The 922,746-nt window shown below is 56.8% G+C and carries 754 protein-coding genes, 14 tRNA genes, 3 rRNA genes, 1 other RNA gene, 103 pseudogenes, 1 riboswitch and 2 other annotated features (1 of these 878 only partly in view); of the genes and pseudogenes, 391 read left to right on the top strand and 484 right to left on the bottom strand.

What is annotated here, in order from left to right; genetic code table 11:
• On the top strand, window positions 1-270 hold the 3' portion of the coding sequence (gene rnk / locus AAHB66_RS05965; RefSeq protein ID WP_347115528.1) for a nucleoside diphosphate kinase regulator. It extends 141 nt beyond the left edge of the window; the window shows 270 of its 411 coding nt (coding positions 142-411); the start codon falls outside the window, past its left edge; it ends in the stop codon at window positions 268-270.
• Window positions 271-342: 72 nt separating this feature from the next.
• Here the strand turns inward: rnk and AAHB66_RS05960 are convergent, their stop codons facing one another.
• The gene (locus AAHB66_RS05960; RefSeq protein WP_347115527.1) at window positions 343-1,581 is read right to left on the bottom strand and encodes a zinc-dependent alcohol dehydrogenase; all 1,239 of its coding nucleotides are present in this window, start codon (window positions 1,579-1,581) and stop codon (window positions 343-345) included.
• A 225-nt stretch (window positions 1,582-1,806) separates the two neighbouring features.
• Here AAHB66_RS05960 and uspG point away from each other — a divergent pair, with 225 nt between their 5' ends.
• A complete protein-coding gene (gene uspG / locus AAHB66_RS05955; RefSeq protein ID WP_347115526.1) occupies window positions 1,807-2,235 on the top strand; it encodes a universal stress protein UspG in 429 nt (142 codons plus the stop codon).
• Window positions 2,236-2,291: 56 nt separating this feature from the next.
• On the opposite strand, the gene ahpF is transcribed toward uspG, so the two are convergent.
• On the bottom strand, window positions 2,292-3,857 hold the full coding sequence (ahpF, locus tag AAHB66_RS05950) for an alkyl hydroperoxide reductase subunit F (protein ID WP_347115525.1): 1,566 nt from the start codon (window positions 3,855-3,857) through the stop codon (window positions 2,292-2,294).
• Between the two features lie 160 nt (window positions 3,858-4,017).
• Window positions 4,018-4,581 carry an alkyl hydroperoxide reductase subunit C gene (ahpC, locus tag AAHB66_RS05945; protein WP_032617008.1) on the bottom strand — a complete coding sequence of 188 codons (564 nt, stop codon included), beginning with the start codon at window positions 4,579-4,581 and terminating at the stop codon, window positions 4,018-4,020.
• A gap of 356 nt (window positions 4,582-4,937) precedes the next feature.
• Between ahpC and dsbG the strand changes: the two genes are divergently transcribed.
• Both dsbG and AAHB66_RS05935 read left to right on the top strand, forming a co-directional pair.
• Window positions 4,938-5,684 (top strand): thiol:disulfide interchange protein DsbG, encoded by a 747-nt coding sequence (gene dsbG / locus AAHB66_RS05940; RefSeq protein WP_347115524.1) that lies wholly within the window; start codon window positions 4,938-4,940, stop codon window positions 5,682-5,684.
• Window positions 5,685-5,908: 224 nt separating this feature from the next.
• Complete coding sequence (locus tag AAHB66_RS05935; RefSeq protein ID WP_347115523.1) at window positions 5,909-6,823, top strand: LysR family transcriptional regulator; 915 nt, start codon at window positions 5,909-5,911, stop codon at window positions 6,821-6,823.
• 92 nt (window positions 6,824-6,915) lie between these two features.
• Here AAHB66_RS05935 and AAHB66_RS05930 read toward each other — a convergent pair whose 3' ends face one another.
• The gene (locus AAHB66_RS05930) at window positions 6,916-8,076 is read right to left on the bottom strand and encodes a pyridoxal phosphate-dependent aminotransferase (RefSeq protein ID WP_347115522.1); all 1,161 of its coding nucleotides are present in this window, start codon (window positions 8,074-8,076) and stop codon (window positions 6,916-6,918) included.
• A 121-nt stretch (window positions 8,077-8,197) separates the two neighbouring features.
• Here AAHB66_RS05930 and AAHB66_RS05925 point away from each other — a divergent pair, with 121 nt between their 5' ends.
• From AAHB66_RS05925 to AAHB66_RS05915, 3 genes are read left to right on the top strand one after another with little or no spacing between them, the layout of a single operon-like run.
• Window positions 8,198-8,812, top strand: a complete 615-nt coding sequence (locus tag AAHB66_RS05925; protein ID WP_347115521.1) for a methylthioribulose 1-phosphate dehydratase — start codon at window positions 8,198-8,200, stop codon at window positions 8,810-8,812.
• Window positions 8,809-9,498, top strand: coding sequence for an acireductone synthase (gene mtnC, locus AAHB66_RS05920; protein ID WP_347115520.1), 690 nt, complete (start codon window positions 8,809-8,811; stop codon window positions 9,496-9,498). The genes AAHB66_RS05925 and mtnC overlap by 4 nt, the downstream gene beginning before the upstream one ends.
• Window positions 9,495-10,037 carry an acireductone dioxygenase gene (locus AAHB66_RS05915; protein WP_347115519.1) on the top strand — a complete coding sequence of 181 codons (543 nt, stop codon included), beginning with the start codon at window positions 9,495-9,497 and terminating at the stop codon, window positions 10,035-10,037. Before mtnC ends, AAHB66_RS05915 begins: the two co-directional genes overlap by 4 nt.
• A gap of 92 nt (window positions 10,038-10,129) precedes the next feature.
• Here AAHB66_RS05915 and mtnA read toward each other — a convergent pair whose 3' ends face one another.
• Complete coding sequence (gene mtnA / locus AAHB66_RS05910) at window positions 10,130-11,158, bottom strand: S-methyl-5-thioribose-1-phosphate isomerase (protein ID WP_347115518.1); 1,029 nt, start codon at window positions 11,156-11,158, stop codon at window positions 10,130-10,132.
• 105 nt (window positions 11,159-11,263) lie between these two features.
• Here mtnA and mtnK point away from each other — a divergent pair, with 105 nt between their 5' ends.
• Window positions 11,264-12,463 (top strand): S-methyl-5-thioribose kinase, encoded by a 1,200-nt coding sequence (gene mtnK / locus AAHB66_RS05905; protein ID WP_347115517.1) that lies wholly within the window; start codon window positions 11,264-11,266, stop codon window positions 12,461-12,463.
• A gap of 70 nt (window positions 12,464-12,533) precedes the next feature.
• On the opposite strand, the gene AAHB66_RS05900 is transcribed toward mtnK, so the two are convergent.
• From AAHB66_RS05900 to AAHB66_RS05885, 4 genes are all read right to left on the bottom strand, one after another.
• Entirely contained in the window at window positions 12,534-13,739 is a 1,206-nt protein-coding gene (locus AAHB66_RS05900) for an LVIVD repeat-containing protein (protein ID WP_347115516.1), read from the bottom strand.
• Between the two features lie 122 nt (window positions 13,740-13,861).
• Window positions 13,862-14,926 (bottom strand): sugar ABC transporter substrate-binding protein, encoded by a 1,065-nt coding sequence (locus AAHB66_RS05895; RefSeq protein ID WP_156263178.1) that lies wholly within the window; start codon window positions 14,924-14,926, stop codon window positions 13,862-13,864.
• A 22-nt stretch (window positions 14,927-14,948) separates the two neighbouring features.
• Window positions 14,949-15,944 carry an ABC transporter permease gene (locus AAHB66_RS05890; protein ID WP_347115515.1) on the bottom strand — a complete coding sequence of 332 codons (996 nt, stop codon included), beginning with the start codon at window positions 15,942-15,944 and terminating at the stop codon, window positions 14,949-14,951.
• On the bottom strand, window positions 15,941-17,443 hold the full coding sequence (locus tag AAHB66_RS05885) for a sugar ABC transporter ATP-binding protein (protein ID WP_347115514.1): 1,503 nt from the start codon (window positions 17,441-17,443) through the stop codon (window positions 15,941-15,943). The genes AAHB66_RS05890 and AAHB66_RS05885 overlap by 4 nt, the downstream gene beginning before the upstream one ends.
• A gap of 161 nt (window positions 17,444-17,604) precedes the next feature.
• Here AAHB66_RS05885 and AAHB66_RS05880 point away from each other — a divergent pair, with 161 nt between their 5' ends.
• The 4 genes from AAHB66_RS05880 to AAHB66_RS05865 all read left to right on the top strand — a co-directional run bounded on the left by AAHB66_RS05880 (window position 17,605) and on the right by AAHB66_RS05865 (window position 20,377).
• Window positions 17,605-18,693: an oxidoreductase gene (locus AAHB66_RS05880; RefSeq protein WP_347115513.1), complete on the top strand. Its 1,089-nt coding sequence runs from the start codon at window positions 17,605-17,607 to the stop codon at window positions 18,691-18,693.
• Window positions 18,694-18,761: 68 nt separating this feature from the next.
• A complete protein-coding gene (locus AAHB66_RS05875; protein ID WP_347115512.1) occupies window positions 18,762-19,505 on the top strand; it encodes a 3-oxoacyl-ACP reductase family protein in 744 nt (247 codons plus the stop codon).
• A 190-nt stretch (window positions 19,506-19,695) separates the two neighbouring features.
• Window positions 19,696-19,992, top strand: a complete 297-nt coding sequence (locus AAHB66_RS05870) for a type II toxin-antitoxin system RelE/ParE family toxin (RefSeq protein ID WP_347115511.1) — start codon at window positions 19,696-19,698, stop codon at window positions 19,990-19,992.
• Window positions 19,973-20,377 (top strand): helix-turn-helix transcriptional regulator, encoded by a 405-nt coding sequence (locus AAHB66_RS05865; protein ID WP_347115510.1) that lies wholly within the window; start codon window positions 19,973-19,975, stop codon window positions 20,375-20,377. Before AAHB66_RS05870 ends, AAHB66_RS05865 begins: the two co-directional genes overlap by 20 nt.
• Here the strand turns inward: AAHB66_RS05865 and AAHB66_RS05860 are convergent.
• From AAHB66_RS05860 to entC, 7 genes are all read right to left on the bottom strand, one after another.
• A complete protein-coding gene (locus AAHB66_RS05860; RefSeq protein ID WP_032616994.1) occupies window positions 20,374-20,571 on the bottom strand; it encodes a YbdD/YjiX family protein in 198 nt (65 codons plus the stop codon). The genes AAHB66_RS05865 and AAHB66_RS05860 overlap by 4 nt on opposite strands.
• A gap of 103 nt (window positions 20,572-20,674) precedes the next feature.
• Window positions 20,675-22,780: a pyruvate/proton symporter CstA gene (cstA, locus tag AAHB66_RS05855; RefSeq protein WP_347115509.1), complete on the bottom strand. Its 2,106-nt coding sequence runs from the start codon at window positions 22,778-22,780 to the stop codon at window positions 20,675-20,677.
• Window positions 22,781-23,243: 463 nt separating this feature from the next.
• Window positions 23,244-23,657, bottom strand: coding sequence for a proofreading thioesterase EntH (gene entH, locus AAHB66_RS05850; protein ID WP_347115508.1), 414 nt, complete (start codon window positions 23,655-23,657; stop codon window positions 23,244-23,246).
• Complete coding sequence (gene entA, locus AAHB66_RS05845) at window positions 23,658-24,413, bottom strand: 2,3-dihydro-2,3-dihydroxybenzoate dehydrogenase EntA (RefSeq protein WP_347115507.1); 756 nt, start codon at window positions 24,411-24,413, stop codon at window positions 23,658-23,660.
• Entirely contained in the window at window positions 24,413-25,267 is an 855-nt protein-coding gene (locus AAHB66_RS05840) for an isochorismatase (RefSeq protein ID WP_347115506.1), read from the bottom strand. Before AAHB66_RS05840 ends, entA begins: the two co-directional genes overlap by 1 nt.
• 10 nt (window positions 25,268-25,277) lie before the next feature.
• Window positions 25,278-26,876: a (2,3-dihydroxybenzoyl)adenylate synthase EntE gene (gene entE / locus AAHB66_RS05835; protein ID WP_347115505.1), complete on the bottom strand. Its 1,599-nt coding sequence runs from the start codon at window positions 26,874-26,876 to the stop codon at window positions 25,278-25,280.
• 9 nt (window positions 26,877-26,885) lie between these two features.
• The gene (gene entC, locus AAHB66_RS05830) at window positions 26,886-28,061 is read right to left on the bottom strand and encodes an isochorismate synthase EntC (protein ID WP_347115504.1); all 1,176 of its coding nucleotides are present in this window, start codon (window positions 28,059-28,061) and stop codon (window positions 26,886-26,888) included.
• A 187-nt stretch (window positions 28,062-28,248) separates the two neighbouring features.
• On the opposite strand from entC, the gene fepB reads away from it, so the two are divergent.
• A complete protein-coding gene (fepB, locus tag AAHB66_RS05825) occupies window positions 28,249-29,208 on the top strand; it encodes a Fe2+-enterobactin ABC transporter substrate-binding protein (protein WP_347115503.1) in 960 nt (319 codons plus the stop codon).
• Between the two features lie 67 nt (window positions 29,209-29,275).
• Here fepB and entS read toward each other — a convergent pair.
• Window positions 29,276-30,524 (bottom strand): annotated as a pseudogene (entS, locus tag AAHB66_RS05820) (enterobactin transporter EntS).
• 111 nt (window positions 30,525-30,635) lie between these two features.
• Here entS and fepD point away from each other — a divergent pair.
• From fepD to fepC, 3 genes are read left to right on the top strand one after another with little or no spacing between them, the layout of a single operon-like run.
• Window positions 30,636-31,640, top strand: coding sequence for a Fe(3+)-siderophore ABC transporter permease (fepD, locus tag AAHB66_RS05815; RefSeq protein ID WP_347115502.1), 1,005 nt, complete (start codon window positions 30,636-30,638; stop codon window positions 31,638-31,640).
• Window positions 31,640-32,629, top strand: a complete 990-nt coding sequence (fepG, locus tag AAHB66_RS05810; RefSeq protein ID WP_347116429.1) for an iron-enterobactin ABC transporter permease — start codon at window positions 31,640-31,642, stop codon at window positions 32,627-32,629. Before fepD ends, fepG begins: the two co-directional genes overlap by 1 nt.
• Entirely contained in the window at window positions 32,626-33,426 is an 801-nt protein-coding gene (fepC, locus tag AAHB66_RS05805; protein ID WP_347115501.1) for an iron-enterobactin ABC transporter ATP-binding protein, read from the top strand. Before fepG ends, fepC begins: the two co-directional genes overlap by 4 nt.
• 81 nt (window positions 33,427-33,507) lie before the next feature.
• Here the strand turns inward: fepC and entF are convergent, their stop codons facing one another.
• The 3 genes from entF to fes are packed head-to-tail and all read right to left on the bottom strand — an operon-like array spanning window position 33,508 to window position 38,800.
• The gene (gene entF, locus AAHB66_RS05800) at window positions 33,508-37,374 is read right to left on the bottom strand and encodes an enterobactin non-ribosomal peptide synthetase EntF (RefSeq protein ID WP_347115500.1); all 3,867 of its coding nucleotides are present in this window, start codon (window positions 37,372-37,374) and stop codon (window positions 33,508-33,510) included.
• Window positions 37,371-37,583 carry an MbtH family NRPS accessory protein gene (locus AAHB66_RS05795; RefSeq protein ID WP_324808425.1) on the bottom strand — a complete coding sequence of 71 codons (213 nt, stop codon included), beginning with the start codon at window positions 37,581-37,583 and terminating at the stop codon, window positions 37,371-37,373. Before AAHB66_RS05795 ends, entF begins: the two co-directional genes overlap by 4 nt.
• A 14-nt stretch (window positions 37,584-37,597) precedes the next feature.
• Window positions 37,598-38,800: an enterochelin esterase gene (gene fes, locus AAHB66_RS05790; RefSeq protein WP_347115499.1), complete on the bottom strand. Its 1,203-nt coding sequence runs from the start codon at window positions 38,798-38,800 to the stop codon at window positions 37,598-37,600.
• A gap of 254 nt (window positions 38,801-39,054) precedes the next feature.
• Here fes and AAHB66_RS05785 point away from each other — a divergent pair, with 254 nt between their 5' ends.
• From AAHB66_RS05785 to AAHB66_RS05760, 6 genes and pseudogenes are all read left to right on the top strand, one after another.
• On the top strand, window positions 39,055-41,295 hold the full coding sequence (locus AAHB66_RS05785; protein ID WP_347115498.1) for a TonB-dependent siderophore receptor: 2,241 nt from the start codon (window positions 39,055-39,057) through the stop codon (window positions 41,293-41,295).
• Window positions 41,296-41,448: 153 nt separating this feature from the next.
• Complete coding sequence (entD, locus tag AAHB66_RS05780; RefSeq protein ID WP_347115497.1) at window positions 41,449-42,093, top strand: enterobactin synthase subunit EntD; 645 nt, start codon at window positions 41,449-41,451, stop codon at window positions 42,091-42,093.
• Between the two features lie 135 nt (window positions 42,094-42,228).
• Window positions 42,229-43,170 carry a D-ribose ABC transporter substrate-binding protein gene (locus AAHB66_RS05775; RefSeq protein WP_347115496.1) on the top strand — a complete coding sequence of 314 codons (942 nt, stop codon included), beginning with the start codon at window positions 42,229-42,231 and terminating at the stop codon, window positions 43,168-43,170.
• A gap of 11 nt (window positions 43,171-43,181) precedes the next feature.
• Window positions 43,182-43,790 carry a DUF2291 family protein gene (locus AAHB66_RS05770; RefSeq protein ID WP_347115495.1) on the top strand — a complete coding sequence of 203 codons (609 nt, stop codon included), beginning with the start codon at window positions 43,182-43,184 and terminating at the stop codon, window positions 43,788-43,790.
• A pseudogene (locus tag AAHB66_RS05765) lies at window positions 43,790-45,317 on the top strand (sugar ABC transporter ATP-binding protein). Before AAHB66_RS05770 ends, AAHB66_RS05765 begins: the two are co-directional and overlap by 1 nt.
• A 1-nt stretch (window position 45,318) precedes the next feature.
• Window positions 45,319-46,407 carry an ABC transporter permease gene (locus AAHB66_RS05760; RefSeq protein ID WP_347115494.1) on the top strand — a complete coding sequence of 363 codons (1,089 nt, stop codon included), beginning with the start codon at window positions 45,319-45,321 and terminating at the stop codon, window positions 46,405-46,407.
• Between the two features lie 132 nt (window positions 46,408-46,539).
• Here AAHB66_RS05760 and AAHB66_RS05755 read toward each other — a convergent pair.
• Window positions 46,540-47,494: pseudogene (locus tag AAHB66_RS05755) on the bottom strand (sugar-binding transcriptional regulator).
• A gap of 295 nt (window positions 47,495-47,789) precedes the next feature.
• Here AAHB66_RS05755 and AAHB66_RS05750 point away from each other — a divergent pair.
• The 4 genes from AAHB66_RS05750 to AAHB66_RS05735 are packed head-to-tail and all read left to right on the top strand — an operon-like array spanning window position 47,790 to window position 52,530.
• Window positions 47,790-48,620: a transketolase gene (locus AAHB66_RS05750; RefSeq protein ID WP_347115493.1), complete on the top strand. Its 831-nt coding sequence runs from the start codon at window positions 47,790-47,792 to the stop codon at window positions 48,618-48,620.
• On the top strand, window positions 48,613-49,563 hold the full coding sequence (locus AAHB66_RS05745) for a transketolase C-terminal domain-containing protein (protein WP_347115492.1): 951 nt from the start codon (window positions 48,613-48,615) through the stop codon (window positions 49,561-49,563). The genes AAHB66_RS05750 and AAHB66_RS05745 overlap by 8 nt, the downstream gene beginning before the upstream one ends.
• Window positions 49,564-49,597: 34 nt before the next feature.
• Window positions 49,598-51,016, top strand: a complete 1,419-nt coding sequence (locus AAHB66_RS05740) for an L-fucose/L-arabinose isomerase family protein (protein WP_347115491.1) — start codon at window positions 49,598-49,600, stop codon at window positions 51,014-51,016.
• 14 nt (window positions 51,017-51,030) lie between these two features.
• The gene (locus tag AAHB66_RS05735) at window positions 51,031-52,530 is read left to right on the top strand and encodes an FGGY-family carbohydrate kinase (protein ID WP_347115490.1); all 1,500 of its coding nucleotides are present in this window, start codon (window positions 51,031-51,033) and stop codon (window positions 52,528-52,530) included.
• 96 nt (window positions 52,531-52,626) lie between these two features.
• On the opposite strand, the pseudogene AAHB66_RS05730 reads toward AAHB66_RS05735, so the two are convergent.
• The 5 genes and pseudogenes from AAHB66_RS05730 to AAHB66_RS05710 form a co-directional block, all read right to left on the bottom strand.
• Window positions 52,627-52,737: pseudogene (locus AAHB66_RS05730) on the bottom strand (Hok/Gef family protein); the annotation flags it as partial.
• Window positions 52,738-52,776: 39 nt separating this feature from the next.
• Window positions 52,777-53,106 carry a hypothetical protein gene (locus AAHB66_RS05725; protein WP_347115489.1) on the bottom strand — a complete coding sequence of 110 codons (330 nt, stop codon included), beginning with the start codon at window positions 53,104-53,106 and terminating at the stop codon, window positions 52,777-52,779.
• Window positions 53,107-53,251: 145 nt separating this feature from the next.
• Window positions 53,252-53,548 (bottom strand): hypothetical protein, encoded by a 297-nt coding sequence (locus AAHB66_RS05720; protein ID WP_347116428.1) that lies wholly within the window; start codon window positions 53,546-53,548, stop codon window positions 53,252-53,254.
• Between the two features lie 1,141 nt (window positions 53,549-54,689).
• Window positions 54,690-54,842: a Hok/Gef family protein gene (locus AAHB66_RS05715; RefSeq protein WP_142488559.1), complete on the bottom strand. Its 153-nt coding sequence runs from the start codon at window positions 54,840-54,842 to the stop codon at window positions 54,690-54,692.
• A gap of 240 nt (window positions 54,843-55,082) precedes the next feature.
• Entirely contained in the window at window positions 55,083-55,796 is a 714-nt protein-coding gene (locus AAHB66_RS05710; protein WP_347115488.1) for a GNAT family protein, read from the bottom strand.
• A 210-nt stretch (window positions 55,797-56,006) separates the two neighbouring features.
• Here AAHB66_RS05710 and AAHB66_RS05705 point away from each other — a divergent pair, with 210 nt between their 5' ends.
• The 6 genes from AAHB66_RS05705 (at window position 56,007) to AAHB66_RS05680 (ending at window position 61,115) form a co-directional block, all read left to right on the top strand.
• Window positions 56,007-57,575, top strand: coding sequence for an ABC transporter substrate-binding protein (locus AAHB66_RS05705; RefSeq protein ID WP_347115487.1), 1,569 nt, complete (start codon window positions 56,007-56,009; stop codon window positions 57,573-57,575).
• Between the two features lie 163 nt (window positions 57,576-57,738).
• Complete coding sequence (locus AAHB66_RS05700) at window positions 57,739-58,761, top strand: ABC transporter permease (protein ID WP_347115486.1); 1,023 nt, start codon at window positions 57,739-57,741, stop codon at window positions 58,759-58,761.
• A complete protein-coding gene (locus AAHB66_RS05695) occupies window positions 58,761-59,594 on the top strand; it encodes an ABC transporter permease (protein ID WP_347115485.1) in 834 nt (277 codons plus the stop codon). Before AAHB66_RS05700 ends, AAHB66_RS05695 begins: the two co-directional genes overlap by 1 nt.
• Complete coding sequence (locus AAHB66_RS05690; protein WP_347115484.1) at window positions 59,587-60,081, top strand: ATP-binding cassette domain-containing protein; 495 nt, start codon at window positions 59,587-59,589, stop codon at window positions 60,079-60,081. Before AAHB66_RS05695 ends, AAHB66_RS05690 begins: the two co-directional genes overlap by 8 nt.
• Window positions 60,044-60,424: a hypothetical protein gene (locus tag AAHB66_RS05685; RefSeq protein WP_347115483.1), complete on the top strand. Its 381-nt coding sequence runs from the start codon at window positions 60,044-60,046 to the stop codon at window positions 60,422-60,424. Before AAHB66_RS05690 ends, AAHB66_RS05685 begins: the two co-directional genes overlap by 38 nt.
• Window positions 60,411-61,115, top strand: a complete 705-nt coding sequence (locus AAHB66_RS05680; protein WP_347115482.1) for an ABC transporter ATP-binding protein — start codon at window positions 60,411-60,413, stop codon at window positions 61,113-61,115. The genes AAHB66_RS05685 and AAHB66_RS05680 overlap by 14 nt, the downstream gene beginning before the upstream one ends.
• Before the next feature lie 100 nt (window positions 61,116-61,215).
• On the opposite strand, the gene AAHB66_RS05675 is transcribed toward AAHB66_RS05680, so the two are convergent.
• The 3 genes from AAHB66_RS05675 to AAHB66_RS05665 form a co-directional block, all read right to left on the bottom strand.
• Complete coding sequence (locus AAHB66_RS05675; protein WP_347115481.1) at window positions 61,216-61,692, bottom strand: cold shock domain-containing protein; 477 nt, start codon at window positions 61,690-61,692, stop codon at window positions 61,216-61,218.
• Window positions 61,693-61,789: 97 nt separating this feature from the next.
• A complete protein-coding gene (locus AAHB66_RS05670) occupies window positions 61,790-62,035 on the bottom strand; it encodes a YmjA family protein (protein WP_347115480.1) in 246 nt (81 codons plus the stop codon).
• 44 nt (window positions 62,036-62,079) lie between these two features.
• Window positions 62,080-62,574: a GNAT family N-acetyltransferase gene (locus tag AAHB66_RS05665; RefSeq protein WP_347115479.1), complete on the bottom strand. Its 495-nt coding sequence runs from the start codon at window positions 62,572-62,574 to the stop codon at window positions 62,080-62,082.
• Window positions 62,575-62,718: 144 nt separating this feature from the next.
• Here AAHB66_RS05665 and AAHB66_RS05660 point away from each other — a divergent pair, with 144 nt between their 5' ends.
• The gene (locus tag AAHB66_RS05660; RefSeq protein ID WP_347115478.1) at window positions 62,719-63,840 is read left to right on the top strand and encodes a YbdK family carboxylate-amine ligase; all 1,122 of its coding nucleotides are present in this window, start codon (window positions 62,719-62,721) and stop codon (window positions 63,838-63,840) included.
• Here AAHB66_RS05660 and AAHB66_RS05655 read toward each other — a convergent pair.
• The 3 genes from AAHB66_RS05655 to AAHB66_RS05645 all read right to left on the bottom strand — a co-directional run bounded on the left by AAHB66_RS05655 (window position 63,830) and on the right by AAHB66_RS05645 (window position 70,825).
• Window positions 63,830-66,925, bottom strand: coding sequence for an efflux RND transporter permease subunit (locus AAHB66_RS05655; protein ID WP_347115477.1), 3,096 nt, complete (start codon window positions 66,923-66,925; stop codon window positions 63,830-63,832). The genes AAHB66_RS05660 and AAHB66_RS05655 overlap by 11 nt on opposite strands.
• A 9-nt stretch (window positions 66,926-66,934) precedes the next feature.
• A complete protein-coding gene (locus AAHB66_RS05650; protein WP_347115476.1) occupies window positions 66,935-67,999 on the bottom strand; it encodes an efflux RND transporter periplasmic adaptor subunit in 1,065 nt (354 codons plus the stop codon).
• 105 nt (window positions 68,000-68,104) lie between these two features.
• Complete coding sequence (locus tag AAHB66_RS05645) at window positions 68,105-70,825, bottom strand: cation-transporting P-type ATPase (protein WP_347115475.1); 2,721 nt, start codon at window positions 70,823-70,825, stop codon at window positions 68,105-68,107.
• 488 nt (window positions 70,826-71,313) lie between these two features.
• Here AAHB66_RS05645 and AAHB66_RS05640 point away from each other — a divergent pair, with 488 nt between their 5' ends.
• Together AAHB66_RS05640 and AAHB66_RS05635 are read left to right on the top strand one after the other, a co-directional pair.
• A complete protein-coding gene (locus AAHB66_RS05640; RefSeq protein WP_347115474.1) occupies window positions 71,314-71,562 on the top strand; it encodes a DUF1158 domain-containing protein in 249 nt (82 codons plus the stop codon).
• 206 nt (window positions 71,563-71,768) lie between these two features.
• Window positions 71,769-72,707 (top strand): omptin family outer membrane protease, encoded by a 939-nt coding sequence (locus tag AAHB66_RS05635; protein ID WP_347115473.1) that lies wholly within the window; start codon window positions 71,769-71,771, stop codon window positions 72,705-72,707.
• Between the two features lie 41 nt (window positions 72,708-72,748).
• Here AAHB66_RS05635 and AAHB66_RS05630 read toward each other — a convergent pair whose 3' ends face one another.
• Entirely contained in the window at window positions 72,749-73,090 is a 342-nt protein-coding gene (locus AAHB66_RS05630) for a RamA family antibiotic efflux transcriptional regulator (protein WP_106992253.1), read from the bottom strand.
• Window positions 73,091-73,123: 33 nt separating this feature from the next.
• The gene (locus AAHB66_RS05625; protein WP_347115472.1) at window positions 73,124-74,227 is read right to left on the bottom strand and encodes an MBL fold metallo-hydrolase; all 1,104 of its coding nucleotides are present in this window, start codon (window positions 74,225-74,227) and stop codon (window positions 73,124-73,126) included.
• A gap of 190 nt (window positions 74,228-74,417) precedes the next feature.
• Between AAHB66_RS05625 and AAHB66_RS05620 the strand changes: the two genes are divergently transcribed.
• The 3 genes and pseudogenes from AAHB66_RS05620 (at window position 74,418) to nfsB (ending at window position 76,100) form a co-directional block, all read left to right on the top strand.
• A complete protein-coding gene (locus tag AAHB66_RS05620) occupies window positions 74,418-75,008 on the top strand; it encodes a TetR/AcrR family transcriptional regulator (protein WP_347115471.1) in 591 nt (196 codons plus the stop codon).
• A pseudogene (locus tag AAHB66_RS05615) lies at window positions 74,998-75,360 on the top strand (MmcQ/YjbR family DNA-binding protein); the annotation flags it as partial. The gene AAHB66_RS05620 and the pseudogene AAHB66_RS05615, both read left to right, overlap by 11 nt.
• Window positions 75,361-75,446: 86 nt before the next feature.
• A complete protein-coding gene (nfsB, locus tag AAHB66_RS05610; protein ID WP_347115470.1) occupies window positions 75,447-76,100 on the top strand; it encodes an oxygen-insensitive NAD(P)H nitroreductase in 654 nt (217 codons plus the stop codon).
• A 62-nt stretch (window positions 76,101-76,162) separates the two neighbouring features.
• Here nfsB and AAHB66_RS05605 read toward each other — a convergent pair.
• Together AAHB66_RS05605 and AAHB66_RS05600 are read right to left on the bottom strand one after the other, a co-directional pair.
• Window positions 76,163-77,198, bottom strand: a pseudogene (locus tag AAHB66_RS05605) (DUF2157 domain-containing protein).
• A complete protein-coding gene (locus AAHB66_RS05600) occupies window positions 77,195-78,064 on the bottom strand; it encodes a helix-turn-helix transcriptional regulator (protein ID WP_347115469.1) in 870 nt (289 codons plus the stop codon). Before AAHB66_RS05600 ends, AAHB66_RS05605 begins: the two are co-directional and overlap by 4 nt.
• A 107-nt stretch (window positions 78,065-78,171) precedes the next feature.
• Here AAHB66_RS05600 and AAHB66_RS05595 point away from each other — a divergent pair, with 107 nt between their 5' ends.
• A complete protein-coding gene (locus tag AAHB66_RS05595) occupies window positions 78,172-79,608 on the top strand; it encodes an MFS transporter (RefSeq protein ID WP_347115468.1) in 1,437 nt (478 codons plus the stop codon).
• 67 nt (window positions 79,609-79,675) lie between these two features.
• Window positions 79,676-80,920, top strand: coding sequence for a mechanosensitive ion channel domain-containing protein (locus AAHB66_RS05590; RefSeq protein ID WP_347115467.1), 1,245 nt, complete (start codon window positions 79,676-79,678; stop codon window positions 80,918-80,920).
• 1 nt (window position 80,921) lies between these two features.
• Here the strand turns inward: AAHB66_RS05590 and AAHB66_RS05585 are convergent.
• The 10 genes and pseudogenes from AAHB66_RS05585 to AAHB66_RS05540 form a co-directional block, all read right to left on the bottom strand.
• A pseudogene (locus AAHB66_RS05585) lies at window positions 80,922-81,897 on the bottom strand (LacI family DNA-binding transcriptional regulator).
• Window positions 81,898-81,972: 75 nt separating this feature from the next.
• Window positions 81,973-83,115, bottom strand: a complete 1,143-nt coding sequence (locus AAHB66_RS05580; RefSeq protein WP_347115466.1) for a Gfo/Idh/MocA family oxidoreductase — start codon at window positions 83,113-83,115, stop codon at window positions 81,973-81,975.
• Entirely contained in the window at window positions 83,108-84,133 is a 1,026-nt protein-coding gene (locus AAHB66_RS05575) for a sugar phosphate isomerase/epimerase (RefSeq protein WP_347115465.1), read from the bottom strand. Before AAHB66_RS05575 ends, AAHB66_RS05580 begins: the two co-directional genes overlap by 8 nt.
• Window positions 84,134-84,147: 14 nt before the next feature.
• Entirely contained in the window at window positions 84,148-85,386 is a 1,239-nt protein-coding gene (locus tag AAHB66_RS05570) for an MFS transporter (protein ID WP_347115464.1), read from the bottom strand.
• Between the two features lie 273 nt (window positions 85,387-85,659).
• On the bottom strand, window positions 85,660-87,048 hold the full coding sequence (gene pheP / locus AAHB66_RS05565) for a phenylalanine transporter (RefSeq protein WP_347115463.1): 1,389 nt from the start codon (window positions 87,046-87,048) through the stop codon (window positions 85,660-85,662).
• A 103-nt stretch (window positions 87,049-87,151) separates the two neighbouring features.
• Window positions 87,152-89,126 (bottom strand): annotated as a pseudogene (locus tag AAHB66_RS05560) (PhoX family phosphatase).
• A 119-nt stretch (window positions 89,127-89,245) separates the two neighbouring features.
• The gene (locus AAHB66_RS05555) at window positions 89,246-91,432 is read right to left on the bottom strand and encodes a TonB-dependent siderophore receptor (protein ID WP_347115462.1); all 2,187 of its coding nucleotides are present in this window, start codon (window positions 91,430-91,432) and stop codon (window positions 89,246-89,248) included.
• A 64-nt stretch (window positions 91,433-91,496) separates the two neighbouring features.
• Window positions 91,497-92,579, bottom strand: coding sequence for a hypothetical protein (locus AAHB66_RS05550; protein WP_347115461.1), 1,083 nt, complete (start codon window positions 92,577-92,579; stop codon window positions 91,497-91,499).
• Window positions 92,580-92,866: 287 nt separating this feature from the next.
• Complete coding sequence (locus tag AAHB66_RS05545) at window positions 92,867-93,331, bottom strand: hypothetical protein (protein WP_347115460.1); 465 nt, start codon at window positions 93,329-93,331, stop codon at window positions 92,867-92,869.
• Entirely contained in the window at window positions 93,318-94,127 is an 810-nt protein-coding gene (locus AAHB66_RS05540) for a winged helix-turn-helix domain-containing protein (RefSeq protein ID WP_347115459.1), read from the bottom strand. Before AAHB66_RS05540 ends, AAHB66_RS05545 begins: the two co-directional genes overlap by 14 nt.
• A 549-nt stretch (window positions 94,128-94,676) precedes the next feature.
• On the opposite strand from AAHB66_RS05540, the gene AAHB66_RS05535 reads away from it, so the two are divergent.
• The 4 genes from AAHB66_RS05535 (at window position 94,677) to AAHB66_RS05520 (ending at window position 98,112) form a co-directional block, all read left to right on the top strand.
• A complete protein-coding gene (locus AAHB66_RS05535) occupies window positions 94,677-95,117 on the top strand; it encodes a winged helix-turn-helix domain-containing protein (RefSeq protein ID WP_347115458.1) in 441 nt (146 codons plus the stop codon).
• 150 nt (window positions 95,118-95,267) lie between these two features.
• Window positions 95,268-97,190, top strand: a complete 1,923-nt coding sequence (locus tag AAHB66_RS05530; protein ID WP_347115457.1) for a methyl-accepting chemotaxis protein — start codon at window positions 95,268-95,270, stop codon at window positions 97,188-97,190.
• 75 nt (window positions 97,191-97,265) lie between these two features.
• The gene (locus AAHB66_RS05525) at window positions 97,266-97,517 is read left to right on the top strand and encodes an EAL domain-containing protein (protein WP_347115456.1); all 252 of its coding nucleotides are present in this window, start codon (window positions 97,266-97,268) and stop codon (window positions 97,515-97,517) included.
• Complete coding sequence (locus AAHB66_RS05520; RefSeq protein ID WP_347115455.1) at window positions 97,426-98,112, top strand: EAL domain-containing protein; 687 nt, start codon at window positions 97,426-97,428, stop codon at window positions 98,110-98,112. The genes AAHB66_RS05525 and AAHB66_RS05520 overlap by 92 nt, the downstream gene beginning before the upstream one ends.
• A gap of 42 nt (window positions 98,113-98,154) precedes the next feature.
• Here AAHB66_RS05520 and AAHB66_RS05515 read toward each other — a convergent pair.
• Window positions 98,155-98,547 (bottom strand): annotated as a pseudogene (locus AAHB66_RS05515) (hypothetical protein); the annotation flags it as partial.
• Window positions 98,548-99,105: 558 nt separating this feature from the next.
• Here AAHB66_RS05515 and narP point away from each other — a divergent pair.
• Complete coding sequence (gene narP / locus AAHB66_RS05510) at window positions 99,106-99,750, top strand: nitrate/nitrite response regulator protein NarP (protein WP_347115454.1); 645 nt, start codon at window positions 99,106-99,108, stop codon at window positions 99,748-99,750.
• A gap of 13 nt (window positions 99,751-99,763) precedes the next feature.
• On the opposite strand, the gene AAHB66_RS05505 is transcribed toward narP, so the two are convergent.
• The 16 genes and pseudogenes from AAHB66_RS05505 to AAHB66_RS05430 form a co-directional block, all read right to left on the bottom strand.
• Window positions 99,764-100,801 carry a cytochrome c-type biogenesis protein CcmH gene (locus AAHB66_RS05505; RefSeq protein WP_347115453.1) on the bottom strand — a complete coding sequence of 346 codons (1,038 nt, stop codon included), beginning with the start codon at window positions 100,799-100,801 and terminating at the stop codon, window positions 99,764-99,766.
• The gene (dsbE, locus tag AAHB66_RS05500; RefSeq protein WP_347115452.1) at window positions 100,798-101,355 is read right to left on the bottom strand and encodes a thiol:disulfide interchange protein DsbE; all 558 of its coding nucleotides are present in this window, start codon (window positions 101,353-101,355) and stop codon (window positions 100,798-100,800) included. The genes AAHB66_RS05505 and dsbE overlap by 4 nt, the downstream gene beginning before the upstream one ends.
• A pseudogene (locus AAHB66_RS05495) lies at window positions 101,352-103,284 on the bottom strand (heme lyase CcmF/NrfE family subunit). Before AAHB66_RS05495 ends, dsbE begins: the two are co-directional and overlap by 4 nt.
• Window positions 103,281-103,760 carry a cytochrome c maturation protein CcmE gene (gene ccmE / locus AAHB66_RS05490; protein WP_347115451.1) on the bottom strand — a complete coding sequence of 160 codons (480 nt, stop codon included), beginning with the start codon at window positions 103,758-103,760 and terminating at the stop codon, window positions 103,281-103,283. Before ccmE ends, AAHB66_RS05495 begins: the two are co-directional and overlap by 4 nt.
• Window positions 103,757-103,966: a heme exporter protein CcmD gene (ccmD, locus tag AAHB66_RS05485; protein WP_347115450.1), complete on the bottom strand. Its 210-nt coding sequence runs from the start codon at window positions 103,964-103,966 to the stop codon at window positions 103,757-103,759. Before ccmD ends, ccmE begins: the two co-directional genes overlap by 4 nt.
• Window positions 103,963-104,700, bottom strand: coding sequence for a heme ABC transporter permease (locus tag AAHB66_RS05480; protein WP_347115449.1), 738 nt, complete (start codon window positions 104,698-104,700; stop codon window positions 103,963-103,965). The genes ccmD and AAHB66_RS05480 overlap by 4 nt, the downstream gene beginning before the upstream one ends.
• Before the next feature lie 40 nt (window positions 104,701-104,740).
• Entirely contained in the window at window positions 104,741-105,403 is a 663-nt protein-coding gene (ccmB, locus tag AAHB66_RS05475; protein ID WP_347116426.1) for a heme exporter protein CcmB, read from the bottom strand.
• On the bottom strand, window positions 105,397-106,014 hold the full coding sequence (gene ccmA / locus AAHB66_RS05470) for a cytochrome c biogenesis heme-transporting ATPase CcmA (protein WP_347115448.1): 618 nt from the start codon (window positions 106,012-106,014) through the stop codon (window positions 105,397-105,399). The genes ccmB and ccmA overlap by 7 nt, the downstream gene beginning before the upstream one ends.
• A gap of 14 nt (window positions 106,015-106,028) precedes the next feature.
• Complete coding sequence (gene napC / locus AAHB66_RS05465; protein WP_347115447.1) at window positions 106,029-106,631, bottom strand: cytochrome c-type protein NapC; 603 nt, start codon at window positions 106,629-106,631, stop codon at window positions 106,029-106,031.
• A gap of 9 nt (window positions 106,632-106,640) precedes the next feature.
• A pseudogene (gene napB, locus AAHB66_RS05460) lies at window positions 106,641-107,091 on the bottom strand (nitrate reductase cytochrome c-type subunit).
• Window positions 107,088-107,951, bottom strand: coding sequence for a quinol dehydrogenase ferredoxin subunit NapH (gene napH / locus AAHB66_RS05455; protein WP_347115446.1), 864 nt, complete (start codon window positions 107,949-107,951; stop codon window positions 107,088-107,090). The pseudogene napB and the gene napH overlap by 4 nt, the downstream one beginning before the upstream one ends.
• Window positions 107,938-108,634, bottom strand: a pseudogene (napG, locus tag AAHB66_RS05450) (ferredoxin-type protein NapG). The gene napH and the pseudogene napG overlap by 14 nt, the downstream one beginning before the upstream one ends.
• 5 nt (window positions 108,635-108,639) lie before the next feature.
• Window positions 108,640-111,126: a nitrate reductase catalytic subunit NapA gene (gene napA, locus AAHB66_RS05445; protein ID WP_347115445.1), complete on the bottom strand. Its 2,487-nt coding sequence runs from the start codon at window positions 111,124-111,126 to the stop codon at window positions 108,640-108,642.
• Window positions 111,123-111,386, bottom strand: coding sequence for a chaperone NapD (napD, locus tag AAHB66_RS05440; RefSeq protein ID WP_347115444.1), 264 nt, complete (start codon window positions 111,384-111,386; stop codon window positions 111,123-111,125). Before napD ends, napA begins: the two co-directional genes overlap by 4 nt.
• Window positions 111,379-111,868 (bottom strand): annotated as a pseudogene (gene napF, locus AAHB66_RS05435) (ferredoxin-type protein NapF); the annotation flags it as partial. The gene napD and the pseudogene napF, both read right to left, overlap by 8 nt.
• 260 nt (window positions 111,869-112,128) lie before the next feature.
• Window positions 112,129-112,205: transfer RNA gene (locus AAHB66_RS05430), tRNA-Arg, on the bottom strand.
• 224 nt (window positions 112,206-112,429) lie between these two features.
• Here AAHB66_RS05430 and folD point away from each other — a divergent pair.
• From folD to AAHB66_RS05405, 5 genes are all read left to right on the top strand, one after another.
• Complete coding sequence (gene folD / locus AAHB66_RS05425; RefSeq protein ID WP_285128639.1) at window positions 112,430-113,296, top strand: bifunctional methylenetetrahydrofolate dehydrogenase/methenyltetrahydrofolate cyclohydrolase FolD; 867 nt, start codon at window positions 112,430-112,432, stop codon at window positions 113,294-113,296.
• A gap of 1 nt (window position 113,297) precedes the next feature.
• Entirely contained in the window at window positions 113,298-113,510 is a 213-nt protein-coding gene (gene ybcJ / locus AAHB66_RS05420) for a ribosome-associated protein YbcJ (RefSeq protein WP_333850882.1), read from the top strand.
• A 281-nt stretch (window positions 113,511-113,791) separates the two neighbouring features.
• Window positions 113,792-115,291 (top strand): PTS transporter subunit EIIC, encoded by a 1,500-nt coding sequence (locus AAHB66_RS05415; RefSeq protein ID WP_347115443.1) that lies wholly within the window; start codon window positions 113,792-113,794, stop codon window positions 115,289-115,291.
• 74 nt (window positions 115,292-115,365) lie between these two features.
• The gene (gene malI, locus AAHB66_RS05410; protein WP_347115442.1) at window positions 115,366-116,382 is read left to right on the top strand and encodes a Mal regulon transcriptional regulator MalI; all 1,017 of its coding nucleotides are present in this window, start codon (window positions 115,366-115,368) and stop codon (window positions 116,380-116,382) included.
• Between the two features lie 72 nt (window positions 116,383-116,454).
• The gene (locus tag AAHB66_RS05405; protein ID WP_347115441.1) at window positions 116,455-116,976 is read left to right on the top strand and encodes a metal-dependent hydrolase; all 522 of its coding nucleotides are present in this window, start codon (window positions 116,455-116,457) and stop codon (window positions 116,974-116,976) included.
• Between the two features lie 79 nt (window positions 116,977-117,055).
• Here the strand turns inward: AAHB66_RS05405 and cysS are convergent, their stop codons facing one another.
• Complete coding sequence (gene cysS, locus AAHB66_RS05400) at window positions 117,056-118,441, bottom strand: cysteine--tRNA ligase (RefSeq protein WP_347115440.1); 1,386 nt, start codon at window positions 118,439-118,441, stop codon at window positions 117,056-117,058.
• Window positions 118,442-118,612: 171 nt separating this feature from the next.
• On the opposite strand from cysS, the gene ppiB reads away from it, so the two are divergent.
• The 7 genes from ppiB (at window position 118,613) to mnmH (ending at window position 123,336) form a co-directional block, all read left to right on the top strand.
• A complete protein-coding gene (ppiB, locus tag AAHB66_RS05395) occupies window positions 118,613-119,107 on the top strand; it encodes a peptidylprolyl isomerase B (protein ID WP_333850892.1) in 495 nt (164 codons plus the stop codon).
• 3 nt (window positions 119,108-119,110) lie between these two features.
• Window positions 119,111-119,833 (top strand): UDP-2,3-diacylglucosamine diphosphatase, encoded by a 723-nt coding sequence (gene lpxH, locus AAHB66_RS05390; protein ID WP_347115439.1) that lies wholly within the window; start codon window positions 119,111-119,113, stop codon window positions 119,831-119,833.
• Between the two features lie 142 nt (window positions 119,834-119,975).
• Window positions 119,976-120,185: a YdgH/BhsA/McbA-like domain containing protein gene (locus AAHB66_RS05385; RefSeq protein ID WP_039032584.1), complete on the top strand. Its 210-nt coding sequence runs from the start codon at window positions 119,976-119,978 to the stop codon at window positions 120,183-120,185.
• A 70-nt stretch (window positions 120,186-120,255) separates the two neighbouring features.
• Window positions 120,256-120,444 carry a hypothetical protein gene (locus AAHB66_RS05380; protein ID WP_347115438.1) on the top strand — a complete coding sequence of 63 codons (189 nt, stop codon included), beginning with the start codon at window positions 120,256-120,258 and terminating at the stop codon, window positions 120,442-120,444.
• A 173-nt stretch (window positions 120,445-120,617) separates the two neighbouring features.
• Complete coding sequence (gene purE / locus AAHB66_RS05375) at window positions 120,618-121,127, top strand: 5-(carboxyamino)imidazole ribonucleotide mutase (RefSeq protein ID WP_337016212.1); 510 nt, start codon at window positions 120,618-120,620, stop codon at window positions 121,125-121,127.
• Window positions 121,124-122,191 (top strand): 5-(carboxyamino)imidazole ribonucleotide synthase, encoded by a 1,068-nt coding sequence (purK, locus tag AAHB66_RS05370; protein ID WP_347115437.1) that lies wholly within the window; start codon window positions 121,124-121,126, stop codon window positions 122,189-122,191. The genes purE and purK overlap by 4 nt, the downstream gene beginning before the upstream one ends.
• 74 nt (window positions 122,192-122,265) lie before the next feature.
• Window positions 122,266-123,336, top strand: a complete 1,071-nt coding sequence (mnmH, locus tag AAHB66_RS05365) for a tRNA 2-selenouridine(34) synthase MnmH (RefSeq protein WP_347115435.1) — start codon at window positions 122,266-122,268, stop codon at window positions 123,334-123,336.
• 93 nt (window positions 123,337-123,429) lie between these two features.
• Here mnmH and AAHB66_RS05360 read toward each other — a convergent pair whose 3' ends face one another.
• The 3 genes and pseudogenes from AAHB66_RS05360 to ybbA form a co-directional block, all read right to left on the bottom strand.
• The gene (locus AAHB66_RS05360; protein WP_347115434.1) at window positions 123,430-124,575 is read right to left on the bottom strand and encodes a porin; all 1,146 of its coding nucleotides are present in this window, start codon (window positions 124,573-124,575) and stop codon (window positions 123,430-123,432) included.
• 182 nt (window positions 124,576-124,757) lie between these two features.
• Complete coding sequence (gene ybbP, locus AAHB66_RS05355) at window positions 124,758-127,172, bottom strand: putative ABC transporter permease subunit YbbP (RefSeq protein WP_347115433.1); 2,415 nt, start codon at window positions 127,170-127,172, stop codon at window positions 124,758-124,760.
• Window positions 127,169-127,856 (bottom strand): annotated as a pseudogene (ybbA, locus tag AAHB66_RS05350) (putative ABC transporter ATP-binding protein YbbA). The gene ybbP and the pseudogene ybbA overlap by 4 nt, the downstream one beginning before the upstream one ends.
• Between ybbA and tesA the strand changes: the two are divergent.
• The 9 genes and pseudogenes from tesA to AAHB66_RS05305 all read left to right on the top strand — a co-directional run bounded on the left by tesA (window position 127,824) and on the right by AAHB66_RS05305 (window position 138,080).
• A complete protein-coding gene (gene tesA, locus AAHB66_RS05345; protein ID WP_347115432.1) occupies window positions 127,824-128,450 on the top strand; it encodes a multifunctional acyl-CoA thioesterase I/protease I/lysophospholipase L1 in 627 nt (208 codons plus the stop codon). The pseudogene ybbA and the gene tesA overlap by 33 nt on opposite strands.
• On the top strand, window positions 128,440-129,246 hold the full coding sequence (locus AAHB66_RS05340; RefSeq protein ID WP_347115431.1) for an SDR family oxidoreductase: 807 nt from the start codon (window positions 128,440-128,442) through the stop codon (window positions 129,244-129,246). The genes tesA and AAHB66_RS05340 overlap by 11 nt, the downstream gene beginning before the upstream one ends.
• Window positions 129,247-129,303: 57 nt before the next feature.
• Window positions 129,304-130,158 (top strand): co-chaperone YbbN, encoded by an 855-nt coding sequence (locus AAHB66_RS05335; protein ID WP_347115430.1) that lies wholly within the window; start codon window positions 129,304-129,306, stop codon window positions 130,156-130,158.
• Between the two features lie 599 nt (window positions 130,159-130,757).
• Window positions 130,758-132,500, top strand: a complete 1,743-nt coding sequence (locus AAHB66_RS05330; protein ID WP_347115429.1) for a hypothetical protein — start codon at window positions 130,758-130,760, stop codon at window positions 132,498-132,500.
• Between the two features lie 309 nt (window positions 132,501-132,809).
• Window positions 132,810-133,664, top strand: coding sequence for a hypothetical protein (locus AAHB66_RS05325; RefSeq protein ID WP_347115428.1), 855 nt, complete (start codon window positions 132,810-132,812; stop codon window positions 133,662-133,664).
• 179 nt (window positions 133,665-133,843) lie between these two features.
• A complete protein-coding gene (locus AAHB66_RS05320) occupies window positions 133,844-134,758 on the top strand; it encodes an SPFH domain-containing protein (protein WP_106992212.1) in 915 nt (304 codons plus the stop codon).
• Window positions 134,755-135,213, top strand: a complete 459-nt coding sequence (locus AAHB66_RS05315) for an NfeD family protein (RefSeq protein ID WP_337016235.1) — start codon at window positions 134,755-134,757, stop codon at window positions 135,211-135,213. Before AAHB66_RS05320 ends, AAHB66_RS05315 begins: the two co-directional genes overlap by 4 nt.
• Window positions 135,214-135,229: 16 nt before the next feature.
• Window positions 135,230-137,375: pseudogene (locus AAHB66_RS05310) on the top strand (hypothetical protein).
• Window positions 137,345-138,080 (top strand): annotated as a pseudogene (locus tag AAHB66_RS05305) (DUF3142 domain-containing protein). The pseudogenes AAHB66_RS05310 and AAHB66_RS05305 overlap by 31 nt, the downstream one beginning before the upstream one ends.
• Here the strand turns inward: AAHB66_RS05305 and cueR are convergent.
• The gene (cueR, locus tag AAHB66_RS05300; RefSeq protein WP_106992209.1) at window positions 138,059-138,469 is read right to left on the bottom strand and encodes a Cu(I)-responsive transcriptional regulator; all 411 of its coding nucleotides are present in this window, start codon (window positions 138,467-138,469) and stop codon (window positions 138,059-138,061) included. The pseudogene AAHB66_RS05305 and the gene cueR overlap by 22 nt on opposite strands.
• 107 nt (window positions 138,470-138,576) lie before the next feature.
• On the opposite strand from cueR, the gene copA reads away from it, so the two are divergent.
• The 3 genes from copA (at window position 138,577) to ybaK (ending at window position 142,628) form a co-directional block, all read left to right on the top strand.
• Complete coding sequence (copA, locus tag AAHB66_RS05295; RefSeq protein ID WP_347115427.1) at window positions 138,577-141,075, top strand: copper-exporting P-type ATPase CopA; 2,499 nt, start codon at window positions 138,577-138,579, stop codon at window positions 141,073-141,075.
• A 77-nt stretch (window positions 141,076-141,152) separates the two neighbouring features.
• Window positions 141,153-141,947 (top strand): TraB/GumN family protein, encoded by a 795-nt coding sequence (locus tag AAHB66_RS05290; protein WP_347115426.1) that lies wholly within the window; start codon window positions 141,153-141,155, stop codon window positions 141,945-141,947.
• Window positions 141,948-142,148: 201 nt separating this feature from the next.
• On the top strand, window positions 142,149-142,628 hold the full coding sequence (ybaK, locus tag AAHB66_RS05285) for a Cys-tRNA(Pro)/Cys-tRNA(Cys) deacylase YbaK (RefSeq protein ID WP_347115425.1): 480 nt from the start codon (window positions 142,149-142,151) through the stop codon (window positions 142,626-142,628).
• Between the two features lie 140 nt (window positions 142,629-142,768).
• Here ybaK and ushA read toward each other — a convergent pair whose 3' ends face one another.
• Window positions 142,769-144,421 (bottom strand): bifunctional UDP-sugar hydrolase/5'-nucleotidase UshA, encoded by a 1,653-nt coding sequence (gene ushA, locus AAHB66_RS05280; protein ID WP_347115424.1) that lies wholly within the window; start codon window positions 144,419-144,421, stop codon window positions 142,769-142,771.
• Between the two features lie 163 nt (window positions 144,422-144,584).
• On the opposite strand from ushA, the gene AAHB66_RS05275 reads away from it, so the two are divergent.
• A complete protein-coding gene (locus AAHB66_RS05275; RefSeq protein WP_347115423.1) occupies window positions 144,585-145,790 on the top strand; it encodes an MFS transporter in 1,206 nt (401 codons plus the stop codon).
• Window positions 145,791-146,023: 233 nt separating this feature from the next.
• On the top strand, window positions 146,024-147,700 hold the full coding sequence (gene ybaL / locus AAHB66_RS05270; protein WP_347115422.1) for a YbaL family putative K(+) efflux transporter: 1,677 nt from the start codon (window positions 146,024-146,026) through the stop codon (window positions 147,698-147,700).
• A gap of 103 nt (window positions 147,701-147,803) precedes the next feature.
• Here ybaL and AAHB66_RS05265 read toward each other — a convergent pair whose 3' ends face one another.
• The 9 genes from AAHB66_RS05265 to AAHB66_RS05225 form a co-directional block, all read right to left on the bottom strand.
• Window positions 147,804-149,108, bottom strand: coding sequence for an inosine/guanosine kinase (locus tag AAHB66_RS05265; protein ID WP_156265068.1), 1,305 nt, complete (start codon window positions 149,106-149,108; stop codon window positions 147,804-147,806).
• Window positions 149,109-149,170: 62 nt separating this feature from the next.
• Window positions 149,171-150,133, bottom strand: a complete 963-nt coding sequence (gene hemH / locus AAHB66_RS05260) for a ferrochelatase (protein ID WP_347115421.1) — start codon at window positions 150,131-150,133, stop codon at window positions 149,171-149,173.
• A 124-nt stretch (window positions 150,134-150,257) separates the two neighbouring features.
• Complete coding sequence (gene adk, locus AAHB66_RS05255) at window positions 150,258-150,902, bottom strand: adenylate kinase (RefSeq protein ID WP_307762192.1); 645 nt, start codon at window positions 150,900-150,902, stop codon at window positions 150,258-150,260.
• Between the two features lie 223 nt (window positions 150,903-151,125).
• Window positions 151,126-153,000, bottom strand: a complete 1,875-nt coding sequence (htpG, locus tag AAHB66_RS05250) for a molecular chaperone HtpG (protein WP_347115420.1) — start codon at window positions 152,998-153,000, stop codon at window positions 151,126-151,128.
• Between the two features lie 111 nt (window positions 153,001-153,111).
• Window positions 153,112-153,717: a recombination mediator RecR gene (gene recR, locus AAHB66_RS05245; RefSeq protein ID WP_142488473.1), complete on the bottom strand. Its 606-nt coding sequence runs from the start codon at window positions 153,715-153,717 to the stop codon at window positions 153,112-153,114.
• Window positions 153,717-154,049, bottom strand: a complete 333-nt coding sequence (locus tag AAHB66_RS05240; protein WP_032616874.1) for a YbaB/EbfC family nucleoid-associated protein — start codon at window positions 154,047-154,049, stop codon at window positions 153,717-153,719. Before AAHB66_RS05240 ends, recR begins: the two co-directional genes overlap by 1 nt.
• Before the next feature lie 53 nt (window positions 154,050-154,102).
• Window positions 154,103-156,037 (bottom strand): DNA polymerase III subunit gamma/tau, encoded by a 1,935-nt coding sequence (dnaX, locus tag AAHB66_RS05235; protein WP_347115419.1) that lies wholly within the window; start codon window positions 156,035-156,037, stop codon window positions 154,103-154,105.
• Window positions 154,709-154,773: a sequence feature (DnaX frameshifting element), on the bottom strand. Its footprint overlaps the gene before it by 65 nt.
• Before the next feature lie 89 nt (window positions 156,038-156,126).
• Window positions 156,127-156,678 carry an adenine phosphoribosyltransferase gene (apt, locus tag AAHB66_RS05230; RefSeq protein ID WP_000127359.1) on the bottom strand — a complete coding sequence of 184 codons (552 nt, stop codon included), beginning with the start codon at window positions 156,676-156,678 and terminating at the stop codon, window positions 156,127-156,129.
• Between the two features lie 155 nt (window positions 156,679-156,833).
• Complete coding sequence (locus tag AAHB66_RS05225) at window positions 156,834-157,208, bottom strand: DUF454 family protein (protein WP_347115418.1); 375 nt, start codon at window positions 157,206-157,208, stop codon at window positions 156,834-156,836.
• Window positions 157,209-157,258: 50 nt separating this feature from the next.
• Between AAHB66_RS05225 and priC the strand changes: the two genes are divergently transcribed.
• Window positions 157,259-157,786 carry a primosomal replication protein N'' gene (gene priC, locus AAHB66_RS05220; protein WP_347115417.1) on the top strand — a complete coding sequence of 176 codons (528 nt, stop codon included), beginning with the start codon at window positions 157,259-157,261 and terminating at the stop codon, window positions 157,784-157,786.
• 12 nt (window positions 157,787-157,798) lie between these two features.
• Complete coding sequence (gene rsmS, locus AAHB66_RS05215) at window positions 157,799-157,957, top strand: pleiotropic regulatory protein RsmS (RefSeq protein WP_312998359.1); 159 nt, start codon at window positions 157,799-157,801, stop codon at window positions 157,955-157,957.
• 63 nt (window positions 157,958-158,020) lie between these two features.
• On the opposite strand, the gene mscK is transcribed toward rsmS, so the two are convergent.
• Complete coding sequence (mscK, locus tag AAHB66_RS05210; RefSeq protein ID WP_347115416.1) at window positions 158,021-161,368, bottom strand: mechanosensitive channel MscK; 3,348 nt, start codon at window positions 161,366-161,368, stop codon at window positions 158,021-158,023.
• 111 nt (window positions 161,369-161,479) lie between these two features.
• Window positions 161,480-162,134 (bottom strand): annotated as a pseudogene (acrR, locus tag AAHB66_RS05205) (multidrug efflux transporter transcriptional repressor AcrR).
• 142 nt (window positions 162,135-162,276) lie between these two features.
• On the opposite strand from acrR, the gene acrA reads away from it, so the two are divergent.
• From acrA to AAHB66_RS05180, 5 genes and pseudogenes are all read left to right on the top strand, one after another.
• Entirely contained in the window at window positions 162,277-163,470 is a 1,194-nt protein-coding gene (gene acrA, locus AAHB66_RS05200; RefSeq protein WP_337016271.1) for a multidrug efflux RND transporter periplasmic adaptor subunit AcrA, read from the top strand.
• A 22-nt stretch (window positions 163,471-163,492) separates the two neighbouring features.
• Window positions 163,493-166,634, top strand: a pseudogene (gene acrB, locus AAHB66_RS05195) (multidrug efflux RND transporter permease subunit AcrB).
• 493 nt (window positions 166,635-167,127) lie between these two features.
• Window positions 167,128-167,520, top strand: coding sequence for an Hha toxicity modulator TomB (tomB, locus tag AAHB66_RS05190; protein WP_333850968.1), 393 nt, complete (start codon window positions 167,128-167,130; stop codon window positions 167,518-167,520).
• An 8-nt stretch (window positions 167,521-167,528) separates the two neighbouring features.
• Entirely contained in the window at window positions 167,529-167,747 is a 219-nt protein-coding gene (locus tag AAHB66_RS05185; protein WP_032616864.1) for an HHA domain-containing protein, read from the top strand.
• A 161-nt stretch (window positions 167,748-167,908) separates the two neighbouring features.
• Window positions 167,909-168,373, top strand: coding sequence for a YlaC family protein (locus AAHB66_RS05180; RefSeq protein ID WP_347115415.1), 465 nt, complete (start codon window positions 167,909-167,911; stop codon window positions 168,371-168,373).
• 59 nt (window positions 168,374-168,432) lie between these two features.
• Here AAHB66_RS05180 and ykgO read toward each other — a convergent pair whose 3' ends face one another.
• On the bottom strand, window positions 168,433-168,573 hold the full coding sequence (gene ykgO / locus AAHB66_RS05175; RefSeq protein ID WP_142488461.1) for a type B 50S ribosomal protein L36: 141 nt from the start codon (window positions 168,571-168,573) through the stop codon (window positions 168,433-168,435).
• Between the two features lie 192 nt (window positions 168,574-168,765).
• Between ykgO and AAHB66_RS05170 the strand changes: the two are divergent.
• Window positions 168,766-170,335 (top strand): annotated as a pseudogene (locus tag AAHB66_RS05170) (EAL domain-containing protein).
• A 32-nt stretch (window positions 170,336-170,367) separates the two neighbouring features.
• Here AAHB66_RS05170 and AAHB66_RS05165 read toward each other — a convergent pair.
• The 4 genes and pseudogenes from AAHB66_RS05165 to AAHB66_RS05150 all read right to left on the bottom strand — a co-directional run bounded on the left by AAHB66_RS05165 (window position 170,368) and on the right by AAHB66_RS05150 (window position 175,731).
• Complete coding sequence (locus AAHB66_RS05165; protein WP_347115414.1) at window positions 170,368-170,721, bottom strand: DUF1428 family protein; 354 nt, start codon at window positions 170,719-170,721, stop codon at window positions 170,368-170,370.
• A 59-nt stretch (window positions 170,722-170,780) separates the two neighbouring features.
• Window positions 170,781-173,868: pseudogene (locus tag AAHB66_RS05160) on the bottom strand (beta-galactosidase).
• A 104-nt stretch (window positions 173,869-173,972) separates the two neighbouring features.
• Window positions 173,973-175,046 (bottom strand): LacI family DNA-binding transcriptional regulator, encoded by a 1,074-nt coding sequence (locus AAHB66_RS05155; RefSeq protein ID WP_347115413.1) that lies wholly within the window; start codon window positions 175,044-175,046, stop codon window positions 173,973-173,975.
• A 76-nt stretch (window positions 175,047-175,122) separates the two neighbouring features.
• Window positions 175,123-175,731, bottom strand: coding sequence for a hypothetical protein (locus tag AAHB66_RS05150; protein WP_347115412.1), 609 nt, complete (start codon window positions 175,729-175,731; stop codon window positions 175,123-175,125).
• Window positions 175,732-175,815: 84 nt separating this feature from the next.
• On the opposite strand from AAHB66_RS05150, the gene AAHB66_RS05145 reads away from it, so the two are divergent.
• The gene (locus AAHB66_RS05145; RefSeq protein ID WP_347115411.1) at window positions 175,816-177,237 is read left to right on the top strand and encodes a PLP-dependent aminotransferase family protein; all 1,422 of its coding nucleotides are present in this window, start codon (window positions 175,816-175,818) and stop codon (window positions 177,235-177,237) included.
• 146 nt (window positions 177,238-177,383) lie between these two features.
• Here the strand turns inward: AAHB66_RS05145 and AAHB66_RS05140 are convergent, their stop codons facing one another.
• From AAHB66_RS05140 to ffs, 3 genes and pseudogenes are all read right to left on the bottom strand, one after another.
• Complete coding sequence (locus AAHB66_RS05140; RefSeq protein WP_142488454.1) at window positions 177,384-177,602, bottom strand: hypothetical protein; 219 nt, start codon at window positions 177,600-177,602, stop codon at window positions 177,384-177,386.
• Window positions 177,603-177,851: pseudogene (locus AAHB66_RS05135) on the bottom strand (hypothetical protein); the annotation flags it as partial.
• A gap of 295 nt (window positions 177,852-178,146) precedes the next feature.
• An RNA gene (gene ffs / locus AAHB66_RS05130) (signal recognition particle sRNA small type) lies at window positions 178,147-178,243 on the bottom strand.
• Between the two features lie 136 nt (window positions 178,244-178,379).
• On the opposite strand from ffs, the pseudogene AAHB66_RS05125 reads away from it, so the two are divergent.
• Window positions 178,380-178,734: pseudogene (locus AAHB66_RS05125) on the top strand (MGMT family protein).
• 33 nt (window positions 178,735-178,767) lie between these two features.
• On the opposite strand, the gene AAHB66_RS05120 reads toward AAHB66_RS05125, so the two are convergent.
• Window positions 178,768-179,337, bottom strand: a complete 570-nt coding sequence (locus AAHB66_RS05120; protein ID WP_307762181.1) for a YbaY family lipoprotein — start codon at window positions 179,335-179,337, stop codon at window positions 178,768-178,770.
• 208 nt (window positions 179,338-179,545) lie between these two features.
• Between AAHB66_RS05120 and tesB the strand changes: the two genes are divergently transcribed.
• The gene (gene tesB, locus AAHB66_RS05115; RefSeq protein ID WP_106992157.1) at window positions 179,546-180,406 is read left to right on the top strand and encodes an acyl-CoA thioesterase II; all 861 of its coding nucleotides are present in this window, start codon (window positions 179,546-179,548) and stop codon (window positions 180,404-180,406) included.
• Between the two features lie 96 nt (window positions 180,407-180,502).
• Here the strand turns inward: tesB and amtB are convergent, their stop codons facing one another.
• The 5 genes from amtB to AAHB66_RS05090 all read right to left on the bottom strand — a co-directional run bounded on the left by amtB (window position 180,503) and on the right by AAHB66_RS05090 (window position 186,402).
• Entirely contained in the window at window positions 180,503-181,789 is a 1,287-nt protein-coding gene (gene amtB / locus AAHB66_RS05110; protein WP_347115410.1) for an ammonium transporter AmtB, read from the bottom strand.
• A 33-nt stretch (window positions 181,790-181,822) separates the two neighbouring features.
• A complete protein-coding gene (glnK, locus tag AAHB66_RS05105) occupies window positions 181,823-182,161 on the bottom strand; it encodes a P-II family nitrogen regulator (RefSeq protein WP_032616849.1) in 339 nt (112 codons plus the stop codon).
• A gap of 196 nt (window positions 182,162-182,357) precedes the next feature.
• Window positions 182,358-184,136 carry a SmdB family multidrug efflux ABC transporter permease/ATP-binding protein gene (locus AAHB66_RS05100; protein ID WP_347115409.1) on the bottom strand — a complete coding sequence of 593 codons (1,779 nt, stop codon included), beginning with the start codon at window positions 184,134-184,136 and terminating at the stop codon, window positions 182,358-182,360.
• Window positions 184,129-185,901 (bottom strand): SmdA family multidrug ABC transporter permease/ATP-binding protein, encoded by a 1,773-nt coding sequence (locus AAHB66_RS05095; RefSeq protein ID WP_347115408.1) that lies wholly within the window; start codon window positions 185,899-185,901, stop codon window positions 184,129-184,131. The genes AAHB66_RS05100 and AAHB66_RS05095 overlap by 8 nt, the downstream gene beginning before the upstream one ends.
• A 42-nt stretch (window positions 185,902-185,943) precedes the next feature.
• Entirely contained in the window at window positions 185,944-186,402 is a 459-nt protein-coding gene (locus AAHB66_RS05090; RefSeq protein ID WP_106992153.1) for an Lrp/AsnC family transcriptional regulator, read from the bottom strand.
• A gap of 115 nt (window positions 186,403-186,517) precedes the next feature.
• On the opposite strand from AAHB66_RS05090, the gene AAHB66_RS05085 reads away from it, so the two are divergent.
• Entirely contained in the window at window positions 186,518-187,564 is a 1,047-nt protein-coding gene (locus AAHB66_RS05085; protein ID WP_347115407.1) for a PLP-dependent cysteine synthase family protein, read from the top strand.
• A 40-nt stretch (window positions 187,565-187,604) separates the two neighbouring features.
• Here AAHB66_RS05085 and cof read toward each other — a convergent pair whose 3' ends face one another.
• Window positions 187,605-188,423: an HMP-PP phosphatase gene (gene cof / locus AAHB66_RS05080; protein WP_347115406.1), complete on the bottom strand. Its 819-nt coding sequence runs from the start codon at window positions 188,421-188,423 to the stop codon at window positions 187,605-187,607.
• Window positions 188,424-188,525: 102 nt separating this feature from the next.
• Between cof and AAHB66_RS05075 the strand changes: the two are divergent.
• Together AAHB66_RS05075 and queC are read left to right on the top strand one after the other, a co-directional pair.
• A pseudogene (locus AAHB66_RS05075) lies at window positions 188,526-190,227 on the top strand (SgrR family transcriptional regulator).
• A 66-nt stretch (window positions 190,228-190,293) separates the two neighbouring features.
• A complete protein-coding gene (gene queC / locus AAHB66_RS05070) occupies window positions 190,294-190,989 on the top strand; it encodes a 7-cyano-7-deazaguanine synthase QueC (RefSeq protein WP_347115405.1) in 696 nt (231 codons plus the stop codon).
• A gap of 55 nt (window positions 190,990-191,044) precedes the next feature.
• On the opposite strand, the gene AAHB66_RS05065 is transcribed toward queC, so the two are convergent.
• From AAHB66_RS05065 to bolA, 9 genes and pseudogenes are all read right to left on the bottom strand, one after another.
• Window positions 191,045-191,443: a YbgC/FadM family acyl-CoA thioesterase gene (locus AAHB66_RS05065; RefSeq protein WP_347115404.1), complete on the bottom strand. Its 399-nt coding sequence runs from the start codon at window positions 191,441-191,443 to the stop codon at window positions 191,045-191,047.
• A 96-nt stretch (window positions 191,444-191,539) separates the two neighbouring features.
• On the bottom strand, window positions 191,540-191,908 hold the full coding sequence (locus tag AAHB66_RS05060; RefSeq protein ID WP_347115403.1) for a helix-hairpin-helix domain-containing protein: 369 nt from the start codon (window positions 191,906-191,908) through the stop codon (window positions 191,540-191,542).
• Window positions 191,909-192,056: 148 nt separating this feature from the next.
• Window positions 192,057-193,928 carry a peptidylprolyl isomerase gene (ppiD, locus tag AAHB66_RS05055; protein WP_347115402.1) on the bottom strand — a complete coding sequence of 624 codons (1,872 nt, stop codon included), beginning with the start codon at window positions 193,926-193,928 and terminating at the stop codon, window positions 192,057-192,059.
• A gap of 211 nt (window positions 193,929-194,139) precedes the next feature.
• A complete protein-coding gene (gene hupB / locus AAHB66_RS05050) occupies window positions 194,140-194,412 on the bottom strand; it encodes a nucleoid-associated protein HU-beta (protein ID WP_002444653.1) in 273 nt (90 codons plus the stop codon).
• A 210-nt stretch (window positions 194,413-194,622) separates the two neighbouring features.
• Complete coding sequence (lon, locus tag AAHB66_RS05045; RefSeq protein WP_142488438.1) at window positions 194,623-196,977, bottom strand: endopeptidase La; 2,355 nt, start codon at window positions 196,975-196,977, stop codon at window positions 194,623-194,625.
• A 187-nt stretch (window positions 196,978-197,164) separates the two neighbouring features.
• Window positions 197,165-198,440, bottom strand: a pseudogene (gene clpX, locus AAHB66_RS05040) (ATP-dependent protease ATP-binding subunit ClpX).
• Window positions 198,441-198,567: 127 nt separating this feature from the next.
• On the bottom strand, window positions 198,568-199,191 hold the full coding sequence (clpP, locus tag AAHB66_RS05035) for an ATP-dependent Clp endopeptidase proteolytic subunit ClpP (protein WP_032616835.1): 624 nt from the start codon (window positions 199,189-199,191) through the stop codon (window positions 198,568-198,570).
• Window positions 199,192-199,452: 261 nt separating this feature from the next.
• Window positions 199,453-200,751, bottom strand: a complete 1,299-nt coding sequence (gene tig, locus AAHB66_RS05030; protein ID WP_337016315.1) for a trigger factor — start codon at window positions 200,749-200,751, stop codon at window positions 199,453-199,455.
• A gap of 331 nt (window positions 200,752-201,082) precedes the next feature.
• The gene (gene bolA / locus AAHB66_RS05025) at window positions 201,083-201,400 is read right to left on the bottom strand and encodes a transcriptional regulator BolA (RefSeq protein ID WP_039032378.1); all 318 of its coding nucleotides are present in this window, start codon (window positions 201,398-201,400) and stop codon (window positions 201,083-201,085) included.
• A gap of 304 nt (window positions 201,401-201,704) precedes the next feature.
• On the opposite strand from bolA, the gene AAHB66_RS05020 reads away from it, so the two are divergent.
• The 9 genes from AAHB66_RS05020 (at window position 201,705) to AAHB66_RS04980 (ending at window position 211,217) form a co-directional block, all read left to right on the top strand.
• Window positions 201,705-202,283: a lipoprotein gene (locus AAHB66_RS05020; protein WP_347115401.1), complete on the top strand. Its 579-nt coding sequence runs from the start codon at window positions 201,705-201,707 to the stop codon at window positions 202,281-202,283.
• 45 nt (window positions 202,284-202,328) lie between these two features.
• Entirely contained in the window at window positions 202,329-203,804 is a 1,476-nt protein-coding gene (gene ampG / locus AAHB66_RS05015) for a muropeptide MFS transporter AmpG (RefSeq protein ID WP_347115400.1), read from the top strand.
• Window positions 203,805-204,281: 477 nt separating this feature from the next.
• A complete protein-coding gene (gene cyoA, locus AAHB66_RS05010; RefSeq protein ID WP_333851032.1) occupies window positions 204,282-205,229 on the top strand; it encodes a cytochrome o ubiquinol oxidase subunit II in 948 nt (315 codons plus the stop codon).
• Window positions 205,230-205,245: 16 nt separating this feature from the next.
• Complete coding sequence (gene cyoB / locus AAHB66_RS05005; RefSeq protein WP_347115399.1) at window positions 205,246-207,237, top strand: cytochrome o ubiquinol oxidase subunit I; 1,992 nt, start codon at window positions 205,246-205,248, stop codon at window positions 207,235-207,237.
• Complete coding sequence (locus AAHB66_RS05000; RefSeq protein ID WP_337016325.1) at window positions 207,227-207,841, top strand: cytochrome o ubiquinol oxidase subunit III; 615 nt, start codon at window positions 207,227-207,229, stop codon at window positions 207,839-207,841. Before cyoB ends, AAHB66_RS05000 begins: the two co-directional genes overlap by 11 nt.
• The gene (locus AAHB66_RS04995; protein ID WP_032616827.1) at window positions 207,841-208,167 is read left to right on the top strand and encodes a cytochrome o ubiquinol oxidase subunit IV; all 327 of its coding nucleotides are present in this window, start codon (window positions 207,841-207,843) and stop codon (window positions 208,165-208,167) included. The genes AAHB66_RS05000 and AAHB66_RS04995 overlap by 1 nt, the downstream gene beginning before the upstream one ends.
• 11 nt (window positions 208,168-208,178) lie before the next feature.
• The gene (gene cyoE, locus AAHB66_RS04990; RefSeq protein ID WP_333851040.1) at window positions 208,179-209,066 is read left to right on the top strand and encodes a heme o synthase; all 888 of its coding nucleotides are present in this window, start codon (window positions 208,179-208,181) and stop codon (window positions 209,064-209,066) included.
• A gap of 241 nt (window positions 209,067-209,307) precedes the next feature.
• Window positions 209,308-209,640, top strand: coding sequence for a hypothetical protein (locus AAHB66_RS04985; RefSeq protein ID WP_347115398.1), 333 nt, complete (start codon window positions 209,308-209,310; stop codon window positions 209,638-209,640).
• 215 nt (window positions 209,641-209,855) lie between these two features.
• Window positions 209,856-211,217: an MFS transporter gene (locus AAHB66_RS04980; RefSeq protein WP_347115397.1), complete on the top strand. Its 1,362-nt coding sequence runs from the start codon at window positions 209,856-209,858 to the stop codon at window positions 211,215-211,217.
• Between the two features lie 29 nt (window positions 211,218-211,246).
• Here the strand turns inward: AAHB66_RS04980 and AAHB66_RS04975 are convergent, their stop codons facing one another.
• On the bottom strand, window positions 211,247-211,738 hold the full coding sequence (locus tag AAHB66_RS04975; protein ID WP_106992136.1) for a YajQ family cyclic di-GMP-binding protein: 492 nt from the start codon (window positions 211,736-211,738) through the stop codon (window positions 211,247-211,249).
• Window positions 211,739-211,867: 129 nt separating this feature from the next.
• Here AAHB66_RS04975 and panE point away from each other — a divergent pair, with 129 nt between their 5' ends.
• Window positions 211,868-212,779, top strand: coding sequence for a 2-dehydropantoate 2-reductase (panE, locus tag AAHB66_RS04970; RefSeq protein WP_347115396.1), 912 nt, complete (start codon window positions 211,868-211,870; stop codon window positions 212,777-212,779).
• Window positions 212,742-213,335: a protein deglycase YajL gene (gene yajL, locus AAHB66_RS04965; protein WP_333851051.1), complete on the top strand. Its 594-nt coding sequence runs from the start codon at window positions 212,742-212,744 to the stop codon at window positions 213,333-213,335. The genes panE and yajL overlap by 38 nt, the downstream gene beginning before the upstream one ends.
• Before the next feature lie 83 nt (window positions 213,336-213,418).
• On the opposite strand, the gene thiI is transcribed toward yajL, so the two are convergent.
• Window positions 213,419-214,867, bottom strand: a complete 1,449-nt coding sequence (gene thiI / locus AAHB66_RS04960) for a tRNA uracil 4-sulfurtransferase ThiI (RefSeq protein ID WP_347115395.1) — start codon at window positions 214,865-214,867, stop codon at window positions 213,419-213,421.
• A 192-nt stretch (window positions 214,868-215,059) separates the two neighbouring features.
• Here thiI and xseB point away from each other — a divergent pair, with 192 nt between their 5' ends.
• The 4 genes from xseB to AAHB66_RS04940 all read left to right on the top strand — a co-directional run bounded on the left by xseB (window position 215,060) and on the right by AAHB66_RS04940 (window position 219,129).
• The gene (gene xseB / locus AAHB66_RS04955) at window positions 215,060-215,302 is read left to right on the top strand and encodes an exodeoxyribonuclease VII small subunit (RefSeq protein WP_103824033.1); all 243 of its coding nucleotides are present in this window, start codon (window positions 215,060-215,062) and stop codon (window positions 215,300-215,302) included.
• On the top strand, window positions 215,303-216,202 hold the full coding sequence (gene ispA / locus AAHB66_RS04950) for a (2E,6E)-farnesyl diphosphate synthase (RefSeq protein WP_142488423.1): 900 nt from the start codon (window positions 215,303-215,305) through the stop codon (window positions 216,200-216,202).
• Window positions 216,203-216,226: 24 nt separating this feature from the next.
• On the top strand, window positions 216,227-218,089 hold the full coding sequence (gene dxs, locus AAHB66_RS04945) for a 1-deoxy-D-xylulose-5-phosphate synthase (RefSeq protein WP_347115394.1): 1,863 nt from the start codon (window positions 216,227-216,229) through the stop codon (window positions 218,087-218,089).
• 65 nt (window positions 218,090-218,154) lie between these two features.
• Window positions 218,155-219,129, top strand: coding sequence for an aldo/keto reductase (locus AAHB66_RS04940; RefSeq protein ID WP_347115393.1), 975 nt, complete (start codon window positions 218,155-218,157; stop codon window positions 219,127-219,129).
• A gap of 83 nt (window positions 219,130-219,212) precedes the next feature.
• Here the strand turns inward: AAHB66_RS04940 and thiL are convergent, their stop codons facing one another.
• The 5 genes from thiL to nrdR all read right to left on the bottom strand — a co-directional run bounded on the left by thiL (window position 219,213) and on the right by nrdR (window position 222,825).
• Complete coding sequence (thiL, locus tag AAHB66_RS04935) at window positions 219,213-220,184, bottom strand: thiamine-phosphate kinase (RefSeq protein ID WP_347115392.1); 972 nt, start codon at window positions 220,182-220,184, stop codon at window positions 219,213-219,215.
• A gap of 78 nt (window positions 220,185-220,262) precedes the next feature.
• Window positions 220,263-220,682, bottom strand: a complete 420-nt coding sequence (gene nusB, locus AAHB66_RS04930) for a transcription antitermination factor NusB (RefSeq protein ID WP_032616814.1) — start codon at window positions 220,680-220,682, stop codon at window positions 220,263-220,265.
• A gap of 21 nt (window positions 220,683-220,703) precedes the next feature.
• Complete coding sequence (gene ribE, locus AAHB66_RS04925; protein WP_039032362.1) at window positions 220,704-221,174, bottom strand: 6,7-dimethyl-8-ribityllumazine synthase; 471 nt, start codon at window positions 221,172-221,174, stop codon at window positions 220,704-220,706.
• A 90-nt stretch (window positions 221,175-221,264) separates the two neighbouring features.
• The gene (gene ribD, locus AAHB66_RS04920; RefSeq protein ID WP_347115391.1) at window positions 221,265-222,371 is read right to left on the bottom strand and encodes a bifunctional diaminohydroxyphosphoribosylaminopyrimidine deaminase/5-amino-6-(5-phosphoribosylamino)uracil reductase RibD; all 1,107 of its coding nucleotides are present in this window, start codon (window positions 222,369-222,371) and stop codon (window positions 221,265-221,267) included.
• Between the two features lie 4 nt (window positions 222,372-222,375).
• On the bottom strand, window positions 222,376-222,825 hold the full coding sequence (gene nrdR, locus AAHB66_RS04915) for a transcriptional regulator NrdR (protein ID WP_032616812.1): 450 nt from the start codon (window positions 222,823-222,825) through the stop codon (window positions 222,376-222,378).
• 153 nt (window positions 222,826-222,978) lie between these two features.
• Here nrdR and AAHB66_RS04910 point away from each other — a divergent pair.
• A pseudogene (locus AAHB66_RS04910) lies at window positions 222,979-223,519 on the top strand (DUF3251 domain-containing protein).
• Between the two features lie 264 nt (window positions 223,520-223,783).
• Window positions 223,784-224,668: a nucleoside-specific channel-forming protein Tsx gene (locus AAHB66_RS04905; protein WP_039032359.1), complete on the top strand. Its 885-nt coding sequence runs from the start codon at window positions 223,784-223,786 to the stop codon at window positions 224,666-224,668.
• Between the two features lie 130 nt (window positions 224,669-224,798).
• Here the strand turns inward: AAHB66_RS04905 and AAHB66_RS04900 are convergent, their stop codons facing one another.
• The 7 genes from AAHB66_RS04900 to queA form a co-directional block, all read right to left on the bottom strand.
• On the bottom strand, window positions 224,799-225,479 hold the full coding sequence (locus AAHB66_RS04900; protein ID WP_347115390.1) for a YafY family protein: 681 nt from the start codon (window positions 225,477-225,479) through the stop codon (window positions 224,799-224,801).
• 25 nt (window positions 225,480-225,504) lie between these two features.
• Window positions 225,505-225,870, bottom strand: a complete 366-nt coding sequence (locus AAHB66_RS04895) for a VOC family protein (protein ID WP_347115389.1) — start codon at window positions 225,868-225,870, stop codon at window positions 225,505-225,507.
• Window positions 225,871-226,010: 140 nt separating this feature from the next.
• Window positions 226,011-226,982, bottom strand: coding sequence for a protein translocase subunit SecF (secF, locus tag AAHB66_RS04890; protein ID WP_142488414.1), 972 nt, complete (start codon window positions 226,980-226,982; stop codon window positions 226,011-226,013).
• A gap of 10 nt (window positions 226,983-226,992) precedes the next feature.
• Window positions 226,993-228,840, bottom strand: a complete 1,848-nt coding sequence (gene secD, locus AAHB66_RS04885) for a protein translocase subunit SecD (protein ID WP_337016342.1) — start codon at window positions 228,838-228,840, stop codon at window positions 226,993-226,995.
• Window positions 228,841-228,865: 25 nt separating this feature from the next.
• Entirely contained in the window at window positions 228,866-229,198 is a 333-nt protein-coding gene (gene yajC, locus AAHB66_RS04880; protein WP_032616800.1) for a preprotein translocase subunit YajC, read from the bottom strand.
• Between the two features lie 22 nt (window positions 229,199-229,220).
• A complete protein-coding gene (tgt, locus tag AAHB66_RS04875) occupies window positions 229,221-230,348 on the bottom strand; it encodes a tRNA guanosine(34) transglycosylase Tgt (protein ID WP_106992120.1) in 1,128 nt (375 codons plus the stop codon).
• Between the two features lie 55 nt (window positions 230,349-230,403).
• A complete protein-coding gene (queA, locus tag AAHB66_RS04870; RefSeq protein ID WP_312078842.1) occupies window positions 230,404-231,474 on the bottom strand; it encodes a tRNA preQ1(34) S-adenosylmethionine ribosyltransferase-isomerase QueA in 1,071 nt (356 codons plus the stop codon).
• Window positions 231,475-231,565: 91 nt separating this feature from the next.
• Here queA and acpH point away from each other — a divergent pair, with 91 nt between their 5' ends.
• Both acpH and AAHB66_RS04860 read left to right on the top strand, forming a co-directional pair.
• A complete protein-coding gene (acpH, locus tag AAHB66_RS04865; RefSeq protein ID WP_347115388.1) occupies window positions 231,566-232,147 on the top strand; it encodes an ACP phosphodiesterase in 582 nt (193 codons plus the stop codon).
• 127 nt (window positions 232,148-232,274) lie between these two features.
• Window positions 232,275-232,877 carry a peroxiredoxin C gene (locus AAHB66_RS04860; RefSeq protein ID WP_347115387.1) on the top strand — a complete coding sequence of 201 codons (603 nt, stop codon included), beginning with the start codon at window positions 232,275-232,277 and terminating at the stop codon, window positions 232,875-232,877.
• 50 nt (window positions 232,878-232,927) lie between these two features.
• On the opposite strand, the gene AAHB66_RS04855 is transcribed toward AAHB66_RS04860, so the two are convergent.
• The 7 genes and pseudogenes from AAHB66_RS04855 to phoB form a co-directional block, all read right to left on the bottom strand.
• Window positions 232,928-234,322 carry a DUF3999 domain-containing protein gene (locus AAHB66_RS04855; protein WP_347115386.1) on the bottom strand — a complete coding sequence of 465 codons (1,395 nt, stop codon included), beginning with the start codon at window positions 234,320-234,322 and terminating at the stop codon, window positions 232,928-232,930.
• Window positions 234,319-236,944, bottom strand: a pseudogene (locus AAHB66_RS04850) (DUF2339 domain-containing protein). The gene AAHB66_RS04855 and the pseudogene AAHB66_RS04850 overlap by 4 nt, the downstream one beginning before the upstream one ends.
• A gap of 138 nt (window positions 236,945-237,082) precedes the next feature.
• The gene (gene malZ / locus AAHB66_RS04845) at window positions 237,083-238,900 is read right to left on the bottom strand and encodes a maltodextrin glucosidase (RefSeq protein ID WP_347115385.1); all 1,818 of its coding nucleotides are present in this window, start codon (window positions 238,898-238,900) and stop codon (window positions 237,083-237,085) included.
• A 132-nt stretch (window positions 238,901-239,032) separates the two neighbouring features.
• Window positions 239,033-240,406: a proline-specific permease ProY gene (gene proY, locus AAHB66_RS04840; protein WP_156263075.1), complete on the bottom strand. Its 1,374-nt coding sequence runs from the start codon at window positions 240,404-240,406 to the stop codon at window positions 239,033-239,035.
• 79 nt (window positions 240,407-240,485) lie between these two features.
• Window positions 240,486-241,805, bottom strand: a complete 1,320-nt coding sequence (brnQ, locus tag AAHB66_RS04835) for a branched-chain amino acid transporter carrier protein BrnQ (protein WP_347115384.1) — start codon at window positions 241,803-241,805, stop codon at window positions 240,486-240,488.
• 411 nt (window positions 241,806-242,216) lie between these two features.
• Window positions 242,217-243,513 (bottom strand): annotated as a pseudogene (phoR, locus tag AAHB66_RS04830) (phosphate regulon sensor histidine kinase PhoR).
• A 21-nt stretch (window positions 243,514-243,534) separates the two neighbouring features.
• The gene (gene phoB / locus AAHB66_RS04825; RefSeq protein WP_032616792.1) at window positions 243,535-244,224 is read right to left on the bottom strand and encodes a phosphate response regulator transcription factor PhoB; all 690 of its coding nucleotides are present in this window, start codon (window positions 244,222-244,224) and stop codon (window positions 243,535-243,537) included.
• 194 nt (window positions 244,225-244,418) lie between these two features.
• On the opposite strand from phoB, the pseudogene sbcD reads away from it, so the two are divergent.
• Window positions 244,419-245,625, top strand: a pseudogene (gene sbcD / locus AAHB66_RS04820) (exonuclease subunit SbcD).
• Window positions 245,622-248,755, top strand: a pseudogene (gene sbcC, locus AAHB66_RS04815) (exonuclease subunit SbcC). Before sbcD ends, sbcC begins: the two co-directional pseudogenes overlap by 4 nt.
• 126 nt (window positions 248,756-248,881) lie before the next feature.
• Here sbcC and mak read toward each other — a convergent pair.
• Window positions 248,882-249,787, bottom strand: a complete 906-nt coding sequence (gene mak, locus AAHB66_RS04810; RefSeq protein ID WP_333851095.1) for a fructokinase — start codon at window positions 249,785-249,787, stop codon at window positions 248,882-248,884.
• 124 nt (window positions 249,788-249,911) lie between these two features.
• Here mak and rdgC point away from each other — a divergent pair, with 124 nt between their 5' ends.
• Window positions 249,912-250,823 carry a recombination-associated protein RdgC gene (gene rdgC, locus AAHB66_RS04805; RefSeq protein WP_347115383.1) on the top strand — a complete coding sequence of 304 codons (912 nt, stop codon included), beginning with the start codon at window positions 249,912-249,914 and terminating at the stop codon, window positions 250,821-250,823.
• Between the two features lie 58 nt (window positions 250,824-250,881).
• Here rdgC and ppnP read toward each other — a convergent pair whose 3' ends face one another.
• The 5 genes from ppnP to AAHB66_RS04780 all read right to left on the bottom strand — a co-directional run bounded on the left by ppnP (window position 250,882) and on the right by AAHB66_RS04780 (window position 253,653).
• Window positions 250,882-251,166, bottom strand: a complete 285-nt coding sequence (gene ppnP / locus AAHB66_RS04800) for a pyrimidine/purine nucleoside phosphorylase (protein ID WP_347115382.1) — start codon at window positions 251,164-251,166, stop codon at window positions 250,882-250,884.
• Between the two features lie 72 nt (window positions 251,167-251,238).
• Window positions 251,239-251,916, bottom strand: coding sequence for an AroM family protein (locus AAHB66_RS04795; RefSeq protein ID WP_347115381.1), 678 nt, complete (start codon window positions 251,914-251,916; stop codon window positions 251,239-251,241).
• Between the two features lie 243 nt (window positions 251,917-252,159).
• Window positions 252,160-252,351, bottom strand: a complete 192-nt coding sequence (yaiA, locus tag AAHB66_RS04790; RefSeq protein ID WP_142488398.1) for a protein YaiA — start codon at window positions 252,349-252,351, stop codon at window positions 252,160-252,162.
• A gap of 45 nt (window positions 252,352-252,396) precedes the next feature.
• The gene (gene aroL, locus AAHB66_RS04785; protein ID WP_347115380.1) at window positions 252,397-252,921 is read right to left on the bottom strand and encodes a shikimate kinase AroL; all 525 of its coding nucleotides are present in this window, start codon (window positions 252,919-252,921) and stop codon (window positions 252,397-252,399) included.
• A gap of 273 nt (window positions 252,922-253,194) precedes the next feature.
• Entirely contained in the window at window positions 253,195-253,653 is a 459-nt protein-coding gene (locus AAHB66_RS04780; protein ID WP_156263067.1) for a YaiI/YqxD family protein, read from the bottom strand.
• A gap of 86 nt (window positions 253,654-253,739) precedes the next feature.
• Here AAHB66_RS04780 and proC point away from each other — a divergent pair, with 86 nt between their 5' ends.
• The gene (gene proC / locus AAHB66_RS04775) at window positions 253,740-254,549 is read left to right on the top strand and encodes a pyrroline-5-carboxylate reductase (protein ID WP_347115379.1); all 810 of its coding nucleotides are present in this window, start codon (window positions 253,740-253,742) and stop codon (window positions 254,547-254,549) included.
• Window positions 254,550-254,563: 14 nt separating this feature from the next.
• Here proC and adrA read toward each other — a convergent pair whose 3' ends face one another.
• The 6 genes and pseudogenes from adrA to AAHB66_RS04745 form a co-directional block, all read right to left on the bottom strand.
• Window positions 254,564-255,679, bottom strand: coding sequence for a diguanylate cyclase AdrA (gene adrA / locus AAHB66_RS04770; protein ID WP_347115378.1), 1,116 nt, complete (start codon window positions 255,677-255,679; stop codon window positions 254,564-254,566).
• Between the two features lie 90 nt (window positions 255,680-255,769).
• On the bottom strand, window positions 255,770-256,090 hold the full coding sequence (gene psiF, locus AAHB66_RS04765) for a phosphate starvation-inducible protein PsiF (RefSeq protein ID WP_347115377.1): 321 nt from the start codon (window positions 256,088-256,090) through the stop codon (window positions 255,770-255,772).
• Window positions 256,091-256,182: 92 nt separating this feature from the next.
• On the bottom strand, window positions 256,183-257,601 hold the full coding sequence (phoA, locus tag AAHB66_RS04760) for an alkaline phosphatase (RefSeq protein ID WP_347115376.1): 1,419 nt from the start codon (window positions 257,599-257,601) through the stop codon (window positions 256,183-256,185).
• A 99-nt stretch (window positions 257,602-257,700) separates the two neighbouring features.
• Complete coding sequence (iraP, locus tag AAHB66_RS04755; protein ID WP_347115375.1) at window positions 257,701-257,961, bottom strand: anti-adapter protein IraP; 261 nt, start codon at window positions 257,959-257,961, stop codon at window positions 257,701-257,703.
• Window positions 257,962-258,200: 239 nt separating this feature from the next.
• Window positions 258,201-259,425 (bottom strand): annotated as a pseudogene (locus AAHB66_RS04750) (multidrug efflux MFS transporter).
• 133 nt (window positions 259,426-259,558) lie between these two features.
• Window positions 259,559-260,279, bottom strand: a pseudogene (locus AAHB66_RS04745) (extensin family protein).
• Between the two features lie 106 nt (window positions 260,280-260,385).
• Here AAHB66_RS04745 and ddlA point away from each other — a divergent pair.
• Entirely contained in the window at window positions 260,386-261,486 is a 1,101-nt protein-coding gene (ddlA, locus tag AAHB66_RS04740) for a D-alanine--D-alanine ligase (protein ID WP_347116425.1), read from the top strand.
• Here the strand turns inward: ddlA and AAHB66_RS04735 are convergent.
• Window positions 261,483-261,701, bottom strand: coding sequence for a DUF2754 domain-containing protein (locus tag AAHB66_RS04735; RefSeq protein ID WP_347115374.1), 219 nt, complete (start codon window positions 261,699-261,701; stop codon window positions 261,483-261,485). The two genes, ddlA and AAHB66_RS04735, sit on opposite strands and share 4 nt — an antisense overlap.
• A 247-nt stretch (window positions 261,702-261,948) precedes the next feature.
• Here AAHB66_RS04735 and AAHB66_RS04730 point away from each other — a divergent pair, with 247 nt between their 5' ends.
• A complete protein-coding gene (locus AAHB66_RS04730) occupies window positions 261,949-262,251 on the top strand; it encodes a DUF2755 family protein (RefSeq protein WP_347115373.1) in 303 nt (100 codons plus the stop codon).
• On the opposite strand, the gene AAHB66_RS04725 is transcribed toward AAHB66_RS04730, so the two are convergent.
• Together AAHB66_RS04725 and sbmA are read right to left on the bottom strand one after the other, a co-directional pair.
• Window positions 262,248-263,348, bottom strand: coding sequence for a DUF1615 domain-containing protein (locus AAHB66_RS04725; RefSeq protein ID WP_347115372.1), 1,101 nt, complete (start codon window positions 263,346-263,348; stop codon window positions 262,248-262,250). The two genes, AAHB66_RS04730 and AAHB66_RS04725, sit on opposite strands and share 4 nt — an antisense overlap.
• 14 nt (window positions 263,349-263,362) lie before the next feature.
• Window positions 263,363-264,583, bottom strand: coding sequence for a peptide antibiotic transporter SbmA (gene sbmA, locus AAHB66_RS04720; RefSeq protein ID WP_347115371.1), 1,221 nt, complete (start codon window positions 264,581-264,583; stop codon window positions 263,363-263,365).
• A gap of 286 nt (window positions 264,584-264,869) precedes the next feature.
• On the opposite strand from sbmA, the gene ampH reads away from it, so the two are divergent.
• Window positions 264,870-266,039, top strand: coding sequence for a D-alanyl-D-alanine-carboxypeptidase/endopeptidase AmpH (ampH, locus tag AAHB66_RS04715; RefSeq protein WP_347115370.1), 1,170 nt, complete (start codon window positions 264,870-264,872; stop codon window positions 266,037-266,039).
• Here ampH and AAHB66_RS04710 read toward each other — a convergent pair.
• Window positions 266,036-266,663: pseudogene (locus AAHB66_RS04710) on the bottom strand (helix-turn-helix domain-containing protein). The gene ampH and the pseudogene AAHB66_RS04710 overlap by 4 nt on opposite strands.
• A gap of 67 nt (window positions 266,664-266,730) precedes the next feature.
• A complete protein-coding gene (locus tag AAHB66_RS04705) occupies window positions 266,731-269,505 on the bottom strand; it encodes an autotransporter outer membrane beta-barrel domain-containing protein (protein WP_347115369.1) in 2,775 nt (924 codons plus the stop codon).
• 527 nt (window positions 269,506-270,032) lie between these two features.
• Between AAHB66_RS04705 and hemB the strand changes: the two genes are divergently transcribed.
• Window positions 270,033-271,007, top strand: a complete 975-nt coding sequence (gene hemB / locus AAHB66_RS04700; protein WP_106992090.1) for a porphobilinogen synthase — start codon at window positions 270,033-270,035, stop codon at window positions 271,005-271,007.
• Between the two features lie 118 nt (window positions 271,008-271,125).
• Window positions 271,126-272,814 carry a GNAT family N-acyltransferase gene (locus tag AAHB66_RS04695; protein ID WP_347115368.1) on the top strand — a complete coding sequence of 563 codons (1,689 nt, stop codon included), beginning with the start codon at window positions 271,126-271,128 and terminating at the stop codon, window positions 272,812-272,814.
• A 78-nt stretch (window positions 272,815-272,892) separates the two neighbouring features.
• Here the strand turns inward: AAHB66_RS04695 and tauD are convergent, their stop codons facing one another.
• From tauD to AAHB66_RS04670, 5 genes are all read right to left on the bottom strand, one after another.
• Window positions 272,893-273,744 (bottom strand): taurine dioxygenase, encoded by an 852-nt coding sequence (tauD, locus tag AAHB66_RS04690; RefSeq protein ID WP_347115367.1) that lies wholly within the window; start codon window positions 273,742-273,744, stop codon window positions 272,893-272,895.
• Window positions 273,741-274,568 (bottom strand): taurine ABC transporter permease TauC, encoded by an 828-nt coding sequence (gene tauC / locus AAHB66_RS04685; protein WP_337016384.1) that lies wholly within the window; start codon window positions 274,566-274,568, stop codon window positions 273,741-273,743. Before tauC ends, tauD begins: the two co-directional genes overlap by 4 nt.
• On the bottom strand, window positions 274,565-275,332 hold the full coding sequence (gene tauB / locus AAHB66_RS04680; RefSeq protein ID WP_347115366.1) for a taurine ABC transporter ATP-binding subunit: 768 nt from the start codon (window positions 275,330-275,332) through the stop codon (window positions 274,565-274,567). The genes tauC and tauB overlap by 4 nt, the downstream gene beginning before the upstream one ends.
• Before the next feature lie 9 nt (window positions 275,333-275,341).
• On the bottom strand, window positions 275,342-276,304 hold the full coding sequence (gene tauA / locus AAHB66_RS04675) for a taurine ABC transporter substrate-binding protein (protein ID WP_347115365.1): 963 nt from the start codon (window positions 276,302-276,304) through the stop codon (window positions 275,342-275,344).
• A 204-nt stretch (window positions 276,305-276,508) separates the two neighbouring features.
• Window positions 276,509-277,906, bottom strand: a complete 1,398-nt coding sequence (locus AAHB66_RS04670; RefSeq protein WP_347115364.1) for a cytochrome-c peroxidase — start codon at window positions 277,904-277,906, stop codon at window positions 276,509-276,511.
• A 367-nt stretch (window positions 277,907-278,273) separates the two neighbouring features.
• On the opposite strand from AAHB66_RS04670, the gene AAHB66_RS04665 reads away from it, so the two are divergent.
• The 6 genes and pseudogenes from AAHB66_RS04665 (at window position 278,274) to fbpC (ending at window position 286,082) form a co-directional block, all read left to right on the top strand.
• Window positions 278,274-278,903: a response regulator transcription factor gene (locus tag AAHB66_RS04665; RefSeq protein WP_347116424.1), complete on the top strand. Its 630-nt coding sequence runs from the start codon at window positions 278,274-278,276 to the stop codon at window positions 278,901-278,903.
• The gene (locus AAHB66_RS04660) at window positions 278,903-280,444 is read left to right on the top strand and encodes an MASE1 domain-containing protein (protein WP_347115363.1); all 1,542 of its coding nucleotides are present in this window, start codon (window positions 278,903-278,905) and stop codon (window positions 280,442-280,444) included. The genes AAHB66_RS04665 and AAHB66_RS04660 overlap by 1 nt, the downstream gene beginning before the upstream one ends.
• Window positions 280,445-280,529: 85 nt before the next feature.
• Window positions 280,530-281,831 carry an MFS transporter family glucose-6-phosphate receptor UhpC gene (gene uhpC / locus AAHB66_RS04655; protein ID WP_347115362.1) on the top strand — a complete coding sequence of 434 codons (1,302 nt, stop codon included), beginning with the start codon at window positions 280,530-280,532 and terminating at the stop codon, window positions 281,829-281,831.
• Between the two features lie 13 nt (window positions 281,832-281,844).
• Complete coding sequence (locus AAHB66_RS04650; protein ID WP_106992080.1) at window positions 281,845-282,876, top strand: ABC transporter substrate-binding protein; 1,032 nt, start codon at window positions 281,845-281,847, stop codon at window positions 282,874-282,876.
• A gap of 74 nt (window positions 282,877-282,950) precedes the next feature.
• Window positions 282,951-285,031: pseudogene (locus AAHB66_RS04645) on the top strand (iron ABC transporter permease).
• A 4-nt stretch (window positions 285,032-285,035) separates the two neighbouring features.
• Window positions 285,036-286,082 carry a ferric ABC transporter ATP-binding protein gene (gene fbpC / locus AAHB66_RS04640; protein WP_262662640.1) on the top strand — a complete coding sequence of 349 codons (1,047 nt, stop codon included), beginning with the start codon at window positions 285,036-285,038 and terminating at the stop codon, window positions 286,080-286,082.
• A 157-nt stretch (window positions 286,083-286,239) separates the two neighbouring features.
• Here fbpC and mmuM read toward each other — a convergent pair whose 3' ends face one another.
• Both mmuM and mmuP read right to left on the bottom strand, forming a co-directional pair.
• Window positions 286,240-287,172 (bottom strand): homocysteine S-methyltransferase, encoded by a 933-nt coding sequence (gene mmuM / locus AAHB66_RS04635; protein ID WP_347115361.1) that lies wholly within the window; start codon window positions 287,170-287,172, stop codon window positions 286,240-286,242.
• Window positions 287,159-288,556: an S-methylmethionine permease gene (mmuP, locus tag AAHB66_RS04630; protein WP_347115360.1), complete on the bottom strand. Its 1,398-nt coding sequence runs from the start codon at window positions 288,554-288,556 to the stop codon at window positions 287,159-287,161. The genes mmuM and mmuP overlap by 14 nt, the downstream gene beginning before the upstream one ends.
• A 440-nt stretch (window positions 288,557-288,996) precedes the next feature.
• On the opposite strand from mmuP, the gene AAHB66_RS04625 reads away from it, so the two are divergent.
• Window positions 288,997-290,106 carry an AI-2E family transporter gene (locus AAHB66_RS04625; RefSeq protein WP_347115359.1) on the top strand — a complete coding sequence of 370 codons (1,110 nt, stop codon included), beginning with the start codon at window positions 288,997-288,999 and terminating at the stop codon, window positions 290,104-290,106.
• A gap of 14 nt (window positions 290,107-290,120) precedes the next feature.
• Window positions 290,121-291,906, top strand: a pseudogene (locus AAHB66_RS04620) (diguanylate cyclase).
• 50 nt (window positions 291,907-291,956) lie between these two features.
• Here the strand turns inward: AAHB66_RS04620 and AAHB66_RS04615 are convergent.
• Window positions 291,957-292,604 (bottom strand): helix-turn-helix domain-containing protein, encoded by a 648-nt coding sequence (locus AAHB66_RS04615; RefSeq protein ID WP_347115358.1) that lies wholly within the window; start codon window positions 292,602-292,604, stop codon window positions 291,957-291,959.
• Window positions 292,605-292,819: 215 nt separating this feature from the next.
• Here AAHB66_RS04615 and AAHB66_RS04610 point away from each other — a divergent pair, with 215 nt between their 5' ends.
• Window positions 292,820-293,152 carry a DUF1294 domain-containing protein gene (locus tag AAHB66_RS04610; RefSeq protein ID WP_347115357.1) on the top strand — a complete coding sequence of 111 codons (333 nt, stop codon included), beginning with the start codon at window positions 292,820-292,822 and terminating at the stop codon, window positions 293,150-293,152.
• A gap of 60 nt (window positions 293,153-293,212) precedes the next feature.
• On the top strand, window positions 293,213-294,157 hold the full coding sequence (locus AAHB66_RS04605) for a bifunctional helix-turn-helix transcriptional regulator/GNAT family N-acetyltransferase (protein WP_347115356.1): 945 nt from the start codon (window positions 293,213-293,215) through the stop codon (window positions 294,155-294,157).
• A 115-nt stretch (window positions 294,158-294,272) separates the two neighbouring features.
• Here AAHB66_RS04605 and AAHB66_RS04600 read toward each other — a convergent pair whose 3' ends face one another.
• From AAHB66_RS04600 to AAHB66_RS04580, 5 genes are all read right to left on the bottom strand, one after another.
• On the bottom strand, window positions 294,273-295,592 hold the full coding sequence (locus tag AAHB66_RS04600; protein ID WP_347115355.1) for an FAD-binding oxidoreductase: 1,320 nt from the start codon (window positions 295,590-295,592) through the stop codon (window positions 294,273-294,275).
• A gap of 214 nt (window positions 295,593-295,806) precedes the next feature.
• Window positions 295,807-296,508, bottom strand: coding sequence for a GntR family transcriptional regulator (locus AAHB66_RS04595; protein WP_126521899.1), 702 nt, complete (start codon window positions 296,506-296,508; stop codon window positions 295,807-295,809).
• A gap of 95 nt (window positions 296,509-296,603) precedes the next feature.
• Complete coding sequence (locus tag AAHB66_RS04590; RefSeq protein ID WP_347115354.1) at window positions 296,604-296,768, bottom strand: hypothetical protein; 165 nt, start codon at window positions 296,766-296,768, stop codon at window positions 296,604-296,606.
• A 118-nt stretch (window positions 296,769-296,886) separates the two neighbouring features.
• Window positions 296,887-298,389: an aldehyde dehydrogenase gene (locus AAHB66_RS04585; protein WP_347115353.1), complete on the bottom strand. Its 1,503-nt coding sequence runs from the start codon at window positions 298,387-298,389 to the stop codon at window positions 296,887-296,889.
• Between the two features lie 9 nt (window positions 298,390-298,398).
• Window positions 298,399-299,295 carry a dihydrodipicolinate synthase family protein gene (locus AAHB66_RS04580; protein WP_347115352.1) on the bottom strand — a complete coding sequence of 299 codons (897 nt, stop codon included), beginning with the start codon at window positions 299,293-299,295 and terminating at the stop codon, window positions 298,399-298,401.
• Between the two features lie 396 nt (window positions 299,296-299,691).
• Here AAHB66_RS04580 and yddG point away from each other — a divergent pair, with 396 nt between their 5' ends.
• Together yddG and AAHB66_RS04570 are read left to right on the top strand one after the other, a co-directional pair.
• Window positions 299,692-300,603, top strand: coding sequence for an aromatic amino acid DMT transporter YddG (gene yddG / locus AAHB66_RS04575; protein WP_347115351.1), 912 nt, complete (start codon window positions 299,692-299,694; stop codon window positions 300,601-300,603).
• Between the two features lie 265 nt (window positions 300,604-300,868).
• Complete coding sequence (locus AAHB66_RS04570) at window positions 300,869-302,251, top strand: MFS transporter (protein WP_347115350.1); 1,383 nt, start codon at window positions 300,869-300,871, stop codon at window positions 302,249-302,251.
• On the opposite strand, the gene AAHB66_RS04565 is transcribed toward AAHB66_RS04570, so the two are convergent.
• Together AAHB66_RS04565 and AAHB66_RS04560 are read right to left on the bottom strand one after the other, a co-directional pair.
• A complete protein-coding gene (locus AAHB66_RS04565) occupies window positions 302,239-303,363 on the bottom strand; it encodes a helix-turn-helix domain-containing protein (protein WP_347115349.1) in 1,125 nt (374 codons plus the stop codon). The genes AAHB66_RS04570 and AAHB66_RS04565 overlap by 13 nt on opposite strands.
• A gap of 5 nt (window positions 303,364-303,368) precedes the next feature.
• A complete protein-coding gene (locus AAHB66_RS04560; protein WP_347115347.1) occupies window positions 303,369-303,830 on the bottom strand; it encodes a MarR family transcriptional regulator in 462 nt (153 codons plus the stop codon).
• Window positions 303,831-303,926: 96 nt separating this feature from the next.
• On the opposite strand from AAHB66_RS04560, the gene AAHB66_RS04555 reads away from it, so the two are divergent.
• From AAHB66_RS04555 to AAHB66_RS04525, 7 genes and pseudogenes are all read left to right on the top strand, one after another.
• Complete coding sequence (locus AAHB66_RS04555; protein ID WP_307762111.1) at window positions 303,927-304,502, top strand: UbiX family flavin prenyltransferase; 576 nt, start codon at window positions 303,927-303,929, stop codon at window positions 304,500-304,502.
• A 10-nt stretch (window positions 304,503-304,512) separates the two neighbouring features.
• Window positions 304,513-305,979 (top strand): UbiD family decarboxylase, encoded by a 1,467-nt coding sequence (locus tag AAHB66_RS04550; RefSeq protein WP_347115346.1) that lies wholly within the window; start codon window positions 304,513-304,515, stop codon window positions 305,977-305,979.
• Between the two features lie 200 nt (window positions 305,980-306,179).
• Window positions 306,180-306,848 (top strand): annotated as a pseudogene (gene paoA, locus AAHB66_RS04545) (aldehyde dehydrogenase iron-sulfur subunit PaoA); the annotation flags it as partial.
• Window positions 306,849-306,851: 3 nt separating this feature from the next.
• Window positions 306,852-307,808: a xanthine dehydrogenase family protein subunit M gene (locus AAHB66_RS04540; RefSeq protein WP_347116423.1), complete on the top strand. Its 957-nt coding sequence runs from the start codon at window positions 306,852-306,854 to the stop codon at window positions 307,806-307,808.
• Window positions 307,805-310,004 (top strand): annotated as a pseudogene (paoC, locus tag AAHB66_RS04535) (aldehyde oxidoreductase molybdenum-binding subunit PaoC). The gene AAHB66_RS04540 and the pseudogene paoC overlap by 4 nt, the downstream one beginning before the upstream one ends.
• A 9-nt stretch (window positions 310,005-310,013) precedes the next feature.
• Complete coding sequence (locus tag AAHB66_RS04530; protein ID WP_347115345.1) at window positions 310,014-310,949, top strand: XdhC family protein; 936 nt, start codon at window positions 310,014-310,016, stop codon at window positions 310,947-310,949.
• Window positions 310,949-311,513: pseudogene (locus tag AAHB66_RS04525) on the top strand (nucleotidyltransferase family protein). The gene AAHB66_RS04530 and the pseudogene AAHB66_RS04525 overlap by 1 nt, the downstream one beginning before the upstream one ends.
• A gap of 81 nt (window positions 311,514-311,594) precedes the next feature.
• Here AAHB66_RS04525 and AAHB66_RS04520 read toward each other — a convergent pair.
• The gene (locus AAHB66_RS04520; RefSeq protein WP_347116422.1) at window positions 311,595-312,458 is read right to left on the bottom strand and encodes an alpha/beta hydrolase; all 864 of its coding nucleotides are present in this window, start codon (window positions 312,456-312,458) and stop codon (window positions 311,595-311,597) included.
• Window positions 312,459-312,661: 203 nt separating this feature from the next.
• Between AAHB66_RS04520 and AAHB66_RS04515 the strand changes: the two genes are divergently transcribed.
• The 4 genes and pseudogenes from AAHB66_RS04515 to AAHB66_RS04500 all read left to right on the top strand — a co-directional run bounded on the left by AAHB66_RS04515 (window position 312,662) and on the right by AAHB66_RS04500 (window position 315,823).
• Window positions 312,662-313,228 (top strand): TetR family transcriptional regulator, encoded by a 567-nt coding sequence (locus tag AAHB66_RS04515; protein WP_347115344.1) that lies wholly within the window; start codon window positions 312,662-312,664, stop codon window positions 313,226-313,228.
• 461 nt (window positions 313,229-313,689) lie between these two features.
• A complete protein-coding gene (locus AAHB66_RS04510) occupies window positions 313,690-314,166 on the top strand; it encodes a nuclear transport factor 2 family protein (protein WP_347115343.1) in 477 nt (158 codons plus the stop codon).
• A gap of 98 nt (window positions 314,167-314,264) precedes the next feature.
• Window positions 314,265-314,483: pseudogene (locus tag AAHB66_RS04505) on the top strand (alpha/beta hydrolase fold domain-containing protein); the annotation flags it as partial.
• 137 nt (window positions 314,484-314,620) lie between these two features.
• Window positions 314,621-315,823: a multidrug effflux MFS transporter gene (locus tag AAHB66_RS04500; RefSeq protein WP_347115342.1), complete on the top strand. Its 1,203-nt coding sequence runs from the start codon at window positions 314,621-314,623 to the stop codon at window positions 315,821-315,823.
• Window positions 315,824-315,830: 7 nt separating this feature from the next.
• On the opposite strand, the gene AAHB66_RS04495 is transcribed toward AAHB66_RS04500, so the two are convergent.
• Both AAHB66_RS04495 and AAHB66_RS04490 read right to left on the bottom strand, forming a co-directional pair.
• The gene (locus tag AAHB66_RS04495) at window positions 315,831-316,511 is read right to left on the bottom strand and encodes a nitroreductase (RefSeq protein WP_347115341.1); all 681 of its coding nucleotides are present in this window, start codon (window positions 316,509-316,511) and stop codon (window positions 315,831-315,833) included.
• A 259-nt stretch (window positions 316,512-316,770) separates the two neighbouring features.
• Window positions 316,771-317,796: an alpha/beta hydrolase gene (locus AAHB66_RS04490; protein ID WP_347116421.1), complete on the bottom strand. Its 1,026-nt coding sequence runs from the start codon at window positions 317,794-317,796 to the stop codon at window positions 316,771-316,773.
• A 273-nt stretch (window positions 317,797-318,069) separates the two neighbouring features.
• Between AAHB66_RS04490 and AAHB66_RS04485 the strand changes: the two genes are divergently transcribed.
• The 7 genes and pseudogenes from AAHB66_RS04485 to AAHB66_RS04455 all read left to right on the top strand — a co-directional run bounded on the left by AAHB66_RS04485 (window position 318,070) and on the right by AAHB66_RS04455 (window position 324,372).
• Window positions 318,070-319,236, top strand: a complete 1,167-nt coding sequence (locus tag AAHB66_RS04485; protein WP_347115340.1) for an aldo/keto reductase — start codon at window positions 318,070-318,072, stop codon at window positions 319,234-319,236.
• A gap of 14 nt (window positions 319,237-319,250) precedes the next feature.
• Window positions 319,251-319,932 (top strand): annotated as a pseudogene (locus AAHB66_RS04480) (heavy metal response regulator transcription factor).
• A 15-nt stretch (window positions 319,933-319,947) separates the two neighbouring features.
• Window positions 319,948-321,427 (top strand): annotated as a pseudogene (locus tag AAHB66_RS04475) (heavy metal sensor histidine kinase).
• A 44-nt stretch (window positions 321,428-321,471) separates the two neighbouring features.
• Window positions 321,472-321,951: a cupin domain-containing protein gene (locus AAHB66_RS04470; protein WP_347115339.1), complete on the top strand. Its 480-nt coding sequence runs from the start codon at window positions 321,472-321,474 to the stop codon at window positions 321,949-321,951.
• Window positions 321,929-322,690: a carboxymuconolactone decarboxylase family protein gene (locus AAHB66_RS04465; protein ID WP_347115338.1), complete on the top strand. Its 762-nt coding sequence runs from the start codon at window positions 321,929-321,931 to the stop codon at window positions 322,688-322,690. The genes AAHB66_RS04470 and AAHB66_RS04465 overlap by 23 nt, the downstream gene beginning before the upstream one ends.
• A gap of 9 nt (window positions 322,691-322,699) precedes the next feature.
• Window positions 322,700-323,284, top strand: a complete 585-nt coding sequence (locus AAHB66_RS04460; protein WP_347115337.1) for a flavodoxin — start codon at window positions 322,700-322,702, stop codon at window positions 323,282-323,284.
• A gap of 23 nt (window positions 323,285-323,307) precedes the next feature.
• Window positions 323,308-324,372: an alpha/beta fold hydrolase gene (locus AAHB66_RS04455; protein WP_347115336.1), complete on the top strand. Its 1,065-nt coding sequence runs from the start codon at window positions 323,308-323,310 to the stop codon at window positions 324,370-324,372.
• Window positions 324,373-324,542: 170 nt separating this feature from the next.
• Here the strand turns inward: AAHB66_RS04455 and AAHB66_RS04450 are convergent, their stop codons facing one another.
• Window positions 324,543-325,223 (bottom strand): hypothetical protein, encoded by a 681-nt coding sequence (locus AAHB66_RS04450; RefSeq protein WP_347115335.1) that lies wholly within the window; start codon window positions 325,221-325,223, stop codon window positions 324,543-324,545.
• Between the two features lie 290 nt (window positions 325,224-325,513).
• Here AAHB66_RS04450 and AAHB66_RS04445 point away from each other — a divergent pair, with 290 nt between their 5' ends.
• Together AAHB66_RS04445 and AAHB66_RS04440 are read left to right on the top strand one after the other, a co-directional pair.
• Window positions 325,514-326,365 carry an aldo/keto reductase gene (locus AAHB66_RS04445; RefSeq protein ID WP_347116420.1) on the top strand — a complete coding sequence of 284 codons (852 nt, stop codon included), beginning with the start codon at window positions 325,514-325,516 and terminating at the stop codon, window positions 326,363-326,365.
• Between the two features lie 26 nt (window positions 326,366-326,391).
• Window positions 326,392-327,381, top strand: a complete 990-nt coding sequence (locus tag AAHB66_RS04440; protein ID WP_347115334.1) for an aldo/keto reductase — start codon at window positions 326,392-326,394, stop codon at window positions 327,379-327,381.
• A 34-nt stretch (window positions 327,382-327,415) separates the two neighbouring features.
• Here AAHB66_RS04440 and AAHB66_RS04435 read toward each other — a convergent pair.
• A pseudogene (locus AAHB66_RS04435) lies at window positions 327,416-328,310 on the bottom strand (LysR family transcriptional regulator).
• Between the two features lie 211 nt (window positions 328,311-328,521).
• Between AAHB66_RS04435 and AAHB66_RS04430 the strand changes: the two are divergent.
• Entirely contained in the window at window positions 328,522-328,773 is a 252-nt protein-coding gene (locus tag AAHB66_RS04430) for a DUF1471 domain-containing protein (RefSeq protein WP_347115333.1), read from the top strand.
• A gap of 57 nt (window positions 328,774-328,830) precedes the next feature.
• Complete coding sequence (locus AAHB66_RS04425; protein WP_347115332.1) at window positions 328,831-329,160, top strand: helix-turn-helix domain-containing protein; 330 nt, start codon at window positions 328,831-328,833, stop codon at window positions 329,158-329,160.
• Between the two features lie 50 nt (window positions 329,161-329,210).
• Here the strand turns inward: AAHB66_RS04425 and AAHB66_RS04420 are convergent.
• A tRNA-Thr gene (locus AAHB66_RS04420) sits at window positions 329,211-329,286 on the bottom strand.
• A gap of 316 nt (window positions 329,287-329,602) precedes the next feature.
• Here AAHB66_RS04420 and AAHB66_RS04415 point away from each other — a divergent pair.
• Entirely contained in the window at window positions 329,603-332,236 is a 2,634-nt protein-coding gene (locus tag AAHB66_RS04415) for an EAL domain-containing protein (protein WP_347115331.1), read from the top strand.
• Between the two features lie 31 nt (window positions 332,237-332,267).
• Here AAHB66_RS04415 and proA read toward each other — a convergent pair whose 3' ends face one another.
• Window positions 332,268-333,521 carry a glutamate-5-semialdehyde dehydrogenase gene (gene proA / locus AAHB66_RS04410; RefSeq protein WP_347115330.1) on the bottom strand — a complete coding sequence of 418 codons (1,254 nt, stop codon included), beginning with the start codon at window positions 333,519-333,521 and terminating at the stop codon, window positions 332,268-332,270.
• A 10-nt stretch (window positions 333,522-333,531) separates the two neighbouring features.
• A complete protein-coding gene (gene proB / locus AAHB66_RS04405) occupies window positions 333,532-334,635 on the bottom strand; it encodes a glutamate 5-kinase (protein WP_032616689.1) in 1,104 nt (367 codons plus the stop codon).
• Between the two features lie 304 nt (window positions 334,636-334,939).
• Here proB and phoE point away from each other — a divergent pair, with 304 nt between their 5' ends.
• Entirely contained in the window at window positions 334,940-335,992 is a 1,053-nt protein-coding gene (gene phoE / locus AAHB66_RS04400) for a phosphoporin PhoE (RefSeq protein WP_347115329.1), read from the top strand.
• A gap of 68 nt (window positions 335,993-336,060) precedes the next feature.
• Here the strand turns inward: phoE and crl are convergent, their stop codons facing one another.
• The 3 genes from crl to gpt all read right to left on the bottom strand — a co-directional run bounded on the left by crl (window position 336,061) and on the right by gpt (window position 338,322).
• A complete protein-coding gene (crl, locus tag AAHB66_RS04395) occupies window positions 336,061-336,462 on the bottom strand; it encodes a sigma factor-binding protein Crl (RefSeq protein ID WP_347115328.1) in 402 nt (133 codons plus the stop codon).
• A gap of 57 nt (window positions 336,463-336,519) precedes the next feature.
• Window positions 336,520-337,764, bottom strand: coding sequence for an esterase FrsA (gene frsA, locus AAHB66_RS04390; RefSeq protein WP_347115327.1), 1,245 nt, complete (start codon window positions 337,762-337,764; stop codon window positions 336,520-336,522).
• 99 nt (window positions 337,765-337,863) lie between these two features.
• Window positions 337,864-338,322: a xanthine phosphoribosyltransferase gene (gpt, locus tag AAHB66_RS04385; protein WP_347115326.1), complete on the bottom strand. Its 459-nt coding sequence runs from the start codon at window positions 338,320-338,322 to the stop codon at window positions 337,864-337,866.
• Between the two features lie 260 nt (window positions 338,323-338,582).
• Between gpt and pepD the strand changes: the two genes are divergently transcribed.
• A complete protein-coding gene (gene pepD, locus AAHB66_RS04380) occupies window positions 338,583-340,040 on the top strand; it encodes a cytosol nonspecific dipeptidase (RefSeq protein ID WP_347115325.1) in 1,458 nt (485 codons plus the stop codon).
• Window positions 340,041-340,172: 132 nt separating this feature from the next.
• On the opposite strand, the gene dinB is transcribed toward pepD, so the two are convergent.
• Window positions 340,173-341,231, bottom strand: a complete 1,059-nt coding sequence (gene dinB / locus AAHB66_RS04375) for a DNA polymerase IV (protein WP_106996018.1) — start codon at window positions 341,229-341,231, stop codon at window positions 340,173-340,175.
• A gap of 159 nt (window positions 341,232-341,390) precedes the next feature.
• On the opposite strand from dinB, the gene AAHB66_RS04370 reads away from it, so the two are divergent.
• Window positions 341,391-342,236, top strand: a complete 846-nt coding sequence (locus tag AAHB66_RS04370) for a glycerophosphodiester phosphodiesterase family protein (RefSeq protein WP_347115324.1) — start codon at window positions 341,391-341,393, stop codon at window positions 342,234-342,236.
• Between the two features lie 32 nt (window positions 342,237-342,268).
• On the opposite strand, the gene nqrM is transcribed toward AAHB66_RS04370, so the two are convergent.
• The 7 genes from nqrM to AAHB66_RS04335 are packed head-to-tail and all read right to left on the bottom strand — an operon-like array spanning window position 342,269 to window position 348,325.
• Window positions 342,269-342,484, bottom strand: coding sequence for a (Na+)-NQR maturation NqrM (nqrM, locus tag AAHB66_RS04365; protein WP_347115323.1), 216 nt, complete (start codon window positions 342,482-342,484; stop codon window positions 342,269-342,271).
• A complete protein-coding gene (gene nqrF / locus AAHB66_RS04360; protein ID WP_347115322.1) occupies window positions 342,484-343,707 on the bottom strand; it encodes an NADH:ubiquinone reductase (Na(+)-transporting) subunit F in 1,224 nt (407 codons plus the stop codon). The genes nqrM and nqrF overlap by 1 nt, the downstream gene beginning before the upstream one ends.
• 11 nt (window positions 343,708-343,718) lie before the next feature.
• Window positions 343,719-344,315 (bottom strand): NADH:ubiquinone reductase (Na(+)-transporting) subunit E, encoded by a 597-nt coding sequence (gene nqrE / locus AAHB66_RS04355; protein WP_142488335.1) that lies wholly within the window; start codon window positions 344,313-344,315, stop codon window positions 343,719-343,721.
• 6 nt (window positions 344,316-344,321) lie between these two features.
• Window positions 344,322-344,960, bottom strand: a complete 639-nt coding sequence (locus AAHB66_RS04350; protein WP_032616678.1) for an NADH:ubiquinone reductase (Na(+)-transporting) subunit D — start codon at window positions 344,958-344,960, stop codon at window positions 344,322-344,324.
• Window positions 344,953-345,747, bottom strand: a complete 795-nt coding sequence (locus tag AAHB66_RS04345) for a Na(+)-translocating NADH-quinone reductase subunit C (RefSeq protein ID WP_347115321.1) — start codon at window positions 345,745-345,747, stop codon at window positions 344,953-344,955. Before AAHB66_RS04345 ends, AAHB66_RS04350 begins: the two co-directional genes overlap by 8 nt.
• Window positions 345,740-346,978, bottom strand: coding sequence for an NADH:ubiquinone reductase (Na(+)-transporting) subunit B (locus tag AAHB66_RS04340; RefSeq protein ID WP_347115320.1), 1,239 nt, complete (start codon window positions 346,976-346,978; stop codon window positions 345,740-345,742). The genes AAHB66_RS04345 and AAHB66_RS04340 overlap by 8 nt, the downstream gene beginning before the upstream one ends.
• A 3-nt stretch (window positions 346,979-346,981) precedes the next feature.
• On the bottom strand, window positions 346,982-348,325 hold the full coding sequence (locus tag AAHB66_RS04335; protein ID WP_347115319.1) for a Na(+)-translocating NADH-quinone reductase subunit A: 1,344 nt from the start codon (window positions 348,323-348,325) through the stop codon (window positions 346,982-346,984).
• 425 nt (window positions 348,326-348,750) lie between these two features.
• On the opposite strand from AAHB66_RS04335, the gene dpaA reads away from it, so the two are divergent.
• Complete coding sequence (gene dpaA / locus AAHB66_RS04330) at window positions 348,751-349,491, top strand: peptidoglycan meso-diaminopimelic acid protein amidase (RefSeq protein ID WP_347115318.1); 741 nt, start codon at window positions 348,751-348,753, stop codon at window positions 349,489-349,491.
• Here dpaA and AAHB66_RS04325 read toward each other — a convergent pair.
• On the bottom strand, window positions 349,462-350,229 hold the full coding sequence (locus tag AAHB66_RS04325; protein WP_337016514.1) for a class II glutamine amidotransferase: 768 nt from the start codon (window positions 350,227-350,229) through the stop codon (window positions 349,462-349,464). The genes dpaA and AAHB66_RS04325 overlap by 30 nt on opposite strands.
• A gap of 47 nt (window positions 350,230-350,276) precedes the next feature.
• On the bottom strand, window positions 350,277-350,855 hold the full coding sequence (lpcA, locus tag AAHB66_RS04320; RefSeq protein ID WP_347115317.1) for a D-sedoheptulose 7-phosphate isomerase: 579 nt from the start codon (window positions 350,853-350,855) through the stop codon (window positions 350,277-350,279).
• 238 nt (window positions 350,856-351,093) lie between these two features.
• Here lpcA and fadE point away from each other — a divergent pair, with 238 nt between their 5' ends.
• Together fadE and AAHB66_RS04310 are read left to right on the top strand one after the other, a co-directional pair.
• A complete protein-coding gene (fadE, locus tag AAHB66_RS04315; RefSeq protein ID WP_347115316.1) occupies window positions 351,094-353,538 on the top strand; it encodes an acyl-CoA dehydrogenase FadE in 2,445 nt (814 codons plus the stop codon).
• A 110-nt stretch (window positions 353,539-353,648) separates the two neighbouring features.
• Window positions 353,649-354,419 carry an amidohydrolase gene (locus tag AAHB66_RS04310; protein ID WP_142488328.1) on the top strand — a complete coding sequence of 257 codons (771 nt, stop codon included), beginning with the start codon at window positions 353,649-353,651 and terminating at the stop codon, window positions 354,417-354,419.
• Between the two features lie 100 nt (window positions 354,420-354,519).
• Here the strand turns inward: AAHB66_RS04310 and AAHB66_RS04305 are convergent.
• Both AAHB66_RS04305 and dnaQ read right to left on the bottom strand, forming a co-directional pair.
• Window positions 354,520-354,596 (bottom strand) — tRNA-Asp (locus AAHB66_RS04305).
• Window positions 354,597-354,726: 130 nt separating this feature from the next.
• Complete coding sequence (dnaQ, locus tag AAHB66_RS04300; protein ID WP_347115315.1) at window positions 354,727-355,470, bottom strand: DNA polymerase III subunit epsilon; 744 nt, start codon at window positions 355,468-355,470, stop codon at window positions 354,727-354,729.
• 145 nt (window positions 355,471-355,615) lie between these two features.
• Here dnaQ and rnhA point away from each other — a divergent pair.
• A pseudogene (rnhA, locus tag AAHB66_RS04295) lies at window positions 355,616-356,084 on the top strand (ribonuclease HI).
• On the opposite strand, the gene AAHB66_RS04290 reads toward rnhA, so the two are convergent.
• Complete coding sequence (locus AAHB66_RS04290; RefSeq protein ID WP_347115314.1) at window positions 356,085-356,801, bottom strand: class I SAM-dependent methyltransferase; 717 nt, start codon at window positions 356,799-356,801, stop codon at window positions 356,085-356,087.
• A gap of 32 nt (window positions 356,802-356,833) precedes the next feature.
• On the opposite strand from AAHB66_RS04290, the gene gloB reads away from it, so the two are divergent.
• Together gloB and mltD are read left to right on the top strand one after the other, a co-directional pair.
• On the top strand, window positions 356,834-357,589 hold the full coding sequence (gene gloB / locus AAHB66_RS04285; protein ID WP_347115313.1) for a hydroxyacylglutathione hydrolase: 756 nt from the start codon (window positions 356,834-356,836) through the stop codon (window positions 357,587-357,589).
• A gap of 71 nt (window positions 357,590-357,660) precedes the next feature.
• Window positions 357,661-359,028 (top strand): murein transglycosylase D, encoded by a 1,368-nt coding sequence (gene mltD / locus AAHB66_RS04280; RefSeq protein ID WP_347115312.1) that lies wholly within the window; start codon window positions 357,661-357,663, stop codon window positions 359,026-359,028.
• A 54-nt stretch (window positions 359,029-359,082) separates the two neighbouring features.
• On the opposite strand, the gene AAHB66_RS04275 is transcribed toward mltD, so the two are convergent.
• From AAHB66_RS04275 to AAHB66_RS04265, 3 genes are all read right to left on the bottom strand, one after another.
• A complete protein-coding gene (locus AAHB66_RS04275) occupies window positions 359,083-359,853 on the bottom strand; it encodes a methyltransferase domain-containing protein (protein WP_347115311.1) in 771 nt (256 codons plus the stop codon).
• 78 nt (window positions 359,854-359,931) lie between these two features.
• A complete protein-coding gene (locus AAHB66_RS04270) occupies window positions 359,932-360,732 on the bottom strand; it encodes an endonuclease/exonuclease/phosphatase family protein (protein WP_032616661.1) in 801 nt (266 codons plus the stop codon).
• Window positions 360,733-360,871: 139 nt separating this feature from the next.
• Window positions 360,872-362,047 carry an MFS transporter gene (locus AAHB66_RS04265; RefSeq protein WP_347115310.1) on the bottom strand — a complete coding sequence of 392 codons (1,176 nt, stop codon included), beginning with the start codon at window positions 362,045-362,047 and terminating at the stop codon, window positions 360,872-360,874.
• Between the two features lie 104 nt (window positions 362,048-362,151).
• Between AAHB66_RS04265 and yafC the strand changes: the two genes are divergently transcribed.
• A complete protein-coding gene (gene yafC, locus AAHB66_RS04260) occupies window positions 362,152-363,054 on the top strand; it encodes a DNA-binding transcriptional regulator YafC (protein ID WP_347115309.1) in 903 nt (300 codons plus the stop codon).
• A 34-nt stretch (window positions 363,055-363,088) separates the two neighbouring features.
• Here yafC and dkgB read toward each other — a convergent pair whose 3' ends face one another.
• From dkgB to gmhB, 8 genes are all read right to left on the bottom strand, one after another.
• On the bottom strand, window positions 363,089-363,892 hold the full coding sequence (gene dkgB / locus AAHB66_RS04255) for a 2,5-didehydrogluconate reductase DkgB (protein WP_347115308.1): 804 nt from the start codon (window positions 363,890-363,892) through the stop codon (window positions 363,089-363,091).
• A 163-nt stretch (window positions 363,893-364,055) separates the two neighbouring features.
• Window positions 364,056-364,132 (bottom strand) — tRNA-Asp (locus AAHB66_RS04250).
• A 55-nt stretch (window positions 364,133-364,187) separates the two neighbouring features.
• Window positions 364,188-364,303 (bottom strand): 5S ribosomal RNA (gene rrf / locus AAHB66_RS04245).
• A gap of 93 nt (window positions 364,304-364,396) precedes the next feature.
• Window positions 364,397-367,304 (bottom strand): 23S ribosomal RNA (locus AAHB66_RS04240).
• Between the two features lie 197 nt (window positions 367,305-367,501).
• Window positions 367,502-367,577, bottom strand: a tRNA-Ala gene (locus AAHB66_RS04235).
• Between the two features lie 37 nt (window positions 367,578-367,614).
• Window positions 367,615-367,691, bottom strand: a tRNA-Ile gene (locus AAHB66_RS04230).
• 71 nt (window positions 367,692-367,762) lie between these two features.
• A 16S ribosomal RNA gene (locus AAHB66_RS04225) occupies window positions 367,763-369,304 on the bottom strand.
• Together the 16S, 23S and 5S rRNA genes with 3 tRNA genes alongside form the textbook arrangement of a ribosomal RNA operon.
• Window positions 369,305-369,673: 369 nt before the next feature.
• Window positions 369,674-370,240 (bottom strand): D-glycero-beta-D-manno-heptose 1,7-bisphosphate 7-phosphatase, encoded by a 567-nt coding sequence (gene gmhB / locus AAHB66_RS04220; protein ID WP_347115307.1) that lies wholly within the window; start codon window positions 370,238-370,240, stop codon window positions 369,674-369,676.
• Window positions 370,241-370,427: 187 nt separating this feature from the next.
• Here gmhB and metN point away from each other — a divergent pair, with 187 nt between their 5' ends.
• The 6 genes from metN (at window position 370,428) to proS (ending at window position 376,006) form a co-directional block, all read left to right on the top strand.
• The gene (gene metN, locus AAHB66_RS04215) at window positions 370,428-371,459 is read left to right on the top strand and encodes a methionine ABC transporter ATP-binding protein MetN (RefSeq protein WP_347115306.1); all 1,032 of its coding nucleotides are present in this window, start codon (window positions 370,428-370,430) and stop codon (window positions 371,457-371,459) included.
• On the top strand, window positions 371,452-372,105 hold the full coding sequence (locus AAHB66_RS04210) for a methionine ABC transporter permease MetI (protein WP_032616645.1): 654 nt from the start codon (window positions 371,452-371,454) through the stop codon (window positions 372,103-372,105). Before metN ends, AAHB66_RS04210 begins: the two co-directional genes overlap by 8 nt.
• Window positions 372,106-372,144: 39 nt before the next feature.
• Window positions 372,145-372,960 carry a methionine ABC transporter substrate-binding lipoprotein MetQ gene (gene metQ / locus AAHB66_RS04205; protein WP_347115305.1) on the top strand — a complete coding sequence of 272 codons (816 nt, stop codon included), beginning with the start codon at window positions 372,145-372,147 and terminating at the stop codon, window positions 372,958-372,960.
• A gap of 107 nt (window positions 372,961-373,067) precedes the next feature.
• The gene (gene rcsF / locus AAHB66_RS04200) at window positions 373,068-373,472 is read left to right on the top strand and encodes an Rcs stress response system protein RcsF (RefSeq protein ID WP_333855549.1); all 405 of its coding nucleotides are present in this window, start codon (window positions 373,068-373,070) and stop codon (window positions 373,470-373,472) included.
• On the top strand, window positions 373,469-374,176 hold the full coding sequence (gene tsaA / locus AAHB66_RS04195) for a tRNA (N6-threonylcarbamoyladenosine(37)-N6)-methyltransferase TrmO (protein WP_347115304.1): 708 nt from the start codon (window positions 373,469-373,471) through the stop codon (window positions 374,174-374,176). Before rcsF ends, tsaA begins: the two co-directional genes overlap by 4 nt.
• Window positions 374,177-374,287: 111 nt before the next feature.
• Window positions 374,288-376,006, top strand: coding sequence for a proline--tRNA ligase (proS, locus tag AAHB66_RS04190; protein ID WP_347115303.1), 1,719 nt, complete (start codon window positions 374,288-374,290; stop codon window positions 376,004-376,006).
• A 40-nt stretch (window positions 376,007-376,046) separates the two neighbouring features.
• Here the strand turns inward: proS and nlpE are convergent, their stop codons facing one another.
• From nlpE to AAHB66_RS04175, 3 genes are read right to left on the bottom strand one after another with little or no spacing between them, the layout of a single operon-like run.
• Window positions 376,047-376,745 carry an envelope stress response activation lipoprotein NlpE gene (gene nlpE, locus AAHB66_RS04185; RefSeq protein WP_347115302.1) on the bottom strand — a complete coding sequence of 233 codons (699 nt, stop codon included), beginning with the start codon at window positions 376,743-376,745 and terminating at the stop codon, window positions 376,047-376,049.
• A gap of 35 nt (window positions 376,746-376,780) precedes the next feature.
• Window positions 376,781-377,203 (bottom strand): alternative ribosome rescue aminoacyl-tRNA hydrolase ArfB, encoded by a 423-nt coding sequence (gene arfB, locus AAHB66_RS04180; protein WP_347115301.1) that lies wholly within the window; start codon window positions 377,201-377,203, stop codon window positions 376,781-376,783.
• A complete protein-coding gene (locus AAHB66_RS04175; protein WP_347115300.1) occupies window positions 377,200-377,745 on the bottom strand; it encodes a YaeQ family protein in 546 nt (181 codons plus the stop codon). The genes arfB and AAHB66_RS04175 overlap by 4 nt, the downstream gene beginning before the upstream one ends.
• Window positions 377,746-377,943: 198 nt before the next feature.
• Between AAHB66_RS04175 and AAHB66_RS04170 the strand changes: the two genes are divergently transcribed.
• Both AAHB66_RS04170 and rof read left to right on the top strand, forming a co-directional pair.
• Complete coding sequence (locus AAHB66_RS04170; RefSeq protein WP_325932543.1) at window positions 377,944-378,144, top strand: YaeP family protein; 201 nt, start codon at window positions 377,944-377,946, stop codon at window positions 378,142-378,144.
• The gene (rof, locus tag AAHB66_RS04165) at window positions 378,131-378,391 is read left to right on the top strand and encodes a Rho-binding antiterminator (RefSeq protein WP_059308693.1); all 261 of its coding nucleotides are present in this window, start codon (window positions 378,131-378,133) and stop codon (window positions 378,389-378,391) included. The genes AAHB66_RS04170 and rof overlap by 14 nt, the downstream gene beginning before the upstream one ends.
• Window positions 378,392-378,419: 28 nt before the next feature.
• Here the strand turns inward: rof and tilS are convergent.
• The 20 genes and pseudogenes from tilS to rpsB all read right to left on the bottom strand — a co-directional run bounded on the left by tilS (window position 378,420) and on the right by rpsB (window position 401,905).
• A pseudogene (tilS, locus tag AAHB66_RS04160) lies at window positions 378,420-379,713 on the bottom strand (tRNA lysidine(34) synthetase TilS).
• A 62-nt stretch (window positions 379,714-379,775) separates the two neighbouring features.
• Window positions 379,776-380,165, bottom strand: coding sequence for a VOC family protein (locus tag AAHB66_RS04155; protein WP_337016975.1), 390 nt, complete (start codon window positions 380,163-380,165; stop codon window positions 379,776-379,778).
• A gap of 59 nt (window positions 380,166-380,224) precedes the next feature.
• Window positions 380,225-382,363 (bottom strand): lysine decarboxylase LdcC, encoded by a 2,139-nt coding sequence (locus AAHB66_RS04150; protein WP_347115299.1) that lies wholly within the window; start codon window positions 382,361-382,363, stop codon window positions 380,225-380,227.
• 101 nt (window positions 382,364-382,464) lie between these two features.
• Entirely contained in the window at window positions 382,465-383,424 is a 960-nt protein-coding gene (gene accA / locus AAHB66_RS04145) for an acetyl-CoA carboxylase carboxyl transferase subunit alpha (protein WP_106994311.1), read from the bottom strand.
• Between the two features lie 12 nt (window positions 383,425-383,436).
• Window positions 383,437-386,920, bottom strand: a pseudogene (gene dnaE / locus AAHB66_RS04140) (DNA polymerase III subunit alpha).
• 34 nt (window positions 386,921-386,954) lie between these two features.
• On the bottom strand, window positions 386,955-387,551 hold the full coding sequence (rnhB, locus tag AAHB66_RS04135) for a ribonuclease HII (protein WP_347115298.1): 597 nt from the start codon (window positions 387,549-387,551) through the stop codon (window positions 386,955-386,957).
• Window positions 387,548-388,696, bottom strand: coding sequence for a lipid-A-disaccharide synthase (gene lpxB / locus AAHB66_RS04130; protein WP_347115297.1), 1,149 nt, complete (start codon window positions 388,694-388,696; stop codon window positions 387,548-387,550). The genes rnhB and lpxB overlap by 4 nt, the downstream gene beginning before the upstream one ends.
• Window positions 388,696-389,484 carry an acyl-ACP--UDP-N-acetylglucosamine O-acyltransferase gene (gene lpxA / locus AAHB66_RS04125; RefSeq protein WP_337016970.1) on the bottom strand — a complete coding sequence of 263 codons (789 nt, stop codon included), beginning with the start codon at window positions 389,482-389,484 and terminating at the stop codon, window positions 388,696-388,698. Before lpxA ends, lpxB begins: the two co-directional genes overlap by 1 nt.
• 3 nt (window positions 389,485-389,487) lie before the next feature.
• Window positions 389,488-389,943, bottom strand: a complete 456-nt coding sequence (fabZ, locus tag AAHB66_RS04120) for a 3-hydroxyacyl-ACP dehydratase FabZ (protein ID WP_007373234.1) — start codon at window positions 389,941-389,943, stop codon at window positions 389,488-389,490.
• 102 nt (window positions 389,944-390,045) lie between these two features.
• The gene (lpxD, locus tag AAHB66_RS04115) at window positions 390,046-391,071 is read right to left on the bottom strand and encodes a UDP-3-O-(3-hydroxymyristoyl)glucosamine N-acyltransferase (RefSeq protein WP_347115296.1); all 1,026 of its coding nucleotides are present in this window, start codon (window positions 391,069-391,071) and stop codon (window positions 390,046-390,048) included.
• Between the two features lie 3 nt (window positions 391,072-391,074).
• Window positions 391,075-391,569, bottom strand: coding sequence for a molecular chaperone Skp (gene skp / locus AAHB66_RS04110; RefSeq protein ID WP_347115295.1), 495 nt, complete (start codon window positions 391,567-391,569; stop codon window positions 391,075-391,077).
• A 118-nt stretch (window positions 391,570-391,687) separates the two neighbouring features.
• Window positions 391,688-394,105, bottom strand: a complete 2,418-nt coding sequence (gene bamA / locus AAHB66_RS04105; RefSeq protein ID WP_347115294.1) for an outer membrane protein assembly factor BamA — start codon at window positions 394,103-394,105, stop codon at window positions 391,688-391,690.
• A 29-nt stretch (window positions 394,106-394,134) separates the two neighbouring features.
• Window positions 394,135-395,487: a sigma E protease regulator RseP gene (gene rseP / locus AAHB66_RS04100; RefSeq protein ID WP_347115293.1), complete on the bottom strand. Its 1,353-nt coding sequence runs from the start codon at window positions 395,485-395,487 to the stop codon at window positions 394,135-394,137.
• 11 nt (window positions 395,488-395,498) lie between these two features.
• Window positions 395,499-396,357: pseudogene (cdsA, locus tag AAHB66_RS04095) on the bottom strand (phosphatidate cytidylyltransferase).
• Window positions 396,358-396,369: 12 nt separating this feature from the next.
• The gene (gene ispU, locus AAHB66_RS04090; protein WP_142488298.1) at window positions 396,370-397,128 is read right to left on the bottom strand and encodes a (2E,6E)-farnesyl-diphosphate-specific ditrans,polycis-undecaprenyl-diphosphate synthase; all 759 of its coding nucleotides are present in this window, start codon (window positions 397,126-397,128) and stop codon (window positions 396,370-396,372) included.
• 185 nt (window positions 397,129-397,313) lie between these two features.
• Window positions 397,314-398,513, bottom strand: coding sequence for a 1-deoxy-D-xylulose-5-phosphate reductoisomerase (gene ispC / locus AAHB66_RS04085; protein ID WP_347115292.1), 1,200 nt, complete (start codon window positions 398,511-398,513; stop codon window positions 397,314-397,316).
• 95 nt (window positions 398,514-398,608) lie between these two features.
• On the bottom strand, window positions 398,609-399,166 hold the full coding sequence (gene frr / locus AAHB66_RS04080; RefSeq protein WP_032616614.1) for a ribosome recycling factor: 558 nt from the start codon (window positions 399,164-399,166) through the stop codon (window positions 398,609-398,611).
• A 167-nt stretch (window positions 399,167-399,333) separates the two neighbouring features.
• The gene (gene pyrH, locus AAHB66_RS04075; protein ID WP_166181630.1) at window positions 399,334-400,059 is read right to left on the bottom strand and encodes a UMP kinase; all 726 of its coding nucleotides are present in this window, start codon (window positions 400,057-400,059) and stop codon (window positions 399,334-399,336) included.
• Window positions 400,060-400,209: 150 nt separating this feature from the next.
• Window positions 400,210-401,062, bottom strand: a pseudogene (tsf, locus tag AAHB66_RS04070) (translation elongation factor Ts).
• Between the two features lie 117 nt (window positions 401,063-401,179).
• Window positions 401,180-401,905, bottom strand: a complete 726-nt coding sequence (rpsB, locus tag AAHB66_RS04065; protein WP_103178332.1) for a 30S ribosomal protein S2 — start codon at window positions 401,903-401,905, stop codon at window positions 401,180-401,182.
• A gap of 320 nt (window positions 401,906-402,225) precedes the next feature.
• Here rpsB and map point away from each other — a divergent pair, with 320 nt between their 5' ends.
• From map to AAHB66_RS04045, 4 genes are all read left to right on the top strand, one after another.
• Window positions 402,226-403,020: a type I methionyl aminopeptidase gene (map, locus tag AAHB66_RS04060; RefSeq protein WP_347115291.1), complete on the top strand. Its 795-nt coding sequence runs from the start codon at window positions 402,226-402,228 to the stop codon at window positions 403,018-403,020.
• A 63-nt stretch (window positions 403,021-403,083) separates the two neighbouring features.
• Entirely contained in the window at window positions 403,084-405,759 is a 2,676-nt protein-coding gene (gene glnD, locus AAHB66_RS04055; RefSeq protein WP_347115290.1) for a bifunctional uridylyltransferase/uridylyl-removing protein GlnD, read from the top strand.
• A 30-nt stretch (window positions 405,760-405,789) separates the two neighbouring features.
• Window positions 405,790-406,614, top strand: coding sequence for a 2,3,4,5-tetrahydropyridine-2,6-dicarboxylate N-succinyltransferase (gene dapD, locus AAHB66_RS04050; protein WP_008501915.1), 825 nt, complete (start codon window positions 405,790-405,792; stop codon window positions 406,612-406,614).
• A 112-nt stretch (window positions 406,615-406,726) separates the two neighbouring features.
• Window positions 406,727-407,116: a DUF3461 family protein gene (locus AAHB66_RS04045; protein WP_333855498.1), complete on the top strand. Its 390-nt coding sequence runs from the start codon at window positions 406,727-406,729 to the stop codon at window positions 407,114-407,116.
• Window positions 407,117-407,205: 89 nt separating this feature from the next.
• Here the strand turns inward: AAHB66_RS04045 and cdaR are convergent, their stop codons facing one another.
• The 3 genes and pseudogenes from cdaR to dgt all read right to left on the bottom strand — a co-directional run bounded on the left by cdaR (window position 407,206) and on the right by dgt (window position 411,612).
• Window positions 407,206-408,363, bottom strand: coding sequence for a DNA-binding transcriptional regulator CdaR (gene cdaR, locus AAHB66_RS04040; protein WP_039030313.1), 1,158 nt, complete (start codon window positions 408,361-408,363; stop codon window positions 407,206-407,208).
• Window positions 408,364-408,523: 160 nt separating this feature from the next.
• Complete coding sequence (gene degP / locus AAHB66_RS04035; RefSeq protein ID WP_347115289.1) at window positions 408,524-409,966, bottom strand: serine endoprotease DegP; 1,443 nt, start codon at window positions 409,964-409,966, stop codon at window positions 408,524-408,526.
• A gap of 130 nt (window positions 409,967-410,096) precedes the next feature.
• Window positions 410,097-411,612, bottom strand: a pseudogene (dgt, locus tag AAHB66_RS04030) (dGTPase).
• Window positions 411,613-411,694: 82 nt separating this feature from the next.
• On the opposite strand from dgt, the gene mtnN reads away from it, so the two are divergent.
• From mtnN to AAHB66_RS04015, 3 genes are read left to right on the top strand one after another with little or no spacing between them, the layout of a single operon-like run.
• Window positions 411,695-412,393: a 5'-methylthioadenosine/S-adenosylhomocysteine nucleosidase gene (mtnN, locus tag AAHB66_RS04025; RefSeq protein ID WP_347115288.1), complete on the top strand. Its 699-nt coding sequence runs from the start codon at window positions 411,695-411,697 to the stop codon at window positions 412,391-412,393.
• Complete coding sequence (gene btuF / locus AAHB66_RS04020; RefSeq protein WP_347115287.1) at window positions 412,386-413,186, top strand: vitamin B12 ABC transporter substrate-binding protein BtuF; 801 nt, start codon at window positions 412,386-412,388, stop codon at window positions 413,184-413,186. Before mtnN ends, btuF begins: the two co-directional genes overlap by 8 nt.
• 16 nt (window positions 413,187-413,202) lie before the next feature.
• Window positions 413,203-413,826, top strand: coding sequence for a TRIC cation channel family protein (locus tag AAHB66_RS04015; protein ID WP_347115286.1), 624 nt, complete (start codon window positions 413,203-413,205; stop codon window positions 413,824-413,826).
• A 50-nt stretch (window positions 413,827-413,876) separates the two neighbouring features.
• Here AAHB66_RS04015 and erpA read toward each other — a convergent pair whose 3' ends face one another.
• Entirely contained in the window at window positions 413,877-414,221 is a 345-nt protein-coding gene (erpA, locus tag AAHB66_RS04010; RefSeq protein ID WP_032616597.1) for an iron-sulfur cluster insertion protein ErpA, read from the bottom strand.
• A 79-nt stretch (window positions 414,222-414,300) separates the two neighbouring features.
• Window positions 414,301-415,677: a H(+)/Cl(-) exchange transporter ClcA gene (gene clcA / locus AAHB66_RS04005; RefSeq protein ID WP_347115285.1), complete on the bottom strand. Its 1,377-nt coding sequence runs from the start codon at window positions 415,675-415,677 to the stop codon at window positions 414,301-414,303.
• A 177-nt stretch (window positions 415,678-415,854) separates the two neighbouring features.
• Between clcA and hemL the strand changes: the two genes are divergently transcribed.
• Window positions 415,855-417,135 (top strand): glutamate-1-semialdehyde 2,1-aminomutase, encoded by a 1,281-nt coding sequence (hemL, locus tag AAHB66_RS04000; RefSeq protein WP_347115284.1) that lies wholly within the window; start codon window positions 415,855-415,857, stop codon window positions 417,133-417,135.
• Window positions 417,136-417,281: 146 nt separating this feature from the next.
• Here hemL and fhuB read toward each other — a convergent pair.
• From fhuB to hrpB, 6 genes and pseudogenes are all read right to left on the bottom strand, one after another.
• Window positions 417,282-419,268: pseudogene (fhuB, locus tag AAHB66_RS03995) on the bottom strand (Fe(3+)-hydroxamate ABC transporter permease FhuB).
• Window positions 419,265-420,155 carry a Fe(3+)-hydroxamate ABC transporter substrate-binding protein FhuD gene (gene fhuD, locus AAHB66_RS03990; RefSeq protein ID WP_347115283.1) on the bottom strand — a complete coding sequence of 297 codons (891 nt, stop codon included), beginning with the start codon at window positions 420,153-420,155 and terminating at the stop codon, window positions 419,265-419,267. Before fhuD ends, fhuB begins: the two are co-directional and overlap by 4 nt.
• A complete protein-coding gene (fhuC, locus tag AAHB66_RS03985) occupies window positions 420,152-420,949 on the bottom strand; it encodes a Fe3+-hydroxamate ABC transporter ATP-binding protein FhuC (protein WP_347115282.1) in 798 nt (265 codons plus the stop codon). The genes fhuD and fhuC overlap by 4 nt, the downstream gene beginning before the upstream one ends.
• 54 nt (window positions 420,950-421,003) lie before the next feature.
• Entirely contained in the window at window positions 421,004-423,253 is a 2,250-nt protein-coding gene (gene fhuA / locus AAHB66_RS03980; RefSeq protein WP_347115281.1) for a ferrichrome porin FhuA, read from the bottom strand.
• 232 nt (window positions 423,254-423,485) lie between these two features.
• The gene (gene mrcB, locus AAHB66_RS03975; RefSeq protein ID WP_347115280.1) at window positions 423,486-426,008 is read right to left on the bottom strand and encodes a bifunctional glycosyl transferase/transpeptidase; all 2,523 of its coding nucleotides are present in this window, start codon (window positions 426,006-426,008) and stop codon (window positions 423,486-423,488) included.
• Window positions 426,009-426,200: 192 nt separating this feature from the next.
• Window positions 426,201-428,631, bottom strand: a pseudogene (gene hrpB / locus AAHB66_RS03970) (ATP-dependent helicase HrpB).
• 73 nt (window positions 428,632-428,704) lie between these two features.
• Between hrpB and thpR the strand changes: the two are divergent.
• The 9 genes from thpR (at window position 428,705) to panD (ending at window position 435,717) form a co-directional block, all read left to right on the top strand.
• Window positions 428,705-429,235: an RNA 2',3'-cyclic phosphodiesterase gene (gene thpR / locus AAHB66_RS03965; RefSeq protein ID WP_347115279.1), complete on the top strand. Its 531-nt coding sequence runs from the start codon at window positions 428,705-428,707 to the stop codon at window positions 429,233-429,235.
• 12 nt (window positions 429,236-429,247) lie between these two features.
• Window positions 429,248-429,952 (top strand): DNA/RNA nuclease SfsA, encoded by a 705-nt coding sequence (gene sfsA, locus AAHB66_RS03960; protein WP_347115278.1) that lies wholly within the window; start codon window positions 429,248-429,250, stop codon window positions 429,950-429,952.
• Window positions 429,953-430,129: 177 nt separating this feature from the next.
• The gene (dksA, locus tag AAHB66_RS03955) at window positions 430,130-430,585 is read left to right on the top strand and encodes an RNA polymerase-binding protein DksA (protein WP_012016093.1); all 456 of its coding nucleotides are present in this window, start codon (window positions 430,130-430,132) and stop codon (window positions 430,583-430,585) included.
• Between the two features lie 72 nt (window positions 430,586-430,657).
• Window positions 430,658-431,545: a tRNA glutamyl-Q(34) synthetase GluQRS gene (gluQRS, locus tag AAHB66_RS03950; protein WP_347115277.1), complete on the top strand. Its 888-nt coding sequence runs from the start codon at window positions 430,658-430,660 to the stop codon at window positions 431,543-431,545.
• Between the two features lie 53 nt (window positions 431,546-431,598).
• Window positions 431,599-432,996: a polynucleotide adenylyltransferase PcnB gene (gene pcnB, locus AAHB66_RS03945; RefSeq protein WP_347116419.1), complete on the top strand. Its 1,398-nt coding sequence runs from the start codon at window positions 431,599-431,601 to the stop codon at window positions 432,994-432,996.
• Window positions 432,993-433,472: a 2-amino-4-hydroxy-6-hydroxymethyldihydropteridine diphosphokinase gene (gene folK / locus AAHB66_RS03940; RefSeq protein ID WP_347115276.1), complete on the top strand. Its 480-nt coding sequence runs from the start codon at window positions 432,993-432,995 to the stop codon at window positions 433,470-433,472. Before pcnB ends, folK begins: the two co-directional genes overlap by 4 nt.
• 122 nt (window positions 433,473-433,594) lie before the next feature.
• A complete protein-coding gene (panB, locus tag AAHB66_RS03935; RefSeq protein ID WP_347115275.1) occupies window positions 433,595-434,386 on the top strand; it encodes a 3-methyl-2-oxobutanoate hydroxymethyltransferase in 792 nt (263 codons plus the stop codon).
• 11 nt (window positions 434,387-434,397) lie between these two features.
• Window positions 434,398-435,252, top strand: a complete 855-nt coding sequence (gene panC, locus AAHB66_RS03930) for a pantoate--beta-alanine ligase (RefSeq protein WP_307762491.1) — start codon at window positions 434,398-434,400, stop codon at window positions 435,250-435,252.
• A gap of 84 nt (window positions 435,253-435,336) precedes the next feature.
• The gene (gene panD / locus AAHB66_RS03925) at window positions 435,337-435,717 is read left to right on the top strand and encodes an aspartate 1-decarboxylase (RefSeq protein ID WP_337016943.1); all 381 of its coding nucleotides are present in this window, start codon (window positions 435,337-435,339) and stop codon (window positions 435,715-435,717) included.
• Between the two features lie 3 nt (window positions 435,718-435,720).
• Here the strand turns inward: panD and AAHB66_RS03920 are convergent, their stop codons facing one another.
• The 4 genes from AAHB66_RS03920 to AAHB66_RS03905 form a co-directional block, all read right to left on the bottom strand.
• On the bottom strand, window positions 435,721-436,974 hold the full coding sequence (locus tag AAHB66_RS03920) for a polysaccharide deacetylase family protein (protein ID WP_347116417.1): 1,254 nt from the start codon (window positions 436,972-436,974) through the stop codon (window positions 435,721-435,723).
• 56 nt (window positions 436,975-437,030) lie between these two features.
• Complete coding sequence (locus AAHB66_RS03915; protein WP_347115274.1) at window positions 437,031-437,471, bottom strand: PTS sugar transporter subunit IIA; 441 nt, start codon at window positions 437,469-437,471, stop codon at window positions 437,031-437,033.
• A 105-nt stretch (window positions 437,472-437,576) separates the two neighbouring features.
• Window positions 437,577-438,347 (bottom strand): ABC transporter permease, encoded by a 771-nt coding sequence (locus AAHB66_RS03910; RefSeq protein ID WP_106994273.1) that lies wholly within the window; start codon window positions 438,345-438,347, stop codon window positions 437,577-437,579.
• Window positions 438,344-439,270: an ABC transporter ATP-binding protein gene (locus AAHB66_RS03905; RefSeq protein ID WP_347115273.1), complete on the bottom strand. Its 927-nt coding sequence runs from the start codon at window positions 439,268-439,270 to the stop codon at window positions 438,344-438,346. Before AAHB66_RS03905 ends, AAHB66_RS03910 begins: the two co-directional genes overlap by 4 nt.
• A 107-nt stretch (window positions 439,271-439,377) precedes the next feature.
• On the opposite strand from AAHB66_RS03905, the gene can reads away from it, so the two are divergent.
• Complete coding sequence (gene can, locus AAHB66_RS03900) at window positions 439,378-440,040, top strand: carbonate dehydratase (protein WP_347115272.1); 663 nt, start codon at window positions 439,378-439,380, stop codon at window positions 440,038-440,040.
• Between the two features lie 97 nt (window positions 440,041-440,137).
• Here can and hpt read toward each other — a convergent pair whose 3' ends face one another.
• Window positions 440,138-440,674, bottom strand: a complete 537-nt coding sequence (hpt, locus tag AAHB66_RS03895; RefSeq protein WP_333851369.1) for a hypoxanthine phosphoribosyltransferase — start codon at window positions 440,672-440,674, stop codon at window positions 440,138-440,140.
• 205 nt (window positions 440,675-440,879) lie between these two features.
• Here hpt and AAHB66_RS03890 point away from each other — a divergent pair, with 205 nt between their 5' ends.
• Window positions 440,880-443,267, top strand: a complete 2,388-nt coding sequence (locus tag AAHB66_RS03890; protein WP_347115271.1) for a glucose/quinate/shikimate family membrane-bound PQQ-dependent dehydrogenase — start codon at window positions 440,880-440,882, stop codon at window positions 443,265-443,267.
• Window positions 443,268-443,398: 131 nt separating this feature from the next.
• Here the strand turns inward: AAHB66_RS03890 and cueO are convergent, their stop codons facing one another.
• Complete coding sequence (cueO, locus tag AAHB66_RS03885) at window positions 443,399-444,940, bottom strand: multicopper oxidase CueO (protein ID WP_347115270.1); 1,542 nt, start codon at window positions 444,938-444,940, stop codon at window positions 443,399-443,401.
• A 145-nt stretch (window positions 444,941-445,085) separates the two neighbouring features.
• On the opposite strand from cueO, the gene AAHB66_RS03880 reads away from it, so the two are divergent.
• The 3 genes and pseudogenes from AAHB66_RS03880 to speD all read left to right on the top strand — a co-directional run bounded on the left by AAHB66_RS03880 (window position 445,086) and on the right by speD (window position 447,202).
• Window positions 445,086-445,433 carry a YacC family pilotin-like protein gene (locus AAHB66_RS03880; RefSeq protein WP_032616571.1) on the top strand — a complete coding sequence of 116 codons (348 nt, stop codon included), beginning with the start codon at window positions 445,086-445,088 and terminating at the stop codon, window positions 445,431-445,433.
• 110 nt (window positions 445,434-445,543) lie between these two features.
• Window positions 445,544-446,392: pseudogene (speE, locus tag AAHB66_RS03875) on the top strand (polyamine aminopropyltransferase); the annotation flags it as partial.
• A gap of 15 nt (window positions 446,393-446,407) precedes the next feature.
• The gene (gene speD / locus AAHB66_RS03870; RefSeq protein WP_347116416.1) at window positions 446,408-447,202 is read left to right on the top strand and encodes an adenosylmethionine decarboxylase; all 795 of its coding nucleotides are present in this window, start codon (window positions 446,408-446,410) and stop codon (window positions 447,200-447,202) included.
• 30 nt (window positions 447,203-447,232) lie between these two features.
• Here the strand turns inward: speD and yacL are convergent, their stop codons facing one another.
• Together yacL and acnB are read right to left on the bottom strand one after the other, a co-directional pair.
• On the bottom strand, window positions 447,233-447,595 hold the full coding sequence (yacL, locus tag AAHB66_RS03865; protein WP_106994266.1) for a protein YacL: 363 nt from the start codon (window positions 447,593-447,595) through the stop codon (window positions 447,233-447,235).
• Window positions 447,596-447,779: 184 nt separating this feature from the next.
• Window positions 447,780-450,377 carry a bifunctional aconitate hydratase 2/2-methylisocitrate dehydratase gene (gene acnB / locus AAHB66_RS03860; RefSeq protein ID WP_347115269.1) on the bottom strand — a complete coding sequence of 866 codons (2,598 nt, stop codon included), beginning with the start codon at window positions 450,375-450,377 and terminating at the stop codon, window positions 447,780-447,782.
• An 891-nt stretch (window positions 450,378-451,268) separates the two neighbouring features.
• Here acnB and AAHB66_RS03855 point away from each other — a divergent pair.
• On the top strand, window positions 451,269-452,888 hold the full coding sequence (locus AAHB66_RS03855) for a DUF3300 domain-containing protein (protein WP_347115268.1): 1,620 nt from the start codon (window positions 451,269-451,271) through the stop codon (window positions 452,886-452,888).
• 11 nt (window positions 452,889-452,899) lie between these two features.
• Window positions 452,900-453,694, top strand: coding sequence for a DUF2950 family protein (locus AAHB66_RS03850; protein WP_347115267.1), 795 nt, complete (start codon window positions 452,900-452,902; stop codon window positions 453,692-453,694).
• Window positions 453,695-453,752: 58 nt separating this feature from the next.
• Here AAHB66_RS03850 and lpdA read toward each other — a convergent pair whose 3' ends face one another.
• The 4 genes from lpdA to pdhR all read right to left on the bottom strand — a co-directional run bounded on the left by lpdA (window position 453,753) and on the right by pdhR (window position 460,819).
• Window positions 453,753-455,177 carry a dihydrolipoyl dehydrogenase gene (gene lpdA, locus AAHB66_RS03845; RefSeq protein WP_333851387.1) on the bottom strand — a complete coding sequence of 475 codons (1,425 nt, stop codon included), beginning with the start codon at window positions 455,175-455,177 and terminating at the stop codon, window positions 453,753-453,755.
• A 175-nt stretch (window positions 455,178-455,352) separates the two neighbouring features.
• Entirely contained in the window at window positions 455,353-457,254 is a 1,902-nt protein-coding gene (gene aceF / locus AAHB66_RS03840; protein ID WP_347115266.1) for a pyruvate dehydrogenase complex dihydrolipoyllysine-residue acetyltransferase, read from the bottom strand.
• Window positions 457,255-457,268: 14 nt separating this feature from the next.
• Complete coding sequence (gene aceE / locus AAHB66_RS03835) at window positions 457,269-459,932, bottom strand: pyruvate dehydrogenase (acetyl-transferring), homodimeric type (protein ID WP_347115265.1); 2,664 nt, start codon at window positions 459,930-459,932, stop codon at window positions 457,269-457,271.
• A 122-nt stretch (window positions 459,933-460,054) separates the two neighbouring features.
• Entirely contained in the window at window positions 460,055-460,819 is a 765-nt protein-coding gene (gene pdhR / locus AAHB66_RS03830; RefSeq protein ID WP_103947083.1) for a pyruvate dehydrogenase complex transcriptional repressor PdhR, read from the bottom strand.
• Between the two features lie 538 nt (window positions 460,820-461,357).
• On the opposite strand from pdhR, the gene aroP reads away from it, so the two are divergent.
• From aroP to AAHB66_RS03815, 3 genes are all read left to right on the top strand, one after another.
• Window positions 461,358-462,728, top strand: coding sequence for an aromatic amino acid transporter AroP (gene aroP / locus AAHB66_RS03825; RefSeq protein WP_347115264.1), 1,371 nt, complete (start codon window positions 461,358-461,360; stop codon window positions 462,726-462,728).
• Between the two features lie 160 nt (window positions 462,729-462,888).
• A complete protein-coding gene (locus AAHB66_RS03820) occupies window positions 462,889-464,286 on the top strand; it encodes an MFS transporter (RefSeq protein ID WP_347115263.1) in 1,398 nt (465 codons plus the stop codon).
• Window positions 464,287-464,296: 10 nt separating this feature from the next.
• Window positions 464,297-465,247 carry a family 43 glycosylhydrolase gene (locus AAHB66_RS03815; protein WP_347115262.1) on the top strand — a complete coding sequence of 317 codons (951 nt, stop codon included), beginning with the start codon at window positions 464,297-464,299 and terminating at the stop codon, window positions 465,245-465,247.
• 18 nt (window positions 465,248-465,265) lie between these two features.
• Here the strand turns inward: AAHB66_RS03815 and ampE are convergent, their stop codons facing one another.
• Together ampE and ampD are read right to left on the bottom strand one after the other, a co-directional pair.
• The gene (gene ampE / locus AAHB66_RS03810; protein WP_347115261.1) at window positions 465,266-466,120 is read right to left on the bottom strand and encodes a beta-lactamase regulator AmpE; all 855 of its coding nucleotides are present in this window, start codon (window positions 466,118-466,120) and stop codon (window positions 465,266-465,268) included.
• Window positions 466,117-466,680 (bottom strand): 1,6-anhydro-N-acetylmuramyl-L-alanine amidase AmpD, encoded by a 564-nt coding sequence (gene ampD, locus AAHB66_RS03805; protein WP_347115260.1) that lies wholly within the window; start codon window positions 466,678-466,680, stop codon window positions 466,117-466,119. The genes ampE and ampD overlap by 4 nt, the downstream gene beginning before the upstream one ends.
• 87 nt (window positions 466,681-466,767) lie before the next feature.
• Here ampD and nadC point away from each other — a divergent pair, with 87 nt between their 5' ends.
• The 4 genes and pseudogenes from nadC (at window position 466,768) to hofC (ending at window position 470,868) form a co-directional block, all read left to right on the top strand.
• Window positions 466,768-467,661 carry a carboxylating nicotinate-nucleotide diphosphorylase gene (gene nadC / locus AAHB66_RS03800; RefSeq protein WP_347115259.1) on the top strand — a complete coding sequence of 298 codons (894 nt, stop codon included), beginning with the start codon at window positions 466,768-466,770 and terminating at the stop codon, window positions 467,659-467,661.
• Between the two features lie 184 nt (window positions 467,662-467,845).
• Window positions 467,846-468,298, top strand: a complete 453-nt coding sequence (ppdD, locus tag AAHB66_RS03795) for a prepilin peptidase-dependent pilin (protein WP_347115258.1) — start codon at window positions 467,846-467,848, stop codon at window positions 468,296-468,298.
• Window positions 468,295-469,681, top strand: a pseudogene (gspE, locus tag AAHB66_RS03790) (type II secretion system protein GspE). The gene ppdD and the pseudogene gspE overlap by 4 nt, the downstream one beginning before the upstream one ends.
• Window positions 469,671-470,868, top strand: a pseudogene (gene hofC, locus AAHB66_RS03785) (protein transport protein HofC). Before gspE ends, hofC begins: the two co-directional pseudogenes overlap by 11 nt.
• Before the next feature lie 31 nt (window positions 470,869-470,899).
• Here hofC and AAHB66_RS03780 read toward each other — a convergent pair.
• Complete coding sequence (locus AAHB66_RS03780) at window positions 470,900-471,943, bottom strand: GMP reductase (RefSeq protein ID WP_347115257.1); 1,044 nt, start codon at window positions 471,941-471,943, stop codon at window positions 470,900-470,902.
• A gap of 235 nt (window positions 471,944-472,178) precedes the next feature.
• On the opposite strand from AAHB66_RS03780, the pseudogene coaE reads away from it, so the two are divergent.
• From coaE to yacG, 3 genes and pseudogenes are all read left to right on the top strand, one after another.
• A pseudogene (gene coaE / locus AAHB66_RS03775) lies at window positions 472,179-472,791 on the top strand (dephospho-CoA kinase).
• Window positions 472,791-473,534 carry a cell division protein ZapD gene (gene zapD / locus AAHB66_RS03770; protein ID WP_347115256.1) on the top strand — a complete coding sequence of 248 codons (744 nt, stop codon included), beginning with the start codon at window positions 472,791-472,793 and terminating at the stop codon, window positions 473,532-473,534. Before coaE ends, zapD begins: the two are co-directional and overlap by 1 nt.
• A 9-nt stretch (window positions 473,535-473,543) precedes the next feature.
• The gene (yacG, locus tag AAHB66_RS03765; RefSeq protein ID WP_337016917.1) at window positions 473,544-473,738 is read left to right on the top strand and encodes a DNA gyrase inhibitor YacG; all 195 of its coding nucleotides are present in this window, start codon (window positions 473,544-473,546) and stop codon (window positions 473,736-473,738) included.
• A gap of 34 nt (window positions 473,739-473,772) precedes the next feature.
• Here the strand turns inward: yacG and mutT are convergent, their stop codons facing one another.
• From mutT to leuO, 23 genes and pseudogenes are all read right to left on the bottom strand, one after another.
• A complete protein-coding gene (gene mutT, locus AAHB66_RS03760) occupies window positions 473,773-474,165 on the bottom strand; it encodes an 8-oxo-dGTP diphosphatase MutT (RefSeq protein WP_347115255.1) in 393 nt (130 codons plus the stop codon).
• Window positions 474,166-474,222: 57 nt separating this feature from the next.
• Entirely contained in the window at window positions 474,223-476,928 is a 2,706-nt protein-coding gene (gene secA / locus AAHB66_RS03755) for a preprotein translocase subunit SecA (RefSeq protein ID WP_347115254.1), read from the bottom strand.
• Window positions 476,929-476,987: 59 nt separating this feature from the next.
• Complete coding sequence (gene secM, locus AAHB66_RS03750) at window positions 476,988-477,491, bottom strand: secA translation cis-regulator SecM (protein WP_347115253.1); 504 nt, start codon at window positions 477,489-477,491, stop codon at window positions 476,988-476,990.
• 251 nt (window positions 477,492-477,742) lie between these two features.
• On the bottom strand, window positions 477,743-478,660 hold the full coding sequence (gene lpxC / locus AAHB66_RS03745; RefSeq protein WP_039030368.1) for a UDP-3-O-acyl-N-acetylglucosamine deacetylase: 918 nt from the start codon (window positions 478,658-478,660) through the stop codon (window positions 477,743-477,745).
• A gap of 101 nt (window positions 478,661-478,761) precedes the next feature.
• Complete coding sequence (gene ftsZ, locus AAHB66_RS03740) at window positions 478,762-479,913, bottom strand: cell division protein FtsZ (protein ID WP_142488237.1); 1,152 nt, start codon at window positions 479,911-479,913, stop codon at window positions 478,762-478,764.
• Between the two features lie 63 nt (window positions 479,914-479,976).
• A complete protein-coding gene (gene ftsA, locus AAHB66_RS03735) occupies window positions 479,977-481,233 on the bottom strand; it encodes a cell division protein FtsA (RefSeq protein ID WP_032616543.1) in 1,257 nt (418 codons plus the stop codon).
• 2 nt (window positions 481,234-481,235) lie between these two features.
• Window positions 481,236-482,072, bottom strand: a complete 837-nt coding sequence (ftsQ, locus tag AAHB66_RS03730; protein WP_333851432.1) for a cell division protein FtsQ — start codon at window positions 482,070-482,072, stop codon at window positions 481,236-481,238.
• Between the two features lies 1 nt (window position 482,073).
• The gene (locus AAHB66_RS03725; RefSeq protein WP_347115252.1) at window positions 482,074-482,994 is read right to left on the bottom strand and encodes a D-alanine--D-alanine ligase; all 921 of its coding nucleotides are present in this window, start codon (window positions 482,992-482,994) and stop codon (window positions 482,074-482,076) included.
• Window positions 482,987-484,462 (bottom strand): UDP-N-acetylmuramate--L-alanine ligase, encoded by a 1,476-nt coding sequence (gene murC / locus AAHB66_RS03720; protein WP_347115251.1) that lies wholly within the window; start codon window positions 484,460-484,462, stop codon window positions 482,987-482,989. Before murC ends, AAHB66_RS03725 begins: the two co-directional genes overlap by 8 nt.
• 59 nt (window positions 484,463-484,521) lie before the next feature.
• Window positions 484,522-485,586: an undecaprenyldiphospho-muramoylpentapeptide beta-N-acetylglucosaminyltransferase gene (murG, locus tag AAHB66_RS03715; RefSeq protein WP_347115250.1), complete on the bottom strand. Its 1,065-nt coding sequence runs from the start codon at window positions 485,584-485,586 to the stop codon at window positions 484,522-484,524.
• Entirely contained in the window at window positions 485,583-486,827 is a 1,245-nt protein-coding gene (gene ftsW, locus AAHB66_RS03710; RefSeq protein ID WP_337016909.1) for a cell division protein FtsW, read from the bottom strand. Before ftsW ends, murG begins: the two co-directional genes overlap by 4 nt.
• A pseudogene (gene murD, locus AAHB66_RS03705) lies at window positions 486,827-488,144 on the bottom strand (UDP-N-acetylmuramoyl-L-alanine--D-glutamate ligase). The gene ftsW and the pseudogene murD overlap by 1 nt, the downstream one beginning before the upstream one ends.
• Window positions 488,145-488,146: 2 nt before the next feature.
• On the bottom strand, window positions 488,147-489,229 hold the full coding sequence (mraY, locus tag AAHB66_RS03700) for a phospho-N-acetylmuramoyl-pentapeptide-transferase (protein WP_333851444.1): 1,083 nt from the start codon (window positions 489,227-489,229) through the stop codon (window positions 488,147-488,149).
• Window positions 489,223-490,578, bottom strand: coding sequence for a UDP-N-acetylmuramoyl-tripeptide--D-alanyl-D-alanine ligase (gene murF, locus AAHB66_RS03695; protein ID WP_347115249.1), 1,356 nt, complete (start codon window positions 490,576-490,578; stop codon window positions 489,223-489,225). Before murF ends, mraY begins: the two co-directional genes overlap by 7 nt.
• Window positions 490,575-492,062 (bottom strand): UDP-N-acetylmuramoyl-L-alanyl-D-glutamate--2,6-diaminopimelate ligase, encoded by a 1,488-nt coding sequence (gene murE / locus AAHB66_RS03690; RefSeq protein ID WP_347115248.1) that lies wholly within the window; start codon window positions 492,060-492,062, stop codon window positions 490,575-490,577. The genes murF and murE overlap by 4 nt, the downstream gene beginning before the upstream one ends.
• Window positions 492,049-493,815 carry a peptidoglycan glycosyltransferase FtsI gene (locus tag AAHB66_RS03685; protein ID WP_114315899.1) on the bottom strand — a complete coding sequence of 589 codons (1,767 nt, stop codon included), beginning with the start codon at window positions 493,813-493,815 and terminating at the stop codon, window positions 492,049-492,051. The genes murE and AAHB66_RS03685 overlap by 14 nt, the downstream gene beginning before the upstream one ends.
• A gap of 15 nt (window positions 493,816-493,830) precedes the next feature.
• A complete protein-coding gene (gene ftsL, locus AAHB66_RS03680) occupies window positions 493,831-494,196 on the bottom strand; it encodes a cell division protein FtsL (RefSeq protein WP_032616529.1) in 366 nt (121 codons plus the stop codon).
• On the bottom strand, window positions 494,193-495,134 hold the full coding sequence (rsmH, locus tag AAHB66_RS03675; protein WP_347115247.1) for a 16S rRNA (cytosine(1402)-N(4))-methyltransferase RsmH: 942 nt from the start codon (window positions 495,132-495,134) through the stop codon (window positions 494,193-494,195). The genes ftsL and rsmH overlap by 4 nt, the downstream gene beginning before the upstream one ends.
• Before the next feature lie 2 nt (window positions 495,135-495,136).
• Window positions 495,137-495,595, bottom strand: coding sequence for a division/cell wall cluster transcriptional repressor MraZ (gene mraZ, locus AAHB66_RS03670; protein ID WP_103178262.1), 459 nt, complete (start codon window positions 495,593-495,595; stop codon window positions 495,137-495,139).
• Between the two features lie 599 nt (window positions 495,596-496,194).
• A complete protein-coding gene (gene cra, locus AAHB66_RS03665) occupies window positions 496,195-497,199 on the bottom strand; it encodes a catabolite repressor/activator (RefSeq protein ID WP_320529976.1) in 1,005 nt (334 codons plus the stop codon).
• 179 nt (window positions 497,200-497,378) lie between these two features.
• A complete protein-coding gene (gene ilvN / locus AAHB66_RS03660; RefSeq protein WP_032616525.1) occupies window positions 497,379-497,870 on the bottom strand; it encodes an acetolactate synthase small subunit in 492 nt (163 codons plus the stop codon).
• 1 nt (window position 497,871) lies between these two features.
• Window positions 497,872-499,597: pseudogene (gene ilvI / locus AAHB66_RS03655) on the bottom strand (acetolactate synthase 3 large subunit).
• A 387-nt stretch (window positions 499,598-499,984) separates the two neighbouring features.
• Window positions 499,985-500,929: a transcriptional regulator LeuO gene (gene leuO / locus AAHB66_RS03650; RefSeq protein WP_347115246.1), complete on the bottom strand. Its 945-nt coding sequence runs from the start codon at window positions 500,927-500,929 to the stop codon at window positions 499,985-499,987.
• 813 nt (window positions 500,930-501,742) lie between these two features.
• Between leuO and leuA the strand changes: the two genes are divergently transcribed.
• The 4 genes from leuA to leuD are packed head-to-tail and all read left to right on the top strand — an operon-like array spanning window position 501,743 to window position 506,424.
• Window positions 501,743-503,314 (top strand): 2-isopropylmalate synthase, encoded by a 1,572-nt coding sequence (gene leuA / locus AAHB66_RS03645; RefSeq protein WP_347115245.1) that lies wholly within the window; start codon window positions 501,743-501,745, stop codon window positions 503,312-503,314.
• Window positions 503,314-504,405 (top strand): 3-isopropylmalate dehydrogenase, encoded by a 1,092-nt coding sequence (leuB, locus tag AAHB66_RS03640; protein ID WP_347115244.1) that lies wholly within the window; start codon window positions 503,314-503,316, stop codon window positions 504,403-504,405. The genes leuA and leuB overlap by 1 nt, the downstream gene beginning before the upstream one ends.
• Window positions 504,406-504,407: 2 nt before the next feature.
• Window positions 504,408-505,808, top strand: coding sequence for a 3-isopropylmalate dehydratase large subunit (gene leuC / locus AAHB66_RS03635; protein WP_347115243.1), 1,401 nt, complete (start codon window positions 504,408-504,410; stop codon window positions 505,806-505,808).
• A gap of 10 nt (window positions 505,809-505,818) precedes the next feature.
• Entirely contained in the window at window positions 505,819-506,424 is a 606-nt protein-coding gene (leuD, locus tag AAHB66_RS03630; protein WP_347115242.1) for a 3-isopropylmalate dehydratase small subunit, read from the top strand.
• 89 nt (window positions 506,425-506,513) lie between these two features.
• On the opposite strand, the gene AAHB66_RS03625 is transcribed toward leuD, so the two are convergent.
• The 3 genes from AAHB66_RS03625 to sgrT all read right to left on the bottom strand — a co-directional run bounded on the left by AAHB66_RS03625 (window position 506,514) and on the right by sgrT (window position 508,325).
• Window positions 506,514-506,666, bottom strand: coding sequence for a Hok/Gef family protein (locus AAHB66_RS03625; protein ID WP_106994224.1), 153 nt, complete (start codon window positions 506,664-506,666; stop codon window positions 506,514-506,516).
• 197 nt (window positions 506,667-506,863) lie between these two features.
• Entirely contained in the window at window positions 506,864-508,069 is a 1,206-nt protein-coding gene (locus tag AAHB66_RS03620; RefSeq protein WP_347115241.1) for a sugar efflux transporter, read from the bottom strand.
• Window positions 508,070-508,172: 103 nt separating this feature from the next.
• Entirely contained in the window at window positions 508,173-508,325 is a 153-nt protein-coding gene (gene sgrT, locus AAHB66_RS03615; protein WP_142488216.1) for a glucose uptake inhibitor SgrT, read from the bottom strand.
• Between the two features lie 87 nt (window positions 508,326-508,412).
• On the opposite strand from sgrT, the gene sgrR reads away from it, so the two are divergent.
• The 4 genes and pseudogenes from sgrR (at window position 508,413) to thiQ (ending at window position 513,488) form a co-directional block, all read left to right on the top strand.
• Window positions 508,413-510,068, top strand: coding sequence for an HTH-type transcriptional regulator SgrR (gene sgrR / locus AAHB66_RS03610; RefSeq protein WP_347115240.1), 1,656 nt, complete (start codon window positions 508,413-508,415; stop codon window positions 510,066-510,068).
• A gap of 36 nt (window positions 510,069-510,104) precedes the next feature.
• Window positions 510,105-510,204, top strand: a riboswitch (TPP riboswitch).
• 34 nt (window positions 510,205-510,238) lie between these two features.
• Window positions 510,239-511,223: pseudogene (gene thiB, locus AAHB66_RS03605) on the top strand (thiamine ABC transporter substrate binding subunit).
• Entirely contained in the window at window positions 511,199-512,809 is a 1,611-nt protein-coding gene (thiP, locus tag AAHB66_RS03600) for a thiamine/thiamine pyrophosphate ABC transporter permease ThiP (RefSeq protein WP_347115239.1), read from the top strand. The pseudogene thiB and the gene thiP overlap by 25 nt, the downstream one beginning before the upstream one ends.
• Window positions 512,793-513,488 (top strand): thiamine ABC transporter ATP-binding protein ThiQ, encoded by a 696-nt coding sequence (gene thiQ / locus AAHB66_RS03595; protein WP_347115238.1) that lies wholly within the window; start codon window positions 512,793-512,795, stop codon window positions 513,486-513,488. The genes thiP and thiQ overlap by 17 nt, the downstream gene beginning before the upstream one ends.
• A gap of 6 nt (window positions 513,489-513,494) precedes the next feature.
• Here the strand turns inward: thiQ and AAHB66_RS03590 are convergent, their stop codons facing one another.
• Together AAHB66_RS03590 and araC are read right to left on the bottom strand one after the other, a co-directional pair.
• Window positions 513,495-514,262, bottom strand: coding sequence for a DedA family protein (locus tag AAHB66_RS03590; protein WP_347115237.1), 768 nt, complete (start codon window positions 514,260-514,262; stop codon window positions 513,495-513,497).
• A 129-nt stretch (window positions 514,263-514,391) separates the two neighbouring features.
• Window positions 514,392-515,238 (bottom strand): annotated as a pseudogene (gene araC / locus AAHB66_RS03585) (arabinose operon transcriptional regulator AraC).
• A gap of 335 nt (window positions 515,239-515,573) precedes the next feature.
• Here araC and araB point away from each other — a divergent pair.
• The 6 genes and pseudogenes from araB to rluA all read left to right on the top strand — a co-directional run bounded on the left by araB (window position 515,574) and on the right by rluA (window position 525,768).
• A complete protein-coding gene (gene araB / locus AAHB66_RS03580) occupies window positions 515,574-517,283 on the top strand; it encodes a ribulokinase (RefSeq protein ID WP_347115236.1) in 1,710 nt (569 codons plus the stop codon).
• Window positions 517,284-517,293: 10 nt separating this feature from the next.
• Window positions 517,294-518,796 (top strand): L-arabinose isomerase, encoded by a 1,503-nt coding sequence (gene araA, locus AAHB66_RS03575; protein WP_347115235.1) that lies wholly within the window; start codon window positions 517,294-517,296, stop codon window positions 518,794-518,796.
• Between the two features lie 51 nt (window positions 518,797-518,847).
• A complete protein-coding gene (gene araD, locus AAHB66_RS03570) occupies window positions 518,848-519,543 on the top strand; it encodes an L-ribulose-5-phosphate 4-epimerase (protein ID WP_142488207.1) in 696 nt (231 codons plus the stop codon).
• A gap of 141 nt (window positions 519,544-519,684) precedes the next feature.
• Window positions 519,685-522,060: pseudogene (gene polB, locus AAHB66_RS03565) on the top strand (DNA polymerase II).
• A gap of 129 nt (window positions 522,061-522,189) precedes the next feature.
• Window positions 522,190-525,096: an RNA polymerase-associated protein RapA gene (rapA, locus tag AAHB66_RS03560; RefSeq protein ID WP_347115234.1), complete on the top strand. Its 2,907-nt coding sequence runs from the start codon at window positions 522,190-522,192 to the stop codon at window positions 525,094-525,096.
• Between the two features lie 12 nt (window positions 525,097-525,108).
• Entirely contained in the window at window positions 525,109-525,768 is a 660-nt protein-coding gene (rluA, locus tag AAHB66_RS03555) for a bifunctional tRNA pseudouridine(32) synthase/23S rRNA pseudouridine(746) synthase RluA (RefSeq protein ID WP_225759592.1), read from the top strand.
• Between the two features lie 40 nt (window positions 525,769-525,808).
• Here rluA and djlA read toward each other — a convergent pair whose 3' ends face one another.
• On the bottom strand, window positions 525,809-526,630 hold the full coding sequence (gene djlA / locus AAHB66_RS03550) for a co-chaperone DjlA (protein ID WP_347115233.1): 822 nt from the start codon (window positions 526,628-526,630) through the stop codon (window positions 525,809-525,811).
• 239 nt (window positions 526,631-526,869) lie between these two features.
• Between djlA and lptD the strand changes: the two genes are divergently transcribed.
• The 6 genes from lptD to apaH are packed head-to-tail and all read left to right on the top strand — an operon-like array spanning window position 526,870 to window position 533,594.
• Window positions 526,870-529,218, top strand: coding sequence for an LPS assembly protein LptD (gene lptD / locus AAHB66_RS03545; protein ID WP_347115232.1), 2,349 nt, complete (start codon window positions 526,870-526,872; stop codon window positions 529,216-529,218).
• Between the two features lie 53 nt (window positions 529,219-529,271).
• Complete coding sequence (gene surA / locus AAHB66_RS03540; RefSeq protein ID WP_347115231.1) at window positions 529,272-530,558, top strand: peptidylprolyl isomerase SurA; 1,287 nt, start codon at window positions 529,272-529,274, stop codon at window positions 530,556-530,558.
• The gene (pdxA, locus tag AAHB66_RS03535; protein WP_347116415.1) at window positions 530,555-531,544 is read left to right on the top strand and encodes a 4-hydroxythreonine-4-phosphate dehydrogenase PdxA; all 990 of its coding nucleotides are present in this window, start codon (window positions 530,555-530,557) and stop codon (window positions 531,542-531,544) included. The genes surA and pdxA overlap by 4 nt, the downstream gene beginning before the upstream one ends.
• Window positions 531,541-532,362 carry a 16S rRNA (adenine(1518)-N(6)/adenine(1519)-N(6))-dimethyltransferase RsmA gene (gene rsmA / locus AAHB66_RS03530; protein ID WP_347115230.1) on the top strand — a complete coding sequence of 274 codons (822 nt, stop codon included), beginning with the start codon at window positions 531,541-531,543 and terminating at the stop codon, window positions 532,360-532,362. The genes pdxA and rsmA overlap by 4 nt, the downstream gene beginning before the upstream one ends.
• A gap of 3 nt (window positions 532,363-532,365) precedes the next feature.
• Window positions 532,366-532,743: a Co2+/Mg2+ efflux protein ApaG gene (gene apaG, locus AAHB66_RS03525; protein ID WP_333851502.1), complete on the top strand. Its 378-nt coding sequence runs from the start codon at window positions 532,366-532,368 to the stop codon at window positions 532,741-532,743.
• A gap of 2 nt (window positions 532,744-532,745) precedes the next feature.
• Entirely contained in the window at window positions 532,746-533,594 is an 849-nt protein-coding gene (gene apaH, locus AAHB66_RS03520) for a bis(5'-nucleosyl)-tetraphosphatase (symmetrical) ApaH (RefSeq protein WP_347115229.1), read from the top strand.
• A 43-nt stretch (window positions 533,595-533,637) separates the two neighbouring features.
• On the opposite strand, the gene folA is transcribed toward apaH, so the two are convergent.
• From folA to kefF, 3 genes are all read right to left on the bottom strand, one after another.
• On the bottom strand, window positions 533,638-534,117 hold the full coding sequence (gene folA, locus AAHB66_RS03515) for a type 3 dihydrofolate reductase (protein WP_039030411.1): 480 nt from the start codon (window positions 534,115-534,117) through the stop codon (window positions 533,638-533,640).
• A gap of 114 nt (window positions 534,118-534,231) precedes the next feature.
• Window positions 534,232-536,097: a glutathione-regulated potassium-efflux system protein KefC gene (gene kefC, locus AAHB66_RS03510; protein WP_347115228.1), complete on the bottom strand. Its 1,866-nt coding sequence runs from the start codon at window positions 536,095-536,097 to the stop codon at window positions 534,232-534,234.
• Window positions 536,090-536,620 (bottom strand): glutathione-regulated potassium-efflux system oxidoreductase KefF, encoded by a 531-nt coding sequence (gene kefF, locus AAHB66_RS03505; protein WP_347115227.1) that lies wholly within the window; start codon window positions 536,618-536,620, stop codon window positions 536,090-536,092. The genes kefC and kefF overlap by 8 nt, the downstream gene beginning before the upstream one ends.
• A 749-nt stretch (window positions 536,621-537,369) precedes the next feature.
• Between kefF and AAHB66_RS03500 the strand changes: the two genes are divergently transcribed.
• Window positions 537,370-539,808: an autotransporter outer membrane beta-barrel domain-containing protein gene (locus tag AAHB66_RS03500; RefSeq protein ID WP_347116414.1), complete on the top strand. Its 2,439-nt coding sequence runs from the start codon at window positions 537,370-537,372 to the stop codon at window positions 539,806-539,808.
• A 51-nt stretch (window positions 539,809-539,859) separates the two neighbouring features.
• Here the strand turns inward: AAHB66_RS03500 and AAHB66_RS03495 are convergent, their stop codons facing one another.
• The 5 genes from AAHB66_RS03495 to AAHB66_RS03475 all read right to left on the bottom strand — a co-directional run bounded on the left by AAHB66_RS03495 (window position 539,860) and on the right by AAHB66_RS03475 (window position 546,732).
• Window positions 539,860-540,093: a YgdI/YgdR family lipoprotein gene (locus AAHB66_RS03495; RefSeq protein WP_347115226.1), complete on the bottom strand. Its 234-nt coding sequence runs from the start codon at window positions 540,091-540,093 to the stop codon at window positions 539,860-539,862.
• A 188-nt stretch (window positions 540,094-540,281) separates the two neighbouring features.
• A complete protein-coding gene (gene carB, locus AAHB66_RS03490; RefSeq protein ID WP_347115225.1) occupies window positions 540,282-543,506 on the bottom strand; it encodes a carbamoyl-phosphate synthase large subunit in 3,225 nt (1,074 codons plus the stop codon).
• A gap of 18 nt (window positions 543,507-543,524) precedes the next feature.
• Complete coding sequence (gene carA / locus AAHB66_RS03485) at window positions 543,525-544,673, bottom strand: glutamine-hydrolyzing carbamoyl-phosphate synthase small subunit (protein ID WP_347115224.1); 1,149 nt, start codon at window positions 544,671-544,673, stop codon at window positions 543,525-543,527.
• A gap of 456 nt (window positions 544,674-545,129) precedes the next feature.
• Window positions 545,130-545,951, bottom strand: coding sequence for a 4-hydroxy-tetrahydrodipicolinate reductase (gene dapB, locus AAHB66_RS03480; protein ID WP_347115223.1), 822 nt, complete (start codon window positions 545,949-545,951; stop codon window positions 545,130-545,132).
• 148 nt (window positions 545,952-546,099) lie between these two features.
• Window positions 546,100-546,732 carry an alanyl-tRNA editing protein gene (locus AAHB66_RS03475; protein ID WP_347115222.1) on the bottom strand — a complete coding sequence of 211 codons (633 nt, stop codon included), beginning with the start codon at window positions 546,730-546,732 and terminating at the stop codon, window positions 546,100-546,102.
• Window positions 546,733-546,824: 92 nt separating this feature from the next.
• Here AAHB66_RS03475 and AAHB66_RS03470 point away from each other — a divergent pair, with 92 nt between their 5' ends.
• A complete protein-coding gene (locus tag AAHB66_RS03470; RefSeq protein ID WP_347115221.1) occupies window positions 546,825-547,730 on the top strand; it encodes a LysR family transcriptional regulator in 906 nt (301 codons plus the stop codon).
• 17 nt (window positions 547,731-547,747) lie between these two features.
• Here AAHB66_RS03470 and ispH read toward each other — a convergent pair.
• The 6 genes and pseudogenes from ispH to AAHB66_RS03440 all read right to left on the bottom strand — a co-directional run bounded on the left by ispH (window position 547,748) and on the right by AAHB66_RS03440 (window position 553,784).
• Window positions 547,748-548,699 (bottom strand): annotated as a pseudogene (ispH, locus tag AAHB66_RS03465) (4-hydroxy-3-methylbut-2-enyl diphosphate reductase).
• A pseudogene (fkpB, locus tag AAHB66_RS03460) lies at window positions 548,680-549,151 on the bottom strand (FKBP-type peptidyl-prolyl cis-trans isomerase). Before fkpB ends, ispH begins: the two co-directional pseudogenes overlap by 20 nt.
• A gap of 117 nt (window positions 549,152-549,268) precedes the next feature.
• On the bottom strand, window positions 549,269-549,769 hold the full coding sequence (gene lspA, locus AAHB66_RS03455; protein ID WP_039030431.1) for a signal peptidase II: 501 nt from the start codon (window positions 549,767-549,769) through the stop codon (window positions 549,269-549,271).
• Entirely contained in the window at window positions 549,769-552,585 is a 2,817-nt protein-coding gene (ileS, locus tag AAHB66_RS03450; protein WP_347115220.1) for an isoleucine--tRNA ligase, read from the bottom strand. Before ileS ends, lspA begins: the two co-directional genes overlap by 1 nt.
• A gap of 33 nt (window positions 552,586-552,618) precedes the next feature.
• Window positions 552,619-553,558, bottom strand: a pseudogene (gene ribF, locus AAHB66_RS03445) (bifunctional riboflavin kinase/FAD synthetase).
• A gap of 7 nt (window positions 553,559-553,565) precedes the next feature.
• Window positions 553,566-553,784, bottom strand: a pseudogene (locus AAHB66_RS03440) (DUF2575 domain-containing protein).
• A gap of 101 nt (window positions 553,785-553,885) precedes the next feature.
• On the opposite strand from AAHB66_RS03440, the gene rpsT reads away from it, so the two are divergent.
• The gene (gene rpsT / locus AAHB66_RS03435; protein ID WP_003856458.1) at window positions 553,886-554,149 is read left to right on the top strand and encodes a 30S ribosomal protein S20; all 264 of its coding nucleotides are present in this window, start codon (window positions 553,886-553,888) and stop codon (window positions 554,147-554,149) included.
• A 57-nt stretch (window positions 554,150-554,206) separates the two neighbouring features.
• Here rpsT and nhaR read toward each other — a convergent pair whose 3' ends face one another.
• The 4 genes and pseudogenes from nhaR to dnaK form a co-directional block, all read right to left on the bottom strand.
• A complete protein-coding gene (gene nhaR / locus AAHB66_RS03430) occupies window positions 554,207-555,106 on the bottom strand; it encodes a transcriptional activator NhaR (RefSeq protein ID WP_347115219.1) in 900 nt (299 codons plus the stop codon).
• 58 nt (window positions 555,107-555,164) lie between these two features.
• Window positions 555,165-556,341: pseudogene (nhaA, locus tag AAHB66_RS03425) on the bottom strand (Na+/H+ antiporter NhaA).
• Window positions 556,342-556,513: 172 nt separating this feature from the next.
• On the bottom strand, window positions 556,514-557,650 hold the full coding sequence (gene dnaJ / locus AAHB66_RS03420; protein WP_142488183.1) for a molecular chaperone DnaJ: 1,137 nt from the start codon (window positions 557,648-557,650) through the stop codon (window positions 556,514-556,516).
• Window positions 557,651-557,736: 86 nt separating this feature from the next.
• The gene (dnaK, locus tag AAHB66_RS03415; protein WP_142488182.1) at window positions 557,737-559,656 is read right to left on the bottom strand and encodes a molecular chaperone DnaK; all 1,920 of its coding nucleotides are present in this window, start codon (window positions 559,654-559,656) and stop codon (window positions 557,737-557,739) included.
• A gap of 297 nt (window positions 559,657-559,953) precedes the next feature.
• On the opposite strand from dnaK, the gene satP reads away from it, so the two are divergent.
• The 4 genes and pseudogenes from satP to AAHB66_RS03395 all read left to right on the top strand — a co-directional run bounded on the left by satP (window position 559,954) and on the right by AAHB66_RS03395 (window position 563,778).
• Window positions 559,954-560,523, top strand: a complete 570-nt coding sequence (gene satP / locus AAHB66_RS03410; RefSeq protein ID WP_166181566.1) for an acetate uptake transporter — start codon at window positions 559,954-559,956, stop codon at window positions 560,521-560,523.
• A gap of 252 nt (window positions 560,524-560,775) precedes the next feature.
• Window positions 560,776-561,840: pseudogene (locus tag AAHB66_RS03405) on the top strand (iron ABC transporter permease); the annotation flags it as partial.
• Between the two features lie 6 nt (window positions 561,841-561,846).
• Window positions 561,847-562,623 (top strand): ABC transporter ATP-binding protein, encoded by a 777-nt coding sequence (locus AAHB66_RS03400; protein ID WP_347116413.1) that lies wholly within the window; start codon window positions 561,847-561,849, stop codon window positions 562,621-562,623.
• Window positions 562,624-562,641: 18 nt separating this feature from the next.
• The gene (locus AAHB66_RS03395; protein WP_347115218.1) at window positions 562,642-563,778 is read left to right on the top strand and encodes an ABC transporter substrate-binding protein; all 1,137 of its coding nucleotides are present in this window, start codon (window positions 562,642-562,644) and stop codon (window positions 563,776-563,778) included.
• 33 nt (window positions 563,779-563,811) lie between these two features.
• On the opposite strand, the gene AAHB66_RS03390 is transcribed toward AAHB66_RS03395, so the two are convergent.
• From AAHB66_RS03390 to tal, 3 genes are all read right to left on the bottom strand, one after another.
• The gene (locus tag AAHB66_RS03390) at window positions 563,812-565,101 is read right to left on the bottom strand and encodes an MFS transporter (RefSeq protein WP_347115217.1); all 1,290 of its coding nucleotides are present in this window, start codon (window positions 565,099-565,101) and stop codon (window positions 563,812-563,814) included.
• Window positions 565,102-565,224: 123 nt separating this feature from the next.
• Window positions 565,225-565,812: a molybdopterin adenylyltransferase gene (gene mog, locus AAHB66_RS03385; protein ID WP_307762446.1), complete on the bottom strand. Its 588-nt coding sequence runs from the start codon at window positions 565,810-565,812 to the stop codon at window positions 565,225-565,227.
• Window positions 565,813-565,923: 111 nt separating this feature from the next.
• Window positions 565,924-566,877 (bottom strand): transaldolase, encoded by a 954-nt coding sequence (gene tal, locus AAHB66_RS03380; protein WP_142488176.1) that lies wholly within the window; start codon window positions 566,875-566,877, stop codon window positions 565,924-565,926.
• 261 nt (window positions 566,878-567,138) lie between these two features.
• On the opposite strand from tal, the gene AAHB66_RS03375 reads away from it, so the two are divergent.
• The gene (locus tag AAHB66_RS03375) at window positions 567,139-568,569 is read left to right on the top strand and encodes a sodium:alanine symporter family protein (RefSeq protein WP_347115216.1); all 1,431 of its coding nucleotides are present in this window, start codon (window positions 567,139-567,141) and stop codon (window positions 568,567-568,569) included.
• A 66-nt stretch (window positions 568,570-568,635) separates the two neighbouring features.
• Window positions 568,636-569,409: a peroxide stress protein YaaA gene (gene yaaA, locus AAHB66_RS03370; protein ID WP_347115215.1), complete on the top strand. Its 774-nt coding sequence runs from the start codon at window positions 568,636-568,638 to the stop codon at window positions 569,407-569,409.
• 30 nt (window positions 569,410-569,439) lie between these two features.
• Here the strand turns inward: yaaA and AAHB66_RS03365 are convergent, their stop codons facing one another.
• From AAHB66_RS03365 to yjjY, 7 genes and pseudogenes are all read right to left on the bottom strand, one after another.
• Complete coding sequence (locus AAHB66_RS03365; RefSeq protein ID WP_347115214.1) at window positions 569,440-569,727, bottom strand: DUF2502 domain-containing protein; 288 nt, start codon at window positions 569,725-569,727, stop codon at window positions 569,440-569,442.
• A 283-nt stretch (window positions 569,728-570,010) separates the two neighbouring features.
• Window positions 570,011-571,297 (bottom strand): threonine synthase, encoded by a 1,287-nt coding sequence (gene thrC / locus AAHB66_RS03360; RefSeq protein WP_347115213.1) that lies wholly within the window; start codon window positions 571,295-571,297, stop codon window positions 570,011-570,013.
• 3 nt (window positions 571,298-571,300) lie between these two features.
• The gene (gene thrB / locus AAHB66_RS03355; protein WP_106994171.1) at window positions 571,301-572,230 is read right to left on the bottom strand and encodes a homoserine kinase; all 930 of its coding nucleotides are present in this window, start codon (window positions 572,228-572,230) and stop codon (window positions 571,301-571,303) included.
• 1 nt (window position 572,231) lies between these two features.
• Window positions 572,232-574,695 (bottom strand): annotated as a pseudogene (gene thrA / locus AAHB66_RS03350) (bifunctional aspartate kinase/homoserine dehydrogenase I).
• A gap of 25 nt (window positions 574,696-574,720) precedes the next feature.
• Window positions 574,721-574,838 (bottom strand) — a sequence feature (Thr leader region).
• Window positions 574,777-574,845 (bottom strand): thr operon leader peptide, encoded by a 69-nt coding sequence (thrL, locus tag AAHB66_RS03345; protein WP_103181027.1) that lies wholly within the window; start codon window positions 574,843-574,845, stop codon window positions 574,777-574,779. Its footprint overlaps the feature before it by 62 nt.
• A gap of 212 nt (window positions 574,846-575,057) precedes the next feature.
• Window positions 575,058-575,744 (bottom strand): tRNA/rRNA methyltransferase, encoded by a 687-nt coding sequence (locus tag AAHB66_RS03340; RefSeq protein ID WP_347115212.1) that lies wholly within the window; start codon window positions 575,742-575,744, stop codon window positions 575,058-575,060.
• A 400-nt stretch (window positions 575,745-576,144) separates the two neighbouring features.
• Window positions 576,145-576,285, bottom strand: coding sequence for a protein YjjY (yjjY, locus tag AAHB66_RS03335; RefSeq protein WP_001541509.1), 141 nt, complete (start codon window positions 576,283-576,285; stop codon window positions 576,145-576,147).
• Between the two features lie 95 nt (window positions 576,286-576,380).
• Between yjjY and arcA the strand changes: the two genes are divergently transcribed.
• Window positions 576,381-577,097, top strand: a complete 717-nt coding sequence (gene arcA / locus AAHB66_RS03330; protein WP_032616427.1) for a two-component system response regulator ArcA — start codon at window positions 576,381-576,383, stop codon at window positions 577,095-577,097.
• Between the two features lie 44 nt (window positions 577,098-577,141).
• On the opposite strand, the gene creD is transcribed toward arcA, so the two are convergent.
• From creD to creA, 4 genes are read right to left on the bottom strand one after another with little or no spacing between them, the layout of a single operon-like run.
• Window positions 577,142-578,491, bottom strand: a complete 1,350-nt coding sequence (gene creD / locus AAHB66_RS03325; RefSeq protein ID WP_347115211.1) for a cell envelope integrity protein CreD — start codon at window positions 578,489-578,491, stop codon at window positions 577,142-577,144.
• A 58-nt stretch (window positions 578,492-578,549) separates the two neighbouring features.
• A complete protein-coding gene (creC, locus tag AAHB66_RS03320; RefSeq protein WP_347115210.1) occupies window positions 578,550-579,974 on the bottom strand; it encodes a two-component system sensor histidine kinase CreC in 1,425 nt (474 codons plus the stop codon).
• Window positions 579,974-580,663 carry a two-component system response regulator CreB gene (gene creB, locus AAHB66_RS03315; protein ID WP_347115209.1) on the bottom strand — a complete coding sequence of 230 codons (690 nt, stop codon included), beginning with the start codon at window positions 580,661-580,663 and terminating at the stop codon, window positions 579,974-579,976. Before creB ends, creC begins: the two co-directional genes overlap by 1 nt.
• 14 nt (window positions 580,664-580,677) lie before the next feature.
• Complete coding sequence (creA, locus tag AAHB66_RS03310; protein ID WP_347115208.1) at window positions 580,678-581,148, bottom strand: protein CreA; 471 nt, start codon at window positions 581,146-581,148, stop codon at window positions 580,678-580,680.
• 213 nt (window positions 581,149-581,361) lie between these two features.
• On the opposite strand from creA, the gene robA reads away from it, so the two are divergent.
• Window positions 581,362-582,231 carry an MDR efflux pump AcrAB transcriptional activator RobA gene (robA, locus tag AAHB66_RS03305; RefSeq protein ID WP_347115207.1) on the top strand — a complete coding sequence of 290 codons (870 nt, stop codon included), beginning with the start codon at window positions 581,362-581,364 and terminating at the stop codon, window positions 582,229-582,231.
• On the opposite strand, the gene gpmB is transcribed toward robA, so the two are convergent.
• Window positions 582,228-582,875: a 2,3-diphosphoglycerate-dependent phosphoglycerate mutase GpmB gene (gene gpmB / locus AAHB66_RS03300; protein ID WP_262661130.1), complete on the bottom strand. Its 648-nt coding sequence runs from the start codon at window positions 582,873-582,875 to the stop codon at window positions 582,228-582,230. The genes robA and gpmB overlap by 4 nt on opposite strands.
• A 49-nt stretch (window positions 582,876-582,924) precedes the next feature.
• Between gpmB and yjjX the strand changes: the two are divergent.
• Window positions 582,925-583,441: pseudogene (yjjX, locus tag AAHB66_RS03295) on the top strand (inosine/xanthosine triphosphatase).
• Window positions 583,442-583,521: 80 nt separating this feature from the next.
• On the opposite strand, the gene trpR reads toward yjjX, so the two are convergent.
• Window positions 583,522-583,848: a trp operon repressor gene (gene trpR / locus AAHB66_RS03290; protein ID WP_337016835.1), complete on the bottom strand. Its 327-nt coding sequence runs from the start codon at window positions 583,846-583,848 to the stop codon at window positions 583,522-583,524.
• Window positions 583,849-583,904: 56 nt separating this feature from the next.
• The gene (gene sltY / locus AAHB66_RS03285; protein ID WP_347115206.1) at window positions 583,905-585,842 is read right to left on the bottom strand and encodes a murein transglycosylase; all 1,938 of its coding nucleotides are present in this window, start codon (window positions 585,840-585,842) and stop codon (window positions 583,905-583,907) included.
• A 220-nt stretch (window positions 585,843-586,062) separates the two neighbouring features.
• Here sltY and ettA point away from each other — a divergent pair, with 220 nt between their 5' ends.
• Window positions 586,063-587,730 (top strand): energy-dependent translational throttle protein EttA, encoded by a 1,668-nt coding sequence (gene ettA / locus AAHB66_RS03280; RefSeq protein ID WP_106994160.1) that lies wholly within the window; start codon window positions 586,063-586,065, stop codon window positions 587,728-587,730.
• Between the two features lie 163 nt (window positions 587,731-587,893).
• On the opposite strand, the pseudogene nadR reads toward ettA, so the two are convergent.
• From nadR to serB, 3 genes and pseudogenes are all read right to left on the bottom strand, one after another.
• Window positions 587,894-589,123 (bottom strand): annotated as a pseudogene (gene nadR, locus AAHB66_RS03275) (multifunctional transcriptional regulator/nicotinamide-nucleotide adenylyltransferase/ribosylnicotinamide kinase NadR); the annotation flags it as partial.
• Window positions 589,124-589,158: 35 nt separating this feature from the next.
• Complete coding sequence (radA, locus tag AAHB66_RS03270) at window positions 589,159-590,544, bottom strand: DNA repair protein RadA (RefSeq protein WP_106994158.1); 1,386 nt, start codon at window positions 590,542-590,544, stop codon at window positions 589,159-589,161.
• Between the two features lie 11 nt (window positions 590,545-590,555).
• Window positions 590,556-591,524, bottom strand: coding sequence for a phosphoserine phosphatase (gene serB, locus AAHB66_RS03265; protein ID WP_142488158.1), 969 nt, complete (start codon window positions 591,522-591,524; stop codon window positions 590,556-590,558).
• A 120-nt stretch (window positions 591,525-591,644) separates the two neighbouring features.
• On the opposite strand from serB, the gene AAHB66_RS03260 reads away from it, so the two are divergent.
• Both AAHB66_RS03260 and lplA read left to right on the top strand, forming a co-directional pair.
• Entirely contained in the window at window positions 591,645-592,289 is a 645-nt protein-coding gene (locus AAHB66_RS03260; RefSeq protein WP_347115205.1) for a YtjB family periplasmic protein, read from the top strand.
• Between the two features lie 39 nt (window positions 592,290-592,328).
• Window positions 592,329-593,345, top strand: a complete 1,017-nt coding sequence (gene lplA, locus AAHB66_RS03255) for a lipoate--protein ligase LplA (RefSeq protein ID WP_347115204.1) — start codon at window positions 592,329-592,331, stop codon at window positions 593,343-593,345.
• Between the two features lie 85 nt (window positions 593,346-593,430).
• On the opposite strand, the gene deoD is transcribed toward lplA, so the two are convergent.
• The 4 genes from deoD to deoC form a co-directional block, all read right to left on the bottom strand.
• Entirely contained in the window at window positions 593,431-594,153 is a 723-nt protein-coding gene (deoD, locus tag AAHB66_RS03250) for a purine-nucleoside phosphorylase (protein ID WP_010427122.1), read from the bottom strand.
• Window positions 594,154-594,241: 88 nt separating this feature from the next.
• Window positions 594,242-595,465: a phosphopentomutase gene (gene deoB, locus AAHB66_RS03245; RefSeq protein ID WP_347115203.1), complete on the bottom strand. Its 1,224-nt coding sequence runs from the start codon at window positions 595,463-595,465 to the stop codon at window positions 594,242-594,244.
• Window positions 595,466-595,516: 51 nt separating this feature from the next.
• On the bottom strand, window positions 595,517-596,839 hold the full coding sequence (gene deoA, locus AAHB66_RS03240; protein ID WP_347115202.1) for a thymidine phosphorylase: 1,323 nt from the start codon (window positions 596,837-596,839) through the stop codon (window positions 595,517-595,519).
• A gap of 124 nt (window positions 596,840-596,963) precedes the next feature.
• Window positions 596,964-597,743, bottom strand: coding sequence for a deoxyribose-phosphate aldolase (gene deoC / locus AAHB66_RS03235; protein ID WP_333851604.1), 780 nt, complete (start codon window positions 597,741-597,743; stop codon window positions 596,964-596,966).
• Between the two features lie 260 nt (window positions 597,744-598,003).
• On the opposite strand from deoC, the gene AAHB66_RS03230 reads away from it, so the two are divergent.
• A complete protein-coding gene (locus AAHB66_RS03230) occupies window positions 598,004-599,554 on the top strand; it encodes a YjjI family glycine radical enzyme (protein ID WP_347115201.1) in 1,551 nt (516 codons plus the stop codon).
• Entirely contained in the window at window positions 599,526-600,386 is an 861-nt protein-coding gene (locus AAHB66_RS03225) for a YjjW family glycine radical enzyme activase (RefSeq protein ID WP_347115200.1), read from the top strand. The genes AAHB66_RS03230 and AAHB66_RS03225 overlap by 29 nt, the downstream gene beginning before the upstream one ends.
• Here the strand turns inward: AAHB66_RS03225 and AAHB66_RS03220 are convergent.
• The 8 genes and pseudogenes from AAHB66_RS03220 to AAHB66_RS03185 form a co-directional block, all read right to left on the bottom strand.
• Complete coding sequence (locus tag AAHB66_RS03220) at window positions 600,381-601,163, bottom strand: metal-dependent hydrolase (protein WP_347115199.1); 783 nt, start codon at window positions 601,161-601,163, stop codon at window positions 600,381-600,383. The genes AAHB66_RS03225 and AAHB66_RS03220 overlap by 6 nt on opposite strands.
• Window positions 601,160-602,231 (bottom strand): annotated as a pseudogene (locus AAHB66_RS03215) (patatin family protein). Before AAHB66_RS03215 ends, AAHB66_RS03220 begins: the two are co-directional and overlap by 4 nt.
• 149 nt (window positions 602,232-602,380) lie before the next feature.
• Window positions 602,381-602,542, bottom strand: coding sequence for a DUF1328 family protein (locus AAHB66_RS03210; protein ID WP_002887716.1), 162 nt, complete (start codon window positions 602,540-602,542; stop codon window positions 602,381-602,383).
• A gap of 122 nt (window positions 602,543-602,664) precedes the next feature.
• Entirely contained in the window at window positions 602,665-603,282 is a 618-nt protein-coding gene (gene osmY / locus AAHB66_RS03205) for a molecular chaperone OsmY (RefSeq protein ID WP_347115198.1), read from the bottom strand.
• 304 nt (window positions 603,283-603,586) lie between these two features.
• Window positions 603,587-605,176 (bottom strand): peptide chain release factor 3, encoded by a 1,590-nt coding sequence (gene prfC / locus AAHB66_RS03200; protein WP_142488147.1) that lies wholly within the window; start codon window positions 605,174-605,176, stop codon window positions 603,587-603,589.
• A 91-nt stretch (window positions 605,177-605,267) separates the two neighbouring features.
• Complete coding sequence (gene yjjG / locus AAHB66_RS03195; RefSeq protein WP_347115197.1) at window positions 605,268-605,945, bottom strand: pyrimidine 5'-nucleotidase; 678 nt, start codon at window positions 605,943-605,945, stop codon at window positions 605,268-605,270.
• Window positions 605,946-605,963: 18 nt separating this feature from the next.
• Entirely contained in the window at window positions 605,964-606,407 is a 444-nt protein-coding gene (gene rimI / locus AAHB66_RS03190) for a ribosomal protein S18-alanine N-acetyltransferase (RefSeq protein ID WP_156262867.1), read from the bottom strand.
• Window positions 606,376-606,789, bottom strand: coding sequence for a DNA polymerase III subunit psi (locus AAHB66_RS03185; protein ID WP_347115196.1), 414 nt, complete (start codon window positions 606,787-606,789; stop codon window positions 606,376-606,378). The genes rimI and AAHB66_RS03185 overlap by 32 nt, the downstream gene beginning before the upstream one ends.
• 102 nt (window positions 606,790-606,891) lie before the next feature.
• Between AAHB66_RS03185 and rsmC the strand changes: the two genes are divergently transcribed.
• From rsmC to AAHB66_RS03165, 4 genes are all read left to right on the top strand, one after another.
• Window positions 606,892-607,920: a 16S rRNA (guanine(1207)-N(2))-methyltransferase RsmC gene (gene rsmC / locus AAHB66_RS03180; RefSeq protein WP_347115195.1), complete on the top strand. Its 1,029-nt coding sequence runs from the start codon at window positions 606,892-606,894 to the stop codon at window positions 607,918-607,920.
• Between the two features lie 140 nt (window positions 607,921-608,060).
• Window positions 608,061-608,147: transfer RNA gene (locus AAHB66_RS03175), tRNA-Leu, on the top strand.
• Window positions 608,148-608,176: 29 nt separating this feature from the next.
• Window positions 608,177-608,264: transfer RNA gene (locus AAHB66_RS03170), tRNA-Leu, on the top strand.
• A gap of 32 nt (window positions 608,265-608,296) precedes the next feature.
• Window positions 608,297-608,384, top strand: a tRNA-Leu gene (locus AAHB66_RS03165).
• 40 nt (window positions 608,385-608,424) lie between these two features.
• Here the strand turns inward: AAHB66_RS03165 and AAHB66_RS03160 are convergent.
• A complete protein-coding gene (locus AAHB66_RS03160; protein ID WP_347115194.1) occupies window positions 608,425-608,655 on the bottom strand; it encodes a DUF1435 domain-containing protein in 231 nt (76 codons plus the stop codon).
• Between the two features lie 156 nt (window positions 608,656-608,811).
• On the opposite strand from AAHB66_RS03160, the gene fhuF reads away from it, so the two are divergent.
• The gene (gene fhuF / locus AAHB66_RS03155) at window positions 608,812-609,600 is read left to right on the top strand and encodes a siderophore-iron reductase FhuF (protein ID WP_347115193.1); all 789 of its coding nucleotides are present in this window, start codon (window positions 608,812-608,814) and stop codon (window positions 609,598-609,600) included.
• A 115-nt stretch (window positions 609,601-609,715) separates the two neighbouring features.
• Here fhuF and AAHB66_RS03150 read toward each other — a convergent pair whose 3' ends face one another.
• Window positions 609,716-611,059, bottom strand: coding sequence for a PTS sugar transporter subunit IIC (locus AAHB66_RS03150; RefSeq protein ID WP_347115192.1), 1,344 nt, complete (start codon window positions 611,057-611,059; stop codon window positions 609,716-609,718).
• A 332-nt stretch (window positions 611,060-611,391) separates the two neighbouring features.
• Here AAHB66_RS03150 and AAHB66_RS03145 point away from each other — a divergent pair, with 332 nt between their 5' ends.
• A complete protein-coding gene (locus AAHB66_RS03145; protein ID WP_347115191.1) occupies window positions 611,392-611,850 on the top strand; it encodes a YbaK/EbsC family protein in 459 nt (152 codons plus the stop codon).
• A 44-nt stretch (window positions 611,851-611,894) separates the two neighbouring features.
• Here AAHB66_RS03145 and bglJ read toward each other — a convergent pair whose 3' ends face one another.
• The 3 genes from bglJ to AAHB66_RS03130 form a co-directional block, all read right to left on the bottom strand.
• Complete coding sequence (gene bglJ / locus AAHB66_RS03140; protein ID WP_347116412.1) at window positions 611,895-612,530, bottom strand: DNA-binding transcriptional activator BglJ; 636 nt, start codon at window positions 612,528-612,530, stop codon at window positions 611,895-611,897.
• Window positions 612,530-613,261, bottom strand: coding sequence for a response regulator transcription factor (locus tag AAHB66_RS03135; protein WP_347116411.1), 732 nt, complete (start codon window positions 613,259-613,261; stop codon window positions 612,530-612,532). The genes bglJ and AAHB66_RS03135 overlap by 1 nt, the downstream gene beginning before the upstream one ends.
• 65 nt (window positions 613,262-613,326) lie before the next feature.
• A complete protein-coding gene (locus tag AAHB66_RS03130) occupies window positions 613,327-613,488 on the bottom strand; it encodes a hypothetical protein (protein WP_159340087.1) in 162 nt (53 codons plus the stop codon).
• Window positions 613,489-613,697: 209 nt separating this feature from the next.
• On the opposite strand from AAHB66_RS03130, the gene AAHB66_RS03125 reads away from it, so the two are divergent.
• The 8 genes from AAHB66_RS03125 (at window position 613,698) to opgB (ending at window position 620,579) form a co-directional block, all read left to right on the top strand.
• Window positions 613,698-614,474, top strand: a complete 777-nt coding sequence (locus AAHB66_RS03125) for a threonine/serine exporter ThrE family protein (protein WP_347115190.1) — start codon at window positions 613,698-613,700, stop codon at window positions 614,472-614,474.
• The gene (locus AAHB66_RS03120; RefSeq protein ID WP_336657932.1) at window positions 614,465-614,938 is read left to right on the top strand and encodes a threonine/serine exporter; all 474 of its coding nucleotides are present in this window, start codon (window positions 614,465-614,467) and stop codon (window positions 614,936-614,938) included. The genes AAHB66_RS03125 and AAHB66_RS03120 overlap by 10 nt, the downstream gene beginning before the upstream one ends.
• A 66-nt stretch (window positions 614,939-615,004) precedes the next feature.
• The gene (locus AAHB66_RS03115; protein WP_347115189.1) at window positions 615,005-615,646 is read left to right on the top strand and encodes a TetR family transcriptional regulator; all 642 of its coding nucleotides are present in this window, start codon (window positions 615,005-615,007) and stop codon (window positions 615,644-615,646) included.
• Window positions 615,647-615,678: 32 nt separating this feature from the next.
• Window positions 615,679-616,107: an organic hydroperoxide resistance protein gene (locus AAHB66_RS03110; RefSeq protein ID WP_347115188.1), complete on the top strand. Its 429-nt coding sequence runs from the start codon at window positions 615,679-615,681 to the stop codon at window positions 616,105-616,107.
• A gap of 104 nt (window positions 616,108-616,211) precedes the next feature.
• Window positions 616,212-616,757 carry a primosomal protein DnaT gene (gene dnaT / locus AAHB66_RS03105; protein WP_347115187.1) on the top strand — a complete coding sequence of 182 codons (546 nt, stop codon included), beginning with the start codon at window positions 616,212-616,214 and terminating at the stop codon, window positions 616,755-616,757.
• The gene (gene dnaC / locus AAHB66_RS03100) at window positions 616,754-617,491 is read left to right on the top strand and encodes a DNA replication protein DnaC (RefSeq protein ID WP_039030489.1); all 738 of its coding nucleotides are present in this window, start codon (window positions 616,754-616,756) and stop codon (window positions 617,489-617,491) included. The genes dnaT and dnaC overlap by 4 nt, the downstream gene beginning before the upstream one ends.
• An 84-nt stretch (window positions 617,492-617,575) precedes the next feature.
• Window positions 617,576-618,076, top strand: a complete 501-nt coding sequence (locus AAHB66_RS03095; RefSeq protein WP_347115186.1) for a DUF2501 domain-containing protein — start codon at window positions 617,576-617,578, stop codon at window positions 618,074-618,076.
• A gap of 211 nt (window positions 618,077-618,287) precedes the next feature.
• Window positions 618,288-620,579: a phosphatidylglycerol--membrane-oligosaccharide glycerophosphotransferase gene (opgB, locus tag AAHB66_RS03090; RefSeq protein WP_347115185.1), complete on the top strand. Its 2,292-nt coding sequence runs from the start codon at window positions 618,288-618,290 to the stop codon at window positions 620,577-620,579.
• Between the two features lie 130 nt (window positions 620,580-620,709).
• On the opposite strand, the gene tsr is transcribed toward opgB, so the two are convergent.
• Window positions 620,710-622,374, bottom strand: a complete 1,665-nt coding sequence (gene tsr / locus AAHB66_RS03085; RefSeq protein WP_347115184.1) for a methyl-accepting chemotaxis protein — start codon at window positions 622,372-622,374, stop codon at window positions 620,710-620,712.
• Window positions 622,375-622,459: 85 nt separating this feature from the next.
• On the bottom strand, window positions 622,460-622,900 hold the full coding sequence (gene hpaR, locus AAHB66_RS03080; protein WP_347115183.1) for a homoprotocatechuate degradation operon regulator HpaR: 441 nt from the start codon (window positions 622,898-622,900) through the stop codon (window positions 622,460-622,462).
• A gap of 272 nt (window positions 622,901-623,172) precedes the next feature.
• Between hpaR and hpaG the strand changes: the two genes are divergently transcribed.
• The 8 genes and pseudogenes from hpaG to hpaA all read left to right on the top strand — a co-directional run bounded on the left by hpaG (window position 623,173) and on the right by hpaA (window position 631,190).
• Entirely contained in the window at window positions 623,173-624,459 is a 1,287-nt protein-coding gene (gene hpaG / locus AAHB66_RS03075; protein ID WP_347115182.1) for a 4-hydroxyphenylacetate degradation bifunctional isomerase/decarboxylase, read from the top strand.
• Complete coding sequence (gene hpaE, locus AAHB66_RS03070; protein ID WP_347115181.1) at window positions 624,459-625,925, top strand: 5-carboxymethyl-2-hydroxymuconate semialdehyde dehydrogenase; 1,467 nt, start codon at window positions 624,459-624,461, stop codon at window positions 625,923-625,925. The genes hpaG and hpaE overlap by 1 nt, the downstream gene beginning before the upstream one ends.
• A 1-nt stretch (window position 625,926) precedes the next feature.
• Window positions 625,927-626,779 (top strand): annotated as a pseudogene (hpaD, locus tag AAHB66_RS03065) (3,4-dihydroxyphenylacetate 2,3-dioxygenase).
• Between the two features lie 9 nt (window positions 626,780-626,788).
• Window positions 626,789-627,169: a 5-carboxymethyl-2-hydroxymuconate Delta-isomerase gene (locus AAHB66_RS03060; protein ID WP_347115180.1), complete on the top strand. Its 381-nt coding sequence runs from the start codon at window positions 626,789-626,791 to the stop codon at window positions 627,167-627,169.
• A gap of 140 nt (window positions 627,170-627,309) precedes the next feature.
• On the top strand, window positions 627,310-628,113 hold the full coding sequence (hpaH, locus tag AAHB66_RS03055) for a 2-oxo-hept-4-ene-1,7-dioate hydratase (RefSeq protein WP_347115179.1): 804 nt from the start codon (window positions 627,310-627,312) through the stop codon (window positions 628,111-628,113).
• Window positions 628,114-628,123: 10 nt separating this feature from the next.
• Window positions 628,124-628,922 (top strand): annotated as a pseudogene (gene hpaI, locus AAHB66_RS03050) (4-hydroxy-2-oxoheptanedioate aldolase).
• A 21-nt stretch (window positions 628,923-628,943) separates the two neighbouring features.
• The gene (hpaX, locus tag AAHB66_RS03045; protein ID WP_347115178.1) at window positions 628,944-630,290 is read left to right on the top strand and encodes a 4-hydroxyphenylacetate permease; all 1,347 of its coding nucleotides are present in this window, start codon (window positions 628,944-628,946) and stop codon (window positions 630,288-630,290) included.
• A gap of 9 nt (window positions 630,291-630,299) precedes the next feature.
• Window positions 630,300-631,190: a 4-hydroxyphenylacetate catabolism regulatory protein HpaA gene (hpaA, locus tag AAHB66_RS03040; protein ID WP_347115177.1), complete on the top strand. Its 891-nt coding sequence runs from the start codon at window positions 630,300-630,302 to the stop codon at window positions 631,188-631,190.
• Window positions 631,191-631,356: 166 nt separating this feature from the next.
• Here hpaA and AAHB66_RS03035 read toward each other — a convergent pair whose 3' ends face one another.
• The 3 genes from AAHB66_RS03035 to tssD are packed head-to-tail and all read right to left on the bottom strand — an operon-like array spanning window position 631,357 to window position 632,661.
• Window positions 631,357-631,644 carry a hypothetical protein gene (locus tag AAHB66_RS03035; protein WP_347115176.1) on the bottom strand — a complete coding sequence of 96 codons (288 nt, stop codon included), beginning with the start codon at window positions 631,642-631,644 and terminating at the stop codon, window positions 631,357-631,359.
• Window positions 631,628-632,173: a DUF2778 domain-containing protein gene (locus tag AAHB66_RS03030; RefSeq protein ID WP_347115175.1), complete on the bottom strand. Its 546-nt coding sequence runs from the start codon at window positions 632,171-632,173 to the stop codon at window positions 631,628-631,630. Before AAHB66_RS03030 ends, AAHB66_RS03035 begins: the two co-directional genes overlap by 17 nt.
• Complete coding sequence (gene tssD / locus AAHB66_RS03025; protein WP_347116410.1) at window positions 632,170-632,661, bottom strand: type VI secretion system tube protein TssD; 492 nt, start codon at window positions 632,659-632,661, stop codon at window positions 632,170-632,172. Before tssD ends, AAHB66_RS03030 begins: the two co-directional genes overlap by 4 nt.
• A 366-nt stretch (window positions 632,662-633,027) precedes the next feature.
• Here tssD and hpaB point away from each other — a divergent pair, with 366 nt between their 5' ends.
• The 29 genes from hpaB to AAHB66_RS02880 all read left to right on the top strand — a co-directional run bounded on the left by hpaB (window position 633,028) and on the right by AAHB66_RS02880 (window position 667,594).
• A complete protein-coding gene (hpaB, locus tag AAHB66_RS03020) occupies window positions 633,028-634,590 on the top strand; it encodes a 4-hydroxyphenylacetate 3-monooxygenase, oxygenase component (protein ID WP_312806412.1) in 1,563 nt (520 codons plus the stop codon).
• Between the two features lie 17 nt (window positions 634,591-634,607).
• Window positions 634,608-635,120, top strand: coding sequence for a 4-hydroxyphenylacetate 3-monooxygenase reductase subunit (locus tag AAHB66_RS03015; RefSeq protein ID WP_347115174.1), 513 nt, complete (start codon window positions 634,608-634,610; stop codon window positions 635,118-635,120).
• 487 nt (window positions 635,121-635,607) lie between these two features.
• Window positions 635,608-635,982, top strand: coding sequence for a hypothetical protein (locus AAHB66_RS03010; protein WP_347115173.1), 375 nt, complete (start codon window positions 635,608-635,610; stop codon window positions 635,980-635,982).
• A 17-nt stretch (window positions 635,983-635,999) separates the two neighbouring features.
• A complete protein-coding gene (locus AAHB66_RS03005) occupies window positions 636,000-637,763 on the top strand; it encodes a polysaccharide biosynthesis/export family protein (RefSeq protein ID WP_347115172.1) in 1,764 nt (587 codons plus the stop codon).
• Between the two features lie 111 nt (window positions 637,764-637,874).
• The gene (locus AAHB66_RS03000; protein ID WP_347115171.1) at window positions 637,875-638,618 is read left to right on the top strand and encodes an ABC transporter permease; all 744 of its coding nucleotides are present in this window, start codon (window positions 637,875-637,877) and stop codon (window positions 638,616-638,618) included.
• 11 nt (window positions 638,619-638,629) lie between these two features.
• Window positions 638,630-639,280, top strand: coding sequence for an ABC transporter ATP-binding protein (locus tag AAHB66_RS02995; protein WP_347115170.1), 651 nt, complete (start codon window positions 638,630-638,632; stop codon window positions 639,278-639,280).
• Window positions 639,281-639,294: 14 nt separating this feature from the next.
• Window positions 639,295-639,600: a hypothetical protein gene (locus tag AAHB66_RS02990; RefSeq protein ID WP_347115169.1), complete on the top strand. Its 306-nt coding sequence runs from the start codon at window positions 639,295-639,297 to the stop codon at window positions 639,598-639,600.
• A gap of 10 nt (window positions 639,601-639,610) precedes the next feature.
• Window positions 639,611-640,498 carry a sugar transporter gene (locus AAHB66_RS02985; RefSeq protein ID WP_347115168.1) on the top strand — a complete coding sequence of 296 codons (888 nt, stop codon included), beginning with the start codon at window positions 639,611-639,613 and terminating at the stop codon, window positions 640,496-640,498.
• A gap of 127 nt (window positions 640,499-640,625) precedes the next feature.
• Window positions 640,626-642,965, top strand: coding sequence for a class I SAM-dependent methyltransferase (locus AAHB66_RS02980; RefSeq protein ID WP_347115167.1), 2,340 nt, complete (start codon window positions 640,626-640,628; stop codon window positions 642,963-642,965).
• A gap of 35 nt (window positions 642,966-643,000) precedes the next feature.
• Window positions 643,001-645,181: a glycoside hydrolase family 99-like domain-containing protein gene (locus tag AAHB66_RS02975; protein ID WP_347115166.1), complete on the top strand. Its 2,181-nt coding sequence runs from the start codon at window positions 643,001-643,003 to the stop codon at window positions 645,179-645,181.
• A complete protein-coding gene (locus AAHB66_RS02970) occupies window positions 645,159-646,685 on the top strand; it encodes a hypothetical protein (protein ID WP_347115165.1) in 1,527 nt (508 codons plus the stop codon). The genes AAHB66_RS02975 and AAHB66_RS02970 overlap by 23 nt, the downstream gene beginning before the upstream one ends.
• 327 nt (window positions 646,686-647,012) lie before the next feature.
• Entirely contained in the window at window positions 647,013-647,735 is a 723-nt protein-coding gene (locus tag AAHB66_RS02965; protein WP_347115164.1) for an acylneuraminate cytidylyltransferase family protein, read from the top strand.
• Window positions 647,735-648,436 (top strand): inositol monophosphatase family protein, encoded by a 702-nt coding sequence (locus tag AAHB66_RS02960; protein ID WP_347115163.1) that lies wholly within the window; start codon window positions 647,735-647,737, stop codon window positions 648,434-648,436. The genes AAHB66_RS02965 and AAHB66_RS02960 overlap by 1 nt, the downstream gene beginning before the upstream one ends.
• Window positions 648,433-649,977 (top strand): N-acetylneuraminate synthase family protein, encoded by a 1,545-nt coding sequence (locus AAHB66_RS02955; protein WP_096948496.1) that lies wholly within the window; start codon window positions 648,433-648,435, stop codon window positions 649,975-649,977. The genes AAHB66_RS02960 and AAHB66_RS02955 overlap by 4 nt, the downstream gene beginning before the upstream one ends.
• A gap of 408 nt (window positions 649,978-650,385) precedes the next feature.
• Window positions 650,386-650,763, top strand: a complete 378-nt coding sequence (locus AAHB66_RS02950; protein ID WP_347115162.1) for a hypothetical protein — start codon at window positions 650,386-650,388, stop codon at window positions 650,761-650,763.
• A gap of 78 nt (window positions 650,764-650,841) precedes the next feature.
• Entirely contained in the window at window positions 650,842-651,750 is a 909-nt protein-coding gene (locus tag AAHB66_RS02945) for a glycosyltransferase family 92 protein (protein ID WP_347116409.1), read from the top strand.
• Window positions 651,751-651,820: 70 nt separating this feature from the next.
• A complete protein-coding gene (locus AAHB66_RS02940; protein WP_347115161.1) occupies window positions 651,821-653,830 on the top strand; it encodes a glycosyltransferase family 2 protein in 2,010 nt (669 codons plus the stop codon).
• Complete coding sequence (locus AAHB66_RS02935; RefSeq protein ID WP_347115160.1) at window positions 653,818-654,843, top strand: glycosyltransferase family 1 protein; 1,026 nt, start codon at window positions 653,818-653,820, stop codon at window positions 654,841-654,843. Before AAHB66_RS02940 ends, AAHB66_RS02935 begins: the two co-directional genes overlap by 13 nt.
• A gap of 145 nt (window positions 654,844-654,988) precedes the next feature.
• Window positions 654,989-656,074: a dTDP-glucose 4,6-dehydratase gene (rfbB, locus tag AAHB66_RS02930; protein ID WP_016240570.1), complete on the top strand. Its 1,086-nt coding sequence runs from the start codon at window positions 654,989-654,991 to the stop codon at window positions 656,072-656,074.
• Window positions 656,074-656,961 carry a dTDP-4-dehydrorhamnose reductase gene (gene rfbD, locus AAHB66_RS02925; RefSeq protein ID WP_312077819.1) on the top strand — a complete coding sequence of 296 codons (888 nt, stop codon included), beginning with the start codon at window positions 656,074-656,076 and terminating at the stop codon, window positions 656,959-656,961. The genes rfbB and rfbD overlap by 1 nt, the downstream gene beginning before the upstream one ends.
• A 151-nt stretch (window positions 656,962-657,112) precedes the next feature.
• A complete protein-coding gene (gene rfbA, locus AAHB66_RS02920; protein ID WP_347115159.1) occupies window positions 657,113-657,985 on the top strand; it encodes a glucose-1-phosphate thymidylyltransferase RfbA in 873 nt (290 codons plus the stop codon).
• A 52-nt stretch (window positions 657,986-658,037) separates the two neighbouring features.
• Window positions 658,038-658,586, top strand: a complete 549-nt coding sequence (gene rfbC / locus AAHB66_RS02915; protein ID WP_016236887.1) for a dTDP-4-dehydrorhamnose 3,5-epimerase — start codon at window positions 658,038-658,040, stop codon at window positions 658,584-658,586.
• 50 nt (window positions 658,587-658,636) lie between these two features.
• Window positions 658,637-660,640 carry a capsular polysaccharide biosynthesis protein gene (locus AAHB66_RS02910; RefSeq protein ID WP_347115158.1) on the top strand — a complete coding sequence of 668 codons (2,004 nt, stop codon included), beginning with the start codon at window positions 658,637-658,639 and terminating at the stop codon, window positions 660,638-660,640.
• Between the two features lie 85 nt (window positions 660,641-660,725).
• Entirely contained in the window at window positions 660,726-661,970 is a 1,245-nt protein-coding gene (locus AAHB66_RS02905) for a capsular biosynthesis protein (protein WP_347115157.1), read from the top strand.
• Between the two features lie 204 nt (window positions 661,971-662,174).
• Window positions 662,175-663,047, top strand: coding sequence for a WYL domain-containing protein (locus AAHB66_RS02900; protein WP_347115156.1), 873 nt, complete (start codon window positions 662,175-662,177; stop codon window positions 663,045-663,047).
• Window positions 663,048-663,266: 219 nt separating this feature from the next.
• Window positions 663,267-665,420, top strand: coding sequence for a carbon starvation CstA family protein (locus AAHB66_RS02895; RefSeq protein WP_347115155.1), 2,154 nt, complete (start codon window positions 663,267-663,269; stop codon window positions 665,418-665,420).
• A gap of 96 nt (window positions 665,421-665,516) precedes the next feature.
• Complete coding sequence (locus tag AAHB66_RS02890) at window positions 665,517-665,720, top strand: YbdD/YjiX family protein (RefSeq protein ID WP_032616354.1); 204 nt, start codon at window positions 665,517-665,519, stop codon at window positions 665,718-665,720.
• A 10-nt stretch (window positions 665,721-665,730) separates the two neighbouring features.
• On the top strand, window positions 665,731-666,684 hold the full coding sequence (yjiA, locus tag AAHB66_RS02885; protein ID WP_347115154.1) for a GTPase: 954 nt from the start codon (window positions 665,731-665,733) through the stop codon (window positions 666,682-666,684).
• Window positions 666,685-667,048: 364 nt separating this feature from the next.
• Window positions 667,049-667,594, top strand: coding sequence for a YfaZ family outer membrane protein (locus tag AAHB66_RS02880; protein WP_347115153.1), 546 nt, complete (start codon window positions 667,049-667,051; stop codon window positions 667,592-667,594).
• Window positions 667,595-667,696: 102 nt separating this feature from the next.
• On the opposite strand, the gene AAHB66_RS02875 is transcribed toward AAHB66_RS02880, so the two are convergent.
• Window positions 667,697-669,067 (bottom strand): NAD-dependent succinate-semialdehyde dehydrogenase, encoded by a 1,371-nt coding sequence (locus AAHB66_RS02875; RefSeq protein ID WP_347115152.1) that lies wholly within the window; start codon window positions 669,065-669,067, stop codon window positions 667,697-667,699.
• Window positions 669,068-669,146: 79 nt separating this feature from the next.
• Window positions 669,147-669,569, bottom strand: a complete 423-nt coding sequence (locus AAHB66_RS02870) for a hypothetical protein (RefSeq protein ID WP_347115151.1) — start codon at window positions 669,567-669,569, stop codon at window positions 669,147-669,149.
• 159 nt (window positions 669,570-669,728) lie between these two features.
• Between AAHB66_RS02870 and AAHB66_RS02865 the strand changes: the two genes are divergently transcribed.
• From AAHB66_RS02865 to AAHB66_RS02855, 3 genes and pseudogenes are all read left to right on the top strand, one after another.
• Window positions 669,729-670,472 carry an AraC family transcriptional regulator gene (locus AAHB66_RS02865; RefSeq protein ID WP_347115150.1) on the top strand — a complete coding sequence of 248 codons (744 nt, stop codon included), beginning with the start codon at window positions 669,729-669,731 and terminating at the stop codon, window positions 670,470-670,472.
• A gap of 47 nt (window positions 670,473-670,519) precedes the next feature.
• On the top strand, window positions 670,520-671,164 hold the full coding sequence (locus tag AAHB66_RS02860) for a LysE family translocator (RefSeq protein WP_347115149.1): 645 nt from the start codon (window positions 670,520-670,522) through the stop codon (window positions 671,162-671,164).
• Between the two features lie 143 nt (window positions 671,165-671,307).
• Window positions 671,308-672,589, top strand: a pseudogene (locus AAHB66_RS02855) (DUF445 domain-containing protein).
• Between the two features lie 5 nt (window positions 672,590-672,594).
• On the opposite strand, the gene AAHB66_RS02850 reads toward AAHB66_RS02855, so the two are convergent.
• The 9 genes and pseudogenes from AAHB66_RS02850 to AAHB66_RS02810 all read right to left on the bottom strand — a co-directional run bounded on the left by AAHB66_RS02850 (window position 672,595) and on the right by AAHB66_RS02810 (window position 678,566).
• Window positions 672,595-673,662 (bottom strand): DUF2955 domain-containing protein, encoded by a 1,068-nt coding sequence (locus AAHB66_RS02850; protein ID WP_347115148.1) that lies wholly within the window; start codon window positions 673,660-673,662, stop codon window positions 672,595-672,597.
• On the bottom strand, window positions 673,652-674,719 hold the full coding sequence (locus AAHB66_RS02845; RefSeq protein ID WP_347116408.1) for an HlyD family secretion protein: 1,068 nt from the start codon (window positions 674,717-674,719) through the stop codon (window positions 673,652-673,654). The genes AAHB66_RS02850 and AAHB66_RS02845 overlap by 11 nt, the downstream gene beginning before the upstream one ends.
• A complete protein-coding gene (locus AAHB66_RS02840) occupies window positions 674,719-675,186 on the bottom strand; it encodes a MarR family transcriptional regulator (protein WP_347115147.1) in 468 nt (155 codons plus the stop codon). The genes AAHB66_RS02845 and AAHB66_RS02840 overlap by 1 nt, the downstream gene beginning before the upstream one ends.
• Window positions 675,187-675,293: 107 nt before the next feature.
• Complete coding sequence (locus tag AAHB66_RS02835) at window positions 675,294-675,635, bottom strand: hypothetical protein (protein WP_347115146.1); 342 nt, start codon at window positions 675,633-675,635, stop codon at window positions 675,294-675,296.
• Window positions 675,636-675,652: 17 nt separating this feature from the next.
• Window positions 675,653-676,264 (bottom strand): LuxR C-terminal-related transcriptional regulator, encoded by a 612-nt coding sequence (locus tag AAHB66_RS02830; protein ID WP_347115145.1) that lies wholly within the window; start codon window positions 676,262-676,264, stop codon window positions 675,653-675,655.
• Window positions 676,265-676,506: 242 nt separating this feature from the next.
• On the bottom strand, window positions 676,507-676,896 hold the full coding sequence (locus AAHB66_RS02825) for a hypothetical protein (RefSeq protein WP_347115144.1): 390 nt from the start codon (window positions 676,894-676,896) through the stop codon (window positions 676,507-676,509).
• A gap of 287 nt (window positions 676,897-677,183) precedes the next feature.
• On the bottom strand, window positions 677,184-677,879 hold the full coding sequence (locus tag AAHB66_RS02820; RefSeq protein WP_347115143.1) for a winged helix-turn-helix domain-containing protein: 696 nt from the start codon (window positions 677,877-677,879) through the stop codon (window positions 677,184-677,186).
• A pseudogene (locus tag AAHB66_RS02815) lies at window positions 677,854-678,250 on the bottom strand (amino acid-binding protein). The gene AAHB66_RS02820 and the pseudogene AAHB66_RS02815 overlap by 26 nt, the downstream one beginning before the upstream one ends.
• Window positions 678,243-678,566, bottom strand: coding sequence for an antibiotic biosynthesis monooxygenase (locus AAHB66_RS02810; protein WP_347115142.1), 324 nt, complete (start codon window positions 678,564-678,566; stop codon window positions 678,243-678,245). Before AAHB66_RS02810 ends, AAHB66_RS02815 begins: the two are co-directional and overlap by 8 nt.
• Window positions 678,567-678,725: 159 nt before the next feature.
• Here AAHB66_RS02810 and AAHB66_RS02805 point away from each other — a divergent pair, with 159 nt between their 5' ends.
• Together AAHB66_RS02805 and AAHB66_RS02800 are read left to right on the top strand one after the other, a co-directional pair.
• Window positions 678,726-678,995 carry a DUF1778 domain-containing protein gene (locus tag AAHB66_RS02805; protein WP_347115141.1) on the top strand — a complete coding sequence of 90 codons (270 nt, stop codon included), beginning with the start codon at window positions 678,726-678,728 and terminating at the stop codon, window positions 678,993-678,995.
• Window positions 678,996-679,019: 24 nt separating this feature from the next.
• Entirely contained in the window at window positions 679,020-679,520 is a 501-nt protein-coding gene (locus tag AAHB66_RS02800; RefSeq protein WP_347116407.1) for a GNAT family N-acetyltransferase, read from the top strand.
• 87 nt (window positions 679,521-679,607) lie between these two features.
• On the opposite strand, the gene AAHB66_RS02795 is transcribed toward AAHB66_RS02800, so the two are convergent.
• Window positions 679,608-681,023 (bottom strand): aldehyde dehydrogenase family protein, encoded by a 1,416-nt coding sequence (locus tag AAHB66_RS02795; RefSeq protein ID WP_347115140.1) that lies wholly within the window; start codon window positions 681,021-681,023, stop codon window positions 679,608-679,610.
• 100 nt (window positions 681,024-681,123) lie between these two features.
• On the opposite strand from AAHB66_RS02795, the pseudogene AAHB66_RS02790 reads away from it, so the two are divergent.
• Window positions 681,124-682,027, top strand: a pseudogene (locus AAHB66_RS02790) (LysR family transcriptional regulator).
• Here AAHB66_RS02790 and AAHB66_RS02785 read toward each other — a convergent pair.
• Complete coding sequence (locus tag AAHB66_RS02785; protein ID WP_142488079.1) at window positions 682,014-682,493, bottom strand: carboxymuconolactone decarboxylase family protein; 480 nt, start codon at window positions 682,491-682,493, stop codon at window positions 682,014-682,016. The pseudogene AAHB66_RS02790 and the gene AAHB66_RS02785 sit on opposite strands and share 14 nt — an antisense overlap.
• A gap of 101 nt (window positions 682,494-682,594) precedes the next feature.
• On the opposite strand from AAHB66_RS02785, the gene AAHB66_RS02780 reads away from it, so the two are divergent.
• Window positions 682,595-683,986 (top strand): PLP-dependent aminotransferase family protein, encoded by a 1,392-nt coding sequence (locus AAHB66_RS02780; RefSeq protein WP_347115139.1) that lies wholly within the window; start codon window positions 682,595-682,597, stop codon window positions 683,984-683,986.
• A gap of 114 nt (window positions 683,987-684,100) precedes the next feature.
• On the top strand, window positions 684,101-684,355 hold the full coding sequence (locus AAHB66_RS02775) for a DUF4282 domain-containing protein (protein WP_347115138.1): 255 nt from the start codon (window positions 684,101-684,103) through the stop codon (window positions 684,353-684,355).
• A gap of 90 nt (window positions 684,356-684,445) precedes the next feature.
• Here AAHB66_RS02775 and AAHB66_RS02770 read toward each other — a convergent pair whose 3' ends face one another.
• Window positions 684,446-684,607 (bottom strand): DUF1127 domain-containing protein, encoded by a 162-nt coding sequence (locus AAHB66_RS02770; RefSeq protein WP_347115137.1) that lies wholly within the window; start codon window positions 684,605-684,607, stop codon window positions 684,446-684,448.
• Window positions 684,608-684,783: 176 nt separating this feature from the next.
• Between AAHB66_RS02770 and AAHB66_RS02765 the strand changes: the two genes are divergently transcribed.
• Window positions 684,784-686,199: a PLP-dependent aminotransferase family protein gene (locus tag AAHB66_RS02765; RefSeq protein WP_347115136.1), complete on the top strand. Its 1,416-nt coding sequence runs from the start codon at window positions 684,784-684,786 to the stop codon at window positions 686,197-686,199.
• Between the two features lie 457 nt (window positions 686,200-686,656).
• On the opposite strand, the pseudogene foxA reads toward AAHB66_RS02765, so the two are convergent.
• The 3 genes and pseudogenes from foxA to AAHB66_RS02750 all read right to left on the bottom strand — a co-directional run bounded on the left by foxA (window position 686,657) and on the right by AAHB66_RS02750 (window position 690,249).
• Window positions 686,657-688,748 (bottom strand): annotated as a pseudogene (gene foxA / locus AAHB66_RS02760) (ferrioxamine B receptor FoxA).
• A gap of 138 nt (window positions 688,749-688,886) precedes the next feature.
• A complete protein-coding gene (locus AAHB66_RS02755; protein ID WP_347115135.1) occupies window positions 688,887-689,867 on the bottom strand; it encodes a helix-turn-helix domain-containing protein in 981 nt (326 codons plus the stop codon).
• 148 nt (window positions 689,868-690,015) lie between these two features.
• Window positions 690,016-690,249 carry a DUF2171 domain-containing protein gene (locus AAHB66_RS02750; RefSeq protein ID WP_312806223.1) on the bottom strand — a complete coding sequence of 78 codons (234 nt, stop codon included), beginning with the start codon at window positions 690,247-690,249 and terminating at the stop codon, window positions 690,016-690,018.
• A gap of 208 nt (window positions 690,250-690,457) precedes the next feature.
• Between AAHB66_RS02750 and AAHB66_RS02745 the strand changes: the two genes are divergently transcribed.
• The gene (locus AAHB66_RS02745; protein WP_312806224.1) at window positions 690,458-690,643 is read left to right on the top strand and encodes a DUF2767 domain-containing protein; all 186 of its coding nucleotides are present in this window, start codon (window positions 690,458-690,460) and stop codon (window positions 690,641-690,643) included.
• A 41-nt stretch (window positions 690,644-690,684) separates the two neighbouring features.
• Here the strand turns inward: AAHB66_RS02745 and AAHB66_RS02740 are convergent, their stop codons facing one another.
• Entirely contained in the window at window positions 690,685-691,806 is a 1,122-nt protein-coding gene (locus AAHB66_RS02740) for a cupin domain-containing protein (RefSeq protein WP_312806225.1), read from the bottom strand.
• Window positions 691,807-692,012: 206 nt separating this feature from the next.
• On the opposite strand from AAHB66_RS02740, the gene AAHB66_RS02735 reads away from it, so the two are divergent.
• Together AAHB66_RS02735 and AAHB66_RS02730 are read left to right on the top strand one after the other, a co-directional pair.
• Window positions 692,013-692,309, top strand: a complete 297-nt coding sequence (locus tag AAHB66_RS02735) for an SH3 domain-containing protein (protein ID WP_312806226.1) — start codon at window positions 692,013-692,015, stop codon at window positions 692,307-692,309.
• Window positions 692,310-692,327: 18 nt separating this feature from the next.
• Window positions 692,328-692,414: pseudogene (locus AAHB66_RS02730) on the top strand (recombinase family protein); the annotation flags it as partial.
• 87 nt (window positions 692,415-692,501) lie between these two features.
• On the opposite strand, the gene AAHB66_RS02725 reads toward AAHB66_RS02730, so the two are convergent.
• The 4 genes from AAHB66_RS02725 to AAHB66_RS02710 all read right to left on the bottom strand — a co-directional run bounded on the left by AAHB66_RS02725 (window position 692,502) and on the right by AAHB66_RS02710 (window position 696,194).
• Window positions 692,502-692,945, bottom strand: a complete 444-nt coding sequence (locus AAHB66_RS02725; protein WP_347115134.1) for a hypothetical protein — start codon at window positions 692,943-692,945, stop codon at window positions 692,502-692,504.
• Window positions 692,932-693,645 carry an N-acetylmuramidase family protein gene (locus AAHB66_RS02720; protein WP_347115133.1) on the bottom strand — a complete coding sequence of 238 codons (714 nt, stop codon included), beginning with the start codon at window positions 693,643-693,645 and terminating at the stop codon, window positions 692,932-692,934. The genes AAHB66_RS02725 and AAHB66_RS02720 overlap by 14 nt, the downstream gene beginning before the upstream one ends.
• Window positions 693,638-694,795, bottom strand: coding sequence for a hypothetical protein (locus AAHB66_RS02715; RefSeq protein WP_347115132.1), 1,158 nt, complete (start codon window positions 694,793-694,795; stop codon window positions 693,638-693,640). The genes AAHB66_RS02720 and AAHB66_RS02715 overlap by 8 nt, the downstream gene beginning before the upstream one ends.
• A gap of 628 nt (window positions 694,796-695,423) precedes the next feature.
• A complete protein-coding gene (locus AAHB66_RS02710) occupies window positions 695,424-696,194 on the bottom strand; it encodes a DeoR/GlpR family DNA-binding transcription regulator (RefSeq protein ID WP_347115131.1) in 771 nt (256 codons plus the stop codon).
• A gap of 98 nt (window positions 696,195-696,292) precedes the next feature.
• On the opposite strand from AAHB66_RS02710, the gene AAHB66_RS02705 reads away from it, so the two are divergent.
• The 6 genes from AAHB66_RS02705 to AAHB66_RS02680 all read left to right on the top strand — a co-directional run bounded on the left by AAHB66_RS02705 (window position 696,293) and on the right by AAHB66_RS02680 (window position 700,029).
• Window positions 696,293-696,451: a hypothetical protein gene (locus AAHB66_RS02705; protein WP_347115130.1), complete on the top strand. Its 159-nt coding sequence runs from the start codon at window positions 696,293-696,295 to the stop codon at window positions 696,449-696,451.
• Complete coding sequence (locus tag AAHB66_RS02700; RefSeq protein WP_347115129.1) at window positions 696,448-697,605, top strand: MFS transporter; 1,158 nt, start codon at window positions 696,448-696,450, stop codon at window positions 697,603-697,605. The genes AAHB66_RS02705 and AAHB66_RS02700 overlap by 4 nt, the downstream gene beginning before the upstream one ends.
• A 1-nt stretch (window position 697,606) precedes the next feature.
• The gene (locus tag AAHB66_RS02695) at window positions 697,607-697,993 is read left to right on the top strand and encodes a VOC family protein (RefSeq protein WP_347115128.1); all 387 of its coding nucleotides are present in this window, start codon (window positions 697,607-697,609) and stop codon (window positions 697,991-697,993) included.
• A gap of 156 nt (window positions 697,994-698,149) precedes the next feature.
• A complete protein-coding gene (locus AAHB66_RS02690) occupies window positions 698,150-698,611 on the top strand; it encodes a helix-turn-helix domain-containing protein (RefSeq protein WP_106995644.1) in 462 nt (153 codons plus the stop codon).
• Window positions 698,611-699,186 carry a PIN domain-containing protein gene (locus AAHB66_RS02685; RefSeq protein WP_347115127.1) on the top strand — a complete coding sequence of 192 codons (576 nt, stop codon included), beginning with the start codon at window positions 698,611-698,613 and terminating at the stop codon, window positions 699,184-699,186. The genes AAHB66_RS02690 and AAHB66_RS02685 overlap by 1 nt, the downstream gene beginning before the upstream one ends.
• Before the next feature lie 243 nt (window positions 699,187-699,429).
• The gene (locus AAHB66_RS02680; protein WP_347115126.1) at window positions 699,430-700,029 is read left to right on the top strand and encodes a response regulator; all 600 of its coding nucleotides are present in this window, start codon (window positions 699,430-699,432) and stop codon (window positions 700,027-700,029) included.
• Window positions 700,030-700,038: 9 nt separating this feature from the next.
• Here the strand turns inward: AAHB66_RS02680 and AAHB66_RS02675 are convergent.
• From AAHB66_RS02675 to AAHB66_RS02655, 5 genes and pseudogenes are all read right to left on the bottom strand, one after another.
• Window positions 700,039-705,642, bottom strand: a pseudogene (locus tag AAHB66_RS02675) (AAA family ATPase).
• Window positions 705,643-705,700: 58 nt separating this feature from the next.
• The gene (locus tag AAHB66_RS02670; protein WP_324808773.1) at window positions 705,701-706,069 is read right to left on the bottom strand and encodes a response regulator; all 369 of its coding nucleotides are present in this window, start codon (window positions 706,067-706,069) and stop codon (window positions 705,701-705,703) included.
• A 26-nt stretch (window positions 706,070-706,095) separates the two neighbouring features.
• Window positions 706,096-706,353 (bottom strand): DUF1427 family protein, encoded by a 258-nt coding sequence (locus AAHB66_RS02665; RefSeq protein WP_312806338.1) that lies wholly within the window; start codon window positions 706,351-706,353, stop codon window positions 706,096-706,098.
• Window positions 706,350-706,559: a DUF1427 family protein gene (locus tag AAHB66_RS02660; protein ID WP_347115125.1), complete on the bottom strand. Its 210-nt coding sequence runs from the start codon at window positions 706,557-706,559 to the stop codon at window positions 706,350-706,352. The genes AAHB66_RS02665 and AAHB66_RS02660 overlap by 4 nt, the downstream gene beginning before the upstream one ends.
• A 59-nt stretch (window positions 706,560-706,618) precedes the next feature.
• On the bottom strand, window positions 706,619-707,311 hold the full coding sequence (locus tag AAHB66_RS02655; RefSeq protein ID WP_347115124.1) for a hydrolase: 693 nt from the start codon (window positions 707,309-707,311) through the stop codon (window positions 706,619-706,621).
• Between the two features lie 237 nt (window positions 707,312-707,548).
• On the opposite strand from AAHB66_RS02655, the pseudogene AAHB66_RS02650 reads away from it, so the two are divergent.
• From AAHB66_RS02650 to AAHB66_RS02630, 5 genes and pseudogenes are all read left to right on the top strand, one after another.
• Window positions 707,549-709,419, top strand: a pseudogene (locus AAHB66_RS02650) (amidohydrolase).
• 5 nt (window positions 709,420-709,424) lie between these two features.
• Complete coding sequence (locus AAHB66_RS02645) at window positions 709,425-709,835, top strand: DoxX family protein (protein WP_347116406.1); 411 nt, start codon at window positions 709,425-709,427, stop codon at window positions 709,833-709,835.
• Window positions 709,832-711,444 (top strand): annotated as a pseudogene (locus AAHB66_RS02640) (MFS transporter). The gene AAHB66_RS02645 and the pseudogene AAHB66_RS02640 overlap by 4 nt, the downstream one beginning before the upstream one ends.
• Before the next feature lie 30 nt (window positions 711,445-711,474).
• Complete coding sequence (locus tag AAHB66_RS02635; RefSeq protein WP_347115123.1) at window positions 711,475-712,296, top strand: alpha/beta hydrolase; 822 nt, start codon at window positions 711,475-711,477, stop codon at window positions 712,294-712,296.
• 159 nt (window positions 712,297-712,455) lie between these two features.
• Window positions 712,456-712,718: pseudogene (locus tag AAHB66_RS02630) on the top strand (transposase); the annotation flags it as partial.
• 740 nt (window positions 712,719-713,458) lie between these two features.
• Here the strand turns inward: AAHB66_RS02630 and AAHB66_RS02625 are convergent.
• The 4 genes from AAHB66_RS02625 to AAHB66_RS02610 form a co-directional block, all read right to left on the bottom strand.
• Window positions 713,459-713,998: a hypothetical protein gene (locus AAHB66_RS02625; RefSeq protein ID WP_347115122.1), complete on the bottom strand. Its 540-nt coding sequence runs from the start codon at window positions 713,996-713,998 to the stop codon at window positions 713,459-713,461.
• Window positions 713,976-714,491 carry a hypothetical protein gene (locus AAHB66_RS02620; RefSeq protein WP_347115121.1) on the bottom strand — a complete coding sequence of 172 codons (516 nt, stop codon included), beginning with the start codon at window positions 714,489-714,491 and terminating at the stop codon, window positions 713,976-713,978. Before AAHB66_RS02620 ends, AAHB66_RS02625 begins: the two co-directional genes overlap by 23 nt.
• Before the next feature lie 360 nt (window positions 714,492-714,851).
• A complete protein-coding gene (locus AAHB66_RS02615) occupies window positions 714,852-715,586 on the bottom strand; it encodes an N-6 DNA methylase (RefSeq protein WP_347115120.1) in 735 nt (244 codons plus the stop codon).
• Between the two features lie 43 nt (window positions 715,587-715,629).
• Window positions 715,630-716,148: a hypothetical protein gene (locus tag AAHB66_RS02610; protein WP_347115119.1), complete on the bottom strand. Its 519-nt coding sequence runs from the start codon at window positions 716,146-716,148 to the stop codon at window positions 715,630-715,632.
• 214 nt (window positions 716,149-716,362) lie between these two features.
• On the opposite strand from AAHB66_RS02610, the pseudogene AAHB66_RS02605 reads away from it, so the two are divergent.
• Together AAHB66_RS02605 and AAHB66_RS02600 are read left to right on the top strand one after the other, a co-directional pair.
• Window positions 716,363-716,515: pseudogene (locus tag AAHB66_RS02605) on the top strand (alpha/beta hydrolase); the annotation flags it as partial.
• Between the two features lie 135 nt (window positions 716,516-716,650).
• Entirely contained in the window at window positions 716,651-717,340 is a 690-nt protein-coding gene (locus AAHB66_RS02600) for a helix-turn-helix domain-containing protein (protein ID WP_347115118.1), read from the top strand.
• Here the strand turns inward: AAHB66_RS02600 and AAHB66_RS02595 are convergent.
• The 9 genes from AAHB66_RS02595 to AAHB66_RS02555 all read right to left on the bottom strand — a co-directional run bounded on the left by AAHB66_RS02595 (window position 717,278) and on the right by AAHB66_RS02555 (window position 724,899).
• Window positions 717,278-717,649 (bottom strand): hypothetical protein, encoded by a 372-nt coding sequence (locus AAHB66_RS02595; protein ID WP_347115117.1) that lies wholly within the window; start codon window positions 717,647-717,649, stop codon window positions 717,278-717,280. The genes AAHB66_RS02600 and AAHB66_RS02595 overlap by 63 nt on opposite strands.
• Window positions 717,579-717,920 carry a hypothetical protein gene (locus AAHB66_RS02590; protein WP_347115116.1) on the bottom strand — a complete coding sequence of 114 codons (342 nt, stop codon included), beginning with the start codon at window positions 717,918-717,920 and terminating at the stop codon, window positions 717,579-717,581. Before AAHB66_RS02590 ends, AAHB66_RS02595 begins: the two co-directional genes overlap by 71 nt.
• Window positions 717,910-718,803 (bottom strand): 2-dehydro-3-deoxygalactonokinase, encoded by an 894-nt coding sequence (locus AAHB66_RS02585; RefSeq protein ID WP_347115115.1) that lies wholly within the window; start codon window positions 718,801-718,803, stop codon window positions 717,910-717,912. The genes AAHB66_RS02590 and AAHB66_RS02585 overlap by 11 nt, the downstream gene beginning before the upstream one ends.
• A complete protein-coding gene (locus AAHB66_RS02580) occupies window positions 718,800-719,450 on the bottom strand; it encodes a dihydrodipicolinate synthase family protein (protein WP_347115114.1) in 651 nt (216 codons plus the stop codon). The genes AAHB66_RS02585 and AAHB66_RS02580 overlap by 4 nt, the downstream gene beginning before the upstream one ends.
• Complete coding sequence (locus AAHB66_RS02575; protein ID WP_347115113.1) at window positions 719,440-719,697, bottom strand: dihydrodipicolinate synthase family protein; 258 nt, start codon at window positions 719,695-719,697, stop codon at window positions 719,440-719,442. The genes AAHB66_RS02580 and AAHB66_RS02575 overlap by 11 nt, the downstream gene beginning before the upstream one ends.
• Window positions 719,691-720,710, bottom strand: a complete 1,020-nt coding sequence (locus tag AAHB66_RS02570) for a mandelate racemase/muconate lactonizing enzyme family protein (RefSeq protein WP_347115112.1) — start codon at window positions 720,708-720,710, stop codon at window positions 719,691-719,693. Before AAHB66_RS02570 ends, AAHB66_RS02575 begins: the two co-directional genes overlap by 7 nt.
• A 150-nt stretch (window positions 720,711-720,860) precedes the next feature.
• A complete protein-coding gene (locus AAHB66_RS02565) occupies window positions 720,861-722,105 on the bottom strand; it encodes an MFS transporter (protein WP_312806083.1) in 1,245 nt (414 codons plus the stop codon).
• A 268-nt stretch (window positions 722,106-722,373) separates the two neighbouring features.
• Window positions 722,374-723,765, bottom strand: coding sequence for an MFS transporter (locus tag AAHB66_RS02560; RefSeq protein WP_312806068.1), 1,392 nt, complete (start codon window positions 723,763-723,765; stop codon window positions 722,374-722,376).
• A gap of 45 nt (window positions 723,766-723,810) precedes the next feature.
• Window positions 723,811-724,899: a cellulase family glycosylhydrolase gene (locus tag AAHB66_RS02555; RefSeq protein WP_312806070.1), complete on the bottom strand. Its 1,089-nt coding sequence runs from the start codon at window positions 724,897-724,899 to the stop codon at window positions 723,811-723,813.
• A gap of 185 nt (window positions 724,900-725,084) precedes the next feature.
• On the opposite strand from AAHB66_RS02555, the gene AAHB66_RS02550 reads away from it, so the two are divergent.
• Complete coding sequence (locus AAHB66_RS02550; RefSeq protein WP_312806072.1) at window positions 725,085-726,092, top strand: LacI family DNA-binding transcriptional regulator; 1,008 nt, start codon at window positions 725,085-725,087, stop codon at window positions 726,090-726,092.
• A gap of 94 nt (window positions 726,093-726,186) precedes the next feature.
• Here AAHB66_RS02550 and AAHB66_RS02545 read toward each other — a convergent pair whose 3' ends face one another.
• From AAHB66_RS02545 to AAHB66_RS02515, 7 genes and pseudogenes are all read right to left on the bottom strand, one after another.
• On the bottom strand, window positions 726,187-726,615 hold the full coding sequence (locus tag AAHB66_RS02545) for a hypothetical protein (protein ID WP_347115111.1): 429 nt from the start codon (window positions 726,613-726,615) through the stop codon (window positions 726,187-726,189).
• Window positions 726,612-727,310, bottom strand: coding sequence for a hypothetical protein (locus AAHB66_RS02540; protein WP_347115110.1), 699 nt, complete (start codon window positions 727,308-727,310; stop codon window positions 726,612-726,614). Before AAHB66_RS02540 ends, AAHB66_RS02545 begins: the two co-directional genes overlap by 4 nt.
• 201 nt (window positions 727,311-727,511) lie before the next feature.
• Window positions 727,512-727,889, bottom strand: a complete 378-nt coding sequence (locus tag AAHB66_RS02535) for a VOC family protein (protein ID WP_347115109.1) — start codon at window positions 727,887-727,889, stop codon at window positions 727,512-727,514.
• Window positions 727,890-728,072: 183 nt separating this feature from the next.
• Window positions 728,073-728,465: a type II toxin-antitoxin system PemK/MazF family toxin gene (locus AAHB66_RS02530; protein ID WP_347115108.1), complete on the bottom strand. Its 393-nt coding sequence runs from the start codon at window positions 728,463-728,465 to the stop codon at window positions 728,073-728,075.
• An 11-nt stretch (window positions 728,466-728,476) separates the two neighbouring features.
• A complete protein-coding gene (locus AAHB66_RS02525) occupies window positions 728,477-728,761 on the bottom strand; it encodes a hypothetical protein (protein ID WP_106996114.1) in 285 nt (94 codons plus the stop codon).
• A gap of 120 nt (window positions 728,762-728,881) precedes the next feature.
• Window positions 728,882-730,307: pseudogene (patD, locus tag AAHB66_RS02520) on the bottom strand (aminobutyraldehyde dehydrogenase).
• A 32-nt stretch (window positions 730,308-730,339) separates the two neighbouring features.
• Entirely contained in the window at window positions 730,340-731,821 is a 1,482-nt protein-coding gene (locus AAHB66_RS02515) for an APC family permease (RefSeq protein WP_231313190.1), read from the bottom strand.
• A 350-nt stretch (window positions 731,822-732,171) separates the two neighbouring features.
• Between AAHB66_RS02515 and glaH the strand changes: the two genes are divergently transcribed.
• The 5 genes and pseudogenes from glaH to csiR all read left to right on the top strand — a co-directional run bounded on the left by glaH (window position 732,172) and on the right by csiR (window position 737,931).
• A complete protein-coding gene (glaH, locus tag AAHB66_RS02510) occupies window positions 732,172-733,149 on the top strand; it encodes a glutarate dioxygenase GlaH (protein ID WP_347115107.1) in 978 nt (325 codons plus the stop codon).
• 11 nt (window positions 733,150-733,160) lie between these two features.
• Window positions 733,161-734,430 (top strand): annotated as a pseudogene (gene lhgO, locus AAHB66_RS02505) (L-2-hydroxyglutarate oxidase).
• Window positions 734,431-734,451: 21 nt separating this feature from the next.
• Window positions 734,452-735,900, top strand: coding sequence for an NADP-dependent succinate-semialdehyde dehydrogenase (gene gabD, locus AAHB66_RS02500; RefSeq protein WP_347115106.1), 1,449 nt, complete (start codon window positions 734,452-734,454; stop codon window positions 735,898-735,900).
• A 14-nt stretch (window positions 735,901-735,914) separates the two neighbouring features.
• A pseudogene (gabT, locus tag AAHB66_RS02495) lies at window positions 735,915-737,199 on the top strand (4-aminobutyrate--2-oxoglutarate transaminase).
• Window positions 737,200-737,244: 45 nt separating this feature from the next.
• Window positions 737,245-737,931: a DNA-binding transcriptional regulator CsiR gene (csiR, locus tag AAHB66_RS02490; protein ID WP_347115105.1), complete on the top strand. Its 687-nt coding sequence runs from the start codon at window positions 737,245-737,247 to the stop codon at window positions 737,929-737,931.
• 93 nt (window positions 737,932-738,024) lie between these two features.
• Here the strand turns inward: csiR and AAHB66_RS02485 are convergent, their stop codons facing one another.
• The 4 genes from AAHB66_RS02485 to AAHB66_RS02470 form a co-directional block, all read right to left on the bottom strand.
• Window positions 738,025-738,336: a CcdB family protein gene (locus AAHB66_RS02485; protein WP_106996107.1), complete on the bottom strand. Its 312-nt coding sequence runs from the start codon at window positions 738,334-738,336 to the stop codon at window positions 738,025-738,027.
• Window positions 738,336-738,569, bottom strand: a complete 234-nt coding sequence (locus tag AAHB66_RS02480) for a type II toxin-antitoxin system CcdA family antitoxin (protein ID WP_106996106.1) — start codon at window positions 738,567-738,569, stop codon at window positions 738,336-738,338. Before AAHB66_RS02480 ends, AAHB66_RS02485 begins: the two co-directional genes overlap by 1 nt.
• A gap of 141 nt (window positions 738,570-738,710) precedes the next feature.
• Entirely contained in the window at window positions 738,711-739,754 is a 1,044-nt protein-coding gene (locus AAHB66_RS02475; RefSeq protein ID WP_347115104.1) for a DUF1176 domain-containing protein, read from the bottom strand.
• Window positions 739,755-739,819: 65 nt separating this feature from the next.
• Complete coding sequence (locus AAHB66_RS02470; RefSeq protein WP_347115103.1) at window positions 739,820-740,347, bottom strand: hypothetical protein; 528 nt, start codon at window positions 740,345-740,347, stop codon at window positions 739,820-739,822.
• 128 nt (window positions 740,348-740,475) lie between these two features.
• Here AAHB66_RS02470 and AAHB66_RS02465 point away from each other — a divergent pair, with 128 nt between their 5' ends.
• Complete coding sequence (locus AAHB66_RS02465; RefSeq protein WP_347115102.1) at window positions 740,476-740,847, top strand: hypothetical protein; 372 nt, start codon at window positions 740,476-740,478, stop codon at window positions 740,845-740,847.
• 212 nt (window positions 740,848-741,059) lie between these two features.
• Complete coding sequence (symE, locus tag AAHB66_RS02460) at window positions 741,060-741,392, top strand: endoribonuclease SymE (protein ID WP_347115101.1); 333 nt, start codon at window positions 741,060-741,062, stop codon at window positions 741,390-741,392.
• Window positions 741,393-741,502: 110 nt separating this feature from the next.
• Here the strand turns inward: symE and AAHB66_RS02455 are convergent, their stop codons facing one another.
• Both AAHB66_RS02455 and AAHB66_RS02450 read right to left on the bottom strand, forming a co-directional pair.
• Entirely contained in the window at window positions 741,503-743,170 is a 1,668-nt protein-coding gene (locus AAHB66_RS02455) for a hypothetical protein (RefSeq protein WP_347115100.1), read from the bottom strand.
• Window positions 743,171-743,463: 293 nt separating this feature from the next.
• Window positions 743,464-744,492 (bottom strand): hypothetical protein, encoded by a 1,029-nt coding sequence (locus AAHB66_RS02450; protein ID WP_347115099.1) that lies wholly within the window; start codon window positions 744,490-744,492, stop codon window positions 743,464-743,466.
• A 230-nt stretch (window positions 744,493-744,722) separates the two neighbouring features.
• Here AAHB66_RS02450 and AAHB66_RS02445 point away from each other — a divergent pair, with 230 nt between their 5' ends.
• A complete protein-coding gene (locus tag AAHB66_RS02445; protein WP_347115098.1) occupies window positions 744,723-745,736 on the top strand; it encodes an HNH endonuclease in 1,014 nt (337 codons plus the stop codon).
• The gene (locus tag AAHB66_RS02440) at window positions 745,736-746,314 is read left to right on the top strand and encodes a class I SAM-dependent methyltransferase (RefSeq protein WP_347115097.1); all 579 of its coding nucleotides are present in this window, start codon (window positions 745,736-745,738) and stop codon (window positions 746,312-746,314) included. The genes AAHB66_RS02445 and AAHB66_RS02440 overlap by 1 nt, the downstream gene beginning before the upstream one ends.
• A gap of 123 nt (window positions 746,315-746,437) precedes the next feature.
• Here the strand turns inward: AAHB66_RS02440 and AAHB66_RS02435 are convergent, their stop codons facing one another.
• Complete coding sequence (locus tag AAHB66_RS02435) at window positions 746,438-747,151, bottom strand: hypothetical protein (RefSeq protein ID WP_347115096.1); 714 nt, start codon at window positions 747,149-747,151, stop codon at window positions 746,438-746,440.
• 273 nt (window positions 747,152-747,424) lie between these two features.
• Between AAHB66_RS02435 and AAHB66_RS02430 the strand changes: the two genes are divergently transcribed.
• A protein-coding gene (locus AAHB66_RS02430) for an IS3 family transposase (RefSeq protein ID WP_347115095.1) occupies window positions 747,425-748,545 on the top strand; the annotation gives its coding sequence in 2 pieces (ribosomal slippage) (window positions 747,425-747,683 and window positions 747,683-748,545; 1,122 coding nt in all).
• Window positions 748,546-748,573: 28 nt separating this feature from the next.
• Here AAHB66_RS02430 and AAHB66_RS02425 read toward each other — a convergent pair.
• From AAHB66_RS02425 to rraB, 5 genes and pseudogenes are all read right to left on the bottom strand, one after another.
• Window positions 748,574-749,229, bottom strand: a pseudogene (locus tag AAHB66_RS02425) (integrase arm-type DNA-binding domain-containing protein); the annotation flags it as partial.
• 163 nt (window positions 749,230-749,392) lie between these two features.
• Window positions 749,393-749,477: transfer RNA gene (locus tag AAHB66_RS02420), tRNA-Leu, on the bottom strand.
• 103 nt (window positions 749,478-749,580) lie between these two features.
• Window positions 749,581-750,312 carry a topoisomerase II gene (locus AAHB66_RS02415; RefSeq protein ID WP_347115094.1) on the bottom strand — a complete coding sequence of 244 codons (732 nt, stop codon included), beginning with the start codon at window positions 750,310-750,312 and terminating at the stop codon, window positions 749,581-749,583.
• A 34-nt stretch (window positions 750,313-750,346) separates the two neighbouring features.
• Window positions 750,347-751,105 (bottom strand): tRNA isopentenyl-2-thiomethyl-A-37 hydroxylase MiaE, encoded by a 759-nt coding sequence (miaE, locus tag AAHB66_RS02410; RefSeq protein WP_347115093.1) that lies wholly within the window; start codon window positions 751,103-751,105, stop codon window positions 750,347-750,349.
• A gap of 44 nt (window positions 751,106-751,149) precedes the next feature.
• Window positions 751,150-751,575 carry a ribonuclease E inhibitor RraB gene (rraB, locus tag AAHB66_RS02405; RefSeq protein ID WP_032616269.1) on the bottom strand — a complete coding sequence of 142 codons (426 nt, stop codon included), beginning with the start codon at window positions 751,573-751,575 and terminating at the stop codon, window positions 751,150-751,152.
• A gap of 164 nt (window positions 751,576-751,739) precedes the next feature.
• Between rraB and argF the strand changes: the two genes are divergently transcribed.
• Window positions 751,740-752,744 carry an ornithine carbamoyltransferase gene (gene argF / locus AAHB66_RS02400; protein WP_347115091.1) on the top strand — a complete coding sequence of 335 codons (1,005 nt, stop codon included), beginning with the start codon at window positions 751,740-751,742 and terminating at the stop codon, window positions 752,742-752,744.
• A 67-nt stretch (window positions 752,745-752,811) separates the two neighbouring features.
• On the opposite strand, the gene AAHB66_RS02395 is transcribed toward argF, so the two are convergent.
• Complete coding sequence (locus AAHB66_RS02395; RefSeq protein ID WP_347115090.1) at window positions 752,812-753,171, bottom strand: hypothetical protein; 360 nt, start codon at window positions 753,169-753,171, stop codon at window positions 752,812-752,814.
• 266 nt (window positions 753,172-753,437) lie between these two features.
• Between AAHB66_RS02395 and AAHB66_RS02390 the strand changes: the two are divergent.
• Window positions 753,438-754,197 (top strand): annotated as a pseudogene (locus AAHB66_RS02390) (IclR family transcriptional regulator).
• 4 nt (window positions 754,198-754,201) lie between these two features.
• Here the strand turns inward: AAHB66_RS02390 and AAHB66_RS02385 are convergent.
• From AAHB66_RS02385 to AAHB66_RS02365, 5 genes are all read right to left on the bottom strand, one after another.
• Window positions 754,202-755,815 carry a glycoside hydrolase family 43 protein gene (locus tag AAHB66_RS02385; RefSeq protein ID WP_347115088.1) on the bottom strand — a complete coding sequence of 538 codons (1,614 nt, stop codon included), beginning with the start codon at window positions 755,813-755,815 and terminating at the stop codon, window positions 754,202-754,204.
• A gap of 12 nt (window positions 755,816-755,827) precedes the next feature.
• The gene (locus AAHB66_RS02380; protein ID WP_347115087.1) at window positions 755,828-757,210 is read right to left on the bottom strand and encodes an MFS transporter; all 1,383 of its coding nucleotides are present in this window, start codon (window positions 757,208-757,210) and stop codon (window positions 755,828-755,830) included.
• A 227-nt stretch (window positions 757,211-757,437) separates the two neighbouring features.
• Window positions 757,438-759,405: a YjhG/YagF family D-xylonate dehydratase gene (locus tag AAHB66_RS02375; protein WP_347115086.1), complete on the bottom strand. Its 1,968-nt coding sequence runs from the start codon at window positions 759,403-759,405 to the stop codon at window positions 757,438-757,440.
• 14 nt (window positions 759,406-759,419) lie between these two features.
• On the bottom strand, window positions 759,420-760,328 hold the full coding sequence (locus AAHB66_RS02370) for a dihydrodipicolinate synthase family protein (RefSeq protein ID WP_347115084.1): 909 nt from the start codon (window positions 760,326-760,328) through the stop codon (window positions 759,420-759,422).
• A gap of 245 nt (window positions 760,329-760,573) precedes the next feature.
• Complete coding sequence (locus AAHB66_RS02365; RefSeq protein WP_337016700.1) at window positions 760,574-761,026, bottom strand: YhcH/YjgK/YiaL family protein; 453 nt, start codon at window positions 761,024-761,026, stop codon at window positions 760,574-760,576.
• Window positions 761,027-761,229: 203 nt separating this feature from the next.
• Here AAHB66_RS02365 and AAHB66_RS02360 point away from each other — a divergent pair, with 203 nt between their 5' ends.
• From AAHB66_RS02360 to gbpA, 5 genes are all read left to right on the top strand, one after another.
• Window positions 761,230-761,334, top strand: coding sequence for a pyrBI operon leader peptide (locus tag AAHB66_RS02360; protein WP_347115083.1), 105 nt, complete (start codon window positions 761,230-761,232; stop codon window positions 761,332-761,334).
• A 35-nt stretch (window positions 761,335-761,369) separates the two neighbouring features.
• Entirely contained in the window at window positions 761,370-762,302 is a 933-nt protein-coding gene (pyrB, locus tag AAHB66_RS02355) for an aspartate carbamoyltransferase (RefSeq protein WP_347115082.1), read from the top strand.
• 12 nt (window positions 762,303-762,314) lie between these two features.
• On the top strand, window positions 762,315-762,776 hold the full coding sequence (gene pyrI / locus AAHB66_RS02350) for an aspartate carbamoyltransferase regulatory subunit (protein WP_347115081.1): 462 nt from the start codon (window positions 762,315-762,317) through the stop codon (window positions 762,774-762,776).
• A gap of 72 nt (window positions 762,777-762,848) precedes the next feature.
• Complete coding sequence (gene ridA / locus AAHB66_RS02345; RefSeq protein WP_142488020.1) at window positions 762,849-763,235, top strand: 2-iminobutanoate/2-iminopropanoate deaminase; 387 nt, start codon at window positions 762,849-762,851, stop codon at window positions 763,233-763,235.
• 184 nt (window positions 763,236-763,419) lie between these two features.
• Window positions 763,420-764,880, top strand: coding sequence for an N-acetylglucosamine-binding protein GbpA (gene gbpA / locus AAHB66_RS02340; protein ID WP_347115080.1), 1,461 nt, complete (start codon window positions 763,420-763,422; stop codon window positions 764,878-764,880).
• A gap of 167 nt (window positions 764,881-765,047) precedes the next feature.
• On the opposite strand, the gene AAHB66_RS02335 is transcribed toward gbpA, so the two are convergent.
• Together AAHB66_RS02335 and mgtA are read right to left on the bottom strand one after the other, a co-directional pair.
• Window positions 765,048-767,432, bottom strand: coding sequence for a family 20 glycosylhydrolase (locus AAHB66_RS02335; protein ID WP_347115079.1), 2,385 nt, complete (start codon window positions 767,430-767,432; stop codon window positions 765,048-765,050).
• Between the two features lie 200 nt (window positions 767,433-767,632).
• Entirely contained in the window at window positions 767,633-770,335 is a 2,703-nt protein-coding gene (gene mgtA, locus AAHB66_RS02330; RefSeq protein WP_347115077.1) for a magnesium-translocating P-type ATPase, read from the bottom strand.
• Between the two features lie 390 nt (window positions 770,336-770,725).
• On the opposite strand from mgtA, the gene treR reads away from it, so the two are divergent.
• From treR to nrdG, 5 genes and pseudogenes are all read left to right on the top strand, one after another.
• The gene (gene treR / locus AAHB66_RS02325; protein ID WP_347115076.1) at window positions 770,726-771,673 is read left to right on the top strand and encodes a trehalose operon repressor TreR; all 948 of its coding nucleotides are present in this window, start codon (window positions 770,726-770,728) and stop codon (window positions 771,671-771,673) included.
• A 126-nt stretch (window positions 771,674-771,799) separates the two neighbouring features.
• Window positions 771,800-773,218 (top strand): PTS trehalose transporter subunit IIBC, encoded by a 1,419-nt coding sequence (gene treB / locus AAHB66_RS02320; RefSeq protein ID WP_347116405.1) that lies wholly within the window; start codon window positions 771,800-771,802, stop codon window positions 773,216-773,218.
• A 48-nt stretch (window positions 773,219-773,266) separates the two neighbouring features.
• Window positions 773,267-774,923, top strand: a pseudogene (gene treC / locus AAHB66_RS02315) (alpha,alpha-phosphotrehalase).
• 370 nt (window positions 774,924-775,293) lie between these two features.
• Complete coding sequence (gene nrdD, locus AAHB66_RS02310) at window positions 775,294-777,432, top strand: anaerobic ribonucleoside-triphosphate reductase (RefSeq protein WP_347115075.1); 2,139 nt, start codon at window positions 775,294-775,296, stop codon at window positions 777,430-777,432.
• A gap of 143 nt (window positions 777,433-777,575) precedes the next feature.
• Window positions 777,576-778,040 (top strand): anaerobic ribonucleoside-triphosphate reductase-activating protein, encoded by a 465-nt coding sequence (gene nrdG / locus AAHB66_RS02305; protein ID WP_347115074.1) that lies wholly within the window; start codon window positions 777,576-777,578, stop codon window positions 778,038-778,040.
• A 3-nt stretch (window positions 778,041-778,043) separates the two neighbouring features.
• Here nrdG and AAHB66_RS02300 read toward each other — a convergent pair whose 3' ends face one another.
• The 12 genes and pseudogenes from AAHB66_RS02300 to AAHB66_RS02245 all read right to left on the bottom strand — a co-directional run bounded on the left by AAHB66_RS02300 (window position 778,044) and on the right by AAHB66_RS02245 (window position 787,313).
• A complete protein-coding gene (locus AAHB66_RS02300) occupies window positions 778,044-778,328 on the bottom strand; it encodes a type II toxin-antitoxin system RelE/ParE family toxin (protein WP_347115073.1) in 285 nt (94 codons plus the stop codon).
• On the bottom strand, window positions 778,318-778,560 hold the full coding sequence (locus tag AAHB66_RS02295; RefSeq protein WP_333854807.1) for a type II toxin-antitoxin system RelB/DinJ family antitoxin: 243 nt from the start codon (window positions 778,558-778,560) through the stop codon (window positions 778,318-778,320). The genes AAHB66_RS02300 and AAHB66_RS02295 overlap by 11 nt, the downstream gene beginning before the upstream one ends.
• 77 nt (window positions 778,561-778,637) lie before the next feature.
• On the bottom strand, window positions 778,638-780,548 hold the full coding sequence (locus tag AAHB66_RS02290) for a PRD domain-containing protein (protein WP_347115072.1): 1,911 nt from the start codon (window positions 780,546-780,548) through the stop codon (window positions 778,638-778,640).
• A 19-nt stretch (window positions 780,549-780,567) separates the two neighbouring features.
• Complete coding sequence (locus AAHB66_RS02285; RefSeq protein ID WP_347115071.1) at window positions 780,568-781,704, bottom strand: lactonase family protein; 1,137 nt, start codon at window positions 781,702-781,704, stop codon at window positions 780,568-780,570.
• A 124-nt stretch (window positions 781,705-781,828) separates the two neighbouring features.
• Window positions 781,829-782,569 carry a KDGP aldolase family protein gene (locus AAHB66_RS02280; RefSeq protein WP_347115070.1) on the bottom strand — a complete coding sequence of 247 codons (741 nt, stop codon included), beginning with the start codon at window positions 782,567-782,569 and terminating at the stop codon, window positions 781,829-781,831.
• On the bottom strand, window positions 782,566-783,684 hold the full coding sequence (locus AAHB66_RS02275; RefSeq protein WP_347115069.1) for a DgaE family pyridoxal phosphate-dependent ammonia lyase: 1,119 nt from the start codon (window positions 783,682-783,684) through the stop codon (window positions 782,566-782,568). The genes AAHB66_RS02280 and AAHB66_RS02275 overlap by 4 nt, the downstream gene beginning before the upstream one ends.
• Window positions 783,668-784,802 (bottom strand): annotated as a pseudogene (locus AAHB66_RS02270) (amidohydrolase/deacetylase family metallohydrolase). The gene AAHB66_RS02275 and the pseudogene AAHB66_RS02270 overlap by 17 nt, the downstream one beginning before the upstream one ends.
• A gap of 42 nt (window positions 784,803-784,844) precedes the next feature.
• The gene (locus AAHB66_RS02265; RefSeq protein WP_142488005.1) at window positions 784,845-785,486 is read right to left on the bottom strand and encodes a DUF4310 family protein; all 642 of its coding nucleotides are present in this window, start codon (window positions 785,484-785,486) and stop codon (window positions 784,845-784,847) included.
• Between the two features lie 13 nt (window positions 785,487-785,499).
• Window positions 785,500-786,276 carry a DUF4311 domain-containing protein gene (locus AAHB66_RS02260; protein WP_337016683.1) on the bottom strand — a complete coding sequence of 259 codons (777 nt, stop codon included), beginning with the start codon at window positions 786,274-786,276 and terminating at the stop codon, window positions 785,500-785,502.
• A 23-nt stretch (window positions 786,277-786,299) separates the two neighbouring features.
• The gene (locus AAHB66_RS02255) at window positions 786,300-786,599 is read right to left on the bottom strand and encodes a DUF4312 family protein (protein WP_006810338.1); all 300 of its coding nucleotides are present in this window, start codon (window positions 786,597-786,599) and stop codon (window positions 786,300-786,302) included.
• A 2-nt stretch (window positions 786,600-786,601) separates the two neighbouring features.
• Window positions 786,602-786,964, bottom strand: a complete 363-nt coding sequence (locus tag AAHB66_RS02250; protein ID WP_002437459.1) for an SFCGS family glycine-rich protein — start codon at window positions 786,962-786,964, stop codon at window positions 786,602-786,604.
• 10 nt (window positions 786,965-786,974) lie between these two features.
• Complete coding sequence (locus AAHB66_RS02245) at window positions 786,975-787,313, bottom strand: glycine dehydrogenase (RefSeq protein WP_106994092.1); 339 nt, start codon at window positions 787,311-787,313, stop codon at window positions 786,975-786,977.
• A gap of 417 nt (window positions 787,314-787,730) precedes the next feature.
• On the opposite strand from AAHB66_RS02245, the gene AAHB66_RS02240 reads away from it, so the two are divergent.
• Entirely contained in the window at window positions 787,731-787,889 is a 159-nt protein-coding gene (locus AAHB66_RS02240; protein ID WP_347115067.1) for a Hok/Gef family protein, read from the top strand.
• A 73-nt stretch (window positions 787,890-787,962) separates the two neighbouring features.
• Here AAHB66_RS02240 and cybC read toward each other — a convergent pair whose 3' ends face one another.
• Window positions 787,963-788,346: a cytochrome b562 gene (gene cybC / locus AAHB66_RS02235; RefSeq protein ID WP_347115066.1), complete on the bottom strand. Its 384-nt coding sequence runs from the start codon at window positions 788,344-788,346 to the stop codon at window positions 787,963-787,965.
• A 54-nt stretch (window positions 788,347-788,400) separates the two neighbouring features.
• On the bottom strand, window positions 788,401-789,753 hold the full coding sequence (gene pmbA / locus AAHB66_RS02230) for a metalloprotease PmbA (protein WP_347115065.1): 1,353 nt from the start codon (window positions 789,751-789,753) through the stop codon (window positions 788,401-788,403).
• A gap of 95 nt (window positions 789,754-789,848) precedes the next feature.
• Between pmbA and yjgA the strand changes: the two genes are divergently transcribed.
• Window positions 789,849-790,400, top strand: a complete 552-nt coding sequence (gene yjgA, locus AAHB66_RS02225; RefSeq protein ID WP_106994089.1) for a ribosome biogenesis factor YjgA — start codon at window positions 789,849-789,851, stop codon at window positions 790,398-790,400.
• Between the two features lie 105 nt (window positions 790,401-790,505).
• Here yjgA and mpl read toward each other — a convergent pair whose 3' ends face one another.
• Window positions 790,506-791,879 carry a UDP-N-acetylmuramate:L-alanyl-gamma-D-glutamyl-meso-diaminopimelate ligase gene (mpl, locus tag AAHB66_RS02220; protein ID WP_347115064.1) on the bottom strand — a complete coding sequence of 458 codons (1,374 nt, stop codon included), beginning with the start codon at window positions 791,877-791,879 and terminating at the stop codon, window positions 790,506-790,508.
• A 179-nt stretch (window positions 791,880-792,058) separates the two neighbouring features.
• Between mpl and fbp the strand changes: the two genes are divergently transcribed.
• A complete protein-coding gene (gene fbp, locus AAHB66_RS02215; protein WP_039030617.1) occupies window positions 792,059-793,057 on the top strand; it encodes a class 1 fructose-bisphosphatase in 999 nt (332 codons plus the stop codon).
• A 159-nt stretch (window positions 793,058-793,216) separates the two neighbouring features.
• Window positions 793,217-793,573 (top strand): LysR family transcriptional regulator, encoded by a 357-nt coding sequence (locus AAHB66_RS02210; protein WP_347115062.1) that lies wholly within the window; start codon window positions 793,217-793,219, stop codon window positions 793,571-793,573.
• Here the strand turns inward: AAHB66_RS02210 and AAHB66_RS02205 are convergent.
• From AAHB66_RS02205 to ytfQ, 5 genes and pseudogenes are all read right to left on the bottom strand, one after another.
• Entirely contained in the window at window positions 793,548-795,116 is a 1,569-nt protein-coding gene (locus AAHB66_RS02205; protein WP_347115060.1) for a methyl-accepting chemotaxis protein, read from the bottom strand. The genes AAHB66_RS02210 and AAHB66_RS02205 overlap by 26 nt on opposite strands.
• A 96-nt stretch (window positions 795,117-795,212) precedes the next feature.
• A pseudogene (gene yjfF, locus AAHB66_RS02200) lies at window positions 795,213-796,212 on the bottom strand (galactofuranose ABC transporter, permease protein YjfF).
• The gene (gene ytfT, locus AAHB66_RS02195; RefSeq protein ID WP_347115059.1) at window positions 796,199-797,224 is read right to left on the bottom strand and encodes a galactofuranose ABC transporter, ATP-binding protein YtfT; all 1,026 of its coding nucleotides are present in this window, start codon (window positions 797,222-797,224) and stop codon (window positions 796,199-796,201) included. The pseudogene yjfF and the gene ytfT overlap by 14 nt, the downstream one beginning before the upstream one ends.
• Before the next feature lie 10 nt (window positions 797,225-797,234).
• Window positions 797,235-798,738, bottom strand: a pseudogene (gene ytfR / locus AAHB66_RS02190) (galactofuranose ABC transporter, ATP-binding protein YtfR).
• 98 nt (window positions 798,739-798,836) lie between these two features.
• Window positions 798,837-799,793: a galactofuranose ABC transporter, galactofuranose-binding protein YtfQ gene (gene ytfQ / locus AAHB66_RS02185; protein WP_347115058.1), complete on the bottom strand. Its 957-nt coding sequence runs from the start codon at window positions 799,791-799,793 to the stop codon at window positions 798,837-798,839.
• Window positions 799,794-800,102: 309 nt separating this feature from the next.
• On the opposite strand from ytfQ, the gene ppa reads away from it, so the two are divergent.
• The gene (gene ppa / locus AAHB66_RS02180) at window positions 800,103-800,630 is read left to right on the top strand and encodes an inorganic diphosphatase (protein WP_032616230.1); all 528 of its coding nucleotides are present in this window, start codon (window positions 800,103-800,105) and stop codon (window positions 800,628-800,630) included.
• A 148-nt stretch (window positions 800,631-800,778) separates the two neighbouring features.
• Here ppa and AAHB66_RS02175 read toward each other — a convergent pair whose 3' ends face one another.
• The 3 genes and pseudogenes from AAHB66_RS02175 to tamA all read right to left on the bottom strand — a co-directional run bounded on the left by AAHB66_RS02175 (window position 800,779) and on the right by tamA (window position 806,633).
• Window positions 800,779-801,123 carry a gamma-glutamylcyclotransferase gene (locus tag AAHB66_RS02175; RefSeq protein ID WP_347115057.1) on the bottom strand — a complete coding sequence of 115 codons (345 nt, stop codon included), beginning with the start codon at window positions 801,121-801,123 and terminating at the stop codon, window positions 800,779-800,781.
• Window positions 801,124-801,125: 2 nt separating this feature from the next.
• Entirely contained in the window at window positions 801,126-804,902 is a 3,777-nt protein-coding gene (gene tamB, locus AAHB66_RS02170; protein WP_347115056.1) for an autotransporter assembly complex protein TamB, read from the bottom strand.
• Window positions 804,899-806,633: pseudogene (gene tamA / locus AAHB66_RS02165) on the bottom strand (autotransporter assembly complex protein TamA). The gene tamB and the pseudogene tamA overlap by 4 nt, the downstream one beginning before the upstream one ends.
• Window positions 806,634-806,857: 224 nt before the next feature.
• Here tamA and msrA point away from each other — a divergent pair.
• Together msrA and AAHB66_RS02155 are read left to right on the top strand one after the other, a co-directional pair.
• Window positions 806,858-807,499, top strand: a complete 642-nt coding sequence (msrA, locus tag AAHB66_RS02160; RefSeq protein ID WP_347115055.1) for a peptide-methionine (S)-S-oxide reductase MsrA — start codon at window positions 806,858-806,860, stop codon at window positions 807,497-807,499.
• Between the two features lie 188 nt (window positions 807,500-807,687).
• Window positions 807,688-809,025, top strand: coding sequence for a hemolysin family protein (locus AAHB66_RS02155; RefSeq protein ID WP_333854781.1), 1,338 nt, complete (start codon window positions 807,688-807,690; stop codon window positions 809,023-809,025).
• 57 nt (window positions 809,026-809,082) lie between these two features.
• Here the strand turns inward: AAHB66_RS02155 and AAHB66_RS02150 are convergent, their stop codons facing one another.
• Window positions 809,083-809,289: a DUF1107 domain-containing protein gene (locus tag AAHB66_RS02150; protein ID WP_032616223.1), complete on the bottom strand. Its 207-nt coding sequence runs from the start codon at window positions 809,287-809,289 to the stop codon at window positions 809,083-809,085.
• A 324-nt stretch (window positions 809,290-809,613) separates the two neighbouring features.
• Here AAHB66_RS02150 and AAHB66_RS02145 point away from each other — a divergent pair, with 324 nt between their 5' ends.
• On the top strand, window positions 809,614-810,171 hold the full coding sequence (locus AAHB66_RS02145) for a YtfJ family protein (RefSeq protein WP_285111022.1): 558 nt from the start codon (window positions 809,614-809,616) through the stop codon (window positions 810,169-810,171).
• Here the strand turns inward: AAHB66_RS02145 and cysQ are convergent.
• On the bottom strand, window positions 810,165-810,905 hold the full coding sequence (gene cysQ / locus AAHB66_RS02140) for a 3'(2'),5'-bisphosphate nucleotidase CysQ (protein ID WP_106994073.1): 741 nt from the start codon (window positions 810,903-810,905) through the stop codon (window positions 810,165-810,167). The genes AAHB66_RS02145 and cysQ overlap by 7 nt on opposite strands.
• Before the next feature lie 191 nt (window positions 810,906-811,096).
• Here cysQ and AAHB66_RS02135 point away from each other — a divergent pair, with 191 nt between their 5' ends.
• On the top strand, window positions 811,097-813,040 hold the full coding sequence (locus tag AAHB66_RS02135; protein ID WP_347115054.1) for a bifunctional 2',3'-cyclic-nucleotide 2'-phosphodiesterase/3'-nucleotidase: 1,944 nt from the start codon (window positions 811,097-811,099) through the stop codon (window positions 813,038-813,040).
• Window positions 813,041-813,248: 208 nt separating this feature from the next.
• Here the strand turns inward: AAHB66_RS02135 and AAHB66_RS02130 are convergent, their stop codons facing one another.
• Entirely contained in the window at window positions 813,249-813,629 is a 381-nt protein-coding gene (locus AAHB66_RS02130; protein ID WP_347115053.1) for a helix-turn-helix domain-containing protein, read from the bottom strand.
• Window positions 813,630-813,718: 89 nt separating this feature from the next.
• Here AAHB66_RS02130 and AAHB66_RS02125 point away from each other — a divergent pair, with 89 nt between their 5' ends.
• The 3 genes from AAHB66_RS02125 to AAHB66_RS02115 all read left to right on the top strand — a co-directional run bounded on the left by AAHB66_RS02125 (window position 813,719) and on the right by AAHB66_RS02115 (window position 816,507).
• Window positions 813,719-814,567 (top strand): SDR family oxidoreductase, encoded by an 849-nt coding sequence (locus tag AAHB66_RS02125; RefSeq protein WP_347115052.1) that lies wholly within the window; start codon window positions 813,719-813,721, stop codon window positions 814,565-814,567.
• A gap of 80 nt (window positions 814,568-814,647) precedes the next feature.
• The gene (locus AAHB66_RS02120; RefSeq protein WP_347115050.1) at window positions 814,648-815,472 is read left to right on the top strand and encodes an AraC family transcriptional regulator; all 825 of its coding nucleotides are present in this window, start codon (window positions 814,648-814,650) and stop codon (window positions 815,470-815,472) included.
• 75 nt (window positions 815,473-815,547) lie between these two features.
• Window positions 815,548-816,507 (top strand): DMT family transporter, encoded by a 960-nt coding sequence (locus AAHB66_RS02115; RefSeq protein WP_347116404.1) that lies wholly within the window; start codon window positions 815,548-815,550, stop codon window positions 816,505-816,507.
• Window positions 816,508-816,586: 79 nt separating this feature from the next.
• Here AAHB66_RS02115 and AAHB66_RS02110 read toward each other — a convergent pair whose 3' ends face one another.
• The gene (locus AAHB66_RS02110; RefSeq protein ID WP_347115049.1) at window positions 816,587-818,236 is read right to left on the bottom strand and encodes a methyl-accepting chemotaxis protein; all 1,650 of its coding nucleotides are present in this window, start codon (window positions 818,234-818,236) and stop codon (window positions 816,587-816,589) included.
• A 242-nt stretch (window positions 818,237-818,478) separates the two neighbouring features.
• On the opposite strand from AAHB66_RS02110, the gene ytfE reads away from it, so the two are divergent.
• Entirely contained in the window at window positions 818,479-819,141 is a 663-nt protein-coding gene (gene ytfE, locus AAHB66_RS02105; protein ID WP_106994067.1) for an iron-sulfur cluster repair protein YtfE, read from the top strand.
• 84 nt (window positions 819,142-819,225) lie between these two features.
• Here the strand turns inward: ytfE and cycA are convergent, their stop codons facing one another.
• Window positions 819,226-820,635 (bottom strand): D-serine/D-alanine/glycine transporter, encoded by a 1,410-nt coding sequence (cycA, locus tag AAHB66_RS02100; RefSeq protein WP_142487979.1) that lies wholly within the window; start codon window positions 820,633-820,635, stop codon window positions 819,226-819,228.
• Between the two features lie 306 nt (window positions 820,636-820,941).
• Window positions 820,942-821,562: an FKBP-type peptidyl-prolyl cis-trans isomerase gene (gene fklB, locus AAHB66_RS02095; protein WP_032616205.1), complete on the bottom strand. Its 621-nt coding sequence runs from the start codon at window positions 821,560-821,562 to the stop codon at window positions 820,942-820,944.
• Between the two features lie 231 nt (window positions 821,563-821,793).
• On the opposite strand from fklB, the gene AAHB66_RS02090 reads away from it, so the two are divergent.
• The gene (locus AAHB66_RS02090) at window positions 821,794-822,429 is read left to right on the top strand and encodes an OapA family protein (protein ID WP_347115047.1); all 636 of its coding nucleotides are present in this window, start codon (window positions 821,794-821,796) and stop codon (window positions 822,427-822,429) included.
• 23 nt (window positions 822,430-822,452) lie between these two features.
• Here AAHB66_RS02090 and AAHB66_RS02085 read toward each other — a convergent pair whose 3' ends face one another.
• The 5 genes and pseudogenes from AAHB66_RS02085 to rpsF all read right to left on the bottom strand — a co-directional run bounded on the left by AAHB66_RS02085 (window position 822,453) and on the right by rpsF (window position 824,987).
• Window positions 822,453-823,394 (bottom strand): DMT family transporter, encoded by a 942-nt coding sequence (locus tag AAHB66_RS02085; RefSeq protein WP_347115046.1) that lies wholly within the window; start codon window positions 823,392-823,394, stop codon window positions 822,453-822,455.
• Between the two features lie 152 nt (window positions 823,395-823,546).
• The gene (gene rplI, locus AAHB66_RS02080) at window positions 823,547-823,996 is read right to left on the bottom strand and encodes a 50S ribosomal protein L9 (protein ID WP_103177988.1); all 450 of its coding nucleotides are present in this window, start codon (window positions 823,994-823,996) and stop codon (window positions 823,547-823,549) included.
• A gap of 41 nt (window positions 823,997-824,037) precedes the next feature.
• Entirely contained in the window at window positions 824,038-824,265 is a 228-nt protein-coding gene (gene rpsR / locus AAHB66_RS02075; protein WP_000135199.1) for a 30S ribosomal protein S18, read from the bottom strand.
• 4 nt (window positions 824,266-824,269) lie between these two features.
• Window positions 824,270-824,585, bottom strand: a pseudogene (gene priB / locus AAHB66_RS02070) (primosomal replication protein N).
• A gap of 6 nt (window positions 824,586-824,591) precedes the next feature.
• Complete coding sequence (rpsF, locus tag AAHB66_RS02065) at window positions 824,592-824,987, bottom strand: 30S ribosomal protein S6 (RefSeq protein ID WP_011915632.1); 396 nt, start codon at window positions 824,985-824,987, stop codon at window positions 824,592-824,594.
• A 344-nt stretch (window positions 824,988-825,331) separates the two neighbouring features.
• On the opposite strand from rpsF, the gene yjfY reads away from it, so the two are divergent.
• On the top strand, window positions 825,332-825,607 hold the full coding sequence (gene yjfY / locus AAHB66_RS02060; protein WP_142487974.1) for a DUF1471 family protein YjfY: 276 nt from the start codon (window positions 825,332-825,334) through the stop codon (window positions 825,605-825,607).
• 81 nt (window positions 825,608-825,688) lie between these two features.
• Here the strand turns inward: yjfY and AAHB66_RS02055 are convergent, their stop codons facing one another.
• The 6 genes and pseudogenes from AAHB66_RS02055 to ulaA form a co-directional block, all read right to left on the bottom strand.
• Window positions 825,689-826,375: an L-ribulose-5-phosphate 4-epimerase gene (locus AAHB66_RS02055; RefSeq protein ID WP_347115042.1), complete on the bottom strand. Its 687-nt coding sequence runs from the start codon at window positions 826,373-826,375 to the stop codon at window positions 825,689-825,691.
• Window positions 826,362-827,228, bottom strand: a complete 867-nt coding sequence (locus tag AAHB66_RS02050; protein WP_347115041.1) for an L-ribulose-5-phosphate 3-epimerase — start codon at window positions 827,226-827,228, stop codon at window positions 826,362-826,364. The genes AAHB66_RS02055 and AAHB66_RS02050 overlap by 14 nt, the downstream gene beginning before the upstream one ends.
• Before the next feature lie 9 nt (window positions 827,229-827,237).
• The gene (gene ulaD / locus AAHB66_RS02045; RefSeq protein WP_347115039.1) at window positions 827,238-827,888 is read right to left on the bottom strand and encodes a 3-keto-L-gulonate-6-phosphate decarboxylase UlaD; all 651 of its coding nucleotides are present in this window, start codon (window positions 827,886-827,888) and stop codon (window positions 827,238-827,240) included.
• Between the two features lie 12 nt (window positions 827,889-827,900).
• Window positions 827,901-828,369: pseudogene (ulaC, locus tag AAHB66_RS02040) on the bottom strand (PTS ascorbate transporter subunit IIA).
• Window positions 828,370-828,378: 9 nt separating this feature from the next.
• Window positions 828,379-828,684, bottom strand: coding sequence for a PTS ascorbate transporter subunit IIB (gene ulaB, locus AAHB66_RS02035; RefSeq protein WP_106994059.1), 306 nt, complete (start codon window positions 828,682-828,684; stop codon window positions 828,379-828,381).
• A 12-nt stretch (window positions 828,685-828,696) separates the two neighbouring features.
• Entirely contained in the window at window positions 828,697-830,097 is a 1,401-nt protein-coding gene (gene ulaA / locus AAHB66_RS02030; RefSeq protein ID WP_347115038.1) for a PTS ascorbate transporter subunit IIC, read from the bottom strand.
• A 357-nt stretch (window positions 830,098-830,454) separates the two neighbouring features.
• Between ulaA and ulaG the strand changes: the two genes are divergently transcribed.
• A complete protein-coding gene (gene ulaG, locus AAHB66_RS02025; RefSeq protein WP_347115037.1) occupies window positions 830,455-831,519 on the top strand; it encodes an L-ascorbate 6-phosphate lactonase in 1,065 nt (354 codons plus the stop codon).
• A 110-nt stretch (window positions 831,520-831,629) separates the two neighbouring features.
• Window positions 831,630-832,364 (top strand): annotated as a pseudogene (gene ulaR, locus AAHB66_RS02020) (HTH-type transcriptional regulator UlaR); the annotation flags it as partial.
• Window positions 832,365-832,382: 18 nt separating this feature from the next.
• Here ulaR and yjfP read toward each other — a convergent pair.
• On the bottom strand, window positions 832,383-833,114 hold the full coding sequence (gene yjfP / locus AAHB66_RS02015; RefSeq protein ID WP_347115036.1) for an esterase: 732 nt from the start codon (window positions 833,112-833,114) through the stop codon (window positions 832,383-832,385).
• 138 nt (window positions 833,115-833,252) lie between these two features.
• On the opposite strand from yjfP, the gene bsmA reads away from it, so the two are divergent.
• From bsmA to AAHB66_RS02000, 3 genes and pseudogenes are all read left to right on the top strand, one after another.
• A complete protein-coding gene (gene bsmA / locus AAHB66_RS02010; RefSeq protein ID WP_347115035.1) occupies window positions 833,253-833,582 on the top strand; it encodes a biofilm peroxide resistance protein BsmA in 330 nt (109 codons plus the stop codon).
• Between the two features lie 148 nt (window positions 833,583-833,730).
• Window positions 833,731-834,006: a DUF1471 family protease activator YjfN gene (yjfN, locus tag AAHB66_RS02005; RefSeq protein ID WP_347116403.1), complete on the top strand. Its 276-nt coding sequence runs from the start codon at window positions 833,731-833,733 to the stop codon at window positions 834,004-834,006.
• A gap of 172 nt (window positions 834,007-834,178) precedes the next feature.
• Window positions 834,179-836,105 (top strand): annotated as a pseudogene (locus tag AAHB66_RS02000) (Cache 3/Cache 2 fusion domain-containing protein).
• A gap of 3 nt (window positions 836,106-836,108) precedes the next feature.
• Here the strand turns inward: AAHB66_RS02000 and AAHB66_RS01995 are convergent.
• The gene (locus AAHB66_RS01995; RefSeq protein ID WP_347115034.1) at window positions 836,109-837,731 is read right to left on the bottom strand and encodes an isovaleryl-CoA dehydrogenase; all 1,623 of its coding nucleotides are present in this window, start codon (window positions 837,729-837,731) and stop codon (window positions 836,109-836,111) included.
• 182 nt (window positions 837,732-837,913) lie between these two features.
• On the opposite strand from AAHB66_RS01995, the gene AAHB66_RS01990 reads away from it, so the two are divergent.
• Window positions 837,914-839,203 carry an MFS transporter gene (locus AAHB66_RS01990; RefSeq protein WP_347115032.1) on the top strand — a complete coding sequence of 430 codons (1,290 nt, stop codon included), beginning with the start codon at window positions 837,914-837,916 and terminating at the stop codon, window positions 839,201-839,203.
• Between the two features lie 124 nt (window positions 839,204-839,327).
• On the opposite strand, the gene rlmB is transcribed toward AAHB66_RS01990, so the two are convergent.
• The 4 genes from rlmB to AAHB66_RS01970 form a co-directional block, all read right to left on the bottom strand.
• Window positions 839,328-840,062, bottom strand: a complete 735-nt coding sequence (gene rlmB, locus AAHB66_RS01985) for a 23S rRNA (guanosine(2251)-2'-O)-methyltransferase RlmB (protein WP_347115031.1) — start codon at window positions 840,060-840,062, stop codon at window positions 839,328-839,330.
• A gap of 65 nt (window positions 840,063-840,127) precedes the next feature.
• On the bottom strand, window positions 840,128-842,569 hold the full coding sequence (gene rnr, locus AAHB66_RS01980; protein WP_347115030.1) for a ribonuclease R: 2,442 nt from the start codon (window positions 842,567-842,569) through the stop codon (window positions 840,128-840,130).
• A gap of 38 nt (window positions 842,570-842,607) precedes the next feature.
• Window positions 842,608-843,033, bottom strand: a complete 426-nt coding sequence (nsrR, locus tag AAHB66_RS01975; RefSeq protein WP_347115029.1) for a nitric oxide-sensing transcriptional repressor NsrR — start codon at window positions 843,031-843,033, stop codon at window positions 842,608-842,610.
• Between the two features lie 192 nt (window positions 843,034-843,225).
• Window positions 843,226-844,524 (bottom strand): adenylosuccinate synthase, encoded by a 1,299-nt coding sequence (locus AAHB66_RS01970; protein ID WP_231313240.1) that lies wholly within the window; start codon window positions 844,522-844,524, stop codon window positions 843,226-843,228.
• A 371-nt stretch (window positions 844,525-844,895) separates the two neighbouring features.
• On the opposite strand from AAHB66_RS01970, the gene AAHB66_RS01965 reads away from it, so the two are divergent.
• Window positions 844,896-845,186, top strand: a complete 291-nt coding sequence (locus AAHB66_RS01965; RefSeq protein ID WP_347115028.1) for a hypothetical protein — start codon at window positions 844,896-844,898, stop codon at window positions 845,184-845,186.
• A 54-nt stretch (window positions 845,187-845,240) separates the two neighbouring features.
• Here the strand turns inward: AAHB66_RS01965 and hflC are convergent, their stop codons facing one another.
• From hflC to nnr, 9 genes and pseudogenes are all read right to left on the bottom strand, one after another.
• Entirely contained in the window at window positions 845,241-846,242 is a 1,002-nt protein-coding gene (gene hflC, locus AAHB66_RS01960; protein ID WP_106994046.1) for a protease modulator HflC, read from the bottom strand.
• A gap of 9 nt (window positions 846,243-846,251) precedes the next feature.
• Window positions 846,252-847,503 (bottom strand): annotated as a pseudogene (gene hflK / locus AAHB66_RS01955) (FtsH protease activity modulator HflK); the annotation flags it as partial.
• A 116-nt stretch (window positions 847,504-847,619) separates the two neighbouring features.
• Complete coding sequence (hflX, locus tag AAHB66_RS01950; RefSeq protein WP_333854742.1) at window positions 847,620-848,900, bottom strand: ribosome rescue GTPase HflX; 1,281 nt, start codon at window positions 848,898-848,900, stop codon at window positions 847,620-847,622.
• Between the two features lie 76 nt (window positions 848,901-848,976).
• Complete coding sequence (hfq, locus tag AAHB66_RS01945; RefSeq protein ID WP_032616179.1) at window positions 848,977-849,285, bottom strand: RNA chaperone Hfq; 309 nt, start codon at window positions 849,283-849,285, stop codon at window positions 848,977-848,979.
• An 85-nt stretch (window positions 849,286-849,370) separates the two neighbouring features.
• Complete coding sequence (miaA, locus tag AAHB66_RS01940; protein ID WP_347115027.1) at window positions 849,371-850,321, bottom strand: tRNA (adenosine(37)-N6)-dimethylallyltransferase MiaA; 951 nt, start codon at window positions 850,319-850,321, stop codon at window positions 849,371-849,373.
• Window positions 850,314-852,167 (bottom strand): DNA mismatch repair endonuclease MutL, encoded by a 1,854-nt coding sequence (mutL, locus tag AAHB66_RS01935; RefSeq protein WP_347115026.1) that lies wholly within the window; start codon window positions 852,165-852,167, stop codon window positions 850,314-850,316. The genes miaA and mutL overlap by 8 nt, the downstream gene beginning before the upstream one ends.
• A gap of 9 nt (window positions 852,168-852,176) precedes the next feature.
• A complete protein-coding gene (gene amiB / locus AAHB66_RS01930; protein ID WP_347115025.1) occupies window positions 852,177-853,511 on the bottom strand; it encodes an N-acetylmuramoyl-L-alanine amidase AmiB in 1,335 nt (444 codons plus the stop codon).
• Window positions 853,512-853,527: 16 nt separating this feature from the next.
• Window positions 853,528-853,989, bottom strand: a complete 462-nt coding sequence (tsaE, locus tag AAHB66_RS01925; RefSeq protein ID WP_333854738.1) for a tRNA (adenosine(37)-N6)-threonylcarbamoyltransferase complex ATPase subunit type 1 TsaE — start codon at window positions 853,987-853,989, stop codon at window positions 853,528-853,530.
• Entirely contained in the window at window positions 853,982-855,508 is a 1,527-nt protein-coding gene (nnr, locus tag AAHB66_RS01920; RefSeq protein ID WP_347115024.1) for a bifunctional ADP-dependent NAD(P)H-hydrate dehydratase/NAD(P)H-hydrate epimerase, read from the bottom strand. Before nnr ends, tsaE begins: the two co-directional genes overlap by 8 nt.
• On the opposite strand from nnr, the gene queG reads away from it, so the two are divergent.
• Window positions 855,507-856,646 carry a tRNA epoxyqueuosine(34) reductase QueG gene (gene queG, locus AAHB66_RS01915; RefSeq protein ID WP_347115023.1) on the top strand — a complete coding sequence of 380 codons (1,140 nt, stop codon included), beginning with the start codon at window positions 855,507-855,509 and terminating at the stop codon, window positions 856,644-856,646. The two genes, nnr and queG, sit on opposite strands and share 2 nt — an antisense overlap.
• Window positions 856,647-856,916: 270 nt before the next feature.
• Here the strand turns inward: queG and AAHB66_RS01910 are convergent.
• The 4 genes from AAHB66_RS01910 to orn form a co-directional block, all read right to left on the bottom strand.
• Window positions 856,917-856,992: transfer RNA gene (locus AAHB66_RS01910), tRNA-Gly, on the bottom strand.
• Window positions 856,993-857,077: 85 nt separating this feature from the next.
• A tRNA-Gly gene (locus AAHB66_RS01905) sits at window positions 857,078-857,153 on the bottom strand.
• 30 nt (window positions 857,154-857,183) lie between these two features.
• Window positions 857,184-857,259: transfer RNA gene (locus AAHB66_RS01900), tRNA-Gly, on the bottom strand.
• 199 nt (window positions 857,260-857,458) lie between these two features.
• Window positions 857,459-858,004, bottom strand: a complete 546-nt coding sequence (orn, locus tag AAHB66_RS01895) for an oligoribonuclease (protein ID WP_347115022.1) — start codon at window positions 858,002-858,004, stop codon at window positions 857,459-857,461.
• A gap of 107 nt (window positions 858,005-858,111) precedes the next feature.
• Here orn and rsgA point away from each other — a divergent pair, with 107 nt between their 5' ends.
• From rsgA to mscM, 3 genes and pseudogenes are all read left to right on the top strand, one after another.
• On the top strand, window positions 858,112-859,164 hold the full coding sequence (rsgA, locus tag AAHB66_RS01890) for a small ribosomal subunit biogenesis GTPase RsgA (RefSeq protein WP_347115021.1): 1,053 nt from the start codon (window positions 858,112-858,114) through the stop codon (window positions 859,162-859,164).
• A gap of 100 nt (window positions 859,165-859,264) precedes the next feature.
• The gene (asd, locus tag AAHB66_RS01885) at window positions 859,265-860,233 is read left to right on the top strand and encodes an archaetidylserine decarboxylase (RefSeq protein WP_347115019.1); all 969 of its coding nucleotides are present in this window, start codon (window positions 859,265-859,267) and stop codon (window positions 860,231-860,233) included.
• Window positions 860,234-860,249: 16 nt separating this feature from the next.
• Window positions 860,250-863,574: pseudogene (gene mscM, locus AAHB66_RS01880) on the top strand (miniconductance mechanosensitive channel MscM).
• Between the two features lie 81 nt (window positions 863,575-863,655).
• Here mscM and epmA read toward each other — a convergent pair.
• Window positions 863,656-864,633 (bottom strand): elongation factor P--(R)-beta-lysine ligase, encoded by a 978-nt coding sequence (gene epmA / locus AAHB66_RS01875; RefSeq protein WP_347115018.1) that lies wholly within the window; start codon window positions 864,631-864,633, stop codon window positions 863,656-863,658.
• Window positions 864,634-864,943: 310 nt separating this feature from the next.
• Between epmA and frdA the strand changes: the two are divergent.
• The 5 genes and pseudogenes from frdA to blc all read left to right on the top strand — a co-directional run bounded on the left by frdA (window position 864,944) and on the right by blc (window position 868,857).
• Window positions 864,944-866,735 (top strand): annotated as a pseudogene (gene frdA, locus AAHB66_RS01870) (fumarate reductase (quinol) flavoprotein subunit).
• The gene (locus tag AAHB66_RS01865) at window positions 866,728-867,462 is read left to right on the top strand and encodes a succinate dehydrogenase/fumarate reductase iron-sulfur subunit (RefSeq protein ID WP_039028428.1); all 735 of its coding nucleotides are present in this window, start codon (window positions 866,728-866,730) and stop codon (window positions 867,460-867,462) included. The pseudogene frdA and the gene AAHB66_RS01865 overlap by 8 nt, the downstream one beginning before the upstream one ends.
• A gap of 10 nt (window positions 867,463-867,472) precedes the next feature.
• On the top strand, window positions 867,473-867,868 hold the full coding sequence (frdC, locus tag AAHB66_RS01860; RefSeq protein ID WP_347115017.1) for a fumarate reductase subunit FrdC: 396 nt from the start codon (window positions 867,473-867,475) through the stop codon (window positions 867,866-867,868).
• A 10-nt stretch (window positions 867,869-867,878) separates the two neighbouring features.
• Complete coding sequence (gene frdD, locus AAHB66_RS01855) at window positions 867,879-868,238, top strand: fumarate reductase subunit FrdD (protein ID WP_347115016.1); 360 nt, start codon at window positions 867,879-867,881, stop codon at window positions 868,236-868,238.
• An 88-nt stretch (window positions 868,239-868,326) separates the two neighbouring features.
• Entirely contained in the window at window positions 868,327-868,857 is a 531-nt protein-coding gene (gene blc, locus AAHB66_RS01850) for an outer membrane lipoprotein Blc (RefSeq protein ID WP_347115015.1), read from the top strand.
• Here blc and sugE read toward each other — a convergent pair.
• Window positions 868,854-869,171 carry a quaternary ammonium compound efflux SMR transporter SugE gene (gene sugE, locus AAHB66_RS01845; RefSeq protein ID WP_347115013.1) on the bottom strand — a complete coding sequence of 106 codons (318 nt, stop codon included), beginning with the start codon at window positions 869,169-869,171 and terminating at the stop codon, window positions 868,854-868,856. The two genes, blc and sugE, sit on opposite strands and share 4 nt — an antisense overlap.
• Before the next feature lie 272 nt (window positions 869,172-869,443).
• On the opposite strand from sugE, the gene AAHB66_RS01840 reads away from it, so the two are divergent.
• Entirely contained in the window at window positions 869,444-870,022 is a 579-nt protein-coding gene (locus tag AAHB66_RS01840; RefSeq protein ID WP_347115012.1) for a LuxR C-terminal-related transcriptional regulator, read from the top strand.
• Between the two features lie 49 nt (window positions 870,023-870,071).
• On the opposite strand, the gene ecnB is transcribed toward AAHB66_RS01840, so the two are convergent.
• The 3 genes from ecnB to efp all read right to left on the bottom strand — a co-directional run bounded on the left by ecnB (window position 870,072) and on the right by efp (window position 871,088).
• Entirely contained in the window at window positions 870,072-870,218 is a 147-nt protein-coding gene (ecnB, locus tag AAHB66_RS01835; RefSeq protein ID WP_106994025.1) for a lipoprotein toxin entericidin B, read from the bottom strand.
• Window positions 870,219-870,323: 105 nt separating this feature from the next.
• Complete coding sequence (locus AAHB66_RS01830; RefSeq protein WP_347115011.1) at window positions 870,324-870,455, bottom strand: entericidin A/B family lipoprotein; 132 nt, start codon at window positions 870,453-870,455, stop codon at window positions 870,324-870,326.
• A gap of 66 nt (window positions 870,456-870,521) precedes the next feature.
• Window positions 870,522-871,088, bottom strand: coding sequence for an elongation factor P (gene efp, locus AAHB66_RS01825; RefSeq protein ID WP_010427766.1), 567 nt, complete (start codon window positions 871,086-871,088; stop codon window positions 870,522-870,524).
• Window positions 871,089-871,128: 40 nt separating this feature from the next.
• Between efp and epmB the strand changes: the two genes are divergently transcribed.
• Window positions 871,129-872,157, top strand: coding sequence for an EF-P beta-lysylation protein EpmB (gene epmB, locus AAHB66_RS01820; protein ID WP_347115010.1), 1,029 nt, complete (start codon window positions 871,129-871,131; stop codon window positions 872,155-872,157).
• A gap of 47 nt (window positions 872,158-872,204) precedes the next feature.
• Here the strand turns inward: epmB and AAHB66_RS01815 are convergent, their stop codons facing one another.
• A complete protein-coding gene (locus AAHB66_RS01815) occupies window positions 872,205-872,783 on the bottom strand; it encodes a winged helix-turn-helix domain-containing protein (protein WP_347115008.1) in 579 nt (192 codons plus the stop codon).
• Between the two features lie 837 nt (window positions 872,784-873,620).
• Here AAHB66_RS01815 and AAHB66_RS01810 point away from each other — a divergent pair.
• The 8 genes from AAHB66_RS01810 to yjeJ all read left to right on the top strand — a co-directional run bounded on the left by AAHB66_RS01810 (window position 873,621) and on the right by yjeJ (window position 883,838).
• Window positions 873,621-874,181, top strand: a complete 561-nt coding sequence (locus tag AAHB66_RS01810; protein WP_347115007.1) for a fimbrial protein — start codon at window positions 873,621-873,623, stop codon at window positions 874,179-874,181.
• 62 nt (window positions 874,182-874,243) lie between these two features.
• Window positions 874,244-874,939 (top strand): molecular chaperone, encoded by a 696-nt coding sequence (locus AAHB66_RS01805; protein WP_347115006.1) that lies wholly within the window; start codon window positions 874,244-874,246, stop codon window positions 874,937-874,939.
• A gap of 33 nt (window positions 874,940-874,972) precedes the next feature.
• Window positions 874,973-877,513: a fimbria/pilus outer membrane usher protein gene (locus tag AAHB66_RS01800; protein WP_347115005.1), complete on the top strand. Its 2,541-nt coding sequence runs from the start codon at window positions 874,973-874,975 to the stop codon at window positions 877,511-877,513.
• Window positions 877,514-877,530: 17 nt separating this feature from the next.
• Window positions 877,531-878,562, top strand: coding sequence for a fimbrial protein (locus tag AAHB66_RS01795; RefSeq protein ID WP_347115004.1), 1,032 nt, complete (start codon window positions 877,531-877,533; stop codon window positions 878,560-878,562).
• Window positions 878,563-878,990: 428 nt separating this feature from the next.
• Entirely contained in the window at window positions 878,991-879,353 is a 363-nt protein-coding gene (locus AAHB66_RS01790; RefSeq protein ID WP_347115003.1) for a hypothetical protein, read from the top strand.
• Window positions 879,354-879,552: 199 nt separating this feature from the next.
• The gene (locus AAHB66_RS01785; protein ID WP_347115002.1) at window positions 879,553-880,839 is read left to right on the top strand and encodes an HlyD family secretion protein; all 1,287 of its coding nucleotides are present in this window, start codon (window positions 879,553-879,555) and stop codon (window positions 880,837-880,839) included.
• Window positions 880,832-882,949 (top strand): peptidase domain-containing ABC transporter, encoded by a 2,118-nt coding sequence (locus AAHB66_RS01780; RefSeq protein WP_347115001.1) that lies wholly within the window; start codon window positions 880,832-880,834, stop codon window positions 882,947-882,949. The genes AAHB66_RS01785 and AAHB66_RS01780 overlap by 8 nt, the downstream gene beginning before the upstream one ends.
• A gap of 25 nt (window positions 882,950-882,974) precedes the next feature.
• Window positions 882,975-883,838 carry a YjeJ family protein gene (gene yjeJ / locus AAHB66_RS01775; RefSeq protein ID WP_347115000.1) on the top strand — a complete coding sequence of 288 codons (864 nt, stop codon included), beginning with the start codon at window positions 882,975-882,977 and terminating at the stop codon, window positions 883,836-883,838.
• 48 nt (window positions 883,839-883,886) lie between these two features.
• Here yjeJ and AAHB66_RS01770 read toward each other — a convergent pair whose 3' ends face one another.
• From AAHB66_RS01770 to AAHB66_RS01760, 3 genes are all read right to left on the bottom strand, one after another.
• On the bottom strand, window positions 883,887-884,240 hold the full coding sequence (locus AAHB66_RS01770) for a DUF4156 domain-containing protein (RefSeq protein ID WP_333853561.1): 354 nt from the start codon (window positions 884,238-884,240) through the stop codon (window positions 883,887-883,889).
• 138 nt (window positions 884,241-884,378) lie between these two features.
• Entirely contained in the window at window positions 884,379-886,025 is a 1,647-nt protein-coding gene (gene groL, locus AAHB66_RS01765) for a chaperonin GroEL (RefSeq protein ID WP_347114999.1), read from the bottom strand.
• Between the two features lie 44 nt (window positions 886,026-886,069).
• Entirely contained in the window at window positions 886,070-886,363 is a 294-nt protein-coding gene (locus AAHB66_RS01760) for a co-chaperone GroES (protein WP_032616151.1), read from the bottom strand.
• A 177-nt stretch (window positions 886,364-886,540) separates the two neighbouring features.
• Between AAHB66_RS01760 and yjeH the strand changes: the two genes are divergently transcribed.
• Window positions 886,541-887,770, top strand: coding sequence for an L-methionine/branched-chain amino acid transporter (gene yjeH / locus AAHB66_RS01755; protein ID WP_347114998.1), 1,230 nt, complete (start codon window positions 886,541-886,543; stop codon window positions 887,768-887,770).
• 84 nt (window positions 887,771-887,854) lie between these two features.
• Here the strand turns inward: yjeH and AAHB66_RS01750 are convergent, their stop codons facing one another.
• A complete protein-coding gene (locus AAHB66_RS01750) occupies window positions 887,855-888,325 on the bottom strand; it encodes an FxsA family protein (RefSeq protein WP_220435198.1) in 471 nt (156 codons plus the stop codon).
• Window positions 888,326-888,661: 336 nt separating this feature from the next.
• Between AAHB66_RS01750 and aspA the strand changes: the two genes are divergently transcribed.
• From aspA to AAHB66_RS01725, 5 genes and pseudogenes are all read left to right on the top strand, one after another.
• Complete coding sequence (gene aspA, locus AAHB66_RS01745; protein WP_337018428.1) at window positions 888,662-890,098, top strand: aspartate ammonia-lyase; 1,437 nt, start codon at window positions 888,662-888,664, stop codon at window positions 890,096-890,098.
• Window positions 890,099-890,212: 114 nt separating this feature from the next.
• A pseudogene (locus AAHB66_RS01740) lies at window positions 890,213-891,515 on the top strand (anaerobic C4-dicarboxylate transporter).
• Window positions 891,516-891,628: 113 nt separating this feature from the next.
• Complete coding sequence (cutA, locus tag AAHB66_RS01735) at window positions 891,629-891,952, top strand: divalent cation tolerance protein CutA (protein ID WP_347114997.1); 324 nt, start codon at window positions 891,629-891,631, stop codon at window positions 891,950-891,952.
• Complete coding sequence (locus tag AAHB66_RS01730; protein WP_347114996.1) at window positions 891,928-893,625, top strand: protein-disulfide reductase DsbD; 1,698 nt, start codon at window positions 891,928-891,930, stop codon at window positions 893,623-893,625. Before cutA ends, AAHB66_RS01730 begins: the two co-directional genes overlap by 25 nt.
• A gap of 48 nt (window positions 893,626-893,673) precedes the next feature.
• Window positions 893,674-894,249 (top strand): transcriptional regulator, encoded by a 576-nt coding sequence (locus tag AAHB66_RS01725; RefSeq protein WP_347114995.1) that lies wholly within the window; start codon window positions 893,674-893,676, stop codon window positions 894,247-894,249.
• On the opposite strand, the gene AAHB66_RS01720 is transcribed toward AAHB66_RS01725, so the two are convergent.
• Window positions 894,246-894,836 carry a LysE family translocator gene (locus tag AAHB66_RS01720; RefSeq protein ID WP_347114994.1) on the bottom strand — a complete coding sequence of 197 codons (591 nt, stop codon included), beginning with the start codon at window positions 894,834-894,836 and terminating at the stop codon, window positions 894,246-894,248. The two genes, AAHB66_RS01725 and AAHB66_RS01720, sit on opposite strands and share 4 nt — an antisense overlap.
• A gap of 36 nt (window positions 894,837-894,872) precedes the next feature.
• A pseudogene (locus tag AAHB66_RS01715) lies at window positions 894,873-895,746 on the bottom strand (AraC family transcriptional regulator).
• 143 nt (window positions 895,747-895,889) lie between these two features.
• Here AAHB66_RS01715 and AAHB66_RS01710 point away from each other — a divergent pair.
• The 3 genes from AAHB66_RS01710 (at window position 895,890) to AAHB66_RS01700 (ending at window position 897,650) form a co-directional block, all read left to right on the top strand.
• Window positions 895,890-895,965 (top strand) — tRNA-Phe (locus AAHB66_RS01710).
• A gap of 1,082 nt (window positions 895,966-897,047) precedes the next feature.
• On the top strand, window positions 897,048-897,299 hold the full coding sequence (locus AAHB66_RS01705) for a hypothetical protein (protein WP_347114993.1): 252 nt from the start codon (window positions 897,048-897,050) through the stop codon (window positions 897,297-897,299).
• 81 nt (window positions 897,300-897,380) lie between these two features.
• Window positions 897,381-897,650 (top strand): hypothetical protein, encoded by a 270-nt coding sequence (locus AAHB66_RS01700; RefSeq protein ID WP_347114992.1) that lies wholly within the window; start codon window positions 897,381-897,383, stop codon window positions 897,648-897,650.
• A 358-nt stretch (window positions 897,651-898,008) separates the two neighbouring features.
• Here the strand turns inward: AAHB66_RS01700 and AAHB66_RS01695 are convergent, their stop codons facing one another.
• From AAHB66_RS01695 to AAHB66_RS01685, 3 genes are all read right to left on the bottom strand, one after another.
• Window positions 898,009-898,494: a GNAT family N-acetyltransferase gene (locus AAHB66_RS01695; protein WP_347114991.1), complete on the bottom strand. Its 486-nt coding sequence runs from the start codon at window positions 898,492-898,494 to the stop codon at window positions 898,009-898,011.
• Entirely contained in the window at window positions 898,491-898,784 is a 294-nt protein-coding gene (locus AAHB66_RS01690; RefSeq protein WP_106994004.1) for a DUF1778 domain-containing protein, read from the bottom strand. Before AAHB66_RS01690 ends, AAHB66_RS01695 begins: the two co-directional genes overlap by 4 nt.
• Before the next feature lie 170 nt (window positions 898,785-898,954).
• Complete coding sequence (locus AAHB66_RS01685; protein WP_347114990.1) at window positions 898,955-900,379, bottom strand: DUF4832 domain-containing protein; 1,425 nt, start codon at window positions 900,377-900,379, stop codon at window positions 898,955-898,957.
• A 230-nt stretch (window positions 900,380-900,609) separates the two neighbouring features.
• Between AAHB66_RS01685 and AAHB66_RS01680 the strand changes: the two genes are divergently transcribed.
• Window positions 900,610-901,536, top strand: a complete 927-nt coding sequence (locus tag AAHB66_RS01680) for a hypothetical protein (protein ID WP_347114989.1) — start codon at window positions 900,610-900,612, stop codon at window positions 901,534-901,536.
• 121 nt (window positions 901,537-901,657) lie between these two features.
• Window positions 901,658-902,669 (top strand): annotated as a pseudogene (gene galE, locus AAHB66_RS01675) (UDP-glucose 4-epimerase GalE); the annotation flags it as partial.
• A gap of 50 nt (window positions 902,670-902,719) precedes the next feature.
• Here galE and AAHB66_RS01670 read toward each other — a convergent pair.
• From AAHB66_RS01670 to proP, 11 genes and pseudogenes are all read right to left on the bottom strand, one after another.
• Window positions 902,720-903,127: a hypothetical protein gene (locus AAHB66_RS01670; RefSeq protein WP_347114988.1), complete on the bottom strand. Its 408-nt coding sequence runs from the start codon at window positions 903,125-903,127 to the stop codon at window positions 902,720-902,722.
• Window positions 903,128-903,129: 2 nt separating this feature from the next.
• Window positions 903,130-904,242 (bottom strand): glycosyltransferase family 4 protein, encoded by a 1,113-nt coding sequence (locus AAHB66_RS01665; protein WP_347114987.1) that lies wholly within the window; start codon window positions 904,240-904,242, stop codon window positions 903,130-903,132.
• A gap of 1 nt (window position 904,243) precedes the next feature.
• Window positions 904,244-905,455, bottom strand: coding sequence for a glycosyltransferase family 4 protein (locus AAHB66_RS01660; RefSeq protein WP_347114986.1), 1,212 nt, complete (start codon window positions 905,453-905,455; stop codon window positions 904,244-904,246).
• Window positions 905,455-906,453 carry a glycosyltransferase gene (locus tag AAHB66_RS01655; RefSeq protein ID WP_347114985.1) on the bottom strand — a complete coding sequence of 333 codons (999 nt, stop codon included), beginning with the start codon at window positions 906,451-906,453 and terminating at the stop codon, window positions 905,455-905,457. The genes AAHB66_RS01660 and AAHB66_RS01655 overlap by 1 nt, the downstream gene beginning before the upstream one ends.
• Window positions 906,450-907,826 carry a capsular biosynthesis protein gene (locus AAHB66_RS01650; RefSeq protein WP_347114984.1) on the bottom strand — a complete coding sequence of 459 codons (1,377 nt, stop codon included), beginning with the start codon at window positions 907,824-907,826 and terminating at the stop codon, window positions 906,450-906,452. Before AAHB66_RS01650 ends, AAHB66_RS01655 begins: the two co-directional genes overlap by 4 nt.
• Window positions 907,823-909,034, bottom strand: a complete 1,212-nt coding sequence (locus AAHB66_RS01645; protein ID WP_347114983.1) for a capsular biosynthesis protein — start codon at window positions 909,032-909,034, stop codon at window positions 907,823-907,825. Before AAHB66_RS01645 ends, AAHB66_RS01650 begins: the two co-directional genes overlap by 4 nt.
• Window positions 909,031-911,152, bottom strand: a pseudogene (locus AAHB66_RS01640) (polysaccharide biosynthesis tyrosine autokinase). The gene AAHB66_RS01645 and the pseudogene AAHB66_RS01640 overlap by 4 nt, the downstream one beginning before the upstream one ends.
• A gap of 2 nt (window positions 911,153-911,154) precedes the next feature.
• Window positions 911,155-911,712 carry a polysaccharide biosynthesis/export family protein gene (locus tag AAHB66_RS01635; protein WP_347114982.1) on the bottom strand — a complete coding sequence of 186 codons (558 nt, stop codon included), beginning with the start codon at window positions 911,710-911,712 and terminating at the stop codon, window positions 911,155-911,157.
• 1 nt (window position 911,713) lies between these two features.
• Window positions 911,714-913,000 (bottom strand): outer membrane beta-barrel protein, encoded by a 1,287-nt coding sequence (locus AAHB66_RS01630; RefSeq protein ID WP_347114981.1) that lies wholly within the window; start codon window positions 912,998-913,000, stop codon window positions 911,714-911,716.
• Window positions 912,990-914,405 (bottom strand): undecaprenyl-phosphate glucose phosphotransferase, encoded by a 1,416-nt coding sequence (locus AAHB66_RS01625; RefSeq protein ID WP_347114980.1) that lies wholly within the window; start codon window positions 914,403-914,405, stop codon window positions 912,990-912,992. The genes AAHB66_RS01630 and AAHB66_RS01625 overlap by 11 nt, the downstream gene beginning before the upstream one ends.
• 317 nt (window positions 914,406-914,722) lie before the next feature.
• On the bottom strand, window positions 914,723-916,225 hold the full coding sequence (proP, locus tag AAHB66_RS01620) for a glycine betaine/L-proline transporter ProP (protein ID WP_347114979.1): 1,503 nt from the start codon (window positions 916,223-916,225) through the stop codon (window positions 914,723-914,725).
• 655 nt (window positions 916,226-916,880) lie between these two features.
• Between proP and kdgT the strand changes: the two are divergent.
• Window positions 916,881-917,877: pseudogene (gene kdgT, locus AAHB66_RS01615) on the top strand (2-keto-3-deoxygluconate transporter).
• A 44-nt stretch (window positions 917,878-917,921) separates the two neighbouring features.
• Here kdgT and AAHB66_RS01610 read toward each other — a convergent pair.
• Window positions 917,922-918,803: pseudogene (locus AAHB66_RS01610) on the bottom strand (diguanylate cyclase regulator RdcB family protein).
• Entirely contained in the window at window positions 918,800-921,157 is a 2,358-nt protein-coding gene (gene crfC / locus AAHB66_RS01605; RefSeq protein ID WP_347114978.1) for a clamp-binding protein CrfC, read from the bottom strand. The pseudogene AAHB66_RS01610 and the gene crfC overlap by 4 nt, the downstream one beginning before the upstream one ends.
• Before the next feature lie 593 nt (window positions 921,158-921,750).
• Here crfC and AAHB66_RS01600 point away from each other — a divergent pair.
• A complete protein-coding gene (locus AAHB66_RS01600) occupies window positions 921,751-922,086 on the top strand; it encodes a zinc ribbon domain-containing protein YjdM (RefSeq protein ID WP_347114976.1) in 336 nt (111 codons plus the stop codon).
• 127 nt (window positions 922,087-922,213) lie between these two features.
• A complete protein-coding gene (yjdN, locus tag AAHB66_RS01595; protein ID WP_347114975.1) occupies window positions 922,214-922,645 on the top strand; it encodes a VOC family metalloprotein YjdN in 432 nt (143 codons plus the stop codon).
• Window positions 922,646-922,746 lie beyond the last annotated feature (101 nt).

Genomic DNA, 922,746 nt, shown 5'->3' with positions numbered 1-922,746 from the left:
GACATGCCCGCTGACGTGGTGACCATGAACAGTCAGGTGAAGTTTCGCGATCTGACCACGGGTGAAGTGCGCACCCGCACGCTGGTCTATCCGGCGAACATGACCGACAGCAGCACCCAGCTGTCGGTGCTGGCGCCGGTTGGTGCAGCATTAATTGGTCTGCGTACTGGCGATACCATCCACTGGGAACTGCCGGGCGGTACCGCCACGCATCTGGAAGTGCTGGAACTTATCTGGCAGCCTGAAGCGGCGGGCGAATACCTGCGCTGATCCCATCTGAACAAGCGTTAACCCGCTTTGCCCAGAGGATGCCAGGGCATCCTCTTTCCGCCTCTCCCGCTATCAGATAACGCCGCCCGGCATGGGGTTGACCAGCCCGGTAACCCGCTCTTTTGCCACTTCCGCGCTTTGTGCCCCGGGCACCAGAATAATTTTCCGGCAATCTTCCTGACGCTTATCAAAGATCTCGTAGCCGCGGGCCGCCTCTTCAAACGGCAGATAGTGGGTGACGATCTCTTCAGGCGTGATCAGCCCCTGCTCGATTAACGGCAACAGTTCACCCAACCAGGCGTGAACGTCGGTCTGCCCCATTTTAAAGGTCAGCCCTTTGTCGAAGGCGTCGCCAAACAGGAAACCGTGAATAAAGCCGGCATAGACGCCCGGTACGCTGACGATCCCCCCGCGCCGTACCGCGGCGATACACTGCCGCAGGGCTTTACCGCTGCTGCCCTCGAGCTTGAGGTTGGTCAGCACCGTTTCCGTGGTGCTCCCTTTTGCCTCAAATCCGACCGCATCAATGACCGCATCCACCCCGCGCTGACCCCGGGTCTGCTCGATGATTTTTTCCGCGGCATCGTCGTCACGGTCAAAGTTAATCGGGATCGCGCCGTACCTGTCCTGGGCAAAACGCAGACGGTAGTCGTGATGATCGACGATAAAAATCTGCTCAGCCCCGAGGTAGCGTGCGCAGGCGACGGTCAGGAGCCCCACCGGCCCGGCACCGAACACCGCGACGCTGCTGCCCTGGGTAATCTGGGCATTTTTAGCGGCCTGCCAGGCGGTGGGCAGGATGTCCGACATGAACAGGACTTTATCATCTGACAGCAGCGGCGGTACCTTGAACGGCCCGACGTTGCCTTTCGGCACGCGAACATATTCCGCCTGGCCGCCGGGTACGCCACCGTAGAGATGGCTGTAACCAAAGAGCGCAGCCGGTGGCGGGATCTGTTTTTTATTCAGGGTCGCGCCGGGCCCGCTGTTGGTGTTTTCGCAGGCGGCGTACTTCTGCATACGGCAGAAAAAACAGTCGCCGCAGGCGATGACAAAGGGGATTACCACCCGATCGCCCTTGGCGAGATTTTTCACCCCTCGCCCGGTCTCCACCACCTCACCCATAAACTCATGACCGAAAATATCGCCATGTTCCACCTTCGGTATCTTCCCGTGGTAGAGGTGCAAATCCGAACCGCAGATCGCGGTGGCGGTGATGCGCAGAATGATATCGTCATCTTGCTCGATGGCCGGATCGGGTACTGTTTCAACCTTAACGTTATGGGGTCCGTGATACGTCAATGCTTTCATTCGACCTCCGGATTCAGAGAAAAAATGCGGGTTTACCTTAAAAGGGTAGCCATCAGCAGGGATATACCGGGAAATTGCGCGGCTTTGGGATTATTCCTGGTTCTGAAGCGGTACGGCAAAACCTTAACAAACGGGGCGATATTAAAAAGTGTCAGCGAGCTATCAGAATCTGATTATATTTTGTGTTTGAATGGATTAAGCGTAAATAAACAGGGAGAAACGGTTATGTACCAGACGATTATTATGCCGGTGGATGTTTTTGAGATGGAATTGAGCGACAAGGCGATCCGCCACGCTGAATTCCTGGCGCAGCAGGATGGCATTATTCACTTACTGCATGTTTTACCCGGCTCCTCCAGCTTTGGTTTGCATCGCTTTGCCGCCGATATGCGCCGCTTTGAGGAGCATATCCAGAACGAGGCACAAACCCGCCTGAAGACCATGGTCAGCCATTTCAGCATCGATCCGTCGCGGATCAGGACCCACGTCTGCTTTGGTAATGTGCGCGACGTGGTCAATGAGGTGGCCAACGAGCTGAAAGCCGATATCGTGGTGATTGGGTCGCGTAACCCCTCCATCTCCACCCACCTGCTGGGCTCGAACGCCTCCAGTGTAATAGGCCACGCCCGGATCCCGGTGCTGGTGGTGAGATAAAAAAAAGAGGCTACCGTCAGGTAGCCTCTGTGCTTTGCAGGTGTAGTCTTACGTTCTTATGCTGTTTTGGTACGAATCAGATGATCAAAGGCGCTCAGGGAGGCTTTCGCCCCTTCGCCGGTGGCGATGATGATCTGTTTGTACGGCACGGTGGTGCAGTCGCCCGCGGCAAATACGCCCTTCACGCTGGTTTCACATTTGGCATCGATGATGATCTCGCCCATGCGGTTGCGCTCAATTGCGCCTTCCAGCCAGGTGGTATTTGGCAGCAGACCAATCTGTACGAAAATACCCGCCAGCGGCACGCTGTGTACATCCCCGCTCACGCGGTCGCGGTACTCAAGACCGGTCACTTTGCTGCCGTCGCCTTTCACTTCGGTGGTCTGGGCGTTCAGGATGATATCAACGTTTTTCAGGCTGCGGACTTTATCCTGCAGAACCTGATCGGCCTTCATCTCTGGTGCGAACTCCAGCAGCGTGACGTGCTCAACGATACCCGCCAGGTCGATGGCTGCTTCAACACCGGAGTTACCGCCGCCAATTACCGCTACGCGCTTGCCTTTAAACAGCGGGCCGTCGCAGTGCGGGCAGTAGGTCACCCCTTTGGTACGATACTGATCTTCGCCCGGCACGTTCATGTTGCGCCATTTGGCACCGGTGGCAATGATAACGCTGCGTGCTTTCAGCACCGCGCCAGAGGCCGTTTCAATCTGATGGAAGCCGCCTTCCTGCGCCGCTGGCACCAGTTTGCTGGCGCTCTGGCTGTCGATCACATCCACTTCATAGTCGTTGACGTGCGCTTTCAGGGCGCCAGCCAGTTTCTGACCTTCGGTTTTTGGTACCGAGATGTAGTTTTCGATATCGACGGTATCCAGCACCTGGCCACCAAAACGTTCGCCCATCAGACCGGTACGAATGCCTTTACGTGCAGAGTAAACCGCAGCCGCCGCACCCGCCGGGCCGGAGCCAACGATCAGCACATCGTAGGCGTCACGCTTGTTCAGCTCTTCTGCCGCGCGTTTTTCAGCGCCGGTGTCCACTTTAGCGACGATTTCTGTCAGCGTCATACGACCCTGACCAAACTCTTTCCCGTTCACAAACACGGCCGGAACGCCCATCACGTTGCGATCGGTGATTTCGTTCTGGAACACGCCGCCGTCAATTGCGGTATGTTTGATGCGTGGGTTCAGCACCGCCATCAGGTTCAGGGCCTGCACCACGTCCGGGCAGTTGTGACATGACAGCGAATAGTAGGTTTCAAACTCAAAATCACCGTCGATATCGCGGATCTGCGCAAGCATTTCCTGTGTCTCTTTCGACGGATGACCACCGGTCCACAGTAGCGCCAGTACCAGTGAGGTGAATTCGTGTCCCAGCGGGGAACCGGCAAAGCGCGGGCCCTGGGTGGAGCCTGGGTTAGCGATCAGGAAGGACGGCTTGCGCACCGGCAGGCTGTTGTCTTCCCTGAAGGTCACTTTCGCAGACAGTTCGGCAATTTCAGCCAGCAGTTCCTTGATTTCTGCCGATTTAGCGCTGTCGTCCAGCGTGGCAATCAGCTCAACAGGTTTGGTCAGCTTCTCAAGGTAGGCTTTGAGCTGGGTTTTCATATTTGTGTCGAGCATTATTCATCTCCTGCTTAAAAAACATCATCATGCAAGCGACCTTGTCCGGGCTGCCTGAATGCAACTTGCATCATGGTGTTAGGGAATAACGGGTGCGAAGCACCCGTTAAAAGCGAATCTGTAGGCCCGTGCAAGCGTAGCGCCGCCGGGCTTTTCAGATTTAGATCTTACCAACCAGGTCCAGAGATGGAGCCAGAGTCGCGTCGCCTTCTTTCCATTTCGCCGGGCAAACTTCGCCTGGGTGAGAAGCAACATACTGAGCCGCTTTGATTTTGCGCAGCAGGTCGGATGCGTCACGGCCAATACCTTCAGCGGTAACTTCGATGGCCTGGATGATGCCCTGCGGGTCAACGATAAAGGTGCCGCGGTCGGCCAGACCTTCGTCTTCACGCATGTTTTCAAAGTTACGGGTCAGGGCGCCAGTCGGGTCACCGATCATCGCGTATTTGATTTTGGCGATGGTTTCAGAGCTGCTGTGCCATGCTTTGTGGGTGAAGTGGGTGTCGGTAGAGACAGAGTAAACGTCTACGCCCAGCTTCTGCAGTTCTTCGTAGTGATCTGCAACGTCACCCAGTTCGGTCGGGCAGACGAAAGTAAAGTCAGCCGGGTAGAAGAAGAACACGCTCCAGCGGCCTTCGGTATCTTTCTCGGTGATCTCTACGAAGTCGCCGTTTTTGAACGCCTGGTTTTTGAAAGGTTTGATCTTGGTGTTAATTAAAGACATCTGTACTTCCTCCGTGTTTTCGTTGAGAGCTAAGGTAACCAACTTTGCCGTTTCGGGCTAATGCGTTTGCCGTATCAAATCAATCAGCAATACCTAACAACCCCGATGGAACCCACAAAGTAAAAAGGCCGCCTGAACGGCGGCCCTGATACCTGAGCTACCCGGGGGTAACATCAGTGCCAGCCGAAGCTGGCGATGTGTTGCGCTCTACATTACCTTTAGCAAGGTCGTAACAGCGAAGTGGATTACACCATCCACCCAAAGAAAGGGCAATTAGCCGACAGGGTAAAAATACCTATGATTGTGATAGGTTTTTCCGAATCCTCTCTTTGCTATTGATTTTATAAGGAATAATCATGTTCAGACCCGCCCTGCTCCTCGCCCTGTTCCCTCTCCTTGCCCATGCCGAAGAGCTGCCCGCCCCGGTTAAAGCCGTTGAAAAACAAGGCATCACTATCATCAAACCCTTCGAGGCACCCGGCGGGATGAAGGGCTGGCTGGGGAAATACCAGGATATGGGGGTCACCATCTACCTGACGCCGGACGGCAAACATGCCATCTCCGGGTATATGTACGATGAGCAAGGCAAAAACCTGAGCGAGCAGGTGATCCAGAAAGAGCTGTACGCCCCTGCCGGACGCGAGCTGTGGCAACGCATGGAGAAAGCCGACTGGCTGCTTGACGGCAAGAAAGATGCCCCGCGGGTGATCTATGTCTTTGCCGATCCCTTCTGCCCTTACTGTCTGCAATTCTGGCAGCAGGCGCGTCCATGGGTTGACGCCGGGAAAGTGCAGCTGCGCACCCTGCTGGTCGGGGTCATCAAGCCGGAAAGCCCGGCCACGGCGGCGGCCATTCTGACCGCCAGCGACCCGGCGAAAACCTGGCATGATTACGAAAAGTCCGGCGGAAAAATGGCGTTGACCGTCCCCTCGGCCGTGCCTCCCGCCCAGCAAAAAACATTAAAAAACCATCAGGATATAATGGATGCTCTTGGGGCCAGCGCCACTCCCGCGCTTTATTACATGAATAATGAAAATGAATTACAGCAGGTGGTGGGTCTGCCCGATAATGACCAGCTAAATATGATGATGGGCCCGCGTTAATACAGGAGTGGCGGCGTAAATTCAACAAAGCCGCCCTACTTTCGCGGATAAAATTATTAAAACAACTGCGCCGCCTTTATTTCATTAATCTACAGCCATGATATATTAAGCTGGAATTTAAACTCAGTTAAGTTAGCCAATCAAATGGATGGAGAATGGCTAACTTACTTCTATAGTTATCGTGTATAAGATTACGGTAACAGCACAGCTAATCAGGACGAATCATGGCTAATCTCTACGATCTGAAAAAATTTGATTTAAATCTGCTGGTCATATTTGAGTGCATCTATCAGCACCTGAGTATCAGCAAGGCGGCAGAAACTCTGTTTATTACCCCCTCTGCCGTGAGCCAGTCCCTGCAGCGTTTACGTAATCAGCTGAACGACCCGCTGTTTATCCGCTCCGGAAAAGGCATCACTCCCACCACCGTGGGCGTCAATCTGCATAAGCACCTTGAACAGAACCTGAACCAGATTGAGCAGACCATTAACATCATGCATGGCTCGTCGCTGGAAAAGAATATTGTTGTCTACGCCCCGCAGGCGCTGACGCCGGATCGCCTGTTCATGCCGATGAAGATGCTGATACGGGAACACAATTATGAGATTGAGTACCATGACCTGATGCTCTCAACGGAAACCGCGGAAGATTTGCTGGCCTACCGTAAAGCCGATCTCATCTTTTCGTTTATGCCTGTTAATAACCGCTCTGTTATCTGTACGCATTTTCTCACCGTGCCGATGACTATCGTTTGTCGGCAGGCGCATCCGCGCATCGGAGAAAGTACCACCCAGGAGCAGTTGAACGAGGAAAAATATACCTATTTCATCACCAACGAACCCGGCATCAGTCAGTTCCGCACAGAGACAGAAAAAAAATTCCCCGAGCGGAAGATCGGTTTTCGCAGCGACTCCTTTTTCTCGCTCGTCAACATGATCAGCGCCTCTAATTTGCTGGGTTATATTCCTGAGTTAGCCTATCAACAATATCGTGACTCGCTGAAACTGAAAAAGGTGAATGCCCCCTTTGAGTTGCCCACAGCAAATATCTATATGATGTATAATCGTGCGGCCCTGACCAGCAAAATTTTTTCCAACTTTATTGAGCAGATTAGTACGGAAGGATTTGAATATGATTGATGTAAAAAATAATATTCCCGATTTATTTTTCACATCAACAAAATACACCGGGGTTATTACATTACCCCGGTGTATTTAAATAGGCTAACGGCTCAGAGCGATACCAGCCGTTCCGCCGCCGCCAGCAGTGTCGCTTCCTGCTTGGCAAAGCAGAGCCGGATAAGCTTGTGTGGGAAAGGATCGGCGCAGAAGACCGATAACGGGATCGCCGCCACGCCCACCTCTTTGGTCAACCACTGGCAAAAACTGACGTCATCCAGATCGGAAATGGCGCTGTAGTCTGCCAGCAGGAAATAGGTGCCTTCGCAGGGTAAAATCTCCAGCCGGCTGGCGCTCAGGGCATCGATAAACAGATCCCGGCGGGCGCGATAAAAGTCCGGCAGCTCGCGGTAATGTTCCGGCTGGTGGCGCAGCATATCGGCAATCGCCAGCTGTGCCGGAGTATTAACCGCAAAGGTCAGGAACTGATGTACCTTGCGCAGCTCGGCACTGATGGCCGCCGGGGCCACACAGTACCCCACCTTCCAGCCGGTCATGTGGAAGGTTTTCCCGAACGACGAGACGGCAATCGCCCGCTCCCGCAGCTGCGGATGAGCCAGCACGCTGGCATGCCCCGCTTCAGCAAAGCAGATGTGCTCGTACACTTCATCGCTCAGAACATAAATTTCACGTTCGGCAAAGGCCTGCCAGAGGGCGGCGAAATCCACCTGCTGCCACACGGTTGCCGACGGGTTATGCGGCGTATTCAGGATCACCAGCCGGGTTTTGTCGCTCAGCAGCGCCGCAAAGGCCCGCCAGTCCGGGCGAAAATGCGGTGGCTGGAGCGCCACGCGCTTCACCACGCCACCCGATAGCTCAATCGCCGGGGCATAGCTGTCGTAGCTCGGGTCAAAGCAGATCACTTCATCGCCGGTCCGCACCAGGGCGGTAATGGCCGCGTAGAGGGCTTCGGTCGCCCCTGCGGTCACGGTGATCTCCGTGTTCGCATCGGGTTGATAGCCATACAGCTCAGCGGTTTTATCGGCAATTGCCTCGCGCAGCGGCTGCGCCCCTGTCATCGGCGCATACTGGTTAGCGCCGTTCGCCACGTGATAAGCCAGGCGTTGCTGCAGATAGTCCGGGCCATCGAAATCGGGAAAACCTTGCGACAGATTTATCGCCTTATGCTGCTGCGCCAGGGCGCTCATTTGAGTAAAGATGGTGGTGCCGAGAGCCGGCAGTTTACTCTCTGGAATCAAAGGCTTATTGCTCATTTCGACGGACCTGTATGTAATACATATGTTGCTGCCACTATAACACGATGTTAGTATTTGGCAATCAAGACGCTTAGACGTCTAAACCATAATGATATTCCTGGCCGAAGAGGTAAGAAGGATGACAGACAACCTGCAACTCACATCCCTGGTCGAGGCCTGCCACTGGATCGGCGCAAAGGGCTGGGCCCCCGCCACCGGCGGCAACATGTCGGTGCGTCAGGACGCCAGCTGGTGTTGGCTGAGCGAATCCGGTAAAGACAAAGGCAGCCTGACGCCCGATGACTTTCTGCAGGTTGAGATTGCCACCAACCGCGCCCCCTCCGGGCGTAAGCCCTCGGCAGAAACCGGCCTGCATACCCTGGTCTACCGCCTCTTCCCTGACGCCAACGCGGTGCTGCATGTGCATACGGTGAACGCCACGGTGCTGTCACGGCTGGTTAACGAGCCGGAGCTGCGCCTCAGCGGCTTTGAGATGCAGAAATCCCTCCGCGGCCAGACCAGCCATCTCGATACCGTGCCCATCGCCGTGTTCGATAACGACCAGGACATTGACGCCCTGGCCTCCCGAATCGCCCATTACGCTCAGGAACGTCCGCTTAATTATGGTTTTCTTCTGCGCGGTCATGGCTTAACCTGCTGGGGACGCGACGTGGCAGAGGCCCGGCGTCACCTTGAAGGCCTCGAATTCCTGTTCGAGTGCGAGATGCGTTTACGACAACTGGAGAGAGTATGATTCGCGCGATTGTGACGGATATTGAAGGCACCACCAGCGATATTCGTTTTGTCCACAATGTCCTGTTCCCCTATGCGCGCGAGCGGCTGGCAGCCTTTGTCAACGCCCAGCAGTATGCCGAACCGGTCAACACCATTCTGGACAATCTGCGCGAAGAGATTGCCGAGCCGCAGGCCAGCACCCGTGAGCTGATCGACACCCTGTTTACCTTTATGGACGAAGACCGCAAATCGACGGCCCTGAAAGCGCTGCAGGGGATCATCTGGCAGGATGGCTACGTCAACGGCGACTTTACCGGCCATCTCTACCCTGACGTTCTCCCTTCGCTGGAAAAATGGAAGTCGCAGGGCATTGATTTATATGTTTATTCATCGGGCTCCGTGGCAGCGCAAAAACTGTTATTTGGCTACAGCGACGAAGGTGATATTACTCATCTGTTCAGCGGCTATTTTGATACCCACATCGGTGCCAAGCGCGATGTGCAGTCTTATCAGAATATTGCGGCACAGATTGGCGCAGCCCCCTCGCAGATCCTGTTCCTGTCGGATATTCATCAGGAGCTGGACGCCGCGGAGCAGGCGGGTTTTCGCACCCTGCAGCTAATTCGCGGCGATGACGACGGCGCCAGCCATCATCATCAGGTGCACCAGTTCGACGACATCAATCCGGAGCAGATCCCTTCATGAGCGCATTGACCATTTTTTCCGATAAAGAAGCCCGCGAGCCGCAGTGGCACAGCACCGACCCTGAGGCGATCCGGCAGCAGCTGAATGCCCGCGGCGTCCGTTTTGAACGCTGGGAAGCCGACCGCGATTTAGGCCGCGATCCGGCTCCCGATGCAGTGATTAACGCCTATCAGCACGCCATCGACAGGCTGGTAGCAGAAAAGGGTTACCAGAGCTGGGACGTGATCAGCCTGCGTGCGGATAACCCACAAAAAGAGGCCCTGCGTGCGAAGTTTCTCAATGAACACACGCACGGCGAAGATGAAGTGCGTTTCTTTGTCGAAGGTGCCGGGCTGTTCTGCCTGCACATTGGTGACCAGGTCTGTCAGGTGCTGTGCGAGAAAAACGATCTGATCTCCGTGCCCGCCGGCACGCCGCACTGGTTTGATATGGGTTCCGAACCGAACTTCACCGCGATTCGCATTTTCGATAACCCGGAAGGCTGGGTGGCGCAGTTCACCGGCGACGCAATAGCGGATGCGTATCCAAGATTGCCTTAGGCACCGTGCCCTGCCCGGCGGCGCTGCGCTTGCACGGGCCTACAAACCAGGTTTTGTAGGCCGGGTAAGGCGATGCCGCCACCCGGCATTATTCAGACCGCACCGCTGCCAAAAACCCCCTTCGCTACATCTTCAGGTGTCACCACCCCGCTATCCAGCACCCAACCGCTAATCAGCGCCGCAGGCGTGACGTCAAACGCCGGGTTATAGACCTGCGCGTCAATCGGCGCCCACTGCACCGCGCCGAAGCTTCCCGCCACGCCGGTCACTTCCCGGGCATCGCGCTGCTCAATCGGGATCGCCTCACCGTTCGGGCACGCTGGATCGAGGGTGGTTTGCGGTGCCGCCACGTAAAACGGAACGCCGTGGAATTTCGCCAGCACCGCCAGGGAGTAGGTGCCGATTTTGTTCGCCACGTCGCCGTTAGCAGCAATGCGATCCGCCCCGACCCACACCGCGTCCACCTGGCCTTTGGCCATCAGGCTGGCGGCCATCGAATCGGTAATCAGCTGATACGGCACGCCCAGCTCGCCCAGCTCCCAGGCGGTTAATCTGCCGCCCTGCAACAGCGGACGGGTTTCATCCACCCAGACGTTGCTGACGTTGCCCTGCTGATGCGCAAGGGCAATCACTCCCAGCGCGGTGCCGACACCCGCCGTCGCCAGCCCGCCGGTATTACAGTGGGTCAGCAGGCGGCTGCCCGGCTTCACCAGCTGGCTGCCCGCCTGGGCGATGGCATCGCAGAGCCGCTTGTCTTCATCGATCAGGCGCAGCGCCTCAGCCACCAGCGCCGGGACAAAATCCTCCTGCCACAGGGCCTGCTTCATACGGTCGAGATTGTTCATCAGGTTGACCGCCGTCGGGCGCGAGGCGCGCAGGGCCTCCAGCGCTACCGCCAGCTGGTCCCGGCTGTGGCCGTTCTCCGCCAGCAGTGCTAAAAGCAGGCTGGCAGAGAGACCAATCAGCGGTGCTCCCCGCACGCGCAGGGCGTGAATATGCCCCACCAGGGCGTCAACCGTCGACGCATCCAGCCAGCGTTTCTCCTGCGGAAGCGCCTGTTGGTCGAGAATAAATAGCTGATTTTCCGTCACCCGCAGGCTGGTCGTCTGTAATCTCTGCATGTCGTTAATTCCCTGTTGCGTTGTTGTAGCACATTGTGTCAGGATAAAATTCAGATGTATAGACGTCTAAATGTCTTTATTACCGGAACAGATGAGGAACATGCAATGTCGCAATACCGTACCTTTACCGCTCAGGACGCCGTGGCTTACGCCCAACAGTTTGGCGGCCTGGAAGACCCCTCGTCACTGGTGGAGGCGCAGGAGGTAGGCGACGGCAACCTCAATCTGGTCTTTAAAATTTTCGATAGCGCAGGCGTCAGCCGCATCGTCGTTAAGCAGGCTCTGCCCTACGTGCGCTGCGTGGGTGAATCCTGGCCGCTGACGCTGGACCGCGCCCGTCTCGAAGCGCAAACCCTGGTGGAACACTATCAGCACAGTCCGCAGCACACGGTGAAAATCCATCACTTCGATCCTGAGCTGGCGGTGATGGTAATGGAAGATCTCTCCAGCCATAAAATCTGGCGCGGCGAGCTGATTAACAATGTGTATTACCCGCAGGCGGCCCGACAGCTGGGGGAATACTTGGCCCACGCCCTGTTCCATACCAGCGATTTTTACCTGCATCCGCACGCCAAAAAAGCGCAGGTGGCGCAGTTCATCAACCCGGAGATGTGCGAGATCACCGAAGACCTGTTCTTCAACGACCCGTACCAGATCCACGAGCGCAATAACTACCCGGCGGCGCTGGAGAACGACGTTGCCGCCCTGCGCAATGACGATCGGCTGAAGATTGCCGTCGCCGCCCTGAAACACCGCTTCTTCTCCCAGGCCGAAGCGCTGCTGCACGGCGATATCCACAGCGGCTCGATTTTTGTCGCCGAGGGTAGCCTGAAGGCGATTGACGCGGAGTTCGGTTATTTCGGCCCGATTGGTTTTGATATCGGCACGGCGATCGGCAACCTGCTGCTTAACTTCTGCAGCCTGCCGGGCCACCTTGGCATCCGCGATGCGGCGGCCGGTCGTGAACAACGCCTGATCGATATTCAGCAGCTGTGGAGCACCTTCGCCGAACGTTTCCAGGCGCTGGCTACGGAAAAATCCCGCGATGCGGCGCTCAGCGTGCCGGGCTATGCCAGTGAGTTTCTGAAGAAGGTCTGGCAGGATGCGATTGGCTTCTGCGGCACCGAACTGATCCGCCGCAGCGTGGGCCTGTCGCACGTGGCGGATATCGACACCATCCGCGATGACGAGATGCGCCACGAGTGCCTGCGCCACGCCATCACCCTCGGTAGGGCGTTAATTGTCATTGCTGACCGTATCGATAGCGTGGATGAGCTGGTGGCACGGGTGCGACAGTACAGTTGAGTTACGTGCGGCCTACGATTTTCTCCCTCTCCCTGTGGGAGAGGGCCGGGGTGAGGGCATCAAACCGCACTCAGCCCAGATACTCAATCACCGATAACCCGCCGTTATAATCCGTGCTGTAGATAATCCCCTGGGCATCCACAAACACATCGCAGGACTGGATCACCTGCGGGCGCCCCGGTCGGGTGTCCATCATCTTCTCCGGTGCGGCAGGCACCAGCGCCCCGGTCTCCACCGGACGGTACGGATCCGAAATGTCGTACGCCCGCACGCCCGCATTCTGATAGGTCGCGAAAATCAGCGTTGAGCTAACGAAGCTGCCGGGGCGGTTTTCGTGCAGGTTGTGCGGCCCGAAGTGCGCCCCTTTCGCCACGTAATCCCGCTCGTTCGGCTGCGGGAAGGTGGAGATACTCACCGGGTTCGACGGCTCGCGAATATCAAACAGCCAGATAAATTTCTCGCCGTCCTCCTGGTTGTCGAGCACCGCTTCATCGAGCACCACCAGCAGAGCCCGATCCGGCAGCGGCAGTGCGGTATGGGTGCCGCCGCCAAACGGCGGGCTCCAGTTGCGATGGCTGATAAGCTTCGGCTGGGTGCGATCCTTCACATCCAGCAGGGTCAGGCCGCCGTCGCGCCAGCTGCCGTAGGCGGTGTCCCCATTGATAATCGCGTGATGCAGGGCATAGCGTTTGCCCTCCGGCCATTCAGGTGCTTCGCCTGCCGCCTGGTTCATCCCCGGCAGCCACCAGCGCCCCGCCACCTCCGGCCTGCGCGGATCCGCCAGATCGATGGTCAGGAAGATGTAATCGGTAAAGCCGTCGATCAGCGCCGAGACATAGGCCCAGCGCCCGCCCACGTACCAGATGCGGTGAATGCCGATCCCATCCAGCGACAGAAAACCGATCTCCCGCGGCTTGTCCGGGGTGGAGATATCAAAAATGCGCAGTCCGGCGCTCCAGCCTTTGTCCTGCACGTCGCTGACCGTCTCCCCCACCTGGCGGGTGTAGTAGACCTTTTCGTCAGCAAAGCGGGCATCGGCGAACAGATCCCGGGCGTTGATCACCAGCAGCAGATCGTCGTGCGCCTGCAGGTGCACGTTCCAGGTACCCGGCGGCGCAGGCACATAGCCCGCCGCCTTCGGGTTCTTCGGATCGCGCACGTCGACGATCGAAAAGCCCTGCGACACCATATGGCCAATGTAAGCAAAGCCGCGATGCACCATCAGCTGCACGCCGTCCGGGCGTCCGCCCTGGTCGCTGTGGCCGATTAAGCGCATATTGCGGCTGTATTCGGGGGGTGGGTAATGCAGACACGCAACCTCCTGATGCCCGGTGGCGCTGCGCTTACCGGGCCTACGGACAGTAGGCCGGGTAAGGCGCAGCCGCCACCCGGCAAATGTTATTTTGCCTTCGCTTCTAAAGTAGCGAACCACGGGGCGATAAAGTCTTCGGTCTGGCCCCAGCCCGGGATGATTTTCCCCAGCGACGCCACGTTCACCGCGCCCGGCTGGGCCGACAGCAGCGCCTGCGGAATAGCCGCCGCCTTAAAGTCATAGGTCGCAGGGGTCGCTTCACCGGCAATCTTGTTGGCAATCAGACGCACGTTGGTGGCACCAATCAGCTTCGGATCCACCGCCACGCTCACCACCCACGGGCTGCCCGCCTCGCGCATCAGCTGCAGATCCTGGTTGGAGATGTCGATGCTGTAGAGTTTGATCTCGGTGCGGCCGTTCTCTTTCAGGGCCTTATAAGCTCCCTGGCTGAAGGCATCCCAGGTGCCCCAGATGGCGTCGATCTTGCCTTTCGGGTATTTTGCCAGCACCGCGCCCACTTTGTTGGCGGTGTCACCCTGCACGTCAGAGGAGACCGCGCCGATGGACTCCAGCTCTTTGATGCCCGGGTTCTGCTTCAGCAGTTCCTGATAGGCAGTCTGACGACGCTCCATCGGCGGGAAGCCGGCGACCCACAGCTTGATGATGTTGGCCTTGCCGTTGAAGTCTTTCACCAGCTGGCCGAACGAGAGGTTGGTCAGGGAGGCATCATCCTGCTGGGTCACGGTCACGCCCGGGATTTCCCCGTTCACCGCGGTATCGAACACCGCCACCTTGATCCCGGCATCGACCGCTTTTTTCACCAGCGCGGTGGAGTACGGATCGCGCCCCTGAGAGAGGATAATGCCGTCATATTTCTGGGTGATCGCCTGGTTCACGAAGTCCTGGAATTTGGCGTCGTCGCCGTTGCTTAAAAAGGTGCTGACCTTAAAGCCGAGCTTTTTCCCTTCCTGGATCGCCCCGGCGACAAACTGGGTGGTGTTGTCGTCAGAGCCGAGGTTACGGATCACCGCGATACGAATCTGCCCGTCGTGGTTGGCAATGGCCGCTGGCACCGGCGCAGGCGTCGCCGCATAGCCCGGCAGTGAACTCAGTAATCCCAGCGTCAGCAAAGAGAGTGCAACTTTTTTCAATTTTTTTTATCCCGTCGTGTTGTTAACGTTTTTGTACGTACGTAATCGCCAGTGCGACTGCCAGCACCAGCCCTTTTATAATGTCCATGGCGTAATACGGCACCGAGAGCATCACCAGCCCGTTGGAGAGCACCCCGAGGATCACCGCCCCCACCAGGGTGCCCAGCGCGTTCGGTTTGCCGGAGCCGGCGAGCGAGAAGCCGATCCACGCCGCTGCTACCGCATCCATCAGATAACCGCCGCCGGCATTTACCTGCGAGGAGCCAATGCGCGAGGCCAGCAGAATGCCGCCAAGCCCCGCCAGCAGCGAGGCAATCACGTAGGCCGCCACCTTGTAGCGGGTGGTGCGGATCCCGGACAGGCGCGCCGCTTCCGGGTTGCCGCCGATGGCGTACATCCGGCGTCCGTGGGTGGTCAGGGACAGCCCGAGCTGCGCCAGCAGGGTCACCGCCAGCATGATAATGACGATGGTTGGCACCTGCCCCAGCGCGCCAAAGGCCGCCGGGATGGTTCCCTCCGCCATGTCGCCGCTCGGCAGCACCATGTTTTCGGTAATCGACCCGCCGTAGCTGTAGGTCATCGCTACGCCCTGGATCACAAACAGGCTGGCCAGGGTCGCAAGCATGTCGGGAATGCGCAGGATGACGATCAAAAAGGCGTTAAACAGCCCCACCAGGGTGCAGAGCGCCAGGGTAATCAGAATGGATTCGGTGGTGCCGAAGCCGTGCCAGACAAACAGCGAGATCACCAGCGCATTGGCTAACGACGCGGTAGATCCGACCGAGAGATCAAACCCGCCAATGGTCAGCGAGATGGAGACGCCGATGGCAATCACCGTCACGATGGCGATAGAGCGCAGAATGTTGATGATGTTGTTCGGATCGAGGAAGTTCTCTGACGCCACGCCGAAAATGGCCACCAGCGCGACCACCGTCAGCAACATGCCCCACTTATAGAGAAAATCGAAAATTTGCTGACGGCCAGAGGCCGCCGCCGTCACTGAAAGGGCCTTGCTCACGACGCCGTTCCTCCGGTTGAATAATAAAGTAATGTCTCTTCGCGGGCGGTTGCCCCCTCGAGTTCCGCCACGATGCGCCCGTCCCACAGCACGCAGATGCGGTCGCACAGGCCCACCAGCTCGGCAAATTCGCCGGAGGCATAAATCACCCCTTTGCCTTCCCGCGCCAGGCCGTCAATCAGCTGGAACAGATCGGTTTTGGCCTTCACGTCCACCCCTTTGGTGGGCTCGTCGAAGATCAACACCTGGGCGTTGCCGCGCAGCCATTTGCCAATCGCTACCTTCTGCTGGTTGCCGCCCGACAGACGGCGCAGCACCTGCCCCGGCCCGCGGGTGCGCACGCCCACCCGGGCGATCACCTCTTCCGCCCAGCGCCACGCCTGGCGATGACCAAACAGGCTCCAGCGCGAGAAGCTATTATCCGCTGACACCGCCAGGTTCATGCTCACCGGCTCATCGATAAAAATGCCCTCTTTGCGCCGCTCTTCCGGCACCAGCGCCAGCCCGCGCAGGACCGAATCCGCCGGATCGCACGGCTTCCAGGGTTGTTGATTCAGTTCGCCCTGTGCCACCTGGCTTTTGCTGGCGCCAAACAGCGCCTTGCAGAGTTCGGTTTTCCCGGCCCCCGCCAGCCCGGCAATACCCAGAATTTCACCCTTGCGCAGGTGCAGGGAGATATCCTTCAGCAGCCCTTCGTCATGCAGCCCCTCCACCCGCAGCAGGGTTTCGCCGCTGTGAGGAGGACGCGCAGGCGGGTAGATATCGCTCAGCTCGTGGCCGAGCATCTTCTCGACGATGGCTTCTCCGCTGAGATCCGCCATCGGGCCGGACTCAATCAGCTTCCCGTCCCGCAGCACCGTTAAGGTGTCGCAGATCGCCTTCAGCTCGTGAATGCGGTGGGAGATAAACACCACGCCGATCCCCTGCTGCTGCAGGCGTCGCACCACGGCAAACAGCCGCTCGCTTTCGTGGGCGTCCAGCGGCGCGGTAGGTTCATCCAGAATTAAAAACCGGCAGTGGTGGGACAGCGCCCGCGCCAGCAAAATTTGCTGCTTTTCCGCCAGGGTGCAGCTGTCGATGGCGCGCCGCACGTCGAGAGTGACGTCCAGCTGGGCCAGCGCCTGCCGGGCCTGCTCACGCAGTTTCCCCCAGTGGAAGCGGTGTCCCGGCTGCGCCAGATGATCGAGCATGATGTTTTCCGCAATGCTCAGGCCGGGGATCAGCGCCACGTCCACCTCCTGCTGCACCAGATGGATGCCCAGCCGTTTGGCATCCACCGGCTCGCGAATGGTGACGGACTGGTTATTGATGCGGATTTCGCCTTCATAGCGCGCGTGGGTGCCGCACAGGACCGCCATCAGGGTGGATTTCCCGGCACCGTTCGCGCCCGTAAGCGCGTGTACCGATCCGCCCGTCAGCGTGAAATCAACGCGCGACAGCGCCTGAAAGCCAGAAAAAGCCAGGCTGATGCCGCGCATCTCGAGGCGACTGGTGGTCATTCGCTGCGATCCCTTATCATTAATCTTTTGATTTATGGAATTTTTCACAGCCGGGACTGGCTGGCAACGAAGGAAAAAGCATAAGATAAAGCAAAATAGTATTAGCCATCTGGATGTCTAGCTATAACATCGGGTTAGCGCTTCGTAAAAAGGACACCATCATGAGTAACACCGATATCCGCGTCGTTCCCGGCCCGGCCAACTACTACTCCCATCGCGGAGCCCTTGCCCGCCTGGACGCTTTTTTCACCCCGGAACAGCTCTCCCGGGCGGTATGGATCTACGGCGAACGCGCCCTTGCCGGGGCTCAACCTTTCCTGCCGCCGAGCTTCCACACCGAGGGAGCCAGACACCTGCTGTTTAAAGGCCACTGCAGCGAGCACGACGTAAATGCGCTTGCGGAGGCCTCCGGGGCGGATCGCAGCGTGGTGATTGGCGTCGGCGGCGGCGCGCTGCTGGATACCGCCAAAGCGGTGGCCCGCCGTCTGGGCCTGCCGGTGGTGGCCATTCCGACCATCGCCGCCACCTGCGCCGCCTGGACTCCGCTGTCGGTGTGGTACAACGATGCCGGGCAGGCGCTGCACTTTGAAATTTTTGACGACGCCAACTACCTTGTGCTGGTCGAGCCGGAGATCGTGCTTAACGCCCCGGCGGAATACCTGCTGGCGGGGATCGGCGATACCCTGGCGAAATGGTATGAAGCGGTGGTGCTGGCCCCGCAACCCGAACAGCTTCCGCTGACGGTCAGGCTCGGCATTAATGGTGCGCTGGCGATCCGCGACGTGCTGCTGGAACAGAGCGAGCAGGCGCTGGCCGACCAGACGCGCCGCGAGGTGACCCGGGAGTTTCATGACGTGGTGGATGCCATTATTGCCGGCGGCGGCATGGTCGGCGGCCTCGGGGAACGCTACACCCGCGTGGCGGCGGCGCATGCGGTGCATAACGGCCTGACGGTGCTGCCGCAGACCGCGCAGTTCCTCCACGGCACCAAAGTGGCCTACGGCATTCTGGTGCAGAGCGCCCTGCTCGGTCAGGACGAGGTGCTGCGCGAGCTGGTCGCGGCGTACCAGCGCTTTAACCTGCCCACCACCCTGCGCGCGCTGGAAGTGGACATCCACAACCGCGACGAGCTGGATCGGGTGATCGCCCATACTCTGCGCCCGGTGGAGTCGATCCACGCCCTGCCGATCGCCCTGACGCCGGAGATCCTGCGCGCCGCGTTTGAGAAAGTGGAAAACCTCAGCCGCTAAGCGCATTGACGCCGGACATGCGCCTTCTATACCTAATGAGGGTTCTCATCACTTAAGTTGAGGTCATCATGCAGATCGATTTAACAGGTAAGAAGGCGCTGGTTACCGGGGCCAGCCGGGGTTTAGGGCGCGCCATTGCGCTCTCGCTGGCCCGGGCGGGTGCCGATGTGGTTATCACCTACGAAAAATCCGCCGATAAAGCCCAGGCCGTCGCGGATGAAATTACGTCGTTAGGTCGTCTCAGCGAGGCGATTCAGGCCGACAGCGCCAGCGCAGAGGCCATTCAGGATGCCGTCACCCATGCGGCACGCACCCTGGGCGGGCTGGATATTCTGGTCAATAACGCCGGGATTGCGCGCGGCGGGCCGCTGGAGTCCATGACCCTGGCGGACATTGACGCTCTGATTAACGTTAATATTCGTGGGGTGGTGATCGCCACCCAGGCCGCGCTGGTGCATATGTCCGACGGCGGACGGATCATCAACATCGGCAGCTGTCTGGCCAACCGCGTTGCCCAGCCGGGTATCGCGGTATATTCGATGACCAAATCGGCGCTCAACTCCCTGACCCGCGGACTGGCGCGCGACCTCGGCCCGCGCGGCATTACCGTCAATCTGGTCCACCCCGGCCCCACCAACAGTGATATGAACCCGGAGGACGGTGTGCAGGCCGCATCCCAGCGTCAGCTCATTGCCACCGGGCACTACGGCCAGCCGGAAGATATCGCCGCCGCGGTCACCTTCCTCGCCAGCCCCGCCGCCGGGCAGATCTCCGGCACCGGTCTGGATGTGGACGGCGGCCTGAACGCCTGACGTCCGCTCGCAAAGGTTATGCATGCCTCTGTCGCCCGGCAGAGGTATTTTCGACCCGTCTCGACGATCCGCTTTTTGCCGCTTTTTTCGCTCCAGACCCCGACCTACAGTACCTCATAAGACATTCGGAATTTATCTAATAGTCTTATTATTTCCTTATATTTTGTGTGGGCGTACAGTGGAGGTACGGATGAAGATTTTCTGGTCACAGGCTGCGAAGAAGGCACTGGCTAAAATTGACAGCCGGTATCGGCAGCGAATAGAAGCAAAGCTTGCCCAACTGAATGACCGCTCGGCTCCCCGACCCGATATCAAGAAAATATCGGGTTCTGAGAACCGTTTCCGTCTGCGAGTAGGTGATTATCGAATCTTCATTACCCTTCAGGATAATCACCATCACGAATGTTATGTTTTAGCCATTAAACGCAGAACAACAACGACCTACCTGCACGAGGAGGATATGCCCTATGGCTGTTCAGATAATTAAGGACGATGAAGGGAAAGCACAGTACGCCGTTATCCCTTATGACGAATACTTTTGGATGCGCTTGCAATTATCAGAAATCGACGATGAAACGGATGACGACCTGGAAGATATTGAGATCGAGCACGATATCTACGATGACGTTTGGTTGCCCGGCGACGTGTGCAGCATCATGACCTGGCAGGAGGTCAGCCTGCAGGCCGCCTGGCGCATTCATCGCGGCTTATCGCAACAGGAGGTGGCCGACAAACTGGGCATCAGCCAGTCCGCCGTGTCACAGCTCGAAGCCGTCGACTCCCGTCCGCAGAAACGCACCCGTGAAAAACTGGCGGCTATTTACGGCTGTAAACAAGAGCAGATCAGTCTTTACCTGCCGAAAGAGGGTTAACAGCACTTCGCTCCGCCTTTGGCGCCGTAACGGGCGTCCTGGCGATCGCGGAAAAATGCTTCGTAGGTCATCGGGGTCTGGTCAGGATGGTTGACGCGCATATGCTCAACGTAGTTGTCGTAGTCCGGCACGCCGATCATCATTTTTGCCGCCTGGCCTAAGTACTTACCTGCTTTGGATAGGGTGTCGAACATAATTCGGTTTCTCGTTGTTTCCCCTCACCCTAACCCTCTCCCAAAGGGAGAGGGGGATAAGGATTGTAGGCCGGGTAAGCGCTAGCGCCACCCGGCATTGCCTTTAATGCGCCCCTTTCGCCTGGGTCACAATCTCTTCATAGTTGGCAGGCATCGGCTGATACGGCGTCTCTTTCGCCGTTGGCTTGTCCTGTTTCAGGGCGGCCAGCGCGGTCTTCAGAGAATACAGCGCCAGCACCACAACCACCACCATAAAGAAGATGGTCAGCCCGGCATCCAGACGGTTGTTAAACACCAGCTGTGACAGCTGCGACTCGGTGTACTGGGCCGGGATCTTACCGCTGTCGATCATCGCCTGGAACTTGTTGGCGATGGCGAGGAAGCCCACTTTATTATCCGGGCTGAAGGCTTTCTGCCAGCCGGCGGTCAGGGTACAGATCAACAGCCAGGCCGTTGGCACCAGGGCCACCCAGGCGTAACGCTGACGTTTCATCTTGAACAGCACCACCGCGCAGAGCATCAGCGCCATACCGGCCAGCATCTGGTTCGCGATCCCGAACAGCGGCCACAGGGTGTTGATGCCGCCCAGCGGGTCGACCACCCCCTGATGCAGGAAGTAACCCCACGCCAGCACGCAGAGCGCCGTTGCCAGCAGGTTGGCCGGCAGCGATTCGGTGCGTTTCAGGTTAGGTGAAATCACCCCCAGCAGATCCTGCAGCATAAAGCGCGCCGCACGGGTCCCCGCATCCACCGCCGTCAGGATAAACAGGGCCTCGAACAAAATGGCAAAGTGATACCAGAACGACACATCCATCAGGCCGCCCAGCGCGCCGTGCAGAATGTAGGCCATCCCCACCGCCAGGGTCGGTGCCCCGCCCGCACGGGAGATAATCGACTGCTCGCCCACCTCATTGGCAATCTGGCTCAGGGTGTCCGGGGTAATAGCAAAGCCCCAGCCGCTGACCACCTGCGCCGCAGAGGCCACCACGTCCGCCGTACCGGCCGGGGCCAGCACCGCCATCGGGCTGTTCATTGCAAAGTAAACGCCCGGATCGATAATGCAGGCCGAAACCAGCGCCATAATCGCGACGAAGGATTCCATCAGCATGCCGCCATAGCCGATCAGGCAGGCCTGACTTTCATTGGCCAGCATCTTCGGCGTGGTGCCGGAGGCGATCAGGGCATGGAAGCCAGAAACCGCGCCACAGGCGATGGTGATAAACAGGAACGGGAACATATTGCCGGTCCAGACCGGGCCGGTACCGTCAATGAATTTGGTCACCGCAGGCATGGTCAGGGTCGGGCGCATAATCAGAATGCCAATCGCCAGCCCGATGATGGTGCCGATTTTCAGGAAGGTGGAGAGGTAATCGCGCGGGGCAAGCAGCAGCCACACCGGCAGAACGGCGGCCACAAAGCCATAGCCCACCAGCATCCAGGTCAGCTGTACGCCGGTAAAGTCAAAATACGGCGCCCAGGTCGGGCTCTCGGCCACCCAGCCACCGGAGATAATGGCGAACACCAGGAAGAACAGGCCAATCACCGACACTTCGCCAATGCGCCCCGGGCGCAGATAGCGAATGTAGATCCCCATGAAGATCGCCAGCGGAATGGTGAAGGCAACGGTGTATGTCCCCCACGGGCTGTGGGTCAGTGCTTTCACCACGATCATCGCCAGCACCGCGAGGATGATCACCATGATCATAAAGGTCGCGATCAGGGCAATGACCCCGGCGGTCGGGCCCATCTCCTCTTTCACCAGCTCGCCGAGCGAACGTCCGTCGCGGCGGGTGGAGACGAACAGCACCATAAAGTCCTGCACCGCACCGGCCAGTACCACCCCGGCAAGGATCCAGATCATCCCCGGCAGATAGCCCATCTGCGCGGCAAGCACCGGCCCCACCAGCGGCCCGGCCCCGGCGATGGCGGCAAAGTGGTGACCGAACAGCACTTTTTTGTCGGTCGGCACATAGTCCAGACCGTCGTTATGCCGCACCGCCGGCGTCATGCGCGTCGGGTCGACGGAGAGCACGTTGCGGGCGATATACTGGCCGTAAAAACGGTAGGCAATCAGATAGATACAGACCGCTGCGACCACTATCCACAGCGCATTGATCTGTTCCCCGCGGTTGAGGGCGATATAGCCCAGCGCAAAGGCGCCCACCACGGAGAGCCCTGCCCAGATGAGGTATTTCCCTGAGTTGTTCATGATATGGTTTCCATCATCGCAGAAGTGAGATGTTACATTTTGTATCTATAACACTCGCTTAAGATTTAACAACTCAACCACACTTAAAAACAGACATCCAACCAGTCATTTACATAACATTGTTAAGCCGATCACTTTCACCCAGGACGAGGTTGTTAACTCGGTGCACGAAATGCCCGGTGGCGCTTCGCTTACCGGGCCTACAACATCCCTGAAACGTAGGCCGGGTAAGGCGAAGCCGCCACCCGGACAACAGCAACCCCGAACCGTAGGCCGGGTAAGGCGAAGCCGCCACCCGGACAACAGCAACCCCGAACCGTAGGCCGGGTAAGGCGAAGCCGCCACCCGGACAACAGCAACCCCGAACCGTAGGCCGGGTAAGGCGAAGCCGCCACCCGGAAAACAGCAACCCCGAACCGTAGGCCGGGTAAGGCGAAGCCGCCACCCGGCAACATCGCGCAACCTACCCCAACACCATCGTACTCAACCTGCACGTACAGCACCGCCGTCCCTGCTCGTCATACACCACGATCTCCCAGCTCTGGCTGGTGCGCCCGAGGTGCAGGGGCTGACATACCCCGCGCACCTTACCCTGCGCCACCGCCCGGTGATGGGTGGCGTTCAGCTCCGTGCCCACCACGCTCTGTCCGTCGCCGGTCATCAGGAAACCGGCCATCGACCCCAGGGTCTCCGCCAGCGCCGCCGACGCGCCGCCGTGCAATAAACCAAACGGCTGATGCGTACGGGCATCCACCGGCATCTCGGCTTCCAGCGTGTCGTCGCCGATCCGGGTATAGAGGATCCCAAGATGCGCCACCATCGTGTTCAGGCTGGTGTCGTTCAGCGCCTCCAGGGATAAATGTCGTTTCCAGATCATCTAGGCCCCCAGCGTGGAGCCGCCGTCCACCACGATATCCTGCAGGGTGATATGGCTGGCGAGGTCGGAAGCGAGGAACAGCACGGTATGCGCAATCTCCTGCGGACGGGCGATTTTGCCCAGCGGGATGCCGAGCTTGAACTGCTCGCCAAAGCCGCGAATGCGCTGCTGTTCGGCGTCATCGCTCACCCACAGGGTGCGCTGCATGTCGGTATCGGTCGAGCCCGGCGACACCAGATTACAGCGCACGCCGCTGCCCGCCAGCTCGAGGCCGACGGTCAGGGCCAGGCTTTTCAGCGCCGCTTTCGACGCCCCATAGGCGCTCATGCCGATGCGCGGCGTATGGGCCGCGTCGGAAGCCACGGTGACAATCGCCCCGCCCTGCTGACGACGGAACTGGCCCATCGTCTGCTGGAACAGGTTGAACGCCCCGCCGACGTTGACCGCAAAGGTCTGTTGCCAGTCCTCCTGCGACAGCTGGTCCGTCGCCCCCATCCGCAGGATCCCGGCGGCATTGACCAGCACATCCAGACGTTCGATCGTTGCCAGCAGACGCCCGCAAACCTCGTGCACCTGACCCGCGTCCGCCACGTTCAGCACTTCGGTGGCAAAGGGATAGCTCGCCTGCGGGAAGGCGACGTCAAAGCCCGTCACCTGTGCGCCCGCCTCCGCAAACGCCCGCGCGGTGGCGTAACCGATGCCTTTTCCGGCTCCGGTCACCCAGACGGTTTTCCCGGCGAAATCGAACCTGGCCATTATTTCACCTCGCGGGAGAGCAGCGCCCACCAGGCATCCAGGGTCGGGTTTTTCGCCAGCATCACGAAGTCGATATCGCCATGCACTTTGCGCCAGCGCGCCGCCAGGGCCATCATCTGCACCGAATCCAGACCGTAGTCGATCAGGTTTTCGTCATCCAGCGGCTCGTCGGACTCATCCAGCAGCGGCAGGATGAGTTCGCGCAGCGCCGCTTTCGAGACAGGAATAGACGGCAGCAGTTCGTCGGTCATCACCACGCGCCCGGAGCGACCGGCCACATACTTAAGCGACATCAGGTGCTCATCCCGGGTGAAGTCCGCCAGCGCATCGGCGACGAAGAACGGCTGGATGTCGCGCATAAAGGCGTCGGTGGCGGTGGTCATGCAGCCGATGTGGGCATATACGCCGGTGATGATCAGCTGGTCGCGGCCGGTCTCTTTGAGCATCTGCTCCAGCGGCGAGCGGTGAAACGCGCTGTAGCGCCACTTCACCAGCACGGTGTCGGCTTCATCCGGGGTCAGCTCTGCGACAATGCGCTGCTGTTCCGGCGAGCGGGTCAGGCCCGGTCCCCACATGTCATTCAGCAGGGCGCGGTCCTCATCGCTCTGCTCTTTCGGCTGGGCGGTATAATAGACCGGAATATTGTGCTGTTTGCAGTAGTCGCGCAGGCGGGCAATGTTCGCCACCACCTGGGCCATCATCGGGCAGTTATCGCCCCAGAAGTTGAGGAAATACTCCTGCATATCGTGGATCAGCAGCGCGGCGCGCGCGGGCTCCATGGTCCAGTTGACTTTGTTGGTCGGCATATCTGCCGCGCCTGGCAGCGCGTAACCGGTTAATTTTGGAATTGCCATCTTCTGCTCCTCAGCCCTGCGCCCGTTCGGCCAGCCACAGGCGTAATTGTTTTTTATCGACTTTGCCTACCGGCGTCAGGGGCAGTGCCTCCAGGCACTCCACGCGATCCGGCAGTTTGAATTCAGCCACGCCCTGCTCGCGCAGGAAGCGGCGCACTTCGACCGCGCGCAGGGGCTGTTTCACCACCAGATACGCGCAGCTCTTCTCGCCCAGCAGGCTGTCCTCCATGCTGACCAGCGCGGCGTGGATCACCGCCTCGTGGCGCAGGAGCAGGTTTTCCACCTCTTCGGCGGCAATCTTCTCCCCGCCACGGTTGATCTGATCTTTCTCGCGTCCCTGTACGGTGATATAGCCCTGCTCGTCAATGGCGATCAGATCTCCGGAGCAGTAAAAGCCGTTGGCATCAAAGGCGCTGGCGTTATGTTCCGGGCTTTTGTAGTAGCCGCGGAAGGTGTAAGGCCCGCGGGTCATCAGACGTCCCACCTCGCCGCGCGGCAGCGGATTACCCTGCTCGTCGGCCACCCACACTTCGTCATCCGCGCACATCGGACGGCCCTGGGTATTCATGATGCGTTCCGGGGCATCGTCCAGCGCGGTGTAGTTCACCAGCCCTTCGGCCATGCCAAACACCTGCTGGAGCTGGCAGCCCATCTCCGCCGGAATACGGGCGGCAAGCGTAGCGGAGAGACGCGCACCGCCCACCTGCAATAGCTGCAGCGACGCCAGCTGGGCATTGCCAGTCCCTTCCGCGATAGCCTGCAGCCACAGACTGACCGCCGGAGGTACCAGCGAGGTGACGGTGATCTGATGCTGTTCGATAAGCGGGAAGCAGAGCGTGGCGCTCGGATCGTTGGCCAGCACCACGCAGCCCCCGGCCATAAAGATCCCCAGCGTGCCCGGGGAGCTCATCGCGAAGTTGTGCGCCGCCGGGAGGGCATTCAGGTAACGGGTTTGCGCACTAATCCCGCAGATCTCGTTGCTGCGACGAATGCTGTAGTAGTAGTCGTTGTGGGTGCGCGGGATCAGCTTCGGCGTGCCGGTGCTGCCGCCGGAGAGCTGGAAGAACGCCACCTCATCGGCCGGGGTCGGGCTGGCGATAAAGTTATCCGCCGGGCGGGCAATGGCCGCCTCCAGCCCTTCGCCACGCAGCAGCACCATGCGCACAGAGCGGTGTTGATCGACAAAGGTGTTGAGGAAGTCGTCGCCGGCAAACAGGCCGTGGGCACGATCGGCAATCAGCAGCGCGGGTTCAATCTGGCTGGCGTAGGCGTTCAGCTCGCTGCGCTGATGACTAAAGAGGGCATTGACCGGGGCCACGCCCACCTGCAACAGCGCGAAAAAGGTGATGTAGAACTCGGCGACGTTGCCCAGCTGTACCAGGGCGGTTTCGCCCCGCTGGACGCCCTGCGCCTGCAGCGCGGCTGCGAGGTTATTAACGGACTGCTGGAGCTGGCGATACGTGAAGCGGCGTTCGCCGTCGATAAGCGCCAGCGCATCGCTGTCGGCGTGGCGGGTCAGGATCTCCGTCAGAGGCTGATCCTGCCAGTAACCTTTTTCACGATAGCGGCGGGCGAAGTCGTCGGGCCAGCGGGTAAAGGGAATAGTCATGATGGATCCTTAATGCAGGCCAAAAACGTTGAGCATGGTGGTCAGTTTGACGCCGGTTTCGCGCCACTCGGCCACCGGTGAGGAGGCAGGCACAATCCCGGCGCCGGCAAACAGGCGCACGCGGTTGGCGTGAAGGCGCGCGCAGCGGATGGTCACCACCCACTCGCCGTTGCCTTCGCTGTCGCACCAGCCGACGATGCCGCCGAACAGTTCGCGGTCGAACGGCTCCAGCTCGGCAATCAGCGCTTTCGCCGCCAGATGCGGGAAGCCGCTCAGGGCCGGGGTCGGGTGCAGCAGGCAGGCCAGCGTCAGGGCGTTTTCATCTTCACGCGCTTCGCCTTCCACCGGGGTGGCGAGGTGCCACAGGGTCGGGGTGGTCACCAACTGCGGTGAAGCCGGCATGGTCAGCTGATGGCTGCGCGGGGTCAGCACCGCCTTCATCGCCTGGGTGACCAGTTCGTGTTCGTGGCGATCTTTTGCCGAGGCCAGCAGCTTGTTGCCTGCCTCGCGATCGAGCATGTCGTCCGGCTGACGGCGGGCGGAACCGGCCAGCGGCAGGGAGCTGAAGTGGGCCCCCTCTTTGCGCAGCAGCAGCTCCGGGCTGGCACCCAGCAGCACCCCGCCATCCTCCAGCGGCACATGAAAGTTAAAGCTGGCCGGGTTCTGGGCAATCAGTTTTTCCAGCAGCGCGCCGCTGTCGAGGCTCTCTTCGGTGGCAATGTCGATCAGGCGCGACAGCACCACCTTGTTGACGCGTGGGGTAGCGGTCAGGGCGGCGGCGCGGGCGACCATCTCTTCGAAGGCTAACTGGGCCGGGATCTCGGTGCGGGATTTAACCGTCAGCGGTGAGGTTCGGGTGGCATAGCGGGCAGACTGCTGGCGCGCCGGGCGGGCAAAACTGTGCCACTCCTGCGGAATGAACAGCGACGACGGCTGGCGGGTATCAAAGGGGATCGCCCCTACCATCACCGGGTTAGCAATTCCGGCGGCTTTAGCATCGGCAAAGGCCTGAGCCAGCTGCTGCTGAAACGCGCTGGCCGGATCGTCGCCGCCAACGGCTGGGGTGGAAAATCGGGCAAAGCAGCCAGACGTGGTAAAGCTGCGATAGGGCGACATAAAGAAGAAGCTGTCTTTGTGCAGCGTGGTCGCGGTGTGCTGAACGTCCTCATCCAGTGACGTATCCATATCATCCTCCTGAAATGATAAAAGCAGTAAGAATTATTATCATTTATATTTTCGCTGGCTAACCTAATCCCAGAGCGCGATGGTGTCAACCGTCGACGGCGCATCTTGTGCGACTATCGCTTGCATCCCTGCGGCTCATTCATGAAAATGAGAAGCATTAACTTCAACGAAAACAGGATGCCCCTTAGTGAAACTGCCCGCTGCTTGTCGTAACACCCTGCTTTTAATGGGACTTTTAATTTCAGGATTAACCTCAGCGCTGGCCGCCGACTGGCCGCGTCAGGTCACGGATAGCCACGGAACCCACACGCTTACGAGCAAACCGACGAGGATTGTCTCCACCAGCGTGACCCTCACCGGCTCGCTGCTGGCGATTGACGCCCCGGTCATCGCCAGCGGGGCGACCACCCCAAACAACCGGGTGGCAGATGACCAGGGCTTTTTGCGCCAGTGGGGCGAGGTGGCCAAACAGCGTAAGCTCGCGCGGCTGTACATCGGTGAGCCAAGTGCCGAAGCCGTTGCCGCCCAGATGCCGGATCTGATCCTGGTCAGCGCCACCGGCGGGGACTCCGCCGTGGCGCTGTACGATCAGCTCTCGGCCATCGCCCCGACGCTGGTGATCAACTACGACGACAAAAGCTGGCAGGCGCTGCTGACTCAGCTGGGCACCATTACCGGCCAGGAGAAGCAGGCCGCCGCGCGGATTGCCGAGTTTGATACCCAGCTCACCCGGGTGAAGCAGCAGCTGAAGCAGCCCCCGCAGCCGGTGAACGCCATTGTGTATACCGCCGCGGCCCACAGTGCCAACCTGTGGACCGCCGAGTCGGCGCAGGGCAAGCTGCTGCAACAGCTGGGCTTCTCCCTTGCTACCCTGCCCGCCGGGTTGAACCCGTCGCAAAGCCAGGGCAAGCGCCACGACATTGTGCAGTTAGGGGGTGAAAACCTGGCGGCCGGGCTGAACGGCGAAGGGCTGTTCCTGTTTGCCGGCGATCGGAAGGATGTGGATGCGATCTACGCCAACCCGCTGCTGGCCCATCTGCCGGCGGTGCAAAACAAGCGCGTCTGGGCGCTGGGCACCGAGACCTTCCGTCTGGATTATTTCAGTGCGATGCGGGTGCTGGCGCGTTTAGAGGGGTTGTTTAAGTAAGGTGCGGCCTTGTGCCCGGCCTACGATTTTCTCCCTCTCCCTGTGGGAGAGGGCCGGGGTGAGGGCATCAAGCCGCACTATCGTTTAAAACAGGCTCCTGGCGGAACCGGCGTAACTCCGCCAAAACCACCAGCAGTATCGCCCCCATCATCGCCAGCACAAATCCGCTGCTGCTGGCCGAGGCCACCGGGGTCATAATCACCCCCAGCCCACCCAGAATGGCCGCGCCTATCGCATCGCCGGTGACGTTCTGCGCCGTCCACAGGCCGTTGATGCGGCCGAGCATCGCTTCCGGGGTCTGGGTCTGGATCAGGGTGTATTGCAGCAGGGAGCTGACCGCGCTCAGCCAGCCGAACAGCGCCAGGCAGAGCACGCCCAGCGCCCAGACCGGCATCAGGCTGAAGAAACCAATCGCAATAAACGAGGCCAGGGTTGCCAGCAGCATAATCAGCCCCGGGCGGGCACTCTGCGCCAGGTTACCGCTGGTCAGCGCGCCAAAAGCCGCCCCCAGCGGGATCGCGGCATACAGCAGGCCAATCTGCGACACGCTCATCTGCCACTCCATCGCCAGCGCCGGATAGAGCACCCGCACCGCACTTGCCATCGTCAACAGCCCCCCCCAGCAGGGCGATGCCGCCAATCAGCGGATTGCTGAACAGAAAACGGATTGCCGCCATCAGCGATTTCAGCGGATGTTCACGCGGCTGCGGCGGAGGCGGCAGTAAAGGCAGACGCAGCAGGGTTAAGGTGGTGATAAAGGTACCCGCAGCGGCCAGGCCGTAGTTCCAGGCAACGTTCCCGGTGCCGAGCAGCAGGCCGCCGACCATCGGCGAGATCACCGACCCCAGACGCACGGTCAGCATGGTGATAGCGCCTGCCTGCATCAGGTTTTCGCGCCCCACCAGCGCCGGGGTTGCCGCCAGCAGCGCCGTCACCCCTAATGAGGCAAAAAAACCGTCCCACAGGCCGAGGGCATAAATCGCAATTAATGACGGCTCCGGCAGCATCGCGTTCAGACACAGCCCAACAAAACCCACCCCGCAGGTGCCACGCGCCAGCAGAATCAGCTTTTTACGCTCGTAGCGATCCGCCAGCACCCCGCCGACCATCAGGCCGATAAACATCGCTCCGCCGGTCAGGGTGACGGAGAGCCCCACCAGCCAGCTGGAGTGGGTCATCATCTGGATTTGCACCGGTACGGCCACGCCGAGCAGGCCAAGGGATAAAATGGAGATAAAACGGGCAATAAAAACAGCACGAAACGCCGGATGGGTCTTCAGCAGGCTCAGATTGAGCAGCCAGGATTGTCGGGTCATTACAAAGCCTTAATGGTTTCTTTTGTACCAATTCCATGGCCGCACATGCTAACATAGCTAAATAAGATAGATAACGATAATTACTATCATTATCAAATCATGGACGTTGCTATGTCGTACTCCTCTTCCGCGTCACGCGCCCTTGCCGTGCCCGGTTTACTGTTACTGCTCACGTTTGCCGTCGCCCTCAGCCTGTCGGTGGGTGCGAAACCGCTGCCGTTCTCCGTGGTAGTGGATGCCCTCACCGCCACCTGTCAAAGCGCCGACTGCACCATCGTGCGGGATGCCCGCCTGCCGCGCACCCTCGCCGGGCTGCTGGCCGGTGCCGCTCTCGGTCTCGCCGGGGCGCTGATGCAAACCCTGACCCGCAATCCGCTGGCCGACCCGGGCATTCTCGGCGTTAACGCCGGGGCCAGCTTCGCCATCGTGCTGGGCGCGGCGCTGTTTGGCTTCTCCTCCCCCAGCGAACAGCTGGTGATGGCGTTGTGCGGGGCCTTTGCCGCCTCGCTGCTGGTGGCTTTTACCGGCAGCCAGGGCGGGGGCCAGCTCAGCCCGATACGCCTGACGCTGGCGGGCGTGGCGCTGGGCGCGGTGCTGGATGGCCTCTCCAACGGCATCGCCCTGCTCAACCCTGACGTCTACGATCAGCTGCGCTTCTGGCAGGCCGGCTCGCTGGATATCCGCACCCTGCAAACGTTACAGGTGGTGAGCGTGCCGGTGCTGATCGCCGCCGCCGTGGCGCTGCTGTTAAGCCGGGCGCTCAACAGTCTGAGCCTCGGCAGCGACACCGCGACCGCCCTCGGCAGTCGCGTGGCGCGCACCCAGCTGATCGGATTACTGGCCATCACCGTCCTGTGCGGCAGCGCCACGGCGGTGGTGGGCCCCATCGCCTTTATCGGCCTGATGATGCCGCACATGGCGCGCTGGCTGGTGGGGGCCGATCACCGCTGGTCCCTGCCGGTGACCCTGCTTGCCACCCCTGCCCTGCTGCTGTTTGCCGATATTCTCGGGCGTCTGCTGGTGCCCGGCGAGCTGCGGGTGTCGGTGGTCAGCGCCTTTATCGGCGCGCCGGTGCTGATTTTCCTGGTGCGCCGCAGGCGCGGAGGTGCTCTGTGATGGCCCCATCCCGTCGTTTAATTCTCAGCTGTCTGGTGCTGATGCTGGTCAGCCTCGGCGTGGCCCTGTTTAGCCTGCGTAGCGGGGCGGTAACGCTTGATTTGTCTCAGGTCTTTAATGCCCTCACCGGCAGCGCGCCGCGCAATATCACCATGGTGGTCACCGAATGGCGTTTACCGCGGGTGATGATGGCCCTGCTGGTTGGCGCTGCTCTTGGGATCAGCGGCGCGATTTTCCAGTCGCTGATGCGCAACCCCCTCGGCAGCCCGGACGTGATGGGCTTTAACACCGGGGCCTGGAGCGGCGTGCTGGTAGCGATGGTGCTGTTCGGTCAGCACCTGACGGCCATTACCCTGGCGGCGATGGCGGGCGGGATCCTCACCTCGCTGATCGTCTGGGCACTGGCGTGGCGCGACGGGATCGAAACCTTCCGCCTGATCATCATCGGCATCGGCATGCGCGCCATGCTGATGGCCTTTAATACCTGGCTGCTATTACAGGCCTCGCTGGAGACCTCGCTCTCTGCCGGGTTGTGGTTCGCCGGGTCGCTCAACGGCCTGACCTGGGCCAAAACCCTGCCCGCCGCCCCGCTGATCCTGCTGATGTTTGTCTGCGCATTACTGCTGGTGAAACGGATGCGTCTGCTGGAGATGGGCGACGACAGCGCCTGCGCGCTGGGCGTCAGCGTTGAGCGTTCGCGTCTGATGCTGATGCTGGTGGCGGTGGTGTTAACCGCCGCGGCTACCGCCATTGCCGGGCCGATCTCCTTTATTGCCCTGGTCGCGCCGCACATCGCCCGCCGTCTGAGCGGCACCGCCCGCTGGGGGTTAACCCAGTCGGCGCTGTGCGGATCGCTGCTGCTGCTGGCGGCAGATCTCTGCGCCCAGCAGCTGTTTATGCCGTATCAACTTCCGGTGGGGGTCGTGACCGTCAGTCTTGGCGGTATCTACCTCATCGTCTTGCTTGTTCAGGAGTCCCGCAAGAAATGAGTGCCAATCAAACCCGCTTGCGCGGCGAAAATCTGACCCTCGGCTACGGTAAAAAAACCGTGGCCGAGGATCTGCAGGTGGCGATCCCCGACGGCCACTTCACCGCCATTATCGGCCCCAACGGCTGCGGGAAATCGACCCTGCTGCGCACCCTCAGCCGCCTGATGACGCCGCTGCACGGCAACGTTTTCCTCGATGGCGAGCAGATCCAGCGCTATGCCAGTAAAGAGGTAGCGCGCCGGATCGGGCTGTTGGCGCAAAACGCCACCACGCCAGGGGATATCACCGTGCAGGAGCTGGTGGCGCGCGGACGCTATCCGCACCAGCCGCTGTTTACCCGCTGGCGTAAAGAGGATGAAGCGGCGGTCACCAAAGCGATGCTGGCCACCGGGATTACCGACCTGGCGGCGCAGAGCGTGGATACCCTCTCCGGCGGGCAGCGCCAGCGGGCGTGGATTGCGATGGTGCTGGCCCAGGAGACGTCGATCATGCTGCTGGACGAGCCGACCACCTGGCTGGATATCAGCCATCAGATCGATCTCCTGGAGCTGCTGAGCGATCTGAACCGCACCCAGGGCTTTACCCTGGCGGCAGTGCTGCACGACCTCAATCAGGCCTGCCGCTATGCCACCCATTTGATTGCCCTGCGCGACGGGAAGATTGTGGCCGAGGGTGCGCCGAAAGAGATTGTGACCCCGGAGCTGATCGAGCGGATCTACGGCATGCGCTGCATGATTATTGACGATCCGGTGGCGGGCACGCCGCTGGTGGTGCCGCTGGGAAGACGTGCGGTCTGATGCCCTCACCCCGGCCCTCTCCCACAGGGAGAGGGGGGAAAACCGTAGGCCCGGCAAGCGTAGCGCCGCCGGGCGTTTTCACTACCCCAATATCCCCTTCAATACCGGCCCTATCGTCTCAAACGCCTGCGGGGAGATGATGTCCACGTGGGCGCAATCCTGGCGATAGACCTCCAGCTCCCCTACCCATGGCGTCCAGGCCTGGTGCGGATCCATCGCTCGCGTGCGTTCGGCAACAAACAGGGTCGCTTTGCCGTCAAACTTCGCACTGTGCGCTGTGGTCAGCAGACGCACCGCATCGGCGTAGTTACCCTCGATCGCGCTGAACAGCTCCCCGGATGCCTGGCCCTGCTGGGCGGCGAGGAACGCCTGCCGCTCGCGCTCGATCTCCGCTAACACCTCAGGATCGAGACCGTTCGCCTCTTTTTCACGCCAGTTTTGCGTCTCCGGCGGCCAGGTATCCAGCAGGCCAAGGAACGTGACCTCTTCACCCTGCGCGCGCAGGCGGGCGGCGATGCCCTGTGCCAGCGTGCCGCCCAGCGAATAGCCGAACAGATGATAAGGCCCGTGTGGCTGTTGCGCCCGCAGCGTCGCCAGATGCCGATCGATCACCTCATCGAGCGTGGCGCAGTGCTGCATCGGCCCCGGTCGCGGCGACTGGATGCCGGTAATCGACCAGCGTGGACTGAGGTAGCGTGCCAGGACGCTGAACTGCCAGGCAAAACCGGAGGCCGGATGGAAGCAGAACAGCGTCGGGCCCTGGCTTTCGCGCAGGGGCAAGATCGTTTCGTAGCCCAGACGCCGGGCCTGCTCGTCGCTGATGTCGGATGCCAGCAGCGCACTCAGCTTGCCCACCGTCGAGGCCACCATCACCTGGCCGGGCGTCACCTGGCGGGCAAAGTGGCGGCTGAGGCTGGCGGCAAGGCGCATCGCCAGCAGCGAGTGGCCGCCAAGGGCGAAGAAATCCGCCTCGATGTCGTTGATCTCACAGCCCAGCAGAGTAGAAAACGCCGCGGCAATCGCCTGTTCGGTATCGCTTTCCGGGGCGCGGCCCTGAGTTTTCACCGTCAGCTCCGGCAGCGGCAGCGCCTTGCGATCCAGTTTGCCGTTGGCGCTGAGCGGCAGCGCGCTGAGTTGCAGTAACACCACTGGCACCATATGCGGCGGCAGCTGGGTTTTCAGGGCAGTTAAAAGCGCGTCGCGATCCAGCGGCAGGCCGGATTCCGAGACCATGTAACCCACCAGCTGACGGGCATCGCCGCCGGTGTTCGCCGCCTGGTTGATGACGCAGGCATGGGTCACCGCCTGAGCCACGTCCGGCAGGGTCAGCATCGCCCGGTCGATTTCCCCCAGCTCAATGCGCTGGCCGCGAATTTTCAGCTGATCGTCGCTGCGACCTAAATATTCCACCGCGCCGTTATCCAGCCAGCGGGCCACGTCACCGGTGCGGTACATGCGCTCGCCAGGCGCGAATGGGTCGGCGATAAAGCGGCTGGCGGTCAGGTCCGGACGGCCCAGGTAGCCCTGCGCCAGCTGGATGCCGGTGAGATAGAGATCCCCCGCCACCCCGAACGGCACCGGGCGCATCATCGCATCCAGAATGCGCAGGCCGGTGTTCCATACCGGGAAGCCGATCGGCACGCTGTTGCCTGTCACCAATGCCAGCTCCGGGCCAAAGGCCGGATACCAGCTGACGTCCACCGCCGCTTCAGTGGGGCCATACAGATTATGCAGCGGCGCGTGGGTGAGCTGCTCCCACTCCCGGCACAGGGCGGTGGGCAGAGCTTCGCCGCTGCAAAATACCTGTTTCAGGCTGGCGCAGCAGGCGGCGTTTTCCGGGGTCAGCGAGGCGACAAAGGCCGCCAGCATCGAGGGGACAAAGTGGGTGGTGGTGACGCCGTATTTCGCAAAGAAATCCTGCATCGCCAGCGGATCGCGGTGCGCCTCCGGCTCGGCCATCACCAGCTTCGCCCCGGCGATAAACGGCCACCAGAACTCCCATACCGAGACGTCAAAGCTGCACGGCGTTTTTTGCGCCACCACGTCGGCAGCGGTGAGCGGGTAGTGGTTTTGCATCCACAGCAGGCGGTTGACAATGGCGGTCTGGCCGACCATCACCCCTTTCGGCCGTCCTGTCGAGCCGGAGGTAAAGATGATATAGGCGGTTTGTTCCGGGGCACTGAGGTTGAGCGGGGCGCTGCCCTCAGAACTTAATAGTGTGTTGTAACTAAAAAGGGACACAGGCAGATGGCTGAAGCGCGGACGCTGGTTATCGTCGGTGATGAGCAGCGACGGCTTCGCGTCCTCGATCATCATCTGCAGGCGATCGTCGGGATACCCGGTGTCCAGCGGCAGCCAGGCGGCCCCCGCTTCGACAATGGCGTGCAGGGCCAGGGTCAGGAATACCGAACGCGGTAGCGCCACCGCCACGCTGTCGCCGGGCTTCACGCCCCGGGCACGGAGCTGGTTCGCCAGGGCCACCACCTGCTCGCGCATCTGGCGATAATTCAGTTCGTATTGTGCATCGGCCAGCGCCGGGGCGTCCGGGGTTTTCGCCGCCTGCTCCGCCACCAGCGCGCTCAGGGTGGTGAGCGGCAGAGGAACTGCTGTCTGGTTAATCTTTTCCAGCTGCTGATATTCGGCGTCAGACACCGTTTCGGCCTCGCCGCAGCGCAGATCGATGTTGGCAGCAAACTGCGCCAGCAAGGCATGGAGGCGCTCGACGTGGCGCACCAGGGTGGCCTCATCGTAACGCTGCTTGTTGGCGAGGATCTCAATGCTCAGGCCGCCCTCCTCGTCCGGGAACAGCGCCATCTCGAGGTCGTTGACCGGGCCGGTCGCCAGGGTGTGGGTGACTGCCTGAACGCCCTCGATATCCAGCTGGTAGTCGAAGACCTTGACGTTGAACACCGGGCCAAACAGGGCTTCGTCGCTGGCTGCGCGCCCGCTGTCGCGGACAATCTGCTCGGCGTCGTAACGCTGATGACGGCGCATTTTTTTCATCTGACCGGCCAGGCGCTGGGCCAGCTCCGGCAGCGTCTCCTGTGCCCTGATATTCACCGCCAGCGGCAGCACGTTCAGCACCGGGCCGGTGGCGGTCAGCGCCGCGGAGCCCATCCGGCGCATAAAGATAAACCCGGCGGCATAGTTCATGCGTCCGGTCAGGCGGGCGAGCCACAGGGCCACCAGCGCCAGGGCGAGGTCGGTGCGCTGGCTCTGGCTGACCGTGGTTAAACGGCTAAACGCCTGACGATCGGCGGTCAGCTTCAGGCGCAGAATATCGGTGGTGGCGGCACGTCCCGGCAGCGGCGCGCTGGAGAGCGATACCGGCGGCGGGAGCTGCCTGCGCTGTTCGGCCCAGAAGGCACCGTCGCGCACGTATGCCTCGCTGTCGCGGTAGCGCTGATATTCCTCTACCACTTCAGCAAATGGCGTAAACGGCGAGTCCGGCGTGGCGTCGCCGTTGGACCAGGCGCAATAAATGGCGGCGATCTGGCGGGTAATGGCCGGAAAGCTGAAGCCATCCACCACTAAGTGGTGATAGCGCTGATACCAGTACCAGCGGTTGTCAGCCACCTGCATCAGCAGGTGGAAGGCCAGCGACTGACCGCTGTCGACGCGCAGGTTCTGGTTAAGATCGGCGTGCATCTGCGCCTGCGCCGCAGCGTGCGGATCGGCGTGGGCGCGCAGGTCAATAATCTGCGGCTCCGGCAGGAGCATGGTGTCATCCACCCACTGGCGGATCTCACCGTTGTCCTCGGTAAACTGCGTGCGCAGGGTATCGGCCTGCATCATGCCCGCCACCACCGCTTTCGCCAGCAGCGGGGCATTAACCGGGCCGGTCAGCTCGACGTAGTGGGCTACGCTCCAGGCGTTGGGCAGGTCGGAAAGCTGTTCCGCCATCCAGATCCCCGGCTGGGCGGCCACGAGAGGAAGTTGTGCGCTCATGCGTTCACCTGTGCAAAATGGGCCGGGATCAGGGTTTGCCAGCGGTTGGTAAGCCACTGCTGACAGGCTTCCTGCGACTGCGGCTCGCATACCACGCGCCAGCCGTCGGGCAAGGCGCACTGCTGCGGCCACAGGCTGTACTGCTGCTGCGCGTTTTGCACAATGGCGAACAGACCCTGCGGATCGTCGAAGGGGTTACTGAATTCCATACCAGACTCCATTGTTAAATAAGCGGCTGCCAGAGAGTCATCAGCCCCTGCGTCAACCCTCCCCGCCAGCAAAGTGCATCATGTCCGCCGTCCACCGGACGCCAGAAAACAGGCTGCTGCGTATGCTGTAGCTCGGCGTACAGCGCCTGACAGGCGCGGTAGATCAGCGGTTCCCGTCGTCCCGCCTCCAGGACGATGCGCAGGCCCTTCGCCGACAGCTGTTGGTTTTTAAGCTGTTCGATAATCATGCCGTCCTGCTTGCCGCCGCGATGGGGCCACCAGAAAGAGCCCGACTGGCTGAGCACGCAGCCAAAACGCTCCGGCCAGTGCAGCCCGGCATAGAGGGCGGAGAGCCCGCCGAAGCTCTGCCCGGCGACCACCGTGCGGTCGGCGCGGTCGCTGAATGGCACCAGCTGATGTACCTGCGGAAGGAGTTCTTCCTGCACCGCCAGCCAGAAGTCGGGGTTGCACGGCAGCTCGCGGCTGCGGTGGGCGGTGTCGATCACGTCGATCAGCACGTAGACCGCGGGCGGCAGCTGGCCCTGGTCGGTGAGCGCCGTCAGCGCGGGCCACACAGGCATGCTTTCGGCCCAGAACTGGCCGTCGAGCAGCACCGCCAGCGGGCGCTCGTGAGGGGTTTCTTCGCCGGTGGTGAAGATCCAGACCCGGCGGGTGTTGCCGAGCCTGGCGCTTTCCCAGGAAATACAGTGTGGAGGAGGATAAGCGGTAGTAAGGCGATCCCAGCCCGGCTGAACCGGGGCTTCGGGCATCTCCAGCGCCGAGACCGGATGACCGCGCCCGCCGCGCCAGTGCTGTGGGTTAAGCGGATCGGCAACGGCGTGCGGCAGCAGCTTGCGCCAGCCTTCGCGCAGGGCCATGCGATCCGGCGGATCGGTGGCAAACACCGCCTCACTGAAGTCGTCTTCGTGAGCTGAGGGGATAAAACAGTAGCTGCCGCGCCAGTTTGGGCTGAACTCGCCCTGCCACTGCCAGACGTCGGTTCCGGCAATGCGCACCAGCGTCTGCGGACGGGCATTATGGTGGTGATCGGTCACGCCGGTGATGTAGAGCCACACCCGTTTCAGCGGCGACGTCTGCTCTGTTCCGCCCGGATCGCGCCACCAGAATGTGACCCGACAGTGATCCCCTTCCCGCACCCATTCGGGCCCCTGTTTCGACTGCCACCAGCCGTCACTTCCCGTTTCCCGCGTCGTCACCACTCTAACCCCATGACCTGTTCGGTTTTTTTGATAAAAGATAAACAATATCGATAATATTATTGATAACTATTTTCATTTGCAATAGCGTATGGGCGCGCTGTGGGAAGCGCGCACATTAAATAACCATGCCATGCGCTGCGTACTGACTCAGGACTGAGGGGTTTTCGCAGACTGCGGGCGATATCCTTCCGCCGCCTCACCCATTCGGGACGGAGCCATGAGGCATGCGGCATCGAAAAGCAGGACATACAATGAATAACAAGCTTCACTCACTGGCCTTACTGGTCAACCTGGGGATTTACGGTGTGGCACTGCCTGCAATGGCAGCCGATACCGCGGGCAACGAAGATACCATGGTGATCACCGCCGCCGAGCAGAACCTGCAGGCGCCGGGCGTTTCCACCATCACCGCGGATGAGATCCGTAAAAACCCGGCGGCGCGCGATGTGTCAGAGATCATCCGCACCATGCCGGGCGTTAACCTCACCGGGAACTCCACCAGCGGCCAGCGCGGCAACAATCGCCAGATTGATATCCGCGGCATGGGCCCGGAAAATACCCTGATCCTGATTGACGGTAAGCCGGTGACCAGCCGTAACTCCATCCGTCTGGGCTGGCGCGGCGAGCGTGACACCCGCGGTGATACCGGCTGGGTGCCGCCAGAGATGATCGAGCGCATCGAGGTGATCCGTGGCCCGGCGGCGGCGCGTTATGGCAACGGCGCGGCGGGCGGCGTGGTGAACATCATCACCAAAAAAGTGAGCAACGAGTGGCACGGCTCCTGGAACACCTATCTGAATGCCCCTGAGCACGACGAAGAGGGCTCCACCAAACGCACCAACTTTAGCCTCAATGGCCCGCTGGGCGGGGATTTCAGCTTCCGCCTGTACGGCAACCTGGATAAAACCCAGGCCGACGCCTGGGACATCAACCAGGGCCATCAGTCTGAACGTACCGGCGCCTACGCAGATACGCTGCCTGCCGGACGCGAAGGGGTCGAGAATAAAGACGTCAACGGCGTGCTGCGCTGGGACTTTGCTCCGATGCAGGCCCTGCAGTTCGAAGCCGGTTACAGCCGTCAGAACAACCTCTACGCGGGCGATACCCAGAACACCAACAACGACAACAGCAGCAACGGGCTGGTGAAGAAGAACTACGGCAAAGAGACCAACCGTCTCTATCGCCAGAACTTCGCCCTGACCTGGACCGGCGGCTGGGATAACGGCATCACCACCAACAACTGGGCGCAGTATGAACACACCCGTAACTCCCGTCTGGGTGAAGGGCTGGCGGGCGGTCTGGAAGGGCTGTTCAACAGCAATAAGTTTACCGATACCGACCTGTCCGACGTGATGCTGCACAGCGAAATCAGCCTGCCGATCGACTTTATCGTCAACCAGAACCTGACCCTCGGCACCGAGTGGGATCAGCAGCGGATGAAGGATATGTCCTCCAACGGCCAGGCCCTGCAGGGCGGCACCATTCCGGGCGTGAGCGACAGCCGCAGCCCGTACTCCGATGCTGAAATCTTCTCCCTGTTCGCGGAGAACAACATGGAGCTGACCGACAGCACCATGCTGACCCCGGCGCTGCGCTTCGATCATCACTCTATCGTCGGCAACAACTGGAGCCCGTCCCTGAACCTGTCCCAGGGGCTGGGAGATGACTTCACCCTGAAGATGGGCATCGCCCGGGCCTATAAAGCCCCGAGCCTGTACCAGACCAACCCGAACTACCTGCTCTACAGCAAGGGCCAGGGCTGCTACGCGAGCGCGGACGGCGTCGGCTGTTATATGCTGGGTAACGAGGATCTGAAAGCCGAAACCAGCATCAATAAAGAGATCGGTCTGGAGTGGAAACGCGACGGCTGGCTGGCGGGCGTGACCTGGTTCCGTAACGACTATCGCGACAAGATTGAAGCGGGCTATGCTCCGGTGGGTCAGACCTCCCTCGGCAAGACCAAAACCGATATCTACCAGTGGGAAAACGTGCCGAAGGCGGTGGTGGAAGGGCTGGAAGGCACCCTGAACGTGCCGGTCAGCGACACCATCAACTGGACTAACAACATCACCTACATGCTGCAAAGCAAGAACAAGGAGACCGGCGACCGTCTGTCGATCATCCCGGAGTACACGCTGAACTCGACCCTGAGCTGGCAGGTACAGCAGGATGTCTCCCTGCAGTCGACCTTCACCTGGTACGGCAAGCAGCAGCCGAAGAAGTACAACTACAAAGGCCAGCCGGCGAGCGGATCTGAGCTGGATGAAGTCAGCCCGTACAGCATCGTTGGCCTGAGCGCGACCTGGGACGTGACCAAATACGTCAGCCTGACCGGCGGCGTGGATAACGTCTTCGACAAACGCCAGTGGCGTGCGGGTAATGCCCAGACCACAGGGAATACCACCACCGGGGCCTATATGTATGGCGCGGGTGCGTATACCTATAACGAGCCGGGCCGCACCTGGTATATGAGCGTGAATACGCAGTTCTGACACCTCCCTCTCCCTGTGGGAGAGGGCCGGGGTGAGGGCATCAGGCCGCACCATTGCCTGTTCCCCCTCACCCTAACCCTCTCCCTCAAGGGAGAGGGAACCGTCCGGTGCTTGTGCTACCATAAGAGCCCTTTTTTCCACGGCGAGAAGCACATGCAGACCTCTTACTCCACGTTTCTTCTGGCCGGATACACCGTTCACCGCATCACCTTCGATCCTGCGACTTTTACCGAGGCCGATCTTCTGTGGCTGCCGCACTATCAACAACTGAGCCAGGCCGGGCGCAAGCGCAAAGCCGATCATCTGGCCGGGCGCATCGCCGCGTTTCATGCCCTGAACCGAAAAAATATTCCCGGCATCGGCAGCAGCGGCGAACCGCTGTGGCCTGCGGGCATAAGCGGGAGCATTTCCCACAGCGGCATGCAGGCTGTAGCAATATGCCGGGAAAATGGACTTGTGGGCATCGATTGTGAAGCCATTATCGTCGAAAGCGAAGCCCGTGAAATTCAGGATGGGGTGATTGATGCGCAGGAAGCTCAGCTTCTGGTCGCGAGTCATCTCCCCTTCGACCTCGCCTTCACCCTCGCCTTCAGCGCCAAAGAGAGCCTGTTCAAAGCCCTCTTCCCCCAGGTGCAGGCGTGGATGGGTTTCGACAGCGCGCGCGTGACGGCGCTTGCGGCCGACAACCTGACCTTAACCCTCACCCGCCCTCTCCCGCCCTTTGCACAAAATCAGGTATTTACCCTTCACTGGTGCCGGATCGACAGCATGGTCATCACCCTGATCTGCGATGCATAACCGCTCAGGATCGTGATCCTTTTCTCCTTTTAAACAAATTAGCTGCCTAAACCGTAGACAGTTTTATCAGGCAGACTTATCGTTACATTGAATAATAAATCATTATTGAATAAATATTCAATGTGGAGAAAAAGAATGAACACGACCTTTGTAAAATCCGCTTTACTGGCCTCAATGATCGCCGCTTCCGGCTCCCTGTTTGCCGCCGATAACGGACTCATTGCGATTATTACTCCCTCACACGACAACCCGTTCTTCAAGGCTGAAGCCGACGGCGCGGCGGCGAAGGCGAAAGAGCTGGGTTACACCACCCTTGTCGCCTCGCATGACGATGACGTGAACAAACAAAACCAGCTGATTGAGACCGCTATCGCCCGCAAAGCGAAAGCGATCATTCTGGATAACGCCGGGGCAGATGCCACCGTCGGTCCGCTGGAGAAGGCCAAAGCGGCAGGCGTCCCTGCCTTCCTGATCGATCGTGAAATCAACAAAACCGGCGTGGCGGTGGCGCAGATTGTCTCGAACAACTATCAGGGGGCGCAGCTGGGTGCGGAGAAGTTCGCGAAGCTGCTGGACGGCAAAGGCAAATACGTTGAGCTGCTGGGCCGTCCGTCGGACACCAACGCTCACGTCCGCTCCCAGGGCTACCATGACGTGCTGGATGACTATCCGGACATGAAGATGGTGGCGCAGCAGACCGCCAACTGGAGCCAGACCGAAGCCTTCACCCGTATGGAAGCCATCCTGCAGACCAACCCGGATATCGTCGGCGTGATCTCCGGTAACGACACCATGGCGCTGGGTGCCGAAGCGGCGCTGAAGGCTGCCGGGAAAAACAACGTGATTGTGGTCGGCTTTGACGGCAGCGACTACACCCGCGACTCGATCCTGAAAAAAGGCAACATCAAAGCCACGGTCCTGCAGCCGGGCTGGCAGCAGGCGCAAATGGCCGTTGAGCAGGCGGATTACTACCTGAAAAACGGCAAAGCGGAAAAAGACGAGAAACAGCTGATGGACTGCGTGCTGATCGATGAGTCCAACGCCAGCAAGCTGAATGTGTTCAACCTCAGCAAATAAGCGGAGGCAGTATGCGGTTAAAACAATGGGGCGCCGCGCTAACAGGCGCAGCCGCCCTGTTGCTGACGGCCTGCACCGTGGTGGATCTGGATGAGAACGGCAAGCCCATCATGCCTGCCGATCCCAACGCTAAAGCGAGCTTTGACAACCAGACCCCACAGCAGATCGCGCAACAAACCTGGCAGCCACGGATCCTCGATGCCGCCAAAAGCCATGCGCTGGACGCCAGTGCGCTTTCCACCCAGCTGAAAACGCCCTCTGACAACGCGCAGAGCGTGTTCGTGCGCCTCAGCGGCAAAGTGGAGCGCGTGGAGGCCAGCAGTGCCAACGAGCAGAAACTGGTGATGACGGTGAACGGCCAGCCGCTTCAGATCCAGACCGGGCCGGTGATGCGCGGCAACGCCATCCGCGACGCGGCGGGTTTCCGCTTCGATGAGTTTACCAACCAGGTCCAGTATGCCCAGCTCTCCCGGGCGTTAAACCGCGAGGCGGTGAAGCATCTGCCGAAAGTCGATGACAGCTGGAGCGGTAAAAATGCCACCGTGCTGTTCGCCACCACCCTGACGGGCGGCAAAGCGAATGAAGCGGCGGCGCTGGAACTGAAACAGGAGACGCCGTGATGAGCGATAACCCGGCAGAGGACATTATCCTCAGCACCCGCGGCATCTCGATGCTGTTCCCTGGTACCGTGGCGCTGGATAAGGTCGATTACCGCGTCTGGCGCGGCAAAGTGAACGTTATTATCGGCGAGAACGGCGCCGGGAAATCGACGCTGATGAAAATCCTTGCCGGGGTGCAGCAGCCCAGCCTCGGCGAGATGTGGCTCAACGGCAAGCAGGTGGCGTTCGCTAATACCCGGGATGCCGCCGCCCACGGGATCGGCATGGTGCATCAGGAGCTGAACCTGTTTGAAAACCTCAACGTGGCGGAGAACGTCTTCCTTGGGCGCGAGCTGCAAAAAGGGGTGACGCCGATTAACGAGGCGGAGCAGGAGTCCCGCACCGCGGCGCTGCTGAAACGCCTCGATCAGCCCATCTCCCCGCGGGAGCTGGTCGGCAACCTGAAGGTCGGGCAGCAGCAGCTGATTGAGATCGCCAAGGCGCTGGCCGAGGACGCCGACATTCTGATCCTCGACGAGCCCACCTCGGCGCTGAGTAAAACCGAGGTGGAGATCCTGTTTCGGGTGATCCGCGAGCTGACCCGCCAGGGGGGTCACCATCATCTATATCTCCCACCGGCTGGAAGAGCTGATGGCGATAGGCGATGTCATCACCATCCTGCGCGACGGCAAATTCCAGGCCGAGGCGAAGGTGCAGGATATCGACGTGCCCTGGATCGTGCGCGAGATGCTCGGCAGCGATCCGGTGAGCAACTTCCTCGAGCCGGGCCGCACCTTCGGCGCGCCAGTGCTGGAGGCGGAACACATCACCTGCGTCAATAGTGCCGGGAATACGGTGGTTAACGACGTCAGCTTCCAGGTGAACGCCGGGGAGATCGTCGGTATCTACGGCCTGATGGGTGCCGGACGCACCGAGCTGTTCGAGTGCATGCTCGGCACCGAGCGCAACTATCTGGGCAAGCTGTGGCTCGACAGCAAACCGGTGCCGCAGCGGCTCACCACCGCCGAGCGCATCCGCATGGGGATGAGCCTGGTGCCGGAAGACCGCAAGCGCACCGGGATATTTCCGGGGTCGTCGGTGGCCAGCAACCTGACCATCGCCAGCCTGTGGCGTCGCCTGCAGCGCGGTTTCACCATCGCCCAGAAAGCGGAGCAGGCGGTGGTGGCCAGCACCATCGGCAATCTGTCGATTAAGGTTTCCACCCCCGAGGTGGAGATCCAGGCGCTCAGCGGCGGCAATCAGCAAAAAGTGGTGATTGGCCGCTCGCTGCTGACCAATCCGAAGGTGCTGTTCCTTGATGAGCCGACGCGCGGCATAGACGTGGGCGCCAAAGCGGACGTGTTCCGCATGATGGTGCAGCTGTCTCAGCAGGGCATCGCGGTGGTGTTTTCCACCTCGGATTTGAAAGAGATTATGGCGGTATCGGACCGCATTCTGGTGATGTCCGGCGGCAAACTGACCGCCGATATTGTTCGCGATCGGGCCGAAGAATCGGCACTGGTCACCGCAAGTGCTCAGGGGTTCTAAGATGAAAACGACACAGTCTGTCGCGCTGACGCCGCAAAAAGGGGCCGCGCCTTCCCGGGAAAAATTACTTCTGCTGCTGCTGAAGATGCGCACCTTCATTGCGCTGTTTCTGATTGTCGGCTTTTTCACCCTAACCGTGCCGGGCTTCCTCTCCGCCGGCAGCCTGGTGATCATGATTAAGCATATCGCCATCAACGCCTTCCTGGCGTTGGGGATCACCTTCGTGATCATCACCGCCGGAATCGACCTGTCGATCGGTGCCACGCTGGGGCTGTGCGGGATGATCGCCGGGTGGATGATCACCAAAGGGATTGTGCTGCCGATGTTTGGCATCGCCATCTTCCCGAGCGTGTGGGTAATTGTCCCCATTGTGCTGCTGACTGGCGCGCTAATAGGCGCGATGAATGGCTGGATCATCACCCGCTATAACGTCGCGCCCTTTATCTGTACCCTCGGCACCATGTACGTGCTGCGCGGCGCGGCGATGCTCACCTCCGACGGCCAGACCTTCCCCGGCCTGTCCGGCAATCCGCAACTGGGGAATACCGGCTTCGATGAGATCGGTGCAGGCACACTGCTCGGCATTCCGTGGGCCATCTGGATGATGATCGTCCTGGCGCTGGTGATTGCTTACATCGCCCGCCGCCTGCCGTTTGGCCGCCACGTTTACGCCATCGGCGATAACGAACGCGCGGCTGAGCTGTCCGGGGTGCGGGTCAAGCAGGTGAAAGTGCTGGTCTATACCCTGTCGGGGTTCTGCGCCGCCATCGCCGGGATTGTGGTCTCGGCGCAGCTGCTGGCGAGCCATCCGGCCAACGGCACCGCCTTTGAGATGAACGCCATCGCGGCGGTGGTGCTCGGTGGCACCTCGCTGGCCGGGGGCCGTGGCACCATTCTCGGCACGCTGATTGGTGCCTTCGTCATCGGCTTTTTGGCCGACGGCCTGGTGATGATGGGGGTCAGCGAGTTCTGGCAGATGGTGATCAAAGGGATCGTGATTATCGTGGCGGTGATCATCGACCAGATGCAAAACCGGATGCAGCAGAAAGCAGCCGTGGTCGCGCAAAAGGCGGTGATGGAAGGGAGGTAAAAGCAAAATGGCAACGCAAGTTGCCGTTTTTAGTGTTTGCACCCTCTCCCCGTGGGAGAGGGCCGGGGTGAGGGCATCAAGCCGCACCGATCCCGTAGGCCCGTGCAAGCGCAGCGCCGCCGGGCATTTTCCTTATGCCGTTTTCAACAAACTTCGCGCCGTCGGGTAATCGGTGATCAACACGTCGATATACTTCCCGACCAACGCCCCGCGAATGGCGTTGCGCTTTTCTTCCCCACCGGCCAGGGCAATCACCTGCGGACAGGCGCGGATCTGCGCCAGCTCCATCCCAATTACCGGGTCCTCTTCCGGGCTGAGCACCGGCTCGCCGTTGGCATCGTAGTAGTGCAGGCAGATGTCCCCTACCGCCCCGCGTTCGGCCAGCAGTTTGAGCATGTCTTCGTTGTAGTAGTTACCGGAGTTTTTCAGCAACTGCGACGGCTCCAGCTCGCCGATGCCGACAATCGCCACGTCCACTTCGGCGAATTTACCCACCACCGCCGCCACGTCCGGGCTGCTCACCAGCCGGGCGCGCTCCTCCACCGAGTGCTCAATGCTCTGGGACGGCAGCAGCCCTGCCGGGCAGCCGAGGTGCGCCGCCAGCTGTTGTGTAAGAATGGTGGCCTGCACGTTGCCGTTGGGGCCGACGCCCCCCCAGCAGCTGGATCACCCCGGCGGCGCGGATATTCTGCGGGTGCATCTCATCCACCATGCAGCGGATGGTGCTGCTCCAGGAGGAGATCCCGACCAGGTCTTCCGGGCGCAGGCGGGTTTCGACATAGTGCGCCGCCGCGCTGCCGATGGCGTGCTTGATCTGGGCGTTGGTCGCGGTCTCCCCCACGTCCACCACGATGGCCTGGCGGATGCCGTACTGCTCTTCCAGCGCCTTTTCCAGCGACACAAAAATGTTGGTTGGCTGGACGACGGTAATTTTCACCAGCCCCTCTTTCTGGCAGCGCGTCAGCGCCCGCGACACAAAAGATTGCGAGAGATGCAGCAGCGAGGCAATCTCGGACTGCTTTTTATTCTCGCTGTAGTAAAGTGTGGCGATCTTGACCAGCAGTCGCTGTTCATCCTGCTTCGACATAACATTCCCCTTAATCGGCTGTCGTTATTTTTATTCATCCCTGAATATTTAACAAGCAAGCGCCATCGCGATCCGTCAGGCAAATGTGATCCTTTTCTCTTTTCTTCAAAATTTGCCTGCGCAAACCGTAGACAAACGCCTGAGCCGGGCATATCTTACTATCATGAATAATAAATCAGCATTGAATATATATTCAAAGCGGTCATAAATCCCTGCTCTGACAGAGAGAACAGGGAACTAACTTACCCGGCTGGAATAATTATTCACAACAGATTATAAATTCAGGAGGTATGTTATGAATCCGTTTTCGCTCTCCATCGCGGAGCTCGAAACCCGGGCGCGCTCGATTCGTCGCCGGATCATCGTGCTGAATGCCGAAAGCCCGGCAGGCGGCCATACCGGCGCCGATCTCTCGCAGGTCGAACTGCTGACCGCCCTCTACTTCCGCATTCTGAACTGCTCCCCGCAGCTGAAGGAGAGCGATGAGCGCGACATTTATATCCAGTCGAAAGGCCATGCGGTGGGCGGCTATTACTGCGTGCTGGCCGAAGCCGGGTTTATCCCCGTCGAGTGGCTCTCCACCTATCAGCATGCCGACTCTCACCTGCCGGGCCACCCGGTGAAACACAAAACCCCGGGCATTGAGCTGAATACCGGTGCGCTGGGCCATGGCCTGCCGGTGGCGGTGGGGATTGCCCTGGCCGCGAAGCGCAACAACAGCAAGCGCCGGGTGTTTGTGGTGACCGGCGACGGTGAGCTGGCAGAAGGCAGCAACTGGGAAGCCGCGCTGGTCGCCGCCCACTATCAGCTGGATAACCTGTTTATTATCAACGACAAAAACAACCTCCAGCTGGCGGGCTCTACCAAAGAGATCCTCAATACCGATCCGCTGGATGAGAAGTGGAGAGCCTTCGGCCTGGAAGTGACCGGCTGCAACGGCAACGACATGGCAGACGTGGTCGCCACCCTGGAAGGGTTAAAGCCCAACGGCAAGCCGCACGTGGTGATCGCCCACACCACCAAGGGCGCAGGAATTTCGTTTATTCAGGGGCGGCCTGAATGGCACCACCGGGTGCCGAAAGGGGAAGAAATTGAACTGGCGCTGGAGGAACTGAAAGATGAGTAATAGCGAACATCTCGCCACGGTGATGGTTAATGCCTTTATTGATGCCGTCGATCGCGGCGTGGATCTGGTCCCGGTGGTGGCAGATTCCACCTCCACGGCGAAAATCGCCCCCTTTATGCAGCGTTTTCCGGGCCGACTGGTCAACGTCGGCATCGCCGAGCAGACGCTGGTGGGCGCTGCTGCCGGTCTGGCGATTGGCGGCAAGATCGCCGTCACCTGCAACGCCGCACCGTTTTTGATTTCACGCGCTAACGAGCAGATCAAAGTCGACGTCTGCTACAACAACACCAACGTCAAGCTGTTCGGCCTGAACGCCGGTGCCAGCTACGGCCCGCTCGCCAGCACCCACCACAGCATCGACGATATCGCCATCATGCGCGGCTTCGGCAATATCGAAATTTACGCCCCGTCGAGCCCGAACGAGTGCCGCCAGATCATCGATTACGCCCTCGACCACGTGGGCCCGGTCTATATCCGTCTCGACGGGAAAAACCTGCCGGAATTGCATGACGAAAGCTACCGTTTTGCTCCGGGCCAGATTGACATCCTGCGCACCGGCCATGACGTGGCGCTGGTGGCGATGGGATCGACGGTACATGAAATAGTGGAAGCCGCCGCACAACTCGCGGAAGAAGGTATTGACGCCACTGTTATCAGCGTTCCATCTATTCGTCCCTGTGATACCCAACAGCTGCTGGCGGCGATAGCCCCCTGCAAGGCGGTGGTAAGCGTCGAGGAGCATAACGTCAACGGCGGCGTCGGCAGTCTGGTGGCGGAAGTGCTGGCCGAGGCCGGTTGCGCCGTGCCGCTGAAACGTCTGGGGATCCCGGATGGACAATACGCGATTGCCGCCGACAGAGCGTCAACGCGGGCACGTCATGAGATTGATGTCGCTGGGGTGGTGAAACACGCCCGGGAAATGCTGACGCGACAGATTTGCTGAAAATAACAACAACATCTTACTGGAGAAAAAAGCAATGTCCCGAATTCCTCAACAACTTACGATGGGCGTGATCATCGGCAACCGTGGGTTTTTCCCGAGCTACCTGGTGGCGGAAGCACGCGAGCAGGCGATTGCTCTGTTTGGCCGCCTCGGTATCAACACCATCATGCTCGATCCGAGCCAGACCGAACTCGGCGGCGTCGAAACCCGTCAGGATGCCAAAGTCTGCGCCGAGCTGTTTCGTGCCCATCGCGATCGGATTCATGGCGTGGTGGTGCTGCTGCCTAACTTTGGTGATGAGAAAGCGATTGCGGAAACCCTGCGTCTCTCCGGCCTGAACGTGCCGGTGCTGGTGCAGGCCGAAGAAGACAACCTCGACAAAATGGGGCTCGCCACCCGCCGGGACAGCTTCTGCGGCAAAATATCCCTGTGCAACAACCTGCGTCAGTACGGCATTCCCTTTACCCTCACCACCCAGCACGTCTGCGCCCTGACCGGCGAGGTGTTTGAGCAGGATCTGCGGCGCTTCGAGCAGGTTTGCCGCGTGGTGAGCAGCATGCGTGGCGTGCGCGTGGGGGCGATCGGTGCCCGTCCGGCAGGCTTCAACACCGTACGCTACAGCGAGAAGCTACTGGAACGTCTGGGCATCGCCGTGGAAACCCTCGACCTGTCCGAAGTCTTTACCCGGATTAAAACCCTGCGCGATGACGACATCCGCGTGGATGAAAAACGCCGGATCCTGATCGACAACGCTGACGCCAGCCGTATTCCGCCGGAAAAACTGGTCACCATGGCGAAGCTGTTTGTGGTCATCAGCGAGTGGGTGGTCGCCAACGACATCGACACCACCGCCATCCAGTGCTGGACCTCCCTGCAGGAGAACCTCGGGATTAACGTCTGCTCGATCATGAGCGTGATGTCCGGGCAGCTGATGCCGAGCGCCTGTGAAGTGGACGTGATGGGGGCGCTGTCTATGTTCGCTCTGGCGAGCAGCAATATGAATCCCGCCTCGATTGCCGACTGGAACAACAACTTCGGCGACGATCGCGACAAATGCGTTCTGTTCCACTGCGGTAACTTCGCCGCCTCCAGCCTTGAATCCCCGCACATGGGCACCGCCGATATCATCGGCACCACCGTCGGGAAAGAAAACACCTGCGGCGCGGTCCACGGTCGTCTGAAAAGCGGGCCGCTGACCTACTTCCGCCTGAGCACCGACGATCTGACAGGAGAGATTAAAGCCTACGTGGGCCAGGGCCAGTCGGTGGACGATCCGCTGGATACGGTGGGCTGTCGGGCGGTGATCCAGGTTCCGTATCTGGAGAACCTGCTGAACTGGATCTGCCGCAACGGCTTTGAGCATCACGTGGCGATGAACCACTCCGCCAGCGCGGAGATCCTGCATGAGGCCTTTACCCGCTATCTCGGCGTCTCAACTTACCTTCATCGTTAAGGCAGGAGGCCGCCATGTCGGTGAGTAAGGACATCATTATTGCCCTCGATGAGGGCACCACCAACGCCAAAGCGGTGGCGCTGGACGCAAGCGGTCATGTGGTGGCGAGCTTCTCCCGGGCGCTGGCGATCCAGACCCCGCACGACGGCTGGGTGGAGCAATCCGCCGAACTGCTGGTCGAGGCCTCATTTGAGGTGGTGGCCCGCGCCATTGCCACCGTCGGGGCGGATCGCGTTGCCGCGCTGGCCATCAGCAACCAACGTGAAACCGTGGTGGGCTGGGATCGGGCAACCGGCAAACCCATTGCCCCGGCACTCAGCTGGCAGTGCTCCCGCACCGCGGAATTTTGCCACCAGCTGCGGGAAAATGGCCACGGGCCGAACATCAAGGCGGCAACCGGCCTGCCCATCGCGCCGCTGTTTTCGGCCTCCAAAATGCGCTGGCTGCTGGATAACACTCCCGACGGCGCAGAGCGTGCCGCCCGGGGTGAGATCTGCCTCGGCACCGTTGACAGCTGGCTGCTGTGGCAGCTGACTCAGGGCCAGGCGTTCAGCTGCGACCATGCCAACGCCGCCCGCACCCAGCTGATGAACCTGCATACCGCCGACTGGGATCCGCAGATGCTGGCGCTGTTTGGCATCCCGCGCGCGGCGCTACCGGATATCAAACCCTCCAGCGGGCTGTTTGGTTACACCCGCGGCTGCCCGTCGATCCCGGACGGACTGCCGGTGATGGCGATGATCGGTGATTCCCATGCCGCACTCTTTGCCCACGGTCTGGGTGCCGAAGGCTGCGTGAAAGCCACCTACGGCACCGGTTCGTCGGTGATGGCGCCGGTCGCCTCAGCGCGCTGCGACGTCAGCGCGCTGGCCACCACTGTGGCATGGCATGACGGCGACAATCTGGTCTACGGCCTGGAGGGCAATATTCCCCACACCGGCGATGCGGTGGCCTGGATGGCGGACAGCACCGGATTAAGCGAGCTGTCGCAGGCGGAGCTGGCCCATGAGCTGAACACCCTGCCCCGATCGGTGGACTCAACCCTCGGTGTCTACTTTGTACCGGCCCTGACCGGCCTCGGCGCACCCTGGTGGGATGAAAACGCCCGCGGCATGATCCACGGCCTGAGCCGGGGCGTGAAGCGGGCGCACCTGATCCGCGCGGCGCTGGAGTCGATCGCCTATCAGATAGCCGACGTGGTGCAGGCGATGCGCGCCCATCCGGGCTTTAGCCTGAACGCGCTGATGGTCGATGGCGGACCGACGAAAAACGACTGGCTGATGCAGTACCAGGCGGACCTGCTCGGCTGCCCGGTGATGCGCAGCGACGTGCCGGAACTCTCGGCGATGGGCACCGCCCTGCTGGCGCGCAAGGCGCTGTTTAACCTGACCACCGCGCAGCTGCGCCAGTATCTGCCGGAACATGTCACTTTTACACCGGACATGGCGCGTCACGCCCGGCTGCAGAGCCGCTGGCAGGCCTGGCAGGAGACGGTTGAACGGGTAAGGACGTAAAAATGCCCCGTCCGGCGAGAAGCCAGACGGGGCAAATAAACGGGTGCCTGTACCAAACCGACAAATGGATAAGCGGGGATTGCTCCCCGCGTACCGCTACTTCTTCGTTTCGTAAGCGAGAACAGCTTTCACTTCCATATCGCGCTCCTTAAAGCTCACTTCGCATAACTGCTCGTGAACCAGAAACGTGACTCCCGATAAGGTTATTCCTCATCACCTCAATAAGAAGTGGTTGTCATCTGTTACTTAATCCTCGAACAACTTGAAAAGACCGTATCCAATAGCTGCAATAGCTGCAACTGGCGCCGCCGCAGTAATTATCGCCCCAGCCGCCATGCCACCACCGACAGCAGAGCCGACCGCAGCCATACCAGAAGAGATGGCTGCGCCGCCTGCTAATCCGGATGCGCCTGCCGCTGATGCTAAAGCTGCCCCTGTAGTACCGGCTGTGGCAGACATAATGGTTGCCGCAGAACCGCCAACAACGGCTGATGCTGTGCTTGCCGCTGTACCTGCTGTAGCCAAAGCACCAATAGCGCCTGCCTTCGTAGAGTTCTTGAATGTTTTTTCACTCATATCATCACCTTTAGAAAATTAAATAGTTAGACAAGGAAATTAGTTATTGATGAGATGTATCGCAGATAAAACATCGAAACTATGTTCGTCACTTAACATTTTTTCGAAAAAGATAATTGCATTCTTTGAAGGTAAATAATTCTAATTAGTCAAAAGTGTGTTCGCAGTCGCGACAAATATATTTATCAAAAACAAGACCATCCAGCGCAGCGCCCGTTGTAGCACCAGCAACTGCACCTGCAGAAGCAGCCGCAAATCGTCCAATTAAACCACCCACAACAGCGCCAATCGCCGTACCGACACCCGGGATGACAGAGCCAACAGCAGCGCCTGCGGAAGCACCACCTAATGCTCCACCGATACCGCCAACAACACCGCCAGTCTTTTTACCTAAATTTCGTTCTGCAACATTGTCGGATCTACATTTTGGGCAATTTGCCATTTCCAATTCCTTCTTATTAAATGATAGCAACCAGATAAATTCAATAGTTATAACAAGTTAGTTATCGTCATAAATTACTAATACTTTATATTTTTTCTTGTTCAGGAAGTTAGATGGGAACCCATAAGAATATCTTACAAATAACACATAGCTTCGCCCATTTATATCAACTGTTAATAATTCAAAATTGATGTAACTACTTTAAAAAACCAGCAAAAAACAATCAAATTTATGACCATGATCAGTTTAATAAGTGCAAATCATCACGCCTTGTTATCGACACTAAGAAAATATCCGACATAATAAACAGCATGAATTTTTTTGTAGCACGTCAAAAACAGGATGTACATCTAAAATAAAACCTGAAGATAATAAGTCAAAAAGTGAGCATTCAGAGATGCAGAAAAAACGGTAACTCCCTTAAAATGAGTTATCAATTCTTTACCCTTTTTAATCAGTGATGAATCTACGCCGCCCACCGGGTGTCGTGAATGCGTTTTTCAACTAACGGGTAACCCATCTTCCTCTACAGAAGGAAACAAAAATGGCCGGAATGGTAAATCTCCCTCACACCTGTCCTAATTGCAAAAAGAAAACGGCGCGTACATCAGGAGAACTACAAACCCTTTTTGGTTTCAGGACGCTTCCGTCAGGTGCGACAAACCAAAGCTGGTGCAGAGAATGCCGGTCAAACAAGAGTAACTGAAACTCTCCCTATTGACTGCACGAGTTAGCTATATCAATTTCTCCTCTCGATCTTAACTAGTCCAAGCCTGATGCTAACACTTATTGTGTCTGTCATTGCCTCCCTGCTAAGAAGAGGCTACCATCCAAATTGCTTAGGTTTGGGTAGGTAGCCCCGGTTGATGGAAACATCTCCGGGGCTTTTGCTTTCTGACTCACCACACCAGCCTGAGCTCAGAAAGCATCAGGCACCCGCCGCAATATTACTCCCGTACCGTCGAAAAAATCGCCTTTTAGCTGTATATTTAACCAGTTAAAACTCTCTTTCAGAATACGTTTAGGTTGGCAATTTAATAAATAAAAATGCCCCGCCTGACTCATCACCAGACGGGGCAAATAAACGGGTGCCCGAACCAAACCGACAAATGGATAGGCGGGGATTGCTCCCCGCGTACCGCTACTTCTTCGTTTCGTAAGCGAGAACAGCTTTCACTTCCATATCGCGCTCCTTAAAGCTCACTTCGCATAACTGCTCGTGAACCAGAAACGTGACTCCCAGCACCGTTAAACTCAGGACCAGGATCGCCGCAAAGGCGTACTTGTTAAGCATGTCATTGCCTCCTTGCTAAGAAGAGGCTACCATCCAAATTGTCTAGGTTTGGGTAGGTAGCCCCGGTTGATGGAAACATCTCCGGGGCTTTTGCTTTCTGTCCCACCACACCTGCCTGAGCTCAGAAAGCATCAGGCACCCGCCGCAATATTACTCCCGTATCGTCGAACAAATCGTCTTTTGACTGTATATTTAACCAGCAAAATAACCTTTTCGGAATACGTTCAGATTGCCGGGAAATCAGGCCGTTTCCGGGCGAACATGAAACGTCTCAAGCCGTCTGATTTGCCGTCCTTCCGCATCAAAATTATCCGCGGCCAGCCAGCCGCGAATGGCCGCGTCCCGTTTCGGCCATTCGCTGTCGATCATCGACAGCATATCGCTGTCGCGGTTGCGGCCTTTACGCACCAGTTTCTGCCGCAGCCGCCCTTCCCAGGTAAAGCCCAGCCGATCGGCGGCCCGACGCGAGGCAATGTTCATCGAATCGCACTTCCACTCCAGCCGACGGTAGCCCCGTTCAAAACCGTATTTCAGCAGCAGCCAGACCGCTTCGGTGCCCAGCGGGCTGTTTTTCATTTTCCGCGACCAGGTGACATGACCTATCTCCACCGAACCCAGCTGCTGTTCAATCGCCATATAGCAGACCAGCCCGACGGCACGCTCGCTGCGGCGATCGATAACCGCAAAGGGCACCAGGCCCTCATCCTGGACTTTGCCCTGCAGCCAGTCGACGGTCTCCTCAACGCTGGCAGGCTGATTGCTGGCAAGCCAGGTCCAGTCGCTGTCGTCACCCAGCGCGTACGCCTCGAACAGATCCACCGCATGCTCTACCGCATCGAGCGGTTCAAGCCGGCAAAAACGGCCTTCCAGTACGCCACGTTCTAACACACTGGCCCCCTGCCAGCCGGGAACGGGATCGTTAACGGTCTGCCCCCATTTATTGATTTCCGGCACGCTCTACCCCTTTTGTTTGTTAATAGATTGTTATTTCACAATACAGGATTGCCTGCATAACGGTACCGCTGACCCCGCTAATAACTATAAATAATTCGTTATGCGCTACGGTAATAAGCTAAGCAGAATTAAGACTTTCCTAATTTCTGTCCGCCCCCCCTAACGTAACGGTCTATAAAACAATCAAAAACAAGACGTTCAGGGATCGCTATGACCAAAAAACTACTGCCGTTACTGGTGCTGGCTGCGCTATCAGCCACCGCCCATGCCGCTACGCCGCCGGATACCCTGGTGGTCGCTCAGGGTCTGGATGATATCGTGAGCCTTGACCCGGCCGAAGCCAACGAACTCTCCAGTATTCAGACCGTCCCCAGCCTGTATCAACGTCTGGTACAGCCTGACCGCGATAACCCGGAAAAAATCACCCCGATTCTGGCCGAAAGCTGGGACGCGGATGCGGCAGCAAAAACCCTGACCATCAAGCTGAAACCGGACGCCAAATTTGCATCCGGCAACCCGCTGCGCCCGGAAGATGTCATCTTCTCTTATACCCGTGCCGTCACCCTCAACAAGTCTCCGGCCTTTATTCTTAACGTGCTGGGCTGGGAGCCAGGCAACATCGCTAACCAGCTGAAGAAGGTGGATGACCACACCCTGCAACTGCACTGGACGGCGGACGTGAGTCCGGCGGTGGCGCTGAATATTCTCTCTACGCCGATTGCCTCCATCGTGGATGAGAAGCTGGTCGCCGCCAACGTGAAGGGCGGAGACCAGGGCAACGCGTGGCTGAAGATGCACTCTGCGGGCAGCGGCGCGTATAAAATGCGCGTCTATCAGCCGCATCAGGCCATCGTACTGGAAGCCAATGCCAGCGCGCCGGGCGGCGCGCCGAAGCTGAAAAACATTATTATCAAAAACGTGCCGGATCCGGCCTCTCGTCGTCTGCTGATAGAGCAGGGTGATGCCGATGTCGCCCGCGATCTCGGTGCCGACCAGGTCGGCGCCCTTAATGGCAAACCGGGCGTCACCGTGCTGAGTATCCCCTCTGCGGAGCAAAATTACCTGGTATTTAACGCGGGTAACAGCGCCAACCCGCTGCTGAACAACCCGGCCTTCTGGGAAGCGTCACGCTGGCTGGTGGATTATGAAGGCATCACCAAAGATCTGCTGAAAGGCCAGTACTTTGTCCACCAGAGCTTCCTGCCGGTAGGCCTGCCGGGCGCGCTGGAGAACAACCCGTTCAAATTTGATCCGGCAAAAGCGAAAGAGATTCTGGCGAAAGCGGGTATCAAAGATGCCCACTTCACGCTGGACGTGGAGAACAAACCGCCGTTTATCACCCTCGCCCAGTCGATGCAGGCGAGCTTTGCCCAGGGCGGCGTGAAGATCGACCTGCTGCCCGCAGCCGGGAGCCAGGTGTATGCCCGCGTGCGCGCTAAACAGCATCAGGCCGCTATCCGCCTGTGGATCCCGGACTACTTCGACGCTCACTCCAACGCCAGCGCCTTTGCCTGGAACGACGGTAAATCCAGCACCGTGGCCGGACTTAACGGCTGGCAGATCCCGGAGCTGAACAAAGCCACGCTGGCGGCGGTCGCTGAGCCGGATCCGGCCAAACGCCTCGACCTGTATAAGCAGATGCAGGAGCAGCTGCAGCAGAGATCGCCGTACGTGTTTGTCGATCAGGGCAAAACCCAGATTGTGGTGCGCGATAACGTGAAGGGTTATCAGCAGGGGCTGAATGCGGATATGGTCTGGTACGATAAAGTGACGAAATAGGTCATTTTGTTGGTCAGGAAGTCCGAACAGCGTCCCCTGTACGTAGGCCGGGTAAGGCGTAGCCGCCACCCGGCATCAGGCCGCACATACAGCGAACGCCCGGCGGCGCTGCGCTTGCACGGGCCTACAAAATCGTTGTTACTATCCGCAACAAGAGATTCCCATGCCCCCTCTCTCCACCCACGTGACGCGCGTTTTGCAGGGTCTGTTGACCCTGTTCCTCACGCTGCTCGGGCTTTTGCTCGTGACCTTTGCGCTCTCCGCGCTCTCGCCGGTCGATCGCGTTTTGCAGATCGTCGGCGATCATGCCAGCCAGTCCACCTACGATCAGGTTCGCCACCAGCTCGGGCTGGATCGGCCGCTGCCGGTGCAGTTCTGGCACTATCTGGTTAATCTTGCGCAGGGCGATCTCGGTACCGCCAGCGCCACCGGGCAGCCGGTGCTGCAGGATCTGCTGCACGCCTTTCCGGCCACCCTTGAGCTGGCGACCCTGGCGCTCATCCTCGGTTCCCTGCTGGGGGTCATTGCCGGAGTGCTGTGCGCACGCTTTGCCGGTTCGCCGCTCGACATGGTTATCCGCACCCTCACTCTGCTCGGCAACTCGGTACCCATTTTCTGGCTCGGGCTGCTGATGCTGGCGCTGTTCTACGCGAAGCTGCAGTGGAGCGCCGGGCCCGGTCGGCTGGACGATATCTGGCAGTACACCGTCGAGCCGCGCAGCGGATTTGCGCTGATCGATACCTGGCTTTCCGGCGACATGGCGGCCTTTAAAAACGCCGCCAGCCATCTGGTGTTGCCGGTGCTGCTGCTGGCCTACTATTCGCTGGCGAGCATCACCCGTCTGACCCGCTCGGCGTGCCTGAGCGAGATGAACAAAGAGTACATCCTGCTGGCGCGGGCCAAAGGGGCGGGCGAGATGACCATCCTGCTGCGTCACGTGCTGCCCAATATTCGCAGCACCCTGCTCACCGTCATTGCGCTGGCCTACACCAGCATGCTGGAAGGGGCAGTGTTAACCGAGACCGTGTTCTCCTGGCCGGGGATCGGTCGCTACCTCACCACCGCCCTGTTCGCCGGAGATACCACCGCCATCATGGGCGGGACGCTGCTTATCGGCGTCTGTTTCGTGCTGATCAATAACCTGACCGACCTGCTGGTACGGTTCACTGACCCAAGGGTGCGCTGATGCCGTTTTATCTGTTTTTACGTCGTCTGCGCCGCTCGCCGGCGGCATTTTGCGGGCTGGTCATCATTACCCTGCTGCTGCTGGTGGCGCTGTTTGCCCCGTGGCTGGCGCCGCTGGATCCGAACTGGCAGGACGCCGCTGCACGACTGCAGCCGCCGAATGTCCAACACTGGTTTGGCACCGACAGCTACGGGCGTGACCTGCTCTCCAGACTGATCTACGGCAGCCGTCCGGCGCTGGGGCTGGTGGCTTTAGTGACGGTTATTACCTTGCCCGCGGGCCTGCTGGTGGGGATTTTGTCCGGCTACTACGGCGGCTGGCTGGAGCGGATATTTATGCGCTTTACCGACGTGGTGATGTCGATGCCGCGCCTTATCCTCGCCTTTGCCTTTGTCGCCATGCTCGGCCCGGGGCTGGTCAACGGCGCGCTGGCGCTGGCCTTAACCACGTGGCCGGCCTACGCTCGTCAGGCGCGCAGTGAGATCCAGCGTCTGCGCCACAGCGACTATCTGGCGGCGGCCGAGATGATGGGCATCCGCGGTTTTCGCCTGCTGCTGGGGCATATTCTGCCGCTGTGTCTGCCGTCGGCCATCGTGCGCCTGGCGCTGGATCTGGCCGGAATTATTCTGGCGGCGGCCGGGCTGGGGTTCCTCGGACTCGGGGCGCGTCCGCCAATGGCGGAGTGGGGAGCGATGATCGCTGACGGGATGCAGGTCATTTTCGATCAGTGGTGGATTGCCGCCATTCCGGGCGGGGCGATCCTGATCGCCAGCCTGGCCTTTAACCTGCTGGGCGACGGCCTGCGCGACGTGCTGGAGCCACAACATGACTGAACCCCGCATTATTGTTGATTCCCTGACGATTGATTATCCCGCCGCGCGGGTAGTGAATAATGTCAGCTTTACCCTGGGCAATGAACGGCTGGCGCTGGTCGGCGAGTCCGGCTCGGGCAAGTCAATGACCGCCCGGGCGCTGATGGGGCTGGTGCGCAAACCGGGCCGGGTCAGCGCACAGACGCTCAACGTGCTGGGTCACGATCTCACCACCCTGTCGCCGCGCGGCTGGCGTCAGCTGCGCGGCAACGAGATTGCGATGGTGCTTCAGGATCCGCGCTACGCCCTCAACCCGGTGAAAAACGTGCAGGCGCAGCTGGATGAAGCGTTAACCCTGCACCAGAAACTGTCGCGCCGGGAGCGGCTGGACCGCATCCGCGAATTGATCCACGCCGTGGGCCTGAGCGACGCGGTGCTGAGTCGTTATCCGGGGGGAACTCTCCGGCGGCATGGGCCAGCGAGTGATGATCGCCATTGCGCTTATTAACAATCCTCGGGTGCTGATTGCCGATGAACCTACCTCTGCCCTCGACGCCCGCCTGCGGAATCAAATCCTTGAGCTGCTGGTGGAGCAGTGCGCACAACGTCAGATGGCGATGCTGCTAATTAGCCACGATCTGCCCCTGGTGGCGGAACATTGCGATCGCGTGCTGGTGATGTATCAGGGCGAAAAGGTCGATGAGATGGCGGCAAGTCAGCTTTCTCAGGCCACCCATCCCTACACGCAGACGCTGTGGACCTGCCGCCCGGATGCCAGCACCTACGGGCAGATGCTGCCGACGCTCGACCGCTCTCAGCCCTGGAAGGAGGAACCTCATGGCACTCGTTAATGTGGATCAACTGCAGGTGATCTTCGGGGAGAAAACGGCGGTCTCAGCCGCCAGCTTTGCCATTGAGCAGGGCGAAACCTTCAGCCTGATTGGTGAATCGGGCTGCGGGAAATCGACCATTCTGCGGGTACTGGCGGGGCTCCAGCGCCAGTGGCACGGCAACATTCAGGTGCTGGGCGACAGGCTCCAGCCCGGTGCGCGCTTCACCGGCTCGCTGCGCCGCAACGTGCAGATGGTGTTTCAGGATCCCTGGGCCTCGCTGCATCCGAACCACACCATTTCTCGTACCCTGGCGGAGCCGTTACAGATCCACGGCGAAACGCAGATCGCGGAAAAGGTGGCGGAGGCGCTGCAGCAGGTGGGGCTAGCTGTCGACGCGGGCAAACGCTATCCCCACCAGCTCTCCGGCGGACAGCGTCAGCGCGTGGCGATTGCCCGGGCGCTATTGTTACGTCCGCAGCTTCTGCTGCTGGATGAGCCCACCTCGGCGCTGGATATGTCGGTGCAGGCGGAGATCCTCAACTTGCTGAATCGCCTGAAACAGCAGCACGGGATGACCTATCTGCTGGTAAGCCATGATGCGGATGTGATCGCCCATATGTCAGATCGGGCGGCGTTTATGGCGGGAGGTGTGATCCAGCGTTTCTTTAACCGTGAGGCCTTAAATGCAGGTAAACATCGGATGAAATAGGAGCATTGCCCGGCGGCGCTGCGCTTGCACGGGCCTACAAAATCTTGTCACGGCGGTTTTGTAGGCCGGGTAAGGCGTAGCCGCCACCCGGCACTGCAGATTACATCAGGTTCTTAAGCTGTTTCACCGTGGCATCGATATCGATTTCATCTTCGGAGAAAATGAACGTTTTGCCCTGGAAAGTGGTGATCGCCAGTTTTTTCAGCGTGCGCATCTCACCCGCTTTCGCCGTTGATTTCGGCGCGATATTTCCCATCAGACTCTTCACCGACAGCACCTCTTTATCCGGTTTGGTATCAGCAGATTCTTCTTCGCTGTACACCAGGTAAGACTTGATGGAGGTGATCTTATGACGCTCGCCATCAATGAAGATGTATTTGCTTTCCGGGATAACTTTCACCGCGAACGCTGACAAACCCTTGTTGTTGGTGGTGGGTTCAAACGTCACTGCGGCATCTTTCTTAATCAGATCGGGGTTGGAGACTTTAATCACGTGAAAATAGCGGTTATCGCCGTTTTCATCTTTGATAAATCCAAAACCCTTATCTGCAAACCACGTTGTGATTGTTCCGTTCATCGCCTTTACCGCCTGATTAATCGTTTACCAACTCAATTTTTTGCCGCGCGCAGTGTAAAGCACAACGCCTGCGTAGACTACGTCTTTCACGCAGGAACTACTCATTACCCCACTGATTGAGGAAATTGGCGATATCATCGATGCGCTGCGCGTTGATGCCCGCCTCCACCGCCATCTCGGTCTGCGCCTCTTCGCTGATCTCTTCGTTATTCATTAAACGGGTGATTAGCAGCTGGAAATAGAGCGCCAGGGCGTCGCGTTCTGCTTCGCTCACCGGCGTGGCGGCTTCCGTCGTGTACTCATCCACGATGTCATAATATTTAATCGGTACGTCGTTGCTCATTCGTTATCCTCAGGGTGTCAGTTGCTGCCTGGATAATAGCATCGTCAGGGCCTTTTTTCCGCGAGCTCCACAATAGACTTGCTCATGTTGACCCCCGTAACCCCAAAACCGCTGGTCTCGTAGAGATGCCGGGCACGGGCATTATCCCCTGCCACACGCAGTCTGATCTCTTTAAAACCCTTCTCGCGCAGATTCGCTTCCAAATCGCGGAGAGTCTGTTTACCCAGCCCCCGCCCCTGACAGGATGTGAAAATATGGAAATCATAGATAAACACTGAACGCATCATCGTATCGGGTTTGTACCAGAGATAGCCGACATGCCTGTTGGTTTGATCTATCGGCGCAACAAGAGAGAGTAAAACGTGTCCATGCGTATTAACGCCCTCAGGAAGCATTTCGGCGATTTCCTGCTTTGCTCTGGCAAGAGAATCATGTTGAGAGAGCCCGTAGTTTGAGGCGATCTCCCCGGCATAATCATGAATAAAATAATCCAGATAAGCAGGATACTCATCTTCTGTCAGCGGACGAAATGAGACCATCGCATACTCCTTAGTGTTAATAATCAGGGTACTATTAATAACGATAAGGACTCTGAAGCGTCAAGGCAGACTGGGCCTTTCCCATAGGAGGGAGAACCTCACCCGTTGTCTATACTCAACTCATCACAGACAACGGAGTGCGCTATGCCTTTACCCGACTTTCATTCCTCTGAACCCTATACCCTCGGCATCGAACTGGAGCTGCAGGTGGTTAACCCGCCGGGCTACGATCTGAGTCAGGACTCCTCCGCCCTGATCGCCGCGGTGAAAAACGACATCAAAGCCGGTGAAGTGAAGCACGACATCACCGAAAGCATGCTCGAGATCGCCACCGGCGTATGCCACAACATCGATCAGGCGGCGGCGCAGTTCTCCGCCATGCAGCAGAGCATCCTGCGTGCCGCGGCGGAGCACCATATCCAGATCAGCGGCGGCGGCACGCATCCGTTTCAGAAGTGGCAGCGTCAGGAGGTGTGCGAGGACGAGCGGTATAACGCCACGCTGGAGCGCTTTGGCTATCTGATTTTGCAGGCCACGGTGTTCGGCCAGCACGTCCACGTGGGATGTCGCACCGGCGATGACGCCATTTACCTGCTGCACGGTCTGTCGCGCTTCGTGCCGCACTTTATTGCCCTGGCGGCAACCTCGCCCTACATGCAGGGCACCGACACGAAGTTTGCTTCATCGCGGCTCAATATCTTCTCCGGCTTCCCGGATAACGGCCTGATGCCCTGGGTCAACAGCTGGCAGGAGTTCGAAGGATTGTTCCGTCGCCTGAGCCACACCAGCATGATCGACAGCATTAAAGATCTGCACTGGGATATTCGCCCCAGCCCGCATTTTGGCACCGTCGAGGTGCGGGTGATGGATACGCCGCTCACCCTCGCCCATGCCATTAATATCGCCGGGCTGATCCAGGCCACCTCGCACTGGCTGCTGACCACGCGGCCTTATAAGCATCAGGAGCAGGATTTTCTGCTGTACCGCTTTAACCGTTTTCAGGCCTGTCGCTACGGGTTAGACGGGATCCTGACGGACGTGCATACCGGGGAGCAGAAAACCATCGCGGAAGATCTCGCCTGGCTGCTGGAGCGCGTTGCGCCGTCAGCGGAAAAACTGGGTGCGTCGAGCGCGATTCAGGAAATTGCCCTGATGCTGAAACAGGGCAAGAGCGAGGCGCAGCGCATGCGGGACTTTATCGCAGACGGTGGCTCGCTCATCTCCTTAGTGCAAAAACATGCCGAACTGTGGGCGACTAGTCCGTAAGCCGGTGCCCCCACTCGCGCAGGCGCTGGAACAGCACGAACAGCGCCGGGATAAAGACAATCCCCACCACGGTGGCCACCAGCATGCCGCTGAACACCGTGGTGCCGATGATGCGGCGGCTCTGGGCCCCCGCCCCGCTCGCCAGCATCATCGGTAGTACCCCAATAATGAACGACACGGCGGTCATCATCACCGCCCGGAAGCGGCGGGATGCCCCTTCGCGTGCGGCATCTACAATTGCCATCCCCTCCATGCGCCTCGCGCGGGCGAACTCGACGATCAGAATCGCGTTCTTGGCGGCAAGGGCGATTAACAACACCAGACCAATCTGCACATACACGTCGTTGGCGTATCCCGCCATCCAGAGCCAGACCAGCGCCCCGCCGATGGCGAACAGCACCGAGAGCATCACGCTCGCCGGCAGCGTCCAGCTCTCATACTGGGCGACGAGGAACAGCCACGCCATCACCACCGCCGCCAGCACAATCCAGATCGCCTGATTGCCGGTCTGCTGCTCCTGATACGACATGCCGCTCCAGGCGTAGTCGTACCCGGCTGGCAGGTTCTGCGCCAGGATCTCGCCCATCACCGCCATCGCCGTGCTGCTGCTCACTCCTTCCGCCGCCGAGCCGCTGACCGACACTGACGGGAACTGGTTGTACTGCTGCAGGAACGGGGCGCCGACCGTCGGGGTGATGGTGACGAGGTTGCTCAGGCGCACCCGCTCGCCGCTATTGCTGCGCACGAACAGCTCGCTGATTTGCTCCGCGCGCTCGCGCCACTGCATCTCATTTTGCATCACCACGTGGTAGACGCGGTTGTTGACGCTGAAATCCCCGGCGCGGGTACCGCCAAAGGCGGTTTGCAGACTGCTGAAGATGCGCGAAACCGGTACGTCGAGGCGCGCGGCGCGCTCGCGGTCAACGGTCAGCGTCAGCTGGGGCACGTTGCTGCTCCAGGTAGTGAACACGCGGCTCAGCTGCGGATGCTGGTTGGCCTTCGCCAGCACCTCACGCGTCACGCGCTCCAGCTCTGCCGGACTTTGCCCCGCCTGGGCCTGAATACGCAGGTCGAAGCCGGAGGCGTTGCCCAGCCCCGGCAGCGTCGGCGGCGCGAAGCTCATGATGGTCGCTTCCGGCAGGGCCAGCAGCTGACGTTGCAGAGTGCCCATCACCTCGTCTAACGGCGGACGCTCGCTCCAGTCCTTCAGCATCACGGAGATAAAGCCGCCGTTGGAGGCGCTGGTGCCGTTGAGAATGTTAAACCCGGAAACCTGAATCACGTCCTCGACCGCCGGATTTTTAGCAATCAGTTCGCGTGCGGTGGTCATCACCGCTTCGGTACGCTCCAGCGAGGCCGACTCCGGTAGCTGGACGCTGGCGAAGAAGTAGCCCTGATCTTCCTGAGGCAGGAAGCCTTTTGGCATCGACATAAAGCTGAACATCACCACGGCAGCCGCGCCTGCGGTTGCCAGCAGCGCCAGCCACGGACGCAGGTTGAACAGGTTGACGATGCGGGTGTAGAGGTTGCGCGTCGCATCCAGCCCGCGGTTGAAGCCACGGTAAACTGCCGCCGGACGTTCAGGGCGTGGTCGCAGCAGCAGCGCGCAAAGCGCGGGCGTCAGGGTTAGCGCCACAAGGCTTGAGAGCGTCACGGCGGTAGAGAGCGTGACCGCAAACTGACGGTACAGCTCGCCGACGATCCCCGGCAGCAGCGCCACCGGCACAAACACCGCCAGCAGCACCAGGGTGGTGGCAATCACCGGCCCGGCAATCTGACGCAGGGCCTGCGCGGTAGCCGCCGTGCGGCTCTGCCCTTCCGCCATCAGGGTTTCCACACTCTCCACCACCACGATGGCATCATCCACCACCATGGTCAGCGCCAGAATAATGGCAAACAGGCTTAACGTGTTGGCGGAATAGCCCAGCGCATAAAGCACCGCAAAGGTACCGACCAGCGACACCGGAATGGCCAGCGCCACAATCAGCGTTGCGCGCCAGCTCTGCAGGAACAGGGAGACGACCACTACCACCGCCAGCAGGGTCAGCGTCAGCGAGACGCCAATCTCCTTGATGGTGGCCGCGACAAAGCGGGTGGTGTCGAATTTCACCTCCCAGGTCAGATCCTCCGGGAAGCGCGCAGAGAGACGTTCCAGCTCCGCCCGCACCGCATCGGCCACGCGCAGGGCGTTGGCGGACGGGGTCGGGTAGATGCCGAGATAGGCCGAGTCATGCCCGTTCAGCTGTGCGCCTGAGCTGTAGCTGCGCGAACCGAGTTCGATAGTGGCGACATCCTTCAGGCGCACCAGCTGGCCCATCTCGCCCGCGCGGATAATGATCCCGGCAAAATCTTCGGCCTGGTTTAAGCGCCCCAGCCCGTTAATAGTCAGAGTCTGCTGCTGGCCGTTAAACACCGGCGGCGTGCCGACCTGGCCTGCGGCCCCCTGCACGTTCTGCTCGCGCAGGGCCTGGGCCACGTCGTCGGTGGTGACGTTCAGGGCGTTCATGCGGTCCGGACGCAGCCAGATACGCATGCTGTAGTCGCGCGCGCCAAACATCTGCACCAGCCCGACGCCCGGCAGGCGGGAGAGCGCCTCACGCACCTGAGTGCTGGCGTAGTTGCTGACAAACAGCGGCGTGTGGCTCTTGTTCGGTGAGTAAAGACTTACCCCCATCATCAGGTTGGTGGCGCGCTTGCGTACCTGGACGCCGTTTTGCTGCGCCTCGGCGGGCAGTTGCGCCACGGCCTGGGCCACGCGGTTTTGCACGTCGATGGCGGCCAGATCCGGGTCGGTGCCCGCCGCGAAGGTGATGTTCAGGCTGTATGCGCCCTCATCCGAACTGGTGGACTCCATATAGAGCATATGATCCACGCCGTTAAGCTGGGTCTCCAGCGGCGTGGCGATGGCCTCCGCCACGTCGGCGGAGCTGGCACCCGGCCAGCTGGCCGATACATTCACTACCGGCGGCGTGATCTGCGGATACTGCTCCACCGGAATGATCCTCAGCGCGATGGCCCCCAGCAGGGAGATGACCAGCGCAATCACCATCGCAAAGCGCGGGCGTTTGATGAAAAACGTCAGCATGATGGCTCCTTAATTCAGTATCTGGACGGCAGCGCCAGGCTGCACGCGCTGCGCGCCGTCAGTAATCGCTCGCTCACCGGACGCGATGCCAGAGGCGATCCGGAACTGCTGGCCGATCTGCCCGGCCACTTTCAGCGGACGCATTTCTGCTTTGCCGTCGGCGTTAACCACCCAGGCAAAGAATCCATCGCCGTTTTGCTGCACCGCCGCCGCGGGCAGGGTCAGCACAGGCTGCTCGCTGGCAGGGCGCAGAAAAACATTCACATTGCCGCCGGGCAGCAGCTGATGGCGCGGGTTGGCGAACTCGGCACGCAGCATCACGCTGGCGGTGCGCGGATCGATGCGGTTGTCCACGGAGGTCAGTTCCCCGCTGACGCGCTGGCCGTTGCTGTCTATCAGCGCCTGCCACGCCTGCTTCATGGCGCTGATGTCCGGGTGCTGCCCCGCTTTGGTGGCAAAGGTTCCCTCCTCCAGCGCGAAGGCGATGCGGATCGGGTCGAGCTGCACCACCTCCACCAGCACGCCGCTTGCCGGGTTCACCAGGCTGCCCACGTGGAAGTTGCTGTGCCCCACGCGGCCATCAATTGGTGAGGTAATGCGGGTGTAGGCCAGGGTGACGTTGCGGGTGTCGAGCCGGGCTCTGGCCTGCTCCAGCGCCGCGCGGGCGACATCGCGCTGCATGCGGGCGTTGTCCACGTCGTGACGGCTGATGGCGTTGTTACTGCCCAGGCGTTCAAAACGGGTAAGCTGCTGCTGCGCCTGACGCAGGGTGGCTTCAGCGCTTTTGACTTCGGCCTGGGCCAGGCGCAGAGCGGCACGCGGCTCGGCGTCGTCCAGCGCAAACAGCAGGTCGCCTTTTTTCACATACTGCCCGTCGCGGAAGTGGACCTGGACGATCACGCCCTCCGTGCGGGCCCGCAGTTCAACGGTGTGAATGGCTTCGATGCGGCCCGGGATCTGGCGCTCTGCGGCGTGAGCGATCTGCTCCACGGTGGCGACACGCACGGGAACGGCGGCGGCAAAGGCGGGTTGCAGGGTACAGGCGAGAAAGGCGAACAGGAGTGGGAATTTCATGGGAGTATCTCAGATGTGTTCCCCTCACCCCGGCCCTCTCCCACAGGGAGAGGGAGGTCAGAGTCCCCTCTCCCTGTGGGAGAGGGTTAGGGTGAGGGCAAAAGGTTATGCAGCCTTATGGAACCTGCGGGTCAGTCGCTTCTCGATCTCGACGATGAAGAACATCGCGCTCGCTATGGCCAGGGTGACACCCCAGTAGCGCAGCGGCAGGGCTTCGGTGCCGAACAGCATCTGCATAAACGGCAGGTAGATAATCGCCAGCTGCAGCAGAAGCAGCACGCCCGTCACCAGCCAGATCCCTTTGTTCGCCAGCAGGCCGCGGTTCAGGGAGAAGCCTTCGGTGTTGCGGCAGTTAATCATGTAGACCCACTGGGCACAGACCAGCATCTGCAGCAGCACGGTGCGGATGAACTCGGCGCTGTGGCCGCGCGGAGCCAGCCAGGCTTCCAGCGTGAAGGCGGCGACGGCAATCAGGGTCCCGACGAAGGCCACGCGCCAGACGGCGTAGCCATCCATCACGTGTTTGCCGGTCTGACGCGGCGGACGCTGCATGATCCTGCGCTCGGCGGCTTCAAAGGCCAGGCCGAAGGAGAGCGTGGCGGAGGTGGCCATGTTCATCCACAAAATCAGCACCGGCGTCAGAGGAATGATATTCCCCGCCAGCAGGGCAATCACAATCAGCAGACCCTGCGCCAGGTTGGTCGGCATGATGAACAGAATGGTCTTCTTCAGGTTGTCGTAGACGCGACGCCCCTCTTTCACCGCGCTGGCGATGGTGGCGAAGTTATCGTCCGTCAACACCATGTCGGCGGCCTCTTTGGTCACTTCCGTGCCCTTGATGCCCATGGCGATCCCGACGTCCGCCTGGCGCAGGGCCGGGGCATCGTTCACGCCGTCGCCGGTCATGCCGACGATCTCGCCCTGCTCCTGCAAGGCTTTCACCAGGCGCAGCTTATGCTCCGGACTGGTGCGGGCGAAGATGTCGTACTCCACCGCTGCTTTCGCCAGCTCCGTATCATCCATATGCTCCAGCTGATAACCCGTTACCGCCTGGGCGCTGTTGGCGATCCCCAACATCTGCCCGATGCTCATCGCGGTCTGCGGGTGATCCCCGGTGATCATCTTCACGCGGATCCCCGCCTGCTGGCAGGCGTGAATGGCGTCGATGGCCTCCGGGCGCGGCGGATCCATCATTCCGGCAATGCCGAGGAAGATCAGGCCGTGGCTGAGATCGTCGTGGGTCAGCTCCTGCTCGCCGTTCGCCGGCTTGAACGCCGCGGCCACCATGCGTAGCCCCTGACGGGCATAGCGCTCCATCTCAGCTTCCCAGTACGCGCGGTTAAAAGCTTCTGCGCCGTTACGGGTCTGCTGCTGCGCGCAGAGGGCGAAAATCACGTCCGGCGCGCCGGTGATCAGGATCTGCTCCTCGCTACCAATCTGGTAGTGGGTGCTCATGTATTTGTACTGCGAGTCGAACGGGATCTTGTTGATAAGCGTGGTCATGACCGGCGCTAGGTGGGCTTTCGCCGCCAGCACCTTCAGCGCGCCTTCGGTCGGCCCACCGGTAATACCCCACAGGCCGCGCTCGTCCTGAATCATCTGGCTGTCGTTACACAGGTCGATGGTGCGCAGATACTGCTCCAGCACGGTGCCCGGCTGGATCTGCACCGGCTCGTCGCTGCCCTCAAGGCAGATGCTGCCTTCCGGAGCATAGCTGTCGCCTCCGACGCGATAGCAGCTGTCGGCGGTGATGATCGCTTTGACGGTCATCTCGTTCATGGTCAGGGTGCCGGTTTTATCCGAGCAAACCACGGTCATCGCCCCGAGCGTTTCTACGGTAGGCAGCTTGCGGATAATCGCCCGCTTACGCGCCATCGCCTGCACGCCCAGCGACAGGATAATCGAGATGATGGCAGGCAGACCTTCCGGCACCGCGGCCACCGCCAGGCTGATTAACGACAGCAGCAGCTCGCCGATCGGCATGTCGCGCAGCAGGAGGCTGAAGACAAAGAGCGCGGCCATCATCGCCATGATCAATCCGAAGATGGCTTTGCCGAGCTTGTCCATCTGCACCAGCAGCGGAGTGCGGTGCTTTTCAATTCCGGCCATCATCTGGTTGATATGGCCCAGCTCGGTCTCCTGGCCGGTGGCAATCACCACGCCCATGCCGCCGCCCGCGCTGACGGTGGTACCGGAAAACAGCAGGTTGGTCCGATCGCCCAGGGTTAACTCCCCTGTTAAGGGCTGAATATGTTTATCGACCACCGTGGATTCACCGGTCAGGATCGCCTCTTCCACGCGTAAATAATGCGCCTCGATCACCCGCATATCCGCCGGAATACGATCCCCGGCGCGCAGGACAATAATATCGCCCGGGACTATTTCAGTGGTCGGTATGGTTTCGTGCACACCCTCACGAATAACGCGCGCATCGCTGGCGAGCATATTTCGGATACTGCTCAGTGATTTCTCGGCGTTGCTCTCCTGAATATGACCAATTAGGGCATTAATCACCGCCACACCCAGAATCACCAGGGTATCGACCCAGTGGCCCATAATTGCCGTTAATACCGCGGCGGCCAGCAGGACGTAAATTAAGACATCGTTAAAGTGGGCCAGAAAACGCAGCCACGCCGGTCTGGCTTTTTTTTCCGGCAGGGCATTGGGGCCATGCTGCTGCAGGCGCGCCTGAGCTTCGGCACGGCTCAGGCCAGACGTGGTGCTGTGCTGCGCCGCGAGAGTCTCCCCAACGGTCTGCTGATAAGCCTGGGTTGGGGCGTGCCCCTTGCCCGGCGGTGGTGTCTGGGTATGGTGCATTTTAGTCATATTTCAGCTCCTTCAAATTGCGGTGAGCAAAAGCCTGAATTCCATTTCTGCTTTTATAAATCGTCGGGCGTTAATTTAATGGGTTGTCACGGCAATTAATTTAACGCACTATTATTTCTGTCGACGGCATTAAACAGCTAACGTTTCATTTCAATACGACGATTTTTACAAATTATTTCTAAACCTAAACTAAACGAGGGGTCAGCATGTTTGGAATTTATCGCGGGCGTCGACTGGCGTTATATATTATCGCTGCCATTGTTATTGCGACGTTAATTGGATATAGCACTTATACCTTTGTAAGATTATTTGCCGGAGGGTGACAATAATTTACATTAACGCAGATTAATTGAATTAGTGGACGCCTGCCGGAGAAATACCTGCGAAATAGCGGGCGATTATTTATCGCCCGCGCGCTTGACGGTTGATATTGCTTTACGAAGCCCTATCCGTGACAATGTTATTTTTAACTGACGATTAACATAATTATGAAGCACCCACTGGAATCGCTGTTAACGGCAGGCGGCATCCTGCTGATGGCATTTCTCTCCGTTCTGCTGCTGCCTGCACCTTCGCTGGGGCTGGTGGTGGCGCAGAAGCTGATGAGCACCTTCCATCTGATGGATCTCAACCAGCTCTACACCATTATCTTCTGCCTGTGGTTTTTACTGCTCGGGGCCGTTGAGTTCTTTGTCCTGCGCTTCATCTGGCGCCGCTGGTTTTCTCGCTCCGCCTAGCTCTATCAGTTCGGATCTGCATCCCTGGGACGCCACGCCCGGGGAGAAGCCTGATAACACATTTCACGCGTAAATAATTCCAATAGTATTTATAATCAATAACATATATTAATTAATGATATTCCGATTTTTTCAGCCAGGTGCCGCAATAAAACCCGTTAATGCTAACCTTGTCCGCCCGATGAAACTCGTACAAGGATGTCTTAATGCGACAAAAAGGATTGTCTCTGTTTTTAATGTTATTCGCTGGCCTGCCGTGGGCCGGTGCCCAGGCTTCAGGGCTGAATTTTGCCCCCGAAAGCGTCTCCGTGGCCTTATCCACGGGCATACTGGCGGGAGAATCCCACGAGCGGGTCTATAACCCGTCGACAGGGCATCAACAGAGCGAGCTGGACTGGAAATTAAAAAATACGCCAATTATAAAAGGCGATCTCTCCTGGGATGTATTGTCCCGCCTCACGCTTAATGCCCGCGGCTGGACAACCCTTGCTTCCGGCGCCTCGCACATGGATGACTACGACTGGATGGATCCCGACCAGGCGAGTCCGACAGACTGGTCAACCCATCCGGCTACCCGCCTCAACCATGCCAACGAATTTGACCTGAATGCGAAAGGCTGGTTATTAAAAGAGGAAAATTACCGGCTTGGGGCCATGCTCGGCTACCAGAAAACCCGTTTTAGCTGGTCCTCTCGCGGCGGCACCTACAGCTACGGCAATGGCGCCATCACTGGCGAAGCCCCGGACAATGAGCGCGGCATCTCATATAAGCAGCGTTTCGGCGTGGCCTATGCGGGCTTAGTCGGCATGTACCGCTATCAGAATTTTGAGGTCAACGGCCAGGTGAGATACAGCCCCTGGGTGCGCGCCCGGGATAATGACGAACATTACGAACGCCAATTTACCTACCGTGATGAGGCCAATAACGCCGATTATTACGCGGCGATGGTGGATGTCGGCTACTACGTCACCCCCAATGCCAAAGTGTTTGCTGAATTTAGCTGGACCCGCTATGACGAAGGAAAAGGGGGAACGGAAGTCAGGGATACGATGACGGGAGGCTCCGCCTTTTATATTCAGGGCGATGCGGCAGGCATTGAAAACGAAAACTACGTTTTTGCCGTCGGCGTGCAGTATCGTTTTTGATTGTTTGAACTTCACCCTCCCGCCCGGGAGGGTGAAGAGCATTAATGCGCCCGGCTGTGGTTATCCTTGCGATACGCGCCAGGCGGCTGGTTGAAGGTGCGGGTAAAGACGCGGGTAAAGGTCTGCTGGGAATCAAAGCCGTAGCGCAGACAAATGTCGTAGACCTTTTCGTCTGACTCCAGCAGATCCCGCGCCGCCAGCCGCAGCTTACGTTCACGAATATAGCGCCCCAGACTCTCGCCTTTATATTGCATAAACAGCCGCTGCAGGTGCCATTTGGAATAGCCCGCGTGACGGGCGATATCCTCGATTCGCAACGGCTGATGAAGGTTGTCGTCGATCCACTCGACAATGGTGTCGATAACCTGAGCGGAAATAGTCATGCTGCTCTCCCCCCTCTGCTCTTCGATTAAACATTATTCCCACCACGCGCGAAATTGTTGCGTGGCATCATCCACTCTGACCGGCTCACCAAGCTCCGGCGTCAGCAGGCGATACGGCTTATCCTCGCTGGCCTGCGAAAGCTTAATCAGCGGGTCGTTCCAGGTATGTTTTGCCAGCACAAAGCGGCCGGAGTGGCCCGGCACCACCGCCCTGGCATTCAGATCCGCGGCGGCCTGCGCCGTTTCGGCAGGCTGCATGTGGATGTACTTCCAGTCCTGGTCATACTGCCCGTTCTCCATGATCGCCAGATCGACGCTGCCGAACCGCTCCCCGATGGCGCTAAAGTGCGGGCCGTAACCGGAATCACCGCTGTAGAACACCTTCTGCTGCGGGGTGACAAACATAAAGCTGCCCCACAGCGTCTGGTTGCGCTTCAGCCCGCGCCCGGAGAAGTGGCGCGCCGGCAGAACGTGGACGATCAGCTCATCGCTGATGCGCACCGACTGCTCCCAGTCCCGCTCCTCAATGATGGACGGATCCATGCCCCAGTAGCGCAGATGTGACCCGACCCCGAACGGAGTAACCACGCGCTTCACTTTCGGCATCAGCGCCTTGATGGTGGCGTAATCGAGATGATCGTAGTGATCGTGCGAAATAATCAGCAGATCGATGTCGGGCATATCTTCGGCGTGCCAGGGGTAATCCCCGGCAAAGGCTTTGTTAAGGAAGGAGAACGGCGCGGCGTAGCTGCTGAATACCGGGTCGATCAGAATACGTTTACCCGCCAGCTGCAGATACCACGAGGAGTGGCCGAGCCAGACCAGGGTGTCCTGATCCAGCGGCAGCTGTGCCAGATCGGTTTTTACCAGCGGCAGCGGCTGGGCCGGACGCGCGTTTTCACGCTTCGTCACCAGAAAATCCCACCATGCCGCCAGCATGTTCTTGTTGCCGGTAAATCCCGGCGTGGGCAGGGTGTTATGGAACTGGCCGTCACGATACTGCGACGAAGCGGTAAACTCACTCAGCTGCGCGCCCTGTGGCGGCTGGCCGAATCCGGCATTCAGTACAAACGGCAGGCTCGCCGCGGATGCAATAATCATCACTACCACCAGGCTAATAATAAAACGCTTTTTCATATCCCGACCCGAATTCGCGCCCCATCCGATGGCCTGCGCGGGCAAAACTTGATTATGAGTGAGTAAGCACTCATTATAGAAGTGATGTGAAAGTCGTCAAGACGTTTTAAGATCTTTGACATTCCACGTTGCAGCCCCGCAAAGGGCATGATTCAATCAGGGTTTTTGCACATAAACTGGAGGAAATGCAGTGGCTCGTCCGAAAAGTGAAGATAAAAAACTGGCGTTGCTGGACGCGGCAACCACCGCTTTTGCCCAGTCGGGCATTGCGGCCTCTACCGCGTTAATCGCCCGCAGCGCAGGGGTGGCTGAAGGCACCCTGTTTCGCTATTTCGCCACCAAAGACGATCTGCTCAACGCCCTCTACCTGCACCTGAAACAGGATCTGTGCCAGACCATGCTGGCGAATATGGATCGTGCCCTCACCCAGCCGAAAGAGCATACCCGCAATATCTGGAACAGCTACGTTGACTGGGGGATCCGCAACCCGGTAGCCCACGGCGCCATCCGCCAGCTCGGGGTGAGCGAGAAGATTAACGCCGAAACCGAACAGGCGGTACATGAGATGTTCCCGGAGCTGCATGAGCTGTGTCGTCGTCATATCCGCCCGGTGTTTATGTCTGAGGAGTTTCGTCTGTTTGGCGACGCCCTGTTCCTGTCGCTAGCCGAGACGACAATGTCCTTCGCCACCCGCGAACCGGCGCGCGCCGCCGAATTTAAGGCGCTGGGCTTTGAAGCCATGTGGCGCGCGCTGGCGGAAGAGGATAATCATGGACAGTAAAACGCTCGCCGCCTGCGCTAAACACATAGCGCTGGAGCTGCCCTTTACCGAGCACTGCTGGCCGTTTGGCCCGGAGTACGACGTGTTTAAAGTGTGCGGCAAGATTTTTATGCTGATGGGCGTGGCGCACGGGCGTCAGCACGTCAGCCTGAAGTCCGATCCGCAAAAATCGCTGCTCAACCAGCAGATCTATCGGGGGATCGAGCCCGGCTACCATCTGAATAAAAAGCACTGGATCTCTGTATACGCGGCGGAGGATATCACCCCCGAGCTGATAGCCGATCTGGTCAACGATTCGTGGCATCTGGTGGTGGATAAGCTGTCGAAAAAAGAGCAAAAAAAAGTTGCGCCCCGGCGGTTAAGCGCCCGGAATGCCCTTACCTTTGTGATCTTCACTTTGTATTATTTTCCCTTTTGCACTGAACCCCAGGAGTAGTAATGGATATCATCTCTGTTGCCTTAAAGCGTCACTCAACAAAGGCCTTTGATCCGAGCAAAAAACTGACTGCCGACCAGGCGGAACAGATTAAAACCCTGCTGCAGTACAGCCCGTCCAGCACCAACTCACAGCCGTGGCACTTTATCGTCGCCAGCACCGAGGAAGGCAAAGCGCGCGTGGCGAAATCCGCAGCCGGTGGCTTTGTCTTTAACGAACGCAAAATGCTGGATGCATCTCACGTGGTGGTGTTCTGCGCCAAAACCGCAATGGACGATGCCTGGCTTACCCGCGTCGTGGATCAGGAAGAGGCCGATGGCCGTTTCAACACTCCGGAAGCGAAAGCCGCCAACCACAAGGGCCGCACCTTCTTCGCCGATATGCACCGCGTCGATCTGAAAGATGACGATCAGTGGATGGCAAAACAGGTTTACCTGAACGTCGGCAACTTCCTGCTGGGCGTGGGCGCAATGGGCCTGGACGCGGTGCCGATTGAAGGCTTCGACGCCGCGGTCCTTGACGAAGAGTTTGGTCTGAAAGAGAAAGGCTTCACCAGCCTGGTGGTGGTGCCGGTTGGGCATCACAGCGTGGAAGATTTCAACGCCACGCTGCCGAAATCGCGCCTGCCGCTGAGCACGATTGTGACTGAGTGCTAATACAAACGGGCCGCAGATAGCGGCCCGTTACTTTTTACTAATAACCAGTCTGCGATGCGGATCTACTTAGCCGATTTTCCTGCGTGCCAGATCCTCTCCGCATAGCGCCCTATCACCGCCAGCGAGGCCGCCAGGATCAGGAAAAACAGCACCTTGTTCATCCCGTCCCAGAAGTATTCAAAATAGCGGGTATAGAGGTTGATACCAAGAAACGTCAGGCCAAAACCGCGCAGCATACCGTCGTCGGTTTTCAGGCTGATATAAATACAGATCCCCGCCGCCACCGCGAACAGCAGCGCCCAGGGCAGCAGCGCCGCGCGGGTGGTGCCGTACCCGTTGTCGATATCGTAATTGCCAAAAATCGACAGGATCCACAGGGCAACAAACAGGTACGTCAGCCCCATCGCTTTACTGGTGGTGTACAGATGCCGTTTACGCAGCATCCCGCGCAGCCACCAGCAGAGCGCCAGTAAGGCCCCCCCCGAAGAAGATAAAGCGCACCGGGTAGCTCATCCCCAGCCAGTAGGCGCCCCAGCCGGACATATAGCCGGTTTCGGCGCCAAACCAGTTGCCAAGCGACAGCAAAAAGAACAGCCACACCAGGCCCGAGCGGCCGAAGAAGCCCACCAGCCCGTAAACGGCGCAGCCCAGCAGAAATAGCGGCGCTATGTGGCCGCTGCCGGTATCCAGCCGTTCACCCAGCTGCCAGAGGGCGATGGCGGTAAAGAACACCCCGAGGAACAAAATCGCCTCGGTGCTGTAGTGCCACTGGGTCTCCTGCCGCTGGCGGCTGAATCCCCACAGATAAAACAGTATTGCGGCCAGCGCAGGCAGTCCGATGCGGGCGATGGAGGAGAAGGCGAAGAACTCGATAATGCGCGCCATCAGTTCGCTGTCGGCAAACAGGCTGCCAATGGCGATGATGACGCAGACGATTGCCGTCCAGAAGGCGTAGCGGCTGAGGCGCTGCCAGTCCATGGTGACGCGTTTTAAGCTGCCGGCCAGTCGCTGATGCTCGTCGGCGGTTAACGCGCCCTCCTGCTGCCACTCGGTGAGCGCGCGGCGCAGGAGGCGTTCCTGTTTGCGGGTGACGTTCATGGTGCCTGCTCCGCCAGCCATGTCAGGGCGCGCTCGCCCTCGTCATCCACCGGGAGATAGACCAGCAGCCGCGAGCCGTTGCGCGGGGCGGAGTACCAGTACATCTGCTGGAGATGAAAATCGCCCAGTTCGGGATGAGTAAAGAGCTTGAGCTGATTTTCCACGCCGCGCACGTCGTTGCGCTGGTGCCACAGGGTTTTGAACTCTTCAGAGACGGCAAAGAAGCGCGCCAGTTTGGCTTCCCACTGCGGGTCGCCCCGGTGCTCGGCCATCGCCGCGCGGAAGTAGGAGACAAAAATGGGCAGCACGTCTCCGCGCTTACCGAGGCGTGCGCGCCACGCCGGATGGGTGAGGAACAGATAGATACAGTTGCGGTCTTCCGGCGGGATCGCATTGAAGTCGACGCCCATCAGATGACCGAAGCTGTCATTCCACGCCACGATATCGAAATTCGGCTTCTGAATGCTGGCGGGTTTCGGCATCAGGGTGTCGAGAAGACGGCGGGTGCCTTCGCTGATCCCCTCGCAGCAGACCGCCTGGGGCGCTTCGCCCGGCGGCAATCCGGCCAGCAGGAAGAGGTGGCGGGATTCGGTCGGGGTACACTGCAGCGCTTTCGCCACTGCCGCCATCACCGCGCTCGACGGGTTGACGTCCCTGCCCTGCTCCAGCCAGGTGTACCAGGTCACGCCCACGTCAGCCAGCAGGGCCACCTCTTCCCGGCGCAGGCCCGGCGTGCGGCGTCGGCCGCTGCGCGGTAAGCCGAGGCGCTGTGGATCGAGACTTTCACGCCGCGCGCGTAAAAATGCGCCCAGCTGTTTACGGGTGTCATCCTGGAGTGAGGTGACGGGTTCAGACATCAGCGCCATAGTGCCCCCTGCATGGTAGTGCCAGTACCAGTATAAGCAAGAACTGGTACCCGTTTATCAGATAGTTGATGCTACGACGCTACGCTGTTTGACGCAATGGAGTCACCATGAATACGTCAGTTGTTTCACCGGGCCGGGCAGGCCTGATATTGCTGTTAACCGGCCAGATGCTGCCGCTGATTGATACCTCAATCACCAACGTGGCGCTGGACTCCATCACCCACTCGCTGCACGCCACCGCCACCGAGCTGGAGCTGATTGTCGCCCTTTACGGCGTGGCCTTTGCCGTCTGCCTGGCGCTCGGCAGCAAGCTGGGGGATAACCTCGGCCGTCGTCGCCTGTTTATGTGGGGCGTGGCGAGCTTTGGCCTGGCCTCGCTGCTGTGCGGCATGGCGGGCAATATTGAGCAGCTGCTGGCCGCGCGCATCGTTCAGGGCGCAGGCGCGGCGCTGATCGTGCCGCAAATTCTTGCCACCCTGCACGTGACGCTGAAAGGCACCGCCCACGCCAAAGCCATCAGCCTGTTTGGCGGCATCGGCGGCATTGCGTTTATCGTCGGGCAGATGGGCGGCGGCTGGCTGGTGTCGGCGGATATCGCCGGGCTGGGCTGGCGCAACGCCTTCTTTATCAACGTGCCGATCTGCCTGCTGGTGCTGGCCCTGAGCCGTCGCTACGTGCCGGAGACCCGCCGCGACACGCCGTCGCGCATTGACTGGCCGGGTACCGCGCTGCTGGCAGCAATCCTCTGCTGCCTGCTGTTCCCGATGGCACTGGGGCCGCAGTGGCACTGGTCCTGGCCGCTGCAGGCCGCCCTGATCGCCATTGTCCCGCTGGCCTGGTTAATGGCGCTGAATGCACGTAAAAAAGAGCGCGAAGGGGCTCACCCGCTGATCCCGCCGCGTCTGATGCAGCTCGGCAGTATCCGCTTCGGCGTGCTGATTGCGTTGCTCTTTTTCAGCGTCTGGTCCGGGTTTATGTTCTGCATGGCGCTGACCATGCAGACCGGTCTGGGGATGGCGCCGTGGCAGTCCGGCAACAGCTTTATCGCCCTCGGGGTGACCTATTTCGTCTCGGCGTGGTTTGCCCCGCGGCTGATTGCCCGCTACAGCACCAGCACGATTTTACTGTCCGGGCTGGCGATCCAGATAACCGGCCTGCTGGCGCTGATCGTCACCTTCCGCATCTGGGGACTGGAGAACACCGCCCTGACCCTCGCCCCGGCCACCGGGCTGGTGGGCTACGGCCAGGCGCTGATAGTGAACAGCTTCTACCGCATCGGGATGCGCGATATTCAGCCCGACGACGCCGGGGCCGCCAGCGCCATTCTCAGCACCCTGCAACAAGCGGCGCTCGGTCTTGGCCCGGCCATCTTCGGTGCGATTTTGCTCCACGCCCTGCACAGCCATCACGGGGATTACGCAGAGGCAATTAACGTCTTCCTGATGGTGGAAACCGTCATGATGATCGTCCTGGCGTTGGCCACCCTGCGACTGCGTCATCGTCTGAGCCTGCCGGTGGTGAAGGCCTGTCAGGCGGTAAAATAGGCCTGGCGAATTTGCATAATAGATCCTCAGCCGCCATTATGGCGGCTGCTTTAATACAGGAGACGTTATGCAGGAGTTCATTTCCCTGGTCGAAGAGACCGGCATTGAAATAAATCACACCACCTCTTTAGTCATCATTTTTGGCATTATTTTTCTTACCGCCCTGATTATTCATTTTATTCTGCACAAAGTGGTGCTGCGGGCGTTCGAGAAACGCGCCCGGGCCAACAGCCATTTATGGCTGCAAATCATCACCGAGAATAAGTTATTTCACCGTCTGGCCTTTACCCTGCAGGGGATAATCGTCAACGTTCAGGCGGTATTGTGGCTGCAAAAAGGCAGCGACGCGGCGGAAATACTCACCACCTGCGCGAAGCTGTGGGTAATGGTTTACGCCCTGCTGGCGTTCTTCTCGCTGCTGGACGTGATTTTCAATCTGTCGCAGAAAATGGCCACCGCCTCGCAGCTGCCGCTGAAAGGCATCTTCCAGGGCATCAAGCTGGTGAGCGCCATTCTGGTGGGTATCCTGATTATTTCCCTGCTGATCGGCCAGTCCCCCGCCATTCTGATTAGCGGTCTGGGCGCGATGGCCGCGGTATTAATGCTGGTGTTCAAAGACCCAATTTTAGGCCTGGTGGCAGGCATTCAGCTCTCGGCCAACGATATGCTCAAGCTCGGCGACTGGCTGGAGATGCCGAAATACGGCGCTAACGGCACGGTGACCGATATCGGCCTGACCACCGTCAAGGTGCGCAATTTCGATAACACCATCACCACCATTCCGACCTGGGCGCTGGTCTCCGACGCCTTTATCAACTGGAGCGGAATGTCGGCCTCCGGCGGGCGGCGGATTAAGCGCAGCCTGAATATTGATACCACCAGCATCCATTTTCTCGACGAGCAGGAGCAGCAGCAGCTGATTCAGGCGAAGCTGCTCAAGCCCTATATGGCCACGCGCCACGAGGAAATTACGCTGTGGAATCAGGAAAATGGCGAAGGCGAGTCGGTGCTGAATATGCGCAGGATGACCAATATTGGCACCTTCCGCGCCTACCTGAATGAATATCTGCGCAACCATCCGCGTATTCGTCAGGATATGACCCTGATGGTGCGGCAATTAGCGCCGGACGCCAACGGTCTGCCAATTGAAATATATGCGTTTACCAACACCGTGATCTGGGCGGAATATGAGGCGATTCAGGCCGATATTTTCGACCATATTTTCGCGGTGATCGATGAATTTGGTCTGCGCATTCACCAGACGCCGACCGGGAACGATATTCGCTCCCTGGCGGGCGTACTGGGGAAATAACTCAGGTGCTGGCGCGGGAAATAAAGCGCCAGTTCATCATCACCCGCTCGGTGGCGGCGTCGGGGTTGTCGATTCTGTTCAGCAGCAGATCGACCGCCTTGCGTCCGATATCCCGCGACGGCTGTTCAATGGTGGTCAGCGAGACCATCTCCGACAGCTCGGTGCCGTCGAAGCCCACCACGGCGATATCCTGCGGCACGCGCAGCCCGGCCTTTTCGATAGCGCGTAACGCCCCCGCGGCGAGGGTATCGGAGACGGCAAATACCGCATCCGGCCGCGTCTCCGCCGCCAGCAGCTTGCTCATCGCCGCCGTGCCGGCCGCCGCGCTGAGATCGCTGGCATACTCCACCGCCTGATAGGCTAAATCGCGCAGATGCAGCACGCTTTTATACCCGCGCTCGCGCAGGCGGGCATATTTGTAGCTCAGATCGTGGTTGATAAGCGCAATCCGCTGACGCCCGCCGTCCGCCAGGCGGCTGACCACGTGCTGGGAGGCGTCGACATCGTTGATCCCGACGCAGGAGACCGCCCCGGCATCGGCGTATTCGGCGCACTGCACCCAGGGGGGCATCGCCAATCAGCGCCGCCAGTTCGGTGAGACGGGTAAAAGCATCCATGGTGATAATGCCGTCGACCATTTTGCCGGTCAGCAGGCTCAGCCCCGAGCGGGAGCGTTCAATATCGGAGCCGGAGTTGCACAGCAGAATGCGGTAGCCGTTTTTCTCTGCCTGCTCCTCGATGCCCTTCACCACCTCGGCGCAGAACGGGTTGGCGATGTTGGAGACCATCACCAGGATCATATAGCTGCGCGAGGTGCGCAGCTGACGAGCGAGAAGATTGGGCTGGTAGTTCGCCTCTTTAATCGCCTGCAAGACGCGATCGCGGTTTTTGGCTTTGACGGTATCGCTGTTATTCAGCACGCGCGATACCGTCGCCACCGAGACGCCCGCCAGTTGGGCGATTTTCTGAATTGACATAGCGACGAGTGATCCTGCAGTTAGCGTTAGCAGCAGGCTACCATAAATTCGTTGCCCGGCGTACCGGGCAAGCGGTTACTGCGCGACGCTGACCCAGCGCTGCTGCTGATGGCTTTTCACTATCGCGTCAATGATATACATCACGTTCGCCCCGTCATGGAAGGTGGCAAACAGCGGTTTTTCCGGCATGGCCCCCGCCTGCACCGCGCGATAAAACTGCGCCATCATGTTCTTAAAGGCGTCCGGCCAGCCCTCGATGTGGCCGCCCGGGAAGTGGGCGCTGTCGGCCACGTCGCGGTTCATCAGGCAAGGATCGTCCGTCAGGATCTGATTGGCCTGTGCGCGATGGCCGACCCACAGCTGCTGGGGCACCTCCTGATCCCAGGCCACCGAGCCTTCGCTGCCGTTGACCTCAAGGCTGAGGCGGTTTTTGCGCCCGGCGCTCACCTGCGAGACGGTAAAGCTGCCTTTGCTGCCATCGTCGAAGCGGAACAGCACCGAGCCAAAATCCTCGGTGGTGACGGGTTTATCTTCATAAACCGCGTCGCCCGCCTGGCTGAAGGTCTGGTTCCCGGCCATGTTGGCCTTGCGGGTCGGCCAGACTATCGACAGATCGGCCATCACCCCGGTGATGCGCCGCCCGGTCAGGAACTGGATAGTGTCGCACCAGTGGGAACCGATATCCGCTACTGCCCGGGATGCCCCGCCGAGCGTCGCGTCGACCCGCCAGTTGTAGTCGGTTTCCAGCAGCATCCAGTCCTGCAGATAGCTACCGTGGGCGGCAAACAGCCGTCCGAGCGAGCCGGCTTCCACCATGCTCGCCGCCTGGCGCACCATCGCAAACTGGCGATAGACAAAGCTCACACCGTGCACCACCCCCGCCTGCTCCGCCAGGGCCACCAGCTCCCGCGCCTCGTCCGGGGTCATGCACAGCGGTTTTTCAGAGAAGACATGCTTTCCGGCGCGCAGGATCTGGCGGTTGATCTCAGCATGCAGATGGTTGGGCGTGCAGTTGTGCACCACGTGTAGACCCGGGTGCGCCAGCAGTTCGTCCACGCTGCCGTAAGCGTGGGGAATGTTCAGCGCCCGGGCTTTCTCCTGCGCCTGGGCCAGCGAGCCGTCACACAGGGCGACGACCTGCACAAAGCCGAGACGGCGCAGGGCTTCGATGTGCGCCGGGCCGATAAAACCGCTGCCGATAATGCCGACGTTAATCATGAAGTTCTCCCGCGGCGAAATCGTCAAACGCCCGATCGGAAACCGGAATAATATGGCGGGAGATAAACTCGCGCCCTTCCCGCGCCCCGGTGTCGCCGTCTTTCAGGCAACATTCCCACTCCAGCACCGCCCAGCCGTCATAGTCGTACTGGGTCAGCTTGCTGAAAATACCCTTAAAGTCGATCTGCCCGTCGCCCGGGGAGCGGAAGCGCCCGGCGCGGTTGATCCAGCTCTGATACCCGCCATACACCCCGCTGCGCCCGTTCGGGCGGTACTCGGCATCCTTGACGTGAAACGCCTTGATGCGGGTGTGGTAGTGGTCGATAAAGGTCAGGTAATCCATCTGCTGTAACAGCAGGTGGCTTGGATCGTAGAGAATATTGCAGCGCGGATGGTTGTCCACCAGCGCCAGAAAACGCTCGAAGGTGACGCCATCGTGCAGATCTTCACCCGGATGGATCTCATAGCAGAGGTTCACCCCCTGCTCGTCGAAGGCATCCAGAATCGGCCGCCAGCGGCGGGCCAGCTCGCTGAACGCCTCCTGGAAACGCGCCTCGTTATGCGGCGGCCAGGGGTACATAAACGGCCAGGCCAGCGATCCCGAGAAGGTAGCGTGGGCGGTTAACCCGAGCCGGGCCGAGGCCACCGCCGCCTTTGTGACGATATCGGTAGCCCACGCCTGGCGGGCGGCCGCGTTGCCGCGCACCGCCTGCGGAGCGAAGTTATCGAACGCCTCGTCGTACGCCGGGTTAACGGCGATCAGCTGCCCCTCCAGATGGGTGGAGAGCTCGCTGATGACCAGCCCGTGATTCGCCAGCTTACCGCTAATTTCGTCGCAGTAGGTCTGGCTCTCTGCCGCCAGCTCCACGTCAAAAATTGCCTTATGATTGCAGGGAATTTGCAGCGCTTTGTAGCCCTTTTCCGCTGCCCAGCCTGCCAGCCCGTCGAGGGTGTTAAACGGCGGTTGCCCGCCGATAAACTGCGACAGAAAAATTCCCGGGCCTTTAATCGTCCTCATACCACCTCCAGAAATTACGCCTTGTCATCTTCATATTTGAACGAGACAAGGAAAACGAGTGCAATCACAGCAGCAGCCACCGCCGGGATCCACCAGAATGTTACCCACGCCTCGGGCACGGGTTGCCCGGCCACCAGACGGTTGTAGAGCGCGCCGGAAATCTGCGAGCCCAGCAGCATGCCGATACCGTAAGTGAACATCACGATCATGCTCTGCGCCTGGCCTTTTACCTTGTCGCCCGCCACGCGGTCGGTGTAGATAAAGCCCACCACAAAGAAGAAGTCATAGCAGACGCCGTGCAGCAGGATGCCGAGGTACAGCAGGAAACGCCCCTCTTCGCTTACGCCGAGGGCAAACATCGCATAACGCACGAACCACGCCAGCATGCCGATCAGCAACATGTACTTCACGCCCAGGCGGCGGAACAGCAGCGGGATCACCAGCATGAAGAAGATTTCGGACATCTGGCCGAAGGACATGGCGGTACTGACGTCGGCAATACCCGCATCCGCCAGATAGGAGGCGGTGTAGGCGTAGTAGGTGCCCAGCGGGACCGAGATCAGCATCGCGCACAGGCAAAAGATAAAGAAGTGACGGGTTTTCAGCAGCGCGAAGGCGTCGGCGCAGAAGAGATCGCGCATCTTCACCGGCATCCCTTTGGCCGGAGCCGGCGTGTGTGGCAGGGTCAGGCTATAGAGCGCCAGCAGGACGGAGCTGGCCGCCGCGACATGGAAGATGGTGACGCTGGAGGCCACGCCGGTGACGCCGATAAAGATCCCGGCCACAATCCAGCCGATGGTGCCAAACACGCGGACCACCGGGAAGGTCTTGTCGACGTTCGCCAGGCTGTGGAAGGCGATGTTGTTGGTCAACGCCAGGGTCGGCATGTAGCAGAGCGTGTAGCCAAACAGCAGGCCAATCAGCAGCGCACCGTTTTCCGCGATTAAGGCACCCGGCACGAACCACAGGATCGCCGCCCCGGCCAGGTGCATTACCGCCATCACCTTTTGCGAGGCGAAGAAGCGGTCCACCAGCATGCCGAGGACAAACGGCGACAGAATTGAGGCAATCGGCCCGGCGGAGAACGCATCCCCAATCAGCAATGACATGTTGTGCTGGGTCATCACCAGACCGAGGGTTACCGACCAGCTACCCCAGATAAAAAATTGCAGGAACATCATCAGCGACAGGCGCGGCACCAGCATTCGGTGCTGCCCTATCACCTTTCCACTACTTTCAGTTGTTGACACCATGATCAGCCCCACCCTTAAAAAGTAATCGATTACAAAACCGTATCACATGAAAAGTAATCGATTACAAAACAAAGATCCTGCGGATCGATTAAGAAGTGGGAGGGGGGGTCACGATAAAGATGAGGATGGGTGCGGAGAGGTGCCGGGTGGCGCTGCGCTTACCCGGCCTACGGTTCTGCTGTGTGCTCGCATTTCTGCCGGGTGGCGCTTCGCTTACCCGGCCTACGGTTTTGTAGGCCCGTGCAAGCGCAGCGCCGCCGGGCAAAAGGCGCACTACTTCTTGCGGGAGAGCTTAAACGCCACAAACAGGAACACGACCCAAACCGGGAGCAGGATTGCTGAGGTGCGCATGCCGTCCATGGTGCACATCAGCACCAGGATCATCGCCAGGAAGGCGATACAGATATAGTTCCCCGCCGGGTAGAGCAGCGCCTTGAACTGAGTCTCGCGCCCTTTGCGGCGCATCGCCGCGCGGAAACGCAGGTGCGCCAGGCAGATCATGATCCAGTTCAGCAGCAGAGTCGCGACCACCAGCGCCATCAGCAGGCCAAAGGCTTCGTGTGGCAGCAGGTAGTTGACCAGCACCACCAGCGAGGTGATGGCCCCGGAGAGCAGCAGCGAGTTGACCGGTACGCCGCGACGGCTGACGCGGGTTAAAAACTTCGGCGCGTTGCCCTGCACCGAGAGGCCAAACAGCATCCGGCTGTTGGAGTAGACGCCGCTGTTATAGACCGACAGCGAGGCCACCAGAATCACAAAGTTGAGCGCCGATGCCACCACGTTGCTGTTCAGATCGTGGAAAATCATCACAAACGGGCTGCTGTCGGACTTCACTTCCACCCACGGATAGAGCGCCAGCAGTACCACCAGCGAACCGATATAGAACAGCAGAATACGGTACACCACCTGGTTGACCGCTTTCGGGATACTTTTATGCGGATCCTGGGCTTCGGCGGCGGTAATGCCGATCAGCTCCAGCCCGCCAAAGGAGAACATGATCACCGCCAGGGAGAGCACCAGCCCTTTCCAGCCGGTGGCGAGGAAGCCGCCGTGCTGCCAGAGGTTGTCGATGGTCGCCCGCTCGCCGCCGTGTCCGGAGAAGAGCAGCCACAGGCCAAAGCCGATCATACCGACGATCGCCAGTACCTTGATTAAGGCGAACCAGAACTCGGTCTCCCCGTACAGGCGCACGTTCACCAGGTTAACGGCGTTAATGATGATGAAGAACACCGCCGCCCAGATCCAGGTCGGCACGTCCGGCAGCCAGTACTGCATATAGATGCCCGCGGCGGTCAGCTCCGCCATGCCCACCAGCACGAACATTACCCAGTAGTTCCAGCCGGAGAGGAAGCCAGCAAACGGGCCCCAGTATTTGTAGGCAAAATGGGCAAAGGAGCCGGAGACCGGCTCTTCCACCACCATCTCGCCGAGCTGGCGCATGATCAGAAAAGCGATAATACCCGCGATGGCATAACCCAGCAGCACCGCGGGGCCGGCCATCTGAATGGCGGGGCCTATGCCGAGGAACAGCCCGGTGCCGATAGCGCCACCGAGAGCGATAAGTTGAATATGGCGGTTCTGTAAACCACGGTGGAGCGTCGGTGTCTGTTCCGACGCGGCTTCAGCAACACTTTTATCTGAAGCGGATGAGGCGTTTCTCACGGCCTGGCCCTGTCTCTTTTTATGGAAGGGGCACCTTTTAACACTTCAGGCAGACGGGAGCAAGTTAAACGCCGGGCAACGGTTGCTGCCCGGCGGGAGGCGATCACGAACCGATAATGCCGCCGTCCGCTCTGGTGATGACCACCGTCGAGGCGCGGGGACGTCCCTGCGGATTGTTGTCCGGCCAGTTAGAAACGGCGCGCGGGTTTGCCGGGTCGGTAATGTCATCCCCGCCCTCGCCAGGATGCTGAATATTAATAAACAGCGTGCGGTTGTCCGGGGTGAACGCAATGCCGGTGATTTCGCACCCGCGCGGGCCCGTCAGGAAGCGGCGATACTCGTTGGTGCCCGGAATGGTTGCCACCATCTGGTTATTGCCCATCCCCTCATACGCTTTCTTGTTAATGGTGCTCGAGGAGACGTCGGTCTGGATCCAGAGCACGCCCTGATGGTCAAACGACAGGCCGTCCGGGCTGCCAAATTCGGCGCCCTTCATGCTTCCCTTCGCCTTTTCATCCGCGGTGTCCGTTCGCCCGGCCAGCACCAGGATGTCCCACTTGAAGCGTAACGCGGCAGGATCGCCGCCCTCTTCGTGCCAGTGCATAATGTGGCCGAACGCGTTGTTTGCCCGCGGGTTGGCGGCATCCACCGGCGCTTTGCCCTCTTTGCCGCGATCGCTGTTGTTGGTCAGGGTGCAGTAAACGCTGCCGCCGTTATGCGGATCGACCGCAATCCACTCCGGACGATCCATCTTCGTCGCCCCCACGGCATCCGCCGCCAGACGGGTTTTAATCAGCAGATCGCCCTGGCTTTCGAACCCGTTGCTTTTATCCAGGCCGTTCTGGCCAAACACCAGCGGCAGCCACTCGCCGGAGCCGTCGTCGTTGAATCTGGCGACGTAGAGCGTGCCGGCGGTCAGCAGCTGCAGGTTGGCTTCGCGATCCGCCGGACTGTATTTATTGTCGGAAACAAATTTGTAGATGTACTCAAACTTCTGGTCGTCGCCCATATAGGTGACCACGCGCTTATCGGCTGCCAGGGTGACGGCGGCGCCTTCATGCTTGAAGCGCCCCAGCGCGGTGTGTTTGCGCGGCGTGGAGTCGGGATTGTAGGGATCGATCTCGACCACCCAGCCAAAGCGATTCGGCTCGTTAGGCGTTTTATCCACGCTGAACCTGTCGTCCACTTCGCTCCAGCGGTAGGACTCATCGCTATCGCTGATGCCGTAGCGCTTTTCCAGCGCGTTACGCTCGCCTTTCTTGACGAAAATATCCGACCAGTTCTCTTCGCAGGTGAGGTAGGTTCCCCAGGGGGGTATAACCGTTGGCGCAGTTTTGCATGGTGCCGAGCACCCGCTCGCCCTGAGGATCGGCGGCGGTTTTCATTAACGTCTGCTGACGCGACGGGCCGGTGAGTTGCATCGGGGTGTTCACCGTGATGCGGCGGGCAAAGCCGGAGGGGCGCACCACTTCCCAGTCGCTGCCGTTCTTTTTCACTTCGATAATCGACACGCCCATGGCGTTCTGGCCTTTACGCGCCTTGTCCAGGCTCCAGCTGGCGGTGCCGTCGCTAAAGAGCATGCCGTTGTCGATATATTCGTGGTTCATCGCCAGCAGACCGTGGCCGGGATTATTCTCCCCTTGCGGCAGGCTAAACCACGCCATGCCGTCATGGTGCATGCCCGCCTGCGCCGCCTGCTCGTCTGCCGTGTTGCTGGCGTCATATTTGAATGCCGGCATATTCCCCTTGATGCCGGTGGCGTCACCCCAGCGGTAGAAAGGCCGCGCGATGTAGCCCTCGGGCACCCTGACCGTATCCTCCGTTGAGACCGGAATGCTGGTAAAGCCGAGCGCGACCGCTTTGCTCAGGGCTGACGGCTGGGAAACCGCGGCCAGGGCGTTTTCAGGTTTGAGTAAAAAAGGGAAAGAGGCGGCGGCACCGGCAACGGCACCCATCTGCAGGAAACGGCGGCGGGAGAGGAACATCTCCGCCACGCTGGAAAATACCGGGTTAGCGCTGGGATTGCTGACATCGTCGCGATGTTCTTTTTTGAATACGGACTTAAGAGGTTTACCCACGATGGCTTCCTTTCTTTAGGCTAAGAAATGACAAAGTGGGAACACTATAAGAACAATTGATTACATTTTTATAACAGTCGGAAGGTGGGGCATCCCTGCCCCGATAACGAGGGTCGAACTCAGAACTCGTAGCCGACGGAGACCTTAAAGGTGCGCGGCTCACCCTGGAACAGGTAGGTGCCGCCGTCGTCCACGCTTGACCAGTAGTTCTCGTCGGTGACGTTTTCAATTCCGGCGCGAACGGTCATCTGATTCTGGTCATTGTTGACCGCGAAGCGGTAACGCATGCCCAGATCCAGGGTGGTGTAGCTGTCCAGCTTTTTGCTGTTGGCCAGATCCGCATACTGAGAACCGGAGTGGTTCACGCGGGCGGTGGCGGTCAGGCCGTCGACGGGCTTGATGTCATACTCCGCGCCCAGCACGCCGTAGAACGACGGAACGCCAATGGCGTCGTTGCCCTGGTTCACTCCGTTGTTGGTTTTGGTCAGCTCCGCCTGCAGCCAGGTGGCGCTGGCGTTCAGACGCAGGCCCAGCATCGGCTCGCCAAAGACGTTCAGCTCAACGCCGCGGTTACGCTGTTCGGCATCCAGACCGTAATATTTGGTCTGGCTGTCGAGAATGGCGGACGGCATTTTGATCTCAAACAGCGCCAGCGAGCCGCCGACGCGACCGAAATCGGCCTTCACGCCCACTTCGTTCTGCTTAGAGTGGACGATGCCGGTGCTCTGCCCATAGTTGGTGGCGGTGTTAGGCGCGGTTTTACCCGGCTGCAGCGCCTCGGTGTGGTTGGCATACAGTGAGATCTCGTTCCACGGCTTGTAGACCACGCCATAGGTCGGCATCCAGCGGTCGCCGTCGAAGCTGTCGCCGGCGTTTTCCATCCCGGTCACTTTGTTATAGCCGCGGATCACCACCTTCTGATGACGGGCCCCGACGGTGAACAGCAGTTTGTCATCCAGCACGCCGAGGGTGTCGCTCAGCAGCCAGCCCTGGGTGCGGGTACGGCCGCTGGTCAGCGGATCGCTGTAGTTGCCGCCTGCGCCATTGGAGTTGGTGCTCGGCGGCGCATCCACGCCGGTGTTGTGGTAGATGTTGGTCACCGGGTTATCCTTCGCCGCCGACATTTTCCACGCAATTTTCTCGTTTTTGGTCATCGCCGAGTAGCCGACGTTGACCTTGTGGGTCACAAAACCGGTGGCAAAGTTGCCGCGAATACCCGCCATGCCGCTGACAGAATCGCTGATGCGGTTGGTATCCAGGCGGGACGCGGTGGCTTTGCCGCTCTTATCGACCAGCTTCGCGCCGCTGTAGAGCCCCTCTTCATGGGCGTGCTGGGCACCGAGACCGGTATAGGCGGTCCAGCTGTCGGTAATGTCGTACTCGCTGCGCCACATGCCGAATTCGTTTTCGATATTGCTGTAGGCCCATTTCTGGGAGTAGTTGCGATCGTTCTTCGGCGGTTCTGGCACGAAGTTCACGCCAGCCACGTTGACCCCGGTCTCCGAGCCGTGGAAGGTTTTCTTCTGATAGCCCAGGTCCACGGAGCTGCGGAAGTTGTCGCCCGCATAGTCGAGACCGGTGGAGAGCAGCGTGGTGCGGCGGCGGTCGTTCGCCACCGGCGCTTCGCCTTCACGGTGCACCACGTTAACGCGGGCGCCAAACTGGTCGCTGTCGCCGAAGCGACGCCCGGCATCGAGGGTGGTGCCAATCTGCGAATCCGAGGTGTAGTCCACGCCCACTTTCGCCTGCGGCGTTGCGCCCGCATGTTTTGGCTCAAGGTTGATCATCCCGCCGACGCCAGAGCTGGCCGCGCCGTTCATCAGGGAGTTAGCGCCTTTGAAAATCTCAATGCGGTCGACCATCTGCGCATCGACCACCTGACGCGGCAGCACGCCGGAGAGGCCGCCGAAGGTCATGTCATCCCCGTCGAACTTCAGGCCGCGAATGCGGTAGCTCTCCGCGCTGTTGCCGTAACCCTGCACGGACTGGACGCCCGCATCGTTAGCCACCACGTCGGCAATGGTGTGCGCCTGCTGATCTTCCACCAGCTTAGAGGTGTAGCTGATGATGTTAAACGGCACGTCCATGGCATTTTGCTGACCGAGCATCCCCATGCGTCCGCCGTTTGCCACCTGCCCGTCAAGGAAGGCTGGCACCAGCTGGTCGCCGCCGGGTTTAAAGTCGCTGGCAGCAGACTGGACCACGATGGTCTCTTCCTTTTTATCGTCCGCCGCCATGGCGGAATGGGCGATCGCACCAATGGCGAGGGCCAGCAGCGTTTTGTTCATTTTTCTGGTGTGGTTCATGATTAGCTCGTTCAAAGTTCGCGCAAAATGACCCGTTGCCGGGCCTTAATTGTTATGAGAAAGATTATTTCAGGGCGATACGCACAACGCTGTCCGGCCCGTTGGTGGAGTGGTCTTTGTTAAAGGCCTGCTTCACGGTGACGTACAGCGTCTGGCCGTCCGCCGACAGCAGCAGGCTGTTCGGGTTCGGCGGCAGATCCCAGCTCTGCTTCACGGCATAGGTGGTGGCATCCAGGCTCAGCAGCTTGCCGCTCTCGCGCTGGGTGATGTAGAGCTCGTTGCGTTCAGGGTTGAACTTCACCGCCAGCGAGTCGCCCACGTCGAGCTGTTTGATCACTTCACCGGTATGGATATCCAGCACCAGCGTGGTTTTGGCTTTAGAGTTGTCGGTGACAAACAGGCGGCCGGTCGCGGTATCTTCCGCCAGATTAAGCAGCAGCGCCGGTTTGTCGCCGAGCGGCTTCCAGCGTTTCTCGATGCGGTTGCTCTTAGGATCCAGCACCAGGATCTCCCCGCCGCCATTGGCCACGTAAATGCGCTGGGTTTGCTCAGACCACATCAGGCCGGTGACCCACTGCCCCGCGTTCTGGATCGTTTTTTTCAGCTTCAGCGTCCTGGCATCCACCACCCAGATCACCGCTGGATCGGCCACGCCGCCAATGTACAGCACGTCGTTATGAAGCAGCACCTGACGCGCGCCGTACGGGTAGCCCTCTTTGTTGCGCTCGGTAAACAGCAGGCGTTTTTTAACCTTGCCGTCGGCGGTGCTGATGGCGCTGATCCCGCCGTCCAGCGAGTTGGTGGCATAGAGGGTCTGACCGTCCTCAGAGAGTGCGAGGGCGAAGTTTTTCAGGTCGGTATGGCTACGGCCGAGGGTTTTCAGGGTCGTCGGATCGAGCTTGTACACCACCCCACCCTGCACATCCTTGAAGCCTTCCGAGCTGGCAACGTACAGCGCATCGCCTTTGGGGTTGAGGACCATTTCGTACAGGCCGTCAGCGAGATCGCGTTTGACGACGTTAGTCTGCGCCGGGGCAGCAGGTTTCGGGGCATCAGCAGCGGGCGCGGTTGTCGCGGTGTTTTGAGCGGCGCAGCCGCTGAGTGAGACAGCCACCATCAGCGCCAGGGCGGACAATTTTTTTGACATCAGGAACATCCTTTACCGTGCAAATCGAATTTGAGGTGGACGCCTGTGTCGCTTATGTTTTGCGATTAGGATTGTGATTTCGGGCCATCAGGCCAGTGCAGCGTCCACCGTTAACACTCAGTGTTCCGTGTGAGATCTGCACTCACTGTTGATGCGGGAAAGTCCCTACGCGCCCGCAAACACTAAAGAGAATGAGAACTATACTCATTATCTATCTGTAATCAAGTGTAAACAGAGGCAACAAAGTCAAAAAGGGGTGTCAAAACAACCCCCAGGGTGGCGCGGGATTACCCTTTCGTACAGTACATTACCGGCGCATTGCTGTAGGTAAAATAATAGCTGTCAGCATTGGCAGGAAGAATATTTAATCTTATTCCCCGCTCCCGGTGCTGAAAGAAATCCGGGACATAGGCGAGATAGTGTAAATGTTTCTTCGGCAGGACATTGGTTTGATTAGAGACCAGAATCACTTCGCCCTCTTCACGCCAGTAGGTAAATCCCACCTTATTACTGATCGCCACCGGCGGTTTATTCTCTTCGATATACTCCCCGGAAGCGTCATAGCTTCCGACGCCATCCTTAAAGGTAAAACTCATTATTATGTCGATTACCGCACGCTGTTCCACAATAGTGGTGTGAGTTTCGCAGCTAAAATTATTGCGCTGATAATGCAGATACCCGGCAACAAGCAGCGGGGAGACTGCCCCCAGAAAAATAATCCCCCAGCGCAACGCCTGCTTATTCATTGTCATAATATGGCTGCCTGTAAAAAATAGACTCACAGCGCGCCTCACGATTATCCGGCGCGCGGTCGCAAATTATCACCGATATGCCTAACTGCGCCCGGTTCAGGGTCATGTAGGCTATTTTCCCGGTTTTACAACTCAGCGGAAAACGCTGTGACAACGAGGCCCACATTCTTTGGCTTTTCTCTGTTTCGCGCCATGAGGAATAGACCTCACAGCCATCAATCGTACCAATGGGGTGATAACCCATAAAGACCGGTTCCGCAGGTGTCAACTGAGAATAAAGTACGCCGCAGGAGAGTAAAAAAAGCGCCGCTGCCAGCCAGTAAAGCATGGAGGATCGCCAGAAACGAGGTGCGCGCTGCGTCACTGGGGGCGGAGTTTCAGGTTGGGCTATTTCGGAGGATACATCGGCCAAAACAGGCGCTGAAACTGTTTTATTCTGCTCAACAAACTCCGCCAGGGTACCCACCCGCAGCTGAGCGACAGATTTAAACCCCGCTTTTGGGATAGTGATGATGACGTTCTCTTCCAGCCCGGCAGATTTCAGTGCTTTTCTGATCGAGGCGATGGTCTGGTAGAGCGCGTTGGTGGTCACGACGGCGCCCTGTTTCTCCCATACCGCGGCAAACAGGTAGCGCTGGGTCAGCACCTGCTCATTCTGTTCAAGGAGTTGAAGCAGGCACTCACTCACTGGCCCGTGCAGGATGACCGCGCGTGATGGGTAGTCAGCAAGCGAGCACAGGCGGCGGGCATCCGGCTCAAAGAGGACGGTTTCGTTAATCAGAAAAACAGGTTTCATTTCATGCCCACTGGCTCATTTTAAAATAGACAACGCTGATCAAATTTCTGATTCAGATTTTTTAGATTATTTATCAACAGGCTAGTTGTCAAAAAAACCCCTGCCGTAGCGGAAAACGTGGCGACAGCCCACCCCCTGATTCAGTATAAATCATTTAACTTCACTCCTCTTTTTTCGTCATTCATCGCATTCTGAGTGCACAGAAAAACGGTGTGCGGATCGGCAAACGCCATGCCCTCACGAATCAGTGCAAAATGCTAAGGTGACGCTTAAATACACCATATCCTCTTGATGCATGGCCTCATCACGCAAAATCAGGATAAAAGCAAAACCACAGCAAAACAGGCAGCGTTTAAGACCAAAAATAGTGTTTACGGCAACGAAAGCACTACACCCGAAGGATTCTCAACCGCTTTCATATAGCGCACCGGGGTGTGTATTGGAAAGCATTCATAGCAGCCATATAATCCCCCACATAAATGGTGTGGGCTTATGTTCGGCGTGCAGGTCGGGATCGGTATTTTATTTAATTATCCAGGTATGAAATAAATGGGCTATCGACTCTATGGATTTATGATCGGTGATGAGATTCACTTCGATATTTCTAATCGCAGGCTGTATCGGCTCACCGGTAGCCAGACCGATAAAAGTATAGCGTTTGCATCAATCTATTTTAATGAAACCATGCTCAGGCTTTTTCTCTATCTGCTGGAGCATGGTCGCCGCAGCGCGATCAGTAAAGAAGAGCTGTTCGATAAAATATGGGAGGAGAATAACTTATCGCCTTCCTCACAGCGGCTGTGGCAAGTATTAAACAACCTGAATAAAAAGCTGGGTCTGCTGGGGCTGCCCGCAGACTTTATCCGCAACATAAAGGGTCGCGGCTACATGATTAATTATCAGGATGTGATACCAGTATATTACAGGATGAGTGAACTCCCGCCTCAGCCTGGCAATACAAGGGAGAAACCAGATAGTCTGAGTGAGTGATGTCAACCCAGGCATTCGCCCTGAGCAATAATGCGAGGGGCTTTTTTTTTAGATTTTGAAAACCAACACCAGGGAATTTTATCCCCGCTAATGATGGCAAAAATAGCATAAAAACACTTTTTATCGGCATGCACCGATAGTGGAAGACCTATGAGCATAATCAATCGCTTTATGAATTTAAAAGTCGGCCGAAAATTATTTCTCGGCTTTTCGGTACTGCTGATTCTGACCCTGGCGATCCTCGCCTCCGGCCTGCTGGGGCTGAATAATATTCAGGACAAAGTCACGAAGAATGGCGTCACCACCAACCTGTTCAATGCCCTCTCCACAGTGCGTCTGAACCGGACTAATTTCCAGTACACGCTGGATCAGAAGTACCTGGATAATGTGAACGCTGCCACCGCCAGGATGCAGGACACCCTCGCCACGCTGAATACCTTTAGCTGGACGCCGGACGGCAAAGCGTCGCTGGACAGCACCGCAGCCGCGGTGAACAGCTATATCGAGACGCTGGTGCCTTTTACCCGGGCCTTGTCTGAAAAGAAAATCAGCGAGCAAAAGATCTCCTCTCAGGTGCTGAACGACAACGCCGAACTCGTTGCCGGAATGAGCCGGGACGCCGCGCAATCGCCTGAAACCGAGTTGCTGACGGCGCAGGTGGCGTTTGCCATGAGTGATATTGACTCTCAGGTGACGGCCTACCGGCAGCATCCGACCCCGGAGATGGAGAAGATGATCCAGAGTCGTCTGGAGGCAGGTAAACACAATATTACCCAGCTTATCTCGCTCATGCCGGAAGCCCAGAAGCCTATGCTGCAGGCGGCACTGGACAACATGCACAATATTGAAGGTGAGCTGGAACATTACCGCGCCATCTGGACGGAGCAATCCAACCTGTCCACCGCCTTAACCGGCAAAGCGCTCAACCTGACCAACGCCATCCAGGCGATGTACGACAGACAGCAGAAAAAAGTGGATGAAACCGTCAGCAGCGTGCAGATGCAGATGCCGACCGTAGCTGCAATCGGCATCGTGTTGGCCGTACTGCTGGCACTGGGTATCACCCATTCCATTACCCGTCCGCTTATCGAAACCCTGCGCGTGGCCGAGCTGATTGCCAAAGGCGATCTCACCGCGACTCTCAGCAGCAACCGCCGCGACGAGCCGGGTATGTTGATGAATGCCGTGGCGACCATGAATGAGAACCTGAAAAACATCATTCATGACGTGCGTAACGGCGTGGATAGCGTGGCACGTTCGGCCTCCGAAATTGCCGCCGGTAATATGGATCTGTCGTCGCGTACCGAGCAGCAGTCTGCCGCGGTGGTCGAAACCGCAGCCAGTATGGAAGAGCTGACCTCCACCGTGGCGCTGAACGCCGAGAACGCCAAACACGCGCGCACGCTGGCCCAGGAAGCCTCGGTGAATGCTACCGAAGGAAGCCAGATTGCGCAGAAAGTGATCGACACCATGAAGAACGTGCGTCAAAGCTCGCACCGTATCTCTGAGATCACCACGGTTATTAACAGTATTGCCTTCCAGACCAACATCCTGGCACTCAACGCTGCCGTAGAAGCCGCGCGCGCCGGGGATCAGGGCAAAGGCTTTGCGGTGGTCGCCGCCGAGGTACGCACCCTGGCCCAGCGCAGCGCCCAGTCCGCGAAGGAGATTGAAAACCTGATCGGCGAGTCGGTGGAGTTTGTCGACACTGGCTATAACCTGGTGGAAGGGGCTGGCGACGCCATGTCTCGCATCGAAGGCTCTGTCGCCCAGGTTCGCGACATCATGAGCGAAATTGCGGCAGCAACCGATGAGCAAAGCCGCGGCATCTCGCAAATCGCGCAGGCGATGGCTGAGATGGACACCACTACCCAGCAGAACGCCGCCCTGGTGGAGGAGTCCTCTGCCGCCGCCAGTTCGCTGGAGGATCAGGCCGTCCAGCTGGAGAAAGTTGTAGCCGTCTTTAAAGTCTCAGACTCCTCCCCGTCGCGGGCCGTTGCCGCCCGGACCGTCATGCCAGCCACGGTCAAAAAATCCGCGGCACAAGATTCGGGCGACTGGGTGCAGTTTTAATACCAGACGAGTGATCTAGCCCCGTCAGGCAGCCGGTTTTGCGGTTGCCTGACCCAAGCCGCGATGAAACTGACCATGATTAACGTACACACACTGCGGGCCAGCCTGAATGCCAGGTTCGCCCGCTACTTTTCAGGACGGTTTAGCGCCTCAGTCAACGCGCTACGCACGGCGATTGCACAGCGGCAGATTGTGCCCTTCTATCAGCCCTTTATGAATGCCAGCACCGGCCAGATTGCCGGAATCGAAGTGCTGGCCCGCTGGCGTCATCCGCTGTACGGCGCGGTGTCCCCCCGATGCCTTTATTCCGCTGGCGGAACAGCATGACCTGATCGTTCCCCTCACCCACCTGCTGATGCAGCAGGTGATTGCCGATCTGCAGGATCAGATCCACCGTTTCCCCGTAGGGACCTATATCTGTATCAACATCAGCGCGCAAAACTGTCTCGATCCCGGTTTTGCATGTGATACCCGCGACATGCTGAGTAAATTCACTGCCAATCAGAGCCACGTGGTGGTAGAGATCACCGAGCGGCATCCGCTGCATTTTACGCCGCAATTAAGTAACTGGTTTGCCGCGCTGCGCGAGGCCAATATTTCAGTGGCGCTGGATGACTTTGGCACCGGCTATTCGAATCTGTCGTATATCTCGGCCCTGAATCCGGAGTTCATTAAGATTGATAAGCTGTTTGTCAGCCAGATTGGCGTGAGTGAGGATACGCGGCTGGTGGACAGCGTGATCGAACTGGCGAAAAACATGCACCTGAAGATCATTGCTGAAGGGGTGGAGACCCAGGCGCAGGCAGACTATTTACGCCGTAAGCACATCGATTTTATGCAGGGGTACTTTTTCTATAAGCCGTTACCGGCCAGTGAGCTGATCCACCAGATGATTGCCCGGGATCGGGCGCTCGCCAGCTGATACTTTCAATACCGGCGTTGGGCTGTCCGAAAGCGCCGCCATCCCCAGCGCCGACGATATTCCGTTCGCGATCGTCTCATCGGAAAACGGCACGTTCCCATTCTCCTGATGAATAATGGCCTTGCTCAGCGCGGTTAAGATTGCGGGTGAGGCCACATCCAGCCGGGTGGTCGGTGAGACACCGAGGGCCTGACTGACGTTCTGAATGTACGCGGTGGTATTGTTATTATCCTGCGGCGGCGCCCAGCGGTTAATAATTTTACTGATGGTATCCAGCCCGCGCCGCTGGTAGGCAAGCAGGTTTACGCCAAGGGCGCGGATCCCGTGTTCCGGTGAAGCAAAGGTGGCGAACCGGCCGTCGGTGCCGTTCTGTCCCTGCCAGGTGAAGGCCCAGCTGGCCTCCAGATTGCCGGGATTGTTATTGCGGATCCCACGGATGCCTCCGGGGGGCGACCACGCGGGCCCGGAGCGGCTGTTTCGGTACTGAGGTAAGCGGTTCATCAGTGCAAGTTGATTTTCACGCCAGCCTTCGAGGCTGGCGTACTGCCCCAACTGTTCAAAGGAGGCGGGCGTGGCGGCAACTGCTGCCTGGCGGCGATCGGCGGATTGCGATGAGTGTGTTACTGGCTGGGCGACGATCGGCTGCGAAGCGTTAGTGACCTGCTGAAAGGAGGCGGGTACGCTGGTCTGCGTCATCCCGGCAGAGGACGTCTGCGCCGATAGCGAAGCCACCTGCTGCGGGCTGCTAACCTGCTGCTGTTCATAGTAATGCGCAATACCGGACATCATTCCCTCTTCATACTCACCCGACATCCGCGCGGGCGCTGCCGGCGCGTTCGTCGGTATTATACAGATGCGGGTCAGGGTAGCGAGCGTCAGACAAATCTTAGTGAGAAAGGGCTCAAGTCTCAGGCCGATACCCGGTGCAAAACCGCAGCCTGGGGCATACACTATCGCCATAAAAACCCACACAGTATACAGGGACAGAGGAGTATGGCAGAAGTAACGCCTTTTCAGGTACTTATCGTGGACGATCATCCACTGATGCGCAGGGGCATTCGTCAGCTGTTGGCGCTGAACAGCGACTTTCAGGTGGTGGCCGAAGCGGGCGATGGGGAGAGCGCCGTCGGCCTGGCGAACCGTCTTGAGCCGGATGTGATCCTGCTGGACCTCAACATGAAAGGCATGAGCGGGCTCGATACTCTCAATGCGCTGCGTCGGCACGACATTACCGCGCAGATCATCATCCTGACCGCCTCAGATTCCACCAGCGATATCGCTACCCTGATCAATGCCGGTGCCGACGGTTATCTGCTGAAAGACAGCGATCCGGAAGAGTTACTGGAGGACATTCTGCGAGGAGCCAGAGGCGGGAAAACCTTCAGCAAGCACGTCAGCGAATATCTGCGGGAGCGGGATACCTCCGGCGTGACCGCCGATCCGTTAAGCGTCCTGACTGAGCGCGAGCTGGACGTACTCCACGAGCTGGCGCAGGGGCTGTCGAATAAACAGATCGCCGCGGCGCTTAACATTGCCGAGCAGACGGTGAAAGTGCATATTCGCAACCTGCTGCGCAAGCTGAACCTGCGCTCGCGGGTGGCGGCCACCATTCTGTTCCTGCAGACGCGCGGCCTGTAACCGGGCCGGAGCGCTATTTCCCCTCTGCCCTCGCCTGCTGGATACTGCGCTCAATCACCGAACGGCGGGTATCACTGGCAGGAAGTAGCTTCAGCATCCTCTCCCAGGCCGCAATCGCCTCACTGAATCTCTGCTGCTCAAAGGCATTGAACGCAAACATGCTCAGGACGCGCACGTTGGCACGATCGCTTTTCACCAGCTGGCGCAGCAGCTCCCCGCCCAGACGGTTATCATCCGGATCGGTCGAGCGCGTCAGGGCTTCAGCGTAGCCTAAGGCGGCATCGCTATTGTCGGGCGCGCGTCGGTAAGCGTTGGCGTACGCCTCCGTTGCCGTCCTGGCATTGCCCAGCGCCATCCCGATACGGCCCAGCATGATCCAGCCTTCGACATTCCCGGCATCGCTTTGCAAACGGGTGCGAAGCCCGAGCGCCAGACGCGCCAGCTCCTCTTCATTCAGCGGCTGCGCCTGCGGATTTAATGCCCGCTCCAGCAGGACCGGCGTCTGGGCCGTCGCCTGCTGCCAGACCTTCACCTGCGGATAGTGCCCGGTCTGCCAGTAGCTCCCCGCCCCGATCGCCAGCGCGATCGCTACCCCAGGCGCATAAAGTCCTATGCCCGCGCGTTTGCCCTGCGGCACGTCGCTGTCGGTCACCTTCTCCTGCATCAGCCGCACCCGATGACGTGAGCGGGCATAAATCACCCAGCCCCCCGCGCCAATGGCGGCCAGCGGCAGGAGCCACAGCAGAATGGTCAGCGGGGTCAAAGGCGGATCGTAGGTGACGAAACTGCCGTAGCGCGCCACCATATACTCCACGATCTCTTTATTGCTTTTCCCCTCCTGTATCAGGGCGTAGACCTTATACCGCAGGTCGACGGCAATCATGGAATTGGAATCCGCGATGCTGTTGTTCTGGCATTTTGGGCAGCGCAGCTGCTCCGTCAGCTGGCGGAACTGCTGCTCCTGGGCTTCATCCTTAAAGGGCATCACGTCAATGGTGGCCAGCGCCGACCCGGCGACTACCAGCATCAGCATGGCCAGTAAAAATCTCATTGTGCGGCCTCCTTGCTGTAGCGATCCCACAGCGGTTTGATCTCACTCTGCCAGACCTGGGCGGTCAGCGCCCCCGCATGGCGATAGCGAACGATCCCTTTTCCGTCGATCAGGAAGGTTTCGGGCGCGCCGTAGACCCCCAGATCCAGCCCCAGCATGCCGTCGCCATCAAACAGGCTCAGCGCGTACGGGTTGCCGAGTTCGTTCAGCCAGGCGGTGGCTTTCTGGCGATCGTCTTTGTAGTTCATGCCCACCACCCGGATCCCCTGCGCGGATAGCTGGTTCAGGTACTGATGCTCGGCCCGACAGGTCGGGCACCAGGTCGCCCAGACGTTGAGCAGCACCGGTTTGCCCTGGGTCAGGACGTCGGCCTGATAATACTGGCCGGGGTTATCGAGCGACTCCAGACGGAAGCCAGGCACCGGTTTGCCGATCAGGGCCGACTCCAGCGTCGTCGGATCGTCGCCCTCAGCGTTGCGCGCCAGCTGCCACAGCAGAGCCGCCGCAATCAGCAGAAAAATAACGAAGGGCACTAACAGGATGTTGCGCTTCATACGGCCTCCGATGCCTTGTTGTGCCTGCGGTAGCGCGGATCGCCCAGGCACAGCAGCCCGCCCAGCGCCATCAGTAATCCCCCGGCCCAGATCCAGCGGACAAAAGGTTTGTAATAGAGACGCACGGCCCAGGCGCCATTATCCAGCTCCTCCCCGAGAGCGGCATACAGGTCGCGGGTGATGCCGCCATCAATCGCCGCTTCGGTCATCATGGAACGGGCGCTGTTGTAGAAGCGTTTTTCCGCCTGCAACACTGCTTCGACTTTACCGTTGCGCGTCACGCCAATCGTCGCCACGCCGCCCCGGTAGTTCGGCCCGGTAATGTCTTTTACGTCGCGGAAGGTGAAGCGATAATCATGAATTTCAATGCTATCCCCCGCCTTCATGCGCACGTCCCGCTCGACGCTGTAGTTCTGGCTGAAGGCGATCCCGACGAGGGTGACCGCCAGCCCGAGGTGCCCGGCGACCATCCCGCCATAGCTGAGGGTCAGCTTCGCCCCACGGGAGACGCGCAGCGCCACTTCGGCCAGCGCCAGCACAAAGACCCAACATGCCATCGCCAGCCCGACCACCGTCATGGCGACAATCCGGTTGCCGAACAACCATGGCAGCAGCAGTGAGAGCGCGAGGGTGCTCACCAGGGCGATCGCCAGCAGACCGCGGAGCTTACGCGGCCTGTCGCGGCCCCAGCGCACCAGCGGCCCGATCCCCACCAGCAGCGCAAAGGGCGCCATCAGCCAGCTGAACATCGTATTGAAGAACGGCTCTCCAATGGAAATACTGCCCAGCCCCAGCTGCTTATGCACCAGCGGCAGCAGGGTGCCCAGCAGCACCACCAGCATGGCGGTGAGCAGCAGAACGTTGTTGCCGAGCAGCAGCGATTCGCGGGACCAGAGGGCATTGTTCACCCGGGAGCGCACCCTGTGCCCGCGGGTGGCAAACAGCAGCAGCGAGCCGCCGATCACCAGCACCATAAAGGCGAGGATAAACATCCCGCGCGCCGGATCGGAGGCGAAGGCATGCACCGAGACCAGCACCCCGGAGCGCACAAGGAAGGTGCCCAGCAGGCACAGGGAAAAGGCGCAGATGGAGAGCAGCAGCGACCAGGCTTTGAAACTGGCGCGCTGCTCGGAGACCGCCAGGGAGTGCATCAGGGCGGTGCCCACCAGCCACGGCATAAACGAGGCGTTCTCGACCGGATCCCAGAACCACCAGCCGCCCCAGCCCAGCTCGTAATAGGCCCACGCGGAGCCGAGCACGATCCCCAGGGTAAGGCAGACCCACGCCGCCAGTGTCCAGGGGGCGGGCAAAGCGGGCAAAGGTGCTGTCCAGACGCCCGCTCAGCAGGGCGGCGATGGCAAAAGCAAAGGCCACCGAGAAGCCGACGTAGCCCATATAGAGCAGCGGCGGATGCAGGATCAGGCCCGGATCCTGCAGGAGCGGATTGAGGTCGCGCCCCTCAATCGGGAAGTCCGGAAGGGTGCGGGCAAAAGGGTTGGAGGTGAAGAGAATAAACAGCAGGAAGCCGACGCTGACCATCCCCATCACCGCCAGCACGCGCGCCACGATCTCCAACGGCATCCGCTGGCTGCACAGCGCCACGGCGAAGGTCCAGCCGCTCATGAGCAGCACCCACAGCAGCAAAGAGCCCTCGTGGGCACCCCAGGTAGCCGCCACGCGATACCAGACCGGCAGCTGGGTGTTGGAGTTGCTGGCGACATAAGTCACCGAAAAGTCATTCACCACGAAGGCATGGATCAGCACGATAAACGCGCCCATCACCAGCATAAACAGCAGCCAGGCGAACAGCCTGGCCGAGGCCATCATCTGCCGATCGCCCCGCGCCACGCCCCACAGCGGGTAGAGAGAGAGCAGGAGCGCCACGCCCAGGGCCAGACACAGCAGGGCGTTACCGAGTTCAGGCATCATGATGCGTTATCCCTGTAGACGCTCGCCGGACGGCGGTGATTCTCCTCCATCGCCTTTTTCACTTCCGGCGGGGTGTAGTTTTCATCATGTTTGGCCAGCACCTCTTTGGCCTGGACATGATTTCCCGCGCCCAGCTCCCCCTGCACCACCACGCCCTGCCCTTCGCGGAACAGATCCGGCAGGATACCTTCGTAGGTGACATCTACCTCCCCTTCGGCATCGTAGATGCTGAAGTTAACCTTCAGGGAGTGGGGGTCGCGCTTAACGCTGCCGGGCAGCACCATCCCACCCACGCGCAGGCGCTGGCCCACCTCGGGCAGCTGCTGCGTTTCGCGCTTGCCGTAGAGGATCTCCCCCGGGGTATAGAACAGGTCGATACTGGAGCGCAGGGCATAGAGCACCAGGGTGATGGTCAGGGCCAGCCCCGCCAGCACGGCGCAGGCGACCCACAAACGGTTTTTACGTCGGAGATTCATACGGCCTCCCGTGCCTGAGCGGCACGCAGGCGGGTTTCCCGCGCCCGCTGCTGGGCGATATCGCGCAGGATGGCGCGATGCTGCATGACGGTATGCGCCACCAGTACCGCCAGCGGGATAAGGGTCATCGCCACCGCCAGCCAGACGTAAAAGGCGTACCCGCCCATGGCAAAAAAATCACTCCAGGATGCAAATGCGCTGTTCACCGGCGGCCTCCTTTTAACATCAGTTCACCCACCCACGGGCGACGTTTTTCCATCAACAAAATCAGGTTCCGCATCCGCATCATCGTCAGCGTGATGAACAGCAGCAGCGTGCCGATAATCGCCAGCCGCAGCGGCATACGCATCGCCGGATCGATACTTTGCTGCATATTGGTAGAGCCCTGATGCAGGGTGTTCCACCACTCCACCGAGTAGTGAATAATCGGCAGGTTCACCACGCCGATCAGCACCAGAATCCCGGCGGCGCGTCCGGCCAGGCGGCGGTCATCAAAGGCGTGCCACAGGGCAATAACGCCGACGTAGAGAAATAGCAGCACCAGCTCGGAGGTCAGACGCGCGTCCCAGACCCACCAGGTGCCCCACATCGGTTTGCCCCACGCCGAGCCGGTCACCAGCGCAATAAAGGTCAATACCGCCCCGACGGGCGCCATCGCCGCCAGGGCCAGATTGGCCATTTTCAGCTGCCAGACCAGGCCGATAAAGGCCGCCACCGCCATCCCGGCGTAGATCCCCATCGACCAGATAGCGGCCGGGACGTGCAGATAGATAATGCGGTAGCTCTCTCCCTGCTGATAATCCGCAGGCGCGAAGCCAAAACCCCAGATCCAGCCCGCGGCCAGCACCAGCGTGCTGGCAATCGCCAGCCAGGGGATGAAGTACCCGCAGATCTGATAGAGCCGCGGCGGGATCGCCAGTTGATGAAGTGTTTTCCACATAATTCAGTTACCAGATTCAGACAAACGAATGAATACCGCGCTACTGCACGCTGATGCGTAGCGCAGCCGCCGTCGCGAACGGGCTTAACGTTGCGCTGCCAGCCAGCAGCGCGCCCAGAATAGCCATGTACCCCTCAACAGGGAGGCGCATGGAAGCCGCATCCATCGCGGCGGTAGCAAAAATCAGTAACGGGATGGTTAACGGCAGCACCAGTACGCTCAGCAGCACCCCGCCGCGCCTGAGCCCTACCGTTAATCCCACCCCCGGCGCGCCGAGAAAGCCCAGCGTCGGCGTGCCCAGCAGCAGCGTCAGGGCCATGATTTTCCAGCCGTAAAGGTCCATGCCGAGCAGGAGCGCAATCACCGGGGAGAGGATCAGCAGCGGCAGTCCGGTCACCATCCAGTGCGCCATCACTTTCGCCAGCACTACCGCCGGGAGCGGCAGAGGCAGCAGCATCAGCTGTTCGAGACTGCCGTCCTGCAGATCGTCACGAAACAGGCGCTCCAGGGCCAGCAGCGAGGCGAGCAGCGCGGCGACCCAGATAATGCCGGGGGCGATGCGCGCCAGCAGCTGCGGCTCCGGGCCAAGGCTCAGGGGGAAAAGGGTGATAACGATCAGGAAAAACCACAGCGGATTAGCGATCTCCGCGCTGTGGCGGAAGGCCACCCGCAGCTCGAGGCGGAAGATGCGCCACATCATGATGCTGCCCTCAGCGCGATACGGCGGATTTTGTCGCTCGCCACGTTCAGCGGCTGGTGGGTGGTCATGATCACCATCCCGCCCCGGGCGGTGTGGTCGGCCATGCGCCGGGTCAGGCGGTCAACGCCGTTCACGTCGATGGCGGTAAAGGGTTCGTCGAGGATCCAGAGGGTGGCGTGGGTCAGCCAGAGACGCGCCAGCGCCACGCGGCGCTGCTGACCGGCGGAGAGCTGGTTGACGGGAAGGTCTTCGTAGCCGGCGAGCCCGGCCTGCGCCAGCGCTTCCAGGCACCGGGCGGTATCGCCGTGGTGATGGAAAAAACGCAGGTTCTCCAGCGCCGTCAGCCGGGTTTTGATCCCCGGCTGGTGGCCAATCCACAGTAGATTCTGATGATAGCTGTCGCGCACCCGATGCAGGGGCTCAGCCTGCCAGCAGACCTCCCCGGCATCGGGGCGCGCCAGGCCGGTGAGCAGCCGCAGCAGGGTGGTTTTCCCCGCGCCGTTGCCCCCGACGATCTGGATCCACTCCCCGGCGTTCACGTCGAAGGAGAGATCGCTGAACAGTATTCTGTCATCCCGCTCGCAGAGCAGTCCTTTGGCTTCAAGTCGGCCCACGCATCAACATCCTGTTAAAAGCCTGGTTTGACGTCGCGCATATCCGGGAGCTTGTGCGCAATCCCTTTATGGCAGTCAATACAGGTCTGTCCGTCCTTCACCGCCTGGTCGTGCATTTTCGCCGCGACCCCTTTCTGGGCGGTGAGATCCATAAACTCGAAGTTGTGGCAGTTACGACACTCCTGGGAGTTGTTCTCTTTCATCCGCCGCCACTCGTTTTGCGCCATGGTCAGACGGTGGGCTTCAAATTTTTGCGGCGTATCGATAAGACCAAAGGCTTTGGCGTACAGCTCCTTGCTGGCCTGAATCTTACGGATCATCTTCGGCACAAACTCGTGCGGCACATGGCAGTCAGGACAGGTGGCACGCACCCCGCTGCGGTTGTTGTAGTGCACGGATTCCATATACTCCTGGTAGACCGTATTACGCATTTCGTGGCAGCCGATGCAGAACTCCTCGGTGTTGGCCTTTTCCATCCCGGTATTGAAACCGCCCCAGAAAATAATGCCGCCGACAAAACCGATTAACAGCAGCGTGCCCAGCGCCAGACGGCTGGGGCGACGCCACCAGTGCCAGAGGCGCTTAATCCAGCCAGGCTTACGGGTAGACTTTTCCATCGTGACCTCTTATTTTCCGTAACCTTTCGAGGGGGGTGAAGGTGTTCTCCACAATCGGCGCGGCGTCAGACTGCGGCACGTGACACTGCAGACAGAAGTAGCGACGCGGCGCCACTTCGGCCCCGACGTTGCCGTTGCTGTCCATAAAGTGGGTCGGGCTGATGCGCGGTGCGCCGGTGGTGCGATAGCTCTCCACGCCGTGACACTGCAGGCAGCGGTTGGTGTTGGTGGTGACCTGATAGCCGTCCACGCTGTGCGGGATCATCGGCGGCTGGTTAACATAGTTCAGCGGCATCCGGCCCTGCTCTTTCTGGATGCGGATCGCCCCTTCCTGGGTGCCGGAGACTTCCGGCGACTGACTGAGATCCACGCCATTTGCGGCCCAAACCGCGCCGCTCACCACCAGGGCAAGCCCGGCCATCCATTGACATAGCGCCTTCTTCAGGTCATGGCTTTTCATTGTTTCGCTCCCGAACTCCATCGCATAGTTATTGTAAAAACATCCTCAGAACAAACATCGACACAGCGACCGCAGACCAGACAGTCGCGGCTGGTCACCTGCACCGGGCTTTGCTCATCCAGCACCGGAGCACGCAGCACATGCGGTTCCGGGCAAACATGAAAACAGTCCATACAGCGGTTACAGCGGTGGCGATCGTGCGCGACCACCGTCAACACGCCTTTGCTTCCCAGCACGCCGTACAGGGCGCCTGTCGGGCAGAGATGCCCGCACCAGCCGTGTTCGACGACCAGTAAATCAAATAAAAACAGGGCGATAATCAGCAGCGCGCCGCTGCCGAATCCCATCACCAGGCTCCGCCCCATCAGCGAAACCGGATTGATCCACTCCCACAGCAGCGTGCCGGTCAGCGCACAACCCACCAGCACCATTCCCAGCAGGACGTACCGGGTATGGCGCGGAATCGCCGCGGACTGATTCAGGTCAAACCGCCTGCGCAAGCGGCTGGCAAAATCCGTCACCGGGTTCAGCGGACAGACCCAGCCGCAGAACAGCCGTTTCCCGGCCAGGGCGTACAGCAGGGTGATGATCACCGCTCCGGTCAGCGCCAGCGCGGCGGGCAGATGGCCGCTGGCGAGGCTTTGCAGGGCCATCAGCGGATCTGTCAGCGGCACCCTGTCCAGCAGCAGGCTGCTGCTGTAGTTGCCGTGCAGGATCCACACCCCCAGCCAGGGCCCGCTGAGGAACATCCCCAGAATGGCAAACTGGCTGAGGCGGCGCAGAACCAGCCAGCGGTGGCTGCGCCACCAGCCCTTTTTCGCCCGCGCTTCCTGCCCGGCATCGCGCTTACGGTTTGCCATCGTTGCCCTCCAGCCAGCCGAAGCGGTAGTGATGGCCCAGCTCCCCTTTCGCCAGCGACAGCGGCAGGACCTTGATCGCCGGTTGCTCCAGGACGCAGACCTTCTCGCATTTGCCACAGCCGGTGCAGGCGTTGCTGTGCACGGTGGGCAGAAAGCGCGCGTGCTTGCCGGTGCGCAGATTGCGATCCAGCTCGAGGGTGATGGCCTCGTCGATCTTCGGGCAGTCGCGGTAGCACACGTCGCAGCGCAACCCCTGAAAGTTGAGGCAGTTTTCCTGATCCAGCAGCACCGCCAGCCCCATGCGGGCATCGTCAATCGTGGCGATGTCGCGATCCAGCGCGCCGCTCGGGCAGACCCGGGCGCAGGGAATGTCCTCGCACATTTCGCAGGGGATATCGCGGGCGACAAAGTAAGGCGTTCCGGCCGACAGCCCCGAGGCCAGCGTCGCCAGCTTCAGGGTGTCGTAGGGACAGGCCTGCACGCACTGGCCACAGCGCACGCAGGCCCGGGCAAAAGCCTCTTCGCCCAAGGCCCCGGGCGGGCGCAGCCGCACGCCGGTGGCGCGGGCGGTGTGCTGCTGGAGTCCCAGCGCGACGCCCACGGCGGCCAGCCCCCCCCGCGGTGCGCATCACATCGCGCAGGAAGCGGCGGCGGCCGTTACGGGGTGTCGCCGAGCGGGACATCGCAATTACACCTTCGCCAGCTTAACGGCGCACTTCTTGAAATCCGTCTCTTTGGAGAGCGGATCCGTCGCGTCCAGGGTCAGGTTATTGACCATCTGCGCGGCATCGAAGAACGGCATATAGACCAGCCCCTGCGGAGGACGGTTACGGCCCCGGGTTTCGACAATCGAAATCACTTCGCCCCGGCGGGAGATGACTTTCACCTTTTCACCACGACGCAGATTGCGCGCTTTGGCATCCAGCGGGTGAATAAACAGCACCGCCTCCGGGAAGGCGCGGTGCAGCTCGGGAACGCGGCGGGTCATACTGCCGGTGTGCCAGTGCTCCAGCACGCGGCCGGTGGAGAGCCACAAGTCGAACTCGGCGTCCGGCGCTTCGGCAGCCGGTTCGAACGGCAGGGCGAAGATCACCGCTTTGCCATCCGGCTTGCCGTAGAACTTATAGCCCTCGCCCGCTTTGACGTACGGATCGTGGCCTTCGCTGTAGCGCCACTGGGTCTCTTTCCCGTTTACAACCGGCCAGCGCAACCCGCGCGCCTTGTGGTAATCGTCGAACGGTGCCAGATCGTGACCGTGGCCGCGGCCAAACCAGGCGTACTCCTCGAACAGCCCTTTTTGCAGATAGAAGCCCAGCTCGCGGGATTCGTCATTGAGCTGCTCTGCCGGGATCTCGCTCAGCGGGAACTTGCTGACCGCAGGGGTGGCGAACAGCACGTCGTATAGCGTTTTGCCCCGCAGCTCTGGCTTCTGCGCCAGCAGCTCTTCCGGCCACACCTCGTCGGTTTTGAAGCGGCGGGCGAACTCCACCAGCTGCCAGAGGTCCGATTTGGCCTCGCCGGGAGCTTTGATCTGCTGACGCCAGAACTGGGTGCGGCGCTCCGCGTTGCCGTAGGCCCCCTCTTTCTCCACCCACATCGCGGTAGGCAGGATCAGGTCTGCGGCCAGGGCGCTCACGGTCGGGTACGGGTCGGAGACGATGATAAAGTTGCGCGGATCGCGCCAGCCCGGCATACGCTCTTCGTTAATGTTCGGCCCGGCCTGCATGTTGTTGGTGCACATCGTCCAGTAGACGTTCAGCTTGCCGTCCTTGAGGGCGCGGTCCTGCGCCACGGCATGCAAACCGACTTTCGCCGGAATAGTCCCGGCGGGGATCAGCCACTGCTGCTCGCAGATCGCGCGGTGCTTGTCGTTGGTGACCACCATATCCGCCGGCAGACGGTGGGCGAAGGTGCCCACTTCACGGGCGGTGCCGCAGGCGGAAGGCTGGCCGGTCAGGGAGAACGGACCGCAGCCCGGCTGAGCGATTTTGCCGGTCAGCAGATGGATGTTGTAGACCAGGTTATTGGCCCACACGCCGCGGGTATGCTGGTTAAAGCCCATCGTCCAGTAGGAGATCACCTTCTTGTTCGGATCGGCATACAGTTTTGCCAGCGCCTCCAGCTGATCTTTCGGTACCCCGGTCATCTGTGCCGTTTTATCCAGGGTGTATTCCGCCACGAAGGCTTTGTACTCCTCAAAGCTCATCGGCTCGGAGGCATCGGAACCCGGGTTTTTCGCTGCTTTTTCCAGCGGATGGGTCGGACGCAGGCCGTAGCCAATATCCGTTACCCCTTTGCGCAGGTTGACGTGCTTGCTGAAAAAGTCCTGATCGATCGCGTCGTTTTGAATGATGTAGTTGGCGATGTAGTTGAGGATCACCAGATCGGTTTGCGGGGTGAAGATCATGCCGTTGTCCGCCAGCTCAAAGCTGCGGTGCTGGAAGGTGGAGAGCACGGCGACGGTGACGTTGGGATCGGACAGGCGACGGTTGGTGATGCGCGACCAGAGGATCGGGTGCATCTCGGCCATGTTGGCCCCCCACAGGACAAAGGCGTCGGTCTGCTCGATATCGTCGTAGCAGCCCATCGGCTCATCCATGCCAAAGGTTCGCATAAAGCCCACCACCGCCGACGCCATGCAGTGACGCGCGTTCGGGTCGATGTTGTTGGAGCGGAACCCGGCTTTGAACAGCTTGGCGGCGGCATAGCCTTCCCAGATGGTCCACTGACCGGAACCGAACATGCCGATGGATTCGGGGCCCTTCTCTTTCATCGCGGTTTTGAACTTCTCTTCCATGACGTCGAAGGCTTGTTCCCAGCTGATGGGGGTAAATTCGCCCTCTTTATGGTACTGACCGCCCTTCATACGCAGCAGCGGCTGGGTTAAGCGATCCTTTCCGTACATGATTTTGGGCAGGAAGTAGCCCTTAATGCAGTTCAGGCCGCGGTTAACCGGTGCTTCAGGGTCGCCCTGACAGGCCACAATCCGCCCCTGCTGGGTACCCACCAGCACGCCACAGCCGGTACCGCAAAAACGGCACGGCGCTTTATCCCACTTGATGGCTTCCTGCTGGCCGACCACCGCCCGGGCCACGCCCGGTACGCTTAGCCCGGCAGCCGCCGCAGCGGCCGCAACGGCGTTAGCTTTCATAAAGCTACGACGACTGAGTTTCATGGTGTTTCCTCACCTTGCTCATCCTGCTGGTGATAAACCAGCGACACCGCCAGTACGTCCGTAACGTTGCGTACCGACTCAATTGTTTGCATCAGCGTGTCGTGTTGTTCCGACTCGACCACCACGATCATCTGACCGGTCCCCCGGTCGCTGAGGGCGACCTCACAGCCCGCCAGCTCAGTCAGCCGGGCGCTGAGGGTGCTGATGTGCTGAGGTTTGGCCTGAACGATCAGGCTGCAGACTTGCCAGCTCGTGTGCATGGGGATACTCCGCGTTGATGGCCGATACCGGGCAGCTGGCGACACAGGCCCCGCATCCGTTACAGGCCTGGTTATCGAGCTGCGGCTGATAAATGCCTGACAGCCCGGGACGAAACGTAATCGCCATGGGTTCGCAGCTGTCCTGACAGCGATGACACTCAATGGACTGATATGCGAGGCAATGTGCCCCGACGGTAAAAATCAGATCCCAGGCCCTGGTGTGGCGCACAAGAAAGAGTGATTCAGGACAGACCTGCGCGCAGACCGCGCAGAAGCTGCATTCGCCCTGCTGAAAATTAACGGTCGGATAACCGCCCGGGCCGCGCGCCAGAATCTGGTTTTCACAGGCCTGAACGCAGGCATCGCAGCGGGTGCACTGGGCAAAAAAAGCGATCTGCTTCTCCGCTCCAGGGCGGGCGGATCCCGCTGCCGGCGCTACGCCATCTGCCTGTCAACATGCCCCGACGGGAGAGATCAACCATGACACCGCCCTTCCATGACGACACTTGCCTGGGTGGCTAAGCGACAAGAAAAACCGCACTGTCTGTGCGTGGTTATTTTTGCGGATAAGATATTTCAGGATGTGTTAGAGGTGCATACCCCAATGGAGGTAAATACAGTAGGTAGATCAACAAAGTAGCGGGTTAGGCGGCTGAACGCAGGTCAGCACAGGGTAATCCGTTGAAAACGGCAGTTTTACGACGGATAAACAGGGATAAGGGGGTAGCTGAGAGAGCTGAAATGGTACGCCCTAAAGGATTCGAACCTTTGACCTACGGCTTAGAAGGCCGTTGCTCTATCCAACTGAGCTAAGGGCGCACTGAGAAGCGGATACTTCGCTGTGGTGAAACGCGTGGGATTATACGGTCAATGCCGGTTGAGTCAATGCATTTTAGTACAATCCTCTTGTAGTTCATACCGATGGCTGACAACTGTCCTGCTTAACAGGAAAATCCGCAAAGTGTGACTGACAGCAGCGCGCGCTTCTGACAAAATATGCGCATCCCCCCCTTTCACTCCTTACAGATGGAATCTTCTCTCTGATGGCAGCAAAGATTATTGACGGTAAAACGATTGCGCAGCAGGTGCGCTCTGAGGTTGCGGAAAAAGTGGCAGCACGTCGGGCCGCTGGAAAACGCGCTCCCGGGCTGGCTGTTGTGCTGGTCGGCAGTAACCCGGCTTCACAAATTTATGTCGGCAGCAAACGCAAAGCGTGCGAAGAGGTGGGCTTTCTCTCCCGCTCTTACGATCTGCCGGAAACCACCTCTGAAGCAGAGCTGCTTGAGCTGATTGATACCCTGAACGCCGATAAAGAGATCGACGGCATTCTGGTCCAGCTGCCGCTGCCTGCGGGCATCGACAACGTGAAAGTACTGGAACGTATCGCGCCAGACAAAGACGTGGACGGCTTCCACCCGTACAACGTTGGCCGTCTGTGCCAGCGTGCGCCGCGCCTGCGTCCGTGCACCCCGCGCGGCATCGTCACGCTGCTGGAGCGTTATAACATCGATACCTACGGCCTGAACGCCGTGGTGATTGGCGCGTCCAATATCGTTGGCCGTCCGATGAGCATGGAGCTGCTGCTGGCCGGCTGCACCACCACCGTTACCCACCGCTTTACCAAAAACCTGCGCCAGCACGTCGAAAACGCCGACCTGCTGATCGTGGCCGTGGGCAAGCCGGGCTTTATTCCGGGCGAGTGGATCAAGGAAGGCGCGATTGTGGTGGACGTGGGGATTAACCGTCTGGAGAGCGGCAAAGTGGTAGGCGATGTGGTTTACGAAGATGCCGCCGCCCGCGCCTCTTACATCACCCCGGTTCCGGGTGGCGTAGGGCCAATGACCGTAGCGACACTGATTCAGAATACTTTGCAGGCATGCGAAGAGTATCACGACGTAGAGGAAGCGTAAGATGGCCACTTTTTCATTAGGTAAACACCCGCACGTTGAACTGTGCGATCTGCTGAAGCTCGAAGGCTGGAGCGAGAGCGGCGCCCAGGCCAAGATCGTCATTGCTGACGGTCTGGTCAAGGTGGATGGCGTGGTGGAAACCCGCAAGCGCTGCAAGATTGTTGCCGGTCAGACCGTGAGTTTTGAAGGTCAGAGCGTCACCGTCGTTGCCTGAGTCGTCTGATGCCCGGCGGCGCTTCGCTTGCCGGGCCTACATACGGGCTCTGCCTGTAGGCCGGGTAAGGCGCAGCCGCCACCCGGCAATGCTTTTCTAAAATCCCCCACACCTATCACGGTTAATTATCGATCAACTTCAAATAATCACTATTTCATCTGTTGAAATGTGAAAATTAAGTTGCGCGAATTTCAGGCTTTCATCACGATAAGTAGAACGTTCTACTAAAACGTTCTACTCACTATAACAGCGCTCACAGAGCGCACTCGGGGGAAATCAGAATGGGTCTGATATCAGGTTTTGTTAAATCGCTGTCGAAATTATCGATGATTGGTCGCGCCTTAATGCTGCCGATCTCACTGCTTCCTGCTGCGGGCCTGCTGTTGGCCTTCGGGGATAAGTTCCACCTGCCGCTGATGATGAACGCGGGCGGCGTCATTTTTGATAACCTGCCGATGCTGTTTGCCATCGGCTCGGCCGTCGGCCTGGCATCCGAATCCGGGATCGCCGCGCTGTCGGCAGCGGTGGCGGTGTTTGTCACCAACATCACCATCGGCACCGTGCTCGGCATTACGCCGGAGATGGCCTCCCAGGGCGGGAAATACGCCATGGTGGTGGGCATTCCGACGCTGCAGATGGGCGTCTTTGGCGGCCTGCTGTGCGGTATTCTCGCCGCATGGTGTTACAACCGCTTCCACACCATGCAGCTGCCGGAATTTCTCGGCTTCTTCTCCGGTAAGCGTTTTGTCGCCATTGCCACGGCGTTCCTGTCCTTCGTGATGGGCCTGCTGCTGCCGTACATCTGGCAACACATCCAGGCCGGTATCGACGCCCTGTCGGTGGTGGTTAACGGTGATAACCAGGCGGCATCAACCTTTATCTTTGGTCTGGTGGAACGTGCGCTGATCCCGCTGGGTCTGCACCACATCTGGTATCCGTCTTTCTGGTACTCGTTCGGGGATTACACCACCCAGGCGGGTCAGGTGATCCACGGCGACCAGACCATCTGGTTCAAGATGCTGGAAGAAGGCACCAAATCCTTCAGCAGCGACACCTATCAGAACGCCGGTAAGTTCATGCAGGGCGAATTCCCGCTGATGCTGTTCGCACTGCCTGCGGCCTGTCTGGCGATGTATCACGAAGCCCACACCAGGAACAAAAAGATCGCTGCCGGTATTCTGTTCTCTGCGGCACTGACCTGCTTCCTGACCGGGATCACCGAGCCGGTAGAGTTCACCTTTATCTTCGTGGCGCCGATCCTCTACGTCTTTAACGCCATCATGGCGGGCCTGGCGTACATGACCATGTACCTGATGCATGCGCATATCGCCAAATCCTTCTCCGCGGGCTTTATCGACTACCTGTCATTCGGGATCCTACCGTCGTTTAACGGCTACCAGACCAACTTCCTCAACGCCATTATCATCGGTATCCCGATGGCGCTGATCTACTACTTCACCTTCCGCTTCGTGATCCGTCGTTTCGACGTGAAAACGCCGGGCCGTACTGAAGTCACCGCCAATGCGAATGACAAAACGGATAGCGAAATCGCCACCGAAATTATCGGCCTGCTGGGCGGCGCGCAGAACATCGACTCCGTCGGCTCCTGCATCACCCGTCTGCGTCTGGAAGTAGCGAAAAGCGAGATGGTGGATAAAGACGGTCTGAACGGCCTCGGCGCACGCGGCGTGGTCTTCGTCGGTGACTCCGGCATTCAGGTTATCTTTGGCGCCCGGGCGCAGTTTATCGCCCAGACGATGTCCACCATGATCGGTAAATAATAAGCTGCCTGACCGACACGTCTCCTGTACTCTTACGGGAGACGTGGTTTTATCAGGCATTTCAGGGAGAAGATGTGAAGAAGGTCAGCATCATTGATGTCGCCAGAGAGGCAGGGGTCTCCGTCTCCACCGTCTCGCTGGTCCTGCGTCAGAAAGGAAAGATCTCCGAGGCGACGATCGAAAAAGTCCACGCCGCCATCACCGCCCTGGGTTACGTGCATAACGTGGCCGCCGCCAACCTTCGCGCCAACACCTCCAATCTGATCGGTCTGATCCTGCGTGATTTCAGCGACAGCTTTTCCATCAAGGTGATGGCGAGTATCGTCCAGGAGCTGGAGAAACAGGGTTTTATGGTGTTTCTCGGCCAGCCGCTGAACGACGGCGAGCACCTCGAGCGCTGTCTGCTCTCCTTTAAGCAGCAGGGCGTCGCCGGGGTGATCTATCTGGCCTCTAACACCCGCCATGCCACTCTCCCGGCGTTGATCCGTCAGTGTCCGCTGCCGCTGGTTGCGGTGTCGCAGTCGCTGCTGGATGAGACCTGCAATCTGGTGATGCGTGACAACCGCCAGGCGGCGCATCTGGCGACCCGCTATCTGATTGAGCGCGGACACCGAAATATTGCCTATATCGGCGGCACGGAAGGGGATCTGATCCGCGAGCAGCGCCTGCTCGGTTTTCGCAGTGCGATGACGCAAAACGGGCTGGTGTTCCGCGACGAATCCGCTCCGGCCTGCAGCGACGATACCCAGGCGGTGAGTTACGCAACCCGGCAGCTGCTGGAGAAGAACAATACTATTACCGCCCTGCTCTGCCACTCCCCGGACGCGATGCTCGGCTCGATCTCCGGTATTCATCATGTCGGGCGCACGGTGGGGAAAGATGTGTTTCTCACCCAGCAGGTGGCGCTGGTGGGGTTTGAGGATATGCTGCACGTCAATCTCACCTCTCCATCCTTTACCTATGTCTCCTCCGCCAGCGAAGAGACGGGACGTCAGGCGGCGGGGCTGATGATCCGCAAGCTGAAAGAGCCTGAGCTGCAAACCCAGCGCATTACCCTGTCGGGGCAGCTGATCGCCCGGGAATCGGCATAATTCAGATTTACGCCCGGCACTGCGTTTAGCCGTGCTCTGCTATATTTCCATGATTTGCCATGGATGATCGTTATGCCAACCATCATTACCCACGCCGCGGTGCCTCTCTGCCTGGGCTTAGGGCTGGGCACCCGGGTTATTCCCCCTCGCCTGCTGTTCACCGGGATTGTCCTCGCCATGCTGCCGGATGCCGACGTGCTGTCGTTTAAGTTTGGCGTCGCCTACGGCAATATTTTTGGCCATCGCGGCTTTACCCACTCCCTGCTGTTTGCCTTTGTGGTGCCGTTACTCTGCGTATTAGCGGGGCGACGATGGTTCAGGGCCGGGCTGGTGCGCTGCTGGCTGTTTTTAACGGTGTCGCTGCTGTCGCACAGCCTGCTGGACTCGGTGACGACAGGCGGGAAAGGGGTCGGCTGGCTATGGCCGTGGTCGGATGAACGCTTTTTTGCGCCCTGGCAGGTGATCAAGGTCGCACCTTTTGCGCTGTCGCGCTACACCACGCCGTACGGGCATCAGGTGATTCTGTCGGAGCTGCTGTGGGTGTGGTTGCCGGGGGTAGTGCTGATGGGGTTGTTATGGTGGCGGCGGAGGTAAAAAAAGCCGGGTGGCGCTGCGCTTACCCGGCCTACGTTCTATTCCCTCTCCCCTATGGGGAGAGGGTTAGGGTGAGGGGTTATTTACGGCGCCAGGTGGTGCCCTGCGGGCCATCTTCCAGAATGATCCCCATCTCGGTGAGACGGTTACGCGCGGCATCCGCTGCGGCCCAGTCTTTTGCCTGACGGGCTTCCAGACGGGCTTTGATCAAGGCTTCAATCTCCGCCACTTCACCATCATCCGTCTGCGCACCGCTCTGCAGGAACACTTCCGGCGCCTGCTCCAGCAGGCCAAGCACGCCGGCCAGCTTACGCATATGGGAGGCCAGCGCGTTAGCCGCATGTGCATCTTCGCCTTTCAGACGGTTCACTTCACGGGCCATATCAAACAGCGCCGAGTAGGCTTCCGGGGTGTTGAAGTCGTCGTTCATCGCCTCGATAAAGCGGGCTTCGAACGCCTCGCCACCGGCTGCCGCCACGGAGGTATCGGTCCCGCGCAGCGCGGTGTACAGACGCTCCAGGGCGGAACGCGCCTGCTTGAGGTTCTCTTCGCTGTAGTTCAGCTGGCTGCGATAGTGGCCGGACATCAGGAAGTAGCGGATGGTTTCAGCATCGTAATACTTCAGCACGTCGCGCACGGTAAAGAAGTTGCCCAGCGATTTTGACATCTTCTCGCGGTCAATCATCACCATCCCGGAGTGCATCCAGTAGTTCACATACTCGCCATCGTGGGCGCAGGTGGACTGGGCGATTTCGTTTTCATGGTGCGGGAACATCAGATCGGAACCGCCGCCGTGAATATCGAAGTGGTTACCCAGCTGTTTGCAGTTCATGGCCGAACATTCGATGTGCCAGCCTGGACGGCCCGCACCCCACGGCGATGGCCAGCTCGGCTCGCCCTCTTTGGACATCTTCCACAGCACGAAGTCCATCGGGTTACGCTTCACATCAACCACATCAACGCGGGCCCCGGCCTGGAGCTGATCCAGGTCCTGACGGGAGAGCTGACCGTAGTGCGGGTCGGTCGGGACGTCGAACATCACGTCGCCGTTGTCCGCCACGTAGGCGTGACCTTTGGCAATCAGCTGTTCGGTGATCTCAATGATCTCAGGAATATGGTGCGTCGCACGCGGTTCAAGGTCCGGGCGCAGGATATTCAGCGCGTCAAAATCCTTGTGCATTTCGGCGATCATGCGGTCGACTAACGCGACGAAGTTTTCACCGTTCTCGTTAGCGCGCTTGATAATTTTGTCGTCGATATCGGTGATATTGCGTACATACTTAAGCTTGTACCCGAGGAAACGCAGATAGCGTGACACCACGTCAAACGCGACAAAGGTACGGCCATGGCCGATATGACAGAGATCGTAAACGGTAATACCACACACGTACATGCCGACTTCCCCGGCATGAATAGGTTTGAATTCCTCTTTTTGGCGCGTCAGTGTGTTGAAGATTTTTAACATCGAAGATTCCATGTGAGACGTGTGTGGACGAAAACGGCATATTCTACACTAATTCAAACGCGAAGCGGCGCACAATGCAAGGTGATCGCGCCGTGAGGTTATGCTATAACAGGCGCTTATTGTGGCCCCTCACGGGGTCGAAGCACCACTATAACGGAACAGGATGCAAAAATGGTTACTTTCCACACTAATCATGGCGATATCGTAATCAAAACCTTTGATGACAAAGCGCCTGAAACAGTTAAAAACTTCCTGGACTACTGCCGCGAAGGTTTCTACAACAACACCATTTTCCACCGTGTGATCAACGGCTTTATGATCCAGGGCGGCGGTTTTGAACCTGGTATGAACCAGAAAGAGACCAAAGACGCGATCAAAAACGAAGCCAACAACGGTCTGAAAAACACCCGCGGTACGCTGGCAATGGCCCGTACTCAGGCGCCACACTCTGCCACCGCGCAGTTCTTCATCAACGTGGCTGACAACGACTTCCTGAACTTCTCCGGCGAAAGCCTGCAGGGTTGGGGCTACTGCGTGTTCGCAGAAGTGGTTGAAGGTATGGACGTCGTTGATAAGATCAAAGCCGTTTCTACCGGCCGCAGCGGTATGCACCAGGACGTTCCAAAAGAAGACGTAGTGATCACAAGCGTGACCGTCAGCGAATAATTCGTGGCGACACTCTTTATTGCAGATCTGCATCTGCAAACAGAAGAACCGGCGATCACCGCCGGTTTTCTGCGTTTTTTACAGGGTGAAGCCCGGCACGCCGATGCGCTTTACATCCTCGGGGATCTGTTCGAAGCCTGGATTGGCGACGACGATCCCAACCCGCTGCACCGCGAGATAGCGCGTGCGCTTAAAGCGCTGGTTAATTCTGGCGTTCCCTGCTTCTTTATCCACGGCAACCGCGACTTTCTGATCGGCAAGCGTTTTGCCCGTGAAAGCGGCATGACCCTGCTGGCGGAAGAGACCGTCCTCGATCTGTACGGCCGCCGCGTACTGATTATGCATGGCGACACGCTCTGCACCGACGATACCGGTTATCTGGCGTTTCGCGCCAAAGTGCACACACCCTGGATCCAGACCCTGTTTCTCGCCCTGCCGCTGTTTATCCGCAGCCGCATTGCGGCGAAGATGCGCGCCGGCAGCAAAGCCGCCAACAGCAGCAAATCGATGACCATCATGGACGTCAATCCGCAGGCCGTCATCAGCGTGATGGAAAAACATCAGGTGCAGTGGCTGCTCCACGGCCATACCCACCGCCCGGACGTGCACGATCTGACCGTCAACAATGAGCCCGCCCACCGCGTGGTGTTAGGGGCCTGGCATAGCGAAGGCTCGATGATCAAGGTCACGCCCGAAGGCGTGGAGCTGATCGCTTTCCCGTTCTGAACCCCCGCCTGAAATTCATTCAGTTTTTTTGAACTATTTCCGCAAATTGTTTTGATTTTAATCACACTTCGGTCGGCCTATGATTACTCACATCAGGGCAACAACGCCCTACTCCAAACAAAACAGCTTAAGGAATACGACCATGAAATCCATCAAAACTTTCGTTGCAGTTGCCGCTCTTTCTCTGATCTCTTTCGGTTCTTTCGCTCAGAGCGTCAGCGCCACCGCCTCAACCCTGGACCGTGCGGAAGCCAAAATTGCCGCTCAGGCCGCTAAAGAAGGCGCAGCGTACAAAATCACCAGCGCTCAGTTTGACAACCGCGTGCACATGACCGCTGAACTGACTAAATAATTTTACTGATTGCCGTGCCGCCAGATAAGAGACCAGCGTCAGCGACAATACGATGAAGAAGGAAAAGAGAATGAAAAATATCAGCATCGTCAGCGCCCTGCTGCTGGCCACCTCACTGTCATCTGGCGCAATGGCTGCAGCGCATCACGTCTCCACCCCGGAGGCGGGCTCGAATATGGACACGGCAATGCATCAGAATCATATTGATGTGAACCATGCCTTCGACAAAGAGAACCTGACCGCAGGCAATCTCCTGTAATAAGGGTTCAGAAATCCTGTTAAAGACCGCCGAAAGGCGGTCTTTTTCGTTGCAGCAGGTGGCAGCCTTTGGCGGAAGTTTTAGCCGCGCAACCGTTTTCCTTGCCTGTAGATCGTGCTATTCTCTGTCACCTCAAAAGCCGAGAGTTGTGCACCACAGGAGTTTTAAGACGCATGTCTTCCAGCAATAATCCGGCGCGTGTCGCCATCGTGATGGGGTCCAAAAGCGACTGGGCTACCATGCAGTTCGCCGCCGAAATCTTTGACATCCTGAATGTTCCTCACCACGTTGAAGTGGTCTCCGCACACCGCACCCCCGATAAACTGTTCAGCTTCGCCGAAGGCGCGGAAGAGAACGGCTATCAGGTGATTATTGCCGGTGCCGGCGGGGCCGCACATCTGCCCGGCATGATTGCCGCCAAAACCCTGGTGCCGGTGCTCGGCGTCCCGGTCCAAAGCGCCGCCCTGAGCGGCGTCGACAGCCTCTACTCCATCGTGCAGATGCCGCGCGGCATTCCGGTCGGGACGCTGGCGATTGGGAAAGCGGGTGCTGCTAACGCCGCCCTGCTGGCCGCACAGATCCTCGCAACGCACGATAAAGAACTGCATCAGCGCCTGGTCGCGTGGCGTAACGCCCAGACCGACGAGGTGCTGGAGAACCCGGACCCGCGAGGTGCGGCATGAAACAGGTTTGCGTCCTCGGTAACGGCCAGTTAGGCCGCATGCTGCGTCAGGCTGGTGAACCGCTGGGGATCGCCGTCTGGCCGGTCGGGCTGGACGATGAACCCGAAGCCGTGCCCTTCCAGCAAAGCGTCATTACCGCAGAGATTGAGCGCTGGCCGGAAACTGCCCTCACCCGCGAGCTGGCGCGTCATAACGCCTTCGTTAACCGCGACGTCTTCCCGATCATCGCCGACCGTTTGACGCAGAAACAGCTCTTCGACGATCTGCACCTCGCCACCGCCCCGTGGCAGCTGCTGACGGAGAAAGGCCAGTGGTCCGGCGTGTTTGCCACCCTGGGCGAGCTGGCGATCGTCAAGCGCCGCGTCGGCGGCTATGACGGACGCGGCCAGTGGCGTCTGCGCGCCGGTGAAACCGACCAGCTGCCGGACGAGTGCTACGGCGAGTGCATCGTTGAGCAGGGCATTAACTTCAGCGGTGAAGTGTCGCTGGTGGGCGCCCGCGCCCACGACGGCAGCACCGTCTTTTATCCCCTGACCCACAACCTGCATCAGGACGGCATTCTGCGCACCAGCGTGGTCTTCCCGCAGGCCAATGCCGCTCAGCAGGCGCAGGCCGAAGGCATGCTCTCGGCCATTATGCAGGAACTGGGCTACGTCGGCGTGATGGCGATGGAGTGCTTTGTCACCCCGGATGGTCTGCTGATCAACGAGCTGGCCCCGCGCGTGCACAACAGCGGCCACTGGACGCAAAACGGTGCCTCCATCAGCCAGTTTGAACTGCACCTGCGCGCTATTACCGGATTACCGCTGCCGCAGCCGGTGGTCAACAGCCCGTCGGTGATGATCAACCTGATCGGCACCGATCTGAACTATGACTGGCTGAAACTACCGCTGGTGCATCTGCACTGGTACGACAAAGAGGTTCGTCCGGGGCGCAAGGTCGGCCACCTGAACCTGAATGACAGCGATATCCCCCGCCTGAGCGCCACGCTCGAAGCCATTGTGCCCCTGCTGCCGCCTGAGTACGCCAGCGGCATCGCCTGGGCGCAGGCAACCCTGAGCTAAGTCATACCGCCGGGGAGTTGATCTTCCCCTTCCCCGGCGTAAAATCCTGCCCATCGCTGTTTTGAGGGATCCTTATGAACGATGGGACGGACTACCGCGCCATACTTGCTGCCGACACGCCGATAATCGACGTGCGCGCCCCTGTGGAATTTGCCCAGGGCGCCATGCCTGCGGCAATCAACCTGCCATTAATGAATGACGACGAACGCGCCGCCGTGGGCACCTGCTATAAACGCCAGGGGCCGGAGGCAGCGCTCGCGCTCGGCCATCGTCTGGTGAGCGGCGAGACGCGCGACCAGCGCATGGAGGCCTGGCGCACCGCCTGCCTCGCGCAACCCCAGGGTTATATTTGCTGCGCCCGGGGCGGGCAGCGCTCGCATATCGTGCAGGCGTGGCTGAAAGAGGCAGGCGTAAATTATCCGCTGATCCGCGGCGGTTATAAGGCGCTGCGTCAGGCGGCGATGCAGATCACCGTTGAGCAGGTGCAAAAGCCGACCGTGCTGATTGGCGGCTGTACCGGCAGCGGCAAAACGCTGCTGGTGAAGGCCCGTCCTGACGGAATCGATCTTGAAGGGCTGGCGCACCATCGCGGCTCGTCGTTTGGCCGCACGCTGACGCCGCAGCTTTCGCAGGCCAGCTTTGAAAATCATCTCGCGGTGGAGCTGCTGAAAAAGGACGCCGCGCGCTGGGTGCTGGAAGATGAAGGAAGGATGATTGGCTCCAACCATCTGCCGGAGTGCCTGCGCGATCGCATGGTGCAGTCGCCGATTGCGGTAGTTGAGGATCCCTTTGAGGTACGCCTGGAGCGTCTGCGGGAAGAGTATTTCGAGCAGATGTGGCAGGCCTTCCGCGCCGCGCGTGGCGAAGAGGCGGGCTGGCTGGAGTACGGCGAGTACCTGCACCACGGCCTGTTTGCCATCCGCCGTCGGCTGGGGTTACAGCGTTTTGCCGAATTTACCGCCCTGCTGGATAACGCGCTCGTTGAACAGCAGCGCACCGGCAGCACCGAGGCGCATTTCGCCTGGCTTGCGCCGCTGCTCAATGACTATTACGACCCGATGTACCGTTACCAACTGGAGAAGAAGGCGGAGAAGATTGTTTATCGCGGGACGTTTGAGGACGTTGCCGGGTGGCTGAGTCGTTGAAAAAAGCCGGGTGACGGCTACGCCTTACCCGGCCTACATGTTCCGCGCGATTTTGTAGCCCCGGTAAGCGTAGCGCCACCGGGGACAGACGTCTTAGAAGTCGTAACGCAGACGCACCAAGTTCATATCGCCCAGATCGTCGGTGCTGGAGGTGAACACGTGCTCGTAGTCAACACGGAAGCCGTAGTCCAGCTGGAAGCTGATACCTACGCCGTTGTCGATGCGCTGGTAGTTACGGCCATTCATGGTCTCAATACGATCACCCATGAAGTAAGGCTGGATGGATTTCACCGCATACTGACCAATCGGGAATTTATAGCCCGCGAAGTACTCAATCCCCCACGCATCGCCCGCGAAGTAGTCATTTACCGACACTTTTTTGCTGGTCATAAAGTTCTGATACCAGCCGCCGCCTGCGGAGAAGGTCCAGTTGTCCGGGGTCCAGCTCAGCGCGGTACCGAGGATGTTCTGATCCCAGGACTTGCTGTCGCCGTTATCCGGGTTACGCATGTCGGCGCGGGTGTAGTTCCAGGCCGCGCCCCAGGTCAGGTCGGTGGTCAGACGATAATCCACACCCAGTGAACCGCCGCCTTTACGCTTGTAACGCAGGCCGTTGCCCGGCAGGTATTCGCTGTCTTCGAACAGGTAAGAGGCGTAGATGTCGGCATCGCCGAGGGTTTTCTTGTACTTCAGCATCTGGCGTGAACGGTAAGAGCCGTCGTAGTCGCCGTTGATGCCGTTACCCGGTGCCTGGCCGATCATGTCGTAGTCCCAGATATCGGTTTTCGCGCCCACCACATCATAATAAACGCTGTTCTGCTGGCCGAAGGTCAGGGTGCCCCAGGTGTCGCTCTTCAGGCCGGTGTAGAGCATACGGCGGGAGGTGTCGTGCGCGCCTTCGGCATGGTGGTTGTCCCAGTCGAACTGGGCCGGAATGTTCACACCCAGCTCGTAGTAGCTGATCCAGCTGATGTCATCAAAGAGGTAGTAATCTGCTGCGAAACGGAAACGGGTGCCGCCGTCAAAGCCGTTACGCTTGTAGCTGTTCTTGCCGTCGTCGCCGGTCATGTTCTGGAACTGAGGACGGATGCTGCCGCCCACGGTGAAGTTCAGACGGCTCAGCGGGTTGCCCGCCTGCGGATCTTGTTTCAGTACGGTGATTTCAGCCTGGGATGCAAAAGACGCCAACGCCACTGCTGCGCCGATCGTTACCGCCAGCGCTTTTTTAGTTATGGTCATTATTTTTCCTTAATAGACACACTGCCATTTATTTAGCAGGTGAATATTAACCAGGATTTATCTGCTCGTGTTGACCGGTTTTTAATGATTTGTGCCACTAAAACGCAATGATTTATCTTTTTATGCTACTTAAGTGGAACGCGCCGGTATATTAACCGGCGCGTGATGGTTGCGGAGGGGGATTAACCGGAGAACTGACGGAACAGGGCTTTGCCTTTCAGCAGACGGGCACCCAGCCAGCCGCCGCAGAGCGATAGCATTACCGCCCCACAGAGCGGCAGGATCACCCACAGCCGCCAGTCTGGCTCCCAGGGGAAGTCGAACACCCGGGTTTGCAGCACCGCCAGCGCGGTTTCTGCGCCAATGGCCGCCACCAGGCCAGCCACCAGCCCCAGCAGGGCAAACTCGCTCCACAGGGTGGTACGCAGCAGCTTTTTGCCCGCCCCCAGGGTGCGGTAGACCACCAGCTCCTGATGGCGCTGACGCATCCCGACCTGCACCTGAGCCAGCAGCAGCAGTACGCCGCAAATCGTTACCAGCACCACCATCACCTCCAGCGCCCGGCTCACCTGCTCCAGCACCTGGCCGACCTGTCTGAGGATCGCCCCGATATCCAGCAGGCTGATGGTCGGGAACTCGCGGTTAAGCTGGGTGAGCATGCCGTTGCCGTTTTCCCAGCGGAAGCTGGTCAGCCAGCTCTGGGGCTGCCCGTCCAGCGCCCCGGAAGGGAAGATAAAGAAGAAGTTCGGCCGCAGGCTCTCCCAGTCAACTTTGCGCAAGCTTGTAACTTTCGCGCTGAAGTCCTGGGTATCGCCGGTAAAGGTCACCGTATCCCCCAGCGCAACGTTGAGACGTTTCGCCAGCCCCTCCTCCATCGACACCTCCCCCGCTTTCGGAGGCCAGCTACCGGCGACGATCGGGTTATGATCCGGGCGTTTATCCTGCCAGGTCAGGTTCAGCTCGCGGTTGAGGGATTCATCCTTATTGCCCTCGGTGGACTGGCCGTTGATCTGGGTCAGGCGCGCCCGCACGATAGGGTAGTAGGACTCGGGGATAATCTGATGCTCTGAGAGGAACCCCTTCAGCGGCGCGATCTGCTCCGGGGCGATGTTGATCAGGAAATAGTTCGGGCTCTCCGGCGGGAGCTGCTGTTGCCAGCGATCCAGCAGGTCGCCGCGCAGCACCAGTAGCAGCGCCAGCAGCATGAACGACAGCGAAAACGCCGACAGCTGGCTGAGGGTCGACCACGGCTGACGCAGCAGGCGGTTCACCGCCAGGCGCACCGGCAGCGATTTTACCGTCAGCCCTTTCAGCACGCTAAGCAGCATCCAGCCCAGCACGCCGCAGAGCAGCGCCAGCACTACCGCCCCGGCCAGCACAGCCCACAGCAGCATGCTGCCGCCCATCAGCCAGGCGAGCAGCACCACCACCACCGCCACGATTACCGGCAGGTAAAATTTTAGCGGCCAGACGCTGGCCACCACGTCGCGACGCAGGACGCGCAGCGGCTGGGTCGCCAGCAGCAGGCGGTACGGACGCAGCCCCACCAGCAGCGAGATGACGATCATCGCGCCAATGGCCCACAGCCACGGCCAAAGGCTCGCTGGCGGCAGGGCAGCAGGCAGCACCGGCTTGAGCAGCACCATCAGCACCTTTTCAAACAGCAACCCCATCGCTCCGCCGGTAATGGCGGAGAGCGCCAGCACCGCCAGCCACTGGCCGACGATCAGCTTACGCAGCTGCGCCCTGCCCGCCCCCAGGGTTTTGAGGATCGCCACCAGGTCGTAGCGGCTGCGGCAGTAGTGGCCCACCGCCACCGCCACTGCTGCGACCGCCAGCAGCAGCGTCAGCAGCGCCGAGAGCAGCAGGAACTGCTGGGAACGCTCCAGCGATTTGCCAAGCGCCCCGTCCTCCTGCTCCATTCCGGACCAGCGGTGCTCCGGCTTCAGCTGTGGCAGCAGCCACTTCTCGTAACTCGCTAACTGTGCGGGCGTGCCGCCAAACTTAATGCGCCAGGTGACGCGGCTCCCGGGCTGTACCGCCCCGGTTTTGGCCACATCCGCGGTATTCATCAGCAGACGCGGTGCCATCTGAAAGGGGTTAAATCCGGAATCGGGTTCCTGAACCACTTCCCCGGCAATTTTCAGGGTGGCATCCCCGACGTCAATGCTGTCGCCGGTTTTTAAATTCAGCAGCGCCATCAGACGCGAGGCCAGCAGCACCGTGCCCGGGGCCGGTTTCAGGCCCGGCGGGTTGGTCTGTAGCTCGCCGTACAGCGGATAGAGATCATCCACCGCCTTCACGCTCGCCAGCTGCGGCGTATCGGCGGCAAAGGTCATGGTCTGGAAGCTGAGCTGCTCGCTGACCTTCAGCCCCTCTTTTCTCGCCTCTTCAAGCCAGGCCTGCGGCACCTCGCGGGAGCTGCGCAGCGTCCGGTCTCCGGCCATAAATTCGCGGCTCTGCTGGCTGAGCCCCTTTTCCATCCGATCGCTGACGCTGCCGAGCGCCAGCACGCAGGCCACCGCCAGGCTTAGCGCCAGCCAGACGATGAGCAGCGAGGGGGAGCGCCATTCGCGCCAGAACCAGCGGGCAATCATGCTTCCTCCCGCAGTTCACCATTGACCAGGCGCAGGCGGCGGTCGCAGCGGGCCGCCAGCTGCGGGTCGTGGGTGACGAGGATCAGCGTGGTGCCGTGCTCGCGGTTCAGGGAAAAGAGCAGATCGGCAATTTTGTCCCCGGTCTGGCGATCGAGGTTGCCGGTAGGTTCATCGGCAAAGAGCACGTCCGGGCGGCCGTTAAACGCCCGGGCCAGCGCCACGCGCTGCTGCTCGCCGCCGGAGAGCTGCGCCGGAAGATGATCGAGGCGCTTTCCGAGCCCCAGCTGCTCCAGCAGGGCTTTGGCGCTCTCGCGGCTGTGGGCGGTGTTTTCGCCGCGCAGCAGGCCGGGCAGCTCGACGTTCTCCAGCGCGTTGAGCGTCGGAATTAACATAAACGACTGGAAAACAAAGCCGATGTGCTTTGCGCGCAGGGCGGCGCGCGCCTCTTCATCCTGCTGGTGCAGGGGTTGCCCGACCAGGTGGACCTCACCGCTGCTGCCGTCATCCAGCCCGGCGAGGATCGCCAGCAGCGTGGACTTACCGGAGCCCGACTCCCCAATCAGGGCGATGCTCTGCCCGCGTTTGACAATGAGTTCAACTCCGGTAAGGATGGAAAGCTCGTGTTCCCCCCTGACCCACGGACTTCTTAAGATGATGAACTTCAACAATGTTTTCCGCTGGCATTTGCCCTTCCTGTTTCTGATTCTGATGACATTTCGCGCCGCGGCGGCGGACACGCTATTAATTCTGGGCGATAGCCTCAGCGCGGGCTACCGAATGGCGGCCAGTGCCGCCTGGCCTGCCCTGCTGAACGATAAATGGCAGACCAGAACGTCGGTGGTCAACGGCAGCATCAGCGGCGATACCTCTCAACAGGGGCTTTCACGCCTGCCGGCCCTGCTGAAACAGCATCAGCCGCGCTGGGTGCTGGTGGAGCTCGGCGGCAATGACGGTCTGCGCGGCTTCCAGCCTCAGCAGACCGAGCAGACCCTGCGCAAAATTTTGCAGGATATTCGCGCCGCGAACGCCCAGCCGCTGCTGATGCAAATTCGCCTGCCCGCCAACTACGGTCGTCGGTATAATGAAGCCTTCAGCGCCATCTATCCGAAGCTTGCCAAAGAGTTCGATGTCCCGCTGCTGCCTTTTTTTATGGAAGAGGTCTACCTGAAGCCGCAGTGGATGCAGGATGACGGTATTCACCCCAACCGGGACGCACAGCCGTTTATTGCCGACTGGATGGCGACCCGGCTGGCTCCTTTAGTTAAACATGACTCGTAATTCAGCGGAGATCCTGACAGGTAAAGTTATGCAAAAATCGGTCTTAATAACAGGATGTTCCAGTGGAATTGGCTTTGAAAGTGCCCTTGAACTGAAGCGCCAGGGATTCTGGGTACTGGCCGCCTGCCGCAAACCCGAAGACGTTGAACGGATGAACGGCGTAGGTTTGACCGGCGTGCTGTTGGATCTGGATTGTGCCGACAGCATCGAGCGCGCCGCCGATGAGGTGATCGCTCTCACCCATAATCGTCTGTACGGGCTGTTTAACAATGCCGGTTTCGGCGTTTACGGCCCGCTGCAGACCGTTACCCGGCAGCAGCTTGAGCAGCAATTTTCCGCCAACTTTTTTGGCGTGCACCAGCTCACCATGCGCCTGCTGCCCGCCATGTTGCCGCACGGCGAAGGGCGGATTGTGATGACCTCCTCGGTGATGGGGCTGATCTCCACGCCCGGCCGCGGGGCCTACGCCGCCAGCAAGTACGCGCTGGAAGCCTGGTCGGATGCGCTGCGCATGGAGTTGCGCCACAGCGGCATCAAGGTGAGCCTGATTGAACCGGGCCCCATCCGCACCCGCTTTACCGACAACGTTAACCAGACCGCCGATAAGCCGGTCGAAAACCCCGGTATTGCCGCGCGTTTTACGCTGGGACCGGAGGCGGTAGTCGCCAAAGTGCGCCATGCTTTTGAGAGCAAAAACCCCAAAATGCGTTATCCGGTCACGCTGGTGACCCATGCCGTCAGCCTGCTGAAGCGTCTGCTGCCCGGCCGGATGATGGACAAAATTTTACAGGGCTGAGTTGAAGCCACGCGCCACGCCCCCATGTAAATAAAAACTCATAACCGAGAATGCCGCATGTCCGTACAGAATATTGTCAACATTACCGAAGCCAACCTGCACCAGACCCTTGAACAGTCGATGACCAAACCGGTGCTGTTCTACTTCTGGTCTGAGCGTAGCCAGCACTGTCTGGAGCTGACGCCGGTGCTCGAAAAGCTTGCGGCCCAGTACAACGGTCAGTTTATTCTGGCAAAACTGGACTGCGACGCCGAGCAGATGATCGCCTCGCAGTTTGGTCTGCGCGCCATCCCAACGGTTTATCTGTTCCAGAACGGTCAGCCGGTAGATGGCTTCCAGGGGCCGCAGCCGGAAGAGGCGATCCGCGCCCTGCTGGATAAAGTGCTGCCGCGTGAAGATGAGCTGAAAGCGCAGCAGGCGGCGGCCCTGATGGCTGAAGGCAAGCATGACGAAGCCCTGCCGCTGCTGAAAGAGGCGTGGCAGCTCTCCGGTCAGAACAGCGAAACTGGCCTGCTGCTGGCGGAAACGCTGATTATCCTGAAGCGCTCCGAAGATGCCGAAGGGGTGCTGAAGACCATCCCTCTGCAGGATCAGGACACCCGCTATCAGGGTCTGGTGGCGCAGATTGAACTGCTGAAGCAGGCCGCGGATACCCCGGAAATTCAGCAGCTGCAGCAGCACGTTGCCGCCAACCCTGCCGACGCCGCGCTGGCCAGCCAGCTGGCACTGCAGCTGCATCAGGTCGGTCGTAACGAAGAGGCGCTGGAACTGCTGTTCAGCCATCTGAAAACCGATCTGGCGGCCGCTGATGGTCAGGCGCGTAAAATGTTCCAGGAAATTCTGGCCGCGCTCGGCACGGGTGACTCCCTGGCTTCGACCTATCGCCGTAAGCTTTACGCCCTGCTGTACTGATCGCTCCCTCCTGTGCCCGGTAATACTTCGCTTACCGGGCCTGCTCATCTGATTTAACCTCTCCGTATCATTTCCGCCTGATAGCTGACGACTAAATATTTTCAGTCTATGGACAGATTGACTGTTTTTATTACCTTCTCAGTCGACCCTCACTTTAAAACCAATAAAGACTTAAATAAGTCTATATAAAGACTACTTACACGCACGCAAGAAAATAACAACATCTTCACGAACCAATAAAAAACCCGTCTGGCAACGGCCAAAAAGCGTTACCAAACGTAAATTTGATCACAATATTCTACCAAAAAGACTAATCACACACTTTATGTAACATTTTTCTCTAAGCGAAGCATACCCTTCTTTCGTTTGAAATTAGACTAATTGTAGACAATGAAAATTGATCGTTAATTGACTTACCAATAACTATTTAATGGTTAGAATCCAGAAAAAAATGACCATTAAAAATGGCTTTAGTTATACACAAGACAACAAAAAGACAATAAAGACATCTGCAAATACTTCAGAGCCAGAGCCCTCATACTCTCTGCCACTCTGCAATTTACATTTTGATCAAACGATTGACCTCAGGATATGTAGAGATGAAAACCACGTTGAAACTGATCGCATCGGCAGTGTCGCTGTGCGTTACTGCCCCGGCTGCGTATGCGATAAGTTCGGATCAGGCAGCAGCGAACCTGAAAGGCGCGCTGGAATTTGACCACTTTGCACAAAAAAATTACGCCGCCGCGCTCAGGGCCGAACGCGTGACCAATGTCGATATGATGAATGTGATCCATCAGTACCAGGCGGGATCGCCTGAAGCCGCAGCTGCCGCCCGGACGCATCTTGATGCTTTAAATTTAATCAGCCAACGCCGCAATGAGGTTAAATTTGCTCAGACGCAGCTGCAGGCCGCACGCAACGCATTCAAAGATGGTTCGATTGCGCCGACAGCCATTCCTGTCGCGCCAATGCCACAACCTCTCAAAGCCCCACCGCTGCCGGTACAGGCCGTTCCACCAAAGCCAGTGGTATATCACGTTCCACAGCCGATCGTTGCACCACCGAAGCTGGCCTATAACGTGCCGGTTAAACCGCAGACGCTGACGACCAACAACACTCCGCAGCCAATCGTGGCTCCGCCGAAACCAACCTATAACGTGCCGGTCAAACCACAAACGCTGACGACCAACAACGCCTCGCAGCCAATCGTTGCGCCGCCGACGCCAATCTATAACGTGCCGGTTAAGCCGCAGACGCTGACGACCAACAGCACTACGCAGCCGATCGTGGCCCCGCCGACGCCGACCTATAATGTGCCGGTTAAACCACAAACGCTGACGACCATCAGCACTCCGCAGCCAATCGTGGCCCCGCCGACGCCAACCTACAACGTGCCGCCAAAACCGCAGACGCTGACGACTACCAACAACACCCAGCAACCGATCGTCGCGCCGCCGACACCAACTACGCCACTAGCTCCGGCATATGAAATCAAAACCATTCAGCCTATCCTGAGCCTGCAGCCAGCGGCTGGTGATATTCCTTCACCTCAACCGCTGCCGACCACAACGGTGCAGGTCGTTAACCAGCAAACTATGCCAACCACGCTTGTTAAAGGGACGCCGGACAATACCGTCATCAACGCGCAAAAAGCAGATACCGGAAGTGTGACCCTGGTGGATAGTCAGACAACTCCACTGACCGTGACCAGCGCAGGTGCCGATGCCCAGCCGTCAGCACCTGCAAAGAAGACCGCCAGCACCAGTCAAACTGCGGACAACAGCTACACCGTCAGGATCGTTAGCGAGGTGAACAGCTACTATGTCGATCAAACTAACCGCAGCCAGATAGAGACTAACGGTCAACGCATCGCGAGCAATAGCCAGCGTATCGAGACCAACGGCCAAAATATCGACAACAACAGCCAGCGTATCTCGGGCAACAGCCTGCGTATCGACAACAACAGCCAGCGTATCTCGGGCAACAGCCTGCGTATTGATAACAACAGTCAGCGTATCTCAGGTAACAGCCAGCGTATCGACAGCAACAGTCAACGCATCTCCCGCAACAGCCAGTCGATTGAGCGTAACGCGAAAGAGATTGATGACACCCGTGAAGATCTTAAACGGGGTCTGAATAACGCCACGGCGATGTCCAGCCTGCATTATCACTCCGATAATTCATGGGCACTGTCGACGGGTACGGCGAATGGCGATGGTGCAGCTCTGGCTGCCGGTCTGCAGAAAGGCGTGACCCCGCATGTTGCCGTCAACATGCAGGCATCCAGCTCCTTCGATAACGGCTGGATGGCCGGAGCGGGCATCTCAGGCGATTTTTAATCCCCTCGCTCCGTTCTAAAACCCACTTCTGGCCGCCGTCATGGCGGCCTTTTTCATTTCAAAAGCGGCTTCACTTAAGTCTTATTAATGTTTAATTCTGGCAAACAGATAACGAGACTTATCTCTGCGCATCGCAGTCTTTAAAATGTCCTCATTTTTTTACACTACCCCTATCAGGAGTAACCTTTATCTTCCATTTGTGATCGACACAAACATCCCGCATCTGTAGCTAATGGCCTCATCCTGCAAGAGATGATAAACTTTTTCGCGTTTGAAATGGCAGGCTAATAACTAGAGGTAGTATGCGGCATGACACACATCTTTTATGAGTTTACCTCCCTGAAGCCGGGCGTTCCTGATGTAGAAACATTAATGCAAGTCATCAATTCCTCGACAGTCACCAGCTTTGTTATTGGCCCTGAAGTGGTTGATTTTGTAAAAAAAGCGTTAATCGTCAACACCACCATTATCAGCTTTAAAAACTGCAAATTTGCCTTCGATAATGGCACGCATTTCATTGAATTTGACGGGAAAGGGAAATCGAAACGCTACGATGAAGTTCCGGAGTGGTTTGTCTCCCCGGCTGACTTCTCCCGCACCCAGTGGCTTATCAACCATAAGCTGTCGGATGTGATGGCGACGACCTTTATCGACGTGCTGATGTCTTACCCGCTGAAAGAGCGTCGCGCCCACTGCAATCTGCTGTTCGGATTAGACTTGCATAAGACAGGAGTCGTGCCGTCCAGCACGCCTGCCGCAAGCAAGATCGGCAATAAAAATGGCAAAACCACCAAACCCAAAATCATCGAGCTGGGATCGTTCGAGCTGTTCAGCCAGTTCTTTGATCGTCTGAAAAGCGCCGTTGCGGAGGATCGGTTCCCAACCCTGCAGGTGCTGACCGGCATCGACAACCTGGCGAAAGCGCCAAACAACCTTAAGCAGGGGATCCGCACCTGGTTCAAAGCCATTACCGGCGACCTGCCGCCTAACAATAAGCGCGTCGAAGCCGGGAATGCCGGGTTGTTCTGCGCCCCGGTACGCGAACAGCTGCAGCAGATTGAAGCGATCGGTCTGGAAAAATACTATGCCGCGCTGTCACGCGCGATCAACGAGGCCGGCGAGCAGTATATCTCTGACTTCACCTGGACCGGGCCCAACGCCTGACCCACCGCATTCTGGTGATTTTTTGTCCCGCCCCGCTATTTTTAGCGGGGCTTTTTTTATGTCTGGATCCTGCCCGCACCGTTGATTCGGCGCGAATTCGTGCCTGTTTGCCGGTATACTTATGGACAACAAACGAACAGTTGTTATCGCAATATGGAATACAAAACAGGAGGTTTTATATGTTCATTGTCATCCCCATTCTGATCTTCGTCGCGCTGGTCATCGTTGCCGCCGGGGTGAAAATCGTTCCACAAGGCTATCAGTGGACGGTTGAGCGTTTTGGTCGTTACACCAACACGCTGCAGCCGGGCTTAAGCCTGGTGGTACCGTTCATGGACCGCATTGGTCGTAAGATCAATATGATGGAGCAGGTGCTGGATATCCCCTCCCAGGAAGTGATTTCCAGGGATAACGCCAACGTCACCATTGACGCGGTATGCTTTATTCAGGTGATCGACGCGCCGAAAGCGGCCTACGAGGTGAGTAACCTTGAGCTGGCGATCATCAATCTGACGATGACCAACATCCGTACCGTTCTGGGCTCGATGGAGCTGGACGAGATGCTCTCCCAGCGCGACAGCATCAATACCCGCCTGCTGCACATCGTTGATGAAGCCACTAACCCGTGGGGCATCAAAGTCACCCGTATCGAAATTCGCGACGTGCGTCCGCCTGCAGAACTGATCACCTCCATGAACGCCCAGATGAAGGCCGAGCGAACCAAACGTGCCTACATCCTGGAGGCCGAAGGGGTGCGCCAGGCGGAGATCCTGAAGGCCGAAGGGGAGAAACAGTCGCAGATCCTCAAAGCCGAAGGCGAACGCCAGTCTGCGTTTTTACAGGCTGAGGCCCGCGAACGTTCGGCCGAAGCGGAAGCCCGCGCCACCCAGATGGTCTCGGAGGCGATCGCGGCCGGGGATATCCAGGCGATTAACTACTTTGTGGCGCAGAAATACACCGAAGCATTGCAGCAGATCGGCTCGGCGGACAACAGCAAAGTGGTGATGATGCCGCTGGATGCCAGCAGCCTGATGGGCGCGATCGGCGGCATTGCGGAACTGATCAAAACCAGCGGCAACGAGCGCAAATTATGATCGAGACGATCGCGGCACATCCACATGTCTTCTGGCTGAGCCTCGGCGGCCTGCTGCTGGCAGCTGAAATGCTTGGCGGCAACGGCTACCTGCTGTGGAGCGGCGTGGCGGCGGTGATCGTCGGGCTGCTGGTCTGGGTACTGCCGTTCGACTGGGCATGGCAGGGGGCGCTGTTTGCGGTGCTGACCCTGACGGCCGCCTGGCTCTGGTGGCGCTGGCTCTCAAGGCAGGTGCGCAGGCAAAAGCCCGCCGATGCCCGCCTCAACCAGCGCGGACAGCAGCTGGTGGGGATGCAGTTTACCCTTGATACCGCCCTGGTAAACGGGCGCGGTCATATGCGCGTCGGCGACAGCTCGTGGCCGGTGATTGCCGACGACGATTTAAGCGCCGGCACCAAAGTTGAGGTAGTGGCCGTCGAGGGGATCACCCTTCGCGTCCGGGCCCTTTCACGATAAGAACAGGATGAGCATGATGGTCAGGAAGACAACGCTGGCATTCAGCGTTAGCGCACTACTGGCGAGCGCCGCCCCGGCATTCGCCTCCTTTGATATGGAAGACTGCAACTGGAGCGATGAGCACTGTCTGCTGAAAGGCGACCCGGTGCTGACGCCCGGCAACGACTCCCGCGACAACCTGCTGCGTCTGCTGAGCGAAGCCAAATCCTTCCCCCCTTCCCGTGCAGTCGACGCCTGCGGATATCACCCGCTCCCGCGACTTCTACTTTGCTTACCACCCTGAGTGGGATGACCTGGAGGCTCCGACCACCGCAGCGGCGGATAATCCGGCTGAAGAGAGCCTTCTCACTAAGCAGCTGGCCGCGTTGCAGCTTGAGCCCGTCGAAACCCATCAGGACGGCGAGCAGGAAAACCGCTTCGTCTCCAACAGTGCCGACAGCCTCAGCCAGTTTTTTGCCGCGCTGCTGGCCGACGACTCGCTGACGGCGGAACAGCGCCATGCGCTGGGCCAGGCGCGTCTGGGACTCTACGCCGGCGCGACCGACGCGCAGATTTCCGCCTCCCTGGCGTCCCTCCCGGCGGCGTCGCCTGCCCTGCTGTATAAAACCTATCTGACCGGGGCAGCCCAGTTTTATGCCGGGGATTACGCGGGCGCGGATCGGGCGTTTACCTCGCTTGTCGACAGCGATCGTCCGTGGCTGGCAGAGACCGCAAGCTATATGCTGATGCGCACGGCGCTGAATAAAAGCAGCCAGAACAGCACCGGAGAGTACGGCGATTTTGATATCGACCGCATTGACCGCCCGGCCGCTGAACAGGCGCAGAAAGCCGCCCAGACCTATCTCCAGCGCTGGCCGGAGGGCCATTATGCCGATTCGGCGCGCGGTATGCTGCGTCGCATCAACTGGTATCTGCAGGCCTGGCCGCAGTTGGCGAGCCTGTACGAGCAGCGGTTCCAGCAGGCTGAAAATGCTGAGGCGCTGCACGGCCTGGTGACCGAATACGATAACGTCTACGGCATGCAGTTCTACGGTCGCGCCGTGCGGGAGGCCTTCCCCGACGCGCCGCAGGTGAGCTATATCGAACTGCTGCGCGCCCTGCGCCTGAACAGCGACGAGAAACCGACCCTGTCGCAGGACGATCTCAACGGCAGCAAACCGGCGTTTGAACAGAGCGGCAAGCTGGCGCTGTGGCACAATTTACAGTTGAACCTGTGGCAGGCGACGAATAACCCTGCCGCCATCCTGCAGGACGTCAAACCCGCAGAAAAACTTCCGGCGCACGACATTCTCGCCTTCAGCGAGCAGGTTCTCTACGGCGAAGCGCTGATGGCGCAAAAGCAGTGGCCCGCCGCGCGGGATTTCTGGCTGAAGCTGCTGAAACTCAGCCAGGATCCTGAACAGCAGCAGTATGTGCAGGCTAAACTGGCGGCGACTCTGGTCTATAGCGGTAACGCAGAGGCAATTTTTGCTCCGGACAGCGCCGTCACCAGCCTGCGTTTTCGCTCCCGGGTGCTGAAAACGGTGGCCTCGCCTGAGCGGTTACGCCAGCAGGCCAGCCAGGGGCCGAACAACGAAGAGCGCACCATTGCGCTGCATACCCTGCTGGTACGCGATTTAACGGAAAACCGCTTTAGCGACTGGTTAAGCGACAGAAAACTCGTCAGCGCCATTACGCCGCCCGTTGTGGGCAAGGCGTTTGACGATGTAAACCTGAGCACCTTCGACTGGAACGGCGATGCTGCCGAAGCCGGTTACGTCTGCCGTAGTCTGGACAAAACCGTGCAGGTGCTCAGCCAGAACGCCAAAGATGCCCATGCCCTGAACTGCCTGGGGGAGTTCTTCCGCACCTCGAATACCCATGTCGATATCTGGAAAGACAGCGCGGGCAACGGCGTGCTGGAGAGGGCGATCCATCGCAAAGAACCCTTTGGACAGTTCGACAGACAGGCGTACTACCAGCAGGTTATCGCCTCACCGAAGGCGGAGCATGAAGACAGGAGCTACGCGCTCTATCGGGCCATCATGTGTTACGCCCCGTCCGGCTATAACGAATGTGGCGGACCAGACGTGGATAAAGCCCAGCGTAAAGGCTGGTTCTCGCAGTTAAAAACGCAGTATCCGGGCAGCCCGTGGGCGCAAAAACTCAAATATTACTGGTAGCCGCGCTGCTGGCCGGACAGGCGCAGGCGGCGGATATTGTCGCCGCCCGCGAGCATCCGGCCTTCTGGCTCTGGTCGGGCGTGAAAGCCAGCGAGGCACTGAAGGGGGCGCAAACGGTCTATCTGCATCAGGGCGAGGTGCTGGCCCGGCCGAATGAGGTGGTGTTTCAGCGCCTCGGGCTGCCGGTCAGCCGCCTGACGTTTCCCTCAATCTGGCTGACCGTGCGCTTTACCACCCTCGATGTGCCGCCGACCATTGTGCCGAGAATTGTCCGCCTGATGCAGCGCTGGCAGGCCGCCGGTAATCAGGTGGTGGGTTTGCAGGTCGATTTCGATGCGGCGACCCACCAGCTGGCGGACTACGCTCGCTTTTTACAGCAATTGCGCCAGCAGCTGCCGCCGGAATTTGCGCTGGGGGTGACCGGGCTATTGGACTGGGCGAAAACCGGGGATGTCGCCACGCTGAACGCGCTGGCGGTGGATGAGCTGGTGATCCAGAGCTATCAGGGTCGCCATACGGTAGACAACTATCAGGCCTATCTGCCCGCCCTGGCCCGGCTGCGCATTCCGTTTAAGCTCGGGCTGGTACAGGGTGGCAAACGGGATGTTCAGGCCGAAGCGCAGCTCCAGCGCTCCCCCCTGGTATCGCGGGACGGTGGTGTTTATGCTCAACCCGGAACGCGGTCAGGCCTTCGCCTTGCGGTGACAGCAGCCGGAGAGGTTATCGATGATCGGGCAGTCGGCGCTCTCATCCCCCGGGCAGCTCTCGGCGAGCGCAAGCAGCTGGTCGCGCATCGCCTGTAATTCCAGGATATGGCGTTCGATTTCGGCTACCTTCTCCAGGGTCCGGCTTTTCACATCGGCGCTGTGGCGGGCGGGATCGTTAAACAGATTCACCAGATCGCCGCACTCGTCCAGATTGAACCCCACCTGACGGGCCTGGCGCAGCAGCGTGAGTTCATCGAGGTGCTTTTGCGTGTAGCTCCGGTAGCCGTTCTCGCTGCGCAGCGGCGGCGTCACCAGCCCCTTCTCTTCGTAAAAGCGGATCGCTTTGCTGGTTAACCCGGTTTTTTTGGCAACATCACTGATATTCACTTTTCCCCCTTGACCTTCCCCTTGATGGAAGGTTTAACCTTCATAACAGTTAGATGAAAGTGTCCCTCCGGTCAATATCTGACTGGAGATTTATAAGGAGTATTCGTATGTCTCACACCATCGATCTGACACTGGACGGCCTCTCCTGCGGCCACTGTGTCAAACGCGTCAAAGAGAGTCTGGAGCAACGCCCGGACGTTGACACCGCAGAGGTCACCATCGACCACGCCGCCGTGACCGGCAGCGCCAGCGCCGATGCCCTGATCGACACCATCAAACAGGCCGGTTACGGTGCGGCGTTAAGCCACCCAAAGGCTGATCCGCTGACAGCGTCAACAACGCCGTCGGAAGCACTGACAGCGGACTCCTCTGAGCTTCCGGCAGCTCACGACAGTGATGACAGCCAGCAGCTGTTGATCAACGGCATGAGCTGCGCCAGCTGCGTCACCCGGGTACAGAACGCTTTGCAGGCGGTTCCGGGTGTGGCACAGGCACGGGTCAACCTGGCGGAACGCAGTGCGCTGATTATGGGCACTGCCTCCGCCGCTGATTTAGTCCAGGCCGTGGAAAAAGCGGGCTACGGCGCCGAGGCGATTGAAGACGATCTCAAACGCCGTGAACGCCAGCAGGAGACCGCCATCGCCACCATGAAACGTTTTCGCTGGCAGGCGATTGTCGCCCTGCTGGTGGGGATCCCGGTGATGGGCTGGGGGATGCTCGGTGACAACATGATGGTCACCGACGATAACCGCACCCTGTGGCTGGCCATCGGCGTTCTCACCCTCGGGGTGATGATTTTCGCCGGCGGCCATTTTTATACCAGCGCCTGGAAAAGCCTGAAAAACCGCACCGCCACCATGGATACGCTGGTGGCGTTGGGTACCGGCGCGGCGTGGCTCTACTCGATGAGCGTTAACGTCTGGCCGCAGTGGTTCCCGATGGAAGCACGCCACCTCTATTATGAAGCCAGCGCGATGATTATCGGCCTGATTAACCTCGGCCATATGCTGGAGGCGCGGGCCCGCCAGCGCTCCTCGAAAGCGCTGGAGAGATTGCTCGATTTAACCCCGCCGACCGCCCGGGTGGTCACGGAAAACGGTGAACAGAACCTGCCGCTGGCGGAAGTTCAGGCCGGGATGATCCTGCGCCTCACTACCGGGGATCGCGTCCCGGTGGACGGCGAAATCACTCAGGGCGAAGCCTGGTTTGACGAAGCGATGCTGACCGGCGAACCGGTGCCGCAGCAGAAAAGCGACGGGGAGAGCGTTCACGCCGGTACGGTGGTGCAGGATGGCAGCGTGCTGTTCCGCGCCAGCGCCGTCGGCAGCCACACCACCCTGTCACGCATCATCCGCATGGTGCGCCAGGCCCAAAGCAGCAAGCCGGAGATCGGCAAGCTGGCGGATAAAATTTCCGCCATCTTCGTGCCGGTAGTGGTGGGTATCGCCCTGTTCAGCGCCGCTATCTGGTACTTCTTTGGCCCCGCGCCGCAGATTGTCTACACCCTGGTGATCGCCACCACGGTGCTGATCATCGCCTGTCCATGTGCCCTGGGGCTGGCGACGCCGATGTCGATTATCTCCGGCGTTGGCCGTGCCGCGGAGTCCGGCGTGCTGGTGCGTGATGCCGACGCCCTGCAGCGCGCCAGCACCCTGGATACGCTGGTGTTTGATAAAACCGGGACCCTCACCGAGGGTAAACCGCAGGTGGTCGCCGTCGATACCACGGGCGCAATCGGTGAAGCCGAGGCCCTGCGCCTGGCCGCCGCGCTCGAACAGGGTTCCAGCCACCCGCTGGCGCGAGCCATTCTTGAGAAAGCAGACAGCGCCCTGCCGCTGGTGAATAACTTCCGCACCCTGCGCGGGCTGGGGGTGAGCGGAGAGGTCGATGGCCAAACGCTGCTGTTGGGCAATCAGGCCCTGCTGGCCGAAAATGGCATTGATACCGGGGCGCTGGATGCGCAGCTGCAGGCCCATGCCGCTCAGGGCGCCACTCCGGTGCTACTGGCGGTGGATGGTCACATCGCGGCGCTGTTTGCCGTTCGCGATCCGCTGCGCGCTGACAGCGTGAGTGCGCTGCAACGCCTGCACCGCGCGGGCTATCGTCTGGTGATGCTCACCGGAGACAATGCCGTCACTGCCCAGGCTATCGCCCGCGAGGCCGGTATTGATGAGGTGATCGCCGGGGTGCTGCCGGATGGCAAAGCGGACGCGATTATCACACTGCAGGGCCAGGGCCGCCGGGTGGCGATGATTGGCGACGGCATTAACGACGCCCCGGCGCTGGCCCAGGCGGACGTCGGGATTGCGATGGGCGGCGGCAGCGATGTTGCCATCGAAACGGCGGCCATCACCCTGATGCGCCACAGCCTGATGGGGGTGGCCGACGCGCTCGCCATCTCGAAAGCGACCCTGCGCAACATGAAGCAGAACCTGCTGGGGGCCTTTGTCTATAACGCCTTCGGCATTCCGATCGCCGCCGGGATCCTCTGGCCGCTGACCGGTACGCTGCTCAACCCGGTAGTGGCGGGTGCCGCCATGGCGCTCTCCTCGATTACCGTGGTGAGCAATGCCAACCGCCTGCTGCGCTTTAAACCCAAAGAGTAACGATTGCATAAGACAAGGACGTCTTGCACCGCCCCTCCCCACGCGCTAGCATGAATTTTTCCCTTCCTGGAGCGCGTATGAGTCTGTTTCAACGTATAAAAGCATCGTTTCGCGCCCTGTTCCCCCGCCGCTATCGCTGGCCGGGCCTCGATATCTCCCTGCCCGGCGGGCAGCATCTGCATCTGGTCGGTAGCATCCATATGGGAACCCGGGATATGTCTCCCCTGCCAGAGGGGCTGATCGCCAGGCTGCACAGCGCCGATGCGCTGATCGTGGAAGCGGATATCTCAGGTAATGAGTCGCCTTTCGAGGGGCTGGCGATCCCGCCTCCGCTGAATGAGCGCCTCAGCGCCAGCCAGCTGGCCGAGCTGGAGCGGCTTGCCGACGAGCTCGGGTTATCGCTGTCCATGCTGGAGAGCCAGCCTTTATGGCAAATCGCGATGGTATTGCAGGCCACCCAGGCACAGCGTCTGGGACTGCGGGGAGATTACGGTATCGATTACCAGCTGTTGAACGTCGCGCGCGCGCAGCAGTTGCCTATTATCGAGCTGGAAGGGGCCGCCAGTCAGATTGCCCTCCTGCGCCAGATGCCGAACGACGGGCTGCTCCTGCTGGAGGATACCCTGACCCACTGGCATACCAATGCGCGGTTGCTGCAAACCATGGTGAGCTGGTGGCTGGATTCGCCCCCCATCGTTGACAGACTGGCGCTGCCAGCGACCTTCAGCGAATCGCTGTATGACGTGCTGATGCACGAGCGTAATCAGGCGTGGTGCGAGAAGCTGCGCGCGTTGCCTGCGGGGCGATATGTGGTGGCGGTTGGGGCGCTGCATCTGTACGGCGAGGGGAATTTGCCGTCGTTGCTGAGATAAAAAAAGTGGCCAATATTTCTATTGGCCCGTCAAAGAGGAATTTCATCGTTGTTATTATGCCGGAGGAGACCCCCGGTTGAGCCGATTGTCGCTCAAAGTGACCATCACTGCCAACACTATATGCGCAAGATGGTGCTATTTTTTAGCCTCTTCTGAGGCGTATGCTTAGGACGTTTATTGTCCGGGCTAAGAAGGATTGCTATGACTCCCGCCGTTAAATTACTCGAGAAAAACAAAATCACGTTCCGGATCCATACCTACGACCACGATCCGAACGAAACCAATTTTGGCGATGAAGTGGTGCGTAAGCTGGGGCTCAATGCCGACCAGGTCTATAAAACCCTGCTGGTGGCGGTCAACGGTGATATGAAGCACCTCGCCGTGGCGGTGACGCCGGTTGCCGGACAGCTGGATCTCAAGAAGGTGGCGAAGGCGCTGGGTGCCAAAAAAGTGGATATGGCCGACCCGATGGTGGCGCAGCGCACGACGGGTTATCTGGTGGGCGGTATTAGCCCGCTGGGGCAGAAAAAGCGCCTGCCGACGCTGATTGACGCGCCCTCTCAGGGCTTTGAAACGATCTATATCTCGGGCGGTAAGCGCGGGCTGGATATTGAGCTGGCGGCCAGCGATCTGGCCAAAATGCTGGATGCGCAGTTTGCGGATATTGCGCGCCGGGATTAAGGCTGTGCGGCCTGTTGCCCTCACCCCGTCCCTCTCCCACCGGGAGAGGGCGCAAACACTAAAAACGGTAACGCCTGTTACCGTTTTGCTTTTACCTCGTAGGCCGGGTAAGCGAAGCGCCACCCGGCGCAGCTCCACGGTTACTGCCAGCTCACCTCACCTTTCGGTTCATAGGCATTCACATCCAGCGGAGAGTTCTGCTGGATGTACTGCTTCAGCACCTCGGCGTCGATAAAGCCGGTATTCACATAGCCCGGTTTGTCATCGATATGCGGATAGCCATCGCCGCCGGTGGCGTTAAAGCTTAACGTCGCCATGCGGTAGGTTTTCGCCGGATCAACAGGTTCGCCTTTGATTTTCAGGTCGTTGAGCACCCCGCCCTTCGCCACAAAGCTTACGTTGGCGAACTGCGGATAGGCTCCGGAGTCAGGCTTCATCTGCGCCACCGCGGTCAGGTAGTCCGTCACCTCTTTGCCGCTCATATCGACATACACCACCACGTTGCCGAACGGCTGCACCTTCAGCACGTCTTTATAGGTGATATCGCCGCCTTCAATGGAGTCGCGGATCCCACCGCCGCTCATCACCGCAAAATCGGCATTGGTGCGCGCCATTTGCGCCGCCAGCACCAGATGGCCCATGTTGGTCTGCACGAAACGCACCTTGCTGCGATCGCCTTCCAGTCTGCCATTGAGCGTACCGATTTTCACATCCAGCTGCGCTTTGCCTTTATTCTGGAACGGCGTCAGCAGGGAGAGCATCTGTGGGTTTTCCGCAATTTCCGGGGTATAGAGGACGCGCTCGCTCTGGCCGTTATCGTAAGTCACCTTCTTCTTCAGGTTGACTGGGATCAGCTGGTAGTGCACCAGCTTCATCTCGCCGTTACGGAACTCAAAATCCGCGCGCCCCACGTATTTGCCCCACTCATGGGCCTGCACAATCCAGATGCCGTTCTGCTTGTCCGGTGCGCACGGCGTGCCTGGCACATAGTCCACCTGCTTTTTATTTTCCGAGGCCATACAGACCGGATCCTGGGAGTGGCCGCCGACAATCATCGCCAGCGACCCCGCCGGCAGGCTGCGCGCCATCTCCACATCGCCCGGGGCGTTCGACCCGTGCTCGCCATTATCGTAATGACCCATGTGGGTGGTGGCGATAATCACGTCCGGTTTTTCGTTCTGCTGTAACTCCTGGATCACCAGCTTCGCTTCGTCGGCCGGTTTACGGAATTCGATATCGGTGAAATATTCCGGATTGCCAATTTTTGCCGTGTCGTCGGTGGTCAGCCCTATTACGGCGATTTTAATATCCTGGCGTTTGAAGATGGCCCAGGGCTTAAATAAACGCTCCCCGGTGCTTTTCTGGTAAATATTGGCGGAGAGGAACGGGAATTTGGCCCACTTCTCCTGCTGACGTAATACTTCGAGGGGATTATCAAACTCGTGGTTACCGACGGCCATTGCGTCGTAGCCAATCAAATTCATGCCGCGGAAATCGGGCTCCGCATCCTGTAAATCCGATTCCGGGACGCCGGTATTAATGTCGCCGCCAGAGAGTAACAGCACGCTGCCGCCCTTGGCCGCGACCTCTTTACGGATCCCGTCCACCAGCGTTTTCTGCGCCGAGAGGCCATACTCGCCATATTCGCTGCGCCAGAAGTGGCCGTGATGATCGTTGGTATGCAGGATGGTGATGTTATAGGTTTTATCCTGTTCCCAGGCCTGGGCTGGCAGGCTTAACAGTCCGCATGCTGCAATTATTGCCAGCGCAACGCCTCGCTTCATTAACTTCATCTCTTCACTCCCTGACTCATAGACAAACGCAAAAATTACAATGAGTAATCAGAATAGACAAATAAGTTTTCAGAATTGCGACTTTCCTCAAATGTCGGGGACAGGTATGTTAGCGGGATAATAATGACTCCCTGCACTTCCTATAACAATCGACGTGGTATTTATGGCTATCAGTGAATCTACTCCTCCGGTGTCGACCGCTAAGGCGCGCACCTCATTTGGTATTCTCGGTGCAATCAGCCTTTCGCATCTGCTGAACGATATGATCCAGTCGCTTATTCTGGCGATCTATCCGCTGCTACAGTCCGAGTTCTCCCTCACCTTCGTGCAGATCGGCATGATCACCCTCACCTTCCAGCTGGCCTCGTCGCTGCTGCAACCGGTGGTGGGATACTGGACGGACAAATATCCGATGCCCTGGTCGCTGCCGATTGGCATGTGCTTTACCCTGAGCGGCCTGATCCTGCTGGCTATGGCGGGCAGCTTTGAAGGCGTTTTAGTGGCAGCCGCGCTGGTGGGTACCGGTTCGTCAGTCTTCCACCCCGAGTCGTCCCGCGTGGCGCGCATGGCCTCCGGTGGCCGCCACGGGCTGGCGCAGTCGCTGTTCCAGGTGGGCGGTAACTTCGGCAGCTCCCTTGGCCCGCTGCTGGCGGCGGTGATCATCGCCCCGTATGGCAAAGGCAACGTGGCCTGGTTCGTGCTTGCCGCCCTGCTGGCCATCGTGGTGCTGGCGCAAATCAGCCGCTGGTACGCCGCTCAGCACCGGGTTAATAAGGGCAAACCACAAGCGCCGGTGATTAATCCCCTGCCGCGTAACAAGGTCATTCTGGCCGTCAGCATCTTGCTGATGCTGATTTTCTCCAAATACTTCTATATGGCGAGCATCAGCAGCTATTACACCTTTTATCTGATGGAAAAATTCGGATTATCGGTACAAAACGCCCAGCTTCACCTCTTCGCCTTCCTGTTTGCGGTTGCCGCAGGGACGTTCATTGGCGGGCCGCTGGGGGACAAAATTGGGCGTAAATATGTGATTTGGGGCTCTATCCTCGGCGTAGCGCCCTTCACGCTTATTTTGCCCTATGCAACCCTGTGGTGGACGGGTGTTTTAACCGTGATCATTGGTTTTATCCTCGCCTCGGCGTTTTCGGCCATTCTGGTGTATGCCCAGGAGCTGCTTCCGGGGCGTATCGGCATGGTTTCCGGACTGTTTTTTGGATTTGCCTTTGGGATGGGTGGCCTTGGCGCAGCGGTGTTAGGGCTGATTGCAGACCATACCAGCATCTTTTTGGTCTACAAAATCTGCGCTTTCCTGCCACTTCTCGGGATGTTGACTATATTCCTGCCTGATAACCGGCATAAAGCCTGATTTATCTGCGGCCAAATTCCAGGTTTGGCCGCGCCCTTTCCTGATGCCATAAGCCTTTCTTAGCACAGCCTCTCAAAAATCGTCCTGTTCTCCTTTTGTTTAACCCTTATTGCTGTTTTACTCAAATTTCAATAATTATTCATAAACATAATCATTAAATTTGTCATAAACTATTACTCGGCTTTTTGGTTTTTGACCAAAAATGGATTAACTCAGCAACGAAAGGAGACGGAATGCATCACGCCACACCGCTTATCACCACCATTGTCGGTGGACTTGTACTCGCATTTATACTCGGCATGCTTGCCAACAAACTTCGCATTTCGCCTCTGGTGGGCTATTTATTAGCTGGCGTGTTAGCCGGTCCTTTTACCCCAGGTTTTGTTGCTGATACGAAACTTGCCCCGGAGCTGGCGGAGCTTGGCGTGATCCTGCTGATGTTCGGTGTTGGTTTGCATTTCTCCCTGAAGGATTTGATGGCGGTAAAGTCGATCGCCATTCCCGGCGCGATCGCCCAGATAGCCGTGGCGACGTTGCTGGGTATGGCGCTTTCAGCGATGCTGGGCTGGCCGCTGATGACCGGCATCGTGTTTGGTCTCTGTCTTTCCACCGCCAGTACCGTGGTGCTGCTGCGCGCGCTTGAGGAGAGGCAGCTGATTGACAGCCAGCGAGGGCAGATCGCCATTGGCTGGCTGATTGTTGAAGATCTGGTGATGGTGTTAACCCTGGTGCTGCTGCCTGCGGTCGCCGGAATGCTGGAAAAAGACAACGTCGGCTTTGCCAGCCTGGCGCTGGATATGAGTATCACCATCGGGAAGGTAGTGGCCTTTATCGCCATTATGATGCTGGTGGGCCGGCGCCTGGTGCCGTGGATCCTCTCCCGCAGCGCCGCCACCGGCTCCCGCGAGCTGTTTACCCTTGCGGTGCTGGCTCTGGCGCTGGGCATCGCCTTTGGCGCCGTTGAGCTGTTTGATGTCTCCTTCGCCCTCGGTGCGTTCTTTGCCGGGATGGTGCTGAACGAATCGGAGCTGAGCCACCGTGCCGCCCACGATACCCTGCCCCTGCGCGATGCCTTTGCGGTGCTGTTCTTCGTCTCCGTAGGGATGCTGTTCGACCCGCTGGTGCTAATTGATCAGCCGCTGGCGGTGCTGGGCACCCTGGCGATCATCATCTTTGGTAAGTCGGTTGCCGCGTTCTTCCTGGTACGCCTGTTCGGCCACTCGCCGCGTACCGCGCTGACCATCGCCGCCAGCCTGGCGCAGATCGGTGAGTTTGCCTTTATCCTTGCCGGACTGGGCATGGCGTTGGATCTGCTGCCGCAGGCCGGACAAAACCTGGTGCTGGCGGGGGCGATCCTCTCAATTATGCTCAACCCGGTGCTGTTCGCGCTGCTGGAGAAATACCTCGAGAAAACCGAAACCCTCGAAGAACAGACCCTGGAAGAGGCGACGGAAGAAGAGAAGCAGATCACGGTGGATATCTGCAACCACGCCCTGCTGGTGGGCTTTGGTCGCGTCGGTAGCCTGCTGGGCGAGAAGCTGATGGCCCAGGGCATTCCGCTGGTGGTGATTGAGACCTCCCGCACCCGCGTGGACGAGCTGCGCGAGCGCGGCGTTCGTGCCGTGCTCGGTAATGCGGCGAACGAAGAGATCATGAATCTGGCGCATCTGGACTGCGCGCGCTGGCTGCTGCTGACTATCCCGAATGGTTACGAGGCCGGTGAGATTGTGGTCTCCGCCCGCGAAAAATACCCGCACCTGGAGATTATCGCCCGGGCGCATTACGACGACGAAGTGGAATACATCATGGAGCGCGGCGCGAATCAGGTGGTGATGGGCGAGCGTGAGATTGCCAATACCATGCTGTCGCTGCTGGAGAAACCACCGGTTGAAGCGGTGGTGACGGGGTGAAATTTGTGCGGCCTGATGCCCTCACCCTGGCCCTCTCCCACGGGGAGAGGGTACCTGAATCTCCCTCTCCCTTAGGGAGAGGGCTGGGGTGAGGGTGAAAGCATTATCTGTCCCAGTACGACTCTTCCAGGCTATCTTCTCTTTCCGGCAGACCGCGCGTCAGACGCGGTGAATGCTGGTTCAGCACCTGATAACTGACGCGGTTCGCGTACTTACACACCTGGGCCAACGACGAGTAGGTCAGCCATGAGAACTTGTGTTTGCTGGAGTTCGGCACGTTGGTGCGGTGGAAGGCGTTCGCGGTGATATCGTGCAGCAGCGCCGCCAGCGCGCCGTCGCCTGCACCGTTGGTGTTCATGATCTTCTCCGGCCCGCCCATATACGGGGCGATGTGCGAGAAGATACGCAGCGGATTAACACAGTCTTTGTGGCGCATGGCGCGGCTGAATTCAAACTGGTTAAACTCGGCAATCGCCCCCGGCAGCAGCGGATGCTGGGTTTTGCGCTTCGCCTCTTCTTCGGTGAAACCGGCCATATACAGGCCCACCGGCCCGGCGGTGCAGAGCACCAGATCGACCCAGTCCAGCGCCTTGTCGGACGCCAGGAGCGGATCGCTCTCCCCGGTCAGGGCTTCGGCCTCTTCTTCATTCATCGCCAGAATCGAGACGTGCTCTTTCAGGAACGCCTGCCACCACTCGGGGTTATCGGCGATAACGAATTTGGTGCCCAGGGTCAGGACCACCGGCACGTTGTACTTCTTTGCGTACTCCACCGCCTTCATGGTTGCTTCCGGCATCGGCTCGCCCGGCTTGCAGCGCACCAGATAGGAGGTCAGCACCAGCGCCGACGCCCCGGCAATGACCTCTTCCGGGATGCTCTCGGCGCGCAGCTTGTTCATGTGCCCCGGGCTGATGGCGAAGGTCCGCTCGCCGGATTCCCCGATCAGCGTAAAGCAGCGGCCAATCGCCCCGTCCACGCCCTGGAGGTAGTTCAGATCGGTACGGCTGGAGGTGTTGCACAGATAGCGGTAGGCGTAACTGCCAATTTCGATGTTGCTGCACATCACGCCCAGCAGCACGGAGCGGTCATCGGCCAGCACGGAGTAGTTGTGCATGGTGTTGCCGATGGTGCCCCCGGCAAACTGATGGGTGATCAGGTTGTCCCGTACCAGCTCCTGGTAGAGCGCTTCCGCCACATCGTCTTCGATAACCAGAGAGTGCCCGGCGCTCAGGCCGTAACGCGCGACAAACGCATCGTCCACTTTTGCTTCAATATCCACCAGCGTCTGATCGATACCCACCACCCAGGCGGCGTTGGTCTCATTTTCCGGCTGAATTTGCTGCAGCAGCGGATCGCGGGCGTTAACGGGAAAGTAGTGTTTGGATTTGCGTTTACCGGGAAATTTCATGTTCTGAGCTACGAGTGACGGTTGGGCCGGAAATGGTAGCATAAACCCGGCCCGGAGTGCGATTAGCGGCTGTTGGTCGCCAGGGAGACCATCATCTCGATGTGCTCAGGATCGTCGTTCAGCGCCGGAATGTACTCGTACTTTTCCCCGCCCGCTTCAAGGAAGAACTCCCGGTTTTGCACCGCGATCTCCTCCAGCGTCTCCAGACAGTCTGCCGCAAAACCCGGCGACATCACCTGAATATGCTTCACCCCCTTCTCACCCAGCATTTTGAGGGTTTCGTCGGTATAAGGGGTCAGCCAGGGCTCGCGGCCAAAGCGCGACTGGAAGGTCATCATCACCTTCTCCGGCGGCAGGCCGAGCGCCGAGACCAGCTCACGGGTGGTATCGCGGCAGCGCTGCGGATAGTCGTCCCCTTCGTCGGCAAATCGCTGCGGGATCCCGTGATAGGAGAGCAACAGCAGGTCCGGCTCGCCGTGTTTCGCAAAGGAGGCGCGCGCGCTGCGGGCAAGGGCGTTGATATACATGTCGTTATCCGCGTAATCGCGAATAAAGGTCACGGATGGAATGCGGCGACGGGTCGCCAGAATGCGCGCCAGCTCGTCCCAGACGGCGGCCACGGTGGAGCAGGAGTATTGCGGATAGAGCGCCAGCACCACGATGTGGTCCACGCCCTGCGCCAGCAGTTCTGTGACGGCGCTTTCCAGCGACGGTTTACCGTAACTCATCCCCAGCGCAACCGGCGTATCCGGCAGACGAGCGGCGAGCGCTTTCTCCTGACGACGGCTGTAGACCATCAGCGGCGAACCCTCTTCCATCCAGACGGACTGATAGAGTTTTGCCACGCGCGGCGAACGGATCGGCAGGATCACGCCGCGCAGCAATGGCCACCACAGCAGACGCGGGGTATCCACAACGCGCGTATCGCTCAAAAACTGGCGCAGATAACGGCTGACCGCTGCGGGGGTTGGGGCTTCGGGGGTACCTAAATTGGCAAGCAGGATGCCGGTTTTCGCCTGACTCATTCACGCCTCATAACCTTTTAACAGGCTGATAAGTGTATCTGAAAAGTGCGTAAACGGAACCCATTGCTGCGATAGACGAAATGAGAATTTTTCTCACCCGGGAGCCCGGGTGAGAGAGGTGCGATTAGCCGAGGATTTTTTCCAGCTCTGCACGGACTTCTGCGACAGGCTTAGTGCCGTCGACTTTGGCATATTGGGTGTTACCCGCCTGCGCTTCTTTCGAGTAGTAGCCGATCAGCGGCGCGGTCATCTGATGGTATTCCACCAGGCGCTTACGCACGGTCTCTTCCTGATCGTCTTTACGGGTGGTCAGCTCTTCGCCGGTCACGTCGTCTTTGCCTTCCACCTTAGGCGGATTGAATTTGATGTGGTAAACGCGGCCGGAAGCGGCGTGTACGCGACGACCGATGATGCGGTCAACGATCAGCTCGTCCGGTACGTCGAACTCCAGCACGTAGTCCACGTTGATGCCCGCTTCTTTCATGGCATCAGCCTGAGGAATGGTACGCGGGAAGCCATCCAGCAGGAAACCGTTGCGGCAATCTTCCTGAGTAATGCGTTCTTTAACCAGAGCGATCACCAGCTCGTCGGTTACCAGTTTGCCGGCGTCCATAATATCTTTCGCCTGTTTGCCCAGCTCGGAGCCAGATTTAACAGCGGCACGCAGCATGTCACCGGTAGAGATTTGCGGAATACCGTATTTCTCCATGATGAACTGAGCCTGAGTTCCTTTACCCGCGCCCGGAGCGCCAAGCAGAATAATACGCATTGCGAAAATCCCCTCAAAAGTTGGTTCAATTTTTCAAAAGCGCTAAACAATACCATCAGAACGGATGTGGCTCAAGGAAGGCGGGGAGGCTGAAACGGTTAATGAGGGGAATTTATTAGAGGGTGCGGTAATGTCCCCTCACCCCGGCCCTCTCCCCAAAGGGGAGAGGGTGTTCGAGTTCCCTCTCCCCTTTGGGGAGAGGGTTAGGGTGAGGGGCTGTTTATTAGCTCAGCAGCAATGCATTCACGCGCTTGATGAACTGGTTTGGATCTTCCAGCGTGCCGCGCTCGGCCAGCAGGGACTGATCCAGCAGAAGTTCAACCCACTCGGCAAAGCGCGTCTCGTCCTGAGTCTCGGCCGCGCGTTTCACCAGGGCGTGATCCGGGTTCAGTTCAAAGATGTACTTCACTTCCGGTACGCTCTGGCCCGCAGCGGCGAACAGCTTCGCCATCTGGGTGCTCATCTCGTCGGCTTCGGTAGTCACGATGGCCGGAGTATCGGTCAGACGGTGGGTGAAACGCACCTCTTTCACGCGATCGCCCAGATGGGTCTTCACGCGCTCAACAAACGGCTCCAGCGCTTTTTCCGCCTCTTTCGCGCTTTCGTCCACTTCATCCGCCAGCTTGTCGATGGACTCATCGGCTTTGGCAACGGACTGGAACGCTTTACCGCTGAACTCGGTCAGGTAGTTCATCATCCACTCATCGATGCGATCGGAAAGCAGCAGCACTTCGATGCCTTTCTTACGCAGCAGCTCCAGGTGCGGGCTGCTCTTCGCCGCGGCATAGCTGTCGGCGGTGATGTAGTAGATCTTCTCCTGCCCTTCCTTCATGCGGGAGATGTACTCTTCCAGCGACACGGTCTGCTCGGAAGAGTCGGTGTGCGTGGAGGCAAAGCGCAGCAGTTTGGCAATGGCTTCAACGTTAGACGCATCTTCCGCCGGGCCCTCTTTCAGCACCAGGCCGAACTGTTTCCAGAAGGTCTGGTATTTTTCCGCGTCGTCTTTCGCCAGCTTGTCCAGCATCTGCAGGGCGCGTTTGCTCAGCGCGGTGCGCAGGTTGCGGGTCACGGTGCTGTCCTGCAGGATCTCACGGGAGACGTTCAGCGGCAGGTCGTTGGAGTCGATCAGGCCACGCACAAAACGCAGATAGTTCGGCATGAACTGCTCGGCTTCGTCCATGATGAACACGCGCTGGACGTACAGCTTCAGACCGTGCTTGTGATCGCGGTTCCACATATCCCACGGCGCCTGCGCCGGGATGTACAGCAGGCTGGTGTACTCCTGCTTACCTTCCACACGGTTGTGGCTCCAGGTCAGCGGATCGGTAAAGTCGTGGGCGATGTGTTTGTAAAACTCGGTGTACTCGTCGTCTTTGATCTCAGACTTGTTGCGCGTCCACAGCGCCTGCGCCTTGTTGATCTTCTCCCAGGAGATGACGGTTTCGCCGTCCTGCTCTTCCTGTTTTTCGATCTCGACCGGCAGGGCGATATGGTCAGAATATTTGCTGATAATAGAGCGCACGCGCCAGTCGTTGAGGAAGTCGTCTTCCCCTTCGCGCAGGTGCAGGGTGATCTCGGTGCCGCGATCGGCTTTGGTGATATCCGCAACGGTGTATTCGCCTTCGCCGTGGGATTCCCAGAACACGCCGCTTTCAGCGCTTTCGCCTGCGGCACGGGTGCGCACGGTGACTTTATCCGCCACGATGAACGCCGAGTAGAAGCCCACGCCGAACTGGCCGATCAGCTGGCTGTCTTTCGCCTGATCGGAACCCATCGACTGCAGGAAGGCTTTGGTGCCGGATTTCGCGATGGTGCCCAGATGGTCGATCGCTTCATCGCGGGTCATGCCGATGCCGTTGTCGGCGATAGTCAGGGTGCGGTTCTCTTTATCAAAGGAGACGCGCACGCGCAGTTCGCCGTCACCTTCGTACAGCTCTGGCTTCGACAGCGCGCGGAAACGCAGCTTGTCCGCCGCATCAGAGGCGTTAGAGATAAGCTCGCGCAGGAAGATTTCTTTATTGGAATAAAGAGAATGGATCATCAGGTGCAGAAGTTGTTTTACCTCTGACTGGAAACCGCGGGTTTCTTGTCCTTTCATACTAAGTCGACCTCAACAATGCCATTTAATGGGGTTTAAAAGCGTTGAGGGAGAGATGGGGATAAGCGGGAAGGTTTTCAAGCGGAGGCCACGGCTGCAGCCTCCGTTTGGTCAGAAAATAATCTTGTGACGCCCGGCCAGAGAGTGTGACAGCGTGGTGCCGTCCACCATCTCCAGCTCGCCGCCCACCGGAACGCCGTGGGCGATACGGCTGGCGTCGACGCCAGACTCCGCGCACAGCTCGGCGATATAGTTGGCCGTCGCCTCCCCTTCCACCGTTGGGTTGGTGGCGAGGATCACCTCGCTGATCGTTTCCGATTTGAGACGCTGTTCCAGACGGTCCAGACCGATATCATCCGGCCCGATACCGTCCAGCGGCGACAGGTGGCCCATCAGCACAAAGTAGCGCCCGGAAAACTGCCCGGTCTGTTCGATGGCGTAGATGTCCGCAGGACTCTCCACCACGCAGATCTGACCGTTTTCCTGACGACGCGGATTAGCGCAGATGTTGCACACCTCCTGCTCGGTAAAGGTGCGGCAGTCCGCACAGTGACCGATTTCTGACATGGCGCGGGTCAGAGCCTGCGCCAGACGCATGCCGCCGCTGCGATCGCGCTGCAGCAGGGTAAACGCCATGCGCTGCGCTGACTTCGGGCCTACGCCCGGCAGGCAGCGTAGCGCTTCCATTAACTGCGTGAGCAGCGGACTGGTTTGCATCAGAACGGCATCTTAAAGCCCGGTGGCAGCTGCATTCCGGAGGATACAGAGGCCATTTTTTCTTTCTGGGTTTCGTCGATACGGCGCGCAGCATCGTTGAATGCAGCGGCGACCAGATCTTCCAGCATATCTTTGTCGTCTTCGAGCAGGCTTGGGTCGATCTCCACGCGACGGCAGTTATGTGCGCCGTTGATGGTCACTTTAACCAGACCTGCGCCAGATTCGCCGGTAACTTCCATCTGCGCGATCTCTTCCTGCATCTTCTGCATTTTTTCCTGCATCTGCTGGGCCTGCTTCATCAGACCACCCAGACCGCCTTTACCACCAAACATAGGCTTCTCTCTTCTTTCACGTTAAAGATAACAACCGTAAGTCAGACTCACGATCAAATGGGTCGAATACTCTCTTCATCCAGTTCTGCATCAAAGTAGCGCTGCAGGGTCTGAATGTTATTATCCGCGATAATCGACTCACGCGCCTGCGCGAGTTTCTCTTCATAGATGGCCTGACGCCACTCCAGCGGCGTACGCACCGCCGGATTATCATCTTCAATGATGGTCAATTCAACCGGCGCGCCCCGTAATGTGGAGAGCGCCTCAGTCAGCACCTGCTGCGCGCTCGCGGAGTTCAGGTGACGCTGGCCCGGACGCAGATGCAGGCAGATGCGGTTGCCGTCCTGTTCACGCCAGGCGTTGAGGGCGACCTGCTCCACCAGCTTGGGCAGCTTCAACTGGCTGACCTCTGCCGCCCAGGCATCACGCTCCAGCGACTCTTCAGCAAGCTTCGCCGAGAGCTCCGGCGTCTTCTCATGCTCCAGCGCCTTTTTCAGCGCCTTCGGCGTGGCGACTTCCACCTTCACCACTTCGGTGACGGTAGTGGCTTTCCAGCGATAGGCCTCTTTCTTAGCCGGAGCCTGCGGCTCAGGCGTAGCCGATGCAGAACGTGACTGCACCCGATCCGTGACCGAGGCCAGACGTTCAAGCGCGGCGTTATTTACCGGCCGCGCTCTTGCAGGCGCTGCCGGTTCACTCTTTTTTGGCTTGGTTGCTCCCTGCGCGCGTTGCAACTGACTGCGGGCGGCGAGCACCGAACTGGTGGCATCCGACAGCGGCGCATCCTGGCGCGGCGGCGGTGGCGCACTCTGCTGTGCAGGCACCTGCGGCGGCGTCAGCACCGCTGTGGGCGCGACTGGGGCAAACGACGGCGGCTGCACCTCGGGCTCGGGCAGCGGCATGCGTGGATGGAACGCCAGCGCGCGCAGCAGGGTCATTTCGACCCCCATACGTCGGTCGGGGGCGAACGGCAATTCCTTGCGGCCAATTAACAGCGTTTGATAGTAGAGCTGCACGTCCGTTGGCGGAATAGTTCGCGCCAGCTCGCGCATCCGCTGTTCAATGGCGGCCATGTCCGGGCCCAGCGCCGCCGGGGAGAGTTGCACCATCGCAATGCGGTGCAGCAGGCTGAGCATCTCAACCAGCAGGGCTTCCCACTCGATGCCGCGTGACGCCGAGGCGTTAACCAGCTCCATCACCCGCTCGCCGTTGGCCTCGACCACTGCCTCAATCAGCGACAGGGCCTGATCGTCGTCCAGGGTGCCGAGCATGGTGCTGACCGCCAGGGTTGTCAGCTGTCCGTCGCCGCTGGCAATCGCCTGATCGGTGAGGCTGAGGGCGTCGCGCAGGCTGCCGTCGGCGGCACGCGCCAACAGCTGCAGGGCACGCGGTTCATGCGTCACCTGCTCTTCATTCAGAATATGTTCGAGCTGATCGCGGATCTGCCCGACGTCCAGCGCCTTCAGATGGAACTGCAGGCAGCGGGATAAGATGGTCACCGGCAGCTTTTGCGGATCGGTGGTCGCCAGCAGGAATTTGACGTGCGCAGGCGGCTCTTCCAGCGTTTTCAGCAGGGCGTTAAAGCTGTGGCGCGACAGCATGTGCACTTCATCGATCAGATAGACCTTGAAGCGGCCGCGCGCCGGGGCGTACTGGACGTTATCCAGCAGATCGCGGGTATCTTCGACTTTAGTGCGCGAAGCGGCATCGATCTCAATCAGATCGACAAAGCGCCCCTGCTCGATTTCACGGCAGTTATCGCAGACGCCGCACGGCGTGGCGGTGATCCCGCTTTCGCAGTTGAGGCCTTTCGCCAGCAAACGGGCGATAGAGGTTTTACCGACGCCGCGGGTGCCGGAAAAAAGATAGGCGTGATGGATACGTCCTAGCGATAAGCCGTTCGCCAGGGCGGTCAGCACATGTTCCTGGCCGACAACGTCAGCAAAGGTTTGGGGTCGCCATTTACGGGCTAACACCTGATAACTCATGGGCAGGCTCTGCAACGCTGGAAGGTGGATATTCAGGGGGGTAATGCTAACACAACCTCACCCGTTGGGCGAGGTTGCGGGCGGGAGGATTAATGTCCCGGGAATGGCACGAGGCTGTAGCTGGTGATGCCCTGTTTTTCCAGGCGCTGCTCGCCACCCAGATCGAACAGATTGATGATGAAGGCCGCATCGGTCACTTCGCCACCCAGACGACGGATCAGCTTCACGGTCGCCTCAATGGTGCCGCCGGTAGCCAGCAGATCGTCAACCACCAGCACTTTGTCGCCTGGCTTGATCGCATCAACGTGGATCTCCAGCTGGTCGGTACCGTACTCCAGCTCGTAGCTCTCGGCGATAGTTTCGCGTGGCAGTTTGCGCGGCTTACGCACCGGCACAAAACCGACGCCCATTGCCAGCGCTACCGGGGCGCCAAACAGGAAGCCGCGGGCTTCGGTGCCAACAACTTTGGTGATCCCGGCGTTTTTGTAACGCTCAACCAGCAGTTCAATGCTGAGGGCGTACGCTTTCGGGTCTTCCAGCAAGCTGGTGACATCACGGAAAAGAATGCCAGGTTTCGGATAGTCCTGGATGCTTTTGATGCTGTTTTTAAGATATTCAAGCTGCTGCGCAGTTGCGGTCATAAATGGATGCCTGATGAAAACGGTGTTACTCACGGAGCGGATAGAGGGTCGGTCAAGGTAACAATCGTTTAACCTTTAACCAGGCCTGCCCGTGCTCGAAAACGGTCGAATTTACTGGCTGCGCACAAGAATTGCAACAGCCATCCTGATGATTATTACTTTTGTTGCTTTTCATCAACAACCGGGATCCGCCACATGAAAATCAGCAGGCAGGAGAGGATCCCCAGCAGCAGGATCCGCACCCACATGATTTTTACCATCCATAATGAAAAGGCGAAGGTCACAAGGATCACCGCAATGGCCCGCGGCTTCGCACCAGGCGGCATGGCGCGGTGCTGTTGCCAGTGGCGCAGATAGCCGCCAAACCATGAGCGGTACAGCAGCCAGTGGTGAAAACGCGGCGAGGAGCGCGCGAAGCACCAGGCCGCCAGTAATATAAAGGGCGTGGTCGGCAGCAGGGGTAAAACGACGCCCAGCGTGCCGAGCACTACCGCAAGCCAGCCAATGATGATTAGAATAGTACGCTGCATAATGCGAATCGTTATCAAACTGAACGGCTACTGTACCACTGGAGAGCGGATTGAAAACAGCCTTGCTTTTACAGACGCTGCAAAATCAGCTGACGGCCCTGCGTAACCAGGCCGCCCCTCTGATGCAGCACGCCACCCTGAAGCCGCGATTTGACCGGCAGCTGTTCCGCACCCGCAGCACCCTCATTAAAGATTATCTGGATGAAGCCCAGCACAATCTGGATGAGCTGGGCCACGCGGTGGAGAAAGCGCAGACTGAACAGGTCAACTGGCTGGCCACCCACCTGGCGGAGCAGATCTCTGCCCTGCACCGGGAGATCGCCGCCTGGCCTCTGCGCGTCTGGGACAGCCCTTCTGCCGGAGCGACAAAGTGGCAGCGCAAGCGGCTCAAGCATCAGGAGTTTGAGCGGCGGCTGTGTGAAATGAAGTCTGAACGCGAAACGCGGCTGAACCAGGCCGAAACGCTGGAAGAGCAGCAGATGCTGATGCGCGAAATTACCGCGCTGGAGGGGCGGCTTGAACGCTGTCGTAAGGCACTGGATGATATTGAGCGCGTGATTGCGCGCCTGACCCGTTAACAGGAGTAGTGTGTGTCACTGGAAAACGCCCCCGATGAAGTGAAGCTGGCCGTCGACCTGATTATGTTGCTGGAGAACCATGATATTCCGGCGGAAACGGTGCTGAAGGCGCTGGAGATTGTGAGGCGGGATTTTGAAGGAAAAATACCCTCACCCCTGCCCTCTCCCTGAAAGGGAGAGGGAGCAAACCATTCCCTCGCCCCTTTGGGGAGAGGGTTAGGGTGAGGGGAAACGTTAAGCTGGCGTCGGATCGTCCCCCTTCACTTCACGTTTCACTTCCGTATGCTCGTCGCCCTTCTCATTGCGCAGATGCACTTCAAGCTGGTTGAACGCGATGTTGATATTGTTCTCGCGGCACAGACGCTCGATGGTGCGGTTCAGCTCATCGACCGTGTAGCTGCGATCGCGCAGTTCACGCACGTACAGACGCAGTTCATGATTCAGCGTACTCGGGCCGAAGGTGGTGAAGAAGACGGCTGGCTCCGGATCGTGCATCACTTTCGGGTGATCCATCGCCGCTTTCAGCAGCACTTTTTTCACCGCGTCGAGATCGGAACCGTAGGCCACGCCCAGACTGATCACCACGCGGGTGATGGTGTCGGAGAGCGACCAGTTGATCAACCGCTCGGTCACGAAGGCTTTGTTCGGGATGATCACCTCTTTACGATCAAAGTCGGTGATAGTGGTGGCACGGATACGGATCTTGCTGACGGTCCCCGAGAAGGTGCCGATAGTCACGGTATCGCCAATGCGCACCGGACGTTCGAACAGAATAATCAGACCTGAAACGAAGTTACCGAAGATCTCCTGCAAACCAAAACCAAGACCGACCGACAGGGCTGCCGCCAGCCACTGCAGTTTGTCCCACGAGACCCCGAGCGAACCGAAGACGGTCATCGCCCCCGCCACCAGAATCACATAGTTGAGGATCGTGGTGATGGCATACGACGCCCCCTGGCGCATATTCAGGCGCGAGAGTACCAGCACCTCCAGCAGGCCAGGCAGGTTGCGGATCAGTGCCCAGGCTACCACCGACGAGACCAGCGCAAACAGCAGACTGCCCATAGTGACGTTTTTCACCACCGCCGCGCCCGCTTCGGTGCCGTTGTAGTGCCACAGGGTAATACTGTCGAGATAGGCAAAGACGGTGATTAAATCAGACCAGATAGCCCAGAACATCACGCCGAACAGGGCGATCATCACCAGCATGGTGATACGCAGCGTCTGCTGGTTCACCTGCTCCAGGGCGATGGTCGGCTCTTCCTGCGGTTCAGCCCCTTCGGCCCCCTCTTTCACCATATTCTGCCGACGCGCCAGCGCACGACGATAGGCGATACGCCGGGCGGCAACGCTAAGTCCGCGCAGGACGGTCTGGTACAGCAGGTTCCAGAAGATCACCAGATAGACGGTTTCAATCCAGCGGCCTGACAGACGCAGAGTGGTATAGAAATAGCCGGTGGCCGTCAGCACCATCAGCGCCAGCGGGATAATGGACAGCACGGTGACCGTCGCCAGGCGGATGGCGTGGGACTCTTTATCGCGCCAGCTGTCACGGCACATCGGCCACATCAACACGCTGATGAGCAGCAGGTTCAGCAGGATCACGAACTGCCCCAGCACGTCGTCCATCAGGTGCAGCGGGGAGAGTTCCGCCACCACTGACCAGAAGTGCAGCGGCAGCAGCGCGAGGCTGATGCGCACAATCTGGCGTCGCCAGTGGCTGGTCAGCTGGGCAGGCATATTGAAGTGGCTCACCGCCACGCCGTCTTTCTCCAGCACTTTCCAGCACAGGCCAAACACCAGCCAGAACAGCGCCAGCTTTTTACTGAAGGCCCACAGCAGATCGCTGACGTTGAGCTGCATGGTGAGCAGGATCAGCCCCGCAGCCAGAATTAACAGGCAGACCGGCAGGGCGCGGATCAGATCGATAAGAATCGCTTTCGGGGTATGAAGCTGGCTGTCATTACGCAGCTGCCCCACTTCATTCGCCAGCTTCGCCTGGTACTTTTTCAGCCAGCCGAGACGCCAGCGGATTAACCCGGCAATCAGCAACAGCGGCAAACCCGCCAGGAAGGCAAAGGCCACCGCCGGACCGGCTTTTTCCCAGTTAACGGTGATTTTCATCCCTTTAATCTGGTCTTTCAGCATGCCCGGGAAGGATTTGATCCAGTCCCAGTCCATCGGTTTGTTGCTGTTTACCCAGAAAATTTGCTGGGTGAGGATCTCCTGCAGGCTTTTGGAAACGCTCACCAGCTGCTGCTGGTTAATCTGCAGGTTAATGGCCATCATCAGCTGGTTGCCCAGCTGTTTATTCAGCTGGTCGAGCAGCTCGCGGCGCATATCCACCACCTGCAACAGCGCATCGTGGACTTCATCATTGACGTCGCTGCTGTGGCCCTCTTCCACTTTGGCAACAAAGGCATCGCTCTGGAACAGGGCGTCGCGCTGCTGGTTGACCTCAAACTGCTCCAGACGCAGATCCGCAATGCGGTTGGTCATGTCTTCCAGTTCGTCGGCGGAGGGTAAGGTCTGCTGTTGCTGATACAGAATACGCGACAGCAGCAGGCTGCCTTTCAGGACGGCGATCTGCTCTTTGATGTTGCGTTCTGACTGCAGGGCACGATCCAGCCAGTTTTTGACTTTAATGTTCTGCTGAACCAGCGAGTTGCCGTTTTCGGTGGCGGTAATCAAACGCTGGCTGAGCTGATGGTTGGCATCCAGCTCCTGCTTCACCAGCGGGTTTTCCTGGATACGGGCAGTTTCGTCCGGGTTGACGGCCTCCTGCGCGGTCTTCTCCGTCAGGGTCAGTCGCTTGCTGTTGACCGCCTCCTGCAACAGCTGCAGCTGATGCTCCAGACGGTTGATGTTGGCGGTGACGTAGTCGCGCTGTTTTTGCAGGGTATCCTGCAGCACGGTGTTGCCTTCCAGGCTCTTACGCTGCTGTTCGATCTGCGCATTCAGCAGCTGCTGCTGTGCCAGCAGTAGCGTTTGCTGGGTGGGGCGTAATGCCGCCTCGCCCGCAGAGGTGCCGTTCAGGCGATTGCGGATCTGCTGCAGCTGCTGAGACGCGGTGTACATCGCATTCTGCACCCGCTCCGGCTGGGTTTGCAGTGAAACCAGCTGGCTGTTGTAGGTGGCGAGATCGCTTTGCGCGGTTTGTAAATCATCGAGCAGCTGCGCCACGCGCAGTTCCAGCTGACGCAACGACAAGGTCGCCAGCGTTTTGCGGGTCTCTGCATCGTTATCGACATCGCCCAGCGCGTTGAGGCTCTCGGTCGCCTTGCGCATCGCTTCCGGCGCCTGAGCCACCTTCTGGCGAAGCTGCGTGGTTTCCGCTTTGACCCGTTCGAGCTTGTCGACGGTCTCCAGGGTTTCCGTCAGATCCTGCTGGACCAGCTTGTCCTGCGGAGTAAGCTCTTTCTGTTTACTCAGGGCATCGAGCTGGCTCTGGATATCTGCCCGCGTTGGCGTGTCACTGGTATTATCGGCACGCGCCAACGCAGCCGATGAAGCCGTCAATGCGAGAAAGAAAACCAGAATAAAAGCCAGAAGAGGATGCTGTTTGCGTGTGTAGTGCAACATAGTTATGTGTAATTCGTGTGATGAATGACGAAAAAAGACCGGCGTGAAGAATATCACGGCAGTCGGGTGCAAAATAGCGTCAACTGTCGGCTCCTGGACAATTCCTGGCCGTCAGGCAGGGAGCGACTCCGGCTGCGCGCGCAGCGTCGGGCAGAGCTGATACATCTCCAGCAGGATAGCCACATAATCACGGGCTTCCCGTTGCAGATCAAAAGACTGGGGGGCGAAAAGCCAGTTTTCCATAATGCCGGAAATATAGCTGCGCATCAGAATAGCGGCGCGACGGGTCAGCAAATTAGCGGGCAGCATTTTGGCTTTAATACAGTGCGTCAGGGTCTGTTCAATACGATCGTAACTTTCGAGGCATAAACTGCGCTGTGCCTGTTGCACAACGGCCATTTCCCCGACAAACTCGCATTTGTGGAAAATGATCTCCATCATCAGGCGGCGACGCTCCTCAATAACAGTCGCCTCAAGGATATAGACCAGAATCTCTCTTAAAACTGAGAGTGGATCGTCGGGGAATTTTGCCCGATACTCAGTCTCGAGATCCCCAATACTGGATTCTGACAGCTCCCAAATTTCACCAAATAAATCTGACTTATTTTTGAAATGCCAGTAAATCGCTCCCCGGGTTACCCCCGCCGCCTGAGCAATCTGTGCCAGCGAAGTGGAAGAAACCCCCCTGTTGCGAGAACAAGCGCAAAGCAACATCAAGGATGTGCTGGCGTGTCGCAAGTGCTTGTTGTTTGGTTTTTCGTGCCATACCTTGGTGAATTTACAGGAGTCAGATTTACATACATTTATGAATGTATGTACCATAGCACGACGATAATATAAACGCAGCAATGGGTTTGTGGACGCGTGATCCATTGATCAATTTGAAATCGGAAACTCGAGGTTTACATATGAACAAAAACAGAGGGTTAACGCCTCTGGCGATCGTTCTGATGCTCTCAGGCAGCTTAGCGCTTACAGGATGTGACGAAAAACAGGCTCAACAAGGGGCTCAGCAGGTGCCAGAAGTTGGCGTCGTGACGCTCAAATCCGAACCTCTCCAGATAACAACAGAATTACCCGGCCGAACCAGCGCTTACCGCATTGCTGAAGTGCGTCCACAGGTGAGTGGCATCATCCTGAAACGTAATTTTACGGAAGGTGGTGATGTTAAAGCAGGTGATTCTCTGTATCAGATTGATCCCGCTACCTATCAGGCTAATTACGAAAGTGCAAAAGGCGATCTGGCTAAAGCCCAGGCTGCGGCGAAAATTGCCCAGCTGACCGTCAGCCGTTATCAGAAACTGTTGGGTACTCAGTACATCAGCCAACAGGAATACGATAGTGCCCAGGCCGATGCCCAGCAGGCTAACGCTGCCGTTACCGCTGCGAAAGCCGCCGTTGAAACCGCACGTATTAACCTGGCCTATACCAAAGTGACCTCGCCTATCAGCGGTCGCATTGGCAAATCGTCCGTGACCGAAGGTGCCCTGGTGCAGAGCGGCCAGACCAACGCGCTGGCTACCGTGCAGCAGCTTGACCCGATCTATGTCGATGTCACCCAGTCGAGCAATGATTTCCTGCGTCTGAAACAGGAGCTCGAAAACGGCACCCTGAAGCAGGAAAACGGCAAAGCGAAAGTGGAGCTGGTTACCAGCGACGGCATCAAGTTCCCTCAGGCCGGCAGCCTCGAGTTTTCTGACGTAACGGTCGATCAGACCACCGGTTCTATCACCCTGCGCGCCATCTTCCCGAACCCGAACCATACGCTGTTACCGGGTATGTTCGTTCGTGCAAGCCTGGAAGAAGGGACTAACCCAACCGCATTGCTGGTTCCACAGCAGGGTGTGACCCGTACGCCGCGCGGCGATGCCAGTGCAATGGTCATTGGCGCTGAAGACAAAGTCGAAGTCCGTCAGATCACCGCCACCCAGGCGATTGGTGACAAATGGCTGGTCACCGACGGTCTGAAAGATGGCGATCGCGTCATTATTACCGGTTTACAAAAAGTTCGCCCGGGCGCCCAGGTTAAAGCGCAAGAGGTCACGTCTGACAATCAACAACAAGCCTCCGCAGGCGGCCAGTCAGAACAACCTAAGTCTTAACTTAAACAGGAGCCGTTAAGACATGCCTAATTTCTTTATCGATCGCCCCATTTTTGCGTGGGTGATCGCCATCATCATCATGCTAGCCGGGGGACTTGCGATCCTGAAGCTGCCAGTCGCGCAATATCCAACCATTGCGCCACCAGCAATTTCAATCGCCGCAACCTACCCAGGGGCTGATGCCAAAACGGTGCAGGACACCGTGACTCAGGTTATCGAACAGAACATGAACGGTATCGATAACCTGATGTACATGTCCTCCAACAGTGACTCCACCGGTACGGTGCAGATCACGCTGACCTTCGAATCCGGTACGGATGCGGACATCGCGCAGGTTCAGGTGCAGAACAAACTGCAGCTGGCTATGCCGTTACTGCCGCAGGAAGTTCAACAGCAGGGTGTAAGCGTGGAGAAATCCTCCAGCAGCTTCCTGATGGTTGTCGGCGTTATCAACACCAACGGCACCATGACGCAGGAGGATATTTCCGACTACGTGGGCGCCAACATGAAGGACGCCATCAGCCGTACTTCAGGCGTGGGTGACGTGCAGCTGTTCGGTTCCCAGTACGCGATGCGTATCTGGATGGATCCGAACAAGCTGAACAACTTCCAGCTGACGCCAGTAGACGTGATTACCGCGATCAAAGCGCAGAACGCCCAGGTGGCGGCCGGTCAGTTAGGCGGTACGCCGCCGGTCAAAGGCCAGCAGCTAAACGCCTCGATCATCGCGCAGACCCGTCTGACCTCGGCAGATGAGTTCAGCAAAATCCTGCTGAAAGTGAATCCGGACGGTTCTCAGGTTCGCCTGCGTGACGTGGCGAAGGTAGAGCTGGGCGGTGAGAACTACGACGTCATCGCCAAGTTTAACGGCCAGCCGGCTTCCGGTCTGGGGATTAAACTGGCAACCGGTGCTAACGCCCTGGATACCGCTGAAGCGATCCGTGCCGAACTGAAGAAAATGGAACCTTTCTTCCCGTCAGGCCTGAAAATCGTTTACCCGTATGACACCACGCCGTTTGTGAAAATCTCTATTCACGAGGTAATCAAAACGCTGGTGGAAGCGATCATCCTGGTCTTCCTGGTGATGTATCTGTTCCTGCAAAACTTCCGCGCGACGCTGATTCCAACCATCGCCGTGCCGGTCGTTCTGTTGGGGACCTTCGCGATCCTCTCGGCCTTCGGCTTCTCGATAAACACCCTGACGATGTTCGGGATGGTGCTGGCGATAGGCCTGCTCGTGGATGACGCCATCGTGGTGGTGGAAAACGTCGAGCGTGTGATGTCCGAAGAAGGGCTACCGCCGAAGGAAGCGACCCGTAAATCGATGGGTCAGATCCAGGGCGCGCTGGTCGGTATCGCCATGGTGCTGTCGGCGGTATTTATCCCGATGGCCTTCTTCGGTGGCTCTACCGGTGCGATCTATCGTCAGTTCTCAATCACTATCGTTTCGGCAATGGCCCTGTCGGTACTGGTTGCGTTGATCCTGACCCCGGCACTGTGCGCCACCATGTTGAAACCGGTGGCAAAAGGCGATCACGGCGAAAACAAAAAAAGGCTTCTTCGGCTGGTTTAACCGCATGTTCGATAAGAGCACGCACCACTACACCGACAGCGTGGGCAACATCCTGCGCAGCACCGGTCGTTATCTGCTGCTCTATATCATCATCGTGGTCGGCATGGCATACCTGTTCGTTCGTCTGCCAACCTCCTTCCTGCCGGACGAAGACCAGGGCGTATTCCTGACCATGGCCCAGCTGCCAGCAGGTGCATCCCAGGAACGTACCCAGAAAGTGCTGGATGAGGTGACGGATTACTACCTCACCAAAGAGAAAGCCAACGTTGAATCGGTGTTTGCGGTTAACGGCTTCGGCTTTGCTGGTCGTGGCCAGAACACCGGTATTGCCTTCGTTTCTCTGAAAGACTGGGCCGAGCGTCCGGGCGAAGAGAACAAGGTTGAAGCCATTACTGGCCGTGCGATGGGCACTTTCTCGCAGATCAAAGATGCGATGGTCTTTGCCTTTAACCTGCCAGCGATCGTTGAGCTGGGTACGGCGACCGGCTTTGACTTCCAGCTTATCGACCAGGGCGGTCTGGGCCATGAAAAACTGACTCAGGCGCGTAACCAGTTGTTTGGCGAAGTGGCAAAACATCCTGAGCTGCTGGTGGGCGTGCGTCCTAACGGCCTGGAAGATACGCCGCAGTTCAAAGTGGATATCGATCAGGAAAAAGCCCAGGCGCTGGGCGTCTCTATCAGTGACATCAATACCACGCTGGGCGCAGCCTGGGGCGGTAGCTACGTCAACGACTTCATCGACCGCGGTCGTGTGAAGAAGGTGTACGTGATGTCTGAGGCGCAGTACCGTATGTTGCCGGGCGATATCAATAACTGGTACGTTCGCGGCAGCAACGGGCAGATGGTGCCATTCGCCGCCTTCTCCACCTCACGCTGGGAATACGGCTCGCCGCGTCTGGAGCGTTACAACGGTCTGCCATCGATGGAGATCCTGGGTCAGGCGGCACCGGGCAGAAGTACCGGTGAAGCCATGGACCTGATGGAACAGCTGGCACAGAAACTGCCGGCGGGTATCGGCTACGACTGGACGGGGATGTCCTATCAGGAACGTCTGTCCGGCAACCAGGCCCCTGCCCTGTATGCCATCTCCCTGATCGTGGTATTCCTCTGTCTGGCGGCGCTGTATGAGAGCTGGTCGATTCCGTTCTCCGTTATGCTGGTTGTACCACTGGGGGTCATTGGCGCCCTGTTGGCGGCCACGTTCCGTGGTCTGGGTAATGACGTGTACTTCCAGGTAGGCCTGCTGACAACCATTGGCTTGTCGGCGAAGAACGCGATACTTATCGTGGAATTCGCCAAAGATCTGATGGATAAAGAGGGCAAAGGGCTTATCGAAGCTACTCTGGAAGCGGTTCGTATGCGTCTGCGTCCAATTCTGATGACCTCCCTGGCATTTATCCTCGGGGTTATGCCGCTGGTCATCAGCTCGGGTGCAGGCTCCGGTTCGCAGAACGCCGTAGGTACTGGCGTAATGGGCGGCATGGTGACCGCGACCATCCTGGCGATCTTCTTCGTTCCGGTCTTCTTTGTGGTGGTACGTCGTCGTTTCAGCCGTAAAAACGAAGATGTCGAACACAAACATCCGGTTTAAGACACCAGGATCCTGCTGTTAACAGCTAAAAAGGCCGCATTTGCGGCCTTTTTTTTGGCAATTGAAAATCATAAAATAAGCTTATTGGCGGTTTATATATTTTATGTCACCTTTAAACGACTTATCATATTTAACCCAATCCTCTTACACAAATTCTCAAATTCTTGCGTTGCTTCTTAGTTATTAAGAGTATTCCTGGTGTTTTTTTGTATATGATCGCGCCTGGTTGCGATTATAGAAACGACTAAAAAACCGCGTCTGGTGATAAGACAGGATCGCCATCAGGATTAAACAATATATAACATAGTATCCGTGAGACTCTTTAAACTGCTGCGTAATTGTAATTTTTCGTAATAGCGCGGTGAAATCCTGATCAGAGTAGATTATAGTTAAAGGCAAGAGGCATAACAGTAGCCGTTGACGCTAAGTCAGTTGTACCCTTCCCGACAACGATGTTCGGTGAGTAAAAAATCACTCAAAAAGGGGATACGCTATGGACGAATACTCGCCCAAAAGGCAAGATATTGCACAGTTGAAATTCCTTTGTGAATCCCTGTACCATGACTGCCTTTCCAATCTCGATGAAAGCAACCATGGCTGGGTCAATGACCCTACGTCTGCCATAAATTTGCAGCTAAACGAGTTGATTGAGCATATAGCAACCTTCGCCCTTAATTATAAAATTAAGTATAACGAAGATAATAAGTTGATTGAGCAAATTGACGAATACCTGGATGACACTTTTATGTTATTCAGCAGCTACGGCATTAACGCGCAGGATTTGCAAAAATGGCGTAAATCGGGCAATCGGCTTTTTCGTTGTTTTGTCAATGCAAGCAGGGCTAACCCGTTAGCTACTCCGGTTAAAATTATTACAAACAATTAGGTGAATTTATGTCTGATAAACCATTAACCAAGACTGATTATTTGATGCGTTTGCGACGTTGTCAGTCAATTGACACCCTTGAACGTGTGATTGAGAAAAATAAATACGAGCTTTCTGATAATGAGTTAGCGGTATTCTATTCCGCAGCGGATCATCGCCTGGCTGAACTCACCATGAATAAGCTGTACGATAAAATTCCTACCGCGGTATGGAAATTTGTACGCTGATTGGGTGACATCCACTGAACAGATTCACCCCATCATCTGACCCGCCCTTTCCTGGCAACTGTTATGTTTTTTCTTAGCGTAACTGTTACTTTCCACAAACATTGTGGTCACTTAAAATACACGGATCCCCCGTTTTAAGATGATTTGAGAAAGGGCAGAAGATGACCGAGATACAACGCCTGCTTACCGAGACCATTGATGACCTCAATGTACGCGAGAAGCGTGACAACAAACCGCGCTTTAGCATCAGCTTTATTCGCAAACATCCGGGGCTGTTTGTCGCCATGTATGCCGCCTGGCTGGCAACGCTGGTGGTAATGCTGCAGTCGGACACGCTGATCGGTTCCGTCTGGCTCCTGGTGGTATTGTTTGTCGTCTTTAACGCCTTCTTCTTCTTTGACGTTAATCCGCGCTACCGCTACGAAGATATTGATGTGCTCGATTTTCGCGTCTGTTACAACGGCGAGTGGTACAACACCCGTTATGTGCCGGACCAGCTGATCGACAGTATTCTGCACTCCCCGCAGGTTGAGTCGCAGCAAAAAGAGAAGCTGCAAAAAATGATCGCCACCAAAGGCGAACTCTCTTTCTACGACGTCTTTACCCTTTCCCGCGTGGCCGCCTGACGCCCGCGCAGACCTGCCGCCGACAGTCTCACTGTTAGCGGCAAGCCTTCTGTTCTGACCTAACGTTTTTTCTTACGCCCCTGCACCGCCTTGAAGCGCGGGTTGGATTTGCAAATCACATACAGCCGACCCTTACGTTTGACGATCTGGCAATCTGCATGACGTTGTTTTGCACTGCGCAATGAATTGAGAACCTGCATATTTACCCTTACTCGAATGAATTGTTATAACATAACAATTAGCATATCCGAGTGACAATGGAAAAACAACCCACGACGGATAAGCGGCTCGTAAACTCACCTAAAATAGTTCTACACTTCAACGTGGCTTTCCGTTTTAATGTCATCGACTTGCGCGCCCCACGCCCGGCGTTTTAAAAAGGAAACAGGAGCATGACAACCCGACACCTGGTGAGTGTGGTGACCTGCGTACTCATTATTGCAGTGCTTGTGCCTGTCTGCCTGAGCGTCTGGCTGGCGCACCGTAATGCGGAAGATAAGTTTGTTGACGATCTGAGCGACTACTCTTCGCGCGTCCAGATTCGTACTGACAAAGTGATTACTCAGGCCAAATCCGCGCTCAACGAAATGAAGGCTTTCAAAGGGATCCCGTGCAGTCGCGAACATGCGCTGGTGATGCGCCGCGCCTCTTTCTCCTGGCGCTATATCCAGGAAGTGATCTACGTTGACGATCTCAAACCGCGCTGCTCTTCGCTGGAACAAGAGAGCCAGGCCGCCCCCTTTCCCCCGGCATTGCGGATCACTCCCGATGGCTATCGGGCCTGGGTTACCTCACACAACGATCTCAACCTGAAGCGCTATATGGCCGCCATCGGCACAGGCCATTACATCGTGATGATCGACCCGGCCTCGCTGATCGACGTGATCCCTTTTGGCTCCTGGCCAATCGACGTTGCCCTGGTCGGTATCCGGCGTAATATCGTGTTCGCCAGCAGTAACAGCCTGGATATGCAGGTGTTCAATCAAATGCAGCGGGATGGCAACTCGCATTTTCAACATAACGGGGCGATGTACGATGTCCACAACGTGCCCGACCTGGGGTTTGCCATTGTGGCCTGGGCGTCCCTGAAGCCGTTAAAAGAGAGCTGGCATCATCAGCTTTATTTCTGGCTGCCGTTTGGCATGCTGATCAGTTTATTGACGGCCTGGTTTGTTTTGCGCGTGTTACGCCGCCTGCAATCGCCCCGGCATCGCCTGCTGGATGCCATCAACGCCCGGGAGTTCCAGGTTCATTTCCAGCCGATTGTCGCGCTAAACAGCGGCAGGCTGACCGGGGCGGAAGCGCTTGCCCGCTGGCCGCAGCAGGACGGCAGCTATCTCTCCCCCCGATATTTTCGTCTCCCTGGCGGAGCAGACTGGCCTGATGAATCAGCTAACCACGCTTATCATCGAAAAAGTGTTCGAGGAGATGGGCGAATGGCTGCGCCAGCACCCGGATCAGCATGTTTCGATTAACCTTGCCCCCGCGGATTTGATCTCAGGTACGGTGCCACCGCTGCTGAGCCGTCTTCTCAATCAATGGCAGATCCCGCCGTCGCAGATTGCGCTGGAGCTTACCGAGCGGGGATTTGCCGATCCCACCGTCAGCGCTCCCGCCATTGCCGGGTTCCGGCGCTCAGGGCACTCGGTCTATATTGATGATTTTGGCACCGGCTACTCCAGCCTCAGCTACCTGCAGGATCTGGACGTTGATACCCTGAAAATCGATAAGTCATTCGTGGACGCGCTGGAGTACAAAAACGTGACGCCGCATATCATTGAGATGGCCCGATCGCTCGATCTGGATATGGTGGCGGAAGGGATTGAAACCGAAGGCCAGCTGACCTGGCTGCGCCGCCACGGCGTGCAGTACGGTCAGGGCTGGTTTTACAGTAAAGCGCTGCCAAAAGAGGCCTTTATTCGGTGGGCTGAGCACAATCTCGACCCGGAAGCACACCAGTAACGCCCGGCAGGAAGCACCGCCGGGCATCAGTATTATTCGTCCAGCAGCGGTGAGAAGCCGCCATAAATCATCCGTTTACCGTCGAACAGCATCGATTCGCCAAATTCTTTCATTCTGGGATCGCTCATCATCTTGCGGTTCGCTTCATCGCGAACCTCTCTGGAAGGGTATTCGATCCAGCTGAAGACCACTTCTTCGTTCTCTTCCGCCTTCACCGCCAGGCGAAAGTCCGTTAATTTTCCGTCGGGCACGTCATCTGCCCAACACTCCACGATACGAAGCGCGCCAAACTCTTTAAACAGCGGCGCGGCCTTCGCGGCCAGCTCGCGATAAGCCTCCTTATTTTTCGCGGGAACGGCAACCACAAAACCATCGACATACTTCATCAGATAAACCTCCGAAGTGAATGTGCGGCCACATGGCGCGACCGCATCAGCGATTAAGTTTAGTTCTGTTGCCAGCTAAAGGCGTAACGCACCTTTTTCGCCTGCAGGATAAACTCCGGCGACACGCTGGGGCTCCAGGAGTCGTCGCCGCCGACGCCCATATGGAATGCATCCAGATTCAGCCAGCAGCCGGGCTCTTCCCGTAACAGATGGTGATGAGAGGTCTCGCGCAGCTGCGTCTGGCTATAGCGACTAACGCCGAAGTGGAAATCGCCGTCCAGCTGATGCTGCCCCAGTTTCAGCTGCCGGGTATCACAGCGCAGGCCGTTTTCGGTCGGGAAAATGTAAGGGGTATGCAGTGCCGCCAGCGGCAACTCCCAGCGCCCCTGGCGGGCGGCAAGCTTGCGATCCGGGTAGTTCTCATATGGCCCAAGGCCGCTCCAGCGCACGGTTTGCGGTGCCTGCGCCAGCTGACAGCTCAGCCCGATACGCGCCGGCTCCGGCATGTCGCTTGCCACCTGCACCTCAACATCGCCGTGCAGTACGCCCTGGCTGTCGATGCGCCAGCATTTACGGCTCAGGAACAGAACCTGGCTGTCGTGCTCCCAGGCATGCAGTGTAGTGATGGTCACCGCCTGCTCCAGCTGCTCGCCGTCGCACTCCAGCAGGCGCGGCGTCAGGCTGTACATCCCCGCGGCCTTCCAGCGTTCCACCCAGGCATTCGGATCGATGCGGGTCGCTTCGCTGACCCCGATATCATTGTCCAACGGGGCGCGGGTAAAGTTATCGGTCAGCGGCGCAAGCAGCGTCGCCTCCCCCCTCCCGCCACCACTGGGTCAGATCGCCGCTGGCGCGGTTAAACTGCCAGCGCTGCTGCTGATGGGTCACCACCAGCGCGTCATCTTCACGCGTGAGCTGAGGTGTAACCCCGGCAGCCTTCAGCGGTGCGATGAATAACGGAGCGGGAAGCGGCCATTGATCCCAGGCGCAGAGATGGTTCTCTCCGGACCACGGCGTGGCGGCGGGCTGGAATACCTCAACGTTCAGCCACAGCTCGCCCGGTGCCGTCGCCCACTGCGGCAGCGCGATCGCCAGCCGTTGCGTACCTTGTGCAGGAATATTGAGTGCCACCACTTCAGAGGCCAGCACCTCGCCATCACGCATCACCGACCAGCGCAGCTGCTCGTTGTCGGTCTGGCGGAAGAGATAATCGCTTTGCACCTCCACCACCAGCGGCGAGTGGCTGATGAGCGTAAAGGTAAAGAATTGCTGGGCGCGCTGGGCCTCATACAGGGCCGGATGCGGCGTACGATCCGGGAACACCAGCCCGTTCAGACAGAACTGGCGGTCGTTAGGTTTATCGCCAAAATCGCCACCGTAGGCCCAGAAGGGGTTCCCCTGCTCGTCATGCTTCGTCAGCGCCTGGTCCACCCAGTCCCAGACGAAGCCGCCCTGCAGCCGAGGGTGTTTGCGGAAAGCATCCCAGTATTTAGCGAACCCGCCAAAGCTATTGCCCATCGCGTGGGCATACTCGCAGAGGATCAGTGGACGCGTCTCATCCGGCATGCCTATCCACTTTTTAAGGGACCATTTCGGTACCGCCGGGAAGGGCTGATCCTGATCGACGCGGGCATACATCGGACAGACGATGTCGGTTGCCGCGGTGTTGGCCCCGCCGCCCTCATACTGCACCGGACGGGTGGGATCCGTCGCCTTCACCCAGCGATAAAGGGCGTCGTGATTGGCTCCGTGACCGGACTCATTGCCCAGGGACCAGATAATGATCGACGGATGGTTGCGATCGCGCTGCACCATGCGGGTAACGCGCTCGCTCATGGCAGGCAGCCAGCGCGGATCGTCGGCCAGACGGCTCATCGGCACCATGCCGTGGGTTTCGATGTTGGCTTCATCCACCACATACAGCCCGTAACGATCGCACAGGCGATACCAGAGCGGGTGGTTAGGATAGTGCGAGCAGCGCACGGCGTTAAAGTTGTGCTGCTTCATCAGCTCAATGTCGCGGCGCATGGTGGCTTCGTCCATCACCTGCCCGCGCTCAGGATGATGCTCGTGGCGGTTCACGCCGCGGATCAGCAGCGGCTTACCGTTGAGCTTCAGCAGCCCGTTACTGATTTCAACCCGACGGAAACCGACGTCGCAGGCTTCAACGTCCAGCACCTGGCCCTGCCCGTCGCACAGCACGAGGGTTAAACGGTAAAGGGCGGGGATTTCCGCGCTCCACAGCGCCGGTTGATCCACCTTCAGGGAGACATGCACCCTCTCCTGCCAGTGACCGCGCTCGTCGACAATGGCCGAGCCCGGCGTGCCGGTAGCGCTGGCGATACACTCCCCTGCCCGCCACAGATTGACGTTGACCTCGCAGCCCGCGTAGTCGGCTCCGCCGAGGGTCAGCGCCAGCTGCAGTTGGGCGCGGTCGTAGTCGGCGTTCAGCTCGGTGACGACATGGTAATCGGCAATATGGGTGTCAGGTTTATGCAGCAGGGTCACATCCCGGAAGATACCGCTCATCCGCCACATGTCCTGATCTTCCAGGTAGCTGCCGTCGCACCAGCGAAGCACCATCACCGCCAGGCGGTTGCTGCCCGGGCGCAGGAACGGGGAAACGTCAAACTCCGCAGGCAGACGGCTGTCCTGGGAATAGCCGACCCACTGCCCGTTGCACCACAGATAAAACGCCGAGTTGACGCCCTCAAACACCAGCCGCGTCTGCCCGCTCTCGAGCCAGCTTTCGTCCATGTCAAATGTGAGCGAGTAACAACCAGTCGGATTCTCTGCCGGTACAAACGGTGGGTTGACCGCAATCGGATAGGTCACGTTGGTGTAGATCGGGGTGTCAAAGCCCTGCATCTGCCAGTTGGAGGGAACCGGCATCACCACCGCATCCGCACAATCCTTCTGCGTCCAGCTGTCGGGAACCTGCTCTGGCGCAGTAAAGAAACTGAACCGCCAGTCGCCGTTAAGCGAGCGAACGGAAGAGGAGTCCCCCTCCTCTCGCGCCGTCTGCTCGTCACGCCAGCCGTTGAGCGGCACGTGGGCAGGGAGTCGATTCCATTGGGTGACACCGGGGTTTTCCCAGTCACGGCGAGTTATCAAAGTGCTGAGTGTCAGCGGAGCAGGATGGGACATAGTTACCTCTTTGCGAAGCGCTCACAATTTTTATCTACAATGCCCTGTCAGGGTGACAGGGTAAAGCAGGAGAGCGTCATGAAGCGATGGCGATCACAAAAGCGTTAGCGGCGCGCCAGCTGTTCGGCCAGCAGGGCCAGGGATTTTAACTGCTGGGCCAGATCGTCACTGCCCTGGGGGATCCCTTCCCGGGCGGTGGAGTGACGCTCGATCAGGGTAACAGGAAGACGAGTTTGGGCGGGATCCTGCCCGGCGTGCCCCTGCTGCGCCAGCAGCCACTCCACGCTGCGCAGCCCGGCCTCGCGAAAGGCCTGGCGAACGGTGGTCAGCGGCGGAGTAAACCAGGCGCTGTCAGTGGTGTCGTCAAACCCCACGATCGAGAGCTGGCCTGGCACGGTAATGCCCTTTTCAGCACAGGCGCGCATCACGCCGAGCGCCATCTGATCGTTTGCCACCAGGATCGCCTGCGGAAGCGTGGCCCCGGCCAGCAGCTGATGGCCTTTCTCGTAACCCGAGGCGGCGCTCCAGTCGCCCTGGGCAATGGCGCAGGGCTCTATGCCTGCTGCCGCCAGCGTGGAGAGCCAGCCCGCCAGACGGGCACGTGCAGAAACGGAACTTTGCGGCCCGCCGAGCAGGGCGATCCGCTGGTGGCCCAGCGTCAGCAGATGCTGCGCGCCAAGGGTTGCCCCCTGTTCGGCATCAAACACCAGGCTGTGCACCCGGGCGGTGGGTGAGACATCGAGAAAGAGTACCGGCACCGGAACGGCCTGCGCCTGCAGGCTTTCTGCCAGTTCGTCCTCCAGCGGCACGTTGACCAGCAACCCCTCCACGCGCTGGGCCAGCAGCTCCTGCACGGCGGCCAGACACTGCTGCGGGTTTTCGACCATCGAGATCAACACGCTTGCCCCGCGCTCGCCTGCCCGGGTCTTGACCGCCGAAGCAATTTGCGAGGGAGCATGCAGGGCCAGATCGGTGGTGATCAGACCCAGGGTGCGGGTGCGCTTTCCTGCCAGCTGCTGGGCGCCACGGTTAGGGACATAGTGCAGCTCGGCCATCGCCTGCAGTACTTTCTCCCGGGTCCGGGCGGAGACATGCGCCGCATCATTAATGACCCGGGAGACGGTTTGATAGGAAACGCCCGCCAGGCGGGCAACATCGTAAAGGGTTATGGCTTTCATGCGCGTCGCATTGCAATGACTGATGTGCGTATTCTGTCATAACCCACTGCGTAAAGCATGTGAGCGCTTCGCAAAATCAGACAACGCGCTCAGGCTGCGGGGCTAAGATGCGCGGCTTTTGACGAAACCACGGCAGACAGATCTGGATCAGCGGGCCAATGCTCAGGGCATACAGCACAGTCCCCACGCCAAATGTGCCTCCCAGCACCCAGCCAAGCAGCAGGACTGAAACCTCAATCGCCGTGCGCACGCTGCGTACCGACCAGCCGGTACGGGCGTTGATCCCGGTCATCAGGCCGTCGCGCGGTCCGGCACCAAACCCGGCGCCGATATACATGCCGGTCGCCAGCGCATTGACGATCACCGCGCTGACCAGCAACAGGCTGCGCGCCATCAGGGAGTCGATAGCCGGGATAAACGTCAGCGCGACGTCGGCAGCCAGGCCAATGGCAATCACGTTACTGATGGTGCCGAGCCCCGGACGCAGTCGCAGCGGGATCCACAGCAGCAGCACCAGCACGCCGGTCAGAATGATGACGGTGCCAATATCCATGGCCAGCAGTTTTGCCACCCCGAGGTGGAAGACATTCCAGGGATCGGCGCCCAGATCCGCTCGTACAAACATCGCCGTTGACAGGCCATACAGGCTTAATCCGACGTAAAGCTGAAGTAATCGACGTAACATGATCTTTCTCCGGTTAGCTATGCTTTCATCATTACCTGAAATGGCACTATGATTAATGTCCAGTTTTGAAAAAGTGGACTGCATATGTCATCGCGTCGTTTTGGAAGCCAGTCATTAGTTCGCCTGCTGGGCCACTGGCAGCAGGAGACCTCCCGTACCCCGTTGTGGCGTCAGCTGGGCGATGCGCTCCGCCTGCTGATCCTCGACGGCAGGCTGGCGCTGGATACGCGCCTGCCGGGCGAACGCGAGCTGGCCTTAACCCTGGAGGTGAGTCGTACCACCGTCAGCAGCGCGCTTGCGCATCTGCGCGATGAAGGCTACCTCGAAAGCCGCCATGGCAGCGGATCCCGGGTGATCCTGCCCGACAGCCGCACGCCCCCGACCCGCGCCAACGCCAGCGCGGCGTTGGATCTCTCCACCGCAGCACTGGGTGCCGGGCCGGAGATCCATCAGGCCTATACCCACGCCCTGACCGCCATTACGCAGCATCTGACGCAAACCGGCTACGACCAGCTGGGACTGCTGGCGCTGCGCGAGGCCATCGCCGCGCGCTACACCGCACGTGGACTGCCTACCCGACCGGAAGAGGTGATGGTGGTTAACGGTGCGGTCAGCGGGCTGGCGCTGGTGCTGCGGATGTTCACCGGCCCCGGCGATCGGGTGGTGGTGGATCACCCTACCTACCCGCTGGCTATCGCCGCTATCCAGGGCGCCTCCTGCCGGCCGGTTGGCGTATCGCTACCGCACACCGGCTGGGATATCGACGGCTTTGCCGCCACCCTCGCCCAGACCGCGCCGCGGCTGGCGTACCTGATGCCGGACTTTCACAATCCCACCGGCCGCTGCATGGACGCGGCCAGCCGTGAGTCCATCGCCGCCATTGCTGCCCGGGCCCGCACCACGCTGGTGGTGGATGAAACCATGGTCGATCTCTGGTTCGATACCCCTCCCCCGCCGCCGCTGGCCTCCTTCTGCCCGAACGGCAATGTCATTACCCTCGGCTCGGCGGGAAAAAGTTTTTGGGGAGGCCTGCGTCTGGGCTGGGTTCGCGCTCCGGCGCGCACTATTGCGACCCTGGCGCAAACCCGCGATACGCTCGATCTTGGCTCGCCGCTGCTGGAGCAGCTGGCCACCCTGTGGTTGATTGAGAATGGCGACACCTTTTTACCGGCGCGGCGGCAGATGCTACGCGAGCGACGCGATTGCTGTGCGGCGTTACTGCGGGAACATTTTCCGCAGTGGCGTTTCCAGATGCCGGAAGGCGGGCTCTCCTATTGGGTGGAGTTGCCGGATATGCTGGCCACCCAACTGGCTGCCCGCGCCGAAGCGGCAGGTATTCATCTGGGCACCGGTACGCGCTTTGGCCTTTCCGGAGCCTTTGACCGCTATCTGCGGATGCCCTTTTCGCTGGAACCTGCTGAGCTGGAAAGTGCGCTGGTGCGGATCAAGCCGCTGTGGTTGGCCCTGAATACAAGCGGACAATCATTAAAACGCACACTTGTATAATTACCTGTCCGCAATGGAAGCGGCTGCAACGACGAGTTTTATTACCGGGAAAAAGTGAGCGGGTGCACAAATAACGATGCAGTAAGGACGATTTAAAAATGTCTGACTGTAACGGTTACAGTCAGACATTTTCAGCAGGAAGGAAATCAGTGCTGAGCAGGGATAGGGAAACCTTTCAGGGAAATAACAAAACTATCGCCTTCTTTCTTTATTTTTGCGCCGGTATCACACCAGTCAGACGCAATTCGAAAGAACTCATCACTGCCAACATCCCAGCCCAGGCGGACATGTTTGACATAGCCAGAGCGCAGAAGCGTGCAAGCTTCCGAGTAGCTGCTGGCGGTTGATTGCTGATACTGTTTCATTTTTTTCTTCTTCAGAATTTTTCTTAATGCTTTGATTTCTTTAGGAGTAAAAGGTGCTACGCTCTCTTCTTCCGTATGTTGATTGTCGATATCCTCTTCCGTTACTCCCGCCTCGTCTGCTACAGCAAAGGCCATTTGCAGCAGTTTCTCTGTGGTAACGCTGAGATTCTCATTATTCACTTCTGCGTAATGACGAAGCTTCTCTTTTAGCGCTTCGTCAATTTTTACATTCAGCACGGCAGTGGTCATGGTGGCTACGTCCTTGACATCAATTTGTTAAATTAATACACGAAGTTATCATTATTATCCAGATATATATTGCCTGCTTATATATCATAAAAATGTCACACTTACCCTGCACACCATTTGTGACAAAATAATGACAACCACATTTCAGTATGATGACAATTAACGAAATAAACAGGGCAGCTCAGAAATATATCATGTGATGACTAATGCCATGGGTAAACGAGCCTGCGGCATGAAAATGCTGAATGATGGATGGAGACGAGGAATTTTGCGGAAGGCAGAAATGGGTGGGGGGCCCTGCCAGCTACATCCCGGCACACACGTCGTCTGCCCTGGCTGCTTCCTTCCGGACCTGACCTGGTGAACAGAGTAGCGTTGCGGGAGAACCAACAGAGCCCCCCATTGAGAGCGTTGTTAACCAACGCGCTGGCGCATTATCACTGTACCAGATAGCAATTGCAAGTTAACGGCGTCCGGGTGATGGTTTATTGCGCAAAGCGTTTACAGAGTGCGCGCTTTCTTCCTGGTATGTCGAATATTCTTTATCATGCTCGCTACACAGGAGCAAAAAATGGACGAGCACGACTCTTTTCCCCAGCGGGTCTGGCAGATAGTGGCCTCGATTCCCGAAGGTAGTGTCACCACCTATGGCGAGGTGGCACGGCTGGCCGGTTCTCCGCGCGCTGCGCGACAGGTAGGTGGCGTACTTAAACGGCTGCCGGAAGGGAGCACGCTGCCCTGGCATCGGGTCGTAAACCGCCACGGGGCGATCTCCTTAACTGGCCCTGATTTACAGCGTCAACGTCAGGCCTTGCTCAGTGAAGGGGTACAGGTATCAGGCAGTGGGCAGATCGATTTGCAGCAATACCGCTGGCGGTATTAAACAGCCCCTCTCGGACGAGAGGGGCTGGCGACATTAAAGCTGGGTCGGTGCCGGGGTGGCCGTAGACGGGCTCACCTGAGTGGGCGAGGTCGAGGGTACGGTAGTGGGTGCACCGCCGCCAGGCTGCAACGGCAACGAGGTCTGCTGTACGGGCACCAGCACCAGATCGGCTTTGGTACCGCCCTGGTTAATCACCGGTTTCACGATGTCAGTCATTAGCACAACCTGATCGTTAATGGTGATCGCGGCGCTTAGCAGGATACGCGCGTTAGGCTGTACGTCCGCCGGGTTAAACGGCAGTTCAAACTTGAACGGGGCCTGTTTACCTTCGGTACGGGTCGCCTGCTGCGCCAGCACTTTCGACGGTGAATCGGCCAGAGAGGCATCAGACAGAGTGACGGTTAATACCGCATCCGGCGGCAAAGCCACTTTCTGACGGATCCAGATGGTCCCGGAAACATTTGGCTGCTGAATGGTCGGTTGCGCCGCCACGGCAGCAGTGTTTGGGTTTGGCGCTGGCGTCTGGATGTCTGCACTTTTATCTGCACAGGCAGAGAGAGCAACCGCTACCGCTAAACCACTTAACGCGTGCACGAGTTTCATTGAGTTCTCCTTATCATCAATGCACCAGCGGGATCGATACCGCCAGATGAGTGGTTAATACCAGGTTAACGAGAGTAAGTGTGGCACACATCAATTATTTATGCCTGGAATCTCCCTGTTATTCAGATTATTGCACCCATCGGACCACTTCCATTTCTGCGTTATACTCTGCCTATCTTTCGCCACGGCGTTTTAATTGAGGACGACTATGAGTCAGGCACTAGGCAATCTGCTGACATTATTAAACCTGGAAAAAATTGAAGAAGGACTCTTTCGGGGACAAAGCGAAGATCTGGGTTTACGCCAGGTATTCGGCGGTCAGGTTGTGGGGCAAGCCCTCTACGCAGCTAAAGAGACAGTACCTGCAGAACGCTTTGTGCACTCCTTTCACAGCTACTTTTTGCGCCCTGGCGACAGCCAGAAACCGATCGTCTATGACGTGGAAGTCCTGCGTGACGGTAACAGCTTCAGCGCCCGTCGCGTGGCGGCAGTGCAGAACGGCAAGCCGATCTTCTATATGACCGCCTCATTCCAGGCGCCAGAGCCGGGCTATGAGCATCAAAAAACGATGCCCCCTGCCCCGGCACCGGACGAGTTAAAGTCTGAAACGGACATTGCCCGCGCGCTGGCGCATCTGCTGCCTCCGCAGGTAAAAGAGAAGTTTCTTTGCGACAAACCGCTGGAGATCCGCCCGGTAGAGTTCCATAACCCGATGAAGGGCCATACCGCCGAGCCGGCGCGTCAGGTCTGGATCCGCGCCAACGGCACGGTGCCGGAAGATTTCCGCGTCCATCAGTATCTGCTGGGTTATGCGTCCGATTTCAACTTCCTGCCGGTTGCCCTGCAGCCGCACGGCGTGGGCTTCCTTGAGAAAGGGATGCAGGTTGCCACTATCGACCATTCGATGTGGTTCCACCGTCCGTTTGATATGAACGACTGGCTGCTGTACAGCGTGGAGAGTACCTCCGCGTCGAGCGCGCGCGGGTTTGTTCGCGGTGAGTTTTATACCCAGGATGGGGTGCTGGTGGCTTCTACGGTGCAGGAAGGGGTGATGCGCAACCGGGGATGATGTGAAAAAGCCGGGTGGCGGCTTCGCCTTACCCGGCCTACAAAAGCACTTTCCGTAGGCCCGGTAAGCGTAGCGCCACCGGGCAATACCTTCAAATCAGGCGTTATACGCATTCTCACCGTGGCTGTTGACGTCCAGACCTTCGCGCTCCTGCTCTTCCGGTACGCGCAGACCCACCGTCATGTCCGCCAGCTTGTAGCCGATAAAGGCCACTACGCCCGACCAGACCACCGTGATGGCGATACTTTCCAGCTGAACCAGCACCTGATGACCCATGCTCACGCCTTCTGCGTAGCCGACACCGCCCAGCGAGGTTGAGGCGAAGATGCCGGTCATGATGCAGCCGACGATGCCGCACACGCCATGCACGCCAAAGACGTCACAAGGATCGTCCACACGCAGCACGCGTTTCAGCGCAGTAACACCCCACAGACCGGCCAGACCCGCCACGATACCGACGAGCAGCGCGCCGCCGACACCGACAAAACCACAGGCCGGGGTGATGCCAACCAGACCCGCAATCGCACCGGAACAGGCACCCAGCAGGGAAGGTTTACCGCGTACCGCCCACTCGCCAAAGATCCAGGAGAGAATGGCACCTGCGGTCGCAATAACGGTGTTCACGAAGGCCAGCGCCGCGATTTCGTTGGCTGCACTGGCGGAACCGGCGTTAAAGCCAAACCAGCCGAAGTAGAGGATCGCGGTGCCGGTGAAGACCATCGGCAGGTTGTGCGGTTTGAAGGCTTCTTTGCCAAAACCGACGCGTTTTCCAATCAGGTATGCGCCCACCAGGCCTGCCACCGCGGCGTTGATGTGAACCACAGTACCGCCCGCGAAGTCCAGCGCGCCATGGGAAGCCAGCAGACCACCGCCCCAGACCATATGCGCCACCGGCACATAGGAGAGCGTCAGCCAGACCACTACGAAGATCAGCACTGCGGAGAAGCGAATACGTTCCGCCAGCGCGCCAACAATCAGCCCGACGGTGATACAGGCGAACGAACCCTGGAACGCCACGTGGATGTACTGATAGAAGCTGCCCATTACCGCGGTCAGCTCAATATTTTTCAGCATCGCCCAGTTGAAGCTGCCGAAGAAGGCGTTGCCTTCCCCGAAGGCCAGCGAGTAGCCGTAGACTACCCACAGGACGCAAACCAGCGCGAAAGTTACCGTCACCTGAGTGAGCATGGAGAGGACGTTTTTGCCGCGGATCAGGCCACCGTAAAACAGCGCAATCCCCGGGATGGTCATAAACAGCACCAGCGCGGTGCAAATCATCATAAAGGCGTTATCGGCTTTGTCTGCCACCGCCGGTGCCGCCATTGCCAGCCCCGGCAGCAGTGCCAGAGACCCCAGACCTGCTTTGAGTGTTGTTGTGTTCATTTTCTCGATCCCTATCACTGTGTGCCTGATTTTTTACAGTGCCGCTTCGTCGGCTTCGCCTGTACGAATGCGAATGACGCGTTGCAGCTCAGCAACGAAAATTTTGCCGTCGCCAATTTTGCCGGTGTAGGCTGCTTTGCTAATTACGTCGATAACTTCATCCAGCTGATCGTCGGCGATCGCCACGTCAATCTTCACTTTTGGCAGGAAGTTGACGCTGTATTCAGCGCCACGGTACAGCTCCGCATGACCTTTCTGTCGCCCAAAGCCTTTCACCTCGGTGACGGTCAGCCCCTGAATACCCATTGAAGAGAGTGCTTCACGCACGTCTTCGAGCTTGAATGGTTTGATGACCACGGTAACCAGCTTCATATATCTCTCCAGTCAGAATTCGGAAATGGCTAGCGAACTGATTTGGTATTGCAAGCGGTGTGCCAGAATTGAAAAGAGAGGAAGGATGAGGCGTGGCGGAGAGAGAACGAAAAAAAACGCACCATGACAGTGCATGATGCGTTTCATTTTTGCACCAACCGATTCAGCGGCTGGCAGGATGCTTAATTTTAGTGCATCAGGCGCTGAGCGACTCTTCACGCGTGCTGGCGGCCAGCTCTTCCCCGGCCAGCTGCAGCTGATACATCTGCCAGTAACGCCCTTTCGCCTCAAGCAGTTGCTTATGGGTACCGCGCTCAACCGCCTGGCCGCGATGAAGCACCAGAATGGTATCCGCCTCGACAATGGTCGACAGGCGGTGGGCAATCACCACCAGGGTGGTATGTTCACGCACTGCGGCCAGCGCCTGCTGGATCGCCTGCTCGGTACCGGAGTCGATGCTGGCCGTGGCTTCATCGAGGATCAGCACCTGCGGCGTATCAATCAGCACCCGGGCCAGGGCCAACAGCTGTTTTTGCCCCACCGAGAGGTTATTCCCCTGCTCACCCAGCCGGGTATGAATACCGTCGTGCAGGCCGCGCGCCAGCTCCGCCAGCTGCACTTTCTCCAGCACGTCCCACACCTGCTCCTCGCTAAACGGCCGCCCGAGCGTAACGTTGGCGAAGAAGGTGTCGGCCAGCACTACCGGATCCTGTTGCACCATCGCCACCCCTTTACGCAGCACGGCGTGGCTCAGGGTCGAAAGCGGACGCCCGTCGAGGCGAATTTCCCCTTCGGTGAGCGGGTAGTAGCCCATCAGCAGGCTGGCGAGGGTACTTTTACCGCTGCCGGTATGGCCGACCAGCGCGACGAAACTGCGGGACGGCACCTTCAGATCGATATCCTGTAAGACCAGCCGGTCCTCGCGATAGGCAAAGGAGACCTGATCAAACTCAATGGTGCCGCTTTGCAGGTCGCGATTGTCATCGCCGTAGGCCTGACGCGGGCGATCCATCAGCTCAAAGACGCGCTCGCCGGCAACCACCGCCTGCTGCAGCATCGACTGCTGAGTGGTCAGCTCGATCAGCGGCTCGTTAAGACGACCCAGGTAGCTGATAAAGGCATACAGCACCCCGACCTCAATGGTGCCGCCAGCGGCAAAACCAAACTGCATCAGCAGCCCGCACAGCACCAGCGCCGAGAACAGGCTGAGCAGCGGCCGCAGGAGAAAACCATCCAGCCGCAGCGTCTGCATACGGGCCATATAGTGGGAGCGGCTGGCCTCGCCCATCCGCTCGCCAAAACGCTCCTGCTGGCGGAACTGTTGGATGACGCTCATGCCGTTGATGACTTCGTTGAAGCCATCGTTGATATCCGCCAGATAGGCCCGCACGCGACGGACAATCGGCGTGCTGTAGCGCTGGTAGATAATCATCACAATCATCACCGCCGGGAAAATCGCCATCGCCACCAGCGCCATGCGCCACTCCAGACTGAACATCGCCACCAGCATGGCACCGACCAGGGCGGCGCTGCGCAGCACCGTGGCCACCACCGTGACATAGAGATCGCGGATCACTTCGGTATCGTTGGTGACACGGGAGATAATCTGTCCGACGGGCTGGGTATCGAACGCGCTCAGCGGCTGGCGAAGAGCGGCATCCATCACGTCGGTACGTAACTGCTGTACCACCCCGACGGCGGCCTGGTTAAACAGCAACGACTGAGCATAATGCAGCCCGGCCGCCAGCAGCTGCAGGCCGACATAGGCCACCGCCAGCCCGGTCACCAGACCGAGCGGGAGATAGTTTTTGGCCACCATGTTGTCGATGAAATAGCTGATCAGCAGCGGGCCGGTCACTTCGGCAATCGCCGCAATCCACAGCAACACTACGGCCAGCGACAGCGGTTTGCGCCACGGCGAGCCATACGCCAGCAGGCGTTTCAGGGTGGGCCACAGCTGGGAAAAACTACGCATCGGTGGCCTCCTCGGTCATGTCCGGCACGTCATCCAGCGCCGCTTCCAGTTGTTGATAGCGATACATATCGCGATACCATCCTGGCTGCTCCGCCAGCTGTTCATGCTGTCCACGCTGGGCAACGTGCCCGTGCTGCATCACGAGAATTTCGCTCGCCTCGGTCAGGGCCGACAGGCGATGGGCGCTGATGATCACCGTGCGCCCCTCCCCCCACTGGCGCAGATTATGCAGGATCTGATGTTCGGTGCGGCCGTCGACGGCGGAAAGCGCATCGTCGAGGATCAGGATCTCGGCATTGAGCAGCAGCGCGCGGGCAATAGAGATACGCTGCTTCTGCCCACCCGAGAGCATCACGCCGCGCTCGCCCACTTCGGTTTCATAGCCCTGGGGCAGGCGCAGGATATCCTCATGCACGCTGGCAAGGCGGGCGACGTGCTCGATCGCTTCCCGGGTCGCTTCAGGACAACCCAGCGCAATATTATTGGCAACCGTATCGGAGAAGAGGAACGGCGTCTGGCTCACCACCGCCAGCCGGCTGCGCCAGCTGTCGAGTTGCAGCCGGGTGAGCGGAATGTCGTGGAAACGGATCTCGCCCTGGTCTATATCAAAGTGGCGCTGGATCAGGGAGAGCACGGTACTTTTCCCCGCCCCGGTCGGGCCGCAGATCCCCAGCATTTGCCCCGGTTGCAGCGTGAAATTGACGTTTTCGAGCGTCGTTTTTTCCGTATGCGGATAGGCAAATGCCCGCACCGAAAATTTCAGCTCGCCGCGCCCGTCCGGCACACGCTCGCTGCCGTCGTTGACCACCGGCGCTTCGGCGAGCATGGCGCGGATCCGGCTGTAGGCCGCGCTGCCACGCTCGACAATGTTAAACATCCAGGCCAGGGCCAACATCGGCCAGATCATCAGCCCCAGATACATGGCAAAGCTGGTCAACTGACCGAGGGTCAGCGAGCCGTTAATCACCATCCAGCTACCACCGCCGATGGCCAGCAGGTTGGCGGTGCCAATGGCGATATAGATAGTGGGATCAAAGCGGGCGTCGATCCGGGCGACGCGCAGGTTTTTAGCCCCGGTATCGGCGGCATCGGCGGCAAACAGCGCCGACTGGCGATCTTCCAGACCAAAGGCTTTGATCATCCGGATACTGGTCAGGCTCTCCTGAGTCCGGTCGTTGAGCGAGGAGAACGCCGCCTGCGCCAGCTTGAAGCGCTGGTGCAGCTGGTCGCCGTAGCGTTTAATGGCCAGCGCCATAACAGGCATCGGCAGCAGCGCCAGCAGGGTTAACTGCCAGCTGATTTGGGTCGACATCACAATCAGCACCGCGCAACCCATCACCAGCGAGTCGACCAGAGTTAATACCCCTTCCCCGGCGGCAAAGACCACGCGATCCACATCGTTGGTGGCGCGGGCGATCAGATCCCCGGTGCGGTGGCGGAGATAAAATTCCGGATGCTGGCGGCTGAGCTGGCGGTAAAAATCTTCCCGCAGCTCGACTGCCAGCTGGTAAGAAGCCCCGAACAGCAGCACGCGCCAGACATAGCGCAGCAGATAGACCACTACCGCCGTCAGCACCAGCGTGCCGATCCACATCATCACCCGTGCGGTGGTGTAATGCTGTTCCGTTACGCCATCCACGACATAGCCCACCACTTTTGGCGGGATGAGCTGCAGAACGGCAATGATAATAAGCAGGGCCACTGCACCGAGATAGCGTTGCCACTCCCGGCGAAAGTACCAGCTTAACTGAGCAAATAATCGCACGCGGTCTTTTCCTGAGGATCGTATTCCGGCAGCACCGGGAAGTTATTCAATGGGTAAGGCGGTGGTGTATTTTATCTGTTCCATCGCGAAGCTGGAGGTGACATTCGACAGACCTGGCACGCTGTTGACCAGCCGTTTGTAGAAATCATCATAGCGTTTCATGTCCGCCACCTGAACGCGCATCAGGTAGTCGTATTCGCCCGCCATGCGCCAGAAGCCCAGCACTTCCGGCATCTCCGATACCACGCTGACGAACCCGCAGTACCAGTCGCTGCTGTGGTGCTGCGTTTTTATCAGAACAAAGGCGGTCAGTCCAAGCCCCAGTTTTTCAGGATCGAGCAGCGCCACGCGTCCCAGCAGGATCCCTTCATCTTCGAGTCGCTTGAGGCGTTTCCAGCAGGGCGTGGTGGTCAGATTAACGGCATCCGCCAGCGCCTGCAAAGAGAGGGTGCAGTCGCTTTGCAGTAAGGACAGCAGCTTACGGTCAATTTTATCTAGCATACCCACCCTCCAGAGAAAATTTTTCTCCTTACATTCTATTTTAAAGGCCAGATAGCAACAATTTTTTCTGTGCTTTTCGCTATGCTGGGCACAAAATGACAAACGGATTACCGCGATGAATAGCACCTGGGTTAAAAACGCCATCAGTGAAATTAACGCCGATTACCAACGTTCGGCGGATACACACCTTATTCGCCTGACCCTGCCGGGTTTTGCCGGTATTCAGCTCTATCTGAAAGACGAAAGCACCCACCCGACCGGCAGCCTGAAGCACCGTCTGGCGCGCTCGCTGTTCCTGTACGGGCTGTGTAACGGCTGGATCAATGAAGGCACCACGATTATTGAATCCTCTTCCGGTTCAACCGCCGTCTCAGAGGCCTATTTCGCCCGCCTGCTCGGCCTGCCGTTTATCGCCGTGATGCCTTCCTGCACGGCGAAACGCAAAATCGAACAGATCGAATTTTACGGCGGCCGCTGCCACTTTGTGGAAAGCGCCTGTGAAATTTATGCCGCTTCAGAGATGCTGGCCCGGGAGCTGAACGGTCACTATATGGATCAGTTTACCTTCGCGGAGCGGGCAACGGACTGGCGCGGCAATAACAACATTGCCGACAGTATTTTCCGCCAGATGCAAAATGAGCCCCATCCGGTGCCGGCCCATATCGTGATGAGCGCCGGCACCGGCGGCACCTCGGCCACGATTGGCCGCTACATTCGCTGCCAGGGGTACGATACCCGCCTGATGGTGGTGGATCCGCAAAACTCGGTGTTCCTGGATTACTGGCAGCAGCGCGATCCCGCCCTGCGCAGCCCGGTGGGCAGCAAAATTGAAGGGATTGGCCGCCCGCGCGTCGAGCCGTCGTTTATCCCTGACGTGGTGGACGAGATGCTCCGGGTGCCGGATGCCGCCAGCGTCGCTACCGCCCACTGGCTGGAAACGCAGCTTGGCCGCAAGGTCGGGGCCTCTACCGGAACCAATATGTGGGGTGCACTGCAGCTGGCCGCGCGGATGCGCGACGCGGGGCAAACCGGCTCCATCGTCACCCTGCTGTGCGATAGCGGCGAGCGCTACCTGGATACTTACTACAACGCCGAGTGGGTGAAAACTAACATTGGCGACGTGACGCCGTGGCTGGCGGAGATTGCCCGGCTGGTGAAATAAAAAAAGCCAGACTGTCGTCTGGCTTGCTGGAAGGGCCTCACTATTCGGGGGAATAAGGAAGATCGGGTGTATCCAGCCAATGGGTTAAGAAATGGGACACGGCCTCGTTGCGGCAGTGTCCGATAACCGGTAAATGCGAGAGCTCGGCGATCAGTTGTGGCATCGCATTGCCCATAATCAGGCCGCGGCCCACGCTGCCCAGCATCTCGCGATCGTTCATCGCGTCGCCAAACGCCATACACTCCTGCAAGGTTAAGCCCAGATGATCGCTCAGCACTGCCAGGGCGGACCCTTTGTTGCACCCGACCGGCAGTACCTCCAGACAATCGATCGCCGAGAAGGTCAAATGAGCGCGAGTGCCCAGCGCCTCGTTGAGCTGGATACGCAGACGGCACAGATCGTCGTGATCGCCGCAAAAACAGATTTTGGTCACCGCATGGGCCGGAATACGGCGCAGATCGGTGAGTTGATACTGGAAGCCGCTGTAGACGTGCGCTTCCAGCAGCGCCGGGATCTCTTTTCCAGTCAGCCAGCCGGTGTCGTTAAACACGTGAATGCTGGCCTGGGTGTCCCAGGTGGTATGCAGCACCTGCTCCGCCACGTCCGGGGCCAAATCCTGACGATAAAGCACCTCGCCCTCCAGGGAGTGAATGCGCGTCCCGTTGCCGGTAATCAAAAACGCATCGAGGGAGAGCGCGCCCATCAGATGACGCATCTCCAGCACATGCCGTCCCGTGGCGAAGGTGAGCGTAATATCGCGCTCATGCAGCCGCTTCAGCGTGCTCAACGTCCTGTCGCCTAAACGGTGGTCCGGCATTAACAAGGTGCCGTCCATATCAAATGCAGCCAGCCGCGCCATGGGAACTCCGAAATTGTGAGGAGGTTAACTTGTGCATCAGTATTGCGTGATATATACGGAAGTAATACTGAATAGATGGAAATTATTGTTCCGGGTTTTTATATGCGCCAGCTTAATCGACTTAATCAGTACCAGCGGCTGTGGCAGCCCTCAGCCGGTGCTCCGCAGCAGGTGAGCGTCGCCGAACTGGCCAGCCGCTGCTTTTGCAGCGAACGCCATGTGCGCACGCTTTTGCGTCAGGCCCAGGAGGCAGGCTGGCTAAGCTGGCAGGCGCAGTCCGGGCGCGGCAAGCGCGGCGAGCTGCGCTTTCACGTCACGCCGGAATCACTGCGCAATACGATGATGGAACAGGCGCTAAAAAGCGGCCAGCAGCACAACGCCCTGGAGCTGGCTCAGTTAGCCCCCCCAGGCGCTGCGTGCCCTGTTGCATCCTTTTCTCGGTGGGCAGTGGCAGAACAATACTCCCACGCTGCGCATTCCCTATTACCGGCCCCTCGATCCGCTCCATCCGGGCTTTTTGCCCGGGCGTGCCGAGCAGCATCTGGTGGGGCAGATCTTTTCCGGTCTGACGCGCTTCAACGACACCAGCAGCGAGCCGGGCGGCGATCTGGCGCATCACTGGGAGATCGCTGCCGACGGGCTTCGCTGGCACTTCTACATTCGCTCCACGCTACACTGGCATAACGGGGACAAAGTCGAGACAGCCCAGCTCCAGAGCCAGCTGATGCGTCTGCTCACTCTGCCCGCGCTGCGCAAACTGTTTAACAGCGTCAGGCAGATTGAGGTGACCCACCCGCAGTGCCTGACCTTCCTGTTACAGCAGCCGGATTACTGGCTGGCGCACCGTCTGGCGAGCTACTGCAGCCGCCTTGCCCACCCTGAACAGCCCCTGACGGGAAGCGGGCCGTTCCGGCTGGCGATCTTCGATGCGGATCTGGTCCGGCTGGAAAGCCATGAGCAGTACCATCTGGGACATCCGCTGCTGAAAGCGATCGAATACTGGATCACCCCCCAGCTTTTTGACCAGGATTTAGGCACCAGCTGCCGCCATCCGGTGCAGATCGCCATTGGTGAACCGGAGGAGCTTGCCAGTCTGCGGCTGGTCAGTAACAGCATCAGCCTCGGTTTTTGCTATCTCACGCTGAAACAGAGCGGTAAGTTAAGCGAGGCGCAGGCTCGCAGGCTGATCGACATCATTCATCACACCTCGCTGCTGCATACGCTGCCGCTGGACGAGAATCTCATCACCCCGACCCAGGAGTTGCTGCCAGGCTGGACAATCCCGCAGTGGCCGCAGGCGCACACCACCGCCCTGCCGGAGACGCTCACCCTGATCTATCATCTGCCGGTGGAGTTACACACCATGGCGGAGCAGCTTAAACGCTACCTGGCGCAGGAAGGCTGTCAGCTGACGGTGATTTTCCATGATGCGAAAACCTGGGATGGCTGCACCGCCCTTGCGGATGCCGATATCATAATGGGCGACAGGCTGATTGGCGAAGCGCCAGAATACACCCTTGAGCAGTGGTTGCGCTGCGATGCGCTGTGGCCACACCTGCTCAGCGCCCCGCAGCTCGCACACCTGATGGCGACGCTGGATGCGGTTCAGGTTCAGCCCGACGCTGCGGCGCGCCATCTGGCGTTGAAAGAGGTGTTCTCGCAATTAATGGAGCGAGCCGTCCTCACGCCACTGTTTAACTATCAGTATCAAATCAGCGCCCCGCCGGGGGTAAACGGCATCCGTCTGAATCCTCGCGGCTGGTTTGATTTTACCGAGGCCTGGCTGCCGGCACCGAAAACGTGAAGAAGCTGGTCGCCGCCACGGGCAGACGTTACCATACGTTTTTAACCGTCAAAGTTGGGAAGATTAATGAAACGTGCCGTTGTCGTGTTCAGTGGAGGCCAGGACTCCACCACCTGTCTGGTTCAGGCTCTGCAGCAATATGATGAAGTCCACTGTGTGACTTTTGACTATGGTCAGCGCCATAGCGAAGAGATTGAGGTCGCGCAGAAACTGGCGGTGAAACTCGGCGCACGGGCGCATAAGGTTCTGGATGTCACCCTGCTGAACGAACTGGCGGTAAGCAGCCTCACCCGCGACAGCATTCCGGTGCCGGACTACGAACCGGATGCCGAAGGGATCCCGAATACCTTCGTGCCGGGACGTAATATCCTGTTCCTGACCCTGACGGCAATCTACGCTTACCAGGTCAAAGCCGAGGCGATCATTACCGGCGTGTGCGAAACCGACTTCTCCGGCTACCCGGACTGCCGCGACGAGTTTGTGAAAGCGCTCAACCATGCTGTGAACCTGGGGATGGCCAAAGATATCCGCTTCGAAACGCCGCTGATGTGGCTCGATAAAGCCGAAACCTGGGCGCTGGCCGACTACTGGGGCAAGCTGGATCTGGTGCGTAACGAAACGCTGACCTGCTACAACGGCATTCAGGGCGATGGCTGCGGCCAGTGCGCCGCCTGTAACCTGCGCGCCAATGGCCTGAACCACTACCTGGCGGATAAAACCGGGGTAATGGCAGCGCTGAAAAAGAAAACCGGTCTTAACTAATCGTGGCCAGTCTGCCGGGGGAAGGATCCGCTTCGCCCGGCATCAGAATGCGAGGCTATTTGATTAACAGCTCCAGCTTCTCACGTAACTCTCCTTCCAGCGGAAACGCTTTCTGGGTTTGCAGATCGATGCAGACAAAGGTAATCAGCGCATCAGCCACCACCTGCCCTTCTGGCTCAAGCGTCACTACCTGACTCAACACTCCACTTTTGCCGTTCAGCTGCTGCAGCTGGCTGGTGACGGTGAGGAGATCGCTGAGGACTGCGGGGCGGCGGTAGTTAATGTTGATGTTCGCCACCACAAAGGCGATACGATGCTCGGTCATCCACTTAAAGCTGTCGCTATTTTCCAGCCCGTCCCAGCGCGCCTCCTCGAGAAACTCAAGATAACGTGCGTTATTAACGTGTTGGTAAACATCCAGATGGTAGCCGCGTACTTTGATTTGAGTCTGCATAGCGCAATAGCCTTAAGAGTTGTTATTTATAAGATTCAGAGGTCATAACTGGTATGACCTCTTTATCCTGGCAAATTTTTGCCACTGTGCAAGTTATTACAGCGTCAGGAATGGAAGATTACGCTCCACCAGCGCCCCACCCATGCCGGGGACCTGCTTCAGATCATCGAGCGTTTTGAAGGGGCCATACTCTTCACGGTAGCTGACGATCGCCTGGGCTTTCTTCAGCCCCACGCCGTTCATCACCCGCGCCAGCTCCTCCGCCGGGGCGGAGTTGATGCTGATCCGTCCCTTCTCCGCTTCCGCCGCTTTCGACTGCTGGGGTGAGGTGGCGAGGGTCGGCGCATCAGACCGGCCTTGCGCGGTCTGCGTTTTGGCGGCAGGTGTCGCCGCAAGGGAGCAGTGGCTCATCCCGGCAGACATAAAGGCAAGCGTAATAAAGAGGGCTTTGATTCCATGTTTCATGCTGTTTTCTCCTTGTTTGTTGACAGCCCACTCACCATAAACGGGCCGCTTTTCCGGGACAAACAGCAGATTGCAGAAATGGAAAAGGCCGCGAAAGCGGCCTTCTGGAGTTGCAGTACGTTGCTCAAATTTGCGAGCAGCAACGTAATTATTGCTGAGTGATGATATCGCCCAGCTTGATTTTGGCTTCTTTACGCAGGTTGCTCATCAGTGCTTCGAAGGCAATCTGTGCGTTGTTCTGGGTGATACCCTGAACCATCGCTTTCTTCTGCGCTTCCGGCATAGTGCCCGCTTTCACTTCGTCCAGCGCCAGTACCACCACGTTGCCCTGCATATCGTTGGCGATACCGAAGCTCGGCTTGTCTTTCGCCGGCAGGCTCAGACCGAATGCCGCCTGGCTGATCGGATCCTGACCGGTACGACTCAGCGTCTTCGCCTCGCCAAAGCTCAGGCCAGCCTCTTTCAGCGCCTCGTCACCTTTACCGGCTTTCAGCTCGGCCAGCAGCTTCTCAGCGTCCAGCTTAGCCTGTTGCACGGCTTTGTTATGTTTCACCAGCGCAGTGATTTGGTCTTTCACCTCATCCAGGGGCTTGATCGCTTCCGGCTTGTGCTCGCTCACGCGCAGAACGAAGGCGCGATCGCCGTCAACGGTGATGATGTCAGAGTTGCTGCCCGGAGTACCGTTTTCGCCAACCAGACCGCCATTGAAGATGGCATCCGCAACCGGTTTGAAGTTCAGCTCTTCCGGCAGGTTGTCATGACCAAACCAGCCGGTAGTCACTGCTTTCGCACCCGCAGCCTGCTCAGCGCCCGCCAGCGATTCGTTGTCATTGCTGGCCGCGTCGCTCACTTTCTGCTGCAACGCATAGAAGCCATCCAGCGCTTTCTCCTGCTTCACTTTCGCCGCGATGTCATCATGAACCTCAGCCAGCGGTTTAGTAGTCGCAGGGGTGATGTCATCGAGACGCACCACCAGGAAGCCGACGGAGGATTTGATCACACCAGAAAGTTGACCTTTCTCTTTCAGACCGGCATTTTTCAGCTCGTCCGGCGTAGTGCCCTCTTCCAGCCAGCCCATGTCACCGCCGTTTTTGGCGGAGATGATATCGGTGGATTTCTCTTTCGCGACCGTTGCGAAGTCGGTGCCTTTATTCAGCTCGTCCAGCGCCGCTTTGGCGTCGGCTTCAGTTTTAGTCTGAATCACGCTGAAACGGTTACGCTGTGGCTGAGTAAACTGATCCTGATGCTGATCGTAGTAAGACTTGATCTCCGCATCGGAGGCGTTTTCCTGCATCGCAGCCGCATCCAGCTTGATGTAGCTCACGCGGAACTGCTCCGGAGCGGTAAAGTTGTTTTTGTTCTGCTCGTAGTAGCTCTTCACCTCTTCGTCGCTCGCCTGCTGCTTAGCGGCCAGGGCGTTCACGTCGAAAGTGGCTTCACGTACGACGCGCTGCTGAGAAACCAGCGTCGCCAGTTCATCCGCTTCGCCTTTGAGCATGAAGTCGGTGCCCACGACGGCGTTGATCAGCTGCTGAGTGGTCAGCTGGTTACGCAGCGCCTGAGCGTATTGATCCGGGGTCATACCCATCTGATTCACGATCGCGTTATAGCGGGTGTTATCAAATTTGCCGTCATTCTGGAAAGCCGGGGTGGAGAAAATGGCTTTCTTGACCTGATCGTCGCTGATGCTCAGACCGAGGTCACGGGCGTACTGATCCAGCAGCGCTTCGTCGATAAGACGGTTCAGCGTCTGCTGACGCAGGTTTTTCATGTACCCTTCATTCGCCGCCAGTTCAGAGAACTGATCGCCCAGCTGTTGCTGCATGCGGTTACGTTCACCGGCAAATGCATTCTCAAACTGCCCACGGCTGATTTCCTGGTCGTTCACTTTTGCGGCGTAGTTTGCACTACCGCCAATCAGGTATCCGCTCACGCCGGTCAAAATGAACGACACGATAATGATACCGAAAATAATCTTGAGCACGAGACTGTTAGCAGCCGTGCGTAAGCTGTCCATCATGGTGTAACCACACTCCGCTGTAGGTGACTGGTGACCTGACGCTGGCGGAAATCCTGACCGCAGCGCGTAAAGACGTATTGTGACAAGAAACCGGGGCGATTGTCAGCCCACAACTCGCATAAACTCACATAAATCAGGCCTGGACAAACAAAAAAGGCACATCAAATGATGCGCCCTTGTACTTTTCAACTTCCCTGAAGTAAGAAAGCGATCAGTTTACTGCGTCTTTCAGCGCTTTGCCGGCGCGGAAGCCCGGAACTTTAGCAGCAGCGATGGTGATCTCTTTACCGGTCTGAGGGTTGCGGCCAGTACGGGCAGCACGCTCTTTAACAGCAAAAGTACCAAAACCTACCAGCGCCACGTCGTCCCCAGCCTGCAGAGATTCGGTAACAGAAGCAATCAAAGCATCTAACGCACGTCCAGCCGCAGCTTTGGAGATATCAGCACCCGCAGCAATTTTGTCAATCAGTTGAGATTTATTCACTCTTCTCTTCCTCTCTTTATAATTTATATCGCGCCTGAATCCTTCACAACGCGACCGCGCAGCAGTTATATCAGGCCTGCCATGACCTTACAACACCCGTTGTTGATGGCTGGCCCAATCAGCAATCTAAATTAGCTATACAAAAAAAGGCTGGCAAGCCCGAAATGGCTCACCAGCCTTGTTTTTATTGACGCTCTTTGCGCGAGGTCACTATTTTGCGGTCACAACCTGCATTCCGTAAGGCTCGTTCTGCAGTGCAAGGGTCAGAACTTCCTCGATACGTTTCACCGGATGGATATCCAGATCGGCGATAACGTTATCCGGAATCTCTTCCAGATCGCGCTTGTTCTCATACGGGATGAGGACCGTTTTAATGCCGCCACGGTGAGCTGCCAGCAGTTTTTCTTTCAAACCGCCAATCGGCAGGACCTGGCCACGCAGGGTGATTTCACCGGTCATCGCCACATCGGCACGCACCGGGTTGCCGGTCAGGCAGGAGACCAGAGCGCTACACATCGCGATACCCGCGCTTGGGCCATCCTTCGGCGTTGCCCCTTCCGGCACGTGAACGTGAATGTCGCGTTTTTCGTAAAAGTCCGGATTAATACCCAGTTTTTCCGCACGCGCGCGCACCACGGTCAGCGCAGCCTGAATGGACTCCTGCATCACTTCACCCAGCGAGCCGGTATAGGTCAGCTTGCCTTTACCCGGTACGCAGGCGGTTTCGATGGTCAGCAGATCGCCGCCCACTTCCGTCCACGCCAGACCGGTCACCTGGCCTACGCGGTTTTCGCTGTCCGCACGGCCATAGTCGTAGCGCTGAACACCGAGGTATTCATGCAGGTTGTCGCCATTAATTACAATGTGCTTCAACGTCTTGTCGAGCAGCAGCTGTTTCACCGCCTTACGACACAGCTTGGAGATTTCACGCTCCAGGCTACGCACGCCCGCTTCACGGGTGTAGTAACGAATAATGCCGATGATTGCGCTGTCATCAACGGTCAATTCGCTTTCTTTCAGTGCGTTACGTTCAATCTGCTTCGACAGCAAATGACGGCGGGCAATGTTCAGTTTTTCGTCTTCGGTGTAGCCAGAAAGACGGATCACTTCCATACGATCCAGCAGCGGGGCCGGGATATTCATGGAGTTGGAGGTCGCTACGAACATCACATCGCTGAGGTCGTAGTCCACTTCCAGGTAGTGATCGCTGAACGCCACGTTCTGCTCAGGATCCAGCACTTCAAGCAGGGCTGAAGCCGGATCGCCGCGCATGTCGGACGACATTTTGTCGATCTCATCCAGCAGGAACAGCGGGTTTTTAACCCCCACTTTCGCCATTTTCTGGATCAGTTTGCCCGGCATTGAACCAATGTAGGTCCGACGGTGACCGCGGATTTCCGCTTCGTCACGCACGCCGCCCAGCGCCATACGGATGTATTTACGTCCGGTGGCTTTAGCAATGGACTGTCCCAGAGAGGTTTTACCCACCCCCGGCGGCCCGACCAGGCACAAAATCGGGCCTTTGAGCTTGTTAACACGGCTTTGAACCGCGAGATACTCAAGGATGCGATCTTTGACGCGCTCAAGACCGTAGTGGTCGGTATCCAGGATCTCCTGGGCCTGACGCAGGTCTTTTTTAACCTTGCTGCGGGCGTTCCACGGAACCTGAACCATCCACTCGATATAGCCGCGTACAACGGTCGCTTCGGCCGACATCGGAGACATCATTTTCAGCTTCTGCAGTTCTGCTTCGGCCTTCTCTTTTGCCTCTTTCGGCATTTTCGCCGCGTCGATCTTACGCTTCAGCGCTTCGTTTTCGTCCGGTGCGTCATCCATCTCACCGAGCTCTTTCTGAATGGCCTTCATCTGCTCGTTCAGATAGTACTCGCGCTGAGATTTCTCCATCTGCTTTTTCACGCGGTTGCGAATGCGTTTCTCAACCTGCAGCAGATCGATTTCAGACTCCATCATCGCCATCAGATATTCCAGACGCTCGTTAACGTCGGACATCTCCAGCACGGACTGTTTGTCAGCCAGCTTCAGCGGCATGTGCGCTGCGATGGTGTCAGCCAGACGTGCCGGATCGTCGATGCTGTTCAGCGACGTCAGCACTTCTGGTGGGATTTTTTTGTTCAGCTTGATATAGCCTTCAAACTGACTGATCGCGGTGCGAACCAGCACCTCCTGCTCACGCTCGTCAAGCTGAGGCGAGTCCAGGTATTCGGCTTTTGCTGCGAAGTGTTCGCCATCATCAGATAGCGTGGTAATACGCGCACGCTGCAGCCCCTCGACCAGCACCTTGACGGTACCATCAGGCAGCTTCAGCATTTGTAAAATAGAGGCCACGGTCCCGACGGTGAAAAGATCGTTTACACCCGGCTCATCCGTTGATGCTTCTTTCTGCGCAACCAGCATGATTTTTTTATCATGATCCATGGCGGCTTCAAGGCAACGGATAGATTTTTCCCGCCCTACAAATAAGGGTATGACCATGTGCGGATAAACCACCACATCGCGCAACGGCAATACGGGGATTTCAATGCGTTCAGAACGCTCAGGATTCATAGAGCTCTCTCTTAGTTTAGTGTCCGCCAGGTAATCAGGTTGCAGGACTGTGCTTCATGCAACCATTAACATGTAATCCAGTATATGGGGATGATTCCCACACATTCAACGCCATGTTTACGGAAAAATAAAAAGGGGGGGATTAAATCCCCCCCTTTTTGATTAACTGCTTGTATGGCCTGGTGAATTATTCGCCAGATGCCTGCTGCGCTTCCGGCGTACCGTAAATCAGCAGCGGCTTGCTTTGGCCGGCAATGACCGACTCATCGATAACCACTTTTTCGACCTCTTCCATTGACGGAAGATCGTACATGGTATCGAGCAGAGCAGCTTCAACGATTGAACGCAGGCCACGCGCACCGGTTTTACGTGCCATCGCTTTCTTGGCAATCGCGTCCAGCGCTTCGTCACGGAACTCCAGCTCAACGCCTTCCAGATTGAACAACGCCTGGTACTGCTTGGTCAGGGCGTTTTTTGGCTCTTTCAGGATCTGAATCAGCGCGTCTTCACTCAGTTCTGTCAGAGTGGCAACAACCGGCAGACGGCCGATGAACTCAGGGATCAGACCAAACTTGATCAGATCTTCTGGCTCAACCTGGGTCAGCAGCTCGCCCTCTTTCGCTTTTTCAGACTTCGCCTTCACCGTAGCGCCAAAGCCAATACCCGAGCCGGTTTCAACACGGTTAGCAATGACTTTATCCAGGCCGGCAAACGCACCGCCACAGATAAACAGGATTTTGGACGTATCAACCTGTAGGAACTCCTGCTGAGGATGCTTACGGCCTCCCTGCGGTGGAACAGCAGCAACCGTGCCTTCGATCAGTTTCAGCAATGCCTGCTGCACACCTTCACCGGAGACGTCACGGGTGATCGACGGGTTATCGGATTTACGCGAGATTTTGTCGATCTCATCGATATACACGATACCGCGCTGGGCTTTCTGTACGTCGTAATCGCACTTCTGCAGCAGTTTCTGGATGATGTTTTCCACATCCTCACCCACATAACCGGCTTCGGTCAGGGTGGTGGCATCCGCCATGGTAAACGGAACATCCAGCAGGCGTGCCAGTGTTTCTGCCAGCAGGGTTTTACCGGAACCGGTTGGGCCGATCAGCAAAATGTTACTTTTGCCCAGCTCAACGCCGTTGCTGTTATCCCCGTTACGCAGACGTTTGTAGTGGTTGTACACCGCCACTGCCAGCACTTTTTTTCGCCTGTTCCTGGCCGATGACGTAATCATCAAGATGATGACGGATCTCATGCGGCGTCGGTAACGCGCTGCGCTCACGGTGTGGTGCGACTTCTTTAATCTCTTCGCGGATGATGTCGTTACATAAGTCGACACATTCGTCGCAGATATACACGGATGGCCCGGCAATCAGTTTGCGCACTTCATGCTGGCTTTTGCCGCAAAAAGAGCAGTAAAGCAGTTTGCCCGATCCATCTTTGCGTTTATCTGTCATGAGTCAAAACCTCTTTTTAAGTTCTTTGTGCCGCACATGACGACGCAAATGCCATTCTCAGACGCAGGCTGCTGGTAAGCAAAGTGCCGCCCTACCATAGTATAGCGGCACACCCGCGCCGTGGGCATCAATTACGGTGGGTCAAAATGGAGTCGACTAAGCCGTACTCTACTGCCTCTGGTGCGGACAGGAAGCGATCGCGCTCGGTATCACGCTCGATCTGCTCTAATGATTGACCCGTATGATGAGCCATAAGTTCATTCATGCGTCCTTTTACCTTCAGGATTTCACGGGCATGAATTTCAATATCTGTCGCCTGGCCCTGGTACCCGCCCAGCGGCTGGTGAATCATTACGCGCGAGTTTGGCAGGCAGAAACGCTTGCCTTTCGCCCCTGCGGTCAGCAGGAATGCGCCCATCGATGCCGCCTGGCCCATACAAATGGTGCTCACATCAGGCTTGATGAACTGCATGGTATCGTAAATGGACATCCCGGCAGTGATCACGCCACCAGGGGAGTTGATGTACAGGTAAATGTCTTTTTCCGGGTTTTCCGCTTCCAGAAACAGCATCTGCGCTACGATCAGGTTCGCCATGTGGTCTTCCACCTGGCCGGTCATGAAGATAACGCGTTCTTTAAGCAGACGGGAGTAGATATCAAAAGAACGTTCACCTCGAGAGGTCTGTTCAATAACCATTGGCACCAACGCCATATGGGGTGCAAAGTTATCTCGTTCGCCACTGTATGACATTTCCGTCTCCTGGATAAAAAATGAAAATACCTGCTGTACTGATTGTAACCTTGCGGACGGATTATCAGCCAGTCTCTTTAATACTGCTTCCCCACTAATGGGGGCGGCTCAGCCCTATTTCAAGCATAACAATCTTTTGTTTTAACGCTAACACTGAAAAAGCGTTTTATCACGCTTTGGGATTTATAACTGTGATAAAAAAAACCCGCCGCCGGGAGGCAACGGGTTTTTTTGCTCAAACTTTAAACGAAGCAGGCAGAATTAAGCCTGTTGGTTCATCAGTTCGTTGAAAGAAGTGGCTTTTTCGGACACTTTCGCTTTGGCCAGAACGGCTTCAACAGCCTGCTCTTCCAGAGCTACGTTGCGCATGTTTTCCATCAGCTCTTTGTTGCTGCCGTAGAAAGCAACCACTTCTGACGGATCTTCATAGGCAGAAGCCATCTCTTCGATCAGACCTTTAACGCGCTCTTCGTCAGCTTTCAGCTCGTGGGTACGAATCACTTCGCCCAGCAGCAGACCAACAACAACGCGGCGTTTAGCCTGCTCTTCGAACAGCTCGCGTGGCAGTTCCAGAGCTTGTTTCTCGTTGCCACCGAAGCGCTGTGCAGCCTGGCGACGCAGAACGTCGATTTCGCTGTCGATCAGGGCCGCAGGGATCTCGATTTCGTTAGCTTTCACCAGACCGTCGATCGCCTGAGACTTAACGCGGTTACGCACTGCGCCTTTCAGCTCGCGTTCCATGTTTTTACGCACTTCTGCACGCAGGCCTTCAACAGAACCATCTTCAACGCCGAAACGTTTGATGAAATCTGCAGTCAGTTCTGGCAGTTCGCGGTCTTCAACTTTCTTCAGGGTAATGGCGAATTTCGCCGCTTTACCTTTCAGGTTTTCAGCGTGGTACTCTTCCGGGAAGGTCACGTCGATGGTGAACTCTTCGCCCGCTTTGTGGCCTTTGATACCGTCTTCAAAGCCTGGGATCATACGACCCTGACCCATCGCCAGTACGAAGTCAGACGCTTTGCCGCCTTCGAACTCTTCGCCGTCTACAGAGCCGGAGAAGTCGATGGTGACACGGTCTTCTGCATCTGCAGCGCCGTCTTTATCTTTCCAGGTCGCCTGCTGCTTACGCAGGGTGTCCAGCATGCCGTCAACGTCGGCTTCAGTCACTTCAACGATTGGTTTTTCAACTTCGATCGCGTCCAGACCTTTCAGCTCAACTTCCGGGTACACTTCGAACTCTACCGCGTAGGTGAAGTCTTCGCCCAGTTTGTATTCGCCCGGAACATAGGTCGGGGAACCGGCTGGATTGATTTTTTCTTTGATGATCGCGTCAACGAAGTTGCGGCTCATCAGGTCGCCCAGCACGTCCTGGCGAACAGAAGCGCCATAACGCTGAGCAACGACATTCATCGGTACTTTGCCCTTGCGGAAGCCGTCAATACGGACTTTCTTTGCTACGTTGACCAGCTCGCTTTTTACAGCGTTTTCGATGCTGTCAGCAGCGATTGTAATCGTTACACGGCGGCCAAGGCCTTGAGTGGTTTCAACTGAAACTTGCATCTTGTTACCTCAAAAAAATCACAGTGCTCGGTCAACTCTGAATTTGCCTCGCAATACCGGGATGCTCTCTTAGCAGATTCACATTCCCTGTCGCCAGAATCATCCCGAAGACATTCATATTAAGACGCGGCATTATAGCGGCATCACTTTAGTGAGTCGAGAACGGTTGGCGCATGTTGCTGCGGCTTTTTTCACAATTTCAGGCTATTTTCGGCCTTAAAATCGCGCCACCGGCCCAAAACCCGGACAAAACAAAACGGCCCGCAGGCCGTTTTGACGTAATCTTTATGCAACATACTGGAAAAGCTCCCGCTGTTGCAAACAGGATTTATTACGCGATCGTCCCGGCTCCCCGGCACGGTGGCGATGCGAAAATCGTATCCTGCAAGCCCTTCCACTCTTTGATCGTATAAGTGTGCAACGCCAGCGCATGGACCGTGGTCGAGAGCTCTTCCGTCAGGGTTCCGTAAATCATACGGTGACGGTTAAGAAAACGCTCACCAGCGAAACGATCGCTGACCAGCACCACTTTAAAGTGGCTCTCAGAGCCTGCCGGTACGTTATGACGATAGCTTTCGTCGACGACTTCAAGGAACACAGGTTCGAACGCCGCCCTTAACTTATCTTCAATCTGTTCACGTATCATCATGAAATTACTCCTCCGACAACGCTGAGATGTCACCCATCCCTTTAAATGTTAGCCGCTTTTACCGCTTGCATAACAACAAGACAACAAAAATTTAGCTTTCGTCTGATTTTCTCATTCAACCGTATGAAGTCCTATAAGGGGGGAGTCGTTTTGTCGCCTGGATAACGGAAAAGCGTTTCAGGTGGTCAGTTTTCAAACAAGGCGATGAATTTACATGCGTTGACCACTTCCCCTTGCCGTTGGCGATGTTATGATGGCGGCAATTTTTTTCTATATATGCTTACGATTCGTTGAGAGCCTGAACATGTTAAAAAAACTCCTTTTCCCTTTAGTCGCCCTCTTTATGCTGGCCGGCTGTGCTACCCCGCCAACTACTATTGATGTTTCGCCGAAGATCTCTCTGCCGCAGCAGGACCCAAGCCTGATGGGCGTCACCGTCAGCATCAACGGCGCGGATCAGCGCACAGACCAGGCGCTGGCGAAAGTCACCCGTGATAACCAGCTGGTGACGCTGACGGCCTCCCGCGATCTGCGTTTCCTGCTGCAGGAAGTGCTCGAGAAGCAAATGACCGCACGCGGCTACATGGTTGGCCCAAGCGGCGCGGTAGATCTGCAGATTATCGTCAACAACCTGTACGCTGACGTCTCTCAGGGCAACGTGCGCTACAACATCGCGACCAAAGCCGATATCGCCATCATCGCCACCGCGAAGAACGGCAATAAGATGAACAAGAACTACCGTGCGAGCTACTCTGTTGAGGGCGCATTCCAGGCAACCAACACCAATATCGCTAATGCCGTAAACAGTGTGCTGACCGACACCATCGCCGATATGGCGCAGGACACCAGCATTCACGAATTCATCAAGCAGAACGCACGTTAATTCTGCCTGCTGACCCGACTCACGGTCGGGTCAGCTAGCCTGCCCATGTCCAGTCAATACTTACGTATTTTCCAGCAGCCTAAATCAGCTATCCTGCTGATCCTCGGTTTCGCCTCCGGTTTACCCCTCGCTCTGACATCCGGCACGCTTCAGGCGTGGATGACCGTAGAAAATATCGATCTCAAAACCATCGGCTTCTTCTCGCTGGTCGGCCAGGCCTATGTCTTCAAGTTCTTATGGTCGCCGATGATGGACCGTTACACACCGCCGTTCCTCGGCAGGCGTCGTGGCTGGTTGCTGATGACCCAGGCGATGCTGCTGCTGGCGGTTGCCGCGATGGGCTTCCTCGAACCCGCGTCGCAGCTGCGCTGGATGGCCGCGCTGGCGGTAGTGATCGCCTTCTGCTCCGCGTCGCAGGATATCGTTTTTGATGCCTGGAAAACGGACGTGCTCTCGGCCGAAGAGCGTGGCGCCGGGGCCGCTATCAGCGTGCTGGGCTATCGCCTGGGGATGCTGGTCTCCGGCGGGCTGGCATTATGGCTGGCAGACCGTTATCTGGGCTGGCAGGGCATGTACTGGCTGATGGCTGCCCTGCTGATCCCGTGCATGATTGCAACGTTCCTGGCTCCTGAACCGAGCGACGTTATTCCCGTTCCCCGCTCCCTCGAACAGGCGGTTGCCGAACCGCTGCGCGACTTCTTTGGCCGCAACAATGCCTGGCTTATTCTGCTGCTGATTGTGTTGTATAAGCTCGGGGATGCGTTTGCCATGAGCCTGACCACCACCTTTTTAATCCGCGGCGTAGGCTTCGATGCTGGCGAAGTGGGGGTGGTGAATAAGACGCTGGGGCTGATTGCTACTATTATCGGCGCGCTGTATGGCGGCGTCCTGATGCAGCGCTTAAGCCTGTTCCGCGCGCTGCTGATCTTCGGCATCCTGCAGGGCGTGTCGAATGCCGGTTACTGGCTGCTCTCCATCACCGATAAGCATATGCTCAGCATGGCGGCGGCAGTGTTCTTTGAAAACCTGTGCGGCGGGATGGGGACGGCTGCGTTTGTCGCCCTGCTGATGACCCTGTGCAACAAATCCTTCTCCGCGACCCAGTTCGCCCTGCTCTCTGCGCTCTCTGCCGTGGGTCGGGTGTATGTTGGCCCTATCGCGGGCTGGTTTGTGGAAGCGCACGGTTGGGCTGAGTTTTATCTCTTTTCCGTCTTTGCGGCTATTCCGGGGCTGTTGTTGCTCTTAATATGTCGTCGCTCGCTGGAATATACCCAGCAGACGGAACACTTTATGGTCCGGACGCGTTTCCCGACGGCCTATCGCTTTGCATTAAGAATATTGCTGGTGGGATCGCTGTTACTGGCGCTGTGGCTCATCGTGACGATTCTCAATGCCACCACCACCCTCGCACTGCCGTTTAGCCTGCTCCTGCTGGACACAGGCGCTCTTCTGGCGCTGACCGGGATCCTGACGGGTGCCCTCCTTGACTACCTGGCCATGCGTGAGAGCCACAGGGTGTGAAACAGGCGTAAAATGTTATTTTCCGTTGTAATCACCCATGTAAATTATAACGGTAAATAAATTTGGCCATGGAAAAATAATATTTGTTGTTTCGTGCCACTTAGAATTCCGGAAATTATTGGAACGTGGGAACCAGGCTATTTTTCGTTAACCGATTCAGCAAACGAAACATTAATTTTACGTTTTTTAGTTGTCTTTTTATTGATAATTATTTGTTAATGATTTGTGTGTTTTTAGCAATGGTTATACCAATTGCCCTTTTTACCCTACCTACCGAGTCTGTTTCGTTATAACGCCCGTCTGGCGGTGCTTGCGTCTGAAAACCGGTTATAATTTGCAACATCTGTGACTTCCCTGGCAGAACCTGGTAACACGTTCCTGACACAGGTCTAATGATGTTTACAGTAATGTAACGTTCCCGTAAAATGCCCCCACACTTTAAACGCCACCAGGTCCCCGTGGAATTGAGGTCGTTAAATGACACTTAGGAAATACAATAAAAGTTTGGGATGGTTGTCGTTATTTGCAGGCACTGTATTACTCAGTGGCTGTGATTCTGCGCTGCTAGACCCCAAAGGACAGATTGGACTGGAGCAACGTTCGCTCATTCTGACGGCTTTCGGCCTGATGATGATCGTCGTGATTCCCGCCATCTTGATGGCTGTTGGTTTCGCCTGGAAGTATCGTGCGAGCAATAAAGATGCGAAGTATAGCCCTAACTGGTCACACTCCAATAAAGTGGAAGCTGTGGTCTGGACGGTGCCGATCCTGATCATCCTGTTCCTTGCCGTTCTGACATGGAAAACCACTCACGCGCTTGAACCTGCAAAACCGCTGGTTCACGATGAGAAACCGATTACGATCGAAGTCGTCTCCATGGACTGGAAATGGTTCTTCATCTACCCGGAACAGGGCATTGCTACCGTGAACGAAATCGCCTTCCCGGCGAACGTACCGGTGCAGTTCAAAGTAACGTCTAACTCCGTGATGAACTCCTTCTTTATCCCGCGTCTGGGTAGCCAGATTTACGCGATGGCCGGTATGCAGACCAACCTGCACCTGATCGCGAATGAAGCAGGCACCTATGATGGTATCTCCGCCAGCTACAGTGGCCCGGGCTTCTCTGGTATGAAGTTCAAAGCCATTGCCACACCTGACCGTGCCGCTTTCGACCAGTGGGTTGCTAAAGCGAAACAGTCTACGAACACCATGTCTGACATGGCCGCGTTCGACAAAGTGGCAACACCTAGCGAATACAACAAGGTGGAGTACTTCTCTGACGTGAAACCTGATTTGTTTAAAGACGTTATCAACAAATTTATGGGCCACGGCAAGAGCATGGACATGACCCAACCGGAAGGTGAGCACGCATCACACGAAGGAATGGAAGGCATGGACATGAGCCACGCGGAAACCTCTCACTAAGGGGCCGAGGAAGAAAATGTTCGGAAAATTAACACTGGATGCAGTGCCGTACCATGAGCCGATTATCATGGTTACGATTGCTGCCATTGTCATTGGTGGCGCAGCCTTAGTTGGCTTGATCACTTACTTCGGTAAGTGGAGCTACCTGTGGAATGAGTGGCTGACTTCGGTTGACCACAAAAAACTCGGTATCATGTACTGCATCGTCGGTATCGTCATGTTAATTCGTGGCTTTGCCGATGCAATCATGATGCGTAGCCAGCAGGCGCTTGCCTCCGCTGGCGAAGCAGGCTTCCTGCCACCGCACCACTACGATCAGATCTTTACCGCCCACGGCGTTATCATGATCTTCTTCGTGGCGATGCCGCTGGTTATTGGTCTGATGAACGTGGTTGTGCCGCTGCAAATCGGCGCGCGCGACGTTGCGTTCCCGTTCCTGAACAACCTGAGCTTCTGGTTCACGGTTGTCGGTGTGATTCTGGTTAACCTGTCTCTGGGCGTCGGTGAGTTCGCGCAGACCGGTTGGCTGGCCTATCCGCCGCTTTCGGGGATTGAATACAGTCCTGGCGTAGGTGTTGATTACTGGATTTGGGCGCTACAGCTCTCCGGTGTCGGTACTACCCTGACCGGTATTAACTTCTTCGTGACCATTATCAAGATGCGTGCCCCTGGCATGACCATGTTCAAGATGCCGGTATTTACCTGGGCATCTCTGTGCGCCAACATCCTGATTATCGCGTCATTCCCAATCCTGACTGTCACCGTCGCGCTGCTGACCCTGGATCGCTATCTGGGCACCCATTTCTTCACCAATGATATGGGCGGCAACATGATGATGTACATCAACCTGATTTGGGCATGGGGTCACCCTGAAGTGTACATCCTGGTTCTGCCGGTCTTCGGTGTGTTCTCCGAAATCGCAGCGACCTTCTCGCGTAAACGTCTGTTTGGTTACACCTCGCTGGTGTGGGCAACCGTGTGTATTACCGTTCTGTCGTTCATCGTTTGGCTGCACCACTTCTTCACCATGGGTGCGGGCGCGAACGTAAACGCCTTCTTCGGTATCACCACCATGATTATCGCGATCCCAACCGGGGTTAAGATCTTCAACTGGCTGTTCACCATGTACCAGGGCCGTATCGTGTTCCACTCAGCAATGCTGTGGACCATCGGCTTCATCGTCACCTTCTCCGTAGGTGGGATGACCGGCGTACTGCTGGCCGTGCCGGGTGCTGACTTCGTTCTGCACAACAGCCTGTTCCTGATTGCGCACTTCCATAACGTCATCATCGGCGGTGTGGTGTTCGGTTGCTTCGCTGGTGTGACTTACTGGTGGCCAAAAGCCTTCGGTTACACGCTGAACGAAAAATGGGGCAAACGCGCGTTCTGGTTCTGGATCATCGGCTTCTTCGTAGCATTTATGCCGCTGTACGTGCTGGGCTTCATGGGTATGACCCGTCGTCTGAGCCAGCAGATCGATCCACAGTTCCACCCAATGCTGATGGTTGCAGCGGGCGGTGCGGTGCTGATTGCCTGTGGTATCGCGTCTCAGCTGATTCAGTTCTACGTCTCTATTCGTGACCGCGACCAGAACCGTGACCTGACCGGTGACCCATGGGGTGGCCGTACGCTGGAGTGGGCAACCTCTTCTCCACCGCCGTTCTATAACTTTGCCGTTGTGCCGCACATTCATGAGCGTGACGCATTCTGGGAAATGAAAGAAAAAGGCGAAGCGTATAAGCAGCCTGCGCATTACGAAGAGATCCACATGCCGAAAAACAGCGGTGCGGGCATTGTGATTGCCGCCTTCGCGACGGTATTTGGTTTCGCGATGATCTGGCACATCTGGTGGCTTGCGATCGTCGGCTTTGCTGGCATCGTTATCAGCTGGATTGTGAAGAGCTTTGATGAGGACGTGGACTACTACGTACCAGTCCGTGAAGTTGAAATTCTGGAAAAACAGCATTTCGACGAGATTGCTAAAGCGGGGCTGAAAAATGGCAACTGATACTTTAACCCACGCGACTGCCCATGCGCATGATCACGGGCACCATGATACAGGGCCGATGAAAGTCTTCGGCTTCTGGATCTACCTGATGAGCGACTGCATCCTGTTCTGCTGTCTGTTCGCGACCTATGCCGTTCTGGTGAACGGCACAGCGGGCGGCCCGACCGGCAAGGACATTTTCGAGCTGCCGTTCGTTCTGGTTGAAACCGCACTGCTGCTGTTCAGCTCCATCACCTACGGCATGGCGGCTATCGCCATGTACAAGAACAACAAGAGCCAGGTCGTCTCCTGGCTGGCGTTGACCTGGCTGTTTGGTGCTGGATTTATCGGGATGGAAATCTATGAATTCCACCACCTGATCATGGAAGGTTTCGGTCCGGATCGCAGTGGCTTCCTGTCAGCGTTCTTCGCGCTGGTCGGTACCCACGGTCTGCACGTGACTTCCGGTCTGATCTGGATGGCGGTACTGATGTTCCAGGTATCCCGTCGCGGCCTGACCAGCACTAACCGCACCCGTATTATGTGCCTGAGCCTGTTCTGGCACTTCCTGGATGTGGTCTGGATCTGTGTGTTCTCTGTAGTGTATCTGATGGGGGCGATGTAATGAGTCATTCAAACGATCATGGCGCTTCCCACGGTAGCGTAAAAACCTACATGACAGGTTTCATCCTGTCGATCATCCTGACGGTGATCCCGTTCTGGATGGTGATGAGCGGTACTGCTTCTCACGCGGCAATCCTGGGCACTGTCCTGGTTACCGCGGTAGTGCAGATTCTGGTGCATCTGGTTTGCTTCCTGCACATGAACACCAAATCTGATGAAGGCTGGAACATGACGGCATTCATCTTTACCGTGATTATCATCGCAATCCTGGTAGTCGGCTCCATCTGGATCATGTGGAACCTCAACTACAACATGATGGTTCACTAAGAGCGGCGAGTATGTTTAAGCAATACCTGCAAGTCACAAAACCTGGCATCATCTTTGGCAACCTGATCTCGGTGATCGGAGGGTTCCTGCTGGCCTCTAAGGGCAGCATCGATTACACCCTCTTTATCTACACGCTGGTTGGGGTGTCACTGGTTGTCGCGTCCGGTTGTGTATTTAACAACTACATCGACATGGATATCGACAGGAAGATGGAAAGGACCAAAAATCGGGTGCTGGTAAAAGGCCTGATGTCCCCTGCCGTCTCGCTGGTGTACGCCACCTTGCTGGGTATTGCTGGCTTTATGCTGCTGTGGTTCGGCGCCAACCCTCTGGCCTGCTGGCTGGGGGTGATGGGTTTCGTGGTGTATGTGGGCGTCTACAGCCTGTATATGAAACGTCACTCCGTCTACGGTACGCTGATTGGTTCACTCTCCGGCGCTGCGCCGCCGGTGATTGGCTACTGCGCGGTTACCAACGAGTTCGACAGCGGTGCGCTGATCCTGCTGGCTATCTTTAGCCTGTGGCAGATGCCGCACTCCTACGCCATTGCGATTTTCCGCTTTAAGGATTATCAGGCAGCGAACATTCCGGTACTGCCGGTGGTGAAAGGCATTTCCGTTGCCAAGAACCATATCACGCTCTACATCATTGCCTTTGCGGTTGCTACGCTAATGCTCTCTCTGGGCGGTTACGCCGGGTACAAATATCTGGTGGTTGCTGCGGCGGTAAGCGTCTGGTGGCTCGGTATGGCACTGCGAGGTTATAAAGTGGAAGACGACAAAGTCTGGGCACGCAAACTGTTTGTGTTCTCTATTGTCGCTATCACTTCCCTGTCGGTGATGATGTCCGTCGACTTTATGGTGCCGGATTCACATAATCTGCTGACCTACGTCTGGTAAGTTCGCCAGACGGCGTCACTCAACAGCCCGCTACCTTAATGGTCGCGGGCTGTTTTTTTATGTCATATCAAAAATTAATTATTACCGCACGACAGATCACCCTCAAATATTAATTAAGTTAAAAAAAAGAGCATATAAATCCTTTCGCTACTTTTTGCCTGTCTGATTGTTATTCCCTGGTGGTACTCTTCCGCCGTGAGTTTTTTGCTCACGCCCTTTTTCATTTAATAAGGAAATAAAAGTGAAAGAATTATCACTGAATGAAATGCACTACATCTCCGGCGGCTTTAATCTGTTCGGCGCCGCAACCGGCTTCACCAGCTTTGTGTATAACTCCGCGGTTGGCTTCGGTTCCTTCGTTGCCACCTCTGGCACCGCCTTTGCTGACTTCGTGGTTGACAGCGCCATTGCGTTTGGCTCGTTCGTGGTGGGTGCCTCTAACTGGCAAACCTTTGTCAATACCGGTTCAAATAACTGGAATGGTTTTGTCGAAACGGCAGGAAATAGCTGGTCATCTTTCGTGAACAATGCTGCCGGTGACTGGAATAACTTCCTGGTCAAAGCTAACGCGTAAAATACGTACCGCTACAGGAACAGGTTATTCACCCTGTTCCTGGTTCATTATTAATTATCTCACCTCGAAGCACGATTATCCCCTCCCCTTTCGTCACTCCTTTCTCTGCTTAATAGCACAGATCATTCATGTAATTTATATTTGTTCACCATCGCTCTGTTTACCGGAACGCCCACTCGCACTACACTGAACGCGCTTTTTAGACAGAGGTGGTAATGAACGATTATAAAATGACGCCAGGCGAGCTACGCGCCACCTGGGGTTTGGGCACAGTTTTTTCGTTGCGTATGCTCGGCATGTTTATGGTCCTGCCTGTTCTGACCACATACGGCATGGCGTTACAGGGAGCAAGCGAGGCGTTAATTGGCCTTGCCATCGGTATTTATGGCCTGGCGCAGGCGGTCTTTCAGATCCCCTTTGGCCTGCTCTCCGATCGCGTCGGCCGCAAGCCGCTGATCGTCGGCGGGCTGCTGGTGTTTGTCGCCGGTAGCGTGGTCGCCGCCCTCTCCCACTCCATTTGGGGCATCATTCTCGGCCGTGCGCTGCAGGGCTCCGGGGCCATCGCCGCTGCCGTGATGGCGCTGCTGTCCGATCTGACCCGCGAACAGAACCGCACCAAAGCGATGGCCTTTATTGGCGTCAGCTTCGGCGTGACCTTTGCTATCGCGATGGTGCTGGGCCCCATCATCACCCATGCGCTCGGGCTACATGCCCTGTTCTGGATGATCGCCGTGCTGGCGACCCTCGGCATCGCGCTGACCATTTGGGTCGTTCCCGACAGCAAAAACCATGTCCTGAACCGCGAATCGGGGATGGTCAAAGGCTGCTTCAGCAAGGTGCTGGTCGAGCCGCGTCTGCTGAAGCTCAACTTCGGCATCATGTGCCTGCATATCCTGTTGATGTCCACCTTTGTCGCCCTGCCCGGCCAGCTGGCCGCTGCCGGTTTTCCGGCGGCTGAGCACTGGAAAATCTACCTGGTCACCATGCTTATCTCTTTTGTGTCCGTGGTGCCGTTTATTATTTATGCCGAAGTAAAGCGCCGGATGAAGCGCGTCTTCCTGGCCTGCGTCGCCCTGCTGTTGATCGCCGAAATCGTGCTCTGGGGTTCCGGCCCGCACTTCTGGGAGCTGGTCGCAGGCGTGCAGCTGTTCTTCCTCGCCTTTAACCTGATGGAAGCCCTGCTGCCGTCGTTAATCAGTAAAGAATCTCCGGCCGGCTATAAAGGAACGGCGATGGGGATCTACTCCACCAGCCAGTTTATCGGTGTGGCAATCGGCGGGTCTCTGGGAGGCTGGGTCGATGGCATGTTTGATTCACAAACCGTCTTCCTGGCGGGTGCGCTGCTGGCAACGGTCTGGCTGCTGGTAGCCAGCACCATGAAAGAACCGCGTTATGTCAGCAGCCTGCGGGTGGAAATTCCGCAGGAAGTTGAAGTGAGCGAAGCATTAAAACAGCGACTTGAAGCTAAAGAGGGTGTCAGCGAGGTATTACTGGTGCCGGAAGAGCGCAGTCTGTATGTCAAAATCGACAGCAAAGTGACTAACCGCTTTGAAGTTGAGCAGGCGCTTAAAGCCTGAAAAAAAGCCCGGCATCGCCGGGCTTTTTCTTAATCGCGGAAGTTCTTGAACTGGAACGGCTGGCCCAGATCGCCGCCGCGCACCAGTGCCATCACACCCTGCAGATCGTCGCGGGATTTGCCGGTGACACGAATCTCTTCGCCCTGAATCTGTGCCTGCACCTTCAGCTTGCTGTCTTTGATGAGCTTGACGATTTTCTTCTGCATCGCGCTCTCAATGCCCTGCTTCAGTTTGGCTTCAACAAACCAGGTTTTGCCGCTGTGAACGAAAGTCTCCGGCACGTCGAGGGAGGTCCCTTCGATGCCGCGCTTCAGCAGCTTGGCGCGCAGAATGTCCAGCAGCTGGGTGACCTGAAAATCGGACTCGCTGAGGATCTTAATGGTCTTATTTGCGTCGTTCAGCTCAAAACTGGCCTCAACGCCACGAAAATCGAAACGTGACTCAACTTCACGGCTGGCGTTGTCCACGCCGTTACGTACTTCCTGGATATCAACTTCAGAAACAATATCGAAAGATGGCATCTTTTCTTCTCCCTTCACTTTTGTTGCGTTGCATAATACCCGCTACGGGGCATAACTCAACAGAAGCTTAGTTGTCGACGCTATACTACATGTTGTAACACCTGGCGCAGTTGCAGGTGAGGAGGAACGATGAAAATTACCGTGCTCGGATGCGGGGCACTGGGACAACTTTGGCTCGCCGCACTTCGCAAACAGGGACATGAAGTCCAGGGCTGGCTGCGCGTGCCGCAACCCTATTGCAGTGTAAACCTGATTGAAGAAGACGGGAGTATCTTTAACGAATCGCTTATCGCTAACGATCCTGATTTCCTGGCGCAAAGCGATCTGCTGTTGGTCACCCTGAAAGCCTGGCAGGTTTCCGATGCCGTGCGGGCGCTGGCGTCCACCCTCCCCTCTTCGTCACCGATTATGTTGCTGCACAACGGAATGGGCACCATTGAGGAGCTCAAAAGCGTTCCCCAGCCGTTGCTGATGGCCATTACTACCCATGCGGCTCGCCGTGACGGCAACGTGATTGTTCATGTTGCCAGCGGGATGACCCACATCGGCCCGGCCAGAGCGCAGGAGGGGGATTACAGTTATCTGGCAGATCGTTTCCAGCAGGTGCTGCCGGATGTCGCCTGGCACGATAACATTCGCCCGCAGATGTGGCGCAAGCTGGCGGTAAACTGCGTGATCAATCCGCTGACTGCCCTGCTGGATTGCCCGAACGGTGAGCTTAAAAATCATCCGCAGACGGTCGCAACGCTGTGTGCTGAGGTCGCTGCCGTGGTGGAGCGCGAGGGTATTCACTCCTCGGTGGACGATATTCGTTATTACGTTGAAGAGGTCATTGAAAGCACCGCCCAGAATATCTCTTCGATGCTGCAGGATATCCGCGGGCTACGCCATACCGAAATTGACTACATTACCGGTTACCTGCTAAAACGCGCCCGCGCGCACGGTATCAGCGTGCCGGAAAATGTCCGGCTGTATGAACAGGTTAAACGTAAGGAGAGTGAGTATGAGCGCGTCGGCACTGGTATGCCTCGCCCCTGGTAGCGAAGAGACCGAAGCGGTCACTACTATCGATCTGCTGGTTCGCGCCGGGATTAACGTCACGACAGCAAGCGTCGCCAGCGACGGTAATCTGATTATCACCTGCTCGCGCGGGGTGAAGATCGTGGCCGATGCCCCGCTGGTGGAGGTTGCCGACGGTGATTACGACGTCATCGTCCTGCCGGGTGGTATTAAGGGTGCGGAGTGCTTCCGCGACAGCCCGCTACTGGTCGAGACGGTCAGGCAGTTCCACCATTCCGGACGCATCGTCGCTGCCATCTGCGCGGCCGCGGCCACGGTGCTGGTTCCACATAATATCTTCCCGATTGGCAATATGACCGGTTTCCCGACGCTGAAGGATAAAATTCCCGAAGAGCAGTGGGTGGACAAGCGTATGGTCTGGGATCCGCGCGTCAACCTGTTAACCAGCCAGGGGCCGGGCACGTCGATCGATTTTGCGTTGAAGATTATCGAGCTGCTGGTCGGGCGGGCAAAAGCCTATGAAGTGGCCTCATCGCTGGTGATGGCGGCGGGGATTTATAACTATTACGAAGCGTAAGTATTGCCCGGCGGCGCTGCGCTTGCCGGGCCTACTCGATCTATGTAGGCCGGGTAAGACGAAGTCGCCACCCGGCATCGAAACTATGGTCGATACACCTTCACATTGGTAAAGCCCTGCTCGCGCAGATAGAGCGCCTGCAGACGGCTCATCACCCCGCGCTCGCACCACAGCAGATAGGTTTTGCTCTTATCCAGATCGCCAAACTTAGTGCTCAGCTTGTAGAACGGCAGCGAGGCCACTTCCACACCCTCCGGCTCAAACGGCTTCGCATCCTGTTCATCCACAGAGCGGATATCCAGCAGCACGTCGTCAGGACCGAAACCGTTCACGGTCTCCACTTCGACCACATCCTGCTCGGTCTGCTGGGCGATCTCGCGGATATCAATGTTAGAGGCTTCAGCCACCACTTTCTCAAGGATGCTGAAATCGAAGTTCTCTTCTTCCGCTTCAATCTTCGACTTCACCGCTTTCACGGTCGGGCTCTTGGAAATCACGCCGCAGTATTCCGGCATGGTGCGGGCGAAGTCTTCCGTACCGATTTCACGCGCCAGATCGATGATGTGCTCTTTATCGTGGGAGATCAGCGGACGCAGGATCAGCGTATCAGAGACGTTGTCGATAAGACGCAGGTTGGTCAGGGTCTGGCTGGAGACCTGGCCCAGCGCTTCGCCGGTCACCAGCGCCTGCACGCCGTAACGCTCAGCCACTTTCGAAGCCGCACGCACCATCATGCGCTTGAGAATTACGCCCATCTGGCCGTCGTCGACTTTCTCGAGGATCTCGCCAACTACCGGCTCAAAGTTGATCGCCACAAAACGCACGCGGTGGGAGCTGCCGAAGCGGTTCCACAGATAGTGAGCCACCTGACGCACGCCAATTTCGTGCGCCGCGCCGCCGAGGTTAAAGAAGCAGTAGTGTACGCGGCAGCCGCGACGCATCAGCATATAGCTGGAGACGCCGGAGTCGAAACCGCCGGAGATCAGTGACAGCACATCTTCCTGGGTGCCGATCGGGAAGCCGCCGATACCTTCATAACGGCCTTTCACCAGCAGCAGACGGTCGTTTTCAATTTCCAGGTTAACGGTCACTTCCGGGTTGGTCAGACGCACGCGCGCAGACTCAACGTGCTGATTCAGCCCGCCGCCAACGTAGCGTTCAACTTCAATGGAGCTAAACTCATGTTTACCGCGACGCTTGGCGCGCACGCAGAAGGTTTTGCCTTCGATCTGGTCGCGATACTGCGCCAGCGCTTTTTCGAAGATGTCGTGCAGGGACGTGAAAGGTACATCTTCCACTTCCAGAATATGGTGGATACCCGGAATACGGGTTAAGGCATCACGAATGTCCAGGCGCTTGTTTTCATCTTTAGCGCGGACTTCAACGTGATCCCAGTGACGCACGACGGCCAGCGTCTCGTCGTAGTGCTTCAGAACGTTACGAATGTTCCCGGTTAAAATTTTAATAAAGCGCAAACGCACAGATTGGCTTTTGATGGTGATTTCCGGGAACAATTTAATGATAAACTTCATGGCGGCAATGTTTCTTAGGCAAGCGATAAGGCTTGTAATGGAAAAGTACAGCAGCCCACATTTCCAGGGCTGCATCCAGGCGCGGAAGTATACCACCATCCCGTGGGTCCTGTGCACATTGCGCGTTATTTGATAATTACCCTGAGTCCGATACCATATCAGGGATAAAAAACTGAGAGTCAGACATTCACTATGCCGAAGAAAAACGATGCACCCGCCAGTTTCGAAACTGCGCTGAGTGAACTGGAGCAAATCGTTACCCGTCTGGAAAGCGGCGACCTGCCGTTAGAAGAGGCGCTTAATGAATTCGAACGCGGCGTGCAGCTTGCGCGCCAGGGCCAGGTTAAGCTGCAACAGGCGGAACAACGCGTGCAGATCCTGCTCTCCGATAACGAAAACGCTGCCACGACCCCCTTCACCCCGGATGCCGAGTAGATGGATTTTTCGAACCAGCTTCAGGCGTGCGTCGGGCGCGCTGACGACGCCTTGCGCCGTTTTATCGCTCCGCAGCCTTTTCAGAACACTCCACTGGTTGAGGCCATGCATTATGGCGCACTGTTAGGCGGCAAACGCCTGCGTCCTTTTCTGGTGTATGCCACCGGTGGGATGTTCGGCATCAGCGCCGATACGCTGGATGCGCCAGCGGCCGCGGTCGAGTGTATTCATGCCTACTCGCTGATCCATGACGATCTGCCGGCGATGGACGATGACGATCTGCGTCGCGGCCAGCCGACCTGCCACATTAAGTTTGGCGAAGCGAACGCCATTCTGGCAGGCGATGCCCTGCAAACCCTGGCGTTCTCGATTCTGAGCGATGCCCCAATGGTGGAAGTCGCGGATCGCGATCGTCTGGCGATGGTTTCCGAACTGGCGATGGCCAGCGGCGTGGCCGGCATGTGTGGCGGTCAGGCGCTGGATCTTGAGGCGGAAGGTCGTCAGGTTAATCTGGAACAGCTGGAGCGTATTCATCGCCACAAGACCGGGGCATTGATTCGCGCCGCCGTGCGTCTGGGCGCGCTGAGCGCGGGTGAGCAGGGTCGCAAAGCCCTGCCCGTTCTGGATCGCTACGCAGAAAGTATCGGTTTAGCCTTCCAGGTTCAGGATGACATTCTGGATGTCGTGGGCGATACTGCAACATTGGGTAAACGTCAGGGTGCCGATCAGCAGCTTGGCAAAAGTACCTATCCCGCCCTTCTGGGTCTTGAGCAAGCCCAACAAAAAGCCCGGGACCTGATTGCGGATGCCCGCCAGTCGCTTGAACAACTGGCCGCGCAGTCACTGGATACCTCGGCACTGGAAGCGCTAGCGGACTATATAATCCAGCGTGATAAATAACGAAAACACCACGATGAGTCTCTGATGAGTTTTGATATTGCCAAATACCCGACACTGGCGTTGGTTGACTCCACCCAGGAGTTACGTCTGTTGCCGAAAGAGAGCCTGCCGAAGCTGTGCGACGAGCTTCGTCGCTATCTGCTCGACAGCGTAAGCCGCTCCAGCGGCCATTTCGCCTCCGGGCTTGGCACGGTGGAGCTCACCGTGGCGCTGCATTATGTCTATAACACGCCTTTCGATCAGCTGATCTGGGACGTGGGTCATCAGGCTTATCCGCACAAAATTCTCACCGGCCGTCGCGATAAAATTGACACCATTCGCCAGAAAGGTGGCCTGCATCCGTTCCCGTGGCGCGGCGAGAGCGAGTACGACGTCCTGAGCGTCGGCCACTCCTCTACCTCCATTTCTGCCGGGATCGGTATTGCCGTTGCCGCCGAAAAAGAGAACAAACAGCGCCGCACCGTCTGCGTGATTGGCGATGGGGCGATCACCGCCGGGATGGCCTTTGAGGCGATGAACCACGCGGGTGATATCAAGCCCGACATGCTGGTGGTCCTCAATGACAATGAAATGTCGATTTCCGAAAACGTCGGGGCGCTGAACAACCACCTGGCGAATCTGCTTTCGGGCAAGCTCTACTCCAGCCTGCGCGAAGGCGGCAAAAAAGTCTTCTCCGGCGTACCGCCGATTAAAGAGCTGCTGCGTCGCACTGAAGAACATATCAAAGGCATGGTGGTGCCCGGCACGCTGTTTGAAGAGCTGGGCTTTAACTACATCGGCCCGGTTGACGGGCACGACGTGCTGGGGCTGGTCTCGACGCTGAAAAACATGCGCGACCTGAAAGGCCCGCAGTTCCTGCACATCATGACCAAAAAAGGCCGGGGCTACGAACCGGCGGAAAAAGATCCCATCACCTTCCACGCGGTGCCTAAATTCGACCCGACCAGCGGCTGCCTGCCAAAAAGCAGCGGCGGGATGCCGAGCTACTCAAAAATCTTCGGTGACTGGCTGTGCGAAACTGCCGCCAAAGACAGCAAGCTGATGGCCGTGACCCCGGCGATGCGCGAAGGCTCCGGTATGGTCGAGTTTTCCCGCAAATACCCGACGCAATATTTTGATGTTGCTATTGCCGAGCAGCATGCGGTGACCTTCGCCGCGGGCCTGGCGATTGGTGGTTACAAGCCGGTGGTGGCGATCTACTCCACCTTCCTGCAGCGCGCCTACGATCAGGTGATCCACGACGTCGCCATCCAGAAACTGCCGGTGCTGTTCGCCATCGATCGGGCAGGCATTGTCGGCGCCGACGGCCAGACGCACCAGGGAGCGTTCGATCTCTCCTTCTTGCGCTGTGTCCCGGACATGGTGGTGATGACCCCGAGCGACGAGAACGAGTGTCGTCAGATGCTGTTCACCGGCTACCACTATCAGGATGGCCCCACCGCCGTGCGTTATCCGCGCGGTAATGCCGTGGGCGTCACCCTGGAGCCGCTGGCAAAACTGCCGATTGGCAAAGGCGTCGTCAAACGTCGCGGTGAAAAGCTGGCGATCCTGAACTTCGGTACGCTGATGCCGGAAGCGGCAAAAGTGGCGGAATCCCTTAACGCGACGCTGGTGGATATGCGCTTTGTGAAGCCGCTCGATGAAGCGCTGATTCTGGAGATGGCCTCACGGCACGAGGCGCTGATCACCCTGGAAGAGAATGCCATTATGGGTGGCGCTGGCAGCGGTGTGAACGAAGTGCTGATGGCGAAGCGTAAAGTCGTGCCGGTGCTGAACCTCGGCCTGCCGGACCACTTTATCCCGCAGGGTACCCAGGACGAAGCGCGCGCCGACATTGGCCTGGATGCCGCCGGCATCGAAGCCCGCATCACCGCCTGGCTGGCATAATCCCTCCCCTTTCCGCTCCTGCTATGCTTAACGGTACGTTTTAAGTAATCAGCAGGAGTGGAACCATGCAATACAATACATTAGGAAAAACGGATCTTAAGGTTTCCCGTCTTTGCCTGGGCTGCATGACCTTTGGCGAGCCGGACCGGGGTAAGCACGCCTGGACGCTGCCGGAAGAGAGCAGCCGTCCGATCATCAAACACGCCCTTGAGGGCGGCATTAACTTCTTTGATACCGCCAATAGCTACTCCGACGGCAGCAGCGAAGAGATCGTCGGCCGGGCGCTGCGCGACTTCGCCCGCCGCGACGAGGTGGTGGTTGCCACCAAGGTTTACCATCAGGTAGGCGATCTGGCGGAAGGGCTCTCCAGAGCCCAGATCCTGCGCTCCATTGACGACAGCCTGCGACGCCTGAATATGGATCACGTCGATCTGCTGCAGATCCACCGCTGGGATTACAACACCCCAATTGAAGAGACGCTGGAAGCGCTGAACGACGTCGTCAAAGCCGGGAAAGCGCGCTACATCGGCGCCTCGTCGATGCATGCCGCCCAGTTTGCCGAGGCTCTGGCGCTGCAGGAACAGCACGGCTGGGCGCCGTTTGTCACCATGCAGGATCACTACAATCTTATTTACCGTGAAGAAGAGCGCGAGATGTTGCCCCTGTGCTATCAGCACGGCGTGGCGGTGATCCCGTGGAGCCCGCTGGCGCGCGGGCGCTTAACCCGTCCGTGGGGAGAGACCACAGCCCGCTCGGTATCGGATGAGTTTGGCAAAACGCTGTATGAAGAAACCGAAGCCAATAATGCGCAGATTGCCGAGCGTTTAACGCGGATTGCCGAGGAGCTTGGCGCGACGCGCGCCCAGGTGGCGCTGGCATGGGTGCTGAGCAAGCGGGGCGTTGCCGCACCGATTATCGGCACCTCGCGCGAAGAGCAGCTCGACGAGCTGATCAATGCCGTGGATATCACCCTGACCCCGGAACAGATTGCCGAGCTGGAAACGCCGTACAAGCAGCATCCGGTGGTGGGGTTCAAATAAAAAAAGCCCGGTGGCGCTACGCTTACCGGGCCTACGATCGCATTTGTAGGCCGGGTAAGGCGAAGCCGCCACCCGGCAACACATCACGCGAAGTGATCGTACCCTTTCCAGTCGTGCGTCACCGGCGCGCCGTTCTGCACAAACTGCATCCCTTCGCTTTCCGGCATGATCTGGCCGATACAGGTAAACCCGGCTCCCAGATTGGCTAACGCTACATCCAGCGTGCCGCGGTTCAGCTCGGGAACGGTAAAGCACAGCTCATAATCTTCACCGCCGGAGAGCGCCCAGCGCAGCGCCTGCTCTGGCTCCACGTGCCTGCGCATCGCGTCAGAGAGCGGGAAGAGATCCAGGTCGATCCGCGCACCCACGCCGCTGGCTTTCAGGATATGGCCCAGATCGGAGATCAGGCCATCGGAGAGATCGATAGCTGAACTGGCGCGGTCGCGCAGTGCCTGGCCGTGCAGAATGCGCGGCGTCGGGCGCAAATGGCGTTGTAAAAAGTACGCGGCGTCATCCGCATCCGGCACGGTTAAATGTTTCTGTAAAATAGCCAGCCCAGCTGCGCTGTCACCCGGCGTACCGGTGACGTAAATCCAGTCGCCCGGTTTTGCGCCAGAGCGTTTCAGCGCGCGCCCTACCGGCACATAGCCGTGGATCGCCAGGGTCATCGACAGCGGACCGGCGGTGGTATCGCCGCCGATCAGCTGCATATCATAATAGTTAAGCTGTTCAAACAGCGCGTCGCTAAAGGCCTCAAGCCAGCTTTCATCAACCTTTGGCAATGTCAGGGCCAGCGTTAACCACGCCGGATCGGCGCCCATCGCTGCCAGATCGCTCACGTTCACCGCCAGCGCTTTATACGCCAGGTCGGCAGGATCGATATCCGGCAGGAAATGATGCCTGGACACTAAGGTGTCGGTGCTGATTGCCAGCGTTTGTTTTTCGGGGATATTGAGAAGTGCACAGTCGTCGCCGATGCCGGTTTCCACATCGAGACGCGAGCTTCTGACTCGGTCAAAATAACGGGCAATCAGGGAAAATTCGCCACATGCCATACGTTATGCCTCAGCAAATAAAATAAAAAAACCGGAGCCCGCACCGCCCAAAGGCGATACGAAACTCCGGCTTGCGGATCACTTTTTACGGGGACGGATCGCAGGTGCAGCTTTATCCAGCACGCCATTCACAAATTTGTGACTGTCTTCAGCACCGAAGGTTTTCGCCAGTTCGATCGCTTCGTTGATGGCCACTTTGTAAGGCACATCATCACGTTTAGACAGTTCAAACAGTGCGATACGCAGCACCGCTTTTTCAACCTGGCCCAGCTCTTCGAGCAGGCGGGACAGGTACGGCTTCATCAGGCCGTCGAGATACGCGCTATTAGTCGCCACTCCCGACAGCAGTTCACGGAAGTACACGACGTCAACGTCTTTGACGTCTTGTTCCGCCAGGAACTGGTATTCAACATCAGCGATGTCGTTCTGGGACAACTGCCAGGAGTAAAGTGCCTGAACGGCACATTCACGGGCGCGGCGACGAGCAGCAGGTTTCACGGAATTCCCCTTACAAAAAAATCAGGCCTTGATGGCTTTCAATACATTGATCATTTCAAGCGCGGTCAGTGCAGCTTCTGCACCTTTGTTACCGGCTTTGGTGCCAGCACGTTCGATGGCTTGTTCAATACTTTCAGTGGTGAGTACGCCGAACGCGACAGGGATCTCTGCATCCTGTGCCACGTGCGCCAGACCGTTGCTTGCGCCACCCGCAACATATTCAAAATGCGCGGTGCCGCCACGAATCACAGTACCCAGCGCAATAACCGCATCGTACTTGCCGGTTTTCGCCAGTGCGCCCGCTGCCAGAGGCAGTTCGTAAGCACCCGGAACCCAGACAACGGTAATGTTTTCGTCTTTCACCTGGCCGATACGTTTCAGGGCGTCAATCGCACCATCCAGCAGGCTGTCGTTGATGAAGTTGTTGAAACGCGCAATGGTGATGGCGACGCGAGCGTCCGGGGTAGCAACGGCTGCTTCAATAATGTTCATACTCTTCCTTAACGGGTTCATTTGGTGGCCCCGCAGGGGGGCGGATTTTATCATAATATTTTGCGCACTGCTTCCCTATTTAGGCAAGCCTTACGCGGTGGTCAGGTGGAGACACAGATCCGGCCCAACCGGGCGTATCTCGCTAAAGTTAAACGCGGGCGCATCCGCCAGTTTTTCCAGCCCTGGCAACATGCACAGACCGCGGGCGTCGCTGCCTAACAGTTTAGGTGCCAGATAGACAATCAGCTCATCCACCAGCCCGGCCTGCAACAGTGCCCCGGCCAGGGTTGGGCCGGCTTCGACCCAGATGCTGTTGATCTGCTGCTGTTTACCCAGCAGCATCATCAGCACCACTAAATCCAGATGCCCGTTGTGCTCCGGCACCATAATGCTGCGCACGCCTTCCGGCCAGTTGCGCGCATCTTCCTGCGTGCGGGCAAACCAGGTCTCGCCCGGCTGCTGCACAATGCGGTGCTCAGGGGTGACCCGATTCTGCCGATCAACCACAATCCGCAGCGGCTGGCGTAAATTCTCCTGCGGGTAGAGCGCCTGGGTATCAGCGTTTAGCTCATCCCAGCGCACGGTCAGCGCAGGATCGTCGGCCAGTACGGTAGCATGGCTGGTGAGAATAGCATGGCTTTGCGCCCGCAGACGTTGCACATCACGCCTTGCCTGCGGAGAGGTGATCCACTGGCTTTCGCCGCTGGCCATCGCCGTGCGGCCATCCAGCGAGGCGCCAAGCTTCAGCTGGATATAGGGAAAACCGGTGCGCATCCGCTTGAGGAAGCCTTTATTCAGGCGTTCGGCTTCGCTCATCATCAGGCCGTGGCTGACCTCAATACCCGCCTGCTGCAGGCGATAGAGACCGCGACCGGCCACCTGCGGGTTGGGATCCTGCATGGCTGCGACGACACGAGAGACACCGGCCGCGATAAGGGCATCGCAGCACGGCGGCGTGCGGCCATGATGGCTGCAGGGCTCCAGAGTGACGTAGGCCGTAGCGCCGCGCGCCTTCTCGCCGGCCATGCGCAGGGCATGTACTTCGGCATGCGGCTCACCGGCACGGTAGTGAAAACCTTCTCCGACGATCTCGCCATCTTTAACGATAACGCAGCCGACGTTCGGGTTTGGGTGGGTGGTAAACCGCCCACGTTGCGCCAGCTTCAGCGCTCGCGCCATGTAAATCTCATCCTGCATGTGCTTAATCCTGTAGGCGGGCGATCTCTTCCCCGAACTCTTTGATGTCTTCGAAGCTGCGGTAAACAGAGGCAAAGCGGATATAGGCCACTTTATCGAGCTTTTTAAGCTGCTCCATCACCAGGTTGCCGATCATTTTGCTCGGCACCTCGCGCTCGCCGGTGGCGCGCAGCTGGGTTTTGATGTGGTTAAGCGCCATTTCGACGTCATCTGCGCTGACTGGCCGTTTTTCCAGTGCTTTTAGCATCCCGCTGCGCAGCTTTTCTTCGTTAAAGGGTTCGCGGACGTCGTTGCTTTTCACGACGCGGGGCATCACCAGCTCCGCCACTTCAAAGGTGGTGAAGCGTTCGTTACACACCAGGCACTGACGACGGCGGCGCACGGATGAGCCCTCTCCCACGAGTCGGGAGTCGATTACTTTGGTATCCACGGCGAGACAGAATGGGCAATGCATACGGTGTCCTGGCTATCGGGTTGACTGAACTCCATTTTACCCCGAACTGGGCTGACAACAAAGAAGGAGCGTTTTTGAGATAAAGGATCTATGCGCGGGGCAGCTCCGTTGACTACCCTTAGCAGAATCCGTTATTTCAGGGAAATAATTGCCATGACAAGACGTTACCTTCATGTTCTGCTGCTGGGAAGCCTTTTTAGCCTCAGCGCCTGCGCACAGCAAAGCGAAGTGCACCAGATGAAGCAGAGCATCAGTTCACTGAACACCACCATGAACAAGCTCAACCAGGAAACGGTCAAAATCACCCAGCAGAATGCGCTGAACGCCAAATCAACCAGCGGCGTCTATCTTCTGACCGGATCCAACACCCCTGCCCGGCTAAACAGCCAGATTGGTACGCTGAAGATGTCGCTGGTCAACGTCGCGCCTAATGCCGACGGCACCCGCGCCACGCTGCGTATTCAGGGGGGAATCAAACGATCCGCTGCCGGCCTTTAGCGCCACCGTGGAGTGGGGCCAGATCCAGGGCACCACCGACAGCTTCCAGGAGCTGAACGTCCAGACCCAGCTAATTAACGCCCCGGCCAGCGTCCTCGCACCCAGCGATGTCGACATTCCGCTTCAGCTCAACGGCCTGACGCCCGATCGGCTCGGTTTTATCCGTATCCACGATATTCAGCCCGTCGCGCAATAATCCCCCCCTGCGGAACGTGTTACACGTTCCGCCCTCTTCTGAGCTTTCAAACATTGGCAACAGAAATGTTTGCCATTACAATCCGCTCCGTTAAAAATACGCAAACGTGAACGCAATCGATTACGTATGTGAGAGAACTGTGAAACAACACATATTTTTGTGAGCAAGGATTCCTATAATAGGCTCCCAGAAACACGAAATATTTAGAAACGCAATTCGCGCCTTTTTCACTCCCGTAAGGGATTTCAAATCAGTGGCATTATTATGAAAAAAACATTACTGGCAGCCGGTGCAGCGCTGGCACTCTCCTCTACTTTCGCTGTGCAGGCAGCCGAAAACGATAAACCAGAATACGTTTCCGACTGGTGGCACCAGAGCGTCAACGTCGTCGGCAGCTACCACACCCGTTTTGGACCACAGATCCGCAACGATACCTACCTGGAATACGAAGCGTTCGCCAAGAAAGACTGGTTTGATTTCTATGGTTACATGGATGCGCCGGTCTTCTTCGGTGGTAACACTGACGCGAAGGGTATCTGGAACCACGGTTCCCCACTGTTCATGGAGATCGAACCGCGCTTCTCCATCGACAAGCTGACCGGCACCAGCCTGGCGTTTGGTCCGTTCAAAGAGTGGTACTTCGCAAACAACTACATCTACGACATGGGCCGCAATAAGTCCGGTCGCCAGAGCACCTGGTACATGGGTCTGGGTACTGACATCGACACCGGTCTGCCGATGAGCCTGTCCATGAACGTGTATGCGAAATACCAGTGGCAGAACTACGGTGCAGCGAACGAAAACGAGTGGGATGGCTACCGTTTCAAAGTGAAATACTTTGTGCCAATCACTCAGCTGTGGGGCGGCAACCTGAGCTACATCGGCTTCACCAACTTTGACTGGGGTTCAGACCTGGGCGACAACGACTTCCGTGACCTGAACGGTAAGAAAGCGCGTACCAACGACTCTATCGCCTCCAGCCACATCCTGGCGCTGAACTACGATCACTGGCACTACTCTGTTGTGGCCCGTTACTGGCACAACGGTGGTCAGTGGAACGACGACGCCAGCCTGAACTTCGGCGACGGCGACTTCAGCGTCCGTTCTACCGGCTGGGGTGGTTACCTGGTTGTAGGTTATAACTTCTAATACGCTGTGCCTGTATCGCCGGGTGGCGGCTACGCCTTACCCGGCCTACAAAACCCGATAACGGCACAAACCGTAGGCCGGGTAAGCGAAGCGCCACCCGGCATAAAAGCCAGCTAAAAAGCTGGCTTTTTTATTGCTTCACCTTCCTCAAAAAATCCGCCAGTGACCTGTCCGCGCTTTCGCTAAAGCGTCTGTCCGTCAGGGTGATATTCAGACACCTGTCGAGCCGGAAACAGCGATAGTCATCGCGCCTTTCGCACCATGCCGCCAGCAGCCAGTGCTCGCCCCAGAAGAACAACCCCAGCGGCTGCACGTCGCGGGAACTCAGCTGCCCGCTCTCATCACGATAGTGCAGCCCCAGCACCCGCTGAGCGGAGATCGCCTGATGGATCACATCGAAGCCGCTGCGGGAGTGGGGTTGCATGGCGATATCCGGCGCGTAAATCCGGATCTGCTCGGCCTTGCGACGGCTCTCCTCCGGCAGGATCGCCAGCACTTTTTCCTGCGCCGACTCCAGCTCACGCGACAGCGACTCCCCGCCCCAGGTTTTGAGCAGGCGGATCGCCACCATCAGCGCCTCGGATTCCTTATTGGTCAGCATCAACGGCGGCAGGTCAAAGCCCGACATCAGCCGATAGCCACTTCCTGCCTCCCCTTCCACCGGCACGCCAGACAGGGACAGATCGCGGATATCGCGATACACCGTGCGCTCAGAAACGCCGAGCCTCTCCGCCAGATGCGCAGCGGTGGTCAGCCGCCTGCCACGCAGGATCTGCACAATCTGAAACAAACGGTCGGCGCGTCGGGTCATCGGTTCTTCGCTTTACAGGTGGATATCAGGCGGGTTGATGAAGTCCAACCCGGTTGCCTTCGCTGTCGCTAAACAGTGCAATAGTGCCAATACCATGCGGCAGCTCCAGCGGGCCAAAAACGCACGCGCCGCCGGCTGACGCCACGCGATCCAGGGTTGCCGCCAGGTTGTCAGTATGCAGGTAAATAATAGCGCCCTGCGACGAGGGTGTAATGCCGTCAAATTTTGCCAGCGCGCCGCCGGTGGCCGGATCCTCATGCGGTAAAACGGCCAGCTCAGCGCAGTCCATTTTCTCGCGTCGCAGCGCCACCTGCATCACCGGCTCGTAAAATTTGATGGCACGATCCATATCCGCGACCGCAATTTCAAACCAGTTAATCACACTTTTCATACATCCTCCTGCCTGTTGTTTGGGTTCAGAAGGAGTCTACGACAGGCCTCCTGACAGCATACTGTCAGGAGTGTTTGTCAGGAGCAGACAAAAAAAATCCCGGCCATAAGACCGGGATTTCGTGGACGATAAACGTCGTATTACGGCAGAATGGACGGCTGATCCGCCCCTTCTTTTTCTACTTTCTGCTGGAGCAGGTGCTCGCGCTTCATGCCCAGCTTCAACGCCAGCGCGGACGCGACGTAGATGGACGAGGCTGTACCGATGGAAACACCGATCAGCATGGTCAGCGAGAAGCCTTCCAGAATCGGGCCGCCGAAGAGATACAGCATCAGGATCACCATCAGGGTGGTCCCGGAGGTGATCAAGGTACGGTGCAGCGTCTGGGTCAACGACACGTTAAAGATCTCGTACGGCGTACCGCGACGGATCTTACGGAAGTTTTCACGGATACGGTCCGATACCACGATACTGTCGTTCAGCGAGTAACCGATAACCGACATCAACGAGGCCACAATGGTCAGGTCGATCTCGATATGGAACAGCGACAGAACGCCCATGGTGATCACCACGTCGTGCGCCAGGGCGATAACCACCCCGGCAGCCAGACGCCACTCGAAGCGGAAACCGACATAGGCCAGGATACAGAGCAGCGCCACCAGCAGTGCCATCGCACCGGTCTGGGCCAGATCTGCACCCACACTCGGGCCAACGAATTCGATACGTTTTACCGTCGCATTCTGGCTGGTCGTTTCGTTAATGACGGTCACGACCTTGCTGCCCAGCTCCTGGCTGCCGTTGGCATCTTTCACCGGCGGCATGCGCACCATGATGTCGCGGCTGCTGCCGAAGTTCTGCAGCAGCGGCTCTTCAAAGCCCGCCTTCTCAAGCGACTGACGCATCTGGTCCATATCGACCGGTTTTTCCAGGGTGATCTCAATGACCGTACCACCGGTAAAATCGAGACCCCAGTTAAAGCCCTTCACGCCGATAATGGCGATGGACAGGATCAGCAGAAAACCTGATATGCCAAAGGCCCAGTAGTCCCAGCGCATAAAGTCCCAGACTTTACGGCCGTAGTTCAATTGTTCAACAGTATATTCCTGTGCCACAACGCACTCCTCAGATAGACAGCTTTTTAACGCGCTTGCCGCCGTACAGCAGGTTCACGATGGCACGGGTGCCGACGATAGCGGTAAACATTGACGTTGCCACACCAATACCGGTGGTGATAGCAAAGCCCTTGATCGCGCCGGTACCCACTGCATACAGGATAATAACCTTAATCAGTGTTGTTACGTTCGCATCAAAGATGGAGCTGAAAGCACCACGGTAACCTTCGTCAATCGCCTGTTGGACAGAGCGACCGTTGCTCAGTTCTTCTTTGATACGTTCGTTGATCAGTACGTTGGCGTCGACCGCCACCGCAAGGGTCAGAACGATACCCGCAATGCCTGGCATGGTGAGCGTCGCCCCCGGCAGCAGGGACATAATGCCCACAATCAGCACCAGGTTAGCGATCAGCGCACTGGTCGCAATCAGGCCGAACTTCTTATAGAAGAAGATCATAAAGATGATGGAGATAATCAGACCTGCCAGGCAGGCTTCCAGACCCTGAGTGATGTTCTGCATACCCAGTGTTGGACCGATAGTGCGCTCTTCAACAATCTGAATCGGCGCAATCAGCGCACCGGCACGCAGCAGCAGCGAGAGCTGACGTGCTTCGTTCGGGTTGTTGATACCGGTGATACGGAAACTGTTACCCAGGCGAGACTGGATGTTGGCGATGTTAATCACCTCTTCCTCTTTCACCAGGATGGAGCGACCGTTAGCATCTTTTTTACCGCTGTCTTTGTACTCCACGAACAGGGTCGCCATCGGTTTACCGATGTTGTCCTTGGTGAAGTTTGACATGATGTTACCACCCGCGCTATCCAGCGAGATGTTAACCTGCGGCTGGTTGTATTCGTCCTGGCTGGAGGTCGAGTCGGTGATGTGGTCACCGGTCAGGATCACCCGCTTGTACATGACAACCGGCTGGCCTTCACGGGTCTGCTTCACTTCAGAGTCGCCCGGAACGCGGCCAGAAGTGACGGCGGACTGATCGACGCTGGTGTTTACCAGACGGAATTCCAGGGTCGCGGTCGCGCCCAGAATCTCTTTCGCACGGGCGGTATCCTGGATACCCGGCAGCTCAACCACGATACGGTCAGCACCCTGACGCTGTACCAGCGGTTCGGCAACGCCAAGCTGGTTTACACGGTTACGCAGGATGTTGATGTTCTGCTGAACCGCGTATTCACGCGCTTCTTTCAGACGCGCATCGGTCATCACCGCGCGCAGCTGGTTGCTGCCCTGAGAGGAGAGCACCAGGTCACGGTGACGCTGGGTCAGATAATCCATCGCCTGATCGCGGGCGCTGCTGTCGCGGAACGCGATGCTCATCCCGTAATTCTCTTCCTTACGCACGGTGGTGTAAGGAATGCCTTTGTCGCGCAGATCGCTACGCAGGCTGTCGATGTTTTGTTCCTGGAGTTTGCCCAGCGCGGTTTCCATATCCACTTCCATCAGGAAGTGCACGCCGCCACGCAGGTCGAGACCGAGTTTCATCGGCTCCGCGTTGATAGAAGCTAACCAACGCGGCGTTGCAGGAGCAAGGTTCAACGCCACGACATATTTATCACCCATCACGCCCATCAGCGCTTCACGAGCGCGGAGCTGCGTGTCGGTGGAGTCGAAGCGAGCAAGAATAGCGCCCTCTTCCAGTGCCACAGACTTAGCGGTAATTTTTTCTTCTTGTAAAGTTTTCTGGACCTGGATCAGCGTTTGCTCACTGGCGGCGACGCCGCGCGCGCCAGTGATTTGAACAGCCGGATCCTCACCATACAGGTTGGGAAGCGCATACAGCAGGCCGACGACAATAACGACGACCAGCATGACGTACTTCCACAAAGGATAACGGTTTAACACGGCAGTTCCCTTTGGGAAAAGTTAATTACAGCGCTTTCATGGTGCCTTTCGGCAGAACGGCAGCGACGAAGTCACGTTTGATCACTACTTCAGTGGTATCGTTCAGCGCGATAACGATGTAGCCGTTATCGGCAACTTTGCTCACACGACCTACCAGACCACCGTTAGTCAGCACTTCATCGCCTTTCGCGATGGAGTCCATCAGCTTTTTGTGCTCTTTGGTGCGCTTCTGCTGTGGACGCAGGATCATGAAATAGAAGATCAGACCGAACACCACCAGCATCAGAATCAGAGACATCGGGCTGCCCTGCGCCGGTGCACCTGTTGCCGCTACCGCATCAGAAATAAAAAAGCTCATTAAAATTCCCTCATTAAATAAATTAATCAACGTTCAAAGGTGGGACATCCCGACCCTGTCGTTGGTAAAAATCGGTCACGAAGCTCTCTAATTTACCCTCTTCGATAGCCTTGCGTAAACCAGCCATTAAGCGCTGGTAATAGCGAAGGTTATGAATCGTGTTGAGACGCGCGCCCAGTATTTCATTACAACGATCAAGATGATGCAAATAGGCACGAGAATAATTGCGACAGGTATAGCAATCGCACTCGGCATCGAGCGTGCTGGTATCGCTTTTATGCTTCGCATTACGGATTTTTACCACGCCGTCGGTCACGAACAGGTGACCATTACGGGCGTTGCGGGTCGGCATAACGCAGTCGAACATATCAATGCCGCGACGTACGCCTTCAACCAGATCTTCTGGCTTACCGACGCCCATCAGGTATCGAGGCTTATCTGTTGGAATTTGCGGGCAAACATGCTCCAGAATACGGTGCATATCTTCCTTCGGTTCCCCCACAGCCAGACCGCCGACAGCGTAGCCATCAAAACCTATCTCTACCAGACCTTTAACAGAGATATCGCGTAAATCTTCGTAAACGCTTCCCTGAATAATGCCGAACAGCGCATTTTTGTTACCGAGGCCATCAAAGCGGTCGCGGCTGCGCTTCGCCCAACGTAGAGACATCTCCATTGAGCGCTTGGCGTAGTCCCAGTCTGCCGGGTATGGCGTACATTCGTCGAAGATCATTACGATATCGGAACCGAGATCGTACTGAATCTCCATCGATTTTTCCGGATCGAGGAAGATCGGGTCGCCGTTGATAGGGTTACGGAAATGAACGCCTTTTTCGGTGATCTTACGGATGTCACCGAGGCTGAAGACCTGGAATCCGCCGGAGTCGGTCAGGATTGGGCCTTTCCACTGCATAAAATCATGCAGATCGCCGTGCAGCTTCATCACTTCCTGGCCCGGGCGCAGCCACAGGTGGAAGGTGTTGCCGAGGATAATTTGCGCGCCCGTGGCTTCGACTTCTTCCGGCGTCATCCCTTTTACGGTGCCGTAGGTGCCCACAGGCATGAAGGCTGGCGTTTCGACTACGCCACGATCGAACACCAGACGGCCACGGCGAGCGCGGCCATCGGTGGTATCAAGTTCAAATTTCATTTTTATTCCTTTGTGCCAGAAAAACAGTCCAACACATTATTCTGGTGCCGCGGCGTTATTCCCCGACACGTTCATTCAAAGCCTGCGGATTGTACGTGATAAACATCGCGTCCCCGTAGCTAAAAAACCGATATTTTTGTTCTACCGCAGCCTTGTAGGCATTCATGGTGTTTTGATAACCCGCAAATGCCGACACCAGCATGATTAAGGTCGACTCCGGCAGGTGGAAGTTGGTCACCAGCGCATCAATCACTTTGTACTGGTAGCCCGGGTAGATAAAGATCTGCGTATCGCCAAAGAAAGGTTCGATCAGATCGTTTTTGGCGGCCTGAGCGGCACTTTCCAGCGAGCGAACCGAGGTGGTACCAACGGCAATCACGCGGCTGCCACGGCCTTTCGCCGCCAGAACCGCATCCACAACCTCCTGCGGCACTTCGGCGTATTCGGAGTGCATAATATGATCTTCAATGCTGTCCACACGCACCGGCTGGAAGGTACCCGCGCCGACGTGCAGAGTCACAAAGGCCATCTCAATGCCTTTTGCGCGCAGTTTTTCCAGCAAAGGCTCATCAAAGTGCAGACCCGCCGTCGGCGCAGCTACCGCGCCAGGCTTCTGGCTGTAGACGGTCTGATACAGCTCGCGATCAGCCTCTTCATCCGGACGCTCAATATACGGCGGCAGCGGCATATGGCCGATGGTGTTCAGAATATCCAGCACCGTGCGCTCGTCATTAAACTCGACTTCAAACAGCGCGTCGTGGCGCGCCACCATGGTGGCGTTGATGCTCTCGTCATCGCCCAGCAGCAGCTCCGCGCCCGGCTTTGGCGCCTTGGAGGCGCGAATATGTGCCAGAATACGTTTATCATCGAGCATTCTTTCGACCAGCACTTCGATCTTGCCGCCGCTGGCTTTACGGCCGAACAGACGGGCCGGGATCACGCGGGTGTTGTTGAACACCAGCAGATCACCCGGGTTGAGCTTGTCGAGTAAATCGGTGAACGTACCGTGCGTCAGCGCACCCGTCGGCCCATCCAGCGACAATAAGCGACAGCTACTGCGCTCAGGCATAGGATAGTGGGCAATCAGGGACTCGGGTAATTCAAAGGAGAAATCGGCGACGCGCATGGCATATACTCGTGACTTAAAAACAGGCGGCTTAGTCTAGTGCTCACACCTCTTTGCTGCAACAACTAGCCGACTCCGGATAACGAATCGCATGAATTTTCTCGCTCACTTGCACCTCGCTCATCTCGCTGACAGCTCCCTTTCCGGCAATTTGCTGGCTGATTTTGTGCGCGGCAATCCCGCCGAGGATTACCCCGCTGACGTGGTGGAGGGCATTTTCATGCACCGCCGGATCGACGTCATGACCGATAACCTGCCCGAAGTGCAGGAAGCCAAGGCGTGGTTCCGCCCGGAAACCCGCCGGGTCGCCCCCATTACGCTGGATGTGATGTGGGATCACTTCGTCTCCCGCCACTGGGAACAGCTCTCCCCGGAAATGCCCCTGCCGGCGTTCGTGCGCTATGCCCGCGCTCAGGTGGCGATCATCCTTCCGGACTCTCCACCGCGCTTTGTGAATCTCAATAACTACCTGTGGTCAGAGCGCTGGCTTGAGCGCTATAGCGAGATGGATTTCATCCAGCGGGTGCTCAACGGGATGGCCAGCCGCCGCCCGCGTCTCGACGCCCTGCGCGACTCCTGGCAGGACCTGGATGCCCATTACGACGCGCTGGAGACCCGCTTCTGGCAGTTCTATCCGCGGATGATGGAGCAGGCAAAATCTAAGCAGCTTTAATAGCGATGTGATTGATAGGTAAAAGCTGGGTTAACGATTGTCAGCGCCTCTTTGTCTTTAGGGAAAACACTCTCTATACTGGCCCGCGTTGCGTTCCAAATAACCTTAGTATCTACAGGAGAATCATATGGTTCTGGTAACTCGTCCGGCCCCGGATTTTACAGCTGCAGCCGTTCTGGGCAACGGTGAAATCGTTGAGAACTTCAACTTCAAACAGCACACCAACGGTAAAGCCACCGTTCTGTTCTTCTGGCCAATGGACTTCACCTTCGTTTGCCCGTCTGAACTGATCGCGTTCGACAAGCGTTACGAAGAATTCCAGAAGCGTGGCGTGGAAGTGGTTGGCGTCTCCTTCGACTCTGAGTTTGTACACAACGCATGGCGTAACACCCCTGTCGACAACGGCGGCATCGGTCAAGTGAAATACGCGATGGTTGCGGACATCAAACGCGAAATCCAGCAGGCTTACGGTATCGAGCATCCGGACGCGGGCGTTGCCCTGCGCGGCTCCTTCCTGATCGACGCTAACGGTATCGTGCGTCACCAGGTGGTGAACGATCTGCCACTGGGTCGTAACATCGACGAAATGCTGCGTATGGTTGATGCGCTGCAGTTCCACGAAGAGCACGGTGAAGTGTGCCCGGCTCAGTGGGAAAAAGGTAAAGAAGGTATGGCCGCTTCTCCAGCAGGCGTAGCTAAATACCTGACCGAGAACGTATCCAGCCTGTAATCGGCACGGTTTACGAAAAAGGCCCGCAGATGCGGGCCTTTTTTATAGCGTTACGCCGCGGGGTCCTTTTTGACTTCGCGCCAGATCCGCCATGCCATCAGCGCCAGAGCCGCAACGCCCAGGATCAGCGTCCCCCACACCAGCAGCGTTTTCCAGCGACTCTGTTGTTCGGCGGCTGAAGTAGCAGTCAATCTCGCCTTACCACCCAGCATCACGCTTTCCTGCGCCCCGGCCCAGGGCAGGTCGTTGAGATCGTCAGCATTACGCAGCGACGCCGGGATCAGCATATCCAGCCCGATATCCGCCTTTTGCGCTGCCCGGTTTCCCCAGGCCAGCATATAAGGCCCTTTGCCTTGCGTATTAAATACCAGCTGATAGCTGTCGCGCGCGCCGCTCAGTTCAGGCAGCGTTTCCGGCAATCTGGCGTTGATCGTCATCATCCGTACCGCTTCGACCTGTTGACCCGACAGACGAAGATCGGGCGAACGCTTGCCGTCCCACTGGTAAAGCACGGTTTTTGTCAGCGGTTGCCAGGGGGCTTTTTCACCACTTCTCCAGCTTAACTCCACCGGCAACACCCCTTCGTTTTCCAGAGCGATCCGCAGGGAAGTGAGCGGCTGCGCCTGTGTCCAGCGCCAGATGACCTGATCATCTCCTACTTTATCCGGCCGGGCAGCGACCACGATGCGTTCGGCTGCCGGTTCACTGCTGTCGGCAATGGCCGTCACGCTGTTCAGCGCCAGCGCCGGACTTTGCGAATCGAGGATCACCAGCAGATAACGGTTCCACTGCGCAGAGAGCGTCAGGCTGGCATTGATGGTATCCATTTTCAGACGATCGTTATCACGCACCAGATCCATCAGCGGTGCACCTTCCTGCACTGGCCGCCAGTCGCGTAAATCCTGACTGGCATAGACCGACGCCTTCCCCTGCCAGTTGCCCGCTGGCGTATTCCAGTTCAGGCGTAATTGTGCCAGTGAGAAAGGCTCTTGCCGCGCTTCCGGCAGCGTCAGCAAATAGCTTTGGCCGATCGTGTTGACCTCGTCACTTTCCAGCCGAATTTCAACCCCGGTTTGGGAGCGTAAAATAAAGGCCGCAGAATCTCGTCGATCCGGCTCCCGCGGCGCGACTGGCGATACAGCCAAAGGAAAAAGCCGCAGTGCTTCCGTCTGTGGTGTGGCAGGTTGCGTTTTCTGCACTTCAAGGGCAAAAGGCACCGCATCGCCCTGATGGTTGAAAACCCGAACATCGCGTAAATCCTGCCAGGCCGTACCCTGATAGACCGCCTGCGGCAGCGAAACGCGATACCAGGGCGATGAGCCGGTCGTATCCAGCATTACACCCGTGGCGTAATCCTGGGGGGCTTCCCGTACCGAATCGCTGCCGGAGACTGAACCCGCCGCACTCAACAGCGCCCCCCATAACACTGCTTTCATCCATTTCATTTTTCTTCTCCTGTTTTTGGCGGTAATGGGGAGAAATACCCGATAATTAACACCAGGATAGCCACGCCGATAAATGCGATCGCCCGCGCCAACCCGCCACCGCGCGCGCTATCTACCAGCATCAATTTCACAATAACCACGCCTAACAGAACCGCGCCACAAAGCCACTCGCGGCGGGAACGGCACCGGGTCGCGTGTAGCATCGCCACCAGCGCCGACAGCATCCAGAACAGCGCAAAGCTGGTCTGAATCAGGCGCGAATGCCACAGCGATTCCATATTCCAGGCGATGTCGCCGTACCAGGCCAACGCGCGCAGCAGCATGCCATTCAACCACCAGAGACCCAGCGCCAGCAGGGCAATAACAGGCCATGGACGACAGACCGATTCATAGACCGGAAAATAGCGCCGCGCCGCGCAATAAAATACCACCAGCCCCAGCAATGCGAAGGCAGCCCCTTCCTCCAGCGGATTCACCAGCGGCAGCCAGGTCTGACCATACACCACGCCATCCTGTAAATTGGTCAGTACCAGCAGGCCGGCTAAGGCCACCGCGAACGGGATCATCGCCTGAGCGGCATAGAGCGCAGGCCAGACCCGGAACGGCCAGATGTCCCGACGCACCGCTTCCCCCGTCAGGAAGATAACCAGGCCACCCGCCGCCATCATCAGGCCGCTTCCCCATGCCGTCATGCCCCACGGCAGGTCGCGCGCAAACCAGAACAGCTCGACCGCCAGCGCCAGCAGAAGCAGCCAGAAGAGGGAGATATGCGCAAGCCTGGACAAGCGCGGCGGCAAGGCCTTTCCGTCAAGCCAGAGAAGCGCCAGCGCCGTGGGCAGCGCAAAACACCAGGCCAGATTCGCCCCGCCAGCGGCAAAAATCTGCTGTCGGGATATCTGGTCCATCAACATCACCAGCATCATTGGCCACAGTAGCCATTGACTGGCATTCAGCTCCTGCCATGCCAGTCGACCGGCAAGACGGCGCCAACCCCAGGCCGATATCGCCAGCAGTGCCAGTACGCCAGATATCAGCAGTGAATCCTCCTTCAGCACCCATTGTGATGCGCCCGCCAGCGCCACTATCCAGAACAGTAAACCGCTGGCGAGAAGCCCCCAACTGACCTGCAGTTTAATCGCGCGCCACAACCACGCCGCAGCCAGCCAGCTCAGGCTGAGGACCGCGAAGATCAGCATTAATGACAGTGAGGAGGTGCCATTGACCTGCGCCCAAAGCGCACTGCCGACGGCCAGCACCAGTAGCCCTGTGCCGCTGTAACGCATCTGTCGCTGCTGTTGCTGCACGCCCAGCCAGAGGATCCCCAGCCCTTCCAGTGACCAGGCCATCGCCGTCCAGTGTGCCGAAAGCGCCAGGGGGATAGCGAGGGTGGTGAATGCCCCTCCGAGGGCCAGCGCGGCGAGCACCAGCGGTCTCCCCCAGGGACGGGTAGCGGCGCAACGCCAGCCAGGCTAACGCCAGATAGAACCCCCCGTATCCCAATGCGCTGAGGGCCGGACCGTATTCCATATGGCGGGTAATGGCATACTGCATGCCAAAGCCTATCAGCGGCGGCGCGAACAGCAGAACCCCATCAATAATTTGCTTACCTTTCTCCTGCGCCCGCAGCGACAGCGCCACGCTCAGCACGCCAAACAGGATGGTGTTGGCAATCAGGAACAGCTGACAACTCAGGTAGTATGCCGGTTGATAGTCATTCAGCCCCCACAGGCCACCGACGCCAAAGGTAAACAGCAGGCCGAGCAGGTTAAGCTCTCGCCAGTGCTGCCAGATGCTGATGGCGAGAATGCCTGCCGACAGGAGAAGGTAGAAAGAGAACAGCGCCACGTGACTGCCGCCCCCGGTGGACAGCAACAGCGGCGCCAAATAACCGCCAAGACTCGCCAGCATCGCCAGGCTGAGCGCTTTTTGCAGGATCGCCAGCCCGACGCTTGCGGCGCAAATTACCACCAGCAGGGCAAAGGCCAGCGTCATCGGCAACATTTGCCACAAGCGGAACGCGCCAAAGACGGTCAGATAGAGCGCACCTGTCGCGCCGCCCTGCAAAATCAGCGCATAGACCGGCTGTTTATGGCGCAATCGCCATCCAACCGCCAGCAGGACAATGGCAAACAGCGCAGCCGCAACCAGACGCAATTCAAGAGGGAACAGGGAATGCTCAACCGTATAGCGCAGCAGGAACGAGAGGCCGAGAAACAGCAGCAAAATGCCCAGCTTCGCCAGCGGGTTACCCTGCATAAACCACCGCACCAGCGACGACATCACGCCGCCAAAGGCAGAAGGCTGTTCGGTTACGGGAGTAGCGGTCACCCTGGGTTCTGGCGTCGGTTGCGAACGCCACGGATCGACCACAGGCGCAGGGGCAGCCTCAGCTGCCGGCTCCGCAGTCGGTACGGGCTCAGGCGGGGTCTGCACCACTGTGGTGGCCTGCGCCACAGGCGTTTCTGTTACACCACGCTGTTCAAGTTCCTCGACCCGGCGACGCAGGACGGACAGCTCATAGCGGACCGCCGAACTGCGGTTAAGGGCGACAATCGCGAGGATGGGAACCACCACCCCCACGAAAAGTAAAACTATGCAGCCAAGGATTAGCAGCTCATCCATGTTTCCACCTTCACTGTTCAGGGAACAAGCAGATTGTCATAAATTGTTGCATTTACGCTATCAATGACTGCAAAACGAGTCGCTTTTCAGAAAAACGATAACCCTGAATAACCCGACGAATCGGGCCTTTCCGCAAGATTAATGACCAAACCACACGGATGCAGAAATCGCCGGTAACGACAGCACGCCCTCCTGCGCCACCCCTTTCCCCTCTTTCAGCTGCCACTGTTTGACGTTCAGCAGCGGCGAATGGTCGATCACCACTTCACAGGCCTCACCCCGGTTGATGGCTACCAGCACCCGCTGCTGGTTGTAGACGCGCATAAACACCACCACGTTGTCGTGGGCGTAGACCACCTGACAACCGCCGTAGCGCAGCGCCTGGCTCTGCTTGCGCAGTTTAATCAGCCGCTGATAGAGCCTGAACAGCACCGGGTCCTGCCTTTCGGTCTCCCACGGGAAGGTCTTACGGCAGAACGGATCGTTATTGCCGTCCAGCCCCACCTCGTCCCCGTAGTAAATGCACGGTACTCCCGGCCAGGTAAAGAGCCAGGTGACCGCCAGCGGCAGACGCGCGACGTCTTTGCCGAGCAGCGACTTAAAGCGGGCGGTGTCATGGCTGTCGAGCTGGTTGAACATGCGTAGCTGCTGCTGATGCGAAAGGCTGGCGCGGTAGTTATCCATCCATTTCATGCAGGTTTCTGCATCAATCAGCTGAGGATCGTAGGAGATATCGGTATTGGCGAGGAAGCCCCACAGCGGGAAGGTGAAACCGCGGTAGTTCATCGCCGAATCTTCCGCGTCGGCCTGCAGCCACTGGCGGGCATCACCAAAGTGCTCGCCAAAAACGAAGGCGTCGGGTCGGGCCTGCTTCGCGGAACGGGTGATCCCGGCCACGTGCTGCAGGTTATTGCGCGCCCCGCCGCCTTCTCCAAGCATATGCACCACATCCAGCCGCCAGCCGTCCATATTCCACGGGGCTTTCAGCCAGTGGCGAACGATACTGTCCTCGCCGCCGTAGATCTCATCCACCATTGTAGGTGACTGGTAATCCAGCTTCGGCAGGCTGGCGTAGCCCAGCCAGTCGAGGGCGCGGCCTTCGTCGTCAAAGCTGTACCAGTCCCGCTGGGTCGAGTCCGGGTTATGGCAGGCGCCGCCCGTTCCGCGGTTGTGGCGGTCGAACCAGGCGTGGGAATCGCCGCTGTGGTTAAACACGCCGTCCAGGATCAGGCGCATCCCTTCCCGGTGGGTATTCTCCCGCAGGCGCAGCAGGGCCTCGTCGCCGCCAAACTGCTCATCCACGTGGCGGTAATCTTCGGTGTCGTACTTGTGCACGCTGGGGGCGACAAACACCGGGTTGAGGTACAGCGCCGTGACGCCGAGTTTTTTCAGATACGGCAGCTTCTCGCTGATGCCGTCCAGATCGCCGCCGTAAAAGGTGGAGCCCCCCGCCTGAGCGGTAACCGGTTCATCCCATTCATGGAAGATGGTCTCGTGACCGGCGGCATGGTGATAGTAGGTTTTGTCCCGCTCCGGGTCGCGCTGCTGGCTGCGGGCGAAGCGGTCCGGGAAGATCTGATAGAAGACCTGCTCGACCACCCACTCTGGCCCGGCATCCGGGAAATCGACGGCGAACTGCTCCAGCCGGGCGGGAGGAAAACGGCTGAACCCCTGCGGGGTAAACCACAGCTGGCGGTTATGCCAGAGCATTTTAAAGCTGTAGCGGTGCCGCGGCTGCCCTTTCGTTGTGTCGATGGTTGCCCGCCAGGCGGTGACGCCGGGCTGCGGCTGGCTGCGCAGCTTGTGCATCGGCAGCGAAGTCTCTTCATTATCGAATTCAGCGCGCATCGTCACCCGCTCAGGCAGGTGCTCACCCGTCAGCCACAGCGTGATGACGAGTTTATCGTTGTTTTGCTTAACAAATGGGGCAACCGGCAGGTGCCATGCATTCAACATCTTTTATCCCCTATCCCAGAAATGAGGTCACCTTGCCACAGGGTAGTGGATGTTCACTCCTCACGCAGAGGATTATTGGGGGGAGGAGGAAGGGGGAGGAGAAAAATGCCCGGCATTTGCCGGGCATTCTGATTACTGCACTTCCGCTAACTGGCGCTCGCGGCGGCGTTTAAACACCCAGCCCACCAGCAGCAGGGCAATCCACGCGAAGCCGACATACAGCGAGATGCGGGTTTCCGGATGGTAACCAATCAGGCCGATAATAAAGACCAGGAAGATCAGGCCGCCAACGGTACTTGCCACGCCGCCCGGCACTTTAAACTTCAGCGCTTTCACCTCTTCAGGCGACAGACGACGGCGGAAGCCAATCTGCGACATCAGGATCATGATCCACACCCAGACGGTGGCGAAGGTCGCCAGCGACGCAATCACCAGGAAGACGTTCTCCGGCATGATGTAGTTCAGATAGACCGACAGCAGCAGTGCTACGGTCATCACCAGCACCGTCACCCACGGCGTGCCGCGGCTGGAGGTTTTGGCGAAGGCCTTAGGCGCGCTGCCCTGCTCTGCCATGCCGTGCAGCATACGCCCCACGCCAAAGACGTCGGCGTTAATGGCGGAGAGCGACGCGGTCAGCACCACAAAGTTAAGGATGCTGGCGGCAAAGGTGATCCCCAGATGCTGGAAGGTGAGTACGAACGGGCTGCCGTTGGTGCCGACTTGGTTCCACGGATAGATGGACATGATCACAAACAGCGTCCCCACGTAGAACACCAGAATACGCATCGGCACCGAGTTGATGGCGCGCGGGATAGACTTCTCAGGATCTTTCGCTTCACCGGCGGTAATGCCGATGATTTCGATCCCGCCGTAGGCGAACATCACCATCTGCAGCGACATCACCATGCCAATCCAGCCGTTGCTGAAGAAGCCGCCGTTGCTCCACAGATTGTGGATCCCGGTGGGTTGTCCGCCGTTGCCAATCCCCCAGATGATGATGCCAATACCGGCGGCAATCATGATGATGATGGTGGCGACTTTAAAGAAGGAGAACCAGAACTCCAGCTCGCCAAACACCTTCACGCTCATCAGGTTGATGGCGCAGATGATCAGCACCACGCTGAGTACCCAGACCCAGTGCGGCACGGTCGGGAACCAGACGCCCATATAGATGCCGAATGCCGTCACGTCGGCAATCGCCACAATCAGGATTTCGAAGCAGTAGGTCCAGCCGGTGATGTACCCGGCGAGCGGGCCCAGGTTTTCCTGAGCATAGCGGGAGAAGGAGCTGGCCGACGGGTTATGTACGGACATCTCCCCCAGCGCACGCATGATGATGTAGGCGGCAACACCGCCGATAAGATATGCCAGCAGAACGCTGGGACCGGCCATTTTGATGGCATCTGCCGAGCCATAAAAAAGACCGGTGCCGATTGCAGAACCCAGCGCCATAAAGCGGATGTGGCGGGCGCTCAATCCACGCTTGAGTTTGTTAGTGCTTTCCATTTGTTGTCATGCCATTCAGACTAAAAAAAACAAAAAACCACGGGGCATTACGCCCCGTGGTTTAACATTCAGCCGTTGATTAGTGCGCGTTCGATGTAACCTGACGCCCTGCAGCACGATCCCAGATAATAGCCAGTACCAGTGCAACAACGGTAGGCATCAGCCACGCCAGACCCTGTTCAGACAGCGGCAGACGCTGTGTCCAGGCGGGCAGCATGGCGCTGATTGCCGATGCCTTAATACCGTCAAGCATACCAAAAAGCAGACTGATAAACATGGCCGAGGCAATAATTCGTGTGGAATTATTCCACCAGCCGCGGGTGAAGCTCAGCACCACCAGCACGATACACGGCGGGTAGATGGTGGTCAGCACCGGAATAGAGACCTGAATCAGGTGGCTCAGACCCAGGTTCGATACCGCCATCGAGAAGCCGCCGAGGATAAACACCAGCGTGCGATAAGAGAGCGGAACGTACTGAGCAAAGAACTCCGCACAGGCACAGGTCAGGCCAACCGCCGTCACCAGACAGGCCAGGAAGATCAGGATAGCCAGCATCATGCTGCCCGCGCCGCCAAAGGTGTGCTGCACGTAAGCATGCAGAATCGCCGCACCGTTTGCGCCCTGGTCAACCAGCACGCTGCTGTCGGAACCCAGACGGAACAGCGCCAGATAGAGCAGCGCCAGTCCAGCACCTGCCATCAGGCCAGCCCAGACGGTGTAGCGGGTCAGCAGACGCGCTTCGGTCACGCCACGGGAACGCGCGGCGTTAACGATCACGATACCGAAGGCCATTGCACCCAGCGTATCCATGGTCAGGTAGCCATTCACGAAACCGTTAGAGAAAGCGGCATTCTGATAGGCTTCGGTCGCGGAGCTTAATGGGCCAGCCGGCCAGATAATCGCCGCAACCGCCAGCACCAACAGGGCCAGAATCTTCATTGGCGCCAGGAAGTTGCCCACGGTATCCAGCAGTTTGCCCGGATAGAGCGACACCAGGATCACGATAGCGAAGTAAACCAGGCTGTAGATAAACAGTGGCAGCGGGCCATCGCCGGTCAGCGGGGCAATCCCCACTTCGAAGGAGACGGTCGCGGTACGCGGGGTGGCGAACAGCGGACCAATCGCCAGATAGCAGACCACGGCCAGCATGACCCCGGCCACTTTACCAATAGGCGCGCTGAGGCTGTCAACGCCGCCGCCCACTTTCGCCAGCGCCACGACGGTCAGTACCGGCAGGCCTACTGCGGTGATCAGAAAGCCGATCGCCGCGGTCCAGACGTGTTCACCCGCCTGCAGGCCAACCATAGGTGGGAAGATGATGTTGCCAGCGCCAACGAACAGCGCAAATGTCATAAAGCCCAGTGCGATGATGTCACGCGATTTCAATTGATGGGTCATAAAACCTTACTGCCTGTGGATGTGGTGTTGAAAACGTTGAATTTTTCGCTATCCCATGCGGAACAAAACAGCGGAAAAAATGTGCAATTTCAGCGGGAAATGCTCCCCTGCTGCCGTGGTCAGGAATATTTTTTCGATTTACCACGCAAATACAGTCTGTCCGACGATATCAGGAGGGCAATTTAAACGCTTATAACGTTTAAAGGCAATATGGGATCGCAAAACCAGAACAATATGCCAGCCTGAAAGCCAGAGCTGAAACATTACACCAATTATAAGAAAAACCCATGGCTAATCATGCGAACAAAAAAAGCAACAAGCGTATAAAATTTACCCGCGCTTCGGTTGACTGCAAAGCAAACAGGCCAGCTTACGCTGGCCTGTGGCAATATCTGATTACAGGGGGGATTGTCAGGCGCTGTTACTGGCAATCAAACGTTCCGGGATCACGAAACTGAAACGCGTGCTTTTACCCGGCGTGCTGACGATATCGAGACGGCTGTCGTGGTGATTGATGGCGTGCTTAACGATAGCCAGTCCCAGACCGCTGCCGCCCGTCTGGCGGGAACGGGCTTTATCCACCCGATAAAAACGCTCGGTCAGGCGAGGAATGTGCTCCGGGCCAATACCGGGACCATCATCCTCCACGCTGAACTCCGCCCCCGTGGGCGCATGCTGCCAGCGCACGATAATGTGGGTGCCCGCCGGAGTGTGATTCACCGCGTTATAGACCAGGTTGGAGATAGCGCTGCGCAGTTCATCGTTACTGCCACGCACTTTGAGGCTGTTATCCACCTCGAAGGTGATCTGGTGCTGCTGCTGGCTTAAGGTTTGCGCCTCACGCTCTAACATCCGCAGCATCATCGGCACATCGATGGTTTCATTGAGCGCCAGGGTTGGCGCGGCCTCAATGCGGGAGAGGGTCAGCAGCTGCTTCACCAGCCCTTCCATGCGCTGCGTCTGCTCGCGCATGGTCTGGAGGGCTTTTTCCCGCGGCGCGCCCTCGAGCGTCTGCTCCTGCATCATCTCCAGATAGCCCTGCAACACCGTCAGCGGGGTGCGTAACTCGTGGCTGACGTTAGCGAAGAAGTTGCGCCGCGCCCCTTCCAGCTGGTGCATTTGCGTCACATCGCGCGCCACCATCAGCCACTGTTTGTCGCTGTAAGGCATGACGCGGATCTCCAGATGGCGACCGTTGTTCAGCACCAGATTATGCGGCCGGGTGAAATCGCGTTTTTTCAGATACTGCGCGAACTCGGGGTAGCGCAGCAGGTTGAGGATATTCTGTCCATTATCGTCCGGCCAGCGCAGGCCCAGCAGCTGTTGCGCCAGTCCGTTGCACCAGAACATCGCCCCCCTCTTCGGTGGTGAGCACCACCGCATCGGGCAGAGATTCGGCGCCGCTGCGAAAGCGTTTGATCAGGCTGCCCAGCTCGCGTCGGCGTTTTTTATTACGCATCTGCATCTGGTGCAGGCCATACAGCAGAGGTTCCCAGCTGCCGCTTCCCGGCGGTGGGGTCATACTTCTGTCAACCCACAGCCACCATGAGAGGCGGAGCAGATTCCAGAAGTGCCAGATCAGCAGTCCGGTGACGGCCGCCAGCAAAAACCAAGGTAAATAACCGAAAACGGCCCCGAGGATCAGGGCCGGGATACAGCAAAGTACCAGTTCAAAACAGAGCCTTTTCCATGACAGCCGTTCCAGCACGCGTCACACTCCTGTCATTGTTCAGAAACGGGTTGAGAAACGATAACCCGTGCCGCGGACGGTCTGTACCATGCGATCGTGACCGCTGGTTTCAAGGGCCTTACGCAGACGACGAATGTGAACATCCACCGTCCGGTCTTCAACATAGACGTTAGTTCCCCACACATTATTGAGCAACTGCTCGCGGCTGTAGACGCGTTCCGGGTGGGTCATGAAGAAGTGCAGCAGTTTGAATTCGGTCGGTCCCATATCGAGGGGATTTTCACCGGTCATCACGCGGTGCGAAGTGGGATCCAGGCTCAGACCCTGCATCTCGATCACCTCTTCCACCGCCATCGGTGAAATACGGCGCATCACCGCCTTGATACGCGCCACCAGCTCTTTCGGTGAGAAGGGTTTGGTGATGTAGTCATCCGCCCCGGTCTCCAGACCGCGAACGCGATCTTCCTCTTCGCCGCGGGCCGTCAACATCATTACCGGAATATCGCGGGTTAAGGCTTCACGTTTGATATGTTTGATGAATTGCAGACCAGAGCCGCCGGGCAACATCCAGTCGAGCAGGATCAGATCGGGCCAGGGTTCGTTGAGCTGATTCACCGCGCTGTCGTAATCTTCGGCTTCCACCGGTTGAAAGCCATTTTGTTCGAGCACGAAACAGACCATTTCACGAATGGGTGCTTCATCTTCTACGACCAGAATACGTCTCGCCATACTTAGCCCTGTCTTATTTAGGTTACATGTTTGTAATACGGCGTCATTATGCGTCAGATTTATGACAGATTTATGAAAAACCTGCCCACCAATAAAGGCAAGCCGTTGTTTTCTGGCCGCCCTGATTGTAGCGGTTATCTTCCTTCCCCTGAATGTTTATAATCCCGCTTACTTTTTTTTGCCACGGATCTGTTATGCGCATACTTCACACCTCGGACTGGCATCTGGGACAGAACTTCTACAGTAAAAGCCGCGCCGCCGAACATGAAGCGTTCCTCAACTGGCTGCTTGAGATGGCACAATCCCATGAAGTCGACGCCATCCTCGTGGCCGGGGACATCTTCGACACCGGATCGCCACCCAGCTATGCGCGAGAGCTGTATAACCGTTTTGTGGTGAACCTGCAGAAGACCGGTTGCCATCTGGTGATTGTGGCCGGCAACCATGATTCCGTGGCCACGCTGAATGAATCCCGTGAAATTCTGGCGTTTCTTAACACCACCGTGGTCGCCAGCGCCGGTCACGGGCCGCAAATTCTGCGCAAACGCGACGGGACGCCCGGCGCGGTGCTCTGCCCGATCCCGTTCTTACGCCCTCGCGACGTGATGAAAAGCCAGGCGGGCCTCTCGGGGATCGAGAAACAGCAGCAGCTGTTAGAGGCCATCACCCACTATTATGCCGATCAGTATACTGCCGCCTGCCAGCTTCGCGGCGACAGCGTCCTGCCGATTATCGCCACCGGGCACCTTACCACCGTCGGTGCCAGTAAAAGTGACGCGGTGCGTGACATCTATATCGGGACGCTGGACGCCTTCCCGGCACAGCATTTTCCGGCGGCCGACTACATTGCGCTGGGCCATATCCACCGCGCACAGAAGATTGGCGGCTGCGACCATATTCGCTACTGCGGCTCCCCCTATCCCCCTCAGCTTTGATGAAACCGGCAAAAGCAAATGCGTGCATCTGGTGAGTTTTGACGAGGGTAAGCTCAGCGCCGTCGACTCCCTGGAGGTGCCCATCACCCAACCGCTGGCGGTGCTGAAGGGCGATCTGGCAGCCATCGCGGCCCAGCTGGAGCAGTGGCGCGGCGTGGAGCAGACGCCCCCCGTCTGGCTGGATATCGAAATTGCCACCGAGGAGTACCTGCACGACATGCAGCGTAAAATTCAGCACCTGACGGAAGATCTGCCGGTGGAGGTACTGCTGGTGCGGCGCAGCCGCGAGCTGCGCGAGAAGCTCCTCGCCAACAGCCTGCGTGAAACCCTCAGCGAGCTGCGGGTGGAGGAGGTGTTTGAGCGCCGCCTGGCGCAGGAGACCCTCGACGATGCCCAGCGGGCCCGGTTAAACGAGCTGTTCAGCCATGCGCTGCATGCTCTTGATAATGAGGAGGATAACGCATGAAAATTCTCAGCCTGCGTCTGAAAAACCTCAACTCGCTCAAGGGTGAATGGAAAATTGACTTTACCGCCGAGCCTTTTCTCAGCAACGGCCTGTTTGCCATCACCGGCCCGACCGGCGCCGGGAAAACCACCCTGCTGGATGCCATCTGCCTGGCGCTCTACCACGAGACGCCGCGCCTCAACACCGTATCGCAATCGCAGAACGATCTGATGACCCGTGACACCGCCGAGTGTCTGGCGGAGGTGGAGTTTGAGGTGAAAGGGGTCGCCTATCGCGCCTTCTGGAGCCAGAACCGGGCGCGCAATCAGCCGGACGGCAACCTGCAGGTGCCGCGCGTGGAGCTGGCCAAATGTGAAGACGGCAAAATCCTCGCGGATAAAGTAAAAGATAAACTGGAGCTTGTTGCCTCGCTGACCGGGCTGGACTATGACCGCTTCACCCGCTCGATGCTGCTCTCCCAGGGGCAATTTGCCGCCTTCCTCAACGCCCGGCCGAAAGAGCGCGCCGAGCTGCTGGAGGAGCTGACCGGCACCGAAATTTACGGTCAGATCTCAGCGATGGTATTTGAAAAACACAAAGCGGCGCGCAGCGAGCTGGAGAGACGCGAAGCTCAGGCCGCCGGCGTGGTGTTGCTCAGCGACGATCAGCAACAGCAACTTCAGCAAGGTTTGCAGGTACTTACTGACGAAGAACAACAGCTGCTGGCTCAACAGGAAGCACAGCAGAAAGAGTTTCACTGGCTGACCCGCCACGATGAACTGGTGCGCGAACAGCAGCGGTCGATGGCCGCGCAGCAGCAGGCGCAGCAGGCCCTGACCGACGCTACCCCCGAGCTGGAAAAGCTGCATCTGGCCCAGCCCGCCGCCCTCCTGCGCCCGCAGTGGGAGCGGCAGCAGGAGCAGATCGCCCGTCTGGCGCAAACGGAACAGCAGATGCTGGATGTGAATACTCGCTTACAGTCCAGCGAGGCGCTGCGCGCGCGGATCCGCAACGGGGCGCTGCGCGTACAGGATCAATTGCAGACGGAATTCACCGCCCTGACAACGTGGCTGGCCGACCACGACCGCTTCCGTCAGTGGGGTCAGGAGATGGCGGGCTGGCGCGCGCATTTCACCCAGCTGAATCGGGATAAAACGCAGCTCGCGACGCTGCACCGGCGTATCGCGGAATTACGCCAGAAGCTGGCGGGCCTGCCGGAAAACACCCTGACGCTCACGGCAGAACAAGCGGCCGCCGAAATGGCGCTGCAAACCCAGGCCCGCGCGGCGCGCCAGCGTCTGACCACCCTGCATGCCCGCTATCAGCCCCTGCAAAAGCGACTCAGCCAGAATAATGAGAGCGTGCAAAAGGCGCAGATCGAGCTGGCAAAACTCAACGACACGCTGACGCTGCGCCGCCAGCAGTACAAAGAGAAAAACCAGCACTATCTCGATCTGAAAGTTTTGTGTGAGCAGGAAGAGAAGATCAAGAAGCTGGAGAGCTATCGGGCCGAACTGGAGGCCGGGAAACCCTGCCTGCTCTGCGGATCTACCGAACATCCGGCGATTGCGCAGTACCAGGCCTTAGCGCTCACGGAGAACCAGCGCCGCCGGGACGCGATGGAAAAAGAGGTCGCCGCCCTCAAGGAGGAAGGTCTGCTGGTGCTGGGCCAGGTGAATGCCCTCACCACCCAACTGCAGCGCGAAACAGACGAAGCGCAAACGCTGGCCCGGGACGCCCAGTCCCTCACCGAAGAGTGGCAGCAGGTTTGTGCCTCCCTGACGGTGACGCTGAATATTCAGGATGATATTGCCCCCTGGCTGAACCAGCAGGAGCAGTACGAACAGCAGCTCTACCAGCTTAGCCAGCGCCTAACGCTGCAAAACCAGCTGAACGAAGAGGAAGCTCAGGAGCAAGGCTATCACCAGCAGCTGGCAGCCACGCGCGTCGCCATGGAGACATCCCTCAAGGAACTGACGCTGACGATGCCAGATGACGGCGCAGAGCAGGCCTGGCTTGCTGAACGTGAAAAAGAGTCGCAGCACTGGCAGGCGCAGCAGTCTCAGCACAGCGCCCTGCGGGAACGCATGGCTGCCCTGACGCCGCTGCTGGAGACCCTTCCGGCGACGGCGTCGACTGAAGCAGAAAGCGTTATCCCGGAGAACTGGCGCGACATTCATACCGAATGCGTCTCTCTGCACAGCCAGCTTGCCACCCTGCAACAGCAGTTCAGGCTGGAAAGCGAACGCCTGCAGCAGGCCCAGACGCAGTTTGCCGCCGCGCTGGCCGCCAGCGTCTTTAGCGATCGCGAGGCGTTTCTCGCGGCCCTGCTGGATGACGCGACCCTTCACCGCCTGGAGCAGCTGAAGCAGAGCCTTGAGAACCAGATCCAGCAGGCCACGGCGCTGCTTCAGCAGGCTGGCCAGCGGATGAACGCGCATCTGGAACAGCGTCCGGACAACCTGACGGCCGACGTGCAGCTTTTACAGGCGCAGCTCCAGCAGCTCGCGCAGCAGCTACGTGAAAACACCACCCGCCAGGGGGGAGATCCGCCAGCAGCTCAGGCAGGACAGCGATAACCGCCTGCATCAGCAGGCGCTGATGCAGGAAATTGCGGCTGCGGCCCGGCTGGCGGATGACTGGGGTTATCTCAACGCGCTGATCGGTTCTAAAGAGGGGGGATCGCTTCCGTAAGTTTGCCCAGGGCTTAACCCTCGACAATCTGGTGTGGCTCGCCAACCAGCAACTGACCCGCCTGCATGGCCGCTACCTCCTGCAACGCAAGGTCAGCGACGCGCTGGAGCTGGAGGTGGTGGACACCTGGCAGGCGGACGCCGTGCGCGATACCCGTACCCTCTCCGGCGGCGAAAGCTTCCTCGTGAGTCTGGCGCTGGCGCTGGCGCTCTCCGATCTGGTGAGCCATAAAACGCAGATTGACTCGCTGTTCCTCGATGAGGGCTTCGGCACCCTGGACAGCGAAACGCTGGATACCGCCCTGGATGCGCTGGATGCGCTGAACGCCAGCGGCAAAACCATTGGTGTGATCAGCCACGTCGAGGCGATGAAAGAGCGCATTCCGGTGCAGATCAAAGTGAAGAAGATTAACGGGCTGGGGTACAGCAGGCTGGATAAGGTGTTTGCCGTAGAGTGACGCTATCCTGGTGCGGTCTGTCCCCCCTCACCCCGGCCCTCTCCCTCAAGGGAGAGGGGGGATTCAATTCCCTCTCCCCGTGGGAGAGGGTTAGGGTGAGGGCATCAGACCGCACAAGTGGATGTATCAGTGTGGCCACAGCCAGGCCGCGCCGCGCACGCCGCTGGAGTCACCGTGCACCGCTTTGCGGATCGGGGTTTCGCATTCGCCGCCAAACACCCACTGCTTCACCAGCTGCGGAACGGTGGTATACAGACGATCCACGTTGCTCATCCCGCCGCCCAGCACGATCACATCCGGGTCGAGGATATTCACCACGTGCGCCAGCGATTTGGCCAGCCGCATTTCGTAGCGGCTGAAGGCCAGCTCCGCCACGGCGTCCTGCTCTTCCACCAGGCGCATGATCTCGTTACCTTTCAGCGGATGCCCGCTCAGGCGGCGGTAATCGGTGGCGAAGCCGGTGCCGGAAATAAAGGTCTCGATACAGCCCTGTTTTCCGCAGTAGCACGGCACTTCGGCGCGGTACTTCAGCTCATCCTCATCCATCCACGGCAGCGGATTGTGTCCCCACTCGCCTGCGGTGCCGTTGCCGCCGATATGGGCCCGGCCATTAAAGGCCACGCCGGCCCCGCAGCCGGTCCCGATGATCACCGCAAATACCGTCTGCGCGCCCGCCGCCGCGCCGTCGATCGCCTCCGACACCGCCAGGCAGTTGGCGTCGTTCGCCAGCCGCACTTCGCGGTTCAGGCGCTGGCTTAAATCGCGGTCGAAGGGCTGGCCGTTAAGCCAGGTGGAGTTCGCATTTTTCACCACCCCGGTATAGGGCGAAATCGAACCCGGAATGCCCATGCCCACCGTGCCCGTCTGGCCGGTGGCCTTTTCGGCCATCTCCACCAGGCTGGCGATGGTTTCGATGGTCTGCCGGTAGTCATCGCGCGGAGTCGGCAGGCGATGGCGGAACAGCTGTTCCCCCTGCTCGCCAAGGGCAATGACTTCTGTTTTGGTGCCGCCGAGATCAATACCAATTCGCACAGGACGTTCCTCATTTTTTTGATTATCAACAGAGTAGAAGCCCACTACCCGATTAGCAATGCAAGCGATGCGACAATTCGCTATCATGCCCGCTGAATTAAACGACAAGACCGTGGAAATTATCATGCTGTGGTTCAAAAATTTGATGGTTTACCGTCTCAGCCGCGATATCGAGCTGCGCGCCGACGAGATGGAAAAACAGTTAGACCTTTACGCATTTACCCCGTGTGGCAGCCAGGATATGGCGAAAACCGGATGGGTTCCGCCTATGGGATCACAGAGCGATGCGCTGACCCACACCACCAATGGTCAAATCATTATCTGCGCGCGTAAGGAAGAGAAGATCCTGCCGACGCCGGTGGTGAAACAGGCGCTGGAAGCCAAAATTTTCAAGCTGGAAGCCGAACAGGGCCGTAAGCTGAAAAAAACCGAAAAAGATTCGCTGAAAGATGAAGTTCTGCACTCGTTGCTGCCGCGCGCCTTTAGCCGCTTCAGCCAGACAATGATGTGGATCGACACGGTTAACGGCCTGATTATGGTCGACTGCGCCAGCGCCAAAAAAGCGGAAGATACCCTGGCGTTGCTGCGTAAAAGCCTCGGTTCGCTGCCGGTGGTACCGCTGACGATGGAAAACCCGATTGAGCTGACCCTCACCGAGTGGGTGCGCGCCAATAACGTTCCGCAGGGCTTCCAGCTGCTGGACGAAGCCGAGCTGAAAGCGATCCTCGAAGACGGTGGCGTGATCCGCGCCAAGAAGCAGGAGCTGGTCAGCGACGAGATCGCAGTACACATCGAAGCCGGCAAGCTGGTGACCAAGCTGGCGCTCGACTGGCAGCAGCGCATTCAGTTCATGATGTGTGACGATGGTTCGATCAAGCGCCTGAAGTTCTCCGATGAGCTGCGCGATCAGAACGACGATATCGACCGGGACGACTATGCCCAGCGTTTTGATGCTGACTTCATTCTGATGACGGGTGAGCTGGCGGCGTTGATTAAGAGCGTGGTAGAAGGGTTAGGCGGCGAAGCGCAGCGTTAATGCTTCATGCCAGGCTTTATGCCAGAAACAGGAGCCGGGTTAACCCGGCTCTTTTATTTTACAGATAACGACACAGATAGGAGGCTGGTTCAGCTACCTGCAGATGGAATTCGCTGTGGCCTGGTACGTTGAAAACATCGCCCGGGTTATAGATCTTCCACTCGGTTTCCCCCGGCAATAACACTTTCAGTGAACCGCTGACGACGGTCATCTCTTCAGGCTGTGCGGTACCGAAGGCATACTCCCCTTCCGCCATCACGCCAACACTGGCACGGCCAGTAATGCTGCTGGTAAAACCAATGGACTTCACTTTACCGGAAAAGTATTCATTACTCTGAAGCATGGACTGGTCCTTATTGTCGTTGGATGTGAATCCAATATAGGGGTGACACTCCATGGCTGTCACGCAAAATCATCAGACCAGCAATTCCGAGGCCAGACGGGCAACCAGCACGTTTGACAGTAGCACCGGTACATCCAGGGCTTTTTGCAGTAAATCGCGGTGGCGTTGATGAAAACCGAGGCAATCGAGCATTAAAACGTCCGCGCCGCGCTCCAGCAGATCGCGCCCGGCGTCGATCAATTTCGCTTCGCTGTCCCAGAACGGATTCGCCACGGAGAGCAGCGGCGTTTTGACCAGCCCGCGCCATTTGTGCGACTGATTCGCCAGCAGTTCAGACATAGGCACGATCACCCCTACCTGATGGCTGTCGACAATCGATCCCACCAGCGGCGGGATGATCCGCATCGGTTCCAGCAGGATCGCCTTGCGGGCCACAAGGCCAGTGATGGGCGCCGTGCTCATCAACAGGATCACCTCATAATCCCGGTTATCCAGGACTTCGATCACGCCCTGCAGGGCACGTTCGATCTTGGGCAGCGAGACGTGGCCCACCTCACCGTCGCTGAGCAGGGTTGGCAGCAGCGCGTCACCCGGTTCGGGGGCGTAGTCTTCCATGACCTCTTCCCTGCTCAGCGTACCGAGCAGGCTGTGGTGCGTGATCTGTTGTTCAGAGATATGCTCCGTTAAGAGCGGGAGTACTTCGCTTACCGGGACTACCCCAATGGTGAGGATCGCCAACGTCGCTTTCATTATTCTCGCCTTTCTTTACTACCACTAACGTGACTGTGACACAGAGACAGGCTCGCTTCGCTGTACAGTGCGCTGTTCAGAAAAAGTGCTGAAAAGCGTAGCAGCAGATTAACGTGCCGGAATGTAAAGATCCGCGAGCCTGACAGGATGTGTCTGTTAAACCTGTACATTACCCTCCGTTGAACGTTAGCGCTTTTTAAATAGTGTGATAAGCGTTCGGTTTTTCCCGGTTTCAGATTTTTATCAGGCCTTATCAGGGTCTTCGTAACGCACTTTGGCGTCCTGCGCTTCCAGCTCCGTTTCGTGCTCGCTGATCAGCGAATCGGGTTTCGGGTGGTCGGCACGCAGCTGATACCAGGTGACAGTCTGGCCCGTCGCGCCTTTTTCAACGGCAACAATACGGGCTTCACGCGGATAGGGAGGTCTGGTTGGCATAGTTCATCCTTTTTTTAATGGCTGAACTATCAGTATAGACATCAGTTAGCTGGCGCATGCCAGATGCAGTGCGGTTACGATGTTTTGTACCACCTGAGCCGGTGGCAGCGAAGCATCCACCACGTGATGAGCGGCTTCACGATAGAGGGCGTCGCGCTCTGCCAGTACCGCACTCACCTCTTCGCTGATGGGCTTGCCGGTCAGGGTCGGACGCTGGCCCTCTTCCGGGAAGGCTTCAAGGCGTTCGACCAGCACCGGCACCGGCGCGCAAAGGTAAATCACCATTCCCTTTTCGCGCATAAACTGCCGATTATACGCCGACAGAATAATGCCGCCGCCGGTGGCAATGATGCCGACACCTGCCGTCACCGCCTCGAGGGTGGCAGTCTCGCGGGCGCGGAAACTCTCCCAGCCTTCCTGCTCAACGATCTCGGCAATGCTCTGACCGGCGTGGGTCTGCAACCAGTGATCGGTATCGACAAATTCGCTCTGACACAGACGAGCCAGTTCCAGACCGACGGTTGTTTTTCCACAGCCGCGGGGGCCAATTAAAAAAATAGGCTGGGTCATAACCAGGAGTTCCCTTTGAGGCCGCGCACATGCGGTAGATAAAGTCGAAAAGCGTGCAATGATACCATTAAACTAGTACATAAGTTAATCGTAAAAATATTATTACACCAGATGTGGTATTAAAATGACATTCCAGTCAACCCCGGATACTTAAGGGAAGATTCTGTAAAGAAAAAATGGCACTGAATGGTGCGCTCACCTTACCTGAACCCACCCGCCGTTGACAACCCCGGAACGGGGTAATAATGGCCTAATCATATGTCACAGTGATGATTAACCCTGGCGGCGCTTCACTTCCAGCAGCCATTTATCGAGTTCGGCGGCAAACAGTTGCCTGTCGCGCGGGGATAAACTGTCTGGCCCGCCGGTCTGGACGCCGCTGGCGCGCAGGGTATCCATAAAATCGCGCATCGTCAGCTTTTCGCGGATGGTGGCCGGGGAGTAACGTTCCCCGCGCGGGTTCAGCGCCGCGGCCCCTTTCTCCAGCACCTCTGCCGCCAGCGGGATATCGGCGGTGATCACCAGGTCGTCAGCGCTGCACAGGCGCACGATTTCGTTATCGGCCACGTCAAAACCAGCCGGCACGCGCAGGGTGCGAATAAAACGGGACGGCGGCACGCGCAGGTTCTGATTCGCCACCAGCGTCATTGGCATCTGCACGCGCTCGGCGGCACGAAACAGGATCTCTTTAATGACATTCGGACACGCATCGGCATCCACCCAAATCGCCATCTTCTCTCTCCGGCATATAATGCTGCGTAATAAAACCTGATAGGCTAAAGTTCCACAATCATAACAAAGTTTAAGAGGGAGACGTGATGGAGAAGAAAATCGGTTTTATCGGCTGCGGTAATATGGGCAAAGCCATTCTCGGCGGTCTGATTGCCAGCGGTCAGGTGCTGCCCGGCCAGATTTGGGTCTATACGCCGTCGCCGGACAAAGTTGCCGCCCTGCACGACCAGTACGGGATCAACGCCGCGCAAAGCGCCCAGGAAGTGGCGCAGGTGGCCGATATCGTCTTCGGTGCGGTGAAGCCGAACATGATGGTGAAAGTCCTGAGCGACATCACCTCCAGCCTGAATAAAGATACGCTGGTGGTCTCCATCGCTGCAGGCGTCACCCTCGATCAGCTGGCGCGCGCGCTGGGGCACGACCGTAAAATCGTCCGCGCCATGCCTAACACCCCGTCGCTGGTCAATGCGGGCATGACCTCCATCACTCCTAACGCGCTGGTGACTGCCGAAGAGGTGGCCGATGTGGTCAACATTTTCCGCTGCTTCGGGGAAGCCGAAGTGATTGCCGAGGCGATGATCCACCCGGTGGTCGGCGTGAGCGGTTCTGCGCCCGCCTATGTGTTTATGTTTATCGAAGCGATGGCCGATGCGGCCGTTCTCGGCGGGATGCCGCGCGCGCAGGCCTATAAATTTGCCGCGCAGGCGGTGATGGGCTCAGCCAAAATGGTGCTCGAAACCGGCAAGCATCCGGGCGAGCTGAAAGATATGGTCTGTTCCCCGGGCGGCACCACCATCGAAGCGGTGCGGGTGCTGGAAGAGCGTGGCTTCCGTGCCGCCGTCATTGAAGCCATGAATAAGTGCATGGAAAAATCAGAGCTGCTGAGTAAATCCTGATCGACTGCCGGACGTCAGGCCGCCACTTCGGTGCGGTTACGTCCGGCATTTTTCGCTTTGTAGAGCGCGATATCCGCCGCTTTAAGCCACTCCTGATAATGCACCATCGACGTCGTGAGCGGCGCTACGCCGACGCTGATGGAGATCTTTACCTGGGGCGATCCCGGCAGATGTAAATCTGCCAGCCGCTCGTGCACCCGCGACATCGCCGCAATGGCGCTTTCTGCCGTCGTACCGCTCATGATCACCGCGAACTCATCCCCACCGAAACGGCCAATAATATCGCTGGCGCGTAGCGTGAGCTGCAATTGCCGGGTGACGGCGACGATCGCCTGATCCCCCACGTCGTGGCCCCAGCTGTCGTTAATGCTCTTGAAGTGATCGATATCGATCAGCAGAAGCGTGGCGCTACGGTGGTAGCGGCGGCAGTTTTCATATTCCGTACGCAGCAAAACTTCCCAGTGGCGACGGTTAAAGACGCCCGTCATGCCGTCGAGGGTACTCATCAGTTCCAGCCGACGTTTATGTTCCACCAGCCGACTGGTGGTATGGAAACTCACCCAGGCAAACAGCATCGGGTAAAAGACGATCACCGGCAGCGCGAGCCAGATCTCCAGCGGCGTACTGACATAGTCCGGCGTCACGCGCGTCAGTTGCAGGGAGATCAATGCCGTCAGGCCGGTCATCATCACTCCGGGGCCGTACAGCCGGATGCCACCCACGCCGATCAGGTTCATGCTAATCATCATGATCAGCGCCGCGCTGGGCATGGCGTTAATCCCCATCACCCCGATCCAGACCCCGGCCATAATGGCGTCGGCTCTGAGGTTAAACATCTCGCTGTTCCAGGGATTGGTCGAACGCGCGGCTAATTGCCAGGCCAGATGGGGCCAGACGAACGCCCAGCCAACCAGCAGCAGCCACCAGACGCCGTTGACCGGTTGCGCCACCAGCACGCTGGCAATCGGGAAAAAGAGGATCGCCAGACCTACCGCGCGCGGTAAACGTAGCCGACGCGCCAGGCGGATACCCGAGCGATGATGCTCATCCGCTGAACGCGCCTGACTAATTCCTTCCCGGGCAAAGACTTTGCTGTAAAAGTTTTCATCATTCATGGTTTTTGGGAACACTCAAAAGCATTTTCCCAAATTATAGAAAGGCTTACTTAAGGCTAAGTATGATATTTCGGGTGAGCCGCCGCGCTCGCTCACCCGTTTGAACTAGCCGTTTTTCTTCAGACAGGCGCTCATAAACTTGTTCCGGTCGTCGCCTTTGAGCGATTGCTGGGTCGCCTGCGCGTTGCATTCGCGCATCTTCTGTTGCTGCGGATTCAGGCTTTTTTCGGCGGGTTTAGAGGAGGCGTTTTTCAGGCAGTCGCTCATATAGGTCTTGCGGGAATCGCCCTTCAGGGCCTGGGCGGTGGCCTGTTGATTGCAGGTGGTCATGCGTTGCTGCTGCGGGGTCGGCTGTTTATCCTGCGCTCCCACCGGGGTAAGAGAAAAAAGACCGAAGAGCAACGTAACCAGCAGTGTGATTTTCATAGCACTTTCCTTCTGTGGATGATCACAGTAAGTCTGGTTCGTGCTGCTGAAAAAACCACCCGGCAGGCGTTTTTTCCTGCCGGGCAGGGAGGTTATTTCAGACCTAACGCGGCTTTCATGGTGTAGAACAGATCGGTCTGATCCGTCAGGCCCACCACGTTAGCGGCATGCGGACCGTAGGCCGCAACGCGCAGCTGGCTGCCGGTATGCTCCATCGACTCCCCTTCCGCGTTGCCGTAGCTCATCGCCATCACCGCACCGTCTTTGGTGGTCAGCGCCTGCGTCAGACCCGGTGCTTTGGTATCCGGCGCGACGATCTGGCTGGAGTGGGCATGATCCGCGGTCACAATTACCAGCGTGTTGCCGTCCTGCTTCGCAAATGCCAGCGCCTTCTGCACGGCCTCATCCAGATCGACGGTTTCGCCAATCTGCCCGCACGGGTTCGCGGCATGATCCTGTTTGTCGATCGAGGCGCCTTCAACCTGCAGGAAGAAGCCTTTTTCGTTTTTGCTCAGCAGGGAGATGGCTTTGTCGGTCATCGCCGCTAAGGTCGGCACGCTGTCATTACGCTGCGGATTAGGGGTACAGGTGACGGGCGGCTTGTCGAGGTTGCCATGATAGCTGGCTTTCGGCCCTTCCCAGCGTACCGGCATATTGCCTTCCGCAAACAGCCCCAGCAGCGGCTTATCCTGGCCCGCATCGGTAATGGCGGCAAGCGTCGAAGCATCGCTCACCAGCTGATAGCCGCGCGCCAGGGCCTGCTCGCGCAGGGTTTTGCCCTGCCACTCGCCGGTGGTGGCGGTTTCCGCGAAGGTTTTCGCCCCGCCGCCGAGGGTGACGTCGGCGCGGGCGTTCAGCAGCTGTTCGGTAATGGAGCCTTTCCCGCCTTTTTCCAGCGCGTTGCTGGCGCACTTTTCACTGGTGACGGACGGGCCGTAGCATTTACGGGAGGTCACATGGGCGACCAGCGCCGCCGGGGTCGCATCCTGCAGTTCGGCGGTCGAGACGTTGCCGGTGGCCAGCCCCGCCGCTTTCGCCATTTCGAGGATGGTCTGATGATCTTTTTCATGGATATCCACGCCCAGCGCACCGTTGTAGGTTTTCACGCCGGTGGTCCACGCCGTTGCAGAGGCGGCAGAGTCGGTGACGTAATCGGGCTTGCCGGACTTTTTATCCAACGCATAGTGGGTATATTGCCCGGTCAACGGTAAAGCATCGATACCTTTAAAAAAGCCGCCCGCGCCTTCGGCATAATTTCGTGCTGCGGTTATTTCGGAGTCGCCCATCCCGTCGCCAATCAGCAGAATAATATTTTTAGCTGGCTTGTCATTCAGCGATGCGCGTATTGCGGCGGTCTGATCTTCTGTCAGACGGCGGGCCCCGCCAGGCTGGGTGATATCCCCCTGGGCGGCACGATTATCCAGAACCGTGGTCGGTGCCACAGTTTCAGCATAAATTGTGGGGGTAACTAACAGGGGCAGTAATGCTATATAAAGTGCGCTCTGTTTCACTTATTTTCTCCATGTAGAAATACATAAAAAAATAAAACAGAGCGACTATAGGCAACCGATGTGACGGTTCTATGACAGGGAATTACGTCAGATGAACGTTCAGCTGCGCGGGTGCCGTAACAGCTTTTTTACGTATTGTTGCAGCATCTCGCTGTCCTGCTCAGACACTGGCGCGTCTGGTCGGGCCTCATCCAGCGCGCCTTCCACGCTATCAATCAGCGCCTGCTGGTCACTTTTCGCCATCTGTCGTAACAGCGCAGTCACGACAATTTCTAAGGCTTCGACCTGGGCTACCAGCTCTTTTGACTCTTCTTCCTTTTGGGCAAGCTTCAGCAACAACTCAGCAATGAGGTTTTTCACAGCGCTATTTCCTTATGAGATTTTTTCCGACGTTATCATTATGCCTGAGGCTTGCAAAGTAGTTAAAAGTACTATTTTTAGCCAAACAACGCACTACTGATTAAATAATGTGGCTGAGCGCAAGGAAAGAGGTGCCTTAAATTAAATTTAAATTCTCGTGACCACGCAAAATAAAAGCAGGACCGCCATTTCAAATTAAAGATAAGGTCAGTCCGGCTAAAATATATTATACAGTGTCGCTACAACCGCTTAATCGCCCGCGTCCGGGCCTCCTGCTGGCGTCGACGCCGCATGGCCCAGGCCAGCTGGATAATATTCAGCAACACCACCACCGCGGTGGCGGCAAATACCCAGCGGAATCCGGCCATCGCCGAGACCGCCGCCCCCATCAGCGGGCCGGCGACGTTCCCCAGATACATAAACGACTGGTTATAGCCGAAGATCCGTCCGGTCACCCGATCGCTGGAGTATTTTATCAGCAGCGTTTGCACCGCAGGCAGCATAGCCCCATCGGCAAAGCCCAGCAGGAAGCGCAGCACCCCGAGCTGGAAGGGAGTGGTGACAAAGGACATGGCGAAAAAGAGCACCACCGCCACGATAAGGGTCGCCATCAGAATGCGGCCGGTGCCGATGCGATCTCCCAGCTTGCCCAGACGTGGGGCAGACATCAGCGCCGAGATCCCCGGCACGGCGGCAATCATCCCGCTGAGGAAGGCGATATTGGTGCTTTCGGGCGCCATCGACTGAATAAAGAGGGCGAGGATCGGCCCCACAGAACCATTGCAGAGCTGGATCACCATGGTGGTGATAAACAGGCTGATCATCAGCCACGGATAGGGTAACGAGGCAAAGACCGCCTTGCCGCTCAGCCGCTCCGCCTTGCTGGTGGTCGGCCGGCCCCCCCTCTTTAATCAAAAACAGCGTCACCAGAAAGCTGATCACCAGCAGGACGGCGGTGATGAGGAATACCGCGCGCAGGCCCACGTGGTCAGCCAGAAAGCCGCCCATCAGCGGGCCGCCAATCACGCCGCTGATCTGCGCCGTCGACAGCGTACTGATGGCCCAGCCGCTGCGCTCCCGGGGCACCTGCGAGGCCACCAGCGCCATGGCATTCGGAATATAGCCGGAGGTCAGCCCCATCAGCGCGCGCAGCAGGAACAGCTGCCAGACGTTGGTAGCAAAGGCCTGGAGCAGGATCGCAATCGCCATCCCCAGCGAGGCGCGCAGCAGCATCAGCTTGCGCCCTTTGCGGTCGGCAAGGCTGCCCCACATGGGCGAGACGATGGCGGAGACCAGAAAGGTGACGCTGAAGGTCAGTCCCGACCACATCGACAGCGCCTCGTGGGACGAGACCCCAAGCTGGGACACGTATAGCGGCAAAAAGGGTAAAATCTGGCTGATAGCGAGGCCGGTGAAAAAACAACCGAACCAGACCGAAATGAGGTTAACTTTCCAGGATTCCATAGGCGGACAGGGTCTTCATTTTGCGTAAATTCGCTATCAGATTAGCAACTCAGGCTGCGCCGAAAGTTATCAGAGATGCGCCTGCCGCGACTTCGGTTTTTTATCTTCCCAGTCATCATATTTGTGAAACATGTCACATATTTTCACCTTTTGTCTGGTGATTTATGCTTTGCGGGCAGTAACCAAAACCCCGCATTCCCAGATGAAAATGGTTGGCGTGGGCGGCGTTGTAATCCGGGCCGAGGGCATTACCGAAGTAGCCGCAGCTGGCCCCCAGCAGCGCGTGCAGCCAGGGCCCGGTGGTGGCATTTTTCCAGCCGCGCAGGACGGAGATGCGCTGTCCGTTCTCCAGCGTAAAACCGCTGATATCCAGCGCCTCGGCGGTGGCATGCTCGCTGCGCCGGGCATTGGGGCGATGGTAGATATTCCGGCAGGCAAAGCTGCCGAAATGGTCAATGCGCGTCAGGCTGCTGCCCATCATGGTTTGGGTCAGGGGCCGGGCCTGCTGGTTGACGAACAGTGCCGAGCTGAGCGCCAGCGGGCAGCTGGCGAGAAAGCTGCTGCTGAGGCTGACGCGGCCAAAACTCCGCACCCGCACCACATCACTCAGCGGACACTCTCCCGTGCTGTCGGCCACCGTCTGGGTGCGGATCAGCTGGCGCGCATTGGCCTGCGCCAGCAGGGTTTCACAATGTTCAGGGGTCAGGCGTCTGAGCTTAAACTGGGTCAGGGTACCGGGGGGGATCGTCGAGGGAAAGCGGCGTAAAGGGGTTGTAATACGACGGCAGCCAGCGGTAGCCCGCGATGGCCGCCGCAATGACTGCAAGACAGATAATCAGGCTTTTCCCTTTCACTCACCTTCCTGAAACAATGTGCCAAAACATTATGGCAGAAGGCGGCGAATTCCGCCGGGCATCGTGATAGGGTAAGGGTTTTGAGTCAGAGTGGATGAGCGAAGTGATGGCGAAGTTGCGGGTAGGTATTGTCTTTGGGGGAAAATCAGCCGAGCACGAAGTGTCGCTGCAATCGGCCAAAAATATCGTTAACGCGATTGATAAGAGCCGCTTTGAGGTGGTGCTGTTAGGAATCGATAAACAGGGTCAATGGCACATTAACGACGAGCAGGGCTATCTGCTTAACGCCGACGATCCGGCGCATATCGCGCTGAACCCGTCCGAGATTAGCGTTGCCGCCGTACCAGGCGTGCAGCAGGGCCAGCTGATCAATGCCAGCACCGGAGAGACGCTTTCGCACCTCGACGTCATTTTCCCGATTGTCCACGGCACGCTGGGCGAAGACGGCTCCCTGCAGGGGATGCTGCGGATGGCCAACCTGCCGTTCGTCGGCTCCGACGTGCTCGGCTCCGCCGCCTGCATGGATAAAGACGTCACCAAGCGCCTGCTGCGCGATGCCGGGCTGAACGTGGCACCTTTTGTCACCCTGACGCGCGCCAACCGCGACCAGCACAGCTTTGCCGATCTCAGCGCCCGCTTTGGCCTGCCGCTGTTCGTCAAACCGGCGAACCAGGGCTCCTCCGTCGGCGTCAGCAAAGTGAACAGCGAAGCGCAGTTCAGCGAGGCGGTGCGCCTGGCCTTCACTTTCGATCACAAAGTGGTGGTGGAACAGGGAATTAAAGGCCGTGAGATTGAGTGCGCGGTACTGGGGAATGATTTCCCGCAGGCCAGCACCTGTGGCGAAGTGGTGCTGAACAGCGAGTTCTACTCTTACGACACCAAATACATCGACGACCAGGGCGCGCAGGTGGTGGTACCCGCCGCGCTGGATGCTGAGGTCAACGACGCGATCCGCGCCATTGCCATCGAGGCGTATCAGGCGCTGGGCTGTCGCGGCATGGCCCGTGTCGATGTCTTCTTAACGGCGGATAACCGCGTCGTTATCAATGAAATCAACACCCTGCCAGGCTTCACCAACATCAGCATGTATCCGAAACTGTGGCAGGCCAGCGGCCTGAGCTATCCGGATCTGATCTCCCGCCTGATTGAACTGGCGCTGGAGCGACATGCTGCTGACAGCGCGCTGCAGGTTTCCGTAAACGGTTAATCCACGTTCTCTGCCGTCGTCTCTTCCGGGCGACGGCGAATGATAAAGCCCGCCAGCCAGAAACTGACCACCCAGGTCACCAGCCCTACCGCATAGGTTTGCCAGCCCTTCGCCTCGAAGCCCAGCAGCCCCACCACTCCGTTCAGAATAAAGATCAGCCCAATCGCAAAGGCGTAAAAATGCCAGTCACGGCGGATTTTGGCAGGCAGTTTCATGGTCGCTCCAGAAGAAAAAATCTATCCTCGCACAGTTTTGTCGTCAGGTCTGCGGCCTGTGCGGAAAATCTGAAATGAGAGTGAATTTCACTTAAGTAAAAAATCTGTGATGTATGGCAAAAATCGCACATCCAGGAGAATTCCCCAGGCCAAATTACCATCATTCCGATATTGACATCTGCCATGAGCTGTCAAACTCAGCGTGTACAACAGGCATTTAGCCAGACAGAACATTGCGGAGGTAGTTATGGCAGACTTTACTATGTCGAAGCCGATTTTCAGCACCAGACAACCTAAGACCTCCACGGCAGGAAATATTGCATACGCTCTGTTTGTGCTGTTCTGCTTTTGGGCAGGCTCACAGCTGCTGAACATCCTTGTGCATGCGCCTGGCGTGTATGAACACCTGATGCAGGTCGAAGACTCTGTCCGTCCCCGCGTGGAGATTGGGCTGGGCGTCGGCACCGTGTTTGGGCTGATCCCGTTCCTGGTGGGTCTGGTGGTATTGGGCGCCGTTGCCCTGGTGGTGCGCTGGCGCCGCTACCGTTAATTTAGCGCCATACACTTCGCCCGGCGATCGTCAACGCGCTGGGCAAACCAGGCGGTCGTCAGATTACGGGTGATTTTCGGGCTCTCAAGCTGTATCCCCGGCAGTATCGCCTTCGGTAGCTTCTTGCCGCTCTTCTGCTCCGCCAGTTTATACACCTGCTGATAAAGCTCGGTTTTCTCAAAGGCCAGGCTGTCGCCCTTCGCCAGCTGCTTGTGGATTTCACTGTCGCTCATCCCCAGCTTACCTTTCAGCTTGCGCACCGCCAGCTCGGTCTTGCCTGCCTCGCTGCTGCCGTAGACGATCAGATCCCCGTCCAGCGCCAGCTTCACCCCGCTGGCGCGGCTGACGGCACTCTGGAAGGCCGCATTGCGGCTGGCATACCAGCCGGCGTTAAAGTCAGCAAAGCGATAGAGCGGCACATCATAGCTGGCGGGATAGTTCAGCAGATGGTAAGTGCCGAACCACAGGCCCCCGCGCAGGGAGAAAACCTCCTGGCGCACCGTATTCTCGATTTTCCACGGATAGCCGTCGGTATGCTTTTCCGCGAAGGCGATACTCACCTGCATCGGCCCGCCGGTATGCACCGGATTCAGGGAACCAAACAGGGTCTGCCCCATCGGCACCGTACCGATCATATCGTCGAAGATGGCGCTGAGCTGTTTCTCGGTTTTCACCGTATCCAGCCGCTCGCTGTAACTTTTGCCGTTCGGCGAGGTGATTTTCAGCGCGGTATGGACCAGAAACGCCGGGACGTGCAGCTTCTCCGCCCGGCGGTCGATCTCTTTCCAGGCGATCTTGTTCAGCCCCGGCACCGCCGGATCGGACTGGTACATCGACTCCTGCTGCGCTACCGCCAGCACCGAGCAGATATTCTCCTCGGTGGGGGCGATCTTCTGGCTCTCAAAGGTTTTTGCCAGCGCCGAGGCCCACTGGTCCCGGTCTTTCACCGTGGCAGGCATTTTTTGTCGCACTACGCTGGCCACATCCACAGGCTTCTCACCTTTTTTGAGCGGAGCGGCCCCTTTTTCGGCACAGCCCGCCAGCACAAAGGCAGCGAGCAAGGACAGCGGTAACGCACGCGGTACGGTAAAAGACATAACGACTCCCTGTATTAACTCAATGTATGGGTCACTTCCTGTAGATCCTGACCATCCAGCTCACGTTCGAAACTGCGCAGACGTTTATAGATGGACATCAGCTCCACCAGCGTGGTCCATGAACTGATCAGATACTGGAACGAACCGCGTACCTGTCCAAACACGTTGGTGATTTGCGTCATCAGACCCAGGGTGATAGTACCGGCCACAATCGACGGGAACAGCAGGAACAAGCCGAAAACGTTATCCACCTGCAGATAAAGGATGCGGGCGATGTTGAAATACATGTAGTGGAAATAGAGGCGGAAATAGTTGCGACGCACCGCGCCGAACAGCTCGCGCACCGTCGGCGGCGAGGCGCGGCTGGCATCGTCTTCGCCATAGACCAGCTCTTTACGGTAGGCCGCCTCGACGCGCTGGTTTTTGAACTCCAGACCAGGAAGTTTGATCCCCACCACCGCCAGCAGACCGGTACCAATCAGCGACCAGACAATCGCGGCGATCACCAGACCGTACGGCAGATGACCAACAATCGGCAGATCCGGCACGTGGGCCGACAGCGTCACCAGCACCGGCAGGAAGGCGATCAGGGTCATAATGGCGTTGATAAAGCTGACCCCCATGTCCTCCAGCGTGGTAGCAAAGCGCATGGTGTCTTCCTGCACACGCTGGGCGGCACCTTCGATATGGCGCAGCTGCTGCCAGTGGGCCATATAGTATTCGTTCATCGCGGTACGCCAGCGGAACACGTAGTGGCTGACAAAGAAGTTATTCATTACACCAATAACAACGGCGATCAGCGCAATCCCGAGGAACACGCCCACCTCGTGATAAAACTGGTTGATGGTGACTTTATGCGGCGCGCTGAGCGCGGTCTGGATCAGGTCATAGAAGGGGGCATACCAGGCGTTGACCGCCACCCCGACCTCCACCAGAAACCAGGTAACAAAGATAATCAGCGAGGTGCCGAGAATCGACCAGTACTGCCAGCGGTGCGGCGAGTAGATAAACCAGAACAGGGCAAACACCCCGACGCAGAACGCGTAATAGGCATAAAAGAGCAGATAGCCCGGCGACCAGAAGCGCGCCGCGCTGATGGGCACATCGCCCGTGGCACCGATCAGGCGCGCAAACCCGTCACCGCCACCGGCCTGCCAGAAAATGACAGCGATCAGAGCCCAAATAAAGGCCGAAAGGAAAAAGGGTCCCGGTTTGGGGAAAAACGACTTAAACATAACGCTTCCTTCTTGTAGTTATCGCTACTGCTGTGGACGACGGATTATCAGACCTGCCGGCCTGGTTTTAGTTCGCCGTCAACCGCCACCTGCGCGGAAAAGTAAATGAACCTGACGGGTATCATAAGCGTAATGTCACAAAACATGAGATCGGTAATAACGAAATTGTTTGTATTTACCCATGGTTACGTTTTTCACGCTATCGTTATGCTGTTCAGGCCTTTGCAATACGCCGTTTAGTAGTATAAATACGCATACTTTTTCATTCACTTCATGGATGCTTTCGTTGAAACGTAGTCTGTTACTCTCCGCCGCGCTGTATGCGGCCACCCTCACCTGCGTGCAGGCTGCCCCTGCCCAGCCGATTGCCGATCCGGCCTTTGCTTCGGATGTGGTCGATCGCTATGCGAATCATATTTTTTACGGCAGCGGCGCAACGGGGATGGCCCTGGTGGCGATTGACGGCAACCAGCGCGTATTCCGCAGCTTTGGCGAAACACGTCCGGGGAACAATGTCCATCCGCAGCTCGATTCGGTCATCCGCATTGCCTCCCTGACCAAATTAATGACCAGTGAGATGCTGGTGAAGCTGCTCGATCAGGGTGTGGTGAAGCTGAACGATCCGTTAAGCAAATACGCCCCGCCGGGTGCCCGGGTGCCGACTTACCAGGGCGCGCCTATTACGCTCGTTAACCTTGCCACCCACACCAGCGCCCTGCCGCGCGAACAGCCGGGCGGCGCCGCGCATCGTCCGGTGTTTGTCTGGCCTACCCGGGATCAACGCTGGAACTGGTTATCGACGGCAACCCTGAAATCGGCGCCGGGTTCGCAGGCCGCCTACTCAAACCTCGCGTTCGATCTGCTGGCCGATGCGCTGGGCAACGCGGCGGGCAAACCCTATGCCCAGCTGTTCGACGAGCAAATCGCCCGTCCACTGGGGATGAAAGACACCACCTTTACCCCCTCCCCCGATCAGTGCAAGCGCCTGATGGTGGCGGAGAAAGGGGCCAGCCCGTGTAACAACACCCTGGCGGCAGTGGGTAGCGGCGGGGTTTACTCCACCCCGGGCGACATGATGCGCTGGATGCAGCAGTTCCTCACGTCTGATTTCTACGCGCGCAGCAATCAGGCCGACAGAATGCAGACGCTGATTTATCAACGCAGTCAGTTAACGCGGGTAATTGGCATGGATGTGCCAGGCCGCGCGGACGCGCTGGGCCTCGGCTGGGTCTATATGGCACCGAAAAACGGTCGTCCGGGTATCATCCAGAAAACCGGCGGCGGCGGCGGATTTATCACCTATATGGCGATGATCCCGCAGTCTAACGTGGGTGTGTTCGTGGTGGTGACGCGCTCGCCGCTCACGCGTTTCGTCAATATGAGCGACGGCGTCAACCAGCTGGTGGTCGAACTGAGCGAGAACAAGCCGCGGGCTATCCCCGCGTCCTTAGACTAATATTCAGCGGGCAAACGGTTGACGCTAACCAGTTTGCCCCTGTCCATCGTAATGTAGTTCCCCTGCCGTAACGCCGCCAGCACCTCAGCCACCACCGAACGCGAAATGCGCGTGCGACGCTGAATGTAGCTCATGACCCCGACCCGCATCCGTAACGACTCATCCCACTGGGCCATATCCAGCAGAGTGGCGCGGATCTGGCTGTAGGAGTTATTGCCCACCAGCTGCTTATCGCGGATCTCCATCACCCGATGGTGCCAGGAGAGCCAGCAGAACGCATCAGACCATAGACCGGCCTGCTGGATCAGATGGCGAGCGCTGGCGGCGGGAAGGTAGAACCCCGAACAGGGGGGATTGCGTCACCAGCAGATACTCTGTGCTGCAGCCCATCATGCCGGCGTTAATGCCGAAGATGTAGGGCGCGGCGACAATCTCGACCAGCAAATCATCCTGCTGGCGGTGAATACTGAGCGATCCTGACTGCAGCACGACGGCGCAGTGATTCTCTTCATTGCGCTCCCCAAACACCGGAAGCTGGGCAGACAGTTTGAACGGCGTGCTGTGCGCAAAGAGGCACTTTTCGAGCCGGGAGAATTCAGAAAGGGGTTTTGCATACCGGTTCATGCAGGTCTCGAGTCATCCTTAACTTACGCTAAAAAGCGGGGAGGCATGCCTCCCCGCATCAGGCGTGTTACCAGGTGTATTTCACACCGAGGTTGGCGCCCCAGTTTTGATCAACATCACCACCACCGAGGTATGTGGCATCAGTGTAGGCACTGAAGTTTTTGGTGAAGCTAAACTGCGTACCCAGGCCCACGCGAACCGCGGAACCTTTCACACCGTTATCGATGTTGTCGCCGTTAACTTTGGCATCTTCACCGGCATCGTCATACACCCAGGCCAGCTTGAAGAACGGTGTCAGCGCCTGATCGTCGCCGTAACCGATGGTGTAACCCGCGTCGAAACCGGCTTCATAACGCATGCTGTCGTAAGACTGGCTGCCTACGCGCAGATCGTTGCTCAGGCGGTAGTCGTCGCCAGACTGGAACAGGCCGGAAATTGCGGCATACGGCGTGAGGTAACCAGCATCGTTCGGTTTCCAGTCGTAGCCCAGTTTCAGCCCAAAGCCCCAGGCGTCGGTCGTGGTGTTGCCATCGACGTATTCACCCGTGCTCATGTTGGCAGAGAGATCGTTATTGAAGCGCGAGTAGCTCAGGGAGCTGTCGATGAAGACATCGTTAGCAAAGCGCGCCGCGGAGTACAGCATCGCGGTCTGGCTGTCCTGATCCACCTGGCCGCTGCGATCGTTCATATCCCCTTTGGCAAAGCCCGCTGCCGCACCGAAGATCCAGTCGGCGTTGTTGCCGTCAATATGGGTATCGAGACCCACCATGATGCCGCTGACGTCCTGATCGTAGTGGATAGTGCCGTTATCGCCGTCGAAATTGCCGCCGAAGACGTTCACCCATGCACCACCGTTGTCGGTCAGGCCGTGACGGCTGTTGGTCAGACGGTTAGCCAGTGCATCCTGCTGCAGATGCCAGATGTTGGTATTGGCTGACGGAATGCTCAGCGCCATGTTGGCGTAATCGGTCAGGCGCTCCTGATGCAGCACCACGGTGTCGCCCTGCTGCTGAGCCTGATAGGTATAAGCCCCAAGATCGGCTTTGTTAGCCGCGGTGAAGCTGGCCTGCGTATCCGCGTTGTTATCGTAGATGCGGACGATCTCTTTGTTTTTGTAATCGGCAACGGAACCGGCACCGGTTGCGTTATCCAGACGCACTTTGTAGTTACCGGATACTTCACCGTTCACCGCCAGGTGACCATCCGAGTTCAGGGCGATTGTCCCGAAGTCGTACTCTGCCTGGTGGATATCGTTGGTGACGTAGCGGGCGTTGTTCAGATCGGAATTGAACACGTAATCGCGGCTGGCAACGTTCAGCACACCGCCGTCGGTCAGCGCCAGTTTGTGGGTATCGACCTGGCCCAGACCCAGCGCCAGCTCTGCACGGTTATCCACGGTAATGGTGTTAGCGTACAGCTCTGCCGTTTCCTGAGTCAGGGTGGTCAGGCTGGCACTGTCGAGGTACAGGCTGTCGGTTGCCACACCACCGGAATCACCGATATTCATGGTTGAGGCGTTAGTCAGCGTGATGCTGTCAGCCAGCAGGCTGGAGCTCTCCACGTTCACCTGCGAACGGTTGTTGACGGTCAGGGTATCGATATTGGACTGCTTACGGGTATCCCACTCGGAACCGTTATCCAGCGCGACGTTGAACAGGCCGCTCTGATAAACCTGGTTACCCACCAGGTGACCGTTGCTGTTGAAGGTCGACTCTGGCCAGATGCTGTTCGGCACCAGGCTGCGCCAGTCGACGCTGCTGTAGCCGAGGCCATACATCTGAGCAGGCCCAATCGCCTCAACGCTGGAGACTGCCGCACCGACCCACTTGCTGCCGTTGGTCAGGGTCAGATCCAGTTTGTCGGTCCCGTCCCAGCCGTTGGTGGTCGGGTTGTAGACGCCGTCAGCGGTGGTATCGGTGGCCGGATCGCCATTCGGGTAGAAGTTATTGTCGAAGGTGCTGGTGAACAGCACATCGCCGGTCAGGGTGGAGTGATCGAAGTTCGCCGTGGTGCGCATGGCGTTATCCGCGCTGCTTGCGCTAACAATCAGCGCCGCATCGTCAGAGGCGGTGGCTGAGCTTTCGCCGTAATCGCTCGGTTTAGCCGACTGGCCATAAAAGCCGCTGGTGCCCAGATCGCTATAGGCGCCGGAGGTGACAACGGAATCCTTCACCTGCAGGGTGTTGGTGAAGACATGGCTGTTGTCTTCGATGCCGATGACAGAATCGTACGGGGTGTTATCCAGCTGGTGATAACCCTGAGTCAGGGTGATCCCGGCGATGCGGGAGTTGTTCTGGATAACGATGTCAGATTCCACGTCGAGGGTAATGGCGTTGCCCAGCGCGTGAGTATCCCAGTATTGGGTAGTGGTCGTGGAGCCGTTCACCACCTCGTAAGCGTAATGCTCATAGGTGTCGTTGATGGTGGTGTTGTCCACCGTCAGCGCAAAACGATCGTACTGCTGATGCGTCGTGCCGTCGGCGTTCAGCCTGCCCGCGCACTCGGTGGTCATGCACTCAGAGGTGATCATCCCGTTGATGGTGCTGTTGGAAATAGACAGAGAATTGGCGCGACCGCCCGCGCCATCATCCAGGTAATACGCTGAGATCACGCCGTTTACGGTCGACTTATTGATGACGGGATAGATATCGCCATCGTGGGCCGCAGAAGAGTAATTCCAGTCGGTATATCCGTTATACCAGGCCGAGGTGGCGGTATTATCGTAACCAAAGGTGTTGTAAGTGCTACCAGAAATATCTTTTGCATTGGCCTGAGAAGCGATAGCCAGCGTGCAGGCTAATGCAAGTTGAGATACAACAAGTTTCTTTTTCCATGTTTGCATTGGGTCATCCCTCCTCAGGGACGTAAGCAAGTTTGTCCGTAAATACAGTGCAAATATATTGCGAGGCGAATTATGCAGCCTCGAAACAAAATGGTTCAATGAATCCAGCAATTATGTCCGGAAACAGACAGAATAAGTTAAATACTTTTTGAAATATAAAAAATAATAAAAATACAGATAATTTTCAAGAAGTTAACTTTATTCGAAAGAAAAGATATTAAAGGTGAAAGATCATTGAGAGTTATAAAACAAAAGCAAACAAGCGATAAAATAAATAAGTAACACCGCGCACATAAAAATAGAATCACGCCAGGTTAGGATGTTACCTGGGTTGGATATATTTTTGGCACAGATTTATCTTACGTAAATAGAGCGTAAACTTATTTCAAACGATGAAATGTAAACAGGGAAATAAAGCCAGACCACCCCGCCCCGCATTCTGCGGGCTAAACGACAACTTTAGTAAAACAGACGACGGGCATTTCGGGTACACTGGCTCTCTTTGATTCACACTCGTCAGGCATATCATGAACGATTTAATTGCTCGTCCCCGTCGTCTGCGCAAATCCCCGGCTCTGCGCGCGCTTTTTGAAGAGACAACACTGACCTTAAACGATCTGGTGTTGCCGATTTTTGTTGAAGAAGAGATCGATGACTACAAAGCCATCGAGGCCATGCCGGGCGTAATGCGTATTCCGGAGAAACACCTCGCGCGAGAAATTGAGCGCATCGCCAACGCCGGTATCCGGTCGATCATGACCTTCGGCATCTCCCACCATACCGACGCCACCGGCAGCGATGCCTGGAAAGAGGACGGTCTGGTGGCGCGTATGTCGCGCATCGCCAAAGAGACGGTGCCAGAGATGATCGTCATGTCCGACACCTGCTTCTGCGAATATACCTCCCACGGCCACTGCGGCGTGCTGTGCGATCACGGCGTGGATAACGACGCAACCCTGCTCAACCTCGGCAAACAGGCGGTGGTAGCTGCCGCCGCAGGCGCTGACTTTATCGCCCCGTCCGCCGCAATGGACGGCCAGGTGCAGGCCATTCGCCAGGCGCTGGACGCCGCGGGCTTCACCGATACCGCGATCATGTCCTACTCCACCAAATTCGCCTCCTCCTTCTACGGTCCGTTCCGTGAAGCGGCGGGCACCGCGCTGAAAGGCGATCGCAAAACCTACCAGATGAACCCGCTGAACCGCCGGGAAGCGATCCGCGAATCGCTGCTCGACGAAGCTCAGGGTGCCGACTGCCTGATGGTGAAACCGGCCGGCGCCTATCTGGACATTCTGCGCGATATTCGCGAGCGCACCGACCTGCCGCTGGGCGCCTATCAGGTGAGCGGTGAGTACGCGATGATCAAATTCGCCGCGCAGGCGGGGGCGATCGACGAAGAGAAAGTGATCCTCGAAAGCCTGGGGGCGATCAAACGCGCGGGCGCGGATCTGATCTTCAGCTACTTCGCGCTGGATCTGGCCGAGAAGAAAATTCTGCGTTAATCGGCAGTGCCGGGTGGCGGCTTCGCCTTACCCGGCCTACGACAAACCTTCACCACACTGCAATACAACCGACATCTGGCGCTTCTACTGTCTGAGCAGGACAGCAGGAGGTGCCACCATGTTTAGTCTCGACAGCGTTCTCGATGACCTTTGGCCGCAGGCGAGGCCTGCACCCTGGCAAAAAAGGCTGTTAAAGAAGTTATTCCACGAAGAAGAGTTTCAACAGTTTGCCGCCGACCACCGCCACCTGAAGGGGCTGGATATGGTGGAACAGGTTCTGGAACATCTCGATATCCTCTGCACCATTCCGGCTCACGACCTCGAACAAATTCCCGCTCACGGCCCGCTGATCGTTATGGCTAACCACCCCACCGGTACGCTGGACGGACTGGCGCTGCTGTATGCCGTCTCCCGGGTGCGCCGGGATGTGAAGGTGGTGACCAACCGCATGCTGACGCATCTGGAGCCGCTGAGCTCGCTGTTTATCCCGGTGGACAATATGGGCGGACGGACGGCGAAATCGTCATTCACCCTGATGGAGCAGCACCTGCAAAATGCCGGCGTGCTGATCTTCTTCCCGGCCGGGGAAGTCTCCCGCCCGACGCGTACCGGGATCCGCGATAAAAAGTGGCACCCCGGCTTTATCAAGCTGGCGGGCAAATTCCGCGCGCCGCTGCTGCCGATGAATATCCACGCCCGCAACAGCCTGCTGTTCTATGCCAGCACCCTGCTCTCCCCGAACCTGTCGATGCTGCTGCTGATGCAGCAGATGTTCCGCCGTCGCCATAGCCGCCTGCCGGTGAAAATCGGTCAGCAGATCGGCTGGAGTCACTGGTTCAGCCCCACGCTCTCCCCGCGTGAGATGGCCGAGCAGTGTCGCCAGCACGTGCTGCGTCTCGGCAAAGGGCTGCCGGGCGTGTTCAAAACCGAATCCGCCATTGCCCGGGCGGAAGACCGGGTGACGCTGAAGCGCGAGCTGGCGCAGGCGGAGTGTCTGGGTACCACCGCCGATGGCAAAAGCATCTATCTGTGGCAGCGCAACGGCCAGGAAGAGGCACCGATCCTGCGGGAATTGGGACGGCTGCGGGAGATCGCCTTTCGCGCGGTGGGGGAAGGCAGCGGCAAGCGCCGGGACACCGACAGCTTTGATGATGACTATCTGCACCTGATTTTGTGGGATGACGAGGATCTGGAGATCGTCGGTGCCTACCGCTTTATCCCGACGGCGATGCGCGAACCCGAGGCGCTCTACAGCTACAGCCTGTTCCACTACGACGACAAAATGCAGGATATCCTTGAGCACGGCATTGAACTGGGGCGCAGCTTTATTCAGCCGCGCTACTGGGGACGGCGCGGGCTGGACTACCTGTGGTCCGGGATTGGTGCCTATCTGGCGCGCTATCCGCACTATCGCTACCTGTTCGGCCCGGTCTCTATTTCCGGCGGATTACCGCCCGCGGCGCGGGATCTGCTGGTGGCTTTCTACCGGCTGTGGTTCCCGGCCAGCCATCCGCTGGCCGCCTCGCGACGCCCTTATCCCGCCTCGCTACCCGAGGTGCTGGCGCAGTTTGGTGGCGAGGATTACGTGGAGGACCTGACCCGGCTGAAATCGCTGCTCGGCAATCTGGGATGCGGCATCCCGCCGCTCTACAAGCAGTATTCCGAGCTGTGCGAGCCCGGCGGGGTGCAGTTTATTGATTTCGGCAGCGACCCGGCGTTCAGCAACTGCGTGGACGGGCTGGTGCTGGTGGATTTGTGTTACCTGAAGGCGAACCGCTATCAGCGGTATATCGAGGCGCATTTGTAACGCCCGGTGGCGCTACGCTTACCGGGCCTACGGGAGCAGGTGTTGTAGGCCGGGTAAGGCGTAGCCGCCACCCGGCAATCAGCCCGCACGGAAGAAAGGTTTATCCCCCAATATCGTCGCCCGCTGCATAATCCGCCGCTGCGGCAGATAATCGGCGTTGGCGTAATGCTGCGTCACCCGGTTATCCCAGATCGCCAGATCGTTCTCCTGCCAGCGCCAGCGCACCTGGAACTCCGGCTTAGTGATATGGGCAAACAGGAACCCCAGCAGCGCCTCGCTCTCTTTCTCGCTCAGATCCACAATCCGCGTGGTGAAGCCTTCGTTGACGAACAGCGCCTGCTTGCCGCTGACCGGATGGGTACGCACCACCGGGTGCAAAAGCGGCGGATGTTTCGCCACCGCCTCCAGCCAGCGCTGGTGCTCCTCTTCCGTTTTACGGTACTTGTACTCCGGGAAGGATTTCTTGAAATCATGCTCCGCCCGCAGGCCGCTCAGCAGCTGCTGGAACGGGGCGGATAACGCCTCAAATGCCGCAATCCCGCTGGCCCACAGGGTGTCTCCCCCGCTCTCCGGCAGCTGTTTCGCCGCGAGGATCGCCCCGGCAGGCGGGGTCTCAATAAAGGTCACATCGGTGTGCCAGTTATCGTTGTCCGGCGGATTATCGTTATGGGTATCCAGGACGATGATCTCCTCCACCCCTTCCGCGTGCGGATAGACCGGATGAATATGCAGATCGCCAAAGCGGAGCGCCAGGGCGCGCTGCTGCTGCGGGGTGATCGCCTGCTCGCGCAGGAACACCACCTGATGGCGCAGCACAGCGTGATAGAGCTGTTCAAACTGGTTATCGCTTAATGGCCGGGTCACATCCAGACCGGAAATCTGCGCGCCAATGTACGGCCCCAGCGGGGTAATGGTCAGACGTTCACTCATTGTATCTCTCCATGCCAGGGCGTCAGGCGGCGCTGAAGCGCGCGCAGCCCCAGTTCTAATCCGAAGGCGATCACGGCGATCACCGCGATCCCTGCCAGTACCACGTCCGTCGCCAGGAACTCCCCCGCCGACTGGACCATAAAGCCTAACCCGCGCGTGGCGGCGATCAGTTCAGCCGCCACCAGCGTCGACCAGCCGACCCCGAGCCCGATACGCAGTCCGGTCAGGATCTCCGGCAGTGCGCCGGGCAGAATCACAAACCACAGCACCTGGGCGCGGCTCGCCCCCAGCGACTGCGCCGCACGGATCCGCACCTGCTGGGCGCTTTTGACCCCCGCCACCGCCGACATCGCCACCGGGGCGAAAATCGCCAGGTAGATCAGCAGGATCTTCGAGGTCTCGCCGATGCCAAACCAGATCACCATCAGCGGCAGATAGGCCAGCGGCGGCACCGGGCGATAAAGCTCAATCAGCGGATCGAGGATCCCGCGCACCGTCGGGCTTAAGCCCATCGCAATGCCCACCGGGATACCGAGGATCACCGCCGCCAGCAGGGCCACCAGAATGCGCCCCAGGCTGGCCGCCAGATGCTGCCACAGGGTGGCATCCATAAACCCCTGCGGACCGGCGATGGTGAACAGTTTCACCAGCACCTGGCCCGGCGGCGGCAGGAACAGCGGGCTTACCCACTGCGCCGCCGCTACGGCCCACCACACGGCCAGCAGCACCAGCAGGGTGCTGACGCTGAGCGTCAGCTGGCGGGAGAAGGGCCAGCGCAGGGTCAGGCGTTTGCCCGCCGTTTTGTCATTCACCACAATGCTCATGAGAAGGCCTCCCGCTGCTCAAACACGCGGCTCAGCACGTATTCGCGCTGGGCGATAAATTCGGGATCAGACTTGATACTGCGCACCGGTTCCCCGCCAACAAAGCGGCGGGCAAAGTTGAGCGGCAGACGCTCGAGCACCCGGCCCGGCCCCGGTGAAAGCAGCACCAGTTCGGTAGCCATAAACACCGCTTCTTCGATGTCGTGGGTGATCAGCAGGACCTGCTTGCCGGTCTCGTGCCACAGGCGCAGAAGCAGGGTTTGCATCTGCTCGCGGGTAAAGGCGTCCAGCGCCCCGAAGGGTTCATCCAGCAGCAATAGCTGCGGATTGGCCGCCAGCGCCCGGGCGATGCCGACGCGCTGACGCTGGCCGCCGGAGAGCTGCCAGATAAAGCGTTTTTCCGCCCCTTCCAGGCCCACTTTTTTCAGCATCTCGCGCGCAATGGCCAGCCGTTGTTCCCGCGAGGTGCCCGCCAGCTGCAGGCCGAAAGCGACGTTCTCCTGCACGTTACGCCACGGCAGCAGCCCTTCGTTCTGGAAGACCACGCCGCGCTCGGCGCCGGGGCCCTCCACCTTTTTCCCTTCGAGTTGAATGGTGCCGTGCTGATAGGGTACAAACCCGGCGATCAGATTCAGCAGCGTGGTCTTCCCGCAGCCGGACGGGCCGAGCACCACCAGCAGCTCGCCGCTATCCAGCGTCAGGTTGATATCTTCCAGCGCAGGCTTGCCAGCGTAATCGGCGTACAGATTTGTAATATTCAGCATACGGCCCCCTTACTTCACAAAGCGATCGGTCACGTACTGGCTGTAATCCGCCGCCACCGCGGGCACTTTGCCCTGCTCTTTCAGGAAGCCGGCGGTATCAATAATGGCTTTGTTCACCGGGCCTGACAGCTGCTGCTGTTGCTGGGCAGGCGTCAGATAGGTATTGCCTTTCACCAGACCCGGCACGTCGGCCTCCGGCACGCCGCTCAGGCGGGCGAGTTTCTCCAGGTTGGCAGGCTGTTTCAGCCACTCATCCGGGTTGGCGATGTAGGGTTGCTGGGCATCGATGGCGCTTTTGGCGAAGGCTTTCACCACTTCAGGATGCTTCTCGGCAAAGTCTTTACGCACTACCCAGACGTCGAGGGTTGGCGCGCCCCACTGGCCCACCTGGGCGGAGTCGGTCAGCACGCTGCCGTCTTTCTCCAGCTCGTTCACCGCAGGCGACCAGACATAGGCGCCATCAATATCGCCACGCTGCCAGGCGGCGATAATGGCCGGCGGTTGCAGGTTGATGATTTCCACCTGCCCCGGCTTAATGTTCCAGTGTTTCAGGGCCGCGAGCAGGCTGTAGTGAGTGGTGGAGATAAAGGGCACCGCGATGCGTTTGCCGATCAGATCTTCGGGCTTAGTGATGTTTTTCTTCACCACCAGCGCTTCGGAATTGCCGAGCTGCGAGGCCAGCAGGAAGACTTCGATCGGCACCTGCTGACTGGCCGCGACCGCCAGCGGGCTGGAGCCGAGGTTGCCAATCTGCACGTCGCCGGAAGCAAGGGCCCGCACGATGCTGGCGCCGCTGTCGAACTTACGCCAGTCAACTTTCGCGCCGCTCGCTTTCTCGAAGGTTTTGTCCGCCTGCGCCACTTTTGCCGGCTCGGCGGAGGTTTGATACGCGACGGTGACGTCCACAGCCTGCGCCTGAACGGCCCAAAGCGCCAGTGCGCCAAATAAGGTAAACCGCGATGAAATTGCCATAATGTCTGCTCCCCTCTGTTGTTATGAGGGCAGTATTTCCGGCAGCGGAATTTTGATAAAGGAATTAAAAAGCATCGTTAATGCCGAATCGTTTTTAGAAAAAATTCGGCAATAGACAGGCGCTAAAAGCATAACGCCGACACCCCAAAGTAGGCCGGGTAAGGCGTAGCCGCCACCCGGCAAACAAAGGGCGCTACTGTCAGGTTAACGGCTGGCAGGCTGGTAAGGGGTATAAACCCCGGTCAGGCTGTCGAGGAAGGCAACAATATCGTCCACCTCGTTTTGCGGCAAACTGGTACCGACCTGGTAGCGCAGCATCAGCTTCACCGCCTCGTCGAGGGACGGCACATCCCCACGGTGGAAGTACGGCGCGGTTAAGGCCACGTTGCGCAGGCCCGGCACCTTCTGACGCAGACGGTCACGTACCTCTTTGGTGACGTTCATGCGCCCGATATCGGCGGCGGTCAGCTCCCCGAAGTCATACTCTTTTTTCAGCCCCAGCGGTTCAAACGAGCGCCCGCCGAGGATCACCCCGCCGTGGCAGGTGGCGCATTTGTTCTCCTTGAACAGCGCATAGCCGTGCTTCTGCTGCGCCGTCAGGGCGTTTTCATCTCCGCGCAGCCACTTATCGAAGGGGGCATCGGGGGTGATCAGCGTTTTTTCATATTCGGCAATGGCATCGGTGATGGTGTCGCCGTTGAAGCCCTGCGGGTAGACCGTCTCAAAGGCGGTTTTCAGCACCGGATCGGTATCCAGTTTGGCGACGATCTCATCCCAGGATTTCGAAGCCATCTCAATCGGGTTCAGCGGCGGACCACCGGCCTGTTTTTGCAGATCGGCGGCGCGACCGTCCCAGAACTGCTCGAGGTTAAAGGTGGCGTTAAACACCGTCGGGGCGTTGATCGGCCCAATGGCGCCGTTGACTCCCCGCGAGGTTTGTCGGCCATCCACGCCGCCCGCGTTCAGCGAATGGCAGCTGGCGCAGGAGATTGTGCTGTCCCCGGAGAGGCGGGTATCGTGATAGAGGCGGAAGCCGAGCGCGACCTTCTGCTCCTCCACCGGTAAGAATTTCGGTACCGGCTGCACCGGCTCATTGCGACGGGCGGCGGCCATGTCCGGGCTGGCGTAATGGCTTTCGCGCTGCTTCTTAATCCAGTTGAGGATCAGTACCTGCTCATCGTCATCCATTTTTCCGGCCCAGTGCAGCGCAACGTAGCGCGTCGGCGGCATGGTGTTATGCTGCATCACCCATTCGATTTTATTTAAATCGCTTTGCGAGACGGCGCGGTCATTAATTAACGCGCTGCGCACCGCTTCGAGGTTAAAAGATTTATAGCCGAGGCGGGTGTCATATTCCATCAGCTGTTTGGCAACGGGGAGCGAGGCATAAAAAGGTAAGGCGGCGGAAGGGGTATGGCAATAATCGCACCCCTTTTCCCGGAACAGGCTCAGAATTTGATTATTTTCTTTTATTGCTGAAAGCTGAACATCACTTTCCTGAATACGGGCTTTATCGTGATACCAGACGTAGCCTGATAATCCCAGATAACAGACCACCGCCCCTGCGGCGCACAGGGCGGCAATTCGCGTTATTATTTTCATTTTCCATCCTTAAGAACAGAGTATCCAGATTACGAATTTGTTTTCTCTTTTTTAGCCTGTTGATCATAAAAGGATGCGGGTGAGTTATGTTGACAGTTATCAAGGATGATTATTGGCAAAGACTATTGTTTAAATAGGATTTAACGATTGATGCCAAATAAACATTCAGCTGAATAATATTTTAAAAATATTAATTTATATTAAAAATATACGTAGGCCGGGTAAGCGTAGCGCCACCCGGCAAGCCAATCGCACCGCACCCCATTTATTGCAATTTTGTTACATTCGTTACATAACCGCAGGCACGTGATTGCCAGACAACCATTGGCAGGCATCATAGGTGGATTATCCCGCTGAGGTGTTTGAGATGATCAAAGTGGTGCTGGTGGACGATCACGTGGTGGTGCGTTCCGGGTTCGCCCAGCTGTTAAATCTGGAAGAGGATCTGGTGGTGGAAGGCCAGTACAGCAGCGCCGCCGAGGCCTGGCCCGCGCTCAGCCGCGATGTCATCGACGTGGCGGTGCTCGACGTCGCCATGCCCGATGAGAACGGCCTCAGCCTGCTCAAACGCCTGCGCCAGCAGCGGCCGGGTTTTCGCGCGATTATCCTCAGCATCTACGACACCCCCGCCTTTGTGCAGAGCGCGCTGGACGCCGGGGCCAGCGGCTATCTCACCAAACGCTGCGGCCCGGAGGAGCTGGTGCAGGCCGTGCGCTCCGTCGGGATGGGCGGCCATTATCTTTGTGCCGATGCGGTCAAAGCCCTGCGCGGCGGCGAGCCGGTGTCCCGGGCGCTGGCGGGGCTGACCCCGCGCGAGAAAGAGGTGTTTGAGCTGCTGGTTCAGGGCGAAAGCGTGAAGGAGATTGCCTTTAAACTCGAGCTCAGCCACAAGACCGTTCACGTGCATCGCGCCAACGTGCTGGGCAAACTGCAGTGCAACAGCACCATCGAGCTGGTGCATTTTGCCCTCGACAACCAGCTGCTGACCGGCCACTGATGCGGCGCTCCCTGCGGCACATCATCCTCTCGCTGTTTATTATGCTGGCCTGGGGCACCGGCTGGCTGATGCTGTGGACGCTCAGTTTTTACCTTACCCGCAACGGGCAGCAGGCGGCGCTGTTTTTGCCCCAGGGCGTGTATCTGGCGCTGCTGATCCTGCTCTCGCGCCGCTTCTGGCCGGCGTTGATTCTCCCCCCGCTGGCCGCCATGCTCTGGCTGCACGGCGAACAGCTCCTGACCCATCACCTGATGCTGGTGGTGCCGCTGGTGGGCACCCTATGTGCGTGGCTGGCGCAACATTTCTGGCACCGCTTTCCGCTCTACTGGCAGCGCCTGTCGCTGCTGATCGCCGCGGTGACCCTTAACGCCCTGCTCCAGACCCTGATCCTGGCGCCGTTTCTCGCCAGCCCAACCACCCTGCTGGCGCTGGCCTCCTTTACCGGCGGGGTGCTGCTGACCCCGTTCGTCTACCTGGTGTTTGAATTTTTACGCCAGCAGCACCGCTATCATCTGCTGGGGCTCGATACCAGTAACCCGCCCCTGCGCACCTCGCTGATCATCTGGTGCAGTCTGTTTTTTATCATCGGCATCGGCACCCAGATGGTGCTCTCCCCGGCCCTGGAGCGGCTGCTGCTGATCGTGGTGTTCCTGCCCAACGTGGTGATGGCGTGGAAGTTCGGCTGGCAGGGGGGCGTGCTCTCCGGGCTGCTGGGCAGCATGATGATCACCATCGCCCGCCAGGTCGGGGTGGGGTTCAGCGACCTGCTGGAGCTGGAGATCTTCCTCGCCACCCAGTCGCTGCTGGGGATTGGGCTGGGGATCGCCATCAGCCGCCAGCAGCATCTGGCGATGAACCTCGACCACTATCGCCGTCGGCTGGAGGCCGAACTCCAGGCCCGCCGCGCGCTGGCGGAAAAGCTGATCCACACCGAAGAGGACACCCGCAAGCACCTGGCCCGGGAGCTGCACGACGAGATTGGTCAGAACATTACCGCCATTCAGATCCAGTCCCAGCTGGTGAAGCGGGCGGGCGATACCCCGCAGGCGCTGGAGGCCGCCGGGCAGATCAACGAGCTGGCGCGGCGCATCCATCACTCCACCCGCCAGCTGCTGCGCCAGCTTCGCCCCCCGGTGCTGGACGAGCTCTCCTTAAACGAGGCCCTGCACCACCTGGTGAACGAGTTCGCCTTTGCCGAGCGCGGGATCCAGTGCCGGTTCGATTACCGCCTGACCACCCCGCCACAGAGCGAAACCCTGGTCTTTACCCTCTATCGCCTGCTGCAGGAGCTGCTGAATAACGTCAGCAAACACGCCGATGCCAGCGAGGTCAGCATCCTGCTCTGCGAGCACCACGACCAGCTACGCCTGGAGGTGCGGGATAACGGCAGCGGCATCAGCCCGCAGCAGCTCCCCGGTTTTGGTATTCAGGGAATGCGCGAGCGCGTGCATGCCCTCGGCGGGGAGTTAACCCTCGAGTCGCAGGGCGGCACGCGCGTAATTGTTAACCTGCCCACAGTTTTGCACCAAACACACCGCTAACCAGGAAAAAGTCTTAGTCACGCCAGACTTTCTCTCATCCCTTTTTCGTCGCGCTTTCATACAGTCATTGCAAACGGAGAACGCCATGCCCGCACTGTCCGCAGAACAGGTTACTCAACGCTACCGGGCACTGCGCCCGCGACTGCTGATCTGCATGGTCATCGGCTACGCCGCGTTCTACCTGACGCGCAAAAGCCTCAACTACGTGCTTCCCGCCCTGCAGATGGAGCTGGGGCTGAGCAAGAGCGATATCGGCCTGATCGGATCGCTGTTTTACCTCAGCTACGGCCTGTCGAAATTTGCCGCCGGGCTGTGGCACGACAGCAAAGGCCAGCGGGCATTTATGGGCATCGGCCTGATGGCGACCGGGGTGCTGAACGTGCTGTTCGCCTTCGGCGACTCCCTGCCGCTGCTGCTGTTTATCTGGACGCTGAACGGCTTCTTTCAGGGATGGGGATGGCCGCCCTGCGCCAGACTGCTCACCCACTGGTATTCGCGCAACGAGCGCGGTTTCTGGTGGGGATGCTGGAACACCTCTATCAATATCGGCGGGGCCATTATCCCGCTGATCTGTGCCTTCGCCGCCCATCGCTGGGGCTGGCAGGCAGCGATGCTGACACCGGGGATCATCAGTATCGTGCTCGGCCTGTGGCTGACCACACAACTGCGGGGCACACCGCAGGAAGAGGGTCTCCCGACGGTCGGGGAGTGGCGCAACGATCCGCTGGAGCTGCGCCAGCAACAACAGAGCCCGCCGATGGGGCTGTGGCAGATGTTACGCACCACCATGCTGCAAAACCCGATGATCTGGCTGCTCGGGGCGTCGTATGTGCTGGTCTATCTGATCCGCATCGCCCTCAACGACTGGGGCAACATCTGGCTGGCGGAGAGCCACGGCGTGAATCTGTTGAGCGCCAACGCCACGGTGATGCTGTTCGAAGTCGGCGGCCTGCTCGGGGCGCTGTTTGCCGGCTGGGGCTCGGATCTGCTGTTCAGCGGCCAGCGGGCGCCGATGATTTTGCTGTTCACGCTGGGGCTGATGGTATCGGTCGCCGCCCTGTGGCTGGCCCCGGTCCATCACTACGCCCTGCTGGCGATGTGCTTTTTTACGGTGGGATTTTTTGTCTTTGGTCCGCAGATGCTCATCGGCCTTGCCGCCGTGGAGTGCGGGCACAAGCAGGCCGCGGGCTCGATTACCGGTTTTCTCGGCGTGTTTGCCTATCTGGGGGCGGCGCTGGCCGGGTGGCCGTTGTCACTGGTTATTGAACGCTACGGCTGGTCGGGGATGTTCAGTTTGCTCTCGATTGCCGCGGTGCTGATGGGTTTACTCCTGATGCCCCTGCTGATGGCGGGCATCACCGCTTCTCGCAGTCACATAACGTCATAACAAGGGCTGAATAATGAAAACAACGCTTCTCTCTACCCTCATTGCTTCCGGGATCGCGCTGGCCACCTTAACCGGTGCCGCACAGGCCAAAGGCCGTCTGGTGGTTTACTGCAGCGCCACTAACGAAATGTGCGAAGCCGAAACCAAAGCGTTTGGCGATAAGTACGACGTCAAAACCTCGTTTATCCGCAACGGCTCCGGCAGCACGCTGGCGAAGGTGGATGCCGAGAAGAAAAACCCGCAGGCTGACGTCTGGTACGGCGGCACCCTGGATCCGCAGTCTCAGGCCGGTGAGATGGGGCTGCTGCAGCCGTACAAATCCGCCAACCTCGAGCAGATCATGGAGAAATTCCGCGATCCGGCGAAGGTAAAAGGCAACCTCTCCTCCGCAGTCTACGTCGGCATTCTGGGCTTTGGCGTTAACACCCAGCGCCTGAAAGAGAAGAACCTGCCGGTGCCGCAGTGCTGGAAAGATCTGACCAAACCGGAATACAAAGGCGAGATCCAGATTGCCGATCCGCAAAGCTCCGGCACCGCCTACACCGCGCTGGCAACCTTCGTCCAGCTGTGGGGTGAAGATCAGGCCTTCGACTACCTGAAGCAGCTGAACGGCAACGTCTCCCAGTACACCAAATCCGGTATCGCCCCGGCGCGTAACGCCGCCCGCGGCGAAACGGCCATCGGCATCGGCTTCCTGCACGACTACTCGCTGGAAAAAGAGCAAGGGGCCCCGCTGGAGCTGATCTCCCCGTGCGAAGGCACCGGGTATGAGATTGGCGGCGTCAGCATCCTGAAGGGCGCGCGTAACGAAGAGAACGCGAAGCTGTTCGTGGACTGGGTGCTGTCGAAAGAGGCCCAGGAGCTGGCGTGGAAACAGGGCAAGTCCTATCAGATCCTGACCAACACCACCGCAGAGACTTCCCCGAACTCGCTCAAGCTGGATGACCTGAAGCTGATCAGCTACGACATGGATAAGTACGGCTCAACGGACGTGCGCAAAGCGCTGATCAACAAGTGGGTCAGCGACGTGAAGATGGGTAAATAAGCCTGCTCCTGCGGTAATTGCCGGGTGGCGCTACGCTTACCCGGCCTACAACTTCCTCAACACCCGGAATTGCTATGTCACAGACACTCGCTCTTCATCCCGTGAAAAAACGGGATGCGGTCTTCCTTTGGGTTTTCGTCGGCTGGCTGGCCTTTGCGCTGCTGCCGAGCTGGAGCCTGGATTATGGCCTGCTGGAATCCACCGGCGACGAGATCCTCGCGGCCTACAGCTGGTCGCACTTCAACATCAGCTGGCTGTGGTATCTGCTCCCCACCCTGCTGCTGGTGCGCCCGTTCAGCGAGGCGAAGCGCGAGCAGCGCAGCCGCCACTACCTCGACGCCGGCTGGGCGCTGCTGTGCATGGCGTTTATCGTCATCAGCGCCACGATGGAAGGCCGCGGTTTAGGCTACGCCACTATTGTGCTGTTTGTGGCGCTGGGGGCGATCATGACCCTCGCCCTTACCCGCCTCGAGTGGCTGGGCGGTGACCGCTTTGTGATTGGCTCGCTGATCGCCATCGTCGCGCTGATCGGCATCTTTATCGTCTGGCCGAGCATCGCCATCTTTATTCCGATGTTCACCAACGACGCGGGGGAGTTCGCCCCGCTGGCGTTTATGAACGTGCTGTCCCAGTCGCACATCATTCAGGTCATCATCAACTCGATCCTGCTCTCCATTGCGGTGGGCATCGGCTGCACCTTCTTCGGCCTGGTGCTGGCGATCTACACCACCCGCATCGCGAAACGCAGCGCCATCATTGGCCGCATCTTCTCGATCCTGCCGATCGTCACCCCGCCGTTCGTGGTGGGCCTGGGCGTGACGCTGATGATGGGCCGCTCCGGCTACGTCACCGAGCTGATGGTCGACTGGTTTGGGCTGACCAACACCAACTGGCTGTACGGCTTCACCGGCATCTGGCTGGCGCAGGTGCTGGCCTTCACCCCGATGGCCTTTATGATCCTCGACGGGGCGATCAAAACCATTCACCCGTCGCTGGAAGAGGCGTCATATACCCTGCGCGCCAGCCGCTGGCAGACCTTTAACGGCGTCTTTGTCCCGCTGCTGAAACCGGCGCTGGCGAATGCCTTTTTGATCGTCATCGTCCAGTCGCTGGCCGACTTCAGCAACCCGCTGGTGCTGGGGGGGTAACTTTGACGTGCTCGCCACGCAGATCTATTTCTACATCACCGGCTCGCAGCTCGATTACCAGGCGGCCAGCACCCTGGGCGCGTTCCTGCTGCTGTTCTCGCTGCTGGTGTTCTGCATTCAGTACATGTGGATCGGCAAACGTTCTTACGTGACGGTGTCCGGCAAGTCCTATCGCGGCGACGTCCAGCCCCTGCCGGTAACCCTGGTGTGGAGCGTGATCGCGATTCTGGCAGTGTGGATCGCCTTTAACGCCCTGCTCTACGGCAGCATTTTCTACGGCAGCTTTACCGTCAACTGGGGGGGTGGATTACACCCTGACGCTGGATAACTTTATCAAGCTGTTCGGCCAGGGGATGAGCGACGGCGCATGGCCTTCGCTGCTCGATACCCTGCTCTACGCCGGGATCGCCGCGCCGATCACCGCCGCCTTCGGGTTGCTGATCGCCTGGATCGTGGTGCGCCAGCAGTTCAAAGGCAAAAAGACCATCGAGTTCACCACCATGCTGTGCTTCGCCGTACCGGGCACCGTGGCGGGCGTCTCCTACATCCTCGCCTTTAACAGCGCCCCGGTGTACCTGACCGGCACCGTCGCCATCGTCATTATCTCGATGGTGATGCGTAACGTCCCGGTGGGCATTCGCGCCGGGATCGCGGGTCTCGGCCAGATCGACAAGTCGCTGGATGAAGCCTCGCTGAGCCTGCGCGCCGGGTCGCTGCGCACCATTACGCACATCCTGCTGCCGCTGCTGCGCCCGGCCATTCTGTCGGCGCTGATCTACAGCTTTGTGCGGGCCATTACCACCGTCAGCGCCATTGTGTTCCTCGTCACGCCGGATACCCGCGTGGCTACGGCCTACATTCTGAACCGCGTGGAAGACGGCGAATACGGCGTGGCGATCGCCTACGGCTCGATCCTGATTGTGGTCATGCTGGCGATCATTTTCCTCTTTGACTGGCTGATCGGCGAGGCACGTATCTCTCGCTCAAAAGCCAAAAACCAGGCGTAACACTATGACTCAGAAACATTTCGTTGAACTGCGTAACGTGACCAAGCGCTTTGGCGCGAACACGGTGATTGAAAACATCAACCTGGCGATCCCGCAGGGGCAGATGGTGACCCTGCTCGGCCCGTCCGGCTGCGGTAAAACCACGGTGCTGCGTCTGGTGGCCGGGCTGGAAAAACCCACCGACGGGCAGATCTTTATCGACGGCGAGGACGTGACCCACAGCTCCATTCAGCAGCGTGATATCTGCATGGTGTTCCAGTCTTACGCCCTGTTCCCGCACATGTCGCTCGGCGAGAACGTCGGCTACGGCCTGAAGATGCTCGGCGTGCCGCGCGCCGAGATCAAAACCCGCGTCAAAGAGGCGCTGGCGATGGTGGATCTGGAGGGCTTCGACGATCGCTATGTGGATCAGATCTCCGGCGGCCAGCAGCAGCGCGTGGCTCTGGCCCGCGCCCTGATCCTCAAACCGAAAGTGCTGCTGTTCGATGAGCCGCTGAGTAACCTCGACGCCAACCTGCGCCGCAGCATGCGCGACAAGATCCGCGAGCTGCAAAAGCAGTTCAATATCACCTCGCTGTACGTGACCCACGATCAGAGCGAGGCCTTTGCGGTCTCGGACACCGTGCTGGTGATGAACAAGGGCAACATCATGCAGATTGGCTCCCCGCAGGATCTCTATCGCCAGCCGGCGTCGCGCTTTATGGCGAGCTTTATGGGCGATGCCAACCTGTTCCCGGCCAGCTTCAGCCACGAGTCTGTGGCAATCCACGGCTACCGCCTGCCGCGCCCGCTGCACTTTGCCGCCCAGGGGACGGGTACCGTCGGCGTGCGCCCGGAGGCGATCACCCTGAGCCAGCACGGCGAGGAGAGCCAGCGCTGCGTGATCCGCCACGTCGCCTATATGGGGCCGCAGTACGAGGTGATTGTGGAGTGGCACGGGCAGGAGATTTTGTTGCAGGTCAATGCCACACGATTGCAGCCGGACGTCGGGGAAACGTATTACCTGGAGATCCACCCGTACGGGATGTTTGTGTTGGCTGAAGTAGCCTAGTGTGTGCTCCCTCTCCCTGTGGGAGAGGGCCGGGGTGAGGGCACCAGACCGCACATCACCCTCGGCAGCGATATCGCCCGGCGGCGCTGCGCTTGCACGGGCCTACAAAACCCCAAAAAGTAGGCCGGGTAAGGCGCAGCCGCCACCCGGCAAAAAATCAGCGCTGCGCGTTCAACTCCGCAATATCCTTCGGCGTTGTCCTGCAGCACCCGCCGATCAGCTTTGCGCCTGCCGCTAACCACTGCGGCAGATATCCCACCAGCGTTTCGCACGCCTCACCGTGGTGATGCCAGGTTTTGCTTACCGCATCGTAATGCTCGCCCGAGTTCGGGTAGACCACCAGCGGCAGCGCGGTCAGGCTTTGCAGGTGTTGCAGCGCGGCGGTGGTGTTCTCCAGCGCGATACAGTTAATGCCCAGCGCAATAACCTGCGGATAGTTCGCCAGCACCGACACCACCTCGCGCAGCGGAGTGCCGTCGCTCAGGTGTTCGCTGTCGCGCAGGGTAAACGAGAACCACGCCCGGGCGCGCGGCCAGGCGGTCAGCAGATCCGCCAGGGCTTTAATTTCAGCGAAGGATGGCAGGGTTTCGCAGGCCAGCAGGTCGGCCCCGGCATCCAGCAGCGCCTCCACCCGCGGGCGGTGAAACGCCTGAAACACCTCCGCGCTGCGCACGTAGTCGCCACGGTATTCCGACCCGTCGGCCAGATACGCACCGTAGGGCCCGACCGAACCGGCCACCAGCAGCGTGCCCGCCTGCGGGTTCTCAGAGAGATACGCTTCCCGCGCCTTGCGCGCCAGCTCCACGCTTTTACCAATCAGCGCCCGGGACTGCGCCTCGTCCAGCCCGCGGGCAGCAAACCCGTCCGGCGTGGCCTGATAGCTGGCGGTGATCGCCACCTGCGCCCCGGCGCGGAAGTAGTCGAGGTGGACGTCGCGGATAAGCGAAGGGTTTTCCATTAATACTTTGGCCGACCACAGGCTGTCGGCCAGGTTACAGCCGCGCGCTTCCAGTTCCGTTGCCATCGCCCCGTCCAGCACCACAAACGGCTGGGTTTCAAGGAGGGCGGTAAGCGGATTATTCTGCGACATGTTCAGGCTCCTGCGTTTTCAGATTTTGAGTAAGGTAGTACGCACCGTAGCACAGCGCCACAAACGGCAGGCCACAGTAAAGGGCGATGCGCTGGCTCGGGTCAAAGGCCAGGCCGATGCAGGCCACCAGGCACAGGATAAAGCCCAGCACCGGCACCAGCGGATACCAGGGGGCGCGGTAGTGCAGATCGTCGAGCGGCTTACCGGCCTGCAGATGGCGACGGCGGAAGACAAAGTGCGAGGCGCAGATGCTGATCCACACCGCTACCACCGCAAAACCCGAAATGGCCGACAGGGCGACAAACACCGTATCCGGAGCAATCACGCTGGAGAAGAGCGCCAGCACGCCGCCGAGCATCGACACCGAAAGCGCCGTCAGCGGCACGCCGTTTTTGTTCACCCGGGCAAAGCAGCGCGGCAGGGTTTTCTCGTTCGACAGCGACCACAGCATGCGCCCGGAGGCGTACAGCCCGGAGTTAGCCGCCGAGAGGATCGCCGTCAGAATCACAAAGTTAACGATATCCGCGGCATACGGAATACCGACCTTCTCAAACACCAGCACGAACGGGCTTTTCTCCACCCCGGCCTGCTGCATCGGGATCAATGCCGCCAGCACGAAGACGGTGCCGATAAAGAAGATGATCAGGCGGGCAATGGTGGTGCGGATGGCAACAGGGATCACCTTGTGCGGATTCTCAGTTTCACCCGCCGCGATGCCGATCAGCTCGGTGCCGGAGAAGGCAAAGTTGACCGCCACCATGGTCATCAGGATTGGCAGCCCGCCGTGCGGGAACCAGCCTTCGGCGGTGATGTTCGACAGCCCAGGCGCGGGAGAACCGTCCTGCATCGGGATAAAGCCGAAGATCGCCGCCCCGCCGAGGATAATAAAGGCGATGATGGTGATGACCTTTACCAGCGAGAACCAGAACTCCCCTTCGGCAAAGAAGCGGGTCGAGATGACGTTGAGGGCAAAAATGACCGCGCAGAAGACCACGCACCACACCCAGACCGGTACCTGCGGGAACCAGTACTGCATGCAGAATCCGGCGGCGGTAAAGCTCGATCCCAGCGCCACCGTCCAGGTGAGCCAGTAGAGCCACGCCACGGTGTAGCCGGTCGCCGGGCCAAGGTAGCGCGCGGCGTAGACGTGAAAAGCGCCGGTCTCCGGCATTGCTACGGAGAGCTCGCCGAGGCACTGCATCACCAGCCAGACCACCAGCGCGCCAATCAGATAGGCCAGTAGCGTCCCCGCCGCCCCGGTGGTTGAAATAATGTATCCCGTATTAAAAAACAGCCCGGTGCCAATCACGCCGCCGAGGGAGAGCATGATCAGATGGCGGGTCTTCATGGTGCGCTGTAGCTGCCCGTTTTGTTGTGTTTGCATATCACCTTCTATACGTATGGACATCTAAACATCCAAAGAAGGTGTTTTTATACCGCGATTGTTAACAAATTACTAGCCATGCACCAGACGAAGACGCGCGCGACGGGCGCTCAGCCGGGGCCGCACCGTGTAAATCACGTAAAGATAGGGTCGCCATGCCATAGGACACCTCCTGCAAGCCGGTACTTACAGCATGTACCGCGCCGGTCATGCCGTCGGTCAGGCGAAAGTGGTATCTGTTTTTCAGGCGCTAAACTGGCGGGCGGTGAGGCCTGTTGCCGGGTGGCGGCGATGCCTTACCCGGCCTACGTACGGATGGCTTGTGTAGGCCCGCGCAAGCGCAGCGCCGCCGGGCAATCCCACCCCTACTAAAGCATGAGAATGTTAAATCATCCAAAACACTCTATAGTCGTAGTGTTTCATTAAAAAAGGATGAGCTAATGCGATTTAACGGACTGACCAAAGGGTTTTTCATTCTCATACTCCTGCTCGTTACCTGGGCGTTTTTTGATGTGTTGTCGCCCTACTTCTCGGCGATCCTGTGGGCCGCGATCCTGGCAGTAATTTTCTACCCGGTTAAAAACGCGCTGCGTATCCGAATGGGAGATCGCAACGGGCTGGCGTCGCTGCTGAGCGTGCTGCTTATCTGCCTCATCGTCTTTATTCCGCTGATGGTGATCTTTTCTTCGTTAGCCTTTGAACTCAATATCGTTTACACGCGCCTGCAGCAGAACGACACCCAGTTCTCCACCGTGGTGGCGAGCCTGTTCGCCCACCTGCCCGGCTGGCTGCGCGCGCTGTTGATCGAGCACGATCTGGATACCGCAACGGAGATCCAGAAAAAGCTCTCTGACGCCGCGTTAAGAGGCGGACAATACCTTGCCGGCAGCGCGTTCCTGATAGGTAAAGGTACCTTTGGCTTCGCCATCAGCTTTGGCGTGATGGTCTATCTGCTGTTCTTCCTGCTGAAAGATGGCCCCTGGCTGATGCGCCAGATCCTAGACAGCCTGCCGCTGTCGGATTTTGCCAAACAGCATCTGTTTGCCAAGTTCGCCGGCGTCGCCAGAGCGACGGTAAAAGGCACGGCCGTGGTCGCGCTGGTGCAGGGTTTTCTCGGCGGGCTCGCCTTCTGGATAGTCGGCATCAACGGCAGCATTTTGTGGGGTGCGCTGATGGCGTTCCTGTCGCTGATCCCGGCGGTCGGCTCGGCCATCATCTGGGTCCCGGCAGCCATCTTCCTCTTCGCCACCCATCAGCTGTGGCAGGGCCTGTTTATCGTCGGGTTCTTTGTGCTGGTGGTGGGTCTGGTGGATAACCTTCTGCGTCCGCTGCTGGTGGGTAAAGACACCAAAATGCCTGACTACCTCATCCTCATCACTACCCTCGGGGGGATGGAGATTTACGGTATCAACGGCTTTGTGATTGGTCCGTTAATTGCCGCCCTGTTTATCGCCTGCTGGAACCTGCTTTCGGGTCGCGATCATGCCGGCAATGTCGAAGAGATTGACGACGCGATTATCGAAGAAGGGAAAAATTCACCTGATTTATGAAGAAGGAATAAGCCGTGCGTATCGCCACAATCACTAACTGGGCATACGGCGCCACGGTCTGTCTGACCCTCGCTTCCGGCGTGGCCATGTTGATGGCCTCCAGCGCCGAAAACGTCGAGCGGCAGGCCGTTGAACAGCGCTATATCTTCGATCGGCTCACTGAAGAGGTGGAGACCGACGCCTGGGCGCTCTCCGACCTGGCGCGGCTATACGTCGTCAAACAGGATCCGGCTGTGGCAGACGCGTATCGTCAGAAAGCGGCGGCGATGGCCGGAATCGAGCATCGCCTGCTTAAGCTGAAAGACGCGGGTGCCAGTGAGGATGAGCTGGCGCTGCTGCATGAGGGTTTGCAGGTGGCCGATGCCCTGCAGGATGAGCAGCAGAGCGCCATCGCCAGCGTGGGGCGTGGGGAGCAACCCCAGGCCATCGCGCTAATTTATGGCGAGCGTTACGAGAACGAGCTGGAGCTGGTTCAGAATCAGCTCGACCATTTTCGTCAGATGCTGGACCGGCGTACCGATGCGGCCATTGACGATGCCACGGTGAAATCCCGCGGGCTGCGTACCCTCTCCGAGGTGATGGTCGGCCTGACCGCGCTGATGTTCCTGTTTGTCCTTGGTTTTATCCTCAAACGTCGGGTCTTACGCCCGGTGGTGCGCCTGAGCGACGTGGTCAACCGGCTGGCCTCGCAGGACTATGCGGTGGAAGCGCCGGACTATCGCCAGATCGATGAGATTGGCGATATGGCGCAGGCGATCCGCATCTTCCGCGAAAACGGCCTGGTGCGACAGCGGCTGGAGCAGGAGCGTGATGCCGACTGGGCGATACGTGAACTGCTGGCACGCATGACTCAACGGCTGCAGGGCTGCGAGTCGGTTGAAGATGTCCTGAACGTGGCGCGGCTTTTCGCGCCCGGCATTGCGCCGGGTATCCCCGGACAGCTCTGGCTCCTCGAACGGGATCCGTGGCAGATGCACTGCGCCGCGGGATGGCTCGATCCGCAGGGGGGAGGCCGAGCCCTTCCACCCGGACCAGTGCTGGGCGGTGCGTCGTGGGCAGAGTCATCCGCCAGTGACCGGCGAGCCGGATATCCTCTGCTATCACCTGCCAGACGCCTGCGCCAGCCATGCGCTCTGCGTCCCCCTGATTGCCCAGGGTGAGACCATCGGCCTGCTCTCGTTCCAGAACGTCACCCCGGCGATGGCCCCGTCCCGCGCCTATCTGGAGCTGATGGCCGAAGCCCTCGGCCTGGCGCTGGCCAACCAGCGTCTGCGCGACGCCCTGCTGGAGAAAGCCTTGTTCGATCCCCTGACCAACCTGCGCAATCGTCATCATCTGGAGGATGCCCTGCGCACCCAGATGAGCCAGGCATTGCACACCGGTCAGCCGGTAAGCTGCCTGATGATTGATATCGACCATTTCAAAGCCATTAACGACAAATTCGGGCACGATGCGGGCGATCTGGTGATTAAAAGCGTGGCGACAATCATTCAGCGTGCGGTTAGCGACAAGGGGATGGCATTCCGCTATGGCGGGGAGGAGTTTCTGGTCCTGCTTCCGGGGGCGGACGAGGCGGCGGCCTTTGCCTGTGCCTCCGATATCCATAGCAACGTGCACAGCCTGGCGCTGCGGTATGAGCTGGCGGAGATTGGCACGGTGGATGTGTCGATCGGCATTGCCAGCTATCCGCAGCACGCCCAGAGCGACAACCTGCTGCGCGCCGCGGACGTGGCGCTGTACCGGGCAAAGGAGCTGGGACGCTCAAGGATTGTCAGTTTCGGGGGGCTGGAGGCGGGGTGATGGGCCAGCCCAGCGGAACGCCTGTTCCAGCCAGGCTGGCGTAAAGGGGATCAGTTCATGGCCGCCAGCAATGACAATGCCTGGGGGCTTTTTTGTACAATGCGGATCAGCAATGCCGCCTGTCGATTAGGTTTTGCCAGGCCTTGTTCCCAGTTCTGATAGGTCCTGGTTGCGGTATGCAAATATCTCGCGAAAAGCGCCTGGGATAAATTCAAATCACGACGGATCTCTTTGATTTCATCAGGCGTTAAAGCCGTTTCCTTACGGATAGCAACGTGGTGCGTACGAAGCGTCCGTTTGCCTTCCTTATGCTCCTGTAAGGCATCCATACCTTCCATCAGTTCTGAAAATATGTCTCTACTCATCATTCCCCCCTTGATACGCTCTAAAGCGTGCCTCAAAGTCTGGCGCTGCTCTTTCGTTAAATCACTTGCCTGGTCTTTGTCATATAAAGTGAACAAATAAAATTCTGTCTCTGTTTTCCACCAGTAATAAATAACCCGAATTCCCCCGCGCTTACCCTTCCCTCTGCGTTCGTCGACAAACCGAACCTTTCTTAACCCTCCGGAGTCCTTGATAACCTCTCCGGCTGTGGGGTTAGCGAGCAGCACATTCTGAAATTCACGATAAGCGTCATCGGAAAGGTACTCGGCGCGATATCGTTCAAACGCGGGTAATTCAATAAAAATCGCTTCCATTGCGTCACCTCATCCTGTTCCCTGACTCATTATATACCCAGGTTGGGTATATTTGTATTCAAAAGTATTTCGTATGAACACGGTTACCGCACTGCCGTCGGGCGCGAAGAGGCGATCTGCCTGGCAAAACGGTTAACGGACCAGGCCTGATTACTCTTCCGCCAGAATCACGTATCATTGCCCTCCCCTGTTTTCGCTCATGCCGTTGCTCTCCTATGAAACTCAATTACCTCTGTTACTTTCTTCTGGCCCTCGCCGCTGCGGGCAGTGCATCGCTGCCACACCCTTTGCCAGTTTGGTTTGTACTTGCCAGCGTGCTGACGTTCGTTATCTATGGCGCGGATAAAATGGCGGCCCGTAGGGCCTGGCGCCGGGTGCCTGAAGCCACGTTGTTGATATGCGGATTTGTGGGTGGCTGGCCGGGGGCAATACTCGGCCAGCAGCTGTTTCGTCATAAAACCCAGAAACAGCCATTTAAGACGTACTTTATGATCAGCGTGATTCTGAACGTCGCGGTGCTGCTGGCAGCGTGGCGGTTCTGGCCTTAATTGACAGCCACTTGTGAAACATGGTTGTATAGTACAACTATATTTTACAGGTTAAGGTTAATGATGGCTGATTCATCGATTGTTGAAGAAATCCGTATTTCGTCGCGCCTGATGGTACGGGAACTCGGGTTCATGAACCACACGCTGGCGGCAACGGACTACTCCCCTTCGGTTGTGCATACCCTACTGGAACTGGAGGCCCGGGGCTCAATGACGGCAGCCCAGATAGTGCAGGTTCTGGGACTTGAGAAATCCAGCGTCAGCCGCATGCTCGCCAAACTCGTCAAATCCGGTGAGCTGGAAGAAACCCCCTCCACGGAAGATGCACGGTTCAAGCAGCTGAGCCTTAGCGCACAGGGCAGAGAAACGGTGCGGAAGATTAATGCCTACGGTAATGAACGCGTCATTTCAGCCCTGCAAAAAATGGACGCCAGCCAGCAGCGCGTCGTTTCCCAGGGTCTTAGCGTCTATGCCCACGCCCTGAAAGCCTGCCGCGATGATGCCGACCTGAACACCAGAAGCGCCATCGAAATTGTCTCTGGCTATCACCCGGGAATGATTGGCCGCATAACGGAAATGCACGGCAGCTTTTATGCACGCGAACATAATTTCGGCAGTTTCTTTGAGAGTAAGGTCGCCGCTGGCCTGGCGGAATTTTCAGGGCGGCTGGACAATCCCTGTAATCAAATCTGGCTGGCAATGCTGAACGGGCGCATCGTCGGCTCTGTCGCTATTGATGGCGAAGACCTGGGAAACAACGAGGCGCATTTGCGCTGGTTTATCCTGGACGACGGCTGTCGCGGCAGCGGCGTGGGCAGAAAGCTGATTGCCGAAGCGATGAAATTTTGCGATGAAATGACGTTTTCTGCGGTGCAGCTGTGGACCTTTAATAAGCTGACGGCGGCGAGACGTTTGTACGAGTCATTCGGTTTTGAATTAGCGAAAGAGTGGCAAGGCGATCAGTGGGGCAGCACCATCACCGAGCAGCAGTTTACGCGCAGATGAGCTGTTCCCCTCACCCTGACCCTCTCCCCAAAGGGGAGAGGGGACAGTCCGTAGGCCGGGTAAGCGCAGCGCCACCCGGCAGTTCGGCTGAGACGGCCAGCGTTTTAGCTGAATACTATACCTCCAGCCCCGCCCGGAACTGGCCCCATTTCAGCACAGAGTTCACGCCAATCGACAGGAACGGCTCCGGCGGGGTTCTGTTCGGGCCCGGCGAGGCCACGAGGAAATCGATCAGCTCGTTGCGCTCCCCGGCGATCATATCCGCCAGCAGTTTGCCGGTGGCGGTACCACGGGTGATCCCCAGACCGTTACAGCACAGCGCGCCATAGACGTTCGGTGCCAGTTGCCCGAAGAAGCCTTCATGGTTATCCGACAGGCAGATAGCCCCGCTCCAGGAGTATTCGAAATCAACCTTGCTTAGCATCGGGAAGCGGCGCTCGAACGATTTACGGTGGGTCTCAATATTGTGCTTCAGCTGTTTTTCACGCGGGCGACCGTCGGGATGGAAGCTAAAGCTGTTGCGCATCAGGATGCGGTTATCCACCGTGCGGCGCACGGTGCTGCCAAACGGATGCGCCGGGATAACGCCCCACACCGGCTTACCGCCGAGCTGCGCCTGCTCTTCAGCGGTCAACGGGCGGGTCAGGCTGCCATAGAGGAAGGTCGGCAGCAGGCGACCGCGCAGAAAACCAAAGTGAGCAGCAAAGGCGTTGTTCGCCAGGATCAGCGTGTCGGCGGTGATGCTGCCGTGGTCATGCACCAGCGTCACTTTGTCGCCATAGTCGATGGAGGTAATGGGCGTGTTTTCATACAGGGTCACGTTAGACGGCAGGCTGTCCGCTAGCCCTTTCACCAGCGCCGAGGGCTGGAGCAGAATGGTGCCCGGAATGTAGAGCGCCTGCTGGTAGTAAGAGGTGCCGATATGGTCCGGCAGATCTTTCCCGGGGATCATCTCTGCGTGGCGGCCAATTTTCTCCAGCCCACTGCGGTAAGCCTCGAGAATAGCGATCCCCTTCTCCCCCACTGCGGCCTGATATTTGCCGGAATCGCTCATCTGACATTCAATGCCGTGCTCCTTCACAATCTCACGCAGGTAGTTCTGCCCGAGGGTATTGAGCTTGAGGATCAGATTCGCGGTGGTGACGTCACCGATATAGTCCTTGGCCCCGATATCGTGCGGAACATCAATGGCGAAACCGGCGTTACGTCCGGAGGAGCCGTAACCCACGTCCTGCGCCTCAATCAGCACCACTTCACTATCCGGGAAGTTGAGCGCCAGCTGGCGGGCCGCGGCCAGCCCGGTTAGCCCGGCCCCGACTATCGCCCAGCGGGCATTTTTTTGCCCGACATGGGCAGGACGCGGGGTACGCGGTTGACTGGTGTGATACCAACCCGGCAGGGCGTCGTCAGCAGGTAGAGAAGTGATCTTTTGCACGTGGGTTACTCCGGTAAGTAGCGTTGAATCAATGTTAGCCATCCCGAGAAAATGTGTATGTGATGTATATCTCATGTATACATCAAGTATAAAAATAGTTGCGAGAATGATAAAAAAGGCGTGCGAAGTCCGGCGCAGCGGGGCGTCAGAGAAGAAATACGAATGGGGAAAGGAGGCCTGTCAGCGGGTGCCAGCAGGCCTTAGCGGGATGCGATCAGCGGTTATCGCCCTCCGGGAATGGCGCGAAATTATCGGCCTTCAGCCCCTGCGGCGCGATGAAGATTTCCATGTTTTCCCGCGACAGCTCCCAGTGCTCAAACACCAGATCCACCACCGCCTGTTCGTCACGCGCCTCAATGGCAACGATAAAGGCGTCGTGATGATCCGCGGCCAGCTGTAAACGGCGCTCCATATCCTCGTTTTGCGGCCGGAAGAAGGTATGCCCGATGCGACAGTGGTCGATCAGCAAACGCCCCAGGCTCGGCTGCAGATAGGGGTTGGCCGCCATCTCGCCCATGATCTCGTGAAAACGGTTGTTCTCCAGCGCCAGCGCCTCGGCATCGCGGGTTTGCACCGCCTTGCGAAAACGCTTTTGAGTCTCTTTCAGCGCCTTGAGCTGCGCCGGTTTGTAGTGCTGCACGGCGAGGCGTCCGGTGGCGGCATAGATCATCGGTGCCACGAGGAAGAAATTGCGCAGCGTCGAGTGGCTCATCGGGATCACCCGCACGCCGCGTTTTTCCACAATTTCGAGATAACCTTCCCCCGCCAGGCGCTGGAACACTTCGCGTACCGGCGTGCGGGAGAGGCCGTACTGCGCGGTCAGCGCGGCTTCATCCAGCAGCTCGTCCGGATCCAGCTCCATGGTCAGAATATGTCGCTTGAGATCCTCATACAGCGCTACCTTTCCCGTTCTCATTGCCGCCTCCTGAAAATCGATCTGTGATGCTTAACTATGATGTTGCTTAACCTACAGATAAAGATGAGCAACAGCAAAATTATCAGCCACAGCAATCATGCTCTGCGCATCTCACTGGCAGTCTGATAGATCAGCCTCAGGAGGGGCTCCGGATCCCGGTCCGGTGGGTGGCGAAGGATCTCCCCACGCAGCCAGACAATTTCACTGCTGGCAGCCTGGCGAAACGACTGCAGCCGCCCGGCATTTTTTAGCCACTTCATAATAAAGGCATTTTTCTGCCGGTTTGAGCCAATGCGTCCCTGCTTTTTGGACAGGCCAACCGCCGCCAGAAGACAGAAATAGAAATGAATTCTCTCTTCCAGACCGTTAAAAACGGCTTCAGGCGTCGTCTTCAGAGAGATCGATCCAGACAGTCTTCAGTTCGGTGTACTGGTCGAGGGCGAAAACAGATTTATCGCGCCCGCCAAAGCCCGATTGCTTGTAGCCGCCAAACGGCGTGGTGGCGTCGCCTTCCCCGAAGCAGTTCACCGTCACCGTGCCGGCGCGAATGGCGCGCGATACGCGAATGGCCCGGTTCAGCCTGCCGGTGTAGACCGACGCGGCCAGGCCGTACTGGGTATCGTTGGCCAGCGCGATGGCCTCGGCTTCGGTTTTGAACGTGGTGACGCACAGCACCGGGCCGAAGATCTCCTCCCGGAACAGCGCGCTCTCCGGCGTTACGCCATCGATAATGGTCGGCTGGACGTAAGCGCCCTGCTCGGTATCACCGCCCTGCACGATCCGCAGCCCTTCCTGGCGTGCGGTGTCGAGATAACCGCTCACCTTGGTGAAATGCTCCGTCGAGACCATCGCCCCCAGCCGGTTGTTCGGATCGAGCGGGTTGCCCATCGGCCAGTCGCCAATCTGTTTGGCCATCTCGACCAGCAGCGTCTCTTTGACACTTTCCTGCACCAGCAGGCGCGAGGTGGCGGAACAGTTCTCGCCCATGTTCCAGAATGCGCCGTTCAGCACGTGACCAGCCACGGTTGCCAGATCCTCGGCATCGTCAAAGACGACCGCCGGGTTTTTACCGCCGCACTCCAGCACCACCTTCTTAAGATTGGACTCTGCCGCATAGTGCAGGAAACGCCGTCCGGTGGTGGTGGAGCCGGTAAAGCTCACCATGTCGATATCCGGGTGCAGGCCAATCGGCTCACCCACGTCTTTGCCGGTGCCGGTGACGATATTCAGTACCCCTGCCGGAACGCCCGCCTCAAATGCCAGCTCTGCGACCCGCAGCGCGGTGAGCGAGGTCTGCTCCGCCGGTTTGACTATCACCGAGCAGCCCGCCGCCAGCGCCGGGCCAATTTTCCAGGCCAGCATCAGCAGCGGGAAGTTCCACGGCAGGACGCAGCCCACCACGCCAATCGGCTCGCGCACCACCAGCGCCATCGCGCCGTTACCCACCGGGGCGGTATGGTCGTAGAGTTTGTCGATAGCTTCCGCGTGCCACTTCAGCACGTGAATGGTTTCCGGCACGTCCACCGCCAGGCATTCGCTGACCGGTTTGCCGCTGTCGAGGCTCTCCAGCACCGCCAGTTGGTCGATCTCCTGCTCCATCAGCGCCGCCAGCTTCAGCAGCACCGCTTTGCGTTCGCCCGGTGCCCGCTTGCGCCAGCTTCCGGCCTCGAACGCGCTGCGCGCCCCCGCCACCGCCGCGTTGACGTCGGCAACGTCGCAGGCGGCGATATGGCCGATGGTCTCCCCGGTAGCCGGGTTGGTGGTCGGCAGCGTTTTGCCGGATTGCGCGGCCACGAAGCGTCCGTTGATAAAGGCCTTGCTCGCCAGGGAGAGTTCCCGGGCGATGGCCGTTACGTCGTCCAGGGTGTGCAGCTGACTCATAGTGCCTCCTTACAGCGCCGCAGCGACGTTGCGTTTCACATCGGCAATTACCGCTTTCAGCTGCACTTTCTCTTCTTCATTCAGATCCTGCAGCGGCGCGCGCACCGTGCCGGAAGTCAGGCCGTTCAGCTCGCAGCCGTAACGGATCGACTGCACGAACTTGCCGCCGTCGAGGAAGTTCATCAGCGGCATCATCGCGGCCATGATCTTGCGGCCTTTGGCGAAGTCTTTCTCCACCACGCAGGCTTCATACAGCGCCACGTGTTCACGCGGGATAAAGTTGGAGCCGGCACAAACCCAGCTTTGCGCGCCCCAGGCGAAGAACTCGAGGGCCTGATCGTCCCAGCCGCAGGAGAGCGCGATGTTCGGGAACTTACAGGCCAGCAGGTGCAGGTTATTAAAATCGCCGGAGCTCTCTTTAATGGCGACCACGTTTGATGAGCGGCTCACTTCGCGGAAATAGGTCTCGCCCATGGTGATGCCCATGCGGCCCGGGTAGTTGTAAAGCATGATCGGCAGCTGGGCGGCTTTATCCACGGTCAACGCGTGATGGGCGTTCTCCAGCTCGGTCGGCAGGGCGTACGGCGGTGAGGTCACCAGAATGGCATCGGCTTTGGCCTCACGGGCATGTTTGGCGTAGTCCACCGCGTCTTCAGTACGGATCGCACCGGTGCCGACAATCAGCGGCAGGCGGGTGCCAATCACCTGGCGGGCGTGTTCCACCAGCGCTTTACGCTCTTCCGGGCTCTGCGCGTAGTATTCACCGGTAGAGCCACCAATGATGATGCCGTGAACGCGGGCCTCGATCAGCGACTCCAACACGTCGGAAAAGCGTGCAAAATCAATGCTGCCATCGGCTGCGTAAGGGGTAATTGCCGGGGTGTAGATACCTTCAAATGTCAACACGATAACCTCCAGGGGGGAATTCACGACCATCACAGTCTGCTACGCAACCCTGATGGACTGCGTTTGTTAAAAATTTGCATACGGGGAGGGAAAAGGTCAATGAATGAATATTTTTTGTATACATCAAAAATACAACGTAAATACGTAATAACAGAAGATTTTGACAAACACTGAAAATTTATATTTTATAAATCAATAAATTAAATACTTTATTTCGTCGTAGTAATTTTCTATATGATTTCCGATAGCGATCACATTCCCGACTTATCACCCTCTGAGACGTATTTACAGCGCCTTTCCGGCGGCATAGTTTTAATGCTGTGGTTAACCATAATTTAACAAAGCGGCACACCGGAACGCCGGATTGTGACCAAAATGTAAACAGAGGTACAGGGTATGCCCCATAAGAAAGCGACACTTATCGGCCTGATCGCCATCCTGCTCTGGAGCGCGATAGTCGGCCTGATTAAAAGCGTGAGCGAAGGCTTTGGCCCGGTGGGCGGGGCGGCACTGATCTACACCTGCAGCGCGGTACTGCTTCTGTTTACCCTTGGCTTTCCGAAGATCAAAAGGTTCCCGGTGAGCTACCTCATCATTGGCAGTGTGCTGTTCGTCTGCTATGAGCTGTGCCTGTCGCTGTCGCTGGGCTTTACCCACTCCGGGCGGCAGGCGATTGAAGTGGGGATGGTGAATTATCTCTGGCCGAGCATGACCATTTTACTGGCGGTGATTGTTAACCGGCAGAAAACCAGCCCGTTAATTATTCCTGGGGTGATTTTAGCCATCGTCGGAATAGGCCGGGTATTAGGTGGCGATAACGGATTTTCGCTGACGGAGATGATGAATAACGTTATGGATAATCCGTTGAGTTACGGGCTGGCATTCAGCGGAGCGGTGATCTGGGCGATTTATTGCGTAGTTACCCAACGTATCGCTCAGGGAAATAACGGTATTACCTTGTTCTTTATCTTAACGGCGCTGACGCTGTGGGTGAAATATCTCACCTCACCCCAGCCGGAATTTAATCTGTCGTGGCATGCGTGGATCAGTCTGATGCTGGCGGCGATGGCGATGGGCTTTGGCTACGCCGCCTGGAACGTCGGGATCCTGCACGGCAACGTCACGGTGCTGGCGGCGGCGTCCTACTTTATTCCGATTATCTCGGCAGTGCTGGCGGCCTTTATGCTGGATTCGCACCTGACCCTGGCCTTCTGGCAGGGAACGGCAATGGTCAGCCTCGGATCGCTGATCTGCTGGTGGTCGACGCGTACGGTTGCTGTAAAACGATTATCTGACGAAGCATCTTAAAAATAACAAACACAGTAACAACATAATAAATATAAATAACATCTTATCCGACCATCATGCAGCGGAGGAGTATTTGCCATGAATTACGCGAAATAACGCACACTTTTATTTAACGCTTGAACCTTCTTAGACCTATATTTATTCCGTAATCGATTGATTAATGGAAAGCGGTTTCGCTCGGCCTGAATAAACATTCATCGCTAGTGATGTTTATTCCTGCTGTGACCCATTAATTCAACGATATCGGGGAAAGACAGGAGTTACCATGTCAAATACCGTTTCTGTTGAAGACGTACCACTCAACCGCTTTCACCGTCTGCTGACCGTTCGCTCCGGCGGCGGCTCCTTCGTCGATGGTTATGTGCTGAGCATTATCGGCATCGCCATGATGAAGGTCTCCCCGGCCCTGGGGCTGACCGCCTTCTGGGAGGGCCTGATTGTCGCCTCGGCGCTGATCGGCATCTTCTTTGGTGGTTTTATTGGCGGCGCCCTCACCGACCGACTGGGCAGACGGATGCTCTATTTCGTCGGTCCGACGCTGTTTGTGGTCTGCTCCGTGGCGCAATACTGGGTGCAGAGCGGCGAGATGCTGTTTGCCCTGCGCTTTTTAAACGGCGTGGCGGTGGGCATTGAGTACCCGGTGGCGACCGCCTTCCTGGTGGAGTTTCTGCCGAAGAAAAACCGCGGGCCGTGCCTGGCGACCCTCACCATCCTGTGGTTTGCCGGTGCCGCCACGGCCTATATGACCGGTGAAGCGCTGCTGCACTTTGGCGGCCCGGACGCCTGGCGCCTGACCCTGGCGAGCACGGCGGTCATTGGTGCGCTGCTGTTTCTGGTGCGTATGGGCACCCCGGAATCCCCGCGCTGGCTGATCAGCAAAGGCCGTCACGCCGAAGCCGAAGCGATCATTCGCAAGGTGTATGGCCCTGATTTTGGCCTGGACAATCTGCCGGAGCAGACGGAAAGCAAAAACCTCTCCTTCTTCAACCTGCTGCACTCGGGTTACGGCAAACGCATGGCTTTCGTGACCATCTTCTGGACCTGCTCGGTGATCCCGGTGTTTGCGGTGTATGCCTTTGCGCCGAAAGTGCTGGATGCCCTGCACCTCAGCGGCAAATGGGCTTCATACGGTTCGGTTGCCATCACCCTGCTGTTCGTGGTCGGCTGCATTATCGCCACCCGGCTGGTGAACACCCTGGGTCGCCGCAAGCTGCTGCTGCAAAGCTTCCTCTGGTCGGGACTGGCGCTGCTGCTGCTGGGCCTGCTGCGTGATGGTCCGTCGATGATCATTCTGCTGATGTTTGGGGCCTACGCGCTGTTTATCGGTGGGGCGCAGGTGCTGCAGTTGGTCTATCCGAACGAGATCTTCCCGACAGAGATCCGTGCCGGTGCGGTAGGCGTGGGAACCTCGCTGTCACGCATTGGTGCCGCGGTCGGGACCTGGCTGGTGCCTGCCTCGCTGCAGAGCCTGGGGATCGGCACCACCATGTATATCGCCGCGGCGATCACCTTTGTGGGCTTAGCTGTCTCCTGGTGGCTGGCACCGGAAACCAACGCCCGCAGCCTGGCAGATGCGGCTTCGCTGGATGACACCCCGTCACAGAAAGCGAGTGCGCCAGGGCCGATGGCGAAGCGTCATATGCTGTAACGTCCGTAAAAAGTGCCGCCGGGTGGCGCTGCGCTTACCCGGCCTACAAAACCTGTAGGCCCGTGCAAGCGAAGCGCCGCCGGGCAATGGCCCTTTACTCTTTCACCAGTTTTTCCACATCCCTGCGCCGCTTTCTGAACGAACTGGGGGGTTTCACCGTACTGCTTACGGAACCAGGCGATCAGGTGCGAGGCATCCGCAAAACCGGTGGCGGTGGCAATGGCGTTAATGCTGTTGCTGGAGTCGGCCATCAGCTTACGCGCCTGCTCAAGGCGCATCCGCCGCCAGTACACCGCCGCCGAGTGGCCGGTACACTGGGTAAAGATCAGATTGAGCTGGCGGAAGGTTACCCCGGCAAACTCTGCCACTTCCGCCAGCGGCACCGGCGAGTCGAGATGGTGCTTCATAAACTCAATCACCCTGGTGACCAGCGGGTTCTCGTAAACGTCGGGTTCGCTGAGCGACGCTTTGTGCTTCGTTTTTGGCGTGGGCACCTCATCCACCAGCAGATATTTCAGCACCTTTTGCGAGCGCACCAGCCCGCAGTGCTGGCGGATCAGATCCGCCGCCAGGTCAATCGCCGTGCCGCCCGGACAGGAGATAATCCCGCCGTCCTTGATGTAGGTTTTATCGATCACCGGAATGGCTTTCGGGAAGCGCAGCCGGAACTCATCCCGGGTGGTGAAGTGGATCGCGCAGTGGCGACCGTCCAGCAGCCCGGCGTTACCGGCGACAAAGGCCCCGCTGCACAGGGTAATGATCGGGATATTGCGGGCATGCAGGTCCCGCAGGGCCTGCAACAGCCACTCCGGCGACTGGCGGGTCTCTTCCAGCAGTCCGCCCGCGACCACGAAGTAATCCCACTCTTTTGAGAAATCGAGCTTAGCGGTGGGTGACACCGGCAGGCCGCAGCTGGCGGTAATCGGCTGGTCATCGCAGGTCATCCACTCCCAGCGGCAGAAGATCTGCCGGCTGGAGAAGGACTCGTCCGCCGCAAAGCGCAGGGACTCCACCAGCCCCGCCACCGAGGCCAGCGTAAAGTGCTTCATCAGCAGAAAGCCGATCGTCAGATCGGGCTTCGGCTCACTGTCAGGCAATTTCGTTGGAGGCATAGTCATCAGGCTCCTGCAATCCCCCCCAGCTTGCTCAGCAGACGCTTCAGGTCAGCGATATCCTGGGTATTCAGACCAGCGGTAATCATCTTCTCGGCGCTTATGGCCTGCTCAATCATCCGGGCCAGCATCGCCTCGCCCTCTGCGGTCATGGAGACCAGCTTGCGGCGGCGGTTGGCGGGATCGGTCTCTACCGTCAGTAACCCGCTTTTGGTCATACGATCAATCACATAGGTGCCGGTGGCTTTATCAAACCCGGCGCGGCTCCCCAGCGTTTGCTGGTCGCAGGTGGTTTCTTCCGCCAGCACTACCAGTATGGCGTACTGCACGGCAGATAACCCGGTATCGACGCACTGGCTCCAGCAGGTGGTGGAATGCTGCCCTGCGCGGCGCATCAGGTGCATTAATGAACAATCGCCGTGCGGCCACAGGGGCGCGGCAAAGATTAAGTCGCGATTTTCTGCCATCGACTCTCTTGACTCCTGAAAACGACAAACATATAGTTCGAGCACAAACAGTTTGAACTCAAACTATACATGAAAGAACACATTCCGGGAACCCGCATGAAGCTTGTTGTAGGCATGACTGGCGCTACTGGCGCTGCAATTGGCGTTCGTTTACTGGCCGCGCTAAAGGATCTGGACGTCGAAACGCATTTGATCATCTCCAAATGGGCGCGCGCCACCATTCAACTGGAAACGCCCTACAGTGTACAGGAGGTTATCGCGCTCGCCTCGAAGACTTACAGCGAGCACGATCAGGCGGCGGCCATCTCCAGCGGCTCCTTTCGCGTCGACGGGATGATCGTGGTGCCGTGCAGCATGAAAACCCTCGCCGCCATCCGCTGCGGCTACGGCGATGGCCTGATCGCCCGCGCCGCCGACGTGACCCTGAAAGAGCAGCGCAAGCTGGTGCTGGTGCCGCGCGAATCGCCGCTCAACGCCATCCATCTGGAGAACATGCTCGCCCTGACCCGCGCCGGGGCTATGATGCTGCCGCCGATGCCCGCCTTCTATAACAACCCCACCAGCACTGACGACATCATCAACCACTTTGTGTCGCGCATTCTGGATCAGTTCGGCCTGGATAACGCTTTAACAAAACGCTGGGGTGAACCTCACTCCGCCCCCACGGCTTAAGGAGAGCCTGATGAACTATTACGGTGATTTACGCAGTTATATCGATGCCCTCGACGCCATGGGCGACATCATGCACGTGACCCGCGAAGTGGACGGCGATTTTGAACCCAGTGCCATTACCCGCCGCAGCTATGAGATCCAGTCCCCTGCCCCGCTGTTCCACAAGGTGGCAGGTGTAGCCCCCGGTTTCCGCCTGTTCGGTGCCCCGGCCAGCCTCTCCTCCCGTCAGGAGATACCTTATGCCCGCGTGGCGATGTCGCTCGGCCTGGCCCCCGAGTCCACCGGGCCGCAGATTGTCGAAGCGCTGTCGGCGGCGCGCCATAAGCCCGGCATTCCACCGGTGCGGGTGGCTTCTGCGGATGCCCTGTGTCATCAGAACATCCTGCGTGGTGAAGAGGCGAACCTTGATCGCTTCCCGATCCCCTTTGCCCACGACAAGGACGGCGGTCGCTATGCCAATACCTGGGGCACGCTGATCGTCAAAACGCCGGACGGCAAATGGGTGAACTGGTCCATCGCCCGCGTGATGAAGGTCGACGGCAAACGGATGGTGGGGCTGATTGTGCCGAGCCAGCATATCGGCCAGATCTGGACTGAGTGGGTCAAGCTCGGCCAGCCGATGCCTTACGCCCTGGTGCAGGGCCCGGCTCCGGCGATCTCCTGCGTTTCCGGTATTCCGATCCCGGCCCATGCCGACGAGGCGGATTACATCGGTACCCTGGCGGGTGAGCCGGTGCCGGTGGTAAAGGCGGTCAGTATCGATCTGGACGTGCCTGCCACGGCAGAGATTGTGATTGAGGGCCATGTCTCTATTGAGCGCGATTGCGAGGAAGGCCCGTACGGCGAGTACGGCGGCTATCTTGGCGAGGGTTCTTCTGCCCAACCGACCTTCCACGTCGAGACCATTACCCACCGGGACGACCCGATCTGGCCGATGTCGATCACCGGCCGCCCGACCGACGAATCGCACACCCTGTGGGCGATGGGGCTGGCCGCCGATGCCCTGACGTATCTGCGTGAAGCGGAGCTGCCTGTTGTCACCGCCTGGATCCCGGAAGATTCGACCGTCCACTGGCTGCTGGTGGTAGTGCCGCAGAACTGGCGCGAGCTGCTGCCGGGCGTTTCCAGCGAGGCGCTGGCGCAGCGCATTGGTGAAGTGCTGTTTAAGACCGACGCGATGGTGTTTATTCCGAAGGTCTACGTGGTGGATGATGATTTTGATCCGACTAATCTGCGTGAAGTGGTGTGGGTGCTCTCAACCCGCGTTCACCCGGTTGGCCGCCGCGTGGTGTTCGACGATCAGCGCGTGATCCGCTTGCCGCAGTGTTATGAAGAAGAAGAGTACGTGGCCGGTAAGGGGGCAAAAGTGGTGTTTGATACGCTGCAGTCCACCCGCCATCTGCATGCCTCGTTCGAGCAGGGCTATCCGGAAGAGGTGCGTCAGCGGGTGCTGGAGAACTGGCCAACGGAGCTATAAGTCTCTTAAGCCTGTCTGTTTTAACAACAGACAGGCATTTCTGGATTCCCATCGCCCACTTATCTCCTCACCTCATAACAGCATTCACGATTTAAGAATAATCCCGCTCCCATCGCCGTCTATGCTTAACGTTTAAAAATCAGACGACACAGTCGCACCCTCTTTCTTTTTTATCCCCCTTTAAATACCGGAGGCCTGGCATGAGCAACCAAGGCGAATATCCTGAAAACGGACAGCAACACGATTTCAGCCTGTCCCGACGGGATCTGATCAAAGTCAGTGCCGCAGCGGCGGCAACTGCGGCGGTTTACCCCTGTGGCGCACTGGCCGAGGGCGAGCCCGCCGTCACGCCCCCGCCGGAGATGATGCCCCTGACGCTGCGCGTCAACGGCAAAAGTCAGCAACTTGAGGTCGATACGCGCACCACCCTGCTGGATGCGCTGCGCGAGAATTTACAGCTTACCGGCACCAAAAAAGGCTGTGACCACGGACAGTGCGGGGCCTGTACGGTTCTGGTGGAGGGCCGCCGGATTAACGCCTGCCTGACGCTGGCTGTCATGCATCAGGATGCCGAGATCACCACCATCGAAGGGCTGGGTACGCCTGACAACCTGCACCCCATGCAGGCGGCATTTATCAAACACGATGGTTTCCAGTGCGGGTACTGCACATCAGGGCAGATCTGCTCTTCTGTCGCGGTACTGAAAGAGATTGAGGCGGGCATTCCCAGCCACGTTACCCTCGATCTGGTCTCCCCGCCGGAAATGACGGCGGATGAAATTCGCGAACGCATGAGCGGCAATATCTGTCGCTGCGGGGCGTACGCCAACATTCTGGACGCCATCGAAGACGCCGCGGGGGGAGTTCAAATCATGAAAGCCTTTACTTACGAACGGGTAAAAACCCCGGCCGAGGCGGCTGTCAGCGCCAGGGATAAAAGCGGCGCAAAATTTATCGCCGGTGGCACCAATCTGCTCGATCTGATGAAGCTGGAGATTGAGACGCCCACCCATCTGATCGACGTCAACGGGCTTGGTCTGGACGAGATTGTCGCCACCGACGAGGGCGGCCTGCGCATTGGCGCGCTGGTGCGTAATACCGATCTGGCCGCCGATGAACGCGTGCGCCGTGACTATGCCGTGCTTTCCCGGGCGCTGCTTGCCGGGGCCTCTGGTCAGCTGCGCAACCAGGCCACTACGGCCGGTAATCTGCTGCAGCGCACCCGCTGCCCCTATTTCTATGACACCAACCAGCCCTGCAATAAACGCCTTCCCGGCAGCGGCTGCGCGGCGCTTGAAGGTTTTAGCCGTCAGCACGCCGTCGTGGGCGGCAGCGAGGCCTGTATTGCCACGCATCCGGGCGATATGCCTGTCGCCATGCGGCTGCTGGATGCGGTGGTGGAAACCATTTCCGCCGATGGCAAGGCACGCAACATCCCGCTGGCCGACTTTTATCGCGCCCCGGGAAAGACGCCCCATATCGAAACCGTCCTGACGCCAGGGGAGCTGATCACCGCCGTCACCCTGCCGCCGCCGGTGGGTGGGCAGCATATCTACCGTAAAATCCGCGATCGCGCCTCCTACGCCTTTGCGCTGGTATCGGTCGCGGCCATTGTTCAGCCCGACGGCAGCGGACGCGTGGCGCTGGGCGGCGTAGCCCATAAACCCTGGCGGGTTGAGCAGGCCGATGCGCAGATCCCCCAGGGCGCACAGGCCGTCTATGACGCGTTGTTTGCCGACGCTCATCCGACGCCTGAAAACGCGTTCAAATTAACCCTGGCGAAGCGAACGCTTGCCTCCGTGCTGACAGAAGCGAGGGCTGTGGTATGAAATTCGATAAACCAGCAGGCGAAAACCCGATCGATCGCTTAACGGTGGTCGGTCAGCCCCGGGATCGTATCGACGGCCCCTTAAAAACCACCGGCATGGCGCACTACGCCTACGAGTGGCATGACACTGCGCCCAACGCGGCCTATGGCTATGTTGTCGGATCGGCGATCGCTAAAGGTGAGATCATCACCATCGACACGCTGGCCGCGAAAAACGCACCGGGCGTGTTAACGGTGATCGCCGCCGGTAACGCGGGCGAACTCGGCAAAGGCGAAAGAAACACCGCCACGCTGCTGGGCGGCCCGAAGATAGAACACTACCATCAGGCCGTGGCGCTGGTGGTGGCAGAGACCTTTGAGCAGGCCCGGGCGGCAGCGTCGCTGGTGCAGGTGAGCTACCGGCGTGAAAAGGGATCGTACTCGCTGGAGGATGAAAAACCATCCGTCAACCAGCCGCCCGAGGATACGCCGGATAAAAACACCGGTGATTTCGAATCCGCCTTTTCCGCCGCCGCGGTGAAGCTGGATGCCACCTACACCACCCCCGACCAGAGCCATATGGCGATGGAGCCGCATGCCTCGATGGCCGCCTGGGAGGGCGACAAGGTGACCCTCTGGACTTCCAACCAGATGGTGGCCTGGTGCCGTACCGACCTGGCGGAGACCCTGAAGATCCCGCAGGAGAATGTGCGCGTTATCTCCCCGTATATCGGCGGCGGTTTTGGCGGCAAGCTGTTCCTGCGAAGCGATGCCCTGCTGGCCGCACTGGCCGCTCGCGCTATCAAGCGCCCGGTTAAGGTGATGCTGTCGCGTCCGACGATCCCCAATAACACCACCCACCGCCCGGCCACCCTTCAACATATCCGCATCGGGACTGACAGCGCTGGGAAAATCACCGCCATTGCGCACGACAGCTGGTCCGGCAACCTCCCCGGCGGTACGCCGGAGACGGCGGTTCAGCAGACGGAGCTGCTCTACGCGGGCGCAAATCGTCATACCGGCCTGCGGCTGGCAAAACTGGATCTGCCCGAAGGCAACGCCATGCGCGCGCCCGGCGAAGCGCCGGGTCTGATGGCGCTGGAGATCGCTATCGACGAGATGGCGGAAAAAGCGGGCGTCGATCCGGTTGAATTTCGCATCCTCAATGATACCCAGGTCGATCCGGCCGATCCCAGCCGGCCTTTTTCACGCCGTCAGCTTATCGAGTGCCTGCGTACCGGGGCCGAGGAGTTCGGCTGGAAACAGCGCAACGCCACGCCCGGACAGGTTCGCGACGGTCGCTGGCTGGTGGGCATCGGCATGGCGGCCGGTTTTCGCAATAACCTGTTAGAAAAATCCGCCGCCCGGGTGCATCTCGACGCGGCCGGAAACGTGACGGTCGAAACCGACATGACCGACATCGGCACCGGGAGCTACACCATCATTGCCCAGACGGCGGCGGAGATGCTGGGCGTGCCGCTGGAAAAAGTGACGGTTCACCTCGGTGATTCCAGCTTCCCGGTCTCCGCCGGTTCTGGTGGCCAGTGGGGCGCGAACACCTCCACCTCGGGGGTCTACGCCGCCTGCGTGAAGCTACGCGAAACCATTGCCACGAAGCTGGGATTCGATCCTGACCAGGCGCAGTTTAGCGACGGCAAGATCGCTAATGACACCCGCAGCGCGGACATTGCCGAAGCCGCCGCCAACGGCACGCTGACCGCCGAAGACGATATCGAGTTCGGCGATCTCGATAAGCAGTATCAGCAGTCGACCTTTGCCGGACATTTTATCGAGGTGGGCGTGGATAGCGTGACCGGAGAGGTGCGGGTGCGCCGGATGCTCGCGGTATGCGCGGCCGGACGCATCCTCAACCCGAAAACCGCCCGCAGCCAGGTGATTGGCGCGATGACTATGGGTCTGGGCGCGGCATTGATGGAAGAGCTGGCGGTGGATACCCGTCTGGGCTATTTCGTCAATCACGATATGGCCGGGTATGAAGTCCCGGTCCACGCCGATATTCCCGAGCAGAAGGTGATTTTCCTCGATGACACCGACCCGATCTCCTCTCCGATGAAAGCCAAAGGCGTCGGCGAGCTGGGCTTGTGCGGCGTCGGCGCGGCCATTGCCAATGCGGTCTATAACGCGACGGGGGGTGCGAGTGCGGGACTATCCCATCACCCTGGATAAGCTGATCGGCGACCTGCCGGACGTGGTTTAAGGAGGAGCGATGCCCCAACTTTTTAATCTGGCAGACGATCTGCGCCGGACGCCGGAACGGGCGTTTCTGACCGACGACAGCCGGGAGATATTGCGCTTCGCGATAGAGACCCTGATGTCCGGCCAGCAGGCGGCGCTGGTGATGCTGACGGAGATACGCGGCGGCGCGGCGCGATCCCTGGGGGCGCAGATGGTGGTGCGTGAGGATGGCCAGTACTGTGGCTTCGTCTCCGGGGGCTGCGTCGAAGCGGCGGCGGCCTTTGAGGCGCTGGACGTCATCGCGACAGGAGAGGATCGCGAGGTGCGTTACGGTCAGGGCTCGCCCTGGTTCGACATTGTCCTGCCCTGCGGGGGTGGGATCACGCTGTCGATTCATAAGCTGCGTTCGGTGCAGCCGCTGTTGGCGGTGCTGAACCGCCTTGAGCAGCGCCAGCCTGCCGGGTTGCGCTACACGCCAAAGACGCAGACGCTCACCTTCCTGCCTGCGCCAACCCTCACCGGCTGGCATAACCAGAGTATCGAGATTGGTTTCCACCCCTGCGTGCGGGTGCTGATCCACGGAGGTTCTATCGAAGCGCAGGCGACGGCGGAACTTGCGGCAGCCGCCGGGTATGACATCTGCCACTTCGACCCCTGCTCCGGTACCCCTGCTTCGCAAATTGATGCTGACACGGCGGTGATCCTGCTGTGGCACGATCTTCACCGGGAGCTGCCCGTCCTGCAGGCGGCACGCGATGCGAAACCGTTTTACATCGGCGCGCTGGGCAGCCAGCGAACCCACATGCAGCGGCGGCAAAAGCTCAGCGAGCTGGGCTGGCGGGAGGAAGAGATCGACCGCATCAAGGCCCCGATCGGCATCTTCCCGAAAGCCCGGGATGCCCGCACCCTCGCCCTGTCCGTTCTGGCAGACGTGGCTGCTGCGCGCCTGCGTCAGGACGAAAATTAATGTCCTCGCCGGTTGTGATAATTCTCGCCGCCGGACGCGGCGAACGCTTTCTCGCCTCGGGGGGCAAAACCCATAAGCTGGAGGCGCTGCTGGGCGGGCAAACCGTGCTGGCGCACGTGATTCAGGCGGTGGAGGCTGCGGCACTTCCGTGGCATCTCGTGAGGCCCGAGGGCGGCACGCGGGGTATGGGGGGAGTCGATTTCGCTGGGGGTCCTGGCCACTTCTGAGGCGTCCGGGTGGTTGATTTTGCCTGCGGATCTGCCGCTGATCCAGCCAGCCTCTTTGCTGAGGGTCGCTGAAGGGCTTGGGGAGAAAGGGGTTGTGGTGCCTTACTATCAGCAACAGGCAGGGCACCCGGTGGGGTTCCGGCGGGAATATGGCGAGGCTTTGCTGGGGTTAAGTGGAGACAGGGGCGCAAGGGAGATAGTCATGCTTGCGCGCAGTCAGGGGAATGTTCTGGACCTTTCGCTGGCGGATTATGGGGTTACGTTTGATATCGATACGCTGGCAGATTTACGGACAGCGCAGGAAATACGGTACGTAACCTCCGACGTTCCTGACTGAGACTGTTTTAACTACCCTTATCCAGGGTAGTAGAATTTAATTTCAATCTGAATGGCCTTTAATACATCAACGGAAAGCCCGTTAATTTGACTGGCGGACATGCCGGTCAAGAAAATCACGCACGTCGATACCTATCTCTTGAGCATGCGTTTCAAGTGCGAAGTGGCCGGTGTCATAAAAGCGTATTTCAGCTTCAGGCAGATCACGTTTCCAGGCTTCTGCTCCCGCCGCCATGAAAAACGGATCGTTTTTTCCCCATACGGCTAATAACGGAGGCTGATACTGGCGGAAATAGTGCTGAAACAGGGGGTACATCTTCACGTTAGAAGCATAATCCAGTAACAGATCCAGCTGTATCTCCGCATTACCCGGCCGTAATACCTGTATCCCTTCAAGCGTATAACCATCAGGTGAAACCAGACTCTGATCGGCAACGCCTTCCAGATACTGCCATTTGATTGAAGCTGGCGTCGGGAATTCACTCAGCGAACGTCGGTTTTCAGAAGTGGGTTCGCGCCAGTATTTCTGGATAGGTGCCCAGGCCTCTCCCAGGCCCTCTTCGTAGGCATTGCCATTCTGGGAAATAAGGGCTGTCACGCGCTGCGGATGGGCTAACGCCAGACGCCATCCGACTGGTGCCCCGTAGTCGTGGACCATCAGAGCATAGCTATCGAGATTGAGCGCTTCGACAAACTGCCCAATGGTCTTAGCAAGCTGGTCAAAGGTATACGCATATTCACCTCGTGCTGGCGCCTCGGTAAAACCAAAGGCCGGTAAATCTGGCGCGATGAGATGATACCGATCGGCCAGCTGGGCAATAAGGTCACGAAACATAAATGATGAGCCCGCGAAGCCGTGAAGCATCAGCAATACAGGTGCTGCCGGATCGCCTGCTTCCCGGTAGAAAACGTTAACATCGCCTGACTGTTGATAGCGGTAATGGATCTGCGTAGCTGACGAGGCAGATGCGTTATCTGTTGTGGAAGTGGCGGCCTACCGAAACAGAAAGGGTTCATAGCGATTCTGGTCGCCTGGTGTTTGTCTGATGACGCGTTCAGGCTGGCCGTCCCCCTCTCCTTAACCCATCTGGTCAAAAAGAGTGTTGACGCGCACTTGACCGAGGAGAACGATCGTTCTACCATTAATCCATGAACAAAAACACGACTGATACCCGAGAAAAAATTCTCGCGACCGCTGAACAGCTCATTTACCAGAACGGTATTCATGCCACCGGTATGGATCTGCTTGTAAAGACTTCAGGTGTGGCGCGCAAAAGTATTTATCGCTATTTCGCCAACAAAGACGAAGTGGCGGCAGCAGCGCTGAACGCACGAGATGTTCGCTGGATGGAATGGTTCAGGGCTGAGTGCGACAAAGCGGATACGCCGCAGGAACGCATCCTGAATATGTTCACCGTGCTCAAAGAATGGTTTGAGTCAGAAGGCTACCGCGGGTGCGCATTTATTAATACTGCGGGGGAAGTGGGTGATAGTGCCGATCCCGTTCGCCAGATTGCCAGACTGCATAAACAGAAAATACTGGATTACGCGCTTGAACTTACCGGACAGTTGAATATTGAGCACGCCTCATCCCTGGCAAGGCAGTTGCTGTTATTGATTGAAGGTGCCATCACCATGTCACGTGTTATGGGCGATTACAGCGCCGCAGATGATGCCAAAAATATTGCTCAGCTATTACTGAAACAGGTCTCATAACAGAGACCTGAATTCCAGAGATAAAATACTCACTGAATATCCAGTATTACTGGAGGCTTTGACACATATGTGATTAATTTAATTCCACACTGCACTCTGAAATATTAATACCCTGCATCTGTTTTTATTAGCGTTAATCCACACTTAACGATAGATATCGTATTCATTTTTTCCTCCCTCTTACCTCTACCGCTATTCTGTATCTCACCAAAACCTTATTAATCAGCATCTTAAAAACTTTATCGAGATGTTTTTTGTTTTTTAACTATTTTCATAAAAACTATATTGACGAGGTAGAACGATCGTTCTACCATCAATTCATAGACACCACGCCCCCTCTGAAAATGAATGCCAGTGCTAATAGACAATGCTGAACCATCAAATAACAGTGGAGGAATTTATGTCTGAGTTTCATAAAGCAGGATCATACCGATCTACCCAAATTTACAGGAGTCTTTACCATGTCTGATGCACAAATTCGTCCACCGCTTCCGCCGTTTACCCTTGAATCAGCGATTGAAAAAGTAAGGCTTGCTGAAGATGGCTGGAACAGCCGCGATGCTGAAAAGGTCTCGCTGGCCTATTCTCTGGATACCAAATGGCGTAACCGCGCAGAATTTGCCAATAATCGCGAAGAAGCCAAAGGATTCCTTGAGCGCAAATGGAAAAAGGAACTTGAGTACCGTCTTATTAAAGAATTATGGGCCTTTGGCGGCAACCGCATTGCGGTCCGATATGCCTACGAGTGGCGCGATGATTCAGGTAACTGGTTCCGTTCTTACGGCAACGAGAACTGGGAATTCGGCGAAGATGGTCTGATGCAACGTCGTTTCGCGTGCATCAATGATATGCGCATCAAGGAAAGCGAGCGCAAGTACCACTGGCCGCTGGGGCGTCGTCCGGACGATTATCCAGGGTTATCAGAGCTGGGCCTGTAACCTTCCGGTTTAATCCGTAAAGCCCGGCTACTGTCCTGGTCGGGCGTGTTTTTTATTCCTCTACAGATAAGATTTTCAAATTTAAATAATGCCCAGGGCAGTTGCAGGGGCTGCCACCCACGCTGATTCAGACCGCTGAACTCGATGTGCTGCGCGATGAGGGTGAGGCTTTTGGTCGAAAACTTAATGCCGCCAGTGTAGACGTGACGGTTATTCGTTACTAAGGATTAATCCATGATTATGGTCTGCTGAACGCTCTGAGTGACGTTCCCGCTGTGCGGACTGCTAAATTAGTCTCTCCCAAGAGTGTTCTTTAAGGTTCAGCGTTTCATGAATCTACTGATACTCAGTATTAATGAATACCATTCATAGTCTCTATCCTTCCCCCTGTGATTATCAGCGAGCACAAACCCGTTAACATACCCCCCTATCTCTTTATGTCCAACGGATCACCATGCTTAATCAACAGGCACAAACACAGTCGACTACAGCTAACAAAACAGGTCTCTCGTTTCTACTCATTCTCAGCGCCCTGATGGCTGTGACCTCTTTATCAACCGACATCTATCTTCCAGCTATGCCTGTCATGGCCAAAGATTTGCAGGGTGACGCAGAGCTGACAATCACAGGGTTCCTTATCGGTTTTTGCATTGCACAACTGATTTGGGGACCGATTAGCGATCGTTATGGTCGTCGACTGCCGCTGTTTATCGGTTTAGGTCTATTCATCGTCGGCTCGGTGGGCTGCGCGTTATCAACAGATATCGTGCAAATAGTCTTCTGGCGTGTTTTTCAGGCGTTAGGTGCCTGTACCGGGCCGATGCTGGCACGAGCAATGATCCGTGACCTGTTTAGCCGCACTCGTGCAGCACAAATGCTTTCGACACTGATGATAATCATGGCCATCGCGCCGATTGCCGGGCCCCTGATCGGCGGGCAGATGATTAAAGTCACCTCATGGCATGCCATTTTCTGGCTGCTGGCGATTATCGGAACATTAATGCTGATTTCTTTATTCTGGTTGCCGGAGACATTACCTGCTGAAAAACGCTCGCAAGCCTCCGTAACCAGAGCATTTCACAACTATTATGCCTTGCTCACCAACGCCAGATACATGCGGTTTACTTTGTGCCTGACCTTCTACTATGTTGCAGCCTACGCCTTTATCACCGGTTCTCCGTTTGTTTACATCACGTACTTCGGCGTTGACCCGCAGCATTACGGTTGGCTGTTTGCAGTAAACATTGTTGGACTGATGGCGGTGAGCATGGTCAACAGACGCCTGGTTCACCGCTATCCACTGGAAGCGTTGCTCAGGAATGCCGTATTCATCGCCGCTATTGCGGCAATCGTGCTGGCGGTCACGACCGGCCTGGGTGTCGGTGGAATTACCGTGATTGTCGGCGCTGTGTTCGTATTCTTCTCCATGAATGGCATCATCGCTGCTACGTCCACAGCTTGCGCACTTGACGCAGTGCCTAATGTTGCAGGCTCCGCGTCGGCGCTAATGGGCGCGTTACAATACGGCAGTGGCATCATCTCTTCACTTCTTCTTGCCCTGTTCAGTGATGGCACACCATGGACGATGGGCTGGATAATTGCGTTGTTTACAGCAGCCAGCGCCCTGATGGCACTGACCGTTCAGATAAAAAAATAAAACGTCGTTATTGATGCCAGACGACACTTTCGTCCAGAGATACCCGTCCTTCCCTGTAACTCAGGGAGGGATGCGTTTTATCTGGGCTCCCAAATGAAATACCGTAAAGCAGCCTGAAACCTTCAGGAACATTCAATAGTCTACGCACCGTTTGGGCAAAATAACTCAGCACTGCCTGTGGAACACCTGCGTAACCGCGGGCAGCCAAGGAAAGCAGGAATGTCTGCGCATACATACCGGCGTCCGAGGCTACGCGAACGTTGTCCCCTACAGCAGGAATGAACAGCAGGGCAACATGAGGCGCGCCGAAAAATCTCACATTACGCTCGACCACTTCTGAGCGACTTAAGTTATCCCCCCGCGCAACGCCCAGTGCCTGATAGTACGAGCGCCCCTGCTCCGAAGCCCGTTGCCTGAATGGCTCGGGATAAGCTTCTTTATCAAAGGTAAAATCAAGACTGTAGTTCCCAGCTCTCAGAGCTTCCGTCAGCGCATGGCTTAGTTCACGAAGTTTATCTCCTGCAGCGATATGCAGGGACCAGGGCTGAGTATTGCAGTTGGATGGTGCGCATTGCGCTTCGAGCAAAATGTCTTTGAGGATATCGCTGGGGATGGGAGATGGAAGAAAGGCTCTAGCCGAGTATCTGTTTTTTACTACCTCACTAAATGTTGGCTCTTGCGTACTCATTTGCTTCTCCGCCTGAAAGTAATTTGAAGTGAATGATTCACTCTCTCCCGAACAATCCTGTCACATCAGGCTCATCGTTTTCATTCCCGGTTCCAGATTAGGTCTATGAATTCCATTCATAGCGTCTATTTAAGCAGCGTAATTATCTTTAACCGCAACTTCGTTAATCTGGGTCTATCGCGTGAACACGCAAGCGGAAAATGGCTACAGCTGATGGACATACCCCAGCCTACACGGCTGGGGCGTCATCGGAGGCTAACTAAATATTTTTATCGAAGAAGACGTCTAACTTTTGCATTGCCTGGTCAACGTATTTTGGCACCCAATACGTCTCGATATGGGTAGCGCCCTCGATCAGGAAGAGTTCTTTGTCCTTCGTACCTGTGGCTTTCGCGAACGCATCTTCAGTCATATAGAGCGTATCCGCTTTTGTACCGGCAATCATCAGCAGCGGTTTATTGATGAGATTGATATGGTCCGTTACGTCAAAGCTCATCAAATCCAGCAGACTGCTGGTGGTGTATTTAAACGTGGAGTTCGGATGCGCGTGGGTTTTCCAGTAGTACTCGTAGCCCTGGCGATATAAGGCAAAGGGTAATTTAGCAATCTGTTCAACAGTCAGGTTGGCATCGCCGGAGTAAAGCACTTCTCCTCCGGCGGCTTCCTGAGCACGTGCCTCAGAAGCCTGCTGAAGACGCTGCTGGATAGTATCCAGCTGTGAATCCTGCATACCATTGCGGCGCACAAGGCCTGAATTAAACATGCTGATGGTTGCTATCGATTTGAACCGCTTGTCAGTTTCAGCCGCAACAAGTGAATACCCGCCGCCTCCGCAAATACCCAGCAGACCAAGGCGGGCGGTATCTACACCAGGATACTGACTGATGTAGTCAGCCATGCCGTGGATATCCTCAATGCGATTAGCGGGTTTATCCACGCTGCGAGGCATCCCACCGCTGGCACCCTGATAAGCCGCGTCGGCGGTAATAGTGATGTAGCCCTGCTCGGCGAGACGCTGGGCATACAACCCGGCGACCTGTTCTTTTACGCCGCCATTAGGATGTGCAACCACCACGGCAGGATATTTTTTTGCGGGATCGTAGTTAGCAGGGGTATAGACATTCGCCGCAATCTGGATGCCATGCAGATCGTATTTCACTGGGTGAATGTTGACCTTACCTTTGACGTTCTCGGTGATGGCTCCGTTATAGACGAGAGTGAATGGATTTTTTTTGTAATCAGCCGCATTGACTGAGGTCACTCCAGCCATTGCCGTGAGTAGCATTGCACTGATAAGCGTGAATTTCATGGCCTCTCCCGATGAATGTCGGCCTGGTTATTCAGGCTCGCGGAATCAAATTTGCAGGCTCAGATTAGGCGGAGAGGGCTGTCAGCATCGTGACAGGGAAATAACATTTTTGTCAGGAAACAGACTGGATAGGCAGGTGTTTCTGACAACGCTGTCAGGTAGCCGTCAGCTTTATGTTGGCAATCCAAAGGCAGAATGGTCTCGCTTAAATGAGATTCATGTTCAATTTTCTGAGAAACGGAGCGATCAATGAAAAGCCAGAATGCCCCAACAATGCCAGAGCGGCGCAAGCTATTAGTCGCCGGGGCCGGTATTGCCGCCGCCTCGCTGATTCCGCACGTATCAGCGGCGAGCCAATCCTCTCAGGTCGATTCATCCAGACAATCCAGCCAACGCAATGCTGCTCCGGGCAAGCGTAAACTCGGGAAGCTGGAAGTTTCTGCCGTCGGTCTGGGCGTGCAGAACATGAGTCGCAAATACGACACCTCCGTTCCCTGGCGTCCCGAGATGATCAATGTTATCCACCGGGCATTTGATGAAGGGGTAACGTTCTTCGACGCTGCTGAAGCCTACGGCCCGTTTGAAGTCGAAAAAATTCTCGGGGAAGGCGTCGCCCCGTTCAGGGACAAAATCGTTATCGCCACCAAGTTTGGCTGGAACATTGACCAACAGACGGGTAAGCGTCTGCCGGGCCTTAACAGCAGACCTGAGCATATCCGACAGGTCGTCGACAATATGCTCAAACGCCTGCGTACCGATCGTATCGATTTACTGTATCAGCACCGGGTTGATCCTCAGATCCCGATCGAAGATGTCGCCGGTGTGGTTAAGGATTTAATGGGTCAAGGGAAAGTCCTGCACTGGGGTCTGTCTGAAATGGGCATCAACACGTTGAGACGCGCCCATGCCGCATTGCCCGTTACCGCCGTGCAAAGTGAATACTCCATGCTCTGGCGCGGCCCTGAAAAACAGGCGCTTCCGGTGTGTGAAGAGCTGGGCATTGGGTTCGTGCCATGGAGTCCACTCGGCGTGCAGTTTTTAACAGGCTGGATTGATGAGAATACCCGGTTCGCTGCAGGTGATTTCCGCGCGACAGAAACACGCTTCTCGCCTGATAACCTTCCACACAACTTACAGCTGGTTGAGCTACTGAAGTCCTGGGCAATACGAAAAAATGCCGCGCCGGGGCAGATTGCACTGGCATGGCTCCTGGCCCGTAAAGCCTGGATTGTTCCCATCCCTGGCACCACCAATAAAGACCATATGCTGCAAAACACAGCGGCTACCACCGTGTTGCTGACTTCCGCTGAGATGACCGAGCTCACCCGTTCACTGGATGCGATCACTATCCAGGGGCAACGTCTGCCGGATGCCGTGCAGGTTTATTCCGATGTTGAAGCACCAATGAAAAGTTAAGAGGAAGTCCCGTTATGCGCCTGTTGTTAGTCGAAGATGAAGAAAAAACGTCAACCTATCTCTCCCGTGCGCTGGGTGAGTCCGGGTTTACGGTAGATGTCTCTGCAGATGGCGCGGAAGGTCTTCATTACGCGCTGGAGTTCGACTACGACGCGATAATACTGGATGTGATGCTGCCAGGGATGGATGGCTATCGGGTTCTCGAGGGCGTGCGGGCAGTCAAACAGACGCCGGTGCTGATGCTCTCGGCACGGGGATCGGTCGACGAGCGCGTTAAAGGGCTTCGCCTTGGCGCGGATGATTATCTGCCCAAGCCCTTTTCGCTTATTGAGCTGGTGGCGCGTATTCAGGCCCTGGTGCGCCGCCGCTCTACGGATGGCGCAGACATCACCCAGCTGCAAATTCACGATCTGCATCTCGACCTGCTGGCTCGTCGCGTATTTCGCGCCGGAACAAGACTGGAGCTGACCGCGAAAGAGTTTTCCCTGCTGAGCCTTCTGGCCCGGCATCAGGGGGGAGATTTTGTCAAAAATGATGATTGCGGAGCAGATATGGGACATGAATTTCGACAGCGATGCCAACGTGGTTGAAGTGGCCATTAAACGACTTCGAGCCAAAGTGGATGCCCCGTTCGATATCAAGCTGTTACATACGGTTCGTGGCATGGGGTATGTCCTCGAAGTCCGGTCCGAATAAATGAAGGGGATAAGCATGCCTAAGCGTTCCATCTCCGTTCACCTGGCGCTGATGTTTGCCTTATCCGCGCTGCTGATTGTGTCCGTTATCGGCATCCTGCTCAGAAGCTCCCTGCATGACTCTTTGCAAAAGCAGATGCACAACGAGCTGTTGTTCCGCGAATCATTAATGAGTCCGTGGATCACCGCACGAACCTCTGCTGACGGCTGGTCGACGCTGGCCAATAAATTCACCGTGTTAACCAATTCTGAAGGTGAACGCGTTCGCTACTGGATAGTGAGCGATAACCCACGCTTTAGCATGGGGGGGAACACCACCGGTGGGTGTTCAGTGGTCTTCTTTGCAGGAAGGCTTTAATAAAGTGCCCGGCGCATCAGAAGGTGCCTGCTCGCTGTTTCTGTTAGTGAAAACGATCCCCGCCAACGGTGAGCGGCCTGAGCTGCGCTATGTGGTTGCCATCGACTCCACGCCGTACATGGGCACACTCAATGCGTTCACGCGTACATTGCTGATCATTACCGCACTGGGCGTCGTGATTGTCGCCTTACTGGGATACGTCGTTTCAAGGATCGGTCTTCGTCCCGTTGGGGCGCTCAGTAAACAGGCCCGGCAACTCGCTCCCGGGGACCATGGTCAGCGCCTGAATACCGAAGCATTACCTGACGAATTACAGCAGTTAGCATCATCTTTTAATGGCGTGCTGGAACGGCAGGAGGTCGCCTGGCGGCAGCTCGAAAGCTTTAATGCCGATGTTGCGCATGAACTCCGGACTCCGCTGACTAACCTGATCGGTCAGACGCAACTGGGGCTTTCGCGCCGACGCTCGCAGGATGAACTGGAAGAGTTATTGGGTTCTAATCTGGAAGAACTTGAACGCATGACGTCTATCGTTAACGACATGCTGTTCCTGTCCCATGCCCATGCGGGTGAACATGCGTCCCAGCTTACCCAGATGTCCCTGCGGGAAGAAACCCTGAAAACAGCGGAGTATGTGGAACCCTCTTTTGCTGAAAAACAGCTCTCTCTGGATGTTCAGGGCGACGTCACCGCGCACATCGACCGACGACTGTTCCACCGCTCACTGGCTAATTTACTGGAAAATAGCGCAAGACACTCGCCATCCAACAGCACGGTTACGGTGCGGTTAAGCGAAACCGGTCATCAAGCCTGTGTTGAAGTTTCAAACCCGGGCGATCCGATAGCACCAGAGCACTTACACCGGCTTTTCGAGCGGTTCTATCGCGTTGATACCTCCCGAGCCAGGAGTGATACCCATCATGGACTGGGCCTGTCGATCGTGCGTGCCGTCGCCATTATGCACCGGGGAGATATCTTTGCCCGTAGTGAAGGTGGCATCAATACATTTGGCCTCACCTTTGCGATACAAGCGGATAAAGCGGCGGGCAATGCACAATCCGGCGCTGAGCCGGGACCCGGGTTAACTGACAGAATTGTCAGGGGGGGCGTCAGCCTGACGTCATTACCCTCCCGATAAAATCATCGCAGGCAATCCCCTCTTCATTGATAAGGACGCTTTGCATGATCGGACATTTACGTTACCTCGGGCTGTTACTGCCCTTCTTCACATTTTCATCCTGGGCAGCGGAGCAAAATCCCGCTGACCATATCGCCCCTGCAGGAAGTCAGAACGCGGTGTTCGGGCCAGCCGAGAACTTTACCGGTCGTGTCAGGGTTGATCCTCTCTTCAAACCGGATAACGACATCCCTGTTTCCGGGGCTTATGTCACGTTTGAACCCGGCGCTCGTTCCGCCTGGCATACGCATCCGGCAGGTCAGCGGCTGATTGTGACCTCGGGTGTTGGGCTCACCCAACAAGAAGGCCAGCCGGTGCAGGTTATCCGCGCCGGTGACGTTGTCTCTTGCCCGGCGGGCGTCAAACACTGGCACGGGGCGGCACCCGGCAGCGCGATGACGCATCTGGCGATAACCGGGATTGTGGATGGCAAAAGCGTTAACTGGATGGAGAAAGTGACAGATGAACAATACCACGCCCATTAAAGCATTAGCGGCATCGGTACTGCTGACCTTTGGTTTTGGTCTCGCGGCACATGCTGCGCCCGTCAATAAAGGAGCCTCAGAAATGAACCACGAAAAAACGGTTTCAGATACGCTGTCAGCCAGCCAACAGGCTATCCCGTTGATAGCGGCATCGACGGCCAGCAGTCAGATGGATAAGCTGAATGCAGCCCTGAATCAGGGTCTTGACGCCGGGCTCACAATAAACGAAACCAAAGAGATTCTCGTCCAGCTTTATGCCTATACGGGCTTCCCCCGTAGCCTGAATGCGCTTAGTGAACTGATGAAGGTCGTCGAAGCACGTAAACAACGTGGTATCAAAGACGTTGAGGGTAAAGAACCCGTTGCCCCGATCCCTGTTGGGGATGAGCTTCGCCGTGTCGGTACCGCAAACCAGACTAAAATCTCAGGTACTCCCGTCCAGGGTCCGCTGTTTGATTTTGCCCCGGTCATTAACCAGTTCCTGCAAACGCACCTTTTCGGCGACATTTTCGCCCGCGATAACCTCGACTGGCAAAGCCGCGAACTGGCAACGGTTGGCGCATTAGCCGCCACCCCAGGCGTTGAAGCCCAGCTGTTATCCCATACGCGAGCCAGCATGCGGGTCGGCCTGACGGCAGCGCAGCTGCGCCAGCTGGCACAGGTTCTGCGTGAACATGGCGAAAGTGATGCAGCAACGCGAGCTGAAAAGGCGCTGCAGCAGGCGCTCGCAAACAATTAGGAGTGGATTATGGAGCATGATCCCAACCGCAGAATGTTAATCACCGCACTTGCCGGGCTCACGCTGGCGAACGTTTCTTTTGCCTCAGCTGCGACCGGAACCGCAAACGTACAGGGTAAAAGCCGTGTTCTGGTGGTGTACTTTTCCCGGAGCGGAAATACACGAGTCATTGCGGGCGTCATTCACCGCAGCCTGAATACCGATCTGTTTGAAATCGAACCGGCTACGCCTTATCCAGAAGACTATTTTCAGACCGTTGAACAGGCGAAAAATGAGCGTGAGCGAGGCGTAAAACCGGCATTAAAAAATAGCGTTGCAGATATCTCACGTTACGAGACCCTGTATTTAGGCTTTCCGATCTGGGGGACCAGCGTGCCGCCTGTAGTGCAAACATTTCTCAGCGACCACAACCTTGCGGGCAAGTTAATCATCCCCTTCATTACTCACGGTGGCTACGGCAAAGGAGACAGCGACAACATCCTTACCCGTCTTGCCCCGACTGCACGTCGGGAAAAACCGCTGGTCATTGAATGCGACCAGGAGCGAAGAACCACTGAAACGGTCACCAGCTGGTTAGAGACGATACGCAGCTGATTTATTAATAAGAGGAAATACCTTTGAAAACACTTTTAAAAACACTGTCCGTCTGCGTGATAGCGAGTGGCCTGGTGGCTCAGTCGGTATATGCCGAGCCACTGGTCATTCAGGAACAGGGAAGTTTTTCTGCGGGTGGCACTATCATCACCGCACCAGGGACTTTTGACGCGAAAAAGCCGCTGGACTCTGCTGGTCAAACTTATCATGGCGATCATGCGTCTGTGTTCTACCAAATCCCGGAGAATCCGCATAAATACCCTATCGTCATGCTGCACGGCGCAGGTCAGTTCTCCCGTACCTGGGAAAGTACCCCGGATGGTCGCGAAGGGTTCCAGAACATCTTCCTGCGTCGCGGGTTCTCAACTTATCTTGTCGATCAGCCGCGTCGGGGCAGCGCCGGACGTACGACTGTAGAAGGTACTGTTACGCCTAAACCGGATGAACAGATGTGGTTCAATCAGTTCCGCGTTGGCGTGTGGCCAGAGTATTTTAAGGGCGTTCAGTTCTCTCACGACAAAGAAGCACTGAACCAGTATTTCCGTCAGATGACCCCAAATACCGGGCCGTTTGATATCAATGTCATCTCTGATGCGATGTCCGCAGTAGTGGATAAATCTGGCCCCGCTATCCTCTTCACCCACTCTCAGGGTGGCGGACCAGGCTGGTACACGGCGATGAAAAATGACAAGGTCAAAGCCATTGTCGCCTTTGAGCCTGGCAGCAGCTTTGTCTTCCCGGAAAAAGAACTCCCAGCCCCTATGCCAAGCGCGTTCGACACGCTGAAGGGTGAGCCTGTGCCAATGGAGCAGTTTATGGCACTGACCAAAATCCCGATTCTGATTATTTACGGCGATAACATACCGGATAAACCTGTCGCCATGCCTGCGCAGGACAGCTGGCGCGTAAGACTGGCGATGGCGCGTGAGTGGCGTGACGTGGTGAACAAGCATGGCGGGGATGTGACTGTGACGCATCTGCCTGAAGTGGGAATCAAAGGAAATACCCACTTCCCGTTCTCTGATTTAAATAATGTGCAGATTGCTGATTTGGTGAGTAAATTCCTGAAGGAAAAAGATCTGCAGTAGGAAAAGCTAGTATTGAGCCTTCATTGATGAAGGCTCAATACACACATCAGTTTTATCAAAAAAATTAACTGGCCTCATGTTGACAAAAAACCGTTTAACATGATTTTCGACCTTGAGCGAACACTGATGTACTTGCTCATTGCTCTTCCGGCAGATCAACATGTGGAAGCTTAATAGCACGGGACATGTTTATCGTAGTACTTTGAGCGTTTTACGATTTCGTTAAGAGGTGAGAAATCAAAATCTCTGAATGAAACATTGGGATACTTAGTTCTCGCCTCGGCGAGTAAACCTGTCAGGGTATTATTTGTATTTCCCAGCATTGTGTTAACGCTAAGTACATGCTTAAACTCTGGGCGTTTATCTATTCCGTCAGTGATGGCTTCGTTTAGAACATATGCTAATGGAGTTTGGCCTTTACTGGTGGAGTCCCATAACATCATCAGCAACCTTGCAGCATCTATAAAAAGTCTCTTATCTGCATTTGGTTTGATACCTGCACTGGAACCACCTGATGATGAACCAGAACTACTCCCACCTGTAGTACTCTCAGATTTTAGTGGGTTAAACAAAGGCAACTCAGTTCCATTGATCAGTTGAATAAAATCTTTGGCGACGTCTTTTCCACAGAAAAAAGCGCCTGAGTGTTCTTTGTATATTCGTCCCTGGAAAGCAAAACAATAGTACTGGTCCGTTAGCGGGTATTTGGAATAACTTGTCTTTACCTGCCCCGGAATTAATTTCAGATGGGCCACTGGTTGAATAATATAATCTCTAACTATAGCTGATTTCACTTCATCGCCGCGATGGCAGTAGCTTTCAGGCAGTCCATTATGTTCTTTTTTTAACACCCATCGGCATCACTTCCCTCCGTCAACTTTTTTTGGTGACTAACGTTTAACCATATATCACAAGAGGTTATTTTCTGTCCAATATACTTTGGGATGCACTCGAAATTATGTGGTTTACTGAATTTAGGTATCCGAACAGAGGATTACCATGCCCGCTTCTGACACAAAACCGCTCTTCATCCTCTCTAAATTAATGAGCACATCTAATAAACCCTAGCTAATTACCCCATCTAATCGAATAAATCACTTTGCGTTATGCTTTTCCAACACAACAGCTGAAGGATAACGTCATGCAAACTGTAAAACTGAACAACGGTATTGAAATGCCTTTGGTGGGCTTTGGTGTCTTCCAGATGACGGATGCTGCTGAATGCGAAAGAGCCGTTATTGATGCGATCGATACGGGATACCGCCTGATCGATACCGCAGCGTCTTACCAGAATGAAACCCAGGTCGGGAACGCACTGAAACAAACCGGTATTGCCCGTAACGAACTCTTTGTAACGACCAAACTTTGGCTACAGGATACCCATTACGAAGGCGCTAAAGCACAGTTCGAACGTTCTCTGAACCGGCTGCAACTTGATTATGTTGACCTGTACCTGATTCATCAGCCTTACGGTGATGTCCATGGGGCATGGCGTGCTATGGAAGAACTGCAACAGGCAGGCAAAATTCGCGCCATTGGCGTCAGCAATTTCCATCCTGACCGACTGGCCGACCTTATCGCCTTCAACAAAGTTGCCCCTGCGGTGAACCAGATTGAAGTTAACCCCTTCAACCAGCAGCTGCATGCCGTTCCATGGAATCAAAGCCGTGGCATTCAGCCGGAAGCCTGGGCACCGTTTGCTGAGGGTAAAAATGGCCTGTTCCAGCATCCCGTGTTAACGGCAATTGGTCAGAAGTACGGCAAAAGCGTGGGCCAGGTTGTGCTGCGTTGGATCTTCCAGCGAGGCATCGTTTCGCTGGCAAAAACAGTGCGCAAAGAACGCATGGCAGAGAACATCAACATTCTTGATTTCGAACTCAGCGCTGAGGATATGCTGCAGATTACCGCTATTGATACCGCCACCAGCGCTTTCTTCTCCCACCGCGATCCTGCCAGAGTTGAATGGTTGGCCGGCCGCAAACTTGATGTTTAAGTCGCGATAAAAGAGGTATTCATTCAATGCAAAAACGTTATCTGGGTAAATCCCGACTCGAAGTCTCCGCGCTTGGGCTCGGTTGCATGGGCTTAAGCCACGGCTACGGCCCGGCGACCGATACCAGACAGGCTATCGAGCTCATTCGCGCAGCGGTTGAACGTGGCGTCACCTTCTTCGATACCGCTGAAGTGTATGGCCCCTTCCTTAATGAAGAAGTTGTTGGCGAAGCCTTAAAACCATTCCGTGACCGCGTGGTCATCGCCACCAAGTTTGGTTTTACTTTTGGCGGCGACAACAAGCAGCAGATTTTAAACAGCCGTCCGGAGCATATCCGTGACGCGGTGGAAGGATCATTACGCCGCCTCAAGACTGATGTTATTGACCTGCTATATCAACACCGTGTCGATCCGGATGTCCCGATTGAAGACGTTGCGGGAACGGTGAAGGACCTTATCGCTGAAGGCAAAGTTAAACATTTCGGTCTGTCCGAAGCGGGCGCGCAAACCATTCGTCGTGCGCATGCCATACAACCGGTCACTGCGCTGCAAAGCGAATACTCCATGTGGTGGCGCGAGCCTGAGCGGGAGATCCTGCCGTTGCTGGAAGAACTGGGCATTGGTTTTGTGCCCTTCAGCCCATTAGGCAAGGGCTTCCTGACGGGCTCGATTAAGCCAGGAACCACTTTTGGGAAGGATGATTACCGCAGCACCGTGCCGCGTTTCGCCGAGCAGGCGATTGAAGCCAATGAAAAGCTGGTCTCATTGCTGGGTGAACTGGCGGCAGAGAAAGGCGTGACGTCTGCACAAATCGCGCTGGCATGGCTGCTGGCACAAAAGCCGTGGATTGTGCCTATCCCTGGAACCACCAAACTGCACCGGCTGGAAGAAAACCTGGGGGCCGCCGATATCATTCTGTCGCAGGATGACTCACGGCAGATAACCCAGGCGCTTGAGACGATTAAAGTCGTCGGCGAACGTTACTCTCCTGAGCACCAGGCCCGCGTAGGCCGTTAATACCCGGACGGGTCCGCTGAGATTGGCGGACCCGTTATTCCTGATAGCGAAGTGCATCGATCATCAGCGCAAAAGCGGGGGGGATGCTGCTTGCGGCTCGGGTAGTAGAGGTAATATCCGGGGAAAGATGGGCACCAGTCCTGCAAAACCTGAATAAGCTCTCCTGACTTTATATAATCCTGCACTCTGTCTTCAGGTATACAGGCGATACCAAAACCGGATAAAGCAGCATCAATCCTTTCCGCCTGCAGATTAAAGGTTACCTGCCCCTCCACTCTGACCCGCAACGGCTTCCCTTCCTTCTCAAACTCCCAGTGGTAAAGCCCACCGGCTGTCGGCAGGCGCATATTGATACACCGGTGATTTTGTAACTCGTGCGGCGTTTCAGGTGCAGGGTTTGCAGCGAAATAAGACGGTGCTCCCACCACAGCCATTCTCATGTCCGGCCCAATTCTTACCGCAATCATGTCCTTATCCACGCTTTCGCCCAAGCGGATCCCGGCATCAAAACGCCCCTCAACAATATCGACAAAGCCGTTATCCACCACCAGTTCGAGATTGATTTCCGGGTATTCCCTGAGGAAGGGTTTCAACTTCGGCCATACCAGACTTCGCGCGGCATGCTCTCCGGCAGATAAACGAATATTGCCGGAGGCGGTGCCGTTCAGTTGAACCAGCGATTCCAGCTCCTGCTCAAGATCCGCAATACGCGGTTCAAGGCAGGCAATAATTCTCTCACCGGCCTCAGTAGGGGCAACGCTTCGGGTCGTGCGGGTCAGAAGGCGGATATTCAGCCTTTCCTCCAGGGCCTTCATCGCGTGGCTGAGTGCAGACTGAGAAACGCCCAGTTTTCCCGCTGCTTTGGTAAAACTTCGCTCCCTTGCCACCACAAGAAAGATTTGCAGTTCGTTGAAATTTTCTTTGAGCATGAGCGGTTTCCTTGTTCAGTCGTTTCCCCTCAACGCGTATTCACTAAGGGTCTTCACAGACCTCTTCATTTTAGCGCCGTTGCTGACACTGCTGTCATATCGCCGTCAGTCTGCTGACAGTTCGGATCGGTATATTACCGGATAAGGTCATGGAAAAGGTTCCATGGCAGAAACAACCTGATGCAGACAGTTATTTAAAGAGGTAAACAACATGAAAGCAACACTTGTGACAGTCCTTTTCATGGGGTTCATGACGGCGAATACCGCATCGGCTGCTCAACAAATAAGCCATGCTGATGGAAAAGAGAAAATAGGCGTTGTCTCCGCCAGCAATGCTTATACCCTGGATAATTTAGCCGATGAACTCTCACGCAAGGCGGATGAAAAAGGGGCCAGCGCCTACAAAATACTCTCTGCCACCGGCAAGAATCGTCTGCATGGCGTAGCTGAAATCTATCAGTAAACCGTTATTGTCCTGAGCGGGATGGTGTCATCAACCTTTCATAATGGGCGGCAAATTATGTTTAGAACAAAAGACATCATCAATGAGATAACGCTGTGGATTGATTCAAACTTGCATAAGCCGCTGAGGATCGAGGATGTTGCCGCCCGGGCGGGCTATTCAAAATGGCATCTTCAGCGGCTGTTTGTTCAGGCTAAAGAGGTCAGTCTGGGGAAATATATTCGCGATAAAAAACTGAGGCTGGCAGCAAAGGATCTTGTTGAGACCAATGAGTCGATTATGGATATCGCGTATAAATACGGGTTTGACTCGCAACAGACGTTTACCCGGGTATTTTTGAATTACTATCAATTGCCGCCGTTACGGTATCGAAATGTTAAGCGATAAAAGTTGGGATAGATGGGGGTGATTTCGTTGCATCTAAAATGCGTCAGAAATGGTGCCGATAATAGGAGTCGAACCTACGACCTTCGCATTACGAATGCGCTGCTCTACCAACTGAGCTATATCGGCTTTCAGGAGAGAGATTACGGTGTAAAAGGGTAAGAAAAAGCGTCCACCCCGTCAACCCCTCACCTTTTAGTCGTTGATTTTTGCAGCAACACGCGCAAAAACCATAAACAATAAAGGGTTAACCCCCATCTTTCGTTCTTCCATAACGCATACTCGTCATATTTTGCGGCAATTTGCCCACGCCAGCGACCACGTCTCACTTCTTCCCTTCACGATCGGCTATCTTCAAATTTACCTTTTTGAAATCAAGCCCCGCCAGAACAGGTCGATATTCATTAGATCGGAACACAGAAATGCCTGAGAGAGTGGGTCAATAATGCATAAATTTTTTGTCACCGATGACATATCCGGTACGGATCTGGAGCCGAAAAGAACGGCGACCTTTGTCAAACGTGCCCTGCTACTGATGGTTGCCATGCTGTCAGGGCTGTTTATCATCGCCATTATCGCGCTGCTGACGATCGTGCAAAACATCAATCAGGACAGCGATAAGCACAGCACCATGCTGCTGGAAAAGGCGATCCATAACCGCGTGGATACGCTCACCACCCATATCAAAGACTATGCCTGGTGGGGCGAAGCCTACCAGCATCTTCATCCGAGGGTCGATACCGACTGGGCCTATACCCGGCAGAATATGGGTGGCACGCTGTGGCGCGATTTTGAGTACGAAGGGGTGTTCGTGCTGGACGGCAGCGGGCAGACCCGTTACAGCGTAATTGACGGCAAGCTGGTGAAAGCCTCTCTGCAATCCTGGCTGGGAGACGACCCCCTGCCCGAGTTGATTCAGAAAATAAACAAACCGGACGCTATCCCTCTGTCCAGTACGGTGGTGATGAAGGACGGCCATCCGGCGCTGGTGGCCGCGGCACGTATCACAACGGGTGACGACTCGAGTATCCAGGTGGCTCCCGGCCCGGCCTCGGTGCTGGTCTTTGTTGATGTGCTGGATGACCGTAAGCTCGTCGCGCTGGGGGAAGAGTACGGCATCGCCCAGACCCGCGTGCAGCACAAGGGTGCCCCGAAGCTGGCAGGGCGACGCGGGGTGGCAACGCTCCCCATTGATGGCCAGCAAATCACGTTTGAGTGGAAAAGCGAGAACCCGGGACGGGAGCTGCTGCGCTATATCCTGCCGCTGCTGGTCCTGCTGGCGCTCTTTACCGCGATCCCCGGTCTGATGCTGGGGCGCAACGCGCTGAAAAAGGCGCGGATGTATGATGAAAACACCTACCTGCTGGCGCAGAACCGTCTTGCGCTCACCGCCAGCGAACGCCGTTTTCGTGACGTCGCCGAGGCCACCACGGACTGGATCTGGGAGACCGATCCAGAGCTGCGTTTTACCTGGCTTTCCGAGCGTTTTCCCGGCATTACCGGGCACAGCATATCGGCCTGGATCGGTCGCTCGCTCAGCGATTTTATGGCCGCAGACAATCAGTCGCTGGCGGAGTGGATCACCCAGCCAGGCCAGACGGGCCATCGCCGCCTGCTGCACTGCCGCTATCTCTCCGCGATGGGCCACCAGCGCTACTGCCATATTGCGATCAAACCGGTGATCACCCCGGAGGGAATCACCGGCTACCGCGGCACCGCCACGGATGTCACCCTGGAGGTCGAGGCCCAGGCGCGGGTGGAGTATCTCTCCCGCCACGATGAACTCACCGGGCTGCCCAACCGGGTGCGGATGCGCGAGTTTCTGGAAGGCAAGCTACAGGCGCAGCCCACCCAGGCGCATCCGCTGGCGATGCTCAGCCTCGATCTCGATAAGTTTAAGCCGGTCAACGATCTGTTCGGTCACGGCGCCGGGGATACCGTGCTGCATGAGGTCTCAGCCAGGCTCCGGCACTGTATCCGCGATTACGATCTGGTAGCGCGCCAGGGCGGCGACGAGTTTATTCTGGTGATCTCCGACATTCATGACCGCCGCTACATTGATACCCTGTGCGAACGCATTATTGCTGAGCTGACGCGCCCCTTCATGATCAACGGGAATGAGATCGTGATCGGGGCCAGCATCGGGATCGCCATGGCGCCGCATGATGCCGTCGACGCGGGCGAGCTCCTGCGCTTCTCGGACATCGCGCTGTACAAAGCCAAAAGCACCGGGCGCAACAGATGGGTGTTCTATATGCCTGAAATGGCCGAGCAGATGGTACAGCGTCGGGAGATGGAAGAGAGCCTGCGCGATGGGATCAAAAAAGAGCAGTTCCGTCTGGTCTACCAGCCGCGCTACGGCCATGACTCGTCGCGGATCATCGCCGTGGAGGCGCTCATCCGCTGGGATCACCCCGAGCTTGGCCTGATCATGCCGGATCAGTTTATTTCGCTGGCCGAAGAGACCGGGCTGATTATTCCGCTCAGCGACTGGGTGCTGAAAACCGCCTGTCGGGACGCGCAGCAGACGCTGCACGGCCTCTCTGTCTCGGTGAATATCTCTGCCGTCGAGTTCCAGTCCTGGCAGGTAGTGGACCGCATCAGGGATGCACTGCAGGCGTCGCAGTTAGATCCGGCCCGGCTGGAGATCGAAATTACCGAAAATGCCACCCTTTGGAACCCGGAAAACAGCCTCGAAATCATGCTGGCACTGAAGAAACTGGGCGTGAAGCTGCTGATGGACGATTTCGGCACCGGCTACTCTTCCCTGAGCTATCTGCGCAATTTCCCGTTCGATGGCATCAAGCTGGATAAATCCTTTATCGACGGCATGCCGGAAAGCGACAGCGCCAATACCATCGTCGAGAATATTATCGGCCTGGGCAAAGCCTTCTCGCTGACTATTACGGCTGAAGGGGTGGAAACCGAAGGGCAGCTGCAGAAGCTGATGATGATGAAGTGCGATGAAACCCAGGGTTATTTAATCAGCAGGCCGCTCAGCCTGGCGGCATTGCAGGAGCAAATCGCCGCCCTGGACTCGGCGGCGCAGGAACGGATAGAGCAGAATTCACAAGGATAGCGCGGGCAGCAGAGGCCGCCCGCGTAGGGGATTATGCCCGGATGGTATCGTCACCAAAGCCGACCCACTTGTAGGTGGTCAGCGCTTCCAGCCCCATCGGGCCGCGCGCGTGCAGCTTCTGGGTGCTGACCGCCACTTCTGCGCCGAGGCCAAACTGGCCGCCGTCGGTGAAGCGAGTGGAGGCGTTCACATACACGGCAGACGAATCCACTTCGTTCACAAAGCGGTTGGCGTTGCTCAGGGTGCGGGTAAGGATCGCGTCCGAGTGCTGGGTACCATGGGCGCGAATATGGGCGATGGCGTCGTCCAGGTCGGCAACCACTTTCACATTCAGATCCAGCGACAGGAACTCGTCGTCGTACTGTTCTGCTTTCACTTCCTCAACCTTCGCCGGGCCGTCTTTCAGCTGAGTCAGCGCATGGGTATCGGCGTGCAGGGTGACGCCGCTTTGTGCCATCTGCTGGCTTAAGGCAGGCAGGAAGCGGTCAGCGATAGCCTGATGCACCAGCAGCGTCTCCACGGTGTTACAGGTACTCGGGCGCTGGGTTTTGGCGTTGACGATGATCTTCAGGGCCGGTTCGATCTCGGCAGTCTCATCGACAACGATATGGCATACGCCGATGCCGCCGGTGATCACCGGGATCGTCGACTGCTCGCGGCACAGTTTGTGCAGCCCTGCCCCGCCGCGCGGGATCAGCATGTCGATGTATTTGTCCATCCGCAGCATCTCGTTAACCAGCGCACGATCCGGGCTTTCAATTGCCTGTACCGCACCGGCGGGCAGGCCGCACTCTTCCAGCGCCTGCTGGATCACTTTCACCGTGGCGGCGTTGGTGCGCCAGGTCTCTTTCCCGCCGCGCAGGATCGCGGCGTTGCCGGTTTTCAGGCACAGGGAGGCGACATCAACGGTCACGTTCGGGCGCGCTTCGTAGATCACCCCGATCACACCCAGCGGCACGCGGCGACGTTCAATGCGCAGGCCGCTGTCCAGCAGTCCACCGTCGATCACCTGCCCGACCGGATCGGCCAGGCTGCACACCTGACGCACGTCGTCGGCAATGCTTTTCAGGCGCGCGGGGTTTAAGGCCAGGCGATCGAGCATCGCCTCGCTCAGGCCGTTGCGGCGGGCTTCCAGCAGATCCTGCTCGTTGGCGAGCAAAATCTCGTGAGACTGGGCTTCCAGATACTCTGCGATTTTTTCCAGCACGCGGTTTTTCTCGCGGCTGGAAAGGAGCGCCAGTTTGTACGAGGCGGCTTTGGCAGCGGCGCCCATTTGTTCCAGCATGTCCTGCTCCTTAACGGGTGATCATATCGTCGCGATGGACAGCAACCGGGCCATACTCATAGCCGAGAATGGCATCGATCTGCTGTGAATGGTGGCCTGCAATACGGCGCAGCGCGTCGCTGTTGTAGCGGCAGACGCCGTGGGCAATGTCGCGCCCTTCCAGATTACAGATACGGATCACTTCACCACGGGAGAAGTTGCCTGTCACGTTTTTAATTCCTTTTGGAAGCAATGAGCTGCCTCGTTCCAGAATCGCGGCGGTGGCACCTTCGTCAACGGTTATCTCCCCGGCAGGCGGTGCGCCGAAAATCCAGCGTTTGCGGTTCTCCAGCGGCGTGGCTTCGGCGTGGAAACGGGTTCCAACCGAAATGCCTTCCATCACATCGCCAATCACGCCCGGACGGCTGCCGGCGGCGATAATAGTGTCGATACCCGCCCGGCACGCCACGTCGGCGGCCTGCAGCTTGGTGCCCATCCCGCCGGTGCCAAGGCCCGACACGCTGTCGCCTGCAATGGCGCGCAGCGCATCGTCGATGCCTTTTACATCGGTGATCAGTTCAGCCTGCGGGTTGGTGCGCGGGTCAGCGGTAAACAGCCCCTGTTGATCGGTGAGCAGCAGCAGCTTATCGGCGCCCGCCAGAATCGCGGCCAGCGCCGAGAGGTTATCGTTGTCGCCAACCTTAATTTCGGCGGTGGCGACCGCATCGTTCTCGTTAATGACCGGCACGATGTTGTTATCCAGCAGCGCGCGCAGGGTATCGCGGGCGTTGAGGAAACGCTCGCGGTCTTCCATATCGGCGCGGGTCAGCAGCATCTGCCCGACGTGGATGCCGTATATAGAGAACAGCTGTTCCCAGAGTTGAATCAGGCGGCTCTGCCCCACCGCCGCCAGCAGCTGCTTGGAGGCGATGGTGGCGGGGAGCTCGGGGTAGCCCAGGTGCTCACGTCCGGCGGCAATCGCCCCGGAGGTCACAATTACAATACGGTGCCCTGCGGCATGCAGCTGTGCGCACTGGCGGACCAGTTCGACAATGTGGGCGCGATTAAGGCGGCGCGATCCGCCTGTTAACACACTGGTACCGAGTTTTACCACCAGCGTCTGGCTGTCACTCATGATTCTCTGCCGTTCAACAATAGGGGAAATGATATCAATCAGACTTTTTATCAGGACTGGGGCCCGTTGCCAACCGCCTTAACACAAAGGCCGCGACTTTGTTGCGCGGGATCAGGAAGCGTAGCGGCAAACTTTGACACTTTTATTACTGAAATAAAAAAACACGCTTTTTTAAACTTATTCTGGAATTGTCATAAAACGTTCATTTCATAAAGTTAAAACCCTTCCTGTTTTTTCACGGAACATAAGCATGAGCTGACTGTTCAGCGAATATTAGCGCGTTTATAAGAAACCAGGATTGAAAATGAAAAAGAGTACTCTGGCATTAGTGGTAATGGGCGTTGTAGCAACTTCATCTGTACAGGCAGCCGAAGTATTTAATAAAAACGGCAATAAACTGGACGTGTACGGAAAAGTAAAAGCCATGCATTATCTCAGCGATGATGATGCCAAAGATGGTGACCAGACTTATGTGCGTTTCGGCTTTAAAGGCGAAACTCAGATTAACGAACAGCTGACCGGCTATGGCCGTTGGGAAGCTGAATTCTCCGGTAACAAAGCCGAAAGCGACGCGACGCAGAAAACCCGTCTGGCTTTTGCCGGTATTAAGCTGAAAGACTTCGGTTCATTCGACTACGGTCGTAACCTCGGCGCGCTGTACGACGTTGAAGCCTGGACCGATATGTTCCCGGAATTCGGCGGTGACTCTTCCGCGCAGACCGACAACTTCATGACCAAACGCGCCAGCGGCCTGGCAACCTACCGTAATTCCGACTTCTTCGGCGCCATCGATGGCCTGGACCTGACCCTGCAATATCAGGGTAAAAACGAAGGCCGCGAAGCGAAGAAACAGAACGGCGACGGTTTCGGTACCTCTCTGACCTATGATTTCGGCGGCAGCGACTTCGCCATCAGCGGTGCCTACACCAACTCTGACCGCACCAACGCCCAGAACCTGCTGGCACGTGGCGAAGGTGAAAAAGCGGAAGCCTGGGGCACCGGTCTGAAATATGACGCCAACAACCTTTACCTGGCAACCATGTACACCGAAACGCGCAATATGACGCCAATCTCCGGCGGCTTTGCGAATAAAGCACAGAACTTCGAAGCCGTGGCGCAATATCAGTTTGACTTTGGTCTTCGCCCGTCCCTGGGTTATGTCCAGTCTAAAGGCAAGGATATTGAAGGCATCGGTGATGAAGATATCGTGAAATATATCGACGTTGGCGCGACCTACTATTTCAACAAAAATATGTCCGCGTTTGTTGATTATAAAATCAACCAGATTGACGACGATAATAAACTGGGCGTGAGCAGCGATGATATCGTTGCTCTCGGTATGACCTACCAGTTCTGATTGAGCAAAATAAAAAACCCGGCGCTGGATGGCCGGGTTTTTTTATTGTCTGTTTTTCACGTCGGACGTTAAGCGGTCAGCTTTACCGGCTCGTTGGTGAAATCATCAGCAGGCTCGAGTTTCAGATCGAACGTCGTCAGCAACGCACGGGCCTTCTCGTGGAATTCACGCAGGGTATGCTCCAGGCGCTGGACCACTTCAGGATCCTTAATCGCCACCGCCTGCCAGTGACCGTCTTTATCGAACAGGCCAAACTGGTAGCTATAGGTGAAGCGTGATGCTTCGGCTTCCATTTCCATCCACCATCCCCAGAATTCGCGCTTTTCCGGCGCTGGCTTTACGTTAACGCACACGGCCAGGCAGTCGAAAAAAAAGCGATTCTCTTCGCACTGCTCTTCGCGGATGTAGGGGCCAAGAGCCATAAACTTCTTGATCATTCTACTTTTCGGATGTCCACTCGGTAACGTCATTGCGATCTCCTTTAATGAAGCCACTGTTGTACCAAACCTTAAGAAATTAGCAATCTCTTAACACAATCTCTGATGGATCCAACGCGTAATCTGCTGCAATGCCTTGTCGAAATTCTCATACACCGGGCTGAACGGCACCTCCAGCAGCTTACCGTCGACAGATGACGAGGTGATTAAGCGGGACTCCTCCTCCGGGCTGAAGGGATCGTTTTTCCAGAAGCCAGAGAGCATCGGCGTCGGGCAGCGGCGGCCCAGTAATCCCTGAGTTTTCAGCGAGTAGCGATTAAGCTCCACGCGCAGCGCCTCGTCGGAAGCATCATGCATGCCGAGGCTACTGGCCAGCACGTCAAGGTACATTTCCGGCACGTTGCCCTGGCGCGCAGGTTCGCTTAACAGCGCATGCACCACCGGTCCCAGACAGGCCACCGCTTTCAGGCGTGAGGATTCCAGATAGGCCAGACGCACGGCGACGTTAGCGCCAAAGCGGAAGCCAAACGCCGCCACCCGGGTATGGTCCACCCACGGATTCTGTTCCAGCGCTTTCAGGGCATGCTGGTGGAGCAAGCTGGAATCCTGGGTCAGTTTCCATTTGGACGAGAAGCCGATCGACGGCATGTCGAGGGTCAGCATCGCCAGCCCTTTCGGGGCTAAGTAGCGCTCATAGAGGCTGTAGTAATCGGTTTGCAGCGAGTCGAGGCCGCCGCACATCATCACCGTCGGGAAGGGGCCATCGCCAGGGGGCATATGCAGAAAACCGGTCACCGCCGGGCCGCCGGGAACGGTAAAGGTGAGTTCGCGCATCTGGCCCGGCAGATGCTGGGCCGCTTCCTGGTAGGCGCGGTTCGCCAGGGCTTGCGCCTGCTCCGCCAGTTCGTCGCCTTTCAGATGCGGGTAAGCCGCGATACTGTAGAGGTTACAGGCATGCAGCCAGTGCTTGCCGCTTAACAGGGGATCCTCTTCCTGGCTCGCCTTTTGCTGCCAGATCATCGCCTGTTTTGCCCACTCGTAGATCCAGTTGCCGCCGCGATAGCCCACCACCGTGTCGTACAGATCGTCGTCGGTCCGTTCGGCCTGGCTCATCACGATACGCGCCTGCACATCCAGAATTTCACGGGGATCGATGCCGCGCCAGATCCACATCAGACGGTTAACCATGCGATACCAGTGCGGGATGTTTTTGCCATCCAGCGCCGATTGCACTGACGGTTGTACGCCACTGTTAAAGCGACGAACCAGCGTCGAGGTTTCCGGATGTTTGAATTTGGGCTTGAAGAGAATTTCGCTGAGATTCGCCTGGGACATTGCGCGCTGCCTCTTAAGATACGTCAGAGGGCATCATTGTAACGCGACAGGGGCGAAAAAAATAACGCCCGGCATCACCGGGCGTTAAAAATGTATGGATTAGCGACCTGAAATAGGCGGGATGAATGCTACGCCCATATCCCATGGCTGTTCGATCCAGGTATCCTGAGGGATATCAATCACATAATCGTCAACCAGTGGTTTACCCGCCGGCTTGGCGAAGATGGTCACGAAATGCGCTTTTGGATACATTTCGCGGATGGCAACCGCCGTACCGCCGGTATCAACCAGATCGTCAATCACGATGAAACCTTCACCATCGCCTTCAGCGCGTTTCAGCACGGTCAGCTCACGCTGGTTGTCGTGGTCGTAGCTGGAGATGCACACGGTATCGACATGACGAATACCCAGCTCACGTGCCAGCAATGCCCCCGGTACCAGGCCACCGCGGCTAACAGCGATGATGCCTTTCCACTGTTCAGATGGCATCAGGCGTGCAGCCAGTTTACGTGCATGAATCTGCAACATGTCCCAGGTGACGATGTATTTTTCGCTCATGTGAATTGTCCCAGCCTGTTTATATACGGCTTAAAAAGTGTTCGAGGGGGAAAATGGTTGCGCGAGATTATAGAGATCTGAAGCACTAAAAACCAGTGCTAAGCGGTTCCGCCCGGAGTTTTTACTTGCTTACCCCTACCAGCCGCCAGAGAAAGTGGTATTCTCGAACCCACCTCGCAAGTCTGACTTGTGGTAACTCTAAACCTGCTAACCCCGTGACCTGCAACATTGTCTGCCGGCCATCGACAAGGAGACTTACTGTGTCTGAACTGTCTCAGTTATCGCCACAACCGCTGTGGGATATTTTTGCCAAAATCTGCTCCATTCCTCACCCGTCCTATCACGAAGAACAGCTTGCCGAACACATCATGGGCTGGGCGAAGGAAAAAGGGCTGCACGCCGAACGCGACCAGGTTGGCAACATTCTGATCCGTAAACCTGCCACCGCCGGGATGGAAAACCGTAAACCGGTTGTGCTGCAGGCGCACCTGGACATGGTTCCGCAGAAGAACAACGACACCGTACACGACTTCACCAAAGATCCGATTCAGCCGTACATCGACGGCGAGTGGATCAAAGCCCGCGGCACCACCCTGGGTGCGGACAACGGCATCGGTATGGCCTCTGCGCTGGCGGTGCTGGCCGACGATCGCGTTGAGCATGGTCCGCTGGAAGTGCTGCTGACCATGACCGAAGAAGCCGGTATGGATGGCGCCTTCGGTCTGCAGGCGAACTGGCTGCAGGCGGATATTCTGATCAATACCGATTCCGAAGAGGAAGGCGAAATCTACATGGGTTGCGCGGGCGGTATCGACTTTATCTCCACCCTGCCGCTGACCCGTGAAGCGATTCCGGCGGGCTTCCAGACCTTCAAGCTGACGCTGAAAGGGCTGAAAGGCGGCCACTCCGGCGGTGATATTCACCTGGGGTTAGGCAATGCCAACAAGCTGCTGGCCCGTTTCCTGGCCGGCCATGCTGCCGAGCTGGATCTGCGTCTGGTGGACTTCAACGGCGGTACGCTGCGTAACGCGATCCCGCGTGAAGCCTTCGCCACCGTGGCCGTTGCCGCAGACAAAGCCGATGCGCTGAAAAAGCTCTCCACCGTCTATCTGGATATCCTGAAAAACGAGCTGGAAGCGAAAGAGAAGAATCTGACCGTAGTGCTGGAAGCCGTCACGACGGATAAAGCCGCGCTGACCGAACAGTCCCGCGACCGCTTTGTTCAGCTGCTGAACGCAACCCCTAACGGTGTGATCCGCAACTCTGACGTGGCGAAAGGCGTGGTGGAAACCTCCCTGAACGTCGGCGTGGTGACCATGGCTGACGACAGCGCAGAGATCATCTGCCTGATCCGCTCCCTGATCGACAGCGGTAAAGATTACGTGGTGAGCATGCTGGAATCTCTGGGCAAACTGTCCGGCGCGCAAACCGTTGCCAAGGGTAGCTACCCGGGCTGGCAGCCGGATGCGAGTTCACCGGTGATGGCGCTGGTGCGTGAAACCTATCAGCGTCTGTTCAACAGCACGCCGAACATTCAGGTGATCCACGCCGGTCTGGAGTGCGGTCTGTTCAAGAAACCGTACCCGGATATGGATATGGTTTCCATCGGGCCAACCATTACCGGTCCTCACTCTCCGGATGAGCAGGTTCATATCGAAAGCGTGGGCCATTACTGGACCCTGCTGACCGAACTGCTGAAAGCGATCCCGACGAAGTAATCAGCCTTGTTGCCCGGCGGCACTGCGTTTGCCGGGCCTACGGGGCATGCGCCTTTTGTAGGCCCGGTAAGCGTGAGCGCCACCGGGCAGTAGTTCGTAGGCCCGGTAAGCGTGAGCGCCACCGGGCTTTTTTTACAGCCCCAGCACCAGCTGCCGCTCCAGCTGCGGATCCAGCAGCGTGACGTGTAACCCCACCAGCCGCACACCCCGCCCTGCCCGTCGCTCTTCCCAGGTTTTCTTCGCGGTCGCAATCAAATCCTCTTTGTTCAGCCGCGGCCAGACGTGCTCCTGGGTGGTTTGCTGAAAGTCGTTAAACTTGAGTTTTACCCCCTGGCGGGCAATCAGCAGATCCGGTTTGACCTTTGCCAGCCGCCGCTCCAGCTCAGGGTAAAGCTGCCCGACGATTATGGCTTCGCAGTCTGCCCAGTCATGAATATCCTCGGCCAGGGTGCGTTCCACGCCCACCGATTTACGCAGCCGCTCGCTGTTAACGTTGCGCTCATCAATGCCCTGGCTCCGCTCCCACAGTACCCGACCAAACTTACCGAAGCGCTTCAACAGCATCCCCAGATCGCTGTTCTGCACATCCTCGCAGGTGCGCAGCCCCATGTTCTCCAGCTTTGCCGCCGAGACTTTCCCTACGCCGGGGATCTTGCCGAGCGGCAGCGTTTTGATAAACGCCGGCACCTCGTCAGGGGTGATCACATACTGGCCGTTGGGCTTATTGAGATCGGAGGCAATTTTGGCGAGAAATTTTACCGGCGCGACGCCCGCCGAGGCGGTCAGCTGTAGTTCATCGAAAATCGTCTGGCGGATCTCCTGAGCCATCAGCGTGGCGGAGCCGTGACAGTGCAGGCTGTCGGTGACATCCAGGTAGGCTTCGTCCAGCGACAGGGGCTCAATCAGGGAGGTGTAGCGGGAGAAGATCTCACGAATATGGTGGGACGCTTCTTTATAGGCCTCAAAGCGGCCGGGTAATAAGGTCAGGTGCGGGCAGAGTTTTAAGGCCATCGCGGTCGGCATGGCGCTGCGCACGCCAAACTTACGCGCCGGGTAGTTCGCGGTGCTGATCACCCCGCGTTGTACACGGCTGCCGCCAATAGCAATGGGGATATCCCGCAGCGCCGGGTTGTCGCGCATCTCTACCGCAGCAAAAAAACAGTCCATATCAACATGGATTATCTTGCGCATCATCTTCACCACACCTGTAATTATGCACAGTATAACAAAGAGCTAAAAATGCGTCAGCAGATTTACCGTCTCACTCCTGTCATCAAAGCGTGGTACAAGGGTAAGCCTTCACACACCTACAAATCATTGAATTACATGATTTAAAATGGAAAATTATTCATGAAAAAGATGATTATCGCCTCACTTCTGCTGACGTCCACGGCCTGGGCCAGTCCACAAATTATCGCTCACCGTGGCGGAACCGCCGACGCACCGGAGAATACCCTCCCGGCCATCAAGCTGGCGCTGGAAAACCGCGCGCAGGCTATCTGGATCACCGTGCAGCTCAGTCGCGACGGCGTGCCGGTTCTCTATCGTCCCAGCGATCTCAGCGCGTTAACCGCCGCAAAGGGCAACGTCTCCCAGTACACCCAGGCCGAACTGGCGACATTTGATGCCGGGGCAAAATGGAAAGAAAAGGTCGCCGGAACCACCATTCCGACCCTGAAAGCGGTGCTTGAACGCTGGCCTGACGTCCCGTTCTATATCGACATTAAATCCCCCGACGCCGATCCGGCTGAGATGGGCAAACAGCTGCTTGGCGTGCTGAAAGCGACCAACAGCCTGACACATGTTCGCGTCTATTCAACAGAGGATCGCTATCTGGATGCCCTGCCTGCAGAGGTGCCGCGCTTTGTCACCCGCAGCGAAACGCGCACCCGGCTGGCGAATATCTCCCTGAACCACGAATGCCTGCCGCCAGCAAAGAAAATGGATGCCTGGTGGTACGGGCTGGAGCTGAACCGCAAGGTGGAAGTGGTAGAGAAATTCACGCTAGGCGATGGCATCTCCCCGGCCACTCTGACGTGGGACAAAGAGGCGATGGACTGCTTCCGCTCTCAGGGGAATGCCCATGTGATCCTGCTTGGCGTTAACTCCGCCGAGGATTACCAGAAAGCACTAGGTTTGGGGGCCGACGGCGTGATGGTGGATTCACCCGCCCAGGCCAGAGCCTGGATGAAGTAAAAAAAACAGGCCGCTGCTGCGGCCTGTTTCGTTCAGAGGATCCGGTTTTGCTGGCGCTGAGCTTCGCGTTCCATGCGCTTTTTACGCGCGTCGCAGGGCTCCGGGCAGTCGCAGACTTTATCCATCCCCAGCGAGGAGATGCCGCCGCAGCTGCCCTGAATGCTTTTGCGCTTGATAATCCAGCCGAGCGACATGCCAAATATCACCAGAACAAAGATCGCAAAGGTCAGCAGGAAGGTCACCATCATCAGCCTCCAAAATCATCCAGCATGATGTTCTCATCTTCCACGCCGAGATCCTGCAGCATTTTGATCACGGCGGCGTTCATCATTGGCGGCCCGCACATGTAGAACTCACAGTCTTCCGGCGCGGCGTGATGTTTGAGGTAGTTTTCATACAGCACGTTATGGATGAACCCGGTATAGCCGGTCCAGTTATCTTCCGGCTGCGGATCGGACAGCGCAATGTGGAAACTGAAGTTCGGGTTATCCCGCGCCAGCTGTTCAAACTCCTCCTGATAGAACATCTCCCGCAGCGAGCGGGCGCCGTACCAGAAGCTGATCTTACGTTGACTGCCGAGGCGCTTAAGCTGGTCGAAGATATGCGAACGCATCGGCGCCATCCCGGCGCCCCCGCCAATAAACACCATTTCGGCGTCGGTCTCTTTGGCAAAAAACTCACCAAACGGCCCGGAAATGGTGACCTTATCCCCGGCCTTCAGCGACCAGATATAGGACGACATGATCCCCGGCGGCGCATCCGGTACGCCCGGCGGCGGCGTGGCGATACGCACGTTGAGCATGATGATGCCTTTCTCGTCCGGGTAGTTGGCCATGGAGTAGGCGCGCAGCGTCGGCTCTTTCACCTCAGAGACAAAGCGGAACAGATTGAATTTGTCCCAGTCGCCGCGGTACTCGTCCGGCACGTCAAAGTCTTTGTATGCGACGGTATGCTCCGGACATTCGATCTGAATGTAGCCGCCCGCGCGGAACGGCACGTCTTCCCCATCGGGAACGCGCAGCTTCAGCTCTTTAATGAAGGTGGCCTTATTATCGTTAGAGATAACCTCGCACTGCCACTTTTTCACGCCGAAGATCTCCTCCGGCAGCTCAATCTTCATGTTCTGGCGCACTGCCACCTGACAGGCCAGACGGCAGCCCTCTTTCGCCTCACGCTTGCTGATGTGCGACAGCTCGGTCGGCAGAATATCCCCGCCGCCCTCTTTAACCGTGACCCGACACTGTCCACAGGAGCCACCGCCGCCGCAGGCAGAAGAGATAAAAATGCCATTGCCGGAGAGGGTGTTCAGCAGCTTATCGCCCGCAGGGGTGCGGATCTGCTTATCCGCCTCATCGTTAATCTCGATGATCACATCGCCGGAGTTCACCAGCTTTGACCGCGCCACCAGGATCAGCCCCGAGAGCACCAGCACAATCAGCGTGAACATCACTACGCCAAGTATAATTTCCATACATTTAGCCCTTACAGCTGCACACCGGAGAAGGACATGAAGCCCAGCGCCATCAGACCGGTGGTGATAAAGGTGATCCCTAAGCCGCGCAACCCGGCCGGCACGTTGGCATACTTCATTTTTTCGCGCAGGCCCGCCATCGTCACGATAGCCAGCATCCAGCCAATGCCGGAGCCGAAGCCGTATACCACCGACTCGCTAAAGTTGTAATCACGCTGCACCATGAACGACACGCCGCCGAAGATGGCGCAGTTCACGGCGATCAGCGGCAGGAAGATCCCCAGCGCCGTGTAGAGTGACGGGAAGTATTTATCGAGGATCATCTCCAGGATCTGCACAAGCGCCGCAATCACGCCAATAAAGGTGATGAAGTTGAGGAAACTCAGATCAACGCCATCCACCAGCGCGCCGTCGCGCAGCACCAGGTTAAAGACCAGATTGTTGATGGGAACCGACAGCCCCAGCACCACCGTAACGGCAACGCCCAGGCCGAAGGCGGTCGACACCTTTTTCGAGACAGCAAGGAAGGTACACATGCCGAGGAAAAACGCGAGCGCCATGTTTTCAACAAACACCGCCCGCACAAACAAACTCAGGTAATGAGCCATTGTCGGTTACTCCTTTTCCTGCTGCTCGGGGCGCCAGGTTCTCACCGCCCAGATCAGCAAACCGATAATGAAGAACGCGCTGGGAGCCAGCAGGAACAGGCCGTTCGGCAGATACCAGCCGCCGTTTTGCACGGTATCGAGCACGGTGATGCCAAACAGCTTGCCGCTGCCGATGAGCTCACGCAGAAAACCGACCGTCAGCAGGATCACGCCATAGCCGAGACCGTTGCCGATGCCGTCCATAAAGCTCGCCAGCGGCGGCATTTTCATGGCATAGGCTTCTGCGCGCCCCATCACGATGCAGTTGGTGATGATCAGGCCGACAAATACCGACAGCTGTTTTGAGGTTTCGTAGGCAAAGGCCCGCAACAGTTGATCCACCACGATCACCAGCGAGGCGATGATCGCCATCTGCACGATGATGCGCACGCTGTTGGGGATGTGGTGGCGGATCATCGAGATGAACATGCTGGAAAACGCCGTCACCAGGGTGACGGCCAGGGTCATCACCACCGCAGTTTCCAGCTTGGTGGTGACCGCCAGCGCTGAACAGACGCCCAGCACCTGCAGGGTGATCGGGTTGTTGGCGATGAGCGGCCCGATAAGAACCCGTTTAACTTCTTTCAGTTCGCCCGCATCAGCCATTGTTCAGCTCTCCTTCACGTACCTTTTTAAGAAAGGGTCCAAAACCCAGCTCACCCATCCAGAAATCAAAGCTGTGCTGCACGCCGTTTGAGGTCAGCGTGGCACCGGACAGGCCATCGACGGCGTACTCATCGCCCGGTCGCGCGGCCCCTTTCATCACCTTCAGCGCCGGCTGGCCGTTATCATTCAGCACTTTTTTGCCGACAAACTGCGCCCGCCAGGCCGGGTTTTCCACTTCACCGCCCAGCCCGGGGGTTTCGCCCTGATCGTAGTAAGTGATGCCTTTAACCGTGCGGCCATCGGTGTTGAGGGCGACAAAGGCATACATCATCGACCACAGCCCGTTGCCGTACACCGGCAGGACCAGCTCCTGAACGCGCTTTTGCTCATCGCGCACCAGATAGATCTCCGCCGTATTGCTGCGGCGCTTAATGCCAGCCGGATCCTGGCTGGCTTCAAGTTCGGTGCTGCGCTGCGGATCTTTCAGCGCCTGCGCCTGGTTGTAGCTGGACGGATCGCTCTCCAGCAGCTCGCCGGTATTGAGATCCACCAGACGCGGCGTGATGCGTTCAGCAAAGATCTGCGCCACATCATCGGCGCTCATTTCGCCCTGCATCAGCCCGGCCACCGCCAGAATGTTACGCTGCTTGTCGAGAGCGCGTTGCTCCTGCTGGCGCGACTTGAGGCCTACCGCAGAGCCCGCCACCACGATGGAGCAGACCAGACACAGCACGACGACCACCATCAGCGTCTTGCCGATGCTGTCATTATTTTTTATCTCAGCCACGCGCCTTCCTCCGTTTGATGTTGGCCCGTACTACCAGGTAATCGAACAGCGGCGCAAACAGGTTGGCGAACAGGATCGCCAGCATCATCCCTTCCGGATAGGCCGGGTTCACCACGCGGATAAGCACGCACATCACGCCAATCAGCGCCCCGTACCACCATTTGCCTTTGTCGGTAAAGGAGGCCGACACCGGGTCGGTGGCCATAAACATCATGCCGAAGGCAAAACCGCCCAGCACCAGATGCCAGTACCACGGCATGGCAAACATCGGGTTGGTCGCCGAGCCAATCAGGTTAAACAGCGTCGCGGTGAGGATCATGCCGAGCATCACGCCCGCCACAATGCGCCAGGAGGCGACGCGGCCAAACAGAATAATGGCGCCGCCAATCAGGATCATCAGGGTCGAGACTTCACCTATCGAGCCCGGGATGGTGCCGATAAAGGCATCGAACCAGCTGACCGGCTGCCCGGTGGCGTTGTTGACCAGCGCCTCGCCACCGTGGGCGGCCCACTGCGACAGCGGCGTCGCACCGGAAAAGCCGTCTGCCGCCGACCAGACCAGATCGCCGGAGATTTGCGCCGGGTAGGCAAAGAACAGGAACGCGCGTCCGGCAAGGGCCGGGTTAAGGAAGTTGCGGCCGGTACCGCCGAAGATCTCCTTCGCCATCACCACGCCAAAGCTGATGCCCATCGCCGCCTGCCACAGCGGCAACGTTGGCGGCACAATCAGGGCAAACAGAATGGAGGTGACAAAGAAGCCTTCGTTGATCTCGTGCTTGCGGATAATCGCGAACAGCACTTCCCAGAAGCCGCCGACCAGAAATACCGTCAGGTAGATGGGCAGGAAGTAGACCGCCCCCAGGGTCATCATGCTGATCCAACCGGCATCAGGGGTAAAGCTGACGCCCAGCATCTGCGCCACCCGGTAGTGCCAGTCGCCTGCGATAATCTGCGGCAGCTGCTGGGCATCATACAGATGCGTCAGCGCCGGGATGGTCTGCAGGCCGACGTTGTACATGCCCCAGAACATCGCCGGGAACACCGCGAACCAGACGAGGATCATCATGCGCTTGAGGTCGATGCCGTCGCGCACGTGCGCGGCCCCTTTGGTGACCTGGCCTGGCGTATAGAGGAGCGTCGCGGTCGCTTCAAACAGCGGGTAATACTTTTCCAGCTTGCCGCCTTGGGTAAAGTGCGGCTCCAGCTTTTCAATGAAATGTTTCAGGCCCATCAGTTATCCTTCCTGCTCAATGCGGGTTAACACCTCGCGCAATACCGGTCCGTATTCGTATTTACCGGGACAAACGTAGGTGCACAGCGCCAGATCTTCTTCGTCCAGCTCAAGGCAACCCAGCGCCTGAGCGCCATCGGTATCGCCCGCCAGCAGATCGCGCAGCAGCAGGGTCGGCAGGATATCGAGCGGCATCACGCGCTCGTAGTTGCCGATAGGCACCATCGCCCGCTCGCCGCCGTTGGTATCGGTGGAGAAGTTAAACAGCTTGTTGCGCAGGAAGTGGCCCAGCGTGGTGCGGGTAACGGAGAACTTCTCTCTGCCGGGCATCACCCAGCCAAACAGCTCTTTCTCGCGCCCTTCTCTTACCACGCTGACCTGTAAATGAAAGCGCCCGAGCCAGGCCTGCGCGCCTGTGGCATGCCTGCCGCTCAGTACGGAACCCGAAATATGACGGTTTTCGCCCTCCAGGGTTTCGTCCACCAGCAGGTCGTTGATGTCTGCGCCCAGGCAGGTGCGCACCAGGCGCGGGTTGCGCATCTGCGGGCCGCCCAGAGCGATAACCCGCTCGGTGCAAAGCTCGCCGGTGAGGAACTGTTTGCCGATGGCGATAACGTCCTGGTAGTTCAGATGCCAGACCTGTTTTGTCAGGCTGACGGCTTCCAGGAAATGGATGTGCGTCCCTGGCAAGCCTGCCGGATGTGGCCCGGCGAAGGCGTTAAACGTCACTTTCCCCTGCGGATGTCCGCCCAGCTTGCCGCCGCCCGCCTGGCAGACATGTACTTTGCCCTCCGTCAGGCGCGTGAGGATCGTCAGCCCGGCATCAAATGCCTGACGCTGCGCCAGGATAATCGGCTGCGGGTCGGCGCTAAGGGGATTGGTGTCCATGGCGGTGACGAAAATGGCAGCCGGCACGGTGCCGGGCACCGGGGTTTTGCTGAAGGGACGGGTACGCAGCGCCGTCCACAGGCCTGACTCCAGCAGCTGCGCCTGCACGGCCTGGCGGGAGAGCGTGGGCAGTTCAGCGACATCGTGGCGAGTAAACTCGCGCTGGCGATCGCCTTCCACGCGGATCACCACCGATTGCAACACCCGGCGCTCGCCGCGATGGATAGCCGCGATCGTCCCGCTGGCGGGTGCGGTAAACAGAACGCCGGGATTTTTTTTATCCTCGAATAGCGCCTGGCCCTTAATGACGCTGTCGCCTTCCTGCACCAGCATGGTGGGACGTATACCCACATAGTCGTCCCCGAGGATCGCCACATGGCGAGGTGTCGCACAGGGCGAAATCTGCTGTACGGGGATGCCGGAAATCGGCAAATCAAGTCCTTTTCTGATTCTAATCATAGTGTTATTTGTTATCCATGAATAACCGTTCCGGCCAGAAAGCCGGACGAGTCAGAAGTCGTTGCACAGGATGAAGAAAGGCGGCGAGAACTCGCCCGTGTGACCAGCAGGATCGCGGATGATCCTGAAAAAGCTTCCTTTCTTACCCTTCGGTCATAAGACGGGCGCAGTGTACCATTTTCACCGATCGGGCGGCAGCGATAACGCAGCGGCGGGTGCTAAAATGCGACCGATTACGCAAAGTTCTCAAAGCCAGCGAGGTTAAACCAGGTTATAAGGTAAAACTATTTTGTAAACCGACGTGCTGACGCTTGCGAAAAAATGCAGTGGTGCTAATGTGAGCACGCCTAATGCAGATAAATCTGATTTCGGGTCTCTTTTGCCGTCCTGGCAAGTTGGTTATGTTTTATCAAGGAACATGTAGTATGCGTAAAATCGCATTGTTCATTGCGATGCTTCTTATTCCGTGCGTTTCGTTTGCCGGGCTGCTCAGCAGCAACAGCTCTACGACGCCTGTAAGCAAAGAATACAAGCAGCAGTTGATGGGCTCTCCGGTCTATATCCAGATCTTTAAGGAAGAGCGCACGTTAGACCTGTACGTGAAGATGGGTGAGACGTATCAGCTGCTGGACAGCTATAAAATCTGTAACTACTCCGGCGGCCTCGGCCCGAAACAGCGTCAGGGCGATTTTAAAAGCCCGGAGGGGTTCTACAGCGTTCAGCGCAGCCAGCTCAAACCAGACAGCCGCTTCTATAAAGCCATCAACATCGGCTTCCCTAATGCCTATGACCGTGCCCATGGTTATGACGGTAAATACCTGATGATCCACGGAGCCTGTGTTTCCGTTGGCTGCTACGCCATGACCGACAGCGGGATTGATGAGATCTTCCAGTTTGTGACCGGCGCGCTGGTGTTTGGCCAGTCTGCGGTGCAGGTAAGCATCTATCCGTTCCGGATGACCGACGCCAATATGGCGCGTCACAAAACCTCGTACTACGCGGATTTCTGGAAGCAGTTGAAGCCAGGTTATGATTACTTCCAGCAGACGCGTAAGCCGCCGACCGTTTCGGTAGTGGATGGACGTTACGTAGTCAGCAAGCCGCTGAGCCACGAAGTCGTCCAGCCACAGCTGGCGTCAAACTACGCGCTCCCCGAGACAAAATAAGATCCACTCGCCTGGCATAATCTTTTGCCAGGTTTCGTTGCCCGTCAGCGGCTGCGTCGCAATCACAGTGACCACATCGTTCGGTGTGGTCTCTGTCTGAAAATCAATTTCCACATCCTGATCCAGAAGCTTTGCCACGCCGAACGGTGCCCGCCGGGTGATCCAGAACAGGTTCGTGGAGCAGAACGCCATCACGTAGCGCCCGTCAGACAACAGCATGTTGAACACGCCCTTCTCACGTAGCTCGGACGCCAGCGACGCAATGTATTTAAACACCGCGGTCATGTTGCTGGGGGTACGGGGATAACGCTCGGTCAGCTTGTGCAGCAGCCAGCAGAAGGCCTTTTCACTGTCGGTTTCCCCTACCGGGCGGAAGTTGCCGGTTTCCAGCGACTTATAGCCGCTCAGCTGGCCGTTATGGGCGTAGGTCCAGTTGCGTCCCCACAGCTCGCGGGTAAACGGATGGGTGTTTTCCAGCGCGACTTCGCCGCGGTTGGCCTGGCGAATGTGGGCCACCACCGAGCGGGATTTAATCGGATAATCCTGCACCAGTTTGGCTATCGGTGAGTTGAAGCTGGGTTGTGGATCCTTGAACGTGCGACAGCCTTTCCCTTCGTAGAAGGTGATACCCCAGCCGTCTTTATGCGGCCCGGTTCCTCCACCGCGCTGCACCAGCCCGGTGAAACTAAAGCAGATATCGGTCGGCACATTGGCGCTCATCCCGAGCAGTTCGCACATACATCACCTCCACAACAGCGGGGGGCGCTAACCCCCCCAGCGAAGTCTTATTTAACCATCTCTTTTTCGATCAGCTGGATCAGGATGTGAATAACTTTGATATGAATTTCCTGAATACGGTCAGCGTAACCGAAGTGAGGCACGCGAATTTCGATATCCGCCGTACCGGCCATTTTGCCGCCGTCTTTGCCGGTCAGAGTGATGACTTTCATCCCCTTCTCACGTGCCGCGTCAATTGCCTTGATCACGTTGCCGGAGTTGCCGGAGGTGGAAATCCCCAGCAGGACATCCCCTTCACGGCCCACCGCTTCAACATAGCGGGAGAAGATGTGATCGTAACCGAAGTCATTGCCCACGCAGGAGATGTGGCTGACATCAGAGATCGCAATCGCCGGGTAGCCCGGGCGGTTTTCACGATAACGACCGGTCAGCTCTTCGGCAAAGTGCATGGCATCGCAATGTGAACCGCCATTGCCGCAGGAGAGCACTTTACCGCCCGCTTTGAAGCTGTCGGCCAGCAGGACCGCCGCGCGCTGAATAGCGTGAATATTGGCTTCATCTTTCAGAAAGTTAGCCAGCGTTTCCGCCGCTTCGTTCAGTTCGTTACGAATAAGATCCTGGTACATGAGGATAATCCTTCAGTATTGATGAAATAACAGAGCAAGTTTACCGGATAGCGGGAAAAGCGAGAAGCTAAAGCCGCATGAATCGACGGGCGTTTTGCTTATTTGTGCCGCGTAAAACATGAACAATGTGAACCAGGTTGTAATTATTTTGTGAATGCATTGCTAAAAGAAATAACATCCACTACAACCATATCATCACAAGTGGTCAGACCTCCTACAAGACAGGGAGCATTTCTTTATGATGATTTTAAGTATTCTCTTATCCGTTGTTCTGCTCGGGGTGTTGTTCTATCACCGGGTCAGCTTACTTCTGAGCAGCTTCATCTTACTGGCCTGGACGGCTGCGCTTGGCGTCGCCGGCATCTGGACGACCTGGGTGCTGGTCCCGCTGGCAATCATGCTGGTGCCGTTCAACGTCCGCTCCATGCGTAAGTCGCTGATTTCAGCTCCGGTATTTCGTGGCTTCCGTAAGGTGATGCCGCCGATGTCGCGTACCGAGAAAGAAGCGATTGATGCAGGCACCACCTGGTGGGAAGGCGAGCTGTTCCAGGGTAATCCTGACTGGAAAAAGCTGCATAACTATCCGCAGCCGCGCCTTACTGCTGAAGAGCAGGCGTTTATCGATGGTCCGGTTGAAGAAGCCTGCCGGATGGCGAATGACTTCCAGATCACCCATGAGATGGCCGATCTGCCGCCGGAACTGTGGGCATTTTTAAAAGAGCATCGCTTCTTCGCGATGATCATCAAGAAAGAGTACGGCGGGCTGGAGTTCTCTGCTTACGCTCAGGCTCGCGTACTGCAAAAGCTGGCTGGCGTCTCCGGGATCCTGGCGATCACCGTTGGCGTGCCTAACTCCTTAGGTCCGGGCGAACTGCTGCAGCACTACGGTACTGAAGAGCAGAAAGATCACTATCTGCCGCGTCTGGCACGCGGTCTGGAAATCCCCTGCTTCGCACTGACCAGCCCGGAAGCGGGTTCCGATGCCGGTGCCATCCCGGATACTGGCGTGGTCTGCATGGGCGACTGGCAGGGTGAGCAGGTGCTGGGCATGCGCCTCACCTGGAACAAGCGTTATATCACTCTGGCGCCAATCGCTACCGTGCTGGGCCTGGCGTTTAAACTCTCTGACCCGAACAAGCTGTTAGGCGGTGAAGAGGATCTGGGCATTACCTGTGCGCTGATCCCTACCTCTACCCCGGGCGTGGAAATTGGTCGTCGTCACTTCCCGCTGAACGTGCCGTTCCAGAACGGCCCGACCCGCGGTCAGGATATCTTTGTGCCGATTGATTACATCATCGGCGGCCCGAAAATGGCCGGTCAGGGCTGGCGTATGCTGGTGGAATGTCTGTCTGTTGGCCGCGGCATTACCCTGCCGTCGAACTCAACCGGCGGCCTGAAATCGGTGGCGATGGGGATTGGCGCTTACGCCCACATCCGCCGTCAGTTCAAAATCTCTATCGGTAAGATGGAAGGGATTGAGGAGCCACTGGCCCGTATTGCAGGCAACGCCTACGTGATGGATGCCGCAGCATCTTTGATTACCTACGGCATCATGCTCGGCGAGAAACCGGCCGTGCTGTCGGCAATTGTGAAGTACCACTGTACCCACCGTGCGCAGCAGTCGATCATTGATGCGATGGATATTGCCGGCGGCAAAGGCATTATGCTCGGCGAAGGCAACTTCCTGGCGCGCGGCTATCAGGGCGCACCTATTGCCATCACCGTGGAAGGGGCCAACATTCTGACCCGCAGCATGATGATCTTTGGTCAGGGTGCGATCCGCTGCCATCCATACGTGCTGGAAGAGATGGCGGCCGCGCAGAATAACGATGTTGATGCGTTCGATAAACTGCTGTTCAAACACATCGGTCACGTCGGCAGCAACGAAATGCGCAGCTTCTGGCTGGGTCTGACCCGCGGTTTGACCAGCGCCACGCCAACCGGCGATGCGACCCGTCGTTACTATCAGCATCTGAACCGTCTGAGCGCCAACCTTGCGCTGCTGTCCGACGTGTCGATGGCGGTGCTTGGCGGCAGCCTGAAACGCCGGGAACGTATCTCCGCGCGTCTGGGTGATGTGCTGAGCCAGATCTTCCTCGCCTCGGCGGTACTGAAACGCTACGACGATGAAGGCCGTCATGAAGCGGATCTGCCGCTGGTGCACTGGGGCGTGCAGGATGCGCTCTATCAGGCAGAGCAGGCCATTGACGATCTGCTGGTGAACTTCCCGAACCGCTTTGTCGCAGGTGCCCTGCGCGTGGTCATCTTCCCGACCGGTCGTCACTATCTGGCGCCGTCCGATAAGCTGGATCATAAAGTGGCGAAGATCCTGCAGGTGCCGAGCGCAACCCGCTCCCGTATCGGTCGCGGCCAGTATCTGACCCCGAGCGAGCATAACCCGGTGGGTCTGCTGGAAGAGGCGCTGCTGGATGTGATGGCGGCCGATCCGATTCATCAGAAGATCTGCAAACAGCTGGGCAAAAACCTGCCGTTCACCCGCCTGGATGAGCTGGCGAAACAGGCCCTGGCTGGCGGTATCATTAATAAAGATGAAGCCGCCCTGCTGATCAAAGCTGAAGAGAGCCGTCTGCGCAGTATTAACGTTGATGATTTCGACCCGGAAGAGCTGGCGACGCAGCCGGTAAAGCTGACAGAAATCGTACGTAAACCTGAAGCCGCCTAACCTGTTTCAGCACTAAACAACCCCGCCTGGTGCGGGGTTTTTTTATTGCCACCCGTTTCTCTGATTGTCGTGCTACAGTGTCAAAATGTGGTTCTTCGAGGAGTCTTACTGTGCCTGGTTTGAAGATTACGCTTTTGCAACAACCGCTGGTGTGGATGGATGGCCCCGCCAACCTGCGCCATTTTGATCGTCAGCTGGAGGGGATCGCCGGGCGCGATATCATTATCCTGCCGGAAATGTTCACCACCGGGTTTGCCATGGAAGCGGCAAAACAGTCCCTGCCGCAGGAAGATGTGGTCGCCTGGATGCAGGCCAGAGCCCAGCAAACCCAGGCGTTAATCGCCGGGAGCGCCGCGCTACAGACTGAACGTGGGCCAGTTAACCGTTTTCTGCTAGTTGAGCCCGAGGGCAAGGTGCACTTCTACGATAAGCGCCACCTGTTCCGCATGGCGGATGAGCACCAGCATTATGAAGCGGGTAACGAGCGGCTGGTGTTCGAGTGGCGCGGCTGGCGCATTCTGCCGTTAGTCTGTTACGACCTGCGCTTCCCGGTGTGGTCGCGTAACCGTAACGATTATGACCTGGCGCTGTATGTCGCTAACTGGCCAGCTCCACGCTCGCTGCACTGGCAGGCGCTGCTGACCGCACGGGCGATTGAGAACCAGGCCTATGTTGCGGGCTGCAACCGGGTCGGTACCGACGGCAACGGGCATCACTATCGTGGCGACAGCCGGGTGATTAACCCGCAGGGCGAAATCATCGCCACCGCAGAGCCGCACCATGCGACGCGCATTGACGCCGAGCTGTCGTTGACGGCCCTGAGAGAGTATCGGGAGAAGTTTCCTGCCTGGCAGGATGCGGATCCGTTTAGCATCAACTAAACAACTGCCGGGCGGCACCAGCGCTGCTTGCCCGGCCAAATCAGCAGCACGATAAAATGAGAAAGGCCTGAATCATTGCTGATTCAGGCCTTCTGAATAGTGGCGGAACGGACGGGACTCGAACCCGCGACCCCCTGCGTGACAGGCAGGTATTCTAACCGACTGAACTACCGCTCCGCTGTGTTCCCTTGGGAACGAGGCAGATATTACGGTTTGCCTCCGATCCCGTCAATGCTTTTTCTCTGCTTTTGAATCGTTTGCTGCAAAAACGATCCAAACGGTTATTTTACCAGCATTTCCGCCGCGTTTAACCGCGCCAGAGGCAGCTTCCGCCCTTCTTCTGCACCAGATCGAGACGTGATTCATGAGCCACCAGCTCTTCATCGCTGGCGAGAATGACGCGTAAGGCGCTGGACTGACGAATAATGCGCTGGATTTCGCCCTCCCCGACCTGCTGCTGCGAATCGTTATCGGCATTAAAGGCCAGGGCTGTCTGGCCACCCGTCATGATCAGGTAGACTTCGGCCAGGATCTGGGCATCGAGTAATGCCCCGTGCAGCGTTCGTTTGCTGTTATCTATTTCATAGCGCGAGCACAACGCATCGAGGCTGTTACGCTTGCCGGGGAACATCCTTCTCGCCATCGCCAGACTGTCGGTGACTTTACAGAAGGTGTCGGTCTTCGGCAGGCCGCGGTTGAGCTTGCTGAATTCATAATCCATAAAGCCGATATCAAATGAGGCGTTATGAATGACCAGCTCGCCGCCTTTGATGTAGTCGATGAATTCATCGGCGACGTCGGCAAAGGTGGGTTTATCCAGCAAGAATTCATCTGCGATACCGTGAACGCCAAAGGCTTCCGGGTCCACCAGCCGGTCTGGCTTCAGGTAGACGTGGAAGTTATTGCCGGTAAGACGGCGGTTGATCACCTCTACCGCACCGATCTCGATGATCTTGTGCCCTTCATAGTGAGCACCGATCTGGTTCATACCCGTGGTTTCGGTATCGAGGACGATGATCCTGTCGGCGTTATGTGTGTCTGCAATACTCATTCTGAAAACCTGCTCTGTTCAACGGCGACATTGTAAACAACCTGACCAGGCGTTCAAAGGCTAATTCGCATCGACTCTATTTTGCAGTGCTGATGGCGACCATTTATGTCAGACTTACCGTTTTGATTACAGGATGTCTGCCAGGATGCGTAAACAGGTAGAGATTTACACCGACGGATCGTGCCTCGGCAACCCGGGCCCGGGGGGGATACGGTGCGATTTTGCGATATCGCGAACACGAAAAAACCTTCAACGAAGGTTATCGTCTGACCACTAACAACCGTATGGAGTTGATGGCTGCGATTGTGGCCCTCGAGGCGCTGAAAGAGCACTGCGATATTGTGCTGAGCACCGACAGCCAGTATGTGCGCCAGGGGATCACCCAGTGGATCCATAACTGGAAAAAAAGGGGCTGGAAAACCGCTGACAAAAAACCGGTTAAGAATGTCGATCTCTGGCAGCGCCTGGATGCGGCACTCAGCCAGCATAAAATCCAGTGGGAATGGGTGAAAGGCCACGCGGGACACCCCGAGAACGAACGTTGCGACGAGCTGGCCCGCGCTGCCGCCATGAATCCGCAGCATGAAGACGTAGGGTATAAACCAGAAGCTTGATCAGGGCTTACGGTATTGTCGCGTGGCGCCCACGGCGGCACGCAGCCGCGTTTTCGCCTTGCTTTGCTTCATGGGATTGAGCGTCAGGGGGATGGTTCGCTTACGCGCCACAATCAGCTGCATACAGCCCAGCGCCGGGAAATGGGTGGTGAGCATCTTCCCGCCCTGCCGCGTCCAGGGTAAGACCTGAAAACCGCTATGATGCATCACCTCAAAGTTGAGCAGCGACAGCCAGTCCAGCTGGCGCATCAGGGTGAACATCCGGCTATTGTACGGCGGGGTACGGCGCAGCACCGGCACCAGCTTGCGCAAGCCCATCAGACTCATCGGATTAAATCCGCTGATCACCAGCCAGCCGTCGTCAATCAGTACCCGGTCGGCTTCGCGAAGTAACCGGTGCGGATCGTCGCACCAGGGCAGCGAATGCGCCAGCAGGCAGGCAACCACGGACTTTTCCGCAAACGGCAGATGCAGCGGATTGGCCTTCACCTGAACCGGCTCCCCCCCCAGCGAAACGTTGACCTGATGTGAAATCCCACAACTTTCAGTGTTGATTTCCGCGCTCAGATTGCCAATCTTAAGCAGGTGAAAACCATACATTTTCGCGAACCAGGGCTTAAGCTGCTGCTCAAGCGCTTCGCGATAGTATTCACCCCAGGGCAATTCCGCCCAATGTGCTGGTGCTGAGACAATCTGAGGTATCCTTGCCGGTTTCATCAAAACACCCGCCACGCTATGAGAGGTAATGTATGAATCTTATCAGTATTCCTGCTTTTCAGGACAATTACATCTGGGTTTTAACCAATGATGAAGCTCGCTGCATCATTGTCGATCCTGGCGAGGCTGAGCCGGTGCTGAAGGCCATTGAGCAAAACCAGTGGCAGCCGGAAGCAATACTACTGACCCATCATCACCACGACCATGTGGGCGGCGTGGCGGCGATCTGTGCAAAATTTCCGCATCTTGTGGTCTACGGACCCGCTGAGACACAAGATAAGGGGGCCACACGCATAGTCGAAGATGGAGAAAAGATCCTCATTCTTGAGTCGGAGTTTTCCGTAATTGCCACCCCGGGTCACACTTTAGGACATATCTCGTTCTTCAGTTTTCCTTATCTTTTCTGTGGTGATACCATGTTCTCTGGCGGCTGCGGAAGATTGTTTGAAGGCACGCCAGCCCAGATGTACCAGTCCTTCCAGAAAATTAACGCCCTTCCCGAAGACACCCTCATTTGCTGCGCACACGAATATACTTTAGCGAATATGAAGTTTGCAATGCACGTTCTGCCGCAGGATGTGGCGATTCAGGATTATTACCGCAAAGTTAATGAGTTACGTGCAAAAAACCAAAAAACACTCCCCGGAATTCTGAAAAATGAACGTAAAATTAATTTATTTCTCAGAACAGATGATATTGATTTAATTAACAAAATTAATGAAGAAACAAATATGCAACAACCAGAAGAGTTTTTCGCGTGGTTAAGGGCCAGGAAAGATAACTTCTGATAATTGCGTGTTGCCTTTTTAAATATTCGTCGTTATCATCGCTCGTCTTTTAAGCAACTATTGACACACACATGAAGGCAAAAGCGATATTACTCGCCTCTGTCCTGCTTGTGGGTTGCCAGTCGTCTCAGAACACTGGCAACGTACAACAGCACGCACAGAGCCTTTCTGCAGCTGGTCAAGGGGAAGCAGGGAAGTTTACAAGTCAATCGCGATGGGCAGACGATGGGACGTCTTTCGCACAGGATCAAGACTTGTGGGTCTCTATTGGCGACGAGCTGAAGATGGGAATTCCGGAAAACAGCCGGATTCGCGAACAGAAACAGAAGTATTTAAGCAATAAGAGCTATCTCCACGATGTAACTTTACGGGCAGAGCCGTATATGTACTGGATAGCAGGGCAAGTTAAGAAACGTAACATGCCTATGGAACTGGTACTACTACCCATAGTGGAGAGCGCTTTTGACCCACATGCAACGTCTGGCGCCAAGGCCGCAGGTCTTTGGCAGATCATACCGAGCACAGGGCGAAATTATGGTTTGAAACAGACCCGCAACTACGATGCGCGTCGTGATGTGGTCGCTTCGACGACTGCAGCACTCGACATGATGCAACGTCTGAACAAGATGTTCGACGGTGACTGGTTATTAACTGTCGCGGCGTATAATAGCGGTGAGGGTCGTGTACTGAAGGCAATGAAAGCGAATAAAGCACGGGGTAAACCCACCGACTTTTGGTCGCTTCCACTGCCACGGGAAACCAAAATATACGTACCAAAAATGCTGGCTTTGAGTGAGATTTTCAAAAACAGCGAACAGTACGGCGTGAAGCTGCCGACCTCGGACGAAAGTCGTGCGCTGGCGAGAGTGCGTATCAACAACCCTGTTGAACTGCGACAGGTTGCGGATATGGCAGGTATCTCGGTCACCAAACTGAAAGCCTTTAACGCAGGTGTGAAGGGCTCTACGTTGGGTAACAGCGGACCTAAATACGTTCTGGTGCCGCAGAAACACGCTGAACAGTTACGGGTATCTCTGGCAGCGGGTGAAATTGCTGCGGTTCAGTCTACGCTGATCGCGGATAATTCACCGGTTAACAGCCGTAGCTATCAGGTACGTACAGGCGATACGCTTTCAGGTATTGCGTCACGTCTTGGCGTGAGCGCAAAAGATCTGCAGCAGTGGAACAAACTGCGCGGCTCTACCCTGAAAGTGGGTCAGAACCTGACGATTGGCGCGGGTAACAGCGCGCAGCGTCTCGCCAATAACAGCGATAGCATTACCTATCGCGTGCAAAAAGGCGATTCGCTCTCCAGTATTGCTAAGCGTCACGGCGTGAACATCAAAGATGTGATGCGCTGGAACAGCGATACCGACAATCTGCAGCCTGGCGATCGGATAACGTTGTTTGTGAAAAACAACGCCACCCCGGATTCCTGATTTCAGAGACCAGATGTAAAAAAGGCACCGATTCCCCCCGGTGCCTTTTTTGTTTTATCCAGCCTTCCGGGCTTCAGCGAAGAGCGTATCGCTGGTGAATGAGCCCTCTTCCTGCAGTTCAAAGTAGGCTTTCACCTCTGCGGAGGCACTCTCCTGATACAGCCTGATCGCCTGGCTTAATGCTTCTGGCGTGCGCATACGGGCAATCCACGAGGAGAATTCCAGCGTCAGCCTGTCAGTCTGCAACGCACGCGTAATCAACCCGGCTTCTGTGAACATCGATAACCACTCGCCGCTGGAATAGTTGCGCACATGCGAGGTGTCGCGCAGGGCTTCAACCGTCTGCAACCAGATATCACGCACAGGATGGCCCGGCGACATGATATCCATGATGATGACCAAACCGCCTGGCTTCAGCACCCGTTTTACCTCGCGCAATGCCTGGCCGACATCGTGCCAGTGATGCGCCGAGTAGCGGCTGATGACGATATCAAAGGAGCTATCGGCGAAGGGTAATGATTCGGCATACCCCTGGCGGGTGGCGATATTCCCCAGCCCTTTCTCACCGGCAGCCGCAGAGACGACCTCCAGCATCTGACTGGATAAGTCGTAAGCCGTAACATGAGCGACCTGCTGCGCCGCCACAAAGCTGGCATGACCCGCTCCGCAGCCTAAATCCAGCACGCTGGCATCGGGAAAGTCGGCCAGACGTTCAGCCAGACGCTGCAGATCGCGCCCGGATGCGTGAACCGCGCTGGTGAGATAGGCCTTCGCCTGGGAGCCAAACTGTTTTTCTACGTTGTCATGATGGGACTGTGTTGTCATTTTTTGCTGTCCTTCGGTTGATGAAAAATAAAGGGCAGCACCCGCGCAGGCCTGCCCCACGGCAGACCTGACACACCTCTATCTCTCAGGCTTGCCGGGACTGAATTCGACGAGTAGCGGATTGTGATCGGATGCGCGCGTCACCAGCACTGAGGCTTCATGCACGTTCAGACCACGATAGAAGACAAAATCGAGGGGACGCCCAAACGCCTTGCGACGCTGGTCATCGGTAAAACGGACTTCGCGCAGCGACATCTCACGCGCAAAGCGGTAAAGCGCATTCATCCGCGGGCGGCTCCAGGCATTGAAATCACCAGCCATTACCACCGGACCGCTGTGATGCGCGATCTGATCGCCGATGGGCAGTAACTGTTTGCTGTAGACGTCAACGCCGAGGCTGAAATTGACCGCGTGAATATTTACCACCATCAGCAGACGGGTGTCCGGCAGTGGGTAGACGGTCACCAGGGCAGATTTTGCCAGACGCAGGAGCGGTTCACGCTCCCGCAGTGGGCAGCAATAAACAGGATGCGCGGCAGAGAGCGTCATTACGCCTGACGGATGCTGAGGCAGGACAAATGCCGGTACCTGGTCAGCCGCAAGGTAGTTAGTGGTCGCAAACCTGACCAGCTCAGGAGTGGTTTGCGCCTCCTGCAACAGCACCAGGTGCGCATCCTTACCAAAGTTCTGCAGAACGGATAACCATTCGGCGCGCTGCTGTTTGAAGATATTCCACACCAGCACCCGGATTTTCTCATCACTGCTTAAAGGTGCGCCGGCGGGCAACGCCTGGCCAATGCTCGCAAACGACCCCGGAGGTAAGATCCTCTCCGCAGGTTGTCCGGCAACATAACGCATGGCATAGGTATTTTTTCGCACGATGTGAAACGACCTCTATAGACAGAACCCGTCCAGAAACAGGAGCGGGTTCTAATGTTATAGGGTTTTCAGCTCACACTTTCAACGCAATTACCGATAAACCGCTGTTTCGTTTTGTTAGCAAGTGCTTACACCAGACTTATCCCAGCACAACACGAGCGGGCTTATCCAGGCGGCCGCTAAGGCCAATCAGCAGAAATGCCGCGAGAACGATAACCGCCCCAATCCACGGCGTTTGCGCCAGACCGAAGTGTTCTACGGTCTGCCCGCCAATAATGGACCCCAGCGCAATACCCACGTTGAACGCAGCGATGTTCAAACCAGAGGCCACATCCACGGCGTTCGGGGTATACAGCTCGGCTTTCTGCACCACGTAGACCTGCAGGCCCGGTACGTTGCCGAAGGCGAAGATCCCCATCACCAGTACCGTCGCCAGCGCGGCATACTGAATCGATGCGGTGAACTGGAAGACCAGCAGCAGGACAACCAGTGCGGCAAAGATAATTTTCAGTGCCGGAACGGCGCCATGCTTATCGGCCAGCTTGCCGCCCCAGATGTTGCCGATCGCTACCGAAACGCCATAGCCCAGCAGGATCCAGCTGACCGCACTCGGTGAGAACCCGGCCAGATCCTGCATCATTGGCGCGAGGAAGGTGAATGCGGTAAACACGCCGCCATAACCCAGCGCGGTAATGGCATAGATCATCAGCAGACGGGGATGGGTCAGCACCTTCAGCTGATCGCGCAGCGTCGCTGCCGCACGCCCGGGAATGTTGGACGGGATCAGCACCAGGCTGCTGATCAAGGCAATTACCCCAAGCAGTGAGACTGCAAGGAAAGTTTCCCGCCAGCCAAAGTGCTGGCCGATAAAGGTACCCAGCGGAACACCGGTCACCAGCGCCACGGTTAATCCGCCAAACATGATGGCGATAGCGGAGGCGGCTTTCTCTTTAGGCACCAGACTGGTCGCAATGGTCGAGCCGATAGAGAAGAAGACCCCATGGGCAAGGCCGGTCAGCAGACGGGCAATCACCAGGGTCATGTAATCAGGCGCCTGCCAGGCAAGAAGATTGCCTGCGGTGAATAGCACCATTAGCGCCATCAGCAGCTGCTTACGCGGCAGCCGGCCTGTAAGGGCCGTCAGCACCGGCGCACCGATCGCCACGCCGAGGGCATAGATGGAGACCAGCAGACCCGCAGAAGGCAGGGAGATGGCAAGTTGGTCAGCAATCGTAGGAACCAGTCCTACAATAACAAATTCGGTTGTGCCGATTGCGAAGGCACTGATCGTCAGGGCAAGTAGCGCCAGAGGCATAAAAAACTCCGTCTCATCAGGATTAAGATGACACGGAGTATGCGCCAGTGTTTAAATAACAAAAATGCTCAAAGTATCAATACAATTTTGCGGATTAAGCAACAATGAAAGCAACCTCTGAGGAACTGGCGATCTTTGTCGCCGTCGTTGAGAGCGGCAGCTTTAGCCGCGCCGCCGAACAGTTGGGCCAGGCCAATTCTGCCGTCAGCCGGTCGGTCAAAAAGCTGGAGATGAAGCTGGGGGTCAGCCTGCTGAACCGGACCACACGGCAGCTCAGCCTGACAGAAGAAGGCGAACGTTATTTCCGGCGCGTGCAGTCTATCCTGCAGGAAATGGCGGCGGCAGAAACCGAGATTATGGAGACGCGCAGCACGCCACGCGGCCTGTTGCGTATTGATGCCGCCACGCCCGTGGTGCTGCATTTCCTGATGCCTTTAATCAAACCTTTCCGCGAACGTTATCCGGAAATGACCCTGTCTCTGGTCTCGTCAGAAACCTTTATCAACCTGATTGAGCGCAAGGTGGATGTCGCGATCCGCGCCGGAACGCTGACCGACTCCAGCCTGCGGGCACGCCCGCTGTTCACCAGCTATCGCAAAATCATCGCCTCTCCAGCCTATATCGCCCGTTACGGCAAGCCTGAGACGATTGAGGAGCTAAAGCAGCATCTGTGCCTGGGCTTTACGGAGCCGGTATGCCTTAACACCTGGCCCCTCGCCTGCCATGATGGCCAGCTTCATGAAGTGGTCAGCGGTTTATCGTCCAACAGCGGCGAGACGCTCAAACAGTTATGCCTTGAAGGGAACGGGATTGCTTGTCTTTCAGATTATATGATTGATAAAGAGATTGCGCGGGGTGAGTTAGTCGAGCTGTTGGCAGATAAGCGCCTGCCTGTAGAAATGCCCTTCAGCGCGGTCTACTACAGCGACAGAGCGGTGAGCACCCGGATCAGGGCATTTATCGACTTTCTGAGCGAGCATGTAAAACAGCTCCCGAAGGAGCTGTAAGAGGGTTTAGTGAGGGTACAGAGGGAGGGTTAAATTAATCCCACTTCGGCGCAAGGCCTTCCGGGCTTACCAGGCGATCGTTGCAATCCAGTGCGGCGATCGCTTTTTTATCGTCCTGATCCAGGGTCAGATCCTGTGCCAGCAGGTTGCTTGCCAGATTTTCACGTTTGGTGGAAGAAGGGATCACTGCATACCCCTCTCCCATTGCCCACGCCAGGATAACCTGCGCGGCGGTAGCATTATGTTTGGCAGCAATACGCAGAATGGTTTCGTCTTTCAGCGCTTTACCGTAAGCCAGCGTCATATAAGAGGTGATATGGATGCCGTGCTGCTGCGCCCATTCAACCACCTGACGGTTTTGCAGGTACGGAGAAAGTTCGATCTGGTTAGTCGCGATATTTTCTGCGCCAACGGCCGCAATCGCTTTTTCCATCAATGGGATAGTGAAGTTAGAAATACCAATTTCGCGCGTCAGCCCCTGGGCTTTGGCTTCCAGCAACGCCTGCATAAACTCTTCAACTGACACCGCATCGTTTGGTGATGGCCAGTGGATCAGAGTCAAATCGACATAATCGGTGCGCAGCTTTTTCAGGCTCTCTTTCAGGCTTGGGATTAACTTCTCTTTGCTGAGGTTCTCAATCCAGATCTTGGTGGTAATAAAAAGCGCGTCGCGCGGTACGCCGCTCTCTTCAATTGCCTGGCCGACCGCAGCTTCGTTATCGTAGATCTGCGCGGTATCAACCGTGCGATAGCCAAGTTCAAGGGCAGTTTTAACGGATGCGATCACAACGTCGTCTTTCAGGCGGAAAGTGCCCAGACCAAATGCAGGGATAGTCATTGAATTCCTCTTTTCTTCATCATGTTTGTTAATAAAGAGGATTATCACCGCGGGGGATGTGTGAAAAAAGAGCGTATTAAGCAGAGGATTTTTGCGTTTAAAGCAATAATCAGACGGCAGACAAGAAAAAAGCCCTGAGCGTTAGCTCAGGGCTTTCAATAGGTGGCGGAACGGACGGGACTCGAACCCGCGACCCCCTGCGTGACAGGCAGGTATTCTAACCGACTGAACTACCGCTCCACCGAATATTTCTGTAACCACCGGTTTAATGCCCCGGTTCACTACGTAATTTGATGCCTGGCAGTTCCCTACTCTCGCATGGGGAGACCCCACACTACCATCGGCGCTACGGCGTTTCACTTCTGAGTTCGGCATGGGGTCAGGTGGGACCACCGCGCTACAGCCGCCAGGCAAATTCTGTTGTTCACCCCGCCCTCGGGCGCAGTGATTAATCTGGTTCAGCTGAAAATCGTCTCAAATCCGCCGAAACAGCTTCGGCGTTGTAAGGTTAAGCCTCACGGTTCATTAGTATCGGTTAGCTCAACGCATCGCTGCGCTTACACACCCGACCTATCAACGTCGTCGTCTTCAACGTTCCTTCAGGAGCCTTAAAGGCTCAGGGAGAACTCATCTCGGGGCAAGTTTCGTGCTTAGATGCTTTCAGCACTTATCTCTTCCGCATTTAGCTACCGGGCAGTGCCATTGGCATGACAACCCGAACACCAGTGATGCGTCCACTCCGGTCCTCTCGTACTAGGAGCAGCCCCCCCTCAATTCTCCAGCGCCCACGGCAGATAGGGACCGAACTGTCTCACGACGTTCTAAACCCAGCTCGCGTACCACTTTAAACGGCGAACAGCCGTACCCTTGGGACCTACTTCAGCCCCAGGATGTGATGAGCCGACATCGAGGTGCCAAACACCGCCGTCGATATGAACTCTTGGGCGGTATCAGCCTGTTATCCCCGGAGTACCTTTTATCCGTTGAGCGATGGCCCTTCCATACAGAACCACCGGATCACTATGACCTGCTTTCGCACCTGCTCGAGCCGTCACTCTCGCAGTCAAGCTAGCTTATGCCATTGCACTAACCTCCTGATGTCCGACCAGGATTAGCTAACCTTCGTGCTCCTCCGTTACTCTTTAGGAGGAGACCGCCCCAGTCAAACTACCCACCAGACACTGTCCGCAACCCGGGTAACGGGTCCACGTTAGAACACCAGCCATTAAAGGGTGGTATTTCAAGGTTGGCTCCACGCAGACTGGCGTCCACGCTTCAAAGCCTCCCACCTATCCTACACATCAAGGACCAGTGTTCAGTGTCAAGCTATAGTAAAGGTTCACGGGGTCTTTCCGTCTTGCCGCGGGTACACTGCATCTTCACAGCGATTTCAATTTCACTGAGTCTCGGGTGGAGACAGCCTGGCCATCATTACGCCATTCGTGCAGGTCGGAACTTACCCGACAAGGAATTTCGCTACCTTAGGACCGTTATAGTTACGGCCGCCGTTTACCGGGGCTTCGATCAAGAGCTTCGCGTTGCCGCTAACCCCATCAATTAACCTTCCGGCACCGGGCAGGCGTCACACCGTATACGTCCACTTTCGTGTTTGCACAGTGCTGTGTTTTTAATAAACAGTTGCAGCCAGCTGGTATCTTCGACTGATTTCAGCTCCACCCGCAGGGGCTTCACCTACATATCAGCGTGCCTTCTCCCGAAGTTACGGCACCATTTTGCCTAGTTCCTTCACCCGAGTTCTCTCAAGCGCCTTGGTATTCTCTACCTGACCACCTGTGTCGGTTTGGGGTACGATTTGATGTTACCTGATGCTTAGAGGCTTTTCCTGGAAGCAGGGCATTTGTTACTTCAGCACCGTAGTGCCTCGTCATCACACCTCAGCGTTGAAAAGGTACCGGATTTACCTGGAACCTCCGCCTACATGCTTAAACCGGGACAACCGTCGCCCGGCCAACATAGCCTTCTCCGTCCCCCCTTCGCAGTAACACCGAGTACAGGAATATTAACCTGTTTCCCATCGACTACGCCTTTCGGCCTCGCCTTAGGGGTCGACTCACCCTGCCCCGATTAACGTTGGACAGGAACCCTTGGTCTTCCGGCGAGCGGGCTTTTCACCCGCTTTATCGTTACTTATGTCAGCATTCGCACTTCTGATACCTCCAGCAGACCTCACAGTCCACCTTCGACGGCTTACAGAACGCTCCCCTACCCAACAACACATAGTGTCGCTGCCGCAGCTTCGGTGCATGGTTTAGCCCCGTTACATCTTCCGCGCAGGCCGACTCGACCAGTGAGCTATTACGCTTTCTTTAAATGATGGCTGCTTCTAAGCCAACATCCTGGCTGTCTGTGCCTTCCCACATCGTTTCCCACTTAACCATGACTTTGGGACCTTAGCTGGCGGTCTGGGTTGTTTCCCTCTTCACGACGGACGTTAGCACCCGCCGTGTGTCTCCCGTGATAACATTCTCCGGTATTCGCAGTTTGCATCGGGTTGGTAAGCCGGGATGGCCCCCTAGCCGAAACAGTGCTCTACCCCCGGAGATGAATTCACGAGGCGCTACCTAAATAGCTTTCGGGGAGAACCAGCTATCTCCCGGTTTGATTGGCCTTTCACCCCCAGCCACAAGTCATCCGCTAATTTTTCAACATTAGTCGGTTCGGTCCTCCAGTTAGTGTTACCCAACCTTCAACCTGCCCATGGCTAGATCACCGGGTTTCGGGTCTATACCCTGCAACTTAACGCCCAGTTAAGACTCGGTTTCCCTTCGGCTCCCCTATACGGTTAACCTTGCTACAGAATATAAGTCGCTGACCCATTATACAAAAGGTACGCAGTCACACCACGAAGGTGCTCCCACTGCTTGTACGTACACGGTTTCAGGTTCTTTTTCACTCCCCTCGCCGGGGTTCTTTTCGCCTTTCCCTCACGGTACTGGTTCACTATCGGTCAGTCAGGAGTATTTAGCCTTGGAGGATGGTCCCCCCATATTCAGACAGGATACCACGTGTCCCGCCCTACTCTTCGAGTTCACAGCAGGTGTATCTTCGTGTACGGGAGTATCACCCTGTACCCTGCGACTTTCCAGACGCTTCCACTGACACACATGCTGATTCAGACTCTGGGCTGTTCCCCGTTCGCTCGCCGCTACTGGGGGGAATCTCGGTTGATTTCTTTTCCTCAGGGTACTTAGATGTTTCAGTTCCCCTGGTTCGCTTCGTTAAGCTATGTATTCACTTAACGATAGTGCAACGGATTGCACTGGGTTTCCCCATTCGGAAATCGTCGGTTATAACGGTTCATATCACCTTACCGACGCTTATCGCAGATTAGCACGTCCTTCATCGCCTCTGACTGCCTAGGCATCCACCGTGTACGCTTGGTCGCTTAACCTCACAACCCGAAGATGTTTCACTTCTGATTGCGAAAATTTGAGAGACTCCAACACACCGCTTATCTGCTCTTATTACGGAGAGCAGACACGGCGTGTCGTTTCAATTTTCAGCTTGATCCAGATTTTTAAAGAGCAAAACTTCGCAGCGCACCTTCTCAGGTACACTCTGAAGTTTTCTTGTTGTTGCAGTAAAGGATGGTGGAGCTATGCGGGATCGAACCGCAGACCTCCTGCGTGCAAGGCAGGCGCTCTCCCAGCTGAGCTATAGCCCCATCGTAGTTATATCTCTTCAAATTTGCGGGGCAAATTTGGTAGGCCTGAGTGGACTTGAACCACCGACCTCACCCTTATCAGGGGTGCGCTCTAACCACCTGAGCTACAAGCCTGCAGAGATTTTTTACTGCTTACTTTTCATCAGACAATCTGTGTGAGCACTGCAAAGGCAGGTTCTTTAAGGTAAGGAGGTGATCCAACCGCAGGTTCCCCTACGGTTACCTTGTTACGACTTCACCCCAGTCATGAATCACAAAGTGGTAAGCGCCCTCCCGAAGGTTAAGCTACCTACTTCTTTTGCAACCCACTCCCATGGTGTGACGGGCGGTGTGTACAAGGCCCGGGAACGTATTCACCGTAGCATTCTGATCTACGATTACTAGCGATTCCGACTTCATGGAGTCGAGTTGCAGACTCCAATCCGGACTACGACGCACTTTATGAGGTCCGCTTGCTCTCGCGAGGTCGCTTCTCTTTGTATGCGCCATTGTAGCACGTGTGTAGCCCTACTCGTAAGGGCCATGATGACTTGACGTCATCCCCACCTTCCTCCAGTTTATCACTGGCAGTCTCCTTTGAGTTCCCGGCCTAACCGCTGGCAACAAAGGATAAGGGTTGCGCTCGTTGCGGGACTTAACCCAACATTTCACAACACGAGCTGACGACAGCCATGCAGCACCTGTCTCAGAGTTCCCGAAGGCACCAAAGCATCTCTGCTAAGTTCTCTGGATGTCAAGAGTAGGTAAGGTTCTTCGCGTTGCATCGAATTAAACCACATGCTCCACCGCTTGTGCGGGCCCCCGTCAATTCATTTGAGTTTTAACCTTGCGGCCGTACTCCCCAGGCGGTCGACTTAACGCGTTAGCTCCGGAAGCCACTCCTCAAGGGAACAACCTCCAAGTCGACATCGTTTACGGCGTGGACTACCAGGGTATCTAATCCTGTTTGCTCCCCACGCTTTCGCACCTGAGCGTCAGTCTTTGTCCAGGGGGCCGCCTTCGCCACCGGTATTCCTCCAGATCTCTACGCATTTCACCGCTACACCTGGAATTCTACCCCCCTCTACAAGACTCTAGCCTGCCAGTTTCGAATGCAGTTCCCAGGTTGAGCCCGGGGATTTCACATCCGACTTGACAGACCGCCTGCGTGCGCTTTACGCCCAGTAATTCCGATTAACGCTTGCACCCTCCGTATTACCGCGGCTGCTGGCACGGAGTTAGCCGGTGCTTCTTCTGCGGGTAACGTCAATCGACAAGGTTATTAACCTTATCGCCTTCCTCCCCGCTGAAAGTACTTTACAACCCGAAGGCCTTCTTCATACACGCGGCATGGCTGCATCAGGCTTGCGCCCATTGTGCAATATTCCCCACTGCTGCCTCCCGTAGGAGTCTGGACCGTGTCTCAGTTCCAGTGTGGCTGGTCATCCTCTCAGACCAGCTAGGGATCGTCGCCTAGGTGAGCCGTTACCCCACCTACTAGCTAATCCCATCTGGGCACATCTGATGGCAAGAGGCCCGAAGGTCCCCCTCTTTGGTCTTGCGACGTTATGCGGTATTAGCTACCGTTTCCAGTAGTTATCCCCCTCCATCAGGCAGTTTCCCAGACATTACTCACCCGTCCGCCACTCGTCACCCGAAGAGCAAGCTCTTCTGTGCTACCGTTCGACTTGCATGTGTTAGGCCTGCCGCCAGCGTTCAATCTGAGCCATGATCAAACTCTTCAATTTAAGTTTGATGCTCGTGAATTAAACTTCGTAATGAATTACGTATGTTCACTCAGAGACTTTGGTATTCATTTATTGTCCGAAGACATTAAGAATCCATGTCACTTTGAGTGCCCACACAGATTGTCTGATAAATTGTTAAAGAGCAGTGCAACGCGGCTTTCGCTCACCGTTGCGAGGTGGCGTATATTACGCTTTCCTCTTTCAGAGTCAAGCGATTATTTCACGCTTTTCTCTTCAACCAGCCCGGCTGTTTGTGTGAAGTGATTCACATCTGCCGTGTCGATGGAGGCGCATTATAGGGAGTTATCTGACAGTGACAAGCGGAAAACGACAATTTTATTTCAACCGCTCACCTTTTCGCCAGAACGCCTATTTTTGCTGCTTTTTGATGGTTTCCGGCAGCGCCGCCAGGCTATTAATCACCCAATCCGCTGCATTTTCTGCTTCTGGGGTGACGGGCTTACCGGTACGCACCAGAATTTTATGCCCTACACCTGCCGCGGCAGCTGCCTGCATATCTTCCAGTTTGTCGCCCACCATATATGAAGCGCTCATATCTATATGAAGGAACTCTTGTGCCGAAATGAACATGCCCGGATGCGGTTTACGGCAATCACAGGTCTGACGATACTCTTCTACGGTTCCCTGCGGGTGATGAGGACAATAATAGATACCGTCCAGGTCAACGCCACGATCGGCCAGCGACCAGTCCATCCATTCGGTTAAGGTCTCAAACTGTGCTTCAGTGAATTTACCGCGCGCGATACCTGACTGGTTGGTCACCACCACCAGCGCAAAACCCATCTCTTTTAATTCACGCATGGCATCTATAACGCCATCGATGAATTCGAATTCGTCTATCTCATGAACGTAGCCATGATCGACATTAATCGTGCCATCACGATCGAGAAAAATTGCGGGTACTGATTTTGCCACCGGTTTGCTCCTGAAAAGGGATGTCCGGCTAGTATCTCATGAATCACCGCGCAATAAAGTGCTCATCGCGCAGAGTTGGATTGATTTAGACGTCTGGATGCCTTAACATCCGTTTTGTTGACGGTCATCGCCCGTACAAGGCAGCAGAAAATGCCACGGCTAACTTACATACGATAAAAATAATCTAATGATTAAACTTTCGAATATCACCAAAGTGTTCCAGCAAGGGAACCGTACCATTCAGGCGTTGAACAACGTTAGCCTGCATGTTCCGGCTGGACAAATTTATGGCGTCATTGGCGCCTCAGGTGCAGGTAAAAGTACGCTCATCCGTTGCGTTAACTTGCTCGAGCGCCCGACCGAAGGTCAGGTTCAGGTTGATGGCCAGGAGCTGACAACCCTTTCTGAATCAGATTTAACCAAAGCGCGTCGCCAGATTGGCATGATCTTCCAGCACTTCAACCTGCTCTCCTCGCGCACCGTGTTTGGCAACGTCGCCCTGCCGCTGGAGCTGGACAACACGCCTAAAGACGAAATCAAACGTCGCGTCACCGAGCTGCTGGATCTGGTCGGCCTGAGCGATAAGCATGATATCTACCCGGCGAACTTATCCGGCGGGCAAAAACAGCGCGTCGCCATTGCGCGTGCGCTGGCAAGCAACCCAAAAGTACTGCTCTGTGACGAAGCCACCAGCGCCCTGGATCCTGCAACTACCCGCTCGATTCTGGAACTGTTAAAAGACATTAACCGTCGGCTGGGACTGACCATCCTCCTTATTACGCATGAAATGGACGTGGTTAAACGCATCTGCGACTGCGTGGCGGTGATCAGTCAGGGTGAACTGATTGAACAAGACACCGTGAGCGAAGTGTTCTCGCACCCGAAAACCCCGCTGGCGCAGCAGTTTATTCAGGCCACCCTGCATCTGGATATTCCGGAAGACTATCTGGCACGTTTAAAAGCGCAACCAGAAGCCAACAGCGTTCCGATGCTGCGAATGGAGTTTACCGGCAAGTCAGTGGATGCCCCGCTGCTGTCTGAAACCGCCCGTCGTTTCAACGTGAACAACAATATTATTAGCGCGCAGATGGATTACGCCGGTGGCGTGAAGTTCGGCATCATGCTGACCGAAATGCACGGCACGCAACAGGATACCCAGGCGGCTATCGCCTGGCTGCAAGAGCATCATGTAAAAGTAGAGGTACTGGGTTATGTCTGAGGCCATGATGTGGTTACTGGCGCGCGGCGTATGGGAAACGCTGGCGATGACCTTCGTATCCGGCTTTTTCGGTTTTGTCATTGGCCTGCCGGTGGGCGTGCTGCTGTACGTCACCCGCCCGGGTCAAATTATTGAGAACGCAAAGCTGTATCGCACGCTCTCTGCGCTGGTGAATATCTTCCGTTCGATCCCCTTCATTATCCTGTTGGTGTGGATGATTCCATTCACCCGCGTTATTGTGGGAACCTCCATCGGCCTGCAGGCGGCGATAGTTCCTCTTACCGTAGGTGCAGCGCCTTTTATTGCCCGTATGGTTGAGAACGCGCTGTTAGAGATCCCGTCGGGTCTGATTGAAGCCTCACGCGCCATGGGTGCGACGCCGATGCAGATCGTTCGTAAAATCTTACTGCCAGAAGCCCTGCCGGGTCTGGTCAATGCGGCAACCATCACGCTGATTACCCTGGTAGGTTACTCTGCGATGGGCGGTGCTGTCGGTGCAGGCGGTCTGGGTCAGATCGGTTATCAGTACGGCTACATTGGTTACAATGCCACCGTCATGAATACCGTACTGGTTCTGCTGGTTGTGCTGGTTTATCTCATTCAATTCTCTGGCGATCGCATCGTCCGGGCTGTTACGCACAAATAACGTTACACAACACAAACTCGACGAGTTAAGGATAAGAACATGGCGTTTAAATTGAAGACCTTTGCTGCGGTAGGCGCGCTGATCGGCTCTCTGGCACTGGTAGGCTGCGGTCAGGATGAAAAAGATCCAAACCACATCAAAGTGGGCGTTATCGTCGGTGCGGAACAGCAGGTTGCCGAGACGGCAGCCAAAGTGGCGAAAGAGAAGTATGGCCTCGATGTCGAGCTGGTGACCTTCAACGATTACGTTCTGCCGAACGAAGCGCTGAGCAAAGGCGATATCGATGCTAACGCCTTCCAGCACAAACCGTACCTGGATCAGCAGATCAAGGATCGCGGCTACAAGCTGGTTGCAGCAGGCAATACCTTCGTATACCCAATCGCAGGCTACTCTAAAAAGATCAAATCTTTAGAAGAGCTGCAGGACGGTTCTCAGGTTGCAGTACCGAACGACCCAACTAATCTCGGCCGTTCCCTGCTGCTGCTGCAGAAAGTGGGCCTGATCAAACTGAAAGACGGTGTTGGCCTGCTGCCGACCGTTCTGGACGTTACCGAGAACCCAAAAAACCTGAAAATTGTTGAGCTGGAAGCACCACAGCTGCCACGTTCTCTGGATGATGCGCAGATCGCCCTGGCGGTTATCAACACCACTTACGCCAGCCAGATCAACCTGACCCCAGCGAAAGACGGCATCTTCGTTGAAGACAAAGAGTCTCCATACGTTAACCTGATCGTGACCCGCGAAGATAATAAAGACGCAGAGAACGTGAAGAAATTCGTCCAGGCTTACCAGTCTGACGAAGTTTACCAGGAAGCGAACAAAGTCTTTAACGGCGGAGCAGTTAAAGGCTGGTAATCTGACCTCTGTGTAATATCATTCAGGACGGGCGAAAGCCCGTCTTGTCATTTATGCAGGCAACTGATTCAATATCTGACGATTTGATTATTCATAGAGGAAATATTATGCGTGCTTTACCGATCTGTCTTTTAGCACTGATGCTGAGCGGCTGTTCTATGCTAAGCAGATCTCCTGTTGAACCTGTTAAAAGCACAGCAACCCCGCCTAAAGTGGAGCCTGAAAAGCCAAAAGCGCCCCGCCCTGCGCCCGTCAAAATCTATACCAGCGCTGAAGCCTTAGTGGGTAAACCGTTCCGCGATCTGGGTGAGGTCTCCGGCGATTCCTGCCAGGCCACCAATCAGGACTCTCCTCCGAATATCCCGACTGCGCGCAAACGCATGCAGGTTAATGCCTCTAAAATGAAGGCCAATGCGGTTCTGCTGCACAGCTGCGAAGTCACCAGCGGCACGCCAGGCTGTTACCGTCAGGCCGTTTGCGTGGGTTCTGCCCTTAACGTCTCGGCGAAATGAGTGCATTCCAGTTCGAGCAGATAGGCGTTATCCGCTCGCCCTATAAAGAGAAGTTTGCCGTACCCCGCCAGCCCGGGCTGGTAAAAAGCGGTGGCGGCGAACTTCACTTGCTTGCCCCGTATAATCAGGCCGATGCCGTGCGCGGACTGGAAGCGTTTAGCCACCTGTGGGTGTTGTTTATCTTTCATCAGACCATGGCAGGCGGCTGGCGACCCACCGTGCGCCCGCCTCGTCTCGGCGGTAATGCCAGGATGGGGGTATTTGCCACGCGCTCGACCTTCCGCCCGAACCCTGTCGGGATGTCGCTCGTGGAGCTGAAAGGCATTCGCTGTCAGAAGGATCAGGTGATCCTTGAGCTTGGCAGTCTGGATCTGGTCGACGGTACGCCGGTGGTGGATATCAAACCCTATCTGCCCTTTGCCGAAGCGGTGCCGGATGCGCGTGCCAGCTATGCCCAGCAGGCCCCGCAGGCGGATATGCCCGTTTACTTTACCGACGAGCTGGCTCCCCGGTTAGTTGAGCTGGAAAAGCGCTACCCTCGCCTGCGTGATTTTATCGTTGAGGTGCTGGCGCAGGATCCCCGTCCGGCCTACCGAAAAGAGGAAGAGACCGGGAAAACCTACGCCGTTCTGCTGCTGGATTTTAACGTTCGCTGGCGCGTCACGGCGGTGGGCTTCGAAGTGTTTGCCCTCGAGCCGCAGTAATTTTATTCTCTTCTCTTTTGGCATCATGGCCACACTGGTAAACTAAACCACTTTTTTTGTGTCAGGCTGCCTGTCAGCCTGTTCCAATCGTCGAAATGGAACCGTAACAACATGCGTACTAGCCAATATCTGCTCTCCACCCTGAAGGAGACACCTGCCGACGCCGAAGTTATCAGCCACCAGCTGATGCTGCGCGCCGGGATGATCCGCAAGCTGGCCTCCGGGTTGTATACCTGGTTGCCGACCGGCCTGCGCGTCCTGAGAAAAGTCGAGAACATCGTGCGTGAAGAGATGGATAACGCCGGTGCCATTGAGGTGTCCATGCCCGTGGTTCAGCCCGCAGATCTGTGGGCTGAGAGCGGCCGTTGGGAGCAGTACGGCCCGGAGCTGCTGCGCTTTGTTGACCGCGGCGAGCGTCCGTTTGTTCTGGGTCCGACGCATGAAGAAGTGATCACCGACCTGATCCGTAACGAGCTGAGCTCTTACAAGCAGCTGCCGCTGAACTTCTATCAGATCCAGACCAAGTTCCGTGACGAAGTGCGCCCGCGTTTTGGCGTGATGCGCTCCCGCGAGTTCCTGATGAAGGATGCATACTCCTTCCATACCTCACAGGAATCTCTGCAGGAGACCTATGACAAGATGTACGACGCGTACAGCAAAATCTTCACCCGTATGGGTCTGGATTTCCGTGCTGTGCAGGCCGATACCGGTTCCATCGGCGGTAGCGCATCTCATGAATTCCAGGTGCTGGCGCAGAGCGGCGAAGACGACGTGATCTTCTCTGATACCTCTGACTACGCGGCCAACATCGAGTTTGCTGAAGCCCTGGCGCCAACAACGCCACGCGCAGCAGCAACGGAAGAGATGAAAGTCGTTGATACGCCGAACGCCAAAACCATCGCCGAGCTGGTTGAGCAGTTCAATCTGCCGGTTGAAAAAACCGTGAAAACCCTGCTGGTGAAAGCGGTTGAAGGCAGCAGCTACCCGCTGGTTGCCCTGCTGGTTCGTGGCGATCACGAGCTGAACGAAGTGAAAGCCGAAAAACTGCCTCAGGTTGCCAGCCCGCTGACCTTCGCAACCGAAGCGGAAATCCGCGCGGTGGTGAATGCCGGCCCAGGCTCCCTCGGCCCGGTCAATATGCCGGTCCCGGTCGTGATCGACCGTACCGTTGCGGCGATGAGCGATTTCTCTGCCGGTGCCAACGTGGATGGTAAGCACTTCTTTGGCATTAACTGGGATCGCGACGTGGCGACCCCGGAAGTGGCTGACATTCGTAACGTGGTCGCAGGCGATCCAAGCCCGGATGGCCAGGGTGTGCTGCAGATCAAACGCGGTATCGAAGTGGGTCACATCTTCCAGCTGGGCACCAAGTACTCCCAGGCGCTGAACGCATCGGTTCAGGGCGAAGATGGCCGTAACCAGATCCTGACCATGGGCTGCTACGGTATCGGGGTAACACGCGTGGTGGCGGCTGCGATTGAGCAGAACCACGACGAACGCGGTATCGTCTGGCCGGACAACATTGCGCCGTTCCAGGTGGCGATCCTGCCAATGAACATGCACAAGTCCTACCGCGTGCAGGAGCTGGCCGAGAAGCTCTACAGCGAGCTGCGTGCCCAGGGTATCGAAGTGCTGATGGACGATCGTAAAGAGCGTCCGGGCGTGATGTTTGCTGATATGGAACTGATCGGTATTCCTCACACCGTGGTCATTGGCGATCGTAACCTCGATAACGAAGAGATCGAATACAAGCATCGTCGTAATGGCGAGAAGCAGATGATCAAAACCGGTGATGTGCTTGATTACCTGGTGAAAGCCATCAAAGGCTAAGCCACAAAAAACCCCGCTCCGGCGGGGTTTTTTATTTTAGCTATTTGCTGTCGCAATTCTTACCTGCTTCAAACCTGGCGTTCCGGTCCGGCACCAGCGTTTTCACTTTCTCGCCGCTGTCCGGGTTGGCTTCCAGCGTAAAATGTCCGTCGACCGTGAGCAGTACCGGTTTGGTATCACTTCCGCGCGCCGCCGCATAATCCCGCTCAAGCTGGGCGTTATTCGCCACGCTCACCTTTTTGCCGGTGGCACAGTCGGTGAAGATCGCTGCATCAGCCATATAGAAATACATGCCGCGCATCGCCATCGGCGTCGCCGGCAGCGCGGCGGTTACAGGTGCCAGCGTGTAATTGAACTGTGACTCGATGGGATTGCCCTGCATGTCGAGCATCTCCAGCCCTTCGCCTTTGGCACGGAAGTAGCGCTTTTCACCCGCCGTATCCGTCAGCACCAGCTTATCGGCGGTTCGCGCCCAGGTACCGTAGCTGGCAAACGAGGAAGGCGCTTTGGCCCCCTGGTAGTGTTGATTCATCACCCAGGAACCATCTTTTTCCAGAAACAGCGAGGTTTCGATACCTTCGCAATCGGCGCAGGGCAAGACGCCACGCCAGCTCTGCTGCATCGGTTTTAACGCCTCTGCCTGGGTCGGTTCCAGTGCCTGCATCTCTGCACGGTTATGGCACCCCATCAGGATGAACAGCGTGCTTGCTGCCACCACTGAAAATATCGCTGTTTTCACTTTTTTATTCCTTATCGTATCCCGACTGTCGCCCGTTAATCCTGAGGGCGTCGAACTTTGCCGCGCAGCGCCTTAACGGACGATTTCTGTGATTTCGAAGCCAGACGACGCTCTTTCGAGGCGCGGGTCGGGCGGGTGGCCCGACGGCTTTTTTGCACTGCCGTTAACTCCTGGATCACCGCCACCAGCCGGGCCAGCGCCGCTTCCCGGTTCATCTCCTGGCTGCGGTACTCCTGCGCCTTGATGATAATCACCCCTTCGCTGGTGATCAGATGATGGCTGGCGGCGAGCAGGCGTTCTTTATAGTACTCTGGCAGGCTGGATGCCCGAATGTCAAAGCGCAGATGAATGGCCGTTGAGGTTTTATTCACATGCTGGCCGCCCGCACCCTGTGCGCGGATCGCGGTGATCTCAACTTCATTATCAGGAAGGGTGACCGTTCGGGACAGCACAATCATGAGCGGGACTGCCAGGCTTCAGGATGAATTTCCAGATTATTCTCAGCATCCGATAACCAGATGGCGCCGTCCTGAATCGTTGCCTGCAGAATCATGGTTCGCCCGGCAAAGGCGCTCAGCGCAGAAAGCTGTTCATCATCCAGGTACCAGACCGACAGGTTATTGAATTGTGAACATTTATTTTTGTTCTGCTGCCACCAGATCTCCGCGGCACGGCTGTTATAGGTAAAGAGCGCCACTTCGGCAGACTGTGTGCAGGCTTTCTTAATGCGGCGCTCATCCGGCAGGCCAAGTTCGATCCACAGATCGATGCCCAGATGGTCGTTGAGCAGCCAGGCTTCCGGCTCGTCTTCCGCGCTCAGCCCGCGGGTAAACTGCAGTCGCTCGTTGGCATACTTAATCCATGCCAGCAGACGCAGCATCATGCGCTCCTGCGTTTCTGAGGGATGACGCGCCAGCGTCAGGGTCGCATCCAGAAACTGATTGCGGTCTAAATCCGCCACATTGACCGCGGCTTTGTAAATTGTCGCTTTAAGCGCCATGAGAGAACTCCTTTCGAATCAGGTGCGCATTGTAGCGAAAACTCCGCCAAAAGGCTGTTACAGGCTCGCGAATGTCTGCGACATCAACCTGCTGATATTGCTTAAATGAGTATGGTATAGTCACCTTGCTAAACCGGGTTTATGCTCGTAGGCTTAATTGTATCTCACAGTAAAGTCAGTGCGCTGGCAGGAGGGGATGTGAATAATTATTGTGAGCTAATTCGCAAACGGTATGCGGAAATTGCCAGCGGCGATCTGGGATACATCCCTGATGCGTTGGGCTGTGTATTGAAAGTTCTGAATGAAATTGCGTCGGATGACACGCTTTCAGAATCGGTCAGAGAAAAGGCAGCATATGCTGCTGCGAATTTACTGGTGAGCGATTATGTCAATGAATGAAACTTATCAACCCATCAATTGCGATGACTATGACAACCTCGAACTCGCCTGCCAGCATCATCTGGTTCTGACGCTGGCGTTAAAAGATGGCGAAGTCCTGAAGGCTAAAGCGAACGATCTGGTATCCCGTAAAAATGTGGAGTACCTGGTGGTCGAGGACGGCGGCGCAACGCGCGAACTCCGTCTCGATAAAATTGCCAGCTTCAGTCATCCCGAAATCGGCACCGTCGTGGTGAGCGAGTCCTGATCCGCTGTAACGGGCAGCCCGCTGTCCGTTACGCTTTCCACTCCAGCTGTACGCCCGTATCCGTATCCGCCGCCCCTTCCCGCGTCACAAATACGCCCGCAGCCGCAACCAGCGTTTCGCCGTAAAACAGCAGCGGCGTGGCATCCCGACGCCAGGGGGCAACATTGAGCTCCTGCCAGATCTTTTTGATCTTACGCCCACCGTTTCGCCCGACAATGTGCAGCGTTCCGCTGGCACGAAAGCGTACCGTCACCGGTTCATCGGGCCGCGGCAGACGTAGATTACCGCCCACCTGAATGTGCAGAGCGCCCAGGCCTTCCGGCAGCTGTAGAGGTTGACCCAGCGAAGGCCAGTCGATAACCCGATCGGCCAGCGAGGCATGGCTTTTCACCCACCACAGCTGCCCCCTGAAGCGCCGGATCTCTCCCTCGCCGGAACGCAGTTGCGGTGCCGCATCTTCCCGGGCCAGCGCCACCTCCTCCCAGAGCCGGGTGAGCATGGACCGGGACGGCATTAAGGCCCCGTGCGCCGCCAGCCATCTTCGCAGAAGCGCCGCCCGCCGCACCGCGCTCATCGCCTCCAGCGGCGCGATAGCCAGCGCCCCCCTCGTCGGAAACCAGGGACGACAGCTCGTTAACCAGCAGCTCATCAAGCAGCTGCTCCTGCTCCGCGCACAGCGTGGCGCTGCGGGAGGTGGCCTGAGCAAAATGCGGCCAGCGCTGTGCCATCAGGGGCAGGACGCGCAGCCGCAGGAAATTACGGTCATAGCTGTCGTCCTGGTTGCTCTCATCCTCTATCCAGCGAAGGCCCCAACACAGGGCCTTCTCCTGCAGCGATTCGCGCGTCTCACCCAGCAGGGGACGGATCTGTTCGGTATCGGCAAAACGCGCACGCGCAGGCATGGCCGACAGCCCCGCAGGGCCACTGCCGCGCTTTAGCGCCAGCAGAAAGGTTTCACACTGATCGTCCAGGTGTTGCGCCGTGACCAGCGCTTCACCGGGCAGAAGCGCCTCGCGGAAGGCAGCATAACGCGCCTTCCGCGCCTGCGCTTCCAGTCCCAGCCCCTCTTCCGCCAGCGTCACCCGCGTCACGATCAGCGGGATAGCCCATTCGTGGCAGAGGCTTTCGCAGTGCGCAACCCAGCTGTCCGCGTGCGGGCTCAGACCGTGATGAATATGGATAGCGCGCAGTTCGAGACCGGGATCCTGTTCACGCCAGCGCATCAGCTGATGCAGCAAAACCGTGGAGTCCAGGCCACCGCTAAATCCCACCAGCAGTCGGCGGTACGGATGGAGGGCTTGCTGAAAATCGGCTGTGGTCATCGTCGTTATTCATGCAGGAAGATGCCCGGCACGTTACCGGGCATTTCTTATAGAGGCAAGCGTTACTGCTGGTACAGCTCCAGCGGGAGGCCATCAGGATCGTTGAAGAAGGTGAAACGTTTCCCGGTGAAGGGGTCGATACGAATGGCTTCACACTTTACGCCATGCGATTCGAGATGCTGCACGGCCTGGTCGATATCATCCACGCTAAAGGCGAGGTGGCGTAAACCGCAGGCTTCCGGTCGGGACGGACGTGCCGGCGGGAAGGGGAACGAAAACAGCTCAATGACGTACTGGCCGTTCAGCGCCAGATCGCCCTTCCAGGAGTCGCGCTCTTCCCGGTAAAACTCACTCTGCAGGGTAAATCCCAGCGTATCGCAGTAAAACGCCTTACTGGCGGCGTAGTCGGTGGCAATAATGGCAATATGGTGAACCTGCTTTAAGCCCAGCATAGTCTCTCCTTTTTAATGTGCCTGAACGTTATATCCGAATCCCCATGCCGTGCAAGGGATCACTGCGCTTTTAAGACCCGTACCCGGTAGATGCCGTTTTCGTCCCGTTTGGCACCGTGGATATCGGTTTCGAACCCCGGATAGTGACGACCAATCGAGCAGAGCATCAACAGGAAATCGAGCACCGCCCTGCTCTGCTCGGTGATCATCTCCCCAGGCATCAGCAGCGGCACACCCGGCGGATAGGGCAGGATCATGTTGGCTGAGATCCGCCCGACCAGATCTTCCAGATCGACCGTTTCCACCTCCCCTTTCACCTGGCGCTGCCAGGCATGATGCGGGGTGAGCTTCATTTCCGGCAGAACGTCAAACGCCTGCAGCATCAGCCGCGGCAGATCGTGCTGGCGGATCAGCTTATGGATCCCCTGAGCCAGATCCTGGATGCGCATGTTACGGTAAAAGTCAGGATCCTCGGCGTAGAGATCCGGCAGCATGTTCTTGACCCGCAGATTGAGATCGTAGGCGCGCTTAAACTCCATCAGCCCGCGCAGCAAGCCCATCGCCCGTGTTTTATCGATGCCGATACTGAACAGAAACAGCAGGTTATACGGCCCGGTCTTTTCGACCACCACGCCGCGTTCATCAAGGAACTTCGCCACCAGCGCGGCCGGGATCCCCTCCTCGCTCATGACCCCCTGCTCGTCCATTCCCGGCGTGAGAATGGTGACTTTGACCGGATCGAGGAACATATGATCCGCATCGGCATCGCGGAAGCCGTGCCAGCTCTCACCCGGCGCAACCGGCCAGCATTCAGCTTCGTCGATACCGTCCGGCTGCCAGATATCGAAGAACCAGCCGTCGGCTTCATCTTTCAGCCGCTGGACCTCTTTACGGAAATGCAGGGCGCGCTCAACGGAGCGGTTGATCAGACGCTTGCCGGGATTGCCGCGCAGCATCGCCGCGGCGGTTTCAATCGAGGCCACCAGGGGGTAACTTGGCGAGGTGGTGGTGTGCATCATAAAGGCTTCGTTGAAGGTCTCTTCGTCGTATTCGCCCTTAATGTGGATCAGCGAGGCCTGCGAAAACGCCGCCAGCATCTTGTGCGTGGACTGGGTTTCGAAGAACACTTTTCCCGGCACCCGATCGCCGCTCATCCCGCTTTTACCGGCATAGATTGGGTGGAAATTGGTATAGGGCACCCACGCCGAGTCAAAATGGATCGAGGGCACATCCAGGGTCTGTTTCACCCAGTTGGTATTGTAGAGCAGGCCGTCGTAGGTGGAGTTGGTGATCACCGCGTGAACCGGCCAGCTTGCGCCCGGTACGGCGGCCACTTTGCTCTCAATCGCCGCATGGGAAAACTCCCGGCGCGGGATCCCGCCCAGAATACCCAGCGCGTTACGGGTGGGTGACAGCCAGATCGGTACCACGTCGCTCATCATCAGCAGATGCGCCAGCGATTTATGGCAGTTGCGGTCAATCAACAGGGTACTGCCATCCGGGGCGGCGTACATGCCGACAATCTTATTGGAGGTCGAGGTGCCGTTGGTCACCATGTAGCTCTGTTCGGCGCCAAAGGTGCGGGCGATATACTCTTCGGCTTCAAGATGCGGGCCGGTATGATCCAGCAGCGATCCCAGCTCCGTCACCGAGATCGACACATCCGCCTTCAGCGTATTCCCGCCAAAGAAATCATAGAACAGGCAGCCCACCGGGCTTTTCTGATACGCCGTTCCCGCCATATGGCCCGGAGTGCAGAAGGTGTACTTCCCCTCTTTCACATAGGTAAAGAGTGCCCGGGTAAACGGTGGCGTGATGGTATCCAGGTATTCGCCGGTATATTGCTGTATGCGGGTGGCGATATCCTCTGCCACGCCCAGCGAATACTCAAAGAACCACAGCGCCATCCGCAGATCGTGGGCGCTGACGTCCATCGTGGAGTGGGTATTGATAAAGGCGTATAGCGGCAGATATTCATTGAGTTGATTGATATCGCTGCACAGCTCGAGATCGTATTCGTCCCAGTCGAAGATGACGCCGCAAATGCGCGGGTTGTGTTCGATGAACTTCAGTAGATCGGCGCTGTTTTGCGGCCAGATGAGTTGAAACCCGCGCGACGCTAACGCCTGCTCCAGCTCCTTGATGGGTTCGTCTTTATAAAAGACGCCGTGCGGCCCCATAATGGCAATGATGTTCACGGTTTACCTCCTTAAAAAACATTCACTAAGCATAGTTGAGGTAAACCGCAGGCATAAAAAAAAGCCGCAACGATGTGCGGCTTTTCGGAGTATGACCTGACTTACGCGTAACCGTAGCTCATCAGACGCTGGTAACGACGGTTAAGCAGATCTTCTTTGCTCAGCACGTCGAGGTCTGCGAGGTCAGCCAGCAGCTGTGCCTTCAGTGAGGCCGCCATCACTTCTGGCTTACGGTGCGCGCCACCCAGTGGTTCCGGGATAACGGTATCGATCAGCTTCAGCTCTTTCAGGCGTGGGGCGATAATGCCCATCGCTTCTGCGGCCAGCGGCGCTTTGTCGGCGCTTTTCCACAGAATGGATGCACAGCCTTCCGGAGAGATAACGGAATAGGTGCTGTACTGCAGCATATTCACTTTATCGCCCACGCCAATCGCCAGCGCACCACCGGAACCACCTTCACCGATAACGGTGCAGATAACCGGCACGCTCAGGCGTGACATTTCGCGCAGGTTGCGGGCAATAGCTTCAGACTGGCCGCGCTCTTCTGCACCGACGCCCGGATAAGCACCCGGGGTGTCGATAAAGGTGATGATCGGCATGTTGAAACGCTCGGCCATCTCCATCAGACGCAGGGCTTTACGGTACCCCTCCGGCGCTGGCATCCCGAAATTGCGGCGAATTTTTTCTTTGGTTTCGCGCCCTTTCTGGTGGCCAATAATCATCACCGGACGACCGTCGAGGCGTGCGATACCGCCAACGATAGCTTTATCGTCGGCATAGGCGCGATCGCCTGCCAGCTCGTCGAATTCATCGAACGCCAGGCGGACATAATCCAGGGTGTACGGACGCTGTGGATGGCGTGCCATCTGGGCAACCTGCCATGCGCCGAGATCGGCAAAGATTTTGCGCGTCAGTTCTACGCTCTTTTCACGCAGACGATGCACTTCTTCGTCGATGTTAATATCCAGTTTTTCATCCTGACGGCCAACGGCGGTCAGAGAATCGATTTTCGCTTCCAGCTCTGCAATCGGCTGTTCGAAATCAAGGAAATTCAGACTCATAGTATTCCTGTATTAGTCAAACTCCAGTTCCACCTGCTCCGAACCAATGAGGCCACGGAGATCGTTAAGTAAACGATCGCTCGGAGAGACACGCCACGACGCACCAAAGCGCAATCGTGCACGCGCATCCGCCCTCTGATAGTAGAGATGTACTGGAATGGTCCCCGAGCGGTGGGGTTCCAGAGACTGACGGAGTCGGTTTAAAAGCTGGTCATCAATTTGCCTGTCCGTCAGCGAGATAGCAAGCCCGCGAGCATATTTTTCCCGGGCTTCGTCAATGTCCATCACTTCGCGGGCGGTCATTTTAAGCCCCCCCGCTGAAGTCATCAAAGCTGACCTGTCCGCTGACGATAAGTATGCGGTCTTTTTCCAGCAACTGCTGGTATTTATCCAGCGCGTCGGTGAATAACATCACCTCCAGACGCCCGGAACGGTCATCCAGCGTACAGATGCCGATACGATTGCCGCGCTTGGTGACCATAACCCTCGCGGCAATGACGAGCCCCGCAGCCGTGGTAATCTTACCACGTTCTGTCGGATGCATGTCTTTCAGCCGGTAGCCTCCGACATAGCGCTCAATTTCTTTAAGATACTGGTTGATCGGGTGCCCGGTCAGGTACAGACCCAGCGTTTCACGCTCGCCGTCCAGTACCGTCTGTTCCGGCCACGGCTGACAGCTGGCATAGGATTGTTCGATCTGCTCCGGCTCTTCTGCCAGCACGCCAAACATATCTGCCTGACCAATGGCTTCGGCTTTCGAGTGCTGATCGGCAGCCTTCAGGGCGTCGGCCAGCGAATTCATCAGCGCGGCGCGATGCGGCCCAAGGCGGTCAAACGCCCCGGACATGATCAGCTTTTCCAGCACCCGGCGGTTAAGCTTTTTGATATCGGTACGGGCGCAGAGGTCGAACAGCTCGCGGAAGTAACCTCCCTGGTTACGGGCTTCGATGATCGCTTCGATCGGGCCCTCACCCACGCCTTTAATGGCGCCGATACCGTAAACAATCTCCCCGTCATCGTTAACGTGGAAATGGTACTGACCGGAGTTAATGTCCGGTGGCAGGATCTTCAGCCCCATGCGCCAGCACTCATCCACCAGACCCACCACCTTCTCGGTGTTGTCCATATCGGCGGTCATTACCGCGGCCATAAACTCTGCCGGATAGTGTGCTTTCAGCCACAGCGTCTGATAGGAGACCAGCGCGTAGGCAGCGGAGTGTGACTTGTTAAACCCATATCCGGCAAATTTCTCTACCAGATCGAAGATTTTTATTGCCAGTTCGCCGTCAACGCCGTTTTTCCTGGCCCCTTCTTCAAAGGTGCCGCGCTGCTTGGCCATCTCTTCCGGCTTTTTCTTACCCATCGCACGACGCAGCATGTCCGCACCGCCGAGGGTGTAGCCGGAGAGCACCTGGGCGATCTGCATAACCTGTTCCTGATACAGGATGATGCCGTAGGTAGGCTCCAGTACCGGTTTCAGGCTTTCGTGCTGCCACTGCACATCAGGATAAGAGAGCTCTTCGCGACCGTGCTTACGGTCGATAAAGTTATCTACCATTCCCGACTGCAGCGGCCCCGGACGGAACAGGGCCACCAGCGCGATCATGTCTTCGAAGCAGTCAGGCTGCAGACGTTTGATCAGATCCTTCATGCCGCGGGATTCAAGCTGGAAGACCGCGGTGGTCTCCGAGCGCTGCAGCATGTCGAAGCTTTTCTTGTCATCCAGCGGGATCGCCGCGATATCAATCGGCTCCAGGCCCTGTTTGGCCCGCCGCGGGTTGATCATCTTCAGCGCCCAGTCGATGATGGTAAGCGTACGCAGGCCGAGGAAGTCGAACTTCACCAGGCCGGCGTATTCAACGTCGTTCTTATCGAACTGGGTGACCGGGTGCGAGCCGGTTTCGTCGCAGTACAGCGGCGCAAAATCGGTAATTTTGGTCGGGGCAATAACCACCCCACCGGCGTGTTTACCGGCGTTACGGGTGACGCCTTCCAGCTTGCGCGCCATGTCGATCAGCGCTCTGACCTCTTCGTCGGCCTCGTAGATTTCCGGCAGCTGCGGCTCTGCTTCGAAGGCTTTCGCCAGGGTCATACCCGGGTCGGGCGGCACCAGCTTCGAGATGCGGTCAACAAAACCGTACGGATGCCCCAGCACGCGGCCCACGTCGCGGATAACCGCTTTTGCCGCCATCGTACCGAAGGTAATAATCTGCGATACCGCGTCGCGCCCGTACATATCCGCCACGTGTTCGATAACCTGGTCGCGTTTCTCCATGCAGAAGTCGACGTCGAAGTCGGGCATCGAGACACGTTCCGGGTTAAGGAAACGTTCGAACAGCAGATCAAACTCCAGCGGATCGAGATCGGTAATTTTCAGCGCATAGGCCACCAGCGAGCCGGCACCCGAACCACGGCCCGGCCCAACCGGTACGCCGTTGTCCTTCGACCACTGGATAAACTCCATCACGATCAGGAAGTAGCCGGGGAACCCCATCTGGTTAATAACCTGGAGTTCAATATCCAGACGTTCGTCATATTCCGGGCGCTTTTCGGCGCGAACGGCCGGATCCGGGAAGAGGAATTCCAGACGTTCTTCCAGACCCTCTTTCGATTTCATGACCAGGAAGTCTTCGGTGGTCATGTCGCCGGTCGGGAACTGCGGCAGGAAATATTCACCCAGGCGGACGGTGACGTTACAGCGTTTGGCAATCTCTACGCTGTTTTCCAGCGCTTCCGGAATGTCGGAAAACAGCTCGCACATCTCCTCTTCGCTGCGCATGTACTGCTGCGGCGAATAGTTGCGCGGGCGTTTCGGATCGTCGAGGGTAAAGCCGTCGTGGATAGCAACGCGAATCTCATGGGCGTCGAAATCGTCGGCGTTGATAAAGCGCACATCGTTGGACGCCACAACCGGCAGCCCATGCTCTTCTGCAAGGGCAACCGCGGCGTGCAGATAGTTCTCTTCATCAGGACGGCCGGTACGGATCAGCTCCAGATAGAAGCGATCCGGGAAGAATTCTTTATAAAAATCGACGCACTGTTCCACCAGCGCGCCATTGCCGCGCAGCAGGCATCGACCTACGTCGCCCATGCGCCCGCCGGAGATCAGCAGCAGCCCCTTATTCAGCTCCGCCAGCCACGCGCGATCGATCCACGGGCCCTGCGGGCCGTAGCCGCGCTGATAGGCCCGGGAGATCAGCAGCGTCAGGTTCTGATAACCGGTGTTATTCATCGCCAGGACGGTGATCTGCGTCATTTCATCCGCAAGAAGCTCGCTCTGAACGTGAAAATCGGCACCAATCACCGGCTTCATACCGGCACCGTGCGCCGTTCCGTAGAACTTCACCAGACCGCACAGGTTGGTGAAGTCGGTGATCGCCAGCGCAGGCATGCCAAGCGCGGCCGCCTTTTTCACCAGCGGCCCGGTTTTCGCCAGCCCATCAATCATGGAATAGTCGCTGTGCACCCGCAGGTGTACGAAACGTGGTTCAGCCATCTTCAGATTCCGCGTTACTTATTGGCGTCTTGATTCAGGACATCAGTCCCAGTGCGCGTTTCACCGGTCCAAAACTGCGACGGTGATGTTCAGTTGCGCCGTGTTCAGCCAGTCTTTCCAGATGGAAAGCGGTAGGATACCCCTTATGCTGGGCAAAGCCATACTGGGGAAAAGTGAGATCCAGCGCGGCCATTTCGGCATCGCGGGTGACCTTAGCAACGATCGAGGCGGCGCTGATTTCAGCCACCCGGCTATCGCCTTTGACAACCGCCAGCGACGGCATAGGCAGCGCCGGGCAACGATTTCCGTCGATCAGCACATACTCCGGCACCACGTTAAGCCCGGCCACCGCACGCTGCATCGCCAGCATGGTGGCATGAAGAATATTCAGGTCGTCGATCTCATGCGGCTCCGCCCGCCCCAGACTCCAGGCCAGCGCTTTCTCTTTAATTTCATCGTACAGCGCCAGGCGGCGCTTTTCGGATAATTTCTTCGAGTCATTCAGACCGATAATCGGACGAGCAGGATCGAGGATCACCGCGGCCGTGACAACGGCACCCACCAGCGGCCCACGCCCCACTTCATCCACACCCGCCACCAGATGGGTGTGAGGGTATACAAATTCCATCATTGTGCTAACTCCAGCACCGCGTCAGCCGCCTGCTCGTCGGCATTACAGCGGATTTGCTGATGCAGTTCCCGGAAGGTGTCATGCATCTCATGGCTGGTTTTACCGTCGGCCAGCAGCGGTAACAGCGCAGCGGCTAACGCCTGCGGCTGGCACTCATCCTGCAGCAGCTCTTTCACCAGCTCGCGTCGGGCGAGCAGGTTTGGCAGGGAGACGTAATCGGTTTTCACCAGCCGTTTCGCCAGCCAGAAGGTGAACGGCTTCATGCGATAGCCCACCACCATCGGACATTTCGCCAGCATGCACTCCAGCGCGGCGGTGCCCGATGCCAGCAGCGCGGCATCGCTGGCGACCATCGCCTCACGGCCCTTGCCATCCAGCAGATGAACATGCAGATCCGGGGCGACCTCCGCCTTAATGCGCTCGAACTGCTCCCGGCGTTTGGCATTCACCAGCGGCACGACCACTTCGAGGTCAGGGTAGGTCTGGCGCAGGATCTGCGCCGTTTTCAGGAAATCTGCGCTGAGCATTTCCACTTCTGCACCACGGCTCCCCGGCAGCAGAGCCAGACAGTGAGCGTGATGGGGAATGCCGAGCGCGTCGCGGGCCGCATTTTTATCGGGATCCAGCGGCATGGCATCGGCCATGGTGTGGCCGATAAAGCGGCACGGTACGTTGAATTTATCGTAAAACGCTTTTTCGAAAGGCAGGAAAGCCAGAACGAGATTCGTCGATCTGCCTATTTTGAAAACGCGTTTCTGTCGCCACGCCCAGACGGACGGACTGACGTAATGGATGGTTTTGATCCCCTGCTTTTTCAGATTACCTTCGAGGGTAATGTTGAAATCAGGTGCATCAATACCGACGAACACATCGGGCTTAAGTTTGGTAAAACGGCGCGTCAGATCGGCGCGAATGTGCAGTAAACGACGCAGACGGCCCAGCACCTCGACGATGCCCATCACCGCCAGTTCTTCCATCTCATACCAGGCTTCACAGCCCTCAGCCTGCATCAATGGACCGGCAACGCCGACAAAGCGCGCGTTGGGAACGCGCGCTTTGAGCGCTCGGATAAGACCGGCACCAAGAATATCGCCGGAGGTTTCTCCGGCGACAAGGGCGATCGTCAGCGGGCGACTATCAACCATTAACGAATCAGACCGCGAGTTGAGCGTGCGAAGAATTCCACGAACGCGTTCACCTCAGGATGCTGTTTCGCCAGTTCAGCGATTTCCGGTTTCGCCTCTTCCAGCGTTTTACCGTTACGGTAGAGCTGTTTATAGGCGTTACGGATAGCCATAATCGCTTCACGGCTGAAGCCGCGACGCTTCAGGCCTTCGATGTTAACGCCAAACGGCGTCGCATGGTTACCCTGCGCAATCACATACGGCGGGACGTCCTGCGCCACGCCGGAGCAGCCGCCAACCATCACGTGCGCACCAATGATGCAGAACTGATGGACTGCGGTCATGCCGCCAATGATGGCATGATCGTCAACAGATACGTGTCCCGCCAGCGTTGCGTTGTTGGCGAGAATACAGCGGCTACCCACGGTACAGTCATGCGCGATATGCGCGTTGACCATAAAGAGGTTATCGCTGCCCACCTTCGTCAATCCACCACCCTGTTCGGTACCACGATGAATGGTGACGCTTTCGCGAATGCGGTTACGATCGCCAATTTCCACACGGGTCGGTTCGCCAGCATATTTCAGATCCTGGTTCACTTCACCGATGGAGGCGAACTGATAGATCTCGTTGTCGCGGCCAATGGTCGTATGACCATTCACGACAACGTGAGATTTCAGTACGGTACCCTCACCAATTTCGACATGGGGTCCAACAATACAAAATGGACCAATGTGGACGTTAGCACCGATAACGGCACCCTCTTCCACAATGGCGGTTGGATGAATAAAGGCGGTTTTATCAATCACGTATCAGGCCTCCCGGCTACGCGCACACATCATGGTTGCTTCGCAAACAACTTTGCCGTCAACCAGAGCTACGCCTTTAAAGCGAGTCAGGCCACGACGCGTTTTTTCAAAAGTCACTTCCATGATCATCTGATCACCAGGCACAACCGGGCGCTTAAAGCGCGCTTCGTCGATACCTGCGAAGTAATACAGCTCACCCGGCTCCAGTTTACCAACGCTTTTAAACGCCAGAATACCGGTAGCCTGAGCCATCGCTTCCAGGATCAATACGCCCGGGAAGATAGGCTTCCCAGGGAAATGCCCCTGGAAGAATGGCTCGTTTACAGAAACATTTTTCACTGCGCGCAGAAAACGACCTTCTTCAAAATCCAGCACACGGTCTACCAGCAAAAACGGGTAGCGGTGCGGCAGAAGTTCTAAAATCTCTTCAATATGCAGAGTATGAGTGTCAGTAGTCAAAATACTCTTCCTGTCAAAATATCTGAATGGCAATAATAACACGGCCTGCCGGTTTATAAGAAAGCCGACAGGCCGGGAAGTGTGCGTTAATCGGGTGAACGCTTAGTCTTGTTGATCGATTTTGCGCTCAATAGCCTTGAGGCGCTTGCTCATATCATCAATATTCATCACCAGGGCAGCAGTTTTACGCCACGCCTTGTTAGGCTGCAACGGTATGCCTGAGGAGTAGACGCCCGGTTCGGTGATAGGACGCATAACCATGCCCATCCCTGTAACCGTGACTTTATCGCATATTTCCATATGCCCGTTAATGACGCTGGCACCGCCAATCATACAGTAACGGCCAATCTTCAGGCTGCCTGCCATAATAACGCCACCGGCAACCGCGGTATTGTCGCCAATCACAACGTTATGTGCAATCTGGCACTGGTTATCGATGATAACACCATTACCGATAATCGTGTCATCAAGCGCACCACGGTCAATGGTAGTGCATGCGCCAATTTCGACGCGATCGCCGATGATCACCCGGCCCAGCTGCGGGATCTTCACCCAGTTACCACGATCGTTCGCATACCCGAAACCATCCGCGCCAATGACGGTGCTGGACTGGATCAGGCAGTGTTGACCGATTTCGATCTCATGGTAAACGGAGACATTGGCCCACAGGCGGGAGCCTGCACCAATTTTTGTTTTTTTACCCACGAAGCAACCGGCACCAATCACCACGTTATCGCCCAGCACGACGTCTGATTCGATAACCGCATTAGCACCAATTGATACGTTGTTACCCAGCTGCGCCGTCGGATCAATCACCGCACTGGGTGCGATGTTCTGTGCCGGCTGCGGCGTGGTATCAAGAATTTGTGCCATACGGGCATACGTCAGGTAGGGATTCTTCACTACCAGCGCAGCACCTGCGGCAAACAGCAAATCGTCCTGCGTCAGTACGACAGCAGACGCCTGGCAAAGCGCCAGATGTTCACGGTACTTCGGGCTTACCATGAAGGTGATAGTGCCTGCTTTAGCAGACTGCATGGACGCAACAGCGGTGATGACGATATCGCCATCACCGTGTAATTCTGCATCCAACTGCTGAGCTAAATCAGCGAGTCGAATTGAAGGCATTACTTATTTAACCTGTTTCAGGACATCAGCGGTGATGTCTTTAACATCGCTGCTGTTGAATGCAACAGCGTTGCCATCAACAACCAGATCGATGTTCTGATCGGCGGCAACAGCTTTCACAGCGGACTGGATACGGGTAACCAGCTTGCCACGTTCTTCGTTAGAACGGCGCTGACGATCCTGCTCAAAAGCTTGCGCTTTCTGAGAGAAAGTCTGACGCTGAGCCATTACGTCTTTTTCCAGTTTGCTACGGTCGCTCGCTTTCATGGTAGAACCATCGCGCTGCAGACGCTGCATTTTGGATTGCAGATCTTTTTCCATACCCTGCAGTTCGCTTGCACGGCCTTTGAACTCGTTTTCCAGAGTGGCAGAAACACCTGTTTTCTGCGCAACCTGCTGGAACAAGTTACCCATATTGACGATTGCAATTTTGTCCGCTGCCTGAGCAGAAGTTGCCATCGCTAAACCGAGACCTGCAGCTAATAACCACTTTTTCACAATTAACTCCTTACCATCCCATTGGTACCCGAAGGTACCGTTCTTTGCGTGGCAAGGCGATCCTGCGATCGCCAGTTGTCAGCGCTACACTGCCAACGCATTCCATTGCGACGGACAATTACCAGGTTTTACCAATGTTAAACTGGAACTGCTCCGCTTTGTCTCCCTCGTATTTCTTAAACGGCTGGGCGTAGGAGAAGACCAACGGCCCCAGCGGTGACATCCATTGTAGTGCGAGACCGGCAGACATACGAATATTGCTCGGATCGCTGTAGTCCGGAATGCCTGCAGCTCTGGTCGCACTGGTATTTTCCCAGTTAGTATCCCATACGGTACCCGCATCCAGGAAGAAGGAGGTACGTACGGAATTGGCATACTTATCGCTGATAAACGGCGTAGGAGTAATAAACTCCAGGCTGGCGACGCCCATGGCGTTACCACCGACTGCATCATCAGAGCTACAGACTTCGCTCGATGAAGCCTTATCGCAGTTATCTTCGTCGTTTCCGCCGTAATATGCGGCTTTCGGACCAATGTTGTTGGACTGGAAGCCACGTACGGTGCTTGAGCCGCCCGCGTAGAAGTTCTCATAGAATGGCAACTCTTTACCACCTAAGCCGTCGCCGTAACCCCAGCGCGTACGACCCAGAACGACCCATTTATGATCTTCGTCGATCGGGAAGTAGGACGCGGTATCGAGGGTGACTTTATAGAACTCATTATCAGAGCCCGGAACCGTGACTTTACCGTTCAGGTTGACGCGCGAACCTTCGGTCGGGAAGAAACCACGGTCGAGGCGGTTGTACGTCCAGCCATAGTTGAAGGTGAAGTCATCTGCGGCAAAGCCGTTGTCATCATTCGAGGTGCTGGCAGACTGTCCGATAGAGTCCAGATAACGCCACATTGCTACCTGCGGCTGCATGTTGGACAGGTCGTTATGCACATAACCTAAGCCAGCACGCAGAGTGTTGTACTCGTTAATCGGGAAGCCGAGCGTACCATCAACACCGTAGCTTTTGTTGGTATACGAAGACAGGTCCGCATCATCCGCTTTAAAGTCGTTATAGAAGATACGACCACCCAGACTTACACCATCAACGGTGAAGTAAGGGTTAGTAACGGAGAGTTCAGAGTAGGTCTGGTAGTCGTTCTTGGTACCGTTGATACCCACAGAATAGCCGGTGCCTAACCAGTTATCCTGCTGCACGCCCACCTGGAAGCTGACGCCACTTTCCGTGCCGTAACCGACACCAAAGTTGAAGCTACCGGTATTACGCTCTTTGACCTTGTAGACGACGTCTACCTGGTCCGGTTTACCCGGCACGCGCTGCGTGTCAGTGTCGACGGTTTCGAAATAACCCAGACGGTTCAGACGCTCTTTACCCTGATCGACCAGATCGCTGCCCAGCCACGCCCCTTCCATCTGGCGCATTTCGCGGCGCAGAACGGCATCTTTAGAGGTATCGTTGCCTTCGAAGCGGATCTTACGTACGTAGAAACGGTTACCCGCATCGACGTTAACGTGGAGCTTAACGGTTTTATCCGTATCGTTGATTTCAGGCTGAGTCTGCACGCGCGGGTAAGCATAACCATAACGGCCGAGCAGCTTTTTAATGCCGTCTTCCATTTTGGTCACTTTCGCGCCGCTATAGAGTTCACCCGGCTGCAGTTTGGTCAGGCTTTCGATCTCGGCAGAGTGACCCGCGAGGTTACCACTCACTTCCACACCAGAAAGCTTGTACTGATCGCCTTCGGTAATGTTAACGGTGATGTAGATGCCTTTTTTGTCCGGCGTCAGGCTGACCTGCGTCGAGTCGATGTTGAAGCGCGCGTAGCCGCGGTCCAGATAGTAGCTGCGCAAGGTCTCGAGATCGCCCGCCAGTTTCTGTTTCTGGTATTTGCGGTCGCCCACCACGTTCCACCACGGCACTTCGTCACGCAGCTGGAAGGTGGAGATCAGCTCATCGGTGCTGAATGCATGGTTACCGACGATGTTGATCTGCTGAATCTTCGCGGAAACGCCTTCCTGGAACACCAGCTTCAGATCGACACGATTACGTGGCAGCGGAGTCACCACCGCCTTCACGCTCGCGCTGTATTTACCGACGCTGTAGTAGAAATCTTCCAGCCCTTTCTCGATATCAGAGAGGGTGGTGCGATCCAGAGATTCGCCGACACGCACGCCAGAGGCCTCAAGATTTTGCTTGAGCATGTCATCTTTCACCGACTTGTTGCCGGAGAAGGTGATGCTGGCAATCGTTGGACGCTCTTTTACCTGAACCAGCAGCGTGTCACCATCGCGCAGAACGCGAACGTCCTCGAAGTTGCCGGTGGCAAACAGGGCGCGAATGGTATTACTAATGTCTTCATCATTAACCGTGTCGCCTGGGCGCACTGGCATACTGAGGAGGGCCGCACCAACGGCGACACGCTGAAGGCCTTCGAAATGAATATCTTTCACTACGAACCCGTCAGCACCGTATACGGTCGCGCTGCTAAACAGCAGCGACGCTATGAGCAACTTTTTCATCGCCATCGTTATTATGCGTTCTTCCTAACACTCTCTTACAACCGAGAGAAATCATTGAAAAGTGCAAGCCCCATTAACAGCACCAGTAAAATCGAACCAATGCGATAACTAAAGTCTTGAACTCGCTCGGATACCGGCCCGCCTTTTAGCTTCTCAATCGCTAAAAACAGCAGATGACCCCCGTCTAAAACAGGCAGTGGGAACAGGTTGATTATCCCGAGGTTCACGCTAATGAGCGCAAGAAACATGAGATAGTAAATCACCCCGAACTCTGCTGACATCCCAGCCCCCTGAGCGATCGAAATCGGCCCACTGAGGTTGTTCAGTTTTACGTCACCGGTAATCAATTTCCCCAGCATTTGCACGGTCAGTTTCATCAGTTGCCATGTTTTATCCGTGGCTTCAAGGATGGCACTGAACGGCCCATACTGGCGTATTGTCTTGTACTCATCAGGCAGCGGGATCACTTTCGGCACTACGCCTGCAAACCCTTCTGCCTTTCCACCGCCCGGTTTGGTATCCGGGATAAGCGTTAAGGAGAGCGGGCTCCCCTGCCTTTCTATCTCCAGCGCCAGCGGCGTACCTGGATTATCACGCACCAGAGTAACAAAGGTCATCCACTGCGTTAAAGGTTGACCATCGACTTTAACGATCCTGTCGCCCGCTTGCAAACCTGCTTTACGCGCTGCGGAATCAGACTGGACTTCTGCCAGCACCGGTTCAATCTGTGGGCCGCGTGGACGAATGCCTAGCGCCGCAACGGGATCTTCCTTATCTGGCTCAAAGGTCCAGTTGCGTAAATTCAGGATTTTATCCTGACGCGTACTGGAACCGAAAGGTGACACGCTGACGGTGGTCTGCTCGTCACCAATTTTGGCAACCAGTTGTAACCGCACGGCATCCCAATCAGGGGTTTCGATGCCATCAATCGCTTTAAGTTCCATGCCCGGATTAATTTGCGCGCTTGCCGCGATGGAGTTGGGTGTAATTTCGCCAACAACCGGACGAACGCCAGGGACACCGATGATAAACACCAGCCAGTAGGCAAAGATGGCGAAGATGAAGTTTGCCACCGGACCGGCAGCAATGATCGCGGCGCGCTGGCCGACGGTTTTGTTGTTGAACGCGTAGTGGCGCACTTCGGGCGCCACTGGCTCTACGCGCTCATCCAACATTTTGACGTAGCCGCCGAGTGGGATAAGGGCAATAATAAATTCTGTGCCGTGGCGATCGTTACGACGCCAGAGCGCTTTCCCAAAGCCAATTGAAAAGCGCTCTACCCGTACGCCACAGCGCCGAGCAACCCAGAAATGGCCAAATTCATGCACCGTGATAAGTACACCCAGTGCAACAATGAACGCCGCCAGATTCCAGAGAATGCTAAGCATAAAACCTTCCGTTAAATCGTCCCAAACACCAGCAAAAACAGGCAAGCAAACACGGGAACTGCCGCCGTCAGGCTGTCTATGCGATCCAGGATACCGCCGTGCCCTGGAATAAGATTGCCACTGTCTTTGATCCCTGCTTCACGCTTAAACATACTTTCGGTCAAATCACCCAGCACGGAAGCCAGCGCTGCGACAATAGAACAGACCAATAATGTTGCCGGTGCGACCTCAAGGTTGGCCCATACGCCATAACCCCAGGAGATAATCGCCGCTGTAAACAGCCCGCCGATAAAGCCCTGCCAGGTTTTCCCAGGAGAGACCTTTGGCGCCAGTTTATGTTTGCCAAACAGTTTACCAAACATATAGGCGCCAGAGTCAGCCCCCCCAAACGAGAATCATGACATAAAGCAGCCATAACGCCCCGCTGTAAGGGTTGTCGTCGTAGTGCCAGGTACGGAGGGCAAGCATTCCCCAGAAGAAAGGAACGATGGTGAACAGCCCAAAGCAAAGGCGCATTATTTTAGAATTACGCCATAGCGACGCAGAGCCGGGATAGAAGAGCACCAGCAGCAGTGCTGCCAGCCACCATCCCAGCGAAAGCCAGAGCGAACCCGCTATTATCGGCTGATGAATATTGTGATGGTACTCTGGCAGCATAAAGAGCATCAGCGCCAGCATCAGCCCACACAGCACCGCCAGCCATACCCGCTGAGAACGCGAGGTAAAGCCGCTAAGCTGCCCCCATTCCCACGCTGCCAGCATGCACACGACCAGTGTGACAATAGCGAAGCCCACCGGTGGCAGTAAAAACAGCGCCGCGATGACAACAGGTATTAAAACAAACGCAGAAATCAGGCGATACTTCAGCAAAAGCTACCCCCATCAGGCGTTGTCGCCACCAGGCTCGGTACCACCGAAACGACGCTCTCGATTGGCAAAGGCATGCAGCGCACCTTCAAAGTCTTGTTCATCAAAATCGGGCCAAAGAACATCTGTAAAGTAAAGTTCGGCGTAGGCAATTTGCCACAGCAAAAAGTTACTGATGCGATGTTCTCCCCCTGTCCTAATTACTAAATCCACGGGTGTCAGTTCACTCATGCAGATTTGCTGACTCAGCGCCTCTTCATCAATCTGGTCCGGCTGTAATAGCCCTTCCTGAACCTGTTCAGCCAAATGCCGTACACCCTGGACAATATCCCAACGTCCGCCATAATTCGCCGCGATATTGAGCGTTAAGCCGGTGTTTTGACCGGTCAACGCTTCCGCTTTACGAATGCGTTCCTGGAGACGTGAGTTAAAACGACTGGTATCGCCGATAATACGCAGGCGAACGTTGTGGCGGTGCAGGCTTTTTACTTCGCTGTCGAGCGCCCACACGAACAATTCCATCAACGCGCTAACTTCCTGCGCAGGTCGATTCCAGTTTTCACTGCTGAAAGCATAGAGCGTTAACGCGTCAATGCCGTTATTGGCGGCAAAAGAAACGGCGCGGCGCACAGATTTCGCCCCAGCTTTATGCCCAAAGGCTCGGATCTTCCCTTGTCTTTTCGCCCAGCGGCCATTGCCATCCATGATGATTGCTACATGACGACAGCCATGTGCTGGCAAGTTCTCGCTTATTGGTTGATTCGCAGACAACATAACGCGTTTTTGGTCCCTGAAAGGATTTAACGGTACTCAGGAATACTGAAGCCTTTACGTAAAAAAGCCGTGTCATACCACGGCTTACCTGACCACGTAACGTCAACTACCCGTAATCAGGTGGCGCAGACTATATCACTGAAGCCCAACGCTAACAAATAGCATGACCACACGCGGCTGGATTATCACCAGCTTGCGAGGTGCGTCACCGCTTTTTGCGCCGTGAGCCTGGCATTCGCATCGACGGTCAGCACATCATCCACACTCTGCGGCTCGCGTAGATCCATCGCCTCAAGAACAGACAGGTTCAACGCAGCGATATCCGTAAAGCGGATCCGCTGTTCGAGGAAGGCGGCGACAGCAATTTCGTTCGCCGCATTGAGGGCGGTTGTCGCCGCTTGTCCCTGCTCGAATGCCTCCATTGCCAGCTTCAGGCACGGATAGCGCTGATAATCCGGCGCACTGAACGTCAGCGCACTTAATTTGCAGAAGTCGAGCGGCTTAACGCCGGAGACCACGCGGTTGGGCCACGCCATCGTATGGGCGATAGGCGTACGCATATCGGGTTCGCCCAACTGCGCCATCACGCTGCCATCCCGATAACGGACCATGGAGTGGATCACCGACTGCGGGTGAATCAACACTTCCATCTGCGCTGCCGAGGCGTTAAACAACCAGCGGGCTTCAATGTATTCCAGACCTTTATTCATCATGGTGGCAGAATCAACGGAGATTTTACGCCCCATCGACCAGTTCGGATGACGACAGGCCTGATCCGGGGTCATTGAGACCAGGTCAGACAATGGCGTATCACGGAACGGGCCACCAGACCCGGTAAGCAGGATAGAAGAGACACCATTCTGCTCCAGATCAGCGTACCCCAGGTTTTGCTGAAACGGTTGCGGTAAACTCTGAAAAATAGCGTTATGTTCGCTATCTACCGGCAAAAGTTGCGCGCCGCGCTGCTTCACCGCCTCCATAAACAGGCGTCCGCAGGTCACCAGCGACTCTTTGTTGGCCAGCAACACCGTTTTCCCGGCATCAATTGCCGCCAGTGTCGGCAGCAGGCCTGCAGCACCCACGATGGCCGCCATCACCTGGTCTACGTCATCCAGGGCGGCCATGTCGCAGGCAGCCTGCTGACCGCTTAATACCTCGGTCCGACTGCTGTGCTCTGTCAGCAACGCTTTTACCTGGCGAGCACTCTCCTCGTCGTCCATAACCGCATAGCGTGGCGAAAACTCGAGACACTGCTCAACCATACGCTGAACGTTTTTCCCGGCCACCAGCGCGGCCACGGTGTAGTGTTCAGGATTGTGGCGAACGACGTCGAGCGTGCTGCAACCGATAGAGCCGGTTGAGCCGAGGAGTGTTAATTGCTTCATGAATTGTCCAGAAGTAGTGAAACCAGCAAAGCAAAACGCCGCCAGCAAAGCCCATCGGGCCTTCTGTACGGCGTTTTATCAGAGTACGTCAGAAATCAGAACTGCATCAGTTCCGCTTCTTTTTCTGCCAGCGCCGCATCAAGTTTCTTGATAGCCGCATCGGTCAGTTTCTGTACATCGTCCTGAGAGCGGCGATCGTCATCTTCGCTGATCTCTTTATCTTTCAGCAGCGCTTTCACTTTATCGTTCGCGTCACGGCGAACGTTACGCACGGCCACACGGCCCTGCTCTGCTTCACCACGTACCACTTTGATCAGATCTTTACGACGCTCTTCGGTCAGCGCTGGCAGTGGAACACGGATATCCGTGCCTGCAGAGCTTGGGTTCAGACCCAGATCGGACGCCATGATGGCTTTCTCAACGGCCGGGCCCATTGAACGATCGAAGACGTTGATTTTCAGCGTACGGGTATCTTCTACCGTCACCTGCGCCAGCTGACGCAGTGGGGTTGGCGTACCGTAGTATTCCACGACGATACCATCCAGCAGGCTTGGAGAAGCACGGCCAGTACGGATTTTGCTGATTTGGGTTTTGAACGCTTCTACGCATTTGTCCATGCGTACTTCAGCATCTTTTCTGATGTCGTTAATCACGTTACGAATCCTTGGAAACTTGTCTCAGGCAGACTATCCACCAGCACATCGCTACAGGTGTGCTAAGTATAGTCGCGTTTAATTCATGACAACGCCAAAGGCGCGTCCAGGTAAGATATCACTACAAAGTAAAGCGGAATCTTACCTGTATTTATCGTCGACGGAAATTATTCCGTGATCAAAGTGCCTTCTTTTTCACCCATGACCACACGACGCAGCGCGCCAGGTTTGTTCATGTTGAAGACACGGATCGGCAGTTTGTGGTCGCGAGCCAGCGTGAAGGCGGCAAGATCCATCACTTTCAGCTCTTTATCCAGCACTTCGCTGTAGGAGAGCTGATCGTACATGGTCGCAGCAGGATCTTTTGCCGGATCGGCTGTAAACACGCCATCCACTTTGGTCGCTTTCAGTACCACATCGGCTTCGATCTCGATACCGCGCAGGCAGGCCGCTGAATCGGTGGTAAAGAACGGGTTACCCGTACCGGCGGAGAGGATCACCACGCGGTTGTTGCGCAGCAGGCTGATGGCTTCGGCCCAGCTGTAGTTATCACACACGCCATTCAACGGAATAGCGGACATCAGGCGTGCATTCACATAGGCACGATGCAGTGCATCACGCATAGCCAGGCCATTCATGACCGTTGCCAGCATACCCATGTGGTCGCCCACCACGCGATTCATGCCTGCTTTTGCCAGACCCGCGCCACGGAAAAGGTTACCACCGCCAATGACTACGCCAACCTGGATGCCCAGTTCAACCAGTTCTTTGATTTCCTGCGCCATGCGGTCAAGGATGCTTGCGTCAATACCGAAGCCTTCCGACCCTTGCAGCGCTTCGCCACTCAGCTTAAGCAGAATGCGTTTGTAAACGGGTTTTGCATTGGTAGCCATATTTCTTTCCTGGGACTGTCAACGATTAAGATGGGGTTAATTCTGGCGACATGATATATCGCATCTCAACACAGACACTATAGGCATCTGGCTGATTTACACATAACGTACACAAAAAGAAGCCGCCCTCAGGCGGCTTCTTTTCGCTGATTAAGACTGCTTGGACATTGCAGCAACTTCTGCTGCGAAGTCAGTCTCAACTTTCTCGATGCCTTCGCCCACTTCGAAGCGGATGAAGCCAGTTACGTCAGCGTTGTGCTCTTTCAGCAGCTGAGCAACAGTTTTGCTTGGATCCATAACGAATGGCTGGCCAGTCAGAGAAACTTCGCCGGTGAATTTCTTCATGCGGCCTTCAACCATTTTCTCTGCGATTTCTTTTGGCTTGCCAGACTGCATGGCGATGTCCAGCTGAACCTGGTACTCTTTTTCTACTACTTCAGCAGACACGTCTTCTGGCTTAACGAATTCTGGCTTGCTTGCAGCGATGTGCATTGCCAGCTGTTTAACCAGCTCTTCGTCAGCGCCTTTAGCCGCAACCAGAACACCGATACGTGCGCCGTGCTGGTATGAACCCAGTACTTCGCCTTCCAGGGAAGAAACGCGACGGATGTTGATGTTCTCACCGATTTTAGCAACCAGTGCAACACGCTCTTCTTCGAACTGTGCTTTCAGAACTTCAACGTCGGTGATTTTGCCAGCAATAGCTGCGTCCAGTACTTTGTTAGCAAATGCCTGGAAACCGCCATCTTTAGCAACGAAGTCAGTCTGGCAGTTAACTTCCAGAATGATGCCGTAGGTGCCGTCGATCTTAGTGATGATCACGCCGTCAGCAGCAACGTTGCCTGCTTTTTTTAGCTGCTTTGATCGCACCAGATTTACGCATGTTTTCGATTGCCAGCTCGATGTCGCCGTTCGCTTCGGTCAGCGCTTTTTTGCAATCCATCATGCCTGCGCCAGTACGCTCACGCAGCTCTTTTACCAGGGATGCGGTAATTTCAGCCATTCTTAAATCCTCGGGAGGTGTGAACTGCCCGGCCAGAAGCCAAACAGTATAAATTGAAAAAAGGGGCCGATAATGGGCCCCTATTCATACACGGTACTAATAAGGGGTAGAACCTTATTATTCAGCTTCTACGAAGCTTTCTTCCGCCTGAGAAGCCAGATCCTGGGAACGGCCTTCACGAACGGTAGTAGCTACAGCGCTCAGGTACAGGCTAACAGCACGGATTGCATCGTCGTTACCCGGGATAACGAAGTCAACACCGTCCGGATCGGAGTTGGTATCAACGATTGCGAATACTGGGATACCCAGGTTGTTAGCTTCTTTGATTGCGATGTGCTCGTGGTCAGCATCGATAACGAACAGCGCGTCTGGCAGGCCGCCCATATCTTTGATACCGCCCAGGCTGTTTTCCAGCTTGTCCAGCTCACGAGTGCGCATCAGCGCTTCTTTTTTGGTCAGCTTTTCGAAAGTACCGTCCTGAGACTGGGTTTCCAGATCTTTCAGGCGCTTGATAGACTGACGAACGGTTTTCCAGTTGGTCAGCATACCGCCCAGCCAGCGATGGTTCACGAAGAACTGGTCGCAGCTGTTAGCAGCTTCTTTCACAGCTTCGCTTGCAGCGCGCTTAGTACCAACGAACAGAATCTTACCTTTACGGGAAGAGATCTTGTTCAGCTCAGCCAGGGCTTCGTTGAACATTGGTACAGTTTTCTCAAGGTTGATGATGTGAACTTTGTTACGCGCGCCGAAGATGAAAGGCTTCATTTTCGGGTTCCAGTAACGGGTCTGGTGACCGAAGTGAACACCAGCCTTGAGCATGTCGCGCATGGAAACAGTTGCCATGTTTAAAACCTCTATTTAAAAGTTGGGGTTATGCCTCCACGTATCCCATATTACCGACCCCAAAGGGCACCCCGGAATATGTGCCGATACGTGTGTGTTGTTACACAAAGTGAGATTTGTCGCTCCCGTCCATCCTGTGTATCTGAAATGGATCGGAAGTCCGGCGCGCTTTATACCACAAAATGCTACCCGAAACCAACAATTGTTGGCGGTGTGTGCGGTGAAGGAATCTCAATTTGGCAGCATGTGCGCCAGACTGATACCATTGACAACACTTAGACTAGTATTGTCGAAAAAAACGACACTGATGGACAGATTACATGGCTATCTCTATTAAGACACCTGAAGAAATTGAAAAGATGCGCGTCGCCGGTCGTCTGGCCGCTGAAGTGCTGGAAATGATCGAACCGTTCGTCAAACCGGGCGTCAGCACCGGCGAGCTGGATCGCATCTGCAATGATTACATCGTAAATGAGCAGCAGGCAGTCTCCGCCTGCCTTGGCTACCACGGCTTCCCGAAATCCGTGTGTATCTCTATTAATGAAGTGGTTTGCCACGGCATCCCGGATGACGAAAAGCTGCTGAAAGATGGCGACATCGTCAACATCGACGTAACCGTCATTAAAGACGAGTATCACGGTGACACCTCCAAAATGTTCATCGTTGGCAAACCGACCATTCTGGGCGAGCGCCTGTGTAAAGTGACCCAGGAGAGCCTCTACCTGGCCCTGAAGATGGTCAAGCCAGGTATTCGTCTGCGTACCCTCGGTGCGGCTATCCAGAAATTCGTTGAAGCAGAAGGTTTCTCCGTAGTACGCGAATACTGCGGTCACGGTATTGGCCGTGTCTTCCACGAAGAGCCGCAGGTTCTGCACTATGATGCAGATGACGGCGGCGTGGTGCTGCAGGCGGGCATGACCTTTACCATCGAGCCGATGGTCAACTCCGGCGACTACCGCATCCGTACCATGAAAGATGGCTGGACGGTGAAAACCAAAGACCGGAGCTTGTCTGCCCAGTACGAGCATACTATTGTGGTGACCGACAACGGCTGCGAAATTCTGACGTTACGCAAGGATGACACCATCCCGGCGATACTCTCGCAAGACGCATGATAAGAAGCCGGCGAATGCCGGCTTTTTTTAATGGCTATCGTTTTTTCTTATGGGTGGCGCGCAATGAGTAACCTTTTACCCGAACAGTATGCCAATACGGCACTCCCCACCCTGCCCGGTCAGCCGGATAACCCCGGCGTCTGGCCGACGGCCGAGCTGACCTGCGCCGGCATTAAAGCACATATCGATACCTTCCAGCGCTGGCTGGGCGATGCCTTTGACAGCGGCATCTCCGCCGAAGCGCTTATCGAAGCGCGCACGGAATTCATCGATCAGCTCCTGCAGCGCCTGTGGATTGATTACGGTTTTGGCCAACTGGGCGATGTGGCGCTGGTCGCCGTCGGCGGCTATGGCCGCGGCGAGCTGCACCCGCTTTCGGATATCGACCTGCTGATCCTGAGCCGGAAAAAGCTGCCGGACGAACAGGCGCAGAAAATCGGCGAACTGCTGACCCTGCTGTGGGACGTTAAGCTTGAAATCGGCCACAGCGTGCGCACCCTGGAAGAGTGTCTGCTCGAGGGCTTATCCGATCTCACCGTCGCCACCAACCTGATTGAAACGCGCCTGCTGATTGGCGACGTAGCCCTGTTCCTAGAACTGCAAAAGCACATTTTCAGCGACGGCTTCTGGCCGTCGGAGAAGTTCTTCGCCGCCAAGGTCGATGAGCAACAGGTGCGCCACCAGCGCTACCACGGCACCAGCTACAACCTGGAGCCGGATATCAAAAGCAGCCCCGGCGGCCTGCGCGATATCCATACCCTGCAGTGGGTCGCCCGCCGCCATTTCGGCGCTACCTCGCTGGATGAGATGGTCGGCTTTGGCTTTCTCACCGAAGCCGAACGGACCGAGCTGAATGAGTGTCTGCATCTGCTGTGGCGCATCCGTTTTGCCCTGCATCTCGAAGTGACCCGCTACGACAATCGTCTGCTGTTTGACCGTCAGCTGAGCGTCGCCCAGCGCCTGCACTACCGCGGTGAGGGTAACGAGCCGGTCGAGCAGATGATGAAGGACTTCTTCCGCGTCACCCGTCGCGTGGGTGAACTGAATCAGATGCTGTTGCAGCTGTTCGACGAGGCGATCCTCGCCCTGACCGCGGATGAAAAACCGCGCCCGATTGATGATGAATTCCAGCTGCGCGGCACCTTAATCGACCTGCGCGACGAGACGCTGTTTATCCGTAAGCCGGAAGCGATCCTGCGGATGTTTTACGCCATGGTGCGTAACAGCACCATCACCGGGATCTACTCCACCACCCTGCGCCACCTGCGCCACGCCCGCCGCCATCTGACCCAGCCTTTGTGCTATATCCCGGAAGCGCGGTCGCTGTTCCTGAGCATGCTGCGCCACCCCGGTGCGGTCAGCCGCGGGCTGCTGCCGATGCACCGTCATAGCGTGCTCTGGGCCTATATGCCCCAGTGGTCGCATATTGTCGGCCAGATGCAGTTTGATCTGTTTCATGCCTATACCGTTGATGAACACACTATCCGCGTGATGCTGAAGCTGGAAAGCTTCGCCAATGAGGAGGTGCGCAGCCGCCACCCACTCTGCGTTGAGCTCTGGCCGCGTCTGACCAACCCGGAGCTGATCCTGATTGCCGCCCTGTTCCACGATATCGCCAAAGGGCGTGGCGGCGACCACTCGATCCTCGGCGCGGAAGATGTGCTGAAATTCGCCGAGCTGCACGGACTCAATTCGCGCGAAACCCAGCTGGTGGCCTGGCTGGTACGCCATCACCTGCTGATGTCGGTCACCGCCCAGCGGCGCGATATTCAGGATCCTGAGGTGATCAAACAGTTTGCCGAAGCGGTGCAGACCGAGAATCGCCTGCGTTTCCTGGTCTGCCTGACGGTAGCCGACATCTGCGCCACCAACGAGACGCTGTGGAACAGCTGGAAGCAGAGCCTGCTGCGCGAACTCTACTTCGCCACTGAGAAGCAGCTGCGTCGCGGTATGCAGAGCACCCCGGACATGCGCGAACGCGTGCGTCATCACCAGATGCAGGCCCTGGCGCTGTTGCGGATGGAGAGTATAAATGAAGAGGCGCTGCATCAGATTTGGGCGCGCTGCCGCGCCAATTATTTTGTGCGCCACAGCCCAAACCAGCTGGCCTGGCATGCCCGCCATCTGCTGCAGCACGATCTGACTAAGCCCCTGATCCTGCTCAGCCCGCAGGCCACCCGCGGGGGAACGGAGATCTTTATCTGGAGCCCCGACCGCGCTTACCTGTTTGCCGCGGTCTGCGCTGAACTTGACCGACGTAACCTCAGCGTGCACGACGCGCAAATCTTCACCACCCGTGACGGTATGGCGATGGATACTTTTATCGTGCTGGAGCCGGACGGAAGTCCGCTGTCGGCGGATCGTCACGAGCCGATTCGCTACGGGCTGGAGCAGGCGATCACCCAGCACAGCTGGCAGCCACCGCAGCCGCGTCGACAGCCGGCCAAACTGCGCCACTTTACCGTCGATACCGAGGTCAATTTCCTGCCGACGCATACCGACCGAAAATCTTTCCTCGAGCTGATCGCTCTTGACCAGCCGGGGCTGCTGGCCCGGGTCGGACAGGTGTTTGCCGATCTGGGAATTTCGCTGCATGGCGCCAGAATTACAACCATTGGCGAGCGAGTAGAAGATTTATTTATAATCGCCACAGCCGACCGTCGTGGGCTTAATAATGCCCTGCAACAGGAAGTGCAACAACGGTTGACAGCAGCCCTCAATCCAAACGATAAAGGGTGATGTTTTTTTTTACCTGGAAAGAGTTGAACTATGCAGCAGTTACAGAACGTTATTGAGTCCGCTTTTGAGCGTCGCGCCGAAATTACTCCGGCAAATGTGGATACCGTGACCCGCGAGGCGGTTAATCAGGTGATTTCTCTGCTTGATTCCGGCGCGCTGCGTGTAGCCGAAAAGATCGACGGTCAGTGGGTCACTCACCAGTGGCTGAAGAAAGCGGTACTGCTCTCTTTCCGTATTAACGATAACCAGGTTATCGACGGTGCGGAAAGCCGCTACTTCGATAAAGTCCCGATGAAATTCGCTGATTACGACGAAGCGCGTTTCCAGAAAGAAGGTTTCCGCGTGGTACCACCGGCCGCGGTGCGCCAGGGTGCATTTATTGCCCGCAATACCGTGCTGATGCCATCCTATGTGAACATCGGCGCTTACGTTGACGAAGGCACCATGGTAGATACCTGGGCGACCGTAGGTTCCTGTGCGCAGATCGGTAAAAACGTACACCTCTCCGGCGGCGTGGGTATCGGTGGTGTTCTGGAGCCGCTGCAGGCGAACCCGACCATCATCGAAGACAACTGCTTCATCGGCGCGCGCTCCGAAGTGGTTGAAGGCGTGATCGTGGAAGAAGGCTCCGTGATCTCCATGGGCGTTTACATCGGCCAGAGCACCCGTATTTACGATCGTGAAACCGGTGAAGTGCATTACGGTCGCGTACCGGCGGGTTCCGTGGTGGTCTCCGGCAACCTGCCATCAAAAGATGGCAAATACAGCCTCTACTGTGCGGTCATCGTTAAAAAAGTCGATGCGAAAACTCGTGGCAAAGTGGGTATTAACGAACTGCTGCGCACCATCGATTAATCGGGTATAACAAAAAGCGGGGGCAACCCCGCTTTTTTTATATCTGAGGGTGGCGAAAATAGATTTTTTTCGTGAATTATTCATGGGTTATGTTGAGATCAAGGGTACCGCTATGTACGATAATCTGAAAAGTCTGGGCATTACTAATCCTGATGAAATTGACCGTTACAGCCTCCGTCAGGAAGCCAACAACGATATCCTGAAAATCTATTTCCACAAGGATAAAGGCGAGTTCTTCGCCAAGAGCGTGAAGTTCAAGTACCCACGTCAGCGTAAAACTGTCGTTGCCGATGGCGTCGGCCAGGGTTACAAAGAGGTGCAGGAGATCAGCCCGAATCTGCGCTATGTGATTGATGAGTTGGATCAGATTTGCCAGCGCGATCGCACTGAAGTGGACCTGAAGCGGAAGATCCTGGATGACCTGCGTCATCTGGAAAGCGTTGTTACCCACAAGATCGCCGAAATCGAAGCCGATCTTGAGAAGTTGACCCGTAATAAGTAAGTCGCTTTATTGCCCGGTGGCGCTACGCTTACCGGGCCTACATGTTTTCGTAGGCCGGGTAAGGCGCAGCCGCCACCCGGCAAACAACCTCACCGCTGCTCATCCAGTTGCAACGCCACATACAGCAACAGCCGGTCGTCAAAATTCCCCAGATCCAGCCCCGTTAACTCCGAAATACGGTTCAGACGGTACTCCAGCGTATTGCGATGAATAAAGAGCGCCTTTGACGTGGCCAGCGGCTGGACGTTATGGCGGAACCACGCCTGCAGCGTACGCCGCAACAGGCCGTTGTTATCCATCGCTTTCAGACGTACCAGCGGGCGGGCCAGTTCGTTGGCCTGCCAGCCGCCGCGCAGGCTGTCGAGCAGCACCGGCAGCATCAAATCCTGATAAAAATAGCTGCGGTTTTCCGGCATACGCTGCTTGCCGACCATCATCGTGGTGCGGGCCGTACGCCAGGAGCGGGCAATACTGCCCGGGCCGGTAAAGTAGTTACCTAATGCCACCCGGAAACGCAGCTGCCCATTCTCTTTCATCCGCGCGATCAGCTGCTCCACCCGCCGACGATGATCTTCCGCATCCCAGCGACCAAACTGGTTTAACGCCGGTTTGAGCACCACCATCTCGGTCAGCGAGACGATCGCCACCAGGTTATTGCGCTCCGGCGTCGCCAGCGCGTTTTGCAGCTGCTGTAGCTCCACCATCGCGCTGTCGACGCCCAACTGACCGCTATCGACCTCGATCACCGCTACCACGCGGGGCTGGTTAAGGTCGATGCCCAGACGCTGCGCCCATTCCGTCAGCGCCGGGGTATGTTCTTCTGCCTGAATCAGGTTCATGACCAGCTCTTCACGCAGGCGGCTGTCCTGCGCCAGGAGGTGCATCAGGCGGGATTGTTCCAGCATCATCTCTGCCGTCATACAGACCAGCTCGCCGTATTTGCGCAAGGATTCTGGCTCGCCGGTCAGGCCGATAACTCCGACGATCTCGCCTTCCAGACGCAACGGCAGGTTGATCCCCTGGCGCACGCCATGCAGATGCCGCGCCACCGCGTCATCAATATCCACCACGCGCCCCTGAGAGAGCACCAACAGCGCACCTTCGTGCAATTCCCCAATACGCTCGCGATCGCCACTGCCAATAATCCGGCCACGTGCATCCATCACGTTGATATTGGTGTCGATGATGCGCATTGTTCGCGCCACGATATCCTGCGCCATTTTGGTATCAAGATGCCAGCCAGCCATGTCGCCCTCCTCTGAGCAGAGCTCAAGCATAAGGAAGATTAATCAGGGCCGCATTGTGCGAATGCACAAACTCACAGGGAGAAGTATGGACTTGTGGGAGGGTTCACAGAAAGGAGTGAAAAAAGCCCCTGTTTCCAGGCAGAAACAGGGGCGGAACAGATTACTGCATCAGCAGATAGAGGGAGGTGTCGCCACGCTGGATGTTCAGCGCCAGCACCGACGGTTTGCTGTCGAGAATTTTGCGCAGTTCGTCGACGTTCTTAATCGGCTGCTGGTTGGCACCAATAATCACATCCCCTTTCTTCAGGCCGATACGGGCAGCCGGGCTGTTGGCTTTGACGTTATCCACCGATACGCCTTTATCCTGGCCTTTGTTGCTCATATCCGCACCTTCGATCCCGCTGAAGACAGCGGCAGCACCGGCCTGATTCTGCTGGCTGCTCTGCTGCAGTTCCAGCGTCACCGTTACCGGCTTCCCTTCACGCAGCAGGCCCAGGGAGACCTTGCTGCCCACTGGCATGGAGCCGACTTCCGCACGCAGTGCCGCGAAGCTGCTCACCGGTTTGCCGTTCAGGGTGGTGATGACGTCACCGGCCTTGATCCCCGCTTTCGCCGCGGAGGAGTTTGGCATCACCTGGCTGACAAAGGCGCCGCGCTGGGCGTCAACCTTCATCGCTTTCGCCAGCTCGGAGTTCAGCTCTGTACCCAGAATCCCCAGCTCGCCGCGTTTCACCTGGCCAAACTCAACCATCTGCGCGGTCAGGTTTTTCACCATGTTGCTTGGGATAGCAAAGCCAATCCCGATGTTGCCGCCGTCCGGGGCGAGGATCGCGGTGTTAATCCCGATCAGCTCACCGTTCAGGTTGACCAGCGCACCACCGGAGTTACCGCGGTTAATCGCCGCATCGGTCTGGATAAAGTTTTCGTAGTTTTCTGCGTTCAGGCCGCTACGGCCGAGGGCAGAAACGATACCGGAAGTGACCGTCTCACCCAGACCAAACGGGTTACCGATCGCCACGGTGTAGTCCCCGACGCGCAGCGCGTCAGAGTCGGCCAGCTTAATCGCGGTCAGGTTTTTCGGATCCTGAATCTGAATCAGGGCGATATCAGAGCGTGGATCTTTCCCGACGACTTTCGCGTCAAGCTTGCGCCCGTCGCTCAGCTGAACCTTGATGGTGCTGGCATTGTCCACCACGTGGTTGTTGGTGACGACATAGCCTTTGGCCGCGTCAATGATCACGCCGGAGCCCAGCGCCATAAACTTCTGCTGCTGGCCGCCGCCATTGCCGCCGTCATCGCCCGGACCAGCGCCCTGGCAGAACGGTGAGCTCTGGAACGGTGAACCTTCCTGGCAGAACGGCGAGTTATCACCGAAGAACTGCTGGAAGTTACGCGGCATACGCGGCGTGTTGACGGTGGTACTGCCTTCGACGTTGATACTCACCACCGACGGCATCACTTTTTCCAGCATCGGTGCCAGGCTTGGCATCTGTTGCGCAGTGGCTGCGGAAGAGACGGTCTCTGCTGCGCTGGCAGACAGAGGGGATAACGCTAAACCTAAACTCAGAGCCAGTGCACTCATTGCTAAAGTGGTTTTTTTCATGTTTCTTAATCTCGATTTACAGGTCACGCACAATTGCTGTGTATATCAGATTCGTTTCGACGCGCTTAGTTCCGGCATTAAGTTTCTGGAAAAAGTAAAAATTTATTGGCCGTCTTTACAAAACTCAGCCTTATTCCACCGCCATCAACTTGCGGTATTCATCCCAGGCATACAGGTCTGTCATTCCGCTGATATAGTCCTGAATCAGGCGGCAGCGATAATAAAACTCCAGCACCGGCCAGTCTGGCTGCTGCCGGTCAAATTTACTCACCGATTCCACATACGCCAGCCGATGGCGCGGTGACAGTTTATGAAATAGGCGGGATTCAATCGGGAAACGGCGGATCCGTTCCTTTTCAACCAGCTCGCTGAACTCCTCGGCGGATAATTGTAGCAGCGGGCGGTAAATCTCCAGCAGGCCGGTTATCACCCGATAGCCCTGTAATTCCAGCTGCTCCACTTCCGGGTGGCTGAACACATGACGCATAGCAACATTTTTATAGAGTTCAAGCAGTTGGCTAAAGCTGCTATCGTCCTCCAGCAGCGCATGGTTGAATTCACCCTGGTAGATCTGTTCGATATTGTCGATAAAACGCTCAGCCGCGTAAGGCACCAGCTTATTTAATGTATTGACGCGTAAATACATAAAGAACTGATCTTCGGTGCTGCGACTGAGGGAATTGGAGCGTGATTTCTCCCAGGCATTTTCAACCACCTGGGAAAACAATGACCCTTTCTCGTGGTTGCCCCAGGCATCATAAAGATGCTGATAAAGCCCCTCGACGCTGAATATTCTTTTTTCTACCGCATCTTCCAGATCGGCCACGCAATAGGAAATATCGTCAGCCGCTTCCATAATCCAGGTCAATGGAAAACGGGCATACTGCGTGAGGGAGAGTTCCTGACGCAGACGCTCGATATACGTCTCTTCCGAGAAATAGTAGCCCGGTTTTTTCATTAAATAGTTGTGCGTCGCGGGAGGGTCACCCTGCCACCAGGCGGGGCGGGTATATTTCAGAATGCATCCCACCTGCGCCCAGGTGAGGTTCATGCGCATCAGGGAGTGCACCAGACGGATGCCCTGCGCGTTGCCTTCAAAATGACACAGATCCTGACGCACCTTGCGCCGCAGCCCGTTCAGCGCCTCTTCACCGTCACGCAGCCGCAGAGCCTGCACCAGACAGCGGTCGTCGCTCAGCGGCTGGCTGGCGGCATCGGAGGGGAACAGGCGCTGGCGGAACCAGTCATTGATGGCCGCTTCGCCAAAATGACCAAAGGGGGGGATTACCGATATCGTGCATCAGGCACGCCATCTCAACGATACTCTCGAACGGCCCGGTCAGTTCATCCAGCCCGTAAGTCTCCAGCAGGCGCTGCTCCTTGAGGCGGCTTAAGATCTCTTTGGCGATATAGCGGCCCACCTGCTGCACCTCCAGCGAATGGGTCAGACGGGTGCGCACGGCGGCGTTGCGTTCGAGGGGAAAGACCTGCGTTTTTTGCTGCAGACGGCGGATCGCCGGCGAGTTAACGATGCGCCCGCGGTCGCTTTCGAAGATCCGCAGGATCTCATGTTCGCTCTTGTTCCCCTGCGGCGAGCGGTACCGGCGATGCCAGTTAATTTTGGTGCGAAAATCGATTGGTGCCATGTGCTCCCCCGCGTGAGAATGCGTTTCCCCTGAAGCGCATGATAGACTATGCATCTTAACAAGGCACATCGCGAGTAAATCTATGAAAATCGGTATTATTGGAGCAATGGAAGAAGAAGTTACGCTGCTGCGTGACAAAATTGAGAACCGTCAGACCCTCTCCCTGGGTGGCTGCGAGATTTACACCGGCACGCTGAACGGTACAGAAGTTGCTCTGCTGAAATCGGGTATCGGTAAAGTTTCCGCCGCGCTGGGCGCTACCCTGCTGCTGGAACGCTGCAAGCCAGACGTGATCATCAACACCGGCTCTGCGGGCGGCCTGGCGCCAACCCTGAAAGTGGGCGATATCGTGGTTTCTGACGAAGCGCGCTATCACGACGCCGACGTAACCGCCTTTGGTTACGAGTACGGCCAGCTTCCGGGCTGCCCGGCCGGTTTTAAAGCCGATGACAAGCTGGTTGCTGCCGCAGAAAGCTGCATCGCAGAGCTGAACCTCAACGCCGTGCGCGGCCTGATCGTCAGCGGCGATGCCTTTATCAATGGCTCCGTGAACCTGGCAAAAATCCGTCATAACTTCCCGCAGGCAATTGCCGTGGAGATGGAAGCGACCGCCATTGCCCACGTCTGCCATAACTTCAGCGTACCCTTCGTGGTGGTTCGCGCCATCTCTGACGTCGCGGATCAGCAGTCTCACCTGAGCTTCGACGAGTTCCTCGTGGTCGCCGCCAAACAGTCCAGCCTGATGGTTGAGACCCTGGTACAGAAACTGGCGCGTGGCTAAGCCGCTCCTCAGGGCGCTTCTGGCGCTGTTTCTGCTGACACCGGCGTGGCTTCTGGCCGCGCCGCGTGTTATTACCCTCTCCCCCGCCAATACCGAACTGGCCTTTGCCGCCGGGATCACCCCCGTCGGGGTCAGCAGCTTTTCCGACTATCCCCCTGAAGCGGCGAAGATTGAGCAGGTCGCCACCTGGCAAGGGATGAACGTCGAACGTATCGTGGCCCTGAAGCCCGATCTGGTGCTGGCCTGGCGTGGCGGCAACGCAGAACGTCAGGTGAACCAGCTCGCCTCGCTCGGGATAAAAGTGCAGTGGATCGATGCCACCAGTATCGAACAGGTCGCCCAGGCCCTGCGCGATCTTGCTCCCTGGAGCCCGACGCCAGACCAGGCCCAACGGGCCGCACAGCAAATGCTCAACGATTACGCCGCCTTAAAAGCCACCTACAGTATCCTGCCGAAAAAGCGGGTGTTTATCCAGTTCGGCCAACAGCCGCTGTTCACCACCAGCCAGGGCTCTCTGCAACATCAGATAGTTGAACTGTGCGGCGGGGAAAACATCTTTGCCGCCAGCCGCGTTCCCTGGCCTCAGGTGAGCCGCGAACAGGTGCTGGCGCGCCAGCCTCAGGCAATTGTGGTGGGCGGTTCACCGGGTGATATTCCCAAAATAGAACAGTACTGGCAAAGTCAGCTAAAAATACCCGTAATTCCGCTGAACAGCGACTGGTTTGAGCGCGCGAGCCCGCGTATTATCCTCGCCGCAAAACAACTCTGCTCTGCGCTGTCGCAGAGCCACTAATTTCTCGAGGATGACGATGCTCGTCTATTGGCTGGATATTCTTGGCACAGCCGTTTTTGCAATCTCCGGCGTTCTGCTGGCCGGTAAATTACGCATGGATCCGTTTGGCGTGCTGGTATTAGGGGTGGTCACCGCGGTGGGCGGCGGGACGATCCGTGATATGGCGCTCGATCATGGCCCGGTATTCTGGGTCAAGGATCCTACCGATCTGGTGGTGGCGATGGTCACCTGCATGTTAACCATTATCCTGGTCCGTCAGCCGCGCCGCCTGCCGAAATGGCTGCTGCCGGTGCTGGATGCCGTGGGTCTCGCGGTGTTTGTCGGTATTGGCGTGAATAAAGCCTTTATGGCCGGCACCGGCCCGCTGGTGGCGATCTGTATGGGGGTAGTCACCGGCGTGGGTGGCGGGATTATCCGCGATATTCTGGCGCGCGAAGTGCCGATGATCCTGAGAACGGAAATCTATGCCACGGCCTGTATTCTGGGTGGGATCGTCCACGCTACGGCCTGGTATACGTTTAACGTCCCGCTGGAACAGGCGGCGATGTTGGGAATGGTGGTCACGCTGGGGATCCGCCTCGCGGCAATTCGCTGGCACCTGAAGCTGCCAACCTTTGCGCTGGATGAAAACAGCAGGTAAAGGGAAGGGTTTTGTAGGCCCGGTAAGCGAAGCGCCACCGGGCATAACTATCAGATGCTGAACGACGAGCCACACCCGCAGGTGCTGGTTGCGTTCGGGTTGGTTACCACAAAGCGGGAACCTTCCAGACCTTCGGTGTAGTCCACCGCACCGCCCACCAGATACTGCAGGCTCATCGGGTCAACGACCAGCGCAACGCCCTGCTTCTCAATGGTCATGTCGCCGTCGTTAACCTGATCGTCAAAGGTGAAACCATACTGGAAGCCGCTGCAGCCGCCGCCCGTAATGTACACACGTAATTTCAGCTCCGGGTTGTCTTCATCGGCAATCAGGTCTTTTACTTTTTTGGCTGCTGCTTCGGTAAACTGCAACGGCAGCGCTACGTCATCACTCATCTTATGCTCCCATGAATACTGCTAGTGGGTAAAAATCACCCAATTCTTGTTGTCATTATCTAATACCCTGGTAATTCATTCAAGTATTCTGCTTCGCCAGGGTACGGGCAAGAATGGTGGAGTATAGCGGTTTTCCGCCAAGGAACTGGGCTAATAGTGTGGCCCCCAGGCAGGTAATGATCATTGGCAAAATGAGCTGGTAATTGTCGGTCATCTCCAGCACCAGCACGATGCCGGTCAGCGGCGCGCGCAGCGATGCCGCCAGCAGCGCCCCCATTCCGGCGATGGCAAAGGTGCCGGCCTCAAGATGCCAGGCCGGGAAACCTGCGGCAGCGGCCATGCCAAAGGCCGTGCCCAGCAACGTGCCCAACGCCAGCATCGGAGCAAAAATACCCCCGGGCGCGCCGGATGAGAAGCAGAGTACGGTGGTGATAACCCGGGAGATAAACATAAACAGCAGCAGACCGATGCTGAAATTACCCGCCGCCGCAATGGGGATCAGGCCAAAGCCACCGCCTGCCGCGTTGGGTTCGATAAAGCCCAGCACGCCGCACACGCCCCCCAGCAGGCCGCCCACCAGCACCCATTTGGTCGTATTACCGCCGTGGATCCGCTGGAACATATCCTGAGCGCGAATAATGAGGGCATTAAACAGCGGGCCGACAATGCCAAAAATCATGCCGAGGATCAGATACAGCCACAGCGTATTGACCGGCGCGTTGGTCAACTTACCGACCTCAATCACCGCCCCTTCGCCATTGAAAAGCCGAAAGACAATGCTCGACATAATCACGCCGGTGAATACCGCTTTAATCGAGATCAGGTTATAGCGAAACTGAGCGCGCATCTCCTCGATGATAAACAGGATCCCCGCCAGCGGGGCATTAAAGGCGGCGGAAAGCCCTGCGGCGGCACCGGTTGCCAGCAACGTATGGCGTGCTTCCGCGCTGCGCATCCTGAACAGGTCGCTGACCATACGGCCAACGTTACCGCCCAGCTGTACGGTCGGCCCTTCCCGCCCGAGCACCATCCCTGCGCCCAGCGTCCCCATCCCGCCAATAAACTTGACGGGAAGGACGCGCCACCAGCGGACCGGGCGCAGCTCTTCAAGCGCCCCTTCTATCTCAGGGATCCCCGAGCCACCCGCTTCCGGGGCGAATTTACGCACCAGAAAATAACCGACCATCGCCAACAGGGCAGATAAACCAAACGCCAGGATCCAGACCAGCACGTCACGATCGGCATAACCCGCCACGGTGCCAATACGCCAGTTCAGCACGGCATTGACGGCCTTTTCGAACGCGACGCCTACCAGCCCCGCCAGGGTGCCGACAACCGCCGCGCCCAGCAAAATCGCCAGCGGTGTTTTGTCGCGGTTGAGCAGCCGCCGGATGCTGATACGGTATCGCGCCCGCGCAAACTGTTGTTCTTCAAATGAGGGAGAATCTGATTTCATGGTCTGTTATTTTTCGTCATACAAATAGCCGCAGGGATTTTACCAGAGACCGTCCGGCCGTCTCCGGAAAATTGCTTAACAATTGTTAATGGATTACCAGGGTAAACATTTCATAACCTTCCACGAATCACTTAGAATAGTGGGCTTAATCATTTTATACGAGCCAGGAACGATGCCATGAGCAAGTCTGAAAACCTCTACAGTGCAGCCCGCGAGCTTATCCCCGGCGGTGTGAACTCCCCGGTCCGTGCCTTTACCGGCGTGGGCGGTACACCGCTGTTTATCGAACGTGCCGATGGTGCCTATCTGTACGATGTGGATGGCAAAGCCTATATCGATTATGTCGGCTCATGGGGCCCGATGGTGCTGGGTCACAACCACCCGGCGATCCGCAACGCGGTGATCGAAGCGGCACAGCGCGGATTAAGTTTCGGCGCGCCGACCGAGATGGAAGTGAAAATGGCAGAGCTGGTGACCGAGCTGGTGCCAACCATGGATATGGTGCGCATGGTGAACTCCGGTACCGAAGCCACCATGAGCGCCATCCGTCTGGCCCGCGGCTTTACCGGTCGCGACAAAATCATCAAATTCGAAGGCTGCTACCACGGTCACGCGGACTGCCTGCTGGTGAAAGCCGGTTCCGGCGCGCTGACCCTCGGCCAGCCGAACTCCCCGGGCGTACCGGCGGACTTCGCGAAGCATACCCTGACCTGCACCTATAACGATCTCGACTCCGTGCGTGCAGCCTTTGAGCAGTATCCGCAGGAGATCGCCTGCATTATCGTCGAACCGGTAGCGGGCAACATGAACTGCATTCCACCGCAGCCGGGCTTCCTGCAGGGCCTGCGGGCGCTGTGCGACGAGTTCGGCGCGCTGCTGATTATCGACGAAGTGATGACCGGTTTCCGCGTGGCCCTCGCGGGTGCGCAGGCCTATTACGACGTTGTGCCTGATCTGACCTGTCTGGGCAAAATCATCGGCGGCGGCATGCCGGTAGGCGCCTTTGGTGGCCGCAGGGAGGTGATGGACGCGCTGGCACCAACCGGCCCGGTCTATCAGGCCGGTACGCTCTCCGGTAACCCGATCGCCATGGCGGCCGGTTTCGCCTGCCTGACCGAAGTGGCGCAGCCGGGTATTCATTCCACCCTCACCGAGCGCACCACTCAGCTGGCAAACGGCCTGTTGGATGCAGCTGAAGACGCGGGTATTCCGCTGGTGGTTAACCACGTCGGCGGCATGTTCGGCATCTTCTTCACCGACGCGAAAACCGTGACAAGCTATCAGGACGTGGTGAAGTGCGACGTTGAGCGCTTCAAGCGTTTCTTCCATCTGATGCTGGAGGAAGGTGTCTACCTGGCGCCGTCGGCCTTTGAGGCAGGCTTTATGTCGGTCGCGCATAGCGAAGAGGATATCAACAACACTATCGACGCGGCGCGTCGGGTGTTCATGAAGCTCTGAGATGTGATTTGCCTGGTGCGGCCTGATGCCCTCACCCCGGCCCTCTCCCACAGGGAGAGGGTGCAAACATAAAAAACGGCAACCATGGGTTGCCGTTTTGCATTTACTTCGTAGGCCGGGTAAGGCGGAGCCGCCACCCGGCTTTTTTACCGGCTCTGTTTCCGCAGCAGATAGATAAAGTACGGCGCCCCGATAAAGGTGGAGAGCAGCCCCGCCGGGATCTGATACGGGAACAGCACCATCCGACCGCACCAGTCGGCAAACACCAGCAGGATCCCCCCCCGTTAACGCCGACATCACAATATGCGGCATCGTCCGGCGGAAGCCCATCATCCGCGCGATGTGCGGCGCCATCAGCCCGATAAAGCTCAGCGGACCAATGGTCAGGGTAGCGGTGGCCGTCAGCGACGCCGCCAGTAGCAGCAGGCCGATGCGCGAGGCGCTTAGCGCCATCCCCACCGAACGGGCCGTGTCGCCCCCCCAGCGGCAGTACCGTCAGCCAGCGACGACACAGCGGCACCAGCGCCAGCAGCACGATCATCGCCAGCCCGGTGCTCACCACCTGTTCGTTGGTGGCGTTATAGGTCGAGCCGGCAATCCAGGTCAGGATCTGCGCCATGCGCGGATCGCCGCTGGCCTGCAGCATCATAAGCAGCATGGTGAAGGCGGTGCTCAGCGCCATCCCCGCCAGCAGCATCCGGTGCGGCGAGAAACCACCCCGTCCGGCGGCAATCATGATGATCAGCAGCGTGACCGCCGCACCGATACTGCCCGCCGGCATCAGCCAGCCGAAGGCATTACCCGGCACAAAGAAGAGCATCAGCACCACGCCGAACGCCGCACCGGAGCTGATCCCCAGCACTTCCGGGCTCGCCATCGGGTTGCCGGTCAGACGCTGGATAATGCAGCCCGCGACTGCCAGCATCACCCCGGCAATCAGCGCGGCGAAAATTCGGGGAGCGCGCCACGGCAGCAGCTCATCGAGCATCGCCCCGCTCGCCCAGTGCCAGCCCCCCGGCATCCCGGCCAAACGCCAGGGCTGCAATGACCGCCAGCAGCAGCACCGCGCCGCCCGCCAGGGCAAACCACAGCACGTGATGACGCTCCGCCTGCACTTTATCTCCGGCGTTCATCGCCGGGGCGCTCATGCTGCGCAGGCGTGGCAGCAGCCACAGCAGCAGCGGCGCGCCAATCAGCGCCGTCACCGACCCGGTGGAGACCTCCATCCACACCCGCGTCAGCCAGAGGATCACCTGGTCAGAGAGCCAGAGGATCAGCGCGCCAATCAGCGGGGCGAGGATCAGGCGGGAGAACAAGCGCCGCGCGCCGAGCATTTTTGCCAGCAGCGGCGCGAACAGGCCGATAAACCCGATGATGCCCACCGCATTCACCAGCAGGGCGCTGATGACAATCGCCAGGGTCAGCGCCGCCAGACGGGCCAGCGACAGCGCCAGGCCGAGGTTACGCGCCACGCCATCGTCCAGCCCCATCAGGGTCAGCGGACGCAGCAGCAGTAGGGTCAGCAGCACGCCACCGAGCAGCTGCGGCCACAGACGCTGGACGATGCTCCAGTCGGTTTGCGTCAGCGTCCCGGTGCTCCAGAGGAACATGCTCTGCAGCTGGTCATGATGGAAAATCACTAACAGCTGGTTCACCGCCCCGCAGTAGAGGCTCACCACCAGCCCGGCGAGGATCAGCGTCACCGGCGAGAGGCGTTTGCCCCAGGCCACGCCAAAGACAATCGCCCCCACCACGCAGGCACCCACCAGCGCGGCAAACTGCGGTGCCAGCGCCCCCCGGCAGCGCCCACAGGGTGATGATGGTCATCCCCAGCTGCGCACCGGTGGCCACTCCGAGGGTGGTCGGCTCCGCCAGCGGGTTACGCAGCACCTGCTGGAACAGCACGCCCACCAGCCCCAGCCCGGCCCCCACCAGCAGCGAGATCGCCAGTCGCGGCAGCAGGCTGTAGTGGAACAGCATCTGTTGAATATTGTCGATATCCGGGGCGACCAGCGCGCTGCCCCACTGGCTGCGTGGCAGCGCAATGCTCAAGTTCCACCAGGTTAAGCCCAGCGCAACGACCAGCAGCAGGGTCATTAACAGCGCCGGGAAAAAGGCGATCCGTGACCTCATGCCTGACCTCCCAGCGCGCTATCCAGCACGCGGGCAAAGTGCATGGCCGACAGCGTCGCACCGTAGAACCACACCGCCGGGACGCGTTTGACGCGCTGCTGGCGGACAAACGGCATCGCCTGCCACAGCGGCGTCGCCATTAAGGTCTGCATCTCACGCTCGTTGCCGTGATCGAAGCACAGCACGTCCACATCGCGGAACATGGCCAGACGGTCGATGCCGACGGCGGTGCTGCCCCAGAAGGTCATCTCCCCTTCCCAGGCGTTTTTAATTCCATAGCGATCCAGCACTTCCTGGAACAGGCAGTTATTGCCAAACACCAGCATATGACGGGCATCGAGCAGGGTCACCATCAGCAGCGGGCGATCGCCCCGGCCGGCAAAACGCGGTTTGTAGCTGTCGATCACGCTGTCGAAATGATCCAGATGCTCGCGGGCCGCCGCTTCCATATTCAGCAGCTGCGCCATCTCGCTTAAGGATTTACGGGCGTTGATCAGCGGTTTTTTGCCGTCGCTAAAGGCGAACCCGCGCCCCGGGGCAATCCGCGCCAGCTTCTCTTCCGACGGACCATACCCGGCCGACCAGACCAGGTACGACGGTTTCATCTGGGTGAGCAGCTCGAGGTTAGGCTCGGTACGCAGGCCAATGTCGATCACCGTTTCCGGCAGACGCGGCTCGTTCACCCAAAGGGTGTAGTTGGGAATATCGGCCACGCCGTAGGGAGTAACGCCGAGCGCCAGCAGCAGCTCGACCGGCAGCCACTCGAGGGCCACAATGCGATGGGGATCGACGGCGGCGGCATGCGCCGTACCCATTTTCCACAGCAGCGGCGAGAGGGCCATGGCCGTCAACAGCCGACGACGGCTAATCATTAAATCAGGCATCAATAGACAAAGCTCACCGGTGCAGCTCCCGCAGGATGCGGCAGAATACCCATTGGAATTCCGTAGATGTGTTCCAGCGTTTCACTGCGCATCAGCTCGGCAGGCGTGCCCCGGGCAATCATCTCCCCGCCGCGCAGCGCCACCAGATAGTCGCAGTAACGCGCCGCCATATTGATATCGTGCAGCACCGCAATCACCGTCAGGCCGCGCTGCTGGCTTAAACGATGCACCAGCGCCAGCACGTCCACCTGATGGGCAATGTCCAGCGCCGAGGTGGGTTCATCCAGCAGTAAACAACGGCTGTCCTGCGCCACCAGCATGGCGATCCACGCCCGCTGGCGCTCGCCGCCGGACAGGCTATCCACCAGACGGTGGGCCAGCGGCTTTAACCCCACCAGCGCAATCGCCTCCTCCACTTTCTCGCGGTCGGCCACGCCGAAACGACCCAATGCGCCATGCCAGGGATAACGGCCAATCGCCACCAGCTCGCGAACGGTCATGCCCTCCGCCTGCGGCAGCTGCTGCGGCAGATAGGCCACCTTGCGGGCAAAGGCTTTACTGTTCCAGCTCGCCAGCGGCTGGCCGTCGAGCAGAATATCGCCCTCGGACGGTGGCTGATGGCGGCCAAGCATTTTCAGTAAGGTGGATTTGCCGGAGCCGTTATGGCCGATCAGGCCGGTCACCTGGCCTGCGGGAAAGGTCAGCGAAAGTGGATGCAGCAGCGTGCGTCCGGGAACGCGAAAGGAGACGCCGTCGAGCGCAAAGGTGGTATCGGACTGCGGGTTGTTTTCCTGCATGTTAGCCAACTTAAGTAAAGAAAAGGGCACGAAAAACGTGCCCAAGTTTAACGATTAGAAGCGGAAGGTCGCGGTCGCAACAACCTGGCGTTCTGCACCCCAGAAGCAGCCATAGGTGTTGAAGCAGCTGGCGACGTATTCACGATCCAGCAGGTTGTTGACGTGCAGCGCCACGTTCGAGCCCGCCATGCCAACGCGCGCCAGATCGTAACGGACCAGGGCATCCATCACCGCATAGCTGCCCACCTTGAAGGAGTTCGCCGGATCGCCATAGCTGGAGCTGGAGAAGCGACCGCCGGTACCCAGGGTCAGGCCAGAGAGCGCGCCATCATAGAAGGTGTAGTCACCCCAGAGGGAGGCCATGTGCTCCGGCACCTGCGCCGGGGTGTTGCCTTTGTAGGTCGTGTCGGTGGTGTACTCTACGTCGGTGTAGGTATAAGACCCCACCACGTTGACGCTGGCAGACAGTGCCGCTTTAGCTTCGATTTCCACACCACGGGCGCGGATCTCGCCGCCTTCAACCGAGAAGAACGAGCCCGCAGGATCGGCCATCAGGTTGTTGGTTTTGGTCAGTTGATACAGCGCACCGGTCAGGACGATCGGACGATCGCTCGGGACATACTTCACGCCCACTTCGTACTGCTTGCCTTTTGACGGAGCAAACGGCTTGCCTTGTGCGTCAGACTGGGAAGACGGCTCGAAGGATTCGCTGTAGCTGAAGTAAGGGGTGACGCCATTATCAAACAGGTAGTTAACCCCGCCACGCCAGGTGAACTGATTGTCATCACGTGATGCAGTGGTACCCGCAACGCGGTTAATGGAGTCCTGATCGGCCCAGTCGTAACGACCGCCCAGGGTGACCAGCACTTTATCCCACTGCGCCTGATCCTGGACGTAGAGACCGGTCTGCTGCTGTTTGTTCAGGATCTGATACGGGCCGGAGTTGTCCGGGTTTTGTGAGCCGAAATCGAAATCGCTATACACCGGATTGTAGAGATCCAGCAGCGGGACGGAACCGTCATAGCCGAACCAGGAGTTGATGTCGTTACGCATGCGCATAAAGTCAACGCCGGTCAGCAGGATATGGTCAACTTCGCCGGTAGCGAATTTGCTCTGCAGCTGGGTATCCACGGTGAAGTTTTGCAGCTTCTCATGGTCAACCACGTATTTACGCGCCAGGTAATGACCTTTGTCCGCAGGGGATAACGCGTTACACAGGGCGTTTCCGCTGTTCGCCGCATCGGAGCAGACGCCGTAACCGTAGACGCTGTTCTGCGAGGTTTTGTTCTCGGCAAAGCGCAGGTTCTGACGCACGGTGAAGGTGTCGTTAAACTCGTGATCGAAGCTATACCCGACCATTTTCTGGTTACGGGAATAGGTATTGTTCTTCGCCCCTTCGTTGAAGTCGGTCGACAGACGATCGCCGTTTGGCAGCGGATCAACCGTGCCCTCTTTCGGCAGCCAGCCGTAGTAACCGGTCTCCGGTTCGTTCTGGAAATAGGAGAGGAAGGTGAAGTTGGTTTTATCAGACGGACGCCAGGAGAAGGACGGCGCAATGGTATAACGCTGCTCTTCCGCGCGCTCCTGCTGGGCGTTGTTGGAACGCGCCAGGCCCGTCAGGCGATAAGAGTAAACGCCGTCATCATCCAGCGCATCGCTGAAGTCAAACCCGGTCTGGAACAGGCTGTCCGTCCCGACCTTGAACTGGATCTCTTTCAGCGGTTCGGTCAGCGGACGTTTGCTGACCATGTTCAGCAGGCCACCCGGGCTGCTTTTGCCGTACAGAACGGAGGTCGGGCCGCGCATAACTTCCGCGCGCTCGATCATATAAGGGTCAATTACCGCGTCGTTATAGAAGTTGCCCTGCATCTTCATGCCGTCAAGGTAGTTGTTCTGGCTTTGGCCATCGGCAGCAAAACCACGAATAATCAGGTAGTCATACGTATTAGACGCGCCGCGCGTGCCTACTGCCACCCCTGGCGTGTAGCTCAGTGCTTCTTTCACCGAGCGTGGCTGGTGCAGCGCCATCTCTTCCGCGGTCACCACGGAGATAGACTGCGGTACCTTCTCAATGGAGGTATCTGTCTTGGTCCCGGTGGCGGACTGGCGTGCTGCAATGGTCGCAGCAGGACCCCAGGCACTTTCCTGCGCAGCAGGCGCTGCGGTTACGGTGATGGTTTCTTCTTTTTTAGGGGTGTCAGCAGCCTGAGCGTAAGCAGACATGCCGCTAACCGCTGTGGCTACAACGACTGCGATTTTACGCAGCGAAGATTGCATTGGCTGAGCAGTTTTTGAATGCGCCATTGGTATGTCTCTGATGAAAGCGTGAATGATAACGTAAACGAGAATTATTATTATGACCGCAGCATATTATGCGAAACATTCACGGCATAGCAAGTGATATGCGCCCCTACAGGAATTGAGGGTATAAGAAATAAACAACGGAAAATGAAGGGTTAATAAACGGGGTTTTTACTGTTGGAGGGATGTTGAATTGAGGTGAAAAGCCCCTCTCCCGCAGGAGAGGGACTTTTTATCAGTTACCGCCGAACATATCCTTGATCCAGCCGGCGACGCCGTCACTGTCCTTCTTCTCATTCTGCTGCTGCGGCTGCTGCTGTTGTTGCTGCGGCTGCTGAGGAGATGACTGCTCGAACGGGTTACCCGTCGGCTGCGGCGCTGGCGCCTGGCACAGGGAGTCCGGATTGGTGGTCCAGACCGGAACGCTACGCATCCCGCCGCCACACACGAAGGTACCCGACTCATCCACGCCCATATCCACGATATCTTCCGGTGGCGTCAGGGTTAATGGAACCGGCGACTGGTTAGCCAGATAGCGCTGGTAAATCGACATCGCCCCGCTGGCACCGTACAGTTTCGTCGGCTGGTTGTTATCGCGGCCTACCCAGGTGATCACCACTTCACGTCCGTCGATGCCTGCAAACCAGGTATCGACGTTGTTGTTGGTGGTCCCGGTTTTACCCGCCAGATGCAGGCCCGGATACTTCGCGCCAAGCTGGCGACCGGTTCCGCGCTGCACCACCTGCTGCATGGTCCACAGGGTCATGTAGGCAGCCTGCGCCGGAACGGCACGCTCCGCCTGCGGGAAGCTCTGGTACAGCGGCGTGCCGTCTTCAGCAATCACCGAACGCAGCGCAGAGAGCGGAGCGCGGTTACCGCCGCTGGCGATGGTCTGGAACGCCTGCGCCACTTCAATTGGCGTCAGGTTCAGGGCACCTAACAGCATGGCCGGAACCGGATGCAGCTGATCTTTCGGCACGCCCAGCTTCAGCCAGGTATCGGTGACCGCTGGCAGACCCAGCGCCATCCCGAGGTTGACCGTCGGCACGTTCATGGAACGCGTCAGCGCGTCCACCAGCATCACCTGACCGCTGTACTGTTTGTCGTCGTTCTGCGGCGACCACACCTGGCCGTTCGGCTGGCGCAGGGCGATCGGGGCATCGGCAATCCAGGTGTTCAGACGATACTGGTTCGGCTGGCTCAGGGCGGTGAGATAGGTCGCTGGTTTTGCCAGAGAACCGATCGAACGGCGTGCCTGCATGGCGCGGTTGTAGCCCGCAAACTGCGGCTCTGCCCCGCCGACCATCGCCCGCACTTCACCGGTGGTGCGATCGACCACCACCATCGCGGTCTCAAGATCGCTCAGCTTACGCTGTTTTTTCAGCGCCGGAATGCCTTCCACCGCCGCTTTCTCTGCGGCGTCCTGCGCCACGGAGTCAAAGGTGGTGAAGATCTTCACGCCGGAGAGATCTTTAACTTTATCGCCCAGTTTGGTCTGCAGCTCCTGACGCACCATCTGCATAAAGGCAGGCTGCGGGGAGATCACGCCGCCGCGCGGCTGGACGCCTAACGGACGCGCGCTGAGCATGTCGTACAGCTCCTGGTCGATCACCTGCTGCTGTTGCAGCAGACGCAGGACCAGATTACGACGCTCCAGGGCCAGTTTCGGGTTACGCCACGGGTTGTAGATCGACGCCCCTTTCACCATGCCCACCAGCAGCGCCTGCTGGTCGAGGCTCAGCTCTTCCACCGGACGGCCAAAGTAGTAGAGGCTCGCCAGCGGGAAGCCGCGGATTTCATTGTCACCGCTCTGACCGAGGTAGACCTCGTTCATGTACAGCTCAAGAATGCGATCTTTGCTGTAGCGGGCGTCCATCAGCACCGCCATGTACGCTTCGTTGGCCTTACGCCAGTAGGAGCGTTCGCTGGAGAGGAACAGGTTCTTCACCAGCTGCTGGGTCAGGGTACTTGCCCCCTGCACCGTCCGTCCGGCTGTCAGGTTCGCCAGCACCGCACGGCCAATGGAGTACAGGCTGACGCCATCGTGCTCATAGAAGTGACGGTCTTCGGTCGCCAGCAGGGTATCCACCAGCAGATCCGGGAAACCGTTACGCGCGACGAACAGACGCTGCTCGCCGTTTGGCGAGGAGAGCATGGTGATCAGTCGCGGATCGAGACGGAAGAAACCGAACTGGCGGTTGTTATCCATGTTCTCGATGGTGTCGATATGATCGCCGTCGAAGGTCAGACGCGCGCGCACCTGCCCCTCTTTGCTGTCCGGGAAGTCAAACGGACGGCGGATCATCTCGATGCTTTTCGCCTGCACCGTAAACTCGCCGGGACGGGTCATCTTCGTCACCTGGCGGTACTGGGTGGCCTCCAGCAGCTTGACCATCTCATTCTTGCTGATGGTCATCTCCGGCTCGAGGTTGACCATTCGGCCATACACCGCCGCTGGCAGCTGCCAGACTTTACCGTCGATACGGCTACGGATCTTCTGATCCAGATAGACGCCGTAGATCGCCAGCAGGACGATGAAAACAATTAACAGCTTCAGCAGCAGCCAGAACCAGCCGCGCTTGCCGCGAGGTTTTCCTTTTTTGCCTTTCCCTTTACGTGGCACGGACGCTTCATCCTCATACTCATTATCAACGTCGTCATACTCCTCATCACTGAGGCGACGACGGCCTGCCTTTTCTTTCGCCGGACGCGTTGGTTTCCCTTTACGTCCTATTGGCTCGCGGTCATTCCCCGCCATGCTCTCTCTCCGCAACTATCAGGCGCAAAGGCCCGATTCTCAGTTCTTCCCCCCTGATGGAGGAAGAAGAAATCTCTCAAAATAAACCGCGTTTTCCCCCCTCTCCCCGTGGGAGAGGGTCGGGGTGAGGGCATCAGGCCGCTCGGTCCCCATTGCCGGGTGGCGCTACGCTTACCCGGCCTACAATGACCATCACGAATACTTTTTAGTCCGCCGGGTGGGCGCGGTATTCGCCGGATCGTCCGGCCAGACATGTTTGGGGTAGCGTCCCTTCATCTCTTTTTGCACCTCGCGGTAGCTTCCGGCCCAGAAGGCACCCAGATCGCGGGTGATCTGCAGCGGGCGCTGGGCCGGCGACAACAGCTCCAGCACCAGCGGCACACGCCCCTGGGCAATGGCAGGCGTGGTCGCCTCGCCAAACATCTCCTGCATCCGTACCGCCAGCGCCGGAGGATTATCCTCATGATAACGAATGGCTATCCGGCTGCCGGTCGGCACAGTGTAATGCCCCGGAAGCTCAGTATCCAGACGTTGACGTAACGACCAGTCGGTTAAGTTCTGTAACGCCGCCTTAACATCCAGTGATTTCAGGGCGCGAAGCGAATGCACGCCCTGCATTTGCGGCAGCAGCCACGTCTCGAGCGACGCCAGCAGCGAGGCTTCATCCACCGCCGGCCAGTCAAACTCCGGCAGCCACTGCGCCGCACAGTGCAGGCGGATCCGGTACTGCTCCGCCTCCGGGGTCCAGTTCAGCACGTTGAGCCCTTTGTCGCGAATGCCGTTAAGCATCGCCTGGTGCAGCTCCTCTTCCGAGGGTTTCGCCAGCGGTTTGACGTTCACCGTCAGCCGGCCAATCTGTGCCCGGCGAAAGGCCTTCAGCGTGCCCTGGGTATCGTCCCACTCAACGGTGTCAGACTGTTCCACCAGGCCCGGTGAGGCCGCGATCAGGGCCTCGATATCCACGGCAACGGCCTGCAAAATACGGGCATCGGGTGACTGACTGCCCTGCAACAGCAGCGGAGCAATCAACCACTCGTGGCGGGTCATGGCGTCGTCGCTCTGCAGCATCGCCCCCATGCCGTTCGCCAGCTGATAGCGCCCGTCGAGCCCGCGGCGGCGGGCAATCCGGTCGGGAAACGCCTTTGCCAGCAGCGCAGGAATGCAATGGCTGTCCGGCGCTCCGCCGCGGCTGTTGAGGCGCGAACTTAACTGCCGGGCGCGCTGCTGCCACTCCGGCTGATTGCGGGAGAAGGCCTGGGCCAGATCGCTGCTACCGCCTCGCGGCGGCTGTTCAAGGATAGCCGCCAGTTTTGCCGCCGTCGCAATTTCGTCTTCGCCGACCGCGCTGACCAGCATCGCCGCCAGCCGCGGATCGTTGCCGAGCTTCGCCATCTTCTGACCAAAGGCGGTGAGTTGTTCCCCCGCCAGCGCCCCAAGCTGGGTTAACAGACGGCGGGCCGCAGCAAGATTAGTCGCAGGCGGCAGATCCAGCCAGCTCAGCTGGGAAGGATCCCGACAGCCCCACTGCAGCAGCTCCATCAGCAGGCCACTGAGATCGCTTTGCAAAATTTCCGGCGTGCCCTGGGCCGCCGCGCGTTCGGCCTGCTCAAACGGCGTCAGGTGCAGGCAGATACCCGGCTCCAGTCGCCCGGCTCGCCCGGCGCGCTGGGTCATCGAGGCCTGGCTGACGCGCTGGGTCAGCAGGCGGGTCAGGCCGGTGCGCGGATCGAAATTCGCCACCCGCTCCTGGGCTGAATCCACCACCAGCCGAATGCCTTCGATGGTCAGGCTGGTTTCGGCGATATTGGTCGCCAGCACCACTTTTCGCTGTCCGGCTGGCGCGGGCAGGATCGCCTTACGCTGCTCGGTCAATGACAGCGCGCCATACAAGGGACAGAGCACCACGTCGTCGGCCACCCGACGGGCGAGCTGCTCCTGCACGCGCTGGATCTCGATCACCCCCGGCAAAAACAGCAGCAGCGAGCCTGACTCCTGACGCAGCAGTTCGGCGGTAGCGACCGCTACCGCTTCGTCGAAACGCAGCTGGGTGGAGAGCGACTGATAGCGCCGCTCAACCGGAAAGGTGCGCCCCTCCGAGACGATAGTGGGCGCGTCAGGCAGCAGGCGCTGGAGCCGATCGTTATCCAGGGTCGCGGACATGATCAGCAGCTTAAGATCCTCGCGCAGCCCCTGCTGGACATCCAGCAGCAGCGCCAGGGCCAGATCCGCCTGCAGGCTGCGCTCGTGGAACTCATCGAGGATCACCAGCCCGACGCCGGTCAGCTCGGGATCCTGCTGTAACATGCGGGTGAGGATCCCCTCGGTCACCACCTCCAGCCGGGTATTGGCCCCCACACAGGTCTCGGCCCGCATCCGGTAGCCGACCGTCTCCCCCGGTTTTTCCCCCAGCAGATCCGCCAGCCGCTGCGCCACGTTGCGGGCGGCGATCCGCCGCGGTTCGAGCAGAATAATTTTGCCGTTAATCTCCCCCTGGGCCAGGATCTGCAGCGGCAGCCACGTCGACTTGCCCGCACCGGTAGGCGCAGTAAGCAGAACCTGGGGGGGCGTGTTGTAACGCGAGGAGAAGATCGGGAAGGACAGCGGCGACCGGCAACAGGGACACGAATGGCTCCAGAGGGTTAACTTTAGACGGCGTACATTGTAGCATCGCCACAATTCATTACCGAGTGCCCCGTATGTCTGAGTCGAAAAGGCTGTTTTTTGCCATTGAAATGCCGGCCCCGATCCAGCGCCAGATCGTGCGCTGGCGCGCCGATTCCTTTGCCCCGGAAGCGGGCCGTCCGGTGGCCGGGGCAAACCTGCATCTGACGCTGGCGTTTCTGGGCGATGTCAGCGAGGAGAAACGTCAGGCGCTGGCGGCCATGGCCGGACGCATCCGCCAGCCGGGGTTTACCCTGACGCTGGACGATGCCGGTCAGTGGCTGCGTTCGCGCGTCGTCTGGCTCGGCACGCGCCAGCCGCCCCGGGGATTATTGCAGTTAGCCAATATGCTGCGGGCCCAGGCGGCGCGCAGCGGCTGTTACCAGAGCCCGCAGCCGTTTCATCCGCATATCACCCTGCTGCGCGACGCCAGCCACGCGGTGGCCATTCCGCCGCCGGGTTTTCAGTGGGCGTTTCCGGTGAATGAATTTGTCCTCTACGAGAGCCGTTTTACCGGCGGGCGCACGCGCTACACGCCGCTCCAGCGCTGGCGGCTTACCGAATAACAAGGAATCTGTATGCAGTTTACCCCTGCCCTCCAACCCGCCACGCTGGTGCAACGCTACAAGCGTTTTCTGGCCGACGTGGTGACGCCTGAAGGCGAAATGCTGACCCTGCACTGTCCCAATACCGGCGCCATGACCGGCTGCGCCACGCCCGGCGATACCGTCTGGTACTCCACCTCCGAAAATATCAAACGCAAGTACCCCCACACCTGGGAAATAACCCAGACCGCCGACGGAGACTTTATTTGCGTTAATACGCTGCGGGCCAACCAGTTGGTCAAAGAGGCGATTACTCTGGATTTAATTCCTGAACTGCGCGGCTACAACACCTTAAAAAGCGAAGTGAAATATGGTGCTGAAAGCAGCAGAATCGACTTTATGTTGCAGGCAGAGGATCGACCCGAGTGCTATATTGAAGTGAAATCAGTGACGTTAGCTGAAAGGGATAACGGCTACTTTCCGGATGCGGTGACGCTGCGAGGGCAGAAGCATCTCCGGGAGTTGATAAGTATGGCGGCGGCGGGCAAGCGAGCGGTGCTGTTATTTGCGGTATTGCACAGCGCAATTGAACGATTTTCACCCGCCCGCCATATTGACCTTAAGTACGCGCAACTGTTGAATGAGGCACAAAAGCAGGGGGTAGAGGTTTTGGCTTATAAAGCGGAACTTTCTGCCGATAATATGACTCTGAGATCCGCTCTTCCCGTCTCGTTATAAAAGGGGTTGAGCGTTGTTTATTAAGTGTTCTGGTCGTGTGCGCAAATACGCTTTTCCTCACAGGCTTGTCAAGTGTTACGTTTAGATAATTGCCATACGGAAAAGCATCTGCTATTTATAGCGGCCTGATTTTTCCCCCAACACGGGGATCGATAGTGCGTGTTAAGGAGAAGCAACATGCAAGAAGGGCAAAACCGTAAAACATCGTCCCTGAGTATTCTCGCCATCGCTGGGGTGGAGCCGTATCAAGAGAAGCCGGGCGAAGAGTATATGAACGAAGCCCAGCTGTCGCACTTCAAGCGAATTCTTGAAGCATGGCGTAATCAACTCAGGGATGAAGTGGATCGCACCGTTACTCATATGCAGGACGAAGCAGCTAACTTCCCGGATCCGGTAGACCGTGCCGCCCAGGAAGAAGAGTTCAGCCTCGAACTGCGTAACCGTGACCGCGAACGCAAACTGATTAAGAAGATTGAGAAGACGCTGAAAAAAGTCGAAGACGAAGATTTCGGCTTCTGCGAGTCCTGCGGTGTCGAAATCGGCATTCGTCGTCTGGAAGCCCGTCCAACAGCCGACCTGTGCATCGACTGCAAAACGCTGGCAGAAATCCGCGAAAAACAGATGGCCGGTTAATTCCGACCCTGTCGAAACGCTATCACAGGCGGGAGTCTTCTCCCGCCTGATTACTTTCTGCGCTGTGTGATTATGCCTGCTGACTATATTGGGCGCTTCGCGCCATCCCCCTCTGGCGAACTGCATTTTGGCTCGCTCATTGCCGCGCTTGGCAGCTATCTGCAGGCCCGTGCCCACCAGGGTATCTGGCGCGTGCGTATTGAAGATATTGACCCCCCGCGTGAAGTTCCCGGTGCAGCAGAGACCATCCTGCGTCAGCTGGAACATTACGGCCTGCACTGGGACGGTGACGTCCTGTGGCAGTCTCAGCGTCACGATGCCTATCGCGAACGCCTGGCCTGGCTGCATGCCCAGGGACTCTCTTACTACTGCACCTGCACCCGCGCGCGCATTCAGAGCGTCGGCGGCGTCTATGACGGCCATTGCCGCACCCTGCATCACGGCCCGCAAAACGCGGCAGTGCGCGTAGTGCAACAGCATCCGGTCACCCGCTTTACCGACCAGCTCCAGGGCGAACTCCACGCCGATCCACGGCTGGCGGACGAAGATTTTATTATCCATCGCCGGGACGGGCTGTTTGCTTACAATCTGGCGGTGGTGGTGGATGACCATTTCCAGGGGGTAAACGAAATTGTCCGCGGGGCCGATCTTATCGAACCGACCGTGCGACAGATTTCGCTCTACCGGCTGTTTGGCTGGCCGGTGCCGGACTATATCCATTTGCCGCTGGTGGTGAATGAAAAAGGGATGAAACTCTCGAAACAGAATCATGCCCCCGCATTACCGACGGGCGATCCTCGCCCTGTTCTTATCAATGCTTTACAATTTCTAAACCAGGATGTAACACATGAGTGGCAGGATCTGCGAACCGAAGAATTACTGGAAAAAGCGGTGGCCCAGTGGTCGCTAAACCGCGTGCCGAAAATCCAGCATTCTCAAATGCGTCTCGCTGAGCTATGATTAGCCGCTATTTTTTGTCCTGAATTCTGAAACACACACTACCGAGGTGTACTATTTTTACCCGAGTCGCTAATTTTTGCCGTAAGGTGCTGAGCCGCGATGAGAGCATGGCGGATGACGTCATTGTTCAAAACACGATGTCGGTTATTCCGCGCGAGCAGCATGCTATTTCCCGCAAAGATATCAGTGAAAACGCCCTGAAGGTCCTTTATCGTCTGAATAAAGCTGGCTATGAGGCGTATCTCGTTGGTGGCGGGGTGCGTGACTTACTGTTGGGCAAAAAGCCAAAAGATTTTGACGTGACCACCAGCGCCACGCCTGAGCAGGTGCGTAAATTATTCCGCAACTGCCGCCTGGTCGGTCGTCGCTTCCGTCTCGCCCACGTCATGTTTGGGCCCGAGATCATTGAAGTGGCAACCTTCCGTGGTCACCACGAAGGCACGCCATCAGACCGGACGACCTCGCAACAGGGTCAGAACGGCATGCTGCTGCGTGACAACATCTTTGGCTCTATCGAAGAAGATGCCCAGCGTCGCGATTTCACCATCAACAGCCTTTATTACAGCGTGGCTGACTTTACCGTCCGCGATTTCGTGGGTGGGGTACCGGACCTGAAAGCCGGGGTGATCCGTCTGATCGGCAATCCGGAAACGCGCTACCGTGAAGATCCGGTGCGTATGCTGCGTGCCGTGCGTTTTGCCGCCAAGCTGGATATGCAGATCAGCCCCGAGACCGCCGAGCCGATCCCACGCCTGGCCACGCTGATCAACGATGTGCCCCCGGCGCGTCTGTTTGAAGAGGCGCTGAAGCTCCTTCAGGCGGGCCACGGTTTTGCCACCTATCAGCTGCTGCGCGAATACAGCCTGTTCCAGCCCCTGTTCCCGACCATCACGCGTAACTTCACCGAAAAAGGTGACAGCGCGATGGAACGCATCATCGACCAGGTGCTGAAGAATACCGATAACCGCATTCAGAACGACATGCGTGTTAACCCGGCATTCCTGTTTGCTGCGATGTTCTGGTATCCGCTGCTGGAAACGGCGCAGAAGATTGCCCAGGAAAGCGGTCTGGCTTACTACGATGCCTTCGCGCTGGCCGCCAACGACGTGCTGGATGAAGCCTGCCGCTCGCTGGCGATCCCGAAACGCATTACCACGCTGGTGCGTGATATCTGGCAGCTTCAGCTGCGGATGTCCCGTCGTCAGGGTAAACGCGCCTGGAAGTTAATGGAGCATCCTAAATTCCGCGCGGCTTACGATCTGATGGCCCTGCGTGCCGAAGCGGAAAACAACTGCGAGCTGCAGCTGCTGGTGCAGTGGTGGGGTGAGTTCCAGGTTTCGGCACCACCGGCGCAGAAAGACATGCTGGGCGATCTCGATGAAGATCCGGCTCCGCGTCGTCGTCACCGTCGTCCACGCAAGCGCGCTCCGCGTCGCGAAGGCGCGGCATGACGCTGGCGTATATCGCCATTGGCAGCAATCTGGCCTCTCCGCTGGAGCAGGTCAATGCTGCCGTCCAGGCGCTGGGCGATATCCCGCAGTCCCGCGTTGTCGCCCTCTCCTCGTTTTACCGCACACCTCCGCTGGGGCCCCAGGATCAGCCCGACTACCTGAATGCCGCCATCGCACTCGACACAGCGCTCAGCGCCGAAGCGCTGCTGGACAACACCCAGCGCATCGAGCTGCAGCAGGGTCGCGTGCGCAAAGAAGAGCGCTGGGGACCGCGCACCCTCGATCTGGACATCATGCTGTTTGGTGATGCGGTGATTAACACCGAACGCCTGACGGTGCCGCACTACGACATGAAGCGCCGCGGCTTTATGCTCTGGCCGCTGTTCGAAATCGCCCCTGATCTGATCTTCCCCGACGGCGAAAGCCTGAGCGCCCTGCTGACGCAGCTGAACGCCGAAAAACCCGCCCGCTGGTAACAGCAAAATTTTATTGATTAACCATAAAATATTTGTGGTTAATCGGTTGCCTAAAATCATTGTTCCCTCGAATGTTACTGTTAGAATGCGCAAAGATTCGCTTTGGGCTATCAGGAAACAGTATGAAACCAACCACCATCGCTACCCTGCAGAAATGCAAACAGGACAAGCAGCGCTTCGCCACCATTACCGCCTATGACTACAGCTTCGCCAAACTCTTTGCCGAAGAGGGCATTAACGTCATGCTGGTTGGCGACTCGTTAGGGATGACGGTCCAGGGACATGACTCCACGCTGCCGGTGACGGTAGAGGATATTGCTTACCACACCCGGGCGGTGCGTCGCGGAGCACCCGCCTGCCTGCTGCTCGCCGACCTGCCGTTTATGGCTTACGCCACGCCGGAGCAGGCGTTTGCGAATGCCGCCACGGTGATGCGCGCCGGGGCCAATATGGTCAAAGTGGAAGGCGGTGCCTGGCTGGTTGAGACCGTCCGCATGCTCACCGAGCGCGCAGTGCCGGTCTGCGGCCATCTGGGATTAACCCCGCAGTCGGTCAATATCTTTGGCGGCTATAAGGTGCAGGGACGCGGCGACGCCGCCCAGACGCTGTTTGATGATGCGCTGGCTTTAGAAGCCGCGGGCGCCCAGCTGCTGGTGCTGGAGTGCGTGCCGGTTGCGCTGGCGAAACGCATCACCGACGCGCTTACCATTCCGGTGATCGGCATTGGTGCCGGTAACGTTACCGACGGCCAGATCCTGGTGATGCACGATGCCTTTGGCATCACCGGCGGGCATATCCCGAAATTTGCGAAGAATTTCCTTAGCGACGCAGGCGACATGCGCGGCGCGGTCAGGCAGTATATTGCCGACGTTGAATCGGGTGTTTACCCGGGTGAAGAACACAGTTTCCAGTAAGGAGTCTTGTTGTGCTAATCATTGAAACCCTGCCGCTGCTGCGCCAGCACATTCGCCGTTTGCGCCAGGAAGGTAAACGTATCGCGCTGGTGCCTACCATGGGCAACCTGCATGACGGCCACATGAAGCTGGTGGACGAAGCCAAAGCCCGCGCCGATGTGGTGGTGGTGAGTATTTTCGTTAACCCGATGCAGTTCGACCGCGCCGACGACCTGGCGCGCTACCCGCGCACGCTGCAGGAAGACTGCGAGAAGCTGAAAAAGCATAAGGTGGATTTTGTCTTCTCCCCTGCCCCGGCGGATATCTATCCGAAAGGCACGGAAGAGGCCACCTTTGTCGACGTGCCGGGTATCTCCACCATGCTGGAAGGGGCCAGCCGTCCGGGTCACTTCCGCGGCGTCTCCACCATCGTCAGCAAGCTGTTTAACCTGGTGCAGCCGGATATCGCCTGCTTCGGCGAGAAAGATTTCCAGCAGCTGGCGCTGATCCGCAAGATGGTGGCCGACATGGGCTACGACATCGACATCGTTGGCGTGCCGATCGTGCGGGCCAAAGACGGCCTGGCCCTGAGTTCGCGTAACGGCTACCTCACCGCCGAACAGCGTAAAATCGCCCCGGGTCTGTACAAGGTGATGAGCACCATGGCGACCCAGCTGAAAAACAAAGAGCTGAGCAGCGAAGAGATCGTGGCCCTGGCGGAACAGGCGCTGAACGATGGCGGCTTACGGGCTGACGATGTGCAGATCCGCGATGCCGACACCCTGCTGGCGCTCTCCGCTGACAGCAAACGCGCGGTGATCCTGGTGGCCGCATGGCTTGGCCAGGCGCGTCTGATTGATAACACAGTAGTTGAACTGGCTCAGTAAGCGCTGAGCATATCCATGCTAACGGATTAGTTTTCATCAGCCCCTTCTTCGGGAGGGGATACGACAAAGAGTTAAGGTAACGTCATGATTCGCAAAATGCTGCAAGGTAAGCTTCACCGTGTGAAGGTCACGCAGGCCGATCTGCATTACGAAGGCTCCTGCGCGATAGATCAGGATTTTCTCGACGCAGCGGGTATTCTTGAAAACGAAGCCATCGATATCTGGAACGTGAGTAACGGCAACCGTTTCTCAACCTACGCTATCGCGGCTGAACGTGGTTCTAAAATTATCTCCGTCAACGGTGCGGCAGCGCACTGCGCCAGCGTGGGTGACATCGTCATCATCGCCAGCTTTGTCATGATGTCCGATGAAGAAGCGCGCCGCTGGCAGCCAAAAGTGGCGTATTTTGAAGGGGATAACGACATGAAACGTCTCGCGAAAGCGATTCCGGTTCAGGTCGCCTGATCGTTATCCTTGCGGCTGATTACTGATCAGCCGCGACATCGTCTCTAACGAGTCCGTCCTGAGAACGTATAAGCGCTTCAGCAGGAATGGATTATCCCCCGGTTTTACCTTCCCCTTCACCGTGGTCACCGCCAGGTGAAACCCTGCGTCGTTAGCCGCTTTCACCGCGATATCGTTATAGCCGCCGAACGGGTATGAGAGATAGAGCACGTGCGGGTTAAACTGCGCCAGCGCGCGGCGGGAGTGTTTGAAATCCATTAACACGTTCTGATAGCTGCGGCTCAGCAGGATCGGGTGGCGATTGGCATCCACTCTGTGCAGGAAGTGGGTATGCGACTGCACGTCAAACACGTCCTGGATCTCCCGCAGCTCGGAAATGCTCATAAACTGCAGCGTTTTTGGATCCCATTTCAGCGGATGGGCTTTGATCCGCGAGGAAATAATGAACGCCGTGGCGTGAAAACCGTACTGCTTCAGGATCGGCCAGGCATAGCGGCTGACCGACTTCAGGCCGTCGTCAAAGGTGATCGCCACCGCGCGCGCCGGCAGGTTCATCTTGTTACGCACGTAGCCTTCCAGCTGATACAGGGTCAGGGTGGTGTAGCCCCGATCGCGCAGCCAGGCCATCTGGTTATTGAAGGCACGCACGCTGGTGGTGGTTGAGGTATGGCGATAGCGGGTGTTCTCTTCATCGCGGAGGATATGGTGATAGGTCAGCACCGGCAGGCCGTTATCCTCCTGCGCATCCAGGCTGCTGACCCATGCCAGGCGGTTGGCGATGCGGATCTGGTACCAGGTCTGATTAAGCCGATCCTTCAGCTTGCTGAGGATGGGATAACGCAGGTTGTCCGCCAGGGTGCCGAACGGCGCGCTGCCGGCATTGGGGGCGTTGTAGACCGGCGTATCCTTCCAGGTGATCAGATTCTGGTTGCTGAGCGGCTTGTTCAGATCGCCGAGGCTGTCCTCCACGCGCTGCTTTCCCTGCACCTCGCCCAGATGCTCTTTGTCGATAAAGCCGGTGCCAAAGCCAAAGCGGAACTCATAATAATCCGCCGCGGTGGGCACCACCGCAATAATCTGCCCGGCGCGTACGTTGCCGACGGTGACGACCTTATTACCCACCTGCGCCCAGATAGCGGCATCTTCGGTGGTTTGCATATAGCGGGACGGGAGCCCTTGCTGACTGAGCAGACTGGCAGACACGCCGCCGGAGACCAGCAGCAGAAGCAGGAAAAAAATACGCGAGAGCATAGGGATTTATTCAGTACGAAAAACTGTCGCCATTGTAACAAAAGCGCCAGTAATACCAATGCTTAATATTTCTCCAGGCCATGGAGCAGGACAAAGGGCGGGTTTTTCTGCTGCTGATGCCACAGGCTGCTGACCTCTGGCGCACCGCGGGCAACGATGGTGTCGCGAAAGCCGATGCTGTCGGTCAACTCCCGTAGGGGATACATCATCTCCAGCAATGGATAGCTAATCCCAGAGATGACTTCGCAGTTGTCGTGCTTGTGGCTGAGCAGCGCCGCCGCGCGATAGGGTGCCGCGCCGGAGATATCGGTCAGGAAGATCACCCCGTCACCGCTGTCGACATGATGTTGGGCATCGCACAGCATGCGGCTGAGCATATTGACGCTTAATCCGCGCCAGAAATTGACCACCTTGCACTGCACCAGCGGCCCAAAGCGGACGGCGAGCTTCTCCGCCATCTCCTGCGCATGTTCATCATGGCACGTGATTACCCAACCCAGCATCGTCACCTCTCATCAGAAAGGGGTAGTCTAGCGGGGTCGGGGAAGTAAAGGGGTGATGATGGTCAATAAACCGGCCCGGCAACAGAACGCCGCCGGGCCTGAGGATCAGCTGCGCAGTCCGCGTCCGCGCTGGATCAGGTTCCAGCACAGCAGATAGAAGGCCACGATAAAGATCACCAGCACGCCGACGGTAGTCACCAGCGGCACGTCGGATATGCCGAGGAAGCCAAAGCGGAAGCCGCTGATCATATAGACGATCGGGTTCAGGTGTGACAGCCCCTGCCAGAACGGCGGCAGCAGCGTCAGGGAGTAGAACACCCCGCCGAGGTAGGTCAGCGGCGTCAGGACGAAGGTCGGGATCAGGCTGATATCGTCAAAGGTTTTGGCGAATACCGCATTCAGCAGGCCAGCCAGCGAGAACAGCACCGCCGTCAGCAGCAGCGTCAGGCCGACAAACAGCCAGGAGTGTACCTGGAACGGCACAAAGAACAGGGAAATCGCCGTCACCAGCACGCCGACGCACAGGCCGCGCGCTACCCCGCCGCCGACGTAGCCGGCGATGATCACGTGGGTAGGCACCGGGGCCACCAGCAGCTCTTCAATGTTGCGCTGGAACTTGGCGCTGAAGAACGACGATGCCACGTTGGCGTAGGCGTTGGTGATCACTGCCATCATGATCAGGCCGGGCACGATAAACTGCATATAGGTGAAGCCGTGCATCTCACCGATCCGCGAGCCAATCAGGTTGCCGAAGATAATAAAGTAGAGGGTCATGGTGATCACCGGCGGCACCAGGGTCTGGATCCAGATGCGCATAAAGCGGTTGATCTCTTTGGCCCAGATACTTTTCAGCGCCACCCAGTAAAGCTGCATCATGCGCGATCTCCTTGTTTCTCATGGACCAGCGAGACGAACAGCTCTTCCAGTCGGTTGGCTTTGTTACGCATACTTAATACCTGAATCCCCTGCTGGCTCAGCTGGCTGAAGACGCTGTTGATCCCCTGCTCGCGCAGGACTTCCACTTCAAGCGTAGAGGTATCCACCAGACGATAGTTATACCCCTCCAGCTTAGGCAGCGCGCTTTTCGCCGCCAGATCGAGAATGAAGGTTTCTGATTTCAGCTTGGAGAGCAGGTTCTTCATCGAGGTGTTTTCTACCAGCGTACCGTGCTGAATAATGCCGATGTTACGGCACAGCATCTCCGCCTCTTCAAGGTAGTGCGTCGTCAGAATGATGGTGGTGCCTTTGTCGTTTAAATCCTTCAAAAAGCCCCACATTGAGCGGCGAAGTTCGATATCCACCCCGGCGGTCGGTTCATCCAGAATGAGCAGTTTTGGCTCGTGCATTAACGCCCGGGCAATCATCAGGCGACGCTTCATGCCGCCGGACAGCATCCGCGCACGTTCGTTGCGTTTTTCCCACAAATCGAGCTGTTTGAGGTACTTTTCGCTGCGCTCAACCGCCTCTTTGCGCTCCACGCCGTAATAGCCCGCCTGGTTGACCACAATCTGCTGCACGGTCTCAAACGGGTTGAAGTTGAACTCCTGCGGCACCAGCCCCAGCTGGCGCTTGGCGTTCACGACGTCCTTCTCCAGGTCGTAGCCGAAGACCTTTACGTGGCCGGAGGATTTATTCACCAGCGAGCTGATAATGCCGATGGTGGTGGACTTACCTGCCCCGTTGGGCCCCAGAAGCGCATAAAAATCACCGGCTTCGACTTTAAGATCTATGCCGCGCAGTGCCTGGACACCACCCGGATAGGTTTTTTTAAGCTGCTCGAGCTCCAGTGCAATGGTCATGAAATAGAGTTACCTATAGTGCTGACACGCGAAGTGTTGTTTTAAAAGAAATCGAGTTGCCCTATATTAGCGCAACGCATTAACCCGGTTACAGGCCGTTTATCTCCATGAATGACATAGATACACTCATCAGCAATAACGCACTATGGTCAAAGATGCTGCTGGAAGAAGATTCCGGATTTTTTGAGAAACTGTCACAGGCGCAGAAACCACGCTTTCTGTGGATTGGATGCTCCGACAGCCGCGTTCCCGCTGAACGTCTGACTGGCCTCGAACCGGGCGAACTCTTTGTTCACCGTAACGTCGCAAACCTGGTGATCCACACCGATCTGAACTGTCTGTCCGTGGTGCAGTATGCGGTCGACGTGCTGGAAGTGGAACACATCATTATTTGCGGTCACTACGGCTGCGGCGGCGTCCAGGCGGCGGTCGAGAACACGGAGCTGGGTCTGATCGACAACTGGCTGCTGCACATTCGTGATATCTGGTTCAAACATAGCTCACTGCTGGGGCAAATGCCGCAGGAGCGTCGCCTGGATACCCTGTGTGAACTGAACGTGATGGAGCAGGTGTACAACCTGGGCCACTCCACCATTATGCAGTCGGCCTGGAAACGCGGGCAGAAAGTGACGATCCACGGCTGGGCGTACGGCATTCACGATGGCCTGCTGCGCGATCTGGAAGTGACCGCCACCAACCGGGAAACCCTGGAGCAGCGTTACCGTCGGGGCGTCTCTAACCTGACCCAGAAGCACGATAATCACAAATAAGCCCGTAAAAAAAGCCGGGTGGCGGCGTCGCCTTACCCGGCCTACAAAAGCACGATCCGTAGGCCCGGTAAGCGTAGCGCCACCGGGCAATACCTATCTACTCGTCCAGCAGCACCACTTTGCCGACATACGGCAGATGGCGATAGCGCTGAGCGTAGTCAATACCGTAGCCCACCACGAATTCGTCAGGAATCGAGAAACCGACATACTCCACGGGAACCTGCACTTCACGGCGCTCAGGTTTGTCCAGCAGGGTACAGATCGCCAGCGATTTAGGTCCACGCAGGCTGAGAATTTCGCGCACCTTCGACAGGGTGTTGCCGGAGTCGATGATGTCTTCAACAATCAGAACATCTTTGCCGCGAATGTCTTCATCCAGGTCTTTGAGAATTTTCACATCACGAGTGGTCGACATCCCGCTGCCATAGCTGGAGGCGGTCATAAAATCGACTTCATGGGAAACCTGCACTTCGCGGCAGAGATCGGCCATAAACATGAAGGAACCGCGTAACAGACCCACCAGCACCATCTCGCTGCCGCTGTCTTTATAGTGTTCGGTGATCTGACGACCGAGTTCGGCGATACGCGCTTTGATCTCCGCTTCCGGGATCATCACTTCAACAGTATGTTTCATTTTACTAACCGTATGTTTTTATAACGAATTTCTCAATGCCGATGGCTTCGCGTCCGGCATCGCTACATAAGCCCTGAAGTATACCAGCAAATAGATCCTCCTGGCGCATCTGTTCATAAAAGCCAGATTTGTGATTCCGATCACACTTGTTAAGTCCTATACTTAATTGCTATCAAAAAATTAACAAACCTGAAGAGTACTTTTTATGGCGGAAACAAAAGTTCAACATTCACGGTTACTCGTGAAGCTAACAGCGCTGTTCGCAGCCTTGTGCGGGCTCTACCTGTTAATAGGTGGCGTCTGGCTGGTAGCAATTGGCGGCTCCTGGTACTACCCGATTGCTGGCGTAGTGATGCTGGGCGTTGCCGTGATGTTATGGCGCAGTAAACAATCGGCACTGTGGCTTTATGCCGCCCTGCTGCTTGCCACGATGATCTGGGGCGTCTGGGAGGTCGGTTTCGACTTCTGGGCCCTGACCCCGCGCAGCGATATCCTGGTCTTCTTCGGTATCTGGCTGATCCTGCCCTTCGTCTGGCGTCGACTGTTCGTGCGCTCCGGCGGTGCGGTCACCGCGCTGGTCGTGGCGCTGCTGATCAGCGGCGGGATCCTGACCTGGGCTGGCTTTAACGATCCGCAGGAGGTGAAAGGCACCCTGAATGCCGACGCCACGCCTGCCGCACCGATCTCCGAAGTAGCCGATGCCGACTGGCCTGCCTACGGTCGTAATCAGGAGGGCCAACGCTTCTCCCCGCTGAAGCAGATTAATGCCGATAACGTGCATAAACTGAAAGAGGCCTGGGTGTTCCGTACCGGCGACCTGAAAAGAGAGAATGACTCCGGGGAAGTGACCAATGAAGTCACGCCGATCAAAGTGGGCAACATGCTCTACCTGTGCACTGCACACCAGCGTCTGTTCGCGCTGGATGCGGCAACCGGTAAAGAGAAGTGGCACTTCGATCCGCAGCTCAACTCTACCCCCTCTTTCCAGCACGTGACCTGTCGTGGCGTCTCTTACCACGAAGCGCGCGCTGATAACGCCAGCCCTGAGGTGGTTGCCGACTGTCCGCGCCGCATTATGCTGCCGGTCAACGATGGTCGTCTGTTCGCGCTTAACGCCGAGACCGGCAAGCCGTGCGAAACCTTTGCCAACAAAGGCGTGCTGAATCTGCAGACCAACATGCCGGATCAAACGCCGGGTCTGTATGAGCCGACCTCACCGCCGATCATCACCGATAAAACCATCGTGATCGCCGGTTCGGTAACGGATAACTTCTCCACCCGCGAAACCTCCGGTGTGATCCGTGGTTTTGACGTCAATACCGGTAAACTGCTGTGGGCCTTTGACCCGGGTGCGAAAGATCCAAACGCTATCCCGTCGGATGAGCACACCTTCACCTTCAACTCACCAAACTCCTGGGCACCTGCGGCCTATGACGCGAAGCTGGACCTGGTCTACCTGCCGATGGGCGTGACCACGCCGGATATCTGGGGTGGCAACCGCACGCCGGAGCAGGAGCGTTACGCCAGCTCCATCGTGGCGCTGAACGCCACTACCGGTAAACTGGCGTGGAGCTACCAGACCGTTCACCACGATCTGTGGGATATGGATATGCCGTCCCAGCCGACGCTGGCTGATATCACCGTTAACGGCCAGACCGTACCGGTGATCTACGCCCCGGCGAAAACCGGTAATATCTTCGTGCTGGATCGTCGTAATGGCCAGCTGGTCGTGCCGGCACCGGAAAAACCGGTTCCGCAGGGCGCGGCGAAAGGCGACTACGTCACCAAAACCCAGCCGTTCTCGGATCTGAGCTTCCGTCCGAAGAAAGATCTCAGCGGGGCAGACATGTGGGGCGCCACTATGTTTGACCAGCTGGTGTGCCGCGTGATGTTCCACCAGATGCGCTATGAGGGCATCTTCACACCACCGTCCGAGCAGGGCACGCTGGTCTTCCCGGGTAACCTGGGGATGTTCGAATGGGGCGGCATCTCCGTCGATCCGAACCGTCAGGTGGCGATTGCCAACCCGATGGCGCTGCCGTTTGTCTCTAAGCTGATCCCACGCGGCCCGGGCAATCCGATGGAACAGCCGAAAGACGCGCAGGGTACGGGTACTGAGTCCGGTATTCAGCCGCAGTACGGCGTGCCGTTTGGCGTGACGCTGAACCCGTTCCTCTCTCCGTTTGGCCTGCCGTGTAAACAGCCTGCCTGGGGTTATATCTCCGCGCTGGATCTGAAAACCAATCAGGTCGTATGGAAAAAACGTATTGGTACGCCACAGGACAGCATGCCGTTCCCGATGCCGATCCCAGTGCCGTTCAATATGGGTATGCCGATGCTGGGTGGCCCAATCTCCACCGCCGGTAACGTGCTGTTTATTGGCGCGACTGCCGATAACTACCTGCGCGCATACAACATGAGCAACGGTGAGAAACTGTGGCAGGGCCGTCTGCCAGCGGGTGGACAAGCCACGCCAATGACCTATGAGGCCAATGGTAAGCAGTTTGTGGTGATCTCCGCGGGTGGTCACGGTTCGTTTGGCACGAAGATGGGCGACTATATTGTTGCCTATGCGTTGCCTGACGAGAAGTAAAAGCAAAACGGCAACGAAAGTTGCCGTTTTTAGTGTTGGTACCCTCTCCCTGTGGGAGAGGGCCAGGGTGAGGGCATCAGGCCGCACCGTGCTCACGTAGGCCCGGTAAGCGTAGCGCCACCGGGCTTTTTTTATACTGTAAAACCGAGCATCATCCCCGTATCTTCATGCTCCAGCAGATGGCAGTGCGCCATATAGGCGTACTCTTTCGGCGCGTCATGATCGAACTTCACTAACACCTCGCTTACCCCGCCCTCAACGCGTACCGTATCCTTCCAGCCCGCGCGATGCACCGCTGGCGCTTTGCCGTTTTCTGTCAGGATGCGGAACTGGGTGCCGTGAATATGGAACGGGTGCAGCATCATGTCCCCTTCCCCGGAAATCACCCAACGCTCATACTGCCCTTTAGCTGCGGCGAACTGCGGCGTGTGCATATCGAAGGCTTTACCGTTGATCCGGTTGCCGTTACGGAAATCGAACCCATGCATGCTGTGATCCATCCCGCCCATTTTGCCGTGATCCATCTGGCCGTGATTCATACCCGCCATGGCCTGATGACCGTACTTCTTCATTAAAGCCTGCATGCCCATCATGTCGAGCATCGGATCCATCGACAGCTGTAGCTTCCGCTGGGTCAGCCCTTCCAGCGACGGCAGAGCCGGCATGGTGGTCAGCGTATCCGGCAGCTCGCCGGAAGCCGTCACCAGCAGCGGCTGAATGCGCAGCACCGGCTGCGGCTTATCGAACGGCGCCACCGCCATCCCCATCTGGCCCACCGGCAAAGTCACCAGGTCAAACGCCTTGCCGTCGCTGATATCCACCAGCACCTCAAAACGCTCGCCCATCAGCATCGGCAGCTCGGTCACCTTCACCGGCTCCGCCAGCAGCCCTCCGTCGCTGGCGACCACGTACAGCGGGCGTTTATCGCTGGCGGCGAAGTTAAGCGAGCGGGCATTACAGCCGTTGAGCAGACGCAGGCGCAGCCAGCCTTTCGGGGCATTATGCTGTGGGTAAAGCGCGCCGTTGGTCAGCAGCGTGTCGCCAAACCAGCCCACCGCAGCGCTCATCACATCCAGCTGATAGTCAATTTGCCCCTCAGGGGTGAATTTTTTGTCCTGCACGATCACCGGCACATCGTCGATGCCCCACTGCTTCGGCAGGCGCAGCAGACGGCTTTCGTCATCCTCAATCAGTACCAGTCCGGCGAGCCCCATCGCCACCTGATGCCCGGTTTTACCGTGCTGATGAGGATGGAACCAGCAGGTTGCCGCCCGCTGTTCCGGGGTAAAGGTCACCGTCCGCTGGCCGCCGGGTTTAATGATGCCGTGCGGGCCGCCATCTACTTCGCCCGGTACTTCCAGACCGTGCCAGTGGACGGTGGTCTCTTCATTAAGGGTGTTGTGGATGTTAACGGTCAGCGCTTTTCCCTTGCGCAGCTGCAGGGCCGGGCCCAGCAGATTGCCGTTGTAGCCCCAGGTGGTGGCGTTGTGTGGCCCAAAGGTGGTTTTGCCCGCCTGTACCACCAGATTCACCTGATTACGCGCATCGGGGGTGAGTAAACCGGGGATTGGCAGCACGGGACGCTCGGCCGCAAAAGCGGCACGGCTCCACAGCGGTAGCGCACTGGCGACACCCAGTGCGGCAGAATATTTTAAAAAATCACGGCGTTGCATGTTCATCTCCTTATTCGCAGCAGTCGATGTCATGAGCATAAACCCTCCCCTTGCCGGAAGGTCAAGAAAAGCGGAAATAATAAAGATCGTCGCACCGGCGGGAAGTGTGCTAACGTTGAATTTCCGTGACGTATTGGTAGAAGCAATGAAGACGTTTTTCCGAACAATCCTGTTCAGCACCCTGATGATGAGTTGCGCAAACAGCTATGCGCTGAGTGAAAATGAAGCCGAAGATATGGCGGATTTAACGGCGGTGTTTGTATTCCTGAAAAACGACTGTGGCTACCAGAATTTACCTAACGGTCAGATTCGTCGCGCGCTGGTCTTCTTTGCTCAACAGAACCAGTGGGACCTGAGCAACTACGACAGTTTCGATATGAAAACCCTCGGTGAAGACAGCTACCGCGATCTCAGCGGCATCGGCATTCCCACGGCAAAAAAATGTAAAGCCCTGGCTCGCGATTCGCTGAGCCTGCTTGCCTACGTTAAGTAACTCCCCTCCCGATGCCCGATTGCTGAACAGATGGCCGTGCAACCACGGTCATTGTTAGCTATGATGTTTCGCCCGTTTTAACCGGGTGTTAACAAAGGAGGTATCATCCCATGGCCGAAAAGAAAATGTGGCATGAAACGCTGCATGACCAGTTTGGACAGTACTTTGCCATTGATAACGTGCTCTATCATGAGAAAACCGATCATCAGGATCTGATCATTTTCGAAAACGCGGCTTTTGGCCGGGTGATGGCGCTGGATGGCGTGGTGCAAACCACCGAGCGTGATGAATTCATTTATCATGAGATGATGACCCACGTTCCGCTGCTGGCCCACGGCAATGCGAAACATGTGCTGATCATCGGCGGCGGCGACGGCGCCATGCTGCGCGAAGTCTCCCGCCACAAAAGCATTGAAAGCATCACCATGGTAGAGATCGACGCTGGCGTGGTCTCCTTCTGCCGCCAGTATCTGCCTAATCACAATGCCGGAAGCTACGACGATCCGCGTTTCACGTTGGTGATCGACGACGGCGTCAATTTTGTTAACCAGACGACGCAGACCTTTGATGTGATCATCTCCGATTGCACCGATCCGATTGGGCCGGGTGAAAGTCTGTTTACCTCGGCGTTCTATGAAGGCTGCAAACGCTGCCTGAACCCTGGCGGGGTCTTTGTCGCCCAGAACGGCGTCTGCTTCCTGCAGCAAGATGAGGCTATCGACAGCCACCGTAAGCTGAGCCATTACTTTACCGATGTGAGCTTCTACCAGGCGGCGATCCCGACCTACTACGGCGGCGTGATGACCTTTGCCTGGGCGACGGATAACGAAGCTCTGCGCCATCTCTCTACCGGCATCATTCAGGCGCGCTTCCAGCACGCAAACTTAACCTGTCGTTATTACAATCCGGCCGTCCATACCGCAGCCTTTGCCTTACCGCAATATTTGCAGGATGCTCTGAGGGGGGTGAATGAATTGAAAAAGCTGAAACTGCATGGCTTTAACAACCTGACCAAAAGCCTGAGTTTTTGTATTTACGATATCTGCTATGTCAAAACGGCGGAAGAGCGCGATGGTTATATCGCCTATATCGATGAACTCTATAACGCCAACCGACTGACCGAGATCCTGTCAGAAACCTGCTCCATTATCGGCGCCAATATCCTGAACATTGCCCGTCAGGATTATGAACCCCAGGGCGCCAGCGTCACCATTCTGGTCAGCGAGGAGCCGGTTGACCCCACCCTTATCGACCACACCGAGCGCCCCGGCCCGCTGCCGGACGCGGTGGTAGCCCATCTCGATAAGAGCCATATCTGCGTGCACACCTACCCGGAGAGTCATCCGGAAGGCGGGCTGTGTACCTTCCGTGCCGATATTGAAGTATCGACCTGCGGTGTGATTTCGCCCCTCAACGCGCTGAATTACTTAATTCATCAACTCGAGTCCGATATCGTGACTATCGATTACCGCGTGCGTGGTTTCACCCGTGATATCAACGGCATGAAGCACTTTATCGATCATGAAATTAACTCGATTCAGAACTTCATGTCCGACGATATGAAATCGCTGTATGACATGGTGGATGTAAACGTCTATCAGGAAAATATCTTCCATACCAAGATGCTGCTGAAGGAGTTCGACCTGAAGCACTACATGTTCCATACCCGGCCGGAAGATTTAAGCGAAGATGAGCGCAAGGTCATTACTGACCTGCTGTGGAAAGAGATGCGCGAAATTTACTACGGCCGCAACATTCCGGCCGTATAAGATGCGTACGGAGCAGGGACGCTCCGGATATTACTTCTGCTTCATGAAATCGCGATAGGCCGCCACCACCTGAAGGAAGTCCTCCACGCCACACAGTGACAGGCTCTCTTCATCGTAGTAGTTCATCCCCTCTTCCATCTCGTCACCGGAAAACTCCAGCTGGTTGGCGCGCACCATCACCTCTTCGCCATCCATCCACAATGTGTATTCATGCCCGGTGCGTTGCCAGGATCGTTCACTGCCTTTTACCGTGCGCGCAGCCTGCTCCACTTCATCGAGCAGGCTCAGGTTCTCTTTCACTTCCTCATTGAACCAGTGACCGACCACTTCGTGGCCCATCGACATACGCACTTTCACCACCCCGGTGATATCACGCAGAAATTCGTAATCCATAGTATTTTCCTCTGCAAAGCCCTTGCAGTAATTATCGCAGCAGCGAGGAAGAAAAAAAGCGGAACGCGTGGAAGGAATGAAAATAAAAAAAGCCCCTCACCCTAACCCTCTCCCCAAAGGGGAGAGGGAACTGGTCCCCCCCTCGCCCCTTTGGGGAGAGGGGCTGGGGGTGAGGGGTTGGGTTTTACACTGCCGTCTGGAAGATAACCCCGTCAGCCTTCTCGGTGTACTGAGACAGCTGGTCGAAGTTCAGATAGCGATAGGTATCTACCGCCGTCTTATCTACCTGCGCCACGAAGGTCTGATACTCCTCCGGCGTTGGCAGTTTGCCAATCAGCGCCGCAACCGCCGCCAGCTCCGCAGAGGCCAGGTAGACGTTTGCCCCGGTACCTAAACGGTTCGGGAAGTTACGGGTTGAGGTGGAGACCACCGTCGCACCGTCAGCCACGCGCGCCTGGTTACCCATACACAGGGAACAGCCAGGGATTTCGATACGCGCCCCGCTCTTACCGAACACGCTGTAGTAACCCTCTTCGGTCAGCTGTGCCGCGTCCATACGGGTTGGCGGTGCCACCCACAGACGGGTCGGCAGCTGGCCTTTGTGGGTATCCAGCAGCTTACCGGCAGCACGGAAGTGACCGATGTTGGTCATGCAGGAGCCGATGAACACTTCGTCAATCTTGTCGCCCTGCACGTCAGAGAGCAGGCGCGCGTCGTCCGGATCGTTCGGCGCACACAGGATTGGCTCTTTGATGTCGGCCAGATCGATGTCGATCACTGCCGCGTATTCTGCGTCAGCATCGGCTTCCAGCAGCTGTGGATCCGCCAGCCATTTCTCCATGCCCTGAATACGACGCTCCAGGGTACGACGGTCGCCGTAGCCTTCAGCAATCATCCACTTCAGCAGCACGATGTTGGAGGTCAGATACTCTTCGATCGGCGCCTGGTTCAGCTTGATGGTACAGCCCGCAGCGGAACGCTCAGCGGAGGCATCGGTCAGTTCGAACGCCTGCTCCACTTTCAGATCCGGCAGACCTTCGATCTCGAGAATGCGGCCAGAGAAGATGTTCTTCTTACCTTTCTTCTCAACGGTCAGCAGACCCTGTTTGATCGCGTACAGCGGGATCGCATGCACCAGGTCACGCAGGGTGATGCCCGGCTGCATTTTGCCTTTGAAACGCACCAGCACGGATTCCGGCATGTCCAGCGGCATTACGCCCGTCGCAGCGGCAAAGGCCACCAGGCCGGAGCCCGCCGGGAAGGAGATCCCAATCGGGAAACGGGTGTGGGAGTCACCACCGGTACCCACTGTATCCGGGAGCAGCATGCGGTTCAGCCAGGAGTGGATAACGCCATCACCCGGACGCAGGGAGACACCGCCGCGGTTCATGATGAAGTCCGGCAGCGTGTGGTGGGTAGTCACGTCAACCGGCTTTGGATAGGCCGCGGTATGGCAGAAGGACTGCATCACCAGGTCAGACGAGAAGCCCAGGCACGCCAGGTCTTTCAGTTCGTCACGGGTCATTGGACCGGTGGTGTCCTGAGAGCCCACGGAGGTCATCTTCGGCTCGCAGTAGGCACCCGGACGGATACCGGCTACGCCGCAGGCGCGGCCAACCATTTTCTGCGCCAGAGAGTAACCACGGTTGCTTTCGGCCACGTCTTTCGCCTGACGGAATACGTCGCTGTGCGGCAGACCCAGCGCTTCACGCGCTTTGGTGGTCAGGCCACGGCCGATGATCAGCGGGATACGGCCACCGGCACGCACTTCGTCGATCAGCACGTCGGTTTTCAGCTCGAAGCTGGCCAGCAGTTCGTTGGTTTCGTGGTTACGCACTTCGCCTTTGAACGGGTAAACGTCAATCACGTCGCCCATGTTCAGGTTATTCACGTCCACTTCGATTGGCAGTGCGCCAGCATCTTCCATGGTGTTGAAGAAGATAGGCGCAATTTTGCCACCGAGGCACAGACCACCGCCGCGCTTGTTCGGCACGTGAGGGATATCATCGCCCATAAACCACAGCACGGAGTTGGTCGCGGATTTACGGGAAGAACCGGTACCGACCACGTCACCAACGTAGGCCAGCGGGAAACCTTTCTGCTGCAGCGCTTCGATCTGTTTGATCGGGCCTACGGCACCCGGCTGATCCGGCTCAATGCCTTCACGGGCGTTTTTCAGCATCGCCAGGGCGTGCAGTGGGATATCCGGGCGTGACCAGGCATCCGGCGCCGGAGAGAGGTCATCGGTGTTGGTTTCGCCAGTCACTTTGAAGACGGTGACGGTCATTTTTTCCGCCAGCGCAGGCCGGCTCAGGAACCATTCGGCATCAGCCCAGGACTGCATGACCTGCTTCGCGTAGCTGTTGCCCGCTTTCGCTTTCTCTTCTACGTCGTAGAAGTTATCGAACATCAGTAGCGTATGGGACAGGGCTTTGGCAGCAATCGGTGCCAGCGTGTCGCTGTCCAGCGCATCAATCAGCGGATGAATGTTATAACCACCCTGCATGGTGCCGAGCAGTTCAATCGCTTTTTCAGGGGTAACCAGTGGGGAGGTTGCGTCGCCTTTGGCAATCGCAGCAAGGAAACCGGCTTTGACGTAGGCGGCTTCATCGACGCCTGGCGGTACACGGTTGATCAACAGATCTAACAGGAATTCTTCTTCGCCTTTAGGCGGATTCTTCAGCAGCTCGACGAGCCCAGCCATCTGGGTAGCATCTAAGGGTTTCGGTACAATCCCCTCGGCGGCACGTTCTGCTACGTGCTTACGGTATTCTTCTAGCACGACGGTTCTCCTCGCTCTCATTGTCATATGCGGCCGGCGTTCTCTTCACGCTCCTGTGAGACAGCAGTTTGTAGGGTAAATGCCCGATACCGCGTCGGGCAGCATAGCAGGATTTTCACACAGTGTTAATCCGTTTACAAAAAAAGCAACATTAAATTGTTTGCTGAATCGTTAAGCATGGTATAGCGGCGAGGCGGGAAGAATTTTGGACACAAAAAAACCGCCCTTAAGCGGTTATTTTGTTGCCTTGCGGTGGTAGCACACCGGGTTGGCAGATTTGCGGCAATACACTCGACACAAATAATGCTCCTGAGGCAGTAAATCTGCAAGCCCCTGTTTAGCTTTTACGAGCCGCCATCCAGTATCGAATGAAAAAGGATGTAACTGCGTTTCCATCCTTCTCAGCCTGTAGCGACTGTAATACTGTTGCTCCCGGCCTGCTTCGCTGGTGTAGCAACCAGTCACCGGGCCCGGGAGCAGTTCAGTAACCTACGCGGCAATACACTTATTTGCCTGGTTCTGCCTTTCCCGGTGAAGAATGAACCCGCGTAGCCTGCAAAGGAACGCTCGCAATGGAGATGCGATTCTATACGCTGATCGTTGTGATCGGTTTACTGCTGACGGCACTACACGGTGGCTGGAGCATATCCGACATCACAGTGCTGTTTGTGATTAACCTCGGCAACTAGCTACTGGCCGCTCGCAAGAGCGGCCATTTGAATACCCCAACGGCTTTTGCACAATCGGATATAATCTGTGTAATAATTGCTCACACTCTTTATCCGGCCATTCGGGACAGTTCCCAGTTTAAGTCAAAAAAAGTAATACCCGGGTGCATATACTCGCGGCAACGTAAACGCCTTACGGCCTCGCTCTCGTCGGAGTCTTATTATGAAGTTGCCTCTTAAGCCTCATCTGCTTGCTCTCATATGTAGCGCCGGGCTATTAGCCGCATCTGGCGTTGTGTACGTTAATAGCCGCGCAACGGATACCATCACTCAGCCACCAACACCTGCCATGCAGCCCGCGCCGACAGCGCAAACCGCTCCGGCGGCAGCGCCTCAGGTGCCGGTGGCCTACACCGCAGCGCAAATCGATCAGTGGGTCGCCCCGGTGGCCCTCTATCCGGACGCACTGCTGTCGCAGGTTTTGATGGCCGCCACCTATCCGGCGAACGTGATCCAGGCAGCCCAGTGGTCGCGGGACAATCCGAAGATGCAGGGGGATGCGGCGGTTCAGGCCGTGGCGGGGCAGCCCTGGGATCCGAGCGTCAAATCGCTGGTCGCCTTCCCACAGCTGATGTCGCTGATGGGGGAAAACCCGCCGTGGGTGCAGAATCTGGGCGACGCGTTTCTTGCCCAGCCGAAGGATGTGATGGACTCCGTTCAGCGCTTACGTCTGCTGGCGCAACAGACCGGCGCGCTGCAGTCCACGCCGCAACAGACGGTGACCACGGTGGCGAAAACCGAACCGCCAAAAGCCTCTACTTCGACCTCAACTTCAACCTCAACCTCAACGTCGACATCAACTCCTGCCCCGACGGTGATCAAGATTGAATCCGCGGATCCGCAGGTGGTGTATGTCCCGACCTACAACCCCAGCACGGTTTACGGTACCTGGCCTAATACCAGCTATCCGCCGGTCTATTTGCCACCGCCTCCGGGGGAGCAGTTCACCGACAGCCTGGTCAAAGGGCTGGGCTTCAGCCTCGGGGTCGCCACGACTTACGCCATCTTCAGCAATATCGACTGGGATGACGATGACGACTGGGATCATGACCATCATGACGGGGATCATCACGGCGGATATTCACGTAACGGCGATAACAACATCAATATCAACGTGGACAACTTCAATAAGATCAGCGGTGAGCGTCTGACCGATGCCAACCGCGGCTGGCAGCATAATCCGGCCTATCGCGGCGGCGTACCCTACGCCACCAGCCAGTTGAATAACCGCTATCCGCAGAACAACACCGCAGTGCGCCGGACCGCTAACGCCAGCCTCACGACACCACAAGGGACCGTCAACCGCGACGCTCAGCGCCAGGCAGCAATGAGCCAGATGGAGCGCTCAACGGGCAAAAACCTCTCCCAGACCGCGCGTCCGGTCACCCGTGACGGGCAGCGTCAGGCGGCAAACCAGCAGCTGAATCAAATCTCCCAACGCAATAACTACCGGGGATACGACAACGATCGCCCGCAAACGACAAAAAAGGCAAACAATACCCAGCGCGATACCCAGCGTACGGCGGCACGTCAGGAGACCACCCGCAAGGCACAGCCGCAGCAGCGTACCGAGCAGACCCGGCAGCGATCCACGCAGACGCACCAGCGGGCCAACGCCCTCAGCGGCAACGACAGCCGCTCGGCCAACTGGCAGGCGCAGCAGCAGCGTGGGATGCAAAGCCGTCAGCAGTCGACCCGCAACCTCGAACAGCGCAGCGGCGGCCGAGCCCAGATGTCTGAACGCCGGGGCGGCGGTGAACACCGTGAATTACGTCATCGTTAAGGGAGACGACAATGAAAAGTAAATTACTCAGCGGAATGATGTTGTTCATGGTATCGACCGGTGTCTTTGCCCAACAGCATTTCAGCACGCCCGAACAGGCGACCGATGCGCTGGCGAAAGCCATCAACGAGCAGAACGACAAGGAACTGGGCAACCTGCTCGGTGAGGACTGGCGCACCTTTTTACCCTCCGACGGCGTTGATCCAGAAGCGGTGGATCGCTTCAAGCGCGACTGGCAGGTGAACCATAACACGGTGATCGACGGCGATATGGCCTGGCTCACCGTGGGCGAGTACCACTGGCAGTTGCCAATTCCGGTGGTGAAACGCGCCGAGGGCTGGCAGTTCGATATGCAGGAAGCCAAAGAGGAGATCCTCAACCGCGAAGTGGGCCGCAATGAGCTGGCTGCCATCGAGGCGCTGCACGCCTACGTGGATGCACAGGAGAGCTATTACGCCCTCACAACCCAGTATGCGCAGAAAATTGTCAGCAGCGAGGGTAAAAAAGATGGACTCTACTGGCCGGTGAAACCCGGTGAAACGCCCAGCCCGCTCGGCCCGGCCTTCAGCCCGAAAGAGCCAGGTCAGGGGTATCACGGCTACCATTTCCGCATCCTGCCGGACAATAAATCAGGCTTTGCGATGATCGCCTGGCCGGTGATCTACGGCGAGACCGGGGTGATGAGCTTTATGATTAACGGCGACGATCGGGTCTGGCAGGCCAATCTGGGCGAGAAGTCAGCGGAGGACGCGAAAGCGATGCCGTCCTTTAACCCGGACGATCGCTGGCAACTTGTCGCGCAGTAGGTTTTTGCAGGATAAAAAAAAGCGGCTCAGGAGCCGCTTTTTTCATGCCGGAAGAAAATTACTTCTTCTTCGCTTTCGCGTTTGGCAGGTCGGTGATGCTACCTTCGAACACTTCTGCCGCCAGGCCAACAGACTCGTGCAGAGTCGGGTGAGCGTGGATGGTCAGCGCGATGTCTTCAGCGTCACAACCCATTTCGATCGCCAGACCGATCTCACCCAGCAGCTCGCCGCCGTTGGTGCCGACAATCGCACCACCGATCACACGGTGAGTCTCTTTGTCGAAGATCAGTTTGGTCATACCGTCTGCGCAGTCGGAAGCGATAGCACGGCCAGAAGCAGCCCACGGGAAGGTGGCGGTTTCGTAGCTGATGCCTTTCTCTTTCGCTTCTTTCTCAGTCAGACCAACCCAGGCAACTTCTGGCTCGGTGTACGCGATGGATGGGATCACTTTCGGGTCGAAGTAGTGCTTCATGCCGGCGATAACTTCTGCGGCTACGTGGCCTTCGTGAACACCTTTGTGTGCCAGCATTGGCTGACCGACGATGTCGCCGATAGCAAAGATGTGCGGCACGTTGGTGCGCAGCTGCTTGTCAACGCGGATGAAGCCACGGTCGTCAACTTCCACGCCCGCTGCGCCTGCATTGAGGTTTTTACCGTTCGGCACACGGCCGATGGCTACCAGCACGGCGTCGTAACGCTGCGCTTCTGCAGGGGCTTTTTTGCCTTCCATGGAAACGTAAATACCGTCTTCTTTCGCTTCAACGGCAGTCACTTTGGTTTCCAGCATCAGGTTGAACTTCTTGCTGATGCGTTTGGTGAAGACTTTAACGATGTCTTTGTCAGCAGCCGGGATAACCTGGTCGAACATTTCAACCACGTCAATCTGTGAACCCAGCGCATGGTATACGGTGCCCATTTCCAGACCGATGATACCGCCACCCATAACCAGCAGGCGTTCAGGAACGGTTTTCAGCTCCAGCGCATCGGTGGAGTCCCACACGCGTGGATCTTCATGTGGAATGAACGGCAGTTCGATCGGACGGGAACCCGCCGCGATGATTGCGTTGTCGAAGTTGATCACGGTTTTGCCGTTTTCGCCTTCCACTTCCAGGGTGTTTGCCCCGGTAAATTTACCCAGACCGTTTACCACTTTCACTTTACGGCCTTTGGCCATACCGGCCAGACCACCGGTCAGCTGAGTGATAACTTTCTCTTTCCAGGTACGAATCTTGTCGATATCGGTTTTCGGCTCGCCGAAGACGATACCGTGTTCAGCCAGCGCTTTGGCCTCTTCGATAACTTTGGCTACGTGCAGCAGCGCTTTAGAAGGGATACAGCCGACGTTCAGACAAACACCACCGAGGGTGCTGTAACGTTCTACGATGACGGTTTCCAGACCTAAATCCGCGGCACGGAATGCTGCGGAATAACCTGCCGGGCCTGCCCCAAGTACTACGACCTGAGTTTTGATTTCTGTGCTCATCATGACCTCTTAATTTATACCCGTCGTCCACCGGGTCGTTCTATCCGCTCGCATTTTACAAAATTGTTAACAATTTTGAAACAACAAACGGCTCACGAATTTTTGCTTTCGCCAATAAGCTCACGCACTGCATGAGATTACCAGAAAAAAGCCGGCCGTCAGGCCGGCTCTTCGATTACATCACCAGGCGGCGAATGTCGCTCAGGGTGTTGTTGATAATGGTAATGAAGCGCGCACCATCAGCACCGTCGATCACGCGGTGGTCGAAGGAGAGAGAAATCGGCATCATCAGACGCGGAGTAAACTCTTTACCGTTCCACACAGGCTCCATCGCAGACTTGGAGACACCGAGGATCGCCACTTCCGGCGCGTTAACAATCGGCGCGAAGTGGGTGGTACCCAGGCCGCCGATGCTGGAGATGGTGAAGCAACCGCCCTGCATTTCGCCAGCAGTCAGCTTACCGTCACGCGCTTTCTTGGAGATCACGGTCAGTTCGCGGGACAGCTCAGTGATGCTCTTCTTGTTCACGTCTTTGAAGACCGGAACAACCAGACCATTTGGCGTATCAACCGCAACACCGATGTTGATGTATTTCTTCAGCGTCAGCTTCTGGCCGTCTTCGGACAGGGAGCTGTTGAAGCGTGGCATCTGCTCAAGGGCAGCGGCAACCGCCTTCATGATGAAGACCACTGGGGTGAATTTCACGTCCAGTTTACGCTTCTCAGCTTCGGCGTTCTGCTGTTTACGGAACGCTTCCAGATCGGTGATATCAGTTTTGTCGAAGTGCGTAACGTGCGGGATCATCACCCAGTTACGGCTCAGGTTAGCACCAGAGATCTTCTGGATACGGCCCAGTTCCACTTCTTCGATTTCGCCGAACTTGCTGAAGTCGACTTTCGGCCATGGCAGCATGCCCGGGATACCGCCACCGGTGGCAGCAGCTGGTGCCGCTTCAGCGCGCTTAACCGCGTCTTTCACGTAAGCCTGAACGTCTTCGCGCAGGATACGGCCTTTACGACCGGTGCCTTTCACTTTCGCCAGGTTCACACCGAATTCGCGCGCCAGGCGACGAATCAGCGGAGTCGCGTGGACGTAAGCGTCATTCTCAGCGAACTCAGATTTGCCTTCTGCTTTCGCAGCAGGAGCCGCAGCAGGTTTAGCAGCCTGAGCCGGTGCAGCAGCAGGTGCCGGAGCGGCAGCAGCAGCCGGAGCCGCAGCAGGCGCAGCGCCTTCCACTTCGAAGACCATGATCAGGGAGCCGGTAGACACTTTGTCGCCGGTGCTGATTTTGATCTCTTTAACGGTACCCGCGAACGGCGCAGGAACTTCCATAGAAGCTTTGTCGCCTTCGACGGTGATCAGTGACTGTTCAGCAGCAACTTTGTCGCCCACTTTCACCATCACTTCGGTCACTTCAACTTCGTCACCGCCGATGTCCGGTACGTTAACGTCTTTCGCACCGCCAGCCGCAGCTGGGGCAGCAGCGGCCGCCGGAGCAGCTGCCTGAGCTGGAGCAGCAGCAGGCGCTGCGCCCGCTACTTCGAAGACCATGATCAGGGAGCCAGTAGACACTTTGTCACCGGTGTTGATCTTGATCTCTTTAACGGTACCTGCGAACGGCGCCGGGACTTCCATAGAGGCTTTGTCGCCTTCTACGGTGATCAGGGACTGCTCAGCGGCAACGGTATCGCCCACTTTCACCAGGATCTCGGTAACTTCAACTTCGTCACCGCCGATGTCAGGCACGTTCACTTCTTTCGCTGCCGCGGCAGCTGCTGGAGCAGCGGCGGCCGGAGCGGCTTCTTTCTTCTCTTCCTGCGCAGGTGCAGCAGCTGCTGCACCGTCGGCGGAATCGAAAATCATGATCAGTTTGCCAGTCTCGGTTTTATCGCCAACAGAGACTTTGATCTCTTTAACGATGCCAGCCTGAGGAGACGGGACTTCCATAGAGGCTTTGTCGCCTTCTACGGTGATCAGCGACTGTTCAGCTTCAACTTTGTCGCCTGGTTTGACCAGGATCTCGGTGATTTCAACTTCATCAGCCCCGATGTCCGGTACATTGATTTCGATAGCCATTATTCTTTTACCTCTTACGCCAGACGCGGGTTAACTTTTTCTGCATCGATGTTGAATTTGGTAATTGCGTCCGCAACCACTTTCTTATCGATTTCGCCACGTTTAGCCAGTTCGCCCAGTGCTGCTACAACCACGTAAGAAGCATCAACTTCGAAGTGGTGACGCAGGTTTTCGCGGCTGTCAGAACGACCGAAGCCGTCAGTACCCAGAACGCGATAATCATCAGCTGGAACGTAAGTACGAACCTGCTCAGCGAACAGTTTCATATAGTCAGTTGAAGCGACCGCTGGAGCGTCGTTCATCACCTGAGCGATGTACGGAACGCGCGGAGTTTCCAGTGGGTGCAGCATGTTCCAGCGCTCACAATCCTGGCCATCACGCGCCAGTTCGGTGAAGGAGGTTACGCTGTACACGTCAGAACCGACGCCGTAGTCGTTCGCCAGGATCTGTGCTGCTTCACGGACGTGACGCAGGATAGAGCCGGAGCCCAGCAGCTGAACTTTACCTTTGCTACCTGCAACGGTTTCGAGTTTGTAGATACCTTTACGGATACCTTCCTCGGCACCTGCTGGCATGGCCGGCATGTGGTAGTTTTCGTTCAGGGTGGTGATGTAGTAGTAAATGTTCTCTTGCGCTTCACCGTACATACGGGTCAGACCGTCATGCATGATGACTGCCACTTCGTACGCGTAAGACGGGTCGTAAGAGATACAGTTAGGGATAGTCAGAGACTGAATGTGGCTGTGGCCATCTTCGTGCTGCAGACCTTCACCGTTCAGGGTCGTACGACCAGAAGTACCACCTACCAGGAAGCCGCGAGCCTGTTGGTCGCCAGCCTGCCAGCACAGGTCACCGATACGCTGGAAACCGAACATGGAGTAGTAGATGTAGAACGGGATCATCGGCAGGTTGTTGGTGCTGTAAGAGGTCGCAGCAGCCAGCCAGGATGCGCCTGCACCCAGTTCGTTGATACCTTCCTGCAGGATCTGACCTTTCTCGTCTTCTTTGTAGTATGCAACCTGCTCGCGGTCCTGCGGAGTGTACTGCTGACCGTTCGGGCTGTAGATACCGATCTGACGGAACAGACCTTCCATACCGAAGGTACGCGCTTCGTCAGCGATGATTGGAACCAGACGATCTTTGATCGACTTGTTCTTCAGCATCACGTTCAGGGCACGCACGAAGGCGATAGTGGTGGAGATCTCTTTGTTCTGCTCTTCCAGCAGCTGAGAGAAGTCTTCCAGCGCTGGCAGTTCCAGTTTCTCAGTGAAGTTCACCTGACGGGACGGCAGGTAGCCGTTCAGTTTCTGACGCTGCGCGTGCAGATAGGTGTGCTCTTCCGAACCTTCCGGGAAGGTGATGTAAGAGAGGTTTTCAACCTGCTCGTCGGTCACTGGAACGTTGAAACGGTCGCGGATATAACGCACGCCGTCCATGTTCATTTTCTTAACCTGGTGCGCGATGTTTTTCCCTTCGGCAGTGTCACCCATGCCATAACCTTTAACGGTATGAGCCAGGATTACAGTTGCTTTGCCTTTGGTTTCCTGCGCTTTTTTCAGTGCAGCGTAGACTTTCTTCGGATCGTGACCACCACGGTTCAGGGCCCAGATCTGATCGTCAGTCCAGTCTGCAACCAGGGCTGCGGTCTCAGGATATTTACCGAAGAAGTGCTCACGAACGTAGGCACCGTCTTTGGATTTGAAGGTCTGGTAGTCGCCATCAACGGTTTCCTGCATCAGCTGGAGCAGTTTACCGCTGGTGTCTTTACGCAGCAGCTCATCCCAACGACCGCCCCACATGACTTTAATCACGTTCCAGCCAGCACCTGCGAAGATGCCTTCCAGTTCGTTGATGATCTTGCCGTTACCGGTTACCGGACCATCCAGACGCTGCAGGTTACAGTTGATGATGAAGCACAGGTTGTCCAGCTTCTCACGGGTCGCGATGGTGATCGCACCTTTAGATTCTGGCTCATCCATTTCGCCGTCGCCCAGGAAGGCGTAAACGGTCTGCTGGGAGGTGTCTTTTAGACCACGGTGTTCCAGATATTTCAGGAACTTAGCCTGGTAGATCGCACCGATTGGACCCAGACCCATAGACACAGTCGGGAACTGCCAGAATTCTGGCATCAGTTTCGGGTGCGGGTAAGAAGACAGGCCTTTACCGTGAACTTCCTGACGGAAGTTGTTCATCTGCTCTTCAGTCAGACGACCTTCCAGGAACGCACGTGCGTACACGCCCGGAGAGATGTGGCCCTGGAAGTACACCAGGTCGCCGCCGTCTTTCTCGGTGCGCGCGCGGAAGAAGTGGTTGAAGCACACTTCATAAACGGTTGCAGAAGACTGGAAGGAAGCCATGTGGCCGCCCAGCTCCAGATCTTTTTTGGACGCGCGCAGAACGGTCATGATGGCGTTCCAGCGAATTGCAGAACGGATGCGGCGTTCCAGATCCAGATTGCCCGGGTATTCCGGTTCGTCTTCGACGGCAATCGTGTTTACGTAGTTGTTAGCCCCTGCACCTGCAGCTACTTTCACGCCACCTTTGCGGGCTTCAGAAAGCATCTGTTCAATCAGATACTGAGCACGCTCAACACCTTCTTCACGGATGACCGATTCGATCGCCTGTTGCCAGTCGCGAGTTTCGATCGGATCCACGTCATTTTGGAGACGTTCTGACATGGGGGTATTCCTTATCTATCTAATACGTTGATTTGTCTGGAACCTGTCCCATTGTATTCTTGGGCAAGAACACAATAAGACAGGTTCTGCGTTTAGTTGCCGCGCTCTAAAAAAACTGGCGCTTAATCCTTTCGTTGCTGTATGCGGCGCAGTGAACGTTCTCGACGACTCTGTTCACGGCTGCGGTCCAGCAAGATTTCCTCAATGAAAGCCAGGTGACGGTGCGACGCTTCACGCGCCTGCTCCGGCTCCCCGGCCATTATCGCCTCGAATACTCGGGTGCGATGGTTGCTGACCAGCGGGAGCATCTCCCGACGGGCATACAACAATTCAAAATTTTGACGAACGTTCTGGGCAAGCATTGGCTCCATGCAGCGTAGCAGATGGAGGAGCACCACGTTGTGGGCTGCTTCTGTGACGGCAATTTGATACTGGACGACGGCGTCGGACTCGGCGTCGAGATCGCCGGACTGCTGGGCCCGTTCAATGGCCTGATGGAGTTCGCGAATACGTTCACGATCTTCATCGTTGCTGCGCAGCGCCGCGTAGTAAGCCGCGATGCCTTCAAGCGCGTGACGGGTCTCAAGCAGATCGAACTGGGATTCTGGGTGGTCGGAGAGCAGCTCCACTAACGGGTCGCTGAAGCTCTGCCACAGGCTGTTTTGCACAAAGGTTCCGCCACCCTGGCGACGAAGCAGTAGGCCCTTGGCTTCGAGACGTTGAATCGCCTCACGCAGCGAGGGACGGGAAACGTCGAACTGTTTAGCCAGTTCGCGTTCAGGTGGCAGTTTTTCACCGGGGCGCAGGGTCCCCTCAAGGATCAAAAACTCCAGCTGCTGCTCAATCACATCGGATAATTTTGGTTGGCGAATTTTGCTGTAGGCCATATTCCCTGTCTTACGCCTTTTTGCCCGGAGTCAATTGGTCTTACCAATTTCATATTCGTATCGCTAAAGTAACAAAGTATTCACCTTCTGTCCATATTGGTTTTGATTGAAATCAGTAAACCCTGCTTATTTTAACAACCTTACAGAAATAACGTTTCAAAAATGTAACTCTGCACAAATGAATTGATTACTCCTAAGGAGGCAGTTTTAACTTTATCGAAACGGTGAAAAGTGCGATCTGAACCGATTTAGCGGAGCAAAACATGAAAAACTGCCCACTTATGGAGCATTTTTATTCTATAGGTTGATAAAGGGACTTAAACGGGACGATTTACAAATGCTTTCTTTTTATTCGAACTCGCTTTCTCCGCGCATAAAGCAGGTGCATTCGCCGTCGCTTAACACTATTCTTCCGAATACGGAAGACACATCCGGTTTTTTCAGCCAATTGAACCGTAAACTAATAAATACATGAAATGGAATTTCATAATTACACACGCCAGAGCGTGAACATAACAACCACACACGAGGTTTCATAATGGATGGTCAACAGCATGGCGATCAGCTGAAGCGCGGCCTTAAAAACCGCCATATTCAGCTTATCGCTCTCGGTGGCGCTATCGGTACCGGCCTGTTCCTGGGCAGCGCATCGGTTATTCAGTCTGCCGGTCCGGGTATTATTCTGGGTTACGCCATTGCCGGTTTTATCGCCTTTCTTATTATGCGTCAGCTGGGTGAAATGGTGGTCGAAGAGCCGGTCGCCGGTTCCTTTAGCCATTTTGCCTATAAATACTGGGGCAGCTTTGCCGGTTTCGCCTCCGGCTGGAACTACTGGGTGCTGTATGTGCTGGTGGCGATGGCGGAACTGACCGCGGTCGGTAAATACGTCCAGTTCTGGTGGCCTGAGATCCCAACCTGGGCCTCCGCAGCGGTCTTCTTTGTGGTGATTAACGCCATTAACCTCACTAACGTGAAAGTATTCGGTGAGATGGAGTTCTGGTTCGCCATTATTAAAGTTATCGCGGTTGTGGCGATGATTCTGTTCGGCGGCTGGCTGCTGTTCAGCGGCAACGGCGGCCCGCAGGCAAGCGTGAGCAACCTCTGGGATCAGGGCGGCTTCCTGCCGCACGGTATGACCGGCCTGGTTATGATGATGGCAATCATCATGTTCTCCTTCGGTGGTCTGGAGCTGGTGGGTATCACCGCCGCTGAAGCAGACAACCCGGAGCAGAGCATCCCGAAAGCCACCAACCAGGTGATCTACCGTATCCTGATCTTCTATGTGGGCTCGCTGGCCGTGCTGCTCTCCCTGCTGCCGTGGACCCGCGTTACCGCTGACACCAGCCCGTTTGTCCTGATTTTCCACGAGCTGGGCGATACCTTCGTGGCCAACGCCCTGAACGTGGTGGTACTGACCGCGGCGCTGTCGGTCTATAACAGCTGCGTTTACTGCAACAGCCGCATGCTGTTCGGCCTGGCCCAGCAGGGTAACGCCCCGAAAGCGCTGCTTAACGTGGATAAGCGTGGCGTGCCGGTGAACACCATTATCGTGTCGGCCATCGTTACCGCGCTGTGCGTGCTGATCAACTACCTGGCACCGGAATCGGCCTTCGGTCTGCTGATGGCGCTGGTGGTCTCCGCTCTGGTGATCAACTGGGCGATGATCAGCCTGGCGCACATGAAGTTCCGTCGTGCGAAACAGCAGCAGGGCGTGAAAACGCGCTTCCCTGCCCTGCTCTACCCGCTGGGTAACTGGGTCTGCCTGATCTTTATGGCGGCGGTACTGGTTATCATGCTGATGACCCCGGGCATGGCGATTTCGGTCTACCTGATCCCGGTCTGGATTATCATTCTCGGCGTCGGCTATATGTTTAAAGAAAAGAATGCCAAAGCCGTAAAAGCGCATTAATGCTCTTCCCCTCTGCGTCCCTCAGGACGCAGAGGGTTGTTACCTTCCTCACACTTTCCCGCCAACAGCCATTTTATCCATATCACCGACGTTATACTGCAACGCAAATTTTGCTTCGGCAGCGAATAATTCTCTCCATACCGAACTCGGAGAATCGTCGATGGATAACAATAAACTTTCAGTAAAAGAAAAGATCGGCTATGGAATGGGGGATGCCGGATGCAATATCATCTTTGGCGCCATCATGTTGTTTGTAAACTATTTTTATACAGATATTTTCGGCCTGGCCCCGGCGCTGGTGGGCGTACTGCTGCTCTCCGTGCGCGTCATCGATGCCGTTACCGACCCGATTATGGGCGCCATTGCCGATCGTACCCGCAGTAAGTATGGGCGTTTTCGTCCATGGCTGTTATGGATCGCCTTCCCCTATGCGCTGTTCAGTATCCTGATGTTTACCACCCCGGACTGGACCTACAACAGCAAAGTTATCTATGCCTTTGTCACCTACTTCCTGCTCTCTCTGACCTATACGGCGATCAACATTCCCTACTGCTCGCTGGGCGGCGTGATCACTAACGATCCCAAAGAGCGCGTGGCCTGTCAGTCCTATCGCTTCGTGATGGTCGGTATCGCCACGCTGCTGCTGTCCCTGACGCTGCTGCCGATGGCTGACTGGTTCGGCGGCGAAGACAAAGCTAAAGGCTACCAGATGGCGATGACCGTGCTGGCGCTGATTGGCACCTGCATGTTCCTGTTCAGCTTCTCTACCGTGCGCGAGCGCGTGCGCCCGGCAGTGCAAACCAATGACGAGCTGAAAAACGATCTGAAAGACGTGTGGAAAAACGACCAGTGGGTACGCATTCTGCTCCTGACCCTGTGTAACGTCTGCCCGGGCTTTATCCGCATGGCGGCAACCATGTATTACGTCACCTGGGTCATGGGTCAGAGCACCCACTTCGCCACCCTGTTTATCAGCCTGGGCGTGGTGGGCATGATGCTCGGCAGCGTGCTGGCAAAAGTGCTGACCGACCGCTGGTGCAAGCTGAAGGTCTTCTTCTGGACCAACATCGTGCTGGCGATCTTCTCTACCGCCTTCTACTTCTTCGACCCGAAAGCCACCGTGACCATTGTGGTGCTCTACTTCCTGCTGAACATCCTGCACCAGATCCCGTCACCGCTGCACTGGTCGCTGATGGCCGACGTGGATGACTACGGCGAGTGGAAAACCGGTAAACGCATCACCGGGATTAGCTTCTCCGGCAACATCTTCTTCCTTAAGCTGGGGCTGGCGATTGCCGGGGCGATGGTAGGCTTCCTGCTCTCCTGGTACGGTTATGACGCGGGTGCCAAAGCGCAAAGCGCGGACGCCATCAACGGCATCGTGCTGCTCTTCACCGTTATTCCTGGCGTCGGCTACCTCATTACCGCGGGCGTGGTCCGTCTGCTGAAGGTCGATCGCGAAACCATGAAGCAGATTCAGTCCGATCTTGAAAAACGCCGGAACAACTATCGCGAGCTGAACGATTTTCAGGAACTCAAAGCCGCTGAGACGAAATAAGGAAAGCCGAATGCAAACCTGGCCAAACCCGTTTATTGAACAACGCGCTGACCCGTACATTCTTCATCATGAAGGGCAATACTATTTTATTGCCTCGGTGCCGGAATACGACCGGCTGGCGATCCGCCGCGCCGAGACGCTGGAAGGGCTACGCAGCGCCGACGAGGTGGTTATCTGGCGCAAGCCGGCCACCGGCCCGATGAGTCAGTTGATTTGGGCTCCGGAGCTACACAGCATTGACGGCAAGTGGTACATCTATTTTGCCGCTACGCACACCCAGGCGCTGGATAAGCTCGGGATGTTCCAGCACCGGATGTTCGCCCTCGAGTGTGCCGACAGCGACCCGCTCACCGGCACCTGGGTAGAGAAAGGTCAGATCAAAACCCCGTTCGACACCTTTGCGCTGGATGCCACCACCTTTGTTCACCAGGGGAAACGCTGGTATCTCTGGGCGCAAAAAGCCCCGGATATCACCGGTAACTCGAACCTTTACCTGTGCGAAATGGAGAACCCCTGGACGCTAAAAGGCGAGCCGGTGATGCTCAGCAAACCGGAATATGACTGGGAGTGCCGCGGATTCTGGGTCAACGAAGGCCCGGCGGTGCTGTTCCATGGCGAGCGGTTGTTTGTCAGCTACTCCGCCAGCGCCACGGATGAAAACTACTGTATGGGGCTGCTGTGGATCGATCTGCATGCCGACCCACAGAACCCGGCGAACTGGCATAAATCACCGCAGCCGGTATTCACCACCAGCTACGAGAACCGTCAGTACGGGCCGGGACACAACAGCTTTAACCGGACACCGGACGGCGAAGACGTGCTGATTTACCATGCGCGCAACTACACCGAGATCGAGGGCGACCCGCTTTACGATCCGAACCGCCACACCCGCCTGAAACTCGTTCGCTGGAATGAAAACGGGATGCCTGATTTTGGCATCCCGTCAGCAGATACAGTCTAAGGCCTGCGGCACGCTGGTTTAGATCAGCGTGCCGTAAATCGTCAGCAGCGCCACAATCACCACCACCACAAAAGAGGTTTTCTTGGCCATTGAGACCGCCGCTTTCGGCGTTTCGATCTTATCGGTGTGCGGCTCGCGCGCCAGCGAGAACTGCGCCAGACGCGTTAATACCAGGTACTGCGAAGTATGGCGATCCCCCAGCGAGGCGAACCACGCCGGCAATGCTTTCTCGCCATGCCCGATCAGGGCGTAAACCACCCCGAACAGCCGCACCGGCAGCCAGTCCAGCACGTGCAGAATAGCGTCGATCCCGGACTGCAACCGCTCGTGCGGGGTCAGGTAGCGCGCCAGCCAGCTCTGCCAGGCGCGTAAAAACGCATAGCCCATCAGCAGGACCGGCCCCCACGCGCCGCCCACCACAAACCAGAACAGCGGTGCCAGATAGAAGCGGAAGTTAATCCACAGCAGCGCGTTCTGCAGCTCGCGTAAAAACTCGCGTTCATCGCACTCCGGCGGCACGCCGTGGATTAAGGTTAACTCGCTGGCCATCGCCCCGCGGGCATGGGCATCATTGTTGGTTGCCGCCTTCAGGTACGCATGGTAGTGCAGACGCACCTTGCCCGCGCCAATGCAGAGGACGCCGAGCAGGATCCACACTACCAGCAGCGGCACATTAAAGAACAGGCCATACAGCGAACGCAGCAGCAGGAACACCACGAGCATTACCCCCGCCGTCATCAGCAAGGTGCGGATCATGGAGAAATGGCGGATGCGACGAAACAGCACTTCCATCCGGTGATCCAGATGCCAGTGTTCGCCCAGCTTGAACAAACGCTCAGCGATCAATACCAGCAGCATGGTAAATAACGTCATGTCATCTCCTTTTCTGACAGGGCGGTAAGCATTGTGTTGAATCGTTGCCAGTCAAACGCCGGGCCGGGATCGGTCTTGCGCTGCGGGGCAATATCGCTGTGTCCGGTCACGTTGCGGGCGATAGCCGGGTAGAGGCTGATAAGGGTGCGCGTCACTGCGGCCAACTGCTGATACTGCGCATCGGTATAAGGCAGCGTATCCGTCCCTTCCAGCTCGATACCAATAGAGAAGTCATTGCAGCGTTCACGCCCCTGATACTGAGAAACGCCCGCATGCCAGGCTCGTTTATCGAAGGGAACATACTGGACGATTTCACCGTCACGGCGAATCAGACAATGGGCAGAAACGCGCAGGTGGGCGATCTCCGCAAAAAAGGGGTGAGCATCGGGATCGATTGTCCCGGTGAATAGCGCGTCAATCCACGGACCGCCAAATTCGCCAGGCGGCAGGCTGATGTTATGCACCACCAGCAGCGACGGGATCTCATTCTCCGGGCGGCAATCGTGGTGTGGCGAAGGAACACGCCGTGCATCTGCCAGCCAGCCATGTTCTGAGTGCATGCAGGATCTCCTTATATATGGTGCTGATTCCCGGTTCAGAGTAGCATGTTTCAATCTTATGATTCGTTACCAATTTGGAGTTTTAACATGCCGCCTCGCCGCTACAACCCCGACCACAGACGTAACGTACTGCTGGAACGTATAAATCTCGATATTCCGGCAAGCGTCGCCAATGCGCTGCGCGAAGATCTGGGTGGAGACGTCAATGCTGACAACGACATTACCGCCCAGCTGCTGGCGGAAGATGCCCGTTCCCATGCGGTCGTGATCACCCGTGAAGACGGTGTTTTCTGTGGTAAACGTTGGGTGGAAGAGGTCTTTATCCAGCTGGCCGGTGACGGTGTGAAGGTGACCTGGCATGTTGAAGATGGCGACAGCATTAAAGCTAACCAGCCGCTGTTTGAGCTTGAGGGCTCATCGCGCGTTCTGCTGACCGGCGAGCGCACCGCGCTGAATTTTGTTCAGACGCTCTCCGGTGTCGCCAGCGAAGCACGCCGCTATGTCGACCTGCTGGAAGGGACAACTACCCAGCTGCTGGACACGCGTAAAACGCTGCCGGGCCTGCGTACTGCCCTGAAATATGCCGTGCTGTGCGGCGGCGGTGCCAACCACCGTCTGGGGTTATCCGATGCGTTCCTGATCAAAGAGAACCACATTATTGCCTCAGGATCCGTTCGCCAGGCGGTAGAAAAAGCCTTCTGGCTGCACCCGGATGTGCCGGTCGAAGTGGAAGTGGAAAACCTGCAGGAGCTGGACGATGCGCTGAAAGCCGGTGCCGACATCATTATGCTGGATAACTTCAAAACCGAAGAGATGCGTGAGGCGGTGAAACGCACCAACGGCCAGGCCCGCCTCGAGGTCTCCGGCAACGTGACGCACGAAACCTTACGCGAATTTGCCGAAACCGGCGTCGATTTCATCTCCGTTGGCGCACTGACCAAACACATTCGCGCCCTCGATCTGTCGATGCGCTTTCGCTAACTGACAGAAAACCCGGTCTGCACAGGCCGGGCAAGCCCGATTTACGACCCGCCCCGCAAACCTGCTGCAGTGTACTGTAACGCCCGCACATCCCGCTGAATCACGCTTCACGAATCGATTTTTGCCCCTCGCCCCTGGCCTGACCCGCTGCCACAGTAGCGTGCGTCAACATAAGGAGCGACCCATGGAAAGACAAAAAGGATTTACCCTCATCGAGTTAATGGTGGTCATCGGCATCGTGGCCATCCTCAGCGCAATTGGCATTCCGGCTTACCAGAACTATCTGCGAAAAGCCGCCCTCACCGATATGCTGCAAACCTTTATGCCCTACCGTACCGCGGTGGAACTCTGCGCCCTCGATCATGGCGGGACTGGGAGCTGCGATGCGGGCGTTAATGGCATTCCCTCCCCGGCGACCAGCCGCTATATCTCCGGGATGAGCATCGCAAAAGGTGCCGTCACCCTGACCGGCCAGGAGAGCCTCAACGGTCTCGAAGTGGTGATGACCCCGCAGTGGGATAACGGCAACGGCATCACCGGCTGGAAGCGTCTCTGCACCGTGGCTGAAGATAGCGCGCTGAAGCAGGCCTGCGAAGAAGTATTCCGCTTTACGGCTGAGCAGGAGAGCGAGCAATGAATGCCGATCGTTTAACGGCCCTTTGTCGGCGTCACAATGCCGTGCTGCTGACCTGCGCCCCGGACAGAATCAATATTGCGGTGGTCGACAATCCACCGCCCGAACTGCTGGAGGCGTTACGTTTCGCCACGCAGAAGAGAATCGATATCGAATGCTGGACCGCCGAGCGCATGGAAAAGCACCAGCAAAACACGTCGGAAGCGCATCTGCCCGCGATCGCCAGCTCGACGCGTTCCGCTATCGACATTCTCAACCACACCCTGACCCAGGCGCTGAGCCAGCGGGCATCGGATATTCATATCGAGCCCGCCGACGAAAGCTGGCAGATCCGGTTGCGCATTGACGGCGTGCTCTACCCGCAGCAGCCGCTTTCGGCTGAACTTGGTACCACCCTTATCGCCAGGCTGAAAGTGCTGGGCAACCTGGATATCGCCGAGCGTCGCTTACCTCAGGACGGGCAATTTACGGTGGAGCTTTCGGGCTCTCCCGTCTCGTTTCGTATTGCCACGCTCCCCTGTCGCAGCGGCGAAAAGATTGTCCTGCGACTTCTGCATCAGGAGCAACAGGCGCTCCGGCTCGAACAGCTGGGAATGAGCGAAACCCAGCAGCGACTGTTCGCCAGCGCGCTGCACAAAACCCAGGGGCTGATCCTGGTGACCGGTCCCACCGGCAGCGGCAAAACCGTCACCCTCTACAGCGCGTTGCAGGCCCGGAACACGCCCGAAGTGAACATCTGCAGCGTGGAAGATCCGGTCGAGATCCCGCTGGAAGGACTGAATCAAACCCCCATTAACCCCCGGGCGGGGTTAACCTTCCAGAGCGTGCTGCGGGCGTTTTTGCGCCAGGATCCCGACATCATCATGGTGGGTGAAATACGCGATGGCGAAACGGCGGAGATCGCCATCAACGCCGCGCAGACCGGCCATCTGGTGCTGTCGACGCTGCATACCAACTCCACCGCGGAGACGCTGGTGCGCCTACAGCAGATGGGCGTGGCGCGCTGGATGATCTCCTCGGCGCTGTCGCTGGTGATCGCCCAGCGGCTGGTGCGTCGCCTGTGCCCACACTGCCGTACCGAGGTGCGCCGGGACGCCCCCCTTACCCCAGGCGCTGTGGCCCCGGCCATTGCCGCACTGGCAGCCCGTGGGCTGCGACCGCTGCTATCACGGCTTTTATGGCCGGGTGGCAATCTTCGAGGTGATGGTGATCACCCGTGAACTGCGCACTGCTATCGCCAGCGGCGCGCCGGTCGAGGAGATCGAAAAGCTGGCCAGACAGACGGGCATGGTCACGCTGTTTGAGCATGGCTGCATGGCGGTCGAACAGGGCCACACCACGCTCGGGGAGCTGGTGCAGATGCTGGGCGAATCGGATGGCAGGTAATCAACTCTGGCGCTGGCGGGCGCTCAGCCAGCAGGGGGAGCAGCAGTCAGGTGCGATCTGGGCTCCCGACAAACAGACGGCGTGGAACCTTCTGTTGGGTCGGGATCTTTTCCCCCCTCGAACTTAAACGAAGCCTGCAGCAGACGCGGTGGCAGGCGCAGCATCGCTACGAAGCGATCCACCAGCTGGCGACTTTGCTGCAGGCGGGCTTAACGCTTTCGGCCGGTCTGGCGCTTCTGGCGCAGCAGCACCCCGCCCGGCAGTGGCAAGCGTTGCTCCAGAGCGTGGCTGACGATCTCAGCGCCGGGTGCGCCTTCTCCGATGCCCTGAAAAAGTGGCCGCATGTCTTCCCTCCCCTCTATGTTTCGATGATGAAAACCGGGGAGCTGACCGGCAAGCTCGATGAATGTTGTCGTCAGCTGGCCCGGCAGCAAAAAACGCAGCAACTGCTCAGCGCGAAGGTGAAAAAGGCGCTGCGCTATCCGGTCATTATTCTCGCCCTGGCCGTCGCCGTGGTGCTGGCAATGGTGACCCTGGTGCTGCCGGAATTTGCCGCGATCTATAAAACCTTCAACACGCCCTTACCGGCCCTGACCCGGGTCGTAATGGCGCTGGCCACCACGCTTCAGGAGCGGGGCGCCGGGCTGATGCTAACTCTGCTGGCGGCGGCGTCGGGCCTGATGTTTATTCGTCGCAACCGACGATGGCAACGTGCTACGCAGCGTTTGCTGCTGAAAAGCCCAGTGGTTGGCCCGCTGGTGCGTGGGCAAAAGCTCAGCCAGATCTTTACCGTTCTGTCGCTCACGCAGCAGGCAGGCATCGCCTTTATTCAGGGCCTGGAAAGTACCGAAGAGACGCTGACGTGCCCCTTCTGGCAGGAGACATTACAGGCGGCACGCCAGCGCATCATGCAGGGTGCGCCCATCTGGTCAGCCCTGAATGAAGCGGCGATCTTTACGCCGCTCTGCATTCAGCTCGTGCGCACCGGCGAAGCGTCGGGGGCGCTGGATACGATGTTAGGTAATCTGGCGCAGCATCATAATGAACAGACTTTTCAGCAGGCCGACAATCTGGCCTCGCTGCTGGAGCCGCTGCTGCTGATTGTGACGGGATTAATCATCGGCACGCTGGTGGTCGCGATGTACCTGCCGATTTTCCATCTGGGGGATGCGATGAGTGCGGGATAACGCTGGCGCGGGGCGCGCCAGCGAGAGAGCATTACAGGCTATTGAAAACGCGGTTTTCCTGTTCCTGAACGCGGATAAAGGTGGTGCGCTTGGTCAGCTCTTTCAGACGGGATGCACCCACGTAGGTGCATGCAGAGCGCAGGCCGCCCAGGATATCACGCGCGGTATACTCAACCGGGCCGCGCAGTGGCAGCTTGACGGTTTTACCTTCTGCCGCACGATACTGTGCAACACCGCCCACGTGACGGTTCATCGCTGATTCAGAGCTCATGCCGTAGAACAGCATGAATTTTTCACCGTTTTCATCAACCACGGTACCGCCGCTCTCTTCGTGACCTGCCAGCATCCCGCCAAGCATCACGAAGTCTGCGCCGCCGCCGAAAGCTTTCGCCACGTCACCCGGCATGGTGCAACCGCCGTCGCTGATGATCTGGCCGCCGAGGCCGTGAGCGGCGTCAGCACATTCGATTACCGCGGAGAGCTGCGGATAGCCAACACCGGTTTTCACGCGGGTGGTACAGACGGAACCCGGGCCAATGCCCACTTTCACGATATCTGCCCCGGACAGGATCAGCTCTTCACACATTTCACCGGTAACCACGTTACCCGCAATAATGGTTTTGGTCGGCCAGGCCTGACGCGCTTTGCTGACGAACTGTACGAAATGCTCAGAGTAACCATTCGCGACATCAATACAGATGAAGTTCAGGTTCGGATTAGCAATAAGAATCTGTTTCGTTTTTTCGAAATCGGCGTCAGAGGTGCCGGTGGAAACCATCACGTGCTTGAGAACGGTTTCAGATACGGAGCCTGCAAAGGCATTCCACTCTTCAACGCTGTAGTGCTTGTGCACGGCGGTCAGAATGTCGAAGGAGGCCAGTGCTTTTGCCATCGCAAAAGTCCCAACCGTATCCATATTGGCGGCGATAACAGGTACGCCAGACCAGGTCTGACCGGAATGCTTAAAGGTGAATTCACGTTCGAGTTCAACGTCGGAGCGACTTTTCAGAGTAGAACGTTTAGGGCGGATAAGAACGTCTTTGAAACCTAACTTCAGATCTTCTTCGATACGCATTTGCGGATTCCTGGGGTACTGGGGTAAATGTCGAAAAACGAAACACACAACTCCAGTGACGCTATCATACGCACTAATACCTGTTGCGCAAGACTGCGAAAATCACTTTTTTTACGCTACAATCCTATAAATTTACCTGGTAAAAAGTCTGTAAGCAGAGCTTAACCTTTGCTGTTAAAAGATTAAATCTTAAGCAATTGATATCAATAATGAATATTTCCCAGGATTTTAATTAATGGGGTACATCGTTGCATTAACGGGGGGGCATTGGCAGTGGCAAAAGCACTGTGGCCGACGCCTTCTCTCGTCTGGGTGTCACGATTATTGATGCCGACATCATTGCCCGCCAGGTGGTAGAGCCCGGTACACCCGCATTACGTGCTATTGCAGAACATTTCGGCCACGACATCATCTCGCCTGACGGAACCCTTAACCGCCGGTTGCTGCGCGAACGCATTTTCTCGCACCCTGAAGAAAAAGCCTGGCTTAATGCCCTGCTGCATCCGCTGATCCAGCAGGAGACGCAGAAGCAGGTATCGCAGGCCTCCTCCCCATATGTTCTCTGGGTTGTACCGCTTCTGGTGGAAAATAAGCTCCACGACAAAGCTGACCGGGTGCTGTTGGTGGACGTCTCTGTGGCAACCCAAATTCAGCGCACCATCGCCCGCGATAATGTCGCGCGCGAACATGCTGAACAAATTCTTGCCGCGCAGGCTACGCGTGAAGCGCGCCTTGCCGTCGCGGATGATGTTATTGATAATAACGGCGCACCGGATGCCATCGCCTCCGATGTTGCCCGCCTGCATCAGTTCTACCTGGCGCAGGCCGTTTTACAGGAAAAAGCCTAATGCACACCCACGTTCTTTTTGAGCATCCCCTCAATGAAAAAATGCGTACCTGGCTGCGCATCGAGTTTTTAATCCAGCAGCTTTCAGGCCTCCTGCCGGTACACGACCACACCACGGCGCTGCATTTTTTCCGTAACGTAAGCGATCTGCTGGATGTGTTAGAGCGTGGCGAAGTCCGCACGGAATTACTGAAAGAGCTGGAGCGTCAGCAGCGTAAATTACAGGCATGGGCCGAAGTCCCGGGCGTGGATAACAGCCGCATCGACAGCCTGCGTCAGCAGCTGAAACACAACAGCACGGTATTGATGGCTGCACCGCGTATCGGCCAGTTTTTACGGGAAGATCGCCTGGTGGCGCTGGTACGTCAGCGCCTGAGCATTCCTGGCGGCTGCTGCAGTTTCGATTTGCCGACCCTGCATATCTGGCTGCATATGGCGCAGGAGCAGCGCGATGTCCAGGTCCAAAGCTGGCTTGGCAGCCTTGAGCCGCTGAAGCAGGCGCTGTCGCTGATCCTCGATTTGATCCGCAACTCCGCGCCGTTCCGCAAACAGACCAGCCTGAACGGTTTTTATCAGGATAACGGCGAGGATGCCGATCTGCTGCGCCTGCAGCTGACCCTTGCCGATCAGCTTTATCCGCAAATTTCAGGTCACAAGAGCCGCTTTGCGATTCGTTTCATGCCGCTCGACAGTGAACATGGTCTGGTGCCGGAACGTCTCGACTTCGAGCTGGCGTGTTGTTAAGGAGTCATGATGTCTGATGTTACCACCGTAAACTGCCCCACCTGTGGGAAGCCCGTTATCTGGGGCGAGCAGAGTCCATTCCGTCCTTTTTGCTGCAAACGCTGCCAGCTGATCGATCTCGGTGAATGGGCCGCAGAAGAGAAACGCATTCCAAGCGAAGGCGGTCTCTCCGACAGCGATGACTGGAGCGAAGACCAGCAGTAACGGTAACAGCCTGCTGGCGCTTCGCTGAGCAGGCTTACTGGTTACCCACTAATCGGGTAATGACGGGCGCATTTGCCGGCGGGAACTTGTCGGCATCCAGCGCGCTCAGGGCAACCCAGCTTCCCGGCTGCCCCTCTTTGCCCCACGGCTCCCCTTCCCAGCTTTCGACCAGCCAGAACCACAGGGTGATATGGCGATCGGGAAACGCATATTCCAGTTTATCGAACAGGGTTGCACCAAGCGGAGTGATACCTACCTCTTCCTGAAGCTCGCGGATTAGCGCCTGCTCCGGCGTTTCGCCAGACTCGATCTTGCCGCCCGGAAACTCCCACTTATTCGCCATGTGGGCATCGGCCGCACGCTGGGTAATAAAAATTTGGTTATCGGAATTGCGAATGATCCCGACAGCGATTTGCAGTGTTTTCATTGTCCTGATTCCATAAAAAAGGCGCAGATATCTGCGCCTTTTCAGTTGGTTTAATGCTTAGCTCAGACGGCCATGGCACTGTTTGTATTTTTTACCTGAACCACATGGGCACGGATCGTTACGGCCAACCTTACGCTCACCGGACTGCGCGGCAATCGCGGCAGCGGCGGCTTCTTCGTCGTCCTGATGGCTGAGCTGCTGCATCTGGGCCAGACGTTCAGCCTCTTCTCGACGCTGCTGCTCCATCTCTTCAACTTCTTCCGGCATCCGCACCTGAACTTTGCTCAGGGTGCTGATCACTTCGTATTTCAGGGATTCAAGCATTGAGGCAAACATGGCGAAGGATTCGCGTTTGTACTCCTGCTTCGGATCTTTTTGCGCATAGCCGCGCAGGTGGATCCCCTGACGCAGATAGTCCATCGCCGCCAGGTGCTCTTTCCAGAGGGAGTCCAGCGTTTGCAGCATCACGCCTTTCTCGAAGTGACGCATCATCTCAGCGCCGACCACTTCTTCTTTACGCTGATAAACCTCAACGGCGGTAGCAAAAATACGCTCGCGCAGGCTCTCTTCGTGCAGGTCCGGCTCTTTATCCAGCCACTCCTGAATTGGCAGGTCCAGGTCGAAGTCATTTTTCAGACGCGCCTGCAGGCCTTCGATGTCCCACATCTCTTCCAGAGACTGCGGTGGGATGTGGCCATCGAGAGTCGCTTTGAAGACATCTTCGCGGATGCTGTTGATGGTTTCGCTCACGTCGGACACGTCCAGCAGTTCGTTACGCTGGGTGTAGATCGCGCGACGCTGGTCGTTGGCCACGTCATCATATTCAAGCAGCTGCTTACGAATATCGAAGTTACGGCTTTCAACTTTACGCTGGGCGTTGGCGATGGCTTTGGTCACCCACGGGTGCTCAATCGCTTCGCCCGGCTTCATGCCCAGTTTACGCATCATGCCTGACACACGGTCAGAGGCGAAAATACGCATTAGCGCATCTTCCATCGACAGGTAGAAGCGGGATGAACCGGCATCACCCTGACGACCCGCACGACCACGCAGCTGGTTGTCGATACGGCGGGACTCATGACGTTCAGTACCGATAATGTGCAGACCGCCCGCGGCCAGTACGGCATCGTGACGAACCTGCCAGTCGGCCTTAATCTGCGCGATCTGTTCCGGGGTTGGATCTTCCAGCGCGGCCACTTCTGCCTGCCAGCTACCGCCCAGCATAATGTCGGTACCACGACCCGCCATGTTGGTGGCGATGGTCACGGCTGACGGGTAACCCGCCTGGGCAACGATATCCGCTTCTTTGGCGTGGAACTTGGCGTTCAGAACGTTGTGCTTGATCCCGGCTTTGGTCAGCTCTTCGGAGACCACTTCCGATTTCTCGATGGAGATGGTACCCACCAGAACCGGCTGGCCCGCGGCGGTACGATCGCGAATATCTTCGATGATCGCCTGAATTTTTTCCGCTTCGGTCATGTAGACCAGGTCCGGCATATCCTTACGGATCATCGGACGGTTGGTTGGAACCACCACGGTATCCAGCTTGTAGATAGAGCTGAATTCAAAGGCTTCGGTATCCGCCGTACCGGTCATCCCCGCCAGCTTCTCGTACAGACGGAAGTAGTTCTGGAAGGTAATGGAGGCCAGCGTCTGGTTCTCATTCTGGATATCGACGTTCTCTTTGGCTTCAACCGCCTGATGCAGACCGTCGGACCAGCGGCGACCCTGCATGGTACGGCCGGTGTGTTCATCGACGATAATGACTTCGCCATCTTTAACGATGTAGTCCACGTCACGGGTAAAGAGCACGTGGGCACGCAGCGCTGCGGTCACGTGGTGCATCAGCATAATGTTGCTCGGGGAGTAAAGTGACTCACCCTCTTCCATAATGCCTTCCTGCACCAGCAGCTCTTCAATCTGGACCAGACCACGCTCGGTCAGGTTCACCTGACGGGCTTTTTCGTCCACGGAGAAGTGACCTTCACCCTGGAAGGTGTCGGAGTCCTCTTTCTCCTGACGGATCAGGTGCGGAATGATCTTGTCGACTTTGCGATACATCTCGGAGCTGTCTTCAGCCGGGCCGGAGATGATCAGCGGGGTACGGGCCTCATCGATCAGGATGGAGTCAACCTCATCCACCAGCGCATAGTGCAGTTTACGCTGGACGCGCTCTTCCGGACTAAACGCCATGTTATCGCGCAGGTAGTCAAAACCGTATTCGTTGTTGGTGCCGTAGGTGATGTCTGCGCCGTAGGCTTCACGTTTCGCCGGAGCCGGCAGGCCTGACATGTTGATCCCGACGCTCATGCCGAGGAATTCGAACAGTGGGCGGTTGTTTTCGGCATCACGCTGCGCCAGATAATCGTTGACGGTGACAACGTGCACGCCTTTACCCGACAGGGCGTTAAGGTACGCCGGCAGGGTCGCGGTCAGGGTTTTACCTTCACCGGTACGCATCTCGGCGATGCAGCGGTCGTTCAGGACCATACCACCCAGCAGCTGCACGTCGAAATGACGCATGCCGAACACGCGCTTACTTGCTTCACGCACAACGGCGAAGGCTTCCGGGATCAGGCTCTCAACGGTTTCGCCTTTTTCGAGGCGGGCACGGAATTCGGCAGTTTTGCCTTTCAGCTCGTCATCAGAAAGTTTTTCCATCGCTGGCTCAAGGCCATTGATGACGCTGACAGCTTTGCGCATACGGCGCAGAGTACGATCGTTACGACTACCGAAAACTTTAGTTAGTAATTTGATTAACATAATAAATTCTCAAACGCCCCATCATGGGCAGTTAAATTAAGGTATTGAAAAGCGTTAATTTAGCTGAGGCGTTGAGGTCCGGCGCGAATGCCCTGCACCTGGCTAATCCAGGCGGACACGGAGAAAACGGATTGAGGATAGAACGCGGCAAGAGCAACCTGCCGAACAATGACCGGCGGCTCGCTCTGCTGGGTAAGCAGCGTATTCAGCGTATCCAGCAGCGCCAGATGGTGCGCCTGAACCGGCAGGGACTCTTCAACGGCAGGCAATGCCTGCGGCGCCATGGCGAAAGAGAGGTGACGAATAACGGTGCGGATAGCGTGCTGGTGCCAGTAATCCACCGTGAAGTTTGGACGGCGGTTTGCTTCCAGCAGGGCAAGATTAGTGAAATTTACCCGCGTGTTCAGGTCTTGTCGTGAGGTGGCGGTCTTCGCAGGATTAGCCGCTTCGGCGTTGCCGCTGAGCGCAGGCAGGCCAAGGCTTGCCGCGACCATCCCCAGAAGGAGATGCGGCCAGAAGTAACGTCTGCCAAATTGTCGCCAGCGCGTCAGAATTCCGCTCAATTGCCCCACCACAAGTAAGTAAACCTTCAGGCTTACCGTATGATTTTTATTTTTTCGCGCCCAGATATTACCATCAATGCGACGGCGCAGCAGCAGTAATAAGGCATACAGGAGGTTAAAAATGATGATGAAACCAGCAAACGCGCCATTGACTACGGCAATTCAGGAAGGACAAAAACAAAAACGACTGGTCTTGCTGGCCGGAGAGAGTGCCAGGTCAACCAGTCGAATTTAGATAACGTAGTCTACCGTTACGCCAGAACCGTGCTCGGTGCTTTGAATGCCAGTGGCAGTTCAGCTTCGTCTTCGAAGGTCACATATTCCCAGGCTTCCTGTTTTGCCAGAACAGCCTGCAACAGTTTGTTGTTCAGCGCGTGACCGGATTTATACGCGGTAAACGCACCAATGATATTGTGACCACACATGAACAGGTCCCCAATCGCATCCAGCATTTTGTGACGAACGAACTCATCTTCAAAACGCAGGCCGTCTTCGTTCAGTACGCGATAATCGTCAACAACGATGGCACAATCGAAGCTGCCGCCCAGGCACAGGCCGCGGGACTGCAGGTATTCGATATCACGCATGAAACCGAAAGTACGTGCACGACTGATTTGACGCATAAACGCATCAGCAGAGAAGTTCATCGCATAGCGCTGGGTGCTGGAATCAATCGCCGGATGGTTGAAGTCGATGGTGAAATCCAACGAAAAACCATTAAACGGCTTAAATTCAGCCCATTTGTCGCCATCCTGGACACGAACGGTCTCTTTGATACGCACAAATTTCTTCGCACTGTTCAGTTCTTCAATGCCGGCATCCAGCAATAGATAAACGAACGGTGCAGCGCTACCATCCATGATCGGGATTTCTGGCGCATCGACTTCAATAACGATGTTGTCGATACCCAGACCCGCCAGGGCGGCGTTCAGGTGCTCTACGGTAGAGATCCGCACGTCATGCTCGTTCACCAGGCAAGTACAGAGCATAGTATCACGCACAGATTTGGCATCAGCCGGGAAATCTACCGGTGGATTCAAGTCGGTGCGACGATAGATGACCCCGGTATTGGCCGGCGCAGGGCGCAACGTCAGAGTGACTTTCTTGCCGGTATGTAAACCGACACCTGTCGCCTGAACGATACGTTTTAATGTCCTTTGTTTGATCATCGTATAATCTCGCCAAGTTACTTATCCAACCGAGAGTGTATATCACTATCGGGCGGCCAGTTTAGCACAAAGAGCGTAAATTCCCTAATTCCAGCTAATTCTTAATCAGCTTGCTTACGCAGGAACGCAGGGATATCCAGATAATCTGGCTCTTTCTGGGTCTGTGTTGTGTTGTCATTGACCACTTTCGCGGCCGGTTTCTGCTCTTGCGTCAGCGGCGCCATGCCGTGCGGCTGATAGCGATCCATCACTGGCTGCTGCGCAGGTTTGTTGGTCACAAGGGTGATCTCAGGACGTTTGTCCATGCCGATACCGGTAGCCACAACCGTTACGCGCAGCTCATCGTTCATTTCCGGATCAAGGGAAGTACCGATAACCACGGTGGCGTTGTCAGAGGCGAACGCACGGATGGTGTTACCCACGGTTTCGAACTCATCCAGACGCAGGTCGAAGCCCGCAGTGATGTTGACCAGCACGCCGCGCGCGCCTGACAGATCGATATCTTCCAGCAGCGGAGAAGAGATTGCCATTTCAGCGGCTTCTTCTGCACGGTCTTCGCCTTTCGCCACGCCGGAGCCCATCATCGCGTAGCCCATTTCGGACATCACGGTGCGCACGTCAGCAAAGTCGACGTTCATCAGGCCCGGACGGGTAATCAGTTCTGCGATACCCTGCACTGCCCCTTTGAGAACATCGTTCGCGGCGCCAAAAGCGTCCAGCAGAGAGATGCCACGGCCCAGCACTTTCAGCAGCTTGTCGTTCGGGATAGTGATCAGCGAGTCCACGTGTTTGGACAGCTCGGTGATACCCTGCTCGGCAAACGCCATACGCTTTTTGCCTTCAAAGTTGAAAGGCTTAGTCACGACAGCAACCGTCAGGATACCTAAATCTTTAGCGACTTCAGCAACCACTGGCGCAGCACCGGTTCCGGTACCACCGCCCATGCCCGCGGCGATAAACACCATGTCTGCACCATCAAGCGCAGCACGCAGGGCTTCACGATCTTCTTCTGCAGCATTACGGCCGACTTCCGGGTTTGCCCCGGCGCCCAGCCCTTTGGTGATGCCGCCACCGATTTGGATCGTCTGGCCAACCGCCGTTTTACGCAGCGCCTGCGCATCGGTGTTCACCGCGAAGAACTCTACACCTTCGATGCGCTCGCGCACCATATGCTCTACAGCATTACCGCCGCCGCCACCGACGCCGATGACTTTAATCACCGCGTCGTTGGTCAGTTCCATAGGTTCAAACATAGTTTCTCTCCGTTTTGTGCCTGTCGCCCGAAACCGTTAATTCTCGCCGGTCTCTTACTAAAATTAAAATTCTTTTCGCAGCCAGGTATTGATTCGTTTGAACCACGAACCTACCGACGCGCGTTTTTCTACTTCTGCTTCACCACTGAGATGCGTTTCTTTCCCGTAATGAAGCAAGCCCACGGCCGTTGAGTAATACGGCTCCTGAGCATAATCCGTTAAACCGGTGATGTTCAGCGGTGCACCAATGCGCACCTGCGTATGGAATACGCGCTGAGCACAGGCCGCAAGACCTTCAATTTGCGCCGCGCCGCCGGTTAATACAATCCCCGCTGCAAGATGGTGTTTGACACCCTGCTGGCGAAGCTGTTCCTGTAACTGCAAAATCTCTTCGTTGACCAGGTTGAGCAGCTCGGTATAACGCGGCTCAATAACCTCGGCTAACGTCTGGCGCTGCAGGCTGCGCGGTGGACGTCCACCCACGCTCGGCACTTCAACGCTCTCATCTTTGCCCACAATGGAGCCCAGTGCACAACCGTGGCGCACTTTAATCGCCTCTGCATCGCTCGGTGGCGTGCCAAAGGCGTAAGCGATATCGCTGGTCACCACGTTCCCCGCATACGGGATAACTTTGGTATGGCGCAGCGCACCGCCGGTATAGACGGCCATGTCCATGGTACCACCACCGATATCCACCACACAGACGCCCAGTTCACGTTCGTCTTCGGTCAGCACAGAATAACTTGCCGCCAGACCGGCGAAAATCAGTTGGTCAACTTTAAGACCACAACGTTCCACGGCTTTGACAATGTTCTTCGCCATATCGTTGTGACATGTGATCAAGTGCACTTTTGCCTGCATACGTACGCCGGAAAGCCCTACCGGATTTTTAATCCCTTCCTGGTAGTCGATCGCATACTCCTGCGGAATCACATGCAGGACGCGATGCTCGTCGCGAACGCGCACAGACTTCGCAGTATGCACGACGTTTTCGACGTCTTCCTGCGAGACTTCTTCTTCTGAGATCGGCACCATGCCAATCTCGTTCTGGCAGCTGATATGCTTGCCAGAGAGCGCCAGATACACGGAGGAAATCTGGCAATCTGCCATCAATTCGGCCTGATCGATGGCGCGCTGTACGCATTTCACCACCGACTCAAGGTCGTTTACCCCACCTTTATCCATACCACGAGACGGGCAGCTACCCACACCAATGATATTGACCATACCGTCGGGCAGAACTTCCCCTACTAAAGCGGCAACCTTCGCAGTGCCAATCTCCAGTCCTACTACCAGTTTTCTGTCCGTCGCCTTGATCATTGTTATTCTGCCTGTACCTGAGCCTGATTCTGTTGCTGATTAGGTTCCTCAACCGGCGCCGGGATCCACCCGACCGATGCGCCTGAGTCATAGCGCAAATCAACGTAGCTAATCCTTTTGCCTTCAGCCTGCGCCTGCTGCTGCAGAACGGGATAAAGTTCTACAAAACGGGCCAGACGCTTCATCGTGTCACCCCGGCCAAGATTCAGCTTAATGTCGTTCGTCAGCGTCAACTGCCAGGAACGACGCGCCGTCATCGCGGCTTGCTTCAGGGTAAAACGATCTTTAGCCAGCACCTGCCCCATGTTACGGAAACCTTCCAGCACCTCGTTTTCGCTGCCTTCCGGACCATACAACATGGGTAAATTTTGCTTGCTGACACGATCGGCCGGGACGCTGAAAGAAATTCCATCTACGTCAACCATATGCTGATCATTCCAACGCGCAATGGGTACATATTCAACCAGATGAATCTTCAATTCATCCGGCCACTGCTTTCTTACGCTCGCCTGTTTAATCCAGGGCAAACGCTCAATCTGGCTCTGGATAATATTCACGTCTTGCGTCATGAAGGTGCCGGGCGATCCTAATGCCAGAATCGACTGCCGGATATCATCATTACGCGTGTAGTGACGGTCACCCGTCACGACCAGTTTCGACAGAGGCAGACGTTGTGCATCTTCCATCCAGCCGAGCACCATCCAGCCGCTGACAAACACCGTACACAGCACGGCGAGCAGGAAGGTAATCCCTGCAAGACGCGTTCCATTACTCCGCCGTGAAGAGGAATACTCTTCTTCTTCCTCACGGTTTCGCGTGTTCAGCGCAGCCTGAGACATATCAGCCCGCCTGATCCAGAATGCGAACCACTAACTGCGAGAAGCTCATCCCCGCCTGGCGCGCCGCCATCGGCACCAGGCTGTGGCTGGTCATCCCCGGCGAAGTATTAGCTTCCAGCAGATAAAACTGTCCATCGCTATCCTGCATTACGTCGATTCGTCCCCAGCCACGGCAGCCCAGTACATGCCACGCTTTTAGCACCAGAGCGTTTAAAAGGGCTTCACGCTCCGCTTCCAGACCACTTGGGCAGAAATATTGCGTCTCATCAGAGAGATACTTCGCCTCATAATCATAGAAGGTTCCAGCTGGTTGGATACGAATTGACGGTAAAATTTCTTCCCCGAGCATCGCAACGGTAAATTCCGGTCCGCTTAGCCATTTTTCGATCAGAACTTCTTCATCATGTTGAAATGCCAGCGCTAATGCAGATGATATATCGCCTGCTTCGTCGACTTTAGACATTCCTACGCTTGAGCCTTCACGGCTGGGTTTCACAATCACCGGCAATCCCAGCGCCGCAATACGTTCCATAACGCGGGCATCAAAGCCCTGCTCAAATTCACGACGGGTCAATGCCACCCACGGCGCAACCGGCAAACCGGCCCCCTGCCACAGCAGTTTGCTGCGCAGTTTGTCCATGGAGATGGCCGAGGCCATCACGCCGCTGCCGGTGTAAGGCAGGCCGATGATGTCCAGCAGGCCCTGCAGCGTACCGTCTTCACCGCCGCGACCGTGCAGCGCGATAAAGACTTTAGCAAACCCCATCTCTTTCAGGCGCGTCACGTCAGTCTCTTTCGGATCGACCAGATGCGCATTCACGCCGCCTTCGCGAAGCCCTGCCAGCACCGCCGCGCCAGAATTCAGGGAAACCTCGCGCTCTGCAGAGGTGCCGCCAGACAGGACCGCAATCTTATCAGCCATGACGCTCTTCCTCCGAAATTTGCGGCTTAAGTTTGATTTCAGCCAGCGTACGGGCGATCTTGCCGATATTTCCCGCACCCTGCACCAGAATCAAATCATTGCCGGTCAATACCGGGGCAAGCATCGCTGCCGCCTGGGCATGATCGGAGACCAGAATCGGGTCGATCTTACCGCGGCCACGAATGGTGCGGCACAGAGAGCGACTGTCTGCGCCCGGAATCGCCGCCTCGCCCGCCGAATAAACATCCAGCATCAGCAGGGCATCCACCTGTGACAGCACGTTTGCGAAATCGTCGTACAGGTCACGCGTACGGGTATAACGGTGCGGCTGGAACAGCATAACCAGATTTTTGTCCGGCCAGCCCGCGCGCGCCGCTTTGATCGTCGCATCCACTTCGGTCGGGTGATGGCCGTAGTCATCAACCAGCATTGCGGTTCCGCTTTTGCCGTTAACGGTCTCCAGCGGGAACTCACCGAGGAAATCGAAACGACGACCGGTGCCCTGGAAGCTTTCCAGCGCCCGCAGAATATCCTCGTCGTCGATGCCTTCTTCTGTTGCGACCGCCACGGCCGCCGCGGCGTTCAGGGCATTGTGACGGCCTGGCGCATTCAGCGTTACCTGCAGCAGCTCTTTATCCTGACGCGCGAGGGTGAAATGCCCCTGCGCACCGCTCTGCTTGTAACTTTCCACACGCACGTCGGCATCTTCGCTGAAACCGTAGGTGGTGATTTGACGACCGACGCGCGGCAGCAGCTCGCGGATCACCGGATCGTCAACGCACATGACCGCCCGTCCATAAAACGGCAGATTGTGGAGAAAGTTTATAAATGTTTGCTTTAAATTTTCGAAGTCACCCTGGTAGGTATCCATATGGTCGGCTTCGATGTTGGTGACAATCGCCACCATCGGCTGCAGATGCAGGAAAGACGCGTCGCTTTCATCTGCTTCGGCAATCAGATAGCGGCTGTGGCCCAGGCGCGCATGCACGCCCGCGGCTTTTACCAGACCGCCGTTAACGAAGGTAGGATCGAGACCCGCTTCGGCATAAATACTGGAAACCATCGCCGTAGTGGTGGTTTTACCGTGTGTACCGGCAATGGCGATGCCGTGACGAAAACGCATAAGCTCGGCCAGCATCTCCGCCCGGCGGATCACCGGGATACGCGCTTCATGTGCGGCAACGATTTCCGGGTTGTCGGCAGAGATGGCGCTGGAAACCACGACCACGCTCGCATCAAGCACGTTTTCCGGGCGATGGTTAAAATAGATGGTTGCGCCAAGCGACGCCAACTGTTGCGTAACAGGGTTCGGCGCCAGATCGGAACCGCTGATCTGGTAGCCTTCATTCGCCAGCACTTCGGCAATACCGCCCATACCGGCGCCGCCGATGCCAACAAAGTGAATGTGCCGGACGCGACGCATCTCGGGCACGATTGAACGCAGTTTCGCCAGTTGTTGTGTATTCATTCTCTAAACGCCATCGACTACTTCAAAAAATTCGTGCAGCGCAACACGCGCTGCGAGGGTTAAACCTGGGCTGCCAGGCTCACTTCTTTCGCCACCCGCTCCGTTGCATCCGGGATCGCTGCGGCACGTGCGTGCTGCGCCATCTCCAGTAATGTCTCCCGGTTCCAGCCCGCCAAGGTGGTGGCGACCGCGTCTGCGGTAAACTGCGGCTGTTCAAAAATTTTCGCGGCACCGGCTTTCTCAAGCGGCAACGCATTCCAGTACTGCTGACGGTCCTTGTGCTGGAACGGCACAAACAGCGCCGGTAAGCCTGCGGCGGCAATTTCGCTCACCGTCAGCGCGCCGGAGCGGCAGACCACGACATCGGCCCAGGCATATGCCGCCGCCATGTCGTCGATAAACTCGGTTACTTTATGCTGAGGCTGACCCGCGTCGGCATACGCCTGCTCGACCGTTTGCTGACCGCCCTTCCCGCTTTGATGCCAGATGGTCACCGCGTCGCCGAGCTTTGCGGCCACCTGCGGCAGGGTCTGGTTCAGAATGCGCGCACCCTGAGAGCCGCCCACCACCAGCACACGTACCGGGCCCTCACGCCCGACAAGTCGCTCCTGCGGCAACGGCAGCGCCAGCACGTCGACACGCACCGGGTTACCCACCACGTCTGCCTTCGGAAACGCGCCGGGGAAGGCCTGCATCACTTTGCTGGCGATGCGGGAGAGCCATTTGTTAGTCAGGCCGGCAATACCGTTCTGCTCGTGCAGCACAACCGGGATACCCAGCGACCACGCCGCCAGTCCGCCAGGGCCAGAGACATAACCCCCCATTCCCAGCACCACATCCGGCTTAAAGCGCTTCATGATCGCCCGCGCCTGTCGCCAGGCGTTGAAAATACGCACCGGCGCCAGCAGCAGGGCTTTAACACCCTTGCCGCGCAGGCCGGAGATATGGATAAAGTCGATCTCAATCCCGTGCTTCGGCACCAGATCGGCCTCCATGCGGTCTGCGGTTCCCAGCCAGCGTACCTGCCAGCCCTGATCCATTAAATGGTGCGCAACCGCCAGCCCCGGGAACACATGTCCGCCGGTACCGCCTGCCATCACCATTAACCGCTTCGGTTGATTCATCGTGAACCTCGTGTAAACGCCTGGGCATTTTCCAGACGCGTTTCATAATCTATACGTAGCAAAAACATGATGGCGGTCGACATGATCAGCAGACTCGAACCACCATAACTGATTAACGGCAGCGTCAGACCTTTGGTCGGCAGCATACCTGCTGCAGCACCTACGTTAACTAAAGCCTGAAAACTGAACCAGATACCGATTGAACAGGCTAAAAAACCTGAGAAACGGTGGTCGATAACCAGTGCTTTCCGGCCGATCGACATCGCACGGAAAGCCACGAAGAATACCATTAAAAGTGCCAATACCACACCGATATAACCCAGTTCTTCCCCAATGATGGAGAAGATGAAGTCGGTGTGTGCCTCGGGTAAATACTCCAGTTTTTGCACTGAATTCCCCAGCCCCTGGCCCCACACTTCACCGCGGCCAAAGGCCATCAATGACTGGGTCAGCTGATAGCCGCTGCCGAAGGGATCTTCCCACGGGTTCCAGAAAGAGGTCACACGGCGGATACGGTACGGCTCGGCGAGGATCAGCAGCACTACTGCGGAAATCCCCATCCCGATGATGGCGATGAACTGCCAGAGTTTCGCCCCTGCCAGGAACAGCATTGCCAGGGTGGTGACGAACAGCACCACCACGGTACCCAGGTCAGGCTGGGCCAGCAACAGAACCGCCAACACCAGGATCACGCCCATCGGTTTTAAGAAGCCGCGCAGGTTGTTACGAACCTCATCCACCTTACGCACCAGGTAGTTGGCGAGGTAGCAGAACAATGACAGCTTGGTGAATTCGGCAGGCTGAATACGCAGCGGGCCAAAGGCAATCCAGCGCGATGCCCCGTTCACCGAGCTACCCACCACCAGCACGATCAGCAGCATGACGATCGAGGCGATCAGCATCGCGGTACTGTGGCGCTGCCAGAAGGCCATCGGCAGACGCAGGGTTACCATCGCCAGACAGAACGCCAGGATGATGTACAGCCCGTCACGCTTGGCGAACAGGAAGGGATCGTTAGCCAGACGCTGCCCGACGGGCATCGAGGCCGATGTGACCATAATAAAGCCAATCGCCGCCAGCCCCAGCGTGAGCCAGAGCAGCATGCGGTCGTACATCACCAGGCTATCGGAATCTTTATCCCGGGAGCCCATGACCCAGCCTTTTAACGCCGACGAGATCCACACCAGGATGCCAAATCCTGGCAGGCGCGGCATTTTCGGGCGAGGGAGAGAGAAGCGCATCAGCCTAACTCCTTCGCCAGGCGGGTGAACAGATCGCCGCGTTGCTCGAAATTCTTAAACTGATCGAGGCTGGCGCAGGCCGGAGAAAGCAGCACCATGTCGCCCGGCTTCACGCGCGGGGCAATCAGCCGCATTGCCTGCTCCATGGTGTCGGTCTGCTCAGCAACTTCGGGACGCAGCGCCGCCAGTTCGGCACCGTCACGGCCAAAGCAGTAAAGACGCACGTTATCACCGCCGAGATACTGCCTCAGCGAAGAGAAATCAGCCGATTTGCCGTCGCCGCCCAGCAGCAGATGCAGGGTGCCGTCAAGGTGCAGGCCATTCAGCGCCGCTTCGGTGCTGCCGACGTTGGTGGCTTTTGAGTCGTTGATCCAGCGTACGCCGTTACTCTCCAGCGCCAGCTGGAAGCGATGCGCCAGACCGTTGAAGGTAGTCAGGGCTTTCAGGCTGGTGGCACGCGGCAAGCCGGCGGCATCCGCCAGCGCCAGCGCGGCAAGCGCGTTGGTGTAGTTATGCTGGCCCGTCAGATGCATCTCTTTCACGTTCAGCACCTTCTCACCCTTCGCCCGCAGCCAGATTTCCCCCCTGCTGACGGTTCAGGTGATAGTCGCCCATATTGATGCCAAAGCTCACGCAGCGCTCATCCGCCCCGCGTACCGGCATGGTCAGCGCATCATCGGCGTTCACCACGCAGACGCGGGCATTTTCATAGATACGCAGCTTGGCGGCGCGGTACTGCTGCAGGCCAAACGGATAGCGATCCATATGATCTTCGGTCACGTTGAGGATGGTCGCCGCTACTGCCTGCAGGCTTGAGGTGGTTTCCAGCTGGAAGCTGGAGAGCTCAAGAATGTACAGCTCGCGGGCGGCATCCAGCAGCATCAACGCCGGCAGGCCGATATTGCCGCCCACGCCCGCATTGACGCCCGCCGCTTTCGCCATTTCACCGACCAGGCTGGTAACGGTGCTTTTGCCGTTGGAACCGGTAATGGCGACGATCGGCGCCTGAGCTTCACGGCAGAACAGTTCGATATCGCCGACGATTTCAACGCCCGCGTCCGCCGCGGCGCTTAACGCCGGGTGGGCCAGGGCAATGCCCGGGCTGGCGACAATGAGATCGGCGGCATTCAGCCACTCGTCATTCAGACCACCAAGGTGGCGTTCAACCTGTTCCGGCAGTTTATCCAGACCAGGCGGAGAGACACGCGTATCCATCACGCGTGGCGTTACGCCCCGCGCGAGGAAAAAGTCCACGCAGGAGAGGCCGGTTAAGCCCAACCCGATGATAACGACTTTTTTACCCTGGTAATCTGCCATGATTAACGTACCTTCAGCGTTGCCAGGCCAATCAGGACCAGCATCAGCGAAATAATCCAGAACCGCACGATGACGCGCGGTTCCGGCCAGCCTTTCAGTTCATAGTGGTGATGGATAGGTGCCATCCGGAAGATGCGCTGTCCGCGCAGCTTGAAGGAGCCTACCTGCAGGATCACCGACAGGGTTTCAACCACGAACACGCCGCCCATGATCACCAGCAGGAACTCCTGACGCAGCAGCACGGCGATAATGCCCAGCGCGCCGCCCAGTGCCAGCGAACCGACGTCGCCCATAAAGACCTGCGCCGGGTAGGTGTTAAACCACAGGAAGCCGAGACCCGCGCCGACAATCGCCGTACAGACGATCACCAGTTCACCGGCATGACGCAGATACGGAATGTGCAGGTAGCTGGCGAAGTTCATGTTGCCGCTCGCCCAGGCCACTAAGGCAAAGCCCGCCGCGACGAAGACCGTGGGCATGATCGCCAGACCGTCCAGGCCGTCAGTCAGGTTTACCGCGTTGCCGGTACCGACAATCACGAAGTAGGCCAGCAGGATGTAGAACAGACCCAGCTGCGGCATCACGTCTTTAAAGAACGGCACGACAAGCTCGGTGGCCGGGGTGTCTTTGCCTGCCAGATAGAGCGCAAAGGCCACGCCCAGCGCAATCACCGACATCCAGAAATACTTCCAGCGGGCGATCAGCCCTTTGGTATCTTTGCGCACCACTTTGCGGTAGTCGTCGACAAAACCGATAACGCCATAGCCCACCAGCACCACCAGCACGCACCAGACGTACGGATTTGACGGATACGCCCACAGCAGCACCGACACCACAATCGCGGTGAGGATCATAATGCCGCCCATGGTCGGCGTGCCGCGTTTACTGAAGTGTGATTCCGGACCGTCGTTACGCACAACCTGACCGAAAGAGAGTTTTTGCAGACGGGCAATCATGCGCGGGCCCATCCACAGCGAGATGAACAGCGCAGTCAGCAGGCTGACGATGGCGCGAAACGTCAGATAGGAAAAGACGTTAAAGCCGGAATAATATTTGACCAAATGTTCGGCCAGCCAAACTAACATGTCCCATTCTCCTGTAAAGCGTGCACAACCTCTTCCATGGCGGCACTGCGTGAACCTTTCACTAAAACTGTCACAATTTGTTGTTCTTCGACCAGGGCCTTAAGGCGGGCGATCAACGCCGCTTTATCGGCAAAATGCTCACCGACGCCGCTGGCCTGGCTGATATTTTTACTGAGATGACCCGCGCTTAATACGCGATCGATACCGGAGGCTTTCGCCGCTTCACCCACCTGGGTGTGGCAGGCTTCACTTTCATCGCCCAGTTCTGCCATATCGCCGACCACCATCACGCGATAACCCGGCATCTCAGACAGCACCTGTACCGCAGCAGTCATGGAGCCAACGTTGGCGTTGTAGGAGTCGTCCAGCAGCAGTTTGTTTTCCGCCAGCGGGATGGGGAACAGGCGTCCGGGGACGGCTTTCAGGTTTGCCAGCCCGGTTTTGATCGCCGACAGCGGCGCGCCGACGGCCATCGCCAGCGCGGTGGCGGCCAGGGCATTGGTGATATTGTGACGACCCGGCAGCGGCAGCAGCACGTCCACATTCCCCGTCGGGGTCTGCAGCGTAAATTCGGTGCCGTGGGAAGTCACGTGAACGTTGGTAGCGGTGAAGTCGCTGTTGGCGGCATTCGGTGAGAAGCGCCAGGTTTTGCGATCCCCGATGACGCTTTTCCAGTTCAGCCAGTCGTTGTTGTCGGCATTCATAATGGCGATGCCGTTAACCGGCAGGCCGGTGTAGATCTCGCCCTTGGCTTTCGCCACGCCTTCCAGCGAGCCGAAGCCTTCCAGATGCGCTGCCGCGAGGTTATTCACCAGCGCCGCTTCCGGCTGCGTCAGGCTCACGGTCCAGGCAATTTCGCCCTGATGGTTCGCACCCAGCTCAATCACCGCATATTCATGCTCACGGGTCAGACGCAGGAGCGTCATCGGTACGCCGATATCGTTATTGAGATTGCCTGCGGTATAGAGCGTGTTGCCACACTGACTGAGGATCGCGGCGGTCATCTCTTTAACGGAGGTTTTACCGGAGGAGCCGGTCAGCGCCACAATGCGCGCCGGCACCTGCTGGCGAACCCATGCTGCCAGTTCACCAAACGCCAGGCGGGTGTCTTTCACCACCGCCTGCGGCAGGTCGATATCCAGTTTACGGCTTACCAGCAGCGCACCCGCGCCTGCGGCTTTCGCCTGCTCAGCAAAATCGTGCGCATCGAAACGCTCACCCTTCAGCGCCACAAACAGGCAGCCAGGCGTGATTTTACGCGTGTCGGTGGTAACCGCATCGAAGGTCAGCTCGCCGCTGACGTCTGCGCCCAGGATAGTGGCCAGCTGGCTTAGCGTTACGCTAATCATGCCATCACTCCCAGCAGACGCGCCGCGGTCACACGGTCGGAGTAGTCCAGACGGTTGGTGCCAACGATCTGATAATCTTCATGGCCTTTACCGGCCAGCAGCACCACGTCGTTCTCACCGGCCTGCATGATGGCGTTAGTTACCGCTTCGGCGCGCCCCTCGACAACACGTGCGCGCCCGGCATCGAGCATCCCGGCCAGAATGTCGTTGATAATGGCGCGTGGCTCTTCGGTGCGCGGGTTGTCATCGGTCACAACCGCGATATCCGCGAACTGCTCGGCAATGGCCCCCATCAGCGGACGCTTGCCTTTGTCGCGATCGCCGCCGCAGCCAAAGACGCACCACAGCTTACCGGCGCAGTGCAGACGCGCCGCTTCCAGCGCTTTTTCCAGCGCATCCGGGGTGTGGGCGTAATCCACCACTACGGTGGGTTTGCCTGGGGCGGTGAACACTTCCATACGCCCGCAAACCGGCAGCAGACGTGCGGAGGTGCTGAGCAGCGCCGGCAGCGGATAACCCAGCGCCAGCAGAGTAGCAAGAGCCAGCAGCAGGTTGCTGACGTTGAACGCCCCCATCAGGCGGCTTTCGATTTCGCCTTCACCCCAGGAGGAGGCAAAGCGGATGGTCGCGCCGCTGTCGTGGTAGGTCACGTCGGTGGCTTTCAGCCAGCGACCATGACAGTTCGGATTGATATGGTCGGCCATGGAGACCGCAACGGCGTCCGGCAGCTTAGCCAGCCAGCGGCGACCCACTTCGTCATCAGCGTTGATAATCGCCTGACCGGCGTGGTGCGTGGCATACAGCTGCCATTTCGCCGCTTCGTAGTTTTCCATGTCGCCATGGTAGTCGAGATGGTCCCGGCTCAGGTTCGTGAACACGGAGGCGGCAAACTTCAGCGCCGCGACACGGTGCTGAACCAGCCCGTGGGAAGAGACTTCCATTGCCGCGAAGGTTGCACCCTGCCCTGCCAGACCGGCCAGCACATGCTGCACGTCGACGGCGGAGCCGGTGGTGTTTTCCGTTGGGTTCACTTTGCCCAGCAGGCCGTTCCCCACGGTACCCATCACCGCGCTGGTTTCACCCAGCAGCTGCGCCCACTGCGCCATCAGTTGCGTGGTGGTGGTTTTACCGTTGGTGCCGGTTACGCCAACCAGGCGCAGCTGGTCAGAAGGTTCATTATAGAAACGCCCCGCCAGCGCGGAGAGACGTTCGGTTAACTGGCTGAGATAGATGACCGGCACGCCGTGCATTTCACGGATTTCACCATCGGCGGCTTCATCTTTTGCCTCAGCAATAATGGCAGCTACACCTTGCGCTATCGCCTGCGGGATATACCGACGCCCGTCCGCCTGATGACCCACCACTGCCACAAAAAGATCGCCCGAGGCAGCCACACGGCTGTCGAGTACCATCTCCCGCAGTTCTCGCGCAGGTAAACCAGCTACCCACGGAGCAAGAAGGTCGCGCAAATTACGATCTGCCACCTGTTCCCTCGCCTTGATTAATTACAAATTCACTTTTCTCGCCCGTTGCCAGCGCATCCGGCTCGATGTTCATGGTGCGCAGTACGCCGCCCATGATGGCACCGAAGACCGGCGCGGAAACGGCGCCACCGTAGTATTTACCCGCCTGTGGATCGTTGATGACCACCACCAGCGCAAAACGCGGATTACTCGCAGGCGCAACGCCTGCGGTATATGCAATGTATTTATTGATGTAGCGGCCATCCGGCCCGACTTTTTTCGCCGTACCGGTTTTAATTGCGATGCGATAGCCTTTGATCGCCGCCTTCACGCCACCACCGCCTGGCAGGGCCACGCTCTCCATCATGTGCACGACGGTACGGACGATTGACTCCGGGAAGATACGCTCACCGGGAACCGGCGGATCGACTTTGGTAATCGACAGCGGGCGATAGACGCCATAGCTGCCAATCGTTGCATAGACACGCGCCAACTGTAACGGGGTTACCATTAGCCCGTAGCCGAAAGAGAAGGTGGCCCTCTCTATGTCAGACCACCGTTGTTTTTGAGGATATAAGCCACTGCGTTCTCCGACCAACCCCAAATTGGTCGCTTTTCCCAGCCCAAAACGTGAGTAAGTTTCTACCAACGCTGAGGACGGCATCGCTAACGCCAGCTTAGAAACGCCGACGTTACTCGACTTCTGTAAAACCCCGGTGAGGGTCAATTCGCTGTAACGCGCCACATCTTTGATTTCGTGACCGTTGATTCGGTAAGGTACCGTGTTGAGCACGGTGTTTTCATTGACGATGCCGCGCTGCAGGGCCGTCATCACCACCATAGGTTTGACCGTTGAGCCCGGCTCGAAGACGTCGGTGATGGCGCGGTTACGCATCGCATCTTTGGCGGTGCCGGTGAAGTTGTTCGGGTTGTAGGACGGGCTGTTGGCCATCGCCAACACTTCGCCAGTGCTGACGTCCACCAGTACCGCACTGCCCGATTCCGCCTTGTTGAAGGCCACGGCGTTATTCAGCTCACGGTACACCAGCGCCTGCAGACGCTCGTCGATGCTCAGCGCCAGGTTGTGCGCCGCCTGGCTGTCCGTGGAAGAGATATCTTCAATCACGCGGCCATAGCGGTCTTTACGCACTACACGTTCGCCAGGCTGGCCGGTCAGCCACTTATCGAAACTCTTCTCGACGCCTTCAATGCCCTGGCTGTCGACGTTGGTAAAGCCGATCAGGTGTGCGGTCACTTCCCCGGACGGGTAGTAGCGACGCGACTCTTCCCGCAGGTGAATGCCGGGCAGCTTCAGCTTTTTGATGTAGTCGGCCATATCAGGGTTAACCTGACGCGCCAGATAGATAAAGCGCCCTTTCGGGTTGGCGTTAACGCGGGCTGCCAGCTGATCGAGCGGCATTTTCAGCGCGTCAGAGAGGGCTTTCCAGCGGTTATCGAGGGAGATCCCGCCGGCGTCATGCAGCTCTTTCGGATCCGCCCAGATCGCTTTCACCGGCACGCTGACCGCCAGCGGACGGCCGGAACGGTCGGTGATCAGGCCACGCGATGTCGAGACTTCCTGCACGCGCAGGGAACGCATATCGCCCTGGCGCACCAGCATATCGGGGGCAATGATTTGCAGCCACGCCACACGTCCCAGCAGGAAACCCAGCGCCAGTAAAATGCAGCCGCAAAGCAACGCAAAACGCCAGCTGATAAAGCTGGCCTGTTCTTCCTGACGTTTTGGTTTTAGCGCCTTCGCCGCCGATTTCATGCGTCGCGTTTTCCCTTATTTTTGTACTACGATATTTTCCTGAGAAGGATCAACATGCTGCATTTGCAGCTTTTCCGTTGCGATCCGTTCAACCCGGCTATGATCGCCGAGCGCATTTTCTTCGAGGATCAAATTTCGCCACTCGATATCCAGCGCATCACGCTCCAGCACCAGCTGTTCGCGTTGCGCCGTTAACAAACGGGTATGGTGAGCGGTGGTCACCACGGTGACCGCCGACACAATAATGCAAATGAACAGACACAGTGGCAGCTTGCCGAAACGCAACAGGTCGTCCCAGATGACGCCCGGCAAGGCATGACGCTCGTTGCTGCCTAACGTCTCTTTTACCTTGCTGAGGGTATCTGCCACTCTGCCGATCATGCACTGGTCCTTTCTGCGATGCGCAGCACTGAACTGCGGGCGCGTGGGTTCTCGTCCACTTCCGCTTCGCCCGGCATTAATTTGCCTAAGGCGCGCAGCTGGCGGCCGCCCAGTTTTTTGAGCTGTTCTTCCGTCATCGGTAATCCGGCCGGCACCTGTGGCCCACGGCTTTGCTCACGCATAAAGCGCTTCACAATGCGGTCTTCCAGCGAGTGGAAGCTGATCACCGACAAGCGGCCACCCGGCGCCAGCACGCTAAGCGAACTTTTCAGCGCCTGCTCGATCTCATCAAGCTCGCTGTTGACCCAGATACGAATCGCCTGGAAGGTGCGGGTCGCAGGGTGTTTATACTTGTCCTTCACCGGTGTTGCCGCAGCGATCACTTCCGCCAGCTCTTTGGTGCGGGTCATGGGTTCGATGCGGTTACGTTCAACGATGGCGCGGGCAATACGTTTGCCAAAGCGCTCTTCCCCGAAGGTTTTGATCACCCATGCGATATCGGCTTCTTCTGCCGTTTGCAGCCACTCGGCGGCTGACTGGCCGCGCGTCGGATCCATACGCATGTCCAGCGGGCCATCACGCATAAAGGAGAAGCCGCGTTCAGCATCGTCAAGCTGCGGTGAGGAGACGCCAAGATCGAGGAGGATCCCGTCAATTTTACCGGTTAAATCGCGCTCGCTGACGTACTCAGCCAGCGCGGAGAAAGGTCCATGTACGATGGAAAAGCGTGGGTCATCAATGGTTTTCGCCACGGCGATAGCCTGCGGATCGCGATCGATTGCCAGCAAACGGCCTTCCGCGCCCAGTTGGGAGAGGATCAAACGTGAGTGGCCACCCCGGCCAAAAGTGCCATCAATATAGATGCCATCAGGACGAATATTCAGGCCGTTGACGGCCTCATCCAGTAGCACCGTCGTATGTTTATAATTTTCCATCATATTTATAGAGACAAATCCTGCAATCGTTCCGACAATGTTGCGGAATCGGACTGCTCAGCGTCGATATCTTCCTTGACCCGTTGATACCAGGCCGTTTCATCCCACAGTTCAAATTTATTGAACTGTCCGACCAGCATCACTTCTTTTGTCAGACCGGCATGCTGCCGCAGCACGGGCGCAATCAATAAACGCCCCGCGCTGTCCATCTGACATTCACTGGCATGACCCAATAACAGCCGCTGCACGCGGCGTTCCTGCGGGTTCATGCTCGACAGTCGAGACAGCTTTTGCTCAATGATTTCCCATTCAGGCAAGGGGTAAAGCAGCAGGCAGGCGTGGTTGATGTCAATGGTGCAGACCATTTGACCAGAAGCGCTCTCGTTCAGCTGGTCGCGGTATCGGGTTGGTACCGATAAACGCCCTTTGCTGTCGAGATTGACTAACGTCGCTCCACGGAACATGCCAGTCTCACCCCTCCTCACCACTTTAACCCACAAATTCCCACTTAAGGGAGTTTACGGAGCGATGGAAAAGCTTGTCAAGCCAGGACTTCCGCGACATCTCTCTAAATGTCACTGATTTACGAATGGAAGTTAACCCGGCTATTAACTGCACAACTGGCGCGGCAAAAATAACGTGATGAATATTTGCGAGAAAAAACGCGAATAGGCATACCCGTCTTAAAAACCCCTCATATCATCGGAGGGAAATATAAAGTGTCAGTTTGCGACGCGGGCGGCATTTTAAGCCATATTGCGGGGGGATAACAGCGCCAGATGCAGCGCGGGCGCGAAGCTTGTCGCGGGCAGGCGCATGTCGGCAAAACCAGAGGAAAAAACGGCTGATAATTCAGCACTGGCCGTTCGGTTATGTAACAAAATAATACAATTGGCTGCACTACTGACAATAAAATAAATATGAAACGACGTTTTTACCTGTAAAGGGAATTAAAACGCGTAGCAGACAAAGAGTTTAAAGGAATTATCTTAAAAAGAATGTGGGAATTACCAGGTTGATTCCGGATGAGAAATTCAGAGCAGCTTGCGCTGCCCTGACGTCATTACGAGCGGCTTAAGATACCGCGACGATAGAGATTACGACGGATGCGCGTCAGGCCTGGTTTCGGCTTACGCGGCTCATCGAGGCTCGCCAGCACAATCTCCAGCACCCGCTCGGCCACGTCGCGATGACGCTGCGCAACGGCCAGCACCGGGCACTGCAGGAAATCGAGCAGCTCATGATCGCCAAAGGTGGCAATCGCCAGATCTGACGGCAGTTTGCCTTCACGACGCAGGGTCACGTCCATCACCCCCTGCAATAGCGCAAACGAGGTGGTGAACAGAGCCTGCGGCATCGGATGGGTCTCCAGCCACTTCTCGAACAGCTGAGCCGAGGCTTCACGCTCGTAGCTGTTGGCATAGAGGTAATCGACTTCACGGGGATCGTCTTTCCAGGCGGTGCGGAAACCCTGCTCGCGCAGGAAACTTACGGAGAGTTCCGGCAGCGCTCCCAGATAGAGGACGTTTTCCGCCGGGAAGGTGCGCAGCTCGGCCGCCAGCATTTCAGCATCGTCCTGATCCGCACCTACCACGCTGGTGAAATGCTCGCGATCCAACGCACGGTCGAGGGCGACAATCGGAAATGCATCGTTGGCCCAACGCTGATAGAAGGGATGCTCAGGAGGTAACGAGGTGGAAACGATAATGGCATCAACCTGACGTTGCAGCAGGTGCTCAATGCAGCGCATTTCATTATCGGGCTGATCTTCTGAACAGGCAATCAGCAGTTGGTAGCCGCGTTGACGCGCCTGGCGCTCAAGGTAGTTTGCGATCCGGGTGTAGCTGGTATTTTCCAGATCCGGGATCACCAGACCGATCGAACGGGTGCGCCCGGCACGTAAACCTGCCGCGACGGCGTTCGGATGGTAGTTATGTTCACGAACCACTGCCATGACTTTCTCAACGGTCTTGTCGCTGACACGATACTGCTTCGCTTTACCGTTAATCACATAACTTGCCGTCGTTCGCGACACACCGGCTAGCCTGGCGATTTCATCCAGTTTCACAATTGCCCCTTAAAAAAAAGAAAAGAGTCCATGACCTCGTCAGGGTTATGGCTAAATCTTGTAACATCTAAGCGCAGAATAGCCTGTCCGGCAACCGCTTTTGTCGGTGCAGCGACATCTGTAAGCAAAAAAAAGCCCGGTCATTCACACCGGGCAAGCTAGAGGCGAACCTTTTATGCTTAACGCATCACTTTGTCGCCGCGGGAAAGTCCCACGACGCCCGAACGCGCCACTTCAACAATTTTGGCGACATCCCGCACCGAGGCGAGGAAGGCATCCAGTTTATCGCTGGTACCGGCCAGCTGAACGGTATAGATAGAGGGGGTGACGTCGATGATCTGCCCGCGGAAAATGTCCGCATTGCGTTTCACCTCTTCCCGCCCGTAACCGGTAGCCTGAATTTTCACCAGCATGATCTCACGCTCAACGTAAGCCCCTTGCCCCAGCTCGCTGACGCGTAACACATCAACCAGCTTATGCAGCTGCTTTTCGATCTGCTCCAGCACCTTTGCGTCGCCGACCGTCTGGATGGTCATGCGCGAGAGTGTGGGGTCGTCCGTCGGGGCTACCGTCAGGCTTTCGATGTTATAGCCGCGCTGTGCGAAGAGCCCAATCACGCGCGACAGCGCGCCGGACTCGTTTTCCAGTAATACAGATAATATCCGGCGCATATCAGGTTCTCTCCGTTTTGCTTAACCACATTTCATCCATACCGCCACCGCGAATATGCATCGGATAGACATGCTCGGTGCCATCAACCACGACATCGACAAATACCAGGCGGTTGTTGTTGACGTGCTCAAGGGCTTCGCTGAGCTTCGCCTCCAGCTCTGCCGGATTGCTGATGCGCATACCAATATGGCCGTAGGCTTCAGCCAGACGAACAAAATCAGGAAGCGACTTCATGTACGACTGTGAATGGCGGCCGGAATAGATCATGTCCTGCCACTGCTTCACCATGCCCAGATAGCCGTTGTTCAGGTTGAGCACCAGCACCGGCAGATCGTACTGCAGGGCGGTGGACAGCTCCTGAATGTTCATCTGAATACTGCCATCGCCGGTCACGCAGACCACCGTTTCGTTCGGCAACGCCAGCTTCACGCCCAGCGCGGCGGGCAGGCCAAAGCCCATGGTGCCCAGGCCGCCGGAGTTGATCCAACGACGCGGCTTATCAAACGGGTAATAGAGGGCGGCAAACATCTGGTGCTGACCTACGTCCGAGGTCACATAAGCCTCGCCTTTTGTCAGTCGCCAGATAGTTTCAATGACCGCCTGCGGCTTGATGCTCTCGCTTTGGGTGTCGTATTTCAGGCACTGACGGGCGCGCCACTGCTCAATCTGCAACCACCAGTCGCGGATCTCATCGAGCGGCTGGGCGTCGCTTTCCTGCCCCAGCAGCTCCAGCATCTGTTCCAGCACCAGACGCGCGTCGCCAACGATAGGCACGTCCGCCGGGACGGTTTTGGAAATGGAGGTCGGATCGATATCAATGTGCAGCACAGTGGCGTTGGGGCAGTACTTCGCCAGGTTGTTGGTGGTGCGATCGTCAAAGCGTACCCCCACGGCAAAAATGACGTCGGAATTGTGCATCGTCATGTTGGCTTCGTAGGTGCCGTGCATACCGAGCATGCCAAGCGCCTGACGGTGGGTGGCCGGGAAAGCCCCTAAACCCATTAAAGATGAGGCCACCGGCAGATTCAGCTTTTCGATAAGCGTGCGCAGCTGCGTTTCACACTTAGCATTCACCGCCCCGCCACCGACATACACCACCGGCTTTTTGGCGGCGATCAGGGTTTGCAGCGCGCGTTTAATCTGGCCTTTGTGCCCCTGGGTGGTAGGGTTGTAAGAGCGCATGCTGACCGACTCCGGCCAGACGTACGGCAGTTTGTTCGCCGGATTGAGGATATCTTTAGGCAGGTCCACCACCACCGGCCCCGGACGCCCGCTCGCCGCCAGCCAGAAGGCTTTCTTCAATACGCCTGGAATATCTTCCGTCTGTTTGACCAGGAAACTGTGTTTCACCACCGGGCGGGAGATGCCGACCATATCGCACTCCTGAAAGGCATCGTAGCCAATCAGCGAGGTCGCCACCTGACCAGAAAGCACCACCATCGGAATGGAGTCCATATAGGCGGTGGCGATGCCCGTAATGGCGTTGGTCGCGCCGGGACCGGATGTCACCAGCACCACGCCAACCTCTCCTGTGGCACGCGCCAGTCCGTCGGCCATATGCACGGCAGCTTGCTCATGACGCACCAGGACGTGATCGATACCGCCCACCGTATGTAGTGCATCGTAAATATCGAGGACCGCGCCCCCCGGGGTAACCGAACACTTGCTTCACGCCCTGATCGATTAACGATCGGACGACCATTTCGGCGCCAGACAACATCTCCATGATTAGCCTCCAGGCTTATCGTTTCAGACGGACAGGGAAAATATGCACTGAGCCGTCTTTTTTTGTCAGGGTCACCCCTGGCGATTTTTATTGTGCAGAGTGACAGTTACCATAACCGCTCGCCGGAAGGCAGGCAATTAGCAAACCTGCGCGCGCGCATAAACGCGAAAGAAGAAATATGAGGTATTAATATTTGTTATGGATAAATCAACTACGATAACGAAGAGGCGTACGCATTCATCATTTAAAAAGGGAAAGGTGCAGTAATTCATGCAATTTTACGGCCTGGAAGCGGCAGTAAAAAAAAGTAGCGACAGAATAAAATTTCAGAAACAAAAAGAAAGTCAGGATAAATAACAACAACAGCGCCATTTATCCTGAGGTCAATTAGCGGCGGCAGACGCTCACCAGCAGCTCTTCCATCCACTGATGGCCTTTATCGCGGCCGGCGGCTTCATGCCAGGAGAGATAGCACGTACGCGAGTTAAGGTTCAACGGCAGCGGTAATATCCGTAGATTCAGCGGCTCGGCAAACTCTTCCACCAGCCAGCGCGGCGCAATGGCCACCAGCTGCGTTTGCGAGACCACATTTAATACGCTGACCATTGCCATTCCCTGATATGCCACGCAGGCCTGCTTATCCGGGGTGTCGTACCACGGCTGGCTAAAGGAGGCGTAGCGATCGAGAGCGACAACCGCATGCTGTTCACGATAAATATCGCTCTCCAGCAGAGCACCATGCAGGCGCGGGTGTGTTTTACTGGTCACCAGCACCATTTCATCTTTGAATAACGGTACGCAGGAAAATTCCGGACGGCGGAACTCTTCATAGCCAATCACAAACTCAGTTTCCTGATAGCGCAGCTGATGTTCCGTATTCTGGTTAAGGGAAGACTTGAACACCAGATGAATATTAGGTGCGACCTCTTCAACCTTATTATAAATAAGCGAGGTCAGATAATTATCGAGAGGACTGCAGACGCACAAATGGAAAATACGCTCACTGCTGGAGGAGTCAAACCCTGAGCCCGGCAGCTCATTCTGCACCAACTGCAGCGCCTGACGCACCGATGCAAACAGCTGGAAAGCTCGCGCGGTAGGCTGGATCCCACGGCCATAGCGTACAAATAATTCGTCATTAAACATAACCTTGAGCCTGGCGACGGCATTACTGACGGCGGGCTGTGACATCCCCAGCGACTGGGCTGCGCGCGTGATATTTTGCTCCTGCATCACCGCATCAAATACCGTTAACAGATTCAGATCCACCGTACGGAGCTGCGGTTTTGCCCCGTCGAATGCTGCCGGTTTTTCACTTTTTTCTTCAGACATACCCTGCTCCACTGTCACGCTAAACTCCCTTTACTCGTCAGCAACAATCATTTTTAAAAATATGATTTACCACGCATATAAAACAAGAAAAAGAGAAATGTTACAAATTAGGAATATATAAATACCCGTCAGCCGTGACAGGGATACGGAATTAAACATGAGAACATATTCAGATAAGGAAAAACATATCTGCGAGTTAATGATTCGAATGAAACCATAAATTACACGAATAAACAATATAGCGTTTAGTTAAGCCTTATTTAAGTTTTAATGAAATATTAATAGCAATTTAATTTTTATACTTAACATTTTATTATCACTAACATTACCTTCGCATGCATTATGCGCATAGGATCAGGCTAACATAATGAAAGTTAACGCATTCAAAAGGCGGAGCTATTGTTTCGAAAGTTTGAACAATTGCAATCAAGTATATTCAAATAATTCTGACGATGTATTCAGTGACATCCGACAGAGGAACAAAATTGTCTGAAAGGGAAAAACCAGCACAATAAGCTAATTTCATGGATTGAGTTCGGAAGGCCGAATCACCGTTTTCACCTCCCGGGGGTTGACATCAAACCGCGTATCCAGTACCACTAAAAGCATATCTTATTTATCTGGGGCATGATTCATGATTCGCAGCATTCGTTTCACCGGTCTACTACTACTAAACGCATCCACTGTGCGCGGTAGACTGGCGGGCGAAATTCAGCGTTGAATCGTTCTCTGGTAACACAAAAAACCCGCGCCACTGCGCGGGTTTTTTTATGCTCGTAGCAAGGCGCCCAAATTCAGACAAGGACCTAACCCATGAGCCAGCAAGTCATTATTTTCGATACGACCTTACGTGACGGTGAACAGGCATTACAGGCAAGCCTGAGCGTTAAAGAGAAATTGCAGATTGCTCTGGCCCTTGAACGTATGGGCGTAGATGTAATGGAGGTGGGCTTCCCGGTCTCTTCTCCGGGTGATTTTGAATCCGTTCAGACCATTGCCCGCACCATCAAAAACAGCCGTGTGTGCGCCCTGGCCCGCTGCGTCGAGAAGGACATCGATGTGGCCGCTGAGTCGCTGAAAGTCGCTGAAGCCTTCCGAATTCATACCTTTATTGCTACCTCGCCAATGCACATCGCCACCAAGCTGCGCAGCACGCTGGATGAGGTGATTGAGCGTTCCATTTATATGGTAAAACGCGCCCGTAATTACACCGACGACGTTGAGTTCTCCTGCGAAGACGCAGGCCGTACGCCGATTGAAGATTTAGCCCGTGTGGTTGAAGCGGCGATCCGTGCCGGTGCCACCACCATTAACATCCCGGACACCGTCGGCTACACCATGCCGTTCGAGTTCTCCAACATCATTACCGGGCTGTATGAGCGAGTGCCTAACATTGATAAAGCGATTATCTCCGTTCACACCCATGACGATTTGGGCCTGGCGGTGGGTAACGCGATCGCAGCCGTCCACGCCGGTGCGCGTCAGGTTGAAGGCGCCATGAACGGTATCGGTGAGCGCGCGGGCAACTGTTCGCTGGAAGAAGTGATCATGGCGATCAAAGTGCGCAAAGACATCATGAATGTGCAGACCCGCATTAATCACCACGAAATCTGGCGCACCAGCCAGACCGTCAGCCAGATCTGCAACATGCCGGTCCCGGCGAACAAAGCGATTGTCGGCACCGGGGCCTTTGCCCACTCCTCCGGTATCCACCAGGACGGCGTGCTGAAGAACCGCGAAAACTACGAGATCATGACCCCGGAATCTATCGGTCTGAACCAGGTGCAGTTGAACCTGACCTCCCGCTCTGGCCGTGCCGCGGTAAAACACCGCATGGAAGAGATGGGTTATAAAGAGACCGACTACAACATGGATCACCTGTACGACGCCTTCCTGAAGCTGGCTGATAAGAAAGGTCAGGTCTTCGATTACGATCTGGAAGCGCTGGCGTTTATCAACAAGCAGCAGGAAGAGCCAGAGCATTTCCGTCTGGACTACTTCAGCGTGCAGTCAGGTTCAAGCGATATCGCCACCGCCTCCGTTAAGCTGGCCTGCGGCGAGGAGATCAAAGCCGAAGCCGCTAACGGTAACGGTCCGGTCGATGCCATCTACCAGGCCATTAACCGCGTCACCGAGTACGACGTTGAGCTGGTTAAATATGACCTGACGGCCAAAGGACAGGGTAAAAACGCGCTGGGCCAGGTTGATATCGTGGTCAACTATAACGGCCGCCGCTTCCACGGCGTGGGGCTGGCGACCGATATCGTCGAATCCTCCGCCAAAGCGATGGTTCACGTCCTGAACAACATCTGGCGCGCCGCCGAAGTGGAAAAAGAGTTGCAACGCAAAGCTCAGAATAAAGAGAACAATAAGGAAACCGTGTAATGTCGAAGAATTACCATATTGCTGTGTTACCGGGCGACGGAATTGGCCCCGAAGTTATGGCACAGGCGCTGAAGGTTCTGGAAGCGATCCGCACCCGTTTTGCGATGAAAATTACCACCAGCCACTACGATGTGGGCGGTATCGCCATCGATAATCACGGCACGCCGTTGCCGCAGGCGACCGTGACCGGCTGTGAGAATGCCGACGCGGTGCTGTTTGGCTCCGTGGGTGGCCCGAAATGGGAACACCTGCCGCCGGCCGAACAGCCAGAGCGCGGCGCGCTGCTGCCGTTGCGTAAACATTTCAAGCTGTTCAGCAACCTGCGTCCGGCGAAGCTGTACCAGGGGCTGGAAGAGTTTTGCCCGCTGCGCGCCGATATCGCCGCCAACGGTTTCGACATTCTGTGCGTTCGCGAGCTGACCGGCGGCATCTACTTTGGTCAGCCGAAGGGCCGTGAAGGTAGCGGTCAGCACGAAAAAGCCTTTGATACTGAGGTGTATCACCGTTTTGAGATCGAGCGTATCGCCCGTATCGCGTTCGAATCGGCCCGCAAGCGCGGCCATAAAGTCACCTCGATCGATAAAGCGAACGTGCTGCAATCCTCGATCCTGTGGCGTGAAATCGTCAACGAAATCGCCCGGGAATACCCGGACGTGCAGCTGTCGCATATGTATATCGACAATGCCACCATGCAGCTGATTAAAGATCCGTCCCAGTTCGACGTGCTGCTGTGCTCCAACCTGTTCGGTGACATTCTCTCTGACGAGTGCGCGATGATCACCGGCTCGATGGGTATGCTGCCGTCCGCCAGCCTGAATGAAGAAGGCTTTGGCCTGTACGAACCGGCAGGCGGCTCGGCACCAGATATCGCGGGCAAGAACATTGCTAACCCGATTGCGCAGATCCTCTCCCTGGCGCTGTTGCTGCGCTACAGCCTGGATGCCAACGACGCAGCCACGGCGATTGAAAGCGCCATCAACCGTGCGCTGGAAGAAGGCATTCGCACCGGTGATCTGGCCCGTGGCGCTGCTGCTGTTACTACCGATGAAATGGGTGACATCATCGCCCGCTATGTCGCTGAAGGGGTGTAATCATGGCGAAGACGTTGTACGAAAAATTGTTTGATGCGCACGTGGTCTTCGAAGCACCGAATGAAACCCCACTGCTCTATATCGATCGTCACCTGGTGCACGAAGTGACCTCGCCGCAGGCGTTTGATGGCCTGCGTGCGCATCATCGTCCGGTGCGTCAGCCAGGCAAAACCTTTGCGACGATGGACCATAACGTCTCGACGCAGACCAAAGATATCAACGCCTCCGGCGAGATGGCGCGCATTCAGATGCAGGAGCTGATCAAGAACTGCAACGAGTTTGGCGTCGAACTGTACGACCTGAACCACCCCTATCAGGGCATTGTTCACGTGATGGGTCCAGAGCAGGGTATCACCCTGCCGGGGATGACCATCGTCTGCGGCGACTCCCATACCGCCACCCACGGCGCCTTTGGCGCGCTGGCGTTCGGGATCGGCACCTCTGAAGTGGAACACGTGCTGGCGACGCAGACCCTGAAACAGGGCCGTGCGAAGACCATGAAGATTGAAGTCACCGGCCAGGCAGCGCCGGGCATCACTGCCAAAGACATCGTGCTGGCGATCATCGGTAAAACCGGCAGCGCCGGCGGCACCGGCCATGTGGTGGAGTTCTGCGGCAGCGCGATCCAGGCCCTGAGCATGGAAGGTCGTATGACCCTGTGCAACATGGCCATTGAAATGGGCGCAAAAGCCGGTCTGGTTGCCCCGGATGAGATCACCTTCGCCTATGTGAAGGATCGTCTGCATGCCCCGAAAGGCCAGCACTACGACGATGCGGTCGCTTACTGGAAAACCCTGAAAACGGACGATGGCGCGCAGTTTGACACCGTGGTGACCCTGCAGGCCGAGGCCATCGCGCCACAGGTCACCTGGGGTACTAACCCAGGTCAGGTGATCTCCGTTAACGACAGCATTCCTGACCCGGCCTCGTTCGCCGATCCGGTTGAGCGCGCCAGCGCAGAGAAGGCGCTGGCCTATATGGGGCTGAAACCGGGCGTGCCCTTGACCGACGTGGCGATTGATAAAGTGTTTATCGGTTCCTGCACCAACTCGCGTATCGAAGATTTGCGCGCGGCAGCAGAAGTGGCGAAAGGCCGTAAAGTGGCCCCGGGCGTGCAGGCGCTGGTGGTGCCAGGCTCCGGCCCGGTAAAAGCGCAGGCCGAAGCCGAAGGTCTGGATAAGATTTTCATTGAAGCAGGTTTCGAATGGCGTCTGCCAGGCTGCTCCATGTGTCTGGCCATGAACAACGACCGCCTGAATCCGGGTGAGCGTTGCGCCTCTACCAGCAACCGTAACTTTGAAGGTCGTCAGGGGCGCGGCGGACGCACGCATCTGGTGAGCCCGGCGATGGCCGCGGCAGCCGCAGTGACCGGCCATTTTGCCGATATTCGCAGCCTGAAATAAGGAGACCATCATGGCAGAGAAATTTACCCAACATACTGGCCTGGTGGTCCCTCTGGACGCGGCCAACGTCGATACCGACGCCATTATCCCGAAGCAGTTTTTGCAGAAGGTTACCCGCACCGGTTTTGGTGCCCATCTGTTTAACGACTGGCGTTTTCTGGATGACAAAGGCGAAGTGCCGAATCCGGAGTTCGTGCTGAACTTCCCGGAATTCAAAGGCGCATCGATCCTGCTGGCGCGGGAAAACTTCGGCTGCGGCTCCTCCCGCGAGCATGCGCCCTGGGCCCTGACCGACTACGGTTTCAAAGTGGTGATCGCGCCGAGCTTTGCTGACATCTTCTACGGCAACAGCTTCAACAATCAGCTGCTGCCGGTAACCTTAAGCGATGCGCAGGTCGACGAGCTGTTTGCGCTGGTGCAGAGCAACCCAGGGATTCGGTTTGTAGTGGATCTGGAAGCGCAGGAAGTGAAAGCCGGGGAGAAAACCTATAGCTTTAACATCGATGCGTTCCGTCGCCACTGCATGATCAACGGTCTGGACAGCATCGGGCTGACGCTGCAGCACGAAGACGCCATTGCGGCCTACGAGAATAAACAGCCGGCCTTTATGGGTTAATTTAATGGCCCGCAAAGCGGGCCATTAAAAAGGTGCCTGAGCCAACCAACCGCTCTGGAAAGGCGGGGAGAGATCTCCCCGCCCTCGCCTTAACGTTTCACTTCACACGCTAACACTGCCGCCAGCTCTGTATGATCCTGTCGGTATCGCAGCTCACACAGCGAGTCGCGAACCATCCAGGTGAAGATCAATAACGTCATACAGATCATCAACAAACCTAACAGCAGAGTACGTTTTGGCATTCCAGCCTCCTTATTGCTTTCCAGCGATGAAGAGGCTACCCTCATAGGGTCAAGTATGTTTGGTTGGGTAGCCTCACATCAATGTTAAGTTGAGTGGGGCTTTCTTCTGTCTACCCTTCCAGCAATGCTTCAGGCAAACAGCCTCAAGCACCCGCGTGAACTCTATGCGTTATCCGTCCTGCTGTCAGAATGGGCTGTCATTTCGTGAAGCCGCCTTCCAGAATTTCACTCTCTTTTACCCGCCACGTCATTATCAGCGCCACCAGCGAAATCGCTGCGATTACCCAGTACACCAGGCCATGACCATAGTTTTGCGCCACCGCGCCCTGGACGATCCCCGCCAGAATCACCCCGGTTGAAATGCTGTTGGTAAACAGGGTGGTGGCCGAACCTGCCCGCCCCGGCATCAGATCCTGGAACCAGAGCATGCCAATCCCGGCGACAATGCCGATAAATACCGCGTTAAACAGCTGCAGGGCAAGTAACGCTTCGCGGCTGTGAAAGAGGATCAGCCCCAGATAAAACAGCACGCCCGCCGCTACCGCAATCACCATCATCCGCCGCTTACCGAAGTGTTTGACGTAATAACCGGCGAGGATCATCGCCGGGATTTCCAGCCCGGCGGCGGTGCCCATTAAGATCCCGGCGAGCTTGTCCGGCAGGCCCAGATCGCTGCTGATCCACAGCGGCATGTCGATGATGTACATGGTGTTGCAGGTCCACATCAGGGTGGAGGCGATAAACAGCCTGCGGACATTTTTGTCTTTCCAGCCGCTGACCTGGGTCACCGGTATCGCGCCTGCAGAGTCCACCCGGGAAACGGAGGGCAGCGCGAAGGCGATCAGCCCCAGGCTAATGGCAAAAATGGCCGCTGCAATGGAGAACATGGCGGTAAAGCCATAGTTGAGGGCCAGCATAAAGGCCAGCGGCGGGCCAATGACCCACGCCAGCGAAAGCTGGGCACGCATTACCGAGCTGAACATCACCACTTCCCGCGCGGAGCTGTCGGCATATTCCCGCGCCAGGGCAAAGAGCTGCGGCATGGCGGTATTGGCAAGCGAAGCCAGCAGCACGCCGCAGGTGAGTAAGGTCAGATAGTGACGGTTAAAGGCAAACAGCAGCGCGTTGCCGATTGCCATCGCGCAGCAAAAGAGGATCAGCTTCCGGCGGTCGCCCTGGCTGTCCGATCGCTTTGCCAGCCACAGGCTGACCAGGATCCCGGCAACGGCGTTGACGGTGTAAAATATCCCCACCCAGAAGGGCTGGGCGCCTACTTCACGGCTCAGGAACAGGCTCAGGGTCGGAGCCTGCAGCGCCCCGGCAACGCCCATCATAAAAGCCACCATTAAGAAGGCGGCATAAACACCGTTGAGACGGCGTCCCATCGTCATTAACCAGAGCATTACCTGTTCCCTTTAGCGCAAGTGAAAACGAAAAAAGCCAGCAGATAATACCTGCTGGCGTGGTGATTCGCACCAATACTCAGTCACACATGATCGAAGCCATTCAGCGTTCCGAGGTCGATGTTGTCACCTCCCACTGCATCAGATCTTCCAGTATTTTCAGCCGCTGCTCTGCACACCGGCGGGCCAGCCAGGACACTCCCTTTGTCGCTGAGAAGTACTGTTGGTAAAACTGATTCGCGGTAGACCTCTTCATATTCACCTCCTCGCTTCATCGAAGTGAATTATTGGCTTAATATAGGGATTAATAAATTGCTGATTTTTTGTCAGGAGTTCCCCTTTTATGCCCTCTGGTCGTCTGCAACAACAATTCATCCGCCTGTGGCAGTGCTGTGACGGCCAGACCCGGGACACCACGCTCAGCGAGCTGGCCGAGTTGCTCAGCTGCTCGCGCCGACATATGCGCACCCTGCTTAACACCATGCAGCAGCAGGGCTGGCTGAGCTGGGAAGCTGAAGCCGGGCGCGGCAAGCGTTCCCGTCTCACCTTTCTTTATACCGGCCTCGCGCTGCAGCAGCAGCGGGCGGAAGATCTGCTGGAGCAGGATCGCATCGAGCAGCTGGTGCAGCTGGTGGGCGATAAGGCCGCGGTGCGCCAGATGCTGGTCTCCCATCTGGGCCGCAGCTTCCGCCAGGGCAGGCATATTCTGCGGGTACTCTATTATCGACCGATGAAAAACCTGTTGCCGGGCAGCGCATTACGACGCTCCGAAACCCACATGGCGCGGCAGATCTTTAGCGGGCTGACGCGCATAAATGAGGAAAATGGGGAACTGGAAGCCGACATTGCCCACCACTGGCAGCAACTTTCTCCCTTGCACTGGCGCTTTTTCTTGCGGCCTGGCATCCATTTTCACCACGGACGCGAGCTGGAGATGGCCGACGTTATCGCCACCCTGCAGCGCGCCCGCGAGCTGCCCCTCTATTCGCATATCACCCGGATCCAGTCCCCCACCGCCTGGACCCTCGATATCCAGCTTTCGCAGCCCGACCGCTGGCTGCCGTGGCTGCTGGGGTATGTACCTTCGATGATCCTGCCGCGCGAGTGGGAAACGATGCACAACTTTGCCAGCCAGCCGGTGGGCACCGGGCCCTACGCCGTTTCCCGCAACAACAATAACCAGCTCAAGATCCGCGCCTTCGATGACTACTTTGGCTACCGGGCGCTGATTGACGAGGTGAACGTCTGGGTCCTGCCGGATATCAACGAAGAGCTGAGCGTCGGCCTGACGCTGGAAGGGCCCACCGAGGGGGAAAAGGCGGTGGAAAGCCGGCTTGAAGAGGGCTGCTACTATCTGCTGTTCGACAACCGCTCCCACCGCGGAGCCAGCGCCGAGGTGCGCCAGTGGGTCAGCCGGATCCTCTCCCCGGCCAATCTGATCTATCAGGCCGAGGAGGTTTATCAGTCCTACTGGTTCCCGGCGTATGGCCTGCTGCCGCGCTGGCACCACGCCCGCCCGGGTCGCGGCGACAAACCGGCCGGGCTGGAGAGCCTCACCCTGACCTTCTACCGCGAGCATATTGAACACCGGGTGATCGCCAGAATGATGAGTGAACTGCTGGCCGCCGAACAGGTGACGCTGAACATTCAGGAGGTCAGCTATGAGGAGTGGCATCGGGGCGAGACGGTGAGCGACATCTGGCTCAACAGCGTCAACTTTACCCTGCCCCTCGACTTCTCGCTGTTCTCGCATCTGTATGAAGTCCCGCTCCTGCAGCACTGCATTGCGCGGGACTGGCAGCAGGACGCCGCCGAGTGGCGCGCGGGCGAGATGAACCTTGCCGTCTGGTGCCAGCAGCTGCTGTCCCAGCAGGCGATTGTCCCGCTGATCCACCACTGGCTGATGATCCAGGGCCAGCGCAGTATGCGCGGCTTACGCATGAACACCCTGGGCTGGTTTGACTTTAAATCGGCATGGTTTGCGCCGCCGGAACCATAATACTTTCGTAATATTCACCAAATCATTACAATACCGCCGTTCTCAACGGGGTGCTGCGCGCAAGCGTGTGCTGAGAAAATACCCGTCGAACCTGATCCGGATAACGCCGGCGAAGGGATTTGAGGCTGTCGCTCAAAATCCTTTGCCACTCTCACATACAGAGGTGCAAAGTGTTCAAAACTGTTCTTCCCCTGCTGGCGCTGGTTGCGCTGCCTGCCGTTGCCAGTCCTGTCCTGACGGTCTATACCTATGACTCTTTCGCCGCCGACTGGGGCCCAGGCCCGGCGGTCAAAAAAAGCCTTTGAAGCCGACTGCCACTGCGAGCTGAAATTCGTGGCGCTGGAAGATGGCGTCTCGCTGCTTAATCGCCTGCGTATGGAGGGCAAAAACAGCAAAGCCGACGTGGTGCTGGGTCTGGATAACAACCTGCTGGAAGCGGCCACCCAAACCGGACTGTTCGCCAAAAGCGGCGTGGCGACCGAAGCGGTTAACGTCCCTGGCGGCTGGAAGAATGACACCTTTGTGCCCTTCGATTATGGCTACTTCGCCTTCGTGTACGACAAAAACAAGCTGAAAAACCCGCCGAAGAGCCTGAAAGAGCTGGTTGAGAGCGATCAGAAGTGGCGCGTGATCTACGAAGATCCGCGCACCAGCACCCCGGGGCTGGGTCTGCTGCTGTGGATGCAAAAAGTGTACGGCGATAAGACCCCGGAAGCCTGGCAGAAGCTGGCGGCCAAAACCGTCACCGTCACCAAAGGCTGGAGCGAGGCCTACGGCCTGTTCCTGAAAGGGGAAAGCGACCTGGTGCTGAGCTACACCACCTCTCCGGCGTATCACATTATTTCGGAGAAAAAAGAGAACTACGCTGCCGCTGATTTTGCCGAAGGTCACTACCTGCAGGTCGAAGTTGCCGCCCGCACCGCCGCCAGCAAACAGCCGGAACTGGCAGAGAAGTTCCTGAAATTTATGGTCTCCCCGTCGTTCCAGAATGCTATCCCGACCGGCAACTGGATGTACCCGGTCACCAACGTGGCGTTACCTGCCGGTTTCGACACTCTGGTGAAACCGAAAACCGCGCTGGAATACTCCCCGCAGGAAGTGGCCGGGAAACGTGCCGCCTGGGTCAGTGAATGGCAACGCGCCGTCAGCCGCTGATCGCCGGTTGGTTACTCCCGGGGCTGATAGCCGCCACCCTGATGGTGGCCGTCGCCCTGGGGGCATTTCTGGCGCTGTGGTTTAACGCGCCAGCCACCGATGTCAAGGCGCTGCTGCACGACGGCTATCTGTGGCACGTCATCCGCTTCTCGTTCTGGCAGGCGTTTCTTTCCGCCCTGCTCTCCGTTGTGCCCGCTATCTTCCTCGCCCGCGCGCTCTACCGGCGGCGTTTCCCCGGCCGGCAGGCGCTGCTGCGCCTGTGCGCCATGACCCTGATCCTGCCGGTGCTGGTGGCGATATTTGGCATTCTCAGCGTTTACGGGCGGCAGGGCTGGCTTGCCGCTCTCTGCGAGGCCCTCGGGCTGGAGTGGACCTTCTCGCCTTATGGCCTGCAGGGCATCCTGCTGGCGCACGTCTTTTTCAACATGCCGATGGCGACGCGGCTGCTGCTGCAGGCGCTGGAGAATATCCCCGGCGAGCAGCGCCAGCTCGCCGCCCAGCTCGGCATGCGCGGCTGGTCCTTTTTCCGCTTTGTGGAGTGGCCGTGGCTGCGCCGACAAATTCCGCCCGTCGCCGCGCTGATCTTTATGCTCTGCTTTGCCAGCTTTGCCACCGTGCTCTCGCTGGGCGGCGGGCCGCAGGCCACCACCATTGAGCTCGCCATCTATCAGGCCCTGAGCTACGACTACGATCCGGGCCGCGCGGCGCTGCTGGCGATGGTGCAGATGTTCTGCTGCCTGGGGCTGGTGATGCTGAGCCAGCGGCTGGGTAAAGCTATCGCCGTGGGCAGCAGCCAGCTTGTCGGCTGGCGCGATCCGCATGACAGCCTGCGCAGCCGCCTGACCGATGGCCTGCTCATCACCCTCGCCCTGCTGCTGTTGCTCCCGCCGCTGCTGGCGGTGGTGGTGGATGGCCTGAACCTTAACCTGCTGGCAGTGCTGCAACAGCCGGTGCTGTGGCAGGCGCTCGGCACCTCGCTGCGCATTGCCCTGGGGGCGGGTCTGCTCTGCGTCCTGCTGACCATGATGCTGCTGTGGACCAGCCGGGAGCTGTATGCCCGTCAGGCGACAGTGGCCGGCCAGGCGCTGGATCTGAGTGGCATGCTGATCCTGGCGATGCCCGGCATCGTGCTGGCGAGCGGCTTCTTCCTGCTGTTTAACAGCACCGTCGGCCTGCCCGAGTCGGCCGATGGCATCGTCATCTTCACCAATGCCCTGATGGCTATTCCATATGCGCTAAAGGTACTGGAAAACCCAATGCGCGACCTCAGCGCCCGCTACACTCTGCTCTGCGATTCACTGGGGATGCACGGCTGGCAGCGGCTGAAGGTGGTGGAGCTCCGCGCCCTGAAACGCCCGCTGGCGCAGGCGCTGGCTTTTGCCTGCGTGCTGTCGATCGGTGATTTCGGGGTGGTGGCGCTGTTTGGCAATGATGATTTCCGCACCCTGCCGTTCTGGCTGTATCAGCAGATAGGCTCGTATCGCAGCCAGGATGGCGCCGTCACGGCGCTGCTGCTGTTGCTGCTGTGTTTTGCGTTATTTACCGTTATCGAAAAACTCCCGGGGCGTGATGTTAACTCTCACTGATGTAACCTGGCTTTATCAGCACCTGCCGATGCGCTTCACCCTGTCCGTGCGCCAGGGAGAATCTATCGCCGTGCTCGGCCCCAGCGGCGCGGGGAAAAGCACGCTCCTCAATCTGGTGGCCGGTTTTCTGCAACCGGCCAACGGCCGTATCACCATTGAGGGCCAGGATCATACCCATACGCCGCCGTCACAGCGCCCGGTGTCGATGCTGTTTCAGGAAAACAACCTCTTTACCCATCTGACCGTGCGCCAGAACATCGGCCTCGGCATGCATCCGGGGCTCAGGCTGAACGCCGGGCAACAGCAAAAGCTGAGTGATATCGCGGCGCAAATGGGAATTGGCGAGCTGCTGGAACGGCTGCCGGGCGAGCTCTCGGGCGGTCAGCGTCAGCGCGTCGCCCTCGCCCGCTGTCTGGTACGCGAGCAGCCGATCCTGCTGCTGGATGAGCCCTTTTCGGCGCTCGATCCGGCGTTACGTCAGGAGATGCTGCTGCTGGTTAAAGAGGTGTGCGAACGCCAGAACCTGACGATGCTGATGGTGTCCCACAGCGTGGAAGATGCGGTCAAAATTGCCCGTCGGTCGGTGGTGATTGCCGATGGCCGTATCGCCTGGGACGGCGATACGGAACAGCTGGTGAGCGGAAAGGCCAGCGCGTCGCGCCTGCTGGGGATCCACTGACGGCGGTCAGCGGCTGACCACCTTCAATAAGATCTCCCCGTAGACCGGCATCAGCGGATGGCGGATCAGCGCCACCAGTGCCACCACGGCGATGCCCAGGGTGACGGGTGCCAGCCAGAATAAGCGCCCGCGCGGCAGAAAATTGCTCAGACGATCCGTGGAGGCTGTCCCGCTGCGCCACAGCCGCCAGCAGAGCCATGCCGCCAGCCACAGCAGCAGCGCGGTTGCCAGCAGCAGCCACTTAAAGCCGCCGCTCTGCACCCCGGCAGGAATATCGATGGCCGCCCCGGCCAGGATCCCCGGCAGGAAGTAGATCGGCGGCCAGAACAGGCAGCCCAGCAGGTTCGGCACAATAAACTTGGTCACCGGCAGATCCAGCATCCCCGCCACCATCGGCACCAGCGGACGCGTCGGGCCGACAAAGCGGCCTACCAGAATAGTAAACATGCTGTGCTGATGCAGGGCGTGCTCGGTCTTATCGAGCAGGGCTTTGTTCTTCTTCATGAACGACCAGCGGTGAAGCGGTTTTTTAAAGCGCCAGCCCAGCCAGAATGAGATCCAGTCCCCCAGCAGACACCCGACGATCCCCGCCAGCCACGCCTGCCAGAAGTTAACCTCGCCGCTGCCGATCAGGGCACCGAGCCCGCTCATCATTACCGTGCCGGGTAAAATCAGACCGACCAGCGCCAGGGATTCAAGAAAGGCCACTAACGCCACAGCGATAAGCGAGTAAGTAACGGACTGGGTAATGAAATGTTCCAGCAATGCCTGCATAACAGTTCCGGTCAGGTGACGAAGCAGGGATTCTGCGAAGAGAGGCCTGCTGCGTCAAGACAACAATTGTCTGAATAGTTTACCGGGTGTGAACGGCATTCAGCGAATATGTTTAGTTTTATTTACCTACTATTCACAACCTGCGCGAAATTCGCTCGGGCTGGCGCCGGTGCATTTTTTGAAGACCCGGGAGAAATAGAGCTGATCCTCAAAGCCGACGTTGCGTCCGACGGTGGCAATCGGCATCCGGGTGGTGCTAAGCAGCAGCTTGGCCTGGCTGATGCGCTGATCCTCGCGCCAGCTCAGCACGCTCACCCCCAGCTGCTGTCGGAACAGGTGCGACAGACGCGACGGCGAGAGGCAAACATGCTGAGCGACGCTGGCGATATCAAACTGGCTGTCCGCCAGATGATCGCTGATGTACTGGCAGGCTTCGCGCACCCGGTGATCCAGCGGCGGGTTAAGAGATTCGTTGATCGCCTCCATCCGGCGCAGCAGAAGCTGCTCCAGCAGGTTGATCGCCAGCAGCTCGGCATAGCGCCCGCCGGCCTGCCCGGCCTCGATGATCTGGGCAAAGAGTTCGCGGAACTGCGGCTGATGAACCTCATCCGGGCGATAAAAACCGGTATGGGCAAACATCGACGGCCAGGCCAGCCACTCATGCCAGTAGGCGCGCGGGCGGAAGTAGACCCACTGGTGATACCACTCCCGGGCATCGGGATGGCGGCCATAGTGATGAATTTCGCCCGGCGGGAAGAGCAGGATATCTCCCGGACGGCAGACAAAGGTCCGATCGCCATTCTTGATCACCCCCCTCCCCGCGCACGGTCAGGTTGAGGATATAGCCCTTCATCCCCAGCGGTCGGTCAACGTAAAAATCGAGATAGCCTTCGGCCTCAATGGGCGTCAGCCCCGCCACCAGATGGGCGTTGAACGAGTAGCCCGGCAGCAGGGGATCGCTTTGTGTTTCAGCCATATTGTCTGTACTCCTGACAGTCGTGAAGGAAACCATTTGTCCATATCAACAAAAGCGGCATAAAAACGGGCCAGCCAAAGAGCGAAAAGGTATCAGCCCACTTTAAGGTCCGCCATCTTAACGCTTCCGTTGCGATTTAACCGTAACATCGAGCGGGTCGGCAGTAACAAAAGTGTCTATAACCACGGCAGAAATGTCCACATGGATTATTTGCACGGCGTCACACTTTCCCATGTCACAGCAAAATCATCCATAAGATTAGCGGATCCTGCCTGACGATTTTCCCCCTCACTCTCTAATGTTCATTCATATCTGTTTTTTGATGGAGCAACACCATGGCAATTGCGATTGGCCTCGATTTTGGCAGTGACTCAGTACGCGCCCTGGCAGTGGAGTGCACAACGGGTCAGGAGATAGCGACCAGCGTTGAGTGGTACCCGCGCTGGCAAGAGGGGCGCTTCTGCGATGCGCCGAACAATCAGTTCCGCCACCATCCCCGCGACTATATCGAGTCGATGGAAGCGGCGATCAAAACCGTGCTGGCCGAGTTAAGCGAGGCGCAGCGCAGCCAGATCGTTGGCATCGGGGTGGATAGCACCGGCTCGACCCCGGCACCGATTGACGCCGAGGGCCACGTGCTGGCGCTGCGTCCGGAGTTTGCCGACAACCCGAACGCCATGTTCGTGCTGTGGAAAGACCATACCGCGGTGGAAGAAGCCGAGGCCATCACCCGTTTGTGCCATCAGCCTGGCAAAAGCGACTACTCCCGCTACATCGGCGGCATTTACTCCAGCGAATGGTTCTGGGCGAAGATCCTGCACGTTACCCGCCAGGACCGGCACGTTGCCGAGGCGGCGGTATCGTGGATTGAGCTGTGCGACTGGGTTCCGGCCCTGCTCTCCGGCACCACCCGTCCGCAGGATATCCGTCGCGGCCGCTGCAGCGCCGGGCATAAATCCCTCTGGCATGAGAGCTGGGGTGGCCTGCCGCCTGCCGCCTTCTTTGACGAACTCGACCCGATCATCAACCAGCATCTCGACTACCCGCTGTTTACCGATACCTGGACCGCCGATATCCCGGTGGGCACGCTGTGCGCCGAGTGGGCGGAACGTCTGGGCCTGCCGCAGCACGTCGCCATCTCCGGCGGTGCCTTTGACTGCCATATGGGTGCGGTCGGTGCCGGTGCCCAGCCGAATACGCTGGTGAAAGTGATCGGCACCTCCACCTGCGACATCCTGACGGCGGATAAAACCAGCGTCGGCGACCGCGCCGTGAAAGGCATTTGCGGCCAGGTGGACGGCAGCGTGGTACCTGACTTTATCGGTCTTGAAGCGGGCCAGTCCGCCTTCGGGGACATCTACGCCTGGTTTGGCCGGGTGCTGGGCTGGCCGCTGGATCAGCTGGCCGCTGCGCATCCGGAGCTGAAAACCCAGATCGACGCCAGTAAGAAACAGCTCCTGCCGCAGTTGACCGAGGCCTGGGCCAAAAATCCGTCCCTCGACCATCTCCCGGTGGTGCTCGACTGGTTTAACGGTCGCCGCACACCGAATGCCAACCAGCGCCTGAAAGGGGTGATTACCGATCTGAATCTCGCCACCGACGCCCCGGCGCTGTTCGGCGGGCTGGTGGCCGCCACCGCCTTCGGCGCGCGCGCCATTATGGAGTGCTTCACCGAGCAGGGGATCGCCGTCAATGAGGTGATGGCCCTGGGCGGTATCGCCCGTAAGAACCCGGTGATCATGCAGGCCTGCTGCGACGTGCTGAACCGTCCTCTGCAGATTGTCGCCTCCGATCAGTGCTGCGCCCTGGGTGCGGCCATCTTCGCCGCGGTCGCCGCGGGGGTCCATGCCGATATCCCGACGGCACAGCAGCATATGGCCAGCCAGGTGGAAAGCACCCTGCAGCCGCGCGCCCAGCAGGCGCAACGTTTCGAACAGCTTTATCAGCGCTACCAGCAGTGGGCGAAGAGCGCTGAACAGCACTATCTCCCTGTCGCCGCCCCGGTTAAGAGCATCCCGGAATCTACGGCAACCCTGACACATTAAGGACACGATAATGACGATTTTTAATAATTATGAAGTGTGGTTTGTGATTGGTAGTCAGCATCTTTACGGGCCGGAAGCCCTGCGGCAGGTGACTCAGCACGCAGAACATGTGGTCAACGCCCTGAATGCGGAAGCAAAACTGCCGTGCAAGCTGGTGCTGAAGCCGCTGGGCACCTCGCCGGATGAAATCACCCATATCTGCCGCGACGCTAACTACGACGACAAATGCGCCGGCCTGGTGGTGTGGCTGCACACCTTCTCCCCGGCCAAGATGTGGATCAACGGCCTCGCGATCCTCAACAAACCGCTGCTCCAGTTCCATACCCAGTTCAACGCGGCGCTGCCGTGGGACAGCATCGACATGGACTTTATGAACCTGAACCAGACCGCGCACGGCGGCCGCGAGTTCGGCTTCATCGGCGCGCGTATGCGCCAGCAGCACGCGGTGGTGACCGGCCACTGGCAGGATAAACAGGCCCACCAGCGTATTGGCTCGTGGATGCGCCAGGCGGTATCGAAGCAGGATACCCGCCAGCTGAAAGTGGTGCGCTTCGGCGACAACATGCGCGAAGTGGCGGTGACCGACGGCGATAAAGTGGCCGCGCAGATTAAATTCGGTTTCTCCGTCAATACCTGGGCGGTGGGCGACCTGGTGCAGGTCGTCAATGAGGTCAGCGACGGCGACGTTAATGCGCTGTTGGATGAGTATGAAAGCAGCTACCGCCTGACTGCAGCGGCACAGGTAAGTGGTGACAAACGCCAGAACGTGCTGGATGCAGCGCGCATCGAGCTGGGCATGAAGCGCTTCCTCGAACAGGGCGGCTTCCATGCCTTTACCACCACCTTTGAAGATCTTCACGGCCTCAAGCAGCTGCCGGGCCTGGCAGTGCAACGTCTGATGCAGCAGGGCTACGGCTTTGCCGGAGAAGGCGACTGGAAAACTGCCGCTCTGCTACGCATCATGAAAGTGATGTCGACCGGTCTGCAGGGCGGCACCTCCTTTATGGAGGATTACACCTACCACTTCGAGAACGGCAACGATCTGGTGCTGGGCTCGCACATGCTGGAAGTCTGCCCGTCGATCGCCGTGGATGAAAAACCGATCCTCGATGTTCAACACCTCGGCATTGGCGGCAAAGCCGATCCGGCCCGTCTGATCTTCAACACCCGCACCGGTCCGGCGATTAACGCCAGCCTGATCGATCTGGGGGATCGCTTCCGCCTGCTGGTCAACTGCGTTGACGCCGTTGAAACGCCTCACGCCCTGCCAAAACTGCCGGTGGCCAACGCCCTGTGGAAAGCCCAGCCGGATCTGGCGACCGCTTCCGAAGCCTGGATCGTGGCGGGCGGTGCCCACCATACCGTCTTCAGCCATGCGCTGGATCTCAACGACATGCGTCAGTTCGCGGAGCTGCACGACATCGAGCTGACCGTGATTGATAACGACACCCGTATGCCAGCCTTCAAAGACGCGCTGCGCTGGAACGAAGTCTATTACGGTTCAAAACGTTAACAGGGGAACCTTTGGCCTGCCGCAGGGCGGGCCTTTTTTCCTGGAGGATACATGCTGGAAGATCTCAAACGTCAGGTGCTTGAAGCCAACCTGGCCCTGCCGGAACACAATCTAGTCACCCTGACCTGGGGCAACGTCAGCGCGGTTGACCGCGAAGCTGGCGTGTTCGTCATTAAACCGTCCGGGGTCGACTACCGGGTGATGACCGCCGACGATATGGTGGTGGTGAGCATTGCCACCGGCGAGGTGGTGGAAGGAACGAAAAAGCCCTCCTCCGATACGCCGACGCACCGTCTGCTGTATCAGGCTTTCCCGTCGATTGGCGGCATCGTCCACACCCACTCCCGTCACGCGACCATCTGGGCGCAGGCCGGGCAACCCATCCCGGCAACCGGCACCACTCACGCCGACTATTTCTATGGCACCATCCCCTGCACCCGCAAGATGACCGATGCCGAGATCAACGGTGAGTACGAGTGGGAAACCGGCAACGTGATTGTCGAAACCTTCGAGAAACAGGGGATCGACGCGGCGCAGATGCCCGGGGTGCTGGTTCACTCCCACGGCCCGTTCGCGTGGGGCAAAAATGCCGAAGACGCGGTGCACAACGCCATCGTGCTGGAAGAGGTGGCCTATATGGGCATCTTCTGCCGCCAGCTGGCGCCACAATTACCGGATATGCAGCAGACCCTGCTGGATAAACATTACCTGCGCAAGCACGGCGCAAAAGCGTATTACGGACAGTAAAACCCGCCCGGTGGCGCTACGCTTACCGGGCCTACGGGACCTGTAAGCCGGATAAGCGCAGCGCCATCCGGCAGAAACACCCCTGTATAAAACCCCAGCAAAACACCCGCAACCAGGCTATACTCACGCCTGGTTTTGTTTATTGAGAAAACGGCGTGGCGCAGGCGCAAGAAGGCTTTTTTACTGACCCGACACTGGCGGGATACCCCGCAGGGTACCGAAGTGGAATTCTGGCTGGCGACCGATAACGGCCCGCTGCACATCACCCTGCCGCTGCAGGAGTCCGTGGCCTTTATTCCTGAGCCTGACGTCGAAAAGACAAAACAGTTGCTGCACGGTGAGAGCGGCTGGCGGCTGACCCCCCTTGAACTGAAAGATTTCCATCGTCGTCCGGTCTACGGCCTCTACTGCCGCGCCCATCGCCAGCTGATGCGCTATGAAAAACTGCTGCGCGAAGCGGGCGTGACCCTGTACGAAGCCGATGTTCGCCCCCCCGGAGCGCTTTCTGATGGAGCGCTTTATCACCGCCCCGGTCTGGGTGGACGGGACGCCCCAGGGCGATCGGCTGGTCAATGCCCGCCTCAAACCCAACCCACACTATCGTCCGCCGCTGAAATGGGCGTCGGTGGATATTGAAACCACCCGCCACGGTGAGCTGTACTGCATCGGCATTGAGGGCTGCGGCCAGCGGGTGGTTTACATGCTGGGCCCGGCCAACGGCGATGCTTCCGGGCTCGATTTTGATCTCATCTACGTGAGCAGCCGCCCGCAGCTGCTCGAGAAGCTCAACGCCTGGTTTGCAGAGCACGACCCGGACGTGATTATCGGCTGGAACGTGGTGCAGTTCGACCTGCGGGTGCTGCAAAAACACGCTGAACGCTACCGCATCCCGCTGCTGCTCGGGCGCGGCAACAGCGAGCTGGAGTGGCGCGAGCACGGCTTTAAAAACGGCGTCTTCTTCGCCCAGGCGAACGGGCGGCTGATTATCGACGGTATCGAGGCGCTAAAGTCGGCGTTCTGGAGCTTCTCATCGTTTTCGCTGGAGTCGGTGTCGCAGGAGCTGCTCGGGGAAGGCAAATCCATCGACAACCCCTGGGACCGGATGGACGAGATTGACCGCCGCTTCGCCGAAGATAAACCGGCGCTGGCGACCTATAACCTGAAAGACTGCGAGCTGGTAACGCGGATTTTTCACAAAACCGACATCATGCCGTTTCTGCTGGAGCGCGCCACGGTCAATGGCCTCGCGGCCGACCGGCACGGCGGCTCCGTGGCCGCCTTTAGTCATCTCTATTTCCCGCGCATGCACCGGGCGGGCTACGTGGCGCCGAATCTCGGCGACGTGCCGCCCCAGGCCAGCCCCGGCGGCTATGTGATGGACTCCCGCCCCGGTCTGTACGACTCGGTGCTGGTACTGGATTACAAAAGCCTCTATCCGTCGATCATCCGTACCTTTCTTATCGATCCGGTCGGGCTGGTGGAAGGCCTCGCCCAGCCGGATGAGCAGCACAGCACCGAAGGTTTTTTGGGGGGCGCGTTTCTCCCGGGACAAACACTGCCTGCCGGAGATCGTCAGCCAGATCTGGCACGGGCGCGAAGAAGCCAAACGCCACGGCAATAAGCCCCTCTCCCAGGCGCTGAAGATCATCATGAACGCCTTTTACGGCGTGCTCGGCACCAGCGCCTGCCGCTTCTTCGACCCGCGGCTGGCGTCGTCGATCACTATGCGCGGCCACGAGATCATGCGCCAGACCAAAGTGCTGGTGGAATCCCGGGGCTATGACGTGATTTATGGCGATACCGACTCGACCTTCGTCTGGCTTAAGGGCGCACAAAGCGAAGCGGAGGCGGCCGCCATCGGCCAGGGGCTGGTGGCTTACGTCAACGACTGGTGGCGGACTCACCTGCAGCAGGCCGGCTTGACCAGCGCCCTGGAGCTGGAGTATGAGACCCACTTCTGCCGCTTTTTAATGCCGACCATCCGCGGCACCGATCAGGGCAGCAAAAAGCGCTACGCCGGGCTGATCCAGGAGGGGGGAGAAGCAGCGGATGGTGTTTAAAGGGCTGGAGACCGTGCGCACCGACTGGACCCCGCTGGCGCAGCACTTCCAGCAGGCGCTGTATCTAAAAATCTTCCGCCGCGAGCCCTATCAGGAGTTTGTTCGCGAAACCATCGCCAGCCTGATGGCGGGCGAGCTGGACGATCAGCTGGTCTACCGCAAACGCCTGCGCCGCCCGCTGGCGGAGTATCAGCGCAACGTGCCGCCGCACGTGCGCGCCGCCCGGCTTGCCGATGAGGAGAACGTCCGTCTCGGGCGGGCGCCGCAGTACCAGAACCGTGGCACCATCAAGTACGTCTGGACCACCAGCGGCCCGGAGCCGGTGGATTATCAGCGTTCGCCCCTTGACTATGAGCACTACCTCACCCGCCAGCTACAGCCCGTCGCGGACGGAATATTGCCCTTCAAGGACGATGACTTTGCTACACTGATGACAGGTCAGTTGGGGCTATTTTGACAGGTGACGAAATCGCTGCCATCCAGTACCATAGCGCCCTTTCCATTCCCGGACCCATTATTCGATTACCGTCATTTTTGATCGGTGGTTGAACTATTGCCTGCAATTAAAGATTAGAGCCGAACAAATATGCCTTTTACACTTGGTCAACGCTGGATCAGCGACACAGAAAGCGAACTTGGATTAGGAACGGTAGTGGCGCTGGATGCGCGTATGGTCACTCTCCTCTTCCCCGCCACCGGTGAAAACCGTCTGTATGCTCGCAATGATTCCCCTGTTACCCGCGTGATGTTCAACCCGGGCGACACCGTTACCAGCCATGAAGGCTGGCAGCTGAAGATTGAAGACGTAAAAGAAGAGAATGGACTGCTCGCCTATATCGGGACTCGCCTCGATACCGACGAGACCGATGTGATGCTGCGCGAAGTGCTGCTCGACAGCAAGCTGGTCTTCAGCAAGCCGCAGGATCGCCTGTTCGCCGGTCAGATTGACCGCATGGATCGCTTCTCCCTGCGCTACCGCGCGCGTAAGTTCCAGAGTGAGCAGTACCGCATGCCGTGGAGCGGCCTGCGCGGCCAGCGTACCAGCCTGATCCCCCACCAGTTAAACATTGCCCATGATGTCGGCCGTCGCTACGCGCCGCGCGTCCTGCTGGCCGATGAGGTGGGTTTAGGTAAAACCATCGAAGCAGGCATGATTTTGCATCAACAGCTGCTCTCCGGCGCGGCCGAGCGCGTGCTGATTGTGGTGCCGGAAACCCTGCAGCACCAGTGGCTGGTGGAGATGCTGCGCCGCTTTAACCTGCGTTTCTCCCTGTTTGACGATGAGCGCTACGCCGAAGCCCAGCACGATGCCGATAACCCGTTCGAAACCGAACAGCTGGTGATCTGCTCCCTGGACTTTATCCGCCGCAGCAAGCAGCGTCTCGAACACCTGTGTGATGCCGAGTGGGACATCATGGTGGTCGATGAAGCCCACCACCTGGTCTGGAGCGAAGAGGCCCCAAGCCGTGAGTATATGGCGATTGAACAGCTGGCCGAACGCGTGCCGGGTGTATTGCTGCTGACCGCTACGCCGGAGCAGCTGGGTCTGGAGAGCCACTTTGCGCGTCTGCGCCTGCTGGATCCCAACCGCTTCCACGACTTTGAGCTGTTTGTCGAAGAGCAGAAAAATTACCGCCCGGTCGCCGATGCGGTTGCCCTGCTGCTGGCGGGAAATCACCTCTCCAACGAGGAGCTCAACACCCTGAGCGAACTGATTGGCGAGCAGGATATCGAGCCGTTACTGCAGACCGCCAACAGCGATCGTGACGGTGCCGAAGCCGCACGCCAGGAGCTGGTCTCCATGCTGATGGATCGCCACGGCACCAGCCGCGTCCTGTTCCGTAACACCCGTAACGGGGTGAAAGGTTTCCCGAAACGCGAGCTGCACACCATTCGTCTGCCGCTGCCAACCCAGTACCAGACGGCCATTAAGGTCTCCGGCATCATGGGTGCGCGCAAAACGGCGGAAGAACGCGCCCGCGATATGCTCTATCCGGAACAGATTTATCAGGAGTTTGAAGGCGACAGCGGCACCTGGTGGAACTTTGACCCGCGCGTTGAGTGGCTGATGGGCTATCTGACCGCCAACCGCTCCCAGAAGGTGCTGGTGATCTGCGCCAAAGCCACCACCGCGCTGCAGCTTGAGCAGGTGCTGCGCGAGCGGGAAGGTATCCGCGCAGCGGTGTTCCATGAAGGCATGTCGATTATCGAACGCGACCGCGCGGCGGCGTGGTTCTCCGAAGAGGACAGCGGCGCCCAGGTGCTGCTCTGTTCCGAAATCGGCTCCGAAGGGCGTAACTTCCAGTTCGCCAGCCGTCTGGTGATGTTCGATCTGCCTTTCAATCCGGATCTGCTGGAGCAGCGTATCGGCCGTCTGGATCGTATTGGCCAGGCACACGACATTCAGATCCACGTCCCGTATCTGGAAAAAACTGCCCAGTCGGTACTGGTGCGCTGGTTCCACGAAGGGCTGGATGCGTTTGAACATACCTGCCCGACCGGCCGCACCATTTATGACAAAGTGCATAGCGAGCTGACAGGCTATCTGGCGACGCCTGAAAACACCGACGGCTTCGACGATCTGATCAAAGTCTGTCGCGAGCAGCACGAAGCGCTGAAAGCACAGCTGGAGCAGGGCCGTGACCGTCTGCTGGAGATCCACTCCAACGGCGGTGAAAAAGCCCAGGCGCTGGCGGAGAGCATCGAAGAGCAGGATGACGATACCAGCCTGATCAGCTTCGCCATGAACCTGTTTGATATCGTCGGTATCAACCAGGACGATCGCGGCGAGAACATGATTGTGCTGACCCCGTCCGATCATATGCTGGTTCCGGACTTCCCGGGCCTGCCGGAAGATGGCTGCACCATCACCTTTGAGCGTGATGTGGCGCTGTCCCGCGAAGACGCACAGTTCATCACCTGGGAGCACCCGCTGATCCGCAACGGTCTGGACCTGATCCTCTCCGGCGATACCGGCAGCAGCACCATTTCGCTGCTGAAGAACAAGGCACTGCCTGTGGGTACGCTGCTGCTGGAGCTGATCTACGTGGTGGAAGCCCAGGCGCCGAAACAGCTGCAGCTCAGCCGCTTCCTGCCTGCCACCCCGGTGCGTCTGCTGCTGGATAAAAACGGCACCAACCTGGCGGCGCAGGTCGAGTTTGAGAGCTTTAACCGTCAGCTGAGTGCGGTCAACCGCCACACTGGCAGCAAGCTGGTGAACGCGGTGCAGCAGGACGTGTATACCATTCTGCAGCAGGGCGAACCTCAGATTGAGAAAGCGGCGCGGGCCCTGATTGACGCAGCACGCAGCGAAGCGGATGAAAAACTGTCAGCGGAGCTGTCGCGTCTGGAAGCCCTGCGCGCGGTGAACCCGAACATTCGTGACGATGAACTGGCGGCGATTGAGACCAATCGTCAGCAGGTGCTCGAAAGCCTGAATCAGGCCGGATGGCGTCTGGATGCGCTGCGTCTCATCGTTGTGACGCATCAGTAAGCGGAGCGCAACATGTTGATGGAACCCTACAATCCGCCGCAGGATCCGTGGCTGGTCATTCTGTATCAGGATGAGCACATCATGGTGGTCAACAAGCCGAGCGGCCTGTTGTCCGTGCCGGGCAGGCTGGACGATCATAAAGACAGCGTGATGACGCGCGTTCAGCGCGATCATCCGCAGGCGGAGTCTGTTCATCGCCTGGATATGGCAACCAGCGGTGTGATTGTGGTCGCGCTGACCAAGGCGGCAGAGCGTGAGCTGAAGCGTCAGTTTCGTGAGCGGGAGCCGAAGAAACAGTACCTGGCGCGCGTCTGGGGACATCCACAACCGGCGGAAGGGTTGGTTGACCTGCCGCTGATCTGCGACTGGCCGAATCGCCCGATGCAGAAGGTCTGCTACGAGACCGGGAAGGCGGCGCAAACCGAGTATGAAGTGCTGGAGTACGCGGCGGATAACAGCGCCCGCGTGCTGTTAAAACCGATTACCGGTCGTTCGCACCAGCTGCGTGTGCATATGCTGGCGCTGGGTCATCCGATTCTGGGGGATCGCTTTTACGCCACCCCGGAAGCCCGGGCCATGGCGCCGCGTCTGCAGCTGCATGCGGAGATGCTGACCATCACCCATCCGGAATACGGTACGCCGATGACCTTTAAGGCTCCGGCGGATTTCTGATGTCTTGCCCGGCGGCGCTTCGCCTGCCGGGCAACTCTCTTTACTTGAAGCCCTTCTGCTCTTTGATGAGCTCGTAGGCTTTCTGAATTTCCTGCGCTTTTTGCTTCGCCATCTCCATCATTTCCGGCGGTAACCCTTTCGCCACCAGCTTATCCGGATGATGCTCGCTCATCAGCTTGCGATAGGCACGCTTGATGGTCGTCGGCTCATCGGTCGGCTTCACGCCCAGCACGTTACAGGCATCTTCCAGAGTAGGACCGCGCTGCGCCTGCTGCCACCCGCCGCCACCGCCCGCCTGCTGCTGTTGATAGCCGTCGCCAAACTGCGCACCGCCCTGCATCATGCGCAGGAACTGATCGAACTGGGTACGGGAAATGCCCAGCTCTTCGGCAATCACATAGAGTACCGCACGCTCGTTCGGGTGGAGCGATCCGTCGGCAAAGGCCGCCTGGATCTGAATCTCCAGAAACATCCGAATTAAGTCGAAGCGGCCAAAGCAGATACTGCGAAACTGGCGCATTTTTTCGCGCAGGGGATAGTTATCCGCCTTGCCGATGCGAAAGGCGTGCTGCGCCGCCGCCCGCGAGTCGCCGTGCAGGTTCATGCGGTCCATAAACTGGCTGGCGATATGGATGTCGGCCTCGGTCACCCGCCCCTTGGATTTGGTCAGATGCCCCATCACCTCAAAGGTCGTGGCAAAAAAAAGCGCCTGACGTTCACGCTGGTTGGCAAACCAGGCCATCTTACGACTTCGAGCTTTATCAAACATATGGCCGATAATCAGGCCCAGAATGATACCCCAGAAGCCCGCGCCCATCAGTAAAGCGAACGCCACGCCGATAATTTTTCCCCAATACTGCATATACTCCCCAAATGGTGATGTATTTGATCCCGCGAACGCCATCATTCCAGTGGCCTGGCCACGGTCAATTGAAGGACATCGCCTATAATTTGCATTATCATACTCGTCATTCAATAACGAGCCTATCACCACGGCTTGTTTACGGGCAGGATTAACGCTGGCACTGTGATGATGAGTAAGATAGTCTCTGACCGTTTGCCAGCGATAAGCCACTGATGACGGAACAATAAATAAAACGTATGAAAAAACGTATCCCCACCCTCCTGGCCACGATGATAGCTACTGCCCTGTACAGTCAACAGGGTCTGGCAGCCGATCTCGCCTCGCAATGTATGCTGGGTATCCCCAGCTATGATCGCCCACTGGTTCAGGGTGATACGAACACGCTACCGGTCACCATCACTGCTGACAATGCGAAAGGGAATTATCCTGACGACGCCGTGTTTACCGGCAATGTGGATATTAACCAGGGCAACAGCCGTTTGCTGGCCGATGAAGTTCAGTTGCACCAGAAACAGCCAGAAGGCGCGGCAGAACCGGTACGAACCGTGGATGCACTGGGTAATGTGCACTATGACGATAATCAGGTCATCCTGAAAGGTCCGAAAGCCTGGTCGAACCTGAATACCAAAGATACCAACGTCTGGGAAGGTGATTATCAGATGGTGGGCCGTCAGGGGCGCGGTAAAGCCGACCTGATGAAACAGCGCGGTGAAAACCGCTATACCATTCTGGAAAACGGGACCTTTACCTCCTGTCTGCCGGGTTCCGATACCTGGAGCGTGGTCGGCAGCGAAGTGATCCACGACCGCGAAGAGCAGGTTGCGGAGATCTGGAACGCCCGCTTTAAGCTCGGCCCGGTGCCGGTCTTCTATAGCCCGTATCTGCAGCTGCCGGTGGGCGACAAACGTCGTTCAGGCTTCCTGATCCCGAACGCCAAGTACAGCTCGACAAACTATTTTGAGTTCTACCTGCCGTACTACTGGAACATCGCGCCCAACATGGACGCCACGATCACGCCGCACTATATCCATAAGCGCGGCAATATCATGTGGGAAAACGAGTTCCGTTATTTAACGCAGGCGGGTTCAGGCCTGATGGAGCTGGACTATCTGCCATCGGATAAGGTGTTCGAAGACGAGCATCCTACCGAGGGCGATCGCCACCGCTGGCTGTACTACTGGCAACATGCCGGGGTCATGGATCAGGTATGGCGCTTCAACGTTAACTACACCAAAGTCAGCGATCCGTACTATTTCAACGACTTCACGTCGAAATACGGTTCCAGTACCGACGGTTACGCCACGCAGATCTTCAGCGCCGGCTATGCCGTTAAGAACTTTGACGCCACCGTGTCGACCCGCCAGTTCCAGGTCTTCAGCAGCCAGAACGCCAGCACCTATGGTGCGGAGCCGCAGCTGGACGTCAACTGGTACCAGAACGATGTCGGCCCGTTTGATACCCGCGTCTACGGCCAGGCCGTACATTTCGTGAATACTAACTCCGATATGCCGGAAGCCACCCGTATTCATCTTGAGCCGACAATCAACCTGCCGGTGTCGAACGACTGGGCCAGCCTGGATACCGAAGTGAAGCTGATGGCGACCCACTATCAGCAGGACAATCTGGAAACCTACAACGCCAACAACGGGACTCACCTGGAAGAGTCCGTTAACCGTACGCTGCCGCAGTTTAAAATGGACGGCAAGCTGGTGTTCGAACGCGACATGAACTGGAGCGAGGGTTACACCCAGACGCTGGAACCACGTGCACAGTACCTGTACGTGCCGTATCGCGATCAGAGCAAAATTAATAACTACGACTCTTCACTGCTGCAATCCGACTATAGCGGTCTGTTCCGCGACCGTACTTACGGTGGTCTGGACCGTATTGCCTCGGCCAACCAGGTGACCACCGGCGTCACAACTCGCGTTTATGATGATGCTTCCGTTGAACGTTTTAATGCTTCTGTGGGTCAAATCTACTACTTCACAGAATCGCGTACCGGCGATGACAACATTAACTGGGAGAAAAACAACAAAACGGGCTCCCTGGTCTGGGCGGGTGACACCTACTGGCGCATGACCGATCGCTGGGGACTGCGTGGCGGTCTGCAGTACGATACGCGTCTGGATAACATTGCCACCAGCAGTGCAGCCATTGAGTATCGCCGTGATGAAGACCGGATGGTTCAGCTGAGCTACCGTTACGCCAGCCCGGAATATATCCAGGCGACGCTGCCTAACTTCTCGACGGCCGATCAGTACAAAGAGGGCATTTCGCAGGTAGGCGGTACCGCCAGCTGGCCAATTGCCGATCGCTGGTCGATCGTTGGGGCGTACTACTTTGATACCAATCAGAGTAAGGCGGCCGATCAGATGCTGGGCCTGCAGTACAACTCCTGCTGCTACGCGATCCGTGTCGGATACGAACGTAAGCTTAACGGCTGGGATGTCGACAAAAATCAGAGCGAGTACGATAACGTCATCGGCTTTAACATCGAATTGCGTGGCCTGAGTTCCAACTACGGTCTGGGTACTCAGCAGATGCTGCGCTCACCGATTCTGCCGTACCGTAGTTCCTTATGATGTGCTTGATTTACAACGTAATCCGCATTGCGGTTAATTGATATGGAAAAAGTATGAAGAACTGGAAAACGCTGCTGCTCGGTATCGCTATGGTCGCGAATACCAGCTTCGCGGCCCCACAGGTTGTCGACAAAGTCGCTGCCGTTGTGAACAACGGTGTGGTACTTGAGAGCGACGTTGATGGTTTAATGCAGTCTGTGAAGCTCAACGCGGGTCAGGCAGGTCAGCAACTTCCGGATGATTCCACACTGCGTCATCAGATCCTTGAACGTCTGATCATGGATCAGATCGTTCTGCAGATGGGTCAGAAGATGGGTGTGAAGATCTCTGATGAGCAGCTCGATCAGGCTATCGCCAATATTGCGAAGCAGAACAACATGTCAGCTGACCAGATGCGCAGCCGTCTGGCCTATGACGGCATCAGCTATTCGACCTACCGTAATCAGATCCGTAAAGAGATGCTGATTTCTGAAGTGCGTAACAACGAAGTGCGTCGTCGCGTGACGATCCTGCCGCAGGAAGTGGAAGCGCTGGCAAAACAGGTGGGTAACCAGAATGATGCCAGCACCGAGCTGAACCTGAGCCACATCCTGATCCCACTGTCAGAAAACCCGTCTTCCGACCAGGTTGCTGAGGCGGAGAGCCAGGCACGTTCCATCGTCGATCAGGCGCGTAACGGCGGTGATTTCGGCAAACTGGCGATCACCTATTCGGCTGACCAGCAGGCGCTGAAAGGCGGCCAGATGGGCTGGGGTCGTATTCAGGAGCTGCCATCTATCTTTGCTCAGGCGCTGAGCACGGCGAAGAAAGGCGATATCGTGGGTCCAATCCGTTCCGGCGTTGGCTTCCACATTCTGAAGGTGAACGATCTGCGCGGCCAGAGCCAGAGCATCTCCGTCACCGAAGTGCATGCCCGCCATATTCTGCTGAAACCTTCCCCGCTGATGAATGACGATCAGGCGCGGGCAAAACTGCAGCAGATTGCCGCCGATATCCGCAGCGGTAAAACTTCCTTCGCCAACGCCGCGAAAGAGTTCTCTCAGGATCCAGGTTCTGCGAATCAGGGCGGCGATCTGGGCTGGGCGGCAGCGGATATTTACGATCCGGCCTTCCGCGATGCCCTGATGCGTATGACCAAAGGTCAGCTGAGCGATCCTGTTCATTCCACCTTCGGCTGGCACCTGATTGAGCTGCTGGACACCCGTAACGTGGATAAAACCGATGCGGCCCAGAAAGACCGCGCGTACCGCATGCTGTTCAACCGTAAGTTCTCTGAAGAAGCGGCAACCTGGATGCAGGAGCAACGCGCCAGCGCTTACGTCAAAGTTCTGAGCAAATAATGAAACACCATCGTGTTGTCATCACTCCCGGCGAACCCGCCGGGATTGGTCCCGATCTGGTCGTCCAGCTTGCCCAGCGCAGCTGGCCGGTCGAACTGGTGATCTGCGCCGATGCCAGCGTGCTTGAGGCGCGGGCGAAACTGCTCAATCTGCCGCTCACGCTGCTGCCGTATCAGGCAGAAAATGCGCCCCTCCCCCAGCAAGCGGGCACGCTGACGCTGCTGCCTGTCCCGCTGCGTACGCCCGTTATCCCTGGTCAACTGAGTACCGAAAACGGCCACTATGTGGTGGAGACTCTGGCGCGCGCCTGTGATGGCTGCCTGAACGGCGAATTTGCCGCGCTGATCACCGGGCCGGTGCATAAAGGGGTGATCAACGATGCCGGCGTGGCCTTTACCGGCCACACCGAGTTTTTTGAAGAGCGTTCCCACAGCGCGAAAGTAGTGATGATGTTGGCAACCGAGGAGCTGCGCGTTGCGCTGGCTACCACCCATCTGCCGATCAAAGCGGTTTCCGACGCTATTACGCCGGATCTGCTGCGCGAGGTGATTGCCATCCTGCATCATGACTTACGCACCAAATTCGGTATTGCCGATCCGCACGTGCTGGTCTGCGGCCTCAACCCGCACGCGGGCGAAGGCGGTCACATGGGTACGGAAGAGATCGATACCATCATTCCGGTGCTGGACGAAATGCGGGCCCAGGGGATGAATCTCAGCGGGCCGCTGCCTGCGGATACCCTGTTCCAGCCTAAATATCTTGATCATGCAGACGCCGTGCTGGCGATGTACCACGATCAGGGCCTTCCCGTGCTAAAATACCAGGGATTTGGCCGCGGCGTGAACATCACCCTCGGTTTACCCTTTATTCGCACTTCTGTTGACCATGGCACTGCACTTGATTTAGCGGGCCAGGGGAAAGCAGATGTCGGCAGTTTTATTACGGCGCTTAACCTCGCCATCAAAATGATTGTTAATACTCAATGAATAATCGCGTCCACCAGGGCCATTTAGCCCGTAAACGTTTCGGGCAAAACTTCCTCAACGATCAGTTCGTGATCGAAAGTATTGTTTCGGCTATCAATCCACAAAAAGGCCAGGCGATGGTCGAGATCGGGCCGGGCCTTGCCGCTCTGACCGAGCCGGTTGGCGAGCGTCTGGACGAGCTGACCGTCATCGAACTGGACCGCGATCTGGCAGCACGCCTGCAGACGCACCCGTTCCTTGGGCCGAAACTGACTATTTATCAGCAAGATGCCATGACCATGAACTTCGGCGAGCTGTCGGAGAAAATGGGGCAACCGCTGCGCGTGTTTGGTAACCTGCCGTATAACATCTCAACGCCGCTGATGTTCCACCTGTTTAGCTATACTGATGCCATTGCCGACATGCACTTCATGTTGCAAAAAGAGGTCGTTAACCGACTGGTTGCAGGGCCAAACAGTAAAGCGTATGGTCGTTTAAGCGTGATGGCACAATATTTCTGCAACGTGATCCCGGTACTTGAAGTGCCGCCATCTGCGTTCACGCCACCACCAAAAGTGGATTCTGCAGTGGTGCGTCTCGTGCCGCATAAAACGAAGCCGTACCCGGTTAAAGAGCTGCGCGTTCTGAGCCGTATCACTACTGAAGCCTTTAACCAGCGCCGTAAAACGATTCGTAATAGCCTTGGCAATCTGTTTACCGTTGAGGTGTTAGCTCAGTTGGGTATCGACCCGGCAATGCGTGCGGAGAACATCTCCGTAGAACAGTACTGCAAGCTGGCTAATTACATCAGCGAAAATGCGCCGCCGAAGGAGAGCTAAGCCATGATTGATTCGCCCCGCGTATGTGTTCATGTACAAAGCATCTATATTGAGTCCCAGTCCACCCCGGATGAAGAGCGCTATGTTTTTGCTTATACGGTAACCATTCGCAACCTGGGGCGGATGCCTGTGCAGCTGCTCGGGCGCTACTGGCTTATCACCAACGGCAACGGTCGTGAAATTGAAGTACAGGGCGAAGGTGTGGTCGGTGAACAGCCGCACATCGATCCCGGCGAAGAGTATCAGTACACCAGCGGCGCGGTAATCGAAACGCCGCTGGGCACCATGCAGGGCCATTATGAAATGGTCGATGCCGACGGCAATGCATTCCGCATTGCCATTCCTGTTTTCCGTCTGGCTGTTCCAACACTCATTCACTAAACATGTCTACATATCTCATTGGCGACGTTCATGGTTGCTACGATGAACTGATCGCGTTGTTAAAGCAGGTGGATTTTACCCCAGGTACGGACACGCTATGGCTCACCGGCGATCTTGTTGCGCGCGGACCTGCCTCGCTGGAAGTGCTGCGTTATGTGAAGTCGCTGGGTGACAGCGTACGGCTCGTCCTTGGCAATCACGATCTGCATCTGCTGGCGGTTTACGCCGGGATCAGCCGTAATAAGCCGAAAGACAGGATCACCCCGCTGCTGGATGCGCCTGACGCCGATGAGCTTATTAACTGGCTGCGTCGCCAGCCGCTGCTGCAGGTTGATGAAGAGAAGCAGCTGGTGATGGCGCATGCGGGCATTACGCCGCAGTGGGATCTGCAAACCGCGAAAGAGTGCGCACGCGACGTTGAAGCCGTGCTCTCCAGCGACTCTTATCCCTTCTTCCTCGATGCCATGTACGGCGACATGCCCAACAACTGGAGCACGGAGCTCAGCGGTGTGGCGCGCCTGCGTTTTATCACCAACGCCTTCACCCGCATGCGCTACTGCTTCCCGAACGGTCAGCTGGATATGTACTGCAAGGATGTGCCGGAAAACGCGCCGACGCCGCTCAAACCCTGGTTTGCGATCCCTGGGCCGGTGACGGATCATTACAGCGTGATCTTCGGTCACTGGGCGTCGCTGGAAGGCAAAGGCACGCCAGAGGGCATCTACGGGCTGGATACCGGCTGCTGCTGGGGTGGGGAACTGACCTGTCTGCGCTGGGAAGATAAAGCGTATTTTGTTCAGCCGTCGAACCGGCATCAGGACTTAGGCGAGAACGAAGCGGTAGCGTCGTAGCGGAGAGCTGCACCTCTCCCGTCGGGAAAGGTGCAGAAAAACATTAGCGGCGTTCAAGGATCTCGAAGCAGTAGCTATGCGAATTTTGCGCATCCGCGTCGTGGAATTCGCTGAATACCGATTCCCATTCGTCAGGATCGTAGTCCGGGAAATGCGTATCTCCTTCCACTTCAGCATCAATGTGTGTCAGATATAATTTCTGCGCTTTCGGCAGGAATTGCTCGTACACACGGCCTCCACCAATCACCATTATCTCTTCGGCATCGCCGCAGGCAGCGATAGCTTCGTCAATGGATTTAACCCACTCAACACGCTCATCCGTGCCGGGCTGGCTGCTTATTACGATGTTTTTACGGCCCGGTAAAGGACGCCCGATTGACTCCCAGGTCAGGCGCCCCATTACTACTGGCTTGTTCAACGTAGTACGTTTAAACCACGCGAGATCGGCAGGCAGATTCCACGGCATGGCGTTTTCCATACCAATCACGCGATCTACCGCAAGCGCCGCAATCAGACTGATCATTGATTATTTCCCGGATGCAAAAAATTGCCGCCACTATACGGAAAGCTTAATCTTTCGTCGACTGGCGGCAGAGTAAAGAACAGGAAATTTTTTATATTTGCTGGCAACCCCTCTTCACGCCAGCGGTTTACTCTCCGGCTCGTCTCCCGGATCGCCCGTATGCTTACCTTCTTCCGTGCCCTGCCAGCCGTGACGCTGGGTCAGCGAGAGGTGATTACGATCTTCGTTGATGATATCCATCAGCATGGCGCTGGTGCGTTTAACCACCGCCGCACGTGACGTGGCATCGTTCTCCGCCATTGCAGCCATCTCCTCGACCATCTCAATATTAAACCGGCGGAACAGATCGGCCCGCTCCCGGGCTTCATACGCCCCGAGCCCGAGACTTTCCAGCGCCAGCCGACCGGATTTCAGCGCCCCTTCGAAGGTTTCACGCTCCGGCGCATCAACACCGATCTGGCGCAGCTTGATGTAATGATCGATATCGCGGGCGCGGGAGATGATTTTCAGATGCGGGAAATGGGTCTTCGCCAGTTCAACCAGCTGCAGGCTGTTCTTCGGATCGTCAATCGCGTTGATCAGCACTTCGGCCTTCTGCGCCCCGGCGGACTCCAGCAGATCCACGCGCGTGGCATCGCCGTAAAAGACCTTCATGTCAAACTTACGCAAGGTCTCAATATGGTCGGGATCGTGATCGAGGATGACCATCTTCACCCCACTGGAGAGCAGCAAACGGCCGGTGATCTGGCCGAAGCGACCAAACCCGGCAATGATCACCCGCGGCTGTTCTTCGTCGATTTCATCCGCCTCACGCTCCTGACCACTGTTGGCCGCTTCCAGGCGGGTCAATACCACCAGCAGCAGCGGCGTTACCGCCATCGAGAGCGCTACCGCCAGCGTCAGCGCTTTCGCCCACTCCGGATCGAGCACGTTTGCCATGTTAGCCGCGCCAAATACCACGAACGCAAACTCACTCCCCTGCCCCAGCAGTACCGCAAACCAGCGGCGCTGTTTCCCGGGCACCTTCAGCGGACGAGCAACCAGCCAGAGCATCGCCATTTTAATCACCAGGAAGCCCACCAGCAGGATCGCAATGCGCAGCGGATGGGTCACTAAGGTGCCGAAGTCGACGGACATGCCGACGCCGATGAAAAACAGCCCCAGCAGAAGCCCTTTAAAGGGCTCGATGTCGCTTTCCAGCGCGTGGCGGTACTCCGAGCTTGCCAGCAGGACGCCGGCCAGGAACGCGCCCATCGCCATAGAGAGTCCGGCCTCTTCCAGCATCAGGCCAAAGCCGAAGACCAGGAACAAGGCCACGGCGCTGAACACTTCCCGCAGGCCGGAACGGGCTACAAAGCGCAGCAGCGGTCGGCTGACGTACCGTCCGAGCAGGACCACCAGGGTCAATGCTCCGGCGACTTTTAATGCCGAGAGAGCAAAGGCGCCAAGGGTGGTAGAGGCTCCGGATACGGCGAGCAGCGGGATCATCGCCACTAAAGGAATGGCCGCGATATCCTGGAAGAGCAGCACCGAGAAGGCGCTGCGCCCCATCTGAGAAACCGTCAGGTTGCGCTCGTTCATGGCCTGCATGGCGATGGCCGTGGAGGAGAGAGCCAGCGTCATGCCGATCAGCTCCGCCACCTTCCAGTCCATGCCCAGCAGGATGCAGAATCCACCCAGCAGCAGACCGCAGGCCAGCATCTGCAATGCCCCACCACCAAACACCGACGCGCGTAGCTTCCACAGACGACGCGGATCCAGCTCCAGGCCAATGACAAACAGCATCAGCACCACGCCGATCTCCGCAAAGTGCAGGATCGACTCGGCGTCGGTGACCAGCCGGAATCCCCACGGGCCAATCACGCAGCCGGCAATCAGATATCCCAGCACCGAGCCGAGCCCAAGGCGTACCGCAACCGGCACAATCAGCGCTGCGGCGCCTAAATAGATCAGCGCCTGAATCAGCGTATGGCTATCCATGGTGCGCCTCCTGCCAGTCGAGTAAACGTTGTTTATAGTGTCGGGCCTGGGCTTGCAGCGTTTCGTCGTCACAGACAAAGGTGCAGTGCATGGCAAACGGAGGAAGCCAGTTCAGACCACAGTAAAGCGCGGTCGCCTGCAGCGGCTGCGCCAGTACCTCAAAGCCGGGGAAGGAGCCGATATCAAAATGGCTTTCACCGCCCCCGGTCGTCACCGCCCACAACAGGCTTTTGCCCCTGAGCGCTTTGCCGTTATGACCATATGCCCAGCCGTGTGAAAACACTTTGTCGATCCACAGTTTCAATAAAGGCGGAGTGCTGTACCAGTGCATCGGGTGCTGCCAGACAATCAAATCGGCCCTGGCGATCGCCTCCTGCTCGGCGGCGATATCAATATTAAAGTCAGGATAGAGCTGGTAGAGCGAGCGGATCTCTACGCCCTCCAGCGTCTTTACCTGATCAAGCATCCGTTTATTCGCATGGGAGTGATGCGGGTAAGGATGGGCATAAATAATGAGGATCATGATTACCCTGGTTGAACTGCTTTGTGGTTGTGACAGTCAGTGTAGACAGGAAAGCGAGGCGTTTGAAGGGGTCTGCGGCCGTGATGACGTTAACCGCAACGATTGGTAAATCCATTTTGTGGCAGCTTTTATCATTTCATTCAATACATAGTCAATCTGAATAATATATATTATTCAGATTGAGCACGCCCAAACAATATAATTTTCGGAAAATTAAATTAAATTAAATCCATAATTTAAAATAAATCGCTATACGCAAATGATCACAGAATCAATAATTTAAGCTTCATTTCATTCTTTTATTCTTAAAAAACACTTATTTACAAAAAAACACACCCTCATTAAAATGCGCGCTCTTAAATCACAAAATGGATGTGGCAATGAACAACAATACCCCGAGATTAAATAAAACGACAAGATCGTTAAAAAGTCTATTCCCCGCTTTAATTGTATTTACGCCGTTAATGGTAACAGCAGAAACAACTATTAGTGGCTCAACAGATGTCCCTCAAACTTTTGCTACTGATACTGCCTATATCATTCCTGAGAGTATCAGCATTAGCTCTTCCACTACTGCACCCGCTGTCACTGTTTCCGAAGATGTAATCCGTAGCGTCACGAACAATGGGTTGGTGACTAGCGCGGGCGACGGAATGTATATCTCTACGCAAACACAAAAAGTTGTGGTGAATAACCAGCAAAATGCGCGAATCGAGTCCACCGGTGCCAACGGAATTACCGTCAATAACATGGCTGGGGACATAAACAATGCCGGAACAATTAGTGGCGCAGAGAAAGGCATTAAGATTCAACAAAACTCAACCGAAATCAATAATACCGCAACAGGCGTTATCGAAGGTAAAACAGCGCTCTCTGCTGATGCTGGTGTCGCAATCAATAATGAGGGCCTTATTAACGGCAGCGTCGGGAACGGTGCAGAATTTAATACTACAGGTAGTAGTAATATTGAAAATAGCGGAACCATTCACGGTTCCACAAACGGCGTTATCGCGACCGGCGATCACAGGCTTCTGCTCGGCAATACCGGGGTGATTGAGGGTTCAGACAGCGCAATTACCTTTGCAAGTAATCAATCTAACGTGTTGATACTGAGAAGCGGATCGGTGCTTAACGGCGACGTTATCTCAACCAATTCGAGGACTAACACCTTAACATTACGTGGACAAGGTGCCGAAGACAGCAACTTCCGCGGCCTGAATGAGGGAGACGGTTTCGCTTCGCTGACCATGAATGGTACTGATTGGGCACTGTCCGGCAATGTCGATATTATCGGCGCAAACGACTCAATTAAGGTCGATGCGGGTAAACTGACCCTGACTGGCAACGTAAAAAATGACGCCGGTAATACCCTGATTTCTAACGTCGGCACGCTGCAGCTGGGTGACGGCACCCATACCGGCGCACTGACCGGTACGGTTACCAACAACGGTACCTTTATCTTTAACCAGGGTTCCGATTCCACCTTCGCGTCTGATATGACCGGCAGCGGCAATGTGGAAAAAATCGATGCGAATCTGTTAACCCTGACCGGCAACGATAGCTACACCGGCAACACCCTTCTGCGCAGCGGCACAACCCTGGTAGCCGAAGGCGCAACCTTTGCCAGCGCAGGCAGCGTAAACAACAACGTTGATATCCTCAGCGGCGGCGTGCTGGCATCCTGGAATGCCGTGCAGGGGAACAGCGCGTCCAGCTCTTCTACCCTTAACACCATCAACGGCAACGTCACTAACAGTGGCACGCTGCAGATCGCCGGGCTGAATGACAGCGTAGGCAACAATTTCACCATCAACGGGGACTATACCGGCGTAAGCGGTAGCCTGATCGCCATGAACAGCGTGCTGGGTGATGACAGTTCAGCTACTGACCATCTCACCATTACCGGCAATAGCGCCGGTGAGTCTGGCATCCGCATCTCCAATATCGGCGGGATGGGCGCGCAGACCGTCAACGGGATGCAGGTCGTCAGCGTGGGCGGTAACTCCGATGCGGCGTTTTCTCTCTCCAGACCAGTCGTGGTCGGGGCGTGGGAATATAGCCTGAACCAGCACACTGATGGTAACTGGTATCTGGAATCTTTAGATACTACGCCTGCGCCTACACCGGATCCAACACCAGATCCAGCACCAGATCCAGCACCAGATCCAACACCAGACCCAGCACCGGCTCCAACGCCAGACCCAACACCAGATCCAACACCGGATCCAACGCCTTCACCGGCACCGGCACCAGCCAACCTCGCACCTGAGGTGGGCGCCTATTTAGGTAACTATCTCGCCGCCCAGGATATGTTCCTGCACAAACGCGACGATCGCGATCAGCTGACGCTGCGCAATGAAGACGATCTCAACACCTGGATGTACGTCAAAGGTCGCTATCATGAAAATGACGTAGCGGGTGGCAAAGTTAACTATGACACTACTCAGTACGTGATGCAGGTCGGCAGTGATTTCATCAGTAAGAAGATGGACACCGGGGTTCTGCATAGCGGGATGATGTTCGGTGCCGGTCAGGCCAAAACCGACTCTACCTCAGCGACCAGCAAACGTTCTGCGCAGGGTAAAGTGGATGGCGTTAACGTCGGCGTATACGCCACCTGGCAGGAAGATCAGCAGCTGCGTAAAGGCAGCTATATCGACAGCTGGGCCTCTTTCGGCTGGTATCACAACAAGCTGAGAAGCGACGGTCGTGACAACGAGTCCTACAACAGCCACGGCTTTGCCGCCTCGCTGGAAGCAGGTCATGCCTGGATTGTGGACTCAGAAAGCGAAAGAACCTGGAAAATCGAACCGCAGATCCAAGCCGTCTACAGCTATCTTGATCAGGAAAATCACACTGACGCCGACGGCGTGCGTATCTCCACTCTCGATAACGACAGCGTGCTGGGACGTGTGGGTGTGAAAACCAGCTACTTCAATCAGAAAGATGTGCAGGCCTGGCAGCCTTATGTAGCGGTTAACTGGCTGAAGGGTGCCGGGCAGAACGATATCGCCTTTAACGGCGAAGCGTTCAGCAACGATACTCCGGACGATCGCGGTCAGCTGGAGCTGGGCGTCACCGGCAAGTTGAACGAGACCACCTTGATCTCGCTGCGCGCCAGCGGCGAATGGGGTGAAAACAGCTACGATGCCTACGGCGGTCATATTCTGCTGAACCACCGTTGGTAATCGCGTTACTTCAATCAAACGTGCAGTGGCTCAGGCCACTGCATTTTTTTATCAGTTATCCAGCTCACCCATGGATTTAACCTGATCGCGGTTAATCTGTTCCGTCTGACCGGTTTCGGCATTATCAATAGACATCATTCCAGTATCATCATCCACCTTTGGTTTACCGTCGGTGACAATGGTTTTGCCGTCGGTAGTTTTCACCGCCTGATTAGATGAACAACCGGCAACGGTGAACAGTGCTGCGGCAGTAAAAATAGAGGTCAGCAAAAGATTATTTCGCATGGTGTTCTCCCTGCTTTTCAGTTGGATTTAATTATCGACCTGATAATTTTAGGCTAACTGACTGATGGGAGATGGAAAAGCAGAAGGTTCTGAAGAGGGAGCTAGCCATCGTAGGGCGGGTAAGCGAAGCGCCACCCGCCGTTTGCCCGGCGGCGCTTTCGCTTGCCGGGCCTACGATAACCTGGGTTTTACTTGTTAATCTGCGCGTGCATCTCCTGCACGGAAATCACCTTCTCGGTCGCATCCGCGTTCAGCGCCATGGCTGTCGCGAAACCGCCGTTCAGGGTGGTGTCGTAGTGCACTTTGTACTGCAGCGCGCTGCGGCGAATCAGCTTGGAGTCTTCAATCGCCTGACGCCCTTCGGTGGTATTGATGATGTAGGTGTATTCGCCATTCTTGATACGGTCCTGAATGTGCGGACGACCTTCATGCACCTTGTTCACCAGACGCGGATTGATACCGGCTTCACCCAGTACAATCGCGGTACCGTGGGTCGCATCCAGTTCAAAGCCCTGCTTCAGCAGTTTCGCGGCCAGGTCCACCACGCGCTCTTTATCCCCTTCACGCACGGACAGCAGCGCACGGCCCTGTTTCTTCATGGTGGAGTTGCTGCCGAGCTGCGCTTTAGCGAATGCTTCTGCGAAGGTGCGGCCCACGCCCATCACTTCCCCGGTAGAGCGCATTTCTGGCCCTAACAGCGGGTCAACGCCCGGGAATTTGTTGAACGGCAGCACCACCTCTTTCACCGAGTAGTACGGTGGGATGATCTCTTTGGTCACGCCCTGCTGAGCCAGGGTCTGGCCCGCCATCACGCGCGCCGCCACTTTCGCCAGCGGTACGCCGGTGGCTTTGGAGACGAACGGTACGGTACGCGCTGCACGTGGGTTAACTTCAATCAGGTAGACTTCGTTGTCTTTCACCGCAAACTGCACGTTCATCAGACCGCGCACCTGCAGCTCAAAGGCCAGCTTCTGCACCTGCTCGCGCATCACGTCCTGAATCTCTTTGCTCAGCGTATAGGCTGGCAGAGAACAGGCGGAGTCGCCGGAGTGCACGCCTGCCTGCTCAATGTGCTCCATGATGCCGCCAATCAGCACCATTTCGCCGTCGCAGATGGCATCCACGTCCACTTCCACCGCATCATCAAGGAAGCGGTCCAGCAGCACTGGCGCATCGTTAGAGACGCTGACCGCAGTCTGGAAGTAACGGCGCAGGTCGGCTTCGTCGTAGACGATTTCCATCGCCCGGCCGCCCAGCACGTAGGATGGACGCACCACCAGCGGATAGGTGATCTCTTTGGCCTTCTCAACCGCCTGCTCAATCGCCGTCACGGTGGCGTTAGCGGGCTGCTTCAGCTTCAGACGGTCCACGGCATGCTGGAAACGCTCGCGGTCTTCCGCGCGGTCAATCGCATCCGGGCTGGTACCGATTACCGGTACGCCTGCGGCTTCCAGCGCGCGCGCCAGTTTCAGAGGGGTCTGGCCGCCGTACTGGACGATAACGCCTTTTGGCTTCTCGATGCGTACGATTTCCAGCACGTCTTCCAGGGTTACCGGCTCGAAGTAGAGGCGGTCGGAAGTGTCGTAGTCGGTAGAGACGGTTTCCGGGTTACAGTTGACCATAATGGTCTCGTAACCGTCTTCGCGCAGCGCCAGTGAGGCGTGTACGCAGCAGTAGTCGAACTCGATGCCCTGGCCGATACGGTTTGGACCGCCGCCCAGTACCATAATCTTGTCGCGGTCAACGGACGGGTTCGCTTCGCACTCGTCTTCATAGGTGGAGTACATATATGCGGTGTCGGTGGCGAATTCTGCCGCACAGGTATCCACGCGCTTGTAGACCGGATGCAGGTTGTACTGGTCACGCAGCTTGCGGATTTCCGCTTCGCGCACGCCCGCCAGTTTTGCCAGACGCGCATCGGCAAAGCCTTTACGCTTCAGCATGCGCAGGAAGTCAGCGTCGAGGCCGTTGATGCCCAGCTCGGTAACTTTCTCTTCCAGACGCACCAGCTCTTCAATCTGCACCAGGAACCAGCGGTCAATATTGGTCAGGTTGAAGACGCCATCGACGGACAGGCCGGCGCGGAAGGCGTCAGCGATGTACCAGATACGCTCGGCACCGGCATCTTTCAGCTCACGACGGATTTTGGTCAGCGCTTCCGGGTCATCCAGGCTCACTTTCGGGTCGAAACCGGTGGCGCCCACTTCCAGGCCGCGCAGGGCTTTCTGCAGGGACTCCTGCTGGGTGCGGCCAATCGCCATCACTTCACCGACGGACTTCATCTGTGTGGTCAGACGGTCGTTAGCACCGGCAAATTTCTCGAAGTTGAAGCGAGGAATTTTGGTGACAACGTAGTCGATAGAGGGTTCGAAGGAGGCCGGGGTACGGCCGCCGGTGATGTCGTTCATCAGCTCGTCGAGGGTGTAACCTACCGCCAGCTTCGCCGCCACTTTGGCAATCGGGAAGCCGGTGGCTTTCGATGCCAGCGCAGAGGAGCGGGATACGCGCGGGTTCATCTCGATAACAATCAGACGACCGTTCTTCGGGTTAACCGAGAACTGCACGTTAGAGCCGCCGGTTTCGACGCCAATCTCACGCAGTACCGCCATCGAGGCGTTACGCATGATTTGGTACTCTTTGTCGGTCAGCGTCTGGGCAGGCGCCACGGTGATGGAGTCACCGGTGTGGATACCCATGGCGTCGAAGTTTTCGATGGAGCAGACGATGATGCAGTTGTCGTTTTTATCACGCACCACTTCCATCTCGTACTCTTTCCAGCCAATCAGCGACTCATCAATCAGCAGCTCTTTGGTTGGGGAAAGATCCAGACCGCGCTCGCAGATCTCTTCGAACTCTTCGCGGTTATAGGCGATACCGCCGCCGGTGCCGCCCATGGTGAAGGACGGACGGATGATGCACGGATAACCCACGTCAGCGGCAACCGCCAGCGCTTCTTCCATATTGTGTGCGATACCAGAGCGCGCGGTGTCGAGGCCGATTTTTTTCATCGCCACGTCGAAACGGCGGCGGTCTTCGGCTTTATCAATCGCGTCGGCAGTGGCACCAATCATGGTTACGCCGAACTCGGCCAGCACGCCCTGACGCTCCAGCTCCAGCGCGCAGTTCAGCGCCGTCTGGCCACCCATGGTTGGCAGCACCGCATCCGGGCGCTCTTTTTCGATGATTTTACGTACCACTTCCCAGTGAATCGGCTCGATGTAGGTCGCATCGGCCATTTCCGGGTCGGTCATGATGGTCGCCGGGTTGGAGTTCACCAGAATAACGCGGTAACCCTCTTCGCGCAGGGCTTTACACGCCTGGGCGCCGGAGTAGTCGAATTCGCAGGCCTGGCCGATAACAATCGGGCCAGCGCCAAGGATCAGGATGCTTTTTATGTCTGTACGTTTTGGCATGGTCTTCTCGGCTCCTGATTATTTAGCGGTCTTACGGTATTGCTCAATGAGTTCGATAAAGTGATCGAACAGCGGCGCGGCATCGTGCGGGCCAGGGCTGGCTTCCGGGTGTCCCTGGAAGCTGAACGCCGGTTTGTCGGTGCGATGAATCCCCTGCAGGGTGCCATCGAACAGCGACTTATGTGTTACGCGCAGCGTGGCAGGCATGGAGGCTTCGTCCACCGCAAAACCGTGGTTCTGTGCGGTAATCATGACCGTGTTGTTGTCGATATCTTTCACCGGGTGGTTACCACCGTGGTGACCGAACTTCATCTTCACGGTTTTCGCACCGCTCGCCAGCGCCAGCAGCTGATGGCCGAGGCAGATACCGAATACCGGAATATCGGTTTCGAGGAAGCTCTTAATCGCGTCGATGGCGTAGTCGCACGGGGCCGGGTCACCCGGGCCGTTGGAGAGGAAGATCCCGTCCGGATTCATCTTCAGCACGTCGTCTGCCGGGGTCTTCGCTGGTACAACGGTCAGACGGCAGCCACGATCCACCAGCATGCGCAGGATGTTGCGCTTGGCGCCGTAGTCGTAAGCCACCACGTGGAACGGCAGCTCCTCTTCTTTTTTCGCTTCCGGCAGTTCACCTGCCAGCGTCCAGCTACCCTGAGTCCAGCTGTAGGCTTCAGCGGTGGTCACTTCTTTTGCCAGATCCATGCCGTTCAGCCCCGGGAAGGCTTTGGCTTTTTCCTGCGCCAGAGCCGCATCCAGGTTGTCGCCGGCGATGATGCAGCCGTTCTGGGCACCTTTTTCACGCAGCAGACGCGTCAACTTACGGGTATCGATATCGGCAATCGCCACGATGTTATGGCGTTTCAGGTAGGAAGAGAGGTCTTCGGTATTGCGGTAGTTGCTGGCAATCAGCGGCAGGTCGCGAATAATCAGACCTTGTGCATGTACCTGGGAGGACTCTTCATCAGCAGCGTTGGTGCCGACATTACCGATATGAGGATAAGTTAGAGTGACGATTTGGCGGGAATAGGAAGGATCAGTGAGGATTTCTTGATAACCGGTCATTGAAGTATTGAAAACGACTTCCCCAACCGCCGAACCTGTTGCCCCAATGGCCCGACCGATAAACTGGGTTCCGTCTTCCAGAACCAATAGCGCTGACTTAATCAAAACACCCTCCAGAGAATATTCACTCACTTTATTTGCATATTAATTCATAACCGTAGTACGAAGCAATGCAAATCTGCTGCCAGTGGATTTTCGGCAAACGGCGGCATTCTGGAGATTTGGCAGGGGAAAGTCAACTTAAAAAGCAGCTTTTGTTTGTAGTTTTTGTGGCACTGATGAGCGGGATGGTTGTTAACGGGCAAAAAGATCAACTAAATCACGTAAGAAAACGCTTGCGGCTCGTTTTTATTGTTAAGAGGGCATCCATAACCGTAAAAAGTGGACCATTTGGTCAAAATTCACAATTTTGAAACAGAAATAATGGAGATAACTTATATTTATAAGCACTTCAAATTAAAACAGACTTAAAACAGGCTAAAATTAAAGGGCAATAAATTATTGCCCTCTGCAATCAACTAATTATGACTGCAATAACCACATCACGAAGGGTAAACTTGATTATAAATTGTTAAGATCGAGCACGTCACGCATGTCAAAGAGACCATCTTTTTTGCCTTTCAACCAAATTGCAGAACGAACAGCCCCATTTGCAAAAGTCATACGACTGGACGCTTTATGGGTGATTTCAACGCGCTCGCCGATATCGGCAAACATCGCAGTATGTTCGCCTACGATGTCACCCGCACGCACGGTGGCAAAACCAATGGTGCCAGGGACACGTTCGCCGGTATGACCTTCCCGGGTGTAGACCGCACACGCTTTCAGATCTTTATCCATCGCCTGTGCAATCGCCTCACCCATCGCCAGCGCGGTGCCTGAAGGGGCATCGACTTTATAACGATGGTGCGCTTCGATAATTTCGATATCGGTGTAATCCCCCATCACCTTCGCCGCCTTCTCCAGCAGTTTGAGCATGACGTTCACGCCCACGCTGAAGTTCGCTGCAAAAACGATTGCGATATCTTTGGCTGCATCCTGAATAGCCTGCTTGCCCGCATCATCGAAACCGGTGGTGCCAATAACCATTCCTTTGCCGTGCTGACGGCAAAACGCCAGGTGAGTGAGCGTACCTTCAGGGCGGGTGAAGTCGATGAAGACATCAAAGTCGTCTTTAACCGCCTCAAGGCTGCTTTGTATGGTGACGCCTGACTTGCCTGCGCCCGCCAGTTCCCCGGCATCGGCACCCAGCAGCGATGAGCCTTCGCGCTCCAGAGCCGCGCCAAGCGTGACGCCATCCATCTGCAATGTCGCCTGAATTAACTGACGGCCCATGCGGCCACCCGCGCCCGCAATGGCGACGCGGACCTGTGCATCATGCATAGTTATTCTCTTACGTTAAAATGATGTAAACCGTTTTCAGATTAACCAGCCCTGACGAAGGCTGCCACTGAAAACGGCGATAATTAGAATTTAATGATAAACAGGAAGAGATATCAGTGAAAGACATGATCGTCAGTGAACATCCCTGTTAATCGAGGGCATAGGTGACGACCAGCTGGCCCTTTTTCATCTTCAGCCCGAGGATCTGCACCATCCCAATATCCGCCAGCTGTACAACGTGCGTTCCTCCGCACAGGTAGGCCGGGAGATCGCCAAAGCGAACCTTGCGTCTGCCGGATTCAATTTCGGTATGGCGAAGCAGGTTGTCGGCTTTCCAGCCGTCAATTATGGCCATCAGAGCGCTGGCATCAGGCAGAAGGCCCTGAGGCTCGCCGGGCATAAAGGTAATCCGCCCTTCACCGGGCCAGTGATGGGCTTTTACCGGCTTCCAGCCAAACTGCTCGCCGGCATAGCCAATCAAATGGCCTGCGCTGTGCCAGCGGGCGTGACGTTCTCTCACATCTTCATCCACCTGTATCTCCACCTCGCCTGGCGCAAGCGCGCCGGACAGAATATGGACGACCTGCTCTTCGCGCAGGGAGACCGCTTCTACCACCATCCCGGCGATCGTTCCTCGATCCGCGGGCTGTCCGCCTCCCTGCGGATGGAAAAGGGTTTGATTGAGTTCAATGGCGTAACGGCCGTCAGGCTCTTCAGTGCAGCGGATCACCTGCGCCCGGCCTGCTGTCGCGTCACTGGTGTAATAAAGTCGTTCTGTCATGGTTGTTCTCCTCTGTACCCTGACAGTATATTCATCACTTAAATGTCGATAATCTGCCACTCACGCATTGCACTCTTGCCTGGTATGCACAAATGAAACCTACCCTGCTTCCCGATCTCGCCACTTTTGTCACCATCGTAGAACATGGAAATTTTTCAACCGCAGCCCGGCTCACCGGCGCAACGCCCTCCGCGATTAGCCGCTGTGTTTCACGGCTTGAAAAGGAAATGGGATGTAAATTACTGCACCGCACCACGCGCAAACTGGCCCTTACCGTGACCGGAAAATCGGTTTATGAACATGCGCTGGATATGCTGGACGCAGCGCAGCAGGCGATGGATTCAGGCAGCAGCCTGCAGACCGTTGCGCAGGGAAAGCTGACAATGAGCGTGCCAAAAGCCGTGGGACGTTTTGTGATCCATCCTTTAATCCCTGCATTCCTTGAGCGCTATCCGCAAATTGATGTCTGTCTGCGTCTGGAAGATCGCTATATGGATTTGATCGACGACGGTGTCGATCTGGCGTTACGGATCACCAATACCCCCTCTCCAGGCCTGTACGGTAAACCGCTGATGCCGATCACCCATGTGATCTGCGCCACGCCAGAGTATCTTCGCCGTATGGGTACGCCACAGCATCCGCACGATCTTCGGCACCATAGCTGTATTTCGCTCGGTGAAATCCCGGCCGATTCACGCTGGAAGTTTGCGTTAAACGGGAAAACGGAAACGGTACAGACGCACGGACGTTATGCCGCTAACCACACGGGCGTGAGGCTGGATGCGGTAAAGCGCAGTCTGGGTATCGGGAGTTTACCGCTGTTCACGGCGCGTGAGGCGCTGGAAAGCGGAGAGATTGTGCAGGTACTGCCGGATTGGGAGTTTATCAGTAGCTATACGGGCGATCTCTGGCTGCTGTGGACACGTAACAAAAATATGCCAGCCAGAATGCGGGCGATGATCGACTACCTGAATGAAAAAATGCCAGTCATTCAGTGACTGGCATTTTTTTAATCTTACTCAACTTCGCGGGCATCGATACGCAGCTCTTTCGGCACTTCGAAGACGATATTCTCTTCGCGCCCCGCCAGTGGGATGGCTTCTCCTCCGCCCAGCTCCTGCAGGCGTGCAATCACGTTCTGCACCAGAATATCAGGGGCAGACGCGCCCGCAGTCACACCAACACAGGCCGCATTCTTGACCCAGGCTTCCTGAATATCAGTCGCATCGTCAATCAGGAATGCCGCTTTCCCCATCCGCTGCGCCAGTTCGGCCAGACGGTTAGAGTTCGAGGAGTTTTTCGAGCCGACGACCAGCACCACATCTGCCTGCTCCGCCAGAGCGCGCACCGCTTCCTGACGGTTGGTGGTGGCGTAGCAGATATCGTCCTTACGCGGGCCGACGATTTTCGGGAAGCGCTTACGCAGCGCATCGATCACGTCGGACGTATCATCCACCGAAAGCGTGGTCTGGGTCATAAACGACAGCTTCGCTTCGTTTTTGACGTTCAGCGTCAGCACATCGTCCGGAGACTCCACCAGGTACATCCCCCCCTTGCGGGTTGCTGTACTGGCCCATTGTGCCTTCCACTTCCGGGTGGCCTGCGTGACCAATAAGGATCGACTCTTCGCCGCGACGGCTGGCACGTGCGACTTCCATATGCACTTTGGTGACCAGCGGACAGGTGGCGTCAAAGACGGTCAGATCGCGATTTTTCGCTTCGTTACGCACTGCCTGAGAGACGCCGTGCGCGGAGAAGATCAGGATCGCGCCATCAGGCACTTCGTCGATCTGCTCAATAAAGATCGCCCCGCGGGTACGCAGGCTATCCACCACATAGCGGTTATGCACCACTTCGTGACGGACATAAATCGGCGCGCCGTAAAGCTCCAGCGCGTTTTCAACAATGCTGATAGCGCGGTCTACTCCGGCACAGAAACCGCGCGGGTTAGCCAACAGGATCTGCATTCACATCCTCCAGTACCGGGTCAATTTCCAGCACTTCAACATCAAAATGGACGGTACACCCGGCAAGCGGATGGTTAAAATCGACGGTGATGGAATCGCCGTTGATTTCACGGATCACGCCAGGCATTTCGCTGCCATCCATAGCGGTAAAGAGCATAATCGCCCCGATTTCCGGTTCACCCGCATCCATAAATTCACGACGCGAGAAGTACTGGATCAGGTCCGGGCTCGGCACACCAAACGCAGCATCCGGCTCCAGAGAAAAGGCTTTTTTCTCCCCCCTCTTTCAGCCCCAGCAGCTGCTGCTCAAGACCTTCGGACAGGGAGGTATCGCCAAGACGGAACAGCGCCGGTTTGCCGTTATTGCGGGTGGACTCCGCGGTGGAGCCATCATCAAGTTTCAGCGTGAAATGAACCAGCATCGCGCTGTTGGACTGTACGGATTTGGTCATGCAGAGTGCTCTTTAATATTGTCTCGCCTGTTTGCCGGGTGGCGCTTCGCTTACCCGGCCTACAGGATCGGCATATTCGGTAGGCCGGGTAAGCGTAGCGCCACCCGGCATTGACAATTACGCCTGCTCTTTCGCTGCGGGTTTAGGCAGGAAGCCTTCCAGCACAATCAGCGCCGCACCGATACAAATCGCCGTATCGGCCAGGTTGAAGGTGGCGAAGTGCCAGTTGCCGACATAGAAGTCGATCATATCGACCACAAAGCCATGCCACAGACGGTCGAACAGGTTGCCCAGCGCGCCGCCAATGATCAGCGCGTAGGCGATATTATTCAGCTTTTGCGTGGCTTTCCCGCGGTACATCAGCACGGCCAGCACCACACAGATACCGAGAGCGATACCTGCGAAGAACCAGCGCTGCCAGCCGCCGCTGTCAGCCAGGAAGCTAAACGCCGCGCCATAGTTGCGCGCATAGTGCAGATTAAGCGACGGGAACAGCGGAACCGTATCCCCCAGAGCAAAGTTCTGGAGGATCAGGTACTTGCTGCCCAGATCGATAATCAGCACGACCACTACCAGCCACAGCCAGCGCAGCCCTGTTGAAGAGAGTGATTTACTCATCAGGCAAACTTACGTTTTTCGCCATCACCGGCGACGTTGCTGACACAGCGTCCGCAGATCTCTGCGTGTTCCGCCACCTTGCCGACATCGGTAGTGTAATGCCAGCAGCGCGAGCATTTCTCACCTTCGGCTTTTACCAGCGCCACTTTCAGCCCTTTGAGCAGTTCGCTCTGCTGGGCATCCGCGCTCGCGTCGGCATAATCCGCAACATTCGCCCCGGAGGTCAACAGGACAAATCGTAATTCATCGCCCAGCGCCGTCAGCTTCGCCGCCAGCTCAGGTTCAGCGTACAGGGTTACTGACGCTTCCAGAGAGCCGCCCACTTTCTTGTCGGCACGCGCCTGCTCGATCGCCTTGTTCACTTCTCCGCGCACTTTCAGCAGCTCGTCCCAGAAGCTATCGTTCATGGCTTCGGTCTCTGCCAGGCCAAACAGCCCTTCGTACCACTCGCCGGTGAAGACATACTTCTCACGATCGCCTGGCAGGTAGCCCCAGATCTCATCCGCAGTAAAGGACATGATCGGTGCCATCCAGCGCACCAGCGCTTCCGCGATATGGAACAGTGCGGTCTGGCAGCTGCGACGCGCCACGCTGTCCGCTTTGGCGGTGTACTGACGGTCTTTGATGATATCGAGGTAGAACGAGCCCATCTCGATGGAGCAGAAGCGCATCAGGCGCTGCACCACTTCGTGGAAGTCGTAAGACTCGTAGGCTTTCAGGATATCTTCCTGCGCCGCTTGTGCGCAGCCTACCGCCCAGCGATCCAGCACCACCATCTCTTCCGGTTTCACCATGTCTTTCGCCGGATCGAACCCGTTCAGGTTCGCCAGCAGGAAGCGCGCGGTGTTACGGATACGACGATAGCTGTCGGCGGCACGTTTCAGGATCTCATCGGACACTGCCATTTCGCCGGTGTAGTCGGTTGATGCCACCCACAGACGCAGAATATCGGCGCCCAGCTTGTTCATCACATCCTGCGGCGAAACGGTGTTGCCGATAGATTTGGACATCTTACGGCCCTGACCATCCACGGTGAAGCCGTGGGTCAGTACCTGACGGTAAGGTGCTTTACCTTTCATGGCGGTGGAGATCATCAGGGATGACATGAACCAGCCGCGGTGTTGGTCAGAACCTTCCAGATACATGTCGGCAGCGTGGCCGGCAAACTCAGGACGTACGTCAACTACGGAGGAGTGCGTAGAGCCGGAGTCGAACCAGACGTCCAGGGTATCCGGCACTTTCTCGTAGTTGTCCGCGTCAGCGCCCAGGATGTCGCGGGAGTCGAGATCCCACCACGCCTGAATGCCGTCCACTTCGACGCGCTTCGCCACTTCTTCCATCAGTTCCAGGGTGTTCGGGTGCAGTTCCTGGGTCTCTTTATGCACGAACAGAGACATTGGCACACCCCAGGTACGCTGACGGGAGATACACCAGTCAGGACGGTTGGCGACCATGGATTCGATACGCGCCTGGCCCCAATCCGGGATCCACTGCACGCCTTTGATCTCAGAGAGCGACTGCGCGCGCAGGCCTTTCTGATCCATGCTGACAAACCACTGCGGCGTCGCACGGAAGATGATCGGGGTCTTGTGACGCCAGCAGCACGGATAGCTGTGCTGCATTTTCTCAACGTGCAGCAGCGAGCCGTTGTCGCGCAGCATATTGACGATGATGTCGTTGGCTTTGAAAACGTTGATGCCGTCCAGGGTCGGATATGTGCCTGGCAGGTACGCGCCGTCCGGGCCAACCGGGTTAGCGATCTCCAGACCGTATTTCAGGCTGATAGTGTAGTCGTCCGGGCCGTGGCCACCGGCGGTATGCACCGCACCGGTACCTGCTTCCAGGGTGACGTGTTCGCCCAGAATCGCTGGCACATCGAAATCGAGGAACGGATGCTTAAAGCGCAAATGCTCCAGCTCGGCACCTTTAACGGTACCCAGAATGCTGTACTCGGTGATGTTCGCGCGTTTCAGCACGCTCTCCACCAGGTCTTTCGCCAGGATCAGCGCGCGGCCTTCAACCTGCACCAGCGCATAGTCGAACTCCGCAGAGAGGGAGATCGCGCGGTTGGCAGGCAGGGTCCACGGGGTAGTGGTCCAGATCACCAGCGAGATTGGGCCGTTTACGGCCGGCAGGCCAAATTTGCCCTGCAGCGCTTCCTGATCGACGCCTTCAAAGGCCACGTCGATGGACGGAGAGGTTTTGTCGTAATACTCGACTTCCGCCTCAGCCAGCGCAGAGCGGCAGTCCACGCACCAGTGCACCGGCTTGGCGCCTTTGTGCAGGTGGCCGTTGCCGATGATTTTGCCCAGCGCACGGATGATGTTGGCTTCGGTTTTGAAGTCCATGGTCAGGTACGGGTGCGACCAGTCGCCCAGCACGCCCAGACGGATAAAGTCTTCACGCTGGCCGTCAACCTGGGTCGCAGCGTATTCGCGGCATTTGGCGCGGAATTCAGCCGCGGTGAACTTCTCACCCGGCTTACCGAACTCTTGCTCGACTTTCAGCTCGATCGGCAGACCGTGGCAGTCCCAGCCAGGAACATAAGGCGAGTCAAAGCCCGTGAGGCCTTTGGACTTCACGATAATGTCTTTCAGAATCTTGTTTACAGAGTGACCAATATGAATGCTGCCATTCGCATAAGGAGGGCCATCATGCAGAATGAAGGTTTTTTTGCCTTTTTTGGCTGCACGGATGATGCCGTACAGGTCATCATCGGTCCAACGCGCCAGCATTCCCGGTTCACGCTTGGCGAGGTCGCCGCGCATCGGGAACCCTGTTTCCGGCAAATTCAGGGTTGATTTATAGTCACTCATCAGATTCTCGGTTCCGTATTTATATCTCAGGCATTAAGCCGGGTTTGATAGCCCAAAAATTTCGCGGGCTGTTAACTCATCTCTCGCGATTTGCGCTTTCAGCTCATCAAGCGAGGCGAATCGCTGCTCATTGCGTATTTTTTTACGCAGGATTACATCTATATGGCGACCATAGAGGTCCATTACAACGTCCAGCAAATGCACTTCGAGCTGCTGGCGTACGCCAGCCACTGTCGGACGGGTACCAATATTGGCCACGCCGGGCAGAGGCTTATCGCCCAGCCCCGTCACTTCTACCGCATAGACCCCTTTTACCGGGGAAACCTGACGACGCAGCGGTAAGTTCGCCGTAGGGAAACCAATGGTGCGACCCAGTTCATCGCCATGCACGACGCGCCCGGAGATAGAGAACGGGCGTCCGAGCAGCGTTGCGGCGGCATCCAGATCGTCTTCAGCCAGCGCCTGGCGTACTGCCGTGCTGCTGATACGTACGCCGCCTTCGCAGAAGGTCTGGGTGCTGGTGACGTCAAAGCCATACTCCAGGCCAGCCTTCTGTAATAGCAAGAAATCCCCCCTGACGACCAGCGCCAAAGCGGAAATCATCTCCCACCGCCAGAAAGCGCACGCCAAGGCGATCAACTAACAGGTCGCTGACAAAATTTTGTGCCGTCAGGGCGGCGAAACGCCGATCAAAACGGACGCACAGGACGTAGTCCACGCCGCACTGCGCCAGGTAACGTAACTTTTCACGCAGGCGGGTCAGGCGCGCAGGCGCCTTCTCGCTGGCAAAAAGCTCCAGCGGCTGCGGCTCAAAAATCATGACTACTACCGGCAGACCTCGTGCCCGCCCCTCTTCACGTAACCCCTGCAACAGCACCTGATGTCCACGATGCACGCCGTCGAAATTACCAATAGTCAGCACACACCCATGCGGGGCCTGACTGAGATTATGTATGCCGCGTATCAGCTTCATGACTGGCTCAAAACAGTGAAAATCGCCAAAGTATACCTTGTACAGCGGTTAAGGTTAACCGGCGATTGTTCACGCAAAACAGAAAGCCGTAATGATTTCATCAGGGTTGCCTTTCACAGCGAAAAAATCTGTCCGCAGATGACGATTTTTATGTCGAAAAGCTGTATTCAGGAGAGACAAGCTGGTAGAATCCTGCGCCATCACTACGTAACGTAGCGTCGCTAATTAACGGCGCTTATTTGCACAAATCCATTGACAAAAGAAGGCAGAGAGGGCATATTCCTCGGCCTTTGAATTGTCCACATAGATCATATTTGGGAGTTGGACTTGGCTAATATCAAATCAGCTAAGAAACGTGCCGTTCAGTCTGAAAAGGCTCGTAAGCACAACGCAAGCCGTCGCTCTATGATGCGTACTTTCATCAAGAAAGTATACGCAGCAATCGAAGCTGGCGACAAAGCTGCAGCGCAGAACGCATTTAACGAAATGCAACCAATCGTGGATCGTCAGGCTGCTAAAGGTCTGATCCACAAAAACAAAGCAGCGCGTCATAAAGCAAACCTGACCGCGCAGATCAACAAACTGGCTTAATCGCTACTTGTTGTTGCTTGTTTAAAGAACCCGCTTAACGCGGGTTTTTTTATGCCTTCAGATTGCCGGTGGCGTAAACAGCGCCGAGTAGTCACGGTTACAGATACGCTGCACCGCCGGATGCTGAATCATCCTTTCGGCAAATATCGCGTGATACTCCTCCATCACGTTATCTACCCTGCCAATCTCCGTGATCCTGATGTCCGAATAGAGATCCTGTGCGTAAAGCGTCGGGGCAACGAAGATGGCGTTGTGCGCTTCGCCAAAGGCCTTCATCAGCGCCGCATCATCAAACTCTCCCAGAATCTCCACATTCAGCCCCTGCGAGTTAAACCAGTTCAGCAGCTTGCGTCCGAGCATGGAGCGTCTGCCTGGCACCAGCAGTCGGCGCTCCTCCAGGCAGGCCGGGAAAGGTTTTTCCGGCGGCGGGTTGATGCACCAGAAGCTAACGCCACATTCGCCAATCTTCACCGAGAACAGCCCTTCCTGCTGGGTGGAGTCGATGGGGCAGTCGGAGATAATCATATCCAGCTTATGCTGGCTCAGCTGCTCGAGCAGCATCTCGTGGGTGGATTCAAAACAGCGCAGGTGGATCTGTTCATCCTCAACCACCGCCGCATCCAGCACGCCGCTGACCAGCCGTTTTGACAGCGCATCCGCGACACCGACGTCAAAGAGCAGGTTCGACTCCTTGCGGTAATTGACGATATCGAGCATCTCCTGGCTCAGGGTGAACATTTTGTCGGCATAGCGAAATACCAGCTCGCCGAGCTCGCTGGGTTCGATCCCCCTTCCCTTACGCTTGAATAACTTCCCCTGCAGCCGCTCTTCCAGGGCTTTGATCTGCCCGGTAATCGTCTGCGGCGTCAGGTAGAGCGCCTCTGCAGCGCCGACAACCGAGCCCTCTTTATAGACATGCCAGAAGTAATACAGATGGTTGTAGTTAAGATGAGACATGCGATCCTCGCTCCCTGATAGTGTTTACGGGAGGGCGGCCTGCCCTCCCGACGTTCCGTTACGCCGGATGCACCTGCCCCGACAATTTCATTTTCAGTAAGGCATAGCCAATAAACGCTGCCAGCAGCGACCCGGTCAGAATACCCAGTTTAGCCCAGACGATAAGCTCCGGGGCATGCGGGCCAAACGCCAGCGTTGAGATAAAGATCGACATCGTAAAGCCGATCCCGCACAGCACGCCAACGGCCATAATCTGCCGCCAGGTGGTGCCGTGCGGCAACGAGGCCAGCTTCAGTTTCAGCGCCAGCCAGCAGAAGAGGCTAATGCCCAGCGGCTTGCCGATAAACAGACCGGCGATGATCCCCAGCGGCAACATCGACGTCAACCCACCGAAGGTGACCCCCCTCCAGGGAGACGCCCGCGTTAGCAAAGGCAAACAGCGGCAGGATCATAAAGGCAACCCACGGATGCAGAACATGCTCTAACTGTTTTGCCGGAGATTTGCCCTCCTGCGACTTCAGCGGCACGAAGAAGCCAATAATCACCCCGGCCAGGGTAGCGTGCACGCCCGATTTCAGTACCGCCGTCCACAGCACCATCCCCACCAGCACATAGATGCCGATCCGACGGACATTGCAGATATTCAGCAGCGCCAGCGCTGCAATGGCTGCCGCCGCGACGCCCAGCGACAATACCGACAGCTCGCTGGTGTAGAACAGGGCGATAATGATAATCGCGCCCAGGTCATCAATGATCGCCAGCGCCATCAGGAAGATTTTTAGCGCCATCGGCACGCGGTTGCCCAGCAGGGCCAGAACCCCCAGCGCAAAAGCGATGTCCGTTGCGGCCGGGATCGCCCAGCCGTGGCGGGCAACGGGATCCTGCCAGTTAAAGGCCAGGTAGATCAGCGCCGGTACCACCATCCCGCCGATGGCGGCAATCACCGGAAACGCTGCGCGCTGACGGCTGGCCAGTGAGCCCTGAACCAGCTCACGCTTCACCTCCAGCCCCACCAGCAGGAAAAAGACCGCCATCAGCGCATCGTTGATCCACAGCAGCATGTTCTTGTTGATTTCCAGCACGCCGACGCGAAGTTCAACGGGAGTTTCCAGAAAAGCGTGATACAGATCGCGGGTAACGCCCAGGTTAGCCAGCAGCATTGCGAGCGCTGCGGCCAGAATAAGAATGATGCCACCGGAGGCCTCATTCTGGAAAAAACGATGCAGAAGTTTCACTTTTACTCTCTCTCTTTACGACCATACCTCGTTAAAACCATCATACTCGCGGATATTCATCGGTAAAAGCAGGTTAATATTGAGGATGAGCTCGCTTTTTCCGAGCTATCTTTCAGCCATAAAAAAAGCCCGGAATCGCTTCCGGGCTTTGAGAATAACGTCAGCTCACCGATTAGCGAGTCAAATCGTCAAAGAATTTTTTCACGCCATCAAAGAAGCTTTTGGAGCGCGGGCTGTTGTTCTCACCCGTTGGGCCGCCAAAGCTCTCCTGCAGCTCTCTCAGCAGCTGCTTCTGTTTTTCATTCAGGCCAACCGGGGTTTCGACCACCACGCGACACAGCAGGTCGCCCTGCGCGCCGCCACGCACCGATTTCACGCCTTTACCGCGCATGCGGAACAGCTTGCCGGTCTGGGTCTCCCCAGGCACTTTCAGGTTTACGCGACCGTCGAGAGTTGGCACTTCGATTTCGCCGCCCATCGCCGCCATCGCAAAGTTGATCGGCACTTCGCAGTACAGGTTGTTGCCTTCACGTTCGAAAATCGCGTGCTGCTTCACCTGCACCTGAACGTACAGATCGCCTGCCGGTGCGCCATGTTCACCCGCTTCGCCTTCGCCAGACAGACGAATACGATCGCCGGTATCCACGCCTGCCGGAATTTTAACGGACAGGGTTTTCGTCTTCTCAACGCGACCATGACCGTGGCACTTGTTGCACGGATCCTTGATCAGCGTACCGCGGCCCTGACAGTGCGGACAGCTCTGCTGCACCGCAAAGAAGCCCTGACGCATCTGCACCTGACCGGAACCGTGACAGGTTGGACAGGTCTGTGGCTTGGTACCGACTTTCGCACCGCTGCCGTGGCAGATGTCGCACTCTTCCAGGGTCGGAATGCGGATCTCTTTCGTTACGCCGCGTACGGCCTCTTCCAGCGACAGCTCCATGTTGTAACGCAGGTCTGCGCCACGAGCCGCACGCTGACGACCGCGACCGCCGCCGAAGATGTCGCCAAAGACGTCACCAAAAATATCGCTGAAATCTGCGCCGCCGCCACCAAATCCGCCGCCGCCGCCCATGCCGCCCTGTTCAAACGCAGCATGACCGTACTGATCGTATGCCGCACGTTTCTGGGCATCGGTCAGGATTTCGTAGGCTTCTTTGATCTCTTTAAACTTGGCTTCGGCCTCTTTGTCACCCTGATTGCGGTCCGGGTGAAATTTCATGGCCAGGCGCTTATACGCCTTTTTGATTTCACGCTCTTCCGCTGTTTTGGAAACGCCTAAAATCTCGTAATAGTCTTGCTTAGCCATCTTGTTTTATCTGCCCCTAACATGCGTGCACGGGCGGAGAGGAAACCTCTTCGCCCGTGCCAGTGTATTACCCGTTCAAAGGGCGATTATTTTTTGTCTTTCACTTCTTCAAACTCTGCGTCGACAACGTCGTCATCTTTCGCGTTATTTGCAGAAGCGTCAGCACCCGCGCCAGCCTGCTGCTGAGCGTGTTGCTGCTGCGCGATCTCCATCAGCTTCTCGGAAACCTGAGCCAGCGCCTGCATTTTCGCTTCGATATCAGCTTTGTCTTCGCCTTTCAGGGATGCTTCCAGCGCGCTCAGCGCAGACTCGATAGCGGTTTTGTCGTCAGCTGGCAGTTTGTCGCCGGCTTCTTCAACCTGCTTACGGGTGCTGTGCAGCAGATGGTCACCCTGGTTACGGGTCTGAACCAGCTCTTCGAACTTACGGTCAGACTCGGCGTTAGCTTCCGCTTCGCGAACCATTTTCTGGATCTCTTCTTCGTTCAGACCGGAAGAGGCTTTGATGGTGATCTTCTGCTCTTTACCGCTGTTTTTGTCCTTCGCGGAAACGTGCAGGATACCGTCAGCATCGATGTCGAAGGTGACTTCGATCTGTGGCATACCGCGCGGCGCCGGGCTGATACCATCGAGGTTAAACTGACCCAGATCTTTGTTGTCTGCGGCACGTTTACGCTCACCCTGCAGCACATGGATGGTTACCGCAGACTGGTTGTCTTCAGCGGTAGAGAACACCTGGCTGTGCTTGGTAGGGATGGTGGTGTTTTTGGCGATCAGCGCCGTCATCACACCGCCCATGGTTTCGATACCCAGAGACAGCGGGGTAACGTCCAGCAGCAGTACGTCTTTAACTTCACCGGTCAGTACGCCACCCTGAACTGCAGCACCGATAGCAACGGCTTCGTCCGGGTTAACGTCTTTACGTGGCTCTTTACCAAAGAATTCAGCCACTTTCTTCTGAACCATTGGCATACGCGTCTGACCACCCACCAGGATAACGTCCTGGATTTCGGATACGGACAGACCTGCATCCTGCAGAGCAACTTTCAGCGGCTCGATAGAACGGTTAACCAGGTCTTCAACCAGGCTTTCCAGTTTCGCGCGAGTCACTTTGATGTTCATGTGTTTTGGACCGGTCGCGTCTGCAGTGATGTACGGCAGGTTCACGTCGGTCTGCTGCGCAGAAGAGAGCTCAATTTTCGCTTTTTCTGCGGCTTCTTTCAGGCGCTGCATGGCCAGCGGGTCGTTACGCAGGTCAATGCCCTGATCTTTCTTAAATTCGTCAACGAGGTAGTTGATCATACGGCTGTCGAAGTCTTCACCACCCAGGTGGGTATCACCGTTGGTCGCCAGAACTTCGAAGGTTTTTTCGCCGTCAACTTCGTCGATTTCGATAATGGAGATATCGAAAGTACCGCCACCGAGGTCGTATACCGCGATAGTACGGTTGCCGACTTCTTTATCCAGACCGTAGGCCAGTGCCGCTGCGGTTGGTTCGTTGATGATACGTTTGACTTCCAGACCCGCGATACGGCCGGCGTCTTTGGTTGCCTGACGCTGAGCATCGTTGAAGTATGCAGGTACGGTGATAACCGCTTCAGTTACCGCTTCACCCAGGTAATCTTCAGCCGTTTTCTTCATTTTCTTCAGCACTTCAGCAGAGATCTGCGGCGGTGCCATTTTCTGACCTTTAACGTCAATCCATGCGTCGCCGTTCTCAGCGCCGATGATTTTGTACGGCATGATGGCTTCATCACGCTGCACTTCTTCGTCCTGGAAGCGACGGCCAATCAGGCGTTTGATCGCAAACAGGGTGTTCTGCGGGTTTGTCACTGCCTGACGTTTAGCCGGCTGACCAACCAGAGTTTCACCATCCTGGGTATAAGCAATGATAGAAGGCGTGGTGCGATCGCCCTCGGCGTTCTCCAGCACACGTGCAGTAGTGCCATCCATAATCGCTACACAAGAGTTGGTAGTACCCAGGTCGATACCAATAATTTTACCCATCTAAACGTCTCCACTAAAAATTCAGTCAACATGTGGTTGTGTACCTGTAATAAGGGCAGAAGGTACTTTTTCAACTGTCCAGATTTGAATTTTTTCAGGTCCACACACTGCGGTTGACTACAAGATGGGGTCGCAACGGCATCCATCAAGGGGGGAAGGATAAAAAAATTTTTAATTTCACCCTGATTAGATCATAGACGGCGTTGATGGCGCCCATTATGATGCCGCGCCCCGCCAGGGAGAATTGGCGTGGGATTCACCATTTCACCATATTAATGATGATTTTTTTGAGGACTTATGGGCAACACTAAGTTGGCTAATCCGGCTCCGCTGGGCCTGATGGGTTTTGGCATGACCACCATTCTGCTGAACCTGCACAATATCGGGATGTTCCCGATGGACGGCATTATCCTGGCGATGGGCATTTTTTACGGCGGTATCGCACAGATCTTCGCGGGCCTGCTGGAATATAAGAAAGGCAATACCTTCGGTTTAACCGCATTCACCTCTTACGGCTCTTTCTGGCTGACTCTGGTCGCCATTCTGCTGATGCCGAAAATGGGTCTGACCGAAGCGGCGAACCCACAGTTCCTGGGCGTCTATCTGGGCCTTTGGGGCGTCTTCACGCTGTTCATGTTCTTCGGCACTCTGGTGGGTAACCGTGCGCTGCAGTTCGTGTTCCTGAGCCTGACCGTGCTATTCGCCCTGCTGTGTGTGGGCCACCTGGTGGATAACGGCGAGTCCATTATTCACGTGGCGGGCTGGATTGGCCTGGTCTGCGGCGCCAGCGCCATCTACCTGGCGATGGGTGAAGTGCTGAACGAGCAGTTCGGTCGCACCGTTCTGCCGATTGGTGAAAAACACTAATCCCCTTCGTGCCCGCCCTGCGGGCACGAATCGCCTCCCTGCGAATGCCCCTTCTCGTTTAAACCCGGTCAATTTTCAGCCACAACAGAAACGATTAATAAACGGGATGACAATAATCACCTCATTCAATTGATAAGCATTATCATTGCGATTAGTGTGACCCGGCGCATCCCGGATAATGGATATCAGGTAGTACCCGACATGGAACGCAAAGGGATGAAACGATTCTGTTGTGTTGCATAAGGTTAACTGATGAATTCCAGCCTTGCCGCCAGCGAACAAACTGGCGAATCCATTATCGCGTCCCATTACCGTAAGGTTCTCGCCCGGCGCTTTGCCCTGGCAGGGGTGCTGTTCTTCTTTATTATTTGCTCCCTGATCCTCGACTTCACGCTCGGCCCGTCAGGCATCTCCATTTCCACCCTCTGGCACACCTTAATCAACTCCGCCGCGGCCGACGCCGGGACGCGAGTCATCGTCTGGGAGTTGCGGCTACCGTTCGCCCTGATGGCCGTCGCCGTCGGTATGGCGCTGGGGCTGGCCGGGGCCGAGATGCAGACAATCCTCAACAACCCGCTCGCCAGCCCGTTTACGCTGGGCGTGTCTTCTGCCGCCTCCTTTGGTGCCGCGCTGGCGATTGTGCTCGGCTTAGGCATTCCCGGCATTGCCGATAAGTGGATCATTCCGGCAAATGCCTTTGTCTTTGCCCTGCTGGCCTGCTTTATTCTGGACGGCATCAGCCGCTGGACTCGCGTGGCGACCTCCGGCGTGGTGCTGTTTGGTATCGCCCTGGTCTTTACCTTTAACGCGCTGATTTCCATCCTGCAGTTCGTTGCCAGCGAAGATACCCTGCAGGGGCTGGTCTTCTGGACCATGGGCAGCCTGGCGAGAGCCTCGTGGGATAAGCTGGCGATCCTGGCCGTAGCGCTGCTGATTATCGTGCCGCTGTCGTTGAAGAACGCCTGGAAACTGACGGCGCTGCGGCTGGGTGAAGATCGTGCCGTCAGCTTTGGCATCAACGTGAAAAAGCTGCGCCTGGCGACGCTGTTACGCATCAGTATCATCTCGGCCCTGACGGTCGCCTTTGTCGGCCCGGTCGGCTTTATCGGCCTGGTGGCGCCGCATATCTCGCGCATGATGTTTGGCGAAGATCACCGGTTTTATCTCCCCGGTAGCATGCTGATTGGCGCGCTGGTGCTCTCGCTGGCCTCGGTATTTTCCAAGAACATCGTTCCCGGCGTCATTATTCCCGTGGGCATTGTCACCTCACTGGTGGGCGTGCCGTTCTTTCTTAGCATTATTATTCGCAACCGGGGGGAACGTATGACCGACGGCCTGCGCGTCTGCGATCTGCACACCGGCTATCGCAAGAAAAAGATTATCAGTGGGCTGAGCACTCCCCTGCTCCCCCGCGGACAGATCACTGCCCTGCTGGGGCCGAACGGTTCGGGCAAATCCACTCTGCTGCGCGCCCTGGCTGACCTTAACCCCGCTCAGGGAGAGTTGCAGCTCAACGGCGAAGATCTGATGACCCAGCCTGCGGCAAAGCGGGCGCAAAAAGTGGTTTATCTGCCGCAATCCCTGCCGCAGGGGGTGCATCTGCATGCGCTGGAGTCGGTCATCGTCGCCCGCCGGGCCAGCGGCAGCCCTTCAGGTTTTAATGTCGAGCAGGAAGCGTATTCCATCCTGGAGAAACTGGGCGTCGCCCATCTGGCGATGAGCTTTCTCGATCAGCTCTCCGGCGGGCAAAAACAGCTGATTGGCCTTGCCCAGTCACTCATCCGCGAACCGGATCTGCTGTTGCTGGATGAACCCTTAAGCGCCCTCGACCTCAACTACCAGTTCCATGTAATGGATATCGTTGCTCGCGAAACGCGGCTGCGCAATATCGTCACCGTCGTGGTGATCCACGACATTAACATTGCCCTGCGCCATGCGAATTTTGCTCTGATGCTGAAAGGCGGCGAACTGATTGCCAGCGGCCTGCCGGGTGAGGTTGTCACCCCTGCCAATCTGGCGACGGTGTACGGCGTGGATGGCCGGGTTGAATACTGTTCCCGTGGACTGCCGCACGTGGTGGTCGACGGGTTAACGCCATAAGAAGAAGACGGGGAAAACATGACGCTGAAAAAACTCATTGCCGCCGCAGGCGGCCTGGCACTGTTACTTTCACCTTTACTCGCCCAGGCGCAGAGCTGGCCGGTGACGGTTAACGATCTGGATAACCGCACGGTTACCGTTGAACATGAACCGCAACGCATCATTCTGCAGGACGGGCGCGACATCTTCGCCCTGGCCCTGCTGGAGCGCGATAATCCTTTTGCCAAAGTGGTGGCGTGGAACAACCTGCCGAAAAAGCAGGACACCGAAACCTGGAACGTCCTGAAGCGTAAATGGCCGGAAGCGGAAAAGATCCTCGACATGAAGTTTTCTGACCAGGGCAATGTCGATCTCGAAACGGTGATCTCCCGCCAGCCCGACCTGATGATTGCTCAGCTTCGCGCTAAACCGTCGCTTGTTCAAACCGGCGTGCTGGCTAAGCTGGAAGCCCTGCACATTCCGGTGGTGTTCGTTGACTATGAGCTGCATCCGGTGGAGAACACCCTGCCAAGCATCGCCCTGCTGGGTAAGGTGATGGGCCAGACCGACCGTGCGCAGGCCTATATTGATTTCTATCAGCAGCGTCTGGATACGATCCACCAGCGTCTGGCAACGGCCAGCAAAAAACCGCTTGTCTTTATCGAACCCATTGCCGGTGTCGGCGGGCTGGATAACGGCTGCTGCTTTACCCATGCGCGTAACGGCTGGGGCGGGCTGGTCGAAGCCGCAGGCGGGACCAACATCGGCTCACAGCTGCTGCCGGGGGCAACCGGGAATATCGCGGTGGAGAAGATTATCTCCCTGAACCCGGATTACTACCTGATGACCGGATCAAAACGTCCGGGCAAAGGTACGGCGATCATCCCGTTTGGCTATAACGTCCCGGCAGGCGATGTCAGCGCAGCCTTTAACGCCCTGCTGACGCGTCAGGGCGTTGCCAGCATTCCGGCGGTCGCGCAAGGCCATACCGGGGCGCTGTATCACCACTTCTATAACAACCCGTACAACATCGTCGCCATTGAGACGCTGAGCAAAATTTTCTACCCGACGCTATTTAAGGATATGGATCCGCTGGCGGACTACCACGCCATTATCAAAGACTTTACCCACATTCCGGATGACAACATCATCCTGAGCTTTACCCCTTCGCACTAACGAAAAGGCCGGGCACATTGCCCGGCCTTGTCATTATCCGGCGAGGGCCGGTGCTTCTACAGGCTTCTGACGCAGCCAGATACCTAACGCCAGCCCCATCAGCGAGAGCGCCAGCACGTACCACGCGGGAGCCATTGGTGACACCCCCATCAGCAGGGTAACGGCAATCGGCGTCAGCCCGCCGAAGATGGCGTACGAGACGTTATACGAGAAGGAGATCCCGGTGAAGCGCACTTCCGGCGGGAAGGCGCGCACCATGACGTAAGGCACGGCCCCCACCACGCCGACGCACAGCCCGACCACGCCGTACAGCAGGAACAGCTGCTCAGGATGGCTGCCCGCCAGATGATAAAATGCCCAGCTTGATGCAGCCAGCAGCAGGCTACCGATGATAAAGGTCAGACTGGAACCGATACGATCCACCGCCAGTCCGGCAATCAGACAGCCGAAGCACAGCATGATGGTCGCGATACTGTTGGCCTGCAGCGTTACCGCCGGGGCAAAGCCGTACTGTTTTTGCAGCCAGACCGGCGACATCAGGATCACCACCACAATGCCCGCCGACAGCAGCCAGGTGAGCAGCATCGACACCACCACCGCTTTCCTGTGCCGCACCACCACCGCTTTGACCGGCAGCTCCTGCGCCAGCGCCTTGCGCTGCTGCATCTCGAGGAAGACCGGCGTCTCCTGCAGCCAGCGGCGCAGATACATCGCCACCAGACCAAAGGCACCGCCCAGCAGGAACGGAATACGCCAGCCCCAGTCGTGCACCGCCTGTTGGGTCATGCTGGTATTCACCAGCGTCGCCACCACCGAGCCCAGCAGAATGCCCACCGTCAGCCCTGCGGTCAGCGTACCGCAGGCAATGCCGATCCGCCGGGCCGGAACATGCTCCGCCACAAAGACCCAGGCGCCGGGCACTTCACCGCCAATCGCCGCCCCCTGCAGGATCCGCATCAGCAGCAGCAACACCGGCGCGATAATGCCCATCGAGGCATAGGTAGGCAGCAGGCCGATAGCGAGGGTCGGGACGGCCATCAGCAGGATGCTGAGGGTAAACATCTTTTTGCGTCCCACCAGATCGCCGAAGTGGGCCATCACGATGCCGCCCAGCGGGCGCGCCAGATACCCGGCGGCAAAAATGCCAAAGGTCTGCACCTGACGCAGCCATTCGGGGATATCTGCCGGGAAGAACAGCGCCCCGACGACCGCCGCGAAAAAGACGAAAATGATGAAGTCATAAAACTCAAGAGCGCCGCCGAGCGCGGCCAGCGTGAGAGTCTTATAATCCTGACGATTGAGAGGCCGGTTGTAATGTGACATAGCGAACCATTATGGGCTGAATTGTTGAGTAATATTTACAGCGATCGTAAAGAAAAAATTACTATACCGTAAATCAATTAGCACGCTACCGTCGTTACAGCTTATGTCACATTATTGTTAATTTCAGGAGATTGTTTCACGTCTCGCGCTTTTCGGGCGAAAAGCTGCTACCACCTGCGGGTCGGTCTCAACGTAAGGCCCCTCAAGGAGCTGTACACAATAAGGTACACTGGCGAAGATACCCGCCACTACCACCTTACCGTCGGCCTCTTTCACCCCTTCCAGGGTCTCTTTAATCGACTTCGGCTGGCCCGGTAAGTTGAGGATCAGGGCCTGTTTGCGGATCACGCCCACCTGGCGGGAGAGGATCGCCGTCGGCACAAAGTGCAGGCTGATCTGACGCATCTGCTCGCCAAAGCCCGGCATTTCACGATCGGCAACGGCGAGGGTGGCATCCGGCGTCACGTCACGACGCGCCGGCCCTGTGCCGCCCGTAGTCAGCACCAGATGGCAGCTCATCTCATCAACCAGTTCACACAAGGTTTGCTCGATGATCGCCTGTTCATCCGGGATCAAGCGGGTTTGCACTTCAAAAGGGGTGGTCAGGGCAGAAGCCAGCCAGGCTTCCAGCGCGGGAATGCCTTTATCTTCATAGACACCGCTGGAGGCGCGATCTGAGACGGAAACTAAGCCAATGCGTAAGGTATTCATATCTATTCCATTCAAACAATACAGATTGAGGGAATGATACACGCAGAGGGGGGGATTCAGACAGGGAACAAGAGAAGTAGCGTGACCGGGAGCCCGGTCACGCAGGAATGATTACAGCAGTTCGCCGATCATTTTTTCCAGTTTTTCCTGGTCGATAGCAAACTTACGGATACCGTCCGCCAGTTTGTCTACGGCCATTGGATCCTGGTTGTGCTGCCACAGGAACTCGGACTCAGTGATGCGCTCAGGACGGGCTTTCACTTCGCCGCTGAAGCTCAGCTTACGCTCAATCGCGCCTTCGCTTTCTGCCAGCTCTTTCAGCAGAGCAGGTGCGATGGTCAGGCGGTCACAGCCAGCCAGTTCCAGGATTTCGCCCACGTTACGGAAGCTCGCGCCCATCACCACGGTTTCATAGCCGTGCTGTTTGTAGTACTCGTAAATCTCGGTAACGGAAACCACGCCCGGATCTTCAGACGCCGCGTACTCTTTCTTGTCGGTATTGGATTTGTACCAGTCAAGAATACGGCCCACGAATGGAGAGATCAGGAACACGCCCGCTTCTGCACAGGCACGCGCCTGAGCGAAGGAGAACAGCAGGGTCAGGTTACAGTTGATGCCTTCTTTTTCCAGCTGTTCTGCAGCGCGGATGCCCTGCCAGGTGGAAGCCAGTTTGATCAGGATACGGTCGTTGCTGATGCCAGCATCGTTGTACAGTTTGATCAGGCGTTTGGCTTTAGCGATGGACGCTTCGGTGTCGTAGGACAGACGCGCATCCACTTCGGTAGAGATACGGCCCGGAACCAGCTTCAGGATCTCCAGACCGATGTTTACCGCCAGTTTGTCGGTAGCATCCACAACCTGCTGTGCGCGATCGCTGCTCTGGCTTTTCGCCCAGGCAACGGCGTCGTCGATCAGTTTGCGGTATTCAGGGATCTGTGCAGCGTTAAGGATCAGAGAAGGGTTCGTTGTGGCATCCTGCGGCTGGTACAACTTCATTGCCGCGATATCTCCGGTGTCAGCGACAACAGTCGTGAACTGACGAAGGGAGGTTAATTTATCCGTCATGATAGTGTTTCTCTTTAACTTGCCCTGGATAATTCGCGTTACCAGCGGAGCGCCAGAAACGGAAAAATGACAGGTTTACTTGTTAGGGGGATGTAACCGGTCTGCCCTGATGATAACACGACGGAAGGTCAGCGCAACCGCAGACAATGCGCTGAAGGATCCTGTGATAAACTCGACAAAATTACTGACTGCTAATTACCTGTTTACTCACTCATTAGTAGCGATTACCTATGCACTTTGGCATCAACAAGAGGGACGTTAATGCCTGATTACCTGTCGTTTATTAATGAAATTTTGTGGGGTTCGGTCATGATTTACCTGCTGTTTGCGGCAGGGATCTGGTTCACTTTTCGCTGCGGTTTTATTCAGTTTCGCGCCATTCCCCAACTGCGCACTAATCTGAAAAATAGCCTCAGCCCCCAGCCGGGAGGTTTAACCTCGTTTCAGGCGCTTTGCACCAGCCTGGCGGCCCGGGTTGGCAGCGGTAATTTAGCCGGGGTAGCGCTGGCGATCTCGGCGGGCGGCCCGGGGGCCATCTTCTGGATGTGGATGACCGCCATCATCGGCATGGCGACCTCCTTTGCCGAATGCTCGCTGGCCCAGCTGTATAAGGAAGCGGATAAGCAGGGACAGTTTCGCGGTGGCCCGGCCTGGTACATGGCCCGCGGCCTCGGTATGCGCTGGATGGGCGTGCTGTTTTCTCTCTTTTTACTTATCGCCTACGGTCTGATCTTTAATACCGTGCAGGCCCACTCTGTTGCCCACGCCCTGCGTTTCGCCTTCAACTGCCCGGAAATCGTCACCGGCGGGGTGATGGCGTTCTTCACCCTGGCGGTGATCGTGACCGGCATGAAAGGCGTCGCCCGGCTGATGCAGTGGATGGTGCCGGTGATGGCGCTGCTGTGGGTTATCGCCAGCATGGTGGTCTGCGCCTGGCATGCCGACCAGCTACCGGCGGTCTTTAGCCTGATCGTAAAAAGCGCGTTTGGCTGGCGCGAAGCCGCCGCCGGTGCGCTGGGCTATACCCTGAGCCAGGCCCTGACGGCCGGTTTTCAGCGCGGTATGTTTTCCAACGAAGCGGGCATGGGGTCAACCCCCAATGCCGCCGCGGCGGCTGCCTCCTGGCCTCCTCACCCGGCCTCCCAGGGGATTGTGCAGATGATTGGCGTCTTCGTTGATACCATCGTTATCTGCACTGCCAGCGCAATGATCGTGCTGCTGGCAGGCCCGGTGGATCTCCCGGACAATACAGCAGGCGTGCAGCTGGTGCAGCAGGCGCTGGTCAATCTGACCGGGAGCTGGGGTGCCGATTTCGTGGCTTTTATTATCCTTTTGTTCGCCTTCAGCTCCATCGTGGTGAACTACATCTATGCCGAAAACAATCTGATCTTCTTGCACCCCGATGCCCGGAAATCCCGCTGGCTGTTACGGGGTGGCGTGGTGCTGATGGTGCTGCTCGGCTCCCTGTTAAGCCTGCCGCTGGTCTGGCAGCTGGCGGATATTATTATGGCGCTGATGGCGATCACTAACCTGACGGCGATCCTGCTGCTTTCGCCGGTGGTCACCCTGATTGCCCGGGATTACCTGCGTCAGCGAAGACTGGGCGTCCAGCCTGTTTTTGATGTCTCGCGCTATCCCGAAATAGAACAACAGCTTGCTCCCGGCGCATGGGATGATTTGCCGCGTCAATAACAGTCATCGATCAATCGAGGCGGTTTTTTTGTTAAAATCGCACCAAATCTCCTGCAAGGACTGGATATGCTGATTCTGATTTCACCTGCTAAAACGCTCGACTACCAGAGCCCACTCGCCACCGAGCGTTATACCCAGCCTGAACTGCTGGATCATTCGCAACAGCTGATCCGCGAAGCGCGCAAGCTTTCGGCGCCGCAAATTGCCAGCCTGATGAGCATCAGCGACAAGCTGGCGGATCTCAATGCCACCCGCTTCCACGACTGGCAGCCGGATTTCACCCCGGACAACGCTCGTCAGGCAATTCTGGCCTTCAAAGGCGACGTTTATACCGGCCTGCAGGCAGAAACCCTCAGCGAAGCTGACTTTGATTTTGCCCAGCAGCATTTGCGCATGCTCTCCGGTCTTTATGGCGTGCTGCGCCCGCTGGATCTGATGCAACCTTACCGTCTGGAGATGGGGATCCGTCTTGAGAACACGAGAGGCAAAGATCTGTATCAGTTCTGGGGCGAGACCATCACCGATAAGCTGAACGATGCACTGAAGGCGCAGGGCGACACTATCCTGATCAACCTGGCGTCGGATGAATACTACAAATCGGTGAAACCGAAAAAACTGAACGCGGAGATCGTGAAGCCGGTGTTCCTCGATGAGAAGAACGGCAAGTTCAAAGTGATCAGCTTCTACGCCAAAAAAGCGCGCGGGCTGATGAGCCGCTACATCATCGAAAACCGTCTGACGCAGCCAGAGCAGCTGAAGGCATTCAACAGCGAAGGCTATTTCTTTGACGAGGAAGCGTCAGGGAAAGGTGAGCTGGTGTTTAAACGCCACGAGCAGTAACGCAAAACCCCGCCGGTTGGCGGGGTGATTTTAATGGTGCTTCCGGTCCGGTCCAGGACGGTGATCGTCATGACGGTCGTCGTGGCGATTATCATGATGCTCGCCATGCGGATGCCAGCGATTGTCACGCCACTCATAGTGAGACTTCCACCAGTCATGGTCGCGCCAGCGGCCGCCATCCCAGTAGTGTCCTTGCTTGTCCTGATCGCCAATTTGCAGTTTGACCGCCGGTACCAGGGTGATTTCAGAGGCCTGAACCGCCATCGGAGCCACCAGCATCAGCGAAAGTGCGATAAGCACAGGTTTAAGTTTAGACATAGGGTACTCCTTCTTGCTCTTGCCCGTTGTGGGCCGATGTGAGGAGATTACGTGAGGGACGGGGAGGATGTTATTCTCTGCAATCCTATTCTGTAAGTGACCGCATTTATTGGGAATTTCTGCTTTTTTCCTGCTATTTTTCTCCTTAATTTCTCCATAAAAAAAGCCGGGTGGCGATGGCGCGCACCCGGGCTGGATTTATGCCGGGTGGCGGCTTCGCCTTACCTGGCCTACAGATGATTTGCGTAGGCCCGGTAAGCGTAGCGCCACCGGGCAAACAGGCTTACCCGCGGGTCATCATCAGCTTACGCAGCTCGGCAAAATCGGCTGGCAGGCTGTGCGACAGCAGCGGCAGATCCGCACGCTCGGCCAGTTCTTTCGGCAATGGAAGCGACTCACCGAGGATCTCGTCCACGCTCTCTTTAAACTTCGCCGGATGGGCGGTGCCGAGGAACAGGCCGTACTCGCCCGGGTTAAGCTGATCGCGCAGGGCGCGATACGCCACCGCCGCGTGTGGCTCAGAGGTGTAGCCCACCTGCTTCAGCTCACGCATGGTCTCTTTGGTGGTGTCGTCCGTCACCGCAGCATAGCCCAGCTCGTTGAGACGCCAGATTTTACGGCGGAACAGCTCTTCCACACGCGGCCAGTTGTTAGGCTGTGACACATCCATCGCATTGGACAGGGTGGCCTGCGTGGTGTTTGGCGTCCACTTGCCCTCTTTCAGGAAACGCGGCACCGTATCGTTGGCGTTGGTGGCAGCGATAAAGCGTTTCACCGGCAGACCCAGCGACTTCGCCAGCAGGCCGGCAGTCAGATCGCCAAAGTTGCCGCTCGGCACCGAGATCACCAGCTGGTTACGCGCTTCCTGCGGCAGCTGAGCAACCGCTTCGAAGTAGTAGCAAATCTGCGCCAGCAGACGGCTGATGTTGATGGAGTTCGCGGAGTTCAGACCCAGCGCCACCTTCAGCTCTTCGTCGTCGAAGGCCTGCTTAACCAGCGCCTGGCAGGCATCGAAGTCCCCGTCGATAGCGACGGTTTCAATGTTGCCGCCCAGCGTGCAGAACAGTTTTTCCTGCAGCGGGCTGATTTTGCCCTGCGGATAGAGGATCACCACGCGCACGTTTTTCAGGCCGTAGAAGGCATGCGCCACTGCCGCACCGGTATCGCCGGAGGTGGCGGTCAGGATGGTGACCGGCTTATCGCCGCTGATATGGGTCAGCATCTGCGCCATAAAGCGCCCGCCGAAATCTTTAAACGCCAGCGTCGGGCCGTGGAACAGCTCCAGACAGCCGACGTCCGGCTCGACCTGGCTTACCGGTGCCGGGAAAGCGAAGGCCGCGCGAACGCGCTCTTCCAGCAGCTCCTGCGGGATCTCATCCCCGATAAAGGCGGAGAGGATTTTGGTGCTGCGGGTGACGAAATCCTGTTTCAGCATCTCGTCGATTTCGGTCAGACCAAATTCCGGCAGATCGTGCGGGAAGAACAGCCCCTGATTTTTGCCCAGGCCCTGCGTGACGGCCTGTGCAAAGCTCACCTGCTCGTTATGATCTTTAAGATTGTAGAGTTTCATTGTTTATCCCAGTACGCGTGCGCCGGCCGTATCCAGACGGCAAATATGAACAAAGCCTTCCTGATTTTGCAGGTAATTTTTCCCCAGCCACTCCGCGACCCGCTGCGCCGTATCCGGCTTGTCGCACAGGGCAAACAGGGTCGGACCGGAACCGGAGATACCGCAGGCCAGAGCGCCGATATCCAGCGCCGCGCTGCGCGCTTCGTTGAAGCCCGGCAGCAGCCTGGTGCGGTATGGCTCGGCAATAACATCTTTCATCAGTTTTGCCGCCAGCAGCGGCTGACGGGTATAGCAGGCATGAATAAAGCCCGCCAGATGACGACCGTGCGCAATGCAGTCCTGACGACGGTACTGCGCCGGCAGAATGGCGCGCGCTTCGGCGGTCGATACTTTAATGCCCGGGTAAGCCAGCACCCACAGCCACTCGTCAAAGCCTGGCACCTGCTGGCTGATGATGCCGTTCTCTTCGATCATCAACTGCATGCCGCCCAGGAAACAAGGGGCGACGTTATCGTAATGAATACTGCCGGAGATGCGCCCTTCCAGCTCGCCCATCAGGGCCAGCAGGCGGGTGTTGTTCAGCGGCTTGCCGCAGTGCTCGTTCATCGCCACCAGCGCGGCCACGACCGAACAGGCGCTGGAGCCCAGCCCGGAGCCAATCGGCATGCTTTTTTCCAGGGTCATGGCAACCGGCACGTTTTTGCCGATCTCCTGACAAAAACGCTCCCAGCACTGATAAACGATATTCTCACGCGGATCGGTCGGCAGCTTGCTGGCGAAACGTCCGACGTTGCTCAGACTGAAACTGTCCGCGGCCTCTACCGTGACAGTATCCCCCAGCGATGAACCATCTACCGGCGTCACCGCCGCGCCCAGCACATCAAACCCGACGCTCATATTGGCGCTGGAAGCCGGGGCATAAACTTTGACCATGTTAAACTCCTAACTTCCATGACAGGGTACGCAGCAGATCGGCAAACACGCCCGCCGCCGTCACATCGTTCCCTGCGCCATAGCCGCGAAGGACCAACGGCAGTGGCTGATAATAGTGGCTGTAAAACGCGAGGGCGTTTTCGCCATTTTTCACTTTAAACAGCGGATCGTTACCGTCTACCGCCGCCATCTTCACCCGGCAGACGCCGTCTTCTTCGATATTGCCAACATAGCGCAATACCTTCCCTTCATCACGGGCTTTTGCAACGCGCGCCGCGAAGGCATCGTCCAGCTGTGGCAGATTCGCCATAAAGGTCGCCACGTCGCCGGCGTCGTCAAAGCTTTCTGGCAGTACCGGTTCAATCACGATATCCGACAGCTCCAGCTCACGCCCCGTTTCACGGGCGAGGATCAGCAGCTTGCGCGCCACGTCGGTGCCGGAGAGGTCGTCACGCGGATCCGGCTCGGTGTAGCCCAGCTCGCGCGCTACTTTGGTCGCTTCCGACAGGCTCATGCCTTCGTCCAGCTTGCCAAAAATAAAGGAGAGCGAGCCCGACAGGATGCCGGAGAAACGCTGCAGTTCATCACCGGCATTGAGCAGGTTTTGCAGGTTTTCAATAACCGGCAGCCCCGCCCCAACGTTGGTGTCGTAGAGGAACTTACGGCGGGATTTCGCCGCCGCGTGGCGCATCTGATGGTAGTAATCCAGCGAAGAAGTGTTGGCCTTTTTATTCGGCGTCACCACGTGGAAGCCTTCACGCAGGAAGTCGGCATACTGATCGGCTACCGCCTGGTGCGACGTACAGTCGACGATCACCGGGTTCAGCAGATGGTACTCTTTCACCAGGCGGATCAGGCGGCCCAGATTAAATGGCTCTTTCGCCTCCGCCAGCTCTGCCTGCCAGTTCTCCAGGTTCAGCCCGTGAACATTGGTCAACAGCGCTTTTGAATTCGCGATGCCGCAGATGCGCAGATCGATATGCTTCTTCTTGAGCCACTCCTGCTGACGCTTAAGCTGCTCCAGTAACGCGCCGCCCACGCCGCCGACGCCAATCAAGAACACTTCGATCACCTGATCGGTGTTGAACAGCATCTGATGGGTGACGCGCACGCCGGTGGTGGCATCGTCGTTATTCACCACCACGGAGATGGAGCGCTCGGAAGAGCCCTGGGCAATGGCGACAATGTTGATGTTCGCCCGCGCCAGCGCCGCAAAGAATTTCGCCGAGATACCGCGCAGGGTGCGCATGCCGTCCCCGACCACAGAGATGATCGCCAGATGCTCCTGAATGGCCATCGGCTCCAGCAGCTCTTCTTTCAGCTCGAGGTAGAACTCCTCCTCCAGCGCCCGGCGGGCACGCAGGCAGTCCACCTGCGGCACGCAGAAGCTGATGCTGTATTCGGAAGAGGACTGGGTGATCAGCACCACCGAGATGCCGTTACGCGACATCGCGGCGAAGACGCGTGCCGCCATCCCCACCATGCCCTTCATGCCCGGGCCGGAGACGTTGAACATCGCCATGTTGTTAAGGTTAGAGATGCCCTTAACCGGCAGGCCGTCTTCGTCATTGCTGGCGCCAATCAGCGTGCCTGGCGCCTGCGGATTGCCGGTATTTTTAATCAGGCATGGGATCTGGAACTGGGCGATAGGGGCAATGGTGCGAGGGTGAAGCACTTTGGCGCCGAAGTAGGAGAGCTCCATCGCCTCCTGATACGACATCGACTTCAGCAGGCGGGCATCAGGCACCTGGCGCGGGTCGCAGGTATAAACACCGTCGACGTCGGTCCAGATTTCGCAACAGTCGGCGCGCAGACAGGCAGCCAGCACGGCGGCAGAGTAGTCGGAGCCGTTACGGCCCAGCACCACCAGCTCCCCTTTTTCATTCCCGGCGGTGAAGCCCGCCATCAGGATCATATGGTCAGCAGGAATTTTGCCTGCCGCAATGCGACGGGTAGATTCGGCAATATCTACGGTAGATTCGAGGTAATGGCCAACAGCGAGCAATTTTTCAACCGGGTCGATCACGGTGACGTTATGACCACGCGCTTCCAGCAGGCCCGCCATAATGGCGATAGAGAGTTTTTCACCGCGGCAGATCAGCGCCGCGTTAATGCTGTCCGGGCACTGCCCCAACAGGCTGATACCATGCAGAACGTGTTTAATCTGGGCAAATTCTTGCTCAACAAAGGCTTTCAGCTGGGCATGCGGAAAGCCGGGTTGGGCATCCGCCAGGCCCTGCAGCAGGTTGGCAAAGATCTGCTCTGCGTCGCTGATGTTCACCAGTGCATCCTGCCCCCCCGATGGTTTTTTCAATCATCGCCACCAGGTGGTTGGTAATTTTAGCCGGGGCAGAGAGTACCGTCGCCACCTGCCCCTGCCTGGCATTGCTCTCCAGGATGTCGGCAACACGCAGAAATCGTTCTGCATTTGCCACTGATGTACCGCCGAACTTCAACACTCGCATGGTTGTTACCTCGTGATCTTTAGCCGAAAAAAAAGCCCGCACTGTTCAGGTGCGGGCTTTTTTCTTTCTTTCCTGTACGCGTCAGCCCGCACCGTTACCTGTGGTAATGATGATGGTTGTGGTAATGGTGGTGATGCTGATGCGTTTCATGGATGTTGTGTACTCTGTCATTATTATCTGTCTGTGCTGTCTGACTCTATTGGTTAAAGCATACGTGCCGCTAAGTCAACGAATTTCTGATTTAAGCGCCTTTCCCGACCCTGTCAGGTCTCGCTGTCTGAGATTTTATTTCTGCCCGGATCGGGCCGTATGTAACCCATAAACTGGAATCTTTAACCATAACTAAAAGCTATGACAGATGTTTATTCTGCCAGATTTTTTTCGATATCGTGCAGCAATCGGTGCAACATTGCCGTGTCTCGCTGAGCTAGCAGACCCAGCCGCTGCTGTAACCACTCCACCATTTTTTGATCGTTAGCGACGTTCAGCGAGTCCAGCAGGCGATCGATTCGAACACGTAAAGCGGCAAGCTGGTTTTCATCTACGTCTGCTACCGGGGCAACCGGCATTTGTATCAGTGAGGCTAATTGATAGCAATACACCATCACCGCCTGACCTAAATTCAGCGACGGGTAATCCGCCACCATCGGCACACCGGTCAACACATCTGCCAGAGCCAGCTCATCGTTAGTCAGGCCGGAATCTTCGCGGCCAAATACCAGCGCCATCTTCGGCATCCACTGGCTTTTCTCTGCCATCAGCGGCACCAGTTCCGCCGGCGTGGCGTAGTAGTGGAACTTCGAACGGCCGCGGGCAGTGGTGGCGACCGTAAACGAAATATCGTGCAGCGCGTCGGCGAGCGTGTCGTAAGTCGTTATATTATCGAGAATATCTCCCGATCCGTGCGCGACACGTCGTGCCGCCGGATCGTTATGCGCGTCGCTGGCAACGATACGTAGATCGGTAAACCCCATGGTCTTCATGGCGCGCGCAGCGGCGCCAATGTTTTCTGCTCTTGCGGGGGAAACCAGTACGATGGACAAATGCATTTATGCTCTCTTTTTTAGGCAGTTAGCCGATAAAAATGTGATGGACATCATCATATTACGCAGCACGAATTTACAAAATTGCAACACAAATCACCGAAATAGCGTTTCACTACAAATTAAAATCACTAAACTATTTCATCAATGAACTTTACGCGATAATGTTAAAGAATAGCACTTATCCTTATGTTTAATAATGATATTGCATTCCTGTGCTGGGTGTTGACATTGGATTCGCCTTGTTTATTAATCAATGAACGCAACTGGTTGGTTTATTGAAAAAATGTGACAAAGGCTAGCAATCCGCTACGATGATTTCATCAAACTGTTAACGTGCTACAATTGAATTTGATATATGTCAACGAAGCGTAGTTTTATTGGGTGTCCGGTGTCTCTTAACCTGTTATGTTGCTGTTAAAATGGTTAGGATGACAGCCGTTTTTGACACTGTCGGGTCCAGAGGGAAAGTACCCACGACCAAGCTAATGATGTTGTTGACGTTGATGGAAAGTGCATCAAGAACGCAATTACGTACTTTAGTCACGTTACGCCGGTCATGTTAATTTGTGACATGTATCAGGCAGGTCAGGGACTTTTGTACTTCCTGTTTCGATTTAGTTGGCAATTTAGGTAGCAAACATGCAGACCCCGCACATTCTTATCGTTGAAGACGAGTTGGTAACACGCAACACGTTAAAGAGCATTTTCGAAGCAGAAGGCTACGATGTCTTTGAAGCGACCGATGGCGCAGAGATGCATCAGATCCTTTCTGAAAATGATATCAACCTGGTTATCATGGACATTAACCTGCCGGGTAAAAACGGCCTTCTGCTGGCACGCGAGCTGCGTGAGCAGGCGAACGTTGCGTTAATGTTCCTGACCGGCCGCGACAACGAAGTTGATAAAATTCTTGGCCTGGAGATCGGTGCGGATGACTACATCACCAAACCGTTTAACCCTCGCGAGTTAACCATTCGTGCACGCAATCTGCTGTCCCGTACCATGAACCTGGGCACGGTCAGCGAAGAGCGTCGTAGCGTAGACAGCTACAAATTCAACGGCTGGGAACTTGATATTAATAGCCGTTCACTGGTGAGCCCACAGGGTGACCAGTACAAACTGCCGCGCAGTGAATTCCGCGCCATGCTGCATTTCTGCGAAAACCCGGGCAAGATCCAGTCCCGTGCAGAACTGCTGAAAAAAATGACCGGCCGTGAGCTCAAGCCGCACGACCGTACTGTTGATGTCACCATCCGCCGTATTCGTAAACACTTCGAATCCACGCCGGATACCCCAGAAATCATCGCCACCATCCACGGTGAAGGCTATCGTTTCTGCGGTGACCTGCAGGAGTAATCCCGCACATCCGTCATAAAAAACGGCGCTTTCGCGCCGTTTTTTTATTTCCATAACCGCATCGCCTCTTTATCCGGTTCCGCAGGTGGCTGCGGGCGCTTCGGCTGGGAAAGCGAGTACCAGTCAAAGTTTCGGGTGAGATACATCACCGCGAACAATGCCAGCGCCAGTACGGCCGAGCCCAGCAGCAGCGCGCTGTCCTCCGAACGCAGCAGGAACCACATCACCACGTCCAGCCCCAGCAGCGCCAGCACAAACATGCCGCTGCGCTTCCAGCTTTTCAGCACCGCCTGCAGATAAACGCCGTTCATGACCGCCCCCACCAGGCTGGCAATAACCCAGGCGGGTGTAAAGCCCACGTGCTCTGACAGCGCCAGCAGTACCAGATAGAACAGCACCAGCGACAGCCCGACCAGCAGATACTGCATCGGGTGCAGGCGCAGCCCGGTTAAGGTTTCGAAGACAAAGAAAGCCATAAAGGTCAGGGCAATCAGCAGAATGGCGTACTTAATCGCGCGATCCGTTAGCTGATACTGATCCGCAGGGGTCGCGACCGTCACGCTAAAGGCCGGGATCGCGCTCCATTCAGGGACCTCGTTGTCGTTGAACCAGCCACCGAGGTTATTGGCAAACCAGCTGCTCTGCCAGTTCGCCTGAAAGCCAGCATCGCTAATCTGATGTTTAACCGGCAGGTAGTTGCCCATAAAACCCGGATGTGGCCAGTTGCTGTTGAGGGTCATGGCGCTACTACGCCCCACCGGCACCACCGCAAAGCTGCCGGTGCCTGTCAGGTTCAGAGACATCTCCAGCGGGAAGCTTTTCGACGCCAGCGCTTTATCACTCAGCGGCATGTGAATGCCGGATAACGCCCCGTAAACACCCGCTCCGGGCTCGATGCTTAACGCCTCACCGTTGATTTTTGAAACGCTGACTGCGCCAATTCCTCGCGCATCACCGACGCCGACCACGATAAACGGCTGCCCCAGGGTCATGGTTTCACCCTTCAGCTGATCCAGCTCCTCGAGCGTAAACCGGGCGCTGATTTTAAGCTCGGTATTCCAGATCTGCCCGTCATAGATCCCGATACTTCGCGACTCAACGTGCTGATTACCGTTGACCTGTAGCGACTCCGGCAGGATGAAGTGCATGTAGCGTTTCTTATATTCAACCTGCTTTCCATCCTCGGCCTTGAACCAGGTTTCCGTCACCGGAATGGCGACAAGCGGGCCCACCAGCTGCTGTGGGCCACTGGTGCTCTGACGCAGCGTGTTTTCGACCTCGTTGCGATAGCTCTCACGCTCCGAGATCAGATTACCCACCATAAACAGCGGGACGAGTAACAGCAGAATGCACCCCAACAGGGTGCTGACTTTCCAGAACAGGGGGGATTTCATAGTGGCTCTCCTTTGTGATGAGGAGAGCCTAACTGCGCTATGTGGGGCCAGTTTGAAGTTATGTGAAGGGACGGTGAAGCGTCAGCGTGGCCACCACCCCGCCTGCGGGCCGATTGTGCAAATCAATGCTGCCCTGATGCAGACGCGCCACCTCCTGCACAAAGGCCAGCCCGAGCCCGCTGCTTTTCAGGCCGTTCTCGCGCGGGAGCGAGTAGAAGCGTTCAAAAATCCGCGCCAGGGCGTAATCCGGGATCCCGCTGCCGCTGTCGGTCACGGTGATGTTCACCTGCCCGTGGGCTTCCGTGGCCGCAAGCTGGATCGTCCCACCCGGCGGGGTGAAGTCGATGGCGTTGCCCAGCAAATTGCCCAGCGCCTGCTCAAGCAGCTCGGGATCGCCCTCCACGCAGCACGAGGTGCCCTGACGGGTCAGGGTGATGTTTTTCGCTGCCAGCGTTGCCGCCCGCGCATCGGCAAGCCGCGTAAAGAGTGCATCAACGCTGACGCTCACCGGAATAATCTCTACCCGGTTCTCAAGCCGCGCCTGGGCGAGGAGCTTTTCCACCAGCGACTGCATGCGCGCGTTTTGCACCAGAATATTGTCGATAAACCGGGCGGCCACCTGGGGCGGCGGCTGTTCGGCCAGGATCTCCGCCGCGCCGCGAATCGCGGCCAGCGGGCTTTTCAGCTCGTGGGTGAGCGCATGGACGTAGTGTTCAATGTAGTTTTTCCCCTCGAGGCGAATACGCATATTCTCCAGCGCCTGGGCCAGCTTGCGCAGTTCGCTGCTGCCCGGATCGGGCAGCGGCAAGGGGGTATCGCTGGTGACCGAGTCGGCATAGCGCGACAGGGTGTGAATCGAGCGGTTGATCCACCAGGCCACCGCCAGGCCAATCAGCAACGCAATGCCCAGCAGCGCCCCGCCGGCCCACAGGATCCGCCGCTCGCTGCGCTTGATGACCGGCGCCATCGCGCTGTTGGGTTTCCCGACCGACAGCACACCGATAATTTTGCCCCGTTCGACCACCGGCGCGGCCACGTACATCACCGTACTCTCGGGATCGTCCGGGTTGCCCGGCGTACTGCGGGCACCATATTCACCGCGCAGGGTCAGCCAGACGTCGTTCCAGCGCGAATAATCCTGCCCCACGGCACGCCCGGCGGAATCAAACACCACCCGGCCCCGGGCATCGGTCATGTAGACGTGATACTCGTTACGTACTTTGTGAATGCCGCTGATGTTGGCGCGAAAGGGCCGCTGATGAAGCTGCGAAAAGGCCTGCGCCAGCCTGCCGTGCTGCGCATCGCCCGAGAGCAAATCGTCCCGTCCGACTTCAGCCAGCAGCGTCGCGGTGTCGATCAGCGTCCCTTCCGTGGCCCTGCGCACGCCGGGCTTTACCTCCTGGACAAAGATCGACAGCACAAACCACGCCGCGATGGCCACAATCAGGAAGTACCCCAGCAGCAGCCGCATGCCAATGCGCATTAATACAATCCCAGGCTGTAGCCCATGCCGCGGTGCGTGCTGATGGGGGAAAGTCGATCATTCACCGCCCGCAGCTTGGCGCGCAGGGTCTTGATGTGGGTATCCACGGTGCGATCGAAGCTGTCGCCCTCCTCTCCCCAGACTTTATCCATCAGCTGCTGGCGGGAATAGACGCGGCCCGGTGCCTGCAGCAATGTTTTGAGCAGCAGGAATTCGTAGCGCGTCAGCGGCAACGGCTCCCCGCACCAGCTGATACGGGCGGCAGGCTCGTTCAGTTCAAACTGGCCAATACGGAGGATCTCAGACGGCGCAGCGGATTTCTGCATCCGCCGTAAAATGGTGCGCACCCGGGCGCACACTTCCCGGGGCGAGAAAGGTTTGGCGACGTAATCATCCGCGCCGATCTCCAGCCCGAGCAGCTTATCCACCTCATCGCTGCGGGCGGTCAGAAACAGCACCGGCAGCGTGGGATGCTGTGCCAGCAGCTGGCGGCACAGCTCAAAGCCGCTGATGTCCGGCAGGCCGACATCGAGAATGGCGAGCGCCGGGATCTGCCGGCGCGCCTCCTCCAGCACGGGCAGGCCGCGTTCAAAGGCCTTCACTGCAAAGCCCTCCTGCTGGAGCATGTAGACCAGCGTCTCAGCGATGCTGATTTCATCTTCAACCAGCCACACCACAGGTTGTTGCATGGGCTATCCCTGAATTAATGCCACGGCATAATCGGCACCGCGCTGAGGGCGTTTTTCGGTGACCCTTCCACGACCTTATCGGAGTAGGCCAGATAGGCCAGCGCGTTACGCTTCGCATCATAGAAACGCACGACCTGCAGTTTTTTGAACACCAGCGAGGTGCGTTTCTGGAACACCACTTCGCCCTGCGACTTGCCGTTTTTGATCTTATCGCTCAGCTCAACCGGCCCGACCTGCTGGCAGGATATCGCCGCATCGGAGGTGTCTTCCGCCAGCCCCAGCCCGCCTTTGATCCCGCCGGTTTTCGCCCGGCTGATATAGCAGGTCACGTTTTTCACATCGGGATCGTCAAAGGCTTCTACGACGATTTTATGGTCAGGCCCGAAAACCTTAAATACGGTATCAACGGAGCCAATTTCTTCTGCCTGCGCGGCATAACCGGTTAATAACAGCAGCGTGGTGAGGATCAATGTCTTGTATTTCATATTGTTACCATATTTAAAAATTACATTGCGTCATTATTCAACAACCATGAGAAAAAAAGTAGCAAGATCACAGGATTAGAATATATCCGCCCGGAATGGAGGGCAAAGCGCATTTAAGCGCAAAAAAAACACTGAATGCTAAAACATCAAAAAATGCTATTATCCGCTAACCTGTTAGCAGGGTGTCTGCTGTATTAAGGATGAGGATAGTATATGGATCAGGCTGGAATTATTCGCGATCTTCTTACCTGGCTGGAAGGCCATCTGGACCAGCCTTTGTCACTGGATAATGTGGCGGCAAAAGCGGGATATTCTAAGTGGCATTTACAACGGATGTTCAAGGATGTCACCGGTCACGCCATCGGCGCCTATATCCGCGCGCGTCGTCTTTCCAAATCCGCCGTAGCGCTTCGCCTGACTGCGCGTCCTATTCTGGACATCGCCTTACAGTATCGTTTTGATTCGCAGCAGACCTTTACCCGCGCGTTCAAAAAACAGTTCTCCTTGACCCCTGCACTCTATCGTCGCTCGCCGGACTGGAGCTCCTTCGGCATGCGTCCGCCGCTGCGTCTGGGCGAATTCGAAATGCCGAAGCACGAGATGGTCACCCTGCCGGAAACCCATCTGATCGGCACCACCCAAAGCTACTCCTGCTCGCTGGAGCAGATCTCCGAGTTCCGTCATCAGATGCGGGTCCAGTTCTGGCGTGATTTCCTCAGCCACGCCCCGGCCATTCCGCCGCTGCTGTATGGCCTGAACGAGACGCGTCCAAGTCTGGAAAAAGATGACGAGCAGGAGGTCTTCTACACCACGGCGTTAACGCCTGAGATGGCCAACGGCTATATCCAGGGCTCGAAACCGGTGGTGGTGGAAGGCGGTGAATACGTGATGTTCACCTATGAAGGGCTGGGAACCGGCGTGCAGGACTTTATCATGACGGTCTACGGTACCTGCATGCCGATGCTGAACCTGAACCGCAGAAAGGGTCAGGATATTGAGCGTTACTATCCGGCAACCGATGTTAAGCCGGACGAACGCCCAATCGATTTGCGCTGCGAATACCTGATTCCGGTTCGCCGTTAACGCTGTAGCTCATCTAACGCAGGGGCATCGAGATGCGAGATATCCCCTGCCATCTCCACAATCCAGCCTGACGCCAGCCACGGGCTCTGCTGATAGTCGATGCGGGAAAGCGAGCAGTTGCGCAGACGCAGACGGCGCTCAGCCCATGCTGGCAGCCCGAGGATGGTACTGACCAGGCAGCCCAGCGCCATACCGTGACTGACCAGCAGCGGTCGACTGCCCTCAGGCAGTTCCAGACAGGCCGCCAGCGCCGCGTGCATACGCTCGCTCATCTCCAGCATCGATTCGCCTTCCGGTATACGGCCGTCTTCGGAACCGTTAACCAGCGTACGACGCCATGCCTCCTCCTCTTCGGTCAGGGTATCGATAAGACGCTTTTCCAGCACCCCCATATCCAGCTCGCGCAGACGGGCATCCACAGTGACATCGCAGCCGCAGGCCTGCGCGATAATCTCTGCTGTGCGTCGCGTGCGACCTAAATCGCTGGCGATGATATGGGTGATGCCCAGCGTTCTGGCGCGTTCGCCAACCTGGCGGGCCTGTTCTTCGCCTTTGGCAGTAAGTGGACTGTCTGACTGGCCTTGAATACGTCGCTCGGCGTTCCACTGCGTTTCACCGTGGCGAACAAGGTATACCTGTAACATGCTTTTTTTCCGTTATACTGCGATGATATTTTTAGAGTTAGGCTTAATTATGCACCAGGTTGTCTCTGCTACCACTAATCCTGCCAAAATTCAGGCAATTCTAAGGGCATTTGACGAGATCTTCGGCGAAGGATCCTGCCACATTGCCTCCGTCAGCGTCGAGAGCGGCGTCCCGGAACAGCCCTTCGGCAGCGAGGAAACGCGCGCTGGCGCACGAAACCGCGTGGCTAACGCCAGGGCCGCCTGTCCGGATGCGGACTTTTGGGTGGCGATTGAAGCGGGCATCGACGAAGGGGCCACCTTTAGCTGGGTCGTTATCGAGAGCCGGGAACAGCGCGGTGAAGCCCGCTCGGCCACCCTGCCGCTACCGGAGGTCATTCTGGGCAAAGTGCGCGAAGGTGAAGCGCTCGGCCCGGTGATGTCGCAGTATACGGGCATCGATGAGATTGGGCGTAAAGAGGGGGGCGATTGGCGTCTTTACCGCCGGGGCGCTGACGCGCTCAAGCGTTTATCACCAGGCGGTGATTCTGGCGTTGAGCCCGTTTCATAACGCGATTTACCGTTAATTGCCGCTGCATTGCCGGATGGCGGCTTCGCCTTATCCGGCCTACGGTCGTCTTTTGTAGGCCTGATAAGCGTAGCGCCATCAGGCATTGTTCAGCAGCACCTGTTCGAGCCAGTGGCGCAGTTCAACCGGCGCCGATTTCAGGCTGTTCGAGCCGCGGGTGATGGTCGCGATCCCCGCCCCCAGCTCGCTTTTCAGCTCGCGCTGGCTCATCTCGCCGCGCAGCAACTCCTCGATGATCCGCACCCGCGTGCCCAGCGCCTCGCGCTCGTCGGGGGTGAGCATCAGCTGCAGCAGGGGCAGATGCAGATCCTGTTCATAAGACTGACGAAGCAGCTCCACAAAACGAAGCCACTCCTGATGACGTTGCTCGGCCATAGCCGATGAATAAGGGGAATGCTGGGTCATGTTATGCCGCCTGTTGTACTCTTAAACGAGTACAAGCATAACATAACCCACACCGATCAGTAACGTCGCTGCCACTCGCTGTCGCTCATCAGGGCATCTTTCTGTCCCATGAAGTAGCGATAGTAAGCATCATACGCCAGCACGTTCTTCACATAGCCGCGGGTTTCCGAGAACGGAATGCTCTCGACAAAGGCTACCGCGTCGATGCGTCCGGCGCTGTTGCCGAGCCAGGTGCGCACCCGTCCCGGGCCGGCGTTGTAGGCCGCCGAGGCAAAGATGCGGTTATCGCCGAACTGGTCGTAGACGCTCTGCAGATAGGTGGTGCCGATGTTAATGTTGGTCTCCGGATCCAGCAGCTGCGACGGACTGCTGTAGCCCGGCAGATTAAACTTCTTCACCGTATGGGCGGCGGTGGCTGGCATCACCTGCATCAGACCGCTGGCTCCTACCGGCGAACGCACTTTCGGATTCCAGGCGCTCTCCTGACGGGCAATCGCCATTGCATAGCTCTGCGGAATGTCTTTCCCGCTGGTGTAACGATCGAAAAGATCTTTATAGGCCAGCGGGAAACGCTCTTCGAGATGATCCCACAGCTTGCCGGCGATCGTGGCCTGCACGCTCAGATCCCACCAGCGGTTATCGAAGGCATAGCGCGCCAGCTGGGCTTTCTCGTCCACGGTGCGGCTGGTGACCAGATTCGCCCATTCACTGCGGGCGGTGTTATCCATGTTCCAGTACATCAGCTCGCGCACCCGGGCCATCTCCGGCCCATTCACCAGCGCCGCATTGACGCCGGACGGCGCTTTATCAATCTTAAAGGTGTACTCTTCGCCCAGCCGCTGGGCTGCCGCCATCGGATAGAAACCGCGCTGCTGCATCAGGGTACGCAGGATCGATTTCGCCTCGTCATCGCGCCCCCGCTCCAGCAGGAGATCGGCCTGCCAGTAGCGCCACTCGTCCTTCTCTTTGGCCTCCATCGGCAGACGCGCCAGCCAGGTGTTCAGGCCACGGCGATCGCCGTTGCCCAGCGCCATGCGCACGCGCCGCTCCACCAGCGAGGTGGACTGGGAGCGCATGATCGCATCATCGCGCCAGCGCGCCTGTTCATCGGTGACATCGGTCCCCATCAGTCGCCACGCCACGATATCGCGCAGCTCCTGGATCTGATCCTCATTCAGCTGCTGTGCCTGGGCCAGGGTTGGGATCATCAGCCGGGCGTTTTCCACGTCGTCCCGCGCCACGCTGGTAAAGGCCACCGCCGCCATCTGACGGGTAAAATCGGTGGAGTCGGTGTTACGGGCAAAATCCATCACCGTCTTCGGATCGTTTGCCAGCTGGATCAGGGCGCTGGAGATAGTCTGGTACTCCGGCGGCATCTGTCCGGCGAGGGTGGTCACCAGACGGGTATTACCCGCTTTCATCGCCAGACGGATCCGCTCGAGGTAAGCCAGCGGATCCTGCTTGCCGGAGGCGCGCCAGGCGCCAAACAGCGAGTCGCAGGCGTTGGGCTGGCTTTTACCGGTGAGCCACAGCTCTTTGGCGCCGTTCCAGGCCTCTTCCTGCTGGCCCGTCGCCCACTTCGCATAGTAGTAGTTACACTGCGCTTCGGTGGTGCCGGGCTTCTCCGGGCTGAAGGCCAGCAGGCCACGCCAGTCTTCACGACGCGCCAGCTCGTTCACAAAGCGCGACTGCAAAGTACGCGCGGGCGGCAGGGTCGGGTTGGCCTGAATAAAGTTTTTGACGGTGATCGTCGGCTGGTTCATCAGATCGTCGGTCAGCTGACGGTATTCCAGATAGGGATACAGCGGATACTCTTTCAGCGTCGGCATCAGGGCCTGCACCGTCTCCATCTGTCGCTGATCCCACGCCTGTTTGATCTGGGCATAGCGGTTACGTTGTTCATCCAGTGAATCGGCTCGCGCCGCGCTGCTGATGGTCAGCACGCATACGCTGGCAGCAAGCACTTGCCAGGCCACCTGTTTGGCTTTTACCACACGCTCGTCCTCTGTTAATCGTCATTAAATGCAGCATCGTGCCGCGCAAAAGCGTAATTAACTTATGCTAACCAGGCATCCCTTAACGCGCCACGTTACGGACACATTTTTACCTTTCTTGCGCGCTTTAACACTCCCGCAGTCGATAGCTGGGATTAGAGAGGGAAAAAGGCTACACTTCGCCACTATTCTCATCACGATAAAAGAGGCGAAGTCCAACGTGGCTCAATTCGTTTATACCATGCATCGTGTCGGCAAAGTGGTACCGCCGAAACGTCATATTCTCAAAAATATCTCGCTGAGCTTCTTCCCGGGCGCAAAAATCGGTGTTCTGGGTCTCAACGGTGCCGGTAAGTCCACCTTGCTGCGCATCATGGCGGGCATCGATACAGACATCGAAGGTGAAGCCCGTCCACAGCCTGGCCTCAAAATTGGTTACCTGCCGCAGGAGCCGAAGCTGAACCCGGAGCACACCGTGCGTGAATCCGTCGAAGAAGCCGTGGCCGAAGTGGTTAACGCGCTGAAAGGTCTGGATGAGGTGTACGCGAAGTACGCCGAGCCGGACGCTGACTTCGACAAGCTCGCGGCTCAGCAGGGCAAGTTTGAAGAGATCATCCAGGCACACGACGGTCACAACCTGAACGTGCAGCTGGAGCGCGCGGCCGATGCCCTGCGCCTGCCAGACTGGGATGCCAAAATTGAAAAACTGTCCGGTGGTGAACGCCGCCGCGTCGCGCTGTGCCGTCTGCTGCTGGAAAAGCCAGACATGCTGCTGCTCGACGAACCGACAAACCACCTGGACGCGGAATCCGTCGCCTGGCTGGAACGCTTCCTGCACGACTTCGAAGGTACCGTTGTGGCGATCACCCACGACCGTTACTTCCTCGATAACGTCGCGGGTTGGATCCTCGAGCTGGACCGCGGGGAAGGTATTCCGTGGGAAGGTAACTACTCCTCCTGGCTGGAGCAGAAAGATCAGCGTCTGGCGCAGGAAGCTTCTCAGGAAGCGGCACGTCGTAAGTCGATTGAGAAAGAGCTGGAGTGGGTTCGTCAGGGCGCGAAAGGCCGTCAGTCTAAGGGCAAAGCCCGTCTGGCACGCTTTGAAGAGCTGAACAACGCCGAATACCAGAAGCGTAACGAAACCAACGAACTGTTCATTCCACCTGGAGCCCGTCTGGGTGACAAAGTGGTTGAAGTCAGCAACCTGCGTAAATCCTACGGCGACCGCGTGCTGATCGACGATCTGAGCTTCTCGGTACCGAAAGGCGCGATTGTGGGCATCATCGGTCCGAACGGCGCGGGTAAATCGACTCTGTTCCGCATGATGTCCGGTCAGGAAGCCCCTGACAGCGGCACCATCACCCTGGGTGAGACCGTGAAGCTGGCCTCCGTTGACCAGTTCCGTGACGCAATGGATAACAGCAAAACCGTGTGGGAAGAAGTCTCCGGCGGGCAGGATATCATGCGTATCGGCAACACCGAGATGCCAAGCCGTGCCTACGTGGGCCGCTTCAACTTCAAAGGTGTTGATCAGGGTAAACGCGTGGGCGAGCTGTCCGGCGGTGAGCGTGGTCGTCTGCACCTGGCTAAACTGCTGCAGGTTGGCGGTAACGTCCTGCTGCTCGATGAACCGACCAACGACCTGGACATCGAAACCCTGCGCGCGCTGGAAAACGCCATGCTGGAGTTCCCGGGCTGCGCGATGGTTATCTCCCACGACCGTTGGTTCCTCGACCGTATCGCGACCCACATTCTGGACTACCAGGATGAAGGTAAAGTGGAGTTCTTCGAAGGTAACTTCACCGAATACGAAGAGTACAAGAAACGCACGCTGGGCGCCGACGCGCTGGAGCCGAAACGTATCAAGTACAAGCGTATCTCCAAATAAAACGCAAAACGGCAACCAACAGGTTGCCGTTTTTTTATGTCAGGATCAGGGCATCAGGCCGCACAGCCCTGATTGCCGGGTGGCGGCTTCGCCTTACCCGGCCTGGGAAACCGTAGGCCCGGCAAGCATAGCGCCGCCGGGCAATTAGCGGCAGAGGGCCTACCCCTTCTCCCCCCATCATCTCTTTCACCAGCTCCACGCAGCGCAGGAAGCGGGCGTCATAATCCGCCTCTTCCACATGCACAAAGTCGATATTGTTCGCTTCAAGCATCTCCACCAGCATGGTCTGGAACTCTCTCCGGTCCACCGAGCTACCCAGGCTGCGCATCCCATCGGCGACCCACGGAGTGTTGTTCTCCAGCAGGATCACCAGGTCAAAGCGGTACTCGTCGATCAGCGCCTGCACAAAGGGATGCTCGCGCCCCTCGTATTTCTTACAGAACGCCTGGGTAGTGACGAAGTCGGTATCGACAAAGGCCACTTTATTGGCGTACTTCACCGCAAAATCAATATACTGGGCATGCCCCAGGGCGATTTTGTCATAGTCGGAATACTGGAGCGCCATCTCATCCCCGCCGAGGTGCGAGAAGACATAGTCCCGGCCATACTCCCAGGCGCTGGTGGTATTGAAGATGTTGGCCAGCTTGTTGACCAGCGTGGATTTGCCGCTGGACTCCCCGCCGAGGATCGCCACGGTACGTACAAAGAACGGCTTCACTTCTGTCGGGATGTACTCCCAGTAGCGGAACGGGTTCTCGCGGATCTGGGCCCCGCTGATGTTCATAAAGGTGCGTTTCGGATCGATCAGTACCGTTTCGGTTCCCAGATGCTGGGGATACTGCGAGGCATCGGACTCTTCAGAAGTGTAGATCCAGTTAGGCTGGATCCCTTTCTCTTCCATAAAGGCTTTGATGCCGTTGCTCCACACGTCCCAGCCGTGGGGATAGGGTTCCATGCCCTCTTCGTTAAAGGCATGAATGCGGATGTTTTTCTGGTACTTAAAGGTCTGTAGCAGCCAGCGCAGGCGATCGGAAACCGTAGGCTGCTGGGACATGGCGCTGGCTTCAAACAGCTCGCGGTCGCGCGTGTCATCGTAGCCCATGATGATATGCAGTTCGTCCACCTGGCTACAGGCGCGCTGGATCAGGTAGACATGCCCGGTGTGCAGCGGATAAAACTTGCCGAACACCACGCCGATGTTCTTCTGCATCCGCGGAAACTCAAGCCCCAGAAAGCGATGCAGCGCTTCCAGCTTCTGCGCGCTGGGGCTTTTGATTTTGGCATTCAGCAGCTGGCTTAAATAGCCCTTGGTCATACCGCTGGCTTCCGCCACCTGCTGCAAGGTGCAGCCCTTCTGGCGGATCGCGGTCTTGATATAGTCAAATGACGACATAAATTACGGTGCCTCCTGCAACAACGAATAGGTAATTATAAGTCGTCAAAGACACTTAGCGCATCAGAGAGTTTTTTAACGGGGAAAACCGTCATTCCTTCCGGCAGCTTTTTCGGCACGTTGGCAGCCGGCACAATTGCCCGGCGGAAGCCGTGTTTTGCCGCCTCGGAGATACGCTCCTGGCCGCTCGGCACCGGACGGATCTCGCCGGCCAGCCCAACTTCGCCAAACACCACCAGATCCTGCGGCAGCGGACGGTCGCGCAGGCTGGAGACCATCGCCAGCAGCAGCGCCAGGTCGGCGCTGGTTTCGGTCACTTTTACCCCACCGACCACGTTGACGAACACGTCCTGATCCGCCATCTGCAGACCGCCGTGGCGGTGCAGCACCGCCAGCAAAATCGCCAGACGGTTTTGCTCAAGGCCCACCGCCACGCGACGCGGGTTGCCCATCATCGAATGATCGACCAGCGCCTGGATCTCCACCAGCAGCGGACGCGTCCCTTCCCAGACCACCATCACCGAGCTGCCGGACGTCACTTCATCGCCGCGGCTCAGGAAGATGGCCGACGGGTTGCTGACTTCACGTAGCCCCTGCTCGGTCATGGCAAACACGCCCAGCTCATTCACCGCACCAAAGCGGTTTTTGTGGCTGCGCAGGGTACGGAAACGGGTATCGGCATCGCCATCCAGCATCACGGAGCAGTCGATACAGTGCTCGAGCACCTTCGGACCGGCCAGGGCGCCATCTTTGGTGACGTGACCGACCATGATGATCGCCACCCCGCGGGTTTTGGCGAAGCGTGTCAGGTAGGCTGCGGTTTCACGCACCTGGGCGACGCTGCCCGGGGAGGACTGCACGTCGGCCATGTGCATCACCTGGATGGAGTCGATCACCATCAGCTTCGGCTGCTCTTCTTCGGCAATCATGCAGATCTGCTCGATGCTGGTTTCGGAGAGCATATTCAGGTCCTGGGTCGGCAGCGCCAGACGGTGCGCGCGCATCGCCACCTGCTGCAGGGACTCTTCCCCGGTGACGTACAGGGTCTTCATCTGCGACGCGAGCTTGCACAGGGTCTGCAACAGCAGGGTGGATTTGCCGGCGCCCGGGCTACCACCAATCAGAATGGCGCTCCCCGGTACCACGCCGCCGCCCAGCACCCGGTCAAACTCCTTAAACCCGGTGGAGAAGCGCGGCAGGGCCTCAAGGCTGATGTCGGAGAGCTTCTGGACTTTCGATACGCCCGCGTTGCCCGCATAACCGCTCAGGCGCTCGTTACGGGCGACGGTGGGTGAAGCGGCAACTCCGCGCACTTCGGTGATGGTGTTCCAGGCATGACAGGCGCTGCACTGCCCCTGCCAGCGCGGATAATCCGCACCACATTCATTACAGACAAATGCGCGTTTTGGAGCTTTCGCCACGTTTTACCTCTTTATTTCTGATTCACGCTGCCGGAGAGAATGCAGAACACCCCCATCAGGTCAGCATGACGGATAATGACTTCCGTCTTTTCATTCACGGTCGGTTTGGCATGGTAAGCAATGCCCAGCCCGGCCACTTTAATCATCGGCAGATCGTTCGCGCCGTCGCCAATCGCCACGGTCTGGGCAACCGGGATATCATATTTTTCCGCCAGACGCGTCAGGGTGCTGGCCTTGAACTGAGCATCGACGATCTGGCCAATCACGTTTCCGGTCAGCTTCCCGTCTCTGATCTCCAGTTCGTTGGCGACCACGGCATCCAGGCGCAGCTTGTCGCGCAGATACTCAGCAAAGAAGGTAAAGCCGCCGGAGGCGATGGCCACTTTCCAGCCCAGCGTTTCCAGCTTCAGTACCAGCTGCACCAGACCCGGCATCAGCGGCAGCTTTTCGCGCACCTGCATCAGAATATTGGCGTCGGCATCCTTCAGGGTCGCCACGCGCTGTTTCAGGCTGGCGGTGAAGTCCAGCTCGCCGCGCATGGCGCGTTCGGTCACTTCGGCCACCATCTCGCCGGTACCGGCCAGTTTGGCGATCTCGTCGATGCACTCGATCTGAATGGCGGTGGAGTCCATGTCCATCACCAGCAGTCCCGGGGTTTTGAGGTGCGGAATTTTACCGAGCGGGGCGACATCCAGCCCGGCGTCGTGTGCCAGACGGGTGGCGCGCTGGGTCAGGGAACCGGCCAGGCGGATGACCTGATAATCTTCCACGCACCAGGCGGCGACGATCACCATCGCTGCACCCAGCTTGCTCTGATACTGGGTTAACTGCTGTTTATCCAGGCCGCGTCCATACAGCAGCCAGCCGCTACGGCCAGCATGGTAGTCCAGAGGCATTACCTCATCACCACTTAAAGAGAGCGGCAATCCTGGCCAGAGAGAGACATCATTGGGCAGGTCGCACCAGGTAATGTTTGGCATTAAAGCTCCTGTAAAATCGTTCGCGCCGGGAATCATCCAGGGGGGAAAATAACGCATGAGGCTACCTTGTAACCATCACTTCTGGCAACATTAACCCCGAAAATTTTCAGCAGGTGGAATATGGCTCGTGCAAAACTGAAATTCCGGCTTCATCGTGCCGTGATTGTCCTCTCCTGTCTGGCCCTGTTAGTGGCGCTGATGCAGGGCGCATCCTGGTTCAGTCAGAATCATCAACGACAGCGTAACCCACAGCTTGAAGAGCTGGCGCACACCCTGGCGCGCCAGGTGTCGCTCAACATCGCCCCGTTGATGCGTACCGAAACGCCGGATGAAAAGCGGATTGCGCAGGTGCTGCGTCTGCTGACCGACGAGAGCCGCATTCTTGATGCCAGCGTCTATGACAATGAGGGCGAGCTGATCGCCCGGGCAGGCGAGCATGTCGAGGTGCGTGACAGGCTGGCGCTGGATGGCAAGAAAGCCGGCGGCTACTTTAACCAGCAGCTGGTGGAGCCGATTCAGGGGAAAAACGGCCCGCTCGGCTACCTGCGGCTGACCCTCGACACCCATACCTTAGCCACTGAGGCAAAACAGGTGGATAACACCACCAATATCCTGCGCCTGATGCTGCTGCTGTCGCTGGCAATAGGCGTAGTGCTGACCCGCACGCTGCTGCAGGGCAAACGCACCCGCTGGCAGCAGTCGCCGTTCCTGCTCACCGCCAGCAAGTCGGTGCCCGAAGAGGAAGAGAGCGAGAAGAAGGAATAGTGTTAAAGTAGCCAGACGATTCAGAAAAGGAACTTTGCCATGACGACGTTACGCCTGCTTATCTCTGACTCCTGGGATCCCTGGTTTAATCTCGCGGTGGAAGAGTGCATCTTCCGCCAGATGCCCGCCACGCAGCGGGTGCTGTTCCTGTGGCGCAACGCCGATACGGTGGTCATTGGCCGGGCGCAAAACCCGTGGAAAGAGTGCAACACGCGGCGCATGGAAGAGGACAACGTGCGCCTGGCGCGTCGCAGCAGCGGCGGCGGCGCGGTGTTCCACGACCTCGGCAATACCTGCTTTACCTTTATGGCGGGAAAGCCAGAGTACGACAAAACCATCTCTACTAACATCGTGCTGAGCGCATTACAGGCGCTGGGGGCAACGGCGGAAGCCTCCGGGCGCAACGACCTGGTGGTGAAAACCCCCGATGGCGATCGGAAGGTCTCCGGATCGGCCTATCGCGAAACCCTGGATCGCGGTTTCCACCACGGCACCCTACTGCTGAATGCCGATCTCAGCCGCCTGGCAAACTACCTCAATCCCGACCAGAAAAAGCTGCAGGCCAAAGGTATCACCTCCGTGCGCGGCCGGGTGGCGAATCTGGTGGATCTGCTTCCGGGCGTGACCCACGACCAGATCTGCGACGCGATCCGCGAGGCGTTTTTCGCTCACTATGGCGAACGCGTGGAGGCCGAAGTAATCTCCCCGGACAAGACGCCGGATCTGCCAAACTTTGCCGAGACCTTTGCCCGCCAGAGCAGCTGGGAGTGGAACTTCGGCCAGGCTCCCGCCTTCTCGCACCTGCTGGATGAGCGTTTCACCTGGGGCGGCGTGGAGCTGCATTTCGACGTTGAAAAGGGCCACATCACCCGCACGCAGGTCTTTACCGACAGCCTGAACCCGGCCCCGTTAGAGGCGCTGGCGGCGCGGCTGCAGGGCTGTTTGTACCGGGCGGATATGCTGCAACAGGCATGTGATGCCTTGATCGGCGATTTCCCGGAGCAGGAGATGGAGCTGCGGGAGCTGTCGGCGTGGATTGCGTGGGCGGTGAGGTAATAAAAAAGCCGGATGGCGCTGCGCTTAGCGGGCCTGGAAAACCGTAGGCCGGGTAAGGCGAAGCCGCCACCCGGCACAACAGCTCTTACTCTTTATCGCCCAGCAGAACGGATTCCAGCGCGATTTTGATCATGTCGTTGAAGGTGGTCTGACGCTCAGCGGCAGTGGTCTGCTCGTGAGTACGGATATGGTCAGACACGGTGCAGATGGTCAGGGCTTTCGCACCGAACTCAGCCGCTACACCGTAGATGCCTGCCGCTTCCATTTCCACGCCCAGGATGCCGTATTTTTCCATCACGTCGAACATCTCGCCGCCGTCCGGCGCGTAGAACAGGTCCGCAGAGAAGATGTTACCCACGCGCGCTTCCACGCCCAGCGCTTTGGCAGCGTCAACCGCGTCACGCACCATGCCGAAGTCTGCAATCGCCGCGAAGTCGTGATCTTTGAAACGCATGCGGTTCACTTTGGAATCGGTGCAGGCACCCATACCGATAACGATGTCACGCAGCTTAACGTCCATACGCACGGCGCCACAGGAGCCCACGCGGATGATTTTCTTCACGCCGAAATCGGTGATCAGCTCTTTGGTGTAGATGGAGCAGGATGGGATACCCATGCCGTGACCCATTACGGAGATTTTGCGGCCTTTGTAGGTACCGGTGAAGCCCAGCATGCCGCGGACGTTGTTCACTTCACGCACGTCTTCGAGGAAAGTTTCCGCGATGTGCTTCGCGCGCAGTGGGTCGCCAGGCATCAATACGACGTCAGCGAAATCACCCATCTCTGCATTAATGTGAGGAGTTGCCATCTTCAGTTCCTTTTAATTGGTTTATTCTTTTCACCCTCTCCCTGTGGGAGAGGGTCGGGGTGAGGGCATCAAGCCGCACCCATCAAAATCAGAACATGGCCTTGCCATATTCCATGTCGGACGTACCAAAGTATTTCGCGATGGTCTGGCCGATATCCGCGAAGGTTTCACGGTGCCCCAGCGAACCTGGTTTGACTTTCGGGCCGTACACCAGCACCGGAATGTGCTCACGGGTGTGGTCGGTACCGGTCCAGGTCGGGTCGCAGCCATGGTCAGCGGTCAGGATCAGAATGTCATCTTCCCCCACCAGCTCCATCAGCTCCGGCAGACGGCGGTCGAAAAGCTCCAGACCCGCAGCATAGCCTGCAACGTCGCGACGGTGGCCCCAGGAGGAGTCGAAGTCCACGAAGTTGGTGAAGACGATGGTTTTGTCACCCGCGTCTTTCATCTCTTTGATGGTGGCGTCGAACAGCGCGTCCAGACCGGTAGCTTTCACTTTTTTGGTGATGCCGCAGTTGGCGTAGATATCCGCAATTTTACCCACGGAAACCACCTGGCCATCTTTTTCGTCGACCAGTTTCTGCAGCACGGTAGGTGCCGGTGGCTCAACGGCCAGGTCGTGGCGGTTGCCGGTACGCTGGAAGTTACCCGCTTTGTCGCCAACAAACGGACGCGCGATGACGCGGCCGATGTTGTAGCCGCCTTCGGTCAGCTCTTCACGGGCGATTTCGCACAGCTCATACAGGCGATCCAGGCCAAAGGTCTCTTCGTGGCAGGCAATCTGGAACACAGAGTCCGCCGAGGTGTAGAAGATCGGTTTGCCGGTTTTCATGTGCTCTTCGCCGAGCTGATCCAGAATCACGGTACCGGAAGAGTGGCAGTTGCCGAGGTAGCCCGGCAGGTTGCCACGTTCTACCAGCTTATCCAGCAGCTTCTGCGGGAAGCTGTTTTCGTGGTCAGAGAAATAGCCCCAGTCGAACAGAACCGGTACACCGGCGATTTCCCAGTGCCCTGACGGGGTGTCTTTCCCGGAAGAGAGCTCGTGCGCCCAGGCGTATGCGCCTACCACTTCCGCGTTGCCATCCATACCGGCGGCAACTTTACCGGTAGAGCCTTCGTGAGCTTTCACCAGACCCAGACGGGTCAGGTTTGGCAGATTCAGCGGGCCCTGACGGCCGTTGTTCGCTTCGCCTTTTGCACAGGCTTCTGCGATGTGACCCATGGTGTCTGCACCAGTGTCACCAAAGCGATCTGCGTCTTCTGTAGCGCCGATGCCGAATGAGTCCAGCACCATAATAAATGCACGTTTCATATGTTCTCCGTACTCAGTGCTTCATAAAAAAGCGATCAGATCAGTATACCGCTATTCGGTAATGCGACGATAGACGGTCGGTGTGCTTTCTGGCGCTTTATCTGCCAGGGTGATGGCCGCTTTCACGGCTTTCGCCGCGTCCTGCCAGCTGTTTTCATCTTTGGCGTGGATCACCGCCAGCGGACGTTGGCCGTCAACGCTGTCGCCCAGACGGGCCATATCGGTGAAGCCGACGCTGTAATCGATGCTGTCCGATGCCTGACGACGACCGCCGCCCATCGACACCACCGCCATGCCCAGCGCGCGGGTATCCATCGCCGAGACAAAGCCTTCGGTATCCGCGTACACCGCTTTGCTGAGCATCGCGGTCGGGAGATATTTGTCGTAGTTTTCCACGAAGTCGGTCGGGCCTTTCTGCGCCGCGACCATGCGACCAAAGATGTCGGCCGCTTTGCCGTTATCCAGCACCGCCTGCAGTTTAGCGCGCGCTTCGGCGTCGTCTTTGGCGAGGTTACCGGAGATCAGCATCTCGACGCACAGCGCCATGGTCACGTCGAACAGACGCGGGTTACGGTATTCACCGGTCAGGAACTGCACCGCTTCGCGCACTTCGACCGCGTTACCGGCGCTGGAGGCCAGCACCTGGTTCATGTCGGTGAGCAGCGCGGTGGTGCGCACGCCTGCGCCGTTGGAAACCCCAACGATCGCTTCGGCCAGTGCGGCAGAGAGTTCATAGGTCGGCATAAAGGCGCCGCTGCCCACTTTCACGTCCATTACCAGCGCATCAAGCCCTTCAGCCAGTTTCTTGGCGAGGATAGAGGCGGTGATCAGCGGGATAGAGTCGACGGTCGCGGTAATGTCACGCGTGGCGTAAAAACGCTTATCCGCCGGGGCAAGGGAGCTGGTCTGGCCGATAATTGCCACACCAACGTCCTTAATAATGTCGCGGAAGCGATTGTCATCCGGGAAGATATCGAAGCCCGGGATGGCTTCCAGCTTGTCGAGCGTGCCGCCGGTATGGCCGAGGCCGCGCCCGGAGATCATCGGGATATAGCCGCCGCAGGCAGCGACCATTGGCCCCAGCATCAGCGAGGTGACATCACCCACGCCGCCGGTGGAGTGTTTATCCACGATCGGGCCGTTGAGGTTAAGGCTCTTCCAGTCCAGAACGGTTCCTGAATCCCGCATCGCCATGGTCAGCGACACGCGCTCCGGCATCGCCATATCGTGGAAGAAAATGGTCATCGCCAGGGCCGCAATCTGCCCTTCAGAGATGGTATTGTCGCGAATGCCGTTGATAAAGAAACGGATCTCTTCGTCGTTTAAAGCATGACCATCACGTTTTTTACGAATAATTTCTTGTGCGAGAAACAAAATAACCCCCCTGAGGAATTAGTCGAAGGCTAACCGTAGGCCGGGTAAGCGTAGCGCCACCCGGCGAACCGGAACAACGCCGGATGGCGGCTACGCCTTATCCGGCCTACAGCGAACAATGCTATCAGTAGCTGCTTGCGCTCTTACCGTCGCCGTGACCCAGCGCTTTCAGCAGGCTGGCCAGCAGGCTGGAGGCGCCAAAGCGGTAGTGACGGGAGTCGGCCCAGTCGGCACCGAACAGCTCGTCGGCAATCGCCAGGAACTGCTGGGCGTCTTCAGCGGTACGCACGCCGCCCGCCGGTTTGAAGCCCACGGTTTTTTCCACGCCCATATCGCGGATCACTTCCATCATGATGCGAGCGCTTTCCGGGGTCGCGTTCACCGGCACTTTACCGGTGGAGGTTTTAATGAAATCGGCACCCGCTTTGATGGAGATTTCTGACGCTTTACGAATCAGCGCTTCTTCTTTCAGTTCGCCGGTTTCGATGATCACTTTCAGCAGCACGTTTGCCGCGGCGCAGGCCTCTTTACAGGCTTTCACCAGCTCAAAGCCCACCTGCTCGTTACCGGCGATCAGCGCGCGGTACGGGAAGACCACGTCCACTTCGTCAGCACCGTAAGCGATAGCGGCGCGGGTCTCAGCCAGCGCGATCTCGATATCGTCGTTACCGTGCGGGAAGTTGGTGACGGTGGCGATGCGCACGTCCGGCGTACCCTGCTCTTTCAGGGTCTTACGCGCGATCGGAATGAAACGTGGATAGATACAGACGGCCGCGGTGTTGCCCACGGCGGTTTTTGCCTGATGACACAGGGCGATCACTTTCTCGTTGGTATCGTCGTCATTCAGGGTGGTCAGATCCATCAGTTTCAGGGCGCGCAGGCTGCTTGCGGTTAAATCGGTCATAACATTCTCCCGGCGTATAGCCGTAAAATTTTACCTTGCGGGTCTGTGAGTATTCTAACATCCACCCGCATTCTCACTTCGACATTCATCACAGTTAATGAAATACGCGTACAAATTTGCATAACCGTAATGAGATCAACTTCAAATAATTTGGCTACAACTGCTGATTAAAGCGTCAGGCACACGCGCAGGATCAAAGGCGGCCGACGGGACTCTTTTTACAATCCTTCCCATTACTGCAGAACAATAAGGAAGCGACCATGTCCCCATCCAGCCCCGATGCCCTGCAACAACGTTGCCAGCAAATTGTGACAAGCCCGGTGTTAAGCCCCGAACAAAAACGCCATTTTCTGGCGCTGGAGGCGGAAAACAACCTGCCCTACCCGACGCTGGCCCCCGAAGCGCACCAGGCGCTGGAGGCGGGATTTATCTGCGATATGTTTGAGGGCCACGCGCCGTACAAGCCGCGCTATGTGCTACCCGACTATGCGGTGTTCCTGAAACAGGGTTCAGAGTGGCTTGAGCTGGAAGGGGCGAAGGATCTGGACGATGCCCTGTCGCTGTTAACCATCCTTTACCACCATGTTCCGTCCGTGACCGGCATGCCGGTGTTCCTCGGCCATCTCGATTCGCTGCTGCAGCCGTATGTTAGAATTCTAACACAAGAAGAAATCGATATTCGAATAAAACGTTTCTGGCGCTATCTCGATCGCACCCTGCCGGATGCCTTCGTGCATGCCAACATTGGCCCGGCTGATGGTCCGGTAACGCGCGCCATTTTACGCGCCGATGCAGAGCTTAAGCAGGTCTCACCCAATCTGACCTTTATTTATGATCCAGAGATCACCCCGGACGATCTGCTGCTGGAGGTGGCCAGCAACATTTGCGAATGCAGCAAGCCACATATCGCCAACGGGCCGGTAAATGATAAAATTTTCACAAAAAATGGCTTTGGCGTCGTCAGCTGTTACAACTCTCTGCCGCTGGCAGGCGGGGGCAGCACCCTGGTGCGCCTCAACCTGAAAGCCATCGCGGAGCAAAGCGATACGCTGGAGACGTTCTTCACCCGCACGTTGCCGCACTACTGCCAGCAGCAGATCGCCATCATCGATGCACGCTGCGACTTCCTTTATCAACAATCTGGCTTCTTTGAGAATAGCTTCCTGGTTAAAGAAGGGCTGATCGATCCCGACCGTTTTGTGCCGATGTTCGGCATGTATGGCCTGGCCGAAGCGGTGAACGTGCTGTGCGAGAAAGCCGGGATGAAGGGACGCTACGGTAAAGATCCGCAGGCCAACGCGCTGGGCTACCGCATCAGCGAGCAGCTGGCGGCCTTTGTGGAAAATACCCCGGTCAGATATGGCTGGAAGCAGCGCGCCCTGCTGCATGCCCAGTCGGGGATCAGCTCTGACGTCGGCACCACACCGGGGGCGCGCCTGCCCTATGGCGATGAGCCCGACCCGATCGGCCATCTGCTGGCGGTAGCACCGCACCACCGGCACTATCACGCCGGGATCAGCGACATCCTGACCCTGGACGAAACCATCAAGCGCAATCCGCAGGCGGTAGTGGAACTCTGCCTGGGCGCCTTCCGCGCCGGGATGCGCGAGTTCAGCGCCAATATCTCGGGTAACGATCTGGTTCGTGTCACCGGCTATATGGTGCGACTCTCCGATCTGGAGAAATACCGCGCCGAAGGTTCACGCACCAATACCACCTGGCTGGGTGAAGAGGCCGCCCGCAACACCCGCATCCTGGAGCGCCAGCCGCGCGTGATAAGCCATGAACAACAGATGCGCTTTAGTCAGTAAGGTTATCCCCTTCTCCTGCGTCGACGGGCCCGGCAGTCGCCTGGCCCTGTTTCTGCAGGGCTGTAACCTGCGCTGCAAAACCTGCCACAACCCGTGGACGATAGGCCGGTGCAACGACTGTGCGGCCTGCGTGCCGCACTGCCCGCACGAGGCGCTGAACATTCAGGCCGGACGGGTCTGGTGGGATGACGCCCATTGCCAGCAGTGCGACACCTGCCTGCAGATATGCCCGCAGCAGGCGACGCCGATGGCGCTGCGTTTAAGCGTAGAGGAGGTCGTGGCCGAGGTCCGCAAGGTGTCGCCCTTTATCTCCGGCATCACCGTCAGCGGCGGGGAAGCCACCACCCAGCTGCCGTTTCTGGTGGCGCTGTTTTCGGCTCTGAAAGCCGATCCGCAGCTGCAGCATTTGTCCTGTCTGGTGGACAGCAACGGTCTGTTAAGCGAAACCGGCTGGCAAAAACTGCTCCCGCTGTTTGACGGCGCGATGCTGGATCTCAAGGCCTGGGACAACGAACACCACCGCTACCTGACCGGACGCGACAACACCGTCATCAAGCACAGCATCCGCTGGCTGGCCGCCCACAACCGGCTGAGCGAGCTGCGTCTGCTGGTGATCCCGGATCGCTGTGATTACCTGACGCACCGTCGGGAGCTGATCGCGTTTATTCGTCGGTTAGGGGATGTGCCTGTCAGGATCAACGCCTTTCACGCGCACGGCGTCTACGGTGAAGCCCGGCACTGGCGGAGCGCCACGGCGGAGGATGTCGAACCGCTGGCAGAGGTGCTGGAGCGGGAGCGGATCAGGGTGATCCGCCCGTCGCTCTACCTATAGCGGCAGATCGAACAGCGTGCGGGTGTTGTGCAGCAGCGCATCGGCGATCTCATCCGCGGGCTCATCACGCAGTTCACACAACGTAGCAAATACCCGCGCCGCCTGTTCCGGACGGTTCGGCTGGCCCTGAAAACCATTGAGCGGCATGTCGGGCGCGTCCGTTTCAAGTAGCAAAGCGGATAGCGGTAACTGCGCCATCACGTCGCGGGTTTTACTGGCCCGGGGATAGGTGATGGTGCCACCGACGCCGATTTTATACCCCATCTCCACAAAGCGCTGCGCCTGCTGCAGGCTGCCGGCAAAGCCATGTACCACGCCGGTCCGCGGCAGATCCTGGCGCCTAAGGTGCATCGCCAGTTTGTCGTGGGTGCGCCGGGAATGGAGGATCACCGGCAGATCGTAGCGTTTCGCCAGCTTCAGCTGTGCGTCGAGGATCGCCTCCTGACGATCGAAGTGAGGATCCTCCCGATAGAGATCGAGGCCGATCTCCCCCACCGCCACCAGCCTCTCCGGCCGTGCGGCCAGCGCCGCTTCCAGCTGGTCAAGGTGCGCATCCTGATGGGATTCGATCACAATCGGGTGCAGGCCCAGCGCCATATAGAGCGTCGGATAGCGCGCCCCGAGACGCAGAACCCGGTCGATGCTCGCCACATCAATGGCCGGCACCACAATCCCCATTACCCCGGCATCGGCAGCGCGCTGGATGCTGGCGGGTTCATCGTCAGTGAAAGGCGGGAAATCAAAGTGACAATGGGTATCGATAAAGCGGTAAGTCACGCCAGATCCTCGTTATCAAACAGGGTGTCATTGGCCTCAGGGGCCATCACCAGCGGCGTGGTGATCGCGTCGTTGGCCACGCTTGCCGGGGGGAACCACCAGCGGCGCGGGAGTGATGAGCTGCTGATGGCGGCGCAGCGGCGGACGCTCGGCCAGCAGCTTGCCCACCGTCGCCAGGAAATAGCGCCCGCACAGGCGCCCGGTTTTGTAGTCGTCCCGCAGGGCGGGCACGCGGCTGCCCAGCGCCATGCTGTTGAGCGGACGTGGGGGATAGATTTCAAAGATCCGCAGTTTGCCCGGCGGCTTCTCGATAAAGCGCTGGATGCTGTGGTAGCTGGCCTCATGATGTGAAACCAGGTTCAGCATCGGCTGCAGGCTGCTGTCGCCCAGCCAGCGCTCCATCCGCTTAAACCACTGCGGCGTATAGTACATCTGCGAGGGTACGGTGCGGATCACCACGATGGTCTGAGCCCCGCGTCGGGCCGCCTCCTGCACCGGGATCGCGTCGCTGACCCCGCCGTCGAGATAGGCGATGCCGTCCAGCGCCGCACCGGTGCGGTAGAAGCCGGGGATCGCGCTGGTGGCGCGCAGGATATCCAGCCAGTTCTCTTTTTGCGGGGAGAAATAGCTGGCCGAGTAGTCGTCGCCGCGACAGGCGCACATCCAGAAGGTTTTACCGGTATCGAACAGGCGGGAGGCGTTATCCATTGCCAGCGGCATTTTGCTGGCGGTGGCGTCCAGCAGCCAGTCGAGATCGATAAGATTACCGCCGCGCACAAAGCGCAGCGGATCGAAGAAGTCGCGGGAGGTGGTGTAACGCATGATCACTTTGCGGGCGTAACCCGGCTGATTGCAGACGTAGGCCGAGAGATTTTGCGCGCCGGCGGAGGTGCCGAAATAGAGATCGAACGGATTAAACTGCGCGCGCATAAATTCGTCCAGCACGCCGGCCGTGAAGATCCCTCGCTGTCCGCCGCCCTCACACACCAGGGCTATCTGGCCTGGTCGAAAAGGTTTCAGCGCCAGCGGCGCAATGTTGCCGAGCGTTACCGGAATTCGCTGCCCCACCTCTGCTTTCCTGTTTTTTTATTTGTTCTGTTACTACACAGTAGCGTAGACAGGGTGTTTTACTCAAATCGGATGCGGGTAAACGTCAGGCATAAAAAAAGGCTCATGCTATGCATGAGCCTTTTTCATCAACGTACCCATAACCTGAGCTATGGACGACGGCGTCCGGTGAACAGGCTAACCAGGAACAGGATAATACCGACGACGAAGACAATTTTCGCCGCGCCCGCCGCTGTACCTGCCAGACCACCAAAACCCAGAGCGGCGGCAATTAACGCGATAACCAGAAAAATGATGCCCCAACGAAACATAAGACTCTCCTTACCATAGTTAATGTCGACCGCATGGTGAGCGCTCAGGTTGCTCACGGCGATACTAAGGTTTAATTCTTATCTCGCCTTCTGGCCTCAGCCAGAAGGGCGATTGTGGTGTTTTATTTAACTTTCAGATCGTTTTTAACGCTTTTCACGCCATCAATGGCTTTTGCGATGCTCTCAGCACGGTCGCTTTGTGCCTTAGAATCCACCGTACCGCTCAGCTGAACCACACCGTCGGTGGTTTCAACTTTCACTTTACGTGATGGCACGATGTCATCAGCTAACAGTTTAGCTTTGATTTCGCTGGTAGTTGCAGTATCGCCGGCATAGCCTTTGGCAGACTGCTCTTTACCGTCACGCACGTGCAGTTTGTCGCTGACAGAGGTCACACCCTCTACCTTTTTCGCCACGGCGACGGCTTTTTCAGCCTGCTCCTGGCTTTCGACAAAGCCACTCAGGGTGACGACGTTTTTCTCAGTTTCTACGGAAATATCGGTGCTCTTGATATCATCAGCGTCTACCAGTGCAGCTTTTACTTTAGCTGTGATAGAGCTGTCATCCATGAAGTTACCGACTTTATTCATAGAGTTATCGATTTTTTCCCCTGCGGTGTTCGCTGTGGAGTGCGCTTTTTCCGTGGTCGTGGTTTCTGCCATTGCAGAACCGCACACCAGAGCACTACCCATCATTACCGCCAGCAGAGTTTTCGAAATCTTCAGTTTTTTAGTATTCATCGATGTATTCCTGTGGTTTGCTCCGAATTCGAGCGTAAATCATCATGCCTAAGTAGTCTTTCATACTACCAATCAACACTCGGGCGAGATGAGAACCTTATCAACACGCATTGAGTGGAGCTTTCATCTGCGCCCGGTGTTAAACACTGAGTTAAATATAGATCACTCTCGCGGCGCTGCTTTCAGAATTGGCTAAAAAACGAGCAACAAGTAACAAAAGATGATGAATTAAGAACATTCCGTAAGGGTTTAATAAGGCAGGGATTTAAGCAGAGCACGGCGGCTGCCGTGCTCTGAGAAGGGATTAGTGCTCGCGGGTTTTACGGAACTGAACGTCCGGGTAACGATCGTGCGCCAGGTTCAGGTTAACCATGGTTGGGGCGATATAGGTGAGGTTATCGCCGCCGTCCAGCGCCAGCTGGATCTCGTTCTTACGCTTAAATTCTTCGAATTTCTTCACGTCAGAACACTCAACCCAGCGCGCCGTCGCCACGTTGACCGATTCGTAAATCGCTTCAACGTTGTATTCGCTCTTCAGACGGGCAACCACCACGTCAAACTGCAGCACACCGACGGCACCAACAATCAGATCGTTATTGGAAATTGGGCGGAACACCTGCACCGCACCCTCTTCCGACAGCTGAACCAGCCCTTTCAGCAGCTGTTTCTGCTTCAGCGGATCCCGCAGGCGGATACGACGGAACAGTTCCGGCGCGAAGTTCGGAATACCGGTGAACTTCATCATCTCACCCTGGGTGAAGGTATCACCAATCTGAATGGTGCCGTGGTTATGCAGACCAATGATGTCACCCGGGTAGGCCTCTTCCACGTGGGAACGGTCGCCGGCCATAAAGGTCAGCGCATCGGAGATCACCACGTCTTTGCCGGTACGCACCTGGCGCAGCTTCATGCCCTTTTCATATTTGCCGGACACCACGCGCATAAAGGCCACGCGGTCACGGTGTTTGGGGTCCATGTTGGCCTGGATCTTAAATACGAAGCCGGTGAACTTCTCTTCGCTGGCGACCACTTCACGGGTGTCGGTGTTACGCGGCATCGGCTGCGGCGCCCACTCCACCAGGCCATCCAGCATATGGTCTACGCCGAAGTTGCCCAGCGCGGTACCAAAGAAGACCGGGGTGATTTCACCCGCAAGGAACAGATCCTGGTCGAACTCGTGGGACGCGCCTTTCACCAGCTCCAGCTCGTCACGCAGCTGCTCTGCCAGCTCATCGCCGACCGCCGCGTTCAGCTCCGGGTTATCCAGCCCTTTAACGACGCGTACTTCCTGGATGGTGTGACCTTTACCGGTCTGATACAGGTAGGTTTCGTCTTTATAGAGATGGTAGACACCTTTGAACAGCTTGCCGCAGCCGATTGGCCAGGTGATTGGCGCACAGGCGATCTTCAGCTCGCGCTCCACTTCGTCCATCACTTCCATCGGATCGCGGATGTCACGGTCGAGTTTGTTCATAAAGGTGAGGATCGGCGTGTCGCGCAGACGGGTTACTTCCATCAGCTTGCGGGTACGATCTTCAACGCCTTTCGCGGCATCGATCACCATCAGACAGCAGTCCACCGCCGTCAGGGTACGGTAGGTATCTTCGGAGAAGTCTTCGTGCCCCGGGGTATCGAGCAGGTTCACCAGGCAGTCGTGATACGGGAACTGCATCACGGAGGTGGTGATCGAGATACCACGCTGCTTTTCCATCTCCATCCAGTCAGATTTTGCATGCTGGCTGGAGCCACGGCCTTTTACCGTACCGGCGGTCTGGATCGCCTGTCCGAACAGCAGCACCTTTTCGGTGATGGTGGTTTTACCGGCATCCGGGTGAGAGATAATGGCAAAAGTACGGCGCTTGGCCACCTCTTGCAGATAAGGAGACAACGTCATAGTAAAATCTTCTTTAATAAGCGCGGCAGCACGCCACGCATCTGGAATACGAATTTGCGGCTATTTTACCCATCAATGGGGGGGCAGGCAATCAATGTTTACACAGGAGTTGCTCCAGTTCGCTCAGGGAGGCTACGGTCCAGGTCGGTTTGATTCCCTCCGGCAGGGGGCGGTTGTGCGCATTCAGCCAGCAGGTGGACAGCCCGGCATTCATGCCGCCGAGGATATCGGACTCTGCCGTATCCCCCACCATCAGCACTTTTGCCCGGTCAGGGTTGCCGGCCTGGTCCAGCGCATAATCAAAGATTTTCCCTGCCGGTTTGGCCACGCCAACCTGTTCGGAGATCACTAAGAGATCAAAGTAGTCACGAAAACCGGTGCGCTCCAGGCGGATCTGCTGCAGCGCGGTAAAGCCGTTGGTAATGATCCCAAGCTTCGCCTTGCCTTTCAGGGAGGCGAGCAGCGACGCGGCGCCCGGCAGCGGGGCGCAGATTTCTGCCATCGCGTTAAGAAACGCGTGGTTCAGATCGCCAGGCGGAACCTTGAGGCGCTCGGACCAGCCCTGAAAACGCTGATGCTGCAGCTGTAACGCGGTGATCGCCCCGTTCTGGTAATCCACCCACAACGGTTTGTTCACCGTCTGGTAATCCTGGAAGTCTTCAGCGGTGAAGGTCACGCTGTAGTCGAGAAACATCCGCTGTAAGCCGCCGAACGAATCAAACGTAAACAGCGTTTCGTCAGCATCAAAGAAAATCCAGTCCCAGTTCATCGTTACAACCTTTTTTAGTTATCCAAGCGGCAGAGCCATGATAATGGCGTCTTCACGTCCTTCTGCGGTGGGGTAGTAGTTACGGCGGATCGTCGCCTCGTTGAAGCCCAGGCTTTCATAGAGTGCGATGGCGGCGGCGTTCGAGGCCCGTACTTCCAGCCACAGCGTGAAAACGTCTCGTGCTTCCAGCTCGCGAATTAAATGTTCCAGCAGTTCTCTGCCCAGCCCACGGCGCTGAAAGGCAGGATCTACGGCGATGTTAAACAGCGTCGCCTCATCCAGAACGACCTGCGTAATGGCGAAAGCCGCCAGGGTATTATCGACATCCAGCCGATAGTTGAGGTAACGCTCGCCCTGGTTGCTGGCAAAGGTTTTTTCACTCCACGGAAAGGCGTGGGCGCGTTTTTCGATATCAAAAGCCTGCGCTAAATCAGTCGTCGTGAGGGAAGAAATTGTGTTCATGTTCGCAGATTTGTTGCCACAGCGCGCGACGTGCCGCCGGGTTCGCTTTAAGTTCGTCCAGTACCGGAGTGGCCAGATTGCCGCCCTCCAGCGTCATCTCTTCCGTCACGCCAAGCTGCCAGCTGTTACAGCGGCCCTCCGGGGGCAGCATCGCCACGCGTTCGGGCGTCAGCTGCAGCACCTGATCGGCACTCAGCTTAAGTGCGCGCAGCACATCGGCAATCAGCGGCTCGCTCAGCGCGGGCAGGCTCTGCGCCACCATCACCAGACGAACGTGCGCCGGAAGCGAGATGGCGATTTCGCCCTGCAAGGCCGCCGGGCGGCGCAACGCCCACTGGGTAATGCCCAGTTGCTGTAATTGCCTGTCTCGTCGGGATGCCATTGCGAAAACTCCTGTCTGTCAGGCGCGCAAATATAGCAAATGTGTCGAATCTGCGCCATCTACCTACTATAATCCCCGCCTGAGTTTATTGAGGAACAATTCATGTCTGCATTTACCCCGGCAAGTGAAGTCTTGCTGCGCCACAGTGATGATTTCGAACAAAGCCGTATTCTGTTTGCCGGAGATATGCAGGATGACCTGCCTGCCCGTTTCGAGTGCGCCGACAGCCGCGCGCACACCCAGCAGTATCACCACTGGCAGGTGCTGAGCCGCCAGATGGGCGAGCGCGCCCGTTACAGCCTGGTGGCTGAACAGAGCGACGTGGCGGACTGCGATACGCTGATCTACTACTGGCCGAAGAACAAACCTGAAGCCCAGTTCCAGCTGATGAACCTGCTCTCCCTGCTGCCGGTGGGTTGCGATATTTTCGTGATCGGCGAGAACCGCAGCGGCGTGCGCAGCGCCGAGCAGATGCTGGCGGATTACGTCACGCTGAACAAAGTCGACAGCGCCCGTCGCTGTGGCCTGTACCATGGCCGTCTGGACAAAAAACCGACCTTCGACGCGGAAAAATACTGGGGCGAATACCAGCTGGATGGCCTGACCATCAAAACGCTGCCGGGCGTCTTCAGCCGTGACGGACTGGACGTCGGCAGCCAGTTGCTGCTCTCCACCTTCACGCCGCACACTAAAGGCAAAGTGCTGGATGTCGGCTGTGGCGCGGGCGTGCTCTCCGCCGTACTGGCCAGCCACTCGCCGAAAGTGCGTTTAACCCTGACCGACGTTGGCGCTTCTGCCATTGAAGCCAGCCGCGCGACCCTTGCCGCTAACGGTATTGAGGGCGAGGTGTTCGCCTCTAACGTGCTCTCCGACGTGACCGGCCGTTTCGATATGATCATCTCCAACCCACCGTTCCATGACGGGATGGAAACCAGCCTCGAAGCAGCACAAACGTTGATCCGCACCGCGGTACGCCATCTGAACAGCGGCGGCGAGCTGCGCATCGTGGCGAACGCCTTCCTGCCGTATCCGAAAGTGCTGGATGAAGTCTTCGGCTTCCACGAAGTGCTGGCTCAGACCGGTCGCTTTAAGATCTACCGCGCGATCATGACCCGTCAGGCGAAGAAATAACGTCTCACTCCGGCCCGATCTCCCCGATCGGGCCATTTTTGCAACAATCAAAACATCCGGCACAATTATCTGTTGACGAATAGCTGAAAACATCTAGAATGCGCCTCCGTGGTTGCGATACTTTTTTGTATCGTTGGTATGCGAAGGTGGCGGAATTGGTAGACGCGCTAGCTTCAGGTGTTAGTGTCCTTTGGATGTGGGGGTTCGAGTCCCCCCCCCTCGCACCAACAACCATGATTGATATTGCTCGCACTGGGCGAAGGTGGCGGAATTGGTAGACGCGCTAGCTTCAGGTGTTAGTGTCCTTAGGATGTGGGGGTTCGAGTCCCCCCCCCCTCGCACCAACGAGGCGATATCAATAAAATAAGATGACTGTGCGAAGGTGGCGGAATTGGTAGACGCGCTAGCTTCAGGTGTTAGTGTCCTTAGGATGTGGGGGTTCGAGTCCCCCCCCCCTCGCACCAATTATCTTATCTCTCCCTGAAATTCTCCCTTGTTATCCTCTCATTTCAGATTCATCGCCAGCACCCATATTCCCGCAATCAGCGCGACACAAGATGGCAGCAGCACAAAGTGCCGCAGTTGTTTATGCCAGATCATGACCGATGACATCAGTAATCCCGACACGATAATCAGTTTCCAGACCGCCAGCGACAGATCGGTAAAGGCCAGCCCGGCAATCATCGCCCCCGGCAGTATCACACCCCATCCACTCCCTAACGCTCTGCTCAACATGATCCGTCTCTCACTTCGATAATGATAACCAATATCATATGATATAATTTCTCATTTGTCAGCGTAGAGCCTATTTGTGTAAAAAATCTTGCGCACGGTTTTATCTATAGTTAGGATTGGCAATCATTATCATTTAGATTTTTATCCAGCCCAATTATGGCCATACGCTCTGCACACGTCATTGAGAATGTTATCTGGCAAACCCGCCTTCCGGCCGGGCCTTCCGGGCTTGCGGATGCGGTACGTGATGCCATTGCCGGGACGCGTGCGCATATGCTGGACGTCATCAAGCTGGATGAGACCCCTCCGCATCACGCCCTGACGCTGGCGCAGTGGCAACGCCCTGCCGAGCTGCAGTCGTTGCTGGCAACCTACTCCGATCATATCTACCGCAATCAACCCACCCTGGCGCGCGAGAACAAGCCGCTGCTGTCGCTGTGGGCGCAATGGTATATCGGGCTGATGGTGCCGCCGATGATGCTGGCCCTGCTTACCCAGGACGTAGCGCTGGATCTCTCCCCTGAGCACTTCCACGTTGAGTTTCACGAAACCGGGCGCGCCGCCTGCTTCTGGATCGACGTCCACGAAGACAGCCAGACGACCTCGCTTTCTGCGCAGCAAAGAATTGAAGTGCTGATTACCCGAGCGCTGATCCCGGTCGTTGAGGCGCTGGAAGAGACGGGTGAGATTAACGGCAAACTTATCTGGAGCAATACCGGGTATTTAATTCACTGGTATCTGAATGAAATGAAAAGCCTGCTGGGCGATGAGAAGGTCGACGCGCTGCGCCAGTCCCTTTTCTTTGCCCGCCAGCTGTCGGATGGGCGTGATAACCCGCTTTACCGCACAGTGGTTCCGCGCGACGGGCTGCTGGTGCGTCGCACCTGCTGTCAGCGCTATCGCCTGCCGGATGTGCAGCAGTGCGGGGACTGCACGCTTAAATAAACGGGTGCGGCCTGAAATTGGGTGCGGGCCTGATGCCCTCACCCTGGCCCTCTCCCACGGGGAGTGGGAACAAATACTAGAAACGGCAACCTCTGGGTTGCCGTTTTGCTTTTACCTATGCCACCTGCTGACTTTCCTCGTCGGCACGCTGGGCCTCTTCGGCCTCCTGCGCCAGCAGCTGCTTCTCGTACACTTTAAAGAACGGGTAGTAGATGATGGCGGAGACGAGGGCTAACAGCACCACCAGTACCGCCGCGCGGAAATCCCAGCCCAGCGCCCAGGCGGCCCCCACCGGCGCAGGCGCCGTCCACGGCACCACGGAGATCACGCGGCCAATCAGATCCAGCTTCATCGCCGCCCACGCCAGTACCGCATTCACCATCGGCGCCAGCAGGAACGGAATGAAGAACACCGGGTTCATTACGATCGGCGTACCAAAGATCACCGGCTCGTTAATGTTAAAAATACTCGGTACCACGCTCAGACGGCCAATCGAACGCAGGTGCGCCGAGCGGCTGCGCAGATAGCAGAACACCAGCCCCATCGTCGCCCCGGAGCCGCCAATTACAATGAAGAAGGTCCAGAACGCTTCCATAAAGATGTGCGGCAACGGCGCACTGTTCGCCAGCGCGGTCTGGTTCATCCCAAGGTTGGTCAGCCAGAACATCTGCAGCATCCCGGAGACAATCGCCGCCCCGTGGATCCCTGCAAACCACAGCAAATGCCCAATCAGCACCGCCAGCAGGATCGCCGGCAGGGAGTCCGCCGCGGAGACCAGCGGCTTGAAGATGGCCATAATCGCCTGCGGGATCAGCATGCCAAACTCGGACTGGATGAACAGGCTCAGCGGATAGAGGGTTAACACGACCACCAGCACCGGAATCAGCAGATCGAAGGAGTTCTTGATCATCGGCGGCACCTGGTCGGGCAGGCGGATACCGATATTGTGCGCCTTCAGGAAACGCATCATCTCCACGCAGTAGATCGCCACCAGAATGGCGGTGAAGATCCCCGTCCCACCGAGGCTATCCACCGGCAGCGCGCCTTTGGTTTTCGGCGCAGCAATCAACAGGAAGGCCATCAGCGACAGCATGGCGCACATGAAGGGGTCGAGCTGGTGCGACTTAACGTAGTGCTTGCCGAGGTTATAGGCGATAGCAGCACAAATATAGAGGGACATTACCCCCATTGTCATATCAAACGGAGTCAGGATCTGGCCTTCAAACTGTTTCGCCATATCCAGCCAGGCGCGGGCAAAGCCCCAGGTGGTGTCCGGTGAAAACGGCGGGTAGGCAAACACCAGTAAGAACGAGCCGACGATCATAAATGGCATGGCGGAAATAAAGCCGTCGCGGATGGCCATCACGTGACGCTGGGAAGAGATGCGTCCGGCAATGGGGCTGACATAGTTTTCAACAAAGCGGAATATCAGGTTAAACGCAGCATGGTTGGCAGACATAACGGCTCTCCTGTCAGACGATCGTTTCGGGCGCAGACACGCCGCACGGTGTTCCATATACCACTTTCACCACCTTGCTGGTTCGCTTACCAGCGGTACTGCTCAAACGGATAGGTTTCATAATCGACTCTTATTATTTATGGGATACAGGGGAAATGACGTAATCAGTATTAATCTCTGCTTCACGGTCTGCAACCGGTTACTGTAACCGGTTTCCGTGATTGTGAAGAGGATCCAGAAATCGCTGATGTTGGAGTTTTGTTACTTAGGGAATATTTACAGAGCATAATTTCATATGACAGATTACGCAGAGTATTTTTCTGGAGGAAACAATGAGTTTGCAGTCTGTGCGCCAGTTTTTTGCTGAGCATGCTCCTGACGTTGAAGTCATCGAGCTGGGTCAAAGTACCGCTACCGTTGCGCTGGCTGCCGAGGCGCACAAGGTCGCGCCGGGTCAGATAGCGAAAACGCTGTCGCTGAAAATTAAAGATGAGGTGATCCTGGTGGTCGCCAAAGGTGACGCGCGCCTGGATAATAAAAAGCTGAAGCAGACCTTTGGCTCGAAAGCCCGAATGCTGAGCAGCGATGAGGTGGTGACGGTAACCGGGCATCCCGTCGGCGGCGTGTGCCCTTTCGGGCTGGAAAATCCGCTGGCGGTCTACTGTGATATTTCACTCAGGCAGTATGCCGAAGTCCTGCCTGCCGCAGGGGCCATACACAGCGCGGTGCGCATTTCTCCGGAAAGAATGGCCGAACTGACCAAAGCGACCTGGGTGGACGTTTGCCTGTAAGCCCTGCGCCAGACCCATGTCTGGCGCAGGTGCGGTATCGCGGATCAGGAGTGGAGTGCGGAAAGGAAGCGCGGCGTGCGGTGATCGGGCACGGGGAAATGCGTCAGAATATCTGCCGCGTCCAGTAGCCCCACGTCGGAATGTACGCCGAGTTTCATCATGGCATTAAATTTATGCGCACGAATGGTTTTGATGTTGCGATCCAGTCGGGTGGCAATGTCCTGGATGGAGTAGCCACAGGACATAAACTGTAAAATGGCGCGTTCGGTCGGACTCAGCAGCCTTCCACGATGAATATTCCAGTGATTGTTCATGCTGTCATTCACCCGGCGGTTCTCATTCAGCAGTTTGACCAGCTGCTCCTGCAGAGCGACCAGCGGATCGGATTTGAGCATGATCCCGTGCAGACGTGAAGGGGAAAGCTGATTCATCAGGCTTGCTTCTTTCTCATCTGACGCCAGCACAATGCGCTGAATGGTACCGTGGGCAGTGGCCAGTTCTTTAATACATACCAGACAATTGCGTCGCTCTTCACGCTCATCCGAGAGGGAATAAATTAACGTTGCATACGGGACGAAATTCAGTGTGGATTGAAAACTGGCGATGTTATTAAACAGATGTATTTCGTAACCATTAAATGCGGGGCTGGTAAAAAGGTGCTTCAGCCCCATAGCACTCATCATGCACTTTTCGACGATAGCGATATGTCTTTTTGCGGCGCTCTTTTCCATTCGTCTTGCTCTCCATAGGCAGAGAATAAACTCAGCTCTTTCATTCCCTTGGTGCTGTTAATCCACGCATACATTTCGGCATTACTGGTTAAGGAGAGTCTTCTCATGGCGCTGTTCTTTTGCGCGTTTACCGTTTTATTACTTTTCTTTAGTAATGCCGCGATCTGATTAATTCCCCATCCTTTGCCTAGCAGGCGCAGTACTTTTCGTTCCGAAAAGGTCAACATGACATCATCCTGATTGTCATAAAGCTCTTCCGGCTCGGGTTTCAACAATGTCTGACTAATACGTTCCGCATGTTCACTCCCGGATCGAATAGCGTTCACCACGCTTTCAATGGGCTCTATATCGGAAAGCAACGTACTTTCTGGCCGCATTAAGAGTTCGACGGCGAGGGGATAAATGGCGCGCGGAACCAAATAAATCCAGTGAATTTCCCGATACTGATTTTGTAGTCTGTAATACTGTTCGCAGAGGGTACGCGCGTTGCGCTGATCGCCTGACATATCCACGATAACCACGATGGCGCGGCGTAATTGAAGCAGCGTCAGCTCTTCCTGAGACCGGCTAAATGCGCGTTCATAGTCCGGGAAATAACGAGACATAATGCTACCGAGACCGGTTTGCATTATGGGTGATTTGCTGATTATTATTGCGCTTTTACAACTTATAGACGGCATTGGCGCTCCGAATCCATTCATAAAATCATTCCACGTCTTTCATCCATTTGAAATACCCGCGTCTTTTACAGGGCGACGTAAAAATGTAATGTTTTTCCTTTTTCATTAGCTGAGCGAAATGAGAGTGCGATAAGAACCAGCATCACAAATTTATACACCGCCAAAACCGGCATTAATATCGCAAAAATAGCATTAAATGTTAATCCCTTAGCCGTGATATTATCCACAACAGCACGTTAGATATTCTAAATATAAAAAATCTAACTATATAAATATAAAACCCATAATAATTAATAATTAGTCGTTCCACTCTTCCGTTTTCAGCCAGCGGTAATCTGCTTAAACCTTGATCTAACCCAGAGCAAGCCTCACCGGGTTGTGTGCTAAAAGTAACCCTTCTAAACATCCAACCGTCACTCTCTCCTCAGGGCAACAGATGCAGGCAGATCAGTCATCACAACGCGCCGCCACGCGGCTGTGTATTCAGTGCGGCCTTTTTTTATTACAGCACGGTGCCGAGAGCGCCCTGGTCGAGGAGCTTTCCACCCGACTGGGACTGGCGCTGGGTATGGACAGCGTGGAGAGTTCGATCTCCTCGAATGCCATTGTGCTGACCACCATTAAAGCGGGCCAGTGTCTGACCTCCACGCGCAAAAACCAGGATCGCGGGATCAACATGCACGTCGTCACCGAGGTGCAGCACATCGTCATCATGGCGGAGCATAAGCTGCTGGATGCGCCGGGGGTCGAAAAACGCTTCAGCCAGATCAAGCCGCTGCGCTATCCACGCTGGCTGGTAGTGCTGATGGTTGGCCTCTCCTGCGCCTGCTTCTGCAAGCTCAATAACGGCGGCTGGGACGGCGCCTTTGTCACCTTAATCGCCAGTACCCTCGCCATGTACGTGCGCCAGGTGCTGACCCACCGGCATCTGCACCCGCAAATTAACTTCTGCATCACCGCCTTTGTCGCCACCACGGTCTCCGGCCTGCTGCTGCGGGTCCCGGCCTTTGCCACCACCCCCACCATCGCCATGGCCGCCAGCGTGCTGCTGCTGGTACCGGGGTTTCCATTAATTAATGCGGTGGCCGATATGTTTAAAGGGCACATCAATACCGGCCTGGCGCGCTGGGCGATTGCCAGCCTGCTGACTTTGGCTACCTGTATCGGGGTGGTAATGGCCATGACCTTGTGGGGGCTTCGCGGATGGGCGTAATCGATTTTCTGTGGGCGCTGGCCCAGGACATGCTGCTGTCGGCCATTCCGGCGGTGGGCTTTGCCATGGTGTTTAACGTTCCCCGTCGCGCCCTTCCCTGGTGTGCGCTGCTGGGGGCCATCGGGCACGGCTCGCGGATGGCGATGATGACCGCCGGGCTGAATATCGAATGGTCGACCTTTATGGCCTCAATGCTGGTTGGCAGTATCGGGATCCAGTGGTCGCGCTGGTATCTGGCCCACCCGAAGGTCTTCACCGTCGCGGCGGTGATTCCGATGTTCCCGGGGATCTCAGCCTATACCGCAATGATTTCGGCGGTGAAGATTAGCCATTTTGGCTACAGCGAAGCGCAGATGATCATGCTGCTGACCAACTTCCTGAAAGCCTCGTCGATTGTCGGCGCGCTCTCCATCGGGCTGTCGATCCCCGGGCTCTGGCTCTACCGCAAGCGCCCCCGGGTCTGAGAGTTGTGTTATCCCGCCTGCGTGGCGATAATCCTCTGTTCTCTTGTGGCCAAGTAAGGAACGGATGTGTCTACCCCTGACAGCGAACACGCAGAAAACAGCGACGGATCCCGCCTGAAAGACAAAATTTTTCTCAGCGCCCTCTCGCTGTTTGCCGAGTACGGACTGAACGGCGCGCGCATGGAGCAGATTGCCGAGAAAGCAGGCACCACCAAACGCATGGTGGTGTATCACTTCAAAACCAAAGAAAACCTTTATCTGCTGGTACTGGAGTATGTCTACACCCAGATCCGCGCCAGTGAAAAGCAGCTCAGTCTGGATGCGCTGCCGCCGCTTGAAGCCCTGGTGCATCTGGTCGAAACCACCTTTGATTATCACGCTGATCACCCGGACTACATCCGCATTATCTGCATGGAGAACATGCAGCGCGGGCGGTTTATGCAGCAGTCGGCGCTGCTGCGCCAGGTGAACCGCAGCGCGCTGGAATTGCTGGAAACTATCCTTGAGCGCGGCAAAGCGAAGCAGCTGTTTAACCAGACGGTCAACGCCCGGGATCTGCACCGCCTGATCAGCAGCTTCAGCTTTCACTATGTGGCCAATAGCTACACCTTCACCCTGCTGTTTGAAGACGGGGCCGATGAGCAGGCCCAGCGCCAGCACTACCGAAAGATGGCGGTTCAGGTTGCCTTGCGTTATACCTGTCCATAGCTTGCACACAACCCTGAGATAAGGATCCCAACATGTCTTTAGAGAAAGTTGTCTATACCGCCAAAGCCAAAGCCACCGGGGGCCGTGATGGCCGCGCGACATCGTCCGACGGCGTTCTGGATGTCAAACTGGGTGTCCCCAAAGAGATGGGCGGCGCGGGCGGTGAAGTGACCAACCCGGAACAGCTGTTTGCCGCCGGCTATTCGGCCTGTTTCCTCGGCGCGATGAAGTTTGTGGCTAACCGCGACAAAATCACCATGCCGCAGGATGCCTTTATCGAAGGAGAAGTAGGGATCGGCCCGCTGCCGACCGGGTTTGGTATCGAAGCGAAGCTGAATATTCATCTGCCGGGGATGGACGCCGCCGAGGCGAAAAAGCTGGTCGATGCGGCGCATATTGTCTGCCCGTACTCCAACGCCACCCGCAATAACATTGACGTGACGCTGAACGTTATCTCCTGATTTTCAGGGGAGCAGGGAGCGGGTATCAGACCCCTGCCTGCCCCCTCCTCTCTGTGCTACCATAAGCCCATATCACGTCCGCAGTAATCCAGTAGAGAAGTATTATGTCCTCCAGAATCCTGACCACCAGCGTCACTGGCATTGATGCCTTTATGCACGATCCCCGCGGCGTGCTGGCCAATGCTGAAGGCGGTACTGTCGCCGTTTTTGCCGATAACGCGCCGGCTTTTTATGCCATCACGCCACAGCGTCTGGCGCAGCTGCTGGAGCTGGAAGCGCGCCTGTCGCGCCCAACCAGCGATGTCACTCTGGATACGCAATTCTTCGAGGAACCCACCAGCGCGCCGGTTGCCGTGCCGATGGGCAAATTCGCCATGTATAACGGCTGGCAGCCCGATCCCGATTTTCAACGCCAGGCGGCGCTGTGGGGCATCGCCCTCACCCAACCTGTTGCCCCGGAAGAGCTGGCCGCCTTCACTGCCTACTGGCAGGCGGAAGGCAAAGTCTTCCATCATATTCAGTGGCAGCAAAAGCTGGCCCGCAGCGTGCAGATCAACCGCGCCAGCAGCGGCACACAGCCAAAACGCGACGTGAATGCCTTTTCAGAACCGGATAAACAGATCCCCCACGGATTCCGAGGTGCCAAATGAAAGAGTTCGGCGAACTGATGAAACGTCTGCAAAAGATGATGCCCGCCAACGTCAAACCGGCCTTTACCACCGGCGAAGAGCTGCTGGCATGGCAGAAGGAGCAGGGCGAGATCCGCGCCGCGGCGCTGGCCCGGGAAAACCGCGCCATGAAAATGCAGCGCACCTTTAACCGCTCCGGCATTCGTCCCCTGCATCAGAACTGCTCCTTCGACAACTACAAGGTCGAGAGCCAGGGGCAGCTAAAAGCCCTGCAACAGGCGCGCCAGTACGTAGAAGAGTTCGACGGCAACATCGCCAGCTTTATCTTCAGCGGCAAGCCGGGCACCGGCAAAAACCACCTCGCGGCGGCCATCTGTAACGAGCTGCTGCTGCGCGGCAAATCGGTGCTGATTATCACCGTGGCCGACATCATGTCGGCGATGAAAGACACCTTCAGCAACCGGGAAACCAGCGAAGAGCAGCTGCTGAACGATCTGAGTAACGTGGATCTGCTGGTGATTGACGAGATCGGCGTCCAGACCGAATCGCGCTATGAAAAAGTGATCATCAACCAGATCGTCGACCGTCGCTCCTCCTCCAAGCGCCCGACCGGCATGCTCACCAACCATAACGTGGATGAGATGACCCGCCTGCTGGGCGAGCGCGTAATGGATCGTATGAAGCTCGGCAACAGCCTGTATGTGATTTTTGACTGGGAAAGCTATCGCAGCCGCGTTACCGGTAAAGAGTATTAGGATATTTTCCCGGGAAGTCGGGTGCCGCGCGGGTTTATACTGCCAGCCAATCCGCCCCGGCGGGCAATCGACAGAGTAGCTCCTATGAAAACACATTTTCTTCTCAGCGCCGCAGTAAGCGCCCTGCTGGTCACCGGTGCGGCACAGGCGGCCTCCTCCTGGCAGGATACGCTCAACAGCGCCGCCAGCCAGCTTAGCGCGGGCAACAGCAGCACCACCACGTCCCAGAACGGCGGTCTCTCCCTCTCCTCGCTGACCGGCCTGCTCAACAGCGGCACCGAGTCGCTCAGCGCCAGCAACATGAATAACGCAGCCGGGATCCTCGAATACTGCGCCAAAGAGAAGCTGGCCTCGATGACCGATGCCACCAACATTAAAAATCAGGTGCTGGGGAAACTGGGGCTGGATACCCCGCAAGAGCAGCAGCAGGACACCAACTATCTGGAAGGGATCCAGGGTCTGCTGAATGCCAGTAACGGCGAACAGCTGAATCTGGAAACCATCGGCAACACGCCGCTGGCGAAGAAGGTCAAAGCCCAGGCCTGTGATTTTGTTCTGAAACAGGGACTCAGCTTTATCTCCTGATCCTCCTGCGCCGCGACGAGAGCCGCGGCGCCTGGCCCTTCCGCGTAAAGCGACGCCCGTCAAACATTGCGTTTTCTAAACCAAATCCTAACAACAGCACAATTACGTGACACTACAATTGCAGCTAAATGGCATCGCCATTACATTGTATAACCCAAAAATTATACAGTTAGTCCGCTAACCAGCGACTGCCCTTACTGAGGATAAGTTGTTGTCAGAATTAATTTCTCTTGCCCTGTTTCTCGCCTCGGTGGTTATTTATTCCCGCAAGGCGGGACGTAATCCCTGGTGGTTTGCCGTCACCCTTCTGGTGCTGGGGCTTTTTGTCGTTTTAAACATTACCCTCTACGCCAGCGACTATTTTACCGGGGATGGTATTAACGATGCTGTCCTCTATACCCTGACCAACAGCCTGACCGGCGCCGGGGTTAGTAAGTACATACTTCCGGGCCTTGGCGTGGTGGTTGCGCTGGTGGGCGTGTTTGCCCTGCTGGGCTGGATCCTGCGCCGCCGCCGTCATCATCCGCACCACCTCGGCTATAGCCTGCTGGCGCTGGTGCTGGCGCTCGCCTCGGTGGACGCCAGCCCGGCGTTTCATCAGATCACCGAGCTGGTAAAATCCCAGTCGCGCGACGGCGATCCCGACTTCGCGGCTTATTACAAAGAGCCGGGTAAAACCATTCCCAACCCGAAGCTGAACCTCGTCTATATCTACGGCGAGAGCCTGGAGCGGACCTATTTCGATAACGACGCCTTCCCGGATCTGGCCCCGGAGCTGGGCGCTATCAAAAACGAAGGGATCGATTTCAGCCACACCGCACAGCTGCCGGGCACCGACTACACCATCGCCGGGATGGTCGCCTCCCAGTGCGGCATCCCGCTGTTTGCCCCCTTTGAAGGTAACGCCTCGGCCTCGGTTTCCAGCTTCTTCCCGCAGAACATCTGCCTTGGCGATATCCTGAAGAACTCCGGGTACGAGAACTACTTCATGCAGGGTGCCAACCTGCGCTTCGCCGGGAAAGACGTGTTCCTGCAGTCCCACGGCTTTGACCATCTCTACGGCGCGGAAGAGTTAAAAACCACCGTTGCAGACCCCGCTTACCGCAACGACTGGGGCTTCTACGACGACACGGTGCTGGATGAAACCTGGAAAAAATTCGAGGAGCTGTCGCAGTCCGGCAAGCGTTTCTCGCTGTTTGCCCTGACGGTGGACACTCACCACCCGGATGGCTTTATCTCCCGCACCTGCCAGCGCAAGAGCTATGCCATTGACGGCAAACCGAACCAGTCGTTCAGCGCGGTGGGCTGTAGCCAGGAGCATATCGCGGCGCTGATCGAAAAAATCAAAGCCTCGCCGTACTTCAAAAACACGGTGATCGTGGTCTCTTCCGACCATCTGGCGATGAAAAATACCGCCTGGGATGCGCTGAACAAACAGGATCGCAGCAACCTGTTCTTTGTCCTGCGTGGCGATAAACCTCAGCAGGAGGTGATGGCCGTGAAGCGCAACACCATGGATAACGGCGCAACGGTGCTGGATATTCTCGGCGGGGATAACTTTATCGGCCTCGGGCGCAGCAGCCTTTCCGGGCAGTCGCTGTCCGAAGTGTTCCTCAACATGAAGGAAAAAGTGCTGGCGTGGAAACCGGACGTTATCCGCCTGTGGAATTTCCCGAAAGAGCTGAAAGACTTCACTATCGACAGCCAAAAAAACATGATGGCCTTCTCCGGGAGCCATTTCCGTCTGCCGCTGCTGTTGCGCGTCTCCGACAAGCGGGTCGAACCGCTGCCGGAAAGCGAATACTCCGCCCCGCTGCGCTACCAGCTGGCCGACTTCGCCCCACGGGATAACTTCGTCTGGGTCGATCGCTGCTACAAGATGGGTCAGCTATGGTCGCAGCCGCTGGCGCTCTCCACCGACTGGTGTGTTTCTCAGGGCCAGCTGGGCGGCGAGCAGACAGTGCAGCACGTCGATAAAGCACAGTGGAAAGGCAAAACCGCCTTTAAAGATACCGTGATCAGTACCGACCGCTATCAGCGCAACGTCGATATGCTGAAAGTCTCCGACAACGATATCCGCTATAAAGCCGACAGCTTCGTCTTTAACGTGGCCGGTGCGCCGGAAGAGGTGAAGCAGTTCAGCGGCATTTCCCGCCCGGAATCCTGGGGACGCTGGTCTAATGCCCAGCTGGGGGATGAGGTGAAGATCGAATACAACCAGCCGCTGCCGGCGAAATTCGACCTGGTGATCACCGCCAAAGCCTGGGGGCCGAACGCCAATAAACCGATTCCGGTGCGCATTGGCAACGCTGAACAGACCCTGACCCTCGGCAACGACGTGACCACCACCACGCTGCACTTCGACAACCCGTCGCACAGCAGCACGCTGGTGATTGTGCCGCCTGCGCCGGAGTCCACCAACGAGGGGAATATCCTCGGTCACTCCCCGCGTCAGCTGGGGATCGGCATGGTGGAGATCAAAGTGGTGAACGCGGAAGGCTGATTACAGGAGAGATTCTCGGGAATTGCCCGGCGGCGCTTCGCTTGCACGGGCCTACGGTCTTGCAGGCCGGGTTAGGCGAAGCCGCCACCCGGCGAAAACAGCGCCCTGCCTGAACAGGGCGCTTTTTACATCAGAAGGTTTCCCAGTTATCACCGCTGTCGGAAACGGCCGCTTTACGCGTCGTTACCGGCGATGCAACGGTCTTCACCGCCGCGTGCGCGCGGGCTTTCTGCTGCTCCTGCTGAATACGGAACACCGCCACGGCCTGAGTCAGGCGGCTCGCCTGCTCTTCCAGTGCCGCTGCCGCTGCCGCAGATTCCTGCACCAGGGAGGCGTTCTGCTGCGTGACGCGATCCATCTCGGCAACCGCCAGACCCACCTGGTCGATACCGCGGCTCTGCTCGTCGGAAGCAGAGGCGATTTCGCCCATGATGTCGGTCACGCGGGTGACCGCGCTGACGATCTCACCCATGGTTTCACCGGCGCTTTCAACCAGAGTAGAACCCAGCTCAACGCGACCCACGGAGTCTTCAATCAGGCTCTTGATCTCGCGAGCGGCCTGGGCACTGCGCTGGGCCAGGTTACGCACTTCACCGGCAACCACCGCAAAGCCACGACCCTGCTCACCGGCACGCGCGGCTTCCACCGCGGCGTTCAGCGCCAGGATGTTGGTCTGGAAGGCAATACCGTCGATCACGCTGATGATGTCGGCAATCTTCTGCGAACTGCCAGCGATGTCACGCATGGTCTGCACCACGTTATCCACCACTTTACCGCCTTTCTGCGCGGTTTCGGACGCGCTCAGCGCCAGATGGCTCGCCTGACGGGCGTTCTCGGCGTTCTGCTTCACGGTCGCGGTCAGCTCTTCCATGCTGGCTGCGGTCTCTTCCAGCGAGGCCGCCTGCTGCTCGGTACGGGAGGAGAGATCGTTGTTGCCCATGGAGATTTCGCTCGCGCCGCTGTAAATGGCATTGGCGCCATTACGCACGTCGCCCACGGTACGCATCAGCTCAGCCTGCATATGACGCAGCGTGTCGGCCAGTTGGCCCATCTCGTTGGAACCTTCCACCTCGATGCGTTTCACCAGGTCGCCGCTGGCGATATGACGAATGCTGTCGGTCAGGCGGTTCAGCGGCACGATCAGGGCGTGACGGATGCCACCCCAGACGGCAACGATTACCACCAGCACCAGGATCAGCACGCTTAACAGGATCCAGACAGCCTGGCTGTAGGAGCTGTTGCTGTCATCGACAGCGGTCTGATACAGATGATCGTTCTGCTGCAGATAGTTAACGTACTGCTTCTCAAAGCCGTCCTGATAGCCCTGGGTCGGCTGATCGAAGAACTCGTTGATCTTGCCCGCACCCAGGAGCTGGATCAGCTCGGCCAGCGCACCATGATAGATATCGTAGTTACGTTTGATTTCCAGCGCGGCACCTTCACTCTGACGCGGGTCGCGCGGCAGGGCTTCGTACTCCGCCCAGTTTTTTTCCGCCTGCTTCAGGGAAGCAGAAGCAATTTGCATCAGATCGTTTACGGTCGCGCCGCTACCGATGTTGTTCTGATCCATCATGTAGCGGATGCCCGCGCGGTTCAGGGTGTTACGGGTTTGCAGCAACGCCACCCAGCTGCCGTTAAGCGTGGATTGTTGCTGACGAATGGTTTGCAGAACGGTGAAGTTTTCTTTGTCATGCTTCAGGGCATTAAAGAAAAGACCACCGGATGTGAGTTGTAAAAGGCCAAAAATAACCAATACCAGCAATAAGCTGGTAACAATCTTGATACGATTTAACATGATTTCTCATTCCACCAGACAGGTACAGAATTTTCGGCCTGGAAAACGAAAACTTTACGGAAATCGTGTTGATGAATGCACAACTCTACTCATCTTCCTGGCTGTCATTCTGCCGATCGCCCAGTGCAATAAACTCCTGCAGCAGCGCGGTGAGCTGCTGCATCTTCTCGGGCGAATATTCCGCCTCAATGCGCTGATAGGCCTCTTCCACCTGTGCCTGTGCGAGCTCATACAGCGCGTTGCCCCCTTTGGTGAGCGACACGTACAGTTTGCGCTGGTCGTTAAGCGGCTTTAAGCGCAGCACCAGCCCGTCGCGCTCCATGCGCGTGAGGATCCCGGTCAGGCTCGGGCGCAGAATGCAGGTGCGAAACGCCAGATCGTGAAAATCCATCGACGGATGTTCCGCCAGCACGCGCACGATCCGCCACTGCTGCTCCGTCAGATTGTGCTGCTTGATAATCGGGCGAAAAAAGGTCATCGCGGTTTCCCGCGCCTGGAGTAGTGCGATAGTTAACGAATCGTGCATGGCGCTCCCACCTCAACATCATTAATAACGAAACAATCAATGCCTCACGCGGCTTTATGACGCCAGCGGTGCGGGCAAAAAGTCTAACAGATATCACACAAAAATATTAACAGGCTGATAACTAAAACAAAATTAAACATGATGTAAATTTATTGTTATTGATATCACAAATTATTTACTTCTGTTTGCCAAACAAACCCTGAGGGGCTAAAACCTAATCATTAACATATTAATGAACTCAAAACCCGATACCCGGGCCCGAGGAGAAAGAAATGAAAGGTACAGTTTTCGCGGTGGCGCTCAATCACCGCAGCCAGCTTGATGCCTGGCGCGACGCATTTCACCAGCCCCCTTACAACACGCCGCCGAAAACCGCCGTCTGGTTTATCAAACCGCGCAATACCCTGATCCGCTCCGGCGATGCCATCCCGCATCCCGAAGGCGAACAGGTGCTGAGCGGCGCGACGGTGGCGCTGATTGTCGGCAAGACCGCAAGCAAAATCAGCCCGGATGAGGCCGCCGAATACATTGCCGGCTACGCGCTGGCAAACGAAGTCAGCCTGCCGGAAGAGAGCTTCTACCGCCCGGCGATCAAAGCCAAATGCCGGGACGGGTTCTGCCCGGTGGGCGATCGCGCAACGATCGGCAACATCGATAACCTGACGATCGTTACCGAGATCAACGGCCGGGAAGTGGATCGCTGGAACACCGCCGATCTGCAACGCAACGCCGCCACCCTGCTGAGCGAGCTGAGCGCCTTCGCCACCCTTAAGCCGGGCGACGCCATTCTGCTGGGCACCCCGCAGTCCCGCGTGGCCCTGCACCCGGGCGACCGCGTGCGCGTGCTGGCTGAAGGATTACCGACGCTGGAAAACAGCGTGGTCAACGCCCGCGAGCTGCCTGCTCAGCAAACCTTCGCCTGGCCGCTCTCCACCAGCGGCACGCTGTTTGCCCTGGGGCTGAACTACGCCGATCACGCCAGCGAGCTGGACTTTAAACCGCCCACCGAGCCGCTGGTGTTTATCAAAGCGCCGAACACCTTCAACGAGCACAACCAGACCTCGGTACGTCCGGACAACGTCGAGTACATGCACTACGAAGCCGAGCTGGTGGTGGTGATCGGCAAAACCGCGCGCAACGTCACCGAAGCCGACGCCATGGACTACGTGGCGGGCTACACGGTCTGCAACGACTACGCGATCCGCGACTACCTGGAAAACTACTATCGCCCAAACCTGCGGGTAAAAAGCCGCGACGGCCTGACGCCCATCGGCCCGCAGATCGTCGATAAATCGGCGATTGCCGATCCGCACAACCTCACCCTGCGCACCTGGATCAACGGCGAGCTGCGCCAGCAGGGCTGCACCGCGGATCTGATCTTCAGCATCCCATACCTGATCGCCTGGTTGAGTGAATTTATGACCCTGCAGCCGGGCGACATGATCGCCACCGGCACGCCAAAAGGGCTGGCCGACGTGCGCCCGGGCGATGAAGTGGTGGTGGAAGTGGAAGGCGTTGGCCGTCTGGTCAACCGGATTGTCAGCGAGGAGACACGGTAATGAAAAAGATTAACCACTGGATCAACGGCAAGAACGTGGCGGGTAATGAGTACTTCCACACCAACAACCCCGCTACCGGCGAGGTGCTGGCGGAGTTGGCCTCGGGCGGTGAAGCCGAGATTAACCAGGCGGTAGAAGCCGCCAAAGCGGCGTTCCCGAAATGGGCCAACCTGCCGATGAAAGAGCGCGCGCGCCTGATGCGTCGCCTGGGGGATCTGATCGACCAGAACGTGCCGGACATCGCGGCGATGGAGACCGCCGATACCGGCCTGCCGATCCACCAGACCAAAAACGTGCTGATCCCGCGCGCCTCGCACAACTTCGAGTTCTTCGCCGAGGTGTGCCAGCAGATGAACGGCAAGACCTACCCGGTCGACGACAAGATGCTGAACTACACCCTGGTGCAGCCGGTGGGGGTTTGCGCCCTGGTGTCGCCGTGGAACGTGCCGTTCATGACCGCCACCTGGAAGGTTGCGCCCTGCCTGGCGCTGGGCAACACCGCGGTGCTGAAGATGTCGGAACTCTCCCCGCTCACCGCCGACCGTCTGGGCGAGCTGGCGCTGGAAGCCGGCATTCCGGCGGGCGTGCTGAACGTGGTGCAGGGCTACGGTGCCACCGCAGGTGATGCGCTGGTGCGTCATCACGACGTGCGCGCCGTGTCGTTCACCGGCGGCACCGCCACCGGACGGCGGATCATGCAGACCGCCGGGCTGAAAAAATACTCGATGGAGCTGGGCGGTAAATCGCCGGTGCTGGTGTTTGAAGATGCCGATATCGAACGCGCCCTGGACGCCGCGCTGTTCACCATCTTCTCCATCAACGGCGAACGCTGCACCGCCGGCTCGCGCATCTTTATCCAGCAGAGCATCTATCCGGAATTCGTCAAGCGCTTTGCCGAACGCGCCAACCGCCTGCGGGTGGGCGACCCGACGGATCCGAACACCCAGATCGGGGCGCTGATAAGCGCTCAGCACTGGGAGAAAGTCTCCGGCTATATCCGCCTCGGCATTGAAGAGGGTGCCACCCTGCTGGCGGGCGGCCCGGACAAGCCGACCGACCTGCCTGCGCACCTGCGGGGCGGCAACTTCCTGCGCCCGACGGTGCTGGCGGATGTCGACAACCGCATGCGCGTGGCTCAGGAGGAGATCTTCGGCCCGGTGGCCTGCCTGCTGCCGTTTAAGGATGAAGCGGAAGGACTGCGGCTGGCGAACGACGTGGAGTACGGCCTGGCGTCGTACATCTGGACCCAGGACGTCAGCAAGGTGCTGCGCCTGGCGCGCAATATCGAAGCGGGCATGGTGTTTGTGAACACCCAGAACGTGCGCGATCTGCGCCAGCCGTTTGGCGGCGTGAAGGCCTCCGGCACCGGACGCGAAGGCGGCGAGTACAGCTTCGAGGTGTTTGCGGAGATGAAAAACGTCTGCATCTCCATGGGCGACCACCCGATCCCGAAATGGGGGGTATGAGATGGGCAAGTTAGCGTTAGCCGCAAAAATCACCCACGTGCCGTCGATGTATCTCTCTGAGATACCGGGTAAAAACTTTGGCTGCCGTCAGGGGGGCCATCGACGGGCATAAAGAGATCAGCAGACGCTGCCGCGAGCTGGGGGTCGATACCATCATCGTGTTCGACACCCACTGGCTGGTGAACAGCGCCTACCACATCAACTGTGCGGACCATTTTAAAGGCATCTACACCAGCAACGAGCTGCCGCACTTTATCCGCGACATGACCTACGACTACGACGGCAATCCCGAGCTGGGCCAGCTGATCGCCGACGAAGCGGTGGCGATGGGCGTACGTGCCAAAGCGCACAACATCCCGAGCCTGAAGCTGGAGTATGGCACCCTGGTGCCGATGCGCTACATGAACGCGGATAAGCACTTCAAAGTGGTCTCCATTTCGGCTTTTTGCACCGTGCATGACTTTGCCGACAGCCGCAGGCTGGGTGAGGCCATCGTCAGCGCCATTAAAAAATATGACGGCACCGTGGCGGTGCTGGCCAGCGGCTCGCTGTCGCACCGCTTCATTGACGACCAGCGTGCCGAAGAGGGGATGAACAGCTACACCCGCGAGTTTGACCGTCAGATGGACGAGCGGGTGGTGAAGCTGTGGCGCGAAGGCCAGTTTAAAGAGTTCTGCAGCATGCTGCCGGAGTACGCCGACTACTGCTACGGCGAAGGCAATATGCACGACACGGTGATGCTGCTCGGCCTGCTCGGCTGGGACAAATACGACGGCAAGGTGGAGTTCCTCACCGAGCTGTTTCCCAGCTCCGGCACCGGCCAGGTTAACGCCGTTTTCCCTCTGCCCGCTTAAGGACGCCCCATGCCGCACTTTATTGTCGAATGTACTGAGAACATCCGTGAGCAGGCCGATCTGCCGGGCCTGTTTGCCCGCGTCAACGAGGCGCTGGCCGCCACCGAGATCTTCCCGCTCGGCGGGATCCGCAGCCGCGCGCACTGGGTGGACACCTGGCAGATGGCCGACGGCAAGCACGATTACGCCTTTGTGCACATGACGCTGAAAATCGGCACCGGGCGCAGTCTGGAGAGCCGTCAGCAGGTGGGCGAGATGCTGTTTGCGCTGATTAAAGACCATTTCGCCGGGCTGATGGACGCCCGCTACCTGGCGCTGTCGTTTGAAATCGAAGAGCTGCACCCGACGCTGAACTTCAAACAGAACAACGTGCACGCCTTGTTTAAGTAGCGCGCCCTCATGCCCGGTGGCGCTTCGCTTACCGGGCCTACAACGTCAACGGCCCCGATCCCGGGAACGCAACGCGCCCCCGAACCGTAGGCCGGGTAAGCGCAGCGCCACCCGGCAACAGCAGCACGAAGGATATCGCCATGCTCGATAAACACACCCATACCCTGATTGCCCATCGCCTGCATCAGGCGGAACAGACCCGGGAGCAGATCCGCGCGATCTCGCTGGATTACCCGGCGATCACCATTGAAGACGCCTACGCCGTACAGCGCGAATGGGTGAGCCTGAAAATCGCCGAAGGCCGTACCCTGAAAGGCCACAAGATCGGCCTGACCTCGAAAGCGATGCAGGCCAGCTCGCAGATCAGCGAGCCGGACTACGGCGCCCTGCTCGACGACATGTTTTTCCACGACGGCAGCGACATCCCGACCGATCGCTTTATCGTCCCGCGCATCGAAGTGGAGCTGGCCTTCGTGCTGGCGAAACCGCTCCGCGGCCCGAACTGCACGATGTTCGACGTCTATAACGCCACCGACTACGTGATCCCGGCCCTGGAGCTGATCGACGCCCGCTGCCACAACATCGACCCTGAAACCCAGCGTCCGCGCAAAGTGTTCGACACCATCTCCGATAACGCCGCCAACGCCGGGGTGATCCTTGGTGGCCGTCCGATCCGCCCGGACGAGCTGGATCTGCGCTGGATCTCCGCCCTGCTCTATCGTAACGGCGTGATCGAAGAGACCGGCGTCGCCGCGGGCGTGCTCAACCACCCGGCCAACGGCGTGGCCTGGCTGGCGAACAAGCTGGCACCCTACGACGTACAGCTGGAGCCGGGACAGATCATCCTCGGCGGCTCCTTCACCCGCCCGGTCACCGCCAGCAAGGGCGACACCTTCCATGTCGATTACGGCAACATGGGCTCCATCAGCTGCCGCTTTGTATAAGGAGTTCACCATGCAAAACGCATTCAAAGCGGCGCTGAAAGCAGGCCGCCCGCAAATCGGCTTATGGCTGGGGCTGACCAGCAGCTACAGCGCCGAGCTGCTGGCCGGAGCAGGCTTCGACTGGCTGCTGATCGACGGCGAGCACGCCCCCAACAACGTGCAAACCGTCCTGACCCAGTTACAGGCCGTGGCCCCCCTACCCCAGCCAGCCGGTGGTGCGTCCGTCGTGGAACGATCCGGTGCAGATCAAACAGCTGCTGGACGTGGGGGCGCAGACCCTGCTGGTACCGATGGTGCAAAATGCCGACGAAGCCCGTCTGGCGGTGCGCTCGACACGTTATCCACCTGCGGGTATTCGCGGCGTCGGCAGCGCCCTGGCGCGGGCGTCACGCTGGAACCGCATTCCGGATTACCTGCAACAGGCCAACGACGCCATGTGCGTGCTGGTGCAGATCGAAACCCGTGAGGCGCTGAAAAACCTGCCGCAGATCCTCGATGTGGAAGGGGTGGACGGCGTTTTTATTGGCCCGGCGGACCTCAGCGCCGACATGGGCTTTGCCGGTAATCCGCAGCATCCGGAGGTGCAGGCCGCCATCGAACAGGCGATTGCGCAGATCCGTGCTGCGGGGAAAGCCCCCGGCATCCTGATGGCCAACGAACAGCTGGCTAAACGCTATCTCGAACTCGGGGCGCTGTTTGTCGCCGTCGGCGTCGACACCACCCTGCTCGCCCGCGGCGCCGAGGCGCTGGCGGCACGTTTTATCGATAAACCGGTTACGTCAGTTAATAACAATAAATCCGTCTACTGAATGTAAGATCTGGAGCGCACCATGACGACCTCTACCCTGCAAGATAATAAAGCCGTTGAACATCGCGTTATAAATAAGCTGTTCCGTCGTTTGATCGTCTTTCTCTTTATCCTGTTTGTCTTCTCGTTCCTAGACCGCATCAACATCGGCTTTGCCGGGCTGACGATGGGCAAAGATCTGGGCCTCACCTCGACGATGTTTGGCCTGGCCGCCACGCTGTTTTACGTCACCTACGTGCTGTGCGGGATCCCGAGCAACATGATGCTGGCGAAGATCGGCGCGCGCCGCTGGATCGCCGGGATCATGGTGGTGTGGGGCATCGCCTCAACCTGCACCATGTTTGCCACCAGCCCGCAGACGCTCTACGTTCTGCGCATGCTGGTGGGGATCGCCGAAGCCGGTTTCCTGCCGGGGATCCTGGTCTATCTGACCTGGTGGTTCCCCGCCTGGCACCGCGCCCGTGCCAACGCGCTCTTTATGATCGCCATGCCGGTGACCATGATGCTGGGCTCGATCCTCTCGGGCTATATTCTGGCGCTGGACGGACTATGGAACCTGAAGGGCTGGCAGTGGCTGTTCCTGCTGGAGGGGCTGCCCTCGGTGGTGCTCGGGGTGGTGACCTGGTTCTTCCTCAACGACACGCCGGATCAGGCTACCTGGCTGGACGACGAAGAGAAGCAGACCCTGAAAACGATGATCGCCCGCGAGCAGGAGAATGCCGTGGCGCACGCCGCCACGCCGCGCTCGACGCTGCGCGAAGTGCTCACCCCGGCGGTGCTGCTCTACACCCTGGCCTACTTCTGCCTGACCAATACCCTGAGCGCCATTAACATCTGGACGCCGCAGATCCTGCAGAGCTTTAACACCGGCAGCAGCAATATCGTGATCGGCCTGCTGGCGGCGATCCCGCAGTTTTGTACCATTCTCGGGATGCTGTGGTGGAGCCGCCGCTCGGACAGATTGAACGAACGAAAAAAGCATACCATCCTGCCGTACCTGTTCGCGGCGGCGGGATGGCTGCTGGCGTCGGCAACGGATCACAGCCTGATCCAGCTGCTTGGCATCATTATGGCCTCAACCGGATCCTTTACCGCCATGGCGATCTTCTGGACCACCCCGGATCAGGTGATTAGCCTGCAGTCCCGGGCGGTGGCGCTGGCGGTGATCAACGCCATCGGCAACGTCGGTTCCGCCGTCAGCCCGCTGCTGATCGGTATTCTGCGTGACGCGACCGGCAGCTTCAGCTCCGGGCTGTGGTTCGTGGCCGGACTGCTGGTGGTGGGTGCGCTGGTGCTGACCCGGATCCCGATGACCCGCCAGGAGAGCCGTGAAAGCGCGCCGGGGATGGCGGCGCAGAAGAGTCATTAAGGAGCGGCTATGTGCCAGAGCCCGATTGCCAATATCGATATCAGCAAAGAGTACGACGAGAGTCTGGGTACGGACGATGTGCATTATCAGTCGTTTAGTCGGATGGCAGCCTTTTTTGGCCGCGACATGCAGGCCCATCGCCACGACCACTATTTTCAGATGCACTTTCTGGATACCGGGCAGATTGAGCTGCAGCTGGACGATCATCGCTACTCGGTGCAGGCGCCGCTGTTTGTCCTGACCCCGCCGTCGGTGCCGCACGCCTTTTTTACCGAATCGGACAGCGACGGCCACGTGCTGACGGTGCATGAAGATCTGATCTGGCCGTTACTCGAGGTGCTCTATCCCGGCACCCGGGAGACCTTCGGCCTGCCGGGGATCTGCCTCTCTTTAGCCGACAAACCGGATGAGCTGGCGGCGCTTTCTTACTACTGGCGGTTGATTCAACGGGAGTCCACCGCCCAGCTTCCCGGACGGGAGCATACCCTGGTGCTGCTGGCCCAGGCGGTGTTTACTCTGCTGCTGCGCAACGCCAGTCTTGACGATCATGCGGCCAACGGCATGCGCGGCGAGCTGAAACTGTTCCAGCGCTTTAACCAGATGGTCGACGGACATTTCCACCAGCACTGGACGGTGCCGGATTACGCCAGCGAGCTGCACCTCACCGAATCGCGGCTGAATGACATCTGCCGCCGCTTCGCCAACCGCCCACCCAAACGCCTCATCTTCGACCGCCAGCTGCGCGAGGCCAAACGGCTGCTGGTCTTCTCCGACAGCGCGGTGAACGAAATTGCCTGGCAGCTGGGGTTTAAAGACCCGGCCTACTTCGCACGGTTTTTTAACCGGCTGGTGGGGTGCTCGCCGAGCAGGTATCGGACGCAGAAGGTACCGGTGTCGTGAGTTTTACCCCTCACCCTAACCCTCTCCCCATAGGGGAGAGGGAACAATCTGGCACGCTCATGTAGGCCGGGTAAGCGCAGCGCCACCCGGCAACCAGATCGCCACGCTGGACGGCCACTAAAGCCGAATAAAAAAAGCCCGCGATATACGGGCCATCATCAGGAAGCTAATTACTCTTTTTGGCTAATTTAGCCAGATACTCAAATGTAGCGACAGAAACTATGCCGACGATGACGTTAAGGAACACATAAATGTACAGCCAGGCATTTTCCAGGTTGTCCGAGTAGTAATCCGCATACAGAGTGAAATTATCATGGTTAATCCAGGTCATAAATCTGGCGATAGGTACTCTCAGGCTTTCAGCCAGGGGATCGAAAATGCCGCTTATCAGGAAAAGAAACGTAATTGCTAAAAATATAACAATGCGCAGCAACCATTTAAGGGGCCCTAACATTACACACTCCATTCGTGTTGCCAATCACGGTAATGTCGCCGTAAGCCCATAACTCATTTCCACCCAAGACCTTATGCTTATGTGCCCGCAGAAGCGCGGCCCTTACTGTGTAAAAATCCACGTTACGAAAGAACGTAACGCAACCCTCACTAATACCTGAGCCGTCCGGGCGGGGCGGATGTAGCCGGAAATGTTTTCGGTTGTAATGGAATGTACCGACATCAAATCGCATCACATCATCAATCACCCCATCTTTGCGAAACAGAGCAAACCAGTCGTAATAATTATTCCCGGTAAAAGCATGTTTTAACCAGGTTTCTGCGCGCGAACGCTTCCCACCAGTTGGCCTGTCAACAATCCAATAACTGCCCGGCGGAACGGCTGCATTCGAAAGATAAGAGCATTCAGGTTTATTCGCTAACTCCCCAAGACCGCTGAAAACGGGGAATGAACCTACGCCGCCTACATCGAGGCGTGCAACCCGGCCATTGTCATAAAGATTATTAAAGTCCAACCGACAATGGATCATGACGTCATCCTCTGATTCCACGAATCAGTAAATTTGATATTACCGTCGAGATAGAGCCAGGTAATTCTCTCGTAGGCCAGCGATATTGATTCAGTAGGATTACTGCTTAATCCAGATGCACTCTTGAAATTATGCATTACCGGCGTTACCGCCACGATTTTCACATTTTCGAGGATGAAGTGCATAAACTCTTCCTCTACGCCTGCGTCGTTGATGCGATACCATTTAATTATCGCCTTCTGAAGAGGTTCGCCTGTTGATACAGCACGGTAAAGATAGGGCGTGGCTTTATCGAACTCTTTCGTGATACTCAACTGATCATGAACGCGAGTACCCGTAAGTCGCCCCATATTGTAATCGTAGGGAATATGTACGCCGTGGTTAAAGCTTTGCATTTCTATTGCACCTTCACGGCTCAGAACATTGCTTCCACCAGGGATAAGCGTACCGGATTGATTATAAAGCCAGAGATAAGCAGGAACTGCCATGATGATTTCCTTATGCATTTTATGGTTAATCCTTATTAATCTTCCTGTAAAAAAATATCATGCTAAATCGTATGGTTAATTTCTGAATTTTGAAATTTACTATTTATCCACTGGCCTAGCGGACGCTTTCCCCCCGGTGGCGCTTCGCTTACCGGGGCTACGTAACCGTAGGCCGGGTAAGCGCAGCGCCACCCGGCAACCACACCGTACTCCCATCAAATCCCACCCCGATCACAAATCTCGCACCCGCCTGAAAAGTACCCGTCGTTGACCCATTCGTCCCTTCACGTCCTGCCTCTCTCACGCTTCAATTAAACAACAAAAACAACACATAAATTTAACAACACATTCCGATACGAGGTCCCTATGAAACCTGAAGATTTCCGCGCCAGCACCACACGCCCGTTAACCGGTGAAGAGTATCTGAAGAGCCTGCAGGATGGCCGGGAGATCTACATCTACGGCGAGCGCGTGAAAGATGTGACCACCCATCCGGCGTTTCGCAATGCGGCGGCCTCGGTCGCGCAGCTGTACGACGCGCTGCACAAACCTGACATGCAGGATGCGCTGTGCTGGAACACCGATACCGGCAACGGCGGCTACACCCATAAGTTCTTCCGCGTGGCGAAAAGTGCCAACGACCTGCGTCAGCAGCGCGATGCTATCGCCGAGTGGTCACGCCTGAGCTACGGCTGGATGGGTCGTACCCCGGATTACAAAGCGGCCTTTGGCTGTGCGCTGGGCGCTAACCCGGCCTTTTATGGTCAGTTCGAGCAGAACGCCCGCAACTGGTACACCCGCATTCAGGAGAGCGGCCTGTACTTTAACCACGCCATCGTCAACCCGCCGATCGATCGCCACAAGCCGGCCGATGAGGTGAAAGACGTCTACATCAAGCTGGAAAAAGAGACCGACGCCGGGATCATCGTCAGCGGCGCGAAAGTGGTCGCCACTAACTCGGCGCTGACCCACTACAACATGATCGGCTTTGGCTCGGCGCAGGTGATGGGCGATAACCCGGACTTCGCCCTGATGTTCGTCGCCCCGATGGATGCCGAAGGCGTGAAGCTGATCTCCCGCGCCTCCTACGAGCTGGTGGCCGGTGCGACCGGTTCCCCTTACGACTACCCGCTCACCAGCCGCTTCGACGAGAACGACGCCATTCTGGTAATGGATAACGTGCTGATCCCCTGGGAGAACGTCCTTATTTACCGCGATTTCGACCGCTGCCGTCGCTGGACCATGGAGGGCGGTTTCGCCCGCATGTATCCGCTGCAGGCCTGCGTGCGCCTGGCGGTGAAGCTCGACTTCATCACCGCCCTGCTGAAAAAATCGCTGGAGTGTACCGGCACCTCCGAATTCCGCGGCGTGCAGGCCGATCTCGGTGAAGTGGTGGCCTGGCGCAACATGTTCTGGGCGCTGAGCGACTCCATGTGCTCGGAAGCGACCCCGTGGGTCAACGGCGCCTACCTGCCGGACCATGCCGCGCTGCAAACCTACCGCGTGATGGCCCCGATGGCCTACGCCAAAATCAAAAACATCATCGAGCGCAACGTCACCAGCGGCCTGATTTATCTCCCGTCCAGCGCCCGGGATCTGAACAACCCGCAGATCGACAAATACCTGGCGAAATACGTGCGCGGCTCCAACGGCATGGATCACGTTGAACGCATCAAGATTTTGAAACTGATGTGGGATGCCATCGGCAGCGAGTTCGGCGGCCGCCACGAGCTGTATGAGATCAACTACTCCGGTAGCCAGGACGAAATCCGCCTGCAGTGCCTGCGCCAGGCGCAGACCTCCGGCAACATGGACAAGATGATGGCGATGGTCGACCGCTGCCTGTCTGAGTACGACCAGAACGGCTGGACGGTTCCGCACCTGCACAACAACACCGATATCAACCTGCTCGACAAGCTGCTGAAATAACGCAGCGGGAGGTCAAGATGCAACATGATGAACAACGCCTGCGCTTTCGCGACGCGATGGCCAGCCTCTCTGCGGCGGTCAATGTGGTTACCACCGATGGTGAAGCCGGACGCTGCGGCATTACCGCTACCGCGGTCTGCTCGGTGACCGATACCCCACCGTCGGTGATGGTGTGCCTGAATGCCAACAGCGCCATGAACCCGGTATTTCAGGGCAACGGCAAGCTGTGTATTAACGTGCTCAATCACGAGCAGGAAATAATGGCGCGTCATTTTGCCGGGATGACCGGCATGGCAATGGAAGAGCGCTTTACGCTCTCCTGCTGGCAAAAAGGTCATCTGGCCCAGCCGGTATTGAAAGAGGCACTGGCCAGCCTGGAAGGTGAAATAAGCCAGGTGCAGACCATCGGCACCCATCTGGTCTACCTGGTGGAGATCAAAAATATCCTCCTGAGCCAGGAGGGACACGGGCTGATTTACTTTAAGCGCAGATTTCATCCGGTGTTAATTGAACAAGAAATAACCGCCTGACATCCTCTCTCGCGCCAGTCGCACCCGCAGCTGGCGTTTTTTTATTCGATTTAATTTCACTTAGAAATAATCACCAGCAGGAATACTGCTTTATCTAACCGTGCTTTTCTTACCCCCACCAAAGTTAATAGTTGTGCGCTTTCGGATGATGCTTAATGACAAATTTGAATGAAATTCAAATGACAGATACCACGTAATTATGTAATCTTCGACACACAAACATTTTAGTGAATAATAAAATCCATATTAGTTGTTTACTGAATAGTCCCTCTGCGACATTACAGTAAAATCTGTGCATCTTTTGACCGGAATCGTCCATTTCCGTGCGGTAGCCTACCCTTTTTTTGGCTTTCCTTGCTTCATTTCTGCGTTTTTTGCTTTTCCTGCACCTGCATGACATCTCAACTGCTTAGCTATTAATCGCGGTTGATCACCATCGACATTTTATTTCGCATTCCAGTTACTGATTGTTGGAAAATATTGAGCTATGAAGAACGCAACTCGCCTTCTGGTGATTTCGCTCGCCCTCATGCTGAGTGGCTGTGCATATTCACCGAAGCAGGTTGAAGCCTCCCGACCGCTTGTTAATCCGGCCGCTTCTACCGACCTCCAGACCATGTCAGCCAACCTGCAACAACCTCTGAACACCCTGCCTCAGGGCGCTGCACTTAGCGCAAACGGCAACACCTATATTTTAGGCCAGCGTTATGTCTCCGCCCTGGGTCTGGAATGCATTGAACTGCTGCGTAACCGGAACTACAACCAGTCACAGCGCGGCGTGACCTGCAAGAACGGGGATACCTGGTATCTGGTACCGCAACTGGAACAGGCCTCTGCCAGCAACCTGCTTGCCGTGCAATAATTTTGAAGAGAAATGTTGTGAAGATAACGAATTTTCGGCAATTGAGTGCCATTCTGCTGCTGGCCTGCGCCTCTTGCGCGGCCTTTGCAGCACCCACTAAGGAAGATGCTCAGGCCTTTGGCATGAACACCCCGGCAGATACCGGCGATGGCCGACTGCAGCTCGGCGGTGAACAGGCGATGAGCGGTCAGGCGAATACCTCCTCCACCACCGGAACCTTTGCGCAGCAAAACCGCCAGGGCATGTTACTGCCGGGCGAGTCCGACGTGCGTAAACTCCTCCCGCAGTCCGAGTCCGGCCTGCCCCCTCCTTATGGCGCTAACCTGTTTGCCGGTGGCTATGAAACCGAGCGCAGCGACGGGTTAAACGATAACTATCTGATCGCTCCCGGCGATAAGCTGAATATCTGGATCTGGGGCGCAGTCAATTTCTCCAACGTGGTCACCGTTGATAATCAGGGAAATATTTTCATTCCTGATGTCGGTCCAATAAATGTCAAAAACGTGGCGGCAAGTAAAGTCAATAACTTAGTCACCAGCCACATCAGTGAAGTATTCACCAATAACGTTAATGTTTACGTTAATTTACTAACCGCGACTCCGGTAAGCGTATTTGTGACCGGCCCGGTGATCCGTCCGGGACAATATGCCGGCCAGTCTTCCGATAGCGTTTTATATTTCCTGAAACGCGCAGGCGGTATCGACTCCGATCGCGGAAGCTACCGTCATATTAAGGTGTTACGTCAGAACCGCGTCGTCCAGCAGATCGACCTGTACGAGTTTATGCAGCAGGGCAAAATGCCGAAGCTGTCGCTTAAGGACCAGGATGTGATCCTGGTGGAACCGCAGGGCCCGATGATCAACGTGGCCGGTAAAGTGCGTAACCCGTTCCGCTTCGAATTAAAAAACAGCACCGCGCTCGGCTCCGAGCTGATCAACTATGCCCTGCCGCTCGCCAAGGTGAGCCACGTGGGCGTGATTGGCGATCGCTCCAACGGCCCGTTCTCGGTCTATATGCCGTATAAAGATTTTGATCGCATTCAACTGAGCGACGGCGACAAGGTTCTGTTTAACGACGATATGCATGCTCAGGTTTACGACGTGCAGGTAATGGGCAGCTACCGTGGGCCATCTTACTTCACCGTGCGTAAAGAGACCCGTCTGCACGATCTGCTGAACCATATTCCGATTGACCCGAACATGGCGGATTACGGTTCGATCTACATCATGCGTAAGAGCGTGGCCGCGCGGCAGAAAGAGATGCTGGAAGATTCCCTTAACCGCCTGGAGCGCAGCGTGTTTACCGCGCCTGCCAGTTCCGACGGTGAAGCCTCCATTCGCACCAAAGAAGCCGAGCTGGTGATGCGCTTCGTGGAAAAAGCCCGCAAGATCCAGCCGCTGGGGAAAGTGGTGGTGTCGGATAAAGGCGTGATTGCCAACATCCTGCTGGAACAGGGCGACCAGATTGTGATCCCGAACAAGACCGACCTGATTCAGGTGGGTGGCGAAGTGATGATGCCGCAGGCGGTGGTCTTCAACAAAAGCGCCAGCCTGGAAGACTATGTGGCCTGGGCGGGCGGCTTTACCGACCGTGCGAACGACAAGCGTATTGCCGTGGTGCATGCCAACGGGCTGATGGAGTTTAAAGACGGCGGTGATGTAATGCCGGGCGATCAGATTCTGGTCATGCCGAAAGTGGACAGCAAAATGATGCAGTCCATCAAAGACATTACCCAGGTCATCTATCAGGTTGCCGTGGCGGCCAACGTGGTCCTGAACTAACCCTCAAAGCGGGCTCGCCTCAGCGCGGGCCCGTTCTGTTATATCGGCCTTCTCATGCTTAAACCTGTTCTCAATCAAACGCCCCGCAGCTCGTTTCAGGTGCTGCGGGATGTGACCTTTGGCCTGCTTATCCGTGAACTGAAAACACGATTTGGTAGTTACCGGCTGGGGTATGCCTGGGCGCTGCTGGATCCGTTGTTGATGATTAGCCTGTTTAGCGCGATTTTTGGGATGCGTAGCCAGAGTGGTTTTGGTGGTGTACCTGTGCAAGTTTTCATAACTGCAGGTTATTTGCCATTCATGTTTTTTAACAAAGTTGTCAGCCAACTGAAATCTGCAGTCAATGCCAATATGGGGTTGTTCTGCTATCGACAGGTGACACCATTTGCTACTTTCGTTGCCCGTTTTATCCTTGAAGCCATCATTGGGCTCGTGGTGGGATTTATTCTGGTACTTGGATTACTGTGGTTTGGTTTTGATGCAATACCCAGCGATCCATTAGAGGTCATTCTTACCTATTTCCTGCTAATGATCTTTTCATTTTCGTTAGGCATCGTTTTTTGTGTGCTGGGCAGTTTATTCAAGGAAGCAGATAAATTCCTGAGCCTAATGATGATGCCACTGATGTTTATCTCCTGTGTGATGTATCCCCTTGCAACCGTACCTACGCAGTTTCAGCACTGGTTTTTATGGAACCCATTAGTTCATGCTATTGAGCTGATTCGCTCTGGCTGGATTGGGGGTTATGTCAGTCCGAATGTCAGTTGGACTTATTTGGCTGGAGTCACATTGGTACTACTGACCTTTGCGATGAGTTGCTACCGTCTGAGCCATCGTCGCCTGATTGCCAGCTAAAGCGAATTACGATGATTATTCTAGATAACGTCTCAAAGTATTACCCCACCAAGTTCGGTCGAAATTATGTGTTGCGTGATGTAAACATCACCCTGCCCCGCGATCGCAACATTGGTATTTTGGGTGCCAACGGAGCAGGAAAATCAACGTTACTGCGTCTGCTGGGTGGGATGGATGCGCCAAGCAAAGGAAAAGTAAGTCGACACTGTCGCGTCTCCTGGCCACTTGCATTGAACGGTGGATTTCAGGGCAGCATGACCGGAAGAGAAAATACCCGCTTTGTCTGCCGCATCCACGGTGTGCGTGAAACGCAGGCCATTGAAGAATGGGTGAAGGAGTTTTCGGAAATCGGCCAGCATTTCGAACTGCCTATTAAGGCTTATTCAAGCGGGATGAAATCAAAATTCGGCTTTGCCGTCAGTATGGCTTTTGATTTTGATATCTACCTGACCGATGAAATCACCTCCGTAGGTGATGCACGCTTTAAACAAAAATGCATTGACGTCTTCAACCAAAAACGTGAGACCGCCAGCCTGATCATGGTGTCGCATGATATGAAGAACTTACGTCAACAGTGCGATATGGGTATTTTGCTGCGTAACAGCACCCTTGAAATATTCGACAATATCGAAGATGCCATCAGTATTTATCAGAAACTATAACAAGCCCAAAAATCATGACCCAACCAATTCGCGCTAATAAATCTTCCGGCTTGATGCGTAAGCTGCATAAATTAAAAACCAAGCCAAAACATTTTATTATTGATTCCAGTGGTTACAAGCTTGCCCACCGATCCTGGAGACAGAGTCTCAAACTTGGTAGTTTTCAGTGGGTTGTGGCCTGTTTTGCCATCGCTGTTATCTATTTCGGATTCATTGCCTCCGATCGCTATGTGAGCCGGGCAGAGTTAGTCGTTAAGCAAGCTGACCAAATTAAAATGCTGCCCGATGCTCTTTCCATGCTGGGACTAGGGGGGAAATAATCATCAGGATGTGCTGCTCATTCAGGACTATCTTAAGTCTGCCGATCTGCTTAACAAACTGGATAAAGAGTTAGGTCTGAAAGCCCATTATCAGAGCCATAAAGTCGATTACTTCTCTCGCCTGCCTGACAATGTTAGCCGGGAGGAATTTCTGAAGTATTACCGGGAACACCTCACATTACGCATGGATGATATCTCCGGTGTGCTGACGATTGAGTTGCAGGCGTTTGACCCAGCCTATGGTCAGAAAGTGGTAGGCGTGATGCTGAAAGAGTCCGAAGGATTTATCAATAAATTAGGACACCAGGTCGCACTGGAACAGCTGGCCTTTGTCGAAAAAGAAGTTGATCACGCCTACCAACGATTACAGGCAGAAAAAGCCAAAGTGCTGGAATTTCAAAACACCCATCACCTTATTAGTCCTGAATCGACCAGCACAGCCCGCATGGGTGTAGTAAGCCAGATTGAAGGTCAGTTGGCCCAGCAGCAGGCTCAATTAAAGCAGCTGCAAAGCTATATGAAAGCTACCGCACCGGCTGTTGTTTCTGTTCAAGCCCGAGTTGATGCTTTAACCGAGCAACTGGCTCAGGAACAATCCAGACTGACCGGTGCGGATAAAAATTCAATGAACGAAGTGACCGCCAGCTATATGGATGTACAAACGCAGGCCACGCTCGCGGCCGACCTCTACAAAACCGGGCTTATCAGCCTGGAACAAGCCAGAATAGAGGCGTACCGCAAACTTAAGCATCTGCTGGTCATTAGCCAGCCGACGCTGGCAGAAGATGCCGAATACCCACGCCGTCTTTATAACCTCGCCACCATCGGCGTACTGCTATGCCTGTTATATGGATTGATCGTGATGGGCCTTGCAACCCTGCGTGAGCATCAGGATTAACAACCTCATCCGTTAAATCAGGACCAGAACTCCTACGCGGGTTCTGGCCTTTCGTAACCTAATCATAAAGTGGTCATCTGACGATCACGCTAATTAATCATTGTTCTCATATTGAAGGGATATCCCCATGGGCACTCAGCAAAGCAGCCGTATACAGGCAACCCGGAAGCAAGCATCAGTGAAACAAACAAATACCGAGCTGGATGTTATTTTTAAGCGCCCTATTTTCTGGCGCCCGTCTTACATCGCGCAATCCTCCTGGTTGGAACATATTCCTTTTGCTTTCTGGTTGGTTGATACCCTGCAGCCTCGCAACATTGTCGAACTGGGTACCCATTACGGTAGCTCCTATTTTTCTTTCTGCCAGGCGGTGACAAAACTTGATCTCGGAACCCAATGCTATGCGGTAGATACCTGGGGTGGTGATGAACATGCCGGGCAGTATGGTGAAGAGGTTTATCGCCAAGTCTCCGAATACAACCAGCAACATTACTCTGATTTTTCGACGCTGGTGCGCAGCACATTCGATCAGGCACTGGAGCATTTCCCGCAAGGTAGCATTGATTTGCTGCATATTGATGGTCTGCATACCCTCGAAGCTGTTCGTCACGATTTTGAAAGCTGGCTGCCGAAGCTGTCTGACAGAGCCGTTGTCATCATGCACGATACTAACGTACGCGAACGCGGCTTTGGGGTATTCCAGCTTCTGGACGAACTTAAGCAGCAGTATCCTCATTTTGAGTTCGCGCATGGTCACGGTTTGGGTGTGATTGGCGTAGGTAAAGAGCAATCATCAGAGATGATGAGCCTGTATGATCTTTCTGGTAATGCCTCTGCGACAAGACAGGTTCAGGAAGTCTTCTCCCGTCTAGGAAAAGCTTGCGGCCATAGCTGGGAAAACAGCGAGTTAAAACGCCAGATGGTCGCGCAGCAAGCAGAAGCTCAGGAAGATATGGAACAACAGGCTCTGGAAAGGGGCCGTCTGGCAGAGCGAATCACCGCCCAGCACCATGCCTTGAAAGACCTGGAGGGCAAACTTCAACAACATGCCGATCAAAACGCAGAACTGGTGCAGCTAAAACAGACTGCCACCGACATGCAAACAGCCCTCATCCAGTGTGAACAACAACGCGACAAGAGTCTCGCAAGTCAGCAAAACCTGGAAAGCGAGCTGGCAGATACCCGACGGGAACTTACACAGATAGTTGTAGAACGTGATCGGGTTGCACAGGAACAGCAGAGCGCACTACAACAGATTGATGAACTGACTAATGCGCTCAAAGCTGCGCATGAGCAGCAGGATGAGCTAAGCCAGACTCTGGCGACCGAAACCTGCCATTGGCAACAGCAACAACAAACACTGACTCAAACTCATCGTCAGTTGCAGTTACAATATGATGGTCTTACCGCCGACTTAGAAGCGAGAGCAGTTGAAATCATCAACCTGAGACAGACTATTGATAAGCAAAGTGTTGAGATTGGGCAGACGCGTAACCAGTTAGTGCAAAAGCAAGCGGAACTATTTAACCAAGAGAGTGTGCTAAAAGAACGCTTTAATGAGATAGCAACACTTACTGGCTGGCTGGAAGAACGTGAAGAGGCATTAGCAATTGCGGCCAGCGAACAACAAAAAATCAAAGAAGAGCACCAGACTTATCAAGAAACGTGGCGCGATAAGCAGTTGCAATATCAAACCGAGCAGGCAGAACATCAGCAACAGTTGAGTGAACTTCAGCAACAACTGGATGAACTTAAGCAAGCATTGAGTGAAAGGTTTATCGAGATTGCGACGCTTACTGGTTGGCTGGAAGACCATGAACAGATAATAGAAAAATCATCAAACGAGTATAAACAAGCTATACAAGAACATAATTTTCACCAGCAAGCATGGCGAACCGAACAACAACAACTGACCGCACACGCTGAACAAGCAACTCAGCAGAAAGCCGACCTGAATAAGCAGATTAGTGAGCTGGTGAAGCGTAATAAAGAACTTGAAACAAATATCGCTGAGCGATTCCACGAGCTAGCGATTATGACTAATTTGGTCGAAGAACAATCAAGAGAACTCAGAAACGGCGAACAACAGACAGAACAGCTTAAGGCTCGTATCAATAACTTAAAAGGCACTGTCTCGTGGCGTCTGACAGCACCTGTCAGAGCTCTGGCAAAGCCTTTTAAAGAAAGTCCTAAGTACAGTGTTAAACAAATCAATGCTATTGCTGAATCAGGCTTTTTTGATGAACAATGGTACCGTCAACAATATCCAGACTCTGTAAATGCCAGCTCAGCAATCGTGCATTATCTGAATACAGGTGCAAAAAAACGTTATAACCCCAGCCCTAAATTTGATACCAGTTGGTATCTAAATATGTATCCGGATGTCGCTAATGGAGAAGTGAATCCTCTCTTGCATTACATTTTGCATGGGCAACACGAAGGACGACTGTGTCGCTCACAGTCCTGATCTTTTAATAAACAATAAATAATACAGGAATGAAAATGCAGTTTTTCAAAGATATTCTGAATGGTTCTGAACTATTTGACAGCGAATGGTATACAGAGACATATCCCGATGTAGTGCATTTAGGTATGGACCCCGCTGAGCACTACTTGAAATATGGCTGGAGACTCCTTCGCGATCCGAGTCCTGAATTTTCAACTAAGTTTTATTTGAAATTCAATGCAGATGTAAAAGAGGCAGGTGTTAACCCACTTGTTCATTATATTACGCAAGGTGCTAATGAAGGGCGCGTATGTAAGCAAGCAAGCTCTTCTTTGTTTAAAGACGGAATCCCGGCTCCAGTATATATCAAAAAGAGTCAGCTTGATTTTGAATTTGAATCACCTGTAAGAACTATTTGTTTCTATCTACCGCAATTCCACGCAATTCCTGAAAATAATGAATGGTGGGGAGAAGGATTTACCGAATGGTCAAATGTAAAACCAGCTAAGCCACAATATAAAGGCCATCATCAACCTCATGTCCCGGATGAGCTTGGCTATTATAACTTGCTTGATATTGGAGCCCAGCGTCGTCAAATTGCACTTGCAAAACAATATGGAATTGATGGCTTCTGTTTCTACTTCTACTGGTTTGCTGGTCACCGTCTGCTGGAACAGCCCCTGCTTAATTATCTGGAAAATAGCGATCTTGACCTGCCATTTAGCCTATGCTGGGCTAATGAAAACTGGTGCCGACGCTGGGATGGGCTCGAGAGCGAGATTCTAATTGCCCAAGACCATAGCCCTGCTGACGATATTGAATTTATCAAATACGTTGCGAAATATATGCGTGATCCTCGCTATATTCGTGTCGATGGTAAGCCATTACTCACTATCTACCGTCCTAGCTTATTGCCAGATGCTAAAGCCACCGTTGAACGCTGGCGGAAATGGTGTCGTGAAAATGGTATCGGTGAAATATATATGGCTTATACGCAATCGTTTGAAAAAGAGTCGCCTAAAGTATATGGAATCGATGCAGCCATTGAATTCCCACCGAATAACTCAAATATTCCTAACATTACGCATATGATCCCTGACTTGTCTGATGATTTCACAGGCAACGTCTATGATTGGACTGAACTGGTTAAACGCAGCGAGCATTACAGCGATCCAGGCTACCAATTCTTCCGAGGTGTGACCCCTAGCTGGGATAATACAGCACGCCGCAAAAACAATGGCACCATTTTGTATGGCAGTTCCCCATGCCAGTATCAAAAATGGTTATACAATGCAGCAATGGACACGACTCAGCGTATTTCAAATCCAGACGAACGTTTTGTCTTTGTCAATGCATGGAACGAGTGGGCGGAAGGTGCGCATCTTGAGCCAGACCAGCAATATGGATTTGGCTATCTTGAAGCAACTCGCACCGCTCTAATTAGGGCACAACTAGCCAGTCAACCGGTCACTAAAGGACAGGAAAAATTGGCAGTAGTCATTCATGCTTTCTATCTCGAAATTCTTGAAGATATAATCGCAGAACTGCAAAGTGTATCCGTTTGTCCAATAAAGCTTTTTGTTACGACTACATTCCAGAATGAACAGAATGCGCGCGCAATTCTACAAAAATCAGGTCTTTCTTATCATCTTCTACCATTGGAGAATCGTGGCCGCGACGTCTTACCTTTTCTCAAAATAATGAAAATAGTAACTGAGCAAGGGTATGATTATTTAGTAAAGGTGCATACCAAACGCTCTAAGCATCGTGAAGATGGCGATAAATGGCGTGATGATCTTTATTCCAAATTAATTACTCCTACAGCTATTAATGATGCAATTAATATTTTCCATCAGCATCCAAATATAGGCATTATCGGTCCAGAAGGGCATATTGTACCAATGAATTTCTACTGGGGATCCAATGCTGAAAATGTCGAGAAGCTCTGCTATCGTTTAGGGTATAAGCTTGACGATATTCGTGAACTCAATTTTGTAGCTGGTACCATGTTCTTTGCACGGATCAATGCACTGAAGCCATTAATAAGTCTTGGTTTAAATGATAGTGACTTTGACGTTGAGGAAGGGCAGGTAGATGGCACTATTGCCCATGCAATTGAAAGAATATTATCAGTAACTTGCATTTCGGCTGGATTAGAAATGACAACCATGTCAAAAATTAAAGGTAATCAAGCGTCGCTTAATGAATTTGAATATGAATATGCAAGGTTTGGATAATATGAAAATTTCTAAAAAATTCCACAAACTTCCAGATTATATTATTAATGCAAATCTTGAATCACCTAAATTAGATAATGTTTATCAAGCTGAACAATTAAAAATTTCTGGTTGGTTTTTGGCAAAGTCAGATGCAACAGCGTCCGACGTTCAAATTATTATTAAAAACCTAAGTAATGATACTAAATACTTAATAAATTCTGATGTAGAAAGGCAAGATGTTATCGATGTGATTCTTGGAGGTGAAAATGTTAATCAATTAAAACCAGGTTTCCAAAAAATAATACCTTGGTCTAACCATATTCAGATTTTATTTTATTACAATGGTATTGAACATTTATGGTATGAAATACTAACATTAAATGAAACAGACTACCATGCATTCACTGAAAAGTGGAAAAAACTAAACTCAGAAGAGTATGAAATTCTCGAAAATGAAAAACTAACTGATATTGAAAAGAAATGGTTATATAATGAATATATTATTTCCTATGATATCAATCATATTATAAATCGTATATGTTCAGAGCAAACTGAAAAAGATGTATTTTATAATTTCATAGAACGAGTTGATCGATGGGACTTTCTTTTAGAACTATGCGATTATAAAAATAAAAAGTATATAAGATCATGTTTCAACAATAGCAAAGCCAATATAATAGGTAGCTTGTGCGTTGGAAATCTAAATATTTTAAAAGTTAAAGACTCTGTTCGCATTTATTATATATTTCAAAACATCTCATCCTGCGATGCTATTTACATCCCTGATCGAAATATTTTATTATGCCTCTCTTATATCGAGTATTATCAATATCTTGCATTTATTGACAATATCCACCTTTTCAATGAAAAAGCTAAAGACCCAGTATTTGGTGGATATATAACTTACTATAATCGCCCATATCATTATATGTATGACATGATGCTAGGCCTCTATTATGCCAACTCTAATGGTGTTCTATCTGATGATGATAGATTCATAGCTAAATCAGGTAGCGATTTTCTTAACCTTGAAAAATTATTCAATATAAGTACAGTTACAAATGATGATATTACATTTAGTAAAGATATGTATTATATTCGAATAGGAGTTAACTTCGGAGTAGGTGCCAAAGAAAAGAAAAAAGCAAATTACATTGAATGTTTAGATAATTATCTACGAGCTCAAATTAAATCAAATAAAAATATTAACAATGACAATAGCTTCACTCTTTGGTTCGGAATAACTAGCCAAAAACGTGCATGGATTGAGCAGGTTGAAGCTATAGCTTATATAACTAATAACCTAGAAATTCAAAATAAAAAGTTAAGAATAATATTTGATGGTTGGACATCACCGTTAAACAAAAGCGAATTAGATAAAAAAGAGATTATTTCCGATCAGAAGCTTGTTGATGAAATCATTAGTAAGATCAATAGGGATGTTGAAATAATTAATCTTATTGGCTCAACAATAGAAGAAAAAATAAATGTAGCTGAAGAGATTGACTTTTTTTGTAGTTAATTACGCCACAGGTTCATTAAACGTAGCTAGGGTTTGTAAAAAACGTGGTATTGCGCATATAAGTAATTCTTTCATTAAGCATGCCGCCGGTCAACATTTTCACCCTAACTCGATTTTGATCGATCCTGAGTTTGTTAACGAAATACCTTCTATTTATGATTTTGCACATTATAGTTACAGTATAAAAAAAGAGGTTGTATTTGAATTAACGCAGAAAAGTATTAGTGCTTGCACGTTAATTTAATTTCATTATCCTTTCTTATAATTATCAAAAACAAATGCTAGTATAAAGACCATATCCCTGTTAAATATTTGCAGCAGTTATAAATGTTTGTTGAGGATATTTATACCAATATATTCTCATTAATAAGAGATTATTTCATGAAAAAGACAGTTGCTTTTGTTCCATTAAAATTAAACAACGAAAGACTGCCCCAAAAAAACACAAAAAAATTAAGCGATGGCACACCTTTACTAACTTTAATTCTTAGTACATTGCAGCAAGTAAACGGTGTTGACGAAGTATATGTTTATTGTAGCGATGAATCTGTCGTCAAATATTTACCCGTCGGCGTAAAATATTTAAAGCGTTCTACTGAGCTTGATCTTTCAACTACAAAAATCAATGAAGTATTAGGCTCATTTGCTCATGATGTTAAAGCAGACATTTATGTGCTGGCGCACGCCACCGCCCCGTTCCTGACAACGGAAAGTATTCAGAAAGGGGTAGATAAAGTTCAGTCTGGTGATCATGACTCCGCTTTAACAGTACATAAAATGCAAGAGTTCGTCTGGAAAGATGGTTGGCCTATGAATTATGACCTTGCAGCTGTTCCTAGAACACAAGACTTAGATCCACTCTTTATCGAAACCACTGGCCTGTATATTTATACTCATGATTTAATAACTCAACGTAACGCCAGGATCGGAGACAGACCTTACTTGGTTGAGGTTTCTAGCATTGAGAGTTTAGATATCAACAATCCGATTGATTTTGATATTGCAGATGCGGTCTATACTCATATCTTAGCTAAAAGAAGCGATAATTAATGAAAAAGCATTGCTATGAAATCACTGAGATTATTAAACAGAACCTAAAACATATCGTTTCGTTAAGGGGAAATTTAAGCTTAAAGCCTGATAACAGCTATGTAAGTGAAGGCGACCTGTTGGTTCAAAAGCTCGTATTAGATTATTTAACGAAGGAGCTTCCTGAACATCAACTCATTTCAGAAGAGCTAGCACCTTTCACTGATGTAATCTGGGACAAGAATGGAAGTTATGTTGTACTTGATCCTATCGATGGCACGGAAAATTTTGTCTCTGGCCTAAAAGAATGGGGAATTGGTATCAGTATCTATACCAACGGTCTTCATCAAGAGTCTTGCATTTATTTGCCAGAGCTGAACGATTTGCATATCACCGGCATGCCAATGACTCATCATCGCTCTCGTATTCGTGGCCTTTCTTCCTCATTGACTAAGCAAGATTTACTGCAACTGGAAGAAGGCTTTGAATACCGAATTATTGGTTGTTCAATGTACAACATGCTCGCAGCCGTACGCGGTGCGTATGCGAGCTTCGAAAATGTTAAAGGCGTAAACTGCTGGGATATTTTACCTGGCCTTAACTTTGCGCTTGAACACAATTGCGAAGCTTTTGTTGATGGTGTTGCTTACGAGGGACAAATTCTTTTCCCTACTCAAAAATATAAAATCAACATTAAAAAAAGACATGAGGTACCGGCATGAATTCGGCATTGCAACAAGTCGTCGCGCAAAAAAAAGGATGTGACATCGTAATTATTGGTAAAGGACCCAGCGTCGATAAAATTGACCTGTCTTTGCTTAAAAATTGTATTGTCATTAACACCAATGACTCTGAACTGATCTATCCTGGTGATATTGCCGTGTTTCACCATGGTTGGGTGCTTGATATCTTTGATGAAAAAGCACCACAGTGTAAATTGTATGTATCAGATCGTTTTCTCCCGGAAGGTGTTGGTCATTTAGCCGCTGAATACGTACCTTATACTCCAGAATCAGCAGACTTCCTGATCCATCGTTTCTTCGAAGACACTATTTACATTGAAAGTGCTATTGTCGTATCGGCACTGAAAATCGCTAACCAAATTGCTAAACAGGAAAACGCCACTAAGAACGTTTATTTACTTGGTTTTGATTTCACCACAAAGGACGGCTTCACTAATAAAATCCCAACAGCGGCGATGCATGCTGAACCTGAATATCAGGAGCGGATCATTAGCAGCCAGGAACAGCTTCTGAAGATGCTGTTGGCTGAAAAATCACGTCTGAATATTAATATCAGCCACGTTGGTAACAAACCTTATAGCGTCTACTCAGTCGATGCCTTTAACCAGGTGTTTACTGCCCGCCATCGCGGCGTGACGTTACCGCAAACCAGCCCTGCGCAAAACACCTCGAAAAAGTATGACGTAAAAGTGATTGCAGAAATCACTACCAACCACTTTGGTGATATGGATCGCCTGAAGTCGATGATCGTTGCAGCCAAACAGGCTGGTGCTGATTATATCAAGTTGCAAAAACGTGACGTTGAGAGCTTCTACAGCAAAGAAAAATTAGACTCTCCATACAACTCACCGTTCGGCACGACTTTCCGTGAATACCGTCATGGTATTGAGCTGAACAAAGAGCAATTCGCTTTTGTCGATACCTTCTGTAAAGAGATCGGTATTGGCTGGTTTGCTTCGATTCTGGATATGCCTTCTTATGATTTTATCCGGCAGTTTGAGCCGGACATGATTAAACTGCCGTCAACAATCTCTGAGCATAAAGATTACCTGGCCGCAGTTGCTGCAGACTTCACTAAAGACGTTGTTATCTCAACAGGTTATACCGATGAGGCTTATGAAGGATTCATCCTCAATAGCTTCACCAAAGCTCGTAACATCTACCTGTTGCAGTGCACATCAGCTTATCCAACCCCGACTGAAGATACGCAGATTGGTGTGATTAGACACTATTACAATCTCTCGAAAAAAGAACCTCGCATTATCCCGGGTTTTTCAAGCCATGATATTGGTAGCCTGTGCTCTATGATGGCGGTCGCAGCGGGTGCCAGAATGATTGAGAAGCACGTCAAGTTTGGTGACGTCGCCTGGTCCCACTTCGATGAAGTGGCTATTGACCTGGTCAATGGTGATTTCACTCGATTTGTAACGGATGTTCGCAAGGCAGAACGTATTGTTGGCAGTGAAGTGAAAGAGATCCAGGCAACTGAGCACCATAAATATTGGGTCGCTCCAAAGTAACCCCCTGGTGCCGAAGTCATCATTTTCAAGACTCGTTGTTACCACTTTAGATCTACCAGCCACTTGCGTTGCAAGTGGCTTATCCAACCATCAATGATTTGATGCTGTGCAACCGAATGGTTGGATAACTAGCTGATATATTAGATAAAATACACATAATAGCTTTTTTTTTGGATCTGTTTGATTTGTAACCACGTTTAAATGAAATGCATTGTCCATAGCAACACCGGGTACCTCAATTTCCTTGCCCTCAGTGTCACTTAAACTAGTATTGCAAATGATTAAGCGAGTAACGGTGCTTTAATCGGGCCTTATGAACTACTAAAGTTTTCTATAATTTGGTCGCTTACTATGTAAGTAGTTCATCCAACCTAACAATACTAATAATAACGTGAGTGTTTAAACCGAATGACAAACCGTTACACGCTTTCTGCAACACCATTGATTGCCTCTAATGCGCAGTTGCGCTGGAACATTGATTCATCGTCCAACCAGGCACCCTTAACGCTGACCCATGGTCGCGTTGAAGTTTGTGGCTGGCTACTGGCAGACGGCGAACGTGCTCCACGTGTCGCCATTAAGAACGATTACGCTACCTATAGCTATCCGTTCAATGTCAAACGCCCTGATGTAATAGCTGCCATCCTGCAGGAACCCGCGGATAATCATTCCCGCTTAGGCTGTGGCTTCAGGATTAATGTGCCCTTCTCGTCTCAAATCACCATTGGACTGGAGTCTGATGGCTTGATTACCTGGCTGACGGAGCTGAACTTCTCCCCAGCCTGATAAGCAATGCTTCACCTTGCCAGCCTTCAGCGTTTCTGCTGAGGCTGGCACGGTTCTGATAATCGGTTGGATAAAAATTTGAATCTCTATATTGCCGCCATCGTTAAAGATGAATTTGCAGGCCTGCTTGAGTGGATAGCGTATCACCGGGTTTTAGGCGTGAATGGATTTGTAATTGCAGATAATGGCAGTCGTGACGGAAGCCGCGAGTTGCTCGCTTCCCTGGCGCGTCTGGGGATTGTGACGGTTATCGATCAACCGGATGTAGTAAATCAAAAACCGCAGCTTCCGGCCTACGAGCGCATTTTACGTAGCTGCGATCGCAACATCGATCTGCTTGCCTTTATCGATGCCGATGAGTTTTTATTGCCCTTATCGGCTGACGTAAATGTCGTCGATTTCTTGGCGTCACAGTTTACTGATGAAAGCGTCAGCGCCATTGCCCTTAACTGGGCCATTTTTGGCTCCAGTGGCGAACTCTTTGCCGAGGAAGGCCTGGTCACAGAACGTTTCACTCGCCATGCACCTATAAAATTTAATGTTCACCACAACTTTAAAAGCGTGGTGAAACCTGAGCGCGTGAACCATTTCCATAATCCACACTGTGCCGATCTGCGCTATGGCCGCTACATCGATGCGCTGGGCAACGACATGGTTTTACACCCGAAACATGGTCACGGCGTCAGTGCCGAAGTGGTCTGGAACGGCGTGCGGGTTAACCATTACGCGGTCAAATCGCTGGAAGAGTTCTTACTCGGTAAACACCTGCGCGGCAGCGCAGCCTCGGCAAACCGCGTAAAACACAAAGCCTATTTCAAAGCCCACGATCGCAACGACGAAACCTGCCTGCTGGCGGCCGCCCTGGCCCCGAAAGTCAAAGCAGAAATGGCAGCGTTGCAGGCGCAGCTGGATGCCTTGCCAGAAGAAGAGAGCCCGCAGAAGAGCGACTCCTGGCTGGCGACCCGCGTTAAAAAGTTAATCGGTTAATCGACGTTTTTCCCCATATTCGACAGGAGTCAGAAGTGGCCTTCCCCACTTCCGGGTTGTGAATCCTCTAATGCATAGCGATTACCACTGGCACCCTCTGGCGCTGCCAGACACCTCTTTATCCCGCGCGGGCTGGTTCCTGATCCAGGGCACCCTGCGTGCCCGCCAGCCGCGGGGTGAAACTCGCCTGCGCTGGCAGTGTCAGGGCATCTGGCATGAACAGATCCTCCCGATAACCCGTCGCGGCACCCTGCAGGAGCTGGTCTGGCTGCCGGTGGGTGCCAGCCAGGTGGGGCTGCTCGCCAGCAGCGAAGGGGCGGAATGCGAACTGAATATTACCCGCTTTGCGCAGGTGTCTGCGGGCAAGAGCCTCTGGCGCAGGTTGCGCCGGGTGTGGCCTTTTTATCAGCGCCTGAATGCGCAAAAGCGCAAGCGTCTGGGGCTGTCCTGGCACCTGTGGTTTACCGATTTACAGCAGGCTTACGATCTGGTGGGCAAGATCCGCGACGACAGGCCGCTGCACGCCTACGAACACTGGCTGGCGAATTTCGATACCGTGCAGCCCGGTGAGCGCCGGCTGATCGATCGTCTGCTGGCCCGCTGGGGCAACCTGCCCCGCGTCTGCCTGCATCTGGTGAACGGCGGCGATGAGGCGGCACGCCAGCGCACGCTGGCCAGTATCGCGGCGCTCTGTTATCCGGCAACGCATATCACCGTGCTGGAACAGCCGTCTGACGCTGCCAGGTCTGAGGGTGAATGGCAATGGGCCATTCCCGTAGGGGCCGAACTGGCTCCGGCCGCGTTAGTGTGGCTGGCGCACCAGCTGCGCCAGACCCCGGACGCAAAATGGATCTACGGCGATCACGATCTGCTGGATGAGAAAGGCAAGCGCCACTCGCCGGACTTCAAGCCGGACTGGAACGAAACCCTGCTGCACAGTCAGAACTATATCGGCTGGTGTGGCCTCTGGCTTGAACAGGGCACCACTGCCATTCCGCAAGATGGGGCCGACAGCTATCGCGGGTGGTTGCAGCTGGCCCACCAGCTCGCCCCGAAGGATATTGCGCACATCCCTGCCCTGCTGATGCACGTCCCGGACGCGCTGCCGCAGCAGGACGGGTATGAAACTCTGGCAAGCCTGCTGCAGGACCTGCCCGTCGGGGTGACGCTGGAGTCGGCTCCGCACGGCATCTGCCGCTGGCGCTGGCCGCTCCCGGCAGAGCTGCCGCGGGTATCGGTGATTATTCCCACCCGCAATGGTCTGGCGCATCTCAGGCCGTGCATTGAAAGCCTGGTGCAGCATACCCGTTATCCGAATATCGAAATCATGGTGATGGATAACCAGAGCGACGACCCTGAAACCCTGGCTTATTTTGAACATATCACCCAGGCGTACGGGGTCCGGGTTATCGCCTGGAACCATCCGTTTAACTACTCCGCCATCAACAACGCCGGGGTACGCGAGGCCACGGGCGAGCTGATCTGCCTGCTCAACAACGACACCGAAGTGATCAACCCGCTGTGGCTGGATGAGATGGTCTCGCACCTGCTGCGGCCGGGCGTCGGGATCGTCGGGGCAAGGCTCTTTTACGGCGATGGCCGGGTGCAGCATGCGGGCGACGCGGTCGGACCGGGTGGCTGTGCCGATCACTTTCACAGCGGGCTGGCTGCCGATGAACCTGGCTACCAGCGCAGAGCGGTGAGCGCTCAGGAGCTGTCGGCGGTGACGGCGGCCTGCCTGCTCACCCCTCGCCAGCTCTTTTTGTCCCTGAACGGCTTAGATGAGGTGAATCTGCCGGTGGCCTTCAACGACGTGGATTACTGTCTGCGGGTCGGTGAGGCAGGCTGGCGGATCGTCTGGACCCCCTTCGCCGAGCTGTACCATCATGAGTCGGTCTCCCGCGGCAAAGATGTCACGCCAGAACAGCTGGCGCGCTCCCAGGGTGAGCTGCGCTACATGAAAAAACGCTGGGCACAGCGGCTCAAGCACGATCCTGCATACAATCCCAACCTGAGCTACGACCGACCCGATTTCTCGTTAAGTCATACTCCTAATGTGGTGTTGCCATGGACGAACTGATCAGAAAGGCACTCTTTAAACCGTATCTGAAGTTGAATAAGCAGAGCAGCGAGACGCAGCCGGACAGCTGGCCCGAATGCCGCTCGCTGTTGATCCTGCATGAGGGGGATTCCCCGACGCTGGCCTATTTTGAAGCGGCAATCAGAAGCCGTTTTCCCGGCGCCCGGTGTCAGCTGGTGGATACCTTAACCACACCGGCTATCGAAGTGGATAAAGGGACCGCCATCGTGGTTATTCGCTTTATCTCCGCACAGTGGCAGCGCGAAATTGTGCGCAATATCGATGACCTTTCGCAGGTGATCTATTTTATGGATGACGATCTGTTCGATCCATCAGCCTTAACCGCGTTACCCAAGGCCTACCGGACGAAAATCATCCGGCGCTCTGCGGCGCAGCACCGCTGGATCACCACCCACTGCGACACTATCTGGGTCTCGACGCCGTACCTGGCCAACAAATATGCGCACCTGAATCCCGATGTGGTGCCCGCCCAGCCCACGCCGCGGCTGCTGGCCGTCACCCGGCCGGTAAAAATAGCCTACCACGGCTCCAGCTCGCACCAGGCAGAAAAGTACTGGCTGCGGCAAGTGGTCGAAGGCGTGCTGAGGCAGTGCCCGCAGGCCAGCTTCGAAATATTTGGTGAGCACGAAATCTATAAGCTTTACCGCGACTTACCGCGCGTGACGGTATTACACCCGATGACCTGGCAGAACTATCTGGATTACACTCAGCATCACCGGGTGGATATTGGGCTGGCCCCGCTACTGGAGTCGGAATTTAATATGGCGCGCGGGCCGGTAAAATTTTATGATTTCGTGCGCATGGGCGCGGTGGGGGTCTACAGTAATTGCGCCCCGTACAGCGACTTTATCGAACAAAATATCAATGGCGTGCTGCTGAACAACGATCCGCAAAAGTGGATCGAGGCGCTGTCGCTGCTGGTCAATTCCGGGCAAAAACGTCAGGCGCTGGCGAATAATGCGAAGGAATATACGTACTCATTAATGAGTTAAAAGAGAACAGTACGGGAAATTTGTTATTCCCAACCTGCATCAGGCCTTGTTTCAACCTGTGCCTGCCGCTAAAACACGGTCTGAACGGATAGCAGAGACTGTGTTCTGGTGAACATTTCATCCAATAGAAAAGTAAAAAACGCTTATGAAAATCCTTGTAACCGGTGGAGCCGGTTTTATCGGTTCTGCTGTTGTTCGCCACATCATCCGTGACACTCAGGATGCGGTGATCAACCTTGATAAGCTCACCTATGCGGGCAACCTCGAATCGCTGGCAGACGTGGCAGCAAGCGACCGCTACGCCTTTGAGCAGGTGGATATCTGTAACCGTGCGGAGCTGGATCGGGTCTTCGCCACCCATCAGCCGGATGCGGTGATGCATCTGGCCGCCGAGAGCCATGTGGATCGCTCCATTACCGGCCCGGCCGATTTTATCGAAACCAATATCGTTGGCACCTACACGCTGCTCGAAGCGGCCCGCGCCTACTGGAGCGAGCTGGATGAAGCCCGCAAGCAGGCGTTTCGTTTCCACCACATCTCCACCGACGAAGTGTATGGCGATCTGCCACACCCGGATGAAGTGAGCGCTGGCACCGAGTTACCGCTGTTTACTGAGACCACCCCGTACGCGCCAAGCAGCCCGTACTCGGCGTCGAAAGCCTCCAGCGATCATCTGGTGCGCGCCTGGCGTCGTACCTACGGTCTGCCGACTATCGTCACCAACTGCTCCAACAACTACGGCCCGTATCACTTCCCTGAGAAGCTGATCCCGCTGGTGATCCTCAATGCGCTGGATGGCAAAGCGCTGCCGATCTACGGCAAAGGCGACCAGATCCGCGACTGGCTGTACGTTGAAGATCACGCCCGTGCGCTCTACACCGTAGTGACCACCGGCGTGGTGGGCGAGACCTACAACATCGGCGGCCACAACGAGAAGCAGAACCTGGACGTGGTCCACACCATCTGCGACCTGCTCGACGAGATGGTGCCGAAAACCGGTTCTTACCGCGACCAGATCACCTACGTGACTGACCGCCCGGGCCACGACCGCCGTTACGCCATCGATGCCAGCAAAATGAGCCACGAGCTGAACTGGCAGCCGCAGGAGACCTTCGAGTCCGGCATCCGTAAAACCGTGCAGTGGTATCTGGATAACCAGCAGTGGGTCAACAACGTGAAAAGCGGCAGTTATCAGGACTGGATCGCGAAGAACTATCAGGAGCGTAACTGATGCATATTCTGCTGTTCGGCAAAAATGGCCAGGTGGGCTGGGAGTTGCAGCGCGCGCTGCTGCCGCTGGGGCGTATTACGGCGGTGGATTTTGACTCTACCGATTACTGCGGTGACTTCAGCAACCCGGAAGGCGTGGCCGAGACCGTGCGTCTGCTGAAGCCGGACGTGATCGTCAACGCCGCCGCCCATACCGCGGTGGACAAAGCCGAAAGCGAGCGCGACTTTGCCGAGCTGCTCAACGCCACCAGCGTTGCCGCTATCGCCAAAGAAGCCGAAGCGCTGGGCGCGTGGCTGGTGCACTACTCCACCGATTACGTTTTCAACGGCAGCGGCGAAAAGCCGTGGGTGGAGACAGACCAGACCGCCCCGCTGAACGTCTATGGCGAAACCAAGCTGGCGGGCGAACAGGCTGCCGCGCTCTGCTCCCGTCATCTGATCTTCCGCACCAGCTGGGTGTATGCTGCTCGCGGCGCTAACTTTGCCAAAACCATGCTGCGCTTTGGTAAAGAGCGCAGCGAGATGTCGGTGATCAACGATCAGTTTGGTGCGCCGACCGGGGCAGAACTGCTGGCCGACTGCACGGCCCATGCGATCCGTATCGCGCAGGATAAACCTGAAGTGGCCGGGCTCTATCACCTGATTGCCTCCGGTACCACCACCTGGTTCGACTATGCCCAGCGGGTGTTCGCTACCGCTCGTGCGGCGGGCGTTGAGCTGGCCGTAACCCAGGTCAATGCCGTTCCGACCAGCGCCTTCCCGACCCCGGCTAAGCGTCCGCATAACTCACGCCTCGATACCAGCAAATTCCAGCGCACCTTCGGGATGACGCTGCCGGACTGGACCATCGGTGTCGATCGCATGCTTGCAGAAATTCTTGGAAAGTAAATGCATCAAGGTATGCTATGCGTGCCTTGTTTTAAGCGACACGGACTCTTGTCAGGGTGAGGCGTTTTGCCCCCCCTTTTACAGCAATCAAACACCTCTCAGAGGGTGGCGTCTTGCCTCCCTCCAGAGCAAAACAGAAGAATGAAGGATTATGAACAAGCGTAAAGGTATTATTCTGGCCGGTGGGTCAGGGACTCGTCTCTATCCGGTCACCATGGCGGTGAGCAAACAGCTGCTGCCCATCTACGACAAACCGATGATCTACTACCCGCTGAGCACCCTGATGCTGGCTGGTATCCGCGATATCCTGATCATCAGCACCCCACAGGATACGCCGCGCTTTGAGCAGCTGCTGGGCGACGGCAGCCAGTGGGGCCTGAACCTGCAGTACAAAGTGCAGCCAAGCCCGGACGGTCTGGCTCAGGCCTTTATCCTCGGCGAAGAGTTCATCGGCGACGACGACTGTGCGCTGGTGCTGGGCGACAACATCTTCTACGGTCACGATCTGCAGAAACAGCTGGAAGCCGCCGCGGCGAAACCTGCGGGCGCCACCGTCTTTGCCTATCATGTACACGATCCTGAGCGTTATGGCGTGGTGGAGTTTGACCGTGAAGGCACCGCGATCTCCCTGGAAGAGAAGCCGCTGGAACCGAAGAGCAACTATGCGGTAACCGGCCTCTACTTCTACGACAACCGCGTGGTTGAGATTGCCAAAAGCCTGAAACCGTCGCCGCGCGGCGAGCTGGAAATCACCGACGTGAACCGCATTTACCTTGAGCAGGGGAATTTGTCGGTCGCCATGATGGGCCGTGGTTATGCCTGGCTTGATACCGGCACCCATGAGAGCCTGATTGAGGCCAGCAACTTCATCCAGACCATCGAAACCCGTCAGGGGCTGAAAGTGGCCTGTCCTGAAGAGATTGCCTACCGTCTGAAGTTTATCGATGCCGACCAGGTGCGCAAGTTAGCCGCGCCGCTGGCGAAGAATGCTTACGGGCAGTACCTGCTGAAAATGCTCAAGTAATCATTATTAACTCCTGGGGCGTAAAGCCCCATTTATGAATCAGGCCGACATCATGAACGTAATTCAGACCGCAATTCCCGACGTATTCATCTTTGAGCCAAAAGTGTTTGGCGATGACCGTGGTTTCTTCTTCGAAAGCTTTAACCACCAGCAGTTCGAAGCCGCCATTGGCCGCAGCGTAAACTTCGTGCAGGACAACCACTCCAAATCCTCGAAGGGCGTATTGCGTGGCCTGCACTACCAGCTGGCACCGCATGCGCAGGGCAAACTGGTGCGTTGCGTGGCCGGCGAAGTGTTCGACGTGGCGGTGGATATCCGTAAAAGCTCCCCGACCTTTGGTCAGTGGGTCGGTGTGCATCTGTCCGGCGAGAACAAGCGTCAGCTGTGGATCCCGGAAGGCTTCGCCCATGGCTTTATGACCCTGAGCGACACCGCAGAATTCCTGTACAAAACCACCAACTACTATGCGCCGGAGAGCGATCGCGGCATCCGCTGGAACGATGAGACCATTGGGATTACATGGCCAGAAATCGACAGCGAGATCCTCACTTCCGCCAAAGACAGCGTTGCCAAATCCTTCCCTGACGCAGAGTACTTCTGAGTCACACGCCCCGCAGTGACGCGGGGCGTTTTCTGATGCACAGAGCGCACATGAAATTCTACACAGGTTCAGCCGGGATCCTGGCCCGAAAAGCACAGCTCGAGCCAATGCTTGGCCGCCCGTTACACGCCTTCAAAAGCGGCATGGAACTGGCGCAGGACGACGTGCTGGTCGGCTGGGGCCAGAAAGCCAATACCCGACAGATCAAACAGAAAGCCCACGAACTCGGCCTGCCGTACTGGCAGCTGGAAGATGGCTTTATCGGTTATATTGGCCACCCCGCCAGAGGGGGCAAGGCCGTCTCCCTGATCGCCGATCCTGTGGGCATTTACTACGACGCTCGCCAGCCCAGCCGCCTTGAGCAGCTGATCGCCACGCCGTGCGATGCCCGAATGCTGGCGCGCGCCGAGGCACTGGTAAGTGAGCTGCTGCGCCTGGGCATCACCAAGTACAACTGTTATACCGCCGACAGCGGCCTGCCCGACGCGCTGGCTGCCCGCCTGCACAACGACGCCCGCCCTAAGGTGCTGCTGATCGACCAGGTGGCAGGGGATCTCTCTATCCCCGGCGCGCTCGCCAGCACGGAAGATTTTGTGGCGATGGTCGCGGCGGCGCGGCGTAACCACCCTGACGCCCGCCTGCTGCTGCGCACTCATCCGGATACCCGGCTGGGCAAAAAGAGCGGCGTGCTGGCGCAGATGCAGCTGGACGACGTGGAGCTGGTCACCGATCACTGCCACCCCCATGCCCTGCTGAATGAGGCAGAGGCGGTCTACACCGTCTCCTCGCAGATGGGGTTTGAAGCCCTGCTGCTGGGCAAAGCGGTGTACTGCTTCGGCATGCCGTTTTACGCCGGCTGGGGGCTGACCCACGACAGCAAAGGGTGTGAACGTCGCGAGGCACGAATTAGCCTGTCGCAGCTGGTAGCTGCGGCGCTGATCCTCTATCCCCGCTATCTGGATCCGGTCCTGGGCCAGCGCTGCGAAGTGGAGCAGGTGCTGGAGGTCATTGCGGGTCAGCTGAACCCGGCTCCGCGCTATCGCCGTCTGTATATGGTGGGCTTCTCGCTGTGGAAACGCGCCTTTATGCGCGCCTTCTGCCAGCCGCTGGCCACGGAGCTGCGCTTTGTGCGCACCCCGCCTGCTCAGCTGGCCGCCGACGAGCAGGTGCTGGTCTGGGGCAGCCGTTATCCTGAGCTGAATAACCCGATCCGGGTGGAAGATGGCTTTATCCGCTCCCGGGGGCTGGGATCGAACCTGTGCCGCCCCTCATCGCTCTCCATCGACCCGGTGGGGATCTACTTCGACAGCCGCCGTCCGAGCGGGCTGGAGCAGTTGCTGAATCAGCAGCCGCTCAGCGAACAGGCGCTGGCACGCGGCGCGGCGCTGGTGGATCTGCTCCGCCAGCATGGGGTCAGCAAATACAACGTCGGCACCGTGCAGCCCTTCACGCCGCCCGGCGACGGGCGTTCGCTGGTGCTGGTGGTGGGCCAGGTCGATGGCGATGCCTCGATCCTGACCGGCAGCCCGGTGATCCGCAGCAATGAGCAGCTGCTGTGGGCGGTACGCGCCGCCCGGCCGGAGGCACATATCCTGTTTAAACCGCACCCGGACGTGGTGGCGGGCAACCGGGCCGGGGCTATCTCGGCCGAATGCCTGGCGAGCTGCGTAGACAGCCAGGTGCTGGATCTCGGCCTGACCAGCCTCTATCCCCATGTCGACGAGCTGCACACCATGACCTCCCTCAGCGGGTTCGAGGCGCTGGTGCAGGGGGTGAAGGTCACCACCTGGGGCCAGCCGTTCTACAGCGGCTGGGGGCTGACTGAAGATATTCACCCAGCGGAGCGCCGTCAGCGCACCCTGTCGCTGGCCGCGCTGGTCTACCTGACGCTGGTCGCCTATCCGCGCTATATCGACTGGCAGAGCGGCCTGTGGATGAGCCCGGAGCAGCTGATCCGCCAGCTGGCGGTGCAGGGAAACTCCTCATCGCAGAAGGCCAGCCGCTGGCAGCGCTGGCAGCTCAAACTGAGCTATCTCGCACAGACACTTCGCTAGCGAACTATTTATCCTGATTTATTAAAGAAAAGCGGTCATCAAGCCGTTACACACTGTTCATCAACGGACCGATCTGGGAAAAATAATGGAAGAGCAAGCTATCCGCCATCTGCTGAATGGCCGTCGATATCTTTTACTACAAGGACCGATGGGCCCCTGCTTTTCACGTCTGGCAAGCTGGTTGCAGAGCAGCCACCGTGAAGTGAAGCAGGTCTGCTTCAATGCCGGAGACTCATGGTATGCCGCGAAAGAGACCGCGCTGCACTACACCGGCTCAGTAAAGAATTTTGCCTTCTGGCTGCGCGAGTTACACAAAACCTACCCCTTCGACACCATCGTCTGCTTTGGTGACTGCCGTCCGATGCACATCGAAGCGAAGAAGTGGGCGCGCAGCAAAACCATCGATTTCCTGGCGTTTGAAGAGGGCTATTTCCGCCCGTTCTACATCACCCTGGAAAAAGGGGGCGTGAACGCCTTCTCCTCGATGCCTGTCGATGCGAAGTATTATCGCGAGCAACCGCTGCCGGAGGTGAAAACCCCGACGCCGTGGAAACCGAGCTCCTTCAACCGTGCCGCTCATGCCATGCTCTACTACGCGGCGGGCTGGTTTGGCCGCCATCGCTACCGGGGCTACCGTCACCACAAGTCGTTCTCTCCGTGGTACGAGATGCAGTGCTGGTTCCGCGCCGGTCGCCGTAAGCTGTGGTACCGCTGGCAGCAGCGCCATATGCTGAGCCATATCACCAGCACGCTGGATAACGAGTACTACCTGGCGATTTTGCAGGTCTACAACGACAGCCAGATTATTCACCACAGCCCGTATAAAGACGTGCGTGACTATATCGAAACCGTGATCCGCTCCTTTGCCCGCCATGCGTCAAAAGAGCGTCATCTGGTGTTCAAGCATCATCCAATGGATCGTGGTCACCGTTATTACGGCACCCTGATTAACAAGCTGACCGAAAAATACGGCATTACGGGCCGGGTGATCTACGTTCACGATCTCTCCCTGCCCGCCCTGCTGACCCACACCCGGGGAGTGATCACCGTCAACAGCACCGCGGGCCTGTCGGCGCTGATCCACAACAAGCCGCTCAAGGTGATGGGCAAAGCGCTGTACGACATCGAAGGATTAACCTGGCAGGGGCCACTGAACCAGTTCTGGCAGGCGGATTTCGCTCCCGATAAAAAGTTATTCCAGCGTTTTCGTACCCACCTGCTTTACCACACGCAGATCAACGCCGTCTTTTACGGCAAGTCCGACTGGCTCAACATCCCGACGGAAAACCCTCTGCCGGCGCCGCTTGCCGATTCCGAACTCGAACGATAATTCATCCTCGCGCCGGGGAAATTACCCCGGCGGATCCGATCTACGCCGCGCTTTTAACCCTCCGTTGTAAAAACCCCTAATGTTTATCCCAAATTTTGCCGTTATAACCTAAGACAAATTTTCATGCCGAATTTTGCACTGACATATTTTGTCAGCCGCGCCGGCATAATTCACAGCAATGGCTAAAATAACGGGAAAGCTAATATGACAATTCCGACCAGGAGTCGCTCGGCTGAAAGGTTGGTTGATATTCTGCTGGAGCTTCATTTACACGGCGTGGTTAACCGCCAGGCATTGATGCATAAATTTAATATCACTGAGCGCACGGTCTATCGCGATCTGAATGCACTTTCGCCCATTGTGGAGCGCTGCGGAGACGGGCAGTACAAGCTTATTCATGCTGGCCCAGGGCTGCATCACGCTATTGCTAACTTTCTGAATGTGGATGACTTTTTCCCGGAAACGGGCCGCGAATTCTGGGACAAACTGGAGACGCGGGTCGAGGAAAACCATATTATGATCCTCGGCAACGATGCCGAGCGAACCGGGCCCAAAGATATTCACGCCCTGTTAGCGGACTTTGAAAAGGCGATTAAGGGCCAGCAGGTTTGCCAGATCCTGTATAAAGGAAAGTCGCGAAAGATTAACCCCTATAAAGTAATTAACAAAAAGAACATATGGTATTTACAAGCCACCGAAGAAAAGCGTTTGAAATCGTTTTCTTTAAGCCTGATCCAGTGGCTGGATATTCGTAGCGAGACCTTCACGCCAGATAATGACACCCTCGACCTGCTGGCAAAAAACCCCGATCCCTGGGTCAGCGAAGAGACGTTCGAAGTGGACGTGTTTATTCCCACCCGCATTGCGCACTATTTTAAGCGTCGCGATCTGCTGCCCGACCAGGAAATTCTGGCTGAGGATAAAAAGGGCATCACCCTGCGCTGCCATGCCGCGCATGAGAACCAGATCCTGCCGCTGCTCTTCTACTGGCTGCCCAATATTCAGGTGCTGGAACCGGCCTGGCTTAAGCAGAAGTTTGTCGGCACCTTAGAAAGCTATCTGGCCACCGCGGAGTGATCCGCGCCTGACGGCGTGATCCCCTTCACACTATTTTCCCCACTGACGGCGAGCCTGAACCACTCGCCCTCGCCTTTGACCGCTCATCCCGCCATATAACCACTCACCGATTTACCTTCCTTTACACGCGCAAGGCTCTGGCAAGATCGCCTCAGCATTACTCAACATCTCTCACAGCGAACCCTGACCCTTTTTTCATCTAAAAAACCAGGTTTTATTATGGACATTAAAAAACTACTTAAGCACGTTCCCTGGCTGCTGCTCGGGATCCTCGGTGCCTGTTGCCTTGCCGTGGTTGCCCTGCGCCGCGGCGAGCACATCAGCGCCCTGTGGATCGTCGTGGCCTCGGTGTCGGTCTATCTGGTGGCGTACCGCTACTACAGTCTCTATATCGCGCAGAAGGTCATGAAGCTTGACCCGACGCGTGCCACTCCGGCGGTCATCAACAATGACGGCCTGAATTACGTGCCAACCAACCGCTACGTGCTGTTTGGCCACCACTTTGCCGCCATCGCCGGCGCTGGCCCGCTGGTCGGCCCGGTGCTGGCCGCGCAGATGGGCTACCTGCCGGGTACCCTGTGGCTGCTGGCCGGCGTGGTGCTGGCGGGTGCGGTGCAGGACTTTATGGTGCTGTTTATCTCTTCCCGCCGTAACGGCGCGTCTCTCGGTGAGATGATCAAAGAAGAGATGGGCCGCGTGCCGGGGACCATCGCCCTGTTTGGCTGCTTCCTGATTATGATCATCATCCTGGCGGTGCTGGCCCTGATCGTGGTGAAAGCCCTGGCCGAAAGCCCGTGGGGTGTGTTTACCGTCTGCTCCACCGTGCCGATTGCGCTGTTCATGGGGATCTACATGCGATTCCTGCGTCCGGGCCGCGTGGGTGAAGTGTCGGTGATCGGTATCGTGCTGCTGGTGGCCTCCATTTACTTCGGCGGCGTGATTGCGCACGACCCGTACTGGGGCCCGGCGCTGACCTTCAAAGACACCACCATCACCTTCGTGCTGGTTGGCTATGCCTTTGTCTCTGCCCTGCTGCCGGTATGGCTGATTCTGGCGCCGCGTGACTACCTGGCGACCTTCCTGAAAATCGGCGTGATCGTCGGTCTGGCGATCGGCATCGTGATCATCAACCCAGAGCTGAAAATGCCTGCGGTGACCCAGTACATCGACGGTACCGGTCCACTGTGGAAAGGCGCCCTGTTCCCGTTCCTGTTTATCACTATTGCCTGTGGCGCGGTCTCTGGCTTCCATGCCCTGATTGCTTCCGGCACCACGCCGAAGCTGCTGGCGAACGAAAACGACGCCCGTCTGATCGGCTACGGCGCGATGCTGATGGAGTCCTTTGTGGCGATCATGGCCCTGGTGGCGGCGTCCATCATCGAGCCGGGTCTCTACTTCGCGATGAACACCCCGCCTGCGGGTCTGGGCATCACCATGCCGAACCTGCATGAGATGAGCGGTGACAATGCGGCGCTGATCATGGCGCAGCTGAAAGACGTGAGCGCCCACGCGGCGGCAACCGTCAGCTCCTGGGGCTTTGTGATCTCGCCTGAGCAGATCATGCAGACCGCGAAAGACATCGGGGAACCGTCGGTGCTGAACCGTGCCGGTGGCGCACCAACGCTGGCGGTAGGTATCGCCCACGTGTTCCACAAAGTGCTGCCGTGGGCGGACATGGGCTTCTGGTACCACTTCGGTATTCTGTTCGAAGCGCTGTTCATCCTGACCGCGCTGGACGCCGGTACCCGCGCAGGCCGCTTTATGCTGCAGGATCTGCTGGGTAACTTCGTGCCGTTCCTGAAGAAAACCGACTCGCTGGTCGCCGGGATTCTGGGTACGGCGGGCTGCGTCGGTCTGTGGGGCTACCTGCTGTATCAGGGCGTTGTCGACCCACTGGGCGGCGTGAAGAGCCTGTGGCCGCTGTTCGGGATCTCTAACCAGATGCTGGCAGCCGTGGCCCTGGTGCTCGGCACCGTGGTGCTGGTGAAGATGAAGCGCACCAAATACATCTGGGTGACCGTGGTCCCTGCCCTGTGGCTGCTGCTCTGCACCACTTGGGCGCTGGGTCTGAAACTGTTCAGCACCAACCCGCAGCTGGAAGGCTTCTTCTTTATGGCTAACCAGTACAAAGAGAAGATTGCCGCAGGCGGCGGTGAGCTGACCGCGCAGCAGGTTGCCAACATGAACCATATCGTGGTGAACAACTACACCAACGCAGGTCTGAGCATTCTGTTCCTGGTGGTGGTTTACAGCATCATCTTCTACGGCATCAAAACCTGGATGAAGGTGCGTGACGCCGACGGTCGTACGGATAAAGAGACCCCGTATGTGCCGGTACCGGAAGGCGGCGTGAAGACCTCTTCACACCATTAAAAAAACGGCGGGTGGCGCTACGCTTACCCGCCCTACAATGTACTCGTAGGCCCGGTAAGCGCAGCGCCACCGGGCTTTTCCTTATCAGGATGCGTTATGTTTGGTAACTTAGGCGAAGCTAAAAAATACCTCGGTCAGGCGGCAAAAATGCTGATTGGCATCCCGGACTATGACAACTACGTTGAACATATGAAGACCAACCATCCGGATAAGCCGTACATGACCTACAACGAATTCTTCCGCGAGCGTCAGGAAGCGCGCTACGGCGGAGGAGGAGAAGGCGGCGTACGCTGCTGCTAAAGGAGAGACCATGACACCGATTGCCGTTACCCTGCTCACCGGCTTTCTTGGCGCGGGCAAAACTACCCTGCTGCGCCACATCCTCAACGAACAACACGGCTTCAAAATCGCGGTCATCGAAAACGAGTTCGGGGAAGTCTCCGTTGATGACCAGCTGATTGGCGATCGCGCCACCCAGATCAAAACCCTGACCAACGGCTGCATCTGCTGCACCCGCTCGAATGAACTCGAAGACGCCCTGCTCGACCTGCTCGACAGCCGCGATCGCGGCGAGATCGACTTCGACCGGCTGGTGATTGAGTGCACCGGCATGGCCGACCCCGGCCCGATTATTCAGACCTTCTTCTCCCACGAGATCCTCTGCCAGCGCTACCTGCTGGACGGCGTGATCGCCCTGGTAGACGCGGTCCACGCCGACGAGCAGATGAACCAGTTCACCATCGCCCAGTCGCAGGTGGGCTATGCCGACCGCATCCTGCTGACCAAAACCGACGTGGCGGGAGAGAGCGAAAAATTGCGCGAGCGCCTGACGCGCATCAACGCCCGCGCGCCGATCTATACCGTCACCCATGGTGATATCGACCTGGCGTACCTGTTCAACACCAACGGCTTTATGCTCGAAGAGAAGGTAACCTCCAGGCCGCGCTTCCACTTTATGGCCGACAAGCAGAACGACGTCTCCTCTATCGTGGTCGAGCTGGATTACCCGGTGGATATCAGCGAGGTCTCCCGCGTAATGGAGAACCTGCTGCTCTCCTTTGCCGACAAACTGCTGCGCTATAAAGGGATGCTGTGGATCGATGGCGAACCAAACCGCCTGCTGTTCCAGGGCGTGCAGCGCCTCTACAGCGCCGACTGGGATCGCCCGTGGGGCGAGGAAGCGCCGCACAGCGTGATGGTGTTGATCGGGATTGATTTGCCGGAAGACGAGATCCGCGCGGGTTTCGCTGGCCTGAAGAAATAATCCCGGCACTCCCTGTTTACAACGATGGGGAGTGCTTTTTTGGGCGCTTCAGGCGATGAATCAATGTAAATAAAGGTTATAAACTGTAAAACTGAAAACGTCTTGCGTAATGATAATAGTCACCCTTAATTCGTCACTGGCTATTATTTCTGCGTTATTCACGCTCCGTTTAGGGAATAAACTAAATCGATCTTAAACACGATAAAATCAATCATTGACCCTGCAGTAAAGTCACCATTGCGCAACAATAATCCCGTAATAAATTTACACAATCAGCATAAAACCTCGACCCCCATCACATTTGCAGTCATAAACTTCGCTTGTTAAGGTGCCTTCAGATTAATTTGATGACGAGGCATAAAACATGAAAAAGCTTAATATCCTTCTCCTTTCCGCTCTGACTGCTGTATCGGGCTCCGCACTGGCTATGGGCGGCAGCATTGAACAGGGTAAGAACTTCACCAACCTGAATGTGGAAATGGGTAAATCCTCCTCCGGTTTATATACCGAAGGAAACTGGCTCAAAAATACCGACGACGGTACCCAGACCGGTGGCGTTGGCGCAGGCTACAACTTTGAAGTGGGCCCGGTGATGCTGAATGCAGGTGCGAAAGCGATCTACATCGGCCCGAAAAAAGGCGATAACGGCGTGGCATTCCCGGTTGGCGGCGGTGTGAACGTTGCGCTGACGGACAGCATTAACGTGTTCGGTGAAGGTTACGTGGCTCCGGATGGCCTGAACAACAGCGTTAAAAACTACGTTGAAGCTAACGGCGGCGTAAGCTGGACCCCAATCAAACCGGTTACGCTGAAAGTGGGTTACCGCCACGTGAGCGTTGATGGCAAAGACGGCCGTCCAAACCACACTCTGATTGACGGCGCCTATGTTGGCGGCGGCGTGAGCTTCTAACCCAAAAAACTGCCGGGTGGCGCTGCGCTTACCCGGCCTACAAATCCGTGGGTTTGTTCCCTCTCCCCTTTGGGGAGAGGGTCAGGGTGAGGGGAGAAATACCTAGCGGCGAATAACCACCAGCTTCTGGTTCACAAACTCTTTAATCCCCAGATCCGACAGCTCGCGCCCGTAACCGGAACGTTTCACGCCGCCAAACGGCAGCTCCGGCGCGGTATCGGTAAGCCAGTTGATCCACACCATCCCGGTTTCGATTTTCGAAGCCATCTTTTTAGCGCGTTCGATATCTTTACTGAACACCGCGCCGCCCAGACCGTAGTGCGAGTCGTTGGCAAGCTTCACCGCCTCATCATCGTTTTTCACCACATAGATCTGCGCCACCGGGCCGAAGAACTCTTCGAAATACGCGGGGTTATCGCGGCTGATGTTGGTCAGAATGGTCGGCTCAAAGAAGCTACCTTCGCGCTGGACCGGTTTGCCGCCGTAATGCAGCGTCGCGCCGTTCTTCACCGCCTCATCTACCTGTTTCGTCAGGGTCTCCAGCGCCTCTTTTGAGGAGAGCGGCCCAAGCCGGGTGCTTTCGTCCAGCGGATCGCCGATTTTAATCGCGCGGAATGCCTCGGTGTATTTCTCCAGGAACTGCCCGGCCACCTTCTCATGCACGATAAAGCGCTTGGCGGCGGTACAGACCTGTCCGGCATTGGCGAGACGCGCGTTGACGCCGATCTTCACCGCCTTCTCAAGGTCCGCATCGTCCAGCACCACGAACACGTCGTTGCCGCCCAGTTCGAGGGTCGATTTCTTGATGTGCTTCGCCGCCTGGGCAGCCACCACGCTACCGGCCTTCTCGGACCCGGTCAGCGCAGCACCCTGCACGCGATCGTCGGCGATGATATTTGCCACCTGATCGGAAGAGATAAACAGGTTAGTCCAGGCTCCGTCCGGGGCACCGGCTTCGCGCACCAGATGGGCGAAGGTCTCCGCACAGTGCGGCACGATGCTGGCATGTTTGGCAATCACCGGGTTACCTGCCGCCAGGTTCGGGGCCAGCACGCGCATCAGCTGGTAGTAAGGGAAGTTCCACGGCTCCACGGCCATCACCACGCCGATCGGATGGTGCTCCACCCACGCCTCGCCCATCTCAGACGGGTACTTCACCGGGGCGAGGAATTGTTTGGCGTTATCCGCGTAATAGCGGGCGATCTGCGCGCAGAGTTTCACCTCGCCGCGGCTCTGGGCAATGAGTTTACCCATCTCCACGCTGGCAATTTTCGCCAGCTCTTCGGTACGGGAATCAATCAGATCCGCCAGCTTATGCAGCACCGCCAGGCGTTTATCCATGCTGCCCTTCGACCAGTCGGAGTGGTAGAGCGCATCGGCGGTGTTCAGCGCCGCCTCGACATCAGCATCGGTATGAGAAGGATATTCTTTGATGAGTTTGTTGTTGGCAGGATTCACTGTCTTATAGGCCATTGTTGCCTCCTTTTTTACCGCGTTGGGTATTAAGGGTAGTCAAAATGGCTGAGCTTGCAGGTAAAGTTAGGTATACAGGTTAATGTACTCCTGTGGCAGTAAGATTAATCACCGGGATAACCAGATTTTCCTGAGCGTAGAACATCGTCAGATTACTGAAAGAATAGATACGCCCTGATAACTTAACATTGATGGTATTACCGTAGCCGTTAATTATGGCAAGGCCATTATCTGAAACGAGAAAAGGCTCGCTTTTTCTTAGCTGCTCTATCGTCTGATTTTTATCATCCAGGTAATAGCGATAAATATCAGGTACGGTTGCCCCGCCCCCATACTGCGTGACGTAAAGCGTCACCTTATCTGAAATCTCCTTTTTCATCACTAAACGATCGTCGCTTCGGCTCTTCATGAAGTATTCATAAGAAAAATAGCCTGCAACGATAATAAGCAACAGGACGGTGGTGAGCCGATGTAACCATTTAATAGCCGAGCTGACGTGCATAGTTTATTCCTTTAATAATTTTCCCAGATATTACTGTGATGCAGTTGCGGTATTATATGTACCATTATTCTTATCACATAACGACCTCTCCCCAAATTATCACAGGCGACACCCTTCTCCGCTCATGCTATAAACACCTAAACCTTTCCGGTAACCACTATGACCCACACGCGCCACGTCAATCAGACCTTCCGCCGCCAGCCCGGCGTTGAGCTGCGCAGCACCTGGCAAAGCACCCAGGCCTATAAGCGTCACAGCCACGGGCAGCTTTCCATTGGTGCCATCCTCGAGGGGCAAACCTGCTGCACCTGCAACGGCGAGCCGTTCACCCTTTATCCTGGCGATCTGATCGTCATCCCCGCGCATCTGCCGCACAGCTGTAATCCGGTCGCAGGGCAGTCGCGCAGCTACCATATGCTGTATCTGGAGACCGACCTTCAGCCCGCCATGCAGGTGATCCGCAATGAGGTACTGTTCCGCCAGTATCTGACGGTCGTTGAGACACTCTCGGCGACGGCCATCGACGCGCTTCTCTTCCTGATTGCCGCTGAGCCAACGTCGCCCGTTCCCCTGCGTCCCACCAGCCTTGCGCTTCAGCAGGCACTTCGCCACAGCCTGCAAACGCCGCCGTCTCTGGACGTCTTAGCCCGGCGCTTCTCGCTGCGCAAAGAGACGCTTATCAGAACCTTTAAGCAGGATACGGGCCTGACGCCCGGCACTTTCCTGAACATTTCCCGGATAGAGTTCGCCAAAGCGCGCCTGCGCGCCGGAGATGACATTGCCGACGTCAGCTACCAGAGCGGCTTTGCCGATCAGAGCCACTTCCATAAAACCTTTGTCAGCTACACAGCCGCCACGCCGCGCCAGTACGCCACCGGACGATCAATATCTGACAATAATTAGCGCTCGCCTCACTGTAGCCTGACCTCAGTTTTGCTGATGAGGTCACTATGGAACTGCTTACCCCTCTCTTTCCGCCCGCTTTTTTGGCCCTCGCGCTGGCACATTTTGTTGCCCTGCTCAGCCCCGGCCCGGATTTCTTTTTGCTGTTGGGCTTCGCCGCCCGCCATCGCCTGCGCGGCAGCGCCGGGCTGTGCGTGGGGATCGCCTTGGGCAACGGGCTCTATATCCTGCTGGTGATACTGGGCTGGAGCGCGCTGCGTCAGTTCACGCTGTTGTTCAATGTTATCGAGCTGCTGGGCGCGCTGTATCTGCTGTGGATCGGCTGGCAGCTGGCGCAAAGCCGCGCCCGCACGCTGGCACTGGATAACCCGGAGCCGGAGCGCCCCTCCTGGTCCAGGCAACTCCTGCTCGGGCTGGGATCGGCGGTGCTGAATCCGAAAAACGCGCTTTTTTATCTGGCGCTGATGACAGCGCTGCTCGGCCCGAACGTCACCCTGCTGCAGCAGTCGGTCAGCGGGATCTGGATGGTCACGGTAGTGCTGGTGTGGGATCTGGCGGTGGTGTCGTTTATTGCCCTGCCCACCGTCCAACGGCGGCTCAGCAACAACATCTGGAAAATTGAGCGCGTGGCGGGAGTGGTGCTGATGGTGTTTGGTGCAGGGATCCTGTGGCGATTTTTCACCTCACTCTGAACTCAGAAAACGCCTGATGGCGCTGCGCTTATCAGGCCTACAAAACTGGAAAACACACATCGTAGCCCCGGTAAGCGCAGCGCCACCGGGGAAAATGCCTGCTCCCTTGCCCCTTCGCCTTTTCTCCCTCTATCCTTAACCCTATGGAAAAACTCGCTGAACTCAAACGCGCCAAGCTGCTGGCGCTGTCGCTGCTGCTGATTGCCGCCGCGACCTTTATCGCCACCCTCTTCCTGCCGCAGACCTTCTGGGTGCGGGGGGGTGAAAGCCATTGCCGAAGCGGCGATGGTCGGCGCGCTGGCTGACTGGTTTGCCGTGGTGGCCCTGTTCCGCCGGGTGCCGATCCCCTTTATCTCGCGCCATACGGCGATTATCCCACGCAATAAAGACCGGATTGGCGACAATCTTGGCCAGTTTGTGCAGGAGAAATTCCTCGATACCCAGTCGCTGGTGGCGCTCATCCGCAAATACGAACCGGCGTTGCTTATCGGCAACTGGTTCAGCCAGCCGGACAACGCCCAGCGCGTCGGGCAGCATATTATGCAGGTGATGAGCGGCTTCCTTGAGCTGACCGACGATGGGCGCATTCAGCGCATGCTCAAGCGGGCGGTGCATAAGGCGCTGGATAAGGTCGATTTCAGCGAAACCAGCGCCGCCATGCTGGAGAGCATGACCAAAAACAACCGTCATCAGGTGCTGCTGGATGCGGTGATTAATCGCCTGATTACGCTCCTGCAGCGCGACAGTACCCGCGACTTTATCGCCGCGCAAATCGTCCACTGGCTGAAGACCGAGCACCCGCGCAAGGCGATGATTTTACCCACCGAGTGGCTGGGGGATCAGAGCGCCGAGCTGGTGTCGAATGCGGTGAATGCCATTCTGGATGACGTCAGCCACGACCGCACCCACCAGATCCGCCAGGCCTTCGATCGCGCGGTGCTGAAGCTGGTGGAGAATCTGAAAAACGATCCTGAAACCGCCGCCAAAGCCGAAAACATCAAAGAGTATCTCAAGAACGACGAGGCCTTTAACCGCTATCTGGGGGAGATGTGGGCCGATCTGCGCCAGTGGCTTAAGGCCGACATGCAGAGCGACGACTCCCGCGTGAAGCAGCGCCTCGCCAACGCCGGACTGTGGTTTGGTGAAACCCTGGTGGCAGATACCAACCTGCGCGCCTCCCTGAACGAACATCTGGAGCAGGCGGCGCACCGCGTGGCACCGGATTTTGCCCGCTTCCTCACCCGCCATATCAGCGACACGGTCAAAGGCTGGGATGCCAAAGATATGTCCCGGCAGATTGAGCTGAACATCGGCAAGGACCTGCAGTTTATCCGCGTCAACGGCACCCTGGTGGGCGGCACCATCGGGCTGATCCTGTTCCTGCTGTCGCAGCTGCCCGAGGTGCTGCCTCTGCTCACTCGCTAACAGGATTACGGATTGCGGATCACGTAGCGCGTCGGGGCAAAGCAGTTCAGGATCAGGTGCATAAGGAACACCATGGTCAGGGTCGCCACCAGCGCTACCGTCACCGAGACGATGCGGTAGAGATCGCTGAACACCAGGTCGCCGTCCGGGTGCATGTTCTGGCCGAACATGATCCCGATGGTGGTAATGCTGGCAAAACCGACCCCGGCCCCCACCTTCTCCATCACGTGCAGCCGCGCGCCAAACGCCAGCCCGAGGCCGATCAGCGGCATCATCAGCAGCATGTGACTACTGTGATCGTACAGCACCAGCTGCACCACCAGAATGTAGAGGCAGCCGAGCACCACTCCGACCACGCGCCACAGGGAGCTCATCACCGCCCCGCGGTAGTGCATCGGGAAGAGGATCAGCACCCCCGCCATCAGCGCCGACAGGGAGTCGCTAAGATCGCTTACCTGGAACACCACAAAAATCATGGTCGCCACGGTACCGGAGAGCAGCGACTCATGGCGCACCCGGGCGGCATCTTTCTCCAGCCGCGGCGGCGGCGTGCGCGGTTCGACATCCGGCAGCAGGAAGTGCATCAGCGCGCTCAGGCACACCGCCATCACGCTGGCTTCGAGGTTGGAGAACAGCAGCGTGTGCCAGTTGGTGGTCGGGTAGCTCATAAAGTTGAGCATGGTGCTCTGGCACACCACCCCCATCGAGCCAAACAGAAACAGCGGCCCCTGGCTCATAAAGCGAAAACGCATCACGTAGAGGCCAAACACCACCAGGGTCATGATCGCCGGCCACTGCGCCAGATAGCCGATAATGAACACCATTTCGATACAGTTCAGCGCAGAGCTGAACACGAACTGTTTGGCGACGTGGCGGTTAAACACCGGCACCAGCGACAGGAGCATGATCGGATAGATCACGAAGAAGACGCCGTAGCTGGTGTTGTAAAAGCTCGACACGCTGAGGGCAATCATCCCGGCAAAGACGATGCGCAACGTCTGGCGAAAGTCGTTGGCGGTGTAGACGATATTGCCGTGCGGGGTAAAGACCCGCGCCAGGGTGTTAATAGACATAGTGCAGCAGGCTGACGAGGTGGATCTGCATCCCGGAGAAGAAGCGGGCAAACGGACCTTCGCTGTTATAGAGCTGCACGGTGGCGCGCGCCCCGGTCGGCAGATGCTTCGGCAGGGCCTCGTCCAGCGCCACGTGGATACGCATGCGCTGCGCGTCACGCACCCAGCGGTTGGAGGTCTCCGGCTCCGACAGCTGGCCGTTGACCGCCTCCTGTCCCGCTAAAATACCGGCATCGCTGCTGGTGACGTGGGCGCGGAACACGCGGCCCGGGAAGGCGTCAAACACCACCGCGGCGTCGGTGTCCTGGTGGGTATGGCGCAGGCTCTTCTCGCGGAAATCGGCGACGATATCGCTCTGGTTGTTCACTAGCGCCAGCGCCGCTGAGCCTGAGGCGGCATAAAAGCCGGGGCTCAGCTGGACGTTGCTGACCGTACCGTCGGCCTCGGCGTAGATCTTCGTCCAGCCGAGATTGAGTTGAGCCTCGTCCAGCGCGTTGCGGTATTTTTGCAGCGTCACGTTATGCTGTTCATCGCGCTCGCCGCGCTCAATGCCCAGCTGATGGATGCTGGCCTGTAGATTCGCCACCGACTGTTCACTGCTCTGCCAGGTGGTGCGGACCTTATCCAGATCCGCCTGCGAGACGTTCTGCAGGGTGCTGAGTTTCTGATAACGCTCAAAGGTCACTTTGTCGTTGCGGGCGGTGAGCTGGGCGGTTTTCAGGCTGGCCTGGGCCGCCACGATCTGCGCATCCAGCTGCTGGTTGGCGAGACGCGCCTGCTGCAGGGCGATCTCTGCGGCCTCGACCTTATTGCGGAACGGCGTCGGGTCGAGCTCAAACAGCAGATCGCCCTTCTTCACCTGGCTGTTATTGTGGACATGCACCGCCGCCACATAGCCGGAGACGCGTGCCGACACCGGCGTGACCACGCGCATTACCGTAGCGTCCGGCGTCAGCGGGATCCAGATATCCGCGACAATAAAATAGACAAACATCAGCAGGAAAGAGGCAATACTCACCCTTACCCAGCGGGCAAACTTTTGTTCAGGCGTCATGATTATTCGGTCTTGTTATCTTCTTCGCGGATTGTCCGCAAATTGCAGGCGATTTGATTGAGTGTGGCGCTGAAAATCTCGAGATGCTCCGGGGCAATATTCTGCGATACCCGTTCCTGGAACGTTTCGATTACCCGGGTCAGCGTTTTCAGCACCGCGTTCCCTTGGGGTGTGAGCGTCAGCAGCCGGATGCGCTTGTCGTAAGGCGATGTGGTGCGCAGCAGATAGCCCTGCTTTTCCAGCTGTGAAAGGGTGCGCATCAGCGGCGGCAGTTCAATGCCCTGCACCTCCGCCAGTTCGCTTACCGAGACGTTATCCCCCAACTGTTTCAGCTGCATCATCACCGTCCAGCTCGACTGGGTTAACCCGGTCTCGAGAATGGCGTCGTCAATCACCGCGCGCCACTGACGCACAATCATTGCCATCCGCATGCCCATCGGCCGGCGGCAGAACAGATCTTCTTCACGCATGGGGGAACCTCGCTTCACACGCTGAGAAGATAATAGTTATCAGGGTAAGTATCAAGAAACGGAGGTGTTAAGAGCAGGAATTGCGAAAGCGTGGCGAGGCCTGTTACTTAGCTGCAAATACGTCTCTGCCTGCGGAGATAGGTTTCAATGGAGATCCATTCGGTCAGACGTTTATAGAGGAGAAGCATGGCCATCGGTAGCAGGCTGTTGATCCCCAGGCTAATATCGGGGCCCGCTGGCGACATCCTGCCGAGGTTATTGAACGGCACGTTGGCCAGCCTTAACAGATTGAAATAATCCATGCGTAAAAGCTGCGGGAAGCTATGCTGCGTAATGTTGCACAGACATTCATGGTAAATCCGCAGCTGCTTCTCCTCGCTATCGGCAGGCTCACACAGGATCAACAGCGCTTTTTCCAGACTTTTTTGTGCAGTAATCATTCGTTCCATACAGATCCCTTTCGGCATCAAACACGTTCATCAAATTTTTTATACAACCCGGTCAGACTGGTGACGGCAAACTTGCGATAAATATTGCGCCGATGATGGCTGACGGTTTTTCCGGTCACGTCCAGGTAGCGCGTAATCTCTTTATTCTTTTTCCCTGACACGATATAGGGCAGCAGCATGGTCTCCATTCGGGTTAAAGGCTGTTGTTTTTCAAGTTGATGCCAACGAACATTTTTAAAAATAGTGACCGGCTGATCCTCCCGCGCAAAATGGGCAAGGCATGCGCGTAACTGGCGTACGGCGCTTTTACAGTCGATGGTGTAATCCGCGATAGTATTGATGAGAATATTTTCAATCGTGCTTTCGTAGCACACATCCCGGGTAATAAAAATAAAATAGCTCTGCTCGTAACGGTTTTTGACCTCCAGCAGGGCATTCAGAACGTTGATATCAGACTCACCATAATCCACCACAATGGCTTTGGTGCGGGCCAGATCGTCCTTTGTCGCGTTTTTTATATCATCGAGGTAAAGCACCCGTTGAAAAGATGGCGCATCGGTCATTAATTGTTCGACCAGCATGGAAAAGCCCTGCTGAAAATATCTACAGGATGTTAATGCAATAATCATCGTCTATATCCTTATCATCACTGTGGACTCAGTCATAATCCTTGAGAATGTGATAATTTTCAATTAACACTTTTCCCGATGATTATAGGAATAGTCTTAAGCGCTTCGCAGCAATTCGTGCTTTCCTTCACAAAATAGCTATTTCAGAGCAACGGTGTTGTGTAATAACAGCGAGATAGCTGCCGAATAAAAAAGAGCCGCATACTGATACAGGCGGCTCTTTATTTATTAATGCGAAAAAGTTAATTGATCACGTTATGCGAAGGATGTTGAATTCCATTTTTAGCTTCGGAAAATAGAAGAAACTGTGACGCCGAGATGTACTGCTCAACCGCATTCCAGGCCACCACGTCGGTATACAGCTCTGTAATCCGGGTCAACAAACACTGATGCTTACTCGCCATGCTCTCATAATCACTTGTATTGCATGGGTTTTCCTCGATCATTGCGGCCAAAAGGGCCTTAACGTCTTTAAGCGCTTTCCGCAGTGTAACGGGAACATCGTTATGGCCGAGCCGTGAAATATAATTCTCTGACAGACAGGCAAGACCACCGGGTGTACAGGTCGTATTCGATAATGAAATAACACTCTGGAACAATATGCTTTCGGCGTAGCTTTTTATTTTAGACACAATATATCCCTTCCCTGTTAATAAATTACATCATGTAAGCATTCGAATAGTGAACTGGCAACAGCACAGGCTAATTTTTCATGTCGTGCTAATTTTGGCAAGCGCAATAATAATAAATTTTGACATGAGACAATTCTCACGATTCGTATATTTAGATAAGAAATGAGAGGTGTGCTGTATATAATTTGTATGAATAGATAACCGCAGGAATGATGCATTTTATTGTGCGCGCTGATGCCGGGTGGTGTTTTTGTAGGCCCGGCAAGCGTGCGCCGCCGGGCGTTTCCTCAGCGGCTGAAATGCCGATCGATGGCACGCTGACCTGACGCGGTCACACTCACCTCGCGAAACCCCGCTACCCGCTGGATCCAGCCTTTGGTTTCCATGTGAACCAGCAGCGCCGCCCCCGCCTCACCGCCCAGATGGAACCGGCGCTCGCTCCAGTCCAGACAGGCACAGCAGGCTTTACGCCGCGTACTGGCATTCAATACGATCCCCAGGGACAGAAACGCCTCGCGCCCGCTCAGGGTGAGAGCCGATCCATCCGCCACCAGCCAGCCCGCCGCCTGCATAAAGTCATACATCTGCACCGAGACCGTACCTGCCAGATGATCGTAGCAGGTGCGGGCGTGACGCATCGATTCCGGTGCCGTGGTCTGCGGCGGCGTAATGCGCCCCCACGACAGCCCCATCATCTGCTCCACCAGCTCGGCGACCTCGTGCCCCGCCAGGCGATAATAGCGATGCCGCCCCTGAGAAAGACAGCTTATCAGCCGCCCCTCCAGCAGTCGGGTGAGATGCCCGCTGGCGGTAGAGGGGGCTACATCCGCCACGGCGCTGAGTTCGGTAGCGGTCCATGCCCGCCCGTCCATCAGGGCACAGAGCATTTTCACCCGTGACGGGTCGGCCATCGCCGCGGCAACCGCAGCAACGGCCAGCTCCAGCGCGGCGCTGTTATCAGGAGGTAAACTGGTCTTTAGCATTTGCAACCCACGGCCCGGTGATCTCTGCGGCCAGCTTATCATTATCCGTCAGCAGAATAAGATGGTTCGCATGATCGCTGTACTGGATCAGGATGGACACTCCCTGCGCTGCCAGCGCGGCGGCAATCTCCCCCAGCTCGCCGGGACGTTCCTGCTTCAGCTTGCGGATCAGCGGCTTGCGCACCGCCTGTACGTTAAAACCGCCGTCGAGCAGCACGCGCCGGGCTTTTTCGCCCTCCTCCACCAGAAAATGCGCCTCTACGCCAAAGACGCCGCCCCCCCTCCAGCCCCACGCCATGCTGCCCCAGCAGTTGACCAAAGCGCGCCAGCTCCCCGGGCGCGTCGTTGAAAATCACATGGACGTCATACATCGGCATGCCCTCCGGTTTCTGAGGCGTATTCCCGCACCACCTGGGCCACGCGAATGCGGTAGCAGGCAAAGATCGCCGCCCGCCCTTCGGCCTGTGCGGCCTGGTGAAAGACGTTTTGCTTCCAGCTTCGGATAGCCTCTTCGTCCCGCCACCAGGAGAGGGAGAGGATTTTGCCGTCGTGGGTCAGGCTCTGAAAACGTTCGATATCGATAAAGCCGTCGATATCCGCCAGCAGCGGTTTTAGCTCGGCGGCCAGCTGCAGGTAACGCGCCTGATGCGCGGGTTGCGCTTCGGCTTCAAACAGGACTGCAATCATGAGGATCTCTCCGTTGTGAGGTTAAGGAGAGGATGAAGGAAAGGAAAACGTGATGCTTCGGTGAGGAGCGAAATAACGCGTCAGGATTGAAAAATGCCTCAGCCCACTTTATAGTCATCGTACGGAAATTATCCGTACAAAAGATACCCCGGAGTAAAAATGCCAGCCCTGAAAAAACAGCGCATCGACCTCAGGTTAACTGACGAAGACAAAAATCTGATCGAAGAAGCTGCGGCGATGACGAACCAGACAATCACCCAGTTTATGGTTAACAGTGCCTCTGAACGCGCTGCCGAAGTGATTGAGCAACATCGCCGGTTGATCCTTAATGAGGATTCATGGGATCGCGTTATGGATGCACTCGACAACCCGCCAGAGCCTGATGACAGGCTGAAACGCGCAGCAAGACGTCTGCAAAACATGGAGTAAGGCGTGGCTAATCTGACGATAAGGATGTTTTCGCAAGAGACTCACTATGATTTAACAGGCTTCAACTGCGGGGAAGACACCCTCAACCGTTTTCTGTGTGAGCATCTTGCGCGCCAGCACGGTGGTCGTCTGTTACGCGCTTATCTTCTCGTTACTGACGATCCCACGCCAAAAGTGCTGGGCTACTATACGTTATCCGGAAGTTGCTTTGAGAAAGAGACCCTGCCCTCAAAAACGCAGCAGCGCAAAGTACCGTATGTCAATGTGCCCAGCGTCACACTCGGGCGCCTTGCGGTACACCAGGATCTGCAAGGTCAGGGCTGGGGGATAATGCTGGTGACCCATGCCATGAAAGTGGTCTGGCTGGCATCTCAGGCTGTGGGTATTCACGGCATGTTTGTGGATGCACTCAACGATAGGGCGAAAGATTTTTATCTGAAGCTCGGCTTTATTCCTTTGACGGGTAGCAACGCCGATGCTCTTTTTTATCCCACAAAATCCATTGAAAAGCTTTTTGTCGAGTAAGCCTGGGTTGCCGGGTGGCGCTGCGCTTACCCGGCCTGGAAAGGCCCGAACCGTAGGCCCGGCAAGCCTGCGCCGCCGGGCGGTGTTTTAGCCGAGGATCGACTTAGGCTCCATAAACGCGCTTATCCCCCATACGCCCATCTCGCGCCCCACGCCGGAGTGTTTGAATCCGCCAAAAGGGGCTTTGGGCTCATGGGTCAGGGTGTTGACCAGCACGCGACCGGACTGGATCTGCTCTGCCACGCGCCGCGCCCGTTCCGCATCACCACCCAGCACCAGCGCGCTCAGGCCGTAGTCGGTATCGTTAGCAATGGCGATGGCTTCGGCCTCGTCGCGGTAGGCGATCACGCACAGCACCGGGCCAAAGATCTCCTCCCGGGCGATAGCCATCTGATTATGCACGTCGGTAAACAGCGTCGGGCGGACAAACCAGCCGTCCCGGGTGCCTTCCGGCCGCCCTTCTCCGCCAGCCAGCAGGCGTGCTCCCTCTGTCAGCCCTCGCTGGATATACCCCTGCACCCGCTGCCACTGTTTCTCGCTCACCATCGGGCCGACTTCGGTGGCGTTATCCCGCGGATCGCCGGACTTCACCGCCGCGATGGCTTGGGCCAGCGCCTGCTCGAATTCCGCTTTCCGCGACTGCGGCACCAGGATGCGCGTCCCGGCCACGCACGCCTGTCCGCTGTTCATCAGCCCGGCCTGCACCGCCAGCGGAACGGCCTGTTTGATATCGGCATCGTCGAGAACGATCGTCGGGGATTTGCCGCCCAGCTCCAGGGTGACGCGGGTAAAGTTCTCCGCCGCGTTGCGCAGGATCGCTTTGCCGGTCTGCGTTGAGCCGGTAAACGAGATTTTCGCAACATGAGGGTGACGGCTGATGGTCTCCCCCACCGTGTCGCCGCGCCCGGTGACGATGTTGAACACCCCCGGCGGCAGGTCGGCGGCGTGTAACGCCTCGGTCACGATCTGCGTTTGCAGGGCGCTCATCTCGCTGGGCTTGATCACCGCCGTGCAGCCCGCGGCCAGCGCTGCCGCCAGTTTGCCGCAGATAAAGCCCGCATCGCTGTTCCATGGAGTGATCAGCCCGGCAACCCCCAGCGGGGTCATCTCTACCCGTGCCGCCCCGGCAGTGAGCACAAATTCAAACGCCTCCAGCGCCGCGATGGCCTGGCCGATCGCTTCCGCCGGATAGCTTGCCATCCACGCCGAGCGCGACGCGGGCGCGCCGTACTCCTCGATCACCGCCGCCAGCAGATCGTCGTGACGGGCCGCCACCGCAGCCTGCATCCGCTGCAGCGCGGCAATACGTTCCTGCTTCGTGGTTTGTGACCACCCCGGAAAAGCGGCTTGCGCGGCAGCAATCGCGCGTTCGGCATCCACCGCGTCGGCCAGACGTACCTGGCCTATTACCCGGGCCGTCGCCGGGTTATAGAGATCAAAACGCTCGCTGCCATGTGGGGTGACAAATTCACCGTTGATATAGATCTGTTCGATGTGATGCATAACAACCTCCTCAGAGTGGATGGAGACAGTCTGGCACGCCTTCTCCGTTGCGATAATCCACGCTATGCTGCAAAGGTTGTTTCGATTTTCAGGATAATCTATGCACCGTTCAGGACTGACCGAGCTGGAAGTAGTGATGGCCGTGGTGCGTCGCGGCAGCTTTCGCGCCGCCGCCCAGGAGCTGGGGATGTCGGCCACCGCCGTGAGCAACGCCGTTGCCGGGCTGGAGAGCCGTCTGCAAACGCGGCTGTTTAACCGCACCACCCGCAGCGTGGGGCTCACCGACGCCGGGCAGCGCTATGTGGCGCGGATCGGCCCGGCGTTACAGGAAATTCGTCAGGCAGATGAAGAGATCCACAGCGACACCGACGAGCCTGCCGGCACTCTGCGCCTGAACGTTCCGAACAACGTCGGCACGCTGTTCCTGGATGCGCTGCTGATCGACTACATGATCCGCTACCCGAAAATGCGCGTCGAGGCGGTGAGCGAAGCGCGGATGATCGATATCGTGGCGGAGGGGTACGACGCCGGGGTGCGCCTCGCGGAGTCAGTGCCGCAGGACATGATCGCCGTGCCGCTCACGCCGGATATTCGTCAGCTGGTCACCGCCACGCCGGACTATTTTGCCCGCTACGGCACCCCGCAAACCCCGGACGATCTGCTGCATCACCAGGGGATCGGCATGCGGATGGCCCACGGGGGGGATCTATCGCTGGGAGCTGGCGCGACGCGGGGAGCAGATCGCCCTGGCGGTGCCGCCGCGTTTTGCCACCTCGGATCTGTTTGCTTCGATCCGGGCAGTCAAAGCCGGGTTGGGGGTGGGATTTTTACCGGAACTCTATATCCAGCAGGAGCTGGAAAGCGGGGAGCTGGTGAGCGTGCTGGATGAGTGGTCGCAGCCCTTTGCCGGGCTGCGCCTTTACTACCCCGGCCATCGCCACGTCCCGCCCGGGCTGCGGGCGCTGGTGGCGATGATCCGCGAGCGCGGTCTTACTCGAGGTTAGCTTTGTTCAGGCCGTAGGCGCCATCCAGCGCGCCGGGTTCCATACGGGAGGTGATCCCTAAACGGTTCCAGGCGTTAATCGCCACGATCGCAAAGTTCAGCTCGGAAATCTCAATCTCCGAATAGTGTTCCGCCACGCTGCGGTACAGCACGTCGCTGACGCCGTGCGGGCCGATCTGGGTCAGCGCTTCGGTGAAGGCCAGCGCCGCTTTTTCACGGGCGCTGAACAGCGGTGACTCGCGCCATGCGGTCAGATGATACAGGCGCAGCTCGCGCTCCCCGGCGATTTTTGCCTCTTTCGAGTGCATATCCAGACAGAAGGTACAGCCGTTGAGCTGGGAGACGCGGATGTCGATCAGGTGCTTCAGCGCCGGGTCGATGGAGGTCTGGCTCACCGCCATGCTCAGGTCGGACAGCGCTTTAGCGAGGGCAGGTGTGGCTTTATGGTGGTTAACGCGAGTGCTCATTGTCTTTCCTCTTGATGTGCGGCATATGAAATGCGATAGGGCAAATCTACGCCGTTCATGACATAGTAAAAAGATACAAAAAGCGCGAAATGAGGTAGGACATGAAGCCGGGCTATCACGACATCTACACCCGCTATCGGGACAACATCACCCGCGGCATCCTCAAGCCTGGCGATAAGGTGCCTGCCATTCGCGTGCTGGCGGAAGAGCTGAAGGTGGCGCGTAAAACCGTCGAAACCGCCTACGCCATTCTCATCGGCGAAGGCTATCTGGTGAGCCAGGGCGCGCGCGGCACGCGGGTCAACCCGGATTTAACTCTCCCCGTTACGCCTCCGCCGCCCGATGACCCGCTGACGGGCCAGCTGCCGGAATCGCTGGTCAGCCAGCGGGAACGGGCAGGCTTTTTGCGCCCCGGCGTCCCGGCGCTGGACAGTTTCCCGTATAAGAAATGGCTGCTGCTGGCGGGCCAGGCGGTACGCGCCATGCGTCAGGAGGAGATGCTCAACCCGCCGGTGATGGGCTGGGGGCCCCTGCGCCAGGCGATCGCCAGCTACCTCAACATCTCGCGCGGCTTGTCCTGCACGCCGGAGCAGGTGCTGATCACCAGCGGCTACAGCGGCAGCCTGCGGCTGATCCTCGACACCCTCGCCAGCCGCAACGACAAGGTGGTGTTTGAAGATCCGGGCTATTTTATGGGCCAGCAGCTGCTCCGGCGGATCGTACCGCGCCTGCACACCGTGCCGGTGGATCGTTCCGGCATCGACACCGATTACCTGCTGCGCCACCACGCCGACGCCCGGTTTGCCATCGTGACTCCGTCGCACCAGAGCCCGCTGGCGGTCACGCTGTCGCTGCCGCGCAGACAGCAGCTGCTCGACTGGGCCGGGCAGAACGAGGCGTGGATCATCGAGGACGACTATGACGGCGAGTTTCACTACACCCGCAAGGTGCTGCCGTCGTTGAAAAGCCTCGATCGTCAGGATCGGGTGATCTACATGGGCACCTTCAGCAAAACCGTGATGCCGTCCCTGCGCCTCGGCTACGTGGTGATGCCCGCCAGCACGGTGTCGGCCTTTAACGACTGCGCCGATCTGCTCGCCAGCGGCCAGCCGGTGCTGACGCAGAAGATCCTCGCCGCCTTTCTCAACGATGGCCACTTCTTCCGCCATCTGAAAAAGATGCGCGCCCTCTATCAGCAGCGGCGCGACTGGATGATTGCCGCCCTGCACGAGGTCTACGGGGATCGGTTCTTCACCGAGCAGAACGACGGCGGGATGCATATCGTGGCCTTTTTAACCAACGGCAGCTGCGACCAGGAGATCGCCCACTGCTGGCAACAGCAGCAGCTGCAGGTCAATGCCCTGTCGGCGTGGTACAGCGGGTCGGTCAAACGCTACGGGCTGGTGATGGGGTATAACAACGTGCGCAGCTACGACGAGGCCGTTGCGCTGCTGACGCGGCCGAAGATCCAGACCTGCAATCTTCTTAAATAGCAACCCCCTGATTTTGCATCATAAAAGGCTGTTTTCAGATAGTGATAAAGGTATGAATTACCCTGACTACATTTATAATCAACGCGCAAAATGACACTTCTAAGGACAAGAAAAATGAAATCACTACTGGGATTCGACTATCTGTTAACGCCGCGCGTGCTGGTCTTCTTCTACTGGATCGCCATGCTGTTTATCCTGATCGGCGGGATCTACTCGATGTTTACCGAGCATCTTATTGCCGGCTTCTTCGGCATGCTGTTCAGCCTGATCGGCACCCGCGTGATGTTCGAATTGATCATGGTGGCGTTTAAAAATAACGAATATCTGCGCCGCATTGCGGAGAACACCGGGAAATCCACCGTAGAGTGAGGCCATTATGCCGGGTGGCGGCTGCGCCTTACCCGGCCTACGATTCGTGCCCCTGTAGGCCCGGTAAGCGTAGCGCCACCGGGCAATCCTCTACACATCAAACCGTGACAACCCGACATCCTTGAGCTGCTCATCGCTCATCTGGCTCAGAATGCGGCGCGTGCGGTTAATGCGATACCACTTTTTCACTGCCCGCCCCATCCAGATAAACACCGCAAAGGGCCGTTTGGCCCGGTTTTCGTAAAATTCCATGATGCGCTCCTCATCGTGTCAGTGGGGTTATCATCACGGAAATCGGGACCTGCAATACAGATTCAAAAACAACTTTTGTTTAACATACAGATCCGCTAAAACAGTATCTGAATGCCGTTTTACGCGGCAATCTGTACTGGTTTTTAGATCTGTATGGTGACAACCGAGGATACAGCATGACGCGCTACCAACATCTGGCCAATCTCCTGGCACAACGCATTGAACAAGGGCTGTATCGCAGCGGGGAGCGTTTACCCTCGGTGCGCGCGCTGAGCCAGGAGCACGGCGTCAGCATCAGCACCATACAGCAGGCCTATCAGATCCTCGAAAACTTACAGCTGATCACCCCCCAGCCGCGCTCCGGCTACTTCGTCTCCTCGCGCAAAGCGCAGCCGCCTGTGCCAGCGATGACCCGCCCGGTGCAGCGGCCGGTAGAGGTGACCCAGTGGGATGAGGTGATGATGCTTCTCGATGCCCGCGCCGATAAGGAGATGATCTCCTTTGGCGGCGGCTCGCCGGATCTGAACCAGCCAAGCCTGAAGCCGCTGTGGCGCGAGATGAGCCGCATTGCCCAGCACCACCCCGGTGAGATGCTGAGCTATGACGTGCTGGAAGGCAGGCAGGAGCTGCGCGAGCAGATCGCCCGCCTGCTGCTGGACGGCGGCTCGACGGTGGCGGCGAACGAGATTGTGATCACCAACGGCTGTCATGGGGCGCTGTCGCTGGCGCTGCTGTCGGTGTGCCAGCCGGGAGATATCGTGGCGGTGGAGTCGCCGTCTTTCCACGGCACCATGCAGATGCTGCGCGGATTTAACATCAAGGCGATCGAGATCCCCACCGATCCGGAAACCGGGATCAGCATTGAAGCGCTTGAGCTGGCCCTGGAGCAGTGGCCGATCAAAGCGGTGATCCTGGTGCCCAACTGCAATAACCCGCTCGGATTTATCATGCCGGAGGCGCGCAAACGTCAGGTGCTGGCCCTGGCCCAGCGCCACGATATCGTCATCGTGGAGGATGATATTTACGGCGAGCTGGCGGCGGAGTACCCGCGCCCGCGCACCATCCACTCCTTTGATATCGACGGCCGTGTGCTGCTGTGCAGCTCCTTTACCAAAACCGTGGCCCCCGGGCTGCGCGTCGGCTGGATTGTGCCGGGACGGTATTACGACCGGGTGATGCACATGAAATATGCCGCGGGCGGGTTTAACGTGCCGGGCACCCAGATGGCGGTGGCGGCCTTTATCCGCGACGGGCACTACCATCGCCACGTGCGCCGCATGCGCCAGATTTATCAGCAGAATATGGAGCGCTACACCTGCTGGGTGCGGCAGTATTTCCCGGCAGAGATTTGCGTCACGCGCCCGCAGGGCAGTTTCCTGCTGTGGGTGGAGCTGCCGGAACAGGTGGATATGGTGTGCGTCAGCAAGCAGCTGAGCCGCCTGAAGATCCAGGCCGCGGCGGGATCGTTGTTTTCAGCATCGGGGAAGTATCGCAACTGCCTGCGGATCAACGTGGCGTTACCGCCGAACGAGAAGAACCGCGAGGCGTTGAAGAAGATGGGCGAGGCGATTCATATTGCGATGGAGGCGTAGTGCGGCATGGTGCGGCCTGATGCCCTCACCCAGGCCCTCTCCCACAGGGAGAGGGAGAAAACCGTAGGCCCGGTAAGCGTAGCGCCACCGGGCGATGTTGACGATGGTGCGGCCTGATGCCCTCACCCCGGCCCTCTCCTACAGGGAGAGGGAGAAAACCGTAGGCCCGGTAAGCGTAGCGCCACCGGGCGATGTTGACGATGGTGCGGCCTGATGCCCTCACCCCGACCCTCTCCCACAGGGAGAGGGGAGAAAACCGTAGGCCCGGTAAGCGTAGCGCCACCGGGCGATGTTGCGATGGTGCGGCCTGATGCCCTCACCCCGACCCTCTCCCACAGGGAGAGGGAGAAAACCGTAGGCCCGGTAAGCGTAGCGCCACCGGGCGATGTTGACGATGGTGCGGCCTGATGCCCTCACCCCGACCCTCTCCCAGAGGGAGAGGGAGAAAACACTTACATCAGAACTTCCACGACACGCTGCCGACGATACTGCGCTCGGCACCAAAGTAGCAGTATGAGAGCGAGTTACAGGCCGCCACGTAGCTTTCGTCCGTCAGGTTGTTGACGTTCAGCTGGGCGCTCACGCCGGTCAGCCCGACCTTCGACAGATCATAGCCTACTGCCAGATCCACCAGCGTATACGATGGCAGCGTGTGGGTGTTCATGCGATCGCTGGTCACGCCGTTGACGTAACGCACGCCGGATCCCACCGTCAGGCCATCGAGCGGCCCGGTTTTAACGTCATAGCTGAGCCAGCCGCTGGCCATATTACGTGGCGCATAGACCGCCCGCTTGCCCTCTTCCTCCGGGCTGCTCTTCTTGTAGCGGATGTCGGTATAGGTATAGGCCGCCTGCAGACGCAGGCTGTCGGTCAGCTGCCCTACCGCTTCCAGCTCCACCCCTTCGGATTCGATTTCACCGATAGAGCGGTACGGATCGGTCGGCTCCTCTTTGGTGGCGATATTTTTCTGGTTGATGCGGAACACCGAGGCGCTGAACTGGCTGTTCATCCCTTCCGGCTCAAACTTCACGCCCGCTTCCCACTGCTTGCCTTCCATCGGATCCAGCAGATCGCCGTTGGCATCGGCAAAGCTGGTCGGCGTAAAGGCGGTGGAGTAGCTGATGTACGGCGCGATGCCGTTATCAAACAGGTACAGCAGCGCCGCACGGCTGCTGAAGTTGTTTTTGTCCAGATCGCTGCGGGTATCGTTGAGCTTGTCGATATTCGAGACGCTCACCTGATCGTAGCGCCCGCCCAGGGTCAGACGCCAGCGGTCCAGCGAGAGCTGATCCTGCAGGTAGTATCCGGTCTGGCGCAGCTTGTGCTTCTCCTGGCTGTACATGGTGATGTAGTCCGGCTTCGCGCCGTACACCGGGTGGAAAGCGTCGATCGGCGGGAAGCCGCCGTAGTAGCCGGTGGTATTGTTGCTGCGATCCTGATAATCGAGGCCAATCAGCACCCGGTGGTTCACCGCCCAGGTATCGAAGCTGCCGTCGATCTGGTTATCGAGGGTGATGGCATCCATCTTCTCGTCCGAGCCGGAGTAGCCGCGGTTAAGCTCGGTTTCGTTCAGCCAGCCGGCGGCATAGACCTGATTCAGCTCCACTTTGGTATGCAGATAGCGCAGCTTCTGGCGCACCGACCAGCCGCTGTCAAACATATGCTCGATGTTGTAGCCGACCATGTTCTCGCGGCGATCGTACTTGTCGTAATCGTCCTCGCCTTCGAAGAAGGTGTTGGAGATCATCTTGCCATCGTGCGGAACCACGGTGCCGTCGTACGGCAGACCGGAGTGGCTGCCGCCCTCAGGGTCGCGGTGCAGATAGGCCATCAGATCGAGGCGGGTGTTATCGGTGATGCGCCAGGTCAGGCTCGGCATCAGGGCGTAACGCTCCTCCTTCAGCGGATCGAACTGGGAGTCGGCGTAGCGGGTCATGCCGCTCAGGCGCGCCGCCACGCGGTCGTTATCATCCAGCGCGCCGGTGACGTCAAACATCGCTCCACGCTGATCGTTATTCCCGGCGAACAGCTTGATCTCGCCGCCCGGATCGAACGAAGGTTTGCGCGAGGTGAGCGCTACGATCCCGCCCGGTGAGGAACGACCGTACAGCACCGAGGCCGGGCCGCGCACCACTTCGATATTTTCCAGGAACCAGGGATCAACCACCAGCGAGCTGTGGGAGTTGGTGTCGCCCATCATCTTCAGGCCGTCGAGGTAGACGTTGTCCAGGCTACCGTCGGAGAAGCCGCGCAGCACGATGTAGTCGAAGCGGTTCGAGGCGCCGATCTGGTTGCTGTAGACGCCCGGGGTGTAGCTCACCGCCTGACGCACGCTGGTGGCACCCTGCTCTTCAAACTGCTCGCGGGTCACGATCGACACCGCCTGCGGGGTCTCGATATCCGGGGTCGCCAGCTTGGTGGCCCCGCTCTGCATCTGTGAGGTGACCACCACGGTTTCGGTTTTCGGCGTCTCCTGCGCCATCAGGGGGGAGCGCGACGCTCCCGGTAACCCATCCCACCAGCAGTGCCAGCCGCGTTTTAGCGAACATGAAAATCTCCAAAGGCATTTCTAATTGTTAATAAGAATTATTACCTTTTTCATTTCGAAGATAGCTATGCGCGCCGCCAGAGTGCGTATGCGCAATGCCAAACCGCACAAACGGCGTTGGCGATCGGGGAAAAGCGGATTAACGGTCGCTGCGCACCGCGCCAGGGCAGACGCCGTAGCGGCGACGAAACGCGGTGGCAAAGTTGGTAGCGTGCTGATAGCCCGACATCCACGCCGCCTGCTGCACGCTGTGGCCTTCCAGCAGATAGCGCCGCGCCTGAGCCAGACGGCAGTCGCGCAGATAGTCGAAGACGGTGCAGCCGTAGGCCTGGCGGAACTTACTCCGCAGGCTGCTGGGGCTCATCGCCGCCCGGGCCGCCAGTTGGGCGAGGGTGTAGTCCTGCTCGGGGGCCTGTGCCAGCAGATGACGGATCTGCTCCAGCCGGGCGTGCTCGCCGCCGGAGGTGCCCGGCAGCGCCGTGCCCTGCTGCTCCCGCAGGTGCAGGCCGTGGCCCAGGAGCTGATACATTACCCCTTCCAGCAGCAGCTGGCGCGACAGGCTGCTGCGCTCGCGCTGCCGGGCATGCTGAATGCCGGCCAGCACAAAATCCGGCACCTGCCAGACAAAGGTGGGGGCGTTGAGCTTCTCCCACTGCTCCAGCAGAGAGGCGAGCAGGCTTTCGCGACGGGCATCGTCGGGGTAAACGCCAAAAGAGAGGGTTTTGAGGGCGATATTGGCATCATGACGGGCAGACATCGCCTGCTGTTCGCTGAGCCTGGCGCTAAAAGCCATGCCGGGGTGCACCGCGTATACCTCACCGCTGAGGGTCAGGGTCACACAGCCTTCCAGCACCACCAGCACATACAGCGGGCTGCTGTGGCGGGAGGTGGTTTCATAGGGTTGCAGAACGCGCACGTCGGAATGGGTTAAGGAGATGCCGGACGGGAGGATCATCTCTTCGACATCGCCGTGCAAAACGGGGCTGGTGCTGGCACAGGTATCCGTCAGCAGCGGGAAGCGGTAGTCGATACCGTAGCGCTCGCCAAATACCTTAAAGTCTGCCACGGAAAAGGTTTTTTTCGTTGCAGCGGTCGGATTATTGAGCGTTGTGTTGGACATGCCTGCGCCTGGAGGAAGCTATCAAAAATAAAACAGTATCACTCCTTTAACGCGGCGGCAATGCAGGTATATTCCGCCTCGCTTAATACATATTTAAACGCTGGCATGACGCCAGCGTTTAAATATTATTTTAAGGCACTGCTGTTAATCAAGCTTCTTGCCAGCTGGCGAAAGTCTCTTCGTGATTCTTATTCAGCACCACTTTATTGCCTTCAATTTTATCGACCCATTCCAGCGGGATATAATGGTGTTTACCGCCGGACTCAGAGTCGTTTTTTGCCAGCTTAATACGTTCGCCATCAAGATGGTCAACCGTGCCGACATGGTGACCGCAGCTTGCAACAACCGGAGTATGTTCCTTGATTTCACTCTTGTTTACCATAATTAATTCTCCTCAACAGGTTTCTACGGGTTGTGACACGAAACTAACTGTAGACCATAATTACGCTATTTTCCGTCCCATTAGCATTTCGAAACATTATTCCCGCTGCGCGTTAGAGGGTTTAAATATATAAGAATGAACTGATAAATATTCCAGGCCCGTTATTATGCCGCATAATTACCATCACGCACTCAACATGGAGGCATATATGGTAGAAGCCAATCGTACCGAAATATCCCTGGCTCTTGGTGAAGCGGTTTTAGATGTTGTGCAAAAAGGCCAGGAGGTGTCGAGAGAAAATCTGGCACGGGCCATGAAAAGTAAAGCCGAGCGCGAAAGCGATGACGAGCGCCTTCTTGATTACTGGAAAGCCTGTCATATCCTCGCGGCGTAAAGATGGCGGCGTGGGGCTTGTGCCCCGCGCCGCCTGTGCGATTACTCGTCGAAGAACCAATATCCCTGGTTAATCAGCCCGGTCAGCTCTTCCACAAACGCCGGGTTTTGCAGGGCAGCGCCCAGCTCCGCCTGGCCCAGCTCGGTGTAGCGGCACAGCGCATCCGCCGCCGTCGCGTCCACCGTCTCCAGCTGTTCGCTGTTGATAAAGAAGCTGCCGCCGATGTTCAGCACCCGCAGCCCGCTCAGGCGAGTCAGGGTTTCGCCGCCCTGCAGCGCGTCGAGCACCTCTTCCGGCGTGTACTCCGGCTCGGCAGGCGCAATATCCAGCTCGTGACGCGGGGTGGAGATAAAGCTGCCAAACCACTGCTTAAAATCGTCCGGCTGGCTAATCATCTCGATCATCATCTTACGCAGGCGTTCGAGTTCGTACTCCTCAACACGGCCCGGATGTTCACGGCAGGTCAGATCCGGATCGCTGTAGTGCTCCCCACCCAGATCGTTCTCCAGGGCGTAATCGGCAAAGCTGCTGATCAGATCCCGGCCGTTTGGCCCGCGGAAGCCCACCGAGTAGTTAAGCGCCGTCTCGTGGGTGAAGCCGTCGTGCGGGAATCCCGGCGGGATGTACAGGATATCGCCCGGGGCCAGATCTTCGTCGATGATCGGCTCAAAGGGATCGACATGCAGCAGCGCCGGATGCGGACAGAACTGACGCATCGGCAGCTTGTCCCCCACGCGCCAGCGACGGCTGCCCATCCCCTGAATGATAAACACATCGTACTGGTCGATATGCGGGCCAACGCCGCCGCCCGGGACGGAGAAGGAGATCATCAGATCGTCCAGACGCCAGTCCGGCAGCACGCGGAACGGGCGTACCAGCTCGGCAGCCGGTGCGTGCCAGTGGTTGACCGCCTGGGCCAGCAGCGACCAGCCGGTTTCGCCCAGGCCGTCGAAGTGCTCGAACGGACCGTTGCTGGCCTGCCATTTACCCTCTTTATGGCTGACCAGGCGGCTGTCCACTTCCGGCTCCATCGCCAGCCCTGCCAGCTCATCCGGGCTGATAGGATCGATAAAATTGGGCAGGGCGTTCTTTAAAACGACAGGTTTCTTTTGCCAGTATTTTTCTAAAAATTCCGGCCAGTTCAGGTTGAGTTGATACGCCATGGTTAGCACCAGTGAAAAGACAAACGGGCCTGATTATAGAAAGAGGCCGGGCCAGGCTGCCTTGTCGTGGGTCAAGCGGGGATGAAATCTGCCGCATTCAGCCTTTCGCATGACACAGCCTGACAGTTTCACGCTTTATCGTGATCGCGAGATAGAGAGCGACTTATATCGTTAATCACAAAGAGTGCACTGTTATGAGGCCTGTCATGAGCCCGTTCGTCGAACTTCCCGTTTCCGCCAGTGTGAAGACCCTGATGGGTGTCTATACGCGTAAAGAGAGTCCGTCCGTGTTTGCGCCTGTGGCCCGCGAGTTGCCTGAGGGGAGCCGTATCAGCGTGCAGGCGACGGTGGTGGGTGATGCGGTGCAGGGCAATCCGCACTGGTACCGGATTGATGAAGACACCTTTATCTGGTCGGGAGCCTGTACCCATATCGACCCCTGCCCCGAGTTTCCGCCCTGTACCCGAGTCAACTGGACGGCGGTGGTGTTTGAGGTGCGTTAAGCGGCTTTCATGGGGTGCCGCCTGGAAAATAGTGATGTAATGATTGTCGCCAAACTTGACCGCCCTGAACGCAACGCGATAGATGCCAGAAAAACAGTTGAGCGTTGGCAGCAGTGGATGGCCGCAGCAGTGTTCAACACTGCTGCCTGTCTAATATGTCACTAATTATATTATGCGTATCTAAAAGGGAATCTACTCACAACCAAGTGATGAGTCCTTATCACAGGTCAGTTTTGCTGACAAATCACTCAGGCGATCAATCCCAACGGGCTTACAATCATAAACTGATTCCTTTTTGCTATTCAGACTCGTAACAATGACTCCACGGCTTTCATTCCCATCTTCATAGTTACTAAATATCGTGTATTTATACTCCGAGTTTATGAATGACACATTGAAGTAATCAGTTTGAAATCGTGAGTAATGATTGTATTTAAATCCCGAAAAATCATCACCTTTTGACTCATAGTCAAATTTTTTTTTACCATCTTTAATTAATGAATAATGCAACACACCTCTATCTTCATCTAATTTTATATTTCCTTTTACTGTGTCACATGAAAAATATACATCATGCGCAAATGATGAGCCGCACAGAAACATTGCAATTAATGCCATAAGATTATAATGACGCATTGTAGTTTTTCTCCATTTTTAAATCATATCCCTTCTGCCTCGGACCATTGTACCTTTTGGCGAATGAAAGCCAATCCTTGTTTCGAATCGATCGCAGCAGAACATTATCAGCCTCAATAAAGTGAACAAATGCTTTTAGTTGATTTTTCTCAGATTGACTTAAGGCCAGGACGAAATCCTCAGGACTGGCATAACCAGCTGCTGCATAGTTTGACGCCAGAATCTGGAATTTACCCCATGATGCTGATTTTAAGGCTGCTTTTTTATCGAGTCCATATGCCTTTACTAACTTTCTATATTGTATTGATGTTTCTCCATATCCACCCGCAACTGCGTTTGATATATCTTCATATTGGTCATATTTCCCACCCGTATATTTATGAAAATGATGCCTTTCAAATAAGATTGCAGGTACATAATCATCATCTTCCTGAAATTTAAAATAGGAGCCATAAGAACCAGTTTCAGTTTTTGCTACAGCCTTAATTGCTGCAACTTCACAATTTAGATTTTTTGCTGCCTCTTCATAATCAGACTCTTCAATTTCATCTCCATTATAAAAATTAATAAACTCAATAGACGTTAACTCTCCATTGATTGGAGTTTTAGGAAAGCCTGCATTTCTTAGCATCTCTAAAAACTCAAGTGGGTGAAAATGCCATACCGATCGCTGACTGGCGAATGGCGGGACTTTATCCATCCAGCGTGTAGCGTCCAGAAATCCCCCCGTTGACCTTCTTAACAATCGGACTTTCTTCTCTGTCCTTGAAGACCGATGACCAGCGTGTATCATCGCGGGTACTATGCCAATAGCTGTCGTGCTTCACTATCAGACGCCGCGCATATTCCGGAATGCTCATCTGGTTGGTATGCAGTGCGCCAAACAGCTGCGCATCCTGTAATTTATCCGTATAACGTCCACTCAAATCCCGATTTTCAGCACTGCGGATCAGGCTGTCATAAAACATTTTCGCCTGTGAGCTTTGCGGCCCTTTCTCCCCATCAAAGTGAGAGTTGAAGCTTTTCAGAGCATTGATTAACCAGCTTTCGTCCAGCGTGCGGGTAAAATCTGTGGTGGGCTCCGCTTCAATACAGTGAAAGTTTAACGCCGTTAAATCATGCTGACTAAGTTGCTCCACATCATCCTGGTGCATCCAGCTGTGTGGGCGGATCTGAAAGTACGTTACCCCGGTTTTATCCGTAAACGGATACGTGGCATCGCGCGGGATGATTCTTCCGGCATCAGCACGAGTAATGGCGCTCATCTGTTCAAAAGTGCTGTCTTCACCCTCACCATTTCGTAGGAACAGCGGCCGTTTCAGCTTCAGCTTGATATACTGTTTGCCCGTTTTGATGCCTTTCACGTTGGCCACAAAATCAGAGATATGCTCATCAAGACTCAGCAACTCGATATGAGTTTTGTATTCCGTGGTAATAACCTGCGGGTAATTATCTTCATCTGCCAGATCCTCAGCACCGAGGAATCCGACCGGTTCGCCTGCCTTCACCGTCACTTTCAGCGGAACGGTCGGCACCACCACATCATCAAACACGCCGTGATTCAGCGCATTGTGCATCCAGTCAGGCAGACATATGTAACATTCCCCGTCAGGCTCCAGATATTCCGGGCGCATCGCGACCCAGAAAAGTGTTCCCGAAGGTTTTCCCGCTTCAAGGCGCTGCACCAGTGCAAACGGCTCAGGCTGACGTTCCAGCAGAAACGATTTTTGCTGCAGTACGGCCAGTATTTCACCCTGCTTCAGTGTTCTGGCATGACCCTGTTTATTTGCCAGTACATCCGGAACAATCTCGCGACTGTGATCATGGCGGGAATGGCGACGAATCCGCACACCGTGGCCTTTCTGCGTGACCCGGTATAGCGGGCGTTGCGGGTATTCTGAAAGGGGGGGCCATATGCATGTACAGTTGATACAGCGTCAGCCAGGAGGATTCATCCTCCTCGTCTGGCTTGTACACTGACCTGACCAGCACAAAGGTCCCGGACTCGCGCAACGGCCTTTCCTGACGACAGTCAGTCTTCGCGTAATCCCGGTTAAGCCGCCACGCCACCACCTCACCGTCCATCATAAACTGGAGCGGCACTGACTTTTCCGGCGCATCCTGACTCAGCACCGACGCCGGAGAAGATGACGCTCCGATGTGAATGCCACCATGCCAGAACCAATTTACGCCAAGTAACCACCAACCATGGGCGTTTTTTCGAGTGTCAGTTAACAACTCGTCATAGTTCTTATACTCCCGACCATCGGCTTTCCGTACCGGATAACGTATGTTCATCGTCTTCCCTTAAGTTAAATCACTAAGACCATGATAATCGCAGGGAGTTAAGAAGAAAGGGAGTAAAATTTATGCAGCTTTTAGTACTGAGATATTTACTAACGTAGATTGTTCTACGAAGGGTGCCGCTAAGATTTTGCTGTTAATGTTAGGTATTTTGCGCTTTCCAGGCGACCCCCATCAGACGTTGATAACCTGCACATCCTGCGCCGCAAAAGCTGCGATCGCCTCCTGATCCAGGCTCGCCTCCACCACCAGCACGTCGATATCGCTGCTTTTCGCCACTACAAAGCGCGCCACGCCGGGGATTTTATCGGTGGTGAGCGCCACAATGGTCTGGCTGCTCTGGCCGATCACCGCCTTCTTGAACTCGCAGTCGGCAAAGTCGAACCCGGTCAGCCCCATCCCCGGATCCATCGCGCAGCCGCCGATAAACGCCTGATCGAAAATAATCCCCTGGATCTGACTCGCCGCCGTGGCCCCCACCGCGCCGCCAGAGGTCCGCTGGATCTGGCCGCCGGTGATGATCACCTCGCACAGGGGATGGCGCAGCAGCTCCGCGGCGATGGCCGGAGAGTTGGTCACCACGGTGAGCGCCAGATCCGGCGGCAGGGCCTTCGCCAGCGCGAGGTTGGTGGTGCCGGTATCGATAAAAATGCAGCTCCCCGCTTTGATCAGGGTTGCCGCTTTCTGCGCGATCGTGACTTTTTTTGCGTGATTTTTTTGCTCGCGGCTGTAGAAATTTCCGGCATCCGCCAGCTGCAGCACCGCCCCGCCGTAGACCTTCTTACAGAACCCCTCTTTGCTAAGTTCATGTAAATCCCGGCGAATGGTATGTTCCGACACCTGCATCCGGGTCGCCAGTTCGGCGCAGACCACTCTGCCATTTTCCTGCAGGATCTGGCGGATCAGATCTTGTCGTTGTTCCGGGAAAGCTGCATAATCGAGCATAAATTATCTTCTCTGGATTTGAATCGAGCAACAATGCGCATAATGTTGCATGACGGCGCGCTCTGTCAATCCACCAGGCCCGAAACCGGAGCGTCACGATGAAATACTATGATGATTACCGTCAGCAGGTACCCGCCACCAACCCCCATGACGGCTTTCTGTTTGCGCCTGTGACCGCAAATTCGCGCCCCGGGGAGCAGGTGCAGCGCAAAATACCGGCCTCCCCGTTACTGAAACCTTATAAGGATGTGAAATGACCCCTCAGACCACCGGAGCCGTCCATCGGCTTGCCACCCGGATCGTCTTTTTTATTGCCGGCTACGTGACCGCCACCTGGGCGGTGCTGGTCCCTTACGCCAAAGCCAATACCGGCGTTAACGAGGCCACGCTTGGCTCGCTGCTGCTGTGCCTGGGGATGGGGGCGTTAATTGCGATGCCGCTCACCGGGATGCTGACCAGCCGCTACGGCTGCCGTCGGGTGATTGTTACCGCGATGGCGATCGTGCTGCTCACCACTCCGCTGCTGGCGATCGTTCCGGATCCGCGCCTGCTGGCTGCCATCCTGCTGCTGTTCGGCGTCGGCGTGGGGGTGACGGACTGCGCCATGAACATCCAGGCGATCATCGTCGAGCGCGATTCACCTAAGCCAGTGATGTCCGGCTTTCACGGTATGTACAGCGTCGGCGGCATCGCGGGCGCGGGTGCAATGACCCTGCTGCTGACCCTCGGAGCCAGCGCCTTTGTCGCCTGCCTGATCGTTATCCTGAGCGTTATTCTGATGCTGGCCTTCAGCCTGAAAGGGCTGCTGCCGTGGGCTAACCCTGCCTCCGGCCCGGCGTTTGCCGTGCCGCGCGGTGTGGTGCTGCTGATTGGTGCCATCTGCTTTGCAGTGTTCCTCGCCGAAGGGACGGTGCTGGACTGGAGCGCGGTGTTCCTCACCGAAGTGCGCGGCGTACCGGAGTCGCTGGGCGGGCTGGGCTTCACCTGCTTTGCGGTGGCGATGACGATTTTCCGCTTAACCGGCGACAAACTGATCGCCCGCACCGGGGCCCTGCGCGCGGTAGTGGGTGGCGCGATCGTTGCCGCCCTCGGCTTTGCGCTGGTGACCTTTATGCCGCTGTGGCAGCTGTCGCTGCTGGGCTACGTGCTGGTGGGTGCCGGCTGCGCCAATATCGTGCCGGTGATGTTCTCCGCCGTTGGCCGTCAGACCCGCATGCCGCAGGCGGTCGCCGTCCCGGCCATCACTACTCTGGGCTATCTCGGCGTGCTCGCCGGGCCCGCCATTATCGGCTATGTGGCGCATGCCACCTCCTTAACCCAGGCGTTTATGGTCATTATGCTGCTGATGCTGGTCGTCGCCGCGCTGTCCATGACCGTCACCGCTAACCAACCCGCCCGCAGCGAGGGATGATATGAATATTGCACACGTCGCACTCTGGACTCACAACCTGGACGCCCAGGTTCACTTCTGGGAAACCGTATTTGGCGCACGCCGCAACGAACGCTACCTGAGTAAAAACCGCCCTGGGTTTGCGTCGCACTTTATGACCCTCAGCGACGGACCGACCATCGAGCTAATGACCGTCCCGGAACTGGCCGGTTCTCCTCAGCACGCGGAGTTTGTCGGCTGGGCGCATATCGCCCTGAACGTCGGTAGCAAAGCAGATGTGGATCGCATGGCGGAGCAGGCGCGGTTAAACAACACGCTCCTGGGCGCCCCACGGATGACCGGCGATGGCTATTACGAAGCCGTGATTGCGGATCCAGATGGGAACCGTATTGAGCTGGTGGGGGAGTGATTTCCCGCTGAATAATATCTAAAGCACAAGCCCCGCAATGCGGGGCTTTTTCGTTTATTTCGTTTGTTGTGCTTTTCGTTTGTTTCGATTACAGTTCTCTATGGTGTACTTTTACTCACCATAACTATGAAACTCGACACTAACTGGAATACTGAAATGACAAACTCACTTCTGAACAGCCTTACGTTACCGGCTCCAAAGGAGATTGAGGCAGCTGTACGCGGACAAAGGGAGCTTGCTACGTTTCTGTCCACAAAGCAGGAAACGCAAAAAATTACGATCCAGGATGCACAGGATGTCACTCATCAAATAGAGCTGCCAACCTCTTCACTGACGCTTCTGATGAGCATCCTGGGTGAGCTGGCTGCGGGCAATGCCGTGCAGGTTGTGCCCGTGCATGCTGAATTAACCACGCAGGAGGCAGCCAATATCCTGAACGTTTCGCGCCCACATATGGTGAAACTTCTCGAGGAAGGCAAGCTACCTTTTCATAAAACTGGCCGTCATCGCCGCATTCTTTTCGCAGACCTGATGAAGTACAAAGATCAGCGTGATGCAGAAAGCATACAAGCCCTTCGCGAGCTGGCGGAACAAAGTCAGGAGCTTGGCTTTTACTGATGACGCACTCACCTTATCCCGTCGTTCTTGATGCCTGCGTACTGTACCCATCAATGCTGCGGGATCTCCTCATGCATATTGGGAAGATGGGCTTATATCAACCCAAATGGACAATTCAAATACATGATGAGTGGCAGCGAAATCTGCTTATCAATCGCCCTGATATCACGGCAGGCCAGCTGAAGCGCACCGAAATGCTCATGAATAAAGCCTTCGGCGACGCCTGCGTATCAGGCTATGAGAGCATTATTGATGGTCTTAGTCTGCCTGATCAGGATGACAGGCATGTACTTGCCGCGGCTATTCGTTCGGATTCCGAAGTGATTGTGACCTACAATCTTGACGATTTCCCGGCTGGAATCCTCGCTGAATTTGATGTCGAAGCGCTTCATCCGGATGAGTTTCTGTCGGACCTTTTCGACCTGAACCATGCGCTGGTTCTTGAAGCGGTAAGAATGCAGCGCTCGCACCTGCGTAATCCTCCCCTCACGCCAGATCAATTTTTGCAAAGCCTGCTGCAGTTGGGTTTACCGAAAACAGTGACTGAGCTGGAAAAATATAAACTGCTACTATAGACCTTCTCAATTGGCGACAATTTAACCATTCCTGGCCTACGCTTACCCAGTGTGAAAAGCGGTTTTGAAAAACCACATATCGCTTTCATATAGTTATCATATTGTTAAATGATAATGATAATTAATGTGTTAGAGTTGTTGCGTTCGAAAGCTGCCGCCATAACCGCTTGAACAGTACGGAGGTGGTTTTCACGCTGGGCGAAATCCTCTCATCTCTGTCAGGCTGAATCATTGGGGCTATTAATGGAACACATTGTTTACGTCGTTGATGATGATCACGCTGTCAGGCGGTCCGTGGTTGGGCTGCTGGAATCCGCAGGGCTGAACGCCCTCGACTTCTCCTCGGCAGAATCTTTTCTGCAGCACACTTTTGAAGATGTGCCCTCCTGCGTGATCCTCGATATGCAGATGCCCACCATCAGCGGGTTTGAGGTGGCGGATACCCTGAAGGCCAGCGGGCGCGAAATCCCGATTATCTACCTCACCGGCCACGGCACTATTCCCATGTCGGTGAAGGCGATGAAGGGCGGCGCGTATGAGTTTCTCACCAAACCGGTGGCGTCGAACGATCTGATCGACTCGATTGGCGCGGCGCTGAAGCTGGCGGAAGATAACGCCTCGCACCTGCGGGAGCAGTACTCCCTGAAACAGCGCCATCTCTCCCTCACCCCGCGCGAGCAGCAGGTTTTGCAGCTGGCGATCAGCGGGATGCTGAACAAGCAGATCGCCGCCGAGCTCGGGGTGAGTGAAATCACCGTCAAAGTCCACCGCCGTCGGGTGATGGACAAAATGCAGGCCCGCTCGCTGGCGGATCTGGTCAGGGCCGCCGAGCGCCTGACCTGAATCCTGCCCTCAGAGTGACGCCTCGCTCGCCGCCAGCGGCAGGGTAAAAGCAAACACAGAGCCGTGTGGCTGGCGGTTGCGGGCCGTCAGCTTGCCCCGGTGGCGCTCGATAATGCTGTAGCTGATGGTCAGCCCCACTCCCATCCCCTGGGCTTTGGTGGAGTAGAACGAATCAAAGATGCGCTCGCTCAGCCCCGGTCCGATGCCGGTGCCGCTGTCGGCGATTTCAAAAGCGATCCCCCCGCCCTCCGGGTTTGAGGTGGAGAGTTCCAGCGTGCCGGGCCGCTCTTTCACCTCGGCCATCGCCTCTATCGCGTTCATCACCAGGTTCAGCAGCACCTGCTGGATCTGCACGCTGTCCCCCACGATAAAGCTGTCCGTCGCCGCCAGGGCATAGCTGACGCTGATGCACCGCTGCTCCAGCTGGCTGCGCGACAGGGTAATGATGTGCCGCACCAGATAGTGCAGATCGATGCGGGCGAAGACCGGATCCTGCTTGCGGGTGAGGGACTGCAGGCTGCGGATGATCTCCCCTGCCCGCTCGCCCTCGGAGACAATCTCCTCCAGCCCGAGGCGGGCCTTATCCAGCCGGGCCGGATCGCGGTTGAGCCAGCGCAGGCTGGCCCCGGCGTTGGCGACAATCGACATCAGCGGCTGGTTGATCTCATGGGCGATGGACGAGGTGAGCTGCCCGACGGTGGTGGCGCGCGATACGCGGGCCAGCTCCGCCTGGGCCACGCGCATGGCGTCTTCCGCCGTCCGCTGGGTGGTGATGTCGGTGATGATGCCGTAATACTCGTTCACTTCACTGCCCACCCCCACCGGATCGCCAATCCCCAGAATGGTGCGGGTGGCACCGTCGGCGCGGATAATGCGGAACTCGGCGCGCATGGTCAGGCCGTTGCGGACGCTCTCGGTGACCAGGTGCTGATGCGCGGATAGTCATCCTGATGCACGAAGGTGAGGAACTCGGCCATCGAAATCATCTTCTGTTTCTCCGGCAGGCCGAGAATGCGGGCGTACTCTTCCGACATAAACATCAGATCCTGCTGCAGCTCCCAGCGCCAGCTGCCGGTGTGGCTGATCTGTTCCCCGAGCATCAGCGAGGTCTGGCTGGCCCGCAGTTCTTTCTCGACCCGACGGCGCTGGAGGTTCTCTTCCAGCAGCTCGGCGTACAGCCGGGCGGTCTCCAGCGAGATGGCGGCGTGCGCCCCCAGCAGGCTCACCACCCGGGAGTGTTCCACGGTAAAGACCTCCGGCATCAGGCGGTTCTCCAGATAGAGCACCCCCACCAGCCGGGCCTGCTTGAACATCGGGACGCACATCACCGCCGCCCCGGAGGTCACCAGATACGGGTCCTGGCTGAAGGGGTGGAACTCCTCCGGTTTGCCGGTGTGGATCTCCTGCCCGGTGCGGATCACCGCCGCCAGCACCGTCAGCGGCATGTCGGTGGCCATCGGCACCTCTTTGCGGATCTGCACCCGCACCCCGTCGGTAGTGGTGCTGGCGCTGGCCTCGATCTCCGGGATGTTATTGTCATTCACCCGGATCAAAAAGCCGCGCTGGGCGCCGGCCCGCTCCAGCAGGATGGTCATCAGGGTTTCGATCAGCCGCTCGAGGTTGATCTCCTCCGACAGGGCGCGCGAGGCCTTGATCACGCTCTGCAGATCGCGGATCTCCTCGTTACGGGCAAAGGCCACCGTGTCCCAGGCGTTGGCCTGGCCGGGGGCCAGCAGGTAAGGGAAATCCCGCTCCAGCTGGCGTATTTTGGACTGTGCCCCGGCCCGTCCCCAGGCGGTCATCGCCCCGCGGAAATGGGCATCGGCGGCGGTGGTGTAGCCGCAGGCATGGGCGAAGCGTCCGGCCAGCTCGTGGGCCAGGGCGTTGAATGGGTTAAAACCGCCGTCGCGCGACAGGCGCACCGCCTTCTCGTACTGCTCAAGGGCGATGCTGTTCATGCCGTCCAGGCGCACGATCTCGGCGTAGATCAGCGCCTCTTTATCGGCAAAGGTGCCCGGGTTGATCCGCGCCCAGAGGGCGATTTTGTCGTAGTGCAGATGGATCTGGCGGCGCAGGTCGGCGGAAAAGGTCTCCGGGGTCAGCTGCTGGGAGAGCGCCAGGGCGCTGTAAAGATGGTAATCCAGCAGATGAATATGGCCCGGCGCGGACCAGGCGAACTGCCCGGCCTGCTCGAGATTCTCTGCTGCCTGCGGGAACTCGCCGCAGGCGAAGTGGGCCATCCCGCGATAGAGCCAGAACCAGAACAGCATGGTGGAGGTCTGCTCCGTGGCCTGCTCTGCGGCGGCGGGCAGCAGGGAGTGCGGCAGCACCTCGCTGGCGGTCCAGTGGCCGCTCACCGGGGTGCGCAGATGTTCCACGTAGTGGCGCTGCATCAGCAGGATCGCCTCCACGTCCTGGTAATGGGTTTTGCGCACAAAGGCCAGGCCGCGCTCGATGCTGGTCAGCACCCCGTCAAGGTGATCGCCCCGGGTAAGGAAGTTGATCACCTGATGACAGGCGGCAAAGCAGGCCACCGTCATGTCCCCGTGGGTGACGGCAGAGGTGAAGCAGGCCTTGGCGCACTCGATGGTGTAGCCCAGCGGCTGGGTCCAGACGCTGAGCTGATCCAGCGGCAGCAGGGTTTTGGCCTCAAAGGCGTCGTAGCCGTGGCGGTTGACCAGCTCCCGCGCCAGGGTGCCGTACTGAAAGCCGAGGCGATACTCGGCGTAGCGGTGGCCAATCAACACCCCGAACCACGCCATCGCCGGGGCGGACGCGCCGGTAATGCCGTGATCCAGGGTCAGGTGCATCATCCGGCACAGCAGAATGAAATGCAGGCGCGAGCGGGTAAAGCTGGCGAACACGCAGGCGCTGTTGAGCAGGTTCATCACCGCCTCGGTGTCGCCGTCGTTCATCAGCGGCAGCCCGGCAAAATGGCCCTGCGGGTTATCGCCGACGCGGTTGCACAGGCTGTGCCAGGCCTCGTCGCACTCGGCGGCCTCCGGGTAGCGGCTGACGTGAATGCCAAACACCGCCAGCCAGCTCAGGGCCGCCTCCAGCGCCAGCCGGTTGTCGGACTGGCGCATATAGACTTCGGCCAGCAGGTTCGCCGCCAGCGCTTTTTCCGCCAGCCCGCCAGGGGAGTTGAGAATGCGGTCGCACAGTCGGCGGGTGCAGTCGAGATTGCCCAGCGCAAACTGGCACCCGGCCTCCTCGCTGTCGAGCGTGAAGTCGCTGGCGCTCTCCGGCAGCGCACCGACGTTGCCCAGGGCGCGGGCGGTCTGGATATAGCTCAGGGCCGAGAGGTAATCCCCCGACCGGCGGGCGCGGCGGGCCGCCAGCAGGCTCAGCTCACGGAACATCTGGCGCTGGGGCGCAGGCTGAATGCAGTCCAGCGCCGCCGTGACGTGATGCACGGCGCGGAACAGGATCTCGTTGCCCGCCGCCTGACGGGCCGACTCCGCCAGCAGGCTGGCGGTGGTAAGGTGCAGACGGCTGCGCTCGGCGTTATCCAGCAGGGCAAAGGCCGCCTCCTGAACCCGGTCGTGGGTAAAGGCATAGCTCCCGGCGTTGAGCGTGATCAGCTGCGCCGTCACCGCCGGGTGCAGGGCATAGCGGATCTCCGCGACCGACATCGCCACCACCCGGCACACCATCTCCAGCTCGCCGCTGCCGCCGAGGCAGGCGATGCTGCCCAGCAGCAGCTGGGTCTCTTCAGGCATCTCCTCCAGCTGCTGCAGTACCAGGGTGACCACGTTTTCGGTGTAGTGCCGGGTGCGGATGGCGTGCAGATCGTAATGCCATTTATCCTGGTACTTGTTGTGCGTCACCAGCCCGTCATCGACGATGCGGCGGAAAAACTCATGGACAAACAGCGGGTTGCCGCCGGTTTTTTCATGGATCAGCCCGGCCAGATCGAGGGTGCTGGCCGAGCGGGTATGGAAGATATCCGCCAGCCAGCGCGACACGGCCTTCACCGACAGCGGCTCCGGGCGCAGCTCGGTGGTATTACGCGAGGCCAGGTGCAGGCTCGCCAGCTGATGATGCAGGGTGTTGTCCGGCAGCGAGCAGGCATCCCGGTGCGCCACCACCATCAGCAGCGGCACGGTGCTGGCGTGGGTCAGCAGATACTCCAGGATTTGCAGGCTGGCGGGGTCGATCCAGTGGATATCGTCCAGCAGCAGCACCAGCGGGTAGCCCGCGCTGGCGAAGGCCTTCACCAGGGCCAGCACCATATGGCTGAAGCGCGCCCGGGCGTCGATAGAGAAGATGTCGCTGGAGAAGCGCGGCTTGTTATCGAGCAGCAGCCGCAGCTCCGGCACCAGGCTGACGGCCAGAGCTTCGTAGCCCTCCAGCTCGCGGGACAGGCGGATCTTCCACTGGGCCACCTCCTCCGCCGACAGCCCCAGCAGATGCAGCGTCAGGTTACGAAACGCCGAGGTCAACGCCGCGTAGGGTAGCGTGGGGGAAAACTGGTCCACCTTGCCCACCGCCAGCAGCACGCTGCGGTTTTGCAGGGCCTTCAGCCCCGAGGCGATCAGTGACGATTTGCCGATCCCCGACGGGCCGCTAATCGCCACGAATCCGGCGATAGCGTCGCGATTGACCCGCTCAAAGGCGTGGAGCAGCTCCGCCGCCTGGGGATGGGCGGTGTACAGGGTGTCGGTGAGATGAAAGGCCGGGGAGCGATCCTGCAGGCCGGGGGTAAAGGCAGCGATCTCCCCGTCGTCACTGAGGGTGGCCTGGCAGCGGCGCAGGTCGGCAATCAGGCCATCAACGGTCTGGTAGCGGTTCTCCGGCTTTTTCGCCAGCAGCTTGAGGACGATGGTCGACAGCATGGCGGGCACGCCGGGACAGACTGCGCCCGGAGCGCGGGGCTCGGAGGCGATATGATAGTGCGCCCACTTGCCCTGATCCTCGCCGCCCAGCTCAAACGGCAGGCTGCCGGTGAGCAGCTCGTAAAGCACTACCCCCAGGCTGTAGAGATCGCTGCGGTTATCCACCGCGCGATGGGTGCGGGTGGTGTGCTCCGGCGACATGTAGGCGGGGGTACCGCCCACCACCGCCAGCCGGGATTGCTGAAGCTCTTCCGAGGTGCCGGACGACAGGCCAAAGCCCCCCCAGCCGACAGCGGTTGTCATCGTGAATAAAAATATTGCCGGGCTTGATATCGCCATGCACCAGGTTGCGCAGATGCATCAGGCGTAAAGGCAGGCTGATGCGGATCGCCAGATCGAGGAAGCTCTGGATACAGGCCATCGGCGCGCCGACGATCCGGGTTAACAGCACAAACGAAAAGGGAGCATAAACCAGTGCAAAGCGCCCGTGGTATTGCGTGCTGGCCACCGGGCGAATGGCCCAGTCGTCGCTCAGGTACTCCCGCAGGGCAAACTCGTTGCGCAGCAGGCGCGTTGCGCTGGCCTCTTCTTCATCGCTCACCCCGGTGGCGATGATAAACGATCCGCCGGAGGTGGGCAGGCGGGCATTGAGCCAGCAGAGGCTCCCCTCCTGCCCCAGCGGGGTAAAAATGACGTCTTCTTTAAGCACAAAAGCCCGCCCTTCCGCTAAATTTTCGGGGGCAGGCCAGAGCGCAGGCAGCGATGTGTTGTTCATCCACGTTCCTTATTTTTCTTCGTTAATGGTTCTCGTGGGATCGGTTGTGCAGGTGTTGTCAGGTGGCGAGCGCGCGTTGAATGTGCGCCAGCAGCACATCGACATTAATCGGTTTGCGCAGAAAAACAACAGCGCCGTGTTCAACAGCGTAGCGTTGAATATTTTCATCCGCATGACCGGAGATAAAAATAAGCGGCGGCGGCGAGGGGGCGATAAGGTGCAGTTTGTCGAGCATCTCGAGACCCGTCATCCCCCGCAGGCGGATGTCGGCGATCACCAGCGCCGCGTCTGCCAGCGCGGTGGGGTGGCTGAGAAACACTTCCGCCGAGTCGAAGGCTTCTGTGGCATACCCCTCCGACTGCAACAGGTTGCTTAACCCGCTGCGAACAGACCGTTCATCATCAATGATGGCTATGCGCTGCGGCATGCTCGTGTTCCTCAAACTAAAGGTGATTAACCCTCGCTACCGTCACCGGGACGGGCCGGAGGTGGAGTGCCGCTGATTTTGGGGACGCATTCATGGCGAAACCAGGTCATCGTCAGCTGACGGCTAAACAGGCGGCGGCCAATCGGGATCAGCTGTTCGCCCACCAGCATGCCAAACAGCCCCAACAGGGCGACAACCGGCGGCGCGGGCGAGTGTACATCAATTGCGGCATAAATCACCCCTGCCAGAATTCCACAGCTCAGCGAAACGACCCAGGCTTTCATGACGAGGCTCCTGTGGTAACGGCGACGGGGGCTTTTTGCGCGGTGTCATCAGCATGCAGAAAATGGCGGGTGGCCTGTTCGCCAGCCAGCATCCCCAGCAGACCAATTAGCGCCAGCGCGGGCGGCGCGGGGGAACGGACTTTCAGCAGCGCGTACAGCAGGCCGATCAGCACGCCTGCCGCGAGGGAAATTAACCCAGTACTCATGATGGACTCCAGAGAGGTCAACGGCAGGCCGGATGAGGGCCCAGCCTGCCGCTGAAAACTTAGCGAACCGGGGCCGGAACCGGCGCCAGGGTTTCGTGCTCGCTCTTCTGGCGAGACGGGGCTTTGTGCACCATGGTGTAGGCGTAGTCCACACCCATGCCGTAGGCACCGGAGTGCTCACGCACGATATCCATCACCGCGTTGTAGGTCTCTTTGTGGGCCCAGTCACGCTGCCACTCCAGCAGCACCTGCTGCCAGGTTACCGGGATCACGCCGGCCTGGATCATGCGCTGCATGGCAAAGTCGTGGGCCTCTTTCGAGGTGCCGCCGGACGCGTCAGCCACCATGTAGATCTCGTAGTCGCCTTCCAGCATCGCGCACAGGGCGAAGGTGTTGTTGCATACTTCGGTCCACAGGCCGGAGACCACCACTTTCTTCTTGCCGTTGGCTTTCAGGGCGTCACGCACTTTCTGGTCATCCCAGGAGTTCATGGAGGTACGCTCAAGAATGTCTTTGCCCGGGAAGACGTCCAGCAGTTCCGGGAAGGTGTTACCGGAGAAGCTCTGGGTTTCAACGGTGGTGATGATGGTTGGGATGTTGAACACTTTGGCCGCTTTCGCCAGCCCTACCACGTTGTTTTTCAGCACCTGACGGTCGATAGACTGCACGCCAAACGCCATCTGCGGCTGCTGGTCGATGAAGATCATCTGACAGTTATCGGGGGTTAACACTTCGAGTTTTGAGTTAGACATAATGGTATCCAGTGAGGTTAACAGGTGAAATCCGTCGCACGACGCGGCGACGATGCGATACCTGTATCCTGGATGACTCTCCGCCCTTGCGTAATTATCTCTTTGTATAATTAACCTTTTGTATAGTTATACGCAGGTATAGTTATACTTTGGTATAGCTATCCCTTTGTATAACTGGTTTTTTCCGGTAACCGGTTCCAATAATCCTGACATTTCCCCTCTCAGTCAGGAGCAGTTATGACTTCCTCTGCTACAGCAGATTTGATTCTGGTGAATGGCCAGTTTCATACCGTCGATCGTGAAAATCCCCTCGCCGAAGCGGTTGCCGTGCGTGACGGCAAATTCCTTGCAGTGGGCACCGTTGCCGAGGTGATGCAGTACCACGACGACGCCACCAAAGTGGTGGATCTCAAAGGCCACACCGCCATCCCCGGCCTGAACGACTCACACCTGCACCTGATCCGCGGCGGGCTGAACTACAACCTCGAGCTGCGCTGGGAGGGCGTGCCGTGCTGGCCGATGCCCTGCGAATGTTAAAAGAGCAGGCCCTGCGCACCCCGTCACCCCAGTGGGTGCGGGTGGTGGGCGGCTGGAGCGAGTTCCAGTTTGCCGAGCGCCGGATGCCGACCCTGGACGAGATCAACGAGGCCGCGCCGGAGACGCCGGTGTTTATCCTGCACCTGTACGACCGCGCCCTGCTCAACCGCGAGGCGCTGAAGGTGGTCGGCTACACCAAAGACACGCCGAACCCGCCGGGCGGCGAGATCCAGCGCGACGCCAACGGCAACCCGACCGGGATGCTGATCGCCCGTCCGAACGCCATGATCCTCTACGCCACCCTCGCCAAAGGGCCAAAACTGCCCCTGGAGCAGCAGGTGAACTCCACCCGCCAGTTTATGCGCGAGCTGAACCGTCTGGGCTTAACCAGCGCCATCGATGCCGGCGGCGGTTTCCAGAACTACCCGGAAGACTACGAGGTGATTGCCGAGCTGCACGACAAAAAGCAGATGACGATCCGCATCGCCTACAACCTGTTTACCCAACGCCCCGGCCACGAGCTGGAAGATTTCGAGAAGTGGACCGACATGCTCAAGCCGGGCCAGGGCACCGACTTCTTCCGCCATAACGGCGCGGGCGAAATGCTGGTGTTTTCCGCCGCCGACTTCGAGGATTTCCTTGAGCCGCGCCCGGATCTGGCCCCCGGCATGGAGGACGAGCTGGAGCGCGTGGTGCGCCATCTGGTCGAGCACCGCTGGCCGTTCCGCCTCCACGCCACCTACGATGAGTCCATCAGCCGGATGCTGGACGTCTTTGAGAAGGTCAACCGCGACATTCCGTTCAACGGCCTGCACTGGTTCTTTGACCACGCCGAGACCGTCACCCAGCGCAACATCGACCGCATCAAGGCCCTGGGCGGCGGCATCGCCGTGCAGCACCGCATGGCCTTCCAGGGCGAGTACTTCGCCGAGCGTTACGGGATGGAAGCGGTGCGCCACACCCCGCCGGTCACCCGCATGCTCGAAACCGGCGTGCCGGTGGGTCTGGGCACCGACGCCACCCGCGTGGCGAGCTACAACCCGTGGACCGCGCTCTACTGGCTGGTCTCCGGCCGCACCGTGGGCGGGATGCAGATGTACGATCACAGCGCCCGTCTGGATCGCGACACCGCCCTGATGCTCTGGACCCAGGGCAGCGCGTGGTTCTCCAACGAGCAGAGCCAGAAAGGCCAGATCAAAAAGGGCCAGCTCGCGGATCTCGCGGTACTGAGCAAAGACTTCTTCCGCGTGCCGGAAGAGGAAATTAAAGGCATCGAATCGGTGCTGACGGTGGTGGATGGCAACATCGTTTACGCCGCAGGCAGCTTCGGCCCGCTGGCGCCGCCTGCCATCCCGGTCCTGCCGGAGTGGTCGCCGGTGGTCAAAGTGCCGGGTCATTACCGCAGCGCGCCACCACAGGCTGCCCGCGTGGGGATGCAGGCCGTGCACCACTGCAGCGGCCCGTGCGGGGTGCACAACCACGCACACGATTTTGCCCGTACGGCAGAGATGCCGGTGGCCGACGATAACGCCTTCTGGGGAGCGCTGGGCTGCAGCTGCTTCGCGTTCTGATCATGATGAACTCAACCCAACCTAACCTGCCCCGGATTGACCTGGGGCTGTTCTTCCTGCGGATCGCCGGCAGCCTGCTGCTGCTCTACGTGCACGGCCTGCCGAAGATCATGCATTTCAGCGAAGAACTGACGCGGATCGAAGATCCCTTTGGCTTCGGGCCGTACTTCAGCCTGATCCCGGCGATCGTCGCCGAGGTGATCTGCCCGATCCTGATCCTGTTCGGCGTGGCGACCCGGCTGGCCTGCGTGCCGATCATCGCCGTGCTGCTGGTGGCGATGCTGGTGGTGCATCCGGGCTGGTCAATTGCCGAAGGCCAGTTTGGCTGGCTGCTGCTGATTATCTTCACCACGCTGGCCATCACCGGCCCCGGCGCGTGGCGGGTCCGTTCGCGCGCCACGGAGAGATTCGCATGACCCAGATCACCGACGCGCACGTGGAGCATCCGCCTGCCCCAACGATGTCCACCTGGCAGCCGCTGCACCAGCGGGTGTTCCGCATGCTGTGGATCGCCACGGTGGTCTCCAACGTTGGCTCGTGGATGAGCGACGTGGGGGTCAACTGGAGCATGCTGACCCTCAGCGCCGATCCGCTGGATATCGCCCTGGTGCAGGCGGCCAGCAGCCTGCCGATGTTCCTCTTCGCCCTGCCTTCCGGGGTGATGGCGGATATCGTCGACCGGCGTAAGTACCTGCTCTTCTCCCAGCTGTGGATGTTTATTGCCGCAGCGGGGCTGGCGATCCTCTCCTTTACCGGGCAGGTCACGCCGACGGTGCTGCTGGCCGCGGCCTTTCTGCTGAGCGTCGGCAGCGCCATGAGCTCGCCGCCGTTCCAGGCGGTGGTGCCGGATCTGGTGAGCAAGGCGGAGCTGGGCCCGGCGGTGGCGCTCAACTCGCTGGGGGTCAACATCAGTCGCGCCATCGGCCCGGCGCTGGGGGGGCTTTTTTACTCTCGCTGGCCGGACCCTGGATGGTGTTCCTGCTCAACGCCCTGTCGGTGCTGGGCGTGGCCTGGGTGCTGTGGCGCTGGAAGCCTGCCGCCTCGGTGCAGCGCCTGCCGCCGGAGCACTTCTTCTCGGCGGTGCGCACCGGGGTGCGCTACGTGCATGCCGCACCGGTGCTGCGTAACGTGTTAATTCGCACCGTGGCGTTCTTCGTCTTCGCCAGCGCAGGCTGGGCATTGCTGCCGCTGGTGGCGCGTCGGGAGCTGGGCCTCGGCCCGGCGGGGTACGGCATCATGCTGGCCTGTATCGGGCTGGGGGCGATTGCCGGGGCGGTACTGCTGCCGCGTCTGCGCCAGCGCCTGAACGCCGACCGGCTGATGGTGGCGGCGAGCCTGGTCTTCGCTATCACCATGCTGGCTCTGGCCTTTGTGCGCCACTTCTGGCTGCTGAACCTGTTTGAGTTCTTCACCGGCTTTGCGTGGATCGCGGTGCTCTCGACCCTCAACCTCGGGGCGCAGCGCAGCGCCGCACGCTGGGTAAAAGCCCGGGCGCTGGCGGTCTATCTGACGGTCTTTTTCGGCTCGATGACCGCGGGCAGCGCCCTCTGGGGACAGATAGCCTCGCACGTGAACACCGCCACCTCACTCTGCGTGGCGACGATTGGGATGCTGCTGGCCAGCGCTACGGTGCTGCGCTGGAAGCTGGAGAAAGATCCCAACCTGAACCTCGATACCAGCGGCCTGATTGCCGACGACGCGCGGGAGAGCATCCCCAACGAGCGCGGCCCGGTGCTGGTCTCCTGCGAGTATGTTATTGATCCTGAAGCGGTAAGCGATTTCCTGCAGGCGGTCCACGAGCTGCGCCGGGTGCGCCGCCGCGCGGGTGCCATCAGCTGGGCGGTGTATGAAGATATCGACCAGCCGGGTCTCTTTGTCGAGACTTTCCTGATGGGATCCTGGGTGGAACACCTGCGCCTGCAGGAGCGCCACACCATGAATGACCACCTGCTGCAAAGCCGCGTGCTGGCTTTCCATCAGGGCGATGCACCCCCGGCGACCCGCTATCTGGTGGCGCCGGTTTAAAACCTAAAACAACACTTTGAGGAAGAGACTATGGCGACGATTAAAGCGAAAGATGGCACTCAGATTTACTACAAAGACTGGGGTGCGGGTAAACCGGTGCTGTTCAGCCACGGCTGGCCGCTGGATGCCGACATGTGGGACAGCCAGCTGAACTACCTGGCTGAGCGCGGTTTCCGCGCCATCGCCTTCGACCGCCGCGGCTTTGGCCGTTCGGATCAGCCGTGGAATGGCTATGACTACGACACCTTTGCCTCCGACATCAACGATCTTATCACCGCGCTCGATCTGCGCGACGTGACGCTGGTGGGCTTCTCGATGGGCGGCGGCGACGTGAGCCGTTATATCGGCACCTACGGCACCGATCGCGTAGCCGGTCTGGCGCTGCTGGGTGCGGTAACGCCAATCTTTGGCAAATCCGACTCTTATCCGCAGGGCGTGGATCAGTCTGTTTTCGCCGGCATTCGTGACGGGTTGCTGAAAGATCGCGCTCAGTTCATCAGCGACTTCGCCACCCCGTTCTACGGCCTCAACGCCGGGCAAAAAGTGTCTGAAGGCGGGCTGACCCAGACCCTGAACATCGCTCTGCTGGCATCGCTGAAAGGCACCCTCGACTGCGTGACCGCCTTTGCCGAAACCGACTTCCGCCCGGATATGGCGAAAGTCGACGTCCCGACGCTGGTGATCCACGGCAGCAACGACCAGATCGTGCCGTTCGAAACCACCGGTAAAGTGGCGGCGGAGCTGATTAGCAAGGCGGAACTGAAGGTGTATGACAATGCGCCGCACGGCTTTGCGCTGACCCATCAGGACCAGCTGAACGAAGATCTGCTGACGTTTGTGAAGTCGCTGTAAGGGTTAGGTTTGTTGCCGGGTGGCGCTGCGCTTACCCGGCCTACTTCCGTTTGTAGGCCCGTGCAAGCGCAGCGCCGCCGGGCAAATTACGCGCAAGTTAAGCCTGATCTGATGTTTACTATGCGATGTCTATGGGATCAAATTATCACATCGCATGGCCGTGAAAATACCTTAGAACCTAGTTGATTAAGAAAAATCATATGCGTATTACGCAGATGGTCAGTCAAACTCTCTCGCTATACGCCAAAGGCATGTCTAAGCGTAAAATCGGCTCAACATTCAAAGAAATTTACGACTCCGATGTCTCAACCACACTGACTCCAAAAGTTACCGACGTCGTTAAAGTTTGTGAGAATGGCAGCGTAATAAATAGGGCCGTCTTACTAGCGCTCCTGATCAGTATCGAAGGCGAAAAAGAGTTAGGTAAAAGTTACACAAAATTACTAGCGAGATCTCTATTTACCATTTTCCTGAACTGTATGTGTTGTAAAGATTGTTACTTGAACGGAACCAAGCTTGTCGATTACGTTAAAATTAACGTATACTCCACATTCTGAAAAGCAAAAATGAGTGGTGGACGCTCCGCAGAGTTTTTGTTTTTCTAATGAGGGACTGTTTTCTGACAGTCCCTCATCCCTTTTCAGTAATAATCCAAGAGCATTAAAAATGCTACAGCGTCATCACATTACTCGGCCATCCCGAAAAAAAATGGTTACCTGCGACAATGTCAAATTCAAGCTCTGGATATGCATAGCCCATTTCTACTATGCATTAATCATTCTCAGACAAGGTATATTCATTAGATTGTTTTCATTGGGCAAATCACTTTTGTGAACGACTTCTTAAACTGCTCTCAACTCGCCTCCAGTTTATACAGAACCATTTCTGCCGTTTCTTTTAATCCTATACATTATATCGGATTCCAGGCAGCCATACCATAAATGCTCTTATGTCTGCAGATAAATGCTGCATATAGCCTCCGGAAGAACAGACAGCCCATCCATGCAGTGGATTGGGATACCTTCAACGCCACGGTTTTGCAGGCCGCTTACAAGTAGTTCGCAGTTTCACTATCTCACATGTCAATCGAAGAGATGGTACAAGTGCCATTCCTTTTTACCTTTATGTTATTGGAATGACACATTATTTATAACATTATCTTTTAACGTGACACAGAATTCTGAATGTTGTCTGGAGAGTCACTAAAGGCATTATCTTCTTCTATTGCATCTTCGCTCTCAGCAGTGTCTGAAGCGGTACCCAAGAAAAAGTGATGCTCGGAAGATTGGTCCAAATACTTGCGGAATCCATCTCTAGCCTGTGCCAACCCCTCATAATAGTCTTTAAATGGCTTGGATATTTCATCGGCATGCACTCGATCCTTTGGAATCGGCACGCGAATGTCAAAATATCGCTCACCTACATCTTCTCTATTTGTTTGCATGAAAATGACTCGACGCCACTGGTCTCGAACAATATTTAATGACATCGCCCACATTAAATAGAATGCATCAAAATTCGCGTTTTCACCTGGTCGAATAACAATTACTTCCTTTGTAGTAACAACCTGCTCCTGCCCTGGCATCAGCATACAAAAATCGCCGATATTTTTAGATGTACGTTCCGGGCAGATAAGATCCCACGCCTGAAGACCTGATATTTTACCCTTCCAAAAACCTTCAGCGACTGCAAGGGGGGACACGATTTGTAGGATTTATATTAACCAATCCCGCCCGTAAATCGCTTACCTTTATATATGGCACAGTCCCAACTCGCACGCTCTGAGTCGGTGAGCCGTGCCCATTCCTTACGGTGAGTATTTCCTTTTCAATCAACTTTCCTATTGTCATTGATGTAAATGAACTGAAACGATGAGTTGACATGGCTGCATCGAACGCATCATCAAATCTCCGATCAAAATAAGTGGGGACAGCGATGCGCATCGAAACATCATTTTGAGCAACAAATCGAAGAGTTGGAGTCAGCTTACCGTCACGCAATGCTTCCATATCGGTTTTAAGCTGGTCGTCAATGGCATCAATCAGTTCTCCAGTCTCTGAATCCAAAACTTGTACACGTTTACCTGTTTTTCTATCAACTAATGGAAGAAGGCGACCACCTTTTGTGAGGCCGCACGTAGGAGCGGTAGAAACCATTACCTCATTTTCACGGAACCATGATGGCTTATGTATCACTTGTCGTTATCCTCGATTTGTAAAGTGTCGCTATCAACCTCAGCGATCTTTTCAAATATGTAGAAGTTAGTCTTTGCCCGGCAAAATTCTTCGAATGCCTCCATGGGGATATTCACCATACCCCTTAGTTTAAATCGATTTTCAAGCCAATTAGATAACCAGCGATAACTAAAGGAGAAAAAATAAGTTTCAGGGAGGATAATTCCTACTCGCCCCCCCTATTTGCAGCAAGCGATATGCATGCTCTAGGAATATAAGCCCAATTTCTAAATCAACATACTCTGTTTTTTTCCCTCAGCGGCGGCCCGTGAGATAGTATAACGGCCTAAGCGAGCATCAGCGGCTGATACCTTAAGCTTTTCACCAAAGGGGGGGATTCGTGACGACAACACTAAATTTACGAGCGACTTTATCGGAAGTTTGATTACTTCCAATTTCTTCATGTAGACGTGGAAATTGGCTTTTCCAATTATGAACACGTATTGAATCGCCTTGCAGAACATGCGTTGAGCCGTCGCGGAACGCTATCATTAATGCTTTTGTTAATTTAACACCGATATTGTCCATATCGACACCATAGAGGTTGTCATTTGCGTATTTAACGATGTGATAACTTTCTGACTCATCAGGAAATTCATGTTCTTTAACTTGACGTAATGCCTCATGTAAAAAGCCGCCAGTGCCACATGCAGGGTCTATTACTGAATCTAAAGAAGTAATTTCGAGGGCCATTATGCAGGGTCTGATAACGCGTTGAGGCGTTAGGAACTGACCCTCGCCGGATTTGAGGGCACTAGCTCGAAAGATCTGAAATGCTTTGGACAAAACCTCCATGTCATCGCCAAGAACTCGATAAGGACTGAGTTCTGCAACAACTCGATATAATGTTTCATCGGTTAATTGAAGTTCATCTCGATCATCTTGACTAAAAACTCGGTTCTGCTGCCGTGCATAATAATCCTTGAACTGCTTACGAATTTGCTCAGCAGTTTTTATGATTTTTGTTTGCTCATCTCCATAAATACGAAACCGCACTGGCTCATCAGCATGCTTACGTAATGAAAAATGCGCATCATTATCAAGCTTTACAAGCATAACATGAAGCAATTCACGAAGCTGATCTTCGCGTCTAGTTGATCTAGAGTCTTGAACCACGACGGTAGCAACCAAGCGACGTAACGCTGCGCTGAGTTGAACATCTGTGGGAAGCTGAAGCGTGTTCCATGTCAGAGGTTGTTCGGGGGGGTCTAGTTAAATCATCATCTGGTTGCGGAAGAGGAGCACCTTCAACAAACAACCAATCGTTTACGTGTCGCTTATATATCGCCAAACTTGCACTGCCGTTAGTCCAGAAACCTAATTTTGCCATTGGCTCCATCGACAGGTAACGCATTAATTGCTCGCGACCAGAATCAAGATGAGGGGCTTTAAATTCGAAAATTACCTGTAAAGCATGCGATGCCCCACTATTGTCAGCGAAAGCAACAAGATCAGCGGAACCCGCTATGTTGTATTTTTGACCTTTTTCTCGTTTTGATAAGTCATGTGGGGTTGCCGGGATTGGCCACTCTGGCTTCCAGCGAAGGCGGTCATGAGACCAACCAGCAGCTTCAAGTTTTTTGATTACTTTTTGACGAACTGATTCCTCTGGCTTCATCGATATTCCTGTACTACTGCAAAAATGAATAATGCGTATCATAATAAAAAATTGTCATGTTTGGGATAATGAGTTGCTCATTTTTGAGTAACTTCTTTGCTATGTTAATTGCTGATACAACGAAATAGTCCAGCCGAAAGCACTGCCTAGTGTCTAGCGTCTATCTTTGACACCTAGCATATCTGCTACCATAGGCATCCGCGATGGCTACACACAGCCCCTACCGTTCGACACCACCGGTAAAGTGGCGGCGGAGCTGATTAGCAAGGCGGAACTGAAGGTGTATGACAATGCGCCGCACGGCTTTGCGCTGACCCATCAGGACCAGCTGAACGAAGATCTGCTGACGTTTGTGAAGTCGCTGTAAGGCGTTGCCCGGGGGACGTGGGTTCCCCGGTTATCCTTTTTTCCCGTCGTGTTCACACTCGTCGTTACCGACAATACTTTTCCTCCCCTTCTCCCCTTACACTCAAATCACTGAATACATTGCCCGGAAGGTGAAATGAACAGCACTGTCTTTGACGCATTCCGTTGCCTTAATCTGCTGGCGACAGGGAATCGTGCCTTTGGTATTCGTGAGATTGGCCGTGAGATGGGGCTGGATCCGGCGAAAGTCTCCCGCCTGATGCAAACGCTGCTGGCGCTGGAGATGGTGCAGCAGGATGCGAAACGCAAGTACAGCCTGGGGATGGGTATCCACCGGCTCTCGGCCAGCGCGATCCATAACTCAGCGTTTTACACCGCGGTGCTGGAGATGCTGGAGGAGACCGGCAGCCACTCGGTATCGATCGTCGTGGGGGTGCTGAGCGGGAAGAATGTGGTGTATCTCATTCATACGCGTGGGGGAAAAAGCATTGCCAGAGCCATTGGCAACTATGCCTCTTATCCGGTGCATGACTCGGTTATTGGCATTAAATTGCTCGCCGCCATGAGTGATGAAGAGATCGTTGCCCGGCTCGGAAGCCATGATTACCAGTTGCTAAAACGTGATATCGAAGAGGCCCGCCGTCATCAGGTGTTTGGTAAAACCTTTAACGACACAGATTACCGGATGGCCTGCATCATTCCGGGCATGCAGGCCGCCATCGCCCTGTCGAACATTCAGGGCGATAAGCTGGACATCGCGAAGTTACGTGACTTTTTGATCTCCGCCGCGCGCAAAATCAGCGGTGCCGCCCTCCCACAACTGTAGCAGCCTGAAGCAGCGCTCCGCCGTAGTGGCCACCGATTGCCCGGGGCGATAGAGCGCACTGCCGATCCCCACGCTGTCGTAGTAGCGCAGGTAATCGGCGGCGTTATTGACGTCCACGCCCCCCACCGCCGAAAAGCGCACCGGCGCTGACAGCGGGCCCTTGATCAGTTGCGGATAGTTTTCCGGCAGGGCGCTGGCCGGGAAAATCTTCAGCACGTCGGCCCCCGCCTCGCAGGCGCTAAAAATCTCGCTGGGCGTCATCACCCCTGCGCACACCCCCAGCCCCTGGCGTTTTGCCGCGTGGATCACCCGCAGATCGAGGTTGGGGGTGAGGATAAACTGCCCCCCCGGCGGCGGCGCAGATAGCGACATGCTCTGGCGTTAACACCGTGCCTGCGCCCACCGTCACCCCCTCGCCAAAGGCATCACGCAGCCGTTGCAGGCTGGCGATCCACTCCGGTGAGTTGGTGGTGATCTCAACCGTGGTGATGCCATGATCGCGCAGGCAGGCCACCTGCTCCACGCAATCGGCAGGGGTGATGCCACGTAAAATCGCGATAATCCCTGCGCTAGTCATCATGTCGAAATACCTCATTGAGCCCGGCAATCAGCGCGGTTTCCGCCTCCAGGGTGGAACAAGGCAGCCCGATTTGCTCGCAGGCCTGCTGGTAAAGGGGAAGCAAGGCGCGGCTGCCGATAAAACAGACGCGCGTATTTTCCGGGTGACCGCACAGGATCTCGTGCCCAATCAGCAGGCCGGAGAGCCAGCTGGCGGCGCTGGCCGGGTCGAGATCCCCCAGAATGTACCGCCCCCGGCAGCGGAACAGCTCGCTCACCAGTTCGCCCTGCCCGGCCTCGACCGATTGCGCCACGGCAACGCCCTCGCTGAAGGCGCTGGCGGAGGTCACCTGAGGCGGGAGCCCTCTACCCACCACCGAATGATTTAACACCAGGTGATAGAGCTCGCCGGTCATCAGGGTGCGCAGGCCCGTCACGCGCTGCTGCTGGCGGTCAATGGTCATCCATTTGCTGTGGGTGCCCACGGCGGCAAAGGTGCAGGCGTCCGTCAGGGCGATGGCCCCGGCTAACTGCATCTCCTCGCCACGGCAGACTTCGTTGGCCTGCGGATCGCAGATACCGGGTCGCAATGTCAGAGGGTTGCTAAGGATGCCGGGCAGTTCGCGGCCCTTACCCAGCAGGTCGCGGAAGCTAAGCGGCAACGCCATGTAGCCCGCATCGGCAATACCAATATTGCTGCCAATCATGCCGCACAGCAGCACGGGCAGATGCGGGTCCCAGGCGTCTTCCAGCCGCAGCAGCTGTTTACGCAGGATCGACGGCAATTCAGCGCGCTCGCAGGTCGCCACGCCGCAGGTGTCCTGCACGGTGCGGATCACCTGGCCGTCACGCACGGCGATCGCCCGAAAATTACTGGTCCCCCAGTCAACGGCAATGTAATTCATACCCGCGATCCAAACACTGCCAGCGGCAGCGCGTCGGTGAGATCCTGCAACTCGTCGCGGGTGACCGCGTCCAGCCGTTTGGCCGGTTCGCGCACCACGTCGGTGGTGAAGATCCCCGCCCGGTGCAGCACGGTTTTGTGGATCGCCACGCCGATGCCCGGCTGCACGCCATAGCGCAGGAAGGGAAGATAGCGATAGAAGAGCGACTGCGCTTCCCGCGGATTGTGCTGCCAGGCCTGCAAAATCATGTTGATGACGTCCGGGAATTCGCAGGCGGGCATGGTGCCGATCACGCCGCGGCGTAGCTCTTCATAGAGAAAACCGGCGTTCAGGCCGCCGAACAGCCCGACGCTGTCGCCCAGCGCCTGCTTCAGGGCGGTGATTTTCAGCGTGGTGGGCGGTTGCTCCACTTTGATGTACTTGATAGCCGGAAACGACTGGCACAGCGTGACCAGGGTAGCCACCGGGATGTTGACCCCGGTCATCAGCGGCGCGTCCTGAATCATGATGTCGATATCGCAGGCCGCGCAGATATCCCGGTAAAAATTGACGATCTCCTCCGGGCCGGGTTTCACCACCGACGGCGGATTGACCATCGCTACCTGAGCCCCCCAGCGCTGTATCCGGACGATTTCTTCAATCGCCACCGCAGAGGCGGCCCCCCCCGGCGGCGGCCACCAGCGGCAGATCGCCGGTGAGGTTTTTCACGCAGGCGAACAGCGCCTCTTTCTCGTCCAGGGTCAGGGCATAGCCTTCAGAGGCATTGCCGAACAGCGCCAGGCCATCGATGCCCTGTTGCAGGAGGAATTTCACCAGCCGCTCAATCGAGGCGAAATCGACTTCGCCCTCTGCATCAAACGCGGTGGCCAGAATCGGTACGTTGCCTTTTAACATGTTGCCTCCATGACGGCGTCTTCATTGATTTCAATACCCAGCCCCGGCCCCTGCGGCAGCTGGTACGCCCCCTGCTGGCAGATGAGCGGCGTGGTGAGAAGTTGGTTGGCAATCTCAAAGACCGGAGGCTGATACTCCAGCATGTAGAGATTGGGGATGGCGGCTGCGACGTGCAGCGATGCGGCGATACAGGGCGCAAGACCGACGCTGAGATGCGGAGCGACCTTCAGGTTCCAGGTCTCCGCCAGCGAGGCGATGTGCATCAGCTCGCTGATGCCGGTGCGGCCCACGTCCGGCTGCAGAATGTCCGCCGCCCGCTGCTCGATAAAGGGTTTGAACTGGTAACGGGTGCGCTCGGTTTCGCCCAGCGCAATCGCCACCGGGCTTTTGGCCCGCAGCTCACGGTGCCCTGCCACGTCTTCCGGCAACAGCGGCGCTTCGAGAAAACCGACGCCGTATTCGCGCAACGCCGTGGCCAGCTCAGCGGCTTCTGCCACGCTGTAATTCCAGTGGGCATCGAGGAAGATTTTCGCCTCTTCGCCCAGGGTTTCACGTATGGCCTTCACGTTGGCAATGTCCTCCCGCACGCCGTAGCCCAGCGCCAACTTGACGGCATTAAAGCCCTTCTCCTGCCAGCGTTTTGCCAGCTGACAGCGGGCGGGTAGATCCGGCTCCGGCAGCCCGGAAACATAACAGGGGATCGTCTGGCGATAAGCGCCACCAAGCAGTTGCCACACCGGTAGGCCAAGCAGCTTGCCTTTGAGATCCCACAGGGCGATATCCACGGCGGCGAGGGCGTCGATGTGGTACCCGGTAATATGGCCACGATCGCGCATCGCATCGTACATACGCGAGTTAAGCACTGCGCTGGCAAAAGGTGATTGCCCTTCCAGCAGCGGAGCAAAAAGTTGGGTGATCAGTTCCGCGATCACCTGTGGGACCACCGGGGCCAGCGCTTCACCCCAGCCTACGCAGCCGTCGTCGGTGGTAATTTTGACGAGGCAGGTCTCCATTTTGCGCGAGTAGACGCAGCGGTACTCCGGGCGATAGTAGTAATCGCTGTCGTGACCCTCGACGCTCCCCCCCGAGATAGGCCTGCTTTGGGGTAATCTTTAGCGGGAAACATTCAACGTGACGTATTTTCATAACAACTCCGGGAACGGTTAATCCAGCACCTTGCCGGCGGTCTCTTTGGCCAGCCACACGGCAATGAATGAGATAAGCGCGGTGATCATCACGTACCACGCCGGGGAAAGCGGATCGCCGGTTAGCGAGATCAGGCTGGCGGATGCCAGCGGCGTGACGCCGCCGAAGATCGCCACGGTAAGGTTGTAGGCGATGGCGATGCTGCCGTAGCGAATGGCGGTCGGGAACAGTTCAACCATCGCCGCGCCGCAGCCGCCGTTAAACATGGCGACAAAGATGCCCAGCATGCTCATGGCCGCGATGGAGGAACCCACCGACCCCTGGCTCATCACCAGCATTGCCGGGTAAGTGAGCAGGATGAAGCCCCCGCAGCCCATCAGCATCAGCGGGCGGCGCCCCCAGATATCGGAGAGATAGCCGGTGATGGGCATACAGACCGCGACGCTCAGTAATCCGAGCGTGGTGATGAGATAGGCGTCGGTTTTGCTGTAGTGCAAATGGGTCGAGAGATAGCCCGGCATAAAGGACTGCAACACCCAGCTGCTGACCGCTTTTACCACCACGAAGCCGGTGCAGAACAACAAGGCGCGTGAAGAGGTGGAGAGCGATTTGCGCAGGGGCGCTTTCTCCAGCCTGCCGGTCTGTTTCAGCTTTTTAAATTCGCTGGAGTCTTCCATATTTCGGCGCATATACAGCCCGCCTAACCCGAGCGGGGCCGCCAGCAGGAACGGAATGCGCCAGCCCCAGTCGTTCATGGCGCTTTCGCCGAGGGTATGGGTGAGAAACAGCACCAGCCCGGAGCCACAGACGAAGGCCATAAAACTGAAGTTTTCACTCCAGCAGGTGAGCGTGGCGCGACGGTTGGGTTTGGCGCTTTCGGCCAGATAGGTAATGACGCCCGAGCTTTCACCGCCAGCGGCAAAGCCCTGCACCAGACGGGTAATCACCAACAGCACCGGGGCGAGTATCCCTACCTGATGCCAGGTCGGCAAAATGCCCATCACGAAGGTGGAGCAGGAGGTGATGACGATGACGGTCACCAGCACCTTGCGCCGCCCTAACCGATCGCCCATCGAGCCAAAGAAAAGCCCGCCCAGCGGACGCATCAGAAAGCCAGAGCCGAAGACCGCGAAGGATTTCAGCAGGCCGATAACCGGATCGCCGCTGGCGAAGAAGTTGGTGGCGATAATCGCCGCCAGGGTGCCGTACAGTCCAAAATCAAACCACTCGATAAAATGCCCGATGCCCGCCGAGAGCATCATTTTGGTACGGCTTTGGGCAGGTGCGCCCTGCTCTGTAGACGAATAGCCGTCGGTGTATTGAGAATCGGTGTTAGCCATTTAACCTCCCGAGGTTAAGCACGGAGTTAATCTGCGTGATGTGTTTGAACTGAGTGTAAGGAATGCAGGGAGGCTGGCGAGCGAGGGCGCTGGTTGCGTGAGGGATATCAAAGAAGCTGTGAGAGAAATGATTCACATAGTGAAACACCGGTTAAAACACTGACGCCTGCTCAGCAGGCGTCAGGCTTTTTTAGTTTGCCGTCGCCGGGCGATCCAGCCGCCCCTCATCGTGTGTATCCACCGTGCCACTCCGACGCTCCGCCAGCAGCCGGCAGATCTCCGCATGCTTCTCCTCGGTGAAGGTAAAGCGCGACATCACCCCAAGGCGGATCAGCGAGCCTATCGCCGGCAGCAGGCAGATACCGAAGAACAGCCCCGACAGCACGCTGTCGCTCTGGGTTTGCGCCTGCGGCACATAGTCAATCAGGGTCAAAAATACCCCGATTAACCCGCCGCCCACCGCCACCGACATCTTGCCGGTAAAGGTCTGCCCGGAGAAGGTAATGGCCGCGCAGCGCTTGTTGGTGTGGTACTCGGCATACTCAATAGTGTCGGCAATCATCGACGAGGTGAGGATGTTGGTCATCATCACGAACAGGGTGCTGAGGCCGAGCAGGATAAACAGCAGCGCCGTGTGCTGATAGCCGACAAACCACATCACCACGCGCACCGCGATATCCAGCCCGCAGAGGATCATAAACAGCTTTCGCTTCTGCATCCGGCGCGTCAGCATCGGGGCAATCAGGCACACTACCGCCGCCACAATCCCCATAATGCCGATCGCCATCTGCAGGCCGCCATCGCCCATGTTGTAGATAAAGAAGTAGATGTAGATACCGCCCGCGACGTTATGGAATACGCAGAAAAAGAACGAAATCAGGATGACAAACAGCGGCTTGTTCTGACGCAGGTTGTGGAAGGTATCGCGCATCGTCACCTTTTCCGGGCTCGGCGGCACGCGCTCCTTGATCTGCATAAAGCCGTTGAGCATCAGCGGCAGGCCGACCAGCATCATCACCAGGGCTGCCATAAAGTAGCCTTTGTCGTTGCTGTGCTGGGCGAAGAAGGCCGCCAGCTTCGGAAAGAAGATGTTGGCGCAGGCAATCCCGGCATTCACCCCCAGCATCGCCGCCGTCACCGCGCGGGTGCGCTGACCGGAGTCGTTGGTCATCACCGAGGACATCGACCAGAACGGGATATCCGAGATGGCGTACAGCGTCCCCCACAGAATATAGGTCACCCCGGCGTAGAGAATTTTGGTGGTCATGTCCGCTTCGATTTTATAGAACGACAGCAGGGTGACGCCGGTGATCAGCAGCGGGGCAATCAGCATAAAGTGACGAAACTTGCCGAAACGGCTGTTAATGGTGTCCATAATGCTGGCAAACAGCGGATCGTGAACCGCATCCCATGCCCGGGCAATCAGAAAGATGGTGCTCGCCGCCAGGGCGGAGATCCCCAGCACGTCGGTGTAAAAATAGTTAATAAACGAACCCACTAAACCAAAGCTAAAACACTGACCTAAACCATAGCCAAAGTAAGACCACAACTCGCGAGACGGTATTTTCATTGTCATTGCCATAGTGCGTACCTGGTAGCCCGGCGGCGAACCGCCGGGTCGTTATTATTAGACTTGCGCGTTCGGAGCGATATTGCGCAGCTTGCGCATCAGCGCGATTTCCGTGCGTGAGAACGGGATGCCGTTCTCTTCGAATACATCGTGGAACCACAGGCGGCAGTAGTCGGCGGACTCTTTCATCACCACCGGCCACGGCAGCCAGGTCTGGGTTTTGCCGCGCACCAGCCCCCACTGATAGGGTGCGACTTTCGCCATATACATCAGCGGCAGCTGCTCTTCGATGGTGCCGCCCACGTGGCGCGCCAGCCATTCGGTACAGAAGATCGGGCGGCCCAACTGCTGGAGCTGCTGGATAATCGCCGTCATGCGGCCGGTGTTGGTGTAGGCGTGGTAGCTCACCACGTCCGACAGTTCCAGCGCGGTTTGATCCAGCGGGTGCTGATAAAAGGTCTCGCCCTCCTCTTCCGCCGGCAGGCGCCACGCGCAGACCGTGAGCGGCTGGGAAGGAGCTTCTTCACGCGCCCACTGGAAGGCCAGCTTCATCAGGTCATGGGCATAGGTTTCCAGTTTTGCGTCGTACAGCACCTCTTCGGTACCGGTGGCAAAAATGCCGCGGTTGCCCGGCTCGTTGTAGAGATCCCACAGCAGCACGCGCTTATCGTCGCGGAACTGGCGGATAACGTCGCGAATATAGCGCTCAATCTGCGGCCAGCAGTCGGGATCGCAGACCTTGTCACGCCCCGGACTGGCCGCCGCCTGGCTGTTGTGTTTCCCCGCCACGGGTGCTTTTTGCGGCCCGAGGTAGGGCTCATCCCCGGAAAAGCCGCAGTCGTCCATTAACGTCAGCATGGTGCTGATGCCGTGGCTGTCGGCGATGGTAAGGAAGCGATCGATACGCGCCATCAGGCCGTCGCGGTCGTGCTCCCAGACGATAAACGGCAGGTTGATGCGCAGCGTGTTATATCCCGCGTCCGCCGCCCAGCCCAGTTCGCGGTCGATAGTGGTGGCATCGAAGGTCTCTTTTTGCCAGATATCGGTCCAGTTCACCGCCGTGGACGGCAGATAGTTAAACCCGCACAGCCAGCCCTGCTGCTGATACCACGCCTGCGCCTGCGGCTTGCTCCATTGCTCTTTCATCGTTGTTCCTCTTGCTGATAATATTTAGCTAATAAATATTAGCCGAAGCGGGAATGCGCAAATCGTGATGCGCAGAAAAGCGACCGCACTCACAAAGATCGCTGCTGCGTGAAGAAGAAACGTGATCGGCGGCGCTAAAGCGGACAGTTAAGGTATGATGCGATGTCGCAGGAGGGAGAGAACGGATGAAGCGGAAAAACAAAGTCACGATGAATGATATTGCGCGAACGGCGGGCGTGTCGCAGGCGACCGTTTCCCTGGTGCTCAATCAGTCCCGTAACATCAAGCTTAGCGACGAGACCCGCCAGCGGGTGATCGGCGTGGCGACCGAGCTGGGCTACGACCGCCTGCCCGCGATCCATGCCCCGCGCAACCAGGAGGAGATCGCCCTGCTGGTCAGCTCCCTGCAGAGCTACGATCCCTTTATCGATGCCATCAGCCAGGCGCGGGAAGCGGCCTGGCGCAACGAAGCGCTGCTCACCGTGTATGATTACGGCGACGACGTGAAGCTGGCCCTGAACATCATTCGCCAGCTGGAAAAGCGCAACTGTGTGGGAATTATTCTCGCCTCCCCCGTCACCACGCTGGTGGATATGACCGAATTTCAGGACTGCACCCGCATTCCGCTGGTGCTGCTGAACCAGCGCGACCCGGCATCGCCGCTGCTGCCGTCATTTATCCCGGACGACTTCGCCAACGCCTTTCAGGTGACGAAACATCTTATCGCCTGCGGCGCGACGCGCATCGCGCACATCACCGGGGAAAACTGGATGGAGGCTTCCCGCCAGCGGCTGGCAGGCTATCAGGCCGCGTTGCAGCAGGCCGGACTCCCCAACGAAGACCGTCTGGTGCGCCAGACCAACTGGCAGTTCAGCGAGTCTTACACCGCCACCCGGGCGCTGCTGGACCTGGACGAACGCCCGGACGCCATCTTCTGCGCCAGCGACTGGCTGGCGATTGGCTGCTATCAGGCGTTGACGGTCGGCGGCGTGAGGATCCCGGACGATATGCTACTGGCCGGCTACGACGACCAGAAGATTTCCGAGCAGCTTACCCCGTCGCTTACCAGTATTCAGCTGCCTTACAGCGAGCTGGGCCGGCTGGCCGTGGAGTATTTGTGCAATCAGGAAGATGCCGCCACGCACGTGACTCTGGCGGGCAGGCTGAAGGTGCGGGCATCCAGCTCGCGCTAAGCTTCGTCTGAGGTAAACACCATTCCCGAATAAGGCTTCTGCCGACAGGTTGCTGACGGCAAGAATCAGGTGGTTGAGGGCGTGGAGCATGGGGCTAATCCTGGATATGGGTTAAGGTCACTTCTTTAGCCTGGTTATCGACGTATAAATAGACACGATCGCTGCATGTTTCTTTGGGTTGGCACCACACCTCCATTCCACGCTGTTTTCGTTGCTGCCGGATGTACCCTGAACCAGCAAGATAGGCTCGAAGCGGTTCAGGGTCAGTAGCGTCTTTGAATATAATGGCATTTGATGGCGTATATCCATCGCCGGATTGAAATTCGAAATAGTAATTTTGCGAGATTCTTGGCGCGTTTTTAATTTGTTTGTAGGTGAGGGAGTAATAGTTATAACGATCGGCTTCTTTGTAAACCGTCACCCCATTTATGTTGAAAGCGATTAAATAGATAAATATTCCGCCCAGGATTAAAGTGGTGATGGATATAGCAATGAGGAATCTAACAAACGTGGAGAGCATCATCTCATTCCTGTATAGCCAAATGCTGTACCATTTTCTGTAAGGACGTTAACAATGCCAGAGGTAAAATCATCCCAGGGATATAACCATTTCATAAACATCGGAAGCTCAGCGATGTAAGGCTCATGCTTAACACAGGGGTCGTCAGGATCGGGAAAAATGATGGGTTTGAAACCTCGATTTTTAAAAGTACCAATAGCCCCATAATAATCCCAACGCCGTAGTGCAGATTCATAGCTGACAGGCTTTACCTGATCGGTATAGAATCCGGGCCTGATAGCACGATAAAATCCAAACAAATCAGAGACTAAATCTTCTCCACTAAAGCCACTATCAGTATACCAGTTAAATAATCGATAGCTTTGTAAGTCTTCGAAATTCAATGCGGTACTCATCATCATTGCCAACATCATACGATTGATATCTTGCATATCACGGCCGCGTTTGATTTCCCATCTGGCAAACCTCCCAATACCCAGGCGAGTGCAAAATTTTGTTATGTACATATCCTGACGATACATCACGACATAGTAATCTCGCCCGCTTCCTTCACCCTGCATGAACTGTCTTCTTAGATCTTCGACATCATCGCCACGAGCATGGCCCATATCTATCCACCCCAGCACATCGGTGTAAACCAGCCCTCTCAATGAATGTTCGAAGTCGGCACCATCCTTGATATCTTGTCTTGAGCTCACGATGTATATCCTTACAGGAGTAAAGCTCTGATGGTACGTACTCTATTTTATTGTTGTCTATGCCAGGTTTAATTATTCGGAATTTAACCCGAATAATTTTATAACTACGTTATTACGCTTTATTCAGGCGGATTTTATCATTGCATAGGTTGCTTAATTATTTAGGCATTAAGAATCAGTGGAAGTATTCTCTATTGCTCATCAGCCTTTACGCCGGGTGGCGAGATCCCCCACGTGCAGTTCCAGCTTGTGCACGTCCGGGTCGAGAAAGTAGAACGACTCCCCTTCGCTTTTGTTCTCTTTCCAGACGGTGACGCCTGCGTCTCTGAGCTTTTGCGTAAAGGTTTCGAAGTGTTCTGGTTCGATAGAAAAGGCGTAGTGGGTGTAGTCGCTGTTCTGCGGCGGGATGAATTTTCGGGTGTCATCATAAGAGAGGCAGAGCCAGAGATCGCCACAGGTGAGATACGCCCCGGTGTGCCATTCGGCGTGCAGGCGCAGGCCGAGAAGATCGCGCCAGAAAGCGATGCTGGCCGGCAGGTTGCTGACGGCGAGAGTCAGGTGGTTGAGGGCGTGGAGCATGAGGCTAGTCCTGGATATGGGTTAATGTCACTTCTTTAGCATGTTTATCGACGTAAAGTCAGGCATATCAGCATTTACGCCGGGTGGCGGCTTCGCCTTACCCGGCCTACAAAAGCCCGCAATATTAAACCCGATGCATTCCCCGTAGGCCCGTGCAAGCGAAGCGCCGCCGGGCAATGCCGGTTACCCTCTTTTAGCCCATGCGGCACGCATAACCGGAATAAACACTGGCGGGATCACGCCCATTTTGGGCAACGGCGTAGCGATCTCTACGCCCGGCGCAACTGCAAACCACTCCGTATTAAAAGGCAGCTTTTGCAGCCGGTTAAGATCAAACTTCGTCGCCCAACTTAACCCTGCCGTTTCAAGCTGGCTATCGATTACAAACTCGCCTTTGTAGACAGTTTCCGTACGGGATGTGCCGTAGACGATCAGGACGGCATGGAGGTCCGGGAAGACATTCAAAATCAGACCGGGGCGCGCTTTTGGCCCCGGATGACCGAGATCCTCATGTTGAGGAAACTTACACCAGATAATGTCACCGATTGCCGGTAACGGATGGTAATTATTAATCATAAGCATCCTGCTTATTTAAATAATGGAGAGTCCAGATCGTCCTCGGCAATGTCGAGGCCTGACAGTTTTTTGACGGCGGCGTGTTGTGCGTCAGTCAGCGGGCCATCGTCCTGTTGGTAGGCTGGCAGCACCTCTTTCGCGAGGTTGCGTAACGCCTTGTGGACTAACTCGGTCTGGTTCAGGGAGAGCTCAGCCATCAGCCGGGCAAAAGTGTCCTCGCTGACGCCAAACTCGTTATCAACAGAACGGAGCTGGAACAGGAATTTTTTCGGCGCGGTACGGGTTGGGGTGGGCATGATTATCCTCTCTTCTTTACAGCTATATGCAAAGTATATAGAGAGATGAAAAAATGATCCATATAGAATGTATATATCCGTTCCGGCGGCAACATCAGCTGATATTGCCGCCGGATAATATTAGTGCTTCACCATCACATGCCGTACCACGGTGTAATCCTCCAGCCCGTACATCGACATATCCTTGCCGTAGCCGGACAGCTTCTGCCCGCCGTGCGGCATTTCGCTCACCAGCATAAAGTGGGTGTTCACCCAGGTGCAGCCGTACTGCAGGCGGGCGCTCATGCGGTGCGCGCGACCCACATCCTGAGTCCACACCGACGAGGCCAGGCCGTATTGAGAGTCGTTGGCCCACTCCAGCACCTGCTCTTCGTCGTCGAACACAGTGACGCTCACCACCGGGCCGAAGACCTCGCGCTGGATAATCTCATCCTCCTGCTTCGCCCCGGCCAGCAGGGTCGGCTGGAAGTAGTACCCGTTGCCGCCCGCCACGTTTCCGCCGGTCACCACGTGAATATGCGGCAGGGCTTTGGCGCGTTCTACCGCCTCGCTGACGCGGGTGAGATGAGCGGCGGAGCTGACTGGCCCCAGCTCGGTGGTCTCATCCTCCGGGGCGCCCATTTTCAGGCTGGCGACGGCGACGCCCAGTTTTTCCACCAGCGCGTTATAGACCTCTTTCTGGGCATAGATACGGCAGGCCGCGGTGCAGTCCTGCCCGGCGTTGTAGAAGCCAAAGGTACGCACGCCCTCGACCACCGCGTCGATATCGGCGTCGTTAAAGACGATCACCGGCGCCTTGCCGCCCAGCTCCATATGGGTGCGCTTAATCGACGGCGCGGTATGGGAAATGATGTGCTCCCCGGTGGCGATGGAGCCGGTCAGGGAGACCATCCGCACCTTGTCGTGGCCGGTCAGCGGGTCGCCGACGGTTTTACCCCGGCCAAACAGGACGTTAATCACCCCGGCCGGGAAGATATCTTTGGCCAGCTCGGCCAGCTTCAGGGCGGTCAGCGGAGTGATCTCCGATGGCTTGAGCACCACGCAATTCCCCGCCGCCAGCGCCGGGCCCAGCTTCCACGCCGCCATCATCAGCGGGTAGTTCCAGGGGGGCGATGGAAGCCACCACGCCCACCGGATCGCGGCGGATCATCGAGGTGTGCCCTTCCATATACTCCCCGGCGGCGAGGCCGTTCAGGCAGCGGGTGGCACCCGCGAAGAAGCGGAACACATCGACAATGGCCGGGATCTCGTCGTTCAGCACGCAGTGCAGCGGTTTGCCGCAGTTCAGGGACTCCAGTCGGGCGAAGGTGTCAGCGTTCTGCTCAATCACATCCGCCAGCTTCAGCAGGCATTCGGCACGCGCTTTCGGCGTGGTCTGGCCCCACTGGCGGAAGGCGCGATCGGCGGCCTGCACCGCGGCATCCACCTGCTCCGGGCTGGCTTCGGCAATCTCCAGCAGCACCTCGCCGGTGGCCGGGTTATAAACCGGCTGCTTCTCACCTGAACCCGCAATCAGTTCGCCATTGATCAATAAGTTGTCTTGCATAGCCGACTCCATTGTTTTTATGTTCCGGGAAATTACAGAGGTTGTCCTGCGTTGAGGCGTTTTGCATGCTCGATCGCGTCATTTTCCGGCGCGTTCGAGCGCCCGAACGGCCGGGCCAGCGCCATGTAAATCAGGCCGGAGATCACTACCACCGCCAGACCCACCAGCACCGTCCAGCGGTCGATAAAGCTCGCGCTCTCCGCCGGTTGCGCCAGCAGCCAGATGCCGCACAGGCCATAGGCCAGCGCCAGGATATTGACCAGCATCCCCCAGCCGCCGACGCTCCACTCTCCGGCCGGCTTCCAGCCTTTCAGCCGCTGGCGCAGCGCCGCCAGAACCACCATCTGGAAGGAGATGTAGATCCCGATAACCGCAAAGGCGGTGATGCGCGCCAGGTTATCCGGCTGGAAATAAACCCACACGCAGATGAGCACCGGCAGCAGGCAGCTGACGATCATCGCGTTGTCCGGGACGCTGTTTTTCGACAGCTTCGACATCCAGGCGCTACCCGGCAGCATCTGGTCGCGGGAGAAGGAGAAGATCAGGCGGCTTAACGCGGCCTGCAGCGACAGGATGCACGACAGCATGGCGATCACCGCGATGATGATAAACACCGTGGCGCCGGTCTCGCCGAGGGCTTCGTTGAGGATCGCCGGAATAGGATCGGCGATCTGCCCGTTGACGATATTCATCAGGTTCGGGGAGGCCAGCAGGTAGCCGAGGATCGACACCATCGCCGAGAGGGCGCCAAATACGATGCTGAGGATCATCGCAATTGGGATCTTTTTGCTCGGGTTTTTCACCTCTTCCGCGACGTTGCCGCAGGCTTCAAAGCCGAAGAACATAAACAGGCCGATCAGCGCCGCGGCCATAAACGCCGGCTGGTAGCTGCCGTCTTTGGCGATCACCCCCATCGAGTCGAAGACCACCGAGAAGGGCTGCGCGCGGTGGAACAGCAGGAGATAGATCCCCAGCGCAATCACGCTGACGATCTCACACCAGAAGCCAATGCGGGCGACCCGGGCGAGGTTTTTGGTGCCCGACATGTTGATGGCCATCATCATCAGCAGCAGCACCACTGAGGTGATCAGCATGTTGCCCGCCGAGGTCTCAAAGCCGAATAGCGACCCGACGAAGGTGGCGGTATATTCCGCCACCGAGGTGATGGTCACCACCAGCGCCCAGAGGTAGATCCAGGCGGCGATCCAGGCATATTTGCGGCCCCACAGGCGGCGCGCCCAGGGATAGAGACCGCCGGTGATCGGGTACTGCGACGCCACTTCACCAAACACCAGCGCCACCAGCAACTGCCCGCAGGCCACGATCGGGATCCACCAGATCGCCGGTGGCCCCGCCAGCGTCACCGCCAGCGCAAACAGGGAGTAGACCGCCGTCAGCGGCGAGAGGTAGGTGAACCCGAGCGAAAAGTTAGAGATAAGGCCGATGGAGCGGTGAAATTGCTGTGTATTATCGCTATGAATTGCTTCACTTTTCTTGCCAGAAGTCTGTTCCATACGTTTATTCTCTGTGATGTGGTTGAGTCGCAGGTAACACGAATCAAGGTATAGAAGAGCGCCGGAAGGCCGTACAGCGTCGCTCGGGCGATTTGTTAAGATTTGTATGGATATGTCACGTTTTTGTTAAGGATAACCCCAATTTTCCGTGAGCCGCATCACGTCAGGTTTTTAAGATCCTGCCCTGGACACGCATTTTCCCCGCCATTTCGCCGTTTTTCACGCCTTCATCACAAAATTCAAACATTCGCTGCTGAACAGGCCCATTTCCTAAAAATGTAGATATTTTTAATTTATGGCTACGAAATGCACTGCCCTGCTCCTGAAACTTTCTGAGAGGATTGATTCTGATGAATGCACTTACCGCCGTAAAACAGCCCGACGAGGCGTTGTCCCGGACCATCACCGGTTTCAGCATCACGACATCCGTGCAGTCTCCGCGCTTGCTGGAGCTGACGTTCTCAGCGGAGGTCACGCAGCAGTTCCTGCGGGAGGTGGAGCAGTGGCCCATTCAGGCCCTGGAGTACAAATCCTTCCTGCGCTTTCGGGTGGCGAAGATCCTCGATGACCTGTGCGGCAACCAGCTCCAGCCCCTGCTGCTGAACACCCTGCTCAGCCGGGACCAGGGCGCGCTGCTGATCGACGCCGAGGGGGTGGATAACGTCAGTCAGGCCGACGAGATGGTGAAGATCGCCACCGCCGTCGCGCACCTGATTGGCCGCTCCAACTATGACGCCATGAGCGGCCAGTACTACGCCCGCTTTACGGTAAAAAACGTTGATAACTCCGACAGCTACCTGCGCCAGCCCCACCGCGTGCTGGAGCTGCACAACGACGGCACCTTTGTCGATGAAGTCACCGACTACGTGCTGATGATGAAGATCGACGAGCAGAACATGCAGGGCGGCAACTCCCTGCTGCTGCACCTCGACGACTGGGAATCGCTGGATACCTTCTTCAGCCATCCGCTGGCCCGCCGCCCGCTGCGCTGGACCGCGCCGCCGAGCAAAAACGTCGCCGCCGATGTGTTCCACCCGGTGTTTGACGTCGACCAGCAGGGCCGCCCGGTGATGCGCTATATCGACCAGTTCGTCCAGCCGAAAGATTTTGAAGAGGGCGTCTGGCTGAGCGAACTTTCTGACGCGCTGGAGGGCAGCAAAAACATCGTCTCCATTCCGGTACCGGTGGGTAAATTCCTGCTGATCAACAATATGTTCTGGCTGCACGGCCGGGATCGCTTCACTCCGCACCCGGATCTACGCCGGGAGTTGATGCGCCAGCGCGGGTATATCAGCTACGCCACCACCCACTATCAGACTCATCAGTAGGGATGGCGCGGATGTATGACTTCGTGATTATCGGCGGCGGCATTATCGGCATGTCCACCGCCATGCAGCTGATTGAGCTCTACCCGGACGCCCGCATCGCCCTGCTGGAGAAGGAGGCGGGCCCCGCCTGCCACCAGACCGGGCACAACAGCGGGGTGATCCATGCCGGGGTCTATTACACCCCCGGCAGCCTGAAGGCGCAGTTCTGCCTGGCGGGGAACCGGGCGACCAAAGCCTTCTGCGATCGGAACAACATCCGCTACGACACCTGCGGCAAGATGCTGGTGGCCACCTCCACGCTGGAGATGGAGCGCATGCGGGCCCTGTGGGACCGCACCGCCGCCAACGGCATCGAGCGCGAATGGCTCAGCGCCGCCGAGCTGCGCGAGCGTGAGCCGAACATCACCGGCCTGGGCGGGATTTTTGTCCCCTCCAGCGGGATCGTCAGCTATCGCGAGGTGGCGGCGGCGATGGCGAGTCGCTTCCAGGCGAAGGGCGGCGAAGTCATTTATCGCGCCGAGGTCAGCGCCCTGAAAGAGCACGCCGACCAGGTGGTGATCCGCACCCACGACGGACGCGAGTTTGCAGCCACCACCTTGATCAGCTGCTCCGGGCTGATGGCCGACCGGCTGGTGAAGATGCTCGGCATCGAACCCGGCTTTATTATCTGCCCGTTCCGCGGGGAGTATTTCCGCCTCGCGCCGGAGCACAATCAGATCGTTAACCACCTTATCTACCCGATCCCCGACCCGGCGATGCCGTTTCTCGGGGTGCATCTCACCCGGATGATCGACGGCAGCGTGACGGTGGGGCCGAACGCGGTGCTGGCCTTCAAGCGCGAGGGCTACCGCAAGGGCGATTTCTCCCTGTCCGATATGCTGGAAATTATGGGCTCATCGGGCATCCGCCGCGTATTGCAGAACAACCTGCGCTCGGGCCTGGGCGAGATGAAAAACTCGCTGTGCAAAAGCGGCTATCTGAAACTGGTGCAGAAGTACTGCCCGGGGCTGACGGTGAAAGATCTGCACCCCTGGCCTGCGGGTGTGAGGGCGCAGGCAGTTTCGCCAGAAGGTAAGCTGATCGACGACTTTTTATTTGTCACCACGCCGCGCACCATCCATACCTGTAATGCCCCCCTCACCGGCGGCGACCTCAGCGATCCCCATCGGAGCGCATATTGTGAGCAAGGTTCAGACCCTGCTCGCCAGTCAGCACAACCCCGGGCGTTCGCTGCGGGCTGCCGGTAGTGTGGAGACCTTACATGCCGCGTTTACCCGTTAATCATTCAGACAGGAAGCCATCATGCAACTCAACGATCCCAGCTTATTCCGCCAGCAGGCTTATATAGAAGGAGAGTGGCGCGACGCCCACCGTGGTGAGACCCTCGCCGTGACCAACCCGGCGAACGGCCAGACCCTGGGCAGCGTGCCGAAAATGGGCGCAGAGGAGACCCGCGAGGCGATTGAGGCCGCGAACCGCGCCCTGCCCGCCTGGCGCGCGCTCACGGCCAAAGAGCGCGCCAACATCCTGCGCCGCTGGTTTGATTTGATGATGGCGAACCAGGACGATCTGGCCCGGCTGATGACCCTCGAACAGGGCAAACCGCTGGCGGAAGCCAAAGGCGAGATTAGCTATGCCGCCTCCTTTATAGAGTGGTTCGCCGAAGAGGGGAAACGTGTCTACGGTGATACCATTCCGGGCCATCAGGCGGACAAGCGGCTGATCGTGATTAAGCAGCCGATTGGCGTGACGGCGGCCATCACCCCGTGGAACTTCCCGGCGGCGATGATCACCCGCAAGGCCGGCCCGGCCCTGGCGGCCGGCTGCACCATGGTCCTCAAACCCGCCAGCCAGACCCCCTACTCCGCGCTGGCGCTGGCGGAACTGGCGCAGCGGGCGGGGATCCCCGCCGGGGTGTTTAACGTGGTGACCGGTTCGGCGTCCGACATCGGCAACGAGCTGACCGGCAACCCGCTGGTGCGCAAGCTCTCCTTTACCGGCTCGACCGAAATTGGCCGCCAGCTGATGGCCCAGTGCGCGAAGGACATCAAAAAGGTCTCGCTGGAGCTGGGCGGCAACGCGCCCTTTATTGTCTTTGACGATGCCGACCTCGATAAGGCCGTGGAAGGGGCGCTGGCCTCGAAGTTCCGCAACGCCGGGCAGACCTGCGTCTGCGCCAACCGCCTGTACGTGCAGGACGGCGTCTACGACCGCTTTGCCGAAAAACTCCAGCAGGCGGTGGATAAAATGCAGATCGGCGACGGTCTGACCCAGGGCGTGACCATCGGGCCGCTGATCGACAGCAAGGCTGTCGACAAGGTCGAAGAACACATTGCCGACGCGGTGGAGAAAGGCGCGCGGGTGATTACCGGCGGATCGCTGCATAAACTCGGCGGCAACTTCTTCCAACCGACTATTCTGGTAGATGTACCTGGTGATGCCAGAGTGGCCAAAGAGGAGACTTTCGGCCCGCTGGCCCCGCTGTTCCGCTTTAAGGATGAAGCAGATGTTATCCAGATGGCTAATGACACCGAATTCGGCCTCGCCGCCTACTTCTATGCCCGCGATTTGAGCCGCGTGTTCCGCGTCGGCGAGGCGCTGGAGTACGGCATCGTCGGGATCAACACCGGGATTATCTCCAATGAAGTGGCCCCGTTCGGCGGCATTAAAGCCTCCGGTCTGGGTCGGGAAGGTTCTAAATACGGCATCGAAGATTACTTAGAAATCAAATATATGTGCATCGGCCTTTAATTCAGGAGCATCCAATGAGCACCAACAAAGAGTTAATGCAGCGTCGTAGCAATGCTATTCCCCGTGGCGTGGGTCAGATCCACCCGATTTTTGCCGCCCGGGCCGAGAACTGCCGGGTGTGGGACGTCGAAGGCCGAGAGTATCTTGATTTCGCCGGGGGGGATTGCGGTGCTGAACACCGGGCATCTACATCCGGAGGTGGTCAGCGCCGTGGAAGAGCAGCTGAAAAAGCTGTCGCACACCTGCTTCCAGGTGCTGGCCTATGAACCCTATCTGGAGCTTTGCGAAACCCTGAACCAGAAAGTGCCGGGCGATTTCCCGAAAAAGACCCTGCTGGTGACCACCGGCTCCGAAGCGGTCGAGAACGCGGTGAAAATTGCCCGCGCGGCGACAAAGCGCAACGGTACCATCGCCTTTACCGGGGCCTATCATGGTCGCACCCACTATACCCTGTCGCTCACCGGGAAAGTGAACCCTTACTCGGCGGGTATGGGGCTGATGCCGGGCCACGTCTATCGCGCGCTGTATCCGTGCGCCCTGCACGGCATCAGCGATGACGACGCCATCGCCAGCATCCATCGCATCTTCAAGAACGATGCCGCGCCGGAAGATATCGCCGCCATCGTAATCGAACCCGTGCAGGGTGAAGGCGGCTTCTACGCCACCTCCCCGGCCTTTATGCAGCGCCTGCGCGACCTGTGCGACGAGCACGGCATCATGCTGATCGCCGATGAAGTGCAGAGCGGCGCGGGCCGCACCGGGACCTTCTTCGCCATGGAGCAGATGGGCGTGGCGGCGGATATCACCACCTTCGCCAAGTCCATCGCCGGCGGCTTCCCGCTGGCGGGCGTCACCGGACGCGCCGAGGTGATGGACGCCATCGCCCCGGGCGGGCTGGGCGGTACCTACGCCGGGAGCCCGATCGCCTGCGCCGCCGCGCTGGCGGTGATCAAGGTCTTCAAGCAGGAAGATCTGCTGGGTAAAGCCAACAAGCTGGGCAACACCCTGCGCGAAGGCCTGCTGGCGATTGCGGAAAAACATCCGGAGATCGGCGACGTTCGAGGCCTGGGGGCGATGATCGCCATCGAGCTGTTTGAGGAGGGCGACCATCATAAGCCGAACGCCGCACTGACGGCGCAGATTGTGGCCCGGGCGCGGGACAAAGGGCTGATCCTGCTCTCGTGTGGCCCGTACTACAACGTGCTGCGCATCCTGGTGCCGCTGACCGTGGAAGAGGCGCAGCTTAAGCAGGGGCTGGCGATTATCGCCGAGTGTTTTGACGAGGCGAAGCAGGGTTAATCTTTACGCCCGGTGCAGGCCGGGCCGTATTCAAGGAGCACGACCATGACCATCATTTCCCAGGCAACGGCCATCGACGGCTACCGCTGGCTGAAGAACGACATTATCCGCGGGGTGTATCACCCGGATGAGAAGCTGCGGATGAGCCTGCTGACCTCCCGGTATGAACTGGGCGTCGGCCCGCTGCGCGAAGCGCTGTCGCAGCTGGTTGCCGAGGGGCTGGTCACGGTCATTAACCAGAAAGGCTACCGGGTGGCCCCGATGTCCGAACAGGAGCTGCTCGATATCTTTGATGCGCGCGCCAATATGGAGGCGATGCTGGTGCGCCTCGCCATCGAGCGCGGCGGCGAAGAGTGGGAAGCGGAGCTGCTCGCCCGGGCGCATCTGCTGAACAAGCTGGAATCCCGCGACGCCAGCGAGACGATGCTGGACGAGTGGGACCAGCGCCATCAGGCGTTTCATACGGCGATGGTGGCGGGGTGTGGGTCGCAGTATTTGATGCAGATGCGGGAGAGGCTGTTTGATCTGGCGGCACGGTATCGGTATGTGTGGCTGCGGAAGACGGTGTTGTCTGTGGCGATGCTGGAGGAGAAGCACGTGGAGCATCAAAAGCTGATGGATGCGGTGCTGGCGCGGGATGGGGATAAGGCGGGGGAATTGATGTATCAGCATTTGTTGACGCCGATTCCGATTATTAGGGGGGGCGATGGGGGGGTGGGTTTGACGAGCTGAAGAGGGAAATGCACCTTAAAACAGGCACTTTGAAGTAGAAATGTGTTTGTGGACCAGGAAGCTATGCGGCAATGGCGGATGCGCCGCGCCCCGTCAGAACCCGTAAAACATAAAGTCAATCGCGCCTTTAATCAGGTCGCTCTGGTGGCGCAGGTCCGCCACCTTATCCCCAAAAAGTTCATTTGGCGCGGCCACGATATCGGCCGTAATAAGTCGGTATTGCTGCCCGTTGATGACTACCAGCGGGAACATCCGCTCAGGTATTTTGCTGGAGAAAAAATCACTTTTCGCGAGCGGGATCACCAGCTTCGCCCCCAGATAATCATCCGCCAGTGGGGACTGCACCTCCAGCAGGTACGGATAGGCCTTGTTCTTTCCTTTATTGCGGTAAACGCAGAATTGCATCACAGCTTCCCTAGTTCGTCAGAAAAACGGCCGTGGGTTTCAAAGAAGCGGCGCATCTCTTCCAGCCCTTCCTTGTTCTCTTCTGTCCAGCGAGCGGCCTGCAGCCGTTTCTGTTCGTCGAGCAATGCTTTATTAAGGAGAGCGGATATGTTCGCCCCAGATTGCTTCACTTCATCATAGAGGGCCGGGTCCACGGTCAGGGTAACGGCTCTCTTTGGTTCTGTACGAATCATGATATTTACCTTTATACGTATTGCGGTACATATCTATTATGGCTGGTTCCTTAGTGAAAGCAATCTGCCTTTAAGCACAACCTTCCCACAAGATGATCGGGGAGGCCGTATCAGAACGCGAGGAGGAATGACTAAGAGACGCTATTTTTGCTTACCTGCGGGCTTAACATCCGCCACCCAGGTGGGTAAATGCCAGGTACCACCGAGGTGCAAATTACGGCACATTCCGGTTGTGGCCAGGCTACTTTTACGGAATGTCTCACCATCCCAAACCCAGCTTGCCAACGTCCAGCAATCCCCGATGCCACGTCCTTTCTGACTCATAGAAATCACACCCTCACCGTAATCAGAGCCGGATTCTGTAATCAGAACCGGTTTGCCTTCAAGCTTGCTATCAACCACCCAGTAACCTTTACCTTCGTTATACGCCGCCCGCCAACAGAGCGCAGAAATCAGCGAGTGCGCGTCATCCAGTGGTGTCAGGCTGATCGTTTCTGCCTCTTCATCCTCTGTAGGCTGGATGCGATCGCAGTCGCCATCCTCATTCAGGGTTGCCAGAAGTTTTGGCTTCAATACTGCCAGCTCAGGCGCTGTGAGGGGTCTTTCTTGAGATTTCTCAGGCTTAACCTGGTGAATAACCGGAGCAGGAACGGCAGTCCGGACGCTGCTTTCAGGGTTGACGCCTTTTTTGGTCAGCGCGCCCGGCGTTCCGAGCCGCCCCTGAACATCATCCATTTTCAGCAGGACGGCATAAGCCCCATCACCCGAGAGCACGAACGGATCGGGTCCACCTTTAAACTCCACTTTACCGCTGCCTTTGACCGCCGTAATAATGCCCTGGGTCTGTCTGGCCGACAGTGTCCAGCCCTCTTTTTCAGACTTCACTTCTCCTGCTGGCTGGTCATTGATCCAGAGCGTCAGTTTTTCAGGTATAACATCGCTTTCACTCAATTCCGCCAACATTACCTCTCCCGAGACAGCAGTATTCGTTCCAGCCTGACGGGTGAACAATACCGACCCACCGATTCCGTCTTCAGAAGTGTACCCTGCAGCCCGGCAGGTCAGCGTGTTATCGCACACGACTTCCCAGTCCTTATGGCTGAAGGATACGCCGCTTTGTTGCGCTATTCCTGGGGCGCTCAGTATCGCCAGAGCCAATAAGCCGGCCTGAATTCCGTTTTTCATGTCATCTCTCCGTAATGGGTAATACCTGTAGTTTGACCATAATGCACCTGCGAATAGTGCAAATATTATGGAGTTTTAGAAACGCTTTTAATTATTTTCGTAATAAATCTGTAGCCAAAAACTGCAGACAGCAGGTGAAAGCCAAAGGCAGCTGTCATGGCAAAGTCGGAGTATGTCTCACCGGCAGGAAAAATCACATCATAGGGCAGCAAACGGAGCAGCGCCCAAAACAGGAAAGTGAAAAGGAGTATTTTCCCGAACCGCCTTAATGTGGATAACGCCCACTCTTTTGGCAACTCAGCAGGCTTCGTTTTACGAGTAATAGCGTTATAAGCGCTAATAATCACACCCATTAAAGGAACGCTGATTAGCGTGTTGATGACAAGGCTTATGTAGTCGCTGATTGAATCATAGGGTTCCGGATCGGGCTCGCCCAATACCAGTTTCGCTATTTTCCCGGCATCAGTATAGCTAATATGCGTATAGATAAAGGTATCTACGAGATCTTCATAGGGCACCACCCATGCGACAGCAAGCATGACGATAAAGAAAAGTACGATCCTGATTGATGTCCACATTCCCTGTAAAAACATACTCCACCTGATGTGCCTGAATAATATGCACGCTATGGTAAAAGGTTTATATTAATCACTCCATATTAACCGTCTGGATAGATTCTTATTTCAGTACCAGGATGATTGATTAAAGGGAGATTGTATTTATGGAACCAACACTTGAGCAGGTTATTGAGATCATTCAGGAAAACTTCGGGCCTTATCGCAAACCTATCGACGGGAATTCACGCGTTGAAGAGGACCTGCATATCTGTGGCGACGATGGCATAGACCTTTTAGAGGCCTGTGAACAAGCCTTTATTATTTCATTTGATACTGAGGATAATAGCTTCCGTAACAGGTTCTCGCTCGCCGAGGATGAGTACCTGTTTACCGGTGAAGGACTTGATCTTTTTGGCATCTGCCGGTTTGTTGACTGGCTACGCGGCATACCGAAGCCGGTTATTCGGGATATCACGGTAAGTAAATTGCATCGTGTAATAGTTGAAGCTGTTAGAGAGCAAACCAAACAGGATTGAATGTATATAAATTTATTATCATTAATGCAGCACCAAGCCATTCATTATATTAATGGCTAAAAGCTGTCTATTCGCGCTTATTACATTTTATATTAATCTGGACTTAATTTTATTTACTGGGTAAATTTACAGGTGTTATTTAACGCAATACGGGCATGCGCCAACATGCCCGTATCGCTCATCACAATCACTATTTATAGGGAATAGTAACCATGACTGATATCGATTGTATTGCAGAATCACTGCAACCAGAAGTATTTGAAGCTGACGACCGCGTATTTACCGTGAGTTATGCGACGCGGTATGGAGATTATACCCGTATCCCTGCGTTTATCATGAAAGGCCTCTGGCTCAATGAAGCCGGGTTCAGCACCGGAACGAAGGTGGATGTGAAGGTGATGAAGGGCTGCATGGTACTGACATCCCGCCAGGGAGAACCGGAGATTGAGAAGCTGATGCGTGAGGTGAGTCAACTGTCGGACCATAAGCAACAGCAGGTGATGGACTTTGTTGGAGTGATCTCCGGGAAACTTCGAAAGGCTTAAGACAGCGATTGAATGAGAAAGGCGCCGGTGGGCGCCTTTTGTACTGGTTGTTAGAGGCTGGCAGATAAAAAGACCGACTCCCTGAAAATATACCGCGAGCCCTGATCGTATTATCTTACTAACTCAGCAACCCAGCGAATTAATTCGATTAACGAATACTGCCCAAACAGTTCTCCCTCATTTGTCACCCAGATCGGGAAAAACAGTAACAGGGACGTTGTGAGCAGGCTTGTCAAAATAAAACTCATAAACCAGCCGCTACGTAAAATCTTCTTATTCACCGCCCAGCTCGCCAGATGCTGACCCATTCGCCAGCGGACCCATCCCCTGCGCCATAAATAACCCAGGAAAGCGATCGCAATGGCAACGATGGCAATAAACAGGCCACAGTAACGCGCCAGTACCTCCAGGGAAACGAGTAAATTCTGCTGGTTATCCCAGCGCAGGAACGGCGTAAGATAAACCCGTCCTGTCATATCGTTGAACCAGATGTTGCTATAGGCGGTATAAAGCGGCATCAACAGATAAATAAAGACAGCGCTGAAGATTGCCCACTTCACCATCGACCAGTTTTGCACAGCCTGCGTAATGGCTTTCAGGCTGGTCAGGGCCTCGTCAATATAGGTTGTAGTCACTCCACGATTCATCGCTTCGCGGAGCATCTCCCCGGATTTACCCGCACGATTCGCATCCAGCATATCCTGGTGAGCTTCCGACTCCATAAAGGTGGCCACCGTTTTACGGCTAACCGCCGCAACAAGCGGGTTCAGCAACTTCCCTTTTGTGCTTCGATAGACAAGCTCATTGAGATCGTTTTTCAGCATCAACTCAACGACATGTCCCGCATCCAGTATTTGCGGATGACGACCGTAAACGACCCAGTTAACAGGTTGTTCAGCAAGCTGAGCCTGACGTAACTGGCTCGTAAATCGGGCAAAGGGTACGCTGGCGTTGTAGATAAAATTAACGTTACGCAAACCCTCATCAATACTGGAATCTTCCAGCTCAACGGCGCCATAACTTGCCAGTTCCGGGATGCCCGCTTTGTAGAGGCCATCTTTAATGAACGTCGGCACATCTTCACGATGGTAGATCAACTGGTAACGAGGCACGGCAACGCTGGCAAGCCGGGTAATGCGGGTTGTTTCGCCTGTTCCGTCGCACGGGGAACAGCGCTGGTTTCCCGAGCCGCTACAGTGGCCGCAGTTCACCTTACCGCCTGTGCAGGTGTAGCACATCCGGTAGTGGCTCTCCGTGCGATACTGATTGGTGTAGTGATCGAAATGGCTTCGCTGTTCCAGTACCTGCCCACTTCCTCCACAGGTGGTGCAGCTCACGCGACCAGAACCATAGCACCAGGAGCAGTTGACCTGTCCGCGTCCATTGCAGCTAGTGCAGTTTTCAATTAAACAGAGGCGTGTTGGATGGGAATAGATTTCTTGCTCTTTTTCAAGAGCCCCGTAAGGCTGGGAAAGGACCAGCGCGTGAGCTTCACGCAGTGTTTCTGCCCGAGACAAGACCGCGCTGGTTTCCGCCTGGAGAGCCTCGTTGTACTGGAAACTACCCGTAAAAATCCGCGTGCCGCTCCCGGGGCTGACTCTCCCCACCTGAGTATATTCTGTCGCCTTAATACGAAAATCGAGACTTAAGTTAATCTGGTAGTCAAAATCAATTTTTTCGACCAGGTCCAGTTCAAGATTATCTGGCTGTAGCCTCGTAGAGCGTTCCACGAAGTTTTGGATGGTGGTAGAGCACGTATCCAGCCACGCGTCTTTCATCTTTATTACCTGAATTGAGATTTGTTTCGGCAGAATGATATGGCTTTGCCTACGTCAGGCAACTACTAATAAACGGAGTTGGGGGCATTAAGCATGACGCATCTTGCATATATAAAACAAAGTGAGTGGAAATCGAACTGAATTAACGCCTCGCGTAAAGCCAATAATTATTTCATTTTTATGAATGTCATCCCACGCCTGAAAGTCCTAAAAAACGCATAACCTCAATTTTTTAAAGGTTGCTGATGGACTGAAGCCGGAGCCAGCGCTCTTAGCCTCAGCGCATCTTCGATTTAAACCTCCACCCGCTCAAGGATCCTTCCCAGATATTCCCCAAGCTGATGTTTATGCAAATAAACCTCAATCTCCCGCGCCCAGTTTTCTCCGTCGCCAAGCAGGGCGCGACTACGGGTTGAAGCATAGAGATAGCGGGTATCATAGAGATTAATCAGCGTCTGATTTATCCCCTCAACGTTGTATGCGGGGTTTTTACGTTGCTGTAGCTCCAGCACACGGACAATACGCTCCTGATGCTGCGGATCGGAGGGAAACTCTCTTTCATGCAGTTCACTGAGTACCAAAAACTGCGGCGGGATCCCTTCTGCAATGGCCGCCTGCAGACGATAATGGCCATCAAGGATCACAAAAGACGCCAGCCCGGCAATGTGCCTGACCAACACCGGCGGCAGTGTGCCCTCACGGCATTTTTTACGCCACCATTTCAGCCGCCCTGCATCGGTATTTATCGGGTAACGTCCCAACAGCAAATTACCGCCCCACCACCAGTCCACGTGCCTGACTTTTTGCGGGTCCGCTAAATCAGGGAAGTCCTCGCCATAGAGTACCCAGTCGCAGCCCATATTTCCGGCGCTGGCGGGGGAATCAAAACGCCAGTCTGCGATGGGTACAGAGGGTTGCGCGGAGCGACTTACCGGTGCCATAGGCCTTAACAGCCACCGGCCGGCAGTCAGCACTGGCGCTGGCGAATCCATCAGCCGCCGGGCAAAGTAGCGACACCATTCGCCTGTCCATGCCTGCGCGCCCTGCGCTTTAACCGACTCCACATCTGCCGAGGTCACTGACGGTAATAGCGACTGCTGACCGGGATGGTCGGCGTTAAAGACCAGCCAGACGCCGGAATGATCTTTCAACACTGTGGCCCAGAACAGCGTCTCGCCCTGAAACTGCAATGCCATGCGCCCATGGTGGCCGCTGAGCATCTCCATGGCATGACCGGGATGCTGCTCAGCCCGGACCGTCAGCTCCAGCCCCTGCCAGCAATTGTTCCGATCCAATAAATCTTTCCACCAGTATTGCGTCATTTTCCCTTCCCTGTGAGCGGCTTGCAGAGCATTAAAAATATAGGTGATGGGAATGGCAGAGTAAATTTGGTCACCTGATTTAAGGCATTGGAGTCCGCCCTTCAACTGTAAAACCTCACAAATTCACCAAATACATAGATTCACCGTTTACATCACCATTCATTTATTGTGTGATCCTGTTACAGGTTTCGGTAGTTAGCTACCTCTTCCACCGTAACAGGATTTCATTGATGGATTTTTACCAGGCTGACCCTACGCTGGAGAACTACTGGCGTGGGGTGATTCTTTTTGGAAAGAACGTCGCATCTTACAAGTTCGCACTGGCCCATGCCCTGTATGAGATTGATAAGACGGGCAGCGACATCATCACTCTCGACGAACTCGCCGTGCCGTTCAGCCGCCATCTTTGCGAACACCTGAAACACGCTCCGAAGCAGATCACCTCGAGCCGCAGCCAGTTTCTGGATACCTGCGCGCAGTTTAATAACGATGAGATCTCCCATAACCAGCTGATTGAAACCACGGTACGGCGAGGCTTTGCCAACGTGATTGACGCCTTCCACAATGTGAATGGCGGCGAGATCGACAAACGCTTTTTCATTGATGAGCGTAAGACCCATAACGGCATCCGCCTGACGGATAACTTCTTTCATCTGGGCGAACGCCAGCAGTATCAGAACCTGGCTTTTGAAACCACTGCACGCTGGAACCTGGTCGAACAGGCCTGGGCGATGGGCGTGTCCCGCAACGTTATTGGTGTTGAGTTCGACGAAGACAATCAGTTGTTGTTTAGCCATGTGAACGCGCGTCGGGTGAATATCACCAGCTGTCGCGACAGTTTAAACGGCTACCAGAAAGGACGCTGCTTCTACTGCTTCAAACCCATTAGCCTGACCCCGGGCGATCCTGACCTGGCCGACGTTGACCACTTTATTCCCTGGGCGGCCCGCGATGGGGTCGCCAATATCAATGGCGTGTGGAATCTGGTGCTGGCCTGTAAATGCTGTAATCGTGGTGCTGAAGGGAAGTTTGCGCGCCTGCCTGGACGCACACTGCTGCAACGGTTAAATGCCCGCAACGAGTACTTTATTCAGAGCAAACTTCCACTGCATGAAACCATTGTCCAACAGACCGGAAACCAGCCCGCCGCGCGGAAAAACTTTCTTGAAAATAACTGGAACGCTGCCAAAGTGAGGCTGTTCCATACCTGGGAACCTAAAGCTGAAGGCGAGGCCACATTCTAATGACGCTTAAATACTATCAGGACAATGCGCAGACCTTCTTCGACGGGACGGTGAATGTCGATATGTCCTCGCTTTACGAAACCTTTACCCAGCATCTTGTCCCTGGGGCGCGGGTGCTGGATGCGGGGTGTGGCTCGGGGCGGGATGCGAAGGCGTTTATGGAGATGGGGTATCAGGTGGAAGCGTTTGATGCGTCATCTGCGATGGTTGAGCTGGCGCGGGAACATACCGGGTTGCCGGTTCAGGTGAAGACCTTTGCGGATGTGGACTGGAAGGATGAGTTTGACGGGATTTGGTGCTGTGCTTCGCTATTGCATGTTCCGGCGGTGGAGTTGCCCGGGGTAATGCGGTGGTTGGCGGATGCGCTTAAACCGGGTGGGGTTTGGTATGTGTCTTTTAAGTATGGCGATAGGGAGCGGGAGGTTGATGGAAGGAGGTTTACGGATATGGATGAGCTGGGGTTGCGGGCGCTGTTGGGTACGGTAGTGGGGATTGAGCTCGCTGAGATGTGGGTGACGCGGGATAAGCGTCCGGGTAGGGATGAACGTTGGGTTAATGGAGTGTTGAGGAAGGGGTAAAGAGGCTGTGCCTGTCTGACATTTTTTGTGTGGCGTCAGCTCTCTTCAATTTAACAATGGGGAAATAGTGCGGCTCGATAATCTTAATATTATCTTTCCCCGTCCGTCGTAATTTTCATATCGCTATAAACACATATATTTCTTTTCAAGATAATTATGCCAATATTTTAACAATTTCGGTGTGATGACTAATGGCGCACATAGTGCCATTATAAAAAACAACGCATAAACTCCAAAAACCAATAATAGCACACCAACAAAAACACGATCTACTTCAAATTTATCAACAAGCGCTTTTATTTTTACGCGTTCTTTATCAAGCCCTACAGTTGTACACACCATAAAAAGCAAATCATAACTAATGTTGAAATTCTCGCTTAGATTTTGATAAGTATCAGAATGACAAACATCTTGGTTTAAACGCCATTGAGATTTATCAGGATAACTAATGGCATCATGCTCAGATAGAGTGAATTTTTCATTTGTGTCTATAAACTTAAGGTTAGTATAACCTTTTGGTGTTTCAATGACTATCTTTACTGTGTAATACGAAAACCCTCCAATTATCAAGGCAATGATAAAAGAGCAAGAAATTGCAACCTTTTTCTGTTTAGCTGATAAAGGTTTGATTTTTTCTAGCGGAATTTCTTTATAAAAGAAACGAAAAAGAAGAGAACTTACTCCAGCCTCCTTTACATAACCAGGGATTTCCTTGAAGAATTTTTTATTTGGTCTTAATGATTGATTATTAATTTGTAGTAAAGTAGCTAGAATTACACAAACCACGCCAGAAATAAGAGGCGTGTTTAATAAACTCCATAAACCATCATTTTCCATGATAACTCCATAAACTTTCATTTCCGAACAATATAAAGAAAATCATGTGAACAATTTTCTCCACCAAACAATACTTGCATTTCCCGATCACAACAGATTAATCATACAGATGCAATATTATATAAATAAAAGAGGTTCTAATGAAAGAATATCCGCTCTAGTTTTGGGTGCATAACAATACTCAAATAAAGCCATATCAGTATGACCTGCTCCCCGTTGATTAATACACCCCGATGTTAGTAATGTCTTCATAAGCCACATGAGGACATCCCCATGAAGAAGCGTTTTTCCGACGAACAGATCATCAGTATTCTCCGCGAAGCGGAAGCCGGAGTTTCTGCCCGCGAGCTCTGCCGTAAGCACGCCATTTCAGATGCCACCTTTTACACCTGGCGCAAGAAGTATGGCGGTATGGAGGAGCCCGAGGTTAAGCGGCTTAAATCTCTTGAAGAGGAGAACGCCCGCCTCAAGAAGCTACTTGCCGAAGCCATGCTGGATAAGGAGGCACTTCAGGTGGCTCTGGGGCGAAAGTACTGACGACAGGCCAGAAGCGGGAAGCCGTTGAGTTTATGTGTGATGCGACCGGTCTGTCGCAACGTCGTGCCTGCAGGCTTACAGGTTTGTCCCTGTCGACCTGCCGCTATGAGGCTCAGCGTCCGGCAGCTGATGCGCATTTATCAGGGCGCATCACTGAGCTGGCACTGGAGCGCAGGCGTTTTAGCTACCGCCGCATCTGGCAGCTGCTGCGTCGGGAGGGCCTTCACGTCAATCACAAGCGGGTATACCGTATTTACCACCTTAATGGACTGAGCGTAAAACGCAGACGACGCCGTAAAGGGCTGGCAACCGAACGGTTTCCGCTTCTGCGCCCAGATGCGCCGAACCTGACATGGTCGATGGATTTCGTTATAGACGCACTGGCCAACGGTCGGAGGATCAAGTGCCTGACCTGTGTGGATGATTTCACGAAGGAGTGTCTGACGATCACCGCTGCTTTCGGTATTTCAGGCGTTCAGGTCACGCGTATTCTGGACAGCATCGCGCTGTTTAGGGGCTATCCGGCGACAATAAGAACCGATCAGGGCCCGGAATTTACCTGCCGCGCGCTCGATCAATGGGCCTTTGAGCATGGTGTGGAACTACGGCTTATCCAGCCAGGTAAGCCAACGCAGAACGGATTTATTGAGAGTTTTAACGGACGCTTTCGCGATGAGTGTCTGAATGAACACTGGTTCATCGATATTCTTCATGCCCGGAAAACGATTAATGACTGGCGGCAGGATTATAACGAGTGCCGTCCCCATTCATCGCTGGATTACCAGACACCAGCTGAATTCGCAACGGACTGGCGAAACAGGAAATATGAAGAAAAACCAACCGACATTACTAACTGAAGGTTGTATCTAATCCTGGGGGCAGGTCACCACGATATGCAGCAAGACGAGTAAGAAACTCTGGGAACCGACTGGAGGGTAAAGCGGGGTAATGCCGCGCTTTGGTTGTCGATAGCGCACCGGCCATATCACTGGCTGGATTTGAGTCGATGTAATCATTCTGTACGGCGTAACGCATTATGGCTGAGACACGCTGAGCAACATCATGCTAACCACTGGCATCAACTTTTTTAATCGGGGCTAACAGGTAACTGGTTTTAAGCTGGCTAATGTCGGACGAACCGATATGAGGGAAAATATAAAGCTCAAGATAGCGAAGAACGCGCGATCGATGGTCTTCGCTCCAGCGCTTGTTACTGTCATGCCATTCACGAGCGATAGTTTCGAAAGTATATGCCCCCGAATTCTCAGCCTGAGCTTCTTTCTGTTCGGCTTTTGGGTCAATGCCCTGCACTAACAGCTTTTTAGCTTCATCTCGCTTTGCTCTTGCCTGCGCGAGCGTCACTGTAGGCCAAACACCAAAAGCGAGGCGATCCTTTTTTTGTCAGAGGGGCGTCGGTATTTCATGCGCCAGTATTTAGAACCCTTGGCCGAAACCTCAAGATACAAACCGCCGCCATCGGCCATTTTGTAGGTTGTGTCTTTTGGCTTTGCGGTCTCGATCTGTCTGGCGTTGAGCTTCATTTGGGGGCACATTTCTAATCGAAGTTAAGATGCCCCCAATTATGCCCCCATTAGCATCCGGATTTCAACGGACTACCTCGGACAACTTAGGACATAAAAACCGCTGCAAGCATTGATTTTAAAGGGTTTGGTGGACTTTCTCGGATGGTCTTGGAAGTACTAATGGTGCCGAAGGCCGGACTCGAACCGGCACGTATTTCTACGGTTGATTTTGAATCAACTGCGTCTACCGATTTCGCCACTTCGGCACTGAAGGGGATGCGGAAACGTTGTGGATTATACCTGTCGCGCGCCGCCATGCAAGCGGCGACGCGCTAAACCGCGCTAAGTGCCCAAAAAACCAGCGTCCCCTCAATCCTGCTCGGTCACCGCCATCCGAATCACCCTCGCCGCCTTCTGCTCCGGCAGTGCCAGCACCTTCCCCCACATCGCCTGCACCATCTCACAGGTGAGCTTCTCTTTACCCACTGCGTTCTCCGGCATCACCAGCAGCTGTATATCCTTACCGTACTTGCTGGACAAGGCCTGCATAATCGGCCGCACATCTTCCACCGCAGCAGCGTGTTCTTCCGGACTAACGGTGTGGCGATCTTTACCCCAGCCCGTGCGCATCATGTCGGCGTCGGCCTGCAGGCGGCGCTGCATCATCTCTTTATCCAGCACCCGCATCGGGTTGACGCCGCCCTTCACGGCAGGGAATAAAAAGCGGAAACAGGCATCGTCACTCACCTTCTGAATGGCGGCGGTCTGCTCCATGTTGATCGTCATCCAGGCCACCGCATTCGCGTCGGGGGCATATTGCAGTCGCGACATCTGCAGGTCGAGGATCTGCGGCTGGACCACGTCGATGATCTCCTGCTCAGACTCCCCCGCTTTCTGCATGGTGAGGATCTGCTCGCGGATGCGTGCCACAAATCGGGGGTCCTGCTCTTTCAGCACCTGCCAGGAGGGCATGGCGTTAAGGACGGTATCAAGTCGATGTTCGGGGGTGTTCTGCTGACGCTGCTTGTCGTAATAAACCCAGAAGGCCACTGCTGCGGAGATAACCGCTACCACTGCTATACGAGTCCACGCTCTTCTCATCGTTACGCATCCTTGATCCTTTAGCTATGCCGGTTTACACCGGCACGCCGCTATGGAAGCGAAACGCATTGTCCGGTGATGAGATCAGTGTGGCTTCTATTTCGCCAAAAAGCTGTATGCGCGGAGAGATATCGTTGTCGCTGACCTGTTGGGCAAGCGTCAGATAGTCCTGATAGTGCCGCGCCTCAGAGCGCAGCAGCGACAGGTAAAACTTCTGCAGATCCTCGTCGAGGAACGGCGCCAGCGCGGCGAAGCGTTCGCAGGAGCGCGCTTCGATATAGGCTCCGCAGATCAGCTTGTCGATCAGCGTCAGCGGCTCGTGGGTGCGCACGGCTGACAGCATCCCTTTGGCGTAGCGGCTGGCGGTGATTTTGACGTAGGGGATGTTGCGGGACAGCATCGCCTCGCGCACCTGCCAGAAGTGGTGCAGCTCCTCTTTGATCAGCAGCACCATGCTGTCGATAAGCAGCTGGCCCCAGGGGTCGTCGGTCTTCGGCATCACGCTTTTGCCAATCTGCTTATGCAGGGCGACAAAATCCGGTTCCGGGCCTTCGCGGAAGGTAAAGGCTTCGTAGGGCTTGAGCCACTCGAGCAGCGCGTCGGCACCGCTCTCATCGGCGACGTATTTTCGCACTAGCAGCAGCGCGGTCTGGGCGGCTTTGAGTTCGCACACCATATGGTCGGTGAGCAGCAGCGGCAGGTTAGCCGGGTCGCGGGCTTTATCAATCCACGCTTGCGGGGTCGGGCACTGGAGGAAGTTTAAAACAGGGGCGAGTATCTGCGGGTAATCCATTATTAAACCTTGCAAAGCGGCAGCCGAAGCTGCCGCGATAATACTTAGTGACGCACGCCGTCGTCGTCTTCATCAACGAAATCTTCGTCGTCGTCTTCGTCACCCTCTTCGCCGTTCGGATCTTCAAAGTAGGTGCCCCAGCCGTCGTATTCCACTTCAAAACGTTCGGCCAGGTCCATCAGCTGTTCAACCTGGGCGTCGATCAGCTCGGCTTTCAGCGCGCCTTCGCTCAGGATGTCGCAGCAGATGACGGTGTCGCCCTCTTCCACTTCCAGCTCTTCTGGCTCGGTCACTTCGTAACCCAGACGGAACGCTTCTACCGCCAGCTTTTCCAGCGCTTCGAAATCATCCGCAGAGAAATGGTGCTCGATGGTGTACAGCGCATCCGGATCGCTGCCGTCTTCCAGCAGTTCTTCAATAATCAGTCGCGTCTCTTCGCGCTGTTCTTCCAGCAGTTCTGGGTTTGCCATGGCTCGTTCCTCTTTAAAGTGCGGCAGATACTTCTATTTTCACACACGGATGTGTTTGCCTCCACCTTTGTAAGAAAGATTTGTGAAACGGGGTTGCAAGTGAATATTGATACAGATAAAGTGAATTTTAATTCAATAAGTGACCTTTGCCATGTGAGGATAAAATGTCTGAACTGTATAAAAAACATTTCCTGAAATTGCTCGATTTTACCCCTGCACAGCTCACCTCCCTGCTTGCCCTCTCGGCACAGCTGAAAGCCGATAAGAAAAAAGGGACTGAAGTACAGAAGCTTACTGGCAAAAACATCGCGCTCATCTTCGAAAAAGACTCAACCCGCACCCGATGCTCTTTCGAAGTTGCCGCATTTGACCAGGGCGCTCGCGTGACTTATCTCGGGCCGAGCGGCAGCCAGATTGGGCATAAAGAATCAATTAAAGATACCGCGCGCGTGCTGGGTCGGATGTATGACGGCATTCAGTATCGCGGCCATGGTCAGGAAGTGGTCGAAACCCTGGCGGAATTTGCCGGCGTACCGGTGTGGAACGGGCTGACCAACGAGTTCCACCCGACCCAGCTGCTGGCGGACCTGCTCACCATGCAGGAGCATCTCCCGGGCAAGGCCTTTAACGAGATGGTGCTGGTCTATACCGGCGACGCGCGTAACAACATGGGTAACTCGATGCTGGAAGCGGCGGCGCTCACCGGGCTGGATCTGCGTCTGGTGGCCCCGAAAGCCTGCTGGCCGGAAGCGAGCCTGGTGGCGGAGTGCAGCGCCCTGGCAGTGAAGAACGGCGGCAAAATCACCCTCACCGAAGACGTGGCGGCGGGCGTGAAGGGCGCAGGCTTTATCTATACCGACGTGTGGGTGTCGATGGGCGAAGCCAAAGAGAAGTGGGCAGAGCGGATTGCGCTGCTGCGTGGCTATCAGGTGAACAGCCAGATGATGGCGCTGACCGGTAACCCGAACGTGAAGTTCCTGCACTGTCTGCCGGCGTTCCACGACGACCAGACCACGCTGGGCAAGCAGATGGCGAAAGAGTTCGATCTGCACGGCGGGATGGAAGTGACGGACGAGGTATTTGAGTCGGCGGCGAGCGTGGTATTTGATCAGGCAGAGAACCGCATGCATACCATTAAAGCGGTAATGGTCGCCACTCTGGGTGAATAACCTCTGCGTTTAAATTAACGGGAGGGTTATCGCCCTCCTGCTCTTTATATTATCCGTCTGGATATTATTAATTTGCCCTCACCCGCACCTTACCGTAGGGGCATTTTTTAAAGATGCACTTTGTCGGGGCATCGCACGTCTCGCTCTCCGGCTCCCGATGGCCGGGGCAACTGGACATCTTGTGCATCACGCGCCACAGGGTATGGCTGTATTTGTCGATCTGCAGAATATTAATATCGCAGGGCTCGTCGTTAATAAATAAACGATTATAAATGACTTTTATCCGATCGCCGGGTTTAAAAAGCTGCTCGCCGTTATACCACAGAATATATTTATGATTATGCTGAGTGAGAATTTTTGAAAATAACGTTCCAGTAGCCGGACTGGCAATTGTACCCAAAGAGATCCATGTTTTCGAAGCAGTCATAAAATACCTTTTAAACGAGCCATGCAGAATGCGGAAAGCCATACGGTTAATGAGTGTAAAAGAACAATTAAAATGTGAGTAATAGGCACAGCCTATCTTTTTAATTCGGATCCATAAGCATCAGATATGACTTAAGTCAAATTTCACCGCCTCTGTTGCCAATGCCGATATTGAGATCGGCCGAGGCCGCGCCTGCCGGGTCGATTGATTTTTCAGCGTAAACAGGGTACGTTTTGGCCTTAATTCCAGCGCGGATGTCCGATCTTATGCCTATTATTCAATCTGTTGAACGTGCCTTACAGATCCTCGATCTGTTTAACGAACAGGCGACGGAACTCAAAATCACCGACATCAGTAAACAGATGGGCCTGAGCAAGAGCACCCTTCACTCGCTGCTTAAAACCCTGCAGCTGCACGGCTATATCGATCAGAATCCGGAGAACGGTAAATATCGCCCGGGCATGAAGCTGGTCGAGCGCGGCCACTTTGTGGTGAGCACCATGGATATTCGCCAGAAGGCGAAGCACTGGCTGACGGAGCTGTCGGAGCGCACCGGGCAGACCACCCATCTGGGCATTCTGGACGGGCGCGAAGGGGTTTATATCGAGAAGATTGAAGGCAAGCTGGCGGCCATCGCCTACTCGCGCATTGGCCGTCGCCTGCCGGTGCATGCCACCGCTATTGGCAAAGTGCTGATCGCCTGGCTGAGCGACGCCGAGCTGAACACCCTGCTGGAGGGTTATCAGTACACCACCTTTACTCCCGCGACCCTGGCCTCACGCGAGGCGCTGCTGGCCGCGCTGGCGCAAACCCGCGAGCAGGGTTATGCCCTCGACAGTGAAGAGAACGAACAGGGGGGTGCGCTGCGTGTCGGTTCCGGTGCGTAACCATGAATCCCGCGTGATCGCCGCCCTGAGCCTGTCGACCCTCACCTCCCGCGTCAGCGATGAGGAACTGACCCACTTCCGCGAGCAGCTGCAGGAGGCCGGGCGCCAGCTCTCACGCGCGCTGGGCTACCCGGCCTGAGCCGTTATACCGGCTCGTAGGTGAAATAGTCGAAGTCGGCGTGGCAGCCATCACCGCTGATATCCTCGCAGTGCAGCCCGACAAAGGCGCCGGTAAAGAAGCCGCGCCCGCCGATATAGTCATCCGACAGCTTCCACGCCTCGTACGTCACCGGCACGGTGTGCCACGTTTCGCCGTCGAATGAGTAGCTGTAGCGGTAGACCAGCTTATCCACGTCAACGCGCAGCCAGATGCTCTGCGCCTCATCCGGCACCGGAATGGGCTGCTCGTGCAGCGGCCACGACGGCACGTTGTGGTCAAGCTGGATCACCTTGATGGTTCTGCCCTGCCCCTCCTCGTAATCGACAAAGCAGTAGCTCCAGTTTTTGCTGTTGTAGTAGCAGGTCAGGCCCGCGCTCTGCTGGAAGTGACGCGGGGCGAACTCCATTCGCGTTTCGGCGCGGAAAGTGAAGTGCTGCCAGCGGCGCGCCACGGTGGACTGGGTGAAGGTCGAGTTGAGGGAGTCGTTGCCGTACAGGCGTAAAAAGCCTTTACGCGCCCGCAGGGAGCCGAGACTCTCGTCGAACGGAATGCGCAGGGTCTGCAGCTCCGGGTCGAGGCGCTCGCCGTCGAAATCGTCCCGCCAGTCGGGCTGCACCGCGCTCGGGCTCTCGGTCATTTGCGGGCCTGGCACCGTCAGTTGGGCATGTTTACCCCCTTCCACGTACGGCCAGCCGTCGCGCCACTCGATGCGTGCGATCCCCGTCTCACGCCCCAGCGAGCAGTATCCGCGCCCGCCAGCTCCCAGCAGCGGAATACCCGGCAGACGCTGCGGGCGGCTGGTGAGATAGGCCATGTACCACTCCCCGGTGTGGGTCTGGAGCAGCGAGCCGTGGCCGCTTTTTTGCAGCGGGTTCTCCGGCAGGTGCCAGCTGGTCATCATGGTCACCTCCGGGTGCAGCTCATACGGGCCGTCCAGATTTTTTGCGCGCAGCACCACTACCGCGTGTTCGTAGCTGGTGCCCCCTTCGGCGACCATTAAATAGTACCAGCCGTCCTTGCGGTAAATATGCGCCCCTTCGGTGTAGCACAGCGGCGTGCCGGTGAAGAGGGTTTTACGCTCGGGCGACAGGGTGCGGGTCTGCGGATCAAACTCCTGCATCACGATGGTGTTATGCGGGTTGCTGTGATGGCGCGGCCCCCAGGGGCGATAGATGTAGTATTTGCGGCCATCGTCGTCGTGGAACAGGGAGGGATCGAACCCGCCGTTGCCCATCGGGATCGGCTCACTCCACGGGCCCTCGATGGAGGGGGCCGTCACCAGGAAGTTACGCCCGTTTTTCCACGGCGAATCGACAATTTTCACATCGGTATAGAGCAGCCAGAACTGCCCGTCGGCGTAGCTCAGGCACGGGGCCCAGATGCCGCCGGAATCCGGATTGCCCTTCATATCCAGCATCGACACGCGATCCAGCGGCGTGCTCACCAGCCGCCAGTTTTTCAGGTCGCGGGAGTGGTAGATACGCACGCCCGGGAACCACTCAAAGGTCGAGGTGGCGATGTAGTAATCCTCGCCCTGACGGCACATCGAGGGGTCCGGGTTGAAGCCGGTCAGAATCGGGTTGGTAATGGTGTACATAGTGCCTCCTCCTTAATGAGATGCCGCCGTCGCCGCGTCGGGGATAGCTTCGCCCTGCGCCGCACGATGTTTGAGTAACTGCTGGCTGATGGCTTCCACTCGCGCATCCGAGAGCTTATAGAACGACAGCATGGTAAACATGCCCACGTAGAGCACCACCGGCACCACGCAGAACAGAATTTTGATGGTGGTTAACACCTCAACCGGCTGGACGCTGTTGCTGGCGGAGTAGTTGACGTACGCCAGGATCCAGCCCACCACCGCGCCACCAATCGCCAGGCCGATCTTCAGGCTGAACAGGTAGGTCGAGAACACCAGCCCGTCGAGACGGCGGCCGCTGCGGCTCTCTTCGTAATCCACCACGTCGGAGGCCATCAGCCACTGCAGCGGCGTGGTGGTGTTAAAGACAAACAGGAACAGAATGTTAAGGGCGAAAATCAGGGCCATATGTTCGGCCGGGGTGAAGAAAATCAGCAGGCTGATCAGGGAGTAGATGACGATAATCCACTTGAAGGCCTTCACGCGGTCGAAACGGCCCAGCAGGCGGGAGGAGCAGAGCGAGCCGAACATGGTGGCGATGCTGCCGTACAGCAGGAACTGGGTCGCCATCTCCGGATGGTCCATCACGTATTTCACGAAGTAGAGCGTCGCCCCGCCGCGCACCACGTTGGAACAGGTGGCCATCATCTTGAAGGCGCACATGATCCGCCACTGGCTGTTGCCGAGCAGCAGCCTGAGATCTTTCGCCACCGACGATCCCGGCTGCACCTCAAAGGTGTAGCGCTCTTTGGTGGTGAAGAAGCAGACGTACAGCAGCACCACGCCGCTCAGCCCCAGCACGCACATCGCGCCAAAGTAGCCAAGCTGTTCGTTGCCTCTGCCGATGATCCCTACCAGCGGCAGGGCAATGCCGCTGATCGCCAGCGATCCCGCCGCAGCGAGGAAGAAGCGCCACGACTGCAGGGCGTGACGCTCTTTCGGATCGGCGGTGATCACTCCCGGCATGGCGCAGTACGGCACGTTGACGAAGGTGTAGACCAGGGTCAGCAGGATGTAGGTGACGCAGGCGTAAATAATTTTGCCGTTGGCGGAGAAATCCGGGGTGTAGAACGTCAGCATGCAGACGATGCCAAACGGGATCGCGCCCCACAGCAGGAACGGGCGGAACTGGCCGTGGCGGGTGCGTGTGCGGTCCACCAGCAGCCCCATCAGCGGATCGGTTACCGCATCCAGCACGCGGGAGACTAAAAACAGCGTCCCCATGATCCCGGCAGAGAGGCCAAACACATCGGTGTAGAAGTAGGCGAGCAGGAACATGGTTGCCTGCCAGACAAAGCCGCAGGCGGTATCACCCAGCCCGTAGCCAATTTTATCTTTCATGGTTAATTGCATCATCAGATATACACCCTTATTTCGTGTGCTGAATTCACAACATCGTGTTAATGGAGTGTAATGAGCCGTTCAATTAACCAGCAATGGTCATATCTTGTTTCTGAATTACGTTATTTTGCTTTTGTGATGCCGCGCGATATATATCAACTTATTGTTTTAAATGATAAATAAAAACAAACGAAAACAGCCCGCGGGATATTTCCCGCAGGCTAAAACCGTTAAAAATATAATTACAGCCCGAGCGCTTTTTTACCTGCGTTAATTACCTCGATAATTTTATCGGTATCGTAAATACAGCCTTTCCAGGTCCCGCCGCTGACCGACTGTAATGCTGCCCACAGGCGCGTATCGTCGGGTAAAAAATCATGGGCGTGCATTTCCGGATGCGGCAAACGACGCGCCAGCTCCATCGCCCCCTCTTGCGGCGTGAGCGGTACCTCCCGCGTGCCGATAAAGTTGACGCTGCCGGTCAGGGAGAGGCGGTCCACCGCAATTTCGATGATGTCGTTATCGCGCAGCTTGCCAATCGGGCCACCGGCCAGCGCTTCGGGGGCCACATGGCCAAAACAGGCGCCGGTCGAGACGCCCGAGAAGCGGGCATCGGTGATCAGCGATACCGTTTTACCCCAGGAGACATGCTTGAGCGCCGAGGTCAGCTGGTAGGTCTCTTCCATCCCGGTACCGGACGGTCCACCGCCGATCACCACCATGATGTCGCCCTGTTCGATCTCGCCGCTTTTGATCGCCTTGATCGCCCGGGCTTCCGAGACAAACACCCGCGCCCGGCCGGTGTGGCGATAAACCCCATCTTCACCCACCACCGACGGGTCGATGGCCGTGGCCTTGATCACCGATCCTTCCGGGGCGATGTTGCCCACCGGGAAGGCCACCGTGGAGGTGAGTCCGCGAGCTTTGGCGCGCTCCGGGGGCAGGATCACATCGTCCGGATCGACGCCGTCCTGCTCGCGCAGGCACTGGCGGAAGCGCTCCCGGCGTTCCGAGGCCTGCCACCAGTCGAGGTTCTCCCCCACGGTCTGGCCGGTGACGGTCATGGCATCCAGATGCAGCAGACCGAGATCGCGCAGATGGAGCATCACCTCCGGCACGCCACCGGCGAGGAACGCCCGCACCGTCGGGTGATAATCCGGCCCGTTCGGCAATACGCTCACCAGCCGCGGCACCTTACGGTTGATCCGCGTCCAGTGGTCAACGTCAGGAATAGTGCAGCCCGCCGCATGGGCGATGGCCGGAATATGCAGCAGAAGGTTGGTGGAGCCGCCGAACGCGGCGTGGATCACCATCGCGTTCTCAATGGCTTTGTCGGTGAGGATATCGCGGGTGGTGATGCCGCGGTTATCCAGCTCAACCACCGCCCGCGCGGACTGGCGGGAGATCTCCAGCCACACGTCCTGCCCGGACGGGGCCAGCGCCGAGTGCGGCAGTGCCAGACCCAGGGCTTCGGCCACCACCTGGGAGGTGCCTGCGGTGCCCAGGAACTGGCAGCCGCCGCCCGGTGAGGCGCAGGCGCGGCAGCCCAGCTCGGCGGCCTCCTGCAAGGAGAGTTCATGGTTGGCGTAACGCGCCCCGATGGTCTGCACCTTCCCGGCGTCCTCGCCGAAAGTTGGCGGCAGCGTGGCCCCGCCCGGCACCAGGATGGTCGGCAGGTTGTGCATCGACGCCAGCGCAATCATGGTGGCGGGCAGGCCTTTGTCGCAGGTCGCCACGCCAATCACCGCCCGGCGCGTGGGCAGGGAGCGGATAAGACGACGAAATACAATCGCCGCATCGTTGCGGTACGGCAGGGAGTCAAACATGCCGTGCGTGCCCTGCGAGCGCCCGTCGCACGGGTCGCTGACAAAGGCAGCAAAGGGGATCCCGCCGTTGCGGGTGATCTCTTTTGCCGCGGCCTGCATCTGCAGGCCGATCTCCCAGTGCCCGGTGTGATAGCCCAGCGCCACCGGCCGGCCGTCGCCCGCGCGGATCCCGCCCTGGGTGCCGATAATCAGCACCTCTTTGCCGGTGAGTTTGTTGGCATCCCAGCCCATCCCGGCGTTCTGCGTCATGCCAAACAGGTTGCCGCTCGGGGATTCCATCAGCATCTGCGGGGTCAGGGGCAGTGCCCCCTGCGGCCCCGCCGCGTGGGTGATCACCGAATAGAAGGCGTCATCCTGCGGGGTAAAAATCTTCTCTATCGACATCGTGACCTTCCGGTTCAGCAGAGCTTGAGCTGTTGCAGCAGCGCTTTCAGCTGCGCCTTGCGCGGTTCATCCAGCGGCCCGGCAGGCGGCAGCACGTGAGTGGAGACCGGGCGCACGCAGAGCGCAATCGCCTCTTTAATCACGTTCACGAACGGGGCATCCAGCTGATACATCTGCGGGATTTGCAGCAGGGTCTGATGATAGTGCGCCGCCTGCGCCAGGTCACCGTCGCGGAAGGCCTGCAGCAGTTTCACGGAGATCTGCGGGGCAAAGTTGCCGCTGGCCGAGATCGCCCCATCGCCGCCCAGCAGCAGGGTGTTGAACAGGTGATCGTCATAGCCGCACAGCACCACAAAGTGCGGGTGCGCCGCCTTAACGGTGAGGATCATGCTGCGCAGATGGGCCACGGAGTCGATGGTGTCTTTAATCCCGACAATATTGCGGCGGGAGTCCACCAGGGTTTTGACCAGCGCCGGGGTCAGATCCTGCCCGGTCAGGGCCGGGAAGTTATAGAGGATCACCGGCAGGGTGACGCTGTCGGCCACCTGCTCGAAGTAGCGGATCAGGTTCGCTTCAGAGACTTTCCAGTAGTAAGGATTGATCACCACGATGCCGTCTGCGCCGATCTGCTGCGCATGCTGGCTCAGTTCAATGGTTTCCCGGGCGTTGGTGCCGCCGGTGCCGATCAGCACCGGCACGCGACGATCCACATGGGCAACGGCAAATTCGGCGATCGCTTTACGCTCGTCGGTGTTGAGCTGGGAAAACTCCCCGCCGCTGCCTAAAAAGAACAGGCCATTGACCCCTGCGTCGATCATGCTGTCGATTAACGCGGCGGTACCGGCTTTATCCAGTGCGCCGTCGGCGGTGAAAATAGTGGAGACGGGAGGAATAATCCCCGAGAACTGTACGGTCTGCTGCATGCGATCTCCTTGCTGACTCATTTTGTTCTACATTATAGAACAGTGTTCGTTTATTTAACGATCATACTATGACGCAGAAAAAGCGCAGGACAATGGGAGGAGGAGAAGGAGTGCGGGAAATTTAAGCTGGATCACAGAATGGGTGCGGAGCCGTCGGTGCCCCTCACCCCGGCCCTCTCCCCATAGGGGCGAGGGGGAAAAGAAAGTTCCCTCTCCCTTTGGGAGAGGGTTAGGGTGAGGGAAAATCACCCCACCAGCATCTTAACAACCACCTTGCGCACCTGCGCCGGATTACCCACCGCGCACAGCGGTTTGTGCACTTCGCCCGGGTAGAAGACCACGAAATCGCCTTCGTTCAGCACCACGGTTTTCTCCTGCTCGCCTTCCGGCAGAAACGCGATGTCTTTATCCGCCAGCCAGTCGGTGTCCGGGGTGCCGTTTGGCAGGGTGCTGAAGGTCATTCCTTCCTGGCCTTTCAGCACGATCTGGATGTCCAGATAGCGGGCGTGATACTCCGCGCGACGCTCGGCGAACGGCTGGGTCATGTCTTCGGAGACCAGATAGAACAGGTTATTGCCGTCGATATCGTGCTTGCCGGTTGGGGTCGCGTCAGTCACGTTTGCTTTAACGTGGTCGATCGCCTGACGCAGCGCTTGCGGCAGCCAGGACTGGAGGTTGTGAATGTTGCCAACGATCATGGTGAAATCCTCAATATAAAACATCGTTTCATTTTCAACTTTTATACGAGAATTACAGCTGCCATACCACCCCTTTTTGTCCGGGATTTGCTCTTGCGCATAACCATGCATACGGAAACCTTTACCTTGCGTAAAGTGTGCATTATTCGCTTGATCCGCGATTCAGGCTGCGTATAATGCCCCACAATTTGCCAGGAGGAAGCATGCTCAAACATGTTCGACAGAGTGCCGTAGCGCGTCTTAAAACAGACGCTGGCCTGCCGTTTTTCTTCCCGTTGCACCCCCTATTCCAGAAGCCCCTCATTTGAGGGGCTTTTTTTTTGCCCGGCGTCAGGAGATAAAAATGAATCCCCTTTATCAAAAACACATCATTTCCATCAACGACCTCAGCCGTGAAGAGCTGGAGCTGGTTCTGGCAACCGCGGCAAAACTGAAAGCCAATCCGCAACCGGAGCTGCTGAAGCACAAGGTAATCGCCAGCTGCTTCTTTGAAGCCTCCACCCGTACCCGCCTGTCGTTCGAGACCTCCATTCACCGTCTGGGCGCCAGCGTGGTGGGCTTTTCCGACAGCAGCAATACGTCGCTGGGCAAGAAAGGCGAGACCCTGGCCGACACCATCTCGGTGATCGGTACCTACGTTGACGCCATCGTGATGCGTCACCCGCAGGAGGGCGCCGCGCGTCTGGCGACCGAGTTCTCAGGCGGGATCCCGGTGCTGAACGCCGGGGACGGCGCAAACCAGCACCCGACCCAGACCCTGCTGGATCTGTTCACCATTCAGGAGACCCAGGGCCGTCTGGAGAACCTGAACATCGCCATGGTCGGTGACCTGAAATATGGCCGCACCGTCCACTCTCTGACCCAGGCGCTGGCGAAGTTCAACGGCAACCGCTTCTACTTCGTCGCCCCGGACGCGCTGGCGATGCCGCAGTACATCCTCGATATGCTCGATGAGAAAGGTATCCAGTGGAGCCTGCACGCCAGTATCGAAGAGATGATGGCCGAGGTGGATATTCTGTATATGACCCGCGTGCAGAAAGAGCGTCTGGATCCGTCGGAGTACGCCAACGTGAAGGCGCAGTTCGTCCTGCGCGCCAGCGATCTCGAAGGGGCACGCGGCAACATGAAGGTACTGCACCCGCTGCCGCGTATCGATGAGATCACCACCGACGTAGATAAGACGCCGCACGCCTGGTACTTCCAGCAGGCCGGAAACGGCATCTTCGCCCGCCAGGCGTTACTGGCACTGGTTCTGAATCGCGACTTAGCTCTGTAAGGGGAAATGACCATGACACACGATAACAAACTCCAGGTCGAAGCCATCAAACGTGGCACCGTAATTGACCATATCCCTGCGCAGGTGGGCTTCAAGCTGCTGACCCTGTTCAAACTGACCGAAACCGACCAGCGCATCACCATCGGCCTGAACCTGCCGTCGGGCGAGATGGGCCGTAAGGACCTGATCAAGATCGAGAACACCTTCCTGACCGACGAGCAGGTTAACCAGCTCTCCCTCTACGCGCCGGACGCCACCGTCAACCGCATCGACGACTACGAAGTGGTGGGCAAATCCCGCCCAAGCCTGCCGGATCGCATCGAGAGCGTGCTGGTGTGCCCGAACAGCAACTGCATTAGCCACGCTGAGCCGGTTAACTCCTGTTTTGCAGTGAAAAAACGCGTCAATGACATCGCGCTCAAATGCAAATACTGCGAAAAAGAGTTTTCCCATAATGTGGTGCTGGCCAACTAATCCGGGTGGTAATGCATGCCTGCCTCTTTATAATGGCAGGCCTACTCACAACGCTGTAATTCAGGAGAAATCATGACCAAAGTACTCGCGACGGAAAATGCACCTGCAGCTATCGGCCCATACGTTCAGGGCGTTGATCTTGGCAGCATGATCATCACCTCCGGCCAGATCCCGGTGAACCCAAAAACCGGTGAAGTGCCGGAAGACGTCTCTGCGCAGGCGCGTCAGTCGCTGGAAAACGTCAAAGCGATCGTGGAATCCGCTGGCCTGAAAGTGGGCGACATCGTCAAAACCACGGTCTTCGTGAAAGATCTCAACGACTTCGCCACCGTTAACGCGACTTACGAAGCCTTCTTCACCGAGCACAACGCCGGCTTCCCGGCGCGCTCCTGCGTGGAAGTGGCGCGTCTGCCAAAAGACGTGAAAATCGAAATTGAAGCGATTGCCGTACGTCGCTAAGCGTTTATTTTAATATGCAAAAGGCAGCCCCGGCTGCCTTTTTTATTTCCTGGATACACAGAGCGAAATATCCTTCAAGCATTTTCACTATTCTTTTTCATCGCAGCTTGAAATGACTAATTTTTTATTCCGGACGACACTAGCCGTGCCCAAAAAGCATTAATCCCCTTTAATGGAATAAAAAATGAAACTTTCAAAAATTGCGTTGGCACTTGCCACACTCACGGTTGCTTCATCGGCTTTAGCACATGGTTATGTAGAATCCCCGGCCAGCCGCGCTTATATGTGTAAGCTCGGTAAAAATATCGACTGCGGTACTGTTCAATATGAACCACAGAGCGTTGAACGCACCTCTGGCTTCCCGACTGGCGCCCTGCCGCCGGATGGCCAGCTGGCCAGCGCCGGTATTTCACAGTATTCCCAGCTGGATCGCCAGAGCCTGAATGCCTGGACCAAAACCCCTATTACAGCGGGTGCAAATAAATTTACCTGGTACCATACCGCACCACATAAAACCGTTAACTGGCGCTGGTATATTACCAAGCAAGACTGGAATCCAAATAAACCGCTGACCCGCGATCAATTTGAATCCACGCCATTCTGTACCGTTAACGGTAATGGCCAGGCGCCAGCTCAGCGTCAGGAAATGAATTGTAATGTTCCACAGCGTACTGGCTACCAGGTTATTTACGCGGTATGGGAAATTGCGGATACCACTAATAGCTTCTACCAGGCGATCGACGTTGATTTCGGCAACGGCGGCAACGTAACGCCAGACGAAACCCCGGCAGTGGTTTCCGAGTGGACCAAATCTCTCGACGGCCAGATCTCCGGTAATAACGTCAACGCAGGCGACAAAGTGATCGCTCGCTTCTTCGACGCAAACGGCGAAGTGACCTCCATGCGTACCGAGCTGACCGTCTCCTCTGCATCCCAGGGTCAGGCAAGCCAGTGGTCCTACGACCTGGCGCAGGCGATCAACGCAGCACACAGCGATGTGCGCGTCGGTATGAAAGATGAGAGCGGCGTGGTTAACCCGGTTCACGGCGCGAACAACGTCTACGTGAAAGACGGTAGCTCCCTGAAATCTGTCGCCATCTCTTATGAAGAGCAGCAGACTCAGGCCAGCGAAGATATCGCTGTAACCAACGTACAGTTCAGCAAAATCAAAGACGGTGCGGCAACCGTGACCTTCCACGTGAACACCCAGGGTGATGTAAACCTGGAAGCCCGTGTGATGAACCACGCTGGTGCTGAAAAAGGCTATGTGAAGCAGGACATGAACAACGCCAACCAGGATGTGACCATGAACCTGTCTGACGTGACTCCAGGTCACCACATGCTGAAATACTACGCCACCAATAAAGATGGCGTGCTGTTCGCGCAGGACGTGATTGACATGATGCTGGAAGGCGAAGCGTCAAGCACCGACAACGGTACTGCGGGCAACTACGAGTTCACCTTCCCACAGAACATCGCCTCCTACAAAGCAGGCACCGTGGTGCTGCAGCCGAAAAATGGCAAAACTTACCAGTGTAAGAAAGCGCCATACAACGGCTACTGCGTCCAGTACGCAGCCGGCGCTAACCAGTTCGAACCGGGTGTAGGTTCCCACTGGCAGATGGCGTGGACCCTGAAGAACTAAGTTCTCTTCATGCCCGGCGAAAAGGCCGGGCATAGAGGTTCGTGCGGCCTGTGTGCCGGGGGCGCTTCGCTTGCCCGGCCTACGGGTTGGTGCGGTTTGTTTGTCCGACAAACGAAACCGTACGGATTTTGTAGGCCGGGTAAGGCGAAGCCGCCACCCGGCATTTTTTACTGATTGCGCGTCGCGCGCAGCAGTTTCTCCAGCGGATAAACCGCCGCAATCACCACTTCATCCTGGATCTGCGCCGCCTTATCCAGCTCCCCCTGAATCGACGCAATCTCGGTATCGTCCAGCGTCCCCTGTCGCGCCACCAGATCCGTTAAGCGCAGCCCTATCGCCGCCAGCTTATCCACCGTCTGAATCACCGGTTTCAACGCCTTCAGCTGATAGCTGTTCTCGGCCTGCGCCAGCGCGTCGGGCGTATTGGTCTGCCAGCGGGTAAACAGATGACGCAGCGACTCCGCGCTTTCGCTGTCTTCGGCATCGCTCACCAGCCGCTCCACCCAGCGGTTCATCTGCCGCACCGTACTGCTTTCCGGCGTCAGCGCGTCGGCCAGGCGGTTCAACGGCTCAAAAAGATCGTAATTCCCGGCCTGGAACTTAAGATGGTTGCGGGTGTAGTACTGGGCAGGCTCCAGCGCCTGGGCAAGGATGTTCAGCGCCATGGTGTCGGTGGTGTTCCCCAGACGGGTAAACTGCACCTGCTGACGGGCATGCTGCTGTAGCCCCACCGATACGGTCGACCAGCTGTCCATCGCCTGCAGGCGGGTGTACATGTTATCCACATCGTTCACCTCCTGCGCCGACCACAGCCGCTCCGCTACCGCAAACGCCCGCGGCCAGAGCTTGATATCCAGCACCGGAGCCGCAACGTTTTCCGCCCACAGCGCCGCCTCGCCGCCCAGCAGATTGGCCTGCTGGCTGGCGTCCGGCACCGCCGGGGCGATCCCTTCCGGCACCGCATCCAGCCGCTGGCCCGTCACCGGATAACGGCTGTTGCTCAGCAGGAAATAGCCCTCAATCTTGTCGTCTTTCACCGTCACCACCGGGCGGGTCTTCCCCATCCAGGTATCGACGGTAAAGCTCACCTGGTTGTCGCTGCGCCAGTCGATGTCCTGCACCGCCCGCCGCGATTTGCCGTTGAAATCGATAAACCCGCGCCAGCCCGCGTCGCCTTTCACCAGCGTAAAGCTTCCCTCCAGCGGCTTGCCCTTCAGGCGCGGCAGGGTGAATGACCAGCTCTGGGCGCTGTCGCGGTCGGTAATGACATCCACGTTGTTCAGCCCTTGGGGGAGGATCTCATTGCGGTAGTGATAGGCGGTGTACTGGGGCTGATCGAGATAAAAACCGGTGGAGAGGATCCCTTTGTAGCCCTGCTTCGCCACCTCGCCCAGCGCGTCCTGCCCCTGCCAGGACTGGATCAGAATGCTTTTCGGCAGATCCGGGTGGAAGATCTCATCCCAGCCCACCATCTGACGCTGGTTTTTCTCGAGGATCGTCTCCAGCTTGCGGTTGAAGTACGCCTGCAGGGCGTGGCTGTCGGCCAGCTTGTTGTCGCGCATAAACTGCTGGATGGCAGGATTCGCTTTCCACTGGCTGTCGTCCACCTCATCGCCGCCGATGTGCAGGTAGGGATCCGGGAAGATCGCCGCCAGTTCGGCGATCATCGTGCTGGCGAAGGTATAAGTGGCCTCTTTGGTGGGATCCATCACCGGCTTAAGTACGCCCCAGTGACGCTCCATCTGGTAGGGACCCGGAGCGCTCATCAGCTCCGGATAAGCGACTGCAATGGCCGAAGCGTGGCCGGGCATGTCAATTTCCGGCACCACGCGAACGCCACGTGCGGCGGCGTAGCGCACCACGTCACGCATCTGATCCTGGGTGTAGAACAGGCCGTCGCTGGCGAGCTCGGTCAGTTTCGGGTAGCGCTTCGAGGCAAAGCGCCACCCCTGATCGTCGGTTAAGTGCCAGTGCAGCACGTTGAGCTTCGCCGCCGCCATACCGTCGATCTGGCGCTTGATGTCCTCCAGCGGAATAAAGTGGCGGGCCGAGTCGAGCAGCAGGCCGCGCCACGGGAAGCGCGGCGCATCCTCAATGGCGACCCACGGCAGGGAGGTGTTCTCCGGTCCGTTCTGGATCAGCTGCAGCAGGGTCTCCATCGCCCGCAGGGCGCCGAAGCGGGTGTTGGCGGTGATATTTACCCCGCTGGCGTCAACGGTGAGTTTATAGCTTTCATCGCTGTCCGGTTTAGGCAGCGGGGCCACCTTCCGGGCGATGGCGATGGTTACCGTCGGTTTTTCGGGTTTGTCGACCTGGGGCTGGAGGGTCCAGCCGGTTTGCAGCGCCACCCGCTGGCGCAGACGCGTTACCGCATCGCCGAGATCGTCCCCGGAGACGCTGACGGAGAAGGTATTGTTGATGACCAGCGCGCCCTGGGTAGCAGGACGTTCAACCTTCGCAGGCCAGGGCATCAGGGGGAGATCGCCCACCGGGGCGGCAAACGCAGAAAAACCGAGCATAAGCCCGGCGGTCAGGAGGCTGTACCGTAACATGAATGTTCCTTATTTGACGGGCCGAAAAAAGGAAAAACATTCTGTTAACATGTGCGCAAATTAGCGTCAAGCGCGGCGGGTGATGAAGATCACAGGTTGTTGAATTTGGGACAAAAGCGATGTGCCGGGTGGCGGCCTCGCCTTACCCGGCCTACGTGAGGATCGTAGGCCCGGTAAGCGCAGCGCCACCGGGCTTTTTTTTACTGCCACCCGTACCGGCGCGCATAGAACCCTTTCACTATCTGGGTCAGCACCATGTACCCCGCGAGGATCGCCACCAGCCACGGGAAGTAGCTCAGCGGCAGGGCCTGCAGCTGCAGATAGCCCGCCAGCGGCGAGAACGGCAGCGCAATGCCGAGCACCATCACCAGCCCCGTCATCAAGATCAGCGGCCAGGCGGCGCGACTCTGGAGGAACGGGATCCGACGCGTGCGGATCATATGCACAATCAGCGTTTGCGACAGCAGCCCGACCACGAACCAGCCGGACTGGAACAGGGTCTGCTGTTCCGGGGTGTTGGCGTGGAACACAAACCACATCAGGCAGAAGGTCAGAATGTCGAAGATCGAGCTGATCGGGCCGAAAAAGAGCATGAACCGGCCGAGTTCTGACGGATCCCAGCGCTGCGGCTTCTGGATCTGATCCTCGTCGACGTTATCGAAGGGGATCGCCACCTGGGAGACATCGTACATCAGGTTCTGGATCAGCAGATGCAGCGGCAGCATCGGCAGGAACGGCAGGAACGCGCTTGCCACCAGCACGCTGAAGACGTTGCCGAAGTTCGAACTGGCGGTCATTTTGATGTACTTGAGCATGTTGGCGAAGGTGCGGCGGCCTTCGATTACTCCCTCCTCCAGCACCATCAGGCTCTTCTCCAGCAGGATGATATCCGCCGCTTCCCGGGCGATATCCACCGCGCCGTCGACCGAAATCCCGATATCCGCCGCACGCAGCGCGGGAGCATCGTTAATACCGTCTCCCATAAAGCCCACCACGTGCCCCTCGCGCTTCAGCAGGGTGACGATGCGCTCCTTGTGCATCGGGGTCAGGCGCGCGAACAGCGTGGTGCGCTTCGCCAGTGACGCCAGGTCGTCATCGGAGAGGGTTTCGATCTCGCTGCCCGTTACTACCTCGCCCGCGTCCAGCCCCACTTCGCGGCACACTTTGGCCGCCACCAGCTCGCTGTCGCCGGTGAGGATCTTCACCGTGATACCGCTGTTTTTCAGCGCCTTGAGCGCCGGGGCGGTGGTCTCTTTCGGCGGATCGAGGAAGGCGATATAGCCTTCGAGGATCAGATCCGATTCGTCGATGCGCTGGTAATCCCCGACACGTGCCGGCAGGAACTTGCTGGCCACCGCCACCACTCTTAGCCCCTGGCGGTTGAGATTGTCGGTGACGCGACGGATGCGCCGCAGCATGCTGTCGTCCAGCGGGACAATCTCGCCGTTATGCCACACCTGGGTGCAGACGCTGAGGATCTCCTGCAGCGCCCCTTTGCAGATCAGCTGATGCACGCCCTGCTCTTCACTGACCACCACCGACATGCGGCGGCGCTCGAAATCAAAGGGGATCTCATCCACCTTCTGCCAGCGGGTTGAGAGGGTGCGGGCGGCGGCTTCATCAACGCCTTCGAGCACCGCAACGTCGAGCAGGTTCTTCAGCCCGGTCTGGTAGTGGCTGTTCAGCCAGGCGGTATTCAGCACCCGCTCGCAGACCTTGCCCGACACGTCGGTGTGGTGCTCCAGCACGATCTTGTCCTGGGTCAGGGTGCCGGTTTTGTCGGTGCAGAGAATATCCATCGCACCAAAGTTCTGGATGGCGTCGAGGTGCTTGACGATCACCTTTTGCTTCGAGAGTTTTACCGCTCCGCGCGCCAGGGTCGAGGTGACGATCATCGGCAGCATCTCCGGGGTGAGCCCCACCGCCACCGAGAGCGCAAACAGCGCCGCTTCCCACCAGTCGCCTTTGGTGTAGCCGTTAATCAGCAGTACCACAGGGGTCATCGCCAGCATAAAGCGGATCAGCAGCATGCTGACGCGGCCTATTCCCTGCTGGAAGGCGTTAGGTTCGCTCTCCTGCTCGCTGACGCGCCCGGCGAGCTGCCCAAACCAGGTATTGCCCCCGGTGGCGATCACCATCGCCTGCGCCGTGCCGCTGACCACCGTGGTGCCCATAAAGCACAGGGTGTCGCACTCCAGCGGGTTGCTCTGCTGCGGATCGCGGCTGTGGGCGACCTTCTCCACCGGCAGGGATTCGCCGGTCAATGAGGCCTGGGCCACGAACAGATCCCGGGCCTGGAGAATACGCAGGTCCGCCGGGATCATGTCCCCGGCCGCCAGCTTCACCAGATCCCCCGGCACCAGCTGGTCAATGGGCACCTCCCGCCAGCCGCTTTCCCCTTTGTCGTTAAGGGTGCGTATGACGGTGGCGGTGTTGCTGACCATCGCCTTCAGGGCATCCGCCGCCCGGGTGGAGCGGGCCTCCTGGATAAAGTTCAGCAGCGTGGAGATGCCCACCATCAGGGCGATCACCCCGGCGGCAAACAGGTCTTCGGTGGCATAGGAGATAACGCCCAGCACCGTCAGCAGCAGGTTGAAGGGGTTGCGGTAGCAGGCCCACAGATGCACCCACCAGCGGGCCGGTTTTTGCGCCGGGATCTGATTCTCGCCGTGCGTGGCGCGGGCGGCCTGAACCTCAGCGGCCGTCAGCCCTTCCGGGTGGCTGGCAAAGGTCCGCCACAGGGCGGGCTCTTCCATCGCGGCCACCCGCAGACAGTGGGCGGCCAGCGCGCCGGGGATAACGGTATCGGTTTTGCCCGTCGCCATCGGGTCGCGCTGCACCAGACGGCGCGGCAGGTGGCGGCTCAGCCGGGCCAGCAGCTGTTGTGTGAAACTTTTGAACATAACACGTCCCCCGCACCCGTGAAAACGGGCGCAGTTTTGCCTTCAGACGTGACAAAGCCACGCCTGAGCGGCGGTATCAGTTATGCAGGAACGTTGAATAACGTCACTGCCTTACGCATCCGGTAAGGCAGTGAGACCAGGCTTACCGGAAAGAAAGGGTTCTCCCTCGCGGGAGAGGGGTGGGATCGGGATCCATGTCGCCTCCGGTAAGTAAAAAAAGGTAAGTCGGCGCGCAGTATAGTGTTTTAGCCATACCGTTCGTGACAATTCGGGCGGTATGATACCGCCCGGGCATTAAACCAAACGTAAACCAGACTTTGCCCATTGCGGAACCGGACACCCGATTTAGGCTTAATGATTATTTCATCAATGCGTTACAGGAATGAAAGCATGCAGAATCGCCTCACCATTAAAGATATCGCGCGTCTGAGCGGCGTGGGTAAATCCACCGTCTCCCGGGTGCTGAACAACGAAAGTGGTGTCAGCGAGCGCACGCGCGAACGCGTTGAGGCGGTCATGAATCAGCACGGCTTCTCCCCGTCCCGCTCGGCGCGCGCCATGCGTGGGCAGAGCGACAAAGTGGTGGCGATCATCGTCACCCGTCTGGATTCGCTGTCGGAAAACCTGGCCGTACAGACCATGCTGCCCGTCTTTTACGAGCAGGGTTACGATCCGATCATGATGGAGAGCCAGTTCTCACCGCAGATGGTCGAGGAGCACCTCGGGATGCTGAAGCGCCGCAACATCGACGGCGTGGTGCTGTTTGGCTTTACCGGTCTCAGCGAACAGATGCTCACCCCATGGCAATCGTCACTGGTGATGCTGGCCCGCGATGCCCGCGGTTTTGCCTCGGTCTGCTATGACGATGAGGGGGCAATTCACGTTCTGATGCAGCGCCTGTACGACGGCGGTCACCGGCATATCAGCTATCTTGGGGTGCCGCACAGCGACGTCACCACCGGCCAGCGCCGCCATAATGCCTACCTGGAATTCTGCAAACTGCACGCGCTACCAGCGGTGGCGGCGTTACCCGGTCTCGGGATGAAACAGGGCTATGAAAAGGTGGCCGACGTGCTGACCCCGCAGACCACTGCGCTGGTCTGTGCCACGGATACTCTGGCCCTGGGTGCTAGTAAGTACTTACAAGAACAGCGCATCGACAGCCTGCAGCTGGCGAGCGTCGGCAACACGCCGCTGATGAAGTTCCTCCACCCGGAGATCATCACCGTCGATCCGGGCTACGCCGACTCCGGCCGCCAGGCCGCTATGCAGCTGATTGAGCAGGTAAACGGCCGCAGCGAACCGCGCCAGATCGTCATTCCCGCCTCCCTCTCCTGAGCGTCAAAAGACGCTTTATTGTGATCCTCGCCCGGTTTCGGGAACGTTCCCATTTTCCGCGTTACGCTGAAAGAGTAGGCTTGCCACCAGTCCATAACCCCCTACCATCTGTCATGAGGTTTCATGATGAGCAAAGTAAAACAAACGGATATCGACCAGCTGATCGTGCTGGTTGGCGGACGTGACAATATCGCCACGGTCAGCCACTGCATTACCCGCCTGCGTTTTGTATTAAACGACCCGGCCAAAGCCAATCCCAAAGCCATCGAAGAGCTGTCGATGGTGAAAGGCTGCTTCACCAACGCCGGACAGTTCCAGGTGGTGATCGGCACCGAGGTGGGCGACTACTACAAGGCGCTGCTGGCGACCACCGGCCACTCGTCGGCCGATAAAGAGCAGGCCAAAAAGGCCGCGCGCCAGAACATGAAGTGGCATGAACAGCTCATTTCACATTTCGCGGAAATTTTCTTCCCGCTGCTGCCGGCGCTGATCAGCGGCGGTTTAATCCTCGGCTTCCGTAACCTGATTGGCGATGTGCCGATGAGCGACGGCAAAACCCTCGCCCAGATGTACCCGGCCCTGCAGAGTATCTATGACTTCCTGTGGCTGATTGGTGAGGCGATCTTCTTCTATCTGCCGGTGGGCATCTGCTGGTCGGCGGTGCGCAAAATGGGCGGCACGCCGATTCTGGGTATCGTGCTGGGCGTAACCCTCGTCTCTCCGCAGTTAATGAACGCTTACTTACTTGGGCAGCAGGTGCCTGAGGTGTGGAACTTCGGCCTGTTTACCATCGCTAAAGTGGGCTATCAGGCCCAGGTAATCCCGGCCCTGCTGGCCGGTCTGGCGCTGGGGATGATTGAGACCCGCCTGAAGCGCATGGTGCCGGATTATCTCTATCTGGTAGTGGTGCCGGTGTGCTCCCTGATCCTCGCGGTGTTCCTCGCCCACGCCTTTATCGGTCCGTTTGGCCGCATGATTGGCGATGGCGTGGCGTACGCGGTGCGTCACCTGATGACCGGCAGCTTCGCCCCGATTGGCGCCGCGCTGTTTGGCTTCCTGTACGCCCCGCTGGTGATCACCGGCGTGCATCAGACCACCCTGGCGATTGATATGCAGATGATCCAGAGCCTCGGCGGCACCCCGGTGTGGCCGCTGATCGCCCTGTCGAACATTGCGCAGGCCTCGGCGGTGACGGGCATCATCATCGTCAGCCGGAAGCATAACGAACGTGAAATCTCGGTGCCGGCGGCGATCTCCGCCTATCTCGGGGTCACCGAACCGGCGATGTACGGCATCAACCTGAAATACCGCTTCCCGATGCTGTGCGCGATGATCGGCTCCGGACTGGCGGGCCTGCTGTGCGGTCTGAACGGCGTGATGGCTAACGGCATCGGCGTCGGCGGCCTGCCGGGCATCCTCTCTATCCAGACCAGCTACTGGCAGGTGTTCTCCCTGGCGATGGCCGTGGCGATCATCGTTCCGATGGCGCTGACCACCATCGTCTATCAGCGCAAGTTCCGTCAGGGCACGCTGCAGGCAGTTTAATCTCTTTCGGGGCGCAGTTGCGCCCCTTCCCATTTGCAGGAACGCATCATGAATACCCTTCCTCACTGGTGGCAAAACGGCGTCATCTATCAGATCTACCCGAAGAGTTTCCAGGACACCACCGGGCGCGGCACCGGGGATTTACGCGGCGTCACACAGCGTCTCGACTATCTCAAAAACCTCGGCATCGACGCCATCTGGCTGACGCCCTTCTATATCTCCCCGCAGGTGGATAACGGCTACGACGTGGCGAACTACGTCAGTATCGATCCGGCCTACGGCACGCTGGATGATTTCGACGAGCTGGTGGCCGAGGCCCATCAACGCGGGATCCGCATCGTGCTGGATATGGTGTTCAACCACACCTCCACCCAGCACGCGTGGTTCCGCGAGTCGCTCAATAAAGAGAGCCCGTACCGCGAGTTCTATATCTGGCGCGACGGCACCCCGGAGCAGCTGCCCAACAACTGGCAATCCAAGTTTGGCGGCAACGCCTGGCGCTGGCATGCCGAAAGCGAGCAGTACTATCTGCACCTGTTTGCCCCGGAACAGGCGGATCTCAACTGGGAAAACCCAGAGGTGCGCGCCGAGCTGAAAAAAGTGTGCGAATTCTGGGCCGATCGCGGCGTGGACGGCCTGCGTCTCGACGTGATTAACCTGGTGTCGAAAGACCAGGACTTCCCGATGGATGAGATCGGCGATGGCCGCCGCTTCTACACCGACGGGCCGCGCATTCACGACTATCTGCAGGAGATGAGCCGGGACGTCTTTATCCCCCGCAACCTGATGACGGTGGGCGAGATGTCCTCCACCCGCCTGGAGCACTGTCAGCAGTATGCGGCGCTCGACGGGCGTGAGCTGTCGATGACCTTCAACTTCCACCATCTGAAGGTCGATTATCCCAACGGCGAGAAGTGGACCCTGGCGAAACCCGATTTCGTGGCGCTGAAAGCCCTGTTCAGCCACTGGCAGCAGGGGATGCACAACCGGGCGTGGAACGCGCTGTTCTGGTGTAACCACGACCAGCCGCGCATCGTCTCGCGCTTTGGCGATGAGGGCGAGTACCGCGTCCCGGCGGCGAAGATGCTGGGGATGGTACTGCACGGCATGCAGGGCACGCCCTACGTCTACCAGGGCGAAGAGATTGGCATGACCAACCCGCACTTCACCCGCATCACCGACTACCGCGACGTGGAGAGCCACAACATGTTCGGCGGGCTGCGCACCCAGGGACGGGATGCCGACGAGCTGCTGGCAATCCTCGCGAGCAAATCCCGGGATAACAGCCGCACGCCGATGCAGTGGGATGCCTCGCCGAATGGCGGGTTCACCACCGGCGAGCCGTGGATCGCCCCGGGCAATAACGCGGAAGCGATCAACGTCGAGGCGGCGCTGGCCGATCCCGACTCGGTGTTTTACACCTATCAGAAGCTGATCCGGCTGCGTAAAACCCTGCCGGTGCTCACCTGGGGGGGATTATCAGGATCTGCTCCCGGATCACCCGTCCCTGTGGTGCTATCGCCGCCAGTGGCAGGGCCAGACGCTGATGGTGGTTGCCAGCCTGAGCCGCGAGTGCCAGCCGTGGCAGCCGCAGGCGATTGAGGGTGACTGGCAGGTGGTGATGAGTAACTATGCCGAAGTGTCACCGCAGCCGGGCACCATGACCCTGCGGCCGTTTGAAGCGGTATGGTGGCTGCAGGCCTGATGATATTCGTCGGGCACCGCACGGTTGCCCGGCGCACGCTTTTTTGATGGAAAATCAACCAGATTAGCCCTTGAAGAATTTACAAAGCCCGGATCGCCCGTCATCTGTACACTTCGTTTTTTACCTTGTCCTGAATCAAATAAATCGCAAACTTGTTTGATGCAAATCACTATATATAGAACTTAGAATGCTCGCCGACCCAATATGTTGTATTCGTCGTCTATTATTGCCACAAGACGATGCCAACCACAGTGCACAAAATTGTGGATAAAAAGGGTCGATATCAGGAGAAATCGCGGGCGAGTCGGCAGTTACGGACCTGACCCCTTTCCCTGCCTCTGTGGATAACCTGTTCTTAAATGGAGTGATCATGACACCGCATGTGATGAAACGAGATGGCTGTAACGTGCCTTTCAAATCAGAGCGCATTCAGGAAGCGATTCTGCGTGCAGCTAAAGCAGCGGGAGTCGATGACGCAGATTACTGCGCCACCGTCGCAGAAGTTGTCAGTCATCAGATGCAAAACCGCAGCAAGGTGGATATCAACGAGATCCAGACCGCGGTGGAAAACCAGCTGATGTCTGGCCCCTATAAGCAGCTGGCGCGTGCCTACATTGAGTACCGTCACGACCGGGATATCGAGCGTGAAAAACGCGGCCGCCTGAATCAGGAGATCCGTGGCCTGGTGGAACAGACCAACTCTGCGCTGCTCAACGAAAACGCCAATAAAGACAGCAAAGTGATCCCCACCCAGCGCGACCTGCTGGCCGGTATCGTCGCCAAGCACTATGCCCGCCAGCACCTGCTGCCGCGCGACGTGGTGCAGGCGCACGAGCGCGGGGATATTCACTATCACGATCTCGACTATTCGCCGTTCTTCCCGATGTTCAACTGCATGCTGATCGACCTGAAGGGCATGCTGACCCACGGCTTCAAGATGGGCAACGCCGAGATTGAGCCGCCAAAATCGATCTCCACCGCCACCGCGGTGACGGCGCAGATCATCGCCCAGGTCGCCAGCCATATCTACGGCGGCACCACCATCAACCGGATCGACGAAGTGCTGGCCCCGTTTGTTACCGCCAGCTTTAACAAGCACCGTCAGACGGCAGAAGAGTGGCAGATCCCGGATGCCGACGGTTACGCCCATTCCCGCACCGAGAAAGAGTGCTACGACGCCTTCCAGTCGCTGGAGTATGAGGTGAATACCCTGCACACCGCCAACGGCCAGACGCCGTTTGTCACCTTTGGCTTTGGTCTGGGCACCAGCTGGGAATCACGTCTGATCCAGCAGTCGATTCTGCGCAACCGTATTTCCGGTCTCGGCAAAAACCGCAAAACCGCGGTGTTCCCGAAGCTGGTGTTCGCCATCCGCGACGGCCTGAACCACAAGTTCGGCGATCCGAACTACGACATCAAACAGCTGGCGCTGGAGTGCGCGAGCAAGCGCATGTATCCGGACATTCTGAACTATGACCAGGTGGTGAAAGTCACCGGCTCGTTCAAAACTCCGATGGGCTGCCGCAGCTTCCTCGGCGTGTACGAAGATGAAAACGGCGAGCAGATCCACGACGGGCGCAACAACCTCGGCGTGATCAGCCTGAACCTGCCGCGCATCGCGCTGGAAGCCAAAGGCAATGAAGACGCGTTCTGGAAACTGCTGGACGAGCGCCTGCTGCTGGCGCGTAAGGCGCTGATGACCCGTATCGCGCGTCTGGAAGGGGTCAAAGCGCGCGTCGCGCCGATCCTCTATATGGAAGGGGCCTGCGGCGTGCGCCTGAAGGCTGACGACGACGTGTCTGAGATTTTCAAAAACGGCCGCGCGTCTATTTCGCTGGGCTATATCGGGATCCACGAAACCATTAACGCCCTGTTCGGCGACCAGCACGTCTACGACAGCGAAGCCCTGCGGGCGAAAGGCATCGCTATCGTCCAGCGTCTGCGAGACGCGGTGGATCGGTGGAAAGAGGAAACCGGCTACGGGTTCAGCCTCTACAGCACCCCGAGCGAAAACCTGTGCGACCGCTTCTGCCGCCTCGACACCGCCGAGTTTGGCGTGGTGGAAGGCGTGACCGATAAAGGCTACTACACCAACAGCTTCCACCTCGACGTGGAGAAGAAGGTGAACCCGTACGACAAGATCGACTTTGAAGCGGCCTACCCTCCGGTGGCGAGCGGCGGGTTCATCTGTTACGGCGAGTACCCGAACATACAGCACAACCTCAAGGCGCTGGAAGACGTGTGGGATTACAGCTATCAGCACGTGCCCTATTACGGCACCAACACGCCCATCGACGAGTGCTACGAGTGCGGCTTTACCGGCGAGTTCGAATGCACCAGCAAAGGCTTCACCTGCCCGAAATGCGGTAACCACGACGCCGCCCGCGTCTCCGTGACCCGCCGCGTGTGCGGTTATCTCGGCAGTCCGGACGCGCGTCCGTTTAATGCCGGGAAGCAGGAAGAAGTGAAGCGCCGGGTTAAGCATCTGGGGAATGGGCAAATCGGTTAATTCCGTAGATCGATTTTCCCCCCCTCACCCTAACCCTCTCCCTCAAGGGAGAGGGAACCGATCGAGCAGATTGTTAAGCCCGACACCGGTTTTCTCCCTCTCCCTGTGGGAGAGGGCCGGGGTGAGGGCATCAGGTTAACGCTATGAACTTCCACCAATACTACCCCGTCGACATCGTCAACGGCCCCGGCACCCGCTGCACCCTGTTTGTCTCCGGCTGCATTCATGAATGCCCCGGCTGCTACAACAAAAGCACCTGGCGGCTCAATTCCGGCATGCCGTTTACCAGCGAGATGGAACAGCGGATCATCGACGATCTCAACGACACGCGCATCAAACGCCAGGGGATCTCCCTCTCCGGCGGCGATCCCCTGCACCCGCAGAACGTGCCGGATATTCTGAAGCTGGTGCAGCGCATTCGCGCGGAGTGCGCTGGCAAAGATATCTGGGTATGGACCGGCTACAGGCTGGAGGAATTAAACGATGCCCAGATGCAGGTAGTGGACCTGATCAACGTGCTGATCGACGGCAAGTTTGTGCAAGATCTGAAAGATCCGATGCTGATCTGGCGCGGCAGCAGTAATCAGGTGGTGCATCATTTGCGTTGAGTTTTACAGCCGCTGATTTGCGTCACGGTAGACGGCTGATTTTTCGCGTTTTCCCACTGCGACCACAAATACCGTGATGACTTCATCCCTCACCTGATACACCAGCCGATAACCGGACGCTTTTAGCTTGATTTTGTAGCAGTCCGGCAAGTTATGGAGCCTGGCAGATTCTATCCGCGGGTTGGACAGTACGACCGCCAGCCTCTTTTTAAACTGAGACTTAACAGTCTCACCCAGTTTCTGCCACTCCTTTAGCGCACGCGGATCGAATTCAAGCTCATAAGTCATCCAGACTAACCTTGATCCCTTTTTGCGGATCCGCCAGCCGTTCCCTGACCGTTCTGATCAGCTCATCTTCGCTGTCGCTCACCGTCACGGTTTTGACCGGCATGCGGCCATTTTCTGCGACATACTGGAACAGAAGCCGGACGGCTTCCGTCGGGGTAATATTCAGTTTTTCCAGCACGGCATAAGCCTCGTTTTTGAGTTTGTCATCCAGACGGACATTCAGCGTGGCCATTATGCCTCCGATAAGATCGAATTTGTAATGCAGTTTAGCATTACATTCGCATTACATCGAATTCTGGATAACGCCTCTCAAAACCGGCTCAAACACTCCATCGCCACGGTTTTAAACTCTTCAAAGTCGTGGCAGCCGCACAGCCGGGACATCGCCCGTTCGCGCAGGAAAGTGACGAAGATATCGTAGATCGCCATCGCCTCCTCATACTCGCTTTTACTGATCGCCAGCAGGAAGATCACGTGCGCGGTGTCGTCGCCCCACTGGATGCCCTGCGGGGCCAGCACGGTGTAGACCACGGTTTTTTGCGCCAGCAAACCGAGGGAGTGCGGCAGGGCAATACCGTCGCCGAGCAGGGTGCTGACGATGGCTTCACGCTCCACCACCGAGTCGAGAAACTCCGCGTCAACAAACCCCTCCTCCTGCAGCTGGCCGCACAGCTCGCGGAACAGCGTCTGCTGGTCGATGGGGCGATCGATAACCCGGAAATGGCTGGCGTCGAAGAACTTCTCCAGCATCCACGGGCGGGTTCTGTCCACCAGCACCAGCTTGCCGATCTGCTCTAACTGGTAGTCGGTCGGGAACGGGGCGATCAGTACCACCGGCTTGGCTTTTTCCGCGATCCGCGCGGTGGAGATGACAAAATCCTCACTGATGCTTTCGCACTGTTCGTACTCCCGCAGCGTCAGGGTGCGGGTCACCTCGATTTGCGGATACTTACGTTGCAATACCGCCTCGATCATCCGCACCATCGCGTTGCCCGCGTCGCAGACCAGCAGCACCCGCGGCTGGCGCTGATAGCCGATATTGTAGTGGCGCTCCAGCCCGACGCCGATGTGCAGCACCAGGAAACCGATCTCGTTTTCGCTGATCACGTACGGGGTGTATTTCCCCCAGCTGGAGACCGCCGCGAGGGTCATGTCCCACGCCATCGGGTAGTGCTGCTTGATGTTATCCAGCAGCGGATTGGGGATCATGATCTGGTAGCGCACGCGGGTGATCATGGTTTTTATATGGGTCAGCAGATCCGCGTGCAGCTGGGTGTCGTCGAGCAGGTTGTAGTTAAAGTGGGTGTTGATGTAGCGCAGGATGTAGTTTACCAGCGCCTCTTCATCGTCGGCGTTGATGGCGCTGGGGGAGATCTCCTGCACCTGGCGCGCGGCGATATGCACCCCCAGCCAGGTCTCTTCCGCAGGTGAAAGCGTCTTATCCGCCAGCCGGGCGATGGCGCTGGCGATATCCCGCGCCGCATCGCGCACGTTCTCAGCCACCTCTTCGGCGTTAAATTCCGGCAGCGGATAGCCTTCGCTGATGCGCCGTACCGTTACCGCGCCGTAGAGGCGTAAAAACAGCTCGCCTTCGTCGGTCAGGCGAATGTGGTGACGGGTGAAAGTCTCATGCAGCACGGCGGCGAGCTGTTCCGGCACGCCAGCGTTGAGCGCCACTTCCGTGACCAGCGGATTGAGGTTGTCCTGCTGCGCCAGCTGCCACAGCAGATCGGTCAGGCAGGCGCGGATGGCCATCTCGCTGCCAAAGAGCTTCATGCCGTGGCGCGGGCGGGTCTCCAGGGTCAGGCGATAGCGGTGAAACCACTCGCGCACCTCCGCCATATCGCTTTGCAGCGTGGCCCGGCTGACAAACCACTCGTCGGCCAGATCTTCCAGCTTGAGGGAGAACGCCGAGGTGAGAAAGCGCACCACCAGGTAGTGCACCCGCTCCGGGCCGGTGCGCGGGATCCGCAGCATCCGCGGGTGGGAATTCTGCAGCTGCTGATAGCGGGCCTGATCGTCGATCTTCAGCTGATAGCCGTTCCCGCGGCTGAGGATAAACTGCGCCCCGTTCCCCGCCAGCAGCGCATTCAGCGCGGTAATGTCCGCCCGGACGGTACGCGTGGATACCGACAACCGTTGCGCCAGTTCGTCCTGAGGCAGCGTTTCGTTTTGCAACATCTCAAACAGTTGCGCTAAACGTTGGTTGGGAAATCGCACGGGGTTGTCCTCTTACTGCTTAGGGTGAAATGACCATCTGGGATGGGCTGCCGAGCGGGGTGTAGTCAGGCTCGAAGCTCAGCTTACCGTCCTGCGCCACACGGAAACGGGTGATGTTGTCGCTGCGCTGGTTCATGACGTACAGCCAGCGCCCCTGTTTATCCAGCGTCAGGGTGCGCGGGTAATCGCCCCGCGTCCAGACATCGTCCTGATGCGTCAGCGTGCCATCCGCCGTTACGGTAAAGTGCCCGATGCTGTTATGCAAACGGTTAGCGATATACAGCTGCTTTCCATCGGCACTTAACGCCAGCCCGGCAGCAAAACTGGTGCCTTTGTAACCTTCCGGCAGGGCAGAAACCGTCCTGCCCTCTTTCAGGGTGCCGTTGGCCTCCACGGCATAATGGGTCAGCGTAGACGCCTCTTCGTTAATCAGCCACAGGGCATCGCCTTTTGGCGTAAAGACGAAGTGGCGCGGCCCGGCCCCTTTCGAGGAGGCGCTGATAAACGGCGGGTCGTTCGGGGTCAGCTTTCCGCTTCGATCGTCAAAACGGTACTGATAGATGCGATCCAGCCCAAGATCGGTAGAAAAAACATATTTCCCGCTCGGATCGGCGGCGATCATGTGCGCATGCGGGCCGTTGTGATCGCTGATGGCGAAACTGCCTTCTGCCGCCGCTTCGGGTTTCGCCGCGCCAGGTTCACCCCGATCCTGCTGTTTATCTGTTGCCTCGCCCAGACTGCCGTCGGCATTGATCGGCAGAACGGCGATCGATCCGCTGACGTAGTTCGCCACCAGCAGGTGCCGGCCGTTCGGCGTCAGGGAGAGGTACACCGGCCCCGCCCCGCCGGACGCCACCTGATTGAGCTCGGTCAGCTCGCCGTTATCGCCCACCCGCAGCGCCTGCACCACGCCCTGCTCCACTTCGCTGGCCAGATAGAGCGTTTTGCCATCGTTTGAGGCGGTTAACTGCGCGGCGTTCGGCAGTTTGCTCACCAGCGTTTTATTGCTGAGCGCACCGGACTGCGGGTCAACGCTAAAGCGATACAGCCCCTCACCGTTCGGGTTGTAAGTACCCACCCAGGCATATTGCGTCTGGGCGACAGCGGCGGTAGCAAGTAAAGAGAGTGAAGCGACAAGCAGGTTACGGGTATGCATGGTGGCTCCTTCAGGTTTGTGCGGAGTTTCCCCCTCACCCTAACCCTCTCCCCAAAGGGGAGAGGGGACGATTACACCCTCTCCCCTTTGGGGAGAGGGCTGGGGTGAGGGGGTGTTGTTTTTATTACTTCACCAGTTTCTTCGTCATTTCCAGCAGCGTACGCACATCTTCCGGACGCGTATCGCCGCTGGCTTTGTCGATGATCGAGCTGTAGATGTGCGGGATGATCCTGCTCACGCCGGCATCCAGGGCGATCTGCAGGATCTCTTCATAGTTTTCCAGATCGATACCGCCGGTCGGCTCCAGCCAGAAGTCGTGACGGGCGCAGGCTTCCGCCACCGCTTTGTACTCGTCACGACACTTCAGGCCGCCCATCGGGAAGTATTTGATCGAGCTGCCACCGAAATCTTTCAGCAGGGCAATGGCGGTTTCCACCGGGACGATACCGTCCGGTGCCGCGCTGCTCAGCGGACCGGTAGAGATCTTGACCATCCCGACGGTGCCGGTCGGCGAGACCAGACCGTTGACCACGGATTCACTCTGCCCCAGCAGCGCGCGGCTGGTGGCCACGCCGGTGAAGACCTGGTTGACGTGCTGCGGCTGCACCTGGCGGGAGATTTCGCTCACCATCGCCGACTGGTTCGGATCGCCCGCGCCGAGGCCTACGGAGAGCGCGTTGTCGATAAGCTGAGCATACTCGCGCATGTCGGCCACGGCGCTTGCCACGTCCGGGTAGTTTTTGGAGAGCACGCCCACCAGCACATGGCCCTCTGCCGCTTCATAGATGGCGCTGGCGTTGGCTTTGGAGCCGGCCAGCACGTTCAGGCAGACGCGGTCACGGTAAAAATTGGGGGTCAGTTTCATGCTTTTTTCTCCTGGCCTAATACTTCGCTGATGCGGCGATAGACGATATTCAGTTGCTCAGCGCTGACGCTGCGCACGTCGGCTTCGATGATCCCTTCGTTGGCCTTGTAGCCGCGGAAGTAGATGGCGTATTCGCCCTGCTTCAGCGCATGCACCAGGTCGCCGGTGCCGACGCCGGTAGTGGCTTCGTCGAACTTGATTTCGGTGCGGGCGATGTCGCGCCCGGCGCTGTCCCAGACCACGCGTGCGGTCACGCCGTTGAGGGTGTTGAGCGCATCAATAAACGGAGTCATCTTCGCCACCATCTCATCGCCGCTCTCTTTGGTCGCCGTCAGGTAGTGTTCGATGGCGCAGGTCAGGCCCAGAATGCCCTCTTTACCCACCTTCATGGCGCGGCCAATGCCCGCCGTCTGGCGCTTCACCCACTCAACGTACCGGGTTCTGCCGATCACCAGGCCGCTGGTCGGCCCTTCGATGGCCTTCGCGCCGCTGTAGATCACCAGGTCCGCACCGGAACGGTAGTAAGCGTGCAGATCTTCTTCCGCCGCCGCATCGACGATCAGCGGCAGATCGTGCTTACGCGCCACCACCGCGGCCTGCTCCACGCTGAGCATGCTCTTCTGCACGCAGTGGTGGGATTTGATGTAGAGGATCGCCGCGGTGCGCGGGGTGATCGCCGCCGCCAGCTGATCGGCGGAGCATTCGTTGGCGTAGCCCGCTTCCACCAGCCTGCCGCCGCCCAGTGCTACCATGGTGCCCACCGGCGCGCCGAAGTTCACGTTGTGGCCTTTCGGCAGGACGATCTCGTTGTTCTCAATCGGGGTGACGTGCAGGTTCTCCAGCAGCCAGTCACTGTCTTTCACCAGTACCGCCGCCACCGACTGGGCGATGCCCGCCGAGGCGCAGGAGACCACGGTCGCCCCTTCCACATCCAACAGCTTCGCGATGTACTCGCCGGTTTTGTTGACCAGATCCTTCATCTCGAAGTACTGGTTCATACCGTCCATGGCCGCCTGCACCACTTCCGGGCGCGGGGTGGAGACGCCGAGCGCGGTCATGCGTCCGGAGGTATTAATCACCTGTTTTAAATTGTATTTCTCAAAAATTGAAGGCATGTTCCGTGCTCCCTTGTTCGGTCATGTAGCCCTTGCCCGCGCGGATCGCGGCAAGCGGCACCAGAATGTGTTCAGCCTGCAGGCTGTCGTTTTCGGCATCCGTCAGTACGGTTGGCTGGCGTTTAATCGTGAACAGCGTCAGGTCGGCGTCGAGGCCAGGCTGAATGCGGCCTTTATGGGCCAGGCGCAGGCCGTCGGCGGCGTTGGCGGTCACGCACTCAATCACCTGCGGCAGCGACATGCCGATGGCGAGGAATTTCGACATCACGCTGGCCAGCGAGCCCACCGGGCCGTTAATGCGGTTGCGGCAGTAGATATCCGAGCTGATGGTGTGCGGCAGAATGCCCATCGCAATGGCGCGTTTCGCCACCTCAAAGCTGAAGCTCGCCGTACCGTGGCCGACGTCCAGACGCACGCCGCGTTTCAGGGCGCTGGTGACAGAGGCACGCAGTTCGCCGGAGGGGGGTCAGAATGCGGTTCGGCTTGCCGTTGTAGCAGTGGGTAATGATGTCGCCGGAACTCAGCAGGTCGGCGATTTCGTCGAGATTTGGCGGATTGTTGCCGATATGCACCATCAGAGGCAGATCGCCATTCTCTTTCTGGATGGCTTTGGCGCGTTCCAGCGGCGTAATGCCGTTCTCACCGACCACGCTGCTGCTCATGCGCGCTTTCAGGCCGACGATAAAATTCGGGTGGCGTTGTACCGCCTGCTTCACCGCCCCGGCGTCGATGTTGGCCATATTGGCCAGCTCGTTCTGGGCAATCAGCCCGACGCGGGAGATGTTCAGCAGGGCAAAGACCTCGGTGGAGGCCTTGCGGGTGATGTTGTAGAAGTCGTCCACGTCATCCGCCCCGGTGCTGCCGGCATCCACTACCGAGGTGACACCGGTGGCAATGCCCACGCTGTCCGGCTCGTCATGGTAAATCGGGGAGTTCGGGTAGCAGTGGACGTGGGAGTCAATCCAGCCTGCGCTAACAAACACTTCGCCGTTCAGCTCCACCGTTTTTTGGGCAGGCGCGGCGATGTCGCCCACCGCTGCGATCTTCCCGTCCTGAATGGCGATATCGGTCAGGGTATCGTCGGTGAGGCGCGCACGGCGCAGGAGTAAATCAAACATGGGGTTCTCCTGATAAGGCGGGCGCCTGAGCGCCCGCGGGTATTAAAGGGCGACCGGGAACAGCCAGCCCAACAGCATCGCGCCGAGGATGGCGCCACCGGTAATCGGCTTCTGCCAGATGTAGAACAGCAGTGCGCCCAACAGGGAACCGATGCCGATAGGAATCGACGCGGTCATGGCGCTGAGGATAATCAACGGCCCGAGGAAGCGACCGGAGGCGTTACCGGCCCCCATCATCACGTCAGCCCCGTAGGTGGAGTTGCTCTGGTTGATGGTGAACTTACGCGCCAGGATGATGATGTAGCCAATCGCCAGGCCAATAATCAGGCCGGTCGCCAGCGAGGCGATAAAGTTGGTCACCGGGAACATGATGCCCGCCCCCAGCAGCAGCGCCGGAACGCCGAGGCCCACGCCGGTCTGGATCGCCCCGCCGATATCGAGGATCCCCACCAGGGAGCCTTCGATAATACGGGCGAACAGGAAGCTGGCGCCGAACGCCGCCACCGCGCCGTAGGCACCGGTATCGATGCCCGCTTTCAGCATCGCCACGAAGGCCACTTCGTTAAAAGCGCCGATGCCGTAGAGGTAGTACATGTGCGTCCCGGCGAACACGCCGGAGGAGAGCAGGCCAACGAAGATCGGGAACGACCAGTCGGCATACCAAAAACCTTTATTCTGTTCCATTTAGAGGCTCCTGTTACTTGCCGCTGAGCGAGTTGTGGATCATGTCGAGCCAGTTCGGCACGGTCAGATGGAAGGATTCAATCATCTTCATGTCGAAGCCGCGGAAGAAGCCGCTCAGCACGAACAGCAATACGATGGCGACCATCATCACTTTGGTGACGTGGTTCCAGCCGCTCTCTTCCACGCCCTTACCGATCAGAATACCCAGCACCAGACCCGGTACGGCGTTACCCATGATCAGCTGCGCCGCGCCGCCAAAGACGGTGGCCCAGAAGCCCGATTTTTTACCCGCGTCGATGGCCGCCAGCCAGAAGATCACCGGCATCACGGTGTTCACCAGCAGGTTGGCAGCAGGCACCAGCACCTTCACGGCGGTGACCTGGAGCGCAGCAGGAACGGACGAGGCGGTGAGGTTGAGGAAGGTGACGACAATCATGCCGATCACGCCGCAGGCAATTGCCATTTTGCGGGGATCGTGCAGCGTCTCGCCGACGTTGCGGTTTTTGATCATCAGCGCCGCGGCACCCCAGTTTGGGATGATGCGATGGTCAACGTCCTGCGTGAAGGAACCCGCCGCAACCGACGAGGCCCAGGCGTTGAAGAAGAAGCCTAACCCAAAGGAGAAGTGAGACGCCGGATCTCCCTCACAGGAGTTCAGCTCCCCCAACGTACGAAACGCGCCCATACCCTGTGTGGTAGGCGCATGAAACATGCGTGCAGCCCCGGCGCCTACGCCGACGCCAACCAGGCCGCCGATGATGAGCGATTTTATTAAAATTATCAGGAACATTCGTCTGCCCTATTTAGTAAGAATCAGCGTTGCGTGACAAAATCCACCTGGTCGAGATTGATGGCAGTCACGTTGACGGTCACGTCCAGCTCCACGCTGTAGGTGCGTCTTTCCCGGCGCAAAAAGAAGAACAGAAACGCCTCTTTACGCACCGCTTCTTGCGCCTGAACAACCTGCACATCCTGTGGCTCAATACGCAGTAAGATATGCGGTGATGCTTTCATCACCGCGGCCTGAACGTGGTTCAGCGCGTCGGCAAAGGCGCGCGCTTTGGCGTCACCCTTGCCTTTCACTCTCACCGTGGTGGTGAACTGTTCTTTCATGCTTATGCGCCGTGCTTCTTCTGCCACGCCTGTACCAGACGCTCGCCCAGCTCTTCTTTATCCATAAAGCCAAAGCCGAGCACGTTGCAGCCTTCGTTGATGGCGGTGACGCCCTCTTCCACGGAACGCATGCCGTACTTCGCTTTGTAGCCATATTTGGTCTGGGCGGTGATGGCACCCGCGCCGCCGCTGCCGCAGAAGGAGATGCCGAAGGTGGCGTTTTCCGCCTTCATCACGTCACCCAGCTTCATGTCTGCCGCCACGCCTGGCACAACCACTGCGCGACCGCCCGCCTTTTCAACGCCTGCTGCAACCTTCTGACCTTTACCCAGGCGATCGCCGATAACGACTGTAATTTGTTCCATGATGTGCTCCTTAAAGGTTGTCTTTTGCGACTTCAAAGTGAACGGAGAGCAGCCAGGCTTCTTCATCAGGAAGGTTGCCAAACTGCGCCACGACTTCGCGGGCAAGCCGCATTGATTCAGGTGAAATTTCGTCGAACAGGTCAGCCTCGACCTCCGGCAGCGGCTCGCCGGTCACCGACCGGTGCGCCATGGCGCGAACGTGGGAGGTCAGCATCTGCTCCTGAACGGCATTGGGGATAATGTGGTGATGACTAAGCAGCGTGAACGTCTGCTTGAGCATGGTGTCGGCCAGCTGTTCAGTTTGCGCCGCCTGGTCTCCAGTGTCGTTTATTACCGTTCCGTTAATCACTCGTCTTACCCCGTTATTGGCTCTGGGATAAAACTAACGCCGGAGGTTACGGGTTTGTAGCGAGTTGTTTTCCACTTCGAAGTGGAAAGGAGAGCGGCACCAGTGATCTGTGCCACATAATTGACCTGAATGATGATATTCCGCTGGTTTTACGTGATGAATATCACGCTCTCGCGCGGGTAAAACGGCGTTGTGGAAGTGAAAAAGTTTACGAGCAGACACGTAGAAATGTGAGCTGGATAAGGTTTTCTTATGCGGATTGGGTAGAGTGGCCGTGGGTGCTTGAGACTGACCGTCTCATGCATGGGACGGGAAGTGGAAAGCCCCGCCTGACTAAAAATCAGGGCGGGGGCTCGAAACGACACGTCACACCGTGGAGTTCGCTACCTCGCCTGCTTTAAAAGCAAGGAGGCATCCATGAAAAGCACGAAACTTATTATCAGAGTGGCAACGATTGCCGCAGTAACAGCAATCCTGCTCAAGCTGATAACCCGGCGAACCCTTTGCGAGATTAGCTTTCGCAACGGTTCACTGGAAGTGACTGCCCGACTGGACTGCAGCTCTGGCAAGGAGTAGAGCTAATATGCGGGGGGAGCGCAATCCCCCTGCATTTCATAAGTGTATCAAGGACGTGCGGCTCAGGCACCCATTAACGGTATTTTTTGTGATAGGTGTTACGGGTAGTGACGAACCCGTCGGCTGCCGCCTGGGCCTCTTTCACTTTGCCTTCATTGGCCAGCTTCAGCGCGCCGTCAATCTGCCCGACCAGCGTCTCCAGACCGTGACGGAAATCTTTCATCTCCGCGCTGTCTTCTGCTTTGCCTTCCAGCTTCGGCGGGGTCTCTTTTTGCGCATCTACCGCAGCAGCACGCATTTTGGTCAGAGCGCCTTTCATCTCCGCCGCGTTGTCCGTTTTCTGCACCACCTTCAGGTTTTCGCTGAGGGTGTCCATATTGTCTTCCAGGTCGGCAAATACCGACGAACTCAATACCAGCGTTGAGGCTGCGAGGATGGCTAACAAGTTTTTACGCATTGCTCACTTCCTTTTTTATTATCAAAAAAAAGCGCACCGGAGTGCGCTTGAGTGTTACTGGCCGGCGATCTTCATCTCCGGCAACAGCACCGATCCGCACTGGATATTGCTGCGGGTTTCAATATCGTTGCCCACCGTCACGATATTGCGCCACATATCCTTTAAGTTGCCGGCGATGGTAATTTCGCTCACCGGATACTGAATTTCACCGTTCTCAACCCAGAAGCCGGACGCTCCGCGCGAGTAGTCGCCGGTTACGCCGCTGACGCCCTGGCCCATCAACTCGGTCACCACCAGTCCGGTGCCCATCTCTTTCAGCATCTGTTCAAAGCTCAGGCCGCGGCCTGGGATACGCCAGTTGTGGATCCCGCCCGCATGGCCGGTGCTTTGCAGCCCCAGTTTGCGTGCGGAGTAGCTGGTCAGCAGCCACTGGGTCAGGATGCCGTCTTTGATGATATCCCGACGCTCCGTACGCACGCCTTCGCTGTCGAACGGCGTGGAAGCCAGCCCTTTCAGCAGGTGCGGATGCTCTTCAATGGTCAGCCATTCCGGCAGGATTTGCGTGCCCAGCGCGTCGAGCAGGAAGGTCGACTTACGGTACACCGCGCCACCGGCAATGGCGCCCACCAGATGCCCGAACAGTCCGGTTGCCACTTCATTGGCAAAGATCACCGGTGCTTTCATGGTAGACAGTTTTCGTGGAGCGAGGCGGGACAATGTGCGTTTTGCGCACTCCATCCCAACCCACTCTGGCGACTGAAGGTCGCCCATCGCGCGGCCGATGGTGTAGGCGTAATCACGCTCCATATCGCCGTTCTCTTCGGCAATCACGCAGCTGGAGAGGGAGTGACGGGTGGAGCTGTAGCCCTGCAGCATGCCGTGGCTGTTGCCGAAGACCTTGATGCCGTAGTGGCTGTTAAAGCTACCGCCTTCGGTGTTGGTGATGCGCTTGTCGGCGTTAAGGGAGGCCTGTTCCGCGCGAGCCGCGAACTCAATGGCTTCGTCAGGGGTCACTTCTGCCGGGTGGAACAGATCCAGATCCGGGGCTTCAAAAGCCAGTAATTCCCGGTCTGCGACGCCGGCGTAAGGGTCCGCAGAGGTGTAGCTGGCGATATCCAGCGCCGCCTGCACGGTACGCGCAATGGCGTCTGGGCTGAGGTCGGTGGAGGAGGCGCTGCCTTTACGGTTCTGGTGATAAACAGTAATCCCTAACGCGCCATCGCTATTAAATTCAACGGTTTCCACTTCGCCATAGCGGGTGCTGACGCTCAGGCCGGTGGTTTTACTGACGGCGACTTCTGCCCCGTCGGATTTCGCTGACGCCAGCTCCAGAGCCATGGAGACAGCTTCTTCCAGTGCTTTACGCTGCGCTGCAACTTGTGAGATCACTTTCATCGTAAATGCCATAATGTAAGGTGTAGTTAGCTGAAGTCTATCAGAGAACCGTTTCTCAGTACGCGCCTAAACTGGTAAGATTAGCCTCTTTTTTTAAGGAGCCTGACATGACTAAGCAGCCCGAAGACTGGCTCGACGACGTTCCCGGTGATGACATCGAAGACGAAGATGATGAGATCATCTGGGTCAGTAAAAGTGAAATTAAACGCGACGCCGAAGAGTTAAAACAGCTTGGTGCGGAAATGGTAGAGCTGGGTAAGAACGCGCTGGATAAAATCCCGCTCGATCCCGACCTGCGTGCCGCTATCGAACTGGCACAGCGCATCAAGAAAGAGGGCCGTCGCCGCCAGCTTCAGTTGATTGGTAAAATGCTGCGCCAGCGCGACGTAGAGCCTATTCGCCAGGCACTGGATAAGCTGAAAAACCGCCACAACCAGCAGGTTGCCCTGTTCCACAAGCTGGAGCAGATCCGCGATCGCCTGATTGATAATGGTGATGACGCTCTGGCGGAGGTGCTGAACCTGTGGCCGGACGCCGACCGCCAGCAGCTGCGCACGCTTGCCCGTAACGCGAAGAAAGAGAAAGAAGGGAATAAGCCGCCGAAGTCTGCGCGCCTGATCTTCCAGTATCTGCGCGAACTGGCAGAAGCCGAAAGTTAATCCTCGTGCATGCTGTTCGCCGGATGGCGGCGTAAACGCCTTATCCGGCCTACAAATGCGCACGAAATGTTGGCCCGGTAAGCATAGCGCCACCGGGCTTTTTTATTACTCTGCCGCTTCTGCTTTCTTCGCCAGACCGTCCAGCAGTTTCTGATGGATCCCACCAAACCCGCCGTTGCTCATCACCAGAATGTGATCGCCCGGCTGCGCGGTTTTCACCACCATCTCCGCCAGCGTATCGACATCCGCACTCCAGTGCGCAGGCTGAATGCAGGCGTCCGCCACTTCCGCTACCTGCCACGGAATATGCTGCGGCTGCAGGAGGAAGACTTCATCCGCCCGGCCTAACGACGGGGCGAGGTCATCTTTGCAGACGCCCATCTTCATGGTGTTAGAGCGCGGTTCCAGTACGGCCAGAATACGCGCCGTGCCGCCCACTTTGCCGCGCAGCGCCGCCAGGGTCGCGAGGATCGCCGTCGGGTGATGGGCAAAATCGTCATACACCGTCACGCCATTCGCTTCGCCGCGCAGTTCAAGGCGGCGACGGGCGTTAATGAACGATCCCAGCGCATTGGCCGCATCGGCAGGCAGCACGCCCACATGACGGGCTGCGGCAATCGCCATCAGGCCGTTGTGCATGTTGTGTTCACCCACCAGCGCCCAGTGCACTTCCCCGACTTTTTCACCGTCCAGCAGCACTTCCCACTGGGAGGCGTCGTTGGTCAGTTTTTTCGCCTGCCAGTGGCCCTGCTCGCCCACCAGCTCCTGCTCGCTCCAGCAGCCCATTGCCATCGTCTGCTTCAGGTTAACGTCGTTTTCCGGCAGGATGATACGTCCCTGGCCCGGCACGATGCGCACCAGATGGTGGAACTGCTTCTGAATCGCTTTCAGGTCGTCAAAGATGTCCGCATGATCGAACTCAAGGTTATTGAGGATCAGCGTGCGCGGGCAGTAATGAACAAATTTAGAGCGCTTGTCAAAGAAGGCGCAGTCGTATTCATCCGCTTCAATGACAAAGAACGGGCTGTCGCCCAGGCGGGCAGAAACCTCGAAATTCCCCGGTACGCCACCGATCACAAAGCCCGGCTTATAGCCGCAGGCTTCGAGGATCCAGGTTGCCATCCCGGCGGTGGTGGTTTTGCCGTGCGTCCCCGCAACGGCCACAACCCAGCGATCGCGCAGTACAAAGTCGTGCAGCCACTGCGGGCCCGACATGTAGGGAATATTCCTTTCCAGCACGGCTTCAACGCACGGATTACCGCGGGTCATGGCGTTACCAATGATCACCAGATCCGGCTGCGGATCCAGCTGGCTGGCGTCGTAACCCTGAATAAGATCGATGCCCTGGTTTTCCAGCAGCGTGCTCATCGGCGGATACACATTGGCGTCCGAACCTGTCACTTCATGGCCAAGAGCGCGCGCCAGCATAGCCAGGCCGCCCATGAAAGTGCCACAAATCCCCAATATATGAATGCGCATACGTCACTATCCTTCTTCAATGTGGCGCACATTTTACGCATATGTCAGCAGCAGAGAAACGCATTTCAGGAAAATCTGTACCCAGCTGGCGCGATTCACCTCTGCGCGACTATTTGAAAGTTTGTTAAGATTGTTGGGCATCAACAACTTTACTCAACATCCAATGCAGGGAAGGTGTTATGAAAACGTTAGGTGAATTTATTGTCGAAAAGCAGCACGAGTTCTCGCATGCTACCGGTGAACTCACTGCTTTGTTGTCGGCAATAAAGCTGGGCGCCAAGATCATCCATCGCGATATCAACAAGGCCGGTCTGGTCGATATCCTGGGTGCCAGCGGTGCTGAAAACGTGCAGGGCGAAGTTCAACAGAAACTCGATCTGTTCGCGAACGAAAAACTGAAAGCTGCACTGCGCGCACGCGACATCGTTGCGGGGATCGCCTCTGAAGAAGAAGACGAAATCGTGGTCTTTGAAGGGTGTGAACATGCAAAATATGTCGTTCTGATGGATCCTCTGGATGGCTCCTCCAACATCGACGTTAACGTCTCTGTCGGCACGATTTTCTCCATTTACCGCCGCGTCACCCCTGTCGGCACGCCGGTAACCGAAGAAGATTTCCTGCAGCCGGGCAACAAGCAGGTTGCGGCGGGCTATGTGGTTTACGGCTCCTCCACCATGCTGGTCTACACCACCGGCTGCGGCGTGCATGCCTTTACCTACGATCCGTCGCTGGGCGTGTTCTGCCTGTGCCAGGAGCGCATGCGCTACCCGCAGAAAGGCAGCACCTACTCCATCAACGAAGGGAACTACATTAAATTCCCGTCTGGCGTGAAGAAGTACATCAAATTCTGCCAGGAAGAGGATAAAGCCACCCAGCGTCCGTATACTTCGCGCTATATCGGCTCCCTGGTGGCGGATTTCCACCGCAACCTGCTGAAAGGCGGGATCTACCTCTACCCAAGCACCGCCAGCCATCCGGAAGGCAAGCTGCGTCTGCTGTACGAGTGCAACCCGATGGCCTTTCTCGCCGAGCAGGCGGGCGGTAAAGCCAGCGACGGTAAAGAGCGGATTATGGACATCATTCCTGAGAGTCTGCACCAGCGCCGTTCGTTCTTCGTCGGCAACGATCATATGGTGGAAGACGTTGAGCGTTTAATCCGTGAATACCCGGATGCCTGATTTTTGATGTTGACCAAAAGGGGCCGCTCGGCCCCTTTTATTTTTCCAACCATTTATACCTTTGTCGGTATAAAACTATATAAAAATGCTGCTGTAACCCGCTGAACCAATCCGTCATCATTACGGCGTTCAAATAGTGTTCAATGGAAATCAGCCGATATGAAAAACCTCTCTCGCTCATCCACTGGAATCGACCTCAATCTGATTCCGGTATTTATTGAAGTCGTCCGGTGCGGGAGCATGGCCAAAGCCTCTTTACGTCTTGATATGTCCAGACCGGCCGTGAGCCTGGCGCTGAAACGCTTTGGGATGCTTTTTAATGCGCCGTTGTTTACCCGCAAAGGCCTTTTTCTTGAGCCAACGCCTTATGCGCTGCATTTGACCGTCGAGATGGAAAAGCTGCTGGGTTTGATCCACGACCATATCGCCAGCGCGCCGTCTCCGGGCGAGAGCTTCCCGACGCCGGTTGCGGCGCCGGAATGCGATGAGGCTATGCCTGTTGCATCGACAGTTTAAACGACGACATCGCCTCGATCAGCTCGCGTGATTGCTCCTCCAGCGAGCGCGTCGCGGCGGAAGACTGCTGGACCAGAGCCGCGTTTTGCTGCGCGGTTTCGTCCATCTGATTGACCGCAATATTCACCTGCTCAATACCCCGGCTCTGCTCGTGCGACGCGTTAGCAATCTCACGCATCAGGCGGGTCATGCGCATCACCTCGGTGGCGATCTCATCCATGGTTTCACCCGCCTGCTGGGCCAGCTCGCTGCCTTCGCTGACGTGTGACTGTGAATCGCTAATCAGGGTGCGGATCTCTTTTGCCGCATCGGCGCTGCGGCTGGCGAGGATACGTACTTCACCGGCCACCACCGCAAAACCACGGCCCTGCTCACCCGCGCGCGCGGCCTCAACCGAGGCGTTCAGCGCCAGGATATTGGTCTGGAAGGCAATGCCGTCGATAACGCTGAGAATATCGGCGATGCGGTCGGCGCTGCCGGAGATGTCGCGCATCTTCTCAATGACGTAGCACACCATTTCGCTGCCGCGATCGGCGGTATCAGACATCGTCTTCGCCACCTGATGCGCCTGCTCGGCGTTGTGGGCGTTCTGTTTCACCGTAGCGGTAAGCTCTTCCATGCTGGCTGCGGTCTGCTCCAGAGAGGTCGCGGTCGATTCCGTGCGCTGGGCAAGGTGCATGTTGCCAGCGGTCAGCTCCCGGCTGCCGGTGTCGATCTGGGAACTGGCATCGCGCACGCGCAGCACCGAGCCCATCAGCGACTGGCGCATCTCTTCGATGGCGGCATTCAGGCGGTTAAACTCCTGGCTGGCCGGTGCGGTCAGGGCGTGGGTTAAATCCCCGGCGGCCACGTGCTCAAGCTGGGCGATGGATGCAGAAAGCGGCTTCAACAGCATATGACGCAGCGCCAGCCAGGCCAGCACGATGATGCCCGCGGTCAGCAGCGCGGCAACGATAATCAGCAGCATCACCCGCTCTTTACTGGCCTGCACCGCCGCCACTTCGGCTTTGCCACGGCTTTCGCTCCAGGCCTGGAAGGCCTGCATATCGTTGTCAAACTGACGCGCTACCGGCACCAGATGGTTCTCCAGCAGATCGTAATAGGCATCAGCACTCTGCTCTTTCAGGGCGTTCTGCATCGGCACGATCCCCTGGGCGTTATAGGCCGCGAGGCTCGCTGCGACCTTCTTCAGCAGCGCTTCGCCTTCGGGATCGTTCACCCCGCCATCGATCACGTTTTTCAGCGTGGTTTGTGCCTGGGTGATTTCGTCATTGATGTTCTTCACCGATTTCGCGGCATCATCCAGCAGGCCGACCTCCATCATGCGCACGGCCTGGCCCGCTTCGTTGCGCGCGCGCAGGATCAGGGTATAGCCCGAATTGAGCTGCACCAGCTGTTCACCCTGAAGATGATTAATGCGCTGCAGTGAAGAGGAACTTTGCGTGAGGGCATAAATGCCAATACCGCTGACGAGCAGCAGCAGGAGGGTCATGACGGCCAGTAACGAAAGCAAGCCGGTACGAATCGATAGCGTTTTAAGCATGATGTAATTTCCGGTAGCGAGATAAATCTGGACAGAATTAAGGGTTATCGGCCGCTACCGGAAAAGATTTAGACTGCACGCAAATTCAGCGAGTTATCACTTGATGGTCGTGGTGCTCACGCGGGTGACAGGCGAGCTCTGGCGGTTTTCCCACAATACCGTCAGACCGCGCTGCAGGGCGATAAAGATGAACAGCAGGATGCCAATCGCAATCTTGGTCCACCACGAGCTGAGGGTGCCGTCGAAGTTAATATAGGTCTGGATCAGCCCCTGGATCGCCACCCCGAACAGCGTGCCCAGCACCGTGCCAACCCCGCCGCTCAGCAGCGTGCCGCCAATCACCACCGAGGCAATAGCATCCAGCTCCACGCCCACCCCCGCCAGGGCGTAGCCGGCCTGGGTATAGATGGAGAAGACGATCCCCGCCAGCGTCGCCAGCCCGGTTGAGAGCATGTAGATCCGGATGGTGGTGCTGCGGGTAGAGATCCCCATCAGGTTAGCAGAGGTCGCGCTGCCGCCGATGGCATACACCTCATTGCCGAAGCGGGTGCGATGGGCAAGGAAAATGCCAATCACCACTACCCCCAGCATCACCAGCCCGAGAATGCTCAGACGGCCGCCGCCGGGGATTTTCCACGCCAGGCTGGAGAGGGTGTCGTACACCGGATGGTTGATCGGGATCGACTCCTCCGAGACCAGATAGCTGACGCCGCGCAGGAAGAACATCCCGGCGAGGGTGATAATGAACGCCGGGATCTTCAGGGCGTCGATCAACAACCCCATAAAGGCCCCGAAGGCGCAGCCCATCACCAGCACCAGCGGGAAGGCCAGCAGCGGGGAGATCCCCCCAGTAGCCGATCGCTTTCGCCAGGAAGACGCCGGTAAAGGCGATCACCGACCCGACGGAGAGGTCGATCCCGCCGGAGAGGATCACAAACGTCATGCCGACGGCGATGATCCCAAGGAAGGCGTTATCGGTCAGAATGTTGCAAATCACCCGCGTCGAGGCAAAACCGGGGAATTGCGTCAGACAGTAGAGATAGCCCAGCACGAATACGCCCAGGGTGATCATTAACGGTAAATTACGTTTTATCATGGCCACGCATCCCCTTAATAAGACTGATAAAGCGCGGCGACTGGACGATCAGCACGCAGAGCACCACCACCGCTTTCACCACCTGGTTGAGCTCCGGCGGGAAACCGGACAGCAGAATGCCGGTGTTCATCCCCTGGATAATCAGCGCGCCTATCACCGACAGCAGCAGGTTGAAGCGCCCGCCCATCAGCGATCCGCCGCCAATGACCACCGCAAGGATGGCGTCCAGCTCCAGCCACAGGCCGGCGTTGTTGGCATCCGCCCCGCGAATATCCGCGGCAACAATAATCCCGGCAATGGCGGCGCACACCCCGCTTAAGACGTAGGTCAGCATCACCATCAGGCGCGTGCTGACCCCGGCGTTTTTCGCGGCGCGAATGTTGATCCCCACCGCTTCAATAAACATCCCGAGCGCGGTTTTGCGGGTGAACAGCCAGAAGGCAATCAGCGTTACCACCACGATGATCACCGGCGTCGGGAAGAACAGCAGCGAGCCGCTGCCGATCCACGCCAGATTAGGGGCGTTGAAGGTGACGATCTGCCCGGAGGTGATCAGCTGCGCCACGCCGCGTCCGGCCACCATTAAAATCAGGGTGGCGACGAAGGGCTGTATTTTGAGGATCGCCACCAGGATGCCGTTCCACAGCCCCGCCAGCACCCCGGTGCCCAGGGTCACCAACAGCACCACCGGCAGGCTGTGTCCCGCCACGGTCATCGAGGCCGCGGTGGCACCCGCGATGGCCATCACCGCCCCGACCGACAGGTCAATACCGCCGGTAGCGATCACCAGGGTCATGCCAATCGCCAGCAGTGCCACCGGCGCGGCGCGGTTTAAGATATCAATCGGGCTGCCGAACAGGCGGCCATCCTGGAGGATAATCTGATAAAAATGCGGCGAAACGAGGCTATCTACCAGCAGCACCAGCACCAGCGCAATGATTTGCGGCGTGCCGGTGGGCCAGCTGAAGCGGCGCTTCGGCTCGCCGGTCTGAGAGAGTGAACGTGACATCACGATGTACTCCTTATGCCGCAATGGCGTTCATGATTGCCGGAACGGACAGCGCGTCCAGCGGGATCTCGGCCACCTGCTGCCGGTCGCGCATGATGATCACGCGATCCGCATAGCCCACCAGCTCCTCCAGCTCCGACGAGATGACCAACAGCGCCAGGCCGTCGGCGCAGAGGGTTTCGATCAGGCGGATGATCTCCGCGTGCGCCCCCACGTCGATACCGCGCGTCGGCTCGTCGAGGATCAGGAACTGCGGTTTGGTCAGCAGCCAGCGCGACAGCAGCACCTTCTGCTGGTTGCCGCCGGAGAGAAATTCGATCGGCTGTTCCGCGCTCGGCGTGCGGATCCCCAGCTGGCGAATAAAGCGCTCGGCAATGGCGTTCTGCTCTTTACGCGGGATTGGCCGCAGCCAGCCGCGCTGGGCCTGCAGGGCCAGAATGATGTTTTCGCGCACCGAGGCGGCGGCAATAATCCCGTCGGTTTTCCTGTCTTCCGGGCAGAAGCCAATCCCGAGGCTGGAGGCCTGATGCGGGGAGCGCAGCGCCTGGGGTTTGCCTTTGATCAGGGCGCTGCCGGTGTCGGCAGGCTTGATACCGAAGATCACCTCGGCGGTTTCGGTGCGCCCGGAGCCTAACAGCCCCGCCAGACCGACAATCTCCCCAGGGCGAACCTCGAGGTTAAAGGGGGCAATGGTGCCCTTCCTGCCGTAATCCTTGAACGCCGCAATGGGTTTCTCGCTGAGCAGGGTGCGGCCCGCACGCTGCAGGGCGTTGGTCTCCAGCTCGCGGCCGAGCATCATTTTGACCAGCTCGATTTGCGGCAGCTCGCGGGTTTCGCGGCAGCCGACAAAGCCACCGTTACGCAGGACGGTAATGCGGTCGCTGACGGCGTAGACCTGATCGAGGAAGTGGGTGACGAATATCAGGCTCACCCCCCTGATCGCGCAGCTGGCGCATCAGGGTAAAGAGCATCTCCACCTCCTGGGTATCCAGGCTTGCGGTGGGTTCATCGAGGATCAGCACTTTGGCGGAGAGGTCGATGGCGCGGCAGATGGCGACGATCTGCTGCATCGCCACCGAAAAACGGTTCAGCGGTTCGCGCACGTCGAGGGAAAAGCCGTAGGACTCCATCAGCCGGGTGGCGCGGGCCTCCATCTCTTTGCGGCGCAAAAAGCCAAAACGCCGCGGCTCGCGACCGATAAACAGGTTATCGGCCACCGACATGTTCGGCAGCAGGTTCACTTCCTGGTAGACGGTCCCGATTCCCAGCTGCTGGGCATGGGCGGTATTTTTTGGCGATATGGCCTGGCCTTCCAGCCAGATGGTGCCGCGATCGGCGTGATAGACACCGGTCAGGGCTTTAATCAGCGTGGATTTCCCGGCGCCGTTCTCTCCCAGCAGGGCCATGATCTCGCCACGGCGCAGGCTGAAATCGACGCTATCCAGCGCTTTTACGCCGGGAAAGTACTTACTCAATCCTTCTGTGCGGAGGATTTCCTGGTGTTGGTTTGTGGTCATAATGTCGTCCCCCGGCACAACCCGTAGGCCGGGCAAGCGCAGCGCCGCCCGGCAATTCCCCTCACCCTACCCTCTCCCGGAGGGAGAGGGAAAAAGGCTTAGTAGCCCATATTTTTCTTCTTCTCTAACTCTTCTTTAGCGGTATCAGGCAGGTAGAGGGTGGATTTGGTGATGGTGACTTTCTCCGGCATGGTGCCGTCTTTCTTGAATTTTTCCAGCGCGTCGAAGGCCGGGCCCGCCATGTTCGGCGTCAGTTCAACACTGGCATTAGCCTCTTTGTCGATCATCGCCTTATAGATATCCGGCACGCCGTCGATGGAGCCGGTCAGGATATCGGTGCCCGGTTTCAGACCCGCTTCTTTAATGGCCTGAATGGCGCCGATCACCATGTCATCGTTATGGGCGTAAACCATGCAGATGTTTTTGCCGTTGTTCTCAGCTTTGATGAAGCTCTCCATGACCTCTTTCCCTTTACTGCGGGTGAAGTCGCCGGACTGAGAGCGGATAATTTTGATGTTTGACGCTTTGGAGATGGCATCAGCAAAGCCTTTCTTACGGTCGATGGCCACGCTGGCACCGACGGTGCCCTGCAGCTCAACCACGTTACACGGCTTGCCATCCACCTGTTTTACCAGCCACTCACCGATCAATTTACCTTCCAGGACGTTGTCGGCGGTGACGGTGGTCATATAGAGAGATTTGTCTTTTACATCGATGGAACGATCGAGCAGGAAGACCGGAATTTCGGCATCTTTAGCTTCTTTCAGGACCGGCTCCCAGCCTGTTGCCACGACCGGTGCAATGAAGATGGCGTCAACGCCCTGAGCGATGAAAGAACGCACCGCTTTGATCTGGTTTTCCTGTTTTTGCTGACCATCGGCGATTTTCAGCGTAATGCCGCGCTTTTGGGCCTCGCTTTTCGCGACGTTGGTTTCAGCCGCTCGCCAGCCTGATTCCGAGCCGACTTGTGCGAATCCTACGGTTAATGGTGCGGCCATTGCCATAGACGACATGGCTGCTGAAACTGCTGTGACAAGAAGTAAGCGCTTCCACATAAGAACGTCCTCGTAGGGTAGTTTATTGTTGGGTAAAAGGTGTTCTGCGAAAAAACTATAGACAATGCGAGATGTAACGGAGTGTGTTACATCACACTTCGGAGAAGTGAATAAAACGTTAATCACAAGTTTGTAATCGCTTTCATTGGACCATTAAAAAAGCGGCTGAGTTTATGGATTATCTTGTCATGAGAATGGGCTGATAGTGACATCAGGGAACGGCGAATGGCGAAAACAGGCGGAGACATTCCGTGCCAGTTGGCTATAATACTCGCCACTTGATTACCAATCATTTTAAAGGACACAGACATGAGCTTACTCAACGTCCCAGCGGGTAAAGAACTGCCGGAAGACATCTACGTAGTTATCGAAATCCCGGCGAACGCTGATCCTATCAAATACGAAATCGACAAAGACACTGGCGCGCTGTTCGTTGACCGTTTCATGTCTACCGCGATGTTCTATCCGTGCAACTACGGTTACATCAACCACACCCTGTCTCTGGACGGTGACCCGGTAGACGTGCTGGTTCCAACGCCATACCCACTGCAGCCTGGCTCCGTGATCCGCTGCCGTCCGGTTGGCGTTCTGAAGATGACCGACGAAGCTGGTGAAGATGCGAAACTGGTTGCGGTACCGCACACCAAGCTGAGCAAAGAGTACGATCACATCAAAGATGTGAACGACCTGCCAGAACTGCTGAAAGCGCAGATCGCCCACTTCTTCGAGCACTACAAAGATCTTGAGAAAGGCAAATGGGTGAAAGTGGAAGGCTGGGACAATGCAGAAGCGGCGAAAGCTGAAATCATTGCCTCCTTCGAACGCGCTAAGAAGTAATTCTTACTGCGTGAAGAGCCCCGACTTGTCGGGGCTTTTTTTTGTCTGTGCGGCCAGCTGCCGGGTGGCGGCTACGCCTTACCCGGCCTACAAAACCGTCTGCGGATGTCAAAAAAAACAACGCCACCCGAGGGTGGCGTTGTTTATCTCAGTACTGGTCTCTGTCTAACCAGTTACCGCTTTCAATCAGCGTCAGGCCGTCGACCGAACGTTGGTACACGTACATCCATGCACTGCCGTAGGGTGTCTGGATCAACTGGCGAGCGTATTCCCCGCCTTTGGTGCGCAGGGCATCAAGTTCGGCCAGCGTGGCATTATCAATACGATAAACTTCCCCCTGTACTGCTCCGTTCCCCGGAACCGCGCCTGGATAGTGGCCCAGGCTGTACAGCTGGTAGTTTTCGATACTGTAATCCCCCAGCAACTGGGCGTTGGTCATCCAGTGGCTGTTGCCTTGCTTGGTTCGTAAACTGCCGTAAACAAATATTCGCATTGCTAAAACTCAAACTGATAGAGCAAATCGAGTGCCTGGTCTACGCCAGACACCGCTTCCAGATATAGCTTAGGCATCAGGCGATAGCGTAACGTGAGTGTCGCCAGCGAGTCAAAGATCCCCACGCCATATTTCACCTGCAGACCCGGCAGTACATAGCCGCTGACCACCACCTGAGAAGAGTCACCGACCCCCTGGGTGTCCAGCGCCAGATTGCTTACGCCAAACGTCTCCCCGATTTTACCCACAACCTGACCACTTTGTGCAACCCCCAGGCCGACTAACATTGAGGTCATCGCCGCACTGTCGCTCTGATTGCTGTCCAGACCTTGCCCACGCAGCAGGTATGAGAGCGCTTCCTGCTGGGACATTGCCGGGTCGGAGAAAATTTCCGCTTTCGGTTCGTCGGCGGTGCCGGTCACGCGCACCCCGGCGATCACGTCATTCTCGGTGGCTTCCGGGTTACGGATCGCTTCGATGTTCAGCAGCGGCTGATCCGGCGGACCGGAGAACAGCAGCTCGCCTTTACGCACGATCAGATCCTGGCCGTAGGCGTGGAAGCGCCCTTCCGGAATAGTGATCTGCCCGTTCAGGCCCAGCCCCTGTTTATCCTGCGCGACCTTCAGATCGCCGGTCAGCCTCGCCTTCAGGCCAAAGGCATCCAGCCGCACGTTGTTGCCCACGTGCACGATCAGGTTGCTGTTGATCGGGATAGAGGCCCGTTTGGTCTCCTCCGGCTGCAGGTTTTTGTCGAGCATCACCTCATCGCTGGAGACGCCTACCGCGCTCTCCGGCAGGTCATGAACCACAATACGTGCCCACGGCACATCAACCCGACCGTCGAGGGTGAACAGCTGCGGCGTGGCCTCAAAGACCACGTCCGGCGAGACGTCCAGACGCACCATCGGCGGCACCGTGATGCGCACCTTGCTGCCCTTGGCCGCCACCCGCGCGCGCCAGTTATCGATCTGGCTCCAGTCGGCATCGCCGCTGAGGTTGATCTGCCCCTGCTGGGTACGCACGGTCCCGGTCAGCGTGGAGCTCATGCCGTTGAAGTTCATCGCCAGCTGGCTCGGCTGCATATCGAACGGCATAAAGTTGCCGTCGATATCCACCCCGTTGAGCTGCATCTGACCAAACAGCTGCGGGCTCTGCGCGTTACCCGCCAGCCGCAGGTTGGCATTCAACATGCCTGCCGCCTTCTCGCCGCGGGAGAAAATGGCGTTCGCCATCGCCAGGTTGAGATTGCGGATATTGACGTTGCCGCCCAGGTTGCGCTGACCCTGCGGATCGGTGACCTGGATCTGGCCGTCAAACTGGCCGTTGTTGGCGAGGCGGATCAGCCAGCCCAGCTCGGCGCGGTTGTTATGCAGATCGGCGGTGAGGTTCAGGGTAGTGAACGCCAGCGGCAGCGGCGCGTCGTTCACCACCTGCGTGACCTTCACGTTCCGCCCGGAGAGCGTGACGTTGCCCTGCGGCAGTCCCGGTTTGGTGGCATCCCAGGCGACATCCGCCTTGCCGCTGAACACGCCGCTGGCCTGGGTAGACTCCGGCATAAACGGCTTGAGCATCGCCAGGTCGAAACGGTTGAGGTTCACCACCGCCCGCCCTTCGGCACCTGCGTCAACGGTCTGCGGCACGCAGAGCTCGGCATTCGGGTTGGTCCAGCAGTGCGGCCCGATGCTGATCTTCTGCTCCGCGTTGCGGTAATCCAGCGCAATGGAGCGGGTTAACGACCACGGCCCCACCGGAGTGGCGAAGCGGGTGTTATCCAGGGTGCCCTTCCAGCGCATCTCTTTGCGGTCAAAACTGCCCGCCAGGTGCAGCTGGCCGGAGACCGGCTCGCCCTGGACGCGCAGCTGGAGGTCGTGCTGCTTCTCGCTGCCTTTGGCCTCCAGCGTCACCTGATTAAGGTTCACGCCCGGCTGGGATATGCGATCGACGCGCAGGTTGAGGTGTCCGGCGATCTGATCGGTGGATTTAACGTCGCCGTCGACCCGCACGCGGGCAATGGTGAGCTCCTGCCAGCGCAGTCCGTTGGCGGTGATATCGGCCAGCAGCTGCGGGGCCTCGACCGTACCGCGCACTTTGACCAGCCCTTTCGCCGTTCCGCCCAGCCCCGGCAGGGCATTATCAAGATTCGGCGCGTCGATGGTGGCGTCCAGATCGAGATCTTTTACCCCCAGCTCGCCCTTGATGTCGGCGGTATTGCGGCCCAGCGCCACGTGCAGCCCCGGAATGACCCACTGCAGGTAGCTGTTACCCTTCAGCGAACCTTTTACGTCCACTTTGTTCTGCTTCACGTTGCCGGTGATTTTCAGCTCCGGCACCTCCATCTGCCAGCTGCCGCCGTACAGACTGCCGCGGGTTTTAATCAGCCCGTCGAGCTTCGAGGGCCAGTCGGGCACCTCTTTGGCGGTATTGATCCCGGTGAGCTTCAGCTCTCCGCGCCAGCTGATCGCCTTCTGCCAGTCGAGCAGCGCCGTCAGCTCGGTTTTGCCCTCCAGCGCCGCAACCGTCAGCTTATCGAGGTTGATCTGCTGCTCGTTGCCCTTCGCATCCAGCGTAATGCCCGCGGGAGGTAGCCCCTCCCCTTTCACCGCGGTGCGGAACGACAGGGTGTAGTCGGTCATTTTGCCGGTGAGCTTCAGCTTCACGTCATCGGCCTGGTACTGCTTCTCGCCGGTGAAGGGCCAGTAGAGCTGTTCGCTGACCACTTCCAGGTTGAGCGGCAGGCCCGCCTCGGCAAGCCGGGTCTGGCCGCGCAGCACCAGATCCACCGGGCCGGAGAGGTTGACGCCAAACTCCAGCTGCTCGCGCAGGGCGCCGCCGACCTTCAGCTTCACCTTCTCGCCCTTGATCGGGTCGATGTTCAGGCTGCTGTTGAGGGTGATATCCACCGGCCAGTTATCCCGCAGCAGGGCGTTGCCGGTGGCGTTGACGCTCCCCTGGTTGGTGTCGATATCCAGCGCGTCGAGCTTCATGTTGCCGTCGATGCTGCTCACCTTCAGCAGCATGTTGAAGACCGTCAGATCGGTATCACCGGTCAGGCGCAGCTGCTCGCCCTTAAACTCTTCGATATTGAGGTTCAGCGGCAGATGAACGTCGGTCATCTCCGGCAGGACCGGCTTAGAGAAGAGATCTTTCAGCGTTTCGCCCAGCGGCTTCTCTTCCGGCTGCGGGTTCTGAATTTTAGGCTCGACGATCTCTTCCTGCGCCACCTCCGCCACTTTCGGCAGGGCAATCAGCAGCCCCTGCAGGGCGGTCGGGGTCAGGGTCAGGTTCTTCTCCTGCCAGCGCAGGCCGGAGGTGAAGTCCATCACCGACACGGTAGTGTCGTCGATTTTGACATTGACGTTGTTCAGCGCCACCCGGCTCAGGGCAATCGGGTACGGCGTAGAGAGATCCAGCGGCCCGCTCTCCTCTTCGGCGACCTGTTCCGATTGCGGCATTTTTTTCGAATCGATGGTCACGAAGACATCTTTTAGCGACAGATCGTTGATGCACAGGCTGCTGTCGCGCAGACAGCTGAGCTTCACCGCCAGGTGTAGATCCCCGGCGTTAACCGCCACGCCCGGCTGGTCATAGCGGACGTTTTTCAGATGCAGGTCGCGCCAGCCGCCGGTGACCTGGCCAATCTCCAGCCCCGGCACCCAGCGGTTAGCCGCCTTAAACAGCAGATGCAGCCCGCTGGTGGTGCCCACCAGAAAGGCCACCGCAGACAGCAGCAGCAGGATAAACAGCACAACGCCGAGGCTGATTTTCTTCCATAAACTCATAATTCAGGCCCCAGACCGATGTAAAACTGTAAACCGTGTTCATCTTTATCACCCACCGGCACGGCGAAATCGAGCTTGATCGGCCCGACCGGTGACTCCCAGCGCACCCCGACGCCCGCGCCGGTTTTAAAGTCGCTGCGGCGGATATCGCTCACCGCTTCCCCGCTGTCGATAAAGGTCGCCCCCCACCATTTTCCGGTGACGTTGTACTGATACTCCAGCGAGCCGGTGGCCAGCTTCGAGGCCCCGATCAGCTTGCCGTCGTCATCTTTTGGCGCGATGGATTTGTATTTATAACCACGAATGCTGCGATCGCCCCCGGCGAAGAAGCGCAGATCCGGCGGCACTTTTTCGAAGTCGCCGGTTTCAATCCAGCCCAGATTGCCGCGCATCACGAAGCGATGCCGGTCATAGAGGGTGCGGATCCAGGCGTTCTGCGCCTGCACCACCACAAAGTCGACATCCGAGCCCCAGGCGGTATTGGAGTAGTCCACCGAATAGCGCTGGGAATCGCCCCAGGTCGGCATCAGCCCGCCGCGGGAGCGGGTCCGGCTGATCATCACCCCCCGGATAGAGCAGCATGGTGGTATTGGTGACGTTGGCTTGGGTAAAGTGGTCGAGGCTCCAGCGCAGGTTAATGGCGCGCTGCCAGCCGCTGGAGAGGTCCCAGTAGCGCGACACGGCGAGGGTCGTGGAGTCCGCTTCGGTATCGTTCAGATCGGTGCGCTTAAAGCCGCCCTGCACCAGGTAATACTGCTCAAGCGGGTTTTTCAGCAGCGGCATTTTATAGCTGAAATCGAGCTGCTGTTCGGGCGCGGAGATACTGGCGTTGGTGGTCAGGCTGTGGCCGTAGGAGTTCATCCACGGCTTTTTCCACGTTGCTTTCACGCGCGGGCCGACGTCGGTGGAATAGCCCACCCCGGTCTCAATGGTGTTCTCGGTGCGTGGCGACACTACGCCGTGCAGCGGCAGCACTTTGGTCTTGCGCGCCTTATCAAATTCCGGGGCCACCACTACTGAGTTAAACCAGCCGGTGGCAGAGAGGCGGCGGTTAAGCTCGGCCAGATCTTTCGACTGGTAATAGTCGCCCTCTTTAAAGGGGATCAGGTTCTGCAGGTACTCGTCGCGGATCTGTGAGCCTTCAAAGGTGACGTCGCCAAAGCGGTAGCGTTCCCCGCTGTCGTAATCGATGTCCCAGAACGCCTGATGCCGGTCGAGAGAGACGCCCAGCTGGCTTTTGTTGAACTGGCTGTCGAAGTAGCCTTTGCGCAGCGCCACCTTAGTGAGATCTTTTTTGAAGCCGTCATAGTCGCTGTGATTAAGCACGGTGCCGTTCTTTGGCCGCGTATTCAGCAGATCAAGGTAGTCACGGTCGGTGCGCGCGCCGCCACGCAGCACCACGTCCGTGCCGCCGATCAGCACCGGCTCGCCCGGCTTGACGCGGGCAATCAGCACCTGCCGCCCTTTGGCCGGAGGTGGACGCAACTCAAAATCGATGGTGGGTTCGTAATAGCCGAGCGCTTTTAAGCCGCCGCGGATGGCGTCATCCACGCGGGCACGGAAGCGACGGTCTGGCGTCACTTCGTCGCTCTGGATCGTGGAGAGCTGTGCGCGGACGTTTTTTTGCAGCGCGCCAGATAACCCCTCGACCTGCAAACGAACATTCGCCGCATCGGCGACTCCGCTTGTCAGCAAGAAACTGACTAAACATAACTGGCGGATTTTTGGCACGTTTTCTCCTGAATATCCTTGTTTCCACCCCTGGAAGCAGATGAAGTGCCGCTCCGCAGCAGATCACGGCATAAAGCCCAAAACCCAATTCACGGGTTGAAAAATGGTTAATCACCCTAATATTTCTTATGTTTAAATCTAGACTCATTCACCGCATTTATTGTGTTCAATTAAACGCGTCGTGACAACCTTAACCCAAACATCACCTGTCCGGAGGTCACACCGTGAGTTTATTCGATAAAAAGCACCTGGTTGCTCAGGCGGACGCATTACCGGGACGTAACACCCCTATGCCCGTCGCCACCCTGCACGCCGTGAACGGTCACTCGATGACCAACGTTCCCGACGGGATGGAGATCGCCCTGTTCGCGATGGGCTGCTTCTGGGGCGTGGAGCGCCTGTTCTGGCCGCTGCCGGGGGTTTACAGCACCGCGGCGGGCTACACCGGCGGTTATACCCCTAACCCAACCTACCGCGAAGTCTGCTCCGGCCAGACCGGTCATGCCGAGGCGGTGCGGGTGGTGTATGACCCGAACGTCATCAGCTACGAACAGCTGCTGCAGGTGTTCTGGGAAAACCACGACCCGGCGCAGGGCATGCGTCAGGGCAATGACCACGGCACCCAGTACCGCTCGGCGATCTATCCGCTCACCCCGGAACAGGACGCGGCGGCCCGCGACAGCCTGACGCGTTTCCAGCAGGCGATGCGCGAGGCGCACGACGATCGTCAGGTCACCACCGAGATCGCCACCGCCCTGCCGTTCTACTACGCGGAAGATGACCACCAGCAGTACCTGCATAAAAATCCGTACGGCTACTGCGGCATCGGCGGCATCGGCGTCTGCCTGCCGCCTCAGCTGGCATAACAGTAAACCGGTTCTGCCCCTTTGTGGGCAGAACCGGCTCAAAAAGTGATCTCTGGCGGCTTTACAGACATTTACGCTATACTAGCCGCTGAAATAACCGGCCTACCGCTTCGGACCGGTGTTCATAAACGCTACAACCCTGTATGACCAACTTCCCTCCGAGGATCTGGCGAGAAGCCGGATAAGATATGTTAAACAGTATTTTAGTAATACTTTGTCTGATAGCCGTCAGTGCATTTTTCTCAATTTCAGAAATTTCCCTGGCCGCGTCCCGTAAAATTAAACTTAAACTTCTCGCCGATGATGGCGATATCAACGCTCAACGTGTGCTGAAAATGCAGGAAAACCCGGGGATGTTCTTCACCGTGGTGCAAATTGGCCTTAATGCAGTCGCCATCCTGGGCGGTATTGTCGGCGATGCCGCGTTCTCTCCCGTCTTTCATAGCGTTTTCTCACGGTACTTCTCCCCTGAACTCTCCGAGCAGCTGAGCTTTATCCTCTCCTTCTCGCTGGTAACCGGTCTGTTCATTCTGTTTGCCGATTTGACCCCGAAACGCATCGGTATGATTGCGCCCGAAGCCGTGGCTTTGCGCATCATCAACCCGATGCGCTTCTGTCTGTTCGTGTTCCGCCCGCTGGTGTGGTTCTTTAACGGCCTGGCGAACACCATTTTCCGCCTGTTCAAGCTGCCGATGGTGCGTAAAGACGACATCACCTCTGATGATGTTTACGCGGTGTTCGAAGCCGGGGCGCTGGCGGGGGTGCTGCGTAAGCAGGAGCATGAGCTGATCGAGAACGTGTTTGAGCTGGAGTCGCGTACCGTACCGTCGTCAATGACCGGCCGCGAGAACGTGATCTGGTTCGATCTGCACGAAGACGAGCAGAGCCTGAAGAACAAGGTGGCGGAACATCCGCACTCCAAGTTCCTGGTCTGTAATGAAGATATCGACCACATCATCGGCTATGTGGACTCCAAAGACCTGCTGAACCGCGTGCTGGCGAACCAGAGCCTGGCCCTGAACAGCGGCGTGCAGATCCGCAATACGCTGATCGTGCCGGACACCCTGACGCTCTCCGAAGCGCTGGAAAGTTTCAAAACCGCCGGAGAAGACTTCGCGGTGATCATGAACGAATACGCGCTGGTGGTGGGGATCATCACCCTCAATGACGTGATGACCACGCTGATGGGCGATCTGGTGGGCCAGGGTCTGGAAGAGCAGATTGTGGCGCGCGATGAGAACTCATGGCTGGTGGACGGCGGCACGCCGATTGACGACGTGATGCGCGTGCTGGATATCGACGAGTTCCCACAGTCCGGCAACTACGAGACCATCGGCGGCTTTATGATGTTTATGCTGCGTAAGATCCCGAAACGCACCGACTCGGTGAAGTTCTCGGGCTACAAGTTCGAAGTGGTGGATATCGACAACTACCGCATCGACCAGCTGCTGGTGACGCGCATCGACAACAAACCGACCGTGCTGGTGCCGAAACTGCCGGATGCCGAAGAGAACGTCTCGGCCTAAGCCAGAAACATCAACGGCTCCCTCGGGAGCCGTTTTTTTTACTGCATAGCACGTTGGTTAAGCCATCTCAGTTTGCAGACGCATAACCTGACGGTTGACTTCGGACATCACAGAAAAGTGCTGTTTATCCTTCACTTTTGGGACAAGGATTTTGCCCTTATCAAATTCAAAAGCGCCAACATCCTTGATATACAACCGTCCACGGAACAGGATTTTTACGTATTTCGCCACCTGAAGCGGATTGTAGCGTTGGAAAATTTTCATTCTATTATCTCCTGCGAATCATACGCTCTTGCGGCGCCACAATCGGGCCGACTCTCTGGAGCGCAAATTTATTGCCCAATGACTATAGTCCAGAAAAACTGCGATACCCAGTCTGCATAAGTTTATTTACCTTTTGATGACAAATAATCAGAATATTCTTTGCAATCGTAACTTTCGGGCAGTATAAGCCTTCGTTTTTGTGCAGATATGTGCGTTCCCCCTCACTCTGGCACCGGGATTGCGGGTAAAGCGCCGCGATCGCACTTATGATTAAAACGTATGACCAAGTGGTCGGATCACCTGCCAAAAAAATAAGGAAACACCATGACCCTACGTAACATCCTGGCAACTGCCTGCCTGTTGCTGCCACTGATGGCTTCTGCACATAATTTCGAGAAGGGACAACGTGTGCCGCCGGTGGGCATTGCCGACCGGGGAGAATTGATCCTCGACAATAATGAGTTTAGCTACAAAAAATGGAATAGCGCGCAGCTCCCAGGCAAAGTGCGAGTTGTGCTACATATTGCCGGCCGCTCGTCGGCAAAAGAGAAAAACGCAACCTTGATTGAAGCGATCAAGTCGGCACATTTACCAAAAGATAGCTACCAGACCACCACCATCGTTAACACCGACGATGCGATCCCGGGCTCCGGCATGTTTGTGCGCAGCAGCCTGGAGAGCAATAAAAAGCTCTATCCGTGGTCGCAGATCGTGGTCGACAGTAACGGTACGGCACGCGGCGCGTGGCAGCTGGAAGAAGAGAGTTCAGCGGCGGCCGTACTGGATAAAGAGGGCCGCGTTCAGTGGGCGAAAGACGGGGCGCTGACCCAGGAAGAGGTGCAGCAGGTGATTGCCCTGCTGCATAAGCTGCTCGGTCAGTAAAGCGAGACCCGGAAGCCGGGATTAAGGAATGATTCACGCGGGGTATAGTCGAGCGGCTTGCCCTGCCAGTCGTGAACATGCGCACCCGCGGCGGCGGCAACGGCGTGACCTGCCGCCGTATCCCAGACGTTGGTTGGCCCGAAGCGGGGATAGAGCTGCGCCTGCCCTTCTGCCACCAGGCAGAATTTCAGCGAGGAGCCAATCGACGTCGTCTGATGCTCACCCAGCTGATGCAGATACTCCTGCAGTTCATTATCCGCATGCGAGCGGCTGATCACCACCAGCGGCGGCCGGGCGTCACGCACCTGAATCTGCTTACGCACGCCGCACTCCTCTTTCCACGCTTTGCCGTCGGCGGCGCTGTACATCACCTTCAACACCGGGGCATAGACCACACCCAGCACCGCTTTGCCTTTCTCAATCAGGGCAATATTGACGGTGAACTCACCATTACGTTTGATGAACTCCTTGGTGCCGTCCAGGGGATCAACCAGCCAGTAACGCTGCCAGTGCTGGCGTTCATCCCAGGGCTGAGGATCTTCTTCTGACAGCACAGGAATATCGGGCGTCAGCGCCTGCAAGCCCTGGAGGATCACCCCGTGCGCCGCAAGATCGGCGGCGGTCACCGGTGAGTCATCGATTTTTTGGATCACGTCCATCGGGATCTTGCCATCATAGACCTGCATGATGGCATCGCCCGCATCCCGTGCGAGCTGACAAATTTTATCTAACATTCTCCACCTCTTTGTTAACACAGTGGGTTTAACTCTTTGTTTTATTTATATCGCATTGTGAATAAATCCGCTATCTGTGAAGCAATTCCGGTTTCAGGGCACTTTTTTTCTGGCAGGATTCACAATTCTGTAAGCAAAAAAATATAGATACATATTCTTTTGTGGCCTGGTTCAAAAAAAGGACTCCTCTGATGATTAAGTTTAGCGCAACGCTCCTGGCGACGCTGATTGCCGCGAGCGTACAGGCGGCGACGGTCGATCTCCGCATTCTGGAAACTACCGACCTGCACAGCAATATGATGGACTTCGACTACTACAAAGATGCGCCGACGGAAAAGTTTGGCCTGGTGCGCACCGCCAGCCTGATTAATGCCGCCCGTAGCGAAGTGAAAAACAGCGTGCTGGTCGATAACGGGGACTTAATTCAGGGTAGTCCGCTTGGGGATTACATGGCGGCGAAAGGTCTGAAAAAGGGCGATATCCACCCGGTTTACAAGGCGCTGAACACCCTCGATTACGCGGTGGGCAACCTCGGTAACCACGAGTTTAACTACGGCCTGGATTATCTGCACATGGCGCTGTCCGGGGCCAAATTCCCGTACGTTAACGCCAATATCATCGACGTTAAGACCAATAAGCCGCTTTTTACCCCTTATCTGATCAAAGAGACCACCGTGACCGATCAGGACGGCAAATCGCAGACCCTGAAGATTGGCTATATCGGCTTTGTACCGCCGCAGATCATGACCTGGGATAAGGCCAACCTGAGCGGCAAAGTGACGGTCAACGACATTACCGAAACCGCCCGCAAGTATGTGCCGGAGATGCGCGAGAAAGGCGCCGACCTGGTGGTGGTGGTGGCCCACTCCGGTCTCTCTGCCGATCCGTATCAGGCGATGGCGGAAAACTCGGTCTACTACCTCAGCGAAGTGAAAGGCGTCGACGCTATTCTCTTTGGACACGCCCACGCGGTATTCCCGGGCAAAGATTTCGCCAGCATCAAAGGGGCGGACATTGCCAAAGGGACGCTGAACGGCGTGCCGGCGGTGATGCCGGGCATGTGGGGCGATCACCTCGGGGTGGTGGATCTGGTGCTGAATAATGACGGCGGCAAATGGCAGGTGACCGAGTCGAAGGCCGAAGCACGGCCGATTTACGATCTGGCGGCCAAAAAAGCGCTGGTCGGAGAGGATAAAAAGATCGTCGAGGTGCTGAAGCACGATCACGACGCCACCCGCGAGTTTGTCAGCAAACCGATCGGCAAGTCTTCCGACAACATGTACAGCTACCTGTCGCTGGTGCAGGACGATCCCACCGTGCAGGTGGTGAACCTGGCGCAGAAAGCCTACGTGGAGCGCTATATTCAGGGCGATCCGGACCTGGCGAAACTGCCGGTACTCTCCGCCGCCGCGCCGTTTAAGGTGGGCGGACGCAAGAACGATCCGGCCAGCTATGTCGAAGTAGAGAAAGGCCAGCTGACCTTCCGCAACGCCGCCGACCTCTATCTCTATCCGAACACCCTGGTGGTGGTCAAAGCCACCGGTCAGGAGGTGAAGGAGTGGCTTGAGTGCTCGGCCGGACAGTTCAACCAGATCGATGTCAACAGCACTAAACCGCAGTCGCTGATTAACTGGGACGGGTTCCGCACCTATAACTTCGACGTGATCGACGGCGTGGAGTACCAGATTGATGTCTCTCTGCCAGCGAAATATGACGGCGAGTGCCAGGTGGTGAATGCCCAGGCGGAGCGTATCAAGAATCTGACCTTCAACGGCAAGCCGATTGATCCAAAAGCGACCTTCCTGGTGGCAACCAATAACTACCGCGCCTACGGCGGCAAGTTTGCCGGGACCGGCGACAGCCATATCGCCTTCGCCTCACCGGACGAGAACCGCTCGGTGCTGGCAGCGTGGATCGGAGAGCAGTCGAAAAAAGCAGGCGAAATCCACCCGGCAGCGGATAACAACTGGCGTCTGGCGCCGATCCACAGCGACGTGAAGCTCGATGTGCGCTTTGAGACGGCACCATCCGAGAAAGCGGCGGCGTTTATCAAAGAGAAAGCGCAGTATCCGATGCAGCAGGTCGCCACCGATGAGATCGGATTCGCGATTTATCAGGTGGATTTAGGCAAATAGCAGCAGGTGCGGTTTTTGTAGGCCGGGTAAGGCGCAGCCGCCACCCGGCAATCAGACCGCGCAGTGCCCGGCGGCGCTTCGCTTGCCGGGCCTACAAAACCGTCAGCCAGGCAATCACGCCGCACAAGGTAAAAGCAAAACGGCAACGCACGTTGTCGTTTTTAGTGTTTGTACCCTCTCCCTGTGAGAGAGGGCCAGGGTGAGGGCATCAGGCAGCACGTTCCACGCGGTTACTCATCACCTGCGGTAAATTCAGCTCGATCCAGTCGGCCAGCGCCGCCACCTTTTCGCTCACCTCTTCCCCCAGCGGCGTCAGACTGTACTCCACGTGCGGCGGCACCACCGGATACGACACGCGATTGATAAAACCATCCTGCTCCAGCGCCTGCAGCGACTGGGCCAGCATCTTCTCGCTTACCCCGCCCATCTTGCGCCGCAGATCGCTAAAGCGATGCGTCCCCTGACGCAACGCCACCAGGATCAGCACGCCCCAGCGGCTGGTCACATGCTTGAGCACATCCCGGGAAGGACACTGCTCGGCAAAGAGATTGCCGTCGCGCATTTGCTCGCTGAGGGTTGGATTGGTCATTTGATACTTACCTTTTTGTACGTACTTACTAAAAGTTAGTTTGAGTGATAGTGTGCCACAACATTCACACGAGACGAAGGATATTCATCATGATCGCGATTACCGGCGCTACCGGCCAGCTTGGCCAACTCGTTATTGAACAGCTCCTGAAAACCGTTCCGGCCAGCCAGCTGGTCGCCATTGTGCGTAACCCGGCGAAGGCCGACGCGCTGAGCCAGCAGGGCGTGGCCGTCCGTCAGGCCGATTACACCGACCAGGCCGCCTTCACCGCCGCGCTCGCGGGCGTGGATAAACTGCTGCTGATCTCCTCCAGCGAAGTGGGCCAGCGCGCGCCGCAGCATCAGAACGTGATTAACGCGGCGAAGGCGGCGGGGGTGAAATTTATCGCCTACACCAGCCTGCTGCATGCCGACACCTCACCGCTGGGGCTGCACGTGGAGCACGTCGCCACCGAAAAAGCGCTGGCAGAATCCGGCATTCCTTACGCCCTGCTGCGTAACGGCTGGTATACCGAAAACTACCTCGCCAGCGCCCCGCCGGCTCTGGAGCACGGGGTGTTCATCGGCTCTGCGAGTGAAGGCAAGATCGCCTCTGCGACTCGCGCCGACTATGCCGCCGCCGCGGCCCGCGTTATCAGCGAAGAGGGTCATGCCGGGAAAGTGTATGAGCTGGCGGGCGACCAGGCGTGGACCTTAAGCGAGCTGGCTGCCGAACTGAGCCGCCAGAGCGGGAAAAACGTGGCCTACCAGAACCTGAGCGAAGCTGATTTTGCCGCCGCGCTGAAGGGCGTGGGCTTACCGGCGGGTCTGGCCGATATGCTGGCCGACTCCGACGTGGGGGCCTCGAAGGGCGGTCTGTTTGATGACAGCCGTACCCTGAGCGCGCTGCTGGGTCGCCCGACGACCTCCCTGGCCGAGAGCGTGAAGGGTATCCTGTAATTGTTAAAAGCTGGTTAATTATTGTGGCATCCCTCCGGGTCATCTCTGATAATGAAATCTGACCCGCGAGGAGGCTCACCGTGCAAGGCGTACCCGAACAGTTCTTCGATGAGAGAGATAGCGCGCGCTTTCGCCATCTGGCGCAGGTGCCGGGCGTGGAGCTGTATCACGCCCATATCTCACGCTACGCCTTTGAGCCGCATACACACGAGGCCTTCGGGATCGGTGCCATTGAAGCCGGTGCCGAACGCTTTCGCTATCGCGGGACGCAGTACGTCGCCCCCGTCCATTCCGTGGTCACCATGAATCCCGACGAGCTGCATACCGGCGAGGCCGAAACCGCCGACGGCTGGCGTTACCGGATGATCTACCTCGAGCCGGATCTGCTGGAAGAGGTCACAGGTATTCGCCACTGGTGGTTCAGCGACGTGACCCGGCACGATCCGCGACGTTCGCAGCAGATCTGTCAGCTGATCTACGGCCTGTGGCACACCGACGATCCGCTGGCGCAAAAAGGCCTGCTGCTGGATCTGATTGATACCTTCCAGCCGCTGGCGCGCCATGCCCCGGTGCGGCACGAAGGGGCGCATCGCTTCGAGCGCGTGCGCGACTATCTGCATGACAACTATATGCACTCCCTGACCCTCGACGAGCTGGCGCAGGTGGTGTCGCTCAGCCCATACCATTTCCAGCGCCAGTTCAAAGCCCATTTTCACGTCACGCCCCATCAGATGCTGATGGCGATCCGCCTGTGGCGCGCCAAAGCTTTTCTCACTCAGGGGCTGCCTGCGGCTGAAGTGGCCGCCGCGACGGGCCTGACCGATCAGTCGCATCTGACCCGGGCGTTTACGCGTCGGTATGGCATTACCCCCGTGCGCTACCAGAAACAGGTCGCGAAGCGCTAATGCGCAATCTCATACAATACGTCCCCCTTTTGCCTTTCTACACTGCCAGCAGGTTCAGCAAAGATGGATAGAAAAATGGTTAGCGGCGTGTTGTATGCCCTGCTTGCAGGGTTAATGTGGGGGCTGATTTTTGTCGGCCCGTTGATTGTGCCGGAGTACCCGGCGGCATTGCAGTCGATGGGGCGCTATCTGGCGCTGGGGCTGATCGCCCTGCCGATCGCCTGGCTCGGAAGGGGGCGGTTACGCCAGCTGAAACGACAGGACTGGCTGACCGCGCTGGCGCTGACCATGATGGGCAACCTCATCTATTACATCTGCCTGGCGAGCGCCATTCAGCGTACCGGGGCCCCCGTCTCAACGATGATCATCGGCACGCTGCCGGTGGTGATCCCGGTGTTCGCCAATCTGCTCTACAGCCAGCGCGACGGCAAGCTGGCGTGGTCGAAGATGGTGCCCGGCCTGGTGGCGATTGCGCTGGGGCTGGCCTGCGTCAACATTGCCGAGCTGCGGCACGGCGTGGCCGGGGGCAGCGGCTGGCGCTATGTCTCGGGGATCCTGCTGGCGTCGGTATCGGTGGTCTGCTGGGCGTGGTATGCCCTGCGTAATGCCCGCTGGCTGCGGGAGAATCCGGACAAACATCCGATGATGTGGGCCACCGCCCAGGCGCTGGTGACGCTCCCGGTGTCGCTGCTGGGCTATCTCGCCGCCTGCGCCTGGCTGAACGTGCAGCAGCCGGACTTCGCCCTGCCGCTGGGGCCGCGGCCCTGGGTGTTCCTCGGGCTGATGGTGGCGATTGCTATTTGCTGCTCGTGGGTGGGTGCCCTGTGCTGGAACGTCGCCAGTCAGAAATTGCCGACGGTAGTCTTAGGGCCGCTGATCGTTTTCGAAACCCTGGCCGGGTTGCTGTATACCTTCCTGATGCGCCAGAGCCTGCCGCCGTTGTTAACCGGTACGGGGATTGTGTTGCTGGTGGTGGGAGTGGTGATTGCGGTGAGCGCGAAGCCGGAAAAACCGGCAGTAGTGCCGGTTTCGTAGTTCCGTAGGCCGGGTAAGGCGAAGCCGCCACCCGGCAGGTTTCGTAGGCCGGGTAAGCGTTAGCGCCACCCGGCAGGTTTTAGAAGGTTTCCCAGTTAGCGTCCGTCGTTGCCAGCACCGGTTTCGCTTTTGCGGTATAGGTTTTCACGGGTGCCGCTTTAGCTGCCTGGCCGTGAACAATCTTAAACACCGCCACCGCCTCGTTCAGACGCGCCGCCTGCTCTTCCAGCGCCGCCGCCGCCGCTGCAGACTCCTCAACCAGCGAGGCGTTCTGCTGGGTCACACGATCCATTTCGGCCACCGCCTGACCTACCTGGTCAATACCGCGGCTCTGCTCATCCGAGGCGGAAGCGATTTCGCCCATGATGTCAGTCACGCGGGTGACGGCGCTGACGATTTCCGCCATCGTCGCCCCGGCTTCATTCACCAGTGCGGAACCCGCACTGACGCGCGCGCCAGAGTCGTCAATCAGGCCTTTGATCTCTTTCGCGGCCTGGGCGCTGCGCTGGGCCAGAGTACGTACTTCCCCTGCCACCACCGCAAATCCGCGGCCCTGCTCGCCGGCACGCGCTGCTTCTACCGCCGCGTTCAGCGCCAGAATGTTGGTCTGGAAGGCAATGCCATCGATCACGTTGGTGATCTGGGCAATCTTGCTGGAGCTGGTGGCGATTTCGTCCATGGTGCGCACCACGCCTTCGACCACGTTGCCGCCTTTCTTCGCCGTAGAAGAAGCGTCCAGCGCCAGACGTGACGCCTGACGGGCGTTATCGGCGTTCTGCTTCACGGTCGCGGTTAACTGCTCCATGCTGGCCGCGGTCTCTTCCAGGGAGGCCGCCTGCTGCTCGGTACGGGAAGAGAGGTCGTTACTGCCTGCAGAGATTTCACCGGCGCCGGTGAAAATAGTATCCGCCCCATCACGCACCACGCCCACGGTGTTGGCCAGCGCCTTTTGCATCTCGTGAACGTTATGCGCCAGCAGCGCCATTTCATTCTGACCCTGGGCATCGATCGGCTGCGTCAGGTCGCCAGCGGCGATGGCGCGAATATGCGCAATCACCTCATGCAGCGGCTTCAGCAGCACGTTGCGCATGGCGATCCAGCTGGCGACAATCACCGCCACCACAATCACCATAATGGCCGACAGGATCCACAGGATACGCTGGTAGTCGTTCTCGTTATCGGTGATGCCCGCGCTGGTCAGTTTCGCCTGCGCTTCACGCCATTCGCGGTACACTGCCTGCATTGCCACCTGCTTCTTCTCGGCATTCTGCTTGAACATATCGTCCAGCTTGCCCTCGGCCAACAGCTCGTTCATTTTCGTCAGCGTGGAGTGGTAAGCGCGGTACTGCTCTTCCAGTCGATCGGCCAGCTTCTCATCCAGGCCCGGGGTTTCCGGCAGGGCATAATATTTGTCGTAATGCCCCTGGGCTTCGGTAAGCAGGGCTTTCCCGGCGGTGACCAGCTCGCCCAACTGCGTGCCGTTGATCTCGGTCGCCGTGCTGCTTTGCAGACGGAGCATGCCGCGGTTAAGGGTCACGCGTGCCTGGTTCAGGCTGATCCACGCGTCGGTAAACTCTGCCACGTTCTGGCTGGACAGCTGGGAAACAGTGAAATTGTCCTTATCATTGTTCAGGGCATTGATAAAAACCGTCGCGGCGATGATTTGCATCAGCCCGAGCACCAGCAGTACCGAGACTAACAGGGTGATTACTTTAATCCGTTTAAACATTCTTAACCTTATGTGCAGGACATTGTCTGTTGAGGACATATCGGCAAAGCAGGCGTGTTATTTAACGTTTCGTGGTCTAACCACCCTGTTTTTCGGAAATAATTAAATCCTTTCAGCAAGTTAAAACATAAGAAAGTTTTTAGAATCGCCCGCCTTTTTACCCTCTGCTCCTAAAGGGTTATATCCTCACCTTAAAGATGCATTTAAAATACATCTTATCAAATAACGATGAGGTAACGACCATGGCCTTCCGCGACCAACCTTTAGGCGAGCTGGCGCTCTCCATCCCACGCGCTTCTGCGCTGTTTCGTAAATACGATATGGATTACTGCTGTGGCGGTAAGCAAACCCTGGCGCGGGCGGCATCGCGTAAGGAACTGGATCTGGACCTCATCGAAGCTGAACTGGCGAAACTGGCTGAGCAGCCGCTGGAAAAAGACTGGCGCAGCGTGGCGCTGGGCGAAATCATCAATCACATCATCGTCCGTTACCATGACCGCCACCGCGAACAGCTGCCGGAACTGATCCTGCAGGCGACCAAGGTTGAGCGCGTTCATGCGGAGAAAGCCTCTGTCCCGCGCGGCCTCGCGAAGAACCTGACCATGCTGCACGAAGAGCTGTCCAGCCACATGATGAAAGAGGAGCAGATCCTGTTCCCCATGATTAAACAGGGGATGGGTAGCCAGGCGATGGGGCCCATCAGCGTGATGGAAAGCGAGCATGACGACGCCGGTGAACTGGTCGAGGTGATCAAGCACATCACCAATAACGTGACTCCGCCTGCGGATGCCTGCACCACCTGGCGCGCGATGTATAACGGGATTAACGAGATGATCGACGATCTGATGGAGCACATCAGCCTCGAGAATAACGTGCTGTTCCCACGGGCGCTGGCCGGGGAATAACAAAGGCGCTGCGGCCTGATGCCCTCACCCACAGGGAGAGGGGGGAACACATAAAAAACGGCAACCGAAGTTGCCGTTTTGCTTTTATCTTACGCCTGCCATTCTTTTCTTACCGATAAACAGCCAGCCCAGCCCCAGCGCGATAAACCACAGCGGCGTGACGATCAGCGCCTGACGGGTATCCTCTTCCAGCGTCAGCAGTACCAGCACAAACACGAAGAACGCCATGCAGACCCAGCACATCAGCTTGCCCAGCGGCATCTTGTAGATGGATTTTTCATGCAGGTGCGGACGCTGCTTGCGGTACACCAGGTACGAGCACAGGATGATGGTCCAGACGAACATGAACAGGATCGCCGACACCGTGGTGATCATGGTGAACGCGCCAATCACGCTTGGGTTCACATAGAGCATCACCACGCCGCCCAGCAGGCAGATACAGGAGAAGGTCAGCCCTTTTGCCGGTACCGCACGCTTTGACAGCTTGGCGAACGCGCTCGGCGCCACGCCTTCCTGCGCCAGACCGAACAGCATACGGCTGGTGGAGAACACGCCGCTGTTAGCCGACGAGGCCGCGGAGGTCAGCACCACGAAATTAATCAGGCTCGCCGCTGCCGGCAGACCCACCAGCACGAACAGCTCAACGAACGGGCTCTTGGTTGGGACAACGGAACTCCACGGCGTGACCGACATAATCACGATCAGCGCGAAGACGTAGAACATGATGATACGCACGGGAATCGAGTTAATCGCCCGCGGCAGAGACTTCTCAGGATCTTTGGTTTCAGCAGCTGTCGTACCTACCAGCTCAATCCCCACGAAGGCGAAGACCGCAATCTGGAAGCCGGCAAAGAATCCACTCAGCCCTTTCGGGAACCAGCCGCCGTCATTCCACAGATGGGAGAACGAGGCCTCAACGCCGCTCGGGGAGGTAAAGTGAGTCATGACCATCACCAGGCCGACCACAATCAGGCCGACAATGGCGACAATTTTGATCATCGCGAACCAGAACTCCATCTCACCGAACATTTTTACGGTGGCGAGGTTAAGGCTCAGCAGCAGGACAATCACCGCCAGCGAGGCAACCCAGTCCGACAGCCCCGGGAACCAGAACTGCGCATAGGCCGTAATGGCGACGACGTCAGCCATCCCGGTAACCACCCAGCAGAACCAGTAGGTCCAGCCGGTGAAGTAACCCGCCCACGGCCCGAGAAGGTCGGAGGCAAAGTCGCTGAAGGATTTATATTCGAGATTCGAGAGCAGCAGCTCTCCCATGGCTCGCATAACGAAAAAGAGCATAAAGCCGATGATCATATAGACAAAAATGATCGACGGACCGGCAAGACTAATGGTTTTGCCTGACCCCATAAACAGCCCGGTGCCGATAGCGCCGCCGATGGCGATAAGCTGAATATGACGGTTTGTGAGATTACGCCGTAGCGACTGTTCAGACGGTGCCTCTTCGTCGGCAACGACTTTTACCTGATCTACCATGTGATGTTTTCCTGTTGTTACTGCCTGTGTTGTTTAGGCTCTTCTGGCCCTTTATTACGTCGAAAAGCGACGGCCCGATTAAGGACTCATCGATATTAGGTAAGAATCGGCGGGATGAATACTATGATTTAAATATTATGTTAATAATATGTTGGAAGTGAGTGTCATATCACTTAAGCAACGCAAAACAGCTCACAAAAATACACTTACTGTGACCATTTGCAAGATAATCTGTTGATTAGCGCGTAACTATAGGTTTTTTAACTGAATTCCCCTCCCCCGTCGGGGAGAGGAAAGCGTGCGGAATTAGAGGATTTCCAGCAGCTCAACTTCGAAGACCAGGGTGCTGAATGGCGGAATGGACGCGCCAGCGCCGCGCTCGCCGTAGGCCAGGTTCTGAGGAATAGTCAGTTCCCACTTGGAGCCAACCGGCATCAGGGTCAGGGCTTCGATCCAGCCAGGGATCACGCCGTTTACCGGGAATTCAGCCGGTTCGCCGCGGGCTACGGAGCTGTCGAACACGGTGCCGTCGATCAGTTTACCGGTGTAGTGCACGCGAACGTGGTCGGTACGCGCCGGGATTGCGCCGTCACCCTGATTGATCACGCGGAACTGCAGGCCGGTTTCGGTGCTGTTCACGCCTTCACGCTCACGGTTCTCTTCGAGAAACTTCTCGCCTGCCGCTGCCATCTCTTCAAAACGCGCGCGACGCACGGAGTCAGCACGCTCGTGGATTTCGCGCAGCGCGCGGTGAACCACATCAACCGGAACCGCCGGGTGCTTACCTTCCAGCGCATCGGCGATACCCGCCACCAGCGCTTCCGGTAACAGACCCTGCAGACCTGATTCGCTCAGCTGCTGTCCTACCTGCAAACCAATACCGTAGCTTGCCTGCGCTTCGATTGTGTCAAAAGTCGGGGTGGTCATGGGATTTCCTTCCATCACATTTAAAGTAGCGGGCAGCATAACAGCCACCTTCCATCCGGTAAAACTTTGTCTTATGGAAAGATGACAAATTGCGATGAAACGGAAACAATAGAGACTATCTGGATTTTTCCCGAATGTGTGTCACGGAAGCCGGCTTTGCAATGTTCATCAGGCAGTTAGCAAACTATACTTCTCGGGACAGGAAAAAAGACGCGGAGCAGGAGGAGAGCCATGCCCGGGCCATTTGAATTAAAACCTACCCTGACGAAAATCTGGCATGCGCCAGACAACTTTCGCATCATGGACCCGCTGCCGCCCCTGCACCGCAGAGGTATTATCATCGGTGCGCTGATGGTGATTATTGGTATTCTGCTGCCAGGCGCTGATGACAGCACGACTGCGCCTGTCCGTCGGGATGCCGAACTGGATTTCCGCTCGCAGACCCAGCCGCAGCCAGACGCACAGCCGATGCAGACGCAGCTGGTCGCGCCGTCAAACGATCCGGGCCAGGTCGCCCCGGTCGAGCCGGAGCCGATTCAGGAGGAGCAACCGCAGGAGCAGGCCGCCGCGCCCGTGCAGTCGCAGCCGGTGCCAGGTATCGAACAGCAGTGGCGTTCCTACCGTGTGGAGCCGGGCAAAACGATGGCGCAGCTGTTCCGCGATCACAACCTGCCACCGACCGACGTCTATGCGATGGCGCAGGTTGAAGGCGCAGGCAAGCCGCTGAGCAACCTGCAAAACGGTCAGATGGTGCAGATCCGCCAGAATGCGAGCGGCGTGGTGACAGGGCTGACCATTGACAGCGGCAACGGCCAGCAGGTGCTGTTTACCCGTCAGTCTGACGGCAGCTTTATCCGCGCCAGATAGTAGGTTGCCCGGTAGCCTGATGCTTACCGGGCCTGTTTTCCACTTACTTTGTTGACCCACCAGATCCCCGAGCAGACCAGCACCAGCGCCACGGCATATTTGATCTCGAGGATATTCTCGCCGAGGAAAATGGCAGAGAGTACGGTGCCGGCCACCGGCACCAGGAAGTTGAATGGTGCAATCATGCTGACGCGGTTGTACTTCAGCAGCAGACTCCACAGCGCGAACGCCACCGAAGAGAGCAGGGTCAGATAACCGAGGATGGCCGCCGCTTTGACGCTGGGAACTGCCAGCGTACCGCCGGTGATATAGCCTCCCACTACCAGCATCACCCCACCTATCGCCAGCTGCCAGCCGGTCATGACCATCGGATCGACCGTCTGAGAGATGCGTTTGCCGTACAGCGTGGCGGCAGAGAGGATAAACGCCGCCAGCACCACAAATCCGTCGCCGTTCCAGACAAAGTGGAAGTCCTGCAGGCCGCTATTGAAGTTGACGATCATCACCCCGGCAAAACCGAGGATACAGCCGAGGGCTTTGTTGTAGCTGATTTTGTCGTTCTGATAGATGAAGTGCGCCAGCATGACGCTAAAGAAGGTGGCGGTCGCATTCATGATCGACCCTTTGGCGCCCGTGGTGTAAGCGAGACCGATATAAAAGAAGGTGTACTGGATAGCCGTCTGCGTCAGGCCGAGTACCGTCAGCTGCCCAAACTGCCGTGGGCTGAGCCGACCAATCGGCTTGCGCTGGGCAAGGGCTAACAGCAGCAACAGCAGACCGGCGAACACAAAGCGATAACCCGCAAAGACCACTTTTGACGAGATGTCGTTGGTGGCGATCTGAAAAAGTTCGTAGCCGCTTTTAATCGCGGGATAGGAGCTTCCCCAGAGCAAACAGCACAGCGTCGCGCTGGCGAAAACGATGTTTTTACGGGCAAAAATCGGCGTGGGCAGAACGGCGTCCATAGCTAATCTCGAAGATAAAATGGCGTTTCATTTTATTATCAGAGATCGCGACAGGAATAGCTACCATACAAGGTAAAAAGGTGGGACAGGTCGCGTTAAAAAGCAAAACGCCGGCACAAGGCCGGCGCTTCGACGTGGTGACGAGTAATTACTTACTCAGCAACAACGTTAACAACCAGTTTAGCGAAGACTTCGCTGTGAACCTGGAAGTCCACTTCGTGCTCACCGGTGGTACGCAGAACGCCGTTCGGCAGACGAACTTCGCTCTTAGCGACGTCAACGCCAGCTGCAGTTACAGCGTCAGCGATGTCGCGAGTACCGATGGAACCGAACAGTTTACCTTCGTCGCCTGATTTAGACGCGATAGTAACGGTGCCCAGTGCGTTGATTTTCTCAGCGCGAGCGTTAGCAGCCGCCAGAACGTCAGCCAGTTTGGCTTCCAGTTCAGCACGACGTGCTTCGAAAAACTCTACGTTTTTCTTGGTAGCAGGAACAGCTTTACCCTGTGGAACCAGGAAGTTACGAGCGTAGCCCGCTTTAACGTTTACCTGATCACCCAGGCTGCCCAGGTTTGCTACTTTATCAAGCAGAATAACTTGCATTACCTTATCCTCTTAAAGTCGTATTAATGGACCGTGCCCGATTACTGATGACGATCAGTGTACGGCAGCAGGGACAGGTAGCGAGCGCGTTTGATAGCGCGAGCCAGCTGACGCTGGTATTTTGCACGAGTACCGGTGATACGGCTTGGGACAATCTTACCGCTTTCGGTGATGTAGTTTTTCAGCGTTGCGATATCTTTATAGTCGATCTCTTGAACGCCTTCCGCGGTGAAACGGCAGAACTTGCGACGACGGAAATAACGTGCCATATGGCTAGTCTCCAGAATCTATCAAATCAATCTGCTCGGCATGCAGAACCATTTTGCTCAGACCGTTCTTTGCCTTGTGGCAAGAAATGAACCCCTGAACGGTTACTGCGCTACCGACCGTTATACTGTGAGTAATGGCCTGGTTTTCGTGTCCGCTAATAATAACGGGCATTTGGCACCACGCCTGCCGGTGAAACCCGGCTTCCTCCTGCACTGAACGATGCTCAAGCACGAACTGGCAGTGAGGAATTCCTGATGGGCTGACCTTACGAAGGGGGGGTCCTGCACACGGTACCGGACAACACCAGACGGTTGGTCATCAGAAATTACTCTTCAGAATCCCCAGCATCAGAATCATCTGCGGTTTCGTTTGCGAAATCATCGCGACGCTCACGGCGCTCGTCTTTCGCTTTAACCATCGGAGATGCTTCGGTCACTGCGTTTTTGGTACGCATAACCATGCTGCGGATAACGGCATCGTTGAAGCGGAAGTTAGTTTCCAGCTCATCGATCGCTTCCTGCGGAGCTTCAACGTTCAGCAGAACGTAGTGAGCTTTGTGCAGTTTGTTGATCGGATAAGCCAGCTGACGGCGGCCCCAGTCTTCCAGACGGTGGATCGTGCCTTCTGCTGCAGTGATTGCACCAGTGTAGCGCTCGATCATACCCGGAACCTGTTCGCTCTGGTCAGGATGGACCATAAAAACGATTTCGTAATGACGCATCGAATTGCTCCTTACGGATTATTCAGCCTCCTGTCTGGGTCAGCCGAGGCCCGGGGAGGCAAGGAACGTGTTAAAGGTCGGCTGAAAAATTGACGCGTCATAATACTTGCGCCCCCCCTGGAAACTCAAGCTGATTGCACAAATAATTCGCACAAAGCGCAAAGCTCGTCTAAGTGGGTGATTTACCATGGCTCACAGGCGATCGCGGCGCTTTTTTGAACAACAGCATCAGAAATGGTCGCCAATGCCGGCCAGATAAGGGGTTACACTTTAATCAGACCCCTTCTGAGGACAAAACCCGAAGTGATTATCGTCGCACCGTAGTTTGTCGTGGAGCGCATATCATGAAAAAGATAAACCTTGCCATTCTGGCTGCGCTTTTGCTCAGTGCAAACGCGACAGCAGCGATTCAGGTTGATGGCCGTCAGGCCAGAAATATGGATGATGTGCAAAGCCTTGGCGTCATTTATATCAACCACAACTTCGCTACCGAAAGCGAAGCGACAGAAGCTATTACTGCAGAAGCCGAGGCGCGGGATGCCCGCTACTATCACGTCATGCTCACCCGTGAACCGGGCAGCAACGGCAATATGCACGTCAGCGCAGATATCTATCGGTAATGCTTTGACGCTAGCACCAGGAAAGCCAACAACGAAAATATTGTCATAGTTTAATTAGCCCCCATGCCCGGGGGCTTTTTTTTATTTTTGCCCGTAATAGGCATTCGGACCATGCTTGCGCATAAAGTGCTTGTTCATCAGATAGCTGTCTATCGGTTGCAGGTGCGGGTTAATACCGCGGGCAATCCACGCCATTCTCGCCACCTCTTCCATTACCACGGCGTTATGCACGGCATCGTGCGCATCTTTGCCCCAGGCGAAGGGGCCATGCTGATATACCACTATCCCCGGCGTGTGCAGCGGTTCGCCCTCACCCAGCGTTTCCACGATCACCTTGCCGGTATTGAGTTCGTACTCGCCCTGCACCTCCTCTTCGGTGAGTGCCCGCGTACAGGGGATATCGCCAAAAAAGTAGTCTGCATGGGTGGTGCCCAGCGCCGGGATGGCCAGCCCCGCCTGCGCCCAGGCCGTCGCATGGGTGGAGTGGGTATGCACTACGCCGCCAAGGGAGGGATAACGCCGGTACAGCGCCAGATGGGTAGCGGTATCGGACGAAGGTCGCCACTGGCCCTCCACAACCTTGCCGTCGAGATCCACCACCACCATGTCTTCCATGCGCATGGTCTCATAGGCCACGCCGCTGGGTTTGATCGCCACCAGCCCGCGGCTCCGGTCAATCGCGCTGACGTTTCCCCAGGTGAAGGTGACCAGACCGTAACGCGGCAAATCCATGTTTGCCTCAAACACCTGCTGTTTAAGCTGCAGCATTTTCGCCTCCCGTCAGCCCGGCCCGCGCCATCCGCTCCAGCACCCAGTCCCGGGCTTTCGCCACCTCTTGCAGCGGATCCTCTGCGGTTTCACTCCACATCTCAATCAGGTAAGGCCCGCAGTACCCGCTGTGGCTGAGGGTGGCGAAACAGGCTTCGAAATCCACTACGCCCGTACCGAAAGGCACATTTTTGAATACGCCAGGCCGGGTGTCTTTGACGTGGACCGCCACGATATGGCCGATCCCCGCCTGCAGCTCCATGGGCACATCGTTATCCCAGGCGGACAGGTTGCCGATATCGGGATAGAGCTGGAACCATGGATTATTAAGGTAGTGAGCATAACCCAGCGCCTTGCTGATGGAGTTCATCAGCGGGTAATCCATGATCTCCATCGCCAGCGTGACCTGGGCGCGGCTTGCCATCTCCACGCTCTCTTTGAGCCCCTCGCGAAAACGCCGCCGGGTTTCGTTGTTGGCCTGCTGGTAGTAGACGTCATAGCCCGCCAGCTGGATGACACGGATCCCCACGTCCTGGGCAAAGCGAATCGCTTTACGCATGATCGCCAGCCCCTGCGCGCGCACGGCGTCATCTTCACTGCCGAGCGGAAAGCGACGATGGGCGCTCAGGCACATTGAGGGGACGCGCACGCCGGTTTCGGCCACCGCGTTCACCAGCGCCAGGCGCTGCTCGCGACTCCAGTCGAGTCGGGAGAGGCGCGTATCGGTCTCATCCACCGACATTTCGACGAAATCGAAACCCAGAGACTGGGCCAGTTTCAGCCGCTCGAGCCAGCACTCCCCGGCGGGGAGTGCCTTTTCATAGATGCCAAGCGGCACCTGCTTGCTTAACATAGCCGCTCCTTATCCCCACAGCTGGGCGATGGAACGTTTAAACTGGCGCGCCGCTTCCACCGGCGAAGCGGCATCACGGATGCTGCGCCCGGCGATAAAGACATGAATCGGGATACCTTTGAACAACGGCAGATCCTCCAGCGCCAGGCCGCCGGTGACGGTGACCTTAAAGCCCATCTCCGCCAGACGTTTAACCGCGGTGATATCGGCCTCACCCCAGGCGACGCCTGCGGCCTGCGCATCGCGACTGCGGTGATAAACCACCTGCTGAATGCCGGCTTCTCGCCACTCTTCCGCCTGCTTCCAGGTCCAGTAACCGGTGAGTTCGATCTGCACGTCGCCGTTAAACTCTTTGGCGACATCCAGCGCCCCTTTGGCGGTGTTGATATCCGCGCAGCAGATCACCGTTACCCAGTCGGCGTTGGCTTCGAAGCACATCCGCGACAGGATTTTGCCCGCATCGGCGATCTTGGCATCTGCCAGCACAATTTTGTGCGGATAGAGCGCTTTCAGATCGCGCACGGCGCGAACGCCCTCTCCCACGCACAAAATGGTGCCCACTTCGATGATGTCCACCTCTTCGGCAATCAGACGCGTGGTTTCGTAAGCGTGGGCCAGAGTTTGGTTATCCAGCGCGACCTGCAACATTGGTAATGACATTTCAGTTCCCTCTCAGACTGCCGCCGCAGTGGCGTTATCGATTAAATCCAGCACGTCCTGCTCGGTACGGCAGGCGCGTAAACGGTCGAAATTGGCTTCATCTTCAAACAGATTGACGATCTGCATGATGCCCACCTCCTGGTGGGTGTTGGCATCAACGGCCGCCATAGTGATGAGGATATCGACCGGATCGTTGTCTTCGTGGTTAAACGCCAGCGGCGTTTTCAGAGTGACCAGGGCGAAGCCGGTTTTTTTGACCCCCCTCCTCCGGGCGGCCATGCGGCATTGCCAAACCCGGCGCAATCACAAAGTACGGACCAAACTGCTCCACGCCATCGAGAATGGCCTGGTAGTAGCGCGGCTCAACAACGTCAGCCTTAACCAGCAAATCAACGCTCAGCTTTACCGCTTCCTGCCAGGTGCTGGCTTCGGCCTGTAACAGGATGGAGTGGTTTTCTGCCAGTGAATCACGGAGTTTCATAGGGCCTCCTTACTTCACGTCTTGCGGGAAGTGTTCTTTGATCACGTCCAGCAGTTTTGGGCCAAAATCCGCAGGCGACAGCATGTTGCGTACGCCCACCACATATTTATTGCCTGTCACGCTAATTTCCCCGGCGATATGGGTCGAGGCGATGATGATGTCCGCGCCGTTCAGTTCACTTTTGTATTCACCCACCGCGCAGCTGTTCACCGTGTGGTCAATATTTGACTGGGTTAAAAACTGGTCCACTTTCATTTTCATGATCATGGAGCTTCCTTGTCCGTTGCCACATACAGCCAGAATACGTACGGTCATAGTCAAAACTCCTTAGTGAGCAGAAACTTCTGCTGTTTGTTTTTCTGCATCTTCTTCCGCCCGCAGCGAACGGCCAGCGAAGAACATATACGCCAGGGCAATAAAAATAATGACGGCCATAAAGACAATGCCGAGGGAGGCGAAGCCCTGCATCATTGGCGGCGCCAGAATTGACCAGTCAGCCATGCCCATCCAGGCGCTCATGCCGGTGAGCTTGACCGCCCACACGCAGCCGAAGATTTCAATCATCCCCATCACCAGACAGATCTTGAGCGCCGCGCGCCAGCCGCCAAAGTGGTTGGCAAAGACGCCAATGGTGGCGTTGGAGAAGAACATCGGGATAAAGCCAGGAATGATGAGGATGGAGGAGCCGAACCCGACAAGAATGCCAACCGCAATCAGCTGGCCGATGGTGCCCCACATAAAGCCCCAGACCACCGCGTTTGGCGCAAAGCTGTAGATAGCCGCGCAGTCGATCGCCAGAACCGCACCGGGGATCAGGCGCTGCGAGATGCCGTTGAAGGCTTCGGACAGCTCGGCCACGAACATGCGCACGCCCTGGGTAATAATGAAAATCGCCACTGCGAAGGAGAAACCGGTTTGCAGGATGTAGATGGTCCAGTGGGTTTTACCCGCCATGGCCTGGACAACGTCAATCCCGAACGAGAGCAGGATCGCGCCGAAGAAGATGGTCATCACAATCGCCGTCGAGACGATATTGTCGTGGAAAATATTGAGCCAGCCCGGCAGCTTGAGCTCTTCCACGCTCTCCTCTTTCTTGCCGAGATAAGGCGCGACTTTATAGGCGATCCAGGAGGCGAACTGCTGCTGGTGGCCGATAGAGAAACCGCAGCCGTCGGTCACGTCCTGGGTTGGCTTGAACATCATGTTGGAGGTGATGCCCCAGTAGAGCGACACCAGCACTGCGGTGCAGATGATGGTGGTCCACATCGGGTAGCCGACGATGTAGAAGAAGACGGCAATCAGCCCGGCCTGCTGAAACATGATATGGCCGGTCAGCATGATGGTACGGATGCCCGTAATCCGGCGCAGCAGGACATAAATAATGTTCAGCGCCAGCGCCAACAGCACGGCATATCCCACCCAGCTATAGGCGTCGCCCATCCGTTCGATGGTGGCCATCATTGACGCATAGGTGTCTGATATAGCGCCGTTAATGCCGTAAACCTCAGACATTTTGGCGACGACGGGTTTAAAGGTGCTGGTTAAAATGCCGGACCCCGCCTGTAGGAGCATAAAACCGATGATGGTTTTGATGGTGCCTTTGATAATGACGCTGACGCTCTTGCGTAGCAGGATGTAGCCAAGACACGTCACGATACCCAGCAGCAGCGGGGCATTGGTCATTACCTGATTAAAAAAGACGGTAAAGACGCTGTAGAGGATCTCCATAACACTCTCCGATAAAGGCAGTACGCTGCGTAATGCACGTACAACAGGCCCCCACTCTAGTAATCACAAATAATCACCACAAGATTGCATTTGATTATTTGTGACGCATCACGCAAATTATTTCCCTTCATACAGTAATGACATTCATTTCAATTCAATACCTCTTTATATGATCTTATATTTCAAGGCATTGACAGAACACCGACACATGGGAAGAGGCGCTTTACGTATCAGGAAACGGCCTCACAGGCGAGAGTGCGCTGCAAAATGCGCGTTGCAATGCTGATTTATTGGTGACAATATAAATCATATTGAATCACCAATTGATTACTTGTGAGAAGAAGAGGGAGTCTGGCAATGAGTAAAGTGAACACTATCACCCGCGAATCATGGATCCTCAGCACCTTCCCGGAATGGGGAACCTGGCTGAATGAAGAGATTGAACAAGAGCAGGTCGCGCCTGGTACCTTTGCCATGTGGTGGCTGGGCTGTACCGGGATCTGGTTGAAATCCCAGGGCGGTGCCAATGTCTGTATCGATTTCTGGTGCGGGACCGGCAAGCAAAGCCACGGTAATCCGCTGATGAAGAAAGGGCATCAGATGCAGCGTATGGCGGGGGTGCAAAAGCTGCAGCCGAACCTGCGCACCACGCCGTTTGTTCTCGATCCGTTCGGCATTCGTCAGATCGATGCCGTACTGGCGACCCACGATCACAACGATCACATTGATGTGAATGTCGCCGCCGCCGTCATGCAAAACTGCGCACCGGACGTGCCCTTTATTGGCCCGCAAACCTGCGTGGATATCTGGATGGGCTGGGGCGTGCCGAAAGAGCGCTGCATTGTGGTGAAGCCGGGCGACGTGGTGAAAGTCAAAGACATTGAGATCCACGCGCTGGATGCGTTTGACCGCACGGCCCTGATTACCCTGCCGGCCGACCAGAAGGCCGCCGGTGTGCTGCCAGACGGCATGGATGAGCGTGCGGTGAACTATCTGTTCAAAACCCCGGGCGGTACGCTGTACCACAGCGGTGACTCACACTACTCCAACTACTATGCCAAACACGGCAACGAGCATCATATCGACGTGGCGCTGGGATCCTATGGCGAGAACCCGCGCGGCATCACCGATAAGATGACCAGCGCCGATATTCTGCGCATGGCAGAAGCGCTCAATACCCAGGTGGTGATCCCGTTCCACCACGATATCTGGTCCAACTTCCAGGCCGATCCGCAGGAGATCCGCGTGCTGTGGGAGATGAAAAAAGATCGTCTGAAGTATGGCTTTAAGCCGTTTATCTGGCAGGTGGGCGGCAAATTTACCTGGCCGCTGGATAAAGACAATTTTGAGTATCACTACCCGCGCGGATTTGACGACTGCTTCACCATTGAGCCAGATCTGCCGTTCAAATCATTCCTGTAATTGCCCCCCCTTACCGCCAGGCACAGCGCCTGGCGGTTCCATCTTTTACTTAGTAATTTCAGGCTATTTCAAATATCATCTTTTAAAATCAATTTATTTCGGAATAGCTCATGACAGAAGCACAGCGGCATCAAATTTTACTGGAACTCCTGGCGCAAACGGGGTTTGTCACCGTGGAACAGGTGATTGCCCGGCTGGGCGTTTCCCCTGCCACCGCGCGCCGGGATATCAATAAACTTGATGAGAGCGGGAAGCTGAAGAAAGTCCGTAACGGTGCCGAAGCCATCAGCCAACAGCGCCCGCGCTGGTCTCCGATGAATATCCATCAGGCGCAGAATCACGACGAGAAAGTGCGTATTGCCCGGGCCGCCTCCCAGCTGGTGAATCCTGGCGAAAGCGTGGTGATCAACTGTGGTTCAACCGCCTTCCTGCTGGGCCGCGAAATGTGCGGCAAGCCGGTACAGATCATTACCAACTACCTGCCGCTGGCCAACTACCTCATCGATCAGGAGCACGAAAGCGTGGTGATCATGGGCGGGCAGTACAACAAGAGCCAGTCCATTACCTTAAGTCCGCAGGACAGCGAGAACACGCTCTATGCCGGGCACTGGATGTTTACCAGCGGGAAAGGGCTCACCGCCGAGGGGCTGTATAAAACCGATATGCTGACGGCAATGGCGGAGCAGAACATGCTGAATGTGGTCGGAAAGCTGGTGGTGCTGGTCGACAGCAGCAAGGTTGGCGAGCGCGCGGGCATGTTGTTCAGCCGCGCCGAGCAAATTGATCTGGTGATCACCGGTAAAAGTGCTGACCCACAGATCCTCCAGAAACTGGAAGATCAGGGGGGTGAAAATCCTGCGCGTTTAAAGGTGCTGGCGGAAAAACGCCACCGTGGCATCAAGGGCGGTCGGCGTGATGCGGTGTTTGACGCCCGCTTCCCACAGACAGGTCAGATTTTTATCCAGCCCTTCCCGCTGCAAAGCCTGCTGCAGACGGAAGGTCTCCGCGGCTGGCACCACATCATCCTCCTCCCCATGCCACAGCAGCAGCGGGCGGTCGGCCAGCCGGGGTAGCGCGGTCGTGACCTCCCATTCGGCAAGCGGAGAGACCATTGCCGCGAAGTCCGCCGGTGGCTGCGGCGGAAACAGCGTGCGGGCCAGGGAGGTAAAGTAGCCCGAGCCCATCAGGCTTGCCACGCATTTCACTTCCGGATGGCGCGCCATGATACCCAGTGCGGTCATCCCGCCCATCGAAGCTCCGGCGACCGCAAGGCGCTCATCCGCCACCAGCCCGGCCTGATACAACCCATCCCGCAGCGCGGCAAATTCGGTGAGGTTGCCATGCAGGATCGGCCAGAACTGCCCCAGACGAGCCTGCTCATCCCCCGTAAAGCGGGCGCCGTGATCCGGTGCGTCCGGCATGACCACCCGAAAACCGGCCTGCGCCAGGGCCACCGCAAAATAGCTGTAAACCAGCTTTGATGAGGTAAATCCATGATAAAAAATAACAACCGGCAACGGTTGAGACCGTTTTCCCGCCGGAACGGCGTGTACACTCTCATGGTCGCCAAATTGTCGTATTTCAAGTTCAATCATCACTGGGCCTCATGCTAAAGGGTGATTTAAAATGTTGAGAACTGGATTACGCTTTCGCACAATTTTCATTCGAAATTTACGCCACAGCTAACAATTTGGGAACATTCCCCCAATCCTAAATCAACAGAGTTCTACACTATGGCTATCAGGAAACGAGATATGGTTATGCGAAGGTTTGCTGCTTTATTGCTGATGCTGGTGTTGGGCGGATGTAGCGTCCTGGAAGGCACGCCACAGCCTGCACCTCCGGTTGCCGACCACCCACAAGAAATTCGTCGTAATCAGACGGAAGGATTACAGCGGATGGGTACCGTCACCGCACTTGAGCGAGGCTCTCCCGATGATGTGGAAGATGCCATTAAAGCAAAAGCCGTCGCCGCGAAAGCTGATTATTACGTCATTGTCCTTATCGATGAAACTATCGTGACGGGACAATGGTATTCGCAGGCCATTTTATACCGTAAATAACGAGCGGTATTTAAACGACATTTACACTGCTTTGCGTCCATAGACGTTTTCCTGTCCACAATAAACTCCATGCCTGCGGCAATGGAAGCGAGTTTATTAGCGAAGGATTGCCCGGCGGATACCGGGGACACGTAAAATGGAGCTGACGATGAAACGATCTCTTGCTTTGACCTCACTGTTACTCTCAGCCGGTCTGGTGAGTACTGCCGCACAGTCAGCCGAATTTGCCAGCGCTGATTGTGTGACGGGTTTAAATGAAATAGGACTGATTTCGGTGAGTGATATCTCCGGGAGTCCGCAGGATGTAGAGCGCGTGGTCGCGCTTAAAGCAGATGAACAGGGAGCGTCCTGGTATCGCATCATAACTATGCAGGAAGACAGCCATGTTGATCGCTGGCGGGTACAAGCCATTCTCTACGCCTGAAAAGCGCCAATAAAAAGCCACTAAAAAAGAGTGGCTTTTTAATATTTACAATTCTATTATCCTTGCCGTTACTACCCCGAGACAATCTTGTAACATTTTGTTACATAAACCCCATAAATGTTATCCCCGCTCTGCCGTTGAAAAGCGTTACCTTTTTAGCAATGAGCAATTTATGATCAACTTTTTTCGCCGTGCAGGTCTGGGCACAAAGCTATCGCTGCTTACCGGCTTGAGTGTTGCCACTCTTTTTCTGCTTTTCACTTTTCTCCTGAGCTATAACACCAGTCAAAAACTCAAAGCGCTGGCCATTGAAGACCTGCATAACCAGTCCACCGGCGTGGTCGACATGGTGCAAATGTTCAATACCAGCCTCACCGAAGAGGTGGAGAGCTACACTCGCCTGTTCACCACCTTTTTGCCACAGCCGCTGAATATTGACGCCAGCCAGACCCGCACCATCAACGGTCAGAACGTCCCGCTGCTGAAGGGCGGGGATACGGAACTCCATGAGAACAACACCACGCCCGATGATTTTCTGAATCGCACCGGGGCCATCTCCACGCTGTTTGTCCGCAGCGGCGACGACTTCGTCCGCGTGGCGACTTCACTGCGTAAAGAGAACGGCGATCGGGCCATCGGCACGGTACTGGATCATGCCAGCCCGGCCTGGGCGGTGGTCAGCAAAGGTGAAGTTTATCGCGGCCTTGCCCTGCTGTTCGGCAAACGCTACATCACCCAGTATCAGCCGGTAAAAGACGCGGGCGGACAGGTGATCGCCATTATCTTCGTTGGGGTCGACATTACCCACTCCTGGAACGTCATGCGTGAGAAGATCCTCAGCCGCCGTCTGGGCGAGAGCGGCCACTTCTTTGTGCTGGACCGCAGCAATGGCAAAAATCACGGTCAGTACCTGTTCCATAGCGCAGAAGAGGGGCAACTGCCGAAATGGGAGAACGATGTTCAGCTGCTGCTGCTGGGGGATAAATCCGGCACCCTGGAGCGTCAGAGCGCCGAGGGTCGTACGCTGATTATGGCCTGGACGCCGCTGCCGGGCTGGAACTGGACCATCGTGGGCGAGGTGGATAAATCCGTCCTGCTGGCCGATGTGACCAGCCTGCGCGATCGCTTCCTGCTGGCCGGTGTCGTCCTGTCCGCGCTCTTCGCCATGCTGTTCGTGTTTATTATTCGCCGCTGGCTTTCACGCCCGCTGCGCGATGTGATTGGTCTGGCAGAGCAGTATGCCGCCGGGGATCTGCGTGCAACCCTGCCTGCTAGCCGTCAGGATGAGGTGGGTCAGTTAATCAATGCCATCAACGGCATTGGCGGCGGGCTGCAAAAAAATTGTGCTGCAGGTGCGCGAAGCCGCAGGGGATATCCATCTGGGCACCAACGCCCTGGCGGCGGATACCGGCGAGATCTCCGAGCAGATCAACAAGCAGGCCAGCAGCGTGGAAGAGACTTCCGCCAGCATGGAGCAGCTGGCAGCCAGCGTGCAGCAGAATGCGGCCAATATGGAGCAGACCCAGCAGCTGGTGGGCGAGACCTCCCGGGCGGTGCATCAGGGCGGGGAGACCGTCAGCAATGCTGTCGCCACCATGGATGATATTCGCGAGGCATCGAAACGTATCGAAGCCATCACGCGGGTGATTGAGGGTATCGCTTTCCAGACCAATATCCTGGCGCTGAACGCCGCCGTAGAAGCCGCCCGGGCGGGCGAGCACGGTAAAGGCTTTGCCGTGGTGGCTCAGGAAGTCCGCGCCCTGGCAGCGCGCAGCGCCAACGCGGTGAAGGAGATTGAACAGCTGATTGGCGATACGCTCAGCAAAGTGAGCGAGGGCCACGCCCTGTCGGAGCAGACCCGGCATGCAATGGAGAGCATCATCGAGCATATCGACAATATCAACCAGCTGGTCACGGAGATTAACCATGCCTCCCGCGAGCAGTCGGCAGGCATTGGTCAGGTGAACCTGGCGATGACGCATATTGGCGAAGCGTCGCATATCAACGCCGACCGCGTCTCGCGCAGTGAACAGACGGCGCAGGTTCTGCGTGGGAAAGGTTCTCACCTGACCGAGCTGGTCAGCCTGTTCCGCCTGTAAGGATCAGGCCACGCCGCCCGTGGCGCGCAGCAGCAGGTCGTCCTGGACCTGCTCGCTGAGCAGGGAACCTCCACGGGCATCGAGCATTTCACGGCACCAGGCCTGCGCCACCGGCGGTGACGCATGGCGCAACATCTGTGCCCCCGCGCCCAGCAGGAAGATCTGCCGGGCGATCTCCCTGCCCTGCGCCTCCTGGGGTTTACGCAGCTTCTGCTGTAACTGACGCCAGCTGCGATCGAAGTGCCGATCCTGTCCCTTCACGCCGGCAAAATCATCGGCCAGCAGATCCATTACCGCAGGCTGCTTCGCCAGCACCCGCAGCACGTCCAGCCCCATGATATTCCCCGAACCTTCCCAGATACTGTTGACCGGCATCTCCCGGTACAAGCGCGGCAGCTCGCTCTCTTCGCAGTAGCCGATACCGCCCAGCACCTCCATCGCTTCGGCGACGAACGGGATCCCCGCTTTACAGATCGTCAGTTTCGCCGCCGGGGTAAACAGCCGTGCCCACAGGGCTTCATGCTCGTTATCCCGGCGATCCCAGGCCCGCGCCAGACGGAACAGCAGCGCCGTCTGCCCCTCCAGCTGCAGCGCCATGCGGCTGAGCACGTCGCGCATCAGCGGCTGATCGATCAGGTTTTTGCCGAAGGTCTGCCGCTGGTGGGCATGGTATAACGCCACCGAGAACGCCCGGCGCATCAGGCCGTGGCTGCCGAGCGCGCAGTCGAACCGGGTGAGGCCGCCCATTTTCAGGATCTGGCGTACCCCTTCCCCCTCTTCCCCCAGCAGCCAGCCGGTCGCCTCAAGGAACTCAGCTTCGCTGCTGGCGTTGGAGCGGTTGCCCAGCTTGTCTTTCAGCCGCTCCAGATGCACGGCATTGCGCAGGCCGTCAGGCAGAAAACGCGGAACGAAGAAGCACGACAGGCCGCCTTTGGCCTGCGCCAGCACCAGGTGCGCATCACTCTGCGGCACCGAGAAAAACCATTTATGGCCCACCAGCCGGTAGCTACCGTCGCTGCAGCGCTCTGCCCGGGTGGTGTTGCTGAGGACATCCGATCCGCCCTGCTTCTCCGTCATCCCCATACCAATCAACAGACCGCGCTTCTGGTTGCCCGGCGCCAGATGGGAGTCATAGCGGTCGCTAAGGAGCGGCGTCAGCCAGTCATGGAAAGCGCGCGGTAGCGCCTGCAGCAGCAGCGGCGTGGCAGCATGGGTCATGGTGATCGGGCAGAGCGTGCCGGCTTCCACCTGCGCATGCAGGATAAAACGCGCCGCCCGGGCCACGAAGGCCCCTTTGCGCGCCTCCTCTTCCCACGCCAGGTTATGCACACGGTTGGCGCAGAGTCCCTGCATCAGCAGGTGCCACGCGGGATGGAAGCGCACGTCGTCCAGCCGGGCACCGCTGGCGTCAAAGCGCAGCAGTTCGGGTGGATTGACGTTGGCGAGGCGGCCCAGTTCCAGCGATTCTGCGGTGCCCAGCTGCTGACCGATGCTGGCGAGCAGCTCGGCGTCCCAGTCGGCGCCTTCACGGTTGACCGCTTCGCACAGGGCACGATCGGAAAGGAAAAGGTTGCTGTTGGTGAGTGGCGCAGGCTGGTTAAAAACAGTGTGCGTCTGCCAGTGCATTATGTATCCCTCCTTCTATGGCAATGAGGTAATTATGGACAGACCGGGCAGACGCTGCACGGAAGCGGGCGCAAAATTTCGCCATCTACAAGCGTGAATCTGGTCACATAACGAACGAATAATAAATTTCTTATCTGCATTTATAGTGAATAATTTATTCACACCTCATGGAGAGAATAACAATGCAAAACATTCACCGGGCGCCGGATGCCCATAAGCGCGCGTTAATCGCGGGCTCAATTGGTAACTTTATCGAATGGTACGAATTTGCGGTGTACGGTTTTCTGGCCACCGTGATTGCGAAAAACTTTTTCCAGCTCAGCGGTGAGGCGGGGCTGACCAGTCTGATCCTCACCTACGCCTCGTTTGCCATCGCCTTTTTCTTTCGTCCATTGGGTGCCATCGTCTTCGGGCGGATCGGCGATCGTATCGGGCGCAAGCCTACGCTGATCGTCGTGCTGGTGATGATGACCCTCGCCACCGCGGCGATTGGCCTGGTGCCGGTGTATGCCAGCATCGGCATTGCCGCCCCGCTGATGATCACCGGTCTGCGGATCCTGCAGGGGCTGTTCGCCGGTGGCGAGTATGGCGGTGCGGTGTCGCTGATGACCGAGTTCGCCCCGCGCGGCAAACGCGGGCTGTACGGCGCCTGGCAGTCCTTTACCGTTGCGCTGGGTCTGCTGGCCGGGGCGGGGATCGTGGCGCTGCTCTCGGCACTGCTGACGCCAGAAGCCCTGCATGACTGGGGCTGGCGCATCCCGTTCTTTATCGCCCTGCCGCTGGGGGCGGTGGCTCTGTGGCTGCGGGTAAGCATGGAAGAGACGCCGAGCTTCGTGCAGCAACAAACCAAACCGGTGGTGGCGAAGGCCCGAACCCGCGACACGCTGAAAGCCATCGTGATGGGGATTGGCCGGGTGATGGTGTGGTCTGCCGCAGGTTATACCTATCTGGTGATCATGCCTGCCTACCTGCAATCGGCCCTGCATACCGGCTTTAACCAGGCGCTGCTGATTGCGGTGATCTCCAATATCGGCTTTGCGCTGACCATTATTCCCTCCGGGATGTTGAGCGACCGCATTGGACGGCGCACGGTAATGGTGATTGCCGCCGCCCTGCTGCTGATCCTTGCCCTGCCGCTGCTGAAAATTTTGCAGGCGGAGTCCAGCACTCTGGCGATAAAAGCGATTGTGGTGCTGATTGCCGGTGGTCTGGTGGGGATGCTGGCAGGGCCTGGGCCGGCCATGCTGTCAGAGATGTTCCCGACGCGGGTGCGCTATACCGGGCTGGGGCTGGCCTATTCGCTGTCGAATGCCATCTTCTCGGGCTGTGCGGGGTTAATCATTACCGGGCTGATCAAAGAGACGGGAAACCTGGATATTCCAGCGTATTACGTGATGGCGACGGCGGTGGTGAGTATTTTTGCGCTGATGACGCTCAGAAAGGATGACCATTTGCGGTCGCTGGAGGAGTGAGTTATGTGCCGGGTGGCGCTACGCTTACCCGGCCAGGACGATCACCGTCTGGTGCCCTCACCCCAACCCTCTCCCACAGGGAGAGGGAGAAAACACTAAAGGCCTTCAAAGAAGGCCTTGCTGTTTATTTCCCGCGCTGGCGCACCGCTTCAAACAGGCAGATGCCGGTTGCTACGGAGACGTTCAGGGACGAGACGCTGCCCGCCATCGGAATGCTGATCAGCTCGTCGCAGTGCTCGCGGGTCAGACGACGCATCCCTTCCCCTTCCGCACCCATCACCAGCGCCAGACGGCCGGTCATTTTGCTCTGGAACAGGGTATGGTCCGCTTCACCGGCGGTGCCGACGATCCAGATATTCTCTTCCTGCAGCTGACGCATGGTGCGCGCCAGGTTGGTCACGCGGATCAGCGGGACGTTTTCCGCCGCGCCGCAGGCCACTTTTTTGGCCGTGGCGTTGAGCTGTGCGGAGCGATCTTTCGGCACGATCACCGCGTGCACGCCCGCCGCATCGGCGCTACGCAGGCAGGCACCAAGGTTGTGCGGATCGGTCACGCCGTCGAGGATCAGGAAGAACGGGTTATCCAGAGAAGCGATGAGATCCGGCAGATCGTTTTCCTGATACTGGCGACCCGGTTTGACGCGGGCGATGATCCCCTGGTGCACCGCACCTTCGCTTTTCTCATCCAGGTACTGACGGTTCGCCAGCTGGATCACCACACCCTGCGCTTCCAGGGCGTGGATCAGCGGCATCAGGCGTTTGTCTTCACGCCCTTTCAGAATAAAAACTTCCTGAAAACGCTCCGGTGCGCGCTCCAGCAGGGCCTGCACCGCGTGGATGCCGTAAATCATTTCACTCATTGATGATTCTCATTAATAACTGATCTCCTCTCCCAAAAGGGAGAGGATCAAGGTCAGGGGGGAGATTATTCCGCCACATTTTTCTTCGCTGCGCGCTTCGCTTTGGTCGCGGCGGCGATTTTCTGGGTTTTAGCCGACGGCTTTTTCGCTGCTCTGGCTTCTTTCTTAGCGGCCTTCGGCTTCTGTTTTTTCTCGCCACGGAAGGCGCTGTCCGGCTCGAAGTTTACCTTCTTACCCGTCTGACGGCGTTTGCCGCTGGTTTTACCGGCGGATCCTTTCTTCGCATTGTCGCGCGCGGTTTTACCCACGTTGCGCGGCGCACGTTCGCTGGAGATCAGGCTGAAATCGATCTTGCGCTCGTCCATATTGACTGCTTCAACTTTCACTTCCACGCGATCGCCCAGACGATAAGTCTGGCCGCTGGATTCGCCAGTCAGACGCTGTCCAACCTGATCGTAACGGTAGTAGTCATTGTCCAGGCTGGAAACATGAACCAGACCATCAATAAAGAGTTCATCAAGACGCACGAAGAAACCAAAGCCGGTGACGCTGGCAATCACGCCTTTAAACACGTTCCCAACCTGATCCAGCATGAAGTCACACTTCAGCCAGTCAGCGACGTCACGGGTCGCTTCATCCGCACGGCGTTCCGCCATCGAACAGTGCTGGCCCAGCTGCAGCATCTCTTCCATGGAGTAGTGGTAGCCACCGGTTTCCGTGGTGTTGCCTTTGTGTCCCTGCTCCTGCGCCAGCAGATACTTAATGGCACGGTGCAGAGAGAGGTCCGGGTAACGGCGAATCGGTGAGGTAAAGTGGGCATAAGACTGTAATGCCAGGCCGAAGTGGCCGCGGTTTTCCGGATCGTAAATTGCCTGCTTCATCGAACGCAGCAGCATGGTTTGCAGCATTTCGGCATCAGGGCGATCGCTGATGGACTCCAGCAGCTCAGCGTAATCGCGCGGCTCCGGTTTGTTGCCACCCGGCAGCTCAAGGCCCAGCTCCGCCAGTACGGTACGGAACGAGGTAATAGCTTCGGTGGTCGGCTTATCGTGAATACGGAACAGCGCTGGCTCTTTAGCTTTCTCAACGAAACGTGCCGCGGAGATGTTGGCCAGGATCATGCACTCTTCAATCAGCTTGTGCGCATCGTTACGCTGGGTCTGTTCGATCCGCTCGATGCGGCGCTCGGCGTTGAAGATGAACTTCGCCTCTTCACTCTCAAATGAGATACCGCCGCGCTCTTCACGCGCCTGGTCCAGCACTTTATAGAGGTTGTGCAGCTCTTCGATATGCTTCACCAGCGGCGCATACTGCTCACGCAGATCCTGGTCACCCTGCAGCATGTGCCACACTTTGGTGTAGGTCAGGCGAGCATGTGAACTCATCACCGCTTCATAGAATTTGTAGCCGGTTAAACGTCCTTTGGTGGAGATGGTCATTTCACAGACCATGCACAGACGGTCAACCTGCGGGTTCAGGGAGCAGAGGCCGTTAGAGAGCACTTCCGGCAGCATCGGCACAACCTGGGACGGGAAGTAGACCGAGGTGCCGCGGTTGCGCGCTTCGCCATCCAGCGGGGTGCCCGTGCGAACGTAATAGCTCACGTCCGCAATCGCCACCCACAGCCGCCAGCCGCCGCCGCGTTTTTTCTCGCAGTAAACGGCATCATCAAAGTCACGGGCGTCTTCGCCATCGATGGTGACCAGCGGCAGGCTGCGCAGATCCACACGGCCTGCTTTTGCCGACTCTGGCACCTGCTCTTTCAGGCCTTCAACCTGCTCTTCAACCGCTTTTGGCCAGACGTACGGGATTTCGTGGGTGCGCAGCGCCATGTCCACGGCCATGCCGGTGCCCATGTTATCGCCCAGCACTTCGACAATCTTACCGACCGCTTTGGTACGACGGGTTGGACGCTGGGTCAGTTCAACGACCACCACAAAGCCCATCCGCGCGCCCATCACCTCTTCCGGTGGAATAAGGATGTCAAAGCTCAGACGGCTGTCGTCCGGCACCACAAAACCGACACCAGCGTCGGTGAAGTAGCGGCCCACGATTTGGCTGGTTTTTGGCACCAGTACGCGCACCACGCGCGCTTCACGACGGCCTTTACGATCGGCACCCAGCGGCTGGGCCAGGATCTGGTCGCCGTGAATGCACATCTTCATCTGTTCAGAGGAGAGATACAGGTCGTCCTTGCGGCCTTCGACGCGCAGGAAGCCGAAACCATCACGGTGGCCAATCACCATGCCTTTCAGCAGGTCGAGGCGTTCTGGCAGGGCATAGCACTGACGGCGGGTAAAGACCAGCTGTCCGTCACGCTCCATCGCGCGCAGACGACGGCGAAGGGCTTCAATTTGCTCTTCGCCTTCAATGTTTAATTCAACGGCAAGTTCTTCACGATTAGCGGGTTTTTCGCGTTTGGTTAAGTGTTCAATGATGAACTCGCGGCTTGGGATAGGATTAGCGTATTTTTCAGCTTCGCGTTCCTGGAAAGGATCTTGTGACATAGCGGTTCCTCCGTTGTCATCTCCGGTGGAAATTTTCTTCATTCCACCAGCAATAATTTATACAGCGGTTGATTCTCTTCAACCAAATCGGCCAGCGTGTAGTTATCCAGCTCCATGAGAAAACTTTGCACGGCCTTAGAAAGCGCCTGTTTCAGACGACAGGCAGGGGTAATGTGGCAGAACGCACTGCTGCAGTTCACCAGAGTCAACGGCTCCAGTTCACGTACCACATCGCCAACACGAATAGTCTGTGCCGGTTTACCGAGGCGAATCCCGCCATTTTTCCCGCGGACGGCAGCAACGTATCCGGCACGGCTAAGTTGATTGATTATTTTGACCATATGATTACGGGACACACCGTAGACCTCTGTCACCTCAGAGATACTGGTCATCTGTCCATCGGGTAACGACGCCATGTAGATCAGCGCACGTAATCCGTAATCGGTGAAGCTTGTTAACTGCACATCAACCTCAGGAAAAGGGTAAATCGCGGTATATCCGCAGAGATATTCATTAATGATGATAAACCAGCCAGATAGTCAACGGCGAATTTATTTAAACGGAAAGGGGTAAAAGCGGGAATCAGAGGGCGATCGCCGGATGGCGCTACGCTTATCCGGCCTACGGGTTACCCCGCAGGCCAGCATTAACAAGGATTATGCGTCGAACGGGTCGCGCAGAATCATCGTTTCACTACGGTCCGGGCCGGTAGAGATAATATCAATCGGCACACCGGTCAGCTCTTCAATACGCTGGATGTAATCCAGTGCCGCCTGCGGCAGGCCGCTACGCTCTTTCACGCCGAAGGTGGTTTCGGACCAGCCAGGCATGGTTTCGTAGATCGGCTCGATGCCCTGCCAGTCGTCAGCTGCCAGCGGAGTGGTCGTCACTTCGCGGCCATCCGGCATACGGTAGGCAACACAGATTTTCACTTCTTTCAGGCCGTCCAGGACGTCCAGTTTGGTCAGGCAGAAGCCAGACAGGGAGTTGATCTGCACCGCACGGCGCACAGCAACTGCATCCAGCCAGCCGGTACGACGACGACGACCGGTGGTCGCGCCAAACTCGTTACCCTGCTTGCAGAGGAACTCGCCGATGTCATCAAACAGCTCGGTCGGGAACGGACCTGCACCCACGCGAGTGGAGTAAGCTTTGATGATACCCAGAACGTAATCCACATAACGTGGGCCCAAGCCAGAGCCGGTTGCCACGCCACCTGCGGTGGTGTTAGAGGAGGTTACGTACGGATAGGTACCGTGGTCGATATCCAGCAGCGTACCCTGCGCACCTTCGAACATGACGAAATCGCCACGCTGACGCGCCTGGTCCAGCAGATCGGACACATCAACAACCATACCGGTCAGGATGTCGGCAACGGCCATGACATCGTCCAGTACTTTCTGGTAGTCAACCGCGTCAACTTTGTAGAAATTCACCAGCTGGAAGTTGTGATATTCCATCACTTCTTTCAGTTTTTCAGCAAAGGTAGCTTTGTCGAACAGGTCGCCAACGCGCAGGCCGCGACGAGCCACTTTATCTTCGTAAGCCGGGCCGATACCACGACCGGTAGTACCGATCGCTTTCGCGCCACGCGCTTTTTCACGTGCCAGGTCCAGCGCAACGTGGTAGTCGAGGATCAGCGGGCAGGCTTCGGAGAGCAGCAGACGTTCGCGAACCGGGATGCCACGGTCTTCCAGGCCTTTCATCTCTTTCATCAGCGCAGCAGGAGACAGCACAACACCGTTACCGATGATGCTGGTCACATTGTCACGAAGAATGCCTGATGGAATAAGATGGAGGACGGTTTTTTCACCGTTGATTACGAGAGTATGGCCCGCGTTGTGACCACCCTGATAACGTACAACAAATTTAGCACGTTCAGTCAGAAGATCGACGATCTTCCCTTTACCTTCGTCACCCCATTGGGTGCCCAGTACGACGACGTTGTTACCCATTTTTCAAAATCACCGATTGCTTAAAAATGGATTCTACCATCGGTTTTGATGATGTTCAGCTTTTTTTGTATACAAATTTCGTCGAAATTGCCGGGTTCATCGCCAGTTAATCGATTACCTCAATATCTTGTGTGGCTCGCGGATTTTCATCACAAGAGAAGCACTTTTTATACAGCGTTAGCATGTTGAAATGATAACAACTTTTATTTCAGTTTCAGAAGCGGGTATTTCCGTTTGCCAGGCAATGTGATTCCAGATGATGAATTAAAATTCATAACCCTTTGGTATTGCTGAATTTTTCAAAAGTTGTCAGGATCTTTTCGCGTCTCAAGAAGGAGACGTCGTACAACTGAATAATTAGGATGATTAACATGAAAGAATTAACAGCATTTGAACTCGAATGTGTGAGTGGTGCCGGCTGGTTGCAGGATAACCTGGCGTCTCTGGGCAGCAAAATCGGCGCGGCAGCATGGTCAAAAAGCAGCAGCCTGCTGAATATCGACGTTCCACTGATTGGTACCATTAATCTGACCACTATCGCCCCGGATCTGGGCGAAACCGTGGGCAAAACAATTGGTTCAACCGTGGGTGGGACGATTGAATCAGCCCTGGCGGGTCTGCCGGTTGTTGGCAGCCTGCTGAATAAATGGCTGGGTAACTGATGTAAAAAAAGGGCGCCTCATCGAGGCGCCCTTTTATTTTTCACGCGGTTAAAATCAGCGGCTGGTCGTCGGTGATTTCATATAGCGGAAGAAATCGCTATCCGGGCTCAGAACCATTACGTCCTGATTGCTCTGGAAGCTGCTTTCGTAAGCACGCAGGCTACGGATAAAGGCATAGAAGTCCGGGTCCTGGCTGAACGCATCAGCAAACAGTTTCGCCGCTTCGGCATCACCTTCACCACGCTGGATACGACCCTGACGCTCCGCTTCTGCCAGCGTTTTCGTCACTTCATAGTCTGCGGTTGCACGCAGCTTTTCAGCCTCTTCCTGACCCTGTGAACGATGGCGACGGGCTACCGCTTCACGCTCAGCGCGCATACGGTTGTAAATCGCTTCGGACACTTCGGTCGGCAGGTTGATCTGCTTGATACGCACATCCACCACTTCGATACCTAACGCTGCCATACTGTTCGGGTTGATCACCGGCACTTTACCGTTGGTTTCAGCCTGAACACGCTCAGCTGCTTTGGCGATCGCATCGTCCGCCGCTGGGGTGGTCACTTCATCTTCCGTGCCTGCAGAGCCGGAGTTCAGGGCATCGCGCACTTCCAGGGTCAGACGACCACGGGAATCGGTAACGATGTCTTTCACATCCAGACGACCAATTTCAGAACGCAGGCGGTCAGAGAACTTACGTTTCAGCAGCACTTCGGCCTGGGAGACGTCACCGCCGCCGGTCGCCAGGTAGTAACGGCTGAAATCGCTGATGCGCCACTTGATGTACGAGTCGACAATCAGGTCTTTCTTCTCTTTGGTTACGAAGCGATCGGCCTGGTTATCCATGGTCTGGATACGCGCATCCAGGGTTTTAACCGATTCGATCATCGGGATCTTAAAGTGCAGACCCGGCTCGTAAACCAGCGGCTTGTTTTCGCTGTCACGCAGGACTTTGCCGAAACGCAGGGTAATTCCGCGCTCACCCTCTTTGACGACAAAGATAGAGGTATAAAGCACGACCAGCACGATGATGATGATCGCAATAACTGACTTACGCATCGTTATTCCCCCCTGACGCTGGTAGTCGTTACGCTGCGCGTTGGCGCGGCGTTGGTCCATGATGTCACCATCGTTTGAAGAAGAGGTGGTATTTGCGCTGGAGTTGCCTGTTGACGCCGGTGGCAGACGCAGCAGGTTATTCGCCCCGCTGGTGTCATTCTTCGCGCCAGCGGCGTTACCGCCTTTCAGCATCTGATCCAGTGGCAGAACCATCAGGTTGCCATTTTTGCTGTCATTCACCAGTACCTTACGGGTATGGCTCAGCACCTTCTCCATGGTCTCGATATAGAGACGCTCGCGGGTAATTTCCGGCGCGGCTTTATATTCAGGCAGCAGCTTCGCGAAACGCGCCACTTCACCCTGAGCTTCGAGGATGGTCTGAGTCTTATAGGCGCGCGCTTCTTCGAGGATACGCTGTGCCTGACCGTTTGCACGCGGCTGTACTTCGTTGATGTACGCTTCCGCTTCACGGATGTACTGCTGTTCGTTTTCACGGGCAGCAATTGCATCGTCAAACGCCGCTTTCACCTCTTCCGGCGGACGAGCAGCCTGGAAGTTGACGTCCAGCAGGGTGATACCCATGTTGTACGGACGGATGGTCTCTTCCAGCTCGCGCTGGGTATCGCTACGAATAACGGTACGACCTTCGGTCAGAATACGGTCCATAGTGTATTTACCGATCACGCCGCGCAGGGCGCTGTCGGTAGCCTGACGCAGGCTGTCATCGGCACTGGTCACGCTAAACAGATAGTGCTGTGGATCGGTCACGCGATACTGCACGTTCATCTCAACGCGCACCACGTTTTCGTCAGACGTCAGCATTACGCCGGACGCCGCCAGCTCACGCACCGACTCAACGTTCACCGCCGTGACGTCATCGATAAAGGTTGGCTTCCAGTTCAGGCCTGGCTCAACCAGATGGCTGAATTTACCAAAACGGGTGACAACACCGCGCTCGGCTTCTTTGATAGTGTAGAACCCGCTGGCAGCCCAGATAATCACGGCTGCTGCCGCAACAATGCCAACGACACGACCGCCCATATGAGGACGCGGCCCCTGGCCAGTACCGCCGCCAGTGCCCTTACCACCGCCAAGACCGCCCAGCTTTTTACTCAGCTTGCGGAAGATATCATCCAGATCGGGTGGCCCCTGCTCGCGACCACCTTTGTTGCCATTTCCCCCCGGAGTTGCCGCCTTGATTATTGCTGCTCCCCCACGGGTCGCGGTCTTGTCCGTTATTACCGGGCTGATTCCACGCCATGTATGTGCTCCATATTTGTTATGCGGTGATATACCTTCAAACGCCTGGCATGCCGGAGCATCCATGGCGATTCGGGTATCCCAAAGGGCAAAAACCTTCAGGCATCTCCTTTCCGGTCAGACGACGTAGTCGACCAGCGCAGGTTCTTGTTTACAGAGGCGACGCCAGTCAACGATCGGCATACGCACTTGCAACCCCACGCTGCCGTCATCCTCCATCCACTCTTTTTCTATCGCCTGAAGCTGATAAAAACGGCTGCGCAGTCGGCCTTCCTCGGGTGGCAGACGCAGCGTGTGCTGGGCCACTTCACCGGAAAGACGTTCTGTTAAGGCCTGGAAAAGCAGTGGTACACCGACACCGGTCTGGGCAGAAAGCCAGACCCGAATCGGTATGTTCTCTTCATTCCTGTCGATACGCGGCTCAAAACCGTCCAGCATATCGATCTTGTTCATCACCAGCAGCGTCGGGATCTCGTGCGCGTCAATTTCTTCCAGCACGATATTCACTGCGTCAATGTTTTCCTGCAGGCGTACATCCGCAGCGTCAATCACGTGCAACAGCAACGTCGCCTGACGGGTCTCCTGCAGGGTGGCTTTAAACGCGGCCACCAGATCGTGCGGCAGATGACGGATAAACCCAACGGTATCCGCCAGCACGGTCTCACCGACGTCCGTCACATCAATGCGGCGCAGCGTCGGATCCAGGGTCGCAAACAGCTGGTCTGCGGCATACACCTGGGCCTCAGTTATCTGGTTAAACAGGGTGGATTTACCGGCGTTGGTATAACCGACAAGCGACACCGTCGGGATGTCTGCTTTCTGGCGGGAGCGGCGCCCCTGCTCACGTTGCTTCTCAACTTTTTCCAGCCGAGAGAGGATCTGGGTTATACGGCCACGCAGCAAGCGACGGTCGGTTTCGAGCTGGGTTTCACCCGGGCCGCGCAAACCAATCCCGCCTTTCTGTCTTTCAAGGTGTGTCCAGCCACGCACCAGGCGCGTCGCCAGATGGCGCAACTGCGCCAGCTCAACCTGCAGTTTCCCTTCATGGGTACGTGCACGTTGAGCAAAAATGTCTAAAATCAAACCCGTCCGATCGATAACACGGCATTCACACAGACGTTCCAGGTTGCGTTCCTGGGCCGGTGTCAGGGCGTGATCAAAAAGCACGACCGATGCGCCGGTCGCTTTAACGGCATCCGCAATCTCTACTGCTTTACCTTCACCAACAAAATACTTTGGGTGCGGCGCTTTACGGCTACCGGTAATCACCTGCATTGCTTCGACACCGGCGGAAGAGACCAGAGCTTCAAACTCCTGGAGATCTTCCATATCTTTGTCTTGCGAAAAATAGATGTGTACCAGCACCGCCTGCTCACCGGCATCATAACGGTCAAACAAGCGTAAACCTCTCAAAAAAGATCAGCGGGGAACGCAGAAACCTGGCTCCCCGATATGGAAATAACAGCCAGTAACCTTATTCGGTTTCTTCACTGTCCTGCGCAGGCGCAGAAGAACCCTGCGCGTTGCTGCCATGATGGTAGTTACTGGACCCGCCGCCAGCGTTATTGCTGTGATGAGATACCGGGCGAGACGGAACAACAGTAGAAATCGCGTGCTTGTAGACCATCTGGCTGACCGTGTTTTTCAACAGGATCACGAACTGATCGAAGGACTCAATTTGACCTTGCAGCTTAATACCATTCACCAAATAAATAGAAACTGGAACACGTTCACGACGCAGTGCGTTCAAGAACGGATCTTGTAAAGATTGCCCCTTAGCCATTCTATCTTTTCCTTATATGCTTGTTTTGTACTTAGAACCTTGCGATTCTGAAAAATTGCGCACGATACGGCTTAATTGTACACATTCAGTCTGCGATATCACCAACAACCTGTAATACATCATGTAACGCCTGTTGTGGCTTTTCACTGTCTAACCAGTGAACACCATCCCAACCGCGCAACCAGGTTATCTGGCGCTTCGCCAACTGTCTCGTGGCGCAAATACCTCGATAAACCATTTCATCATGTGAAATCTCACCTTCAATGTATGACCACATCTGGCGATAACCCACACAACGAATGGAAGGCATATCCGTATGCAAATCTCCACGGGCAAATAGCGCCCGCACTTCTGCTTCAAAATCTGAAGCTAACATCTGATGAAAACGCTGCTCAATTCGCTGATGGAGCAGTTCACGGCTCGCCGGGGCGATGGCGAACTGATGCACCTGATACGGCAGAGCCTCTCCTGACGTTTGCGTCAGTTCCGTTAAAGTTTTACCCGAAATGAAAAAAACTTCCAGTGCCCGGGAAAGCCTTTGCGGATCATTTGGATGAATACGTGCTGCGGCAACAGGATCGATTTCAGCCAGTTGCTCGTGCAGCGCACCCCATCCCTGCTCTGCCGCCTGTTGCTCAATTTTTGCTCTTACCGCCGGGTCCGCCGATGGCAACGGCGATAACCCTTCCAGTAAGGCCTTGAAATAGAGCATTGTTCCACCCACTAACAGGGGAATACGCCCTGCTGCAGTGATCTCTGCCATCTCTGCCAGCGCATCGCGACGAAAATCTGCCGCTGAGTAAGCCTGTGCCGGGTCGAGAATATCCAGTAATCGGTGCGGTGCCGCGCGTAATTCATCCGCGTTAGGCTTTGCCGTACCAATATCCATCCCCTGATAAATAAGGGCGGAATCAACGCTAATCAACTCTACTGGCAAAACTTTACGTAACTCAATGGCTAACGCGGTTTTACCGGAGGCCGTTGGCCCCATCAAAAATATCGCCTTAGGCAGGCTGGTATTACTCAAGTCACTCATTTTTCAGGGCGTTCATCGCCGAATGTAGATCTACAGGTTGCAACAAACCACCCGGCGGTGCTTTCACAAGCTGCGGACAGAGGCGTTCGACCTCCGCCAGCACCGTGATCGCCTGCGCCATACTCCACGCCGAATGTTCGCTGGCCAGCTGGCGGGCGATCCACTGCGCGGTGTTGGCGGCATCAAACGTCGTTTGTTGCGCCAGGTAGCCTATCAGTTCAGGAATCAAGTTTTGTAAATTTTGTTGGCGTAAGGGTAAAGGCACCGCCCGAAGCGTGACATGGTGCGCTTCGGTCACTACTTCGATGCCCATTTCAGCCAGCGCCTTTTGATAGCGCTGGATAACCTGCGTCTCCTGCGGCGAGATTTTTATCCGCACCGGGATCAACAGCGGCTGGGCGCAGGCCTGATGCGGACCGGGCGCAAGCTGCGCCTGTTTCAACCAGCGTTCGGCCACTGGTAGGGATAGCAGCGCCAGCTGGCCATCACGCTCCAGCAGGGCCGCATCCGGCGCTACGATGGTCAGCACCCGGCCAAAACTCTGGCTATGTCCCACCAATCCAGAGGTCGCAGGCGCAACCTCTTCTGTTTTCTGTACCGGGGCCTGGGCTGGGGTATCCAGCAGCGTGCGATAGACCGCGCCCGCCTGTTTTTGATAGCCCGGCTGGGCATGGGGATAGCTGGCACCCGATGCACGAGAAGTTGTGCCGCCGGAGGCAAAGCGCGGCGCCGCCGGTTCACGGGCGACTGCCGGTTCAGCAAACTGGTTTCTGCCCGCCGCAACGCGGTTTTCCGGGATCGGACGCGGCGCAGGCTCCACGTCGCTCAGCGGCAGGGTTGGCTCGGCCTGCTGCTGCAATACGCTCAGCACGCCCTGGTAGATGAAATCATGCACCAGCCGCGACTGATGAAAACGCACTTCATGCTTCGCCGGATGGACATTCACATCCACCTGATGCGGGTCGATCTCCAGATACAACACAAAAGCGGGCTGCTCCCCGGCACCGAGTTTATCCTCGCACGCCTGTCGGATGGCATGGTTGATCAGGCGGTCACGCATCATGCGCCCGTTGACGTAGCAATACTGGATCTCCGCAAACGCTGCACTGCTTGCTTTGGGGTCCGCCACCCAGCCGCGCAGGATCAGATCGCCGTGCTGCCACTCAATGGCCAGCGCCTGTTCCAGAAACGGCGTACCGCAGATGGCACCCAGCCGGCGCTCTTTCTGTCCACCCTGCGCCACGGCGCGATACTGGCGCATCATCTTGCCGTTATGGCTCAGGTTGATGGTGACATCGAAACGCGCCAGCGCGATGCGGCGAATAATCTCGTCGATATGGCCGAATTCGGTTTTCTCGGTGCGCATAAATTTGCGCCGCGCAGGGGTGTTGTAGAAGAGATCCAGCACTTCCAGCGTGGTGCCCACCGGATGCGCGGCAGGTTTCACCGTCACGTCCATATCCCGGCCTTCGGCATAAGCCTGCCAGGCTTCCGGCTGTTCTGCGGTGCGGGAGGTGAGCGTTAAGCGGGAGACGGAGCTGATGCTGGCCAGCGCTTCGCCGCGAAAACCGAGGCTGATAATGGCTTCGAGATCGTCGAGGGAGGCGATTTTGCTGGTCGCGTGACGGGCCAGCGCCAGCGCCAGCTCCTCTTTTTTGATGCCGCAGCCGTTATCGCGGATCCGAATGAGCTTCGCACCGCCGCGTTCAATATCAATGTCGATGCGGGTCGCGCCCGCATCGAGACTGTTTTCCACCAGCTCTTTCACTACCGACGCAGGGCGTTCTACCACCTCACCGGCGGCGATTTGGTTCGCAAGCTGCGGCGGCAGAACCTGAATCGGCATGAAATCTCCTTAGTTGGTCGAGGTCGACTCGCCCGGTAAAACGGCGCTGGCGGTCTGCCCCGCGCCACCCTGCGGTGCAGACTGGAGCGGATGCGTATCAAAATAGTTACGCAGGCCTTTGTAAATTGCTTCGGCAATCTGCTGCTGGTAGCTGTCGCTGCCCAGCAGACGCTCTTCGCCGTTATTACTGATAAAGCCCGTTTCCACCAGGATGGACGGGATATCCGGCGAGCGCAGAACGCCCAGGCTGGCATGTTCCGGGCGGCGCTTGTGCAGGGAACCGACACTTTGCAGCTGATTCAGGACATTAGTCGCCACATCATACCCGACGCGCTGAGAATGGCCGAACTGTAAATCCAGTACCGCCTGGCTCAGGTAGGGATCCGACTGGCTGTTTGCCAGCACATCACCTGCCCCGCCTAACAGCTCGGATTGTTTTTCATGTTCCTCAAGCCAGTTTGCCATTTCGCTGTTAGCACGACGGTTGGAAAGCACCCATACGGATGCCCCCGTCGCGTTGCGGTTGGGAGCCGCATCGGCATGCACAGAGACGAGGAAATTAGCGTTCTGCTGACGCGCCACGTCAGAACGGCCCATGACCGAGATAAAATAATCGCCGTCGCGGGTCAGGACGCCTTTAAACATCGGGTCGTCATTCAGCAACGTCCGCAGCTTACGGGCAATGGCGATGGTCACGTTCTTCTCACGCGTCCCGCCCGGCCCGATAGCGCCCGGATCATCGCCACCGTGTCCGGCATCAATCGCAATAATGACTTTATCGCCGTTGACCTGGCGCGCCTGTGCCGCCGGACGGGTCACCGTGTTGCTGCTGGTGACGCTGGTAATACGATCGCTGCCGGATTTAAACGGATTGCGGGCCGGCTCTGAAGGGCGCTGTGCCACAACAGGCGCTTCCACCCGCTTCACCACCACCGGCGGTGGCGGAGGCGGCGGCGGTGCATCAGCGTTGATGGTAAAGATCACCATATAGTTCGCGCCGTTCTGCTGCTTCACCGCCCGGGTCTTGCCGTTCTGTGTTAAATCGACCACCAGGCGCAGGGACTGATCGTCTTTCGGCGTGCCGGAACGAATGCTGTGCACCAGGTTGTTGCCGCTGAACTGGAGCGGCAGTCCTTTAATGACACCGGTCTGTTTAATATCCAGCGCGACGCTGCGTTTATCGTCCTGCGAAAACGCATACTCAGGATCGCCCATAAAGCTGAAGGTGATCCTGGCCTGATTGTCGCCGTTGGATACCTGAATATCGGACAAGGTTGCCGCCCCGGCCTGCGCACAAAACAGCACCGTTGCAGCCATCAACCAACTCTTAACGCGATTAATCATCCCGTTATCTCTTCTTTTAACCGGCTAACCGGGCCAGTATGGCGTTACCTGATTCGGAGACAGCAGTGACGCGGGCTTCACGCCCTTGCGCCTGATACTCCAGGTGAATTTCAACATCCGGATCAGGCAAGACGCCTGTTCCCTGCTGCGGCCACTCTACGAGGCAGATGGCATCGTTGGCGAAATAGTCACGGATCCCCATAAATTCCAGCTCTTCAGGATCGGCAAGGCGATAGAGATCGAAGTGGTACACCATCAGGTTGTCGAGGGTGTAGGGCTCAACCAGGGTATAGGTCGGGCTTTTCACGTTTCCCTGATGTCCCAGCGCCTGTAAGAAGCCCCGGCTAAAGGTGGTCTTACCCGCGCCAAGGTCGCCATACAGATAAATGACGGTTGCGCCCTCGCAGGCCTGCGCCACGCGCTGGCCAAGATCTAAAGTTGCCTGTTCGTCGGGTAAAGGGATCACTCGATTAATCATTTTCTACGTCAATTATTTCCGGGTTAACAACACGCCGCAGCGTGTCAAAAAGATCGGTTGCCAGCATGCCGCGCGTGCCGTACTGGTCAGCCAGCCCGTCGGCGGCTGCACCATGGGCGACGCAGCCTGCGCAGGCGGCATCATAAAGCGCCAGTTTCTGTCCGAGCAACGCCCCGATAATACCGGAAAGCACATCGCCCATGCCGCCGCTCGCCATGCCAGCATTACCTGCATCAATGATGCCTGCCAGCCCGCTTTCACTGGCGACGACGGTGCCAGCGCCTTTCAGCACCACCACACCACCGTAACGTTTTACCAGACGCTGGGCAGAATGTAAGCGATCGCTTTCAATTTCTGCAACGCTGCAGTTAAGCAGGCGCGCGGCCTCGCCAGGGTGCGGCGTCAGGATGCGATTGTGACGTTTATCCGGGTTGATTGCCAGAAGGTTCAGCGCGTCAGCGTCCCACAGCATGGCATGGCGAAAATTCTCCACCTTCCGTAGCGCCTCTTTCCCCCACGGCTCCTGACCCAGGCCGGGACCAATCACCACCACCTCGGCCCACTGCAGGCTCTCGTCCAGCGCCTCGGCCGTCAGTTCGTGCACCATCAGCTCAGGCCGGGCGGTCACGATCGGGGCAATATTTTCGCGGCGGGTCAGGACGCGCACCAGCCCGGCACCCGTCCGCAGCGCCGCTTCGCCGGTCATGCGGATAGCGCCCGCGGTGCCGTGGTCGCCGCCGATAATCACCAGCCGGCCGTGATCGCCCTTATGGGAGGTGGGCCGACGCGGAGGGAGCCAGTGAGCCAGTTGCGCGGCATCAAAGCGGCTGATTGTCGTCTCCTGCCCGGCGAGCCAGCCCTCCAGGCCGAGGGCGTTATGGTGCAACACGCCAACCACATCCCGCGCTTTCCCGGTCAGCAGGCCGGGTTTAAGAGCGATAAAGGTCACCGTATGGTCAGCGTGGATGACTTCGCCGGGCGTGGTGCCCGTCTGTGCGTTCAGCCCGGAGGGGATATCCAGCGCAACGACGGGAGCCGGATGCTGGTTGGCGTGCGTGATTAATCTGGCAATCTGATTGCGTGGTGCGCTGCGTAAACCGGTGCCCAGCAGGCCGTCAATAATCAGATCGACGCCTTCGGGCCAGACTGTATTTGCGGCATGGATAACCCCCGCCGCCTCCAGCCAGGTTTCCCGCGCTTTTGTCGCCTCTTCGGGAAGCGGTTTTTCGCTCTCCAGCGCCAGCAACGTCACGGTTATACCGGCGGCAAGCGCCAGTCGGGCAACCACATAGCCATCGCCGCCGTTGTTGCCATGGCCGCACAGGATCAGCCAGTGTCTGGCCTGCGGATACGCTGTGCGGGCAACGGCAAAAGCCGCCTCGCCCGCGCGCTGCATCAGCTCATAAAGCGTCATGCCAATGCTGTCTGCCGCCTCTTTTTCGAGGCGACGTAGCGCCTCCGCTGGCCAGACAGAGTGTGGTATACTTGCGGGGTTTTTCTTCACAGTATGGTCCGTCATGTCACAGCCCCTCGATCTCAATCAGTTAGCGCAAAACATTAAACAGTGGGGCGCTGAGCTTGGTTTTCAACACGTGGGTATCACCGATACCGATCTCTCTGCCAGCGAGCCTAAGCTCCAGGCATGGCTGGATAATCAATACCACGGCGAGATGGAGTGGATGGCGCGTCACGGCATGATGCGCGCCCGTCCGCATGAACTGTTGCCAGGGACCCTGCGCGTGATCAGCGTACGTATGAACTACCTTCCCGCCCGGGCCGCCTTTGCCAGTACGCTGAAAGACCCCACGCTGGGATACGTCAGCCGTTATGCCCTGGGGCGTGATTACCACAAACTGTTGCGTAACCGGCTCAAAAAGCTCGGGGAAATGATCCAGCAGCAGTGCGCCACGCTGAATTTTAGACCCTTTGTCGATTCCGCGCCTGTACTTGAGCGCCCGCTGGCTGAAAAAGCGGGGCTTGGCTGGACAGGTAAGCACTCACTTATCCTCAGCCGTGACGCCGGCTCCTTCTTCTTCCTCGGTGAACTGCTGATTGATCTTCCCCTGCCGGTGGATAAGCCGGTCGAGGACGGCTGCGGGCGCTGTGTGGCCTGCATGACTATCTGCCCTACCGGGGCCATCGTTGAGCCTTACACCGTCGATGCCCGACGCTGCATCTCCTACCTGACCATAGAACTTGAAGGGGCGATCCCGGAAGAGTTTCGGCCGTTAATCGGCAATCGCATTTATGGCTGCGATGATTGTCAGCTGATCTGCCCGTGGAACCGTTATTCGCAGTTAACGGAGGAGGACGACTTCAGCCCGCGTAAGGCCCTGCACGCGCCGCCGCTCATCGAGCTGTTTGCCTGGAGCGAAGCCTGGTTTCTGAAGGTAACGGAGGGATCGGCGATTCGCCGCATCGGGCATCTGCGCTGGCTGCGAAATGTCGCGGTCGCGCTGGGAAATGCCCCCTGGGACGAAGCCAATATTCAGGCCCTGGAAAGTCGCCGAGGTGAGCACCCACTTCTTGATGAACACATAGAGTGGGCGGTTGCGCAGCAAATCGCCAAGCGAAATGCCTGCGTCGTCGAGGTGCAATTACCGCAGAAAATCAGGCTGGTACGGGTGGTGGAAAAAGGGCTGCCGCGGGATGCATGATGTTTCCACAGGCTGTGAATAAAATTTAAAAGCCAGAGTTAGTCCGGGCCCGGCTACAGGTCAAGTGATCGGCTTAACATTTTGAAATGAAATTTTCTTTATTATTTTCAACAAATTATAAAGTTACTATTCATCAGGCGAAGTATTTGGCTATTCGCTGAAAAAAGACAAAGCTGTGGATAAGTCTGTTAAGAAGAGTTTGTCAGAAATGAAACAAATCATCCCCGGCGGGGCTTTCCGCGGTGGATATCTGGAGGAGGAGAAAAAATTTGGAGCGGGAAACGAGACTCGAACTCGCGACCCCGACCTTGGCAAGGTCGTGCTCTACCAACTGAGCTATTCCCGCTTAATCTTCGTCTTTCAAGCCGCTTTGTTGCAACCTGAAATCCTGCGATTTTGGTGGTGCGTATCTTGCGATACCTTTCAAATTTTGGAGCGGGAAACGAGACTCGAACTCGCGACCCCGACCTTGGCAAGGTCGTGCTCTACCAACTGAGCTATTCCCGCTTGGGTGGTCTTACTGCGCAGCGAAAGATTTGGAGCGGGAAACGAGACTCGAACTCGCGACCCCGACCTTGGCAAGGTCGTGCTCTACCAACTGAGCTATTCCCGCAAAATCTGTGCTGTCGTAACGATGAATTCTCTGTCGTTACGGGAGGCGCATTATACGAGAAATCCTTTCTGCTGCAACCCCCCCCAAAAGCGTTTTTTTATAAATTTAGTTCAAGTGCTGCAATATTCGTCACATTGCGCATTTTTAAATCGTTTTAACAGTTTAGACCCGGCAAGTGCTGCCCCGCCGGGCCTGCCGCTTATAATTTAATAAAATGTTCGCGGTAGTAAGCCAGTTCCGCCACCGACTCGCGGATATCGTCCATGGCCTGATGAGTGCCCTGCTTCTTAAAGCCATCCAGTATTTCCGGTTTCCAGCGACGGGCCAGCTCTTTCAGGGTGCTGACATCAAGGTAACGGTAGTGGAAATACGCTTCCAGCTCCGGCATGTACTTAAACAGGAAGCGGCGATCCTGGCCGATGCTGTTGCCGCAGATCGGTGACTTGCCCTGCGGCACCCACTGCCTGAGGAACTCAATCGTGGCCAGTTCGGCTTCACGATCGCCAAGCTGACTGGCTTTAACGCGATCCACCAGCCCGCTGCCGGTGTGGGTGCGCACGTTCCAGTCGTCCATCAGCGCCAGCTGCGCATCGGACTGGTGCACGGCAATCGTTGGCCCTTCCGCCAGCACATTCAGGTGCGCGTCGGTCACCAGCGTGGCGATCTCAATAATGCGATCGCGCTCGGGATCCAGTCCGGTCATCTCCAGATCGATCCAAATCAGATTGTTTTCATCTGCACTCATGTTATTTTCCACCCTTCTCGCATAACCGGCCGTGGCAGGTTAACTAGTATTAATTAGTGTGTATCATAGAGGTTTTGCCCAATATGGGCGACCAGGAGCCAGCACGATTGAGTAAAAATAAACTCTCCAAAGGGCAGCAGCGCCGCGTGAAAGCCAATCACCAGCGCCGTCTTAAAACCACTTCGGAGAAGGTCGATTACGACGACAACCTGTTTGGCGAGCCCGCGGAAGGCATCGTGATTAGCCGCTTCGGTATGCATGCCGACGTGGAATCAGGCGATGGCGACGTTCACCGCTGTAATATCCGCCGCACAATCCGCTCGCTGGTGACCGGCGATCGCGTGGTATGGCGTCCGGGTAAAGCCGCAGCAGAAGGTGTGACGGTGAAAGGTATCGTAGAAGCCGTGCATGAGCGCACGTCGGTTCTGACGCGCCCCGACTTCTACGACGGCGTAAAACCTATTGCCGCCAATATCGATCAGATCGTGATTGTCTCAGCGATCCTGCCCGAACTGTCGCTGAACATTATTGACCGCTATCTCGTCGCCTGCGAAACCCTGCAGGTTGAACCGCTGATTGTCCTGAACAAGATTGACCTGCTCGACGGCGAAGGCATGGACTTTGTTAATGAGCAGATGGATATCTATCGCAAGATTGGCTATCGCGTACTGATGGTCTCGAGCCGGACGCAGAATGGCCTGAAGCCGCTCGAAGAGGCATTGACCGATCGCATCAGTATTTTTGCCGGTCAGTCCGGGGTGGGTAAATCCAGCCTGCTGAACAACCTGCTCGGTCTGCCGCAGGAGATCCTGACCAACGACGTCTCTGATAACTCCGGTCTCGGTCAGCACACCACCACCGCTTCGCGCCTGTATCACTTCCCGCACGGCGGCGATGTGATCGACTCCCCGGGGGTGCGTGAATTTGGCCTGTGGCATCTCGAACCCGACCAAATCTTTAACGGCTTTGTCGAATTCCTCGACTATTTAGGCGCGTGTAAATACCGCGACTGTAAGCACGATAACGACCCTGGCTGCGCCATTCGTGCCGCGGTCGAAAACGGTGAAATTGCGGAAACCCGTTTTGCGAACTATCACCATATTCTTGAAAGCATGGCGCAGGTAAAAACGCGTAAAAGCTTTTCTGAATCTGATGACTGACAACTAAGCTAAGCGTCGCTAAAATCGTCCCCCTTTTTTCAGGTTCCGGCTGTCTGACAGCCGGATCAGGAACGACAAAAACAATGGCCTGGAGGCTACCTTGTTAAACTCATTTAAACTTTCGCTTCAATACATTCTGCCAAAACTGTGGCTCACTCGCCTGGCGGGCTGGGGCGCGAGCAAACGAGCGGGCTGGCTGACCAAGCTGGTGATCGATCTGTTCGTGAAATACTACAAGGTCGATATGCAGGAAGCGCAGAAGCCGGATACCGCCAGCTACCGCACCTTCAACGATTTCTTTGTCCGTTCACTGCGCGATGAAGTGCGTCCGCTGAATACCGACCCGAACGTGCTGGTGATGCCTGCTGACGGCGTGATTAGCCAGCTTGGCGCGATCGAAAACGACAAGATCCTGCAGGCCAAAGGCCACAACTACAGCCTGGAAGCCCTGCTGGCCGGTAACTACCTGATGGCGGATCTGTTCCGCAATGGTTCTTTTGCCACCACCTACCTGTCGCCGCGCGACTATCACCGCGTACATATGCCGTGCAACGGCATTCTGCGGGAGATGATCTACGTGCCGGGCGATCTGTTCTCGGTAAATCACCTGACCGCGCAAAACGTACCGAACCTTTTCGCCCGTAACGAGCGCGTTATCTGCCTGTTCGACACCGAGTTTGGCCCGATGGCGCAGATTCTGGTGGGTGCCACCATTGTCGGCAGCATTGAGACCGTCTGGGCCGGCACCATTACGCCGCCGCGCGAAGGCGTAATCAAACGCTGGACCTGGCCTGCGGGTGAAAGCGAAGGCTCAGTGGCGCTGCTGAAGGGTCAGGAGATGGGCCGCTTCAAGCTCGGATCGACTGTCATCAACCTGTTTGCCCCGGGTAAAGTGCAGCTGGTTGAGCAGCTCGAAAGCCTGTCCGTGACCAAACTCGGCCAGCCGCTGGCGGTGTCGACAGAGCCCTTCGTGACAACGGACGCAGAGCCTGCCCCGCTGACTGCAGAAGAGATCACTGCCGAGCTCGACGCCAGCCCACTGGTTGATGACAAAAAAGACGAAAGCTAAGCAAAGGTAAACTGACGTGCGCCTGATTATCACTTTGCTGATGGCCTGGTGCCTCAGTACGGGGGCGTACGCAGCGACGGCCCCCGACAGCAAACAAATCTCACAGGAACTGGAGCAGGCGAAGGCGGCAAAGCCCGCCCAGCCGGAAACCGTTGAGGCGCTCGAGGCTGCGCTTAACGCGCTTGAGGAGCGTAAAGGCTCCCTCGAGCGTGCCACGCAGTATCAGCAGGTCATCGATAACTTCCCCAAACTGTCACAAACCCTGCGCGCGCAGCTGAGCGATCTGCGTGAAGAGCCGCGCCAGGTGCCTGCGGGCATGACCTCTGACACCCTCAATCAGGAGATCCTGCAGGTCAGCAGCCAGTTGCTGGAAAAAACCCGCCAGGCGCAGCAGGAGCAGGAGCGCGCCCGCGATATCGCTGACTCCCTCAACCAGCTGCCTCAGCAGCAAACCGATGCCCGCCGTCAGCTCAATGAGGTTGAACGCCGGGCCGGTTCGCAAACCGGCAATACCGCCCTCAGCCAGGCACAAAATCTGGGTATACAGGCAGAATCGGCCAGATTAAAAGCCCTGGTGGATGAGCTGGAGCTGGCCCAGCTCTCGGCCAACAATCGCCAGGAGCTGGCGCGGATGCGCTCTGAGCTGGCGAAAAAACAGGGCGAGCAGCTCGATGCTTATCTTCAGGCGCTGCGCAATCAGCTCAACAGCCAGCGCCAGCGTGAAGCCGAGCGGGCGCTGGAGAGCACAGAACTGCTGGCAGAGAACAGCGAGAACCTGCCTACCGGGATCGTCGAGCAGTTTAAGGTCAACCGTGAGCTTTCTGCTGCCCTCAACCAGCAGGCCCAGCGTATGGATCTGGTGGCCTCCCAGCAACGTCAGGCCACCAATCAAACCCTACAGGTGCGTCAGGCACTGAATACGCTGCGCGAGCAGTCGCAGTGGCTGGGTTCGTCGAACCTGCTGGGTGAAGCCCTGCGTGCCCAGGTTGCCCGCCTGCCAGAAATGCCGAAACCGCAGCAGCTTGATACCGAAATGGCGCAGCTGCGTGTGCAGCGTCTGCGCTTTGAAGATCTGCTCAATAAGCAGCCCCAGCTGCGCCAGATCCACCAGCCGGACGGCAAGCCGCTGACCGCCGAGCAGAACCGGATCCTCGAAGCCCAGTTAAGAACGCAACGCGAGCTGCTGAACTCCCTGCTCCAGGGTGGCGATACGCTGCTGCTCGAGCTGACCAAACTCAAGGTCTCCAACAGCCAGTTGGAAGATGCGTTAAAAGAGGTTAACGAGGCCACGCACCGCTACCTGTTCTGGACCTCGGACGTGCGGCCGATCTCCTTCTCCTGGCCGATTGATATTGTTCAGGATCTGCGGCGTCTGATTTCGCTGGATACTTTCAGCCAGCTCGGCAAAGCCAGCGTGATGATGCTCACCAGCAAGGAGACGATTTTCCCGCTGCTGGGGGCGCTGATTCTGGTCGGGTTCAGTATTTACTCCCGCCGTCACTTCACCCGCTTCCTCGACCGCTCCAGCGCGCGCGTCGGTAAGGTGACACAGGACCATTTCTGGCTCACGCTGCGCACGGTCTTCTGGTCGATTCTGGTCGCCTCCCCGCTGCCGGTGCTGTGGATGACCCTCGGCTATGGCCTGCGCGAGGCCTGGCCTTATCCGCTGGCGGTGGCCATCGGCGCCGGGGTGACGGCCACCGTGCCGCTGCTGTGGGTGGTGATGATCTGCGCCACCTTCGCCCGTCCGAATGGCCTGTTTGTCGCCCACTTTGGCTGGCCGCGCAATCGCGTGGCGCGGGCAATGCGCTACTACCTGATGAGCATCGGGCTTATCGTGCCGCTGATCATGGCCCTGATCATGTTTGATAACCTGAACGATCGGGAGTTTTCCGGCTCGCTCGGTCGTCTGTGCTTTATCCTGATTTGCGGTGCGCTGGCGGTGGTGACGCTGAGCCTGAAAAAAGCCGGGATCCCGCTCTATCTCGACAAAGAGGGCAGCGGCGACAACATGGTCAACCATATGCTGTGGAACTTGCTGCTTAGCGCCCCGCTGGCGGCGATTCTGGCGGCAGCCGTTGGCTATCTGGCCACCGCCCAGGCGCTGCTGGCGCGTCTTGAAACCTCGGTGGCGATCTGGTTCCTGCTGCTGGTGGTCTACCACGTTATCCGCCGCTGGATGCTAATTCAGCGGCGTCGTCTGGCCTTCGACCGGGCGAAAAACCGCCGGGCCGAAATCCTCGCTCAGCGCGCGCGCGGTGAAGAAGAGCCCGCCCACATGCTCAGCACCGAAGGGGTGGTGGACGTCGATGAAACGGAGCTGGATCTGGATGCCATCAGTACCCAGTCCCTGCGCCTGGTCCGTTCCATTCTGATGCTGATCGCCCTGCTGTCCGTGATTGTGCTGTGGTCGGAAATTCATTCGGCGTTTGGCTTCCTGGAAAACATCACCCTCTGGGATGTGACCTCGACGGTGCAGGGGGGTGGAGAGCCTGGAGCCGATCACGCTCGGGGCGGTGCTGATCGCCATTCTGGTGTTCATCATCACCACCCAGCTGATCCGTAACTTCCCGGCGCTGCTGGAGCTTGCCCTGTTGCAGCATCTGGATTTAACCCCTGGCACCGGATATGCCATCACCACCATCACCAAATACCTGCTGATGCTGTTTGGCGGGCTGGTCGGCTTCTCGATGATCGGCATTGAGTGGTCGAAACTGCAGTGGCTGGTGGCAGCACTCGGGGTCGGGCTCGGGTTTGGTTTACAGGAGATCTTTGCCAACTTTATCTCTGGCCTGATCATCCTGTTTGAAAAGCCGATCCGTATTGGTGATACCGTGACGATCCGCGATCTGACCGGCAGCATTACGAAGATCAACACCCGTGCCACCACCATCAGCGACTGGGATCGTAAAGAGATCATCGTCCCCAACAAGGCGTTTATCACTGAGCAGTTTATTAACTGGTCGCTGTCGGACTCCGTGACGCGTGTGGTGCTGACCGTACCGGCCCCGTCGGATGCCAACAGCGAAGAGGTGACGCAGATCCTCTATACGGCGGCCGAGCGCTGCTCGCTGGTGATCAGCACACCAGAGCCGGAAGTGTTCCTGGTGGATTTACAGCAGGGGATCCAGATTTTCGAGCTGCGTATTTACGCGGCCGAGATGGGTCATCGTATGCCGCTGCGCCATGAGATCCACCAGCTGATTCTGGCGGGCTTCCGTGAACACGGTATCGACCTGCCGTTCCCACCGTTCCAGATGCGTCTGGAAAGTCTGGACGGGCGTAAGACGGGAAGAACCTTAACGTCGGCGGCGAAGAAGCGCCCGGCGGGGAGTTTGTAAGTCTGCGTGCCCGGCGGCGCTTCGCTTGCACAGGCCTACGATTTAGTAGGCCGGGTAAGCGCAGCGCCACCCGGCAAACGCTTAAGCGCGATCTACGGTAAACGCAATCACATCACCCAGCTGTTCGGCGCCCAGCGCCAGCATCACCAGACGATCGACACCCAGCGCCACGCCGGAGCAGTCCGGCAAACCGGCTTTTAACGCGCCCAGCAGATTGTGGTCGATAGGCTGCTGCGGCAGGCCGCGTGCGGCACGCTTGCGGTTGTCCTGATCGAAACGCTGCTGCTGTTCGCGGGCGTCGGTCAGTTCGTGGAAACCATTCGCCAGCTCAATACCTTTAAAGTAAACCTCGAAACGCTCCGCCACGCGGTGATCTTCGGTGCTGATCTGCGCCAGTGACGCCTGGCTTGCCGGGAAGTGATAGACAAAGGTCGGGCGATCTTTGCCAATCTGCGGCTCAACGCCAAAGGTAAAGAGCAGCTGCAGCAGCGTGTCGCGATCTTCTTCTGTATCGGCAACGTTGCTGAGATCCAGTTTTGCCGCCGCTTCGCGCAGCTGGGTTTTGTCCGCCGAGAGCGGATCAATCTCCAGATGGCGCTGGAAAGCCTGCTGATAAGAGAGAGTTTCGGCTTCCGGGCACTCCAGCACCTGCTGCAGCAGATCGTCCACCTCATTCATCAGGCGATACATATCATAGTGCGGGCGGTACCACTCCAGCATGGTGAATTCCGGGTTGTGATGACGCCCCATCTCTTCATTGCGGAAACTGCGGCACAGCTGATACACCGGCCCACATCCCGCCGCCAACAGGCGCTTCATGTGGTATTCCGGGCTGGTCATCAGGTAGAGATTCATTCCCTGGGAGTGACCAGGGCCAACAAAACGGGTTTCAAACGGCACCAGATGAATATCCGTTACCGTCGCCTGGCTCATGCAGGGCGTTTCCACCTCCAGCACACCGCGGTCGGCAAAGAAGCGGCGAATCTCCGCCATAATTGCTGCGCGTTTTAACAGATTGGGGATGGATGCGCTCGGCTGCCAGGTGGCCGTTTCGCTCATGAGAATTTCTCCGATTTCAGACAAGGGGACGAAGTCTACTCGTAACCCATGGCAGAGACAAATTTTGCACAGTCAATTTTGGGGTTTTTATAACTTCCAATAATTTCGTGACGTGATTCATCAATTGGAATGATAAATCGAAGGAAAGAACCGCAAAAAAATCGAACACGTCAAATTTCCCTTCCTTTCCTACGGCTATACTGCGTTACCCATAAAGGAGCAGTGGAATCGCTTTCGCATTTGCCCTCCCGGGCCGTGCACTACCTTAAGGTAGGTGAGATGCGAAATATCAAAAATCTGGAGGAATGTCGTGCATACCTTTCAAGCCGATCTTGCCATTATTGGCGCTGGCGGAGCGGGATTACGCGCAGCAATTGCTGCAGCCCAGGCTAACCCAACCGCTAAAATTGCCCTGATTTCAAAAGTCTATCCAATGCGCAGCCACACGGTCGCCGCAGAGGGGGGGGTCCGCCGCAGTCGCGCAGGATCATGACAGCTTTGAATATCACTTTCACGACACCGTAGCCGGTGGCGACTGGCTTTGCGAACAGGATGTCGTTGATTATTTCGTACATCATTGCCCGACGGAGATGACCCAACTGGAGCAGTGGGGCTGTCCGTGGAGCCGCCGTGATGACGGCAGCGTCAACGTGCGTCGCTTCGGCGGCATGAAAATTGAGCGTACCTGGTTTGCCGCCGATAAGACCGGCTTCCATATGCTTCACACCCTGTTCCAGACCTCACTGCAGTTCCCCCAGATCCAACGCTTCGACGAACATTTCGTCCTCGACATTCTGGTTGACGACGGCCAGGCCCGCGGCCTGGTGGCGATGAACATGATGGAAGGCACGCTGGTTCAGATCCGCGCCAATGCCGTGGTGATGGCGACCGGTGGTGCCGGCCGCGTTTACCGCTACAACACCAACGGCGGCATCGTGACCGGCGACGGGATGGGCATGGCGCTGCAACACGGCGTTCCGCTGCGCGATATGGAATTTGTACAGTATCACCCGACCGGCCTGCCGGGCTCCGGGATCCTGATGACCGAAGGTTGCCGCGGTGAAGGCGGAATTCTGGTCAATAAAGATGGCTATCGCTATCTGCAGGATTACGGCATGGGCCCGGAAACGCCGCTGGGTGAGCCGAAGAACAAATATATGGAGCTTGGCCCGCGCGATAAAGTCTCTCAGGCCTTCTGGCATGAGTGGCGCAAAGGCAACACCATCCCTACGCCACGCGGCGATGTGGTCTATCTCGACCTGCGCCACCTGGGTGAGAAAAAACTGCTGGAACGTCTGCCGTTCATCTGTGAACTGTCGAAAGCCTATGTCGGCGTCGACCCGGTTAAAGATCCAATTCCGGTACGTCCAACCGCGCACTACACCATGGGCGGTATCGAAACCGATCAGCAGTGCGAAACCCGTATTAAAGGCCTGTTTGCGGTGGGCGAATGCTCCTCCGTCGGCCTGCATGGCGCTAACCGCCTGGGATCTAACTCGCTGGCCGAGCTGGTGGTGTTTGGCCGCCTGGCGGGCGAGCAGGCCATGGCGCGCGCCGCGACTGCCGGTGCCGCTAACGGTGCCGCGCTTGATGCGCAGGTTGCCGATATCGAGCAGCGCCTGAAGAATCTGGTCAATCAGGAAGGCAGTGAGAGCTGGGCGAAGATCCGCGATGAGATGGGGCTTTCCATGGAAGAAGGCTGCGGTATTTACCGTACGCCGGAGCTGATGCAGAAAACCATCGACAAGCTGGCTGAGCTGCAGGAGCGCTTCAAGCGCGTGCGTGTGACGGACACCTCCAGCGTCTTCAATACCGATCTGCTCTACACCATTGAGCTGGGCCACGGTCTGAACGTTGCCGAATGTATGGCGCACTCCGCCATGGCGCGTAAAGAGTCGCGCGGCGCACATCAGCGTCTGGACGAAGGCTGTACGGAGCGTGACGACGTTAACTTCCTCAAGCACACCCTCGCTTATCGCGACGCAGACGGCACTACCCGTCTGGACTACAGCGACGTGAAGATCACCACGCTGGCACCAGCGAAACGCGTTTACGGTGCAGAAGCGGAAGCAGCCGAGAAGAAGGAGACGACAAATGGCTGAGATGCAAACTCTGAAAGTAGAAGTGGTGCGCTACAACCCGGAAGTGGACAGCGCGCCGCACAGCACGTTCTATGAAGTCCCTTACGATGAGCAGACCTCTCTGCTGGACGCGCTGGGCTACATCAAAGACAACCTGGCGCCGGACCTGAGCTACCGCTGGTCCTGCCGGATGGCGATTTGCGGCTCCTGCGGGATGATGGTCAACAAGGTGCCTAAGCTGGCCTGCAAGACCTTCCTGCGTGAATATCCGAAAGGGATGAAGGTCGAAGCTCTGGCTAACTTCCCGATTGAGCGCGATCTGGTGGTCGACATGACCCACTTTATCGAAAGCCTGGAAGCCATTAAGCCGTACATCATTGGCAATCCGCGCACACCAGATCAGGGGCCGAACAAGCAGACCCCGGCGCAGATGGCCAAGTATCACCAGTTCTCCGGCTGTATCAACTGTGGCCTGTGCTATGCCGCCTGCCCGCAGTTTGGCCTGAATCCGGAGTTTATCGGCCCGGCCGCTATTACCCTGGCGCACCGCTATAACGAAGACAGCCGCGATCATGGTAAGAAAGAACGTATGGCGCAGCTGAACGGCCAGAACGGCGTCTGGACCTGTACCTTTGTCGGCTACTGCTCGGAAGTCTGTCCGAAGCACGTCGACCCTGCCGCCGCGATCCAACAGGGCAAAGTAGAAAGCTCGAAAGACTTTCTTATCGCCACCCTGAAACCACGCTAAGGAGTGCATGATGACGACTAAACGCAAAGCCTATGTACGGCCAATGCCGTCCACCTGGTGGAAAAATCTGCCGTTTTATCGCTTCTATATGCTGCGTGAAAGCACGGCAGTGCCGGCGGTGTGGTTCAGCATCGAACTGATGTACGGCCTGTTTGCCCTTAAGCACGGTCCGGAAACCTGGGCCGGCTTCGTTGGGTTCCTGCAGAATCCGATTGTGGTGATCCTGAATATCATCGTGCTGGCGGCAGCGCTGTTGCATACCAAAACCTGGTTTGAACTGGCGCCGAAAGCGGCAAATATTATCGTCAAAAACGAAAAACTGGGGCCAGAGCCAATCATTAAAGGGCTCTGGGCGGTAACTGCGGTCGTGACCGTGGTAATTCTTGGCGTAGCCCTGTTCTGGTAAGGAGACCACTGTGATTAATCCAACTCCAAAACGTTCTGACGAGCCCGTCTTCTGGGGACTCTTTGGGGCAGGTGGCATGTGGTGCGCCATTATCGCGCCGGTCATTATTCTGCTGGTGGGCATTATGCTGCCGCTGGGGCTCTACCCTGGCGATGCGCTGAGCTATGAGCGGGTACTGGCCTTTGCCCACAGCTTTATTGGTCGGGTATTCATCTTCCTGATGATTGTTCTGCCGCTGTGGTGTGGTCTGCACCGTATCCATCACGCCATGCACGACCTGAAGATCCACGTCCCTAACGGGAAATGGGTGTTCTACGGACTGGCGGCCATTCTGAGCGTGGTCACCCTGGTTGCCGTGGTCTTTATGTGATCTCTCCCCCCGCTCTCCCGCCTGCCGGTGGGAGAGCAAAATTCCTGACAGGTTCTACACTTAACAAAAATCCTGTAAGGAAACGCCTATGCGCATCCTGCCCGTCATCGCCGCCGTTGCCGCTGCATTTCTGGTTGTTGCCTGTAGTGCTCCCACCCCGCCCCCTGGCGTGACCGTCGTCCGCCCCTTCAACGCCCGGCAATTCATGGGCACCTGGTATGAAATTGCCCGTTTTGACCACCGCTTTGAAAGCGCCCTGCAAAAGGTGACGGCCCACTACAGCCTGATGAGCGACGGCGGGATCCAGGTTATCAACCGGGGCTATAACCCTGAACGCGACATGTGGCAAAAAGTGACGGGGAAAGCCTACTTTACCGGCGCGTCTGACACCGCAGCGTTGAAAGTCTCTTTCATCGGTCCTTTTTATGGCGGCTATAACGTGATTGCGCTGGATAAGGATTACCAGCATGCGCTGGTGTGCGGGCCCAATCGTGACTACCTGTGGATCCTCTCCCGCACACCAACGATTTCAGATGAGATGAAACAGAGATTACTGGATTCTGCCATCCGGCAGGGCTTTGATGTCAGCCAGTTGGTCTGGATTGAACAGCCCCATTAGTGGGTGCTAAGTTTAAGTCCAATAATACCGGCGACAATTAATGCGAGGCTGGCAATACGCGCCAGGCTCGCAGACTCACCCAGCAGTAAAATGCCGGTAATGGCTGCCCCTACCGCACCAATCCCCGTCCACACCGCATACGCCGTCCCCACGGGCAGCGAACGCATGGCCCATGAGAGCAGCACAATGCTCACGATCATGGCAGAAACGGTAATAATGCTCGGCGTGAGACGCGTAAACCCGTGAGTATATTTCAGGCCAATGGCCCACACTACTTCGAGTAAACCGGCAATAACAAGAATAAACCAGGACATACAGGCTCCTTAACTTAAACAACAGTCTGGGGCCGTCCCCGATGAAAGAAGTGCTTATGGGTCGTCCCATAAGACAGATGAATTGCTTATTGTGAAGAGCATGAATTCATTTTTCAACCTGTTTGTTTCAGCCCCCAGTTAAGCGATTGAAAGCAAGAAATAGACGTAATTCGCAGCGAAATTCCATCATTTATCACTCATCCGACTTCTTTATTATTGAGGCACTTTCTGAATGCAGGAAGCGACTACACTTTGCCGATTGTGAAAACCTAATGTTCAAAATTCTTTTGATTGACCGGTGTCATTACACCCGCATGGGCCTGGAAATGTGGATCAATCATTCAGGGCTGTTCCCCTCCCCGGTACTGGTGACGGGCCTAAACAATCTCTTTCTGGCCAGGGAACATATTCTGCAGTGGAAACCCACGCTGGTGATTGCAGATTTGCAGGGATTTACGTCAGACATCCAGCAGCTCTCTATTCTGATGAGCGCCAGTGAAACCGTGCCTTTTGTTTTGCTACATGCAGAAGAGCAACCTGAAGTATCGGCATTTATGAATACATTTCCTCTGTGGGCATCGTTAGCCAAAACGACATCGCTTGAGCTACTGGCGCAAACAATTAATGCCGCGTTAGCTTCAAAGGGAATCAACGAGCCTGCACCTGCCGCTACGCCATTGCTGACACGCCAGGAAGAGAAAGTGTTAACGCTGTGGATGGAGGGTGCAAGCAACCAGAAAATTGCCAGCAAATTGAGCATTCATGGGAAAACGGTCTACACCTACAAACGCAATATTCGGATGAAATTGCACATGGATACGCGATACTCGCCTTTCCTGTCGCTGCCCTGAGCAGAAAACTGAGGGTACGGAGACATATTCAGCCCCGTACCGCCCAAGATTACTGCTGTGCTTTAGTTGCCGCACCAGAGATCGCGCTGCCGCCAGTAGAGATATCTTCGCCGACGCCGCGAGTGGTATTACAGGCAGTTAGTACTGACGAAAGCACCAAAACAGAAAAGATCGCTACAAATGTTTTCTTAAGCATAATGTCTTCCTTTTTTAGCCAAAGTTATTGTGTACAGCTACATAAGCATAGCCAGGATCCTGGCGAGTGACGGAAAAGGAAGAATTTTTAGGAAAAGTAGAAATATCAGGAGGCGGCGTGCGAAATAGCATGACCCAGGCTTCTGATGTCTTCCCCGACGCCACGGGCGGTATTGCATCCGGAAAGCAGTGAGCTGGCAAGAATCATCAGTAGAAGAATTTTGATTGTGCGCGGCATCGTCCATGAACCTTCTTTAGATTGATAAGGCGCAGCACAACACTGCGCCTCTCATCCCGAAGTGAATTACTTCACGCGAGAAACGTATTCACCAGAGCGGGTATCCACTTTGATGACTTCGCCGGTCTGAACGAACAGCGGAACTTTAACCACTGCACCGGTAGACAGCTTGGCTGGCTTACCGCCAGTACCTGCGGTGTCACCTTTCAGACCTGGATCGGTTTCTACGATTTCCAGTTCAACGAAGTTTGGCGGGGTCACAGCGATAGGCTGGCCGTTCCACAGGGTCACGATGCACTCCGCCTGATCCAGCAGCCATTTAGCGCTGTCACCAACCGCTTTCTCGTCAGCTGACAGCTGCTCGAAAGTGGAGTTGTTCATGAAGTGGTAGAATTCACCGTCGTTGTAGAGGTAGGTCAGGTTCATATCTACAACGTCTGCGCCCTCAGCGGAGTCGGTGGATTTGAAGGTTTTCTCTACACGGGTACCGGTCAGCAGGCGGCGCAGCTTAACGCGTGCGAATGCCTGACCTTTACCTGGTTTAACGAATTCGCTGGCTTCAACCGCGTACGGTTCGCCGTCCATCATGATTTTAAGACCGGCACGAAAATCGTTGCTATAGTAAGTCGCCATAAGGCCCTCTGAAATTGTTAACTGGTAGCTAAGCCACAAAATGGCGCATATTGTAACCCTAAACACCCCATCCAGAGAAGATTGGTTATTGCAACTTGCCGATGTAATCACCAGTCCTGATGAACTCCTGCGTCTTTTAAATCTGGACGCTGATGAAAAACTCCTCGCCGGACGTGATGCGAAACGCCTGTTTGCCCTGCGTGTTCCGCGTGCGTTTGCGGCACGTATGGAAAAGGGCAACCCTGACGATCCGCTCTTAAAACAGGTGCTTACCGCACAGGACGAGTTTATCGCTGCCCCCGGTTTCAGCACCGATCCCCTTGAAGAACAGAACAGTGTGGTTCCCGGTTTACTGCATAAGTACCGCAATCGCGCGTTGCTGCTGGTGAAGGGCGGCTGCGCGGTGAATTGCCGATATTGTTTCCGACGTCACTTTCCGTATGCGGAAAATCAGGGCAACAAGCGCAACTGGCAGGCGGCACTCGACTACATTGCCGATCATCCTGAGCTGGATGAGATTATTTTTTCCGGCGGCGATCCCTTGATGGCGAAAGATCACGAACTGGACTGGCTCATCACCCAGCTGGAAGCAATTCCGCATATTAAGCGGTTACGTATCCATAGCCGTTTACCCATTGTGATCCCGGCGCGTATTACTGAAGCGCTCAGCGCAAGGCTGGCGCGCTCTTCGCTGCAAATCTTGTTGGTTAACCATATCAATCATGCTAACGAGATAAATGAAGAATTCCGCGCGGCAATGGCGCTTCTGCGTCAGGCAGGCGTAACGCTGCTCAACCAGAGCGTGTTGCTGCGCGGCGTTAATGATAATGCCCGAACGCTCGCCAACCTGAGCAATGCTCTGTTTGATGCCGGCGTGATGCCTTACTACATTCATGTGCTGGACAGAGTTCAGGGTGCCGCACACTTTATGGTGAACGATGAGGAAGCCCGCGCGATCATGCGTGAACTGCTGACGCTGGTCTCCGGTTACATGGTCCCTAAACTCGCACGTGAGATTGGTGGGGAACCGAGTAAGACGCCATTGGATCTGGGATTGAAGCAGCAATAGTGTTTCATGTCTGGTTTGATTCAAACCAGACATGAGATGTAAACCAGCTATTCGATATAGCGTAAAATTAACGAAAAAATCTCAAGAGCAACACAGAAAATTATTAAAACGATGACCCATTTTGGAATTTTAAGATGTGTCTTTTCCAAATGAACCGATAAATTTTTATTAGTATTTTCATTATTAAGTAGCAACGTGCTATTAATGACTCCCGTATTTAAATGGGGCTCAGCACGATCGGAATTCATATTTACAGCAACATAAGCCGGAGACTTTTCATCTTCCACAAACTGTACACGAGCATCAGGTGAGAAAATGAATCCCACTCCACGTACGGTAGCGATAATATCTGCGTTTAATCCTACTTGCTGAAGTGATTTACGAAGCAAGGATATGTTTTGATAAAACGTATTTTGTGATACGACGATTCCCCGGGCCTGCCATACCTCTTGCATAAAGTCTTCACGCGATACAACTTGCCCCACTCTCTCAAGCAGAAGTTTTAAGCATCGAGCAGTGGGTGCATTTAAGGTGATCACCTCATCTCGATTGTTAATCGGTCTTAATTCGAAAACATTCGCATTAAAAATGACTTCTTCATTAATAATAAATAAATTACATATCATTGTTCGCTTACCTTCCTTGTACGTTCAATACTGACAATAATAGTAAGTACGCCCTGAAGTTCGTTTGGCATCCAGCCAGTAAAGAACCGCAAGTACAGCTTAACTTCATACTATTCATACTTTGAAAAAAGAATCATACCATAAGTGTTTTTCCTTGCGGTAGACCTTCTACTGTCGCGAAAAAGAGATGATGACACAAGTATTCACCTTTTATTAATACTAAAATGAGAATATTGTCAGATTAAATATTGACGGAAGGATTGATTACCATAATTCTTAAAATTCAATAGATTAGGATAGACTTCTCGCTTCTGAGCCTATTTTTCTCGCCCATATAGATATTGAATAATTTATCGCAAGATTCTCAAATCCCAGAGAAGGCGCTAACACGAATAGCACATTGAACCCTATCGAATAAATAACATTTTAATAACAATAGCGGCTTATCTGTCTTTGCGGTAGAAAATCATACGCTAAACATATAAGTGAAAAATCAAAATTCACAACACATATTAAATTCACAAACAAAATGTACACCCACATTTAAAAAACATATAAAAATGAATAGGCGTAGCAGCACAAAAAGTGAAGTTAAATTCAAAATAATTCACATGCATATTGCCAGTCGAATCTATAAATTCCTTCTCAGCTCAATGCGTCTCGATTTAATGCTTATTCCTACGGCGTGCTAGGTAATAGGCTTTGTTTTTTTGAGATAGCGAAAAGAAACAAACGGACTCATAGAGCCAAAGACAAATAGAAAGACTGCATAGATCACCTTACAAGGCTTTCTATTTAAAATGGGAATTGAAATTTAGTTAAATATGGATTTAGCAAATGAAAAAGAATATTCTGGCAGTTATTGTTGCAGCAGCATCCGTACTGAGCGTTCAGGCTTTCGCCGCCGGTAACAATGCTCAGCTGGTTATTAACGGTACCGTTACTGATACTGACGAGTCCTGTAACGTGACCCCAGGCGGCGCTATCACTGGCGGCACCGTAGTTCTGGATGATATCAAAGCATCTGCACTGGAAGCTCTGGCTATCAATACCCCGGCAATGGCTTCAGCAAAAAACATTACTTATAAAGTTGAAGACTGCAAAAAAGCAGGCGAAGACTTTACTGGTGACCTGAGCGTGAACGTTACCGGCAACTACATTTCTGGTACCCCGGATGTACTGAGCAACGAAGCTGCAAGCCCAGCAACCAACGCTGCTATTGCAATGATTCACAGCGACTCTACCCGCGTTAAATTCGACGGCACCGGTTCTAAAACTGTTTCTTACACCGCTGGCACCCCAACTATGCTGAACTACAAAGCAGCATACGTTAAAACTGCTGAAGGTGTTACCCCAGATGATGTTAAAGGCGTAGCTACCTTTACTATCACTTACTAAGTTTTCCAAAAGAGCCACCTGCTTGCGCGGGGGGGCTCTTTTTTTTATATAGAGATATCATCATGTGGAAGTCATTACTTAAATTATCGGCTACCTTAGTCTTATCCGTTAGCTATATGGCTAACGCAGGTGTTGTCGTCGAATCAACTCGTTATCTTTATAAAGAAGGCGCACGAGAAATCAGTGCTCAGTATGAAAATAAAGATGATACGCCGTATTTAATGAAATCATGGATTGAGCCTCCTGAAGGCGCCAGCAATAGTTATTTCATGGTTACCCCACCCCTTTTCCGTCTGGAAGCTAAGCAGAGGAATACCGTAAGGGTTTTTCCTAACGCTTATATCTCAAACGCACCGAAGGATCGTGACTCACTTTATTTCTTCAACATTATGTCGATTCCACCATCGAGCGATAGCGTTGATGGCGAAAATACGCTGCAACTGGCAGTGCGTCACAGAATGAGACTGATCTATCGGCCAAAAGCCATTCAGAACATCAATATTAATGATGAAGTAAAAAAACTGGAGTGGAAAAAAAGCGGGACGACTATCACTCTAAAAAACCCGACTCCTTTTTTTATTTATTTTAAATCCGTTAAGATCAATAACAAAGAATTTATGAACGCCATACCCCACATTGGGCCTTATTCCACACAAGATTATAAGTTGCCCTTCGACGTTAGCGGAAAACAAATAGAGTGGAGAATCGCTACCGAGCATGGGGGCATGGGATCCATAAACACATCATCAATTAGATGATTTATTTTTTTATTGAATGTTCAGGGTGAACACATGTCTCTGCAAAATAAGAAAAAAACTTATTTATTTACCGGAAATACGCCTAAATACGTCGCTCTGGTACCGGCTTTGATTATCAGCTTAAGTAATAATAATGCCCTGGCTCGAGATTTTTTTGATCCTGCATTTATAAAATCAGTGGGTCAAAGTGACTCAACTTCGCCGCTCGATTTATCGGCATATTCCAATAAAGACTCCCAGGCGCCGGGAGAATACCGTGTTGAAGTATTACTGAATAATGACTTTCAGGAATCCAGTACAATACGCTTCGTAGAAGCCAGCGGCAGCGAGGGGGCAACCCTTGTTCCATGCCTGAGTATTAAGAAATTAGAAAGCTATGGTGTGCGGATCGCCGCTTTCCCTGGTCTGAAAGAGGATGCTAATGGTTGCACTAATACCAGCAGCATCCCTGATTTCAAAACTGAATTTAACTTTAATACGCAGCAGCTCTTTATTTCCATACCTCAAGCTGCGCTTGTTAACATCGCACAAGGCACTATTTCGCCTGAAGAGTATGACGAAGGTATCAACGCTTTACTTGCGAACTATCAGTTTACTGGCGGTCAGGACTTTAAGACTAAAGATGAAAACTACAATCTTAACCTTCAGTCCGGCTTAAACGTTGGAGCGTGGCGTCTCAGAAACCTTGGCGCATGGAGTAAAGAAGCGGGCGGAAAAGGGAAATGGGATTCCGTTTATTTGTACGCCCAGAGGAACATCATTCCTCTTAAAAGCTCATTAGTCGTTGGTGAAAGTTCATCCCTATCAACGATTTTTGATGGTGTTCCTTTCACCGGTATTCAATTAGCCTCCGATGATGAGATGCTTCCTGAAAGCCAGCGTGGCTATGCACCAGTCATTCGCGGTATCGCAAAAACAAACGCCCGCGTTGTGGTTAAGCAAAATGGTTATCAAGTGTACCAGGCTTTCGTGGCACCAGGCGCATTTGAAATCAGCGACATGTACGCTACCGGCGGTAATGGTGACTTATATGTTACTGTAGAAGAGTCAGATGGTACTCAGCAAAGATTTATCGTGCCTTTTGCTTCTCTGCCATTGATGCTTCGTGAAGGGCAAATGCAATATGAAATCACGAGCGGGAAGTACCGCCCTTATGATAAAGCCACCGATGAAACGCCCTTTACCCAGGCGACAATCACTTATGGTGCCCTCACTAACACAACATTTTATAGTGGCCTACAGGCTGCTTCGAAGTATAAATCAATCGCGCTTGGTATAGGTCATAACCTGGCAGAGTTCGGGGCGATTTCGGCGGACATTACCCAGGCATGGTCCCAATTAAAAAATGCTGCTAAAACGTCAGGTCAATCCTGGCGTATTCGCTACGGTAAAAATATTCTTGAAACCGGCACGAATATTACAGTAGCAGGTTATCGCTATTCGACTGAAGGATTTAATACTTTAGCAGAAGTGTTCGATTCCTATAATAATAATATTTCCAACTCGTCGACAAGGTCGGTGCGTAACAGAACAAACCTCACTGTAAACCAAAGCCTCGGTGAAGGGTTGGGAAGTATTTCAATTTCAGGCGTCTTTGAAGATTACTGGAATAATAAGAGACGTAACAGTTCGCTTAGCGTTGGCTATAATGGCGGTTGGAAACGCCTTAACTATTACTTAGGTTATAGTTACAACCGTTATTCATGGGAAAACAGCCGGTCCGATCGTGTTAAAGAAGATGACCATCTGTTCTCATTGTCAGTTTCTGTTCCACTGGGTGATTGGATTCCGAACACCTATGCTACTTATGCTCTGAACAACAGTAACCCAGGCTCGACTGAACAGTACGTATCATTGGGTGGCGTTGCACTGGAGAATAATAATCTCGACTGGAACGTGCAGCAGGGTTATAGCAATCGCGAAAGCGCAAGCGGCGGAGTTTCCAGCACTTATAAAGGTTCTTTAGGCTCCGTTAATGCTGGCTATAGCTACAATAAAGAGAGCCAGTTGATCAACTATGGTGCCAGTGGTGGGGTTCTTGTTCATGCTGATGGTATTACGCTTGGGCAAGAAATGTCAGACACAGCTGCATTAGTTAAGGCTCCAGGGCTGAGTCATGTTCGTCTGGAAAATGATCCAAGTATTGAAACCGATTATCGTGGTTACGCTATTGTTCCTTACCTGAATCCTTATCGTCGTACCAGTGTTTCATTGGATAGCACGACGCTGGCTGAAAATATGGAACTGCCAAAAACCACTAAGAAGATCGTTCCGACACGTGGCGCAATCACACGGGCTAACTTCGAAGGTAATATAGGACATCGTGCATTCCTTATCTTAAAACTGCCTACAGGTGGATTTGTTCCTTATGGTTCAACGGTAACAACAGACACCAGGAAAGACTCCCAGGCGAGTATCGTCTCTGACGGCGGCATGGTTTATATGTCTGGCCTGAAAGATAACGGTCAGGTATATGCTCAATGGGGAAGCAAACCTGAGCAGCAGTGCTCAGCGACATATAGTCTGTCGATGGTACCAGGGAATATTGCGCAATCAACCGTCGTTTGCCGATAATAAGGAAATATAAGATCATGAGAAAAATCATTACTCTTATTGGCTTAATGTGTTTTTATCATCAAGCCAGCGCCACATGCGAATATAAAGGCTCAGAGCAGTCGGTGGGCTTTAACTTGAGTGGCATGAAAATTTTATCAGATGCGACTATACCCACTGGTACCGTTTTAGCCGCCAAAAAAATCGGCGGTAACGTCGCAAATATGAAAACTTTTTATAATTGTGGCCCAAGCGATGTTTATGCTGTGCTTCCAATGACACCAACGGCAGAAGCTGTTGGCGTTAAAGGTATTCAGGGCGGTAAAGTCTATGAAACGGGGATTCCAGGTATTGGTTTTCAAATTTCAGATGCTATCAAAGGAACAAACTTCCGCCCTAGCCCAGTGGAATTTGGCACAGTAAATGCCTGGAAGCTCAATTCAACGTCTTCGGCTGTACAGCAGCTTATCGTATGGTTAATCAAAACTAATGAAGATATTGATACCAGTGTTACGACTGCAAAAACGCTGGCAGTTTCGTACAGAGCAGGTTCAGTGTCACAGGTGGAAAGTAACTCTACAACCGCAAGGCTGTTAAGGGCGAACCTGACTTTTGGTCCCTTTACTTTTAGACAGACATCATGCGATATAAAAGCCGTGGGTGGTAGCACCATTACGCTGGACAAAATCAAAGTATCGAAGCTTGTGGCTACTCTTTCTGGTACAGCAACGGGTAATCAAAAATCATTCACGATGCAGGTCGATTGTCCTAAAACATCTGTAGGGAATTCATTTATCTATTGGTTTAACCCATTGACTGAAAACTCATCTTCAAAAAATGGCGTATTACTCAACTCCATACCTACGACCGCTGGTGGTGCTGGGGGGACAGGCTTCATCCTTAAACAGGATATGTCACCGATTAAATTCTATGATTATACGAGTTACTCAATTTTAAGTGCGAAGGCAACTCAGCAGTTGACGTTCAATGCCGATTATATTCGTACTGGAGAAACGGTAACGGTTGGTCAGGTTAGGGCCATGTTCGAAATCGTACTGCAAGAAAGATAGTCATTTAATAGCAACTGTATTGCTTATACTAAATCAGCCAGGTTTGTCCTGGCTGATTTCATTTTTATGAACAGCCATCCTGTGTACTCGTATTGGTATTTATGAAGCACCTTCTGGCAAAGCAGAAGTTAAGCCTTACTTAAATAAATTAAAGATTTAATCACAATCTTTCACCTATCCAGAACGAGACTATTTTGTCATTAACATTTTTTAGATATGAAAGTGATGACTTCAGATAAATGAATACTAAAAAAACATGATTTATACGAAATCATTATTGGGAAATTTATTTTTTTGGCTACAATCGTTTTCGAAAGTTGCCCATAAAGCGATAAGTGGTAGGGTGATTATTTCTTCGTAGAACTTTATTGGATAAAGACCTGTTCAGAGAATAAAGTTTTGCCTAACAAATTTTAAAGGATTAAAAAATGAAAGAATTAACAGTCGTAGAAATGAACAATGTTTCCGGTGCAGGTGTACGCCAGATTCTGGATGGTTCTCAGGGCCTGTTTGCTGGTATCGTTGACAGTGTTGTTGGTTGTGCCATCGGTTTGATCGGGTACGCTTCCGGTGGTGCGCTGCAGGGCGGTCTGGCTTCAGGCAGCTCCGGCGACCTTCTCGGTTTCGCTAACATCGCAATCGGTGTAGGTGCGTTGTGGGGCGGTATCCAGGGTGCTCTGTTTGGCGGCATCATGGGCGTTTATAACGGCGCTGACTATATCAACGGCCAGATCACTCGTCTGATCGACGGTATCCTCGATGGTACTGCGGGCGGCTTTAAACCTTATTAATCAATACTACATTGACTAATGACTTTGCATACAGGACCATATGGTCCTGTATGTTTTTCTTGATATAACATACGTTTTAGCTAATCAACAACTTATTTTCTAAATTATAAGGATTGTAATAAATAAGTTGCGCCCCGTTCAGATCGATTACTCCACTGATAACGGTTAAATTCTGGCAGCTATATAAAAGTGATCACCGATGACAAATAAATTATATCGAAAGGAAGCGATTGAATATAAAAAGAATTACTGGAAAGGGAAGGCTTTGCTTTTAGCTGGCATGCCAACCAGATATATTGTTGCATTTTCATTTTTATTTTTATTCATACTAATATTGACTTTAACCAAGTGCAAATATACTCAACGTATAGATGTCAGAGGCGAGGTCATTACCCTGCCGCATTCTATTAATGTTTTTGCACCTCAACAAGGCTTCATCACTAATAAATTTGTGGAAAATGGCGAAATTGTAAAAAAAGGAACGCCACTCTACGAACTGGATGTTTCACGCTCTACGCTTTATGAAAATGTCAACGAGGCAATGTCTCAGGTCATCAATGAAAAAATTGCCAACGCAGATGAAATAGTCAGTAAGACGCTGAAAAATAAAGAAGAGACGCTTGAAGCATTAGCTAAGCAACAAAAGCAATATGAAGATTCTCTTAAAGAGACTAAAACAATGTTATTGGACACTGGCAAAGGGCTGCAAAAAATGCGCGAAAACCTTTCCAGCTACGATACGTATCTCAAGAAAGGTCTTATAACTAAAGACCAATATAATTATCAGCATTCCCTTTATTTTCAGCAGCAGAGTACTTATCAGTCGCTTGTCAGCCAAAGAATGCAACTCGAAACACAGCTTACCCAGTTGAAAAGCGATCTGGTCGTCAAGGGAGCCGATTTTGACAATCAAATCTCAAGCCAAAAAAACACGATTAATGATTACAAAAATCAGAAGGTTGAGTCTAACGCTAACGGCCATTTAGTCATCAAAGCAACTACAGACGGAAGAATTGAATCACTGACCGTCACTGTTGGCCAGATGGTGGACAAGGGCAGCAGCCTCGTTCAAATCAAGCCAATCGAAAACGTTGAATATTTTTTAGTTGTTTGGCTGCCAAACAACAGCCTTCCGTATGTCAAGCCGGGTGACATAATGAACATACGTTATGATGCGTTTCCTTCCGATAAATTCGGGCAGTTCCCGGGCGAAATCGTATCAATTTCATCAGTACCCGCATCCCGGCAAGAAATGGGTGAATATACGAATGTTTCATCTGGTATGAATCAGCAGGAATTAGCACTTTATAAGTGCATTGTTAAAATTAAAGATACGGCATTTAAATACAATGGAAAAGAACTCACGCTAACAAATGGGCTTAAAGCCCAGGCAATAGTTTTTCTTGAGGAAAGACCTCTCTATATGTGGATGTTTACCCCACTGATTAAAATTTCACAAAGCGTGAGTGGACCAATTCATGGATAAGACTTTATTCAAAAGTATTGTTTCTAAACTCAATTTTTCGTTGAGAAGAAAAACGCCGGTAATCATTCAATCAGAGGCGGCAGAATGTGGCATCGCCTGCCTGGCGATGATCTCTGGTTATTATGGTTATAGCATTGATTTATTTAACTTCCGTAATAAATATGGCAGCCCTTCCCACGGCGTGACACTTTTGTCGTTGAGCAAAACAGCTGAATATGCGGGACTGAAAAACCGGGCACTGTCCTTAGATCTTGATGAAATTAATCAACTCAAATTGCCCTGTATCATTCATTGGGGAATGAACCATTACGTTGTATTAACCAAAGTTCGTAAGTCCAGTTTTGTCGTGCATGATCCTGCGCTTGGTAAGCGCATTATTAGCATGCAGGAAATGTCTAATCATTTTACGGGTATTGCCTTAGAACTCTGGCCCGATCACAATTTCAAGCAAGAAAAGGTCAAATCAAGACTTCGCTTACTTGATTTGATGCGTAATATCGTTGGTTTAAAAGCTGCGCTAGTAAAAATATTTGCTTTATCTGTTGTAATCGAGGCTATCGGCCTGTTGATTCCCGTCGGTACGCAATTAGTGACGGACCACGTAATCATTGCGCACGACCAAAATCTTTTAGCCGTAATCTGTATCGGATTGGTTTCATTCACGCTTTTTCGCGCCTTTATTAGTATGTTACGAGCGTGGACTTCACTCACATTAAACACACTTACTAATATCCAATGGAAAACCTCCCTGTTTGATCACCTGGTCAGCTTGCCACTGTCGTTTTTCGAAAAACGGCAACTGGGCGATATACAGTCTCGCTTTTCATCGTTAGATACTATTCGTTCTACTTTCACGAACAGTATCGTTAGCGGTGTTATCGACACCATTATGACCATTGGCCTTCTCATCATGCTGACGCTTTATGGTGGCTGGTTAGTGTGGGTGGTTGTCGGTTTTACAACCTGTTATGCCGTTATGCGCCTGGCAACCTACCGTTTTTACCGTCGTGTCTCAGAAGAACAGGTGGTCAAAGGCGCCCGTTCCAATTCACATTTTATGGAGTCGCTTTACGGTATCGCAACGATTAAAGCATTAAACCTGAGAGAGCGTCGTTCCCAGCACTGGCTCAACATAAATATTGATGCCTGTAATGCAGGTATAAAGCAAACGCGTTTCGATATGTTATTCAGCGGCATCAATACCTTCATTTCGTCCATTGATCAGGTGGTCATACTGGGGCTGGGTGCTTTGATGGTCATTGATAACAAAATGACACTCGGTATGTTCATGGCCTTTAATGCCTATCGTGGGCAGTTTTCGCAACGGGCTAGCGGCTTGATAGATCTCTTCATGCAGCTGCGTATGTTATCTTTGCATAACGAACGTCTCTCAGAAATCGCTTTTAATGAACCTGAAAAGGAGATGCCTTTACGTCGGGTATTTGAAGAAAATCATGGCGTTAAGCTTGAAGTTAAAAATTTAACTTATCAGTATGATCCTTTCGCTCAGCCCATATTTTCAAATTTGAATATTACAGTGGCCCCAGGCGAATCAGTCGCGCTCGTAGGTCCGTCAGGTATTGGTAAAACGACATTGCTTAAGGTGATGAGTGGCCTGCTAGCGCCTACGCATGGTGATGTTCTGGCAAATAACCTACAGATAGATAAAATTGGCCTGAATAACTTCCGCCTTTGTACGGCCTGCGTGCTTCAGGAAGATCGACTGTTCTCAGGTTCTATATCTGAAAATATCAGCGGTTTCGACGATAATCCGGATCAGTCATTCATCGAAGAGTGCGCACGTAGAAGTAATATTCATGATGAAATTATGAATATGCCGATGGGTTATGAAACGCTTATAGGAGAGCTTGGGTTAGGGATTTCCGGCGGACAAAAACAGCGTGTGCTTATTGCCCGTGCGCTCTACCGTAAGCCAAGCATTTTGTTTATGGATGAAGCAACAAGTCATCTGGATCTTAATAACGAAGCCAGCATTAACAAGGCTATATCTGGTTTGAGCATAACGCGTATCATTATTGCACACCGGCCATCTACTATCGCTTCCGCAGACCGTATTATCGATCTGTCTAAGCACGCTCCTGCAGCGTAACACACTAAATTAAAAGGAATTAGTTATGACCATTAAAGTACAAGGATTGAATACAGCATCGATTAAGTATAATAATCGTCTGGCGTTAATGATGTTAAAGGTTAAATCTGACTCTAATGAAATTCAGAATTTATATTTATCTGTAAATACGCTTGTGGATTTACTTTCTATCCTTCGACACCGTATGATGATTACGGTACAGCGTTTACAAGATAAAGGTGATATTTATAAGTCACAAATTCAGGCTGACAGCGAACTAATGCTGCAAAACACACCAGAAATAAAATTAGAAGAATTAGAACAACCTGACTTACAGGATCAAATCGCATCGTTAGCGCCAAAATTCAGTGACGAACATTTTACGCTAATTGTTATGTTACAAAACAATAGCGTCGTGACTCTTCATATTGAAGATACACAAGTAGAGTTTCTTTTGCTGGCACTGAACCAGGCACTTAATACCAGTGGTGATAAAGAGACGATGCAAGTGATAGGTTCCCTACTCGACTTTATTATGCTTTATTTCGTTGACTTAACGAATCTTGAATATTTGAATTATCGCCATGTCGAACATGAGGTATGGAAACAGAATTTATTCTTAAACCATATGCTGGTTCTGTATGTTTTCGAAACGGATAAAGGCAAACAAATTATGGCCGGTACTGTACTTAAGACCAATATTACGCCGGGTACCGCAGAAATTGAAAACCTTATCAGTCGGGTCGCGTCATTGACCCCTGGGCTTCAGGCCATTCAGCAGAAGTTCCGCGTTTGCCAGACATTCTATCGGCCAGTAGCTACGGCTCAGGAAGGGGTGCTGTCAAAAGAAGAATACCTCCGTGCCCTGCACGCATTCTGTCTTGAAATGCAGCCAGCCGTTAATGCATAACATCGGTACTGAAATAGCCCTCTTCTGAAGAGGGCTACCTTGGCTATATCAATTCGGGCACTTATAAACCTGGCCCTGCATTTCACTGGCGGTCGGAACAAAGCTTGATAACAAACCTTGGGTCGGGCTGCTCACACCATAAATCACGTTTCCGCCCATTTCGGCAGCCTGGTTACGCAGGCCATTCGCCGCACCACGCATTGAGCCGCCCTCTTCGCCATGCTGACCTGAGAGCCAGTTGCTTTGCTTGCCCGTTGCGGTGCCAACCAGCTGACATTCGCTTCCCGGCTTATCTTCTACAAAGCGAACGCTCTGCCCACCTGCAGACAGCTCATTGCCGGAGCTGCAACCCGCCAGCAGCAGCGCTGCTCCCACAATCCCTGCACAAACGTTAACGCGCATGTTATTCCTCGTTTTCAATAAGCTGGGCAGGTGCTGCCCGCGTCTAAACCTTATACTAAAAAGATGACCAAAAGAAAAACCCCCCGATCATTTCTGACCGGGGGTTTTTTTATTTCTGCGAGGAGCAGAACAACATGATTACATCATGCCGCCCATACCACCCATACCGCCCATACCACCAGCAGCACCTAAATCAGGCGCGTCGCCTTTTGGCAGGTCGGTAACCATGCACTCGGTAGTGATCATCAGACCAGCAACAGATGCCGCGTACTGCAGAGCAGAACGGGTTACTTTAGTTGGGTCCAGGATACCGAAGTCGATCATGTTGCCGTATTCTTCAGTCGCCGCGTTGTAACCGTAGTTACCTTCGCCCGCTTTCACCATGTTTGCTACAACAGACGGCTCTTCGCCGGCGTTGGAAACGATCTGACGCAGTGGAGCTTCCATTGCGCGCAGCGCAACTTTGATACCCACGTTCTGGTCTTCATTCTGAGCGGTCAGGCCAGTCAGTTTCGCTGCAACGCGAACCAGAGCAACACCACCACCCGCAACCACGCCTTCTTCTACCGCAGCACGGGTCGCGTGCAGGGCGTCGTCAACACGTGCTTTCTTCTCTTTCATCTCAACTTCGGTAGCAGCACCGACTTTGATAACTGCCACGCCGCCTGCCAGTTTCGCTACGCGCTCCTGCAGTTTTTCACGGTCGTAGTCAGAGGTCGCTTCTTCGATCTGCTTACGGATCTGAGTAACACGGCCCTGAATGGCATCTTCTTCACCCACGCCATCGATGATGGTGGTGGTGTCTTTGTTGATAACAACGCGTTTCGCCTGACCCAGATCTTCCAGCGTCGCTTTTTCCAGCTCCATACCGATCTCTTCAGAGATGACGGTACCGCCAGTCAGGGTTGCGATATCCTGCAGCATCGCTTTACGACGATCGCCGAAGCCTGGTGCTTTAACCGCAGCCACTTTCACGATGCCACGCATGGTGTTAACCACCAGGGTCGCCAGCGCTTCGCCTTCAACGTCTTCAGCGATGATAACCAGCGGTTTGCCTGCTTTCGCAACGGCTTCCAGCACTGGCAGCATTTCGCGGATGTTGGAGATTTTCTTATCAGCCAGCAGGATGAACGGGCTTTCCAGTTCTACTGCGCCAGTTTCCGGCTTGTTGATGAAGTAAGGGGACAGGTAGCCGCGGTCAAACTGCATACCTTCAACCACGTCCAGTTCGTCTTCCAGACCGGTACCGTCTTCAACGGTGATCACGCCTTCTTTACCGACTTTATCCATCGCTTCAGCGATCAGTTTACCTACGGTTTCGTCGGAGTTAGCGGAGATAGTACCAACCTGAGCAATCGCTTTAGAGTCAGAGCACGGTACGGACAGCGCTTTCAGCTCTTCAACAGCAGCAACGACAGCTTTGTCGATACCACGTTTCAGATCCATCGGGTTCATACCCGCAGCAACGGCTTTCAGACCTTCGGTGATGATAGCCTGCGCCAGTACGGTTGCAGTGGTGGTGCCGTCGCCCGCAGCGTCGTTCGCTTTAGAGGCAACTTCTTTCACCATCTGGGCACCCATGTTTTCGAACTTGTCTTCCAGCTCGATTTCACGCGCAACGGAAACGCCATCTTTGGTGATGGTCGGCGCGCCGAAGGATTTGTCCAGAACCACGTTACGGCCTTTCGGGCCCAGGGTCACTTTAACTGCGTCTGCCAGTACGTTTACGCCGCGCAGCATTTTCACACGAGCGTCGTTACCGAATTTTACGTCTTTAGCTGCCATTTTAATCTTTCCCTTAAATTCGTATGTTCAGTGTCGTTCGCGGATTACGCTTCAACAATTGCCAGAATGTCGCTTTCGGACATGATCAACACTTCTTCATTGTCGATCTTCTCGGACTTCACACCGTAGCCATCGTTGAAAATGACGATGTCACCAACTTTAACGTCCAGAGGCTGCACATTTCCGTTTTCCAGAATGCGACCCTTACCGACAGCGATGATTTCGCCACGAGTTGATTTTGCTGCTGCAGAACCGGTCAGAACGATACCGCCCGCAGATTTGGTTTCAACTTCTTTACGTTTGACGATCACACGATCATGTAACGGACGAATACTCATTGATAGCTCTCCTTTGAGAAAGTCATTATCAGTTATGGGTGACGCCGGGCCGTAAGCGGTTTTCCGGCTAGTGCCCTGAGAGATGGGGATGGGGTTTTACCCCTTCAAGGGGTAGTCGAAAAAAAATTTGCGAAAGTGTTACCATCGCCTCTCTTTTGATGGTGGCAGGACAACGGAATGAGTGGACTCAAACAGGAGCTGGGACTCGCGCAGGGTGTTGGCTTACTTTCTACCTCTTTATTAGGCACGGGGGTGTTTGCCGTGCCGGCGCTGGCTGCCTTAGTCGCGGGGGATAACAGTCTGTGGGCATGGCCAGTATTAATAGTCCTGGTGTTCCCGGTGGCGATTGTCTTTGCCATTCTCGGGCGACATTTCCCGAGTGCCGGTGGCGTGGCGCATTTTGTCGGGATGGCATTTGGCCCGCGTCTGGAGCGCGTCACCGGCTGGTTATTTCTCTCGGTGATCCCCGTGGGTCTGCCTGCCGCCCTGCATATTGCGACGGGTTTTGGCCAGGCGCTGTTTGGCTGGCATGATGCGCAGCTGTTGCTGGCCGAACTGGGTACGCTGGCCATCGTCTGGTGGGTTGGCTCACGCGGGGCCAGTTCCAGCGCCAATCTGCAAACTCTTGTTGCGGTGCTGATTGTGGCGCTGATTGCCGCCATCTGGTGGGCAGGCGATATTCAGGTCACAGAGATCCCCTTCCCTGCCGTAACCGCTGTTGACCATTCGCAGCTTTCCGCCGCGCTTTCCGTTATGTTCTGGTGTTTTGTCGGCCTCGAAGCCTTTGCTCATCTGGCGTCGGAATTTAAACAGCCGGAGCGCGATTTCCCGCGGGCTTTGATGATCGGCCTGCTGCTGGCGGGCACAGTCTACTGGGCCTGTACGGTGCTGGTCCTCCACTTCACCGCCTATGGTGCCGATATGGCGGCGGCAGCCTCGCTGCCAGCCATTGTGGTGCAGCTGTTTGGCGTGAAGGCATTGTGGATCGCCTGCGTTATTGGCTACCTCGCCTGCTTCGCCAGCCTCAATATTTACATCCAGAGCTTTGCCCGACTGGTGTGGTCCCAGGCACTGTATAAGCCGGAAAGCCGCCTCGCACGCCTGTCCAGACGTCAGCTGCCGCTCAACGCGCTGAATACCGTGCTGGGCTGCTGCGTGTTGAGCACGCTGGCAATCTACTGGCTGGATATCAACCTCGATGCGCTGATTGTCTATGCCAACGGCATATTTATCATGATCTATCTGCTGTGCATGCTGGCGGGCTGCCGGCTGCTGAAAGGCCGCTATAAGGCGCTGGCCGTCATCGGTGGGGTGCTCTGCTTACTGCTGCTGGCGATGGTGGGATGGAAGAGTCTGTACGCCATTGTGATGCTGGCGGGGTTGTGGGTCTTTTTTACCGAAGCGTAGCCCGGTGTAAATGCCGGATGGCGCTGCGCTTATCCGGCCTACATCCGTAGGCCCGGCAAGCGCAGCGCCGCCGGGCAATTTCTCTTAACGGTCGTCTTTATGATCCAGACGGTCGCGCTGGTCATCCTTACGCTGATACTCCCCGTCAAAGGTCTCGCCACCGCCCGTTCCGGCGCTGAATCCGCCGCCCGGCATCCGGTTAAACCGCAAATGCGGCATCAGTTTCAGCGTCAGAAGCTTCTGCACTGGCGGGACGAGCAGCAACAGGCCGAGGAAATCGGTAAAAAATCCGGGAATAATCAGGAGGATACCGCCAATAATCAGCGACACGCTTTTGACCATCTCCGCCGCCGGACTCTCGCCTGCGGCCATTTTCTGCTGCATTAACAGGAAGTTTTTGAAACCCTGATTGCGCACCAGCGACATGCCAATGACCGAGGTGAAAATCACCAGTATCAGGGTCAGCAGGACGCCAAACACATGGGCGACCTGAATAAAAATAGAAATCTCTATATAAACATAGAGAAAGATGGCAACTAACGGTATCCAGCGCACTGGCTTCTCCTGTGTGGCAGACGCCGTTGTGGCCCCTGTCGGTATCAATTTGCGATTCGCGTCTGTCAGAAATGGAGGCGTTTAGTCAAAATTCAATCGGTTTGCACGGATATTTTTTCTGGAAATATTAAAGCGGTGATTCATTTCACAGATTGATAAATATCATGTCACCGGGTCGATAATAAGTGATCCAGGTTACGGCATTTCGCTATCATCAGCATATCATTCCGGGTATCTGGCCGATTCAGGGGATAATCGTCGGTCAGAAAATAGACATAACCACAGATGTACTGTGTGTTTAGTACAATCAATCGGCAGCTTGAAAAGAAGGTTCACATGTTAAACAACATTCGTATCGAAGAAGACTTGTTGGGTACCAGGGAAGTTCCAGCGGATGCCTACTATGGTGTTCACACTCTGAGAGCGATTGAAAACTTCTACATCAGCAACAGCAAAATCAGCGACATCCCTGAGTTTGTGCGTGGCATGGTGATGGTGAAGAAAGCCGCAGCCATGGCAAACAAAGAGCTGCAAACCATTCCGAAAAGCATCGCCAATACCATCATCGCCGCCTGCGATGAAGTGCTGAACAACGGCAAGTGCATGGATCAATTCCCGGTCGACGTCTATCAGGGCGGCGCGGGTACATCGGTGAACATGAATACCAACGAGGTACTGGCCAACATCGGTCTCGAGCTGATGGGTCACCAGAAGGGCGAGTACCAGTACCTGAACCCGAACGATCACGTCAATAAATGCCAGTCCACCAACGACGCCTACCCGACCGGCTTCCGTATCGCCGTCTACGCCTCCGTGGTGAAGCTGGTGGATGCTATTAACCAGCTCGGCGAAGGTTTCCAGAACAAAGCCGTCGAATTCCAGGACATCCTGAAAATGGGCCGCACCCAGCTGCAGGACGCGGTGCCGATGACCCTCGGTCAGGAGTTCCACGCGTTTAACGTGCTGCTGAATGAAGAGACCCGTAACCTGCTGCGCACCTCTGAACTGCTGCTGGAGGTAAACCTCGGGGCAACGGCGATTGGTACGCGCCTGAATACCCCGGATGGCTATCAGCAGCTGGCAGTGCAGAAGCTGGCCGAAGTCTCCAACCTGGCGGTTGTGCCAGCAGAAGACCTGATTGAAGCCACCTCCGACTGCGGCGCTTACGTGATGGTGCATAGCGCGTTGAAACGTCTGGCGGTGAAGCTGTCCAAAATCTGTAACGACCTGCGCCTGCTCTCTTCGGGCCCACGTGCGGGTCTGAACGAAATCAACCTGCCGGAACTGCAGGCGGGCTCGTCCATCATGCCAGCCAAAGTGAACCCGGTCGTGCCAGAAGTGGTCAATCAGGTGTGCTTCAAAGTCATCGGTAACGACATTACCGTCACCATGGCCTCTGAAGCGGGTCAGCTGCAGCTGAACGTGATGGAGCCAGTGATTGGCCAGGCGATGTTTGAGTCGATTCACATTCTGACCAACGCCTGCTACAACCTGCTGGAAAAATGCATCAACGGCATCACCGCCAACAAAGCGGTCTGTGAAAGCTACGTCTATAACTCCATCGGCATCGTGACTTACCTCAACCCGTTCATCGGTCACCACAACGGCGACATCGTCGGTAAGATCTGTGCCGAAACCGGTAAGAGCGTACGAGAGGTCGTACTTGAGCGTGGCTTGCTGACAGAAGCCGAGCTGGATGATATCTTCTCGGCACAAAACTTAATGCACCCGGCCTATAAAGCAAAAAGATACACGGATGAAAGTGAACAATAACAGTTCAGGTTAAACTTCATGAAGGCACGTCACTTGACGTGCCTTTTTTGTTTTTAGGCGTTACCAAACCACAACAATTCAATATCAACTTGTTAATAAGCAAGGTAGGCACTCATGTTTGGAGCAGAACTCGTCGTCGTCCTGTTGGCGATATACTTAGGCGCAAGACTCGGGGGGGATCGGTATCGGTTTCGCCGGTGGACTTGGCGTGCTTGTACTTACTCTCTTTTTTCAAATTAAACCCGGCGCTATCCCGTTCGACGTCATTGAGATCATCATGGCGGTTATCGCCGCCATCGCCGCCATGCAGGTCGCGGGCGGTATGGACTACCTGGTAAGTTTGGCGGAGCGTATGCTGCGTCGCCACCCGAAATACATCACCTTCCTTGCCCCACTGGTCACCTGGTTTATGACCATCCTGGCCGGTACCGGCCATACCGCGTTCTCCACCCTGCCGGTGATTACCGAAGTGGCGAAAGAGCAGGGCATCCGTCCATCTCGTCCGCTCTCCATCGCCGTGGTCGCATCGCAGATTGCCATCACCGCGTCACCTATCTCCGCCGCGGTGGTGTTCTTTGCCGGGATCCTTGAGCCGTTGGGCGTAAGCTACCTGACGCTGCTGGCGATCTGTATTCCGGTCACCCTGATTGCGGTGATGATCACTGCGGTGTTCTGTAACTTCCTCGGCGCCGAGCTGAAAGACGATCCGGTCTATCAGGAACGTCTGGCGAAAGGTGAAGTGAAACTGCGCGGCAGCCAGGCCTTTGTCCTGAAGCCACACGCTAAACGCTCCGTGCTGCTGTTCCTGATCGGGATTATCGCGGTGATGTTCTACGCCACCGCCATCAGCGATACCGTAGGGCTGATTCAGAACCCGGTCCTGCCGCGTAACGAAGCGATCGTGGTGTTCATGCTGACCATCGCCACGCTGATTAGCATTACCTGTAAAATCGACACCAGCGAAGTGCTCAACGCCAGCACCTTCAAATCCGGTATGAGCGCCTGCGTCTGCGTACTGGGTGTGGCCTGGCTGGGCGATACTTTCGTGAAAGCCCATATCACCGATATCCAGACCGTGGCGGGCGATCTGCTGCATAACTATCCGTGGCTGCTGGCGGTAGTGCTGTTCTTTGCTGCGACCCTGCTTTACTCCCAGGCGGCAACCACCAAAGCGCTGATGCCTGCGGCACTGATGCTGGGCGTCTCTCCACTGACCGCGATTGCCTCTTTTGCTGCCGTTTCCGCGCTGTTTGTTCTGCCAACCTACCCGACCCTGCTGGCCGCGGTAGAGATGGATGACACTGGCTCCACCCGTATTGGTAAGTATGTGTTTAACCACGCCTTCCTGATCCCGGGCGTGATTGCTATTACCCTGTGTGTGATCCTCGGCTTCATCATTGGCGGGATTGTGCTGTAAACCGCTTTTGGTTGTAAAAAGAGTTAAAGTCGGGCCGCTTAGCGGCCCGATTCATTAATGAGCAACGGCCGGTCGTGATATAGTGATTTTTTTCGCGATACCGAGGTCGACTTGTGAATACGCCCGACACTGTTGTTGTTCTGTGTACCGCTCCCGATGAAGCTACCGCCCAGGATCTTGCCGCCAAAGTGCTGGCAGATAAACTCGCTGCCTGCGTGACCATCCTCCCCGGCGCCACCTCCCTTTACTACTGGGAAGGCAAGCTGGAGCAGGAGTATGAAGTGCAGATGCTGCTTAAATCCAGCGTGGCCCATCAGCAAGCACTCCTCGACTGCCTCAAATCGCATCATCCTTACAAGACCCCGGAGCTGCTGGTGCTGCCAGTGCTCCACGGCGATAACGACTATCTCTCATGGCTCAACGCTTCCTTACGCTGATCCTGCTGCTGTGCAGCACATCAGTCTTTGCCGGGTTGTTTGATGCACCCGGCCGCTCGAATTTCACGCCTGCCGACCAGGCTTTTGTCTTCGACTTTCAGCAAAACCAACATGAACTGAATCTCAACTGGAATGTGAAGGAGGGCTATTACCTCTATCGCAAGCAGATCGCGATCACGCCCGCTCAGGCGCAGGTCGGCGCACTTCAGCTGCCCGCCGGGGTGGCGCACGAAGATGAATTCTACGGCAAAAGCGAAATCTACCGCGGTCAGCTTTCGGTGCCCGTCACCGTCGCGCAGGCGGATAAAGGCGCTACGCTGACAGTGACCTATCAAGGCTGTGCCGACGCCGGTCTGTGCTATCCGCCCGAAACTAAAGTCATTCCGCTTAGTGAAGTGAAAGCGGCCGCCGTACCTGCAGTTTCCCCTCTCCCCACAGAGGAGAAGACCGGTGAAAGAGGCGAACTGCCCTTCTCCGCTTTCTGGGCGTTGTTGATTGGCATTGGTATCGCCTTCACCCCTTGCGTGTTGCCCATGTATCCGCTGATCTCAGGCATCGTTCTCGGTGGTCAACAGCGGCTCTCCACCGGCCGTGCGCTGCTGCTGGCGTTTATCTACGTTCAGGGGATGGCGCTCACCTATACCGCGCTCGGTCTGGTGGTCGCGGCGGCCGGGCTGCAGTTCCAGGCGGCGCTCCAGCACCCCTGGGTGCTGATCGGTCTGTCGGCGGTCTTTATCCTGCTGGCGCTGTCGATGTTTGGCCTGTTTAGTCTGCAATTGCCCTCCTCCCTGCAAACCCGCTTAACGCTGATGAGCAATCGCCAGCAGGGCGGATCGGTGGGCGGCGTCTTTGCGATGGGTGCCATCGCCGGGCTGATCTGTTCGCCCTGCACCACCGCCCCGCTCAGCGCGATCCTGCTCTATATCGCCCAGAGCGGGAATATGTGGCTCGGCGGCGGCACGCTTTATCTCTACGCCCTCGGGATGGGTCTGCCGCTGATCCTGGTGACGGTATTTGGCAACCGCCTGCTGCCGAAGAGCGGCCCGTGGATGGAGACGGTAAAAACCGCCTTTGGTTTTGTCATTCTGGCGCTGCCGGTATTCCTGCTTGAGCGGGTGATCGGCGATGTCTGGGGCCTGCGCCTGTGGGCGATGCTGGGCGTCGCCTTCTTTAGCTGGGCCTTTATCAGCAGCCTGAACGCCAGCAAGCCGTGGATCCGCATCGTGCAGATCCTGCTGCTGGCCGCCGCGCTGGTCAGCGTACGCCCACTGCAGGACTGGGTCTTTGGCGCACCTGCCGCGCAAAGCCAGGCGCACCTGAATTTCACGCCGATCGAAAACATCGACGGGTTACATCGCGCGCTGGCGCAGGCAGAGGGGAAACCGGTGATGCTGGACCTCTACGCCGACTGGTGCGTCGCCTGCAAAGAGTTCGAAAAATACACCTTCAGCGACCCACAGGTGCAAAATGCCCTGAAAGATACCGTCCTGCTGCAGGCCAACGTTACGGCGAACAGCGAGCAGGATAAGGCCCTGCTGAGGGCGCTTAACGTGCTCGGCCTGCCCACCATCTTGTTTTTCAACGCACAAGGTGAAGAGCAGCCCGCACAGCGGGTAACCGGTTTTATGGACGCCGCATCGTTCAGTGCGCATTTGCGCGATCGCCAACCGTAAGCGACACTTTTAAGCGGGAAAGTACGAAAGTAAACGGAGGAGAAAACCGTGCAACGTGAAGATGTTCTGAGCGCAACCCTGAAATTGCTTGAAATTCAAGGGATAGCCAGCACCTCGCTGGAGATGGTTGCCGAACGTATTAATTATCCTCTGGATGAACTGCGCCGTTTCTGGCCCGATAAAGAGGCGCTGCTGTACGATTCCCTGCGTTATCTCAGCCAGCAGGTGGATACCTGGCGCAGGCAGTTGATGCTCAACACCGAGCTTTCGGCAGAGCAAAAGTTACTGGCGCGCTACTCTGCGCTCACCGAATGTGTGCGTAACCACCGCTATCCGGGCTGCCTGTTTATTGCCGCCTGTACCTTTTTCCCGGATCCGGGCCATCCGATCCACCAGCTTGCCGATCAGCAAAAGCGCGCCTCGCATGACTTTACCCATGAGCTGCTGACCACCCTGGAAGTGGACGATCCGGCGATGGTGGCTAAGCAGATGGATCTGATCATGGAGGGGTGCCTCAGCCGGATGCTGGTGAACCGCAGCCAGGCCGATGTCGATACGGCACAGCGGCTGGCGGAAGATATCCTGCATTTCGCGCAGTGTCGCAAAGGTGGCGCGCTGACTTAAGCCAGCATCCCCGCCCAGGCAGAAATGAAGAGACACAGCGCCATCAGGCGCTGAAAACGCACCATCGCCGTAGTGGTCCGAAACAGCCTGTTTACCGCCTGTCCCAGCCATGCCCAGCACAGCAGGCAGGCAATGGAGATCAGCAAAAACCACAGCGCCATCAGCGCGATATCACGTAACGCATGCTCTCCCGCCGGGGAAAACAGGCTGACGACCGCCAGCGCCATCATCCAGGTTTTAGGATTGATCACCTGCAGTAACGCCGCCGCGCGTGCGGTAAAGCGGGTATGCGTATGGCGGGAGAGGTTTGCCGCGGGCGCGCAAAACAGCTGCCAGCTCATCCAGCTTAACCACAGTACCCCGGCCCAGCTCATCACCTGACGCACCAGCGGATACTGGCGCAGCAACTCCCCCGCCCCGGCACCCGAAATCAGCACAATGGCGCTGGCCGCCGCACAGGCACTCACCAGCGCAGGCAGAGTAGCCTTCACGCCATAGTGCTGGCTGTTGGTCAGAACAAGAATATTGGTGGGCCCCGGCGTTATCGAGGCGACAAAGGCAAATAACAGAAACGGCATCAGGTTCACAGGTAGCTCCTTTTTATCAGAGCCCTGACATTGCCGCTATTTTCTGGAAACGTCTGGAAGGTTTGTGCACAACCGACGGTAGTGGGCTGGGGTGATCCGGTAGGCCCGCTGGAACCAGCGCCCTAAATGGCTTTGATCGGCAAACCCCAGCGCCGCCGCCACGTCGACGGGCTGATCCCCGCGCGCCAGAAACTGCCGCGCTTTGGCCAGCCGCAGCTGAATAAGCCAGGCATGTGGTGCCAGGTGGAACTCGCGCTTGAAGCAGCGGGTGAGCGTGAAGCGATCGGTACCGGTCTCCCGGGCCAGGTCGGAGAGGCCGATGTTGTCGCCCAGATGGGCGTAAAGATAGTCCCGGGCCCGGTGCGCCACCGCCGCGCTCTGCAATTGTGAGGGTAATTTTTTGCGCCAGTGGCAATGGGAGGTGAGCTGTGCCAGCAGATTATCCATCGTGCTTTGCTGGACGATCTTCATCTCGTCATTGTGCAGGGTCGCAAAGGTGTCGCCAATGGTGCGCACCAGCTGCGGCTCGCGGGTCAGGGTTTGCTTAAAATGCAGGGAGTAGCTGCCGGGCGTCGAGTCATACAGGCCATGCAGGGTGTCAGTGAGCCAGCGCTCGTCGAGGTAGAACGTCAGATAGGTGAAGCCGCCGGCAACGGGCGCATCGCCGTCGTGGATCTCGCCCGGCTCAAGCAGGAACGCATCCCCCCGGATGGCTACGGTGGCGCTCACGGCGGCAATGGAACTGCTGGGTGCCGCTGAGGGTGATCCCCACCAGATAGCTGTCGTGCCAATGCGGATCGTAGGCGTGCCCTTCAAAGTGCGCCTTGATGGTTTCAATTCCTGTATCCGCATGCTGTCGCAGCTCAAGCCAGTCGTTCACTGTCGCGCCCCCCTTTTTCGCTGTCAGCATTGCCTGAGCTTATCTTCCTGTCTGGAAGATTTGTGCAAAATCGACGCGCAAACCGACAGATTGCCGCAATCTTAAGCAGTTGAACAGCTTTTCCCGAAATAAGGTTGACGACCGTACGTGATTGCGGTTTAATGCGCCCCGTTGCCCGGATAGCTCAGTCGGTAGAGCAGGGGATTGAAAATCCCCGTGTCCTTGGTTCGATTCCGAGTCCGGGCACCACTATTCTAAAGAACCCGCCCAAAAGGCGGGTTTTTGCTTTTCGAGAAGCGGACTCTTCATCGAACACCGTTCGATTATTCGCTGCAAGCAGCTCACCCCTTCGGGGCCAGCGCGTCAAGCGCGCTGTTCAACGCCTTCGGCGTTAGTCCGGGTCCGGGCACCACTATTTAGAAGAACCCGCCTATGGCGGGTTTTTTTGCTTTTGGGGTTCCGGTAGATTTCTGGTCGCTTCTGTCACAGCCCTGTTTATGGCTTCCAGCCTGAGCATTTCTTTTCAAACTGTTACCAACCCCTCTCTGGCCGCTATGGGGTTGTACTGTCAGACTTCACTTTGCTAATAAATACTATTTCCATCATCTGGTCCTGGCTGACATTGGGTCTGCGTCAGGTAGTCATTCAGGAACTAAATGACTTTCAGAAAATGACTGCCAGAGGAGATTTTAACTCAGCAGATCGCTTCTATAAGAAAAATGAATGCCTTAATGAGGTAAAGTCTACAGAGATTATTGCGAAACACCTGAATTTAAGACTTCAACCTGAGGGCATCACTATAAATTCTGAGTATCGGTTGAAAGGGAAAAACAGGCGTGATTTCACGACATCTAAATTGATTGGCGGAAGAAGACGACTGTTCATTACGGAAGTCAAAGAGCAATGACACAGAGAGTTATACTCTGCCGCTCCAGCCCAACTCTTGACCATTATTCCATTCATCCTGATACCGAGCAGCGGGGTATCTTTATTGTCATATGGTTTGGAGAAAGCGAAATCGTTGCTGGCCGAAAACCCACGGAATCATAACCGCTCAAGAACTTAAAATTAGCATTGAAGCAGTACTTACCGGCTGAGCTCCGGGTTTAATTAATGTTTTGGTTTTAGATGTTTCACGGAACGGTGGCCGCTAACGTTAGCAATGTTCATATTCTAACTAAAATATAATATGAACATTATTTGATATATATCAAATAATTTTAGTTGATTACATGGCTGTATATGAATGTAGTGCAGATAACATAAAGTATATTTTATAAAAAACGATACTACTTGTTCAAAAGTGTAACTCTACATAGGTACTAATACACATGCCAAATAATACAAAGAAAACCTCTTCAAAAATTGCATCACAAGCAGCTCAAGTGCTGAAAGATCCTAATGCTTCAGCAATTCAGAAGAGTTTAGCCGGATCTGCCTTATCCCAATCTGGGACTTCAAACCAAACAGGTGGAAAAATGGAGACTACAGCCTCAAAAGTTTTAAATAGCTCTAAATACAATGACCAAACAAAGACTCTTGCTGCTTCTGTTCTTTCCCAAGCCAATAAGGAGCGGAAATAATAGCATTTCTATATCTATAAGCAGCTACATGTAGCTGCTTTTCTTCTGATGATTTTAAATATCTACAATGGAAATAACTGTATGGACCAATGTAAAAATGACGCTATATTAGAACATATCAAAGATTATAGTAAACATATTGATGAATTTAGCACTCAGGCTAATTCACAAGGGATCTGGTTATTTATTTCAACTCTAGGATGCTGGAGTGTAACTATACCATCAATTCAAGTTATCGCGGCAATCTTGTTATTATGTATATTTGTATTTAATTCCAGACAGGATATGACTGACAAGAGAGCTTTTCATGAAATAGAAAAAGACATAAAAAAGATATTGATAGTAACCTAACAGGAGACACCAAGAAAGCCAGATTATTTGACCTGGGATTAGTTGAGCAATATAGAAAATCACTTAAACCCGTTTTAAAAACCTCACCGATATTTATTGTGTGTTATATTTTCTATACCATTAGCTTTTTGATCTTTTTTTCTAATCTTCTTCCCCAAATGAAATTAATCTTTGAATTTTGAATTGCAATCAGACCTCAAGTATTAAGATAATGTTTGAGGTTATACGTGGTTATTATACTTTACAGTAATGATTAAAATAGAGATGATGGATTCAAACAGCGGACATGCTGGAAAAAATATATCATTGATATTTTGATTCATAAAGCCACCACCTTATTGGTTCCAAATAATATCAATCATGCATTAACCAAATCCCCCAACGTCACCATCAACATCATCGGATCCATCGGCGACGGCTCAAACCCCACCCGCAGGTAAAACTCTCGCGCTTCATCCGACAGAGCGTGAACAAGCATCCCGCGAATGCCGATAATTTCTGCCACCTGAATCACCCGCAGCCCGGCATCCCGAATCAGCGCTCGCCCAAGGCCCTGCCCGTGCAGCGATTTATCCACCGCCAGACGGCCCAGCACCACAACCGGGATAGGATCAGGCATATTGCGGCGGAAGCGACCGGGCGCATTATTTGTCACCACAGCGCTTGAAGCCAGAGAGTAGTAAGCCATCACATTAGCATCGTCGCAGCAGACAAACGTACGGGATGCGCCAGAAAGCTGGTTCTTCATCGCCCGCTGTTTCAGCCAGTTATCCATAGAATCCACACCGCAGCAAAACGAGGTAAGAATATGCCCGGCATGAAGTGGTTCTGGCGCGGAGATCACTTTTCCTGCTCCCACGGCGCAGGGGTCTGCATGGTTTTACGCAGCGCGGCATTGGGCGCAGGAGCCTGATCCAGACGGGCAAGAAATTCCTGATAAGCTTGCGGATCGGCCATGATGATACGTTGCTCGATCAGCGCTTCCTCGGCAGCGGCACGGGCGGCCTCCAACACAAAGTCAGTGCGGTTTTTCCCTCTGGCTTTCGCCGCCCGATCGATGAGATCGCGTTCAGCGGGCCTGATGCGCAAGTTCAGGGTTTCGCGTTTAATCGCCATACTGTTTGCGGCTGGCATGGAGTTGTCCTCCTCTGTTTCTGTGGATAATAAGTATACAACACGCGTAACGCAGATGTCATTACGATAAATTAGAAGGAAACGAACCAGAGTATTTGAATGTTTACAAGCCCGGAAACCACTATTTAAAGAACCCGCCCAAAAGGCGGATTCTTGCTTTTCAGCGCCCATCACCTAATCATCACCGACGACAGCCGATACCAGCCATCGCTCAGCTTCCCCTCGTTAGCAAGCTGAATACGCGCCTTACCATTTTTATCCACCAACGCCACGTCCAGCTGGTAGCGCCCTGCCGTCAGGCTATGCGGGGTGGCCAGCTGATACGTTGAGCTGGATCTGCCCGGCAGCCACTGGCGGATATCATCTCCGGCGTTGCCCTGCACGACCGTGTTACCGCCCAGGTCCTGTAAACGCCAGGCGAGGGTATAGCGCAAATAAATCGGCGCCACGCCGTCGTTGGACCATTCGCTGTTGAGTGCAACGGCCTGCCCGGCGCGGGCGCTTGCCGGATGGGTCAGGGACACCACCCGGAAGCGGTACCCTATTTTTGTCAGCGCCTTGTCGAGGATATCCCGGTACGCCTGCGGCACGTCGGTGGATTTCAGGTTCAGGGTGCTGGCATGCTGCGCCAGGGCCCAGTCAAAGGTGGCCTGCACCTCTTCCCGGCTATACTTCTGCTCGCTCAGCCATTCCGCCATGTGGCCGCAAATCTCCAGGCTGACGGGGGCTTTTTTCCATGCCTGATTAAACCCCGACCAGGCCGTCTGGGCCGCCGCAATGCGCTCCGGATAATCATTGCTCATATGACTCCAGGTGGGACTAAAGTTGCGCCAGTCGCCCCAGCAGTCTGCGCGCCAGCCTGCCCCTTTCCTGACCGCATAGGCCACTGAGTCATAGCCGTTGAGCAGCATGATTTTGGGGGTATCAGGGAAGGCACTGAAGTGCATGTCGACATAGCGGTTGAGCTGTTCGGGTGGGTAGCGTTCCTGCAAAGGCTTCAGGGTCGGGAAGTTGCTGTTATGCCACTCCCCCCACGAGCCCACCATCCCGATATCGATAAAAGCCAGCTCCGGGTTGTTGTTGTAACGCGCGCCAAAGGCCTGAATAAGGCGCTGGGCGTAGGCAATATAGACAGGATCGTCCAGATCGGGGACAAAGGTCTTATGATCCGGCGTCCAGGTGCCTTTGATCCCTTTATCGATCAGCCACTGCGGGATCTCAGAGCCCGACTCCGGCCCATCAAGGATCATAAAACGCAGGCCAACGTTCATCGCCGGCTGATGCGCAGCCGCAGCGGCAAACCCCTCATCCACCAGCGCAAAATTGTACTGCCCTTCCCGCGGTTCCACTTCGCTCCAGTAATAGCGACGATACTCAAGGCCCGTCGCCGGATATTGCGCGATGCTTAAGTCCTGACTGTGAAAACGGGCCACGCCATTGCCCGGGTTGGCCAGCAGTCCGCTGATGGCCGGAGGATTCACCGTTTGCAGTGGTTCCGTACTCTCAGCCTTCGCCCACCCCGATGAGAGCGCGAGCGCCCCGGCGACCAACAACAAATACCGATTTTTTTTGCATGGCAGATCGTATAAATGCATCAATGCCCCTTTTCCCAGGAACGAGTATTATAGGTGCGGCTGACAAGCCCGCGCGAAAGATGACCTCATTTTATTTCATAAGATATATCCCGGACTCACCCTTTTACATTATTTATTTAAAGAAACATTGGTCATATGGTTGTTATACACATGACGTACCGCTTTTCCTCGTGCTGTTTATGACAGCACATTCTGGATTTATTAATATTTCCTCTGAGAAGCAGGATAAAATGTTTAATAAAAATAACAGGATAATCAAAAAGCTGTTCTTCCATGAGTCCTGGGATATCATGGTCATTAACAGCAATGGCCAGCACGTTTTCCCGGAAAACACGTTGGATATCCTTAGAAACTCCAAAGCACAGCAGCTTGATAAAAAATATATCTTCCAGGCCGATCCTTTTATTATTGATAAAGACGATCTGCTGTATGTTTTTTATGAAGCGTTTTCCTTTCTTAACTCGAAGGGGGTGCTGCGCTGCCGCATCCTCAATAAAGATCTTGAAGAGATTGATGACGTGAAGCTGGAAGGATTTGATGACTTAAAATGTCACCTCTCGTTCCCGTTCCTGTTCCAGCTCGACGGGAAACTGTTCATGATCCCGGAGTCGTCAGAACGCAAAGAGGTGATTCTGTTCCAGTCCGTCGATTTCCCCGCACGCTGGGAAAAGGTCAAAGTGCTGGTCTCTGATATGGCCGTCACGGATAACGTGGTTTTTGAGTTGAATGGCGTCAGCTATCTGGTCTCAACCAACATGGATAACGAGCTGGTTATTCACACCTCAGAGGGCATTCTTGGCGACTGGAAGCTGATCTCCCCGAACCTCGATGTCTGCAACGTGCATTTCCGCGGGGCCGGCAAGCCGTACTCGGTCAACAACAAAACCTACCTCTTTACCCAGGAGTGTAATCCTGAGGTATACGGTAAATCCATCTTCATCAAAGAATTGACCAGCCTGACTCCGAATAAGTATCAGGAGAAACTGGTGGGGAGAATAAGCGCGTCGATTAATAACAGTGACGGTATTCACACCTTAAACTTTACCGACAACTATATTGTCTACGATACCAAACACCTGACGTTCAGCCTGCTCTCCACGCTTAAAAAGCTGACGTATAAAATTATGGTTAGCCACCGTAAGCGGCTGTTTAACTAAGTGACAATATCGGGAACTCACACTACGCTAACCAGAGCGGCAAAATAAAACACTACGAAAGCGCATCTCTGCTCTGGCACCTCCTGGTGCCGGACGGCGATGGCTTTTTGGGAGATTTATTATGGCAATTCTGGTTACAGGTGGCGCAGGCTATATTGGTTCACATACGGTGCTGGCATTACTGGAGAGAGGTGAAGATGTCGTCGTCATCGATAACCTCTCTAATGCCTCACAGGAGTCATTAATCCGGGTCGCAGAATTAACGGGCAAACAGCCGGTGGTCTGCATCGCTGATATTCTGGATCGCGACGCGTTAAAAACGCTTTTCACACAACATAACATTACCGATGTTATCCACTTCGCCGGTCTTAAATCCGTTTCAGAGTCCATTGCGAAGCCTCTCGCCTATTATGAAAATAATGTCGTCGGGACCATGGTGCTGATGGATGAAATGCAGCGTGCGGGGGTGCACAGCCTTATTTTCAGCTCATCGGCCACGGTATATGGCAACCCCGAATCGGTTCCTTTAAGCGAACAGTCGCGCACCGGCGGGACCACCAATCCGTACGGTACCTCCAAGCTGATGGTAGAGCATATTTTACGTGACTTCTCCGTGGCCGAACCGCACTTCAGGATCACCTGCCTGCGCTATTTCAATCCCGCTGGCGCGCACCCCTCCGGGCGGCTGGGGGGAAGATCCGAACGGTATTCCGAATAACCTGGTGCCCTATATCTCTCAGGTGGCCATCGGCAAGCTGGCGTGTCTGACCGTCTTTGGTGATGACTATCCGACGCCGGACGGCACCGGCGTGCGGGACTATATTCACGTCATGGATCTTGCCCACGGCCACCTGGCCGCGCTGGACCATAAAGACGACGGCGAGGCATTTAAGGCCATCAATCTCGGTACCGGGGTGGGCTATTCGGTGATGGACCTGATCAAGGCCTTTGAAAAAGCCGCGCAGACCAAAATCAACTACCGGATTGTCGGCAGACGCTCCGGCGACGTGGCAGAGTGCTGGTCGGATTCCTCGCTGGCGCGCCAGCAGCTGGGATGGCAGGCCACGCGCAACCTGGAGGAGATGATGCGCGACGCCTGGAACTGGCAGAAGAACAATCCCGGGGGGCTACAACGCCTGAGCCCCGGCAAGGTAAACAGGTGCCGTCATCCGGCACCTGCTCGTCACTGGTATTTCAGGTTGAGCCACCAGTCCCAAATCCCGACGTGGAAATGCTGGAAAACGTCGATTCCCAGCGCGGACTTGATCATATAGAGCGTCAGCAGCACGCAACAGAGCAGGAACAGCGTGGCGAACAGGATAAGAAACGTCACCACGATCCGCGACAGCTTTGACTCCGGGCGCGAGCGCGAGCGCAGATCCCGTCCCAGTAAGAACACCATATAGAGGCGTTTGCCGAAGAAAGGAAAACTTTTACGGATATCGATCCGGTGCCGCGATGCCAGAGTAATCGAGACGATAGCGCTCTCGATCTCCTCTTTTTGCTCCGGGGTCAGCTGGGCGCTAACGTCCTTATCAAGCACTTCATAAAAACGATCGATAACAATCGGGTTTCTGGTGTTACTGGTCAATTTTAACCTATTGTTTTATCTAATCTATGGTAAATGGACACGGTCTTTCGGGCGATCTCATCCCAGTTGTAACGCTGCAGAAAATCGCCGTAATCAATCCGGGGTGAGTCCGCCCATCTGGACATTTTATCTGCCAAATCAGCAACATCACCCAGCTTAAAACTGGTCTCTGCCGGTAAGCCGACCTCAAGGTTCGGCAAAATATCGCTCACCACCACCGGCAGCGAAAACGACATCGCCTCCAGCAGCGCAATGGGTAATCCCTCATGGTACGAAGGCATCACAAACAGCGAGGCCTGAGAGAAGACGACCTGCAGCTCCTCACCTTTTAAAAAGCCGGTCATGACGACGCCAGGCGTCTGAAACGCCAGCTGTTTCAGGTGTATGCTGTACTCCGTGTCATGATCCGCATCCCCGACCAATACCAGCGGCAGGGTCAGGCCCGATCGCTTGTAAGCGGCGATCGCATCGTGCATCCCCTTCTCTTCAACGAACCGACCGACCATTACGATATAACGCCCGGCATGCAGCTCATAACGCCCGAGGATCCTGTCGATCGTCTCGTCAGCCAGCTTCTCCGGCACGTTAACACCGTTATAAACCAGGTGCGCATTGTAGCGATGGTATTTCTGCTGGATCAGCTGATTGATGACCTCAGAGATCACAATCACTTCGTTGGCATACTTCACCGCCACTTTCTCGCCGAGCATCAGAATTTTTTTCGCCATCCTGCCCCACTTCTGGCGCTCGTAGTCCGGTCCATGATGGGTAAAGACCACGCGTTTACCCAACAGGCGTAACAGCGGTACCACGAGGCCGGGTCCGATGGCGTGAACATGCACAATATCGGATCGGTCAACGAATGTCCTCAACGCCGCAATAACAGAGTGCACAATGGCTTCGAAACTGCGTTTTTTCGGCGCCCAGAGCGCCAGCGTCTCGACGTTTTTATAGCTCGAACGCCGGTAAGGAACATAGGGTGACCGGGCAATCACGCAAATCTCCACGTCATATTGCTGCCGGATAGCCGGGTACAGATTCTGACAATGGGTTTCGACGCCGCCTAATACATCGGGGATGCCGCGTGTACCCAATACCGTGATTTTTTTTGACATGTTATGGCCTGTCGAGCAGCTCGCGATAGAGCGACTGCAACGTTTCCATGTGCTTGCGCAGTGAGTATTTCTGGCAAAGCCGTACCCGGCCTTTCAGCCCCATCTCATGGGCCTGCTCCGGGTTTTCCGCCATCACGTCCAGCGCATCGGCCAGATCCTGAGCGTTGCCAGGTTCGAACAGCAATCCTTCCACACCGTGACGTACCTGCTCCGGGATCCCGCCAATGCGGGCCCCCACCACTGCCCGGGCGAACGACATCGCCTCCAGCACCGACATGGAGCAGTTTTCATAACACTCTGACGGCAGCACCACGGCCCGCGCGTTCTGAATCAGCGCATCCAGCGCCGGACCCTGCTGCACATAGCCAAGGAACTCCGCATTGGGGAAGTCCACCACCATCTCGTCATACAGTGGCCCGTGGCCGACGATTTTTAACGGCATTTTATTGCGCATTAACTGGTGCGCCCGGGTCAGGGTGGGAACCCCTTTCTCCCGGCTCAGACGCCCGACGTACAGCAGATAACCCTGATCCGCACCCGCCTCCGGCGTGTGGCTGTCGTCGATACCGTTCACAATCACATCGATGCGGGAGTCCGGCAGGGAGCGTTTCAGCTCGTTACGCAGAAACTCGCTCGGGGAGACAATCACGTCCAGCGCCTGATAATTCTGGGCGATGTACTGCCAGGTCGCCTCTAATGACAGCAGCAGGCTCTTCAACGCCGAGCCCTCCTGGCAGCGATAGCGAAACGCATTAAACACGCTGCCCGTAACGCAGGCATCGCACACCTTGCCGTCACGCAGCATCGAGTACGACGGGCACATAATCTTATAGTCGTGGGCGGTTAAGACGGTCTTACAGCCGAAATCCCGGGCGACCTTGATCAGGGCCGGCGTCAGCTGGTGATAGATGTTGTGGAAATGGACGATCTCCGGGCGCGTCTGCTCCAGCAGCGCCTGCATTTTTTTACAGGCCTCCCGGTTGTGAATAAAGCTGATGGCGGTCTTCACCCCCGCCAGCAATCCACCCTCTTTGTGATAATCGACATTGCTGACGAAGTAGTCGGCATAGTCAGACGGAAAGTTCTTCTCATGCTGCATGGAGAAGTCGATCACCTCCACGCCGGCCTCTTTCAGCATATGGCGTTCCTGAAAATAGACCGTCTCCGCTCCTCCCTTGATAAAGAAGAACTTATTCACCAGTAAGACTTTCATTACTCTACCTGTTCATGAATAACTTTATTGTCCGGCGGAATCCGGGGATCGCGCTGCGGGTGGAAAAGACCTTTCACCAGCCCGGCAGAGAGTACGGCAAGGTTGATCACACTGTTCAGGCCGTTTTTTAATGAGCGGTTCTGAATGGTTTTTAGCAGGATAAAGGCCAGCAGCGGCAGCAGGGCGATATCAATCAGGCTGACGTCGAAGGTAAAGAACGCAATCAGCACGAGGATGATATAACTCGCAAAGATCACTTCGTTTTTCACCAGCATCAGCGCATCGCGGAACCAGGGTTTACCCCAGGCGCTGCGCAGCAGTTCACCGGGCGCCTGATGGAAGCCGCTCTTCCAGCGATAGCGCAGCATCCGGAAGGTCGGCATCGTATAGGAGGTATGCCGGAAATAGGGCACGTTCAGGCGATGCAGCTTATAGCCTGCGGCCAGCAGGCGAATGCCTAACTCCGCCTCTTCATAGGCGTGCAGGCTGCGGTTGGTCAGGTAGCCGATATCGGCAATCGCTGACAGACGGTACAGGCCGCCGCCGCCCAGATGGTCGCTGTCGCCCAGCGGGTAGATTTTATTGATGCGCTGCTTGCGGGAGGTAAATTCATAGTTTGAGGCGCCATCCATCTCCACCGTACCGGCTACGCCCGCGTACGTCGGGTTGCTCTGCAGAAACGCCACCGCATGATCGATAAAACCGGGCTCCAGCTCCATATCGCCATCCATCAGCAGAATGAACTCCCCTTCGCTGTGAAGGTAGCCCAGCTGATGTCCGACGCCGCAGCAGCGGTCTGCCGGTTCGGTTAACGACACCACTACCACCCCTTTATCGCTGGCCAGCTGCTGGGTGTTATCCGTTGACAGACTATCAGCAACAATAATCTTATGCGGATATTCACCGATCTGGCTGCGAATGCTGTCGATGGTTTTTTCAATACATTCGGCTTCGTTAAAGGTCTTGATACTTACAGTAATAAACGGTTTATACATCAATAGAGCCCCGTATAACGGCGTACGGTCCGGCGAATAATTAAGCTGGAACCTAAAGATAAATAGAACAGGAATTGCAGCATGGGCACGATCATCAGGATCTGGCTGTAGGGAATACTGAGCAGACAGGCGATTGAAAACACATTAAAGGCCGGCGCAAAGCTCAGGAGCTGGAGATCCTGCTTATCAATCTGGTCAATCGACAACAGCGGTTCAGGCTGAACCACCTTCAGAATATAAATAAACAGCCCGATAAAGATGAGGGTTCCCACCAGACCCACCTCCCATAACAGCATACTCAGGGCGGTACTATCGAGGGTCAGGTTGTAGACCTGGTTCAGGAAGCCCGGGGAGAGGAAGCTACCGCTGTTGGTGGCATTCAGCCCGTAGCCGAACAGCGTGCCCGGCAAGCCCGACAGATCGTTATGCTGTAACCAGAACGTCAGGGTGGTGAAACGTCCTATCTCCCCGCCAGGCAGGATGAAGTTCGGGTCAAAAATATAGCTCAGGGAGTCAAAGAAGACGGTGAACGGGTTTTCCGACATGTCGATGCCATAGGCTGCCGTATAGCTGTAGGCCAGGATGACGATGGCCAGCCCGATGAGCAGCACCATCGCCACCACAATGGAGAGCAGCACGGCTAAGTTGACCTTACTCGCCTCCTTGACCCAGGAGGGCATAATCCACACCCAGGCCAGCAGCAGCGGCGACAGCAGGATCACGAACTTCACTTCACCGATAATGCACATCACAAAACCCAGCATGATATGCAGCGCCATGTTTTTAAAGCTGGTCAGCCCATGCTTATACTCCGAGACTTTTAGCAGCATGATCAGCAGACAGAACAACCCCATCGCGGCGGTGTTACCCCCGCCCATCGGGTCGCCGCCGAATGTCCCCACCACGGAGTCCCATTTTTCCTCTTCGCCGCGCAACGCCACGCGTTGCGGTACGACAAAGATAAGCTGGTACAGCGCTACCGGGAACTGGATATAAAAAATCCAGTACAGGCCACGCGTCACCTGATAGATCTGTGATTCCCGGCAGAACCCCAGCAGCAGGCAGAGCATCACCAGCGACAGCGCTATCTCATTCTTGAACCCGATAAGGGTAATCAACGCCCCGCCCTGAAACAGGGTCGAAATACCCGCCAGCACGATAAAGGAGAGATACAGCGTCAGAACAATGGCTTCCTGAGCATCCAGCCGCACGGGTTCATAACGGGTCTGCAGCACCAGGAAACCGGTCATCAGCATGGTCATGAAGAAGGGGAGCCACAGCACCGTCAGTTCACCGGTGAAGTACTGCACCAGCCCGATGAAGATGAGGGTCAGCAGGGTGAACGTTTGTAAGTAATGTCCGGTATTAAGATTCATGATGCCACTGACCCGTTTTTCAGAATGTCGGCGCGCTTATTCACCTTCAGGTAGATGAAGGCGTAGCGAATGAACGTCAGAATCGAAAATAAGATGATGGAGGTCGCGTAGTCATTGTAGAAATACGGTACAGCGACAAACGCGATCGCCACGATCGCCAGTTGCTCAAGCTGGATCCGCAGGAAATAGCGATGCGAACCGAAAATCAGCTCAATCACCGTCAGCGGACAGACCGCCAGCGCCGGGAACAGGTACGGCAGCATGTAGCGCGAGGTCGGCACGGAGGCGATCCACTCCTCGCTGAACCCCAGATTCATCACAATCGGATAGAAGATAAATACGCCCAGGGTGCAGACCACGCCCAGCACCAGCAGCAGCAGACGGACCTTTGTGTACTCTTCGTAGTTGAAGACGTTGTTTCTGAAATCAATCGACCATTTAGAGAAAATGGTATTGCGCACCGCATTGCCAATAATCACCACCGGGGCCAGGCAGAAGCGGCTGACCACCGAGAAGTAGCCCGCCGTTAAGGCCGAGAACCAGAAGTTGATTAGCATAATCGGCAGGTTATTGCTCGCCATCGCCAGCACTTCGGCACTGCCCACCTTGGTGACGTGGTGAATATTCTTCTTCAGGAACGCCAGGTTGCTGGAGGGCTGCAGGTGATGCAGGGTGACGGTGCGAATATCAAATGCCCGCAGGATGCAGACGCTGGTCAGCGCCATCATCAGGATCGCCCACATCCAGTAAAACGCCATCACCTGGTTCGTGAGCAGGACAGACACCACCACCACCACCGAGACGGAGATACGCTGGACCACCAGAAAGCGAAAGTTTGCCGTCCGCAGCGACAGGTTTTCTGCCACCAGCACCCAGGTATTCGAGAGCGTGAGCAGGTAGAGGAAGAGCATATTCTGATGAAACAGCCAGCCCGTCAGCACGGCATAAGGAACGGCGATCGTCAGGCTTTGCAGCAGACAAAACACCACGTTCTGGGCCAGCTCGTCATCCGGTTGCCTGGGGATCAACAGCTGCGAGGCAAAGGTACAGACCTGCGCCCCGATCAGGGCAATACTGTAGTTGAGCGCGTAGAGCCCCACCTCGCCAAGATCGTACTTATGCGAAATAAGCCAGATCGACAGGGCACCAATCAGCTGTGAAATGACTGATGACCCGGCGATCGTGGACGCGCTCCTGAGCAGACTCATGCCCGGCCTGTGTTATTCATCAGTTCATGGGTATGGTAGTTGAGTGAACGCAGCCCCTCTTTGCTCTCCAGATTTTTATCCACCACCTGATTCAGCACGCCGCCGATCAGTACGGTGCGATCGTTGGTCGCTTTCTCAATAGCCGGTCCAATGGTGTCGGCAGAGTTCAGGCCCGCTTTCAGGACGAAGATCAGACCGTCCGTCGCCTCGCTCACCAGCTGCACTTCCTGGCTCTGATTCACCGCCGCCATATCGATGATGATGCGCTGGTAACGGCTGCGCAGGGAATCAATCAGTGGTTTCAGCCGTTCAGGGGACAGCAGCAGCAGCGCCGAGACCGGCGTATTGCCGCGCGGCAGGAAGTCGAGATTGTCGCTCATCTTCACCAGCACGTTCTCGGTCACGCCCTCACCGCGCAGCACTTCCGCCACGCCCGGCGCCTTAGGTGAACCCAGCTCGCCCGACAGCCCATCGTTGTTGAAGAAGTCCATATCGATCAGCAGCGTTTTCTGGTCAAAGCTGAAGGAGTTCGCCAGCAGGTTCGCCAGCAGGGTACGCCCCTCCCCGGCTTCCGCCGACGTAACGGCAATCACCTGCAGCGGGTGACTGCTCAGCATGATTTGCGTGCGCATGCCGTGAATGACGTCGGCATTCAGCGGGTCGCTGGTGATGAGGTCGCGGATTTTGCCGCGTCCGCCCACGCCCTTAAAGCGGCGGATCTCACCCAGCGGCACCAGATTGAGCCGTTTTTGCATCTGGCTGAGGGTGTTGACCGATTTGTCGGTGGCCGTTTTCACCATGATGTACATCACGTAGAAGAGCATCACCAGCAGCACAACCATCAGCATCAGCAGCGGCTTATTCGGTTTTGCCGGCAGCGCGGCGGGCACGGCAGGATCGTAGATCTCCGCATCAGCATCGGAATAAGAGCCGGGTAAGGTCAGCTCCTGCGTGCGCTGATAGGCCATCTTGTACATCTCTTCCGTTTTATCCAGCGCCAGCTTCAGGTCATTGTAGCCATCACGCTTCATGGACAGCTTCTGGAAGTTCGCCTTCTGTTCTTCCAGCTGCTTCTGGTAATTTTTTTCGTCCGCCAGCGCCGCCTCGTAGCTCTGGCGTAATCCGGCCTGCTGCTCTCTGAGCGTCATCGCCGTTTGCGCCTGGATCGCATTAACATGCGCCCGGGCTTGTATCACTTTGTCATGCTGCGGTCCGTAGGATTTCTCCAGTTGGGAAAGCTCGCTGTTCGCCTGGATAAGCGCAATGCGTAAATCCTGGATCTGGGCATGATTTGAAATCGACGGCAGTGAGATAACGTTCCCCCCTGCCGGAACGCACCTCGTTATAGAGCGATTCAGCCGCCACCCGACGCTCGGTCGCATTCGCCAGGCGGTTGGTGATAATGCCCATCTGCTCCGTTTCAAAACCATCAACGCCACGGAAGGTCAACAGCCCCTCTTTCGCCAGATAGCTGTCCAGCGCGGTCTTTTGTTGGACCATTTGCTTCTGAAGGTCCTGCAGCTTCTGCTGGTTATCTTCCCTCGCCTTCGCCGTTTTTTGCTGCTTGAGCGACAGGGTGTAGTTGATAAACGACTCCGCCACGCCGTTGGCAACATCCGCCGCCAGCTGTGGAGAGGTGGACTCATAGGAGACGGTGGACAAATGGGTGGTACGCACGTTGTTAATTGTGAGATCTTTCAGCAGCGTTTTCAGGGCATTATCAACCCTCTGCTGTTCGTTCTCAGGGGCAGGGCCACTGCCAGAACCCTCGCCGTTAAAGGCGGGGTTTTGATCGAGTTTCAGGGTGCGAATGGCCTGCTCAAGCACCACGCGCGATTGCATCAGCGCATTTTGCGTTTCGTAGTATCCGTTACGGGTGGAGTCATAGCCTTCCACCCTCTGGAATGGTGAAACGTTGTCCGGCTGAGCTTTAATCAGTACCGTGGCGGTGGATACATACTTCGATGACATCAAACTCATTAATGGCCAGGCAATCGCCCCGGCAATCACGCCGGAGAGAACGATTTTCCAGGAGTTCTTTTTAATTTCTCTGGCAAATCTGGCGATATCGATAGCGCTTTCTCGCTTTTTGCCATTTTCCACTATTGATAGTTTCATGGTCAGAAGAACCCTATGCCAATAATTACGAGATCGCCCGGGAGAACGGAATGGGTAACATCAACATTTTCGAGTAACTCACCGGTGGATGACTGACGAATATTGAGATCCGAACGGTCTGCCCGGTCGGTATAGCCACCCGCAAGGGCAATGGCTTTTTCCACGGTCAGGCCTGGCTCATAGGAATAGCCATTTGGGTTCTCAACTTCACCAGAGATATAGAACTTACGGAATTCGGCGATATTGACCGTCACCATAGGATTAAGCACAAAACCTTTACGCAGGCGTTGCGTAATCTCTGCATCGACCTGACTTGCGGTTTTGCCTTTTAAATCCAGCTTGCCAATATAGGGATAATTAATAGCCCCACTATTATCAAGTACTACTTTCATGGTCAGGTCAGGTTGACCGGCAACGTTAATGTTGACGGTATCGCCGGAGCCCAGTAAATAATTTGCTGTATCAACCACGCTATTGTCCATTAACGTCGGCTGCGGTGATTTGCAGCCGGCAAAAACAACGCTGAGGAGTAAAAACGCGCACAGTTTCATTATTTTCATTTTAAATCTGAACCTTAGCTGTAAGCATAATCAAAGATTGATCATAGCCCAACGTTTCAGTCACTACGCGATCGTCGTTGGGGCCAATGGTGAACGTATCCGTATCTTTATTAGACTTAAGCGTATCAAGATGATATTCCACACCAAAGTTAATCGATGGTGTGAGGTCATAACCTACGATAAATGAAAACACGCCATTCTTGTCGTGACGGTCCTTGTCCTGATCTTTGTAGTCTTCGGTAATGTATGCGTAATCAAGCAACGTCGTTAATCGGTTGTTCATCCACAAATGTTTGTATGAAATTCCGTATTCCGTTACTAAATTATATCCTCCCGCTTCGGAAGGATCCTTAATACTTTGTGATGTTCTTAACGTAAACAGTGCCTGTTCAAGAGGCCGCCATTCACCCAGAATATCCCAGTTGATCCCGTTGAAATCCTTCGAGCCGGGGTTATTTTCAAAGGTTTTATAGAGCCACGATACGTTCATATCAACGTTCGTTTTACCCGTCAGCTGCGACTGTATTCCGTAACGCAAATAGTATTCATTACTATCTTTCTCGGATGCATGGTCGTAATGAAACTGGTTGGTAATAAAACTATAGCGAAAACGCGTCTTGGATGTGTATTGATCGAAAATTTCTGCAATCAGGGTATTTTCGGTCCACTCCTGCTCGCGGATATATTGCGCGAAGTCCTCATCCTGGTTTTCAACCTGACCGGTATTGCCAAAGGTCCACTTGCGGTGCATTAACGCCAGGTCTGCCCTTCCTCGTCCGTCCGGTGCACCATAACTATAGCGTAGCTCGCTATTGAACAGATTGGTGGTTAAGGGTGACGTGACGCCAAATTCGCGGAACTGTTCCGGCAGGAACCCTTCCGTCACCCCGCGCCCGCGCTCCTCATGGCCGAGCGTATCTTCCAGGTTCAGGGTCAGGCCATGCATCTGACCAAAACGCCAGTCGCCTTTGAAGCGGAAAAAATGATCGTCGTAATCATCGGTAGAATCGCTGGAGTAGTGGCGATAATCCCCGGAGTACATCAGCAGATACTTATCCTGGCCGCGCTCGCCGTTCATGGACAAGACGGGCTTGAGCCCCTGGAAGTCGGAGCTTTTCGCGTCGCTGTCGTGAGGCTGGAAGGTCACGTTATCGTTACGGCCATAATCCACACCGACGTTGCTCTGAAAGTCGATACCTGCCCAGCCGATGTGTGATTTTGGTGTTAATTCTGCCAGAGCGACCGGAGACGCCATAATCCCAGCGATAATAATAATTTTAGTATGCATTCTTACCAACAAATCCCTTAAAAATGGTTTTAATGATGATTTTTATATCTAACCAAAAGGACCAGTTCTGAATATATTCAATGTCGTACTGGACTCGCTTTTCCATTTTGTATAGCGCATCAATTTCGCCGCGATAGCCATTAATTTGCGCTAAACCTGTGATCCCAGGCTTTACTTTATGGCGAATCATGTAGTTTTCGACCTGCTTACGGTAAAGCTCGTTGTGCGCCACAGCGTGCGGCCGTGGACCGACAATAGACATATTCCCCTGTATGACATTAATGAACTGCGGCAGCTCATCCAGTGATGTCCGGCGTAAGAATGCGCCAAAGCGGGTGACCCGAGGATCGTCTCGTGTCGCCTGTACCACCGTGTCGGTATTTTCCATGACTTTCATCGTCCGGAACTTCCAGACTTTAATCTTCTGCCCGCTCAGGCCATAGCGATCCTGTTTGAAGAAAACAGGCCCACGTGAAGTGAGTTTGATGCCGATGGCAATAGCGATCATTAACAGCACAATCATTACCATAATCACGCTGCCCAGCACCAGATCTTCAGCGCGTTTAATAAACGACCCACCGCCGTCCAGCGGAGAGGTAAAGATACCGATGGTCTGCAGGTTATGGATGGACCGGATCTGGGAGGTGTTGGTGCTGTAGGCGTAAAAATCCGGCACGATATAGGTATCCACCGTGGTATCCGACATCATCGCCAGAAAGTGGCGGATGCGCTGCAGCGCCACCATCGGCAGAGCAATATAGATTTCGTCGACCCTGCTGGCTTTGGCCTCCTCAACCAGATTAATCACCGGCCCGTTATAGGGGCTGGTAATTTTGGTGGCCAGTTCACCGAGCCGCTCCGGGCCGCGCTCATCGTAGAAGGCGAGGTCCAGCTGCACGTCAGCGTATTCCAGGCGCAGAGCCTGCTCGGCCGCAAGGCCGTTTTCCGTAATGCCGATAATAGCCACCCGTATTTTCTTTTTTGCCGACAGTTTGAAAATAATCAGGCGGACAACGTAGAGAAAAGGGACAGGCGCGGCATACCAGAGCGGCATGGCAGGAATATTACGTACGTCGATAAAGTTGAGGTAGCCCAGGGCGTATAATTTCCCGACCAGCAGACGCACCAGACCGATAAAAAGAATGGCTAAAAAAGCGGTAAAAAACAGCCGTCGCTGATTACGCAACTTGTTGTTTTTAGGGCGATAAAGATAGCACTGCGTGTATTCACCAAACAGCAAAAAGGCGGTGGAGTACAATAAGCTGATCAAAATTACAGTATCGAAAGACTCCATTTTCAATACCCAACCACTCAGTATTAAAATTAAATTAATTGAGAAGAAATCAATTAATTTAATAAACACCGAGTAACCTCCATGGGTGATCTTTTGCGAATTTCTCAGCATGTCCAGACCTACTTATAATTAAGATTTGGTATTATTATTTTTGTACTAATTGCATTAGCAAAGGTTTTAAAAAATAAAATGCTGTTTCGTGCAGAGAGACGTGACAGAAAATGCCAGCATCCCAGGTGATGTGTGCGTTTACATCTATGTCGGTGTAAAACTCAGCATACACACCCCTTATAGAGAAGAAAGCGTCGATTTTATAGAGACATCCGCTTATATACAGCGTAAGCACTATTCAATAAAACCGCCAATAAACTTTCGCTGGATTCCATTTGGGCATGAAAAAAAACCCGGCCGGAGCCGGGTTTTTTTATTTACTCATTGATGCGGGGATGTTGATCGACCAGTCGGGAACGCTTCGCCTGCAGCTCGGCAATTTCAGCATCAAGATCTTCTATCTTCTGCTCAATGTTGTCGTGATGCTCACGCAGGATCTCTTTGGCTTCCTGAAGGTCAGACGCGGCAGGCGTCGCCCCTTTCAGCGGCAGGTTCGCCGTCTCTTTCATGTAAATGCCGGTAATCAGACCAATCACCGCAATCACCATCAGATAGTAGGCAGGCATCATCAGGTTCTGGGTGCTCTCCACCAGTGAGGCCGCCAGCGTTGGCGTCAGACCGGCAATCAGTACCGAGATGTTAAAGGCCGCCGCCAGCGCGCTGTAACGGATGTGCGTCGGGAACATCGCGGGCAGGGTCGAGGCCATCACGCCGATAAAGCAGTTGAGGATCACCGCCAGCATCAGCAGGCCGGCAAAAATCAGGCCGATCACATCGCTGTTAATCATCATGAAGGCCGGGATAGCCAGCACGAACAGCGCAACACTGCCGAAAATAATGAACGGGCGACGTCCAAAGCGGTCGCTCAGCAGACCCATAATCGGCTGCACAAACAGCATCCCCACCATAATGGCGATGATGATCAGCACGCCGTGATCTTCTGAGTAATGCAGGTTATGCGACAGGTAGCTCGGCATGTAGGTCAGCAGCATGTAATAGGTCACGTTGGTGGAGATCACCAGACCAATACAGGTCAGTAGGCTACGCCAGTGGCGGGTGGCAATCTCTTTGAACGAGACTTTCGGTCCATCCTGCAGACCTTCGCGATCGCCCTGCTCCAGCTTATCGACATGCTGCTGGAACGCCGGGGTCTCTTCTAACGCGTGACGCAGATAGAGGCCAATAAGCCCCAGCGGCAGCGCCAGGAAGAACGGAATACGCCAGCCCCAGGAGAGGAAGTTCTCTTCGCCCACCACGGTGGAGAGCAGCACAACCACGCCCGCACCCAGCACGAACCCGGCAATAGAGCCGAAGTCGAGCCAGCTGCCCATAAAGCCGCGCTTGCGGTCCGGAGAGTATTCGGCAACAAAAATGGACGCACCGGTATATTCACCGCCGACCGAGAAGCCCTGAGCCATCTTACACAGCAGCAGCAGGATCGGTGCCCAGATGCCTATGCTCGCATACGACGGGATCAGGCCGATACAGAAGGTACTGACCGACATAATGACTATCGTGATGGCGAGGATTTTCTGGCGGCCATACTTGTCCCCCAGCATCCCGAAGAACAGACCCCCTAACGGGCGGATAAGGAAGGGAACAGAGAAGGTCCCGAGGGCGGCAATCATCTGCACGCTGGGATCGGCACCAGGGAAGAAGACTTTACCCAGTGCATAGGCCACAAAGCCATACACACCAAAATCGAACCATTCCATCGCATTACCGAGCGAGGCGGCGGTGATCGCTTTGCGCAGCTTACCGTCGTCAATAATGGTGACGTCGCGCAGGGTGATCGGTTTAACTTTTTTCCTTTTCAGCATTGCTATCCTCGTTGACTAAGCCCAGCGCTCACCACAGCGCATAAAATGGCGCTCTGTGGAACCCGGGAAGCGCCTCATGCGCATTCTCCTTTCTCAAGCGTAGCAGGTTTACTTACACTGACCTTTCGGAGCGGTACAACCGAACCTGTGACGCCTGTCTGGGCTGTTAATGATGCCTTTACCCTACCAGCGTTTATATTTGTGATCAACTTCACATATATTTTTAAGTTTTCTACCAGAAGTGTCAAAAGTGTAAATAACGCGTAATGCGTTGTTTCTTATACCTGCGCCTGTAAATACTCTTTCAGGCGTTATTATTTGCTGTGAAATCAAAAAAGAACGACATTTATTTACAATGCGTTCACAGCCATTTTATTAATCAAGATGCGAATCACGTGTTTCCGTAAAATATGTGATCGAGATAACTAAAACACTGTTTTATTTTCATTGAATCATCATTCCAACGATCGCATCATAAGCCCGTCAAAACGAGTCTGGTGACCTTCGGATGAAGGGTTAAAAAAACCAAACTGGTTATATCTGCTGTATGAATGACGAATCGTCTGACGCCTTCATGTCACAATTCGTTGAATTCATTAGATTATCAAATATCACTTGTCCGCTGGCGATGCGTGATGAGATGTGAGGGTTAATGATGAAGATTAAAGCCGCGATTGAACGCATCCCCGGGGGGGATGATGCTGGTTCCGCTGGTACTGGGTGCAATTTTAAATACCTTAGCACCTAATACCGGAGCCTATTTTGGTGGATTCACCAAAGGCATGATTACCGGGACAGTTCCGATTCTGGCGGTATGGTTCTTCTGTATCGGCGCCTCCATTAATTTACGGGCGACGGGCACCGTATTACGTAAATCCGGTACGCTGGTGATTACTAAAATTGCCGTCGCCTGGGTTGTGGCGATGATTTGCGCCATGTTTATTCCGGAAAACGGGATTCAGACCGGCTTCTTCGCAGGCCTCTCCGTGCTGGCGATTGTCTCTGCGATGGACATGACCAACGGCGGCCTGTACGCCAGCCTGATGAACCAGTACGGCACCAAAGAAGAGTCCGGCGCCTTCGTTCTGATGTCTCTGGAATCCGGCCCGCTGATGACCATGCTGATCCTCGGCTCCGCCGGTCTGGCCTCCTTTGAACCACACCACTTTGTCGGCGCCGTCCTGCCGTTCCTGATCGGTTTTGCTCTCGGTAACCTCGACCACGATCTGCGCGACTTCTTCAGCAAAGCCACCCCGGTTCTGATCCCGTTCTTCGGCTTCGCGCTGGGTAACACCATCAACCTGAACGTGATTCTGGATACCGGCCTGCTGGGTATCGTGCTGGGTGTGGCGGTGATCATCATCACCGGTATTCCGCTGATTATTGCTGACCGTGTTATCGGTGGAGGGAATGGTACTGCGGGTGTCGCCGCCTCGTCCGCAGCGGGTGCTGCCGTGGCGAACCCGGTTATTATCGCCCAGATTAACCCGGCGTTCGAACCGGTTGCCGCTTCCGCTACCGCGCTGGTTGCTGCAAGCGTCATCGTGACGGCGATTCTGGTTCCGATTATTACCGCGCTGTACGCCAGACGCTTTGGCCAGGTCCCGGCGAATACTGCGGAACAGACCCCGGTTGAATCACTGCACCACTAATTACTATATCGGCCCTCTCCCCATCCGGGGAGAGGGTAAAAACCTTACTCCCCAAACACCTCTTCCACCATCGCTTTTGCCAGCCTTGCCGCCGAACAGAGTCTCGGCATTCCCAGCGCCACGTTCTGCCAGCTCTGCGTCACCGACCAGCACACCGGATGCCTGTCGGCATCACACCAGTCTCCCAGCCAGCCAAGCATATCTTTATGATCGATAATCCCCGGCGTACTGGGCGTGGTCAGCCACTGATGGTAAAAATGGCGGGTCGCGGGCGCGGCATTAATCCCCTGCGCCAGGTAGTTAGCTACCATGCTGCGCAGGTTATCTTTCAGCATGGCGCTGACATCGGCGTTCGCCAGTCGACAGGCGTCACCGAACGCCCCCCCAGCGCAGCTCCTCCAGCACCACATAGCCACGCCCGGCCAGCGACCAGCCGTCATAGTGCCCGGCCCGCCAGCGGGTAAAAATCTGTTCGCTGTGAATGCCTGCCTGCACCGTTAACCCGCGCTGGGTTAACGCCTTCTCTTTAAACTGGGCGCGTTGATGGAAATGAGCGGAGAGGACTTCGTACTGATGCACCACGCCAATGGGGGGGTTGGTTACGCAGGTTGGCCTGCTGGCGCAGCGTGGTCAGGGTCTGTGTCATGCGGGTCAGCGCCAGATGGCCGGGATCAACCATGCCCGCCAGTTTCTCCGCCAGCCCGAGCCGCAGCACAGCATTTTCGCTGAACATTCCCCCCCATTGCCCACTGGCGAAGCTGAGCCTGCGCCATGATCTCCTGGGTTAAACGTTCACGAAAGTGCTGCTGTTGCGACCCCACAGAGGTGTGACGCTGCGCGTCAACCCCCTGCACCAGGTCGACCATAAATTTAGGATGAATACATTCCAGCGTCCGCCCGGGACCGTCCAGTAAGTGTTTTGTCATGGTTGCTCTGCCGCGAATAGCGTTTGAATATCATCGCGTAACAGTCGGGTATCTTCCTGAATCCACGTCGCAGTCGTAATACATTGCTGCAACAGCTGGCTGAGCGCACGTGTGGCATGCTCATTCTGCTGACGCACCGCGAGGCTATCACGCAAGCTTTCCTGTAACCCTGCCAGGCATAACGAAAATTCTGCAAAGAATGTCGCCATACCCGCTGTAACAGAGACATCGACCTGCGCGCGCAAAGCTTTACGGATTTGTTCACAAAAGTGATCTATATGCTGATTAAATTTCTCATGAAGCTGTGACACGTTGATAACATAACGCGTCCGCGTCATCACAAAATCTTCCCAGCCCCAGCCCGGATTATTCAACCAGCGGGAGACCGTCTCGCGCAGCGCGCTGCCGGCTCCCTGAGTCTGACCAGCAGGCTGACTCTCCTGGGCGATGGCGTCGTTGAACAGCCCACGGGTGTTGAAGTTAAGCTGGTTGGCCTGAAACGCCGGGAAGCTGATCCGCGCGCGGAAGCCGGCATGGCTCAACTCTTCTTTAATGCGCGTTTCAATTGGGCGCATGGCGTCGTTCAGCGACCGCGCCAGCGTGGTCTCCAGCTGGTCGAAACGCAACGCCAGCTCACGACCAATTTTTGCCTGCGCATCCAGCATGATCATCTCGCAGGAGGAGCGGATTTTACTCAGCAGGATCTGCGCCTGGCCTTCATCGTCCAGTACCAGCTGGCCGGGCGTTGCCGTGGCATCAGCCCGCTGTTTATGCGGGTCAAACCCGGCCAGATCGAGCAAATTGTCGGGATTAAAGATGTGCGCGACGGCGTGTTTAATCTCGTTCTGCTGGGAGGTAAGAAACAGGTCCGTGGCGCTCAGGGCCTGGCCCACTTCATGCTGCACCTCATCGCTCACCGTGGCCTGGCGGGAGTGCAGCAGCGCCATATCCTCTTCCAGACGGGCAATATTGTTCTGCAACTCGTCGAAGGCCACCGTCAGCCCCTGATAGCGGAAATCCAGGTATTCGCGGGCGTTCTGAGCGTAGTTCAGCAGCTTATGCGACGCGGAGCGTAACGCGTACAGCGAGGCGTTAGCGTAGGCGGCATAGATCAGCTTGCGGATCGGCTGCTCAAACAGGGAGTCTTCCCACAGCAGATCGGCGGAGTGACGGACGTGTTCAATATCATCCAGATCGGCAGTCCGCCAGCGGCGGCCCAGCGCGGCTTCGGCAAAGTCCTGTACCCAGCGCTGCTCCTGGTGATCGGGCAGCTTGCCGTGCATCTCCAGTTCGTGACGCGCCCGGTTCGCCAGGTATCCCCACATCGACGAGACCGGGAATATCTGGCCGGGGGAAATATGGCCCTTCATCAGGGTACCGGAGATCATCGCCCGCACCTGCTCTTCATCATCGCTGTTACGGTCTTTCTGATCGAACTTATTGACCAGGGCGTACAGCGGCACCGACTTGCCGACGGCAGAGATGGCCAGCCGCACTTCGGCATCGGAGATCGACTTCAGCTGGGTATAGTCCATCACCGCCAGCACCGCCGACGCGCGGGCGAGCTGCTCGGTGAGCATTTTTTGCAGATGCGGCTGTCCGGCCTCGTTCGGCCCGGGGGTATCCAGCAGGGTTAATTGTCCCAGATGGGCATCCAGTCCGGCCAGATGGACAAACTCCACCTCGATGACCGGGATATTCTCGATCGCGGCATAGGCCGGGAAGGGAAATTCGGTGCCCAGCGCCTGGGAAAGCCGTACTAAATCGTTCAGGCTTTTTAAACAGTTAAATATTGGCTGCGCACCCAAATAATGTTTTTCAAATGCCTCGCCGGTTTCAATGCGCCCCAGTAGCGCATTCATATCTTTGTCAATTTCCAGCTGCTGCGCCAGCTTGCCGCGATCGTAATTGGCGAGCTTCTTTTGCATTTGCTTTATTAATGTATCGATGGGCGCAACGTGAGAAAAATGCAGCACCGGCTCTTTCTGGCCCGGGGTATGACGGATCAGCGTCGGCAACGCGGTCATCGGGCGGTTGCGATTGGGTAATACTTCGGTGCCCACGATGGCGTTAATGGTAGTGGACTTCCCGGCCTTCATGGTGCCCACGATGGCCAGTACCATCTCCAGGCGGGTAATTTTGCGCAGTTCGTTATTGAGCATCGACTGCTGTGCCTCTAAGCCACGGGCACTAAAATGCAGAGGTAAGACATTGCTGGTTTCGCCGGTAATGGCCGACGTAGCGTTGTCCAGCATCGCCGCAGGCATGGCACTCAGCGCCTCAAGATTTTGCAATGAGAGCTGCAGCAGCCTTTCGGCTTCCTGGCTTAATTCAAATATGGTTTGTGTGTGCATAGTAAAAAGCCTTCCCTTAACACAAATTTTATATAACCGAATTGTTTTTAAGAATGAAGGATCGGCTTATATGATTACGTGTTGTAAATATGTTCGAAGCAATATAATTCTGTAATGACAGTAAAAATATATTCTTTCAGCGCATAAAGCAGCGGAGCGCGCTTCTTCGGTCAGGGAAACCGAAAGATTAAGAGCGTAGCTCAATTTTTGAAAACTTCAGGAAAATTCATCATTAGTTACCCACCAAAAATGAGGGGTAAATCATCCCTTGCAGACCAGGGATGGCAATTAAAGCAAGTAAGTGAAATATCATTAGCGTCTTAACCTTATCTGAAATGACACGGCGTATCAATTTGCCGCAATAAAATATTGTCGCTTTTAATCAGGCGCGTTTCGTTCCTGCGTTTGACCCCCAGCATCGCTCATGTCGCTGACAAGCCATGTCATTGAAAAGCGTTTTTTTCGTCAAAAGCGAAAAATAATGTCACCGACAACAGTAAGGACATGCGTTATACTTGCCGCCTTTTTCGACAACCTGTCGATTTTTGGCGGGCCTGATTGCCGCCGGTTCGCACTATTTTGAGGAGAACACCATGTCACTGCCACACTGTCCAAAATGCAGCTCTGAATATACCTACGAAGATAACGGTATGTTCATTTGCCCCGAATGCGCTTACGAATGGAACAATGCAGAACCTGCGCAAGAGAGCGATGAGCCGATCGTTAAAGATGCCAACGGCAACCTGCTGGCCGATGGCGATAACGTCACCGTCATTAAAGATCTGAAGGTCAAAGGCAGCTCGTCGATGCTGAAGATCGGTACCAAAGTCAAAGGTATCCGCCTGGTTGAAGGCGACCACAACATCGACTGCAAAATTGACGGCTTCGGCCCGATGAAGCTGAAATCCGAGTTCGTGAAAAAGAACTGATTTGTCTTTTGTAGTTCCGTAGGCCGGATAAGCGCAGCGCATCCGGCAAAAGCGCCCGGTGGCGCTTCGCTTACCGGGCCCACAAAGACTAGACTTAACGGGCTTCTCTTTACCTGAGGTAATGATTATGCCATTAAGTCCCTACATCTCATTCGCCGGTAACTGCGCAGAGGCCACCGCCTTCTATCAGCAGGCCGTCGGCGCTGAACTCCTCTATAAAATCACCTTCGGTGAAATGCCCAAAGACGACAGTAGCGAAGAGGGCTGCCCTTCCGGCATGTCATTCCCGGACTCCGCTATCGCCCACTCCAACGTGCGCATCGCCGGCAGCGATATCATGATGAGCGACGGCACGCTCAGCGGCAATGCCACCTATTCCGGCTTTACGCTGGTGCTCGACACCCAGGACGTCGCGGAAGGCAAGCGCTGGTTCGATAACCTGGCGGCGGGCGGCACTATCGATATGGCCTGGCAGGAGACCTTCTGGGCGCACGGCTTTGGCAAAGTAACCGATAAATACGGCGTGCCCTGGATGATCAACGTCGTTAAACAGCCATGATCCCGACGGCGGGCGCCCGCGCCCGCCTGTCATCGCTTTCACGTTAACTCTTCAAACTCCCGCAACCAACACTTAACCTAAATGTCACATTTATCCGCCAG

Origin of the sequence: Leclercia sp. S52, assembly GCF_039727615.1 — a bacterium.
GTDB lineage: Bacteria > Pseudomonadota > Gammaproteobacteria > Enterobacterales > Enterobacteriaceae > Enterobacter > Enterobacter adecarboxylatus_B.
Note: the sequence above shows the minus strand (reverse complement) of the source record. Positions and strands in the feature narration are given on the sequence as shown.

What these genes read in the sequence shown, in the direction of transcription:
- AAHB66_RS05960 (WP_347115527.1), bottom strand. Translation starts at nt 1,581, where the DNA reads ATGAAAGCATTGACGTATCACGGACCCCATAACGTTAAGGTTGAAACA.
- uspG (WP_347115526.1), top strand. Translation starts at nt 1,807, where the DNA reads ATGTACCAGACGATTATTATGCCGGTGGATGTTTTTGAGATGGAATTG.
- ahpF (WP_347115525.1), bottom strand. Translation starts at nt 3,857, where the DNA reads ATGCTCGACACAAATATGAAAACCCAGCTCAAAGCCTACCTTGAGAAG.
- ahpC (WP_032617008.1), bottom strand. Translation starts at nt 4,581, where the DNA reads ATGTCTTTAATTAACACCAAGATCAAACCTTTCAAAAACCAGGCGTTC.
- dsbG (WP_347115524.1), top strand. Translation starts at nt 4,938, where the DNA reads ATGTTCAGACCCGCCCTGCTCCTCGCCCTGTTCCCTCTCCTTGCCCAT.
- AAHB66_RS05935 (WP_347115523.1), top strand. Translation starts at nt 5,909, where the DNA reads ATGGCTAATCTCTACGATCTGAAAAAATTTGATTTAAATCTGCTGGTC.
- AAHB66_RS05930 (WP_347115522.1), bottom strand. Translation starts at nt 8,076, where the DNA reads ATGAGCAATAAGCCTTTGATTCCAGAGAGTAAACTGCCGGCTCTCGGC.
- AAHB66_RS05925 (WP_347115521.1), top strand. Translation starts at nt 8,198, where the DNA reads ATGACAGACAACCTGCAACTCACATCCCTGGTCGAGGCCTGCCACTGG.
- mtnC (WP_347115520.1), top strand. Translation starts at nt 8,809, where the DNA reads ATGATTCGCGCGATTGTGACGGATATTGAAGGCACCACCAGCGATATT.
- AAHB66_RS05915 (WP_347115519.1), top strand. Translation starts at nt 9,495, where the DNA reads ATGAGCGCATTGACCATTTTTTCCGATAAAGAAGCCCGCGAGCCGCAG.
- mtnA (WP_347115518.1), bottom strand. Translation starts at nt 11,158, where the DNA reads ATGCAGAGATTACAGACGACCAGCCTGCGGGTGACGGAAAATCAGCTA.
- mtnK (WP_347115517.1), top strand. Translation starts at nt 11,264, where the DNA reads ATGTCGCAATACCGTACCTTTACCGCTCAGGACGCCGTGGCTTACGCC.
- AAHB66_RS05900 (WP_347115516.1), bottom strand. Translation starts at nt 13,739, where the DNA reads ATGCGCTTAATCGGCCACAGCGACCAGGGCGGACGCCCGGACGGCGTG.
- AAHB66_RS05885 (WP_347115514.1), bottom strand. Translation starts at nt 17,443, where the DNA reads ATGACCACCAGTCGCCTCGAGATGCGCGGCATCAGCCTGGCTTTTTCT.
- AAHB66_RS05880 (WP_347115513.1), top strand. Translation starts at nt 17,605, where the DNA reads ATGAGTAACACCGATATCCGCGTCGTTCCCGGCCCGGCCAACTACTAC.
- AAHB66_RS05875 (WP_347115512.1), top strand. Translation starts at nt 18,762, where the DNA reads ATGCAGATCGATTTAACAGGTAAGAAGGCGCTGGTTACCGGGGCCAGC.
- AAHB66_RS05870 (WP_347115511.1), top strand. Translation starts at nt 19,696, where the DNA reads ATGAAGATTTTCTGGTCACAGGCTGCGAAGAAGGCACTGGCTAAAATT.
- AAHB66_RS05865 (WP_347115510.1), top strand. Translation starts at nt 19,973, where the DNA reads ATGGCTGTTCAGATAATTAAGGACGATGAAGGGAAAGCACAGTACGCC.
- AAHB66_RS05860 (WP_032616994.1), bottom strand. Translation starts at nt 20,571, where the DNA reads ATGTTCGACACCCTATCCAAAGCAGGTAAGTACTTAGGCCAGGCGGCA.
- cstA (WP_347115509.1), bottom strand. Translation starts at nt 22,780, where the DNA reads ATGAACAACTCAGGGAAATACCTCATCTGGGCAGGGCTCTCCGTGGTG.
- entH (WP_347115508.1), bottom strand. Translation starts at nt 23,657, where the DNA reads ATGATCTGGAAACGACATTTATCCCTGGAGGCGCTGAACGACACCAGC.
- entA (WP_347115507.1), bottom strand. Translation starts at nt 24,413, where the DNA reads ATGGCCAGGTTCGATTTCGCCGGGAAAACCGTCTGGGTGACCGGAGCC.
- AAHB66_RS05840 (WP_347115506.1), bottom strand. Translation starts at nt 25,267, where the DNA reads ATGGCAATTCCAAAATTAACCGGTTACGCGCTGCCAGGCGCGGCAGAT.
- entE (WP_347115505.1), bottom strand. Translation starts at nt 26,876, where the DNA reads ATGACTATTCCCTTTACCCGCTGGCCCGACGACTTCGCCCGCCGCTAT.
- entC (WP_347115504.1), bottom strand. Translation starts at nt 28,061, where the DNA reads ATGGATACGTCACTGGATGAGGACGTTCAGCACACCGCGACCACGCTG.
- fepD (WP_347115502.1), top strand. Translation starts at nt 30,636, where the DNA reads ATGTCGTACTCCTCTTCCGCGTCACGCGCCCTTGCCGTGCCCGGTTTA.
- fepG (WP_347116429.1), top strand. Translation starts at nt 31,640, where the DNA reads ATGGCCCCATCCCGTCGTTTAATTCTCAGCTGTCTGGTGCTGATGCTG.
- fepC (WP_347115501.1), top strand. Translation starts at nt 32,626, where the DNA reads ATGAGTGCCAATCAAACCCGCTTGCGCGGCGAAAATCTGACCCTCGGC.
- entF (WP_347115500.1), bottom strand. Translation starts at nt 37,374, where the DNA reads ATGAGCGCACAACTTCCTCTCGTGGCCGCCCAGCCGGGGATCTGGATG.
- AAHB66_RS05795 (WP_324808425.1), bottom strand. Translation starts at nt 37,583, where the DNA reads ATGGAATTCAGTAACCCCTTCGACGATCCGCAGGGTCTGTTCGCCATT.
- AAHB66_RS05785 (WP_347115498.1), top strand. Translation starts at nt 39,055, where the DNA reads ATGAATAACAAGCTTCACTCACTGGCCTTACTGGTCAACCTGGGGATT.
- entD (WP_347115497.1), top strand. Translation starts at nt 41,449, where the DNA reads ATGCAGACCTCTTACTCCACGTTTCTTCTGGCCGGATACACCGTTCAC.
- AAHB66_RS05775 (WP_347115496.1), top strand. Translation starts at nt 42,229, where the DNA reads ATGAACACGACCTTTGTAAAATCCGCTTTACTGGCCTCAATGATCGCC.
- AAHB66_RS05770 (WP_347115495.1), top strand. Translation starts at nt 43,182, where the DNA reads ATGCGGTTAAAACAATGGGGCGCCGCGCTAACAGGCGCAGCCGCCCTG.
- AAHB66_RS05760 (WP_347115494.1), top strand. Translation starts at nt 45,319, where the DNA reads ATGAAAACGACACAGTCTGTCGCGCTGACGCCGCAAAAAGGGGCCGCG.
- AAHB66_RS05750 (WP_347115493.1), top strand. Translation starts at nt 47,790, where the DNA reads ATGAATCCGTTTTCGCTCTCCATCGCGGAGCTCGAAACCCGGGCGCGC.
- AAHB66_RS05745 (WP_347115492.1), top strand. Translation starts at nt 48,613, where the DNA reads ATGAGTAATAGCGAACATCTCGCCACGGTGATGGTTAATGCCTTTATT.
- AAHB66_RS05740 (WP_347115491.1), top strand. Translation starts at nt 49,598, where the DNA reads ATGTCCCGAATTCCTCAACAACTTACGATGGGCGTGATCATCGGCAAC.
- AAHB66_RS05735 (WP_347115490.1), top strand. Translation starts at nt 51,031, where the DNA reads ATGTCGGTGAGTAAGGACATCATTATTGCCCTCGATGAGGGCACCACC.
- AAHB66_RS05725 (WP_347115489.1), bottom strand. Translation starts at nt 53,106, where the DNA reads ATGAGTGAAAAAACATTCAAGAACTCTACGAAGGCAGGCGCTATTGGT.
- AAHB66_RS05720 (WP_347116428.1), bottom strand. Translation starts at nt 53,548, where the DNA reads ATGGCAAATTGCCCAAAATGTAGATCCGACAATGTTGCAGAACGAAAT.
- AAHB66_RS05715 (WP_142488559.1), bottom strand. Translation starts at nt 54,842, where the DNA reads ATGCTTAACAAGTACGCCTTTGCGGCGATCCTGGTCCTGAGTTTAACG.
- AAHB66_RS05705 (WP_347115487.1), top strand. Translation starts at nt 56,007, where the DNA reads ATGACCAAAAAACTACTGCCGTTACTGGTGCTGGCTGCGCTATCAGCC.
- AAHB66_RS05700 (WP_347115486.1), top strand. Translation starts at nt 57,739, where the DNA reads ATGCCCCCTCTCTCCACCCACGTGACGCGCGTTTTGCAGGGTCTGTTG.
- AAHB66_RS05695 (WP_347115485.1), top strand. Translation starts at nt 58,761, where the DNA reads ATGCCGTTTTATCTGTTTTTACGTCGTCTGCGCCGCTCGCCGGCGGCA.
- AAHB66_RS05690 (WP_347115484.1), top strand. Translation starts at nt 59,587, where the DNA reads ATGACTGAACCCCGCATTATTGTTGATTCCCTGACGATTGATTATCCC.
- AAHB66_RS05685 (WP_347115483.1), top strand. Translation starts at nt 60,044, where the DNA reads ATGGGCCAGCGAGTGATGATCGCCATTGCGCTTATTAACAATCCTCGG.
- AAHB66_RS05680 (WP_347115482.1), top strand. Translation starts at nt 60,411, where the DNA reads ATGGCACTCGTTAATGTGGATCAACTGCAGGTGATCTTCGGGGAGAAA.
- AAHB66_RS05675 (WP_347115481.1), bottom strand. Translation starts at nt 61,692, where the DNA reads ATGAACGGAACAATCACAACGTGGTTTGCAGATAAGGGTTTTGGATTT.
- AAHB66_RS05670 (WP_347115480.1), bottom strand. Translation starts at nt 62,035, where the DNA reads ATGAGCAACGACGTACCGATTAAATATTATGACATCGTGGATGAGTAC.
- AAHB66_RS05665 (WP_347115479.1), bottom strand. Translation starts at nt 62,574, where the DNA reads ATGGTCTCATTTCGTCCGCTGACAGAAGATGAGTATCCTGCTTATCTG.
- AAHB66_RS05660 (WP_347115478.1), top strand. Translation starts at nt 62,719, where the DNA reads ATGCCTTTACCCGACTTTCATTCCTCTGAACCCTATACCCTCGGCATC.
- AAHB66_RS05655 (WP_347115477.1), bottom strand. Translation starts at nt 66,925, where the DNA reads ATGCTGACGTTTTTCATCAAACGCCCGCGCTTTGCGATGGTGATTGCG.
- AAHB66_RS05650 (WP_347115476.1), bottom strand. Translation starts at nt 67,999, where the DNA reads ATGAAATTCCCACTCCTGTTCGCCTTTCTCGCCTGTACCCTGCAACCC.
- AAHB66_RS05645 (WP_347115475.1), bottom strand. Translation starts at nt 70,825, where the DNA reads ATGACTAAAATGCACCATACCCAGACACCACCGCCGGGCAAGGGGCAC.
- AAHB66_RS05640 (WP_347115474.1), top strand. Translation starts at nt 71,314, where the DNA reads ATGAAGCACCCACTGGAATCGCTGTTAACGGCAGGCGGCATCCTGCTG.
- AAHB66_RS05635 (WP_347115473.1), top strand. Translation starts at nt 71,769, where the DNA reads ATGCGACAAAAAGGATTGTCTCTGTTTTTAATGTTATTCGCTGGCCTG.
- AAHB66_RS05630 (WP_106992253.1), bottom strand. Translation starts at nt 73,090, where the DNA reads ATGACTATTTCCGCTCAGGTTATCGACACCATTGTCGAGTGGATCGAC.
- AAHB66_RS05625 (WP_347115472.1), bottom strand. Translation starts at nt 74,227, where the DNA reads ATGAAAAAGCGTTTTATTATTAGCCTGGTGGTAGTGATGATTATTGCA.
- nfsB (WP_347115470.1), top strand. Translation starts at nt 75,447, where the DNA reads ATGGATATCATCTCTGTTGCCTTAAAGCGTCACTCAACAAAGGCCTTT.
- AAHB66_RS05600 (WP_347115469.1), bottom strand. Translation starts at nt 78,064, where the DNA reads ATGGCGCTGATGTCTGAACCCGTCACCTCACTCCAGGATGACACCCGT.
- AAHB66_RS05595 (WP_347115468.1), top strand. Translation starts at nt 78,172, where the DNA reads ATGAATACGTCAGTTGTTTCACCGGGCCGGGCAGGCCTGATATTGCTG.
- AAHB66_RS05590 (WP_347115467.1), top strand. Translation starts at nt 79,676, where the DNA reads ATGCAGGAGTTCATTTCCCTGGTCGAAGAGACCGGCATTGAAATAAAT.
- AAHB66_RS05580 (WP_347115466.1), bottom strand. Translation starts at nt 83,115, where the DNA reads ATGATTAACGTCGGCATTATCGGCAGCGGTTTTATCGGCCCGGCGCAC.
- AAHB66_RS05575 (WP_347115465.1), bottom strand. Translation starts at nt 84,133, where the DNA reads ATGAGGACGATTAAAGGCCCGGGAATTTTTCTGTCGCAGTTTATCGGC.
- AAHB66_RS05570 (WP_347115464.1), bottom strand. Translation starts at nt 85,386, where the DNA reads ATGGTGTCAACAACTGAAAGTAGTGGAAAGGTGATAGGGCAGCACCGA.
- AAHB66_RS05555 (WP_347115462.1), bottom strand. Translation starts at nt 91,432, where the DNA reads ATGAACCACACCAGAAAAATGAACAAAACGCTGCTGGCCCTCGCCATT.
- AAHB66_RS05550 (WP_347115461.1), bottom strand. Translation starts at nt 92,579, where the DNA reads ATGTCAAAAAAATTGTCCGCCCTGGCGCTGATGGTGGCTGTCTCACTC.
- AAHB66_RS05545 (WP_347115460.1), bottom strand. Translation starts at nt 93,331, where the DNA reads ATGACAATGAATAAGCAGGCGTTGCGCTGGGGGATTATTTTTCTGGGG.
- AAHB66_RS05540 (WP_347115459.1), bottom strand. Translation starts at nt 94,127, where the DNA reads ATGAAACCTGTTTTTCTGATTAACGAAACCGTCCTCTTTGAGCCGGAT.
- AAHB66_RS05535 (WP_347115458.1), top strand. Translation starts at nt 94,677, where the DNA reads ATGGGCTATCGACTCTATGGATTTATGATCGGTGATGAGATTCACTTC.
- AAHB66_RS05530 (WP_347115457.1), top strand. Translation starts at nt 95,268, where the DNA reads ATGAGCATAATCAATCGCTTTATGAATTTAAAAGTCGGCCGAAAATTA.
- AAHB66_RS05525 (WP_347115456.1), top strand. Translation starts at nt 97,266, where the DNA reads ATGATTAACGTACACACACTGCGGGCCAGCCTGAATGCCAGGTTCGCC.
- narP (WP_347115454.1), top strand. Translation starts at nt 99,106, where the DNA reads ATGGCAGAAGTAACGCCTTTTCAGGTACTTATCGTGGACGATCATCCA.
- AAHB66_RS05505 (WP_347115453.1), bottom strand. Translation starts at nt 100,801, where the DNA reads ATGAGATTTTTACTGGCCATGCTGATGCTGGTAGTCGCCGGGTCGGCG.
- dsbE (WP_347115452.1), bottom strand. Translation starts at nt 101,355, where the DNA reads ATGAAGCGCAACATCCTGTTAGTGCCCTTCGTTATTTTTCTGCTGATT.
- ccmE (WP_347115451.1), bottom strand. Translation starts at nt 103,760, where the DNA reads ATGAATCTCCGACGTAAAAACCGTTTGTGGGTCGCCTGCGCCGTGCTG.
- AAHB66_RS05480 (WP_347115449.1), bottom strand. Translation starts at nt 104,700, where the DNA reads ATGTGGAAAACACTTCATCAACTGGCGATCCCGCCGCGGCTCTATCAG.
- napC (WP_347115447.1), bottom strand. Translation starts at nt 106,631, where the DNA reads ATGGAAAAGTCTACCCGTAAGCCTGGCTGGATTAAGCGCCTCTGGCAC.
- napH (WP_347115446.1), bottom strand. Translation starts at nt 107,951, where the DNA reads ATGGCAAACCGTAAGCGCGATGCCGGGCAGGAAGCGCGGGCGAAAAAG.
- napA (WP_347115445.1), bottom strand. Translation starts at nt 111,126, where the DNA reads ATGAAACTCAGTCGTCGTAGCTTTATGAAAGCTAACGCCGTTGCGGCC.
- napD (WP_347115444.1), bottom strand. Translation starts at nt 111,386, where the DNA reads ATGCACACGAGCTGGCAAGTCTGCAGCCTGATCGTTCAGGCCAAACCT.
- folD (WP_285128639.1), top strand. Translation starts at nt 112,430, where the DNA reads ATGGCAGCAAAGATTATTGACGGTAAAACGATTGCGCAGCAGGTGCGC.
- ybcJ (WP_333850882.1), top strand. Translation starts at nt 113,298, where the DNA reads ATGGCCACTTTTTCATTAGGTAAACACCCGCACGTTGAACTGTGCGAT.
- AAHB66_RS05415 (WP_347115443.1), top strand. Translation starts at nt 113,792, where the DNA reads ATGGGTCTGATATCAGGTTTTGTTAAATCGCTGTCGAAATTATCGATG.
- AAHB66_RS05405 (WP_347115441.1), top strand. Translation starts at nt 116,455, where the DNA reads ATGCCAACCATCATTACCCACGCCGCGGTGCCTCTCTGCCTGGGCTTA.
- cysS (WP_347115440.1), bottom strand. Translation starts at nt 118,441, where the DNA reads ATGTTAAAAATCTTCAACACACTGACGCGCCAAAAAGAGGAATTCAAA.
- ppiB (WP_333850892.1), top strand. Translation starts at nt 118,613, where the DNA reads ATGGTTACTTTCCACACTAATCATGGCGATATCGTAATCAAAACCTTT.
- AAHB66_RS05385 (WP_039032584.1), top strand. Translation starts at nt 119,976, where the DNA reads ATGAAATCCATCAAAACTTTCGTTGCAGTTGCCGCTCTTTCTCTGATC.
- AAHB66_RS05380 (WP_347115438.1), top strand. Translation starts at nt 120,256, where the DNA reads ATGAAAAATATCAGCATCGTCAGCGCCCTGCTGCTGGCCACCTCACTG.
- purE (WP_337016212.1), top strand. Translation starts at nt 120,618, where the DNA reads ATGTCTTCCAGCAATAATCCGGCGCGTGTCGCCATCGTGATGGGGTCC.
- purK (WP_347115437.1), top strand. Translation starts at nt 121,124, where the DNA reads ATGAAACAGGTTTGCGTCCTCGGTAACGGCCAGTTAGGCCGCATGCTG.
- mnmH (WP_347115435.1), top strand. Translation starts at nt 122,266, where the DNA reads ATGAACGATGGGACGGACTACCGCGCCATACTTGCTGCCGACACGCCG.
- AAHB66_RS05360 (WP_347115434.1), bottom strand. Translation starts at nt 124,575, where the DNA reads ATGACCATAACTAAAAAAGCGCTGGCGGTAACGATCGGCGCAGCAGTG.
- ybbP (WP_347115433.1), bottom strand. Translation starts at nt 127,172, where the DNA reads ATGATTGCCCGCTGGTTCTGGCGCGAATGGCGCTCCCCCTCGCTGCTC.
- tesA (WP_347115432.1), top strand. Translation starts at nt 127,824, where the DNA reads ATGATGAACTTCAACAATGTTTTCCGCTGGCATTTGCCCTTCCTGTTT.
- AAHB66_RS05340 (WP_347115431.1), top strand. Translation starts at nt 128,440, where the DNA reads ATGACTCGTAATTCAGCGGAGATCCTGACAGGTAAAGTTATGCAAAAA.
- AAHB66_RS05335 (WP_347115430.1), top strand. Translation starts at nt 129,304, where the DNA reads ATGTCCGTACAGAATATTGTCAACATTACCGAAGCCAACCTGCACCAG.
- AAHB66_RS05330 (WP_347115429.1), top strand. Translation starts at nt 130,758, where the DNA reads ATGAAAACCACGTTGAAACTGATCGCATCGGCAGTGTCGCTGTGCGTT.
- AAHB66_RS05325 (WP_347115428.1), top strand. Translation starts at nt 132,810, where the DNA reads ATGACACACATCTTTTATGAGTTTACCTCCCTGAAGCCGGGCGTTCCT.
- AAHB66_RS05320 (WP_106992212.1), top strand. Translation starts at nt 133,844, where the DNA reads ATGTTCATTGTCATCCCCATTCTGATCTTCGTCGCGCTGGTCATCGTT.
- AAHB66_RS05315 (WP_337016235.1), top strand. Translation starts at nt 134,755, where the DNA reads ATGATCGAGACGATCGCGGCACATCCACATGTCTTCTGGCTGAGCCTC.
- copA (WP_347115427.1), top strand. Translation starts at nt 138,577, where the DNA reads ATGTCTCACACCATCGATCTGACACTGGACGGCCTCTCCTGCGGCCAC.
- AAHB66_RS05290 (WP_347115426.1), top strand. Translation starts at nt 141,153, where the DNA reads ATGAGTCTGTTTCAACGTATAAAAGCATCGTTTCGCGCCCTGTTCCCC.
- ybaK (WP_347115425.1), top strand. Translation starts at nt 142,149, where the DNA reads ATGACTCCCGCCGTTAAATTACTCGAGAAAAACAAAATCACGTTCCGG.
- ushA (WP_347115424.1), bottom strand. Translation starts at nt 144,421, where the DNA reads ATGAAGTTAATGAAGCGAGGCGTTGCGCTGGCAATAATTGCAGCATGC.
- AAHB66_RS05275 (WP_347115423.1), top strand. Translation starts at nt 144,585, where the DNA reads ATGGCTATCAGTGAATCTACTCCTCCGGTGTCGACCGCTAAGGCGCGC.
- ybaL (WP_347115422.1), top strand. Translation starts at nt 146,024, where the DNA reads ATGCATCACGCCACACCGCTTATCACCACCATTGTCGGTGGACTTGTA.
- AAHB66_RS05265 (WP_156265068.1), bottom strand. Translation starts at nt 149,108, where the DNA reads ATGAAATTTCCCGGTAAACGCAAATCCAAACACTACTTTCCCGTTAAC.
- hemH (WP_347115421.1), bottom strand. Translation starts at nt 150,133, where the DNA reads ATGAGTCAGGCGAAAACCGGCATCCTGCTTGCCAATTTAGGTACCCCC.
- adk (WP_307762192.1), bottom strand. Translation starts at nt 150,902, where the DNA reads ATGCGTATTATTCTGCTTGGCGCTCCGGGCGCGGGTAAAGGAACTCAG.
- htpG (WP_347115420.1), bottom strand. Translation starts at nt 153,000, where the DNA reads ATGAAAGGACAAGAAACCCGCGGTTTCCAGTCAGAGGTAAAACAACTT.
- recR (WP_142488473.1), bottom strand. Translation starts at nt 153,717, where the DNA reads ATGCAAACCAGTCCGCTGCTCACGCAGTTAATGGAAGCGCTACGCTGC.
- AAHB66_RS05240 (WP_032616874.1), bottom strand. Translation starts at nt 154,049, where the DNA reads ATGTTTGGTGGTAAAGGCGGTCTGGGTGGTCTGATGAAGCAGGCCCAG.
- dnaX (WP_347115419.1), bottom strand. Translation starts at nt 156,037, where the DNA reads ATGAGTTATCAGGTGTTAGCCCGTAAATGGCGACCCCAAACCTTTGCT.
- apt (WP_000127359.1), bottom strand. Translation starts at nt 156,678, where the DNA reads ATGACCGCAACTGCGCAGCAGCTTGAATATCTTAAAAACAGCATCAAA.
- AAHB66_RS05225 (WP_347115418.1), bottom strand. Translation starts at nt 157,208, where the DNA reads ATGCAGCGTACTATTCTAATCATCATTGGCTGGCTTGCGGTAGTGCTC.
- mscK (WP_347115416.1), bottom strand. Translation starts at nt 161,368, where the DNA reads ATGTTGCACTACACACGCAAACAGCATCCTCTTCTGGCTTTTATTCTG.
- acrA (WP_337016271.1), top strand. Translation starts at nt 162,277, where the DNA reads ATGAACAAAAACAGAGGGTTAACGCCTCTGGCGATCGTTCTGATGCTC.
- tomB (WP_333850968.1), top strand. Translation starts at nt 167,128, where the DNA reads ATGGACGAATACTCGCCCAAAAGGCAAGATATTGCACAGTTGAAATTC.
- AAHB66_RS05185 (WP_032616864.1), top strand. Translation starts at nt 167,529, where the DNA reads ATGTCTGATAAACCATTAACCAAGACTGATTATTTGATGCGTTTGCGA.
- AAHB66_RS05180 (WP_347115415.1), top strand. Translation starts at nt 167,909, where the DNA reads ATGACCGAGATACAACGCCTGCTTACCGAGACCATTGATGACCTCAAT.
- ykgO (WP_142488461.1), bottom strand. Translation starts at nt 168,573, where the DNA reads ATGCAGGTTCTCAATTCATTGCGCAGTGCAAAACAACGTCATGCAGAT.
- AAHB66_RS05165 (WP_347115414.1), bottom strand. Translation starts at nt 170,721, where the DNA reads ATGAAGTATGTCGATGGTTTTGTGGTTGCCGTTCCCGCGAAAAATAAG.
- AAHB66_RS05155 (WP_347115413.1), bottom strand. Translation starts at nt 175,046, where the DNA reads ATGAAAGCCATAACCCTTTACGATGTTGCCCGCCTGGCGGGCGTTTCC.
- AAHB66_RS05150 (WP_347115412.1), bottom strand. Translation starts at nt 175,731, where the DNA reads ATGTTACGTCGATTACTTCAGCTTTACGTCGGATTAAGCCTGTATGGC.
- AAHB66_RS05145 (WP_347115411.1), top strand. Translation starts at nt 175,816, where the DNA reads ATGTCATCGCGTCGTTTTGGAAGCCAGTCATTAGTTCGCCTGCTGGGC.
- AAHB66_RS05140 (WP_142488454.1), bottom strand. Translation starts at nt 177,602, where the DNA reads ATGAAACAGTATCAGCAATCAACCGCCAGCAGCTACTCGGAAGCTTGC.
- AAHB66_RS05120 (WP_307762181.1), bottom strand. Translation starts at nt 179,337, where the DNA reads ATGAAACTCGTGCACGCGTTAAGTGGTTTAGCGGTAGCGGTTGCTCTC.
- tesB (WP_106992157.1), top strand. Translation starts at nt 179,546, where the DNA reads ATGAGTCAGGCACTAGGCAATCTGCTGACATTATTAAACCTGGAAAAA.
- amtB (WP_347115410.1), bottom strand. Translation starts at nt 181,789, where the DNA reads ATGAACACAACAACACTCAAAGCAGGTCTGGGGTCTCTGGCACTGCTG.
- glnK (WP_032616849.1), bottom strand. Translation starts at nt 182,161, where the DNA reads ATGAAGCTGGTTACCGTGGTCATCAAACCATTCAAGCTCGAAGACGTG.
- AAHB66_RS05100 (WP_347115409.1), bottom strand. Translation starts at nt 184,136, where the DNA reads ATGCGTAGTTTTTCCCAGCTGTGGCCCACCCTGAAACGCCTGCTGGCG.
- AAHB66_RS05090 (WP_106992153.1), bottom strand. Translation starts at nt 186,402, where the DNA reads ATGCTAGATAAAATTGACCGTAAGCTGCTGTCCTTACTGCAAAGCGAC.
- AAHB66_RS05085 (WP_347115407.1), top strand. Translation starts at nt 186,518, where the DNA reads ATGAATAGCACCTGGGTTAAAAACGCCATCAGTGAAATTAACGCCGAT.
- cof (WP_347115406.1), bottom strand. Translation starts at nt 188,423, where the DNA reads ATGGCGCGGCTGGCTGCATTTGATATGGACGGCACCTTGTTAATGCCG.
- queC (WP_347115405.1), top strand. Translation starts at nt 190,294, where the DNA reads ATGAAACGTGCCGTTGTCGTGTTCAGTGGAGGCCAGGACTCCACCACC.
- AAHB66_RS05065 (WP_347115404.1), bottom strand. Translation starts at nt 191,443, where the DNA reads ATGCAGACTCAAATCAAAGTACGCGGCTACCATCTGGATGTTTACCAA.
- AAHB66_RS05060 (WP_347115403.1), bottom strand. Translation starts at nt 191,908, where the DNA reads ATGAAACATGGAATCAAAGCCCTCTTTATTACGCTTGCCTTTATGTCT.
- ppiD (WP_347115402.1), bottom strand. Translation starts at nt 193,928, where the DNA reads ATGATGGACAGCTTACGCACGGCTGCTAACAGTCTCGTGCTCAAGATT.
- lon (WP_142488438.1), bottom strand. Translation starts at nt 196,977, where the DNA reads ATGAATCCTGAGCGTTCTGAACGCATTGAAATCCCCGTATTGCCGTTG.
- clpP (WP_032616835.1), bottom strand. Translation starts at nt 199,191, where the DNA reads ATGTCATACAGTGGCGAACGAGATAACTTTGCACCCCATATGGCGTTG.
- tig (WP_337016315.1), bottom strand. Translation starts at nt 200,751, where the DNA reads ATGCAAGTTTCAGTTGAAACCACTCAAGGCCTTGGCCGCCGTGTAACG.
- bolA (WP_039032378.1), bottom strand. Translation starts at nt 201,400, where the DNA reads ATGATGATACGTGAACAGATTGAAGATAAGTTAAGGGCGGCGTTCGAA.
- AAHB66_RS05020 (WP_347115401.1), top strand. Translation starts at nt 201,705, where the DNA reads ATGTTAAAAAAACTCCTTTTCCCTTTAGTCGCCCTCTTTATGCTGGCC.
- ampG (WP_347115400.1), top strand. Translation starts at nt 202,329, where the DNA reads ATGTCCAGTCAATACTTACGTATTTTCCAGCAGCCTAAATCAGCTATC.
- cyoA (WP_333851032.1), top strand. Translation starts at nt 204,282, where the DNA reads ATGACACTTAGGAAATACAATAAAAGTTTGGGATGGTTGTCGTTATTT.
- cyoB (WP_347115399.1), top strand. Translation starts at nt 205,246, where the DNA reads ATGTTCGGAAAATTAACACTGGATGCAGTGCCGTACCATGAGCCGATT.
- AAHB66_RS05000 (WP_337016325.1), top strand. Translation starts at nt 207,227, where the DNA reads ATGGCAACTGATACTTTAACCCACGCGACTGCCCATGCGCATGATCAC.
- AAHB66_RS04995 (WP_032616827.1), top strand. Translation starts at nt 207,841, where the DNA reads ATGAGTCATTCAAACGATCATGGCGCTTCCCACGGTAGCGTAAAAACC.
- cyoE (WP_333851040.1), top strand. Translation starts at nt 208,179, where the DNA reads ATGTTTAAGCAATACCTGCAAGTCACAAAACCTGGCATCATCTTTGGC.
- AAHB66_RS04980 (WP_347115397.1), top strand. Translation starts at nt 209,856, where the DNA reads ATGAACGATTATAAAATGACGCCAGGCGAGCTACGCGCCACCTGGGGT.
- AAHB66_RS04975 (WP_106992136.1), bottom strand. Translation starts at nt 211,738, where the DNA reads ATGCCATCTTTCGATATTGTTTCTGAAGTTGATATCCAGGAAGTACGT.
- panE (WP_347115396.1), top strand. Translation starts at nt 211,868, where the DNA reads ATGAAAATTACCGTGCTCGGATGCGGGGCACTGGGACAACTTTGGCTC.
- yajL (WP_333851051.1), top strand. Translation starts at nt 212,742, where the DNA reads ATGAGCGCGTCGGCACTGGTATGCCTCGCCCCTGGTAGCGAAGAGACC.
- thiI (WP_347115395.1), bottom strand. Translation starts at nt 214,867, where the DNA reads ATGAAGTTTATCATTAAATTGTTCCCGGAAATCACCATCAAAAGCCAA.
- xseB (WP_103824033.1), top strand. Translation starts at nt 215,060, where the DNA reads ATGCCGAAGAAAAACGATGCACCCGCCAGTTTCGAAACTGCGCTGAGT.
- ispA (WP_142488423.1), top strand. Translation starts at nt 215,303, where the DNA reads ATGGATTTTTCGAACCAGCTTCAGGCGTGCGTCGGGCGCGCTGACGAC.
- dxs (WP_347115394.1), top strand. Translation starts at nt 216,227, where the DNA reads ATGAGTTTTGATATTGCCAAATACCCGACACTGGCGTTGGTTGACTCC.
- AAHB66_RS04940 (WP_347115393.1), top strand. Translation starts at nt 218,155, where the DNA reads ATGCAATACAATACATTAGGAAAAACGGATCTTAAGGTTTCCCGTCTT.
- thiL (WP_347115392.1), bottom strand. Translation starts at nt 220,184, where the DNA reads ATGGCATGTGGCGAATTTTCCCTGATTGCCCGTTATTTTGACCGAGTC.
- ribE (WP_039032362.1), bottom strand. Translation starts at nt 221,174, where the DNA reads ATGAACATTATTGAAGCAGCCGTTGCTACCCCGGACGCTCGCGTCGCC.
- ribD (WP_347115391.1), bottom strand. Translation starts at nt 222,371, where the DNA reads ATGCAGGATGAGATTTACATGGCGCGAGCGCTGAAGCTGGCGCAACGT.
- nrdR (WP_032616812.1), bottom strand. Translation starts at nt 222,825, where the DNA reads ATGCATTGCCCATTCTGTCTCGCCGTGGATACCAAAGTAATCGACTCC.
- AAHB66_RS04905 (WP_039032359.1), top strand. Translation starts at nt 223,784, where the DNA reads ATGAAAAAAACATTACTGGCAGCCGGTGCAGCGCTGGCACTCTCCTCT.
- AAHB66_RS04900 (WP_347115390.1), bottom strand. Translation starts at nt 225,479, where the DNA reads ATGACCCGACGCGCCGACCGTTTGTTTCAGATTGTGCAGATCCTGCGT.
- AAHB66_RS04895 (WP_347115389.1), bottom strand. Translation starts at nt 225,870, where the DNA reads ATGAAAAGTGTGATTAACTGGTTTGAAATTGCGGTCGCGGATATGGAT.
- yajC (WP_032616800.1), bottom strand. Translation starts at nt 229,198, where the DNA reads ATGAGCTTTTTTATTTCTGATGCGGTAGCGGCAACAGGTGCACCGGCG.
- tgt (WP_106992120.1), bottom strand. Translation starts at nt 230,348, where the DNA reads ATGAAATTTGAACTTGATACCACCGATGGCCGCGCTCGCCGTGGCCGT.
- queA (WP_312078842.1), bottom strand. Translation starts at nt 231,474, where the DNA reads ATGCGCGTCGCCGATTTCTCCTTTGAATTACCCGAGTCCCTGATTGCC.
- acpH (WP_347115388.1), top strand. Translation starts at nt 231,566, where the DNA reads ATGAATTTTCTCGCTCACTTGCACCTCGCTCATCTCGCTGACAGCTCC.
- AAHB66_RS04860 (WP_347115387.1), top strand. Translation starts at nt 232,275, where the DNA reads ATGGTTCTGGTAACTCGTCCGGCCCCGGATTTTACAGCTGCAGCCGTT.
- AAHB66_RS04855 (WP_347115386.1), bottom strand. Translation starts at nt 234,322, where the DNA reads ATGAAATGGATGAAAGCAGTGTTATGGGGGGCGCTGTTGAGTGCGGCG.
- malZ (WP_347115385.1), bottom strand. Translation starts at nt 238,900, where the DNA reads ATGTTGAATGCATGGCACCTGCCGGTTGCCCCATTTGTTAAGCAAAAC.
- proY (WP_156263075.1), bottom strand. Translation starts at nt 240,406, where the DNA reads ATGGAAAGCACTAACAAACTCAAGCGTGGATTGAGCGCCCGCCACATC.
- brnQ (WP_347115384.1), bottom strand. Translation starts at nt 241,805, where the DNA reads ATGACCCATCAATTGAAATCGCGTGACATCATCGCACTGGGCTTTATG.
- phoB (WP_032616792.1), bottom strand. Translation starts at nt 244,224, where the DNA reads ATGGCGAGACGTATTCTGGTCGTAGAAGATGAAGCACCCATTCGTGAA.
- rdgC (WP_347115383.1), top strand. Translation starts at nt 249,912, where the DNA reads ATGCTGTGGTTCAAAAATTTGATGGTTTACCGTCTCAGCCGCGATATC.
- ppnP (WP_347115382.1), bottom strand. Translation starts at nt 251,166, where the DNA reads ATGCTTCAGAGTAATGAATACTTTTCCGGTAAAGTGAAGTCCATTGGT.
- AAHB66_RS04795 (WP_347115381.1), bottom strand. Translation starts at nt 251,916, where the DNA reads ATGAAAGCGACGTTGGCGATCCTCACCATTGGGGTAGTCCCGGTAAGC.
- yaiA (WP_142488398.1), bottom strand. Translation starts at nt 252,351, where the DNA reads ATGCCAACCAGACCTCCCTATCCGCGTGAAGCCCGTATTGTTGCCGTT.
- aroL (WP_347115380.1), bottom strand. Translation starts at nt 252,921, where the DNA reads ATGACCCAGCCTATTTTTTTAATTGGCCCCCGCGGCTGTGGAAAAACA.
- AAHB66_RS04780 (WP_156263067.1), bottom strand. Translation starts at nt 253,653, where the DNA reads ATGGCGATTTGGGTGGATGCCGATGCGTGTCCGAATGTCATTAAAGAG.
- proC (WP_347115379.1), top strand. Translation starts at nt 253,740, where the DNA reads ATGGAGAAGAAAATCGGTTTTATCGGCTGCGGTAATATGGGCAAAGCC.
- psiF (WP_347115377.1), bottom strand. Translation starts at nt 256,090, where the DNA reads ATGAAAATCACACTGCTGGTTACGTTGCTCTTCGGTCTTTTTTCTCTT.
- ddlA (WP_347116425.1), top strand. Translation starts at nt 260,386, where the DNA reads ATGGCGAAGTTGCGGGTAGGTATTGTCTTTGGGGGAAAATCAGCCGAG.
- AAHB66_RS04735 (WP_347115374.1), bottom strand. Translation starts at nt 261,701, where the DNA reads ATGAAACTGCCTGCCAAAATCCGCCGTGACTGGCATTTTTACGCCTTT.
- AAHB66_RS04730 (WP_347115373.1), top strand. Translation starts at nt 261,949, where the DNA reads ATGGCAGACTTTACTATGTCGAAGCCGATTTTCAGCACCAGACAACCT.
- AAHB66_RS04725 (WP_347115372.1), bottom strand. Translation starts at nt 263,348, where the DNA reads ATGTCTTTTACCGTACCGCGTGCGTTACCGCTGTCCTTGCTCGCTGCC.
- sbmA (WP_347115371.1), bottom strand. Translation starts at nt 264,583, where the DNA reads ATGTTTAAGTCGTTTTTCCCCAAACCGGGACCCTTTTTCCTTTCGGCC.
- AAHB66_RS04705 (WP_347115369.1), bottom strand. Translation starts at nt 269,505, where the DNA reads ATGCAAACATGGAAAAAGAAACTTGTTGTATCTCAACTTGCATTAGCC.
- hemB (WP_106992090.1), top strand. Translation starts at nt 270,033, where the DNA reads ATGAACGATTTAATTGCTCGTCCCCGTCGTCTGCGCAAATCCCCGGCT.
- AAHB66_RS04695 (WP_347115368.1), top strand. Translation starts at nt 271,126, where the DNA reads ATGTTTAGTCTCGACAGCGTTCTCGATGACCTTTGGCCGCAGGCGAGG.
- tauD (WP_347115367.1), bottom strand. Translation starts at nt 273,744, where the DNA reads ATGAGTGAACGTCTGACCATTACCCCGCTGGGGCCGTACATTGGCGCG.
- tauC (WP_337016384.1), bottom strand. Translation starts at nt 274,568, where the DNA reads ATGAGCATTGTGGTGAATGACAAAACGGCGGGCAAACGCCTGACCCTG.
- tauB (WP_347115366.1), bottom strand. Translation starts at nt 275,332, where the DNA reads ATGCTGAATATTACAAATCTGTACGCCGATTACGCTGGCAAGCCTGCG.
- tauA (WP_347115365.1), bottom strand. Translation starts at nt 276,304, where the DNA reads ATGGCAATTTCATCGCGGTTTACCTTATTTGGCGCACTGGCGCTTTGG.
- AAHB66_RS04670 (WP_347115364.1), bottom strand. Translation starts at nt 277,906, where the DNA reads ATGAAAATAATAACGCGAATTGCCGCCCTGTGCGCCGCAGGGGCGGTG.
- AAHB66_RS04665 (WP_347116424.1), top strand. Translation starts at nt 278,274, where the DNA reads ATGATCAAAGTGGTGCTGGTGGACGATCACGTGGTGGTGCGTTCCGGG.
- AAHB66_RS04660 (WP_347115363.1), top strand. Translation starts at nt 278,903, where the DNA reads ATGCGGCGCTCCCTGCGGCACATCATCCTCTCGCTGTTTATTATGCTG.
- uhpC (WP_347115362.1), top strand. Translation starts at nt 280,530, where the DNA reads ATGCCCGCACTGTCCGCAGAACAGGTTACTCAACGCTACCGGGCACTG.
- AAHB66_RS04650 (WP_106992080.1), top strand. Translation starts at nt 281,845, where the DNA reads ATGAAAACAACGCTTCTCTCTACCCTCATTGCTTCCGGGATCGCGCTG.
- fbpC (WP_262662640.1), top strand. Translation starts at nt 285,036, where the DNA reads ATGACTCAGAAACATTTCGTTGAACTGCGTAACGTGACCAAGCGCTTT.
- mmuM (WP_347115361.1), bottom strand. Translation starts at nt 287,172, where the DNA reads ATGTCGCAGAATAATCCGCTTACCGCCCTCCTTGAAACCCAGCCGTTT.
- mmuP (WP_347115360.1), bottom strand. Translation starts at nt 288,556, where the DNA reads ATGCAAACACAACAAAACGGGCAGCTACAGCGCACCATGAAGACCCGC.
- AAHB66_RS04625 (WP_347115359.1), top strand. Translation starts at nt 288,997, where the DNA reads ATGCGATTTAACGGACTGACCAAAGGGTTTTTCATTCTCATACTCCTG.
- AAHB66_RS04615 (WP_347115358.1), bottom strand. Translation starts at nt 292,604, where the DNA reads ATGGAAGCGATTTTTATTGAATTACCCGCGTTTGAACGATATCGCGCC.
- AAHB66_RS04610 (WP_347115357.1), top strand. Translation starts at nt 292,820, where the DNA reads ATGAAACTCAATTACCTCTGTTACTTTCTTCTGGCCCTCGCCGCTGCG.
- AAHB66_RS04605 (WP_347115356.1), top strand. Translation starts at nt 293,213, where the DNA reads ATGATGGCTGATTCATCGATTGTTGAAGAAATCCGTATTTCGTCGCGC.
- AAHB66_RS04595 (WP_126521899.1), bottom strand. Translation starts at nt 296,508, where the DNA reads ATGAGAACGGGAAAGGTAGCGCTGTATGAGGATCTCAAGCGACATATT.
- AAHB66_RS04590 (WP_347115354.1), bottom strand. Translation starts at nt 296,768, where the DNA reads ATGAAGTGGCTAAAAAATGCCGGGCGGCTGCAGTCGTTTCGCCAGGCT.
- AAHB66_RS04585 (WP_347115353.1), bottom strand. Translation starts at nt 298,389, where the DNA reads ATGAGTCAGCTGCACACCCTGGACGACGTAACGGCCATCGCCCGGGAA.
- yddG (WP_347115351.1), top strand. Translation starts at nt 299,692, where the DNA reads ATGCCCCATAAGAAAGCGACACTTATCGGCCTGATCGCCATCCTGCTC.
- AAHB66_RS04570 (WP_347115350.1), top strand. Translation starts at nt 300,869, where the DNA reads ATGTCAAATACCGTTTCTGTTGAAGACGTACCACTCAACCGCTTTCAC.
- AAHB66_RS04565 (WP_347115349.1), bottom strand. Translation starts at nt 303,363, where the DNA reads ATGCCTCCAACGAAATTGCCTGACAGTGAGCCGAAGCCCGATCTGACG.
- AAHB66_RS04560 (WP_347115347.1), bottom strand. Translation starts at nt 303,830, where the DNA reads ATGGCAGAAAATCGCGACTTAATCTTTGCCGCGCCCCTGTGGCCGCAC.
- AAHB66_RS04555 (WP_307762111.1), top strand. Translation starts at nt 303,927, where the DNA reads ATGAAGCTTGTTGTAGGCATGACTGGCGCTACTGGCGCTGCAATTGGC.
- AAHB66_RS04550 (WP_347115346.1), top strand. Translation starts at nt 304,513, where the DNA reads ATGAACTATTACGGTGATTTACGCAGTTATATCGATGCCCTCGACGCC.
- AAHB66_RS04540 (WP_347116423.1), top strand. Translation starts at nt 306,852, where the DNA reads ATGAAAGCCTTTACTTACGAACGGGTAAAAACCCCGGCCGAGGCGGCT.
- AAHB66_RS04530 (WP_347115345.1), top strand. Translation starts at nt 310,014, where the DNA reads ATGCCCCAACTTTTTAATCTGGCAGACGATCTGCGCCGGACGCCGGAA.
- AAHB66_RS04515 (WP_347115344.1), top strand. Translation starts at nt 312,662, where the DNA reads ATGAACAAAAACACGACTGATACCCGAGAAAAAATTCTCGCGACCGCT.
- AAHB66_RS04510 (WP_347115343.1), top strand. Translation starts at nt 313,690, where the DNA reads ATGTCTGATGCACAAATTCGTCCACCGCTTCCGCCGTTTACCCTTGAA.
- AAHB66_RS04500 (WP_347115342.1), top strand. Translation starts at nt 314,621, where the DNA reads ATGCTTAATCAACAGGCACAAACACAGTCGACTACAGCTAACAAAACA.
- AAHB66_RS04495 (WP_347115341.1), bottom strand. Translation starts at nt 316,511, where the DNA reads ATGAGTACGCAAGAGCCAACATTTAGTGAGGTAGTAAAAAACAGATAC.
- AAHB66_RS04490 (WP_347116421.1), bottom strand. Translation starts at nt 317,796, where the DNA reads ATGCTACTCACGGCAATGGCTGGAGTGACCTCAGTCAATGCGGCTGAT.
- AAHB66_RS04485 (WP_347115340.1), top strand. Translation starts at nt 318,070, where the DNA reads ATGAAAAGCCAGAATGCCCCAACAATGCCAGAGCGGCGCAAGCTATTA.
- AAHB66_RS04470 (WP_347115339.1), top strand. Translation starts at nt 321,472, where the DNA reads ATGATCGGACATTTACGTTACCTCGGGCTGTTACTGCCCTTCTTCACA.
- AAHB66_RS04465 (WP_347115338.1), top strand. Translation starts at nt 321,929, where the DNA reads ATGAACAATACCACGCCCATTAAAGCATTAGCGGCATCGGTACTGCTG.
- AAHB66_RS04460 (WP_347115337.1), top strand. Translation starts at nt 322,700, where the DNA reads ATGGAGCATGATCCCAACCGCAGAATGTTAATCACCGCACTTGCCGGG.
- AAHB66_RS04445 (WP_347116420.1), top strand. Translation starts at nt 325,514, where the DNA reads ATGCAAACTGTAAAACTGAACAACGGTATTGAAATGCCTTTGGTGGGC.
- AAHB66_RS04440 (WP_347115334.1), top strand. Translation starts at nt 326,392, where the DNA reads ATGCAAAAACGTTATCTGGGTAAATCCCGACTCGAAGTCTCCGCGCTT.
- AAHB66_RS04430 (WP_347115333.1), top strand. Translation starts at nt 328,522, where the DNA reads ATGAAAGCAACACTTGTGACAGTCCTTTTCATGGGGTTCATGACGGCG.
- AAHB66_RS04425 (WP_347115332.1), top strand. Translation starts at nt 328,831, where the DNA reads ATGTTTAGAACAAAAGACATCATCAATGAGATAACGCTGTGGATTGAT.
- AAHB66_RS04415 (WP_347115331.1), top strand. Translation starts at nt 329,603, where the DNA reads ATGCATAAATTTTTTGTCACCGATGACATATCCGGTACGGATCTGGAG.
- proA (WP_347115330.1), bottom strand. Translation starts at nt 333,521, where the DNA reads ATGCTGGAACAAATGGGCGCCGCTGCCAAAGCCGCCTCGTACAAACTG.
- proB (WP_032616689.1), bottom strand. Translation starts at nt 334,635, where the DNA reads ATGAGTGACAGCCAGACGCTGGTGGTAAAACTCGGTACCAGTGTGTTA.
- phoE (WP_347115329.1), top strand. Translation starts at nt 334,940, where the DNA reads ATGAAAAAGAGTACTCTGGCATTAGTGGTAATGGGCGTTGTAGCAACT.
- crl (WP_347115328.1), bottom strand. Translation starts at nt 336,462, where the DNA reads ATGACGTTACCGAGTGGACATCCGAAAAGTAGAATGATCAAGAAGTTT.
- frsA (WP_347115327.1), bottom strand. Translation starts at nt 337,764, where the DNA reads ATGTCCCAGGCGAATCTCAGCGAAATTCTCTTCAAGCCCAAATTCAAA.
- gpt (WP_347115326.1), bottom strand. Translation starts at nt 338,322, where the DNA reads ATGAGCGAAAAATACATCGTCACCTGGGACATGTTGCAGATTCATGCA.
- dinB (WP_106996018.1), bottom strand. Translation starts at nt 341,231, where the DNA reads ATGCGCAAGATAATCCATGTTGATATGGACTGTTTTTTTGCTGCGGTA.
- AAHB66_RS04370 (WP_347115324.1), top strand. Translation starts at nt 341,391, where the DNA reads ATGAAAAAGATGATTATCGCCTCACTTCTGCTGACGTCCACGGCCTGG.
- nqrM (WP_347115323.1), bottom strand. Translation starts at nt 342,484, where the DNA reads ATGATGGTGACCTTCCTGCTGACCTTTGCGATCTTTGTTCTGGTGATA.
- nqrF (WP_347115322.1), bottom strand. Translation starts at nt 343,707, where the DNA reads ATGGAAATTATACTTGGCGTAGTGATGTTCACGCTGATTGTGCTGGTG.
- nqrE (WP_142488335.1), bottom strand. Translation starts at nt 344,315, where the DNA reads ATGGCTCATTACCTGAGTTTGTTTGTGCGGGCGGTGTTTGTTGAAAAC.
- AAHB66_RS04350 (WP_032616678.1), bottom strand. Translation starts at nt 344,960, where the DNA reads ATGGCTGATGCGGGCGAACTGAAAGAAGTTAAACGGGTTCTTATCGGG.
- AAHB66_RS04340 (WP_347115320.1), bottom strand. Translation starts at nt 346,978, where the DNA reads ATGGGCCTGAAACATTTCATTGAAAAGCTGGAGCCGCACTTTACCCAA.
- AAHB66_RS04335 (WP_347115319.1), bottom strand. Translation starts at nt 348,325, where the DNA reads ATGATTAGAATCAGAAAAGGACTTGATTTGCCGATTTCCGGCATCCCC.
- dpaA (WP_347115318.1), top strand. Translation starts at nt 348,751, where the DNA reads ATGCGTAAAATCGCATTGTTCATTGCGATGCTTCTTATTCCGTGCGTT.
- AAHB66_RS04325 (WP_337016514.1), bottom strand. Translation starts at nt 350,229, where the DNA reads ATGTGCGAACTGCTCGGGATGAGCGCCAATGTGCCGACCGATATCTGC.
- lpcA (WP_347115317.1), bottom strand. Translation starts at nt 350,855, where the DNA reads ATGTACCAGGATCTTATTCGTAACGAACTGAACGAAGCGGCGGAAACG.
- fadE (WP_347115316.1), top strand. Translation starts at nt 351,094, where the DNA reads ATGATGATTTTAAGTATTCTCTTATCCGTTGTTCTGCTCGGGGTGTTG.
- dnaQ (WP_347115315.1), bottom strand. Translation starts at nt 355,470, where the DNA reads ATGAGTATTGCAGACACACATAACGCCGACAGGATCATCGTCCTCGAT.
- AAHB66_RS04290 (WP_347115314.1), bottom strand. Translation starts at nt 356,801, where the DNA reads ATGAAACCGGCAAGGATACCTCAGATTGTCTCAGCACCAGCACATTGG.
- gloB (WP_347115313.1), top strand. Translation starts at nt 356,834, where the DNA reads ATGAATCTTATCAGTATTCCTGCTTTTCAGGACAATTACATCTGGGTT.
- mltD (WP_347115312.1), top strand. Translation starts at nt 357,661, where the DNA reads ATGAAGGCAAAAGCGATATTACTCGCCTCTGTCCTGCTTGTGGGTTGC.
- AAHB66_RS04275 (WP_347115311.1), bottom strand. Translation starts at nt 359,853, where the DNA reads ATGACAACACAGTCCCATCATGACAACGTAGAAAAACAGTTTGGCTCC.
- AAHB66_RS04265 (WP_347115310.1), bottom strand. Translation starts at nt 362,047, where the DNA reads ATGCCTCTGGCGCTACTTGCCCTGACGATCAGTGCCTTCGCAATCGGC.
- yafC (WP_347115309.1), top strand. Translation starts at nt 362,152, where the DNA reads ATGAAAGCAACCTCTGAGGAACTGGCGATCTTTGTCGCCGTCGTTGAG.
- dkgB (WP_347115308.1), bottom strand. Translation starts at nt 363,892, where the DNA reads ATGACTATCCCTGCATTTGGTCTGGGCACTTTCCGCCTGAAAGACGAC.
- metN (WP_347115306.1), top strand. Translation starts at nt 370,428, where the DNA reads ATGATTAAACTTTCGAATATCACCAAAGTGTTCCAGCAAGGGAACCGT.
- AAHB66_RS04210 (WP_032616645.1), top strand. Translation starts at nt 371,452, where the DNA reads ATGTCTGAGGCCATGATGTGGTTACTGGCGCGCGGCGTATGGGAAACG.
- metQ (WP_347115305.1), top strand. Translation starts at nt 372,145, where the DNA reads ATGGCGTTTAAATTGAAGACCTTTGCTGCGGTAGGCGCGCTGATCGGC.
- rcsF (WP_333855549.1), top strand. Translation starts at nt 373,068, where the DNA reads ATGCGTGCTTTACCGATCTGTCTTTTAGCACTGATGCTGAGCGGCTGT.
- tsaA (WP_347115304.1), top strand. Translation starts at nt 373,469, where the DNA reads ATGAGTGCATTCCAGTTCGAGCAGATAGGCGTTATCCGCTCGCCCTAT.
- proS (WP_347115303.1), top strand. Translation starts at nt 374,288, where the DNA reads ATGCGTACTAGCCAATATCTGCTCTCCACCCTGAAGGAGACACCTGCC.
- arfB (WP_347115301.1), bottom strand. Translation starts at nt 377,203, where the DNA reads ATGATTGTGCTGTCCCGAACGGTCACCCTTCCTGATAATGAAGTTGAG.
- AAHB66_RS04175 (WP_347115300.1), bottom strand. Translation starts at nt 377,745, where the DNA reads ATGGCGCTTAAAGCGACAATTTACAAAGCCGCGGTCAATGTGGCGGAT.
- rof (WP_059308693.1), top strand. Translation starts at nt 378,131, where the DNA reads ATGTCAATGAATGAAACTTATCAACCCATCAATTGCGATGACTATGAC.
- AAHB66_RS04155 (WP_337016975.1), bottom strand. Translation starts at nt 380,165, where the DNA reads ATGCTGGGCTTAAAGCAGGTTCACCATATTGCCATTATTGCCACCGAC.
- accA (WP_106994311.1), bottom strand. Translation starts at nt 383,424, where the DNA reads ATGAGTCTGAATTTCCTTGATTTCGAACAGCCGATTGCAGAGCTGGAA.
- rnhB (WP_347115298.1), bottom strand. Translation starts at nt 387,551, where the DNA reads ATGATGGAATTTGTATACCCTCACACCCATCTGGTGGCGGGTGTGGAT.
- lpxB (WP_347115297.1), bottom strand. Translation starts at nt 388,696, where the DNA reads ATGGTTGATAGTCGCCCGCTGACGATCGCCCTTGTCGCCGGAGAAACC.
- lpxD (WP_347115296.1), bottom strand. Translation starts at nt 391,071, where the DNA reads ATGCCTTCAATTCGACTCGCTGATTTAGCTCAGCAGTTGGATGCAGAA.
- bamA (WP_347115294.1), bottom strand. Translation starts at nt 394,105, where the DNA reads ATGGCGATGAAAAAGTTGCTCATAGCGTCGCTGCTGTTTAGCAGCGCG.
- rseP (WP_347115293.1), bottom strand. Translation starts at nt 395,487, where the DNA reads ATGCTTAGCATTCTCTGGAATCTGGCGGCGTTCATTGTTGCACTGGGT.
- ispU (WP_142488298.1), bottom strand. Translation starts at nt 397,128, where the DNA reads ATGTTGTCTGCGAATCAACCAATAAGCGAGAACTTGCCAGCACATGGC.
- ispC (WP_347115292.1), bottom strand. Translation starts at nt 398,513, where the DNA reads ATGAAGCAATTAACACTCCTCGGCTCAACCGGCTCTATCGGTTGCAGC.
- pyrH (WP_166181630.1), bottom strand. Translation starts at nt 400,059, where the DNA reads ATGGCTACCAATGCAAAACCCGTTTACAAACGCATTCTGCTTAAGCTG.
- rpsB (WP_103178332.1), bottom strand. Translation starts at nt 401,905, where the DNA reads ATGGCAACTGTTTCCATGCGCGACATGCTCAAGGCTGGTGTTCACTTC.
- map (WP_347115291.1), top strand. Translation starts at nt 402,226, where the DNA reads ATGGCTATCTCTATTAAGACACCTGAAGAAATTGAAAAGATGCGCGTC.
- glnD (WP_347115290.1), top strand. Translation starts at nt 403,084, where the DNA reads ATGAGTAACCTTTTACCCGAACAGTATGCCAATACGGCACTCCCCACC.
- dapD (WP_008501915.1), top strand. Translation starts at nt 405,790, where the DNA reads ATGCAGCAGTTACAGAACGTTATTGAGTCCGCTTTTGAGCGTCGCGCC.
- AAHB66_RS04045 (WP_333855498.1), top strand. Translation starts at nt 406,727, where the DNA reads ATGTACGATAATCTGAAAAGTCTGGGCATTACTAATCCTGATGAAATT.
- cdaR (WP_039030313.1), bottom strand. Translation starts at nt 408,363, where the DNA reads ATGGCTGGCTGGCATCTTGATACCAAAATGGCGCAGGATATCGTGGCG.
- degP (WP_347115289.1), bottom strand. Translation starts at nt 409,966, where the DNA reads ATGAAAAAAACCACTTTAGCAATGAGTGCACTGGCTCTGAGTTTAGGT.
- mtnN (WP_347115288.1), top strand. Translation starts at nt 411,695, where the DNA reads ATGAAAATCGGTATTATTGGAGCAATGGAAGAAGAAGTTACGCTGCTG.
- AAHB66_RS04015 (WP_347115286.1), top strand. Translation starts at nt 413,203, where the DNA reads ATGCTCGTCTATTGGCTGGATATTCTTGGCACAGCCGTTTTTGCAATC.
- erpA (WP_032616597.1), bottom strand. Translation starts at nt 414,221, where the DNA reads ATGAGTGATGACGTAGCGCTGCCGTTGCAGTTTACCGAAGCAGCAGCC.
- clcA (WP_347115285.1), bottom strand. Translation starts at nt 415,677, where the DNA reads ATGAAATCAGATTCTCCCTCATTTGAAGAACAACAGTTTGCGCGGGCG.
- hemL (WP_347115284.1), top strand. Translation starts at nt 415,855, where the DNA reads ATGAGCAAGTCTGAAAACCTCTACAGTGCAGCCCGCGAGCTTATCCCC.
- fhuC (WP_347115282.1), bottom strand. Translation starts at nt 420,949, where the DNA reads ATGCAGGAAAACAACCCGCAGTCCGATACCACCTTTGCGCTCGACGGC.
- fhuA (WP_347115281.1), bottom strand. Translation starts at nt 423,253, where the DNA reads ATGGCGCATTCAAAAACTGCTCAGCCAATGCAATCTTCGCTGCGTAAA.
- mrcB (WP_347115280.1), bottom strand. Translation starts at nt 426,008, where the DNA reads ATGGCGGGGAATGACCGCGAGCCAATAGGACGTAAAGGGAAACCAACG.
- thpR (WP_347115279.1), top strand. Translation starts at nt 428,705, where the DNA reads ATGTCTGAGTCGAAAAGGCTGTTTTTTGCCATTGAAATGCCGGCCCCG.
- sfsA (WP_347115278.1), top strand. Translation starts at nt 429,248, where the DNA reads ATGCAGTTTACCCCTGCCCTCCAACCCGCCACGCTGGTGCAACGCTAC.
- dksA (WP_012016093.1), top strand. Translation starts at nt 430,130, where the DNA reads ATGCAAGAAGGGCAAAACCGTAAAACATCGTCCCTGAGTATTCTCGCC.
- gluQRS (WP_347115277.1), top strand. Translation starts at nt 430,658, where the DNA reads ATGCCTGCTGACTATATTGGGCGCTTCGCGCCATCCCCCTCTGGCGAA.
- folK (WP_347115276.1), top strand. Translation starts at nt 432,993, where the DNA reads ATGACGCTGGCGTATATCGCCATTGGCAGCAATCTGGCCTCTCCGCTG.
- panB (WP_347115275.1), top strand. Translation starts at nt 433,595, where the DNA reads ATGAAACCAACCACCATCGCTACCCTGCAGAAATGCAAACAGGACAAG.
- panD (WP_337016943.1), top strand. Translation starts at nt 435,337, where the DNA reads ATGATTCGCAAAATGCTGCAAGGTAAGCTTCACCGTGTGAAGGTCACG.
- AAHB66_RS03915 (WP_347115274.1), bottom strand. Translation starts at nt 437,471, where the DNA reads ATGCTGGGTTGGGTAATCACGTGCCATGATGAACATGCGCAGGAGATG.
- AAHB66_RS03910 (WP_106994273.1), bottom strand. Translation starts at nt 438,347, where the DNA reads ATGATGCAGCTTTACTGGGTGGCGCTGAAAAGTATCTGGGCCAAAGAG.
- AAHB66_RS03905 (WP_347115273.1), bottom strand. Translation starts at nt 439,270, where the DNA reads ATGACCATTGCACTGGAGCTCGAGCAGCTTAAAAAAACCTATCCGGGT.
- can (WP_347115272.1), top strand. Translation starts at nt 439,378, where the DNA reads ATGAATGACATAGATACACTCATCAGCAATAACGCACTATGGTCAAAG.
- hpt (WP_333851369.1), bottom strand. Translation starts at nt 440,674, where the DNA reads ATGAAACATACTGTTGAAGTGATGATCCCGGAAGCGGAGATCAAAGCG.
- AAHB66_RS03890 (WP_347115271.1), top strand. Translation starts at nt 440,880, where the DNA reads ATGGCGGAAACAAAAGTTCAACATTCACGGTTACTCGTGAAGCTAACA.
- cueO (WP_347115270.1), bottom strand. Translation starts at nt 444,940, where the DNA reads ATGCAACGCCGTGATTTTTTAAAATATTCTGCCGCACTGGGTGTCGCC.
- AAHB66_RS03880 (WP_032616571.1), top strand. Translation starts at nt 445,086, where the DNA reads ATGAAGACGTTTTTCCGAACAATCCTGTTCAGCACCCTGATGATGAGT.
- yacL (WP_106994266.1), bottom strand. Translation starts at nt 447,595, where the DNA reads ATGGATTACGAATTTCTGCGTGATATCACCGGGGTGGTGAAAGTGCGT.
- AAHB66_RS03855 (WP_347115268.1), top strand. Translation starts at nt 451,269, where the DNA reads ATGAAGTTGCCTCTTAAGCCTCATCTGCTTGCTCTCATATGTAGCGCC.
- AAHB66_RS03850 (WP_347115267.1), top strand. Translation starts at nt 452,900, where the DNA reads ATGAAAAGTAAATTACTCAGCGGAATGATGTTGTTCATGGTATCGACC.
- lpdA (WP_333851387.1), bottom strand. Translation starts at nt 455,177, where the DNA reads ATGAGCACAGAAATCAAAACTCAGGTCGTAGTACTTGGGGCAGGCCCG.
- aceF (WP_347115266.1), bottom strand. Translation starts at nt 457,254, where the DNA reads ATGGCTATCGAAATCAATGTACCGGACATCGGGGCTGATGAAGTTGAA.
- aceE (WP_347115265.1), bottom strand. Translation starts at nt 459,932, where the DNA reads ATGTCAGAACGTCTCCAAAATGACGTGGATCCGATCGAAACTCGCGAC.
- pdhR (WP_103947083.1), bottom strand. Translation starts at nt 460,819, where the DNA reads ATGGCCTACAGCAAAATTCGCCAACCAAAATTATCCGATGTGATTGAG.
- aroP (WP_347115264.1), top strand. Translation starts at nt 461,358, where the DNA reads ATGGATGGTCAACAGCATGGCGATCAGCTGAAGCGCGGCCTTAAAAAC.
- AAHB66_RS03820 (WP_347115263.1), top strand. Translation starts at nt 462,889, where the DNA reads ATGGATAACAATAAACTTTCAGTAAAAGAAAAGATCGGCTATGGAATG.
- AAHB66_RS03815 (WP_347115262.1), top strand. Translation starts at nt 464,297, where the DNA reads ATGCAAACCTGGCCAAACCCGTTTATTGAACAACGCGCTGACCCGTAC.
- ampE (WP_347115261.1), bottom strand. Translation starts at nt 466,120, where the DNA reads ATGACGTTATTTACCATGCTGCTGGTATTGATCGCTGAGCGTTTGTTC.
- ampD (WP_347115260.1), bottom strand. Translation starts at nt 466,680, where the DNA reads ATGCACTCAGAACATGGCTGGCTGGCAGATGCACGGCGTGTTCCTTCG.
- nadC (WP_347115259.1), top strand. Translation starts at nt 466,768, where the DNA reads ATGCCGCCTCGCCGCTACAACCCCGACCACAGACGTAACGTACTGCTG.
- ppdD (WP_347115258.1), top strand. Translation starts at nt 467,846, where the DNA reads ATGGAAAGACAAAAAGGATTTACCCTCATCGAGTTAATGGTGGTCATC.
- AAHB66_RS03780 (WP_347115257.1), bottom strand. Translation starts at nt 471,943, where the DNA reads ATGCGTATCGAAGAAGATCTGAAGTTAGGTTTCAAAGACGTTCTTATC.
- zapD (WP_347115256.1), top strand. Translation starts at nt 472,791, where the DNA reads ATGCACACCCACGTTCTTTTTGAGCATCCCCTCAATGAAAAAATGCGT.
- yacG (WP_337016917.1), top strand. Translation starts at nt 473,544, where the DNA reads ATGTCTGATGTTACCACCGTAAACTGCCCCACCTGTGGGAAGCCCGTT.
- mutT (WP_347115255.1), bottom strand. Translation starts at nt 474,165, where the DNA reads ATGAAAACACTGCAAATCGCTGTCGGGATCATTCGCAATTCCGATAAC.
- secA (WP_347115254.1), bottom strand. Translation starts at nt 476,928, where the DNA reads ATGTTAATCAAATTACTAACTAAAGTTTTCGGTAGTCGTAACGATCGT.
- lpxC (WP_039030368.1), bottom strand. Translation starts at nt 478,660, where the DNA reads ATGATCAAACAAAGGACATTAAAACGTATCGTTCAGGCGACAGGTGTC.
- ftsZ (WP_142488237.1), bottom strand. Translation starts at nt 479,913, where the DNA reads ATGTTTGAACCTATGGAACTGACCAACGACGCGGTGATTAAAGTCATC.
- ftsA (WP_032616543.1), bottom strand. Translation starts at nt 481,233, where the DNA reads ATGATCAAGGCGACGGACAGAAAACTGGTAGTAGGACTGGAGATTGGC.
- ftsQ (WP_333851432.1), bottom strand. Translation starts at nt 482,072, where the DNA reads ATGTCTCAGGCTGCGCTGAACACGCGAAACCGTGAGGAAGAAGAAGAG.
- AAHB66_RS03725 (WP_347115252.1), bottom strand. Translation starts at nt 482,994, where the DNA reads ATGGCTGATAAGATTGCGGTCCTGTCTGGCGGCACCTCTGCAGAGCGC.
- murC (WP_347115251.1), bottom strand. Translation starts at nt 484,462, where the DNA reads ATGAATACACAACAACTGGCGAAACTGCGTTCAATCGTGCCCGAGATG.
- murG (WP_347115250.1), bottom strand. Translation starts at nt 485,586, where the DNA reads ATGAATCAACCGAAGCGGTTAATGGTGATGGCAGGCGGTACCGGCGGA.
- ftsW (WP_337016909.1), bottom strand. Translation starts at nt 486,827, where the DNA reads ATGCGCTTCTCTCTCCCTCGCCCGAAAATGCCGCGCCTGCCAGGATTT.
- mraY (WP_333851444.1), bottom strand. Translation starts at nt 489,229, where the DNA reads ATGTTAGTTTGGCTGGCCGAACATTTGGTCAAATATTATTCCGGCTTT.
- murF (WP_347115249.1), bottom strand. Translation starts at nt 490,578, where the DNA reads ATGATTAGCGTAACGCTAAGCCAGCTGGCCACTATCCTGGGCGCAGAC.
- AAHB66_RS03685 (WP_114315899.1), bottom strand. Translation starts at nt 493,815, where the DNA reads ATGAAATCGGCGGCGAAGGCGCTAAAACCAAAACGTCAGGAAGAACAG.
- ftsL (WP_032616529.1), bottom strand. Translation starts at nt 494,196, where the DNA reads ATGATCGGCAGAGTGGCAGATACCCTCAGCAAGGTAAAAGAGACGTTA.
- rsmH (WP_347115247.1), bottom strand. Translation starts at nt 495,134, where the DNA reads ATGATGGAAAATTATAAACATACGACGGTGCTACTGGATGAGGCCGTC.
- mraZ (WP_103178262.1), bottom strand. Translation starts at nt 495,595, where the DNA reads ATGTTCCGTGGAGCGACGTTAGTCAATCTCGACAGCAAAGGGCGTTTA.
- ilvN (WP_032616525.1), bottom strand. Translation starts at nt 497,870, where the DNA reads ATGCGCCGGATATTATCTGTATTACTGGAAAACGAGTCCGGCGCGCTG.
- leuO (WP_347115246.1), bottom strand. Translation starts at nt 500,929, where the DNA reads ATGTCTGAAGAAAAAAGTGAAAAACCGGCAGCATTCGACGGGGCAAAA.
- leuA (WP_347115245.1), top strand. Translation starts at nt 501,743, where the DNA reads ATGAGCCAGCAAGTCATTATTTTCGATACGACCTTACGTGACGGTGAA.
- leuB (WP_347115244.1), top strand. Translation starts at nt 503,314, where the DNA reads ATGTCGAAGAATTACCATATTGCTGTGTTACCGGGCGACGGAATTGGC.
- leuC (WP_347115243.1), top strand. Translation starts at nt 504,408, where the DNA reads ATGGCGAAGACGTTGTACGAAAAATTGTTTGATGCGCACGTGGTCTTC.
- leuD (WP_347115242.1), top strand. Translation starts at nt 505,819, where the DNA reads ATGGCAGAGAAATTTACCCAACATACTGGCCTGGTGGTCCCTCTGGAC.
- AAHB66_RS03625 (WP_106994224.1), bottom strand. Translation starts at nt 506,666, where the DNA reads ATGCCAAAACGTACTCTGCTGTTAGGTTTGTTGATGATCTGTATGACG.
- AAHB66_RS03620 (WP_347115241.1), bottom strand. Translation starts at nt 508,069, where the DNA reads ATGCTCTGGTTAATGACGATGGGACGCCGTCTCAACGGTGTTTATGCC.
- sgrT (WP_142488216.1), bottom strand. Translation starts at nt 508,325, where the DNA reads ATGAAGAGGTCTACCGCGAATCAGTTTTACCAACAGTACTTCTCAGCG.
- sgrR (WP_347115240.1), top strand. Translation starts at nt 508,413, where the DNA reads ATGCCCTCTGGTCGTCTGCAACAACAATTCATCCGCCTGTGGCAGTGC.
- thiP (WP_347115239.1), top strand. Translation starts at nt 511,199, where the DNA reads ATGGCAACGCGCCGTCAGCCGCTGATCGCCGGTTGGTTACTCCCGGGG.
- thiQ (WP_347115238.1), top strand. Translation starts at nt 512,793, where the DNA reads ATGTTAACTCTCACTGATGTAACCTGGCTTTATCAGCACCTGCCGATG.
- AAHB66_RS03590 (WP_347115237.1), bottom strand. Translation starts at nt 514,262, where the DNA reads ATGCAGGCATTGCTGGAACATTTCATTACCCAGTCCGTTACTTACTCG.
- araB (WP_347115236.1), top strand. Translation starts at nt 515,574, where the DNA reads ATGGCAATTGCGATTGGCCTCGATTTTGGCAGTGACTCAGTACGCGCC.
- araA (WP_347115235.1), top strand. Translation starts at nt 517,294, where the DNA reads ATGACGATTTTTAATAATTATGAAGTGTGGTTTGTGATTGGTAGTCAG.
- araD (WP_142488207.1), top strand. Translation starts at nt 518,848, where the DNA reads ATGCTGGAAGATCTCAAACGTCAGGTGCTTGAAGCCAACCTGGCCCTG.
- rapA (WP_347115234.1), top strand. Translation starts at nt 522,190, where the DNA reads ATGCCTTTTACACTTGGTCAACGCTGGATCAGCGACACAGAAAGCGAA.
- rluA (WP_225759592.1), top strand. Translation starts at nt 525,109, where the DNA reads ATGTTGATGGAACCCTACAATCCGCCGCAGGATCCGTGGCTGGTCATT.
- djlA (WP_347115233.1), bottom strand. Translation starts at nt 526,630, where the DNA reads ATGCAGTATTGGGGAAAAATTATCGGCGTGGCGTTCGCTTTACTGATG.
- lptD (WP_347115232.1), top strand. Translation starts at nt 526,870, where the DNA reads ATGAAAAAACGTATCCCCACCCTCCTGGCCACGATGATAGCTACTGCC.
- surA (WP_347115231.1), top strand. Translation starts at nt 529,272, where the DNA reads ATGAAGAACTGGAAAACGCTGCTGCTCGGTATCGCTATGGTCGCGAAT.
- rsmA (WP_347115230.1), top strand. Translation starts at nt 531,541, where the DNA reads ATGAATAATCGCGTCCACCAGGGCCATTTAGCCCGTAAACGTTTCGGG.
- apaG (WP_333851502.1), top strand. Translation starts at nt 532,366, where the DNA reads ATGATTGATTCGCCCCGCGTATGTGTTCATGTACAAAGCATCTATATT.
- apaH (WP_347115229.1), top strand. Translation starts at nt 532,746, where the DNA reads ATGTCTACATATCTCATTGGCGACGTTCATGGTTGCTACGATGAACTG.
- folA (WP_039030411.1), bottom strand. Translation starts at nt 534,117, where the DNA reads ATGATCAGTCTGATTGCGGCGCTTGCGGTAGATCGCGTGATTGGTATG.
- kefC (WP_347115228.1), bottom strand. Translation starts at nt 536,097, where the DNA reads ATGGATAGCCATACGCTGATTCAGGCGCTGATCTATTTAGGCGCCGCA.
- kefF (WP_347115227.1), bottom strand. Translation starts at nt 536,620, where the DNA reads ATGATCCTCATTATTTATGCCCATCCTTACCCGCATCACTCCCATGCG.
- AAHB66_RS03500 (WP_347116414.1), top strand. Translation starts at nt 537,370, where the DNA reads ATGGCTGGGGACATAAACAATGCCGGAACAATTAGTGGCGCAGAGAAA.
- AAHB66_RS03495 (WP_347115226.1), bottom strand. Translation starts at nt 540,093, where the DNA reads ATGCGAAATAATCTTTTGCTGACCTCTATTTTTACTGCCGCAGCACTG.
- carB (WP_347115225.1), bottom strand. Translation starts at nt 543,506, where the DNA reads ATGCCAAAACGTACAGACATAAAAAGCATCCTGATCCTTGGCGCTGGC.
- dapB (WP_347115223.1), bottom strand. Translation starts at nt 545,951, where the DNA reads ATGCATGATGCACAGGTCCGCGTCGCCATTGCGGGCGCGGGTGGCCGC.
- AAHB66_RS03475 (WP_347115222.1), bottom strand. Translation starts at nt 546,732, where the DNA reads ATGACAGAACGACTTTATTACACCAGTGACGCGACAGCAGGCCGGGCG.
- AAHB66_RS03470 (WP_347115221.1), top strand. Translation starts at nt 546,825, where the DNA reads ATGAAACCTACCCTGCTTCCCGATCTCGCCACTTTTGTCACCATCGTA.
- lspA (WP_039030431.1), bottom strand. Translation starts at nt 549,769, where the DNA reads ATGAGTAAATCACTCTCTTCAACAGGGCTGCGCTGGCTGTGGCTGGTA.
- ileS (WP_347115220.1), bottom strand. Translation starts at nt 552,585, where the DNA reads ATGAGTGACTATAAATCAACCCTGAATTTGCCGGAAACAGGGTTCCCG.
- nhaR (WP_347115219.1), bottom strand. Translation starts at nt 555,106, where the DNA reads ATGTCTCATCTTAACTACAACCATCTGTATTACTTCTGGCATGTCTAT.
- dnaJ (WP_142488183.1), bottom strand. Translation starts at nt 557,650, where the DNA reads ATGGCTAAGCAAGACTATTACGAGATTTTAGGCGTTTCCAAAACAGCG.
- dnaK (WP_142488182.1), bottom strand. Translation starts at nt 559,656, where the DNA reads ATGGGTAAAATTATTGGTATCGACCTGGGTACTACCAACTCTTGTGTA.
- satP (WP_166181566.1), top strand. Translation starts at nt 559,954, where the DNA reads ATGGGCAACACTAAGTTGGCTAATCCGGCTCCGCTGGGCCTGATGGGT.
- AAHB66_RS03400 (WP_347116413.1), top strand. Translation starts at nt 561,847, where the DNA reads ATGACCGACGGCCTGCGCGTCTGCGATCTGCACACCGGCTATCGCAAG.
- AAHB66_RS03395 (WP_347115218.1), top strand. Translation starts at nt 562,642, where the DNA reads ATGACGCTGAAAAAACTCATTGCCGCCGCAGGCGGCCTGGCACTGTTA.
- AAHB66_RS03390 (WP_347115217.1), bottom strand. Translation starts at nt 565,101, where the DNA reads ATGTCACATTACAACCGGCCTCTCAATCGTCAGGATTATAAGACTCTC.
- mog (WP_307762446.1), bottom strand. Translation starts at nt 565,812, where the DNA reads ATGAATACCTTACGCATTGGCTTAGTTTCCGTCTCAGATCGCGCCTCC.
- tal (WP_142488176.1), bottom strand. Translation starts at nt 566,877, where the DNA reads ATGACGGATAAATTAACCTCCCTTCGTCAGTTCACGACTGTTGTCGCT.
- AAHB66_RS03375 (WP_347115216.1), top strand. Translation starts at nt 567,139, where the DNA reads ATGCCTGATTACCTGTCGTTTATTAATGAAATTTTGTGGGGTTCGGTC.
- yaaA (WP_347115215.1), top strand. Translation starts at nt 568,636, where the DNA reads ATGCTGATTCTGATTTCACCTGCTAAAACGCTCGACTACCAGAGCCCA.
- AAHB66_RS03365 (WP_347115214.1), bottom strand. Translation starts at nt 569,727, where the DNA reads ATGTCTAAACTTAAACCTGTGCTTATCGCACTTTCGCTGATGCTGGTG.
- thrC (WP_347115213.1), bottom strand. Translation starts at nt 571,297, where the DNA reads ATGAAACTCTACAATCTTAAAGATCATAACGAGCAGGTGAGCTTTGCA.
- thrB (WP_106994171.1), bottom strand. Translation starts at nt 572,230, where the DNA reads ATGGTCAAAGTTTATGCCCCGGCTTCCAGCGCCAATATGAGCGTCGGG.
- AAHB66_RS03340 (WP_347115212.1), bottom strand. Translation starts at nt 575,744, where the DNA reads ATGCATTTGTCCATCGTACTGGTTTCCCCCGCAAGAGCAGAAAACATT.
- arcA (WP_032616427.1), top strand. Translation starts at nt 576,381, where the DNA reads ATGCAGACCCCGCACATTCTTATCGTTGAAGACGAGTTGGTAACACGC.
- creD (WP_347115211.1), bottom strand. Translation starts at nt 578,491, where the DNA reads ATGAAATCCCCCCTGTTCTGGAAAGTCAGCACCCTGTTGGGGTGCATT.
- creC (WP_347115210.1), bottom strand. Translation starts at nt 579,974, where the DNA reads ATGCGCATTGGCATGCGGCTGCTGCTGGGGTACTTCCTGATTGTGGCC.
- creB (WP_347115209.1), bottom strand. Translation starts at nt 580,663, where the DNA reads ATGCAACAACCTGTGGTGTGGCTGGTTGAAGATGAAATCAGCATCGCT.
- creA (WP_347115208.1), bottom strand. Translation starts at nt 581,148, where the DNA reads ATGAAATACAAGACATTGATCCTCACCACGCTGCTGTTATTAACCGGT.
- robA (WP_347115207.1), top strand. Translation starts at nt 581,362, where the DNA reads ATGGATCAGGCTGGAATTATTCGCGATCTTCTTACCTGGCTGGAAGGC.
- gpmB (WP_262661130.1), bottom strand. Translation starts at nt 582,875, where the DNA reads ATGTTACAGGTATACCTTGTTCGCCACGGTGAAACGCAGTGGAACGCC.
- trpR (WP_337016835.1), bottom strand. Translation starts at nt 583,848, where the DNA reads ATGACCCAGCATTCCCCTTATTCATCGGCTATGGCCGAGCAACGTCAT.
- serB (WP_142488158.1), bottom strand. Translation starts at nt 591,524, where the DNA reads ATGCCAAACATTACCTGGTGCGACCTGCCCAATGATGTCTCTCTCTGG.
- AAHB66_RS03260 (WP_347115205.1), top strand. Translation starts at nt 591,645, where the DNA reads ATGGCTCGTGCAAAACTGAAATTCCGGCTTCATCGTGCCGTGATTGTC.
- lplA (WP_347115204.1), top strand. Translation starts at nt 592,329, where the DNA reads ATGACGACGTTACGCCTGCTTATCTCTGACTCCTGGGATCCCTGGTTT.
- deoD (WP_010427122.1), bottom strand. Translation starts at nt 594,153, where the DNA reads ATGGCAACTCCTCACATTAATGCAGAGATGGGTGATTTCGCTGACGTC.
- deoB (WP_347115203.1), bottom strand. Translation starts at nt 595,465, where the DNA reads ATGAAACGTGCATTTATTATGGTGCTGGACTCATTCGGCATCGGCGCT.
- deoC (WP_333851604.1), bottom strand. Translation starts at nt 597,743, where the DNA reads ATGACCGATTTAACCGCAAGCAGCCTGCGCGCCCTGAAACTGATGGAT.
- AAHB66_RS03230 (WP_347115201.1), top strand. Translation starts at nt 598,004, where the DNA reads ATGTCCCCATCCAGCCCCGATGCCCTGCAACAACGTTGCCAGCAAATT.
- AAHB66_RS03225 (WP_347115200.1), top strand. Translation starts at nt 599,526, where the DNA reads ATGAACAACAGATGCGCTTTAGTCAGTAAGGTTATCCCCTTCTCCTGC.
- AAHB66_RS03210 (WP_002887716.1), bottom strand. Translation starts at nt 602,542, where the DNA reads ATGTTTCGTTGGGGCATCATTTTTCTGGTTATCGCGTTAATTGCCGCC.
- osmY (WP_347115198.1), bottom strand. Translation starts at nt 603,282, where the DNA reads ATGAATACTAAAAAACTGAAGATTTCGAAAACTCTGCTGGCGGTAATG.
- prfC (WP_142488147.1), bottom strand. Translation starts at nt 605,176, where the DNA reads ATGACGTTGTCTCCTTATCTGCAAGAGGTGGCCAAGCGCCGTACTTTT.
- yjjG (WP_347115197.1), bottom strand. Translation starts at nt 605,945, where the DNA reads ATGAACTGGGACTGGATTTTCTTTGATGCTGACGAAACGCTGTTTACG.
- rimI (WP_156262867.1), bottom strand. Translation starts at nt 606,407, where the DNA reads ATGAACACAATTTCTTCCCTCACGACGACTGATTTAGCGCAGGCTTTT.
- AAHB66_RS03185 (WP_347115196.1), bottom strand. Translation starts at nt 606,789, where the DNA reads ATGGCATCCCGACGAGACAGGCAATTACAGCAACTGGGCATTACCCAG.
- rsmC (WP_347115195.1), top strand. Translation starts at nt 606,892, where the DNA reads ATGTCTGCATTTACCCCGGCAAGTGAAGTCTTGCTGCGCCACAGTGAT.
- AAHB66_RS03160 (WP_347115194.1), bottom strand. Translation starts at nt 608,655, where the DNA reads ATGTTGAGCAGAGCGTTAGGGAGTGGATGGGGTGTGATACTGCCGGGG.
- fhuF (WP_347115193.1), top strand. Translation starts at nt 608,812, where the DNA reads ATGGCCATACGCTCTGCACACGTCATTGAGAATGTTATCTGGCAAACC.
- AAHB66_RS03150 (WP_347115192.1), bottom strand. Translation starts at nt 611,059, where the DNA reads ATGTCTGCCAACCATGCTGCGTTTAACCTGATATTCCGCTTTGTTGAA.
- AAHB66_RS03145 (WP_347115191.1), top strand. Translation starts at nt 611,392, where the DNA reads ATGAGTTTGCAGTCTGTGCGCCAGTTTTTTGCTGAGCATGCTCCTGAC.
- bglJ (WP_347116412.1), bottom strand. Translation starts at nt 612,530, where the DNA reads ATGAGTGCTATGGGGCTGAAGCACCTTTTTACCAGCCCCGCATTTAAT.
- AAHB66_RS03135 (WP_347116411.1), bottom strand. Translation starts at nt 613,261, where the DNA reads ATGCCGTCTATAAGTTGTAAAAGCGCAATAATAATCAGCAAATCACCC.
- AAHB66_RS03125 (WP_347115190.1), top strand. Translation starts at nt 613,698, where the DNA reads ATGCAGGCAGATCAGTCATCACAACGCGCCGCCACGCGGCTGTGTATT.
- AAHB66_RS03120 (WP_336657932.1), top strand. Translation starts at nt 614,465, where the DNA reads ATGGGCGTAATCGATTTTCTGTGGGCGCTGGCCCAGGACATGCTGCTG.
- AAHB66_RS03110 (WP_347115188.1), top strand. Translation starts at nt 615,679, where the DNA reads ATGTCTTTAGAGAAAGTTGTCTATACCGCCAAAGCCAAAGCCACCGGG.
- dnaT (WP_347115187.1), top strand. Translation starts at nt 616,212, where the DNA reads ATGTCCTCCAGAATCCTGACCACCAGCGTCACTGGCATTGATGCCTTT.
- dnaC (WP_039030489.1), top strand. Translation starts at nt 616,754, where the DNA reads ATGAAAGAGTTCGGCGAACTGATGAAACGTCTGCAAAAGATGATGCCC.
- AAHB66_RS03095 (WP_347115186.1), top strand. Translation starts at nt 617,576, where the DNA reads ATGAAAACACATTTTCTTCTCAGCGCCGCAGTAAGCGCCCTGCTGGTC.
- tsr (WP_347115184.1), bottom strand. Translation starts at nt 622,374, where the DNA reads ATGTTAAATCGTATCAAGATTGTTACCAGCTTATTGCTGGTATTGGTT.
- hpaR (WP_347115183.1), bottom strand. Translation starts at nt 622,900, where the DNA reads ATGCACGATTCGTTAACTATCGCACTACTCCAGGCGCGGGAAACCGCG.
- hpaG (WP_347115182.1), top strand. Translation starts at nt 623,173, where the DNA reads ATGAAAGGTACAGTTTTCGCGGTGGCGCTCAATCACCGCAGCCAGCTT.
- hpaE (WP_347115181.1), top strand. Translation starts at nt 624,459, where the DNA reads ATGAAAAAGATTAACCACTGGATCAACGGCAAGAACGTGGCGGGTAAT.
- AAHB66_RS03060 (WP_347115180.1), top strand. Translation starts at nt 626,789, where the DNA reads ATGCCGCACTTTATTGTCGAATGTACTGAGAACATCCGTGAGCAGGCC.
- hpaH (WP_347115179.1), top strand. Translation starts at nt 627,310, where the DNA reads ATGCTCGATAAACACACCCATACCCTGATTGCCCATCGCCTGCATCAG.
- hpaX (WP_347115178.1), top strand. Translation starts at nt 628,944, where the DNA reads ATGACGACCTCTACCCTGCAAGATAATAAAGCCGTTGAACATCGCGTT.
- hpaA (WP_347115177.1), top strand. Translation starts at nt 630,300, where the DNA reads ATGTGCCAGAGCCCGATTGCCAATATCGATATCAGCAAAGAGTACGAC.
- AAHB66_RS03035 (WP_347115176.1), bottom strand. Translation starts at nt 631,644, where the DNA reads ATGTTAGGGCCCCTTAAATGGTTGCTGCGCATTGTTATATTTTTAGCA.
- AAHB66_RS03030 (WP_347115175.1), bottom strand. Translation starts at nt 632,173, where the DNA reads ATGATCCATTGTCGGTTGGACTTTAATAATCTTTATGACAATGGCCGG.
- tssD (WP_347116410.1), bottom strand. Translation starts at nt 632,661, where the DNA reads ATGGCAGTTCCTGCTTATCTCTGGCTTTATAATCAATCCGGTACGCTT.
- hpaB (WP_312806412.1), top strand. Translation starts at nt 633,028, where the DNA reads ATGAAACCTGAAGATTTCCGCGCCAGCACCACACGCCCGTTAACCGGT.
- AAHB66_RS03015 (WP_347115174.1), top strand. Translation starts at nt 634,608, where the DNA reads ATGCAACATGATGAACAACGCCTGCGCTTTCGCGACGCGATGGCCAGC.
- AAHB66_RS03010 (WP_347115173.1), top strand. Translation starts at nt 635,608, where the DNA reads ATGAAGAACGCAACTCGCCTTCTGGTGATTTCGCTCGCCCTCATGCTG.
- AAHB66_RS02995 (WP_347115170.1), top strand. Translation starts at nt 638,630, where the DNA reads ATGATTATTCTAGATAACGTCTCAAAGTATTACCCCACCAAGTTCGGT.
- AAHB66_RS02990 (WP_347115169.1), top strand. Translation starts at nt 639,295, where the DNA reads ATGACCCAACCAATTCGCGCTAATAAATCTTCCGGCTTGATGCGTAAG.
- AAHB66_RS02980 (WP_347115167.1), top strand. Translation starts at nt 640,626, where the DNA reads ATGGGCACTCAGCAAAGCAGCCGTATACAGGCAACCCGGAAGCAAGCA.
- AAHB66_RS02975 (WP_347115166.1), top strand. Translation starts at nt 643,001, where the DNA reads ATGCAGTTTTTCAAAGATATTCTGAATGGTTCTGAACTATTTGACAGC.
- AAHB66_RS02970 (WP_347115165.1), top strand. Translation starts at nt 645,159, where the DNA reads ATGAATATGCAAGGTTTGGATAATATGAAAATTTCTAAAAAATTCCAC.
- AAHB66_RS02965 (WP_347115164.1), top strand. Translation starts at nt 647,013, where the DNA reads ATGTTTGTTGAGGATATTTATACCAATATATTCTCATTAATAAGAGAT.
- AAHB66_RS02960 (WP_347115163.1), top strand. Translation starts at nt 647,735, where the DNA reads ATGAAAAAGCATTGCTATGAAATCACTGAGATTATTAAACAGAACCTA.
- AAHB66_RS02955 (WP_096948496.1), top strand. Translation starts at nt 648,433, where the DNA reads ATGAATTCGGCATTGCAACAAGTCGTCGCGCAAAAAAAAGGATGTGAC.
- AAHB66_RS02950 (WP_347115162.1), top strand. Translation starts at nt 650,386, where the DNA reads ATGACAAACCGTTACACGCTTTCTGCAACACCATTGATTGCCTCTAAT.
- AAHB66_RS02940 (WP_347115161.1), top strand. Translation starts at nt 651,821, where the DNA reads ATGCATAGCGATTACCACTGGCACCCTCTGGCGCTGCCAGACACCTCT.
- AAHB66_RS02935 (WP_347115160.1), top strand. Translation starts at nt 653,818, where the DNA reads ATGGACGAACTGATCAGAAAGGCACTCTTTAAACCGTATCTGAAGTTG.
- rfbB (WP_016240570.1), top strand. Translation starts at nt 654,989, where the DNA reads ATGAAAATCCTTGTAACCGGTGGAGCCGGTTTTATCGGTTCTGCTGTT.
- rfbD (WP_312077819.1), top strand. Translation starts at nt 656,074, where the DNA reads ATGCATATTCTGCTGTTCGGCAAAAATGGCCAGGTGGGCTGGGAGTTG.
- rfbA (WP_347115159.1), top strand. Translation starts at nt 657,113, where the DNA reads ATGAACAAGCGTAAAGGTATTATTCTGGCCGGTGGGTCAGGGACTCGT.
- rfbC (WP_016236887.1), top strand. Translation starts at nt 658,038, where the DNA reads ATGAACGTAATTCAGACCGCAATTCCCGACGTATTCATCTTTGAGCCA.
- AAHB66_RS02910 (WP_347115158.1), top strand. Translation starts at nt 658,637, where the DNA reads ATGAAATTCTACACAGGTTCAGCCGGGATCCTGGCCCGAAAAGCACAG.
- AAHB66_RS02905 (WP_347115157.1), top strand. Translation starts at nt 660,726, where the DNA reads ATGGAAGAGCAAGCTATCCGCCATCTGCTGAATGGCCGTCGATATCTT.
- AAHB66_RS02900 (WP_347115156.1), top strand. Translation starts at nt 662,175, where the DNA reads ATGACAATTCCGACCAGGAGTCGCTCGGCTGAAAGGTTGGTTGATATT.
- AAHB66_RS02895 (WP_347115155.1), top strand. Translation starts at nt 663,267, where the DNA reads ATGGACATTAAAAAACTACTTAAGCACGTTCCCTGGCTGCTGCTCGGG.
- AAHB66_RS02890 (WP_032616354.1), top strand. Translation starts at nt 665,517, where the DNA reads ATGTTTGGTAACTTAGGCGAAGCTAAAAAATACCTCGGTCAGGCGGCA.
- yjiA (WP_347115154.1), top strand. Translation starts at nt 665,731, where the DNA reads ATGACACCGATTGCCGTTACCCTGCTCACCGGCTTTCTTGGCGCGGGC.
- AAHB66_RS02880 (WP_347115153.1), top strand. Translation starts at nt 667,049, where the DNA reads ATGAAAAAGCTTAATATCCTTCTCCTTTCCGCTCTGACTGCTGTATCG.
- AAHB66_RS02875 (WP_347115152.1), bottom strand. Translation starts at nt 669,067, where the DNA reads ATGGCCTATAAGACAGTGAATCCTGCCAACAACAAACTCATCAAAGAA.
- AAHB66_RS02870 (WP_347115151.1), bottom strand. Translation starts at nt 669,569, where the DNA reads ATGCACGTCAGCTCGGCTATTAAATGGTTACATCGGCTCACCACCGTC.
- AAHB66_RS02865 (WP_347115150.1), top strand. Translation starts at nt 669,729, where the DNA reads ATGACCCACACGCGCCACGTCAATCAGACCTTCCGCCGCCAGCCCGGC.
- AAHB66_RS02860 (WP_347115149.1), top strand. Translation starts at nt 670,520, where the DNA reads ATGGAACTGCTTACCCCTCTCTTTCCGCCCGCTTTTTTGGCCCTCGCG.
- AAHB66_RS02850 (WP_347115148.1), bottom strand. Translation starts at nt 673,662, where the DNA reads ATGTCTATTAACACCCTGGCGCGGGTCTTTACCCCGCACGGCAATATC.
- AAHB66_RS02840 (WP_347115147.1), bottom strand. Translation starts at nt 675,186, where the DNA reads ATGCGTGAAGAAGATCTGTTCTGCCGCCGGCCGATGGGCATGCGGATG.
- AAHB66_RS02835 (WP_347115146.1), bottom strand. Translation starts at nt 675,635, where the DNA reads ATGGAACGAATGATTACTGCACAAAAAAGTCTGGAAAAAGCGCTGTTG.
- AAHB66_RS02830 (WP_347115145.1), bottom strand. Translation starts at nt 676,264, where the DNA reads ATGATTATTGCATTAACATCCTGTAGATATTTTCAGCAGGGCTTTTCC.
- AAHB66_RS02820 (WP_347115143.1), bottom strand. Translation starts at nt 677,879, where the DNA reads ATGCTAAAGACCAGTTTACCTCCTGATAACAGCGCCGCGCTGGAGCTG.
- AAHB66_RS02810 (WP_347115142.1), bottom strand. Translation starts at nt 678,566, where the DNA reads ATGATTGCAGTCCTGTTTGAAGCCGAAGCGCAACCCGCGCATCAGGCG.
- AAHB66_RS02805 (WP_347115141.1), top strand. Translation starts at nt 678,726, where the DNA reads ATGCCAGCCCTGAAAAAACAGCGCATCGACCTCAGGTTAACTGACGAA.
- AAHB66_RS02800 (WP_347116407.1), top strand. Translation starts at nt 679,020, where the DNA reads ATGTTTTCGCAAGAGACTCACTATGATTTAACAGGCTTCAACTGCGGG.
- AAHB66_RS02795 (WP_347115140.1), bottom strand. Translation starts at nt 681,023, where the DNA reads ATGCATCACATCGAACAGATCTATATCAACGGTGAATTTGTCACCCCA.
- AAHB66_RS02785 (WP_142488079.1), bottom strand. Translation starts at nt 682,493, where the DNA reads ATGAGCACTCGCGTTAACCACCATAAAGCCACACCTGCCCTCGCTAAA.
- AAHB66_RS02780 (WP_347115139.1), top strand. Translation starts at nt 682,595, where the DNA reads ATGAAGCCGGGCTATCACGACATCTACACCCGCTATCGGGACAACATC.
- AAHB66_RS02775 (WP_347115138.1), top strand. Translation starts at nt 684,101, where the DNA reads ATGAAATCACTACTGGGATTCGACTATCTGTTAACGCCGCGCGTGCTG.
- AAHB66_RS02770 (WP_347115137.1), bottom strand. Translation starts at nt 684,607, where the DNA reads ATGGAATTTTACGAAAACCGGGCCAAACGGCCCTTTGCGGTGTTTATC.
- AAHB66_RS02765 (WP_347115136.1), top strand. Translation starts at nt 684,784, where the DNA reads ATGACGCGCTACCAACATCTGGCCAATCTCCTGGCACAACGCATTGAA.
- AAHB66_RS02755 (WP_347115135.1), bottom strand. Translation starts at nt 689,867, where the DNA reads ATGTCCAACACAACGCTCAATAATCCGACCGCTGCAACGAAAAAAACC.
- AAHB66_RS02750 (WP_312806223.1), bottom strand. Translation starts at nt 690,249, where the DNA reads ATGGTAAACAAGAGTGAAATCAAGGAACATACTCCGGTTGTTGCAAGC.
- AAHB66_RS02745 (WP_312806224.1), top strand. Translation starts at nt 690,458, where the DNA reads ATGGTAGAAGCCAATCGTACCGAAATATCCCTGGCTCTTGGTGAAGCG.
- AAHB66_RS02740 (WP_312806225.1), bottom strand. Translation starts at nt 691,806, where the DNA reads ATGGCGTATCAACTCAACCTGAACTGGCCGGAATTTTTAGAAAAATAC.
- AAHB66_RS02735 (WP_312806226.1), top strand. Translation starts at nt 692,013, where the DNA reads ATGAGCCCGTTCGTCGAACTTCCCGTTTCCGCCAGTGTGAAGACCCTG.
- AAHB66_RS02725 (WP_347115134.1), bottom strand. Translation starts at nt 692,945, where the DNA reads ATGCGTCATTATAATCTTATGGCATTAATTGCAATGTTTCTGTGCGGC.
- AAHB66_RS02720 (WP_347115133.1), bottom strand. Translation starts at nt 693,645, where the DNA reads ATGGATAAAGTCCCGCCATTCGCCAGTCAGCGATCGGTATGGCATTTT.
- AAHB66_RS02710 (WP_347115131.1), bottom strand. Translation starts at nt 696,194, where the DNA reads ATGCTCGATTATGCAGCTTTCCCGGAACAACGACAAGATCTGATCCGC.
- AAHB66_RS02705 (WP_347115130.1), top strand. Translation starts at nt 696,293, where the DNA reads ATGAAATACTATGATGATTACCGTCAGCAGGTACCCGCCACCAACCCC.
- AAHB66_RS02700 (WP_347115129.1), top strand. Translation starts at nt 696,448, where the DNA reads ATGACCCCTCAGACCACCGGAGCCGTCCATCGGCTTGCCACCCGGATC.
- AAHB66_RS02695 (WP_347115128.1), top strand. Translation starts at nt 697,607, where the DNA reads ATGAATATTGCACACGTCGCACTCTGGACTCACAACCTGGACGCCCAG.
- AAHB66_RS02690 (WP_106995644.1), top strand. Translation starts at nt 698,150, where the DNA reads ATGACAAACTCACTTCTGAACAGCCTTACGTTACCGGCTCCAAAGGAG.
- AAHB66_RS02685 (WP_347115127.1), top strand. Translation starts at nt 698,611, where the DNA reads ATGACGCACTCACCTTATCCCGTCGTTCTTGATGCCTGCGTACTGTAC.
- AAHB66_RS02680 (WP_347115126.1), top strand. Translation starts at nt 699,430, where the DNA reads ATGGAACACATTGTTTACGTCGTTGATGATGATCACGCTGTCAGGCGG.
- AAHB66_RS02670 (WP_324808773.1), bottom strand. Translation starts at nt 706,069, where the DNA reads ATGCCGCAGCGCATAGCCATCATTGATGATGAACGGTCTGTTCGCAGC.
- AAHB66_RS02665 (WP_312806338.1), bottom strand. Translation starts at nt 706,353, where the DNA reads ATGAAAGCCTGGGTCGTTTCGCTGAGCTGTGGAATTCTGGCAGGGGTG.
- AAHB66_RS02660 (WP_347115125.1), bottom strand. Translation starts at nt 706,559, where the DNA reads ATGAGTACTGGGTTAATTTCCCTCGCGGCAGGCGTGCTGATCGGCCTG.
- AAHB66_RS02655 (WP_347115124.1), bottom strand. Translation starts at nt 707,311, where the DNA reads ATGTCTAACTCAAAACTCGAAGTGTTAACCCCCGATAACTGTCAGATG.
- AAHB66_RS02645 (WP_347116406.1), top strand. Translation starts at nt 709,425, where the DNA reads ATGAACTCAACCCAACCTAACCTGCCCCGGATTGACCTGGGGCTGTTC.
- AAHB66_RS02635 (WP_347115123.1), top strand. Translation starts at nt 711,475, where the DNA reads ATGGCGACGATTAAAGCGAAAGATGGCACTCAGATTTACTACAAAGAC.
- AAHB66_RS02615 (WP_347115120.1), bottom strand. Translation starts at nt 715,586, where the DNA reads ATGCTTGTAAAGCTTGATAATGATGCGCATTTTTCATTACGTAAGCAT.
- AAHB66_RS02610 (WP_347115119.1), bottom strand. Translation starts at nt 716,148, where the DNA reads ATGAAGCCAGAGGAATCAGTTCGTCAAAAAGTAATCAAAAAACTTGAA.
- AAHB66_RS02600 (WP_347115118.1), top strand. Translation starts at nt 716,651, where the DNA reads ATGAACAGCACTGTCTTTGACGCATTCCGTTGCCTTAATCTGCTGGCG.
- AAHB66_RS02590 (WP_347115116.1), bottom strand. Translation starts at nt 717,920, where the DNA reads ATGATGACTAGCGCAGGGATTATCGCGATTTTACGTGGCATCACCCCT.
- AAHB66_RS02585 (WP_347115115.1), bottom strand. Translation starts at nt 718,803, where the DNA reads ATGAATTACATTGCCGTTGACTGGGGGACCAGTAATTTTCGGGCGATC.
- AAHB66_RS02575 (WP_347115113.1), bottom strand. Translation starts at nt 719,697, where the DNA reads ATGTTAAAAGGCAACGTACCGATTCTGGCCACCGCGTTTGATGCAGAG.
- AAHB66_RS02570 (WP_347115112.1), bottom strand. Translation starts at nt 720,710, where the DNA reads ATGGAGACCTGCCTCGTCAAAATTACCACCGACGACGGCTGCGTAGGC.
- AAHB66_RS02565 (WP_312806083.1), bottom strand. Translation starts at nt 722,105, where the DNA reads ATGATGCTCTCGGCGGGCATCGGGCATTTTATCGAGTGGTTTGATTTT.
- AAHB66_RS02560 (WP_312806068.1), bottom strand. Translation starts at nt 723,765, where the DNA reads ATGGCAATGACAATGAAAATACCGTCTCGCGAGTTGTGGTCTTACTTT.
- AAHB66_RS02555 (WP_312806070.1), bottom strand. Translation starts at nt 724,899, where the DNA reads ATGAAAGAGCAATGGAGCAAGCCGCAGGCGCAGGCGTGGTATCAGCAG.
- AAHB66_RS02550 (WP_312806072.1), top strand. Translation starts at nt 725,085, where the DNA reads ATGAAGCGGAAAAACAAAGTCACGATGAATGATATTGCGCGAACGGCG.
- AAHB66_RS02545 (WP_347115111.1), bottom strand. Translation starts at nt 726,615, where the DNA reads ATGATGCTCTCCACGTTTGTTAGATTCCTCATTGCTATATCCATCACC.
- AAHB66_RS02535 (WP_347115109.1), bottom strand. Translation starts at nt 727,889, where the DNA reads ATGCTCCACGCCCTCAACCACCTGACTCTCGCCGTCAGCAACCTGCCG.
- AAHB66_RS02530 (WP_347115108.1), bottom strand. Translation starts at nt 728,465, where the DNA reads ATGATTAATAATTACCATCCGTTACCGGCAATCGGTGACATTATCTGG.
- AAHB66_RS02525 (WP_106996114.1), bottom strand. Translation starts at nt 728,761, where the DNA reads ATGCCCACCCCAACCCGTACCGCGCCGAAAAAATTCCTGTTCCAGCTC.
- AAHB66_RS02515 (WP_231313190.1), bottom strand. Translation starts at nt 731,821, where the DNA reads ATGGAACAGACTTCTGGCAAGAAAAGTGAAGCAATTCATAGCGATAAT.
- glaH (WP_347115107.1), top strand. Translation starts at nt 732,172, where the DNA reads ATGAATGCACTTACCGCCGTAAAACAGCCCGACGAGGCGTTGTCCCGG.
- gabD (WP_347115106.1), top strand. Translation starts at nt 734,452, where the DNA reads ATGCAACTCAACGATCCCAGCTTATTCCGCCAGCAGGCTTATATAGAA.
- csiR (WP_347115105.1), top strand. Translation starts at nt 737,245, where the DNA reads ATGACCATCATTTCCCAGGCAACGGCCATCGACGGCTACCGCTGGCTG.
- AAHB66_RS02485 (WP_106996107.1), bottom strand. Translation starts at nt 738,336, where the DNA reads ATGCAATTCTGCGTTTACCGCAATAAAGGAAAGAACAAGGCCTATCCG.
- AAHB66_RS02480 (WP_106996106.1), bottom strand. Translation starts at nt 738,569, where the DNA reads ATGATTCGTACAGAACCAAAGAGAGCCGTTACCCTGACCGTGGACCCG.
- AAHB66_RS02475 (WP_347115104.1), bottom strand. Translation starts at nt 739,754, where the DNA reads ATGAAAAACGGAATTCAGGCCGGCTTATTGGCTCTGGCGATACTGAGC.
- AAHB66_RS02470 (WP_347115103.1), bottom strand. Translation starts at nt 740,347, where the DNA reads ATGTTTTTACAGGGAATGTGGACATCAATCAGGATCGTACTTTTCTTT.
- AAHB66_RS02465 (WP_347115102.1), top strand. Translation starts at nt 740,476, where the DNA reads ATGGAACCAACACTTGAGCAGGTTATTGAGATCATTCAGGAAAACTTC.
- symE (WP_347115101.1), top strand. Translation starts at nt 741,060, where the DNA reads ATGACTGATATCGATTGTATTGCAGAATCACTGCAACCAGAAGTATTT.
- AAHB66_RS02455 (WP_347115100.1), bottom strand. Translation starts at nt 743,170, where the DNA reads ATGAAAGACGCGTGGCTGGATACGTGCTCTACCACCATCCAAAACTTC.
- AAHB66_RS02450 (WP_347115099.1), bottom strand. Translation starts at nt 744,492, where the DNA reads ATGACGCAATACTGGTGGAAAGATTTATTGGATCGGAACAATTGCTGG.
- AAHB66_RS02445 (WP_347115098.1), top strand. Translation starts at nt 744,723, where the DNA reads ATGGATTTTTACCAGGCTGACCCTACGCTGGAGAACTACTGGCGTGGG.
- AAHB66_RS02440 (WP_347115097.1), top strand. Translation starts at nt 745,736, where the DNA reads ATGACGCTTAAATACTATCAGGACAATGCGCAGACCTTCTTCGACGGG.
- AAHB66_RS02435 (WP_347115096.1), bottom strand. Translation starts at nt 747,151, where the DNA reads ATGGAAAATGATGGTTTATGGAGTTTATTAAACACGCCTCTTATTTCT.
- AAHB66_RS02415 (WP_347115094.1), bottom strand. Translation starts at nt 750,312, where the DNA reads ATGAGAAGAGCGTGGACTCGTATAGCAGTGGTAGCGGTTATCTCCGCA.
- miaE (WP_347115093.1), bottom strand. Translation starts at nt 751,105, where the DNA reads ATGGATTACCCGCAGATACTCGCCCCTGTTTTAAACTTCCTCCAGTGC.
- rraB (WP_032616269.1), bottom strand. Translation starts at nt 751,575, where the DNA reads ATGGCAAACCCAGAACTGCTGGAAGAACAGCGCGAAGAGACGCGACTG.
- argF (WP_347115091.1), top strand. Translation starts at nt 751,740, where the DNA reads ATGTCTGAACTGTATAAAAAACATTTCCTGAAATTGCTCGATTTTACC.
- AAHB66_RS02395 (WP_347115090.1), bottom strand. Translation starts at nt 753,171, where the DNA reads ATGACTGCTTCGAAAACATGGATCTCTTTGGGTACAATTGCCAGTCCG.
- AAHB66_RS02385 (WP_347115088.1), bottom strand. Translation starts at nt 755,815, where the DNA reads ATGTACACCATTACCAACCCGATTCTGACCGGCTTCAACCCGGACCCC.
- AAHB66_RS02380 (WP_347115087.1), bottom strand. Translation starts at nt 757,210, where the DNA reads ATGATGCAATTAACCATGAAAGATAAAATTGGCTACGGGCTGGGTGAT.
- AAHB66_RS02375 (WP_347115086.1), bottom strand. Translation starts at nt 759,405, where the DNA reads ATGTCGATAGAGAAGATTTTTACCCCGCAGGATGACGCCTTCTATTCG.
- AAHB66_RS02370 (WP_347115084.1), bottom strand. Translation starts at nt 760,328, where the DNA reads ATGCAGCAGACCGTACAGTTCTCGGGGATTATTCCTCCCGTCTCCACT.
- AAHB66_RS02365 (WP_337016700.1), bottom strand. Translation starts at nt 761,026, where the DNA reads ATGATCGTTGGCAACATTCACAACCTCCAGTCCTGGCTGCCGCAAGCG.
- AAHB66_RS02360 (WP_347115083.1), top strand. Translation starts at nt 761,230, where the DNA reads ATGCTCAAACATGTTCGACAGAGTGCCGTAGCGCGTCTTAAAACAGAC.
- pyrB (WP_347115082.1), top strand. Translation starts at nt 761,370, where the DNA reads ATGAATCCCCTTTATCAAAAACACATCATTTCCATCAACGACCTCAGC.
- pyrI (WP_347115081.1), top strand. Translation starts at nt 762,315, where the DNA reads ATGACACACGATAACAAACTCCAGGTCGAAGCCATCAAACGTGGCACC.
- ridA (WP_142488020.1), top strand. Translation starts at nt 762,849, where the DNA reads ATGACCAAAGTACTCGCGACGGAAAATGCACCTGCAGCTATCGGCCCA.
- gbpA (WP_347115080.1), top strand. Translation starts at nt 763,420, where the DNA reads ATGAAACTTTCAAAAATTGCGTTGGCACTTGCCACACTCACGGTTGCT.
- AAHB66_RS02335 (WP_347115079.1), bottom strand. Translation starts at nt 767,432, where the DNA reads ATGTTACGGTACAGCCTCCTGACCGCCGGGCTTATGCTCGGTTTTTCT.
- mgtA (WP_347115077.1), bottom strand. Translation starts at nt 770,335, where the DNA reads ATGTTCAAAAGTTTCACACAACAGCTGCTGGCCCGGCTGAGCCGCCAC.
- treR (WP_347115076.1), top strand. Translation starts at nt 770,726, where the DNA reads ATGCAGAATCGCCTCACCATTAAAGATATCGCGCGTCTGAGCGGCGTG.
- treB (WP_347116405.1), top strand. Translation starts at nt 771,800, where the DNA reads ATGAGCAAAGTAAAACAAACGGATATCGACCAGCTGATCGTGCTGGTT.
- nrdD (WP_347115075.1), top strand. Translation starts at nt 775,294, where the DNA reads ATGACACCGCATGTGATGAAACGAGATGGCTGTAACGTGCCTTTCAAA.
- nrdG (WP_347115074.1), top strand. Translation starts at nt 777,576, where the DNA reads ATGAACTTCCACCAATACTACCCCGTCGACATCGTCAACGGCCCCGGC.
- AAHB66_RS02300 (WP_347115073.1), bottom strand. Translation starts at nt 778,328, where the DNA reads ATGACTTATGAGCTTGAATTCGATCCGCGTGCGCTAAAGGAGTGGCAG.
- AAHB66_RS02295 (WP_333854807.1), bottom strand. Translation starts at nt 778,560, where the DNA reads ATGGCCACGCTGAATGTCCGTCTGGATGACAAACTCAAAAACGAGGCT.
- AAHB66_RS02285 (WP_347115071.1), bottom strand. Translation starts at nt 781,704, where the DNA reads ATGCATACCCGTAACCTGCTTGTCGCTTCACTCTCTTTACTTGCTACC.
- AAHB66_RS02280 (WP_347115070.1), bottom strand. Translation starts at nt 782,569, where the DNA reads ATGAAACTGACCCCCAATTTTTACCGTGACCGCGTCTGCCTGAACGTG.
- AAHB66_RS02275 (WP_347115069.1), bottom strand. Translation starts at nt 783,684, where the DNA reads ATGCCTTCAATTTTTGAGAAATACAATTTAAAACAGGTGATTAATACC.
- AAHB66_RS02265 (WP_142488005.1), bottom strand. Translation starts at nt 785,486, where the DNA reads ATGGAACAGAATAAAGGTTTTTGGTATGCCGACTGGTCGTTCCCGATC.
- AAHB66_RS02260 (WP_337016683.1), bottom strand. Translation starts at nt 786,276, where the DNA reads ATGTTCCTGATAATTTTAATAAAATCGCTCATCATCGGCGGCCTGGTT.
- AAHB66_RS02255 (WP_006810338.1), bottom strand. Translation starts at nt 786,599, where the DNA reads ATGAAAGAACAGTTCACCACCACGGTGAGAGTGAAAGGCAAGGGTGAC.
- AAHB66_RS02250 (WP_002437459.1), bottom strand. Translation starts at nt 786,964, where the DNA reads ATGGAACAAATTACAGTCGTTATCGGCGATCGCCTGGGTAAAGGTCAG.
- AAHB66_RS02240 (WP_347115067.1), top strand. Translation starts at nt 787,731, where the DNA reads ATGAAAAGCACGAAACTTATTATCAGAGTGGCAACGATTGCCGCAGTA.
- cybC (WP_347115066.1), bottom strand. Translation starts at nt 788,346, where the DNA reads ATGCGTAAAAACTTGTTAGCCATCCTCGCAGCCTCAACGCTGGTATTG.
- pmbA (WP_347115065.1), bottom strand. Translation starts at nt 789,753, where the DNA reads ATGGCATTTACGATGAAAGTGATCTCACAAGTTGCAGCGCAGCGTAAA.
- yjgA (WP_106994089.1), top strand. Translation starts at nt 789,849, where the DNA reads ATGACTAAGCAGCCCGAAGACTGGCTCGACGACGTTCCCGGTGATGAC.
- mpl (WP_347115064.1), bottom strand. Translation starts at nt 791,879, where the DNA reads ATGCGCATTCATATATTGGGGATTTGTGGCACTTTCATGGGCGGCCTG.
- fbp (WP_039030617.1), top strand. Translation starts at nt 792,059, where the DNA reads ATGAAAACGTTAGGTGAATTTATTGTCGAAAAGCAGCACGAGTTCTCG.
- AAHB66_RS02210 (WP_347115062.1), top strand. Translation starts at nt 793,217, where the DNA reads ATGAAAAACCTCTCTCGCTCATCCACTGGAATCGACCTCAATCTGATT.
- AAHB66_RS02205 (WP_347115060.1), bottom strand. Translation starts at nt 795,116, where the DNA reads ATGCTTAAAACGCTATCGATTCGTACCGGCTTGCTTTCGTTACTGGCC.
- ytfQ (WP_347115058.1), bottom strand. Translation starts at nt 799,793, where the DNA reads ATGTGGAAGCGCTTACTTCTTGTCACAGCAGTTTCAGCAGCCATGTCG.
- ppa (WP_032616230.1), top strand. Translation starts at nt 800,103, where the DNA reads ATGAGCTTACTCAACGTCCCAGCGGGTAAAGAACTGCCGGAAGACATC.
- AAHB66_RS02175 (WP_347115057.1), bottom strand. Translation starts at nt 801,123, where the DNA reads ATGCGAATATTTGTTTACGGCAGTTTACGAACCAAGCAAGGCAACAGC.
- tamB (WP_347115056.1), bottom strand. Translation starts at nt 804,902, where the DNA reads ATGAGTTTATGGAAGAAAATCAGCCTCGGCGTTGTGCTGTTTATCCTG.
- AAHB66_RS02155 (WP_333854781.1), top strand. Translation starts at nt 807,688, where the DNA reads ATGTTAAACAGTATTTTAGTAATACTTTGTCTGATAGCCGTCAGTGCA.
- AAHB66_RS02150 (WP_032616223.1), bottom strand. Translation starts at nt 809,289, where the DNA reads ATGAAAATTTTCCAACGCTACAATCCGCTTCAGGTGGCGAAATACGTA.
- AAHB66_RS02145 (WP_285111022.1), top strand. Translation starts at nt 809,614, where the DNA reads ATGACCCTACGTAACATCCTGGCAACTGCCTGCCTGTTGCTGCCACTG.
- cysQ (WP_106994073.1), bottom strand. Translation starts at nt 810,905, where the DNA reads ATGTTAGATAAAATTTGTCAGCTCGCACGGGATGCGGGCGATGCCATC.
- AAHB66_RS02135 (WP_347115054.1), top strand. Translation starts at nt 811,097, where the DNA reads ATGATTAAGTTTAGCGCAACGCTCCTGGCGACGCTGATTGCCGCGAGC.
- AAHB66_RS02130 (WP_347115053.1), bottom strand. Translation starts at nt 813,629, where the DNA reads ATGACCAATCCAACCCTCAGCGAGCAAATGCGCGACGGCAATCTCTTT.
- AAHB66_RS02125 (WP_347115052.1), top strand. Translation starts at nt 813,719, where the DNA reads ATGATCGCGATTACCGGCGCTACCGGCCAGCTTGGCCAACTCGTTATT.
- AAHB66_RS02115 (WP_347116404.1), top strand. Translation starts at nt 815,548, where the DNA reads ATGGTTAGCGGCGTGTTGTATGCCCTGCTTGCAGGGTTAATGTGGGGG.
- AAHB66_RS02110 (WP_347115049.1), bottom strand. Translation starts at nt 818,236, where the DNA reads ATGTTTAAACGGATTAAAGTAATCACCCTGTTAGTCTCGGTACTGCTG.
- ytfE (WP_106994067.1), top strand. Translation starts at nt 818,479, where the DNA reads ATGGCCTTCCGCGACCAACCTTTAGGCGAGCTGGCGCTCTCCATCCCA.
- cycA (WP_142487979.1), bottom strand. Translation starts at nt 820,635, where the DNA reads ATGGTAGATCAGGTAAAAGTCGTTGCCGACGAAGAGGCACCGTCTGAA.
- fklB (WP_032616205.1), bottom strand. Translation starts at nt 821,562, where the DNA reads ATGACCACCCCGACTTTTGACACAATCGAAGCGCAGGCAAGCTACGGT.
- AAHB66_RS02090 (WP_347115047.1), top strand. Translation starts at nt 821,794, where the DNA reads ATGCCCGGGCCATTTGAATTAAAACCTACCCTGACGAAAATCTGGCAT.
- AAHB66_RS02085 (WP_347115046.1), bottom strand. Translation starts at nt 823,394, where the DNA reads ATGGACGCCGTTCTGCCCACGCCGATTTTTGCCCGTAAAAACATCGTT.
- rplI (WP_103177988.1), bottom strand. Translation starts at nt 823,996, where the DNA reads ATGCAAGTTATTCTGCTTGATAAAGTAGCAAACCTGGGCAGCCTGGGT.
- rpsR (WP_000135199.1), bottom strand. Translation starts at nt 824,265, where the DNA reads ATGGCACGTTATTTCCGTCGTCGCAAGTTCTGCCGTTTCACCGCGGAA.
- rpsF (WP_011915632.1), bottom strand. Translation starts at nt 824,987, where the DNA reads ATGCGTCATTACGAAATCGTTTTTATGGTCCATCCTGACCAGAGCGAA.
- yjfY (WP_142487974.1), top strand. Translation starts at nt 825,332, where the DNA reads ATGAAAAAGATAAACCTTGCCATTCTGGCTGCGCTTTTGCTCAGTGCA.
- AAHB66_RS02055 (WP_347115042.1), bottom strand. Translation starts at nt 826,375, where the DNA reads ATGCTGCAGCTTAAACAGCAGGTGTTTGAGGCAAACATGGATTTGCCG.
- AAHB66_RS02050 (WP_347115041.1), bottom strand. Translation starts at nt 827,228, where the DNA reads ATGTTAAGCAAGCAGGTGCCGCTTGGCATCTATGAAAAGGCACTCCCC.
- ulaD (WP_347115039.1), bottom strand. Translation starts at nt 827,888, where the DNA reads ATGTCATTACCAATGTTGCAGGTCGCGCTGGATAACCAAACTCTGGCC.
- ulaB (WP_106994059.1), bottom strand. Translation starts at nt 828,684, where the DNA reads ATGACCGTACGTATTCTGGCTGTATGTGGCAACGGACAAGGAAGCTCC.
- ulaA (WP_347115038.1), bottom strand. Translation starts at nt 830,097, where the DNA reads ATGGAGATCCTCTACAGCGTCTTTACCGTCTTTTTTAATCAGGTAATG.
- ulaG (WP_347115037.1), top strand. Translation starts at nt 830,455, where the DNA reads ATGAGTAAAGTGAACACTATCACCCGCGAATCATGGATCCTCAGCACC.
- yjfP (WP_347115036.1), bottom strand. Translation starts at nt 833,114, where the DNA reads ATGATTGAACTTGAAATACGACAATTTGGCGACCATGAGAGTGTACAC.
- bsmA (WP_347115035.1), top strand. Translation starts at nt 833,253, where the DNA reads ATGGCTATCAGGAAACGAGATATGGTTATGCGAAGGTTTGCTGCTTTA.
- yjfN (WP_347116403.1), top strand. Translation starts at nt 833,731, where the DNA reads ATGAAACGATCTCTTGCTTTGACCTCACTGTTACTCTCAGCCGGTCTG.
- AAHB66_RS01995 (WP_347115034.1), bottom strand. Translation starts at nt 837,731, where the DNA reads ATGCACTGGCAGACGCACACTGTTTTTAACCAGCCTGCGCCACTCACC.
- AAHB66_RS01990 (WP_347115032.1), top strand. Translation starts at nt 837,914, where the DNA reads ATGCAAAACATTCACCGGGCGCCGGATGCCCATAAGCGCGCGTTAATC.
- rlmB (WP_347115031.1), bottom strand. Translation starts at nt 840,062, where the DNA reads ATGAGTGAAATGATTTACGGCATCCACGCGGTGCAGGCCCTGCTGGAG.
- rnr (WP_347115030.1), bottom strand. Translation starts at nt 842,569, where the DNA reads ATGTCACAAGATCCTTTCCAGGAACGCGAAGCTGAAAAATACGCTAAT.
- AAHB66_RS01970 (WP_231313240.1), bottom strand. Translation starts at nt 844,524, where the DNA reads ATGGGTAACAACGTCGTCGTACTGGGCACCCAATGGGGTGACGAAGGT.
- AAHB66_RS01965 (WP_347115028.1), top strand. Translation starts at nt 844,896, where the DNA reads ATGAAAGAATTAACAGCATTTGAACTCGAATGTGTGAGTGGTGCCGGC.
- hflC (WP_106994046.1), bottom strand. Translation starts at nt 846,242, where the DNA reads ATGCGTAAGTCAGTTATTGCGATCATCATCATCGTGCTGGTCGTGCTT.
- hfq (WP_032616179.1), bottom strand. Translation starts at nt 849,285, where the DNA reads ATGGCTAAGGGGCAATCTTTACAAGATCCGTTCTTGAACGCACTGCGT.
- miaA (WP_347115027.1), bottom strand. Translation starts at nt 850,321, where the DNA reads ATGAGTGACTTGAGTAATACCAGCCTGCCTAAGGCGATATTTTTGATG.
- mutL (WP_347115026.1), bottom strand. Translation starts at nt 852,167, where the DNA reads ATGCCGATTCAGGTTCTGCCGCCGCAGCTTGCGAACCAAATCGCCGCC.
- amiB (WP_347115025.1), bottom strand. Translation starts at nt 853,511, where the DNA reads ATGATTAATCGCGTTAAGAGTTGGTTGATGGCTGCAACGGTGCTGTTT.
- tsaE (WP_333854738.1), bottom strand. Translation starts at nt 853,989, where the DNA reads ATGATTAATCGAGTGATCCCTTTACCCGACGAACAGGCAACTTTAGAT.
- queG (WP_347115023.1), top strand. Translation starts at nt 855,507, where the DNA reads ATGTCACAGCCCCTCGATCTCAATCAGTTAGCGCAAAACATTAAACAG.
- nnr (WP_347115024.1), bottom strand. Translation starts at nt 855,508, where the DNA reads ATGACGGACCATACTGTGAAGAAAAACCCCGCAAGTATACCACACTCT.
- orn (WP_347115022.1), bottom strand. Translation starts at nt 858,004, where the DNA reads ATGAGTGCAGATGAAAACAATCTGATTTGGATCGATCTGGAGATGACC.
- epmA (WP_347115018.1), bottom strand. Translation starts at nt 864,633, where the DNA reads ATGAGCGAAACGGCCACCTGGCAGCCGAGCGCATCCATCCCCAATCTG.
- AAHB66_RS01865 (WP_039028428.1), top strand. Translation starts at nt 866,728, where the DNA reads ATGGCTGAGATGCAAACTCTGAAAGTAGAAGTGGTGCGCTACAACCCG.
- frdC (WP_347115017.1), top strand. Translation starts at nt 867,473, where the DNA reads ATGACGACTAAACGCAAAGCCTATGTACGGCCAATGCCGTCCACCTGG.
- blc (WP_347115015.1), top strand. Translation starts at nt 868,327, where the DNA reads ATGCGCATCCTGCCCGTCATCGCCGCCGTTGCCGCTGCATTTCTGGTT.
- sugE (WP_347115013.1), bottom strand. Translation starts at nt 869,171, where the DNA reads ATGTCCTGGTTTATTCTTGTTATTGCCGGTTTACTCGAAGTAGTGTGG.
- AAHB66_RS01840 (WP_347115012.1), top strand. Translation starts at nt 869,444, where the DNA reads ATGTTCAAAATTCTTTTGATTGACCGGTGTCATTACACCCGCATGGGC.
- ecnB (WP_106994025.1), bottom strand. Translation starts at nt 870,218, where the DNA reads ATGCTTAAGAAAACATTTGTAGCGATCTTTTCTGTTTTGGTGCTTTCG.
- AAHB66_RS01830 (WP_347115011.1), bottom strand. Translation starts at nt 870,455, where the DNA reads ATGCCGCGCACAATCAAAATTCTTCTACTGATGATTCTTGCCAGCTCA.
- efp (WP_010427766.1), bottom strand. Translation starts at nt 871,088, where the DNA reads ATGGCGACTTACTATAGCAACGATTTTCGTGCCGGTCTTAAAATCATG.
- epmB (WP_347115010.1), top strand. Translation starts at nt 871,129, where the DNA reads ATGGCGCATATTGTAACCCTAAACACCCCATCCAGAGAAGATTGGTTA.
- AAHB66_RS01815 (WP_347115008.1), bottom strand. Translation starts at nt 872,783, where the DNA reads ATGATATGTAATTTATTTATTATTAATGAAGAAGTCATTTTTAATGCG.
- AAHB66_RS01810 (WP_347115007.1), top strand. Translation starts at nt 873,621, where the DNA reads ATGAAAAAGAATATTCTGGCAGTTATTGTTGCAGCAGCATCCGTACTG.
- AAHB66_RS01805 (WP_347115006.1), top strand. Translation starts at nt 874,244, where the DNA reads ATGTGGAAGTCATTACTTAAATTATCGGCTACCTTAGTCTTATCCGTT.
- AAHB66_RS01800 (WP_347115005.1), top strand. Translation starts at nt 874,973, where the DNA reads ATGTCTCTGCAAAATAAGAAAAAAACTTATTTATTTACCGGAAATACG.
- AAHB66_RS01795 (WP_347115004.1), top strand. Translation starts at nt 877,531, where the DNA reads ATGAGAAAAATCATTACTCTTATTGGCTTAATGTGTTTTTATCATCAA.
- AAHB66_RS01790 (WP_347115003.1), top strand. Translation starts at nt 878,991, where the DNA reads ATGAAAGAATTAACAGTCGTAGAAATGAACAATGTTTCCGGTGCAGGT.
- AAHB66_RS01785 (WP_347115002.1), top strand. Translation starts at nt 879,553, where the DNA reads ATGACAAATAAATTATATCGAAAGGAAGCGATTGAATATAAAAAGAAT.
- AAHB66_RS01780 (WP_347115001.1), top strand. Translation starts at nt 880,832, where the DNA reads ATGGATAAGACTTTATTCAAAAGTATTGTTTCTAAACTCAATTTTTCG.
- yjeJ (WP_347115000.1), top strand. Translation starts at nt 882,975, where the DNA reads ATGACCATTAAAGTACAAGGATTGAATACAGCATCGATTAAGTATAAT.
- AAHB66_RS01770 (WP_333853561.1), bottom strand. Translation starts at nt 884,240, where the DNA reads ATGCGCGTTAACGTTTGTGCAGGGATTGTGGGAGCAGCGCTGCTGCTG.
- groL (WP_347114999.1), bottom strand. Translation starts at nt 886,025, where the DNA reads ATGGCAGCTAAAGACGTAAAATTCGGTAACGACGCTCGTGTGAAAATG.
- AAHB66_RS01760 (WP_032616151.1), bottom strand. Translation starts at nt 886,363, where the DNA reads ATGAGTATTCGTCCGTTACATGATCGTGTGATCGTCAAACGTAAAGAA.
- yjeH (WP_347114998.1), top strand. Translation starts at nt 886,541, where the DNA reads ATGAGTGGACTCAAACAGGAGCTGGGACTCGCGCAGGGTGTTGGCTTA.
- aspA (WP_337018428.1), top strand. Translation starts at nt 888,662, where the DNA reads ATGTTAAACAACATTCGTATCGAAGAAGACTTGTTGGGTACCAGGGAA.
- AAHB66_RS01730 (WP_347114996.1), top strand. Translation starts at nt 891,928, where the DNA reads ATGGCTCAACGCTTCCTTACGCTGATCCTGCTGCTGTGCAGCACATCA.
- AAHB66_RS01705 (WP_347114993.1), top strand. Translation starts at nt 897,048, where the DNA reads ATGCCAAATAATACAAAGAAAACCTCTTCAAAAATTGCATCACAAGCA.
- AAHB66_RS01700 (WP_347114992.1), top strand. Translation starts at nt 897,381, where the DNA reads ATGGACCAATGTAAAAATGACGCTATATTAGAACATATCAAAGATTAT.
- AAHB66_RS01690 (WP_106994004.1), bottom strand. Translation starts at nt 898,784, where the DNA reads ATGCCAGCCGCAAACAGTATGGCGATTAAACGCGAAACCCTGAACTTG.
- AAHB66_RS01685 (WP_347114990.1), bottom strand. Translation starts at nt 900,379, where the DNA reads ATGCATTTATACGATCTGCCATGCAAAAAAAATCGGTATTTGTTGTTG.
- AAHB66_RS01680 (WP_347114989.1), top strand. Translation starts at nt 900,610, where the DNA reads ATGTTTAATAAAAATAACAGGATAATCAAAAAGCTGTTCTTCCATGAG.
- AAHB66_RS01665 (WP_347114987.1), bottom strand. Translation starts at nt 904,242, where the DNA reads ATGTCAAAAAAAATCACGGTATTGGGTACACGCGGCATCCCCGATGTA.
- AAHB66_RS01660 (WP_347114986.1), bottom strand. Translation starts at nt 905,455, where the DNA reads ATGAAAGTCTTACTGGTGAATAAGTTCTTCTTTATCAAGGGAGGAGCG.
- AAHB66_RS01650 (WP_347114984.1), bottom strand. Translation starts at nt 907,826, where the DNA reads ATGAATCTTAATACCGGACATTACTTACAAACGTTCACCCTGCTGACC.
- AAHB66_RS01645 (WP_347114983.1), bottom strand. Translation starts at nt 909,034, where the DNA reads ATGAGTCTGCTCAGGAGCGCGTCCACGATCGCCGGGTCATCAGTCATT.
- AAHB66_RS01635 (WP_347114982.1), bottom strand. Translation starts at nt 911,712, where the DNA reads ATGAAAATAATGAAACTGTGCGCGTTTTTACTCCTCAGCGTTGTTTTT.
- AAHB66_RS01630 (WP_347114981.1), bottom strand. Translation starts at nt 913,000, where the DNA reads ATGCATACTAAAATTATTATTATCGCTGGGATTATGGCGTCTCCGGTC.
- AAHB66_RS01625 (WP_347114980.1), bottom strand. Translation starts at nt 914,405, where the DNA reads ATGCTGAGAAATTCGCAAAAGATCACCCATGGAGGTTACTCGGTGTTT.
- proP (WP_347114979.1), bottom strand. Translation starts at nt 916,225, where the DNA reads ATGCTGAAAAGGAAAAAAGTTAAACCGATCACCCTGCGCGACGTCACC.
- crfC (WP_347114978.1), bottom strand. Translation starts at nt 921,157, where the DNA reads ATGCACACACAAACCATATTTGAATTAAGCCAGGAAGCCGAAAGGCTG.
- AAHB66_RS01600 (WP_347114976.1), top strand. Translation starts at nt 921,751, where the DNA reads ATGTCACTGCCACACTGTCCAAAATGCAGCTCTGAATATACCTACGAA.
- yjdN (WP_347114975.1), top strand. Translation starts at nt 922,214, where the DNA reads ATGCCATTAAGTCCCTACATCTCATTCGCCGGTAACTGCGCAGAGGCC.